Source organism: Frateuria terrea, assembly GCF_900115705.1.
GTDB classification, from domain to species: Bacteria; Pseudomonadota; Gammaproteobacteria; order Xanthomonadales; family Rhodanobacteraceae; genus Frateuria_A; species Frateuria_A terrea.
On the sequence record NZ_FOXL01000002.1, the window covers coordinates 1 to 823,653 of the forward strand.

Annotated in this window: 757 protein-coding genes, 7 tRNA genes, 5 pseudogenes and 3 riboswitches; of the genes and pseudogenes, 348 read left to right on the top strand and 421 right to left on the bottom strand. The window is 68.4% G+C overall.

What is annotated here, in order from left to right:
* Positions 1 to 141 precede the first annotated feature (141 nt).
* The 3 genes from BMZ38_RS00010 to BMZ38_RS00020 form a co-directional block, all read right to left on the bottom strand.
* Positions 142 to 507 carry a cupin domain-containing protein gene (locus BMZ38_RS00010; protein ID WP_091332669.1) on the bottom strand — a complete coding sequence of 122 codons (366 nt, stop codon included), beginning with the start codon at positions 505 to 507 and terminating at the stop codon, positions 142 to 144.
* A gap of 166 nt (positions 508 to 673) precedes the next feature.
* Positions 674 to 1,162, bottom strand: coding sequence for a carboxymuconolactone decarboxylase family protein (locus BMZ38_RS00015; protein ID WP_091332672.1), 489 nt, complete (start codon positions 1,160 to 1,162; stop codon positions 674 to 676).
* 128 nt (positions 1,163 to 1,290) lie between these two features.
* Positions 1,291 to 1,626 (bottom strand): hypothetical protein, encoded by a 336-nt coding sequence (locus BMZ38_RS00020; protein WP_091332675.1) that lies wholly within the window; start codon positions 1,624 to 1,626, stop codon positions 1,291 to 1,293.
* A 316-nt stretch (positions 1,627 to 1,942) separates the two neighbouring features.
* Here BMZ38_RS00020 and BMZ38_RS00025 point away from each other — a divergent pair, with 316 nt between their 5' ends.
* A complete protein-coding gene (locus BMZ38_RS00025) occupies positions 1,943 to 3,769 on the top strand; it encodes a hypothetical protein (protein ID WP_091332677.1) in 1,827 nt (608 codons plus the stop codon).
* A 214-nt stretch (positions 3,770 to 3,983) separates the two neighbouring features.
* On the opposite strand, the gene BMZ38_RS00030 is transcribed toward BMZ38_RS00025, so the two are convergent.
* The gene (locus BMZ38_RS00030; RefSeq protein ID WP_245747129.1) at positions 3,984 to 6,638 is read right to left on the bottom strand and encodes a bifunctional diguanylate cyclase/phosphodiesterase; all 2,655 of its coding nucleotides are present in this window, start codon (positions 6,636 to 6,638) and stop codon (positions 3,984 to 3,986) included.
* Positions 6,639 to 7,045: 407 nt separating this feature from the next.
* Between BMZ38_RS00030 and BMZ38_RS00035 the strand changes: the two genes are divergently transcribed.
* Positions 7,046 to 7,930 carry a sensor domain-containing diguanylate cyclase gene (locus BMZ38_RS00035; protein WP_091332680.1) on the top strand — a complete coding sequence of 295 codons (885 nt, stop codon included), beginning with the start codon at positions 7,046 to 7,048 and terminating at the stop codon, positions 7,928 to 7,930.
* A gap of 345 nt (positions 7,931 to 8,275) precedes the next feature.
* Here the strand turns inward: BMZ38_RS00035 and BMZ38_RS00040 are convergent, their stop codons facing one another.
* On the bottom strand, positions 8,276 to 8,932 hold the full coding sequence (locus BMZ38_RS00040) for an XAC0095 family protein (protein ID WP_091332683.1): 657 nt from the start codon (positions 8,930 to 8,932) through the stop codon (positions 8,276 to 8,278).
* Between the two features lie 381 nt (positions 8,933 to 9,313).
* Positions 9,314 to 10,210, bottom strand: a complete 897-nt coding sequence (sigJ, locus tag BMZ38_RS00045) for an RNA polymerase sigma factor SigJ (protein ID WP_091332686.1) — start codon at positions 10,208 to 10,210, stop codon at positions 9,314 to 9,316.
* A 317-nt stretch (positions 10,211 to 10,527) separates the two neighbouring features.
* Between sigJ (BMZ38_RS00045) and BMZ38_RS00050 the strand changes: the two genes are divergently transcribed.
* A complete protein-coding gene (locus BMZ38_RS00050) occupies positions 10,528 to 10,983 on the top strand; it encodes a carboxymuconolactone decarboxylase family protein (protein WP_091332688.1) in 456 nt (151 codons plus the stop codon).
* A 152-nt stretch (positions 10,984 to 11,135) separates the two neighbouring features.
* On the opposite strand, the gene BMZ38_RS00055 is transcribed toward BMZ38_RS00050, so the two are convergent.
* From BMZ38_RS00055 to hutU, 4 genes are all read right to left on the bottom strand, one after another.
* A complete protein-coding gene (locus tag BMZ38_RS00055; RefSeq protein ID WP_139202356.1) occupies positions 11,136 to 11,969 on the bottom strand; it encodes a hypothetical protein in 834 nt (277 codons plus the stop codon).
* 210 nt (positions 11,970 to 12,179) lie between these two features.
* Positions 12,180 to 14,438 (bottom strand): GGDEF domain-containing protein, encoded by a 2,259-nt coding sequence (locus BMZ38_RS00060; protein ID WP_091332694.1) that lies wholly within the window; start codon positions 14,436 to 14,438, stop codon positions 12,180 to 12,182.
* A gap of 37 nt (positions 14,439 to 14,475) precedes the next feature.
* Complete coding sequence (locus BMZ38_RS00065; RefSeq protein WP_091332697.1) at positions 14,476 to 14,901, bottom strand: Sbal_3080 family lipoprotein; 426 nt, start codon at positions 14,899 to 14,901, stop codon at positions 14,476 to 14,478.
* A 63-nt stretch (positions 14,902 to 14,964) separates the two neighbouring features.
* On the bottom strand, positions 14,965 to 16,635 hold the full coding sequence (hutU, locus tag BMZ38_RS00070; RefSeq protein WP_091332700.1) for a urocanate hydratase: 1,671 nt from the start codon (positions 16,633 to 16,635) through the stop codon (positions 14,965 to 14,967).
* Between the two features lie 147 nt (positions 16,636 to 16,782).
* Here hutU and BMZ38_RS00075 point away from each other — a divergent pair, with 147 nt between their 5' ends.
* Positions 16,783 to 18,096, top strand: a complete 1,314-nt coding sequence (locus BMZ38_RS00075) for a hypothetical protein (protein ID WP_245747130.1) — start codon at positions 16,783 to 16,785, stop codon at positions 18,094 to 18,096.
* Positions 18,097 to 18,160: 64 nt separating this feature from the next.
* On the opposite strand, the gene BMZ38_RS00080 is transcribed toward BMZ38_RS00075, so the two are convergent.
* The 3 genes from BMZ38_RS00080 to BMZ38_RS00090 all read right to left on the bottom strand — a co-directional run bounded on the left by BMZ38_RS00080 (position 18,161) and on the right by BMZ38_RS00090 (position 19,970).
* Entirely contained in the window at positions 18,161 to 18,610 is a 450-nt protein-coding gene (locus tag BMZ38_RS00080; RefSeq protein WP_091461899.1) for a response regulator, read from the bottom strand.
* A gap of 411 nt (positions 18,611 to 19,021) precedes the next feature.
* The gene (locus tag BMZ38_RS00085) at positions 19,022 to 19,264 is read right to left on the bottom strand and encodes a hypothetical protein (RefSeq protein ID WP_091332705.1); all 243 of its coding nucleotides are present in this window, start codon (positions 19,262 to 19,264) and stop codon (positions 19,022 to 19,024) included.
* A 310-nt stretch (positions 19,265 to 19,574) separates the two neighbouring features.
* On the bottom strand, positions 19,575 to 19,970 hold the full coding sequence (locus BMZ38_RS00090; protein WP_091332708.1) for an addiction module antidote protein: 396 nt from the start codon (positions 19,968 to 19,970) through the stop codon (positions 19,575 to 19,577).
* 514 nt (positions 19,971 to 20,484) lie between these two features.
* On the opposite strand from BMZ38_RS00090, the gene BMZ38_RS00100 reads away from it, so the two are divergent.
* Positions 20,485 to 21,576 (top strand): TolB-like translocation protein, encoded by a 1,092-nt coding sequence (locus BMZ38_RS00100; protein WP_091332710.1) that lies wholly within the window; start codon positions 20,485 to 20,487, stop codon positions 21,574 to 21,576.
* Positions 21,577 to 21,618: 42 nt separating this feature from the next.
* Here the strand turns inward: BMZ38_RS00100 and BMZ38_RS00105 are convergent.
* The 10 genes from BMZ38_RS00105 to serC all read right to left on the bottom strand — a co-directional run bounded on the left by BMZ38_RS00105 (position 21,619) and on the right by serC (position 29,516).
* Positions 21,619 to 21,705: transfer RNA gene (locus BMZ38_RS00105), tRNA-Leu, on the bottom strand.
* Between the two features lie 130 nt (positions 21,706 to 21,835).
* Positions 21,836 to 21,909 (bottom strand) — tRNA-Cys (locus BMZ38_RS00110).
* Positions 21,910 to 21,979: 70 nt separating this feature from the next.
* Positions 21,980 to 22,055 (bottom strand) — tRNA-Gly (locus BMZ38_RS00115).
* 124 nt (positions 22,056 to 22,179) lie between these two features.
* Positions 22,180 to 22,255 (bottom strand) — tRNA-Gly (locus BMZ38_RS00120).
* Positions 22,256 to 22,292: 37 nt separating this feature from the next.
* A complete protein-coding gene (pgsA, locus tag BMZ38_RS00125) occupies positions 22,293 to 22,907 on the bottom strand; it encodes a CDP-diacylglycerol--glycerol-3-phosphate 3-phosphatidyltransferase (RefSeq protein WP_091332712.1) in 615 nt (204 codons plus the stop codon).
* A 47-nt stretch (positions 22,908 to 22,954) separates the two neighbouring features.
* Positions 22,955 to 24,781, bottom strand: coding sequence for an excinuclease ABC subunit UvrC (gene uvrC, locus BMZ38_RS00130; RefSeq protein WP_091332714.1), 1,827 nt, complete (start codon positions 24,779 to 24,781; stop codon positions 22,955 to 22,957).
* A 118-nt stretch (positions 24,782 to 24,899) separates the two neighbouring features.
* Entirely contained in the window at positions 24,900 to 25,673 is a 774-nt protein-coding gene (kdsB, locus tag BMZ38_RS00135) for a 3-deoxy-manno-octulosonate cytidylyltransferase (RefSeq protein ID WP_091332716.1), read from the bottom strand.
* A 302-nt stretch (positions 25,674 to 25,975) separates the two neighbouring features.
* Positions 25,976 to 27,301, bottom strand: coding sequence for a 3-phosphoshikimate 1-carboxyvinyltransferase (gene aroA, locus BMZ38_RS00140; protein WP_245747131.1), 1,326 nt, complete (start codon positions 27,299 to 27,301; stop codon positions 25,976 to 25,978).
* Positions 27,298 to 28,386: a prephenate dehydratase gene (pheA, locus tag BMZ38_RS00145; protein ID WP_091332719.1), complete on the bottom strand. Its 1,089-nt coding sequence runs from the start codon at positions 28,384 to 28,386 to the stop codon at positions 27,298 to 27,300. The genes aroA and pheA overlap by 4 nt, the downstream gene beginning before the upstream one ends.
* 44 nt (positions 28,387 to 28,430) lie before the next feature.
* Positions 28,431 to 29,516, bottom strand: a complete 1,086-nt coding sequence (serC, locus tag BMZ38_RS00150; RefSeq protein ID WP_091332721.1) for a 3-phosphoserine/phosphohydroxythreonine transaminase — start codon at positions 29,514 to 29,516, stop codon at positions 28,431 to 28,433.
* 153 nt (positions 29,517 to 29,669) lie between these two features.
* On the opposite strand from serC, the gene BMZ38_RS00155 reads away from it, so the two are divergent.
* Complete coding sequence (locus BMZ38_RS00155) at positions 29,670 to 30,806, top strand: GNAT family N-acetyltransferase (protein WP_091332722.1); 1,137 nt, start codon at positions 29,670 to 29,672, stop codon at positions 30,804 to 30,806.
* On the top strand, positions 30,803 to 31,525 hold the full coding sequence (gene aat, locus BMZ38_RS00160; RefSeq protein WP_091332724.1) for a leucyl/phenylalanyl-tRNA--protein transferase: 723 nt from the start codon (positions 30,803 to 30,805) through the stop codon (positions 31,523 to 31,525). Before BMZ38_RS00155 ends, aat begins: the two co-directional genes overlap by 4 nt.
* A gap of 12 nt (positions 31,526 to 31,537) precedes the next feature.
* On the opposite strand, the gene BMZ38_RS00165 is transcribed toward aat, so the two are convergent.
* A complete protein-coding gene (locus BMZ38_RS00165; RefSeq protein ID WP_091332727.1) occupies positions 31,538 to 32,374 on the bottom strand; it encodes an HD-GYP domain-containing protein in 837 nt (278 codons plus the stop codon).
* A gap of 150 nt (positions 32,375 to 32,524) precedes the next feature.
* Complete coding sequence (gene ispG / locus BMZ38_RS00170) at positions 32,525 to 33,784, bottom strand: flavodoxin-dependent (E)-4-hydroxy-3-methylbut-2-enyl-diphosphate synthase (protein ID WP_091332729.1); 1,260 nt, start codon at positions 33,782 to 33,784, stop codon at positions 32,525 to 32,527.
* Positions 33,785 to 34,161: 377 nt separating this feature from the next.
* Here ispG and BMZ38_RS00175 point away from each other — a divergent pair, with 377 nt between their 5' ends.
* The gene (locus tag BMZ38_RS00175; protein ID WP_091332731.1) at positions 34,162 to 34,641 is read left to right on the top strand and encodes a DUF2269 family protein; all 480 of its coding nucleotides are present in this window, start codon (positions 34,162 to 34,164) and stop codon (positions 34,639 to 34,641) included.
* A gap of 37 nt (positions 34,642 to 34,678) precedes the next feature.
* On the opposite strand, the gene BMZ38_RS00180 is transcribed toward BMZ38_RS00175, so the two are convergent.
* Positions 34,679 to 36,655 carry an acetyl-CoA hydrolase/transferase C-terminal domain-containing protein gene (locus BMZ38_RS00180; RefSeq protein ID WP_245747132.1) on the bottom strand — a complete coding sequence of 659 codons (1,977 nt, stop codon included), beginning with the start codon at positions 36,653 to 36,655 and terminating at the stop codon, positions 34,679 to 34,681.
* A gap of 46 nt (positions 36,656 to 36,701) precedes the next feature.
* Between BMZ38_RS00180 and BMZ38_RS00185 the strand changes: the two genes are divergently transcribed.
* From BMZ38_RS00185 to BMZ38_RS00195, 3 genes are all read left to right on the top strand, one after another.
* Positions 36,702 to 38,126, top strand: coding sequence for a phospholipase D-like domain-containing protein (locus BMZ38_RS00185; protein ID WP_091332733.1), 1,425 nt, complete (start codon positions 36,702 to 36,704; stop codon positions 38,124 to 38,126).
* Positions 38,127 to 38,235: 109 nt separating this feature from the next.
* Positions 38,236 to 39,591, top strand: coding sequence for an exodeoxyribonuclease VII large subunit (gene xseA / locus BMZ38_RS00190; protein ID WP_091332735.1), 1,356 nt, complete (start codon positions 38,236 to 38,238; stop codon positions 39,589 to 39,591).
* A 111-nt stretch (positions 39,592 to 39,702) separates the two neighbouring features.
* Positions 39,703 to 41,136, top strand: coding sequence for an aldehyde dehydrogenase family protein (locus BMZ38_RS00195; protein WP_091332737.1), 1,434 nt, complete (start codon positions 39,703 to 39,705; stop codon positions 41,134 to 41,136).
* Between the two features lie 42 nt (positions 41,137 to 41,178).
* Here the strand turns inward: BMZ38_RS00195 and BMZ38_RS00200 are convergent, their stop codons facing one another.
* Entirely contained in the window at positions 41,179 to 41,946 is a 768-nt protein-coding gene (locus BMZ38_RS00200; protein ID WP_091332740.1) for a YdcF family protein, read from the bottom strand.
* A gap of 177 nt (positions 41,947 to 42,123) precedes the next feature.
* Here BMZ38_RS00200 and BMZ38_RS00205 point away from each other — a divergent pair, with 177 nt between their 5' ends.
* The 5 genes from BMZ38_RS00205 to BMZ38_RS00225 all read left to right on the top strand — a co-directional run bounded on the left by BMZ38_RS00205 (position 42,124) and on the right by BMZ38_RS00225 (position 49,774).
* Positions 42,124 to 42,732: an IMPACT family protein gene (locus BMZ38_RS00205; protein WP_091332742.1), complete on the top strand. Its 609-nt coding sequence runs from the start codon at positions 42,124 to 42,126 to the stop codon at positions 42,730 to 42,732.
* A 136-nt stretch (positions 42,733 to 42,868) separates the two neighbouring features.
* Positions 42,869 to 44,857, top strand: a complete 1,989-nt coding sequence (locus tag BMZ38_RS00210; protein ID WP_091332744.1) for an OPT family oligopeptide transporter — start codon at positions 42,869 to 42,871, stop codon at positions 44,855 to 44,857.
* A gap of 119 nt (positions 44,858 to 44,976) precedes the next feature.
* A complete protein-coding gene (locus BMZ38_RS00215) occupies positions 44,977 to 46,749 on the top strand; it encodes an ABC transporter transmembrane domain-containing protein (RefSeq protein ID WP_091332746.1) in 1,773 nt (590 codons plus the stop codon).
* A gap of 441 nt (positions 46,750 to 47,190) precedes the next feature.
* Entirely contained in the window at positions 47,191 to 48,177 is a 987-nt protein-coding gene (locus BMZ38_RS00220) for a ligase-associated DNA damage response exonuclease (RefSeq protein WP_091332748.1), read from the top strand.
* A 4-nt stretch (positions 48,178 to 48,181) separates the two neighbouring features.
* Positions 48,182 to 49,774, top strand: a complete 1,593-nt coding sequence (locus BMZ38_RS00225) for an ATP-dependent DNA ligase (protein ID WP_091332750.1) — start codon at positions 48,182 to 48,184, stop codon at positions 49,772 to 49,774.
* 65 nt (positions 49,775 to 49,839) lie between these two features.
* On the opposite strand, the gene BMZ38_RS00230 is transcribed toward BMZ38_RS00225, so the two are convergent.
* Positions 49,840 to 50,607, bottom strand: a complete 768-nt coding sequence (locus BMZ38_RS00230) for an FHA domain-containing protein (protein ID WP_091332751.1) — start codon at positions 50,605 to 50,607, stop codon at positions 49,840 to 49,842.
* A gap of 98 nt (positions 50,608 to 50,705) precedes the next feature.
* Between BMZ38_RS00230 and BMZ38_RS00235 the strand changes: the two genes are divergently transcribed.
* Complete coding sequence (locus BMZ38_RS00235) at positions 50,706 to 50,990, top strand: polyhydroxyalkanoic acid system family protein (protein ID WP_091332754.1); 285 nt, start codon at positions 50,706 to 50,708, stop codon at positions 50,988 to 50,990.
* Positions 50,991 to 51,073: 83 nt separating this feature from the next.
* Positions 51,074 to 51,292 (top strand): translation initiation factor IF-1, encoded by a 219-nt coding sequence (gene infA / locus BMZ38_RS00240; protein ID WP_072323067.1) that lies wholly within the window; start codon positions 51,074 to 51,076, stop codon positions 51,290 to 51,292.
* Positions 51,293 to 51,413: 121 nt separating this feature from the next.
* Here infA and clpA read toward each other — a convergent pair whose 3' ends face one another.
* Together clpA and clpS are read right to left on the bottom strand one after the other, a co-directional pair.
* Positions 51,414 to 53,684, bottom strand: coding sequence for an ATP-dependent Clp protease ATP-binding subunit ClpA (gene clpA / locus BMZ38_RS00245; protein ID WP_091332756.1), 2,271 nt, complete (start codon positions 53,682 to 53,684; stop codon positions 51,414 to 51,416).
* Between the two features lie 65 nt (positions 53,685 to 53,749).
* Positions 53,750 to 54,076, bottom strand: coding sequence for an ATP-dependent Clp protease adapter ClpS (clpS, locus tag BMZ38_RS00250; protein ID WP_091332759.1), 327 nt, complete (start codon positions 54,074 to 54,076; stop codon positions 53,750 to 53,752).
* Positions 54,077 to 54,207: 131 nt separating this feature from the next.
* Here clpS and BMZ38_RS00255 point away from each other — a divergent pair, with 131 nt between their 5' ends.
* Genes BMZ38_RS00255 through hflD form a run of 3 tightly spaced genes read left to right on the top strand, consistent with a single transcriptional unit; the run spans position 54,208 to position 56,448 of the window.
* Positions 54,208 to 54,696 carry an NUDIX hydrolase gene (locus BMZ38_RS00255; protein ID WP_091332762.1) on the top strand — a complete coding sequence of 163 codons (489 nt, stop codon included), beginning with the start codon at positions 54,208 to 54,210 and terminating at the stop codon, positions 54,694 to 54,696.
* Entirely contained in the window at positions 54,693 to 55,805 is a 1,113-nt protein-coding gene (gene mnmA, locus BMZ38_RS00260) for a tRNA 2-thiouridine(34) synthase MnmA (protein WP_091332764.1), read from the top strand. Before BMZ38_RS00255 ends, mnmA begins: the two co-directional genes overlap by 4 nt.
* Before the next feature lie 19 nt (positions 55,806 to 55,824).
* The gene (hflD, locus tag BMZ38_RS00265) at positions 55,825 to 56,448 is read left to right on the top strand and encodes a high frequency lysogenization protein HflD (protein WP_091334259.1); all 624 of its coding nucleotides are present in this window, start codon (positions 55,825 to 55,827) and stop codon (positions 56,446 to 56,448) included.
* 51 nt (positions 56,449 to 56,499) lie between these two features.
* Here hflD and BMZ38_RS00270 read toward each other — a convergent pair whose 3' ends face one another.
* On the bottom strand, positions 56,500 to 57,432 hold the full coding sequence (locus tag BMZ38_RS00270) for a LysR family transcriptional regulator (RefSeq protein WP_091332767.1): 933 nt from the start codon (positions 57,430 to 57,432) through the stop codon (positions 56,500 to 56,502).
* A gap of 267 nt (positions 57,433 to 57,699) precedes the next feature.
* Here BMZ38_RS00270 and acnA point away from each other — a divergent pair, with 267 nt between their 5' ends.
* Complete coding sequence (gene acnA, locus BMZ38_RS00275) at positions 57,700 to 60,378, top strand: aconitate hydratase AcnA (RefSeq protein WP_091332769.1); 2,679 nt, start codon at positions 57,700 to 57,702, stop codon at positions 60,376 to 60,378.
* Between the two features lie 177 nt (positions 60,379 to 60,555).
* Here acnA and BMZ38_RS00280 read toward each other — a convergent pair whose 3' ends face one another.
* Entirely contained in the window at positions 60,556 to 60,996 is a 441-nt protein-coding gene (locus tag BMZ38_RS00280; RefSeq protein WP_091332772.1) for a hypothetical protein, read from the bottom strand.
* A gap of 98 nt (positions 60,997 to 61,094) precedes the next feature.
* On the opposite strand from BMZ38_RS00280, the gene BMZ38_RS00285 reads away from it, so the two are divergent.
* The gene (locus BMZ38_RS00285) at positions 61,095 to 62,783 is read left to right on the top strand and encodes an AMP-binding protein (protein ID WP_091332774.1); all 1,689 of its coding nucleotides are present in this window, start codon (positions 61,095 to 61,097) and stop codon (positions 62,781 to 62,783) included.
* 45 nt (positions 62,784 to 62,828) lie between these two features.
* Here the strand turns inward: BMZ38_RS00285 and BMZ38_RS00290 are convergent, their stop codons facing one another.
* The gene (locus BMZ38_RS00290; protein WP_091332777.1) at positions 62,829 to 63,197 is read right to left on the bottom strand and encodes a PilZ domain-containing protein; all 369 of its coding nucleotides are present in this window, start codon (positions 63,195 to 63,197) and stop codon (positions 62,829 to 62,831) included.
* Between the two features lie 725 nt (positions 63,198 to 63,922).
* On the opposite strand from BMZ38_RS00290, the gene BMZ38_RS00295 reads away from it, so the two are divergent.
* Genes BMZ38_RS00295 through arsC form a run of 4 tightly spaced genes read left to right on the top strand, consistent with a single transcriptional unit; the run spans position 63,923 to position 67,506 of the window.
* Positions 63,923 to 64,825, top strand: a complete 903-nt coding sequence (locus tag BMZ38_RS00295) for a segregation and condensation protein A (RefSeq protein WP_091332780.1) — start codon at positions 63,923 to 63,925, stop codon at positions 64,823 to 64,825.
* A 31-nt stretch (positions 64,826 to 64,856) separates the two neighbouring features.
* The gene (gene scpB, locus BMZ38_RS00300; protein ID WP_091332783.1) at positions 64,857 to 65,732 is read left to right on the top strand and encodes an SMC-Scp complex subunit ScpB; all 876 of its coding nucleotides are present in this window, start codon (positions 64,857 to 64,859) and stop codon (positions 65,730 to 65,732) included.
* A complete protein-coding gene (locus BMZ38_RS00305) occupies positions 65,729 to 67,153 on the top strand; it encodes a pseudouridine synthase (protein ID WP_091332786.1) in 1,425 nt (474 codons plus the stop codon). The genes scpB and BMZ38_RS00305 overlap by 4 nt, the downstream gene beginning before the upstream one ends.
* Before the next feature lie 2 nt (positions 67,154 to 67,155).
* Positions 67,156 to 67,506 carry an arsenate reductase (glutaredoxin) gene (gene arsC, locus BMZ38_RS00310; protein WP_091334262.1) on the top strand — a complete coding sequence of 117 codons (351 nt, stop codon included), beginning with the start codon at positions 67,156 to 67,158 and terminating at the stop codon, positions 67,504 to 67,506.
* A 127-nt stretch (positions 67,507 to 67,633) separates the two neighbouring features.
* On the opposite strand, the gene BMZ38_RS00315 is transcribed toward arsC, so the two are convergent.
* From BMZ38_RS00315 to BMZ38_RS00325, 3 genes are read right to left on the bottom strand one after another with little or no spacing between them, the layout of a single operon-like run.
* Entirely contained in the window at positions 67,634 to 68,434 is an 801-nt protein-coding gene (locus BMZ38_RS00315) for an amidohydrolase (RefSeq protein ID WP_175483667.1), read from the bottom strand.
* Positions 68,435 to 68,436: 2 nt separating this feature from the next.
* On the bottom strand, positions 68,437 to 69,582 hold the full coding sequence (locus tag BMZ38_RS00320; RefSeq protein ID WP_091332792.1) for a pyridoxal phosphate-dependent aminotransferase: 1,146 nt from the start codon (positions 69,580 to 69,582) through the stop codon (positions 68,437 to 68,439).
* A gap of 43 nt (positions 69,583 to 69,625) precedes the next feature.
* On the bottom strand, positions 69,626 to 70,603 hold the full coding sequence (locus BMZ38_RS00325; RefSeq protein WP_091332795.1) for a LysR substrate-binding domain-containing protein: 978 nt from the start codon (positions 70,601 to 70,603) through the stop codon (positions 69,626 to 69,628).
* Between the two features lie 116 nt (positions 70,604 to 70,719).
* On the opposite strand from BMZ38_RS00325, the gene BMZ38_RS00330 reads away from it, so the two are divergent.
* The 9 genes from BMZ38_RS00330 (at position 70,720) to BMZ38_RS00370 (ending at position 78,553) form a co-directional block, all read left to right on the top strand.
* Positions 70,720 to 71,304, top strand: a complete 585-nt coding sequence (locus tag BMZ38_RS00330; RefSeq protein WP_091332798.1) for an FMN-dependent NADH-azoreductase — start codon at positions 70,720 to 70,722, stop codon at positions 71,302 to 71,304.
* A gap of 493 nt (positions 71,305 to 71,797) precedes the next feature.
* The gene (locus tag BMZ38_RS00335; RefSeq protein WP_091332801.1) at positions 71,798 to 72,121 is read left to right on the top strand and encodes a hypothetical protein; all 324 of its coding nucleotides are present in this window, start codon (positions 71,798 to 71,800) and stop codon (positions 72,119 to 72,121) included.
* 3 nt (positions 72,122 to 72,124) lie between these two features.
* Positions 72,125 to 72,499 carry a GntR family transcriptional regulator gene (locus BMZ38_RS00340; protein ID WP_091332804.1) on the top strand — a complete coding sequence of 125 codons (375 nt, stop codon included), beginning with the start codon at positions 72,125 to 72,127 and terminating at the stop codon, positions 72,497 to 72,499.
* Complete coding sequence (locus BMZ38_RS00345) at positions 72,496 to 73,353, top strand: ABC transporter ATP-binding protein (RefSeq protein ID WP_091332807.1); 858 nt, start codon at positions 72,496 to 72,498, stop codon at positions 73,351 to 73,353. The genes BMZ38_RS00340 and BMZ38_RS00345 overlap by 4 nt, the downstream gene beginning before the upstream one ends.
* Entirely contained in the window at positions 73,350 to 74,318 is a 969-nt protein-coding gene (locus BMZ38_RS00350) for an ABC-2 transporter permease (protein ID WP_091332810.1), read from the top strand. Before BMZ38_RS00345 ends, BMZ38_RS00350 begins: the two co-directional genes overlap by 4 nt.
* 123 nt (positions 74,319 to 74,441) lie before the next feature.
* Positions 74,442 to 75,143 (top strand): hypothetical protein, encoded by a 702-nt coding sequence (locus BMZ38_RS00355; protein ID WP_091332813.1) that lies wholly within the window; start codon positions 74,442 to 74,444, stop codon positions 75,141 to 75,143.
* Complete coding sequence (locus tag BMZ38_RS00360) at positions 75,140 to 76,063, top strand: PDZ domain-containing protein (protein ID WP_139202357.1); 924 nt, start codon at positions 75,140 to 75,142, stop codon at positions 76,061 to 76,063. Before BMZ38_RS00355 ends, BMZ38_RS00360 begins: the two co-directional genes overlap by 4 nt.
* Before the next feature lie 391 nt (positions 76,064 to 76,454).
* Positions 76,455 to 77,942 (top strand): DNA-3-methyladenine glycosylase 2, encoded by a 1,488-nt coding sequence (locus BMZ38_RS00365; RefSeq protein ID WP_091332818.1) that lies wholly within the window; start codon positions 76,455 to 76,457, stop codon positions 77,940 to 77,942.
* A 101-nt stretch (positions 77,943 to 78,043) separates the two neighbouring features.
* Entirely contained in the window at positions 78,044 to 78,553 is a 510-nt protein-coding gene (locus BMZ38_RS00370) for a methylated-DNA--[protein]-cysteine S-methyltransferase (protein WP_091332820.1), read from the top strand.
* A gap of 60 nt (positions 78,554 to 78,613) precedes the next feature.
* Here BMZ38_RS00370 and BMZ38_RS00375 read toward each other — a convergent pair whose 3' ends face one another.
* Complete coding sequence (locus BMZ38_RS00375; protein ID WP_091332822.1) at positions 78,614 to 79,033, bottom strand: hypothetical protein; 420 nt, start codon at positions 79,031 to 79,033, stop codon at positions 78,614 to 78,616.
* Between the two features lie 47 nt (positions 79,034 to 79,080).
* Here BMZ38_RS00375 and BMZ38_RS00380 point away from each other — a divergent pair, with 47 nt between their 5' ends.
* A complete protein-coding gene (locus BMZ38_RS00380) occupies positions 79,081 to 80,322 on the top strand; it encodes an alkaline phosphatase family protein (RefSeq protein WP_091332824.1) in 1,242 nt (413 codons plus the stop codon).
* Between the two features lie 161 nt (positions 80,323 to 80,483).
* Here the strand turns inward: BMZ38_RS00380 and BMZ38_RS00385 are convergent, their stop codons facing one another.
* Positions 80,484 to 81,746: an MFS transporter gene (locus BMZ38_RS00385; protein ID WP_091332826.1), complete on the bottom strand. Its 1,263-nt coding sequence runs from the start codon at positions 81,744 to 81,746 to the stop codon at positions 80,484 to 80,486.
* A gap of 355 nt (positions 81,747 to 82,101) precedes the next feature.
* Here BMZ38_RS00385 and BMZ38_RS00390 point away from each other — a divergent pair, with 355 nt between their 5' ends.
* On the top strand, positions 82,102 to 82,620 hold the full coding sequence (locus BMZ38_RS00390; RefSeq protein WP_139202358.1) for a hypothetical protein: 519 nt from the start codon (positions 82,102 to 82,104) through the stop codon (positions 82,618 to 82,620).
* A gap of 209 nt (positions 82,621 to 82,829) precedes the next feature.
* Here BMZ38_RS00390 and BMZ38_RS00395 read toward each other — a convergent pair whose 3' ends face one another.
* Positions 82,830 to 82,985, bottom strand: coding sequence for a YXWGXW repeat-containing protein (locus tag BMZ38_RS00395; RefSeq protein WP_091332830.1), 156 nt, complete (start codon positions 82,983 to 82,985; stop codon positions 82,830 to 82,832).
* Positions 82,986 to 83,093: 108 nt separating this feature from the next.
* Positions 83,094 to 84,464, bottom strand: a complete 1,371-nt coding sequence (locus BMZ38_RS00400; RefSeq protein ID WP_091332832.1) for a formimidoylglutamate deiminase — start codon at positions 84,462 to 84,464, stop codon at positions 83,094 to 83,096.
* Positions 84,465 to 84,576: 112 nt separating this feature from the next.
* Here BMZ38_RS00400 and BMZ38_RS00405 point away from each other — a divergent pair, with 112 nt between their 5' ends.
* The 3 genes from BMZ38_RS00405 (at position 84,577) to hutI (ending at position 88,896) form a co-directional block, all read left to right on the top strand.
* Positions 84,577 to 86,142, top strand: coding sequence for a bifunctional GNAT family N-acetyltransferase/carbon-nitrogen hydrolase family protein (locus BMZ38_RS00405; RefSeq protein ID WP_091332834.1), 1,566 nt, complete (start codon positions 84,577 to 84,579; stop codon positions 86,140 to 86,142).
* Positions 86,143 to 86,239: 97 nt separating this feature from the next.
* Positions 86,240 to 87,667 carry a chloride channel protein gene (locus BMZ38_RS00410; RefSeq protein ID WP_091332835.1) on the top strand — a complete coding sequence of 476 codons (1,428 nt, stop codon included), beginning with the start codon at positions 86,240 to 86,242 and terminating at the stop codon, positions 87,665 to 87,667.
* The gene (hutI, locus tag BMZ38_RS00415; protein ID WP_091332837.1) at positions 87,664 to 88,896 is read left to right on the top strand and encodes an imidazolonepropionase; all 1,233 of its coding nucleotides are present in this window, start codon (positions 87,664 to 87,666) and stop codon (positions 88,894 to 88,896) included. The genes BMZ38_RS00410 and hutI overlap by 4 nt, the downstream gene beginning before the upstream one ends.
* Positions 88,897 to 89,018: 122 nt before the next feature.
* Here hutI and BMZ38_RS00420 read toward each other — a convergent pair whose 3' ends face one another.
* From BMZ38_RS00420 to trpB, 13 genes are all read right to left on the bottom strand, one after another.
* Positions 89,019 to 89,819 (bottom strand): cysteine hydrolase family protein, encoded by an 801-nt coding sequence (locus BMZ38_RS00420; RefSeq protein WP_091332839.1) that lies wholly within the window; start codon positions 89,817 to 89,819, stop codon positions 89,019 to 89,021.
* 16 nt (positions 89,820 to 89,835) lie between these two features.
* The gene (locus BMZ38_RS00425) at positions 89,836 to 90,303 is read right to left on the bottom strand and encodes a PA2171 family ribosome-binding persister protein (protein WP_091332841.1); all 468 of its coding nucleotides are present in this window, start codon (positions 90,301 to 90,303) and stop codon (positions 89,836 to 89,838) included.
* A 140-nt stretch (positions 90,304 to 90,443) separates the two neighbouring features.
* Positions 90,444 to 90,605 carry a 30S ribosomal protein THX gene (locus BMZ38_RS00430; RefSeq protein WP_091332843.1) on the bottom strand — a complete coding sequence of 54 codons (162 nt, stop codon included), beginning with the start codon at positions 90,603 to 90,605 and terminating at the stop codon, positions 90,444 to 90,446.
* Positions 90,606 to 90,725: 120 nt separating this feature from the next.
* Complete coding sequence (locus BMZ38_RS00435; protein ID WP_091332845.1) at positions 90,726 to 91,667, bottom strand: cation diffusion facilitator family transporter; 942 nt, start codon at positions 91,665 to 91,667, stop codon at positions 90,726 to 90,728.
* Between the two features lie 48 nt (positions 91,668 to 91,715).
* The gene (locus tag BMZ38_RS00440; RefSeq protein WP_091332847.1) at positions 91,716 to 92,138 is read right to left on the bottom strand and encodes a MerC domain-containing protein; all 423 of its coding nucleotides are present in this window, start codon (positions 92,136 to 92,138) and stop codon (positions 91,716 to 91,718) included.
* A 242-nt stretch (positions 92,139 to 92,380) separates the two neighbouring features.
* On the bottom strand, positions 92,381 to 92,914 hold the full coding sequence (locus tag BMZ38_RS00445) for a transcriptional repressor (protein WP_425431830.1): 534 nt from the start codon (positions 92,912 to 92,914) through the stop codon (positions 92,381 to 92,383).
* A complete protein-coding gene (locus BMZ38_RS00450; protein WP_091332851.1) occupies positions 92,911 to 93,180 on the bottom strand; it encodes a hypothetical protein in 270 nt (89 codons plus the stop codon). Before BMZ38_RS00450 ends, BMZ38_RS00445 begins: the two co-directional genes overlap by 4 nt.
* A gap of 18 nt (positions 93,181 to 93,198) precedes the next feature.
* Positions 93,199 to 94,614: a glutamate--tRNA ligase gene (gltX, locus tag BMZ38_RS00455; protein ID WP_091332853.1), complete on the bottom strand. Its 1,416-nt coding sequence runs from the start codon at positions 94,612 to 94,614 to the stop codon at positions 93,199 to 93,201.
* 99 nt (positions 94,615 to 94,713) lie between these two features.
* Positions 94,714 to 95,046 (bottom strand): hypothetical protein, encoded by a 333-nt coding sequence (locus BMZ38_RS00460; protein ID WP_091332856.1) that lies wholly within the window; start codon positions 95,044 to 95,046, stop codon positions 94,714 to 94,716.
* A 22-nt stretch (positions 95,047 to 95,068) separates the two neighbouring features.
* Positions 95,069 to 95,506 carry a DUF4399 domain-containing protein gene (locus BMZ38_RS00465; protein ID WP_091332858.1) on the bottom strand — a complete coding sequence of 146 codons (438 nt, stop codon included), beginning with the start codon at positions 95,504 to 95,506 and terminating at the stop codon, positions 95,069 to 95,071.
* A gap of 415 nt (positions 95,507 to 95,921) precedes the next feature.
* On the bottom strand, positions 95,922 to 96,794 hold the full coding sequence (gene accD, locus BMZ38_RS00470) for an acetyl-CoA carboxylase, carboxyltransferase subunit beta (RefSeq protein ID WP_091332861.1): 873 nt from the start codon (positions 96,792 to 96,794) through the stop codon (positions 95,922 to 95,924).
* A gap of 96 nt (positions 96,795 to 96,890) precedes the next feature.
* The gene (gene trpA, locus BMZ38_RS00475) at positions 96,891 to 97,691 is read right to left on the bottom strand and encodes a tryptophan synthase subunit alpha (RefSeq protein ID WP_091332864.1); all 801 of its coding nucleotides are present in this window, start codon (positions 97,689 to 97,691) and stop codon (positions 96,891 to 96,893) included.
* Entirely contained in the window at positions 97,688 to 98,899 is a 1,212-nt protein-coding gene (trpB, locus tag BMZ38_RS00480) for a tryptophan synthase subunit beta (RefSeq protein ID WP_091332866.1), read from the bottom strand. Before trpB ends, trpA begins: the two co-directional genes overlap by 4 nt.
* A gap of 104 nt (positions 98,900 to 99,003) precedes the next feature.
* Between trpB and BMZ38_RS00485 the strand changes: the two genes are divergently transcribed.
* The gene (locus BMZ38_RS00485) at positions 99,004 to 99,888 is read left to right on the top strand and encodes a LysR family transcriptional regulator (protein WP_091332869.1); all 885 of its coding nucleotides are present in this window, start codon (positions 99,004 to 99,006) and stop codon (positions 99,886 to 99,888) included.
* Positions 99,889 to 99,979: 91 nt separating this feature from the next.
* Here BMZ38_RS00485 and BMZ38_RS00490 read toward each other — a convergent pair whose 3' ends face one another.
* The 9 genes from BMZ38_RS00490 to prmB all read right to left on the bottom strand — a co-directional run bounded on the left by BMZ38_RS00490 (position 99,980) and on the right by prmB (position 109,041).
* Positions 99,980 to 100,609 (bottom strand): phosphoribosylanthranilate isomerase, encoded by a 630-nt coding sequence (locus BMZ38_RS00490; protein ID WP_091332872.1) that lies wholly within the window; start codon positions 100,607 to 100,609, stop codon positions 99,980 to 99,982.
* Positions 100,606 to 101,373 carry a tRNA pseudouridine(38-40) synthase TruA gene (gene truA, locus BMZ38_RS00495; protein WP_091332875.1) on the bottom strand — a complete coding sequence of 256 codons (768 nt, stop codon included), beginning with the start codon at positions 101,371 to 101,373 and terminating at the stop codon, positions 100,606 to 100,608. Before truA ends, BMZ38_RS00490 begins: the two co-directional genes overlap by 4 nt.
* 115 nt (positions 101,374 to 101,488) lie before the next feature.
* On the bottom strand, positions 101,489 to 103,792 hold the full coding sequence (locus BMZ38_RS00500) for a motility hub landmark protein FimV (protein WP_091332877.1): 2,304 nt from the start codon (positions 103,790 to 103,792) through the stop codon (positions 101,489 to 101,491).
* A 158-nt stretch (positions 103,793 to 103,950) separates the two neighbouring features.
* Positions 103,951 to 104,253 (bottom strand): hypothetical protein, encoded by a 303-nt coding sequence (locus BMZ38_RS17420; protein WP_139202359.1) that lies wholly within the window; start codon positions 104,251 to 104,253, stop codon positions 103,951 to 103,953.
* Entirely contained in the window at positions 104,253 to 105,284 is a 1,032-nt protein-coding gene (locus BMZ38_RS00510) for an aspartate-semialdehyde dehydrogenase (protein ID WP_091332882.1), read from the bottom strand. The genes BMZ38_RS17420 and BMZ38_RS00510 overlap by 1 nt, the downstream gene beginning before the upstream one ends.
* Positions 105,285 to 105,318: 34 nt before the next feature.
* Positions 105,319 to 106,326 (bottom strand): 2-hydroxyacid dehydrogenase, encoded by a 1,008-nt coding sequence (locus tag BMZ38_RS00515; protein WP_091332885.1) that lies wholly within the window; start codon positions 106,324 to 106,326, stop codon positions 105,319 to 105,321.
* A 21-nt stretch (positions 106,327 to 106,347) separates the two neighbouring features.
* The gene (aroC, locus tag BMZ38_RS00520) at positions 106,348 to 107,436 is read right to left on the bottom strand and encodes a chorismate synthase (RefSeq protein WP_091332887.1); all 1,089 of its coding nucleotides are present in this window, start codon (positions 107,434 to 107,436) and stop codon (positions 106,348 to 106,350) included.
* 122 nt (positions 107,437 to 107,558) lie between these two features.
* Positions 107,559 to 108,101 (bottom strand): GNAT family N-acetyltransferase, encoded by a 543-nt coding sequence (locus tag BMZ38_RS00525; RefSeq protein ID WP_091334265.1) that lies wholly within the window; start codon positions 108,099 to 108,101, stop codon positions 107,559 to 107,561.
* Positions 108,102 to 108,120: 19 nt separating this feature from the next.
* Positions 108,121 to 109,041, bottom strand: a complete 921-nt coding sequence (prmB, locus tag BMZ38_RS00530; protein WP_091332889.1) for a 50S ribosomal protein L3 N(5)-glutamine methyltransferase — start codon at positions 109,039 to 109,041, stop codon at positions 108,121 to 108,123.
* A gap of 90 nt (positions 109,042 to 109,131) precedes the next feature.
* Here prmB and asd point away from each other — a divergent pair, with 90 nt between their 5' ends.
* Together asd and BMZ38_RS00540 are read left to right on the top strand one after the other, a co-directional pair.
* Positions 109,132 to 109,983 (top strand): archaetidylserine decarboxylase, encoded by an 852-nt coding sequence (gene asd, locus BMZ38_RS00535; RefSeq protein ID WP_091332892.1) that lies wholly within the window; start codon positions 109,132 to 109,134, stop codon positions 109,981 to 109,983.
* An 89-nt stretch (positions 109,984 to 110,072) separates the two neighbouring features.
* A complete protein-coding gene (locus BMZ38_RS00540; protein WP_091332894.1) occupies positions 110,073 to 110,525 on the top strand; it encodes a hypothetical protein in 453 nt (150 codons plus the stop codon).
* 72 nt (positions 110,526 to 110,597) lie between these two features.
* Here BMZ38_RS00540 and BMZ38_RS00545 read toward each other — a convergent pair whose 3' ends face one another.
* On the bottom strand, positions 110,598 to 112,097 hold the full coding sequence (locus BMZ38_RS00545) for a lytic transglycosylase (protein ID WP_091332897.1): 1,500 nt from the start codon (positions 112,095 to 112,097) through the stop codon (positions 110,598 to 110,600).
* A 140-nt stretch (positions 112,098 to 112,237) separates the two neighbouring features.
* Between BMZ38_RS00545 and BMZ38_RS00550 the strand changes: the two genes are divergently transcribed.
* From BMZ38_RS00550 to greB, 3 genes are read left to right on the top strand one after another with little or no spacing between them, the layout of a single operon-like run.
* Positions 112,238 to 113,734: a helicase HerA-like domain-containing protein gene (locus tag BMZ38_RS00550; protein ID WP_091332898.1), complete on the top strand. Its 1,497-nt coding sequence runs from the start codon at positions 112,238 to 112,240 to the stop codon at positions 113,732 to 113,734.
* 1 nt (position 113,735) lies between these two features.
* A complete protein-coding gene (locus BMZ38_RS00555; RefSeq protein ID WP_091332901.1) occupies positions 113,736 to 114,995 on the top strand; it encodes a hypothetical protein in 1,260 nt (419 codons plus the stop codon).
* Positions 114,992 to 115,498 carry a transcription elongation factor GreB gene (gene greB, locus BMZ38_RS00560; protein WP_091332903.1) on the top strand — a complete coding sequence of 169 codons (507 nt, stop codon included), beginning with the start codon at positions 114,992 to 114,994 and terminating at the stop codon, positions 115,496 to 115,498. Before BMZ38_RS00555 ends, greB begins: the two co-directional genes overlap by 4 nt.
* On the opposite strand, the gene BMZ38_RS00565 is transcribed toward greB, so the two are convergent.
* The 3 genes from BMZ38_RS00565 to rimO form a co-directional block, all read right to left on the bottom strand.
* On the bottom strand, positions 115,483 to 115,887 hold the full coding sequence (locus tag BMZ38_RS00565) for a YidH family protein (RefSeq protein WP_091332906.1): 405 nt from the start codon (positions 115,885 to 115,887) through the stop codon (positions 115,483 to 115,485). The two genes, greB and BMZ38_RS00565, sit on opposite strands and share 16 nt — an antisense overlap.
* A 93-nt stretch (positions 115,888 to 115,980) precedes the next feature.
* Entirely contained in the window at positions 115,981 to 116,778 is a 798-nt protein-coding gene (locus BMZ38_RS00570) for a DUF3025 domain-containing protein (RefSeq protein WP_091332909.1), read from the bottom strand.
* Positions 116,779 to 116,784: 6 nt separating this feature from the next.
* Positions 116,785 to 118,122: a 30S ribosomal protein S12 methylthiotransferase RimO gene (rimO, locus tag BMZ38_RS00575; RefSeq protein WP_091332912.1), complete on the bottom strand. Its 1,338-nt coding sequence runs from the start codon at positions 118,120 to 118,122 to the stop codon at positions 116,785 to 116,787.
* A 136-nt stretch (positions 118,123 to 118,258) separates the two neighbouring features.
* Between rimO and BMZ38_RS00580 the strand changes: the two genes are divergently transcribed.
* Positions 118,259 to 118,927 (top strand): dienelactone hydrolase family protein, encoded by a 669-nt coding sequence (locus BMZ38_RS00580; protein WP_091332914.1) that lies wholly within the window; start codon positions 118,259 to 118,261, stop codon positions 118,925 to 118,927.
* Positions 118,924 to 119,343: an HIT domain-containing protein gene (locus BMZ38_RS00585; protein ID WP_091332916.1), complete on the top strand. Its 420-nt coding sequence runs from the start codon at positions 118,924 to 118,926 to the stop codon at positions 119,341 to 119,343. The genes BMZ38_RS00580 and BMZ38_RS00585 overlap by 4 nt, the downstream gene beginning before the upstream one ends.
* A gap of 34 nt (positions 119,344 to 119,377) precedes the next feature.
* Here the strand turns inward: BMZ38_RS00585 and BMZ38_RS00590 are convergent, their stop codons facing one another.
* The 4 genes from BMZ38_RS00590 to apbC all read right to left on the bottom strand — a co-directional run bounded on the left by BMZ38_RS00590 (position 119,378) and on the right by apbC (position 122,316).
* Complete coding sequence (locus BMZ38_RS00590; RefSeq protein ID WP_091332918.1) at positions 119,378 to 119,869, bottom strand: hypothetical protein; 492 nt, start codon at positions 119,867 to 119,869, stop codon at positions 119,378 to 119,380.
* A 95-nt stretch (positions 119,870 to 119,964) separates the two neighbouring features.
* A complete protein-coding gene (gene dcd, locus BMZ38_RS00595; protein WP_091332919.1) occupies positions 119,965 to 120,531 on the bottom strand; it encodes a dCTP deaminase in 567 nt (188 codons plus the stop codon).
* 151 nt (positions 120,532 to 120,682) lie between these two features.
* Positions 120,683 to 121,225, bottom strand: a complete 543-nt coding sequence (locus tag BMZ38_RS00600; protein ID WP_091332921.1) for an NADPH-dependent FMN reductase — start codon at positions 121,223 to 121,225, stop codon at positions 120,683 to 120,685.
* A complete protein-coding gene (gene apbC / locus BMZ38_RS00605) occupies positions 121,222 to 122,316 on the bottom strand; it encodes an iron-sulfur cluster carrier protein ApbC (RefSeq protein ID WP_091332923.1) in 1,095 nt (364 codons plus the stop codon). Before apbC ends, BMZ38_RS00600 begins: the two co-directional genes overlap by 4 nt.
* A 156-nt stretch (positions 122,317 to 122,472) precedes the next feature.
* Between apbC and BMZ38_RS00610 the strand changes: the two genes are divergently transcribed.
* Entirely contained in the window at positions 122,473 to 122,919 is a 447-nt protein-coding gene (locus tag BMZ38_RS00610) for a DUF2147 domain-containing protein (protein WP_091332925.1), read from the top strand.
* A 16-nt stretch (positions 122,920 to 122,935) separates the two neighbouring features.
* Here the strand turns inward: BMZ38_RS00610 and panC are convergent, their stop codons facing one another.
* From panC to pcnB, 4 genes are all read right to left on the bottom strand, one after another.
* On the bottom strand, positions 122,936 to 123,781 hold the full coding sequence (gene panC, locus BMZ38_RS00615; protein ID WP_091332926.1) for a pantoate--beta-alanine ligase: 846 nt from the start codon (positions 123,779 to 123,781) through the stop codon (positions 122,936 to 122,938).
* Between the two features lie 22 nt (positions 123,782 to 123,803).
* A complete protein-coding gene (gene panB / locus BMZ38_RS00620) occupies positions 123,804 to 124,634 on the bottom strand; it encodes a 3-methyl-2-oxobutanoate hydroxymethyltransferase (protein ID WP_091332928.1) in 831 nt (276 codons plus the stop codon).
* 135 nt (positions 124,635 to 124,769) lie between these two features.
* Positions 124,770 to 125,252 (bottom strand): 2-amino-4-hydroxy-6-hydroxymethyldihydropteridine diphosphokinase, encoded by a 483-nt coding sequence (gene folK, locus BMZ38_RS00625; protein WP_091332930.1) that lies wholly within the window; start codon positions 125,250 to 125,252, stop codon positions 124,770 to 124,772.
* 14 nt (positions 125,253 to 125,266) lie between these two features.
* A complete protein-coding gene (gene pcnB / locus BMZ38_RS00630) occupies positions 125,267 to 126,607 on the bottom strand; it encodes a polynucleotide adenylyltransferase PcnB (RefSeq protein ID WP_091332931.1) in 1,341 nt (446 codons plus the stop codon).
* 178 nt (positions 126,608 to 126,785) lie between these two features.
* Between pcnB and BMZ38_RS00635 the strand changes: the two genes are divergently transcribed.
* A tRNA-Glu gene (locus BMZ38_RS00635) sits at positions 126,786 to 126,861 on the top strand.
* Between the two features lie 185 nt (positions 126,862 to 127,046).
* The gene (gene fdxA / locus BMZ38_RS00640) at positions 127,047 to 127,370 is read left to right on the top strand and encodes a ferredoxin FdxA (protein ID WP_091332933.1); all 324 of its coding nucleotides are present in this window, start codon (positions 127,047 to 127,049) and stop codon (positions 127,368 to 127,370) included.
* Positions 127,371 to 127,604: 234 nt separating this feature from the next.
* Here the strand turns inward: fdxA and BMZ38_RS00645 are convergent, their stop codons facing one another.
* Together BMZ38_RS00645 and dapA are read right to left on the bottom strand one after the other, a co-directional pair.
* On the bottom strand, positions 127,605 to 128,183 hold the full coding sequence (locus BMZ38_RS00645) for a hypothetical protein (protein ID WP_091332935.1): 579 nt from the start codon (positions 128,181 to 128,183) through the stop codon (positions 127,605 to 127,607).
* A gap of 41 nt (positions 128,184 to 128,224) precedes the next feature.
* On the bottom strand, positions 128,225 to 129,118 hold the full coding sequence (gene dapA, locus BMZ38_RS00650) for a 4-hydroxy-tetrahydrodipicolinate synthase (protein ID WP_091332937.1): 894 nt from the start codon (positions 129,116 to 129,118) through the stop codon (positions 128,225 to 128,227).
* A gap of 143 nt (positions 129,119 to 129,261) precedes the next feature.
* Between dapA and BMZ38_RS00655 the strand changes: the two genes are divergently transcribed.
* The 5 genes from BMZ38_RS00655 (at position 129,262) to mfd (ending at position 136,519) form a co-directional block, all read left to right on the top strand.
* Entirely contained in the window at positions 129,262 to 129,840 is a 579-nt protein-coding gene (locus BMZ38_RS00655; protein WP_425431845.1) for a glycine cleavage system transcriptional repressor, read from the top strand.
* Between the two features lie 137 nt (positions 129,841 to 129,977).
* Positions 129,978 to 130,436, top strand: coding sequence for a peroxiredoxin (locus BMZ38_RS00660; protein WP_091332939.1), 459 nt, complete (start codon positions 129,978 to 129,980; stop codon positions 130,434 to 130,436).
* 124 nt (positions 130,437 to 130,560) lie between these two features.
* The gene (locus tag BMZ38_RS00665) at positions 130,561 to 131,943 is read left to right on the top strand and encodes a PhoH family protein (RefSeq protein WP_091332941.1); all 1,383 of its coding nucleotides are present in this window, start codon (positions 130,561 to 130,563) and stop codon (positions 131,941 to 131,943) included.
* Positions 131,944 to 132,242: 299 nt separating this feature from the next.
* The gene (locus BMZ38_RS00670; protein WP_091334269.1) at positions 132,243 to 132,845 is read left to right on the top strand and encodes a GNAT family N-acetyltransferase; all 603 of its coding nucleotides are present in this window, start codon (positions 132,243 to 132,245) and stop codon (positions 132,843 to 132,845) included.
* Between the two features lie 218 nt (positions 132,846 to 133,063).
* Positions 133,064 to 136,519: a transcription-repair coupling factor gene (gene mfd / locus BMZ38_RS00675; protein ID WP_091334271.1), complete on the top strand. Its 3,456-nt coding sequence runs from the start codon at positions 133,064 to 133,066 to the stop codon at positions 136,517 to 136,519.
* Positions 136,520 to 136,599: 80 nt separating this feature from the next.
* Here mfd and BMZ38_RS00680 read toward each other — a convergent pair whose 3' ends face one another.
* Entirely contained in the window at positions 136,600 to 137,547 is a 948-nt protein-coding gene (locus BMZ38_RS00680) for an integron integrase (RefSeq protein WP_091332943.1), read from the bottom strand.
* Between the two features lie 250 nt (positions 137,548 to 137,797).
* Between BMZ38_RS00680 and BMZ38_RS17425 the strand changes: the two genes are divergently transcribed.
* Together BMZ38_RS17425 and BMZ38_RS00685 are read left to right on the top strand one after the other, a co-directional pair.
* Positions 137,798 to 138,184 (top strand): Rap1a/Tai family immunity protein, encoded by a 387-nt coding sequence (locus tag BMZ38_RS17425; protein WP_139202360.1) that lies wholly within the window; start codon positions 137,798 to 137,800, stop codon positions 138,182 to 138,184.
* 77 nt (positions 138,185 to 138,261) lie between these two features.
* A complete protein-coding gene (locus BMZ38_RS00685) occupies positions 138,262 to 138,471 on the top strand; it encodes a hypothetical protein (protein ID WP_091332945.1) in 210 nt (69 codons plus the stop codon).
* Positions 138,472 to 138,821: 350 nt separating this feature from the next.
* Here the strand turns inward: BMZ38_RS00685 and BMZ38_RS00690 are convergent, their stop codons facing one another.
* Positions 138,822 to 139,901, bottom strand: coding sequence for an IS110 family RNA-guided transposase (locus BMZ38_RS00690; protein WP_091332948.1), 1,080 nt, complete (start codon positions 139,899 to 139,901; stop codon positions 138,822 to 138,824).
* A 173-nt stretch (positions 139,902 to 140,074) separates the two neighbouring features.
* Between BMZ38_RS00690 and BMZ38_RS00695 the strand changes: the two genes are divergently transcribed.
* The gene (locus BMZ38_RS00695; RefSeq protein ID WP_245747135.1) at positions 140,075 to 140,407 is read left to right on the top strand and encodes an antibiotic biosynthesis monooxygenase family protein; all 333 of its coding nucleotides are present in this window, start codon (positions 140,075 to 140,077) and stop codon (positions 140,405 to 140,407) included.
* Positions 140,408 to 140,523: 116 nt separating this feature from the next.
* Here BMZ38_RS00695 and BMZ38_RS00700 read toward each other — a convergent pair whose 3' ends face one another.
* Entirely contained in the window at positions 140,524 to 141,531 is a 1,008-nt protein-coding gene (locus BMZ38_RS00700; RefSeq protein ID WP_091332953.1) for an LLM class flavin-dependent oxidoreductase, read from the bottom strand.
* 240 nt (positions 141,532 to 141,771) lie between these two features.
* On the opposite strand from BMZ38_RS00700, the gene BMZ38_RS00705 reads away from it, so the two are divergent.
* Positions 141,772 to 142,782, top strand: a complete 1,011-nt coding sequence (locus BMZ38_RS00705) for an HDOD domain-containing protein (protein WP_245747136.1) — start codon at positions 141,772 to 141,774, stop codon at positions 142,780 to 142,782.
* Positions 142,783 to 142,789: 7 nt separating this feature from the next.
* Here the strand turns inward: BMZ38_RS00705 and BMZ38_RS00710 are convergent, their stop codons facing one another.
* From BMZ38_RS00710 to BMZ38_RS00720, 3 genes are all read right to left on the bottom strand, one after another.
* Complete coding sequence (locus tag BMZ38_RS00710) at positions 142,790 to 143,308, bottom strand: hypothetical protein (protein WP_091332959.1); 519 nt, start codon at positions 143,306 to 143,308, stop codon at positions 142,790 to 142,792.
* 161 nt (positions 143,309 to 143,469) lie between these two features.
* Positions 143,470 to 144,582: an FAD-dependent oxidoreductase gene (locus BMZ38_RS00715; protein WP_175483639.1), complete on the bottom strand. Its 1,113-nt coding sequence runs from the start codon at positions 144,580 to 144,582 to the stop codon at positions 143,470 to 143,472.
* An 83-nt stretch (positions 144,583 to 144,665) separates the two neighbouring features.
* The gene (locus BMZ38_RS00720; RefSeq protein ID WP_091332961.1) at positions 144,666 to 144,848 is read right to left on the bottom strand and encodes an oxidoreductase-like domain-containing protein; all 183 of its coding nucleotides are present in this window, start codon (positions 144,846 to 144,848) and stop codon (positions 144,666 to 144,668) included.
* 118 nt (positions 144,849 to 144,966) lie between these two features.
* On the opposite strand from BMZ38_RS00720, the gene BMZ38_RS00725 reads away from it, so the two are divergent.
* The 9 genes from BMZ38_RS00725 to BMZ38_RS00765 all read left to right on the top strand — a co-directional run bounded on the left by BMZ38_RS00725 (position 144,967) and on the right by BMZ38_RS00765 (position 152,146).
* Positions 144,967 to 145,464 (top strand): hypothetical protein, encoded by a 498-nt coding sequence (locus BMZ38_RS00725; protein ID WP_091332963.1) that lies wholly within the window; start codon positions 144,967 to 144,969, stop codon positions 145,462 to 145,464.
* A 269-nt stretch (positions 145,465 to 145,733) separates the two neighbouring features.
* Complete coding sequence (locus tag BMZ38_RS00730) at positions 145,734 to 146,153, top strand: CBS domain-containing protein (protein WP_175483640.1); 420 nt, start codon at positions 145,734 to 145,736, stop codon at positions 146,151 to 146,153.
* A 24-nt stretch (positions 146,154 to 146,177) separates the two neighbouring features.
* Positions 146,178 to 146,447: a hypothetical protein gene (locus BMZ38_RS00735; RefSeq protein ID WP_091332968.1), complete on the top strand. Its 270-nt coding sequence runs from the start codon at positions 146,178 to 146,180 to the stop codon at positions 146,445 to 146,447.
* Between the two features lie 211 nt (positions 146,448 to 146,658).
* Positions 146,659 to 147,426: a class I SAM-dependent methyltransferase gene (locus BMZ38_RS00740; protein WP_091332970.1), complete on the top strand. Its 768-nt coding sequence runs from the start codon at positions 146,659 to 146,661 to the stop codon at positions 147,424 to 147,426.
* 135 nt (positions 147,427 to 147,561) lie between these two features.
* Positions 147,562 to 148,275 carry a DUF72 domain-containing protein gene (locus BMZ38_RS00745; protein ID WP_091332973.1) on the top strand — a complete coding sequence of 238 codons (714 nt, stop codon included), beginning with the start codon at positions 147,562 to 147,564 and terminating at the stop codon, positions 148,273 to 148,275.
* A 98-nt stretch (positions 148,276 to 148,373) separates the two neighbouring features.
* Positions 148,374 to 149,111: a DNA-formamidopyrimidine glycosylase family protein gene (locus BMZ38_RS00750; protein WP_091332976.1), complete on the top strand. Its 738-nt coding sequence runs from the start codon at positions 148,374 to 148,376 to the stop codon at positions 149,109 to 149,111.
* Positions 149,009 to 150,076: a cation diffusion facilitator family transporter gene (locus tag BMZ38_RS00755; RefSeq protein ID WP_425431846.1), complete on the top strand. Its 1,068-nt coding sequence runs from the start codon at positions 149,009 to 149,011 to the stop codon at positions 150,074 to 150,076. Before BMZ38_RS00750 ends, BMZ38_RS00755 begins: the two co-directional genes overlap by 103 nt.
* 10 nt (positions 150,077 to 150,086) lie before the next feature.
* Positions 150,087 to 150,710, top strand: a complete 624-nt coding sequence (locus BMZ38_RS00760) for an alpha-ketoglutarate-dependent dioxygenase AlkB (RefSeq protein ID WP_091332982.1) — start codon at positions 150,087 to 150,089, stop codon at positions 150,708 to 150,710.
* Positions 150,711 to 150,793: 83 nt separating this feature from the next.
* Positions 150,794 to 152,146, top strand: a complete 1,353-nt coding sequence (locus BMZ38_RS00765; protein ID WP_091332984.1) for a hypothetical protein — start codon at positions 150,794 to 150,796, stop codon at positions 152,144 to 152,146.
* A 36-nt stretch (positions 152,147 to 152,182) separates the two neighbouring features.
* Here the strand turns inward: BMZ38_RS00765 and BMZ38_RS00770 are convergent, their stop codons facing one another.
* The 4 genes from BMZ38_RS00770 to BMZ38_RS00785 form a co-directional block, all read right to left on the bottom strand.
* Entirely contained in the window at positions 152,183 to 153,877 is a 1,695-nt protein-coding gene (locus BMZ38_RS00770; protein ID WP_091332987.1) for a M28 family metallopeptidase, read from the bottom strand.
* A 57-nt stretch (positions 153,878 to 153,934) separates the two neighbouring features.
* Positions 153,935 to 156,721, bottom strand: a complete 2,787-nt coding sequence (locus BMZ38_RS00775; RefSeq protein ID WP_091332989.1) for a PAS domain-containing protein — start codon at positions 156,719 to 156,721, stop codon at positions 153,935 to 153,937.
* Positions 156,722 to 156,819: 98 nt separating this feature from the next.
* A complete protein-coding gene (locus BMZ38_RS00780) occupies positions 156,820 to 158,760 on the bottom strand; it encodes a hybrid sensor histidine kinase/response regulator (protein ID WP_091332991.1) in 1,941 nt (646 codons plus the stop codon).
* 86 nt (positions 158,761 to 158,846) lie between these two features.
* Positions 158,847 to 159,455 carry a class I SAM-dependent DNA methyltransferase gene (locus BMZ38_RS00785; RefSeq protein WP_091334274.1) on the bottom strand — a complete coding sequence of 203 codons (609 nt, stop codon included), beginning with the start codon at positions 159,453 to 159,455 and terminating at the stop codon, positions 158,847 to 158,849.
* Positions 159,456 to 159,556: 101 nt separating this feature from the next.
* Between BMZ38_RS00785 and BMZ38_RS00790 the strand changes: the two genes are divergently transcribed.
* Positions 159,557 to 159,850, top strand: a complete 294-nt coding sequence (locus BMZ38_RS00790; RefSeq protein ID WP_091332994.1) for a hypothetical protein — start codon at positions 159,557 to 159,559, stop codon at positions 159,848 to 159,850.
* A 93-nt stretch (positions 159,851 to 159,943) separates the two neighbouring features.
* Here BMZ38_RS00790 and BMZ38_RS00795 read toward each other — a convergent pair whose 3' ends face one another.
* The 9 genes from BMZ38_RS00795 to BMZ38_RS00835 form a co-directional block, all read right to left on the bottom strand.
* A complete protein-coding gene (locus BMZ38_RS00795) occupies positions 159,944 to 160,861 on the bottom strand; it encodes a sensor domain-containing protein (RefSeq protein WP_091332997.1) in 918 nt (305 codons plus the stop codon).
* Entirely contained in the window at positions 160,861 to 161,223 is a 363-nt protein-coding gene (locus tag BMZ38_RS00800; protein ID WP_091333000.1) for a PadR family transcriptional regulator, read from the bottom strand. Before BMZ38_RS00800 ends, BMZ38_RS00795 begins: the two co-directional genes overlap by 1 nt.
* Before the next feature lie 814 nt (positions 161,224 to 162,037).
* Positions 162,038 to 162,415, bottom strand: a complete 378-nt coding sequence (locus BMZ38_RS00805; RefSeq protein ID WP_091333002.1) for a response regulator — start codon at positions 162,413 to 162,415, stop codon at positions 162,038 to 162,040.
* A complete protein-coding gene (locus BMZ38_RS18155) occupies positions 162,415 to 163,920 on the bottom strand; it encodes a sensor histidine kinase (RefSeq protein ID WP_091333005.1) in 1,506 nt (501 codons plus the stop codon). The genes BMZ38_RS00805 and BMZ38_RS18155 overlap by 1 nt, the downstream gene beginning before the upstream one ends.
* A complete protein-coding gene (locus BMZ38_RS00815; RefSeq protein WP_091333006.1) occupies positions 163,917 to 164,522 on the bottom strand; it encodes a TOL_0243 family YfiR-like periplasmic protein in 606 nt (201 codons plus the stop codon). Before BMZ38_RS00815 ends, BMZ38_RS18155 begins: the two co-directional genes overlap by 4 nt.
* A gap of 22 nt (positions 164,523 to 164,544) precedes the next feature.
* Complete coding sequence (locus BMZ38_RS00820; protein ID WP_091333008.1) at positions 164,545 to 166,494, bottom strand: TOL_0244 family TonB-dependent receptor; 1,950 nt, start codon at positions 166,492 to 166,494, stop codon at positions 164,545 to 164,547.
* 158 nt (positions 166,495 to 166,652) lie between these two features.
* Positions 166,653 to 167,153, bottom strand: coding sequence for a DNA-3-methyladenine glycosylase I (locus tag BMZ38_RS00825; protein ID WP_091333011.1), 501 nt, complete (start codon positions 167,151 to 167,153; stop codon positions 166,653 to 166,655).
* A gap of 42 nt (positions 167,154 to 167,195) precedes the next feature.
* Positions 167,196 to 168,248: an NAD(P)-dependent alcohol dehydrogenase gene (locus BMZ38_RS00830; protein ID WP_091333014.1), complete on the bottom strand. Its 1,053-nt coding sequence runs from the start codon at positions 168,246 to 168,248 to the stop codon at positions 167,196 to 167,198.
* Positions 168,249 to 168,305: 57 nt separating this feature from the next.
* Positions 168,306 to 168,725 (bottom strand): (R)-mandelonitrile lyase, encoded by a 420-nt coding sequence (locus BMZ38_RS00835; RefSeq protein ID WP_091333017.1) that lies wholly within the window; start codon positions 168,723 to 168,725, stop codon positions 168,306 to 168,308.
* A 454-nt stretch (positions 168,726 to 169,179) separates the two neighbouring features.
* Here BMZ38_RS00835 and BMZ38_RS00845 point away from each other — a divergent pair, with 454 nt between their 5' ends.
* Genes BMZ38_RS00845 through BMZ38_RS00860 form a run of 4 tightly spaced genes read left to right on the top strand, consistent with a single transcriptional unit; the run spans position 169,180 to position 171,094 of the window.
* The gene (locus BMZ38_RS00845; RefSeq protein WP_425431833.1) at positions 169,180 to 169,518 is read left to right on the top strand and encodes an ArsR/SmtB family transcription factor; all 339 of its coding nucleotides are present in this window, start codon (positions 169,180 to 169,182) and stop codon (positions 169,516 to 169,518) included.
* 4 nt (positions 169,519 to 169,522) lie between these two features.
* A complete protein-coding gene (locus tag BMZ38_RS00850) occupies positions 169,523 to 170,011 on the top strand; it encodes an ArsI/CadI family heavy metal resistance metalloenzyme (protein ID WP_091333022.1) in 489 nt (162 codons plus the stop codon).
* A gap of 28 nt (positions 170,012 to 170,039) precedes the next feature.
* A complete protein-coding gene (locus BMZ38_RS00855; RefSeq protein WP_091333024.1) occupies positions 170,040 to 170,426 on the top strand; it encodes an arsenate reductase ArsC in 387 nt (128 codons plus the stop codon).
* Between the two features lie 2 nt (positions 170,427 to 170,428).
* Positions 170,429 to 171,094, top strand: a complete 666-nt coding sequence (locus BMZ38_RS00860) for an aquaporin (RefSeq protein WP_091333026.1) — start codon at positions 170,429 to 170,431, stop codon at positions 171,092 to 171,094.
* On the opposite strand, the gene BMZ38_RS00865 is transcribed toward BMZ38_RS00860, so the two are convergent.
* A complete protein-coding gene (locus BMZ38_RS00865) occupies positions 171,091 to 171,918 on the bottom strand; it encodes a Crp/Fnr family transcriptional regulator (RefSeq protein WP_217638703.1) in 828 nt (275 codons plus the stop codon). The genes BMZ38_RS00860 and BMZ38_RS00865 overlap by 4 nt on opposite strands.
* Before the next feature lie 263 nt (positions 171,919 to 172,181).
* On the opposite strand from BMZ38_RS00865, the gene BMZ38_RS00870 reads away from it, so the two are divergent.
* From BMZ38_RS00870 to BMZ38_RS00890, 6 genes and pseudogenes are all read left to right on the top strand, one after another.
* Positions 172,182 to 173,744 (top strand): sensor histidine kinase, encoded by a 1,563-nt coding sequence (locus BMZ38_RS00870; RefSeq protein WP_091333028.1) that lies wholly within the window; start codon positions 172,182 to 172,184, stop codon positions 173,742 to 173,744.
* A gap of 174 nt (positions 173,745 to 173,918) precedes the next feature.
* Positions 173,919 to 174,074, top strand: a complete 156-nt coding sequence (locus tag BMZ38_RS17690) for a hypothetical protein (protein WP_175483641.1) — start codon at positions 173,919 to 173,921, stop codon at positions 174,072 to 174,074.
* Between the two features lie 140 nt (positions 174,075 to 174,214).
* On the top strand, positions 174,215 to 175,213 hold the full coding sequence (locus BMZ38_RS00875) for a sulfate ABC transporter substrate-binding protein (RefSeq protein ID WP_091333030.1): 999 nt from the start codon (positions 174,215 to 174,217) through the stop codon (positions 175,211 to 175,213).
* A gap of 1 nt (position 175,214) precedes the next feature.
* Positions 175,215 to 176,042 carry a sulfate ABC transporter permease subunit CysT gene (gene cysT, locus BMZ38_RS00880; protein WP_091333032.1) on the top strand — a complete coding sequence of 276 codons (828 nt, stop codon included), beginning with the start codon at positions 175,215 to 175,217 and terminating at the stop codon, positions 176,040 to 176,042.
* Positions 176,039 to 176,899, top strand: a complete 861-nt coding sequence (cysW, locus tag BMZ38_RS00885) for a sulfate ABC transporter permease subunit CysW (protein ID WP_091333034.1) — start codon at positions 176,039 to 176,041, stop codon at positions 176,897 to 176,899. Before cysT ends, cysW begins: the two co-directional genes overlap by 4 nt.
* A gap of 87 nt (positions 176,900 to 176,986) precedes the next feature.
* Positions 176,987 to 178,033: pseudogene (locus BMZ38_RS00890) on the top strand (sulfate/molybdate ABC transporter ATP-binding protein); the annotation flags it as partial.
* A gap of 90 nt (positions 178,034 to 178,123) precedes the next feature.
* Here BMZ38_RS00890 and BMZ38_RS00895 read toward each other — a convergent pair.
* Positions 178,124 to 179,263, bottom strand: a complete 1,140-nt coding sequence (locus BMZ38_RS00895; protein ID WP_175483642.1) for an OprO/OprP family phosphate-selective porin — start codon at positions 179,261 to 179,263, stop codon at positions 178,124 to 178,126.
* Positions 179,264 to 179,522: 259 nt separating this feature from the next.
* Here BMZ38_RS00895 and BMZ38_RS00900 point away from each other — a divergent pair, with 259 nt between their 5' ends.
* From BMZ38_RS00900 to BMZ38_RS00940, 9 genes are all read left to right on the top strand, one after another.
* Positions 179,523 to 180,437 carry a peptidylprolyl isomerase gene (locus tag BMZ38_RS00900; RefSeq protein WP_091333039.1) on the top strand — a complete coding sequence of 305 codons (915 nt, stop codon included), beginning with the start codon at positions 179,523 to 179,525 and terminating at the stop codon, positions 180,435 to 180,437.
* 287 nt (positions 180,438 to 180,724) lie between these two features.
* Entirely contained in the window at positions 180,725 to 181,651 is a 927-nt protein-coding gene (locus BMZ38_RS00905; RefSeq protein WP_091333041.1) for a DMT family transporter, read from the top strand.
* 24 nt (positions 181,652 to 181,675) lie between these two features.
* Complete coding sequence (locus BMZ38_RS00910; protein ID WP_091333043.1) at positions 181,676 to 182,596, top strand: 23S rRNA (adenine(2030)-N(6))-methyltransferase RlmJ; 921 nt, start codon at positions 181,676 to 181,678, stop codon at positions 182,594 to 182,596.
* Between the two features lie 61 nt (positions 182,597 to 182,657).
* Positions 182,658 to 183,173, top strand: a complete 516-nt coding sequence (locus BMZ38_RS00915) for a Slp family lipoprotein (RefSeq protein ID WP_091333044.1) — start codon at positions 182,658 to 182,660, stop codon at positions 183,171 to 183,173.
* Between the two features lie 76 nt (positions 183,174 to 183,249).
* Entirely contained in the window at positions 183,250 to 184,158 is a 909-nt protein-coding gene (locus tag BMZ38_RS00920; RefSeq protein WP_091333046.1) for a cation diffusion facilitator family transporter, read from the top strand.
* 212 nt (positions 184,159 to 184,370) lie between these two features.
* The gene (locus BMZ38_RS00925) at positions 184,371 to 185,315 is read left to right on the top strand and encodes an aspartyl/asparaginyl beta-hydroxylase domain-containing protein (RefSeq protein ID WP_091333048.1); all 945 of its coding nucleotides are present in this window, start codon (positions 184,371 to 184,373) and stop codon (positions 185,313 to 185,315) included.
* A gap of 58 nt (positions 185,316 to 185,373) precedes the next feature.
* Positions 185,374 to 186,276, top strand: coding sequence for an RNA polymerase sigma factor SigJ (gene sigJ, locus BMZ38_RS00930; RefSeq protein WP_091333050.1), 903 nt, complete (start codon positions 185,374 to 185,376; stop codon positions 186,274 to 186,276).
* A gap of 41 nt (positions 186,277 to 186,317) precedes the next feature.
* On the top strand, positions 186,318 to 186,779 hold the full coding sequence (locus tag BMZ38_RS00935) for a carboxymuconolactone decarboxylase family protein (protein WP_091333053.1): 462 nt from the start codon (positions 186,318 to 186,320) through the stop codon (positions 186,777 to 186,779).
* A 136-nt stretch (positions 186,780 to 186,915) separates the two neighbouring features.
* A complete protein-coding gene (locus tag BMZ38_RS00940) occupies positions 186,916 to 188,316 on the top strand; it encodes a serine hydrolase domain-containing protein (protein WP_091333055.1) in 1,401 nt (466 codons plus the stop codon).
* Here the strand turns inward: BMZ38_RS00940 and BMZ38_RS00945 are convergent.
* The 4 genes from BMZ38_RS00945 to grxC form a co-directional block, all read right to left on the bottom strand.
* Positions 188,313 to 189,440, bottom strand: a complete 1,128-nt coding sequence (locus BMZ38_RS00945) for a helix-turn-helix domain-containing protein (RefSeq protein WP_091333058.1) — start codon at positions 189,438 to 189,440, stop codon at positions 188,313 to 188,315. The genes BMZ38_RS00940 and BMZ38_RS00945 overlap by 4 nt on opposite strands.
* 135 nt (positions 189,441 to 189,575) lie before the next feature.
* Entirely contained in the window at positions 189,576 to 190,589 is a 1,014-nt protein-coding gene (locus BMZ38_RS00950; protein WP_091333061.1) for an isocitrate dehydrogenase, read from the bottom strand.
* 233 nt (positions 190,590 to 190,822) lie between these two features.
* Positions 190,823 to 191,218: a carboxymuconolactone decarboxylase family protein gene (locus BMZ38_RS00955; protein WP_091333064.1), complete on the bottom strand. Its 396-nt coding sequence runs from the start codon at positions 191,216 to 191,218 to the stop codon at positions 190,823 to 190,825.
* The gene (gene grxC / locus BMZ38_RS00960; RefSeq protein ID WP_091333068.1) at positions 191,215 to 191,478 is read right to left on the bottom strand and encodes a glutaredoxin 3; all 264 of its coding nucleotides are present in this window, start codon (positions 191,476 to 191,478) and stop codon (positions 191,215 to 191,217) included. Before grxC ends, BMZ38_RS00955 begins: the two co-directional genes overlap by 4 nt.
* A gap of 126 nt (positions 191,479 to 191,604) precedes the next feature.
* Between grxC and BMZ38_RS00965 the strand changes: the two genes are divergently transcribed.
* From BMZ38_RS00965 to tssA, 11 genes are all read left to right on the top strand, one after another.
* On the top strand, positions 191,605 to 193,218 hold the full coding sequence (locus tag BMZ38_RS00965; protein ID WP_091333071.1) for a M48 family metalloprotease: 1,614 nt from the start codon (positions 191,605 to 191,607) through the stop codon (positions 193,216 to 193,218).
* Between the two features lie 117 nt (positions 193,219 to 193,335).
* Positions 193,336 to 194,025, top strand: a complete 690-nt coding sequence (gene phoB / locus BMZ38_RS00970; RefSeq protein ID WP_091333073.1) for a phosphate regulon transcriptional regulator PhoB — start codon at positions 193,336 to 193,338, stop codon at positions 194,023 to 194,025.
* Between the two features lie 82 nt (positions 194,026 to 194,107).
* Complete coding sequence (gene phoR, locus BMZ38_RS00975; RefSeq protein ID WP_091333074.1) at positions 194,108 to 195,148, top strand: phosphate regulon sensor histidine kinase PhoR; 1,041 nt, start codon at positions 194,108 to 194,110, stop codon at positions 195,146 to 195,148.
* A gap of 89 nt (positions 195,149 to 195,237) precedes the next feature.
* On the top strand, positions 195,238 to 197,334 hold the full coding sequence (gene ppk1 / locus BMZ38_RS00980) for a polyphosphate kinase 1 (protein WP_091333075.1): 2,097 nt from the start codon (positions 195,238 to 195,240) through the stop codon (positions 197,332 to 197,334).
* An 88-nt stretch (positions 197,335 to 197,422) separates the two neighbouring features.
* On the top strand, positions 197,423 to 198,937 hold the full coding sequence (locus BMZ38_RS00985; RefSeq protein ID WP_091333076.1) for a Ppx/GppA phosphatase family protein: 1,515 nt from the start codon (positions 197,423 to 197,425) through the stop codon (positions 198,935 to 198,937).
* Positions 198,938 to 199,042: 105 nt separating this feature from the next.
* Positions 199,043 to 199,744, top strand: coding sequence for a peptidylprolyl isomerase (locus tag BMZ38_RS00990; protein ID WP_091333077.1), 702 nt, complete (start codon positions 199,043 to 199,045; stop codon positions 199,742 to 199,744).
* Positions 199,744 to 200,469, top strand: a complete 726-nt coding sequence (gene lpxH / locus BMZ38_RS00995; RefSeq protein WP_091333078.1) for a UDP-2,3-diacylglucosamine diphosphatase — start codon at positions 199,744 to 199,746, stop codon at positions 200,467 to 200,469. Before BMZ38_RS00990 ends, lpxH begins: the two co-directional genes overlap by 1 nt.
* A gap of 241 nt (positions 200,470 to 200,710) precedes the next feature.
* Positions 200,711 to 201,478, top strand: a complete 768-nt coding sequence (locus BMZ38_RS01000; RefSeq protein WP_091333079.1) for an SDR family NAD(P)-dependent oxidoreductase — start codon at positions 200,711 to 200,713, stop codon at positions 201,476 to 201,478.
* A 66-nt stretch (positions 201,479 to 201,544) separates the two neighbouring features.
* Positions 201,545 to 202,108 carry an elongation factor P-like protein EfpL gene (gene efpL / locus BMZ38_RS01005; protein ID WP_091333080.1) on the top strand — a complete coding sequence of 188 codons (564 nt, stop codon included), beginning with the start codon at positions 201,545 to 201,547 and terminating at the stop codon, positions 202,106 to 202,108.
* Positions 202,109 to 202,208: 100 nt separating this feature from the next.
* Complete coding sequence (locus BMZ38_RS01010; protein WP_091333081.1) at positions 202,209 to 204,305, top strand: FUSC family protein; 2,097 nt, start codon at positions 202,209 to 202,211, stop codon at positions 204,303 to 204,305.
* Between the two features lie 147 nt (positions 204,306 to 204,452).
* Positions 204,453 to 205,487 (top strand): type VI secretion system protein TssA, encoded by a 1,035-nt coding sequence (tssA, locus tag BMZ38_RS01015; protein ID WP_091333082.1) that lies wholly within the window; start codon positions 204,453 to 204,455, stop codon positions 205,485 to 205,487.
* 296 nt (positions 205,488 to 205,783) lie between these two features.
* On the opposite strand, the gene BMZ38_RS01020 is transcribed toward tssA, so the two are convergent.
* The 27 genes from BMZ38_RS01020 to BMZ38_RS01150 all read right to left on the bottom strand — a co-directional run bounded on the left by BMZ38_RS01020 (position 205,784) and on the right by BMZ38_RS01150 (position 251,863).
* Complete coding sequence (locus BMZ38_RS01020; RefSeq protein ID WP_091333083.1) at positions 205,784 to 206,902, bottom strand: hypothetical protein; 1,119 nt, start codon at positions 206,900 to 206,902, stop codon at positions 205,784 to 205,786.
* Positions 206,895 to 216,134, bottom strand: coding sequence for a two-partner secretion domain-containing protein (locus BMZ38_RS01025; protein ID WP_091333084.1), 9,240 nt, complete (start codon positions 216,132 to 216,134; stop codon positions 206,895 to 206,897). Before BMZ38_RS01025 ends, BMZ38_RS01020 begins: the two co-directional genes overlap by 8 nt.
* Before the next feature lie 12 nt (positions 216,135 to 216,146).
* Entirely contained in the window at positions 216,147 to 217,844 is a 1,698-nt protein-coding gene (locus BMZ38_RS01030) for a ShlB/FhaC/HecB family hemolysin secretion/activation protein (RefSeq protein ID WP_425431847.1), read from the bottom strand.
* Positions 217,845 to 218,342: 498 nt separating this feature from the next.
* A complete protein-coding gene (locus BMZ38_RS01035; RefSeq protein ID WP_091333085.1) occupies positions 218,343 to 218,663 on the bottom strand; it encodes a hypothetical protein in 321 nt (106 codons plus the stop codon).
* A complete protein-coding gene (locus BMZ38_RS01040) occupies positions 218,660 to 222,406 on the bottom strand; it encodes a bifunctional serine/threonine-protein kinase/formylglycine-generating enzyme family protein (RefSeq protein ID WP_091333086.1) in 3,747 nt (1,248 codons plus the stop codon). The genes BMZ38_RS01035 and BMZ38_RS01040 overlap by 4 nt, the downstream gene beginning before the upstream one ends.
* An 87-nt stretch (positions 222,407 to 222,493) precedes the next feature.
* Entirely contained in the window at positions 222,494 to 223,192 is a 699-nt protein-coding gene (locus tag BMZ38_RS01045) for a hypothetical protein (RefSeq protein ID WP_091333087.1), read from the bottom strand.
* A gap of 13 nt (positions 223,193 to 223,205) precedes the next feature.
* On the bottom strand, positions 223,206 to 225,308 hold the full coding sequence (locus BMZ38_RS01050; RefSeq protein ID WP_091333088.1) for a protein kinase domain-containing protein: 2,103 nt from the start codon (positions 225,306 to 225,308) through the stop codon (positions 223,206 to 223,208).
* 10 nt (positions 225,309 to 225,318) lie between these two features.
* Positions 225,319 to 226,044, bottom strand: coding sequence for a PP2C family protein-serine/threonine phosphatase (locus tag BMZ38_RS01055; protein ID WP_091333089.1), 726 nt, complete (start codon positions 226,042 to 226,044; stop codon positions 225,319 to 225,321).
* A complete protein-coding gene (gene tagF, locus BMZ38_RS01060) occupies positions 226,041 to 227,609 on the bottom strand; it encodes a type VI secretion system-associated protein TagF (RefSeq protein WP_091333090.1) in 1,569 nt (522 codons plus the stop codon). Before tagF ends, BMZ38_RS01055 begins: the two co-directional genes overlap by 4 nt.
* Before the next feature lie 4 nt (positions 227,610 to 227,613).
* Entirely contained in the window at positions 227,614 to 231,129 is a 3,516-nt protein-coding gene (gene tssM / locus BMZ38_RS01065; RefSeq protein WP_091333091.1) for a type VI secretion system membrane subunit TssM, read from the bottom strand.
* Positions 231,130 to 231,133: 4 nt separating this feature from the next.
* On the bottom strand, positions 231,134 to 232,471 hold the full coding sequence (gene icmH / locus BMZ38_RS01070) for a type IVB secretion system protein IcmH/DotU (RefSeq protein ID WP_091333092.1): 1,338 nt from the start codon (positions 232,469 to 232,471) through the stop codon (positions 231,134 to 231,136).
* A gap of 4 nt (positions 232,472 to 232,475) precedes the next feature.
* Positions 232,476 to 233,813 carry a type VI secretion system baseplate subunit TssK gene (tssK, locus tag BMZ38_RS01075; RefSeq protein WP_091333093.1) on the bottom strand — a complete coding sequence of 446 codons (1,338 nt, stop codon included), beginning with the start codon at positions 233,811 to 233,813 and terminating at the stop codon, positions 232,476 to 232,478.
* A 137-nt stretch (positions 233,814 to 233,950) separates the two neighbouring features.
* On the bottom strand, positions 233,951 to 235,288 hold the full coding sequence (gene tagH / locus BMZ38_RS01080; protein ID WP_425431834.1) for a type VI secretion system-associated FHA domain protein TagH: 1,338 nt from the start codon (positions 235,286 to 235,288) through the stop codon (positions 233,951 to 233,953).
* Positions 235,289 to 235,302: 14 nt separating this feature from the next.
* Positions 235,303 to 235,839, bottom strand: a complete 537-nt coding sequence (locus BMZ38_RS01085) for a DUF6931 family protein (protein ID WP_091333097.1) — start codon at positions 235,837 to 235,839, stop codon at positions 235,303 to 235,305.
* A gap of 12 nt (positions 235,840 to 235,851) precedes the next feature.
* Positions 235,852 to 237,876 carry a type VI secretion system Vgr family protein gene (locus BMZ38_RS01090; protein WP_091333099.1) on the bottom strand — a complete coding sequence of 675 codons (2,025 nt, stop codon included), beginning with the start codon at positions 237,874 to 237,876 and terminating at the stop codon, positions 235,852 to 235,854.
* Between the two features lie 163 nt (positions 237,877 to 238,039).
* On the bottom strand, positions 238,040 to 239,428 hold the full coding sequence (locus tag BMZ38_RS01095) for a tetratricopeptide repeat protein (protein WP_091334281.1): 1,389 nt from the start codon (positions 239,426 to 239,428) through the stop codon (positions 238,040 to 238,042).
* A 5-nt stretch (positions 239,429 to 239,433) separates the two neighbouring features.
* Positions 239,434 to 239,745, bottom strand: a complete 312-nt coding sequence (locus BMZ38_RS01100; RefSeq protein ID WP_425431835.1) for a PAAR domain-containing protein — start codon at positions 239,743 to 239,745, stop codon at positions 239,434 to 239,436.
* Between the two features lie 324 nt (positions 239,746 to 240,069).
* Positions 240,070 to 241,152, bottom strand: coding sequence for a phosphatidylinositol-specific phospholipase C domain-containing protein (locus tag BMZ38_RS01105; RefSeq protein WP_091333103.1), 1,083 nt, complete (start codon positions 241,150 to 241,152; stop codon positions 240,070 to 240,072).
* Positions 241,153 to 241,298: 146 nt separating this feature from the next.
* On the bottom strand, positions 241,299 to 244,034 hold the full coding sequence (gene tssH / locus BMZ38_RS01110; protein ID WP_091333106.1) for a type VI secretion system ATPase TssH: 2,736 nt from the start codon (positions 244,032 to 244,034) through the stop codon (positions 241,299 to 241,301).
* Positions 244,035 to 244,103: 69 nt separating this feature from the next.
* Positions 244,104 to 245,126 (bottom strand): type VI secretion system baseplate subunit TssG, encoded by a 1,023-nt coding sequence (gene tssG / locus BMZ38_RS01115; RefSeq protein ID WP_091333108.1) that lies wholly within the window; start codon positions 245,124 to 245,126, stop codon positions 244,104 to 244,106.
* On the bottom strand, positions 245,090 to 246,973 hold the full coding sequence (gene tssF / locus BMZ38_RS01120) for a type VI secretion system baseplate subunit TssF (protein WP_091333110.1): 1,884 nt from the start codon (positions 246,971 to 246,973) through the stop codon (positions 245,090 to 245,092). Before tssF ends, tssG begins: the two co-directional genes overlap by 37 nt.
* 3 nt (positions 246,974 to 246,976) lie before the next feature.
* Entirely contained in the window at positions 246,977 to 247,480 is a 504-nt protein-coding gene (gene tssE / locus BMZ38_RS01125) for a type VI secretion system baseplate subunit TssE (RefSeq protein WP_091333113.1), read from the bottom strand.
* 9 nt (positions 247,481 to 247,489) lie between these two features.
* Positions 247,490 to 248,287 (bottom strand): type VI secretion system accessory protein TagJ, encoded by a 798-nt coding sequence (locus tag BMZ38_RS01130; protein WP_091333115.1) that lies wholly within the window; start codon positions 248,285 to 248,287, stop codon positions 247,490 to 247,492.
* Between the two features lie 62 nt (positions 248,288 to 248,349).
* Complete coding sequence (locus BMZ38_RS01135; protein WP_091333117.1) at positions 248,350 to 248,853, bottom strand: Hcp family type VI secretion system effector; 504 nt, start codon at positions 248,851 to 248,853, stop codon at positions 248,350 to 248,352.
* 163 nt (positions 248,854 to 249,016) lie between these two features.
* Positions 249,017 to 250,510, bottom strand: coding sequence for a type VI secretion system contractile sheath large subunit (gene tssC, locus BMZ38_RS01140; RefSeq protein WP_091333119.1), 1,494 nt, complete (start codon positions 250,508 to 250,510; stop codon positions 249,017 to 249,019).
* A 6-nt stretch (positions 250,511 to 250,516) separates the two neighbouring features.
* Entirely contained in the window at positions 250,517 to 251,023 is a 507-nt protein-coding gene (gene tssB / locus BMZ38_RS01145) for a type VI secretion system contractile sheath small subunit (RefSeq protein WP_091333121.1), read from the bottom strand.
* A gap of 279 nt (positions 251,024 to 251,302) precedes the next feature.
* Positions 251,303 to 251,863 carry an ECF-type sigma factor gene (locus tag BMZ38_RS01150; protein WP_091334283.1) on the bottom strand — a complete coding sequence of 187 codons (561 nt, stop codon included), beginning with the start codon at positions 251,861 to 251,863 and terminating at the stop codon, positions 251,303 to 251,305.
* Between the two features lie 173 nt (positions 251,864 to 252,036).
* On the opposite strand from BMZ38_RS01150, the gene BMZ38_RS01155 reads away from it, so the two are divergent.
* Genes BMZ38_RS01155 through kynU form a run of 3 tightly spaced genes read left to right on the top strand, consistent with a single transcriptional unit; the run spans position 252,037 to position 254,859 of the window.
* The gene (locus BMZ38_RS01155; RefSeq protein WP_091333123.1) at positions 252,037 to 253,065 is read left to right on the top strand and encodes an amidohydrolase family protein; all 1,029 of its coding nucleotides are present in this window, start codon (positions 252,037 to 252,039) and stop codon (positions 253,063 to 253,065) included.
* The gene (locus BMZ38_RS01160) at positions 253,062 to 253,574 is read left to right on the top strand and encodes a hypothetical protein (protein WP_091333126.1); all 513 of its coding nucleotides are present in this window, start codon (positions 253,062 to 253,064) and stop codon (positions 253,572 to 253,574) included. The genes BMZ38_RS01155 and BMZ38_RS01160 overlap by 4 nt, the downstream gene beginning before the upstream one ends.
* A 10-nt stretch (positions 253,575 to 253,584) precedes the next feature.
* Entirely contained in the window at positions 253,585 to 254,859 is a 1,275-nt protein-coding gene (gene kynU, locus BMZ38_RS01165; protein ID WP_091333128.1) for a kynureninase, read from the top strand.
* A gap of 53 nt (positions 254,860 to 254,912) precedes the next feature.
* On the opposite strand, the gene BMZ38_RS01170 is transcribed toward kynU, so the two are convergent.
* Positions 254,913 to 255,131, bottom strand: coding sequence for a hypothetical protein (locus BMZ38_RS01170; protein WP_091333130.1), 219 nt, complete (start codon positions 255,129 to 255,131; stop codon positions 254,913 to 254,915).
* A 181-nt stretch (positions 255,132 to 255,312) separates the two neighbouring features.
* On the opposite strand from BMZ38_RS01170, the gene BMZ38_RS01175 reads away from it, so the two are divergent.
* Positions 255,313 to 255,813, top strand: a complete 501-nt coding sequence (locus BMZ38_RS01175; protein WP_091333133.1) for a pyridoxamine 5'-phosphate oxidase family protein — start codon at positions 255,313 to 255,315, stop codon at positions 255,811 to 255,813.
* A gap of 6 nt (positions 255,814 to 255,819) precedes the next feature.
* On the opposite strand, the gene BMZ38_RS01180 is transcribed toward BMZ38_RS01175, so the two are convergent.
* The 8 genes from BMZ38_RS01180 to BMZ38_RS01215 form a co-directional block, all read right to left on the bottom strand.
* Entirely contained in the window at positions 255,820 to 258,369 is a 2,550-nt protein-coding gene (locus BMZ38_RS01180) for a PAS domain S-box protein (RefSeq protein ID WP_217638704.1), read from the bottom strand.
* 128 nt (positions 258,370 to 258,497) lie between these two features.
* The gene (argH, locus tag BMZ38_RS01185) at positions 258,498 to 259,793 is read right to left on the bottom strand and encodes an argininosuccinate lyase (RefSeq protein ID WP_091333138.1); all 1,296 of its coding nucleotides are present in this window, start codon (positions 259,791 to 259,793) and stop codon (positions 258,498 to 258,500) included.
* Positions 259,794 to 259,820: 27 nt separating this feature from the next.
* Complete coding sequence (gene argC, locus BMZ38_RS01190; RefSeq protein ID WP_091333141.1) at positions 259,821 to 260,789, bottom strand: N-acetyl-gamma-glutamyl-phosphate reductase; 969 nt, start codon at positions 260,787 to 260,789, stop codon at positions 259,821 to 259,823.
* 20 nt (positions 260,790 to 260,809) lie between these two features.
* Positions 260,810 to 262,153 (bottom strand): acetylglutamate kinase, encoded by a 1,344-nt coding sequence (locus BMZ38_RS01195; RefSeq protein WP_091333144.1) that lies wholly within the window; start codon positions 262,151 to 262,153, stop codon positions 260,810 to 260,812.
* Between the two features lie 166 nt (positions 262,154 to 262,319).
* Complete coding sequence (locus BMZ38_RS01200) at positions 262,320 to 263,420, bottom strand: acetylornithine deacetylase (protein WP_091333147.1); 1,101 nt, start codon at positions 263,418 to 263,420, stop codon at positions 262,320 to 262,322.
* Positions 263,421 to 263,442: 22 nt separating this feature from the next.
* Positions 263,443 to 264,648 (bottom strand): argininosuccinate synthase, encoded by a 1,206-nt coding sequence (locus BMZ38_RS01205; RefSeq protein WP_091333149.1) that lies wholly within the window; start codon positions 264,646 to 264,648, stop codon positions 263,443 to 263,445.
* 25 nt (positions 264,649 to 264,673) lie between these two features.
* Entirely contained in the window at positions 264,674 to 265,678 is a 1,005-nt protein-coding gene (locus BMZ38_RS01210; RefSeq protein WP_091333152.1) for an N-acetylornithine carbamoyltransferase, read from the bottom strand.
* A 403-nt stretch (positions 265,679 to 266,081) separates the two neighbouring features.
* A complete protein-coding gene (locus BMZ38_RS01215) occupies positions 266,082 to 266,618 on the bottom strand; it encodes a glycine zipper 2TM domain-containing protein (RefSeq protein ID WP_091333154.1) in 537 nt (178 codons plus the stop codon).
* Between the two features lie 249 nt (positions 266,619 to 266,867).
* On the opposite strand from BMZ38_RS01215, the gene cysS reads away from it, so the two are divergent.
* Both cysS and BMZ38_RS01225 read left to right on the top strand, forming a co-directional pair.
* On the top strand, positions 266,868 to 268,235 hold the full coding sequence (gene cysS, locus BMZ38_RS01220; protein ID WP_091333156.1) for a cysteine--tRNA ligase: 1,368 nt from the start codon (positions 266,868 to 266,870) through the stop codon (positions 268,233 to 268,235).
* Between the two features lie 55 nt (positions 268,236 to 268,290).
* A complete protein-coding gene (locus BMZ38_RS01225) occupies positions 268,291 to 268,719 on the top strand; it encodes a SufE family protein (RefSeq protein ID WP_091333159.1) in 429 nt (142 codons plus the stop codon).
* Positions 268,720 to 268,877: 158 nt separating this feature from the next.
* On the opposite strand, the gene dksA is transcribed toward BMZ38_RS01225, so the two are convergent.
* Positions 268,878 to 270,134: an RNA polymerase-binding protein DksA gene (dksA, locus tag BMZ38_RS18160; protein ID WP_246807279.1), complete on the bottom strand. Its 1,257-nt coding sequence runs from the start codon at positions 270,132 to 270,134 to the stop codon at positions 268,878 to 268,880.
* A 123-nt stretch (positions 270,135 to 270,257) separates the two neighbouring features.
* Between dksA and yidD the strand changes: the two genes are divergently transcribed.
* The gene (yidD, locus tag BMZ38_RS01240) at positions 270,258 to 270,521 is read left to right on the top strand and encodes a membrane protein insertion efficiency factor YidD (RefSeq protein WP_091334285.1); all 264 of its coding nucleotides are present in this window, start codon (positions 270,258 to 270,260) and stop codon (positions 270,519 to 270,521) included.
* A 160-nt stretch (positions 270,522 to 270,681) separates the two neighbouring features.
* On the opposite strand, the gene folE2 is transcribed toward yidD, so the two are convergent.
* From folE2 to efp, 7 genes are all read right to left on the bottom strand, one after another.
* Positions 270,682 to 271,629, bottom strand: a complete 948-nt coding sequence (gene folE2, locus BMZ38_RS01245) for a GTP cyclohydrolase FolE2 (RefSeq protein WP_091333164.1) — start codon at positions 271,627 to 271,629, stop codon at positions 270,682 to 270,684.
* A 124-nt stretch (positions 271,630 to 271,753) separates the two neighbouring features.
* Positions 271,754 to 272,605, bottom strand: a complete 852-nt coding sequence (locus tag BMZ38_RS01250; RefSeq protein WP_091333166.1) for a squalene/phytoene synthase family protein — start codon at positions 272,603 to 272,605, stop codon at positions 271,754 to 271,756.
* A complete protein-coding gene (gph, locus tag BMZ38_RS01255; RefSeq protein WP_091333169.1) occupies positions 272,605 to 273,285 on the bottom strand; it encodes a phosphoglycolate phosphatase in 681 nt (226 codons plus the stop codon). The genes BMZ38_RS01250 and gph overlap by 1 nt, the downstream gene beginning before the upstream one ends.
* The gene (gene ubiG / locus BMZ38_RS01260; RefSeq protein WP_091333172.1) at positions 273,282 to 273,995 is read right to left on the bottom strand and encodes a bifunctional 2-polyprenyl-6-hydroxyphenol methylase/3-demethylubiquinol 3-O-methyltransferase UbiG; all 714 of its coding nucleotides are present in this window, start codon (positions 273,993 to 273,995) and stop codon (positions 273,282 to 273,284) included. The genes gph and ubiG overlap by 4 nt, the downstream gene beginning before the upstream one ends.
* Before the next feature lie 54 nt (positions 273,996 to 274,049).
* On the bottom strand, positions 274,050 to 274,304 hold the full coding sequence (locus BMZ38_RS01265) for a YciI family protein (protein ID WP_091333174.1): 255 nt from the start codon (positions 274,302 to 274,304) through the stop codon (positions 274,050 to 274,052).
* Positions 274,305 to 274,313: 9 nt separating this feature from the next.
* A complete protein-coding gene (locus tag BMZ38_RS01270) occupies positions 274,314 to 275,645 on the bottom strand; it encodes a TRZ/ATZ family hydrolase (RefSeq protein ID WP_091333176.1) in 1,332 nt (443 codons plus the stop codon).
* Positions 275,646 to 275,722: 77 nt separating this feature from the next.
* Positions 275,723 to 276,292 carry an elongation factor P gene (gene efp, locus BMZ38_RS01275; protein ID WP_091333178.1) on the bottom strand — a complete coding sequence of 190 codons (570 nt, stop codon included), beginning with the start codon at positions 276,290 to 276,292 and terminating at the stop codon, positions 275,723 to 275,725.
* An 88-nt stretch (positions 276,293 to 276,380) separates the two neighbouring features.
* Between efp and epmB the strand changes: the two genes are divergently transcribed.
* Positions 276,381 to 277,391 (top strand): EF-P beta-lysylation protein EpmB, encoded by a 1,011-nt coding sequence (gene epmB, locus BMZ38_RS01280; RefSeq protein WP_091333180.1) that lies wholly within the window; start codon positions 276,381 to 276,383, stop codon positions 277,389 to 277,391.
* A gap of 212 nt (positions 277,392 to 277,603) precedes the next feature.
* A complete protein-coding gene (locus tag BMZ38_RS01285) occupies positions 277,604 to 279,643 on the top strand; it encodes an EAL domain-containing response regulator (RefSeq protein WP_091333182.1) in 2,040 nt (679 codons plus the stop codon).
* Between the two features lie 104 nt (positions 279,644 to 279,747).
* Here BMZ38_RS01285 and rplS read toward each other — a convergent pair whose 3' ends face one another.
* The 5 genes from rplS to ffh all read right to left on the bottom strand — a co-directional run bounded on the left by rplS (position 279,748) and on the right by ffh (position 283,281).
* Positions 279,748 to 280,140 (bottom strand): 50S ribosomal protein L19, encoded by a 393-nt coding sequence (rplS, locus tag BMZ38_RS01290; RefSeq protein WP_091333184.1) that lies wholly within the window; start codon positions 280,138 to 280,140, stop codon positions 279,748 to 279,750.
* Between the two features lie 24 nt (positions 280,141 to 280,164).
* On the bottom strand, positions 280,165 to 280,947 hold the full coding sequence (gene trmD / locus BMZ38_RS01295) for a tRNA (guanosine(37)-N1)-methyltransferase TrmD (protein WP_091333185.1): 783 nt from the start codon (positions 280,945 to 280,947) through the stop codon (positions 280,165 to 280,167).
* A gap of 14 nt (positions 280,948 to 280,961) precedes the next feature.
* Complete coding sequence (rimM, locus tag BMZ38_RS01300; protein ID WP_091333187.1) at positions 280,962 to 281,477, bottom strand: ribosome maturation factor RimM; 516 nt, start codon at positions 281,475 to 281,477, stop codon at positions 280,962 to 280,964.
* 2 nt (positions 281,478 to 281,479) lie between these two features.
* Positions 281,480 to 281,737: a 30S ribosomal protein S16 gene (gene rpsP, locus BMZ38_RS01305; protein WP_091333189.1), complete on the bottom strand. Its 258-nt coding sequence runs from the start codon at positions 281,735 to 281,737 to the stop codon at positions 281,480 to 281,482.
* A 161-nt stretch (positions 281,738 to 281,898) separates the two neighbouring features.
* Positions 281,899 to 283,281 carry a signal recognition particle protein gene (gene ffh / locus BMZ38_RS01310; RefSeq protein WP_091333191.1) on the bottom strand — a complete coding sequence of 461 codons (1,383 nt, stop codon included), beginning with the start codon at positions 283,279 to 283,281 and terminating at the stop codon, positions 281,899 to 281,901.
* Between the two features lie 230 nt (positions 283,282 to 283,511).
* Here ffh and BMZ38_RS01315 point away from each other — a divergent pair, with 230 nt between their 5' ends.
* On the top strand, positions 283,512 to 284,330 hold the full coding sequence (locus BMZ38_RS01315) for a cytochrome C assembly family protein (RefSeq protein ID WP_091333192.1): 819 nt from the start codon (positions 283,512 to 283,514) through the stop codon (positions 284,328 to 284,330).
* A 184-nt stretch (positions 284,331 to 284,514) separates the two neighbouring features.
* On the opposite strand, the gene radA is transcribed toward BMZ38_RS01315, so the two are convergent.
* The 4 genes from radA to BMZ38_RS01335 all read right to left on the bottom strand — a co-directional run bounded on the left by radA (position 284,515) and on the right by BMZ38_RS01335 (position 289,696).
* Positions 284,515 to 285,906 carry a DNA repair protein RadA gene (gene radA, locus BMZ38_RS01320; protein ID WP_091333194.1) on the bottom strand — a complete coding sequence of 464 codons (1,392 nt, stop codon included), beginning with the start codon at positions 285,904 to 285,906 and terminating at the stop codon, positions 284,515 to 284,517.
* Between the two features lie 92 nt (positions 285,907 to 285,998).
* A complete protein-coding gene (alr, locus tag BMZ38_RS01325; RefSeq protein WP_091333196.1) occupies positions 285,999 to 287,087 on the bottom strand; it encodes an alanine racemase in 1,089 nt (362 codons plus the stop codon).
* A gap of 154 nt (positions 287,088 to 287,241) precedes the next feature.
* Positions 287,242 to 288,639, bottom strand: a complete 1,398-nt coding sequence (locus BMZ38_RS01330) for a replicative DNA helicase (RefSeq protein WP_091333198.1) — start codon at positions 288,637 to 288,639, stop codon at positions 287,242 to 287,244.
* A 193-nt stretch (positions 288,640 to 288,832) separates the two neighbouring features.
* Positions 288,833 to 289,696 (bottom strand): aldo/keto reductase, encoded by an 864-nt coding sequence (locus BMZ38_RS01335; protein ID WP_091333200.1) that lies wholly within the window; start codon positions 289,694 to 289,696, stop codon positions 288,833 to 288,835.
* 103 nt (positions 289,697 to 289,799) lie between these two features.
* Here BMZ38_RS01335 and BMZ38_RS17695 point away from each other — a divergent pair, with 103 nt between their 5' ends.
* The gene (locus tag BMZ38_RS17695; RefSeq protein ID WP_091334290.1) at positions 289,800 to 290,555 is read left to right on the top strand and encodes a ZIP family metal transporter; all 756 of its coding nucleotides are present in this window, start codon (positions 289,800 to 289,802) and stop codon (positions 290,553 to 290,555) included.
* Between the two features lie 13 nt (positions 290,556 to 290,568).
* Here the strand turns inward: BMZ38_RS17695 and BMZ38_RS01345 are convergent, their stop codons facing one another.
* Positions 290,569 to 290,835, bottom strand: coding sequence for a DksA/TraR family C4-type zinc finger protein (locus BMZ38_RS01345; RefSeq protein ID WP_091333202.1), 267 nt, complete (start codon positions 290,833 to 290,835; stop codon positions 290,569 to 290,571).
* A 78-nt stretch (positions 290,836 to 290,913) separates the two neighbouring features.
* Between BMZ38_RS01345 and BMZ38_RS01350 the strand changes: the two genes are divergently transcribed.
* Both BMZ38_RS01350 and BMZ38_RS01355 read left to right on the top strand, forming a co-directional pair.
* Positions 290,914 to 291,381 carry an NUDIX hydrolase gene (locus BMZ38_RS01350; protein WP_217638705.1) on the top strand — a complete coding sequence of 156 codons (468 nt, stop codon included), beginning with the start codon at positions 290,914 to 290,916 and terminating at the stop codon, positions 291,379 to 291,381.
* A gap of 138 nt (positions 291,382 to 291,519) precedes the next feature.
* Positions 291,520 to 292,023 carry a Mut7-C RNAse domain-containing protein gene (locus BMZ38_RS01355; RefSeq protein ID WP_217638706.1) on the top strand — a complete coding sequence of 168 codons (504 nt, stop codon included), beginning with the start codon at positions 291,520 to 291,522 and terminating at the stop codon, positions 292,021 to 292,023.
* Positions 292,024 to 292,025: 2 nt separating this feature from the next.
* On the opposite strand, the gene BMZ38_RS01360 is transcribed toward BMZ38_RS01355, so the two are convergent.
* Positions 292,026 to 293,795, bottom strand: a complete 1,770-nt coding sequence (locus tag BMZ38_RS01360; RefSeq protein ID WP_175483643.1) for a GGDEF domain-containing protein — start codon at positions 293,793 to 293,795, stop codon at positions 292,026 to 292,028.
* A gap of 40 nt (positions 293,796 to 293,835) precedes the next feature.
* A complete protein-coding gene (locus BMZ38_RS01365) occupies positions 293,836 to 294,093 on the bottom strand; it encodes a hypothetical protein (protein ID WP_091333207.1) in 258 nt (85 codons plus the stop codon).
* A gap of 201 nt (positions 294,094 to 294,294) precedes the next feature.
* On the opposite strand from BMZ38_RS01365, the gene BMZ38_RS01370 reads away from it, so the two are divergent.
* Positions 294,295 to 294,819 (top strand): hemerythrin domain-containing protein, encoded by a 525-nt coding sequence (locus tag BMZ38_RS01370; protein WP_091333209.1) that lies wholly within the window; start codon positions 294,295 to 294,297, stop codon positions 294,817 to 294,819.
* A gap of 64 nt (positions 294,820 to 294,883) precedes the next feature.
* Entirely contained in the window at positions 294,884 to 295,141 is a 258-nt protein-coding gene (locus BMZ38_RS01375) for a hypothetical protein (RefSeq protein WP_175483644.1), read from the top strand.
* A 12-nt stretch (positions 295,142 to 295,153) separates the two neighbouring features.
* On the opposite strand, the gene BMZ38_RS01380 is transcribed toward BMZ38_RS01375, so the two are convergent.
* Both BMZ38_RS01380 and BMZ38_RS01385 read right to left on the bottom strand, forming a co-directional pair.
* Positions 295,154 to 295,576, bottom strand: coding sequence for a hypothetical protein (locus BMZ38_RS01380; protein ID WP_091333211.1), 423 nt, complete (start codon positions 295,574 to 295,576; stop codon positions 295,154 to 295,156).
* 11 nt (positions 295,577 to 295,587) lie between these two features.
* Positions 295,588 to 296,790: a zinc-dependent alcohol dehydrogenase gene (locus BMZ38_RS01385; RefSeq protein ID WP_091333213.1), complete on the bottom strand. Its 1,203-nt coding sequence runs from the start codon at positions 296,788 to 296,790 to the stop codon at positions 295,588 to 295,590.
* A gap of 223 nt (positions 296,791 to 297,013) precedes the next feature.
* Here BMZ38_RS01385 and BMZ38_RS01390 point away from each other — a divergent pair, with 223 nt between their 5' ends.
* Both BMZ38_RS01390 and BMZ38_RS01395 read left to right on the top strand, forming a co-directional pair.
* Positions 297,014 to 297,193, top strand: a complete 180-nt coding sequence (locus BMZ38_RS01390) for a CsbD family protein (RefSeq protein ID WP_091333215.1) — start codon at positions 297,014 to 297,016, stop codon at positions 297,191 to 297,193.
* A 144-nt stretch (positions 297,194 to 297,337) separates the two neighbouring features.
* Positions 297,338 to 297,853 carry a hypothetical protein gene (locus BMZ38_RS01395; RefSeq protein ID WP_091333218.1) on the top strand — a complete coding sequence of 172 codons (516 nt, stop codon included), beginning with the start codon at positions 297,338 to 297,340 and terminating at the stop codon, positions 297,851 to 297,853.
* 6 nt (positions 297,854 to 297,859) lie between these two features.
* Here BMZ38_RS01395 and rlmH read toward each other — a convergent pair whose 3' ends face one another.
* The 6 genes from rlmH to BMZ38_RS01425 all read right to left on the bottom strand — a co-directional run bounded on the left by rlmH (position 297,860) and on the right by BMZ38_RS01425 (position 301,981).
* Entirely contained in the window at positions 297,860 to 298,330 is a 471-nt protein-coding gene (rlmH, locus tag BMZ38_RS01400; RefSeq protein ID WP_091333220.1) for a 23S rRNA (pseudouridine(1915)-N(3))-methyltransferase RlmH, read from the bottom strand.
* Between the two features lie 207 nt (positions 298,331 to 298,537).
* Complete coding sequence (gene rsfS / locus BMZ38_RS01405; RefSeq protein WP_217638713.1) at positions 298,538 to 298,882, bottom strand: ribosome silencing factor; 345 nt, start codon at positions 298,880 to 298,882, stop codon at positions 298,538 to 298,540.
* Positions 298,883 to 299,020: 138 nt separating this feature from the next.
* Positions 299,021 to 300,085 carry an NAD(P)H-dependent flavin oxidoreductase gene (locus tag BMZ38_RS01410; protein ID WP_091333223.1) on the bottom strand — a complete coding sequence of 355 codons (1,065 nt, stop codon included), beginning with the start codon at positions 300,083 to 300,085 and terminating at the stop codon, positions 299,021 to 299,023.
* A gap of 40 nt (positions 300,086 to 300,125) precedes the next feature.
* Positions 300,126 to 300,737, bottom strand: a complete 612-nt coding sequence (locus BMZ38_RS01415; protein WP_091333226.1) for an HD domain-containing protein — start codon at positions 300,735 to 300,737, stop codon at positions 300,126 to 300,128.
* 46 nt (positions 300,738 to 300,783) lie between these two features.
* On the bottom strand, positions 300,784 to 301,452 hold the full coding sequence (locus BMZ38_RS01420) for an NrsF family protein (protein ID WP_091333229.1): 669 nt from the start codon (positions 301,450 to 301,452) through the stop codon (positions 300,784 to 300,786).
* 4 nt (positions 301,453 to 301,456) lie between these two features.
* Positions 301,457 to 301,981 carry an RNA polymerase sigma factor gene (locus tag BMZ38_RS01425; protein WP_091334300.1) on the bottom strand — a complete coding sequence of 175 codons (525 nt, stop codon included), beginning with the start codon at positions 301,979 to 301,981 and terminating at the stop codon, positions 301,457 to 301,459.
* Positions 301,982 to 302,281: 300 nt separating this feature from the next.
* Between BMZ38_RS01425 and BMZ38_RS01430 the strand changes: the two genes are divergently transcribed.
* The gene (locus BMZ38_RS01430) at positions 302,282 to 304,000 is read left to right on the top strand and encodes a cytochrome c biogenesis protein DipZ (protein WP_091333231.1); all 1,719 of its coding nucleotides are present in this window, start codon (positions 302,282 to 302,284) and stop codon (positions 303,998 to 304,000) included.
* A 19-nt stretch (positions 304,001 to 304,019) separates the two neighbouring features.
* Positions 304,020 to 304,625 carry a peptide-methionine (R)-S-oxide reductase MsrB gene (gene msrB / locus BMZ38_RS01435; protein WP_091333234.1) on the top strand — a complete coding sequence of 202 codons (606 nt, stop codon included), beginning with the start codon at positions 304,020 to 304,022 and terminating at the stop codon, positions 304,623 to 304,625.
* Between the two features lie 6 nt (positions 304,626 to 304,631).
* Here msrB and BMZ38_RS01440 read toward each other — a convergent pair whose 3' ends face one another.
* From BMZ38_RS01440 to BMZ38_RS01480, 9 genes are all read right to left on the bottom strand, one after another.
* The gene (locus tag BMZ38_RS01440) at positions 304,632 to 305,087 is read right to left on the bottom strand and encodes a GNAT family N-acetyltransferase (protein WP_217638715.1); all 456 of its coding nucleotides are present in this window, start codon (positions 305,085 to 305,087) and stop codon (positions 304,632 to 304,634) included.
* A gap of 2 nt (positions 305,088 to 305,089) precedes the next feature.
* The gene (gene nadD / locus BMZ38_RS01445) at positions 305,090 to 305,746 is read right to left on the bottom strand and encodes a nicotinate-nucleotide adenylyltransferase (protein WP_091333240.1); all 657 of its coding nucleotides are present in this window, start codon (positions 305,744 to 305,746) and stop codon (positions 305,090 to 305,092) included.
* A gap of 22 nt (positions 305,747 to 305,768) precedes the next feature.
* Positions 305,769 to 306,779 (bottom strand): DNA polymerase III subunit delta, encoded by a 1,011-nt coding sequence (gene holA / locus BMZ38_RS01450; RefSeq protein ID WP_091333243.1) that lies wholly within the window; start codon positions 306,777 to 306,779, stop codon positions 305,769 to 305,771.
* Position 306,780: 1 nt separating this feature from the next.
* Entirely contained in the window at positions 306,781 to 307,311 is a 531-nt protein-coding gene (locus BMZ38_RS01455) for an LPS-assembly lipoprotein LptE (protein WP_091333245.1), read from the bottom strand.
* A 4-nt stretch (positions 307,312 to 307,315) separates the two neighbouring features.
* Entirely contained in the window at positions 307,316 to 310,063 is a 2,748-nt protein-coding gene (gene leuS / locus BMZ38_RS01460; protein ID WP_091333248.1) for a leucine--tRNA ligase, read from the bottom strand.
* A 195-nt stretch (positions 310,064 to 310,258) separates the two neighbouring features.
* A complete protein-coding gene (locus BMZ38_RS01465) occupies positions 310,259 to 310,861 on the bottom strand; it encodes a PqiC family protein (protein ID WP_091333251.1) in 603 nt (200 codons plus the stop codon).
* On the bottom strand, positions 310,858 to 312,546 hold the full coding sequence (locus BMZ38_RS01470; RefSeq protein ID WP_091333254.1) for a PqiB family protein: 1,689 nt from the start codon (positions 312,544 to 312,546) through the stop codon (positions 310,858 to 310,860). Before BMZ38_RS01470 ends, BMZ38_RS01465 begins: the two co-directional genes overlap by 4 nt.
* A complete protein-coding gene (locus BMZ38_RS01475) occupies positions 312,539 to 313,159 on the bottom strand; it encodes a paraquat-inducible protein A (RefSeq protein WP_091333257.1) in 621 nt (206 codons plus the stop codon). The genes BMZ38_RS01470 and BMZ38_RS01475 overlap by 8 nt, the downstream gene beginning before the upstream one ends.
* Positions 313,156 to 313,830: a paraquat-inducible protein A gene (locus tag BMZ38_RS01480; RefSeq protein ID WP_091333260.1), complete on the bottom strand. Its 675-nt coding sequence runs from the start codon at positions 313,828 to 313,830 to the stop codon at positions 313,156 to 313,158. Before BMZ38_RS01480 ends, BMZ38_RS01475 begins: the two co-directional genes overlap by 4 nt.
* 186 nt (positions 313,831 to 314,016) lie before the next feature.
* Here BMZ38_RS01480 and trxA point away from each other — a divergent pair, with 186 nt between their 5' ends.
* Positions 314,017 to 314,880 (top strand): thioredoxin, encoded by an 864-nt coding sequence (gene trxA, locus BMZ38_RS01485; protein ID WP_245747140.1) that lies wholly within the window; start codon positions 314,017 to 314,019, stop codon positions 314,878 to 314,880.
* Positions 314,881 to 314,963: 83 nt separating this feature from the next.
* The gene (locus BMZ38_RS01490; protein ID WP_091333262.1) at positions 314,964 to 315,422 is read left to right on the top strand and encodes a DUF4442 domain-containing protein; all 459 of its coding nucleotides are present in this window, start codon (positions 314,964 to 314,966) and stop codon (positions 315,420 to 315,422) included.
* A gap of 45 nt (positions 315,423 to 315,467) precedes the next feature.
* On the opposite strand, the gene BMZ38_RS01495 is transcribed toward BMZ38_RS01490, so the two are convergent.
* Positions 315,468 to 316,133, bottom strand: coding sequence for a hypothetical protein (locus BMZ38_RS01495; protein ID WP_091333265.1), 666 nt, complete (start codon positions 316,131 to 316,133; stop codon positions 315,468 to 315,470).
* Positions 316,134 to 316,135: 2 nt separating this feature from the next.
* On the bottom strand, positions 316,136 to 316,648 hold the full coding sequence (locus BMZ38_RS01500) for an RNA polymerase sigma factor (RefSeq protein WP_091333267.1): 513 nt from the start codon (positions 316,646 to 316,648) through the stop codon (positions 316,136 to 316,138).
* A 138-nt stretch (positions 316,649 to 316,786) separates the two neighbouring features.
* Here BMZ38_RS01500 and BMZ38_RS01505 point away from each other — a divergent pair, with 138 nt between their 5' ends.
* The 7 genes and pseudogenes from BMZ38_RS01505 to BMZ38_RS01535 all read left to right on the top strand — a co-directional run bounded on the left by BMZ38_RS01505 (position 316,787) and on the right by BMZ38_RS01535 (position 328,925).
* Complete coding sequence (locus BMZ38_RS01505; RefSeq protein WP_091333269.1) at positions 316,787 to 317,440, top strand: DUF502 domain-containing protein; 654 nt, start codon at positions 316,787 to 316,789, stop codon at positions 317,438 to 317,440.
* Between the two features lie 74 nt (positions 317,441 to 317,514).
* Positions 317,515 to 319,300 (top strand): annotated as a pseudogene (locus BMZ38_RS01510) (M14 family metallopeptidase).
* Between the two features lie 173 nt (positions 319,301 to 319,473).
* Positions 319,474 to 321,597: a M13 family metallopeptidase gene (locus BMZ38_RS01515; protein WP_091333272.1), complete on the top strand. Its 2,124-nt coding sequence runs from the start codon at positions 319,474 to 319,476 to the stop codon at positions 321,595 to 321,597.
* A gap of 205 nt (positions 321,598 to 321,802) precedes the next feature.
* Positions 321,803 to 324,112, top strand: coding sequence for a catecholate siderophore receptor Fiu (locus tag BMZ38_RS01520; protein WP_091333275.1), 2,310 nt, complete (start codon positions 321,803 to 321,805; stop codon positions 324,110 to 324,112).
* A gap of 42 nt (positions 324,113 to 324,154) precedes the next feature.
* Positions 324,155 to 324,832, top strand: a complete 678-nt coding sequence (locus BMZ38_RS01525; RefSeq protein ID WP_091333278.1) for a Fe2+-dependent dioxygenase — start codon at positions 324,155 to 324,157, stop codon at positions 324,830 to 324,832.
* Positions 324,833 to 325,022: 190 nt separating this feature from the next.
* The gene (gene rapA / locus BMZ38_RS01530) at positions 325,023 to 327,863 is read left to right on the top strand and encodes an RNA polymerase-associated protein RapA (RefSeq protein ID WP_091333280.1); all 2,841 of its coding nucleotides are present in this window, start codon (positions 325,023 to 325,025) and stop codon (positions 327,861 to 327,863) included.
* A 369-nt stretch (positions 327,864 to 328,232) separates the two neighbouring features.
* A complete protein-coding gene (locus BMZ38_RS01535) occupies positions 328,233 to 328,925 on the top strand; it encodes an aspartate/glutamate racemase family protein (RefSeq protein WP_091333282.1) in 693 nt (230 codons plus the stop codon).
* Here BMZ38_RS01535 and BMZ38_RS01540 read toward each other — a convergent pair.
* The 5 genes from BMZ38_RS01540 to BMZ38_RS01560 all read right to left on the bottom strand — a co-directional run bounded on the left by BMZ38_RS01540 (position 328,922) and on the right by BMZ38_RS01560 (position 334,085).
* Positions 328,922 to 330,286 (bottom strand): amino acid permease, encoded by a 1,365-nt coding sequence (locus BMZ38_RS01540; RefSeq protein WP_091333284.1) that lies wholly within the window; start codon positions 330,284 to 330,286, stop codon positions 328,922 to 328,924. The two genes, BMZ38_RS01535 and BMZ38_RS01540, sit on opposite strands and share 4 nt — an antisense overlap.
* Before the next feature lie 25 nt (positions 330,287 to 330,311).
* A complete protein-coding gene (locus BMZ38_RS01545; protein WP_091333285.1) occupies positions 330,312 to 330,962 on the bottom strand; it encodes a rhomboid family intramembrane serine protease in 651 nt (216 codons plus the stop codon).
* Between the two features lie 124 nt (positions 330,963 to 331,086).
* Complete coding sequence (locus tag BMZ38_RS01550; protein ID WP_091333287.1) at positions 331,087 to 331,713, bottom strand: C40 family peptidase; 627 nt, start codon at positions 331,711 to 331,713, stop codon at positions 331,087 to 331,089.
* A gap of 226 nt (positions 331,714 to 331,939) precedes the next feature.
* Positions 331,940 to 332,647, bottom strand: a complete 708-nt coding sequence (locus BMZ38_RS01555; protein ID WP_091333289.1) for a YggS family pyridoxal phosphate-dependent enzyme — start codon at positions 332,645 to 332,647, stop codon at positions 331,940 to 331,942.
* A gap of 4 nt (positions 332,648 to 332,651) precedes the next feature.
* A complete protein-coding gene (locus BMZ38_RS01560; protein ID WP_091333291.1) occupies positions 332,652 to 334,085 on the bottom strand; it encodes a M20 family metallopeptidase in 1,434 nt (477 codons plus the stop codon).
* Positions 334,086 to 334,300: 215 nt separating this feature from the next.
* Between BMZ38_RS01560 and BMZ38_RS01565 the strand changes: the two genes are divergently transcribed.
* The 3 genes from BMZ38_RS01565 (at position 334,301) to BMZ38_RS01575 (ending at position 335,884) form a co-directional block, all read left to right on the top strand.
* Complete coding sequence (locus BMZ38_RS01565) at positions 334,301 to 334,648, top strand: ComEA family DNA-binding protein (protein ID WP_091333294.1); 348 nt, start codon at positions 334,301 to 334,303, stop codon at positions 334,646 to 334,648.
* 221 nt (positions 334,649 to 334,869) lie between these two features.
* Positions 334,870 to 335,322, top strand: coding sequence for an SET domain-containing protein-lysine N-methyltransferase (locus tag BMZ38_RS01570; RefSeq protein ID WP_091333296.1), 453 nt, complete (start codon positions 334,870 to 334,872; stop codon positions 335,320 to 335,322).
* Positions 335,323 to 335,344: 22 nt separating this feature from the next.
* Positions 335,345 to 335,884 (top strand): GNAT family N-acetyltransferase, encoded by a 540-nt coding sequence (locus tag BMZ38_RS01575; RefSeq protein WP_091334304.1) that lies wholly within the window; start codon positions 335,345 to 335,347, stop codon positions 335,882 to 335,884.
* Positions 335,885 to 336,086: 202 nt separating this feature from the next.
* Here the strand turns inward: BMZ38_RS01575 and BMZ38_RS01580 are convergent, their stop codons facing one another.
* The 4 genes from BMZ38_RS01580 to BMZ38_RS01595 form a co-directional block, all read right to left on the bottom strand.
* Complete coding sequence (locus BMZ38_RS01580) at positions 336,087 to 336,995, bottom strand: V-type ATP synthase subunit I (RefSeq protein WP_091333298.1); 909 nt, start codon at positions 336,993 to 336,995, stop codon at positions 336,087 to 336,089.
* Positions 336,995 to 339,217: a M1 family metallopeptidase gene (locus BMZ38_RS01585; protein ID WP_175483645.1), complete on the bottom strand. Its 2,223-nt coding sequence runs from the start codon at positions 339,215 to 339,217 to the stop codon at positions 336,995 to 336,997. The genes BMZ38_RS01580 and BMZ38_RS01585 overlap by 1 nt, the downstream gene beginning before the upstream one ends.
* 240 nt (positions 339,218 to 339,457) lie before the next feature.
* Positions 339,458 to 339,784, bottom strand: a complete 327-nt coding sequence (locus BMZ38_RS01590) for a non-heme iron oxygenase ferredoxin subunit (RefSeq protein ID WP_091333300.1) — start codon at positions 339,782 to 339,784, stop codon at positions 339,458 to 339,460.
* A complete protein-coding gene (locus BMZ38_RS01595) occupies positions 339,781 to 340,329 on the bottom strand; it encodes a GNAT family N-acetyltransferase (RefSeq protein ID WP_091333302.1) in 549 nt (182 codons plus the stop codon). Before BMZ38_RS01595 ends, BMZ38_RS01590 begins: the two co-directional genes overlap by 4 nt.
* 161 nt (positions 340,330 to 340,490) lie before the next feature.
* Between BMZ38_RS01595 and BMZ38_RS01600 the strand changes: the two genes are divergently transcribed.
* Positions 340,491 to 341,813 carry a PQQ-dependent sugar dehydrogenase gene (locus tag BMZ38_RS01600; protein WP_091334308.1) on the top strand — a complete coding sequence of 441 codons (1,323 nt, stop codon included), beginning with the start codon at positions 340,491 to 340,493 and terminating at the stop codon, positions 341,811 to 341,813.
* 16 nt (positions 341,814 to 341,829) lie between these two features.
* Here BMZ38_RS01600 and BMZ38_RS01605 read toward each other — a convergent pair whose 3' ends face one another.
* The 6 genes from BMZ38_RS01605 to BMZ38_RS01630 all read right to left on the bottom strand — a co-directional run bounded on the left by BMZ38_RS01605 (position 341,830) and on the right by BMZ38_RS01630 (position 347,641).
* Complete coding sequence (locus BMZ38_RS01605) at positions 341,830 to 343,083, bottom strand: cysteine desulfurase (RefSeq protein WP_091333304.1); 1,254 nt, start codon at positions 343,081 to 343,083, stop codon at positions 341,830 to 341,832.
* A 131-nt stretch (positions 343,084 to 343,214) separates the two neighbouring features.
* Positions 343,215 to 344,519: a Fe-S cluster assembly protein SufD gene (gene sufD, locus BMZ38_RS01610; RefSeq protein ID WP_091333306.1), complete on the bottom strand. Its 1,305-nt coding sequence runs from the start codon at positions 344,517 to 344,519 to the stop codon at positions 343,215 to 343,217.
* A complete protein-coding gene (sufC, locus tag BMZ38_RS01615) occupies positions 344,516 to 345,283 on the bottom strand; it encodes a Fe-S cluster assembly ATPase SufC (RefSeq protein WP_091334311.1) in 768 nt (255 codons plus the stop codon). The genes sufD and sufC overlap by 4 nt, the downstream gene beginning before the upstream one ends.
* Before the next feature lie 11 nt (positions 345,284 to 345,294).
* Positions 345,295 to 345,714 carry an ACT domain-containing protein gene (locus tag BMZ38_RS01620; RefSeq protein ID WP_091333308.1) on the bottom strand — a complete coding sequence of 140 codons (420 nt, stop codon included), beginning with the start codon at positions 345,712 to 345,714 and terminating at the stop codon, positions 345,295 to 345,297.
* Positions 345,711 to 347,189, bottom strand: coding sequence for a Fe-S cluster assembly protein SufB (gene sufB / locus BMZ38_RS01625; protein WP_091333310.1), 1,479 nt, complete (start codon positions 347,187 to 347,189; stop codon positions 345,711 to 345,713). The genes BMZ38_RS01620 and sufB overlap by 4 nt, the downstream gene beginning before the upstream one ends.
* Positions 347,186 to 347,641: an SUF system Fe-S cluster assembly regulator gene (locus tag BMZ38_RS01630; RefSeq protein ID WP_091333312.1), complete on the bottom strand. Its 456-nt coding sequence runs from the start codon at positions 347,639 to 347,641 to the stop codon at positions 347,186 to 347,188. Before BMZ38_RS01630 ends, sufB begins: the two co-directional genes overlap by 4 nt.
* A 212-nt stretch (positions 347,642 to 347,853) precedes the next feature.
* Between BMZ38_RS01630 and BMZ38_RS01635 the strand changes: the two genes are divergently transcribed.
* Positions 347,854 to 348,192: a P-II family nitrogen regulator gene (locus tag BMZ38_RS01635; RefSeq protein ID WP_091333314.1), complete on the top strand. Its 339-nt coding sequence runs from the start codon at positions 347,854 to 347,856 to the stop codon at positions 348,190 to 348,192.
* Positions 348,193 to 348,232: 40 nt separating this feature from the next.
* Positions 348,233 to 349,521 (top strand): annotated as a pseudogene (locus tag BMZ38_RS01640) (ammonium transporter).
* Between the two features lie 21 nt (positions 349,522 to 349,542).
* On the opposite strand, the gene BMZ38_RS01645 reads toward BMZ38_RS01640, so the two are convergent.
* Positions 349,543 to 350,817, bottom strand: coding sequence for a nucleotide sugar dehydrogenase (locus BMZ38_RS01645; RefSeq protein ID WP_091333316.1), 1,275 nt, complete (start codon positions 350,815 to 350,817; stop codon positions 349,543 to 349,545).
* A gap of 111 nt (positions 350,818 to 350,928) precedes the next feature.
* Here BMZ38_RS01645 and BMZ38_RS01650 point away from each other — a divergent pair, with 111 nt between their 5' ends.
* The 3 genes from BMZ38_RS01650 (at position 350,929) to BMZ38_RS01660 (ending at position 352,349) form a co-directional block, all read left to right on the top strand.
* Complete coding sequence (locus BMZ38_RS01650) at positions 350,929 to 351,432, top strand: hypothetical protein (RefSeq protein WP_139202362.1); 504 nt, start codon at positions 350,929 to 350,931, stop codon at positions 351,430 to 351,432.
* Between the two features lie 64 nt (positions 351,433 to 351,496).
* Positions 351,497 to 351,793 (top strand): hypothetical protein, encoded by a 297-nt coding sequence (locus tag BMZ38_RS01655; RefSeq protein WP_175483646.1) that lies wholly within the window; start codon positions 351,497 to 351,499, stop codon positions 351,791 to 351,793.
* A 7-nt stretch (positions 351,794 to 351,800) separates the two neighbouring features.
* Entirely contained in the window at positions 351,801 to 352,349 is a 549-nt protein-coding gene (locus BMZ38_RS01660; RefSeq protein WP_091333320.1) for a sugar O-acetyltransferase, read from the top strand.
* Positions 352,350 to 352,479: 130 nt separating this feature from the next.
* Here BMZ38_RS01660 and BMZ38_RS01665 read toward each other — a convergent pair whose 3' ends face one another.
* The 3 genes from BMZ38_RS01665 to BMZ38_RS01675 all read right to left on the bottom strand — a co-directional run bounded on the left by BMZ38_RS01665 (position 352,480) and on the right by BMZ38_RS01675 (position 354,429).
* Positions 352,480 to 353,118: a glutathione S-transferase family protein gene (locus BMZ38_RS01665; RefSeq protein ID WP_091333322.1), complete on the bottom strand. Its 639-nt coding sequence runs from the start codon at positions 353,116 to 353,118 to the stop codon at positions 352,480 to 352,482.
* Positions 353,119 to 353,182: 64 nt separating this feature from the next.
* Positions 353,183 to 353,575: a YciI family protein gene (locus tag BMZ38_RS01670; protein ID WP_091333324.1), complete on the bottom strand. Its 393-nt coding sequence runs from the start codon at positions 353,573 to 353,575 to the stop codon at positions 353,183 to 353,185.
* Between the two features lie 314 nt (positions 353,576 to 353,889).
* The gene (locus BMZ38_RS01675; protein ID WP_175483647.1) at positions 353,890 to 354,429 is read right to left on the bottom strand and encodes a hypothetical protein; all 540 of its coding nucleotides are present in this window, start codon (positions 354,427 to 354,429) and stop codon (positions 353,890 to 353,892) included.
* Positions 354,430 to 354,571: 142 nt separating this feature from the next.
* Here BMZ38_RS01675 and BMZ38_RS01680 point away from each other — a divergent pair, with 142 nt between their 5' ends.
* On the top strand, positions 354,572 to 355,234 hold the full coding sequence (locus BMZ38_RS01680) for a glutathione S-transferase family protein (protein WP_091333326.1): 663 nt from the start codon (positions 354,572 to 354,574) through the stop codon (positions 355,232 to 355,234).
* 20 nt (positions 355,235 to 355,254) lie between these two features.
* A complete protein-coding gene (locus BMZ38_RS01685) occupies positions 355,255 to 355,989 on the top strand; it encodes a DUF899 family protein (RefSeq protein ID WP_091333329.1) in 735 nt (244 codons plus the stop codon).
* 72 nt (positions 355,990 to 356,061) lie between these two features.
* On the opposite strand, the gene BMZ38_RS01690 is transcribed toward BMZ38_RS01685, so the two are convergent.
* The 3 genes from BMZ38_RS01690 to BMZ38_RS01700 form a co-directional block, all read right to left on the bottom strand.
* On the bottom strand, positions 356,062 to 356,241 hold the full coding sequence (locus tag BMZ38_RS01690; protein ID WP_091333331.1) for a hypothetical protein: 180 nt from the start codon (positions 356,239 to 356,241) through the stop codon (positions 356,062 to 356,064).
* An 83-nt stretch (positions 356,242 to 356,324) separates the two neighbouring features.
* Positions 356,325 to 356,726 (bottom strand): hypothetical protein, encoded by a 402-nt coding sequence (locus BMZ38_RS01695; protein ID WP_091333333.1) that lies wholly within the window; start codon positions 356,724 to 356,726, stop codon positions 356,325 to 356,327.
* Positions 356,727 to 356,931: 205 nt separating this feature from the next.
* Entirely contained in the window at positions 356,932 to 358,017 is a 1,086-nt protein-coding gene (locus BMZ38_RS01700; protein ID WP_091461918.1) for a sensor histidine kinase, read from the bottom strand.
* A gap of 262 nt (positions 358,018 to 358,279) precedes the next feature.
* Between BMZ38_RS01700 and BMZ38_RS01705 the strand changes: the two genes are divergently transcribed.
* From BMZ38_RS01705 to BMZ38_RS01735, 7 genes are all read left to right on the top strand, one after another.
* On the top strand, positions 358,280 to 358,465 hold the full coding sequence (locus tag BMZ38_RS01705; protein WP_139202363.1) for a hypothetical protein: 186 nt from the start codon (positions 358,280 to 358,282) through the stop codon (positions 358,463 to 358,465).
* Between the two features lie 353 nt (positions 358,466 to 358,818).
* The gene (locus tag BMZ38_RS01710) at positions 358,819 to 359,523 is read left to right on the top strand and encodes an MtnX-like HAD-IB family phosphatase (protein ID WP_091333341.1); all 705 of its coding nucleotides are present in this window, start codon (positions 358,819 to 358,821) and stop codon (positions 359,521 to 359,523) included.
* Positions 359,524 to 359,540: 17 nt separating this feature from the next.
* Positions 359,541 to 360,944, top strand: coding sequence for an aspartate aminotransferase family protein (locus BMZ38_RS01715; RefSeq protein ID WP_091333343.1), 1,404 nt, complete (start codon positions 359,541 to 359,543; stop codon positions 360,942 to 360,944).
* Between the two features lie 21 nt (positions 360,945 to 360,965).
* Positions 360,966 to 361,250, top strand: coding sequence for an acyl carrier protein (locus BMZ38_RS01720; protein ID WP_091333346.1), 285 nt, complete (start codon positions 360,966 to 360,968; stop codon positions 361,248 to 361,250).
* The gene (locus BMZ38_RS01725) at positions 361,247 to 362,473 is read left to right on the top strand and encodes a beta-ketoacyl-ACP synthase II (RefSeq protein ID WP_091333349.1); all 1,227 of its coding nucleotides are present in this window, start codon (positions 361,247 to 361,249) and stop codon (positions 362,471 to 362,473) included. Before BMZ38_RS01720 ends, BMZ38_RS01725 begins: the two co-directional genes overlap by 4 nt.
* Before the next feature lie 10 nt (positions 362,474 to 362,483).
* Complete coding sequence (locus BMZ38_RS01730; RefSeq protein WP_091333352.1) at positions 362,484 to 363,548, top strand: GNAT family N-acetyltransferase; 1,065 nt, start codon at positions 362,484 to 362,486, stop codon at positions 363,546 to 363,548.
* Complete coding sequence (locus tag BMZ38_RS01735) at positions 363,545 to 364,438, top strand: arginase family protein (RefSeq protein WP_091333355.1); 894 nt, start codon at positions 363,545 to 363,547, stop codon at positions 364,436 to 364,438. Before BMZ38_RS01730 ends, BMZ38_RS01735 begins: the two co-directional genes overlap by 4 nt.
* On the opposite strand, the gene BMZ38_RS01740 is transcribed toward BMZ38_RS01735, so the two are convergent.
* From BMZ38_RS01740 to BMZ38_RS01790, 11 genes are all read right to left on the bottom strand, one after another.
* Positions 364,435 to 364,728, bottom strand: a complete 294-nt coding sequence (locus BMZ38_RS01740; protein WP_091333357.1) for a PepSY domain-containing protein — start codon at positions 364,726 to 364,728, stop codon at positions 364,435 to 364,437. The genes BMZ38_RS01735 and BMZ38_RS01740 overlap by 4 nt on opposite strands.
* A gap of 62 nt (positions 364,729 to 364,790) precedes the next feature.
* Complete coding sequence (locus BMZ38_RS01745) at positions 364,791 to 366,044, bottom strand: DegT/DnrJ/EryC1/StrS family aminotransferase (RefSeq protein WP_091333359.1); 1,254 nt, start codon at positions 366,042 to 366,044, stop codon at positions 364,791 to 364,793.
* A gap of 5 nt (positions 366,045 to 366,049) precedes the next feature.
* Complete coding sequence (locus BMZ38_RS01750) at positions 366,050 to 366,448, bottom strand: DMT family transporter (protein WP_091333361.1); 399 nt, start codon at positions 366,446 to 366,448, stop codon at positions 366,050 to 366,052.
* A complete protein-coding gene (locus BMZ38_RS01755) occupies positions 366,445 to 366,804 on the bottom strand; it encodes an EamA family transporter (protein WP_091333363.1) in 360 nt (119 codons plus the stop codon). The genes BMZ38_RS01750 and BMZ38_RS01755 overlap by 4 nt, the downstream gene beginning before the upstream one ends.
* A gap of 5 nt (positions 366,805 to 366,809) precedes the next feature.
* Positions 366,810 to 367,646, bottom strand: coding sequence for an alpha/beta hydrolase (locus tag BMZ38_RS01760; RefSeq protein ID WP_091333364.1), 837 nt, complete (start codon positions 367,644 to 367,646; stop codon positions 366,810 to 366,812).
* A 46-nt stretch (positions 367,647 to 367,692) separates the two neighbouring features.
* The gene (locus BMZ38_RS01765; protein WP_091333367.1) at positions 367,693 to 368,616 is read right to left on the bottom strand and encodes an efflux RND transporter periplasmic adaptor subunit; all 924 of its coding nucleotides are present in this window, start codon (positions 368,614 to 368,616) and stop codon (positions 367,693 to 367,695) included.
* The gene (locus tag BMZ38_RS01770; protein WP_091333370.1) at positions 368,613 to 369,353 is read right to left on the bottom strand and encodes an ABC transporter ATP-binding protein; all 741 of its coding nucleotides are present in this window, start codon (positions 369,351 to 369,353) and stop codon (positions 368,613 to 368,615) included. The genes BMZ38_RS01765 and BMZ38_RS01770 overlap by 4 nt, the downstream gene beginning before the upstream one ends.
* Entirely contained in the window at positions 369,350 to 370,483 is a 1,134-nt protein-coding gene (locus BMZ38_RS01775; RefSeq protein WP_091333372.1) for an ABC transporter permease, read from the bottom strand. The genes BMZ38_RS01770 and BMZ38_RS01775 overlap by 4 nt, the downstream gene beginning before the upstream one ends.
* Positions 370,483 to 371,871 (bottom strand): TolC family protein, encoded by a 1,389-nt coding sequence (locus BMZ38_RS01780; protein WP_091333387.1) that lies wholly within the window; start codon positions 371,869 to 371,871, stop codon positions 370,483 to 370,485. The genes BMZ38_RS01775 and BMZ38_RS01780 overlap by 1 nt, the downstream gene beginning before the upstream one ends.
* A gap of 76 nt (positions 371,872 to 371,947) precedes the next feature.
* On the bottom strand, positions 371,948 to 373,354 hold the full coding sequence (locus BMZ38_RS01785) for a sensor histidine kinase (protein ID WP_091333389.1): 1,407 nt from the start codon (positions 373,352 to 373,354) through the stop codon (positions 371,948 to 371,950).
* The gene (locus tag BMZ38_RS01790) at positions 373,347 to 374,027 is read right to left on the bottom strand and encodes a response regulator (protein WP_091333392.1); all 681 of its coding nucleotides are present in this window, start codon (positions 374,025 to 374,027) and stop codon (positions 373,347 to 373,349) included. Before BMZ38_RS01790 ends, BMZ38_RS01785 begins: the two co-directional genes overlap by 8 nt.
* A gap of 324 nt (positions 374,028 to 374,351) precedes the next feature.
* Between BMZ38_RS01790 and BMZ38_RS01795 the strand changes: the two genes are divergently transcribed.
* The 3 genes from BMZ38_RS01795 to BMZ38_RS01805 all read left to right on the top strand — a co-directional run bounded on the left by BMZ38_RS01795 (position 374,352) and on the right by BMZ38_RS01805 (position 378,586).
* Complete coding sequence (locus tag BMZ38_RS01795; protein ID WP_091334316.1) at positions 374,352 to 374,963, top strand: phosphatase PAP2 family protein; 612 nt, start codon at positions 374,352 to 374,354, stop codon at positions 374,961 to 374,963.
* 76 nt (positions 374,964 to 375,039) lie between these two features.
* Positions 375,040 to 377,601, top strand: coding sequence for a DNA ligase D (gene ligD / locus BMZ38_RS01800; protein ID WP_091333395.1), 2,562 nt, complete (start codon positions 375,040 to 375,042; stop codon positions 377,599 to 377,601).
* A gap of 148 nt (positions 377,602 to 377,749) precedes the next feature.
* Positions 377,750 to 378,586, top strand: a complete 837-nt coding sequence (locus BMZ38_RS01805; RefSeq protein WP_091333398.1) for a class I SAM-dependent methyltransferase — start codon at positions 377,750 to 377,752, stop codon at positions 378,584 to 378,586.
* Between the two features lie 323 nt (positions 378,587 to 378,909).
* Here BMZ38_RS01805 and BMZ38_RS01810 read toward each other — a convergent pair whose 3' ends face one another.
* The 8 genes from BMZ38_RS01810 to BMZ38_RS01845 form a co-directional block, all read right to left on the bottom strand.
* Positions 378,910 to 380,688, bottom strand: coding sequence for a tetratricopeptide repeat-containing diguanylate cyclase (locus BMZ38_RS01810; protein ID WP_091333401.1), 1,779 nt, complete (start codon positions 380,686 to 380,688; stop codon positions 378,910 to 378,912).
* A 21-nt stretch (positions 380,689 to 380,709) separates the two neighbouring features.
* Positions 380,710 to 381,045 carry a hypothetical protein gene (locus tag BMZ38_RS01815; protein ID WP_245747141.1) on the bottom strand — a complete coding sequence of 112 codons (336 nt, stop codon included), beginning with the start codon at positions 381,043 to 381,045 and terminating at the stop codon, positions 380,710 to 380,712.
* A gap of 44 nt (positions 381,046 to 381,089) precedes the next feature.
* Positions 381,090 to 381,920: an SAM-dependent methyltransferase gene (locus BMZ38_RS01820; RefSeq protein ID WP_175483648.1), complete on the bottom strand. Its 831-nt coding sequence runs from the start codon at positions 381,918 to 381,920 to the stop codon at positions 381,090 to 381,092.
* 220 nt (positions 381,921 to 382,140) lie between these two features.
* Entirely contained in the window at positions 382,141 to 382,719 is a 579-nt protein-coding gene (locus BMZ38_RS01825) for a redoxin domain-containing protein (RefSeq protein ID WP_091333407.1), read from the bottom strand.
* A gap of 282 nt (positions 382,720 to 383,001) precedes the next feature.
* The gene (locus tag BMZ38_RS01830) at positions 383,002 to 384,369 is read right to left on the bottom strand and encodes a permease prefix domain 1-containing protein (protein WP_091333409.1); all 1,368 of its coding nucleotides are present in this window, start codon (positions 384,367 to 384,369) and stop codon (positions 383,002 to 383,004) included.
* Positions 384,366 to 384,743, bottom strand: a complete 378-nt coding sequence (locus BMZ38_RS01835) for a PadR family transcriptional regulator (protein WP_091333412.1) — start codon at positions 384,741 to 384,743, stop codon at positions 384,366 to 384,368. The genes BMZ38_RS01830 and BMZ38_RS01835 overlap by 4 nt, the downstream gene beginning before the upstream one ends.
* Before the next feature lie 348 nt (positions 384,744 to 385,091).
* Positions 385,092 to 385,331: a hypothetical protein gene (locus BMZ38_RS01840; protein ID WP_091333414.1), complete on the bottom strand. Its 240-nt coding sequence runs from the start codon at positions 385,329 to 385,331 to the stop codon at positions 385,092 to 385,094.
* 99 nt (positions 385,332 to 385,430) lie between these two features.
* The gene (locus tag BMZ38_RS01845; RefSeq protein WP_091333416.1) at positions 385,431 to 387,383 is read right to left on the bottom strand and encodes a M61 family metallopeptidase; all 1,953 of its coding nucleotides are present in this window, start codon (positions 387,381 to 387,383) and stop codon (positions 385,431 to 385,433) included.
* A gap of 358 nt (positions 387,384 to 387,741) precedes the next feature.
* Here BMZ38_RS01845 and BMZ38_RS01850 point away from each other — a divergent pair, with 358 nt between their 5' ends.
* Entirely contained in the window at positions 387,742 to 388,368 is a 627-nt protein-coding gene (locus BMZ38_RS01850) for a hypothetical protein (protein WP_139202364.1), read from the top strand.
* 75 nt (positions 388,369 to 388,443) lie between these two features.
* Here the strand turns inward: BMZ38_RS01850 and BMZ38_RS01855 are convergent, their stop codons facing one another.
* Positions 388,444 to 388,656, bottom strand: coding sequence for a hypervirulence associated TUDOR domain-containing protein (locus BMZ38_RS01855; protein ID WP_091333421.1), 213 nt, complete (start codon positions 388,654 to 388,656; stop codon positions 388,444 to 388,446).
* Positions 388,657 to 388,908: 252 nt separating this feature from the next.
* Here BMZ38_RS01855 and BMZ38_RS01860 point away from each other — a divergent pair, with 252 nt between their 5' ends.
* Both BMZ38_RS01860 and BMZ38_RS01865 read left to right on the top strand, forming a co-directional pair.
* Positions 388,909 to 389,490, top strand: a complete 582-nt coding sequence (locus tag BMZ38_RS01860) for a TetR/AcrR family transcriptional regulator (protein WP_091333423.1) — start codon at positions 388,909 to 388,911, stop codon at positions 389,488 to 389,490.
* On the top strand, positions 389,474 to 390,922 hold the full coding sequence (locus tag BMZ38_RS01865; RefSeq protein WP_091333425.1) for a nitrilase-related carbon-nitrogen hydrolase: 1,449 nt from the start codon (positions 389,474 to 389,476) through the stop codon (positions 390,920 to 390,922). The genes BMZ38_RS01860 and BMZ38_RS01865 overlap by 17 nt, the downstream gene beginning before the upstream one ends.
* 13 nt (positions 390,923 to 390,935) lie before the next feature.
* Here BMZ38_RS01865 and BMZ38_RS01870 read toward each other — a convergent pair whose 3' ends face one another.
* Positions 390,936 to 392,477, bottom strand: coding sequence for an XVIPCD domain-containing protein (locus tag BMZ38_RS01870; RefSeq protein WP_091333427.1), 1,542 nt, complete (start codon positions 392,475 to 392,477; stop codon positions 390,936 to 390,938).
* A 36-nt stretch (positions 392,478 to 392,513) separates the two neighbouring features.
* Positions 392,514 to 392,957 (bottom strand): lysozyme inhibitor LprI family protein, encoded by a 444-nt coding sequence (locus BMZ38_RS17700; protein ID WP_175483649.1) that lies wholly within the window; start codon positions 392,955 to 392,957, stop codon positions 392,514 to 392,516.
* A 294-nt stretch (positions 392,958 to 393,251) separates the two neighbouring features.
* Here BMZ38_RS17700 and BMZ38_RS01880 point away from each other — a divergent pair, with 294 nt between their 5' ends.
* Positions 393,252 to 394,187, top strand: coding sequence for an alpha/beta hydrolase (locus BMZ38_RS01880; protein ID WP_091333429.1), 936 nt, complete (start codon positions 393,252 to 393,254; stop codon positions 394,185 to 394,187).
* Positions 394,188 to 394,280: 93 nt separating this feature from the next.
* Here BMZ38_RS01880 and BMZ38_RS01885 read toward each other — a convergent pair whose 3' ends face one another.
* The 5 genes from BMZ38_RS01885 to BMZ38_RS01905 form a co-directional block, all read right to left on the bottom strand.
* Positions 394,281 to 395,180, bottom strand: coding sequence for a bifunctional helix-turn-helix transcriptional regulator/GNAT family N-acetyltransferase (locus tag BMZ38_RS01885; RefSeq protein ID WP_091333432.1), 900 nt, complete (start codon positions 395,178 to 395,180; stop codon positions 394,281 to 394,283).
* Positions 395,181 to 395,211: 31 nt separating this feature from the next.
* Entirely contained in the window at positions 395,212 to 395,550 is a 339-nt protein-coding gene (locus tag BMZ38_RS01890) for a hypothetical protein (protein WP_139202365.1), read from the bottom strand.
* Positions 395,551 to 395,797: 247 nt separating this feature from the next.
* A complete protein-coding gene (locus tag BMZ38_RS01895; RefSeq protein WP_091333438.1) occupies positions 395,798 to 396,199 on the bottom strand; it encodes a cupin domain-containing protein in 402 nt (133 codons plus the stop codon).
* 53 nt (positions 396,200 to 396,252) lie between these two features.
* Positions 396,253 to 396,732, bottom strand: coding sequence for a carboxymuconolactone decarboxylase family protein (locus BMZ38_RS01900; RefSeq protein WP_091333440.1), 480 nt, complete (start codon positions 396,730 to 396,732; stop codon positions 396,253 to 396,255).
* Between the two features lie 49 nt (positions 396,733 to 396,781).
* Positions 396,782 to 397,537 (bottom strand): SDR family oxidoreductase, encoded by a 756-nt coding sequence (locus BMZ38_RS01905; protein ID WP_091333442.1) that lies wholly within the window; start codon positions 397,535 to 397,537, stop codon positions 396,782 to 396,784.
* 218 nt (positions 397,538 to 397,755) lie between these two features.
* Here BMZ38_RS01905 and BMZ38_RS01910 point away from each other — a divergent pair, with 218 nt between their 5' ends.
* Entirely contained in the window at positions 397,756 to 399,330 is a 1,575-nt protein-coding gene (locus BMZ38_RS01910) for a winged helix-turn-helix domain-containing protein (RefSeq protein ID WP_091333444.1), read from the top strand.
* Between the two features lie 60 nt (positions 399,331 to 399,390).
* Here BMZ38_RS01910 and BMZ38_RS01915 read toward each other — a convergent pair whose 3' ends face one another.
* The 4 genes from BMZ38_RS01915 to BMZ38_RS01930 form a co-directional block, all read right to left on the bottom strand.
* On the bottom strand, positions 399,391 to 400,191 hold the full coding sequence (locus tag BMZ38_RS01915) for a GNAT family N-acetyltransferase (RefSeq protein WP_245747143.1): 801 nt from the start codon (positions 400,189 to 400,191) through the stop codon (positions 399,391 to 399,393).
* 108 nt (positions 400,192 to 400,299) lie between these two features.
* On the bottom strand, positions 400,300 to 401,466 hold the full coding sequence (locus BMZ38_RS01920; RefSeq protein ID WP_091333448.1) for a ScyD/ScyE family protein: 1,167 nt from the start codon (positions 401,464 to 401,466) through the stop codon (positions 400,300 to 400,302).
* A 380-nt stretch (positions 401,467 to 401,846) separates the two neighbouring features.
* On the bottom strand, positions 401,847 to 402,401 hold the full coding sequence (locus BMZ38_RS01925; protein ID WP_091333450.1) for a YdeI/OmpD-associated family protein: 555 nt from the start codon (positions 402,399 to 402,401) through the stop codon (positions 401,847 to 401,849).
* Positions 402,402 to 402,651: 250 nt separating this feature from the next.
* Positions 402,652 to 403,209 carry a DUF3228 family protein gene (locus BMZ38_RS01930; RefSeq protein WP_091333451.1) on the bottom strand — a complete coding sequence of 186 codons (558 nt, stop codon included), beginning with the start codon at positions 403,207 to 403,209 and terminating at the stop codon, positions 402,652 to 402,654.
* A 326-nt stretch (positions 403,210 to 403,535) separates the two neighbouring features.
* On the opposite strand from BMZ38_RS01930, the gene BMZ38_RS01935 reads away from it, so the two are divergent.
* Entirely contained in the window at positions 403,536 to 404,741 is a 1,206-nt protein-coding gene (locus BMZ38_RS01935) for an HD-GYP domain-containing protein (RefSeq protein WP_091333453.1), read from the top strand.
* A 2-nt stretch (positions 404,742 to 404,743) separates the two neighbouring features.
* Here BMZ38_RS01935 and BMZ38_RS01940 read toward each other — a convergent pair whose 3' ends face one another.
* Positions 404,744 to 406,171: a hypothetical protein gene (locus BMZ38_RS01940; RefSeq protein WP_091333455.1), complete on the bottom strand. Its 1,428-nt coding sequence runs from the start codon at positions 406,169 to 406,171 to the stop codon at positions 404,744 to 404,746.
* A 280-nt stretch (positions 406,172 to 406,451) separates the two neighbouring features.
* Positions 406,452 to 407,270 carry a class I SAM-dependent methyltransferase gene (locus tag BMZ38_RS01945; protein WP_091333458.1) on the bottom strand — a complete coding sequence of 273 codons (819 nt, stop codon included), beginning with the start codon at positions 407,268 to 407,270 and terminating at the stop codon, positions 406,452 to 406,454.
* Positions 407,271 to 407,486: 216 nt separating this feature from the next.
* On the opposite strand from BMZ38_RS01945, the gene BMZ38_RS01950 reads away from it, so the two are divergent.
* Positions 407,487 to 408,215, top strand: coding sequence for a M90 family metallopeptidase (locus tag BMZ38_RS01950; RefSeq protein WP_245747144.1), 729 nt, complete (start codon positions 407,487 to 407,489; stop codon positions 408,213 to 408,215).
* Between the two features lie 36 nt (positions 408,216 to 408,251).
* Here the strand turns inward: BMZ38_RS01950 and BMZ38_RS01955 are convergent, their stop codons facing one another.
* The gene (locus BMZ38_RS01955) at positions 408,252 to 409,055 is read right to left on the bottom strand and encodes a TonB family protein (protein WP_175483650.1); all 804 of its coding nucleotides are present in this window, start codon (positions 409,053 to 409,055) and stop codon (positions 408,252 to 408,254) included.
* Between the two features lie 263 nt (positions 409,056 to 409,318).
* Here BMZ38_RS01955 and BMZ38_RS01960 point away from each other — a divergent pair, with 263 nt between their 5' ends.
* Entirely contained in the window at positions 409,319 to 409,798 is a 480-nt protein-coding gene (locus BMZ38_RS01960) for a hypothetical protein (RefSeq protein WP_175483651.1), read from the top strand.
* 174 nt (positions 409,799 to 409,972) lie between these two features.
* Here the strand turns inward: BMZ38_RS01960 and BMZ38_RS01965 are convergent, their stop codons facing one another.
* Entirely contained in the window at positions 409,973 to 411,124 is a 1,152-nt protein-coding gene (locus tag BMZ38_RS01965) for a right-handed parallel beta-helix repeat-containing protein (protein WP_091333468.1), read from the bottom strand.
* A 432-nt stretch (positions 411,125 to 411,556) separates the two neighbouring features.
* Here BMZ38_RS01965 and pyrC point away from each other — a divergent pair, with 432 nt between their 5' ends.
* Entirely contained in the window at positions 411,557 to 412,597 is a 1,041-nt protein-coding gene (gene pyrC / locus BMZ38_RS01970; RefSeq protein ID WP_091333470.1) for a dihydroorotase, read from the top strand.
* Between the two features lie 84 nt (positions 412,598 to 412,681).
* On the opposite strand, the gene BMZ38_RS01975 is transcribed toward pyrC, so the two are convergent.
* Positions 412,682 to 413,245: a hypothetical protein gene (locus BMZ38_RS01975; protein ID WP_091333472.1), complete on the bottom strand. Its 564-nt coding sequence runs from the start codon at positions 413,243 to 413,245 to the stop codon at positions 412,682 to 412,684.
* The gene (locus BMZ38_RS01980; protein ID WP_139202367.1) at positions 413,242 to 414,135 is read right to left on the bottom strand and encodes a hypothetical protein; all 894 of its coding nucleotides are present in this window, start codon (positions 414,133 to 414,135) and stop codon (positions 413,242 to 413,244) included. Before BMZ38_RS01980 ends, BMZ38_RS01975 begins: the two co-directional genes overlap by 4 nt.
* 192 nt (positions 414,136 to 414,327) lie before the next feature.
* Between BMZ38_RS01980 and BMZ38_RS01985 the strand changes: the two genes are divergently transcribed.
* The gene (locus BMZ38_RS01985; protein WP_091333477.1) at positions 414,328 to 415,191 is read left to right on the top strand and encodes an endonuclease/exonuclease/phosphatase family protein; all 864 of its coding nucleotides are present in this window, start codon (positions 414,328 to 414,330) and stop codon (positions 415,189 to 415,191) included.
* Positions 415,192 to 415,211: 20 nt separating this feature from the next.
* Here BMZ38_RS01985 and BMZ38_RS01990 read toward each other — a convergent pair whose 3' ends face one another.
* Positions 415,212 to 416,504 carry an MFS transporter gene (locus BMZ38_RS01990; RefSeq protein WP_245747145.1) on the bottom strand — a complete coding sequence of 431 codons (1,293 nt, stop codon included), beginning with the start codon at positions 416,502 to 416,504 and terminating at the stop codon, positions 415,212 to 415,214.
* A gap of 552 nt (positions 416,505 to 417,056) precedes the next feature.
* On the opposite strand from BMZ38_RS01990, the gene BMZ38_RS01995 reads away from it, so the two are divergent.
* Positions 417,057 to 418,772, top strand: a complete 1,716-nt coding sequence (locus tag BMZ38_RS01995; protein WP_175483652.1) for a phosphoethanolamine transferase — start codon at positions 417,057 to 417,059, stop codon at positions 418,770 to 418,772.
* Positions 418,773 to 418,805: 33 nt separating this feature from the next.
* On the opposite strand, the gene BMZ38_RS02000 is transcribed toward BMZ38_RS01995, so the two are convergent.
* Positions 418,806 to 419,591, bottom strand: a complete 786-nt coding sequence (locus tag BMZ38_RS02000) for a hypothetical protein (RefSeq protein ID WP_091333485.1) — start codon at positions 419,589 to 419,591, stop codon at positions 418,806 to 418,808.
* A gap of 137 nt (positions 419,592 to 419,728) precedes the next feature.
* Complete coding sequence (gene bglX / locus BMZ38_RS02005; RefSeq protein ID WP_245747146.1) at positions 419,729 to 422,119, bottom strand: beta-glucosidase BglX; 2,391 nt, start codon at positions 422,117 to 422,119, stop codon at positions 419,729 to 419,731.
* A gap of 124 nt (positions 422,120 to 422,243) precedes the next feature.
* Here bglX and BMZ38_RS02010 point away from each other — a divergent pair, with 124 nt between their 5' ends.
* Positions 422,244 to 424,097, top strand: a complete 1,854-nt coding sequence (locus BMZ38_RS02010; RefSeq protein WP_175483653.1) for a family 43 glycosylhydrolase — start codon at positions 422,244 to 422,246, stop codon at positions 424,095 to 424,097.
* Between the two features lie 15 nt (positions 424,098 to 424,112).
* On the opposite strand, the gene BMZ38_RS17435 is transcribed toward BMZ38_RS02010, so the two are convergent.
* On the bottom strand, positions 424,113 to 424,331 hold the full coding sequence (locus BMZ38_RS17435) for a hypothetical protein (protein ID WP_139202368.1): 219 nt from the start codon (positions 424,329 to 424,331) through the stop codon (positions 424,113 to 424,115).
* Here BMZ38_RS17435 and BMZ38_RS02015 point away from each other — a divergent pair.
* The 3 genes from BMZ38_RS02015 (at position 424,306) to BMZ38_RS02025 (ending at position 426,539) form a co-directional block, all read left to right on the top strand.
* On the top strand, positions 424,306 to 424,842 hold the full coding sequence (locus BMZ38_RS02015) for a flavodoxin family protein (RefSeq protein ID WP_091333490.1): 537 nt from the start codon (positions 424,306 to 424,308) through the stop codon (positions 424,840 to 424,842). The two genes, BMZ38_RS17435 and BMZ38_RS02015, sit on opposite strands and share 26 nt — an antisense overlap.
* Positions 424,843 to 425,131: 289 nt before the next feature.
* Positions 425,132 to 425,527 (top strand): hypothetical protein, encoded by a 396-nt coding sequence (locus tag BMZ38_RS02020; RefSeq protein ID WP_139202369.1) that lies wholly within the window; start codon positions 425,132 to 425,134, stop codon positions 425,525 to 425,527.
* A 4-nt stretch (positions 425,528 to 425,531) separates the two neighbouring features.
* Positions 425,532 to 426,539, top strand: a complete 1,008-nt coding sequence (locus tag BMZ38_RS02025) for an AraC family transcriptional regulator (RefSeq protein ID WP_175483654.1) — start codon at positions 425,532 to 425,534, stop codon at positions 426,537 to 426,539.
* Between the two features lie 30 nt (positions 426,540 to 426,569).
* Here BMZ38_RS02025 and BMZ38_RS02030 read toward each other — a convergent pair whose 3' ends face one another.
* Positions 426,570 to 426,797, bottom strand: a complete 228-nt coding sequence (locus BMZ38_RS02030; protein WP_091333497.1) for a tautomerase family protein — start codon at positions 426,795 to 426,797, stop codon at positions 426,570 to 426,572.
* 174 nt (positions 426,798 to 426,971) lie between these two features.
* Between BMZ38_RS02030 and BMZ38_RS02035 the strand changes: the two genes are divergently transcribed.
* A complete protein-coding gene (locus BMZ38_RS02035) occupies positions 426,972 to 428,099 on the top strand; it encodes a hypothetical protein (protein ID WP_091333500.1) in 1,128 nt (375 codons plus the stop codon).
* A 65-nt stretch (positions 428,100 to 428,164) separates the two neighbouring features.
* On the opposite strand, the gene BMZ38_RS02040 is transcribed toward BMZ38_RS02035, so the two are convergent.
* Positions 428,165 to 429,238, bottom strand: a complete 1,074-nt coding sequence (locus tag BMZ38_RS02040) for a GGDEF domain-containing protein (RefSeq protein ID WP_175483655.1) — start codon at positions 429,236 to 429,238, stop codon at positions 428,165 to 428,167.
* A gap of 168 nt (positions 429,239 to 429,406) precedes the next feature.
* Complete coding sequence (locus tag BMZ38_RS02045) at positions 429,407 to 429,787, bottom strand: hypothetical protein (RefSeq protein WP_091333505.1); 381 nt, start codon at positions 429,785 to 429,787, stop codon at positions 429,407 to 429,409.
* Between the two features lie 284 nt (positions 429,788 to 430,071).
* Here BMZ38_RS02045 and BMZ38_RS02050 point away from each other — a divergent pair, with 284 nt between their 5' ends.
* The 3 genes from BMZ38_RS02050 to BMZ38_RS02060 all read left to right on the top strand — a co-directional run bounded on the left by BMZ38_RS02050 (position 430,072) and on the right by BMZ38_RS02060 (position 432,930).
* Positions 430,072 to 431,223: a glycoside hydrolase family 27 protein gene (locus BMZ38_RS02050; protein WP_245747147.1), complete on the top strand. Its 1,152-nt coding sequence runs from the start codon at positions 430,072 to 430,074 to the stop codon at positions 431,221 to 431,223.
* A gap of 206 nt (positions 431,224 to 431,429) precedes the next feature.
* Positions 431,430 to 431,978: a cysteine hydrolase family protein gene (locus BMZ38_RS02055; protein WP_091333511.1), complete on the top strand. Its 549-nt coding sequence runs from the start codon at positions 431,430 to 431,432 to the stop codon at positions 431,976 to 431,978.
* Positions 431,956 to 432,930: a GlxA family transcriptional regulator gene (locus BMZ38_RS02060; RefSeq protein WP_091333513.1), complete on the top strand. Its 975-nt coding sequence runs from the start codon at positions 431,956 to 431,958 to the stop codon at positions 432,928 to 432,930. Before BMZ38_RS02055 ends, BMZ38_RS02060 begins: the two co-directional genes overlap by 23 nt.
* On the opposite strand, the gene BMZ38_RS02065 is transcribed toward BMZ38_RS02060, so the two are convergent.
* Positions 432,931 to 433,812, bottom strand: coding sequence for a LysR substrate-binding domain-containing protein (locus BMZ38_RS02065; protein WP_091333516.1), 882 nt, complete (start codon positions 433,810 to 433,812; stop codon positions 432,931 to 432,933).
* 113 nt (positions 433,813 to 433,925) lie between these two features.
* Between BMZ38_RS02065 and BMZ38_RS02070 the strand changes: the two genes are divergently transcribed.
* The 6 genes from BMZ38_RS02070 to BMZ38_RS02095 all read left to right on the top strand — a co-directional run bounded on the left by BMZ38_RS02070 (position 433,926) and on the right by BMZ38_RS02095 (position 439,357).
* The gene (locus tag BMZ38_RS02070) at positions 433,926 to 434,447 is read left to right on the top strand and encodes a lipocalin-like domain-containing protein (RefSeq protein ID WP_091333519.1); all 522 of its coding nucleotides are present in this window, start codon (positions 433,926 to 433,928) and stop codon (positions 434,445 to 434,447) included.
* Positions 434,448 to 434,592: 145 nt separating this feature from the next.
* Positions 434,593 to 434,937, top strand: coding sequence for a 5-carboxymethyl-2-hydroxymuconate Delta-isomerase (locus BMZ38_RS02075; RefSeq protein WP_091333522.1), 345 nt, complete (start codon positions 434,593 to 434,595; stop codon positions 434,935 to 434,937).
* A gap of 101 nt (positions 434,938 to 435,038) precedes the next feature.
* Complete coding sequence (locus BMZ38_RS02080) at positions 435,039 to 435,944, top strand: hypothetical protein (RefSeq protein WP_091333524.1); 906 nt, start codon at positions 435,039 to 435,041, stop codon at positions 435,942 to 435,944.
* A gap of 141 nt (positions 435,945 to 436,085) precedes the next feature.
* Positions 436,086 to 436,889 carry a hypothetical protein gene (locus BMZ38_RS02085; RefSeq protein ID WP_091333527.1) on the top strand — a complete coding sequence of 268 codons (804 nt, stop codon included), beginning with the start codon at positions 436,086 to 436,088 and terminating at the stop codon, positions 436,887 to 436,889.
* A gap of 137 nt (positions 436,890 to 437,026) precedes the next feature.
* Positions 437,027 to 437,911: an AraC family transcriptional regulator gene (locus BMZ38_RS02090; protein ID WP_091333530.1), complete on the top strand. Its 885-nt coding sequence runs from the start codon at positions 437,027 to 437,029 to the stop codon at positions 437,909 to 437,911.
* A gap of 417 nt (positions 437,912 to 438,328) precedes the next feature.
* The gene (locus BMZ38_RS02095; RefSeq protein ID WP_217638707.1) at positions 438,329 to 439,357 is read left to right on the top strand and encodes an alpha/beta fold hydrolase; all 1,029 of its coding nucleotides are present in this window, start codon (positions 438,329 to 438,331) and stop codon (positions 439,355 to 439,357) included.
* Between the two features lie 490 nt (positions 439,358 to 439,847).
* Here the strand turns inward: BMZ38_RS02095 and BMZ38_RS02100 are convergent, their stop codons facing one another.
* Entirely contained in the window at positions 439,848 to 440,354 is a 507-nt protein-coding gene (locus BMZ38_RS02100; protein ID WP_091333532.1) for a hypothetical protein, read from the bottom strand.
* A gap of 253 nt (positions 440,355 to 440,607) precedes the next feature.
* Here BMZ38_RS02100 and BMZ38_RS02105 point away from each other — a divergent pair, with 253 nt between their 5' ends.
* Entirely contained in the window at positions 440,608 to 442,296 is a 1,689-nt protein-coding gene (locus tag BMZ38_RS02105; protein ID WP_091333534.1) for a TPR end-of-group domain-containing protein, read from the top strand.
* Positions 442,297 to 442,473: 177 nt separating this feature from the next.
* Positions 442,474 to 443,346 (top strand): alpha/beta hydrolase, encoded by an 873-nt coding sequence (locus tag BMZ38_RS02110; RefSeq protein WP_091333536.1) that lies wholly within the window; start codon positions 442,474 to 442,476, stop codon positions 443,344 to 443,346.
* Between the two features lie 297 nt (positions 443,347 to 443,643).
* Here the strand turns inward: BMZ38_RS02110 and BMZ38_RS02115 are convergent, their stop codons facing one another.
* On the bottom strand, positions 443,644 to 444,039 hold the full coding sequence (locus BMZ38_RS02115) for a UrcA family protein (RefSeq protein ID WP_091333538.1): 396 nt from the start codon (positions 444,037 to 444,039) through the stop codon (positions 443,644 to 443,646).
* Positions 444,040 to 444,212: 173 nt separating this feature from the next.
* Between BMZ38_RS02115 and BMZ38_RS02120 the strand changes: the two genes are divergently transcribed.
* The 7 genes from BMZ38_RS02120 (at position 444,213) to BMZ38_RS02150 (ending at position 455,078) form a co-directional block, all read left to right on the top strand.
* Positions 444,213 to 446,207, top strand: a complete 1,995-nt coding sequence (locus BMZ38_RS02120; RefSeq protein ID WP_091333540.1) for a winged helix-turn-helix domain-containing tetratricopeptide repeat protein — start codon at positions 444,213 to 444,215, stop codon at positions 446,205 to 446,207.
* A gap of 404 nt (positions 446,208 to 446,611) precedes the next feature.
* A complete protein-coding gene (locus BMZ38_RS02125) occupies positions 446,612 to 447,271 on the top strand; it encodes a DUF4396 domain-containing protein (RefSeq protein WP_245747148.1) in 660 nt (219 codons plus the stop codon).
* A gap of 346 nt (positions 447,272 to 447,617) precedes the next feature.
* The gene (locus BMZ38_RS02130; protein ID WP_091333544.1) at positions 447,618 to 448,421 is read left to right on the top strand and encodes a class I SAM-dependent methyltransferase; all 804 of its coding nucleotides are present in this window, start codon (positions 447,618 to 447,620) and stop codon (positions 448,419 to 448,421) included.
* A 191-nt stretch (positions 448,422 to 448,612) separates the two neighbouring features.
* On the top strand, positions 448,613 to 448,984 hold the full coding sequence (locus tag BMZ38_RS02135; RefSeq protein WP_091333546.1) for a YciI family protein: 372 nt from the start codon (positions 448,613 to 448,615) through the stop codon (positions 448,982 to 448,984).
* Between the two features lie 119 nt (positions 448,985 to 449,103).
* Positions 449,104 to 452,220: a WD40/YVTN/BNR-like repeat-containing protein gene (locus BMZ38_RS02140; RefSeq protein ID WP_091333548.1), complete on the top strand. Its 3,117-nt coding sequence runs from the start codon at positions 449,104 to 449,106 to the stop codon at positions 452,218 to 452,220.
* 484 nt (positions 452,221 to 452,704) lie between these two features.
* Positions 452,705 to 453,547: an energy transducer TonB gene (locus BMZ38_RS02145; RefSeq protein ID WP_091333550.1), complete on the top strand. Its 843-nt coding sequence runs from the start codon at positions 452,705 to 452,707 to the stop codon at positions 453,545 to 453,547.
* 490 nt (positions 453,548 to 454,037) lie between these two features.
* Positions 454,038 to 455,078 (top strand): cytochrome-c peroxidase, encoded by a 1,041-nt coding sequence (locus BMZ38_RS02150; RefSeq protein WP_281243861.1) that lies wholly within the window; start codon positions 454,038 to 454,040, stop codon positions 455,076 to 455,078.
* 360 nt (positions 455,079 to 455,438) lie between these two features.
* Here BMZ38_RS02150 and BMZ38_RS02155 read toward each other — a convergent pair whose 3' ends face one another.
* A complete protein-coding gene (locus BMZ38_RS02155; RefSeq protein ID WP_245747149.1) occupies positions 455,439 to 456,785 on the bottom strand; it encodes a cytochrome C in 1,347 nt (448 codons plus the stop codon).
* Between the two features lie 341 nt (positions 456,786 to 457,126).
* On the opposite strand from BMZ38_RS02155, the gene BMZ38_RS02160 reads away from it, so the two are divergent.
* Positions 457,127 to 458,062: an HNH endonuclease gene (locus tag BMZ38_RS02160; RefSeq protein ID WP_091333552.1), complete on the top strand. Its 936-nt coding sequence runs from the start codon at positions 457,127 to 457,129 to the stop codon at positions 458,060 to 458,062.
* Between the two features lie 54 nt (positions 458,063 to 458,116).
* Positions 458,117 to 458,938 (top strand): restriction endonuclease, encoded by an 822-nt coding sequence (locus BMZ38_RS02165; RefSeq protein WP_091333554.1) that lies wholly within the window; start codon positions 458,117 to 458,119, stop codon positions 458,936 to 458,938.
* Between the two features lie 42 nt (positions 458,939 to 458,980).
* Here the strand turns inward: BMZ38_RS02165 and BMZ38_RS02170 are convergent, their stop codons facing one another.
* Both BMZ38_RS02170 and BMZ38_RS02175 read right to left on the bottom strand, forming a co-directional pair.
* On the bottom strand, positions 458,981 to 459,421 hold the full coding sequence (locus BMZ38_RS02170) for a barstar family protein (RefSeq protein WP_091333556.1): 441 nt from the start codon (positions 459,419 to 459,421) through the stop codon (positions 458,981 to 458,983).
* A 170-nt stretch (positions 459,422 to 459,591) separates the two neighbouring features.
* The gene (locus BMZ38_RS02175) at positions 459,592 to 460,425 is read right to left on the bottom strand and encodes an XAC0095 family protein (protein WP_175483656.1); all 834 of its coding nucleotides are present in this window, start codon (positions 460,423 to 460,425) and stop codon (positions 459,592 to 459,594) included.
* 336 nt (positions 460,426 to 460,761) lie between these two features.
* Here BMZ38_RS02175 and BMZ38_RS02180 point away from each other — a divergent pair, with 336 nt between their 5' ends.
* Complete coding sequence (locus tag BMZ38_RS02180) at positions 460,762 to 461,121, top strand: helix-turn-helix domain-containing protein (protein WP_091333558.1); 360 nt, start codon at positions 460,762 to 460,764, stop codon at positions 461,119 to 461,121.
* A 234-nt stretch (positions 461,122 to 461,355) separates the two neighbouring features.
* On the opposite strand, the gene BMZ38_RS02185 is transcribed toward BMZ38_RS02180, so the two are convergent.
* Positions 461,356 to 463,431, bottom strand: coding sequence for an alkaline phosphatase D family protein (locus BMZ38_RS02185; protein ID WP_091333560.1), 2,076 nt, complete (start codon positions 463,429 to 463,431; stop codon positions 461,356 to 461,358).
* 247 nt (positions 463,432 to 463,678) lie between these two features.
* Here BMZ38_RS02185 and BMZ38_RS02190 point away from each other — a divergent pair, with 247 nt between their 5' ends.
* On the top strand, positions 463,679 to 464,443 hold the full coding sequence (locus BMZ38_RS02190; RefSeq protein WP_175483657.1) for an alpha/beta hydrolase: 765 nt from the start codon (positions 463,679 to 463,681) through the stop codon (positions 464,441 to 464,443).
* Positions 464,444 to 464,499: 56 nt separating this feature from the next.
* Here BMZ38_RS02190 and BMZ38_RS02195 read toward each other — a convergent pair whose 3' ends face one another.
* The gene (locus BMZ38_RS02195; RefSeq protein ID WP_091333564.1) at positions 464,500 to 465,015 is read right to left on the bottom strand and encodes a hemerythrin domain-containing protein; all 516 of its coding nucleotides are present in this window, start codon (positions 465,013 to 465,015) and stop codon (positions 464,500 to 464,502) included.
* 158 nt (positions 465,016 to 465,173) lie between these two features.
* The gene (locus tag BMZ38_RS02200; protein WP_175483658.1) at positions 465,174 to 465,722 is read right to left on the bottom strand and encodes a DUF4142 domain-containing protein; all 549 of its coding nucleotides are present in this window, start codon (positions 465,720 to 465,722) and stop codon (positions 465,174 to 465,176) included.
* A 189-nt stretch (positions 465,723 to 465,911) separates the two neighbouring features.
* Between BMZ38_RS02200 and BMZ38_RS17925 the strand changes: the two are divergent.
* Positions 465,912 to 466,016: pseudogene (locus BMZ38_RS17925) on the top strand (transposase); the annotation flags it as partial.
* A gap of 71 nt (positions 466,017 to 466,087) precedes the next feature.
* The gene (locus BMZ38_RS02205) at positions 466,088 to 466,810 is read left to right on the top strand and encodes an rRNA pseudouridine synthase (RefSeq protein WP_091333568.1); all 723 of its coding nucleotides are present in this window, start codon (positions 466,088 to 466,090) and stop codon (positions 466,808 to 466,810) included.
* 12 nt (positions 466,811 to 466,822) lie between these two features.
* Here BMZ38_RS02205 and BMZ38_RS02210 read toward each other — a convergent pair whose 3' ends face one another.
* A complete protein-coding gene (locus BMZ38_RS02210) occupies positions 466,823 to 467,293 on the bottom strand; it encodes a YehS family protein (protein ID WP_091333571.1) in 471 nt (156 codons plus the stop codon).
* A 179-nt stretch (positions 467,294 to 467,472) separates the two neighbouring features.
* On the opposite strand from BMZ38_RS02210, the gene BMZ38_RS02215 reads away from it, so the two are divergent.
* Positions 467,473 to 468,180, top strand: coding sequence for a transposase (locus tag BMZ38_RS02215; protein WP_091333574.1), 708 nt, complete (start codon positions 467,473 to 467,475; stop codon positions 468,178 to 468,180).
* 124 nt (positions 468,181 to 468,304) lie between these two features.
* On the opposite strand, the gene BMZ38_RS17445 is transcribed toward BMZ38_RS02215, so the two are convergent.
* The 6 genes from BMZ38_RS17445 to BMZ38_RS02230 form a co-directional block, all read right to left on the bottom strand.
* A complete protein-coding gene (locus BMZ38_RS17445; RefSeq protein ID WP_139202370.1) occupies positions 468,305 to 469,099 on the bottom strand; it encodes a hypothetical protein in 795 nt (264 codons plus the stop codon).
* A 14-nt stretch (positions 469,100 to 469,113) separates the two neighbouring features.
* Positions 469,114 to 469,821, bottom strand: coding sequence for a hypothetical protein (locus BMZ38_RS17450; protein ID WP_139202371.1), 708 nt, complete (start codon positions 469,819 to 469,821; stop codon positions 469,114 to 469,116).
* A complete protein-coding gene (locus tag BMZ38_RS17455; RefSeq protein ID WP_139202372.1) occupies positions 469,818 to 470,525 on the bottom strand; it encodes a hypothetical protein in 708 nt (235 codons plus the stop codon). The genes BMZ38_RS17450 and BMZ38_RS17455 overlap by 4 nt, the downstream gene beginning before the upstream one ends.
* Before the next feature lie 100 nt (positions 470,526 to 470,625).
* Positions 470,626 to 474,111, bottom strand: coding sequence for a methylmalonyl-CoA mutase family protein (locus BMZ38_RS02220; RefSeq protein ID WP_091333577.1), 3,486 nt, complete (start codon positions 474,109 to 474,111; stop codon positions 470,626 to 470,628).
* Between the two features lie 309 nt (positions 474,112 to 474,420).
* Complete coding sequence (locus BMZ38_RS02225) at positions 474,421 to 475,485, bottom strand: hypothetical protein (protein WP_091333580.1); 1,065 nt, start codon at positions 475,483 to 475,485, stop codon at positions 474,421 to 474,423.
* A gap of 60 nt (positions 475,486 to 475,545) precedes the next feature.
* Positions 475,546 to 476,520: a transporter gene (locus BMZ38_RS02230; protein ID WP_217638709.1), complete on the bottom strand. Its 975-nt coding sequence runs from the start codon at positions 476,518 to 476,520 to the stop codon at positions 475,546 to 475,548.
* 107 nt (positions 476,521 to 476,627) lie between these two features.
* Here BMZ38_RS02230 and pdxR point away from each other — a divergent pair, with 107 nt between their 5' ends.
* Positions 476,628 to 478,106 carry a MocR-like pyridoxine biosynthesis transcription factor PdxR gene (gene pdxR, locus BMZ38_RS02235; protein ID WP_091333585.1) on the top strand — a complete coding sequence of 493 codons (1,479 nt, stop codon included), beginning with the start codon at positions 476,628 to 476,630 and terminating at the stop codon, positions 478,104 to 478,106.
* A gap of 32 nt (positions 478,107 to 478,138) precedes the next feature.
* Here the strand turns inward: pdxR and BMZ38_RS02240 are convergent, their stop codons facing one another.
* The 3 genes from BMZ38_RS02240 to BMZ38_RS02250 all read right to left on the bottom strand — a co-directional run bounded on the left by BMZ38_RS02240 (position 478,139) and on the right by BMZ38_RS02250 (position 480,146).
* On the bottom strand, positions 478,139 to 478,486 hold the full coding sequence (locus tag BMZ38_RS02240) for an EF-hand domain-containing protein (RefSeq protein WP_091333589.1): 348 nt from the start codon (positions 478,484 to 478,486) through the stop codon (positions 478,139 to 478,141).
* 122 nt (positions 478,487 to 478,608) lie between these two features.
* On the bottom strand, positions 478,609 to 479,532 hold the full coding sequence (locus tag BMZ38_RS02245; protein ID WP_091333593.1) for an alpha/beta fold hydrolase: 924 nt from the start codon (positions 479,530 to 479,532) through the stop codon (positions 478,609 to 478,611).
* An 11-nt stretch (positions 479,533 to 479,543) separates the two neighbouring features.
* Positions 479,544 to 480,146: a TetR/AcrR family transcriptional regulator gene (locus BMZ38_RS02250; RefSeq protein WP_091333596.1), complete on the bottom strand. Its 603-nt coding sequence runs from the start codon at positions 480,144 to 480,146 to the stop codon at positions 479,544 to 479,546.
* Between the two features lie 166 nt (positions 480,147 to 480,312).
* Between BMZ38_RS02250 and BMZ38_RS02255 the strand changes: the two genes are divergently transcribed.
* The 4 genes from BMZ38_RS02255 (at position 480,313) to BMZ38_RS02270 (ending at position 484,403) form a co-directional block, all read left to right on the top strand.
* The gene (locus BMZ38_RS02255) at positions 480,313 to 481,110 is read left to right on the top strand and encodes a M48 family metallopeptidase (protein WP_091333598.1); all 798 of its coding nucleotides are present in this window, start codon (positions 480,313 to 480,315) and stop codon (positions 481,108 to 481,110) included.
* Positions 481,111 to 481,230: 120 nt separating this feature from the next.
* Positions 481,231 to 481,560 carry a YXWGXW repeat-containing protein gene (locus BMZ38_RS02260; protein WP_091333601.1) on the top strand — a complete coding sequence of 110 codons (330 nt, stop codon included), beginning with the start codon at positions 481,231 to 481,233 and terminating at the stop codon, positions 481,558 to 481,560.
* A gap of 228 nt (positions 481,561 to 481,788) precedes the next feature.
* Positions 481,789 to 482,892, top strand: coding sequence for a Glu/Leu/Phe/Val dehydrogenase dimerization domain-containing protein (locus tag BMZ38_RS02265; RefSeq protein ID WP_091333603.1), 1,104 nt, complete (start codon positions 481,789 to 481,791; stop codon positions 482,890 to 482,892).
* A gap of 353 nt (positions 482,893 to 483,245) precedes the next feature.
* Entirely contained in the window at positions 483,246 to 484,403 is a 1,158-nt protein-coding gene (locus BMZ38_RS02270; protein WP_091333606.1) for an isovaleryl-CoA dehydrogenase, read from the top strand.
* A gap of 131 nt (positions 484,404 to 484,534) precedes the next feature.
* Here the strand turns inward: BMZ38_RS02270 and BMZ38_RS02275 are convergent, their stop codons facing one another.
* Positions 484,535 to 487,360, bottom strand: a complete 2,826-nt coding sequence (locus tag BMZ38_RS02275) for an autotransporter serine protease (RefSeq protein WP_091334332.1) — start codon at positions 487,358 to 487,360, stop codon at positions 484,535 to 484,537.
* A gap of 270 nt (positions 487,361 to 487,630) precedes the next feature.
* Between BMZ38_RS02275 and BMZ38_RS02280 the strand changes: the two genes are divergently transcribed.
* The 3 genes from BMZ38_RS02280 to BMZ38_RS02290 all read left to right on the top strand — a co-directional run bounded on the left by BMZ38_RS02280 (position 487,631) and on the right by BMZ38_RS02290 (position 491,303).
* Entirely contained in the window at positions 487,631 to 488,809 is a 1,179-nt protein-coding gene (locus BMZ38_RS02280) for a thiolase family protein (RefSeq protein WP_091333608.1), read from the top strand.
* 225 nt (positions 488,810 to 489,034) lie between these two features.
* Entirely contained in the window at positions 489,035 to 489,451 is a 417-nt protein-coding gene (locus tag BMZ38_RS02285) for a hypothetical protein (protein WP_091333610.1), read from the top strand.
* 244 nt (positions 489,452 to 489,695) lie between these two features.
* The gene (locus tag BMZ38_RS02290) at positions 489,696 to 491,303 is read left to right on the top strand and encodes a carboxyl transferase domain-containing protein (RefSeq protein WP_091333612.1); all 1,608 of its coding nucleotides are present in this window, start codon (positions 489,696 to 489,698) and stop codon (positions 491,301 to 491,303) included.
* Between the two features lie 97 nt (positions 491,304 to 491,400).
* Here BMZ38_RS02290 and BMZ38_RS02295 read toward each other — a convergent pair whose 3' ends face one another.
* The 7 genes from BMZ38_RS02295 to BMZ38_RS02325 form a co-directional block, all read right to left on the bottom strand.
* The gene (locus BMZ38_RS02295; protein ID WP_091333615.1) at positions 491,401 to 493,263 is read right to left on the bottom strand and encodes a beta-galactosidase; all 1,863 of its coding nucleotides are present in this window, start codon (positions 493,261 to 493,263) and stop codon (positions 491,401 to 491,403) included.
* 64 nt (positions 493,264 to 493,327) lie between these two features.
* Positions 493,328 to 495,511 (bottom strand): alpha-N-acetylglucosaminidase, encoded by a 2,184-nt coding sequence (locus BMZ38_RS02300; protein ID WP_091333617.1) that lies wholly within the window; start codon positions 495,509 to 495,511, stop codon positions 493,328 to 493,330.
* A 44-nt stretch (positions 495,512 to 495,555) separates the two neighbouring features.
* A complete protein-coding gene (locus tag BMZ38_RS02305; protein ID WP_245747150.1) occupies positions 495,556 to 497,556 on the bottom strand; it encodes an enterotoxin in 2,001 nt (666 codons plus the stop codon).
* A gap of 68 nt (positions 497,557 to 497,624) precedes the next feature.
* The gene (locus BMZ38_RS02310) at positions 497,625 to 500,561 is read right to left on the bottom strand and encodes a TonB-dependent receptor (protein ID WP_091333620.1); all 2,937 of its coding nucleotides are present in this window, start codon (positions 500,559 to 500,561) and stop codon (positions 497,625 to 497,627) included.
* Between the two features lie 152 nt (positions 500,562 to 500,713).
* Positions 500,714 to 501,640, bottom strand: a complete 927-nt coding sequence (locus BMZ38_RS02315) for a 1-phosphofructokinase family hexose kinase (protein WP_091333622.1) — start codon at positions 501,638 to 501,640, stop codon at positions 500,714 to 500,716.
* A complete protein-coding gene (locus tag BMZ38_RS02320; RefSeq protein WP_091333625.1) occupies positions 501,637 to 502,563 on the bottom strand; it encodes a carbohydrate kinase family protein in 927 nt (308 codons plus the stop codon). Before BMZ38_RS02320 ends, BMZ38_RS02315 begins: the two co-directional genes overlap by 4 nt.
* On the bottom strand, positions 502,560 to 503,762 hold the full coding sequence (locus BMZ38_RS02325) for an SIS domain-containing protein (protein ID WP_091333628.1): 1,203 nt from the start codon (positions 503,760 to 503,762) through the stop codon (positions 502,560 to 502,562). The genes BMZ38_RS02320 and BMZ38_RS02325 overlap by 4 nt, the downstream gene beginning before the upstream one ends.
* Positions 503,763 to 503,826: 64 nt before the next feature.
* On the opposite strand from BMZ38_RS02325, the gene BMZ38_RS02330 reads away from it, so the two are divergent.
* From BMZ38_RS02330 to agaR, 3 genes are read left to right on the top strand one after another with little or no spacing between them, the layout of a single operon-like run.
* On the top strand, positions 503,827 to 504,744 hold the full coding sequence (locus tag BMZ38_RS02330; protein ID WP_091333630.1) for a class I fructose-bisphosphate aldolase: 918 nt from the start codon (positions 503,827 to 503,829) through the stop codon (positions 504,742 to 504,744).
* Positions 504,716 to 505,990 carry an amidohydrolase family protein gene (locus tag BMZ38_RS02335; protein ID WP_091333632.1) on the top strand — a complete coding sequence of 425 codons (1,275 nt, stop codon included), beginning with the start codon at positions 504,716 to 504,718 and terminating at the stop codon, positions 505,988 to 505,990. The genes BMZ38_RS02330 and BMZ38_RS02335 overlap by 29 nt, the downstream gene beginning before the upstream one ends.
* On the top strand, positions 505,987 to 506,805 hold the full coding sequence (gene agaR, locus BMZ38_RS02340) for a transcriptional repressor AgaR (protein WP_091333634.1): 819 nt from the start codon (positions 505,987 to 505,989) through the stop codon (positions 506,803 to 506,805). The genes BMZ38_RS02335 and agaR overlap by 4 nt, the downstream gene beginning before the upstream one ends.
* 50 nt (positions 506,806 to 506,855) lie before the next feature.
* Here agaR and BMZ38_RS02345 read toward each other — a convergent pair whose 3' ends face one another.
* The 3 genes from BMZ38_RS02345 to BMZ38_RS02355 are packed head-to-tail and all read right to left on the bottom strand — an operon-like array spanning position 506,856 to position 509,235.
* Complete coding sequence (locus tag BMZ38_RS02345) at positions 506,856 to 507,167, bottom strand: DUF6587 family protein (RefSeq protein WP_091333636.1); 312 nt, start codon at positions 507,165 to 507,167, stop codon at positions 506,856 to 506,858.
* Positions 507,164 to 508,996 carry a ferrous iron transporter B gene (gene feoB, locus BMZ38_RS02350; RefSeq protein WP_091333638.1) on the bottom strand — a complete coding sequence of 611 codons (1,833 nt, stop codon included), beginning with the start codon at positions 508,994 to 508,996 and terminating at the stop codon, positions 507,164 to 507,166. Before feoB ends, BMZ38_RS02345 begins: the two co-directional genes overlap by 4 nt.
* Positions 508,993 to 509,235, bottom strand: a complete 243-nt coding sequence (locus BMZ38_RS02355) for a FeoA family protein (protein ID WP_091333640.1) — start codon at positions 509,233 to 509,235, stop codon at positions 508,993 to 508,995. The genes feoB and BMZ38_RS02355 overlap by 4 nt, the downstream gene beginning before the upstream one ends.
* 129 nt (positions 509,236 to 509,364) lie before the next feature.
* On the opposite strand from BMZ38_RS02355, the gene BMZ38_RS02360 reads away from it, so the two are divergent.
* The gene (locus BMZ38_RS02360; protein ID WP_091333642.1) at positions 509,365 to 510,150 is read left to right on the top strand and encodes an enoyl-CoA hydratase/isomerase family protein; all 786 of its coding nucleotides are present in this window, start codon (positions 509,365 to 509,367) and stop codon (positions 510,148 to 510,150) included.
* Between the two features lie 86 nt (positions 510,151 to 510,236).
* Here BMZ38_RS02360 and BMZ38_RS02365 read toward each other — a convergent pair whose 3' ends face one another.
* The 5 genes from BMZ38_RS02365 to BMZ38_RS02385 are packed head-to-tail and all read right to left on the bottom strand — an operon-like array spanning position 510,237 to position 514,969.
* A complete protein-coding gene (locus BMZ38_RS02365; RefSeq protein ID WP_091333644.1) occupies positions 510,237 to 510,839 on the bottom strand; it encodes a response regulator transcription factor in 603 nt (200 codons plus the stop codon).
* Positions 510,836 to 512,026, bottom strand: coding sequence for a sensor histidine kinase (locus BMZ38_RS02370; RefSeq protein WP_091333646.1), 1,191 nt, complete (start codon positions 512,024 to 512,026; stop codon positions 510,836 to 510,838). The genes BMZ38_RS02365 and BMZ38_RS02370 overlap by 4 nt, the downstream gene beginning before the upstream one ends.
* Positions 512,023 to 513,216 (bottom strand): sensor histidine kinase, encoded by a 1,194-nt coding sequence (locus BMZ38_RS02375; protein WP_091333648.1) that lies wholly within the window; start codon positions 513,214 to 513,216, stop codon positions 512,023 to 512,025. Before BMZ38_RS02375 ends, BMZ38_RS02370 begins: the two co-directional genes overlap by 4 nt.
* Positions 513,217 to 513,255: 39 nt before the next feature.
* A complete protein-coding gene (locus BMZ38_RS02380) occupies positions 513,256 to 514,041 on the bottom strand; it encodes an ABC transporter permease (RefSeq protein WP_245747151.1) in 786 nt (261 codons plus the stop codon).
* A gap of 1 nt (position 514,042) precedes the next feature.
* Positions 514,043 to 514,969, bottom strand: coding sequence for an ABC transporter ATP-binding protein (locus tag BMZ38_RS02385; RefSeq protein WP_425431836.1), 927 nt, complete (start codon positions 514,967 to 514,969; stop codon positions 514,043 to 514,045).
* Positions 514,970 to 515,235: 266 nt separating this feature from the next.
* Here BMZ38_RS02385 and BMZ38_RS02390 point away from each other — a divergent pair, with 266 nt between their 5' ends.
* Both BMZ38_RS02390 and upp read left to right on the top strand, forming a co-directional pair.
* On the top strand, positions 515,236 to 516,732 hold the full coding sequence (locus BMZ38_RS02390) for an aminotransferase class III-fold pyridoxal phosphate-dependent enzyme (RefSeq protein WP_091333650.1): 1,497 nt from the start codon (positions 515,236 to 515,238) through the stop codon (positions 516,730 to 516,732).
* Positions 516,733 to 516,821: 89 nt separating this feature from the next.
* Positions 516,822 to 517,460, top strand: a complete 639-nt coding sequence (upp, locus tag BMZ38_RS02395; RefSeq protein WP_091333653.1) for a uracil phosphoribosyltransferase — start codon at positions 516,822 to 516,824, stop codon at positions 517,458 to 517,460.
* 158 nt (positions 517,461 to 517,618) lie between these two features.
* On the opposite strand, the gene pip is transcribed toward upp, so the two are convergent.
* Positions 517,619 to 518,575 (bottom strand): prolyl aminopeptidase, encoded by a 957-nt coding sequence (gene pip / locus BMZ38_RS02400; protein ID WP_091333655.1) that lies wholly within the window; start codon positions 518,573 to 518,575, stop codon positions 517,619 to 517,621.
* A 96-nt stretch (positions 518,576 to 518,671) separates the two neighbouring features.
* Positions 518,672 to 520,057 carry an FAD-binding oxidoreductase gene (locus BMZ38_RS02405; RefSeq protein ID WP_091333658.1) on the bottom strand — a complete coding sequence of 462 codons (1,386 nt, stop codon included), beginning with the start codon at positions 520,055 to 520,057 and terminating at the stop codon, positions 518,672 to 518,674.
* A 122-nt stretch (positions 520,058 to 520,179) separates the two neighbouring features.
* Between BMZ38_RS02405 and serA the strand changes: the two genes are divergently transcribed.
* Positions 520,180 to 521,412, top strand: a complete 1,233-nt coding sequence (serA, locus tag BMZ38_RS02410) for a phosphoglycerate dehydrogenase (protein ID WP_091333661.1) — start codon at positions 520,180 to 520,182, stop codon at positions 521,410 to 521,412.
* 164 nt (positions 521,413 to 521,576) lie between these two features.
* On the opposite strand, the gene BMZ38_RS02415 is transcribed toward serA, so the two are convergent.
* From BMZ38_RS02415 to rpmI, 7 genes are all read right to left on the bottom strand, one after another.
* Positions 521,577 to 521,653, bottom strand: a tRNA-Pro gene (locus BMZ38_RS02415).
* A gap of 52 nt (positions 521,654 to 521,705) precedes the next feature.
* Positions 521,706 to 522,062, bottom strand: a complete 357-nt coding sequence (locus tag BMZ38_RS02420; RefSeq protein WP_091333664.1) for a MerR family transcriptional regulator — start codon at positions 522,060 to 522,062, stop codon at positions 521,706 to 521,708.
* On the bottom strand, positions 522,043 to 522,342 hold the full coding sequence (ihfA, locus tag BMZ38_RS02425) for an integration host factor subunit alpha (RefSeq protein ID WP_091333672.1): 300 nt from the start codon (positions 522,340 to 522,342) through the stop codon (positions 522,043 to 522,045). Before ihfA ends, BMZ38_RS02420 begins: the two co-directional genes overlap by 20 nt.
* A 1-nt stretch (position 522,343) precedes the next feature.
* Positions 522,344 to 524,722, bottom strand: a complete 2,379-nt coding sequence (pheT, locus tag BMZ38_RS02430; RefSeq protein ID WP_091333675.1) for a phenylalanine--tRNA ligase subunit beta — start codon at positions 524,720 to 524,722, stop codon at positions 522,344 to 522,346.
* Positions 524,723 to 524,743: 21 nt separating this feature from the next.
* The gene (gene pheS, locus BMZ38_RS02435; protein ID WP_091333677.1) at positions 524,744 to 525,739 is read right to left on the bottom strand and encodes a phenylalanine--tRNA ligase subunit alpha; all 996 of its coding nucleotides are present in this window, start codon (positions 525,737 to 525,739) and stop codon (positions 524,744 to 524,746) included.
* Between the two features lie 256 nt (positions 525,740 to 525,995).
* Positions 525,996 to 526,355, bottom strand: a complete 360-nt coding sequence (gene rplT / locus BMZ38_RS02440) for a 50S ribosomal protein L20 (protein ID WP_091333679.1) — start codon at positions 526,353 to 526,355, stop codon at positions 525,996 to 525,998.
* 15 nt (positions 526,356 to 526,370) lie between these two features.
* Entirely contained in the window at positions 526,371 to 526,568 is a 198-nt protein-coding gene (gene rpmI / locus BMZ38_RS02445) for a 50S ribosomal protein L35 (RefSeq protein WP_026635107.1), read from the bottom strand.
* A gap of 223 nt (positions 526,569 to 526,791) precedes the next feature.
* Between rpmI and BMZ38_RS02450 the strand changes: the two genes are divergently transcribed.
* The 3 genes from BMZ38_RS02450 to BMZ38_RS02460 are packed head-to-tail and all read left to right on the top strand — an operon-like array spanning position 526,792 to position 528,802.
* Positions 526,792 to 527,694, top strand: a complete 903-nt coding sequence (locus BMZ38_RS02450) for a hydroxymethylglutaryl-CoA lyase (RefSeq protein ID WP_091333681.1) — start codon at positions 526,792 to 526,794, stop codon at positions 527,692 to 527,694.
* A 36-nt stretch (positions 527,695 to 527,730) separates the two neighbouring features.
* Complete coding sequence (locus BMZ38_RS02455; RefSeq protein WP_091333683.1) at positions 527,731 to 528,219, top strand: GNAT family N-acetyltransferase; 489 nt, start codon at positions 527,731 to 527,733, stop codon at positions 528,217 to 528,219.
* 7 nt (positions 528,220 to 528,226) lie between these two features.
* Positions 528,227 to 528,802, top strand: a complete 576-nt coding sequence (locus BMZ38_RS02460) for a GNAT family N-acetyltransferase (protein ID WP_091333684.1) — start codon at positions 528,227 to 528,229, stop codon at positions 528,800 to 528,802.
* Between the two features lie 69 nt (positions 528,803 to 528,871).
* Here BMZ38_RS02460 and BMZ38_RS02465 read toward each other — a convergent pair whose 3' ends face one another.
* A complete protein-coding gene (locus tag BMZ38_RS02465; protein WP_091333687.1) occupies positions 528,872 to 529,666 on the bottom strand; it encodes a thymidylate synthase in 795 nt (264 codons plus the stop codon).
* 103 nt (positions 529,667 to 529,769) lie between these two features.
* Here BMZ38_RS02465 and BMZ38_RS02470 point away from each other — a divergent pair, with 103 nt between their 5' ends.
* The gene (locus tag BMZ38_RS02470; RefSeq protein WP_091333689.1) at positions 529,770 to 530,777 is read left to right on the top strand and encodes a TIGR00266 family protein; all 1,008 of its coding nucleotides are present in this window, start codon (positions 529,770 to 529,772) and stop codon (positions 530,775 to 530,777) included.
* An 84-nt stretch (positions 530,778 to 530,861) separates the two neighbouring features.
* Here the strand turns inward: BMZ38_RS02470 and lgt are convergent, their stop codons facing one another.
* Positions 530,862 to 531,740 (bottom strand): prolipoprotein diacylglyceryl transferase, encoded by an 879-nt coding sequence (gene lgt / locus BMZ38_RS02475; RefSeq protein ID WP_091333691.1) that lies wholly within the window; start codon positions 531,738 to 531,740, stop codon positions 530,862 to 530,864.
* A gap of 181 nt (positions 531,741 to 531,921) precedes the next feature.
* Between lgt and BMZ38_RS02480 the strand changes: the two genes are divergently transcribed.
* Positions 531,922 to 533,865 carry an alpha/beta hydrolase family protein gene (locus BMZ38_RS02480; protein ID WP_091334343.1) on the top strand — a complete coding sequence of 648 codons (1,944 nt, stop codon included), beginning with the start codon at positions 531,922 to 531,924 and terminating at the stop codon, positions 533,863 to 533,865.
* Positions 533,866 to 533,910: 45 nt separating this feature from the next.
* On the opposite strand, the gene BMZ38_RS02485 is transcribed toward BMZ38_RS02480, so the two are convergent.
* The 3 genes from BMZ38_RS02485 to BMZ38_RS02495 are packed head-to-tail and all read right to left on the bottom strand — an operon-like array spanning position 533,911 to position 535,941.
* Complete coding sequence (locus BMZ38_RS02485) at positions 533,911 to 534,414, bottom strand: TPM domain-containing protein (RefSeq protein ID WP_091333693.1); 504 nt, start codon at positions 534,412 to 534,414, stop codon at positions 533,911 to 533,913.
* On the bottom strand, positions 534,414 to 535,316 hold the full coding sequence (locus tag BMZ38_RS02490) for a TPM domain-containing protein (RefSeq protein WP_091333695.1): 903 nt from the start codon (positions 535,314 to 535,316) through the stop codon (positions 534,414 to 534,416). The genes BMZ38_RS02485 and BMZ38_RS02490 overlap by 1 nt, the downstream gene beginning before the upstream one ends.
* A gap of 1 nt (position 535,317) precedes the next feature.
* Positions 535,318 to 535,941: a LemA family protein gene (locus BMZ38_RS02495; protein WP_091333697.1), complete on the bottom strand. Its 624-nt coding sequence runs from the start codon at positions 535,939 to 535,941 to the stop codon at positions 535,318 to 535,320.
* A gap of 201 nt (positions 535,942 to 536,142) precedes the next feature.
* Between BMZ38_RS02495 and BMZ38_RS02500 the strand changes: the two genes are divergently transcribed.
* Positions 536,143 to 536,934: a hypothetical protein gene (locus BMZ38_RS02500; protein WP_091461938.1), complete on the top strand. Its 792-nt coding sequence runs from the start codon at positions 536,143 to 536,145 to the stop codon at positions 536,932 to 536,934.
* Positions 536,935 to 537,011: 77 nt separating this feature from the next.
* Here BMZ38_RS02500 and BMZ38_RS02505 read toward each other — a convergent pair whose 3' ends face one another.
* Positions 537,012 to 537,392, bottom strand: coding sequence for a diacylglycerol kinase (locus tag BMZ38_RS02505; RefSeq protein WP_091333701.1), 381 nt, complete (start codon positions 537,390 to 537,392; stop codon positions 537,012 to 537,014).
* 254 nt (positions 537,393 to 537,646) lie between these two features.
* On the opposite strand from BMZ38_RS02505, the gene BMZ38_RS02510 reads away from it, so the two are divergent.
* The 6 genes from BMZ38_RS02510 (at position 537,647) to BMZ38_RS02535 (ending at position 545,218) form a co-directional block, all read left to right on the top strand.
* Positions 537,647 to 539,203 carry a peptide MFS transporter gene (locus BMZ38_RS02510; RefSeq protein ID WP_091333703.1) on the top strand — a complete coding sequence of 519 codons (1,557 nt, stop codon included), beginning with the start codon at positions 537,647 to 537,649 and terminating at the stop codon, positions 539,201 to 539,203.
* 45 nt (positions 539,204 to 539,248) lie between these two features.
* On the top strand, positions 539,249 to 540,517 hold the full coding sequence (locus BMZ38_RS02515; protein WP_091333705.1) for an ATP-binding protein: 1,269 nt from the start codon (positions 539,249 to 539,251) through the stop codon (positions 540,515 to 540,517).
* 86 nt (positions 540,518 to 540,603) lie between these two features.
* Positions 540,604 to 541,182: a response regulator transcription factor gene (locus BMZ38_RS02520; RefSeq protein WP_091333707.1), complete on the top strand. Its 579-nt coding sequence runs from the start codon at positions 540,604 to 540,606 to the stop codon at positions 541,180 to 541,182.
* A gap of 149 nt (positions 541,183 to 541,331) precedes the next feature.
* Positions 541,332 to 543,575, top strand: a complete 2,244-nt coding sequence (locus BMZ38_RS02525) for a TonB-dependent receptor (RefSeq protein WP_342707625.1) — start codon at positions 541,332 to 541,334, stop codon at positions 543,573 to 543,575.
* Between the two features lie 15 nt (positions 543,576 to 543,590).
* Entirely contained in the window at positions 543,591 to 544,757 is a 1,167-nt protein-coding gene (locus tag BMZ38_RS02530; RefSeq protein ID WP_091333711.1) for a sialidase family protein, read from the top strand.
* Positions 544,754 to 545,218, top strand: a complete 465-nt coding sequence (locus BMZ38_RS02535) for a hypothetical protein (protein ID WP_091333713.1) — start codon at positions 544,754 to 544,756, stop codon at positions 545,216 to 545,218. The genes BMZ38_RS02530 and BMZ38_RS02535 overlap by 4 nt, the downstream gene beginning before the upstream one ends.
* Before the next feature lie 96 nt (positions 545,219 to 545,314).
* Here the strand turns inward: BMZ38_RS02535 and BMZ38_RS02540 are convergent.
* From BMZ38_RS02540 to BMZ38_RS02565, 6 genes are all read right to left on the bottom strand, one after another.
* A tRNA-Ser gene (locus tag BMZ38_RS02540) sits at positions 545,315 to 545,407 on the bottom strand.
* A gap of 70 nt (positions 545,408 to 545,477) precedes the next feature.
* Positions 545,478 to 545,684, bottom strand: coding sequence for a carbon storage regulator CsrA (gene csrA, locus BMZ38_RS02545; RefSeq protein ID WP_091333715.1), 207 nt, complete (start codon positions 545,682 to 545,684; stop codon positions 545,478 to 545,480).
* Between the two features lie 273 nt (positions 545,685 to 545,957).
* On the bottom strand, positions 545,958 to 548,585 hold the full coding sequence (gene alaS / locus BMZ38_RS02550) for an alanine--tRNA ligase (protein ID WP_091333717.1): 2,628 nt from the start codon (positions 548,583 to 548,585) through the stop codon (positions 545,958 to 545,960).
* A 56-nt stretch (positions 548,586 to 548,641) separates the two neighbouring features.
* Positions 548,642 to 549,136 (bottom strand): regulatory protein RecX, encoded by a 495-nt coding sequence (locus BMZ38_RS02555; RefSeq protein ID WP_091333719.1) that lies wholly within the window; start codon positions 549,134 to 549,136, stop codon positions 548,642 to 548,644.
* Positions 549,137 to 549,270: 134 nt separating this feature from the next.
* A complete protein-coding gene (gene recA, locus BMZ38_RS02560) occupies positions 549,271 to 550,302 on the bottom strand; it encodes a recombinase RecA (RefSeq protein WP_091333722.1) in 1,032 nt (343 codons plus the stop codon).
* A 130-nt stretch (positions 550,303 to 550,432) separates the two neighbouring features.
* Entirely contained in the window at positions 550,433 to 550,939 is a 507-nt protein-coding gene (locus BMZ38_RS02565) for a CinA family protein (RefSeq protein ID WP_245747152.1), read from the bottom strand.
* Positions 550,940 to 551,189: 250 nt separating this feature from the next.
* Here BMZ38_RS02565 and mutS point away from each other — a divergent pair, with 250 nt between their 5' ends.
* The gene (gene mutS, locus BMZ38_RS02570) at positions 551,190 to 553,805 is read left to right on the top strand and encodes a DNA mismatch repair protein MutS (protein WP_091334349.1); all 2,616 of its coding nucleotides are present in this window, start codon (positions 551,190 to 551,192) and stop codon (positions 553,803 to 553,805) included.
* Between the two features lie 7 nt (positions 553,806 to 553,812).
* Here the strand turns inward: mutS and BMZ38_RS02575 are convergent, their stop codons facing one another.
* Complete coding sequence (locus tag BMZ38_RS02575; protein ID WP_091333725.1) at positions 553,813 to 554,223, bottom strand: RNA-binding S4 domain-containing protein; 411 nt, start codon at positions 554,221 to 554,223, stop codon at positions 553,813 to 553,815.
* Between the two features lie 24 nt (positions 554,224 to 554,247).
* On the bottom strand, positions 554,248 to 555,147 hold the full coding sequence (locus tag BMZ38_RS02580; protein WP_175483659.1) for an AEC family transporter: 900 nt from the start codon (positions 555,145 to 555,147) through the stop codon (positions 554,248 to 554,250).
* Between the two features lie 270 nt (positions 555,148 to 555,417).
* Between BMZ38_RS02580 and BMZ38_RS02585 the strand changes: the two genes are divergently transcribed.
* The 3 genes from BMZ38_RS02585 (at position 555,418) to pnuC (ending at position 559,584) form a co-directional block, all read left to right on the top strand.
* Positions 555,418 to 556,545, top strand: a complete 1,128-nt coding sequence (locus BMZ38_RS02585; RefSeq protein WP_091333728.1) for a phosphotransferase enzyme family protein — start codon at positions 555,418 to 555,420, stop codon at positions 556,543 to 556,545.
* A 136-nt stretch (positions 556,546 to 556,681) separates the two neighbouring features.
* A riboswitch (TPP riboswitch) is annotated at positions 556,682 to 556,780 on the top strand.
* 60 nt (positions 556,781 to 556,840) lie between these two features.
* Entirely contained in the window at positions 556,841 to 559,003 is a 2,163-nt protein-coding gene (locus tag BMZ38_RS02590) for a TonB-dependent siderophore receptor (protein ID WP_091333731.1), read from the top strand.
* Complete coding sequence (pnuC, locus tag BMZ38_RS02595) at positions 559,003 to 559,584, top strand: nicotinamide riboside transporter PnuC (protein WP_091333734.1); 582 nt, start codon at positions 559,003 to 559,005, stop codon at positions 559,582 to 559,584. Before BMZ38_RS02590 ends, pnuC begins: the two co-directional genes overlap by 1 nt.
* Positions 559,585 to 559,896: 312 nt before the next feature.
* Here pnuC and BMZ38_RS02600 read toward each other — a convergent pair whose 3' ends face one another.
* Positions 559,897 to 560,358 carry a metallophosphoesterase family protein gene (locus BMZ38_RS02600; protein WP_091333737.1) on the bottom strand — a complete coding sequence of 154 codons (462 nt, stop codon included), beginning with the start codon at positions 560,356 to 560,358 and terminating at the stop codon, positions 559,897 to 559,899.
* Between the two features lie 265 nt (positions 560,359 to 560,623).
* Here BMZ38_RS02600 and BMZ38_RS17705 point away from each other — a divergent pair, with 265 nt between their 5' ends.
* Positions 560,624 to 560,776, top strand: a complete 153-nt coding sequence (locus BMZ38_RS17705) for a hypothetical protein (RefSeq protein WP_175483660.1) — start codon at positions 560,624 to 560,626, stop codon at positions 560,774 to 560,776.
* A 64-nt stretch (positions 560,777 to 560,840) separates the two neighbouring features.
* Complete coding sequence (locus BMZ38_RS02605; RefSeq protein WP_091333739.1) at positions 560,841 to 561,776, top strand: oxygenase MpaB family protein; 936 nt, start codon at positions 560,841 to 560,843, stop codon at positions 561,774 to 561,776.
* A 67-nt stretch (positions 561,777 to 561,843) separates the two neighbouring features.
* Here the strand turns inward: BMZ38_RS02605 and htpG are convergent, their stop codons facing one another.
* The 4 genes from htpG to BMZ38_RS02625 form a co-directional block, all read right to left on the bottom strand.
* Positions 561,844 to 563,712, bottom strand: a complete 1,869-nt coding sequence (htpG, locus tag BMZ38_RS02610; protein WP_091333742.1) for a molecular chaperone HtpG — start codon at positions 563,710 to 563,712, stop codon at positions 561,844 to 561,846.
* Positions 563,713 to 563,865: 153 nt separating this feature from the next.
* Complete coding sequence (gene htpX, locus BMZ38_RS02615) at positions 563,866 to 564,753, bottom strand: protease HtpX (RefSeq protein ID WP_091333744.1); 888 nt, start codon at positions 564,751 to 564,753, stop codon at positions 563,866 to 563,868.
* 115 nt (positions 564,754 to 564,868) lie between these two features.
* A complete protein-coding gene (locus BMZ38_RS02620) occupies positions 564,869 to 565,621 on the bottom strand; it encodes a hemerythrin domain-containing protein (RefSeq protein WP_091333746.1) in 753 nt (250 codons plus the stop codon).
* 3 nt (positions 565,622 to 565,624) lie between these two features.
* A complete protein-coding gene (locus tag BMZ38_RS02625) occupies positions 565,625 to 565,840 on the bottom strand; it encodes a hypothetical protein (protein ID WP_091333749.1) in 216 nt (71 codons plus the stop codon).
* Positions 565,841 to 565,943: 103 nt separating this feature from the next.
* On the opposite strand from BMZ38_RS02625, the gene gluQRS reads away from it, so the two are divergent.
* On the top strand, positions 565,944 to 566,807 hold the full coding sequence (gene gluQRS / locus BMZ38_RS02630) for a tRNA glutamyl-Q(34) synthetase GluQRS (protein ID WP_091333751.1): 864 nt from the start codon (positions 565,944 to 565,946) through the stop codon (positions 566,805 to 566,807).
* Positions 566,808 to 566,916: 109 nt separating this feature from the next.
* Positions 566,917 to 567,657 (top strand): acetoacetyl-CoA reductase, encoded by a 741-nt coding sequence (gene phbB / locus BMZ38_RS02635; protein ID WP_091333754.1) that lies wholly within the window; start codon positions 566,917 to 566,919, stop codon positions 567,655 to 567,657.
* 18 nt (positions 567,658 to 567,675) lie between these two features.
* Here the strand turns inward: phbB and BMZ38_RS02640 are convergent, their stop codons facing one another.
* The gene (locus BMZ38_RS02640; RefSeq protein ID WP_091333755.1) at positions 567,676 to 568,461 is read right to left on the bottom strand and encodes a tRNA threonylcarbamoyladenosine dehydratase; all 786 of its coding nucleotides are present in this window, start codon (positions 568,459 to 568,461) and stop codon (positions 567,676 to 567,678) included.
* A 137-nt stretch (positions 568,462 to 568,598) separates the two neighbouring features.
* Between BMZ38_RS02640 and BMZ38_RS02645 the strand changes: the two genes are divergently transcribed.
* Genes BMZ38_RS02645 through BMZ38_RS02655 form a run of 3 tightly spaced genes read left to right on the top strand, consistent with a single transcriptional unit; the run spans position 568,599 to position 571,396 of the window.
* Complete coding sequence (locus BMZ38_RS02645) at positions 568,599 to 568,994, top strand: cytochrome c (protein ID WP_091333757.1); 396 nt, start codon at positions 568,599 to 568,601, stop codon at positions 568,992 to 568,994.
* A 30-nt stretch (positions 568,995 to 569,024) separates the two neighbouring features.
* Positions 569,025 to 570,383, top strand: coding sequence for a sensor histidine kinase (locus BMZ38_RS02650; RefSeq protein WP_091333759.1), 1,359 nt, complete (start codon positions 569,025 to 569,027; stop codon positions 570,381 to 570,383).
* The gene (locus BMZ38_RS02655; protein ID WP_091333762.1) at positions 570,380 to 571,396 is read left to right on the top strand and encodes a response regulator; all 1,017 of its coding nucleotides are present in this window, start codon (positions 570,380 to 570,382) and stop codon (positions 571,394 to 571,396) included. The genes BMZ38_RS02650 and BMZ38_RS02655 overlap by 4 nt, the downstream gene beginning before the upstream one ends.
* A gap of 3 nt (positions 571,397 to 571,399) precedes the next feature.
* On the opposite strand, the gene BMZ38_RS02660 is transcribed toward BMZ38_RS02655, so the two are convergent.
* From BMZ38_RS02660 to BMZ38_RS02685, 6 genes are all read right to left on the bottom strand, one after another.
* Positions 571,400 to 571,702 carry an Mpo1-like protein gene (locus BMZ38_RS02660; RefSeq protein ID WP_091333765.1) on the bottom strand — a complete coding sequence of 101 codons (303 nt, stop codon included), beginning with the start codon at positions 571,700 to 571,702 and terminating at the stop codon, positions 571,400 to 571,402.
* Positions 571,703 to 571,852: 150 nt separating this feature from the next.
* On the bottom strand, positions 571,853 to 572,728 hold the full coding sequence (locus BMZ38_RS02665) for a pirin family protein (protein WP_091333767.1): 876 nt from the start codon (positions 572,726 to 572,728) through the stop codon (positions 571,853 to 571,855).
* Between the two features lie 21 nt (positions 572,729 to 572,749).
* A complete protein-coding gene (locus BMZ38_RS02670) occupies positions 572,750 to 573,808 on the bottom strand; it encodes an NADH:flavin oxidoreductase/NADH oxidase (protein ID WP_091333770.1) in 1,059 nt (352 codons plus the stop codon).
* A gap of 117 nt (positions 573,809 to 573,925) precedes the next feature.
* Positions 573,926 to 574,783, bottom strand: a complete 858-nt coding sequence (locus BMZ38_RS02675; RefSeq protein WP_091333773.1) for an alpha/beta hydrolase family protein — start codon at positions 574,781 to 574,783, stop codon at positions 573,926 to 573,928.
* Between the two features lie 95 nt (positions 574,784 to 574,878).
* Positions 574,879 to 575,088 (bottom strand): cold-shock protein, encoded by a 210-nt coding sequence (locus tag BMZ38_RS02680; protein ID WP_091333775.1) that lies wholly within the window; start codon positions 575,086 to 575,088, stop codon positions 574,879 to 574,881.
* A 266-nt stretch (positions 575,089 to 575,354) separates the two neighbouring features.
* A complete protein-coding gene (locus BMZ38_RS02685; RefSeq protein ID WP_049622117.1) occupies positions 575,355 to 575,564 on the bottom strand; it encodes a cold-shock protein in 210 nt (69 codons plus the stop codon).
* A 326-nt stretch (positions 575,565 to 575,890) separates the two neighbouring features.
* Here BMZ38_RS02685 and BMZ38_RS02690 point away from each other — a divergent pair, with 326 nt between their 5' ends.
* Complete coding sequence (locus tag BMZ38_RS02690) at positions 575,891 to 576,385, top strand: hypothetical protein (RefSeq protein WP_091333777.1); 495 nt, start codon at positions 575,891 to 575,893, stop codon at positions 576,383 to 576,385.
* Here BMZ38_RS02690 and BMZ38_RS02695 read toward each other — a convergent pair.
* Positions 576,382 to 577,614, bottom strand: coding sequence for a winged helix-turn-helix domain-containing protein (locus tag BMZ38_RS02695; protein ID WP_246807280.1), 1,233 nt, complete (start codon positions 577,612 to 577,614; stop codon positions 576,382 to 576,384). The genes BMZ38_RS02690 and BMZ38_RS02695 overlap by 4 nt on opposite strands.
* A gap of 173 nt (positions 577,615 to 577,787) precedes the next feature.
* Between BMZ38_RS02695 and BMZ38_RS17460 the strand changes: the two genes are divergently transcribed.
* Together BMZ38_RS17460 and BMZ38_RS02710 are read left to right on the top strand one after the other, a co-directional pair.
* Entirely contained in the window at positions 577,788 to 578,450 is a 663-nt protein-coding gene (locus tag BMZ38_RS17460; protein ID WP_139202374.1) for a hypothetical protein, read from the top strand.
* Between the two features lie 117 nt (positions 578,451 to 578,567).
* A complete protein-coding gene (locus BMZ38_RS02710) occupies positions 578,568 to 579,656 on the top strand; it encodes a phospholipase A (protein WP_091333784.1) in 1,089 nt (362 codons plus the stop codon).
* Positions 579,657 to 579,754: 98 nt separating this feature from the next.
* Here the strand turns inward: BMZ38_RS02710 and BMZ38_RS02715 are convergent, their stop codons facing one another.
* The gene (locus BMZ38_RS02715) at positions 579,755 to 580,237 is read right to left on the bottom strand and encodes an FKBP-type peptidyl-prolyl cis-trans isomerase (protein WP_091333787.1); all 483 of its coding nucleotides are present in this window, start codon (positions 580,235 to 580,237) and stop codon (positions 579,755 to 579,757) included.
* A 95-nt stretch (positions 580,238 to 580,332) separates the two neighbouring features.
* Between BMZ38_RS02715 and dacB the strand changes: the two genes are divergently transcribed.
* Positions 580,333 to 581,850, top strand: a complete 1,518-nt coding sequence (gene dacB / locus BMZ38_RS02720) for a D-alanyl-D-alanine carboxypeptidase/D-alanyl-D-alanine endopeptidase (protein ID WP_245747154.1) — start codon at positions 580,333 to 580,335, stop codon at positions 581,848 to 581,850.
* Between the two features lie 6 nt (positions 581,851 to 581,856).
* On the opposite strand, the gene BMZ38_RS02725 is transcribed toward dacB, so the two are convergent.
* Positions 581,857 to 582,342, bottom strand: coding sequence for a glutathione peroxidase (locus BMZ38_RS02725; RefSeq protein WP_091333789.1), 486 nt, complete (start codon positions 582,340 to 582,342; stop codon positions 581,857 to 581,859).
* 100 nt (positions 582,343 to 582,442) lie between these two features.
* Here BMZ38_RS02725 and BMZ38_RS18065 point away from each other — a divergent pair, with 100 nt between their 5' ends.
* Entirely contained in the window at positions 582,443 to 582,574 is a 132-nt protein-coding gene (locus BMZ38_RS18065) for a hypothetical protein (protein WP_281243867.1), read from the top strand.
* Between the two features lie 3 nt (positions 582,575 to 582,577).
* Here BMZ38_RS18065 and pncB read toward each other — a convergent pair whose 3' ends face one another.
* The 9 genes from pncB to BMZ38_RS02770 form a co-directional block, all read right to left on the bottom strand.
* Positions 582,578 to 583,759, bottom strand: coding sequence for a nicotinate phosphoribosyltransferase (gene pncB / locus BMZ38_RS02730; protein ID WP_091334361.1), 1,182 nt, complete (start codon positions 583,757 to 583,759; stop codon positions 582,578 to 582,580).
* 43 nt (positions 583,760 to 583,802) lie between these two features.
* Positions 583,803 to 584,189 (bottom strand): YbbN family protein, encoded by a 387-nt coding sequence (locus BMZ38_RS02735; protein ID WP_091333791.1) that lies wholly within the window; start codon positions 584,187 to 584,189, stop codon positions 583,803 to 583,805.
* A gap of 31 nt (positions 584,190 to 584,220) precedes the next feature.
* The gene (locus BMZ38_RS02740; RefSeq protein ID WP_091333793.1) at positions 584,221 to 585,261 is read right to left on the bottom strand and encodes a YncE family protein; all 1,041 of its coding nucleotides are present in this window, start codon (positions 585,259 to 585,261) and stop codon (positions 584,221 to 584,223) included.
* A gap of 43 nt (positions 585,262 to 585,304) precedes the next feature.
* Positions 585,305 to 586,384, bottom strand: a complete 1,080-nt coding sequence (locus BMZ38_RS02745) for an aminopeptidase (protein WP_091334364.1) — start codon at positions 586,382 to 586,384, stop codon at positions 585,305 to 585,307.
* A 56-nt stretch (positions 586,385 to 586,440) separates the two neighbouring features.
* Positions 586,441 to 586,764 carry a hypothetical protein gene (locus tag BMZ38_RS02750; RefSeq protein ID WP_245747155.1) on the bottom strand — a complete coding sequence of 108 codons (324 nt, stop codon included), beginning with the start codon at positions 586,762 to 586,764 and terminating at the stop codon, positions 586,441 to 586,443.
* Between the two features lie 200 nt (positions 586,765 to 586,964).
* On the bottom strand, positions 586,965 to 587,714 hold the full coding sequence (locus BMZ38_RS17465) for a histone H1-like repetitive region-containing protein (RefSeq protein ID WP_139202375.1): 750 nt from the start codon (positions 587,712 to 587,714) through the stop codon (positions 586,965 to 586,967).
* A gap of 141 nt (positions 587,715 to 587,855) precedes the next feature.
* Positions 587,856 to 588,656: a metallophosphoesterase family protein gene (locus BMZ38_RS02760; protein ID WP_091333795.1), complete on the bottom strand. Its 801-nt coding sequence runs from the start codon at positions 588,654 to 588,656 to the stop codon at positions 587,856 to 587,858.
* Complete coding sequence (locus BMZ38_RS02765) at positions 588,653 to 589,594, bottom strand: diacylglycerol/lipid kinase family protein (RefSeq protein WP_091333797.1); 942 nt, start codon at positions 589,592 to 589,594, stop codon at positions 588,653 to 588,655. The genes BMZ38_RS02760 and BMZ38_RS02765 overlap by 4 nt, the downstream gene beginning before the upstream one ends.
* A 7-nt stretch (positions 589,595 to 589,601) precedes the next feature.
* Complete coding sequence (locus BMZ38_RS02770; protein WP_217638710.1) at positions 589,602 to 590,204, bottom strand: rhomboid family intramembrane serine protease; 603 nt, start codon at positions 590,202 to 590,204, stop codon at positions 589,602 to 589,604.
* A gap of 137 nt (positions 590,205 to 590,341) precedes the next feature.
* On the opposite strand from BMZ38_RS02770, the gene BMZ38_RS02775 reads away from it, so the two are divergent.
* Complete coding sequence (locus tag BMZ38_RS02775) at positions 590,342 to 591,223, top strand: PhzF family phenazine biosynthesis protein (RefSeq protein WP_091333799.1); 882 nt, start codon at positions 590,342 to 590,344, stop codon at positions 591,221 to 591,223.
* Positions 591,220 to 591,687, top strand: coding sequence for a YaiI/YqxD family protein (locus tag BMZ38_RS02780; protein WP_091333801.1), 468 nt, complete (start codon positions 591,220 to 591,222; stop codon positions 591,685 to 591,687). The genes BMZ38_RS02775 and BMZ38_RS02780 overlap by 4 nt, the downstream gene beginning before the upstream one ends.
* A gap of 63 nt (positions 591,688 to 591,750) precedes the next feature.
* On the opposite strand, the gene BMZ38_RS02785 is transcribed toward BMZ38_RS02780, so the two are convergent.
* Together BMZ38_RS02785 and BMZ38_RS02790 are read right to left on the bottom strand one after the other, a co-directional pair.
* Positions 591,751 to 592,626, bottom strand: a complete 876-nt coding sequence (locus BMZ38_RS02785) for an NAD(P)-dependent oxidoreductase (protein WP_091333803.1) — start codon at positions 592,624 to 592,626, stop codon at positions 591,751 to 591,753.
* A 140-nt stretch (positions 592,627 to 592,766) separates the two neighbouring features.
* Positions 592,767 to 593,942, bottom strand: coding sequence for a BaiN/RdsA family NAD(P)/FAD-dependent oxidoreductase (locus tag BMZ38_RS02790; RefSeq protein ID WP_091333806.1), 1,176 nt, complete (start codon positions 593,940 to 593,942; stop codon positions 592,767 to 592,769).
* An 89-nt stretch (positions 593,943 to 594,031) separates the two neighbouring features.
* On the opposite strand from BMZ38_RS02790, the gene BMZ38_RS02795 reads away from it, so the two are divergent.
* Complete coding sequence (locus BMZ38_RS02795) at positions 594,032 to 594,514, top strand: YajQ family cyclic di-GMP-binding protein (RefSeq protein ID WP_091333808.1); 483 nt, start codon at positions 594,032 to 594,034, stop codon at positions 594,512 to 594,514.
* A 4-nt stretch (positions 594,515 to 594,518) separates the two neighbouring features.
* Here BMZ38_RS02795 and BMZ38_RS02800 read toward each other — a convergent pair whose 3' ends face one another.
* Positions 594,519 to 595,202, bottom strand: coding sequence for a DUF1345 domain-containing protein (locus BMZ38_RS02800; RefSeq protein ID WP_091333810.1), 684 nt, complete (start codon positions 595,200 to 595,202; stop codon positions 594,519 to 594,521).
* 75 nt (positions 595,203 to 595,277) lie between these two features.
* Positions 595,278 to 595,553: a GNAT family N-acetyltransferase gene (locus BMZ38_RS02805; RefSeq protein ID WP_091333813.1), complete on the bottom strand. Its 276-nt coding sequence runs from the start codon at positions 595,551 to 595,553 to the stop codon at positions 595,278 to 595,280.
* 140 nt (positions 595,554 to 595,693) lie between these two features.
* Here BMZ38_RS02805 and BMZ38_RS02810 point away from each other — a divergent pair, with 140 nt between their 5' ends.
* The gene (locus tag BMZ38_RS02810) at positions 595,694 to 596,119 is read left to right on the top strand and encodes an OsmC family protein (RefSeq protein WP_091333815.1); all 426 of its coding nucleotides are present in this window, start codon (positions 595,694 to 595,696) and stop codon (positions 596,117 to 596,119) included.
* Positions 596,120 to 596,175: 56 nt separating this feature from the next.
* Here the strand turns inward: BMZ38_RS02810 and BMZ38_RS02815 are convergent, their stop codons facing one another.
* Positions 596,176 to 597,372 (bottom strand): GGDEF domain-containing protein, encoded by a 1,197-nt coding sequence (locus tag BMZ38_RS02815; RefSeq protein ID WP_091333818.1) that lies wholly within the window; start codon positions 597,370 to 597,372, stop codon positions 596,176 to 596,178.
* A gap of 177 nt (positions 597,373 to 597,549) precedes the next feature.
* Here BMZ38_RS02815 and BMZ38_RS02820 point away from each other — a divergent pair, with 177 nt between their 5' ends.
* The 4 genes from BMZ38_RS02820 (at position 597,550) to BMZ38_RS02835 (ending at position 603,498) form a co-directional block, all read left to right on the top strand.
* The gene (locus BMZ38_RS02820; RefSeq protein WP_091333821.1) at positions 597,550 to 599,424 is read left to right on the top strand and encodes a 3'-5' exonuclease; all 1,875 of its coding nucleotides are present in this window, start codon (positions 597,550 to 597,552) and stop codon (positions 599,422 to 599,424) included.
* 83 nt (positions 599,425 to 599,507) lie between these two features.
* Positions 599,508 to 600,998: a S10 family peptidase gene (locus BMZ38_RS02825; protein ID WP_091333823.1), complete on the top strand. Its 1,491-nt coding sequence runs from the start codon at positions 599,508 to 599,510 to the stop codon at positions 600,996 to 600,998.
* Between the two features lie 51 nt (positions 600,999 to 601,049).
* Positions 601,050 to 602,129 carry an aromatic ring-hydroxylating oxygenase subunit alpha gene (locus tag BMZ38_RS02830; protein ID WP_091333825.1) on the top strand — a complete coding sequence of 360 codons (1,080 nt, stop codon included), beginning with the start codon at positions 601,050 to 601,052 and terminating at the stop codon, positions 602,127 to 602,129.
* Between the two features lie 67 nt (positions 602,130 to 602,196).
* Entirely contained in the window at positions 602,197 to 603,498 is a 1,302-nt protein-coding gene (locus BMZ38_RS02835) for an amino acid permease (protein WP_091333828.1), read from the top strand.
* Here BMZ38_RS02835 and BMZ38_RS02840 read toward each other — a convergent pair.
* Positions 603,495 to 604,385, bottom strand: coding sequence for a LysR substrate-binding domain-containing protein (locus BMZ38_RS02840; RefSeq protein ID WP_091333831.1), 891 nt, complete (start codon positions 604,383 to 604,385; stop codon positions 603,495 to 603,497). The genes BMZ38_RS02835 and BMZ38_RS02840 overlap by 4 nt on opposite strands.
* 95 nt (positions 604,386 to 604,480) lie before the next feature.
* Between BMZ38_RS02840 and BMZ38_RS02845 the strand changes: the two genes are divergently transcribed.
* From BMZ38_RS02845 to BMZ38_RS02855, 3 genes are read left to right on the top strand one after another with little or no spacing between them, the layout of a single operon-like run.
* On the top strand, positions 604,481 to 605,098 hold the full coding sequence (locus BMZ38_RS02845) for a LysE family translocator (RefSeq protein ID WP_091333834.1): 618 nt from the start codon (positions 604,481 to 604,483) through the stop codon (positions 605,096 to 605,098).
* Positions 605,095 to 605,694, top strand: a complete 600-nt coding sequence (locus BMZ38_RS02850; protein ID WP_091333837.1) for an NADPH-dependent FMN reductase — start codon at positions 605,095 to 605,097, stop codon at positions 605,692 to 605,694. Before BMZ38_RS02845 ends, BMZ38_RS02850 begins: the two co-directional genes overlap by 4 nt.
* A gap of 48 nt (positions 605,695 to 605,742) precedes the next feature.
* Positions 605,743 to 606,834: an acyltransferase family protein gene (locus BMZ38_RS02855; RefSeq protein WP_139202376.1), complete on the top strand. Its 1,092-nt coding sequence runs from the start codon at positions 605,743 to 605,745 to the stop codon at positions 606,832 to 606,834.
* On the opposite strand, the gene BMZ38_RS02860 is transcribed toward BMZ38_RS02855, so the two are convergent.
* The 3 genes from BMZ38_RS02860 to chrA all read right to left on the bottom strand — a co-directional run bounded on the left by BMZ38_RS02860 (position 606,824) and on the right by chrA (position 609,318).
* The gene (locus tag BMZ38_RS02860) at positions 606,824 to 607,345 is read right to left on the bottom strand and encodes an acyl-CoA thioesterase (RefSeq protein WP_091333841.1); all 522 of its coding nucleotides are present in this window, start codon (positions 607,343 to 607,345) and stop codon (positions 606,824 to 606,826) included. The two genes, BMZ38_RS02855 and BMZ38_RS02860, sit on opposite strands and share 11 nt — an antisense overlap.
* A 19-nt stretch (positions 607,346 to 607,364) precedes the next feature.
* Entirely contained in the window at positions 607,365 to 607,862 is a 498-nt protein-coding gene (locus tag BMZ38_RS02865; RefSeq protein ID WP_091333844.1) for a GNAT family N-acetyltransferase, read from the bottom strand.
* Positions 607,863 to 607,926: 64 nt separating this feature from the next.
* Complete coding sequence (gene chrA, locus BMZ38_RS02870; RefSeq protein ID WP_091333847.1) at positions 607,927 to 609,318, bottom strand: chromate efflux transporter; 1,392 nt, start codon at positions 609,316 to 609,318, stop codon at positions 607,927 to 607,929.
* A gap of 156 nt (positions 609,319 to 609,474) precedes the next feature.
* Between chrA and BMZ38_RS02875 the strand changes: the two genes are divergently transcribed.
* A complete protein-coding gene (locus tag BMZ38_RS02875; protein WP_245747156.1) occupies positions 609,475 to 610,500 on the top strand; it encodes a YncE family protein in 1,026 nt (341 codons plus the stop codon).
* Between the two features lie 3 nt (positions 610,501 to 610,503).
* Here the strand turns inward: BMZ38_RS02875 and rlmKL are convergent, their stop codons facing one another.
* Together rlmKL and BMZ38_RS02885 are read right to left on the bottom strand one after the other, a co-directional pair.
* Entirely contained in the window at positions 610,504 to 612,693 is a 2,190-nt protein-coding gene (gene rlmKL / locus BMZ38_RS02880; RefSeq protein WP_091333850.1) for a bifunctional 23S rRNA (guanine(2069)-N(7))-methyltransferase RlmK/23S rRNA (guanine(2445)-N(2))-methyltransferase RlmL, read from the bottom strand.
* Positions 612,690 to 613,208, bottom strand: coding sequence for an alpha/beta hydrolase (locus BMZ38_RS02885; RefSeq protein ID WP_091333852.1), 519 nt, complete (start codon positions 613,206 to 613,208; stop codon positions 612,690 to 612,692). Before BMZ38_RS02885 ends, rlmKL begins: the two co-directional genes overlap by 4 nt.
* A 67-nt stretch (positions 613,209 to 613,275) precedes the next feature.
* On the opposite strand from BMZ38_RS02885, the gene BMZ38_RS02890 reads away from it, so the two are divergent.
* The 4 genes from BMZ38_RS02890 (at position 613,276) to BMZ38_RS02905 (ending at position 616,285) form a co-directional block, all read left to right on the top strand.
* Positions 613,276 to 613,830, top strand: a complete 555-nt coding sequence (locus tag BMZ38_RS02890) for an N-acetylmuramoyl-L-alanine amidase (protein ID WP_091333855.1) — start codon at positions 613,276 to 613,278, stop codon at positions 613,828 to 613,830.
* A gap of 400 nt (positions 613,831 to 614,230) precedes the next feature.
* Positions 614,231 to 615,097 (top strand): acyl-CoA thioesterase II, encoded by an 867-nt coding sequence (gene tesB / locus BMZ38_RS02895; RefSeq protein ID WP_091333858.1) that lies wholly within the window; start codon positions 614,231 to 614,233, stop codon positions 615,095 to 615,097.
* Positions 615,098 to 615,115: 18 nt separating this feature from the next.
* Positions 615,116 to 615,508 (top strand): hypothetical protein, encoded by a 393-nt coding sequence (locus BMZ38_RS02900; protein WP_091333860.1) that lies wholly within the window; start codon positions 615,116 to 615,118, stop codon positions 615,506 to 615,508.
* A 69-nt stretch (positions 615,509 to 615,577) separates the two neighbouring features.
* Positions 615,578 to 616,285 (top strand): arginyltransferase, encoded by a 708-nt coding sequence (locus BMZ38_RS02905; RefSeq protein WP_091333863.1) that lies wholly within the window; start codon positions 615,578 to 615,580, stop codon positions 616,283 to 616,285.
* 6 nt (positions 616,286 to 616,291) lie between these two features.
* On the opposite strand, the gene BMZ38_RS02910 is transcribed toward BMZ38_RS02905, so the two are convergent.
* Together BMZ38_RS02910 and purT are read right to left on the bottom strand one after the other, a co-directional pair.
* Positions 616,292 to 617,827 carry an FMN-binding glutamate synthase family protein gene (locus BMZ38_RS02910; protein WP_091333866.1) on the bottom strand — a complete coding sequence of 512 codons (1,536 nt, stop codon included), beginning with the start codon at positions 617,825 to 617,827 and terminating at the stop codon, positions 616,292 to 616,294.
* A 99-nt stretch (positions 617,828 to 617,926) separates the two neighbouring features.
* Positions 617,927 to 619,108: a formate-dependent phosphoribosylglycinamide formyltransferase gene (purT, locus tag BMZ38_RS02915; protein WP_091333868.1), complete on the bottom strand. Its 1,182-nt coding sequence runs from the start codon at positions 619,106 to 619,108 to the stop codon at positions 617,927 to 617,929.
* Between the two features lie 112 nt (positions 619,109 to 619,220).
* Between purT and BMZ38_RS02920 the strand changes: the two genes are divergently transcribed.
* The 3 genes from BMZ38_RS02920 to BMZ38_RS02930 all read left to right on the top strand — a co-directional run bounded on the left by BMZ38_RS02920 (position 619,221) and on the right by BMZ38_RS02930 (position 621,952).
* Positions 619,221 to 620,735, top strand: coding sequence for a transglutaminase-like domain-containing protein (locus BMZ38_RS02920; protein ID WP_091333870.1), 1,515 nt, complete (start codon positions 619,221 to 619,223; stop codon positions 620,733 to 620,735).
* Between the two features lie 61 nt (positions 620,736 to 620,796).
* A complete protein-coding gene (locus BMZ38_RS02925; protein WP_091333873.1) occupies positions 620,797 to 621,663 on the top strand; it encodes an SPFH domain-containing protein in 867 nt (288 codons plus the stop codon).
* Positions 621,664 to 621,757: 94 nt separating this feature from the next.
* Positions 621,758 to 621,952 (top strand): type II toxin-antitoxin system antitoxin, encoded by a 195-nt coding sequence (locus BMZ38_RS02930; protein WP_091333876.1) that lies wholly within the window; start codon positions 621,758 to 621,760, stop codon positions 621,950 to 621,952.
* Between the two features lie 40 nt (positions 621,953 to 621,992).
* Here BMZ38_RS02930 and BMZ38_RS02935 read toward each other — a convergent pair whose 3' ends face one another.
* Both BMZ38_RS02935 and BMZ38_RS02940 read right to left on the bottom strand, forming a co-directional pair.
* On the bottom strand, positions 621,993 to 622,373 hold the full coding sequence (locus tag BMZ38_RS02935) for a hypothetical protein (protein ID WP_091333878.1): 381 nt from the start codon (positions 622,371 to 622,373) through the stop codon (positions 621,993 to 621,995).
* Positions 622,374 to 622,404: 31 nt separating this feature from the next.
* Positions 622,405 to 622,779, bottom strand: a complete 375-nt coding sequence (locus BMZ38_RS02940) for a DUF423 domain-containing protein (RefSeq protein ID WP_245747157.1) — start codon at positions 622,777 to 622,779, stop codon at positions 622,405 to 622,407.
* A 92-nt stretch (positions 622,780 to 622,871) separates the two neighbouring features.
* Between BMZ38_RS02940 and BMZ38_RS02945 the strand changes: the two genes are divergently transcribed.
* Entirely contained in the window at positions 622,872 to 623,474 is a 603-nt protein-coding gene (locus tag BMZ38_RS02945; protein WP_091333883.1) for an SCO family protein, read from the top strand.
* Positions 623,471 to 623,911, top strand: coding sequence for a copper chaperone PCu(A)C (locus BMZ38_RS02950; RefSeq protein WP_091333886.1), 441 nt, complete (start codon positions 623,471 to 623,473; stop codon positions 623,909 to 623,911). Before BMZ38_RS02945 ends, BMZ38_RS02950 begins: the two co-directional genes overlap by 4 nt.
* A 21-nt stretch (positions 623,912 to 623,932) precedes the next feature.
* Here BMZ38_RS02950 and BMZ38_RS02955 read toward each other — a convergent pair whose 3' ends face one another.
* The 7 genes from BMZ38_RS02955 to BMZ38_RS02985 form a co-directional block, all read right to left on the bottom strand.
* Complete coding sequence (locus BMZ38_RS02955) at positions 623,933 to 624,793, bottom strand: cytochrome c oxidase assembly protein (RefSeq protein WP_091333888.1); 861 nt, start codon at positions 624,791 to 624,793, stop codon at positions 623,933 to 623,935.
* Between the two features lie 165 nt (positions 624,794 to 624,958).
* Positions 624,959 to 626,827, bottom strand: coding sequence for a Gldg family protein (locus tag BMZ38_RS02960; protein WP_091333890.1), 1,869 nt, complete (start codon positions 626,825 to 626,827; stop codon positions 624,959 to 624,961).
* Position 626,828: 1 nt separating this feature from the next.
* Positions 626,829 to 627,563, bottom strand: coding sequence for an ABC transporter permease subunit (locus BMZ38_RS02965; RefSeq protein WP_091333893.1), 735 nt, complete (start codon positions 627,561 to 627,563; stop codon positions 626,829 to 626,831).
* Complete coding sequence (locus BMZ38_RS02970; protein ID WP_091333896.1) at positions 627,563 to 628,489, bottom strand: ABC transporter ATP-binding protein; 927 nt, start codon at positions 628,487 to 628,489, stop codon at positions 627,563 to 627,565. The genes BMZ38_RS02965 and BMZ38_RS02970 overlap by 1 nt, the downstream gene beginning before the upstream one ends.
* 128 nt (positions 628,490 to 628,617) lie before the next feature.
* Positions 628,618 to 630,006: an SRPBCC family protein gene (locus tag BMZ38_RS02975; protein WP_091333898.1), complete on the bottom strand. Its 1,389-nt coding sequence runs from the start codon at positions 630,004 to 630,006 to the stop codon at positions 628,618 to 628,620.
* Positions 630,007 to 630,342: 336 nt separating this feature from the next.
* Complete coding sequence (locus BMZ38_RS02980) at positions 630,343 to 630,984, bottom strand: response regulator (RefSeq protein WP_091333901.1); 642 nt, start codon at positions 630,982 to 630,984, stop codon at positions 630,343 to 630,345.
* Between the two features lie 104 nt (positions 630,985 to 631,088).
* Positions 631,089 to 632,312 (bottom strand): sensor histidine kinase, encoded by a 1,224-nt coding sequence (locus BMZ38_RS02985; RefSeq protein ID WP_091333903.1) that lies wholly within the window; start codon positions 632,310 to 632,312, stop codon positions 631,089 to 631,091.
* Between the two features lie 193 nt (positions 632,313 to 632,505).
* Between BMZ38_RS02985 and BMZ38_RS02990 the strand changes: the two genes are divergently transcribed.
* The 5 genes from BMZ38_RS02990 to BMZ38_RS03010 all read left to right on the top strand — a co-directional run bounded on the left by BMZ38_RS02990 (position 632,506) and on the right by BMZ38_RS03010 (position 635,575).
* On the top strand, positions 632,506 to 633,141 hold the full coding sequence (locus tag BMZ38_RS02990) for a GNAT family N-acetyltransferase (RefSeq protein ID WP_091333905.1): 636 nt from the start codon (positions 632,506 to 632,508) through the stop codon (positions 633,139 to 633,141).
* Positions 633,142 to 633,149: 8 nt separating this feature from the next.
* The gene (gene minC / locus BMZ38_RS02995) at positions 633,150 to 633,917 is read left to right on the top strand and encodes a septum site-determining protein MinC (RefSeq protein ID WP_425431838.1); all 768 of its coding nucleotides are present in this window, start codon (positions 633,150 to 633,152) and stop codon (positions 633,915 to 633,917) included.
* Between the two features lie 16 nt (positions 633,918 to 633,933).
* The gene (minD, locus tag BMZ38_RS03000; RefSeq protein ID WP_091333909.1) at positions 633,934 to 634,773 is read left to right on the top strand and encodes a septum site-determining protein MinD; all 840 of its coding nucleotides are present in this window, start codon (positions 633,934 to 633,936) and stop codon (positions 634,771 to 634,773) included.
* A 5-nt stretch (positions 634,774 to 634,778) separates the two neighbouring features.
* Positions 634,779 to 635,042 (top strand): cell division topological specificity factor MinE, encoded by a 264-nt coding sequence (gene minE / locus BMZ38_RS03005; protein ID WP_091333911.1) that lies wholly within the window; start codon positions 634,779 to 634,781, stop codon positions 635,040 to 635,042.
* Between the two features lie 71 nt (positions 635,043 to 635,113).
* Complete coding sequence (locus tag BMZ38_RS03010) at positions 635,114 to 635,575, top strand: hypothetical protein (RefSeq protein WP_091333912.1); 462 nt, start codon at positions 635,114 to 635,116, stop codon at positions 635,573 to 635,575.
* A 166-nt stretch (positions 635,576 to 635,741) separates the two neighbouring features.
* On the opposite strand, the gene chaB is transcribed toward BMZ38_RS03010, so the two are convergent.
* The 4 genes from chaB to BMZ38_RS03030 form a co-directional block, all read right to left on the bottom strand.
* Entirely contained in the window at positions 635,742 to 635,969 is a 228-nt protein-coding gene (gene chaB / locus BMZ38_RS03015) for a putative cation transport regulator ChaB (protein WP_091333915.1), read from the bottom strand.
* A gap of 67 nt (positions 635,970 to 636,036) precedes the next feature.
* Complete coding sequence (locus BMZ38_RS03020; RefSeq protein WP_091333917.1) at positions 636,037 to 636,651, bottom strand: DNA-3-methyladenine glycosylase; 615 nt, start codon at positions 636,649 to 636,651, stop codon at positions 636,037 to 636,039.
* A 121-nt stretch (positions 636,652 to 636,772) separates the two neighbouring features.
* Positions 636,773 to 639,040, bottom strand: coding sequence for a DUF5916 domain-containing protein (locus BMZ38_RS03025; protein ID WP_245747158.1), 2,268 nt, complete (start codon positions 639,038 to 639,040; stop codon positions 636,773 to 636,775).
* A 109-nt stretch (positions 639,041 to 639,149) separates the two neighbouring features.
* Positions 639,150 to 640,406: a multidrug effflux MFS transporter gene (locus BMZ38_RS03030; protein WP_091333919.1), complete on the bottom strand. Its 1,257-nt coding sequence runs from the start codon at positions 640,404 to 640,406 to the stop codon at positions 639,150 to 639,152.
* Between the two features lie 103 nt (positions 640,407 to 640,509).
* Positions 640,510 to 640,590: riboswitch (Fluoride riboswitch) on the top strand.
* Between the two features lie 73 nt (positions 640,591 to 640,663).
* On the opposite strand from BMZ38_RS03030, the gene crcB reads away from it, so the two are divergent.
* The 11 genes from crcB to BMZ38_RS03085 all read left to right on the top strand — a co-directional run bounded on the left by crcB (position 640,664) and on the right by BMZ38_RS03085 (position 649,244).
* Positions 640,664 to 641,056 (top strand): fluoride efflux transporter CrcB, encoded by a 393-nt coding sequence (gene crcB, locus BMZ38_RS03035; protein WP_091333921.1) that lies wholly within the window; start codon positions 640,664 to 640,666, stop codon positions 641,054 to 641,056.
* 103 nt (positions 641,057 to 641,159) lie between these two features.
* Complete coding sequence (locus tag BMZ38_RS03040; protein WP_091333924.1) at positions 641,160 to 641,495, top strand: DUF190 domain-containing protein; 336 nt, start codon at positions 641,160 to 641,162, stop codon at positions 641,493 to 641,495.
* A 35-nt stretch (positions 641,496 to 641,530) separates the two neighbouring features.
* Positions 641,531 to 642,649, top strand: coding sequence for a cyclopropane fatty acyl phospholipid synthase (gene cfa / locus BMZ38_RS03045; RefSeq protein WP_091334374.1), 1,119 nt, complete (start codon positions 641,531 to 641,533; stop codon positions 642,647 to 642,649).
* Between the two features lie 67 nt (positions 642,650 to 642,716).
* Positions 642,717 to 643,592: a TraB/GumN family protein gene (locus BMZ38_RS03050; RefSeq protein WP_425431840.1), complete on the top strand. Its 876-nt coding sequence runs from the start codon at positions 642,717 to 642,719 to the stop codon at positions 643,590 to 643,592.
* Positions 643,593 to 643,695: 103 nt separating this feature from the next.
* Positions 643,696 to 645,936: a DNA topoisomerase IV subunit A gene (gene parC, locus BMZ38_RS03055; RefSeq protein ID WP_091333929.1), complete on the top strand. Its 2,241-nt coding sequence runs from the start codon at positions 643,696 to 643,698 to the stop codon at positions 645,934 to 645,936.
* Between the two features lie 261 nt (positions 645,937 to 646,197).
* Complete coding sequence (locus BMZ38_RS03060) at positions 646,198 to 646,620, top strand: hypothetical protein (protein ID WP_091333931.1); 423 nt, start codon at positions 646,198 to 646,200, stop codon at positions 646,618 to 646,620.
* A 144-nt stretch (positions 646,621 to 646,764) separates the two neighbouring features.
* Positions 646,765 to 647,220, top strand: a complete 456-nt coding sequence (locus BMZ38_RS03065; RefSeq protein ID WP_091333934.1) for a helix-turn-helix transcriptional regulator — start codon at positions 646,765 to 646,767, stop codon at positions 647,218 to 647,220.
* Between the two features lie 25 nt (positions 647,221 to 647,245).
* Positions 647,246 to 647,656 carry a VOC family protein gene (locus BMZ38_RS03070; RefSeq protein WP_091333938.1) on the top strand — a complete coding sequence of 137 codons (411 nt, stop codon included), beginning with the start codon at positions 647,246 to 647,248 and terminating at the stop codon, positions 647,654 to 647,656.
* Between the two features lie 2 nt (positions 647,657 to 647,658).
* A complete protein-coding gene (locus BMZ38_RS03075; RefSeq protein WP_091333940.1) occupies positions 647,659 to 648,075 on the top strand; it encodes a DUF1801 domain-containing protein in 417 nt (138 codons plus the stop codon).
* Between the two features lie 105 nt (positions 648,076 to 648,180).
* Complete coding sequence (gene lplB, locus BMZ38_RS03080; RefSeq protein WP_091333943.1) at positions 648,181 to 648,471, top strand: lipoate-protein ligase small subunit; 291 nt, start codon at positions 648,181 to 648,183, stop codon at positions 648,469 to 648,471.
* Positions 648,468 to 649,244: a lipoate--protein ligase family protein gene (locus BMZ38_RS03085; RefSeq protein WP_091333944.1), complete on the top strand. Its 777-nt coding sequence runs from the start codon at positions 648,468 to 648,470 to the stop codon at positions 649,242 to 649,244. The genes lplB and BMZ38_RS03085 overlap by 4 nt, the downstream gene beginning before the upstream one ends.
* A gap of 9 nt (positions 649,245 to 649,253) precedes the next feature.
* Here the strand turns inward: BMZ38_RS03085 and BMZ38_RS03090 are convergent, their stop codons facing one another.
* Both BMZ38_RS03090 and BMZ38_RS03095 read right to left on the bottom strand, forming a co-directional pair.
* On the bottom strand, positions 649,254 to 650,372 hold the full coding sequence (locus tag BMZ38_RS03090; RefSeq protein WP_091333946.1) for an alkene reductase: 1,119 nt from the start codon (positions 650,370 to 650,372) through the stop codon (positions 649,254 to 649,256).
* A gap of 102 nt (positions 650,373 to 650,474) precedes the next feature.
* A complete protein-coding gene (locus BMZ38_RS03095; protein ID WP_091333948.1) occupies positions 650,475 to 650,969 on the bottom strand; it encodes an NUDIX hydrolase in 495 nt (164 codons plus the stop codon).
* A gap of 100 nt (positions 650,970 to 651,069) precedes the next feature.
* On the opposite strand from BMZ38_RS03095, the gene BMZ38_RS03100 reads away from it, so the two are divergent.
* Together BMZ38_RS03100 and BMZ38_RS03105 are read left to right on the top strand one after the other, a co-directional pair.
* On the top strand, positions 651,070 to 651,861 hold the full coding sequence (locus BMZ38_RS03100; RefSeq protein ID WP_091333951.1) for a phosphodiester glycosidase family protein: 792 nt from the start codon (positions 651,070 to 651,072) through the stop codon (positions 651,859 to 651,861).
* The gene (locus BMZ38_RS03105) at positions 651,858 to 654,263 is read left to right on the top strand and encodes a penicillin acylase family protein (RefSeq protein ID WP_091333952.1); all 2,406 of its coding nucleotides are present in this window, start codon (positions 651,858 to 651,860) and stop codon (positions 654,261 to 654,263) included. Before BMZ38_RS03100 ends, BMZ38_RS03105 begins: the two co-directional genes overlap by 4 nt.
* A 94-nt stretch (positions 654,264 to 654,357) precedes the next feature.
* Here the strand turns inward: BMZ38_RS03105 and BMZ38_RS03110 are convergent, their stop codons facing one another.
* Complete coding sequence (locus BMZ38_RS03110; RefSeq protein ID WP_091333955.1) at positions 654,358 to 654,747, bottom strand: DUF3224 domain-containing protein; 390 nt, start codon at positions 654,745 to 654,747, stop codon at positions 654,358 to 654,360.
* 116 nt (positions 654,748 to 654,863) lie between these two features.
* Here BMZ38_RS03110 and BMZ38_RS03115 point away from each other — a divergent pair, with 116 nt between their 5' ends.
* The 3 genes from BMZ38_RS03115 to BMZ38_RS03125 all read left to right on the top strand — a co-directional run bounded on the left by BMZ38_RS03115 (position 654,864) and on the right by BMZ38_RS03125 (position 657,558).
* Positions 654,864 to 655,658 carry a helix-turn-helix domain-containing protein gene (locus BMZ38_RS03115; RefSeq protein WP_091333958.1) on the top strand — a complete coding sequence of 265 codons (795 nt, stop codon included), beginning with the start codon at positions 654,864 to 654,866 and terminating at the stop codon, positions 655,656 to 655,658.
* Between the two features lie 79 nt (positions 655,659 to 655,737).
* Positions 655,738 to 656,163 carry a YciI family protein gene (locus BMZ38_RS03120; protein WP_091333960.1) on the top strand — a complete coding sequence of 142 codons (426 nt, stop codon included), beginning with the start codon at positions 655,738 to 655,740 and terminating at the stop codon, positions 656,161 to 656,163.
* Positions 656,164 to 656,289: 126 nt separating this feature from the next.
* The gene (locus tag BMZ38_RS03125; protein WP_091333963.1) at positions 656,290 to 657,558 is read left to right on the top strand and encodes an RNA polymerase sigma factor; all 1,269 of its coding nucleotides are present in this window, start codon (positions 656,290 to 656,292) and stop codon (positions 657,556 to 657,558) included.
* Between the two features lie 84 nt (positions 657,559 to 657,642).
* Here BMZ38_RS03125 and dapE read toward each other — a convergent pair whose 3' ends face one another.
* The 3 genes from dapE to dapD all read right to left on the bottom strand — a co-directional run bounded on the left by dapE (position 657,643) and on the right by dapD (position 660,031).
* Complete coding sequence (gene dapE, locus BMZ38_RS03130; protein WP_091333966.1) at positions 657,643 to 658,776, bottom strand: succinyl-diaminopimelate desuccinylase; 1,134 nt, start codon at positions 658,774 to 658,776, stop codon at positions 657,643 to 657,645.
* 74 nt (positions 658,777 to 658,850) lie between these two features.
* Positions 658,851 to 659,207: a Spx/MgsR family RNA polymerase-binding regulatory protein gene (locus BMZ38_RS03135; protein ID WP_091333969.1), complete on the bottom strand. Its 357-nt coding sequence runs from the start codon at positions 659,205 to 659,207 to the stop codon at positions 658,851 to 658,853.
* Positions 659,204 to 660,031: a 2,3,4,5-tetrahydropyridine-2,6-dicarboxylate N-succinyltransferase gene (gene dapD / locus BMZ38_RS03140; RefSeq protein ID WP_091333971.1), complete on the bottom strand. Its 828-nt coding sequence runs from the start codon at positions 660,029 to 660,031 to the stop codon at positions 659,204 to 659,206. Before dapD ends, BMZ38_RS03135 begins: the two co-directional genes overlap by 4 nt.
* A gap of 154 nt (positions 660,032 to 660,185) precedes the next feature.
* Here dapD and BMZ38_RS03145 point away from each other — a divergent pair, with 154 nt between their 5' ends.
* Complete coding sequence (locus BMZ38_RS03145) at positions 660,186 to 661,301, top strand: HD-GYP domain-containing protein (RefSeq protein WP_091333975.1); 1,116 nt, start codon at positions 660,186 to 660,188, stop codon at positions 661,299 to 661,301.
* A gap of 68 nt (positions 661,302 to 661,369) precedes the next feature.
* On the opposite strand, the gene glnD is transcribed toward BMZ38_RS03145, so the two are convergent.
* Together glnD and map are read right to left on the bottom strand one after the other, a co-directional pair.
* On the bottom strand, positions 661,370 to 664,018 hold the full coding sequence (glnD, locus tag BMZ38_RS03150) for a [protein-PII] uridylyltransferase (RefSeq protein WP_245747159.1): 2,649 nt from the start codon (positions 664,016 to 664,018) through the stop codon (positions 661,370 to 661,372).
* A 140-nt stretch (positions 664,019 to 664,158) separates the two neighbouring features.
* Entirely contained in the window at positions 664,159 to 664,923 is a 765-nt protein-coding gene (map, locus tag BMZ38_RS03155; protein WP_091333978.1) for a type I methionyl aminopeptidase, read from the bottom strand.
* A gap of 284 nt (positions 664,924 to 665,207) precedes the next feature.
* On the opposite strand from map, the gene rpsB reads away from it, so the two are divergent.
* Both rpsB and tsf read left to right on the top strand, forming a co-directional pair.
* On the top strand, positions 665,208 to 666,083 hold the full coding sequence (gene rpsB / locus BMZ38_RS03160) for a 30S ribosomal protein S2 (protein WP_091333981.1): 876 nt from the start codon (positions 665,208 to 665,210) through the stop codon (positions 666,081 to 666,083).
* Between the two features lie 60 nt (positions 666,084 to 666,143).
* Positions 666,144 to 667,028, top strand: coding sequence for a translation elongation factor Ts (gene tsf / locus BMZ38_RS03165; RefSeq protein ID WP_091333984.1), 885 nt, complete (start codon positions 666,144 to 666,146; stop codon positions 667,026 to 667,028).
* 72 nt (positions 667,029 to 667,100) lie between these two features.
* Here the strand turns inward: tsf and BMZ38_RS03170 are convergent, their stop codons facing one another.
* Positions 667,101 to 667,487 carry a VOC family protein gene (locus tag BMZ38_RS03170; protein ID WP_091333988.1) on the bottom strand — a complete coding sequence of 129 codons (387 nt, stop codon included), beginning with the start codon at positions 667,485 to 667,487 and terminating at the stop codon, positions 667,101 to 667,103.
* Positions 667,488 to 667,610: 123 nt separating this feature from the next.
* Between BMZ38_RS03170 and pyrH the strand changes: the two genes are divergently transcribed.
* From pyrH to BMZ38_RS03275, 21 genes are all read left to right on the top strand, one after another.
* Positions 667,611 to 668,333: a UMP kinase gene (pyrH, locus tag BMZ38_RS03175; protein ID WP_091333991.1), complete on the top strand. Its 723-nt coding sequence runs from the start codon at positions 667,611 to 667,613 to the stop codon at positions 668,331 to 668,333.
* 74 nt (positions 668,334 to 668,407) lie between these two features.
* Positions 668,408 to 668,965 (top strand): ribosome recycling factor, encoded by a 558-nt coding sequence (frr, locus tag BMZ38_RS03180; RefSeq protein ID WP_091333993.1) that lies wholly within the window; start codon positions 668,408 to 668,410, stop codon positions 668,963 to 668,965.
* A 220-nt stretch (positions 668,966 to 669,185) separates the two neighbouring features.
* Positions 669,186 to 669,908: a polyprenyl diphosphate synthase gene (uppS, locus tag BMZ38_RS03185; RefSeq protein ID WP_091333995.1), complete on the top strand. Its 723-nt coding sequence runs from the start codon at positions 669,186 to 669,188 to the stop codon at positions 669,906 to 669,908.
* Positions 669,909 to 669,932: 24 nt separating this feature from the next.
* Positions 669,933 to 670,754 (top strand): phosphatidate cytidylyltransferase, encoded by an 822-nt coding sequence (locus tag BMZ38_RS03190; RefSeq protein ID WP_091333998.1) that lies wholly within the window; start codon positions 669,933 to 669,935, stop codon positions 670,752 to 670,754.
* A gap of 8 nt (positions 670,755 to 670,762) precedes the next feature.
* Positions 670,763 to 671,941 carry a 1-deoxy-D-xylulose-5-phosphate reductoisomerase gene (locus BMZ38_RS03195; RefSeq protein ID WP_091334378.1) on the top strand — a complete coding sequence of 393 codons (1,179 nt, stop codon included), beginning with the start codon at positions 670,763 to 670,765 and terminating at the stop codon, positions 671,939 to 671,941.
* Positions 671,942 to 671,977: 36 nt separating this feature from the next.
* The gene (gene rseP / locus BMZ38_RS03200) at positions 671,978 to 673,324 is read left to right on the top strand and encodes an RIP metalloprotease RseP (RefSeq protein ID WP_091334000.1); all 1,347 of its coding nucleotides are present in this window, start codon (positions 671,978 to 671,980) and stop codon (positions 673,322 to 673,324) included.
* Between the two features lie 157 nt (positions 673,325 to 673,481).
* Positions 673,482 to 675,881: an outer membrane protein assembly factor BamA gene (bamA, locus tag BMZ38_RS03205; protein WP_091334003.1), complete on the top strand. Its 2,400-nt coding sequence runs from the start codon at positions 673,482 to 673,484 to the stop codon at positions 675,879 to 675,881.
* Positions 675,882 to 676,026: 145 nt separating this feature from the next.
* Positions 676,027 to 677,055, top strand: coding sequence for a UDP-3-O-(3-hydroxymyristoyl)glucosamine N-acyltransferase (lpxD, locus tag BMZ38_RS03210; RefSeq protein WP_091334005.1), 1,029 nt, complete (start codon positions 676,027 to 676,029; stop codon positions 677,053 to 677,055).
* Positions 677,048 to 677,521, top strand: coding sequence for a 3-hydroxyacyl-ACP dehydratase FabZ (fabZ, locus tag BMZ38_RS03215; protein ID WP_091334007.1), 474 nt, complete (start codon positions 677,048 to 677,050; stop codon positions 677,519 to 677,521). Before lpxD ends, fabZ begins: the two co-directional genes overlap by 8 nt.
* Positions 677,518 to 678,291: an acyl-ACP--UDP-N-acetylglucosamine O-acyltransferase gene (lpxA, locus tag BMZ38_RS03220; protein WP_091334380.1), complete on the top strand. Its 774-nt coding sequence runs from the start codon at positions 677,518 to 677,520 to the stop codon at positions 678,289 to 678,291. Before fabZ ends, lpxA begins: the two co-directional genes overlap by 4 nt.
* A gap of 123 nt (positions 678,292 to 678,414) precedes the next feature.
* Positions 678,415 to 679,614 carry a lipid-A-disaccharide synthase gene (lpxB, locus tag BMZ38_RS03225; RefSeq protein ID WP_091334009.1) on the top strand — a complete coding sequence of 400 codons (1,200 nt, stop codon included), beginning with the start codon at positions 678,415 to 678,417 and terminating at the stop codon, positions 679,612 to 679,614.
* Positions 679,615 to 679,801: 187 nt separating this feature from the next.
* The gene (rnhB, locus tag BMZ38_RS03230) at positions 679,802 to 680,428 is read left to right on the top strand and encodes a ribonuclease HII (RefSeq protein ID WP_091334011.1); all 627 of its coding nucleotides are present in this window, start codon (positions 679,802 to 679,804) and stop codon (positions 680,426 to 680,428) included.
* An 85-nt stretch (positions 680,429 to 680,513) separates the two neighbouring features.
* A complete protein-coding gene (locus tag BMZ38_RS03235) occupies positions 680,514 to 681,059 on the top strand; it encodes a TlpA family protein disulfide reductase (RefSeq protein WP_091334013.1) in 546 nt (181 codons plus the stop codon).
* 202 nt (positions 681,060 to 681,261) lie between these two features.
* Complete coding sequence (locus BMZ38_RS03240) at positions 681,262 to 681,468, top strand: hypothetical protein (protein ID WP_091334015.1); 207 nt, start codon at positions 681,262 to 681,264, stop codon at positions 681,466 to 681,468.
* Between the two features lie 250 nt (positions 681,469 to 681,718).
* Positions 681,719 to 685,258 (top strand): DNA polymerase III subunit alpha, encoded by a 3,540-nt coding sequence (gene dnaE / locus BMZ38_RS03245; RefSeq protein ID WP_091334017.1) that lies wholly within the window; start codon positions 681,719 to 681,721, stop codon positions 685,256 to 685,258.
* A gap of 306 nt (positions 685,259 to 685,564) precedes the next feature.
* Complete coding sequence (locus BMZ38_RS03250; RefSeq protein ID WP_091334019.1) at positions 685,565 to 686,521, top strand: acetyl-CoA carboxylase carboxyltransferase subunit alpha; 957 nt, start codon at positions 685,565 to 685,567, stop codon at positions 686,519 to 686,521.
* A gap of 4 nt (positions 686,522 to 686,525) precedes the next feature.
* Positions 686,526 to 686,912, top strand: coding sequence for a VOC family protein (locus BMZ38_RS03255; protein WP_091334021.1), 387 nt, complete (start codon positions 686,526 to 686,528; stop codon positions 686,910 to 686,912).
* 119 nt (positions 686,913 to 687,031) lie between these two features.
* Positions 687,032 to 687,784, top strand: coding sequence for an NYN domain-containing protein (locus tag BMZ38_RS03260; RefSeq protein WP_091334023.1), 753 nt, complete (start codon positions 687,032 to 687,034; stop codon positions 687,782 to 687,784).
* Entirely contained in the window at positions 687,777 to 689,081 is a 1,305-nt protein-coding gene (tilS, locus tag BMZ38_RS03265; RefSeq protein ID WP_245747160.1) for a tRNA lysidine(34) synthetase TilS, read from the top strand. Before BMZ38_RS03260 ends, tilS begins: the two co-directional genes overlap by 8 nt.
* Positions 689,082 to 689,256: 175 nt before the next feature.
* Complete coding sequence (locus BMZ38_RS03270) at positions 689,257 to 689,514, top strand: exodeoxyribonuclease VII small subunit (protein ID WP_091334024.1); 258 nt, start codon at positions 689,257 to 689,259, stop codon at positions 689,512 to 689,514.
* Positions 689,474 to 690,409, top strand: a complete 936-nt coding sequence (locus BMZ38_RS03275) for a polyprenyl synthetase family protein (protein WP_091334025.1) — start codon at positions 689,474 to 689,476, stop codon at positions 690,407 to 690,409. The genes BMZ38_RS03270 and BMZ38_RS03275 overlap by 41 nt, the downstream gene beginning before the upstream one ends.
* A 70-nt stretch (positions 690,410 to 690,479) precedes the next feature.
* Here the strand turns inward: BMZ38_RS03275 and BMZ38_RS03280 are convergent, their stop codons facing one another.
* Both BMZ38_RS03280 and pmbA read right to left on the bottom strand, forming a co-directional pair.
* Positions 690,480 to 690,824, bottom strand: a complete 345-nt coding sequence (locus BMZ38_RS03280; protein WP_425431848.1) for a DUF4870 domain-containing protein — start codon at positions 690,822 to 690,824, stop codon at positions 690,480 to 690,482.
* 205 nt (positions 690,825 to 691,029) lie between these two features.
* Positions 691,030 to 692,382, bottom strand: coding sequence for a metalloprotease PmbA (gene pmbA / locus BMZ38_RS03285; RefSeq protein WP_245747161.1), 1,353 nt, complete (start codon positions 692,380 to 692,382; stop codon positions 691,030 to 691,032).
* A gap of 91 nt (positions 692,383 to 692,473) precedes the next feature.
* Between pmbA and BMZ38_RS03290 the strand changes: the two genes are divergently transcribed.
* Complete coding sequence (locus BMZ38_RS03290) at positions 692,474 to 692,710, top strand: DUF1653 domain-containing protein (protein ID WP_091334028.1); 237 nt, start codon at positions 692,474 to 692,476, stop codon at positions 692,708 to 692,710.
* Positions 692,707 to 693,270 carry a ribosome biogenesis factor YjgA gene (yjgA, locus tag BMZ38_RS03295; protein WP_091334029.1) on the top strand — a complete coding sequence of 188 codons (564 nt, stop codon included), beginning with the start codon at positions 692,707 to 692,709 and terminating at the stop codon, positions 693,268 to 693,270. Before BMZ38_RS03290 ends, yjgA begins: the two co-directional genes overlap by 4 nt.
* A 148-nt stretch (positions 693,271 to 693,418) precedes the next feature.
* On the opposite strand, the gene BMZ38_RS03300 is transcribed toward yjgA, so the two are convergent.
* The 24 genes from BMZ38_RS03300 to thiL form a co-directional block, all read right to left on the bottom strand.
* Entirely contained in the window at positions 693,419 to 694,684 is a 1,266-nt protein-coding gene (locus tag BMZ38_RS03300; protein ID WP_091334030.1) for a threonine/serine exporter family protein, read from the bottom strand.
* On the bottom strand, positions 694,681 to 695,127 hold the full coding sequence (locus BMZ38_RS03305; protein WP_091334031.1) for an NfeD family protein: 447 nt from the start codon (positions 695,125 to 695,127) through the stop codon (positions 694,681 to 694,683). Before BMZ38_RS03305 ends, BMZ38_RS03300 begins: the two co-directional genes overlap by 4 nt.
* Before the next feature lie 67 nt (positions 695,128 to 695,194).
* Complete coding sequence (locus tag BMZ38_RS03310) at positions 695,195 to 696,139, bottom strand: SPFH domain-containing protein (RefSeq protein WP_091334032.1); 945 nt, start codon at positions 696,137 to 696,139, stop codon at positions 695,195 to 695,197.
* A 79-nt stretch (positions 696,140 to 696,218) separates the two neighbouring features.
* A complete protein-coding gene (locus tag BMZ38_RS03315; protein WP_091334033.1) occupies positions 696,219 to 697,592 on the bottom strand; it encodes a sensor histidine kinase in 1,374 nt (457 codons plus the stop codon).
* Between the two features lie 28 nt (positions 697,593 to 697,620).
* Positions 697,621 to 697,956 (bottom strand): hypothetical protein, encoded by a 336-nt coding sequence (locus tag BMZ38_RS03320; protein WP_091334034.1) that lies wholly within the window; start codon positions 697,954 to 697,956, stop codon positions 697,621 to 697,623.
* A gap of 104 nt (positions 697,957 to 698,060) precedes the next feature.
* Complete coding sequence (locus BMZ38_RS03325) at positions 698,061 to 699,398, bottom strand: sigma-54-dependent transcriptional regulator (RefSeq protein WP_091334035.1); 1,338 nt, start codon at positions 699,396 to 699,398, stop codon at positions 698,061 to 698,063.
* A 157-nt stretch (positions 699,399 to 699,555) separates the two neighbouring features.
* Positions 699,556 to 700,770, bottom strand: coding sequence for an ABC transporter permease (locus BMZ38_RS03330; RefSeq protein WP_091334036.1), 1,215 nt, complete (start codon positions 700,768 to 700,770; stop codon positions 699,556 to 699,558).
* Between the two features lie 48 nt (positions 700,771 to 700,818).
* Positions 700,819 to 702,141, bottom strand: a complete 1,323-nt coding sequence (locus BMZ38_RS03335) for an ABC transporter permease (RefSeq protein ID WP_091334039.1) — start codon at positions 702,139 to 702,141, stop codon at positions 700,819 to 700,821.
* 44 nt (positions 702,142 to 702,185) lie between these two features.
* Positions 702,186 to 702,884: an ankyrin repeat domain-containing protein gene (locus tag BMZ38_RS03340; RefSeq protein ID WP_091334042.1), complete on the bottom strand. Its 699-nt coding sequence runs from the start codon at positions 702,882 to 702,884 to the stop codon at positions 702,186 to 702,188.
* 23 nt (positions 702,885 to 702,907) lie between these two features.
* Positions 702,908 to 704,131, bottom strand: a complete 1,224-nt coding sequence (locus BMZ38_RS03345; RefSeq protein ID WP_091334045.1) for an ABC transporter permease — start codon at positions 704,129 to 704,131, stop codon at positions 702,908 to 702,910.
* Between the two features lie 12 nt (positions 704,132 to 704,143).
* Entirely contained in the window at positions 704,144 to 705,445 is a 1,302-nt protein-coding gene (locus tag BMZ38_RS03350; RefSeq protein WP_091334047.1) for an ABC transporter permease, read from the bottom strand.
* Between the two features lie 106 nt (positions 705,446 to 705,551).
* A complete protein-coding gene (locus BMZ38_RS03355; RefSeq protein WP_091334050.1) occupies positions 705,552 to 706,772 on the bottom strand; it encodes an ABC transporter permease in 1,221 nt (406 codons plus the stop codon).
* Positions 706,773 to 706,783: 11 nt separating this feature from the next.
* Positions 706,784 to 708,082, bottom strand: a complete 1,299-nt coding sequence (locus tag BMZ38_RS03360; RefSeq protein ID WP_091334053.1) for an ABC transporter permease — start codon at positions 708,080 to 708,082, stop codon at positions 706,784 to 706,786.
* Positions 708,083 to 708,101: 19 nt separating this feature from the next.
* Positions 708,102 to 709,352 carry an ABC transporter permease gene (locus BMZ38_RS03365; RefSeq protein WP_091334055.1) on the bottom strand — a complete coding sequence of 417 codons (1,251 nt, stop codon included), beginning with the start codon at positions 709,350 to 709,352 and terminating at the stop codon, positions 708,102 to 708,104.
* An 11-nt stretch (positions 709,353 to 709,363) separates the two neighbouring features.
* Complete coding sequence (locus BMZ38_RS03370) at positions 709,364 to 710,680, bottom strand: ABC transporter permease (protein ID WP_091334058.1); 1,317 nt, start codon at positions 710,678 to 710,680, stop codon at positions 709,364 to 709,366.
* 55 nt (positions 710,681 to 710,735) lie between these two features.
* Positions 710,736 to 711,968 carry an ABC transporter permease gene (locus tag BMZ38_RS03375; RefSeq protein WP_091334061.1) on the bottom strand — a complete coding sequence of 411 codons (1,233 nt, stop codon included), beginning with the start codon at positions 711,966 to 711,968 and terminating at the stop codon, positions 710,736 to 710,738.
* Positions 711,969 to 711,979: 11 nt separating this feature from the next.
* On the bottom strand, positions 711,980 to 713,293 hold the full coding sequence (locus tag BMZ38_RS03380; protein WP_091334063.1) for an ABC transporter permease: 1,314 nt from the start codon (positions 713,291 to 713,293) through the stop codon (positions 711,980 to 711,982).
* 61 nt (positions 713,294 to 713,354) lie between these two features.
* On the bottom strand, positions 713,355 to 714,593 hold the full coding sequence (locus BMZ38_RS03385; RefSeq protein ID WP_091334065.1) for an ABC transporter permease: 1,239 nt from the start codon (positions 714,591 to 714,593) through the stop codon (positions 713,355 to 713,357).
* 10 nt (positions 714,594 to 714,603) lie between these two features.
* Positions 714,604 to 715,911 carry an ABC transporter permease gene (locus BMZ38_RS03390; protein WP_091334067.1) on the bottom strand — a complete coding sequence of 436 codons (1,308 nt, stop codon included), beginning with the start codon at positions 715,909 to 715,911 and terminating at the stop codon, positions 714,604 to 714,606.
* A 191-nt stretch (positions 715,912 to 716,102) separates the two neighbouring features.
* Positions 716,103 to 716,816: an ABC transporter ATP-binding protein gene (locus tag BMZ38_RS03395; RefSeq protein WP_091334069.1), complete on the bottom strand. Its 714-nt coding sequence runs from the start codon at positions 716,814 to 716,816 to the stop codon at positions 716,103 to 716,105.
* Positions 716,817 to 716,966: 150 nt separating this feature from the next.
* Positions 716,967 to 718,238 (bottom strand): efflux RND transporter periplasmic adaptor subunit, encoded by a 1,272-nt coding sequence (locus tag BMZ38_RS03400; protein WP_091334071.1) that lies wholly within the window; start codon positions 718,236 to 718,238, stop codon positions 716,967 to 716,969.
* 357 nt (positions 718,239 to 718,595) lie between these two features.
* Complete coding sequence (locus BMZ38_RS03405) at positions 718,596 to 719,564, bottom strand: potassium channel beta subunit family protein (protein WP_091334073.1); 969 nt, start codon at positions 719,562 to 719,564, stop codon at positions 718,596 to 718,598.
* A gap of 78 nt (positions 719,565 to 719,642) precedes the next feature.
* Positions 719,643 to 720,149, bottom strand: a complete 507-nt coding sequence (locus BMZ38_RS03410; protein WP_091334075.1) for a phosphatidylglycerophosphatase A family protein — start codon at positions 720,147 to 720,149, stop codon at positions 719,643 to 719,645.
* Positions 720,150 to 720,164: 15 nt separating this feature from the next.
* Complete coding sequence (gene thiL, locus BMZ38_RS03415; protein WP_091334077.1) at positions 720,165 to 721,127, bottom strand: thiamine-phosphate kinase; 963 nt, start codon at positions 721,125 to 721,127, stop codon at positions 720,165 to 720,167.
* Between the two features lie 149 nt (positions 721,128 to 721,276).
* Between thiL and BMZ38_RS03420 the strand changes: the two genes are divergently transcribed.
* Entirely contained in the window at positions 721,277 to 721,774 is a 498-nt protein-coding gene (locus BMZ38_RS03420; RefSeq protein ID WP_091334079.1) for a nuclear transport factor 2 family protein, read from the top strand.
* 68 nt (positions 721,775 to 721,842) lie between these two features.
* On the opposite strand, the gene nusB is transcribed toward BMZ38_RS03420, so the two are convergent.
* The 6 genes from nusB to BMZ38_RS03450 form a co-directional block, all read right to left on the bottom strand.
* A complete protein-coding gene (gene nusB, locus BMZ38_RS03425; RefSeq protein ID WP_175483662.1) occupies positions 721,843 to 722,289 on the bottom strand; it encodes a transcription antitermination factor NusB in 447 nt (148 codons plus the stop codon).
* Positions 722,289 to 722,750, bottom strand: coding sequence for a 6,7-dimethyl-8-ribityllumazine synthase (gene ribH / locus BMZ38_RS03430; protein ID WP_091334082.1), 462 nt, complete (start codon positions 722,748 to 722,750; stop codon positions 722,289 to 722,291). The genes nusB and ribH overlap by 1 nt, the downstream gene beginning before the upstream one ends.
* A gap of 181 nt (positions 722,751 to 722,931) precedes the next feature.
* Entirely contained in the window at positions 722,932 to 723,846 is a 915-nt protein-coding gene (locus tag BMZ38_RS03435) for an LD-carboxypeptidase (RefSeq protein WP_091334084.1), read from the bottom strand.
* 72 nt (positions 723,847 to 723,918) lie between these two features.
* Entirely contained in the window at positions 723,919 to 725,010 is a 1,092-nt protein-coding gene (gene ribBA, locus BMZ38_RS03440) for a bifunctional 3,4-dihydroxy-2-butanone-4-phosphate synthase/GTP cyclohydrolase II (RefSeq protein WP_091334086.1), read from the bottom strand.
* 96 nt (positions 725,011 to 725,106) lie between these two features.
* The gene (locus BMZ38_RS03445; protein ID WP_091334088.1) at positions 725,107 to 725,748 is read right to left on the bottom strand and encodes a riboflavin synthase; all 642 of its coding nucleotides are present in this window, start codon (positions 725,746 to 725,748) and stop codon (positions 725,107 to 725,109) included.
* A gap of 139 nt (positions 725,749 to 725,887) precedes the next feature.
* A riboswitch (FMN riboswitch) is annotated at positions 725,888 to 726,073 on the bottom strand.
* Between the two features lie 44 nt (positions 726,074 to 726,117).
* On the bottom strand, positions 726,118 to 727,029 hold the full coding sequence (locus tag BMZ38_RS03450) for a LysR family transcriptional regulator (protein ID WP_091334090.1): 912 nt from the start codon (positions 727,027 to 727,029) through the stop codon (positions 726,118 to 726,120).
* A gap of 90 nt (positions 727,030 to 727,119) precedes the next feature.
* Here BMZ38_RS03450 and BMZ38_RS03455 point away from each other — a divergent pair, with 90 nt between their 5' ends.
* Genes BMZ38_RS03455 through BMZ38_RS03465 form a run of 3 tightly spaced genes read left to right on the top strand, consistent with a single transcriptional unit; the run spans position 727,120 to position 729,466 of the window.
* The gene (locus BMZ38_RS03455; RefSeq protein WP_091334091.1) at positions 727,120 to 728,130 is read left to right on the top strand and encodes a zinc-dependent alcohol dehydrogenase family protein; all 1,011 of its coding nucleotides are present in this window, start codon (positions 727,120 to 727,122) and stop codon (positions 728,128 to 728,130) included.
* A 10-nt stretch (positions 728,131 to 728,140) separates the two neighbouring features.
* Positions 728,141 to 729,001, top strand: coding sequence for an N-acyl homoserine lactonase family protein (locus tag BMZ38_RS03460; RefSeq protein WP_217638711.1), 861 nt, complete (start codon positions 728,141 to 728,143; stop codon positions 728,999 to 729,001).
* Positions 729,002 to 729,043: 42 nt separating this feature from the next.
* A complete protein-coding gene (locus tag BMZ38_RS03465) occupies positions 729,044 to 729,466 on the top strand; it encodes a cupin domain-containing protein (protein WP_091334093.1) in 423 nt (140 codons plus the stop codon).
* An 8-nt stretch (positions 729,467 to 729,474) separates the two neighbouring features.
* Here the strand turns inward: BMZ38_RS03465 and ribD are convergent, their stop codons facing one another.
* The 3 genes from ribD to glyA form a co-directional block, all read right to left on the bottom strand.
* Positions 729,475 to 730,614, bottom strand: coding sequence for a bifunctional diaminohydroxyphosphoribosylaminopyrimidine deaminase/5-amino-6-(5-phosphoribosylamino)uracil reductase RibD (gene ribD, locus BMZ38_RS03470; RefSeq protein ID WP_091334386.1), 1,140 nt, complete (start codon positions 730,612 to 730,614; stop codon positions 729,475 to 729,477).
* Positions 730,615 to 730,776: 162 nt separating this feature from the next.
* Positions 730,777 to 731,292: a transcriptional regulator NrdR gene (gene nrdR / locus BMZ38_RS03475; protein ID WP_091334095.1), complete on the bottom strand. Its 516-nt coding sequence runs from the start codon at positions 731,290 to 731,292 to the stop codon at positions 730,777 to 730,779.
* Positions 731,293 to 731,302: 10 nt separating this feature from the next.
* The gene (gene glyA / locus BMZ38_RS03480) at positions 731,303 to 732,571 is read right to left on the bottom strand and encodes a serine hydroxymethyltransferase (RefSeq protein WP_091334097.1); all 1,269 of its coding nucleotides are present in this window, start codon (positions 732,569 to 732,571) and stop codon (positions 731,303 to 731,305) included.
* Between the two features lie 135 nt (positions 732,572 to 732,706).
* Between glyA and BMZ38_RS03485 the strand changes: the two genes are divergently transcribed.
* Positions 732,707 to 733,771 carry an alpha/beta hydrolase family protein gene (locus BMZ38_RS03485; RefSeq protein WP_091334100.1) on the top strand — a complete coding sequence of 355 codons (1,065 nt, stop codon included), beginning with the start codon at positions 732,707 to 732,709 and terminating at the stop codon, positions 733,769 to 733,771.
* A 1-nt stretch (position 733,772) separates the two neighbouring features.
* Entirely contained in the window at positions 733,773 to 734,381 is a 609-nt protein-coding gene (locus BMZ38_RS03490) for a TetR/AcrR family transcriptional regulator (RefSeq protein ID WP_175483663.1), read from the top strand.
* On the opposite strand, the pseudogene BMZ38_RS03495 reads toward BMZ38_RS03490, so the two are convergent.
* Positions 734,372 to 734,776: pseudogene (locus BMZ38_RS03495) on the bottom strand (DUF817 family protein); the annotation flags it as partial. The gene BMZ38_RS03490 and the pseudogene BMZ38_RS03495 overlap by 10 nt on opposite strands.
* 182 nt (positions 734,777 to 734,958) lie before the next feature.
* On the opposite strand from BMZ38_RS03495, the gene BMZ38_RS03500 reads away from it, so the two are divergent.
* The 5 genes from BMZ38_RS03500 to BMZ38_RS03520 all read left to right on the top strand — a co-directional run bounded on the left by BMZ38_RS03500 (position 734,959) and on the right by BMZ38_RS03520 (position 739,815).
* A complete protein-coding gene (locus tag BMZ38_RS03500; protein ID WP_425431843.1) occupies positions 734,959 to 736,059 on the top strand; it encodes an aldo/keto reductase in 1,101 nt (366 codons plus the stop codon).
* A gap of 190 nt (positions 736,060 to 736,249) precedes the next feature.
* Positions 736,250 to 737,908 carry an energy-dependent translational throttle protein EttA gene (ettA, locus tag BMZ38_RS03505; RefSeq protein WP_091334108.1) on the top strand — a complete coding sequence of 553 codons (1,659 nt, stop codon included), beginning with the start codon at positions 736,250 to 736,252 and terminating at the stop codon, positions 737,906 to 737,908.
* A gap of 136 nt (positions 737,909 to 738,044) precedes the next feature.
* Positions 738,045 to 738,872 (top strand): orotidine-5'-phosphate decarboxylase, encoded by an 828-nt coding sequence (gene pyrF, locus BMZ38_RS03510; RefSeq protein ID WP_091334111.1) that lies wholly within the window; start codon positions 738,045 to 738,047, stop codon positions 738,870 to 738,872.
* A 33-nt stretch (positions 738,873 to 738,905) separates the two neighbouring features.
* Positions 738,906 to 739,454, top strand: coding sequence for an AAA family ATPase (locus BMZ38_RS03515; RefSeq protein ID WP_091334113.1), 549 nt, complete (start codon positions 738,906 to 738,908; stop codon positions 739,452 to 739,454).
* A 28-nt stretch (positions 739,455 to 739,482) separates the two neighbouring features.
* Positions 739,483 to 739,815, top strand: coding sequence for a TfoX/Sxy family protein (locus BMZ38_RS03520; protein ID WP_091334116.1), 333 nt, complete (start codon positions 739,483 to 739,485; stop codon positions 739,813 to 739,815).
* A gap of 213 nt (positions 739,816 to 740,028) precedes the next feature.
* Here the strand turns inward: BMZ38_RS03520 and BMZ38_RS03525 are convergent, their stop codons facing one another.
* Positions 740,029 to 741,951 carry a hypothetical protein gene (locus BMZ38_RS03525; RefSeq protein WP_245747162.1) on the bottom strand — a complete coding sequence of 641 codons (1,923 nt, stop codon included), beginning with the start codon at positions 741,949 to 741,951 and terminating at the stop codon, positions 740,029 to 740,031.
* A gap of 72 nt (positions 741,952 to 742,023) precedes the next feature.
* Positions 742,024 to 742,845 (bottom strand): hypothetical protein, encoded by an 822-nt coding sequence (locus BMZ38_RS03530; protein WP_091334119.1) that lies wholly within the window; start codon positions 742,843 to 742,845, stop codon positions 742,024 to 742,026.
* 446 nt (positions 742,846 to 743,291) lie between these two features.
* Between BMZ38_RS03530 and fusA the strand changes: the two genes are divergently transcribed.
* Positions 743,292 to 745,331 carry an elongation factor G gene (fusA, locus tag BMZ38_RS03535; RefSeq protein WP_091334121.1) on the top strand — a complete coding sequence of 680 codons (2,040 nt, stop codon included), beginning with the start codon at positions 743,292 to 743,294 and terminating at the stop codon, positions 745,329 to 745,331.
* A gap of 102 nt (positions 745,332 to 745,433) precedes the next feature.
* Here fusA and BMZ38_RS03540 read toward each other — a convergent pair whose 3' ends face one another.
* A complete protein-coding gene (locus BMZ38_RS03540) occupies positions 745,434 to 745,982 on the bottom strand; it encodes a type 1 glutamine amidotransferase domain-containing protein (protein ID WP_091334124.1) in 549 nt (182 codons plus the stop codon).
* 158 nt (positions 745,983 to 746,140) lie between these two features.
* Positions 746,141 to 746,608: an SET domain-containing protein gene (locus tag BMZ38_RS03545; protein ID WP_091334126.1), complete on the bottom strand. Its 468-nt coding sequence runs from the start codon at positions 746,606 to 746,608 to the stop codon at positions 746,141 to 746,143.
* 156 nt (positions 746,609 to 746,764) lie between these two features.
* On the opposite strand from BMZ38_RS03545, the gene BMZ38_RS03550 reads away from it, so the two are divergent.
* A complete protein-coding gene (locus tag BMZ38_RS03550; protein WP_091334128.1) occupies positions 746,765 to 747,244 on the top strand; it encodes a hypothetical protein in 480 nt (159 codons plus the stop codon).
* A gap of 22 nt (positions 747,245 to 747,266) precedes the next feature.
* Positions 747,267 to 749,042: an acyl-CoA dehydrogenase C-terminal domain-containing protein gene (locus BMZ38_RS03555; RefSeq protein ID WP_091334131.1), complete on the top strand. Its 1,776-nt coding sequence runs from the start codon at positions 747,267 to 747,269 to the stop codon at positions 749,040 to 749,042.
* Positions 749,043 to 749,076: 34 nt separating this feature from the next.
* Here the strand turns inward: BMZ38_RS03555 and pgeF are convergent, their stop codons facing one another.
* Positions 749,077 to 749,820 carry a peptidoglycan editing factor PgeF gene (pgeF, locus tag BMZ38_RS03560; protein WP_091334134.1) on the bottom strand — a complete coding sequence of 248 codons (744 nt, stop codon included), beginning with the start codon at positions 749,818 to 749,820 and terminating at the stop codon, positions 749,077 to 749,079.
* Positions 749,821 to 749,919: 99 nt separating this feature from the next.
* Positions 749,920 to 750,888 carry a 23S rRNA pseudouridine(1911/1915/1917) synthase RluD gene (rluD, locus tag BMZ38_RS03565; protein WP_091334136.1) on the bottom strand — a complete coding sequence of 323 codons (969 nt, stop codon included), beginning with the start codon at positions 750,886 to 750,888 and terminating at the stop codon, positions 749,920 to 749,922.
* A gap of 68 nt (positions 750,889 to 750,956) precedes the next feature.
* Between rluD and BMZ38_RS03570 the strand changes: the two genes are divergently transcribed.
* Entirely contained in the window at positions 750,957 to 751,784 is an 828-nt protein-coding gene (locus BMZ38_RS03570; protein ID WP_091334139.1) for an outer membrane protein assembly factor BamD, read from the top strand.
* Positions 751,785 to 751,823: 39 nt separating this feature from the next.
* Here the strand turns inward: BMZ38_RS03570 and BMZ38_RS03575 are convergent, their stop codons facing one another.
* The 4 genes from BMZ38_RS03575 to sucC form a co-directional block, all read right to left on the bottom strand.
* Positions 751,824 to 752,246 carry a hypothetical protein gene (locus BMZ38_RS03575; protein ID WP_139202378.1) on the bottom strand — a complete coding sequence of 141 codons (423 nt, stop codon included), beginning with the start codon at positions 752,244 to 752,246 and terminating at the stop codon, positions 751,824 to 751,826.
* A 213-nt stretch (positions 752,247 to 752,459) separates the two neighbouring features.
* Complete coding sequence (locus tag BMZ38_RS03580; RefSeq protein WP_091334143.1) at positions 752,460 to 754,076, bottom strand: NAD+ synthase; 1,617 nt, start codon at positions 754,074 to 754,076, stop codon at positions 752,460 to 752,462.
* A 153-nt stretch (positions 754,077 to 754,229) separates the two neighbouring features.
* On the bottom strand, positions 754,230 to 755,102 hold the full coding sequence (gene sucD / locus BMZ38_RS03585) for a succinate--CoA ligase subunit alpha (protein ID WP_091334145.1): 873 nt from the start codon (positions 755,100 to 755,102) through the stop codon (positions 754,230 to 754,232).
* A 13-nt stretch (positions 755,103 to 755,115) separates the two neighbouring features.
* Positions 755,116 to 756,276, bottom strand: a complete 1,161-nt coding sequence (gene sucC / locus BMZ38_RS03590; protein WP_091334147.1) for an ADP-forming succinate--CoA ligase subunit beta — start codon at positions 756,274 to 756,276, stop codon at positions 755,116 to 755,118.
* Positions 756,277 to 756,623: 347 nt separating this feature from the next.
* Here sucC and BMZ38_RS03595 point away from each other — a divergent pair, with 347 nt between their 5' ends.
* The 6 genes from BMZ38_RS03595 to BMZ38_RS03620 all read left to right on the top strand — a co-directional run bounded on the left by BMZ38_RS03595 (position 756,624) and on the right by BMZ38_RS03620 (position 765,680).
* Positions 756,624 to 758,204: a sensor histidine kinase gene (locus BMZ38_RS03595; RefSeq protein WP_091334391.1), complete on the top strand. Its 1,581-nt coding sequence runs from the start codon at positions 756,624 to 756,626 to the stop codon at positions 758,202 to 758,204.
* Positions 758,205 to 758,506: 302 nt separating this feature from the next.
* Entirely contained in the window at positions 758,507 to 759,934 is a 1,428-nt protein-coding gene (locus BMZ38_RS03600; RefSeq protein ID WP_091334150.1) for a sigma-54-dependent transcriptional regulator, read from the top strand.
* Positions 759,935 to 759,984: 50 nt separating this feature from the next.
* Positions 759,985 to 760,578, top strand: a complete 594-nt coding sequence (locus BMZ38_RS03605; RefSeq protein WP_091334153.1) for a biliverdin-producing heme oxygenase — start codon at positions 759,985 to 759,987, stop codon at positions 760,576 to 760,578.
* Positions 760,568 to 762,805, top strand: coding sequence for an ATP-binding protein (locus BMZ38_RS03610; protein WP_091334155.1), 2,238 nt, complete (start codon positions 760,568 to 760,570; stop codon positions 762,803 to 762,805). Before BMZ38_RS03605 ends, BMZ38_RS03610 begins: the two co-directional genes overlap by 11 nt.
* A complete protein-coding gene (locus BMZ38_RS03615; protein WP_091334157.1) occupies positions 762,802 to 763,263 on the top strand; it encodes a response regulator in 462 nt (153 codons plus the stop codon). The genes BMZ38_RS03610 and BMZ38_RS03615 overlap by 4 nt, the downstream gene beginning before the upstream one ends.
* Positions 763,260 to 765,680 carry a PAS domain-containing protein gene (locus tag BMZ38_RS03620; protein ID WP_091334159.1) on the top strand — a complete coding sequence of 807 codons (2,421 nt, stop codon included), beginning with the start codon at positions 763,260 to 763,262 and terminating at the stop codon, positions 765,678 to 765,680. The genes BMZ38_RS03615 and BMZ38_RS03620 overlap by 4 nt, the downstream gene beginning before the upstream one ends.
* 51 nt (positions 765,681 to 765,731) lie before the next feature.
* Here BMZ38_RS03620 and BMZ38_RS03625 read toward each other — a convergent pair whose 3' ends face one another.
* From BMZ38_RS03625 to BMZ38_RS03640, 4 genes are all read right to left on the bottom strand, one after another.
* Positions 765,732 to 767,297 (bottom strand): response regulator, encoded by a 1,566-nt coding sequence (locus BMZ38_RS03625; RefSeq protein WP_175483664.1) that lies wholly within the window; start codon positions 767,295 to 767,297, stop codon positions 765,732 to 765,734.
* Positions 767,298 to 767,355: 58 nt separating this feature from the next.
* Entirely contained in the window at positions 767,356 to 767,802 is a 447-nt protein-coding gene (locus BMZ38_RS03630; RefSeq protein WP_091334161.1) for a response regulator, read from the bottom strand.
* On the bottom strand, positions 767,799 to 769,571 hold the full coding sequence (locus BMZ38_RS03635; protein ID WP_425431849.1) for a sensor histidine kinase: 1,773 nt from the start codon (positions 769,569 to 769,571) through the stop codon (positions 767,799 to 767,801). The genes BMZ38_RS03630 and BMZ38_RS03635 overlap by 4 nt, the downstream gene beginning before the upstream one ends.
* 307 nt (positions 769,572 to 769,878) lie before the next feature.
* Positions 769,879 to 772,143: a GH92 family glycosyl hydrolase gene (locus tag BMZ38_RS03640; RefSeq protein WP_091334165.1), complete on the bottom strand. Its 2,265-nt coding sequence runs from the start codon at positions 772,141 to 772,143 to the stop codon at positions 769,879 to 769,881.
* Between the two features lie 347 nt (positions 772,144 to 772,490).
* On the opposite strand from BMZ38_RS03640, the gene BMZ38_RS03645 reads away from it, so the two are divergent.
* From BMZ38_RS03645 to BMZ38_RS03665, 5 genes are all read left to right on the top strand, one after another.
* Positions 772,491 to 773,540 (top strand): LacI family DNA-binding transcriptional regulator, encoded by a 1,050-nt coding sequence (locus BMZ38_RS03645; RefSeq protein WP_091334167.1) that lies wholly within the window; start codon positions 772,491 to 772,493, stop codon positions 773,538 to 773,540.
* A 275-nt stretch (positions 773,541 to 773,815) separates the two neighbouring features.
* The gene (locus BMZ38_RS03650; protein WP_091334169.1) at positions 773,816 to 775,138 is read left to right on the top strand and encodes a sugar MFS transporter; all 1,323 of its coding nucleotides are present in this window, start codon (positions 773,816 to 773,818) and stop codon (positions 775,136 to 775,138) included.
* Positions 775,135 to 776,103 carry a carbohydrate kinase family protein gene (locus tag BMZ38_RS03655; RefSeq protein WP_091334171.1) on the top strand — a complete coding sequence of 323 codons (969 nt, stop codon included), beginning with the start codon at positions 775,135 to 775,137 and terminating at the stop codon, positions 776,101 to 776,103. The genes BMZ38_RS03650 and BMZ38_RS03655 overlap by 4 nt, the downstream gene beginning before the upstream one ends.
* The gene (locus tag BMZ38_RS03660) at positions 776,100 to 777,311 is read left to right on the top strand and encodes an AGE family epimerase/isomerase (RefSeq protein WP_091334174.1); all 1,212 of its coding nucleotides are present in this window, start codon (positions 776,100 to 776,102) and stop codon (positions 777,309 to 777,311) included. The genes BMZ38_RS03655 and BMZ38_RS03660 overlap by 4 nt, the downstream gene beginning before the upstream one ends.
* 14 nt (positions 777,312 to 777,325) lie before the next feature.
* The gene (locus tag BMZ38_RS03665) at positions 777,326 to 779,287 is read left to right on the top strand and encodes a M1 family metallopeptidase (RefSeq protein WP_091334177.1); all 1,962 of its coding nucleotides are present in this window, start codon (positions 777,326 to 777,328) and stop codon (positions 779,285 to 779,287) included.
* Between the two features lie 270 nt (positions 779,288 to 779,557).
* On the opposite strand, the gene ligD (BMZ38_RS03670) is transcribed toward BMZ38_RS03665, so the two are convergent.
* The gene (gene ligD / locus BMZ38_RS03670) at positions 779,558 to 780,445 is read right to left on the bottom strand and encodes a non-homologous end-joining DNA ligase (protein ID WP_091334179.1); all 888 of its coding nucleotides are present in this window, start codon (positions 780,443 to 780,445) and stop codon (positions 779,558 to 779,560) included.
* A gap of 85 nt (positions 780,446 to 780,530) precedes the next feature.
* Positions 780,531 to 781,487 (bottom strand): non-homologous end joining protein Ku, encoded by a 957-nt coding sequence (ku, locus tag BMZ38_RS03675; protein ID WP_091334181.1) that lies wholly within the window; start codon positions 781,485 to 781,487, stop codon positions 780,531 to 780,533.
* Between the two features lie 108 nt (positions 781,488 to 781,595).
* On the opposite strand from ku, the gene BMZ38_RS03680 reads away from it, so the two are divergent.
* From BMZ38_RS03680 to BMZ38_RS03690, 3 genes are read left to right on the top strand one after another with little or no spacing between them, the layout of a single operon-like run.
* Positions 781,596 to 782,219, top strand: a complete 624-nt coding sequence (locus BMZ38_RS03680; protein ID WP_091334184.1) for a YceI family protein — start codon at positions 781,596 to 781,598, stop codon at positions 782,217 to 782,219.
* Positions 782,206 to 782,778 (top strand): cytochrome b, encoded by a 573-nt coding sequence (locus BMZ38_RS03685; protein ID WP_091334186.1) that lies wholly within the window; start codon positions 782,206 to 782,208, stop codon positions 782,776 to 782,778. The genes BMZ38_RS03680 and BMZ38_RS03685 overlap by 14 nt, the downstream gene beginning before the upstream one ends.
* Positions 782,775 to 783,344, top strand: coding sequence for a YceI family protein (locus tag BMZ38_RS03690; RefSeq protein WP_245747163.1), 570 nt, complete (start codon positions 782,775 to 782,777; stop codon positions 783,342 to 783,344). The genes BMZ38_RS03685 and BMZ38_RS03690 overlap by 4 nt, the downstream gene beginning before the upstream one ends.
* 14 nt (positions 783,345 to 783,358) lie before the next feature.
* Here the strand turns inward: BMZ38_RS03690 and BMZ38_RS03695 are convergent, their stop codons facing one another.
* On the bottom strand, positions 783,359 to 783,589 hold the full coding sequence (locus BMZ38_RS03695; RefSeq protein ID WP_091334189.1) for a glutaredoxin family protein: 231 nt from the start codon (positions 783,587 to 783,589) through the stop codon (positions 783,359 to 783,361).
* Positions 783,590 to 783,664: 75 nt separating this feature from the next.
* Here BMZ38_RS03695 and BMZ38_RS03700 point away from each other — a divergent pair, with 75 nt between their 5' ends.
* Entirely contained in the window at positions 783,665 to 785,047 is a 1,383-nt protein-coding gene (locus BMZ38_RS03700) for an L-serine ammonia-lyase (protein WP_091334191.1), read from the top strand.
* Between the two features lie 522 nt (positions 785,048 to 785,569).
* Here BMZ38_RS03700 and BMZ38_RS03705 read toward each other — a convergent pair.
* Positions 785,570 to 786,451 (bottom strand): EamA family transporter, encoded by an 882-nt coding sequence (locus BMZ38_RS03705; protein WP_091334193.1) that lies wholly within the window; start codon positions 786,449 to 786,451, stop codon positions 785,570 to 785,572.
* A gap of 522 nt (positions 786,452 to 786,973) precedes the next feature.
* On the opposite strand from BMZ38_RS03705, the gene BMZ38_RS03710 reads away from it, so the two are divergent.
* The 8 genes from BMZ38_RS03710 (at position 786,974) to BMZ38_RS03745 (ending at position 800,041) form a co-directional block, all read left to right on the top strand.
* Positions 786,974 to 787,741 carry a copper homeostasis protein CutC gene (locus BMZ38_RS03710; RefSeq protein WP_091334195.1) on the top strand — a complete coding sequence of 256 codons (768 nt, stop codon included), beginning with the start codon at positions 786,974 to 786,976 and terminating at the stop codon, positions 787,739 to 787,741.
* Positions 787,742 to 787,753: 12 nt separating this feature from the next.
* Entirely contained in the window at positions 787,754 to 790,423 is a 2,670-nt protein-coding gene (locus BMZ38_RS03715) for a beta-mannosidase (RefSeq protein WP_091334199.1), read from the top strand.
* Positions 790,420 to 792,996 carry a glycoside hydrolase family 3 protein gene (locus tag BMZ38_RS03720; RefSeq protein ID WP_425431844.1) on the top strand — a complete coding sequence of 859 codons (2,577 nt, stop codon included), beginning with the start codon at positions 790,420 to 790,422 and terminating at the stop codon, positions 792,994 to 792,996. Before BMZ38_RS03715 ends, BMZ38_RS03720 begins: the two co-directional genes overlap by 4 nt.
* Positions 792,997 to 793,007: 11 nt before the next feature.
* Positions 793,008 to 794,462, top strand: coding sequence for a glycoside hydrolase family 125 protein (locus BMZ38_RS03725; RefSeq protein ID WP_091334201.1), 1,455 nt, complete (start codon positions 793,008 to 793,010; stop codon positions 794,460 to 794,462).
* A gap of 199 nt (positions 794,463 to 794,661) precedes the next feature.
* Entirely contained in the window at positions 794,662 to 797,097 is a 2,436-nt protein-coding gene (locus BMZ38_RS03730; protein WP_091334203.1) for a GH92 family glycosyl hydrolase, read from the top strand.
* Between the two features lie 16 nt (positions 797,098 to 797,113).
* Positions 797,114 to 798,541 (top strand): alpha-L-fucosidase, encoded by a 1,428-nt coding sequence (locus BMZ38_RS03735; protein WP_245747164.1) that lies wholly within the window; start codon positions 797,114 to 797,116, stop codon positions 798,539 to 798,541.
* 474 nt (positions 798,542 to 799,015) lie between these two features.
* Positions 799,016 to 799,351 carry a nucleoside triphosphate pyrophosphohydrolase family protein gene (locus tag BMZ38_RS03740; RefSeq protein ID WP_091334212.1) on the top strand — a complete coding sequence of 112 codons (336 nt, stop codon included), beginning with the start codon at positions 799,016 to 799,018 and terminating at the stop codon, positions 799,349 to 799,351.
* Between the two features lie 234 nt (positions 799,352 to 799,585).
* Positions 799,586 to 800,041 (top strand): GNAT family N-acetyltransferase, encoded by a 456-nt coding sequence (locus tag BMZ38_RS03745; protein ID WP_091334215.1) that lies wholly within the window; start codon positions 799,586 to 799,588, stop codon positions 800,039 to 800,041.
* 113 nt (positions 800,042 to 800,154) lie between these two features.
* On the opposite strand, the gene bhcC is transcribed toward BMZ38_RS03745, so the two are convergent.
* Positions 800,155 to 801,318 carry a 3-hydroxy-D-aspartate aldolase BhcC gene (bhcC, locus tag BMZ38_RS03750; protein WP_175483665.1) on the bottom strand — a complete coding sequence of 388 codons (1,164 nt, stop codon included), beginning with the start codon at positions 801,316 to 801,318 and terminating at the stop codon, positions 800,155 to 800,157.
* A 50-nt stretch (positions 801,319 to 801,368) separates the two neighbouring features.
* Complete coding sequence (locus BMZ38_RS03755; RefSeq protein WP_091334217.1) at positions 801,369 to 802,268, bottom strand: LysR family transcriptional regulator; 900 nt, start codon at positions 802,266 to 802,268, stop codon at positions 801,369 to 801,371.
* A 360-nt stretch (positions 802,269 to 802,628) separates the two neighbouring features.
* Here BMZ38_RS03755 and dgcN point away from each other — a divergent pair, with 360 nt between their 5' ends.
* The 5 genes from dgcN to BMZ38_RS03780 all read left to right on the top strand — a co-directional run bounded on the left by dgcN (position 802,629) and on the right by BMZ38_RS03780 (position 811,921).
* Positions 802,629 to 803,669 carry an N-acetyltransferase DgcN gene (dgcN, locus tag BMZ38_RS03760; RefSeq protein WP_091334220.1) on the top strand — a complete coding sequence of 347 codons (1,041 nt, stop codon included), beginning with the start codon at positions 802,629 to 802,631 and terminating at the stop codon, positions 803,667 to 803,669.
* 31 nt (positions 803,670 to 803,700) lie between these two features.
* Positions 803,701 to 804,906 (top strand): sodium/glutamate symporter, encoded by a 1,206-nt coding sequence (gene gltS / locus BMZ38_RS03765; RefSeq protein WP_091334222.1) that lies wholly within the window; start codon positions 803,701 to 803,703, stop codon positions 804,904 to 804,906.
* A 439-nt stretch (positions 804,907 to 805,345) separates the two neighbouring features.
* Positions 805,346 to 808,465, top strand: coding sequence for a TonB-dependent receptor (locus tag BMZ38_RS03770; protein WP_091334226.1), 3,120 nt, complete (start codon positions 805,346 to 805,348; stop codon positions 808,463 to 808,465).
* A 110-nt stretch (positions 808,466 to 808,575) separates the two neighbouring features.
* The gene (locus BMZ38_RS03775) at positions 808,576 to 810,168 is read left to right on the top strand and encodes a tetratricopeptide repeat-containing sulfotransferase family protein (protein WP_091334228.1); all 1,593 of its coding nucleotides are present in this window, start codon (positions 808,576 to 808,578) and stop codon (positions 810,166 to 810,168) included.
* Between the two features lie 55 nt (positions 810,169 to 810,223).
* A complete protein-coding gene (locus BMZ38_RS03780) occupies positions 810,224 to 811,921 on the top strand; it encodes an N-acyl-D-amino-acid deacylase family protein (RefSeq protein ID WP_245747165.1) in 1,698 nt (565 codons plus the stop codon).
* A 391-nt stretch (positions 811,922 to 812,312) separates the two neighbouring features.
* Here BMZ38_RS03780 and BMZ38_RS03785 read toward each other — a convergent pair whose 3' ends face one another.
* From BMZ38_RS03785 to BMZ38_RS03795, 3 genes are all read right to left on the bottom strand, one after another.
* Positions 812,313 to 812,537, bottom strand: a complete 225-nt coding sequence (locus BMZ38_RS03785) for an Lrp/AsnC ligand binding domain-containing protein (protein WP_091334230.1) — start codon at positions 812,535 to 812,537, stop codon at positions 812,313 to 812,315.
* Between the two features lie 171 nt (positions 812,538 to 812,708).
* The gene (locus BMZ38_RS03790) at positions 812,709 to 813,710 is read right to left on the bottom strand and encodes an aldo/keto reductase (protein ID WP_091334232.1); all 1,002 of its coding nucleotides are present in this window, start codon (positions 813,708 to 813,710) and stop codon (positions 812,709 to 812,711) included.
* Positions 813,677 to 814,612 (bottom strand): EamA family transporter, encoded by a 936-nt coding sequence (locus tag BMZ38_RS03795; RefSeq protein ID WP_217638712.1) that lies wholly within the window; start codon positions 814,610 to 814,612, stop codon positions 813,677 to 813,679. The genes BMZ38_RS03790 and BMZ38_RS03795 overlap by 34 nt, the downstream gene beginning before the upstream one ends.
* 93 nt (positions 814,613 to 814,705) lie before the next feature.
* On the opposite strand from BMZ38_RS03795, the gene BMZ38_RS03800 reads away from it, so the two are divergent.
* Both BMZ38_RS03800 and BMZ38_RS03805 read left to right on the top strand, forming a co-directional pair.
* Entirely contained in the window at positions 814,706 to 815,173 is a 468-nt protein-coding gene (locus BMZ38_RS03800; protein WP_091334234.1) for an Lrp/AsnC family transcriptional regulator, read from the top strand.
* 119 nt (positions 815,174 to 815,292) lie between these two features.
* On the top strand, positions 815,293 to 815,808 hold the full coding sequence (locus BMZ38_RS03805) for a dihydrofolate reductase family protein (protein ID WP_245747166.1): 516 nt from the start codon (positions 815,293 to 815,295) through the stop codon (positions 815,806 to 815,808).
* A gap of 148 nt (positions 815,809 to 815,956) precedes the next feature.
* On the opposite strand, the gene BMZ38_RS03810 is transcribed toward BMZ38_RS03805, so the two are convergent.
* Together BMZ38_RS03810 and BMZ38_RS03815 are read right to left on the bottom strand one after the other, a co-directional pair.
* Complete coding sequence (locus tag BMZ38_RS03810; protein ID WP_091334237.1) at positions 815,957 to 818,170, bottom strand: glycoside hydrolase family 20 protein; 2,214 nt, start codon at positions 818,168 to 818,170, stop codon at positions 815,957 to 815,959.
* 109 nt (positions 818,171 to 818,279) lie between these two features.
* On the bottom strand, positions 818,280 to 821,177 hold the full coding sequence (locus BMZ38_RS03815) for a TonB-dependent receptor plug domain-containing protein (RefSeq protein ID WP_091334240.1): 2,898 nt from the start codon (positions 821,175 to 821,177) through the stop codon (positions 818,280 to 818,282).
* Between the two features lie 420 nt (positions 821,178 to 821,597).
* Here BMZ38_RS03815 and BMZ38_RS03820 point away from each other — a divergent pair, with 420 nt between their 5' ends.
* Complete coding sequence (locus tag BMZ38_RS03820) at positions 821,598 to 823,259, top strand: APC family permease (protein WP_091334244.1); 1,662 nt, start codon at positions 821,598 to 821,600, stop codon at positions 823,257 to 823,259.
* Between the two features lie 55 nt (positions 823,260 to 823,314).
* Here BMZ38_RS03820 and BMZ38_RS03825 read toward each other — a convergent pair.
* Positions 823,315 to 823,653 (bottom strand): transposase (locus BMZ38_RS03825; RefSeq protein WP_139211663.1); only part of this gene is annotated, 339 nt, incomplete at its 5' end.

Here is an 823,653-nt window from a genome sequence, read left to right on the forward strand (position 1 = left end):
AGGTCATCAAGCGCCGGGCCTACGGCTACCGGGATCAGGACTATTTCTTCCTGAAGATCCGTGCCGCCTTCCCCGGCATTCCGCGATGAACCTTTAATTTTGCCTGCCACAGGCGACGCGGCCGCCTATCAGCCCGAACACCTAGATCCACACGTCGTTTACCGCCGTCCTTTCGCCGCCCTCATGGCCTGTATTGAGGACCCCTCGCGGCTCGATGAGGAGCATGCTGACCTCGGTCTCCGCATAAGGCTTGTGCTCGACCCCCCTGGGAACGACGTACATCTCGCCCTTGCCGATGTGCACGTGGCCATCGCGGAAATCGATGCGCAAACGGCCCTCGAGAACGACGAACGTTTCGTCGGTGTCCTTGTGGTCGTGCCAGATGAAATCGCCTTCGACCTTGACGACCTTGAACTGGTAGTCGTTCATCTCGGCCACGACCCTGGGCGCCCAGTGCTCATCGAGCAGACCGAGCTTCTGGGCCAGATTGATCGCCTCATACCGCATGCGGATTCCTCTGATTGGGGTGAGTGAGCCCAGGCCTCGCCAGGCGCCTTCAGCATATCGATGCTTGCGGGGCGAGCGGAGTCCTGGCACTTGCTTCGAATGACGGGCCACCCGCCGGGCGGCCCGTCCACATGCGCCGGAGTCGACGTCGGGCCCGGGGTCGATGTCAGGCGGCGATCGACTTCCGGGCTTCCTTGATGGCTGCAATGGCCGCGGCGTCGGCAAAAACGCCGAAGCCGACGGCGATGCGGTTCCACCCATTGATGATGTTGATCGTCACCGTAAGCTTGACCTGTTCCTCCTCCGAAAAATGCGCCTTCAGCGCCTGGTAGGCGCTCGCATGTCCGCGCCCTTCGGAGAGCCGCGTCAGCGCTTCGGTCCATTCGAGCGCCGCGCGCTCGCGGTCGGTATAACAGGGAGCCTCGCGCCAGGCCGGCAGCAGGTCGATCTGCTGTGGACTGATGCCACACTCGCGCGCTTCGGCGACGTGGAGATTCAGGCAGTTGGCGCATCCGTTGATCTGCGATGCGCGAAGTTTCACCAACTCGAGCAGGGATGGATCGAAGTTGGCGGCGGCCGCAAGTTCCATGGACGTGCGTTGCACGTCCTTCATCAGGTTGGGGGCTGCGGCGAAGAGATCGAGTTTGGCTGTCACGGGAGGGCTCCTTTTGTTGGTCCCGGTACCAGGACGCCCAGCCCCGGGCAAACGTGACATGCCGGCACGGCTGCCCGGGAACGCACGCAAGATAAGTGACCCTGCCCCGCTTGGGCCTGGAGGCCGCGCTACTTCGATTCCTTCTTGACGGTGACCGAGATCGAAAACCACCCTATCCCGACCGTCACGGTGATCGTCTTGGTCTTGGACTTCGCCGCCGCCTTTGCCTTTGCCGTCGGCATGGCCGGCCCGGACTCGGTTTCGTCTACCGTGCTGATCCGCACGTCGCTGCTGATGTCGAGGGCTGCGAAGACCCCCTCGACCTCGGCGCTGCTGCCGCTGTGCACGGCATCGATCAACCGCTTTGCAAACTCTTCGTCGTCGGAAAGCGCGCTTGCTATCCGCTGCACCTGACCGGCGTACTTCCGGATTTCCCGGATGTCCCTCATGTCGCTTCTGGCCATGATGAGATCCCCACCCCGCCGTTACCCCCCGCGTCACCGCTTTACACGCAGCCTGGCTAAAAACAGTTGAAAAAAAGGGAACCATTCCGGTTCCCCGCAGCGGCTATATGTTCATGCCCGCGGTGTGGGCTTAGACGATCTGGCTCACATCCGCGACCGGCTCCTGCCTGGATGATCCGCACCCGCCGAGCGGGTGCCTCGGCCTAATCCGCGATCCCTCCACACGTGCGCCGACGTTGATCGGTGTCAACCCTCCGCACGTCCGACGGCGTAGTAGTCGACGCCCCCGGCCGGATCACCTTGGAGGGTGAAGACCATGAACGCTCCCGTTCTCCTGACCCATCACCGGACACTCCTGGCGCTGTGCCTGTCCCTCGCGCTGGCCGGGATCGGCCATGCGCCGCCTGCCGCCGCCGCTACGCAGGTGGTCACCCCCGATCCGCGCGTGCCCCCTGCGAGCGGTACGCCCTGCGTCGTGCAGCTCATGAGCGACCAGCCATTCTCCGGCGAAGGCGAATACACCACCGACAACCATTTCACCTACATGCCGCCGCCGGCCTGCCGGCCACCGTGGGCCAAGGTCGTGCTGCAGGTGGACCTGAGCAGTTCACGCCACACCGTCGTCAACGACATCGGCATCTCGCTGGGCGGCATCCGCCTGTTCCACCAGGCGGGTCCTCGCTACGACGCGCCCGCCAGCTGGCACGCCGAGCGCGACCTCACCGACTACAGCCGGCTGTTGACGGTGCCGCACACGGGGTCCTACTGGACGCTCAAGGATCCGGAAAACATCGACCCGGGTGGCCAGACCTCCGCCTTCACCGGTAGCGCGCGGCTGCTGTTCTACCCGCCGACGACACAGACCCCCGCCCCCAGGGTTCCTGACACAGTCGTCCGGCTGGATGGGAGCACCCCGGTACGCCTGCCCCACAACATCGTTCGCGCCTACCTGGACGTGGAGAATGCGCAGCCCTGGTGGTACCTGTGCATGCCGGACGAGATCCTGGGCGAGCACCCGAACCTGATCGACGTTTTCGCGCCCGGCGATCAGCTCAAGAATTCGATCTTTCCTCACGAAACGGCCTGTGGCGGCGGCGGCTTCCGCGAGATCCGCGTGGACGTGGACGGCACGCCGGCCGGCGTGGCGCCGGTGTTCCCGCTACTGCCGGCAGACCCGAGCGTGAACTACCTGCGCAACGCCCTGAACGTGCCGACGCCCACGCTGCAGATGCTGAACATCCTTCCCTACCGGGTCGACCTGAGCCCCTTCTCGGGCGAGTTCAATGCCGCCGGCGTCCACCTGGTTTCCGTGCCCGGCGTGCTGCTGCTGTACCTGGATCGCAACCGCACCTTCGTCAGCGGCGGCATCACCATGAACACGCTGAATGGTGTGCCAGGGGAGCCGATCTACACCAGCACCCTCATCCGCAATGCGCAGACGAAGCAGCTGCAGGGAACCATCCGCACACGGCAATCGCGTCAATTCGAGATTCGCGGGTTCGTGAACACGTCAGGCGGACGGATCAATTCGTCGGTGCGACAGTCCAGTACCTTCGACAACGCCCAGACGATGGACCTGCGTGGCCCCCACCAGTCCCTCGGCGTGCCGGTGAACAAGCTCTACGAGGAGGTCGTCTCCCTGCAAAGCACGACGGACCGGACCAGCCGCCGCACGGTCGGCACCACCCTGCTCGGCACGGACGTCGAGCACGTGAGCTATCCCCTCGCGTACACCTACCACATGGCCACGACCTCGCAGGACATCGGAGATGGTTGGACCATCGCGCTGCGCAACGGCACCGTGACCACGACGCAGCGATGGCTGGTGGACACCGACCATTACCGGCCCAGCCAGGGCCACTACGTCACCCACCTGGGTGAGTCCTTCATCGGAAGCCGCACCCACGCCTACGCGTTCTGGGACGCGGGGCTACGCAACCCCTCCACCGACACCCACTGGCAAAGCGTCGCGGAGCACCGCTTCACCGACAACTTCGGCAGCTGTTTCCAGGCCTCGGTGACCGCCCAGAACGGCGCGGTCGCCTCGACCGCACGCGGCACCGGCTGCCCGGGCGGCCACAATCAGGTGCGCTGGTTCGCGCACCCTGACGGGTCGCCCGATAGCCTGGGCTGGTGGCACTGACCTAACTTCGGAGAAAGCGCGTCAGGGATGACGGCCAGGGAGGCAAACAAGCGGACGGGGCGCCTGCTCCGCCCGCTTGTTCCTTGTCCGGACATCCGCATCGTCAGCGGATCGCAGGCGTCGCGATGCGCGCCACGGGGGCGCTCCCGCGGCCACGCCTCTCGAGCCCCGAACCGTGCCGGTCCCGCTTCCCGCCACCTGCCCCCGTTTGGTCTCAGTCGCGCTGGAACATGACGCGCTCGGGCTGATGCAGCGAATAGCCCTGAGCCATGTCGACGCCCAGCTCGCGCAACGAGGCCATGATCGCCTCGTCCGTCACCCACTCTGCGATCACCACCAGGCCCAGCCGGTGCGCGATGTCGGTGACCGCGCGCACCATCGCATGGCTGATCGGGTCGCTCAGCATGTCGCGGATGAAGCTGCCATCGATCTTGATGATGTCGGCCGGCAGGTGCTTCAGATAGGAGAACGAGGACATGCCCACGCCGAAGTCGTCGAGCGCGATGCGGCAGCCGACCTCCCGCAGCCGCGTCACGAACCGGATGACCGTGGTGAGCTGGCGCACGGCCACGGTTTCGGTGATCTCGAAACACACGCGCCCGGGCGCGACGCGGTGCAGTCGCAGCAGCTCGATGATGCGGTCGGCGAGCGTCTCATCGTCGATGCTGGCGCCGGACAGGTTGATCGCCACCGTGCGCAGCGCCGCCCCGGCCGGATGCAGCCGGTCGAGGTTCGACAGCGCGGTCTCGATGACCCAGCGATCGATCAACGGCATCAGCCCATACCGCTCGGCCGCGGGAATGAAGGCACCGGGCGATACCAGCGTGCCGTCCTCGCCGCGAAAACGCAGCAGCAGCTCGACATCGATGCCCGCCGGTTCGCTACCGAGCCCGCGCACCTCCTGATAGGCGAGCACGAAGCGCTGTTCCTGCACGGCCCAGCGCAGCCGGTTGGCCCACTCCATCTCGCCGCGCCGCTGCGCGCTCTGTTCGTCCCGTTCGGAGTAGAAGTGGACGCGGTTGCGCCCCTGCTCCTTGGCCATGTAGCAGGCGGTATCGGCAGCGGCGAGCAGCTCGGCCAGCGGCGTGCCCGGCCGGTCGATGAGCACCCCACCGACGCTGATGCTCGCCATGTAACTCTTGGACTCCCAGACGAAGACGAATCCGTCCAGGCCCAGGCGCAGGTGCTCCGCGATGCGTGCGGCGTGCGCGGGGGTATCGAGTCCGGTCAGGATCACGCCGAACTCATCGCCGCCCAGCCGCGCGAGCACATGCTCCTCGCCCAGCCGCACGCGCATCACCGTGGCCAACTGCGACAAGAGCTGGTCACCGGCCACATGCCCGGAGGTGTCGTTGACGAGCTTGAACTGGTCCAGGTCAATGAAAAGCACCGCGGCATACGGCGGCGACTCGCGAAGCTGCTGGCTCACCTGCTGCAGCCGGCGCTCGAATTCGCGCCGGTTGATCAGGCCGGTGAGCTCGTCGTGCGTGGCCTGGTACTCGAGCAGTTCGGTGAGCGCGCGCTGCTCGGTCACGTCGCTGGCGACCATCGCCCACTGTGGACGTCCGTCCAGCGTCAACCAGGACATCGCCACGCTGGCCCAGAAACGCCCGCCGGAGGTGTCCCGAAGGACTAGCTCGATCGCGCCGCCTTCGGGATGGGCCAGCCGCCGTTCCACCTCGGCCTCGTCGACCTCCAGCAGCGAGACCAACCGGTTGCCCTCCAGGCCGTCCCCCAGGCGCCCTCGCGCCGCCTGGTTGGCGTAGACGATGCGCCCGTCCGCCGCGTCGGCGAGCACCACCAGCGCGGGCAGCAATTCGTTGAGCGTGCGGAAACGCTCCTCGCTTTCGCGGTAGCGCTCGCCCAGGCGCCGGCCCAGCTGCACGGCCCGGCGCCGCGTGTCGGTCAGCGACCAGACCAGCAGGCCCAGCAGCACACTGGCGAGCAGCCCGGCGGGCGCCACCGATTGCACCAGGGGTGGGCCGCCGGCCGCGGCCATCGGGGAAACGACCAGGTCCCAGAGGCGCCCCCCGAATGCCAGCCGATACACGATCGAAGCCTTCACGTCAGGAACGCCACCGCGGGAGTCGAACAGCGCGACGTGCGATGCGCTGGTGACGTCCGTCACCGAGGCGCGCGCCACTTGCAGTAGTTGCGGTGACAATCCGGTCCGGATGAGGTCGGCGACCCTGAAGGACACCGCCACCGAGCCGCGCAACCGCTGCTGGCGTGCAGCCACGGAGTCGAGCGCGGCGCCCGGCCCGAAATCGGGCAAGCGCAACGTGATGCCCTGCCCGCGCCCGCTGGCTTCCCGGTCCTGCACAAGCGGAAACGGTGCCGACACCGCCAGCCGGTCCGTATCGCGGGATGCGAACAGGGCCTTCATGTTGGCCGGCTGGCCGACCACATCCAAACCCAGGAGGTTGCGGTTGCCATCCAGGGGCGCGACCAGCGTGGTGGGGAAATGGTCCCCATCGGGCCGGTGCTCGCGAACCGCGTAGGCCACGGCAAGCAGGCTCGGAAATTCCCGCCGCGGGTCCAGGTTGGCGTACATGCGCGCGAACTGGGGCGCGTCCATCGTCCCGGAGACCAGGAACATGGTCTGCAGCGACCGCAACAACTGTTCGGCCGAACGCAGTTTCGCCCGCAACTGGACCAGCCCCTTTTCCGCCTCGGCCACCACCGCATCCCGCTGGGCCGCCTGCCACTGCCGCGCCTGGATCCGGTACAGCCAGAACGTCAGCAACAGTCCGCAGCCGACCGCAAGCAATCCCCAGAGCACGCCCGGCACCCGGCTGGTCAGTGACAGGGCACCCGCATCGTCCACCTGTGGCGTACGTTCACGTCGCTCGATCGGTTGCGGCGGCACGGAATCCCCTCGGCAAGCCCCGGTCGCCCAGCTGCATGGGCGCAACGATCATAGCCCGCAGGAGTGAGGGTTCCGGGAACGCGGGTCACGGGAAATCGACGCAGGAGAAGCGGCACCCGGTCTGGTGCGGCGACCCCGATGGAGGGAGCTGGTCTGCCAGTGGCATTTCATTAGCCGCGTCCCTCAACTCGGCCGGCTCAGAGCCCGCACGATACGGAAACAGCCAAGCGCCGAGCCTGGAGTACCGCGTGCCGCTGGAAAAGAGCCAAGCGCCGAGGAGGGAATAAGGGGCTCTGACTCGGTTGGTTCCGTGTTTTGCTTTCGTGCAAAGCCAACAAACGGTCAGGCTCTTGGTCAAGCATCCATAATGGACCCCAATTTCCCCCAGCGCCCGATCCGGCCTTGTCATGACCTCCACGCTCCCCACGCCTGCCCAGCTGCTCGACCTGATGCCAGACGCGGTGTGCGTGGTCAGCACCGAGGGCCAGGTTCTCTTCGTCAGCGCGGGCTTCGAACGCATGCTCGGCTACAGCCTCGAAGAGGTCGTCGGGCAGCCGATATTCCGGTTGGTGCATCCCGACGACCGGGAGGCAACAGTGCGCCAGGCACAGGCCGTGACGAACGGCGCGATTCAGCGGCACTTCCGCAATCGCTATCTGCACAAGGACGGGCACAGCGTGGACATCCAGTGGTCGGCGCGCTGGCTGCCCGATTACGGTGTGCGTATCGGTGTGGCTCACGAAGTAACCGAGCTGCGCCGGGCCGAGCGCGAGCTCGAACACCGCGCCGCCCACGATCCGCTGACCGGCCTGCCGAACCGGCATCGCCTACAACATGAACTGCAGTACGCCCTCACCCATGCGACGCGGACGGGCAACGGCCTGGCCGTGCTCTATCTGGACCTGGATGGGTTCAAGCACATCAACGACCAGTATGGACACGAGGTCGGGGATCGCCTGCTGCGCGAGGTCGCGCAGCGCCTCCACAAGGGTCTGCGCCAGGGCGACCTGATGGCCCGGGTCGGGGGCGACGAATTCGTCGCGCTACTACCCGGCTGCGCCGATATGCACGCCGCCCTTACCGTGGCCGACGGCCTGCGTGCCAGCCTCAATCTGTCCTGCAACCTGCCCGAAGGGAAATTTCATCTGGACGCCAGCATCGGCGTCGCCTGCTTCCCGGACAACGGCAGCGACCCTGACACGCTCCTGGCCTGCGCCGATCGCGCGATGTACGAGGTCAAGCGCGATCGACGCCGCAAGGCTGATGCCGTCCTGGCAAGCGATCAAGCGTAGCTGCGGCACCCCGGCCCGGGGGCTTCGGGAAACCAAAGAAGTCCAAAAAAGCGCGAAAAAGGAGACGGAGGTAATTAAGCCAACTTGATCGCCTCCGCCCCCTTTATTGATGATTTTTTATCTCTTGTCAGCCTTCTTGGCAGCCTTCTCCGCCTTCTTCTCCTTCGGCGTCTTCAGCGGCTTCTTTTTTTCGCTCTTCTTCTGCTCCATACCTTTCATGAGTGCGTTCTCGCTTGGTGTTTTTGAGTGGGTTGGATGTTTACGAAACTTTTTTTGCCAAATTTTGGAATAAGGGGCTCCGACCTCGTTAGTTTGGCACAAGACAGCAGCGCGCTTCGTCTCGGGCTAATGGCAGGTCGGAAACTGTGGCACGGCAAACAACGCGCCACCCGAAGGTAAGCGCGCGGGTAGTGCGTGGTAGGTGGCTTGCGCTTCGCGCACGCCGGCTCGGGGACCGCGTGCTGGATCCAACCGCTGCGTCTCCACGTCGAGGATGATCCCACGCAGCTTCTTCGTGGCGGCGAAGATGGCGTCGCCCACGGTCGACAGCGAGTGGCCGGCGAGCTCCGCGTCATGGTTGGCGGCCACCCGACCGCCATGGGCCCGGATCATGTCGATCAGCCGATTGATTTCAGCAATCTGGCTCAGGGTGACGCCGAATACGTAGCGGTTGCCCGCCTCCTCCATCATCGGTTCGGCGGCTTCCAGTGCCGCGGCTTCCGCCTGTGCGTCGGCCTCGCGTGCAACCGCCCTGTCGCCGCGCTCGGCCGGCCAGGAGACTTCGTGCAGCACCCGCCCGATCTGCTCTTCCAGCATTTCCAGGCAGACCGCCACCTCGCCCGGGCGAATCCCGGCGGTCCATTCCCGCGACTCGTCCGCCATGCGCGGCCGCGCCAGATTGGCCAGGAACCCGACGTACTCGCGCAGCTTCTTCAGCCGGAGCTGGCTGTCCTCGGGCAGGAAATAACCGGGCGCTTCCAGATCCGAATCGATCGTCGACATGCTCGCCTCCTCGTTCCATGAAGTGCCCGTCACGCCACGACGGTGGACGGGAAGTCGGGAGGCTAGAAACCGCACACAGCCGGCGGGCTTATTCCCCTTGCGGGTGTTGTATTCACCGCCCTCCCGACGCAGGCATCGCGTCGGTTGCACCTGCAGCGTGCAGGCACAAAAAACCCACCGGTTTGTCGGAGGTGGGTACCGCTGTGTGGGGAGTTTCTAGGCTCCTTGACCTGAAGTCTGCTATCGCATCCGGAGCGTGTCAACAAGCCGTTTCGGGTTACATCGGAGCATGCGATGCGCCGAAGCGCTCATCAAAAAAAAGGGACGTGGCGGAGTTAATTCGCCACGCTCCCTTTTGTGCAGTGCCCCGTCTGGCCGCGTTCAGTCGCGCATTGCCGTATCCAGGTCATTCCGGACAGGGACGAGCCGCGCCAGTTTGTCAGGATGGCGCAGCGTGTAGATGGCGATGATCCGCATCCCGTCCGTGTCGATCCAAATGGCACCCGTGATTGCCGCGCCGTCGAACCAGAACACCGCCGGTAGGCCATTGAGCACGCCAATTTCGTATCGAGAGCCGGGCGGAAGATGATGGGCAATCTGGACATACAGGCGCGCAAGTCGTTCCGCGCCGCAAATAGGATGCAGCGAGGCACGCACCACGCCGCCGCCGTCGCTGATGTGGACCGCATCCTCTGCAAAAAGCGCCTGCAGCGTTTCGAGCGACGGCTTCGCCATCGCTTCGATGAAACGCTCCAACAGGCGGCGCTGCGCAGTGGCGTCCACTTCGAAGCGCGGGCGAGCCTCGCGCATGCGAACTCTGGCCCGATGCGCGCGCTGGCGACAGGCATCCTCGGCAATGCCCAGAATCTTGGCGGCTTCGCCGTGGCTGTAGTCGAAGACGTCGTGCAGCAGAAAGGCAGCGCGTTCCTCGGGGCTGAGGCGTTCCAACAGCCACAGAAAAGAAAGCGTCAGGCTCTCGTCACGCTCGTGCGCTAGTTCCGGCTGGTCGGACTCGGGGGCCAATGGCTCCGGCAGCCACGGACCGACGTAACGCTCGCGCTCGGCTTTCGCTCTCCTCAATCGGTCCAGTGACAGGTTCGTCGTGACGGTGACCAGCCAGGCCCCGGCGTCATCCAGCCGATCCAGGTCCTGCGCCTGAAGGCGAAGCCATGCGTCGTGCAGGACGTCCTCAGCGTCCGCAGGCGCGCCCAGCATCCGGTAGGCGATGCCGAACAGCCGGGCACGATGTTGCCGGAAGACGAGTGTGGACGTGTCCATGGGGTTCTCCTCGATTGGAGCCTGGACGTGGCGGTTCCACAAAATGTGACCGCTACAGGCTGGGTACGCCGGCCGGGTGGATTTCCAAGCCGTGAGGATCGCGTCGAACAATGGAGGTGCCCATCCCTCCGCGCATGCCACGGAGGAGCCTGCCACGAGAAACGCAACCGGTGCATGCAGTGCCCGCCTCCATTTCCGCTGGCAGAAAAAAACCCGTCGTCCGGCCTGTCACGGCGCACGCCGCCGGTCCGTCTAGCAGCTCGAGGGGCCAGCACCGTGCCGGCTCGTCACCTCCTACCGGAAAGGACTGCAACAACATGAAACGTGCAAACTGGTTTGCCATCTCCCCTGAGGGTGCCAAGGCCGTAGGGACATTGCATCATTTCGTCACGACGGGAATGGCGCTGCCCGCCAGACTGATCCATCTGGTGTTCCTCCGGGTTTCCCAGATCAACGGCTGCGCCCACTGCATCGACGTCCACACGCGGGATCTGATCAAGGAAGGCATGTCGCTGGACACCGTCGTTCTCATACCGGTCTGGCATGAGGCGACATACCTGTTCTCGGAACAGGAGCGCGCTGCCCTGGCATGGGCCGAGGAAGTCACGCGCGTCAGCGAAACGCATGCCTCAGACGAAGCCTACGCTGCGGCTGCCGCGGCCTTCTCGGAAAAGGACCTGGTCGACCTCACCCTGACGATTGCAACGATGAATGCAATCAACCGTCTCGGTATCAGCTTTCGCCTCAAGCCCCGCGCCCGCGCGGAGGGGTAGTGCGTCGCCCGTGGCGCATGGTGCTGCACCGATGCGGGCATAAAGGCAGAAAAGGGGACGTGGCTAATTAAACTGGGCAGTAGGTCCACCCTGCCAGACAACGCCCGAATTTAATTAGCCACGTCCCCTTTAATCCGTCCCCTTATTTGCGCTTAGTCAGCTTGCGGCGCAGTTGTGGTCACGGTGGCCGGCTTGGCCGGTTGTACGTCCCCGGAAGAATACTGCCCGACCTGCAGGGCGAAGCGCTCTTTTTGTCCGGACGACATCGCCGCTGGATCGACGTACACCTGAATCGCGTAGTTCGTCGCTGCCGCAACCGATTCGGACCACGTGTTCAGCCCGGTCGCGCTCGTGTCGACAAGTTTTTTGTCATGGGTCTTGTCATTCACCCTGAAGTGCAATTCGGGATTGCTCGAAACGAGATTGACCTTGATCGTCATGCCGGCTGCGATGGCGACGGTGAAGTTGTAAACAGGCGCCCCGGCATCCAGGATCCCATCCCGTTGCGCCCACGGCTTGCCAGGCTCGAACGTCACTGCGGTCGCCGGCGACTGCAAGTCTTCGGCGCCGTACTGCCCGATCTGCAACGCGAATTTCGCCGTGTTGTCGAACTTCAACGCGGCAGAATCGATGTAGACCCGGATCGCATAGGTGGTGGCCGTCGCGTTCGGTGTCGACCAGGTGGACTCACCTGTCTTGCGCGTATCCAGCACCACCTTGCCGTCGCTCTGATCTTTCACCTTGAAAAACACGTTGGGATTGCGGCTCAGGAGGTTGAGCTGCAAGGTCTTGCCCGCCGCGACCGCAACCGTGTAATCCAGCGAGTCGTCGGAACGGGTGAGGTTGCCGACTTCCTGCGCCCAGACACTGTTTGCCGCGAAGGTGACTGCAACCGGCGTATCGGCGAGTGTAGAAAGCGACATGCAGGCTGCGGCCAAGCCGACACTCAAGGATAGGGCGCGGCGGAAAAAGTAGGAATGTGGCATGTGGAATTCCCCGTGGTTTGAATCTCGAGAAAGATGGACCTGAACCCTTTTTTGGCAGAAGCCAGGGGCCCGTCGCGGCCAAAAGGCAAAGCAGGGCGAAAATCCGAGCCCTCGTTGCGTGCCCCGAGAGCTACCTCCCATTAGATACGCGGGTGGGTACCGCGAGCCTGCACGTACCACCTGCGGCCAACTTAATTTGCCACGCCCCCTTTAATCGCCGTCCCATTTATTTGAATCCGCCAAAGCTAATTCAGAGATCATCTCCTTTTCTGCTTGAAGCATCTCGTCCTTCGAAAAGTACGAATTTTCTTCCTGCGAGCTAGCATCTCTCAACAGAGAGATGATCCTTTCTCGCGGCAAGACGTGATCCCCTGCCTTCCATAGTTTGTAGGAGGAATACGCAATGATGCTCATGGCCATAGGATCTGGTGGCCCACCACTAAGCTTCTCCGCCAACGCTGCTTGATCATACGCGTCCCTGAACTTCTCTAGCTGCATCCTGGTATATGCTAAATTTAATCGATAAACGTTTTCATCGGGACTGGCGTCCACCGCGCTTTTGAATGCCAAATCCGCCTGAACTACTTTCCCAAGCAGGAAGTTGGCTATACCAGCCAGATTGTCGTACTTCGCGCCAGAAATACCGAGTGACTTGAACCTTTCGTAATCCAAAATAAGTTGTTCATTCTGACCCGCTGCGTCTTGGTTTTCGAGAACTTGGAGCGGCAGATCAAGTGTGAATGCCTCCATCCCCATCGAGGGGGCCGCTGCAGCTGCAAGGACGGCGTACTCCCACGCGTTCTCTAATGGAAGCGCCGCCTCCTCCAACTTACCTTTTTCCACATACCCAATGGCAAAAACCGCCAAACCCTCACAAACCACCTCAAGCTCTCGCCGAAGTGCCTTTATGTGCTCAGTGCTCTCTGATGATGAGGTCAATAGTACAGCCCCGAACAAACCGCCCTCTACATACTGCGGCTTTGCCTTGCGCAGAAGAGCCTTAGTCATGATAGACGAAACCGAAGACAACAGATCATTGACTCTACCGGGTCCAGAGTGCCTCTCCAGCTGATCGAGCTCTCTAATTTGTACCGCAAGCACACAAAAATTTTCAGTTGAGTGTGTTGCCACCCGCCGGTTAATGTTTTTCGACCCTTCGCTTTCCACGCCTTCGTCGCCATGTTGGCCGACTAGACCAGAAAAAAGACCCACTGGAATTAGATCAAGATAGGAGCCTATCTCGATTGACGCATTGTCTAATTTCTCGGACACCTTACAAAAAGATATTTCAGGCTGAACATCAAAAGCCAACAAGCGCGCAACTTTATACTTCGGGTATCGACCAAGCTTGCGGCGTGAACGACCATCGTCGACGACGTAATCGACCTCACCCGTGAATTTCGGGGGAATAACAAAGAATTCCTGTCCCTTCGCAACCCCAACCTCCGAACCGATATCCACAACTACGATGCCGACTGACTTCTCATGCTCGAGAATACGACCGTAGCGCTTAAGAATATCCGGGTAAAACCTGACGCAGTCGCGACCGGAGTTTTTTGCCGCGTATAAGGCCTTATCTGCCTGGACCTTAAGCCTTTCAATGACTTTTGGATCCATGGAAGAGGATTTTCCGACCGAATATCGTGATACTCCGAAGCTAGCCGTTACCCTCCTCTCCCTTTCAGGAGGGGTCTGGGACAGCTGGGTCCCCAGCTTGGCCAACTGAGACTCCGATGGAACCGCGGACGATTTCACGTGTAATCGGACTCTTTCGATCCAATCCAAAAGTTCGCGGTCTTCAAACTCGCCCGAGATAAGCAGGTTGAACTCCTCTCCGCCAAGTCTAAAAAACTCCACAGAAGTCCGCTTCGCCTCCTTTGTTAGTTCCAATATTGCGTCTTCAATATGCCAACTGAAGGCGGATAGAACCACATCGCCATAGTCATGCCCGTAAGTGTCGTTCACCCTCTTAAAAAAATCTATGTCTAAGGTGACGAGCGCTATTGACCTTACTCCAGAGCTTCCAATTGCAGATGAACGACCAGCCGCGTTAGCGCCCAGCCTTTCAAGCGCTTTCTTCGCAGAGATCTCGAAAGACTTCCGATTTTTACAGCCAGTTAATGAGTCATGATGCGCATCGTATTTGTGCTGGGACGCCTCTTTGATGCGATCAATGGCCTCAGATAACGCCCCAAGTGTTTTCCCGCGAGCAAAGCGCTCCAAGCGGATTTCAACTGATGCATCGGCACCAGCAACTGGGAACAGGTAACTGTTGGTTCGGCCCAGCTTTATGGGCTTCTCCTCCGCAACGGACTTTTCAAGCTCTGATGCGGATGCCTTTCCGCCTTCTGACAAAGCAACCCAGGCATCCCCGCTTCGGTAGTGAAGAAGAACTTCTTGCACATTCTCAAATCGATCAAGAACCTGATCCAAGGAGCTTCCGAAATCCTTGAGCCAATTTGCTTTCATTACAAATCTCCATATCGTGCTAGCGAATTACTATCGGTTATCGGACGCTAGCAAGCAGCTGATCAACCACCGGATCCATTTTTGCCTTCACCCCTTGCCATTTAGTCAATGACCAGCCGCCCTTACCCCTTAGGTGATATTCCGCAGTTCCGATTTGGATGCCACCCTTCCACAGCCGAAGCTCAGCGTGTGAAAGATAGGGCGCAAAGTCCCAAGACCGGAGCGCCGTGTAGGTAAGCGTTACGTCACAGGTGCTCGCGGCATCCTCGTTGACAAGCTTGGTCGGCAGGCCGTGTCGGCTGAACCCGTCGCGCACCACGTCCACGAACCCCTCAACAATCACCTTCGGATTGTTGACGATGCACACTTCTGTCCCCGGCCCAATGGAACTGACGGGCTTCACCTTGACCGATGTGCAGCCGGCAACCGCGGCTATCGCCGCCAAACAGATCAGACGCTTCATTTGTTCCCCCTGTGGAACCCCTAAAGAAAAGGGCAGGTACTGTGCCCTGCCCTTCTTAATGCCTCAGATCATCGGCAGCTTCAACCCTTGCTCCCTCGCGCACTCGACTGCGACGTCGTATCCCGCATCCGCATGCCGCATCACCCCCGTCCCCGGATCATTCCACAACACCCGCGCAATCCGCTTATCCGCCGCCTCGCTCCCATCACACACGATCACCACCCCCGAGTGCTGGCTGTACCCCATCCCCACGCCACCGCCATGATGCAGCGACACCCAGGTCGCCCCACCGGCCACGTTGAGCATCGCATTGAGCAACGGCCAATCCGACACCGCATCACTCCCATCCTTCATCGCCTCGGTCTCGCGATTGGGGCTGGCGACGGATCCGGAATCCAAGTGATCCCGCCCGATCACCACCGGCGCCTTCAACTCCCCCTTCCGCACCATCTCATTGAACGCCAGCCCCAGCTTGTGCCGCTGCCCCAGCCCCACCCAGCAGATCCGCGCCGGCAACCCCTGAAAGCTGATCCGCTCCTTCGCCATATCCAGCCAGTTGTGCAGGTGCTTGTCGTCCGGAATCAGTTCCTTGACCTTCTGATCGGTCTTGTAGATGTCCTCCGGATCCCCCGATAGCGCGACCCAGCGGAACGGCCCGACACCTCGGCAGAACAACGGCCGCACGAACGCCGGCACGAACCCCGGAAAGGCAAACGCGTTCTCGCAGCCCTCATCCTTGGCCATCTGGCGGATGTTGTTGCCGTAGTCGAAGGTGGGGATGCCTTTCTCGTGGAAGGCGAGCATGGCCTCCACGTGCTGCTTCATCGAACGCTTGGCAGCATCGCGGGTGCCGTTGGGGTCGCTCTTGCGGCGCTCGAACCACTCTTCCACCGTCCAGCCGAGCGGCAGGTAGCCGTTGACCGGGTCGTGCGCGCTGGTCTGGTCGGTGACGGCGTCGGGCCGCACGCCGCGGCGCACCAGTTCGGGTAGGACTTCGGCCGCGTTGCCCAGCAGCGCGATGGACTTGGCTTCGCCGGCTTTCGTGTACTTCTCGATGCGCGCCAGCGCGTCGTCCAGGTCGGTGGCCTGCTCGTCGACGTAGCGCGTCTTCAGGCGGAAGTCGATGCGGCTCTGCTGGCATTCGATGGTGAGGCTGCAGGCGCCGGCCAGGCTCGCGGCCAGCGGCTGCGCGCCGCCCATGCCGCCCAGGCCCGCGGTGAGGATCCACTTGCCCTTGAGGCTGCCGTGGTAGTGCTGGCGGCCCATCTCCACGAAGGTCTCGTAGGTGCCCTGCACGATGCCCTGCGAGCCGATGTAGATCCAGCTGCCGGCCGTCATCTGGCCGTACATCATCAGGCCCTTCTTATCGAGCTCGTTGAAGTGCTCCCAGTTGGCCCAGGCCGGCACCAGGTTGGAGTTGGCGATGAGCACGCGCGGGGCGTCGGGGTGGGTCGGGAACACGCCGACCGGCTTGCCGGACTGCACCAGCAGGGTTTCGTCGTCGTTGAGCTCGCGCAGGGAGCGCAGGATGGCGTCGAAGCATTCCCAGTTGCGCGCGGCGCGGCCGATGCCGCCGTACACCACCAGCTCCGCCGGGTTCTCGGCCACCTCGGGATCGAGGTTGTTCTGGATCATCCGGTACGGCGCCTCGGTGAGCCAGCTCTTGCAGGTGAGCGTGCTGCCGCGCGGGGCGCGGATGGTGCGGGAGGTGTCGATGCGGGTGGGCGCGTTCATGGCCGGCTCTCCTTGAGGCAGATGGCCGAGTATAGCCAGCGGGCGCGCGGCGCTTCGCGGGTGGCATGACCCCTGGCCGTGGTGCGAGGCGGACGCGGCGCTAGACTCGCGGCACGCTGTCGACCGTCCCGTTCTGAGGAGATGCGCATGTTGCTTCGATCCGCTTTGCCATGGCTGACGCTGGCCGCGCTGGCGCCCGCCGCGATCGGTGCCGACGCGCCCCGGCTCGAACCCGCCCTCGCCGCCCGGTACCTGCAGGAAGCCGCGCAGCTTTGCCGTGCCGACGCGGGCCGGCTGTGGGGCAAGTCGCTGTGCGGGCCCACCTTGCTGGTGGAGCCGGCCACGCGCCGCGTCGTCGCCAACCAGGCGGATGCCGAGGGCCAGCTGCATGCCGAAGGCGGCGTGTTCGTGGGCACGCTGCCCACCAGCCAGACCATCGCCAACACCGCCGTGGACTGGGCCGGCGTGCACTGGAGCGAGATGCTCTGGCCGCTGCCGGACGAGGCGCCGGTGCGCCACACGATGATGGCGCACGAGGCGTTCCACCGAATCCAGGACAGCCTGGGACTACCCGCCGACGGGCGCGACGCTCCGCACATGGACACGCTGGAAGGCCGCTACACCGTGCAGCTGGAATGGCGCGCGCTGGACGCCGCGCTGGCGGCGAAGACCGATGCCGAGCGCCGCGCACACGCCGCCGATGCGCTGGCCTTCCGCGCCGCGCGCTACCAGCACTTTGCGCAGGCCGAGGCGGCCGAGACGGCGCTGGAACGCAATGAGGGGCTGGCCGAGTACACCGGCGTGATGGTCGGCAACCGCACCCTGGCCGAACAGCTGGCGATGGCGCACTACGACCTCACCTGGCACCCGAAGAACGACGCCACGTTCGCGCGCTCGTTCGCGTACCCGAGCGGACCGGCCTACGGCATCCTGCTGGATCGCTACCGGCCGGGCTGGCGCAAGGCGATCGTGCAGGGCGGCTCGCCCGCCGGCATGCTCGCGGCGGCGCTGCACGTGGACATGCATGCGAAGCCGGACATCGACGCCCGCGCGGCACGCTACGGCGGCCCCGCGCTGCTCGCCAGCGAGCGCGCCCGCGCCGATGCCCGCGCCCGGCAGGCCGCCGCGTACAAGGCGCAACTGGTCACCGGTCCGGTGCTGCACCTGCCGCTGAAGCACATGAAGGTGCAGTTCAACCCGAGCAACCTGATGCCGCTGGGCGACGCGGGCACGGTCTACCCGACCATGCAGGTGATCGACGACTGGGGCTCGATCGAGGTGAAAGGCGGCGCGCTGATGGCCGGCGACTGGACGCTGCTGACGGTGGCCGCGCCCGACGGCGACGCCAGGGGCGGCGAGCTGCACGGCAAGGGCTGGACGATGAAGCTTGCGCCGGGCTGGCAGGTGGTGGACGGCACGCGCAAGGGCGACCGGACGATCGCGGCAGGTGGCGCGCGCTAGCGGACGGCGCGGCAGGCCGCAATGGACGTCTTCCGAGACTGGCGGCAAGGCCGCGGGGCGGCCCTCAGCCCCGCGCGCGGCGCAGGCTCTCGGCAAGGCTTGCGCTGTCGTAGGGCTTGCACAGGATCACCGCGCCGTGGTGCCCTCCCCGGCTTTCCAGTTCGGCGTCGCCAGTGGCGAAGACCAGGCCGATGCCCGGCTGCATGCGGCGGGCGCGGTCGGCCAGGTCGGTACCCGACATGCCCGGCAAGCCGACGTCCGTGACCAGCACGTCGACCGGCTGTCCCTCGAGGACGGCGATGGCGTCCGGGCCGTACTCGGCCTCCACCACGTCGTGGCCGAGGTCGCGCAGCATGTCGGCGGCATCCATGCGGATGAGGGCGTCGTCTTCCACCAGCAGGATGGCCAGCGACCTTGCGCTGGACGACGCCCGCGACACCGCAGCCGATGCCCCAGGCGCCCGATCGGTGGGCTCGCGGCGATTCGATACGTGCTGGTCGTGCGGGCTGGTCATCGGCAACGGCGGATGCGGCAAAGGGATGCGTCGGCGCTACCGGTGGAGTCGCGGAGCGACCCAGGCCGGCGCGGCTGTCGGGCCCGCGCAACTAGCGGATCGGCAACTGGAACCTAAACGGTAGCACAACGGACCGTCGTACTTGGGATGGCAGGTATCCCCGACGTGGCCGGTTGGTGCGGGGTATGCAGGGCATGCGCAAGTCCGGACCGGCGTTGCGCCCGGCCGCCATGCGCGTTGGCTTGCCTGGTGAGCGCCGCTTGGCGCGCCGGGCCTGGCAAGGAGTCGATCCCAGCGGCGGCTTGCCCGCAGCATCTGGGCGTGCGGGGTGCATCGCGCGGCAGGACGCGGTCAAGTTCAGGCGCGGGGCAAGCTGGGAGGGTGTTGCTGCGATGTCTTGGCGCGGGCCTGTCAGCCGGGTCCGTCGCCCCCGGGCTCCTTCAATCCCAGCCGCTCCCACGTCACCTCGTTGTTGTTCTTGCGGCCGCGGATGCGACGCACCTTCCCCTGGGCCTGTATCACCGTGCAGTGGAGGCGCTCGGCGATCTGCTTGTAAGTGAACGCGCTCTCGCCGACGCGCACCAGCCCGGTGATGTTGGCCCGCTGCTTCGGCTGCGTCTGCTGGTAGGGGTTCTGGTAGGGATTGACTTGCATGACACCTCCGGATCGACCTGCACTCGCCGCCAGGCAAGCGTGCCGGGCGCTTCGTCAGGATCAGGTCGGTGCTCCGTGTGGACGGGCTAACACAGCCGGGAACGCAGTGGTCGCGGCAAAGAGAAAGGCGCCCGGGGGACCGGGCGCCTTAGGGGGGCGTAGCTGTTAGCTACCGTCTAGGCCGCGGGCGGGCTAGACGTGCAAAGGTTAACCAGCTCGTCGCACTCCGCCTGTGATGGTGCGCACATTCCGCGCGGGAGCTGGCCGGAACGCAGTGCACATTACCGCGCCTGGCAAAGACGCTCCCGACCTACTGCCCTGCAGCCGAAGCGCGCTTAGCGGCGGTCCCAGCCAGGGTCTTCGGCGTCTTTGGCTTGGCCAGCTTTTTGGGCGTCTTCTTGGCCGAAGCAGCCGCCTTCCTGGCAATCGGCTGCAGGGTCATCCTGAACCCGAGCGCGCGCACTACTTTGCCCACGGCGGCATATCCCGGCGACGCGCCTGGCTTCAGCGCCTTGTAAAGGCTCTCTCGCCCAACGCCCGCATCCTTGGCAAGCTGCGCCATGCCACGGGCTTTGGCTACGTGTCCGAGCGCCCTGAGAAGTTCGTCGTCGTCGCCATCGGCCATGACCCGGGAGAGGTACTCTGCAATGGCCTCCTCGCTGTCGAGGTGATCGGCCATATCGAAGGTCGTTAGCTGAAGGGTCATGTCAGGCCTCCTTTGCAAGCTGGGCAGCATGCTTGATGTCGCGCCGCTGGATCTTCTTGTCGCCACCGCAAAGCAGGAAGACGAGGGTGTTGCCACGCAGGGTGAATAGGCGCGGTAGCCCACGCCCACATCGATGCGCATCTCGGAAACGCCCTCGCCCACCGATTTCGCATCACCGAGATTGGCGGCAATGGCGATTCGCGCCCCTGAAATCGCGCAAACTTTTGTGCCAGGCGCCGAACTCTTTCGTCTGCTGGACGATGCAGGGCATGCAATCAAGTGCACCAGCCGGATACACATTGCAAGTTGCGCGGCGGTCGCTCCTGCCGTCAGGCGTGCTGACGACCCAAGCGACCTGATCCTGAACGAATGCAAAGCGCTCACGAAATCGAGCGCAAAGTTGCGCGCGACGAAAACATTTCGCGGTCGATCTGGCAGGCAAGGGACCCGCTTTACGGGGCCAGCCAGACCGCGCGGCCCGAACCAGGGGGACTATCGTCAGGGAGCGTCACCCATGAAAAACCAGAAGCTTGCCGGCGCGGCGTGCGCCATTCTGCTCGTTGCCTTGAGCGCCCCATCCGCCTTCGCGCAGAACGCCTCGAGCGCCTCGATCCTGTTTACGCGCACGAACATGCGCCCGATCGACAACACCAGCAACACGGTCTTGTATCGCGTCAGTCCGTCGGGTGGCACGGCGGTGCCGATGACACCCTCGACCATCCATGTCGACTACCGCGACGGTAGCTGGTCGCCGGGCGGCATCAGCTTGGTGTACGAGAAAGCCCCTCAGGCAACGTTCGGGCAAACCCAGTTGTTCGTCGTCGACCGGCAAGGCGGCCTGGCGCGCCAGATCACCACGGGGACCGGCCTGCACACCCAGCCGTCGTGGGGACCGGGCGCGGCGATCACGTTCGTGACCATGCGCAACGGCGACGCTTGCCTCGGCGCAGTACGGGCCGATGGCGCGAACCAGCGCATCCTGTTCTGCCCGCCACAGCGGACCGACCTGCGAACGCCCGGGAGCATGTCGACACCGCAGTGGACCGCCGACGGCAACCACGTCCTGATCGAGGCCTCCGCATGGGGCAAGGGACTGGAATCGGACTGGTACTCGCGCGTCTGGAAGGTGAACATCTCCACGGGCGCCGCCGAGAAAATCACCGAGCAGGCGTTCGGAGGAGCGCAGCACCTGACGATCGCGCCCGACGGCCGGCACGGCTTCTATCCCGAGGCGCGCACGCTGATCGACTTCCAGACCGGCACCCGCACGACGATACCCGTCGAAGGGCAAAGGGCGCTGTACTCCAAGGACGGAACCCGGATTGCATTCGTGCAATCCGTCCGGGGATCCGACCCGACCGCCGGCCTCGCGTACGGCGCCATCTTCATCATGGGCGCCAACGGCAACAACATACATCCGGCCATCACGGTGCCCGACCCTGACGCTCTCTACGCGATCGCGGATTGGTCCAAGGACAGCTCGAAGCTGCTGGTCATCAAGCTTGCCGACCTGCATAAGCTGCAGATCGTCAACCTGGCCACCGGCACCGCGACAAACGTGGTCGAGAACGGTGTCGCGGACAAGGGCGCCTGGTACCAACCGTGATGCGCCGGGCGTGTGCGCGGCATCGACCTGAACGATTGGCGTTGGTGCCCGGAGCGGGGATCGAACCCGCATAGCCTTGCGGCTGAGGGATTTTAAGTCCCTTGCGTCTACCAGTTTCGCCATCCGGGCGGACGGTGGGTGAGGCACCGGCATCCTAGCAGCAGGCGTTGGAGCGACCTACCCTTCGCCCGCCGATGTCGCTTGGTTGCGATGAACGAAGAAGGCCCGCCGGATGGCGGGCCTTCGGGTATTCGCGCAATGGAGGCCAGGGTCGGAATCGAACCGGCGTACACGGCTTTGCAGGCCGCTGCATGACCACTCTGCCACCTGGCCATCGCGCGCGGAGCGCGTGATCGCGGTCCGCTTAAAAAACAAAACCCCGGTGGTCCGAGGTTCTGGAAACTGGAGCGGGAAACGAGACTCGAACTCGCGACCCCGACCTTGGCAAGGTCGTGCTCTACCAACTGAGCTATTCCCGCGTCAGAGTCGGAAAGGATAGCAGAACGCGGCCGGATGTGAAGGCCTTGCCGACGGATCCGGCGGCTTCCGACGCGCCGTCCGAAACGACGAAGCCCCGGCAGGGCCGGGGCTTCGAAGAGAATCTGGAGCGGGAAACGAGACTCGAACTCGCGACCCCGACCTTGGCAAGGTCGTGCTCTACCAACTGAGCTATTCCCGCATCGGAGCCGCGCATTTTAGCGGCGAAAACGAACCCGTCAAGCCTCGGCACGCTTGCTGGTGCCAGGCTGCTTGGGCGGGTCGCCGCGCAGCGTCGGCCACGCCGCGCGCAGGTAGTGCATGCCCGACCAGATGGTCAGCGCGCCGGCGATCACCAGCAACCCTTCGCCGATGTGATACAGGCGCAACGCCTCGGCTTCCTTCTCGTGCTGCACGATCAGCACCACCAGCGCGATCATCTGCATGACGGTCTTGAGCTTGCCGATGAAGGCGACCTTGACCGTCGCGCGCATGCCGATCTCGGCCATCCATTCGCGCAGCGCGGAGATGCTGATCTCGCGGCCGACGATGACCGCCGCGGTGATCGCCATCAGGATGCCCGGCCAGCCGCCTCGATGCGCCTCGACCAGCAGGAAGAGCGTCACCGCGACCATCAGCTTGTCGGCCACCGGGTCGAGGAAGGCGCCGAAGGCGGAGGTCAGGTTCAGGCGCCGGGCCAGGTAGCCGTCCAGCCAGTCGGTGATGGCAGCAAGGATGAATACGATCGCGGCGGTGATGTTGTGCCCGCGGAAATTCCAGTAGAACACCACCACCATCACCGGCAGCAGCGCCACGCGGAACAGGGTCAGCCAGGTGGGCAGGTTGATGCGCATCGTCTTTCCGTCGGTTGGCAATCGTCAGTGTCGCATGAGGTTGCAGGCTACCCGTGCAAGGTGGCGTAAATGCGCTCGGCCAGGCCGCGGTCGATGCCCTTGATCGAGGCCAGCTCCTCCACGCCCGCCGCTTCCACGCCGGCCAGGCCGCCGAAGGCCTTGAGCAATGCCGCCCGGCGGCGTGCACCGATACCGGGCACGTCCTCCAGCACGCTGCGCTCGCGCGCCTTCTCGCGTCGCTTGCGGTGGCCGCTGATCGCAAAACGGTGGGCCTCGTCGCGCACGGCCGCGACCAGGTGCAGCGCCGGCGAGGCCGGGCCCGGATGGATCTCGCGGCCGGAATTGGCCAGCACCAGGGTTTCCTCGCCAGCGCGGCGGCCGGGGCCCTTGGCCACGCCCACCACGTCGATGCCGCCCACGCCCAGTTCGGCCAGCACGTCCAGCGCCTGCGCCACCTGCCCGCCGCCGCCGTCGATCAGCAGCACGTCGGGCTTGGCGCCCTCGCCCGCCGCCACCTTGCGGAAGCGCCGGGTGAGCGCCTGGTGCATGGCCGCGTAGTCGTCGCCCGGGGTGATGCCGGCGATGTTGAAGCGGCGGTAGTGGGATTTCTCCGGGCCTTCCGGCCCGAACACCACGCAGGAGGCGACCGTGGCCTCGCCCATGGTGTGGCTGATGTCGAAGCACTCGATGCGACGCGGTGGCTCGGGCAGTTCGAGCAGCTTCTGCAGGTCGTCGAAGCGCGCGCCGAGGGTCTGCCGGCTGGCCAGGCGCGAGGTCAGCGAGGCCTGCGCGTTGCGCTCGGCCATCTGCAGGAAGCGCGCACGTTCGCCGCGCACGCTGGACTTGATCTCCACCGCGTGGCCCGCCTGCTCGCACAGCACCTGCGCCAGCAACGCCTGGTCGGGAATGGGCTCGCCCAAAATCAGCTCGCGCGGTACCGGTCGCTCCAGGTAGTACTGCGCGACGAACTGGCCGAGCACGTCGGCCGGCTCGGTGTCCAGCGCCAGGCGCGGGAAGAAATCGCGCGTGCCCAGGCTGATGCCGTTGCGGAAGAACAACACGCTGACGCAGGCCATGCCGCCCTCGATGCGGCAGGCGATCACGTCCATGTCGGCGCTGGCGCCCTGCACGTGATGCTGCGCCTGCAGCTTGCGCAGCGCGGCCACCTGGTCGCGCAGCGCGGCGGCGCGTTCGAAGTGGAGTTCGCCGGCAGCCTTTTCCATGGCGGCGGCCAGCTCGTCGATCACCGCGCTGCTGCGGCCTTCCAGGAACATCTGGGCGTGGCGCACGTCGGCGCCGTAATCCTCGACCGAGACCAGCCCCACGCAGGGCGCGGTGCAGCGCCCGATCTGGTGCTGCAGGCACGGCCGCGAGCGGTTGCGGAAGTAGCTGTCCTCGCACTGGCGCACCTTGAACAGCTTCTGCATCAGGTTGAGGCTTTCGCGCACCGCGAAGGCGCTCGGGTATGGCCCGAAGAAGCGACCCTTGAGGTTCTTCGCGCCGCGGTGGAAGGCCAGGCGCGGGTAGTCCTCGCCGCCGGAGAGATAGATGTACGGATAGCTCTTGTCGTCGCGCAGCAGGATGTTGTAACGCGGCTTGAGCGACTTGATCAGCTGCGATTCGAGCAGCAGCGCCTCGCCTTCGGTGCGCGTGACGGTGATCTCGCAGCGCGCGATCTGCGAGACCATCGCGTTGATGCGCGGTTCCATGCGCGGCTTGAGGAAGTAGCTGCCGACGCGCTTCTTCAGGCTGCCGGCCTTGCCCACGTACAGGAGCTCGCCGTCGGCGTCGAAGTAGCGGTAGACGCCGGGCGAGGTGGTCAGGGTCTGGACGAAGGCCTTGCCGTCGAACGGCGGCGTCTGGGGCGAGGGCATGCGGTGATTCTAGCCGTTCCCGCAAGGGGCGCCGTGACCGTTGGCCGAACAGGTGGGCGCAAGGCGGACTTCAGCCGACCGGCGCTTCCCTGGAAAAAGCCGGCGGCTGAAACATGCGTTATCGCTGGGTGGCGAGCCAGCGCTCTGCCCGCTCCACGTCGGCCTCGGTGTCGATGCCGGGCGGGAACGGTTCGGGCGTCAGGCGCACGGCGATGGGGTAGCCGTGCTCGAGCACGCGCAGTTGTTCGAGCGACTCGGCCCGTTCCAGCGGCGTGCGCGACAGGCCGGTGTAGCGGGCGAGGAAGCCCGCGCGATAGGCATAGATGCCGATATGACGCAGGAACGGCACGCTTTCGGGCAAGGCGTCGCGGCCGATGGCGAAGGCGTCGCGGGCCCAGGGCAGCGGCGCGCGGCTGAAGTACAGCGCGCGTCCGTTCGCGCCGCGCACCAGCTTGACCACGTTCGGGTCGAACAGCTCGTGCGCATCGGTAACCGGCGTGGCGAGCGTGGCCATCGGGGCGTCGTCCTCGGCCAGCGCGCGAGCGACTTCGCGGATACCGGCGGCGGGCGCGAAAGGTTCGTCGCCTTGCAGGTTCACCACGACGGCATCGTCCGCCCAGCCGTAGTGGGCGGCCACTTCGGCCAGGCGGTCGCTGCCGGAGGCGTGGTCGGGGCGGGTCATGCAGATGTCCACGCCCTGCCCGGCCAGCGCCTCGGCGACGCGGGTGTCGTCCACCGCCACCACCACCTGGCCGGCGCCGGCCTGCAGGGCGCGCTGCGCCACGCGCACGACCATCGGCACGCCGCCGAGGTCGCGCAGCGGCTTGGCCGGCAGGCGGGTGGATCCGTAGCGGGCGGGGATGGCGACGATGAACGACGGGACGGCGGGCATGGCATGTCGGGTGGCTGGAAAGCGGCGAGCCTAGCATCGGCCTGGCCGTGAGCGTTCGTTTGATTCCCTCTCGCGCCAGGGGAGAGGGTGCCCCGGCAGGCGGGTGAAGGTTCGGGCGAAGCGAGACGTTACGCTCCGCCCGAACCCTCTCCCCCAGCCCCTCTCCCTGGTGGAGGGGAACGAAGGCGGCAAGCCAGGAGCGTTCGCTTGCTTCCCTCTCACGCCGGGAGAGGGTGCCCGGGAGCGGGCGCTGCGCTCCGCCCGACCCCCTCAACCCTCTCGCAGGAGAGGAGGAGGAAGAGCTACGCCTCCGAGAGCGCGAAGCCGCAGCCGTTGGCCAATTCCATGAAGCCGGGGAAAGACGTCGCGACGTTCAGGCAATCCTCGATGCGCACGCCACCCTTGGCCAGCAGGCCGGCCACGGCGAAGCTCATCGCCACACGATGGTCGCCGTGGCTTTCGACGGTGCCCGCACCGAACGCGCCGCCGGTGATGGCGGCGCCGTCGGGCGTCTCTTCCAGCTGCACACCCAGCGCGCGCAGGCCGGCGGCCATGCTCGCGATGCGGTCGGACTCCTTCACACGCAGCTCGGCCGCGCCGCGGACCACGGTCGTACCCCGCGCAGCCGAGGCCGCCACGAACAGCGCCGGGAATTCGTCGATCATGTCCGGCACCAGCGCTTCCGGCAGTTCGATGCCGTGCAGCGGCGCGTGGCGCACGCGCAGATCGGCCACCGGCTCGCCGCCGCTTTGGCGCTCGTCGTGCACCTCGATGTCGGCGCCCATCAGGCGCAGCGCCTGCAGCAGGCCGGTGCGGCGGGGGTTGAGGCCAACCGCGCGCAGCAGCAGGTCCGAACCGGGCACCAGGCTGCCGGCGACCAGGAAGAACGCCGCGGAGGAAAAATCCGCCGGCACGCGCACGTCGGTGGCACGCAGCGCGTGACCGCCACTCAGGCGGGCACGGCCGGGAGCGAACTCGACCGGCCAGCCGAACGCAACCAGCATGCGCTCGGTGTAGTCGCGCGTCGGATGGGGTTCGAGGATCTCGGTGTCACCCTCGGCGTAGAGGCCGGCCAGCAACAGTGCGGACTTCACCTGCGCACTGGCGACCGGCAATTCGTAGCGGATACCGCGCAGGTGCTGGCCGCCGTGGATCTGCAGCGGCGGCGTTCCCTCGTGCGTGTCGATGCGCGCGCCCATCCGGGCCAGTGGTTCGGTGACACGGCGCATCGGCCGGCGCGAGAGCGACGCGTCGCCCACCAGCGTCGAGTCGAATGCCTGTCCTGCCAGCAGGCCGGCCAACAGGCGCATGCCGGTGCCGGCGTTGCCGCAATCCAGCGGTCGGTCGGCGCGGCGCAGGCCATGCAGGCCCACGCCATGCACCATGCGCTCGCCCGGCGCTGGCGTCTCGATCGACACGCCCAGTTGCGCAAACACCGCAGCGGTGGCGCGGGTGTCCTCGCCCTCCAGGAAGCCGCTGATGCGCGAATCACCCTCGGCCAGCGCCGCCAGCATCAACGCGCGGTGCGAGACCGACTTGTCGCCGGGCACGGTCAGCGTGCCGCGCAGCGGTCGGGCCGGACGGCTGACCCAGTCCAGCCGCCCGGCGGTGTCGTTGCCGGCACTCACGGCAAGGCCACCGGGTAGGAGCCGAGCACCCGCACCTGCGTGGCAACCGGGCCCATGTCGCCGAGCGCGGCCTGCAGCGGCGCGTCGTCGATGTGGCCGGAGACGTCGATGAAGAACGCGTACTGCCACTTGCCGGTATGCGCCGGACGCGACTCGATCCGGTTCATGCTGACGCCGTGCTTGGCGAACGGGCTCAGCACGTCGTACAGCGCGCCTGGCTTGTCGTTGACGGTGATCAGCAGCGAGGTACGGTCGTTGCCCGAGGGCGGGAACAATGAGCGGCCGATCACCAGGAAGCGCGTGGTGTTGTCGGCGCGGTCCTCGATGCCCTCGGCCAGCGGCTTGAGACCGTAGACCTTGCCGGCGGTCCTGCCGGCGATGGCGGCCGCGTCGTCCGCATGCCGCGCCAGCCGTGCCGCTTCGGCATTGCTGCTCACCGCCACGCACTCGACGTCCGGCAGGTTGATGCGCAGCCAGGTCTTGCACTGCTGCAGCGACTGCGCATGCGCGAACACGCGCCGGATCTCGCCGAGCGCGGCAGCCCTGGACAGCAGGCACTGGTGCACGCGCAGCTCGACCTCGCCGCAGACACGCGCTTCGGAGGTGAGGAACATGTCCAGCGTCACCTGAATCATGCCCTGCCCCGAGTTCTCCACCGGCACCACGCCGAAGTCGGCGTGCCCGGCGGCGACCTCCTGGAAGACCTCCTCGATGCTGCCCAGCGGCAAGCCGTAGGCGGCGTGGCCGAAGTGCTTGCGCACCGCCTGCTCGCTGAAGGTGCCCTCGGGGCCGAGGAAGCCAACCTTGAGCGGGTCTTCCTGCGCCAGGCAGGAGGACATGATCTCGCGGAACAGCCGCACCATCTCGCCGTCGGACAGCGGTCCCTTGTTGCGGTCGACCACCATGCGCAGCACGTGCGCCTCGCGCTCAGGCCGGTAATAGTCGATCGCCGACAGGCCCTCACCCTTGACCCGCGCGACCTCCTGCGCCCAGTTGGCGCGCTCGGAGATCAGCTCCTGGATCTGGCGGTCGATGCTGTCGATGCGCTCGCGCACCTTGCCCAGCGATTCCTTGGGATCGGTCATTCAGGTGTCCAGCGGTATAGAAGTCCAAACGGTAGCAGGTACGCTCAGCCGTGGCGACGCGCGAAATCGTGCATGAAGGCCACCAACGCCTCGACCGCCTCCGGCGGCACGGCGTTGTACAGCGAGGCACGCATGCCGCCGAGCGCCTTGTGGCCCTTCAGCGCGAGCAGGCCGGCGGCCTCCGACTCGGCCAGGAACGCCGCATCCAGGGTGCCGTCTCGCAGGGTGAAAGGCACGTTCATGCGCGAGCGCGAGGCCGGCTCGACCGGGTTGCGGTAGAAACCGTCCGAGCCGTCGATCGCGCCGTAGAGCAGCGCCGCCTTGGCGCGGTTGCGCTTGCCGACGGCGGCCAGGCCACCCTGCCCCTTCAGCCACTGGAAGGTGAGCCCGGCCAGGTACCAGCCGAAGGTGTTGGGCGTGTTGAGCATCGAACCGGCCGCGGCGTGCTCGGCATAGCGGAAGATCCGCGCCATCGGCCGCCCCGGGCGCGCCAGCAGGTCGCGGCGCACGATCATCAGCACCAGGCCGGACGGGCCGATGTTCTTCTGCGCGCCGGCGTAGATCAGCCCGAAGCGGCGTACGTCCAGCGGCCCGGACAGGATGTTCGACGACATGTCCGCCACCAGCGGCACCTCGCCGACGTCGGGCACGTCATGGAACTCGACCCCGTGGATGGTCTCGTTGGGCGTGTAGTGCACGTAGGTGGCGCGCGGATCGAGCGCCCATCCCCGGCGCGGCGGCAGGTGCAGGTAGCCGTCGGCCTTGCTGCTGGCGGCCACGTTCACGCGCACGTATGGCATCGCCTCGCTGGCGGCCTTCTCGCTCCAGTGGCCGCTCAGGATGTAGTCGGCCGAGTCGTCCGGGCCGGCCAGGTTCATCGGGATCTGCGCGAAATGCTGGGTGGCGCCGCCCTGCAGGAACAGCACGGCATAGTCGTCGGGCACCTCGAGCAGTTCGCGCAGGTCCGCCTCGGCCTGCTCGGCCATGGCGATGAAGCGCTTGCCGCGGTGCGACTGCTCCATCACCGAGACGCCGCTGCCGTTCCAGTCCAGCAGCTCGCGCTGCGCCTGCTCGAGCACCGGCTGCGGCAACGCTGCCGGTCCCGCACTGAAGTTCCAGACCCTGCCCACGGGTGCGCGTCCAAAGTTGAGGAGCAGGCATTATGGCGCGGTGCAACATGGCGGCGTCAAATGATCTTTCCCGCCACCGCGCGCTTGGGTCGGAAGAGCCAAGTTCGCTAGTCTTGCCGCTTGCGTCTCTCGCCAAGCCCGCCTGCACCGTCGATGCCCACCGTCCGCTTCCACCCCGCCATCGCCGAGTTGCCCGCGGCGACCTGGGATGCGTTGGGGGGCGGCGCCAACCCGTTCGTTTCCCATGCCTTCCTGCATGCGCTGGAGCGAACCGGTTGCATCCGCCCCGAGTGGGGTTGGCAGGCGCACCACCTTGGCCTGTATGAGGGCGATCGCCTGGTGGCCGCCGCGCCGCTCTACCTCAAGGGCAACTCGCACGGCGAGTTCGTGTTCGACTGGAGCTGGGCCAGCGCGTGGGAGCGCGCCGGCGGAACCTACTATCCCAAGCTGCTCAACGCCGTGCCCTACTCGCCGGTACCCGGACCGCGGCTGCTCGCCGGCCACGGCGCGCACGCAGCGCAGTTGCGGCAGGCGCTGGTGGAGGCCATGCGCGCGGAGACCGAACGCCTGGGATTGTCTTCGGCGCACGCCAATTTCCTCGAGGGCGAGGAACTCGATGCCTTCGGCGGACACTGGCTGGCGCGCTCGGACGTGCAGTTCCACTGGCACAACCGCGGTTATCGCGATTTCGACGACTTCCTCGCCACGCTCAAGGCAAAGAAGCGCAAGAACATCCGCCAGGAGCGCGCGCACGTCCAGGCCTCCGGCCTGGACATCCGCATGCGCGGCGGCGCCAGCCTGGACGACGCTGACTGGCGCCAGATCCACGCATTGTATGGATCCACGTTCGATGCCAAGGGCAACCACGCGGCGCTGACGCCCGACTTCTTCAGGGCGCTGGGCGACCTGGGCGACGGGGTCCGGGTCGCCTGCGCGATGGACGGCGTGCGCATCGAGGCCATGGCGCTGTTCCTGCAGGGCAACACCACCCTGTACGGCCGCTACTGGGGCGCCCGCATCGACGTGCCCGGGCTGCACTTCGAGCTGTGCTACTACCTCGGTATCGAACACGCGATCACGCACGGCCTGCTGCGTTTGGAGCCCGGCGCGCAGGGCGAGCACAAGCTCGCGCGCGGCTTCGTTCCGGTGCGCACGCATTCGCGGCACTACCTGGCCCATCCGCAGTTCCGCCAGGCCGTGCGGGATGCGCTGGTCCACGAGGCGCACGCCATGGACGCCTACGTCGCCGAACTGGCCGAACACGCACCCTACGCCGGGGGCTGCGGGTGATCCGCCTGCCTCTGCTCGATCCGGCCTCGCCCGAGCGCTTCCCCGACCCGCGCCATGCGCTGGCCGAGCCGAACGGCCTGCTCGCCTTCGGCGGCGACCTGTCGCCGCGACGGCTGCTGGCCGCGTACGAGCGCGGCATCTTTCCCTGGTTCAACCCGGGCGAGCCGATCCTGTGGTGGTCGCCCGACCCGCGCTGCGTGTTCGACACGGCCACGCTCAAGGCCAATCGCAGCCTGCGCCGAACGCTCGCCGGCAAGGACTGGCGGGTCACCGTCGACGAGGCATTCGTGCGCGTGATGCGCGCCTGCGCCGCGCCACGCCCGGGCCAGCATGGAACCTGGATCGGGCCGGGCATCATCGAAGCCTACGCCTCGCTGCACACGCAGGGCCACGCGCACAGCGTGGAGGTGTGGGAAGGCGACGAGCTGGTCGGCGGACTCTACGGCGTGAGCGTGGGACGGTTGTTCTGCGGCGAATCGATGTTCAGCGCGCGCAGCGGCGGCTCGAAGCTGGCGCTGGTCGCGCTGGCCGGCTTGCTGCGCGATTGGGGTTTTCCGCTGCTCGATGCACAGGTGAGCAATCCGCACCTGCTTGGCCTGGGCGCGCGCGAGATTCCGCGCGAGGCGTTCCTGGCCCAGCTGCGGCGCCTGGCAGCGCAGCCGTTCGATGCCGTGCACTGGCGCAAGGCCTCGCCACGGGCGGCGGCCGATTGCCTCTAGGCGCGGCGTGCATCAGGCGTGCGCGGTCTGCATCGGCACGGTCGCGTCGACCATGCCCAGCGCCTTGATCTGTCGGTAGTTGTCGAGGAACAGCTGCACCAGTTGCGGATCGAGCTGGCTGCCGGCGGCGTTGCGCAGGTAGGCGAGCACCTCGTCCTCCGGCCAGGCCGGTTTGTACACGCGCGGGAAGCTCAGCGCATCCCACACGTCGACAATGCTGAAGATGCGCGCGGCCAGCGGTATCTCCTCGCCGCGCAAGCCGCGCGGGTAGCCCGTGCCGTCCCAGCGCTCATGGTGCGCGTAGGGGATGTCGGTCGCATTGCGCAGGAAGTCGACCTGTTCCATCAGCTCCCGGCCGATCTCCGGATGCCGGCGCATGTGCTCCATCTCGGCCTCGTCGAGCTTGCCCGGCTTGATCAGGATGGCGTCGGGAATGGCGAGCTTGCCGATGTCGTGCAACAGTGCACCGAACTTGAGCGCCAGCAGCGCGTCGTCCTGCATGCCGGTCAGGCGCGCCAGTCCCATCGCCATGCGCATGACGCGGTCGGAATGGTCGCGGGTTTCCTTGTGCCGGATGTCCATCGCCGAGACCAGCACACGCAGCGCCTGCTCGTGGCCGTGGACGAGCTGCCGGTTGGTTGCGGCCAGACGCTTGAGGTCCCGGCCGATCAGCCAGTACAGCACCACCCCGGTCAGGGCCACGAAGACCCAGCCCTTGATGCTCTGCGCCCAGGTCAGCCGCAGCGGATCATGGACCAGCACCGCGAGCGCGCGATCCGACAGCCAGATCCAAAGGGAAGCCAGCGCAACGTAGAGAGACGCAATCCTGAACTGCGGACTGATGGACACGCCAGGACTCCCAGGCACCGGAACGGCGCGGACGGCATTCTTTCGCGCGCAGGCGACACCTGTCGACAGAATGTCTGAAGGCTGTACACGCGCGTGTGAAACGCGTGACCTGGCTCACAGTTTCGGCGATCCGGACAGTTCCGCGAGAACTCAGCCCGTGCGCGTGGCGTACTTGCGCGCCACGTAGTCGTCCAGGATGCCGACGAACTCCTCGGCGATGCGCTCCCCACGCAGGGTCATGGCCTTTTCGCCGTCGATGAACACCGGCGCCGAGGGCGCCTCGCCGTTGCCCGGCAGGGAGATGCCGATGTTGGCGTGCTTGGATTCGCCCGGCCCGTTGACCACGCAGCCCATCACCGCGAGGGTGAGGTTCTCCACGCCGTCGTACATCACGCGCCATTCGGGCATCTTCGCGCGCACGTGGGTCTGCACCGTCTTGGCCAACTCCTGGAAGAACTCGCTGGTGGTGCGGCCGCAGCCCGGACAGGCGGTGACCAGCGGGGTGAACGCGCGCAGGCCCATGGTCTGCAGCAGTTCCTGCGCGACGATCACTTCCTGCGTGCGCGAGGCGCCCGGCTCGGGGGTGAGCGAGATGCGGATGGTGTCGCCGATGCCCTCCTGCAGCAGCACCGCCAGCGCGGCGGCCGAGGCAGTGATCCCCTTCGAACCCATGCCGGCCTCGGTCAGGCCCAGGTGCAGCGCGTAGTCGCAGCGGGCGGCCAGGTCGCGGTAGACCGCGATCAGCTCCTGCACGCCGGACACCTTGCAGGACAGGATGATGCGGTCACGCGGCAGGCCGAGTTGCTCAGCGCGCGCGGCCGAATCGAGCGCCGAGCGGATCAATGCCTCGCGCGCGACCACGCCCGCGTCCCATGGCTCGGCGCGCCGGCCATTCTCATCCATCAGGGTGGCGACCAGGCCCTGGTCGAGCGAGCCCCAGTTGGCGCCGATGCGCACCGGCTTGCCGTACTGGATGGCCTTCTCGATGATCGCGGCGAACTGGCTGTCCTTCTTCTTGCCGAAGCCGACGTTGCCGGGGTTGATGCGGTACTTGGCGAGCACCTCGGCGCAGGCCGGCTCGGCTTCCAGCAGCTGATGGCCGTTGTAGTGGAAGTCGCCCACGATCGGCACCTCCACGCCCATCATCGCCAGCCGTTCAGCGATGCGCGGCACCGCCGCCGCCGCGGCTGGGGTGTTCACCGTGATGCGCACGACTTCCGAGCCGGCGCGGGCCAGTTCGGCGATCTGTTTGGCGGTGCTTGCCGGGTCTTCGGTGTCGGTGTTGGTCATCGACTGGACCACGATCGGTGCGCCGCCGCCCACCATCACTTTGCCTACGCGCACGCCCACGCTTGGCCGGCGCGTCGCCGGACCGGCCGGGCGCGGTTGCTGGGAAACGGGTTCGCTCATGGTCGACATCGGGAGTACGCGGCGCTGGCTGCGGCAATGCACAAGAATACCACTCGCGGAGGACGCGCCCTGGCTTCCTCTCTCCTCCGGGGAGAGGGCCGGGTGGCGGCTCTTGCGGGGCTTTCCCGCGACTGGGCTCGCCTGCGGCGGGCTTCCGATCGCCACCGGCGCTCGGGTCACTTTTCTTTGCGGGGCCCAAAGAAAAGTAACCAAAAGAAACGGCCTGACTCAGCCCGGGGTGAGTAAAAAGCTAGGTGCCCCTGCGCCTTGTCGAGAGACTCTCTTGCTATTAGAGGAGCTGCCGCCGCTATACCGCGGGCGCTCGGGAGCTGAGGCGAGAGAGGGTTTGCTGGCTGCGTGTGGCTCGCCGCGGTGTCATGTCGTTTAAAGCGGGTGCATCAATCGGTCAATGGCTGCATGTGCTGTCCTCCGCGCTGCTGTCCGGCACCGGCATCGGCACCGCGTTCTACCTGCTGATGGTGAGCCTGCACCGCGACGTGCGCGTGGTGGCGGTGGTGGGGCGCTACGTGGTGATCGCCGACTGGCTGTTCACCGCGACCACGGTAGTGTTCCAGCCGCTGAGCGGCTTCTGGATGACGCACTGGGCGAAGATTCCCTGGCGCAGCGGCTGGGTGGGCTGGTCGGTGCTGCTGTATGCGCTGGCGGTGGCTTGCTGGCTGCCGGTGGTGGTGCTGCAGGTGCGCATGCGCGATCTGGCGACCGATGCGGCAGCGCGCGGACAGCCGCTGCCGCCGGCGTACTGGCGCGCATTCCTGTTCTGGGTCGCGCTGGGCGTGCCGGCGTTCTTCGCCTTTGTGGCGGTGTTCTATCTGATGGTGGTCAAGCCGCCTTTGTAGCCAGGTTCGGCCGCCCTCCGCTCGCGGCGTGTTGCGACTAAGCGCAGCGGCGCAGGGCGGCGAGGACGAGGCGCTGTTGCAGGCGCTCGCCGAAGCCCCGGGGACGGGCCAGCTGCATGCGTTCCAGCGCCACCGCCTCGCCCGCCACTACTTCGCCGGGCCGCGCCAACGCCTTCGCCAGCATGAGGCGCCCGCGCCACGTCGCGCCCTGCTCCTTCAGCCAGCTGAGCGCGGGCAGCAGTTGCTGCTCCACCTGGTCGAAATCGCTGCCGAACGGGAACGTTGGCAGCATGCCGGCACGACGCAGCGGTGCCAGCGCCTCGGCCAGGCATTCGGGCCGATGCCGGCGCCAGGCGTCGGGGATGCTGAACCCGGGCGCGAGCTTGCCGTTCGCCTTGGCCTCGGCCGCCAGTGCGTCGAGGAAGCGAGCGTCGCAGATCGACAGCATCGCCTCGATGCACTCGCTGTCGCTCTTGCCGCGCAGGTCGGCAGCACCGTACTCGGTCACCACGACGTCGCGCAGGTGGCGCGGGATGGTGGTGTGGCCATAGTCCCAGCGGATGTTGGTGCGCACCTCGCCGCCCTCCTTGCGGGTCGCGCGCAGCAACAGGATCGAACGGCCATCGTCCAGCTCGTGCGCCATCGCCACGAAGTTGTACTGCCCGCCCACCCCGCTGACCACCTGGCCGTCCTCCAGCGCGTCCGACACGGCGGCGCCGAGCAGCGTGGCCATCATGCAGGTGTTGAAGAAGCGCGCGCCGCGGCGCTGCAGCGCCGCCAGGCTCTGGTGGTCGCCGTAGAGCTGGTTGACGTTGGAGACCGGGCACATGTCGATCGCGTCCGGGTCGGTCGCCTCGGTGGCGCCGAGCCATGCGTACAGCTCGCGGCTGCCCAGGAAGAACGCGCCGCGCAGGTAATGCCCGCCGGGCGTGGCGGGGTTCAGGCGTCCGGCCGCGGCGGCCTTCTCCAGCGCCAGGTTGTCCCAGCTGCGGCGCTTGAGAATTCCGGCTCGGGCCAGATGCATGAAGCCGTCCATGACCATTTCGCTGGCGCCGTACACGCCCGCCTCGAAGGGCTCCAGCCCGCCGATGCGGCGGGCCAGCTCGAACGTCGGGCTCTCGCCGTCGAGCGCGCGCAGGCCGTCGCGCCAGGCGGTGTTGTCCTGCTGGCGCAGCAGCAGGCATTTCACCAGCGCATCGGACAGCGCGCCGATGCCGATCTGCAGACAGCCGCCATCCCTGACCAGCGAACTCGCGTGGAGGCCGATGGCGTACTCGGCCAGGCCCACCGGCGTGCGCGGCAAGGTGAACAGGCGCGGCGACTGCGGCGGCGCCAGCTCCATGTCGAAGAATCTCTCCGCCACCTCCGCGTGGCCGCTCATGTACGGCAGGTCCGGATGCACCACCGCCACACACATCGGCCGCGGCTTGCCGGCGCGTTCGCATTGCGCCAGGAAGTCGAGCGTCAGGTCCGGGTTGCACGAGAGGCTGTAGCGCACGCCTTCGGGCGTCTCGCGCCGGGCCACCAGTTGCACCAGCAGGTTCACGTCCTGCGCGGCCAGGTCGCGCGCCACGTGCGTGTAGTTCTGGCTGATGTAGTCGCGCTGCGCCCGCGGCGCGTGCAGCAGCGCGCCGGACAGCAGGTAGAACTCGTGCACCGCCACGTTGGCCGGCAGCGCGTGGCGCTGCTCGGCCAGCGCGTATGCCGGATCCTCGAAATCGGCGCCGAAGTGCCGCTCCAGGAACGGAGCGAGGAAGCGTTGCTCCAACCCGGGCGCGGGCCGTGGCCGCATCAGCGAAAGCGCGGTGTAGAGGGTCAGCGCGCGGGCCGGGTCGGCCACGGTCAGCCGGTAGAGCGCGTTGAGCAGGCCATGCGGCTTGCCAAGGCCCAGCGGCGCGGCGACGCACAGGTGCGGGCCCAGCCGGTCGGCGATGAGCTGTGCGCAGGCGGCGGTGTCCGTAAGGCGCGCGGGCGGCATGCGCGGATCATGGCAGAAGCCGGGCGCGGCGCGCATCAAAGTCGCGACCTTCGCACACGGACCATGTCCTACACTCAGGGCCATGGCGACGACTCCGCTGATTCCTTCCGCGCCCAGCCGCTTCCTGGCCGAACAGGCCTTGAGCCGCGCCGCCGGCGCGCCGCTGATCGGCGGCAATGCAGTCGAACTGCTGATCGACGCCCAGGCGCATTTCGACGCCTGGCTGGAGGCCATTCGCGGCGCCCGCCAGCGGGTGCTGCTGGAGAATTACCTGATCAGCGACGACGTGGTCGGCCGCGCCTTCCGCGACGCGCTGGTCGAGCGCGCGCGGGCCGGCGTCACGGTGGCGGTGGTGTGCGACTGGCTCGGCTGCCTGGGCCAGTCCGGCTACGCCTTCTGGCAACCGCTGCGCCGCGCCGGCGGCGAGGTGCGCGTGTTCAACCCGCCGCAGCTGGGCAAGCCGTTCGGCTGGATCACCCGCGACCACCGCAAGCTGCTGGTGGTCGACGGCTCGCTGGGATTCCTCTCCGGCGTATGCATCAGCGCGCGCTGGCTGGGCAACGCGGCGCGCGGCGTGCCGCCCTGGCGCGATACCGGCGTGGCGCTGCACGGTCCGGCGGTGGGCGAGCTGGAACAGGCCTTCGCGCAGAGCTGGGCCAGCCTGGGCAAGCCGCTGCCGCTGCCGCTACCGGAGGACAGGACGGCCGGCGACATCGCCTTGCGCGTGATCGCCACCCAGCCGGCCACCGCCGGCATGTACCGGCTCGACCAGCAGGTTGCCGCGATGGCGCGCCACACGCTGTGGATCACCGACGCCTACTTCGTCGGCATGGCGCCCTACGTGCAGGCTTTGGCGTCGGCCGCGCGCGACGGCGTGGACGTGCGCCTGCTGGTGCCGGGCACCAGCGACATCCCGCTGGTCGCCGGCATGTCACGCTCGGGCTACCGGCCGCTGCTCAAGGCGGGCATCCGCGTGTTCGAGTGGAACGGCTCGATGCTGCACGCCAAGACGGCGGTGGCCGATGGGCAATGGGCGCGCGTGGGCTCGTCCAACCTCAACATCGCCAGCTGGCTGGGCAACCGCGAGATCGACGTGGCGGTCGAGGACACCGGCTTCGCGGGCCAGCTTGCCGCGCAGTACGAACGCGACCTGGCCAACGCCACCGAGATCGTGCTCGCGCCGCGTCGGCGCCGCCCGCACATCGCGCACGTGAAAAGCAGCACCACACGCCCGCCGCGGCCCAAACGTCCGGGTGGCAGCACCAGCCGTGCGGCGGCCGGCGCCCTGCGCATCGCCAACACCGTCGGCGCCGCGCTGACCGACCGCCGTGTGCTCGGCGACACCGCGCGTGGTCCGCTGCTGGCCGGCATCGCCGTGCTGGCCGTGCTGGCGGCGGTGGCGCTGGTCTGGCCGAAGGCGGTGAGCTGGCCGATCGCGCTGCTGTCGGCATGGTTCGCGCTCAATCTGGCGATCCGGGTCTGGCGGTTGCGCAGGCGCCGCGACTAGGCGCCATCCGCAGGCTGGTTGCGGGGGGCGATCGCTACATGAGGCAGTCCCTGCACTTGTCCGCCCAAGCGCATGTTCGGCAAGCGCTTCGTGCTAGGCTCGACGGTCCATGCGCACCCCCGACCACCCGACGGCTCCGCCGCGCAACATCCTCACGCCGAGCACCCTCAACCGGCTGGTGCGCGGGCTGCTGGAGGACGCGCTGCCGCTGGTGTGGATCGAGGGTGAGCTGTGCAACGTGTCGCGCCCGGCCTCGGGGCATCTCTACTTCACCCTGAAGGACGCCGGCGCCCAGGTGCGCGCGGCGATGTTCAAGCCCAAGAGCAGCTGGCTGCGCTTCAAGCCGGCCGACGGCATGCACGTGCTGGTGCGCGCGCGGGTCGGGCTGTACGAGCCGCGCGGCGAGTTCCAGCTGGTTGCCGAACACATGGAACTCGCGGGTGAAGGTGCGCTGAGGCGCGAGTTCGAGCTGCTCAAGGCCAAGCTCGATGCCGAGGGCCTGTTCGAGCCGTCGCGCAAGCGTCCCCTGCCCCGCTACGTACGGCGGATCGGCGTGATCACCTCGGCGACGGGCGCGGCGATCCGCGACGTGCTGAGCGTACTGCGCCGGCGTTGGCCGCTGGTCGAGGTCGAGGTGCTGCCGGTGCCGGTGCAGGGCCGCGAGGCGCCGCCGGCGATCGCGGCGATGCTGCGCAAGGCTTCGGCCAGCGCGCGCCATGACGTCATTCTGCTCACCCGCGGCGGCGGCTCGCTGGAAGACCTGGCTGCCTTCAGCGACGAGGCCGTCGCCCGCGCCGTGCATGCCAGCGCCATCCCGGTCGTGAGCGCGGTGGGCCACGAAATCGATTTCTCCATCGCCGACTTCGTCGCCGACCTGCGCGCGGCCACGCCGTCGGCAGCGGCCGAGCTGCTCGTGCCCGACGCGCTGGCCCTGCGCCGCCATCTCGGGCAACTCGCGCAACGCCTGCAGTTGCTCGAGCAGCGGCGGCTACAGGCGCAGACCCAGCGCGTCGACCATCTGTTTGCGCGCCTACAGGCACAGCGGCCGCAAGCACGGCTGGCGCGCGACCGCGAGCGGCTCGAACAGCTGCATCGCCGCCTGTATGGCGCGCTGCGCGAACAGGCCCGCAGCCGCGCCAACCGTCTTGATCGCCTGCATGCGCGGCTGTTGGCGCAGCACCCGCGCCAGCGCCTTCAGTTGCTGCAGCGTCGCCTGGCCGAGCGCGAGCGCTCGCTGCTGCAGTGCATGAGCCATCGCCTCGAACGCGCGCGCCTGACGCTCCGCCAGTCGGCGCGCGCGCTGCAGGCAGTCAGCCCGCTGGCCACACTGGAGCGCGGTTACGCAATCGTGTTCGACAGCGACGGGCGCGTCCTGCGGACGGCGAAGCATTCGCCACCGGGCACGCCATTGCGCGCACGGCTGGCCGACGGCGAGCTTTCGCTCAAGGTCACCGACAACCCATAGGGCTTCGGCCCACCTCCGGCGCACCGTTGTTGGGCCGAAACCCGCGCTACGGCTCACGCGTCTGCAACGCGGTCGGCGGCAACCTGCCCTTGCACTCTCCGGGAGACGTCCATGCTCGACAAGACCTACCCCTATTACCTGGCCAACCGCCCGCAGCAACCCAACGCGGACCTCGAGGTGCGCGACAAGTACAGCGGCAGGGTCGCCACCCGCGTCGCGGTGCCGGATGCGCGCGCGATCGAGAAGGCAATCGCCGCGGCGGTGAGGGCAGCGGCGCCGATGCGTGCGTTCAAGCCATGGGCGCGCCAGGCGGTGCTGGAGCATTGCGTAGCACGCTTCGAAGAGCGCCGCGACGAACTGGCGATGGCCTTGTGCGTGGAAGCCGGCAAGCCGATCAAGGACGCCGCCGGGGAGGTCACGCGGTTGATCGAGACCTTCCGCATTGCCGCCGCCGAGGCCGTGCGCATCTACGGCCAGACGCTCAACCTGGAACTCGCCCCGCGGCTGGACGGCTACCACGGCTACACCCGGCGCGTGCCGATCGGCCCGGTGTCCTTCATCACGCCGTTCAACTTCCCGCTCAACCTGGTCGCGCACAAGGTCGCGCCGGCGATCGCGGCCGGCTGCCCGTTCGTGCTGAAACCGTCGGAAAAGACGCCGATCGGCGCGCTGATCATCGGCCAGGTGCTGGCCGAGACCGACCTGCCCAGGGGAGCCTTCTCGATCCTGCCGGTGGGTGGCGCAGAGGCCTCGCCACTGGTCGAGGACGAGCGCTTCAAGCTGCTTTCCTTCACCGGCGGGCAGATCGGCTGGGATTTGAAGGCCCGCGCCGGCCGCAAGAAGGTGGTGCTGGAACTGGGCGGCAATGCCGCCTGCATCGTCGACGGCGACCAGGGCGACAAGCTCGATGCGATCGTCGAACGGCTGGTGTTCGGCGCCTTCTACCAATCCGGCCAGAGCTGCATCGGCGTACAGCGCATCTACGCGCACGCCTCACTGTACGAGGCGCTGAAGAAGAAGCTGGTCGCCGCCACGAAGAAGCTCAAGGCGGGCGATCCGAAGAAGAAGGACGTCTTCATCGGCCCGATGATCGACGAGGCCGCCGCCGAACGGCTGCAGGGCTGGATCGAGGAAGCGCGCCGCGCCGGCGCCCGCTTGCTTTGCGGCGGCAAGCGCCAGGGCAACATGCTGGAAGCGACGCTGATGGAGGACGTGCCGCGCGATGCCAAGGCCAACCGCCTGGAGGCCTTCGGCCCGTTCGCCCTGCTCGCCCCGTTCGACTCGCTGGACGATGCCATCGCGCTGGTCAACGACGCCGACTACGGTTTGCAGGCGGGCATCTTCACCGACTCGCTGGAACACGCCATGCGGGCCTGGGACGAGCTCGAACAGGGCGGCGTGATCGTCAACGACATTCCCAGCTTCCGCGTCGACAACATGCCCTACGGCGGAATCAAGCTCTCGGGCTTCGGCCGCGAGGGCGTGCGCTACGCGATCGAGGACATGAGCGAGGTGCGGTTGATGGTGATGCGGCGGCGCAGCTGAGGAAGTCCGGCCGCGGCTCCCCGGGTGCAGCGCGGAACCGCTTCAATCCTCCGCCGGGTCCATGTTCTCCGGCGGCACGTCCAGTCGACCACGCCACGCATACCAGTGGTACAGCGCCATGCCGGCGTACTCGTGCAGCGCCGCGTCGGTGGCATAGAGGTTGTACGCGCTGGGCACCCATGACCACAGCCCGCGCAGGTAGTCCGCGCGCACCGGCGTCACATCCATGCCGAAATGCTCGAATGCGAATACCGCGCGCCGCAGGTGGCGCGCCGAGGTCACCAGCCAGATCCGGTCGGCGCCGATCTGCTGCAGCTTGGCACGCGAGAACCGCGCGTTGCCCCAGGTGGTGAGGCTGCGCGTTTCGAGCACCATGTCCTCGTCCGGTACGCCCAGCCGGAGCAACACGCGCCGGTAGGTGAGCGACAGCGGTTCGCCGGTGTGGTTGGCATCGCCGCCGCTGACCAGCACGGTGCACCGCGCACCGGAGGCATGGCAGTCGCGGTAGAGCACCACCGTCTGGGCGATGCGCGCGTAGGCCGTCTGTCCCGGTTCGAGCGGACCGCCCGGCGGATAGGTCGATCCGGCAGTAAGCAGCACGATGGCATTGGCCGGCGCCCAGTCCAGTGCCGGCCGCTGTACGTAGGGCGCCTGCCAGTAATGCAGCAGGACCTTGGGTACCGGACCGCAGCCGACCGCCAGCACGAACAGCAGCGCCAGCACCAGGCCTGCCTGCCGCAGCCGCGGCCAGCCCTGCCGGCCGGCCAGCCAGGTGCAGACGAGCAACAGGATCAGGAGCTTCACGGCCATCGGCCTGCCTCTTTGAACGGTCGGGCCCGGCATTATGCAAAGTCGAAGCTGAGCGCCGTGCACACGGACCATCCGCTCCCGACGCCGGCACCACGACCGCACGCATGGCGGCCGCATGCAAGGCAGGGAGACCGCGCCGTGGTACCGTTCCGGCGTTTTTCCCGCACCCCCGCCTGCATGTCCGAATCCCTGCACGTCCTCGTCGCCGCCTGCCGGCATGTCCAGGACATCCGCAAGAGCCGCTTCCTCGCACAGGCGGCACCGGTGCAGTCGGTCGAACAGGCCCTGGCCTTCCTGCACGAGGTGGCCGACCCCGCGGCGACGCACAACTGCTGGGCCTACCGCATCGGCCAGGACTATCGCTTCAACGACGACGGCGAACCCGGCGGCACCGCGGGACGCCCGATCCTGCAGGCGATCGAAGGCGCGGGCATCGATCGGGTGATGGTGGTGGTGACGCGCTGGTACGGCGGCATCAAGCTCGGCGCGGGCGGGCTGGTGCGTGCCTACGGTGGCACCGCCGCCGACTGCCTGCGCCTCGCCGGGCACGTACCGCTGGTGGCGATGGCACGGCTGCGCGTGCACTGCCCGTTCGGCGATCTCGCGCTGCTCAAGGCGCGCTGCGGCGCGTGGCAGGCACGGATCGAACACGAGAGCTTTGACCAGAGCGGTGCCTTACTGGAGCTCGAGCTACCCGCTGCGACCCTGGATGAAACCCGCTCGCGCATCATCGACCTGACCCGCGGGCAGGCCACCACGCACCCGCTGGGCACCCCCGCCACCTGACCGACGCGGCGTCCGCCCGGAAAGGGCGTCTTCGGCGCCATCCACGCTATGCTCCCGCAGCGGCGGCGGGGAGCAGCTGCAAGGGGGCGCGCCGGGGCCGGCGCGCCGGGGGCCAACAAAACGGAATCCACATCACGTGACAGTCCAGACGAACAGCGCCGACCGGCGCACCGAACTGACCTTGCGCGGCGTCATCATCGGCGTCGTGATCACCGTCGTGTTCACTGCAGCCAACGTGTTTTTCGGCCTCAAGGCAGGCCTGACCTTCGCCACGTCGATTCCGGCGGCGGTGATCTCCATGGCGCTGCTGCGCGGCTTCAAGAACTCAACCATCCAGGAAAACAACGTCGTGCAGACGATCGCCTCGGCGGCCGGCACGCTGTCTTCGATCATCTTCGTGCTTCCGGGCATGATCATGATCGGCTGGTGGACCGGCTTCCCGTTCTGGCTGTCGTTTGCCGTTTGCGCGCTGGGCGGCGTGCTCGGCGTGATGTATTCGATTCCCCTGCGTCGCGCGCTGGTCACCACCTCCGACCTTCCCTACCCGGAAGGCGTGGCCTGTGCGGAGGTGCTCAAGGTCGGCGCCGGCGAGATCGGCTCCGATCCGGCCGAGGGCCGGGCCGGGCTGTTGGCGGTGATCTGGGGCGCCGTCGTCTCGGCCGTGTTCGCCATCGTGGTCGCGACCCAGGTTTTCGCCGCCGATGTGGCGAGCTATTTCCGCCTCGGCAACCGCGGCGCGACCAGCGGCTTCGACTTCAACCTGTCGTTCGCGCTGTTCGCGATCGGACACCTGGTCGGCCTGTCGGTCGGCATCGCGATGCTCGTCGGCGCGATCATCGGCTGGGGTTGGGGCGTTCCGTACTACTCGCTGCTTACCCATGACGTGACCACCGCCGCTGCGGATCTGGCGCAGGCGACGTGGAGCCACAAGGTCCGCTTCGTCGGTGCCGGCGCCATTGGCGTGTCGGCGATCTGGACCCTGGCCAAGCTGGTCAAGCCGGTGATCAGCGGTCTCGCTTCGGCGATGGCGGCGGCGCGTGTGCGCAAGGCCGGCAAGGCCGACACGCTACCGCGCACCGAGCAGGACATCCCGATCGGCCTCGTCGGCCTGGTGACGCTGGCCTGCTTCGTGCCGATCGCCTGGCTGCTCGGCTATTTCGGCTCGATCAGCGGCCTCGGTGACCACGTGGCCGCGCTCGCCATCGGCGGTGTGGCCTACGTGGTGCTGATGGGCTTCTTCGTTTCGACCGTGTGTGGCTACATGGCCGGCCTGATCGGGTCGTCCAACAGCCCGCTGTCGGGCGTGGGCATCCTGGTCGTGATCGGCGCGGCGCTGCTGCTGGTGGCGGGCATCAAGCCGCATGTCTCGCCCGACGCGGGCAAGGCGTTGGTCGCCTTCGCGCTGTTCATCACCTCGGTGGTGTTCACCGTCGCGGCGATCGCCAACAACAACCTGCAGGACCTCAAGACCGGCCAGCTGGTGGACGCCACGCCGTGGAAGCAGCAGGTCGCGCTGGTGATCGGCGTCATCGCCGGCGCGGCGGTCATTCCGCCGGTGCTGGACCTGCTCAACGGCGCCTACGGTTTCGTCGGCGTGGCCGGTGCGGGACCCCATGCATTGCCGGCGCCGCAGGCCGGCCTGATCTCCGCCCTCGCGCAAGGCGTGATCACCGGCAACATCGACTGGAGCCTGATCCGTGTCGGCGGCATGATCGGGATCGCGATCATCGTGCTGGACGAGATCCTGGCACGTACGACCCGCCATATGCGACTGCCACCGCTGGCAGTGGGCCTGGGCATCTACCTGCCGACCACCAGCACGCTGATGGTGGTGGTCGGCTCGGTCGTCGGCTGGTATTTCGACCGTCGCGCCGATCGCACGGCCAAGCCGGAAACCACGCGCCAGCTGGGCGTGTTGCTGGCCTCGGGACTGATCGTCGGCGAGAGCGTGATCGGTGTGGCGATCGCGTTCATCGTCGGCATCTCGGGCAAGCCGACGCCCCTGGGCCTGGTCGGTCCGGGCTTTGCCGATGCGGCCATCGTCATCGGCGGCCTGGCCTTCGCCGCGGTGGTGTTCGGCATGTACCGCTGGGTGTGGCGCATGGCGCAGACCAGCGAGGCCTGAGCGCCTCCCGCGGGTACGGAACGGGGCGCCTGGCGCCCCGTTCCTTTTTCCGGTCGCGTGCGATTGAACCGATGCCGCAGCGGCCCCAACTGCTGTTTGTCCTTCCTACGGCAGACTCCATGAGCGATCCCCGCGAACCAGACGCGCGCCCTGCCCGCCGCATCGGCGCCCTGCGCCAGCTGTGGCCCTTCCTCAAGCCGCACAAGGCGCTGGCGATCGGCTGGCTGGTGTTCCTGGGCCTCTCCTCCGGCTCGACGCTGGTGCTGCCGATGGCGGTGCGCCACATGATCGACGCCGGCTTCGGCCATGCCAGCACCGAGGCCATCAACCGCACCTTCCTGGGCCTGTTCGGCGTGGCGCTGGTGCTCGCTTTCGCCACGGCGGCGCGCTACTTCTGCATCACGCTGCTGGGCGAGCGTTCGCTGGCGGCGCTGCGCAGCAAGCTGTATGCGCACGTGATCCGGCTGGACGTGGGTTTCTTCGAGCGCTCGCGCGTCGGCGAGCTGACCTCGCGCCTGGGCACCGACACCGAGGTGGTGCAGGCGCTGATCGGCTCGGGCATCTCGGTGGCGCTACGCAGCGCGGTGATGCTGCTGGGCGCCGGCGCCATGATGGTGTGGACCAGCCCGCGCCTGGCCGGCCTCACCGCGCTGGTAATCCCCGCGGTGATGTTGCCGATCCTGGTCTTCGGGAGGCGCGTGCAGAAGCTTTCGCGCGCCAGCCAGGACCGCCTCGCCGATGCCGCGGCGATCGCCAACGAGACGCTCAACGCCGCGCCGGCGGTGAAGGCCTACGCGCGCGAAGGCATCGAGAGCCAGCGCTACGGCCTGGCGATCGCCCGCGCGCTGGAGAGCGCGCGCCGGCGCATCGGCATGCGTGCGCTGCTTACCGCAGCGGTGATCACGTTGTTCTTCGGCGCCATCACGCTGGTGCTGTGGGTCGGCGCGCGCGACGTCATGGCGGGCGACCTGGATGCCGGCGTGCTGGGCCAGTTCGTGCTGTACGCGGTGTTCGCCGCGGGCTCCGTGGCCGGCCTCTCCGAGGTCTGGGGCGACGTGCTGCGCGCGGCCGGTGCGATGGAACGCATCGGCGAGCTGTTCGAGGAACGCGCGCAGATCGCCGACCCGGCGCAGCCGCTCGCCCTGCCGCGGCCCGTACGTGGCGCACTCGCCTTCGACCGCGTCGGCTTCCACTACCCCTCGCGACCGGACGCGCCGGCGCTGCACGACTTCACGCTCGACATCCGTCCCGGCGAGACGGTGGCGCTGGTCGGCCCCTCCGGTGCAGGCAAGAGCACCGTGTTTGCGCTGCTGCTGCGCTTCTACGATCCGCAGACCGGCACCATCCGGCTGGACGGCATGGACCTGCGGGCACTCGCGCTGCCCGAGCTGCGTGGCGCCATCGCGCTGGTGCCGCAGGAAACGGTGATCTTCGCCGGCAGCGCCGCTGACAACATCCGCTTCGGCCGCCAGGACGCCGGCGACGACGAGGTGCAGGAGGCCGCCCACGCCGCCGAGGCGCACGAGTTCATCAGCGGGCTGGTCGACGGCTACGCGGCCGAACTGGGCGAGCGCGGCGTGCGCCTTTCCGGTGGCCAGCGCCAGCGCATCGCCATCGCCCGCGCGATCCTGCGCGACGCCCCGTTGCTGCTGCTGGACGAGGCCACCTCGGCCCTCGACGCGCAATCGGAGGCCGCGATCCAGCAGGCACTCGAGCGCCTGGAAAAGGGCCGGACCACGTTGGTCATCGCGCACCGCCTGGCCACCGTGCAGCGCGCCGACCGCATCGTGGTGATGGACGGCGGCCGCATCGTCGCCCAGGGCACGCATGAGAGCCTGCTGGCCGAGGGTGGGCTCTACGCCGAGCTGGCGAGGCTGCAGTTCGTCGCCTGACCGCGATGTGGCTCCCTCTCCCCTACGGGGAGGGCTGGGGTTAGGGGTCGGGGCTCGCGGGGGAGCCCGTTGGGGCGTGTTTTGCTTGTCGTTCTTTGGGGGGGCGCTTCCGCGACCTGGCTCGCCTGCGGCGGGCTTCCGATCGCCTGTCGGCGCTCGGGTCACTTTCTTTGCTGGCCCAAAGAAAGTAACCAAAGAAATGGCCTGGCTCGGCCCGGGGTGAGAAAAGAGCTAGGCACCGCCGCGCCTTGCTGGGTGGGTCGCTTGCTCTTAGAGGAGCTGCAGCCGCTTTACCGCGGGCGCTCGAATGTTGAGGCAGGCAGTCTGAGGTGGTTGGCGGCCTGATCTGCGCTCACGGAGAGGCTTTGGACTGGTTGCACGGCCATCCATGCGGGTGTCTTGTTGCCGCCAACTTGACGCTCACGCGCCGAGCATCGCCTCATGCCCGACCTGCTGCTCCAGCCCCGCCCCGAGGGCCTCTACTGCCCCGCTGGCGGCTTCTACATCGATCCGGCCGAGCCGGTGGCGCAGGCCGTGGTGACGCATGCGCATGGCGACCATGCGCGCCAGGGCAATGCGTGCTACCACGTGGCTCGCGCCGGGCTCGGGCTGATGCGCGAGCGGCTGGGCGAGCCCGCGGCGATCGAGGCCTACGACTACGGCGAACCGTTCACCCTCGGCGAGGTGCGGGTGTCGCTGCATCCTTCGGGCCATATGCTCGGCGCGGCCCAGGTGCGGATGGAACATGCCGGGCGCGTGGTGGTGGTCTCGGGCGACTACAAGCGCGAGAGCGATCCGACCTGCGCCCCCTTCGAGCCGATCCCCTGCGACACCTTCGTCACCGAGTCGACCTTCGCCCTGCCCGTCTACCGCTGGCCGCCGATGGCGCAGGTGATCGACGAGCTGCTCGCCTGGTGGGACGACTGCGCCCGCCGCAAGGTCACGGCCGTGCTGTTCTGCTACGCCCTTGGCAAGGCGCAGCGGTTGCTGGCCGAACTCGCGCCGCGTATCGAGCGGGTGGTGCGCCTGCACGGCGCGCTGCTGCGTTTGACCGAGCTCTATCGCGAGGCCGGCGTGGCGATGCCGCCGACGCAGCCGCTGGAGGAGCAGGCGCGTGGCGCGGCACTCGCGGGCGAGCTCGTCCTCGCACCGCCCTCGGCCGCCGGCTCGCCGTGGATGCGGCGATTCCCCAACGCCTCGACCGCGTTCGCCTCCGGCTGGATGCAGGTGCGCGGCAACCGTCGCCGGCGCGGCTACGATCGCGGCTTCGTGGTGTCCGACCACGCCGACTGGAACGGCCTGGTGCGCAGCGTGCGCGACAGTGGCGCCGGGCGCATCTACGTCACCCACGGCGACGCCGATGCACTGGTGCGCTACCTGCGCGAGCAGGGCCACGACGCACTGCCGCTGGCCGCGCTGGGTAGCTAAGGCGATGCGCCGGTTCGTCCAGCTCTATGCCGCGCTCGACCGCACCGGCTCGACAAGCGCCAAGCGCGATGCCATCGCCGCCTACCTGCACGACGCGCCACCCGCCGATGCGGCCTGGGCGGTCTACGTGCTGGGCGGCGGCAAGCTGCGGCGGCTGGCCAGCGTCACCGAACTGCGCCAGGCCACCGGCGAGGCAAGCGGCTATCCCGACTGGCTGATCGAGGAAAGCTACGCGCACGTGGGCGACCTCGCCGAGGCGATCGCACTGTTGCTGCCGCCTGGCCAGCCCACCGACGATGCACCGCTGCACGTGTGGATGGAACACCGCCTGCCGGGCCTGGCCCGGCTGGATCCGGCCGGCCGGGTGGCGCAACTCACGGCCTGGTGGCAGGCGTTGCCGGCGGACGAGGTGTACCTGCTCAACAAGCTGATCACCGGCGCGCTGCGCGTGGGCGTGTCGCAGCGGCTGGTGGTGCAGGCGCTGGCGCTGTGGTCGCAGCTGCCCACCGACCTGATCGCCCACCGCCTGAGCGGCGAGTGGACACCCGATGCCACCTCGCTCGCCGCGCTGGCGCAGCCGGCGGAGGACGATGCGCACCGCGAACACCGGCCTTACCCGTTCTTCCTCGCCTCGCCGCTGGAAGCGCCGGTGGACAGCCTGGGCGAACGTGGCGGCTGGCTGGCCGAATGGAAATGGGACGGCATCCGCGCCCAGCTCATGCGCCGCGGCGGCGAGGCGCGGCTGTGGTCGCGCGGCGAGGAGCGGCTGGACGGGCGCTTTCCCGAAATCGAACAGGCTGCCTGCGCCCTGCCCGCCGGCTGCGTGCTCGACGGCGAGATCCTTGCCTGGGACGCCGACGCGGCGGCGCCGCGACCGTTCACCGCCCTGCAGAAGCGCATCGGCAAGCTCAAGCCCGGCGCGAAGCTGCTGGCCGAGACACCGGTGCGCTTCATGGCCTACGACCTGCTCGAGCTGGATGGCCTCGACCTGCGCGAGGTACCGCTGCGCGAGCGCCGCGACCAGCTCGCCGCACTGTTCGAAGGCATGCCCCCGACGCTGCTGCTTTCGCCGGCTGCCGATACCGGCGACTGGGAAACGCTCGCCCAACTGCGCGAGCAATCGCGCGAGCGCCGCACCGAGGGCTTGATGCTCAAGCGGCTGGACTCGCCCTATCGGGTCGGCCGCAAGCGCGGGGACTGGTGGAAGTGGAAGGTCGATCCCTACACGCTGGACGCCGTGTTGATCTACGCCCAGTCCGGGCACGGCCGGCGCGCGGGCCTGTTCACCGACTACACCTTCGGCGTGTGGGACCGCGGCCACCTGGTACCCGTGGCCAAGGCCTACTCGGGCCTGGACGATGCCGAAATCGCGCGGCTGGATGCATGGATCCGCGCGCACACGCTGGAGCGTTTCGGGCCGGTGCGCTCGGTCGAGGCGGAGCACGTGTTCGAGCTGGCCTACGAGGCGATCCAGCGCTCGAGCCGGCACAAGTCGGGGGTGGCAGTGCGCTTTCCACGCATCCTGCGCTGGCGGACCGACCTGTCGATCCGCGACGCGGACCGGTTGGAGGACCTCAAGCGCATGGCCGAAGGATAATAGACGCGTCTGCAGGAACGCCTTGCGCGGCATCCGCGCCGCGGCCGATGGACGTCCTTCCCCGGCTAGAACCGCACCAGCAGGATCAGCGCGATCAGCAGCGCCAGTACCGCGGCCGTGGCGATCAGCCACCACACCTCGCCGCGCGGACCGGCCTGGTCCTCAGGCAGATGGCCGGATGCCGGCTCGGGCGGGGTGCCGACCGGTGCCGGCAACAGCCCGGGCGCATCCACCAGGAAGCGGTGCATGGCGATGCCCAACTGGTCGCCCGGGTGCAGCGCCGCCTGTTCCACCGCCACGCCGTTGAGGCGCAGCGGATAGCGCGGCGGCGTCGGTCCGCTTGCCACGCGCAGCTCGCCATCCTTCCAGAACAGAGCCAGCGTGGCCGACGCGGCCTGCGGCATTTCCAGCGGCTGGTCGCCACGCGGCCCGAGTTCCAGCCGTTCCTGCAGCGGAAACACGCGGCCGGACAATGGCCCGCCCACCGCGCGCAACGCCGCGGTGCAACGGCCCTGTTCGGACAGCGCCACCGGCGCACGCGTCGCCGGCGCCTCGTCGGCGCACAGCAGCATGCGGCAATCGCCCAGGCTCAGGATGTCACCCGCACGCAACAGTGCGCGTTCGCGCACGGGGCGCGCGTTGACGTAGACGCGGCCGGCGCCCGAGAGCACCTCCAGCACCCAGCCGCGGCGATCCTGCAGAATGCGCAGGTGGTGCGCCGCGCCCTGCTGGGCGGACACCACCAGGTCGTTGTCCGGCGCGCTGCCGATGCGCAACGCGACCTGCGCCCAGCGGAAATCCTCGCGAGCCGAATTGGGGAACTCGATACGCATCTACAGACCGATCCAAAGATGCGCGGGACTCTAGCAGATGCATGGCGTCTCCTTCGCGCACGCCGCGTAAGATGGGGCGTTCCACACGGAGCCTGCCCATGCCCAAGATCGACATCCGCCGCCCCCATAACCTGCCGCCGGACCAGGCCCGTGCCGTGGTCGACAAGGTCGCCGCCCGCATGCGCGAGAAGTTCGACATGCAGAGCCAGTGGCAGGGCGACACCCTGCGTTTCTCCCGTTCGGGCGTAAATGGTGCGATCGCCGTGGCGCCGGAATCGGTCCACGTCACCGCCGAGCTCGGCCTGATGCTCTCGCCGCTCAAGGGCATGGTGGAGCAGGAGATCCGGCGCAAGCTGGACGAGTATTTCGGGGGCGCCGCCTGAGGTTCCTTTGATCGGACGGCCGGACGTGGCATACTTCCCCGCTTACGCGGCCGCCACGGCCGGGCCCAGACACAGCGGAACGCATGGCCAAAGACGACGTCATCGAAATGGAAGGCACGGTCCTGGAGACCTTGCCCAACACCATGTTCCGCGTGCAGCTGGAAAACGGGCATGTCATCACCGCCCACATTTCCGGCCGCATGCGCAAGCACTACATCCGCATCCTCACGGGCGACAAGGTCAAGGTGGAGATGACCCCCTATGACCTGACCAAGGGGCGGATCACCTACCGCATGAAGTAGGCGCCGTCGGACGAATGAAAAAGGCCGCGCATCGCGCGGCCTTTTTCATGCCCGGCATGTCGGCCGGTCCGCCGGCAGCAATCCGTAGGAGCGCACCTGCGCTCCTACGGGTTCGGCCCGGTTACTCCACCACCACCGGCATCTTCTCTGCCGCCTCGGTTTCCACGTGCAGTTCGCCCTCGCGCACGCCGAGGATCACCTTGCCACCGTCGGCCAGCTTGCCGAACAGCAACTCGTCGGCCAGCGCCCGCTTGACCTTCTCCTGGATCACGCGCGCCATCGGCCGCGCACCCATCTGCGGGTCGAAGCCGTGTTCGGCCAGCCAGCGGCGGGCTTCGGCGTCCACGTCCAGGCTCACGTGCTTGTCCGCCAGCTGCGCTTCCAGCTCGATCAGGAACTTGTCCACCACGCGCAGGATGTGCTCGAAGTCCAGCGCATGGAACTGGATCACGGCATCCAGGCGGTTGCGGAACTCCGGCGTGAACATCTTGCGGATCGTCTCCAGCGAATCGGTGGCGTGATCCTGCTTGACGAAGCCGATGCTCCGCCGCGACGCCTGCTGCGCGCCGGCGTTGGTGGTCATCACCAGGACCACGTTCTTGAAGTTCGCCTCGCGCCCGTTGGTGTCGGTGAGCACGCCGCGGTCCATCACCTGCAGCAGGATGTTGAACACGTCCGGGTGCGCCTTCTCGATCTCGTCCAGCAGCAGCACGGCATGCGGGTGCTTGGTCACCGCCTCGGTGAGCAGGCCGCCCTGGTCGAAGCCGACGTAGCCCGGGGGCGCGCCGACCAGCCGCGAGACCGAATGCGCTTCCATGTACTCGGACATGTCGAAGCGGATCATCTCGATGCCCAGCTGCAGCGCCAGCTGCTTGGTCACCTCGGTCTTGCCCACGCCCGTCGGACCGGCGAGCAGGAAGCTGCCGATCGGCTTGGTCGGGTCGGCCAGGCCGGAACGGGCCATCTTGATCGACGCGGCCAGCGCCTCGATCGCCTGGTCCTGCCCGAACACCACCATCTTGAGGTTGCGCTCGAGGTTGCGCAGCACGTCCCGGTCGGACGCTGAGACCTGCTTGGCCGGGATGCGCGCCATCTTGGCAACGATGTACTCGACTTCCGGCACGTCGATCTTGCTGACGCGCTGGTCTTCGGGCAGCAGGCGCTGGCGTGCACCGGCCTCGTCGATCACGTCGATGGCCTTGTCCGGCAGCAGGCGGTCGGGAATGTGCTTGACCGACAGGTCCACCGCGGCCTTCAGCGCCTCGTTGGTGTAGGCGACGTTGTGGTGCTCCTCGAAGCGGCTCTTCAGGCCCTTGAGGATCTCGATGCTGTCGGCGATGGTCGGCTCGACCACGTCGATCTTCTGGAAGCGGCGGGCCAGCGCGCGGTCCTTCTCGAAGATGCCGCGGAATTCCTGGAAGGTGGTCGAGCCGATGCAACGCAGTTCGCCGGAGGCCAGCATCGGCTTGATCAGGTTGGACGCATCCATGGTGCCGCCCGAGGCGGAACCGGCACCGATGATGGTGTGGATCTCGTCGATGAACAGGATCGCGCCCGGCTGCTTCTTGAGCTGGGTGATCACCGCCTTCAGGCGCTTCTCGAAGTCGCCGCGGTACTTGGTACCGGCGACCAGCGCGCCCAGGTCCAGCGACCAGATCACGGCGCTTTCGAGCACCTCCGGCACCTCGCCCTCGACGATGCGCTTGGCCAGGCCCTCGGCCAGGGCGGTCTTGCCCACGCCGGCGTCGCCCACGTAGAGCGGGTTGTTTTTGCGGCGGCGGCAGAGCACCTGGATGGTGCGCTCGATCTCGTCCTGGCGGCCGATCAGCGGATCGATCTTGCCTTCCAGCGCCAGGTCGTTGAGGTTGGTGGCGTATTCGCTGAGCGGGTTGCCCTTGGTGTCGGCGCCTTCCTCGCCCTCGCGCTCGCTGCTGGGCATGCCGGTGCTCGGCTCGTCGCCGATCTTGGCGATGCCGTGGGAGATGTAGTTCACCACGTCCAGCCGGGTGATCTCCTGCTGGTGCAGGAAGTAGACCGCGTGGGAATCCTTTTCGCCGAAGATCGCCACCAGCACGTTGGCGCCGGTGACCTCCTTACGGCCGGAGGACTGCACGTGGTAGACCGCGCGCTGCAGCACGCGCTGGAAGCCGAGCGTGGGCTGGGTGTCGCGTTCGTCGCCGTGCGGCAGCACGGGCACGGTTTCGGCAATGATCCGCTCGAGTTCGGCGGAAAGCCGCGGAAGGTCCGCGCCGCAGGCGCGCAGGGCGCCAAGTGCAGACTGGTTTTCGGTGAGTGCGAGCAGCAGGTGCTCCACGGTCATGAATTCGTGGCGCTGCTCACGGGCCTGCTTGTAGCAATGGCCGATGGTGACTTCGAGATCCTTGCTGAACATCCGGACCTTCTCCGCTGGGGAATGACAAAGGCGGGCTTGCCGCGATGGCTACAAGATGGGGCTGCTCATAGCTTTTCCATAGTGCACAACAAGGGATGCTGATGAGTCCGTGAGTACTCGTTCACCTGCGTCACTTTCGTCTCCGCCACCTCGCGGGTGAAGACGCCGCACACACCCTTGCCGCGGGTATGCACGTGCAGCATCACCTGCACCGCGCGCTCCTGGTCCATGGCGAAAAAACCACGCAGCACCTCGACCACGAAGTCCATGGGAGTGAAATCGTCATTCAGCAGCACAACTTGAAAAAGTGGCGGCCGTGCCAGTTCCGGGCGGCTGGTCTCGACGGCCAGGCCGTGTCCGCTGCCAGGGTCGTGTTCGGGTTCGTGGGCCATTGGTTCGTGGGGAAATTTCTACTGGTACGGAGTATACGCCGCGGCGGATGCAGCCCTGGTCGCGCCGCCGTGCAGGCTGCGCCTCAGGTAGGTGATGGCACAATGACGCATTTCCAGCCCTCTCGTCCCCGATGCCCGTCACCTCCCCCGCTTCTTCCCTGTGGCGTCCCCATGTCACCGTCGCCTGCGTGGTGGCCCGGGGCGACCGCTACCTGGTGGTCGAGGAGGAGATCGACGGGCGGCTCGCCTACAACCAGCCGGCCGGCCACCTGGACGACGGCGAGAGCCTCGCCGATGCCGCGGTGCGCGAGACGCTCGAGGAGACCGGCTGGACGGTCGAACTGGAACATTTCATCGGCGTGCACCAGTGGCGCAGCACCGAGCATGGCGATGGCGTGGTGCGTTTCAGCTTCGCCGCCCGGGCGCTGGCGCATGATTCACGGCGCCCGCTGGATACCGGAATCCTCCGCTCGCTCTGGTTGACGCGCGCGGAAATCGTCGCACTCGGCGACCGCCTGCGCAGCCCGATGGTTCTGCTCAGCATCGACGCCTGGCTGACCGGGCAGCGCCTGCCGCTAGGGTTGCTGTCCAGCCTGCTGGCGGAGCCGGCCCGGCGATGAAGGTGATGTTGGGCGTCTCCGGGGGCGTGGACTCGTCCGTCGCTGCGCTGCTGCTGCAGCAAGCCGGCCACGAGGTCGAGGGCCTGTTCATGCACAACTGGGAGGAGGACGAGCGCGGCGGCCCCTGCACTGCCGATGCCGACCGCAAGGATGCGCTGGCGGTATGCGGGCGCCTTGGCATGGCCTTCCACACGCGCAACTTCGCCGCGGAGTACTGGGACGGCGTTTTTGCCCACTTCCTCGCGGAATACCGCGCCGGCCGCACACCCAATCCGGACGTGCTGTGCAACCGCGAGATCAAGTTCAAGGCCTTTCTGGACGAGGCGCGCGCGCTGGGCGCAGAAAAGATCGCCACCGGCCACTACGCGCGGGTCGACGCCCGCGACGGAAAGTACCGCCTGCTGCGCGCGATGGACACAGGCAAGGACCAGACCTACTTCCTGCACGCGCTGGGCCAGCAGCAACTGGCCGCCACGCTCTTTCCGGTCGGCGAGATCGAGAAGGCGCAGGTGCGCGCGCTGGCCCGTGCCGCCGCCCTGCCCACCCACGCGAAGAAGGACTCGACCGGCATCTGCTTCATCGGCGAGCGCGACTTTCGCAGCTTCCTGGCGCAGTACATCCCAGCGCGACCCGGTGAGATGCGCACGCCTGAAGGGTCTTTGGTCGGCACGCACCAAGGCACCATGTACTACACCCTGGGGCAACGCAACGGGCTGGGCATCGGCGGCCGCCAGGGCATGGGCAGCGAGCCCTGGTACGTGGTTGGCAAGGACGTGGCGGCGAACGTGCTTTACGTAGCGCAGGGCGGCGACAACCACTGGCTGCAGTCGACGCGCCTGCTTACCGAAACGCCGAACTGGGTGGCCGGATCGCCGCCGGCAACGTCGTTCCGCTGTACCGCCAAGACCCGTTACCGCCAGCCGGACCAGTCTTGCGAGGTTCATGTCTCGGACAGCGGCCTGGAGGTGCGCTTCGATCAACCGCAACGGGCCGTGACGCCGGGCCAGTCGGCCGTGTTCTACGACGGCGAGGCCTGCCTGGGCGGCGCCGTGATCGCAGCCACCGATGCGCCGTTTGGCGGCCTCCCCTCTCTTCGTGCAGGTAACTGACGTGCTCGACACCCTCGCCATGAACGAACCGCGCGTGCTCGCGCTCGCCGGCCTGTTCCAGGCGGTCGGCCTGGCGCAGCAGCTGGCCAACCAGGGGCGCTGCGACGAAGGGGCGATGGAGTCGAGCGTGGCCAGCGTGTTCCGCATCGACGCGCCCTCGGTCGCGGCCGTCTACGGCGGCGTGGGCGGCGTGCGGCTGGGCTTGCGCAACCTGATCGGCCAGCTGGACGACAGCAGCCGCGACATGGCACTGACCCGGATGGCGGTCACCGTGATGCGGCTGGAGCGCAGCCTGGCGCGCCGCGCCGAGCTGACTGCCAAGCTGCAGGAAGGCATCGTCGCCGCCAGGCGCCAGGTCGACCATTTCGGCCAGGATTCGCCGCAGGTGGTACGACGCCTGGCCGACCTCTACGCCTCCACCCTGTCCGTCCTGAGCCCGCGCGTGATGGTCAGCGGCAATCCGCAGTTCCTGCAGCAACCGGCGGTGGTGGAAAAGGTGCGCGCCAACCTGCTGGCGGCCGTGCGCTCGGCGGTGCTGTGGCGGCAGGTTGGCGGCCGGCAGTGGCAGGTCATCCTCAATCGCCGCCAGTGCAGCATGCTGGCGCGCGGGTTGCTGACCGGGGTGACGCTGGACAACGGCTGAGGCATGGCGGGCTCGGGCCCGCTTCCGCCGAGCGATGACACCGGCCGGGTTTCAGCCCACCGGTTCCACCCGCAGCCCTGGCCGCCCGCCCGCCACGTCCCGCAGCAGTTCGGCGAACGCCTGGATGTCGGCGTGCCAGGGCGAGGCCTCGCGCCAGTACAGCGCGATCTGCCGGCCCGGCGCCGCATCTTCCAGTTGCGCCACGGTCAGTTCCGGCATGGACGCCAGCCGCTCGCGCGCCAATGCCGGCACCAGCGCATAGCCGCCGCGCAGGCCGACCAGTGCCGCCAGGCTTTCCAGGCTCACGTCCTGCACGTGACCGCCGTGGCCGCCCTGTCCATCAATGCCGTCCGGGTGGCTTTCGGCCATCAGCGTGGCCTCGGCCTCATCCAGTTCATCCAGGGTCACGCTGGCGCGATTGGCCAGCGGGTGATCGGCGCGGAACAGCACCTGCCACGGCTCGGCGAACAGCGGTCGGCTCGCGATGCCACTGGGCGCACTGGCCGGCGGCGCCAGCACGGCATCCAGCTCGCCCTCGTGCAGCCGGCGCAACAGGCCGCGCGGCTTGCCCTCGGACAGGCTCAGGCGCGCGGAGGGAAAATGCTGCGGGAACGGCTCGACCAGGTGTGGCAGCAGGTACGGCCCGAGCGAAGCCGGCACGCCAAGGCGCAGTTCGCCGCCGAAAGCGACCATGCCGGCGCGGGCCGCCTGCTGCAGGTGCTCGGCTGCATCAAGCACCACGGCGATGCGTTCCAGCAGCAACCGCCCGCCGGCAGTCGGCACGATGCGCCGGCCGCCGCGCTCGAACAGCGGCGCACCCAGCGCCTGCTCGACCTTCTGCACCTGGTGCGACAGCCCCGACGGGCTGATGTGCATGGCCCGGGCGGCACTGTTGAAGCTGCCATGCCGATGCACCGCCTGCACCAGCGCCAGGTCGCGCAGCGATACCGCCGAGAGCGCCGTCGAAATCATCGAATGCTGCATGTCACCAAAAGCGTTTGTGCCGCAACGGGAGGCGTCGCATCCTAGGCAGCCAACGGTGGGACGTCGGCACGCGCCAATCGCATTCTAGCCGCCCCGCCCGCCCGCGCCGCGGGAACGCCTGTCGTCAAAACCCGCCCTGCTCATGCGCCGCAAGGACGCATGGCAGCGGTATTTGCGATAATCGCGGGCCTTTGCGCGAGCTTGCCGTCCGCCGCAACGTCGTCTTGTCTCCCCAGCCGCTTCAAAGCTAAAGCCAGGAGTTTCGTCATGAAAGACTCGTTTTCCATCCGCGACAGCCTCGAGGTCAACGGCAAGCGCTACGCGTACGCCAGCCTCGCCAAGTTCGGTGAGCGCTTCGACCTCAAGCGGCTGCCGTACTCGTTGAAGATCCTGCTTGAGAACCTGCTGCGGCACGAGGACGGCATCAACGTCACGACGAAGGAAATCGAGGCGGTCGCCAAGTGGGACGCCAAGGCCGAGCCGGATACCGAGATCTCCTTCATGCCGGCGCGCGTGGTGCTGCAGGACTTCACCGGCGTGCCGTGCGTGGTCGACCTGGCGGCCATGCGCGACGCGGTGGTCAAGCTTGGCGGCGACGCTACCCAGATCAACCCGCTGGCGCCGGCCGAACTGGTCATCGACCATTCGGTGCAGGTCGACGTGTACGGTTCCGAATCTGCGCTGGAGAAGAACGTCGAGATCGAGTTCGAGCGCAACCAGGAGCGCTACGCGTTCCTGCGCTGGGGCCAGAAGGCGTTCAACAACTTCAAGGTCGTGCCGCCGCGCACCGGCATCGTGCACCAGGTGAACCTCGAGCACCTTGCCCGCGTGGTGTTCACCGCCGAGAAGGACGGTCAGCTCTGGGCCTACCCCGACACCGTGTTCGGCACCGACTCGCACACCACCATGATCAACGGCGTGGGCGTGCTGGGCTGGGGCGTGGGTGGCATCGAGGCCGAGGCGGCCATGCTGGGCCAGCCCTCCTCGATGCTGATCCCGCAGGTGGTCGGCTTCAAGCTCAAGGGCAAGCTCTCCGAGGGCGTCACCGCCACCGACCTGGTGCTGACCGTTACCCAGATGCTGCGCAAGCTCGGCGTCGTGGGCAAGTTCGTCGAGTTCTTCGGTGATGGCCTCAAGCACCTGCCGCTGGCCGACCGCGCGACCATCGGCAACATGGCGCCGGAATACGGCGCGACCTGCGGCATCTTCCCCATCGACCAGGAGGCGCTGAACTACCTGCGCCTGTCCGGCCGTAGCGAGGAGCAGATCAAGCTGGTCGAGGCCTATGCCCGCGCGCAAGGCATGTGGCACGACGAGAACAGCCTCACGCCGGAATTCACCACTACGCTCGAGCTCGACCTCGCCGACGTGCGTCCGTCCATGGCCGGCCCCAAGCGCCCGCAGGACCGCGTACTGCTCGAAGGCGTCAAGCAGAGCTTCCACGACGTGGTCGGCCCGCTGACCGCCAGCCGCAAGTCCGGCAGCGGCAGTGTCGGCGTCACCAAGGACGGCGAGAACTTCACCCTGAAGGACGGCTCGGTGGTGATCGCCGCGATCACCTCCTGCACCAACACCTCCAACCCGGCGGTGATGCTGGGCGCCGGCCTGGTCGCCAAGAAGGCCGCCGCCAGGGGCCTGAAGGCCAAGCCGTGGGTGAAGACCTCGATCGGCCCGGGCTCGCTGGTCGTCAGCGATTACCTCGAAAAGACCGGGCTGCTGAAGGAACTGGAAAAGGTCGGCTTCTACATCGTCGGCTACGGCTGCACCACCTGCATCGGCAACTCCGGCCCGCTGCCGGCCGAGATCAGCCAGGGCATTGGTGCCGGAGACCTGGCGGTGGCCTCGGTGCTCTCGGGCAACCGCAACTTCGAAGGCCGCGTGCATGCCGAGGTGAAGATGAACTACCTGGCCTCGCCGCCGCTGGTGGTCGCCTATGCGCTCGCCGGTACGCTGGATATCGACCTGACCAAGGATGCGATCGGCCTGGGTAGCGACGGTGAGCCGGTGTACCTGAAGGACATCTGGCCGACCAACAAGGAAATCTCCGACACCATCGCCGGCGCGATCAACCCGGCCATGTTCGAGAAGAACTACGCCGACGTGTTCAAGGGCGACAGCCGCTGGAACGCCATTCCCTCCGCCGAGGGCGCGCTGTACGCGTGGGATGACTCGACCTACATCAAGAACCCGCCCTACTTCGACGGCATGACGATGGAGCTGTCCAAGGTCGACGACCTGCGTGGCGCGCGCGTGCTGGGCCTGTTCGGCGACTCGATCACCACCGACCACATCTCGCCGGCGGGCTCGATCAAGAAGGACAGCCCGGCGGGCCGTTACCTGATCTCCAAGGGCGTGGAGCCGAAGGACTTCAACTCCTACGGTTCGCGCCGCGGCAACGACGACGTGATGGTGCGCGGCACCTTCGCCAACATCCGCATCAAGAACCTGATGCTGCACGGCGTCGAGGGCGGCTACACCGTGCACGTGCCCTCGGGCGAGGAAATGGCGATCTACGACGCGGCCATGAAGTACAAGGCCGAAGGCACGCCGCTGGTGGTCATCGCCGGCAAGGAATACGGCACCGGCTCCTCGCGCGACTGGGCCGCCAAGGGCACCCTGCTGCTGGGCATCAAGGCCGTGATCGCCGAGAGCTTCGAGCGCATCCACCGCTCCAACCTGGTCGGCATGGGCGTGTTGCCGCTGCAGTTCAAGCACGGCCAGAACGCGCAGTCGCTGGGCCTGACCGGCAAGGAGTCGATCGACATCCTCGGTTTCGACGGCGGCGAGTCCAAGGAAGCGACCGTGGTCGCCACCTCGGCCGACGGCACCAAGAAGGAGTTCACCGTGCACGTCATGCTGCTGACCCCGAAGGAGCGCGACTTCTTCCGTCACGGCGGCATCCTGCAGTACGTGTTGCGCCAGCTGGCTGGCCGCAAGGCCGCCTGAGGATTACGTCAGCTCCAGCGAAAAGGCCGCCTCCGGGCGGCCTTTTCGTTTGGACGTTCCGCTCCCCAAAGCGGGGAATGGCTCGATAGCAGATGCACGAACCGTGGGCTGCAGCTCGTAGGGGGCTTTGCCTCCGCAACTCGCAGCAAGGTGGGCCGAAGCCCAATGACGAACGCGCTAAAGCTGGCGCTTCCACGTCGCGCTGTAGCAGCGCCACTCATCCCCCTCCCTGCGCCAGGCCGTCTCCACCTGGTACACGCCCGCCGCGTCTGGCAACAGGCGGCTGCCCTGGGTGAGGCTCGCGGTGAAACTCGCCACCAGCCGTTCGCCGCGCCGCTCCGCCGAGATGGGCCCCAGTGTCACGCCGACATGCTCGCCACGCAGGCGCGCCAGACGGACGAGGTTGGCCAGGTCCTTGCGCCCGAACTGCCCGCCATTGCCGTCGAAGTCCTCGCTGAGCGGCTCGACTACACCGCCCGCGTCGGATTGTTCGGCCGCCTGTTCGGCCGAGGCGATTGCCTCGCGCACGCGTGTTTCGTCCGACGTGTGACGACATCCGGCAAGCGCCGCGAACAGCACCACAAGGCCAGGAAAAAGCCGCCATTTTTGCGCCTGCATGAACCCTCCGATGCTCGCCGCAACGCGCCTTGCCGCCGTGCGCGGGCGTATGCTCCAATGCCCCGGCCGCATGGCCGAACGGGGAACAGGAACAGTACATGAGCAACGAGCGTCCGTGGCTTGCCCACTATCCGCATGATGTGCCCGCGCAGATCGACGTCGACGCCTACGCGTCGGTGGCGGCAGTGGTGGAAGAGGCCTTCGGCAGGTTCCGCGAACGCCCGGCCTTCGCCAGCTTCGGCAAGTTCCTGAGCTACGGCGAGATGGAGGCGTTGAGCCGCCAGTTCGCCGGCTATCTCACCGGCGTGCTGGGCCTGAAGAAGGGCGACCGGCTCGCCATCATGATGCCCAACGTGCTGCAGTATCCCATCGCTTTGTTCGGCGCGCTGCGCGCGGGACTGGTGGTGGTCAATACAAATCCGCTCTACACCGCGCGCGAACTGAAGCACCAGTTGGAGGACTCCGGCGCGAAGGCGATCGTGGTGCTGGACAACTTCGCCTTCACGCTGCAGGAAGTCGTCGGCCAAACCCACGTCGAGCACGTGGTGACCACCGGCATCGGCGACATGCTGGGTTTCCCCAAGGGCGCCCTGGTCAACTTCGTGCTCAGGCACGTCAAGAAGATGGTCCCGGCGTACTCGCTGCCGCAGGCAGTGCGGTTCCGCGATGCACTGGCGCAAGGAGCATCGCATCCCCTGCCCCAGGTCGCGCTTGGCCACGACGACCTTGCCTTCCTGCAGTACACCGGGGGCACCACCGGCGTCGCCAAGGGCGCGATGCTCAGCCACGGCAACATGGTCGCCAACATGCTGCAGGCCAGCGCCTGGATCGGCGACCTGGCCAAGCCCGGCGAAGAGGTGATCATCACCGCGTTGCCGCTGTACCACATCTTCTCGCTGTGCGCGAACGGCCTGGTGTTCATGCGCCTTGGCGGCCTCAATTGGCTGATCACCAACCCGCGCGACATGCCCGGGTTCGTCAAGGAACTGAAGAAGTCCGGCTTCACCGCGCTCACCGGCGTCAACACGCTGTTCAATGGTCTGCTCAACACGCCCGGCTTTGCGGAACTGGATTTTTCCCGCCTGCACCTGACCCTGGGCGGCGGCATGGCTGTGCAGCGCGCGGTCGCCGAGCGCTGGAAGAAGACCACCGGTTGCACCCTGGCCGAGGCCTACGGCCTGACCGAAACCTCGCCGGCGGTCTGCATCAACCCGCTGGACCTGAAGGACTACAACGGCTCGATCGGCCTTCCGGTGCCTTCCACCGACGTCGCGATCTGGTCCGAAGACAACCAGCCGCTACCGGTCGGCGGGGTGGGCGAACTGATGGTGCGCGGGCCGCAGGTGATGCAGGGTTATTGGCAGCGTCCCGAAGAAACCGCCAACGTGCTCGGTGCCGACGGCTGGCTGCATACCGGCGACATCGCGCGGATGGACGAGCAGGGCTACGTGTACATCGTCGACCGCAAGAAGGACATGATTCTGGTGTCCGGTTTCAACGTGTATCCGAACGAGGTCGAAGACGTGGTCATGCAGCACCCCGGCGTGGCGGAAGTCGCCGCCGTGGGCGTGCCGGACGAGCATTCCGGCGAGGCGGTCAAGCTGTTCGTGGTACGCAAGGATCCCTCGCTCACCGCCGATATGCTCAAGCAGTTCTGCCACGACAACCTGACCGGCTACAAGCGCCCGCGCCAGATCGAGTTCCGCGACGCACTACCCAAGTCCAACGTAGGCAAGATCCTGCGCCGCGAGCTGCGCGACGAGCAGAAAAGCACAGCGACTGTCTGAAAGCGGCGGCCTGCGTGCGACGGACGCAGGCCGGTAGCCGTCGCGTCACTGTTCCCGCCAGTGCTCCAGGATGTCCGCGTAGCCACCCAGCAGGTTCCACAAGGGCACCTGCTTGTCCTCCGGAATGCGCGAATAGGCAAAGCCGATGTGGCGATCGGAAATGCGCGCGACCACGGCTTCCAGGTGAATGTGCAGGTCGCGGCCGAAAATCATGTCCAGCACCCAGGCCTGCCCCAGCTCGCCCTGCCAGCCCAGCGGCCGGCGCAGGAGCGCGCCCGTGGCCGAAATGTCGACCAGCTCGGTCGGGTGCGACTGCACGCCATGGCTCATCAGCACGGTGGTCTCGATGCGCATGCGCGCGGGCCTGAGGAACTTCGGGCCCGGTTCGTCCGCCACGTTGTCTTCGATCGTCATCTAGCTCCCCAGGCGAGGCACCTCGACGCCTCCCGTGACGTTCCTCGATCGTACGACGCATCCGCGTCTTCATCGACAGGTGGCCGCGCGGTGCAGCCTTCGTGTGCCGACTCGAACGTGGACGCGCCCGTCGTCTCACGGCACGCGAAGCAAACGCCATGCCACCCTTGGATGGGGCACAACATCATCCCACATCCGCTCGGTGGGCCGCCGGAAGTGCCGCGTCCGGTGTCGGTCGGACACAACGGGTCACATGCTGCCCCGGCACAACCTGTCCGGCACCAGCATGTCGTGCTCCATGAAGCGCCACTGCCCATACTGGACTTGCCGCAACGCTGCCGCTAACCTGTCGCCATGCCTGGGTCCCAGCGTGCGCCGTGCCGGCAGGTACCGGCCACCGCAGCACGTATCCGAAGTCCCGGCAGATCGATTTGAACCGTCCGTGGCGCCGTGCCGCCATCCTGTCTTGCGTCCTCGCCTGGCCTGTTGCCTGGTACGGCCGCCTTGGTGGTCGCCAGAACCCGTTTGATCGAACCGCTGACCGCGCGGCTTCGTCATGCGGTACCGTCGCAACGGGCTGCCGCCGGAAGCAGGCAAGCCAGTTTTATCGGCTGCCGGCCCAAAACCGCGGTCACGAGGGGATACCCGTCCGCAGGCGCCGCCCCGCCAGGACGATTGGATCGAAAGCATTGCCGGCCGCGTGAGCGGCCCCACGACATGCATTGATGAGCACAGAACCGCAGCAGCCGGCCGCCCCGTCGCAGGACGCCTTCGCGTCGATCCCCCAGCAGCAGGAAATGCCGCTGGCGATCGTGCGCGGCGAGCCATTGCTGCAGATGCCGCAGGACCTTTACATCCCGCCCGATGCGCTGGAAGTGTTCCTGGAGGCGTTCGAGGGCCCGCTGGACCTTCTGCTCTATCTGATCCGCCGGCAGAACCTGGACATCCTGGACATTCCGATTGCCGAGATCACCCGGCAATACATGGATTACATCGACATGATGCGGGACGTGATGCGGCTGGAACTGGCCGCCGAGTACCTGCTCATGGCCGCGATCCTGGGCGAGATCAAGTCGCGCCTGCTGCTGCCGCGGCCGCCTGCCGAGGAAGGACTCGAGGACGACCCGCGCGCCGAACTGGTACGACGCCTGCAGGAATACGAACGCTTCAAGAGGGCCGCCGAAGACATCGATACCCTGCCCCGCGTCGAGCGCGACACGGTGGCGGTCCATGCCGAGGTTGGCGAGCGCAACGTGGTCAAGCTGCCGCCGCCGCTGGACCTGAAGGAAATGCTGCTGGCGCTCAAGGAAGTGATGCACCGCGCCGAGCTGTTCGGCCACCATGCGATCAAGCGCGAGGCACTGAGCGTGCGCCAGCGCATGGGCGAACTGCTCAGCCGGCTCGAGGACGGGACCTTCCACCGCTTCGATAGCCTGTTCGACATCAGCGAAGGGCGCCTGGGCGTGGTGGTGACCTTCCTGTCGATGCTCGAGCTGGCCAAGGAAATGCTGGTAGAGATCGTGCAGGAAGAACCACTGGCGCCGATCTACATCAAGGCGAAGGCCGCGCTGGCCGAGGAAAGCGCCGAACTGCCGGACGACATGCCGGCTTCCGCCACCGCCGAGTAAGGCGCCGGCCCACCCAAGACCCCACCAGGCCATGCAGATCGAGCAACTCAAACCGATCATCGAGGCAGCCCTGCTTGCCGCCAGCCAGCCACTCACCGTGGCGCAGCTGGGCGAGCTGTTCGTCGAAGAGGACGAGGTCGACCGCGAAGCGATCGCCCGTGTACTGGAAGCGTTGGCCGAGGACTGCGCCGGCCGCGGCATCGAGCTGAAGGAAGTCGCCTCCGGGTTCCGCTACCAGGTCCGCCAGGACGTGCACCCGTGGGTGTCGCGCATGTGGACCGAGAAGCCGAGCCGCTACTCGCGTGCCCTGCTCGAAACACTGGCGCTGATCGCCTACCGCCAGCCGATCACCCGTCCGGAGATCGAGCAGATCCGCGGCGTGGTGGTCTCCTCCAACATCATCAAGACGCTGGAGGAGCGCGAGTGGATCCGCGTGGTCGGCCACCGCGACGTGCCCGGCAGGCCCGCGCTGTTCGGTACTACCCGGGCCTTCCTGGATTATTTCAACCTGAAATCGCTAGACGAACTGCCGCCACTGTCGGAAATCCGCGACATGGAGGACCCGCAGCTGCGGCTCGACCAGGAGCCACTGCCGCCCCGGGTGATCAAGGATCTGCCGGTCGACCCGGAACAGGCTGGCGACCCGTTGCGGGACGATCCCGACGGCATGCACGACGCAACCGCAGATGCGCTGCAGGGCGAAACGCCGCCCGCCGAAAACCAAGCGGCCGGCGAAGCGGGCGCCGACGTGAACATCGAATCTGCCCCACCCATCGAAACCACCGCCGTGGCGCCCGACGACGACGCGCCCGTTTCCACCCCATCCGCCACTGCCGACGAGGCAGCAGCCCAGGTCGACGTCGAATCCGACGCCGCCGAGCAGGACATCGAGGAGTACCGCGCATGACTGCGCCGCAGAAATCCGTTCTGACCCTGAAGCGCGAAACCCGCGCCGACACCACCGACATCCCCGCCCTGGAAGAGCGCCTACACAAGGTGCTGGCCAACGCTGGCCTGGGCTCGCGCCGCATGCTGGAGCAGCGTATCCAGGCCGGCGAGGTCGAACTCAACGGCGCACCGGCCGGCATCGGTGCCAGCGTGCACGCCGGCGACCGGGTGGTACTCGACGGCAAGCAGTTCGTCGTGGCCACCGACAACCGGGACGACACCGAGGTACTGCTCTACCACAAGCCCGAAGGCGTGGTGACCACCCGCGAAGATCCCGAAGGCCGTCCCACTGTATTCGAGCAGCTGCCGCGCCTGAAGGGCGCGCGCTGGGTCGCGGTGGGTCGCCTGGACATCAACACCACCGGCCTGCTGCTGCTCACCACCGACGGCGAACTGGCCAACGCGCTGATGCATCCCAGGAGCGGGCTCGGCCGCGAGTACCTCTGCCGCGTGCATGGCGAGGTGCCCGACGAGATCATCGAGAAGCTCAAGGCCGGTGTCGAACTGGAGGACGGTCCCGCCCGCTTCGACGAGATCGCCATCATCAGCCGCGGCGGCAGCCACAGCTGGTTCCGCGTGGTGATCCGCGAGGGCCGCAACCGCGAAGTGCGCCGCCTGTGGGACTCGCAGGGTTTCCTGGTCAGCCGCCTCAAGCGCATCCGTTACGGCAACATCGAGCTGCCGCGCACCCTGCGGCGGGGCGAGAGCGAAGCGCTCTCCGAGGACGCCATCAAGGACCTGCGCAAGTCGGCCGGCCTCGGACCCGCCCAGCCCGCGCTGACGCTGAGCCCGGTGCTGCACCAGCGCCGCGCCAGCCGCAGCGTCACCGAATACCGCCCCGAGCGCGGCACGCCCACGGCCTGGAGCAGTGCCTACCATGACGAGGCGCGTGAGCTGCGCGCGTTCGACCGGATCCGCGAGGAACCGGTGCGAGGCAAGCAGCAGCGCCGCCGTCCGGGCAAGGAGGTCAACGGCAATGTGGCCCGTCCGGAGCGACCGGCCAATCCCGGAGGCCGCAAGAACAAGCGAGGCGTGGCCCCGGGCCAGGAGTTGCCCTCGGTGCGCACCTGGTTCGCCGGCGAAAGCCGTGACGGCGGCGCCCGTGGCAACGCCCCCGGTCCGGGTGGCAACCGCCGCGGCGGCAAGCCGGCCGGTGGCAAACCAGCCGCCGGTCGTGGTGGCGAGGCACGCGCTGCCGGTCCCTACGCCGGCTTCGGCGGTGGTGGCGGCAATCGCGGCAACCGCCAGGGCGGCACGCCCGGCCAGGGCGGCGCGCCCGGCCAGGGCGGCCGGCCGCAGAACCGCGGCAATCGCCCGCAGGGCCACGGCGGCGGCCGTCCGCACGGCGGCCGCGGCGGCAACCGGTCCGGCAACCGCTGATGATGGGTGTGCGGATCTACCACAACAGCCGTTGCTCGAAATCGCGCGGCACACTGGAGCTGCTGCGGGAACGCGGGCTCGAGCCGGAGGTGGTCCATTACCTGGACACGCCGCCCAGCGTCGAAGAGTTGAAGACCCTGCTGCGTCTGCTCGGCATGACGCCGCGCCAGTTGCTGCGTACCGGTGAAGCGGAGTACGAGGAACTGGGGCTTGCCGATCCCGCCATCGCCGATGAGGGCATCCTTCAGGCGATGGCAGCGCACCCGAAGTTGATCGAACGCCCCATCGTGGTGGCCAACGGCAAGGCGGCGATCGGGCGCCCGCCCGAGGCTGTGCTCCCGATCCTGGCCTGATCTGCCCAGGTCGTGCCGTAGGCAGGAAGAAGCCGCCCCAGGGCGGTTTTCTTTTTCCTGCGGCCAGCGGGGGAGCCGGCAGTCCCCGTGCGCGAGGCCAGCAGTACCTGCGTGCTCCGCACGCGGGTCAGCCGGCCCCCAGTGTGAATTCGTCGGCATCCATCCAGGCCGGGAACCGCTCCCGGTGTGCCAGCAGGAGCGACGGATCCAGGCGCACCTTGGCAAGCTGCTCCTGCGCGCCCAGCTCGATGAGCGGCTCGCCCAGCGGGTCGATCACTGCGCTGTCGCCGGCGTAGGGCAGGTCATTTCCATCCACGCCCACGCGATTGACGCCAACGACATAGGCAAGATTCTCGATCGCCCGCGCGCGCAGTAGCGTCCGCCACGGCTGCCGACGCGGCGCCGGCCAGTTGGCGACGAACAGCGCCAGGTCATAGTCCATGCCGCCTGCCGCACTTTCCAGCCGGCGGTTGCGCAGCCACACCGGGAAGCGCAGGTCGTAGCAGACCTGCGGCAGGATGCGCCAACCCTTGAGCTCCACCACCGGCCGCTCGGTGCCGCTGCCGTAGCGGGTGTGCTCGCCGGACATGCGGAACAGGTGGCGCTTGTCGTACTGCGCGTGGCTGCCATCCGGGCGCATCCAGAACAGACGGTTGTAGACGGTGCCGTTCTCGCTGATCGCCAGGCTTCCGCAGATCACCGCATCAACTTCGGCCGCCAGCGCGCGCAGCCAGGCCACGCCTTCGCCGTCCATGGTGCCGGCACTGGCCCGGGTATCGTTGCTGAAGCCGGACAGGAAGGTTTCCGGCAGCACCACCAGGTCGCTTCCCCTGGCCTGGCGCACCAGCGAGCCGTAGTAGTCGCGGTTGGCCGGCGCGTCGTGCCAGCGCGTGGCGCCCTGAACCAGGCTGACGCTCAGCGGCTGCATGTTCAAAGCTGGCATAGGCGTTCCGCGGCGGCGGCCATGGTGGCGTCGCTCTTGGCAAAGCACAGGCGCAGCAGGCGCGTGCCCGGCGGCTTTTCGTAGAACGGCGTGAGCGGAATACCCGCCACGCCACCCTGCTCGACCAGCCAGCGCGAGAACGCGATGTCGTCCTCGTCGCGGATGGCCGAGTAGTCGACCAATTGGAAGTAGCCGCCCGGCACGTCCAGCAATTTGAAGCGCGACGGCGCCAGCAGCGCGCGAAAGCGGTCGCGCTTGGCCTGGTAGAAGTCCGGCAGTTCCAGGTAGTGCGCCGGGTCGCTGGCCAGGATTTCCGCGAACGCCGCCTGGGCCGGATGGAAGGTGCAGAAGGTCAGGTACTGGTGCACCTTGCGGAATTCGGCCGACAGCGCCGCCGGCGCCACCGCGTAGCCGACCTTCCAGCCGGTGCAGTGGTAGGTCTTGCCGAAGCTGGACACCACGATGCTGCGCTCGGCGAGCTCGGGATGGCGCAGTACGCTCTCGTGCCGGGCACCGTCATAGACGATGTGTTCGTAGACCTCGTCCGAGAGCACCACGATACCGGTGTCGCGGGTGATCTCGGCCAGCGTGTCCAGGTCGTCGCACGAAAGCACCGCGCCGGAGGGGTTGTGCGGGCTGTTGACCAGGATCATGCGCGTGCTCGGCGTGATCGCGTCGCGCACCCGCTGCCAGTCGATCGCAAAGCTGGGCACGGTCAGCGGAATGTGCACGGCGCGTGCGCCCTGCAGCTCGATCGCCGGCTCATAGGAATCGTAGGCCGGATCGAACACGATCACTTCCTCGCCCGCGCGCACGGTGGCGGCGATCGCCGCGAACAGCGCCTCGGTGGCGCCGGAGGTCACGGTGACCTCGGTCGCGGAGTCCACGCGCCGCCCGTACAGCTGCTGCGTCTTGATCGCGATCTGCTCGCGCAACGGCGCTGTCCCGATACCCGGGGCGTACTGGTTCTTGCCTTCGGCCATCGCGCGGGTCAGCGCGTCACGCAACGCCTGCGGCGGCTCGAAGTCGGGGAAACCCTGGCCGAGGTTCACTGCCCGGTGATCGAGCGCGAGCTGGCTCATCACGCTGAAGATGGTGGTGCCAACCTTGGGCAGCTTGGTATCGATGTTCATGCCTGCGGATGTCTGGAAGGCCAAACGGCAAGCCTAGCACGGCTCAGGTGGGCGGCTGGTCGAGCGGTGAAAGCGGACGCTGGCGGCACTGTTCGTGCTTCTGTCGCGTCGCGTCAGGCAGGCGTTCGGCCAGGAAATCGACCAGCGCTCGCACGCCCGGCAACATGCCGCGCCGGCTGGGATAGACGAAGTGCATGGTGCCTTCGGGCGCGCTCCAGTCCGGCAGGACCACCTCCAGCTCGCCGCGCGTGATCGCCGGCGCGCAGACGAACTCGGGCAACAGCGCCACGCCCAGCCCGCGGCGCGCGGCTTCCAGCAGTAGCGCGAACTCGCCGGTGACCAGGCGCGCGCTCATCTCCACCGAGACCCGCTCGCCATGCGCGTCGATCAGCTCCCACACCTGCGCGCCCTCGTGTTCGAGCATGGTCAGCGCCGGCATGGCCGCCAGCCCGGCTGGCACGGCGGGCCGGCCCACGCGGTCGAGCAACGCGGGGCTGGCCACCGCCAGCACGCGCGACAGGCCGAAGGTGCGCATCACCATGTTGGCGTCGGCGTCCAGCTTGCTGCGCACGCGGATGGCGATGTCGTAGCCCTCGCCCACCACGTCCACGCGGCGGTTGCTGGAGAGCACGCGCACCTGCACCTTGGGGTATTGCGACAGGAAGTCAGGCAGCACGTGCGCCACCACCGTCTGCGCCAGCGACACCGGGCAGCTGAGCCGTACCACGCCGCGCGGTTCGGCGCGCAGTTCGTCGACCGCCTCCTGCGCGGCGCGGGCCTCTTCCAGCACCGCCCGGCAATGCGCGTAGAAGCGCTCGCCCACTTCCGTGACCACGAAACGGCGGGTGGTCCGCTGCAGCAGGCGCACGCCCAGGCGTTCCTCCAGCTGGGCCACGCGCTTGCTCAGGCGTGACTTGGGTACGCCCAGCGCGCGGCCGGCCGCCGAAAAGCCGTTGTGCTCGACCACCATGGCGAAAAAATAGAGATCGTTGAGGTCCTGCAGCGTGCCATCGAGGGTCATACCGTTGTTTCCTGCCAGAAACGATAAGTTCAATATTAGCCGGCTTATCAAGCCATTGTTGCGAAACTATCGTTACTCCTGTCGCCGGCACGCCGGCTTTCGACTGGAGTCATGCCATGAAACTGCTGCACATCGATTCGAGCGCCCTGGGCCACCACTCGGTTTCGCGCGCGCTCACGGCGGACATCGTGGAGCAGGTCAGGCGTGCCCGCCCGGATGCATCCGTCCACTATCGCGACCTCGCCGCGCAGCCGCTGCCGCATTGGGCGCCGGTGGCCGACGCCAGCGACCCGGCTGCGTTGCTGGGCAATCAGGTGATGGATGAATTCCTCGCCGCCGACGTCATCGTGATCGGCGCGCCGATGTACAACTTTGGCATTCCCAGCGCGCTCAAGGCCTGGATCGACCGCATCGCGGTCGCCGGCAAGACCTTCCGCTACACCGCCAACGGCCCCGAGGGCCTGGCCGGTGGCAAGCGGGTAATCGTGGCCTCCAGCCGTGGCGGGTTCTACGGCGAGGGCAGCGGCGGCGCGGCAATGGATTTCCAGGAGAACTACCTGCGCGCGGTGCTGGGCTTCCTTGGCCTCACCGAGGTGGAGTTCGTGCGGGCCGAAGGCGTCGCGGTAAGCGCCGAGCACAAGGACCGGGCGTTGGCCACGGCGCGCGATGCCATCGGAACGCTGCTGCCGAAGGCGGCTTGAGCCCTCGCTCTGCGGGAACAAGGTGTCCATCGGGGTAGCGAGTTACCCGCGCTGGCCGAAACCCTCTCCCAACGGGAGAGGGTTTTCGCGTTCGTCAGGCGAAAAGGCTGGCGCGCCCGGACATACCGCGGCTTTCCCTCGCTGGAGCCGGAAAATCCGCCGACGTCATGCTCGGCGGCCGGGATTTTTCTCCGACATCTCCATGCCGGCACCCAAACCGGCTGCAATGGCCTGCGCAGCCGGCACGTATCGCCGGACAGGCGGGACAAGCCAACTTTCCGCCGGAACGATTGCGTCGATCGGTGTGGCCGAAGCCCGGCTTCCACAGGTCCCACACTGAAGACTGTTGGCGAAACAGGCCGCAAGCCACTGATGCATAAGTCAATAGCCCAGGTAGGCCATCAGTCATGGCCTCTTGCCTGTTGACGCTTTCTGGGATGGTGTTATAGTTCACTACAACACCGGTCCACGAGGTCACTAAAGGAGACCCGCCATGAAAGCGCAGAACCTGATTGCCCTGGCCGCCGCCACGCTGTTCACCGCGACGGGCCTGGTTGCCCTGAACACCCCCGTGCGCACTGCGCCGGTTTCCGAAATCAACGGCATCCGCGTGGTCACCCTGGCCCCGGTCGAAGTGAGCCCGAACGCCAGCGACCTGCGCGCCGCCGCGCTGCTGGGCGACGCCGACATCACCAGCGCCACCCTGGCGCCGGCGCTGGGCACGCACGCCGAAGCGGGCGCCACCCTGCTCGGGGCGCAGCTGGCCATGCCCTACTATTCGTTTGGCACCCAGATCGCCCGTGCCAGCAAGGAATAACGTATGACCATCACCTGGAACGACAGCGTCCCGATCTACCGCCAGCTGCGCGAACGCGTGGTGGCGATGATCCTGGATGGCGCCTTGAACGAAGGCGACCCGCTGCCGTCGGTACGCCAGGTGGCAGCGGATTTCCAGATCAATCCGCTGACGGTTTCCAAGGCGTACCAGGAGCTGGTCGACGATCAACTGGTCGAAAAAAGGAGAGGGCTGGGCATGTTCGTCACCGAGGGGGCCCGCGAGGCCTTGTTGAAATCCGAGCGCGAGCGCTTCCTGCGCGAGGAATGGCCGACCCTGTTCGCGCGCCTGCAGCGCCTGGGGCTCGATCTCAAAACGCTGATGCGCGAAGCGCCGGCCACGACGGAACAGCAGCCATGAGTGCCATCGTTACCGCGCGAAACCTGAGCAAGCGCTACAAGAACGCCACCGCGCTGGACAACGTCAACTTCGAGATCCAGTCCGGCCGCATCGTGGGCCTGATCGGTCCCAACGGCGCCGGCAAGACCACCGCGCTCAAGGCGATCCTTGGCCTGACGTCCTTCGACGGCGAACTGTCGGTGCTGGGCTACGACCCGCGCACCCAGCGCGACAAGCTGATGGAACAGGTGTGCTTCATCGCCGACGTGGCGGTGCTGCCGCGCTGGATCCGCGTGCGCGAGGCGATCGACTTCGTCGCCCACGTGCACCCGCGCTTCGACCGCGCCAAGTGCGAGGGTTTCCTCAAGCGCACCAAGCTCACGCCGGACCAGCGCGTGCGGCAGATGTCCAAGGGCATGATCGTGCAGCTGCACCTGGCCCTGGTGATGGCCATCGACGCCCGTCTGCTGGTGCTGGACGAACCCACGCTCGGCCTGGACATCCTCTACCGCAAGCAGTTCTACCAGAGCCTGCTGGAGGACTACTTCGACGAGAACAAGACGATCATCGTCACCACCCACCAGGTGGAGGAGATCGAGCACATCCTCACCGACCTGATGTTCATCCGCGACGGCAAGATCGTGCTGGACACCGACATGGAGGCCGTCGGCGACCGCTTTGCCGAAGTGATGGTCAATGCCGACAAGGCCGCCGCGGCGCGTGCGCTGCAGCCGCTGGACGAACGCCAGGTCTTCGGCAAGAGCATCTTCCTGTTCGACGGCGCCGACCGCGCGACGCTGGAAGCGCTGGGCGAGATCCGCCGGCCGTCCGTCAGCGACCTGTTCGTCGCCACCATGAAGGGGACCTACGCATGAACACCCTTGCAGGCAACAAATTCTACTGGCTCGTCAAGCGCGAGTTCTGGGAGCACCGCGGCGGCTTCCTTTGGGCGCCGCTGATCACCGGCGCCGTGTTCCTGGTGCTGAACCTGATGGGCATCATCACCGCCGAAGTGGTCGGCGCGAGGCACGGCATCCATTTCGGCGCCAGCGGCGAGATGCAGCACGTCATCTCCCAGATGGACGCCGGCGACATGAGCCAGGTGGGCATGGCGCTGGACATCGCCATGTATTCCTCGATGGCGCTGATCTTCGTGGTGATGGGCTTCGTGGTGTTCTTCTATTGCCTCGGCGCGATCTACGACGAGCGCCGCGACCGCAGCATCCTGTTCTGGAAATCCCTGCCCCTGTCCGATTCGGAGACCGTGATCTCCAAGGTCGCCAGCGCCACCCTCGTGGCACCGGTCATCGCGACGCTGGCGGGCATTGCGGCAGGCATCCTGCAGTTGCTGATGGTCGCGGTCACGCTGTCCTTCCATGGGGTGAACGTGTGGCAGTTGCTGCTGCTCGCCCACCCGCTGCGGGTCGCGTTCAACATGATCGGCCACATCCCGCTCTACCTGCTGTGGGCCCTGCCCTCGGTCGGCTGGCTGATGGCGTGCTCGGCCTGGGCCCGAACCAAGCCGTTCCTGTGGGCGATTGCCCTGCCGGTCGCCACCGGCCTGCTGGTCACCTGGTTCGGCATCATGGGCCTGTTCAACCTGTCCGCCGGCTGGTTCTGGCAGAACGTCGTCGCCCGCGCCCTGTTCAGCGCCTTCCCCGGCGCCAGCCTGATCGCCGATGACGACCTGGTCCATACCGGCAAGAACAACCTCGACTTCATGAACCTGAGCAACACCTACCATCTGCTCGGCTCGGCCAACCTGTGGATCGGCGTGCTGTTCGGGGCCGCCCTTATCGCGGTGGCGATCTGGTTCCGCCGCTGGCGCGATGACGGTTGATCGCGCAAGGACTCGCAAGCCGCCACCGCACGGCCCCACGTGGATGCACCACGATCATCCGCTCCCTCGGCCACAGCGGTGTTCCCGCCAAATCCAACCGACGGACATGGAGTGAGAATCCCGATGAAATCCAAAGCGATCACCAGCGGACTTGCATTGGCCCTGTTGCTGCCACTGGTCGCCTGCAGCCAATCCGGCACCGCCGACTCGGACAGCCACAACGGCGTGGCCCAGGCCATGAAGGAAGTCCAGAAGCAGACCTCGCCCTCGGCCATATCGGCGGAAATCAACAAGGGCATCGAGCAGGCCAAGCTGGAGCTGGCCACCAAGGATATCGACGTGGACAGCGTCCACATCGGCGAAGGGTCGCACCGCCACGACGACACTCGCCCCAAAGCCGTGATCACGCCCCGGGGCGAGCTGGTGATCGGGGGCAAGGAAGTGGAGGCCACGCCGCAGCAGCATGCTTTGTTGCTGGATTACCGCCAGCAGATCATCGGCATCGCCGAGGCTGGCATGGAGATCGGCGAACACGGCGCCAGCCTGGGGGCCAGTGCAGCGAGGGAAGCGATCTGGGGTGCGCTAAACGGCAAGAGTGACAAGGAGATCGAGGCCGCCATCAAACCTCAGACCGACAAGATCCAGGCGGCCGCCGCCCGCCTCTGCCTGCGCATGCCCGATCTGCTGGCCTCGCAGCAGAAGCTGGCCGCCGCCATGACCGAGTTCAGGCCCTACGCCACGATGACGCAGAAGGATGTCGAGGATTGCGGCAAGGACATGGCGGACAAGAGCGGCACGAAGGGTAATGCCGTGTTTTCCGATTGATCCGCTGTCCGCGCCCATGCCGTGGCGCGCGTGACCGATACCCGATCACCGCGGTCCGGCTGCGCCGAGCGCTGACCGGCCCTACCGGAGGCTCATTGATGTTCATCCGAAGCACCGCCCTTGCCTTCGCCGTCGTCACCTTGCTGGCCGGCTGCAGCCATGAATCGCTCGGCTCCACCACCATCGCCAATGGCGGCATCGTGGTCCACGGTGCGGACGTGGTCCTCCATGGCACCGGCGGCACCGAGGCCAGCCTCGATGCCACCGGCAATCTGGTGATCGGCGGCCATCCGGCCACTGTCACCGAGGCGCAGCGCCAGCAATTGCAGCTGTATTACCGGGGCGCCCTCGCCGTACGCCAGCATGGCATCGCCACCGGCAAGGCGGGCGCGGCGATCGGGGTGCAGGCATTGAAGAGCGCCGCCATGAAAGTCACCGGCGGCGACGACGCGCACGCCGACGCCTCGCTGGATGCCGCCACCCGGCAGGTCGATGAGGAAGCATCGAAGATCTGCCTGGACATGCGGCAGATCAAGGCTGCCCAGGATCGCCTGGCCATCCAGCTGCCGGCCTTCGAGCCCTTTGCCAAAATCGTCGACGACGCGGGCGATTGTTCGAACAGGTCGCTGGTGTGGCGCGATGCCGGCCGCTCAGTCACATTCAAGTCCGGTGACGGGAATGGAGTGCGGGTGGCACGCACCGAACCCGCGAGCGTCTGGGGACTGCGACAGGGCGACCTGATCCTGGCGGTCGGCGGGCGGCCCGTCGATGACGTAGATGACCTGATCGAGCGGCTTTCCACAGACAAGCCCGCCGATGCCAGGCTGCACATACGTCGTGGCAATGCGGAACAGGACGTCACCGTGGCCGGGCGCGACTACGTAAGCCTGGTCGATTCGCGCAAACCTTCTGCCAAATGATGCGGCGGGCCTTCCGCTGATACCGCTCACCAGGCGGGCCGATCAGCGATGATGATCTTCCTGTCACTGGCGCTGCCACCGGCATGGGGGCGCCGGCTCAACATGTTCATCAGCGCCCTTGACGGCGACCATTCTTGCCAACCTGCATGGGCCTTCTAAGTGTTCATGAGCGTGATCGAGATCGCGCTGCAGTTGGGCATCCTCCGGTATGCCTGACGCTGGCTGAGACAGACCGCGCCTTGACCGTCGAGCCTGCCCTGCCGCGGCCCATGTGTCACCGGCAGGGGTCACGGAAGGCGCCGGATCCGGTGGGCGCCAGGGAACCAAGGCCGACGCCATTGATGTCCGAAAGCGGCGAGTACACCGCCAGACGCAGTGCTAGCCTGCTCCCATGTCTTCACCTACCCTGCCCGATCACCACGTCTGCGAACAGGCGCGCCTGAGCCGCGATGCCCGCTTCGACGGACTTTTCTTCACCGCGGTAACCAGCACGCGCATCTATTGCCGGCCGGTCTGCCCCGCGCCATCGCCCAAGCCGTCGAACGTGCGCTACTACGCCAACGCCGCGGCCGCCGAGGCCGACGGCTTCCGGCCCTGCCTGCGCTGCCGGCCCGAGCTTGCGCCAGGCAACCCGGCCTGGCACCCGGGCGCTCAGGTGGTGGCGCGCGCGCTGAAGCTGATCGATGCCGGGGCGCTGGCCGAAGATTCGCTCGAAGACCTGGCGACCCGCGTGGGTGTGGGAACCCGCCAGTTGCGACGGTTGTTCGTCGAGCACCTGGGCGCGCCACCGCTCAGCGTGCACACCACGCGCCGGTTGCTGTTCGCCAGGCAGTTGTTGACCGAGACCGCACTGCCGGTCACCGAAGTCGCGCTGGCCGCCGGCTTCGGCAGCCTGCGTCGATTCAACGCCGCCTTTGCCCAGGCCAACCGCATCGCACCGCGCGAGCTGCGCCGTCAGCCACACGCCGCCGGGGGCGAAGCCCTGGTGCTGCGACTGGGCTACCGACCCCCGTACGACTTCGACGGCGTGCTCGACTTCCTGCGCACGCGCGCGCTGCCCGGCATGGAGCAAGTGGACGCATACGCCTACGCGCGCGTGTTCGGTCCGGCCGACGCTCCCGGCTGGCTGCGCCTGTCGGCCTGGCCGGACGGCGAGCACGCACTCAAGCTGGAACTGCACTGCCCGCAACCGGCCCGGTTGCTGCCCGTGGTGACGCGGCTGCGGCGGATGTTCGACCTGGACGCGGAGCCACGCGCGATCGCTACCACCCTGGGCGTCGGCAACGTGCTCGCGCCGCTGCTGCGCAAGCGACCGGGCCTGCGCCTGCCCGGTGCCTGGGATGGCTTCGAGATCGCGGTGCGGGCAGTGCTCGGCCAGCAGGTGAGCGTGGCCGCGGCGCGCACGCTGGCGGCGCGCGTCGTCGAACGCTGGGGCGAGCCGCCGGACATGCCCATACTGCCGGGCCTGGCGCGGTTGTTCCCCACGCCCGAGCGGCTGGCCGAGGCCGACCTGCGCGAGGTCGGCGTGATCAACGCCCGTGCGGAAACCATCCGCGGCATCGCACGGGCGCTGCTCGACGGGCGCGCGGATTTTCGCGCCGAGCAATCGCTGGAGGAATTCGTCGTGCGCTGGACGGCCTTGCCGGGCATCGGCGAGTGGACCGCGCACTATATGGCGATGCGTGCGCTGAGCCACCCGGATGCGTTTCCGGCGGCCGACCTGATTCTTCGACGCGCGGCCGCCGGCGGCGATGGCGAACTGAGCACCCGCGCCCTCGCGACCATGGCCGAGGCGTGGCGCCCCTGGCGTGCCTATGCGGTGATGCATCTGTGGCGCAGTGCCGCCGATCAGGTGCAGCCGAAAAAGGTACCCGCATGACGACATGCCACTCGCCGCCCCTTCGCCACGCCCAAGAGCGAACGCCACTGGCCCCGAGCGTAGGCAAAGTGACCAAGAGCCTTCCACGACAAGCATCGCGCATGGACACCATCTGGTACGACAACCTGCCCACTCCCATCGGCCACCTGCGCCTGGTCGCCGACGAACTGGGACTGCGCGAAGTCTGGTTCGAGACCGGCCGCCACCGACGCGGCCCGGCGCCTTCGTGGGTGCATTCGCCGCAAGCGCTCGCCTTCGCACGCGTGCAGCTGGAGGAATACTTCGCCGGTACGCGGCAGGTGTTCGATCTGCCGCTGCACCCGCTCGGCACGCCGTTCCAGCTGGCGGTATGGCAGGAACTGGCGCGCATACCCTATGGCACCACCATCAGCTACGGCGACCTGGCGCGGCGCATCGGTCAGCCGCAGGCAATGCGTGCGGTGGGCGCTGCGAACGGACGCAACCCGCTGCCGATCGTGCTGCCCTGCCACCGCGTGATCGGCGCCAACGGAAGTCTCACCGGCTTCGGCGGCGGCCTGCCGACCAAGCGGTTCCTGCTGGCGATGGAAGACGGCGTTTCCCGCGGCGACCTGTTCGGCCTGGCGAACTGACCAGCCGCCGCGGGCGGGCACGCCCGTCACGCGGATGCTTTCCCGGGCAGTAGGTGCGGCTCAGCCGCCGCTGCGCGACGAGGCCGGTGACTTGTCCGGATGCACCACAGGCGGCGCGACCGCATTCTGGTAGCGATCGAGCAAATCCTGCTGGCGCGCGCGGTAGAGCTCGCGCTGGGCCTGATCGGCCTGGTCCAATCGTGTCGCGTGGATCGGATTGGCCGCATACGGCCGACGCGTCGCATCCGTCTGGTTCTGCCGCAGCTGTTCCTCCAGCTGGCTCTTCTGCAGCTGGTCGCGCACTTCGTGTTCCCGCACGACCTGCTGGAAGCGGGCATTCGCCGGTGGCTGCACGACGATCACCGGGGGTGGCGCGGCTGGACGCGGAGGCTGCGCCTGCCAGGCAGCTGCCGCCGCCGGCAACGCCAGCACGAGGACAGCGGACCACAGGCGGAGCGATGCACGGGTTTCGAATGACATGGGGGCGATGCGATGATGCGCGGTTTGTACATCGTACGAGTCCGCCTATGAAAATCCTGTTTCGCGTGCTGTGCTCCCTGGCGCTCACATTCAGCGCGGGTTGCGCCACCACGCCGCGCCACGCCGCCAAACCGACCCCGCTGCTGCTGGTATCGATCGACGGCTACCGCGCCGATTACCTCGGGCGCGATCTCAGCCCGGTGCTGGCCGGACTCGCCCACGACGGCGTGCGCACGGCGATGCAGCCGTCCTTTCCTTCGCTGACCTTCCCCAACCACTACACGATCGTGACCGGGCTTCGGCCCGACCACCACGGCATCGTCAACAACACCATGTACGACGCGCAACTGGGCAAGTTCTCGCTCGGCAACCGCAAGGCGGTCAGCGACGGGCGCTGGTGGGCACAAGGCACGCCGCTGTGGGAAACCGCCGACCGCCACGGCCTGCGCACCGCGACGATGTTCTGGCCCGGCTCGGAGGCGGACATCCACGGCCGCCATCCGGACTACTGGAAGCCCTACGACGGCAACGTGACGCCCATCCAGCGCGTCGACCAGGTGCTCGCCTGGCTGGATCTTCCGCCCGACCGGCGGCCGAGCTTCCTTACCCTCTACTTCGATGGGGTCGACCACGCCGGCCACCATTTCGGTCCGGATTCGCCACAGGTGGACCAGGCCCTGCGCGAAACCGACCAGGCACTGGCGCGGCTGGTCAGGGGCCTGAAGGCGCGCGGACTGTTCAACCAGCTCAACCTGATCGTCCTGGCCGATCACGGCATGGCGTCCACGCCGCTGGACCACAGCGTGCTGATCGAGCGCGAACTCGACCTCGACGACGTGCAGGTGGTGAGCCTGGGCGTGCTCGCCGGCTTCAATCCCAAGCCGGGCCATGACTTCGCAGCCATCGAGGCGAAGCTGGAGCGCCCGCACCCGCACATGCGCTGCTGGGACAAGGCCCGCGTGCCGGCGCGCCTGGCCTACGGCCACAACCCGCGGGTACCGCAGCTGCTGTGTCTGGCCGATGTCGGCTGGCGCATCACGACTGCCGATTACCTCGCTTCGCACGCGGGCCACGTCAGCCTGGGCGAGCACGGCTACGACAATGCCGCGCCGCAGATGCGCGCGCTGTTCGTGGCACACGGGCCGGCGTTCCGCGATGGCGTTACGGTGTCGCCGTTTCCGAACGTGGACGTCTATCCACTGATGGTGCACCTGCTCAGCCTGCCGCCGCAGCCGAGCGACGGCGACTACGGCGAGGTCGAGGACATGCTCGTACCCTCGGTGCGCTGACGTCACGCCGTAGCGCCAGCCGCAATACGCGTAACGGCAGGTGCCGCGGGACAGGTGGTCGCCGGATGATCCGCGCCCCCTCGCCCCCGCAGCTCACCATGAAGATTCTGTTCCGCTGGTTTGCCCGACCCTGCTCGCGCTGGTTGCAGCACGACTCCCGCTTACGGCAACGGCGGCTCGGTCCCCGGCGAGGGCGGCCCGGGCAGCGGCTGCAGGAAGTACAGCCTCCAGGCGATCAGCAATCCTGCCAGCACCATGGCGCCAATGAACGCCGCCACGCCGTTCCAGCCGTGCGACGCGTAGAACAGTCCGCCGCCCGCACCGGCCAGGCTGGAGCCCATGTAGTAGGCGAAAAGGTAGAGCGACGAGGCCTGCGCCTTGGCGTTGCCTGCACGGCGGCCAACCCAGCTGCTCACGATCGAGTGCCCGCCGAAGAACCCGAAGGTGACCGCCACCACGCCGGCGATCACCAGCACCAGCGGCCGGAACGTGGTGAGTCCCACGCCTGCCAGCATCAGCGCGAAGGTCGTCCATAGCACGCGCCGTCGCCCGAGCCTGCCGGCCAGGTGGCCCATCCAGGCCGAGCTGAAGGTGCCGATCAGGTACACGCTGAAGATCAGCCCGACCACGGCCTGGCTCAGGTTGTACGGTGGCCCGAGCAGCCGGTAGCCGATGTAGTTGTAGACGGTGACGAAGGCACCCAGCAGCAGGAACCCTTCCACGAACATCCACGGCAGGCCGGCATCGCGAAACACGGCGCCGAAGCGCGCCAGCAGGGTGCGCGGGCGCAGCGGCTGGCGCTCGAAGTGCCGCGAAGGCGGCAACATCCTCCAGAACATCAGGCCCGAAGCCAGTCCGATGCCGGCCACCACCATCACGCCCACGCGCCAGTCGAAGAAGTCCGCCAGCACGCCGGTGACCAGTCGCCCACCCATGCCGCCGATGGCATTGCCGCTGATGTAAAGGCCCATTCCCAGACCGATCGAGTCCGGGTGCATCTCCTCGCTGAGCCAGGTCATTGCCACGGCGGGCAGGCCGCTCAGGGAGAGGCCGAGCAAGGTGCGCAACACCAGCAGGCTCGTCCAGCCGGGTACCAGCGCAGTCAGCAGCACCAGCGCCGCCGAGGCGATCAGCGATACGGTCATGACCGACTTGCGCCCGTACGCATCGGAGACCGCGCCGGCGAACAGCATGGCGAACGCCAGCACGCCGGTGGTCAGCGACAGCGACAGCGCGCTGGTCGCCGCGCTCACGCCGTAGTCCTTGCTGAACTCGGGCATCAGAGGCTGCACGCAGTACAGCAGGCCGAAGGTGGCGATGCCGGCGGCGAACAGTGCGAGGTTGGCCTGGCGGAACAGCGGAGTGCCATGACGGATCAGCGATCCGTCGTCGGTGCCGGTGGCCGGCACGGAATGGTCATTCATCGGCTGCCTTTGGCGGGCCGTGGCGGGTGGGGAGCGCCATTGTCCTCCCGGCGGCCAGTGCAAGCTACCGCTTCTGTTTCCAGTACCGCGGCTTTGCCCGCTCCCCCCTCCGGGGACAGGACTGAGCTGAGGGGTCGGAGCTCGCGGGAAAACATGTCGCCGCGGGCAGCCGGCTTCGCCCTTGTATGGCACCCTGCAGAAGCAAAGAGCCTGCTGCTTCCCCAACAGGGAAGATGCAGCCCGGCTTCTGCAGCACAGGGATCCCATGCACCGACACACATCACTTCTGCTGCTGTCACTGGTGCTTGTGACCTCGTGCACCGGCCGCGGTGGCGCTTCCGATGTGGCCCAAGCCGTGTCCACGGCCCCGCTGGTCGATGCCGCCCACGGCTTCACCATTACCGTGCCGCACGACATGCACGTTCGCCATGACTTCCAACGAAGCTACCTGGCCAATGCCGCCTGGAAATCCTTCGCCGGCGACGACAACCACGGTACGCCGGTACTGGCGCTGGTGCTCGACGGCTCAAACCGCATTACCGCTGCCGAGCTGCGCATCGGCGTGGGCGACGATGCCGCAGCACGGGCGCATTGCCTGGACGAACCGTCCAGCGGCGTACCTGCCCTACCCTCGCAGGTCACGCTCGCCGGCGTGCCGTTCACCCGGTTCCACGCTGCGGACGCAGCGATGAGCCATTACCTCGACGTCGAGGCCTACCGCGCAGTCCACGCCGGCCGCTGCTATGCGATCGACCTTCTGCTCACCGGCACGCGGCCGGAAGTCTACGACCCGCCGGCGACGCCACCGTTCGGGCACGACACCGCCCTTGCTCGCCTGCACGAAGCACTCGGTGGCCTGCGCTTCACCGACTGACCGGGCGCACCGTGATCTGCGTATCGCGTGCATGCGAACCACGTCGTCGTAATGGCGATTGCGCCGAACTTTCCGGGTGGAAATCGTCTTCGACGACGCAACAGCCCATCCGGACAATGCGACCAGCGCCGCGCCGGTCCATTCACCCCTGCGCGAACGGCAGGGCCAGGCCGCCCGCGTGCCGCCGCCGGCACGCGGGGGGCGCTGGCTCAACGGCGCCAGTGGCCCTCGACCCAGACGTGGTGCGGAGCCCAGTAGCCAGGTACCCAGACACGGGCACGATGGGCCGGCACGACCACGCAGCCGGTCAGTGACAAATTGCCTGCAAGCAACAGGGCGGCGGTAAACAGCGACGTACGGCGCATGGTGGATCCTCGAGTCGGGAGGTGCGCGCAAGAACGCCCCTGCCCGAGCGGCGATGACACGCCTGCGCGTCGCCCATGCCTGCCGTTCAGGCAAGCGTGGCCGGCCGGTCACGCCCGCCGCAGGCGCTGCGCCGTTTCGCGGTAGCGCTGTGCGATGCGCTCCTCGTCATGGTGGCGGAAGTCCCGCACCACCCAGCGACCGCCGCTCATGACGTCCCGTACCAACGGCGTGTTACCGGCGAAGATGAAGCTGTCCAGCAGCGCCGGCGCTTCGCGCGCGGCGAGCAGCGGCGAGCCGTCGTCCAGCACCAGCAGGTCGGCGCGATGGCCCGGCTGCAGCGCGCCGATCGGCAGCCCGGCCACCTGCGCACCACCCTGGAGCGCGGCGCGCCACAGGGTCTGTCCGACGCTTGCGCCCTCGTGCCGCGCGGCAACGTTGCGATGGCGGGAGGCCAGGCGCTGGCCGTACTCGAGCCAGCGCAGCTCCTCCACCGGCGAGACGGAGATGTGCGAGTCCGAGCCGATGCCAAGCACGCCGCCGGCATCGATGTAATCGACCAGCGGGAACAACCCGTCGCCCAGATTGGCCTCGGTGGTCGGACACAATCCGGCGACCGCGCCACTGCGCGCCAGGCGCGCGGTTTCGTCCTCGCTCAGGTGGGTCGCGTGCACCAGGCACCAGCGCGCGCCGACGTCGGCATGGTCGAGCAGCCACTCGACCGGGCGGGCACCGCGGATCGACAGGCAGTCCTGCACTTCGCCCAGCTGCTCGGCGATGTGGATGTGGATCGGGCCTTCTCGTGCCGGTCCGCTGGCAAGCACGGCCTGCATGGCATCCTCCGGCACCGCGCGCAGGGAATGCAGCGCGATGCCGACGCGCAGATCCGCGGCCTCGAGCTCCCGCAACGATTCGAGCAGTCGCAGATAGCCATCCACCTCATGGCCGAAGCGGCGCTGCCGCGCGCCCAGCGGGCGGCCGTCGAAACCGCCGCGCATGTACAGCACCGGCAGCAGCGTCAGTGCAATGCCGGCTTCGCGCGCAGCCTCGACCAGTGCCAGCGACATCGCTTCGGCCGGAGCGTAGGGTGCGCCGCCCGGCTGGTGGTGCAGGTAGTGGAACTCGCAGACCTGCGTGTAGCCGGCCTTGAGCATCTCCACGTAGAGCTGCGCGGCGATCGCCTTCAGGTCGTCCGGGCCGATGGCGGCGGCGAAGGCGTACATGGTTTCGCGCCAGCTCCAGAAGCTGTCGTCCATCCTGCCGCGGCGCTCGGCGAGCCCCGCCATGGCGCGCTGGAACGCGTGCGAGTGCAGGTTCGGCATGCCCGGCAGCACCCAGCTTCCCAGGGTCTCGGCGGGACCGTCTTCCACGGCCTGCAGCATGCCCTCCGCGTCGACGCCGAAAATGCCCTCGCGCGACCAGCCATCGCCCTGCCACAGGTGACCGGCATGGCAGCGGCGGATACGGGTCGGCTGGGTCATGGTCGGATCCTCGGCAAGGCCACCAGTGTAGCGGCAGGCCAAGCCCGGCCGGCTCCGCACGCCGCGATCGGGCGCGACGGTTCCACCACACACCCTTTCGGATACTTCGACCATGCCCAAGAAGACACCCGAGCAACCGGCCAAGCTGCTGCTGCGCCAGGCCCGTCCCGACGACGTCCCGGCACTGGTCGACCTGACCGCTCGGGTGTATTCGCCCGAGTGGGGCCATTCAGGCGAGATGTTGCGTTCCCAGCAGACGCACTTCCCCGAGGGCCAGTTCGTGGTCGAGTACGCGGGCAAGGTTGTCGGCTATTGCGCCACCTTCCGCATCGACGAAGCCACCGCGCTCAAGCCGCACACCTGGACGCAGATCACCGGCGGTGGCATGGCCTCGCGGCACAAGGCCGATGGCGACTGGCTGTACGGCATGGAAGTGGTGGTGCATCCGGATTATCGCGGCATGCGCATCGGCCAGCGGCTGTACCACGCGCGCAAGCGGCTGTGCATGGACCTGAAGCTGCGCGGCATCGTCTTCGGCGGCCGCATCCCGGGGCTGGCCAGGAACATCGCGCGCTACGGCAGCGCCGAAAACTATATGCAGGCGGTGGTATCCGGCGAGCGGCGCGACGCCACGCTGAGCTTCCAGCTGTCCAATGGCTTCGAGGTCATCGGCCTGCTGCGCGCCTACGTGCCGTCGGACCATGAGTCCCTGGGCTGGGGGGTGCACCTGGTGTGGCGCAATCCCAGCCTGCTCGATCATCCGGACATCCCCTCGATACCCTCGCCGAAGCACCTGCCCGACTCGGTGCGCGTGGCCTCGGTGCAGTACCTGCAGCGGCGGATCGGCTCATTCGAGGAGTTCGCCACGCAGGTGGAGTATTTCACCGACATCGCCGCCGACTACAACGCCGATTTCGTCACCTTCCCCGAGCTGATCACGCTGCAGCTGTTGTCGATCGAGAACGAGGAGCTCTCGGCGGTCGAGGCAATCCGCAAGCTCAGCCACTACACGCCTCAGGTGAAAGAGCTCTTCAGCCATCTGGCGGTGCGCTACAACATCAACATCATCGCCGGCTCGCACCCGACCGAGCAGCCCAACGGCGACATCCACAACGTCTGCTACGTTTGCCTGCGCGACGGCTCGCTGCACGAGCGCGAGAAGCTCCACCCCACGCCCAGCGAGCGCAACGTGTGGAACATCACCGGCGGCGAGAGCGCGGCGACGATCCAGACCGATTGCGGCCCGATCGGCGTGATGATCTGCTACGACTCCGAATTTCCCGAAGTCGCGCGGCATCTGGTCGACCAGGGCGCGTTGATCCTGTTCGTACCTTTCTGCACCGACGTGCGCGAAGGCTACCTGCGCGTGCGCTACTGCTCGCAGGCGCGGGCGATCGAGAACCAGTGCTACGTGGTGCTCTCGGGCAACGTCGGCAACCTGCCGGGGGTGAACAACTTCGACATCCAGTACGGGCAGAGCTGCATCCTCACGCCCAGCGATTTTCCGTTCGCGCGCGACGGCGTGGCAGCCGATTCCACGCCCAACATCGAGACGGTGCTGTTCGCCGACCTGCGGCTGGAGAGCCTGGCCCGCGCGCGCAACGCGGGCGCAGTGACCAACCTCAAGGACCGCCGCTACGACCTGTACGAAGTTCGCTGGCGGCCGCAGCCGCTGTAGGTGAACCTCCCGCGCGAATGACTTCAGGAACCGGCGGTCCCGCCCCGGTTTCGACTACACGTTCGCGCTTCCGCTGCACACCCGCGATAATGTGCCGATGCCCAACTCCAACCCACGCCTGCAGGCCCTGCTCGGCCACGAGTTCTTCGCCCCCCACCAATGGAAGCGGCGCATGGCGCTGTGGAGCGGCGCCGTGCTGGTCGCACTGGCGGCCATCCTGTTCGCCCAGGCCAGCACCTGGGCTTATCACCTGTTCCTGCACATCCTCTCGTATGGCGTCTGGATCCCGCTGATCCTGACTCCAGCAGTATTCGGGCTGCTGTGCTGGGTCACGGAAGGCCGCTTCAGGGCGACCCGCGGCAGCGGCATCCCCCAGGCGATCGCCACGCTGCACGTGGAAGACGAGGGCTTCCGCACGTCGATGCTGTCGTTGCCCATCGCGGCCGGCAAGATGCTGCTCACGCTGATCGCCCTTGCCGCGGGTGCATCGATCGGGCGCGAGGGGCCGACCGTGCACGTGGGCGCCGGGCTGTTCTACTCGCTTGCACGGCGGCTCGGCTTCAGCGATCCGAAGGCCGCCTCGCGCTTCATCCTGGCCGGCGGCGCCGCGGGCATCGCTGCGGCGTTCAACACGCCGCTGGCCGGCGTGGTGTTCGCCATCGAGGAACTGGCAGGGACCTTCGAGCACCGCTTCAGCGGCCTGCTGCTTACCGCGGTGATCGTCGGCGGCGTGGTCTCGCTCGGCATCATGGGCAACTACGCCTATTTCGGCGAAGTGCAGGCCAACCTGCCACTGGGCCACGCATGGCTGGCCGTATTGCTCTGCGGCGTCGTCTGCGGGCTGCTTGGCGGACTGTACGCGCGGCTGATCCTGCTCAGCAGGCGCGGCCCGCTGGCGCGCATCGGGCAACTGCGTGCGCGTTGGCCGGTCGCCTTCGCCACCGGTTGCGGATTGGTGCTGGCGATGCTGGGAGTGGTCTGCCACGGCTCGGTATACGGCACCGGTTACGACCAGGCGCGCGCCATCGTGCAACAGGCGGCAGTGACGCCAGGCGGAAGCTTCGGTCTGGCCAAGCTGGGAGCCAACGTGGTGTCGTACTGGGCGGGCATCCCCGGCGGCATCTTTTCGCCCGCACTGGCCGTAGGGGCCGGCCTGGGGCAGAACATCTCCCAGTTTCTCCCCGGCGTACCGGCCGCCGCGGTGGTCCTGCTCGGCATGAGCGCGTACCTCTCGGGCGTGACAGGGGCACCGCTCACCTCGGCGGTGATCGCAATGGAGCTGACCGACAACCAGTCGATGGTCATCCCCGTCATGGCCGCCTGCCTGCTGGCACGCGCCGCCTCGTCGCTGCTCAGCCCCACACCGGTCTACAAGGATTTCGCCGAACGCCTGGTGCAGGAGTTCGAGCGCCAGCAAGCTGTCCGCCAGTCATCCCCGGAGCCCGTCGAGCACGTCGGGAAGAGCAGCGCCTTCGATGAGCCGGCAGGCCCCGCCGACACCCGCACGCCTCCTGGGAAACCATGACCGAACCTCGCTGGGACTGCCTGTTGCTCGACGCCACGCTGGCCACCTTGGCGGGCGAGCGCCCGTTCGGGCTGGTCGAATGCGGTGCCCTGGCTTTGAAAGGTGGGCACATCGCCTGGGTGGGCGCCGCAGCGGACCTGCCCGGCGCACCGGACGGACTGGCCACTGCGGTCGAGACCCTTGACGGCGCGCTGGTCACCCCTGGCCTGATCGACTGCCACACGCACCTGGTGTTCGGCGGCGACCGCGCGCACGAGTTCGACCTGCGCCTCAATGGCGCCAGCTACGAGGAGATCGCGCGCGCCGGCGGCGGCATCGCCTCCACGGTGGCAGCCACCCGCGCCGCCGATGAGGACGCACTGCTGCGCCAGAGCCTGCCGCGCGCGCGGGCGCTGCTGCGCGACGGCGTGACTACACTGGAGATCAAATCCGGCTACGGGCTGGACCTGGAGACCGAGCGGCGCATGCTGCGCGCGGCGCGGCGCATCGGCCAGGCACTGGGCATCGGCGTGCGCACCAGCTTCCTTGGCCTGCATGCACTGCCGCCCGAATACAGCAGGCAACGGGCAGACTACGTTGCGCTGGTGTCTGACGTGATGCTGCCGGCGCTGGCGGCCGAAGGGCTGGTCGACGCGGTGGACGCCTTTTGCGAAGGCATCGGCTTCAGCCGCGAGGAAACCGCGCGTGTGTTCGAACGCGCCAGGGACCTTGGCATTCCCGTCAAGCTGCATGCCGAACAGCTGTCCGACCTCGATGGTGCGGCGCTGGTGGCCGAGTATCGCGGCCTTTCCGCCGATCACCTGGAGCACCTCAGCGAATCGGGCATCCGCGCGATGGCCGCGGCCGGCACGGTTGCCGTGCTGTTGCCGGGCGCGTTCTACGCTCTGCGCGAAACCCGCCTGCCGCCGATCGACGCGCTGCGCGAGCACGGCGTGCCGATGGCGATCGCCACCGATTGCAACCCCGGTACCTCACCGCTGCTGTCGCTGCGACTGGCCGCGAACATGGCTTGCACGCTGTTTCGCCTGACACCCGAGGAAGCGCTGCGCGGGATCACGCTGCACGCGGCGCGCGCGCTGGGCCTGGCCGATCGGGGCACGCTGGCAGTGGGGCAGCGCGCGGATCTGGTGGCCTGGAACGCGGAGAAGCCGGCGGAGCTGTGCTACTGGATCGGCGGCGAGCTGGCCCGTGAGGTGTGGATCGACGGGCGCAAGGCATCGCTTTCGTAACGCCGTACAGCGCGGCGCCGTGCCGCCGTGCTCTCCCAGCGTGGCGCGGGCCGCCCTGCAATCGGTCAGGAAGCTGCCGAACCGATTCCCTCCCCGATCTCTTTCAGGGGAAGGATCAGGCTCTAGTCCTGCGGCGTCTTGGCCGGAATGAACGGCGACACCGGATCGCTGGCCGGGAAGGTCTCTTCCACCGCCTCGTCGGTCAGTTCGCTTTCGTGGGCCTTGCGCCCCTGTCGCTCGTTCTCGGTTTCCGGACGCTGCGGCTTGGTGCAATCGGGATGCTGGATGTCTTTGCGGTCGTGGCTGCTCATCTTCTGGCTCCGCTCGGTGTGGTCCCATTCGGGCAGGCGCGCGTCGATACGGGTGATGTCGGCCTTGGCCACCTCCTGCAAGCAGGACAGCGCGCGCTGGTTGCGCAAGGTCGTCTGTGAGGCGATGCCGTCTGCCGGCACCCATAGCGCGAACTGGCGCATCTGCGCATCCAGTCCGGTGCGCAGGACGCAGTCGTCGCCGGCGATGCCGACCAGGGTCAATGCCCTGACGCCGAGTTTCCCGAGCAGCGTGCTCAGCGGCGTTTCGTAGAAGGCCGAATGGCGTGGCTTGAGGACGAAGTAGTCCTCCACTCCCGGCAGCAGGCCGTCGCTCAGCAACGCGCCGCGTGAACCGACGCGCCGGCAATGCTCGATGATCTTCGCCAGGTCGGCGTGCCAGCGGCCGAAGTTGTCATTGGCGTAGATCACCGGCAGCCCGTGCTCGTGGTACCAGCTGCGCAGTTGGACGATTGCGCTGGCGATCGGCATCGCCTGCTCCAGCAGGTCCTCACCGCCCTCGAATTCGAGGTCGTTGAGCATGTCGATGATCAGCAGCGCGCTTTGCCCCGGTTCGAAGGGCGCGTCCTGACCATGCTGGCCCGTGCCTGTCATACGGCTCGCCACGCTCTCAAGCCGCCTGTGCCTGTTGCTTCAGTTCGACCTTGCGTCTGGCCAGCTGGTCGCCCAGTTCTTCCAACGCCTTCTTGCTCATCAGCGTCTTGGCGCGCTTGAACATTTCCTTTTCTTCCTCGTCGGCATGGTGCTCGAACAGTTCCTTGAGCACCTTGGCCCGACCGGAGAATTTCTCGCTGTCGACCTCGGTCTTGAGCAGGTCCGGCAGCACCAGGTCGCCGGCAGCGCGGTGTTCCTCCAGGGCCTCGAAGTACATCTTGGCGTCGTCCTTGCCGTCGCCAGCCTTCTTGAAAGCCGGGTAGAAGATTTCTTCCTCGATGGTGTTGTGCACCGTGAGGTTGGTCCGGATCTTTTCCACCAGCTCCTTGCGCTTTTTCACGCCGCGCGTGGTGGTACCGGCCAGTTCCTCCAGCAGCGCCCTCATGTTCTCGTGATCCTGCTTCAAAAGCTCGATTGCGTTCATGCCGGCTCCGCTGCACCTCTGCCTGCCGCACGTTTCCATGCGCGCGGTGAAGCGCGTGTCTGCCCCCGGTTAATCCCCGCCGAACGCAAAAAAAAACCCCCGCTTTCGGCGGGGGCTTCTGGATCCGCGAGCGCTTGCGCTCAGGCGGACTTCTTCTTCGGCGCGGCCTTCTTGGCGGCGGCCGGCTTGGTCACGGTGGCCTTGGCGCCGGCCACGGCCGGCTGGGCATCGTGCGCGCGGGTGTTGCCGTAGCTACCGCGGTAGGTCTTGCCGCGACGGGTCTTGCGATCGCCCTTACCCATGGGAACTCCTTGATTCGTAATGCGTGAATGGCCCGACATCGTAGCAGCGAAGGGGCAAAGCGCAAGAGAGCTGCCGCCCCCGGAGGGGCTTCAGCCCGCGCCTCCGGCGGCTGGATCCCGTCAGGGGTGTCGATGTCCGAGACAGTCACGCGCATGGTCCGTGCACGGCCCCGCGTCCACCTGCACCGTCACGTGCAGGATGCCAAAGCGCTGGCGCAGCAGGCCATGGATGGCCGCTACCGCGCCGGCACCGTCACCGCTGTCGACCTGCGCGTGCAAGGTAGCCATGCGCGAGCCGGAGGCCAGCTGCCACACGTGCAGGTGGTGGATGTCGCGAATGGAGGCTTCCGCCTGGCGCAAAGCCTGCTCGACCTCGCCCACGTCCAGGTCTTCGGGCACACCTTCGAGCAGGATGTGCGCCGACTTGCGCAGCAGGCGCCAGGCACCACCCAGGATCAGCAGCGAAACCAACAGGGAGAGCATCGGGTCGGCCCAGTTCCAGCCCATGTAGCGCACCGCCAGCGCAGCCAGTACCGCGCCGAACGAGCCGAGCAGGTCGCCCAGCACGTGCAGGCTCGCGCCGGCCATGTTGACGTCGTCGTGGGCGTGGCCGTGAAGCACGCGCAGGACCAGCAGGTTGACCAGCAGGCCCACCATGGCCACTACCAGCATGACGCCGGACAGGATGGCCCCCGGATGCATCAGTCGGCTCACCGCCTCGTAGGCGATGAAGCCGACCAGCACGAACTGGGTCAATGCATTGACGAAACCGGCCAGGACTTCCAGTCGTCCGTAACCGTAGCTTCGGCGTGCGTCGGCCGGACGCAGCGCCAGCCGCGCACCGAAGAAGGCCAGCGCCAGCGCCAATGCATCGACCATCATGTGCCCGGCGTCGGCAAGCAACGCAAGCGAACCGGACCAAAGGCCGCCGACGGCCTCGGCCAGCAGCATCAACAGGGTCAGCAGGAACGCGAACAGCAGCTTGCGTCCTCGCCCGCCGTCTTGCCGATGGTCGTGGTCATGGTCGTGATGCAGATGCGGGTGGTCATGCGGGTCTTTCATCGCCGCCATCGTAGGAAGGCCCCGTCGCGTTACACAATCACCGCGCGTTCAATGCGCGCAGCCGGGGCCGTGCATATGGGGTTGCCGACGATCCAGCCGCAGGTTGACGAAGTGCGCGCTCGCCAGCAGCACGCCGCCGCAGGTGACCAGCACGCTGTGCAGCGCGATCGGATACAGCTCGGCTACGGTGACGCCCAGCAGCAACAGCAACAGGCCGGGAAACGCCAGCATCAGCGGCGCCGGGCGGTGGTGCCGGCGATAACCGTTGACCAGGGTCAGCAGTGCCAGCGCGCACGCGAACACCACGAAGGCGCGCTCGAACCGGTGGTCGGCCAGGAACTGCAGCCCCACCAGCGGCAGCATGGCGAGCACGAAGGGCAGCGCGGCGCAGTGGATAGCGCACAGGAAGGAGGCGACTGCACCAAGCCGGTCGGCGGCCTGCCATGCGCGTGATGTCGGGGATCGGGCCATCGGTGGCGTCGTTGCAAGACTGGACGCAATGTTACAATGTAACGCACAGCCTGTCATCGTGCGGCCACCAGCAGTCAACCGGATCGTCGCAAGCGCGTTGCAGAATGGTTGAACGAAGGCCCATGGCTGCTGCCAATGACTCGGTTTTCCGGTGCGGCAACGTTCCCTCCCCGCCAACACCGGGAAAACGCGGGGCGCGATACCGGATGTATCGCGCCCCGCACTCTCTTGCTTCTAGCCGTTCAGCCCTCGCGGCAGCGCTTGCACAGGCCGTGGACCTCCAGCGTCTGTGCCTGCGGCCGGAAACCGAATGCGCGCGCCTGGGCCTCGATGAGTTCCGCAACCCGGGCGTCGCAGACTTCCTGTGCACTGGCGCAGTTGTCGCAGATCAGGAATGGCACCTGGTGCGCCTCGGCCGGGTGATGACAGGAAACGTAGGCGTTGATCGATTCGAGCTTGTGGATGAAGCCCTGCTCGAGCAGGAAATCGAGCGCGCGATACACCGTTGGCGGCGCCGCATTGCCGTGGCGCTCGCGCAGGTGATCGAGCAGGTCGTAGGCCTTGACCGGCTTGCCTGCCGCCGCGACCAGTTCCAGCACTTCCTTGCGCAGCGGTGTCAGGCGCAGGCCGCGCTCTTCGCTGGCCTGCTCGACCGCGGCGACGAAACTTTCGGCGTCTTCGAGATGGTGCGTATGCAGCTTGCCTGACACGGTGCGGACCGCCCTGTGGGATGACGCCGATGATAGCGCCTGGCGGAAACATGATGCCGGAGTCATTTGCGCAACGGCGGTGGCATCGAGCGCCGCGGGCGGCGCAGGATCACGAGCCAACCGATCGGACCCAGCACGAAAGCCCAGGCCACGCCTTCGGCAGTCCGGCCACGCCACCAGCCCAGCAAGGCGCCGACGCCGAGGAAGAAGAGGTTCCACCAGATGAGCGCCGTCCATGGGACCTGCGCCATCAGGTTCAGGAAGATGCGCAGGAATGCGTCGGGGGCGTCGGGGTCGACGCCCTGCATGGCGCGGGCAAGGAGTTCATCCATGCCTGAGCGCCATGGAGCTCAACCCTGCGCGCGCTCGATCGCGTGGTCGATACGCTCGAGCGCCCCGGCGCGGCCGGCCAGGTAGATGGTGTGGTCGATCGACGGGGAAACCTGCGTTCCGGTCATCGCCACGCGCAGCGGCTGGGCGATCTTGCCCATGCCCAGCTCCAGCGTCGCGGCGATCTGCTCGATCGCCTGGTGGATGGACTCGGGCTTCCACTCGACGTCCGCGAGCAACGCCCTGGCCTGGCCGAGCACGGCCACGGCGCTGTCGTTCCTCAGGTGCTTGGCGACCGCCTTCTCGTCCCATTCGGCAATCGGCGCATACCAGACCCTGGCGCGCTCGGCCATTTCCCTGAGCGTGTGCACGCGGTCGCGCAATGCCACGATCACGTCGGCGGGCGCGGGTCCGGTGGACACGTCGATGCCCGCGCGCGCCAGGTGCCATTCGAACTCGGGCGCGATCGCCTGCGGGTCGTCGTTCTTGAGGTAATGCTGGTTGAGCCAGGCGAGCTTCTCGGTGTCGAAGCGCGAAGCGGCCTTGTTGACGTCGCTGATGTCGAAAAGCGCGATCATCTCCTCGCGCGAGAAGATCTCCTGGTCGCCATGGGACCAGCCCAGCCGCACCAGGTAGTTGAGGATCGCATGGGGCAGGAAGCCGGCGTCGCGGTACTCCATCACGCTGACCGAATTGGTCCGCTTGGACAGCTTCTTGCCCTCCTTGTCCAGGATCATCGGCAGGTGCGCGAACTCCGGCACCGGCGCGCCGAGCGCCTGGTAGATGTTGATCTGGCGTGGAGTGTTGTTGACGTGGTCGTCGCCGCGGATCACCTCGGTGATGCCCATGTCGATGTCATCGACGACTACCGCGAAGTTGTAGGTCGGCCAGCCGTCCGAGCGAAAGATCACCAGGTCGTCGAGTTCGGCGTTGGCCCACTCGACCCGGCCCTTGACCTTGTCCTCGAACACCACCGAACCCTCGGTCGGATTGCGGAAGCGGATGACACGGTTGGGATCGTCGCGACGGGCCTCGTGAAAACCGGGCTCGTTGCGGTCCCGGTAGTAGCCGTTGTAGCGGGGCTTCTCACCCTTGGCCATGGCCGCCTCGCGCATCGCTTCGATCTCTTCCTTGCTCTCGTAGGCGTAGTAGGCCTTGCCTTCGGCGAGCAGGCGATCGGCCACCTCCTTGTAGCGCGCCAGGCGATGGGTCTGGTAGATCGGCGCCTGGTCGGCGGACAGGTCCAGCCACCGCATGGCGTCCAGGATCGCCTGCACGGCCTCGTCGGTGGAGCGCTCGCGGTCGGTATCCTCGATGCGCAGCAGGAACTCGCCACCGCGGCGGCGCGCTTCCAGCCAGCAGTAGAGCGCGGTACGGGCGCCGCCGATATGCAGGAAACCGGTGGGACTGGGAGCGAAGCGGGTACGGACGGTCATGGGGATCTGCGGATGCGGGGGCAAACGCAGGATTTTAGCCGATACGCAGGCGCAGGCTGCTGCTTCGGGCCTCGATCGGGCGTGGCGGGCAGCGCGGCTTCAGCGCTGCCTGCTTTCGCATCCCCACCCGAAGCAGACGATCACGTTGGGATCGTTCTGCCCTGCTCCCAGCGTGGTGTTGGGGTAGCTGCCTGCCGCAGGGGGCACGATCTGCGGCTTGGTGTCGTCCATGACGATCCGCGGCGCCTGCTCCGGCGGCGGGCGACGCAGCTCGTATTTGACGATGAACAGCTGGCGCGGCGCGCTTCGCTCCGCCTGCCGTGCCTGCGTGGCGTCCCCGGACGACTGCGTGACCAGCTGCGACTCCATCGCAACGGTCGCCGCGGCGGCGCCTGGTATTGCCATGGCCAGGGCGAAAACCAGTGCTTTCATGCGCGGCACCTCCGGCGAGCGGTCATTTCACGTGGATGGTAATCCTTTTGGACACCACCGGCGGGTCGAACGGTACGTGGTTGGCGTCGCCCAGTTCCAACTGCAGCGTATGCGTGCCCGGCGCCAGCTTGAGCACGGTCTGGGTCTGGCCGCCGCCGAAATGCAGGTGGTGTTCGTCCTTCGGGATCGGCTGGCCGGCCAACGGCAGGTCCGGCGCGTCCACCAGCAGGTGGTGATGCCCGGTGTGTTCCTTGCTCACGCCGGCGGGCGCCACGCCCATCCCTTCGAGGCCGAAGCGCACGGTGGTTTCGCGTCCGACCGTCGCGCCATCCCTGGGCGTGACGAAGTACACCGCAGCACCCACGGGAGCCTTTGTGGTCGGGATCCCTGGGGCAGGTGTCTGTGCGAAGGCCACGGCGCCGAAGGTGGCAAGCGTGGCGGCGAAAAGCATCCGTTTCATGCCGCGTCCTCTCTTCACAAGTGGCAGGCCAGTATGCCGGCGCGATGGGTGTGCGTCATGCCTGCCGGCGCTGTTGGGGAAGTGCTCCGCGATCAGCCGTGCCGCTGACGCTCGCGCAGGTCCTGCTCAAATCCTGCGCACGACGTCAATGTGCGCTTGTCCATCAAGCAGATAGGCCACCTATCCACAGGCTTCGCCCAGCCGGCTCCACAAGCATTGTGGACAACCTGCGAAGCTGCGGTTGCGAATGCGTAAAAACTGATCACGCCGTGCCAAGTGACTGACGGCAAAGTCCCCTTTCCGGCTTGTCCACAGGCTTATCCGAAGTCCATCCACACCGGCTGTGGAAAACACCCGCACCGAAACGACGATGCCGCCTCGCGGCGGCATCGATGGCTTGCCTGGCAGCCCGGGCTCAGGCCGCGCGCGGCGCCTTCATCAACAGGCCGAACAGCTCAGCGAGCTTGTCGCGCATCTCGCGACGGTCGACGATGAGATCGATCGCGCCATGCTCGAGCAGGAACTCCGAACGCTGGAAGCCTTCGGGCAAGGTCTCCCGCACCGTCTGTTCGATCACGCGTGGACCGGCGAATCCGATCAGCGCCTTCGGCTCGCCGATGTTGATGTCGCCTAGCATTGCGAGGCTGGCGGACACGCCGCCGGTGGTCGGATTGGTCATCACGCTGACATAGGGCACGCCGGCATCGCGCATGCGCGCCAGCGCGGCGGAGGTCTTGGCCATCTGCATCAGCGAGAACAGCGCCTCCTGCATGCGTGCGCCGCCGGTGGCGGAGAAACACACCAGCGCGCTGCGGTCGGCCAGCGCGCGCTCGGCGGCGCGGGTGAACTTCTCGCCCACCACCGAGCCCATCGAGCCGCCCATGTAGGAAAACTCGAACGCGGCGGCAACCAGCGGCCGCCCCTTCAGGCGGCCATTCACGACCAGCAGCGCGTCTTTCTCGCCGGTTTTTTTCTGCGCGGCGACGATACGGTCGCGGTATTTTTTCGAATCGCGGAACTTCAGCGGGTCGGTAGGTTCCAGGCTGGCCCACAGCTCCTGCGTGGAACCCTCGTCGAGCAGCGACAGCAGCCGCTCGCGCGCACCCATCGGATGGTGATGGCCGCATTTGGGGCAGACCATCAGGTTGCGCTCCAGCTCAGGCCGGTACAGCACCGCACCGCAACCACCGCACTTCTCCCATACGCCTTCGGGCACCTTGCCCTTGCCGGCGGTGGTCGTGCTCTGCGTGCGTGCACGCGGGGTCATGATTTTCTGGAGCCAGTTCATGCGGACCTCTTCTGGAAACCTTGCCTTCCCGCGAGCCCCGGCCCCTCACCCCGACCCTCTCCCCATCCTTGATCGGATGGCGGTGCGGGAGCCGGGTTACGGCATGTCCAGGGCCTTGCGGATGGGTGCGAGAAACTCGCGTGCCCGGGTGGCGATCTCGTCGGCCTCCGTGGCGCCGGCCAGGCGCTCGACCAGCGCGCTGCCGATGACCACGGCGTCGGCGAATCCGGCGATCGCTTTCGCACTCGTTGCGTCGCGAACGCCGAAACCGACCGCCACCGGCGCCTTCGCCCTGGTTCGGACCTCGGCCACCCGCGCGGCGATGTCCGCCGTGCTCAGCCGTGCCGCCCCGGTGATGCCGGCGAACGACACATAATACAGGAAGCCCTCGGCGGACTCGCACAACTGCGCCATACGCGCGGGTGCGGTGGTGGGCGCGGCCAGCAGGATCTGCCGCAGGCCGGCGACGCGCAGCGGCTCGAGCACAGCCGACTCCTCCAGCGGGCAATCGACGATCAGCACGCCGTCGACGCCGGCCCGCGCGGCATCCTGCCCGAACCGCGCGTAGCCATGCATCTCGATCGGGTTGAGGTAGCCCATCAGCACCACCGGCGTATCCGCATCGCGCTGGCGGAACTGGCCGACCCAGCGCAGCACGTCGCCGAGCCCTACGCCCCTGGCGATGGCGCGCTCGCTGGCGTGCTGGATCACCGGGCCGTCGGCCATCGGGTCGGAGAACGGTACGCCCAGTTCGATCACGTCTGCGCCAGCGGCAACCAGTGCATGCATCAGCGCCACGGCACCTTGCGGCGCAGGATCGCCTGCGGTGACGAACGGGATCAGGCCGGTGCGGCTCGCCTCCTTGAGTGCGGCGAAGCGGCGGTCGATGCGGTTCATACCTCGACCCCTTCGCGCGCGGCGATGGTGTGCACGTCCTTGTCGCCGCGGCCGGAGAGGTTGCACAGCACCAGCGCGTCCTTCGGATACTCGCGCGCGAGCTTCATCGCCTGCGCCACCGCATGGCTGGATTCGAGCGCGGCAAGGATACCTTCGGTGCGTGCCAGCAGATGGAAGGCCTCCAGCGCTTCGTCGTCGGTGACGCCGACGTACTCGGCACGGCCGGCGTCCTTGAGGAAGGCATGCTCGGGGCCGACGCCCGGATAGTCCAGGCCGGCGGAGACCGAGTGCGTCTCGGTGATCTGGCCGTTGTCGTCGCACAGCACGTAGGTGCGGTTGCCGTGCAGCACGCCGGGCCGGCCGGCGGCGAGCGAGGCGGCATGGTGGCCGGTGGCGATGCCCTCACCTGCCGCCTCGGCGCCGACGATGCGCACGCCGGCGTCGTTGAGGAAGGCGTGGAACAGGCCGATCGCGTTGGAGCCGCCGCCCACGCACGCGGTGAGCACGTCCGGCAGGCGGCCGTAGCGCTCCAGCATCTGCGCGCGCGCCTCGCGACCGACGATGGCGTTGAAGTCGCGCACCATCTGGGGATAAGGGTGCGGGCCGGCCACCGTGCCGATGATGTAGAAGGTGTCCGCGACGTTGGTCACCCAGTCGCGCATGGCTTCGTTCAGCGCGTCCTTGAGCGTCCTGGAGCCCGAAGTGACCGGCACCACGTCGGCGCCCAGCAGCTTCATGCGATAGACGTTGATCTTCTGCCGCTCGATGTCGACCGCACCCATGTAGACCACGCACTGCATGCCGAAGCGGGCGGCCACCGTGGCGCTGGCTACGCCATGCTGGCCCGCCCCGGTCTCGGCAATGACGCGCCGTTTGCCCATGCGGCGCGCGACCAGGGCCTGGCCGATGGTGTTGTTGATCTTGTGCGCGCCGGTGTGGTTCAGGTCTTCGCGCTTGAGCAGGATCCGCGCGCCGCCGACATGCCGGGACAGGCGTTCGGCGTGGTAGATCGGGCTGGGACGGCCAACGTAGTACTTCAGGTCGCTGTCCAGTTCGGCCAGAAAATCCGGATCCTGGCGCAGGCGCTGGTAGGCCTCGGTGAGTTCGGCCAGTGGCGCCATCAGCGTTTCGGCGACATAGCTGCCGCCGTAGGCGCCGAAGCGGCCGTGTTCGTCGGGCCAGCGGTGGAAATCCTGGATCTCGGGCATGGTGGCTCCCATCGGGGGTCTCGCAGCAGACCTCACACCTTAGCGCCGGCCATCCCCGCCGAAAAGCGAAAAGTTCGCACTCATGCTTGAGCTAGACTCACACGATGACCGATCGCGAACTGCCTTCGTTGCATGCCCTGCGCGCCTTCGAGGCCGCCGCGCGGCTGGGCAGCATGAGCCTTGCCGCTCGCGAACTGCACGTGACGCACGGCGCGATCAGCCGGCAGGTGCGCGCACTCGAGGAGGCTCTCGGCCACCCCTTGTTCCGCCGCCAGGGACGTGGCGTCGAGCCCACTACTGCCGGTCGGCAACTGCAGGAAAGTTGCCATGCCGCCTTCGCGCAGTTGCGCGATAGCTGGATACGCCTGCGCCAGGCGCAAGCAGAATCGGCACTGGTCCTGGGCTGCTCCGGCAGCGTGCTGGCACGTTGGGTGATTCCACGGCTGGAGCGCCTGCGGCATGAGCTGCCGGATCTGAGGTTGCACCTGGCCGCGCAGGAAGAACCCGCGGCCCTGGCGGGCGTGGATGTTGCGTTGTTGCTGGTCACGCCTCCCTGGCCGGCATCGTGGCAGGTGCACGATTTGGCCCCCGAATGCATCGGCCCCGTGCTCAGCCCGCGCCATCCGGACGCCGAGCGATTGCTCGGCCTGCCCGCCGCAGCCCTCGGCGAGGAGCCGCTGCTGTACACCGCTTCGCGTCCGCAGGCCTGGCCCGACTGGGCGCGGGCGATGGGCCTGCCGCCCGGGTCGATGCGGCAGGCCCAGGCCCTGCCGCATCTTTATTTCCTGCTGGAGGCCGCCGCCGCGGGGCTCGGCGTGGCGATCACCCCGCAGCCGCTGGTGGCCGATGACCTGGCCAGCGGCCGCTTGCTTGCGCCTTGGGGCTTCCGCGACACGGGAGGCCGCTGGGTGCTTGCCTCGACGCGTTCGGGAGACTCCCGCGTGGAGGCGCTGGCCGCCTGGATACGCGACGAACTGGCCGGGCGGTGAGGTCGGAACGGGTGCCCGCAGCGCCTCGTGCTGAGGAAGGGCCCGGTTCCGGTCCCGCGCGGGCAGGCCGGCAACCTACCGGTCGTTGCGCTCAGACGTGCGTTGCATCCGCGGCGCGTACCGCGGCCACGAAGGCGGCCAATCGCGAGGGGTCCTTGATGCCGGGCGCCGACTCGATGCCGCTGGATACATCCACTCCCCACGGCCGCACGACACGGATCGCGTCGGCCACGTTTCCGGCATGCAGTCCGCCGGCCAGGATCACCGGCCGCGCCAGTTCGCGCGGCGTCAACGACCAGTCGAAGGCCTTGCCGCTGCCGCCGGCCTCGCCCAGGCCATGGCCATCCAGCACGAGCCCCGCGGCGCCCGGGAACGCGCGCAAACGCGGCAACGCGTGGTCGCCCTCGCCCATCGCGACAGCCTTGAGGTAGGGCCGCCCGAACTGCGCGCACCAGTCATCGCGCTCGGCACCATGGAACTGCAACAGGCCCGGCTGCACCGACGCGATCACCTCGTCGACGAAGGCGGCGTCCTCGTCCATGAACAGCGCCACGGTGGTGACCATCGGCGGCAACGCCCGGGCGATCGCACGGGCCTGGTCGACGTCCACCCGCCGGCGGCTGCGCGCGGTGAAGATCAGGCCGACCGCATCGGCGCCCAGCTCGGCAGCCAGCACGGCGTCCTCAACGCGGGTCATGCCGCAGCACTTGATGCGGGTCATGCGCTCACCTCCAGCGGCAGGCCCCAATGGGGTTCATAGCGCGGACCGAGGAAAGTCAGGCCGGAGGCAGGAGCGGTCGGCCCGGCCACCTCGCGATCGCGGCCGGCGAGCAACCCGGCCGGCCAAGCGACCGGCTGCTGCCCGCGCCCCACCGGCAACAGCGAGCCGACGATGTTGCGCACCATGTGGTGCAGGAAGGCGTTGGCCTCGATGTCCACCGTGACCTGGTCGCCCTCGCGGCGCACATCGAGGGCCAGCACGCAGCGCCGCGCATGCGCGGCCTGGCAGGACACCGCGCGGAAGGCGGAGAAGTCGTGCTCGCCCAGCAGCGCCTGCCCCGCCGCGTGCATCGCTTCGGCGTCCAGCCGCAGCCGCTCCCAGGTCACGTAGCGTGCGTCCAGCGCGGCCCGCACGGGACGGTTGAGAATGGTGTAGCGGTAACGGCGGCTGCGCGCGCAGAAACGCGCGTGGAAGGACTCCGGTACCGGCTGCGCCCACAGCACCGCCACGCTGGTGGGCAGATTGGAGCAGGCACCCAGCACCCAGCCGCGCATGTCACGCTCGACCTCGGTGTCGAAGTGCACGACCTGGCAGCGCCCATGAACGCCGGCGTCCGTGCGTCCGGCGCAGGTCACCGCCACGGGAGCTGCGGCGACGCGCGAAAGTGCCAGCTCGAGCGCGCCCTGCACGGTGGCGCCGTGGGTCAGGCGCTGCCAGCCGAGGAAATCGGTACCGTCGTATTCGACGCCCAGGGCGATGCGCATGCTGAGGAGTCCTGCGAAACAGCCGGAAAGCTTAGCAGTTGCCGAAATGCCGCACCGTCCGGAAACGCGACGGGCCGGCATGGCCGGCCCGTCGTGCAACATGGGAAGCAGTAGCTCAGGCCAGCGAGTCGAGCAAGCGCTCGGCCGCGTCCCGCTGAATCTGGCTGCCCTCGTTCATCACTTCCTCGAGCATGGCGCGCGCGCCGTCGGCATCGCCCATGTCCATGTAGGCGCGTGCGAGATCCAGCTTGGTATCGATCGGGTCGTCGCTGAACTGGCCCTGCTCCTGGGCCCCGCCGAGCGGAACGGTGGTGTCGTGCACCGGCTCGTCGAAGTTCCAGCTCGACGGCGAAGCTTCCGCTGCGGCCGGCTCGATATCGCGCATGACCGTGCGATCGTCCTCCGGCTCGGCTGCGTGCGCCTCCGCCACGCCCGGTGCCGTGGACTGTGGCAGCGGCGGCGGGGTGAGGTTGAAATCGAAGTGGTACTCGCTCACCTTCTGCCGCGACGAGTGGGATTCGGCGGGCGCCTCGGTTTCCTCCACGTGGTCGGCGTAGCTGTCCAGGTCGAATGGATGCAAGGCATCCGCGTCGTGGCGATCCACTTCGTCGTGCGAGGCGAACGCGTCCGGCGCGGCGTGGCCCGCCTCGGCAAACAGCGGGTGGCCCGGCACCAGGTCCTCGCCCATGGCGAGCACGTCCTGCCACTCGTCCTGCTGCGGATCGACGATGTGCGCGTGCATCGCCTCGGCCGCCGCCTCGAAGTGCTCGACGTCGCGGCGCGAGTAATACAGGCTCACCAGCTCCAGATGCAGGCCGACGTCGTCCGGGTGTTCGGCCAGCTGGTCGAGCAGCTCGTCCTGGTCCGGATCTGCGCCACCCGCCGGGGCATCCGGCAACGCGCCGAAGCGGTCTGCCAGCGAAGGCGCCGCGGAAACTGGCCGCGTGGAGACCGCCGGCTTGCGGCCGCGGCCCAGCAGGGCGAGCAGGATCAACAGCAGGACGGCGCCACCGGCGGCTGCCCACACCCATGGCTGCATGAACCAGGGCTGCTCGGCTGTACCCGGCCCGGACTTGCGCGCCACAGGCTTGACCGGCTTGCTTGCCGGTTTGGCGACAGGCTTGGTGACGGCCGGGGTCGCAACGCTACGCGCTGCCGGCAGGCCGACCCCACCCGCGGCCACGTTCACGCTGTTGGCGTGGGCCGGCTTCGCGGCCGCGGCCGGTGTGATGGATGCTGCGGAGATCGGCGGCGTGGTGGCGGCCGCAGCCCGCGCAGCCTGGCCTGCGGTCGATGCCACAGCCGGCAAGCCGGCCTTCTTGCGCGCGTCGGCAAGCTTTTGCTGCAGTTCGGCGATCTCGTTGTCCTTGAGCGCCAGCAGCCGCGTGTTCTTGTCGTTGATGTCCTGCAGATCCTTCAGGCGCGACTTCAGGTCGGCACCCTGCTGCTGCAGGCTGGTGAGCTGTTCCTGGCTGCGCAGCAGATCCTGGCGCAGCGCCGCATCACCCTTGCCGCTGCCGCCCTGCACACCGGCACGCTTGCCGCCTTCCTTGCCCGGCACCAGCGCGAGCCGGTCGGCGGAGGTGTTGCCCGCAGGCGCACTCGCGGCGTCGGTTCGGGTCGCCGCATCGGCCACGGTGGCAGTGGATCGGGCCGCCTCGGCGCGCCAGTCGCTGTTCTGGCGGCGGATCTCGGCCATCGCGGCGGCCACGCTCATCGCCTGCGCTTCCTGGCTGGTCGGCACGCGCAACACCGCGCCGCTCTTCAGCGCATTGATGTTGTCCTGGTAGAAAGCATCGGGGTTGGCCTGCTTGAGGGCCAGCATCACCTGCGCCGGATCCACGCCGGCGGGTGCGACCTTGCGGGCGATGCCCGACAGCGTCTGGCCGCGCTCGACCTGGAACTGGCCCCCTGCCGCAGCCGCGCCAGCCATCGGCTGGGCGGCCGTCGAACCGGTCGTCGCGCCGGGGGACGCGCTGCGCGATCCGCTGCTGCGTGGCGCCCGCATGCTGGTCGCCATCGGCGCCGTACCCGGCGGATCGAGCAGGATCGGAAACTCGCGCAGGCTGCGGCCCGAAGCGTTGTCCACCTCGACCAGCAGGTCCAGATACGGATCGTTGACCGCCACCGCGCTGGTGATGCGGATCACCTTGCGCCCGCCCACGTCGACGATATTGAACTGCAGCGGGACGTCCGGCCGGACCCCGGCAAGCCCGGCGCGGGCAAAATCATCCGGCGAGGCCAGGCGGGCAGTGAGGTTGCGCAGCTCCGCCGGGCTGTCGGGCGTAAGCGGGATTTCCGCCAGCAGCGGTTGGCCCAACGCCGACTTGACCTGGATCTGGCCCATTTCGAGCGCGGCTGCCTGGGTGCTGCCCAGGGCCAATGCCAGCAGCATCGACAGTTTCAACGAACGATTCATCGCTTCGATTCCCCCAACGCCCGAGACGCTTCATGCATCGCCACAGGTTGCGGCGACACCGGAACGCGCGTCACTTTAGTTATATGCAGGCCAATCAACAATAGCTGCGGCGACCGCTTAGCGCACATTGCTGCGGCATGTTCTCGTTCCGGAGTGGATCAATGGCCTCGATCGACCGCCGACCGGCGGTCCCTGAGCGTTTCCAGCTGCTGCTGCAGCCGGGCGATTTCGAGATCCTGCTGGGCCAGGCGTTCGCTGGCCTGGCGGCTGTGCGACTCCTGCTCGGAGACCGCTTGCTGCAGTTGCGTAACCTGGGTTCCATGGACGCGCAACTGCTGTTTGAGCCGTGCCCGCGCAGGCGCAGGCACTCCTGCCACCGCGGCCTGTTCCGGGCCGCCGTCGGCCATGGCCGGCAACGCGGCACAAAACAGCAGTGGTAACAGGAGCCAGGTTTTTTGCATCAGAGATAATCCTCGACCAGCCGCTCAGCGATCTGCACCGCATTGAGCGCGGCGCCCTTGCGGATGTTGTCCGCCACGATCCACAGATCCAGGCCGCGCTCGTGCGAGATGTCCTCGCGGATGCGGCCCACGAATACCGGGTCCTTGCCGGCCGCGTCGCCCACCGGGGTCGGATAGCCGCCGGGCTTGCGCTCGTCCATGACCACCACCCCCTCGGCCTGCTCCAGCAACGCGCGGGCCTCGTCGGCGCCGATCCTGTCGCGGGTTTCCACGTGCACCGCCTCGGCGTGGCCGTAGAACACCGGCACGCGCACCGCGGTCGGGTTCACCGCGATGGAGTCGTCCTCCAGGATCTTGCGTGTCTCCCACACCATCTTCATTTCTTCCTTGGTGTAGCCGTTGGGCTGGAACTCGTCGATGTGCGGGATCACATTGAAAGCGATCTGCTTGGGGAATTTCTTGCCCGGTTCCACATCCTGGAAGTTCAGCAGCGCCGCGGTCTGGCGGCCGAGCTCTTCCATCCCGCTGCGGCCGGCGCCGGAGACCGACTGATAGGTCGCCACGTTGATCCGCTCGATGCCCACCGCCCGATGGATCGGCGCCAACGCCACCAGCATCTGCATGGTCGAGCAGTTGGGGTTGGCAATGATGCCGCGTGCGGTGTAGTCGGCAATCGCGTGCGGATTCACCTCGGCGACCACCAGCGGGACGTCGTCCTGGTATCGAAACTCGGAGGTGTTGTCGATCACCACCGCGCCTGCCGCCGCCGCGCGCGGCGCATGCTCGCGGCTGACTGATCCGCCGGCCGAGAAGAAGGCGATGTCCACGCCTTCGAAGTCGTAGTCGGCGAGGTTGCGCACCGTCACCTGCTTGCCGCCGAAGGAAACCTTCTCACCGGCCGAACGCTCGCTCGCCAACGGCACCAGTTCGCCGACGGGAAAATCGCGCTCGGCCAGGATGCCCAGCAAGGTCTCGCCAACCGCGCCGGTGGCGCCGACCATGGCTACCTTGTAACTGCTCTTCTTGCTCATGGGATGCCTGCTTGCCTGTGTCTTTGGAGGAGAGTCAGGGCGCCGGCCGCCTGGCCAGCACCTCGGGATTGACGGGTGAAGGTGGTCGCCCGGCGTGCGGACCACGGCCGAACAGCGCCAGCACGTTGTCCACCGCCATCGCGGTCATCGCGCGGCGGGTGTCCCAGGTGGCGCTGGCGATGTGCGGGCTCAGGACGACATTGTCGAGCGCGAGCAGAGCCGGATGCACGTGGGGCTCGCCCTCGAACACGTCCAGCGCGGCGGCGGCCAGGCGGCCTTCGCCCAGCGCGGCGGCCAGCGCCGCGTCGTCCACCACGCCACCACGGGCGATGTTCACCAGCACGGCAGTGGGTTTCATCTGCGCCAGCTCGGCGGCGCCGATGGCGTGCCGGCTCTCGGCAGTCAGTGGAACGGCGAGCACCAGGAAGTCGGACTCGGCCAGCAGCGCGGGCTTGTCCAGGTAGCGCGCGGCGCATTCGGCTTCGATGGCCGCTGGCAGCGACGAGCGATTGTGGTAGGCGACGCGCATGCCGAAGCCCGCCGCCCGGCGCGCAATCGCCTGGCCGATGCGACCCATGCCCAGGATGCCCAGCGTGCGACCGCGCGTGTCCAGCCCCAGCCAGGCCTTGAACCCGGTGGCGTGCCAGTGGCCTGCCCGCAGCCAGCGCTCGGCGGCATCCATGCGGCGAGCGGCACCCAGCAGCAGCGCCCAGGTGTAATCGGCCACACTTTCGTTGAGTACGTCGGCGGTGTTGGAGGCGAGAATGCCGGCGGCCGTGAGCGCCGGGATGTCGAGGTTGTCGTAGCCGACGGCCAGGTTGGCGACGATGCGCAATGCCGGCGCCCCGGCGACCTCGGCCGCGCCGATGCGCTCCTTCAGTCCGACGATGGCCGCACCGCACGGGGCCAGCTTCGCCGCCAGCGCAGCCGGCATGAATGCGGTTTCCTCCGGCTCGGCCGTCACCTCGAAATACGGCTCCAGCCGGGCGACGATGTCGGGAAAGGTGGGGCGCGAGATCCACACCCGTGGCTTGCCGGTCATGGAAAATTCCGTAACGAGAGTTCAGGCGATGCGCGGGGCCATCGGCCCCACGTCGCCGCACTGCGCGCGATGGCGCAGCGCGTGGTCCATCAGCACCAGCGCCAGCATGGCCTCGACAATGGGCGTGGCGCGGATGCCCACGCAGGGATCGTGGCGCCCCTTGGTGACTACCTGCACGCCCTCGCCAGCGAGGTTCACGCTGTCGCCCGGCACCAGGATGCTGGACGTGGGCTTGAACGCCACCGACACCGACACCGGCTGCCCGGTGCTGATCCCACCAAGGATGCCACCGGCATGATTGGACGTAAAGCCGTCCAAATGCATCTGGTCGCGATGTTGCGTCCCGCGCTGCGAAACGGCGGCGAAACCGGCACCGATCTCCACGCCCTTGACCGCGTTGATCGACATCATGCCGGCAGCGAGGTCGCCGTCGAGCTTGCCGTAGACGGGTTCGCCCCAGCCCGGCGGCACGCCTTCGGCAACGGCGTTGACGCGCGCCCCGACCGAATCGCCGCACTTGCGCAGTGCGTCCATGGCCCTTTCCAGTTCGGCCACCTGGCCCGCATCCGGCCAGAAGAAAGGGTTGGCCTCCACCGCTTCCCAGTCGAAGCCGCGTGGCACGATGTCACCCAACTGCGCCAGGTGGCCGCGCACGCGCACGCCGTGGCGCTCGGCCAGCCATTTCTTGGCGACCACCGCGGCCGCCACGCGCATGGTCGTTTCGCGCGCCGAGGCGCGCCCGCCGCCGCGCGGATCGCGGATGCCGTATTTTTGCCAGTAGGTGTAGTCGGCGTGGCCTGGACGGAAGGTCTGTGCGATGTCGCCGTAGTCCTTGCTGCGCGGGTCGGTGTTGCGGATCAGCAACGCGATGGGCGTGCCGGTGGTACGGCCCTCGTAGACGCCGGAAAGGATTTCGACTTCGTCGGCCTCGTGCCGCTGCGACGTGTGCCGGCTGCGGCCGGTCGCACGCCGGTCGAGGTCGCGGCGGAACTCTTCCGTCGCGATCGCCAGCCCCGGCGGGCAACCGTCGATGACGCAGCCGATCGCCGGCCCGTGGCTCTCGCCAAAGGTGGTGACGGTGAAGAGCTTGCCGAAGGAATTGCTGGACATGCCGCACGCCCGCTACGAGGAAGTCGAAGCATAGCGGCTCGCCGCGACTGCCGTAGGAGTGCACCCTGCGTGCTACCGCCAGTGGCGACGACCGGGATGGTAGCCGCCCACAGGACGCACTCCTACATGGTTGCTGCGTCCTCCTGCCACTCGCGGGCGAGGAGCGCGAACACCACGTCGTCCATCCACTCACCATGCAGCCACAAGCTTTCGCGGAAGTGGGCCTCCTGGCGCATGCCCAGTGACTTCAACAGGGTGATGCAGGCCGCATTGCGCGGGTCGACCGAGGCGTGGATGCGACGCCATCCCAGCGCATCGAATCCCTGGTGGAATAACGCCTGCAGCAGTTCGCGCGCGTAGCCGTGCCCCTGATGCGCGGGCGCCAGGCTGATGCCGAACGCGACCGAATCGCCCGGCGTGGCCGGCAGGCACACGCCCAGGTCGCCGATCAGCACATGGTCGTCACGCAGGCGGATCGCGCGCTGGTACCACAGCCCGGGCGCGGGGTCGGCCTGTGCGTCGATGAAGGCTTCTGCCTCCGCGAGCGTGGCCGGCCGCCAGCCCTGGAAGCGGGCGACCGCGGGATCGGCGCGGCAGGCGAACAAGGCCGCGGCATCCGCGGGACGCAGGTGATCGAGCAGCAGGCGCGGCGTGGTCAGTTCCATGCGCCCTTCGGCGGCAACGTCAGTGGCGCGCAGCGGCCGCGGCACGGATCGCCGCGGCATGCTTGACCAGGTCGCGGCGCTCCAGCGCGAACACGCCCATCGGACCGACCTTGAACTCGATCCACACGAACGGCACTTGCGGCAGCAACGCGGCCAGCGCGTGCTCGCTCTCGCCCACCTCGACGATCAGCAGCCCGTCCTCGGTGAGGTGGTCGGCCGCCTGGTCGAGCATGCGCAGGCAGATGTCCAGACCGTCCTCGCCCGAGGTCAGGCCGAGCTTGGGCTCGTGGCTGTACTCGCCCGGCAATGCGGCGTATTCGCCCTCGGTGACATAGGGCGGGTTGGAGACGATCAGGTCGTAGCGGCGCCCCTTGAGCCCATCGAACAGGTCGGACTTGACCGCGTCCACGCGACCTTCGACGTGCTGGAACACGATGTTCTCGCGCGCCAGCGACAACGCCTCGTCGCTGATGTCGACGATGTCGACCCGCCACTCGGGGTTGTACTCGGCCATGGCGATGCCGATGCAACCGGAGCCCGTGCACAGGTCCAGGGCGCGCTCGACGTGGCGGCCATCCAGCCATGGTGCGAAGCCGGACTCGATAAGCTCGGCGATCGGCGAACGAGGCACCAGCGCGCGACGGTCGCTCTTGAACTTCAGTCCCGCGAACCACGTCTCGCCGACCAGGTAGGCCACCGGCAGCCGCTCGTTGACGCGCCGCTCGATAAGGCCCAGCACGCGTTCGCGCTCCTCGCCCGTGAGCCTGCCGGCGCCGTAGGCCGGCGGGATGTCCGGCGGCAGGTGCAGGCTCGCCAGCACCAGATGGGTCGCCTCGTCGATCGGGTTGTCGTGGCTGTGCCCGAAGGTCAGCCCGGCGGCGGAAAAGCGGCTGGCGCCGTAGCGGATGAAGTCGATGATGGTGGCAAGTTCGGCGGTCACGGACCTTTCCTGGCGGCGCGGCGTGGATGGCCGGCGATTATCCCTCAGCGCCACGCCCAGGGCGAACGGCTTGGCGCTTATACTGGCTGGATGACTTTCGCCGTCCTCGTCCAATACCTCCTTCCGCACCGCGCGCTGTCGCGGGTGGTCTACTGGGCCACCCGCTGGACCTGGCGGCCGTGGAAGAACTTCCTGATCGGCCAGATCGTGGATCGCTACAAGGTCGACATGGCCGAGGCGGCGCAGCCGGATCCGTTCGCCTACCAGCACTTCAATGCGTTCTTCACCCGCAAGTTAAAGCCCAACGCGCGCCACGAGGACGCCGATCCCACGGCACTGATCTCGCCCGCGGACGGGCGCATCAGCCAGGCCGGGCGGATCGTCGACGGGCACATCTTCCAGGCCAAGGGACAGGACTACACGGCGGCCGAGCTGCTCGGCGACGAGGCCGCGGCGGCGCCTTACCGCGACGGCGATTTCGTCACCATCTACTTGTCTCCGCGCGACTACCACCGTGTGCACATGCCGCTGGGTGGCACGTTGCGCGAAACGGTGCACGTGCCGGGGCGGATTTTCAGCGTGGCGCCGTTCGCAGTGGAAGCGATCCCGCGGCTGTTTGCCCGCAATGAACGACTGGTATGCCATTTCGACAGCCCGCATGGGCCGTTCGTGGCAGTGATGGTCGGCGCGGTGCTGGTGTCCTCCGTCGCCACGGTATGGGATGGCCTGGTGATTCCGCCGTATGCCTCGCACGTCCGGCGCAAGTCGTTCGAAGGCCAGGGCATCACCCTGGCGCGCTTCGCCGAGATGGCGCGCTTCAATATGGGCTCGACGGTGATCCTGCTGCTGCCGCCCGGGATGATCGAGCTGGACGAGCTCAAGCCCCAGCAGACGGTGAAGCTTGGCCAGCGCCTGGGCCGCCGGCCGTTGCCAACGGACTGACGCAGAACGTCATTCTGTGACGTTTTAAGCGTACCCGGGCCCGAACGCCTGGGTATGCTCCGCCCGGTCCAGGCTCCGGGGGAGAACCCATGCGATCGATCGTACCGCTCATTGCGTTCGTGCGCGGCCAGCAACTCGAGCGGCAATTCCGCCGCATCGGCAAGAGCCTGGATGCCCTGCCCGCTGCCGCCCGCGCGAGGCTGAGCCTGCTGACCCTGCGCGAGATCGGCCAGGCCGCGCGCGGCCCGTTTCCGCATCTCCATGGCACCCCGCCGCAGGACCGCTACCTGCCCTGGGGCCGCGGCACCGCCACGGGCTTCGCCCGCGCTTGCTCGGACAACCCGGAAGTGGTCCTGCGCGGCATCGCCCTGTGGCTGGCGGTGGCCTATCACGAGACCAAGGATTCGCCTTATGCATTCGTGCGCTCTCGCCACCGCCAGTTGCTGCGAGTGGTGCGCGAGTTGAAGGACCTGCACGGCAGCTCCGCCCGTGAGCGCGAGGACCCGGCAGACACCTGGATGCGGTCGAGCGCGGCGGCTTGAACTGGAAGGTGGCCCGCGGCCCTACCTTCGCTTGCCGTCATGGCGCAGGGCGGCCTTAGCCGCCTGACCAGCTCAGCGGCGACACGCCGGCAACCGCAACACCTGCCCCGCGCGGATGCTGTGGTGCTTCAGGTCGTTGATGTCAGACAGCTCGCGCACGTCCGAGCACCCCAGCTTGTGCACGATACCCAGCAACGTGTCGCCGCGGCGCACGACGTAGCGCGAATGCGGGTGCACCGTACGGCGCGGTGCCGGTGGATCGACCTTGGCCACCTCGGGCACCACCGCCGAATGCAGGTCGCTGGCCAGAATCGGCCAGGGCCCATCAACGCAGCGCGAGGCGTAGACCGACTCCAGTTCCTTCGGCACCTGCAACTGGCTGCCGGCCGGCTGAGCGGCCTGCGGATCCAGCCGCGGGTTAAGGTTGCGCAGGGTGCGGAACCAGCCGTCGTCCATGCCCTGTGCCGAACCCAGGCAGATGGTCAGCTCGGACAGCGAGGCGGCGCGCTTGAGCGTGATCGTGCCAGGCGCGCCGTCGATCTTGGGAAAATGCAGGTTGTAGCTGTCCGGATGCAGGAACAGCCAGGCCGCTGCCAGCACCGCCGGGACGTACTCGCGGGTTTCCTCGGACAGCTGGTTGTAGATCTTCGGGTCGTAGAAACTCAGGCCGGTATCGCCGCTGACCATGCGGCGCATGCGGCCCTCGCCGCCGTTGTAGGCGGCCAGCGACAGCTCGAGGTTGTCGTTGAACGCCTTCAGCTGCTCGTCCATGTATTCGGCGTTGGCGCGCGCAGCCTGGGCCGGGTCGAAGCGCGTATCGAAGCCGTTCTCGCTGTTGAGGCCGAAACGCAGGCCAGTGGCGTACATGAATTGCAGTGGGCCGGCGGCGCCCGAGCGCGACACTGCATGCACCTTGCCGCCCGACTCCTTGGCCATGATGCCGAACAGCAGCGCCTCGGGCAGGTCGGCCTTCTCGTACTGCGGCCACATCTCGTAGCGCATGTACTGGTAGTTGATCCAGGTGTCGACCAGGTTGGAGCGCCACTGGGTGAGCCACATTTCCAGCGCCGCCTTCACCGGGCCGTTCATGGCGATCAGCTCGGAGAGCTTGTGCCCGCGCAACAGGGTCACGCTGCGCTGTGCCTGCGGCAGCGCAGCCGCGCCGGCGGCCTCGCCGGCCTCGCCGGCCACCGTCTCGTCGGGTCCTTCCTCGCCGGTCGCGGCCAGGTCGTCGCTGGCGAAGAAGCCGCCGTCCTTCAGGCGCAGCAAACGGTCGAACACCGAGAAGAACCGCTGCGGATCGCAGCCGGGCGTGTTGCCGCAGCGCGCCGCAGCCTGCTTGAGGCCGTCCAGCGACGCCTTGAGGCTCTGCTCGGACGCTTGGTCGTCGCCTTCACGCGCCTGTTGCAGCGCGATCTCGTAACCCTTGCTGGCCTGGTCGAGTTGCGCGTAAAGCGCGTTGACGCCGGCCGACGGATGGCTGCCGCCACCGCTGGCGCAGGCAGTCAGCAGGACGAACCCGGCAGCCAGTGGTGCCAAGCGGAAACGGTGTGCGAGGGTAGACAACGGCATGACGAAAGCTTGACGGCGGGGATACATTCACCATAGCGCATGCAGCCCCGATGCCAAAGCCGAGAAAACTGCCCTGCGCACGAACTGCGATCCGCTTCCGCTTGGCTACAATCCGGCCTTCACCGCACGGAGCGCCCCGCATGCCAGACATCCTGATCGGCCGCAACGATACCGTCGAAGTCAGCCTGCAGCCGCGCTACGGCAACCGCCACGGCATGATCGCCGGCGCTACCGGCACCGGCAAATCGGTCTCGCTGATGCTGCTGGCCGAAGGCTTCTCCCGGCTGGGCGTGCCCTGCGTACTGGCCGACGTGAAGGGCGATCTGGCCGGGCTCGCGCTGCCGGCAAGCGAGCCCGACGACAGGATCAAGTCACGCCTGTCGAAACTCCGTCTCACCGATTGGCAGCCGCAGGCCAACCCGGTGATCTTCTGGGATCTCTACGGCAAGCGCGGCCACCCCTTGCGCACGACCGTGAGCGAATTGGGTCCGACGCTGCTGGGCCGCGTGCTTGAGCTCAACGACACCCAGCAGGGCGTGCTGGAAATCGTGTTCAAGCTGGCCGACGACAACGGCTGGCTGCTGCTGGACCTGGCCGACCTGCACGCCCTGCTCGCCTTTGCCGCGGACAACGCCAAGGACATTTCCACCCACTACGGGCTGATCGGCAAGACCAGTATCGCGGCGATCCAGCGCGCACTGCTGGCACTGCAACAGGCCGGTGGCGAGGGCTTCTTCGGCGAACCAGCGCTGGAGCTGGCCGACCTGCTGCGCCAGGACATGAGCGGCCACGGCGTGATCAACGTGCTGGCCGCCGACCAGCTGATCCTCAAGCCGCGGCTCTACGCCACCTTCCTGCTGTGGCTGCTGTCCGAGCTGTTCGAGCAATTGCCCGAGGTGGGCGACCTCGACCAGCCCAAGCTGGTGTTCTTCTTCGACGAGGCGCACCTGTTGTTCGACGACTGCCCGCCCGCACTGCGCCAGCGCGTGGAGCAGGTGGTGCGATTGATCCGCTCCAAAGGCGTGGGCGTGTACTTCTGCTCGCAGAATCCCGACGACGTGCCGGAACAGATCCTGGGCCAGCTCGGCAACCGCATCCAGCATGCGTTGCGCGCCTTCACTCCGCGCGACCAGAAGGCCGTGCGCGCGGCGGCCGAGACTTTCGCGCCCAACCCAAAACTCGACGTAGCCCAGGCGATTGGCCAGCTCGGCGTGGGCGAAGCGCTGGCTTCCACCCTGCGGGAGGGTGGCGTACCCAGCCCGGTCGAACAGGTCATGGTATCCACGCCACGCTGCCGCGTCGGCGCCATCAGCGATGCCGAGCGCGCCGCGGTACGCCAGCGTTCGCCGGTAGGTGCCAGGTACGACACGCCGGTCAACCGCGACTCGGCCGCCGAGATGCTCGCGCGTCGCGCCGAAAACAAGACGGCCGACGCGGCAGTCGTCGCCAAAGCGCCGGCATCGGCCCAGGACGGCAACGCGTGGGGTGGCGCCGTGCACGACGCGCTGTTTGGCACCCGCCGGCGCCAGGGCATGATCGAAACAATGGGCAAGCAGGTCGTGCGCACGATGGGCAGCCAGCTCGGTCGACAGATCCTCCGCGGCGTGCTGGGCGGCATGTTCGGCGGGCCTCGCTGAGGTGCCGCACGTCGCCACGATCGCCGTCGACACGCCGTTCGCCAAACGGCTGCGGCAAGGCTTCGGTTACCCGCTGCGCGGCGGCGCGCTGGCCACCTGCGTCGCGCTGGCGCTGGCGCACTACGTGGCATTGCTGCCCGCCTTCATCGGGCTGCTCGGCGGCGCGCTGGTGTGGACGGCAACCTGGCGCTACGCGGCCGATTGCATGCGGCACACGGCGCATGGCTACGCCGACCCGCCGGACGTGGGCATCGACGGCGATGACGCTGCCGGATGGGCGCTGACCGCGATCCATCTGCTCGCTATCGCCTGCGGCGTGCTGGCCGGGACGTTCGCGCGCTCGCTGTTGTGGCCCGTGGTGATGGTGTTCGCGCTGATCCTGCCGGCGATGGACATGACCCTGGCCTTTGATGCCAACCTGGCGCTGGCGCTCAATCCCAAGCACCTGGCGCGTGTCGTGTCCGGCTTCGGCCGCGCCTACCTTGCGCCCGTCGCGATCAACCTGCTGCTGGGCCTGCTGGTCGTGCTCGCTTCGGTGGCGCCGGCGTTGCTACCGAAGCTGCTCGCGTTGCCGTTGTTCGCCTTCGCCTATACCTACCTGAGCGTGCTGGCCTTCCACCTGATGGGCGGCATGCTGCACCAGCGCCGCGAGCATTTCGGCATCGAGGCGCAGGCCGAGGCCTTGGCCAACGCCGCCGGACAGGACGAGGACAGCCGGCTCGCCGCGCAGGCCCGCGAGCTGGCAACGCATGACCCGCAGGCCGCATTGCACGTGCTCGCCGGCCGGCTGCAGGACCGGGCCGCACCGCCGGTGCTGCACGAGGCCTATCGCGAGCTGTTGAAACAGCAGCACCTGCGAGAAGCCTTGCTGGTTCACGGACAGCTGTGGATCGCCGCATTGGTCGCGGGCGGCCAGGCGCGCAGGGCATTGCGCGTGATGCAGGAATGCACCGAGCTCGATCCGGCTTTCCTGCCGGACGACCCGGGCAACGCGGAAAACCTCGCCGAATCGGCGGCCCGGCACGGCATGAACCGGATGGCAGTGCGACTGTGCCGCGGCTTTCTGAAGGCCTGGCCGCACGACACGCGCGCGCCCGGTGTCGCTTTGCTGGGCGCCCGCCTGCTCGGCGGCCCGCTGAGCCAACCCGCCGAGGCGCTGGTCCTGCTCGGCCGGTTCGGCGCCATCCACCCCGATCACCCGCTGCGGGCCGAGATCGACACGCTGGCCGCGAAGCTGCGCCAGGCGGCGGGTGCGCCATGAGCCGCTGGCGGCCGCCGGCGCCCACCTCCACCGCGATCGTCACGCGGGAAGGTTTCGAGAAGCTCAAGGCCGAGCTGGACCATCTGTGGCACACGCTGCGCCCCGAAGTGGTCAGGGCGCTGGCCGCGGCGGCCGCCGAGGGCGATCGTTCGGAGAACGCCGAATACACCTACCGCAAGAAGCAGTTGGGCGAGATCGACCGGCGCGTGCGCTACCTCAGCAAGCGCATCCCCGCATTGAAGGTGGCCGAAGGCGCGCCGGCCGACCGCGAAACGGTGTTCTTCGGCGCCAGCGTGGAGCTGGAGAACCTCGACAGCGGCGAGACGGTGCGCTACCGCGTGGTCGGCCCCGACGAGACCGACGCCAGACGTGGCTGGATCAGCATCGACTCGCCGCTGGCGCGCGCACTGCTCAAGAAGAAGCTCGATGACGAGTTCGAGGCGGACCTTCCCGCCGGCCGCACACGCTTCGCCGTGATCGCTGTGGACTACACGTCCGGCTGAGCGCCGAGCGCCGCCAGCTCCTGGCCCACGTAGACGACCAGGAACAGGCCCATCAGCACCAGGATCGCCGCCAGCAGCTTTTCGCCGACCGGGCCGGCGTAGGCCTCCATGCGTTCCTGCGCGATGTCGCGGCGGTTGCGCAGGAAGCGCGCCGAGGCAAGCAGGATGATCAGCGCGCCGAACACGATCAGCAGCAAGCCGACCCATTCGGTGGTGCGCAGGTGCAGGTGCAACCGGTGCGCCGCGTGCGACGCGTTGGATGAGGCGTAGGTGATGAACAGGTCGAACCGCTCGACCAGGAAGCCGAATGCCATCACGGCGATGGCGGTACGCACCCAGGCCAGGTAAGTGCGTTCGTTGGCGGCATGGTCGTTGAAGCGCGGGATCACGCTTGGACTCCGCGATGCGAGAGCGGGCACTTTGCCGCGGGCGGCGTCAACGACTCGTGGGCCGAAGCGCCTGGGCAAGCGGACGCAAGCCCCTTATGGCGTCAACGGTCCGGGATAGGTCCGCCCCGGCCGCAAGGGCTGGTAGCAGGCCGCCGTCCGGTGGAATGCCTCGCTGCCGTTGCCCTCATGCCAGCCGGGAATGCCCGACAGCGGCAACGGTCGCAGCTCCTGCGGATCGCGCAGCAGGCGCCCTTGCGCGATCGCGCAAGCCACCCGCGCGCAGGCCAGGCCCGCGTTGCCGGCGACCGCGATCGCCTTGCCCACCAGCAGCCGGCCGGGCGCCAGGGCGTGCTCGAGCAACGCATGGCCGAACACCACCAGCTCCAGCGAGCCATCCAGCCAAGCCTCGCGGTGGCGCCAGAACAAGCCATGCCAGTCGTGCGCATCCCACAACGCCAGCAGGGCGGGTTCACGCAGCACCAGGATCACACCCGCCTCGTCGAAATGCGTCAGCGCGCATTGGGGCCGGGTGCGCAGCTTCGGACCGCCGCGGGCAATTTCGGCCACCTGCTGGGCGTTCAACGCACGCTTGAGCGGTGCATGGCGCAGCCAGGCCAGCGCGTTGAACAGGTCGTGCCAGTTGCGCTCGCGGGTGGCGATGGCGCCGGTCTCGGCGATCCGCTGCTCGTAGTGTCGGCCGTCAGCCAACAGCGCCGACGTCTGCGCGACGAAACGTTCGCGCGTTCCAGGCGGCCAGCGCGCGTTGATTGCAACGAGCTCGGGCCAGTCCGGGCCGTGCAGCAGATCCGCGTATTCGTTCCATCCGGCCAGCGGCGGCCGCCCGAACGCATCCGCGTCGATTGATCCGCGCGCCGGCGCGACGTAGCGCATGGACGGCTAGACGACCTTGAGCAACGGCTGCGCCAGGCGTGCGTGCAGGTCATGATCGTCGGCGTCCTCGACCACCACCTGCACGAACTGGCCCGGCTTGAGGCCCTGGCCATCGGTGATGTGCACCACGCCATCGATTTCCGGCGCATCGGCCGACGAACGCGCCACGGCGCCCTGGGCACCGGCCTCGTCGACCAGCACAGTGAGCGTCCGGCCGAGCTTGCGCTGCAGCTTGGCCGCGGAGATTTCCGCCTGTACCGCCATGAAGCGCTCCAGCCTGTCTTCCTTCAACTCCTCGGAAACCGGATCAGGCAGATCGTTCGCGCGGGCACCCTCCACCGGCGAATAGGCGAAAGCGCCGACGCGGTCGAGTTCGGCCTCGCGCAGGAAGTCCAGCAGTTCCTCGAACTCCGCGTCCGTTTCACCCGGGAATCCGACGATGAACGTGCTGCGCAGGGTGATGTCCGGCACGGCGGTGCGCCAGTTGCGGATGCGCTCCAGCGTGCGGTCGATGTTGCCCGGGCGCTTCATCAATTTGAGGATGCGCGGGCTGGCGTGCTGGAAGGGGATGTCCAGGTAGGGAAGGAGCTTTCCTTCGGCCATCAGCGGCATCACTTCGTCCACGTGCGGGTACGGGTAGACGTAGTGCAGGCGAGTCCAAACGCCAAGCTCGGACAGGCCCTGGCACAGCTCGGTCATGCGCGTGCGGTAGGCCTTGCCGCGCCACTCGCGTTCGGCGTACTTCAGGTCGACGCCATAGGCACTGGTGTCCTGCGAGATCACCAGCAATTCCTTCACGCCGCCCTTGGCCAGCTTCTCGGCTTCGAGCAGCACCTGGTCGACCGGGCGCGACACCAGGTCGCCGCGCATCGACGGGATGATGCAGAAGCTGCAGCGGTGGTTGCAGCCTTCGGAGATCTTCAGGTACGCGTAGTGCTTGGGCGTCAACTTGATCCCGGTGTCAGGAATGATGTCCAGCAGCGGGTTGTGCTGCGGCGGCAGCGCGGTGTGCACCGCGCTCATGACGCTGGCGTAATCCTGCGGGCCGCTGATCGAGAGCACCTCCGGATAGGCTTCGCGGATCAGCTCCGAGCGCTTGCCCAGGCAGCCGGTAACGATCACCTTGCCGTTCTCGTGCAGCGCCTCGCCGATGGCATCCAGCGACTCCTGCACCGCCGCATCGATGAACCCACAGGTGTTGACCACCACGGCATCGGCAGCCTGGTAGCTGGGTACGATCTCGTAGCCCTCCACCTTGAGCTGGGTCAGGATGCGCTCCGAATCGACCAAAGCCTTGGGGCAGCCGAGGCTGACGAAACCGATCTTGGGGGAAACCTGCGACATGGAGCGCTACCGGGAAAAGTCGTGACCACCGACCGCGGAAAGCCGGCCGTGAAAACCGTCGATTATACGTGAGCGGGCGACTCACCAACGGCCCGCTATGCTTGGCGCTTCAGCAACATGCACGGAGCCGCCAGCCATGGGCCAGTCCATCAATATTCCCACCAGCGGCACGCAATGCATCGGTGGCTACCTCGCCAGGGCCGAGGGCAAGCCCAGGGGCGGCGTGGTGGTGATCCAGGAAATCTTCGGCGTCACCGCGCACATCCGCAGCGTGGCCGACCGCTTCGCGGCCGCCGGCTACACCGCGATCGCGCCGGCTTTCTTCGACCATCTGGAAAGCGGCCTGGAGCTGCCCTACGACAACAGCGGCATGGAGCGCGGCAAGGCGCTGATCACCGAACTGGGCCTGGAGCGCGCGGTGGAAGACGTCGCCAGCGCGGCCGAGGCGATCGCCTCGGCCGGCAAGGTCGGCACGGTCGGCTATTGCTGGGGCGGTACCGTGGCGCTCCTTTCCGCGCTGCGGCTCGGGTTGCCGTCGGTAAGCTATTACGGCGCGCGCAACCTCGCGTTCCTGGGCGAAACGCCCAAGGCGCCGGTGATGTTCCACTTCGGCGAGCACGACAGCAGCATCCCACCCGAGGCGGTCGCCAAGCACCGCGAGCGGCTGCCGCAGATGGAGGTCTATACCTATCCGGCCGGGCACGCCTTCAACCGCGACCACGACCCGCACTACGACGAGGCCAGCGCCAAGCTGGCCTGGCAGCGCACGCTGGGCTTCTTCGACAGGGAGCTGGCGGGCGCATGAGCAGCGCCGGCTTCCTGCTCGACCCGCGCCTTGCCGCCGATACCGTGCCGGTGGCCCGGCTGGACCTGTGCGAGGTGCGCTTGATGGACGACGCGCGCTTCGCCTGGCTGGTGCTGGTGCCTCAGCGCGCCGGGCTGGTGGAGATCGCCGACCTCACACCTTCGGAGCGAACCCTGCTCTGGCACGAGGTCGACCGCACCGGTGCCGCGCTGCGTGCGGTGGCGCCGTGCGACAAGCTCAACCTAGGCGCGTTGGGCAATATCGTGCGCCAACTGCACGTGCACGTGGTGGCGCGGCGCGAAGGAGATGCTGCGTGGCCCGGGCCCGTGTGGGGCCACGGACCGGCCGAGCCCTATCCCGAGGCCGACCGCGGGTCGCTGGTCGAAAAACTGCAAGCCGGCCTGTCCTCCCGGTAGCACGCCGCGAGCGCGCCACCGGAAGGGGCGGAGCCTAGTGCTGCTCCTGGTCCATGCTGCTGCCGGCCGCGGACTTGCCCTGCAGCTCGTCGCTCATCTTGACCGGGGCGTGGTAGTCCTCCAGCGCGCGCGCCTTGGTCTCGACCGGGTTGATCTTCTTCAGCGTACCGCCGTCGTCGTAGTAGACGGCGAAACCGTAGTCCAGCTGCATGCGCGCCATGAATTGCAGGTGCGCCTTGCGGATCTTGGAGTCGTCGCTGGGCACCAGCAGCACGGTCTTGGGCAGCTTGCCGACATCCTTCAGGTAGGCGAAGTGGCTGCCGGTATCCAGCGCCGAGAGCACCGCTCCGTCGACCAGGAACTGGCCGCTCTTGTAAGCCTGGATGGTGGTGTCGAATTCGCTCTTTGCCTGCGCGATGGCAGCCTCGTCCTTGGCGCTGCCGCGGTGGCAGCCACCGAGCACGAGCAGGCTGCCCAGCAGGAGCGCGGCGCCGGCGCGGTGGAACATGGTCGTAAAGCGGGTCATGCGGATCTCCTGGATCGAACCTTGGGGAACCGTCGCAGTGTAGCGCCGGCGTGGTCGCACCGACCGCTCCTGGCCGACGCGGTTCATGCGGCCGCTCAGGTTCGCGGCAGGGTCACGCCCTGCTGACCCTGGTACTTGCCGCCGCGGTCCTTGTAGCTGGTCTCGCATTCCTCGTCGGATTCGAGGAACAGCATCTGCGCCACGCCTTCGTTGGCGTAGATCTTGGCCGGCAGCGGAGTGGTGTTGGAGAACTCCAGCGTCACGTGCCCTTCCCACTCCGGCTCCAGCGGCGTGACGTTGACGATGATGCCGCAGCGCGCGTACGTGCTCTTGCCCAGGCAGATGGTGAGCACCTTGCGCGGAATGCGGAAGTACTCGACCGTGCGCGCCAGAGCGAAGGAGTTGGGCGGGATGATGCACACGTCCGCTTCGATGTCGACGAAGCTGGTCGGGTCGAATGCCTTCGGATCGACGATGGTGGAGTTGATATTGGTGAAGATCTTGAACTCGCGCGCGCAACGCACGTCGTAGCCGTAGCTCGAGGTGCCGTAGGACACCAGCTTGTTGCCTTCGCGGAGCTTCACCTGGCCCGGCTCGTAAGGCTCGATCATGCCCTGCTGTTCGGCCATGCGGCGGATCCACTTGTCGGACTTGATGCTCACGCTTGCGCTCCATCGGTGGCCCGGTCGCCGGGCGCAAAGCGGGGAAAATACACGGTCCGGCGGTGACGGCGCCAGCCGTGGCCACCGGGTGTGCGCAACCGGGGTGGGCTTGAGCCAACAAAGATGGTCGCCTGCAAGGTGGCTGCAGCCACTACGCGCGGAGCGCGTGCTCCAGCGCGGTCAGCAACGCGCGCAGTTCGGCGCAGCGCTCGGCGCTGGCCAGCACCTCCCCACGGCTGCTGCCGGCGCCCGGCAGCGCCACGGTGCCCGACGCCCCGCCCAGCACGCGCGCGGACATCGTCTGCAGTATTTCCACCAGCGCGTCCTGCGCGTGATGCGAGCCGCGGCCGGAGGCGTTGAGCCATGCCACCGGCTTGCCCGGAAACTCCAGGCTTCCGACCAGCCAGTCCAGCAGGTTCTTGAAGACGCCCGGCACGCCATGGGCGTATTCCGGGCAGGCCATCAGCAGCGCGTCGGCCTGCCCCACCTGTTCACGCAGGAAGAGCACCGGCGGTGGCAGCGCCGCCGCCTCGACGTCCGGGTTGAACGGCGGCAGATCGCCGAGGCCGTCGTAGAGCACCAGTTCGAGCCCGACAGGAGCAAGCGCCTGCGCCGCCTGCAGGGCCGCGGTGTTGGCCGAACGCTGGCGCAGGCTGCCGGAAAGGCACAGCACCCGCTTGCGGAAAGCGCTCATGCCGAAGGTGCGTTCTGCACCACGATCTTGCCCAGCCCCAGCGACTTGTTGCGCGGCTGGCGCGACAGGCGTCCGGCGGCGTTGCGCGCGATTTCGCGGTATCGCGCGGCAAGGTCGGAGTCGGGCACGGCAGCGACGGTGGGCGTACCGCTGTCTGCCTGCTCGCGGATGCGGATGTCCAGCGGCAGCGAGCCCAGGTACGGCACCGCATACTTCTCTGCCATGCGTGCGCCGCCGCCGGCACCGAACACGTGCTCCTCGTGGCCGCAGTTCGAGCACACGTGGGTAGACATGTTCTCGACCAGGCCGAGCACCGGCACCTCGACCTTCTCGAACATCTTCAGCGCCTTGATTGCATCGAGCAGCGCGATGTCCTGCGGCGTGGTGACGATCACCGCGCCGGCGACCGGCACCTTCTGCGAGAGCGTGAGCTGAATGTCGCCGGTGCCTGGCGGCAGGTCGACCACCAGGTAGTCGAGCATGTCCCAGCGGGTGTCGTTGAGCAGCTGCATCATCGCCTGGGTAACCATCGGGCCCCGCCAGATCATCGGCGTCTCCGGGTCGACCAGGAAACCGATCGACATGGCCTGCAGGCCATGCGCCTGCATCGGGATGATGCTCTTGCCGTCGGGCGATTGCGGCTTGCCCTCGATGCCCAGCATGCGCGGCTGGCTGGGGCCGTAGATGTCCGCGTCCAGCACGCCGACGCGCGCACCCTCCGCCTGCAGTGCCAGCGCCAGGTTGGCCGACACCGTCGACTTGCCCACGCCGCCCTTGCCGGAGGCGACCACGATGATGTTCTTCACGTTGGGCAGCGGCGCCAGCACGCCCTGCACCTTGTGCGGCTGGATGCGGCTGGCGACGGACACGCTGGCCGCATCGACCGCCGGATCGGCCTCGAGTGCCTGGCGCACGCGCAAAGCCAGCTCGCCGGTCACCGAAGCCGCCGGATAACCCAGCTGGATGTCCACCGACACTTTCGCGCCATCGACGCCCACCGCGCGCACGGCTTCGGCGACGGGCGCGCCGGTATGTGGGTCGATCAGGCCGCCGAGCAGCCGGCGCACGTGCGCCTCGTTCACTTCGCTCATGGGAAAGCACTTCGTTCGTGGGTCGCCAATTATGCCAGCCTCGACACCTTCCCCGCCTGATGCAGGTCAGCCGCGAAGCGTTGCGCAACGCAGCTTGACGGCCCCGTGGCCGCTCGTCAGGCTCACCTCCGTACGCTTTCGTACGGGAGGACAACCATGAAGCCACTGTTCCGCCTGGCGCTGTTCACCGGCCTGCTGCTCGGCAGCGCCGCCGCCTACGCCGCCAATGACACGCCGGTCGGCACCTGGAAGACCATCGACGATACCACCGGCAAACCCAAGTCCATCGTGCAGATCACCGAGCAGAACGGCGAACTGCAGGCCAAGGTGCTCAAGGTGCTGCAGTCGGACGAAGGTCCCCATCCGCTCTGCCGCAAGTGCGACGGCGAGCGCAAGGACAAGCCGGTCGAAGGCATGACGATCATGTGGGGCGTGACCCGCGACGGCGACGTGTGGGACGGCGGCAAGATCCTCGACCCGCACAACGGCAAGACCTACAAGGTCAAGCTGAGCATGCTCGAGGGCGGACAGAAACTCGACGTGCACGGCTACATCGGCTTCGCGCTGCTCGGCCGCAGCCAGGTGTGGGAGCGGCAGGAGTAGGGCTGCTGCGGGCAGTTCAATCGAACGCCAGGTTGTCGATCAGCCGCGTGCCGCCCAGGCGCGCGGCGATCAATGCCACCAGGCCCTCGCGTTCGTCGTCTGCCGGCTCGGCCAGATCCTCGGCGCGACGGATCACCGCATAGTCCGGCTGGAAGCCCCCGCGCTCCAGCGTCGAGGTGGCCACCTGTTCGATCACCTTCCGCGCGTGGCCCTTTTCAAGCAGTTCACGCATCTTCAGCAACGTCTGGTGGATCTGTGGCGCCAGCGTACGTTCGGCCTCGGACAGGTACTGGTTGCGCGAGCTCAAGGCCAGCCCGTCGGCCGCACGCAGGGTCGGCGCGCCGACCACCATCAGCGGCAGCGCCAGGTCGCGCACCATGCGTTCGATCACCTTCAGCTGCTGGAAGTCCTTCTGGCCGAACACCGCCACGTCCGGCTGCACCAGGTTGAACAACTTGCACACCACCGTGGCCACGCCATCGAAATGGCCGGGGCGGTGCGCGCCTTCCAGCGTGTCGGTGATGCCAGGCACGCGCACACTCACGCTCTGCCCGGCGCCTAACGGATAGATGGTGGCCACGTCCGGTGCGAACAGCAGGTCGCAATCCATCTCTGCCAGCCCGGCCTGGTCCTGCGCCAGCGTGCGCGGATAGCGCTCGAAATCCTCGCCCGGGCCGAACTGGGTAGGGTTGACGAACACGCTCGCCACCACGCGGTCGGCGCGCGCGCGCGCCAGCTTGATCAGCGAATGGTGGCCCTCGTGCAGGTTGCCCATGGTCGGCACGAAGCCGACCGTCTGGCCCTGGATGCGCCAGCCGCGGATGGTCGCGCGCAAAGCGGCGGCGTCTTGCACTGTCTGCATGGCTTGGGTTCCCGCAAAGGGATCAGTCGAAACAGTGTTCCGGCGCCGGGAAGGCGCCACTGCGCACGTCCTCGGCGAAGGCGGCGATAGCCTCGCCGACAGAATGGCGGCCGGCGAGGAAATCCTTGCTGAACTTGGGCCGCTTGCCCGGCGTGATGCCGAGCATGTCGTAGACGACGAGCACCTGCCCATCGCATTGCGGGCCTGCGCCGATGCCAATCACCGGAATCTCCAGCGCATGGGTAACCCGTTCCCCCAGCGCGCTGGGAACCCCTTCGAGCACCAGCAGGTCGGCACCGGCGGACTGCACGGCAAGCGCGTCGGACAGCACGCGATCGGCCGCCTCCCGCTCGCGTCCCTGGATACGGAAGCCGCCGAATTTGTGCACCGACTGCGGCGTGAGCCCCAGGTGCGCACACACCGGCACGGCACGCGCGCCGAGGGTGGCAATGGCATCGAGGATGTGCGGCGCGGCGCCTTCGAGCTTCACTGCTGCCGCGCCCGCCTCGCCGACCAGGCGCGCGGCGGCCTCCAGCGTATGCGCCACGTCGCGGTCGGCCATGAACGGCAGGTCGGCGATCAGCAGCGTGGAGCTGAGCCCGCGCGCGACTGCGCGCGTGTGGTAGGCCATCTCGTCCAGGGTCACCGGCAGGGTACTGCGATGGCCCTGCACGACCATGCCCAGCGAGTCGCCGACCAGCGCCACGTCCACCCCAGCGGCCTCCAACTGCCAGGCGAAGCTGGCGTCGTAGGCGGTCAGCATCACGATCTTGCGCCCTTGCGCTTTCATCGCGCGCAGGCCCGGCACGGTGACCGGCTTGCGGGCGGGAACGCTGGCGTTGTCGACGTACACGGCAGTTCCTTGCGGAGGCGAGCAGGCGATTATCCGGCCGCCGGGCGCGCAGGCCAAGCGCTACACGAAGAGGCAACAGAGCGGGGCCTCACCCATGCTCTCGCGCGACGGCGGCGCGCCGGGCCAAGCCAGCCTCTACGATTCGACGCTGCAACCAGCGGCGTCGACCGCGGCCAACAGCGCATCCACCCTGCCCTGCCCAGGCAGCTCGAGTTCCGGCGCCAGTTCAGCCAGCGGCAGCAACACGAAGGCCCGCTCGCCAATGCGCGGGTGTGGCAGCGTCAGGCGTTCGTCGTGCAGCGCCACCCCATCCATGTGCAGCAGGTCCAGGTCCAGGGTGCGCGGGCCCCAGCGCTCGCCCTCGCGCACGCGGCCCGCTGCGCGCTCGATATAGAGCAACGCGTCGAGCAGCTCGTGGGGAGCCAGGGAGGTTTCCAGCTCCGCCGCCGCGTTGAGGAACGGCGGCTGCTCGCGCATGCCCCACGGCGGCGTGTGGTAGAAGCGCGAGCGCGTCACCAGGCGCGTCCGTGGCAGCGCGGCCAAGGCATCCAGCGCCCGGTCCAGGTACGCACGCGTGTCGCCCAGGTTCCCGCCCAGTGCGACGAAGGCCCGTGTCATGGACTGGACAAGTCTCAGGCCGATCCGGACTTGCCCGACGGCTTGCGCCGGCGACGCTTGCGGGGGGCCACGGCGGTGGTCAGGCCGATGGACGACCCCGTACTGGCCGGCAACGCGGCTGCCAGCACGTCCTGGGGCAGTTGCTGCGCGTGCGCCCACCACTGGCCAAGCTCACGTATCGCCGGCGACTCGGCCGCGCGCAGCAGCAGGAAATCGAACGCCGCACGGAAGCGCGGGTGCGCCATCAGGCGGAACACCCGCTTGCGCTGGATCTGCTCGAAGCGCGGCTGCAAAGACCAGATCTCTTCCATCGTCAGCGTAAAGCGGCGCGGGATCGCCACGCGCTGGCACTGTTCGCCCACCACGTGCGCGGCTGCGCGTGCCCAGGCCTCGTTGCCGTCCACGCCCTTGGCCATCCAGCCATGCGCCAGGTCGCGCACCTCGCCCCACAGCAGCACCGCGAACAGGAATGCCGGCGTCACCGACTTGCCCTCGGCGATGCGCTGATCGGTGTTGGCCAGGCCCTGCTCGATCAGCGAACGCAACGCCTCGTCACCGCGCTTCAGTGCGCGTGCCGTGGCCGGAAACAGGAATTTCAGCAGCCCGCATTGCTCGAGCATGCGGAAGCTCTTCAGGCCGTTGCCGGCCAGGAACATCTTGAGCGACTCGTCGAACAACCGCGCCGGCGCCGCGTCGCCCAGCAGCGGGCCAAGCTCCTCGAACGGACCGGACGCCTTCGGGTCGATGGTGAAACCGAGCTTGGCCGCCAGCCGTGCCGCGCGCAGCATGCGCACCGGATCTTCGCGGTAACGCGTGGCGGGGTCGCCGATCAGGTGCAGTTCGCGGCTCTGAAGATCCTGCATGCCGCCGACGTAGTCGCGCACCGAGAAGTCGCTGATGTCGTAGTACAGCGCGTTGACGCGGAAGTCGCGACGCACCGCATCCTCCTCGATCGTGCCCCACACGTTGTCGCGCACGATCAGGCCGTCGACGATGTGGCGGCCTTCGCCACCTTCCTCTTCGCCGGTACCGCGGAACGTGGCGACCTCGATGATCTCCGGCCCGAACACCACGTGCGCGAGGCGGAAGCGCCGGCCGATCAGCCGGCAGTTGCGGAACAGCCTCTTGACGTCCTCGGGTGTGGCGTTGGTGGCCACGTCGAAATCCTTCGGATGGCCGCCGAGCAGCAGATCGCGCACGGCGCCGCCGACCAGGAACGCGTCGTAGCCGGCGTCGTGCAGGCGGTAGAGCACGCGCAATGCGGCCTTGCTGATGTTCTTGCGGGAGATCACATGCTGCTCGCGCGGGATGGTCGCGGGCACGGGCGTGATGGAAGTCTTTGGTACTGGGTTCAAGCGGTCTGGATCCTTGGCGGCGCGTCGGGCGCCGATGCAACAATCGCCGCGCAACGCGCTGCGTCCGTCCGCTCGGCAGAGGAGCCGGCGGCCTGTTCCGGACGGCAGCGTGAAGGGTCTTCACGAGGCATTGCCGGGCGAAACAATTCCGCTATACTAGCGCGCCTCGCAGCTCTGCGCTCCCTTCGTCTAGTGGCCTAGGACACCGCCCTCTCAAGGCGGGAACACGAGTTCGAACCTCGTAGGGAGCGCCATTTATTCGTGCGGTTCGTCCGGAATCGCCGCTGTCTGGATGGCCGGCCACGAGCCTGCCGGCGATCGCAATCGGCCAGATCAGAAGCGGCCATCCATGGCCGCACTCTTCACAAGAGCCGCGCCCTGGCTGGTATTCTCCGAACCGCCTGGCCCACTCCTTTACAAGCCGACTAAAGCCGCGTCCATGACCTTTGTCGTTACCGACAACTGCATCAAGTGCAAGTACACCGATTGCGTCGAGGTTTGCCCGGTCGACGCGTTCCACGAAGGCCCGAACTTCCTGGTGATCAACCCGGACGAGTGCATCGACTGCACCCTGTGCGAGCCGGAGTGCCCGATCAATGCGATCTATCCGGAAGACGACGTGCCTGCCGGGCAGGAGCAGTACGTGGGGATCAATGCCGAGCTGTCGCGGGAGTGGCCGGTGATCACCGAACGCAAGGACGGCTTGCCGGACGCCAAGGAGTGGGAAGGCAAGCCGGACAAGCTCAAGCTGCTGGAACGCTGAGCGATCCGCCAGGTTCTGCGACGCCGCCATCGGGCGGCGTTTTGTTTTCCGGGATTCAGGCTTGGCGGCGGCGTCTCGACTTCGCCCTTCGGACTACGCTCACGCAAACGGTTCAGGGTATCCGTTCGCCCTGAGCGTAGGCGCGCAGCGCCGAAGTCGAAGGGCCTCGCCGCAAGCCCAAAAACACAAACGCCGCCCGAAGGCGGCGTCTGGCTGCGAGCTGGCAGGCCGGCATCAGCCGCCGAGCTTCGCCTTCAAGGTATCGACGACCTTGGCTACCGCCGCGGCCTGGCCCTGCGCACGCACCTCGCTGGCGTTGTCGCCGCTGGCGGTGACAGTCACCTGCACCTGGCGCGCGGCCTTGCCGGAGGTGGCTGCGTCACCCTTGCCGTTGCGATGGAAAAGGCGGCCGAAGAAGCCGCGCTTCTTGGTCGGCGCGGCAATCACGTTCACCGTGTAGCTGTGCGCGGCATCGTCGTGTCCGGTCACCTGACCCACGTCGCCCAGCACCTCGCCGACACGGCGATAGGTGTTGTCGACGCTGTCCGTCAGCACGAAGCCATCGGCCATCGTGCCGCCGGCGCCGCCAACGTCGGCGGTGACCCCCGCGGCAGTCGGGTTGTTCGCGCCCGGCGGCGGGATCACCAGCGCATCGCTTGCCGTCGGCGTATCCAGGCCCGGCGGAATTTCAAGCGGGGATTCCTGGCGCGCGGTGTCCCAGGCCTTGTGCGAGCGGAGCATGCCGCAACCGGAAAGCAGCAGGCCGCTCAGGACCAGGGCTGGAAGGGCGACGACGAGCGAGGTTTTCTTCATGAATGTTTTTCCGAAAAAGGAGGCGAACAGCAGCCGGAAGATCAGGCGACGGCCACCAAGGATGCCAGAGCAGCCAGCGCTTCGTGCAGACGGATGCGGTCCGGTCCGTCGGCCAGTTCGACCAGCGGCAGCCGTGGCTTGGCCGAACCGAGCCCCAGCGCCGGCAGCATCGCCTTCACCGCGATCGGGTTGGGCGCGCAATTGAGCGCCTGCACCAGCGGATCGAGCCGGTCGTGCGCGGCGACGGCGGCCGCCCTGTCGCCCGCCGCCGCCGCGTCGCACAACGCGCGGAACGCCTGCGGCACCAGGTTGGCCACCACCGAAACGGTCCCGGCCGCGCCGGCCAGCATGGCCTTGCCTGCCGTACCGTCGTCGCCGGACAGGTAGACGAAATCCGGGCGCGCAAGTTCCGCAAGCGCGTGGATGCGCTCGTCAGTGGCCACCGCTTCCTTGATACCGACGATCGCCGGGTGGCCGCGAAGCTGCGCGACCGTCTCCGGCAACAGGTCGCACGCAGTGCGCGTGGGTACGTTGTAAAGCAGCACCGGCAAGCCGCCGTGCTCGGCGACATCCAGGAAATGCCGGCGCAGGCCTTCCTGGGTGGGACGCACGTAGTAAGGCGCGACGACCAGCGCCGCGTCGGCCCCCAGCGTGGCAGCGCGGCGGGTCTGCGCCACGGTGCGGGCAGTGCCGGCTTCGCCGGTACCGGCGACCACCGGTACACGGCCGGCCACGCGTTCCACAGCAAAGGCGAGCAGCCGCTCGAACTCGTCATGCTCGAGCATGTGCGCCTCGCCGGTGGACCCGGCGACGACCACCGCCTGCGTGCCGCCGTCGAGCTGGTAGTCGAGCAGCCGCCCGAACGCCGGCAGATCGAGCGAGCCATCGGCGGCAAACGGCGTCGCCAGCGCGCAGATGCTTCCACGAATGTCCAAGACGCGATTCCGGCCTGAAGGCAAGCCGAAGATGTTACCGGCGGCCCGTGCACAGTGGAAGGGACGCCCGCGCGGCAGGCTTCGTCGGGCCCACGATTTCCGCTGCGTCCTAAGCTAAGCTGATCAGGTTCCCGCCTGGCGGGATCCCAACAGGTAGCCTCACCTTGAATCGTCCCTCTGCGCGCGCCGGTACCGACAACCAGCTGTTGATCCACACGCTCACCCCGGCGCCGCGCACGCCGCTGCTCACGCTGACCAAGCGCATCGCCGACGCAGGCTGCAGCCTGTCCGACGCACGCGTCTCGACGATCGGCAACGACACTTCGCTGCTGATGCTCGCCACCGGTGCCTGGGATGCCATCGCCAAGCTCGAAACCGCGCTGGCCAAGCTCGGCCGCGACGAGGAACTGCGCCTGTCGCACTACCGCACCGGCCCGCGCGAACAGACCGGGACGCTGCTCCCCTACCTGGTCGAAGTGGTGGCAGCCGACCGCCCAGGGATCCTGGTCAAGGTGGTGGAGTTCTTCAGCCGCCACGACATCCGTGTGGAACAGCTGAGCTCGATGCGCTACCAGGCCATGCAGACCGGCGCTCAGATGTTCCAGGCGCAGATCACCATCGGCATTCCCTCGCAGATCCACCTGGCCACGCTGCGCGACGATTTCCTGGAGCTGTGCGACGGGCTCAACCTCGACGCGATCATGGATCCGGTGAAGTTCTGAGGATCGCGCGTCGCACGCCGTTCGACAAGCCTGTTGCACGCCGCGCGCAGCGCGCTAGTCTTTCCCCCCGAGGGCCGAAGAAGCGCCAGGCCGGCGCGCTTCCCCAATCGATTCATCGATGACCTCGCGGAGACCCCATGCCCCCAATCGGCAAACCGATTCCCCCCCTGATCGGCACCACCGGCGACGACACCGAACTGGAACTTTCCGGACTCCAGGGCCGCTGGGTGGTGGTTTACTTCTATCCGAAAGACTCCACCCCCGGATGCACCACCGAGGCGCAGGATTTCCGCGACCTCTATGACGACTTCAAGAAGCGCAACGCCGAAATCGTTGGCGTCTCGCGCGATTCGGTCACCTCGCACGCCAACTTCGCCGACAAGCAGGCCCTGCCCTTCCCGCTGATCGCCGACACCGACGAGAGCTGGTGCAAGGCGTTCGACGTGATCCACGAGAAGGTGCTCTATGGCAAGACCCACCTGGGAATCGTGCGCAGCACCTTCCTGATCGACCCGAAGGGTCATCTCGCACAGGAATGGCGCGGCGTAAAAGTCGCCGGCCATGCCCAGGCCGTACTGGACGCCATTCCCGCCTAGTGAAGCCCTCCGGCATCTTCGATGCATCCCTTTGCACGGCGCGCAGCCGTGCTCTCCGGCGGCCTGCGACCCTCATGGTCCGGGCCGCTTTTCTTTGGTCCGACAAAAGCGAGGCCTCTTCCGCATGACCGGAAGCAAGCGTATCTACGCGCTCGACACCAACGTGCTGCTGCACGACCCCACCTCGCTGTTCCGCTTCGAGGAACACGACGTCTTCATCCCGATGACCGTGCTGGAGGAACTGGACGAAAAGAAGAAGGGTGGATCGGAAGTCTCGCGCAACGGCCGCCAGGTCAGCCGCTTCCTCAACGAACTGATCGAGCGCGGCAACGGCCACGGCATCAGCAATGGACTGGAACTGTCCAATCCCAAGGGCGTCAACCTCAAGCGCGGCGGTGCGGTGGGTCGCCTGTATTTCCAGCAACGCACCTCCGCCAATGGCCACAGCAAGGCGGACAACCTGATCCTCGCGGCGGTGATCGAGCTGCGCGACCAGAACCCCGACCGGTCGGTGATCCTGGTCACCAAGGACATCAACCTCAGGATCAAGGCCAAGATCTACGGCATCGACGCGGAGGACTACGAGAACGACCGCGCGCTGGACGATTTCGCGCTGCTCTATACCGGCTCGGCGGAACTGCCGGAGGACTTCTGGGAGCGCCACCCGGAAGTGCAATCCTGGACCGAGCGTGGCCGCACCTTCTACAAGCTCGACCGGCGCGAAGAGGAGGACTGGTACCCCAACCAGTGCCTGTTCCTGCCTGGCGACAACAGCGTCGAGCTGCGCGTGATGCATGTCGACGAGCAGCTCGCCACGCTGGTGCTGCTGGACGACCACAGCCATCCCAATCACAGCGTCTGGGGCATCGCCGCGCGTAACCGCGAACAGAATTTCGCGCTCAACGTGCTGATGGATCCGGACGTCGATTTCGTCACCCTGCTCGGCACCGCCGGCACCGGCAAGACCTTGCTGGCGCTCGCCGCGGGCCTGGCCCAGGTGATGGACCAGCAGCGTTACCGCGAGATCATCATGACCCGCGCCACGGTGTCCGTCGGCGAGGACATCGGTTTCCTGCCAGGTACCGAGGAAGAAAAGATGACGCCGTGGATGGGCGCGCTCACCGACAACCTGGAGGTGCTCGCCAATCCGGAGGAAGGCGGCTCGTGGGGACGCCAGGCCACCAACGACCTGCTCGCCTCGCGCATCAAGATCCGCTCGCTCAACTTCATGCGCGGGCGCACCTTCCTCAGCCGCTACCTGATTATCGACGAGGCGCAGAACCTCACGCCCAAGCAGATGAAGACGCTGATCACCCGCGCCGGCCCCGGCACCAAGATCGTCTGCCTGGGCAACGTCGAGCAGATCGACACGCCCTACCTCACCGAGACCACCTCGGGCCTCACCTACGCTGTCGACCGCTTCAAGGGCTGGGAGCATTCCGCACACATCACGCTCCGGCGCGGCGAGCGCTCGCGGCTGGCCGACTTCGCCTCCGAAGCACTCTGAGCAAGACGCGTGCGGGCCCGCCCGGGCCCGCAGCGCGACAGTACGGGCGTGCCAGACAGTACGGGCGTGCCAGTGCGCGGCCCGCGTTTGGAACGCCGGACGCAAGCTCCCGGATCGCACGCGGGTGCGCCCTGCACGATCCAGATCGCCTCCTCTTCTGCCGCACCGCCGCAAGGTGCGCGCAGCCACCCGCCTGCCTGTTCACGCCGGCTGCGCGCCGCTTGGCCCATAACGGCGCTCTCTTCGCGCCGCGCATTCATGCTGCAGCGCAAACAATACGCTAGAGTATGGACATGACCATCCAGCCCGCCATCGACTTCGCCAGCCCCATCCGCAACGCGCCGCTGCCCCCACGCAGCAACCAGCGGTTCGCCCGCACCGAACCGGCGCCGGCTGCCGCCGATCCCGTCACCACCCGCGACGGCCGCGTGCTGCACCTGCGCTCGATCGAACCAGGCGACGTCGCCGCACTGCGCCGCTGTTTCACGCGCCTGCCGGCCGAGGACATCCGCCGCCGCTTCATGCATACGCTGACCGAACTGCCCGAGCCGATGGCACGACGCCTGTGCCACATCGACCCGTCCACCGAAGCGGCCTTCGTGCTGGTCGACGACAACGTGGCGCCTGCGGAACTGCGCGGGGTGGGCCGCATCTTCATCGACGAGGCGACCGACAGCGCCGAGTTTTCGGTGCTGGTCGAGCGCGAGTGGACACGCCTGGGCCTGGGTGCGGAGCTGATGCGCCGCCTGGTCGCCACCTACCGCGAGCGCGGCCTGGCCGAGCTGTGGGGCTACGTGCTGGTGGAAAACCGCCCGATGCTGGCCCTTTGCAGTGAGTTGGGCTTCAGCTCGCGCATGGTGCCGGACGAGCCGGGCGTGGCGCAGATTACGCTGCGGCTCTGACGGCGTCATCCGGGCCTGACGCAGGGCCGATCCGCCTCCGCAATGTCTGCGTGCTGACTGCGAGCAGCCTGCTCGCGTAGCCATGGCCATGGGTGACAAAGCCGCCCGGTGAGCGATAACCCGGGATGACAGCAGGATGGCCTGCGTCCGGAGCGCGCACCTCTGCCGCGTTAAACTCCTGCGCTTTCCCCCGTCGCGGTTCCCCCGCGCGACAAGCGATCCCGATGCCCCAGATTCCCCATCCGCCCCTGCCCACCACGCCCAAGCAGCGCCGCTTCTGGACGCCACCCCACGGTTCGTCGCGTGCGCTGCTGATCGCCGAAGCCGCACGCGACCAGGCAGGCCTGCTGGTGGCCGTCACGCGCGACACGCAGCGAGCCTCGGCGCTCGAAGACGAGCTGCGCATTTTTGCCGGCGAGCTGCCGGTGCTGCATTTCCCGGACTGGGAAACGCTGCCCTACGACATCTTCAGCCCGCATCCGGAGATCGTCTCCCAGCGCATCGCCACGCTCTATCGCCTGCCAACGGTGCAACGCGGCGTGCTGGTGGTGCCGGTGGCCACGTTGATGCAGCGCATCGCCCCGCGCTCGCACGTCACCGGCTCGGGCCTGATGCTCGCCAGGGGCCAGAAGCTGGATCTGGCCGCCGAGCAGCGCCGGCTGGAAGCGGCCGGCTACCGCCACGTGCCGCAGGTGTCCGAGCCGGGCGACTACGCCGTGCGCGGCGCACTGATCGACATCTTCCCGATGGGCACCGCCGAGCCTTACCGCATCGAGCTGTTCGACGACGAGGTCGATTCGATCCGCAGCTTCGACCCGGAGACCCAGCGCTCGCAACAGCCGGTGGAAAAGGTCGAGCTGCTGCCGGCGCGTGAGTTTCCGCTGACCGAGGAGGCGGCGAAGGACTTCCGCGCCAACCTGCGCGAACGCTTCCCCATCGACATCCGCCGCTGCCCTCTGTACCAGGACATGAAGGAGGGCGTGACGCCCGGCGGCATCGAGTACTACCTGCCGCTGTTCTTCCAGCAGACCGCCACGCTGTTCGATTATCTGGGCGAAGGCGCGCTGTTCGTGCTGGGCGAAGGCGCCAGCGAAGCGGCCGAACAGTTCTGGAGCAACACGGCCGAACGCTACGACCAGCGCGCGCACGACGTCGAGCGCCCGGTATTGCCGCCGGCCGAGCTCTACCTCTCGCCCGAGCAACTGCGCGAGCAGCTGAACAGGCGGCTGCGCGTGGAAGTGGTGCCTTCCGGCCATGAGCACGCCATCGATTCGGGCACCCTGCCCGCGCCCGAGGTACCGCTCAACCGCAAGGGCGAGGAACCCGGCACCTCCCTGCGCCATTTCCTGCAGAACTATCCTGGGCGCGTACTCATCGCGGCGGACTCGGCGGGCCGGCGCGAGGCGCTCGCCGAAACGCTGGCCGGCGCCGGTCTGAGGCCCGATGCGGTGGATGGATGGCCCGGCTTCCTCGCGGCCGCGGCCACACGGCTGGCGATCAGCGTCGCCCCACTCGAACAGGGCTTTGCCCTCAAGCAGCCGGTGCTCACCGTCCTCACCGAACGCGAACTGTACGGCGAACGCGTGCGCAGCGACCGCAAGCGCCGCCGTGGCGCCGCGCGCGACCCGGACGCCATCATCCGCGACCTCACCGAACTTTCGGTCGGCGCACCCATCGTGCACGTCGACCATGGCGTCGGCCGCTACCAGGGCCTGGTATCGATGGAACTGGGCGGCATGGAAGGCGAGTTCCTGGTGATCGAATACGCCAAGGGCGACAAGCTCTACGTGCCCGTGGCGCAGCTGGGCCTGGTCAGCCGCTACTCCGGCACCGCACCGGAACTGGCGCCGCTGCACTCGCTCGGCGGCGACGCGTGGGAACGTGCGCGCAGGAAAGCCGCCGAGAAAGTCCGCGACGTGGCCGCCGAACTGCTGGCGATCTACGCCCAGCGCGAAGCGCGCGGCGGTGAGTCGATCCCCATCGACCGCGGCCTGGTCGAGGAATTCGGCGCCAGCTTCCCGTTCGAGGAAACGGCCGACCAGGAACAGGCCATCGACGCCGTGCTCGCCGATCTTGCCGCGCCGCGCGCGATGGACCGGGTGATCTGCGGCGACGTCGGCTTCGGCAAGACCGAGGTGGCCCTGCGCGCTGCCTTCGCCGCGGCCACCGCCGGCAAGCAGGTCGCCGTGCTGGTGCCAACCACCCTGCTCGCCCAGCAGCACTACCGCAACTTCGCCGACCGCTTCGCCGACTGGCCGGTAAAAGTCGACGTGCTCTCGCGCTTCAAGTCGACCAAGGAAGTCAACGACGCGCTCAAGCGCCTGGCGGACGGCCAGGTCGACGTGATCGTCGGCACCCACAAGCTGCTGCAGTCGGACATCAAGTTCAAGGACCTCGGCCTGGTCGTGGTCGACGAGGAACAGCGCTTCGGCGTGCGCCAGAAAGAGCAGCTCAAGAAGCTGCGCGCCGAAGTGGACCTGCTCACCATGACCGCCACGCCGATCCCGCGCACGCTCAACATGGCGATGGCCGGCCTGCGCGACCTTTCGCTCATCACCACCCCACCGGCGCACCGCATGGCCGTGCGCACCTTCATCAGCGCGTGGGATCCGGCCACCATCCGCGAGGCCTTCCAGCGCGAGCTGTCGCGCGGCGGCCAGGTGTATTTCCTGCACAACGAGGTGCAGACGATCGAGCGCACCGCGCGCGAGCTGGAAGAACTGATTCCCGAAGCGCGCATCGGCGTCGCCCACGGCCAGATGCCCGAACGCGAACTCGAGCGCGTGATGGCCGACTTCCATCGCCAGCGCTTCAACGTGCTGGTGTGCACCACGATCATCGAGACCGGCATCGACATCCCGACCGCCAACACCATCATCATCGACCGCGCCGACCGCTTCGGCCTGGCCCAGCTGCACCAGCTGCGCGGCCGCGTCGGCCGCTCGCACCATCGCGCGTATGCCTACCTGATCGTGCCCGACCGCAAGGCGATGACGCCCGACGCCGAGAAGCGCCTGGAAGCGCTCGCCTCGCTGGAGGAGCTGGGCGCCGGCTTTACCCTGGCCACCCACGACCTCGAGATCCGCGGCGCCGGCGAGCTGCTGGGCGAGGAACAGTCCGGCCAGATCCAGGAAATCGGCTTCGGCCTGTACACCGAGCTGCTCGACCGCGCCGTGCGCGCGCTCAAGTCAGGCAAGGTGCCCGACTTCGATCTGTCCTCCGAGCACGAAACGGAAGTCGAGCTGCACCTGCCGGCACTGATCCCGGACGACTACCTGCCTGACGTGCACACGCGCCTGACCCTCTACAAGCGCATCGCCAGCGCCAGGAACGAAGACCAGCTGCGCGACCTGCAGGTGGAGATGATCGACCGCTTCGGCCTGTTGCCCGAGCCGGCCAAGACATTGTTTGCCCTGTCCGGACTCAAACTCATGGCGACGCCGCTGGGCATCCGCAAGCTGGACATGGGCGCCAGCAACGGCCGCATCACCTTCCGCGACAAGCCCGACATCGACCCGATGGCGATCATCCGCCTGATCCAGAGCCAGCCGCGCATATACAAGCTCGACGGCCAGGATAAGCTCAGGATCACCCTCGACCTCCCCGGCGCCACCGAACGCATTCGCGCCGCGCAGGAAGTGCTGGTCCAGCTCGGCGCCCGCCGCCCCGCCTGATCCGCGCCCAGACGAGGCCGAGCTACCTCTCCCTCCGGGGAGAGGGCCGGGGTGAGGGGTCGGGGCTCCGGAAGACCTCCCTACCTCCGGTCCAACGGACTCATGACTCCCCGTCCGCCCCGATTGAGCACATGCGTGTAGATCTGCGTGGTCGACACGTCGGCATGGCCCAGCAGCTCCTGGATCGTACGCAGGTCATACCCGTCTTCGAGCAAGTGCGTGGCAAACGAGTGCCGCAACGTGTGGCAGGTAGCCGGCTTTGCCAGCCCTGCCCGCACGCGCGCCTGCTTGACCGCCCGCTGCAGCCGCGACTCGTCCAGGTGGTGGCGCCGTTCCTGCCCTTCGCGCGGATCGCAACTGCGCGCCGATGCCGGGAACACGTATTGCCATCCCCATTCGGCATCGGCGTGCGGAAACTTGCGCGCCAGCGCATCCGGCAGCCACACCCGCCCGAACCCCGCGTCCAGGTCGCGCCGATGAATCCGCCGGGCCTCCTCCACCTGCGCCTGCAACGGCGCCGCCAGCGCGCCCGGCAGCATCGTGCGGCGATCCTTGCCGCCCTTGCCCTGCCTCACAACCAACTCGCCCTTGCCGAAGTCGACGTCCTTCACGCGCAGGCGCACGCACTCCATCAGCCGCAGACCCGCGCCATAGAGCAGGCTCGCCATCAGCCATGGCGTTCCCGTCAGCTCACCCAGCAGCGCGGCGACTTCCGGCCGGGTCAGCACCACCGGCAACCGTTGCGGCTTCTTCGCCCGCTCGATCCCATCCAGCCAGGGCAACTCGATCCCGAGCACCTGCTTGTAGAGAAACAGCAAAGCCGACAAAGCCTGGTTCTGTGTGGACGCCGACACGCTGCCATCTACCGCCAAGCCCGTAAGAAACCGCTCGATTTCCGGCGCCCCCATTTCCGTCGGATGCCGTTTGTCGTTGGCCAGAATGAACCGCCGGACCCAACCGACATACGCCTCTTCCGTCCTGCGAGCCAAGCCCAGCCGCCGGACCCGCTGCCGAACCTGGTCCAGCAAACGTGGAGGCTGTACGGGCACCAAGCTTGCAGCGCCATCTACCCCGTGAAAGGATGCCAAGCATGCACTCCCGCCAAATCCAAGCTGGTGAGATTAGTCCGCCGGATTAGGCTGCAAACAGCCGCGGAAGTCGTTGATTGTTGTAGGCTCGGGCAGAATCTGGATGTAGGTCACCAGCCGTTAGGCTGCGCGATTACATCCCAATTTGAAACCTACTTTAAGTTATACCGCGCAAGCACAGGGAAGAATCATGCAAAAGCTAGCCTATTCACTGCTATCCCTGTTTGCCGTAGTTGCGGCTGCACAGAGCTCTCCGGCGGGCGCCAAGGAGATGAGAGCCGGCGATCTTCAACAGATCTGTAGCAGTTCAAACCGGGACGTCGATGCGCCATGTAGGTACTACATCATGGGCATTGTTCAGGGCATCAATATCGGGCTGAGCATGGCCGACGGCAAAGTCGCATCGGGGAGGCCGTGCATTCCCGACGATGTGCAAGATTCAAAGTTTGAAATGCTCGTAAAGGCAAAGCTGGGCGCAGACTTAATGGTCAATCCCGGAGATAAAGAGCTGCCTGCCTCTAGTCTCGTAGGCGCCGTCATTGCCACGACTTTCCCGTGCAACAAAGCTCGGCAATAGGGTGGGCGCGGTATAACATTTCGTTCAAGGCGGACGGCTTCGCCGCCGCTTAACTCCAGCGTTAGATCGCACCAAACATGACTGAGAAATTGTTTGAGGACTACGGCATTACTCTGTTCAGGCGGAGCGACAAGTTCTTTGTCCGTTACGATGCCGGGCATCTCGTCGTGCAAATGCGCGAAGATGAGGTCACGGAAGAACAGGCGGTGCAGCTACAGCAAGACGAGCAGTCGGCCTATCACGTTCTTTTGGAAGTCGAGCGCTCACGTGGCAGCCATGCGACCTAACCATTCCGTAAGAGACTTCCGATCAACCCCGGGCGCATGACGCTTTTGCCCCAGGCATTCGAGCCACTGCCCATCATCGTGTTGTCCTCCGGTGATACGTGTTGCAAGTCGATGCTGCGCGGTTGCAACGGATGCCAGACTGCATTTCCGTAAACGGTCTTGTGGAGTCGATGCCGCCGACTCGGACCAGGGTATAAACCGCACCCGGCGACCTCATTCATTCATCGGACTGACCGGCGTGCGGGGATCGGCCGCAGCGCGGAATGGACGTCCAAATGGTTAGTCAGGCTCTCGCCGGGGTGGTCTGACCCGTTGTCTACCGCATCGCACTGACGCGAATCGAATCCTTCTCAAGCGGCTTGCACCGTGTTCGTCTGGTGATGCCTCGGGTGCTGCAGGCACGCGTGCGGGTCGTAGTCGACGTCGCGCGCCAGCATCGCCCACGCCTGCCGCGCATGCTTGTTGGCGATCGCCACCAGCACCTTGCCGAACGGCATCCGCCGATCCAGCATGCGTATCCACAACTGCTCCGGTGTGGCCTGCTCGGTTGCTGCCGCCTTGGCCCGCTGCAGGCTGCTGCGCGCGCCCTGGATCAGCAGCGTGCGCAGGTAGGCGTCGCCACGGCAGCTGATCGTGCCCAGGCGTGCTCGCCCACCCGTGGAGTGCTGCATCGGCACCAGACCGAGCCAGGCGGCCCAGCTGCCGGCCATTGCAAAGTCGGTTGCGGAGCCCAGCGTCGCCACCACCGCGTCGGCGGCGATTGGCCCGATACCCACCATCGAGCGCAGCCGGATGCAGCGCGCATCCTGTCGCGCGTGGGCGTCGATGTGGGCATCGCACGCGTCGAGGCGCGCGCGCACTTGCGCCCAGTGGGCGGCCAGGTCGCGCAGCAGCTCGCGCAACTCGCCGGGCAAGCCAGCCTGCGCCTCCAGGTCGGCCAGCACCCGGCGCAGTGCCACGTCACTGTTGGCCACCACGAGGCCGAACTCGGCCAGCAGGCCACGCAGCCGGTTGCCGATGGCCAGGCTCTCGGCCTTGTAGCCCTCGCGCACCCGGTGCCAGGCCAGCCGCGCCTGCTGCTCCACCGACTTCACCGGCACGAAGCGCATGTTGCCCTGCCGGGTGGCGGTGGCGATCGCCTCGGCGTCGTTGCGGTCGTTCTTGGTCGTGCGGCTCTTGCGGAACGGGCCGACGAACTGCGCGGCGATCAACCTCGGCTGCAGCCCGAGTGCAACACAGCGACGCGCCCAGTGGTGCGCTCCGCTGCACGCCTCCATCGCCACCACGGTGCCGGCCGGCTGCTGGCCAAGCCACGCGGCAAAGGCTTCGCGCTTCAACTCCTGCCGCCGCAGCACGTGTCCGGCGGCATCCATCTCGCACACCGAAAACACGCGCTTCGCCAGGTCCATACCCAGGGTTATAGTGCTCACGGAGACTTCCTCCTTTGCTGACGGTTGTGTCGAAACACCATCATGGCCCTCGAGGCCGAAAGGGGTGGAAGTCTCCTTTTTACTCGTCCAAGCCGACGCCGCTCCGCGGCGCGACTCAACTCAGGTGTTGAGCGGAATCGTGGCGAACAGACACAATGGGAGAGTCAAGCGTGATGTCGAAAGGTCCCGGCTTCGCGGTCCTCTATCGTTGGAAGCTCCACGAGGGCGCAGAAGAGAAGTTCGTTGCTGCCTGGTCGCGAATTTCAGCGCTTTTGCTGGAGCAGAAGGGGTCACTGGGCTCGCGGCTTCACAAGGGGCCGGATGGCTGGTGGTACAGCTATGCTCAGTGGCCGAGTGCTGAGACCAGAGAACAGGCGTTTGCGGGCCCGTCGGCAGATGGCGAAGCCAGCCGCCAGATGAGAGAGGCCATCGCCGAAAGTTTGCCGGAGCTGGAGCTTGAATCAGTCGCTGATTTCATGGTTCTCCCGCCAGTCCGCCGCACCTGACCAGGCCATCGGGCCGACGTCTTCCTGTCGCGGGTGCCGTCGGCATGCCGGACGTAGCCGGGAAAACGATGCTCGCTATCCTCGATTGAACTCCGAGTCACTACCCAAGGCCTGGGTCATGGCGATCCTGCACTTCCCGCCAGCCGCTCCCCAGCCTGCATCGCCAGCTCGAAGGAGCGTCGCCGCAGGGCGTGGTCGAAGATGTTGGCGGTAAGCAGCAGTTCGTCGGGCCGGTGGCGGGCGACGAAGTCGCTCAGGCCCTGTTGTACGGTGGCCGGGCCACCGACCACCGCGCAGGCCAGGGCGCGTTCGACGCCGAGCCTTTCGGTCGGCGTCCACCAGGCTTCGATGTCGTCGATGGGTGGCGGGACCAGTCCCGGCTGCCCGCGCCGCAGGTTGACGAAACTCTGCTGCTGGGTGGTGAACAGGCGGCGGGCCTGCGCGTCGCTGTCCGCCGCGACCACGTTGATGCCGAGCATGGCGTAAGGCTGCGCGAGCCGCGCCGAGGGCCGGAATTCGCGGCGGTAGATCGCCAGCGCCGTGTCCATCGCATCGGGTGCGAAGTGCGAGGCGAAGGCGAAGGGCAACCCCAGTGCCGCGGCCAGGCGCGCGCTGAACAGGCTGGAGCCGAGCAGCCAGACGGGCACCTCCAGCCCGGCCCCCGGCACCGCGCGCACGGCCTGGCCCGGCTTGGCCGGCTCGAAGTAGTGCAGCAGTTCGAGCACGTCGTCGGGAAAGGTATCGGCGGCGTCCGCATAGCGGCGCAACGCGCGCATGGTCGCCTGGTCGGTGCCCGGTGCGCGGCCCAGGCCGAGATCGATGCGGCCCGGATGAAGCGCGGCCAGCGTGCCGAATTGCTCGGCCACCTGCAGCGGCGCGTGGTTGGGCAGCATTACGCCGCCGGCACCCACGCGGATCCGGGAGGTGCCGCCGGCGACGTGACCGATCAGCACCGCCGTGGCCGCGCTGGCGATGCCGGGCATGTTGTGGTGTTCGGCCAGCCAGTAGCGGCGGTAGCCCAGTTGCTCGCCAAGCCGGGCCAGGTCGAGCGTGTTGCGGAAGGCCTCGCTGGCGTCGCTGCCTTCGGTAATGGGTGCCAGGTCGAGTATCGAGAAAGGGATCATGCGGCGCTCCTGCGGCGGATGGCCGGTATCTGGGGGCGACGTGCCGCCAATGCCAGCAGATACAGGAAATCGCCCGGGTCTGCGCGGCGCCGCCAGGGCGCGACGAAGGAGCGCGGGCCCGTGGCGCGGACCGCCAAGGTCGGCCGGTCCATCGAAAGATTGCGCGCGCAGCTACACTTTCCTATCCGCCGGCCGATACAGCGCGAAGCACGCAATGGGACTCGCATCGGGATGATTGCCATGTGGCGGCACCTGTTCGCCGCGAGGAAAGCCTCGCCCCGCCCTGCCCCCGCCCCACGGGTGGTGGTGGTCGCCGACGTGCCTGCGCCGGCGGATGCCGGGCCGCCGCTGGCGGTGGTGCAGGACCGCTTCCATCGTTTCGTCCTCGGCCTGCCGGAAGCCATCGGCGACGCCATCAGCGCACCCGAACAGGCCACGCTGCGCAGGCTGGAAGCCATCGCCGAACGCTTCGACGTGAGCGGTCTGCCACGCCTGCCCAGCGTCCTGCCGCAACTGCTGCGCGCACTGAAGAACGACAACCTCGCCGGTTCGCAGCTGGCGGCCATGATCGGGCGCGATCCGGTGCTGGTCGGCGAGGTGATGCGCGTGGCCGGCAGCGCGCATTTCCGCACGGCGCAGCCAATCCACAGCCTGCAACACGCCGTGGTGCTGCTGGGCCGCGACGCCCTGCGCCAGGTCGCCACGCTGCACGTGATGAAGCCGATCCTGCAGGCCAGTGCGGGGATGCGCGGGCACATGGCCGGACCTTGGCTGTGGGAGCATGCCGAACGCTGCGCGCATGCCGCCGCCTTCCTCGGCCGCCATGGTGGCTGCGATACCTTCGAGGCATTCCTCGCCGGCATGGTCTGCCATACCGGCACCGGTGCGGTCGTGCGCCTCCTCGACCAGGAGGCGCCACCTTCGCTGGGGACCTTCTCTTCGGCGTTCCTGGCCGGCTGCATGCGCATCGGCGCGCGGCTGTCGCTGCGCGCGGTGCGGCACTGGGACATGCCCGCCAACGTGATCGAGGCGCTGGTCGATCGGGTGAATGCGCCGGAACCGCCGGCTTCGGCCCTCGGCAAGGCACTGGCCTGCGCGGACCCGCTGGCGATGGTGCAACTGCTGGTGGAGCGCGGATTGCTCGGCGCGGACCTCGATTACAGCAGCACATGGCCCACCTGCTTTCCGACACCGGTATTGCTGCGCGGGCAGCACGACCTGCGCCGGCAGTTCATGCCGGCACAGGCCTGATCGACGGTCAGTGCGGCGTGGCTTCCACGTTCGCGCGCAGCTGGCGGGCGATGTCGTCCGCGCCGGTGGCGAGCAGTGAGGTGAGCGCCCTGGCGTAATCGGCCCGCGCCGGCGCCGGCATCGACGGGGAGACGTGGTAGGTCGCGTTGGAACCACGCCCGCGCGCGTTGATCGTGCAGTGCGTGCCCAGTTCCAGCGTGATGCTGGCTGGTGTCGCCTCGGTGTCCACCCGCATCTCGGCGAAAACCTGCTCGCACTGCACCACCAGATCGGTGAAATAGGCCGGCTCCAACCCATGGCGCAGGCGCGCCTGCAACACCTCGGACACCGACGGCGTGGGCGTCAGCGTGACCGGCTCGTCCAGGCCGCGCACCTGCACGTCCTGTTCCTGCCTGTCCACCTGCAGCCACGGCGCCGAGTCCGGCGTCACCAGGCTGCCCAGTGCCACCGGGACGCGTGTTTCCTGCGAACCCCCACATGCGGCCAGCAGCATGGCGCCACCGACTACCCACACGAATTTCTTCATCACCCGTTCCCCCGTGAAGCGATAAGCCTCACGAATCTACAGGCGCGAGCCTGCGCGATCAACGCAACGGGCAGGCAAGTGCGAGCCAGTGCACGTTCGGACGTCCATCCGCGCCGGGCAAGGTTGGCCGGTCGAGCTTCCCGCCGACGCAGCGCTCCGCCTCAGCCGCGGGTGCGCACGGGATGGTCAAGCCCGCCGGCAACGCGCAGGAACTGGCGCCGCGCCGGACCGAAGTGCATCAAGCGGGGCACCAGCACGTCCCGCAGTTCGCGCAGCGCGGCTGGGCGCCCATGCATCAGGCGGGTCAATGCGGCGATGCGCCTGACTACCTGCCGGTGCACCGAGTGGCGCAGCTGCGCGTAGCTGGCCAGGCGCGAGAGGCGGCCGGCGAGGGCGTCGGCGGCACAGTCGGCAAAGACGTAGGCATCCTCGATGCCCAGGTTCATGCCGCGCGCGCCGAGCGGCGAATGAATGTGCGCCGCGTCGCCGCCGAGCAGCACGCGGCCCACGCCGGCGCGCTCGGCAACGCGGTGCGCGATGTGAAAGTGCGATTGCCAGCGCACCTCGCCGCAGACAGTGCCCGCCGGCAGCCCCGCCAGCGGCTGGGTGCCATTGCCCATCACGCGCCAGAGATCGCCGCGCACGCGCAGAGCGAACAGGAACCCGTCCGGCAGCAGCATCAGGTGCACGCGGTCCGGGTCCAGCGGCGTGGCCAGGTGCAGGTCCCACAACAGCCAGGGTTCGGGCAACGCTTCGCCCGGGAAGGCCAGGCCGAGCGCCTGGCGCACCGCGCTGTGTGCGCCATCGGCGCCGTACAGCAGCGGGGCACGCGTACGCTCGACGCTGCCATCGACGTGCACCAGGCTGGCCGTGACGCCATCGTCGCCCTGCTCCAGCGCGTCGAGCTTGACACCACGCTCGACGGTGACGCCCTGCGCCTCGAGCGCCTCGGCAAGCAGCGCTTCGGTACTCGCCTGCGGCAGCGAGATGAGCGAGCGTCCGGTATCCAGCAGCGGGGAGAGCGGCACCGCGACGTCGTCATGCCCGGGACGATGCAGGGTGACCCCGCGCACGGCCCAGCCCTCGACCAGCATGCGCGCGGTCACGCCGGTGTCTTCCAGCAGTTCCTGCGTGCGCGGGTTGACCGCCAGCGCCTTGGAATCGCGGCTGGGCGTAGCGGCCTTGTCGATGATGCGCACCGCCACCCCACGCCGCGCGAGCAGCAGCGCGGCCGCCAGCCCGGTCGGGCCGGCGCCGGCAACCAGCACGGGCATGGCGTTCGACGGCATGCCGGGAGACTAGCAGGGGCGCGTGCACGGGCTGTGTCCGCTGAGCAAACAGGCGACCACGCGCAGCGTCAGGGCAGCGTCAGGTCGGGATGGCGCACGCGCCATGCCTCCAGTGCGGCCTGGTAGCGTGCCATCGCCTCGTCGTAGCGATCGAGCACGCAATGCACGCAGCCCTCGCCGCAGCAGTCACCCGGGTCGGGCTCGGCCGGGCGGGCCGGCGGCGGGTCGTCGATCGGAAACGCAGGGGCCATGCGGCGATAGTACGGCGGGCGCTCACGCCATGGACACCCGCAACCGACACGCCGCCAACCCGTCCTGCCCAAGGATGGCTCGCGGGTCGCCGCGCCCGCCGCAAACGCCAGGAGCGCCATGAAGAACCGCCACGTATTCAGTACGCCCAACGTCGAGTCCGCCAAGACCGTCATGCAGGCCGCCCGCGCCGCCGGCATTCCCGAGGACGACATTTCACTGATCGCGCGCGCCGACATCGAGCTGGAGGCTACACCCGAGCAGCACAAGGAAGCCGGTAGCGATTTCTATCCGGCCGCCCTGCGCGGCGTGGTCGGCGGCGGCGCGATCGGGCTGCTGGCCGGACTGGTGGCGGTGGCGATCCCGCCCATAGGCATCACCGTGGCCGGCGTGGCGGGGCTGACCATCGCCGGCGCACTCACCGGTGGCTGGTCGGGCGCGCTGACCGGCGCCTCGGTGCCCGATCCGGTGCGGCGCAAGTTCGAGGACGAGATCGAGGCCGGCCGCATCCTGGTGGTGCTCGACGGTGACAACGAGGTGCTGGCGCGCGCCGAGCCGGCGCTCACCCGTGCCGGAGGCACGATGCTGCCGTTCGACCGGCCGACGGCGTTGACGTAGGCACCGCAGAGATTTGAGCCCTCTCCCCGCCGGGGAGAGGCTGGTGAGGAGCCAAGGCTCGCAGGAAAGGGCATCGTGCTGGTTGGCCCGTTTTAATTAAAGACGAGCCTTCTCTCCATCCTTCCTTGATGGGTGCAGGAGGAGAGGGAGCACCAGCCAACAGGCGCACACCGGCTTTGCACGCGTCTTTCATGGTCCGCGCACACCGCATTCAACCGGGCGCGAGGAACATCCACGCCGTCCCCGATTCCCGCCGTCCCGGAGTGCCCATGCATCTCGACCGCCTGATGACCCGCAACCCGAAGTTCTGCCTGGCGACGTCGCCTCTGGACGAGGTCGCCCGCGCCATGCGCGACGAGGACGTGGGCGAGATCCCCGTGGTGGATCTGGACCGCCATCCGGTTGGCGTGATCACCGACCGCGACATCGTGGTGCGCACGTTGGCCGCCGGCCGCAATCCGCTGGAAGTGCGGGTGCAGGAATGCATGACCGCGCCACCGGTGGTGATCCAGGAGGACGCCAGCGTGGAAGACTGCGCCAACCTCATGGAGCGCCAGAAAATCCGGCGCGTGCCGGTCGTCGATGCCAAGGGCGCGCTGTGCGGCATCGTCTCGCTGGCCGACCTGGAACGCTCGGACGCACGCTCGCTGCAGAACGAAGTGACCCGCGCCGTATCCCAGCCGCACTGACCCGTCCCACTGAAGGAGACTGCCATGAAGATCCGCCTGCTCTGCTGGAGCCTGCTGCTGGCTTCCTCGTTCGCGCTTTCCGCCTGCAACCATGCCGGCAACGGAAACGCCGAGTCCGGCGCGGCCACCTCGTCGACCGCACCGGCTACCACGCCACCGGCCACCCAGCCGACCACGCCTATGACGCCACCGCCGGCCTCCACCGCGATGACCCCGCCCGCCACCATGCCGCCCTCTTCCTCGACGGCGGGCATGCCGGCGCCGGCATCGACGAAACCAAGCGGCACGCCGTAACCGCGACGCGGGCACGTGCATGGATGCGCACAGGGCCAGGGATGGCCTGAGGCCAACGGATCGAGCGGGCCTGGGATGCCGGGCCCGCGGCGTGTGTGCCTGCCCAAGGGAGCGGCACCCGCCGGCCCTTCCTGCCCCCCCCAAAAGTCACGGCTTTCCTGCGTCCGGGGCGGGCGCACAATCGCCATCCCAACACCCGAAGGAGCCTGACATGCGCACGCTCGTCCTTGCCGCCGTGATCGCCCTCGCCCTGCCCGCCGCACACGCCGCACACGCTTCGCCGCAGCACGCGCAACCGCCCTATCTCACCGCTGCCATCAACGACCCGGGTCGCCAGGCCGACCGCAAGGACGATGCCCGCCGCAAGATCGCGCAGGTGATGGCCTTCGCCCAGGTCAAGCCCGGCGACAAGGTGCTCGAATTGATCCCCGGCAGCGGCTATTTCACCCGCGTGTTCAGTGGCGTGGTCGGACCGAAGGGACACGTCTACGCGCTGTGGCCCAACGAGTACGCCAGCGAGGCGCAGTCCGACGTGGACAACCTGCGCAAGCTCGCCAGGCAGCCGCACTACGCCAATGTCAGCGTGCTGACCCAGCCGGCCGCGAAACTCGATGCGCCCGAGTCGGTGGACGTGGTGTTCACCTCGCAGAACTACCACGACTACCCGGACAAGTTCATGGGCAACGCCGATCCGGTGGTGCTCGACAAGCAGGTCTACAAGGTGCTCAAGCCCGGCGGCGTGTTCGTGGTGATCGACCACGTGGCACCGGCCGGCTCGGGCATGCGTGACACCGACACGCTGCACCGCATCGATCCGGCGATCGTCAGGAAGCAGGTCGAATCGGCCGGCTTCGTGTTCGACGGCGAGAGCAATGCGCTGCGCAACCCGGCCGACCCGCACGACATCAAGGTCTTCGACAAGTCGATCCGCGGACATACGGACCAGTTCATGTACCGGTTCCGCAAGCCGGCCAAGTGAGCCTGGTGCCGTCTTCGGACCGTTCGCCCCGGGCGTGGCGCGGCGGCGCCGGAAGGCCCCTCGACCCCGGCACTCCGCGCCTGCGCCTGCACCTGGGACGAAGGCGAGCGTCGCCCAGGGTGAACGGGTGACGGCATGACCATCCGCATCGGCTGCGCCGGCTGGTCGATACCGAAGGCGCACGCCGGCGCCTTCCCCACCGCTGGGAGCACGCTGGAGCGCTACGCGCAGGTGTTCGACTGCGTCGAGATCAACTCCAGCTTCTATCGCCCGCATCGCCCGTCCACCTGGCGGCGCTGGGGCGACAGCGTGCCGGCGGACTTCCGTTTCGCGGTCAAGATGCCCAAGGCGATCAGCCACGAATGCCGCTTGCGCGCCTGCGACGGGCTGGTCGATGCGTTCCTGGACCAGGCCGGCGAGCTTGCGGAGAAGCTGGGCTGGCTGCTGCTGCAGCTGCCGCCAGGCCTGGTGTTCGATCCTGCGGTGGCGCTGCCCTTCCTGGAGCAGTTGCGCGGACGGCACGCAGGTCCGATCGCCTGCGAGCCCCGGCATCGGTCGTGGTTCCGTGCCGACGTCGACCAAGCACTGCGCGACCTTCACGTCGCGCGCGTCGCCGCCGATCCTGCCCGCGTGCCGCGCGCGGCCCTGCCCGGCGGCGACCGCAGCCACATCTACCTGCGGCTGCACGGCTCGCCGCGCATGTACTACGACGCCTACCCGCGCCAGGTGCTCCGACGCCTGGCTAAGCGAATGCGGCGGCGGCACGCGTGGTGCATCTTCGATAACACGACGCTGGGGCACGCCACGGGCAACGCGCTGGAACTGCAGGCGATGCTGAGCGTGTCGTAGGGGTGGCGCCCATTGCCGAGCCGGGCCCCCCGGTGCATTCACCTGGGCATGGCCCCAGGCCGGCCACAATGGGCACCGATAGCCATGACAGGTGATCCGTGCCCGAAGGCCCCTCGATCGTCATCTTGCGCGAGGAACTGGCGCCCTTCACCGGGAGCACGATCCGCCGCGCCGAAGGCAACGCGAAGATCGACATGCAGCGGCTCGCCGGCCAGCGCATCGTGGCCTTCCGCAGCTTCGGCAAGCAGACACTGATCGAACTGCCGGACGCCACCATCCGCATCCACCTGCTGATGTTCGGCAGCTACCGCATCGACGAGCGCAAGGAGACCGCGCCGCGGCTGAGCCTCCAGCTCGACGAGGGCGAGCTCAATTTCTACAGCTGCTCGGTGCGGCTGCTGGAGGGCGACCTTGACGAACTCTACGACTGGCGCGCGGACGTGATGTCCGACGCCTGGGACCCGGCGCTCGCGCGCAAGCGCCTGCGCGCGATGCCGGACACCCTGGCCTGCGATGCCCTGCTCGACCAGGATGTATTTGCCGGCGTGGGCAACATCATCAAGAACGAAGTGCTGTTCCGGATCCGCACGCATCCGCTATCGACCATCGGCGCACTGCCGGCGCGCAAGCTGCGCGAGCTGGTCGAGCAGGCGCGCCAGTACAGCTTCGAGTTCCTCGCATGGAAGCGCGCGTTCGTGCTGCGCAAGCACTGGCTCGCGCACAACAAGAGCATCTGCCCGCGCGACCACGTGAAGTTCCACCGCGCCTACCTCGGCCGGACCAACCGGCGCAGTTTCTTCTGCGAGCTGTGCCAGCGGCGCTACGTGGAGGACTGACGGCAATGTCCTCGTCCAACTCGCGCCTGGTCGTCTACGCCGCGCTGGCCGGCAACCTGGCGATCGCCATCGCCAAGTTCGTGGCCGCCGGGTTTTCCGGCAGCTCGGCCATGCTCAGCGAAGGCGTGCACTCGCTGGTGGACACCGCCAACGAGCTGCTGCTTCTCTACGGCATGCACCGCGCCGCGCGACCGCCGGACGCGGTCCATCCCTTCGGCCACGGGCGCGAGCTGTACTTCTGGAGCTTCATCGTGGCGCTGCTGGTGTTCGCGCTCGGCGCGGGCGTGTCGCTGTTCGAGGGCGTGGGCCACGTGCGCCACCCCGAGCCGATGAGCGATCCGCTGATCAACTACGTCGTGCTTGGCGTGTCGATGTTGTTCGAGGGCGGCTCATGGACGATCGCGCTGCGCGAGTTCCGGGCGGCCAAGGGCTCAATGGGCTACTTCGAAGCGTTCCGCAAGAGCAAGGACCCAAGCACCTTTACCGTGTTGCTGGAGGATTCGGCCGCGTTGCTCGGCCTGCTGATCGCGCTGGCCGGCGTGGCCTGCGCGCGCGTGTTCGACATACCCGAGCTCGACGGCGCCGCCTCCATCGGCATCGCGGTGGTGCTGGCGATCGCCGCTTCGCTGCTGGCGCGCGAGAGCAAGGGCCTGCTGATCGGCGAGCCGGCACATCCCAGGCTGCGCGAGTCGCTGCTGGAGATCGCCGCCAACGATCCCGGCGTCGGTCACGTCAACGGCGCGCTGACGGTACAGATGGGCCCGCATACGGTGGTCGCCGCGCTCAGCGCCGAGTTCGAGGACCAGCTGACCACGCCGCAGATCGAGCAGTGCATCGACCGCATCGAGAAGGCGGTCAAGAGCCGGCACTCGGATGTCACCTCACTGTTCATCAAGCCGCAGACCACCGAGACCTGGCGCAAGCGCCAGCGGGCGATCGAGCAAGCCAACGAGCCGAAGGACTGAGGCCGCCACCATGGGTTCATTCTCGCTGTTCGGCGCCACACCGCAGGTGCTGTTCGACGATGCCAGTGGCCGCGTCACCTATCTCCCCGACGTGGTGCCCGCGGCCACCGCGCAGGCGTGGTTCGAGCAGTTGTTCGAGGGCATCGCCTGGCGCGGCGGACGACGCATGATGTACGAGCGCGAAGTGGATGTGCCGCGGCTGCGCGCGCACTTCGACCTGGACGATCCGGCGCTGCCCGCGCCGTTGCCCGAGGCGCTGGGCGCGGTGCGTGCCATGGTCGATGCACCCTTTACCAGCGTAGGCTTGAACCTCTACCGCGACGAGCACGACAGCGTGGCGCCGCACAACGACAAGCTGGAAGACCTGGTGCGCGGGCACCCGATCGCGCTGCTGTCGCTCGGCGCCACGCGCGAGATGGTGATACGTGCCAAGCGCCCGCCGCGGCGCGTCCTGCACCTGGACCTGGCCGCCGGCAGCCTGCTGCTGATGGACTACGCCAGCCAGTTCCACTACGACCACGGCATTCCCAAGCAACGCGCGCCGATGGGGCCAAGGATCAGCCTGGCGTTTCGCGTGCGGCCGACCCTGCGAATGGACGAAACACCGCCGCCGGCGGACCCTGGCACGGCTTAGGCCGCCGAGGGCGCGGAACAGCCCTTGCACCCGCGCCGGATCGGCGCAGACTTCTCCCCGGTGCCTTGCACTGGAGCTTCGCGATGCCTTTCCCCCGGCCGCTCCCTGCCTGCCTCGCCGCCATGCTGCTGAGCTGTGGCATCGCTGTGGCCATGCCCACGCAGACGCCGCCACCCTCGCCCGAGCAGTGGCACGCGATGCAGATGCGCGCTGCCGACAAGGCCGACGGCATCATGCGCCAGGCCAACAGGCGCAAGAGCCTGCTCGGGCGATACGAAGCCATGCTCGCCGCCGCTAGCGCCGGCGACGCCAATCCGGCCTTCCAGGCGATCATCGTGCAGTACCTGAGCTGGTACGAGACCTTCATCGGCGATTACCCGAACGCGGCGGCGAACTTCTCGATCCAGGAACTGCTGCAGGCCGGCGACCGGCCCTCGCCGCTGGATGGCCATGCGCAGGCGAAGCCGGCGGTCGAGGCAGTCGCCGCACTCGCGCGCGACCGCCAGGCGGTATTCTTCAACGAGGCGCACCATCTGCCGCTGACCCGCACGCTGACTATCCCATTGCTGGCCAAGCTGCGCGCGGAGGGCTTCGACACCTTCGCCGCCGAAACGCTCTACGCCAGCGACGACCAGCTGGCCAGGCGCGGTTATCCGGTCGAAGGCACCGGCTTCTACACGCAGGAGCCGATCTGCGCGGAAATGGTGCGCACCGCGCTCAAGCTCGGCTACCGCGTGGTGGCTTACGAGGCCGAGGCCGAAAGCGCCGGCGACGCGCGGGAAAGCCGGCAGGCACGCAACCTCTACACCCGGGTCTTCAAGCAGCATCCGCAGGCCCGGCTGGTGCTCGACGCCGGCTACGGGCACATCCAGGAGAGCGGTGTGTACCTGGGCGGGCGGTCGATGGCCGAATACTTCCGCCAGATCAGCGGCATCGATCCGCTGACGGTGGAGCAGACCGTGCTGATCCCGCACCCGGACCCCGCGCACGACCATCCCTACTACCTGCCGGTCATGCAGAAGCTGGCGCCGGACCAGCCGCTGGTGTTCCTGCACAAGGATGGCACGCCGTGGGCGTTGCGCGCAGGCTACGACGTAAGCGTGTTCTTCCCGCCGCCGGTGCTGCGGCGCGGCCGCCCGACCTGGCTTGCGCTGGGCGGCCTGCGCAAGCCCTATGCGGTGCGCGGCGAGGATCTGTGCAGGGACGAGTATCCGTGCCTGGTCGAGGCGCGCTATACCGACGAGGGCGACGACGCGATCGCGGCCGACCGGCTGGCGTTCGATCCGCCCCCCCGCTACGCCAAGGCCGACGACGCGCTGCGCCCAGCCGATGGCGCCTCCGTCGGCGAGCTTTACCTGCGGCCGGGCAAGTACCGGCTGCTGGCGACCGATGCGCAGGGGCATCCGCTCGGCCGCAGGATCATTACGGTACCGTAAGCGCTCCCCCGGCCCGGGGCCGGGGGAGACGCGCACTCACTTGCGCTGGTCGGCGGTCTGCTCGCGCGCGGCGCGGAATTCGGAATCCTTCGACCATTGGGGCCAGCTGTCCGAATCGGCCAGCTGGTAGCCGAGCTGGTAGAGCAGGCGCAGGTCGTGGGCCATGCCGGCGAAGCTCCAGCCGGCCTGCCATTCGTCCGAGGGCTGGTGGTAGTGCTCGCGGTTGTAGAGCTTGCCGGCGGCCTCGCCGGCCGCCTTGCCGCCCTTGATCAGGTCGTCGCCCGACTCGAACGAAATCGCCGGCACGCCCTGCTTGGCGAAGGAGAAATGATCGGAGCGGAAGAAGCTGCCCGCTTCCGGATGCGGGTCGGACGCGTAGATCATGCCGTAGGTCCTGGCCAGGGCGATCAACTCGTCGAGCAGGCCAAGCTTCGCGTTGCCGGAGATGGTGAAGTTGCGCGCCACGCCCTGCGGGTCGAGCGCGTCGAGGTTGATGTCGGCTACCGTCTTGGCCGTCGGGTACAGCGGGTGCGTGGCGTAGTACTCCGAGCCCAGCAGGCCTTTCTCCTCGGCGGTGACGTTGAGGAAGATCACCGAGCGTTCGGGCTTCGGCGCATGCGCAAAGGCGCGGCCCAGCTCGATCAGCGCGGCGGTGCCGGTGGCATTGTCGACCGCGCCGTTGTAGATCCGGTCGCCCCGTGCATCGGGCGCGCCCACGCCCAGGTGGTCCCAATGCGCGCTGTAGATCACCGTCTCGTCGGGGCGCTTGCTGCCCTCGACGCGGCCGACCACGTTTTGCGAGGTGATCACCTTGGCGTCGACGTCGTACTTCGCCGAGAAAGTCACGCCCTTGAGCGTCACCGGCTTGAAGGCGCGCGTCTGCGCCTGCTTCTTGAGCGCCGCGAAGTCCAGCCCCGCGGCCTTGAACATCTGCACCGCCAGGTCGTGCTGGATCCAGCCTTCCAGCGTGGGATGTTCCGCGGCCGGCTTGTCGCGCACGATGTCGAACTGCACGTTGATGTTTGAATTCTTCACCGTGGCCCAGCCGTAGGAGGCCGGCGCGGTCTCGTGCACCACCAGCATGCCCAGCGCGCCCTGGAGCGCGGCTTCCTCGTACTTGTAGGTCCAGCGGCCGTAGTAGGTCATCGCCTTGCCGCCGAAGTCGCCGTGGCCGCTCTCGAAATCCGGGTCGTTGACCAGTACCACGCCGATCTTGCCCTTGAGGTCGACGCCCTTGAAGTCGTCCCAGTGCCGCTCGGGCGCCTGGACGCCGTAGCCGACGAAGACCAGCGGCGCGTGTTCGATGTCGACCTTGCGGGTGCCATCCATCGACGCGCGCACGGCGATCTGCTCGCCCTGGGTGAGCGGCACGGCCTTGCCGTCCTCGCTCAGCGAGAACGCCGGCGTGCCGACGATCTCGAAGCGGCCCAGCGGCACCGGCTGGGTCCAGGTGCGCTTGCCGTCGACCACGGCGCCGCCCGGCTGCAGCCCGGCTGCCTTGTACTGCGCGATGAGGTAGTCGACTGTCTTGCTCTCGCCCGGCGTGGCCGGGCCGCGGCCCTCGAAGGCGTCGGAGGAGAGCGTCCTGACTTCCTGCGAGAGGCGGTGCGGGTCGAACGTGGGCAGGTCGGTGGCCAGCGCGGCGACCGCGGGCGTGAGCAGGGCCGCGGTGATGGCGGAAGCGAGCAATCGGTTCACAGGAGCACCTTTGCGTGGGAATAACCCCTGCATGGTAGGCAGGCGGCAGCCGTTTGCCCACCGCCAGGCGTCCCCGGGCGGGACCTGCCGCTAGCCGCCGACCACCGCCCGCACCTTGCGCTCCAGTTCGTCGTCGCGGAACGGCTTCTGCACCACGCGCTCCTCGCCCACCCCGGCCAGCGCGGTCTGGTCCGCATAGCCGGTGACGAACAGCACCGGCAGCTCGGGCCGCCGCATGCGCGCCTGCTGGGCGACCTCGACGCCGTTCATGCCCGGCATGGCGAAGTCGGCCACCAGCAGGTCGACCTGCGGAGTGCGTTCGAGCAGGTCCAGCGCCGCCCCGCCGGAGCCGGCCTCCACCACGTCAAAACCAAGCTTGCGCAGCCGTGCGGCAGTGACGTCGCGCACCGCGCCGTCGTCGTCGACCAGCAGCGCGAAGCGGCGCTGCGTCAGCGGCTCGGCGGGATGAGGGCTGGCCGGGGCCGATGCGTGCGCAGCCGCGCCGGCATGCGCGCGCGGCAGATAGACCCGCACGGTGGTGCCCACGCCCTGCCGGCTCTCGATCCGCACGCCGCCTCCGGATTGCTGGGCGAAACCGAGCACCTGCGCCAGCCCGAGCCCCGAGCCCTTGCCCACGCCCTTGGTGGTGAAGAACGGCTCGAAGGCCCGCGCGCTCACTTCCTCGGACATGCCCGTGCCGGTGTCGACCACGCTGATGGCGACGTAGTCGCCCGGCTCCGGCTCGCCCGGTTGCCGCTGCACATCGTCAAGCGTCGCGTTGGCCGTCTCGATGGCGAGGCTGCCGCCTACCGGCATCGCATCACGCGCGTTGATCGCCAGGTTCAGGATCACCAGCTCGATCTGCGTGGGATCGACCAGCGCGCTCCACAGCCCCGGCTGCAGGTGCGCACTGACCGCGACGCTGCCCCCCATCGTGCTGCGGAGCAGGTCGCTCATGCCCTGCACGGTTTCGTTGAGATCGAGCACTTTCGGCTCCAGCCGCTGACGGCGCGAAAACGCCAGCAGCTGCGAAGTCAGCGTGGCCCCGCGCAGGGCCGCCTGGCGCATCAGGTCCAGCCGCCTTCGCACCTTCGGTTCGTCGACCGCCATCTCGATCAGGTCCAGGTTCCCCAGCACGATGGTCAGCAGGTTGTTGAAGTCATGGGCTACGCCGGAGGTGAGCTGGCCGACCGCTTCGAGCCGCTGCATCTGGCGCAGCGTGGCCTCGACCCGTTCGCGGCTTTCGATCTGGTTGCGCAGCTGGCGGTTGGCCGCCTCCAGTTCACGCGCAGCGAGCTTCTCGTGGGTGACGTCGCGGCCGACCGTGTAGACCAGCTCGTCCTCGGACACGGCGGTCCAGGCGATCCAGCGCCAACCGCCGTGGTGGCAGGGCATGCGGACCTCGAACGGCGGCGCCACGTTGCCGCGCTTGAGACAGGCCATCACCGCGCTAGCGCCGGCACGGTCCTGCGGCTCGATCAGCTCCAGAAAGGGGCGTGCGACCAGGTCGAGGGCGTCGTAGCCCAGGATGCGCGTCCAGGCCGGGTTGGTCGCCCTGAGGTCGCCGTCGAAACCGACCACGCCGAACATGTCGCGGCTGAGCTCGAACAGGCGCTCGCGCTCGCGCCCGATCTGCGCCGCTTCCTCCTGCAGGGCGCGGTTGCGGTCTTCCAGGGCGAGCTTCTGGTGGTGCGAGCTGGTGACGTCCTGGTTGACGCCGATCATGCGGGCGCGGCCGTCCGGTGTGGTGACGGGCGTGCCCTTGGAGCGCAGCCAGCGCGTCTCGCCGTTGGCGCGGATGCGAAACTCGACGTCCAGCGATCGGCCGTTTTCCGTGCTGTGACGGACCGCTTCGTCGACGGCGATGCGGTCTTCCGGGAACACCCCGGCAAACCAGGCCTGCTCGGGCGTGATCCCGGCGTCCGGGTCGAGCCCGAACAGGAGGTACATCTCGCGCGACCAGCGGGCGTCGCCCGAAGGCAGCTCCCACTCCCACACGCCGATGTCGCCGACCCGCTGGGCCAGCTGCAGGCGTGCCTCGCTGGCACGCAACGCTTCCTCGGCGCGGCGGCGATCGGTGACATCCATCATCACGCCCATGGCTCGCGCCGGCTGGCCTCCGTCCAGTTCGATCTCCGCGCGCAGCAACAACCAGCGTTGCCGGCCGCCCGGGTGGCCGTAGCGGAACTCGCTTTCGAAGAAGCGATCGCCGCGCGCCAACGCTTCACGCATGCAGGCCTGCAGGCGCTCGCGCTCGCCCGGGGCATAGCCGGCGCGGATCTCCTCCATGGTCGGATGGGCGTCTTCGGGAAAGCCCAGCACGCGGTTGAGATCGGCCGAGCCGGACACGGTGTCGTTGCGCAGGTCGGCCTCCCACACCGCCATGTGCCCGGCCTCGATGGCCAGGTGCAGGCGCGCCTGGCTGGCATCCAGTGCCTCGCGAAGCTGGCGCTGCTCGGTGGCGTCCTGCAGCGTGCCGATGTAGCGCACGGCGCGGGTCACGCCGTCGACCGTGGAGAACGTTGCCTCGCCGGTGGCGACCACCCAGCGCACCTGGCCATCCGGATGCACCACGCGGTACTCGTACGGCTGGCGCTCGCGCACGGCCGGGTCGAGCGCACGCAGCAACATGGCATGGGTGCGCGGCATGTCGTCGGGATGGGTCAACGCTTGCAGCTGTTCCAGCTGCAGCGGCTGGTCGTCCTGTGGCAGGCCGCAGATCTCGCGGGCGCGCGGGGAATAGACGAAGGTATTGTCGAGCAGGTTCCACTCCCAGAAGCCGAGCTCCGCCGCACGCATCGCCAGGTGCAGGCGTGCATCGCCGGCTGACGTGTCGGCGGACGCCTGCGTGGTGAGCGGGGCGGTCCGGTACTGCATGGCAACCTCAAACCTCGTACCTGCGGGTCAGCCTCGGGCACTGTACCGTAGGCTGTGTGCGGGAGATGTCGCGCCCGCCCTCCATTGCCGCCGCAGGGTCAGCCGGTCTCGTCCGCCACGCCGACCTGACCCAGCGCATCGCTGATCGCCCGGTACAGGTCGCGCTTGGTGAATGGCTTGCCCAGGCGGACCATGTCGGGCACGGGCAGCTCGGGCAGTTCCGCGTAGCCGGAGGCCAGCACGATGGGCAGCCCGGGATGGCGCTGGCGCAGCAGCCGCGCCAGCCGCGCGCCGGTGATGCCTGGCATCGCCTGGTCGGTGACGAGCACGTCGGCCGCGCCGCCGCCGTCGACGTATGCCAGGGCTTCCTCGGCGCACTTCACGCCATGCACGACGTAGCCCATGTCTTCGGCCATCGCCATCGTGCTCAGCAGCACCAGGTCGTCATCATCGACGACCAGCAAGGTCAGCGCCGCGCTGGCCTGCAGTTCGCCGTCGGGCTCGCCGGCGACTACCATTGCCGGTACCGTCGCCCCTGCCGTGGCGACCGGCAGCCAGATCTCCACCGTAGTGCCCTTGCCCGGCTGGCTCTGCAGCAGCAGGCGCCCGCCCGACTGCTCGGCCAGGCCATAGGCCATCGACAGGCCCAGGCCGGTGCCCTTGCCCACGCCCTTGGTGGTGAAGAACGGCTCGGTGGCACGCCTGAGGGTATCCGGATCCATGCCGTGGCCCTCGTCGGCCACCCACAGGCACACGTACTCGCCCGGCGGCAGCACGGTCGAATGCCCCTCGGCCACGTGCTCGCCGCGCGCGCCGATTTCCAGCCGGCCGCCCTGGCGCATGGCGTCGCGGCCATTGACCGCCAGGTTGAGCAGGGCCAGCTCCAGCTGGTTGGGGTCCATCAATACCCGCGGCAGCTGCAGCGAAAAACTGGTGCTGATGCGGATCTCCGGTCCCAGCGAGCGCCTGAGCAGGTCGGCCATGCCGTGCACCAGCAGGGCCACGTCGACCGGGCGCGGATGCAGCTCCTGGCGCCGCGCGAACGAGAGCATGCGCTGGGTCAGCGAGGCGCCGCGCTGCGCGCCTGCCATGGCGTTGTCCAGCAGCTGGTGCGGGCGGGGCGCGGCGGGCAGCCACTTGCGCAGCAGCTCCAGATTGCCCATCACCGCCATCAGCAGGTTGTTGAAGTCGTGCGCCACGCCGCCGGTGAGCTGCCCGATCGTCTCGGTCTTCTGCGCCTGGAACAGGGTCTCGCGGGCGTTTGCCAGTTCTTCCTCGGCGAGCTTCTTCTCCGTTATGTCGCGGGTGATCTTGGCAAAGCCGACGATCTCGCCGTCCGCATCGGTCAGCCGGTCGATCACAACGTGGGCCCAGAAAAGCGAACCGTCCTTGCGCCGGCGCCGACCCTCGCCCTCGTACACGCCCTGCTTGCGCGCGATCTCCAGATTGCGCGCCGGCCGCCCGGCGCTGGCGTCCTCGTCAGCGTAGAAATGGCTGAAGTGCTTGCCCAGCACCTCGGCCTCCGTGTAGCCCTTGATGCGCTCGGCGCCAGCGTTCCAGCTGGCCACGTGGCCCTGCGGGTCGAGCATGTAGATGGCGTAGTCGCGCACGCCCTGCACGAGCAGCCGGAACTGCTGCTCGTTGCTGCCCATCGCCTCGTTCACCCGGTGCATCGCCGAGATGTCGCGAGCCACGCAGGTGTAGCCGAGCAGCTCGCCGGCATCGCCGTAGAGCGCCTCCAGGAGACTGCGGACCCATACCCGCCGGCCCTGCTTGTCCAGGCGCCAGCCCACTCCTTCGTCGTGGCCGAACTGCCTGGCCGCCTCCAGCGCCCGCGCAGGCTGGGCGCTCGACCTTTCCTCGGGGGTGTAGAGCGCGTCCCACGGCTGGCCGACGATCTCGTCGACAACGTAGCCGAAGATGCGTTCGGCGCCTGCGTTCCAGCTCGCTATACGTCCGTCGGGGTCGAGGGAGACCATGGCAAGCATGCCCAGCGACTGCACCATCCGGCCGTAGGTGCTTTCCCCGGCTATCGACATTGCTTCCTCACCCGTAGGTATCGCCCGCAAACGGAGCGGGCGGACAGCCGATTATGCGTCCAGTCTACATTTGCGCCGTGAACGGCCTAACCTGCGACCTGCGCGCGTTCCAGCGCGGCGATATGGCGCTCCAGCCGCGGCCCCAGGTAGCAGTGCGAGCCGCAGGGCAAAAGCCCGGCCTGCGTGAACTGGCGAAGGTACCAAGACGGCGGGCGCGAGAGAAAGCCCTCGCGGTCGCCGATCACGTCGTCGCGGCTGGTGAACGCTTCCAGGAAGGCCACGCCTTCGAGCATCTCGCCGATGCCCGCCAGCCCCGCACGGATCTCGCCGGGCCTGAGGTAGTGCAGCACGTCGGTGCAGACGATCAGGTCGAAACGCGCGTCGAAACGCAGGTGCTCGAGCTGGCCGAAGCGTGCCAGTCCGATGTTGCGGCTGCGCCCGTAGCGCGCCACCACATAGGCGCTGGCGTCCAGGCCGCGGTATGCGACGCCCGGCCGCAACGCGCGCAGCGGCGCGCGCCAGGGCGCTTCGCCGCAGCCGACGTCCAGCACGTTGCGCAGCGGCCGGCCCAGGTAGTACTCGGCCTGCGCCACCGCCAGCGCCACCTTGCGCTTGAGTTCAGCCGCCGAAGCCACGGCATGGCGCGGGTCGCGGTACCACTTGTCGAAGTAGGCGCGGTCGTAGGTCTTGGGCATGGCCGGGAAGTCCGCAAAGAAACCGATGGTACGGCCTGGCAATCACCCGGCGCACACGCTGCGCACTCCAGCATTTTGCCGACGCCCCGCTGGAGCCCACCATGTCCATGATCCGCCTCCGCCTGATCGGCAACCGCGACGCCGCCGACTCGATCATCAGCGTGCTACACGGCATCGACGGCATCGAGCACGTCGAGGAGATCGAGGACCTGATGCTGGGCGTGCGCGACGATTCCAGCTCGGCCAACCTCGTCGACGACAGCGAAGGCAGGGTCTTCATGCTGGAGGTCGACGCTCCCAACGACATGTGCGCGGATGCGGTGCGCGTGGTCGCTGAATCCGAGGCACGCCGGCTGGACGCGGGCCTGGAGATCGTCGACGACGAGGATTTCTAGCCTGCCGGCCCAGCCACACCTCCGCGGGACGGGCTTCGGCCTGGCACCCGCGTAACAGAACCCTTGTGGGCTGGGGCCCACCCATGCAGGGAATCAGCCGCCGCGGACCAGCAGGTGCCGCGCCACGCGGCCGTGCATGCGCCCCAGTCCACGCGCCAGGTGCAGCGTGGCGAACAGCAGCAGCACGCCCAGGATGCACAGCACGATGGCGTCGCCCCAGCCCGGCACGTGCTGGCCCCAGCCCCAGTTGATGACCGGCCGGTCGTTGACGTACGCGTCCGATATCCATCTTGGGGCGAACGCCCAGGCGATCGGGGCGCCGATGAAACCGACGGCGACCGACACCAGCGTCACCGCGATGGTGAAGTACACGATGCCCAGCGGCAGCATCAGCAGCATGTAGAGCAGCGTGGTCCAGGTGCGGGCATCGGTGAACATGCGGCCGATGCGCTTCATCAAGGTCAGGTTCTGCGCCGGATACGGCGGGCGCCGCGGCATGCGCGCGCCGAGCATCGCCTCGACGATGCGGCCCTCGACCAGCGACAGCGCCCGCACCGAGCCGAAGAACAGCACGATGAAGGGCAATCCGACGATCAGCACCGACAATCCCGCCGACAGCGACACCCCGGTGACCACCCAGGTGAAGTAGAAGATGCCGGTCGCCAGCGCCAGCACCATGTAGAACAAGGCGCCGTAGGTGCGCGGATCGGCCGCCACGCCGAAGAAGCGTCCGGCGAGCGAGCGGCGCTTCGGCGGCGGCGGTGGACGCAGCGCCCGCTGGATCCTGATCTCCTGGTCGCGGTACAGCTCCGCCACTTCGTCCGGGGCCCCGTAGCTGCCCACCACGTGCGCCAGCATGTCCGCCTCGCTGCGCTGCGGCTGTTCGGCCAGCTCCGCGCGCAGGTGTTCCTCCGCGTCGTAGAGCGCGTCCTGCACCAGCGCCGGATCGGCGCCGCGCAGGGCGGCCTTCAGCTGATGGAGGTATTCGTTGATCGTGCGCGGTGCGTTCATCACACCTCTCCTTGAAGGACCTTGTCGACGGAATCACGCGTGGCGTTCCAGGCCGCGACCCATTCGCGCAGCACCTCCCGCCCCGGCTTGGTAACGCGGTAGTAGCGGCGCGGCGGCCCGCTCACCGAAGGCTCCACTTCGCTGGCCAGCAACCCGGCCGCCTCCAGGTTGCGCAGCACCGGGTAGAGCGCGCTCTGCTTGCCGGCAAGCACGCCCTCGCCCAGCTCCTCCAGCCGCTTGGCAATCTGGTAGCCGTACAGCGGCTGCCGCGATTGCCCCAGCACCGCCAGCAGCACCAGCGAGACGGTGCCTGCCGACAGCTCCTTCTGGAACTTCTTCAGATGGCCGACCCTATCGTCCACACGCTCGCCTGCACTGCCACTTGGGTTGCTGTGCAGGTTAGTGTGAAGTTAGCACTAGTTCATGGGCCTGAAGTCATGCCGGCGCGGCCCGGTCGCGCAGTGTGCGCTGGGGCACCGCGACCGTAGAGCTAGGTTGTGGCTTGCCCGCGAGCCAGTCCATCGGCACCGAAACGTGCACTTGGAGTCCCAGCGGATTCCATGCGAGGCGGGCTCGCCAGCGAGCTGTTCGCGGAGAGTCGGATCAACCAGCCGGGACCGGCTCCGGTCCGCTGCGGCGCCTGCATGACGGCCTACCGTGCTCGGACCCATGCAGGATGAAAAGCGCCCCCCCCGCGCGCCGCACACGTTCACGCGCCCGCCGAACACCGCGAAGGCGCCCTACTGATCGACCACCTGGACCATGGCCCGGGTGGCGTCGATGACCCGTTGGAGGATATCCAGCTGTGGAGCTTCAGCGGCCAGCTTGTTGGTTGCGCCGGAAGGTTTCGGCGGTGGGCTCGGCCGGACCTGTTGTCGGGCCATGGTGCGGTCGCGCCCCAGCTGCCGTTGGTGCCTCCGGAAACGGTGGCACGCGTGGTGCCTGCGCGTGCCACTGAAGCTGTCGCCCGCACTGCGCGGCGCGTTGCGACGAGCCGGTCCATGGAGATGGACGCGGCGCTCGATGAAGGTGGCTGGTCGAGGGGTCAACGTTGCGCCGGCAGGCCCGGAAATCATGGCCCTGGAACGGGCCCGCAGCTTTCGCTGCCAAGAGCCGGCGGAGTGAAGCCCCGGCCGCGGCAGCCGCGCCGAGCCACCGGTTCGACCGCAGATGCGCTCAGGCTTCCAGCGCTGCGTTCACCATCTCCGGCAGCGTTTCCAGCGAGAACGGCTTCTGCAGCACGCGGTAGACCACCGAATGCAGCGACGGCGGCAGCGGTGAGGGTGCATAGCCGGTCATCAGGATGACCTTCATGCCAGGCCGCAGTGTGCGCGCCGCTTCGGCGACCTGGTAGCCGTCGATGTCGGGCAGCTTGATGTCGCTCAGCAGCACATCGATGCGCAGGTCCGACTTGAGGGCCTGCACGCCGGAGGTGCCGTCGCTGGCTTCGACCACGCTGAAGCCGGCCTCCTGCAGGCCTTCCATGACCAGTTCGCGCAGGAACGCTTCGTCTTCGACCAGCAGGATGTGGGGGGCGGTGTCGACAGCAGGCATTACGCTTCCTCCGGAATGGCGTCGCGGGGAGCCCGCGGAAGGATGATGTGAATGGTGGTGCCGCGGCCGGGCCGGCTCTCGATGCTAGCCACGCCGCGCGACTGCTCGACGTAGCCCAGGATGGTGCTCAACCCCAGCCCGGTGCCCTTGCCCACCGGCTTGGTGGTGAAGAACGGATCGAATGCCTTGCGGCGCACGTCCTCGCTCATGCCCACGCCGGTGTCGACCACCCGCAAGTGCACGTAGTCGCCGTCGGCCAGCTCGCTCAGCGGGTGGCTGGCGTCCACGCGCACGTCGTCGGTGCAAATGGAAATCTGCCCGCCCTCGGGCATCGCGTCGCGCGCGTTGATGACCAGGTTGAGGATCGCGTTTTCCATCTGGTTGGAGTCGCACAGCACCGCCCAGCTCGAACCCAGCCGGTAGTCGATCTTCCAGCTGGAGCCCACCGAGTGGTCCAGCAGCGGCTCGATGTTGCGGATCAGTTCGTCCAGCCGCAGCGACTTGGGCGACAGCGGCTGCCGGCGCGCAAAGCTCAGCAGGCGTTGGGTGAGGCTGGCGGCGCGGTCGATGCCGTCCTGGGCCATGCCCAGGTAGCGCTGGATCTGCGCGTGGCGCGCCTGGCGCTGGCGGAAGAACGCGCTGTCCTGGTCGGGCGCCAGCCGGGCGGCGGCAGACCGCTCGGCACGGTCCCCGGCCGCGACCCGCTCGCGCTCGATCTGTTCCTCGCGCTCGGCCATCGGTTCGCTTTCCAGCAGCAGCCGCTGCAGGCGCGCCAGGCTGCCGCGGATGATCATCAGCAGGTTGTTGAAATCGTGCGCGACGCCACCGGACAGCTGACCGATCGCCTCCATCTTCTGGCTCTGCCGCAACGCCTCCTCGGTGCGCGCACGCTGCTCCATCTCGGCGCGCAGCCGCCCGTTGGCGTTGGCCAGTTCGCGCGCGCGCCGCTGCAACACGGCGTTCGCGCGCGTGAGCACGCGTTGCGCCACCGCCAGTGCGGCAAGCATCAGCAAGGCCATGATCGTCAGCAGGACGACGCCGCTGTAGCGAACCATCTGGACCATCAGCGGCGCGGTGGTGGCGCGCAGGTAGACGCTACCGATGGCGGTGGTGCCCTGCTGGGCCAGCGCGGCCACCAGCAGGTGGCCAGGAGGCAGGTGTCCGCCGTTGGCCAGGCTGTCGGCGATCGGTTCGCTGCCCGGGCGTTGGAAGCCGGCGATCTGGTGGTGCGCCTCGTCGTACACCGCCGCGGCATCCAGGCGCGGGTCGAGCATCAACGCGTTGACGTATTCCTGCGCCGTGGCGCGGTCGTTGAATGCCACTGCGGCGGTCACGCTCGCGGCCAGGATTTTCGCCTGCACGGACAACTGCCGCTGCCGCTCGGAGGTGGCCGAGTGGTACTGGTAGCCCGTGGCAAGCGCCCCGGCGAGCAGCAGCAGTGCGGCGGCGACCAGCGCCACGCCCGGCCGGAAGGCGAACGACTGGCCGAGCCCGCGCGCCTTCACGTCGGTTGCCTCACCGTCAGGGCGAGATTGAGCAGCTTGGAACTGATGCTGATGTGGTTGCGCGCGGCCTGTGCGGTATCGATCACGAAACGCACGCGCCCGCGCTCGATCACGAACTGCACGATGCCACCCGGGTTGTCCGTGGTGGAGTCGAGCACCGTCAGCACCGGCCTGCCGCTCACGGCATCGAGCGCCTGGCGGACGCTCTGCGACGGCAGGTGGCTGATGAAGACGATCTGGCACGCCGCGTCGGGCGTGAGCGAGTCCATCCGGCGCACCTCGAAGGGGTGCGTGCCCAGGCTGCGCCCGGCCACGGCCTTCTCCAGGTAACGGCCGAACGGATCGTCGCCGGCCACGCAGATGTGGAAGGGCTCGTTGGCCGCGGTGAAGGTGGTGGGCGGCCAGTTCACGAACGGCGCCAGCTTGTAGAGGTAGGTCGCCTTGACCGCGTATTCGAGCGAAACATCCGCTTGCCCGGCCCGCGCCCTGGCCTGGCCCGTGGCGCACGCCAGCAGCAGCGCGAGCAGGCAGGCGCGCGGGGCGACCGCCCGGGTACGCAAGCTGGCGGATCGGAACGTGGCGCGACGGCTGGGCTTGGGCATCGGGTGCAATCTTCGCGCGCGTCTAGAAGTTCACGCGGGCGTCGAGCGACACGCTGCGCCCGATCCGGTCGCTGCCCGGGAACACGTATTCCTGGTGCCAGCTGCGCAGCAGGTTGAAACCGGACAGCGACAGTTCCAGCTTGTCGTTCACCAGCCATCCCAGGCGCGCGTCCAGTTCCACGTAGCCGGGCACCTTCGGGTCGGGCAGTGGGCCGACGCCACGCAGTTCGGTATACAGCGTCCAGCGGTCGGAAAGGTTGACCGTCGAGCGCACGAAGCCCTGCCGGTCGGGATCGTCGCCGGCCTGCGCCAGGCCCAGCAACCCGCTCCCGTCCGGCTTGAAGCGCAGGTGCTGGCGCCGGGTAGTGAAGCCGGCACCCAGCTGCCAGCGCTCGCTGACTGCATAGCTGCCCCAGGCCTCCAGGCCCAGGGTGTGGCCCTGCATGTTGTTGCCCCAGGTCAGCGGCAGCACCGTGACCGGCGCGAACTCGACCGTGCGCAGGTCGTCGTAGACGTTGTAGTAAACCGAGACCGACACCGTCGCGCGCGTGGCAACCTGGGCGCGCCAGCCCGTCTCGTAGGCGGTCAGCTTCTCGCGGCGGAAGTCCGGGTTGCCGGCGAGGAAGGTGACCGCGCCCTGCTTCTCGATCACGTCCTCGTCGAACGGCGTGGGCGTGCGCACGGCACGCGAGGCGGCGGCCCACAGCAATACGTTGCGGGTGGGTTGCCAGGACAGGCGGGCGTTGGGCATCAGCGACACGCCCGAGTAAGGATCGTCCTCGGCTTTCAGGCCCAGCGTCAGCTGCGTGCGCGCGTCCAGCGCGATCTGGTCCTGGACGAACGCGTTGGCGAGGTTCTGGGTGTTGCGCGTCGGATCCCACAGCAGCGAGCTGTCCACGCCGATGCGCGGCTTGATGTCGTAGCGGTAGATGCGGTCGCCGACGCCCCAGACCAGCTGGTTGCGCTCGCCCAGCGCCAGGTTGTGCTGCGCTTCGATGTCCCAGGTATCGAGCTTGAAACCGCTGCCGTCGCCCTGGTTGCGGCGATACACGTGGTCGTAATAGGTCTGCAATTGCAAACTGGATGTCTCGCTGAGCGCATGCTGCCAGCGCGCGAGCAGGTCACCCTCGCTGCTGCGCGCCTCCGGACCCGCAGGTTGGTCCTGCCGGCCGTCGTGCAGGTCGCCCTGCAGCATGAGCGCATCGCCGTCGCCGGCATCCCAGTCCAGCCGGAAGCCTGCCTGCGGCTTGCGCCAGCCATCGTGCGCGTCCTGGCCGGCGCTGTCGTCGAAGGCGCGCCGCCGTATCTCGCTGGCATACACCCGGTAATGCGCGTGCGGCCCCAGCGTACCGCCATACTGCACGGCCGCGCTGCTCTCCAGGTTGCCCGCGCTCAGGCTCAACAGGCCCCCCTGGGTGTCGGCCGAGGCGCGGGTGATGATGTTGATCACGCCGTTGACCGCGTTGGCGCCCCACAGCGCGCCACCGGGCCCGCTGATGACCTCCACGCGCTCGATGTTCTGCGGCAGCACAAACTGGTCGTCCCAGTACATGCCCGAGAAGATCGGCGAATACACGCTGCGCCCGTCGATCAGCACCAGCAGCTTGTTGGGGAAGTTCTGCGCGAAGTTGTTGCCGCTGAACCCGCGCGCGGTAATGGTGTAGCCGCTGGGGCTGGTCTGGAAAATCTCCAGATTGGGCGCCAGCCGCAGGATGTCGGGCAGGTTGCGTGCGCCCGAACGCATGACGTCGTCGTGGCTGATCACGTACACCGCGGCGGGCGCCTCGCTGAGCGCTTCGGGTTTCTTGGCCACCGAGGACACCACCACCTTGCCCAGGTCCTCCAGCGAAAGGCTGCCAAGGTCGGTGGCCGGCACGGCCATGTCACCGGCCTGGGCGGCCTGGGCGACCTGGATCGACAACGCAAGCAGGATCGATGCGGCGAGGCCGCTCCTGTGGGTTACCGCATTCATGCGGTCGCCTCGGCGCGGGCGATCGGGCTGCGCATTGAGGTCATCCTTATCTTGACGTTTCTTGGGGGCATGCGTTTGCGCGGCGCGCGGACGATGGAAGGGTAGCCGATCCGGTCCGGGTCACCGTGTAGCGGATGTCTGTGACCGAGAGTGTAACGTCAATGCCGTGAGCCAGTTCTCGCCCGCAGCACTATCGCGGCTCGGCGGCTTTCGTATTTGCCTGCGGTTGCGCGTCGAGCGCGCGCACGAACCAGCGGATCGACGGCGATGTAGTGCGCCCAGGTGTCGATCCCGCGGACCAGGTCTTCCTCGTCGCGGCCCAGGGAATGCAGGTAGGCCAGCGCACTGCCCCAACGCCGGCTACGTACGGCAAGGTCGTTCGCGTTGTGCAACCTGGCGCGGATCTTCTTCTCGTTGCGGATCATGCCCCCGGCGGCCATCAGGCCGGCAATCTGCTCGTCCGGCCAGGCGGCCACCGCCGCCAGGTCGAAGCCGGCGAAGGTGCGACGGATCGCCGCCCGGCGCGCCTGCACCACGGCCGGGCGGAAGCGCGCCTGGAACAGCGCGGCGGCGAGCAGTTCGAACACCTGGTCGTCGCTTCGCGCAGGCTGGTCGTCGAGCGGGTTCCAGCCTTCCACGATCCACGGGAGCATGGGCATGCAGGGTGGCCGGCGGCGGCCCGCCGCCGCCGGCGCATTGCGTTACGCGGCGAGCGAGGCGTTGTCGATCACGAAGCGATACCTCACGTCGCTGCGCTGCATGCGGTCGTAGGCCTGGTCGATCTTCTGTGCCGGGATCATCTCGATGTCCGCGACGATCCCGTGCTCCGCGCAGAAATCGAGCATCTCCTGCGTTTCGGCGATGCCGCCGATCAGCGAGCCGGCGATCGAGCGGCGGCCGAAGATCAGCGTCCCGACGTTCGGGCTCGGGTGTGCATGCTCGGGCACGCCGACCAGGCACAGCGTGCCGTCGCGCTTGAGCAGACGGGTATAGGCATCGAGGTCGTGGCTGGCCGCGACCGTGTTGAGGATGAAGTCGAAGCTGCCCGCGTGCCTGGCCATGTCGTCCGGATCCTTCGAGATCACCACCTCGTCCGCGCCGAGGTCGAGCGCGTCCTGCCGCTTGGATTCGGACGTGGTGAAGGCCACCGTGTGCGCGCCCATCGCATGGGCCAGCTTGATGCCCATGTGGCCCAGCCCGCCGATGCCGACGATACCGACCTTCTTGCCGGGGCCGGCGCCCCAGTGGCGCAGCGGAGAGTACGTGGTGATGCCCGCGCACAGCAGGGGCGCGACCGCGGCCAGCTGCTCTTCGGGATGGCGGATCTTCAGCACGAAGCGATCGCTCACCACGATCTGCTGCGAATAACCGCCCAGCGTATGCCCGGGAGCATCCGGCGTCTTGCCGTTGTAGGTGCCGGTGAAGCCGTTCTCGCAGAACTGCTCCAGCCCCTCGCCGCAGGAGGCGCAGTGCTGGCAGCTGTCGACCAGGCAGCCGACGCCGACGGTGTCGCCGACCTTGAAGCCGGTGACCTCGCTGCCGACCGCGCTGACGTGGCCGACGATCTCGTGGCCGGGCACGCAGGGATACAGCGTGCCGGCCCATTCCGAACGCACCGTATGCAGGTCCGAATGGCAAACGCCGCAATAGGCGATGTCGATCTGCACGTCGTGCGACCCGGGCTGGCGGCGCTCGATGTCCATCGCTTCGAGCGGCTTGTTGCTGGCGTGGGCACCGTAGGCTTTGGTCTTCATGGATGGTTCCTGTGCAGGTGGGGATGAGTGCAACCGGACGACGGTAGCAAAGCAGGCTTAGCTCTTTCCAACCTTCGCCGGGCCGGCGAGGTACTGCGCGTCGCTGACGTGCTCCATCCAGTCCACCAGCTTGCCGTCGAGCGCTTCCTGGATGGCGATGTGGGTCATCGACGTGGTCGGCGTGGCGCCATGCCAGTGACGGTGGCCGGGCGGGCAGAAGATCACGTCGCCGGCGCGGATCTCCTCGACCGGGCCGTCCTCGCACTGCGTCCAGCCGCAGCCGGCGGTGACGACGAGGATCTGGCCCAGCGGATGCGAGTGCCAGGCGGTGCGCGCGCCCGGCTCGAAGGTGACACTGGCGCAAGCGGTGCGCCCGGGCGCGGGCGCGGTGAACAGCGGGTCGATACGCACCGCGCCGGTGAACCATTCGGCCGGTCCCTGTATCGACGGCTGGGAGCCATTGCGCTTGATCTGCATGGGGTGCTCCTGGAAACGGACCAACCGCTAGTGTGGAGACGCCAGTGGCGCGTGATTAGCCGCTCGATCGCGCATGCACCTGTGATCGGCGCTCATCCATCGGACCGAGGCGCGCGGCGTGGCCCGGCGGAACTACAACGATCTACTCGCCTTCGTATCGTTGGCGCGTGAGCTGGCTTTCAACAGCATTACGCCCATCCTCGCCGCAGCGATCGATGGGTTCTGCGTGTCCTACCGCCGAGGACCAGGTGTTGCCGCACGTGCACGCCGGACGCCTGCTGCGTGTGCTGGAGGACTGGTGCCCGCCCTTCCCCGGCTACCACTTCTGCTACCCCGAGCCGCCGGCAGCCTTCGGCCGCCTTCGCGCTGGTCGTGGAGGCGCTGCGGTACCGCGGAATCCGCTGAGCGTTCGGCCCCTGCTTGACAGCCGCACAGATATTTCCATAATTCCCGAATGATGGAAATCAAAGCCGCGCTGGCTGCCCTAAGTTCACTCGGCCATGAGACCCGCCTTGCCGCCTTCCGGCAGCTGGTGCAAGCCGGGCCGGACGGCCTTTGCGTGGGCGATCTGCGCGCACGCCTGGACCTGCCGCCGGCCACGCTCACCGCGCACCTCAACGTGCTGCGCGCCGCCGGGCTGGTGCTCGACGAGCGCGAGGGCCGGGTGATCCGCCTGCGCGCCGACTACGCGCAAATGGACGCGTTGATCGGCTACCTCACCGAAAACTGCTGCGCCGGGTCCGCCAGCTGCGGCCCGGTGCAGGCCTGCAAACCACGCCGCAAGGGAGCCTAGAGCCATGAACCGATTCCACGTGCACCTGAACGTCGCCGACCTGGAAACAAGCATCCGCTTCTACACGGCACTGTTCGGCGCCGAACCGACCGTGCGCAAGGACGACTATGCCAAGTGGATGGTGGACGACCCGCGCGTCAATTTCGCAATCTCCAGCACCGGCCGCGTGCCGGGCGTCGACCACCTGGGCATCCAGGCCGACAGCGGCGAGGCGCTGGCTTCGCTCGGCCGGCGGCTGGACGCGGCCGGTGGCGCGCTCGTGCCAGAGGAGGCGACCGTCTGCTGCTATGCACGCTCGGACAAGTTGTGGACCGAGGACCCGCAGGGCACGCGCTGGGAAACCTTCCACACCTTCGGCGAGGCGACCACCTATTACGAAGGTGAGGCGCCCTGCGCGACGGACGGTGCAAACTGCAGCCCCGACCTGCGCGCGGCCAAGCCGAAAGTGGACAAGGGCGCGGTCTGCTGTGCGCCGGGCTCCGGTTGTTGCTGAGGCGCGGCCGGGGGACGGAGATCAACGCATGAAAAAGCGCGTCCTGTTCGTGTGCGTCGAGAACTCGAACCGCAGCCAGATGGCCGAGGCCTTCGCGCGGATGCACGGGGGCGAAGGGGTCGAGGCATGCAGCGCCGGTTCCGCGCCCTCGGGCCGCATCAACCCGCGTGCGGTGGAGTGCATGGCGGAACTGGGCTACGACCTTTCCGCCCATGTTTCCAAGTCGCTGGACGAGGTCTCGGGCACCTTCGACGCCGTGGTCACCATGGGCTGCGGGGACCGTTGTCCGTGGGTACCGGCGCGCCGGCGCGAGGACTGGAACCTGCCCGACCCGAAGCACCTGGACGACGACGGCTACCGGCGCGTGCGCGACGGGATTTCCGCACGCGTCCAGGCACTGCTGGCGTCGCTCTGACCATGCTGCCGCGCAAGCTGCTTGCCGAGTTCATCGGCACCGCCATGCTGCTCGCCGCCGTGGTCGGCTCGGGCATCATGGGCGTGATGCTCTCGCCCGGAAACGCCGGCATCGCGCTGCTCGCCAACGCGGCCGCGACGGCAGGCGCGCTGTATGTCCTGATCGTGCTGTTCGGGCCGATCTCAGGCGCGCATTTCAACCCCGCGGTCACGCTCGCCCTGGCGCTGCGTGGCGACCTGCGCGCGGGCGACGCGCTCGCCTACGTGCTCGTGCAGGTCGCTGCCGCGGTCGCCGGCGTGCTGCTGGCCCATGCCATGTTCGGCCTGCCGCTGCTGCAGCCGGGCACGCACGCGCGCAGCGGCGCCGCGCAGTGGCTGAGCGAGGGCGTGGCGGCGTTCGGCCTGCTGCTGGCGATCCTGCTCGGCAGCCGCCAACGTCCGCAGGCTGTCGCCGGGCTGGTAGCGAGCTACATCTTCGCCGCGTACTGGTTCACCGCGAGCACCTCCTTCGCCAACCCGGCGGTGACCCTTGCGCGCTCGCTGACGCAGAGCTTCGCAGGCATCCGGCCGTCCGACGTGCCGGGGTTCGTGCTGGCGCAGCTGGTCGGCGCGCTCTGCGCGGTCCCCGTCGCGCGCTGGCTCTCGCCGACGCCACAGGCGCCCGGCTAGCCGGGCATGCGCGAGCCGGGAGAAGCGGCGCCCGCGTTCAACTTGAGGACGGTGCTTTCCTCCTCCGTCGGGTACACGCCCTTGAGCACGTCGTCGAAATGGGCGCGCACCGCATCGTTGCATCCGCACGAAAGCTGGTGCAGCTGGTCCCTGTCGCGCACGCGCACGCCACCGCGGCGTGTTTCGAGCACGCCGCGCGACTTCATGTTTTGCACCACCCGGCTGATGTAGCTGCGGCCCACGCCGAGCATCGAGGCCAGCTGTTCCTGGGTCAGCGGCACGTCGTGGTCGCCGGTGCGATCCAGCGCGGCCGTCAGCCATTTGGCGACGCGTTGCTCGATGGTGTGGGTCGCATTGCAGGCGACGGACTGGAAGACCTGGGCCAGCAGGCAGTCGGCGTAGCGGGCGAACAGGTAGCGCAAGGTCGCCGATTGCGCCTTCGCTTCCTCCAGCGCCCGCGACTCGATGCGATAGAAGGGCCCGGGAAACTGCACGAGGCCGCGTGCATAGGCGGGCAAACGGCCCTGGCTGACGATGCCGCCAAGGGCACCCTCGCGCCCGACCAGGGCGGTTTCCACGCCGCGCCCGTCTTCGAGCATGACCACGTAAGAGACCAAGCTCGGGCCGCACGGAAAATAGACGGTCTGCACCGTATCACCCGGCTCGTAGAGAACCGTTTCCGTGTCGGCGAACCAGGGGCTCAGGTGCGGCGTCAGCAATGACAGGTCTTCCGCGCGCAACGCACGAAGCAGATTGTTGGCAGGCCGTTCGACGCGGAGCTCCCGGACGTCACCCGCTTCGCCGCCGTTCATGTGCCGGTCCATGCCTACCTCCAGGGCAGGCGTGGCCTGCCGCTCAACCGCTGAGCACGCTCTCAGCGCCGTCGTCATCTAACACCCACAAAGGTATTGGCGATGTGATCCCGCGTGCGTGCGTGTCCACAAGTGAACATACACAGCGGGAGTTGCGCACCTACAGTGCTGGCCCATCGCCGTGAACGCAGCGTCGCTGCCGCGTGCGGCGACCGCCCGTCCGGCCCCACACCTCCTGCCTGGACGCGACGCGCTCCGGCGGCATTCGGGATCCCATGCGACAAGACATCCAATCCGGCGGAGCCCCCCATACCGTCCCGTCCCTGGAACGTGCCGCGATCCAGGCGCATGGTGCGCTGCTGGCGATCGACGACACCGGCCGCATCGCGTCGCTCGCGGGCGCCACCGACCGGTTGTTCGGCCGCACGCCGCACGATCTGATCGGCAGCCCGCTGGTGGACACGCCGGGCGCGCCGTACGGTCCGTTACCAGCCGTACCGCCGGACCTCACGACACGCCCCCGACATGTGGGGCGCTGGCTCGATCGTGACCGCGGCCGCTGGGACGTCTCGGCCCATCGCAGCGGGCCGTATACGCTGCTGGAGTTCGAGCCGGCACCCGTGCACGAGCCCCTTGCGGCGGCAGCCGTCGCTGCCATCCTCCGCGCCTGCGCGGCCTTCGAGTCCTGCGCCGACGTACAGGCCGCCTGCGCGGCCTGCGCAAAGGCCTTGCGCCAGCTGACCGGATACGATCGCGTGGCGATCGGGCGCTTTGCCGCCGGTACCGTTGCCGTGGCAGCGGCCGTGGAGGAAGCCGCCCCTCCATCGCTGCCATCGCTCGCTGGCTCCCTCCCCTTGCCATTCGCGCCCGACGGGGCAGGTCTGCCCCACGCAGTGCCCGACCTCGCCTGCCTGCCGACGCCGGTGTTTCCTGCCCGGGCGGACGGCGGGGAACCTGACCTCGGCCACTGTGTCCTGCGCCCCATCGGAGCGGCGCAACGCGGGCACCTGGAAAGCCAGGGCGTGGAGGCGTCGCTGTGGTTGCCGATCGTCGTGGGCGGCCGGCAGTGGGGAGCGGCCGCCTGCCATCACGCCACGCCGCGAGCCATGCCTTGCGCCCTTCGCCTTGCCTGCGAAACCGTGGTGCGCGAGTGCGCGTTGCGGATCGAGGCGTGCGAGGCACACGAGCGGCAGCGGCAGGCCGGCCTGCTGGTGCAGGAAGCCCATCACCGCATGCAGAACAGCCTCCATATCGTCGCCGCGATGCTGCGGTTGCAGGCGCGACAGGCGACCGGGGACGAGGTCCGTTCCGAACTCGAGGCCGCCGCGGAGCGCCTGGCCGCCGTCAGCGCGGTGCACCGGCAGCTGAGCCAGCCCGACGGCGCGCGCGAGGTGCGGCTGGACGCGTACCTGGGGCAGCTGTGCACGGAGCTTGCGCGATCCTGGGGCGACGCCTGGCTGGAACAACTTTCGATCGATGTCTGCCGCGCGTCGCTTGCCGCCGAGAGCACCATCAGCCTGGGACTGGTGGTGACCGAACTGCTCACCAACGCAGCCAAGTACGCCTACCGCGGCGCACCCGGGCCGATCGAAGTGCGCGCCCGTACGCACGGCACCTGGCTGCACGTCACCATCAGCGATCGCGGCTGCGGCATGCACAGCGAGGTGGCGGGAACCGGGTTCGGCTCGAGGCTGAACCGGCTGTTCGCCGCGCAACTGGGCGGTGACATCCAGCTGGCCTCCGGCGAGGCCGGCACCACCGCGACGCTGCGCGTTCCGCTGCTGCCGACCCGTCGGGGCCGCGTGGCCGGGGCGACCGCCGGAGCCGACACACACTGACCCGCCGCGAGCCGCAAGCGCAGAGGCTTGGCAATGCCGTGCTCGCGATACGCGTGCGCTCGTTAGGGAAACGTCGACGCAATTGCTCGGCGATCCGCGACGAATGTCTAGCGGATGCTTAACCGCAGCTGTGTTGGAGTGCCTCCCGAGTACGCCGATTACCGAGGTGTAGCCATGCACGACGCACTCGACATCCGCACCGCGCCACGGTACCGGGCTGCCGCCATCACGGCCGCTCCCGTCCTTCGCCGGGGCGCGCGCCGCCTGTTCCCGCGGGAGGCGTTCGACGACTGGGAGAACGTCCGCGACCGCGGCCTTGCGCCGGCCTGATCCGGCGTCAACCTTCCGGCATCGGCTACGCCGGACCCAAGCCGAACATGCCATGCCTGTGGCCCCTGCCGCGGGAACGGCATCGCGCCTCCCGGCGAGGCGACGGCGTGCGCAGCAGAACCTTTGACCAGGGAGGCTCCATGAAGAAGCTGATTGCGCTTTGCGCCATCCTCGGCACGCTGGCCGCGGGCGCGGCGGCGGCCAAGAACGTGACCCTGCTGAACGCCTCATACGACCCGACGCGCGAGCTCTATCGCGACGCCAACAGCGCCTTTGTCACGCAATGGAAGGCACAGCACGGCGACCGCGTGACCATCCGCATGTCGCACGGCGGTTCCGGCAAGCAGGCGCGCGCGGTGGTCGATGGCATGCCGGCCGACGTGGTGACGCTGGCCCTGGCGCACGACATCGATGTGCTGGCCGAGCGCGGCCTGCTCGCGCGCAACTGGGAACAGCGCCTGCCCGACAACAGCGCGCCCTACACCTCGACCATCGTGTTCCTGGTGCGCAAGGGCAACCCCAAGAAGATCCGCGACTGGTCCGACCTGATACGCCCCGGCGTGCAGGTGATCACGCCCAACCCCAAGACCTCCGGCGGTGCGCGCTGGAACTTCCTCGCCGCCTGGGGCTACGCGCTCAAGCAGCCGGGCGGCAACGAAGCCAAGGCGAAGGCCTTCGTGCACGAGCTGTACAGGCACGTGCCGGTGCTCGACACCGGCGCGCGTGGCGCCACCAATACCTTCGTCCAGCGCGACATCGGCGACGTGCTGCTGGCGTGGGAGAACGAGGCCATGCTCGCCCGGCAGGAGATGGGCGGCGCCGACGTGGAGATCGTGGTGCCGTCGATGAGCATCCTGGCCGAGCCGTCGGTGGCCGTGGTCGACCGCAACGTCGACAAGCACGGCACCCGCGCGGTGGCCGAGGCCTACCTGAAGTTCCTCTACTCGCCGCAGGGCCAGGAAATTGCGGCCAGGCACCACTACCGCCCGCGCTCGGAACAGGTGATGGCCAGGTACGCGAACCAGTTTCCGAAGGTCCACCTGTTCACGCTCAAGGACACCTTCGGCAACTGGACCGAAGTCAACACCAGGTTCTTCGCCGACGGCGCGATCTTCGACCAGATCGGCCCGGGGACATGACATGCGGCGGCGACGGATCCTGCCTGGTTTCAACCTGAGCCTGGGCTACTCGCTCACCTACCTGGGCCTGATCGTGCTGCTGCCACTGGCGGCGCTGGCCTGGAAAGCCTCCGGGCTGGGCCTGGAAGGGCTGATCGGGTTGTTGCGCGTGCCGCGCACGCTCGCGGCGCTCAAACTCAGCTTCGGCGGCGCGACGCTGGCGGCCGCGATCAACGTGGTGGTCGGCCTGCTGGTGGCATGGGTGCTGGTGCGCTACCGCTTCCCCGGGCGACGCCTGTTCGACGCGATCGTCGACCTGCCGTTCGCCTTGCCTACCGCCGTCGCAGGCATCGCGCTGACCGCGCTGTACGCGCCCAACGGCTGGATCGGGCAGTGGCTGGCCGCGCTCGGCATCAAGGTTGCCTACACACCGTGGGGCGTGCTGGTGGCAATGGTGTTCGTCGGCTTTCCGTTCGTGGTGCGCACGCTGCAGCCGGTGCTGGAGACGCTGGAGCACGACGTGGAGGAAGCGGCCGAGACGCTCGGTGCACGGCGCTGGCAGATTTTCCTGAAGGTGATCCTGCCGATGCTGGTGCCGACCCTGCTGACCGGCTTTGCGCTGGCTCTGGCACGCGCGGTGGGCGAGTACGGCTCGGTGATCTTCATCGCAGGCAACATCCCGATGAAGTCGGAGATCGCGCCGCTCCTGATCGTGCAGAGTCTCGAACAGTTCGACTATGCCGGCGCGGCCGCGCTGGGTGCGGCGATGCTGGCGTTCTCGTTCGTGCTGCTGCTGGCGATCACGCTGTTGCAGCGCTGGAGCCACCGCTGGTCGGAGTCCACGCCATGAGCCGGAAGCGTACGCAGGCCTTGGGTTGGCCAAGGTTGCTCGGGCGCGGCCTGCTCACGCTGGGCGCGGTGGCCTTCCTGATCGTGTTCCTGCTGTTGCCGCTGTCGGTGGTGTTCGTCGAGGCATTTCGCCAGGGCGCCTGCGCATTTTTCGACGCGATCGGCCAGGACGAGGCACGCTCGGCGATCTGGCTGACGGTGCTGGTGGCGGCCATCGCGGTTCCGGTGAATCTCGTTTTCGGCGTTGCCGCGGCGTGGGTGATGGCGCGCTTCGAGTTCACGGGCAAATCGCTGCTGGGCGCCTTCATCGACCTGCCGTTCTCGGTCTCGCCGGTGGTTTCGGGCCTGGTCTACGTGCTGCTGTTCGGCGCGCAGGGCTGGTTCGGGCCGTGGCTGGAAGCGCATGGCGTAAGCGTCATCTTCGCCGTTCCGGGGCTGGTGCTGGCGACGATGTTCATCACCCTGCCGTTCGTGGCGCGCGAGCTGATCCCGCTGATGCAGGCGCAAGGCGACGAAGAGGAGGAAGCGGCCCGCGTGCTGGGCGCCAACGGCTGGCAGATGTTCTTCCGCGTGACGCTGCCGAACATCCGCTGGGCGCTGCTCTACGGCGTGCTCTTGTGCAACGCGCGGGCGATGGGCGAATTCGGCGCGGTGTCGGTGGTTTCGGGCCACATCCGCGGGCTGACCACCACGATCCCGCTCGAAGTGGAGATGCGCTACAACGAGTACGACTACGTCGGCGCGTTCGCCGTCGCGTCGCTGCTGGCCTTGCTGGCATTGCTGACGCTGGCGATCAGGATCGCATTGGAATGGCGCTACGGCGACGAGCTCGCCGCACATGCACCGGGCGGGCGCTGACGCCATGCCCGCTTACCTGCCCGCCCTTGCTTTCCTTCCGCCTGCAGGCGATGAAGCCCGGGGGCTTGTCTCGCGAGGAACCGACGCATGACTCTCGAACTGACCCGCATCAACCGCCGCTTCTCCGACTACCCGGCGCTCAACGACGTCAGCCTGAGCATCGCGCCGGGCGAGTTCCTGGCACTGCTGGGGCCGTCCGGCTCGGGCAAGACCACACTGCTGCGCATCCTCGCGGGGCTGGACTATCCGGAAAGCGGCCGGGTGGAATTCAACGGCAAGGATTTCCTGGCCGCGGCGCCGCGCGAGCGCAACGTCGGGCTGGTGTTCCAGCACTACGCCCTGTTCCGGCACCTGACGGTAGCGGAGAACGTGGCCTTCGGCCTGCGCGTGCGGTCGCGGCGCATGCGCCCGAAGCGCGCCGAGATCGATGCGCGCGTGGAGCAATTGCTCAAGCGCGTACAGCTAGATGGCTTCGGCAAGCGCTATCCCTCGCAGCTCTCCGGTGGCCAGCGCCAGCGCGTGGCGCTGGCCCGCGCACTGGCGGTCGAGCCGGACCTGCTGCTGCTCGACGAGCCGTTCGGCGCGCTGGACGCGCAGGTCCGCGTGGCCCTGCGCCGCTGGCTGCGCCGGCTGCACGAGGAGCTGGGCCTGACCACGGTATTCGTCACCCACGACCAGGAAGAGGCGCTGGAATTGGCCGACCGCATCGCGGTGATGAACCGCGGGCGCATCGAGCAGGTCGGCACGCCGCGGGAGATCTACCAGCGGCCGGCGACGCCTTTCGTGTGCGAGTTCATCGGCAAAGCCAACCGGCTCGCATTGCGCCGCGAGGACGAGCGCTTCGTCGCCGGCGGCTGGACCTTTGCCGCCGATCCGTGGATGGGCGAGCACGCGCAGGCGATCGCCTACGTGCGTCCGGAGCACCTGACCCTGTCCACCGAGCCCGTACCCGGCGCTTGGCGCGCGCGCCTGCGCCACGTGTACCTGGCCGGCAGCGTGGCGCACCTGGAGCTGGACGTGGCGGCGCTGGACCACGCGCTGGAGGCCGACATCGCCGGCGAGGACCTGGCGCGGATGGGCCTGCACGCCGGCGACGGGCTGTATGTCTCGCCCAGCCACGCGGTGATCTTTCCACTCGATCGCGACGGCAGGCCGATCGCCGGCGATCGCTGGCTGTGGCGGGCCGGCATGGCGACGACGCCGACCCGCCTGCCGCTTCGCCGGTCAGAAGTTGAGCTGGACGCGCATCGCGTAGATGGTGGGATCCAGCGGTAGGTTGCCGCGGTCGCTGAAGGCACGGATCACGTTGGCCTGCAGCTTGAAGTGGTCGTTGATGTACCAGTTCAGGCCCAGCGTCCAGTCGTGTTCGCGCCCGCCCATCACGGCGCCATCGTCCAGGTCGAGCGTGGCGTAGCGCAGCGCCAGTTCCAGCGCGCCCCAGGGATGCTGCGGCGTGAGGCCGGCGACCGAGCCGGTCTTGTAGCCGCGCGATTCGCCGGTCAGCGCCCAGGTACCGAACACGTAGTAGCCGCGGGCATGGAAGTCGCGCAGGCCGGGGCGCACCGCCTGCATCGCCAGGTATTCGCCCTGCAGCAGCATCGGGCCATGGATCCAGGCCGCTTCCAGGCCCTGGCGGTCAAGCCGGTCGACGCCATCGAGCGTGCCGGTATCGACCAGGCGCACCGGCGTCAGGTTCACCTCCGGGCGCGCGCGGATGCGGCCGGTGCGGTCGTCGCGCAATTCGCGCGAAGCGGTCAGGCCCAGATGCACCACCTCGCCCGGCTCCTGCACCGGGTTGTAGACGACCCGTCCGGCGAAGGTTTCGCCGGCGGCATCGTCATTGAGGTCGTGGCGCGTAAAGAAGGCCACCTGCAGCAGCCAGTGCGGGATACCCTGGTAGAACCAGTCCACGCCGACGCGGCGGCCCTCGTGCACCGCCTGCTCGGGCAGGCTGCGCTCCATGAAGGTGACGTTGCTGGTGGACGTGTTGCCGTCTTCCCAACCCACCGGCGTCTTGAACTGGCCAAGGCGGAAGCGGCCTGCCCTGGTCTCCAGGCCGATGTAGTTGTCGACCCAGCTGTTGGCCTGGAAGTCGTAGCCGGCGTTGATCGTGAAGACGCCCTTTTCGACATAGAGATTGAATTCCTGCCGCCGCCAGGTTTGTGCGTCGTCGAACCGGTCGCTGCCATCGGCCAGGCGATCATGGGTGAAGCGATTGAGGTCGTATTGCAGCAGGCCTTTGAGGCCCGCATCGACACCGTTGCCCAGCTCCACGCTGGTGGGCCATGAGCCGGCATCGCCTGCAAGCGCCGGCGGGGCCAGGCTCCAGGCGATGGCGGCGGCCGCCAGGATACGTAGACGCATAGTCGCTCCCAATGAAAGAGACCCCTGATTGTCCTGCTGGCGGTAGCGCGCCGGCACACGGTTCGAGCGCAGCAATAGCATCGCGCTGGTTAGACGATGATCGCCGTGGCGTCGGCGGCCAGTCATGACGCAGGTCAACGGAAACCAAACGGGTGCGTGCCCGTATAGCCCTTCGGGCGGATCGCGATCGCCGTTGTTCCGCACGGTCGCGTGAACGCTATAAGCTTCGGCCCTCATCCATGCCAGCAGGGGACCTCGCATGCGCCGCACGCTTCTTGCCATCACACTCGCCAGCCTGTTCGCCCTGCCCGTGCTGGCCGACCAGACCAGGCCCACGCCGACAACGAAGGAACTGCTGGCGCAGTCGAAGCCGCAGGAATGGCGCACGCCTGCCCCGGCCAACCTGCTCGACATGAAGCTGCCCGGCGGCCACGTACTGATCGAGCTGGCGCCGGACTTCACCCCGCTGCACGCGGCCAACATCCGCACGCTGGTGCATGAGCACTACTTTGACGGGCTGGCGATCGTGCGCGTGCAGGACAACTTCGTCACCCAGTGGGACGACCCCGCGGCAGACGACGAGGACAAGGCGCACGTCAAGCCGCTCGGCGAGGCAAAGGCGACCCTGCCACCGGAATTCACCCGTGCGATCGATCCGAAGCTGGAGTGGACGCCGCTGCCTGATGGCGACGTGTACGCGAAGGAGGTCGGCTTTTCCGAAGGCTTTCCCGTCGCGCGCGATCCGGGCCACGGGCGCGAGTGGATCGCGCATTGCTACGGCACGGTAGGCGTGGCGCGCGACGTCGGTCCGCAGACCGGCAACGGCAGCGCGCTCTACGCGATCATCGGCCAAGCCCCTCGTGGACTGGACCGCAACCTGGCCGTCGCCGGCCGCGTGATCGAGGGGATGGAACTGCTCTCCGCCTTGCCGCGCGGGCCGGTGCCGATGGGCTTCTATACCGACAAGTCGATGCGGGTGCCCATCGAGTCGGTGCGCCTGGCGGCCGACCTGCCGGCGGCCGAGCGGCCAAAGGTCGAAGTGCTGCGCACCGACAGCCCCACCTTCGCCAGGTTGGTCGAGGCCAAGCGCAATCGGCGCGATGCGTTCTATACGCAGCCGGCCGGCGCCATCGATCTGTGCAGCATCGGCATTCCCTCGCGCATGATCAAGTGACGAACCGGCAACGGCGGAGTCCTCCCGCTCGGCCCGGACCCTCACCCGCCTGTCGGCACCTTCTCCCGGAGGGAGAGGGGTTCGGGTGGAGGGCTTGAGCCAGGCGGCGCTTCGACTTCGGCGCTGCGCACCTTCGCTCAGCGCGAACGGGTTGGGGCACGGGGCGGGTTGAGCCGCTCTCTTTCCGGGAGAGCGGCTGGGTTGAGAGCCGTTCTTGCCGCACGCTGCCCTGTCTGCGCCAGCTGCCGCCTACAATGCGTGTCTCCCACCAACGCGCGACACACCCAATGCAAGCCATCAGCAAGGCCCGCCTGCAGATCCATTTCTGCGTGGTGTTGTGGGGCTTCACCGCGATCCTGGGCAAGCTGATCACGTTGCCGGCCTCGGCGCTGGTGTGGTGGCGCATGCTGCTGGTGACGCTGGCGCTGTTGGCGACGCCGCGTGTGTGGCGCGGGCTGCGGGCAATGCCGGCACGCCTGCGCTGGGCGTATGCAGGCATCGGCGTGCTGGTATCGCTGCACTGGCTCACCTTCTACGCGGCGATCAAGCTTTCCAACGCCTCGGTGGGTGCCACGTGCATTGCGCTGGGACCGGTGTTCCTGGCCTTCGTCGAACCGTGGATCGCGCGCCGCCGCTTCGACCCGCGCGAGCTGCTGATCGGCGTGGCCGTGGTGCCGGGCGTGGCGCTGGTGGTCGGTGGCGTGCCCACGGCGATGCGGCTCGGCCTGGTGGTAGGTACCGCTTCGGCGCTGCTGGTGGCGTTGTTCAGCGCGTGCAACAAGCGGCTGGTCGAGCACGGCGACCCGCTGACGGTAACCTGCCTGGAACTGGGCACCGGCACGCTGTTCCTCGGCCTGCTGGTGCCGTGGCTGCCGCATGCCGGGGCAGCGTTCGTGCTGCCGGACGTGCATGACGCCATCCTGCTGGCGCTGCTGTCCTTCGGCTGCACGCTGCTGCCGTTCGCACTGGCGCTGGTCGCGCTGCGCCACCTGAGCGCGTTCGGCACGCAGATGGTGACCAACCTCGAACCGGTCTACGCGATCGTGCTGGCCGTGGTGCTGCTGGGCGAGCAGCGCGAGCTGGCCTGGCCATTCTACCTCGGCGTGGCGGTGATCCTCGCGGCCGTGTTCGTGCATCCATGGCTGAGCCGGCGCAGCGAGGCGGCACAACCGGAACTGATGGGCGTGAGCGAGGCGCACAACGCCACGGACTGAAGGCGCGCCGCCTATACTGGCGCGATGAATTACCGCCACGCCTACCACGCCGGCAATTTCGCCGACGTCCTCAAGCACGTCGTGCTGTCCGCGCTGATCGACGCGCTCAAGGCCAAGCCCACGCCCTTTGCCGTGATCGACACCCACGCCGGCAGCGGCTGCTACGCGCTGGAGGGCAAGGAAGCGGAGAAGACCGGCGAGTGGCGCGACGGCGTGGGCCGGCTGCTGTTTCCCGACGTCGGCCCGCACGCCAGTGCAGGCGGGACGCTGCCGCCGCTGCTGCGGCACTGGCTGGACGGTCTGCTCGCGTTGCCCGGCAACGAGCACGGGCTGAAGCTCTATCCCGGTTCGCCGCTGCAGGCCGCCCGCGCCCTGCGCGAGACCGACAGCGCGCAGCTGTGCGAGCTGCACCCTGAGGAAGCCGCGCGTCTGCGCGAGCTGTTGCACCATGACGGGCGCATGCACGTGCACGAGCGCAACGGCTACGAGGCGCTCAAGGCGCTGCTGCCGCCGAAGGAGAAGCGCGGCCTGGTATTGATCGACCCGCCCTACGAGGCGCAGGAGGCCGAGTACCGGCTGATCGAACAGGCGCTCAAGGCTGCGCTGGTGCGCTGGCCGACCGGCATCTACGCCGTGTGGTACCCGATCAAGCAGCGCAGCCAGGTGCAGCCGTTCCTGCGCTGGCTCGGCCACTGTGGCGCCCGCCGCGTGCTGCGCGCCGAGCTGCTGGTGCATCCGGACGATTCTCCGCTGCGGCTCAACGGTTCAGGCATGGCGATCCTCAACGCGCCGTGGAAGCTCGACGACACCTTGCGCGAACCGCTGCGCGCGCTCGCCCGGCTGCTCCGGCAGGAGCGCCAGGCCGAATGGCGGCTGGACTGGCTGGCCGAGGAAGGTGCCGCGCCCCCGCCGTCGCCGCTACCGCGTTCACGCGGTCGCCGCTAAGCTCGCTCCGCGCCGCGACGGCATCCGCCGCGGTCCTTCCCGTCCAGGTCAGGAGCCTGCCATGCGCATCCGCCTCGCTTCGCTCATGTTCCGTTCGCTCGTGCCCGCCGCACTGCTCATGCTCGCGGCCTGTGCGCCGGCGCCGATCTACAAGGCCGCGCCCGATGCAGTGAGCGCGCAGCCGTTCCAGGTCGCGCAATCGCCCGAGCAGTTTGCCAGCCGCCAGGTGATCTGGGGCGGGCGCATCGTCGGCGTGGACAACCTCGCCGACCACAGCGAGGTGGAGATCCTCGCCTATCCGTTGGACAAGTCGCAGCGGCCGCAGGCCAACGACAGCGGCAGCGGGCGCTTCATCGCGGTGATGCCGGGCTACGTCGAATCGCTGGACTATCCGGCCGGCGGGCTGATCACGGTGAGTGGCCAGCTCAACGGCAGCCGCGCGGGCAAGGTCGGCCAGGCCGACTACGTGTTCCCGCTGGTCCAGGTGAACCAGTCGCACGTGTGGACCGCCGACGAGTTGAACAAGGGCAAGAACAACGTGCACTTCGGCGTGGGCGTGGGCGTGGGCATCCGCTGACGCCCGACATCGTGCCGAACGGCTCTCCCAGCCTGCGCCTGCCCTAAACTGACCGGTCACCCGCAGGAACCTACGCATGTCCGGCCACGCCAATTCGCTCAAGGCGATCTTCCTCGCGCTCGGCGCAAACTTCGCCATCTTCGTGGCCAAGCTCGTCGCCGCACTGCTCACCGGCTCGGGCGCCATGCTCGCCGAGGCGGTGCATTCGCTGGCCGACTGCGGCAACCAGGGCCTGTTGTTGCTGGGCATGCGCCAGGCGAAGAAGCCGCCGTCGGACGAATACCCGCTGGGTTGGGGCCGCGCGCTGTACTTCTGGTCGTTCCTGGTGGCGATCCTGCTGTTCAGCGTGGGCGGCATGTTTTCGGTCTACGAAGGCGTGCACAAGATCAGCCATCCGGAGCCGCTGAAATGGCCATGGCTGGCATTGGGCGTGCTGGTGTTCGGCATCGTCGCCGAAGGCATCTCGATGCGCGGCTGCCTGCAGGAGGTCAACAAAGCGCGCGGCGAGCAGAACCTGTGGACGTGGTTCCGCGAGACCCGTTCCAGCGAGCTGCTGGTGATCTTCGGCGAGGACCTGGCGGCGCTGATCGGCCTGTGCCTGGCGGCGTTGGCGGTGGGCGCGACCATGCTCACCGGCAACCTGATGTTCGACGCCATGGGCACGATCGCGATCGGCGTGCTGCTGGTGGTGGTCGCGGTGGCTCTGGCGGTGGAGGTCAAGGCGCTGCTGATCGGACAGGGCGTGGAGCCGCGGCGCCGTACCGAGCTGCAGGCGTTCCTGCAGCACCGGCCGGAGGTGGCGCAGGTGCTCAACCTGATCACGCTGCAGATGGGCGCGGACGTGATGGTGTCGGTCAAGGCGAGGATGGAGCCGTGCGCCAGCGACCGGGCGCTGATCGAGGCGATCAATACCGTCGAGCGGGCGATGAAGGCGCAGTTCCCGGACATCCGCTGGAGTTTCTTCGAGCCGGATGTGACCGACTAGCACGCTTTGCCCCTCTCCCCTCCGGGAGAGGATCGAGGTGAGCGGCGCGGCTCGTGGGGGGAGCGCCACCAGAGCCACGCATCGATCTGTTTCTCTCGCGAGAGCGAGCCCTTACCCCCAGCCCCTCCCCGGAGGGAAGAGTGAGCCGGACCTGGCTCTGCCCGACCGTTCGTGCCGGCGTAGAATGAGCCGCCCCACCCGCGACCGAGCCCATGATCCTTACACCGCGCCTGATCGTCCTGCTGCTGTTCCTGCTGTTCGCGTTCTGCGTGCTGCTGGTGCACCTGCGCGGGCGGGCGCGGCTGCGCTTCGATCGCCAGCTGGTCGACCACTCGGCGATCTTTGCGCCCTATAACCTGCTGATGTACGCCTTCTCGGCGGTGCCGGCGCGACCGATCCTGGACCGCCGCGGCTTCCCCCAGCTGGATCTGCTGCAGGCCAACTGGCAAACCATCCGTGAAGAAGCGCTCCACCTGTTCGACGAGGGCCATATCCGCGCAGCGGAGAAACACAACGACGCCAGCTTCAACAGCTTCTTCAAGCAGGGCTGGAAGCGCTTCTACCTCAAGTGGTACGGCGAACCGCTGGCTTCGGCCGAGGCGTTGTGCCCCAGGACCGTCGAGCTGCTCAAGGCGATCCCCAGCATCAAGGCGGCGATGTTCGCCACGCTGGCACCGCACAGCAAGCTCAACCCGCACCGCGATCCGTTTGCCGGCTCCCTGCGCTACCACCTGGGCCTGATCACGCCCAACTCGCGCGACTGCCGCATCTTCGTCGACGGCGAGGAACACGCCTGGGGCGACGGCAAGGACGTGGTGTTCGACGAGACCTACGTGCACTGGGTGGAAAACAACACCGACCAGACCCGCGTGATCCTGTTCGCGGACGTCGAGCGCCCGCTGCGCACGCGCTGGATGGGGGCAATCAACCATCGCGTGGGCGCGTTCATGGGCAAGATCACGGCATCGCCCAATTCGGATTCCGGCGCCGAGAAGGTCGGCTTCGTCAACCGCATGTTCGCGCTCAACCAACGCAGCCGCGAGCGCAGCAAGGCATTCAAGCGGCGGCATCCGAAGCTGTTCCGCGGGCTGAAATATGCCGGCATCGTGTTGCTGATCTGGCTGGTGTTCCTGGCGCCCTGGCCGCTGGTGCGCTGAAGGCCGGTCACGTCCTGCACCCTTCGCGCGTCCTGGCCGTATCCCATCGGAGTAGCCCATGGATAGCCAGACCGCCCTGTTCCAGCAACACCGCCCGCGACTGTTCGGGCTGGCCTACCGCATGCTCGGCTCGCCAGCCGACGCCGAGGACGTGCTGCACGACGCCTGGCTGCGCTGGCACGCGCAGGACACCGCCGTGCTCGATGACCCGGAGGCCTGGCTGGTCACCGTGACCACGCGCCTGGCGCTGGACCGCCTGCGCCGCGCCAAGGCCGAGCGCGAGCACTACACCGGTCCCTGGCTGCCCGAGCCGCTGGTGCCGGAGGCGGACCGCCCCGAGGCCGAACTCGAGCGCGGCGAGACGATCACCCTGTCCTTCCTGCTGCTGCTTGAACGGCTGAGCCCGGACGAGCGCGCCGCTTTTCTGCTCAATGAAGTGTTCGACTACAGCCATGCCGAGGCCGCTGCGATCCTGGGCATTGGCGAGGATGCCTGCCGCCAGCGCGTGCACCGCGCCAGGACCCGCCTGCGCGATGGGCGCCCGCGCTTCAGCGTCGATGTACAGGCCAGGCAGCGCATGATCCAGCGCTTCATCGCGGCGATAAAGAAGCCCGACCTCGAATCGCTGCGCGCGCTGTTTGCCGAAGACGCGATAGCCATTTCCGATGGCGGAGGCGTCGTTCGGGCCGTCCTGCGTCCCTTGCAAGGTGCCGATCGGCTGGCCCGCCTCTACACGCAGGTCGCCACCCGCTTCTATGCACGCCCCGACGTGCGCTTCACCACCACGATCCTCAACGGCGAGCCCGTGCTGCTGGCCTGGTTCGACGACACGCTGGTCAGCGCAATCTGGATCGAGTGCGAGGACGACCACATCACCGCCACGCTCGCCTTGCGCCACCCCGGCAAGCTGGCGCGTCTGGCCGCCGTCACGAAAGGCGGGGTTGCCGCGTCCTTGCAATGAACGGCCCAATCCGGGCCGCCCTCCAAGCCAAGGAATCGTCCATGTCCCGTTTCGCCCTCCAACGCCACTACAAGTCGATGATGCCGCTGGTCGAGCTCGGCAAGCAGGTCCACAGCGCCGGCCGCCTGGAGCCGGCGCTGATCGAGCTGGTGCTGATGCGTTGCTCGCAGATCAATGGCTGCGCCTATTGCCTGGACATGCACAGCAAGGACGCGCGCGCCGCCGGCGAGACCGAGCAGCGCCTGTACGTGCTGCCGGCCTGGCGCGAGACCACCCTGTTCAGCGAGCGCGAGCGCATCGCTCTGGCCTGGGCCGAGGAGCTGACCGAACTCGCCTCGCACGAGGCGGTGTCCGACGCATTCTATGAACGGGCCCGGCAGCACTTCGACGAGGAGGCGCTGGTCGACCTGACCCTGCTGGTCGTGACGATCAACAGCTGGAACCGCATCAACATCGCGGCGCGCACGATCGGCGGGAGCTACAAGCCGGGCCAGCACGGCTGATCGCCCGCCAGCGCGCAGCGCAAGGCCGATCCGGCCGTATCGCACTTTCCACGCGTCCGATCCGGCCGGATCGGACGCCCTGGCCCAGGCCCCGCGGCCATCCTGCCCTCCTCGTCCACATGCCCGGGAGGGCGCCATGCATCATTCCAAGTCCATGCGCTGGCACAGGCCGGCTGCCTTGCTGCTCGTATCCCTGCTGGTCGCCGCGGCGGCGGTCGTGCTGCTCAACCGGGAGGCCCTGCACGTCGCCACCGGCTCGGTCAGCCGCTCGCTGTGCGCGGCCGCTTTCGTCTCCAGGGTCGATCCCGAGCGCATCTACGTCGAAGAACAGCGGCCGCTGATGAGCAGCATCGGCTGGGCCGTGCGCCACACGGTGGATCGTCCACGCCGGGAAGTGCGCAGCAGCGTGCTCGGCCTGTTTCCTGCCCGGGCGGTGTACCGCCCGGGGCTGGGTTGCCTGGTCATGCACGGCGACGGCCCGGTTCCGCAGGCGGCCGGCCTGGCCGAAGACACCGGACCGGATGGCTTCGGCAAACAGGTGGTGGCGCCGGCTGATCCGGCCTTGCGCCACGCGCTGGACCTGGCCTTCGCCGAACCCGACCCGGCGCATCCGCGCCTGACCAAGGCCGTCGTGGTGCTGCACGACGGCCGGCTGATCGCCGAGCGCTACGCGCCCGGCTACGGACCGGAAACCCCGATCTGGGCCCATTCGGTCACCAAGTCCGTGACCCAGGCGCTGATCGGCATCCTGGTCCGCCAAGGCCGTTTGCGGCTGGGCCAGCCGGCGCCCATCGCCGCCTGGCAAGGCCCGGGCGACCGGCGCCGCGCGATCACCCTGGACCAGCTGCTGCGCATGGATTCGGGCCTGCCCTTCGACGAGACCGCGGGCCCGGTCAATCCCGCAACGCACATGTGGTTCCGCGAGCCCGACACGGCCGCCTATGCGGCGAGCATGCCGCTGCAGTACGCGCCGGGCACCGCCTGGGGCTACAGCAACCTCGGCTACGCGTTGCTCTCCAAGGTGGTGGGCGACGCGACGGGCGGCACCGCGGTGGGCGCCGAACGCTTCGCCCACGAGGAGCTGTTCGCGCCGCTGGGCATGCACCACACCACCATCGAGACCGACGCCGCCGGCACCCTTCTCGGCTCCGGTTTCATCTACGCCTCCGCGCGCGATCTCGCCCGTTTCGGCCAGCTCTTCCTGGACGACGGCGTGGCCGGCGGGCGCCGCATCCTGCCCGCCGGCTGGGCGGACTACAGCCGCTCGCGCACGCTCGATACCGGCTACGGTGCGGGCTTCTGGACCAACCTGCGCAACCAGGGCAGCGTGCCGGTATGGGACGCCCCGTGGGGCATGCCGCAGCTGCCGAAGGACATGTTCTACGCGCGCGGGGCGTTCGGGCAGTACGTCATCATCGTGCCGTCCGAGCGCCTGGTGGTGGTGCGGCTGGGGCTCAGCGTACAGGGCGGCGGCACTGGCACCGGCGATGCGGCGGCCGCGGTCATCGCCGCCCTGCACGACCAATCGAGCCGCTAGGCTGCGGACCGCGCGCCTGCGGCAAAACGTCGGCGGTAGCCGCTGGGGGTTTCGCCGACCTGCCGCTTGAACGCCGCGTTGAAGGTGGACTTAGAGGTGAAGCCGCAGGCGTAGGCGATGTCCAGGATCGTGCGCGCTTCGGCCGGATCGGCCAGTCGCGCGCGCACCGCCTCCACGCGCAGGCGATTGACGTAGTCCCAGAAGCTGCCGCCCAGCCGGCGGTTGATCACGGCGGACACGAGGTATTCGGGATAGCCGCTGCGCCTGGCGACCTGGCCGATGGTCAGCGCCGGCTCCAGGTACAGCGGCGCCTCGCCGTCCATCAACTGTGCCAGGCGCGCCTCGACGGCGGCGTAGCGCGCATCGTCGGTCAGCGGGACGTCAGCCTCGCCCGGTGGCGCCGGGGTCGGAAGCGGAAGCTCGGCGGAGACCGGCGGCTGGGCCAGGCTGAACCAGCCCATTGCGCACACCCAGGCGGCCACCAGCCCGAACAGCAGGCCGTAGTTGAGCACCGGCAGGTAAACCAGCGCCTGCACGATGGCCACGCACCAGATCACGACCTGGAACCCGGCCATGACGTCGATCCAGCGCAGCGAGGTCCGGTCGGCGTCGGAGCGGCGCTCGCGCAGCCGTTGCCGGTAACCGCGCACCCGCGCCAGCGCCGCGAGCACATAGGACAGGCTGTAGAGGAACAGTGGCACGTCGAACCACGCACCGACCGAGCGCTCGCCAGCGATCCAGCGTGCCGACAGCGCCTGCAGGTGCGCGCGATCCATTACGAAGACGTAGCCGTTGAGCACCAGCATCACGCCGAAGCCGGCCAGGTGCATGACATCGCCTGGCCGGAACCTGCGCCCCCGGGTCAGCGCGCGCACGTACAGGTAGAACAGGCTGCCGTAAAGGAACGGGAACAGCGCCACGAAGCGGTAGGCGCGAAACCATTCGGGCGTCAGCAGGTGCCAGTACAGGGCCTTCACCGCCAGGTCGATGCCGGTCAATGCCACCCATACCGAAAGCAGGCGGTTGGCCTGGCGGTTCGCCGGTCGCCGCCACAACGCCAGCGCGAGCAGCGCGGCCTGCACCGCACCGGCGAAGTAAACGAAGGTCCAAGGAGTCAGCGGCATGGCGGAGCGAATGGATATCCGGATGGCCGCGAGGCGCAGCCGCACCATGCTAGCGGCAGGCCCGCCGCCCCGAAAAGCCGAAGGCCGCGGTGACGCCGCGGCCTTCGGTGGGCAATACGCCGGTTACGCCGGGCCTCAGCCCTTTACGCGCCGGGCGATCGCCTCGCCGAAGCTCTGCGTGCTGCCCTTGCCGCCGAGGTCCGGGGTGACGTTCGCGTGGTCGTTCGCCATGGTGTCGCGGATCGCGTCGCGCAGGCGGGTTCCCTTATCCACCATGCCAAGGTGGTCGAGCATGTCGGCCGCCGCCAGCAGCAGCGCACATGGATTGGCGATGCCCTTGCCGGCGATGTCCGGCGCGGAACCGTGGACCGCTTCGAAAATGGCCGCGTGCTCGCCGATGTTGTCGCCCGGCGCCAGGCCCAGGCCACCGACCAGTCCGGCGCACAGGTCCGACAGGATGTCGCCGAACAGGTTGGTGGTCACGATCACGTCGAACTGCTCGGGTTTCATCACCAGCTGCATGCAGGTGTTGTCCACGATCATTTCGTTGAACTCGATCTGCGGGTAGTCCTTGGCGATCTCGCGCGCCACGTTGAGGAACATGCCCGAGGCGGTCTTGATGATGTTGGCCTTGTGCACCGCGGTGACCTTCTTGCGGCCCTTCCTGACCGCCATCTCGAAGGCGTAGCGCACGATGCGCGCGCAGCCCTTGCGCGTCACGCGGATCATCGATGTGGCGATCTCGCCGTCCTCGGAGAGCGTCTGGCCCTCGGCCAGATAGGCGCCCTCGGTGTTCTCGCGCACCGTGATGATGTCGATGTTCTGGTAGCGGGCCTTGGTGCCCGGGAAGCTGATGGCCGGGCGCACGTTGGCGTACAGGTCGAAGTGCCGGCGCAGGGTCACGTTGACCGAGGTGAAGCCGCCGCCGATCGGCGTGGTGAGCGGGCCCTTGAGCGCGACCTTGTGTTCGGCGATCTTGTCCAGCGTGGGCTTGGGCAGGAGGTCGCCGTGCTTCTCCAGCGCCACCATGCCGGCGTCGACGAAGTCATAGGTCAGACCGCAGTCCAGGGCGTCGAGCACGTGCAAGGTGGCGGTCATGATTTCCGGACCGATGCCGTCGCCCGGGATCACGGCGATGGTTTTGCTCATGGTGAACTCCTTGGACATGGGGGCCGCGCGGCGGGGAAATGCGCACGCCAAAGGGCGGCATTATCGCCGATACAACCCCGTGCCGGCAGCAGGCGGGACGCGCCAGGGCGTTGCAAATCCTCGCACGGAGCGTTGCGGTTCATCGCACCCGTGAGCGGACGGTGCGCTTGCGGGTGGGGTCGGGGCCACCTTCCCGGCATGCTGCGCGGGCCCAAGCCCAAGGTTGCGCAAGGTTATGCGTGATCGGCGCAGGCGGCACCGTCGGCCTCGCCGCCTTCCAGGCGATCGAGGAAATCCACCGCCCGGCGCAGGTGCGGGATCACGATCGAACCGCCCACCACCAGGCCCACGCTGAAGGTCTCGAAGAACTCCTCGCGGGTCACGCCAGCCTCCTTGCACTGCGCCACGTGGTAGCTGATGCAGTCGTCGCAGCGCAGCACCATCGAGGCGACCAGGCCGAGCAGTTCCTTGGTCTTTACGTCGAGCGCGCCCGGCTTGTAGGTCTGCGTGTCCAGCGCGAAGAAGCGCCGTACGACCTGGTTGTCCTCGGCCAGGATGCGTTCGTTCATGCGCTGGCGGAACGCGGTGAATTCCGCCACGCGGTCCTTGCCCTTGCCGGCGTCGCTCATGCGGCTTCGTCCAGCAGTTGCTTGAGCTTGCCATTGCGATCGGCGGCGACCAGGTCGTCGTAGCCACCCACGTGCTGGTCGTTGATGAAGATCTGCGGCACGGTGCGGCGCCCGCCGCTGCGCTGGAGCATCAGGTCGCGCTGTGCCGGGTCGGCATCCACGCGCACTTCGTTCCACTGCAGCCCCTTGGACTTGAGCAGGTTCTTGGCTGCCACGCAGTACGGGCACACCGCCGTGGAATAGACCTCGATCTTTGGCATTGCAGATACTCCGGATGGCCTTGGCGTCGGCCCTTCAGATGGGGCGCCGGGCGCCCGTTTGCAAGCCAACGGACGATGAACCGACGCGCCCGCGGGCGGTCTTACGTGATGTATTGTCGCCCACCTATGGCCATGGCACCACGACTCGCCCCCCGCCTGCTGACCGCGCTGCTCGCGGCCGGTCTCGCCTTCGGCGCCGGCGCGCAGGAGGACATCCGCCTGCCGGACCTGGGCAGCTCGGCCGACGCACTGATCTCGCCGCAGGACGCGCAGGACTATGGCGCGGCGATGCTGCGCCAGATGCGCTCGCTGGACATGGTGGTGGACGACCCGCTGCTGGACGACTACCTCAATGACCTGGGCTACCGCCTGGTCGCCAGCAGCGACAAGCCGAAGGACCATTTCGCGTTCGTCATCGTGAAGGACCCGGAAATCAACGCCTTCGCCGCGCCCGGCGGCTACATCGCGGTCAACTCCGGACTGATCGCGATCACCCACGACGAAAGCGAGCTGGCCGGCGTGATCGCGCACGAGATCGGCCACATCACGCAGAACCACCTGCAGCGCGCGTTCGAGGATTCGAAGAAGGACGCGCCGCTGATGGCGCTGGTGCTGCTGGGCGCGGTCGCCGCCGGCGCCGGCTCGCACAGCGGTGATTCACCCATGGCGGTGCTGGCGGCCGGACAGGGCCTGATCGCCCAGCGCTCGATCAACTTCACTCGCAAGGACGAGGTGGAGGCCGATCGCGTGGGCATCCAGACGCTGGCCAACGCCGGTTTCGACCCGCGCGCCATGGCCGAGTTCTTCCAGCGCATGCAGGACACCCTGCGCGCCGGCGCCGGCGGCACCGACGTGCCCGAGTTGCTGCAGACCCATCCGGTCACGCTCTCGCGCATCAGCGATGCCAAGTCGCGCGCCGGGGCATTGCTCGCCGCGCAGAAGCTGCGCCCCAGCGGCACCACGCTGGTGCGCAGCGAGTGGGAGAAGACCACCGCACCGATCGCCTACGTGAAAGACCCGACCGCGCTGCTCGCCGCGCCGGCCAAGGGCGGCCTGGGCACCTATGCGCTGATGCGCGAGCGCACCCGCGTGCTGGCCGGCGATGCATCCAAGCTGGCCCAGTACTACAGCGCCAGCTTCGGCACGCCCGGCTTCGACAGTCCGGCCAACCGCTACGGCTACGCGTTGGCGCTCACCCGCAGCGGCTCCGGCGCGAAGGCCATCGCGCAGCTCCAGCCGCTGCTCGCGGCACATCCGGACAACCTGATCCTCGGACTGGCAATGGCCGACGCGCAGTTGCAGGCGGGCCAGCGCGCCGAGGCGCTGGCCCGCTATGCCCGGCTCAACGTCCGCTCGCCACGCAACCGCGCGGTGGCGCTGGCCTACGCCAAGGCGCTGACCGCCGGCGGCGACAGCGCGCAGGCCACACTAGCCGCATCCCTGCTGCGCCCGCTGCTGGACAATGCCGACGAGCCGGACGTCTACCGCAGCTACGCCCGCGCCAGCGACAAGGCCGGCGACAGCGTTCGCGCCGGCGAGGCCTATTCGGACGCCAGCTATCTCTCCGGTCGCCCGTTCGATGCCATGGAGCAGTTGAAGCGCCTGCTCAAGCGCGACGACCTGGACTACTACGCCCGCGCCCGCATCCAGGCGCGCATCGCCGACCTCACGCCGCTGGTGCTGGAGCTGCGCAAGCGCAAGGTGCAGACGGTCGACAATCCGGATGGGCAGAGCCAGTAGCGCGTCCCGGATGCTTCCCCCCCGCGACGCGGGACAAGGATGGGTTTCATGCAGCCTGTCATCCCTGCGTAATATTGCCCCGCTGCAATAAGCCCGTCACAGCCAGGCGCAAACCGCGTGCACAAACGCATCCTCATCGTCGAAGACGAAGCCTCGATCCGCGACATGGTCGCCTTTGCCTTGCGCAAGGCGGACATGGAGGCTGTGCAGGCGGCCGATGCCCGCGCCGCGCAGATCGCCATTGCCGAGCAGGTGCCGGATCTGATCCTGCTGGACTGGATGCTGCCGGGCATGAGCGGGCTCGAGCTGGCCCGCCGGCTGCGCAAGGAGGAGCTCAGCCGCGAAATCCCGATCATCATGCTCACCGCGCGCGGCGAGGAGATGGACCGCGTCAACGGCCTGGAGGCCGGCGTGGACGACTACGTGGTCAAGCCGTTCTCCACGCGCGAACTGATCGCACGTATCAAGGCGGTGCTCCGGCGCAGCCAGGGCGACGATGGCACCGGCGTGGTCGAACTGGGCGGCCTGCGCATCGACGGCCCCGCGCACCGGGTCTTCGCAGGCGAGGAACCGGTACCGATCGGCCCTACCGAATACCGCCTGCTGTATTTCTTCATGACCCACCCCGAGCGCGTCTACACCCGCACGCAGCTGCTCGACCATGTCTGGGGCGGCAGCGTCTACGTGGAGGAACGCACCGTCGACGTGCACATCCGCCGCCTGCGCAAGACGCTCGAGCCCTGGCAGCTCGATGCCATGGTGCAAACCGTGCGCGGGGCGGGCTACCGCTTCTCCGCGAGTGCCTGATGGACCTTCACGGCCACGGATTTCCAGGCGCCTGCCCGAGGAAACGGCCGGGTAGGCGAAAAGGTCCTTGGATGCGCCTCTCATGAAGCACCGCGCACGCCGCCTCGCCATCACGCTGCACGACCTGCGCGACGCCGCCGACAGCCTGCCGGACGCGATCGTGCTGCTGGACGAAACCTGGCGGGTGCGCTGGTTCAACCGCGCGGCGGAGACGTTGCTTGGCCTGCGCCGCGGCAAGGATCGCGGCGTGCTGCTGTCCGAGCGGCTGCAAGGCACGGAACTGGCCGCCTGGCTGCGATCCGGCGCTCGCCTGCCCCTCCACGACGTACCCGCGCCCGGCCGCGCGGAGGGCCACCTGGACGTCTCGGTGCAGCCGTTCGGTCGCCGCCAGCGGATGTTGCAGGCACGCGACATCAGCCCATTGACGCGGCTCGAGCAGATCCGCCGCGACTTCGTGGCCAACGTCTCGCACGAACTTCGTACGCCGCTGACGGTGATCCACGGCTACCTGGAACTGCTCGATCCCGAGGACGTGCCCATGCTGGCGCCCGTGCTGGGAGAAATGCGCGCGCAATCCAAGCGGATGGGCCAGATCGTGGAGGACCTGCTTACCCTCTCGCGCCTGGAGACCCAGGAACACGTCGTCGACGAACGCGTGCCGATGGCCGCGCTGCTTGCCACGCTGCGCAAGGAGGCCGAGGCGCTGAGCCAGGGCCGCCACCAGGTCACGCTCGAGGTGGACACGAACTGCGACCTGCTCGGCTCGCCCAGGGACCTGCACAGCGCGCTGTCCAACCTGGTCAGCAACGCCGTGCGCTACACGCCCAACGGCGGCAGCATCACCATTCGCTGGCGGCGTACCGGCGATGGCGCGACCTATTCGGTCAGCGACACCGGCTACGGCATCCCCGCCAGCCACCTCGCGCGGCTGACCGAGCGCTTCTACCGCGTCTCCTCCAGCCGCTCGCGCGAGACCGGCGGCACCGGGCTGGGACTGTCGATCGTCAAGCACGTGCTCAACCTGCACCAGGCGCGGCTGGGCGTGGAAAGTACGCCGGGCCGGGGCTCCACCTTCTCCTGCCATTTCGGGCCGGAACGGCTGCTGGACCCGGAAACCCCATAGGCCCTGCCCCCATGGCGGGCTGAAGCCCACCCTACCGCGTGATCGAGACCGGGTGTACTTGGGCGCGGCATCGTCCAAAATGGTCGCCCATGGCCCGCAAACTGCCGCAAACCGCCACTGCGATCGCCGACCTGGCCGCGCCGGAGCTGTACTTCAGTCGCGAACTGGCCGCGCTGGAATTCAACTTTCGCGTGCTCGCGATGGCGCGCGATGCGCGGGTGCCGCTGCTGGAGCGGCTGCGCTACCTGAGCATCGTGGCCAATAACCTCGACGAATTCTTCGAGGTGCGCGTGGCGATGCTCAAGCACCACCATGCCTACGGCTCGGCCGCGCCGGGACCGGACGGATTGTCTTCCGGCGAATTGCTCACCCGCATCCGCACCCGGGTCCTGGACCTGGTCACCGAGCAGTACGCCACGTGGCAGGAACAGCTGAAGCCGCAGCTGGACGCCGAAGGCATCCGCTTCCTCACCCGCCACCAATGGACGCCGCTGCAGCGGCGCTGGCTGCAAGGCTACTTCGAACACGAGGTGCTGCCGGTGCTCTCGCCGCTGGGCCTGGACCCGGCGCATCCGTTCCCGCGCATCCTCAACAAGACGCTCAACATCGCCGTCGTGCTGCAGGGACGCGACGCGTTCGGTCACGAGGGCCACATGGCGCTGGTGCGCGCCCCCCGCTCGCTGCCGCGCATCGTCAAGCTGCCGGTCGAGGTGGGCGGCGGCGGCGACAACTTCGTGTTCCTGGCCGAGCTGCTGCAGGCCTTCGTCGACCTGATGTTTCCCGGCTTCAAGGTGGTCGGCTCCTACCAATTCCGCGTCACCCGCAACAGCGAACTGATCGTGGAAGAGGCCGAGGTGGAGAACCTCGCCCGCGCGCTCAGCGAAGAACTGCTCGGGCGCGGCTATGCGCGACCGGTGCGGCTGGAGATCGCCAACGACTGCCCGAAGGCGATCACCGCGATGCTGGTGGCCAATTTCGAGCTGGAGGAATCGGACGTCTACCGCTGCGACGGGCCGGTCAACATCATCCGCGCCGGGGGCATCTACGACCAGGTCGACCGACCCGAGCTCAAGTTCCCGCGCTTCGTGCCCTGCCTGCCTTCGGCGATCGAGCCCGGCGCGAACCTGTTCGAGCTGATCGGCCAGCGCGACGTGCTGCTGCACCATCCCTACGAGAGCTTCGCCGCGGTCGTCGACCTGCTGCGCCAGGCCGCCGCCGATCCGGCCGTGCTGGCGATCAAGCAGACGCTCTACCGCGCCGGCGAGGACACTCCGCTGGTCGACCTGCTGGTGGAGGCCGCGCGCAACGGCAAGGACGTCACGGTGGTGATCGAGCTGCGCGCGCGCTTCGACGAGGAGGCCAACATCCGCCTGGCGACCCGGCTGCAGGAGGCCGGCGTGCAGGTGGTCTATGGCGTGGTCGGATACAAGACCCACGCCAAGATGATGCTGATCGTGCGGCGCGAGGCGGGCACGCTGCGCCGCTACGTGCACCTGTCCACCGGCAACTACCACCAGGCCAACAGCCGCCTGTACACCGACATCGGCCTGATGACCGCCGACCCGGAGATCGGCGAGGACCTGCACAAGGTGTTCCAGCAGCTCTCGGGCCTGGGCTCGGTGATCAGCCTCAAGCGCCTGCTGCATTCGCCGTTCACGCTGTACAAGAGCGTGGTCGCCAAGATCGAGCGCGAGACTGCGCATGCGCGGGCCGGCAAGAGCGCGCGCATCGTCGCCAAGCTCAATGCGCTCAACGAATCGCACGTGATCGAGGCGCTCTATCGCGCCTCGCAGGCGGGCGTGGAGATCGACCTGATCGTGCGCGGCGCCTGCACGCTCAGGCCCGGGCTGCCAGGCATCTCCGAGCGCATCCGCGTGCGCTCGATCGTCGGGCGTTTCCTCGAGCACAGCCGCGTGTACTGGTTCGCCAACGACGGCAAGCCGGAGATCTACTGCGCCAGCGCCGACTGGATGGAACGCAACCTGATGCGCCGCATCGAAGTGGCGTTCCCGATCCTCGACCCGAGGCTGGCCCGGCGCGTGTTCGACGAGACGCTGGCCAACGGCCTGGCCGACAACACCCAGGCCTGGCTGCTCGCCGACGACGGCCACTACACCCGCGCCACGCCGGGCGACCAGCCGCCGCACTGCGCACAGCAGACGCTGCTCAAGAAGATCTGCGGCTGATGCGCGTCGGGCCAGCCTCCCGCACCTGCCAGCCGACCGCCATCGCTGGCGTGGCAGAATCCGCGCCTTTCCCGCCTGGAAGCCGCGCGTGACCACCGAGCCCGTACCCATCAAGGATGGTGAACTGATCGCGGCGGTCGACCTGGGGTCGAACAGCTTCCACATCGTGGTCGCGCGCATGGAGCACGGCGAACCGCGCGTGATCGACCGACTGCGCGACAGCGTGCGGCTGGCCGCCGGCCTGCGTTCGGACGGCACGCTGGACGCCGCCCACCGCGCCCGCGCGCTGGCCAGCCTGGCGCGTTTCGGCCAGCGCATCGAAGGCCTGCCTTCGGCCAACGTCCGCGCGGTGGCCACCAATACCGTGCGGCGGCTGGCCTCGCCGCAGAGCTTTCTGGGCGCCGCCGAGGCCGCGCTGGGCCATCCCGTCGAGATCGTCTCCGGCCGCGAGGAAGGCCGGCTCATCTTCCTCGGCGTGGCGCACGACCTGCCGGCGTCGCGCGAGCCGCGGCTGGTCATCGACGTCGGCGGTGGCAGCACCGAGTTCATCATCGGCCGCGGCCTGGCGCCGCTGCATACCGAGAGCGTGCAGGCCGGTTGCATCGCCTCCACGCTGCGCTTCTTTCCCGGCGGCCGGCTGACGCCCAAGCGCTGGCAGCGCGCACGCAGCGAGGTCGGCGTGCTGCTGCAGCAGTTCGCCGAGGATTTCCGCGAGTCCGGCTGGCAGGAGGCCTATGGATCTTCCGGCAGCGCCAAGGCGGTCGATGCGGTCGTGCAGGCGATGGGCCTGAGCGATGACGGCGTGACCCTGGATGCGCTGGCCGAACTGCGCGAGGCCGTGCTCGAACAGGGCCAGATGGACCTGCTGCGCCTGCCCGGCCTGACCGAGGAGCGCTCGCCGGTCTTCGCCGGGGCGGTGGTGATCTTCGAAGCCGCGTTCGAGGCGCTTGGCATCGACCACATGCGCGTGTGCGAAAGCTCGATGCGCGAAGGCCTGCTGTGGGACCTGCTCGGCCGCGCCGGCGGCAGCGATCCGCGTACCGCCAGCATCGACGCCCTGGCGGCCCGTTACGGCGTCGATCGCGCACAGGCGCGGCGCGTCGGGCAGACCGCGCTTTTGCTGTTCGACCAGGTCGCGCGTCCGTGGAAGCTGGACGCCGAAGCGCGGGAATGGCTCTCCTGGGCCGCGCGCGTGCACGAGATCGGCCTGGCGATCGCGCACAGCCAGCATCACCATCATGGCGCCTACATCCTTCGCCATGCCGACCTCGCCGGTTTCTCGCGGCAGGAGCAGCAATTGCTCGCGGCGGTCATCGAGGCGCACCGGCGCAAGCCGGCCAAGGCGTTGATCTCGGTGCTGCCGCAGCGCTACCGCTCCCTGGCCCGGCACATTACCGCGCTGCTGCGGCTGGCGGTGCTGTTCCGCCGCGGCCGCCGGCCCGAATCGCTGCCGCCACTGAAGCTCAGCGCCACCAGCCAACGCCTGCGGCTGGCCATTCCCGCGCTCTGGCTGGATCAACACCCGCTCACCGAGGCCGACCTGGAACAGGAGCAGGGGCCGATGGCGGAACTCGGGCTGACGCTGGAGATCCAGCGTACGTGACGTTTCGCCTCCTCTCCCCGGAGGGAGAGGGAGCAGAAGCGCACGCTTCAGCCCATGCAATGCCACCGCGTATCATGCAGGACATCCCACACAGGCTCCGCACGCATGTCCCGACTCCTGCTGGCCCTCCTGTTGTTGCTGCCACTCGGCGTTTGTGCGCAGACCGCGCCGTCGCCGGCCAGCACCAGCGCAACGCCGCCGGCGCCCGGCCCGAAGGTGCTGCTGCACACCAGCGTGGGCGACATCACGCTGGAGCTCTACCCGGACAGGGCACCCAAGAGCGTGGCCAACTTCCTGCAGTACGTGCACGAAGGCTTCTACGACGGCACCGTGTTCCACCGCGCTATCAGCGGCTATCTGGTTCAGGGCGGCCTGTACACGCGCGATCTGCAGCCGCGGCGTACCCATCCGGCCATCGCCAGCGAGGCCGACAACGGCCTGTCCAACCTGCGCGGCACGGTGGCGGTGGCGCGCGGCGCCGATCCGAATTCCGGCACGGCGCAGTTCTTCATCAACCTGGTCGACAACCGCCGGCTCGACTACGCCGGCAACCAGAGTGGCCTGACCTGGGGATACGCCGTGTTCGGCAAGGTGGTGCAAGGCATGGACGTGGTCGACAAGATCGCTGCCCTGCCCACCCGCGGCCAGGGCCCGTTCGCCGCCGACGTTCCCAGCCCGCTGCCGGTGATCGAGAGCGCGCAGGTGATCGGCGAGGAGGCCCCCGCCCCCGCCGCCAGTGCCAAGGCGCCCGCCAAGGCTGCCGGCACAGCCAAGCCCGCCAAGGCGGCCGGCAGGAAGAGCGGCTGATGCCCAGCCTGTTCATTGCCGACCTGCACCTGGACGACAGCCGCCCGCAGATCACCGATCTGTTCGAGCGCTACCTCGCCGGCGACGAAGTGCGCCAGGCGGATGCGCTCTACGTCCTGGGCGACCTGGTCGAAGCCTGGGTCGGCGACGACGACGATGCCGAGCTGCCCGCGCGCATCGCCCGGGCCACGCGTGCCGTGCGCGAGTCCGGGGTGCCGGTGTATTTCATGCCCGGCAATCGCGACTTCCTGCTCGGCCAGGACTACGCCGACCGCGCCGGCCTCACCTTGCTGGAAGACGGCGTGGTGCACGACCTGTACGGCCGCCCCGCCCTGCTGATGCACGGCGATGCGCTGTGCACCGACGACGTCGCCTACCAGGCCGTACGCCGGCAGGTGCGCATGCCCGATTGGAAAGCCAATATCCTGGCGATGCCGCTGGAAGCGCGCCGTGCCTTTGCCGCCAAGGCACGCGCAGACAGCCGCGCGCACACCGGCATCACCATGGAGTCGATCATGGACGTCAACGCCGATGCAGTCGCCCGCGCAATGCGCGGCGCGGGGGTGACGCGGTTGATCCACGGCCACACGCATCGGCCGGCCATTCACGATTTCCCGCTGGACGGGCAGGACGCACAACGCATCGTGCTGGGCGACTGGTATGAACAGGGCTCGGTGTTGCGCGTGGCACCGGACCGTGCCGAACTGAGTGGGCTTCCGCTCTAAGTACCTGCTGCGCGAGCGCAGAAGTTCGCGGCATGCCAGCGGCGCGTCCGGGTGGACGCCGATCGTGCAAACGCTGCTCCCCTGATCGCGCAGACCTGCCCGCCCATCCCGGGTTTCTGCGCAGCGCGCATTGCGCGCGATCGTCAACGGCCACGGTGGTCGCACCCGCACCCCACCGCCTGCGCCCTGACGGCCGCCTCGGCTACCATTGCGGTTTCGTTTCACATTCGAGGAAACACCCATGCAGCTCGACCAGGTCAAGGCCGTCATCACCGGCGGCGCCTCCGGACTCGGCCACGCCGTGGCGCAGCATCTCGTCGCGCAGGGCGCAAAAGTGGCGCTGTTCGACGTCAACGAGGAGAAGGGCCGGCAGGCCGCGCAGGCGCTGGGCGGCACGGCGCGCTTCTACCGCACCGACGTCACCTCCGAGGAAGGCGTGACCGCCAACGTGGCCGCGGCCCGCGATGCCATGGGCGGGCTCAACGTGGTGATGAACTGCGCCGGCATCCTGGGCTCCGGCCGCGTGCTGGGCAAGGAAGGCCCGATGGCGCTGTCCAACTTCGCCAGCACGGTCATGGTCAACCTGGTTGGCAGCTTCAACGTGGCCAAGGCCGGCGCGGCGCTGATGCAGACCAACGAGGCGGGCGAGGACGGCGAACGCGGGGTGATCGTCAACACCGCCTCGGTGGCCGCCTACGAGGGGCAGATCGGCCAGGCGGCCTACTCGGCGTCCAAGGGCGGCGTGGTGGGCATGACCCTGCCGATGGCGCGCGAGCTGGCCCGATTCGGCATCCGCGTGGCCACGATCGCGCCGGGCATCTTCTGGACGCCAATGGTCGACGGCATGCCCGAAGCCGTGCAGCAATCGCTGTCGGCCTCGATTCCGTTCCCCTCGCGGCTGGGCAAGCCCGAGGAATTCGCGCAGACGGTCGCGTTCATCCTGGGCAACCGCTACATCAATGGCGAGACCATCCGCCTGGATGGCGCGGTGCGCCTGCAGCCGAAGTAAACCTGCCACTCCAGCGGGATGTCCTGTGCGTCATCCCGGCCAATCCAACCCACTGACCGACACTCCATGAAAGCTTCCGACGTCAAGAAAGGCAACGTGGTCGAGCACGACGGTACCGTCTACCAGGTGCGCGACATCGAGCGCAGCGCGCCCACCGCGCGCGGCGGCAACGTGACCTTCCGCTTCACCATGTATTCGATCCCCGGCGGGCGCAAGTTCGATCTCAGCCTGCGCGCCGACGACGACCTGAAGGAAATGGACCTGGTCCGCCGCGCGGCGAATTTTTCCTACATGGACGGCGAGGCGTTCGTGTTCATGGATGCCGAGGACTACACGCAGTACATGCTCGGCCCAGAACTGGTCGGCGACAACGCCGGCTACATCGTCGAGGGCACCGAGGGCTACTACGTGCAGGTCATCGACGACGCTCCGGTCGGCTTGCAGGTGCCCACCAGCGTGGTGCTGACCGTGGTCGACACCGCACCCGAGCTCAAGGGCGCCAGTGCCACCAAGCGGACCAAACCGGCCAGGCTCGATACCGGCGTCGAGATACAGGTGCCCGAATACATCACCAATGACGAGAAGGTGTGGGTCAACACGCTGACGGGCGAGTTCGCCGGCCGCGCCTGACGGCGGAAAGCTGCGCGGGGTGCGCTGGCCGCGGGCTTCCTACACGGCGGTTCAACTAGCGTCAGGCAGAATCGTGGTTCCCCACCCCGGCGATTCGGCCATGCCCGCCAGCGTCTACTCGCTACGCGCCAACCTGCTGGAGAGCCTGACCCGGACCAAGCGCCCGGACGTCCCGCTGCGAGTGGTCGTGCGCAACACGCTGGCCGTGGTACTGCCACTGGCGATCGGCATGGCCTGCGGACATACCGCGGTGGGCCTGGGTGTGGCCGCCGGCGCGCTGGACACGATGTTTTCCGATCAGCCCGGCCCCTATCGCCAACGTGTGCAGCAACTCCTGCTGGCCTCGCTGGCGGCGGGCCTGGCCGCGCTTGCGGGGTTCCTGATCGGCGGGCAGTTGCCGGCCATGTTGCTGGCCAGCGCGCTGGTCGGCTTCGGCGGCGGCATGCTGGTGCTGTTCGGCACCGACCTGGCGCGGGTGGGCATGACCAGCATGATCCTGCTGGTGGTCACTGCCGCCTCGCCCACTTCGCTCGGGCCTGCGGCCGCGGGCGCCGCGCTGATCTTCGCCGGTGGCCTGCTGATGATGCTGTTCTCGGTCGCCGCCTGGCCGCTGCACCGCTACCGGCCGGAACGGCAGGCGCTGGCCGTGGTTTACCGCGGACTGGCCACGCTGGCCCGCCAGCGCGCGCAGGACGACGAGGATGAACCCGCCCTCAGCGGCGCGATGACCACCCTGCAGCAGACGCTGCTGGGGCGTTACCACGCCCGCGGTCGCGCGATGGAAGCCTTCGGCGTAATGCTGGAGCTGGCCGAGCGGATCCGGCTGGAGCTCACCGCGCTCGCCGACGGCTCGTCGGGCCACGCCGTGCCGCTGCGCTTCCGCGTCGGCGTCGCGCGCGTGCTCGACCATATCGCCGAGGCATTGCAGGAAGGCGTCGCGCCGCACGCGGCCGAACGCGCGCTGCGTGCCCTGCGCGCCATCGAGCGCCACGCCGCGGAGAGCGACGTGCAACGCGCGCTGCACGTGCATGCGCTGGCCGGACAGCTGGCCGCCGCCGTGCGCAATGCCAACTGGGCCGGCAGCCGCGGCGAACAGCGCGCCGAGACCGCCGACCTGCGCCTGCCCGCCTCGCTACGGCAGAGCTCGACGCGCGCCATGCTGCTGGCCAACCTCACGCCCCATTCGGTGGCGTTCCGCCACGCAGTGCGCTCGGCCGTGGCGTTGAGCCTGGCGCTGGCGCTCTCGCGCGTGCTCGAACTGCCGCACGGCTACTGGCTGCCGATGACGGTCGCCATCGTGCTGCGCCCGGACTTCGCCGCGACGTTCAATTTCGGCCTGCTGCGCGTGGTCGGCACCGTGCTCGGGCTGGTGCTGACCACGGCGCTGCTGCACGTGATTCCCGACCAGCCCTGGGCCCACCTGGCGCTGATGGGCGTGCTGTGCATGGCCTTCCGCTACCTGGCCACGGCGCACTATGGCATCGCGGTGGCGGCGCTCACCGGCACCGTGGTGGTGCTGCTTTCGTTCGAAGGCGTGGACCCGGGCGTGGCGGTGATGGACCGCGTGGTCAACACCGCGCTCGGCAGCGGCCTGGCGCTGCTGGCCTACGTGCTGTGGCCGACCTGGGAGCGCGGTCGCGCGCGCGCCGCGCTGGCCGACATGCTCGACGCCTACGCCGATTACCTGCGCGCGCTGGGACGTCCGCAACGGCGCGCCTCCCATCGTGAGACACGCACCGCCGCACGCACCGCCCGCACCAACGCCCTTGCCTCGCTCGAGCGCATGCGTGCCGAGCCAGCCACGCCGGCCGCCCTGCTCGACCTGGCACAGGCGCTTTTCTCCAACGGCAACCGGTTGGCGCGCACGGCGATGACCATGGAGGCGCTACTGCAGCATCGCGCGAACCTGCCGGAACAGACCGAGGTGAGCGCCTTCGTCGACCATGCTGCCGCCGCGTTGCACGGCGTCGCCGGCGCCTTGCGCGAGCAGCGCGCAGCCGCGGACCTGCCTGACCTGCGTCTGCTCCAGCGCAGCCTCGGTGCCTTGCTTGCGATGTCCGAAGACCAGGCGGCGGCCGACCAGGTCGCCCGCCTCGCCGACCGCCTCGTCGACAACGTCAATACGCTCGCCCACGTGATCGGACGCTGTCCGCAGGAACCGGCCGCACAGGCAGCCGGCCGGCACGTGCTCCCGTAGTTTTTCTGTCCGACGCGATTTTCGCAAAGCCGTATTGCGCAATCGGCCGGCGGATTTATCCACGTTGTTTTTGGCCCGCGATCAAGCCTGATTCGCGCAAACCCTGTTGTATTATCGCGGGCAGTTCCACAGGGGGATTTCGGACTCATGACCCGCTTCGATCCGGCAGCTTTTCTCGAACCGCTGGAGGGCGATTCGCCCACCGGCAGTGACCTGGAATACGACCCCGATTTTCTCGCCCTGGAACGCGCGGCGGCGCCGCGCGCGGAACGGGCCATCGGCGATGCCGTCAAGGCGGCCGAGGAGCCGGACTGGGACGAGGTCCGCTCGCTCGCCACCGGCCTGCTCGAGCGTTCCCGCGACCTGCGCGTGGCCACGCACCTGGCCACCGCCTGGATGCGCACGGGCGGGATGTCCGGCTGGGCGTCCGGCCTGGGCCTGATCCGCGGGTTGCTGGAAAACCATTGGGACGGCGTGCATCCGCAACTGGACGCGGAAGACGACAACGATCCCACCGCGCGCGTAAACGCGGTCGCGGCGATCGCCAATCCGCTGGGATTGCTCGGTTATTTCCGCAATACGCCATTCGTGCAGTCGCCGCGGCTAGGGCGGTTTTCGCTGCGCGACCTGCGCATCGCCAACGGCACGACGAAAACCGACGGTGGCGACGAGGCTTTGCCGAGCATGGCGGAAATCGAGGCCTGTTGCCTGGACTGTCCGCAAGAGCAGCTCACCGAGACGCTGGAGGCGGTCACCCGCATCCTCGACGACGCCAAGGCCATCGACCAGGTGTTCAACGAACACGTCGGCACCGCCGGCCCGGACCTGAAGCCGCTGCTCAGCGATAGTTATGAGCTGAAGAAATTCATCGAGTCGCAGGTACAGCGGCGCAACCCGGCCGCGGCCGATGGCGACGCGGGCGATGCCGAAGGCGCCGAAGGGTCCGTCGCACCGGGGGCTCGAGCGAGTGTGCCCGGCCGCATCGAGACGCCGCAGGACGTCATGCGCCGCATCGACGAGATCTGCGATTACTACGCCCGCAGCGAACCCTCCAGCCCGGTGCCGCTGCTGCTGCGCCGCGCGCAACGTCTGGTCGGCAAGAACTTCCTCGACCTCCTCAAGGACCTCGCGCCCGGCGGTGTCAGCGAGATGGAAGTGATCTCGGGTCCCAGCGAGGAGTAACGCGCTCTGCTCCTCTTCCCTTCGGGGAGAGGGTTTGGGGTGAGGGGCCGGGGCTCGCGGGACAGCTCGTTGGTTTGCGGGACTTGTTTGTCGCTCTTGCGGGATTTTCCCGTGGCTTGACCGGGAGCGAAGAGCTTCCGATCACCTTCGGCGCTCGATCGGAAGCCCGCCGCAGGCGAGCCCAGTCGCGGAAGCGCCCCGCAAGAACGATAAAAAAGCCCCCCCAACGGGCCTCCCCGCGAGGCCCGGCCCCTCACCCCATCCCCCTCCCCGCAGGAGAGAGGAAGCAGAGCGCGTCAGCGCACGCCCTTGCACATGGGTGCGCCGGAGCGCACGAACAGCTGGCGCACGGCCGGATCCCAGCTCAGCGACAGGCCGCCCGGGAGGCCTACGGTGGCGTTGGCGTCCGCACTCTGCTCGAACGGACCGGCCGAGGCGCTGGCGCCGTCGGCATAGCCAACGGTCGCGGAGATGCGGTAAGCGACCGGGTCGATGCAGGCCGACGTGTCGATCGCTTGCGCGACGGTGGCGCCGTAGCCCTCCAGCGGCGGCAGTGTGCCCTTGCCCAACGCTACGGTGCGCGGATCGCTGTGGCCGCACACTGCGTCGAGCGAGTAGCCCACGGTGAATTTCGGCGCAGGCACCACCTGCACGGCAACGGCCGCTTCCGGTTGCGCGCCGCAGCCGACCAGGAAAGCCTTGTGCTGGGGCCGCACGTGGAATACGTAGCTGCCCGGCTTGAGCGCCGCGGTGTCCGGCCACTCGAACTCGATGCGCGTCGGCAGCACGTTGGTGAGGCGCGGCTGCGAGGGCAGCGGCGCACCGCTGGCGTCGGTGGCGGTTACCTGCGGGTCCGGACACTGCGGGTCGGCCAGCTCGCTGCCCAGCAGCGCCAGCGCCATCGGCTTGCCCGTGCCGCGCAACGCGAACAGCGGCGCGTGGTCGGAGGTTTCCACGCGATCGATCGTCGCCTGCATCGGCTTGCCTTCGGCCGGCGCCTGCGCCAGCTGGCGTACCGACAGCGCCAGCGCCTGGGCCATGGCCGCCGACTCGCCCGCGCGGCAGGCCTCGGCGGCGTCCGCGAAGTCGCTGGCCAGCCCGGCGGCCGCATGGGCGCGCAGGACGCGGCCTCGATCGCGGTCGTCCAATGCCGTCAGCGGCTGGGTGCTGCGGTCGGCGAGCGTCGCGCGCAGGTCCTGCGCCAACGCCTGCAACTGCCGTGCGACGGCCGCGGTGTCGGCGCGCCCGGCCAGCCGCTGCCGCGCGGCATCGAGCTGGCCGGCCACGCTGCCCGGCGTCAACCGCGGTGACAGCTGCGCGCCGGCGGGCGTGGCCGCCGCCAGCAGCAGCCCGATTGCAGCCAACACCCGCAACGAACGGCAGGCCGCGCGTCGGCGCGGCAGGGCCTCATTCATCGCATTCCTCCATCTCCGGATCGCAAGCCTGCTGGTCCGGCGGCAGCAGGATGCCGGACGGCACGATGCCGAACGAGCGATAGTTGGCCGAGATCACGCTGGGATCGATATAGACGTCCGTGTGGTTGTTGGCGTTCTGCGCGCGGCTGGTGAACAGCGAGGTCGGCACGTTGACGCTGGAGCCGCCGGTCAGCGGCAGCACGCCGCCGCTGCCGTTGACCGCATAGAAGTACGCCGGCGGCATGCCGACCAGGTCGACCGCCTGCGGTCCGGTGCCGGTGACGTAGATCGGTGCGTCCGAACTGCCGATGCGACCGGTGGAAGAGAAGCTCCCTTCGCCGTCGTACAGCCAGGTGTTGCCGACCTGCAGCAGGTCGCCGCCGGTCACACCGAGGTAGAGCCGGGAGGTACCGGCGTCGACGGTGAAGCTGCTGCCACCCACCGAAGCGAGCGTGAGCGTCTGTGCGTTGGTCAGGCTGAAGCCAGCGCGCGAAGAGAAGTCGCCAAGGGTGCCGATGTAGTTGGCCAGCGGGCTGATCGCGGTGCCGAGGCTGGTCACGCCACCGGCATGGCCGGAGAGCGTGTTGGCGACGATGCTGCCGCCCTGCCCTTCGGTGATCGCGCCAGAGGAGGTGAGCGTGGTGGCCTTGCCGCTGATCTTGCCGTTGACCAGCAGGTCGCCCCGGGTGGTCGTGAGGCTGACGCTGCTGCCGCCGTCGAGCGGGCCGGTCACGGTCAGCGATGGGCCGTTGCTCAAGGTGAAGCCAGCCGCCGTGAACGCACCCAGCGTGTCGACGCGGTTGGCGCCCGCGAGCGAAGCCGCGCCGGAGGCGTGGCCGGTCAGGATGTGCGCGTTGAGGCTGCCGGCGCCGCTCTCGCTGATCGCGCCGTTCACCGCCAGCGTCGTGGTGTCGCCGGTGAGCGAGCCGGCGATGGTGAGGTTGCCGCCGGTGGTCAGCGTGGTGCTGCCACCGCCGTCGACGGTGCCGTTCACGGTCAGCGCGCGGGTGCTGGTGAGCGCCAGGCCGTTCGCGCTGAAGTTGCCCAGCGCGCCGATGGCGTTGGCCTGGTCCAGCGTGGTGCTGCCGGACGAATGGCCGCTCAGGCTGTCGGCGCTGATCAGGCCGCCGGCGGTCTGGCTGATCCGCCCACCCGACTGCAGGGTCACGGCGCCGCCGTGGACCGTCCGGCTGAGCGCCAGGTCGCCGGCGGATTCCAGCGCGATGGTGTTGCCGGCGAGCGCGGTATTGACCGACAGCGTGCCGGCCGTGGTGGCCAGGGAGAGATTGCCGCCGCTGGCGGTCAGCGGTCCGTTCACCGCCAGCGCCTTGCCGTTGCGCAGGGCGAAGTCGCGGGCGCTGAAAGTGCCCAACGTGTCGATCCGGTTGTCGCCCTCCAGCGCAACGTCACCGCCGGCCTGGCCGGACAGCGTGCCTGCGGTGATGCGCCCGTGGCTGCCCTGGTCGATGGCGCCCGCAATGTTCAGCGTCGCCGCGGTGCCGGCCAGCGAGCCATTGACGGTCAGGCCGCCCGCAGTGGTGGTGAGCGTGGTGCTGGCGCCGCCGTCGACCGCGCCGCTGACGGTGAGTGCCTTGCCATTGGTGAAGTTCAACCCGGCCGCATCGAGATTGCCCAGGTTGCTGACCGAATTGTTGCCGGTGAGGCTCGCGCTGCCACCGGCATGCCCTTCGAGCGTATCGGCAATGACGCGCCCGCCGCCGGTCTCGCTCAGCGTGCCGGTCGCGCTGAGCCGCGTGCCGGCGCCCTTGACCGTGCCGCTTACCGCCAGGTTGCCGGCGGCATCCAGCGAGGTGCTGGCGCCGCCGTCGACCGTGCCCGCCACGCGCAGGTTCTGTGCGTCGTGCAGGCTCAGGCCCGCCGCCTGGAAGTTGCCCAGCGTGCCGATCAGGTTGGCACCGTTGAGGGTGGCCGCGCCGCTGGCCTGTCCGGCAAGGGTGTCGGCGACGATCTTGCCGCTGGCGCCCTCGCTGATCGTGCCGTTGGCCGAAAGCGAAGTGGCATCGCCCTGCACCGTGCCGTTGATGCGCAGGTCGCCGCCCGTGTTGATGGCCGTGCTGGCGCCGCCGGCGACCGTACCAGTGACCGTCAGCGCCCGGTCGCTAGTGAGGCTGAAACCGTTGGCGGTGAAGTTGCCGAGCGCCGAGATGGCGTTGGCCTGATCGAGCACGGTGCTGCCGCCGGACTGGCCGCTCAGCGTGCCGGCGGTGATCAGGCCCGTGGCGGTCTGGCTGATCGAGCCGCTCGACTTGAGGCTGACGGTATTGCCCTGGATCGTTTTGCCAAGCACCAGGTTGGCGGCCGAATCCAGAGCGACGGTGCCACCGCTTAGCGCCGAGTTCACGGCCAGCGCGCCAACGGTGGTGGTGAGCGCGATGTTGCCCGTATCGACACCCAGGCTGCCGTTCAAGACAAGTGCCTGGCCGTTGGTCAACGCGAAGTTGGCCGCGTTGAAATTGCCTAGCGTGCCGACGTGGTTGGAGCGCGTCAGGGTGACACCGCCGCTCGCCTGGCCGCTCAACGTGCCGGTGGCGAGGTTGCCGCTGGCGCCCTCGGTGATCGCGCCACCCACGTCGAGCGTGGTGGCGGCGGCACTGAGCGTGTCGTCGATGGCCAGGTTGCCGGCGACGGTCAGCGCCGCCGTGCCGGCCACCGTGACCGGCCCGGCGAGGGTCAGTCCGCGGGTGTTGGTGAGTGCCAGGTTGGCCGCACTGAAACTGGCCAGGTTGCCCAGTTGGTTGGCCCCGGCCAGGCTGACGTCACCAACGGCGCTGCCAGTGAGCGTGCCCGCCGTGATCGAGCCGCCGCTCTGCGCGATCCCCGCGCCGGACTGCAGGCTGACCTGGCCGCTGCCGGCGTCGATGCTGCCGCCGGACTGGCTGATGCCCATGCCTTGCAGGTCGATGGCCCCACCGCTGATGTCGCCGGTGATCGTCAGCAGGCCGCCGCTGCTGGTGATGGCGACGCCGGTGCTGCCGCCGTCGACCGGTCCGGCGATGGCCAGGCTGCCACTGTTGAGCAAGGTGAAGCCGTCGGCGCTGAAGCTGTCGAGCTGGCCGATCGCGTTGCTCTGTCCCAGGAGGACGGTGCCGCCGGCGCTACCGGTCAGGTGGGCGGCGGTAAGCGTGCCGGCGGTCTGCGTGATGTCGCCCGCGGTGCTGGAGAGCGTCAGGGTGTTCGCCGCGGTCACGGCGTCGCCCAGGGTCAGGCCATCGCGCCCGCTCAACGAGACGTTGGCGCCGCTGAGCGCGCCGCCGGTACCGAGCACGCCCCCGTTGGAGGCGAGCACCAGGTCGGCGGTGCCGGTGTCGATGGCACCGACAGGGAGCGTCAGCACGCCGTCGGCGATCAGGCTGACGCCGGTGTCGGGCGCATTGGCGAGCAGCGCGACCGTCAGGTCGCCGGCATCGTGCACGGCGATGCCCGCGCCGGTGAGGCTGACGGCGCCAGCGAAGTGGTTGCCGGTGTTGGAAAGCGTGATCGCCCCTGTGCCGGCATCGAGGACGCCCAGGCCCTGGACGTCCAGCGCCCCGGACTGGGTGATGGCGCCGCCGTGGCTGGTGGCGGAGAGGTCGCCGCCGATGGTGCCGCTGCCCAGGCCCAGGTTGCCGGTGCTGGTCGCAGTCAGGGCACCGGTGTTGAGCGTGCCCAGCACCAACGCGTTGGCGTCGGTGACGAGGATGTCGCCACCGGCCAGGTTCACGCTGCCCTGGAAATCGTTGAGCGCGCCCAGCGTGATCAGGCCGGTGCCCGCGTTGATCGTGGCGGTGCCGGTGACGGTGAGCGCGCCGGTCTGGGTGATATCGCCGCCGCTGCTGTCGAGGTCGAGCGTGCCGATGATAGTGCTCGCGCCCAGTGCCAGGTTGCCATGGCTGGTGACCGACAGCGCGCCGGTGGTGAGCGTCCCCAGGCTCAGGGCGTTCTTGTCGGCGATGCCGACGGTGCCGCCGGTCAGGGCGACGGTATCCGTGAAGTCGTTGTTGCCGTCGGTCAGCGTGATCGCACCAGTGCCGGCGTCGATCGAACTGGTGCCGGTGACGGTCAGCCCGCCGCTGGCCTGGCTGATGGTGCCGCCGTTGCTGGAGGCGGTCAGCACGCCGTTGACCGTGCCCTGCCCGAGTACCAGGTTGCCGTGGCTGGTAACGGTGAGGTAGCCGGTGTTCTGCGTGGCCAGGGTCAGCAGGTTGGCGTCGGCGATGGTGGTGTCGCCGCCGGTCAGCGCGACGTCGCCCTGGAAATCGTTGCCGGCCGCGGCCAGCGAAACGCTGCCTGTGCCGGCGCCGACCGTGGTGGTACCGGCGACGTCGAGCGTGCCGCCAACCTGGCTGATGGCTGCGTTGGTGCTGGCCAGGGTCAGCTTGTTCCTGGCAACGATGTTGTCGTTGAGGATCAGGCCGCCGTCGCCGCGCAGCGAGACGTTCTTGCCGCCCAGGTCGGCGCTGGTGCTGAAGCTGCCCCCCGCGCCCAGCGTCAGGTCGCCGTTGCCGGTGTCGATCGCACCCAGCGCGACCAGGTCCAGCGCGCCGCCCGCGATCAGGCTCACCGAGCCGTCGGTGCCGGCGTCCAGCGCGGCCATGTGCAGATCGCCCATGGTCTGCACCGAGACCCCGGCGCCCTGCGCGCTGACCAGTCCGGTGAAGGCATTGCCACTGTCGTCCAGCAGCAGCGCGCCGCTCCCCGCCTGCAGGGTCACCGCCCCCGCGCCCGCCGCCTGGACGATGCTGCCCGATTGCGTGATCCCGGTACCGGCGAGCGACAAGGTGCCTGTGCCCAGCGTTGACGCGCCCAGCAGCAGCGCGTTGCTGCCGTTGTCCAGCGCCACGTCGAAGGCGCCGCTGTTGAGCAGGCTCACCGCGCCGTGGAAATCGTTCCCCGCCGCGTTCAGGGTGATGGCGTTGGCGCCGGCGTCGATGGTGCTGGTGCCGGTGACCGCGAGTCCGCCGCCCTGGGTGATCGCGCCATCGTTGCTCGTGGCGGCCAGATCGCCCCCTACGCTGCCGCTGCCCAGGTCGAGCGCGCCATGGCTGACCACGGTGAGGCCGCCCGTGGCGAGCGTGCCCAGGGTCAGGCCGTTGCCGTCGGTTACCGCGGTGGTGCCGCCGGCAAGGCCGACGGTGCCGGCGAAGTCGTTGCCCGCGTTGGTCAGGGTGATGGCGTTGCTGCCGGCATGGAAGTCCGCGTTGCCGCCGACCAGGAATGCGTTGCCCTGGGTGATGTCACCGCCGGTGGTGGTCACCGACAGATCGCCGTTCACCGCGAGCGCGCCGGCGCCGAAGCTCTGGCTGCTGGTGCTCAGGCTGGCCAGGCGGCCGTTCGCGCCGCCGCCTACCGCACCACCGAAGCTGACGCCGCCGTTGCCGGCGTCGATGGTCAGCGCGCGGGCCGTCGCGTCGGCGTTGTCGACGGTACCGGCAAAGCCCGCCGAGCCACTGCTGCTGGCAAGCGTGACATCGGCGCCCAGCAACACGGTGCCGTAACTCTGGCTGCCACCGGTGCTGACGTCGCCGTCCAGGGTCAGCGTGCCGGTGCCGGTCTGCGTCAGGCCGCCCGTGCCGCTGACCGTGCCGGCCAGCGTGAGGTTGGTGCCGGCATCGGTCTGCAGGGTGCCGCCGCCGGCGCCCAGCGCCAGCGTGCGATCCAGCACCAGCGATGCGGTGTTCTCCAGCGTGCCGCCATCGAGGGTCAGCGTGCCGGTGGTCGCGCCCAGGTTGGCATTGCTGGAGACCGAGAGCGTGCCCCCGCTCAGCGTCGTGCCGCCGCCGTAGGTGTTGGCGCCGCTCAGCGTTTCGCTGCCGCCGGCCAGGGCGAGCCCGCCGCTGCCGCCGATGATGCCGCTGAAGCTGCCCGACGCATTGGCCAGCGTCAGCGTGTTGCCGCCCAGGGCCACCGTGCCGGCGCCGCCCAGGCTGGCAATGGTTGCGCCGGTGCTGCTGCCGGAGATGTCGAGCGTGCCGTCGGCGGTCACGCCATGGGAGCCGGCCACGCTGCCTGCACCGGCCAGCGCCAGCGTGCCGGCGGCAATGTCGGTGGCGCCGGTGTAGGTGTTGATGCCGGAAAGAGTGAGCTTGCCGCTGCCCGTCTTCGCGAGGTCGCCGCTGCCGCTGATCACGCCGGACAGGCCGAGGTCGGCGCCGGTCTGCAGCGTGCCGTTGCCGAGCAGGGTCACGCTGCGCGCGCTGGTGAACGCGCCGGAGGTGGCGAGCGTGCCGCCGTTGAAGACGAGATTGCCCGACGCCGCGCCGAGGTTGGCGTCGCTGGAGATCGTCAGCACGCCGCCGTCGAGCGTGGTGCCGCCGGTATAGAGGTTGCTGCCGCCGAGCGTCTGGTTGCCGTTGGCCAGCACGAGACCGCCGCTGCCGCCGATCGCGCCGCCGAAGCTGCCGGAGGCGTTGCTCAGCGTCAGTGTCTTCCCGCCCAGAAGCACCACGCCGCTGCCATCGAGACTGGCGATGGTCGCGCCCGAGGTCGTGCCCGAGACATCGAAGGTGCCGTTCGCCACGACGCCGCTGGATGCCGCGACGCTGCCGGTGCCGCTGAGCTTCAGCGTGCCGGCGCTGATGGTGGTGGCGCCGCCGTAGGTGTTGACGCCGGCGAGTGTTTCGCTGCCGCCGGCGACGCTGAGCCCGCCGGTCCCTCCGATCACGCCAGCGAAGCTGCCGGTGGCGTTGCTCAGCGTGAGCGTCTGGCCGCCCAGCGCCACCGTGCCGCTACCGTCCAGGCTGGTGATCGACGCGCCCGACGTGGTGCCGGAGATGTCGAGCGTGCCGTCGGCAGTGACGCCGCTGGAGGCGGCCACGCTGCCCGCGCCCGACAGCGCCAGCGTGCCCGCGGCGACGTCGGTCGCGCCGGTGTAGGTCTCGATGCCCGAGAGCGTCAGCTTGCCGGTGCCGGTCTTGGTGAGGTTGCCGGCGCCGCTGATCAGACCCGAAAGCGTGAGGTCGGCCCCGGTCTGCAGCGTGCCGCTGCCCTGCAGCACGATCGCGCGCGCGCTGCTGAAAGCGCCCGTGTTGTTGAGCGTGCCGCCATTGAACGTCAGGTCGCCGGTGCCCGCGCCCAGGTTGGCGTCGGCGGCGACCTTGAGGGTGCCGGCGTTGATGGTGGTGCCGCCGCCGTAGGTATTGGTGCCGCTGAGCGTGAGCGTGCCGGCGCCGGACTTGGTCAGCCGCCCGCTTCCGCTGATGGTGCCGGACAGGGTGAGGGCGGCGCCCGCCTGCACGGTGCCGTTGCCCAGCAAAGCGATGTCGCGGGCACTGCTGAAGGCGGCGCTGGTCGCGAGCGTGCCGCCATTGAAGGTCAAGCCGCCGGTGGACTTGCCGAGGCTGCCGTCGCCCGACACCGTCAGCACGCCGCCGCTGAGCGTGGTGCCGCCGCTGTAGGTGTTGGTGCCGCTGAGCGTCTGCGTCCCGCCGGCCAGCACCAGGCTGCCGCCGGAACCTTTGATGACGCCGCTGAACACGCCGCCGTTGGCGTTGCTCAAGGTCAGCGCGTTCCCGCCCAGGTTGGCCAGGCCGTTGCCGTCCAGGCCACCGATGCTGGCGCCGCTGCCCAGGCCGGAGATGTCGAGCGTGCCGCTCACGCTGTGCACCATGCCGGCCACGGAAAGACCGCCGCTGCCGCCGACCGTCAGCGCATCGGTGAGGTTGACGCGACCGCCCGCACCGGGGGTGAGCACCAGGCCAGCGGTGCCGCTGGTGGTCACTGCCGCGTCGATGTTGACGTCGTTGACCGCGCTGAGCGTGAGCGTGTGGGCCGCCCAGCTGAGCGTCTGTTCCACGTTGATGTTGCCGGCTGTGCCCGAGGCACCCATCGACGACGTGATGGTGACATCGCTGGACGAGAGGTTGCCCTGCAACGTGGCCGCGGTCATGTCGCCGCCGCTGCTGCTGATGGTGAAGTCGACCGGGTCGATCAGCCACATGCCGCTGCGGCCAAGGGCCGCATGCGTATCTACGCGGGTGGTGTCGGCGATCTGCACGTGCCCGGCCGAGGTCTCCACGAAGCCGCCGTCGCCGCCCTGGGCGCCGCCGCGGGCGCTGAACTGACCGGCGACACGCGTGTCGTGGTCGCTCCACACCACGATCGAACCGCCCTTCCCCGACTGCGTGGCATCGGCGCTCAGCCTGGCCCCGGCGTCGATGGTGCTGGTGGAGGAGCGCAGCAGGCCTTCCCCGCCTTGCGCGCCGCCGCCGACGCGGATGCGGCCGCCACCCTGCGCGCCGGAGGCATCGACGCTGCCGCTCACCGCCACGTTGCGGTCGGACAACAGCTGCACGCTGCCGCCGTGCACGCCGGTCGCGTCGATGCTGCCGCTGTCCGTCGTGTCGCCGCCGCGGGCGACCAGCCGCACGACGCCACCGTCGTGGCTGATCGCGCCGGCGTCGATCACGCCCGAGTTGTTGACCAGGTTGGTGAACAGATCGCGCGCTGCAGCGGCCTCAAGTACCACAGTACCGCCGTCGGCCTGCAGCGTACCCGTATTGTTCAACGCCGCCTTGGCGTCCAGGCGATGCTTGAGCTCGCCGGTGATCTGGACGTTTATCAGTCCATCTCCGTCGAAGTCGAGCACCGCATGGTCGGCGCCATCGAGGTTGATCCGGCCGTAGTTGGCCAGGATCACGCCATCGTTCTGTACGCTGCCGCCGATCAGGCTGACCGAGCCACCGCTGGCTGCGGCGATGGTGCCGTGGTTGACGATGCCGGCCCCGCCGCCGACCGCGTTGAGGTTGAAGTGGCTGGAGAGGAAATCGGCAGGCGTCAGATCCAGCGTGCTGGCTACCAGGCCACCCACGTTCACCTGCGCGGTCGTGCCGAAAATGATGCCGTGGGTGTTGATCAGGAACACCTGCCCGTTGGAGCTGATCTGGCCGAAGATCTGGCTGGGGTTCTGGTCGAGGATGCGGTTGAGCGCCACCGCCGAGGTGCCCGGCTGGTTGAAGCGCACCGTGGCGTCCTGGCCCAGGTTGAAGCTCTGCCAGTCCAGCGCGAGTTTCTGGCTGAGCTGGTTGATCACCACGCTGGCGCCATCCTGCGAGATGCTGCCGCTGCCGCCGACGATGCTGCCGCCGGTCGGCGTGGTGGTGCGTCCCACGCTGCCGGCCTGCGCCGGTGCGCTGGCCAGCGCGCCGCACAGCAACAGCGACAGGCTCAGCGGCAACGCCTTGCGACGCAGGCTGGCGAGGGATTCCTTGCGGGAGGTCGCGCGGGTGGTGTGCATGGTGGTGGCCCGTCAGAAGGTGAAGCCGAAGCGCGAATAGATGTGGTAGCCGCCCTTGTCCGAGGCGTCGCGGCTGCCGGTCGGCACCGAGGCGTCCAGGCGGAATTCGAAGTGGTGGAAGCGCGGAATGCGGAAGATCAGACCGGCGCCGACGCCCTCGAGGGTCTCGACCGGGTTGTTGCCGTCGCGATGGTGCGAGGCATAGCCGCGGCCGAAGTCGTAGAACACTTCCACTTCCAGCAGCTCGCGCCAGGGCCGGTCGTAGAAGGGCGAGACGTGATCGCCCAGGAACGGCGCGTCGACGTGGTATTCCAGCGAGCCGTACCAACCGCGGTCGGTCAGCGCATCGGCGATCGGATAGGCGCGCACGCTGTCCGGGCCGCCGATCACGAACTGCTCCAGCGGCGGCAGCGCGTACTTGGTGTACTGCCCGCCAACTTTGAAGTACATCCGCTGCGAGCGGGTCAGGAACTGCAGGCGCGTGTAGGAAAGGCGCAGCAGCGAGAAGTTGCTGTCGTGGTCGGGACTGACCAGGTCCGGCTTGGTGGAGTCGTCGCGCACCGACTTGCGCAGGCTGCCCTGCACCACGTCCAGGCCGCGCAGGCGCTGGTCGGTGCGCTGAAGGCCGAAGCCGAGTTCGGCCACGTCGAAGCGCTCGTCGGAAAGCTTCACGCCCAGTGCGCCCAGTTGCGACTTCTCGCGGATGTAGCGCAGCGAGGACTGCACCTGCAGGTCGTCGGTGTTGACGAACTTCCAGTCCGCGCCGGCGAAGGTCGAGGACGTCGGGCCCTTGATCTGCAGGTCGGCGAACGCGCCGCTGTTGATCTGCAGTTCGCTGCGGGTGGCGCCGATCACGCCGCTCAGTCCCGCCACCACCACGGCGGGGATGCGGTAGCCGAGCGCGCCGTAGACGTTGCTGCGCGGGTCGAAGGCGTAATCGACATTGGCGGTCAGCTGGTCGCCGATGCCCAGCGGGCTGGTCCAGGCGGCACCCGCCTGGGCGCGGTAGCGGCCGGTCAGCTCGGTGCCGTAGTTGTTGCCGCCCAGGGTGAACACGAACGGGCGCCTGGCCTCATGCGCCACCATCACCAGGTCGGTCTGGCCGGTCTTGGCGCCGGGCTGGAAGGTGGAGGAGACGGTCACACCGGGCAGGTCGCGCGCGTAGAGCAAGGCCGAGTCGATGTCCTGCTTGCGCAGCGGCTCGCCCCTGAGCCGCTCGGCCGGCGCGGCGATGGCGCCGGCCCGGTAGCGCGAGGTGCCCTTGACCACCACCTTGCCGATCGTGCCTTCCAGCACGTCCACGTGCACGATGCCGTCCGCACCTACGGTCTGCGCCGGAACGTAAGCCGTAGCCACGATGAAGCCGGCCTTGCGGTAGCGGTCGGTGATGCGGTCGGCGACCTGCTGCAGCTGGCTGAAATTGGCCTGCACCGGCTTGCCGGTGCCGCCGGACAGCGTGGCGAACTGCTCGTCGGCCAGCGCCTGCACGGCGGCCGGGGTGATACCGTCGCCCGGATGGTCGCCCACGCCCTGCACGCGGAAGCCACGTACCGAGAGGGTCTGGTCCTGTGCGGCCGCGGCTTCACGATCGCGCAACGGCGGCACCTTGGGGGCGGTCGCGCCTGCGGCAGGTGTGGCCAGTGCCTGCGCCACCGTGGCCGCTGGCGTGGCACCGGCGCCGAGATGGACCGCGAGCACCTGTCCCGGCAGGTAGGCGTGCGCATCCGCCCAGCCTGCCTGATGCAGTTTGGCGGTGATCTGCCGCGCCGCCGCCTGCAGCTGGGCGGCATCCAACGCGATGGCGCCGGCTGCGGCCAGCGCCTGCCGGTACTCGTCCTGGATCAGTGCCTGTACCTGGGCCGCCTGGGGCCCGTCGGTGGGTACGCCGCTGACCAGGATGTCCTGCGCCGGCACGCCGGCGGCAGGAGCCGGTGGCGACGCCTGGGCCCAGGCATCCCCGCCCGCCAGGGCAAGGGCCACCGCTGCTGCAAGGCAAGCAATCCGCACGACGTTCCCCTCTTGATCGACTTCGCTCCGTGCGCGGCGCCGATTGCCGGCGACCGCATCAGCGCCGACGGCCGGGCTCAGCCCGGCCGCCGCGGGGCCACGGCAAACCGCGCGCCCTCACCCTGTAGTGCGCACTACGTCAAGAAAAACGCCCATTTCGGGCGGGCCTTGTTCACGCCATGCTCATCAGGCGTTCACATTTCAGGGAGCGAACAACAGCAGGCCCAGCAGCAGCGCGCAGACCAGTGCTCCGGCGGCGAACACCACCAGCAACATGCGGCTGGGCAGCCCACCCCGGCCGAGCAAGGCCGGCAACACGTCATCGCGCGGGGCAGGCTCCGCGGAGCCACGGTCCGGCGACCGTAGCGGGACCTGGCGCGCGGTGATGCCGTGGCTGTCGCGCAGGGCTGCCAGCACGTTGCGCCGGCGCGCCCGGTACTCGGCGCGGGCGATGCGTCCACCGTAGTGCGCCTCGTCGAGCACCTGGAGGTCGCGGTTGACGATGCGCTCGCGCTCGTTCATGGCACCTCCCTCACCAGGCGCAGTCCCACGTCCTTCTGTGCACTGCCACCGTCAGGGCGATGGCTGTCGATGGTGCAGTCGGACCAGTAGCTGGTGTAGCTGCCGCCGCGTACCGCGGTGGTGCTGCCGTCGGTCACCCATTCCCATACGTTGCCGGTGAGGTTGATCAGGCCCCAAGGGTTCGGGCTGCGGCCGCGCGCGGCGATCGGCGCGCCGCTGCCGTCGTCGGCGCCAGCGGTGGGCGGGATGCAGTTGCTGTCCGGCGCCTGCTTCCAGCCGCCGCCTGCGCGCGCAGCGGCCAGCCACTCGGCGTCGGTCGGCAGGCGGTAGACGTGGCCACTCGCGCTACCCAGCCAGGCTGCGTAGGCGCGCGCCTGGGCCAGGCTGATGTTGCTCACCGGCAGGCTGCCGGCGGAGCGGTCTTCCAGCGTGATCGCGCTGCATTTGCCGGTGGCGCCGCAGTAGCGGTTGTACTCGTTGACGGTGATTTCCGAGCGGGTCATCGCCAGCACCTTGCCGCCGGCACGCACCACCACCAGCGCCGGGCCGCGCTTGCCATCGATGGTGTCGAAGCAGGCGCGGCCGGCGCCAACCAGGTCGGGTGCGGCGCAGGGATCAGACGAGGGACCGGCGGTAGCGGTGGCCGGCGCGGGGCGGATCACCGCCGGGCTGCCCTTGCCCGCTGCGGTCGGCGCCGGCTGGCTGGCCGGCGCATTGCGCGTCGGCGTGGCAAGGTTGCCCGTGGGCGCGGTATTGCCCGGCACAGCTGCCGGTGCCGTGGTGACGGGCGTCGCGGTGGTGGGCTTGAGCGAGTCCAGCAGTGCGGACAGCGAACCCTCACCCAGCTGTCCGCGCAATTTCATGTCCGCTTCGAGTGCCGCCAGTCCGTCGGCGTCTGCGCGTCGCACCTGCGCCAGTTGTCGGTGCAACCGGTCGAGATCGCTCGACGCGATGGCCTGGCCGCGCGCCTTCACCAGTTCGGCCGCCAGGCCGTAGCGGGCGCTGGCCTTGGCCAGATCGTCGCGCTTGCCAAGTTGGCCGGTGGCACGCGCGAGCACGTCGGCGGCCGATTGGTAGCGGCCCTTGCGGAACGCCTCGCGCGCCTGGCCGAGGTAGGCATCGGCCAGCAGTTGCGGGCCTTCGCTGGCCAGGAACGGATGCTGCGGCGCCAACGCGCGGATGCGCGCCAGCGACTCCTGCGCCTTGGCGGTATCGCCCGCCGCCGCCGCGCGCTTGACCGATTCGATGCGCGCAGTGACCTCGGCCGCGGCACTCTCCTGTGCCAGGCGGTCCTGCTGTTGCTTGTCCAGCGCGGCCAGCTGGTCGTGTTCGCTCTGCAGCGCTGCGGATTGCGGTGCCATGGTCAGGCCGAAATCGACCAGGGCAAGGTCCTGCGGCAGGTGCAACGGATCGGTCTGCTGGCCCGCCACCGTGGCGATGGCGGTGGCGAGCTGGTCGAGCAGCGCGCGCGTCTGCGCCGACGCATCGCCCTTGAGCGGGGCGACCGCCGCGGCGACCTGGCGTCGCCACTCGGCGGTGGCCTGCGGATGGGTGAGCAGCGCGGACAGCGCGGCACGGGCCTCGGGCAGGCTGGTGGCTGCGGCGGCCGCGGGCGCGGCGGCCGCCACTTCGCCTGCGCCCATCGCCGTCAGCTGCGCCTGGCGCCGCTGCAGGCGCGCCGAATCCGGGAACAGCTCGAGCGCCTGCTTCAGGTGCGCCGCAGCCTGGGCATCCTGGTGCTGCGCCATCTGCTGGCCGATGGCGATGTCGTACTTGAGCTCCAGCTCGGCGTTCTTCAGCAGGCTGCTCGACGGATCGATGGCGCGGATCTTCTGCAGCGTCTGGACGGCGTTGTCCGGCTGGTCGGCGAAGATGGCGCCGGCCTCCACGCGCTGCGAGAGCTGCGTGTCGAGGCTGTTGAGCAGCTCGTTCTTCTGCTGCTCCATCGCGCTGCGGCGAATGTCCAGCTGGGGCGAGTAGAGCTTGAGCTGGTCGCGCAGGGCGAACAGCTGCTGCGCGTGGGCGTAATCGTAGCGGCCCTGCGCCGGGTTCCAGTAGCCGTCCAGCCGGGTAAGCAGGAAGCGCTGGATCAGCTCGCTCTGGTCGAGAACGAGGCGCTTGCGCTCCTCGTCGCCGAGCGTATCCAGCGCCGCCATCGCCTGCGCCTTGTCGGTGTAGACGTGCGTGTTGTCCGGCGAGAAGCGCGCAATCACCTGCGCCACCCTGCGCTGGTGCAGGTAGTGCGCGCCGCCCCAGCCGCCGGCGACCAGAAGCACCAGCGCGCCGCCGCCCCAGATCAGGTACGGGCCGATGCGCTCGCGCAGGCCGACCTCGCGCAGGCCATCGACAAACTCGCCGGCCGTGCGCAGGCGGTCTTCCTTGTGGAAGGCCACCGCGTCGCACAGTGTCTTGTACTGGCGACGGGTGAGGCCGGGCACCGGCGGCGGCTTGCGGCCCTCGCGCATCGCCAGCTCGGCGCTCACCTTGTCGAACGGGTGCTTGCCGGTGAGCAGTTCGAAGGCCACGCAGCCGAGCGCATAGAGATCGTCGCTGGGGGTCGGCTCGCCGCCCTGGATCATTTCCAGGCTGGCGTAGGCCGGCGTCAGCGCGCCCAGCGTGCCGGCGTCGAACACGGTCTGCTCGCCGACCGCCTCGCCCATGTGCTTGCCGGCGCGCGCGATGCCGAAGTCGAACACCTTCGGGATGCCATCGCGGGTGACCATGACGTTGCCCGGCTTGAAGTCCGAATGCACCACGCCGGCGGCATGCGCGCGCTTGAGCGCCCAGGCCATGCCCTCGATCAGCGGTCGTGCCTTGGCCAGCGGCATGCCGTTGTAGGCGCGTTCGCGGATCAGCGTCTTGAGATCGGAACCGTCGACGTATTCCATCGTCATGAAGACGATCGTGCGGTCCTTGTCGAAATCGTAGACGCGCACGATGTTGTCGTGCGCCAGCGACTGCGAGCGGCGCGATTCGCGCTGCAGCGCGATCAGCGAATCAGGGTGGCGGCGGAACTCGTCGTTCAGCACCTTGACCGCGACGTACGGATCACGGTCGCGAGCCTCGACCTTGCGCTCGTCGCGCGCCAGGAACACCACGCCCATGCCGCCGCGGCCGATCTCGCGCTCCAGCTGGAAGCGGCCCTTGAGCAGCATGCCGACGTGCGCATGGTCGCCGCCCTCGACGCCGGCCAGGCGCTCGAGGCTGACGCTGTTGAAGCTGCTGGCCGAGTTCGAACCGGTGCCGGTGGCGCCCTGCGTGCTGGTGGACTGGGACAGGTCCGCCTCGCGGCCGTACGAGGCCGGCGAAACCACGGTGGATTCGTCGATGGCCGCGGTGGGCGGTGCCGGCGGGCGCGAGGCGGGCATGACCACGGTGGCGTCGGCGCCATCACCGTGCGCCGGGGGTGCGGCCGGGGTGGCGGGTACGACCCGCGTGGCGCCGGCTTCGGCGACCGGTTCCCCGGCTGCCGGACGCGTGGCCGATACCACCACGGTCGCATCGTCGAGCGCCGGAGCGTCATCCCCCGCGGCCACGGCCTGTGCGGCGACCAGCCGTTCGAGCAGTACGCGGCCGATCTGCCCGTCCAGTTCGCCGTCGTCGTTCAGGCGGCGCAGCAGCGCGACTTCGTCGTGGTGGTGTTCCTCAGGCACCGAACCACGCCTGGCCAGTGCATCGAGCAGCACGGGAAGCGGCAGGTGGCCGTTACGGAAGGCGGCAATCAGTTCGGCAAGCGTGTTCATGCGGAGCTCTTGGTCAGTGATGCAGCCGCATGGAACTCGGCCAGGGCTGTGTCGCGCCGTGGGTGGCCGGCGCGGGCAAGGCGCACGTCAGCTCACCACCAGCATGGGAACTTCGTTGGTGCGTACCTTCTGGCCATCCATGTACAGCGCCGAGCGCATCGTGTAGCGGCCGTCCTGGATGCCTTTGGGCAGGTTGAAGTCGAAATTGGTCTCGTACTCGCCAGTGCCGTCGACGGCGGTGGCGTCCTTCGTCACCGTGGTCAACTGCTTGCCGTCGGGCGAGAACAGGGTCAGCTGCTCCCTCAGTTGCGGGGCGGCGGCCTGGGTGCCGCGGATCAGCGTCACGCGCGACTGCATCGCCGCCTTGCTGCCGGACTTGATCGTCTCGCCGGGGAGTAGCTCGCTCTGGTACGCGCCGATGGTGTTCGCCGCCGGCAGCGCGCCCTGCTCGCGCCTGTACTGCGCCTCCACCGACTGCGCGTCGCGCACCTTGCGGGCGTGGTAGTTGTAGGCCATGCAGGCGAACACGCCGATGCCGGCGCCGATCGCCGCGCCGGCCAGGTGACCCTTGCCCTTGCCGAACATCGAGCCGGCCAGCGCGCCGATGGCCCCTCCCAGGGCCGGATTGCACTCGTGCGACGCATCTTCGGCGGCGGCCGCATCGGGGTTGGCATACGCCTGGTCGGTCGGCATGCCCATGCCGCCCATCTGCGCACAGCCGCCGAGCAGGGCCAGCAGGCAGGACGCGCCCAGCAGGGTGGCACCACGGAATGCAAAGCTTTGCATGACCTCTCCCTCCCTAGTTGATCGAGATGCTGCTCATCGCTTGCTGCTGCGCCTGTTGCGCCCGCCGCAGCAGGCGCTTCGCCGCCGGGTCGCCAGGGCTCACCTGCAATGCGGCCTGGGCGTTGGCGATCGCCGCCGAGTAGTTCTGCTGGCGGTAGTTGCGCTCGCCTTCGCGCAGCAGACCGGCAGCCACTTCCTCCATCCGGTTCGCCGGGCTGGCGGGCGACGGTGGCGGCGCGGCCGGCTTTTCTGAAGCCGAGGTGGCCGGCGCCCGCCCGGGCGCCCGCGGCGGATCCACGCGCGCGAATGCCGGCTGCGCGGCCACCGTGCCGGCGCGTGCCGGCGTGGGCGCTGAAGCAGCGCGGACCTTCGCCTGGCCAAGCTGGAGCTTTTCCTCGTCCACGGCGGCGTGTCTGAGGTCCAGCCGCGGCAGGAACAGGTGCAGTTGGGCAGGCAAGGCAAACACGCGCTGGGCGCCGGCGTAGTCGATCCGGCCCTTGGCGGGGTCCCAGTACGCATCGACGCGGTCGAGCAGGAACCGCTGTACCCGTTCGCCCTGGCCGAGCATCAGCTGCTTGCGCTCGTCCTCGCCCAGTTGCGCCAGCGCGGCGACCGCCTCGCCCTCGTTGCCGTAGCGTTGCGGGTTGTCCGGCTGGAAGCGGGCGGCCACCTCGGCCACGTGCCGTGCGCGCAGCTGGCCGAACACGCCCCAGCCCGCGACCGCCAGCAGCAGGAGACCGCCCAGCGCCCACGCCAGCGGCCGGCCGATGCGTTCGCCCAGGCCCACGTCGCGCAAGCCCTCGACCAGCAGGTCCGCGCACTTCAGGCGCTTGTCGGCGGTGAACGCCACCGCGTCGCACAGTGTTCGCTGCTGCCGCCCGGTCAACCCCGGCACGACCGGCGGCCGCCGGCGTTCGCGCAACGCCACCTCGGCGCTGGCCTTGTCGAACGGGTGCTTGCCGGTGAGCAGCTCGAAGGCAACACAGCCCAGCGCGTAGATGTCGTCGGTGGGCTGCGGCGGCTTGCCCTCGATCATCTCCAGGCTGGCGTACGCGGGCGTGAGCGCGCCGAGCTTGCCGGCGTCGAACACGGTCTGGTCCTCGGCCGGCTCGTCCGCCTGCTTGCCGGCGCGCGCGATGCCGAAGTCGAACACCTTCGGGATGCCATCGCGGGTGACCATGACGTTGCCCGGCTTGAAGTCCGAATGCACCACGCCGGCGTCGTGGGCGCGCTTGAGCGCACGGGCCATGCCCTCGATCAGCGGGCGCGCCTTGGCCAATGGCAGACCGTTGTAGGCGCTTTCGCGGATCAGTGTCTTGAGGTCGGAGCCGTCGACGTATTCCATCGTCATGAAGACGATCGTGCGGTCCTTGTCGAAGTCGAACACGCGCACGATGTTGTCGTGCGCCAGCGACTGCGAGCGGCGCGATTCGCGCTGCAGCGCGATCAGAGAATCGGGATGGCGGCGGAACTCGTCGTTGAGCACCTTCACCGCGACGTGGGGATTGCGGTCGCGTGCCTCGACCTTGCGCTCGTCGCGCGCCAGGAACACCACGCCCATGCCGCCGCGGCCGATCTCGCGCTCGAGCAGGAAGCGGCCCTTGAGCAGCATCCCGACCGTCGCCTGGTCGCCGCCCGCAGCGTCGGCGACGCGCCGCCAGTCGGACGTGTCGACACCGCCGGTTGAGCCGGCCGTCTGCGAAACGGTCGCACCGGTCTGCGCCGTGACGGGCGCCGGGACGAAGGCCGGCTTGACCACGGTGGCCTGGTCCGGCGGGGGTACGGCCGGCTCGGCGCGCGCGGCCGGCATCACGCAGGTGGCTTCGTCGCTACCTGCGATCGCGAGTGCCGGGCGCTCCACCTTGACCACCGTGGCAACGTCCTCGGCCTCGCCGGCGCTCGCTTGCAGCGCATCGAGGCGCTCGACGAGGAGTTGCGCCACGCCGGCCTCGAGGTTCCCTTCCTCGCGCATCCGCGCCAGCCAGGCGAGTTCGGCCGCGTGCTGGTCCGCCGTCACCGTGCCGCGCCGGCCCAAAGCGTCGACCAACAGCGCCGGCAGCGTGAGCCCGCCTGCCTTGTAGGCATCGACCAGTGCGCTGAGGGAGCGGGCTTCCATCGGCTCGCCTTCAGTCCTGCAGGCGCACGATCACGGCCGACACGTTGTCGCGGCCGGCACGTCCCAGCGCCATCGCGAACAGGCCCTGCAACAGCTCGTTCGGCGCCTGCAGGCGCGCGCACTGGGCGTCGAGTTCCTCGTCGGTCATTTCCTTGTTGATGCCGTCGGAGCACAGCACGAACTGCATGCCCGCACGGTTGCCGGCGACCACCCAGTCGACGTAAAGCCGCTCTTCCGCGCCGATCGCGCGGGTCAGCACGCCCGCGCCCGGCTGCGGTCGCGCGGTCGCGGGACCGCCGGCGAACTGGGTCACCTCGTCCTTCACTCCGTGCACGTGGTCGCGGGTGATCTGGCGCAGGCGGCCGTTCTCGAAGCAGTAGGCGCGGCTGTCGCCGACCCAGCCGCACAGCATGAAATCCGGGTCGTAGACCAGCAGCACCACGGTCGAGCCGATCAGGTCCACGCCGCGCATCGCGGCGACCTGGCGCAACTCGGTGTTGACCTGCGCCAGCGCGTCCTCGATCGACTCGATGAAATCGAACACGTCGCCGTTGCGCTGCAGGGAACCGAGCCTTTCGACGATGAGCCCGCTGGCATAGTCGCCGGCCGAATGCCCGCCCAGGCCATCGGCCACCACCCACAGTCCTACGTCCTCGCGCACGAGGATGGCGTCCTCGTTGTGCTTGCGGACCTTGCCGGTGTGGGTGTGCCCGGCGGACAGGTAACGCACGGTCATGGCTGCACCTCGATCACGGCGAGCGGCCAGGGCCGCGAGTGGATGGGGCCGAGCGCCTGCGCCAGGCGCGTCTGGGCGTCCTCCGGCGAGGCCGCGGCCAGCCCCTGAGCCAGCGCTGCCAGCGAAAGTTGGGTATGCGCGGCGCCGGCCAGCAGCAGCAGGCGGTCGCCCGGCAACAGTTCGCAGGTGACCTGCTCGCAACTGGGCACGCCCTCGGCGCCCAGGCCCGGGGCGGTGGCGACTTCGCCGCCACCGAACAGCAAGTCGTCCAGCTCGCCACCGCCGGATGGCGCCGGTGGCGCAAGCGCGGCGCTGAACAGCGGACGCAGGCGGCCGCCGCGCCAATGCCACGCACCAGCGGCGCCGATGCGCAGCAACCCGGCCTGGGAACCGGACACGCGGGCGGCAACCACTGCGCCGTCCTCGCTCACCCGGCCGTTGCGCAGGTGCGGATGCAGGGCGATCAGGCGGGCACGCAGCGCATGCGTGCCGGGCGGCGCCTCGTCCCCTGCGCTCCATTCGGCGCCTACGCCGGCGGCGGCCGACGCGGCACGGCGGCGCGGGTCGGCCAGGCCCACGTCGGCGGCCACCAACGTCAATGCGCCGACCGGATGGCGCACCACGGCCGTACCGGGCGCCGTCTGCACCGAAAGCTCGGTGTCGAACACGGGGGCGGGCATCGGCGGCACGACGTCCTGGACCCGGCGCACCAGGCCCGGCACGGTCACGTCGTCATCCACGTCGCGACGGGCGACCACCGGCGCGGGCTCCGGTGGCGGCAGCACGGGTTCGCTCCTGGCAGGAGCGAACGGCTCGGCCATCGGCACGGACGCCCCGACGGGCGTCAGCCACGCGCCGGCGCGGGTGGCATCGAGGAAGCCCGCATAGGCTTCCGGCGCCGGCAGGCCGCGAGTGGCCAGGATACCGGGCGGCACACGGCCGGCACCCTCGCTCCACCACAGGCACCACGGCCCCTGCCCGGCCAGCCGCAGCCACAACGTGGCCAGGGCGGCGCTATCGATGGCACGCGCCGGCAGCGGCAGGCGCCAGTGGTTGGCCCGGCTGAAATCGATACCGTCAGAGAGGTCCACCGCGGCGGCCGGCACGATCGACGGTCCCGGCAACGCCACTACCAGCGCGTCGAAAGCTTCGGCATCCAGTGGCGCACCGCGCTGGCCCTGCGCATGCACGCGCGCCAGCGCGTCGAACCAGCCGGCACCCTCGCGCAGCAGCAGGTCGACCTGCGCGGGCGCGACCGGCGCGGCCAGCACCATCGGGAAACTGCGGCCTACGCGGTCGTCGGCCGGTCCGAACACGCCGGCCCAGGCCCCCTCGCCGCACGCCTGCGGCGCCAGCACGAAGCGCCAGGTCGGGCTGGCGTGATAGGCCTGCGCCCAGTCGCCGCCGAGCGCCTCGCGGCTGGCGAACACGGCCTGCTCGAAATGGCGGTCCCAGCGCTCGACGAAACCGGCGGGCAGCCGCCGCTGCACGAAGTCGCCCGCCCCCGGCAGCTTGCCGAAGAAGCCCACGCTTGCGATGGCGGATCCCCCTGTCGGATCGGCCATGGCCCTATCCCCCGCACCGGAAGCGCTGCACCTGCGTGTTGAGGAACGGGTTCTTCAGGTTGCTCGCCTGCACGACCAGTTGCACCGCCTGGCCGCCGAAGTCGAAGTGCGCCTGGTAGCGCAGATCCGACTGGCGCGAAAGCTTGGCTGCCTGCAGCGCGTGGAAGAACGCCCAGTCGCCCTGGTAGTCGTAGCTGCTGAGCAGGTTGCCGGAGGCATCCCAGGCCGAGACCTTGACCTGCCCCGGCGTCGGCCCCGGCCACTTCATTGCCATGCTGGTGTTGCCGCCGGGCTTGTAGTCGAAGGTCTGCCCGTCGATGGCGATGGCGAAGCGGCCGATACCCGGTGCCAGTTGCGGTGCCAGCAGGGTGAAACCGACCTCGGGCGTCGGGCTGCCGGTCCTGAAATACATCTGCTTGATGCTGTCGGCCAGCTGCATCTGCGCCAGCATCGAGGCCGAGCCGCTGACCGCGCCCGGGCCGGTCTTCCACTGCCAGTTGCGTCCGCTGGTATCGACCAGCTTGGCCAGCGTCTGCTTGAAGAAGCCGTCGTAGCGGCCGCCATAGCCGAACATCTCGGCGAAGTTCTGCACCGGGATGTCGTTGCGACTGGCCGGCGAGAACGGGAAGCGGCCCTGGGTGAAGGCCGCGCAATCCTGCGCGGCGGCCTGCTGGAACTGCTCGTCCAGCGCGCCCTTGGTGCCACTGGCCACCAAGGCCTGGCTCTTGCCCGTCAACGAGGCGACCCAGCCGGACACCGGCAGCGGCAACTGCGCGGCCGCCTGTTGCGCCATCAGCAACTGCGGGTTGGGCTGGCCTGCCGCGTCGCTGAAGTCGGTCATGGTGAGCAGTGTCTTGCTCAACTGGTCGAGCGCGGCCAGCGTCTGGTCGATCGGCGCCGCGCCGGGCGCGCCTTCGCTCAGCTTGTTGAGCGTGTCGAAGTGCGCGCTGATGGCGCTGCCGGGCGGGGCTTCGTCCGCGGCGGCGCCAGCGCCGCCGCCGACCTTGGCCAGCGCGCGGCCCAGCGCATTCTGCGTTGCCTTCTTGGCGGCCGCGTCCTTGGCCGCGCCCAGCGCCTTGTCGCCGGCGGCGAGCTTGGGCGCGCGCAGCATGTCGCTGGTGTTGGCGCGCACCACGTTGAGCAGCGACTTCAGCGGCGAGCTTGGGCCGGACAGCTTCGCGGCGATGGCGCTGGCATCCTGGATGCTGGCGATCGGCTGCAGCTGCAGGTCCGCCAGCAGGTCGTCCCAGGCCTTGATGTAGTCGGTCTCGTACAGCGCCAGCACCTGCCGCGAGAGGCGTGCCTGCGCAATGGCGTCGATCGGTTCGGCGCCGAACACCCAGTCGTCCGACGCGAACTGCTTGACCGCCTCGGCCACGCCCTTGTCCGCCTCGATCGCGAACACCGGCTGCGTGTAGACCGCCGGCAACGGCTCGGACAGCGCCTTGCCGCTCCGGCGGCGGAACACGTTGCCGAGCAGGCCCAGCTCCTTGTCCAGTTGCAGCGGCTTGCCGGCGTTCTCGGCCGACAGCTTCATGCTGCCGTAGACCAGCGTGGACAGGTCCGCCGTGCGCAGCGTGGTGCGGGCCTGCTCGACCAGCGCGGGGTCGAGCGTCAGCGCGCGCAATTGCCCCGGCTCGTCCACCAGTGCCTGGAAGTGCTTCGCCAGCGCCTGCTGCAGCACCGGCTCGTCCGGGAACACCTTGCGCCATTCGAGGTTGGTCAGCGCGACCAGTTCGCCGGCGTCCAGGTGCTTGGGCTCGCCCAGCATCAGGTAGCCCTTGAGGTAGTAGTACAGCGCCTGCGGATCGGCCGCGCTGGCGGCCAGGCCGCTGCGGAACTGCGCGCCGACGCCCGGCAGCAGCAAGGCGTTGAGCTCGCGCAGGTAGGCCGCGTGCAGGTCGGCGTTGACCGCGTTGCCCTGGTAGAGGCCCAGCCGCATCGAGAGCGGCGCGCCGCCGGTGGGCGTGGCCGTCTGCTGCACCGCCGACAGCGCCTCGAGCCGGTCGAGCACCTTGGCGAAGTATTCCTTGGGTGTATTGCTGGCTTCGAGGTCCACGCCGGCGGGGTAGCCCTTCAGCGCGTCCTGCACCTGGCCCAGGTAGGCGCGGTTGCGCGCATAGCTGGTGGCGAAACCGAAGCACAGCAGCACGGTCAGCAGCGCCATGCCCGCGTAGGCGGCCAGTTGCACGACGACCTTGCGCCGCTCGATCGCCGGGTTGGTACCGGCCAGGCCGGACTCGCGGAAAAGCACTTCCTTGAGCAGGCGCTCGACGAAGAAGGTACGTCGCTGCGCGCCCTGCGGATTCACCCGCGCGGCGTCGAGGCCGAAGGTGCGCGCCACCGCGCCCATCATGCGGTCGATCGGCGTGCCTTCCTGCGTGCCGGAGGTGAGGTAGACGCCGCGCAGCAGCGGCGGCGTGCCATACGCGTGGGCGGCGAACACGCCCTCGACGAACTGCCGTGCGGTCTCGCCCAGCGAGGCCAGCTGCTGCGGGAAGGACAGCACCGCGGCGCGGCGGCCACGATCGCGCTCGGCGTGCAGGCGGTCGAGCGTGCGCGTGTTGAGCCGGTCCAGCAGCAGCCGGTACTCGTCGGCAAAGGCCTTGGCCGCGCTGCCGTCCATGGTCTTGTTGAGCGGAAAGGACACGCCCCAGACCTGGCTTCGCAACTCCGGATTCATGTCGTCGAAGAACTCGCCGAAGCCTGCGACCAGGTCGCACTTGGTCAGCACCAGGTAGACCGGCACGCCGATCTTCAGGTGTTCGGACAGTTCGTCCAGCCGGCGGCGGATGGCGCGCGCGTGGTCCTGCCGCGCCGCATCGTCCAGGATCATCAGGTCGGACAGGCTCATCGCCACGATCACGCCGTTGATCGGCCGGCGCTTGCGGTAGCGGCGCAGCAGCTTGAGGAACTCGCCCCAGGCGGTGGAGTCGGCCGCTCGGTCGGAATCCTGCGTGGTGTAGCGGCCGGCAGTGTCGAGGAACACCGCCTCGTCGGTGAACCACCAGTCGCAGTTGCGGGTGCCGCCGACGCCGCGCAGCGCTTCCTTGCCGAAGCGTTCGGACAGCGGGAAGTTGAGCCCAGAGTTCTGCAGCAGCGTGCTCTTGCCCGAGCCCGGCGGGCCGATCACCACGTACCAGGGCAGCGCGTAGAGGTTGCTGCGGCGGCGCTTGCGCAGCATCTCGACGGCTTCGGCGAAGCGGCCCTGCAGTTGCGCGCGCTCGCCCGCGCTGCGGTTGTCGCCGCTCTCGGCAGGCGCGGCGACGCCCTGCCCGGCCAGTTCGCCGGACATCTTGCTGGCCTTGCCGCGCGCGCGCAGCGCCTGCACCTGCAGCCAGGCGCCCCAGGCCAGCACGATCACCATGATCAGCAGCAGCCGCGCGACCGGGCTGGCCAGCGGCTGCGAGTCCCCGATCCCGAGGTAGGGACCGCCCAGCCATACCAGCACCGACAGCAGTGCGATGCCGACCAGCGTGACGAACCAGGCGGATTTGAACAGGCTCAGCAACTTCGCCACGGCGTCAGGCCTCCGGAATGAACTTGATTTCCACGCGGCGGTTGCGCGTGCGGTTTTCCGGCAGGTCCGGCGGCAGCGCGATCGGCTGCGAGGCGCCGGCGCCGGTGGACTCGATGCGACCGGGGTCGTCCAGGCCCTGGGTGAGGATCTGCCGGACCGACTCGGCGCGCGTCGCGGACAGTGCGAAGTTGTCCTTGAACTTCAGCGAGTGGATCGGCTGGTCGTCGGTGTGGCCGATCACGATCACCCGGCCGGCCACCTGGTTCAGCGCCGCGGTGATCTTGTGCAGCAACGGCAGCTGGCGATCGTTCACCTCGACGCCGCCCGAGGCGAACATCGCATTGCCTGAAAGGCGCAGCAGCGCCTGCCCGTCCGGTTGTTCGTCGATGCTGAGCAGCCCGGCCGACTCCTCCGGCCCCAGCAGTTGCTTGAGGCTCTTGCGCGCCGGTGGCGGGCGGTGCGAGGTGTCCGGCGGCGCGGCGCCCTCCAGGCCGATCTTTGCCAGTTGCGCGTTGACCGGCGCGGAGGCGTCGTTGAGCCGGGTGTAGAAGAACAGGAACGCGGCCAGCAGCACGCAGGCGGCGGCGGTGGCGATCACCCACAGCGGCACGTAGCGCACCAGCGGGTTGCGCCGGTCCTCCACGCCGCGCCAGTGCGGCGCCAGTTCCTGCGCGGCCGGCGCGCGCTGTTCCTTGATCCGCCGGTACAGGTCCTCCTGGATGTCGGCCAGCCTGGCGCGCCCGCCCGCCTCGATCTGGTAGCGGCCGCCGAAGCCCAGCGCCAGGCAGATGTACATCAGCTCGATCAGGTCGATGTGCCTGGAGAAATCCGCGCACAGCCGCTCGAGGATCTGGAAGAACTTGGCGCCGCCGTACGACTCGCTGTGGAAGGCGACCAGCAGCGTCTTCTGCGCCCAGCCGCTGTGCTCGCCCCACGGTGCGTTGAGCACCGACTCGTCGAGCATGGCGCACAGCACGTAGCGCGCCGCCAGCACGGTCTGCTGCGGCAGGTTGGCCGCTTGCGCGCGGCTTTCGAAGCGGCGCACCTGGGTGGTGGCCTGGTCGCGCAGGCGCGTGGGGTCCTGCGCGGTGGCGCTGTGGCGTACCTGCACCGCCAGCAGCAACAGGGGACTGGCCGCCTGCACCAGCGGATTCATGCCGCCGCCGAGGAATCCGCTGATGTCCTCGTCGGTGGCGGGTGTCGCGTGCGCGGCGGCCGCGGGAGGCGCGTACGCCGCCGGTGCGGGCGCGGCGGCGGCGGGCGGCGGCGTGGGTGCACCGCGCGGGCGCACCACGGTGGCGTCGCGCATGTCGTCGTCGAACGGGCCGTTGGTAGGGCTCATCGCATCAGCTCCGGATCGCCCACAGTTGCAGGTCGAGGCCGGCGAACTCGCTGCCGAAATGGAAGGCGATGCCACCGGAGGTCTTCAGCTCGCGCCACATCGGCGAGTGCTTGTCGAACTCGAAGTACAGGTAGCCCGCGTTGTAGGGAATCTGCCGCGGGGCGACCGGCATCGGCTGCACCGCGATGCCCGGCAGCTGCAGGTTGACCAGGTCGCGGATCTTCTCGGTCGGGCCGATCTTGGCGTGTGCGGGCAGCTGCCGGCGCAGTTCCTCGGACTTCATGTCGGCCTTGGCCGAGAGCACGAAGGCGGCGGTGTCGAGCAGGTTCATGTCCGGCACCACCGCCACCCACACGCCGTACTTGCGCTGCTGCAGCGGAATCGGCGTGGCGGTCTGCTCCATCACCGCGCTCAGGGCGTTGCGCAGCGAGACGATCACTGGCTCGAAGCTCTCGCGAAGCGCCTCGTGGCGGTACGGCGGGAACATCGGCGGGCGCTTGCCCGGCGCGGTGAAAGTGGCCAGCTCACCGGCCATCGCCACCAGCGTGCGGTAGAAGGCTTCGGGGTGTTCGAGCGGCGCCTCGGCCAGGTGCGCCACGAGCGGCTGGCAGCGGTTGATCACCTGCAGCAGCAGGAAATCGGCGATTTCGGCCGCGCCACCGCGGTCGGTCAGCGCCACGCGGCTGGCCAACGCCTCACCGCGCTGGTGCAGCAGACCCAGCAGTTCGGTGAGGAAGGTCACCAGCCGCGGCACCGCCTGGCAGGAAAGCGCGGTGGGCATGAACGACTCGTCCAGCACCACGCGCCGGTCGGCGCGGCATTCGACGATGCGCGCCACCGGGATCTGCGCCAGCCCTTCCATCGGCTGCGACTGCGGCAAGAGGCGGGTGCTCATGCCGCCGACTTCCAGCGGGGTCATGCCCTCGACGCTGCCGGAGCTGTCGCGCACCTCGGTCTCGCGCACGCGGTAGCGGAACAACCGCTCGGCCGGCGCCTCCGGGCGGCCGCTCTCCGGCTGCGTCGGCGAGCGCAGCGGCAGGGTCAGGTAGACGGTCTGGTCGCGCCAGTTGGCGTCGACTTCCAGCGCCGGCGGCAGTGGGTCGTCGCCGGGCATGGCGAACGGCGTGCCGTCCGGGAAAATGCCGCGCGCGCGGCGGATGCCGAGCTTGCCTATCGCCAGCAGGTCAGGCTCCAGCTCCAGCTCCTGGAAACCCCACGCGTACGGGCGCAGGGCACCGGCACGCAACTCGACGAAGCGCTCGAAGTAGCGCTCCTGCTGCTGCAGGTGCTGCGGCCGCAGGAACAGGCCTTCACTCCAGACCACCTTGTTGTTTTGCGTCATGACCGACCTGTCTGCTGTGGCCCGCGGGCGGGCTTTAACGAGCCTGTGTGGATGCGCCGCCACCGGCCGGGTCCGGGCCGGGATTCGCGCGCCTCCCCTCTATTGCGTTTTTGCGGCGTGAAAAGCGCCATGCGTCTTCACCGCTGCCGCACCCGCGCCGATTTCAGCCGCGCCAGTTGTTCCTCGTAGGCACGCGCGAATTCGTCGCCGAACAGGCGGCGGAAGCATTCGTCCGGGTCCTTGGCCAGCCCCTCGAAGTTTTCGCGGAAGCGCTCCCAGTAGCGGCCCTTGCCGCCGAAGGAGGAACGCTTGCTGCCGTCGACCTCCTGCTCCAGGCGGTCGGGATTGAAGTGCGCGAGCACGGCCTCGAAGCCAGCGCGCACGCCGGCCAGCATCGCCATCTGGTGGCAGCGGATGTCGTCGAAGGCGTCCTGGAAGGCGTCGGTGCCGGAGAGGAAGGCGCCGTTGGGTGGCGAGAGCAGCTTCTGCAGCGCTTCGTCGGCGGTCGGCGCGAACTTCAGCGGATTGTTTTCCGAGCGCTGGATCAGCGTGACCGGCAGGCGGAAGGTGTTCTTGATCTCGGCCCGCGCGCGCAGCACGTCCATCACGCCGTCGACCACGATGTGGAAGATCGTGTCCAGCTCGGGCGGCAGGCCCGCGGCGGGAACGGGGGACGCCGGCGCGGCAAACGGCGTGGCGGCGGCCATCACCGGCGGCGCGGCGACGGGTGCCGCTGGTGCCGCCACCGGCGCCATGGCCGGCGCATGCGCCGGCGGCGGTGCCGGCATGCCCTTGGGCGCGAAGTCGCCCATGGTCAGATCCCAGTTGTCGGGCAGCGCCTCGCGCTGGCCGGCAATGCCCGGCGGGTGGAAGTGGTCGGCCATGCCGCTGGAGTGGTTCCAGCTGGGCGCCGCCACCGGAGGTACCGCGGCCGCACCGAAGGGCTCGTCAAGGAACGCGAGCGGATCGAGCGTCCCGACCGGCGCGCCGCCGCCAGGGATCAGCGGTTCGTCGGGCATGCCGCGCGCGGGCAGCGGCGCGGCCGCGAACGGAGCGCTGCCCAGCATTTCGTCGAGGAAATCGCCGCCGGGCAGCGGGGCCGCGGCCATCGCCGGAGCGGGCGGCATCGCCGGCTGCACCAGGGTGGCAGCGTCGGCCTGCAGCCGCACGGCCACTTCGAAGGTATCGATCTGCAGACGGTCGCCGTCCTTCAGCGAAGCCGGGTCGCCTTTCACCAGCGGGCGGCCGTTGAGCAGCATGCCGTTGGTGCTGCGGTCCTCGATGAAATACATGCCGTTGAGGCAGCGCACCATCGCGTGCACGCGCGACACGCCGGCGGCGGAGAGCACCCAGTCGCAGTCGTCGGCGCGGCCGATGCTGCCGTCGCGCCCTTCGAAGGCCTTCTGGCTGCGCGCGCCGAACTGTGCGGCATGCGGGCCGAGCACGGCGAGGACCAGGGTCTGTGGATTGGGCACGCTCATCGTCTCCGTCAGTGGGCCGACCCGCCGGAGCCCAGCAGGCTCATGGCGCGGGCCATGAATTCACCGCGACGCTGCTCGAAGCGCGCAGGCTCCAGGCCGGCCATCAGGTTGATCGCCGCCACCACGGCGCAAGCCGTGAGGTGTTCGGCAGGCGGCACGACGGTCTCCTGGGTGGCCGGCGCGAGGCTGCCGCCGGACCACCCGGCCGCCGCGGCGAGCCACGCGCCGATCGTGCGGTAGCCCCCGGCATTGGCGAATTCGAAGGCGGCGCGCCGCTGCGGCTCGTCCGGCTCGCGCACCCACTGCTCGGCGAGCGCGGCGCCGGCCTTGTCCTCCAGCGGCAGCGGCATGTCGCGCGCGCACTGGCAGGCCCACGCCACGGCGTAGCGCTTGGGCAGCAGGCGCGCGATCAGCTTCAGCGCGTCCTGCGTCTGGCCCTCGGCGAGCAGGGATTGCACCGCCTGCAGCGGGTTCATGCGCGGCTCCAACCGGGCCCGTGCGGGCTCGGCCAGTTCCATCTGCTCGGCTGCCTGTACGACTGACATATGGGCGGTTCCTTATCCGATCATCACGATGCCGCCGGACACCTGGTTCATGCCGTCGCCCTTGAGCGACAGCATGGGTGCCTTGACGGTGGCCATGGCACTGCCGGCGATTTCGACCATCGCGTCCGAGTGCACCTTCAGGCTGGCGCCCGCGCCGACATCCATGGTCGCGCCGGCCTTGATGCCGACCTCGACCTGGCCCTCGACCTTGACGCCCATGCTGCCGGTGATCTTGATGTTGACGCCCTTGATCTCGATGTCGCCCGAGCTCTTGAGCACGATGCTCGAGGCGCCGGTGACCAGCTCGATCTCGGTGCCGGCCGAGAGCTTGAACTTCTGCCCGATGCTGGTGGTGCCGTTGCTGGTGACGTCCAGCTTGTCGTCGTTCTGCACGGTGACCTTGCGGTCGTGCTTGACGGTCTGGGTCTGGTCGTTCTCCACGGTGATCGTCTGGTCGTGCTTCACCGTCACCGTCTCGTCGTGGTCGATGGTGACCACGTGGTCGTTCTCGACCTCCTCGTGCATGTCCTTCTGGGCATGGATAAAGAAGTCTTCCTCGCCCTTCTTGTCCTCGAATCGCAACTCGTTGAAGTCGGCGCTCTCGCCCAGCAGGCTGCGGCTCTTGATGCCGCTCTGCGTCTTGGTCGCCTGCAGGCCGTAGGGCGGCGTGTTGTCGGCGTTGTAGACGCTGCCGATGATCAACGGGCGATCCGGGTCGCCCTCGAGGAAGCTCACCACCACCTCCTGCCCCACGCGCGGCAGGCTCACCGCACCCCAGCCCTTGCCGGCCCAGGTGGAGGCCACGCGCACCGGGCACGAGTTCTTGGCGTTGGGCTTGTCCGGCTTGTTCCAGTGGAAGGTGACCTGCACGCGGCCGTGGTCGTCGATCGCGATGTCCTCGTCGGTCTCGCTGCCGGCGACCACCGCGGTCTGCAGGCCCACGACCGACGGCTTGGCCGCACTCGGCAGGCTGCGGAACGGCCGGCTGCTCTCGATCGCCTGGAACTGGCAGGCGAAGCCGGGCCCCTGCCCGCCCGCGCCGGAGGCATAGCCGCCGCCGTGCAACTCCATCGTGGCACCGATCACCAGGTATTCCTGGTTCAGCTCGTCGCGCGGGAAGCCAGTCAGGTTGAACAGTCCGCCGATCTGGATGCCGCACGAACTGGTGGTGCCACTGTAGTGCGAGCGCGACGCGCTGAGCGCCTCGGCGCGGACCTGCGCATAGTGCTGGCCGAGCTGGGCGTCGAAGTGCTCGCCGGGGAAGTCGAACATGTCCGGCCCCTGCCCGCCGTGCCCGTCGCCCACGCCCTTGGCCAGCAGCGAGGTTTTCGGCTTGAGCGGGTCGTAGTCGATCAACTGCACCTTGGTGGCGTCGCGACCACGCGCGGGAACCCATGCGGAGATGGCCGCGTCCGGCCGCAGCGCGCTGTCGCGGGTCGTCGAGTACGGCACCTTGTCGAAGTGGCTGGCCTTGGCGTGCGCGCCCACGCCGTCGGCGAGCACCATCGTGTGCGTGTTGGCATCGTGGGTGAAGTAGTAGTAGATGCCCTCCTGCTCCATCAGCCGGCTGATGAAATTGAGGCAGCTCTCGCGGTACTGCACGCAGTAGTCACGCGCGGCGTAGCTGCTGCTAAGGCTCAGCTTGACGTCGGTGTAGCCGGCGTCGGCCAGCACCGCCTTGACGATGTCAGGCACGCTCTGGTTGGTGTAGATGCGGCAGTCGACCTTGTCGATCAGCAGCCACGGCTTGGGCACCAGGCGCACGCTGTAGTGCGCGTAATGCAGGCCGTCGATGGGCTCCGCGCCAGTCTGCGCCGCCTCGCAGACGATGCCGCTGAAATATCGCTCGAAGCCGTCCGCAGTGGCCAGCTTGACCGTCATCGAGGTGCCGAGCAGGCCGCCAAGGTCGACCTTCTCGTCGCGGCTGGCGAACCCCACGTGGTAGGAGAACATGCGCCCGAGCTGCTCGTCGGTCGCCATGCTGGTGAAAAGCAGCCCGTCGCATTGCGCCGAGGTCAGGGTGATCAGCTGGCTCATCGGGCTCGGCTCCGTGCTTGGGTCGTGCCAGCCATGGGCCGCACGCGTGATGTCGTAGCTTGCCGGCGAACGCGGGGTCGCCGGGCGGCAATGCGCAGATGGCTGCGGCGGGCGCCTGGCGTGACGCCCCGGTCCGCCGCCAGTTGCTGTGGTGCGCGGTCGCTCATGCCGCGTCCCCGTCGCCCACCGGCGTGACGGGGCCCGGTCGCTGCGCCATTACCACCCACCCGGCCACCGCCTGGCCGGCCTCGCGGCGCAGCGTGTCGGTAGTGATGCGCACGTCGTCAAAGCCTGCCGCAGCCACCACGCGCTCGACGTAGCGGCGGGTATGCCGGTAGCGGCCGCTGGGCGTAAGTTCAACGCGGTCGGCCTCCTCGTCCAGCGCTTCCAGCGTGAAGCCGAGCCAGCCGCCCGGCCGCAGCGCACCGTAGGTGGCGACCAGCGCCTCCTGCAGTTGGCCGAAATAGACCAGCGTGTCGGCCGAGACCACCAGGTGCCAGGCCGCGCGGCGGGCCTGCAGGTAGCCGGTCAGTTCGGCCACCTCGAGCACGTCATACCCGCCACGGGCACGCGCCTTCTCCACCATGCCGCCGGAGAGGTCCACGCCCGCCAGATGACGCGCGTAGGGGCGTAGCAGCGGCGCGCACAAGCCTGTGCCGCAACCGGCATCGAGCACGTCAAGCGCTGCCGCAGGGGCGTCGAGCCTCTCGGCTAGCGCTTCGACGAGCACCTGCGGCGCGCGGTAGTCCAGGTTCTTCAGGAGTTGCTCGTCGAAGCTGTCGGCGAAGCCGTCGAACAGTTCGCGTACGTAGTCGTCGGCGGCCCGCGGCGGCGCCTCGGCGCCGCCACAGGCGGCCAGCATGTGGCGCGGCACCGGGTTGTCGGGCTCGCGCGCGAGCCAGTCGCGGTAGACGCCGCGCGCCTCGTCGCGCCGCTGGAGCGCGTACAGCGTCACACCCAGCGCTTCCAGCGCGCGCAGGTTGCGCGGGTCCAGCTCGAACGCGCGTCCGAAGCATTCGGCCGCTTGCTCCAGATGCTCCATGTGCTGCGCATGGCTGCGCAGGAACAGGCCCATCAGGTAATGGCCGCGCGCGTCGTCCGGCGCCTGTTGCAGCAGGCTGCCGTACGCCTCGAAGGCCTCGTCCAGGCGCGACTGCACCTCCAGCACCACGGCCAGGTTGCCCAGGGCGTTGTGATGCCCGGCGCTGCATTCGAGCGCGCGCCGGTAGCAGGCTTCCGCCTCCGCCGGCCGGTCGCACTCCTTGTGGATGTTGCCCAGGTTGTTGTGCGCGTCCGGGTGGCGCGGGGTGATCTTCAGCGCGGTGCGGATCAGCTCCACGGCTTCGTCGCTGCGGCCGCGCTGGTGGCACAGCACGCCCAGGTAGTGCAGCGCGTCGGGCTGGGCGGCGTGCAGCTCCAGCACCTCGCGGTACAGCCGCTCGGCGGTGTCCAGGTCGTCCGCCTGGTGCGCGCGCAGCGCCTGCTGCAGCACGGCGCGGTGGTCCCGCACGGCCCGGCGCAGCGTCAGGTTGTCCGGTCTGGGTCTGCTCATCGCCATTAGCCGATCAGCACCGTGAAGCAGCCCAGTACGATGGTGCCGCCGTGCGCGCAGGTATCGCCCAGGCGCGCCGCCGGCTGGCCGCCGATCAGCACCTTGGGCGAGCCCATCACGATGCTGTCGGGCGGGCCCACGCAGGTCGCCATGTCGCCCAGGCGCGCCGCCGGCAAGCCGCCGATCAGTACCTTGGGGGCTCCCGGCGAGGCGATCGGGCCGCCGACATGGGGCACCACGCCGGTGACCATCGGGCAGACATGCATGTCGGTGAGGCGGGCGGCTGGCTGCATGCGATTCCTCGGCTGGAGCGTCATTACCGGCCCGGCGATGCGACGACGACGCGCCGCGACGGCCTGCCATTTGGCAGGCCGGTCCACCGGGAACGGCATCCAGCCTCGACTTGCGGCCGCCCGCATGACGGGCAGCTTCCCCTGGTGGCGGCACGCCGGCCGGGCCGGCCAGCGTTGCCTATAGGTGAATCCGTAAAAGCCCGGCAAATCCTGTCACATGCCCTTCACGGCCGCCCGTCGCGCCGCTCCTGGCACGCCGACTTCCGCGGACCGGCCGGGCGTGACCCCACGCGCCGCGTGCCGCCCCGGGGCCGCAGCTTCAGGTGGCCGGCCCGCGCAGTGCCTGCGCTATGCGGTGACCAGCAGGTCCTCGCGCAAACGGCCGATCATGTCGGTAGTCGCCAGGTTGAGGTTCCAGATCGTCGCGCAGCGGTTGGGATCGGCGAAATCGATCATGACGATGTTCGGCATGAAGGACTTCGAGACCCGGTTGATGGCCTGGGGAGGAAAGCCGTTGGCACGCCACTGCTGGTGGAGCACGCCGGCGCGGGCGACGATATGGTCCTTCACCCCGGCCTTCCAGGCGTCGGTCAGCGCCTGCTGCGACGAGGACCACATGCCCTTGTCGCGCTTCTCGATGCTGTAGAAGAGCTTGTGCAGGCCTTCCTTCCAGTTCGAGGTCAGCGTCCAGTACATCATGCCCAGGAGCTCGGGACTGCTTATCGGTCCTTGCGACAGGATCTTCTGCTGCTTCTTGAGGTTCTTCTTCTTGTCGCCGGTGTTCGAGTAGCTGCCGAAATACTGCAGGCCCCACATGTGCTCGCTGTATTGGGCGTGCCCGGTGCCTTCCTTGTTGAACAGCGCCTTGACCGGCAGGATTCCGGGCGTGCTCTTGAGCTGCGCGGGAAATTTGTCGAAATCGCCGCGGTCGAAGACGGTGATCACCTTGCCCTGCAGCGAGGCAATCGTCGCCACGTTGAGGTTCACGTTCGACGCGAACCGCTGCGGCCCGAGCTTCAGGATGCACTGGTTGGCCACGTCCAGCATGTCGCCGCACTTGGAGAACCTGAGGATGAGGAACTCCTCCGGGTTCTTCATGACGAACTCGCGCGCCTGGTCGAGCATCTGCGAGAGCCGGTCGCCGCCCACGTCGCCGCCCGTCTTGGGGGTCTGGTAGGCACCCAGCTTCTTGTCTTCCTTCTTGTTGAAGCCGGGCGCGTGGTAGGCCTTCTGCTCCAGGCCGCCGGTGGTCTTGACCTTGATGATGCGCAGGTCGAAATAGCGCACGCCCGCCTTCGCCTGCTCACCGATGCTCAGATTCTGCGTCTTGACCACGCTGCCCAGATCGTTGCCGTAGATGCCCGCGTCGTGCGTGCCGGGAAATACGACGTCACACAACCGCTTGTTCGCAAAAGCGCCAAAACCAGCCATACCCTAGCCTCCTGAAGAAAGAACCGGGCAGCGTTCAGCACAGCCTGCCCCCACTATCGACGCCTGCCCCTGCGCCGCCGACACCCGCCGGCAGGCGTGCCCGTGGGAAGCCGCCGCTCCCGCATCCCGATCCGTCCGGACCCCGATCACGCGAAGTCGTAGGCGAAACTGCCATCCGCCACGCTCACCCGCGCACCGGTCACCGGTGTGCCCTCGATCATCCGGTTGAGGAATTCCCGGCTGATGTCGGGGAGCATCGTGTTGGTCAGGATCGCGTCGATCATGCGGCCGCCCGATTCGCTCTCGCTGCAGCGGCTGACCACCAGCCTGACGACCTCGTCGTCGTACTCGAACGGGATCCTGTAGCGCGCCTCGATGCGCTTCTTGATGCGGTTGAGCTGCAGCTTGACGATCTCGCCGAGCATCTTCTCGCTCAGCGGGTAATACGGAATGGTCACCAGGCGGCCGAGCAACGCCGGCGGGAACACTTTGAGCAGCGGCTCGCGCAGGGCCTTGGCGATGCCTTCGGGTTCGGGCATCAGCTCCGGGTCCTGGCACAGGCCGGCGATCAGGTCGGTACCGGCGTTGGTAGTGAGCAGGATCAGGGTGTTCTTGAAGTCGATCGAGCGGCCTTCGCCGTCCTCCATCACGCCCTTGTCGAACACCTGGAAGAAAATCTCGTGCACATCCGGATGGGCCTTCTCCACCTCGTCCAGCAGCACCACCGAATAGGGCTTGCGCCGCACCGCCTCGGTCAGCACGCCGCCCTCGCCGTAGCCGACGTAGCCGGGGGGCGCACCCTTGAGCGTGGAGACGGTGTGTGCCTCCTGGAACTCGCTCATGTTGATGGTGATCAGGTTCTGCTCGCCGCCGTAGAGCGCCTCGGCCAGCGCCAGCGCGGTCTCGGTCTTGCCCACACCGGAGGTGCCGGCCAGCATGAACACGCCGATCGGCTTGTTCGGGTTGTCCAGGCCCGCGCGGGATGTCTGGATGCGCTTGGCGATCATCTCCATGGCGTGGTCCTGGCCGATCACGCGCTTGCCCATCAGGCTGGCCAGGTTCATCACCGTCTCGAGCTCGCTCTTGACCATGCGGCCGACCGGGATGCCGGTCCAGTCGGAGACCACCGAGCCGACCGCCACGTAGTCGACCGTCGGCAGGATCAGCGGGCTTTCGCCCTGCAATTCGGACAGCTGAGCCTGCAGCCCTTTCAATTCCTCCAGCGCAGCGGCGCGCTCGGCCTCGGTCAGCGTGGCACTGGCCACGGCGACCTCACCGGCCTCGGCATGGGCCGCCTGCTCCAGCGCGCTGCCTGTACCCTCCACCGGTGCGGCGTCACCGCGCAGGCGGGCGCGGATGGCCAAAATCTTCTCGACCAGGCCCTTCTCTACCTGCCAGTTGACCTCCAGCGTCTCCAGCCGGGCCTTGGCGATGGCGAGCTTCTCGCCGGCCGACGCCTCGCGCTCGGCCACTTCCACGCCCACCGTCTTCTCGCGGGCGATGATGGCCAGTTCGGTCTCCAGCGCCTGGATGCGCTTGCGGGTGTCGTCCACTTCCGGCGGGACGGCGTGCTGGCTGATCGCCACGCGGGCGCAGGCGGTATCGAGCAGGCTGACGGCCTTGTCCGGCAGCTGGCGCGCGGGGATGTAGCGGTGCGAGAGCTTGACCGCCGCTTCCAGCGCCTCGTCCAGGATCTGCACGCGATGGTGCTTCTCCATCACGCTGGCGACGCCGCGCATCATCAGGATGCCCTTCTCCTCGCTCGGCTCGTCGACCTGCACGGTCTGGAAGCGGCGGGTCAGCGCGGGGTCCTTCTCGATGTGCTTCTTGTACTCGGCCCAGGTGGTGGCGCCGACCGTGCGCAGGTTGCCGCGCGCCAGCGCCGGCTTGAGCAGGTTGGCCGCGTCGCCGGTGCCGGCCGCGCCGCCGGCGCCGACCAGGGTGTGCGCCTCGTCGATGAACAGGATGATCGGCTTTGGCGAAGACTGAACCTCCTCGATCACCTGGCGCAGGCGGTTCTCGAACTCGCCTTTCATGCTGGCGCCGGCCTGCAGCAGGCCTACGTCCAGCGTGCGCAGTTCGACGTCCTTGAGCTGCGGCGGCACGTCGCCCTGGGCGATGCGCAGGGCGAATCCTTCGACTACCGCGGTCTTGCCGACACCAGCCTCACCGACCAGCATCGGGTTGTTCTGGCGGCGGCGCATGAGGATGTCCACGACCTGCCGGATTTCCTCGTCGCGGCCGACGATCGGATCGATCTTGCCGCTGCGGGCCTGCGCGGTGAGGTCGACGGTGAACTGCTTGAGTGCCTCCTGTTTGCCCATCTGCGCCGGGCCCATCGCGCCGCTGGCCTCGCCGGGCACCGCACCGCCCATCTGGAACCCGTCGCTGGCGCTCTGGCCGTCCTCGGGAGAGCCTGCGACCACCTCGGCGAACTTCTCCACCAGCGTCTCGGGCTTGATCTTGTCGAACTCGGGCGAAATGCCGACCAGTGCATTGCGCAGATGGCGGGTGCGAACCACACCCACCATCAGGTAGCCGGTGCGCACCTGTGCTTCGCCGAACATCAGCGTGGCGAACACCCAGCCGCGCTCGACCGCTTCTTCGACGTTGGAAGAAAGGTCGGTAATCGTGGTCGAGCCGCGCGGCAGCTTGTCCAGCGCGTCGGTGACGTCGCGCGCCAGGTTGGACGGGTTGATGCTGAACTGCTTGACGATGCGGTGCAGGTCCGAGTCCTGCAGCTGCAGGATCTGGTGGATCCAGTGCACCAGCTCGACGTAGGGATTGCCGCGCAGCTTGCAGAACACCGTGGCGCTTTCGATGCCCCGGTAGGCGAGCTTGTTGAGTTTCCCGAACAGGGCGCTGCGACTGATCTCGGCCATGGCTTGTCTTCCCTTCGCTTGGTGCGGCGGCCGCACGGCGGCCGGTATGGTGTGCGTGATGGCGGGCCTTCAGCCCACCGGTTTCAGTACGACCTCGTCGGCATCGGTGCGTTGGGGCCGCTGGCCCAGCCAGGTGGTCAGGCCCAGGCAGCCGCCGCGGCCCAGCCGGGCGGCGGGCACCTGGTCGTGCGCGAGCACCAGTTGCACATCCCAGGCCTTCTCGTCGCCGATGTAGCTGCGCACGGTCGCGACCAGCTGCGCGAGCGCGGTGCCGCCGGGCAGGAAATGCTCGAACTGGTCGCGCCTGAGTGGTCCCAGGCGCAGGCGAAAGCGCTGCTGGGCGCCCCAGACGTACTCGCCCATGACCGCGGTGCGTCCCAGTACCGCGACGTCGGCCGACCGGCCCAGGCGCAGGTGCGCCTCGCCCGGCAGGCGCATCCACTCGGCGACGAACTCGATTACACGTACGGGAACCACGAAGAAGTGCTGCAGCAGGCTTCGCAATCCCTCGGCGTTGCGTGTCTGCGCCACCATGCGGCCGGCGAAATGGCGCTTGTAGTCGTCCGGCAGCGCGTCCCTGCCTTCGAGCCCGGGCGTGGCCATGCCGACCAGCGCACCGGTGTACAGGCGGAAGCGGTCCTGCGCGCCGCGGTCGGCCTGCACCGTCGGCTGGGTGTTGGCCCAGGCGCGGTAGAACAGGCTGGCCATGCGATGGTGGAAAATGTTGGCGAACGCGATCAGCGTCGGATCACGCGCGTTGCGTTCGCGGTCGATCGCGTATTCGGTCAGGTGCAGCGGCAAGGGCGCATTGGGCCCGAACAGCCCGAAGAACCACGCGTGCATGCGCGCAGGGCGTTCGGAACCGGCCGGCTCGAAGCGATCGATCGCGCTCGCGGCAAAAGCCAGCGACGGCGTCTGGCACAGTCGCACGAAGTCCTCCGACGGCTTGGTCGATTCGCCCAGCCTTGGCCGCGTCGGGTGCGCGCACTCGAGCTGCCGGATCGCCTCGAAGAAATCGAAGTCCCCCGGCCGCTCCTGCAGCGCGCGCTCCAGCGCTACAGCGTCTGGCGCGTACCCAGCCGTGCCGGCCATCGGGCCACCTCGTTGCGTTCCAGGGTGCGCAGCACGGTCTCGGTGAACGAGTTCACCGACACGTAGCGCGCGAAGAAGTGCTGCATCACCGAGCCGAGCAGGAAGGCACCGGTGCCTTCGAACGCGCCGTCGTCGCAGGTAAGGGTGATTTCGAGGCCCCGGCCGAAGCTGATCGGGCCGGGTACCGGGATGCGCCGCACGATCGGCTGCGAGGACACGTTCTTGATGCCCTCGATCTGCCGGCGTGCGCCGGAGTCGAATTCGTCGCAGTAGAGCGTGAGCATCTCGCGCAGCGCCGCGGCGCCGTCCGCGTTGCCCTCGCCCAGCAGCGAGACGTAGTTCAGCTGCAGGTGGCTGACCAGCCGCCAGGCGGTCTCGCCGCCGGCGACCGGCGCGCGCGGCTTGGTCGGCCCGGCCACGCAGCGCACCGATTCCACCGGCGCGCCTACGTCCAGGGTGAAGTCGGTATTCGCCTTGCCCACCGGCATCTGCAGCGGCAGGTCGCGGTTGGTGCACATCAGTTGCATGCCGACCTGGCGCAGGCGACTCGAGTAGGGCGCCTCGTTGGCGTCCACCAGAGCGATGAACAACTCGCTGCCGACGTAGCTCGAACGCGCGCCCTGCAGCTTCTGCCGCGCGGAAAGCTGGCGTGGCTCGCGCCGCACCGTATAGAAGGCGCCGTGGCCGCCCTGCCAGGTGCGCTCGTCGCAGCCGTAGAACGGCTGGAACTGCTGTTCGGGCTCCTGGCTGTCGCCGAACCCCTCGACCTGGCCAATCGAATGGATCTCGAAATCCATCGGGCGCGTGCGATCGGCCAGCACGTGGTACTCGGTCTTGCCCTGCTGCAGGTGGATGCGGTCCGCGCGGCGCGGAAACAGGTTGACCGCCGGCGTGCAGAACAGGCGGAAGTTGCCGGCGTCCACCGCGTTGTGCAGGCGGCTGATGCTGCGGTCGAACAGCACCACGATCTCGAACTCGTTGCCCTGCGCCCGGGCCAGCGCCTGGCGAAGGCCAGTGAACACGGTGAACAGGTAGCGCTCGGGACAGGCGAAGTATTCCTGCAGCAGGCGGTAGCCGCTGAAGGAGCGGCCGCTGTAGGGAATCATCGACTCGTTGTCGGCGAAGCCCTTGGGCTGGATGCTGGAAGCTTCCAGCCAGGTGCCGGCAACGCCGCTGGCGCCCTTGGTCCGTACCGTCACGCCGACGGCGTTGCCCAGCAGTTGCTCGTAGAGCCGCTTGGGCAGCTCATCGGGGCCGGCGAGGAACACCGGCAGCTCGTCCATCGCCAGCTCGCTCGCCTGCGCGCCGGCGGTAACGGCGAACTTCAGGCGCAGTCCCGCCCTCACCGTGCGGTCGTTGGGGATCGCCACGCCCGCCGCGGCAATCGCCGCCGGCGTGTCGAAGTACTTGGCCTCGACCAGCTTGAGTGGCCACAAGGTGACATCGTGCGCCGTGCGGTACTCGCAGGCGGTGCGCTCGTCGCGGCCAGTCAGGCTGCGCAGCGCCGTGTGGCGCGGCACCGTATGCCCGGCGACCAGCGCGGCCTCCTTCAGGTCCGCCGCCATCTCCACCACGGCCATCGAAGGCACCGGGGCGAGGTAGTGCGGGTAGACCATCTCCATCAGGTGCTGGGTGAACACCGGCTGCTGCGCGTCCAGCTTCAGCTGCACGCGGGCGGCGAGGAAGGCGAAGCCCTCGAGCAGCCGCTCGACATAGGGATCGGCGCACTCGAAGCCTTCCAGGCCCAGCCGTCCGGCGATCTTGGGATATTCGCGCGCGAACTCGCCGCCCATCTCGCGGACGTGCTGCAGCTCGCGGTTGTAGTAGCGGAGCAGGCGCGGGTCCATGCGTCAGCCCAGGCTTTCGGAGACGTTGAAGCGACCGGTCTCCAGGTCGACTTCGGTCTTGAGGTAGAGGTTCAGCGGTATCGGCTGCGCCCACATCTCCGACTCGATGTTGAACACCAGCGACTGCTGGTCCATGCGCTTGCCGTCGGCATTGACGGCCACCCGCAGCGTGCTGCCGGTCAGGCGCGGCTCGAAGGCGAGCAGCGCTTCGCGCAACTGGCGCTGCAGCACGGCTGCGTCGACGCCGGCGAGCGCCATGCCGGTGAGATCGGGGATACCGAAATTGAGCACCGAGCGCGCCACCTCGGGATAGTCCTCCAGCTCGACGCCACTGCCGAGATTGACGCAATTGAGCAGCCAGGAAATGTCGCGCGCGACGCAGTCGCGCAGGCGCGTGGCCGAGATCACCCGCTTCTCGCGGCTCTCTTCCTGCCTGCCTGGCTCTTCATCGGTCAGGCGGTCCAGCAGCGAGGGCTGCAGCCGTTCCTGGGTGGTCAGTTCGGCCATGGCGCTTCGTCACGCCGGGTCATGCTGGAAAACGATCATGCGGACATCCAGCAGCGGATATTCGCCAGCGTCGGTGACCAGCATGCGCTGGCCCGAACCCACGCACGGTCCACCATCGATGTCGTGCCAATCGGTGCGCCGGCCGAGCACCACCTCGGCATCGGAGGAGTGCTCCGAGCCAGGGTAGCGGCACGGCACGAAGCCTACCGACTGGCCGCCGTTGACCCAGGTGACCTGCACCGGAGCCCAGATCTTGTCGCGCAGGTCGGTCGGCGCCTCGAAGACGAGCTGCTTCAGGCGCGCGAACGGCACCCAGGCATAACCGCCATTGACCACCATTTCCAGGCAGGGACCGAAGCGTGGATCGGCGTCGGCGATCCATTCGAACGGCTCGCCGTTGATCTCGCCGGCGATCGCCGGCGCCTGCTCGAAGGCCTGCTCGCGCAGCGGCGTGGCTTGTGCATGCTGCCCCTGGGCATCGAGCCTGAGCGCCTGCAGCAGCAGCGCCACCCACTGTTCGGGTTCGCCGATGACCGAGGGCATCCGTTCGCCGGCGAGCACATGGATGCGCGCCAGCTCGCCGCGGACGGCCTGCGCGTAGGCGCCGGCCATCAGGGCATTGTTCACGTCCAGTTCGCCGCTGACCTTCAGCTGCGTCTGCGCCCGTTCCCACTGGCCGAGCAGCGCCAGCAACTGGAACAGGAACACCCGGCAGCGCGCGTCCGCCGGGTTGCTGCGTACCTGCGAGGTAAGACCCTGCAGCGCCTCGTCCAACCGTCCTTCCTTGAGCATGTTCTCGGGTGTCATGGCTTGGGCTCTGACGGTCTTCAGTTGGGTTGGAACGAGGGCTGCGGGCAGACGGGCCGGCCTTAGGCCTTGGCCACGCCCTGGATGTCGTAGGTGAACTCCTTGGCACCGCCCTGCTTGGCACCCTTGTCGTCCTGCGGCTGGAACGAGTACTTGAACTTGCCGAAGTGCAAGGTCACGTTCTCGGTCAGGCGGTCTTCGCCGCCGCTGCCGCCGGTGGAGACGGAGGTGATCAGCACGCCCTCGGACAGCTCGATGGTGAGGAAGTCGGTCTGCTCGCCGGTGGCGTTGGTCACGTAGATCCACGCCTGGTCGATGCGCCCGCCGGTGCAGCAGGCGTCCAGCAACGCGTTGGAGCAACCGTCCACATACTTGGTGATGGAGATGTCCTGCACGTGGGCCTTGCCGCCGCTGGCCGCGCCCGCGCCGGTGTGCAGGTCGCCGGAGTTGCTGACGCCCCACGACCACGCCAGGATCGGCACCTCGCCCTTGTGCTTCTTGTGGTTGGACGCGCCTTCGATCTTGACCTTGCCGGCGCCGAACTTGATGTGCATGTCGAATGCCATGAAACCTTCTCCCTACGTCTCGTGTTGGTTGTTCGATATCGCCGGCCGGGCTCTCATGGGCCGCCACCGGTCGCCCTCGTGCTGAGGTGTTGATGCAGTTCCCGCCTCGGCGCATGGACCCGTCCGGCGACCCGAAGCGGGCGCCGCCGGCCGGTCGTATTCGTCAGGCCTTGGCCGCGGACGGCAGGCGCGAGACCAGCCGCAGCGACACGGTCAGGCCCTCGAGCTGGTAGTGCGGCTTGAGGAAGAACTTGGACGTGTAGTACCCCGGTGCCCCCTCGACCTCTTCCACCACCACCTCGGCGGCCGACAGCGGCTTGCGCGCCTTGGTCTCCTCGCTGGAGTTGGCCGGGTCGCCGTCGACGTACTGCATGACCCAGTTGGTCAGCCAGTTCTGCATCTGCTCGCGGTCGCTGAAGGAACCGATCTTGTCGCGCACGATGCACTTGAGGTAATGCGCGAAGCGGCAGCAGGCGAACATGTACGGCAGGCGGCAGCCGAGCGCGGCGTTGGCGGTCGCGTCCGGGTCGTCGTACTCCTCCGGCTTGGCCAGCGACTGCGCACTGATGAAGGCGGCCATGTCCGAGTTCTTCCGATGCACCAGCGGCATCAGCCCCATCTTGTCCAACTCCGCCGAGCGGCGGTCGGTGATGGCGATCTCGGTCGGGCACTTCATGTCCACGCCGCCGTCGTCGGTCGGGAAGGCGTGCACCGGCAGGCCCTCGACCGCGCCGCCGGACTCGATGCCGCGGATGCGCGAGCACCAGCCGTAGGCCTTGAACGAGCGGTTGATGTTCACCGCCATCGCGTAGGCGGCGTTCTGCCAGGTGTACTTGTTCGAGTCGGCACCGGAAGTGTCTTCCTCGAAGTCGAATTCCTCGACCGGATTGGTGCCGGCGCCGTAGGGGAGGCGGGCCAGCGTGCGCGGCATCGCCAGCGCCAGGTACTTGGCGTCGTCGGACTCGCGCAACGAGCGCCAGGAGGCGTAGTCGGGCGTGGAGAAGATCTTGGCCAGGTCGCGCGGGTTGGAAAGCTCGTTCCAGCTCTCCATGCCCATCAGCGTGGAGTTGGCGGCAGCGATGAACGGCGCATGCGCGGCGGCGGCGACCTGGGCGATGCCGCCGAGCAGCTCCACGTCCGGCGGGCTGTGGTCGAAGTAGTAGTCACCGACCAGGCAGCCGTACGGCTCGCCGCCCAGCTGGCCGTATTCCTCTTCGTACATCTTCTTGAAGATCGGGCTCTGGTCCCAGGCGGTGCCCTTGTAGCGCTTGAGCGTCTTGCCCAGCTCCTTCTTGGAGATGTTCATGACGCGGATCTTCAGGAGCTGGTCGGTCTCGGTGTTGTTGACCAGGTGATGCAGGCCGCGCCAGGCGCTTTCCAGTTTCTGGAAGTCGGCGTGGTGCATGATCTGGTTGATCTGCTCGCTGAGCTTGCGGTCGATCTCGGCGATGTAGGCGTTGATCGTCTGGGCGACGTCGTCGGAGACGATGTCGGACTTGCCCAGCACCTGCTCGGCCAGCGTGCGGACGGCCGATTCGACCTCTTCCTTGGCGCGCTCGCTCTTAGGCTTGAATTCGCGGCTCAGCAGCGCGGCGAAATCGCCAGCCTCGAGGGTTTCGGCGGCCTGCCCGCGTTCGGCAACGGTTTCGGTAGACATGTGTGCTTACTCCGCGTCGGAAGGCTTGGCGGCCGAAACCAGCGACTGCAGCAAGGCCGGATCGTTGATCGCCTGGGCGATCAGCTTCTCGGCGCCGGCCTTGCCGTCCATGTAGGTGTTGAGGTTGGCCAGCTGCGTGCGCGCCTCCAGCAGCTTGGCGACCGGGGCGACCTTGCGCGCCACCGCGGCGGGCGAGAAGTCGTCCATGCTTTCGAAGGTGATGTCCACGCTGAGGTTGCCCTCGCCGGTGAGCGTGTTGGGCACCGCGAAGGAAACGCGCGGCTTCATCGACTGCAGGCGGCTGTCGAAATTGTCGACGTCGATTTCCAGCGCCTTGCGATCCTCGATCGAGGGCAGCTCGGCGTTGTTGGCGCCGGACAGGTCCGACATCACGCCCATCACGAACGGCACCTGCACCTTCTTCTGTGCGCCGTAGACCTCGACGTCGTACTCGATCTGCACCCGCGGCGCGCGGTTGCGCGCGATGAACTTCTGACTGCTTTGCTTGGCCATTGCGGCTGTCTCCTGGGACTTGAGGTCTTCCGGTTGAACGCGACGCCCTGGGTGCGCGCACGTCCCTGCAGCGCATCCGGACGGCACGATCGCCGCGGAACCGGCGGTTCCGCGCAATGCAGGTGGCTGCCGGACTGGCGTAGCAAAGGGCGGACTGAACGCCTTCCCACTGTTCTAGTGCGTGGAGCCCTTCACGGATCGGCCACGTGCGTGAACGCCGCGTTCAGGCAGCGTTCACAAAGACAAGACAGGGTTTCGTCCGGGTGCAATCCGCCCGGCTCAGGCCTGCAGTTCGCGCTGCAGCCAGGCCCGCGCCAATCGCCACTCGCGTTGCACGGTGGTGGCGGAAATCCCCAGGGCGGCGGCGATCTGTTCGGCGCTCAGGCCGACGAAGAAACGCATCGAGACGATGCTGGCCTGGCGAGGGTCGAGTTGTTCCAGCGCATCCAGCGAATCGAGCAGGGCGACGTAATCGATCTCGGGCATCAGCGAGCCGGAGATCTCGGAGAGCTCGATGCGGTCGCAGTCCTGCGGCCGCTTGGCAGCCTGTCGGCGACGGGCCGAGTCGACCAGCACCTCGCGCATGGCCCGTGCCGCCACGCCGAGCAAATGGCCGCGGCTTTCCCACTGCGGCGGGCAATGGCCACCGAAGACCTTCAGGTAGGCCTCGTTGACCAGCGCCGTGGCGCTCAGCGTTCGTTCGCTGGTGTTGCGGCGCAATTGCGCGCCAGCCAGTCGATGCAGCGCCGCGTACATCTGCCGCAACGCTTCCTCCAGCGCGGCGGCATCGCCCGCCTGCGCCGAATGCAGCAGTCGCGTCACGTCGACACTGTTGTTCACGGCTATGGTGGTCCCTTCCCGCCCGATGGCTCCGGGGCGGCAGGCGCCGGCCGGATCGACGGCCAGGCTCGGCCGCTGGAAAAAAGTATAGGCCAAACCCTTGCCGGCGACAGGAAGCAGGCTTCGTTTCCGCACTACTGGGGCGCCGCAGATGCCCTGCTAGACTCGGCCGCATGCTCAAGATCGACACCCACGCGCACATCCTGCCCCGCGACTGGCCGAACCTGACGGCAAAGTACGGCAACGATCGTTTCCCGGTAATGACGCACAGCGATGGTCGGCACCGGATCTACAAGGACGGCAAGTTCTTCCGCGAAGTGTGGGATTCGGCGTTCGATCCGCAGACACGCATCGACGACTACGCCCGCTTCGGCGTGGACGTACAGGTGATCTCCACCGTACCGGTGCTGTTTTCCTATTGGGCGCCCGGCTACCAGGCGCTGGAGCTGCACAGGCACCTCAACGATCACATGGCGCAGATCTGCCAGGATTTCCCGCGCCATTATGCGGGCATCGGCACCGTGCCGCTGCAGGCGCCGGAGCTGGCCGTCCGCGAGCTGGAGCGCTGCATCGACGAACTGGGCCTGTCGGGCGTGCAGATCGGATCGCACTGCAACGCATGGAACCTGGACGCGCCCGAACTGTTTCCGTTCTTCGAGGCCGCGGCGGACCTGGGTGCGGCGATCCTGGTGCACCCGTGGGACATGATGGGCACCGACAGCATGCCCAAATACTGGATGCCCTGGCTGGTCGGCATGCCGGCCGAGCAGTCGCGCGCCGGCTGCTGCCTGGCCTTCGGCGGGGTGCTGGAGCGGCTGCCGAAGCTGCGCGTGATGCTCGCCCACGGCGGCGGCAGCTTTCCCTGGTCGATCGGGCGCATCGAGCACGGTTTCCGGATGCGTCCGGACCTGGTCGCCACCGACAACCCGCGCAACCCGCGCGAATACCTCAAGCGCCTGTACTTCGACTCCTGCGTGCACGACGAGCGGGCGCTGCGTTATCTCCTGGATGTGACCGGCGTCGATCGCGTCATGCTGGGCACCGACTATCCTTTCCCGCTGGGCGAGCAGGAGCCCGGCAGCGGCATCGAGGCGCTCGGGCTGGATGATGCGGACCGCGCGCGACTGTTCCACGGTACCGCGCTGGAATGGCTGGGCCTGCCCCTGCAGCGTTTCAACCAAGGCACTCCGGAGCGTCCATGAGCCCTATCCGCATTTCCTTCCTGGCCGGCACCCTGCTGCTGGCCGGCACCGCCTGCGCCACCGACGTCAGCATGGCCGGCGGCAGCGTTGGCTTCAGCACGCCGGACAACTGGGTTTCCATCATGGAAACCCAGGGCGAACCGGAAATGCGCGTGTTCCAGGTCCCCGACCCGTCGCCCACCGCACGCGACAACCTTTCCTACGTGTCGGTGGAAGTGGAACAGGTGGGCGATCTGGCCGCGTTCGATCAGTACGTCGGCGCTGCCAACCGCAAGGTCCAGGCATTGTCCGGCTACCGGGCGATCGGCAATCCGGACGGTCCCAACAGCTACGTCTACACCGCGCAGGAACACGGCGCGGCCTACCGCTACAACGACCGCTACTGGTTCAAGAACAACCACGCGATCCACCTGCGCTGCGCGCGCCCCGAACGCAGCCAGGCCGGCGCCGCCTGGGCCGGATCGTTCGATAAGGGTTGCGACGCGGTGGCCACCAGCCTGGCACGATGAGGTTCAAGGCATGACCGATTACCAGGCGACGCCGGGATGGGCCGCCGCCGCTGACGACGCCGATCCGCTGCGCGCCTTCCGCGACGAGTTCCTGATTCCCCCGCACGAAGGCCGCCACTCCAACTATTTCTGCGGCAACTCGCTGGGCCTGCAGCCGCGCGCGGTACGCGAGGCGATCGCAGCGGAACTCGACTACTGGGGCGAACTGGGCGTCGAGGGCCATTTCAAGGGCCGGCTGCCGTGGATGGACTACCACGAGTTCGTGCGCGACGACCTCGCCGAGGTGGTCGGTGCATCGCCCTCCGAAGTGGTGGCGATGAACACGCTGGGCGTAAACCTGCACCTGATGATGGTGAGCTTCTATCGCCCTACACCCGGCCGGCACGCCATCCTGATCGAGGCCGGCGCCTTTCCGACCGATCGCTATGCGGTCGAGTCGCAGATCCGCTTCCACGGCTACGATCCCGCCACGGCGCTGATCGAGCTGGAAGCAGACGAGCCCAACGGCACCATCTCAGAGGCCGCATTCGAACGGGCGCTGGCCGAACACGGCGCGCGCACCGCGTTGGTGATGCTGCCGGGCGTGCAGTACCGCACCGGCCAGGCTTTCGATCTGAAGGCCATCGCGCGCCTCGCGCACGCACAGGGTTGCCAGGTCGGCTTCGACCTTGCCCACGCCGTCGGCAACCTGCCGCTGCAGTTGCACGACAGCGACGCCGACTTTGCCATCTGGTGCAGCTACAAGTATTTGAACGCGGGTCCTGGCGCGGTCGGCGGCGCCTTCGTGCACGAGCGCCACGCGCGCGAGGCGCTGCCGCGCTTCGCCGGCTGGTGGGGCCACGACAAGACCACCCGCTTCCAGATGGGACCGCAGTTCGTGCCCACGCCCGGTGCCGATGGCTGGCAGCTGTCCAACCCGCCGATCCTGGCGCTGGTGCCGCTACGCGTGTCGCTGGATATCTTCCGCCGCGCCGGCATGAAACGCCTGCGCGAAAAGTCGCTTGCGCTGACCGGTTACCTCGAGTGGTTGGTGCGCACGCAATTGTCCGATGTGCTGGAGATCGTCACCCCGGCCGACCCGGCGCGGCGCGGCGCGCAGCTCTCGATCCGCGTGCTCGGCGGGCGCGCCCGGGGGCGCGCGCTGTTCGAGCACCTGATGGCCAACGGGATCATCGGCGATTGGCGCGAACCGGACGTCATCCGCATCTCCCCCGCCCCGCTCTACAACCGACACGCCGACTGCCTGGCCTTCGCCGAGGCGGTGCGGCGCTGGGTTGACGCATAGCGGCGCGGCATCTCCACCACGCTCAGGCCGCGGGGAGTGGATACTCGCGGCCCTCACGCTGGATGCGCCGGTACCTTGAACGCCGCGCCGCCTTCATCGCGAGGGCCTTTGCGCACCGCGGCCAGCCCGGCAGCCGCGGTCCAGTACGACACGAGGCGCCGCCACTCATCGCGGTTGCGCCCATCGCCTGTCGACGCGGGCAACCGGGCATCGGCGTCGCTCGCGGGAACCGGACACAGCAGGTGGTGCTCGGCCGCCCGGCGCAGCTTCACAGGCGTGCATCGCCACCCGCTGATGCGTAAATCGCCGCGGCATTCGCTGTCTCCACGTGTGAATCAGGTCGCGCGGGGTCTGCATGGACCCGGCAGGCTGGCAGCGGATCCTCGGCAATTCATGCGACCTTGAAGGCCTCCGCGCCATCTTCGCAAGCCCTGGCGATGGAGGATGCAACCCATGAAGAACGACGCTCCGCACGACGATGCCGACCTGCGCAAGCTCGGCGAACTCATCGACGACATCGAGGTGGCCATGCTCACCACCGTGGCCGCCGACGGCTCGCTCGTCAGCCGCCCGCTGCAGACGCTGAAGCTCACGGCCGACGGCGACCTGGTGTTCTTCACCGCCGCCGACAGCCCCAAGGTCGGCCAGCTCACCGACGACCTCGACGTAAACCTCGCCTACGCCAACCAGGACGACAAATGCTACGTGTCCGTGCGTGGACGGGCGCGGATCAACCGCGACCAGGCACTGATCGAGGAGCTTTGGTCACCCGCGCAGAACGTGTTCTTCTCAGGCAAGGACGATCCCAACCTCACCGTGCTGCGTGTACGTGTGCGCGATGCGATGTACTGGGAGTCGGCGGGCAACTTCGTGGAGCGTGTGCTCGACTTTGCGCGCGGCATGTGGAGCGAGCAGCCGCGCGACCTGGGGCACCAGGGACACCTGCACGGCTGACCGGCGTCAGGCGCCTTCCAGTACCTGCCGCAGCTTTCGGCCCAGCTCGTCGAGCGTGTACGGCTTGCCCAGCAGCGGTGCGTCCTCTTCCAGCGTGCCATTGTGGCGGGTGGCCGCGGGCGAGTAGCCGGTGGTGAACAACACTTTCAGACCCGGCCGGCGCCGGCGCGCTTCCGTGGCAAGCCGGCGTCCATCGGTTCCGGGCATGACCACGTCGGTGAACAGCAGCGCGATCTCCGGGTGCGTGTCGAGCATGTCCAGCGCAGCCTCGGCGCCGTCGGCCTGCAGTACTCGATAGCCCAGCTCGCGCAAGGCCTCGGCGTTGACCTGGCGTACTGCCGGCTCGTCGTCCACCAGCAGGATCAGCTCCTGCCGCCCGACCGGCAACGGCGGCGCGGAAATGCCCGCCTCCGGCGCATTCATCTTGCCGCTCATCCGCGGCAGGTACACCTTGACGCTGGTACCGCGACCGGGCTCCGAGTAGATCGTCACGTGGCCGCCGGACTGTCTCACGAAGCCATATACCTGGCTCAGGCCAAGCCCCGTGCCCTGCCCCGCCTGCTTGGTCGTGAAGAACGGATCGAACGCGCGCGCGGCCACCTCCGGCGCCATGCCGACGCCAGTGTCGCTTACCGTGATCGACACATACTCGCCCGCTTCCATGTCCGGGTGGCTGGCGGCATAGCGCCGGTCGAGCGTGGCGTTCGCCGTCTCGATGGCCAGCCGCCCGCCGCCCCGCATGGCATCGCGGGCGTTGACCGCAAGGTTGAGAACCACGTTCTCGAGCTGGTTCGCGTCGACCAGCGTCGGCCACAGCCCCTGCGCAAGCACGACTTCAAGGCGGATGTCCGCGCCGATCGCATGACGCAGCAGCTCGTACATGCCTGCCACCAGTGCGTTGGCGTCCAGCGGCTGCGGGTTGAGCGGTTGCTGGCGGGCGAAGGCGAGCAGGCGCTGGGTCAGCGTGGCTGCGCGATCGGCCGCCTCCATGGCGTTGTCCGCGTGCCGTCGTTCGGCGGATCCTTCCGGGAGGCGGCGCTTGAGCAGGTCGAGCGAGCCGATCACCACCGCCAGCATGTTGTTGAAATCGTGCGCGATGCCGCCGGTCAGGTGACCGACCGCTTCCATCTTCTGGCTCTGCCGCAATGCCGCCTCGGCCTTGGCCAGCGCCTGTGCCTGCTCCTTCTGCTCGGAGACGTCGCGACCACTGGCGTAGATCGTGTCCTCGTCCTGGCTGGCCACCCAGGAAATGCAGCGATAGCTGCCATCCCTGTGCCGCATGCGGTTCTCGAACGCGGGCCCCTTGGCCAGGTTGGCGAAGAATGGCCGCTCGCCCGCAGGACGGTCGTCCGGATGGACGAACTCGTAGGCCCGATGCCCGACCACGTCCGCCGCCTGCCAGCCCAGCACCGTGCTCCAGGCATCGCTGACCTGCAGGAAATAGCCATGCTCATCGACCACCGCCTGCAGGTCGCGCGAATGCTTCCAGGCACGATCGCGTTCGCGCGTGCGCGCCTCGACACGCTGTTCCAGCGTTTCATTGAGTTCGCGCAGGCGGTCCTCGGCAGCACGGCGCTCGTCGATCTCGCGCTGCGCCACGGCGTAGAGGTTGGCATTGTCGATGGCGATGGCCGCGTGCGCGGCGATGCCGACCATCAACCGCTCGTGCCGCAGCGAAAACCGTCCAGGCTCGGGATGGCCGAAGAAAAGCCCGCCCAATACCCGGCCCGAGCGTGAAACCACCGGCACGGCAAGGTAACTGCGCACCGGCGGATGGCCCGGTGGCAGGCCGTGGTAAGGCGGGCTCTTGCCATACCGGGGATCGAGTAGCACGTCATCGCAGCGGACCAGGCTCTCGCCGGCGAGCGTGGGCCGGAACAATACGCTGGTGCGCGGCATCGGATAACGGTCGAACGCATGCCGGTCGACGCCGGAGAGGGTATAGAGCAGCATGCTCTCGCCCGCCTCGTTGGTGGTGTTGTAGAAGAACGCGCCCATGCTGGCGCCGATGAGCGCGACGCCGGCATCGGTGACCGTCTGGACGATGCGTTCCAGCTCCAGTTCGCTGGCCACCGTCGAGCCGACGCGGTTGAGCGTTTCCAACGCCTGGCTCTCCTCGCGCAAGGCCTGCTCGGCCTGCACGCGCGCCGTGTCGTCGTGCATGGTGAGCACCGCGCCGAGCGGCCTGCCATCGCCGTCGAGAATCGGGCGCGCCGAGCCCTGCGCGATGACTTCGGTGCCGTCCGCGCGGCGGATCCGCCAGCGCGCATCAGCGACGACCTCGCCGTCCAGCACCGCGCGCGCCAGCGGCAGCCGTCCGGGCGCATACGGCTGGCCATCCTCGGTCAACAACTGGTAGGCGCTGGCATAGTCGCCCGGCCCGACGTCGAGCTGGCGAACTCCGTGCAGGCGCGCCGCGGCCTCGTTCACGTAGGTGATCCGCCCGGCCGTGTCGGTCAGGATCACGCCTTCGGCCAGCTGGCCCAGGATCGCCGCCTGCTCGGCCGCAAGCAGGGCACGCGAGAGGCCGCCGTGCGCGCCTTCAGCTTCGGTCACGGCAATTACCACCGCTGGTCAGCGCGGCATGCCGGGCCTGGCGGTGCTCCGCGGGCATGGTCGGAGGCATGGGCGCGAGTATCGGCCGGGCGCCGTGAAACGACCCTCAAACGGGCTGAATGGCCGGTTCAGTCTGGCAGAGCGCGCAGGCGCGCGGCCAGTTCGGCCAGCCGCAAATCTGCGCCGCCGCCTGGCGAGACACGCTCGGCCAGGCTGCGCTCCGGCGTGCGTCCCTCGCCTGCCGCGGCAGCGGCGGCAGCCGCAGCGCGATAGGCATCGCGGAAGGGCACACCCTGCGCCGCCTGCTCGATCGCCACGTCGGTGGCGTACATGGCCGGCTCGATCGCCGCGCGCATGGCCGGCTCGTTCCAGCGCAGGCGGCCGATCAGGTCGGGGACCAGTTCCAGCGCGGCCAGGCCGTGCGTCATGCCGTGGAACATCGAGCCCTTGGAAAATTGCAGGTCGCGCTGGTACCCCGAGGGCAGCGACAACAGCTGCTCGATCTCGCAACGCGCCGCCGCCACGGTCGCATAGCTGGCGCGCAACAGTTCCACCACATCCGGGTTGCGCTTGTTGGGCATGATCGAACTGCCGGTGGTGTACTCCGGCGGCAGGCTGACGAAGCCGAATTCGGCGGTAGTGAACAGGGACAGGTCCCAGGCCATCCGGCGCAAGTCCAGCAATGCGCTGGCCAGTGCTTCCAGCGCGGCCAGCTCGAACTTGCCGCGCGAGAGCTGGGCGTAGATCGGCGACGCCTGCATGCGCGAGAAGCCGAGCGCCTGGGTGGTATGCGCGCGATCGAGCGGCAGGTTCACGCCGTAGCCGGCCGCGGTGCCCAGCGGGTTGGCATCGATCCAGGCGAGGGTCTGCTGCGCGCGCAGCGCGTCGTCGATGAAGCCCTCGGCGAAACCGGCGAACCACATGGCGGTGGAGGACACCACCGCGCGCTGCAGGTGCGTATAGCCGGGCAGCGGAAGGGCCGGTTGCGCCGCGCGATCGAGGCACGCGGCCGCAATGGCGCGGCAGTGCGTCGCCAGCGCAGAGAGCTTTTCCTTCAGCCACAGCCGTGTGGCGACCAGGATCTGGTCGTTGCGGCTGCGCCCGGTGTGCACGCGCCGGCCCGCGTCGCCGAGGCGCTCGGTGAGCCGGGCCTCGATGGCCGAGTGGCCATCTTCGTAGCGCTCGTCCAGCACGAAGGTGCCGGAGCGGAAGTCCTCCGCCAACGCATCGAGCTCGCGCGCCAGCGAGGCGGCTTCGCCTGCCGCCACGATGCCGATGCGCGCGAGGCCCTCCACGTGCGCCTTGCTGGCGGTGATGTCGTGCAGGAAGAACTCGCGGTCGAGCAGCACGTCGTTGCCGGCGAGGAAACGCATGATGCGCGCGTCCACCTGCACGTCGGGCTTCTGCCACAGGAGATCGGTCATGGGTGGTGTCCTTGAACGCGGCTGGCGTTACGCGTGAACGGGCGGGCTTTGCTGCGGGATCGCCGTCGCTTCCGGCAGACCCAGCGCGCGGTTGATGTTTTGCATGGCCTGCGTCGCGGCGCCCTTGAGCAGGTTGTCCAGCGTCGCGACCACCACTACACGGCGCCCGTCCAGAGACATGGCAAAGCCGCCGACCTCCGCGTGATGCCGCCCGGCGATGCGGCTCACCCACGGCGCTTCCTCGACCACGCGCACCAGCGGCTCGGTGCCATAGGCATGGTGGAAGCGTGCCATGACCTCATCGCGCTTCATCGCGCGCGCAAGGTAGAGGTTGCAGGTGACGGTCAGGCCACGGAAGTGCGGCGCGACGTGCGGCATGAACTCGACCGGCACGCCCAGGTGCGCCGAGGTTTCGCGCTCGTGCATGTGGCCGGTGAGCGCATAGGGCATGAGGTTGTCGCGCAGCTTTTCCGGGTCGTTCTTGTCCGAAGGCGTGGTGCCAGCGCCCGAGTAGCCCGACACGCCGAAGCACACCGGCGGTGCGGCGAGCAGGTCCTTCAACGGGGCAACCGCCAGCTGGATCGCCGTGGCGTAGCAGCCCGGATTGCTGATTCGCCGCTGGCCTCGCCAGCGTTCGCGGGTCAGTTCCGGCAGGCCGTAGTACCAGCGTTCGTCGAAGCGGTAGTCGGCCGACAGGTCGACGATCAGCGGGTTCGCGCCGGCCTTGCCGAAGGCCTCCACGCAGGCACCGGCCTTGCCGTTGGGCAGGGCCAGGATCACCACGTCGGCGCCCAGCGCCGGCAGATCCTCGTGCGCAGGAGCGCTGTAGCGAAGCTCGCCGGCGTATTCGGCCACATGGGCGTCCACGCGCTGGCCGTCCAGTTCGCGCGAGGAAACATAGGCCAGCTCCAGCGCAGGATGATCTGCGATCAGGCGGATCAACTCGGCGCCGGTATGCCCGCGCGCGCCGACGATGCCAACGGTTTTCCTGTCCATCTCAGCCATGTGCCCGGCCCTCAAGCTGCATTGTCTTTCAAGGGGGATGCGTCGACCAGCGTGGGCACCCGCCGCGCGCAATGCGCCACGCAGCGTTCGATCAGGCCGAAGTCGTCGATGCCGTACCAGTACACCTTCCAGCGCGGCTGCTTGAGCGAGCCATCGCATTCGGCGTCGTAGAACGGATTGATGTTGTTGCCGTGGCGCGAGCGCCAGAACAGCCGAGGATGCTCCTCGCGCATCACCAGCCACACGGCGCGCCCCAGGCCTTCGCCCTGCGCCTCGTCGAGCACGGCGAACTTGTCCAGGTAGGCCACGCCCTCCTCCTGCGTCAGGATCATCGCGGCGCGGTAGTTCTCGCTCACGTAGATGCGGTGGGGCCGCGTGCGTTCGAAGTAGTCCGGTACCAGCTTGCGGCCGAAGCTCGACTCGATCAGATCACGCATGCGGCGCGGGTCTACCCCGTCCCAGGAATCGAACGTCAGCACTTTCTCGCCACGCCGCACCAGCGTGCCGGAGCCCTTGTGGGTGAACAGCTCCTTGGCCAGCTCGGCCGGCCGCGTGATCGAGATCGACGAGGTCAGCGGCAGGTCGGCCAGCAGGTCGGCGATCTGCTCGAGCTTGAGCCGCATGCCGCCATCGATCCAAGGCTGCGCCATCAGGTGCGCGTATTCCGTGGAAAGGTTGATCGAGTCGATCACCTGCCCTTGCGCGTCGAGCAGCCCGCCGGTACCGGTGAGGAAAACGATCTTGTACGGCTGCAGCACGCGTACCAGCTCGTTGGCTGCCACGTCCGCATTGATGTTGAGCAGCTGGCCTTCGGCAGTCTCGCCCAGGCTGGCGATCACCGGAATCGCATTGGCGCGCAGCGCCGCCTCGATCGGCGCGAGCTCGATGCCGGTGACCTTGCCGACCATGCCAAGGGCGTCACGGTCGAGGTATTCGGACGTAAAGACGCCCGCTGCCACCGACACGGCGCGCGTGTCCATCGCATGCAACGCGTCGACCAGGCGCAGGTTCTGCTGCTGGAAAACGCGGCGCACGATGCCAAGCGCCTGCGGGGTGGTCACGCGCAGGCCGCCGATGGTCTGCTTGGCAATGCCGGCAGCCGCCAGTTCCTGGTCCAGCTGCGGCCCGGCGCCGTGCAGCACGATCGGGGTGAGTCCCACCTGCTGCAGGAAGGTCAGCGACGAGGCCAGCGCCGGCAGGTCGTCGCGCAGCACCGCTCCGCCGACCTTGACCACGGCGAAGCGCTTGGCGTCGACCTGCGAGAAGCGCTTGAGATACTGCTGGATTTCCTTCGCGCTGCCCATCGCCGAGAGCAGGCGCACGATGGTCTGGCGGGTCTTGGAGTCTATGGTCATGGCTCAGATGGTTCGCGCAGCGACTGTTTGCCGGCAGGGCAAGGAAGGGAGAGGAAATGTATATCGATACATGACCGAGCGATGACGCAGGCCCTGTGGGCAAACAGCCCCTGCCCGAAGGGTTGCCTCGCAACGCGAATCATTCGAGCCGCGACCACAGACTTCCTCATGCGTTTCCACGGCTGGCGATCCGGTAGAGGTTGTTCGCGTAGTGCTGCAGTTGCTCGAGCGCGACCCATTCGTCTGCACTGTGCGCCTGGGCGATGTCGCCCGGACCGTAGACGAAGGCCGTGTAGCCGGCAGCGGAAAAAAGCGCGGCTTCGGTCCAGAAGTCCACGGCGTTGCCGACCGGCAGTTCGAGTTCGTCGGCCAGGTCGCGCGAGGCGAGGCGCCGCGCCTCCGCCGTGGCGGTGTCGCCCGCCGGCAACGAGGCACCTCGGAAGGTTTCCTCGAAGTGCGCCGGCCGAACCTCGCCCAGGCGGCGGAAACACGCCAGCAGGCCATCGGGGTCCATCGTCGGCAGCGGCCGGAAGCCGAAGCGCACTTCGGCTGCCGGCGCGATCACGTTGGCCTTGATGCCACCTTCCACCCGGCCGATGTTGAAGCGCAGGCCGGTCAGCCCGCCGAAACGCTCGTGCGACTGCGCGGCGACGAAATCCAGCGCCGTCGTACCCCAGCGCATAGCCTGGTGCAGTGCGCTGTCCGCGGGGCGCTGCTCGCCGGATGCATGGCCGGCGTGGCCGGCGAAGCGCATCAGCACCGACTGGATGCCGCGGTGCGCCAGCACCGCCTCGCCACGGGTGGGTTCGGCCACGATCACGGCGTCGTAGGAAGGTGCACCGACGACAAAGCCGGCGATGCAGCGCGCGTCGTTGGCCTCCTCGTCTGAGGAGAACAGCAGCGCCAGCGGACCCTCGGTCGCCTGCGCCACCGCCAGCAATGCCGCGGCGGCGCCCTTGATGTCGCAGGCACCCAGGCCGATCGCCCTGTCGCCGCTCACGCGCAGGACGTGCGGATCGGCGCTCCAGGCCGGCGAGTCGGGCACGGTGTCCACGTGCACGTTGAACAGCAGCCGTGGCTGGCCGCGCACGGCATGCAGGCTCACTGCGCCGTCGCCGTAGTCGGTCACCGTTAACTGGAAACCCGGCAATTGGGCGCGCAGGTAGTCGAAGATGCCGTCGGTGCCGATCACCCGCGGCGGGTTGCGCGTGTCGAAGGCGACCAGCGCGCGCAGGTGTTCCAGCGTGGCATCCAGCAAGGCGTTCATCGCGGGCTCCGGCCAGCTGCGTTCATTCCTTGGCGCCCCGGTTCACTTCTGCCCACAGCGTCGAACTCATGCCGAACAGCTTGATGAAGCCTTCGGCTTCCTCGACGCCCCAGTCGGCGGACTGCGCGTAGGTGGCGCCCTTGGCGTTGAGGATGCGGGGCGATTCGATTGCCACCGCATCGACGGTGCCACCATGCGTCTGCAACGTCACGACGCCACTGACGGTGGCCTGGCTGGAGGCCAGGAAGGCTTCCAGGTCGGTCTTCAGCGGATCGTGGAAGAAGCCCTCGTAGACCACCTCCACCCACTTGCGCGCCACCTCCGGCTTGAAGCGGTTCTGCTGCTTGGACAGCACTGACTCCTCCAGCGCGCGGTGCGCGGCAAGCAATGCGACGAGGCCGGGCGCCTCGAACACGATGCGGCCCTTCAGCCCGATCGTGGTATCGCCGGTGTACATGCCGCGGCCCACGCCGTAACGGGCGAACAGCGCGTTGAGCTTCGCCAGCAGCCGATGCCCCGGCAGGCGTTCGCCATCCAGGCTCACCGCCTCGCCGCGCTCGAAGCCGATCTTCACCGCCAGCGGTTCGGACGGCCATTCGTTGCGCGGCCTGCACCAGCCGCGGGCGCCCTCTCCCGGCGCCTGCCACCTGTCGATTTCGCCGCCGGACATGGTCACGCCCAGCAGGTTCTCGTTGATGGTGTAGGCCTGCTGCTTGGCGCGCACGCCGAAACCGCGCTCCTCCAGGTACTTCTGCTCGTAGGCGCGTGTCTGCGTGTGCTGCTTCTGGATTTCCCGGATCGGCGCGACGATGCGGTAGTCGCCCAGTGCCTTCACCGCCAGGTCGAAGCGCACTTGATCGTTGCCCATGCCGGTGCAGCCGTGCGCGATGGCGTTCGTGCCGAGCTCGGCGCAACGCTTGAGCGCCGCCTCGACGATCAGGTAGCGGTCGGACACCAGTAGCGGATACTGCCCCTGGTAAGCCTCACCCGCCCACACGAACGGCTTGACGAAGCCATTCCAGATCGCCGGACCACCGTCGACGGTGAGATGGCTGGCAACACCCAGTTCCCTGGCGCGGTGCTCGATGAAGGCACGTTCCTCGTCGTCCACGCCCCCGGTGTCGGCGAACACGGTGTGCACGTCCCAGCCCTGCTCTTTGAGGTAGGGCACGCAGAAGCTGGTGTCGAGGCCACCGGAAAAGGCGAGGACGATGTCTTGCTGGCTCATGGGTTGTCTCGTTCGGGGGGCGGCGTCAGGAGGCGAGCAGCGAGGCCATCACGGCCTTCTGCACATGCAGGCGGTTCTCGGCTTCATCGATGGCGATGCAGTACGGCGCATCCATCACGGCGTCGGTCGCCTTGACGTTGCGGCGCAACGGCAGGCAATGGCTGAACAGGCCGTGGTCAGTGAGCGCCATCTTGGCCTCGTCAACCATGAAATGCCGATGTGCTTCGCGAATGGGCTTTTCCTGTTCCCAGCGGCCGAAGTACGGCAGCGCGCCCCAGCTCTTGGCGTACACGACGTGGGCGCCGGCGTAGGCCTCCTCGATGTCGTGGCTGACCCTCAGCGAGCCGCCGTTGGCCTTGGCGTTCTGCCGCCCGGCTTCCATGTAGCGCTCGTCGAGCACGTACTCGGGCGTCGGGCACAGCAGGGTCACGTCCATGCCCAGCTTGGTGGCGATCAGCAGCGCCGAATTGGCCACCGCCGTGTTGAGCGGCTTGGGGTGGTAGGTCCAGGTCAATACGTACTTCCGGTTCTGCAGGTCGCCCAGGTGCTCCTTGAGTGCCAGCGCATGCGCCAGCTCCTGGCAGGGATGGGTGATCGTCTCCATGTTGATCACCGGCACGGTCGCGTAGCGGGCAAACGCCTTGATGACGCGATCCTCGCGATCGACCGACCAGTCCTGGAACTTCGGAAAGGCGCGCACGGCGATCAGGTCGACGTAGCGGCTGAGCACCCGCGCCACCTCGGCGATGTGTTCTTCCGCCTCCCCGTCCATCACGGTGCCGACCTCGAACTCGATCGGCCATGCGTCCTTGCCCGGCGCCAGCACGATCGCGTGGCCGCCGAGGTGGAAGGCGCCCAGCTCAAAGCTGGTGCGTGTGCGCATCGAAGGGTTGAAGAACAGCAGCGCGATGGACTTGCCGGCCAGTTGCTGGCCTCGCGGCGAACGCTTGAAAGCGGCGGCCTGTTCCAGCAAGGCGTCGATCTCGGCGCGGCTGTAGTCCTGGGTGGTGAGGAAGTGTCGTGGGGCCATGCGTTGGAAGCTCCTTTGGGGAGTGCGGCTATGGATGCCGCTTGTGCTTTGCGCAGATGATCTTGCGCACATGTGAACCGCTCCGGCGTTCGTGACGGGTTCCAAAAGCAAAAAACCCGGCGCGGTGGCCGGGTTTTTTCGTCGTTGCGCCTGAGGCGCGTGCAGCGACAGCCTACCCGGCCGGATGTCGGACCAGCGGTCGGCGCGCACGCGAGGTCATGCCAGCGGCCATACGGGCGCTGGTGAGCACGGTAGCGGTGTAGACGGCTGCGGACATGGGGTTTCCGGATAGGGAGCCGGCATCATGCCGGCAATCGTTTGGCGACGCAACAACTATTTTTGGACGTCCATACGAACGGACGTCCAAAACGAAACCGCCGCCCGGAGGCGGCCGTCGTTGCGGTCATTCGGCGGGGGCGACGCTCACCCGCACCCGCAGGCGCTCACCCGGATCGTAGTTCAGGCGCGAGACGTAGACGTCCCCGTGATAGCGGTACTCCACGTCGTAGCCCATCAGGCGGCGCTGCTCGCTCACCGAGCTGACCTGGCGGCAGCGGGTCACCGTGTCGTCGTACTCGCGCTCGCCGCGGCGCGCCACGCCATGGCCGACCGCGCCGCCGGCCACTGCGCCGGCAACGGTAGCTGCCTTGCGGCCATCGCCCTTGCCGACGGTGTTGCCGAGCACGCCGCCGATCACCGCACCCAGCACCGTGCCGGCCGTGGTGTTGCCGCCACCTTCGCGACGCACCACCGGTTCGTCGTAGCACTCCTGCTGGGGCACCTCGGTGCGGGCCACGCCGTACACCGGATCGACGCGCAACACGTCGGCCCAGCCGTAGTGGGTGTTGGCATCGTCGCCATCGGCGTAACGCCCGTCCTGCGCATGCACGCCACCGGCCGCGAGGAGCAACGCCAGGGCGGGGAGCAACATCTTGTTCATGGGACCTCCAGCATGGTCCGAAAAGCGCTTCTGCGCGGTTGTCATTGCAACAAATTCACGCTGAATCAACGCTTAGAGCGTCCGGAGGACGACCGGCGGCGCTGGGTCTGTTCAGGGGATTGTCGGGTTCCCCCTGGAGGAAGGCCGCTCATTTGCGAGTACCGCGAGCCTCGCCCCAACCCCCGGAAGGGAGAGGGAGCGCATGGTGCCTGTTAAGATGCGCGGCTTGGCCGCGCCACAGGCGATCCGATGTCGATTTCGCTCTACAACAGCCTGACCCGCCGCACCGACACCTTCGTGCCGCTCGATCCGGAGCGGGTGACCATGTACCTGTGCGGTCCGACCGTCTACAACTACGTGCATATCGGCAACGCGCGCGGCCCGGTGGTGTTCGATGTGCTGGTACGGCTGTTGCGGCGGCACTACCCGCGCGTGGTCTATGCACGCAACATCACCGACGTGGACGACAAGATCAACGCCGCGGCGCGCGGACAGGGCGTGGAGATCGGCGTGATCACGGGGCGCTTCACGCACGCCTATCGCGATGACATGGCCGCCCTGGGCATCGCCCCGCCGGACGTTGAACCGCATGCCACCGCGCACATCGGCGAGATCATCGCCATGATCGGGGCACTGATCGCCGGCGGCCATGCCTACGCGGCCGAGGGCCACGTGCTGTTCGACGTGGGCACGTACCCTGCATACGGGCAACTTTCCGGGCGCGATACCGACGAGCTGATCGCCGGCGCACGCATCGAGGTAGCGCCGTACAAGAAGAACCCGACCGACTTCGTGCTGTGGAAGCCCTCCACACCCGAGCTGCCCGGCTGGGACAGTCCGTGGGGCCGCGGCCGGCCCGGCTGGCACATCGAGTGCTCGGCAATGAGCGCGGCGCACCTGGGCAACACGATCGATATCCACGCTGGCGGGGTCGACCTCACCTTCCCGCACCACGAGAACGAAATCGCCCAATCCACCTGCGCGCATGGTGGCCAGGTGTTCGCCCGTTGGTGGTTGCACAACGGCATGCTCACCTTCGACGGACGCAAGATGTCCAAGTCGCTGGGCAACGTGCTGCTGGTGCACGAGTTGCTCAAGCGCCATCCGCCCGAAGCGCTGCGCCTGCTGCTACTGCGCGGCCACTACCGGCAGCCGCTGGATTGGTCGGATGCCGCATTGGCGCAGGCGGTGAGCACGCTGGACGGATGGTATCGCGTGTTGCGCGACCTGGCGCACGTGCCAGTGGAGGGCGAGCTGCCGGTGCCGCCGCGGGTCGAGGCGGCGCTGTGCGACGATCTCAACACGCCCCAGGCGCTGGCCGAACTTGCGCTGCTGGCCGACGCGGCGCGCCAGTCCGGCCAGGCCGGGGCCAAGGCCGCGCTGCTCGGCGGCGGCGCCCTGCTCGGCCTGCTGCAGCAGGATCCGGAGGCCTGGTTCAGGCGCGGCGACGACGCGGTCGATGCGGCGCGCATCGAGGCCCTGCTGGAAGAGCGCCGCACCGCCCGCGCCGCCCGCGACTTCGCCCGGGCTGACGCGATTCGCAACGAGCTGTCGGCGATGGGCGTGGTGATCGAGGACGGCGCGCAGGGCACGCGCTGGAGCATCCAGAAGAGTTGAGCCTGGCTGGGGCGCGCTTCAGCCCGCGATTTGCCGTACGCGCGATAATGCCCGCATGAATACCGCATCCCCCAGCGCCGAGCAGGCGCAACAGGACATCGCCGAGGAGTTCGCCTTCTTCGGCGACTGGTCCGAACGCTATCAATACCTAATCGACCTGGGCAGGCAACTGCCGCCCTTCCCGGAAGAATGCAAGACCGAGGAGCACCGCGTGCACGGCTGCCAGTCGATGGTATGGCTGGTGCCCAGCGGCGACGCGGCGAAGATGCATTTTGCCGCCACCAGCGACTCGGCCATCGTTTCTGGCCTGATCGCGCTGGTGCTGCGGGTCTACTCGGGTCGGCCCGCCGCCGAGATCGTCGCCACCGAACCGGAGTTTGTGCAGTCGATCGGCCTGGCTAAGCATCTTTCGCCGACGCGCTCCAACGGGTTGGCTGCGATGCTGGCCAAGCTCAAGGGATATGCGGCGCAGGCGCTGGCCTGACCCGCCCCTTCGCTGCCTGCATGGCAAGCTGGACGGAGTTCGCTGGGCCGACGCCACTGATGCACCATTCTCCTGCGCGCAGACGGTAGCCGCCTTTCCAACCAAAAACAAAGCCCCGCGCGAAGGCGGGGCTTCGTCTCTTTTCCGTCGGCGCGCGATCAGTCGCCCATCTGCTTCTGCAGATGCTCGCGGCGCTCCTGCGCATCGAGCGACAGCGTGGCGATCGGGCGGGCGTCCAGGCGCTCCAGGCCGATCTCCTCGTCGGTCTCCTCGCAATACCCGTAGCGGCCTTCCTCGATCCGGCGCATGGCCTTGTCGATCTTGGAGATCAGCTTGCGATAGCGGTCGCGCGTGCGCAATTCCAGCGAGTTCTCGGTCTCGCGGGTGGCGCGCTCGGCCTCGTCGCCGACGTCGCGCACTTCGTCGCGCAGGTTTTCCATCGTCTGGCGCGACTCTTCCACCAACTGGTCGCGCCAGTCGCGCAACTTGTTGCGGAAGTAGGCCAGGTGCCTGGGGTTCATGTACTCCTCGTCGTTCGAGGGACGGTAGCCCGGCGGCAGGTCGATGTTGATGGTGGAAGGCAGGGCGTAACGGCCATCCTCGCGGGTCACGCCATTGTCGAGAGTTGTAGCGGAATTATTCATTGAGGACTGCGGGGTCTTCTGCTTCTTGAGTGGGGTATGGCGTGCGGTGGCCGTGGCCACGCGCGGGGACACCATCGCGACGGCACTCGCCACTTTGCCCTTCATGGGCGCAACGGCGGGTGATGGAGATGTTTGCTTGGCGACGACCGGCGCGGCCTGCTTGAGCGGCGCCGGTGCGCTGGCGGCGGCTTTGACAGGCTTGGCCGGCGCGGATCTTCCTGCAGCGGCCTTCTCGACGATCTTGTACGGCACCTTCGTGACGGCCTTGGTCGCAGCCTTGCCGGCCTTCGCGGGCGCAGCCGGCTTCGGCGCTGCCTTGTTGGCCTGCTTGGCCGGCGCCGCCTTTTTCGGAGCCGGTTTGCCCGCGGGCCTGGTCGGATTTTTCGCCGCAGGCCTGGACGGGGACTTGGCCGGCTTGCCGGCCGGCGCAGTCTTCTTCACTGCCGGAGCCGGCTTGCGGGCGACGGTCTTGCTGGCAGGCTTCTTCGCGGCAGGCGCCTTTTTGGCGGGGGCCTTCTTTGCCACGGACTTGGCCGCGGGCTTCGCGGCCGTCTTGCCGGCAACCGGCTTGCGCGCAACCGATTTCTTCACCGCCACTTGCTTGGCTGCCGGCTTGCGTGCGGGCGCGGCCTTCTTGGAGGCGGCGCTCTTGGCGGCCCGGGCGCTGCTGGCGGCGACCTTGGGCTTGGCGGCCTTGGCTTCTTTCGCCTTGCCCGCAGGCTTCCCTTTCTGCGCCTTGGCGGCGGTCGAACTACGCGTCGTTTTCGCCATTTCCCTTCACCGTTTTGGCCGTGGCGGCCGGGTGTTATAGCCCATGCGCCTTACACCAGCAACAGGCATCTGGAATACTTGGAGGCACTACATGCCGCGAGCCGTTTGGGCTGCGTGAACAAAGTGACCCGATTCCTGCTCCTCCTGCTCGGCTTGTACAAACGCTTGCTGAGCCCCCTGCTGGGTCAGCGTTGCCGCTTCCACCCCAGCTGTTCCGATTATGCACGGATTGCCATTGTGCGCTTCGGTCCCGTACGCGGAGGCACGCTCACGCTGTGGCGCATCATGCGCTGCCAGCCGCTGTGTACCGGCGGCACGGACCCCGTGCCGGAGCATTTCCATTTCACCCACTGTCGCCCCCGAGGCGAATCCCGACCCCAGCGATGAACCGGCGAAACGGTCAGTGATCCCCGCCAGGCCTGGACAGATTAAACCTGCGGCGCCGAAGCACCGCTGACATTCGATCCCGCACCAGGAGGAAGCGAGCGGGAGCCGCGTACATTGGCAAAGGGAAGGCAATAAGCTGTTCGCGAGGACGGCAAAGCCCCTAGCCCGCGGAGCCATAGCCGCCCGGCACGCCCTTGCTGGCGTAGGCGACCGCGTCGTGCGGATGCAGGCTTTCCTGATGTTCCAGCCGCACGTGGAAATCGGCGATGCGCGGATCGGCGTCGAGCGCCTTCTGGATGCGCCGCGCTGCATCTTCGCAAAACATCAGATTGCCGCCATTGGCCAGCGCGAAGGCTTGCTCGTCTTCGCGCTTGACCGCGGTCTGCACCGGCGTACCGAGCGCCCCTTCGACGCGATCCAGGGTGGAGATCAGGTTGAAACCCACGCCATCGGCCAGGCGCACCAGCAGCCGCGCCACGCTGCGCTGCGCATGCGGCGTGGCGACAATGCCCTGCTCGCTGCCCAGCCATGCCATTACGGCGGCATGGTCGACCGGCTTGCCAGCGTCGAAATCGCGCGCGAACTGTTCCTGGATGAGCTGGCGCGACAACGCGGCGGAGGCCGGACAGGTCGAGGAATAGACCACTTCGGTGCCCAGCTCCAGTTGGAAGCCGTCCGCGCCGAGACTGGCCTCGATCGACACCGGATAGGCGCGCCAGCCGCTGTTGGCGCTGCGCAGCGCAGACCTGCGGACCAGATGGTCGAAGCGGATACTGAGGCGGGCGCGATCGGACAGGTCGTGGTGCGACTCCAGAAACGCCCGCAGCAGCGCTTCGATGGTCGCCGCATCCAGCGGATTGGCGCTGAGATGCCTGTCGACCAGCAGGTAGAGCCGCGACATGTGGATGCCGCGCTTGTCCGGCCGGGTCAGGTTGACGAAGGCTCCCACCTGCGCGCTGGCGCGCTCGATGCTGCCGTCGCCGGCGTCGAAACGCACCGGCACCTCGATGCCGTCCATGCCCACCCAGTCCAACGCGCCGGCAAGGTGCGGCTGCGCCTGGACGGCGACATCGGGCAGCAGGCGGGCGGTGTTTTCGTGGCTGTGCATGGGAAGTCCTAGCGGCAGGCGGCGGCGCCGCGCGGCTCTCTATTTTGGGGCAGCGGACGCGGGGGCAACAGCCACGATGCGGAAACACTGTGTTGAGTGCCCGCCACCCCTGCCCCCGGTTTGATCAGGCAGCGCCCGCACGTCGCCAGCGGCGCGCGGCCTGCCAGGCCGCCAGCGTCGTCGCCAGCCCGCCGGCCGGACGCGCACGCTGCTGCAGCGCTTGCAACGGCTCGGCGGCGCCCGCGGCGCGTTGGGTCAGCCGTTCCCCCTCGCGGGACTCGATGGCACGGAACACGCTCAGCGGGCCGGGCAACCGGGCCGCTGAGCGCCAGGCCGCGGCGATTTCGCCCAGTTGCTCGCGCACGGCGGCATTGCGCGCGGCGCCGGGGCGACGCAACTGGTCGCGGCTCAGGCCGTGACGCGCCAGCGAGGCCATCGGCAGCGGCAGCCGGTCGCGCTCGGCATCGTCATCCAGGCGGCGTAGCGCGTGCAGCAGGTGCCCCAGCGTGGCGAGCCGGGCGGCGCGCTCGGATGAGGCGGCATTGCCGAACCACCAGGCGGTCTCCAGCGCAGCCAGCGCACCATGCAACTGCGAGACCGCCGCCAGTTGGGCGGCAAAGTCGGCGGCGGTGCCCTCTTCCAGTTGCGCCATCGCCGCCAGCACCGGTGCGAGCCAGCGCTCACCGCCGATGCGGCTGGCCCGCTCGTCGTCGAACAGCACCCGGGTCAACGGATGGCGACCGCCGCTCTCGGCGGCGCCAGCCAGTTCTTCCGCCCACCAGTTGAGCTTGGTGGCGGCCACGTGCGGTTCGCGGATGCCGTAGGCTGCAGCGAGGAGTTCCTGTTCCAGCGCCGCCAGCGCGATATGCCCGGCGTGGCGCGACGGTTCGACGAACGCGAGCGCGACGCGCTGTGCCGGCTGTGCGGCCAGCCATTTGTCGACATAGCTCTGCAGCGCGTCGTGGCCGGCGTCCATCACGCCACCGCCTGGCCGCGGCGCAGCCACCGGGCGAACTGATCGGGCGTGTCGAGCACGGCGTCGGCGTTCCATTCGTGCGGGTCGCCACCGTCCAGATAGCCCCATGCCACCGCCACGGTGTACAGCCCGGCCGCCGCGCCGGCCATCACGTCGCGCCGATCGTCGCCGACGAACAGGCTGCGGATCGGGTCGATGCCGGCGCGCTCACAGGCCAGGCGCACCGGCGCCGGATCGGGCTTTTTCACGGGCAGGGTGTCGCCGCTGACGACCGCCGACGCGCGGCCAGCCCATCCGATCCGCCGCAACAGCTCGTCCGTCAGGAAGCCTGCCTTGTTGGTGACGATACCCCAGCGCACGCCGGCGGCCTCGAGCTGGTCCAGCATGGGCTCGATTCCCTCGAAGGGACGCGTGGCCTGGCCCATCACCGCTCCGTACAGTTCGAGATAGCGATCCACCCGCGCCTCGACCGCGGGTTCGCCCAGCTGGCCGAAGGCGCAGCGCAATACCGCGCGCGCGCCGCGCGAGACCACTTCGCGCACTGGCGCATAGGGCGGCACCGGCGCGCCCTCCTCTTCGCACTGGCGTTTGAGCGCGGCATAGAGATCCGGCGCGCTGTCGAGCAAGGTGCCGTCGAGGTCGAACAGCACGCCTTCGAGGGTGAGCGGCAACGGCTTCATGCCGGCTTGCGCGCGGACAACAGGTAGTTGACCGCCGTGATGCGGCTCAACGAGGCCTTGCGGGTGAGCGGGTTGTAGGCCAGGCCCGAGACATCCTCCAGTTCCAGCCCCGCGTGGCGCAACAGTCGGCCGAGCTCTGAGGGCTTGAGGAACTGCGCGTAGTGGTGGGTGCCGCGCGGCAGCAGGCGCATCACGTACTCGGCGCCGAGGATCGCCGCGCCGAAGGCGGCAGGCGTGCGATTGAGCGTGGACATGAACAGGCGGGCGCCCGGTTTGAGCAGCCCGGCCAGGTCACGGACCAGCGCGACCGGGTCGGGAACGTGCTCGATCAGTTCCATGCAGCACACCGCGTCGAAGCTGGATGGTTCGCTGGCTGCCAGCGCGGCCGAGGACTGCACTCGGTAGTCGACCTTCAGCTCCGACTCGAACAGGTGCAGCTTGGCCACCTCGATCACCTTCTCGCCCAGGTCGATGCCGGTGACCTGCGCGCCCTCGCGCGCCAGCGCTTCGCTGAGCAGACCGCCGCCGCAGCCGACGTCGGCGACCTTGGCGCGCGGCAGGTCCACGCGTGCGGCGACGTAGGCTGCGCGCACCGGATTGAGGTCGTGCAGTGGGCGCGATTCGCCGTCTGGATCCCACCAGCGGGCAGCCAGCTTGTCGAAGCGGGCGATTTCGTCGGGACTGACGTTGGCGGTGGTTGTTTCGGTCATCGGGGTGTCCTTCGACTTCACTTCGCTACGCCCGGGTAGGGCTCGCGCGCGAGGCTAGCGCGCCTGCCATTCGTACACTGTCACGTCCCAGCCGCCGCTTACATGGGCTGGATCGCGGTGGGCGACGGCATGCGCCTCGACCAGGTCCGTCGCGCGCAGCAGGTAGGCGCCGCCCGACTTGTCGCCGAACGGGCCGGAGCGCTCCACGCGGCCCTCTGCACGCAGTTCGTCGAGGAAGCGCTGGTGTGCCGGCACCACGGCAGGATCGAACTGCGGACGACGCATCACCATGACCAGATACAGATTCATGCGTACCTCTCAGGAGAACGCGGCGATGCGCTCGCGCCAGGCGTGCGCCTTGGCCAGGATCGCCGCCGGATCGATGTCTACCAGCTCGCGCGCGGCCAGCTTGCGGCGACCGGCAATCCACACGTCGGTGACCTGGTGCCGGCCGGCCGCGTAGGCGAGCTGCGAGGCGACATGGAACAGCGGCTGTGTCTCGATGTCGCTCAGCCGCACGGCGGCGAGGTCGGCCTGCTTGCCCGGCTCGATCGAACCGATGCGGCTTTCCAGGCCCATCGCCCTGGCGCCGTTGAGCGTGGCCGCGCGAAGGGCATAGGCTGCTTCGAACGCGGCCGCATCGGCGGCCACCGCCTTGGCCAGCAGCGCGGCAGTACGCAGTTCGCCGATCATGTCCAGGTCGTTGTTCGACGCGCAGCCGTCGGTGCCGATGGCCAGGTTGACGCCGGCGCGGCGCAGCTTCTCGGCCGGGCAGAATCCGGAGGCCAGCTTGAGGTTGGACTCGGGGCAATGCACCACCGACACGCCCGCTTCGGCGCAGGCGGCGATCTCGCCTTCGGTCAGCTGCGTCATGTGCACGGCGATCAGCCGGTCGTTGACCAGGCCCAGCTTCTGCAGGCGCTGGAACGGACGCAGGCCGGACTTCTTCCTTTCTTCCTCGACCTCGGTCGCGGTCTCGTGCAGGTGCAGGTGGACCGGGATGTCGAGCTGGTCGGCCAGCACGCGGATGCGCTCGAAGCTCTGGTCGGACACGGTGTACGGCGCGTGCGGCGCGAACGCCGTGCCGACCAGGCCGTCGCCGCGGAAGCTGTCATGCACTTCGCCGGCGCGCTCGAAGTACTCGTCCTGGCTCTTGGCCCAGGCGGTCGGAAATTCGATCACGGGCAGGCCAACCACGGCGCGGAAGCCCAGGCGCCGGTAGGTCGCCCCGATCACGTCGGGAAAGAAGTAGTTCTCGTTGGCGCAGGTGGTGCCGCCGCGCAACATCTCGGCCACCGCCAGTTCGACGCCGTCGCGCACGAACTCCGGCCCGATCACCTTGGCTTCTGCCGGCCAGATGTGTTGCTGCAACCAGGCCATCAGCGGCAGGTCGTCGGCCAGCCCGCGCAGCAGCGTCATCGGGTTGTGCGTGTGGCTGTTGACCAGGCCGGGGATCAACGCGTGTTCGAGCAGTTCCACCCGCTCGCGCGGCGCGTAAGTGCCGCGTGCCTGGGCGATCGGCAGGATCGCCCTGATCTGGCCGCCGTCGACCGCGACCGCATGGTTGTCCAGCACGACGGCGTGCGGCTCGACCGGAACCACCCAGCGGGCTTCGATGAGCAGGTCGATCTCGGTGGCGGCTGGAGTCATTGCGGCCTCGTCTGGCGGGGAACGAAAACGGCACGGCGCCTGCGCTGCCGTGCCGTCGGGTTTGCTGCTGCGGGCGCTTACTTGCCGACGCGGCTGACGTATTCGCCGGTACGGGTGTCGACCTTGATTATCTCGTCGGTGCCCACGAACAGCGGCACGCGCACCACGGCTCCGGTTTCCAGCGTGGCCGGCTTGCCACCGCCGCCGGAGGTGTCGCCGCGGACGCCCGGATCCGTCTCGGTGATCTTCAGCTCGACGAAGTTCGGCGGCTGCACGGTGATGATCTCGCCGTTGAACAGCGTCACCACGCATTCTTCCTCGCCCTTGAGCCACTTCGCCGCATCGCCCACGCCGGCCTTGCTGGCCTGGTGCTGCTCGAAGGTTTCCTGCTGCATGAAGTGCCAGAACTCGCCGTCGGAGTAGAGGAACTGCATGTCGGTGTCGGTGACGTCGGCGACCTCGAAGGAGTCGGACGACTTCATGGTCTGCTCGGTGGTGCGGCCCGTCTTCAGGTTGCGGATGAAGATGCGGGTGAACGCCTGGCCCTTGCCGGGCTTGATGAAGTCGGCGTCGGTGATGACCCACGGATCGTTGTTGTGAAGGATCTTCATACCCTTCTTGACGTCGTTGAGACCGGCGGTCGCCATGCGCTTTCTGCTCCAGAGGTAAACACCGCCGGTTCCGGCGGCTAAAATAGGGGTTTGCACGGGCCCAAAGCCCGCCTCAAGGCCGACCATGATAACCGCAAGCCCCGCCGCCCGCCTATCGCCGGCCGCGCCCGACTGGCGCGAGCTGTGGCGCGATGCCATCACCGACGCCGGCGAGCTGCTGCAGGTCCTGGGGCTCGCGCACCTCTCCGACCGGCTGCCTCCGGGCGATGCCGGTTTCGCGTTGCGGGTGCCGCGCGGTTTCGTCGCGCGGATGCGCCCGGGCGATCCGCGCGACCCGTTGCTGCTGCAGGTGCTGCCGCAACTGGCCGAGCTGGATCGGGTGCCGGGTTTCGGCGCCGACGCGGTAGGTGACCTGGCCTCGCTCGAGGCCCGGGGCGTGCTGCACAAGTACCAGGGCCGCGCGCTGCTGATCGCCAGCGGCAGTTGCGCGGTCAACTGCCGTTATTGCTTCCGCCGGCACTTCCCTTACGGCGATGGGATCGCCGCCGCCGGACAGTGGCGGCAGGCGCTGGCCCACCTGCAGTCCGATCCGACCATCAGCGAGTTGATCCTGTCCGGCGGCGATCCGCTGGCGCTCTCCAACTCCAAGCTCGAAGAGCTTGGCCGGGGGCTGGCCGAACTGCCGCACGTGACCCGCTTGCGGATCCACACCCGCCTGCCGGTGGTGCTGCCCGAGCGGGTCGACGCAGCCTTCCTGGCCTGGTTCGACGCGTTGCCGCTGCAGAAGGTTGTCGTGCTGCATGCCAACCACGCCAACGAGTTCAACCCGGCCGTGGACGCCGCCTGCGCGGCACTGCGCCAGGCCGGCGCCACCCTGCTCAACCAGTCGGTGCTGCTGCGCGGGATCAATGACGACACGGCCACGCTGGCCGCGCTGTCCGAACGCTTGTTCGCCACAGGCGTACTGCCCTACTACCTGCACCAGCTCGACCGCGTGCAGGGCGCGGCGCATTTCGAGGTGGACGATGCGCGGGCGCTTGCGCTGGTCGAAGGGATGCGCGGCCGCCTGCCCGGCTACCTGGTGCCACGGCTGGTGCGCGAGGTCGCCGGGGACGCGTCCAAGCGTCCGCTGTAGTCCCATGGCCCGGTCGTGCCGGAACAGATCTCCCATCTCCGGCCCGGCGAAGACGAGGCGGACGTTGCCGTTGTTCGTCCTGCCGCTGGCGCTCTTCCGGCGAATCCGCTACAAACCGTGAACGGGGATGAACGGCCGAACGCCGGCTCGCCTCCGGTCGCGGCGAGGGGCGCCAGCGATCCAGCCGATCCAAGGGCAGCCGCCAGGGCTCAATGAAAAAAGATTCCGTCATCAAGATCCTCTTCGTCGAGAAATCCGTCGAGGACGCCGAGCAGATCATCAGCCTGTTGCGCAATGCAGGCATCGCCGTCCGCCCGGCGCGGGCGACCCAGGCCGACCAGATGCAGGCGGCACTGGACGAGCTGGAACCGGACGTCGTCCTGTTCGACCCGGCTGCTGGCCTGGAACTGCGCGAAGTGGTCCACCTGCTGGATGCGCACGGGCGCGACGTGGCGCTGGTGGCGCTGGTGAACCAGCTCGATACCCAGAGCGTGGCGGAAATGTTCGTCGGCGGCGTGCGTGGCACGGCGCTGCGCACCCAGCCGAAGCAGTTGATTGCGGTGCTGCAGCGCGAGTTCGACGCACTGCATACGCGCCGCCAGGTGCGCCTGCTGGAGGCTGCACTGCGTGAATCCGAGCGCCGTTGCGATGCCCTGCTCGACTCCTCCACCGACGCCATCGCCTACGTGCACGAAGGCATGCACGTGCGCGCCAACCGCGCCTACCTGGAAACCTTCGGCTACGACGATTTCGAAGACCTGCTTGGCCTGCCGGTCCTGGACATGATCGGCACCGCCGATGCCGAAACCTTCAAGAACCTGTTGCGCGCCCATTCGCGCAAGGAGAAGGCACCCAGCCAGCAGGAACTGCAGGCGCGCCGCGCCGACGGTGGCACCTTCAAGGCCACCGTGGAGTTCGCCAGCGCGACCTTCGAGGGCGAACCCTGCCTGCAGATCGTGTTCCGCCGCCAGCAGGTCGACCAGGCACTGATCGAACAGCTGCAACGCGATCCGGTCACCGGCCTGCTCAACCGCGCCCGCACGCTGGAATACATCGACGAGGCGGTCGCCGCCGCGGCCAAGGGCAAGAAGGGCCAGACCCTGCTGCTGATCGAGCCGGACAACTGGCAGACGATCGTCGCCGGCATCGGCCTGGGACAGGCGGACGAACTGCTGGCCGCCTTCGCCGGACGGGTCAGCGCCCTCCTTGGCGAGACCGACATGGCCGGCCTGCTGGCCGAACATACCATCGGCGTCATGCTCGACACGCGCAGCGACGAGGGGATCAAGCAGTGGATCAACGGCCTGCTGCAGGCGGTGGCGAGCGAGATCTTCGACGCCGGCACCCGTTCGATCACCGTCGCCGCGAGCATTGGCGGCAGCCTGCTGGGCGAGAAGAACGCCAACGCCGAGCTGCTGCTCAACCAGGCCAGCCAGGCCCTGCGCAACGCGCAGAGCCAGGGCGGCGGGCGCATGGAACTGCACGACCCCGCAGCGCGTGAAAAAGCCGAGGAAGAGCGCGAGCGCTACTGGCTGCAACTGCTCAAGCAGGCGCTGGAGCAGAACAACTTCGTGCTCTACCACCAGCACACGGTCAGCCTGCAGGACGCCGAAGGCGAATACTCCGAAGTGCTGCTGCGCATGAATGGCCCGCAGGGCGAGGTGCTGCCCGGCTTCTTCATGCCCATAGCCGAGAAGCACCAGCTCACCCCGGCCATCGACCGCTGGGTGATCAACCGCGCCATCGAAGTGCTCAAGGCGCGCGATGGCCAGGGCATCCAGACCACCTTCTTCGTCAAGCTCACCGCCGACTCGATGCAGGACGCCGCCTTCCTGCCCTGGCTGGAAGACCGCCTCAAGCGCGCCGCCCTGCGCCAGGGCCAGCTGGTGCTGGAGATGACCGAGAGCAAGGTGGTGACGCTGCTGCGCCCGGCGCAGGAATTCATCCAGCGCTGGAAGAAGATGGGCGGGCGCTTCGCGCTGGAACAGTTCGGCTCAGGCCTCAACTCATTCCAGTTGCTGGCGCACATCGACGCGGACTACCTGAAGATCGACCGCACCTACATGAACCAGTTGCCGCAGCACCCCGAGAACCAGAAGAAGATCGGCGAGATCTGCGCCCAGGCCCACGAGATGAAGCGCCTCACCGTGGCCGAGTGGGTCGAGGATGCCACCAGCACTTCGCTGCTGTTCGCCTGCGGCGTGGACTTCGTGCAAGGCAACTTCCTGCAGGAGCCGCAGCGATTGCTGTAGCCGGCCGCCCGCAGAGCCGGCTGCAGCCAGCTTCCTGGCCAGAACGAAAAAAGCCCCGCGGATCGCTCCGCGGGGCTTTTTCGTACGTGCGCAGCTGCCTTCGCTTACTCGGCGGCAGCGGCCTTGGCGGCCGCCTTGGCAGCCGACACGGCGGCGATGTCTTCCTTGATGCGGGCAGCCTTGCCTTCCAGGCCACGCAGGAAGTACAGCTTGGCGCCGCGCACCTTGCCCTTGCGCTTGACCTGCACCGAATCGATCGCCGGGCTGTGCGCCTGGAACACGCGCTCCACGCCGGTGCCGTGCGAGATCTTGCGCACGGTGAAGGCCGAATGCAGGCCGCGGCTGCGCTTGGCGATGACGATGCCCTCAAAGGCCTGCACGCGTTCGCGGTTGCCTTCCTTCACCTTGACGTTGACCACCACGGTGTCGCCAGGGCCGAATTCCGGCAGCTGGCGGGTGATCTGCTCGGCTTCGAACTGTTCGATGATCTTGTTCATGGCAACACCTGATTGAATTTGCAATTACTGCGGCTTGACGGCCGCTTCGTCGTGCCGCTGCTGCTCTTGTCGAGCATGCTCGCGGCGGAATTCTTCAAGCAATGCGCGGGACTCCTTGTCCAGCGCGCATTGCGCCAAAAGGTCGGGCCGTCGCAGCCAGGTCCGTCCCAGCGACTGCTTCAGGCGCCAACGGCGGATCGCCGCGTGGTCGCCGGAGAGCAGCACCTCCGGCACGTCACCCAGTGCGTCATGCACCGGCTTCGCATAGTGCGGACAGTCGAGCAGCCCGTTCGAGAACGAATCCTGCTCGGCGGACTGCGCGTCATTCAACGCGCCCTCCTGCAACCGTCCCACCGCGTCGATGACCACCGCCGCGCCGAGCTCGCCCCCGGACAGCACATAATCGCCGATGGAGAGCTCCTCGTCGACCTCGTGCGCCAGCAGGCGTTCGTCCACACCCTCGTAACGCCCGCAGAGCAAGGCGAGGCGCGGCATCTTGGCCAGCGCTTCCACCCTGCCCTGCGTCAGCCGCGCTCCCTGCGGACTGAGATAAATCACGTGCGCCGGTTCCGGCGCCGCCTCGCGCATGGCCTTCATGGCCGCCCGCAAGGGCTCGATCAGCATCACCATCCCGGGTCCGCCGCCGCACGTGCGGCCGTCCACGGTGCGGTAATTGTCGGTGGCGTAGTCGCGCGGGTTCCAGGTTTCCACCTGCAGCAACTGCCGCTGTTGCGCGCGTCCCACCACACCGACGGCGGCGCACTGGCGCATGAAGTCGGGAAACAGCGTGACGACATCGATGCGCATCGGATCCTCGATTCCTAGAACTCCGGATCCCAGTCCACCACCATGCGTCCGCCGGAAAGATCCACCGAACGCACGTAAGTCCCCTGGACGAAGGGCACCAGCCGCTCGCGCGTGCCGTCCCTCACTACCACCACGTCGTTGGCGCCGGTGGCGAACAGGTGGCTTACCCGTCCCAGCGGCACCCCTTCGGTGGTGACGACCTCCAGACCTTCGAGGTCGACCCAGTAATACTCGTCCTTGCCGGGCGACGGCAGCAGCTCGCGGGCGACGTGAATGTCCTTGCCCACCAGCGCTGCGGCAGCATCGCGGTCATCCACGCCGGGCAGTTGGCAGATGAGCCCCTTGCCCTGCGGACGCCCGGTGATCCCGGCGACCTCCATCACTTCGCCCGGCGCCTTTTCGAGCAGCCAGGGCTGGTACTTGAAGATCTGCGTGCGGGGCTCGGTCCAGGATTCAATCTTGAGCGCGCCCTGCACACCGTACAGCCCGACGATGCGCCCGACCAGGACGCGTCGACCGGCTGTGGCCATGCTTAGGCGGCAGCCTGCTGCTTGCCCGCTTCCTTGAGCAGGGCGGCGACCTTGTCGGTCAGCTGGGCACCCTTGCCCACCCACTCGTTGACGCGCTCGACGTTGAGTTCGAGGCGCTTGTCCTTGCCGGACGCGACCGGGTTGTAGAAGCCCACGTTCTCGATGCTGCGACCATCACGCTTGTTGCGCTGGTCGGTCACGACGACGTGGTAGAACGGACGGCCCTTGGCGCCACCGCGCGAAAGACGAATCTTGACCATAAGTAAAAGCTCCAGAGGTGCCGGCGACACCGGCAACACGCACGGGATCCGCGCGCGGTAAACGCGGCATTTTAGTGGAATTTCGGTAAAAGGGAAGCCCTTGGCGGGCTACCGGGGGAACGCCAGCTCTTGCCGGGGCCCCAGCGCGTGCCCTTTACGCCTCAACGCATCGGTGGAAACCCCCCACCCATCCCGCCCATGCCCTTCATGGCCCCGCGCATCTGTCGCAGCAGGCCCTTGGTGCCGCCCTTGGAGAGCTTGGACATCATTTTCTCCATCTGCATGTACTGCTTGAGCAGACGGTTGACGTCGGCCGGCTGGGTGCCCGAGCCACGCGCCACGCGCGCGCGGCGCGAGCCGTTGAGCAGGTCGGGATGGCGGCGCTCCTTCTTGGTCATCGAGCCGATGATCGCGACCATGCGCCTGATCTCGTTGTCGTTGACCTTGGACTTGACGTTGTCCGGCAGGTTGGCCACGCCAGGCAGCTTGTCCATCAGGCCGGCCAGGCCGCCCATGTTGTTCATCTGCTCGAGCTGGTCGCGCATGTCGTTCAGGTCGAAGCGCTTGCCCTTCATCACCTTCTGGGCAAGCTGTTGAGCCTTCTCCTGGTCGACCTTGCGCTCGACTTCCTCGACCAGCGACAGCACGTCGCCCATGCCGAGGATGCGCTGCGCCACGCGGTCAGGATGGAAGGGCTCCAGCGCGTCGGTCTTCTCGCCGGCACCGAGGAACTTGATCGGCCGCCCGGTGACGTAGCGCACCGAAAGCGCCGCGCCGCCGCGGGCATCGCCGTCGGTCTTGGTCAGCACCACACCGGTCAGCGGCAGCGCCTCGCTGAAGGCCTTGGCGGTGGTGGCGGCGTCCTGGCCAGTCATCGAATCGACCACGAACAGCGTCTCGACCGGCGTGATAGCCGCATGCAGCGCCTTGATCTCGCCCATCATGGCTTCGTCGATGTGCAGGCGGCCGGCGGTATCCACCAGCAGCACGTCGACCACTTCGCGGCGGGCCGCGGCGATCGCCGCCTTCGCAATGTCGACCGGGTCCTGGCCCGCTTCGGACGGGAAGAACTTCACGCCGACCTGCTCGGCCAGCGTGCGCAACTGCTCGATGGCGGCCGGACGGTAGACGTCGCAGCTGACCACCATGACTTTCTTTTTCTTGCGCTCGGTGAGGAAGCGGGCCAGCTTCGCCACCGTGGTGGTCTTGCCCGCGCCTTGCAAGCCGGCCATCAGCACCACCGCCGGCGGCTGCTGGGCGAGGCTGAGTTCGGCGTTGGCCGTGCCCATCACCTTGGTCAGCTCGTCGCTGACCACCTTCACCAGTGCCTGACCGGGCGAAAGGCTCTTCAACACCTCCTGGCCGACCGCCCGCACCTTCACCCGCTCGATCAGAGCCTGCACCACCGGCAGCGCGACGTCGGCCTCCAGCAGCGCGATGCGCACCTCGCGCAGGGACTCGCGGATATTTTCCTCGGTCAGCCGCCCGCGCCCGCGCAGGCGGTTGACGGTGGTGGAGAGGCGCTGGCTCAAGGACTCGAACATGGGCTGGCTACGGTTGGCAGGAACAAGCGGGCCAATATATCAGAGGGGCCTTCCGGCAGCCCTTAACGCGCCGCGTCCGCAAAAGCGAATGCGACGCCAACGTGTCCCGCAACGCACCTTTCCGCCGGACTGCCTGCGCCGGCGACTTGCGGTTGCGGCGCGTTTGCAGGCTGCGGCACCCGCCGGCGCTTCGTTCACCCGGCGAAAGCCGTGTGCGACACTTCCCGCTCATGCTGCCTGCCTTCTCGATCATCGCCATTGCCTGCTACCTGCTCGCCACCGGCCTGCTCGCCTGGCCGCTGTTCGGGCGAGGGACGGCAACGCCGTCGCCGGCATGGCAGCGCCCGGCCCTGGCGATAGCGATGCTGGCGGTACTGGCGCACGCCACGGTGCTGCTGGGCATGCACCGCGGCGCACTGGACCTGCACTTCTTTGCTGCGCTTTCGCTGGTTGCCTGCGTGGTCTCGGCACTGACCCTCTTCGTCAACCTGAGCCGGCCGGTGGCGGCGCTGGGCGTGGTGGTGTTCCCACTGGCGGCCGTGCTGCTGGCGGTCGACAGCTTCCTGGCACCGCCGACGGTCCCGGTGGCGATGGGATGGCAGATCAAGCTGCACGTCACGGTGGCGCTGGTGGCCTTCAGCCTGCTGTCGATCGCCGCGGTGCTGGCGCTCGGCCTGGCGGTACAGGAGCGCGGCCTGCGCCACCGGCAATTCGGCCCCTGGCTGCGTGCGCTGCCGCCGCTGACGCTCACCGAGACCTTGTTGTTCCGCATGATCGGCGCGGGCTTCGCTCTGCTCACGTTGACCCTGGTCACCGGCACCCTGTTCGTCGGCAACCTGTTTGGCCAGCATCTTGTGCACAAAACGGTGTTGTCGATCGTCGCCTGGCTGGTGTTCGGCGTGTTGCTCTATGGACGCTGGCGCTTCGGCTGGCGCGGGAGGCGCGCGGTCAACCTCACGCTGACCGGCATGGCCGTGCTCGTGCTCGCGTTCTTCGGTTCGAAGTTCGTCCTGGAGCTGATCCTGCACCGGCCGCTGCCGCCGCTGTAGCGCAAGCGGCGGGTCGGCCAGTCCTGCCCGCCCTCGCCGCTAAGTCGTAGGCGAGGTCGGATTTACCACATGGACCTCCCGTGTCCCACCGCCCTCGCGCCCGGATGCACGCGCTCGGCTGCCTGTAGTCTTTCCGAGCCAAGACGCAGCGCTCTCAGGGAAAAGAGAACCGATCGATTGGGCCTCAGGCGTCGCGGCAGGCGTCGATGGCCTGGGAAAGGCGCTCCACGCCGATCACTTCCATCTCGCCGACCTTGCCTTTCTTCGGCGCGTTCGCCTTGGGCACGATGCCACGGCGGAAGCCGTGGGTGGCGGCCTCCTTCAGGCGCTCCTCGCCATTGGGGACCGGGCGAATCTCGCCGGACAGACCGACTTCGCCGAAGGCAATGGTCTTGTCCGGCAGCGGACGGTCGCGCAGCGAGGACAGCACCGCCAGCAGCACCGGCAGGTCGGCGGCGGTCTCCTGCACGCGGATGCCGCCGACCACGTTGACGAACACGTCCTGGTCGTAGGCCGCCACGCCGCCGTGCCGGTGCAGCACCGCCAGCAACATCGCCAGGCGATTCTGCTCCAGGCCCAGCGCGACACGGCGCGGGTTGCCGAGCGAACTCTGGTCGACCAGCGCCTGCACCTCGACCAGCAGCGGGCGGGTGCCTTCGCGGGTGACCATCACCGCGCTGCCGGAGGTCGGCCCCGAATGCGCGGAGAGGAAGATCGCCGACGGATTGGGCACCTCGCGCAGGCCCTTGTCGGACATCGCGAACACGCCCAGCTCGTTGACCGCGCCGAAGCGGTTCTTGAACGCGCGCAGTACCCGGAAACGGCTGCCCGACTCGCCCTCGAAGTACAGCACCGCATCGACCATGTGCTCGAGCACGCGCGGGCCGGCGATGCCGCCTTCCTTGGTGACGTGACCGACCAGGAACACGGAGGTGCCGGTTTCCTTGGCGAACCGCGTCAACTTGGCCGCCGACTCGCGCACCTGGCTGACCGAACCGGGGGCTGCGGTGAGCAGCTCGGTCCAGATGGTCTGGATCGAGTCGATCACCAGCACGTGCGGGCGCGTGGCGATGGCCTGCTCGAGGATGCGCTCGATGCAGGTCTCGGCGAGCGCCTGCAGCGGCTCCAGCGGCAGCCCCAGGCGCTGCGCGCGGGCGGCCACCTGCGAGAGCGATTCCTCGCCGGTGACGTAGACGCTCGCCAGGTGCGCGCCCAGCGTGCCAAGCATCTGCAGCAGCAGCGTGGACTTGCCGATGCCCGGATCGCCGCCGATCAGCACCACCGAACCCTGCACCAATCCGCCACCGAGCACGCGATCGAGTTCGCCGATGCCGGTGTGCGTGCGCGCCTCGGTGGTCAGCGCGACGGCCGTCAATGGCGTGACCCTGGCCGCACCGGCCGCGTTGCCGGCGTAGCTGGAGCGCTGCGCGCCGACCGAGGCCTTGGTCGAGGACGCCGGTGCCAGCACCACTTCGCTCAGCGTGTTCCACACGCCGCACTCGACACACTGTCCCTGCCATTTGGAGTGCTCGGCGCCGCAATCGGTGCAGACGTAGGCGGTCTTGGCTTTGGCCATTGAGGTTGTCCCTAAGCAAGGGCGAGAAGTAATGGGGCGAGCTTAGCCCGCTGCTTTCGCATCGGGCGAGACAGCACGGACCGAAACGCTCGTCAGCTTTCGTCTTCGACGAACAGCACGCGCCGCGTCATGCCGCAAGTGAGGTCGTAGCTGATGGTGCCGGCGTGGCGGGCGACGGTTTCCGCCGGCAGGCGCTCACCCCACAGGGTGACGCGGTCGCCGACCTTGGCCTGTGGCGCCTTGCGCAGATCCAGCGTGATGAGGTCCATCGAGACGCGGCCGATCAACGGCACGCTCATGTCGCCGACCAGCACCGGCGTGCCGCCGGCGGCGCTGCGCGGGTAGCCGTCGCCGTAGCCGACGGCGGCGACGCCTATGGCCATGTCTTCCGGGCAGGTCCAGATGCCGTTGTAGCCGATGCGCTCGCCCTTGGCCGTGCGGTTGATGGCAATCAGCCGCGTGGCGAGAGTCATCGCCGGGCGGAAGCCGAAGTCCGCGCCGCTCTTGCCGTCGACCACCGAGAGGCCGTACAGCAGGCCGCCGGTGCGCACCCAATCCACGCGCGCCTCCGGCCAGCCGAGCACCGCGGCCGAATTGGACAGCGAACGCGGGCCCGGCAGGCCGCGTGTAGCCTCGTCGAAGCGGGCGATCTGCGTGCGCGTCTGCTCGCCCGCGAACACTTCGGAATCGGAAAAATGGCTGAGCAGGCCGATCTCCGGATCGAGGCCGGGCATCGCCGCCAGGCGCGCGTGCACGTCGGCGACGCGTTCGGGAGCGAAGCCGAGGCGGTGCATGCCGCTGTCGATCTTCAGCCACACGCGCAGGCGACCGCGTCCCGGTGCGGCCTCAGCCAGCCAGTGCAATTGCGCCTCGTGGTGGATGGCTGCATCGAGCTGCAACCGCTGCATTTCGGCGATGTCGCCCGGCTGATCGGGCCCGGACAGCACCACGATACGCTGGCGATGACCGGCGGCGCGCAGGCGCAGGCCGTCGCCGAGCGCAGCCACGGCGAAGCACTCCGCATCCGCGTCCAGCGCGCGCGCGACGCGCTCGAGGCCATGGCCGTAGGCGTCCGCCTTGACCACTGCCATCACGCGCGCGGGCGCAGCCATCGCCTTGATGCGGGCAAGGTTGTGGCGCAATGCGCCGAGGTGGATCGTCGCGGTGGTCGTGCGGCTCATGGCTCGGTGCGGTAACGAGGGAAACGGGGGCGCCGGAGCACGCCGCTGGCGGACACGCTAGGGCACGAGGGCACACGCTCGCCCGCCTTGGGTCGTGGCCGGCGGACTGGCCCAGGTTGCATCCTTCCGGATCGCCGCTCCGGGGCGACCTTCCTCAATCGAACGATCCCACGAACGAGTCCGGCGCGTAGTTCTCGAACTTGGTGTAGTGGCCGAGGAAGGCCAGCTTGACCGTGTCGGTGGGGCCGTTTCGCTGCTTGCCGATGATGATCTCGGCCAGGCCTTTGTCCGGCGATTCCTTGTTGTAGTACTCGTCGCGGTAGATGAACATGATCACGTCGGCGTCCTGCTCGATGGCGCCCGACTCGCGCAGGTCGGACATCATCGGGCGCTTGTCGGCGCGCTGTTCCAGCGAGCGGTTCAACTGCGACAGGGCGATCACCGGCACGTTCAGCTCCTTGGCCAGGCCCTTGAGTGAACGCGAGATTTCTGAAATCTCGGTGGCGCGGTTCTCCTTGTTCCCGGGCACCTGCATCAGCTGCAGGTAGTCGATCACGATCAGCCCCAGTCCGCCGTGCTCGCGGTGCAGTCGGCGCGAGCGCGAGCGCAATTCGACCGGCGAGAGTCCGGGCGTATCGTCGATGAAGATCTTGGCCTCGGAGAGGATCGCGATGGCGTTGGTCACGCGCGGCCAGTCCTCCTCTGAAAGGTCGCCATTGCGCAGGTGCTGGGCGTGGATGCGGCCGATCGAGGAGATCAGGCGCAACGCCAGCTGCGAGGAGGACATTTCCATCGAGAAGATCACCACCGGCTTTTTCGCGCGCAGCGCGGCGGCCTCGGCGATATTCACCGAGAACGCGGTCTTGCCCATCGAGGGGCGCGCCGCGACGATGATGAGGTCCGACGGCTGCAGGCCGGAGGTCAGTTCGTCCAGGTCGTTGAAGCCGGTGGAGATGCCGGTGAGCTGGCCGCGGTTCTCGTAGCGCTCGGTGAGCAGGCGGAAGGCGTCCTTGACCGCCTCGCGCATCGACACCGAGTCCTTCTTGCCGCGCGCGCCCGACTCGGCGATCTTGAAGACCGCCTGCTCGGCGTTCTCCAGCACCTCCTGCACGCTCTTGCCTTCGGGCCGGTAGCCGTCCTCGGTGATGCCGGTGCCCGCGTCGATCAGCTGCCGCAGGACCGATTTCTCGCGCACGATGTCGGCGTAGGCGCCGATGTTGGCCGCACTCGGCGTGGCATTGGCCAGTTCGATCAGGTAGCTGGCGCCGCCGACCATCTCGGCCAGGCCGTTGGCTTCGAACCAGTCGCCCAGGGTCACCGCGTCGCAGGGCATGCCCTTGTTGGCAAGCTCCGTGATCGCGCGCCAGATCAGGCGATGGTCCTTGCGGTAGAAGTCGCCCTCGCCCAGCTTGTCGGCGACCTTGTCCAGCGCGTCGGGGGCGAGCATCAGCCCGCCCAGCACGGCCTGTTCGGCATCGATCGAATGCGGCGGCACGCGCAGCGCCTCGACGGCGGAGCCTTGGCCGCTCTTGCGCTCGGGAACAAAGGACATGGGCTGGTTTTCCTCGCAGGCTGCCGTGCCGCCGATGGCGGCTGGCATGAAGGCAGAGGATACGCGGCGCCCTCTCAGCCGACGAGACAATAAGTCTGTGGATAAGCTGTGGGCGCCGGTGGATAAGAGCCGCCCTTCGCGACCCGAAAGGCATCGAGCGGCCGCAAACGACTGGCTGCTCCTTTCCGGAAAATCAGCGCGCCGCGGCTTCCAGCGCGCGGTAATCCTCATCGGACAACTCCAGTTGCGCGGCGCCCACGTTCTCGCGCAGGTGCTCCACCCGCGAGGTGCCGGGAATCGGCAGCATCACCGGCGAACGCTTGAGCAGCCAGGCCAGCGCGACCTGGCCGTTGCTGGCGCCGAGTCGCTGGGCGATGCGGCTAAGCACCGAGCCGGGCGCGGCCAGGTCGCCCGCCGCCAACGGATACCACGGGATGAAGCCGATGCCCTGCGCCTGGCAATACTCCAGCACCGCCTCGCTCTTGCGGTCGGCGAGGTTGTAGAGGTTCTGCACGGTGGCGACCGGGAAGTGCTTGCGCGCGGCCTCGATCTCCTCCACGCCCACTTCGCTCAGGCCCACGTGGCGGATCAAGCCTTCCTTGCGCATGGCCGCGATGACCTCGAGCTGCTCCTCGCGCGGCACCTTCGCGTCGATGCGGTGCAGTTGCCACAGATCGATGCGCTCCACGCCCAGCCGGCGCAGGCTCATCAGCACGCACTGGCGCAAGTACTCCGGCCGGCCGAGCGGCGCCCAGACGTCCGGTCCGTGACGGGTCAGGCCACCCTTGGTGGCGATCAGCATGCCCCGGTAGGGATGCAGGACCTCGCGGATGAGGTCTTCGCTCACCTCCGGACCGTAGCTGTCGGCGGTGTCGATGAGGTTCACGCCCAGCTCCGGCAGGGCCCGCAGCGTCGCGCGGGCGCCCTGTGGATCGGCCGGCTCGCCCCAGATGCCCTTGCCGGTGATGCGCATGGCGCCGAAGCCCAGGCGGTGCACGGGAATGTCGCCGCCGACCATGAACTGGCCGGAGGAAGCTGCATGGGGGGAACTGTCCATCGCCGATGTCCTTGCAAGGGAAAATCCCGTTATGGGGCCGCCGGACGACGAGGCAAGCACATCGCGTTTGCGACCCTGCCGCGGCTCCGACGAGGAGCGGCAGATGGTTCTACTGTGGCTGCAAGCGGCGTGGGGCTTCGTGCCGGGCGCGGCGCTGCTGATCGGTGCTGCCGTGGGCTATTTCGCCCGCGTACCCCAGCGGGTGATCGCCAACATCATCGCCCTCGGCAGCGGCGTGCTGATTTCCGCGCTGTCGTTCGAACTCATGGACCAGGCCTACCGCCGCGGCGGCTTCGACTCCACCGCGATCGGCTTCCTGGGCGTAGCGGCGATCTATTCGGCGGTCAACGGGTACCTGTCGCGCAACGGCGCCAAGCACCGCAAGCGCTCGGGCCACCAGCAGCCGTCCGAGAGCCAGCAGGGCGGCAGTGGCCTGGCGATCGCCGCCGGCTCGTTGCTGGATGGCATTCCCGAATCGATCGTGATCGGCCTGAGCATGCTCAAGGGCGGTGCGGTGAGCCTGGTGGCGGTGGCAGCGATCTTCCTGTCCAACATTCCCGAGGGATTGTCCAGCACTGCCGGCATGCGCCACGCGGGGCGCTCGATCGCCTATGTGGCCGGCGTGTGGGTGGGCATCGCGGTGATCTCGGGCATCGCCTCGCTGGTCGGCTACGCCGTGTTCCAGCATTTCTCGGCGGAGGTGGTGGCGGCGGCCACGGCGGTGGCGGCGGGTGCGATCCTGGCGATGCTGGCGGACACGATGATGCCGGAGGCCTTCGAGCACGCGCACGACCTGGCCGGGTTGATCACGGTGGTCGGTTTCCTGGCGGCGTTCGTGCTCAGCAAGCTGGGGGGCTGAGCGGTGGCCACTCCTAGCGCAGCTGGCTGTCCTTGCTGCCGCGGCGGTTGTAGCCGCTGATTGCGCGCTGCTCCTTGTCCTGCGCCTCCTGGCAGGCCACGCACAGGCGTACGCCAGGCACGGCCTTGCGGCGCGCCTCGGGAATCGGTGCATCGCACTCTTCGCAGTGGCTCAGGCTCGGCCCCTGCGGCAGCTTGCTGCGCGCGCGCTTGATGGCGTCCTTCACGGTCGCGTCGATCTGGTCCTGTACGGCGCCGTCGCCGGCCCAACCGATGGCCATGGCAGTCTCCGGAAATCGTCGGGAGACCGATGCTACCGTGAGCGGAGTGAACGCAGGCTCGGTGCCAGCGGAGGAGACGTGCCGATCACCAGCGCCGGCATCCTGATGTATCGCCTGCATGCCACCGGCCTGCAGGTACTGCTCGCCCATCCGGGCGGGCCGTTCTGGCGCCGTCGCGACGAGGGCGCATGGATGCTGCCCAAGGGCGAACTGCTGCCCGGCGAGGAGGCCGAGACGGCAGCGCGGCGCGAGTTCGAGGAAGAACTCGGCGCACCAGCGCCAGGCCCGGTGCACCCGCTCGGGCGCCTGCGCCAGCGTGGAGGCAAATGGGTCGAGGCGTTTGCGATGGAAGGCGATTTCGATCCGGTCGCACTGCGCAGCAACACCTTCGAACTGGAGTGGCCGCCGCACAGCGGGCGCCGCGCATCCTTCCCCGAGATCGACCGGGTAGCATGGTTCGCGCCGGCGCAGGCACGGGCAAAGATCCTGGCAAGCCAGGCGCAGTGGCTTGATCGGCTGGAGGAAGGCCTGGCGCGAGGATGGTGAGCGGGCACGGCGCTTTGGAGCGTCGGCCCGGTCGCGAGGCGGCCTCTTTCGCCCGCACTTCGCCGGTCACGCAAGCCCGGGCAAGGTGGCCCTGCCGGATCACGTGGCCTGGGCCGGAACGCGGTTTGAATGGCACCCATGCCTGCCACGACGCAAATGCCGCTGCTGTTCTGCGATGCCATGCTGGCCAGTCTCGCCCGATGGCTGCGCGCGGCGGGCTACGACACGTCACTGGCACCGGCCAGCGCGACGGACCGGGCAGTGCTGGATACCTGTCGTGCGCAATCGCGAATCGTGCTCACGCGCGACCGTCACCTGGCTGCGCACGCCGGTGTGTGCGTCCACGCGAGGCTGCTGGCCGCAGACAGGCTCGATGCTCAGGCGGTGGAGCTGACCGCGGCGCTCGGCATCGACTGGACGCGCGCTCCGTTCAGCCGCTGCCTGCTCGACAACACGCCCCTGCACGAGGCCACCGAGCAGGAACGCCAACGCGTGCCACCTCGCGCCCGTGGCCTGCCGGGACCGTTCCGTGCCTGTCCCCTGTGCGGCCGCCTCTACTGGCCCGGCAGCCACGTGCGTCGCATGCAGTCACGGCTGCAGCAATGGCACGCACTTGCCCGCTCCACCTCCCCGCCCGGCTGAGGTCAGGCGACCACGACCCCTTCACCCTGCTTGCCGGCCACCACGCAGTTGCGGCCGGCCCGCTTGGCGCGATAGAGCGCGTGGTCGGCATCCATCAGCAGCTGGCGCAGGTCATAGCCGGACTCGTCCGTCCACGCCACGCCGAAGCTGGCCGACACCGGGATGCCGGGATCTTCCCGTTCGCTCAGCGCGGCGATCGCACGCCGGATCGACTCGGCGCGCTCGATGCCGCTGTCCAGCCCGCAATCGGGCAACAACACACCGAACTCCTCGCCGCCGAGGCGGCCGAACACGTCGCTGGGGCGGACGAATTCCTGGCATGCCATCACCGCGCGCCGCAGCACCTGGTCGCCCATGGCATGGCCGTAGGTGTCGTTGGTCAGCTTGAAATGGTCCAGGTCGATCAACAGCAGGCAACCACTGCGCGCGGATCGCGCTGCGTGGTACAGCGCGTGCTCGGCCTCGCTCATGAAGTGCTTGCGGTTGTAGATGCCGGTCAGGCTGTCGCATTGGGCCATGCGCATGAACTGCAGTTGCGAGCGCTTCAGACGCAGCAGCCACAGCCCGATCACCAGCAGCCCGAGCGCGAGCACGGCGATGTACAGCCGGCTGGCCTCCACGGCCTTGCGATCCAGCGCCTGTTGCAACTGGAGGATCTGGTTCTTGCGTGCCAGCGCGTCGAAGTCGGCCTTCTTCGCCCGCACCTCTTGCTTGACCATCTGGTAGGCGAGCGCCTTGGCGCTGACGTCGTCCAGATAGGCCTTGTCGGCCGCCATGTATTTCTCCAGGAATGCCAGTGCAGCCTGGTAGTGGCCGGCCTTCTGCTCGATCCGGTACAACAGCCGGTAGGCGTCCACCAGCGGCCTGGTGTACTCGCCGCTGATGCTCGACTCCAGCGCCGCCAGAGCGTACTGCCTGGCCCGGCCGGTGTTCCCGGCGAGGTCGTAGGCCTGCGCCAGCTGGGCGTCGAACTGGGAGATCAGATCACGGTAGCGGTCGAGCTTGACGCCCTGGTAGTTGGCTTCCAGCAGCCGGATCGTGTCCCCGGCGCGCCCCTGGCTCAGGTAGTACTCGGCCAGGTCGCCACGGATCACGTTGGCGAACAGCCTTTCGCCCGTCTTCGTGCACCGTTCGATGCCGGCACGGAAATCCTGCTCCGGCGCCGCCAGCTTGCCCAGGTGGTAAGCCGCGTGGAGCACGAAATAGTTCGCTTTGCACTGCGCAGCCGCGGAGGACAATTCCTTGGTCATGCGGTTGGCGTAGTCGGCGGCGAGGTCGTACTGGCCCGTGCCGCCATACAGCTGTGCCGCCTCCGATTCGACCTGGTATCGCGCCTGCCGGTCGGTCACCCCGGGCAGCAGCCTGAGCAACTGGTCGAGGCGGACGAACGCTTCGGTGTAGCGGTGTCCCAGTCCCAACATGTTGACCGAGGTGGCACCCGCCCGGGCACGCAGCGTGATGTCGCCGGCCTGGTCGGCAACGGCCATCGCCAGGGTGGTTGCCTTGGGATAGTCGCCGATCCAGGCGGCTTCCCAGGCCTGCAGGTAACGCAGGTACCACAGCTGCTCGGTCGGCAAACGGGAGGCACCCTGGTCGAGCTGGTCGAGCAGGCGGACGAAGCGCGCGTTGTCGGTGGTCTTGATGCCGTCGGCCAGCTCGAGCAGCGCCTCCGGATCGTGTGCCGCGGCTGGCGGCTGGGCACGCACGGGACCTGCCAGAGCGGCCGAAAGCAGCAGGCCACCCATCGCCAGGAGGAAGGGCCTCGTGTGCATGGACGTGGTAGCGAGCGGTGCCGACCGACGGTGCCGGTCGTCAGCGTTGCAGTTCGGGCTGGCGCTCGTCGGCGTCGCCCTCGTCCTCATCGGGTGCCTCTTCTTCCTCGCCCGGGATCTGCACGCAGATCAGCAGGGCCCGTCCAAGCAGGCGCTGCACCGCCTCGACATCGCGGGCGGCCAAAGCGGACGCCAGGCCGGGAACCAGGTTCGCGCCAGCTGCTTGCAGCGCGTCTTCGGCGCCGTGGAAAACGCTGGCGTCCGAGCCCACGCGCTCAAGAAATTCGATCGCATCCATACTTCCCCCGATGGGCCGCCGATGGCCCGAGATACCCTGTCCAGCTACCCCTTACGGCGCCCCCCTGGCAACCGCCTGCCCATAATGGCCAATGCCGCGGCGGAAAGCCACCGCCCCGGCAGCCACCACCTTCGAGATCGATTCACGGCCGCCAGACGCGCCAGGCTATGCAATCGGCCCTCGTAATCCGGAGCTCCGACCATGCCCAACATCCTCGACACGCTCGAGAGCGAACACGACCGCCTGCGCGAACTGTTCGCGCAGATCAACAAGACCGCTGATCCCGAAACCGACGCGCGCCACGACCTGCTCAAGCGGATCGAGGCCGTGCTGATTCCGCACGCGAAATGGGAAGAGACGGTCTTCTACCCGGCCTTCGAGGATCGCGCGAACCACGACCAGAAGCTGATCTATGCCGAGGCGATCCAGGAACATCGCGCAGTCGAGCTGGCAGTGCTTCCGGACATTCACGCCGCCGACGTGGATTCGCGGCAGTTCGCCGGCTCCGTGCAGGTCTGCGGCGAGCTGGTCAAGCACCACGCGCACGAGGAAGAAACCAAGATGTTCGATGCCGCGCGGCAGCTGTTCAGCGCCGAGGAGCTGGCCGACTTCGACCGCAAGTACGCCAGTTGGAAGGATTCCTCGGGAGCCGACGCCATTACCAGCTACGCCAAGGTCAAGACCGCGGCGATGGCCTTCATGCGCAATCCGGGTTCGCCGGCCTGAGCGGCGACACCTGCTCCTACCTGCGCAGCGCCTGCTCGTCTGGCCACGGCGGGAATGAGACCCGGTGAGCGGGCTGATCGACGCCCTGCAGTGGCCGGCCATGGCGATCACCCTGGTCGCCGCCTGGCTGGTGGGTTCGCTCTCCCGGCGCAGGCGCACCTGGGGCTTCTGGTGCTTCGTGCTCAGCAACGTGTTGTGGGTGGCCTGGGGTTGGCATGACCACGCCTGGGCGCTGATCGGTCTGCAGGCCGGGCTGTTCATCTCCAACCTCCGCGGGGTGTTGAAGAACGACGACGGGCCCGCGACGGACCGCGCCGCTTGAGGGCGTGCCGCATCAGGCCCGGCGACGGCGCCGCAGCATCCACACCGCCAGTGCCGCGCCCGCCACTCCGAACGCGGCCGCGCGAGCACGGGGCGAGCGCTGCACGTCTTCCACCAGCCCCTCGGCCACGTTCACGCGGTCGGCCAGCAGCAGGAGCATCCAGTGGCGCAGGTCGCTCTCGCTGCGCCGGAACGCGCGCCGGCGGATCCAGCCGCTCAGGCCGCTGGGTGGCACGCTGGTGCCGAAGACCGGCGTGATGCCGGGCCGCTCGATGGAGTGCAGCACTTCCACCGTATGCGGCTGCTGCGCGGGGCGGTCCCAGTGCACACCCTCCAGCCGCGGTGGCGTGCGTTCCATCGGCACGGCCGGACGCCTGGCGGGGTCGAGGTCTACGCCCCAGTCGGGAATGTGCGAGTGGTCGGTCGCCTGGTTCATGGGTCTGGCCTTCAATGCAGGTTGCTGGATGCCGGGCGGCCGACCGGCGTGGGCGTGTCGATGCGGCCGGCGCGCGGCGGGATCAGCACGGTCTTGATGCAGCCGTCCTGCTTGGCCGAGAAGCGGTGGTAGGCCTCGTCGACCTCCTCCAGCGGGACGCGGTGGGTGATCAGCTCGCGCGGCTTGAGCCGGCCGGCGCGGATGTGTTCGATCAGGTGCGGCAGGTGGCGCTTCACGCTGGCCTGGTTCATGCGCAGCGTCAGGCCCTTGTTCATCGCGCTGCCGATCGGCACGGCGTTAAAGGTGGGTCCGTAGACGCCCACGATCGAAACGTTGCCGCCGCGGCGCACCGAGTTGATCGCCCAATGCAGCGCCGTGGCAGCGCCGGCCTGCAGCTTGAGCTTCACGCCGGTGAGCGTCTGCATGAAGTTGCCGTCGGCCTCGCAGCCGACTGCATCGATGCAGACATCGGCACCCTGCCAATCGGTCATCTTCTTGATGTGCAGGGCCATGTCTTCCACTTCGCGGAAGTCGACCGTCTCGGCCTGGGCAAAGCGCCGCGCGAAGTCCAGGCGATAGTCGACCTGGTCGACCACGATCACCCTGCCCGCACCCATCAGCCAGGCGCAGCGCGCGGCCATCAGTCCGATCGGACCGGCGCCGAACACCACCACGGTATCGTTCTCGTGGATGTCGCCCATCTCGGCGGCCTGGTAGCCGGTGGGCACCACGTCGGTGAGCAGCACCGCGTCCTCGACATGGATGTCCGGCGGGATCACGGTGGGACCGATGTCGGCGAAGGGCACGCGCACGTACTCGGCCTGGCCTCCGTTGTAGCCGCCGGCGCTGTGCGAGTAGCCGTAGGCGCCGCCGATCGAGGTGGCTTCAGGGTTGACGTTCTCGCAGTTGCCGTAGAGCTCGTGCGAGCACGAGGCGCAGGTGCCGCAGAACACGTTGAACGGCACCAGCACGTGGTCGCCGACCTTCAGGTTGCGCACGTTCGGGCCGACCTCCTCGACCACGCCGGTGAACTCGTGGCCGAAGATCGAGCCGACCCGCGTGTCCGGCACCAGACCGTGGTAGAGGTGCAGGTCCGAGCCGCAGATGCAGGCGCGCGTCACCCGCACGATGGCGTCGTCCGGATGTTCGATCGCCGGCTCGGGTACGTGGGCGGCGCGCACCCGGTAGGGCCGGCGATAAGTGGTGGCAAGCATGGTCGTCCTCCGGTGCGCGCACACGATGTGCGGGAAGCTAACCGCGTCCATGTCGTCAGTGCGGGAAAAGGCCACGCAAGATTTTCAGCTGCACCGCGCGTGTGCCTGCCTGGCCGGCAGGCAGGCAACGGCTGCGAAATGCTTGCACCGCCCTCACCCGTGCTGAACACGTCCCAGCCTATACAGGACCTGCCTGCACCCGGCAGGCGAGGAGGAGACACCCATGAACGACAACCGCATCGAAGGCACCGAGCACCAGGTCAAGGGCGCCGTGAAGGAAGGCGTAGGCAAGCTGACCGGCAACACCTCCAAGGAAGTGGCCGGCAACGTCGAAAAGAACGCCGGCAAGGTGCAGAAGAACGTGGGCCAGGCCCAGGACGAGATCGAGGACCTGGACGACTGAAGGCCCCAACCCGTCGCCCGCGCCCGGCCAGGGCCGCGGGCGGCCCTGCATGACACGCGACCCACGCAACCATCACCGGCGCGCGCGAAACATACGGCATGGCCGCCGGCCATACCGACCGGGGCCTTCTACCGGGGAAGCGCCATGAAGACCCGCTGCGTATTCAGCACTCCCGACCTCACCACCGCGCGTGCCCTGATGAGCGCCGCGCGCCAGGCCGGCATTCCCGACGACGATATCTCGCTGATCGCCCGCGAGGACATCGAACTGCAACAGATTCGCGACCACCTGATGACTGGTCGCACCGACTTCTATCCAGCGGCTGCCCGCGGTGCCGTCTGCGGCGGCGGCACGGGCGTGCTGCTGGGCCTGGTCGCGATCGCGGTGCCCCCGCTGGGCGTGACCCTGGCCGGGGCCGCCGCGATCGCACTGGCGGGCGCGGCGGTCGGCTGTTGGACGGGCGCGCTGGTGGGCACCGACGTGCCCGACGTGGTCCACCGCAAATTCAAGCGCGAGATCGACGAAGGCCGCATCCTGGTCGTCATCGACGCCTCTCGCGATTCCCTCAGCGCCGCTTGCCCGGCGCTGCTTGCCACGGGTGCCAGGCACCTGCCGCTGCACGCGCATCCCGAGGTGCCGCAACTGGCCGGTGCCACATAGCGGCGTTCAGGCCCGATGGTAGGGATGACCGGCCAGCAGCGTGCTGGCGCGGTAGAGCTGTTCGGCCAGCACCAGCCGCACCAGCATGTGCGGCAGCGTGAGGGGGCCGAGCGACCAGCGCTGGTCGGCGCGCGCCAGCACTTCGGGCGCGTGGCCGTCCGGGCCGCCGATCAGGAACGCCAGGTCGCGCCCGGCCATGCGCCAGTTCGCCAGCTGGGCCGCCAGCTCCTCGCTGGACCAGGTCTTGCCGCGGCCATCGAGGGCGATCACGTGCGTGTCGCGAGGCAGCGCCGCGAGAATCGCCTGGCCTTCGTCGTGCATGGCGCGGGCGTCGTCGCGGCCTTTGCCGCGGACGCCGGGCTTGAGCTCGACCAGTTCCAGCGGGAGATCGTGCGAGAGGCGTTTGCGGTATTCGGCGAATCCCTCGGCTACCCAGCCGGGCATGCGTTCGCCGATGGCAAGCAAGCGGGCCCGCATGCCCGCTTCAATTGAACGAAGCGGCGCGCGGCGCCACGTTCGCCTCCTCTGCCCCATTCTTGGCCAGAAATGGGAGAGAGGATCGAGGTGAGGGGCCGGGGCTCGCTGGAATGGTCATCGGAAGGACACCCTGAAGAACGGCACGCGTTTCGCAGCAAGTGAATCGCAAGAGCAGCCCCTCTCCACAGGGCAGAGCGAGCCAACGCGTCAGCCGACGCTGGCCGCATCCATCCCCGGCTCGCGGTCGCCGACCGTCCACAACCGCTCCAGGCCGTAGAACTCGCGGATGCGCGGCAGCATGACGTGCACGATCACGTCGCCCAGGTCGACCAGCACCCATTCGGCCTCCTGCTCGCCCTCGACGCCCAGCGGCATCACCCCCGCCTTCTTGGCGAACTTGACCACTTCGTCGGCAATCGATTTGACGTGACGCGCCGAGGTGCCCGAGGCGATTACCAGCAGGTCGGCGATGGAGGTTTTGCCGCGGACGTCGATCTCGCGGATGTCCTTGGCCTTGAGCTCTTCCAGCGCATCGATCACGTGCGTGCGCAGGTTGGTGGCATCGGCCGCTTTCGTGGCGGCGACGGACGGCTGGCTGCGGGAAGACTTGCTCAAGTTCGGGTGCCTCGGGGCGTGCGTGGGGCGCGGAATGGCGCAAGGCAAGTATACCCGGCGGCGCTCAATGGCACGTCAAGCGGCCGTGCAGCGGGCGGCGGCGTACTCTTCCATCAGCACGCGGACCAGCTCGGCGGCGGGCATCGGGCGCACGAGCGCGGCCGCCTGGCCGCACCATTCGGAAAGCAGGTCGCCGCGCCCGGCCGCGGCGGCAGCCCGCCGCAGGGGCGCGGTCAGCGCGTTGAGGACGGGATACGGCGGCAGCTCGCCGGCGAACGGCTGCATGGCCTCCACGAAGCGGTTGCGCAGGCCTCGCGCGGCACGGCCGGAGAAGCTGTAGATCGTGCCGACGCGATGGTCCTGCGCCTGCAGCAGGTCGCGCTTCCAGGCCTCGGCGGCGGCCGACTCCGGGCAGGCGAGGAAGGCGGTGCCGAGTTGGCTGGCGTCGGCGCCCAGCACTTCGGCGGCGACCATGCCGCGTCCATCCATGATGCCGCCGGCGGCGATCACCGGGACGTCCACCGCCGCCACGGCGAGCGGCACCAATGCGAACAGGCCGACCATCGCCTCCTCCGGCGCATGCAGGAAGGTGCCCCGATGGCCGCCGGCCTCGGCACCCTGCACGCTTACCGCATCGGCGCCGCGCGCGGCCCAGGCGCGTGCCTCGGCCACGCTGGTGGCGGTGCCGACCACGCGGATGCCGCGCGCCTGCAGTTCGCGCACCTGCGTGTGGTCAAGCAGGTCGAAGGCGAAACTCGCCACCGCCGGGCGAGCCTCGCGCAGCGCGGCGAGCTGGTCGGAGAAGCGCGGCGCCCAGCGTGCCGGACGCTCCGTGCGCACGGCCAGGCCCTCGCTTTCCATCAACGCATCGAGCCGCCGGCGGATGGCGTCCACTTGTGCCTCGTCCACGACGAAATCGTCAGGCAGCACGAAAAGGTTGAGGGCAAACGGCTGGTTGGTGGCTGCGCGGATCTGCGCGGCCTGGTCGAGCAACGACTGCGGTTCGAGGTAGCCCGCGCCGAGCGATCCCAGCGCGCCGGCGGCACTCACCGCGGACACCAGCGCAGGCGTGTTGGAGCCGGACATCGGCGCCTGGATCAGCGGATGCCGGACACCCAGCGAGCGAAGGAAGGCGGACACGGCGGACTCCTCGGCGGCGACACGCCATTGTCGCGCCGGATCAGGCCGCGCGCGACGGCTCGCCAGCCAGCACGGCCATGCGCTCGACCTCCCGTTCCAGTGCGCCTGCCATGGCCGCGCCGCGCTGGATGAAGAGGTCGGCAAGCAGGCGGTAGTAGGTCAGCGTGCCGTCACGCCCGCCGGTGAAACGGTCGAACACGCCGCGGCCGACGCCGGGGCGCCCGAGGTCAGCGACGATCGCCCGCGCGTTGTGCAGCTTGTCGCAGCCGGAAACCAGCAGCATGTCGTCCGACGCGTGGGCGAGGTGTGCGAGGTAGGCCTGCTTGCGCCGGAGCCAGTCGCGGCGGCGGGCGTCGGCATCGGCTACTGCGGCCTTGCCTTCGGCACTACCGTCGGTGCAGCCGCGCACGATGGCCAGTACCCGTGCGCCGAAACGGTCGCCGATCACCGCGGCGTGCGCCTCGCCGCAGTCCTCCAGCACGTCGTGCAGCAGGCCGGCGATCGCCTGGTCCTCGTCGCCGCCGTGCCCGAGCACCAGGCTGGCCACGCCCAGCAGGTGCTCGATGTAGGGAATGGCGGTGCCCTTGCGGCACTGGTGCGCATGGGCGACGCGCGCGTAGTCGACGGCGGCGGTGAAGCGTTCGGTGAGCATGGCGGTGCCTCCCTGTGGGACGCGGCCAGCCTGCCGGCCGCGCGTCTCAGGTGGCGCGACCCGATTCCCTGGACAGCAGCCGCCCGCCCAGCGCGGCATTGGCCGCGACCACCATGCCCACCGCGAGCGCATGCATCGCCAGGTCGGTGGCCGCCGCATCGAAGGCGTGGCAGATCTCCAGCAGGCTGGCCGAGGCCGCTGCGCTGGCCAATCCGACCATGACTGCGGTGAGCACCGGCCGCAGCGGGCAGGCGCGGCGCAGCAGCGCGATCAGCAGCACCGAGAGCGGCACGGAGAACGCGATGATGAAGAACAGGCAGTCGCCAGCCTCCGGTGCGCTGGCCACGTGGGTGGCCGGTGCGACCCAGCCGCGCAGGCAGCCCAGCCCGCTGGCACCGATCCACAGCAACGCCGGCGCCAGCGGCAGCCAGGCCCAGGCGGTCCGGCGCCCGGGAACGGCCAGCGCGAAGGCGGCCCAGGCGGCGGCAACCGCGGTCAGCACCGCGCCCAGGCCAGCCCAGCCCAGGTCCGGCGCACCGGCCCAGCGCGCAAGCATCGGCGCGGTACCGTAACGCGCGAACAGTGCCACCGCGAAGACGGCGACCACCACCAGCCAGCCCAGCGTGCGCAGCCACGGTGGGCGCAGCCGGCGCACCGGCGCCAGTTCGGCGCCTAGCGAGGCTATCAGGCGGTCGTGGGCGTGCGGATCGGCCATCGTTCTAGTCCTCTCCGTGGATGCGCCCGCGCAGGGCCTTCAAAGCGCGGTGCAGGTTCACCTTGAGCGCGCCGGTGCTGCGGCCGGTCCGTGACGCGGCTTCCTCCAGCGTCAGCTCCTTCAGCCCGAGCTGTTCGACCGCCTCGCGCTGGCCTGGCGGCAGTTCGTCGATCGCCGCGCGAAGGCGGCGCGCCTGCTGTGCGCGTTCGCTCTCGGCGCTGGCGTCCTGCTCGTCCGGATGCAGCGCCACCGCCACCTCGTCGCTGACCTCGCGGTGCGCCTGCCGACCGCTGCGACGCAGGCCGTCGATCGCGCGGCGGCCAGCCAGCGCCGCCAGCCAGGCGTCATAGGAACGGGCCGGATCGTAGGTGTGGCGCACGCGATGGATCGTCAGCAGGGTCTCCTGCACCACGTCGTCCAGCTGGTCGTGGCCGACGCCCTGGCGACGCGCGACGGCGCGTATCAACCCCACCGAATCGGCCAGCACGCGCTCGTAGGCGCGCCGGTCGCCCGCCTGGGCGGCCGCCATCCACGCCGCGCGGCGGCGTTCGGGAGTCTCGTTGGCGCGGTCGGCTGGCACGGCCGGATCGATGCTCGCCCGGAGGGGGAAGCATGCATCTGGAACCATGAAGGCGGTGGCGGTCAAGTCCTGCATCGGGCCGAGCTTGGAGGCATGCGGTGGATTCGCCGCATCCGGCGCCGGGGTTACGCCGTATGCGAGAACGTATCGCCGGTGGGCCGTCCGCCGCACGGTGGCCGTTCGCGCCACGATGTAACCGCCCACCCCACCCCGCCGAATACCCACCACACTCCCGTGGAATCCAACCCCATGCTCCTGCTGATCCTTGCCTACCTGGGCGGCGTCCTGACCATCCTCAGCCCGTGCATCCTGCCGGTGCTGCCGTTCGTCTTCGCCCGTGCCGACCGGCCGTTCGCGCGCAACGGCCTGCCGATGCTGCTGGGCATGGCGCTCACCTTCGCGCTGGTCGCCACGCTGGCGGCGGTCGGCGGCGGCTGGGCGATCCGCGCCAACCAGTACGGCCGCGCGATCGCGCTGGTGGTGCTGGCGCTGCTCGGACTCACCCTGCTTTCGACCCGCGTCGCCGAATGGCTGACGCGGCCGTTCGTCGCGCTGGGCAACCGGCTCTCGCAGCGGTCGGACAGCGAAGGCTCGGCATGGTCCGCCGCCGGCCTGGGCGTAGCCACCGGCCTGTTGTGGGCGCCCTGCGCGGGCCCGATCCTGGGGCTGCTGCTTACCGGCGCCGCGCTCAACGGCGCCAGCGTGCAGACCACGCTGCTGCTGCTCACCTACGCCGCGGGCGCGGCCACCTCGCTGGCGCTGGCGCTGTTGATCGGTGGGAAAGTGTTCGCCCTGATGAAGCGCTCGCTCGGCGCCGGTGAATGGGTGCGCCGCGCCCTCGGCATGCTGGTGCTGGTCGGTGTGGCGGCGATCGCGCTGGGTCTGGACACCGGCCTGCTGACCCGCGTGGCCCTGGCCAACACCGGCGGCCTTGAGCAGAAGCTGCTTGATGCCACTCGCCCGTCGCCAGCGCCGGAGCCGGTGCACGCAACCGGTGCACCGCTGCCGGTCGAAGGCGAGATGCCCTCGCTGGCCGGCGCCACCGGCTGGTTCAATTCCCCGCCGCTCACCCGCCAGGCGCTGCGCGGAAAGGTAGTGCTGGTCGACTTCTGGACCTATTCCTGCATCAACTGCCTGCGCTCGCTGCCCTACGTGCACGGCTGGTACGACAAGTACAAGGACCACGGCCTGGTGGTGATCGGCGTGCACGCGCCGGAGTTCGCCTTCGAGAAGGAGCCGTCGAACGTGGCTCAGGCGGTGAAGGAGCTCGGCGTGGGCTACCCCGTCGCGCTCGACAACGACTACGCCATCTGGCAGGGCTTCGACAACCAGTATTGGCCGGCGCACTACTTCATCGACGCGAAGGGAAAGATCCGCGCGCACCATTTCGGCGAGGGCGACTACGCGCAGAGCGAGGACACCATCCGCCAGCTGCTCACCGAGGCGGGCTATGGCGACCTGCCCGGCGGCTACGTGCAGCCCGGCGCGAAGGGTGCGCAGGCGGCCGGCTCGGGCGACGACATGCGCTCGCCGGAAACCTACGTCGGCTATGCCCGCAGCGCGCACTTCGCCGGAGGTCAGGTCGCCCATGACGACGCCTGGGACTACCGCGCGCCGGCCACGCTGCTGCCCGGCCAGTGGTCGCTCGACGGCCGCTGGACCGTGCATGCCGAAAACGCCGTGCTGGACCGTGCGAACGGTGGCATCGCCTATCGCTTCCGCGGCCGCGACCTGCATCTGGTGCTCGGCCCGGGCGCGGACGGCAAGCCGGTGCGCTTCCGCGTCACCCTCGACGGCAAGCCGCCGGGCGCGGATCACGGCATGGACGTCGACGCGGACGGCTACGGCACCGTCACCGAGCAGCGCCTGTACCAGCTCGTGCGGCAGAAGCGCGGCCAGGGCGAGCGGCTGTTCAGGATCACCTTCCTCGACCCGGGCGTGCGCGCGTACGCCTTCACCTTCGGCTGAACGATCCGGGAGGTTCCCCATGTCACGTACCAACGACATCTTCGCGATGGAACGGCGGCGCTTCCTCGGCACCGCGCTGACCGGCGGCGTGCTCGCCGCGGTGGGTGGCGGGGTGCTCATTCCGCGCCTGTCCGCACGCTCGGCGCCGGCCCCGTCGGCCGCGAACGGCAAGGACATGCTGCTCGAATGCTTCGCCGACGATGGCCACCGGCTGGGGCCCTGCCACGTGCGCAAGCTGGTGCTCACCGATGCCCAGTGGCGCGAGCGCCTGCCCGCGGCGTCCTACCAGGTCATGCGCCACGACGGCACCGAGCTTGCCTTCAGCGGAGCGCACGAAAAGCCGCCGGTCCCCGGCCTGTTCCGCTGCCTGGCGTGCGACACCGCGCTCTACGACGCCGCCACCGAATTCGACTCCGGCACCGGCTGGCCCAGCTTCTGGCAACCGATCGCCAAACAGAACGTCATCGAGAGCACCGACCGCATGTTCGGCTGGACCCGCACCGCGGTCAGTTGCGCCGGCTGCGACAGCCACCTGGGCCACGTGTTCACCGACGGGCCGGAGCCGACCGGGCTACGCTATTGCATGAATTCGGTGGCGCTGCGCTTCGTGCCCCGGGTCGGCTGAGCGAAGCTACAGGTCCTTGCGGTAGACGACGAAGCCGGAGCGCTCGGCCAGCTTGTCGTACAGCGCCATGGCCGTGGCGTTGCCCTCGTGCGTCTGCCAGTACACCCGCTGGCTGCCCGCCGCGCGGGCACGTTGGTAAACGGTCTCGATCAGCGCGCGCCCCACCCCGCGCCCGCGTGCGGCAGGCACCGTAAAGAGGTCCTGCAGATAGCAGCTGGGCTCGACGCGGATGGTGCTGCGATGGAACAGGTAGTGCGCAAGGCCAAGCAACTGGCCGTCCGCTTCCGCCACCAGCGCATGGACCGGTTCGTGGGGGTCGAAGAAGCGCGACCAGGTCGTCGCGGTGATTCGGCCAGGCAGCGCAGTCGTGCCCGCTCGACCGTAGAAGGCGTTGTAGCCGAGCCACAGAGGCAACCATGCGTCGTAATCGGTCAGCGCCACGTCCCGCACGCTGACCGCCATGTTCACGGCGCCCGTACCGCCTGCGCGTCCTGCCGGTAGGGCGCCAGCAGCGCAGCGTCCTGGAACAGCGCCTCGGGAAGTAGGAAGCGCGGCTCCCGCCCGGCGGCGAGCAGGTCGCGGATGCGGGTGGAGGAGATCTCCAGCGGCGTCACCATGAGCTCGACCACCTTTCCTGCTGGCTGCTCGTGCAGCCGCCGCGGGTCGCCCACCTGCCGCGTGGCCATCTCTCGAGCAAGTTCCGCCGGCCAGTCGTGCGTCATGCCCGGACGGGAGAGCACGCCCAGGTGCGCGACCTCGAACAGCTCGCGCCAGCGGTGCCAGCCCGGCAGGCCGGTGAAGGCGTCGGCGCCGAGCAGCAGGATGAGCGGCCGGTTGCGCTCCTCCGCACGCAGCTCGGCGAGGGTGTCGACGGTGTAGGAAGGACCGCCCCGCGCGAGCTCGCGGGTTTCCAGGCCGAGCCGGTCCTGGCCGCGCAACGCGGCGCGCAGCATGGCCACGCGGCTGGTCGCATCGGCGACGGGCGGTGGCCGGTGCGGCGGGATGCTGGCTGGCATCAGGCGCACCTCGGCGTCGAGCAGTTCCGACGCCTCCCACGCCACCGCCAGATGGGCGATGTGGACCGGGTCGAAGGTGCCCCCAAGGACGGCTAGCGGGCGCATGCGGTTCCTGCCCCCGAAGCGCTCATGCCAGCGCCGCGGCCGCGCGCGGTTCGGCGATGGCGGCGATGAGCCGCTCCGCTTCCAGCCATGGCTCGCCCCACTCGCGCCCCTTGGCCATGCGGTCGATGCGCGAGGCGCGCGCCAGGCAGGCCAGCCAATGGTCGCGCGGGGCGCGGCGCAGGGCCTTGCGGAAGAGTTGTTCGCGCGCCGGCCACAGGCGCTCGGCGCGCGCCTGCGCGGCGAAATCGCGGGCGTTGGCCAGGCGCAGGGCAAGCTGCAACTGGTTCACCAGCCAGCCCATCAGCGGGATCAGGTCCTCGCCTTCGCCACGCAGGCCGGCCAGGATGTGCAGCGCGCGGCCGCCGTCGCCGGCGAAGGCGGCGTCGGTGAGCTTGAACGCGTCGTAGCGGGCGCTATCGGCGACCAGGTTTTCCATCTCGGCCGCGTCGATGCGGCCGCTGCCGTGCAGCACGACGAGCTTGTCGATCTCCTGCGCCGCGGCGAGCAGATTGCCTTCGACGCGCTCGGCCAGCAGCGCGGCGGCGTCAGGCGTGGCGGCGAGGCCGCGCGAGGCAAGCCGCGCACCGATCCAGCTGGCCCACTCCTGCGGCTTGGGCGCATTGAACACCGCCAGCACGCCGGCGGCATCGACCTGCCTGGTCCACGCGCCCTCGTGCTTGTTGCTCCACTCCACCGCGGTGATCAGCAGGGTCACGTCCGGTGGCGGGTCGGCGCAGAACGCGGCGATTGCCTTGGCGCCCTCCACGCCCGGCCGGCCGGTAGGCAGGCGCAGGTCCAGCAGGCGGCGGCTGGCGAACAGCGACATGCCGGCGGCGGAGCGCGCCAGGTCGTCCCAGTCGAAGTGCTGGCCGGCCTCGAGCACCTCGCGCTCGGCATAGCCGAGTTCACGCGCCCGCGCGCGCAGCGCATCGGCGGCCTCCAGCACCAGCAGTTCCTCGCCCGCGAGCAGGTACACCGGCGCCAGGCGGTCGGAGGCCAGCGCCTTGTGCCACTGGGCGGGTGACATGGACATGTCAGCCCGCGCTGGACGTCGCGGCTGGCTCCGCCGTCTGGCGGCGGCCCGCGGCCTGCAGGCGGAACAGGATCGCCTGCACCATGTCGTCATTGAGGCTGCGGCGGATCTCATCCACCTGCGCCTCGGTACCGATGGTGTTGGTGGCGTCGTAGCTGAAGTCGCGCGACATGTCGATGCGCTGTTCGGGCACCAGCGCCTGCCCGTTGCTGTCGTCGACCTCGAAGCGCACCTGATAGCGCACGGCGTACTCGGTGACGCGCGCACCGCCGCTGACGCTCAGCGTCTCGGTATCGAACGCGGCCACCGGGACCTTCAGCTCCGCGACGCCGGGACCGCCTTCGTCCTGCAGCGTGACGCCGGAGTCCTCCAGCGCACGGGCCAGGTCGCGCTGCAGCTCGCCGCCGCCGTTGACGGAAAGGTGCACGTGCTGCATCGACGCGGGCAGCGCCGCGCTCTGGCGCAGGTGGAAGCCGCATGCCGACAGCGCGAGGACGGCGACCAGCAACGAAACTCGGGACAGATGGTTCATGGACTCATCCTGCGACGATGTTGACGATCTTGCCGGGCACCACGATCACCTTGCGCACGGTCTGTCCTTCCAGGAACACGGCCACGTTGGGGTGCGCGCGTGCCGCCGCCTCGGCCTCTTCCTTCGAAGCGTTGGCCGGCAACTCGATGGTAGCGCGCAGCTTGCCATTTACCTGCACCGCCAGGGTGACCGAGTCGCGCACCAGCGCGGCCGGATCCGGCTGCGGCCAGGCCACGTTCTCGAGCACCGTTTCCGGATGCCCCAACACCTGCCACAGCGCGTGGCTGACGTGCGGCACCACCGGGTTGAGCAGCAGCACCATCGCCTCCAGTGCCTCGTGACGCACGGCACGACCCTGCTCGCTCATGTCGGTGAATTTGCCCAGCGCATTGAGCAGTTCCATCAGCGCGGCGATGGCGGTGTTGAAGGCATGCCGGCGGCCGAGGTCGTCGCCGACCTTCTGGATGGTCTCGTGCAGCTGCCGGCGCAGCGCCTTCTGGCCGGCGTCCAGATGGGCCGGATCGACCGCCGGATGGTCCGGCTGCGCGGCATGCGTGACCACCTCACGCCAGAAGCGGCGCAGGAAGCGGGCCATGCCCTCGACACCGGCCTCGCTCCACTCCAGCGACTGTTCCGGCGGCGCGGCGAACATGGAAAACAGGCGCACCGTGTCGGCACCAAACTTCTCCACCATCGCCTGCGGATCGACGCCGTTGTTCTTGGACTTGGACATCTTCTCGATGCCGCCGATCTGCACCGACTGGCCATCCGACTTCAGGCGCGCGCCGACGACGCGGGCGCGCTCGTCACGTTCGATCTCGACGTCCGCCGGGTTGATCCAGTCCTTCGAGCCGTCCGCGTTCTCGCGGTAGAAGGTCTCGGCGATCACCATGCCCTGGCATAGCAGGTTGGTGGCCGGCTCGTCCGAGTGCACCAGGCCCGCGTCGCGCAGCAGCTTGTGATAGAAGCGGAAGTACAGCAGGTGCAGGATCGCGTGCTCGATGCCTCCGATGTACTGGTCCACCGGAAGCCAGTAATTGGCGCGCCCATCCACCATCGCATCGGCGCCCGGGCTGGTGTAGCGGGCGTAGTACCAGCTGGACTCCATGAAGGTGTCGAAGGTGTCGGTTTCGCGCTCGGCCGGGCCGCCGCACTGCGGACAGGCGCACTTGCGCCATTCGGGGTCGGCCTTGATCGGCGACTGCACGCCGGAGAATTCGACGTCCTCGGGCAGCACCACCGGCAGCTGGTCCTCCGGGACCGGGAGGGCACCGCACCTGGCGCAATAGATCACCGGGATCGGGCAGCCCCAGTAGCGCTGGCGGCTTACGCCCCAGTCGCGCAGGCGCCAGTTTACGCGGCGCTGGCCCTTGCCCTCGCGCTCCAGCCGTTCGGCGAGTGCCTCGAACGCCTGGGCGAAGTCCATGCCGTCATAGTCGCCCGAGTTCACCAGCGTCCCGCGCTCGGTGAAGGCTGCGTCCTGCTGGATGCGCCGCTCGAATTCCTGCACCGTGCCCAGCGCGGCCGAGGTCGCGACCGGGTCGGTCTGCGCACCCTCCAGCGCGTTGCGCATGGCATCGGCGCGCACGCCGGTCTTCAGGTCGTGGCCGATCTCGACCAGTGCATCGACCACGCCGCGGTCGACGATCACCATGCGGATCGGCAGCGAATACTTCTGCGCGAATTCCCAGTCGCGCTGATCGTGGCCGGGCACCGCCATCACGGCACCGGTGCCGTAGCCCATCAGCACGAAGTTGGCCACCCACACGGGAATCGGCTCGCCGGTGACCGGATGGATCGCGCGCAGGCCGGTGTCCATGCCGCGCTTTTCCTGGGTCTCCAGCTCGGCCTCGGACACGCCGCCGTGCTTGAGTTCCTCCAGGAACGTGGCCAGCCGCTGGTCGCCTTGTGCGGCCTTGAGCGCCAGCGGATGCTCACCGGCGATCGAGACGAACGACACGCCCATCAGCGTGTCGGGGCGGGTGGTGAACACCGTCAGCGGTTCGGCCTCGCCCTCGACCGGGAAATGGATTTCCATGCCCTCGGAACGACCGATCCAGTTGCGCTGCATGGTCTTGACCGCATCGGGCCAGCCCGGCAGCGTGTCCAGGCCCTCGAGCAGCTCCTGCGCGTAGTCGGTGATCTTCAGGAACCACTGCGGGATCTCGCGCTTCTCCACCAGCGCGCCGGAGCGCCAGCCGCGGCCGTCGATCACCTGCTCGTTGGCCAGCACCGTCTGGTCGACCGGATCCCAGTTCACCACGGCATTCTTGCGGTAGGCCAGGCCCTTCTTCATCAACCGCGTGAACATCAGCTGTTCCCAGCGGTAGTACTGCGGCGTGCAGGTGGCGAACTCGCGCGTCCAGTCGTAGGCGAAGCCCATGCGCTTCAACTGCTCGCGCATGTGCTCGATGTTCCTGTAGGTCCACTTCGCCGGCGCGGTACGGTTCTTGATCGCGGCATTTTCGGCGGGCAGGCCGAAGGCGTCCCAGCCCATCGGCTGCAGCACGTTCCTGCCGTTCATGCGCTGGAAGCGGCTGATCACGTCGCCGATGGTGTAGTTGCGCACGTGGCCCATGTGCAGCGCGCCGGAGGGGTACGGCAGCATCGCCAGGCAGTAGAACTTGGGCCGCGAGGGATCCTCGACCACCTCGTAGGCGCGCTGCGCGCTCCAGTACTGCTGCGCAGCGGCTTCCACCGCCTGCGGCTGGTAGCCCTGTTCGTTCGAAACCTGTTCGTGGGAGTCCTGCATGTTCCAGTGCCTGCTGTGGGGTTCGCGCGGCCAGCGCGGCTGCGGCGGCGATGAACCCGTCAGCCTAGCCCAGCGCCTGGCCGGAGCCAAGACGGAGGCCGTCGATGACTCAGCTGGGCGATGCTGCACTCCAGTCCCGCGTCCTTCGGCAAGTCAGCTGATGGGGCGGAGCCCATCCCTTGCCCGCCGGATGGGCTATGGCGCTACCGGACAAGGGGGCGCCTGGCCGGCGGCGATGGCATGGGCGACCTGCGCGATCTGCCCGGCGAGCGCGGCCAGAGCGTGCTGGTGGCCTTCGACCAACGCGTCGTAACCGGGCCCGACCGGTTCGCGGACCTGGCTGGTGCAGGCAAGCATGGCGTCGCCCTGCAGTTGGCGCACGCTCCAGGCCGCGTCGACCAGTGCGTAGTCGCCCGGCGCCGAATCGAAACGGCGCAGGTCAACCTTGATGCGCAGGCGCGACTTGCCGTCGCCCGGCAAACCGGTGGCGTCCTGGGCGTGCAGCGCCTGGGCGAGGTCCGCCGACAGCGCGCCGCGCACTTCGTCGGCCAGCGGCGCGATCCAGCGCTCGCCGCCCAGCGGTACGGCACCCTGCCCGCCCTGGCGGATCACCAGCTGCGGCTGGTCGACCTGGGCCGGGATGCCCACCGGCAACAGCTCGAACTGGAACGGCGCTGCCGGTGCCGGCTGCCCGGCCTGCGCCGGCGGAACCAGGGTGTAGTAGTGCGCCGGTTGCGACGCACAGGAGGCCAGCGCCAGCACCAGCGAGGCAGCCGGCAGGTATCGCGTGCGGATCATGGCTTGCTCCCTTGCCGAGAGGGCGGCGGGTTGGTGCGCCCGGATTGAGCCGGCGGCGGATCGTCCGGCCGGCCGCGGATCAACGCCTCCGGATGCACGCCCAGGTAATCGGTCAGCGCGCGCAGCGAGCGCGCCATGCGCTGCAGTTCCTGCAATGTGCTGCCCAGGTTCTGCTGCAGTGGGGAATCCGCCGACAGCGCGTTGTCGGCGCTGCCCAGCGTGCGCTGCGCGCCCTTGAGCGTGCCCTTGAGCTCCGGCAGCACGCCACCGTTGACCTGCTTGAGCGTGTGGTCCAGGTCCGCCAGCGTGTGGTCCAGATTGCGGCCGATGCTGTCGAACGGAACCTTCTGCACCCTGGTCACGATATCGGCCAGTTGCTCCTGCAGCTTGTCGAAGCTGCCGGGCGCGGTGGGCAGCTCGATCGGCGTGGCGGCCGCATCGAAAGTGGCCCTGGGTGCCTTGGGCACGAAGTCCAGCGCGATGTAGAGCTGCCCGGTCAGCAGGTTGCCGGTGCGCGCCTGCGCGCGCAGGCCGTGCGCGACCAGCGGCCCGAACATGCGCGCGAGGTCGACCCGGCCGTCCTTCATGCCCGCCTGCGCGGCAAGCTTGTCGTACGCATGGCCCAGCCGCTGCGGGTAGATCACGGCGCCCACGTTCAACGGGAAGCGCGTGTCCTTCGCGTCGTAGTCCATGTTGATGGACACCACCTTGCCGATGTTGATGCCGAGGAATTCGACCGGCGCGTCCATCGCCAGCCCGCGCAGCGACTGGTTGAAGCGCATGCGGACGTAGCGCGGCGGGCCATCCGGCGGAGCCATCGCGGTGGCCTGATCGTTGAACAGGGTGAAGTCGGCATCCTCGGCCGCGGGTGTGGCGTCGTGCGGGCCACGCGGTTCCTCGAAGGCCACGCCGCCGGCGATCACCGTCGCCAGCGACTGCGTGTTGAGCTTCAACCCGTTGGCCCCCAGCGAGACGTCCACGCCGCTGGCGTTCCAGAAGCGGGTCGAGCGGGTGACGAAGCGGTCGTTCGGACCGTCGACGAAGATGCGCAGGGACACGCCCTTGCCGTCCTTGTCCAGCGTGTAGGACGACACCCGGCCGACCTGGATACGCCGGTAGTAGACGGGCGATCCGGTATCGAGCGAACCCAGGTCGTCGGTATGCAGCACGAAACTCTTGCCCGGCGCCCCGTGCAGCACCGCCGGAGGCGTTTCCAGGCCGGTGAAGTCATACTGCTCTTCCCTCGAATCGCCCACGTCGGCGCCGATGAAGGCGCCCGAGAGCAGCGTATCCACGCCCGACACGCCACCCAGGCCGATGCGCGGGCGCACCACCCAGTACCGCGTGCCCTTGGTGGCAAAGCTCTCGGCGCTCTTGTTGAGCGCCACCTTCACGCGCACACGCTCGCGGTCGTCGGACAGCTCCAGGCTGGTGACCTTGCCGATCACGACGTTCTTGTATTTGACCGGTGTCTTGCCCGCCTCCAGGCCCTCGGCCGTCTGGAAAGTGAGGGTGATCTCCGGGCCGGCCTGCAGCCAGGCATGCACCACCAGCGACAGGCCCACCAGCGCAGCCAGCACCGGCACCAGCCAGATCAACGAGAGGCTGAAGCGGTGCGTGCGAACCACCGGCTCGGGCAGTTCCTCGGGAGGTGGCTGTCCCGTCGGCGGTGTCTGATCAGTCATGGTCGGGTCCATCCCACATCAGGCGGGGGTCGAAGCTCATCGAGGCAAACATCGTAAGTATCACGGTCAGGCCAAAGAACACCACGCCCGTCAGGGGCTCCACCTGGCTGAAGAAGCCGAAGCGCACCAGCGCGGTGAGCAGCGCCACCACGAACACGTCCAGCATCGACCAGTAGCCGATGAACTCCACTGCGCGGTACAGCCTGGCGCGTTGGCGCAGCGCCCAGTTGCTGCCGCGCTGGGTGGTCACCAGCAAGGTGCCCAGTACCAGGAACTTGGTCATCGGCACCACGATCGAGGCGGTGAACACGATCACCGCGAGACTGGGCGAGCCTTTCACCCATAACTCGACCACGCCGCTGATGATCGTGTTGTCGTCGATATCGCCCAGGCTCACGGTCCGCATGATCGGCAGCACGTTGGCCGGCACGTAGAGAATGAACGCGGCAATGAGCAGCGCCCAGGTGCGTCGGATGCTGTCGCGCTTGCGCCGGTGCAGCGCCGCGCCGCAGCGCGGACAGGCCGCGTCGTCCACCGACGGTTCGCGGCAGACCAGCCCGCACACGTGGCAGCCGATGATGCCCAGTTCGTGCGCGCGTGGCGCGCCGCTCATGCGCGCCGCTCCGTGGTGTCCCACAGCCGGCGCAGGTCGATGCCCGAAAAGATGGTGATCAGGAAAGTCAGTACGCCATAGGCCCAGATGCCCGGGTCCGCCTGCACGTCGAAATACGCGCGCGCCTTGACGATGGACACCAGCGCGCCCAGCACGAACACCTCGGTCATCGTCCACGGCTGCAGGTGGTAGAGCGTGCGCATGATGGCGACGAAACCCGGCGCGCGCCGGCCGTCGCGGGCGAACAGCAGCACCCAGCCGAGCATCAGCATCTTGTTCAGCGGGAAGAAGAACAGTGTCGCGGCCGCGACCACCGCGATCACTTCCGAGCCCTGTGACCACATTCGCAGGATCATGCCCCACAAAGTCGCGCTGCTCTGCTGCGTGCCGAGACCCAATGTGACCACCGGCCAAACGTTGGCGATCAGGAACACCAGCAGCGCGGTAAGCACCAGCGCCAGCATGCCACCCGCATCGAGCGCGTGGTATCGCTGCAGCAGCGCGCCGCAACGCACGCAGCACATCTCCTCGCCGCGCGCCAGCGCGCGGCCGCGGTGCACCGTGTCGCAGTGCTCGCAGATCAACAAGGGGCCGGGGGACGCACGCAGCCAAGCGGCCGCGACTTGGCCGGTGGTGTGCTTGCTGGCGAGGCCATGTTCCGGCGTGCTCATCGGGTCATTCTCGCAAATCGGACGTGGCAAAGTGGATGTGGGATGGATGATCCATCGCGAGGGAGGCCTGGAGTGCAGGAGAGCGTGTGCAGTACGCGCATGCTCGTATCTGACAGGATGCGGGCCGCCCTCTTGATATGCTGGGCGACGCCCTGATGTCGGACCATCCCATCCTGGAGTGCTCACGTGACCGCCGCCGCCCAAGCCCACGTCTTCGACATCGACACAGCCAACTTCGAGACCGAGGTGCTGCGCGCCTCGATGACCACGCCGGTGCTGGTGGACTTCTGGGCAACCTGGTGCGGCCCGTGCAAGACGCTGGGGCCGATGCTGGAGAAGCTCGCCGCCGAGTACAACGGCGCATTCCGCCTGGGCAAGGTGGACGTGGACAAGAACCAGGAGCTGGCCGGAATGTTCGGCATCCGCTCGATCCCCACGGTGATGCTGGTGAAGGACGGGCAACTGCTCGACGGCTTTGCCGGCGCACTCCCGGAGGGTGAGTTGCGCGAGTTCCTGTCGCGCCACGTCCAGCCGCTGGAGGGCGAGGACCAGGTCGAGCCCGAGCCGGCCGAGGCGGAAGATCCCGCGCAGACGATCAACCGCCTGCAGCAGGACATCGCCGCCAACCCGGAGCGTTCCGACCTCAAGCTCGACCTTGCGCTGGCCCTGATGCGCAATGGCCAGGCTGACACCGCCGAGGCCGAGCTCAATGCGCTGCCGGCCAACCTGGCCACCGACGCGCGCGCCGTGCGGCTGCGCAGCCAGCTGGACCTGGCGCGCGCGCTGGAAGGCGCGCCTGCGATGCCCGAACTGCGCCAGCGCGTGCAGGCCGACCCGGCCGACTGGTCCGCGCGCGACCTGCTCGGCGTGCGCCTGCTGCTGGAGGACGATCCGGCGGCCGGCCTCGACCAGTTCCTGGCGATCCTGGAAAAAGCCCGCGACTGGAACGACGGTGCGGCGAAGAAGCGCCTGCTGGCCGCCTTCGCCACGCTGGACGATGCCGAACTGGTCGGCCACTACCGCCGCCGCATGGCTTCGTTGCTGTTCTAGGCCCGCACTCGGGGGAGTACCGGCCGGGGCGATCCATACGGCTGCGTACGCTAGAGTACGCCTTTGCCGCCAGCCCCTTCCCCATGCGCGCCTCCACTTTCCGACGCCTGCTCAACCTGTGGCCGCCGTTCCTGTGCAACAGCATCCGCGTGCTGCATCTGGCCGAGGACTGGACCGAAGCGCGCGTGGTGTTGCGCCTGCGCCCGTGGAACCGCAACTACGTGCGTAGCCAGTTCGGCGGCAACCTGTTTTCCATGACCGATCCGTTCTGGATGCTGCTGGCGATGCACCGCCTGGGCAGCAACTACTACGTGTGGGACAAGGCCGGCGCGATCGAATTCGTCGCGCCCGGCCGTGAAGACGTTCATGCGTCCTTCCACCTGACCGATGCGATGGTCGATGAGCTGCGCACGGCGGCCGCCGGCGGCGACAAGGTGCTGCGCTGGTTCGAGACCGACGTGGTTACCGCCTCCGGCGAAGTGGTCGCGCGTGTGCGCAAACAGCTCTACGTGCGGTTGAAGCCGAGGGCCCGGAACGCCTAGTCCGCCGCGCTGCCGCGGGGAAGACCGGTGGGCTGAAGCCGCTTGCTACGCCTCGCGTTCGAAGCGGGCGATTTCCTCCAGCATCGCTTCGGCCTTGCGCACCGCGCTCCCGGCGAAGTTGTCCTCCAGCCAACGGCGGCGCCCGAACCAGCGCAGCAGCACATAGGCCAGCGCCACCACGGCCAGGGATCCCGCGGCGCACAGCAGCAGCCAGGACACCGCACCCTTCATCCCGCCCCACAGGTTCACCCCGGCGCGATCCATGGCGTACTGGGCCAGCATGAGCATCGCGGGAATCCAGATCACGCTACCCAGCACCGCGAACACCGGTGCCTCCACCTTCACCCGCCATGCGCGCAGCCGCGCGATGCGCTGCTGGATCTGCAGCACTGGCGCGGCGTAGTCGACCGCCCGCACGAGCCAGAGCACGCGCGCCGGAAAGATGAAGGCCAACGTGCCGAAGGCCTGCATGGCGATGCCGCAGGCCATGGCCTGCCAGATCCCGAGGTGCGAGGACCAGAAGCTGACGCCCCACGAGGCGATCGCAATGCCGAGAACGATCAGCATCGATTGCCCCCACACCAGCGGCCGCAGCCCGCGGCGCAGCCGCTCGGCCTGCCCATCGCGCCAGATCCGCCAGTTCAATGCGTGCTGCCGCTCCAGCTGGCGGTCGAGCGCCTGCCAGGCCTGCTTCATCTCGTCCAGTTCCATGGTCATGCTCCTGTGGGTGCCGCGACGACCATCTGTCCGCGCAGCTTCTGCTTGATGCGGCCGATCTTGGTGGCCACGTTGGTTTCGCTGATCCCCAGCACCTGGGCGATCTCCGCATGGCTGCGGTCTTCCAGGTACAGCAGGATCAGCGCCCGGTTGAGCGGATCGAGCCCGCCGATGAAGGCATACAGCGCAACCAGGCGTTCGTCCGGTTGCGACACGTCCGCGTCGCCGGAAAGCTCCAGGTGCGCGGCATCGAGTGGCTCCAGGCGGTCGTCCCGCGCGACCTGGCGGGCGTGCGAAATGGCGACGTTCAGCGCCACGCGGTACATCCAGGTGGAGAACTTCGCGCGGGCGGCATCGAAACTGCCGAAGGAGCGCCACAGCTGCACCGCGATCTCCTGTGCCAGGTCGCTGCGGTCCTCGCTGCCGCGGGCGTAGACGCTGGCCACCTTGAACACGATCCGGCGATGTTCCCGCAGCAGCGATTCGAACTGGCGTTGGCGATCCGTCATGGCGCATGCACTCCCCTGTCTCCTTCATGATTCGCCTGCGCACGAAAAAAATCACAGGTGCGGTAACCGGCCTGGCGGGCTCCTACGGGCGAGCGCGCTGCGGCTTACAATGCGCCTTCCCATTCCCCGCGAACCGCCATGCCGCGCCTGCGCTTCAAACGCTACCTGCTTACCGGCCTGCTCACCTTCATCCCGCTGTGGGTGACCTGGACGGTGTTCCGGTTCGTACTGGGCTTCCTGGCGGGTATCGGCGCGCCGATGGTCGCTGCAGGCCTGGGCGCGCTGGCACTGGTCGCCCCGGACACTGCCGCGGCGCTGGGCGGGACCTGGTTCATCCCGATCGTGGCGCTGCTGATCACGCTGCTGGCGCTGTACCTGCTGGGCTTTCTCGCCAGCCGCGTGATCGGGCAACGGCTGCTGCACGCGTTCGACGGGCTGCTGCATCGCATCCCGCTGGTGCAGACCATCTACGGCGGCACCAAGAAGCTGATGGCGGTGCTGCAGCAGAAACCCTCGGGCGTGCAGCGGGTGGTGCTCGTGGACTTTCCTCACCCGGGCAGCAAGGCGATCGGCTTCGTCACCCGGCTGATGATCGAGGAAGGCAGCGGCCGCGAGATGGCAGCGGTGTTCGTGCCGACCACGCCCAACCCCACCGGCGGCTTCCTGCTGACCCTGCCGGTGGAGGCGCTGACGCCGACGGACTGGACCATGGACCAGGGCATGGCCTTCATCATTTCCGGCGGCGCGGTAGCACCCGATACGCTGCCTGCCGTCCCGCGGAAAACGTCGTAGAGCGCACCCGATAGGTCGCCCTGGCATCGCCGCTTTCTTGTCGCGCACAAGCTGCGCTCCCACAGGGGTTCCCCATGTGTCGCTGGCTGTTTCCCGTCTTCCTGGCGTTCGCCGCGGCCGCCCATGCCGCCGACTGGACCACACCGGCCGAGGCCTCGCACTTCCGCACCACGCCGAGCTACGCCGACACCCTGTCCTATCTCCAGCGCCTGCAGAAGGCCGCGCCGGGCAAGCTGAAGCTGGAAACCTTCGGCACCACCCCTGAGGGCCGGCCGATGACGGTAGTGATTGCCAGCGGCGACGGCGTCTTCTCGCCCGAGGCCGCACGCGCCGCGCACCGGCCCGTGGTGCTGCTGCAGGCCGGTATCCATCCCGGCGAGATCGAGGGCAAGGACGCCGGCCTGATGCTTCTGCGCGACTTCGCGGTCACCGGCAGGCTGCCGCACCTGCTCGATCACGCGGTGCTGGTCTACATCCCCGTGTTCAGCGTCGACGGCCACGAGAACTCGAGCCCCTACCACCGGATCAACCAGAACGGCCCGCAAAGCATGGGCTTTCGCGGCCAGTCGCAATACCTCAACCTCAACCGCGACTACGTCAAGGCCGACGCGCCGGAAATGCGCGCGTGGTTGAAGCTCTGGCGACGCTGGCTGCCCGATTTTCTGATCGACGTGCACACCACCGACGGCGCCGATTACCAGTACGACCTGACCTGGTACACCGAGGATCCGCACAAGCTCGATCCGGGCGTGGCCGCCTGGCAACGCAGCCTGATGGACGAGGCGATTCCCGCCTACGAAGCGCGCCCACCTCGCTTCGATCTACCTGGAATTCAAGGACGGCCGCGATCCCCGCAAGGGCATCACGAACTTCGGCTCCGGCCCGCGCTTCTCCACCGGCTACGCCGCGTTGCAGGACCGTCCGGCGCTGCTGATCGAGACGCACATGCTCAAGACCTACGCGGTGCGCGTGCGTGCGGTCTACGACCTGGTCGACGTGCTGCTCGAGCGCATTGGCCAACAGCCGGGCGCGTTGCTGAAAACCACTGCCGCGGCCGATGCGCGCACCATCGCCCGCGCGCACGATCCAGCGGCACGGGTGGCGCTCACCTTCAAGTTGGATCCCGCTTCAACACCGTACGAACTCAAGGGCTACGCCTTTACCATCGCCCGCAGCGACGTTTCGGGCAGCGACTGGATCCGCTACGACCCGACGCATCCGCAGCGCTACACGATCCCCAACTGGGACGGCCTGCTGTCCGATGTCTCGATCGCGCCCCCGGCGGCCTATGCCATCCCGGCCCAGTGGGCCGTGCTGATCGACCGGCTGGACGCTCACGGCATCACCTACCACCGGCTGGCCGAACCGATGAAAGTCAGCGCCCAGGGCTACCAGCTCGACCAGCCGCACTGGGCGGCCCATCCGTTCGAAGGCCATCTGATGCTGCGCGACGTGCAGGTCCATGCCGTGCCGCGCGAAACCATTCTGCCGACCGGCTCGGTGATCGTGCCGCTGGGGCAGCGCGCGGCCAACGTGGCGATCGAGCTGCTCGAACCCCAGGCGCCCGACTCCATGCTGCGCTGGGGCTACCTGGACGCGATCTTCGAGCCGAAGGAATACGGCGAACCGCGCGTCCTTGAAAAGCTCGCCCGCGGCATGCTGGCCAGCGACCCGGCGCTGGAGGCAGCCTTCGAACGCAAAGTGCATGACGACCCCGCCTTCGCCGCCGACCCGGCCGCCCGGCTGATGTTCTTCTTCGAGCGGTCGCCCTGGTACGCCGCGCAGGAGGTGGGGGCATATCCCGTGCTGCGGCTGGGCGCGGCCGAGTTGAAGACCCTGGACAGCGGCCCTGCCCACTGATCCTTGGCTTCCGGACCTCCCACGGCGCACCAGCGCGGGGGAGCCCACCCCTGACCTTTGACACTGTCTGCCCCATGACCAATGGCCTAGCGTGACCGGCCGTGGCCGCGTCGTGGGGGACGTGGCCGGCAACAACGCAACCGCCGTACGGCGAACCACACAGAGGGAAATCCATGTCCAAGCAGTATCTGAAGCCGCTGGCGCTCGCGGTGAGCCTGGCGCTTTCGCTGACCGCGTGCGGCAAGCACGAGGCCGCCGAGCAGAAGCCGGCCGCCAGCAGCACCGCGCCGGCCGCCGCTGGCACCACCGCGATGGCCGCCGCGCCCAAGAGCGTGTTCGACGTCGGCGAGCTGGGCCCGTCGAACGAGGCCTGCGCGGACTTCAACCAGTTCGTCAACGCCAAGTGGGTCGCCGCCAATCCGATTCCTTCCGACCGCACCCGTTGGGGCGCGTTCGACAAGCTGGCCGAGGACAGCCTCAACACTCAGCACGACATCGTCGACGCCGCGGCGAAGAACGCCGCCGGCGCGCAGGCGGGTTCGATCCAGCAGAAGATCGGCTACCTGTACGCCTCGGGCATGGACGAGGCGGCCATCGAGAAGGCCGGCTTCGACCCGATCAAGCCCAAGCTCGACGCCATCGCCGCGCTGAAGAGCAACAAGGACGTAGCCGACTACCTCGACAAGAGCTTCAGCGACGGCGACGAGCAGGTGTTCTCGTTCGGCTCCGAGGCTGACTTCAAGAACGCCAAGATGCAGATCGGCTACGCCTTCCAGAGTGGCCTGGGCCTGCCGACCAAGGACTACTACACCGATCCGAAGCATGCGGACGAGCGCAAGGCCTACCTGGCTTATGTCGCCAAGACGCTGCAGCTGACCGGCGTGAGCGAGGCCGATGCCAAGAAGCAGGCCGACCAGGTGATGGCCTTCGAGACCAAGCTCGCCGGCGCCTCGTTCGCCCCGGTCGAGCTGCGCACGCCCGAGCACCAGTACCACTTCGTCAGCGTGAAGGAGGCAGACAAGATCACCCCGCACTTTAGCTGGGAGAAGTTCTTCGACGCCCAGGGCGTGAAGGTCGACAAGGGCTTCTCGCTGTCGCAGCCGAAGTTCTTCGCGGAGTTCGACAAGCTGCTCGCGTCGGCGCCGGTCGACCAGTGGCAGGCTTACCTGCGCTTCCACGTGATCGACGACGCCTCGCCGCTGCTGTCCAAGGCGTTCCAGGACAATTCGTTCGACTTCTACGGCAAGACCCTTTCCGGCCAGCCCGAGCAGAAGCCGCGCTGGAAGCGCGTGCTCGGCACGGTCAACCATTCGATGGGCATGGCGCTGGGCCAGCTCTACGTGGACAAGGTGTTCAAGCCGGAGGCCAAGGAGCGCGCGCAGGTACTGGTCGACAACGTGCGCAACGCCCTGAAGGCGCGCATCGAGAACCTCGACTGGATGAGCCCGGAGACCAAGGCCAAGGCGATCGCCAAGTGGAATACCTTCCTGCCCAAGATCGGCTACCCGGAAAAGTGGCGCGACTGGTCCGGCCTGCAGGTCCAGCCTGACAACTACTACGCCAACGTCATGGCCGCCGCCAAGTTCAACTACGAGTACGACATCAACAAGATTGGCAAGCCGACCGACCGCATGGAATGGGGCATGACCCCGCAGACGGTCAACGCGTACTACAACCCGACCGACAACACCATCAACTTCCCGGCCGCGATCCTGCAGCCGCCGTTCTTCTATGCCAACGGCGACGACGCGATCAACTACGGCGGCATCGGTGCGGTGATCGGCCACGAGGCCAGCCACGGCTTCGATGACGAGGGCAGCCAGTTCGACGGCACAGGCAACAACGTCAACTGGTGGAGCAAGGCCGACCGTGACAAGTTCGATGCGCGCACGGCCAAGCTGGTCGACCAGTTCAACGGCTATACCCCGATCAAGGACAAGCCGGACGTGCACGTCAACGGCCAGCTGACCCTGGGTGAGAACATCGGTGACCTGGGCGGCCTGAACGCGGCCTACGACGCACTGCAGGCGGCACTGAGGAAGAACCCGCAGGAAGCCGGCGAAAAGATCGACGGCTATACCCAGGACCAGCGCTTCTTCCTCAACTGGGCCCGCGTGTGGCGCGGCAACATCCGCGAGAAGCAGGCGGTGCTGCAGCTCAACACCGACCCGCACGCTCCCGCCTCGCTGCGCGCGATCGGCGCGCCGTCGAACATGGACGCCTTCGCCACCGCGTTCCAGTGCAAGCCGGGCGACGCGATGGTGCGTTCCGGCGACAAGCAGGTGAAGATCTGGTAAGCCGCATCCCCTCCTTTCGGGAGGGGATCGCCAGCATGCTTCAGGTCAAGGCCCCGCTTCGGCGGGGCCTTTTTTTGTTACCCCTTGTCACTTCCGCATCCGGATCAGGAGTCCCATCGGAGTGCAGTTGCCACCCCGGGCTTGTGATTGCAAATCATTCTCATTAAAGTTCGCGGCCTGCAGTACCTGCCAGACAAGGACTCCCATGGCCGGCATCACCAGCCGCAAGCATCCCACTCCCCCTTCGTTGACCTATAGCGTCGCCGCCGCCAGCCTGCTGGCGCTCGCCCTGCCCGCATACGCCGGCACCACCGTCACCGCCGACCCGCAGGTGCGTGACGCCAAGCGTCTGCCCGGCATCGAGGTCAATGCGAACCTGGATGCCGGCTACCGCGCGGACATGGTCGACTCGCCCAAGTTCACCCAACCGCTGATCGACACCCCGCAGACCATCGGCGTCATCACGCGCGACCTGTTCGAGCAGCAGGGCGCCACCACGCTGACCGAGGCCCTGCGCAACAGCCCGGGCGTGGGCACGTTCTACGCTGGCGAGAACGGCAGCACGACTACCGGCGACGGCATCTACATGCGCGGCTTCGACACGTCCGGCAGCATCTTCGTCGACGGCGTGCGCGACCTGGGTTCGATCTCCCGTGATCTATTCAATGTCGAGCAGGTCGAGGTAACCAAAGGCCCGGACGGCACCGAATACGGCCGCACCGCGCCGACCGGCGCGGTCAACATGGTGACCCGCCAGCCGCTGCGCACCGACGCTGCCGTTGCGTCGGTCGCCTACGGCAACGGACAGCAGCAGCGCGCCACCGCCGATCTCAACCGTCAGTTCGGCGCGGATGACGCGTTCCGCCTTGACGTGGTCGGCCAGGACAGCGGCGTACCAGGCCGCGACCGCGTGCGTCATCGCCGCTGGGGCGTAGCGCCATCGCTGGCGTTCGGGCTGGGCACCCCCACCCGCGTCTACCTGGATGCACTGCACGTCAAGCAGGACAACATCCCTGACGGCGGCGTGCCAACCATGGGCCTGCCCGGCTACGCCACACCCGATCCCGCCCGCCCGCAGCTGGGCCAGGCGCCGCGCGTCGACAGCGACAACTTCTACGGCACCGCCCAAGACCACGACCACGTGACCGAGGACATGCTCACGCTGATCGTGCAGCACGAATTCAATCCCGACATGGCGCTGCGCAACACCACGCGCTGGGGACGCACCTATCAGGACTACCTGCTCACCTCCTTCGTGGCCAGCGCTGCCAACCTGTCGACGCCGGACCCTGCCGACCCGTCGACCTGGGCCCTGGCTCGCAGCAATCCCAACTTCAAGCGGCAGTCCAACCGCATCCTCACCAACCAGACCAACATCACTGCGAATTTCGTCACGGGAAGAGTCATCCACGACCTGAGCACGGGGGTGGAACTGACCGAGGAGAAGGCGACCGCCGTGGACGTCGCGCCGCTGGGCGGCAGCATCTGGCCGGCCGCGAACCTCTATCGCCCGGACCCGCGCGCGGGCGGCCTGCGCTACGGCGAAACCGGTGCCTGGAGCACCGGCACCACCGATACCGCCGCGGCCTATGTGTTCGACACGCTGAAATTCGGCGAGCGCTGGCAGGTCACCGCCGGCGTGCGTCTGGACCGCTACACCACGCGCTACGACAGCATGGCGCTGTGCGGCGCGCGCAACGCGCCCGGATGCGGCACGCTAGCCCAGGGCACGCCCGTGCAGGGCCTGAAGGCGCGCGTCGTCGATACCCTGCCCAACGGCAAGCTCGGCGTGCTGTACAAGCCCGCGGCCAATGGCAGCATCTACGCCAACTTCGCCGTGGCACAGCAACCGCCTGGCGGCAACACGCTGCTGTTCAGCAGTTCCGCGCGCAGCGCCGACAAGCCGCAACTCGATCCGCAGCACGCCAGCACGACCGAAGTGGGCACCAAATGGGACCTGCTCGACCAGCGCGTGCTGTTCACCGCGGCGCTCTACCGCACGGTGGTCCGCAACGAGCTGACCCAGGACCCGGTCGACGAGCAGTACTACCAGACCGGCAGAAAGTGCGTGCAGGGCATCGAGCTGGGCGTGGTCGGACGGATCACCGACGACTGGGGCATCAGCGCCGGCTTCACCCGCATGGACGCCAAGGTCACCGCCGGCCAGGCAGTCAGCAACGACGGCTCGCGCGACCTCGCCTACACCCCACGCCGCGCGTTCACCGCCTGGACCACCTACCACCTGCCGTTCGGGCTCACCCTCGGCGGTGGTGCGCGCTATGCCGGCTCGATGAAGCGCGGCACCGACGGCGCGATCGGTACGCCGGCCCAAACCGGTTCGTACTGGGTGTTCGACGCCATGGCGAGCTTCCCGGCCAATCGCCATCTCGACCTGCAGCTCAACCTCTACAACCTGCTCGGCCGCGACTACATCGCCGCCATCAACAAGAGCGGCTACCGTTACGTGCCGGGCACGCCGCGCGCCGCAATGCTCACGGCCAGCATCCGCTTCTGAGCCCGGCCGCCCTCCCTTTCTGAAGGAACGCAGGAAACCGCCATGCTGCTGCACGTCCCCAATGTCCTCGATCGCGCGCAGGTCATGCGCATGCGCGCGGCGTTGGAAACCGCGGACTGGGCGGATGGCCGTGAAACGGTCGGTCCGCAGGGGGCCGGGGTCAAACGCAACGAGCAGCTGCCGGAAGCCTCGCCGCTGCGCACGACGCTTGGCCGCGAGATACTGGACGCTCTGGGGCGCCATCCGCTGTTCCATGCGGCGGTGCTGCCGCAGCGCGTGCTGCCGCCGCGCTTCAACCGCTACGAGGGCGGTGGCCACTATGGCTTGCACGTCGACGGCGCAGTGATGGCGCTGCCCGACGGCGGCCAGCTGCGCACCGACGTGTCGTGCACGCTGTTCCTCAGCGACCCGGAGGCGTACGAGGGCGGCGAATTGATCATCAATGACCTTTATGGCCAACACGAGGTCAAGCTTGCTGCCGGCGATGCCATCGTCTATCCGGCGAGCAGCCTGCATCGGGTGCAGCCGGTCACGCGCGGAGCACGCCTGGGTGCCTTCCTGTGGGCACAAAGCCTGGTGCGCGACGATGGCCAGCGCCAGCTGCTGCTGGAGCTGGATACCTCCATCCGCCAGTTGAGCGACAGCGGCGCCGATACCGGCGCACTGCTGCAGTTGAGCAGCGTCTATCACAACCTGCTGCGGCGCTGGTCCGATACCTGATCCACCGAAGCACGGCCACTCGAGCACCGCCGGCCTGCCGGACTTTCGTCACGCCTTAACCACTGGCCCATCCGGGCTCCTTCCCGCGCGAAGAAGGTGACGGCGCACAGCATTTCTTTGGCGACAGCGGTTCCCTCTACACGATCGGGAGCGGATAATCGGCGCCCCTTCATGCAACCTCGGCAGCACGATGTTCGTACCCGGTCAACGCTGGATCTCCACCGCCGAACCCGAACTGGGACTGGGTACCGTCCTGCGTGTGGAGGGCCGCGGCGTGCAGGTGCTGTTCGCCAAGGCCGGCGTGCTGCGGCCCTACGCGGCCGACTCGGCGCCGCTGGTGCGCGCCGAGTTCCGTCCCGGCCAGCGCGTGGCCGGCAAGGGCGTGGCGTTCCTTGTCGAGCGGGTGGAGATCAAGGACGAGCTCCTGATCTACCGCGGCGAAGGACGCGAGCTGCACGAGGGCCAGCTCGATGACGAGCAGAGCGTGAGCCAGGCCGACGATCGCCTGGTCGGAGGCCGCACCGATCCGGTGGCACAGTTCGAGCTGCGCCTGGAAGGCCTGCGCCGCCGCGCACAGGCACGCCGCTCGCCGACCTGGGGACTGGAAGCGGCGCGCATCGGCCTGGTGCCCCACCAGCTGCGCGTAGCCAGTATCGCCGCCTCGCGCCGCCCGCCGCGCGTGCTGCTTGCCGATGAGGTGGGCCTGGGCAAGACCATCGAGGCAGGCATGATCCTCGCCCGCCAGTTGGCCACCGGCCGCGCCTCGCGCGTACTGGTGCTGCTGCCCGACACGCTGGTCTACCAGTGGTTCGTCGAACTGCTGCGCCGTTTCAACCTGAGCTTCGCCATCTACGACGAGGAACGCTGCGAGGCACTGGAGCAGTCCGGTGACGGCAGCAATCCGTTCGACGATGAGCAACTGGTCATCGCCGACTTCCGTTTCCTGGAAGAAAACCCCAAGCGCGCGCGGCAGCTGCAGGAAACCCACTGGGACCTGCTGATCGTCGACGAGGCGCACCACCTGGCCTGGACGCCCGAGGCAGCCAGCCCGCGCTACACGCTGGTCGAGCAACTGGCCGCAAGGACCCCTGGCGTCATCCTGCTCACCGCCACGCCGGAGCAACTCGGCCGCAGCGGCCATTTCGCCCGCCTGCGCCTGCTCGATCCGCAGCGTTACCACGACCTGGACGTCTATCTGTCCGAAGCCGAGCGCTTCCAGGCGCTCTCGCCGATCGCCGACCGGCTGCAGTCGGGCGAGACCCTGGATGACGCGCATCGGACCACCCTGCGCGAGGTCTTCGCCAGTGACGCCGGCCTGCTCGCGTTGCTGGAAGACACCACCCGCCCGGCCGCAGCGCGCGAGTTGCTCGATGCGCTGATCGACCGCCACGGCACCGGCCGCGCCATGTTCCGCAACCGCCGCGCGGGCATCGGCGGCTTTCCGCGCCGCTTGCCCGAATGGCAGCTGATCGATGCCGGTGCACTGGATGAAAACGCCCGCCAGGTGCTGCTCGCCGAATTCCATGCAGACATCCAGCAACCGGCACCGGTGTTGGAACTGGACTACGCGACCGACCCGCGCCTGGACGCGCTGGTCGCCCTGCTCGATGCGCACCCCCAGGACAAGTTCCTGCTGATCTGCCGCAGCCAGGCCAAGGTACTGGCGCTGGAGGAAGCGCTGCGCACCCGCACCGGCGCCGGGATTGCCCGATTCCATGAAGGGCTGGGCATCGTGCAGCGAGACCGCAACGCCGCCTACTTCGCGCAGCCCGACGGAGCGCGGCTGCTGCTGTGCTCGGAAATCGGCTCGGAAGGCCGCAACTTCCAGTTCGCGCACCGGCTGATCCTATGGGACCTGCCGCTCGATCCCGACCTGCTCGAGCAGCGCATCGGCCGCCTGGACCGCATCGGCCAGACCCACGGCATCGCCATCCACATCCTGGCCGTGCAGGACAGCGCGCAGCACGTGCTCGCGCGCTGGTACGACGAGGGCATCGACGCGTTCCGTTCCAGCCCGGCCGACGGCCGCGAGTTGCTGCGTCGTTACGGCGAGCCGCTGGTGCGCCTTGCCGAGGAGCATGCGCGCAACGCCGACAGCCGCGACCAGGAGCTCGATGCCCTGATCGCCGACACCCGCGCCAGCCACGAGGAACTGGCCGCACTCATCCGTGCCGGCCGTGACCACCTGCTCGAACTGGCTGCCAGCCGCGACCCGCAAGCCGACGAGCTGGGCCAGGCTTTCCGACGCGAGGACGTCGACCCGTCGCGCGACTCCTATGTCCAGCGCCTGCTGGAGGCCTTCGGCATCCACGCCGAGGAACTCGGCGGCCAGGTACTGCTGCTCGACCCGCAATACCTCTCCACCGACGCGCTGCCCGGCTTCGCCGAAGGCCCGATCTCGGCCACCTTCGCGCGCGAAGTAGCGCTGGCGCGCGAGGAACTGCCGCTGCTGCGCTTCGACCACCCGCTGGTGCAGGGCGCGCTGGACCTGGCGCTTTCGGGTGAACAGGGCAATGCCGCCTTCATGGTCGACGACGCCCTGCCGCCGCGCAGCGCGCTGTTGCAGGCGGTGTTGCTGCTCGAATGCGTGGCCGACCGCACGCTCGACGCCGAGCGTTTCCTGCCCGCGCTGCCGCTGGTGGTGACCATCGATACGCGGCTGGCCGAACGCGCCGGATTCGAACCCAGCGAAGCGGCCGTGCGCAAGGCCGCCGACCGCAATATCGAGGTGCCCCGCTATCGCAAGTTCCTCGCCAAACTGGTGCCGCCCATGCTGGAGAGGGCCGAGGCCATCGCCGGGGAGCGCGCACGGGAACACGTAGCCGAGGCCGTTGCGCAGGCCACTGCGACGTTGGACGCGGAATTGTCCCGCCTGCGCGCGCTGCGCGCGGTCAATCCGTCGATCAACCCCGCGGAGATCGCGCTGCTGGAAGCCGAACGCACGGCCCTTCTCGCCGCGCTGCCGCAATCGCGCCTGCGCCTGGACGCTGTCCGCTTCATCGCCAGCCCGGACTTCCTCGCCCTGCGCTGAGCGCCCTGCTGCCTTTCCTTCGGGAACGGGTCCGGAATATCGGCGCGTTCTTCCCAGTCGCCTGCCTGCAGCCTTTCAGCGACTGGGCACGTTTTGGGACGGACTGGTCCCTTGCTCTTAATCGAGCTGCAGCGGCTCTACCGCGCGCGCTCGGGGGTTGAGGCAAGAGAGGCGTGCAAACGGCAGACGCTCGGATGCGCCGAGGCCGATGCCTGCAGGCGTGCGACGTTCTACTCCCCTCTCCTTCGGAGAGAAGGTTGGGGTGAGGGGCCGCGGCTTGCGACGTTGCTGCCCCGTGCAGCGAACCCACCGTTGAGATCAAGACTTCCGCAGGTCCACACTGCACGCCCCTACCCAAAGGAAGCAGGCATGCGCACCATCGGCCTCATCGGCGGCATGAGCTGGGAATCGACCGTCGAGTACTACCGCCTGATCAACCGAGGCGTACGCGATCGCCTTGGCCCGCTGCATTCCGCGCGCCTGCTGCTGGACAGCCTGGACTTCTCGGTCATCGCCACCTGCCAGCGCGAGGGCGACTGGGACCGCGCCGGAACACTGCTGGCCGAGTCCGCGCGCCGCCTGCAGGCCGGCGGCGCCGGTTGCATCCTGATCGGGGCGAATACCATGCACCGCGTGGCCGCTGCCGTGGAAGCCGCGACGCCGCTGCCGCTGCTGCACATCGTCGATGCCACCGGCAGCGCAGTCCGCGCGCAGGGGCTGAACACGGTGCTGTTGCTCGGCACCGCATTCACGATGGAGCAGCCCTTCTTCCGCGACCGCATGCAGCGCGACCACGGCGTGCGCTGCCTGGTGCCCGGACCGGCGGAACGGGCCGAGCTGCATCGGGTGATCTACGAGGAACTCTGTGCCGGCCGGTTCAGCCCACAGGCGCGCGAGTATCTACTGCGCCTCGTCGCCGCCGGCGTGCACGCCGGCGCGCAGGGCGCGATCCTGGGTTGCACGGAACTGGGACTGCTATTGGGCGACGCCGAAGCGGGCGTGCCGGTGTTCGACACCGCCGCGCTGCACGCCGCCGCGGCGGTGGAATTCGCGCTCGCTTAGGGCACGGTCGCCAGGTTCGCGCGCATGCGGCGGTCAATGCCGAAAAGCCAGTAGGCCACGGTCAGCAGCACCACCCATGCCACGCCGACGTAAAGCGCCACGCGCGTATCCGGGCTGTAGCCGAGCATCACCAGCACGAAGGCGAGGAAGGCCAGCGCCAGCAGGCTGCTCGCCGGCCACAGGCGCAACCGGAACGCCAACGGCTCCGGCTGCCGGCGGTGGAAGCGCCAGTGCGCCACCAGCACGGTGCCCCAGGTCCACACGGTGTTGAACGCCAGGATCGACATGATCATGCCGAAGATGCGCTCGGGCACCAGGTAGTTCATCAGCACACCCAGCAGCAGGAAGAAGATCGTCACCAGCACACCGCGCACCGGCACGCCGCTTGCGCTCAGGCGCCCCATCGCCGCCGGCGCCTGGCCTTTGCTGGCCAGGCTGTGCAGCATGCGGCTGCCGCTGAAGGTGGTCGAGTTGAAACTGGACAGCGCCGCGGTGATGACGACGAAATTGATCAGCCCCGCCGCCTGTGGAATGCCGAGCTTGGCAAAGGTGGTGACGAACGGGCTGCCTTGCGTACCCAGCTCGTTCCATGGGTAGATCGCCATGATCACGAACAGCGCGCCGACGTAGAAGATCAGGATGCGCCAGATCACCGAGTTGACCGCCTTCGGAATGGTGCGTTCCGGATGCGCCGCTTCGGCCGCCGCCATACCGATCGTCTCGATACCGCCGAAGGAGAACACCAGCACCGGCAGTGCCAGCACCATGCCGGTGAAGCCATTGGGGAACCAGCCGCCGTGCGTCCACAGGTTGGAGATGCCGACCGGCTGCCCAGCGTTGCCCCAGCCCAGCCAGATCATCCCGAAGCCACCCAGGATCATCAGCACCACGGTGAGCACCTTGATCAGCGCGAACCAGAACTCGAGCTCGCCATAGACCTTGACCGCCATCAGGTTCAGTCCACCGATCATCACCACGCTGGCGAACGCCCAGATCCACTGCGGCAGCTCGGGGAACCAGTCCTTCATATAGATGCCCACCGCCGTGCTTTCGGCGATGCCCACGCCCATCATCAGCACCCAGTAGTTCCACCCGGTGAGATAGCCGGCGTACGGCCCCAGGTACTTGTGCGCATAGGTGCTGAAGGAACCGGCGATCGGCTCGTGCGCGGCCATCTCGCCCAGCGCACGCATGATCACGAAGATCATCGCACCGCCGAACAGGTAGGCGATCAGCACCGACGGCCCGGCCAACTTGATGGTGCTGGCCGAGCCCAGGAACAGCCCGGCGCCGATGCACATGCCCAGCGCCATGAAGGTGATGTGGCGCGGCGTGAGCTGCCGCTGCAATTGCTCGCTCATGTAAGGCCCGTAAAGGAAGGAAGGGTCAGCGATTTAACCGGCGCTTCGGCTTGATCGGCAGCCGTCCACGCCAGTATTCGATCAGCACGTAGCCGCCGAGCATGCCGCCCAGGTGAGCAAAATGCGCCACGCCCGCCTGCGTCCCGGTCACGCCGAGCACCAGCTCTATCACGGCGTAGCCGGTCACGAACAGCCAGGCCGGCATCGGGATCGGCAGGAAGATCAGCATCATCTTCTCGTGCGGATACATCATGCCGAACGCCAGCAGCAGGCCGAAGATCGCGCCGGAGGCGCCCAGCGTCGGATAGAAGCCATGGGTGAACCAGTGCACCACCAGCAGTTGCGACAGCGCCGCCACGACCAGGCATACGAAGTAGTACAGCAGGAACTCGCGCCCACCGAACAGCCGCTCGATCGGTCCGCCGAACATCCACAGCGCCAACATGTTGAACGCGATGTGTTCCAGGCCTCCGTGCATGAACGCGTAGCTCACCAGTTGCCAGGGCCGGAAACCGACAGCGACCAGCCCATTGGCGGTCTGCGCCCACTGGTCCGGCCCCCACGGCCATAAGGCGAAGTGCAATACCAGTACGTCGCCCAGCAGCATCTGCAGCAGGTAGACGGCGATATTGGCGATCAGCAGGTTACGGGTGACAGGGGGAAGCTGGTAGGGCATGGTGGATCCGATGGCGACCTCGTCAGGGTAACGCAAACGGCACCCGCACACGGACGCTGTCCGGGCATGAAAAAAGGCCGCCTGCTGGCGGCCCGACTGCGGAAACCCCCGTGGTGTTTCCCATTCAACCGTTCTGCGCGATGCCCTCGGGCCGGCGTGCGCCAGCGAAATGCTTGGCCCAGTAGGCCTCGTCCAGGCTGGACACTTCCACCGACTTGCCTGCCGAGGGCGAGTGAATGAAGCGACCGTTGTCCAGGTAGATGCCCACGTGCGAGATGCGCTTCTTGCCGCGGGTGTGGAAGAAGACCAGGTCGCCCGGCTGCATGTCGTCGCGCTTGACCTTGATGCCCGCCAGGAACTGGCGCGCCGAATTGGCCGGCAGGTGCAGGCCGATCGCATGGGCGAATACGTAGCGGACGAAGCCGCTGCAATCGAAACCGGTGGAAGGCGAATGGCCGCCGCGGACGTAGCGCACGTCGCGCAGCTTCATCGCCAGTGCGACCAGCTCCTGGCGCAGGTCGGCCACTTCGCTGGCCGGTTCGGACTCTTTCGCCTGTGCCGGCACCAGCGCCGACGGATCGGCCGGCAGGGTCGCGTGAGCCAGCGCCGGTGCCAGGTTGGCCAGCGGCAGCGCCAGCAGCGGCGCGGCGGCGACAGCAGCCGGGGCGGCAGGCTCGGCAGCATGCGCAGGCACGATCGCGAACAGCGCGGCAAACAGGGCGGCGGTCACGATCGGGCGCTGGAAGGGCATGCGGGAAAATCCCTTTGCTGACGAAGGCTTTGGCCGTGGCTGCGGTCGCGGCCTGGCAAGGGATCGAAGTTAGCAAAGCGATCCGGCCCGGATGTTGGATTGACGTTAACTAAACCCCGGCGTTTCGAAACGTTCACACAAGCGTGTGATCGGGAGCACGGCAGCCAGCTCCCACCAGCTCCCGCACCTTGGCGGGCACGCCCGGGATACGTCGCGCGCGGCGCGCCTACTTGGCCGGCACGGGGCGTCGGCCGAAGATGGCCGTGCCGATGCGCACCTCGGTCGCGCCTTCGGCGATCGCCTGCGGAAAATCGCCGCTCATGCCCATCGACAGCCGTGGCAGCTGGTGGCCCCGAGCTGTAGCGGCATCGCGCAGCTCGCGCAACCGACGGAAGCAGGCACGTACGGCCGCGTCATCCTCCGATTGCACGGCCAGCGTCATCAGGCCGCGCACGCGGAGCGTGGGGTAGCCCCCCAGGCGGTCGAGGAAGGCCGGCAGCTCGTCCGGCGGCAGGCCGTGCTTGCTTTCCTCGGGCGAGGTCTTGACCTGCACCAGCACGTCGATCGCGCGGCCTTCGGCGCCCAGCCGCCGGTGCAGCGCTTCGGCCAGCTCCAAACGGTCCAGCGACTGCACTTCGCTGGCCAGCCGTGCGGCGTCCTTGGCCTTGTTGGTCTGCAGGTGGCCGATCAATACCCAATCGAGCGGCAGCTCGGCCAGCGCAGCGGACTTGTCGCGCAACTCCTGCACCTTGTTTTCGCCGAAGCGGGTCAGTCCCAACGCCACTGCCTCGCGAACGGCTTCCACGCCGAAGGTCTTGCTGACTGGCAGTACGGTCACCTCGGCCGGATCGCGGCCGGCGGCGCGGCATGCCGCGTCCACGCGCTGGCGCACGGCGGCCCAGCGCGCGGCGAGCGTGTCGGCCGTCTCGCCCATCTGGTCAGCCGCGCCGGGCCTGCTCGCCGTGGCGCGCCACCACCTCGGCCACCACCATGCTCACCTTCTTGCCGGTGGGGATGTGCAGGAACTCGTTGGGGCCATGCGCATTGGAATGCGGTCCCAGCACGCCGGTGATCAGGAACTGCGCCTGCGGGAACTTCTCGCCCAGCATGCCCATGAACGGGATCGAGCCGCCCTCGCCCATGTAGGCCGCCGGCGCACCGAAGTAGTGCTCGGAGGCCTCGGCCACCGCCTGCTCCAGCCACGGCGAAAGCTGCGGCGCGTTCCAGCCGCTGCCGTCCTTCTCCAGCTTGAAGCTGACTTTGGCGCCGTAGGGCGGATCCTTCTCCAGCAGCTCCTTGAGGAACCTGCCGGCCTTGGCGCCATTGAGGGTCGGCGGCACGCGCAGGCTGAGCTTGACCGCAGTGAACGGGCGCAGCACGTTGCCGGCGCTCTCCAGCGTCGGCATACCGCCGACGCCGGTCACCGCCAGCTGCGGACGCCAGGTGCGGTTGAGCACCAGTTCGACCAGGTCATGGGTGACAGGCTGCATGCCCTCGACGAACGGGAACTTGTCGTACACCGCCTCGCCCAGCACCTGCGTGGAGCGCCGCGCCTGCTCGGCGCGCTGCGGCGGAATCTCCACGTAGAGCTCTTCCGGCTTGATCCGGCCGGTGGCCGGATCCTCCAGCCGCGAGAGGATCTCGCGCAGGATGCGGAAGCTCGATGGCACCACGCCGGAGGCGTCGCCCGAATGCACGCCCTCCTCCAGCACCTGCACGGTCAGCTCGCCGCCGGTCATGCCGCGCAGCGAGGTGGTGAGCCAGAGCTGGTCGTAGTTGCCGCAACCCGAATCCAGGCATACCACCAGCGTGGGGCTGCCGATGCGTTCGGACAGGTGGTCCACGTAGTGCGGCAAGTCGTAGCTGCCGGACTCCTCACACGCCTCGATCAGAATCACGCAGCGCGCATGCGGCACGCCCTGCTCGGACAGCGCCAGCAGCGCCGAGAGCGAGCCGAACATCGCGTAGCCGTCGTCGGCGCCGCCGCGGCCGTAGAGCTTGTCGCCCTTGATCACCGGCGTCCACGGGCCGAGCCCCTCGGCCCAGCCGGTCATCTCCGGCTGCTTGTCGAGGTGGCCGTAAAGCACCACGGTCTCCTCGCAACCGGTCAGGGTCGCCGGCACGTCGATGTAGATCAGCGGCGTGCGCCCGGGCAGGCGCACCACCTCGAGGCTCGCGCCCTTGAGGGACGCCAGCTTGCCGCGCGCCCAGCGCTCCAGCAGGGAAACCGCCTGATCCATGTAGCCGTGCTCGGCCCACTGTGCGTCGAACATCGGCGACTTGTTGGGGATGCGGATGTACTCGACGAGCTGGGGCACGATCTCGTCGTCCCACAAGCCACCGATGAAGCCGGACAGGCGCGCGGTATCCATGGGGGCCAGACTCCTTGCATATACGGGAAGCCCTCTAGTGTACCAGCGGCACTGGAACGGCCTGTCATGCCCACACGGCGTCGGCCACCACCCACATCCGCAAGCGTCCTACCCGTCGGGAAGCCAAGTCTCGCGCCGACGGCGCCCGGCCGCGCGCATGGCCACACTTTCCGGGCGGCAACGGTGCCGTCCAATCATCCCAGGGAGGGAAACCCATGCAGTCGAAGTTCCGCAACCTGCTCGTCGCGCTGGCCCTCGCGGCCTCGCTCGCGTTGCCGGCGTTCGCCGCCACGCCGGTGAACGTCAACAAGGCCGATGCGGCCACCATCGCCAAGTCGCTGGACGGCATCGGCCAGTCCAAGGCGCAGGCGATCGTGGCCTGGCGCCAGGCGCACGGCCCGTTCAAGAAGGTCGAGGACCTGGCCCAGGTCAAGGGAATCGGCAAGGGCACGCTCGAGCGCAACCGTGACGCCATCCGCTTCAGCGGCGACCTGCCGCCGCCAAAGGCCGCGCCGGCCAAGAAGGCTGCGCACCGCAAGACCAAGGCCGTTGCCAAGAGCTGATCGGCGCGGCTTCCATTCCTTCCCTCGACAGCTCCGGGGGAGGGCCTGGAAGGGTTGACTTCCGGCCTCCCCTCGCCGGTTCCCCGACCCTTCGTCGGGAGCGCGGAGCGCTCCTGTCGCCATGGCAGTGGCTACGCCCATGGATGGGCACCCTGGCGCCGCCAACAGCGCTGCGCCGGGCTTGCGCTACACTCGCGCGCTTTCCACGCTACCGGCCCGCCATGATCCTCCCGCGCTACCGCATTGCCGCCTCTGCCATCGGCGGCGCCGGCAAGGGTTTGTTCCTCGACGAGGACGTAGCCGCCGGACGCATCATCACCGCGCCGGACGCGATCGACCGTACCTTCAGCCCGGCCGACCTGGCCGCGCGCCCGGAGCTGGCCTATGCCAGCGCCCGCTGGTTCGAGGACCGCTACACGCTCTCGCCCGACTGGCCGGACGAGTGCTACATCAACCACAGCTTCGAACCCACGGGCCTGTGGCACCTCGGCTTCGTGTTCGCATTGGCCGACCTGCCGGCCGGTACCGAGCTGACGGTGGACTACCGCCACCTGCTCCCGCCCGGTCAGGCCGAGGACTTTATCGATACCGCCACCGGTGAGAAGATCGTCGGGTATGCATGGGCCGAGAGCCTGGCCTCAAGTACGCATGCGCTGAGCCGATTGCTCAAGTGACGGCCTGCCATTCGGACCGATGATGTCCCACATTCCCACTCTCCAGACTCCGCGCCTGCGCCTGGTTGCACTGGCCGCCAGCCATTTCGACGATTACGCCGCCATGCTGGCCGATCCCGACAGCACTCGCTGGATCGGCGACGGCCAGCCGCTGGACCGCACTGGCGCATGGCGCTCGCTGGCCATGCTGCTGGGTCACTGGGAACTGCGTGGCTGCGGCATGTGGGCGCTGGAACTGAAGGACACGGGCGAATTCGTCGGCCGCGCCGGCCTGATGTATCCCGAAGGCTGGCCCGACCTGGAACTGGGCTGGATGCTCAAGCCCGAATTCCGCCACCACGGCTACGCCACCGAGGCCGGCCACGCCGTGCTCGACTTCGCCTGGAACCAGTTGCACGCGCAACGGGTGATCAGCCTGGTGCGCATCGGCAACGAGGCCTCCGACCGGGTCGCCGAGCGGCTGGGCGGCGAGCACATCGAAGACATGGACTTCTACGGCAGCCACAACCACGTGTTTGCCTACTACCCGCCGTACCGCGAGACGCGCAGGGCCTGGGCCTAGCCGGCCCCTGGAGCACCTGCCCGGGACTGCACCCTCGGGCAAGCTTCGATTCCGGCTCGCCGCCGATCCTCGAAGCGAAAGACTGGCAGTCCGTAAGCTCCGGGCACGGACACGCACGCCGAAACATCCCGGTTGGTCCCAGCGCAGGTGCAAGGCGCGCGAAACCGAAGCGCGTCCCTCTTGCAAGGGACTACACAAGGGACTACAGCGCCGGCGTAAACCCGCCCCGCCGCGACACCAGCGAACGACCCACCGCCGCCAGCGCGAACAGCCGCGCTACGCGCATCCAGCCGACCGCGAGCACGGCCAGCTCGGTGAACAGCAGCGCCAGCAGGAAGCCGCCCAACCCCACCGCCGTGGTCTGCAGGCGCGCCACACCGAAGGCCAACGCGACCGCCGAACCGATGGCGCCGACGATCACGTAGCTCAGCAACGTACCCAGCGGCCGGCGCAGCAACTGCATGAAGCCGCGACCCAGCGCGCGGGTCGCCGAGCGCAGGCCCGGGTCGACGATGAAGGCGGCGCGGGCCGAGTCGACCATCGCATGGGCCAGCACGAACAGCACCGCCAGCACCCATAGCGCCGTGTGCTGGTAGCGATCGGCAGCGCTCTGCAGCACCGCATGGTCGGCCGACTTGTGCGCCGCGCCGATGGCCATGGCGCCCAAGCCGATGGCGACCGCGTACGGCAGCAACGACCACAACATCAGGCGGAACATGCGGCCGTATTCGATCACCCCGGACTGCATCAGCTGGCCGAAGCCCAGCGCGCGGCCGGCGCGGCCGGTAGCCACGGTCATCCCGGTCAGGAACGGCCCCAGCAACAGCGCGAACGCCACCGCGAGCACCAGCGAGCCATGGAACCACGCGCTCGCTTGGTCCAGCGCCGTGATCATGTCGCCGAACATCAGGCCGTCGAACCGGCGCGCCCATGGCGCGGCATGCACCGAATGGTCGAGCAGGTCCGCCAGCGCCCGCCAGAACGGCAGCGCCGCCGCCGCGGTGGGCAGCAACAGGAACAGCAACCACAGCAGCAGAAGCCGCCACTGAAGGGCCACCACGGGAGCACGCAGCACGGCACCCACATCGGTACGTCGGGTCGAGGTCATCATCACAGCGACACCAGCAAGGAGAAGAAGGCCTGCACCAGGGCGGCGAAGTCGGCGCTCCAGCGGCGCGAAGCGCTGCCGTCGGGTTCCGTCGTGCGACTGTCGTTCAATTTGTCCGCATCGAGATAGATCTTCTGCCGCGGATCGAGCTCGGCAGATACCACCTTGGCGGGACCGGTGAAGTCGAAGCGCGCCCAACGGCGGTCGTCGTTCCAGCGCAGTTCCTGGTGGCTGCCGTCGGCGAAGGTCACACGCAGCGTCTGCGGCACCGGTGCTCCGTCGCGTACCACGCTCACCGTGCTGTGCCAGGGGAACGGCCCGGTGCCGGGCTTGGCGTTCGGATGGGCTTTCGCCCAGTCCTTGCGCTGCTTGTCGACCTGCTCGTCGAGCGCCTTGCTGTCGCCATCGGTGTGCTTGCCGTTGACGATCATGCTGCCCGCGGGCGGCAGCACCTCTTCGCTGTCGATGCTGGCGATGCGATCGTCGATGCGCGCGGTGCCGTACACATACTGGTCGAACACTTCGTTGACTGTCCGGGCGTCACCGGAAACGTCGATCAGCGTCGCGCGCAGGTCGGCCGCCGAAGGATGGCGGAAGTGCCAGCGCCGGTAGTACTCGCGGAAGGCGCGCTCGGTGACGTCCTTGCCAAGCCGCTCTTCCAGATCGTGCATGGCCGTGGCGGTACGCGCATAGACGGTTCCGTAGCTACTGCTGGAATAGCGGTCCCAGGCGTTCTCGCCGAGCGGATCGTAAGGATGCTTGAGGCCTGCGGTGAGCCGCTCCATCGCAAAGCCGCTGATCGATGGCGCAAGGCCCAGGCGCCTCAGGCCCGGCGTGGTCAGGTCGATACCCTGGTCGCGCGCGCGCAGCATGCGCTGGTCCCAGTATTCATTGAGGCCCTCGTCGAGCATCGGCTCCTCGAACTCGTTCGAGGCAAGCAGGCCGTAGAAGTAGCCGTGGCCGAACTCGTGGATGGTCACGAAATCGATCGCGTACTGGCTGAGCGTTCCGGGCGTGACTTCCTTGTAGCCCTCAGCGGTGAAGAAGGTCGGGTACTCCATGCCGCCGGCCTCTGACGCGTTGTACGGCGGCACCACCGCAGTAAGCGTGCGGTAGGGGTAGGGCCCGAGCGTGTCGGAGAAATAACTCAGCGAGTCGGTGCTGGCCTTGAGCACCGGCTGCGCGCTGGCGGCGTATTCGGGGGGATAGAGCACGCGCACGGCGACCTTCGGGCTGCCCGGCCCCTGCCAGCTGCCGTCGAGCACCTTGTAGCCCTTGGCCGCCACCCAGGCGAAGTCATGCACGTCGCCCTGCACGTAGTGGTAGGTGGTCTTGCCGTTGGCGGTGACCGGCGCGCCCTGCTGCTCGCCGACCGCGCCGACGGTGTAATCGCTGGGCACGGTCATGGTGACGTCGAAGCGGCCGAAGTCGGCGTAGAACTCGCTGTTGAAGTGGAACTCGTGCACGTTCCAGCGCACCTGCGTGGCGCCCCGTTCGCCGGGCAGCTCCAGCACGCCGATCTTCGGAAACCACTGTGCGACCAGGTTGAAATCGCCCCACCAGCCGGTGCGCTCGACCACGCGCGGCAGCTGGCTGAGGAAATCGATGTCCAGCGTCAGCGTGCCGCCGGCGGGCACCGGCTGAGCCAGATCGATGCGCGCCACTGTCTGGTCGGTCTTGGGGCCGCCGTCGGGATGCACGAACGACCACTTCAGCGCGCTGCCGTTCTGGCTGACCTGCTTGAGGTCGATCCAACCCCACTGGCCTTTCTCGAGCTTGGCCTCGCCGCGCGAGCCGCTGTGCGCAGTGAGGACCTCGCGCTCGGTGAAGAAGGTGCTGCCTTCGTTCTGGAACGCATTGAGGTAGAGGTGCACGTAAATGCTGCGCACTTCGCGGTCGCTGCGGTTGCGCCAGGTCAGCTGTTCCTTGCCGCTGACCGCATGCTTTGCCGCGTCGAGGGCGGCGTCGATGCGGTAGTCGACCACGCGATCGGACAGCGTCGGCTCGGTGCCGGTACGCGGACCGCCCCAGGCGTTCGGCGCACTGGCCGTGCGGGGTGCGGCGGCGTTCGCGGGAGCGAAGGGAATCGGCGTGTATGCCGGCGCGGCGCTCGCCGCGGGCGCAGGAGCCGCGGCTTGCGCGACTTGGGCGTGCAGCAGGCCCGGCATGGCGACCGCGCCGCACAGCGCGAGCACGCCCAGCCATCCGGTGACGATCGGTTTCATCTGCAACTCCCCCCTGTCCTGGCGACCCATGGCCGCCGCTATCCAAGATGCTGGCAGCCGCCCCCAAAGCGACCACCGCAGGCGCGCAGCGTGCGGCATCCATGGCTGGGCCACATAGGCCAAAGGTCATGCCCTGGCAACAGTGGAAGGCGCAAACACTGAGCCTCCAGCTGCCCTCCGGATAGAGGTTTGGGGTGAGGGATCCCCTAGCGATGGGCCAGGTTCAAATGCGCGGCATGCTCAGCGGTCGTCGCGCGTCCAGATCGCGCCAGCCTCTTCTCGCACCGGGAAGCTGGCGATCGGCTCGTAGGCCGGGGGGCGAGTCACCGCGCCCGTGCGCAGGTCGAAGCGCGCGCCGTGGCGCGGGCATTCGACCTCGAATCCGAATACCTCGCCACCGGCCAGATCGCCACCGTCGTGGGTACAGACATCCTCGACGGCATACAACCCGCCGTCGACGTTGTAGACCGCGATCGGCGTGTCGCCGTCGAACACCACCCGGAACTCGCCCGGCAGCAGTTCGCCCGGCGCGCACACGCGCACCCAGCCCTGCGCCGCCAGGCTCATGCGGTCACTCCGGCCAGTTGCTTGACCAGGAGTTCGAAACGCAGGTCGTCGCGGCGGGGTATACCGAAGCGCTCCTGGCCGTAGGGGAACGGCTTGTAGGTGCCGGTACGGCGGTAGCCGCGGCGCTCGTACCAGGCGATCAGCTCCTCGCGCTGCACGATCACCGTCATCTCCATCAGCCGGCAGCCCCACTCCGACCGCGCGACGCGCTCGGCCTCGCCCAGCAGCAGCCTGCCCAAGCCGCCGGCCTGCAACGTGGGATCAACCGCAAACATGCCGAAGTAGGCCGCCTCGCCCATCCGCTCGACATGGCAACTGGCGAGCAGCCGACCGTCGCGTTCCAGCAGCATGATGCGGCTGTCCGGACGGGCGATCGCCTCGGCAACGTCGGCCGCGTCGGTGCGCTGGCCGTCGAGCAGGTCCGACTCGGTGGTCCATCCGCGCCGACCCGAATCCCCGCGGTAGGCCGATTCGACCAGCGCGACGATGGAGGGGATATCGGCCGCGCTGGCCGTGCGGAAACTGGGCGTGGGAAGCATCGACATGCGCACATGATAGCGAGGGCCGCGCGAGCGGCGATGACCTGGGACAGGATCGCGGCCGTGCCGCGCTTCACGCCGCTTTCTGGCCGCAACCGTTCCACTGGCTCACCCTTGGAGGCATCTCTGTGCCGCTCATCCAACGCCCGCTGTGGCTCGTCCCGTGCATGCTGGTGCTGGCCGCCTGCGGCGTGCGCGCACGGTTGCCCGTGGCGGCGGGCTTCGGTCCGGACCCCGCGTTGCCGCCGCCCGATTCGGCCTTGATCCCCACGGTGAACATCGCCCCAGCCAAAGGCTGGCCACCGGGCGCCAAGCCCACGGCCGCACCCGGCCTGGTCGTGCAGGCCTTCGCCCGCGGGCTGGACCACCCGCGTTGGCTCTATGTGCTGCCCGATGGCGACGTGCTGGTGGCCGAGACCAATGCCCCGCCCCGCCCACAGGACGCCACGGGCCTCAAGGGCTGGGCCATGCGGCGGATCCAGAAGCGCGCGGGCGCCGGCGTGCCCAGTGCCGACCGCATCACCCTGCTGCGCGACGCCAATGGGGACGGCATCGCCGAAACGCGCGACGTGCTGCTCGACCACCTGCACTCGCCCTTCGGCATGGCGCTGGTCGGCGACGCGCTGTACGTGGCGGATACCGATGCGCTGCTGCGCTTCCCCTACCGCAACGGTGCGACCCGCATCGATGCGGCCGGCAGCAAGGTGGCCGACCTGCCGGCCGGGCCGATCAATCACCACTGGACCAAGAACGTGGTCGCCAGTCCGGACGGCCGGCGGCTGTACGTCACGGTCGGCTCGAACAGCAACGCGGGCGAAAATGGCCTCTCGGTGGAACGCGATCGTGCGCGCATCCTCGAGATCGACCGGGCCAGCGGCGCCACCCGCGTCTATGCCACTGGCCTGCGCAATCCGGTCGGCATGGCTTGGCAACCGCAAAGCGGCGCGCTGTGGGTGGCAGTGAACGAGCGCGACGAGCTGGGCAGCGACCTGGTGCCCGACTACATGACCGCGGTGCGCGAAGGCGCCTTCTACGGCTGGCCTTACAGCTACTATGGCGCGCACGTGGACGAACGGGTGAAGCCGCAGGATCCCGCACGGGTCGCCCGCGCGGTCGTGCCCGACTACGCTTTGGGCCCGCACACCGCTTCGCTGGGCCTGGCGTTCTACGACGCGGCCCTGATGCCGCAGTTCCGCGACGGCGCCTTCGTCGGCCAGCATGGCTCGTGGAACCGCAAGCCGTTGAGCGGCTACCGCGTGATCTTCGTCCCGTTCGCCGATGGCACACCCGCCGGCCCGCCACAGGACGTGCTGACCGGCTTCGTCGACAAGGACGGCAACGCGCAGGGCCGCCCCGTCGGCGTGGCGGTGGCCCGGGATGGCGCGCTGCTGGTCGCCGACGACGTGGGCAACACGATCTGGCGCGTCGCTCCGGCCCATCCGCGGGGCGGGGGCCAGCCCACCGGTCGCAACCACAAACCGGTGGACTGACGCCCGCCCGGACGCATCACATCAGCAGCCTGCGCACCTTCTGCAGCGCTGCGACGAATACGTCGACCTCGTCCATCGTGTTGTAGAACGCCAGCGAGGCGCGCAGCGTGGCGGGCACGCCGTAGTGCTGCATGAGTGGATGCGCGCAGTGGTGACCCGAGCGCACGGCCACGCCTTCGAGATCCAGCAGCGTTGCCAGGTCGGTCGATTGCGTGCCCTGGATCAGGAACGAGATGACCGGTTCCTTGTCCGCCACCTCGCCGAACAGCCGCAACCCGGGTACCTCTCGCAACCGGTCGGTGGCGTAGGCCAGCAGCTCCTGCTCCCAGGCATGGATCGCGGCCAGGTCGAGCGAGTGGTAGTAGTCCACCGCCGCGCCCAGGCCGACGAAACCGGCGATGTTGGGCGTGCCCGCCTCGAACTTGTGCGGCGGGTCGGCAAAGGTGGTGCCGTCCACGCGCACCTGCCGGATCATGTCGCCGCCGCCGAAGAACGGCGGCATCGCGTCCAGGTGCGCGCGGCGCGCCCACAGCGCGCCAGTGCCGGTCGGGCCGAGCATCTTGTGCCCGGTGAAGGCGTAGAAATCGCAGCCTAGCGCCTGCACGTCGACCGGCCGGTGCGGCACCGCCTGCGAGCCGTCGACCAGCAGGGGAATGCCGCGGCGCGTGCACTCGCGCGCGATCTCGCGCACCGGGTTGACCGTGCCCAGCACGTTGGAGACGTGCGCCACGCAGGCAAGCTTCACGTCGGGAGTGAGCATGTCCAGGTAACGCTCCACGATCAGCTCGCCGCGCTCGTCGATGGGCGCGAACTTCACCGAGGCGCCACTGCGCTGGGCCACCAGCTGCCACGGCACGATATTGGCGTGGTGCTCCATCAGCGTGGTGAGGATCGCATCGCCAGGCTTCAGCTGCGGCAGCGCGAAGCTGTAGGCCACCAGGTTGATCGCCTGCGTGGTACCGGAGGTGAGCACCAGTTCGTTGCGCGAGGATGCGTTGATGAATCGCGCCAGCTTGTCGCGTGCACCCTCGTAGGCCAGCGTGGACTCCTCGCCCAGTTGGTGCACGGCACGCGAGACGTTGGCGTTGTGCAACCGGTAGTGCGCGTCCACCGCCTCGATCACCATCGCCGGCTTCTGGCTGGTATTGGCGTTGTCCAGGTAGACCAGCGGCTTGCCGTGCACGCTGCGCGCAAGCAGCGGGAAATCGGCGCGGATGCGCGCGACGTCGAAAGCGGGCGCCGGGTGCGCGTGGGCGGCAGTGGCGGACATCGGTGTCTCGTTTTGTGAAGGGATCACGACGTTTTAGCCTGCCGAATGTGAAGGAAAGTTGCGCTTGCCCCAGCGGGAGGGTGGCGAACTGCTCATCCTCCCGTGAAGACCGAAGGCCGGAAGGAGATGCGTCAGTCCGGAAGCCGGGCCAGCAGCAACTGCTGGATGTGTTCGCGCAGCGCCGCGTCGGCCAGCGATTCGAATGGCGCGCGCGCGAAGGCCGTGGTCAGCAGCGTGCGCGCCTGCGCTTGGGGAATGCCGCGCGAGCGCAGGTAGAACAGCGCGCGCTCGTCGAGCTGGCCGACGGTCGCGCCGTGCGCGGCTTTCACCTCGTCGGCGTAGATCTCCAGCTCCGGCTTCGTATCGATCTCTGCCTGTGCCGACAGCAGCAGGTTCTTGTTGCCCAGCGAAGCATCGGCACCGTCGGCACCGGCGTTCACCACGATGGCTCCGCGGAACACGCCGCGCCCCCGTCCACTGGCCACCCCGCGCCAGGTCGAGGTGGAGACGGTCTGGCGCGCCTGATGGTGGATCGCCAGCTGGGTATCCATGTGCTGGCGACCGTCCGGCAGGAATGCACCGTGGGTGTGGAAAGCGGCCGCGTCGCCGACGAGCTCGGCCCGCAGGTCATGGCGGACCAGCAGGCCACCCAGCTCCAGCACGTGCAGGTGCGCCCGGGCACGCGCATCGAGCCGGTAATGGCTGCGGCGGACCAGGCTGCTGCCGGCGCCAGCCTGCTGCAGCACGACATGGTGGAGGGTCGCGTCCGCATGCACGGTGAAATCGGTGAGCTGGGTAGCCAGGTGCGCCTGCTCGCCGGAGCCCAGGTGCTGTTCGACCCATGTCAGTTCGGCACCCTCGCCTACCTCCACGAGATGGCGCCCGTGCCAGGCCAGATCATGTCCGGCCGCCGCTCCGATGGAGAGCACGCGCAACGGCGCGGCGATCCTGGCCCCGGCAGCCACGCGCAGCACGGTGCCGTCGGTGGCGAAGGCGCCATTGAGGCGGGCGAATGCGTCGCCGGGCTCGCGGTAATGCCGCGACATGGCGAATCGCAACGCTTCGGGTTCATCGACCAGGGCGCGCGACAGCGGCTGCAGGCTCACGCCAGCCGGCAACGCGTCGAGCACGGAAAGATCGCCGCGGAATACGCCGTTGACGAACACGAGCGCGGGACCGTCGATGCCTGCCATTGCCCATGCCGATGGGTCGACCACCCGCTCGCACGCCTGCGCATCGCCGACGGCGAAGCTGCGCTGCGCCAGCGCCCGCAGCGCGGTGTACTTCCATGCCTCCACGCGCGTGTCCGGCAGGCCGGCGTCGGCGAAGGCCTCGAGATTTCCGCGGCGCGCCTGGTCCAGCCAGGCGATGCCGCTGGCCGGCAGCGGCGCGTCGGCCAGTGCGGCCACGAACGGCGTGCGGGCGGGCTGGTTCATGCGGAGGCCCCGGCCGGTTCGCCGTGTTCGGCCACCCAGGCGTAGCCGTGCTCTTCGAGCTTGAGCGCCAGGCTGCTATCGCCGCTTTCGACGATGCGCCCGCCGGCCAGCACGTGCACGAAGTCCGGCACGATGTAGTCGAGCAGGCGCTGGTAGTGGGTTACCACGATGAACGAGCGCTCCGGCGAGCGCAGCGCGTTGACGCCCTCGGCCACCTGCTTGAGCGCGTCGATGTCGAGCCCCGAGTCGGTCTCGTCCAGGATCGCCAGCTTCGGTTCGAGCAGCGCCATCTGGAAGATCTCGTTGCGCTTCTTCTCGCCGCCGGAGAAGCCCTCGTTCACGGCGCGATTGAGCAGGTCCGGCGAGAGCTGCATGATCTTGAGCTTCTCGCGCACCAGCTTGAGGAACTGCATCGAGTCGAGCTCGGCCTCGCCGCGGGCCTTGCGCTGCGCGTTGAAGGCCGCGCGCAGGAAGTAGGTGTTGTTCACGCCCGGGATCTCGACCGGGTACTGGAACGCCAGGAACACGCCAGCGGCGGCGCGCTCCTCCGGCTCCAGCTCCAGCAGGTTGCGGCCCTCGAACAGCACCGAGCCTTCGGTCACCTCGTAGCCTTCGCGCCCGGACAATACGTTGCCCAGCGTGGACTTGCCAGCGCCGTTGGGCCCCATGATGGCGTGCACCTCGCCCGGCTTCACCTCGAGCGAGAGGCCCTTCAGGATGTCCTTGCCCTCGACGCGGGCGTGCAGGTTGTCGATCTTGAGCATGGTGGTGTCCATCAGGCGGAAAGGTGCGCGAGCGCGTCGAGCGCGTCCTCGCGGCGGTCCCAGGGCACGAACACGTGGTCGTGCAGGAACGCCGAAACCGGGTTGCAGGAAATGCCGCGCGCGGCCAGCGCGGCGGACACGGCGGCCATCATGCCGACCGCGTCGAGGCTCGATTCCACGCCGAGCGTGATCTGCGCCCACAGCAGCCGGTCGGCGACCAGCTCGGGGCCTTCCAGGTCGTGGTCGACGATCAGCGTGACGCCCTCGTCCTCGCGGAACATCATCAGCGCCTCATGCAGGCGTGCGGCGGCCTTGTCGTGCGCGACGAACAGGAACCGGCGCGGCATCGGGTGCAGGCGCGGGTTCAGGCCGGCGAGCAAGGCATGCAGGTCGGTGCCGCCGGGATGGGCGCTGGTGGCGGCAGTGGTCATCCGACCGCGCCCTCGAGCGAAACCTCGAGCAGCTTCTTGGCCTCGACCGCGAACTCCATCGGCAGCTCGCGGAAGACCTGCTTGCAGAAGCCGTCGACGATCATCGACACGGCGTCTTCCTCGCCGATGCCGCGCGAGCGGCAATAGAACAGCTGGTCGTCGGAGATCTTCGAGGTGGTCGCCTCGTGCTCGACGATCGCGGTGGGATTCTTCACTTCCATGTACGGGAACGTGTGCGCGCCGCACTTCTTGCCGATCAGCAGCGAATCGCACTGTGTGTAGTTGCGCGCGCGCTCGGCACCCTTCTCCACCTTGACCAGCCCGCGGTAGCTGTTGGAGCTGCGCCCGGCCGAGATGCCCTTGGAGACGATCTTGGACTTGGTGTCCTTCCCCAGGTGGATCATCTTGGTGCCGGTATCGGCCTGCTGGAAGTGGTGCGTCAGCGCCACCGAGTAGAACTCGCCGACCGAGCGATCGCCGCGCAGCACCACCGAAGGATACTTCCAGGTCACCGCCGAACCGGTCTCGACCTGCGTCCAGCTGATCTTGCTGTCCGCGCCGCGGCAGTCGCCACGCTTGGTCACGAAGTTGTAGATGCCGCCGACGCCGTTCTCGTCGCCCGGATACCAGTTCTGCACGGTCGAGTACTTGATGTTTGCGCCCTCGAGCGCGACCAGCTCGACCACCGCCGCGTGAAGCTGGTTCTCGTCGCGCCGCGGCGCGGTGCAGCCTTCCAGGTAGGAGACCTGCGCGCGGTCCTCGCAGACGATCAGCGTGCGCTCGAACTGGCCAGTGTTCTGCGCGTTGATGCGGAAGTAGGTCGACAGCTCCATCGGGCAGCGCACGCCTGCCGGCACGAACACGAAGCTGCCGTCGGAGAACACCGCCGAATTCAGCGCGGCGAAGTAGTTGTCGCCCTGCGGCACCACGCTGCCCAGGTACTTCCGGACCAGCTCCGGATGCTCGCGGATCGCCTCGCTCATCGAGCAGAAGATCACGCCGGCCTCGGCCAGCTTCTTGCGGAAGGTGGTACCGACCGAGACCGAGTCGAACACCGCATCCACCGCCACGCCGGCCAGCGCGGCGCGCTCATGGAGTGGCACACCCAGCTTCTCGTAGGTTTCCAGGAGCGCGGGATCGACCTCATCCAGCGACTTCGGTCCCTGCTTCGGAGCCGAGTAGTAGCTGATCGCCTGGTAGTCGATCGGATCGATCTTGAGCTTGGCCCAGTCGGGCGTGGGCATGGACTGCCAATGGCGGAAGGCCTCCAGGCGCCACTCGGTCATCCACTCCGGCTCGCGCTTGATCGCGGAGAGCTGGCGGATGGTGCCCTCGTCCAGGCCCGGCGGCAGGCTGACGCTTTCGATGTCGGTGACGAAGCCGGCTGCGTAGTTGCGGCCGAGCGCTTCGGCAACCTCGGCGTTGTCACGCAACACGGCGCTGCCGGCCAGGTTCTCAACGGATTCGGATGTCATGCGTGGGTCCTGCCTTTCAGTTCGCTCAGCGCCACGGTGGCGACCGCCGGGCGCGGCGGCTGCAGCATGTCGGCCAGGCTCACCGCACGCAGCGCGCTGTCCAGCACGCTGCTGATGCGCCGCCAGCTGCCACGCACGCCGCACTGCGACTCGCGGTCGCACTGTCCTTCGACGCTGCATTCGGTCATGCCGATCGGTCCTTCCATCGCCTCGACGATCTGTGCCAGGCTGATCTCGCGCGCCGGGCGCGCCAGGCGGTAGCCGCCGTTGACGCCGCGGAACGATTCGACCAGGCCGGCGTGGCCCAGCGATTTCAGGAGCTTGCTCACGGTCGGCAGTTCCAGCCGCGTCTCGTCGGCGATCTGCGCCGTGCTCAACACGTCGTGCGGATGGGCGGCGATGCAGGTCATCACCACCGCGGCGTAATCGGTGAGGCGGCTGACGCGGAGCATGGGATGCGGGCCGATTGAATCCAGACCAAAATGGTACGGATTACATGGCCGCGCGTCAACGACACAAGCCGCTGCACCGCAACGGTGCAGGCGCCGCACCGAGGCGAGGCAGTCCGTGAACCACGCTTGCCACGACGGCGACCGCACGGGCCCGCGAACGCTGGCATGCCACGTGCTGTCCTGCAGCGGACGCCGGCCAATGGAGGTGCGCGATGAAGTGGCTCGTAGCGGTCATCAAGCCGTTCACGCTCGAGGACGTGCGGCAGGCGCTGGCCGATGCCGGCGTCCGCGGCATGACCGTCGGCGAAGTCCGGGGCTGCGGTCGCGAGCGCGGCGACACCGAGCTCTATCGTGGTGCGGGGTATGCGGTCGACTTCCTGCCCAAGCTCCGGATCGAGGTCGCGGTAGCGGACGACCGGGTCGAGCGGGCGATCGAGGCCATTTGCGAGGCCGCGCATACCGGCAAGGCAGGCGACGGCAAGCTCTTCGTACTGCCGCTGGAACACGTCGTGCGCGCCCGCACGCGGGAGGTCGACGCCGATGCTCTCTGAAACCAGAGCGCGAAAGACAGGCCGCCTGCAACGGCTCGCCATGGCGCTGGCCTGTGCTGCGCCGGCACTGGCGCTGGCTGCCCCCGCCCGGTCCGACAGCGGCGATACCGCCTGGATGCTTACCGCGGTGATGCTGGTGCTGCTGATGACCCTGCCGGGCCTGGCGCTGTTCTACGGCGGCATGGTGCGCGCGAAGAATCTGCTGTCAGTATTGATGCAGTGCTTCGCCATCACCGCGCTGGTCTCGGTGCTGTGGCTGCTCTACGGCTATTCGCTGGCTTTCAGCACGGTCGGGATGCAGGCAGGCGCGGTCGAGCTGCATTCGTTCGTGGGCGGTTTCGATCGAGCGTGGCTGGCGGGACTGCGACCAGATTCCCTGCATGGCGACATCCCCGAAAGCCTGTTCGTGATGTTCCAGCTCAGCTTCGCCATCATCACGCCGGCGCTGATCGTGGGCGCCTTCGCCGAACGGATGAAGTTCAGCGCCCTGCTCTGGTTCACCGGCCTGTGGCTGACGATGGTCTACCTGCCGATGGCACACATGGTGTGGGGCGGGCCCGGTGCGCTGCTCGGCGACCTGGGCGTGCTGGATTTCGCCGGTGGCACGGTGGTGCACATCAAGCCGGCGTCGCCGGGCTGGCCGCCTGCATGGTGATCGGCAAGCGCCGCGGCTGGCCGGCCACGCCGATGCCGCCACACAACGTCGGCTACACCGTGATCGGGGCGAGCCTGCTCTGGCTGGGCTGGTTCGGCTTCAACGCCGGCTCGGCGCTGGCCGCCGACGGCAGCGCGGGGATGGCCATGCTGGTGACGCAGATCGCCACGGCCGGCGCTGCGCTGGGCTGGTTGGCCGCCGAGTGGGCACTGCATGGCCGCCCGAGCGTGCTCGGCATCGTGTCCGGTGCGGTGGCCGGACTGGTGGCGGTGACGCCCGCCGCCGGCACGGCCGGACCGGCCGGCGCGCTGCTGCTGGGCAGCGTCGCCGGCGTCGTGTGCTTCTTCACCGCCACACGGCTGAAATACCGGCTCGGCTACGACGATGCCCTGGACGTGTTCGGCGTGCACGCGGTGGCGGGCATTCTCGGCGGCTTGCTGACCGGGCCGCTGGCCTCGCCCGCGCTCGGCGGCTTCGGGACGGTGGCATCGCCGCTGGTGCAGCTGCGGATCCAGGCCGAGGGCGTCGGCTTCACCATCGCCTGGAGCACGGCCTGGAGTTTCGGGCTGCTCAAGCTGATCGACCGCACCATCGGGCTGCGCGTCACCGACGAGCAGGAGCTGATCGGACTGGATCTGGCGCTGCACGAGGAGCGCGGATACAACCTTTCCTGAAGCCGCCTTGCCTGGGGCGGCTCAGAGTCGGCCGTCGACCGCCTGCTGTGGCAGCACCGACTTGACGTCGTAGATCACCGCGCCTGGCTTGCCGAGCGCGCGGATGCGCGCAGCACCCATGTCGTGGAACTGGCGGTGCGCCACCGCCACGATGATCGCGTCGTAGCCCTGTGCGGGCTCGTCCACCAGCCGTACCCGGTAGGTGCGTTCGGCTTCGGCCGCATCGACCCAGGGGTCGTACACGTCCACCTGCGCGGCGGAGGATTCGAGTTCGCGCACGATGTCGATCACACGCGTGTTGCGCAGGTCCGGGCAGTTCTCCTTGAAGGCGAAGCCCAGCACCAGCACGCGCGCATCGACGATGTGCAGGCGCCGCTCGCTCATCAGCCGGATCACGCGATCGGCCACGACGCTGCCCATGCGGCTGTTGATGCGCCGTGCCGCCAGGATCAGTTCCGGGTGATACCCAGTGACCTCGGCCTTGTGGGTGAGGTAGTAGGGATCCACGCCGATGCAGTGCCCGCCGACCAGGCCCGGGCGAAACGGCAGGAAGTTCCACTTGGTGCCGGCGGCGGCGAGCACTTCCTCGGTATCGATGCCCAGCCGGTGGAAGATCAGCGCCAGCTCGTTGACCAGCGCGATATTGACGTCGCGCTGCACGTTCTCGATCACCTTGGCCGACTCGGCGACGCGGATCGAGGAGGTCTTGTGCGTGCCGGCGTGGATGATGGTGCGGTAGAGCGCATCGACCCGCTCGGCCGCTTCGGGCGTCGACCCGGAAGTGAGCTTCACGATGTCGGTCACGCGCCGCGCGTGGTCGCCTGGATTGATCCGCTCCGGGCTGTAGCCACAGAAGAAATCGGTATTGAAGGTCAGCCTCGAGCCCTCGGCCAGCAGCGGCACGCAGACTTCCTCGGTCGTGCCTGGATACACGGTCGACTCGAACACCACCAGGTCGCCCCGCTTGAGCAGCGGGCCGAGCATGCGGCAGGCCGACTCCAGGGGCCTGAGGTCCGGCCGCTGGGCTTCGTCGATCGGGGTCGGCACGGTGACGACGAAGACATTGCAACGGGCCAGGTCGACAGCCCGGTCGGTGAAGGACAGCCGCGTGGCGATGCGCAGCTGTTCGGCCGTGGTTTCCAGCGTATGGTCATGGCCCTCGCGCAGTTCGGCCACGCGCGCCGCATCGATGTCGTAGCCGAGCGTGTCGAAGTGACGGCCGAATTCGACCGCCAGCGGCAAGCCCACGTAGCCCAGTCCGATGATGCCGATGTGTGGAGGAGTGCTGGCTTCCATGGGTTCTGGCAGGCGATGAAATTCGCTGAGCCTACAGGATGCCGGCGGCCGGGAGCCTGCCCCGCTTTGCATTTCGCCCATCATGCACAGCCACCGCTCGAGCGTTCCTGCGTGGACGAACAGGCCCATCCCGAGCTTCCCTGGCCCGGCTTCTCGCCAGAGCGCCCGTTCGTGCTGCCGCTGCAGGCAGGACGCATGGCCACGCCCTTCGGCGAGGCATGCGAGATCGAGGGCGTGCGGCTTGTGCGCAAACCGGAATTCCACGTCACCGTGCTGAGCCAGGAGCTGTCCCGCACCGCCGCGGTCCTGGGCACGGCTCGGCTGCGTGCGTTGTACGAGTCCCGGCCGTGGACGCCGCGCCGGACCGGCCGCTACGCCCTGCTCCACGACGCCAAGCCGGCGCTCGGCGGCACGCTCGAACGCTGGTCGCTGATCGAGCATCTGGAGCTGCCTGCGATGGATCATTTCCGCGGCGAACTGGCGCGCATGCTGGGCCCGACCCTGGCCGACCCGGTGCCGCACGTGACCCATTTCGTGCGCGGCGCCCCCAACGGTATCGGCGTGCCGAACACCCGTGCGCTGCAGGCGCTTCAGCTGCGCGAGGTGTTGCTCTGACCATCACCCGGCCCGCACGCCGGCCGCACCACACTGGGGCCCTCCAGCCAGCGAGGGCAGCCTCATGCGAGAACCGATCGAACCGGGCTTCATGGTCTTCGTCGCCGACGGCGAACTCGGCGTGGGCGCCGTGCGCGAAGTGCATGCGGAGAGCCGGGAACTGGTGGTCAACGTCGAGAACGGCGGCGATTTCACGCTGCCGGCCGAGGCCATCCGCGACGTGCACGAGGGCAAGGTGATCCTCGACATCGACCACCTGCCGCAGGCGATGCGCAACGCGCTGAGGCACCCGCACGACGCCGAGTACCCGGACTCGGTCTACGCCGCGACCGACCCGCGCGACGGTGCGCTCAAGGACTGAAGCGCAGGTGCGCGGCGAGAAGGAAAAGATGCTCGCCGGCGATCTCTACGACGCCAGCGATGCTCAGCTTCAGTCCGACCTCGCCGCGAACCACCGCTGGCTGGCCCGCTACAACGCCGCGTTGGCCGAAGGGCCGGCGCAGTGGCATGCCCTGCTGAAGGAACGCCTGGCCATGGTCGGTGACGGCGCGGTCATCCGACCGCCGTTCCATTGCGACTACGGCTTCAACATCCACCTGGGCGCGGGCGTGTTCATCAATTTCAACTGCGTCATCCTGGACGTGGTCGAGGTGCACATCGGCGAACGCACGCAGATCGGACCTGGCGTGCAGGTCCTCGCCGCCGACCATCCGCGCGATCCGGCGAAGCGCGCCACCGGCGAGGAATTCGGGCGGCCGGTGCGGATCGGCCGCAACGTGTGGATCGGCGCCGGCGCGCTGATCCTGCCGGGCGTCAGCGTGGGCGACGACGCCCTCGTCGGTGCCGGCAGCGTGGTCACCCGCGACGTGCCCGCCGGTGCCACCGTGGTCGGCAACCCGGCGCGCGTTCGCGGCTGACCGCAGCGATCAGGGAACCGCCGTACTGATCCGTTCAGTGCCCGCGGCCACCACGCTCGCGGTGCTCAGGCGTGCCCCGTAGGCGGCATGCCAAGGCGCTGCTGACCATATCCTCTCAGCAGGGGAGCGCTCAGCCGGGCGTGGCCACGTCGAACGCATACGCCGTGCGCTGCGCGGCGGGCCGCTCGCGCCAGGCCGCGGCGAAGGCGGCGAGATGGCGATAGGGCGCGAGCGGCAGCGTGTCACGGAACGCCAGGTGTTCGAGCAGGCAGAACAGCGACGCTTCGAGCAGGCTGAGGTCGTGCGCAGGCAGCCCGCGCAAGACCGACTCCAGGTTCGCATCCAGCCACGCCAGGGCGTTGCGGAAGCCGTCCGCCGCCTTGGCGAAATACACGTTCTCCGCCGGCAGCCGCGCCACCTGCATGCCGAACACCAGCTGCACCTGCGCGTTCATGCCGTGCCAGACGAGTTCCTGCGCGTTGCGCGCGCGCAGGTCGGGCAGTTGCCCGGTCCAGACGATGCGAGCCGGCTGGCTGGCACGTTCCGCCAGGGCGTGGCAGATGTTCTCCGCGCCGAACACGGGCCCTTCAGGCAGCACCAGCACCGGCAGCTTGAGTGCCGGGTTGCCGGCGTAGTCCGCTGGATCGCGCGACGCCAGGTCGTGCAACGGCACGAACGCATAGGCGACGCCCAATTCCTCGGCGAACAGGCGCACAAGCCGGGTGAAGTGGGAACTGCTGCGTCCGACGAGGCGCGGCTGATCGGGCATGCGGCGTGTCCGGTGGGGGCGGGCCTCGCCAATGTAGGACATCGGCCCGCTTCGCGCAGTCGCTTCAAGCCGCGCCGGCCGCCATCGCTTCGGCGGCGCGGCAATGCCCGCTGTCAGGGCCTTCCATCTGGCGCACCTCGCATTCGAGATCCCATTCGTTCCCGTGCAGCGCCAGGAACCGCTTGGTGAGCTCGATTGCCTGGACCATCGATTCGGCGTTGAGGATGGCGTAGCCGCCAATCACCTCTTTGCTTTCGGTGAACGGCCCGTCGGTGGTCGACAGCCGGCCCTGGCACAGCCTGAGCCGCACGCCCTCGGCGCTGGGGCGCAGGCCCGCGGTATCGACCAGGGTGCCTTCGCGGGTCATCTGTTCGATCAGCCTGCCCATGTCGGCGGTCAGCTGCTCGCTGGGCATCCGGCCGGTTTCCTGGATACGGATCATGGATAGGAAGCGCATGGTGGTTCTCCTTCGATGGGGTGATCGGCTGCGGCGCGCTCGCTGCGCCTGCGGGTACGACGCGCGGGGGCGCGCCGAATCGACACGCCCGGCTGGCCCTTGCGGGACGCAGCGGCTCCTCGGTACCGCTACCGCGGCAAGGCCAGGGTGGGACGGAGGATCGGATGCGCCGTCGGTGGCGCATGACCGGCCTGTGGACAGGGCCCGCGCGCAACGCTCCCCGGGCCCCATCAGGCGATCAGCGCCGGGACGCCATGGCAACCGGGATGGTCCCAGCTTCCATGGGCCAGGACTTTCCTCTAACGCGGACGTTGTTACCGGTGGCGCGGCGCCGGGGCCGGTGCGACACCGCGCGAGGCGTTCTGAGTCGGCGGGTTGAAGATGCGTGGCTGGCTGGGCCAGTAGTAGCCGGGCGGGCGCTGGTAGAACCGTTGCCGCGGCGACATGTCGGTGCGGCTCTTCAACGCCAGCCGATGGCCGTCGATGTGCACCCAGTACCAGGAGCCCGGCGGCACCGGCGAGGTCGATACGTAGACGAAGCGGGCGTCGTACTGGCCGTCCGGCCGCGAAGAGGTTTCCAGGCCCAGGTTGATGACGAACTGGCTCGATACCGCCCGCCCGTGGTCGTTCGCCGGCTTGGTGATCATCTCGTCCAGGGTCTGGCGCAACAGCCGGTCGTAGCGCGGCGCCAGCTCGACCGCGGGCGAGACGTCGGTGACCTTGCCGTGGCTGTCCACCTGCACCAGCACAGGCAGGACCCTGGGCGTGAAGTGGTTGATCGACATCGAGGTGGCCGCCGCGCCCTGGCCAGCGACCAGCGCGCCCGACGCCAGGAACGCACAGAACCTTTTCATGAAGACCTCCGCGTTTCGTGGCCAACCCCCTTGTTGATAGTAGTACCGCCATGGGGGTGCCACCAGCAGCCCCGTCCATGTGCCGACTGTCGATTCCCGGCCTGCCCGAGCGTCGTGATGCACGACCCCGAGGAAACCCGCCATGCCCGGAACCCTGCCCCGGCTCTATGCCCACCCGTTTTCCTCCTACAGCCAGAAGGCGCTCGTCGCCCTGTACGAGAACGACACGCCGTTCGAATACCGCTCGCTGGAGGATCCCCAGGCCAACCAGGAGCTGGCGGCGTTGTGGCCGATGCGCCGCTTCCCCGTACTGGTCGACCAGGGCCATACGGTGATCGAGGCGAGCTGCGTCATCGAGTACCTGGAGCTGCACCATCCGGGCCCGGTGCGCCTGATCCCAGCGGACCCGAAAGCGGCGCTCCAGGTGCGCATGCTGGACCGGTTCTTCGACAACTACCTGTCGACGCCCCAGCAGAAGGTCGTGATCGACCGCCTGCGTCCGGAAGCGAGCCGCGATGCCCACGGCGTGGACGAAGCCCGCAGGATGCTGGAGACGGCCTACGCCTGGCTGGACAGGCACATGGCCGGACGCGAGTGGGCTGCCGCCGATGGCTTCAGCCTGGCCGACTGCGCGGCCGCGCCCTTCCTGTTCTATGCCCACTGGACCCACGCCATCGATCCGGCGTTTGCCAATGTGCACGCCTATCGCGCGCGCCTGCTGGCGCGGCCCTCGTTCGCCCGTGCGGTCGACGAGGGACGGCCTTATCGCCATTACTTCCCGCTCGGCACGCCCGATCGCGACTGAACCTGCCCGGAGACCCGACCATGATCCCATCCACCCTCGTACCCGCCACCGAGCTGGCACGACGCAACCCCATGCGCTTCCCCAACGAGAGCGAGGCTTATCGCCTGGCCCGCCAGGCCCTGCTCGCGGAGGAAATCGAGCTGCGCCGCCACATCGAGCGCGTGGCTGAACAGCGTCGCGCGCTGCCGCCGGGCGGCGAGGTGACCGGCAACTACCGTTTCGCGGGCGAGCAGGGACCAGCCGACTTCGCCGGCCTGTTCGGCGACAAGCAGACGCTGGTGGTCTACAGCTGGATGTTCGGACCGCAGCGCGCACGCCCTTGCCCGATGTGCACTTCGCTGCTCAGCGCATGGGACGGCGAGGCGCGCGACATGGAACAGCGCATCGCGTTGGCGGTGGTGGCGCGTTCGCCGATCGAACGGCTGAGCGCGTTCAAGCGCGAGCGCGGCTGGCGCCAGCTCAGACTCTATTCGGACCTCGATGGAGCCTACAGCCGCGACTACTTCGGCATGGCAAGCGACGGCAGCGACGGTGACCAGGCCGGCTTCAACGTGTTCACCCGCCGCGGCGGCGTGATCCGCCATTTCTGGAGCGGCGAGATGGGCTTCGAGAGCGCCGATCCGGGCCAGGACCCGCGCGGGGCACCGGACCTGATGCCGTTGTGGACGGTACTCGATTGCACGCCCGAAGGGCGCGGCACCGACTGGTATCCGCGACTGGACTACCAAGAGCCGACGCACGCCACCACCGGCTGAGCACCCGGCCGCGCCATCGTTGGATGACGAAGGGCCGCATGGCGGCCCTTCCGGTCATGGCATCGCCCAGAGTCATCCCCGCCTGCCGTCGTGGTCGCCGTCCTTGCGGCGCACCAGGCCCCGCCCGCTGCCCTCCTCGCGGTAACCCTGCTTCGACGCCGCCTGTGGCTGGCGGCGGCTCTGGATATCCCTGGCCTCGCTCTTCAGTCCCTCCTTGTGTTGCGCATTGAGCTTCTGCTGCTCGGGACGCATGCATCCTCCTGTCGCGAACCGGGCCACGAGTGGGTCACGGGAGGCGGGCCCGACCATCCGCCTCGCCGCGCACTCGGCCGGCGTCAGCCGCCGCCGTTCCTGGGATTCTGTCCAGCGCCGGAGTGCTTGCCGTAGCCGCCCTGCCGGTTGGCGCAGTTGGCCTGGTCGCCCCAATCGGTCGATCCCCTGCTGGCAGCGCCCTGCACTGGGGAGCCCGGTGGGCGGTTGGCTTCGGCGACGTTGCCCGCGGCGGTCGAGACCCGGTTGGCGCAACCTTCGGTGGTGCCATTCATGCCGTTGGCACCGTTGGCTCCGTTCATGCCGGCGGTGGCTCCGCCCATCGTGCCCTGGGCGCCGTTCTGCCGTTGGCCGGCCTGTCCCGGGGCGGACCCGCTGTTGCCGGCATTGCCGCCGCCGGTGCTCTGCGCGTAGGTGCCGCCACAGGCCATCGTGATGGCGATCGCACCGGCCACCAGGGTTTCCATGCAAATGTCCTTGGGCCATCGCCTCGTCTGGATGGGGAGCACGGCCAGGAAAAGCGGTCCGGCCGATAGGCAAGAGTGCGCAGCATCGGGTTCGATGGGCGCGACCCCGCCGCGCCGCAGGTGAAACCAGGCGCGGCCATGTTGCTGGCGTTCGGGGTCCGCAAGAGGGCAGACACAAGTCTGCGCGCCGCGCGCAACCCGTGGTTCAGGCGGACAGATCGGCGTGCGACACGTACAAGTCAGCCTCCACGCCCGATACAGCATAGCGACGTTCGACCCGACCGGTGCCCGACCACGCGATGTCGATCAGACGCGAGCCGAAACCCACGCGCTCCGGCGCGGCCACCGGCGGCCCGCCCGCTTCGCGCCAGCAAATCAGCAACCCGTCGGGACTCAACCGCCACTGCAGCGCGACGCGCCCGCCGGGTACCGACAACGCGCCGTATTTGATCGCGTTGGTGGCCAGTTCGTGCAGCACCAGCGACAGCGCGACCATCGTGCGCGGGCCCAACGGCACGTCCGGTCCAGCCATGTCGATACGCTCGGCGTACGGCGCCAGCAACGTATCGATCATGCGACGCATCGGCGCGGCGCCCCAGCGTTGCTGCAGCAGTACGTCGTAGGCCTCGCCCAGGGCACGCAGCCTCGCCTGGAAGGCGTTCATACCCGTGGGGTCGTTGAAGGTACGTGCGGCAATCCCCTGGACCATTGCCAGGGTGTTCTTCAACCGGTGCGCCAATTCATCGCGCAGAATCTCGGCCTCGCGACGGGCGGTGACCATCGCGGTCGTCTCGACCACCGTGTCCATCACGCCGCCGACACGGCCGTCGCCCATCCGCACCGGATGATAGGAGAAGGTAAACCAGCCGCTCTCGAGCTCTCCGAAACGGTCGAGCTCCACCTCGAAATTCTCGATGTAGGTGGGCTCGCCCTCGAGCGCGCGGTCTGCAATCGGACCAAGCACCTCCCAGGCCTCGGCCCAGATGTCGCGGAAGCTGCGCCCCAGCGCCTCAGGCTTATTGCCCAGGATCGGCCGGAACGCATCGTTGTAGATCGTGGTCAGCGACGGCCCCCACATCAGCGCTTTGGGAAACCCCGACTCGAGCACCAGGCCGGCGGCCGTACGCAGCTCGATCGGCCACTGTTCCATCGGCCCCAACGGCGTCGACGCCCAATTGAATTCCCGTACCCGCCGCGCCATGCCGTCCCTGTCGGGCAGCCAGGCAAGGTCGTGCTGGCTGTGTTCCGGTCGATTCAAGGGTGGCTCCGACTGGCGGGTGAACTCGTGCACTGCCCGGGTACGCGAGACGGCAACATGCCATGGAAAACCCCTGCTGCGAATGCGCCCGGGGCGCGCCAGCCGCCTCGCCTGGACAGTCCATGGACCGCTCTCCTTGAATCCATCCAGCTGGCACGACTCGCCGACTTACCGGTTTCTAACAGCCGCGGGCGCATTGTCGGGAAACCGGGCGCCTGCCGATGCCGGACGCCCAATGTTGTCCGCGCGCGCGGCCTTCCACCGTTTCCGCAACCGACTCGCCAGGAGCCACACCATGCCACACAAGCAACGCCCTGTATCGGTCGCCGACATCCACACCATCTACGGCGGCAAGCGGCCGGCCGAAAAGCCTCACGAATCGGCGAGCTATCGCAAGGCCTCCTTCTCCGTCCGCGAGCCGGGCCACCCCGGAGCGCCGCCACCGCGCCTGCCGCCAGAGAGCAAGACGCGCAGCCGTTGATCCTACGCGGGCCCCGCGCGACACGCGTGGCCCGCTGACTTGCGACAAAGCCCTTGCCGCTCCCCGCGCAGATCCCGCCCGGCCTGCGCCCGCGCCATCCTCGCTGAACAAGCGCGTCCGCGGTCGCGGCCTGGGTCAGCGCGTGCGCACCCGACGCGACGCACGCGCTGCCCTGCCGGCCTTGGCGCGCACGATCCGCTTCCGCACTGTCTGGCCGGCTCGTCCCCGGCAGCTTTGCCATATTCGGACGCAACCCCCGACCCGCTCACCGCACACTTGCAGGGCGCGGAAAGGAGCGAGAAAGATCGCGCGGCTAGTGTCCGCATCGTCTTCGACGAACCCGTGCGAATCCGATGTCCCTCACCGGCTGGACCATCCTCTGCGATTTCGACGGCACCATCTCCGTCGAAGACGTGATCGACTCGTTGCTGGACCGGTACGGCCGCCCGGGCTGGGAACAACTGGAGCACGACTGGCGCGCAGGCCGGATCGGTTCGCGCGCCTGCATGAGCGGCCAGGTGTCGCTGCTGGACCTGAGCCGGGACGAACTCGACGCCCACCTGGCCGAAGTATGGATAGACCACGCCTTTCCCGCGTTCGTGGCCAAGGCGCGCGGACTGGGCGTTCCCATCCACGTGGTGAGCGATGGGCTGGACTATGCGATCCAGCGCATCCTGGGCCGCCATGGGCTCGGTGACCTGCCCGTCTCGGCCAACCACCTGGCCCCCGCCGTCCCGCCGCAGCGCTGGCTGCTGACCTCGCCGTTCCAGGCGCCCGGCTGCGGCAGCGGCACCTGCAAATGCGCCTGCGCCGAACAGGCACGCGCCGGCGGAACCAGGACGCTGCTGATCGGCGACGGCGCCTCCGACTTCTGCGCGGCTGACCGTGTCGACTTCGTCTTCGCCAAGCACCGCCTGATCGAGCACTGCCGTGCCGCGGGCATTCCCTACGTGCCGATCACCGGCTTCGAGGATGCGCTGGAGCTGCTGCCCGCATTGCTCGACGGCAGCCTGGTCGGCCACCCGACGCTGCCCGCCCCGCTGGGCTCCCCTGCCTGATCCCGGAAAAAACACTCATGACCTTGTTCGACAAGCACGCCTCGGTAGTGATCGACGACGCCCAACTGCTCGCCGACGAAGCGCAGTACAGCTCCTTCGGCGACACCGTCCACTACGTCGACCCGCCGAAGATCTTCCGCCGCTGCGAAGGCAGCTGGATGTACGACAGCGCCGACGTACCGTTCCTGGACCTGCAGATGTGGTACTCGGCGGTCAACTTCGGCTACGGCAACCCGCGCCTGAACGACACGCTCAAGCGCCAGATCGACCTGTTGCCGCAGGTGGCCAGCCAGTACCTGCACCAGAGCCGCATCGAGCTGGCCAAGACCATTGCGCTGGACGTGCAGGGCAAGTTCGGCACCAAGGGCCGCGTGCACTTCAACGTGGGCGGCGCGCAGGCGATCGAGGATTCGCTCAAGCTCGTGCGCAACGCCAGCAACGGCAAGAGCCTGATGTTCGCGTTCGAGGGCGGCTACCACGGCCGTACGCTCGGAGCCTCGTCGATCACCTCCAGCTACCGCTACCGCCGCCGCTTCGGCCACTTCGGCGAGCGCGCGATGTTCATCCCGTTCCCCTATCCGTTCCGCCGCCCGAAGGGCATGACGCCGGAGGAATATTCGGACGCCTGCGTGCGCCAGTTCGCGCGCTTGTTCGAGACCGAATACAACGGCGTGTGGGACCCGAAGGTGAACCAGGCCGAGTACGCAGCCTTCTACGTCGAGCCGATCCAGGGCACCGGCGGCTACGTGATCCCGCCGGCGAATTTCTTCCGCGACCTGAAGAAGGTGCTCGACCAGTACGGCATCCTGCTGGTGGTCGACGAAATCCAGATGGGTTTCTGGCGCACCGGCAAGCTGTGGTCGATCGAGCATTTCGGGGTGACGCCGGACGTGCTGGTGTTCGGCAAGGCGCTGACCAATGGGCTCAATCCGCTCTCCGGCCTGTGGGCGCGCGAGGAACTGATCAACCCCACCGTGTTCCCTCCCGGCTCCACGCACTCGACGTTCAACTCCAACCCGCTCGGCACCTCGCTCGGACTGGAAGTGATCCGGATGGGCTACGAGCTCGACTACGAAACCAGCGTGCCGGCCAAGGGCGCGCACTTCCTCGAGGGCCTGCGCGATCTGCAGAAGCGCCACAAGGAAATCGGCGACGTCGACGGCCTCGGCCTGGCGCTGCGCGCGGAGATCTGCACCGAGGACGGCTTCACGCCGAACAAGGCGCTGCTCGACCGGATGGTCGACATCGGCCTGGCCGGCGATCTCGAACACAACGGCAGGAAGACCGGCCTCGTGCTCGATGTCGGGGGCTGGTACAAGAACGTGATCACGCTCGCGCCCTCGCTGGACATCACGCATGAGGAGATCGACCTGGCGATCGCGCTGCTGGACCAGCTGCTGACCCGTGCCAAACGCGGCTGATCCATTTTAGGAGGACGCACCATGAACGCCTCGCTTTCCGACGAATCCATCCGCGACGAGATCTACGCCATCGTCGCCAAGCAGGCCAAGCTCGACGTCGCGTCGCTTCGGCCCGACGCGACCCTCAAGGACCTGGGTGTCGCCTCGCTCGAAGCCATCGAGCTGATCTTCGACATCGAGGAGCACTTCGACATCACCTTCCCCGACGAGGGCGCGAACTTCGACACCGATACCGTGCAGCACCTGATCGACGCGGTGCGCGGCGCGCTGCAGGCGAAGTCCGGTGGTTCGGAGGCGACCGCGTGAATCCTTCGCGGCGGCGTGTCGCGATCACTGGAATGGGCGCGATCAGCCCGTATGGCGAGGGCGCCGCGCTGTTGTGGAGCGGCCTGCGCGCCGGCCTCAGCGCGATCCGGCCCTTGCGGCACGCTCGTGCCGAGGAAGTCCGCGTGAAGGTGGCGGCGCAGGTACCGGACAGCTTCGACCCCGCCGCGCGGTTCGACGAACGCATCCTGCCGCAGCTCGACCGGACCTCGCAGTTCGCACTGCTGGCGGCGCGGGAAGCCGTGGCGCAGTCCGGCCTGGACTTCGCCTCGGCGGGACTGGGCCGGCGCACCGCTGTGGTCATCGGCACCGGTGTCGGTGGCGAGAACACGCAGAGCGAACAGGCCCGGCGGCTGTACGGCGAAAACGCGACCCGGCTGCATCCGCTGACCATCGTGCGGGTGATGCCCAATGCGCCGGCAAGCCAGATCAGCATCGCCCTGGGCGCGCATGGCCCGACCTTCGGCATCGTCAGCGCCTGCGCCTCCTCGAACCACGCGATTGCACAGGCGGCCATGCTGATCCGTGCAGGCATGGCCGACGTGGCGATCGCCGGCGGTACCGAAGCATGCATCACCTACGGCGCGCTGCGCGCCTGGGAAGCGATGCGGGTCCTGGCCGACGACACCTGCCGCCCGTTCAGCGTCAACCGGCGGGGACTGGTGCTGGGCGAAGGAGCCGGCGTATTCGTGCTCGAAGCCATGGACCATGCCTACGCCCGTGGCGCGACGCCGCTGGCCGAACTGGCCGGCTTAGGCATGACCGCCGACGCCGGCGACATCGTCGCGCCCGATCCGGCCGGCGGTGCCGCGGCGATGGCACAGGCGCTGGCCGACGCCGGCCTGGTCCCCGAGGAGATCGACTACATCAACGCCCATGGCACCGGCACGCCGGCCAACGATCCGACCGAGACGATGGCCATCCACCGGGTTTTCGGACCGCACGCACGGCGCCTGGCAGTCTCCTCGACCAAGTCGATGCACGGCCATGCGCTGGGCGCCTCGGGCGCGCTGGAGCTGGTCGCGGTGCTGGGCGCGCTCGCCGAAGGCGTGGTGCCGCCGACCGCCAACCTGGACCAGCCCGACCCGGCCTGCGACCTCGACTACGTGCCCAACACCGCGCGCGACATGCCGGTGCGCGCCGCGCTCAGCAACTCGTTCGCCTTCGGCGGGCTCAACGCGGTGCTGGCGCTCAAGCGCGCATGAGGCAGCCATCATGGCGTACTCCACCGCGCTTGAACCGGCCGCACTGGTCGAGCAGTTCCTGGCGCATCCGCCGATAGGATTCACGGCCGAGTCCTCGCCCTCGGGCATACCGACCTTTTTGGCGCGCTTCGACCTGCTGACCACGGCCGACGACGCGCTGCGCAAGCGCATCACCGGACTGCCGCTGTATCCCCTGTGGGGAAGGCTGTTGCGCTGGCGCACGCGTTTCGCCGGCTGCACCGTGACCGAGTACACGCCGCTGCCGACCGGCACGGCCGAGGGGCTGGCGGACGAACTGCTCGCCGCCTATGGCCGCGAGTGCGCTTTGCTCATCGTCAAGGACCTGCCGCAGGATTCGCCGCTGCTCGACGCGTCGGCCAACAGGCAGGCCGACGCGTTAGCGGCCGCGCTCGCGGCACGCGGGTTCCTACTGCTCGAGGGCATGCCACTGGCCTGGGTGCCGGTGGACTTCCATTCGACCGACGACTATCTCGCACGGCTGTCGGCGGCCCGCCGCAAGGACATCCGGCGCAAGCTGCGCGCGCGCGAACGGCTGCAGATCGACGCCGTGCCGACCGGCGCGCCCTGCTTCGCCCAGGCCGACGTCATCGGCGAGTACTACGCCCTGTACCGCAACGTGCATGCGCAGAGCGAGATCCAGTTCGACCTGCTCGACGAGGCGTTCGTCGCTGCATTGCTCAACGACGGGCACAGCGCAGGCATCGTCTTCACCTACCGCAGCGGCGGGCGGCTGATCGGCTGGAACCTCTGCTACGAATACGCCGGCAAGCTGGTCGACAAGTACGTCGGCTTCGTCTATCCCCAGGCGCGCGAGCACAACCTGTATGCGGTCAGCTGGATGCACAACCTGGACTACGCCTGCGCGCGCGGCCTGAGCCACTACGTCGCCGGCTGGACCGACGCACGGGCCAAGGCCCATCTGGGCGCGCAACTGAGCCGCACGCGGCATGCGGTCTACCTGCGCAACCCGCTGCTGCGCGCGCTGCTGCGCCGCCTGGCGCATCGTTTCGAGGGCGAGCCGGTGGCCACCGCCCAGGCCGGAGCAGGCCCGTGACCCGGCCGATCGTGCTCGACATCGACCAATCGGTGGGGCCGCTGACGGGACGGCTGGTGGTGCCACTGGCGCACTGGCAGGAGGCGCTGCGCTTCGGGTGCTCGCTGCGGACGCTGGGACGGTTCGACCGCGTGCTGGACGACCTGCTGCCCGACCCCCACGCCACCGCGATGCTGGGCAGCGGCGATTTCCACCATCTGAGCCTGCCCCTGATCGCACGCGCGGGCGACGCCAAGCCGTTCCAGGTGGTCGTACTGGACAACCATCCGGACAACATGCGCTATCCGTTCGGCGTGCATTGCGGCTCGTGGGTGCGACGGGTCGCGCAGTTGCCGCAGGTCAGCCACGTACACGTGGTGGGCATCGGCTCGGACGACATCGGCCGTGCCCATGCATGGGAGAACTACCGCGCGCCGCTGCGCAGCGGCCGGCTGAGCTACTGGAGCGTCGGCGTCGATGTCCGCTGGGCCCGCGACGCCGGCCTGGCCCATGCATTCCATGGGTTCGATACCCCGGCCGATCTCGTGGATGCCTTCCGCGAGCAGCAGCTGGCCCGGCCGCTGCCCACCTATCTGTCCATCGACAAGGACGTCTTCGCGCCGGACGTGGCGCGCACCAACTGGGACCAGGGCCAGCTGCGGCTCGAACACGCCCTCGCCCTCATCGACAGCCTGCGCGGCGGACTGGTGGGCAGCGACATCACCGGCGAGGTCTCGCTCTACCGCTACCGCAGCTGGTGGAAGCGCCAGTTGTCCGCGATGGACGCCCAGCCGGTCGTGGACGAGCGCGAGCTGGGGCAGTGGCAGGCGCAGCAGCATGCGCTCAACGAGCGCTTGCTGGCGGCGATCGGGAAACGCGTCGAAGCAGGCAGCCTGGGCGCGATCAGTTAGTCCTTGTCGTTGTCGATCGAGTTCTCCAGCACCTGTCCGTCCATCGCGTCCACGCCCACCTCGTGGGTGACGCCCCTGGCCATGATGTCGAAGGAATAGCGCAGGCCGCTGCCGCCCTTTTCCTTTTCCAGCTCTTCCTTGGTGATCTTGCCCGGGAAAGTCTTCAGGGCGATGGTGCGCGCCTCGGTCATGCTGACATGCGGCTTCATGCCGGACCTGGTGGGTGCGGCGGCGGCGAAGGCGGCGGTGCCGAAGGCTAGCGAGGAAGCGAAAAGAATCCACTGGCGCATGACAGTCTCCTGTTGGGTTGCCGATAGGACGTTCGCGGCGCCTACAAGGTGACCTCTATCGATTAGATGGCGCTTACCTGCGTCTCGCCGCGGCGTGAAGGCAGCGCCCCAAGCACGCGCCCGATGACCGTGGCGACCTCTTCGAACGTGGCGTCGTCCAGCCAAGGGCTGTTGCTGAGCGTGAGCGTGCGCTGCGCGAAGTCGCGCGCGTTGGGCATCGGCTCCCGCGGCACCCGGTCAGCGAGGTAGGCGTAGTCGGGCAAGGCATGGACGAACAACCGGCTCACGCCCACGCCCGCCGTCCACAACCGGGCCAGCACGGCATTGCGGAGTGCCTCGTCGGGCAAGCGCAGCAGCAGAAACGGCCAACTGCCCTCGGCATCGGCACCCGGCCGGATCACCTCGAGGCCGTCGATCTGCTGCAGGCGGGCCACACGCGGGCTGGCTTGCGCGCGGCGCTCGGCGAGGAAGGCCGGCCAGCGCGCGGCCGCATGCGTGCCCACGCCCTGGCGCCAACGGCCTACGCGGTGCAGCGGGATGCCGGCAGCAAAGCGGTCGCCCACGGCCGCGACCGGATCGCCCTGCCGCAGCTTCCGCCGCAGCGGCCGGCCATAGGCGAGGGCCAGTCCTTCGGGCCGATATAGCGCAGCCAGTCCCAGCAGTTCCACGCAGCGGCGCAGTTCCCACCCGCCGCCGCGCGAGGCCAGCATGTCGTGCACGCGCTGCAGCGCCGCGCGCAACGACGGGTCGCGCGCGGTCAGCAGGCCGCCCTCGTAGATGGAAAGCCCCTTGCCCGCGGCGAGGCTGAAGAAGCCGATGTCGCCGCGCAGCCCCACGCTCCAACCGCGATCTCGCGCGCCCAATGCCTGGGCCGCATCCTCGACGACCCACGCCCCGGCCTGTCGCGCGATGGCACGAGCCATGTCGACGTCCGCGACCAGGCCGGCCAGGTGCGTCGGGACGACCGCCAGCGTGTCCGCGCCACAGACCCGTGCCAGCGCCGCCGGATCCATGTCGAAGTGACCGGGACGGGTGTCGCACAGCCGCAGGTGCAGGCCCAGGCTGTGCACCGCGATGGCGACCAGCGGGCAGGTGTAGGCCGGCACCACAACGACGCGGCGGTGCGGCGCGCGTTCGCTCAGCGTGCGCAGCGCCACCAGCAGCGCGGCGGTGCCGGAACAGGTCAGCAGCAGCGGCGGCGTACCGAGTTGCTCCGCCAGGGTCTCGGGCAGTGCGCCGCGGCGCGGCAACAGGTCAGCGGCCCGCAGCGGCAGGCCGGCCGTGGGCGGAATCTCGCGGAAGGCGCGGCGGCGCATGGGGCTCAGCCTGCGATGTCGGGCACCGCCTCGGGCGCGTCCCGCTCGGCCGCGCCCAGGCAGACGATGCCGGCCACGATCGCCACCGCCCCGAGCACGCGCGGCGTGGTCAGCGGCTCGTGCAGCAACCAGACCGACAGCAGCATCACGCTGACCACTTCCAGGTGCGAGGCGGCGAAGGCGGGCCCGATCGGCGCGTGCTTGAGCAGGCTCATCCAGGTGAAGAACGCGCCCAGGTAACCCACCAGCGCGCCATAGATCCAGGGCTGTCCGAATACACGCAGCAGCCAGCCAAGGTTCGCTGCGACCGGCAGCGCGTGGCTGCCTGCCAGCTTGAAGGAGAGCTGCGCGAGCGTGTCGAAGCTCATCAGCAGCAGGAAGCCGAACAGGTAGAACCGCCTCATCCGCCCGCTCCCACGATGGCCACGCCCAGGCTCACCAGGCCGATGCCGAGCACGCGCAGGCGGGTGAGCTTTTCGCCGAACAGCAGCCGCCCCGCCAGCATGATCGCCACGATGTTGATGGAGCCCAGCAGCACGCCCTCGGACAAGGGCACCAGGGAGAGGAAGGCGATCCACACCAGGAACTCGACCACGTAGCAACCGATGCCGAGCCACAGCCATGGCCGCGCGGCCATGTGGCGCCAGCGCGCCAGGCCGTCACCGGCATGCGGGTCGCCGGCGGCGGCCTTGAAGGCGAGCTGGCCGACGCTGTCGAACGTCACGTTGGCAATCCACAGGGTGAGCGTCAGCGGCGCCATCGCCGTCAGTCCACCGACACCGGGGCCGTGCGCCCGGCGGCGATCCCGTCGAAGAAACGCGCCGAATGCTCGATCAGCGTGCGCCGCTGCTTGTCGATCGTGATCATGTGGTAGCTGTCTTCCAGCAGCAGCAGCTCGGCCGGCGCGCTTACCCGACGCATCACCAGCTCGGCGTTGCGCACGCTGGCCACGTCGTCGTCGCTGGCGTGCGCCACCAGGCAGGGCGAGACGACCTCCGGCAGCTGGCGGCGCACCTGCATCGACAGCAAATGCAGGTCGGCCAGCGAGTGCCAGGGATTGCCGAGCAGCCCGGCAATGGTGCTGTCGCCGCTGCGCATCGCCGCGCTGACCTGTTCGCGCAGGCGTTCGTCGCGCAATCCATACGGCGGCTGTTCGAGGAAGGCGCGCGCGCGCCCGAGGCCGAGCCGCTTGGCCAGCGGCAACAGGAAGGACAGGCGCGCCGACCAGGGAATGCTCCAGCCGTCATAGCGGAAGGTGGCGCCGTAGACACCCACGCCGGCGACCTGGTGCGGTCGGTCGGCGGCAAGCTTCAAGGCCAGCAGCGCGCCCATCGACAGGCCGCCGACGAACAGCTGGTCGACCTTCGCGAGCAGCGCATCGGCGGCCTGCTCCACGCTCGCGTACCAGTCACGCCAGCCGGTAGCCAGCAGGTCGTCGGTGTCGCCGCAGTGGCCGGCCAGTTGCATGCCGTGCACGGTGAAGCCGGCGTTGTTGAGGCCCTTGCCGAGCAGCCGCATTTCCATCGGCGTGCCGGTCAGGCCATGGATCAGCAGGACGCCGCGGCGGTCGCCTTCGAGAAAGAAATCGGCCTGGCGGATCACGCGGCTACCTCGGGATGGACGACACACAGCCTCGCATGAGCCCGTTTCATCGGCCTTTCGCGGCCGGACCGGAGCCCGCTCCGAATCGCACCATGACGCGCTGGCCCACGCGCGGCGTCTGCGCGGTATCGAAGGCGAGCACGCACTCGACCGTGCGGCTGTTGGCGCGCAGCTGCGGATCGTCCTCCAGCGTGGACGGCCCGACCACCGTGCCCACCCGCAGCACGTGCGCATGCCAGGGCCTGGCGTCGGGCGAGGCATCGGCGCTGACCAGCGCCGGCATGCCCGGCCGCACCGCATCGACGTAGGCTTCGCTCAGGTCCGCACGCACGATCCGCGGCGTGCGCGGCAGCAGCACGAACAACGCGCCGGCCTGTGGCGAGACGCTGGCGCCGGGCTGGGCGGACACGCGCACCACGTCGGCGTCGATCGGCGCGCGCAGCGTGCGCTGCGCCAGCTCGAAGCGGGCGCCTGCGAGCTTCTGCTCGGCCGCCGCCACGCCCGCGCGCATGGCGGTCTGCTGCGCGGTCAGTTCGGTCGCCGCGTTGTGCGCTTCGTCGGCGCCTGGACCGTCGCCGGCACCGGCCCGCTCGGCCTCGGCCAGCCGTTGGGCGCGGGTTTTCGCGGCCGCCAGCCTGTCGCCGAGCAGCGTCAGCTGCGCCCGCGCCTGGTCCAGTTCGGCCTGCGCCGCGGCGACGGCGAGCCGGCCCGGCTCGAGGTCCAGCGACGCCAGCGGTTGGCCGCGGCGCACCCGCTCGCCTTCGTGCACGTCGACCTCGGCCAGGGTGCCCTCGCGCGGCATGCCCAAGCTGAGCAGGCCGCCTTCGACGTCGATGCGCCCGCGCGCGACCGCCGCATAGGCCGGCGCCGGCGCGGTGGTCGGCGGGTCGTCCTGCTGGGCGCAGGCGCACAGCAGCAACGGCGCCAGCAGCGCGAGCGCCGTTGCACGCCGGAGGATGGGCGAAATCATGAAGCGGTCCCTTCGATGGCGGCGATCGGCGCGGGCATGCGCCGGTCGCTCAGGATACGGCCGTCCTCCATCGCCAGCACGCGGTCGGCGTGGCCGATCAGGCGCGGGTCGTGGCTGACGCAAAGCACGGTCGTGCCGTGCACCCGCGCGATACGGTGCAGGATGTCGATGATGACCTGTCCACTGGCGGCGTCGAGCGCGCTGGTGGGTTCGTCGGCGAACAGCAGTTGCGGTTGCTTGGACAGCGCGCGGGCGATTGCGACGCGCTGCTTCTCGCCGCCGGACAGTTCCGCCGGTTTGAGCGTCATGCGGTGGGCCAGGCCCACTTCCTCCAGCGAACGCGCGGCGCGCTCGCGAGCCTCGCGCTTGGTCACGCCCAGGTAATGCAGCGGCAGTTCCACCTGCTCGCGCGCGCTCAGTGCGGGAAAGAGATTGAAGCCCTGGAACACGAAGCCGGTGTGCAGCAGCCGGAAACGCTCCAGCGCGTTGGCATCGAGCTGGTCCAGGGCGGTGTCGAGCGCGAATACGCGTCCGGTGTCGACCTTCTGCAACCCGCTGAGGATCGCCAGCAGCGTGCTCTTGCCGCAACCGGACGGCCCGGAGATCAGGGTCAGCTCGCCGGCATGGATGGACAGCGACAGGTTGTCCAGGACCTGCGTGCGCACGCGGCCGGAGACGAACGCCTTGGCGACGCCTTCGGCGCGCAGGGTGACCGCACCGCCCGCCACGGCACTCATCGCAGCAGGCTCGCCGGATCGGCGTGGCGCAGGCTGCGGATCGCCGCCAGGCCGGACACCGCGGCCAGGCCCATCGCGAGCACCACGCAGGCCAGCGTGGCCGGGGCGTTCAGCACCACCGGCACGTCCTGGCCATGGGCCACCCCGAGCAGCGCACCGCCGAGCAGGGTGGCGCCGAGCAAGCCCAGCGCGCCGACCCAGAAGGCCTGCTCCAGCACCACCCACCGCAACGCGCCGACACCCACGCCGAGCGCGTTGAGCATGGCGTACTCGCGCACCGAGCCGGCCACCGCGGCGACCAGGGTCTGGCTGGTGATCACCGCGCCGACCAGGAACACGACGCCGGCCAGGAACAGCACGCCGGCACCCGCGCCGGTGTCGAGCATCCAGTAGAGCGCGGAACGGCGCGCGAACGCGTGGGCGGTCCACACTTCGTAGGGGCCGAACGAGCGATCGCCGTCGAGGCGCCGGGCCACCGCGTCGGCCTGCGCCGGGTCGCGCAAGCGGGCGACCAGGTAGGTGGGCTGCCCACTGTCGCCCGGATCGGTATCGAGTTGCCTGGCGGTGGCGAGCGAGCTGACCACGTTGACCCCGCCGAGTGCGCGCAGGCCGCTGCTGACGCCGACCACCCGCACGGTATGCCCGTTGATGGCGGCGGTACCGCCGACGGCGACGCCGAGCTTGTCGATGTCGGCGCGGTCCACGATCACCGCATCCGGCTCTTCGAGGCGTGCGCGCAGGGCCGGCGGCAGTGCGTGGGCGAACATCAGCCCATCGGCGTGCGGGTCGATGCCGGAAACGAATACCGATACACCGCCGGTATCGGCATGGCCGCGCCAATCGGCGTCCAGCCAGATGAAAGGTTCGACCTGGGAGACCGCCGGATCCATCAGCAGGCGGTCCTCGATGTTCGGATCGATCGGCCGGCCGAGATTCACGCTCTGGGTGCCCGGGAATCCGATCCACAGGTCCGCGGCCGAGCCGGTGATGTAGACGCTGGCGCTGCCGAAGATGCCCAGCACCAGGGCCGCCTGCAGCAGCTGCAGCAACCCGGCGAAGCCGACCGCGAGGATGGCAGGCAGGAAGCGCCGCCATTCGTGCACCAGCGTCTTGCGGGCCAGGGCGACCATCAGTCGTGACCCTCGGCCAGCGTGGCCTGCTCACCTGCGGGCAGCGGCGCGCCGCCCACGGCCTTGAACAGCGCCACGAACGCCAGGCCGTGGCTGGCGCGTGCCTGGACCAGCGACAGTGCCGCCTGGTCGCGTGCAATGGCGCTCTCCGCCCGGTCCATCGGGCCGGCCAGCTTCAAAGCGGCGCGCCGCGCGACGATCCCGTCGGCATGCTCCAGGGCTGCTGCGGCCTCGCTGCAATGGCGCTCGTACTCGGCCTGCCGCTGCAATCTCCCGATCGCCGTCTCGACCTCGCCAACGCCCTGCAGCACCGCCTGCCGGTACGCCAGCACGCTTGCCTTGAGCTCATGTTGCTTCGCATGCGCCTGTGCCGCCCGCATGCCCCAGTCGAACAGCGGGATATCGATCACGGGACCGAGCGACAGCACCGCGTTGTCGTTCGTGGGCCGGTGCGCCTGCAGGCTGGTCGACCGGATCAGCGAGCCGCCGAGGGCCACGCGCGGATAACGGTCCGCGCGCGCCACGCCGGCCTCGCCCGCGGCGCGCAGCACATCGGCTTGCGCGTGCAGGATTTCCGGACGCGAGCGCAACATGTCCGCCGGTGCGGCCTGCAGCCGCCAGGCGCCGAGCGAGGGCATCGGGGCAGCCTTGAACCAGGCGGGGTCGGGCTCGGCCCGGCCGAGCAGGACTGCCAGTCTCTGCGCGTTGGCGTCCACCGCATCGCGCGGTTCGGCCAGGGCCGCGTCCGCCTGGGCGAGCGCGGCCTTCGCCCGGTCGAGCTCCTGCGCACCCGCCAGGCGCAGCTGCTGGCGGATCTGGAGCGAGGCGTATTGCTGCCGACGCGTGTCGCGGATCCGCTGCAGCCAGCGCTCCTGTTGTTGGGCGGCGCGCAGTTCGAGCCAGTCGCGGGTGACTTCGGCCACCAGCGACACCTGCGCGCCCCGCAGGCCGGATGCCGCGGCGTCGAGATCGCCCTGAGCCATGCGCCGCTCGGCGGTACCGCGGCCGAAGAGATTCAATTCCCACTGCGCGTCGAGACCCACCACGAAGAACGAAGCGCTCGCATCAGGGTCGGGCAGGTCTTCCGTCTTCGCGCTCAGCTGGGGCAGGAATGGCGCACCGACGACGCGGTGCAGGGCGCGCGCGGCGCGCAGGTGCTCCACGGCCTGCGCGACGTCCAGGTTGCGCGCCAGCGCCTGGTCGATCAGCGCATCCAGCTGCGCATCGCCGAAGGCATGCCACCAGCCGTGCAGGTCGGTGGGTGCGGAAGCTGCATCGCCACTGGCATGGCGCCAATGACCGGGCGCGGCTGGACGTAGTTCGGGCAGGGGCGTGGCGGCACAGCCGGCCAATGCGATGCACAGGACGGGGGGCGCGAGCCCTTGCATGCGTCGACGCCAGGCGGGCGCGACCATCGGGCGCCGGAGGGCAAGCATGCAGTGACGTCGAAAAAACATGGCGATCTCAGGCGGCGGCTGGCGGAGGAAATTGCACTTCCACGCTTAGGCCGTGCTGTGCGGTCCGCAGGTAGCGGATGGTAGCCCGATGCCGCTCGGCGATGTGCTGCACGATCGCCAGGCCCAGCCCGGTGCCCTCCTCGTTGGTGCCCGGTACGCGAAAGAACCGCTCGCCCAGCCTGGACAACAGCGCGTCGGGCACGCCCGGGCCGTCGTCCTCGACGCGCAGGCGTACGCCGCCGCCGGGCGATGCCACGAGGCTCACGGTGACGCTGCTGCCGGGCCCGGCATAGCGCAGTGCATTGTCGAGGAGGTTGTCCAGCATCTCGTGCAGGCTGGCGGCATCGCCGTTGACCGGCAGCGGGCCGGGCGGCCCGTGGTAACCAAGGTCGATCCGGGCCGCCAGGGCCTCGGGTACCCGCAGGCTCACTGCCTCCGGCACCAGGCGGGCAAGATCCACCGGCACGTGGGTTGCAGGCTCGGCCAGCGGCGACTGCGCCCGCGTCAGTGCCAGCAGCTGCGCCGAGGTGCGCGCCGCGCGCAGGGTCAGGCGGCGCATGTGACCCAGCGCGTCCCGCAAGGTCTGCGGGCTGTCGTCCGCGAGGGCGCGTTCCACGTGCAGGCTCAGGCCGGCCAGTGGCGTGCGCAGCTGATGGGCAGCGTCGGCAATGAAGCGTTCCTGCAGTGCCAGGGTATCCCTCAGCCGCATGAACAACGCATCGATGGTGCGCGTCAGCGGCAGGATTTCCTGCGGTACGTCCTCTTCGCCGATCGGCGTGATCTCCCGTCCGCGTGCGGCCAGGCGGGCGGTAAGCGGCTGCAGCACGCGAAGCCCGTAGTCCACGCCGAACCAGACCAGCGAGAGCACGCCCAGGATCAGCAGCGTCTGCAGCGGCACGGCCATCAGCAGGATTTCGCGGGCGCGCCGATGCCGGTCGGCCAGGGTTTCCGCCTTGGTTACCGTCAGCGTGTCGCGAGGGTCGAAGTCGGGACGGATGCTCACGGCCGCCACGCGCAGCTTGTGCGAACCCAGCGTGGCGTCGTAGAGCACGGGCGGCTGGTCGACCGGCGGCGGGGCGATCTGGCGGAACTGCGCGTTGTCGGCCAGCACCCCGTGCAGCCGGCTGCGCACGCTGAAATAGCTGCCCTCGTCCGGGTCGTACGCGAGCAGGAAGCGCGCCTGCGGCGAGACGGTGTCTTCGAGCCGGTCGCCGCGCAGCATCTGCGCCAGCGTGAGCGCGTCGTCGCCCAGGTCGCGGTCGTGCACGTGGTTGGAATAGGCCAGCGCCACGCCGTAGGTGAGCAGGGCATCCAGCAGCAGCAGCACTCCGACCGGGATCAGCAGGAACGCCAGCAGGCGCCGCCGCAGGCTCGGTTGCGCCGACCGGCGCGCGGCCGCCGCGACTTCAACCACCGGCCTCGCCCTCTTCGAGCATGTAGCCCAGCCCGCGGATCGTGCGTACGCCGGTACCGCAACCGTGCAGCTTGCGGCGCAGGCGGTGGACCGCGATGTCCAGGCCGTTGTCGGTGAGCTCCTGGTCCCAGTTGCACAGCGACTCGACCAGTTGCGCGCGGCTGGTCAGCCGTCCCACCCGCGATGCCAGTGCCGCGAGCACGCCGAACTCGCGCGCGGTCAGGTCGAGCGCGGTTTCGTCGATCCAGGCGCGCTGCCCGGGCAGGTCCACCCGCAGACGCCCCAGCTTCAGCTCCGGCGTCCCCTTGCTGGCGACCCGCCGCAGCAACGCGCGCACCCGGGCGTTGAATTCGTCCAGCGCGAACGGCTTGACCAGGTAGTCGTCCGCTCCCAGGTCGAGGATCCGCACGCGTTCACGCAGGCCCTCGCGTGCGGTGATCACCAGCACGGGAATTTCGGCGCCGCGTCGGCGCAACCGATGCAGCACGTCACTGCCGTCTAGCTTGGGCAGCCCCAGGTCGAGCACCAGCAGATCGTAGGGCGAATGCTCGTCCAGCATGGCATCGGCCCGCGCACCGTCATCCACCAGGTCGACCGCGTGCCCGCCATGGCGCAGCGCCGCCGCCACGCCGGCGGCGATCGCCCTATCGTCTTCCGCAATCAGGACGCGCATGGCCGAACCTCGGAACGGGCTGGATCCAGATATCGATCGAATCGGATGGTGGGACACCTACCTTTCAAGACGGTTCCGGAGCATCCCGTCGAACGCGTCAGCAAGCTGGAGGGCCGTGGGCCATGCTCCGCCGTGACGCTTAGCATGGGCTTACGGCTCCGCTTGTGCGTGCGGTCGGCGAGGCGCTCGCAGGGTGGCGTCGCGCTCAGGCGGCTTGCAAGGGACGGGCGCCGCGCCGTTCCGGTCCGGAGGGTACCGCAGGAAAGGTCGTCGAAAGAGCACCTGCGTATGGTGGCGACGCCGCCGGCTGCCTTGGAGAGCATCATGCGTGCCTTTCTCTTCCTGTTCGCATTCCTGTTCGCGGGTACCGCCGCCGCCAGTGGCGGCCCGTTTGGCATCGACCATCGCCTGCACTACGACAACAGCGGCATCTGGAAGCGCAGCAACCAGAAGGCGCTGATCTACGGCAGCGTTCTCACCGTGGGCGTCGGTGCACTGGCGCTGGGCGACCACGACGAGCTCGGCGATACGTTCTGGCGCTCGATCGACGCCCTGGTGATCACCGGCGTGAGCACGACGGCGCTGAAGTACACCTTCGGGCGCGAGCGCCCGTCGCAGACCGACGATCCCAACCGCTTCTTCCACCATGGGCAGAGCTTTCCCAGCGGCGAAGTGGCGGCCATGTCGGCGGCGGTAACGCCCTTCATCGTGACCTACGGCGATGAACATCCGGCGGTGTATGCGCTGGCCTTGCTGCCGGCGTACGACGCCGTCGCCCGCATGAAGGTGCACGGGCACTGGCAGAGCGACGTGCTGGTCGGTGCGGCGATCGGGACGGGCGTCGGTATCTGGGCATCGCACCGCAACTCGCCGCTCATCGTCGGCTGGCTGCCCGGCGGCTTCAGCGTGGGCTACGTGCATCACTTCAAACCCTAGCCGGGAACGCGCTGCTCCACCCGGGGTTCACGACGCCGGTGCAACAACCACCGGGTCGCCTCCGCGGAGCCACCGGTTGAGTCTCAGGGAATACGATCGCAAGCGGCGTTTCGACAGTACGCCGGAGCCCCGCTCGGAAGATTCGGCAGTGGACGGTGGACGGCCGATCTTCGTGGTGCAGCTGCATCACGCGAGCCGGCGCCACTACGACTTCCGGCTGCAGGTGGGCGACACGCTCAAGTCCTGGGCCTGCCCCAAGGGACCGAGCTACGACCCCAACGTCAAGCGGCTGGCCGTGGAGGTCGAAGACCACCCGATCTCGTACGCCAAGTTCCAGGGCGACATCCCCGCGGACGCCTATGGCGGCGGCCACGTGGACACCTTCGACAGCGGCGTGTGGTCGACCCCGTACGACCCGGAGGCGCAGCTGGAAAAAGGCCACCTGCGCTTCGAGCTGTTCGGCACCCGCCTCAAGGGCAGCTGGCACCTGGTGCGCAGCGGCAAGGCGGCCAGGCAGCCGCAATGGTTCCTGATGCACGACAAGGACGCCTACGCCAGCGACGTGGAGGCGGACGACCTGCTCGACGCGCGCATGATCGCCAGCACGAAGGCCGCCGCCGGCCGCAGCGGCGGCGCGAAGGAAGTGGCTGCCACGCTGGACAAGCGCAAGCGCAAGAAGGTCCCGGTCGCGGGGCATCGCGCCACCCGCGCCGCCGAGCTGGCGGCCGCCGCCGAAGGCGCGAGGAAGGGGCGGCCGAGCGCCGAGTTCTTCAAGCCGGAGCTGGCCAGGCTGCGCGAGAACCCGCCCGCGGGCGAGCAGTGGCTGCACGAGGTGAAGTGGGATGGCTACCGCATCCTCGCCACCGTATTCAAAGGCAACGTCGAACTGTGGTCGCGCAACGCCCTTTCCTGGACGGACAAGATCCCGGACATCCGCCAGGCGGTGGAGTCCCTCGGGCTCGACTCGGCGCGGCTCGATGGCGAGCTGATCGCGCTGGATGCCCAGGGCCAGTCCGACTTCAACGCGCTGCAGAAGACGCTCTCCGGCGAGGCCAATGCGCCGCTGGCCTACATGCTGTTCGACGTGCCGTACCTGGAAGGCCGCGATCTCTCCGCCACGCCGCTGCATGCGCGCAAGGCAATCCTCCAAGCGTTGCTGGAGGACGCCCCCGCCCATCTGTCCTACAGCAGCCACGTGGTCGGCAATGGCGCCCAGGTGTTCGCCATGGCCAGCGCGCAGAAGCTCGAGGGCATCCTCAGCAAGCGCGTGGATTCGGGTTACCGGGCCGGCCGCGGTGACGATTGGCTCAAGATCAAGCGGGTCGAATCCGACGAATTCGCGGTGGTCGGCTACACCGCGCCCAAGGGTGGGCGGCATGGCTTCGGCGCGTTGCTGCTGGCGCGGCCGGCGTCGGACGGTGGCTGGCATTTCATCGGGCAGGTCGGCAGCGGCTTCAGCCATGCGCAGTTGCGCGACCTCAGCCGCACGCTGGCCACCGGCGGCAGCAGCAAGCCGAGCGTGCGCAATCCGCAGGATGCGCCGCGCGCGGTCAAGTGGATCGAGCCCACCGCGGTGGCCGAGGTCAACTACCGCGGCATCGGCAACCAGGGCCTGCTGCGCCAGCCGAGCCTGAAGGCCATGCGGCCGGACAAGACGCCGGCCGACCTGCGCGACAGCGACCGCGCCGCCCCCACGCCGGCTCCGGCTCCAGCCAAGGGCAGGGCCGCCAGGCGCAAGGCGTCCGCGCCCGAACCAGGCGGTGTCACCCTCACCCATCCCGAGCGCGTGGTCTATCCGGCCGAGGGCTACACCAAGCAGGACGTGGCCGACTACTACCGCGCGGTGATGGACTGGTTCCTTCCCGGCGTGCTGAACCGGCCCACCTCGGTCATCCGCTTCCCCGACGGCATCGACAAGCCCTCGTTCTTCCAGAAGCACATCCCCTCCGGCGGCCTGAAGCACGTCGGCAGCGTGAAGCTGAAGGAGGAGACCGGCGCCGCGGCGGTCTACCTCTATCCAGAGTCGGCCGAATCGGTCATGGAACTGGTGCAATACGGCACGCTGGAGTTCCATCCCTGGGGCGCCAAGGTGGACACGCCGGACCTTGCCGATCGCGTGGTGTTCGACCTGGACCCGGGCCCCGACGTGGGCTGGGAGCGCGTGGTCGCCGCGGCGCGACTGGTACGCAAGCTGCTGGCCGACCTCGGGCTGCAGTCGTTCCTGCGCACCACCGGCGGCAAGGGCCTGCACGTGGTGGTGCCGCTCAATCCGCCGTCGGACTGGGCCACGGTCAAGCAGTTCGCGCAGGGTTTCGCCAGTGCGCTGGCCGGCACCCATCCGCTGGAGTTCGTCGCGGTCAGCACCAAGTCGGTGCGCAACCGGAAGATCTTCGTCGACTACCTGCGCAACGGCCGCGGTGCCACCGCCGTGGCGTCGTACTCGCTGCGCGGTCGCCCCGGCGCGCCGGTGGCGGTCCCGCTGCGCTGGGACGAACTGGGCAGGATCAGCAGCGGCGCGCAGTTCGACATCCGCAGCGCGCCGGCGCGGCTCAAGCGCCTGCGCAACGATCCGTGGGCGGGCATCGACGAGGTCGGGCAAAGCCTGGAAAACGTCATCGGCAAGCTGGGCGGCGACTGAGCAGCTTTGCCCGTTCGGATCCGTGTGACGAAATCCGGACACGCGCGCCGCGGCGAAAGATCACCGCCGAGCCATCGCGCGGATGGCCGGACCCGCGCCGATTCGCTATGGTCGCGCTCCACTTCGCAACCACGCCGGAGATCCTCCCGTGCCGCACTATTCCGGTCCGCTGCTCAGCCGTCCCGCCGCTGACGCCCTGCATGCCGCGCGCGATGCCGGGGAGAGTGCATGGAGCGGGTCGCTGGACCTGGGCCGCTCGCGCACCGAGGTGCCGTTGCAAGCCGACGCCTGGCAGTGGCGCGGCCGGCTCTATCCCTATCCGGCGCGGCTGAAGGACCGCACGATCTACTACTGGGACGTCGAATCCTTCGAACCGGTATCGCGCTTCGCCGGCTCGCTGATCAAGCTGGTGCCCACCGAATGGGGCGCGCCCACCTTCGAGATCGACGGCATCAAGATGCTGCCGACGGCGAAACAGTCGCCGGTGGAGGACGCGCGGGCCAAGGTCGCGCTGGTCGAACCGCGCGGCAAGGTGGTGCTCGATACCTGCGGCGGCCTGGGCTATTTCGCCGCAGGCTGCCTGGAGGCAGGCGTGGCGCGCATCCGCTCGTTCGAAAAGAATCCCGACGTGCTGTGGCTGCGCACGCTCAATCCATGGTCGCCCGATCCGGATGCGAGCGAGGGCCGCCTGTTGCTGGCCCATGCCGACGTATCGGAGGCGATCACGCAGTTGGCCGATGGTTCGATCGACGCGCTGCTGCACGACCCGCCCCGCTTCGGCATCGCCGGCGAACTCTATTCGCAGGCGTTCTACGACCAGCTTGCGCGCGTGCTGCGTCGTGGCGGCCGCCTGTTCCACTACACCGGCAGCCCGAACAAGCTCACCAGCGGCCGCGACGTGCCGCGCGAGGTGGCGCGACGACTTGAACTCGCCGGATTCAGGGCGCAGCTGGCCCTCGATGGCGTGCTGGCGACGCGACGCTAGCCTGCCGGCGCGCGGCCCCTCTGCCGCGCGCGATCCCGTCGCGGCGCCGGGGCGGCATTCGAATACCGGCCGCAAGCCGTGCCCATGCAGTGCTCGGCCTTCAGCCACGCCTCCTGCTCGGCGTGCTTGCGCTCACCGCAGCTGGTCAACACGTCCAGCTGATGGTTGATCGGCTTTGCGTGCGCTGCTCGATCGACGGGAAATAGGACGCGAGCCTTGCACTTGGTCTTCTTGATGAAAGGCTCCGTTAGGGAGACGGCACCAACCGCGGGTCCAGGGGCGACGACCGACGCGTGGATGACCCGACACCGCGCGGGCGGAACTCAGGCCCTAGCGAGAACGACGTCGACCTCGATGTCCCCCATCACGCAGTTGCGGCCGGCACGCTTGGCTCGGTAGAGCGCCGCATCGGCCTCTTTGCAGAGCCGTTGCAGCTCGTAGCCGGAGGTATCGGTGGCGGCCAGGCCCACGCTCGCCGATACGGTGATGACGCAGTCCTCCCGCTGGACCGCCGCGTCGGCGATCGCCGCGCGGATGCGGTTGGCGATCTCCATGCCCTGGTGCCGCGAGCACTCGTGCAGCAGGACGCCGAACTCCTCTCCGCCCAGCCGGCCGAACAGATCCGATGGGCGCAGCTGTTGCTGGCAGGCGGCCACTGCGCGCTTGAGCACCGCATCGCCCATGGCGTGCCCGTGGGTGTCGTTCACGCGCTTGAAGTGGTCCAGGTCGAAGACGATCAGGCAGGCATGGCCGACCCTTCTTTCCAGCGCGTGCAGGGCGCGGCCCGACTGGCCGACGAAGTGCTGGTGGTTGAGGATGCCGGTGAGGCTGTCCTGCCGCGAGAGCTTCTTGAAGCGCAGCTGCGAGCGCTTTAGCCGCAACAGCCACAGCACGATCGAGGCGATCACCACCAGCAGCAGCAAGTTGTACAGCCGGCTGGTTTCGACCGCCTTGGTGTCCAGTGCCTGCTGCAGGCGCAGGAGCTTGTTCTGCTTGCCCAGCCTTTCCGTCTCAAGCTTCTGCGCAAGGATGTGTTGCTGGGCCACTTCGTAGGCCAGCGCACGGGCGCTGACATCGTCGAGGTAACCCTTGTCCTGTACGACATAGCGTTCGTAGTACAAAAGCGCGGCCGCCGCGTTGCCTTGCCGTTTCTCGACCCGGTAGAGCACCTCGTAGGCCTCGGCCAGCCACTCGTCGATGCTGTCGGGTTTGGCTAGGGCGATTGCGGCAAGCGCCGCTTTTCTGGCCTCGTTGTCGCGGCCCAGTGCGGCCAGTGCCTGCGCACGCTCCACCTGCGACGAGAGGATGTGCGGGTAATACTTGCTGTTGCGGATGCCAGGAGCGAGCCGATCGAGCAGGGCCAGCGCCACAGCCGGTTCGCCCTCCTCCATGTAGAGGCTGCCCAGGACCAGGCGCATCGCGTTGGTGAAGACCGGTTGCCCGGCCGCCTCGCATGTATCGATGGCCCGCTGCAGTTCCGGGCTGGTCGAGGTCAACCGCTTGCCGTTGAACAGTGCAGCGACTTCCCTGGACAAAGGCCGGCACAGGTTCTCGCCCGGCGGCACGGCTTGCTCGGCCATGCGTGCGTACTGGATCGCCAGGTCAATCTGGCCAGCCAGATTGAGCATCTGCGACAGATCCGATACGAGAAGGAACCGGGCCCGCGGATCCTTCACCTGTCCAAGGCCGGCGGCCAGGCGGTTGGCCAGGGTGAACGCATCTTCGTAGCGGCGGGTGAGCGCCAGATCATTCAGGAGCAGCCCCGAAGCTTTCGCGGTCAGCACCTCGTTGCCGGAGTGGTCGACGATCTGGCGCAACTCGGGCTCGGACTTGGTGTAGTCGCCCTGGAACATCGCTTCCCAGGCGTCGAGGTAACGCAGTTGCCATTGCTCGGCCGGGGTCAGGTGCGGCGCCTCGCGGTGGATCCGCGCCAGCATGGCCAGGAATTGCGGGTGATCCTTGGTCCGCAAACCCTCGGCCTGTTGCATGAACGAGCCCGGATCCGTGATCGGCGAGCCGGCATGACAGGCCGGTGCGAGTACGCACCAGGCCAGGCCCACCCATGCGGACAAGACGCGTATGCGGCTTGGCGACCAGGACATGGGCAGGCGTCGTGGATGGATTTACGACTGGCTGCCGGGAGCCGGGATCTCGAGCGGTTCCTCCTCGGCCGGTTCCTCTTCTTCGCGCGCAGGCATCTGGGTAACCTGGGGCGCCTGGTTGGACAACTGCCCGAACTCCGCCGTCAGTTGCGAGCTGTCGCCCGATGCGGCCGCCGCAACCAGGGCCGCAGAGGCCTGCGCCTGTCCAAGCAGGTGCGCCATCTCATCCGCCGGCGTGTGGCGCAGCGACGCGTCGCGGCCGATGGCTTCCAGCAGCTCGATGGTATCTTTCATCTTTTTCCCCTGAAGCGTGGCAATAAAGAAGGCCCGCCGGCCGTGACTTCGTAACTTGCCCATCGGGGGCCCCTTCCCCGAAGCAGCCATTCCGAGCCTTCCCATTATTATGCGACTGTGGCGGCCTGTTCCAACTCGTCCAGTTCCGCCAGGCGCGCCTGCATGGCCAGGTTCGGCCTGAGCGGGAAGGCGGGCGGCAGCACTACCGTCTCCTCCGCGCTCATCGGCGCCCGGGCCAGGTCGCGCAAAGCGACACGCCTGATGCGAGGCTTCTCGATCGGAAGCGTCGGCGCGCGGTAGATGATGGCTTCGTGTTGCGGCGGATAGTCCCGGACCAGTCGGTCCACCAGCAGTTGGCGGTAGGCCGGCCCAGTCGCAAGACGCCCGAGCGAACGATCACCGACCAGGGCCGCCTGCCACAACACCAGATAGCCGGAAGCATCGATCCGCCGCTCGTAGAAGAGCAACTGGCTCGCTTCGAAGTGCTGGCAGCCGAAGCGCCCGGGATCGATGCCGAGGTCGGCGTACAGGCAGTCCTCGGCGGAAATGCCCGGTTCCATGTGCGCATGAAAACCTTCCGCCCGGGCCGCCGCGATGGCCTTGTGCGGCGACCAGGCGAAGATGCCCGGGTGTCCGTAGAACACCCCGCAGACGCGTTTGCCGGCACGCACTTCGGCCATCATCAGCTCGACCCATTCTCGATAGGTCTGCAGGCGTGACTTGCCCTCGCGGTAATACGGCTGGAGGCTGCGCACGTCCGGGTGCATGCGCTGCAGCCACAGCTCCACGATGCCGTCGGAGAGGCCGGCGAACACCACGTCCGCCTGTTCGATGTGGCTGCGTGCCAGCGGGGTGAGGTGCGAACCCAGGGTCATGCCCATGCCCACGCAAGCAAGGCTGCCGCGTGTTTCGTTGGTCGGGGGAGCCGGAGTATTCATGGCGCGATAGTAGGCAACTCCCTTGCAAAGCGCGATTGCCGCGATGCAGGCGCCATCGGCCCGGCGCGCCGATGCCGGCGATCCCCGGCGCCGCCCACAAGCCCCCGGATCGACAACCTGCTCGGCAGATGCAGGGCGCGGATGCGGTCGACGTGGAAAAGGTGTTGCAGCCCTGGCCAGGTCATCCCGCCACACGCCCGGTCGGCCGGCCGCCTTGCGCTCAGGATTGGGCGGCCGGTTCGGCCAGGTCTCTGGAGGCCCGCCTGACCAACCCACGCTCCAGGAACAGCTCGACGCGCTCGAGCGGAATGCGGTCGCCGGCGTCACCGCCGTAGTAGGCCTCGGCGATGTTGCCGTGCTCGTCGATCAGGAAGTCGGCGGGCATCAGGTTGGTGGTGTTCAGACCGGCGAGGCCGACGATGCGCAACCCACGGACCAGCGTCGGCGCGCGGGTGACGATGCCCTTGAGCTTGCGCCAGAGCGAGCGTTCGATGCCGTAGGTTTCGTGCGCACGCGAGGTCGGGTCGGCAATGACGCTGAACGGCCGGGGCTTGCGCGCGACGAAGCGCTGCACCGCTTCGGGCGTCGAGGTGAACACGGCAACGATGTCCAGGCCCAATGCCTGAAGCGCCGCGTGCCGGTTGGTCAGCTCATAGATGCGGAAATTGCAGAACGGGCAGGCGGCGTCGCGGAAGAAGCACAGCAGCGTGCGCCGCCCTGACTTGCCCACGTCGACGGGCTGTCCATAGATGTCGACGAAGTGCAGCAGCGGTGCCTTGGTAGGTGCGCTCAGTCTCATCGGAATTCCCCTGTTCCTGACTGGATTGGATGACCGGTGCGGCTGCCGTGGCGAGCCAGCACCGTGGGTGCTGCAAACGCGGCGATCGGTTGGGTGGCGGTAACAGCGAGGTGGTGGGGCCGTCGCCTGCGCACGGATACGATGGTCGGCCACGGCTCGTCGCAGTGGCCCGCAGCGACGGTGCGCGCCGGAGGCGCCCGAACTGGCATGCTTTGGCACCCGGTCCCACCGGCAGTCAATGCCAGCCGATCGCGACCGCTGGACACGATGCGGCGCGCAGCCTCAGATGTAGCCGAACAAAGGCGGGAACACGACCACGACCAGCGCCGCCCAGCCTGCGTACACCGGCAGGTAGCCGGTCTGCCAGCGCTCCAGTGCACCGAACGAGCCGCGTCCGCGCAGGAAGCGCAGGTACAGCACCGCCGACCATGCCAGGTTGACCAGCAGGATCACGTTCTCACCCAACGCCGCCACCCGGTTGGGCGTGAAGCCGAACTCGGAAATGCGCGCGGCGATGGCCGACAGCGCCAACGCGTCGGCCAGCAGCGCGCTGATCACCAGCACCACGCGCACCACGTCGAAGACGCCGGGCGGCGAACGCGGATCGCGCGCGGAGATCGAATACAGCAACAGACACAGCACCAGCGCCAGCAGCACGTCGAAGGCGATCAGTACGTTGCGGTCGATCGGCAGCCCCTGCCCGGCCACGAGCCAGGTGCCCAGGAAGGCGATCAGCACGGCCGCGAACATCGGCGTGAACAGCTGCGTCAGCACCGGCGCCATGTTCTCGATGACGCTCTGCTTGGCCTCCACCAGCCATGCCGCGACCAGCACCGCGCCGGTCGCCCCGCACGGCAGCAGCCAGTACTGGAAGAACGACTCGACCTTGATCCCGATCGCCTCGAAGATCATCGCCATGAACGCCATCAGCACGGCGCCCCCCAGCGCGATCAGCGCGTAGTAGATGAACAGCTCGCCGGAGAAGCGGATGAAGTCCATGCGGCCGGCCACCTCGTTCCAGCGGCCGCCGGCATAGGCGACGCCGACGGCCAGCCAGAGCGCGATCGGCAGGTGCAGGACGGTGAGGACGAGCGTGTCGGCCGCGGGTCCGAAGGGGTAGACGTTGGCGAACACGGCCGCCACCGCGAACGCCACCGGCAGCCAGCGCAACGAGGCGGGTGCGAGCCTGCGCTTCCACGCGAAATACGCGGTCAGCGGAAGCAGCACGAACAGGCTCACGTTGCGCGCGTAGAAGCCGGCATCGGCCTGCAGGTCCAGCCCGAACAGCGCCGGCAGTTTCATCAATATGGCCGCGGCGCCAGCGAAACAGAACGCAGCCACCGCATCGCTGCGCAAGGCCGGCGCCGCCGCCGTGTCGGTGCCGGGCACCACCAGCTGCTTCCACAACCCGTCGGAATGCTCGCGCGCGAATTCGCGCGAGATCGCGTCCAGATCGCCCATGCGCTTGACCGCGATCAGGAACGCCTCGTCGCTCGCAAGTCCGGCCTCGGTCAGCCCGGCGATCTGCTCGCGCAGGTGGTCTTCCAGCTCCGCCACGTCGATGGGCTGGATGGCGCGCCGCCGGGCGAGGTAGCTGCGCCAGCGATCGATCTGTTCTTCCAGCGAGAGTGCGCCGGCCGGCGTGGTCATCGGAAAGCTCCCCCCAGCGATGACGCAGCGCGGGCGACCGGTTCGGACAGCGCATGCCAGATGCCGCGCAGCGTGGCGTCCACCGCCTCCCATTGGCGGCGTTCCTCGGCGAGCTGCCTGCGGCCGCCGGAAGTGACCCGGTAGTACTTGCGGCGACGGCCGCTCTCGGCGACCTCCCAGCGGGCCTCGATATGGCCCAACCGCTCCAGCCGGTGAAGTACCGGGTAGAGCATGCCGTCGGTCCACTGCATGTGCCCGCCGGAGAGTTCCTGGACGCGCTTGAGGATCGCGTAGCCGTAGCTGTCCCCCTCGGCAAGGATCGCCAGCACGATCGGTGTCGAGGACGCGGCCATCAGGTCCTTGCTGAAATCCATGGCGTCGCCTTGCGGATAGCGGGGACGGGCCCGGCTGCTTACATGGCAGCACTATACATTGCTGTGCAATGTATACAAGCGGCACCGCGCCCGTCCGCCCGGCGACTTGCGGCAGGCATCGATTGCGCCAGGCAAACCAGCTTCTCCCGGTAACAGCACGCTGGTCCGGGTGTGACGGGCGGAGGAAAGGGCGTTGCGCGATCCGGGCACCTGATTCTGCTGCGCGAGCGCTCACGCAAGCCGCGGAGCCAGCCACGCCGAATGCCACCCCAAAGTCGATCGATGGGTCCGCGCGGTGGACCCACCGTTGCACCAGAGCGGGCCAAAGCCCCCCGTCGCCGGACGCGTCTAGCCGCAGTGGCCGCAGCAGGTGCTGCCGCCGCTGACGTGGACCTCTTTCTCCAGCGGTCTGGCCGCACAGCCGGCCTTCCCCAACGCATCGAGGATCTGCGCACTGCTTGCGCTCGCCAGCACTTCCAGGCGACCGCGCGCGGCATCCAGGACGACCCGCGCCTGGGGGTCGAGCACGCGCAGTGCAGCGGTGAGCACGGCCACATCATGGCCGCCGGCGGACAGTTCGAATTGCATCATGGACTCCGGGTGGGGGCGCCGGCACCTGCCGGTCCGGCGATCATGCGGATCGCCGCCCACCCTGCCCTTGATCCGGGTCAACCGGCGGCTATCCCGCTATCGCCGCGGAGCGATGATCTGGCTCAGGTAATCCGGCCTTCCCTCGACGCGCACCAGGTGCGGATACTGCAGGCCGCCGTGGTAGTCGACCGGCACGGTGCGGTAGCCGCCCTGAAACTTGAGCAGCAGCTTGATCGGCTCCTTGCCGCCCTTCGCCGCGGCGATCGCGTCCTTGAGCACGTCCTTGGAGTAGTCCTTGCCGTTCACCGCCACGATGGTGGCGCCGGTGCTCACGCCCGCCTTGAAGGCCGGACCATCCCAGCGCACGTCGTTGATCTGCCCGTCCTCGAACATGGTCATGCCGATCGACCAGCTGAAGTTGAACAGGTGGCGCGGCGACTCCGGCCGGCTGTCGTACTGCTTCTCGTAGGCGCTCGGCTGGTCGGTATAGACCAGCTTCCAGCCGGTGCCCTCGAGGCCGCCCAGCAGCGGCGGGTCGAGCGTGTCGACGTGTGCGCGCAGGAAGCCGGCCCAGTCATACGGTGCCACGCCGTTCAGCGCCGCCACCACGTCGTCGAAAGTGTAGGTCCTGGTGACGAAGCTGCCGTTGTCCACGCCGAAGAAGGCGCGCGCGAAATCGTCCAGCGACTTCCTGTCGTGCGTGAGCGCCCGAAGCTTGGCGTCCACCTCCAGCCAGACCATCTGCCCGGCGCTGTAGTACTCCTCGCTCATCTGCCAGCTGCGGTACGGCAGGCCGCTGCGGTGCGCGGCGGTCGGGTCATTGGTGGTGTCTTCCAGCGTGCGCCACTGGAAGCCTTCGCGGTTGCGGTCATAGTTGGCCGCCACCATCGCCAGCGCATCGCGGAACTCCTCCGGCGACCACATGCCCGAGCGCGCGGTCAGCACGAAGCCCCAGTACTGGGTCTGCCCCTCGTACACCCACAGCAGCGAATCGCCCATCGGCACGTTGAAGTTCGGCGTCCACAGGTCGGCCGGGCGGCGGAACTTGCCGTTCCACGAATGCACGTACTCGTGCGCCAGCAGGTCGCGGCCGGGCGCGGCGTCCGCCCAGGCGGTGAAGTAGTCGGCGCCCAGGCCGTCCTCGCTGGACTGGTGGTGCTCCAGGCCGTTGCCGCCCAGCTGGTCCGACAGCGAGAACAGGAAATCGTAGTGGTCGTAGTGGTGCGAGCCGAACAGCTTCACCGCCTGTGACGCCAGCGCGCGATGCACCTTGACCTGCTCCGGCGTCATCTCGAGATACTTGGGCGCATCGGCAACGATGTCCAGATGCACCGATGCGTCACCCGCGGGCGTGAGGTCGACGCGCTTGAAGTACCGGCCCGCGTAGATCGGCGAGTCGACCAGCGTGTTGAAGGACACTGGCTTGAACGTGGTGGCGTCGCCCGAGCGGGAGACGGTCTCGAGCGCGCTGCCGAACTGCCATCCATGGGGCAGCGTCACGCTGGGTGCGAAAGTGATGTCGCGCGAGAAATGGCCCGCCGGATAGAGCGCCACCTTGTTCCACTCCAGGTCCAGCATGCGGTCGGTCATCTCGTAGCCGCCGTCGCGGCTGGAGAGGTACTGGAAGTCGACGTCGACCGTGGAGACACCTGCCGGCACGTCGAGGTGGAAGGCGTACACGTCGTACTTGTCGCGCGTCCACTTCAACGGCTTGCCGTGGACGCTGACCTTGAGCCCCGCCAGCATGGCCACCGGGCCGCTCGGCGAGTGGTCGCCGGGGATCCACTTCGGATACAGCAGCGTCAGCGCGCCTGCCGTCACCGGAAGCGTTTCATGGACGCGGAAAATCCCCTGCGTGGTGTCGCTGGCGTCCACATGGATCGCCACCGTCCCCGGATAGGCCGTGTCCTGCGGCGGTGGCACATCGGCACGGTGCGACTGCTGCGCGACCGCAGCCGTGGCGGCGAAGGCCATCGACACGGCGCAGGCCAGGCGCGACATGCGACCGGGCATGGCAACCGGCGAACCGGCGGAAAGGACACGAGACATGGGAACTCCGGCAGCAGGTGGACAAGCGTCGGAACTTAGCACCCCGCGCACCTGCAGGCATCCGCCAGAAGCCCTCCCTTCAAGGGGGGGCGCGCACTCCCTCACCGCACGTCACTGACCCGCGTCGGCAACTGCCAGGCAGTCTGGAGCCAACTGCCCTTGGCAGAAAGGGCCGGACGAGGCGGGAGCTGACCAGTCTGGGCGCCTACTCTTGCATGGCCGGCGTGGTCCATCGCCACCGAAAGACACGCGCCTCGGCAATCGGTATGGTCTACGCGGACCGTTCGGGCGCTGCAGGACCGGAAGTGCTCTAATCGCGCCCATTGCACCCGGGCCGGCGAACGCCGAAGGAGGAGCCATGGCAAGCAAAGGTCCTACCGATCCATGCTGGGAGTACGTCACGGCTGCGCTGGACAGGGCAGCGGCTGTTTCCAGGAAGCACGGCTACGCGTGGCGCGGCTCATCTTGCGGCGTGGTCAGCTACATCGCGCTGATGTGCATCATGTGGAACCGCAACTGGGACGACACGAAGGATCCTGCCTGGGCCGTCGACGGCCTGCCGCCGATCACTTCCAAGGCCGGCGACATCAACCTGGCGTACGCCGACCACTATCTCGACCGGCGCACCAACTGCGGCCTGGGGATGGGCCGGCTGCAGGCCACCGTCCAGATGAATACGTACGACGCGGTGAAAAAGGTGGCCGTCGGTTTCGTGGGCATGAAGAACCATGCTGGCAACAAGCCCCTCGATGGCTTCTACAGGGAGGCCTGTCCGCCGCTCGGCAACGTCCTGCAGAACCTCATGCGCGAGAACAAATGCAAGCCCTTGTCGGCACCGGGGCCGGACGAGATCGGCTGGAGCAAGCTGGGCATCGCGGACGGGCAGCGCGACTACGAGCTCAACCCGGGCATCGACAACGCACCGGCGTGGCTGGCACTGGTGAAGCAGCGCGCCACGATCTACGTCCCGCCGGAGTGCCGTTGACCGGCCTGGCCTCAGGCCCCATCCGCGGGAATACCTTTGGCCCGGGGCGCGCCAGCCGCACACCGGAACTGAAGCTCATTCGAGCTTCTGCAAAGCCGAACCCTTGTGCATGGCAACATGGTCGGTCTTGTCGCTCTTGATCTCGTACTGCGGGTCATCTTCGCTGCAACGACGGATGTGGCCCTTGTACCGGGTGTCACGCGTGTGCACCTCGAGGATGGTGCCTTCGACGTAACCGGCCTCCGAATTCCAGCGCACGTGATCGCCGACCTCGAACTTGTGCCTCATGGATCGCTCCTTTGCCATGTTCCGGAGGCCGCCACGGTACGGTGACCTCAAGCCCGGTCGCACCCGTATAACCCACCACGATATGCGAGCACGGCTACCGTGCCGTTATCTCACGCACGTTCTGAAAGTCTTGTTGGCGTCGTTCGGATCCATACCGCCTTGCGGCATCAGGGGCACGCCCGCATGCCCCGAGCGAACGTGCGCCGGCCGGCGATATTGCGGTTTGCGAGCCAACATGTTTACACTGTAAACATGAAGTCCGCCAGCACTGCCGAGAAGATCCTCCAGGCCGCCCACGCCCTGTTCGACGCGGAGGGCGCGCAGGCCGTCTCCATGCGCCGCGTAGCCGACGCGGTCGGCATCTCGGCCATGGCCATCTACCGCCACTTTCCCAATCGCGACGCCCTGCTCAAGCGCCTGTCGGACGATAGCTTTCAGCACGCGGCGCAGGACTGGTCCGCCAAGGTACGCGCCACCGATCCCCGCAAGCGCCTGCTGCAGGTGATGGAGCCGTATCTGGATTACGCGCTGGGCCATCCGCACCTGTTCGATCACGCCTTTTCCGTGCGCCGCGACGACGCACGCCGCTTTCCCGAGGACTTCCGCGCCCGTCAATCCCCGACCCTCAACCTCGTCGCCGACACCATCGACGCAGGCATCCGCGCCGGCGTGCTGCGCAAGGCCGATCCGTGGGACGCGGCGATGAGCGTGTGGGCGCATGCACACGGGCTGGTCGCGCTCTATCGTGCCGGGCGCTTCAGTTACGACCAGACGCAGTTCCGCGCCTTCTACCTGCAATCGATGCGGAGGCTGATCGATGGACTTGCGTGCTGACCGAAGGCGCCTGGGCGCAGGACTGGCCGCGGCCGGCCTGACCGCCCTGCTGTGGTGGTTCGGCAACGGCCTGCACCCGGTGTGGTGGCTGACATGGCTGGTACCGCTGCCGGTGTTGTGGCTGGCGACGCGCGTGCGCTGGACCTGGTCGGCGCTGGCCGCGTTTGCAGGCGCCCTGATCGGCAACCTCAACCAGTGGACTTATCTGCACGGCTACATCGGCCTGCCGCTGGGAGTGATCGCCTGGATCGTGATCGCACCCGGGCTGACACTGGCCAGCTGCACCCTGCTGTTCCGCAGGCTGCTGCTGCGCGGCCGACCGCTGGCCGCCTCGCTGGCGGTGCCGGCGCTGTGGATCGCGCTGCAATACGCCAACACGTTGGTCTCGCCACACGGCACGTTCGGTGCCATCGCCTATACGCAGATGGACGCGTTGCCGATCCTGCAGCTGGCCGCGCTGACCGGCCTGTGGGGCATCGGTTTCCTCCTGCTTTGGCTGCCGGCGGCCCTTGCCGCAGCGACATCGCCCCCGCGCGGCGTCGACCGCTGGGTGGGCCTGGTGCTGTGCGCAGGGGCGGTGCTGGGCGCGCTCGGTTACGGCTGGTGGCGGCTGCAGCAACCGGCCACCGCCTCGGTGCGCGTCGGACTGGTTTCGCTGGAGCATCCGATCCGGCCGCCGCTGGCTTCGGGCGAGGGCCAGGCGCTGCTGCAGCGCTACGTCACCGCGGTGCAACAGCTTGCCGACCGCGGCGCCGCGGTGGTGGTGATTCCCGAAACCAGTTTCGCCACAGCCGACCCCACCGTACCCGCGTTCGCCGCGCTCGCGCGCGACCGCAGGCTCTTGCTCGACGTGGGCCTCGAATACCAGGCCACGCAGCCGCGCGAGCGCAACATCGCGATGGTTTTCCCGCCCGACGGCGACGCGCCGGCGACCTACAGCAAACGTCACCTGATTCCCGTCTTCGAGGACCGCTACGCGCCAGGCAGCGCCTACCGCCTGCTCGACGCCCCGTCGCAGATCGGGCTTGCCGTATGCAAGGACATGGACTTCCACGACATCAGCCGCACCTATGGCGCGCTCGGCGCGCAACTGCTGCTGGTGCCGGCCTGGGACTTCCGCGTGGACGGCTGGCTGCACTCGCGCATGGCGATCATGCGCGGCGTGGAAAGCGGCTTCGCGATCGCGCGCGTCGCGCGCAGCGGGCGGTTGACGTTGAGCGACGACCGCGGCCGCGTGGTCGCCGAGTCCTCCAGCGAGACGCAGGACGCTGAACTAGTCGGCGACCTGCCCCTGCACCGCGACCGCACCCTCTACAACCGATGGGGCGACTGGTTCGCATACGCCGACCTGGGGTTGCTCGGTTTGCTGCTGGTGCTGGTATTTTCGGCCTCATCTCTGCCAAGTCGAACCTCGTTACGAGATGGAGCGTAGAGATGACAGCGCGCTATCGATGCGCTTCGACTGGCGATTGGACAAGCGACGGCTGCAACTGATCCTCTTGCGGATGGTGCGGATTTTCCTGTCGGGAGAGAGCAAGGAACTCGGCACTGCTTTGTTCCAGCGGCCGGGCGATCGCCTGAGTAACGTCTACACAGGCGATCTGTTTGAGCGGTGATCTAGGATCGCCCTCGATCGCAAAAGCCCTCTCCCCGCCCCCGCCCCCGCCCCCGCCCCCGCCCAGGATCACGTGATCGATGCGGGCGAGGCCCTGGACGTAAGCAGCCGTTGCAAGCGATCCGGCAAGGTTGCGTGAAAAAGCGTCAGGCGCGCGCCCATGTTGAGCGTCGATAACGTGGACACGTTCGAGCGCCTGGCGAAACATTGGGTTCCCCGGATGGCCAACATCAGCCAGGGTTGTGACCCGCTGCCGCGTGGCTTCGTGCAGAACCCCCAGCGTTTCCGGACCAACGAGGCCATCGGGCTTCAACCCATGCGCGCGCTGGAAGGTTTCGACGGCAGCCTGCGTGCTTGGACCGAACGCGCCATCCGGATGCAATGCAAGGCCGCGTGCGTCCGTGATGCCTAGCTTTGCCAGGCTAGCCTGGAGCTGGGTGACCTGGTCGCCACGGGAACCTTGGCGCAAGACGCGACCCTGGCCATCCCGTCCTATGGCTCTCAACGCTTTGCGAAAATCGCTGTCGGTCGAGGCTGCGGACGGATTGAAACCTGCAGTCGCCACTTTGACCTGAGCTCGATCCAGCGCAGCCGCTATTGCAGGGTTGTCGTAGGCATGGCCATAACGACCAGCCAATACGGCGGCTTCAGGGGCGGCGTAATGGCGGTGGTGGCGTTTGATGTCATCGGCCTTTGCGAGCACGTCGTCGTAGTCGCCTCCGCTTCGTAGAACTTGGCGGAACTCGGCTAACTTCCCTGGCATTTGATTGGCCGTCTTCGCGAGTATGGCGATGGCTTCCAAACGGCGATCCTCGTGGATGTTCTGGCCATCGGCAGCGAGCATCTCCATGGCAACCTTGGTCACATTGCGAATCTGCGGGTAGTCGATATTCTGGTGAATCCATCTCTCGCCGCCTTCAGAGGCAGCCCAGGCATTGAAGCTGTCGCGCGTGTCCGGTTCGAGGAAGGCCAGCGTGCCTCGGCCCCTTTCACCATTTCCGTGCGTCAGGAGCTCCGCCCGGAGCCGCACCTTGTCCGAAGGGAACTTGAGATCATGGTCCTGGGCATATTTCGATGCTTCTGCGATGAGGCCGTCCACATAGGTGGTTTGACCGCGTTTCGCGGGCGCGCTTTGGGTTGCACCTAGCGGCCACTCCCCGCGCTGACCAAGGTCGACCTGAATAGTGCCAATCGAGTAGCCGCTGTTGGCTACTACTTCGTGTGAATCGCCCCAGTTCGAGTGCGGTCCGTGAGCGGTTATTCCAGCGACGCTTAATTGGTAGGAAGATGCTCCTCCTTCCGTACCTCGGCCCACGATGAAGTAGATGGCGCCCGCGACCGCGTCGATATCGTGCGTATCCAAACTAGACATACCGCTACTCCGTTAACGGTTGGAAAACTGACACGCCTACTTCCCGCCTGCTATGGCCAGATATTCGTCCAGTTCGTCGGCCCGCTTGCCGATTACGAAAAGCTCATTTTCTTCCACCTGCAGGTTATCGACGATATCGTTTTCGAAGAGTGTGTCTTCGAAATCCACGGTGTTGTCACGGAATTTGAGCCAGGCACGCTCCACCTCAACTAGTCTCTTTTTCTGGTCCGGATTCAGTTTTCGCAACAACGCCGCGTAGGTAGTGTTGAGGCGATGGTCCTGCCGCGCCCGCTCTTGCGAAAGGCATGCGGCTTCTTCAATGTTGTCCGAGTCCGCCTTGTCGATGCATTCGTAGAACGTTTTGGTAATACCCTTCGGCGCATCACGCCGGATCAGCTCGCTGGTGCTCTCGGTCGCGCCTGCCGCGACTCCGTACGAGAGCAGGGCGAAGGCGATGGCGGTCGTGCTGATGCGTCTCATGGCAGCTCCTGGTGGTGGACTTTTCGTGGAAGCCGAAGCTTGCCGGGCCCCGAGGCCCATGTCTGTCGGTCGACGACTACGGTGCCCTGCGGGAATGCCGAGGCGGTCAGGGAATGTTCCCGCGGACCCTGGCCTCCAATACGTAGCAAGCATGGAGCGGCGCGATGGCCGTCCTGGCGAATGCACCGACCCCACCACCGATGCCCGATTGCCCGCACACGCCCGATTTGCGCCCGCCTGCCGCCTCGCGGGCGAGCGAAGATCACACCTTTCGTTGCCTGGGAAGAACGTGGAATGAAGACGTTGCTGACGATGCTGTGCGCGCTGCTCGCCACCACCGGCGTGCATGCGGAAACCGGAACCTGGAAGCCTACGCCGGGCCATACCCAGGTACCCATCTGGCCGGGTGCGGCACCGGATCAACAACCGGTACCCGGACCGGAAAAGATGACAGTGAGCACGGGCTTGATCGCGGGCCTTCCTGCCACCGCGATCACTAACGTGACGCGGCCGACGATGACGGTCTATCCGCCCAGGGGCAGGAACAGCGGCGCAGCGGTCGTGGTACTGCCTGGCGGAGGCTTCCAGATCCTGGCAATCGACCTGGAAGGCACCGAGGCATGCGACTGGCTCACCGCCAACGGCATCACCTGCGTGCTGCTCAAATATCGCGTGCCAGGGCCGCCCTACGACTGGCGTTGCGATTGCCGTCCGCATGACTACATGGTGCCGACGCTGGCGCTCGAAGACACCCAGCGCACCATCGCCCTGGTGCGCCATCACGCCGCGGAATGGCACATCGACCCGCACAGGATCGGCGTGATGGGCTTTTCCGCGGGCGGCTTTCTCGTGGCCGAAGCGAGCACTCGCTACAGGCAGCGCGCGTACAAGCCGGTCGACGCGGCGGACAGGGAGAGCATCCGTCCGGATTTCGCCATGGCGATCTATCCGGGCCACCTGGCGGTGAACGGCAAATTGAATCCGAACGTGCCGGTCACTCCCGACACGCCGCCGACCTTCGTGCTGCAGGCCGAAGACGACCACGTGGATGGCGTGGAACAGGCACTGGTCTACTACACGGCGCTCGCCCAGGCTGGCGTGCCCGCGGAGATGCACCTGTATGCACACGGAGGCCATGCCTTCGGCCTGCGCCATACGCAGCTGCCCATCACCGGCTGGCCCGAACTGATGAAGGCATGGTTGAAAACCATCGGCGTGCTGTCGAAGTAGCCATCGGCAAGGTGCGGCCTTCGTCGTTCTGTCCAGAGCCGGGCAAGCGATGCCGGAAACTGCGGCGGTCGTCGTCGACAGGTTCGGCCCCCGCTAGTTCTTCCCCGCTGCTTCGAGCGTCTTTTCGAACCAGTGGTCAGCGTATGGGTTCTGGTTGTAGGGAGGAATCTCGCGATACCCGTTGCGGGCATACAAGGCGCGGGCCTCGGTGAGCGTGCGGTTGGTGTCCAGCCGCAGCGTCGACATGCCGATCCCGCCGGCATGCCGCTCCAGTGCATCGAGCAGACGCTGCGCGATACCCAGGCCACGCGCCGAAGGCGAGACCCACATGCGCTTGATTTCACCGATGCCGGCACCGATGCGCTTGAGGGCGGCACAGCCCAGCGGCCGCCCGTCCAGCCTGGCCAGCAGGAACAGGCCCGACGGTGGCACCAGCTCCTGTGGATCAGCCGAAGGCCCGCGCCCGGGATCGAAGCCGGACTCGAAACGCCCGGCCAGCTCGGCAAGATAGGCGTCGATGCAGGCGACGGCCTCGGCGCCGAGCGGATCGGCCACCTCCACGGTGACCGCCGCGGCGCGCATCAGCCGCTCCACTTCCGCCATGGCCGCAACGAGGCGCTGGCGCTGGGTCTCCGGCAACGGCGCCAGCAGCGTGTCGGCCAGTTCCTGCGAGCGGCGGTCCAGCACGTCGAACTCGCGACGCCCCTTCGCGGTCAGCGTCACCCGACGCACGCGTGCATCGCCGGGCGCGGGCTGCGACCTGGCAATCCCCTGCGCCTCGAGCGAACGCAGCATCCTGCTCAGGTAGCCGGAGTCCAGCGACAGGCGCGCCCGCAGTTCACGGACTTCGGCACCTGCCCGGCCGATCTCGAACAACAGCCGCGATTCGGCCAGCGGGCGACCGCGCCCCAGGTAGTCGTCCGTCAGCACGCCGATCCGGCGCGTTACCGCCCGATTGAAACTGCGGACCTGTTCGACCTGGCGTGCATCCATTGCCTGACTTTAGTCAGCAATAAGGAAACCGTCAAGCGAATGCCGATCGGGTCGCGGATCCTACGCGCACGTCCGTGGGTGCGGGTATCCGGCGCTCAGCGGCATCGACTGCGATGGCTGCACGCAGGAACGCCAGTACGGCCGTCGCCCTGCCCTGGGCCACCAGTTCGGCTGCCGTAAGCCCGTCGAGTACAGCGATGGGTACGCTGCGATACCAGATCATGGCTTCCACGATGTCCGGCTCCAGCGCAGCAGCCAGCCGCAGGACCGCCAACGCCGCCGGCACGTGGATGCTGGCCGGCGACGGCGCCGCATGGTCGGCATGCGGAGGTGTCGGTAGAACTGATGTGGCCGGTGCCGCGGATCGCATGGAATACCTATTTCATGGCCAATCAAAGGAACAGCGGTCTGCGCACGCTGTCGAAACGCCGCGGCTCATTTCGGCCTGTCGGCGCGGTGAATGTTCAAGCGCGACCATCGCCTGGCGCAGGCGCCCAGCGAGGGCTGCCTGCGAGGCCGGCAGCATGCGCGGGTGCATCAGGTCGCGGAGAGTGGCGAAGGCAGGGTTTCGCATGTCGGCTGGCAGACACCCTCGCCAGGCAAGCCGTTTCGCGCCGCTACTTCGCTGGCACTAGGACGGGAGCGCCCTTGTTCTTGAGGAGCAGCACCACGAACCTGGCGGGCTTGGTCGAGCTGGCGTTGCGGCCGATGGTATGCACGTCGTGCGGCCCCTCGTAGAACGTCTGGCCCGGCCCCAGCGTGACCGGCTTGCTGCCGCGCACGCCCATCACGATCGAACCATCGAGCACGTAGACGAAGGCATCGGCGTTGTGGCGATGCACGGGGTCCACCGAGCCCGGCGGATACTCGACCATCAGCATCACTGCTTCCTTGCCGGGATAGTCGGGCAAGGGTTTGGTCATGATCGTGGTCACGTGGGCCTGGGGCGGCGCCTGCTGCGCGCTGGCGGCGCCCGTGACCATCAACAGGGCCAGGGCGAGAGTCTTCAATGCGGTCATGGTTGGTTCCTCTGGTGGCAGGGAGGCGCGCTGGCCTCGGCGCCTACTTGTGCTCAGGACAGGCCGGACTTGTCCACGCCATAGGCCTTGTCGTAGCTGCCGGGTACCAGCCGGAAGCCGACGTTGATGCGGTTCCAGGCATTGATCGACATGACCAGGAAGGTCAGGTCGGACAGCTCCTTCTCGGACAACTGCTCGCGGACGCGCTCGTAGATGTCGTCCGACACGCCCTCGGCGGGCATGCGGGTAAGGACTTCGGTCCACTCCAGCGCGGCGCGCTCGCGCGGGCTGAACAGCTGGGATTCGCGCCACACGGCGACGTGATGCACGCGCAGCGGCCGCTCGCCGTGGATGGTGGCCTCCTTGACGTGCATGTCCACGCAGAAGGCGCAGCCGTTGATCTGCGACGCCCGAATGTCGACCAGGTGGCGTGTCGTTTCCTCGATGGCACTGTGCCTGAGCGCCAGGCTGAACTCGACGAACTTCTTGAGCAGCTCGGGCGATTGCTTCTGGTAGTTGATGCGCTCGGTCATGGGTGGCTCCGTTGTGGTGGAATGGTTGGGTGGCGGACGCGACTGCGCCTCAGGTAGGCGTGGATGCGCGTTCGAGCCACTCATGGAAGTGAGTCGGCCCCAGGCGCGGGTGGGCGCCGGGTGTCAGCGACGCGTCATCGAGCTCGGCGCCGAAGTAGCGTGCGTGCACGTCCGCGATGACCTGGCGACCGTCGCCGTTGACGGCCATCGCCCGGCGCGCCAGCTCGTCCAGCGGCAGCGCCTCGGGGCCAGCCACCTCGACCGTGCCGTTCAGCGGTGGACCGACCGCAAGGTCGGCCAGGGCGGCGGCGACGTCGTCCGCCGCGATCGGCTGCAGCAGCGCAGGCGACAGCCGCACCACGTCGCCTTCGGTGCCTGCCTGGATGATCCCGCCGATGAACTCGAAGAACTGCGTCGACCGCAGGATGGTGTAGGGAACGCCCGAGGCCTTGATCAACCGCTCCTGCGCCATCTTTGCGCGCAGGTAGCCGCTCTGCGGCAAGCGGTCGCTGCCGACTACCGACAGTGCCACGTGATGCTCCACGCCGGCCGCATCCTCGGCGGCCAGCAGCCGGCGACTGGAGGTCTCGAAAAATTCCAGCACTGCCCCGTCCTCGAATAAGGGCGAATTGGCGACGTCGACCACGACCTGCGCGCCGATCAGCGCCTCGGCCAGGCCTTCGCCGGTCAGCGTGTCGACGCCCCACCTCGGCGAGGCCGCCAGCACGTCGTGGCCACGCCGGCGAAGCCGGTCGACCAGGTTCGCGCCGATGAGTCCGCTGCCGCCGATGACCACGATCTTCATCTGCCTTGCCTCCGCCGAGCCGTCACGGACGGCCGATGGACAGAGGATGCGCGCGGCGCCGGCGGGACACTTTGCGCGGGCTTTGGATTAATGTTGTGTTTTCCTTGCAAGGCGCTCCACCGACTCGTGTCGCGATCGTCTCCATTCCTGGGCCGTGGCCCGCACCATGGCTGCGCACCGGCCGTCCGGGCGGCCCGCAGCGAGCGGGAGGACGCGCCATGACGACCTTCGAGGGCTACCGGCTCGACCTCGCGCGGCGCGAGCTCTCCCTGGCCGGCACGGTGATCGCGACCACGCCCAAGGTGTTCGACCTGCTGGCCTACCTGGTGCAGAACCGCGGGCGCGTCGTCAGCCGGGACGATCTGCTGGAAGCCGTGTGGCAGGGCCGGATCGTTTCGGAGTCCACGCTGGCCAGCCACATCAACGCCGTGCGCCGGGCGATCGGCGATACCGGCAGCCAGCAGCGGCTGGTCAGGACCGTGGCGCGCAAGGGCTTCCGCTTCGTCGGCGACGCAAGCGAGACGGATGCTGCGGAGACCGGGACCGCGCCAGCGAGTGCGACCGATCGGAACGATCCGGCGCTTGCCGCCGTTCCCGCCACCCGCCCTTCCATCGCCGTACTGCCCTTCGTCAACCTGAGTGGCGATCCGCAGCAGGACTACTTCGCCGACGGCGTGGTCGAGGACATCATCTCCGCGCTGTCGCGCCTGCGCTGGCTGTTCGTGATCGCGCGCAACTCCAGCTTCACCTACAAGGGGCAGGCGCTGGACGTGCGGCAGGTCGGCCGCGAACTGGGCGTGCGCTACGTGCTCGAAGGCAGCGTGCGCAAGGCGGCCGACCGTGTGCGGCTGACCGGCCAGATCGTCGACGCGACCACCGGCCGGCACCTGTGGGCGGACCGCTTCGAAGGCGTACTCGGCGATATCTTCGAGCTGCAGGACCGGCTGTCCGAGAGCGTGGTCGGCGCCATCGCCACGCAGCTGGAACGGGCCGAGATCAGCCGCGCCAAGCAGAAGCCGACCGAAAGCCTGGATGCCTACGATTGCTACCTGCGCGGCATGGCCAGCTTCCACCAGCGCACCCGCCCGGCGATCGACGAGGCGCTGGCGTTCTTCCACCGGGCCATCGCGCTCGACCCGGAGTACGCCGCGGCCTACGGCATGGCGGCGTGGTGCCATTGCTGGCGCAAGGTCAACCGCTGGATGGTGGATGTCGAGCGTGAATCGGCCGAGGCCGCGCACCTGGCCGACCGCGCGGTGGAACTCGGCCGCAACGATGCCATCGCCCTCACTCGCGGCGCGCATGCCATGGGCCACTTCGGCGGCACCATCGGCCGCTGCAGCGATCTGCTCGACCGCGCCCTGGCGCTGGACCCCAACCTCGCCGCGGCCTGGCTGCTCAGCGGCTACCTGCTGCTATGGCGCGGCGAGCCGGACGGGGCGATCGAGCGCTTCGAACACGCGATGCGCCTGAATCCGCTCGACCCGGAAATGTTCCGCATGCAGGCCGGCATGGCGCTGGCGCACCTGCTCGCGGGACGCTTCTGCGCCGCGTGGGCGTGGGCGGAGAAGGCGCGTGCCGACATGCCGACTTTCGTTCTGCCCATCGGCATCATCGCCGCCAGCCACGCGCTGGCCGGTGAGGTCGAGAAGGCGCACCAGGCGATGCAGCTGCTGCGCCAGCTCGATCCGGAACTGCGCATCGCGACGCTGCCGGGCTGGCTGCCATTCCACGATTCGGCCGACGGCGGGCGGTTTGCCGAAGGCCTGCGCTTGGCGGGACTTCCCGAATAGATCACGCCGGCCACCCGCGCGACGGCGCGTGCGTGCGCGTAGCGGCGGCGGGCGGCTCGCTCACGCCTGCCGTTGCCGGCTGTCTTCCGATGGGCGCGCGAGAACGGCAACGTTCACGTCGCATCTCCACTCGAAACCAAGCGCCCGGTAGAGCGCAATGGCCGCATCGTTGGTCTTCCACGCATGCAGGAAGGCCGTTTCGCCGCGTGCCGCGATGGCTGCGGCGACGTGCCTGGACAGTCGGCTGGCCAATCCATGCCCCCGGAAATCGGGATGCGTGCAGACGCCGCTGACTTCGGTGAAGCCAGGAAAATGGAACCGCTCCCCCGCCATGGCGGCAAGCCGGCCATCGACGCGGATGCCGACGAAGCGGCCCATGCGATGGGTGTGGCGCAGGAACGGCCCCGGTTCGGTGAGCGTGGCAAGCGCCAGCATCTCGGCCGCGTCCTGGTCCGACAGCGCGACGATGTCGCCGGCTTCACCGGGTGCGGCCACCGGGGAACGGGCCACCATCTGCACGCCTTGTGCGGCCTTGATGGTGGTCAGACCTTCGGGCACGCGGATCTGCGGCACCTGCAGGATGAATACCGGTTCGGATGGCGGCACCAGCCGGGTCAGCGCCCGCAGGGCGGCCTCGCTGTCGTCGCGGGCGGAGGCGAAGCGATTGACGTCAGGCTCGTACCGGCGTGCCAGTTCATCGCCCAGGGACAAATCCCGGTGGGCCGTACTCAGGGCGGACCATACCGGCCGGTCAAGCAGGTTCATTGCCACGTTCTTTCCGTGCGGTGAAACGTAAAACCTGCGCCAAAGTGCGTCGTCCTGCAAGCCAGGCAAACAATCACCAAACTGCGGGCTCGCCACCGCGGGGCGGCGGCGAGGATGTCCGAACCCTCGCCGACCGGGTGCCGCTTCCCGTTGTCCGAAGCGGCCCGCGCCAGGCGCGGGCCGCTTCCACCTGCGGCAGGCGGCCTAGTGGCCGTGATGCCCGACATCCAGACCGAACCGCAGCACCTGGCCCATGCCCGGCGACAGTCCGAAGCCCCCGTTGGACACGAACAACGCGCCATCCGGCCCGAACGTCATCGCGGTGGGCAGGGTCAGCCCGGTGATGATGGCCGTGCGTGCCCCCGACGGCTCGATCCGCACCACCTTGCCCGTGCCCGGCGTGGGTCCCAGGTTGCCCTTGCCGGTGGTGTTTTCGAGCACGTACATGCGCGAGTAGCAATCGAAGGCGAGTCCGACGACTGTGGTCAGGCCGTCCGCGGCCGGCCAGAGCTGGCGGTTGCGGGTGAGCTTGAGCACCTTCGATGAGCCGGCCGCGATCGGGAACGTGTTGAGGTTGCCGATGAAGAAATGGTCGCGGAAGGCCAGCGCGGTCGGCACGATGTGCCCTTGCGATGCGGAAATGTCGACGATGCGCTTGATCGCCCCGTCCGGACGAATGCGCACCAGTTCGCCGTGGTTCGGTTCCAGCGCGAACAGGTTGCCATGCAGGGAGACCATGCTGTACCAGGTTCCGTCGGGCTCGAAGTCGTCCGCCTCCGGGTTCTGTACGGGATGATGCTTCTGGTAGCGGCTCAGGTTGGCGATCCAGTGGATCGAGCCGTCCGCTCCCACGCGCGCCACCCCGTTGAAGGTACCCGCCACGCCATGCGAACACCCGGCGCCCGCGGTGATCGCATAAAGCGTGTGGCCGATGAAGGCCACGTCCGCCACGCCGCTGACCAATGATCCGGTTGCCGCGCTGGTCTGGCTGGAGGGGAACCGGTTGGTAACCGTGACACGGTGCCCGTGGCGATCGATCCGCGAAATGCGCCCGCCGATCGGGCTACCGCTGTAGGGACCCACGCCAGGTACCTGCATGCACTGCATCGGCGTGGTCGTGCGCGTGCCGCCCTTGCCGCCCTCGGCCACGTAGAGGTAGCCGTCGGGGCCGAACGCCAGGCCACGCGGTGCGTTCAGGCCCCAGGCATAAACCGATACCTTCACCGGATAGCCCGTGTGGGTGCGGACCAGGCTGGCGATGTCCTGCGGGCTGGGCGAGCTGGCTGTGCTGGCCGCTGTGGCCTCCGGCAGCACGGCAAGGGAAATGGCGAGTGCGAGCGCACTGGCCAGCAGTTGCTTACGAGGAGTCATGGGAAATCCTCCGGAGGAGTGCGGCAGAACCGGCGGTGCCGCTTTCGCCTCGCAACACCCAAGCAGCCGGCGGTCGCCGGCCACCGGGCCACGCCAGCCCCCCCCTGCGCGGCCGGCCGATGCGCGATGCCGACGGGTACGCAGTACCGGGCCTCGCGCAAAGCGCGCGAGGATCGCCCGGCCGGCCTGACCGATCGCGCCACGGGGGATATGCAGTCCCCGTGATCCAAAGCCGCCGATCCTCGGGGCGGCGAGCTTACTCGGCCGCGGTTACCTGCTGGTGATGCGGCCCGCATGGCGCCGTCAAGGCGGACGCTGCCTTCGCAGGCGTTTGCTCCAGAGGCGTCATGCCAGGAGCGCTGCTGCTGGCGCCACCAGCGCTAGGGCTCGTCCGCCGCTTCCGGCGCTCCGAGCGCCTTGCTGTAGTAGCCGGACGGATCGAAGCAGCAGACCCGTCGCTGGCCCGAAGCGAGCTTGTCGCAGGCATCGGCGACCCGTTTGGCGCGGGTGGCCGCTTGTCTGGCCGAGGTGATCCAGTGGATCCAGTCCACGCGCGCCAGGACGGTGGTGCTTTCCCAGGTGGCCTGGGCATCCGCCGTGCCGAGAAGCGCACGGCTCAGATCGGGCGGAAGCTCGGGCTCCGGCTCGCGGGCCACCGGTGCGATCTCGAGCGCGACCATGTCGCCGATGGCGGCACCCGCGGCTTCGCGCAGCGGCTGATCCACTTTGAGCCAATGGCTCAGCCGGCCGTCCGGCTCGAGCGTGGCACTGAATGCCACGCCGTTGAGCGTGCCGGCCACGCTCGTCCTGCCCCGCCGCGGCAGCGGGGCGCTGGCTTCCGCGGGTAGCACCACGAAGCCCCACGACGCATCGCGGGGCTGCGCCGGGCGCAGCAGCTTCGCTTGAAATCGGGACGTGGTCCGTTTCTTTGCCATCGGGCGCGATCTTCGGCCAGGTTGCATCGGCTTCTCAAGCCGCCGGAGGACGAACATCGTGGTGCGTCGCGCGCGACGGCGACAGGATTGCGCACGGGCGCCGGGCTCGATCGGATTTCCCCGCCCACCGTATTCCCGGTGTAGGCGCGCCGGGGACCAGACCCGCTTCCGCACACCGCTGGCAAGGGCCAGCGCGCATTGGACTGCCGGCCGGAGCGGAACCCATCGCGCGGATGGAATCCCGCTCCCGCTATCCGCGCCAGTTGGCGTGCATGCGCCAGAACTCCACACTGCGGCGATAGGCTTCCCGATCCAGCGGCACGCCGGAGCCGCCCTCGTCCACGCCCAGCGCGTTGCGCATCATGGTGATCGGCGCCATCGGCGTCTCCTCCGGCGCGGCGGTGTACATGCATCCCACCACACCCCAGTCGGCCGCGATGGACGAGCCCTCCTTGGCCAGTTGCTCGCGACTGTAGAGGATCGCAATCAGGTAGCCCGCCACCGGAGGATCCAGCCCCTCGAACCAGCGCACCAGCACCGGCAGCTCGTCGCGCGTGCGCGCCTCGTAGTCCGAGCGCAGCCGGTGCCGGTTCACGTCGGTGATGGGCACGGCCAGGCATCGGGTGGACGTCCAGTTGCGATGCACGTGCAGCTTGCAGAACGGCGCGTAGCCGTCGAGCACCTTCAGCGGCGGCACCTCGTTGAGGTGGCGCTCGAACTCGGCGGGCGTGCAGTCCTGGATCGTGTTGCGCCGCGGCTCGCGGGGAAACAGGCGAGGAAGGGCGAAGTCAGTGAGTACGATGGACATGCGACGCCAGCGTCAGTTGCGCAGTCGCGCATTATCGGAGTTCCGCGTGCTCGCCGCGAACGTGGGCCGGTTCGCTGGCACGCTTTCGGAGAAACGCACGGCGTCGTTCCCCGTCGCGATGGAAATCGCACGCGGTGCGCGAGACACGCGAAGGAGCACGAAAGCTCCGTGCAGGACACACCCCGGCCGGGCCTCAAGTTGGCGCGCACCCGGTCGATACCCGCTCGGTAACTCGTGCCGCCCTAGCCTGTGCCACGAGCAGGGAGAGCCCGGATGACAGCGATGCCTACATTCCGTCCGACCAGCGGTAGAGAGCACGACAAGACATGAGGTCGCCACTGAAGAAGATTCCCGCCTCCCGGGCCAGGCTGGGCATGTACGTGCGCCGGATCGAGGGCAAGTGGCGCGACCATCCGTTCTGGCGCAACTCCTTCCGGGTGGCCGATACGCCGACGCTGGAGTTGTTGCACGCGCTCGGCCAGCACGAGATCTGGATCGACACGCGCAAGGGCATGGACGAAGAAGCGCCGGTGCCGCCGCCGCCGCACGGTGATGTACTCCCCGCCTTGCCCGATCCCCTTCCCGAGCCGGACGTTACCCGCACGGATTTCGGCGACGACATCGTGCGTGCCGAAGCCATCCGGGAACGTGCCAAGGCCGCCACCAGGGCGCTGTTCGAGGATGCCCGGATGGGCCGCGCGCTGCGCATGGAGAGCCTCGCCGAGGTGATCGACGAAGTGGACAACGCGATCGCGCTCAACCCGGCGGCGATGCTCAGCGTAGTCCGGCTGAAGAACAAGGACGACTACACCTACCTGCACTCGGTCGCGGTGGCCACGCTGATGATGGCGCTCGGCCGACGGCTCGGCTTCGAGGGCACGGCGCTCACGGAACTGGGGCTCGCCGGCCTGCTGCACGACATCGGCAAGGTCGGCGTTCCGGATGCAACGCTCAACAAGCCGGGGCGACTCGGGCCGCTGGAGTGGGCTTCGGTGCGGCAACATCCGGAGATCGGCTGGGACATCCTGCGCCGCGACTCGGTCGCCGGCCCGGTGGCGCTCGACGTGTGCCTGCACCACCACGAGAAGATCGACGGCAGCGGCTACCCGCACAAGCTCGATGGCGAGTCCATCAGCCGGGTCGCACGCATGGGCGCGATCTGCGACGTGTACGACGCGATTACGTCCGATCGGCCCTACAAGCGCGGCTGGGAACCGGCCGAGGCCATCCGCCGTATGGCCGAGTGGCAGGAGGGCCACTTCGACCGGGCCATCTTCCACGCCTTCGTCAAGCTGATCGGCATCTATCCCACCGGCACCCTGGTTCGGCTGGCCTCCGATCGCCTCGCCGTGGTGCTCAGCCAGAGCGCAGGCAGTTCGCTGACGCCGACCGTGCGGCTCATCTGCGCCGTGGCGGATGGCGAACCGCTTGAGCCCGAGATCGTGGAACTGGAGGACGGCGTGGACCGGATCGTCGGCATCGAGGATCCCGCGCAGTGGGGCGTGCAGGTGCCGCAGTTGTTGCGGGTGTGACTTCAGCCCACCGCCCTGTCGCCGCGCCCGACAGCCCGGTTCGCCATGGCGCGCTGGATGCTGCGGACCAGCAGGACGGCCAGGCCCACGATGACGGCGGCGTACGCGTACTGCGTCCGCGACACGCCGACGCCGAAGGGAAACCAGATGCCCGGCACGCCGAGCGCCGACACTTCCACGGAAAACTGGCTCACCGCCACCAGCAGCACGACGACCAGTGCGAGCAGGCCATCCGGCTGCCGCCTGACAAGCCCAACGACAGCGGGCACCAGCAGCAGAAGCGCCAGCGGGACACGCCATAACGGACTGACCTTGGCGAAGGTTTCGTCATGCAGCGCCAGCACCAGCACCACGCTCAACGCGGTCATCGAGCCGATGACGTAGCCCGGCCACCGCCGGCGTTCGAGCCGGTACCAATGGCGCCACGCCATGAGCCAGGCTGCCAGCCCAAGCGGCGGCAGGATCCGGTAGAGGGTGAAGTACACGGAGAAATTCTCGTACGAGGTCCAGTAGTAGACCGCCTGGTTGAGCCTGAAGGCCGCGTTCAACAGCAGCGCCGCGCACAGCCAGTGGGCGAAGCGCCCGCGCGAAAGCGCGGTGCGGAAACACCAGGCCAGCATCGCCAGCAAGACGAACGCCACGGGCTCGGCGACCTCCACCACGTAGCCGTTGATCGTCTGCAGCCATTGCAGCCGGTATTGCGCGTCGATCGCCTCGCTCGTGCCGAGCGTCGGCGGGATGTGGATACCGCCCGCATCGGCTTCGCGTGCCAGGCCGGGGCGCATCCAGACGCGTATCGCGAGGACGGCCTCGCGGGCATCGGCGACCATGGGCGGCAGAGGAAAGACCTGCGGCCTGGTGCTGTAGACGATGGGCGCCCTGCCTGAGAAATCGCCCGATCCGCCGATCAACCTGCCGTTCCAGAACAACTGGAAGGCGTCCTCCACGTACGCGGGCGCGAGCAGCGCGAGCGAGGCGCCCGCCGGGGCATCGACAGCGACGTGCAGGCGGTACCACGCGTATCCCGCATAGCCCTGGTGGCCGCGCGCCCACCAACCGGGCACGTAGTCGGTGAGGCCGACGTCCGAATCGTGCGCTCCAGGGTTCGGCGTGAGGTCGGTGGTTTCCCAGCGCAGGTCGTCGAAGTGCGGCGCAACCCAGCGCATGTCGTCGCCGGCGTGGAACCGCCACGGACCAGTCAGCAGGCGGGATGCGTGACCTATCTGGATCCACGCCACCGGGCACGGCTGGGCGGGTTTGTCCGCGGCAGCGGTTGCGGATGTGGGGTCGTTATCGGCGGCGCCGCAGGCGACGACTCCGGCCGAGCGCACCGTCGATGCGCCCGCTGGCGTTGCCTGTGCACGCGCGGACGAAACCGCCAATCCCGCAACGGCGGCCAGGACGATGGCGCTGGAGAAGCCGGCATTCATGAGATCTCCGCAGGTGATTCGGCTCGGATGGCGCAACAGAGGCGGACCATCGCGCAGGGCATCGGTGCCTGCCAGTGCGACCACGCGAGCGTGCCTGCCACCTCTACCCAGGGCAACCAAACATGTGGCTGGATGCACGCATGCCGTGACAGCCGGCAGAAGACCTGGGACGAGCGGCAGATGCAACCGGCGCTTCGGCTCCAGGAACCAGCGGCGGCTCGAAAACAACCCGTCTTTTTTCCAACCTGGATGGGCGGTCAACCGGCAACGGCGGTCCGGCTCAGCCGGCGACGCCCACCACCACCGCCTGGATCCTGCCCTCGACCGGGCCAGGACCGAACCGCGCCGCGATGGCCTCGGCCGCGGCCGCGGTCGCCGCCTCCAGGGCTGCCGGGTCGCGTGCCTCTATCTCGCCACGCAGCGGCGTGCCCTGGCAGTAGGCCAGGGCTGCGTTGCCTGGCGTATCGGCGCGGCTGACCGCCGTGACGGTCTCGAACACCGGCGGCCCGACGAATCCTCCGAGCGCCAGATCGCGGGCAATCATCTGAGTCGAGCCATAGCCGTGCGGCAGGCGCTCCAGGAAGCGCGGCGGATCGTCCGGGAACAGCGCAGCCACGGCGGTGCTCACCACCTGCGCGAACTCGTTCGCCTCGATGCGATCCCACACGCTGAACCACAACGCGCCACCAGGCCGCAGCACGCTACGCATTTCGGCGAAGGCACGTCCCTTGTCCGGGAAGAACATCACGCCGAACTGGCACACCACCGCGTCGAACGAAGCATCGGCGAACGGCAGCGCCATCGCATCCGCCTGGCGCCAGTCCACCGTCCGGCCGGTTTCCCGCGCCTGCGCGACACCCAGCATCGACTCGTTCAGATCGGTGGCCACCAGACGCGTGCCCGGTGCCAGATGCGCGGCCAGTTCACGCGTCAGCACGCCGGTACCCGCCGCCAGTTCCAGCACGCTCGCCGCCGGTACACGCGCAAGCCGCGCAGCGAGGTCCACGGCGTAGGGCGCAAAGATCAGCGGTACCAGATGCTTCTGGTAGCACGCGGCGACCGCGTCGCCGAAGCGGATGTCGTTTTTGGACGTCTGCATGGCGCAACTCCGAGGCACGAAATGAGCCTCCTTCCGGATGCAAGGCCGCCGGCTGGCGGGTTCCATGCCGGAGCCGGGCGATCCATGCAGGCCCATGCCAGCGGGCTTTTCCATTTTGCGCTTTCCAGCCGCTTGAGAAAGCGCCCATCGCCCTGATTGCTTGCAAGGCCGACACTTCCTCCACAGGCCATGCTCGACAAAATCAGGAACTGGCGCGTGCGCCGCATCGTCGCCCGCCACCCGATCGCCGAACCACTGTGGCAGGAAGCGCTCAGCCGATGCGCCCCGGCACGCCGGCTGGGCGCTTCCGACCAGGCCGCGCTACGCGTGCTGGCCACGTTGTTCCTGGACCGCAAGTCGATCGAGCCGGTCCAGGGACTGGAACTCGACGATGCCGACTGCGTCCTGCTCGCGGCCCACGCATGCATCCCCATCCTGAAACTGGGCCTGGCCTGGTACGACGGCTGGCACAGCGTCATCGTCTACCCGGACGCCTTCATCCCAAGACGCACGCACACCGACGCGGCAGGCGTGGTTCACCAGACCAGCACCGTGATGGCTGGCGAGGCGTGGGGTCGCGGTCCGGTGATCCTGTCGTGGGCGAACGTGCTGGATGCGGGGCGGAAACCCGGCCACAACGTGGTCATTCATGAAATGGCGCACAAGCTCGACATGCTCAACGGCGACGCCAACGGCTTCCCGCCCCTGCACCGCCGCATGGACCGCCGCGTCTGGACGCAAGTGTTCTCCGGCGCGTGGGACCACCTGCGCGATGACCACCGCAACGGGCTATCCCTGCCGATCGACCCCTACGGCCTGGAAAGCCCGGCCGAATTCTTCGCGGTAGTCAGTGAGCAGTTCTTCGAGGAGCCGGCCGCTCTGCGCGAGCACCTGCCCGAGGTCTATCGCCAGCTCGAGCAGTTTTACCGGCAGCACCCGTACTGATCAGTCACCACCGGCTTTATGCGACGCCCGCTCGCCTCAACCGGGCGGCAGTACGAACGGGCTGTCTACCGCCACCGCCTCGGCGGGCGCCGATGCGGACACGCTGCGACTGTCCGGTGGATCCCGATGGATGGCATGCCAGGCCCTCTTGAGGAGGCGGGTGTTGTCGAAGTCCGACGCTCCGTCTTCCATCGAGAAAACGTACGGGACACGCATGCGCGTGGCGACGGCGTTGCCATCGACCAACAAGGGCAGGCTCCTGCTCGCGCGCAGCGCTTGCCTGATGGCCTGTTCGAAAGCCTCCTTGTGTTCGGCCGCCTTCCCGAACGCTTTCAGCACCCGAATCTGGTCGATCGACCCGTCCGGCTCGACCACGTACTCCACGGCGAGCACCCCCGTCACGTCCTGACGCATCATGGGTACGGGGTACGTTACCGCGACGGGTTGCCGCATAAACGGGCCGTTCGACCCGTAGCGCAAGGCGACATCCACGTGACCGTCGCCGTGTTCGACGAACTGCAGCGTTCCCCTGGCCCAGGTGCGGCCCGTCACCGCTATGCCTGCGATCCTGAGCGGCCGGAACCTCCACTTCAAGGTCGCCTGTTCCACCGTCCGGGCCAACGCTTCGGGCAAAGGCAGGTAGCTGGGGCCTTCGGGGACCAGGCGACCATCGCTGGTGGCCTCCACGACAGGCACGGGATCCATGACCTTGGCCGCCGTGACCTGTCCGGCCGTATTGACGTCCAACTGCAGCGTGACGGGCCGCTCCTGCACCCGGTCAGCTGCAAAGGCAACGGGCATGACCATCCACGCCCAAACAAGCAGGACCGATCGACGCATGGTTTCCCCCAGGAAATGACGAGGCCGGATAGCAGAGCCGGCGACAGCATACCCAAGGAGGACTGGCCGATTCCGTCCGCCCCGCCGATCATCACCTTTTGCTTCACTCTTCCCACACGATCCGACGCGCACGTTGCCGCCGCGTCGTCGCCGCGCACCCGGCGCCAGCATCCCAGCCCGGGCGACCGCAAGCACCAGCCCTCGCCCTCGCAAGAAAGGACCCCCGACCTCGCTGGTTCCACCCGCCGCAGGAGGCTTTCGGTATGAACACCCGTCACCCTGGAACGTTCTGCCTCGCGTCGTTGTTGTCCTGCGCAGCAGCCTTGTCCTCGACGGCGCGGGCCGATACCGACGCATGCACGGTATTGACCCAGGCCCAGGTCGGTGCCGCCACAGGCGTCCCCGTATCCGCGGGTAAGCACGTCACGCCCACCTTCGTCAAAACCTGCACATGGACTGCATCGGGCAGCTCGGACGTGAAATTCGTGACGCTCTACCTGCAGACGGCCGCGGCGTACGACGGTGGCAAGCAGATGGCGCGCGAGATGGCCGCCGCGGGCGCCACGATGACGCCTGCCGCCGTAGGCGACGATGGCTACTACTTCGTCGCCGGAAGCCAGGTCGGCCTGCTGGTCAAGAAGGGCGACATCTCGTTCAAGGTGACGGTGTATGCAACGCTTCCCGTGGCCCGGAAGGAGGCCATGGAGCTGACCCTGGCGCAGGCAGCCCTGGCCAAGCTTTGACGCGGGGAAAGTCGAGCCCTCGGGCCCGGCCCCGGCTTTTGGCGACAGCACAGGCACTGGGCCCGCCCTCGGCTTCTTGCGCCCTGACAGACGAAAAAGCGCCGGGGCAGGCTGCTGCCCCGGCGCCAGGTGCGATCACGCGAGCCAGGCGGCTGCGTTTGGTGCGGTCCGTTGCTATCGCCGCGGCGAGAGCGTGTTGCTGGACTTGGTGATGGCGTACGCGGTCCTGGCCACCTGGATGTCGCGGTTGGCGCTGCCTCCGGCCCGCGTGGGCGAGACATAGCGGGTGCTGTTGTATTGCAGCCTGTTGTTGTGGATGTACACATGGTGCGTCCTTGCGCTCATGCGAAGACCCGCCAGGCCGTTGCGCGTGGCGTGGTTGCCGGACATGTTCATGTGGTTGGCATTGATGGACATGAGCCCGAAGCCATGGTTGCCGGTAAACAGGTTGTTGGCGAAGGTAACGTTGGAAACCCGGTCGTGCATTTCCACGCCGTTGCCGTGGTTGCCGGAAAAGGTGCTCTTTTCCACCCGCACCGTATCGGCCGGGCCCTGGCTCTGGGGCTCGAAGTCGATGCCCGCTTCCGGCTTGGTGCCGCGGGTGTTCTTGAACGTGCTGTTGAAGATGTAGACGTGGTGCGCCGGACCGATCGACAGGCCCTGGCGGCGGTTGTGCGAGGAGGTGACGTGGTTGAGGGTCACGTAGCTCGAGCGGTCCAGGCGGCGGCCCCTGCCGAGGGCGCCGATCCACATGCCGTCGCCCCAGAACTCGGAAAGCGTGACATCGCGCACCAGCACGTGGTCCGAGCCGGAGATGTCGATCCCGTAGCCCCACTCGCCGCGGTTGCCCCGGTGGCGTGAGCGGTCGCCGGTGATCTTGCCGCCGACGATCGCGACGTTGGTGGCGTTGGTGACCTTGACCGCGTAGTAGCGGGTGGCGCCGTTGGGGATCACCCGGAGTTCGGCGTTCGCGGCAAGCTTCAGGCGGGTGTGCGAATGCAGCCTGAGCGATCTGCGGGCGTTGATCATGTAGCGGCCGGCCGGGACGTAGACCGTGCCGCCGCTGCGCGGAAGCGCGTCGATGGCGTGCTGGATGGCGGCAGTGTCGTCGTGCTGGCCGTTACCGCGGGCGCCCATGTTCTTGACGTTGATGGTGCGCGAACCGACCGAGATGTGCGGCGTCGCGTCCCACCAGTTGGAAGCAGCAGCAGGAAGTGCCACGGCAGACAGTGTCAGCGAGACAGCGATGACCAGGGGCTTTGCAAGGAACTTGCGCTTGGTGGTGGCCGGCTTCGCCGCGAACTGGTTGTCGTGCTTTTTCGTCATCAGGTTTTGACCCTCTCGTCACGTGAAAGTGAGGCCGACCATGCAGGACCTTCACGCGGGCTAACAAGCTCGACCATTGGTTCCCGTTCAGGAAGCGGCGTGATCGAGCCGGCGATTTGAGAGGTCGCCGTAACCGTTGCGTTTCATGTGCGCAAACAAGGCGTTAAGAAGCACCGGTTCGAGCGGACTCGGCTGCGCGTGCAGGCGTGTATATGCGGGCTCTCCCTCGGTCGCAGGAACGTGCGTGCACACCGCCTTGACGCAGCTTTCACGGAATCGGCCCGGCCCGGCTTCACTACTCCAATGGGAGGCGCGCGAGCGCCGGACTGCCGAACGTCCTCGCATACACCTCGAACACGGGCATGCGCCGGGCAGCGCTGCGCCCCAGGGCGCTCGGGCCGGCCGTGGTTTTCGTCAAGCTAGACTATGCGGATGAGCACCGACGACCTCACCCTGATCCGCCCCGACGACTGGCACCTGCACCTGCGCGATGGCGCCCTGCTCGCGGCCGTGCTGCCGCACACCGCCCGCTGCTTCGCACGCGCCATCGTGATGCCGAACCTGAAGCCGCCGGTGACCACCGTGGCGCTGGCCCGTGCCTACCGCGAGCGCATCCTCGCCGCGCTGCCGGCGGGCATGACGTTCGAGCCGCTGATGACGCTGTACCTCACCGAGGCGACGACGCCAGACGACATCGCCGAGGCAAGCGCCAGCGGCTTCGTCCACGCGGTGAAGTACTACCCGGCCGGCGCGACCACCAATGCGGCCAGCGGCGTTACCGAGCTGCGTCGCTGCTATCCCGTGTTCGAGGCGATGCAGAAGCACAAGCTGCCCCTGCTGATGCATGGCGAGGTCACCGATCCGGAGGTGGACGTGTTCGACCGCGAACCGGTGTTCGTGGAGCGCCACCTGACCACGCTGCTGCGCGACTTCCCGGCGCTGCGCATGGTGCTCGAGCACATCACCACGCGCGAGGCGGCGCAGTTCGTGCGCGATGCGCCGGCGCACGTCGGCGCCACCATCACGCCGCAGCACCTGCTGCTGAACCGCAACGCCATCTTCGCCGGCGGCCTGCGCCCGCACAGCTACTGCCTGCCGGTGCTCAAGCGCGAAACCCATCGCCAGGCGCTGGTCGAGGTGGCCACCAGCGGCGATCCGGGCTTCTTCCTGGGTACCGACAGTGCGCCGCATCCGCGCCACGCCAAGGAAAGCAGTTGCGGCTGCGCCGGCATCTATTCTGCGCACGCCGCCATCGAGCTTTACGCCGAGGCCTTCGAAGCCGCCGGTGCACTGGACAAGCTGGAAGCCTTCGCCAGCTTCCACGGTGCCGACTTCTATGGCCTGCCTCGGAACACCGGGACGATCACCCTGCTCAGGCAGCCGTGGACCGTGCCCGAGGAGGTCGATTTCGGCGGCGTGCCCGGCGTGCCGATGCGTGCAGGCGAAAGCATCGCCTGGCGGTTGGACACGTAACGGCTTTCCGGATAACCAGGGCCCTGCTCGGCCGCGACCTGCCCACGCCAGCGCGCGGGGCATGGCTCGATAGCGGCGTCCGCCCTAATCCCAGATGCCCGGGTGATGCGCCGGCGCCTGCGGCGTCTGGATGCGCACCAGCCCGTAGTAGCCCCCGAACTCGGCGCTGTCGAAATACACCGTTTCGCCGCCCGGCCGGTTCCAGTCCGCGCGCATGCTGGCGTAGGTCTGCACCGGCTCGGTGGTGGATACATAACGCGGCTCGGCCCTGCCGAAAGCGTCCTGCAGCGCCGCGAAGTCGCGGCTGTCGCGAGCCGGCCCATGCGTCCGCACCGACACGCTCGCCACTCGCCCGTCCCGGAGCTGCACCACGGCATCGCTACCGCTCATGTAATCGGGTCGATCCGGCAAGGCCACGTTGACGACGACCTGCCCGTTGGCCGGGAGCGAGCCATCGTCCGTGGGACCGGCGGGAAGCTTGAAACAGGTTGTGCGGTCGTCCGGCAGGTATTCGCCCTGGCGCTCGTCGCACTGGGGCAGCTGCAGTGCCTGACCGATGGAAATACCCGGCAACGCTTCCGCGTGGCAAGCATGGGTCACCCCCCAGCCGAGGGCGATCGTCACGGCAAGCGCAACAATGCGGTTCATGGCCGACGTGCCGAGGCGCCCGAGGCTGCCCGATACCGCCCGTCGTCCCATATCGCCGGCAACCATGAGTACCGCAGATCACTTCCCGTCGCGGCGGGCAGAGTCATCTCGCTCACGTAGTGACGCAGGGTTTCTCCCAGCGCAGGATCGGGTACCGCATCGAGCAACCAGGCATGCGCCACCGAACCGTCCGGCCGGAAGACCAGCAGGTAGTCGGCAAAGCCCGAATGCACGGCGAAGCGTCCGTGCGGCGTGACCACCGGTCGCTCTTTCGGCCTGGGCTTGGGGGCCTTACCGCCGAAGTGGCTGTCGGTGCCCGCACGGATGCCAGCGTCGTGCTGCGCGATGAAGCTGGCCACGTCCGGCATCACTTCTGGAATGCTCGAACGTCCCAGCTTGTCGAGGATCCGCTGCACCAGTTCGGCCGTGTAACCCTCGGACGGACGCTCGCCATCCGGCAACTGCATGGCGTAGTGGGCGAAGACCTGCGCCCAGACCATGGCTTCGCGATACTTGCGGGTGGCCAGCTTGATCTCGGCCATCTTGGCCATCGCGAGCAGGCTGCCGCGCAGCGCCGCGTTGCCCAGGTACAGCGTCGCCTTGTCCAGGTCCTGGGCCACCAGGGCACCGGAGGCATGCGAGCCCATCTCATATAACGATCCGAGCAGGTACAGCTCGCCCTGATCGTCGTTCTGCGCATTCCCTTCGAGCTCCGCAAGCGTCTGCTGCCGTACGGCCAACGGCTGCTGTGGATCGAGAATGACCGACCATGCCTTGGTGGAGTCGTCGTGGGCGGGAGTGGCGCCCATCGCCGGTGCGGCAAGCCCCATTGCCATCATCACGCACGCCAACGCGCCCACGTGGCCAAGCCGAAACCCTGCACGAGACATGAGGTCTGCTCCTTCAGTCATCAGCCTCGCCGAGCATGCGCCCGACGCGTCTGCTCATCAACTCCAGAGGTCGACTGGCTTCCTAACGAGTCGGCCGTGTTTCGCATCACGTGAACCAGTGGTGGGTGAACCTGAGCCAGTTGGGTGTGTACTACGCCCGATGCCATCCGCTTCCCCCACAGGAGTTGCCCCATGCGTCTGTTGCCACGCGTTTTCCTGATCTGCGCGCTTGCGCTCGCCTCGGGCATGGCCGGCGCCAGTTCGCCTGGCGCGCACGACCTTCGCGTGATGACCTTCAACGTGCGCTACGGTGAGGCCGACGACGGCATCAACGCCTGGCCCAAGCGTCGTGACCTGATGGTGCAGGTCATCAGGCAGGAACATCCCGACATCCTGGGTACGCAGGAACTGCTCTCGCCACAGGGCGACTACCTGCAACGGCACCTCCCCGGCTATACCTGGTTCGGCATGGGCCGCAACGGCAACGAGATCGACAGGAACGACAACGAGCACATGGGCGTCTTCTACGACAAGGCGCGCCTGGAGGTGCTCCAGTCCGGCAACTTCTGGCTGTCGGACACGCCGGACAAGCCGGGCAGCATCGGGCCAGGCCTGTTGATGCCGCGCATGGTCACCTGGGCGAAATTCCGGGACCGGCGCAGCGGCAAGCAGTTCTACTACTACGACACGCATTTCCCCTATCGCGACGGCAAGGAAGCCGAGGCGACCCGCGAGCGATGCGCCGAGCAAATCCGGCAGCGCCTGGCCGGGCTGCCTGCCTCGGTACCGTTCATCCTGACCGGCGACTTCAACACCACGCCGGACAGCAAGACGCACGCCTCCTTGACCGAAGTCCTGCACGATGCACGCATCTCGGCGCCGCGGCGCGAAGGCCCGGAAGGCACCTTCCACAACTTTACCGGCCATGCGACCCATCGCATCGACTGGATCCTCTACCGTGGCGTGAAAGCCGACGACGTGCGCACGATCACCACGCACGACGGCAAGGTCTACCCGTCGGACCATTTCCCGGTCGTCGCCGACTTCAGCTGGTAGCAAGCACGGACCAGGCGCTTTCAGGTCACGCGTTCCCCGGCCGCCACGCGGGCGGCCAAGATGTCCTGCGGTTCGGGATGGATGGCAAACCGCCATCGTCCCGCCTCCGAGCGCAATCGCAGCCGCCGGTGCCTGACGAGGTAGTCGATCGCCACGGCGGCCGCCCCGGCGCCCGCCAGCGCACCGACACCCAGAGCCCAGCGTGCGCCGAAACGATCGACCACCCAACCCACGAACGGCGCGCCGATCGGCGTGCCGCCCATGACCACGGCGATACGCAACGCCAGCACCCGGCCGCGCATGGCGCGTTCGGTGGTGAGCTGCATCATGGAGTTGCTGGCGGTCATGAAGATGAGCGCCGACAGCCCGACGACGAACAATACCGCGGCAAACAGAAACGGGTTCGGCATCACCGCAGCGACCGCCACGGACACGCCGAAGGCCGCCGCGGCCACGGCCATCAGCACCATGCCCGGAAACTGGCGACGTGCCGAAAACAAGGCACCACACATGGTGCCGGCGGCCATGGCGGAGGTCAGCAGGCCGTACTGGCCGGCGTCGCCATGGAACACGGTCACCGACATGGTCGAGATGAAGATGGCGAAGTTGAAGCCGAAGGTACCGAGCAGGAACAGCATCACCAGCACGGCGATCAGGTCGGGTCGCTGTCCCACGTAGCGAAACCCAGCCAACAGGCTGCCGCGCTTGCGTTCGGGTCGCGGTTCGGTATGCAGTTCGTGCAGGCGCAGGAACCACAGCGACACCATCACGGCACCGTAGGATCCGGCGTTGATCAGGAACAGCCAGCCCTCGCCCACCGCCGCGATCAAGGCGCCCGCCACCGCGGGACCGACCATCCGCGCGGCGTTGAAGGATGCCGAGTTGAGCGCCACGGCATTGGCCAACACCTCATCGGTGACCAGGTCCGACACGAATGCCTGCCGGGCAGGCGCGTCGAACGCGGTGACACAGCCCAGCAGCAGGGCAAAACCGTACACCTGCCACAGCTGCACCGCGCCGAAGATAGTGAGCAGGCCCAGCCCGAGCGCCAGCACGCCGGAGACGCCCTGGGTCCATAGCAGCAGCTTGCGGCGGTCCAGGTGGTCGGCAGCCAGGCCGGAGAGTGGCAACAGCAGCAGCGGCGGCCCGAACTGCAGCGCCATCACCGTACCCACCGCCGTGGCGTTATGCCGGGTGAGCACGGTAAGCACCAGCCAGTCCTGTCCGACGCGCTGCATCCAGGTGCCCACGTTGGAAACCAGCGCACCGGCGGCCCACAGACGGTAGTTGTAGCTCCTGAGCGAATGGAACATGCCGTTCATTGCGTGCCTGACGACTCCATCGAAAACCACAGCGGCAAACACGAGCGGACGCTGAGGCGGGCGCGCCGGGCACCGGCTGCACCTGCCCGCGACGCTTCAGCTTCGTCGTCCGCATGCGCGCACGAACCATCTGCGCGCCACCGCCAACCGGCCGGATTCGCGCCATTCGCTTGCGAGTGGGATTTGCGCCGTCTCAACCGGCGCACCTTATCGTGATCGGCCCGAACGAGGCGTGATCGGCCGCAAGCGCGGGGCCTGAACGGCGACGACGTGCCACGATCACCGCGTACGACGGCAAGGCGTACCCGACCATTCGGCGGTCGCCGATGTCACCTGGAAGAATCGGCACGAAGCGGCGATCCTGGCCAACCAGGCGAGCGCTCCCCTGCAGGGCAACATGCTGCCCCGTGTCGATGCCTTCATCCAGGCCGGGCACCTTGCCGGCGCGTTGCTCTGAAGTTGACGGGCGAGATGACAATAATGTTGCGGATCAGTTGACCGCAGGCTGTTGCGATGAAGCGACTAGCGATCGGTTCGGTGGTCGTGCTCGCTTTGCTGTTGATGGTTCCCGATGTCGTGCTGGTAGTGGCGGGCACGCATGCCAGAAGTCTCACGTGGATCACGGCCAGCCTCGGCGTGCCGGCGGCCCTGCTGCTGGGTTACTTTGCCGTGCTGGGGCGCCGCCCCTGGCTTGCCTGCATGCTGATGGTGCCCTTTGCCGCCCTGGTTCCGGTGGTGGCGTTCTACATCGTTCGCTATCGGACTCCCATCACCGAATCGGTATTGGGCACGGTGGCGGCGACCAATCCCACCGAAGCGGCCGACTTCCTGGGCCAATGGTTGTGGGCCATCCTCGCCCTGTCCCTGGGCGCAGGCGCATCCGCCGGGATTGCCGGCTGGCTTAGTGCGCGTTCCCATCTGCATTGGGTGACCTCGCGCCGCGTCGATACCGTCCTGATCGCACTGGCACTGGTGACGATGACCACGGTCTTCGGCCTGCAGGTGGTCGCCGAAGAAAGCCCGCCCGGAACCGACTCTGCGCGTTCAGGAGACATGGACCAGCGCACGTTCCGCATCGTGCAGGACAGCTATCCGTTCGGTATCCCGATCACCCTGGGCAACTGGTGGCACGACGACATCCGCCTGCATGCGGCCACGGCCAGGAGGCGGAACTTCCGGTTTCACGCCCGTCGCACCGCACGGCCAGGCAGGCGCCAGATATACGTGCTGGTGATCGGCGAAAGCAGCCGGACCGACCATTGGCAACTGTTCGGTTACGGCCGACCCACCAATCCGGAGCTCACGTCCCTGACGCACCTGATTCCGGTCAGGAACATGGTGTCGCCGTGGCCGATGTCGATCGGCGGCGTCCCTGCCATGCTCACACGCAAGCCCCCGCAGCAGGCGCTTACCAGTGCGTTCGCAGAGCGTTCGATCGTCGGTCTCCTGCGGGAGGCCGGCTTCGATACCTGGTGGTTGTCCAACCAGAGCCCGAGCGGCGAGTGGAATTCGCCCATCACGGTCTACGCCAACGAGGCGCGACACGTCCAATGGCTCCACCTGCAAAAGTACGACAGCAGCCTGCCCGAAGGCCTTGCCCAGGTCGTGCGCGAATCGCATGGCGACCTTTTCGTGGTCCTGCACATGATCGGAAGCCACGGCAACTACGACACGCGCTACCCGCGGGCTTTCAAGTATTTCGTACCGACTGTCCAGGATGGCGGCGTGTTCGACACCAACTACCGGCACGTCACCAACAGCTACGACAACACCATCCGCTATACCGACCACGTGCTGGGGAGCGTCATAAAAATCCTGCAGCACACCGATGCGATCACGGCCCTTTGGTACCAGTCCGACCACGGCGAAACGCTGCCGACGGCAAGCTGTTCCGCGACCGACCACGGCCACGGGTTCCGCTACGAATTCCCGGTGCCGGCCGTATTCTGGTACTCCGACGCCTATTCGCAGGCTTTCCCGCAAAAGGTGGCCACGCTGCGCGCCCATGCGGGCCAGCCCGCGACCAGTGCCGACACCTTCGCGACGCTGGCGGACATGGCAGGCGTCGACTTCCCCGGGCACGTGGAGTCACGCAGCCTGTTCAGTCCCGCGTGGCGATACCAGCCCCGCCTCATCCATCCGCAATGGCAGGACGGGAATGCGGTGATCAACTATGACGATGCCGACCTGGGCAACGGTTGCGAACTGGTGCGGGAGCGAATCCATCCGGCGGGGGTGCGGCGCCGGTCACAGGCGTAAGGCGCGGGGCAGCGGCGCAGCTCTTCTCGTCCGTCAGGAAATGGCGTCCATGCGCGATGTCAGCACGTGCCAGCCGTTTGCGTCGTGGCGGAGCACTGCGGTGTGCCAGGAGGCACACAAGGCACCGCACCAGAACGTGTACTGGATGTCGAAGTCGCCGTCCTGTCGGCGCATGGGCAGACCTACGCTCATCTGCATCATCGTTGCGTCCGGCGGGGCTTTCCCGGACGGCCATGCGCTTCCCGGAAACAGCCGCAGGCCGGAGTCAGCCAGACGCTGGATCGCGGCGGGGGAAAGGTCGAGCTTGCGGCTGCCGTCCGGCCAGCTCATGGACACGTAGACAGGCATCCGGTTGGCGTGGAGATAGCCGTCCTCTGCGGTGACCTGGTAGCGCACCAGCGCGATCATCACGCCCTGAAGGTCCGGCGCTAGATGAAGCACTGCATCCTCCTGCGCTGCGTGCCGCTCGCGCGCCTCCCTGAGCTGGGCCGCCGCACTACCTTGCGCGACGCACTGCCCCGAAGCGGGATCGTGCGCGCACACGGCGCCGGTGGTTTCGTCGAGCGTGACCTCGAGCGAGGCCGGGTTCTTGCCGGGGTCCCGGTCCAGCCGGAAATGCCACACGCCGCTGGCGGAATCGAAGGTGATGGCGCTGATCGCGCCGTCGCCGACCTCCGGGTGGAGCGCGGCGAGCGAGGTCTGCATGGCCGCCATCCCGTCGAGCAGCGGTTTGGCCGGGGCGCGCTGGGCGTGCGCTGCCATCCCCGCCGGCAGGATAGCGAAACAGATCCATGCAAGGCATCGGCACAGGTTGCGCATCGCCATCCCTCCTGGCTGGTGCGGCAACGGTAGGTCCGTCCCCGCTCGCCCGTCAATCGAACGACGGCCTGCCGCGCCCCCGATAGCGGGCGATCTGGACAGATCTTCTTGCTCGGTTCGTGTGGCCTCCTACACCGTCAGCGGACGTCGAACTCCGCCGACTGCGTCGCCTGCGAGCTGCCGCCGACCCACACCGTGTAGTGCGTGGGCTCGACCACCTGGTGGCTGTGCACGTCGTAGAAGGACAGCTCCGGAAAGCCCAGCTCGAAGCGCACCTGCCGCGACTCGCCCGGCTTCAGCGTCACACGCTGGAAGCCCTTCAGGCTGCGCACCGGTTGCTCGACGCTGGCGCCGAGGTTGCGCACATACAGCTGGGCGACCTCGGTGGCTTCGCGCTTGCCGGTGTTGGTCAGCGTGGCGGTGACCGTCACCAGCGACCGCGCGTCCGGCCGGTTGGCCTGGGCGAGCGGCAGCGTGCTGCGCGAGACGTGCACGCCGGCGTAGGCGAAGCTCGTGTAGCTCAGGCCATAACCGAACGGGAACAAGGCATCGTTCGGCACGTCGAGGTAGCGCGAGACGAAGCGCGTGTCGCCGCCGCTGGGCGGCCTGGACAGGTCGGCGTCGCCGGCCGGCCGGCCGGTCGGGAACTGGTTGTAGTAGAGCGGCTCCTGGCCGACCGCGCGGGGGAAGCTCATGGTCAGCTTGCCGCTGGGCGCCACGTCGCCGAACAACACGTTCGCCAGGGCGTTGCCCGCCTCGGTGCCCGGAAACCACACCGCCATGATGGCCGGCACGTGCCCTGCGGCCCAGTCGAGCACCAGCGGGCGACCGGAGAACACCAGCAGCACCACCGGCTTGCCGGTCGCCACGACCTTCTCCAGCAGTTGCTGCTGGTTGCCTGGCAGGTCCAGGTAGGCGCGCGAGCCCGCTTCGCCGCTCATCTGCGACGACTCGCCCAGCGCCATGACCACCACGTCGGCCTGGCGGGCCGCCTGCACTGCGGCGTCGAAGCCTTGGGTCGAATCGCTGTCGATATCGGTGCCATGCGCGAACAGCACGTGGCCGCCACGCTGCTGCATGCGCCGCTCCAGCGCCTGGCGGAGCGTCACCACGTCCGGCGCCTGCGCGGCACCGCCCCATGCGCCCTGCATCTCGTTGGCCGCATCGGCGAGCGGGCCGATGAGCGCCACCGATGTCACTTCGTTGCCCAGCGGCAGCACCGCCTTGCCGCCAACCGGCGCATTGCGCAGCAGCACGAACGACTCCTCCGCGGCGCGGCGCACCAGCGGGCGATGTGCCTGTACCGCGTGGGTCACCTCGGTGCCCTGCGCATAGGGGTGCTCGAACAGTCCCAGCGCAAACTTCACGCGCAGCACGCGGCGCACCGCTTCGTCCACCGTGGCCATCGACAGCTTGTGCTCGGCCAGCAGCTTCGGAATTTGCGTGTCGTAGAAGTGGGACATCATGTCCACTTCCACGCCCGCCTCCAACGCCTTCTTCGTGGCCGTGGCAGCGTCCAGGGCGATGCCGTGGTGGGTCAGTTCCATCACCGCCGTGTAATCGCTGACCACGAAGCCGTCGAAGCCCCATTCCTTGCGCAGGATCTCATCCATCAGATACGGGTTGGCCGTGGCCGGCACGCCGTTGAGCGCATTGAACGAGCTCATCATCGTGGCCGCGCCCGCCTCGACTGCCGCCTTGTACGGCGGCAGGTAGACCTGGCGCAGGCGGATGTCGGACATGTCGGTGGTGTTGTACTCGCGCCCGGCCTCGGCCGCGCCGTATGCCGCGAAATGCTTGACCGAGGCGGCGACGCTGTCCGGCCTGGACAGGTCGCTGCCCTGGTAGCCGCGCACGTAGGCGCGCGCCATCGCTGCCCCGAGGTAGGCATCCTCGCCCGCGCCTTCGGTCGAGCGGCCCCAGCGCGCATCGCGCGAGATGTCCACCATCGGCGAATAGAACCACTTCACCCCGGCGGTGGTGGCTTCGGTCGCGGCCATGTGGGAGAGCTGCCGGACCAGCGCGGTATCCCACGAAGCGGCCAGGCCCAGCGGCACCGGATAGATGGTGCGATAGCCGTGGATCACGTCCGCGCCGAACAGGATCGGGATGTGCAGGCGGCTGTGCATGGCCGCCTCCTGGAAGGCACGCGTCTTTTGTGCGCCGATCACGTTGAGCATGGAGCCGAGCCGGCCCTGCTTCGCCAGCGCCATGGCATCGACCTGGGTCTTGGTCTCCGGGTTGGCGGCGAGCGCCTTGTCGCCGTTGGACGGCGTCGGCGCACTGAAGCCCTGGTCGTTGTACTGCACCAGCTGGCCGATCTTCTCCGCCAGCGTCATCTGCTTGAGCAGGGCCTCGACCCGCCGTTCGATTTCGGGCGAGGCCAGTTGTGCGTTCGACGGGGCCACCGTGCCCGTCATCGCACTGCCTTTCTGCCCACTCGCCTCGGCATGGATGCCGGCACAGGCAAACGTGCCGGCGAGCAGCAGTACGGCGGGACGCAGGCAGGAGGTGGGCGATCGTTTCATGGGGGGGCTCGAATGCGGGCGGCAGCGCTGCTGCCGTGGACATGAAAACGTGTACACGAGCAGGGTAGAAAAGCAAAGATCCAGGCCAACCGGTGAATTTGCCGTCCAGCCGAGGCCGCATGCCATGCCACACCCCTGCCCAGTCCGTTTCCGTCTTGCCCTCGCCTTGCTGATGGCCGGCGGCCTTGCCGCCCCCGTTGCCCGCGCCGCTGTGGATCCGCATGCGCGCACCTGGGCCAATCCGGTCGACGTCGACTACCGCTACAACTACGAACAGATGAACCAGGGCATCTCCTACCGCACCGGCGCCGACCCGGCGGTGGTGCGCTACGGCGACGCCTATTACCTGTTCATGACCCTGGCCGACGGCTACTGGCGCTCCACCGATCTGGTGCACTGGGACTTCATCAAGCCGGACCGCTGGCCGTTCGATGGCCCGGTGGCGCCGGCCACGCTCGTCGCCGACGGCAAACTCTTCCTGATGCAGTCGGCGATGCAGCCGGTGCCGCTGCTCTATTCCACCGACCCCGCGCATGGCCACTGGGACTTCTGGACCCGCCTGCTGCCGCCGGTCCCTGGTGCCGTCTGGGCCGGCCACGAGAGCGAAATGAAGCCGGGCGACCTGCCGCCCGGACCGTGGGATCCGGGCCTGTTCCGCGACGAGGACGGCAAGACCTACCTGTACTGGGATTCGTCCAACGTGTTCCCGATCTACGGCGCGCAGATCGACCTGGCGCTGGATCACGCGGACGAAGGTGAAGGCAAGCGCGTCACCTTCGCCAGCAAACCGCGGACCCTGATGCGCCTGCACCCGGACCAGCACGGCTGGGAGCGCTTCGGCCAGGACCATACCGACGAGAGCATCCAACCGTACGTCGAAGGCGCCTGGATGAACCGCCATGGCGACACCTACTACCTGCAATACGGCGCGCCAGGCACCGAGTTCAACGTCTACGCCACCGGTGTCTACACCAGCGACAAGCCGCTTGGGCCCTTCCACTACGCGCCCTACAACCCGGTCGGCTACAAGCCCGGAGGCTTCGTCGTCGGTGCCGGCCACGGTTCGACCTTCGACGACGCCTACGGCAATACCTGGAACACCGGAACGATGTGGGTGGCCGTGAACTGGCGCTTCGAGCGCCGCGTCGACCTCTTTCCCGCCGGCTACCACGGCGACGGCCAGATGTGGGTCGACACCCGCTTCGGCGACTTCCCGCAACGCATGCCCGAGCACAAGCTCAGGCCCGGCGAGAGCACCTTCACCGGCTGGATGCTGCTGTCCTGGCACAAGCACGCCACCGCCTCGTCGCAGTTGCCCGGCCACGGACCGGCCGAGGTCACCGACGAAAACCCGCGTACCTACTGGGTCGCCGCGCAGAGCACGCCGGGCCAGACGCTCACCGTCGACCTCGGCGCCACCCGCACCGTGCGCGCGGTGCAGGTCAACTTCACCGACTACAAGGCCGGCCGCTACGGCGACGCGCCGGACATCGTCACCCGGTTCAAGCTCGAGGGTTCCACCGACGGCGCGCACTGGACCCTGCTTGCCGACCTGTCGCATGAGCAGCGCGACCGGCCCAACGCCTACCTCGAGCTCGATGCGCCCGCGCACATCCGCTACGTGCGCTACGTGCACGGGCACGTCGGCGCGAAACACCTGGCGATCTCCGACCTGCGCGTGTTCGGCCATGCCGACGGCACGCCCCCGCCGGCGCCGGAACTGGTCTCCGCCACCCGCGACGCGGACACACGCAACGCCGACATCGCCTGGAAGCCGGTGCCCGGCGCCGTGGGCTACAACGTGCGCTGGGGCCTCGCTCCCGACCGCCTGCACGAAACCTACCAGCGCTTCGCCGACCAGCCCACGCACCTGCAGCTTCGCGCGCTCAACAAGGGTGTGCGCTACGTGGTGGCGGTGGAGGCCTTCGACGAACACGGCGTGTCGAAACTGTCGCGCGTGGTGACGCTCGCGCCCTGATGGCCACTGCGCGAGTCACGCCGCGCGTTTTTTTTGATCACGCGTCGATGGGGCGTCGAGGGTTGCGATGTCGGTTTGCGACGCCATGAACGAGGGTGACGCGGCCATCCCCGGTAGCGGCGAAAAATCGGCCGCTGCTTGATCTCCATCAATACCGCCAGGCGTTGCGGTCGCAGCATCGGGCCAGGTCACCGCACCGGAGCGCGCCATGGCACCTGCCAGCCCCTTGCTCATCGTCTACTACAGCCGCAGCGGCACCACCGCGCGCGTGGGCCACGCCCTGGCCCAGCGACTGGCCGCGGACGAGCTTGCGATCGAGGACCTGCGGGCAGAGAGGGGCGTGCCGGTCTGGCGGGCGATGCTCGATCGCCTGCTCAATACCTTGCCGCCGATCGCCCCTGTCAGCGTGCCACTGGGGAGCTACGATCTGGTCGTGCTCGGCACGCCGGTCTGGGGCGCACGCCCCGCAGCCCCCATGCGGCGGTTCCTGCACGACTACGCCTCGATCCTGCCCGAGGTGGCCTTCTTCTGCACGATGGGCGGCAGCGGTGCCCAGAGCACGTTCGCCGACATGCAGGCGCGGCTGGGCAAGCCACCACGCGCCAGCTGCGCGTTCGACGCCAAGGCCCTGGGCGACGAAAGCTACCTGGACACGCTCGACGGTTTCGCCACGCAACTGGCCGACGGCGTTCACCCGCCGCTGCATCACACGCCGGCGACGAACGGGATCCGGGTGCATTCCTAGGGCGAGCCGCCTGAACAGGCGGGCTCGCGCGCCGCAGACCCAGCGATGCGAAGCGCGCCATGCCGTCATGGGCAGCGAGGCTCGATAGCCCCTTCGCCGTCAGCATGGCCGCATAACCTCCAACTCACGGGAGCGAGCGCATGGTGACGATCCTCCGCCCCGTCTCCAGTTCGCCCTTCCCCACGGTGAGCGCCCGATGATCATGGGTCCCGTTTTTCCAGCACGTCCCGAGCGGGCCCTGGCGCGCCGATGCACCGCCACGGCAGTGCTGCTCTTGCTGGGAAGCCCGGTGGCTGCCGCCCCGCCGACGAAAAGCAACGGCTCCACCGACCAGCTGGTGGGTACCTGGCAGGGCCGGTCGCTCTGCGTGACGACGACACGGCCGGCGTGCAGCGACGAAACCGTGCTGTACCGCATCCGCCGGCCCACGCCGCACGTCGAGGCGTTTGCGATCCAGGCAGACAAGATCGTCGCCGGCCGGCCCGAAAGCATGGGCGACCTTTCCTGCCGTTTCGAACCCATCCGCCAGCAACTCATCTGCCCCATGCAGGGCGGGCAATGGCGGTTCCGCTGGGACGGCGATGTCCTGGTCGGCGTACTGGCCGACAGCGACGGGAGCCTGGTGCGTGTCATCCAGGTTCGCCGCGTCTTCGCCCGACCGGGCGTTTCGCGGGGGCGGTCGTGAGGCCATGGATCCGCTGTCCTTCGTGCTCCAGTCGATCCGCCTCGACGGCGCGGTGTTCCTCAACGCCGAGTTCACCGCGCCATGGTGCGTCGAGGCCAGCTTTGGCATGCCCGAGCCGCGATTGCGACTGACCGGCGCCGACCACGTGGTGTTCTTCCATTGCCTGATCGAAGGCACGTGCCTGGCCGGCCTGATCGGTTCGCCGCACGCGCTGGCGCTGCAGCCGGGCGACCTGATCTTCTTCCCGCACGACCACCGGCACCGCATGGGCAGTTACATGGGCGCTCCCATGATGAGCACGGACGACCTTCCCCGGTCGGTGCCGGCCGGCGAACTCATCCAGCTCTGCCACGGCGGCGGCGGCGACGCCACCCGCTTCGTGTGCGGCTACCTGGCCTGCAACCGCCAGGTCAGCCGCGGCCTGCTGTCGGCGCTACCGGAGATGTTCCGCGTTTCGCTGCGGGAGGATTCCGGCAGCGCCTGGCTGTTCGACATGCTGTTGCTCGGCGTGCGGGAATCGACCGCGCACCGGCCCGGCGCGGCGTCGATCCTCACCAAGCTTTCCGAACTGCTGTTCGCCGAGGCGCTGCGCCGCTATGCGGACGACCAGCCGGCCGGCCAGGGCGGTTGGCTCGCCGGGCTGCGTGACCCGCTGGTAGGCCGCGCCATGGCGCTGCTGCACCAGCAACCGGCGCATCCGTGGACCGTCGATTCCCTCGCCCGCGCCGTCGCCTCCTCACGCTCGGCGCTCGCCGGGCGCTTCGTGCGGCTCACCGGCGCCCCTCCCATGCAGTACCTGGCCAGCCATCGGCTGGCGCTGGCCGCGCAAGCCCTGCGCTGCGGGCAGGAACCGGTGGCGCGCATCGCCGAGAACAACGGCTATGCGTCCGAGGCGGCCTTCACCCGCGCTTTCAAGCGGCGCTATGGCGTGCCGCCTTCGGGCTGGCGCCGGCAAGGCGAAGAGGGCGCGACCAGCGCCGCGCCCTCCCCTGTCCCGGCCGGTTGCGCCTGAGAGCGGCGAGACCGGCTATCCCTGGACGGATCAGGCGACCTTGCGCCCGGCAGCCAGCGCCTGCACGTCACTGGCGAACAGGGGCTTGCCGCCGATGGCCCACTGGCCCTGCGGCACTTCCTCGACGATCACCCAGGTGACCGCGCGCATGTTCTCGCCTTCGACCGCCACCATGGCGTCGGTCAGGCGGGACACGATCTGCCGCTTCTGGTGGTCGTCGAAAACGCCCTCGATGAGTTTGACGTTGATCATCGGCATGACTGCTACCTCGTTGGTTGGACTGGTTGATGCAACGGAGCTGTTGCGGCGGTGAGTGTGGCCGCGCCGGCCATCGGCCTGAATGACCGGGACGCCTGGGGAATTGGCTGGGGCGCCGGGAGGTGCCTGGCCCCTTTCACGCCTCCTTTGGACGCTGGCGACTAAGCCGCTCACATGTCCGCCGCCGACCTCAACGTGGCTGCCGCATTGATGGATGCCTTCGCCCGGCGCACCGGCCTGGAGGGTCACGCCCCTGCGGTGCGCTACCTGTGGACCGACGCCTTCGCCACCTGCAACTTCCTGGGGCTGGCCGACGCCGGCGGCGGCAGCGCGCGCTACGACGCCCTTGCCGAGCGCACGATCGCGCAGGTGCACGAGGTGCTCGCGCATTTCCGCACCGACGACTTCCGCACCGGCTGGCTGCGCGGACCGCACGGCCACGCGGAGCAGGATCACCCGACCCGCGCCGGGCTGCGCATCGGCAAGCCGCTGGCTGAACGCGGTACCGGCGAGCCGTTCGACGAGCGGCTGGAGTGGGAACGCGACGGCCAGTACTTCCACTACTTGACCCGCTGGATGCATGCCCTCGACCGTTGCGCGCGCCACCGCCGGGCGGCGCACTTCAACCGCTGGGCCCGCGAGCTGGCCGATACCGCGCATCGCGCCTTCACCGTGCACGGCGGCAGGGGCATGTACTGGAAGATGAGCACCGACCTCGCCCGCCCTCTGGTCGCCTCGATGGGCCAGCACGATCCACTCGATGGCCTGCTCACCGCGCGTGCGCTGCGTGCCACGGCGCAGGTCCTGGGCGATACCTCCGGTCCTGGCCTGCTCGATGCGATCGCCGACTACACCGCCATGGTGCAGGGCAGCCGCATGGCCACCTCCGACCCGCTGGGCCTGGGCGGACTGCTGCTCGACGCGCTGCGCCTGGATCGCCTGTCACGGCCCGGCGACGAGGCCGACCGCGCACTGCTCGACCAGTTGCTGGCCAGTGCACTGGCCAGCCTGCCGCATAACCAGCTCGCTCTCGATGCACCGGCCGAGGCGCGCCTGGGTTTTCGCGAGCTGGGGCTGGCGATCGGATTGGCGGCGCTCGAACGACTGATCGTCGCGCCTGCGGGCCGCCCGGACCCGCATCGGCTTCACGCCTTGCGCCCTTATCTGCCGCTGCGCCAGGCGATCCAGGATTACTGGCGGCAGCCGGCCCATCGCGTCGCCGCTACCTGGACCGAACACCGCGACATCAACGAGGTGATGCTTGCCACCAGCCTGGCGCCGGAGGGCTGGCTGGGGGATTAGCCAAGAGCCATGGGCGGGCTGCCGCGCCGCGTCGCATGGCCCGCCGGTCGCGGCGGACCGCGTCCCTAACTGGCCGCGGCCTCCACCCGGTTGCCGCCCTGCTCCTTGGCGCGATAGAGGGCAAGGTCCGCACGCTGCAGCACGGTATCGAGCGTGTCGCCCCTCTGGATCATGGTGGCCCCGAACGACGCGGTCACCGCCTGTACCGGTGCCACCGGCGACCCGGCGATGGCCGCGCGCAGGCGCTCGGCGACCTGCAGCAGGCCGGAGGCGTCGACCTCCGGCACGAGCGCCAGGAACTCCTCGCCGCCCCAGCGCGAGATGCATTCCTCTCCGCGCAACAGGCCCTCGCAGCCGCTGGCCACCGCCTGCAGCACCCGGTCGCCCACCGGATGGCCATAGGTGTCGTTGATCGCCTTGAACCGGTCCAGGTCCAGCATGATCACGCCGGCAGGTGCGTCCGCGTCCAACGCTTCACGCAGCCGCCGCTCGCCGAGCAACCGGCTCTGGACGCCGGTCAACGGGTCGCGGTGAAGCAGTGCTTCCATCCGCTGCCGCTCCGTCGCCAGGCGCCGGATCTTGCCGGCCAGCCCGCGTTGCACGGGCAGCAACACCACGGCCATGATGCTCGCCGGTCCATACGCCATCAGCAGATCCATGCCTCGCGCCGACCACATCTCCTCGCGGTGGAGCAGCAGGTGGGCCAATACCGGCAACGCGATCATCACCCAGGCCAGGGCGGCCAGGAGAAAGGCCAGCCGGCCGGGCACGAAAATCATCAGCATCACCAGGAGCACCACGAACAGCGACGACACCGGCGGCAGGATGTCGATCAGCTGCGTGCCTGGCGTCGAGGTAGCCTGCAGCGTGTAGAGCCAGGACGGCGCCGCGAGCGCCAGCACCCCCGCCACCAGGGCGATCCGCGCGATGCCGACCACCCACTGGGGCCGCCGTGTCAGGGCGACGATCAGGCCGATATACAACGCGCTGATCGCGGGGGGCACGATCAAGTCCATCGGCCGATGGACCGGTGCCGCCCAATGGATCGCGGTGGCGCAGGTCGCGCCCAGCAGCGCCAACGAAAGCATGAACAGTACGGCCATGCGCACGTAGCGGTCGTCGATGTCAGGCGCTTGCATCCGGAAGATCCGAGAAGTCCGCTGGCGAGTGGAGTGGGGGGCGCTTTGGAGAACGGGCACATCGCCTGCAAGGCGGGCGCACGTGGTTATCGGCACAGTGCGCATCCACTCAAGCAAAACCGTCCGCTACCGGTCGGCCAAGACTTCGCTATACGCCTTGTCCGGTACTCACCGGGCCCGGCAGACCAGACTGCGCAGGCGCACAAAATGGTTCGTCCGCATCGTCGGACGACCATCGCCGCCGACATGGGCGACCGTCTCGGTCAGCGTCCGGCCGTCCGCCGCGACGGTATAGACACGTGTCGATGCCGGGATGCCGCTTTTCACCAGATCCATGACCAGGACATCGGGAGCAGGCAGCTCCAGGGCTACGGTGTCGGCCTCGGTGCTGTCCTGGATGGGTGCGGAAGTGCCATCGAGACCGGCGGTACTCACGGCATGGCTCGCCGCTCCGCCCGCGTCGAGAATGTCGACGCACGTCGTCCACTTTCCTTTGCCCGCGTCGCTGAACGTGATGGTGACGCTCCTCGGCCGCGCTGCCGGCGGCATCGGCAGGCGCGAGACATCGACGGCCGTGCAAAAAACGCAGGGCCGGGCACCGCCAGGGCAACCAGCGAGACGAAAAGCGCTTTCATCAGGAGGCCCCGATGGGACGGCTGGGCGGCAAAGTAGCATGGCGCGCCGACGCGCCATCACGGCGCACCGTGCAACATGGCCTCGCAGTTCCGGCGTGGCGCTGGAACCTCCATCCCTCCCTGACGACTGAGGACACGATGAACGCCTGGCAAAGGATCTTTGCACTAGCCCTTGCGACGATGCTGGCGTGGATTGTCATGCCGGCCCACGCACTCGACAACGGTCTGGCGCGCACGCCGCCGATGGGCTGGAACAGCTGGAACAGCTTCCATTGCGACGTCAGCGCGGCCCTGGTGGAAGCCACCGCGGACGCGATGGTCGCCTTCGGCATGAAGGACGCCGGCTACACCTACGTCAACATCGACGACTGCTGGATGCTCAAGCAGCGCGGCGCGCGGGGCGAACTGGTGGCCGATCCGGCCAAGTTCCCGCAAGGCATCGAGGCCGTGGCCGCCTACGTGCACCGCAAGGGACTGAAGCTGGGCATCTACGAGTCGGCCGGCGCCACCACCTGCGCCGGCTATCCCGGCAGCATCGGCCACGAGCAGGCAGACGCCGCGCAGTTCGCACGCTGGGGCGTGGACTACCTCAAGTACGACAACTGCGGCGACTACCAGGGCAAGACCTACCCGCAGCGCTACACCGCCATGCGCGACGCCCTGGCCCACTCCGGCCGCGCGATCCTCTACAGCATCTGCGAATGGGGCAACCAGTCGCCGTGGGACTGGGCGCCAGCGATCGGCAACCTGTGGCGCACCACGCAGGACATCACGCCGCGCTGGTCCACCGACCAGCCGGCCAACCGCTACCCGCAGGGCATCTTGGACATCCTCGACCAGCAGGCCGGGCTCTCGCAGGCCTCGCACCCGGGCGCCTGGAACGACCCGGACATGCTCGAAGTAGGCAACGGCTACCTCGACGACGACGAGAACCGCGCGCACTTCAGCCTGTGGGCCCTGCTCAACGCCCCACTGATCGCCGGCAACGACCTGCGCCACATGTCGAAGGAGGTGCGCGAGGTGCTCACCAACCGCGAGGTGATCACCGTGGACCAGGACTGGGGCGGCCACCAGGGCACCAAGGTGCGCGACGACGGCGACACCGAGGTGTGGGCCAAGCCGATGTCGGACGGCTCGGTGGCGGTGATCCTTCTCAATCGCCGCCGCGGGCCGGTGGAGATCGCCACCACCACGCGCGAGATCGGCCTGAAGGCGGCCAGCAGCTACACGGTGCGCGATCTGTGGAAGCACACCGAGGCGGCCAGCCAGGGGAGCATCAGCGCCTCGGTGCCGACGCATGCGGTGGCGATGTTCCGCGTGTGGCCAGGGAACGGGGAGCGAGCCAGGTGACGTGCGGCTCCGCTGCGGCCTGAAGCCCTCGGCGCCGCACTGCCCTGCGGCACCAAGGTCGACCACGGTATCCGGGACCCGGCGGCTATGGCCGCTTGCCGTTGCCAGGCACGTTGGCCCGATCCGTCCGCATGTGGTCCGCCGGCGTGCTCGTCGGGCCGCCAGCGGATGCCTAGAGTGACGGCTCCCACCACCGGAGCCGCACCATGTCAGACACCCCCGCCATCCTCGTCATCGACGTCCAGCAATCCTTCCTGCATGCGCCCTACTGGCGCGAAGACGACGTGCCAGCCTTCCGCCAGCGCCTGACGCACCTGCTCCATGGCGCCGCCGAAAGGGGCTGGCCGATCGTGCGGATCCTGCACGAGGACAACGACGCGAACTTCCGTGCCGACTCCGGCCTGGTCCGTCCGCTGGACTGGGTGCCCGAACGGCATGACGTGGTCTTCCACAAGCACGTGCACAACGCCTTTACCGACACGGGGCTGGAAGCCTGGTTGCGCGAGCGCGGCATCCGCCGCGTGATCGTCACCGGCATCCGCTCCGAACAGTGCTGCGAGACGACCACGCGGGTGGCCTCCGACCTGGGTTTCGAGGTCGACTACGTGACCGAGGCCACGCTCACCTTCCCGATGGTCCACGCCCGCAGCGGCCGGCATTACGATGCGCAGGACATCAAGCAGCGCACCGAACTCGTCCTGGAAGGACGCTTTGCCCGCATCCGTACCGTCGATGACGTCCTCGCCGACCACTGAAATCTGCTTCGTGCTGCCGCCGGCGTTGCTCCTGCTGGACTTCGCCGGCGCTGCCGACGCGTTCCGCATCGCCAGCCAGATGGGCTTGCCGGTGCGGCTGCGCATGGTGGCGCCCGTGCGCGAGGGCGAGGCCGCACCAACCGGGCTCGGCGTGAGCCTGTCCGGGGTCGAGCCGCTGCCCGCACACCTGGGTGACGACGTCCTGGTCGTCGTGTGCGGCGCGGTCGGCGACGGCGAGGCGGTGCTGTCCCGCCGCGGTAGCCGCACCCTGGTCGACTGGTTGCGGCTTCGCGTGGCCGATCGGTCCGTCGCCTGTGTCTGCTCCGGGGCGCTGCTGGCCGCCGCCGCCGGCCTGCTCAGGGGCCGGCGCTGCACCACCCATCACACCCTGCTCGATGCGCTCCGGCGGCTGGAGCCCACGGCGGACGTGCTGGACAGCCGGGTCTTCGTCGAAGACCGCGGCGTGTACACCAGCGCGGGGGTCACCGCCGGCATCGACCTGGCGCTGCACCTGATCGCCGGGCTGGGATCGCCACGCCTGGCCGCGGCGGTGGCGCGGGAAATGGCCGTCTATCTGCGCCGCGCGCCCGGCGACCCGGCGTTGTCGCCGTGGCTGGAGGGGCGCAACCACATGGACGCGCGCATCCACCGGATCCAGGAGGCGCTGGCGCACGCGCCGGCGGAAAACTGGCCGCTGTCCCGCCTGGCCGAGATCGGGCACATGAGCGTGCGCAGCCTGACCCGGCGGTTCCGCGAGGCCAGCGGCATGTCGATCAACAGCTACCACGCACGGCTGCGGCTCGCCCTGGCGCGGCAGGCGCTGGCCACGGGCGACACGGTGGAACGCGCCGCGGAGCGGGCCGGGTTGGGATCGGCGCGGCAATTGCGCAGGCTCTGGGCCGCGGGCGCCGACGGCACGCCCGCGACGGCGCGGGGCAAGGGGCCCGATTGATCACGGCGCGGGGCCCAGATGCACCCGCGCCTGCTCCACCACCGCCTGGCGCAGGTGTGTCAGCGCCGCCGACGGTTGGCCGGGCGCGGCATGCAGGCACAGGTCCACGCGTGGCAGCGCCGGCAGGCCGTGGCGCTCGTCCAGGCGCATCAACGTCGGTGGAAGATCGGCGCCCAGGCGCACGGTGATCCCCAGGCCCGCGGCAACGCCGGCCCACAGGCTGTGCAGGCTGGCGGTGACGAACGCCGCTCGCCAGGCGATGCCGGCCCGATCCAGCGCGGACGTACCAGCCTGGCGGAAGAAACACGGCGGCTGGTACAGCGCCAGATCCAGCACCCCGTCGGGCCGCACCACCTCGCCCGTGCCGGCAGGCCCGATCCAGGCCATCGGCGGCGTGGCCAGGCGTTCGGCATCCGCGCGCCCGCCCTGGTTCATGGCAAGTACCAGATCCAGTTCGCCCCGATCGAGCCGTTCGAGCAGCAGGCGGTTGGGCTCGACCAGCACATCGACCCGCACCGCCGGATACGCCTTGCGGAACTGCCCCAGCGCCGTCGGCAACCAGGACTCGGCGAAATCGCCCGGCAGGCCGAAACGCACCACGCCGTCGACCGCCGCGCCGCGCACCGCGTGCACCGCCTCATCGTTGAGCTCCAGGATGCGGCGCGCATACGCGTGGACCCGGTCACCCGCCTCGGTCAACACCACGCGGCGGCCCTGCTTGCGGAACAGCGCCTGGCCCAGCTGCAGCTCCAGCTTGCGCATCTGCTGGCTGACGGCCGAGGGCGAGCGGCCGACCCGTTCCGCGGCACGCGCAAGGCCGCCCAGGCGCAGGATCGCCTCCAGGCTGCGCAATGCGTCCATGTCCAGATTCGGGACAGACATAGGTAAGAAATCCGAAACGATGGCCGCTGAATTATTGGGTTTTTCCGCACATCGGCAAGCCCTACGATGGCCTGCCCCACCCGTGCGCCAACCGATCCGACGGAGGAACCCCCATGCGCCTGCATCGCACACTCTCCCGCCTCGCCATCATCGCCTGCCTGCTGCCCGGCCTGGCCTGGTCCTCCGGCGCCCGCATGGCCGACACCCGCGGTGACGTTTCGCTGGCCGGCACCTGGACGCTGGTGGCGGCCGACGTGCTGCACCCGGACGGCTCGCGCTCGCACGACTACGGCGATGCGCCCAAGGGCCTGCTGCTGATCGACCGCATGGGCCACTACTCGCTGCAGATCTTCCGCGCCGACCGCCCGCGCTTCGCCGACAAGGACAAGGCCAAGGCCAGTGCGGCCGAATACCGGGCGGCGGTGATGGGCTCGAGCACCCACTACGGCACCGTCGCGGTCGAGCCGGACCGGCACCAACTGGTGTTCCACATCGAAGGCGCCTCCTTCCCCAACTGGGAAGGCCAGGAGCAAAAGCGCGCCTTCGAACTGCACGGCGACACGCTCAGCTACCGGGTGCCGCCGCGTCCGGACGGCAATGTGCCCCTCTCGGTCTGGCGGCGCATCGGCGGCTGAGCCACGCGTACCGGCGCCAAGCCGTCAAGGCACCGGTCTGCCGGTATCGCCCCGAGCGGACGGCAGCCTCCCTCGCCGTGCGGCGACCCGGTCCGGTCGCCGCACGACGCAGACCATTCTTCCAGGACCAGGATACGAGGGACATATGCCCCACTTCGTGGTTGATTGCTCGCAGGGCATCCTGCGACTGCGCAGTGAGGATGAGGTCCTCGCGCGACTGCACCTGGCCGCCAACGCCACCGGATTGTTCGAGGCGTCCGACATCAAGGTGCGGCTCCATCCTTTCTCGACCTACACGGTCGGCGGGGGAAAGGACGACTTCATCCACGTGTTCTCGTACATCATGCAGGGTCGCACCGTCGAGCAGCGCGCCAGCCTCTCCAGGAGCATCGTCAGCGTGCTGGCCGAGCTGTTCCCGACGGTCCGGCGCATCGCCATGAACGTCGCGGAGTTCGAGCAAGCAACCTACGTCCATCGGGACATGCTGTAGAAATCGGGTGTAAAACAGGTCCGCGCCGCTTCCCCGAGCGCGGCACGCAGGCCTCGCGGCGGGGCTCGGAACGCGCACTCTGACCCGGGTCTTCTTTGGCCATGATCATCCATCCCGGTTTCATCAAGACGGGGACGACATCGCTGCAGGATTTCCTGTTCTTCGTCCACCCGCAGATCCACGCGTTCGGCCATCCCCACCGCTCGGCCTCGGATGCCCGAATCTCGCAGGCCCTGCGAAGGATCGAAGGCTTCGATGACGACCCGCAGGCGCTCCACCGTTTGCTGGCCACGGCCCTCGCGGCTTGCCCCGGCGATCGGCTACCCGTCCTTTCCGACGAAACGCTCACCGCCGACCCGCACCTGACCGCCAGCATCGCCCGGCGCCTGCACCAGCATTTCCCCCAGGCCCGGATCCTCTTCACCCTCCGGCGCCAGGACGACATGATCCGCTCGTTCTATGGCCGCCACGGCAGGGTGCTCTTCAACGTTCCGGCGCCCTACCGCGACAGGCACGTGCGTTTCGAGGCCTGGCTGGAGCACGCCTACCGCAACCGTCCCGCCGGCGTGCTCGGCGTGGCCGACTACCGGCGCACCATCGACATCTATCGCACGCTGTTCGGTGAGGAGCGCATCGCGATCGTGCTGCTGGAGCAACGGTCGGCCGATCAGCAGGCTTTCGCCGACCGCCTGTCGGCCATCCTGGGGATCGACGCGGCGACCACGCGACAGTTGCTGGGCGACCAGCGCACGCACGGGCAGGAGACCGGGCGTTACGTGCTCTACGACCGCTTGCGCAAACGCTTCCCCGCCGCCGGCCGCGTGGCCGCGCACCTGCCGGCCGGGGTGCGCGCCCTCGGCGGCGGGTTCCTGAAGCGGGGCGACACGCAACGGGTCGAGTTCCCCCCGGGCTGGCCGGAACGGCTGGGCGATCTCTACCGGGAGGGCAACCGGAAGCTTGCAGAACAATACGGGCTGCCTCTGCGCGAGCACGGGTACGCGGTTTGAGGCCGCGGCGTAGCGCATCTGCCGCGGCCTCCACCCTGAAGAAAGTTCCGGGTTGATGTCGATCCACGGGCGTCCTGGTCGTCGTACCCGTGAGGCCGCAAGGGCCGAACGTCGACAGGAGAGACCACCATGAGAAGGGCCGTGCTGGAGAGGTTCGTTTCGATCGCGGAGGGCGGCTTTCCCGGAGCCGTGCGGGGCAACCTGCGGACGAAGGGGGTTGGCCGGCTCGCCGCCCGGCTGACGGCATGCACTGCGGCCTTGCTTGCCGTCACCGGCGCCGTCGCCGCTCCTGCCGTTCCCTATCCGCGCATGGCCACGGTCGATGCCTATCTCATGGACCGCGCCCAGGAAATCGCCCTGGCCCGAAGCGCCGCTCCCGAATCCATCTCCAAGGATGCGACCGTGCTTGTCCTGACCCGCACCGGCTATGAAACGGCCGCCACGGGCACCAACGGGTTCGTCTGCTGGGTCGCGCGCAGTTTCAGCGGCGCTCCGGACTGGGTCGAGCGATGGAACCCGAAGGTCCGCGCCGCCGCATGCGAAAACCCGCAGGCCGCCCGCACCGTCACTGCGATCGCCACGCTTCGCACCGCGATGACCCTGGCCGGCCGCACCGACGCCGAGGTTGCCGACCGCGTCCGGGCCGCCCTGCGCAGCAAGGAGATCCCGCCGCTGGCGGCAGGCGCCATGTGCTACATGATGTCGAAGTCCTCCTATCTGTCGGACGACGGCGGCCATGACATGGCGCACCTCATGTTCTATATCCCGTCCAGGGATGGCGCCAGTTGGGGCGCCAACGCACCCGGCTCGCCGGTGCTCGGCGGCAACTACTGGTTCTACACGGCCGAGCACCAAGCCGAGGCGGCCGCCCTGCCGCCGCTTTCGGTCCTGCTGGTCGGCGTCCCCACCTGGTCCGATGGCACGCCTGCCATCCATCCGATGTAGGCGGCTCGGCCAAGGCGGGTCGCTGGCTGCCCGGTGCCGGGTGTGCTGGCGCTGTCGGCAGCAGCGGAAAGCGCAAGATCGGTCGAGCGCGCGGCGGCACCAGGAGGTCAAATGGCGTCGCCACGACGGAAGGAACGATGAAGGCGGCGCTTGAGAACTACAACGTCCGGATGCAGCGGGTGCTGGACTACATCGACCGCAACCTGGACGGCGACCTGCACCTGGACAGCTTGAGCCGCGTCGCCGCCTTTTCGAAGTTCCATTTCCACCGGCAATTCGCGGCGACCTTCGGGTTGTCCGTGCATCGCTACGTCCAGCTGGCCCGCATGAGGCAGGCTTCGGGCCGGCTGGCCTGCGGTGATGCCCGGAGCGTCACCGAGATCGCGATGGATGCCGGCTACGGGACACCGGATGCCTTTGCCCGCGCCTACCGGCGACGGCTGGGGCAGTCGCCTTCGTCGTTCCGGAGCGCGCCCGACTGGGCGCCGTGGCTTGCGGCCTTCGGGCCCCTGGACAACGCGAGGAGCAAGCTCATGCAGATCATCTTTGACCCACACGATGTCACGATCCGCGACGTGGCCCCGACGCCCGTCGCGGTCGTCGAGCACCGCGGCGACCGGGCCACCTTCGGCGCCAGCCGCGAGCGGTTCCTCGCCTGGCGCAAGACCGCCGGCCTGTCGCCGGAGACCAGCCCGACCTTCATGGTCTTTCGTTCCGAGCGGTGCCCCGACAACCCGGACGACTACCGGGTGGACCTGTGTGTCGGGACCGACCAGCCCGTCGGGGAAAACCCGATGCAGGTGAAGCCCGGCCTGATCCCGGGCGGGCGCTGCGCGGTGCTGCGCTACCCCGGCAATACCCACAACCTCGAACCGGCCGCGCTCTTCCTTTACCGCGACTGGCTACCGGCCAGCGGCGAAGAGGCCGGCGACTTCCCGATCTATGGCAGACGCCGCCTCTCGCGCATTGCGGAAGTGCCGGCACACGAGGTCGTCGTGGAACTTTTCCTTCCGCTGAAATAGCGCCTTCGGAAATCCTGGCGGCGGATACGGCCGTCCGCCAGGCCGTCGATGAAATCGCCTGTCAGACCGACCCGGCCGATCGGGTAGCATTCCGGCTTCTCCCCGGGCAGCCATTCCATGCGACGTCCTCACCAATCGCGCCGGAAGGCGCGGCTCGTCCTGGCCATCCTTGTCGCTGCTTGCGTGGTCGCGGGCCTCTGGGGATACGGACGATGGCGCCAGGCCAGCATCCCGCCCCTTGACCGCCTTGCGCTGGACGCGGCCTACCCGCAGATGCCCGCGGATGCCCATCACCGCTACGTCAACCTGCCGGTCGACTACGCCGACGAAAGCCGCGGACGCTATCGCGCGTTCTATGTGCTCAGTCCGCACTTCGATCCCAACGGCCCGGTCGTTTTCTTTCTTACGGATGGCCAGATGGAACTGGTCGGGCCGAACCCGGACTTCTCCTTCTTCGATGAGCAGCTTCCGGGGCTTTCCTATGTGCTGATCGGTCACCGCGGCCACGACCCCACGCTCTTTCCCGAGGTCTATCCCGGCGGCAAGCTGGACCTGCGACGGGCCATGAACCTATACGGTTCCTGGCAGCGCGTGGAGGACATCGAGCGCGTACGGCAGGACATGGTGGCGGCGAAACTGCTGCCGCCGGATGGCCGCATCATGATCTTCGGCGCCTCGGGCGCGGGCGTACTTGCCCAGCAGTACCTCCAGCGCTACGGCCAGCATGTGATACGCACCCTGCTGGTGTCGACGGGCGCGCCGGACCTGGCACGCGGGCACGGATGGACATACGCGCGCCATCTCGCGGAACTGGATCCGCAAGCGGCGGCCTCCCTGGCGCAAATCGCCCGGCGAGGGCACGGCGAGCCGCCCGGGCTGGCCTACATGACTTTCCAGCTTGGGCGAGAAGGGCGGTCAGGCCTGGCGAAGATCGACGAGGTACTGCATGCCGAACTGCGTCACAACCCCTTGCCGTACGCCTGGAACGCGTTGAATCCGCGCCTGAACTGGAGGCTCATCCGCACGTTGCTGGGCCTGCCCGCTGCCGACGCGGTCAGGGTCCGGATGTACGAGCTGCTGGGCGCAGACCTGCAGAACCCGGCGATCGCGCACAGCGAGGACCTGCCCCTCTACGTGTGGTCGTCGCGCATCCTCAGCGATTACCTGGACGCGCACGTTCCCCTGCCTGATCTGCGGCTGGATCGCAGCCGCTACGACGGCGAGGTGCTGGTGATCTCGGGAAAGGACGATGTCGTGTTCTCTCCCGCGATCGGCCAGGCCATCGCAGCGGCTTATCCCAAAGGCCGGTGGCTGGTGATCCCCGGGGGGCACAGGCTGGAGCGGGATCCCGGGTACCAGCACGCCGTACGGCGCGCGTTCTTCCTGCACGGGCTGCAGGCACGCGACACCGCCGCGCTCCTGGACTCGCCACCGTCTGCGAATTGACCCGGCCAGCAGGGCCGGCCAAAACGACGGGAGCCCACAGAAGGCGCGCCGCACCGCTTCCAGCGGCACACCCGCCAGCTGGGCGAGCTGGATCACGCAAGCCGGCGCAGCGCGCCACCGCGCAACGCCGCCGGTTCCAGGCCGTGCGCAAGCTGCGGACCAGGCCCTTCCGTTTCGCAGAAGTGCATGGCGGCACCCCCGCTGCAATCGGCTGAGGTGGAGGCCGTCGCTCCGGCATCGTGCGGGTCGAATCGTGCCGGTCGATCGCGAGACCTTGCTGGTCACGGGCGGGGCGGTGAGGCGGTTGGGGATGACCGCCTCATGCGTGCACGGGCGTGTGTGCCGCGTTGGCCGCCCCCCGGAAAATGCACCCGCCCTCCTTTTTAGATCCCTCTCCGGCCAGCGCCCGCGTTGTCGGGGGGAGCCGCCAACGAAACGGAAAGCGCACGGAGGCCAACGCGTTCAAGCGGACCTGACGTTGCCGTCCCACCTACTTCCGCATGCGCACCATCGCGACCCGCAGATCACCCGTCTGGATCGACGCCACGCGCTGCGCGGACGCGCCGGCCGTTGCCCGGGCCGCCATCTGGCAACGCTGGCCTTCCGAAGGCATGGCCCGCTTGCAGTACACGTTGACGATGGCCACCGTCTCGTTGTCGGCATTGACCAGCTGGAACTGTCGCGCCACGCCCGGGGCGGATGAGTTGTCGATGGCCACGGAAACCACCGGCTGCTGGGCGAGGCCCTGCATGCGCAGGGATTCCAGTTGGTCGGCCGCGCGCTGTGCCTTCATGTACTGCCTGTGGGTATGGCCGACAAGCGCCTGGAACTGATAGCCCGCGTCCAGCTGGGTGACATAGGTTTCATAGGCCGCACGTTCGCCGGTGACGACGACGTTTTGAAGCTGGGTGGTCTGCGTCTGGTCCTGGGCGAGGGCGACGCCGCCGATGCTGGCGAGACCGAGTGCGGTGGTCGTGGCAAGGATGAGCTTTTTCACAGGGGCCTCCAGACGGACGCCAATGTCCGTGGGGCGATCGTGGACTTGAGCCCCGGCAAGTGCTTGAGGGAAACCTGCGGGATGTGCGTGGATTCGATGAGGTTTTCATGGATGCGCCGGCTGGATGGAAAGGCCCGCAGCGCCCGGAACCGGACACAACGTCACATGCTCGTTCCAGGCCGGCTTTCTCCTCGCTCCGGGGTCACGCTTTCACAACACCCGCCAACACCCACCGCTGGGATAATCCCCGCCCGTGGCCCCACCAACGACCAGCCCGCGAGTGGACTACGCGTTCGGCGACATCCGCGTCGAGCCGACGGCCCACCGCGTGCTGCGCAACGGACACGAGCTCGACCTGGAACCGAAGGCCTACGCCGTGCTGCTGCAGTTCCTCACCCGTCCGGGCGAGCTGATCCAGCACGACGACCTGCTGGAACGGGTGTGGGGGCACAAGTACGTCACCGCGGCCACGCTGAGCCGGGTCATCTCGCAGTTGCGGCAGAAGCTCGGCGACGAGGCGGCCGAGCCGCACTACATCCAGACCGTGCACGGCCTGGGCTATCGGCTGATCGCCAGCGTCGCGGCCGGGCCCACGCCCGACGCCGCCGTCGCCAAGGTCGACACGACCGCCGCGCCGCCCCGCCTTCCGGACCGCGACAGGCACAGCATTGCCGTGCTGCCGTTCGTCAACATGAGCGGCGAGCTGGAGAACGAGTACTTCAGCGATGGCATCGCCGAGGAGATCCTGAGCCTGCTGACCAAGCTGCCGCAGCTGAAAGTCTCCTCGCGCACCTCCTCGTTCTTCTTCAAGGGCAAGGGGGCCGACCTGCAGATGATCGCGGCCAAGCTGGACGTCGGCACCGTGCTGGAAGGCAGCGTGCGCCGCGCGGGCAACCGCGTGCGCATCGCCGTGCAGCTGATCGACGTGGCGTCCGACGCCAACCTGTGGGCGGAAACCTACGACCGCGAACTGCGTGACGTGTTCGCCATCCAGGACGACATCGCCCAGAGCATCGTCGATGCGCTTAAGGTGACCCTGTCGCCGAAGGAACGCCGCGCGATCCAGTACGTCGCCACGGCCGACGTTCAGGCCTATGACGACTATCTGCGCGGGCGCAGGTATTTCTATGCGTGGAACCGGCGCGATTCGCTGCGCGCCATCGCCATGTACGAGCGCGCCATCGCCCGCGACCCGAAATACGCCGCCGCCTGGGCTGGCCTGTCCGATGCGTATGTCATGCGCCATCGCTTCCTGGATGCCAATCCCGAGCATGTCGCCCGCGCCATGGAGGCCAGCGAGCGGGCCCTGCAGATGGACCCGGATTCGGCCGAGGCGCACGCCTCGCGCGGTCTGGCGCTGTATGTCAGCAAGCGGTTCAAGCAGGCCGAGCGGGAGTTCGAGACGGCCATGATGCTCAACCCGAACCTGCTCGAAGCGTATTTCCTGTACGGCATGATCTGCAGCTCGCTGGGCCATTTCCAGAAAGCAGCCTGGCTGTATCTGCGCGCCGCCGAAGTCAGTCCGGCCGACTACCTGCCGCTGGTCTACCTGAGCCAGGCCTACAGCGAGATGGGCCGCAAGGAGGACGAGCGCAAGTCTCGCCATCGCGCGATCGAGCTGATCGAGCGCGCCCTCAGCGTGAATCCCGACGACGCCCGCGCCCGCTACATGGGTGCCGCGAACTTCGCGGCTATGGGGGACAGGAACAAGGCGGTCGAATGGGCGAACCTTGCCCTGCGGTCGAGCGAGGACGAGCCAATGGTGTACTACAACGCCGCCTGCACGTTTGCGGTACTGGGCGAACACGACCGGGCCGTCGACCTGCTCGAGCGCGCGGTGCAGCTCGGCTGGGGCGACCGCGCCTGGATGGCGAACGACAGCGACCTCGCCTCGCTGCGGGACAAGCCGCGGTTCCAGGAATTGTTGAGCAGCCTGAACTGAGGCGCGTGAGCGCCGACAAGCTCACCAGGGGCTGCCAATGGAGCTGCCCACCCTGCCCGGGCTATCGCGGAAATGCGCAGTCGAAGCAGGTGACTTTGCCCGGCTTCTCGCTGCCTGATTGACGTTGCCCCGTGCGGACCTTAGCGTCGCCCTATCTTGGGCTGATCGGGAACATGCATGGGGCGGTCGATCTGCTGCATCACAGGCACCCTCGCGCTGCTCGCATGCGTGGCGGCTCACGCACAACAGGTCACGCTGCCGGTCTGGCCGGGTGCGGTACCCGCCCTGCCCCATGAGGCCTACCCGGAACGCACCGTCACCGGCACACCGCTCGGCACCGTGGTCCTCGACGTGACCCGGCCTACCCTTACCGCGTACCTGCCAGACCCCGCACGCGCCACGGGGACAGGCGTCATTGTTGCGCCGGGCGGCGCATGCCTTGCGCTGGCGATGGACCTGGAAGGCACTAGCGTCGCGCGCTGGCTGCAAGGCCAGGGCATCGCCGCGTTCGTGCTCAAGTACCGCACCCAGCGCAAGCAGCAGGAAGGCATCCCGCCTGACCTGGACATGGACCGCGCCTGCCGCGACGGCATGGCCGATGGCATCCAGGCGGTCAAGCGCGTGCGCGAGAAGGCGCGGGCATGGGGCCTGTCCCCGCGCCGGATCGGTTTCCTGGGCTTTTCCGCCGGCGCCATGGTCGCGAGCGGCGCGCTGCTGCAGGCGGACGCTGCCGCACGCCCGGATTTCGTCGCCCTGATCTACGGCGCACCGTTCGGCGCGATGCCCGCCATACCGAAGAACCTGCCGCCGGTTTTCATGGCATGGGCCCAGGACGACGACCAGGCACGGGCGGCCGCCGCCCGCTTCTACAACGCGCTGCTGAGCGCCGGCCAGCGCCCCGAGGCGCACATCTATGCCAACGGCGGCCACGGCTTCGGCCTGCGCCGCCAGGGCACGAGCAGCGACCAGTGGAGCGACTCGCTGCGGGCATGGATGAAGGCGCAGGGGTTTCTGGGCCGGGGCGCACCGACCCGGACGCCGGGCCGGTAAGGCGGGGCCCGCGAAGTGCGGGCCTCGAATAGCTTCGAAAAGTGCGAGCGGGGCCGCCCCTCATCTGCATGAACTCCCCGCCAAGCTTCCCCGCCTGCGTGTACTCGAGCTCGCGCATGCCCGAACCCCTCCGCCATCGGCGTTCAGCCTACCCGCTTGGACAGGCCAGCCGGAGCTCACCGCAGGCTCCCCCTGCGGCCGGTTAGCCATAACGGGCCGCGGGGGCGGCGCTACTGGCGCGATCTGCGCGCCGCTCGAACACGGCGCCCCGCGGCGAGAAGGCGACATCGATTGCTTTCAGCGACCCGACACGATACGAAACGAAGGCAGCGACTCCAGACTCCTGCGGCCTCGCAGCTTCGCATTCTTCAGGTTGTACACGGCGAACAAGGCCGGCTCGTTCACGTCGGCCACGGCGTTCGCGATGGCGTCGTTGATGCAACGCGCTTCAGCCGCGCCCGACCTGAACCAAAAATATGAGCAGACAGTAGCCGCCGCAGCATCGATGCGGTGGTACAGCTCGGCCGCACCGGCCGGGCTCGATATCTCCAGATCTGCATATTTCACGATCCTGCTGACGGACTGGGTATCGGCTCCGGCGGCAGAAACGCACAGGCTCGCGGCGAAGGCGCCGGCCATGATCGCACTCGTCATCACGCCACACAGAGTTCTGGAACGAAAGATCGCGTTCATGTTCCTCTCCTGGGTTTTGCGGATATTTCACGCCTGGTGAAATCGCGTGGCAGACACTGCTCACGCGCGGAGGATGTAAGCCGCTCGGGATCGGAAAAGCTTGTGGTGACCGCTGGATTTTTCCGACGAAAAGTTGACCGCATCGAACATGTTTTCGGTCAGGACGACCTGCGATGTCCGAAGCTCGCCGAGTCGTTTACGAATTCGGTCGATTCGTCTTGGCGCCGGCCGAGAAGAGGCTCTTGCGCGACGGAAAAGTGGTGTCGCTAACCCCGAAGGCCTTCGACACGCTGGTGCTGCTGGTCGGCAACCAGGGACGGCTCATCGAAAAGGATGAGCTTCTCAAAACCCTCTGGCCGCATCGCGTCGTCGAGGAGGTCGCGCTCGCGCACAACGTTTCCCAGCTGCGCAAGGCCCTCGGTGACACCGCCGAAGCCCCCCGGTTCATCGAGACCGTGCCCAAGCGCGGGTATCGTTTCGTCGCCGCGGTGCAGGAACGGTACGAGCAGCAAGAAGCACCCCTGGCCGTGGGTGTGGAGAGTGGCAAGCCGGTTTCGACCGTGTGGCACTACCTGCCGTCCCGCGCGGCCGTCGTGGCGGCGTTCGCGGCGGTGCTGCTGCTGGCCTCCGGCACTGCGGCGTACTTCTATCTATCGCCAACCGCCGAGCCTGTGGAAGGAGTCCCTCCCGCCATCCACTCGCTGGCAGTGCTGCCGTTCGAGAACCTCTCCGGGGACAAGGAGCAGCAGTATTTCGCCGACGGGATGACCGATGAACTGATCACCGAGCTCGGCACCATCGGATCGTTGCGTGTGGTTTCGCGGACTTCGGCGATGCGCTACAAGGGCACGCACAAGCCGCTGCGCGATATCGCCGACGAGCTGCAGGTCGACGCGGTGGTCGAGGGGACCATCCTTCGCTCCGGTCATCGCGTGCGCATCAACGCGCAATTGATTGCAGCCACCAGCGACCGCCACCTATGGGCGCAGAGCTACGAACGCGACCTGCGCGACGTCCTCGCCCTGCAGGATCACGTCTCGCGCGATATCGCGGCAATCATCGGGGTCAAGCTGACCCTCCAGCAGCGCGCCGTGCTTTCTGGCGGCCGTGCCATCGATCCGGAAGCGCATGACGATTACCTGAGGGGCCGCGCCGTCAACCCGGAAGCGCACGACGACTACCTGAGGGGCCGCTACTGGTCGAGCGGGATCCCGACTGAACGTTTCGCCAGCGGCGATGACTTGCGGCGGGGGCTCGACTATTTCCGTAAGGCCATTGCCATCGACCCGGACTACGCACCGGCTTATGCCGGCGTCGCCGATGCCTACCGGTCCCTGGCAGGCGGCTCGCTGACTTTCAAGGAGGCTCTTCCCAAGGCCAGGGCGGCCGCCGTCAAGGCGTTGCAACTCGATCCTTCCCTCGCAGAAGCTCACCAGGCGCTGGCCGGTGTAAACCTCTACCTTGGAGACTGGCCGGGTGCAGAACGGGAGTTCAGGCAGGCCTTGGCGCTCAATCCGAACTACGCCTTGGCGCACGAGGGATATGCGGCATACCTGGCCTCGATGGGCAAGCTCGACGAGGCGGTGAAGCAAGACGAACGCGCCGTCGATCTGGACCCCTTCTCCATTGATGCCAATGCAAACCTGGGGATCACGCTCTACCTTGCGCGCCGGTACGACGACGCCATGCGGCAGTTCCAACGGGGTCTGGAAATGCACCCAAACCTGGGTCTGTGGAATTTCTTCATGGCGTATGTGTTCGAGCAGAAGAAGAGGTTCGCCGAGGCTTATGCCCAATACCACCGCTCGCTCGTCCTGAACAGACAAACGCTACGCGCCGAAGCGGCCGAGCGGGCGTACAAGCGATCGGGGTACACGGGCGCGTTGCAGCAAATGATTCAGTTCCTTCTGCCACCGAACTCATCGGACGAAGAACTCAACATTCCATTGATCGTGCACAGGTACGCCATGCTCGGTGACGACGCTCACGCGATGCTCTGGCTCGAACGTGCCGCCCAGGAACGCCAACCCAAAATGTCGTGGTGGCTGAACGACCCCGCGCTGGATCGCCTGCGCGCATCGCCACGCTTCGGCGACCTGGTTCGCCGCATGGGCCTGCCCACTGCCGGAAGAAGCGGCAAGAGGCCCATGCCTGAAAGCGGACGGTAAAGGCGGATCGGGCTGTCCAGGGCGTGGGGCTGGGCGGGAAGGCCAACGCCGATCAAGCGGGCCCACCCGGCACTGCAATCGAGCGAGCACGAACCCATGTTTACTACAGCACCGCCGCGCGTTCGCAGTGCGGAGGAACACGATCGGCCCATTGACCTGTCCGGAGCGCGCGGTGATCCGCGGCTGGGGCGATCGTGCCTGGATGGCGAACGACTGCGACCCCACCTCGTCGCGCGGCAAGCCGCGCTTCCGGGCGTTGCAGACCGCTTGAACCGGACCCTCTGGGCCTTGGGCCGATTGCCCGCGCCACATGCGTAGCTCGAATGCCTTTCACGCTTTCCAGGACGCTCGATCCCTAGGCTGGCGGAATGTTTCCTGGTTGGCTTCACCAATGTGCGATCGCGATGCTCGTACTTGGCGGGGCCTGCGCGATCGGCATCGGCATCAGCGTGGTACGTCGTCCCGAGCGGATGGCGATCATGAACGTCGTATGGCCGATCTGCGCCCTGTTCGGCAGCGTGCTCGTGGTGGCCGCTTACGCGAAGCTCGCCACGCCCAGGCAGAAGGTGGGGCGCCCTGAGCCGCCGTTTGCGGCCGTGGTCGCCAAGGGCGCCCTGCACTGCGGCAGTGGCTGCACGCTCGGCGACCTCATGGCCGAATGGCTCGCGTTCGCCGCACCCGTGGTCGCCACCTGGTTTGGCTGGCACTGGTTGTTTGCGGAGAAGACCTTTGCCGTGTGGGTGCTGGACTTCGTCTTCGCGTTCCTGCTCGGCATCGTGTTCCAGTACTTCGCCATCGCGCCGATGCGCGGCCTTTCCTTCCGCAAGGGGATGGCTGCCGCCGTGAAGGCCGACGCGCTGTCGCTGGTTGCGTGGCAGGTCGGCATGTACGGCGGCATGGCGCTCGTGCAGTTCGGGCTGTACCGGCATGCCTACGGCCACATCGCCGCCGTCGACACGCCCGAGTTCTGGTTCGCCATGCAGCTGGCCATGCTCGGCGGCTTCGCCACGGCCTATCCGGTCAACTGGTGGCTGATTCGCTCGCACCTCAAGGAGGCGATGTAGGCCATCCAAAGCGGGGCACGAAAGGCGGGCCGGCGTGCAATGTGGCAACCTTCCAAGCCCGACTGCGCCACGGCGCGGGATCGCCATGAACATCCCGGGGCCTCCGCGATCGGATCTTTCCGCGCACTGCATCGCCCGCTGCCATAGGCTGGCGGTTTACCCAAAACCGTCCGGTCGCCCGGGCAGCTCCGGCGCTGCGGTGGCCCGTGCGGAGCGAGGTTTCCTGTGGCGCACGCTTGCGGTGCGAGGCCTTTCCTGCGCGGGCAACGCCGGGACCGCTCCCACGTCCACGCCGCCTTGCCGGTAGCGGCGTAGCCTTGGCCTTTCCCGCAAGGAGGATCAAGGCATGTTCCGTCGAACCTGCACGCTGCTCATCCTGCTGGCAGGCGCGGCGTGGCTGCCGGGTGTCGCCCCGGCCCAAGCCACCCGCTCACCCGACAGCGCCCTGACGCTGCAACAAGCGGTCGACGGCCCATGGCGCCCGGCCGCCAACAGAGCGCGCGACCGCTATCGCCACCCGGTCCAGACGCTGCAGTTCTTCGGCATCCGGCCGGACATGACCGTGGTCGAACTGGCGCCCGGCGGCGGCTGGTACACCGAGATCCTGGCGCCCTACCTGGGCGCGAAGGGCCACCTGATCGAAGCCGGGGCATCGGCCAAATTCGCCGCCCGGCTCAAGGCCGAGCCGGCGATCTTCGGGCGCGTCGCCGGCACCGTGCCGTTCGCGCCGCCCGGACGGGTCCAGTTGGGTGCCGCCAACTCGGCCGACATGGTGCTCACCTTCCGCAATACGCACGACTGGCTCAACGACAGTCCCGCGGCGCTGGCGGCGGCCTTCAGGGCCGCCTTCGCCGTGCTCAAGCCCGGCGGCGTATTCGGCGTCGTCGAGCACCGCGCCAGGCCGTTCGCCGACGCCGTGCAGAGTTCCAGGGCACTGCACCGCCTACCCGAGGACTATCTGATCGCGCTGGCGCTCAAGACCGGCTTCCGCCTCGACGGCGTGGCGCAGATCAACGCCAACCCCAGGGATCCGGAAGACGTCAACGTCCACCGTCTGCCGCCAGACCTGGCCGGCCCCGATGGCGAGCACGCCAAGATGAGGGCGATCGGCGAATCGGACCGGATGACGCTGCGGTTCGTGAAGCCTTGAGGCTGCTGTGGCGTCGATGGACACCCGATCGCGCCTGCGACGCCCCGCTCGCATGTCACCATCCATGAGCGATCCCGGGCAGCCGCAGGCTCCGAAGCGGACCGGCTGCCCGTTGCAAGCTCTTCCGGAGCGCGTCGATTTCCGATCGCCAGCTTCGTCGTCAATGTATTTCCACGCCCGAAGGACCCCCAATGAAATATCTCGGCCTGGCCTACTTCACCCCCGAAAAGTTCGCCGCGATGGCGCCAGGTGAGGTCAAGGCACTGGTGAGCCAATGCCCGGCATTGGACGAGAAGATGCGCGCCACCGGCAAGGTGCTGGTTTCCGCATCGCTCGGTGATCTGGATACCTGGGCGACCCTTCGTCCGCGCAGCGGCAAAACGCACGTCAGCGATGGGCCCTACACCGAGTCGAAAGAAGTGGTGGGCGGCCTGTTCATCATCGAGGCGGCGAGCCGCGACGAGGCGCTGCGCATCGCCTCCATGCACCCGGCCGCCACCTTGGGCGAAGAAGGCGGGTGGGCCGTCGAGCTGATCCCGATGGACTTCTACCTGGCTCCATGAGGGCTTCCCCACCGGCCAGCGCCCGCCGGCCGGCCGCCGTGACTTCCAGCCCTTGAACCTTCCGCGGCAACGTGCGCAGAGTGCCCGCTTTAGTCTGCCCGCCGCCCCCGGAGCCACCCATGCGTCTGCGCCACCGCCGCGCCCTGCTCGCCCTCGGCATCACGACGGCGCTGGCCGCGCAGGCTTCCGTCGATCCATCGCTGTACCAGGGATTGCACTGGCGCCTGATCGGACCGTTCCGCGGCGGGCGCGTGCTGACGGTGGCGGGCGTACCTGGCGACAGCCGGCATTTCTACTTCGGCGCGGTGGATGGCGGCGTCTGGGCCACCCAGGACGCCGGGCGCACCTGGCAGCCGATCTTCGACGACGAGAAGGTCGGCTCGATCGGCGCACTGGCGGTGGCGCCGTCCGACCCGAAGACGCTCTACGTGGGCAGCGGCGAAGCCGACATGCGCTCGGACATCGCGCACGGCAACGGCATGTACAAGAGCACCGACGGCGGCAGGCACTGGTCGCACGTCGGGCTGGAGGACAGCCGGCAGATCGCCAGCGTGCTGGTCGACCCGCGCGATCCGAACGTGGTGTTCGCCGCCTCGCTCGGCCACGCCTACGGTCCGAACGCCGAACGCGGCGTGTTCCGCTCGCGCGACGGCGGCAAGAACTGGCGCAAGGTGCTGTTCAAGAACGACGACACAGGCGCGATCGACCTGGCCTTCAGGCCCGGCGATCCGGACACCATCTACGCCGCGCTGTGGCAGACCCGCCGCCCGCCGTGGAGCGTCTACCCACCCTCGAACGGCCCGGGCAGCGGGCTGTACGTATCGCACGACGGTGGCGAGCACTGGAGCCAGCTTCAGGGCAACGGCTTCGCAGCCCATCCTGGCCGCATCGGCATCGCGGTGGCGCCGAGCGAGCCTGACCGGGTATACGCACTGGTCGACGCAGCGGCGGGCGAAGGCGGCCTGTATCGCTCCGACGACGGCGGCGCGCACTGGAAGCACCTGACGTCCGACCAGCGCATCTGGCAGCGCGGCTGGTACTTCTGCCGGCTCACGGTGGACCCGAAGAACGCCGACCGCGTCTACGTGATGAATACCATCGTGTTGCGCTCCGACGACGGTGGCAAAAAGTTCATCGCACTGAAGGGCGATCCGACCGGCGACGACTTCCACCAGATGTGGATCGACCCGACCGACGCCGACCGGCAGATCCTGGGCGTCGACCAGGGCGCGCTGATCACCCTCAACGGCGGCAAGACCTGGAGCAGCTGGTACAACCAGCCCACTGCGCAGATCTACCACGTCAGCACCGACAACCGCTTCCCCTACTGGGTCTACGGCGCGCAGCAGGACTCCGGCGCGGTGGCGCTGCCCAGCCGCACCGGCAACGGCGACGGCATCACCATGGAGCAGTTCCACGAGGTCACCGCCGGCGGCGAGAGCGACATGATCGCGCCGGACCCGGACGATCCGGACATCGTCTACGGCGGCCGCGTGGACAAGCTGGACACCCGCACCGAGCAGACCCGCAGCGTCGATCCCACCCTGGCCTACCCCGCCGCGCATTACCGCGCCGCGTGGACGCTGCCGCTGACCTTCTCCAAGCGCGACCACAAGGTGCTGTACTTCGCCAACCAGCGACTGTTCCGCACCGCCGACGGCGGCGACCACTGGGCGCCGATCAGCCCCGACCTGACTCGCGAGGACGCCGGCGTGCCGGCCAATCTCGACGCCGCCACCGCAGCCGACGACGGCCACGTCGACAAGCGCCGCGGCGTGATCTACACCATCGCGCCCTCGCCGCTCGACGCCAAGGCCTTGTGGGTGGGCACCGACGACGGCCTGGTCTGGCGCACCGAGGACGAAGGCGCGCACTGGCAACCGGCCACGCCGCAGGCGCTGACGCCGTGGTCGAAGGTCGCCGGCATCGAGCCCTCGCACTTCGACCCGAACACCGCCTACCTGGCGATCGACCGGCATCGGCTGGACGACGACACGCCCTATCTCTATCGCACCAACGACGGCGGCAAGACCTGGGCACGCATCGACACCGGCATTGCGCGCGACAGCTTCGTCAACGTGGTGCGCGAGGATCCCGAGCACCGCGGCCTGCTCTACGCCGGCACCGAACGGGGCGTCTACGTCTCGTTCGACGACGGCGCGCACTGGCAGGCGCTGCAGCAGAACCTGCCGATGACCTCGGTGCGCGACATCGACGTGCACGGCGACGATCTGGTGATCGCCACCCACGGCCGCGGCTTCTGGATCATGGACGACGCCAGCGCGCTGCGGCAGATGGCCGGGCTGCACACGGACACGGCGACCCTGTTCAAGCCGGCCGATGCCATCCGCGTGCGCGTAGCCGGCTTCACCGGCACGCCGTTGCCGAAGGACGAGCCGATGGCGGCCAATCCGCCGGACGGCGCGATGATCGACTACGTGCTGCCCAAGGCGGTCAAGGGCGCGGTGACGCTGACCGTGTTCGATGCCCAGGGCAAGCCGGTGCGCAGCTTCAGCAGTGCCGAGCCGGTGCGCAAGCCCGATCCGGCCAAGCTCGCCGCCGCACCGGAATGGCTTCCGGCACCGATGCGCCTGTCGACCGCGCCGGGCATGCACCGGTTCGTGTGGGATTTGCGCTATCCGTCGCAGCTGCCGGCCAAGCCCGACAGTTCAAAGGAGGAAAGCGGCGTCTGGGCGCCGCCCGGCCAATACACCGTCGAGCTGCAGGTGAACGGTCACCGCTACCGGCAGCCGCTGCAGCTGAAGGCCGACCCGCGCGTGCAGGTGTCCACGGCCGCACTGCAACGCGAGTTCGAACTGGCGCGCAAGGTGGAAGTGGCCTCGGCACGCGCCGCCAGCGCCAGCGCCGAAGCGGGCAAGCTGCTCGAGGCACTGGACGCACTGCCCAAGACCACGCTGCATGCCCAGGTCACGGCGTTGATCGACAAGGCGCAGGACCTGTCCGGCGTGCAAGCCCATCCCGATCCACGCAACTCGATGGGTGCCCCGCCGCAGCGCACCGACAGCCTGCTTGCCCTGTCGATGGACCTGGCTAAGCTCGAACAGGCGGTCGACGGCGCCGATGCCGATCCCAGCCAGGACGCGCTGGCGTCGTATGCGACCTTGTCCAAAACGCTGGATGCCACCTTCGGCGCCTGGCAGCAGTTGAAACGTGGCGACCTGGCCGACCTCAACGCCCAGCTGAAGACGGCCGGTGTCAAGCCGGTCACGCTGTAAGCGAAGGGAAGTCAGGGACGATGCGAACGGTGCGGCGGTCGCCGCTGCACCGCATGGTGCGAAATACAGGGAAGACCAAAGCGCGCGAGCCGCGCCATGCGCGCGTCAGCCGGTGGCCAGGAGTTGTCCCTGACACCTCTTCCTCGACCTGCTCGGGCGCGCAGTACTGCCCGGCTGGGGCGATCGGGCGTGGATGGCCGGCGACAGCAACTTGCCTCGCACGCGGCAAGCCGCGGTTGCGGGCGTTGCTGAGCCGTTCGAACTGACGCGTGCGGCCCAGGTAGAGGCACACGGCCTCACCTGTACAGAGCCGCCCCGCACCATGGGCGGGGCCTGGCCATCCCTGGCGGATCCGCTTCCCGCACGCCGCTGGCAGGGCTCCCTGCTTTCATGCATAAACTACCCAGGGCGACTTTTTGAAAAACGCCGGCCGTCCACCCGCGTCCACGCCAGTGGACTTCATGGCGAACCAAGGAAAGCACGCATGAAAAGGGCCGTCATCGGAACGCTCCTCGCCACGCTAGCCATGGTGGCCCACGCCAGCACCCCCAGGGACCTGGAATCTTCCGCCGTCGTCGACGGGACCCTCGTGCTGGCGAAAAACGGCACGGTGCAGACGGTGCAGATCAAGGACGAAGCCAGGTACGGCAAGCCGATTGCCGACATGGTGCGCAAGGCCGCGCTGCAGTGGCTTTTCTATCCGGTGCTGAGGGAAGGCCAGCCGGTACTCGCCAAAATCGACATGCATGTACGCGTCGTGCTCCAGAAAGCCCCGGACGGCAACTACACCGCCCGCATCAAGGGGGCCACGTTCGGCGACATGGATGCAAAGTCCACCGATGCGCTGAGCAACGCCGAGAGCAACAAGCGCATCGCACCGAGGTATCCCATCGACGCGGCCCGCGCCGGCGTGCAGGGAACGGTGTACCTCGCCCTGCGGATCGACCGCAGCGGCCACGTGACCGACGCGGTGGCCGAGCAGGTCAACCTTGCCAACATCGGTCCGGACAGCGCCCTCAGGCAGTTCCGCGACGAGATGGCCAAGACGACGCTCGCAGCAGCAAGGCGCTGGACCTACCAGGTTCCCACGACAGGCCGGCTGGCCTCGCAGGACCACTGGACGGCCCGTGTTCCGGTGACCTACACGCTGAACGACAGGGGGGAAGCAAATCCCGACAGCGTGTGGAGAACGTATGTACCGGGCCCCTACACGAAGGCCCCCTGGAGCGACAAGTCCGACATGGACTCGGTCGATGCCGTAGTGAACGACGACGTTCGGACCGAAGGCGCCGGCCCCGCGCTGCTTGTGTCGTTCCACCAGGGATAAGTTGTCCGAAGCGGGTCGGGCTGCGTGGCTTTGAATCGGCTGGCTCCGCGAGCCGCCGTGAGCTGGCGCGTCCCGAAGCGGACGCGGAGCGCTACCGCCCTCTACCGTGTCTCCGATTGCCGCAACGCGCGCCAGATCCCCTCCGTCCCTTTCCCACCTATTTCCCCTGGCAGTCTTGCTGCCCATCCGGCCGTGCGCGCGATCCGCTCGACGGCCTTGCCCAGCGCGACGGACCCGCGCGGCTCGCTCCGCTGCGGCGACCTGGTTCGCCGCATGGGTCTGCCCACATTCGGAAAAAGCGCAGAAAAAACCGCGTCATCCCGCCGCACCGTTGACCTGGATCAACAGGCCCAGCCCGCAGCGCGCGACCCTTTCGGTACAGAACCGTCCTCTCCCTTGACCGCCACGCGGCGGCGCAGTGGGCAACTGCGCATGCCGCCGGGACGCCCGACCACCGGCGCCACATGGCGCTCGGCCTGACAGGAGACGCATGATGCAACGGCCGACGCTGATTCCACTCCTCGCCCTGGCCGGCGCGCTGTCCGCACCGGCCTGGGCGCAATCCGACCCGATGAAACAGGCGCAGGGCCTGTTCAAACCCCTACCCACCCAGCCACCCGCGGTGCCCGGCAACCCGGCCTCGCCGGCGAAGGTGGCGCTGGGCAAGATGCTCTACTTCGACCCGCGGCTGTCCGAAAGCCACGCCATCAGCTGCAACTCCTGCCACATGGTGGGCATGGGTGGCGTCGACCTGCAGGAAACCTCGCTCGGGCATCGCTGGCAGCGCGGCGGGCGCAACGCTCCGACCGTATACAACGCGGTCTTCGACGTAGCGCAGTTCTGGGACGGTCGCGCCAAGGATCTGGAGCAGCAGGCCGGCGGGCCGCTGGTCAACCCGATCGAAATGGACGCCACCGAGAAGCACGTGGTCGAGCAACTAAAGGGCATCCCCGGCTACGCCCCGCTTTTCGCCAAGGCGTTTCCAGGCGGCGAAGCGATCACGTTCGAGAACGTCCGCCGCGCGATCGCGCTCTTCGAGGCCACGCTCATCACGCCGAACGCGCCGTTCGACCGCTACCTGCGCGGCGATGCCAGGGCGCTCGATGCCAGGCAGGCGCAGGGCCTGGCGCTGTTCATCGGCAAGGGCTGTGCGGGCTGCCATAACGGCATCAACGTCGGTGGCGGCCAGTACGCCCCGTTCGGCGTGGTCGAGCGCCCCGGGGCGGAGATCCTGCCGCCCGGCGACAAGGGCCGGTTCGCCGTCACCCGCACGGTCAGCGACGAATACGTATTCCGCGTGCCTTCGCTGCGCAACGTCGCGCTCACGCCTCCCTATTTCCACTCCGGCAAGGTGTGGGACCTGCGCCAGGCGGTGGCGGTCATGGGCAACAGCCAGCTCGGCGCGAAGCTCACCGATGCGGAAGTGGACCAGATCACCGCTTTCCTCGGCTCGCTCACCGGCAACCAACCGCAGGTGACGTTGCCGATCCTGCCGCCGAGCGTGGCTACGACACCCCAGCCCAAGCCATGAGCATCCCCATGCATCCCGCCTCGAACGCTCGATCCTCGTGGCCGAGGCACTGCAGCTCCGACGCACCCGGCTAGCGCGCCGAAGCGCTCCGCTGCCGGGCCGTGCCATCGCCGCGGGTGCCGGCGCATGGCAATAGGTTGTCATTCGCACGCGCCTTTGCATCACAGGCTTCACGCGCCGGCGCAAGACGAGGCTTGCCGCTTGCCCTGCCGATCACCCTTGTTTGCGACGGACGACAAAGCGCGCGGCCGCGCAGGTGTCCATGGTCGAAGCCACGGCCCGGCGCATGCTGGACATCCCGCCTCACCCATTTGGCCATCCGAACCCGATCCCGCATGTTTCCCTCGGGTCGGCATGGACTCACAACGCCACCCAGGCAAACAGGAACACCGTGTCGTTGTCGCTCGCCCGGCGGCCGGCATCATCGATGTTGCGTACCCGGCCGGCGAAACGGCTGTAGTGGATGTACTGCGCACCCAGGCGAAGGTTGGCCCACGGCGCCAGCCATGAATCGGCCTGCCCAAACGGGTTCCAGTCGAGTTCCAGGCTCTGGCCGCGCGTATCGGGGCGGCCGGAAGGTGCGTACAGGAGCGCGTCACGGCTGCCATCGTCGGCGAACGCGGCCAGTGTCGCGCCCCAACGATTGCGATACCAGTAACTCGCGTTGACGTGCAAAGCATCCAGGCTGCCGTGCAGGTGTTGGGCGTCGCCGGCGGCGAAGGTCGCATCCAGCCGCTGGCGCTCGTGCACGTACAGCGCGTTGGCCGTGAGCTGATGGTCACCGCCTGCCCACTGCCAGGACGCGTCGAGGCCGATGTCGCGGTAGCGGTCGTTCGGGCCGCGCACGGCCACGGCGTGCCCGGCCGCATCCTCGCCGGCCAGCCCGCGCCGGACGTCCAGCCCGAACGCGCCGAGCGTGACGCTGCCGGCGGGCAGGTTCCAGCTGTAGGCCACCCGCGCGTAGGGCGTGATCCCGGCCAGCCGGCCGTCGAAATCGGCATTGACCCTGCGCAGGAACGCAGGCGACAGCGAGCGATAGCCACCCACTTCGGCATACAGCGCGCCACCGAGCTGCACGTAGCCGGTGAGGCCCACCACCTGGCCACCGAGCGCGCCGAACAGCGCCGGCTGGACAGGCGACGAAGGCGCCAGGTCGGCGGCGATGTAGGGGTACTGCCAGGCAGGCGCGGTGTTGAACACGTCGCTGACGGTGGGGTTGTTGTTGAGCGAGAGGCCCCAGATGCCGGCGTGGCGCCCGGCGGAGAACATGCGCGCGTAGCGCAGGTCGATGTTGTCCCAGCCCAGGTCGTGGCCGTTCTGCGAATAGGTGGCCTGGGCGAAGATCCCGATGTGCTCGGACAGGCGCCCGGCGAGAAACGCCGACGCCTGCTGCATCTCCACGTTGTCATTGCGCGAGAAGTTGTCCGCCGGCCGCTCGCTCTGCGCCTTGCGCGTGTGGGTAAAGGACTCGACCAGCATGGCCGACAGCGGCAGATCCGGCGCATCGCTCGTCTTCACCGTGTAGCCGAGCAGCTTGAACTGGCGACCGAAGGCGGTCAGCTGCGGACCGAATGCGCCAACGTGGCAGGCCACGCAGGGCTGCCCGGTCTGCCGGGCATACGACGGCACCGCATGCGCCTGCCATGGCAGCAGCAGGCAGGCCAACCACAGCCGCCCCAAGGCGCGCCGTCCGCACGAAAAGGCCATCCCGATCATCCATCGCATGGCGCAACTCCCTCGCTTCAGGCACATGCCAGGGGCGAGATTGCGCTGCCGGAAGCGGGGAAGGCTTGACCTCGATCAACCGCATGGGGCTCGAAACAGCGGCGCGGCGTGGAAGCCACCCGGCTGGCAACGACGACTATCGCCAGCGTCGCGGCCGGAGGCACACCCGATGCCGCCGTCGCCAGGATCGACGAGGGCCTCCCACCCGCCGACCGCGACCGCGAGCCTGCTGTCAGCCCAGCCAAAGTCAGCCCATCGGGAAGGTGCACTCGCACGCGGGTTTTGCCCTAACCTGTTGAGGCACGACAGGCAGGGGTGCCGGCATGGGTAGCGAACAGGAGCTTCTAGATAAGCGGATGCGGGAAGCTGCGTTCCAGCACGTCCGCCTGTTGAGCGCTACCCGCGATCATTTGACTTCAAGCGAACTGGCCGAGGGCTTCATGTTCGATGGGGAGCGAATCCCTCTCGTGAACCCTCAGCGAGGCATCTTCAAGCCGCGGCAGATGCGCTACTTGTTGTCGATCCGGACCGTATTCCCACGGCCTGGAGCAAAAGTTTGGTACGACGACCAGCGACACGTGCACAGCCAGCTCTATGAGAGCACGGACTTCGTTGACTACGCCTTCATGGGCAAGGATCCCGATGCGGCTGATAACCGATGGCTTCGGGAAGCCTTCGAGAACCGCATTCCCATCATCTACTTCATCGGCATCGCGCCTGGTCGTTTCACCGCGATCGTGCCTAGCTATGTTGGGGGATGGAATCGAGACACCTTTAAGGCGTCGATCGGCTTTGGTGATCCAAGCGCCTATGACGAATCACGCTTCCCCGACACGGAACCCGCCCGTCGTTACGCGCTGCGCACCGTGCAGCAGCGGTTGCATCAGGCATCGTTCCGCCAGGCCGTGATCACGGCGTACGACGGCCGATGCGCGCTTTCCGGCTTGCCCGAACCCTTGCTGCTCGATGCCGCGCACATCGTCTCCGACAAGCACGAAGTGCTTGGCCAGCCTGTCGTTCCCAACGGGATCCCGCTGTCGAAACTCCACCACGCGGCCTTCGATGCGCACCTACTTGGCATTGATCCCGACTTTCGAATGCACGTTTCTGCACGACTGCTGGAACAGAAGGATGGACCGATGCTTGAGGCGATAAAGCAGCTCGATAAGCAGGTCATCCGCTTGCCACTCAGACTGCAGGACCGTCCGGACCGCGACCGTCTCGCCATGCGATTCGAGGTTTTCAGAGCCAGGGCCTAGCACCTACGACCTGACCCTCCGGCCATTAGCGCAACACGTACAAAGGAAAGTGACATGCCCAAACGCAAGGAAAGCGGCTTCGAGCAGCTCGCATCGATGCGGTGGCCCGTCCCCGTAGTGCTCGGAATCATCGCCTATGTAAGCATCCACTACGGGATCGGTTGGCTCTTCGGCTCCAGCCACAATGTCTACCTCGCCGGCCTGGCTAGAGGATTTTCCAGCGACGCCTTCGCGCCGCTGGCGTGGCTCGTACTCGGCCTTTGCTGGCTCGCAGCCTTGGTCTCCTACATTGGAGCGAAAGGTCGCCGGCGCCTGCTCGAAACGCAGACGGGCCTGGACAGCGTACGCGGGCTGAGTTGGCGCCAGTTCGAGCTGCTGGTGGGCGAGGCATTCCGGCGACAGGGCTACACCGTGCAGGAAACCGGACTGGGAGGCGCGGACGGCGGCATCGACCTGTTGCTCCACAAGGACGGCAAGCTGACACTCGTGCAGTGCAAGCGCTGGAAAACCCAGCGCGTGGACGTCAAGGTGGTACGCGAGATGTTCGGGCTCCTCGCCCACCACCAGGCTTCCGACGTGAAGATCATTGCCGTGGGGGATTACACCGCCGACGCACGGCGCTTCGCTGCAGGGAAGCCGATCGAACTGATCACAGGCGCAACGCTGCTCGATATGGTTCGGAGCGTGCGGACCGCTCCCGCCAGCCTGACGCCGCAAGCGCGCGCGTCCGCCGCACTCGAGACGCCACCACCTTGCCCGAAGTGCGGCAAGGAGATGCAGCTACGCACCAACCGCCGCACCAACGAACGCTTCTGGGGCTGCACGTCCTACCCGAGCTGCCGCGGTACGCGTCAGCTCGTCGAAAATGCACTCTGAGCCGAATTTCTGTAGTCAGCGGTGGGCTGGCCCACGCCTCCATCAGGCGTCGATGGCCGCGTCGCGGGTTTCGTTGTCCGGAAACACCATGAAAACGAAGAACGGCACGCCCCGCGCGTGCCAGTCGCGGGCGACGCTGGCCAAGTGGTCGCGATAGGTGGCGTAGACCTCGGGCGCCTGGGCGCGCAGGACATCGGCATGGTCGAGCACCAGCACGTGGCCGGGTGCGGACAGCCAGCCCAGGTCGCGCAGGCCGGCCGTGACTGCCGGCCAGTCGTCGGCTGGCATGGGGAACTCGAACGCCTGGGCCAGGCATTGCACGGCCCGCTGATGGTTCGCGCAATCGCGCAGATCGATCCGGCTCAGGCGCAGGCCGGCGCGGGCCGCGTCATCCACCAACGTCATGGGATCGTCGGGCACGACGCGGTAGATGCCATCGCGTCCGGCATCGCGCAGGTCGATCTGCAGGATTTTGCTGGTCATCGGCGGAACGCTTGAGAAGTGTCGAACCACCGCTCATACACGCAGGAGTGTGTGAACCGCGTTGAAGCGGTCGGTGCCAGAGGGTCAGGTGTCAGACCTATCCGAAGGCGGTGACCGGCCATCGACGACTTGCGGCGCGGCCAAGGTGTCCAGGCGGGGTGCCCGGTCTGCTACCCGCGCCGGGTGGTATTCGAACCGGACTTGGTTGGCCGCAACCCTGAGCGCCTGCGCGCGAATCCAGGGCCTGGCCGGATCGCCGGACCGACGGCGCCTCTGCCAGGAAATTTCGTGATGGCGCCAGATCGCCACGAGCGGCCAACGCGCACGCATTGCGTAGATCCGATCCCCGGGCCGGCCTCGTTTCTGGTTGCCAGCAGCGCCCGTGCGACATGCGACGCACTGCCCGCGCGCGAATGCGCTCGCCCAGCACGGTATGCGCCCCGCTCTTCGCCCACGCCGGTGTGCGGACCGCGAGCCCGCCCGAGTTTCTGCGACTCCACCTGGCGGATGATCTCGCGCGCAGCTCTCGCGTCGTTGGAGATGGCCTCCCTCAGCAACGACAGCGTGTGGTCAGCGAATGCGAGGTCGCCGCTGGCGGTCACCACGTCGCCATGGGCCAAGATCATGTCGATCAGCCTGCCGAGCGTATCGACCTGCTCCAGAGTAACGCCGAAGATGCAGCGACCCTCCACGTCGTCAGGTGTCTCCCCTGCGGCTTCAGGAACCGTCCCGGCCCCAGACGCAGCCTTTTCGTCGCACCGATCCGCTGGCCACGAGACGTCATCCAGTACGCGTTCCAACTGCTCCGCCAGCAATTCCAGGCAGATCGCCACTTCGCCCGCGCGAAGCTGGGGCATGCACTCCTGCTGCTCGTCCGCCATCCGCGGTTGAGCCAGGTGCGACAGGAATTGGACGTACTGGCGTAGCTTCTTCAGCCGCAGCTGGCTGTCCTCCGGCAGGAAATAGCCCGGCATTTCCGAATCATCCGGATCGAATTTCGACATGGTCGTCTCCTGGTTCCATGAAGTGCCCGTCCACGCAATGGCGGCGGACGGCAGTCGGGAGCTACCTGCGTGAATCGACGATGCGGCACCCCTGCCAGCAACGCCCACTACCCGTTCAGAAGGTGGTCTGCGCCACGGCGAAACCGGCCGCAGCGTGGTCGAGCGGCTGGCAACGATGGCGCCGATCCACTTCATGGCTAGAACGTTGCAATCAATACGTGGATTTGTCAACAACCCAAAAGTGGCTATCGCCGAATGCGGGTGCGCAACAATCGTGGCGTCCACGCAACGTCTCCGTGCGCAAGCGCAGGTGACGGCCCAACCACAGGAATCTGGATGGCTGCCCCCTACGAGGAATTCGCCGATCGCCTGCGACAGATGCTGGATCGCGCCCGCTTTGAGGAGGGCCGTGGGAGGACAGGCGCCCTGGCCGACCGCTACGCCGTGTCGCGTGAGACCGCCCGCAAATGGCTTGCCGGCCTCACCCTCCCCGAGCTTGCCCGCATCATCGAACTGGCGAAGGATTTCGATGCCAGCTTCGAGTGGCTGGCCACCGGCCGCGGGCAGGTCCACTTGGCCGTGGCAGAGAAATCCCCCACCTATCGACGCCTCACCGACAACGAGAGCCGCCTGCTCGATGCCTTTCGCAAATTGCCCGAGCACAAGCGGCGTCTGTTGGTGGAATTCCTCTCCTAGGCGAAAGGTGTCAGCGGCCCTTTGAGGTCACGGCGCCCGTCCAACCGCGCGCACGCTTGCGAACCGGAAGCAAGCAGTCCGCGCGGCCCTCGGCATGGGCAGCGCAGCTCGACCAAGGGCATGCGTTCGGCTGGCCCACCATCCCTGCGCTAACCAGATTGAGCTCGATGCAGCGACTGCAGACAGGGAAAAAAACCGCTTCCCTCCTCCGGTTCCGAGGATTCGGTCCAGGCTTCACACCGCCAGACCCGCATCCCCTTCCACCACTATCTGACGCATCCGCGGCCGCTCGCCGGCTTGCCACAGCGGCACTTCGTGGCGCACGCGGTAGCGCAGCGGGCCGCCGTCGGGGCTCGGGCTGCGCTCGATCGGGCGCGGGATACAGACGAAATCGGTGGCCATCGTGCTGGCGTCGACGCGGACGGTGGCGTAGCCGTGACCGCCCATGTCGACGAAGCTCAGGTGCGGGGCCAGCTCGGGGTTGCTGGCGGCATGCGCCTTCTTGAGGTCGCCGCTCTTGGCGAACTCCAGCGCCGAGCGCACGCCGTGGTGCAACAGCAGGTTGACGGTGGGCTGCGTCGGCCCGTCGCCCGGGTTGGCGACGTACAACGGGCGCAGCGGATCGCTCTTTTTCAGGTTGTGCTCGGACGCTTCGAGCATCCCCGGGGAAATGAGCGAGCCGCCCACGAAGGTGACGCCCACGGGCTCGAACGCGGCGGGCGGCAGGGCCTTGGCCGCGTAGCCGGCCCAGAAGCTGTGGCGGTCGCCCGAAACGATCGCGAAACCGGTGATGCCGGCATCACGCACGGCGTCGAAGATCTCGGCGCGTTCGTGGTAGGCGGCGCCCCAGTCGCCGGTGGCCATGACGGCAAAACCATCCCCCGACCATTTGCCCAGCGCGGCTGGAAGGTGCTGCGGGTCCACGCGCCAGTCGGGCGTGCCCAGCGAATTGCCCCAGATCTTCCAGGTCGCTTGCGCGCCGCGCAGGCGATCGAGGAACCAGGCCTTCTGCTGTGCCCCCAGGAAGGTTTGTGCGGCTTCGCCGGCGCGGACGTTGGCCACGCGCTTGCCGCGGAAGGACAGCGTCGCCGGCGGATGGCCGTCGGCGTAGTCGCGGCCTGCGTCGAGCTGCATCGCCAGTTCCTCGGGCACCCAGCCCAGAGCGTCGCCTTCGAACAGCGGGTTGAGCTCTTCGCGCGAACCGGGATCGCGCGAACGGAAGCTGTGCTGGTCGGTGAGGATCAGGTCGATGTGCCGGCCCCAGCGCAAGGCGCGATACACGATCAGGCTGTTGATGGCCGCCAGGTTGTTGGCCTCGCGCCCCAGGCCATCGTCATCGAACGCGGTGACCGGGGTATCGGCGACGTGCGGCGCGACGAAGGTGTCCAGGCGGGCGCCCGGCGCCGCCACTCGCGCCGGCTGGTATTCGAACCAGGCCTGGTTGGCCGCGACCTTGAGCGTCTGCGCGGGCACCGGTCCTTCCCCGAATTCCTGGATCGACTGCCAGCCCTGCCAGGAGAATTCGTGGTTGTCCCACACCGCCACGAACGGCCAGCGCGCTCGCGCATCCTGCAGGTCCGGGTCCTGCAGGTAGGCGTGGTAGAGGGCGCGGTAATCCTCCAGCGAGGCCGGTACCCAGAAGCGGTTGTGGGCGACCGTCTTGCCGGTCGGGAAGTGCACCGGGAACTTGATGCGGCGGTCGTAGCGATGGCCGTTCCTGACCTGGTCGGGGTATTGCACGACCTCGTAGATGAAGTCGCCCAGGTGCAGCACGAAGCCGAGCCTGTCCTCGGGCGCGGCGCGCTCGTCTTCGAAGATCATGCGCCGATAGGCGTTCAGGGCGCCCTCGCAGACGTCCTGGCAACTGACGAAGGCGAAGCGCGCCGGTCGCGTATCGTCGGGGCCGGGGGCAGTCATCGTGCGGCCGATCCGGCTGCCGTTGCCCTCCTCGTCCACGAAGCGGTACCAGTATTCGCGGGCCGAGGGCAGATGGCCGACCAGCACCCGGCAGGTCCAGTCGGAGTCGGCCGACACCCGCGCCGCCGTGGTCGCGATCACCCGCGTGAAGTCCGGATCCTGTGCCACCTCGACCCGCAGCGTGGCGCTGGTGCGCCGGTCCCCATACGGGCGCCGCGTCCAGAGCAGCACGCTGTTGTCGTCCGGATCGCCCGAGGCGACGCCCTGCGGGTACAGCTCCCGCCGCTCGCGCCAGCCGCTCGATGACGGACGCACGGGCGTGCAACCCAAGGCCAGCGCCGCGCCGAGCGAGGCGGAGAGCTTCAGGAACTGACGGCGGTTCATGGTCGGCATGAGGTCCCCTTTCTCGCGGCGGATCGCGAGGATCGATGCGCGCGAATGCTGGACCTGATGGCCGATTCGGGAGTGTGCCGGAAGTACCGAGGGAGGCGTTGGAGCGCGCCCGCGTGGGCAGGTGCACGTGTGGCATGTTGGGCGGCGACGCGGCCCAGGCAGCCTGCCGGGAAGGTTGACTCCCCCGGTTCCCTTTATGTCGTCGCCAGAGCATTACCATCGCCCCACCCCACACGGAGCGACCGCCATGCCTACCCGGACCCCGCGCCTGATCGGACGTTGCCTGACCTTGCTGGCGTTCCTGCTGCTGCCGCTGGCCGCCCGCGCCGGCGAGCCGATGACACTCAAGGCCAGTGACGGCGCCACGGTATACGGCACGCTGAGCCAGGCCGGCAGCCATGCCGACGCGATCCTGCTGCTCTTCCACCAGGCCGGCGCCAGCCGGCACGAATACGATCCACTGGTCGGCGTGTTCACCAAGATGGGCTACGACACGCTGGCGATCGACCAGCGCTCGGGCGATGGCCTGTTCGGCGGCCGCAATGAAACCGTGGACAAGCGCGGCGGCTCGGCCGACTACCTGGATGCGCTGCCGGACCTGGAAGGCGCGCTCGCCTGGGCCAAGGCGCACCACTACGCCCGCATTGCGCTGGTGGGAAGCTCCTACTCCTCGTCCCTGGCGATCATCCTGGCAGCCAGGCGCCCCAAGGACGTCGCCGCCGTGGCCAGCTTCTCCCCCGGCGAGTATTTCGACACCGACAAGGACATGGTCAAACGCGCCGCCGCGAAAATCACGGTGCCGTTCTACATCACCACCCGGCCGGAAGAAGAGGACAAGGTCGCCGAGGTGCTGCGCGACGCCCGCGGCACCAACATCACGCACTACCGCCAGGCGGTCGGCGTGCACGGCGCCTCGACCCTGGTGCAGTCGCGCGACCCGAAGGGCTACGCCGCCAACCTGCGCAGCTTCAGCGACTTCCTGCGCCGGGCACTGCCGGTGAAGACGCGATAGAGGGAGCGCCCGCGGGGAATGCCCACGTTTCCCGGTGACATGGCCGGCGGCTGCGGCTAGCCGCCGGCCCGGCGCACGTAGGCCTGGGGGTCCTTGTCGCGCGCATCGATGCCGCCACGGTGCGCGGCCTCGAACGCGGCGAAACGCACGGCCAGCTCGTGGCGCGCCTGCAGGGGCGCGTGGCGGCGGAAGTCCGCCAGCGACTCGCGCTCCTCCTCGCCCATGTGGGTGCTGTTCGCCTTGCGCGCGGCCGCTACCGCGTCGAACCAGCCATCGCTGCCGACCTCATGCTGCCCGGCACGCGCGATGGCGTCGCGAATGTCGTTGTGGTCGCTGATGGCATCGATCGTCTCGCCCTTGGCGTCGGCCTTGCTGCCCGCGCCCTGCCCATGCCGCAGCAGGCTTGGGTAGAAATGCCGCTCTTCGGCCTCGGCGTGGACCTCCAGGAAGTCGGCCAGCTGGTTCCAGACCAGGCCCAGCGTCTCCCGGTCGGCACGGTCGATTTCGTCGAGCAAGGCAAACAGCCGGCGCTGCTGGTGGTGGTCATCGAGGATGAGTTGCGTGATATCCATGAATGCTCCTGTCGCTCCTGGTCCGGGCATCGGGGCGCCAGGCCTGGCGCGCACGGGTTCACCCCTCCGACCTGGCTCCCGGGTGACGGCTAAACGGTGCATCGAGTGGCGCCCCGCATGCGCAAGGCGCACAAGGGGGCCCATCCGCACCGTGCGGTTCACCGCCCGGCAGTGCCGCGGTTCTTCTGGGTGAGCTGCTCGACCAGCTGCAGGTGCGTCTTCAGCTTCGGCAGCGTGCTCTGTGCGAACTGGCGGACGGGCTGGTCGTCCAGCTTCTTGCCGGCCATCGAGAACAGCTTGATGTCCTTGCGGTGGTCGACCAGGTTGCCGTGGATCCACTCCTTGTCGAACGCCTTTCCGTTCTTGCCCTGCAGCTTCTGCACCTTCTGCTGGTCTTCCGGCATGAGCTGGTCCGGCAAAGTGACGTTCTCGCGCTGGGCGATCTGCTGCAGTTGCTGGTTGGCCTGCGTGTGATCGTCCATCAGCTGCCAGGCCACCTGCTTGAGCTGCGGATCGTCCGACTGATCGAGGGCCATCTGGCAGATCTTCACTTCGGCCTTGCCGTCGGACGCGGCCTTCTTCATGAAAGCGGTCTTGTTGCTTGCCGTCTGCATGACGGATGCGTCGTCGTGGCCGGCCATAGCCGCAGTGCCGATGCCGAACAGCAGCAGGCTGCCGGCCAGCATGGTGGCGCGTCGAAGGTTCATTGGCGTAACTCCCGTAGGTAGCGCTGTGGATTCCATCCCGGAGCGTGCCCCGCCGCGGCACAAGCTGGCGTGACCGAATGGTCAGCATGGCGCGAGCCAGCGGGCTCAAGCATCGCGTTGCATACATCGGGGGCTCGATTACCGGCTCGCCGGCTGCGGGGGCGATCGCCTGCCAGCACGCTTGCGCGTATGCCACATCGCCCGCGCCTCCAGCTTGCAGGCACTCCCCTTCACGTCACCCAGCGGGGCATCAATCGCTGCGCAATCTTCGTCGACGACCTCGATGGCAGGCACCTCGTGAACGCGCGACCGCTTGGCGTGCCTGATCGCTACACTGAGCGCCCTGACTTCCCCGGCGCTGATCCATGTCCGATCCGGTTCGACTGGCGAAATACGTCGCCGACCTGGCCCGGTGCTCGCGCATCGAGGCCGAGCAGTACATCAAGAACGGCTGGGTGACCGTCGACGGGCGCGTCGTCGAAGATCCGGCGCTTCCGGTGTCGACCGAAGTCGTCGCACTCAATCCGGCCGCGCAACTGGAAGCGGTCGAACCGGCCACGATCCTGCTGCACAAGCCGGTCGGCTATGACGCGATCAAGGGCCGCAAGGCCGCGGCGGGACTGGTGCAGCCGGGAACACGCTGGCCCGACGATCCTTCGGGCGTGCGCCTGCTCGAGCGCCACTTTCAGCGCCTGACGCCGCTGGTGCCGCTGGATACCGATGCCAGCGGATTGATGGTGCTGACCCAGGACCGCCGCGTGTGGCGTCGCCTGACCGAGGACGGGCACCAAATCGAACAGGAGTACGTGGTCGAGGTCCGCGGCCAGATTGCGCCCTATGGCCTGTACAAGCTCAACCACGGCCTGCAGTTCCGCGGCCATCCGCTGCGTCCTTGCAAAGTCAGCTGGCAGAACGAGTTCCGCCTGCGCTTTGCGATCAAGGGAGTGCAAGGCGGGCAATTGCGCGACATGTGCGCGCAGGTTGGGCTGGACGTGGTGGCGATCCGGCGCATCCGCATCGGCAAGGTGGCGCTGGCCAAGATGCCCGCCGGCGCGTGGCGCTACCTGCCGGTCGGTGGAAGCTTCTGAGACACGCGCGAGTCAGGCACCGCGCACGCGCAGCGTCAGCCCCTTGAGGAAATTGCGCAGCAGCTGGTCGCCGCACGGGCGGTAGTTCTTGTGCCCGGGTTGGCGGAACAACGCCGACAGCTCCGGCTTGGACACGGGCAATCCCGCATCCACGAAAACCTGGTGCATGTCCGCGTCCCTGAGCTCGAACGCCACCCGCAGCTTCTTCAAGACCACGTTGTTGCTGACGCGCTTTTCCACCGGCCGCGCCGGCGCGCCCTCGTCCCTGCCGCGACGGTGGATGATCAGCCCGTCGAGAAAGTGCGCCAGCACCGTGTCGCTGCAGGCCAGGTAACCGGGCTCGTCTTCTTTCAGCAGGAAGGCGCGCACCTCGTCCTTGTCGACGACGAACGCCGGGTCCGGCAGGCGGACGATCTCGGCCACCTTGTTGTCGCTGAGGTCGAGCATGTAACGGATGCTGCGCAGGACGTCGTTGTTGATCATTGATCTACTTTGCGGTCAGGTCGGGCGCCCAAGTTTACCGGGGGCGAGAAAAGGGGACGGGCAAGAAAAGGGGACGTGGCGAATTAAGCCCGCGCCGACCCGGACTTGGGCCGCCCGCCGACATATCCGCCAAGTGCGTCGACGCAAGCTGGCCGAAGACAAGCAACCGGCTACGTCCCATGCCCCGACTCCCGCGCCTCGAGCTGCCTGGCGTACCGCTGCACATCACCCAGCGGGGCATCAACAAGGGCGCCATCTTCCTTGACGAAGAGGATCGCTACCACTTCAGGCACCTGCTACGCAGGGCCTTTCGCGACCAGGCCGTCGCACTTCATGCATTCGTCCTGATGGACAACCACTTCCATCTGCTGGTCACACCGGCGGCCGTCGGGACGCTTTCGAACGCCATGGGGCGGGTCGGCCAAGCCTACGTCCAGGCCTTCAACCTCAGGCATCACCGATGCGGGGCGCTTTGGCAGGGACGGTTCAAATCCTGCCTCGTGCAGAGCGAGCGCTACCTGCTGACGGTCATGCGTTACATCGAGCTCAACCCGGTACGCGCCGCCATGGTCGATGCGCCGGAGGACTATCGCTGGTCGAGCGTGCACACCCACCTGGGTCGCGCTCGCGATCCGCTCGTTACGCCGCACCCGCTCTACCTCGCGCTCGGAAGCGACCCAACCGCACGCGCCGATGCCTATCGACGGTGGCTCGACGCCGGCATCGCACCGGATGACCTGCACCACCTACGAGCGTACGCCCGCCAGGAGCGAGCACTTGGCGACGAACGATTCCAGCGCATGGTCGAAACCACGCTGGGACGACCTGCCAGCTGCCGCCCGCGCGGCCGACCCGCCAAGCGGGCGAGCCAGAGGGGACTTAATTAGCCACGTCCCCTTTTTTCCCAGCTGCCGCCCGCGCGGCCGACCCCGCCAAGCGGGCGAGCCAGAGGGGACTTAATTGGCCACGTCCCCTTTTTTTGCTCAAATATTCTAATTCACAGACCTCTGGTTACGGAAGCCTTGTGGCCTTTTTTCCTACCGCTTCACACAGAAATCCGTGATCCGTGATGTTCGTCGTAATAACATCCATTCCTGGAGGGCACATCGCAGCAAAGTAGGCATCCCCAACAGCACGACACAGAGACTTGTTGAATCTCAGGGGGCCATCTACCTTAATCGCTTTAAGCGCTTTTCGGCGTTGCTGATTTTCGCGCTTGCTTGCGGCTTCGTCACCGAGATTGTCCGGATGAAGCGCATCTATCAATTTCGTCAACAACGTTTGATTTTGCGAAAGATACATTGCCGCCGCGCACCGCTCCCCTCCAAGGCAGTTGAAGGAATCGTTTGGTCCACGTAGCTCACCCGCCTCTCCTCGCGCAAGATCACCTGCATTAAAGCATGCCAACGACTGTACTGCGGCACACTGGCTAGGTCTGCGCGCCTGCTTCCATAGGCTCGCAATTTTCAAGGAAAATGCTTGGAGCATTTCTCGCTTCAGATCGGAACGCGGCCCGTCAGGGTTGGCTTTAAATGCTTCACTCAACTCGACCGCAAGCGCACGTATAGCCGAATCCTTTTTTCTGCCCGCCACCGAGTGCAACGCGGTAAGCACAAGGAATGCTTCCGCAGGGTTTTCGGCCGCAACCAGCTTATTATGCGCATCGCAGAGTGTACGCAACAACCCAGCCAACAGCTCTCTTAGAGCATAATAAGGAACTTCCGCTGGCTGATTTGCGGAAATAAACGACCTGGCGGAAGAACCCGCTTGCAAATCAGCAATTTCGACTAAAACAGTCGTGTCCAAGAAGCTCCCTGCCATTAGTCACTCCGACCGAATAGTTCGGACTGCAATTCCTCCTTGACCTCGGGCTCGGCCATGAGATCATCGGATTCCATCAAAAGTTTCACTAATGCATTGACAGCCTCGTGATCGCCCCTCCAGCCTTGTTCTCTCAATGTATCAGTCATATCAACCGCCTCGCTCAATTTGACGGCCGGATTAGATGCAAGAGATGCCAATACGCTGACTAAAGAATTAAGCGCAGGCAGGGTTAGCTCGTCTGGAGTTGCAGCAAGAGCCGCGCGGCGAATGAAAGAGACTACGGCACCGTAATCTTCATTGAACGTTGTTTTTTTGTACGCTTCCTTCATTAGAGCCGCGATCGTCGCAAGGGAACTACCCACGGTATCGAGGTCAGCGGTGGCATAGGACTCTAGTGCCCGCCTAGCATCCGTTCGCGCTCTATCAATATAGGTTTGGAGTTGACCCGCCTCTGTGTGTTCGTCAAAAAACTGGGGATAGAGGCGATCAGCTGATGCGATTTCATCGAGGGATGCTGCATTCGAGATAAACTTCGTCCCGAGCTCATCGGAAAATGTAGCGAACGCCTCCCAAACTTGAAGTTTTTTGTCGATTTCGCTGGGCGTGTCTGCAGCGCCGCTAAGGGAAGGCGGTGTGTTTTCACGGCTGGATCGGAAAACTTCTTTCCACAGGCCCTGAGGAAGAACGGTGAAGTCTATGCTCATGCGGGCCTCCCAAGCACCTTGTCTATGTCACGCCTTAGGACGTGGACGTAACCTTTAAACCACTCGGGTATTTGAAGCTTAGAGAGAGGGATCGACCCTATATTACCCCTATCGAAATCGACCAATACGCGACAGATCCTCTTCTCAATGGGCGCTTCCATTATATCGGGATCCACATTAAGCTTAATTGTCTTTCGCTCAGACCGTATCCGCACAAAGGCGAAAGATTTCTCATCCTCAAACCGAAAAGTCAATTCCGGAACATTCCTAGAAGAATCGATGGGCTGGTCGAAAACTTTCTGTTCAGGCCACCTAATAAGATCCAGGCCAAGAAGAAATTCCCTAGCGTCACTGATTTCAGGAAAATCTTTCGCGAAAACCACACGAGCGCTGATCCGCGTAAGCTCGATAAGCTCTAAGCCGGACCGCCAAACCTCAAAGGCTTCTGAAACAGATTTTAATGCCTGAGATTGAAGCACCTGTTCGCTACGGAGAGTAATTGTCGACTGAGTCAGACCCGTATTTATCTGATACCCATTGCCCGACAATATTTGCTGATTGGGGGTGCCATCTTGCACACCGAGATCGGGCCAAATCCGCTTCATTGCAGCGGCAATTTCACCAGCCCGATCCCATAAGCTAAACGCCTCCTTGTACTGAATTTGGAAGACGAGACTGTGCGTCTTGAAGGCGTCTAGAAACATACTTCCCCCAAAAAGTTATTGTCGATAGAAGTCGCGATCGAAGAGCATCTAACACGTGGCGTTTGGAAGGCCCTCGCCAGGAGAGGCATCAGGCGTAAGTCTACATATTCCGCCGATATTCCCCACCCACCTCATACAACGCGTGGCTAATCTGCCCCAACGAGTTGTACTTCACGGCTTCGACCAACTGCTCGAACACGTTCTTCCGCTCCCGCGCCGTCTGCTGCAACCGCTTCAAACTCTCCGGCTCCAACCCATTCCGCGCCTCCCCGAACGCCCGCACATTCGCAATCTGCTGCCCCTTCTCCTCCTCCGTCGACCGAATCAGCTCGATCTCGGTCGCCACCTCCCCACCATGCTCCTTGGCGAGGAACGTATTCACCCCGATCAGCGGCAGCGAGCCGTCGTGCTTCTTGTGCTCGTAGTACAGCGACTCTTCCTGAATCTTGCCGCGCTGGTACATGGTGTCCATGGCGCCGAGCACGCCACCGCGCTCGCTGATCGCCTCGAACTCCTTGTAGACGGCCTCTTCCACCAGGTCGGTCAGCTCCTCGACGATGTAGCTGCCCTGCCAGGGGTTCTCGTTGAAGTTGAGGCCCAGTTCCTTGTTGATGATCATCTGGATCGCCACGGCGCGGCGCACGGACTCTTCGGTCGGCGTGGTGATGGCTTCGTCGTAGGCGTTGGTGTGCAGGCTGTTGCAGTTGTCGAACAGCGCGTAGAGCGCCTGCAGCGTGGTGCGGATGTCGTTGAACTGGATCTCCTGCGCGTGCAGTGACCGGCCGGAGGTCTGGATGTGGTACTTCATCATCTGGCTGCGCGGGCTGGCGCCGTAGCGCTCGCGCATGGCGCGGGCCCAGATGCGGCGGGCGACGCGGCCGATGACGGTGTACTCCGGGTCCATGCCGTTACTGAAGAAGAAGCTCAGGTTCGGCGCGAAATCGTCGATGTGCATGCCCCGGGCGAGGTAGTACTCGACGATGGTGAAGCCGTTGGAGAGGGTGAAGGCGAGCTGGCTGATCGGGTTCGCGCCGGCTTCGGCGATGTGGTAGCCGGAGATGGACACCGAGTAGAAGTTGCGGACCTTGTGCTCGACGAAGTACTGCTGGATGTCGCCCATCATGCGCAGGGCGAATTCGGTGGAGAAGATGCAGGTGTTCTGCGCCTGGTCTTCCTTGAGGATGTCGGCCTGCACGGTGCCGCGCACGGCCTGCAGGGTGTCCTGCTTGATGCGGGCGTAGGTCTCGGCGTCGACGAGCTGGTCGCCGGTGACGCCAAGCAGGCCGAGGCCGAGCCCGTCGTTGCCCTTGGGTAGCTCGCCGGAGTAGCGCGGGCGCTCGCGGCCTTCGTAGAGCTTGGCGATGGTCTTCTCGGCCTCGGCCCAGCGGGCGGCGTCGGCCTTGAGGTGCTTCTCCACGTTCTGGTCGATCGCGGTGTTCATGAACATCGCCAGGATCATCGGCGCCGGGCCGTTGATGGTCATGGAGACCGAGGTGGTCGGCGCGGAGAGGTCGAAGCCCGAGTAGAGCTTCTTCATGTCGTCCAGGGTGGCGATGTTGACGCCGGAGTTGCCGATCTTGCCGTAGATGTCCGGGCGCGGGGCCGGGTCTTCGCCGTACAGGGTGACCGAGTCGAACGCGGTGGACAGTCGCGTCGCGGCGCCGCCCTGGCTCAGGTAGTGGAAGCGGCGGTTGGTGCGCTCCGGGGTGCCCTCGCCGGCGAACATGCGGGTGGGGTCTTCGCCGGTGCGGCGGTACGGGTAGACGCCGCCGGTGTAGGGGTAGTGGCCGGGGAGGTTTTCCTTGCCGAGGAAGAGCAGCTGGTCGCCCCAGTTGTTCGTCTTGGGCGGGGCGACCTTCGGGATCTTCTGGTGGCTCAGGGATTCGCGGTAGTTCTCGACGCGGATGGTCTTGCCGCGGACCTGGTATTCGTTGACGTCTTTGGTGACGGACTCGCGCAGGGCGGGCCAGTCGCGCAGCAGGTGCACAGACTCGGCGGAGAGTTCTTTCACCGCTTCGTTGTAGCGCTCGCGCAGCAGGGTCAGGGTGCGGTCGCCCTCGGCCTTGAGCTGGTCGACCGGGTAGCGGTCCAGCGGCTTGGGCAGCGAGTCGTCGCCCAACTCTTTGAGCGATTCGTAGTAGTGCTGCGCCTTGCTGGCCGCTTCGGCCTGGCGGGCGATGGAGCCGTTGATGCCCCTGCCCTGCTCGGCGATCTCGGCCAGGTAGCGCACGCGGCTGCCGGGGATGAGCACGGTGGCGCGCGGTTCCTTGAGCGCGGTGTCGACGTTCGGTGCGAAGTCGCAGTGCGGGCTGCCGATGGCCTGGCCGTGCCTGGCGCTGACTTTTTCGCGCAGCAGGCGACACAGGTTGGAGAACATCCAGGTCACGCCCGGGTCGTTGAACTGGCTGGCGATGGTCGGGTAGACCGGCACCTCCTCGTCCTTCAGGGCGAAGGCGGTGCGGTTGCGCTTCCACTGCTTGCGCACGTCGCGCAGGGCGTCTTCGGCGCCGCGCTTGTCGAACTTGTTGAGCACGATCAGCTCGGCGAAGTCGATCATGTCGATCTTCTCGAGCTGGCTGGCGGCGCCGTAGTCGGACGTCATCACGTACATGGGGAAGTCGACCAGGTCGACGATCTCCGAATCGCTCTGGCCGATGCCGGCGGTTTCCACGATCACCAGGTCGTAGGGCTGGCTCTTGAGGAACGCGATGCAGTCCTTGAGCACCTCGTTGGTGGCCATGTGCTGGCGGCGGGTGGCCATGGAGCGCATGTACACGCGGTGGGAGCGCAAGCTGTTCATGCGGATGCGGTCGCCCAGCAGCGCGCCGCCGGAGCGGCGGCGGGTCGGGTCCACCGCGAGCACGGCGACGCGCATGCCGGGGAAGGCGTGCAGGAAGCGCAGCAGCAGTTCGTCCACCACGGACGACTTGCCGGCGCCGCCGGTGCCGGTGAGGCCCAGCACCGGGGTCTTGCGGCCGGCCAGCTCCCATTCCTTGCGCAGGCGGGCAAGCTCGCCCTCGCCGAGGCGGGATTCCTCGATGTCGGTGAGCATGTGGCCGACGGAGATCTCGTCGTCGATGTCGACCTTGGACACGCCGGGCTGCTCGGCCTTCAGGCGCTGGGCCTGGGCGGCGCGGGTGCGCTGGATGACGTCCTCGATCATCTCGGTCAGGCCCATCTTCATCCCGTCGTTGGGGTGGTAGATGCGCTCGACGCCGTAGGCCTGCAGCTCGCGGATTTCTTCCGGGGTGATGGTGCCGCCGCCACCGCCGAATACGCGGATGTGGCTGGCGCCGCGCTCGCGCAGCATGTCCACCATGTACTTGAAATACTCGACGTGGCCGCCCTGGTAGGAGGACAGCGCGATGGCGTCGGCGTCTTCCTGCAGCGCGGCGCGCACGACGTCTTCCACCGAGCGGTTGTGGCCCAGGTGGATCACCTCGGCGCCCTGGCCCTGGATGATGCGGCGCATGATGTTGATCGCCGCGTCGTGCCCGTCGAACAGGCTGGCGGCGGTGACGAAACGCAGCGGGGTGGTTTCGGCCTGCGCGGCGGCGGCGGGGACGAGGTTGGCGGGGGAACTCATGGGGACTCCGACATCGGTGCTCTGAACCTCCCGATTCTAGTGGATCGGGGTTAAGGGCGCGGGGAGTCGGGGTGGTCGGGGCGAGGTGCGCTGGCCCGGGTCAGGGACGCGCGGTGCTCTAGCAGCGGATGGCCCAGGCCGCAGGCAGGCGTAGTTCGGGTGGGGCTTCGCGTGACTCGATCCCTTGTTACACGCTTCGAGCGGGTTTGCCCGCAAGCCTTGGCCCCACACCCCGGCCCTCACCCCGGAGGGAGAGGGACCGAAGCTGCGCGCCGGGACGCGGATCGCGCCTGGGTGGCCGCGGTCGGGTCAGCCGCCCCGGCTGTCGGTGGAGGTCCAGGTGGACACCCAGGTCTTGCCTCCGTCGGTCGAGATGGCCCAGTGCTGTCGGCAGGTCTTGGCGGTGATGTCCGACCAGACGTTGCGGGTCAGCACGGTCTTGCCGTCGACCTCGTCCATGCCGACGAAGGTGCCCACACCGTCCTTGAATCCGCCTGCCAGCGGCGCGGCGAGCGTGCCGGAGGTGCTGTTGGCGAGGTAGACCCGCCACTGCCGCGTCTTGCGATCGTAGAGGCGCAGCGCCAGGTCCTCGACATGATGGCCGTCGGGCCCCTCGACTTCGAGCTGGCCGATATTGGCCCAGTCGTCCCACACGCGATAAACCTCGTGGGTTCCGGCCAGGCGGCTCGTCGCGCCGGGGGCGGACAGCGGATGCAGCACCGCCTGGATGCGGGTCGACCAGCGGCCCATGTTGAAGTCGAAGTCGTGCTCCGGTCCGGTGCCCGGCGTGTGGTGCGTGTCGTAGTCGGGGGCTTTCTTCAGCCGGGTGAGCTGCGCGACGAAGTTGGTGACCCAGGTCTTGCCGCCGTCGAACGACGAGGCGATCTCGTAGTGGTAGGCGTTGGGCGTGATGTTCGACCAGATGTCGCGCTCGAGGACTTTCTTGCCGCCGGATTCGGTCCAGCCGTGGAACACGCCGCGGCCGTTCCTGAACTCGCCGTAGGTTGGCGCCTGCATGGTGCCTTCGTCGCTGCCGGCGAACTGCTCGCTCCACTGCCCGGACGTGGGGTTGTAGAGAAACAGCGTCAGGCCCTGGAAGTGGCCGCCGGGGCCGGCCGCTTCGATCTTTTCCAGGTTAGCCTTGCCGTTCCACAGGGGCTGGTCGATCACCGTGCCGGTGAATCGGGTCCACGCGCCGACGCCCGAGGGCGTGACGTCGCGGCTCTTGATCTGGGTCTTCCACGTGCCGAAGTGGAAATCGAAGGCGTGCTGCTGATCCTCGCCCCTGGCCGTGCCCGCGATCGATGCGGACTGCCATCCGATCGTCGCCGCGAGCACGAGCAGGCACGCCCGGAAGTTCGTCTTTGCATGCATGGTGGTCACCTTGTTGGTTGGAGTACCTGCCGGCGCGAGGCCGGTCCTGCCCGGCCCGCGTCAGTGCACGTAGTTGATGGCGATCGCCGGCGTGACCGAGCGGGTGACGTTGTGCCCGCCGGGAATCACGCGCACGCCCAGCAGCACGCCCACGTTGGCGTTGAAGTTGTATTCCACCGCCGGTGCGAAGCCGAACGCCTCGCTGCGGCCGGAGCTCGCGCGCACGGGTGTCGCCGGCAGGCCGAGCGGGTCGTCGTAGCCGGCCACGTGGGTGGCATCGCTGCGGCTGTAGGTGAGGTCCAGCGCCAGCACCCAGCGGCGGGTGAGGCTGTATTCGACCGAGGTGCCCAGGTAGAACGCGTCGCCCGGCATGGCCCGGCCGTGGAACTGCGGGCCGGTGCCGTAGCTGCTCACGCCGTCGACGTCGGCGTGTCGGGCGAAGGTCCAGGTGGCGTTGAGGCGTGCGCGCAGGATGCGGCCGTTGGGCATCCAGAAGTAGGTCTGCGCATTGAGCGCCAGCGTGGTCGCCCAGGCGCCGCCGCCCATGCCGTCGGCCGAGCGCGCCAGGCGCTTGTAGCGGCCGGTCGGCACGGTTTCCTGCAGCATGAGGGCGATCGTGGGGAACCAGCTGCCTTCGTGGAACCGCGTGAGGCGATATTGCGCCTGCAGGATCTGGTCGCCCGCGCCGATGCCGGAGCTGTTCGGGCCGTGGTGCAGGCCGTTGTAGCCGATGATCGGGATGGCGCCGACGGTGAGGTCGTCGGTCAGGCCGTAGAGCACGTAGGCACGCGAGCCGAAGCCGTCGTTGCCGCGGGTCTGCACGTCGTAGACGTAGGGCTCGATCAGCACGTGGCCGCGCGGCAGGGTCTCGGCGGAGTTGGCGAGCATCGGGCCGGTCCACCAGGCGTCGTCGCGGGACTGGCGGGAGGTGTCTGCGTCCTGTGCGAACGCGGTGGCAGCCAGCAGCCAGGCGAGGATGCCGCCGAGCAGCCGCAAGCCGCCCCGCCATGCCGTCGATTGCCGTTCGATACCCACGCCCCTGCCTCCACCCTGTGTCGTGACGATGCGCACGATAGGCGGTGCAGTGGCTCGCGCGAATAGCCACTTCGGTATGATCCGGCATGACCACTTGGGAGTCGCGCATGAAACGGGTATCCGCCAGCCTGCTGCCGCCGATCGCGCTCGATCCGCAGGGCGTCGCGCCGATCTATCGGCAATTGTCGGACTGGTTCCGGCGGGCGATCGTCGACGGGCAGCTGCAACCGGGCCAGCGCGTGCCCTCGACGCGGGCGCTGGCCGGCGAGCTGAAGGTCTCGCGCCTGCCGGTGCTCAGCGCCTACGAGCAGTTGCATGCGGAGGGTTACCTCGAAACGTTCACTGGCGCCGGTACCTGCGTGGCGGGAGCGATCCCGCTGGGTGCACCGGATAAGCCGCGGCGGCGGCGCGGCAGCGCTTCGTCGGCACTAACGGCCTCGCCCATGCGTCGTGTCGCCACGCGCGCCATGGCGATGGCGGGCCCCGAGCAGACCTGGCTCGACAGCCAGGGCGCGTTCCGCGTCGGGCTGCCGGCGCTGGATGCGTTTCCGCACGAGGCATGGGCGCGCCTGCTCAGCCGGCACGCGCGGCACGTCGATACCGAGTCGCTGGTCTACGGCGATCCGCTGGGCTACCTGCCGCTGCGCGAGGCGATCGCCGACTACCTGCGCACGGTGCGCGCGGTGCGCGCCGATGCCTCGCAGGTGATGATCACCACCGGTGCGCAGCACGGCGTGCAGGTGTGCACGCACGTGCTGCTCGACGCCGGCGACACCGCGTGGGTGGAAGAGCCGGGCTATCCTGGCGCGCACCAGGCGCTGGCGGCGGTCGACGCGAAGGTCGTGCTGGTCCCGGTCGACGAGGACGGGCTGGACGTGGCCGAGGGCATCCGCCGGGGGCCGGACGCGCGCATGGTCTACCTCACCCCGTCGCACCAGTTCCCGCTCGGCGTGACCATGAGCGCGTCGCGGCGCATGCAGTTATTGCAATGGGCTGCGCGCGAGGGGCGCTGGATCGTCGAGGACGACTACGACAGCGAGTACCGCTTCGGCGGCAAGCCGGTGCCCTCGTTGCAGGGGCTGGATGCGGACGGGCGGGTGATCTACGTGGGCACCTTCAGCAAGGTGATGTTCCCGGCCCTGCGGCTGGGCTGGCTGGTGGTGCCCAAAGACCTGGTGCCGGCGTTCCGTATGGCGCGCGATGCGCTGGATACCTGTTCGCCGATGCTGCCGCAGCGGGCGATGACCGACTTCATCCGTGAGGGGCATTTCGCGCGGCACATCCGGCGCATGCGGGCGCTGTACGCGGCGCGGCGCGCGGCGTTGCTGGGGGCGATCGAGCGGCACCTGCCCGGACGACTGCAGGTCGTCGGCGCGGAGGCGGGCATGCAATTGGCCGCGCTGCTGCCCCGCGGCATGGACGACATTGCGCTGTCGCGCGCGGCGGCGCGGGCGGGGGTGTCGATACGTCCCCTGTCGCAGTGCTGGCGTGGCCCGGGCGCTCGCCACGGACTGATCCTGGGCTATGGCGGGGTCGATGCGCACGCGATCGAGGAAGGCATTCGCCGGCTGGCGCAATGCATGTAGCAGCCGCCGGCGAATGCCCGAGGGCGGTGAGCTCAGCCGCCCGGATGGTGCGGCGGCGGCGCATTTCCGCTACCACCGGCATGGCCGCTGCCGTGCAGCGCGGCCTGGGCGGCGGCGAACTCGTTGGCGTCGAGCATGCCGTCGTGGTTGGTGTCGTAGGTGGTCAGGCGGGTGCGCAGCAGCGTCATGTCCGACGGAATCTCCGAACGAGTGAGGTGTCCGTCGTGGTTCTTGTCCAGGCTCTGGAACGACGCGCTGGTGTCGCTGCTGGCGCTGCCCGCAGCGGCCTCCTGGGCCGAGGCGGTACCCGCCGTGGCCATGGCCAACAGGGCGAACGCTAGCGCGCTGCCTCCCATGGCCAGGAAACGCCGTGTCTTCATGAGTCTTCTCCTTAGCGGCAGTCGATCGGATGCGCGCCCCCGGACACGCTTCATCGACACTGCGCCGGGAGGGGTGAAGTACGGCTAAAGACCGCGTGGCGGACGCCACGACGCGAACTGTCTCAAGCCAGGCCGTAGGGAAGGTTGGCCGAGGCGACGACGCGCTCGCCGACCGTCTGGCCGCGGGCAAAAGCGAGCACGGCCTCGATGACTTCCGGCGCATCCAGCACGCGATGGTGGCCCAGGCCCTGCGTGGTGAGCAGGCGCGCACCGGGCCAGTGGCGGGCGTAGCGCTCACCCTCGTCCCACGGCACGTCGGCGTCGTCCAGGTCGTGCACGATCAGGCCAGGTTGGCCGAGCGCGGTGACGTGGCGGTGCATCTGCAGTTCGTCCACGGTGATGCCGGTGCGCTTGACCAGCCAGGCGTAGAACGGGCGGCGCAGGTGCTCGCCCAGGCGCACGAAGCGGAAGTAGCGGGTGGCGGCGGCATGCATGTCGGCAGCCGGCGCGATCAGCACCAGCTTGCGCGCGCGCCAGGCTTCGCCCTGGGCCAGCGCGACGGCGGCGCCGCCGAGCGAGTGGGCGATCGCCAGCTCGGCCTCGCCGTAGTGGCGGCCCACGGCGCGCACGGTGTCGGCGAACTCCGGCAGCGTGCAGTAGTGCCCGCTGCTCAGGCCGTGGCCGGGCTGGTCGAAGCTGACCACCGCATAGCCCAGCGCGCGCAGGCGCCCGACCCACGGCAGGAAGCGCAGGCCGAAGCTGGACCAGCCGTGCACCAGCAGCACGTAGGGCTGCGTGGCCGGATCGCCCCAGACATAGGTGGCGATGGACTGGCTGTGGATCGACAGCGTCTGGCGACGCATGGCCGCATCGGGCGCGGCGGCGCGCGCGCGGGCCCGGCTGCTGGCGAACGGCGTGGCGAACAACCTGGCCGCGCGGTCGGCGGTACGGCGCGGCGCCAGCCGGCTCCCGAGGACGAAGCTGGTGCGTACGGTGGCGAGCTTGAAGCGGGCTGCCAGGCCGGGGCGGCGCATCACGGTGGACATGGTCGGTTCCTCTACGGTTGCCAGCTGCGCCACAGGCGCTCCAGGGCGGCGTGCGTGCGGCGGTTGGCCTGCTCGATGCCGAACAGTCCGGCGTCGTGGTGCAGGCCGAGCATCAGTGCGTAGATCTCGAAGGCGAGCTGCGCGGCGTCGGTGTCGGCGCGCAGGTGTCCCGCGGCGACGGCCTGGCCGATCGCCTTTTCCAGCTCGCCGCGCCAGCCGCCCTGCTGCGCCACCACGGCATCGTGCAGCGGACCCTCGCGGCCGTCGTACTCGCTGGCGGCGGTCAGCAGCACGCAGCCGCGCTGGTGCATGCGGCCCCACTCGCACCACTGCGCCACGATGGCGCGCAGGCGCGGCAAGCCGCGCGGGGCGGACAGCGCCGGCACCAGCACGCTGGCCATGAAGCGGCGCGCGGCGGCGTCCAGCACGGCCAGTTGCAGGTCTTCGCGCGAGCCGAAGTGGGCGAACACGCCGCTCTTGGACATGCCCACGTCAGTGGCCAGCGAGCCGATCGACAGGCCTTCCAGCCCGCCGGTGCGGGCCAGTTCGTAGGCGTGGTCGAGGATCAGCTCGCGGGTGGCGGGGCCCTTGGCGGAAGCGGTGGCGGTGGTCATGCGCCACAAAATAGCACGACCGTTCGTTCTTTTACATCCTTGCGGGCCAGACTCGTCCGCGACCGCCATGCACCCGCTCGCGCACAGGTGCGCCCTACAGGACGTTCATCCGCTCTCGCCGGGAGCCGCGGCTATGCTTGGACGCTGCCTACGCAAAGGAGCCGCCATGAACCCCCGCATGCTGATCGCCCCCGCCCTGGCCGCGCTGCTCGCCGGCTGCGCCACCTCCCCCACCGGACGCTCGCAACTGATGATGGTGTCCGATGCGCAGATGAGCCAGATGGGCCTGGCTTCCTTCAACGACATGCGCAAGCAGGGCAAGTTTGCGAACGCGCCGAAGGAGCGCGCCTATGCCACCTGTGTCGCCCAGGCGCTGGTCGCGGTGCTGCCGCCGCCGTGGAACACGCAGCAGTGGGAGGTGCAGATCATCGACGACAAGACCGCCAACGCCTTCGCCCTGCCTGGCGGGCGCATCGGCGTGAACCAGGGCATGTTCAAGGTGGCGACCAACCAGGACCAGCTCGCCGTGGTGCTGGGCCACGAGCTTTCGCACGTGGTCGCACGGCATGGCGCCGAGCGCGTGTCGGACAACATGGCCGCGCAGGCGGCGGTGGCCGCCGGATCGATCTACGCCGGCACGCGCGGCAGCGACGCGGGCAACGTGGCGGCGCTGCTCGGTGCCGGCGCGACGGTGGGCATCCTGCTGCCGTTCTCGCGCACGCAGGAATCGGAGGCCGACACGCTGGGCCAGCGCTACATGGCCAAGGCCGGTTTCGACCCACGCGCGGCGGTGACGCTGTGGGACAAGATGGAGAAGCAGGGCAGCGGCGGCACGCCGCCGTTCCTGTCCACCCATCCGGCGCCGAACAAGCGCGCGCAGGTGCTGGGCCAGCAGGCGCAGCAGCTGTTGCCGGTGTACCAGCAGGCGCGGGCCAGCGGGCATTCGCCCAACTGCAGGCTGTAACGCTGGCTGATGCGCTCGCCTGCTCGCGGCTGAATGCGGGCGGGGGGCGCGTCAACACCCGGCGGGCCTCGTCGTTTTCCGGTCTGCACGCCGCCGCCCGCGGCGCCACCGGAGAGATCGATGACTGCCATCACCCGTCCTCTTGCCCTGCTGGCCGGCTTCGGCCTGGCGCTGGGCGCCGTCGCCTATGCCCCGGCCTCGCAGGCCGGCCACGTCTCGGTCGGCGTGGTCGTCGGCGTGCCGCCCCCGCCGGTGCGCGTGGTCCACGTACGGCCGCGGCCCGGCTACGTGTGGGCGCCGGGCTACTGGCGCTGGAGCGCGCGCGGCCATCGCCACGTGTGGGTCGACGGCTACTGGGTGCGCGCCCGTCCGGGCTACCACTACCGCCCGGCGCGCTGGGTGCACGAGGGCCGCGACTGGCGTTTCCACCGCGGTTACTGGGCACGCTGAAACCGCCCGCCGGCGCCCCGCGCGTCCGGCTTGCTGCGCCGCAGAAACGGCCGTCACGCCGACGTATTAAACTAGCGGACTAAATTCACCGCCCCGGCCCCAAGCCGGGGCTTTGACTTTCAAGCGTTTTCTGTCGCTTTCGACGGTCCGCACCGATCGGCCCGCCGCCTTTTTTCTGCGGGATGCCATCCCCGTGGCATCCGCCAAACTCGTGGAGTCATCGTTCCAATGATCTTTGAAACCATCGCCAAGACGGGTCACGAAGAAGTCGTCTTCTGCCACAACCAGGACGCCGGCCTGAAGGCCATCATCGCGATCCACAACACGGTGCTGGGCCCGGCGCTCGGCGGCCTGCGCATGTGGCCGTACAAGACCGAGCAGGACGCGGTCAACGACGTGCTGCGCCTGTCGCGCGGCATGACCTACAAGAACGCCGTGGCCGGCCTGAACCTGGGCGGCGGCAAGGCGGTGATCATCGGCGATCCGTCCAAGGACAAGTCCGAGGCGCTGTTCCGCGCGTTCGGGCGCTTCGTCAATTCGCTCGGCGGCCGCTACATCACCGCCGAGGACGTCGGCATCGACGTCAACGACATGGAATACGTGTTCCGCGAGACCGAGTACGTGACCGGCGTGCACCAGGTGCATGGCGGCTCGGGCGACCCCTCGCCGTTCACCGCCTTCGGCACGCTGCAGGGCCTGATGGCCGCGCTGAACTTCAAGCACGGCAACGAGGACGTGGGCAAGTACAGCTATGCCGTGCAGGGCGCCGGCCACGTGGGCAGCGAGTTCATCAAGCTGCTGCGCGAACAGGGCGCCAAGGTGTTCGTCACCGACATCAACAAGGACGCGGTGCAGCGCTGCGTCGACGAGCTGGGTTGCGAGGCGGTGGGCCTGGACGAGATCTACGACGTCGACGCCGACGTCTACTCGCCGTGCGCGCTGGGCGGCACGGTCAACGAGCAGACCATCGACCGCATCAAGGCCAAGATCATCTGCGGCGCGGCCAACAACCAGCTGGCCACCGACGCGATCGGCGACGAGCTGAACAAGCGTGGCGTGCTGTACGCGCCGGACTACGCGGTCAACGCCGGTGGCGTGATGAACGTCTCGCTCGAGATCGACGGCTACAACCGCGAGCGCGCGATGCGCATGATGCGCACGATCTACTACAACCTGGGCCGCATCTTCGAGATCTCCAAGACCGAGAACGTGCCGACCTACAAGGCGGCCGACCGGCTGGCCGAGGAGCGCATCGAGTCCATCGGCAAGATCAAGCTGCCGCACATGGGCAATGGCGGTACGCGCTTCCAGGGGCGCATGCGCGGGCAGTAAGCGACCCGTTGCCGGTTTGGAAAAAGCCGCCCTCGGGCGGCTTTTTTGCTTGAGTCCCTCTGCCCTCGGGGGCGGGGTTGGGGAGAGGGTCCGGTATCGCCGTGCATTCCGCTTCGCCCGAACCCTCACCCGCCTTGCGGCCCGCCTCTTCCGGAGCGAGAGGGATCCAGGTGCGGGTTGAGGAGGACGCTTCGACTTCGCCCCGGCGGACTGCGCTCAGCATGAACGGTTTACCAAAGGCAGCTCGAGGCCGTTCGTCCTGGGCGTAGCCCGCGGGGCGGCGTCGAAGGGCCGCACAGCCCCGACACATCCCTGCGCTAAAATCGCCTCCTCGACCCCAAGGAATTCCACGGATGCGCCCGTTCCCGCTCGGAGAAGACATCGACCTGCTGCGCGAAAGCGTCCACGCGTTCGCGGAGAAGGAGATCGCCCCGCGCGCCGACCGCATCGACCGTGAGAACCATTTCCCGGAAGACCTGTGGCTGAAGTTCGGCGAGATGGGCCTGCTCGGCATGACCATTCCCACCGAGTACGGCGGCACCGGCATGGGCTTTCTGGCGCACATGGTGGCGATGGAGGAGATCTCCCGCGCCTCCGGTTCGGTCGGCCTCTCCTACGGCGCGCATTCGAACCTGTGCGTGCAGAACATCTTCCACAACGGCAACGAGGAACAACGCCGCAAGTACATCCCCAAGCTGTGCTCGGGCGAGTATGTGGGCGCGCTGGCGATGAGCGAGCCGGGTGCCGGTTCCGACGTGGTCGGCTCGATGAGCTGCAAGGCCGAGCAGCAGGGCGACGTGTGGGTCGCCAACGGCTCGAAGATGTGGATCACCAACGGCCCGGACGCCGACGTGCTGCTGGTCTACATGCGCACGGCCCCGCGTGCGGCCGGCAGCCGCTGCATGACCGCCTTCATCGTCGAGAAGGGCATGGCCGGCTTCTCCACCGCGCAGAAGCTCGACAAGCTCGGCATGCGCGGCTCCAACACCTGCGAGCTGGTGTTCGACAATTGCGAGATCCCGGCGCAGAACATCGTCGGCGAGGTCAACGAAGGCGTGCGCGTGCTGATGAGCGGCCTGGACACCGAGCGCCTGGTACTCTCCGGCGGCCCGCTCGGCCTGATGCAGGCGGCGCTGGACCTGACCCTGCCCTACGTGCGCGAGCGCAAGCAGTTCAACGCGCCGATCGGCACGTTCGGGATGATGCAGGCGAAGGTCGCGGACATGTACACCGCGCTGCAGTCCTCGCGCGGCTTCGCCTACATGGTGGCGCAGCAGTTCGATGGCGGCATCAAGTCGCGCATCGATCCGGCCGCCTGCCTGCTCAATGCCTCCACCAACGCGGTGAAGGTGACGCTGGAGGCGATCCAGGCGCTGGGTGGCAACGGCTACATCAACGAGTTCCCGGCCGGGCGGCTTTTGCGCGATGCCAAGCTTTACGAGATCGGTGCCGGCACCAACGAGATCCGGCGCATGCTGATCGGGCGCGAGCTGTTCCACGGCAAGGCTTGAAAAAGGCCCGCATGGCGGGCCTTTTGGCTGCGAGTGCTTCGGCTTCGCCCACGCTCAGCACGAACGGGTATGGAACCCGTGCACCCTGAGCGCGGACGCGCAGCGCCGAAGTCGAAGGGCAGCCACACTCCTCAGAACGCCAGCCGGTACGCCAACGTGGCCATGCTGCCCTGCTCGCGCTGGGCGAACCGGTGGTCGAGGCCGAACGACAGCCCCGCCCGCGGCGTCATCGCCCAATCCAGCGTCACGCCCGCCACGCCGCCATAGCGCGACAGGCCGATGCCGCCCAGCGGCGCCCACTGGTCGATGCCGGTGAAGCTGGCCTCGAAGACGTCGCCACTCATGGCGAAGGCGCGTTGCCAGGCCAGATGCGCCTGCAGGTCCAGGCTGCCGCCGTTGGCGAAGTTCCACTCGCGCGTCGCGCGCAGGCCCAGGCCGGCCTGCCAGCGCTGGATCGTGCGCGCGTTGGCCTTCAAGCCGAAGCCCCAGGCGCCCGGCTCGTTGAAGCCGCTGCTGTCGATGCGCGCGTACTGCAGGCTGGCGTAGGGGGTGAGGGTCAACCGCCCCAGCGTGGCGCGGTAGCCGCTCTCGCCATAGGCGACGTCGTAGCGGCCGTGGCTGTCGCTCGCCACCCCGGCCAGGGCCGGGCCCAGTTCCAGGTTGCGGCGCATCGTCTCGCGGTAGTTGCCGGTGCCCACGCGGCCCATCAGATACGCATTGCCGCGCACCAGGCCGCCGTAGAGCATGGCCTCGAGCGCGTGGCTGTGGCCCTGGTCGGCGCTTTCGGCCAGGCGGCCCAGGCCCTGCGACTGGCTGAGCGCGAAGCCGGCCACGCCGTTGTTGCCCAGGCGCATGTCCTGCCCGACCAGCGTGCCGTAGAGGTCGACGCCGACGTTGGAGTAGCCGTTGCGGGCCATGCCGCCGTGATAACCCAGGTCCTGCACCCAGCCACCGGTGCCGCTGCTGTCGAGCAGGCGGTCGAAGCGTGCGGACAACGCACGCGTGCCCGCGTCGATCGCCTCGAAGGTCATCGCCGCGCTGGCCGCGTGCAGCTGGCCGGAGAGGCTTTCCAGCGACTGGCTGGCGCTCGACAGCGTCGCCGCCTGCTGTAACTGCGCCGCGCCCGCGACGAAGCCGCCGACCGCCGTGGCCGAAGTTGCACCTCGCTGTCCGAGCTGCTGGTCGAGCTGGGTGAACGCGCCTTCCACGCGCTGTGCGGCGTTGTAGCTCGAGGCGCTGTAGCTCATGCCCTGGATCGCGGTTACGTCGGCGCGGGTGACGTCCAGCCACGCGCTGGTGGCGTCGTAACCGGGAGTGGCGGTGAGCATCACGTTGGAGGCGGCGTCGATCGCGCTGAACGTGCCGGTCAGTCCGCCGGCCGCGGTGAGCACTCCGGTATGCAGGCTCACCACGTAGTCCGAGCGCTTGCCGGTGACGTAGAGATCCCCGCCGGCCAGCGTGGCCGTCCCATCGACGCGCAACTCCGATCCGAGCACCAGCGCCAGGCGGCCTGCGCCCTGCTGGCTGTAGTTGCCGGCCACGTGCACGTCGTCGTTGCCCACGGTGAGCACGCCGGCATTGGTCACGTCGCCGCCGATGGCGGCCACCGGGCCGAGCGTGCCGGCCGCACCGATCTGCACCGCGCCAGCGAGCGACTGCGCATTGAGAATGCCGCCCTCGATCTGCGTCAGCCCGGTGTAACTGGAAACCTGGGTCAGGTTGAGCGTGCCGGTGCCCTGCTTGATCAGGCCGCCCGCGCCGGAGATCGGATTGTTCCAGTCCGATTCGCCGGTGAAGTCGACGGTGACATCGCCCCAGTCGAATTTCGCCGGACCGTTGACCGCCTTGCCGACGTTCAGCATGCCGTAGCCGAAGACCGCATCCGGCCCGGGCGCGCCGAGATCGTCGGCCGTGCCCAGCAACGTCTGGCGCACCAGGTCGTTGGTGAAATAGGGATAGGCCTGCCACACGAGCGCCGCGGCGCCCGATACCTGGGGCGCGGCGAAAGAAGTGCCAGTGACGATCCAGTAGTCCTTGCTCGGATCGCTTGTCGGATAGTCCTTGTCGGTAACGATCACGTCACCGGGTGCCGTCAGGCAATAGTCCATCGCCTTGCCGCAGGCATTGGAATAGGTGGCCAGCTTGGTCTTGCCGGCGGCCGCGCTGATGCTGTCGGCCGCCACCGCGACCAGCCAGCCGCGTTCCAGCTCCGGCGCCACGCTGGGTAGCGCGGCGATGTCGCTGGGGTCGGCCTTGCTGTCGTTGCCGGCGGCGAACACCACCAGGCCGTCGTGGTTGATGACGAAGTCGTCGTAGGCCTGCCCGAAGGCATGGTTGATGGTCGCGTTGCTGGTGTCCCAGTAGATGCCGCCCCAGGAATTGTTCTGGATGCGCACGCCGTCCTTGATCAGCCCCGGATTGAGGTACTGGCCGAAGAAATCCGCGTCCGATGCGCCCACCACATTGCCCTGGCCGCTGCCGTCGTCGGTCGGCTCCTTGTCGGAAATGATGCGTGCCGAGACCAGGTCGGCACCCGGCGCGATGCCGCCCGGGAACTGGCCCACCGGCGTGCCGGCGGCGATCTGCGAGACCCAGGTACCGTGGCCGACCACGTCGTCGATGCTGGTGTTGTTCACCGTCGAATCGACATAGATCTGCTCGTCGAGCACCCGCCCGGCCAGGCTCGGATGATTGCGCATCACGCCACTGTCGACGATGCCGATGGTGACGCCCTTGCCGGTGTAGCCCTGGCTGTGCGCGGCGTAGGTGTTGGTCAGCCTCAACTGCGCATCGATCGGCGGCTGGGGGGTGGGTGTACTCGGCGAGCTCGGTGTGATCGGCGGCGGCGCGGGCGGCGCAGGCCGGACATTCCCGCCACCCCCGCCGCAGGCGCTCAGCCCCAGCGCCACGACGATTCCCAGCGCCAACTCGCGACGGCGCATCAAGTCTTTCTTCATGTCCACTCCCCCGAACAGCATCGCACCCGTTCCTTGCGGACCCACGCGACGCCGCGCAGCCATGCCCGCAACCGCGGCCAGTTTCCCACAACCAAGCGCGCGCAAAGCGTGCACGGCTGGGCGGCGCAGCGGGCATCCAGCCCTCCTCCGCCCCTTCTGCTCTAACCGGCGACCCGCACGACGCGGTTTGCCGCACTGCGGCATGGGCTGCGATAATGGGCAATCGTCCACGGCGCGCAGGGCGCGCCCCAAGCCTCGCGGAGAATCCCCATGTCCGACGTCGTCATCGCCGGCGCCAAGCGCACTGCCATCGGCTCCTTCCTCGGCCAGTTCACCGGCGTGCCCACCCCCACGCTCGGTGCGACCGCGATCCGCGCGGCGCTGGAGCAGTCCGGCGTGGCGCCTGCCGACGTCAGCGAGGTGATCATGGGCTGCGTGCTGACCGCCAACCTCGGCCAGGCGCCGGCACGCCAGGCCTCGCTCGGTGCCGGCCTGCCGAGCGCCGTCGGCTGCACCACCATCAACAAGGTGTGCGGTTCGGGCATGAAGGCGATCATGCTGGGGCACGACCTGATCAAGGCCGGCTCGGCTGCGGTGGTGGTGGCCGGCGGCATGGAGTCGATGACCAACGCCCCGCACATGGTCAACGCGCGCACCGGCATCCGCTACGGCGACGGCCAGCTGGTCGACCACATGGCCTACGACGGCCTGACCAACCCGTACGACGGCAAGGCGATGGGCGTGTTCGGCGAACAGTGCGCCGACAAGTACCAGTTCAGCCGCGAGGAGCAGGACGCGTTCGCGGTCGAGTCGGTCAAGCGCGCGCAGGCAGCGCAGACTTCCGGCGCATTCGCGGACGAGATCGTCCCGGTGACTGTTAAGGGCCGCAAGGGCGACGTCGTGGTCGACACCGACGAGCAGCCCGGCCGCTCGGACATCGCCAAGATCCCGACCCTGAAGCCTGCTTTCCGCAAGGAGAACGGCACCATCACGGCCGCCAGCTCGTCGAGCATCTCCGATGGCGCAGCCGCGGTGGTGCTGCTTTCGGCCGACGATGCCCAGGCGCGCGGCATCAAGCCGCTGGCGCGCGTCGTGGCGCACGCTACCAACTCGCAGGAGCCGGAGTGGTTCACCACCGCGCCGGTCGGTGCGATCCAGAAGGTGCTGGACAAGGCCGGCTGGAAGGTGGAGGACGTGGACCTGTTCGAAATCAACGAGGCGTTCGCCGTGGTCGCCATGGCACCGATGCGCGAGCTCGGCGTGCCGCATGAGAAGCTCAACGTCAACGGTGGCGCCTGCGCACTCGGCCACCCGATCGGCGCCAGCGGCGCACGCCTGGTGGTCACCCTGCTCAACGCCCTGAAGACCCGTGGCGGCAAGCGCGGCGTGGCTGCGCTGTGCATCGGCGGCGGCGAAGCGACGGCGATTGCCGTGGAGCGGCTGGATTGAGTCCATGGGTGGCCGCGGCCGGCCGGACATCGGCAGGCTGACGCCACCCGCGAATCTGGCAACGGAGGCCAGCCCGTCACTTTCTGTCCACGAAGCGAATGAAAGCCTGTTAACCGGCTTTTTAATACGTACTGAAGGGCACTCGTTTAAACATATGGCGCGTGTACCCCGAAAGCGCTATTAATACGCGGCCAAAACGGCATTCCACGGCAAAGGAGATCCACCATGAAGTTGACGCGTACCCTACTCGCCTCCGCGCTCGTCGCGCTGCTGGCGGCTTGCAGCAACGGCGCGCAGGATTCCGCGCAGGACGCCCAGAAGTCCGCTGACCAGGCCCAGCAGTCCGCTGACCAGGCCCAGCAGGCTGCTGCCCAGACCCAGAGCCCCGCCGCCGACCAGGCTGCCAAGCAGGCCACCACCGAAGCCAACGCCGCCGGCCAGGCCGCTGACCAGGCCCAGCAGGCCGCCACCGCTGCCTCGGCTGCCGCCCCGGCCAACAACGACATGTCCAAGAACGCCATGTCGCAGGCCAAGGACGCCGCCAACAACGCCGCCGACCAGGCCGACAAGGCTGCCGACGCTGCGAAGGACGCTGCTGGCAATGCCAAGGATGCTGCCGACGACAAGAACAAGGGTCACTGATCCTCGTTTCGTCCGTTCGAAAAAAAACCGGCCGCTTGCGGCCGGTTTTTTTATGTCCGGCGAAAACGCCCTGCACACCGGAAACCATACATGCCCGATGCCGCGCTATTGGCAGCCACATCGTCGCCGGGACGGTTGCTGCCGAAATACAACCTTGCACGCGATCGCCGGTTATCATCCTTCGTTTCGCTGGCGCGACCGCATCCGCGCTTGCCGGACGAAGCAGACTTGTGAGCCCCGCCGCATGAGCATGATCACCTCGCAGATCGACCCCCGTTCGCCCGATTTCCAGACCTCCAGCACCGCGCTGCGCGCGCTGGTCGACGACCTGAGGACGCAGCTGGCGCGCAACGCCGAAGGTGGCGGCGCCAGGGCCCGCGACAAGCACACCGCGCGCGGCAAGCTGTTGCCGCGAGAGCGCGTCCGCGCGCTGCTCGATCCCGGCTCGCCCTTCCTGGAGCTCTCGCCGCTGGCCGCACACGGCATGTACGAGGATGCCGCGCCCGCGGCCGGCATCATCACCGGCATCGGCCGCGTCCATGGCATCGAGGTGGTGGTGGTCGCCAACGATGCGACGGTCAAGGGCGGTACCTATTTCCCGATGACCGTGAAGAAGCACCTGCGCGCGCAGGAAGTGGCGCTGGAGAACCGGCTGCCCTGCATCTACCTGGTCGACTCCGGTGGCGCCTTCCTGCCGTTGCAGGACGAGGTATTCCCGGACAAGGAGCATTTCGGCCGGATTTTCTACAACCAGGCGCGCATGAGCGCGCTGAACATCCCGCAGATCGCGGTGGTGATGGGCAGCTGTACCGCCGGCGGCGCCTACGTGCCGGCGATGAGCGACGAGACCATCATCGTGCGCGAACAGGGCACGATCTTCCTGGGCGGCCCACCGCTGGTAAAGGCGGCCACGGGCGAGGTCGTGGATGCCGAGACGCTGGGCGGCGCGGACGTCCATACCTCCATCTCGGGCGTGGCCGACCATTTCGCGGAGAACGACACGCACGCGCTCGCCATTGCCCGCGACGTGGTGGCGAGCCTGAACCGCAAAAAGACGATGCCACTGGCGCTGCAGGCCCCGGTCGAACCGAAGTATCCGGCCGAGGAGCTCTACGGCGTGATCCCGCAGGACACCCGCCGGCCGTTCGACATCCGCGAGGTGATCGCGCGCATCGTCGACGGGTCGGAATTCCACGAGTTCAAGGCGCGCTACGGCAAGACGCTGGTCACCGGCTTCGCCCACATCCACGGCTATCCGGTGGGCATCGTCGCCAACAACGGCATCCTGTTCGCCGAGAGCGCGCTCAAGGGCGCGCACTTCATCGAGCTGTGCAACCAGCGCAACGTGCCGCTGGTGTTCCTGCAGAACATCACCGGCTTCATGGTCGGCAAGAAGTACGAGCAGGCGGGCATCGCCAAGGACGGGGCCAAGATGGTCACCGCCGTGGCCTGCTCGCACGTGCCCAAGTTCACCGTGGTGATCGGCGGCAGCTTCGGCGCCGGCAACTACGCCATGTGCGGGCGTGCCTATGGCGCGCGCTTCCTGTGGATGTGGCCGAACGCGCGCATCAGCGTGATGGGCGGCGAGCAGGCCGCCAGCGTGCTGGCCACGGTCAAGCGCGATGGCCTGGAAGCGACCGGCAAGACCTGGAGCGCGGAGGACGAGGACGCCTTCAAGACACCGATCCGTGAGCAGTACGAGCGCCAGGGCCATCCCTATTACGCCAGCGCGCGGCTGTGGGACGACGGCATCATCGATCCGGCCGACACGCGGCGCGTGCTGGGGCTGGCGATCTCCGCGTCGATGAACGCACCGATCGAGCCGCAGCGCTACGGCGTGTTCCGCATGTAGCTCCACTCGACTGCGCAGCGGTTCGACTTCGCCCTGCCGACTACGCTCAGCGCGAACGGTGACGAGGTTTCCGACAAGGGTTGTCCCGGCCGGAAGCTCAGCCCTGCAGCCGCTCGGCGCCGTGGATGGCTGCAGCCTGCGTGCGATGCAGGTCGAGCACCAGCAGCTCGTTGTCGCCCTCGCGCAACCAGCAGCCCGGGCAGAACAGGCGCTGCTGCGGACCGACGTGCCAGTAGCGGCCGAGCAGCCGGCCGTTGACCCACAGGTAACCCTTGCCCCACTCGCGCATGTCCAGGTAGGTGTCGCCCACGCGGCCCAGCCTCGCCCGGGCACGGAAGAAGCGGCCTGGCCGCGCGGTCGACGCCGTGGCCGTGCGCACGCGCGCCAGGTGGGCCTCGTCCAGCGGCAGGCCGTGGACCTGCCAGCCGCGCAGCGGGCGGTCGTCGAGCCAGGCTTCGCCGAGCAGACCCTTGCGGTCCTGCATGAAAGCGCCATAGCCGACGTGGCCGAAGGTGTCGACGAGCACGTCGAGCGTCGCCCTGGCCGTCGTGGGGGGCAACGCGATGTGACCATCGCTGTGCAGGCCGGCGTGGCGCAACCGCGACACGTGTTCCAGGTAACGTCCATCGAGGAACACGGTCGCGTAGTCGTTCACCCCTTCCAGCCGCAGGCGCCCGCCGTGCGGGACCCCGATGTGCGTGCGGTACAGGGCCAGTCCGTGCACCTGGCCAAGCAAGCTCTCCATCGACTGCGGCCTTTCGGTGGCGACCGGCGCAGGCAAGGCATCCCATAGCGATGCGATCGGTTCGGGCGTCAGGTCCGCAAAGCGCATGCCCGCCGGTGCGGCCGGCAGTGCCGGCGGTCGACGGCCGAGCGCCGCACCGATCGCGCTGCGGAAATGATGGTAATCGGCGGTCGGCGCGCCCCGTTCGTCGATCGGCGCGCCGTAGTCGTAGCTGGTGATCACCGGCTGGAAGTCGCTGCCGTCGCCCTTCGCGTTGGCGCCGGCGCCGAAGCCGAAATTGGTGCCGCCATGCACCACGTACAGGTTGAACGAGCGTCCGTCGGCGAGCAGGCGCTGCAGCGTCGACAGGTAGTCGCCGCGCTGGAAGTCCGGCTCGCCCCAGTGCGTGAGCCAGCCCGGATAGCCTTCGCCGACCCAGACCGGCGCCTCGCCCGCGATGGCCTGCCCCCCGGCGAAATCGGTATCGCCGTCGAGACCCAAGGCGGCGCCTTCCAGGTAGGTGTGCGCCTCGCGGATCTGGCCCAGCCCATCGGAGACCGAAAACGGCCCTTCGATGCCTCGCTCGATCCACATGCGACGAAAGGTTTCGAGGTACTCGCGGTCCTTGCCGAACGAGGCGTACTCGTTCTCCACCTGCACCATCAGGATGGGACCGCCGTTGGCTGCCATCAGCGGCGCCATCCGCGGTGCGACGGCGTCCAGGTAGCGCGCGACCGCATCCATGTAGCGGCGATCGTGGCGATCGCGCACGCGGATGTCCGGTTCGCGCAACAGCCAGGGCGGCAGGCCGCCGAAGTCCCATTCGGCGCAGACGTAGGGCCCCGGGCGCAGGTACACCCACATGCCCTCTTCCGCACACAGCCCGATGAAGCGGGCGATGTCGTTGCGCCCGTGGAAATCGAACCGGCCGGGCGCGCGCTCCAGCGCGTTCCACATCAGGTAGAGGGCGATCGTGTTCAGGCCCATCGCCTTGGCCATGCGGATGCGGTGGCGCCAGTACGCGGCCGGAATGCGCACTGGATGCAGCTCGCCGCTGCGGACCTGGAAGGGTCGACCGTCCAGCAGGAATTGGCCCCGGCCCAGCGTGAAGCGGTGCGGCCGGCCATCCGGAACGGGCGTCGCCGATGCCACGGCGGGCATGCATTCCAGGCGCCGTGTGGAAGCGGCGACCAGGGGCGCCAGGACGCTCAGGCGCAGGAAGGTTCGTCGTTGCATAGGATTACCATGCACAGCGGAGGCGGTTGCAATTCGCGGTTTGCCGGTACGGCCGACGCATGGTTCATGGCCGGCAGATCGCCAGTCGCTGCGCCACCTCGGAAGCCAGCTGCCATGGGTCACCTTGCGGCACGACGGGTTCGGCTTCACGCGAACGCGCCCAGGCGTGTTCCATCGCGAACCAGTCGATTTTCGCCGGCGGCTTGCCGCTGGCCAGAGACTGTTCCAGCGTGGCGAAGTAGCGGCGCCAGCGCGCCTCGTACAGGCCGCTGACCAGGCCGGCGAGCTGGCGATTGGCGTAGTCGTGCAGGCCGCCCCGGTCGGCACCACTGCGGTTGCCCCAGGCGGCGAGGATCGAGCGTTGGTCGTATTCGAACTGCGCCGCTTCCGCCGCATTGCCCGCCGCGGCGCGTGCGGGTGCCAGCCAACCGCCAAGCAGGAAATGCGGGTCGCTGGCGAGCAGGCGATCGAGCAGTTCCATCTCGCCAAGCCACTGCGTCGAGAGCGCATGGAAGCGCGCGGCATCCTTCGACACGTAAGCGGTCTTGAGCCCGGGCAGCAACACACGGGCATGGTTGCCCAAGGCCTGCCGCGCGACGTCCACCAGGTCGTAGCGGTACGCACTGGTGTGGCGCAGCGGCGGTGCCACCTGCAGCAGTTCGCAGGTGGCCTGGGCGAGACGGCCGGCGTCGTAGCGCATCGACGGCGGTGACCAGGTCGCCGCGGTGGCGACGTCGAGCGAGGGCCTGGCATTGAACAGGCTGTCCTGCGGTTCGGACCATTCGCCCGAAGGCATCGCATAGGCGGTCTGTCCGAGGATGCGCCAAGCTACGGCGGCATGCGCATCGGCGCCGCCGTAGCGATAGGTGGCGTAAGAGGCGAACCACGCCGACGCATCGCGTGGCACCGGCTCCCAGGCCAGCGCGGTGAACAGGGCGAAGGCCGCCGGATCGTAGCCGCTGCCCTCGGGCATCCAGGCGATGCCGCGCAGGCGGCTGCCGGGCTTGTTCCGCCACTGCGCGTAGCGCTCGAGCCACACGCCGGCATTGGCGCCCAGCGTGCTGTGGCCGCCGAAGTTGGGGATGCTGCCGAAGGCATAGGGCGTGCCGTGCCAGTCCCGTTCCCGGTCCAGGCCGTCGTAGCGGTCGGACAGGCCGTCGACGATCAGCACGCGGCGATGGTCCAGCGCATCGATCACGGCCGGCAGCGGGTTGTGCTGCCAGCCCAGCATCACCCAGCGGGCGCCCGGATGCGCGGCCTGCAGCGCCGCCATCACCTGGTGCGCCGCGGCCTCCACCGGCACGTCCCCGGCACGGCCGCCTTCATGCAGCAGGTCCATCTTGTACATCGTGGCGTTGCCGAGCAGCGCGCGCTGCTCGCGGTAGAACGTGGCGGCCACACGGGCGTACAGCGGGTCGCGGGGGTCGAGCCAATCCGGCCGTTCGAAGCCCACCCATGAACCCTGCGGCACCACCTTCGCGCCGGGATGCTTCGCTGCGAAGCTCGGGGGCACGGTGCCGAAGTAGCCGGGAAACACCGGCGCCATACCCAGCTCGCGCAGGCGCGCGACGATCTTCTGCGCCAGGGCGGTACGGCGCGCGAACTGGCGCGGCGACAGCGGCGCATCGAAGCCGGACATGTTCTGCAGCAGCCACCACGGCTGGTGCGCCGCAGCCGGGATCCAGGCGCGGATGTCGGCATCGCCATAGCCGAAGGCGCGGAAGGTGCGCCGGTAGGCCTCCTCCGTGCCGACCGGCATGAACACCTCGTCGATGCCGTGCAGCGCCAGCCGGTCGATCTTGCGTTCCCAGGCGGCCCAGTCGAGGTAGGCGTTGGAGTAGCCGTCGTCGGTGTCATTGAGCGAGTAGCGATCCGGCACTACCGCGCGCCGTTCGATCGGCGAGGCCGGTGCCGGCAGGACTGCCGGCAGCCGCGCGAGGCTGTCGCCCGGCCAGCCGATGCTTACGTGCGCCACTTGCTCCAGGTAGGTCTCCACGCCGGCCAGCTGTACGGCCGGCGAGGTGCCCTCCACCACGATGTGGCCTGGCGTGCCGCTGATGCGGAAGCGGTCCGCGTCCGTTCGTTGCAGCGCGACCAGGGCGAGTTGCGATTGATGGTGCGGCAGCAGGCGCTGCAGCGCAGCGCGCGCCGGCGCGGTGTCGAACGCCGGCGCGGCCGGCACCGGCGCGCCGGCGCCGAGCCACGCCAGCACGGCGAACAGCCAGCGGATCCGCGAGCGATGCGCCATCACGTGCACTCCGGGATGAAGGTGGTGCTTCATCCCGATAGTGGTCAACGCTGGGGCGTCAGTTCAAGCGTCAGCACCTGGAACGGGGCCAGCTCGATCGTCTGCGGCCGGTCCGCGTCCAGCTCCCGCGCCGGTTGCGCCGCGTCCGCCCGCCAGGGGCTGTGCGCCCGGAAGCGGCGCACCGCGCCTGTCGGCAGCTCCAGCTGCCGGCCCAGGTCGATCACCGCCTGCTGCGGCTTGTCGCTGGGGTTGCGCAGGGTGAGGATCGCCTTGGCCGGCGTCCACGATGCCCATCCGTACACGTCCAGCCGCCCGGGATCGCCGCCGATCCAGTGCGTGTCCTTGAGCACCTGCGCGTTGGCGCGCGACCACTTCGCCGCCTCGGCCAGCACGTCCCAGTCGGCTGGCGAGAGCAGCGACGGGGTGATGTAGAGCTCCTGCAATTGGGTGCCACTGCCGAAGTAGGAGTGCACCTCGTTGCCGAAGTCGTGTCCGGGGTCGGTGTTGAGGCGCTTGTTCTCCTTGGCGTAGATGATGCCGTGGAGCATCAACGAGTTGAGCGGGAACAGCGGCCCCTTCTCCACGATGTTGCGGTAGGTCTCGCGGTCGCGGTAGGTGATCCAGCGCTCGCGCTCGGTGCCGACGCCGGCGTGCCAGTCGTCCTCGCCGTCGCGCCAGATCGAATCGGCATAGCGCAGCCAGAACGGTGAGGCCTGGGTGCCGGTGGTGAGGTTGATGAACAGGTCCGGCTTGGCCTTGCGCAGGTCCTCGATCAGCTGGATCGCCGCGTCGAAGTCGCTGGCGAAGCGGCTGCCCGGAAACACCTTGTCGGCGTTGCCGGTGCCGTCGAACTTGAACTGGTTGATGCCCTGGTGCAGCACCAGGTCCATGGTCACGTCGTGGAAGCGCTGGTAGTACTTCGGGCCGGACAGCGCCAGGCCGCCGTCGATGATCTCGTAGCCGTGCGCGCGCCCGTTCTTCACCCGCTCCTCCTTGGGCGGGCCGTAGCCGCCCCAGGGCGAGAGCCACATGCCCGGCGCGGCGCCGTACTTCGCCGCCGCGTCGCGCAGCGGAAGGAAGCCGTGCGGAAAGTCCTTGCTGAAGTTCCAGCTGCCGCTGCGGTCGTCCCAGCCGTCGTCGAACAGGAACGAGTCGAGCTTGACCCCGCGCTTGACGGTGAGCTCCTCGCCGAAGGCGTGGATGCGGTCGAGCGCCTGCGCCTGGGTGTAGGGCGTGAAGTAGCCGATGTCGTACCAGGAGTTGTAGTGCAGGAAGGTACGGTATGGATGCGCACGCTCGCGTTCGACGTAGGCAAGGAAATCGCGCCGCAGCTGGTTGCCATGGGTGGCGCCGACCACCGCCGAGTAGGTCATCGACTGCCCCTTGGGCAGCGGCAGGCCGCGCTCGATCCACAGCTGCACGCGGTCGCCCCAGGCATTGCTGGACGAGAGCGGGTGCTCGAAGCCGAAGTAGTCCGGCCCGGCTACCACCGGCGACCCAGGCACCGAGCCCGCCACCTCGACGTCGTTCGCCTTCGCCTGGAGGAGGTCGACGCGGGCGATGTCCTCGTCCTGCTTGAGCGCGGTGATGGTGACGATTTCGCGCAGGTAGTCCGAGCCCTGCCGCTGCACCCAGCGCCAGTCGATGCGCAGGCGGCCGCCGGCGTCGACAAACGTCCCTTCCGCGGCCTTGCCGGGCAGCCGCTCCGCCGCGCGTGATGCCTTTGGATCGGCGGTGAGCGGCATCTCGCGTACCTTCGAGGACAGCTCAAGCTGGGCCGGACCGAGCTTGCTGCCGTCGCGGAAGGTGATCAGGAACGGCGCCGTGACCGCGATGTCGCGGTGGTTGATGTGATCGGTCACCTGCATCCCATCCAGGTGGCCGTCCGCCTGTTGCCACTGCACCGAGATCGCCTGGTTGCCGAACGTCGTCCGCGCATTCGCATGTGCCGGAACGGCAACGGCGACCGCGCAGGCGATCGCGCCGGCCAGCAGGCATCGCAACGGGCGATGCCCGGAGCTCGTTGGAGCAGGATGTACAGCCATCGATATCTCCTGTGTCGCCGCCTGCGCGGCGCGAGCCGGGCGGCGCTCGAGCGCCGCCCGGGTAGTGGTTACTGGAAGGTGTAGCGCACGACCAGCGAGGTCGTCCGCGGCGCCTGCCACACGCTGGCGTTGTAGCTGGGATTGGGGATCGGCTGCCCGTCGGACTGGAAGCCGCCGGTGTCGTAGCGCTGGTTGGCGTCGATCCGGCCCTCGCGGTTGGTCAGGTTCTGCACCTGCAGGTCGAGGCTCAGGAAATTGTCCTGGTTGATCTGCCAGTCGTAGCCCACGCCCACGTTCCATTGCGCGAAGAACGGCATGCGTCCGGCGCTGCCCAGTGGCGAGGGTACGTTGTCGCAGAAATGGCTGGCCGCGCCGTACTGTTCGGCCGGGTTGTTGATGTCCGGATAGGTGCCCATGCAACTCTGCGGGGTGCCGGTGGACAGGTCCAGCGTGCTGCCCACGCGCAGGCCGTTGGTGAAGTAGTACACGCCGTTGAGCTTGACACTGTGGCGCACGTCGCCGGCCAGGTTGCCGTTGCCGTGTTCCATCAGGCCGGGGAAGTCCCAGTAGATCTGTTCGGACGGGCCACCGTTGGTGCGCGTGCCGAGATTGAGCAGGCCGTCGTAGTTGCCGTACAGGTGCGCCCAGGTGTAACTCAGGTCGAGGAAGTACGGCTCCTGGTCGTTGCGCGCGTGCGAAAGCTCCACGGTCAGGTGCACGTACTTGCGGCTGGGTGGCGGACCGAACACGCTGCCCGGCAGGGTCAGCGCCTCCTCCTTGCCGTCGCCGTTGTAGTCGCGCACGAAGGTCTGCGCCACGCCCGGGTTGATCATCGGGCAGCCGCTGGAATCCTCGTATCCCGGATAGCCGTTGGCCTGCGCGTAGTCGGTGATGCCCTGGGTGTAGCAGGTGTCCTCGATGGCACGCTTGAGCGAGGAGTAGCCCACTTCCACCAGCGACGACCAGCTCTGGCCGAGGGTCTTCTGCAGGTAGACCTGGAACTCGTACTGGTAGGGCGCCTTGATGTCGGAGGTCGCCACGTTGTACGCGCTCGGTGCCTGGCCGTTGATCAGCGTTTCCTGCGGGCCGATCTGGTTCAGTCCCTGCGGTGCCTGCGTGGAAGGATCGCGGCCGGTGTAGGTGTAGTAGCGATGCCACATGGTCACCGCGCCGGCCGCACCGTTGTTGACGCTGGAGGGAATCGGGATGGTGTACTTGCCGGCGTTGGCGCCGATCTTCATGGTGCTGTCGCCGTAGACGTCCCAGGCCACGCCCAAGCGCGGCGAGAACAGCGGCAGGTGGAAGAAGTTCTGGCCGTTGACGTTCTTGTTGATGAAGGTGTCGTAGCGCGCGCCCGCATAGACCACCCAGCGATCGCTCGCCTGCCAGTAGTCCTCCAGGTAGGCGGCCTTGTTGACCGTGAAGAACGGGCCGCCGGTGCTGACGAAATACTGGTCGACGTAGCGGCCGTCCGCCGGCGCGGTCGCGCCGTTGGGCAGGATCGTCCCCGGCTCGTCGTGGTAGGTCCAGTCGCCGCCCTCGGTGGTGGTGCTGACGTTGTTGATGTAGTGCTTGTAGTGCTCGCCGCCGACGGTGATGCGGTGGTCGCCCAGCTGCCAGGTGAAGTCGCCCTTGAAGCCGCGGCGCCAGTAGTCGAACGGGAACAGCTGCGTACTGTTGGTGGTCAGGCCGATGTTGCGCCGCACCTGGGTGACCGGATCGACCTCGCCCACGTACGGCAGGCCGCTGCCGCTGGTCGAGGTGGGCTTGAGCGAGGACTGGCTCAGGTAGCCGCCCATCAGCCGCAGGCTCATGTCCTCGTTGATCTGCCAGTGGTAGTTGCCGATCAGGAACTGGTTCTTCACCTGCTCGGAGGTCCAGCCGTAGTACGGGCCGACCGAGGACGGATCGTAGTCGCGCTCGAGCGAATACTGGTTGTTGAAGGTGTTCTTCCAGTCGCGGTAGCCGACCACGTTGAGCGACTGGTCGGCGTTGATGTTCCAGGTGAGGTTGAGCAGGCCGTTCTTGTCGCGTCGGGCTGTGCGGGTCTGCAGCGTCTGCGAGTTGCTGAGGCTGGTGTTGTCCGGTGCATTGCCGAGCATCGCGAAGAAGAACAACCGGTTCTTCACCAGCGCGCCGGACGCCCACAGGTACTGGCCAGTCACGTTGGCGCTGTGCGTGTTGGCGGAGTTGAACCGGTAGTAGTCGCCCTGCGCGGTGAGCGAGTCGCGCGCACGCGGGTTGAACCACGACGTCGCCGGCGTGAAGTACAGCGAATAGCCGGCCTTGAAGCGGTTGCTGCCTTGGCGCACGGTGGAGGCCATCAGGCCACCGGTGGTGCTGGTCCAGGTCACCCCGGCGTTGCTGCTGAGCACCTGGGTCGACTGCACCGCCTCGGCCGGCAGGTAGGTCGCGCCCAGGCCCTGGTAGTCGTAGGTGCTGTCGAACTCGTTGTAGTAGTAGCGGTTCTCCGCCGGACTGGCGCCGCCCATCTGGATCAGGTCGGTGGTCTGGTTGTCGTAGCGCACCTTGGAGCTGAGCAGCGCGATGCTCTCCGGCCCGCGCCCGGTCGGCAGCTGGTTGACCACGCTCATGTCGTAGCTGTTGGAGAACTCCGGCGTGCTGACGTCGATCGGGATGACGTCCTGCCGCAGCGCGGCGGCATCGACCTGCACGGCGCCCAGTTCGGTGGCATGCACGCCCGCCGTCGCGGCGGCCGCCGTGGTCAGCGCCGGCACGGGCGTCTGCACGTTGGCGGTCACGGTCACCGTGCGCGTGCCGATGACGCTGCCGCCCTCCTCGACCGTCACCGTGTAGCGCCCCGGATTGAGGCCGGCCAGGCTGTAGCGCCCGTCGGCGCCGGCCTGGAGCGTCTTGTGGTAGCCGGTCGCCGGGTTGGCCACGCTGATCGTGGCCGCCTTGCCGGCCGGCTCGCTGCCGTACAGGCCGCCGGTGATCGACTGGGCCAGCAGTGGGCTGCTGCCCAGTGCCGCCATCAGGCCCATCGCCAACAAATTACGCCGCACCCTGCTGCGGCGGTTCCCCACCGTTGCTCCGCTCATGTCACCCTCGCTTGTGTGTGGTGGCCGCGGCCGGCGTTCCCCCCTGGCGCGCGGGATACTGGAATGGCCGCGGAGCCTTCCGCGGCGTCGTGTCGTTAGCTGTCCATCCGCCTGACCTGCACCTGCGGTTGCAGCGCGAGTACGCGCTCTCGCCGCACGTATCCGGTTTCCTCGTCCATCGCGTTGGCGGCGCCACAGGCCACGCCCAGCCGCAGCGCCTCCGCCATCGGCTCGCCGCGCTTGAGCGCGACGGCCAGACCGGCGAGCAGGCAGTCGCCGGAGCCGACCACGTTGGCGCTGCGCTCCAGCGTCACCGAGGCATGCCACACGGAGCGGCCGTCGAAGCCAACCGCGCCTTCGGCGCCGAGTGTCACCACCGGCAGCACGATGCCCTGCGCGTGCAGCGCACGTGCCAGGGCGGCGGCGTCCTCCGGCGTGCGCACCGGCCGGCCGGCCAGCTCGGTGGCTTCGTCGCGGTTGGGCTTGAGCAGGAACGCGCCCGAACCGGCGGCGTGGCGCAACACTTCGCCGCTGGCGTCGACCAGGCAGGGCCGGCCGGCAGCCTGGCGCACCATCGACGCGTAGGCATCCGCATCGAAGCCGCGCGGCAGGCTGCCGGAGAGCACCAGCAACACGCTTTCCTCGGCGCAGTGCCACCACGCGCGCAGCAGTTCTTCGCGCTCGGCCGGCCCGAGTTCCGGGCCAGGGCCGAGGATCTCGGTGACGCGTCCGGCACGCTCGCGCACCGCGATGCAGCTGCGCATCGGCTGCTCGATCTCGATGCCGTGGAACAGCACGCCGCGCTCGGCCATGCGCCGCGCGACGAGGTTGCGGTGCGCGGCATCGACCAGACCGACCAGCTGCACCCGCTCGCCCAGCGCGGCCACGGTCTGCGCCACGTGCAGACCCTTGCCGCCCGGATACGGCTCGGCCTGTGCCGCGCGCTGCACGGTGCCGGGCACCAGCGCGTCCACCGTGAACAGGTGGTCGATCGCGGTGTTGAAGCCGGCGACGGTGATCATGGCTGGTCGGCCAGCAGGCGTTCGACATCGGCCACGCCCGCCTGCGTGGCGGTACCGCCGATGCCGCGCGTGGACAGCGCGCCGCAGGCCGCGCCCCAGCGCAGGCAATCGCGCAGCGGCAGGCGGCGGCGCCAGGCGTAAAGGAATCCCGCGTCGAAGGAATCCCCGGCGCCGGTGCTGTCGAGCGCGCCGACGGCAAAGGCCGGCACCGCGAGCATCCGGCCGTCGTCGTCGAGCGTGATGCAGCCCTCGCCGCCGCGCTTGACGACGGTGCGCGTGCGGCCGTTGGCGAAGACCTCGAGCGCCGCTTCCGGCGAGGGCGCGCCGCTGATTGCGCAGGCCTCCAGCGCGTTCGGCAGGAACACGTCCACCAGCGGCAGCATTTCGACCAGCGTCTCGCCCCACGCCTCCTGCGGATCGAAGCCGGGGTCGAGCGAGATGCCGAGGCCCAGCGCGCGTGCACGCTCGAGCAGGCTGCGAAGGCCGGGACGCAACGCGTCCTGCAGATAATAGGAGGACACGTGCAGGTGGCCGGCACGGGCCAGCAGCGCGTCGGGGATGTCGTCCGCACGCAGCGCCGCGATCGCGCCGGGGTAGGTGACCAGCGCGCGGTCGTGCGCGGCCGAAAGCGCCACGGTCAGGCCCGTGCGCAGGTCTGGCCGCAACTGCACGGCAGCGACGTCGATCCCGGCTTCGCGCAACGCGGCCACGCAATAGCCGCCCCAGCCGTCCTGCCCCGCGACGCCGGCGAACAGCACCGCCTCGCCCAGCCGCGCCAGGCCCATCGCGCAGATCATCGAGGAACTGCCCGGGCCCTGCTGGAAGCCTTCCGCCAGCACTTCGCGGCCGAAGGCAGGCAGCGAGCTGCAGCCGGAGAACACCAGGTCGGCGTTGATCTCGCCGGCGACCAGGACGGGTTTCATCGGCCCGCTTCCGTGCCGTGGATGGCGAACGCCTCGACCACGCGGGTGAGTACGCCCTGCGAGGGCGCATCCGGCTTCTGCTCCAGCGCCAGGCAGCGGAAGAAGGCCAGCAGCTGCCCCACCATCACGTGGACCATCAGTTGCTGCGCCTCCTCGAGCGCGTACAGCCCGGGCAGCTCGACGCCCAGGCCGTGCACGCCGAGGACGTCGGCGGGAATCGATTCGCCCACGACAATGCGCCGTCCGCCCAGGCCCTTGCGGGTCAGCTCGCGCAGCAGGTCGTACTCGTAGCCGCGCACGCTCGGTTCGGCGGCGAGGAAGGCGACCACCAGGCTGTCCTCGTCCAGCCAGGACATCGGCCCATGGCGCAGGCCCAGGAAGGTTTCCGGCAGCGTGCGAACGGCGCCGCCGGACATCTCCAGCATCTTCAGCGCCGATTCGCGCGCGGCGCCGGAAGCCGCGCCGCTGCCCAGGTACGCCACGCCGTCGACGGGATGCTGCGCGATGGCGGCGAGCGCATCGCCGTGGCGTTCGAGGAGCGCGCCGGCAATCGACGCCGCCGCCTCGGCCAGGCGCGGATCGGGATCGCCCGAGCCGACGTGGCGCAGGCCGCTGCCGGCCAGCAGCAGGTTGGTGAAGCTGCTGGTCATCACCAGGCTGCGATCGTTGGTGGCCTCGTCCAGCAGCAGCACGTGCATGCGCGGCTCGTCGCGATACCGCGTGGCGAGCTGGCCCTGCGCGTTGCAGGTGATGGCCAGGTGCGCGTAGCCCGGCTCGGCCGCCAGCACCTGGTCGACCACGCCGGTGCTCTCGGGACTGTCGCCCGAGCGCGCGATCGACACCAGCAAGCCGCGCCCCGGCGGCAGCACGCCGCGGCGCGAGGTCAGCAGTGTGCCCGCGGCGATCGCCAGGCACGGCACGCCGAGCGCCGCCTGCAGCACCGGCGCCAGGCACTCGCCGACGTAGAGCGAGCTGCCCGAGCCGGTGAACACGACATGCGCCGGGCGCGCGGCGAGCAGCTCGCGCAGCATCGCCGCGACCGCCTCGCCGGCCAGCCTGGCGGCGGTGCCACCCCAGCTCTGCGGTTGCTGCAGGATCTCGCGCAGCGTGTGCGCATAGCCGCGCCGGGCCTGCTCGGCATCGGTGGCGGACTTCAGTTGCGCCAGCGCAGGAGGAAGAACGGAAGGTTTGACAGGCATGGGCGTCTGAGGAAAGATGGTGGCGAACGAAAGATATCGAAACTTTCATCCAAAGGTATTCGAAATGAAAGACAACTTGCAAGCCGATCCTGCCAGCCCCTCGATCCTGGACTCGCTGAGCCTGTCGCACGGCAAGCGCACGCGCCTGTGGCGGATGCTGTACGGCCACGGCCCGCGCAACGGCACGCTGCTGGTGCTGCCGCTGGACCAGGGCCTGGAACACGGGCCCACCGACTTCTTTCCCCACCCGCCGGCGCTCGACCCCAGCTACCAGTTCGAGCTGGCCGAGGCCGGCGGCTTTTCCGCCATCGCGCTGGGCATCGGCCTGGCCGAGAAGTACATGGGCCGCCACGCCGGGCGCGTGCCGCTGATCCTCAAGCTCAACGGCAAGACCAACATCCCCAGCGACGCCGAGGCCACCTCGCCGCTGTTCGCCTCCGTCGAGGACGCTGTGCGGCTGGGCGCCGATGCGGTCGGTTACACGATGTACGTGGGCTCACCCCGCCAGCACGACGAAATCCGCCAGTTCGAGCAGGTGCGCCGCGACTGCGAGCGCTATGGCATGCCGCTGGTGATGTGGTCGTATCCGCGCGGCGCGGCGATCGAGGCCAAGGGCGGCAAGAACAGCCTCTACGCGCAGGACTACGCCGCGCGCGTGGCGCTGGAGCTGGGCGCCGACATCGTCAAGCTGCACGAGCCGGTCGCCGAACGCGGCAAGTCGCCGGCGCCCTACGACACGTTGGACGAGGACGCCGCGGCACGCTCGGCCCGCGTGGTGCGCTCGGCCGGCCGCACGATGGTGTTGTTCTCCGGCGGCGAGAAGAATGACGACGACGATGCCGTGCTGCGCAAGGTCGAGTTCTACATGCAGTCCGGCGCCAATGGCGTGATGTTCGGCCGCAACATGTGGCTGCGCCCGTTCGACCAGGCGGTGGCGCTGGTGCGGCAGGTGCATGAGATCATGCGGCGCTACCCGCGCTGAGCCTTCGGATGACGGACGAACGCGATCTCCCTACCCCGCCGCGCCACCGCTTCTGCGGCTGCTGTTCCGCGCCGCCCCGCGCGGCGGCGCCGGCAGGCGCGGTGGCAAGCACCTGCTCGCCACCGCGCCGGACGCGGACAAGCTCGAGCTGCCATTGGTGGACTACGCGCCGCGCAGCGTGCTGCGGGTGCCGGTCACGCGCATCGAGCGCCCGCGCTTCCCGGTGATCGACGTGCATACGCACCTGTCGTGGATGCGCGAGGTGCGCGGTGCGGTGCCGGTGGGCGAGGCGATGACGTTTTTCACCGACCCGGCCGCGCTGCTGCCGCTGATGGAGCGCAAGGGTATCCGCGCGATGGTCAACCTGACCGGTGGCGTGGGCCTGGGACTGGAGGCAACCATCGCCCGCTTCGACCGTGTGGCGCCCGGGCGATTCCTGACCATGACCGAGCCCTCGTTCGGCCTGTTCGACCAGCCGGACTACCCGCGCCTGCAGGCCGAGGCGCTCATGCACGCGCACCGCGCCGGTGCGCGCGGACTGAAGTTGCTCAAGACGCTGGGCCTGTACCTGCGCGAGCGCATTGACGAAGGCGCCCTCGTCGGCGTGGACGATGCCCGCTTCGACCCGATGTGGGAAACCTGCGCCTCGCTCGGCCTGCCGGTGTTCATGCACACGGCCGATCCGCTGGCGTTCTTCCTGCCGACCGACCGCCACAACGAGCGCTACGAGGAACTGGCGAAACACCCGGACTGGTCGTTCTACGGCCCGGAGTTCCCCAGCCACGAACAGCTCATCGCCGCACGCGACCGCGTGATCGCGCGCCACCCGCGCGCCACCTTCGTGCTGATGCACGTGGGCAGCCAGGCCGAGGACCTCGACGCCATCGAGGCGTGCCTGAAGCGCTTCCCCAACGTGATGGTCGACATCAGCGCGCGCATCGGCGAGCTCGGCCGCCAGCCGCGCCGAAGCCGCGATTTCTTCGAGCGCTACCAGGACCGCATCCTGTTCGGCACCGACGCGGTGCCCTCCCCCTGGGGCGACGACGTGCCGCAACAGTTGCTGGGCGACGCGCTCTACGAGATCTACTACCGCTTCCTTGAAACCGAGGACGAATACTTCGACTATGCGCCGGCGGCCGTGCCGCCGCAGGGGCGTTGGTCGATCTACGGGCTCGGCCTGCCGGAAGCGATCCTGCGCAAGGTCTACCACGACAACGCCGCACGACTGCTCGGACTGGATCGATGAGTGCAGGACGAAAGGGAGCCGCCCGCAAGGCCGCCGCTCCACCCAAGTTGCTGGTCGAGGAACGCCGCCGGCTGATCGTCGAGCAGGTCGAGGCCAAGGGCCGTGCCACGGTCGAGGAACTGGCCCGGCGCTTCGACATCTCGGCGGTCACCATCCGCCAGGACCTGGAGGCGCTGGCCCGCGCGGGCACCATCACGCGCTCGCACGGCGGCGCCATCCCGGCCGGCCCGGCCGCGCAGGACACACCGCTGACCATCAAGGAAACCCGCCACCACGCGCAGAAGCGGCGCATCGGCGAGGCCGCCGCGAAGCTGGTGCAGGACGGCGAGACGATCATCATCGATTCGGGCTCGACCACCGTGGAGATCGCACGGCAATTGCGGCAGCGGCGCTGGAACGCGCTCACCGTGATCACCAACGCGCTCAACATCGCGCTGGAACTGTCGGGCATCGCCGGCGTGCGCGTGATGATGCTCGGCGGGCTGCTGCGCCAGACCTCTTACTCGCTGGCCGGCCCCGATGCCGAGCAGGCGCTGTCGCGGCTTTCGGCCGACCGGCTGTTCCTTGGCGTGGACGGGCTCGACCCGGACGTCGGCGTGACCACGCCCGACCCGCTGGAAGCCTCGCTCAACGCGCTGATGATCCGCGTCTCGCGCCAGACCGTCGCCGTGCTCGACGCCAGCAAATTCGGCCAGCGCAGCCTGTCGGTGATCGCGCCGCTGGACAGCCTCGATCTCATCATCAGCGATGCCAGCCTCGGCACCGATTACGTGCAGGCGCTCGAGACGCTTGGCGTGCGGTTACAGCTCGTCTGAGCCCAACGGCTGCTGATCCATCCCTCCTGTCGCAAGGAGGTAGCCATGCATCATTCGCCGCGGGGGCGGAACTTCAGTGGCATCGCCTCGCCGCTGCCCGCCTTCGCGCCAGCCGGTTTCTTCGGTCCGCAGGCGCCGCAGGTGTCGCAGCCATCGGCACAGTTTCCGCTGGCCTGCCTCGGCTGCAGCCGGCCGGCGAGTGCATGGGCAAGGCGCGAGCGGCCCGGGCGCGCCAGGCGGATGGAGGCGGCGGCGAGCCAGCGGCTGGTCAGCTGCGGCGCGAGCTTGCGCAGCACCACGCCCACGCTGGCCAGCACGATCAGGCCGACCACCGTGTACTGGACCAGCAGGCCGGCGCTCATGCCAGCGCGCTCGCGATCTGGTAGGTGAGGAACGAGGCGGCGTAGGCCAGCACGAACATGTAGCTGAAGGAGATCGCGACGTTGCGCCAGGAGTCGGTCTCGCGCTTGATCACCGCAAGCGTGGACATGCACTGCGGCGCATAGGCGAACCACACCAGCAGCGACAGCGCACTGGCCAGCGGAATGTGCGAGGACAGCGCCGGGCCCAGCGCGCCCTCGCCGCCGACTGCGTAAACCGTGGCCAGCGCGGCCACCGCGGTCTCGCGCGCGGCGAAGGCGGGGATCAGCGCCAGGCTCATCTGCCAGTTGAAGCCGATCGGCTTGAACAGGTGGGCGAAGCCGTGGCCGAGATAGCCGGCGATGCTGTAGTTGATCGCCGGCCCGCTCGCGCCGGCCGGCGGCGCGGGGAAGCTGGACAGCGCCCACATCAGCACGGTAAGCGCCAGGATCACGCCGGTCAGCCGCTTGAGGAAGATCATGCCGCGCTCGTACAGGCCGATCGCCACGTCGCGGGCCTTGGGCAGGCGGTAGGAAGGCAATTCCATCAGCAGCGCGTGCTCGCCCTGGTCGCGCCGCAGGCGCTTCATCACCCAGCCCACCAGCATGGCGCCGGCGATGCCCGCCGCGTAGAGCGCGAACAGCACCAGGCCCTGCAGGTTGAACACGCCGGCCACGCGGTGGGCCGGAATGAACGCGCCGATCAGCAGTGCATACACCGGCAGCCGCGCCGAGCAGGTCATCAGCGGCGCGACCAGGATGGTCGCCAGGCGGTCGCGCGGATCGGTGATGCTGCGCGTGCCCATGATGCCGGGAATGGCGCAGGCGAAGCTGGACAGCAGCGGGATGAACGAGCGTCCGGTCAGCCCCACCGAGACCATCAGCCGGTCGAGCAGGAACGCCGCGCGCGGCAGGTAACCGGACTCCTCCAGCGTGAGGATGAACAGGAACAGCACCAGGATCTCGGGCAGGAAGCCGAGCACGGTACCCAGGCCACCGCACAGGCCGTCGGTGACCAGGCCCTGCAGCGGCCCCGCCGGGAGCCAGGCGGCCAGGTGCGATCCGAGCCAGCCGAAGCCGTCGCCGATGGCATCGGTCATCGGCTTGCCGATCGAGTAGACCGCCTGGAACACCAGGAACATCACCACGGCCAGGATCGCCAGGCCGAACACCGGGTGCAACGTCCAACGGTCCAGCGCGTCGTCCAGCCGGTCGGTGGCGCGCGGCATCACCACGGTCGCGGCCAGCAACGCGCGGACCTGCGCGTGCAGGTCCGCGCGGCTGGCCGGATCGTCCGGCTGCGCGGCCGCGGCCGGCGGCACGTCGCCATCCACCTGCCCGATCAGGGCCTGCGCTCCGCCGCGCCTGACAGCGATGGTTTCAACCACAGGCAGGCCCAGCCGGCGCGAGAGTTCCGGCACGTCGACGGTGATGCCACGGCGGCGCGCGGCGTCCATCATGTTCAGCGCCAGCACCACCGGGCGACCCAGGCGCTTGACCTCGAGCACGAAGCGCAGGTGCAGACGCAGGTTGGTCGCATCGGCCACGCAGACGATCAGATCCGGCGGCGCCTCGCCGGGGTAGTTGCCCTCCAGCACGTCGCGGGTGATCCGCTCGTCCGGACTGACGGCATCGAAACTGTACGCACCCGGCAGGTCGAGGATCTGCAGCACGCGTCCGGACGGTGCGACGAAGCGGCCTTCCTTGCGCTCGATGGTCACGCCGGCATAGTTGGCGACCTTCTGCCGTCCGCCGGTGAGCAGATTGAACAGCGCGGTCTTGCCGCAGTTGGGATTGCCGACCAGGGCGATGCGCAGGCTGTCGGCGCTCATGCCGCCTCCGCCTTGAGATGGACGCGGGCCGCCTCGCCGCGCCGCAGCGCGAAGCGGGTGGAGCCGATCTGGATCAGCAGCGGATCGGCGCCCAGCGGGCCGCAGGCCACCACGCGCACCGGCTCGCCGTCGACGAAGCCCAGGTCGCGCAGGCGCTGCGCGATGGGATCGCCGGCGTGGGCGTCGTCCACGCGATCGACCACGGCGGGCGAACCTTTGGGCAAGTCGGAAAGGCGCACGGGGAATACGCTGGAATAAGAATGGTTCGCATTATAGCGGCAAAGGCGGTGTTTGCACCGCGCGGACCCGACTCCCGGACGTTCTGCCGCACCTGGCTACAATCCTGCGTTTCCGCAGGGAGCCCGCGCATGTCCGCCATTCTCGTCACCGACCGCGGCGCTGTCCGCCAGATCGCGCTCAACCGCCCCGACGTGCACAACGCTTTCGACGATGCGCTCATCGCCGAGTTGACCGGCGCGCTGGTGCAAGCCGGCCGCGACGATGCCGTGCGCGCCGTGGTCCTCACCGGCGCCGGCGCCAGTTTCTCCGCCGGCGCCGACCTCCACTGGATGCGGGGCATGGCGGCGGCAAGCGAAGAGGAGAATCGCGAGGACTCGCTGCGCCTGGCCGCCCTGGTACGCACGCTGCAGTTCTTGCCCAAGCCGACCATTGCGCGCGTCAACGGCGCAGCGTACGGCGGCGGCGTGGGCTTGGTCGCCGCCTGCGATATCGCCATCGGCGTGGAAGGCACCAAGTTCGGCCTGACCGAGGTCAAGCTCGGGCTGGTCCCGGCGGTGATCTCGCCCTACGTGGTCGCGGCAATCGGCGTGCGCCAGGCACGGCGGCTGTTCCTCACCGGCGAGGTATTCGATGCCGCCGAGGCGTGCCGCATCGGCTTGCTGCACCGCGTGGTGCCCGCGGACGGTTTGGACGACGCGGTGGAGTTCACCCTCAGGCTGCTCGCCAAGGCCGGACCGCAGGCCCAGCGCGAAGCCAAGCAGCTGGCGCTGCGCATGGCCGGCATCGACGCGCAGGATGCCGGCCTGGCGGATGCGGAAAACGCCGGCCTGATCGCCCGGCTGCGGGTCTCGGCCGAGGGCCAGGAAGGCCTCGGCGCCTTCCTCGACAAACGCGCCCCCGCCTGGGCCCGGTAGGCGCACAGGGAGGGCTTGAGCCCATCACCCTCCCGGGCAAACCCTGGCGGGCTGAAGCCCATCCCCACGCCGACCACACCACAGGGTTACAGCCAGCCCTTCTGCCGCGCCAGGCGAAATGCCTCGATGCGGTTGCCCGCGCCGAGCTTGCCGATCGCCTCGGACAGGTAGTTGCGCACGGTGCCGTGCGAAAGGTTGAGCCGGGTGGCGATGTCCCCGGCCGAGAGACCCTCGCCGGCCAGGCGCAGCACCTGCCGCTCGCGGTCGTTGAGGGGGTCGGCCTCGGTCCAGGCCACCAGCGCCAGCTGCGGGTCGATCGCACGGCCGCCACGGTGGACGGTGCGCAGCGCCTCGGCCAGGTTCTCGGCGGGTGCGTCCTTGAGCAGGTAGCCGGACACGCCCGCGTCCAGCGCGCGGCGCAGGAAGCCCGGGCGCGCGAAGGTGGTGACGATGATCACCTTCATCGGCAGTTCGTGGCGCTGGATGCGCTGGGCCAGTTCCAGCCCGGTCAGCCCCGGCATCTCGATATCGGTGACCAGCACGTCGGGCTTGAGCCGCTGCAGCTCGCGCCAGGCGGTTTCGCCGTCGGCGGCAGATCCGAGCACCTCGATGTCGCTTTCCAGGTTGAGCAGCGCCGACAACGCGCCGCGCACCATCGCCTGGTCTTCGGCCAGCAGCACGCGGATCATGCGGCGCTGCCGGCGGCGGGCAGGTGCGCTGGCCCGGCGGCGACCGCAGGCAACGGCGCGACGGCAGATGCGCGGGCCGGCGGCGGCACGTGGATGGAGAGCACGGTGCCGCGGCGCGGCGGTGAATCGATCGACAGCGTGCCGCCCAGCGCGCGTACGCGTTCACGCATGCCGCTCACTCCATTGCCATGCGCGGCCAGCCCGCCACGCCCGTTGTCGCCGATCTGCATGTCGATCCCTTTGCCGCCAATGGAAAGGGCCACGCTGGCGCGGGTGGCGCGCGCGTGGCGGTGGATGTTGGTGATCGCCTCGCGCATGACCAGCGCCAGCGGTGCCTCGATGTGCTCGGGCAAGGCCATGCCTTCGGGCACCGCGCCCTCGAGCGCGACGCCGGAGGCTTCCAGCATCAGCCGAGCGGAGACCAGCTCGGCGGCCAGGTCGCTGCGGCGCATGCCGGTCACGGCGGCGCGCACCTCGGTCAGCGCGTGGCGCGCGACGCGTTCGACTTCTTCCATTTCGCGCTGCGCACGCGCCGGCTCATCCAGCGCCAGGCGCTTGGCCAGCTCGGACTTGAGCGCCACCAGCGAAAGCGTGTGGCCGAGCAGATCGTGCAGGTCGCGGCCGATGCGCTCGCGCTCGGCGAGCGTGGCCAACCGGCGCACCTCGCCCTGCGACAGGCGCAGCTCCGCATCGCGGCGTGCGCTGTGCATGTAGAGCACGTTGCTGAAGCCGCCGAACAGGCCGGCCAGGCCCACGCCTGCAGCGAGCGACAGCTCACCGCCGAGCAGCCAGACCTTGGCCAGGGCGAGCAGCGTGATGGCGGCTACGCCAGAGAGCCAGTGCCGCCACGAGGGCGAATACGCCAAGAGGATTCCCGCCATCATCGGCAGGATGAAACCGGCCGTGTTGACGCACCACAACGCCGTGCCCAACACGGCGATGCCCGCGGCATGCCACTCGAGCTGCCGCAAGGGGCCGAGGTAGACGCGCGCATAGAGGTAGAGGTAGACGGGCACGGCCAGCAGGGTCGGCCCCATCCATTGCCAGTTGAAATGGCCGGTTGCCAGCGGCCCCTGGAACAGCCCCACGATCGCATAGAGCGACAGGCCGGCCTGCCAGCGCACGTACAGCGGCGAGCGCAGCTGCCCCAGCAGCGAGTCCGGGCGCGGCGTGAACCAGCGCATCATCGGCGCGCTTCCACGGCCTGCGGCAGCGTGTCCAGCGTGCCGGCCGGCACGGATGCCGCTGCCGCCAGCGCTGCCGGCAGCGGCACCACCACGCGCAGGCGCGTGCCTTGTCCTCGCATGGAGTGGATCTGCAGCCGGCCGCCGAGCCCGCGCACGCGTTCACGCATGCCGCTCAGGCCGTTGCCCTCCTCCGCGATGCCGCCGCGGCCGTTGTCCGCGACTGCCAGGCACAGCCCGCCATCGACCGTTTCGAACGACACGCTGGCCTGGGTCGCCCCGGCGTGGCGCGCGATGTTGGTGGCGGCCTCGCGCAGCACCAAGGCGAGGGCGCGCTCGATCTCGACCGGCATGCAGGGCGGCTGGCCGTAGTCCAGCTGCACGGCGGAGGATTCAAGCAACAGCCTGGCCGAGGCCAGCTCGGCGGCCAGGTCGGTGGCGCGGAAGCCGGTGACCGCGCAGCGGACCTCGGCCAGTGCATGGCGGGCCACTTTTTCCGCCTCCAGTACCTCGCGGCGCGCCGCCTCGGTGTCGCGGTCGAACAGCTTGCGGGAAAGTTCCAGCTTGAGCGTGATCAACGAGAGCGTGTGGCCGAGCAGGTCGTGCAGGTCACGGCCGATGCGCTCGCGCTCGGCAGTCGCGGCCAGCCGGCGCACTTCGTCGTGCGAGAGCTTCAGCGCGGCGTCCTTCTCGTGCCCGATGCGCTCGACGTGCGTCACCATGCCGATGATGAAGGTCATCAGCGGAAAGGCCACCAGCGCCTGCCACGCATAGCCCACCTGCGAGGCGATCAGCAGGAACAGCGTGTTCAGCATGACCAGGCGCAGCAGGAACGGCGTGAGGCGGCGGCTGCTCAGGCTGCAGGAGACGCAGCCGTAGATGAAGTAGCTCACGCTGCCCGAATAGAACGGCACCAGCAGGATGCCGAACATCGCCAGCCCCATGCCGTAGCGCGAAGCGGTAGCACGGGACACCAGCATGGACTTGGCGAACAGCGCCACGAACACCGGATAGCTGAGCGCGGTGATCAGCGCCCAGCGCCAGGTGTATCCCCGGTCGAACAGCGGCGTGACGAACACCCAGGCCGACCACAGCAGGTGCACCGATTCCATCCGAGGCGACCTGCCCTGCTGGATGATCTCGTGGACGCGCGAGCCGGGCTCGGGCGTAAACCAGGCAATCAGGCGATTCATCGAGCCGGATCCATGCTGCGCAACCGCGGCCATGCTACTTCAACCGAACCGGCGCAGACGTCGTGCGGCCAGCAGCAGGAAGGCGGCAGTGAAGCCCAGCAGCACCAGCACGTGCGGCAGCAGGGCATCCTGGCGCATGCCGACCGCCGCCAGCGCCAGCCGGTCCAGGTGGTAGCTCGGCCATACCGGGGCGATCTGCTGTAGCGCCCTGGGCAGCATCGGCAGCGGAAACCACAGGCCGGAGAGGAAGGACATCGGCAGGTAGATCAGGTTGAGCACGCCCGGCCCGCCCTGCCCCTTCACCAGCGAGCCGACGTACATGCCCAGCGCGCAGAACGGCAGCACGCCGAGCACGCCGCTGGCCAGCAGCGCGCCGGCCTGGACAAGCGACAACGTCACGTGCGCCAGCTGCGAAAGCCCCAGCAGGAGCAGCACCACGAACGCGGCCGCGCCCATCGCCATCACCATCTTGCCGAGCAGGTAGGCGGCCGGCGGCATCGGCAGCGCACGTTTCAGAGTGAGCAGGCCGCCATCGCGCTCCATCGCCAGCGACACGCCGAAGCCGAACAGGCCCGGGCTCATCACGCCGAAGGTGGCGTAGCTGGCCAGCAGGTAGCGCGCGGTATCGGCACCGCCCCTGGCCATCAGTACGCCGAAGACCAGGTAGAACATGCCGGGGAACAGCGTGATGGGCAACATGAAGCTGGGTGCGCGCAGGTAGCGCAGGCATTCGCTGCGCGCTTCGGCGAGATAGGCGCCAAGCACGCGGCCGGGTGGCATCGCCTCGCCATCGAGGGTCGGGTCAAGGGGAAGCAGGGTGTTCATGTCAGGCCGCCTCGCGCTGGTCGCTGGACGATGCTTCGGGCTCGCGGGTCAGTTCGGTCAAGGCTTCGGCGAGGCCGGCGCGCTGCACTTCCAGCTCGCGCAGCCGGGCGTCGTTCTGCAGCAGGCGCAGCACCACCACCTCGGCTTCGGCAGTGGTCAGCTGCAGGCGTCCGCTGTCGAAGCGGACCTCCGCCACCTCTGGCCATTCGGCGATGGCCTCGGGCGGCAGCGTGCTGATGCAGCGGATGCGCTTGACGCCCACGCGGGCGCGCAGCTCGTCGACCGTGCCCTCATGGATGGCGCGGCCGCGGGCCATCACGCAGACACGGTCAGCCAGCGCCTCGGCCTCTTCCAGGTAGTGCGTGGTCAGCAGCACCGAGCAGCCCTCGCCGACCAGCCGGCGGATCGCCGCCCACAGCGCCTGGCGCGCCTCGATGTCCATGCCTACGGTGGGCTCGTCCAGGAACAGCAGGCGCGGCCGGCCGCACAGCGCCAGCGCGAACTGGACGCGCCGCTGCTGGCCGCCGGAAAGCTTGCCGTACGGCCGCTCGAGAAGGTCCTCGACCGCGGCCAGCTCGGCCGTTTCCTGCAGCACCCGCGGGTTGGCGTAATAGCTGGCGGTCAGGCGCAGCAGCTCGCGCACGCGCAGGGTGGGTGGCAGCGTGGCGTTCTGCAGCATTACGCCGATCTGGCGGCGCGGCTGGATACGCTGCGGATCCTGGCCAAACAGCGTGACCTCGCCGGCGTCGGGCCGCTGCAGGCCCAACAGCAGGCCGATCGCGGAAGATTTGCCGGCCCCGTTGGGGCCCAGCAGGGCGAGCAGTTCGCCCGGATACAGCGCAAGATCCAAGCCGTCGACAGCGGTGAGCGCGCCATAGCGCTTGAGCGCACCGCGCAGGCGGGCAACCGGGGTGTTGGGCATGTCCATGGAGCCTCCTTGGTATGGACGCAAACGTTAGGCGCGCCAGTGTCTTGCGGACATTGGTCGGCGTCAGCCGGCGCAAGTGACAGCCGTCATGCGGGGTTACGGCGGAGCCGGGCGCACGGTATCCTTGGGGCTATCCCCGGCCTGCCATACGCGCTTTTCACGCCGCAAGGCGGGTCCGCACAACCGCATGCGCCCGACGCCGCGCATGCCCGCAATCACCGCCAGCGGCGCCACCGAGGCGCCGGCCGGCTTCGAGGAGGACTGCCATGGGTGTGATCGATCAGCTGCGCGAGATGCGCGATTTCGGCGGCAAGCCGCGGACCGTTGGCCTGGACGACGCCAGCATCGAGCGCATGGCCGCCAGCCAGCCCGAATTGGTGCAGGCGGTCGACGAGGCACTGGCGCGGCACCGCGAACTGCGTGGGGAGTTCGGCGATTTCCTCAAGCTCGACGAATCCGAGCAGTTGGCCAAGGCCCAGGCCGGCTATGTCAACTTCTATCCGGACGATGCGATCAACCCGTACCTGCCTGCCGCCGCGCGCGGCCCGTGGATCGTGACTCTCAAGGGCGCGGTGCTGCACGACAACGGCGGCTACGGCATGCTCGGCTTCGGCCACAACCAGCCGGCGATCCTGGAAGCGCTGTCCCGGCCGCAGGTGATGGCCAACGTGATGTCGCCGAGCGTCTCGCAGCTGCGCTTCACCCGCGCGATGGACCAGGAACTGGGCCGCAGCCGGGGCGCCAACCCGTACAAGCACTACCTGTGCCTGAACTCCGGCTCCGAAGCCGTGGGCCTGGCCTGCCGCATCGCCGACGTCAACGCCAAGCTGATGACCGATGCGGGCGGCCGCTATGCCAATCGCACGATCAAGCGCCTGTCCGTGCGCGGCGCCTTCCATGGCCGCACCGACAAGCCGGCGCTGTATTCGGATTCCTCGCGCAAGACCTACCAGCAGCACCTGGCCAGCTACCGCCACGAGGACACGCTGATCACCGTGGCGCCCTACGACGTGGCGCAGCTGGAAGCAGCCTTCGCCGACGCCGACAGGCACGGCTGGTTCATCGAGGCGATGTTCCTGGAGCCGGTGATGGGCGAAGGCGACCCGGGCCGCGCGGTGACGCCGGAGTTCTACAAGGCCGCGCGCGAGCTGACCGAGGCGCACGGCACCCTGCTGCTGGTCGACTCGATCCAGGCCGGCCTGCGCGCGCACGGCGTGCTCTCGATCGTCGATTATCCGGGCTTCCAGAACCTGCCGCCGCCGGACATGGAGACCTTCTCCAAGGCGCTCAACGCCGGCCAGTACCCGCTGTCGGTGCTGGCGGTCAGCGACCGCACCGCCGGCCTGTACCGCAAGGGCATCTACGGCAACACCATGACCACCAACCCGCGCGCGCTGGACGTGGCACTGGCCACGATGGCGCTGCTCACCGACGAGGTGCGTGCCAACATCAAGGCCCGCGGCGAGGAGTTCGTGGCCAAGCTCAACAAGCTCAAGGACGAACTGGGCGGGCTGATCACCAAGGTGCAGGGCACCGGCCTGCTGTTCTCGTGCGAGCTGGCGCCGCAGTTCAAGTGCTTTGGGCATAACTCGACCGAGGAGTACATGCGCGAGCACGGCGTCGGCGTGATCCATGGCGGCGCCAATTCGCTGCGCTTTACGCCGCACTTCAACGTGACCAGCGCCGAGGTCGACCTGGTGATCGACCACGTGCGCCAGGCGCTGCTCAAGGGCCCGCGCAAGCAGACCGCCGAGGCCGCCTGAGCGAGCCGAAGCGAAGGGCGCGCCGGCGACGGCGCGCCCTTTTTCATGCACGGCGGTCGCGAGCCGCCCATTCCCGCGCAGGCCTCTTCATGCCCGTCACCGAAGTCCGCCATCCACTGATCCGCCACAAGCTCGGCCTGATGCGCCGCGCCGGGATCAGCACCAAGGAATTCCGCGAGCTCGCCTCCGAGGTCGCCGCCCTGCTCACCTACGAGGCGACCAAGGATCTGGAGACGCTGGAGGAAACCATCGACGGCTGGGCCGGCCCGGTGAAGGTCGAGCGCATCAAGGGCAAGAAGATCACCATCGTGCCGATCCTGCGTGCCGGCCTGGGCATGCTGCCAGGTGTGCTGGATCTGATCCCTTCGGCCAAGGTCAGCGTGGTCGGCGTGCAACGCGATGAAGCGACGCTCGCCCCGATGGCCTACTACGAGAAGCTCAGCGGCAGCATGCATGCCCGCACGGCGTTGATCGTCGATCCGATGCTGGCCACCGCCGGCACGCTGGTGGCCACCGTGGACATGCTCAAGGCGGCCGGCTGCCGGCGCATCAAGGGTCTGTTCCTGGTCGCGGCGCCGGAAGGCCTGAAGCGCATCGAAGCGGCGCATCCGGACGTGGAGATCTACACCGCATCGATCGACCAGCGGCTCAACGACAGGGGTTACATCCTGCCGGGCCTGGGCGACGCAGGGGACAAGATCTTCGGCACGAAGCAGCTTTCTGGCTGAGTCCGCCTCTCTTAGGGTGGCGTCAGCGCACCACTGGCCTGCCGGCCAGGTCGCCGGGCCAAAGACACACTGGTTTTCTCTTCTTCCCGCGCTATGGCGAGCCCGCCCCTCACCCGCCCCACTCCCGGGACAAGACAGGGAGCAAGGCGTTCCGGGTGCTAACCCTTGAAGCGGTCGGTCGCCTCGACCAGCTCGTGCGTGATGCCCGGCTCGAAGGCCGAGTGCCCGGCATCCTGCACGATGCGCAGGTCCGCTTCCGGCCACGCTCGGTGCAGGTCCCACGCGCTGCGCAGCGGGCACACCACGTCGTAGCGACCCTGCACGATGACGGTCGGGATCCTGCGGATGCGATCGACGTTGCGCAACAGTTGGTCGTCGTGTTCGAAGAAGCCGCCGTTGACGAAGTAGTGGCACTCGATTCGAGCAAACGCCAGCGCGAACTCGTCCTCGCCGCTGCTGGCGATGTACCCGGGGTCCTGCATCAGGAAGCTGGTGCCAGCCTCCCAGGTCGACCACGCGCGCGCGGCGCTGAGCCGGACCTTCGGATCGGCGCTGGTAAGACGCCGGTGGTAGGCGCTCATCAGGTCGCCGCGCTCGGCTTGGGGAATCGCCGCCAGATACGACTCCCACGCGTCAGGATAAAGCGCGTCGCAACCCTTCTGGTAGAACCACTCCAGCTCCCAGCGACGCAGCATGAAGATGCCGCGCAGCACCAGTTCGGTGACCTTGTCCGGGTGCGTCTGCGCATAGGCCAGCGCCAGCGTGGAACCCCAGGAGCCGCCGAAAACCTGCCACCGCGCGATGGCGAGGTGTTCGCGCAACCGCTCGATGTCGGCGACCAGGTCCCAGGTGGTGTTGTCGGTCAGCTCGGCATGCGGCGTGGACCGCCCGCAGCCGCGCTGGTCGAACAGGATGATGCGGTAGGCCGCCGGATCGAAGAAGCGCCGGCAGCGCGGACTGGCGCCCGCACCCGGGCCGCCATGCAGGAACACCACCGGCTTGCCCTGGGGATTGCCGCTCTGCTCGTAGTAGATCGTGTGCAGCCCGGACACCGGCAGCATGCCGCTGTCGTAGGGCTCGATCTCCGGATACAGCGCGCGGCGTTCCTGGGTCATGCGGGGCGTCTCCGTGGGGATGGAAGCCGCCAAGGCTAGCACGCTGTTTTGTCCCGGCGGGCACGACCTGCCCTCTGCAAGCGAGGGAGCCGCAGCTCACTCGAACAGCTTGCCCGGATTGAGAATGCCATGGGGATCGAACACGGTGCGCACCCCGCGCATCAACGCAATCTCCGCCGCGCTGCGCGTGCTGTCCAGGTAGGCGCGCTTGACCAGCCCGATACCATGCTCGGCCGAAATGCTGCCGCCGTGGCGCTGCAGCGCGTCGGCGAGCAATCGCGTCACCCGCTCGCAATGGGCAAGGAATTCCGCCTGCGCCATGTCTTCCGGCGGCAGCACGTTGATGTGCAGGTTGCCGTCGCCGATGTGGCCGAACCAGACCACTTCCATCTGCGGATACGCGCGCGCCAGCAGCGCCTGCATCTCGTGCAGGAACGCCGGCATGGCACTGATGCGCAGGGCGATGTCGTTCTTGTACGGCTTGCGCGGCGCCAGGCTTTCGGTGATGCCCTCGCGCAGCCGCCACAGCGCGGCGGCCTGTGCCTCGTTCTGCGCGATCACGCCATCGCTGATCCAGCCCTCGCGCACGCCCTCTTCGAAGGCCAGCAACGCGGCCTGCTCGTCGCGGTCCTCCAGTGCGTCGTATTCGGCCACCACGTAATAGGGTTCGCTGGCGTCAATCGCGCGCTGCGCGCCGTGAGCCAGCACGTGCTTCAGCGCCACATCGGTGAAAAACTCGAATGCCTGCAGTTTGAGCCGCGAACGGAACAGCCCGAACACTTCCATCAGCGCATCCATGTGTGGCAGCGCCAGCAACATGGTCTGCGCCGGTGGCGACGGATCGGTGAGCTTCAGCTGTGCGCCCACCACCACGCCAAGCGTGCCCTCCGAGCCGATCATCAGCTGGCGCAGGTCGTAGCCACTGGAATTCTTGACCAGGCCGCGGTTGAGCTCCAGCAGCTCGCCGTTGCCGGCAACGACGGTAAGCCCGGCGATCCACTCGCGCGTGGTGCCGTGGCGGACCACCCGGATGCCGCCGGCATTGGTGGCGACGTTGCCGCCGATCGTGCAGGAGCCACGCGCGCCGAAATCCACCGGATACAGCAGTCCATGCTCGCGCGCCGCCTCGTGCACGGCATGCAGGGTGATGCCAGCCTCGACCTCGAGCAGGCGGTCGGTTGCGTCGAACCCGAGCACGCGGTTCATCCGCTGCAGGCTCAGCACCAGCTCGCCGCGCGCCGCTACGGCACCGCCGGAAAGACCGGTGCGCCCGCCCGAGGGCACCAGCGCGACCTGGCGCTCATTGGCCCAGCGTACGATCGCCTGCACCTCGGCGGCATCCGACGGCAACGCCACCGCCAGCGGCGCCGGCCCCCAGCGGCGGGTCCAGTCGCGCCCATAGTGGATCAGGTCGGTCAACTCGGTGAGCAGGCGCAGGCCCGGGACGCGGGCAGTGAGGTCGGCAAGGCGGGATTCGGTCATGGCGGCTCCGGGGGATGCCTTCAGCCTGCCAGAGGGCCCACGGCATGGTCCAGTGCTGCACTGCCGCAAAGCGCCGAAAGCTCTGGCATAGTAGGTCTTCGCCCCGGCACGGACCCGCACGCATGAAGACCTCCTTCCCCAAGCAGGACATCCGCGTACTCCTGCTCGAAGGCCTCAGCCGCAGCGCCGAGGAGACTTTCCGCCAGGCCGGCTACAGCCAGGTCGAGGCGCATCCGAAGGCGCTGCCGGAAGCCGAGCTCAAGGCGCGCCTGGCCGAGGCGCACATCGTGGGCATCCGCTCGCGCACCCAGCTCACGCCGGAGGTGCTCGAACATGCGCGGCGCCTGATCGCGGTCGGCTGCTTCTGCATCGGCACCAACCAGGTCGACCTGGGCGCGGCGCGCCGGCTCGGTGTGCCGGTCTTCAACGCGCCCTATTCCAATACCCGCAGCGTGGCCGAGCTGGTGGTCGCCGAGGCGATCATGCTGCTGCGCGGCATCCCGCAGAAGAACATGCAGTGCCACCGCGGCGGCTGGTCCAAGTCGGCGCTGGGCAGCTACGAGGCGCGCGGCAAGGTGCTGGGCATCGTCGGCTACGGCCACATCGGGACGCAGGTCGGCGTGCTGGCCGAGAGCATGGGCATGCGCGTGATTTTCCACGACATCGAGGCCAAGCTCGCGCTCGGCAACGCGCACGCCGCCGCCAGCCTGGAGGACCTGCTGGAGAGCGCCGACGTGGTCACGCTGCACGTGCCCGACACGCCGGCCACGCGCATGATGATCGGCGCGGAACAGCTCGCCTGCATGCGGTCCGGATCGTTGCTCATCAATGCCTCGCGCGGCAGCGTAGTAGACATCGACGCGCTGGCCGCTGCGCTGTTCAAGGGCCATCTGGGCGGGGCGGCGGTGGACGTGTTCCCGGCCGAGCCCAAGGCCAACGGCGATGCCTTCGTCTCGCCGCTGGTGGGCATGGACAACGTCATTCTCACCCCGCACATCGGAGGCAGCACGCTCGAGGCGCAGGACAACATCGGCGTGGAAGTGGCCAGCAAGCTGGTGCGCTACAGCGACAACGGCTCGACGCTCTCGGCGGTGAACTTTCCCGAGGTTTCGCTGCCGGAGCATCCACACAGCCGCCGCCTGCTGCACATCCACCGCAACGTACCCGGCACGCTCTCGCGCATCAACGAGCTGTTCTCGGCGGGCAACCTCAACATCGACGCGCAGTTCCTGCAGACCGACGCGGAGGTGGGTTATGTGGTGATCGACGTGTCGGCCGACGTGGCGCAGGCGCAAGCGCTGAAGGAGCGGATGGCAGCGATTCCGGGCACGTTGCGAGCGCGCGTACTGTATTGATTGCGCGCTGCCGCGGCTGTGGCCGATCGGGGGGCCCTGCTCCGCCGGCACCCTCTCCGGCCTGTCGCCCTCTCCCTGAAGGAGGGGATGCGGACGCGAACTAGACGCGGCGTATCGACCGCCAATGAAAAAGGCGCCGAGGCGCCCTTTTTCGTACTCCGAATTGGTCGGGGCGGCCGGATTCGAACCGACGACCCTCTGCCCCCCAGGCAGATGCGCTACCAGGCTGCGCTACGCCCCGATGCTTCGGCAAGACGACAAGTCTAGCAGCTGAACGGTCCCGTCCGGAAGCGTCAGCGACGCAGCAAGCTCAGGATTTCCTCCAGCTCCATGCGCACCTGGCGCACGATCTGGTGGGAGATGCTCGACTCCATGCGCGCCTGCGGGCCTTCCAGCCGCGCGCGGGCGCCGGTGATGGTGAAGCCCTCGTCGTACAGCAGGCCGCGAATCTGGCGGATCATCAACACGTCGTGGCGCTGGTAGTAGCGGCGGTTGCCACGGCGCTTGACCGGGTTGAGCGCGGGAAATTCCTGCTCCCAGTAGCGCAGCACGTGCGGTTTGACCCCGCACAGCTCGCTGACCTCACCGATGGTGAAGTAGCGCTTGGCCGGGATGGCGGGCAGTTCGGTGTTATTCCCTTGGTCCAGCATAGCTCTCGACTCGCACCTTGAGTTTCTGCCCCGGACGGAACGTCACCACGCGGCGGGCGGAAATCGGAATCTCCTCGCCCGTCTTGGGGTTGCGGCCCGGTCGCTGGTTCTTCTGACGCAGGTCGAAGTTGCCGAAACCCGACAGCTTCACCTGCTCGCCCCTTTCCAACGCTTCGCGGACGACCTCGAAATAGGCGTCCACGAACTCCTTCGCCTCACGCTTGTTGAGGCCCACCTCGAGGAAAAGGCGCTCGGCCATCTCCGCCTTGGTCAGCGCCATCTCAGCCTCGCAACTTTGCCTTGCATGTGGACTCCAACGCAGCTACCGCATCACGCACGCAGCGGTCCGCGTCGTCGTCGGTAAGCGTGCGTGAAGCGTCCTGCAAAATCAAGCCCATAGCGAGACTCTTTCGGCCCATATCGACGCCTTTGCCACTGTAGCGATCGAACAGCCGGAGCTCTTTGAGCACGCTGCCGAGGGTGCCGCGAACGGCCTGTTCGATCTGTGACCAGCACACATCTTCGGGGAACTCGACGGCAATGTCGCGACGAACCGAGGGGTACCGCGCCACCGGTCGCGCCTTCGGCAGCCAACGGTCCAGCAGCGGCGCCAGGGCCACTTCCAGGACGTGCACGTCCGGGCCCAGGTCCAGCGCCCTGGCCAGCTGCGGGTGCAGCGCGCCAAGGTAACCCACCGTCTCGCCGTCGCGAGCGACGCGCGCACCGCGGCCCGGGTGCAGCCATGCCGGCAGGCCATCGGCATGCCACGACCAACGTCCGGGCTCGCCGCCCCATGCGAGCAGCGCGTCCAGCTCACCTTTGAGATCGAAGAAGTCGAGCGGGCGGATGGGTTCGGCCCATTGCTCGGCATGTGCACTGCCGCAGGCGGCGATGGCCAGGCTGGGGGTTTCCACCGGCGGGTCACCGGCCGCGAACACGCGGGCCACCTCGAACAGCCGCACGCGGTCCTGCTGGCGCGCGCGGTTGTGGCGCAACGCCTCGACCAGGCCGGGCAGCAGCGAGGGGCGCATCACCGCCAGGTCTGCCGACAGTGGATTGGCCAGCGGCACCAGGTTTTGCGTGTAGCCCCAGCGCGCAAGCAACTCGGCGCTGACGAAAGACAGGTTGACCGCCTCGTAGTAGCCGCGTGCGGCGAGCTGTTCGCGCAGCGGGAGCTCGCCGATGCGCGCCTCGGGCTCGGGCGCGAGGGTGAGCGCGCCGGCGGGCGTGTGCGTCGGGATACGGTCGTAGCCGTAAACGCGCGCGACCTCCTCGATGAGGTCCTCCTCGCGCTCGATGTCGAAGCGGCTGGTCGGCGCGGTCACCTGCCAGCCGTCTGCGGTCGGGTGCACCGTCATGCCTAGCGCAGTAAAGATCCGCGTGACCTCCTCGTTCGGCACGGGAAGGCCCAGCACGCGCGCCAGGCGCGCACGACGCAGGACGACCGTGGCGGGCTGCGGCAGGTCGGCCGGGTTCTCGGCCGCCAGCACCGGACCGGCGTTGCCGCCAGCGATGGAAAGCAACAGTTCGGTCGCGCGCTCCAGCGCGCGACGCGGCAGTTCCGGGTCGACGCCGCGCTCGAAGCGGTGAGAGGCGTCGGTGTGCAGGCCGAGTTTGCGCGCGCGGCCCATGATCGCGGCCGGCGCGAAGTGCGCCGCTTCCAGGAAGATGTTGCGCGTGGCGTCGGTGACGCGCGAGTGGTGGCCGCCCATCACGCCGGCGACGGCCAGCCCCTTGCTGTCGTCGGCGATGAGCAGGAAGCCATCGTCCAGCTTCGCCTCGTTGCCGTCGAGCAGTTTCAGCGTCTCGCCGGCGCGTGCATGGCGCACGACGATGTCGCCTTCGAGCGTGTCGTTGTCGAACGCGTGCAAGGGCTGGCCCAGCTCCAGCATCACGTAGTTGGTCACGTCGACCACCGCGCTGATCGGGCGCAAGCCGGCCCGGCGCAGGCGTTCGGCCAACCACAGCGGCGAGCGCGCCGAAGCATCGATGCCTTCGATCACGCGGCCGAGGTAGCGCGGCGCATCCTTGCCGGCTTCCAGGCGGATGCCGCGGCGCGCGTCGGAGGTCACCGGTGCCGGCGCCTGCACCGGCACCAGCACGCGGCTGCCGAACAGTGCGGCCACGTCGTGCGCCAGGCCGACGAGTCCCAGGCAATCGGGACGGTTCGGGGTGAGCTTGAGTTCGATGCTGGCGTCGGGCAGGCCCAGGAGCGTCGCCAGTGGCTGGCCGACCGGCGCATCGGCCGGCAGCTCCAGCAAGCCGGAGGCGTCGGCGTCGATGCCCAGCTCCTTGGCCGAGCACAGCATGCCGGCCGATTCCACGCCGCGCAGCCTCGCGGCCTTGATCCTGATGTCGCCGGGCAGCACGGCGCCGACCATCGCCAGCGGAGCCTTCAGGCCCACGCGTGCGTTGGGCGCGCCGCAGACGATCTGCAGCGGCTCGCCCTGCCCGGTGGCGACCTTGCAGATCCTCAGTCGATCGGCTTCCGGATGCTTCTCGGCGGAGACGATCTCGCCTACCACCACACCGGCCAGGCCTTCGCCCAGCGCGGTCAGTTCTTCCACTTCCAGCCCGGCCATGGTCAGCGCATGGGCCAGTTGGGCGCGGTCGGCCTGGATCTCGACCAGCTCGCGCAGCCAGTTCTCGGAGAATTTCATCGGTACGTTTTCCTTGCCGGCTTACGCGAACTGCTTGAGGAAGCGCAGGTCGTTCTCGAAGAACGCGCGCAGGTCCGAGACGCCATAGCGCAGCATGGCGAAGCGCTCCACGCCCAGGCCGAAGGCGAAGCCGGTGTAGCGCTCCGGGTCGATGCCGCAGTTGGCCAGCACGTTCGGATGGACCATGCCGCAGCCGAGCACCTCCAGCCAGCGGCTCTGGCCGTCTTCCGTTTCCCAGCGGATGTCCACCTCGGCCGAGGGTTCGGTGAAGGGGAAGTAGCTGGGCCGGAAACGCATCTCGAAGTCGCGTTCGAAGAACGCGCGCACGAACTCGGCCAGCGTGCCTTTCAGATCAGCGAAGCTGGAAGTCTCGTCGACCAGCAGACCCTCGATCTGGTGGAACATCGGCGAATGGGTCTGGTCCGAGTCGCTGCGGTAGACCTTGCCCGGCGCGATGATGCGGATCGGCGGCTGGCGGCCCTGCATCGAGCGGATCTGCACCGGGGAGGTGTGCGTGCGCAACAGGCGCCCGTCACCGAAGTAGAAGGTGTCGTGCATGGCGCGCGCCGGATGGTGCGGCGGGAAGTTGAGCGCCTCGAAGTTGTGCCAGTCGTCCTCGATCTCCGGCCCCTCGGCGCGCTGGTAGCCCAGCCTGGCGAAGATCGCCGCGATGCGCTCGAGCGCGCGGGTGATCGGATGGATGCCGCCACGCTCACCGTCGCGGCCCGGCAGGGTGATGTCGAGCTTTTCGGAGTCCAGGCGGCGGTCGAGCTCGGCCTGCTCCAGCGACTGCTTGCGGGAGGCAAGAGCGTCGGCGAGGCGGTCCTTGACGCGATTTACCTCGGCACCGCGGACCTTGCGCTCGTCCGGAGCGAGGGTGCCGAGCGATTTCAGCGCAGCGGTGACGATGCCGCCCTTGCCGAGCAGGCCGACACGCAAGGCTTCCAGTGCGTCGAGCGTGGCGGCGGCGTCTATGTCGGCCAAGGCCTGAGTTGCGCGGCTTTCCAGATCGTCCATCGGTGCGAGTTCCGCTTTGGCTTCTAGCCCCTCTCCCCTCCGGGGAGAGGGTTGGGGTGAGGGGCTGCTCTAGCGTTGTTGCCGCGATCGAAAGCGGCTTTGATGGAGCCCAAGGCAAGCCTTGTCCCCCTCACCTCAATCCTCTCCCCGGAGGGGAGAGGAGGCCAACGCGAGAAGCAACGTTATTAAATAAAAACGGGGAGAAGGCGTTGGCCTTCTCCCCGCTTGATTTACAGCATACCGTCGGTGACGACGATCAAGCGGCCAGGCTGGCCTTCGCCTTTTCCGCGATGGCGCCAAACGCCTTGATGTCGTGCACGGCGATGTCCGCCAGCACCTTGCGGTCGATCGTGATGCCGGCCTTGGACAGGCCATTGATCAGGCGGCTGTAGGACAGGCCGAACTGACGCGCCGCGGCGTTGATGCGCACGATCCACAGCGCGCGGAACTGGCGCTTGCGCTGCTTGCGACCGATGTACGCGTACTGGCCGGCCTTGATGACGGCCTGGTTGGCAACGCGGAAGACCTTGCGACGGGCGTTGTAGTAGCCCTTCGCGCGGCCGATGATCTTCTTGTGACGACGACGGGCGGTAACGCCACGCTTTACACGAGCCATGGTGTTCTCCTTCCCTTAGACGTACGGCAACATGCGAGCCACACCCTTGGTGTCGCACGCCTTGACGTGGTTGGTGGCGCGCAGGTTGCGCTTACGCTTGGTCGACTTCTTGGTCAGGATGTGCGACTTGAAGGCGTGACCGGCCTTGAACTTGCCCGAGGCGGTCTTGCGAAAACGCTTCGCGGCCGCCCGGTTGGTCTTGATCTTGGGCATGGGAATGCTCCTGGGTGGGCTTGATTGCCCGGTTTCTGACTGATTCGGCGGTGACCCGCGAGCCACGCTTTCCGTCCTGCCGACATCGGTTCACGACCCGTCCGTGTGGGTCGAACCGGCGATTATACGGAGGAGTCCGGGGCAAAGCCAGCCTGCGGGGTGGTCTGTCCTCGCCGGGCGGTCGACCGGCTAAAGTGGGGGCTTCCCCGCACCCGGAGCCGCCATGACCGCCCCCGTCGATACCGTCCGGATCGTCGAAGTCGGCGCCCGCGACGGCTTGCAGAACGAAAAGACCCTGCTGCCGGCCGAGGTGAAGATCGCGCTGATCGACCGCCTGTCTTCCACCGGCCTTGGCACCATCGAGGCGACCAGCTTCGTCAGCCCCAGGTGGGTTCCGCAGTTGGCCGACGCGGCCGAGGTGTTCACCGGGATCCGCAAGGTGCCCGGCGTGCGCTACCCGGTGCTGGTGCCCAACCTGCAGGGCTACGAGCGCGCACGGGCGGTCGGGGCGCAGGAGATCGCGGTGTTCACCGCGGCCAGCGAGGCGTTCAACCGCAAGAACATCAACGCTTCGATCGACGAATCGATCGAGCGTTTCATGCCGGTGCTCGAGCGTGCTCGCGCCGACGGCGTGGCAGTACGCGGCTATGTCTCCACCGTGCTTGGTTGCCCCTACCAGGGTGCGGTCCCGGTCACGGACGTGGTGCGCGTGGCCGAGCGGCTGCGCGCGCTGGGCTGCTACGAGATATCGCTGGGCGACACCATCGGCGTAGGCACGCCGGCCAAGGCGCGCGCGATGCTGCGCGCGGTCGCGCAGGCGGTGCCGATGCATGCGCTGGCGGTGCACTTCCACGACACCTACGGCCAGGCGCTGGCGAACATCCTTGCCTGCCTGGAGGAGGGTGTGCGCGTAGTCGACAGCGCGGTCTCCGGCACGGGTGGTTGCCCTTATGCGAAGGGCGCCACCGGCAACGTGGCGACCGAGGACGTGGCCTACATGCTCGAGGGCATGGGGCTGCACACCGGCGTCGACCTGGACCTGCTCGTCGCTACCGGCGCCTGGCTCTCGGCCCAGCTGCACAAGGAAACGGCCAGCCGCGTCACCCGTGCGCGCACGGCCGCCTGATACCCGACATTCCACGACAGCAAGCCCCCCCGACCAATGACCGACAGCTTCCTGATCCGCCCCATCGAGCCCCGCGACGACGCAGCCGTGGCGTCGATCATCCGCACCGTGATGCCCGAGTTCGGCGCCGACGGCCCCGGCTTCGCCATCCACGATCCGGAGGTGGGGCACATGGCCGGAGCCTACGCGCGGGCCGGCTGCGCCTATTTCGTGGTCGAGCGCGAGGGCGTGGTCATCGGCGGCGCCGGCGTGGCTCCGCTGGAGGGCGGCGAGCCGGACGTGTGCGAGCTGCGCAAGATGTATTTCCTGCCGCAGGCGCGCGGCGTCGGCGCCGGCACGGCGATGATGCAGCGCTGCCTGGACGCGGCGCGCGCGCTGGGCTACCGCCGCTGCTACCTGGAAACCCTCACCGGCATGGACGCCGCACAGGTGCTTTACCGGCGCAGCGGATTTGCGCCGATCTGCCAGGCGATGGGCGGGACCGGCCACCACGGCTGCGACCGCTACTACCTGCGCGAGCTCTGAGCGGACCATGGCCATCCGCATCGCCTGTGCCGAGGACGCCGCAGCCGTCCACGCGATCTACGCGCCTTGCGTCACCCACGGCGTGGCCACGTTCGAAACATCCCCGCCGGGCGTGCCGGCGATGCGCGAAAGGATCGCCACCCGCCTGGCGCACTATCCCTGGCTGGTGTGGGAACACGCTGGCGAAGTGCTGGCCTATGCCTACGCCAGCCGGTTCCGCGAGCGCGCGGCGTACGACTGGATCGCCGAAACCTCGATCTACGTGCGCGAGGACGCCCGGCGCCACGGCATCGCCCGGCACCTGTACGGCGTCCTGCTGGAGACCATGCGGCTGCAAGGCATCAACCAGGCGGTCGGGGTGATCACCCTGCCGGGCGAAGCGAGCGTGCGGATACACGAGGCGATGGGATTCGAGTCGGCCGGCGTGTGGCGGCAGAGCGGCTACAAGCTTGGCCGCTGGTGGGATGTGGGCGTGTGGCAGAAGACCTTGCAGGCACCGGCGCAACCGCCGGCTCCGGTGACGCCGTTCGCGACGCTGCGCGATGGATCGGCAATGCGAGCGCTGTTGAGCGGCGAAACCTAGGGCAGGCATCAGGCCAATAAGGTTTGCTTGGTGGGCCGGACCCACCCGACGCTCGCGCCCTGCGGCTGCCTACACCGCGACTGGTGCCTTGATCGCCGGATGCGGCGCATACCCCTCCAGAGCGATGTCCTCGAAGCGAAAATCCTCCAGCGTCTGCACCTGGGGATTGAGCACCACGCGCGGCAACGGACGTGGCTCGCGGCCAAGCTGCAGGCGCGCCTGTTCCAGATGGTTGCTGTACAGGTGCGCATCGCCGAGCGTGTGCACGAAGTCGCCCACGCCCAGCCCGCACACCTGCGCCACCATGTGGGTGAGCAGTGCGTAGCTGGCGATGTTGAACGGCACGCCCAGGAAGATGTCGCCCGAGCGCTGGTAGAGCTGGCAGGAGAGTTTGCCGTCGGCGACGTAGAACTGGAACAGCGTGTGGCAGGGCATCAGCGCCATCTTCGGCAGTTCGCCCACGTTCCACGCGCTGACGATCAGGCGGCGCGAATCGGGATTGCGGCGGATCTCGTCCACCACCCAGCGGATCTGGTCGACCGCACCGCCATCGGCCGTCGGCCAGGCGCGCCACTGCTTGCCGTAGACCGGACCGAGGTTGCCCTGTGCATCGGCCCACTCGTCCCAGATGCTGACGCCGTGCTCCTTCAGATAGGCGACGTTGGTGTCGCCGCGCAGGAACCAGATCAGCTCGTGTACCACCGATTTCCAGTGCACCTTCTTGGTGGTGACCAGCGGAAAGCCCTCGCCGAGGTCGAAGCGCATCTGCCAGCCGAACACGCTTTTCGTGCCGGTGCCGGTACGGTCGGTCTTGTCGGTGCCGTGGTGGAGGACGTGGTCGAGCAGGTCGAGGTAGGCGCGCATGCGGCAAGGATAGCGTGCCCAACCCATCCCCATGACAACGGTCACTCCCCCGGCGCCCGCCCGCCGGCCTAGACTCGGGCCCTTCCACCAAGGGACGGCCAACATGACGCAGTGGTATTTCAGCTACGGCAACAATGAACGCATCGGTCCGCTCGACGACGAGGCCGCCCGTGCCCAGGCGCGCAGCCGGCCGGACGGCTACTGCTGGAAGGAAGGCTTCGGCGAGTGGCGGCCGATCCACAGCGTGTTCCAGCCTTCCACCGCAGTGGCCGTGGCGCCGCCGCCGGTGCCGGCCGGCCGCTACGGCGCCTCGGACGAAGTCGACTACCGCATCGTCGGCAACGACATGCAGTTCGTCGAGGTCGAGCTCGACCCGGGCGAGAGCGCCATCGCCGAGGCCGGCGCGCTGATGTACAAGGAATCGGCAGTGCAGATGGATACGGTGTTCGGCGACGGCTCCAGCGCCAGCCAGGGCGGCGGCCTGATGGGCAAGCTGATGTCCGCCGGCAGGCGCGTCATCACCGGCGAGAGTTTGTTCACCACTGTGTTCACCCACACCGGCAGCGGCAAGGCCAAGGTCGCCTTTGCCGCGCCCTACCCCGGGACCGTGATGGCAATGAAGCTGTCCGAGCACGGCGGGCGGCTGATCTGCCAGAAGGATTCGTTCCTGGCCGGCGCGCGCGGCGTGCAGCTGGGCATCTATTTCCAGCGCAAGATCCTCACCGGCCTGTTCGGCGGCGAGGGCTTCATCATGCAGAAGCTCGAGGGCGACGGCTGGGTGTTCGTGCACGCCGGCGGCACCGTGGTCGAGCGCGACCTGAAGGCCGGCGAACGGCTGGATGTCGACACCGGCTGCGTGGTCGCCTTCCACGACACGGTGAGCATGGACGTGCACCCGGTCGGCGGCATCAAGAGCATGCTGTTCGGCGGCGAAGGCGTGTTCCTCGCCTCGCTGACCGGCCCGGGCAAGGTGTGGCTGCAGTCGCTGCCGTTCTCGCGCATGGCCGGGCGCATGCTCGCGGCAGCGCCGCAGGGCGGCGGCCAGCGCCGCGGCGAGGGCTCGATCCTCGGCGGCCTGGGTGACCTGATCGGCGGCGACAGCAACTTCTAGCCCAGCCATGCGGAGGCGGGCTTCAGGTCCTTCGTCCGCCAGCCCGGGAGCCAGGGTGGGCTGAAGCCCCCCTTCCGGAAGGACTCAATGCGCGGCGGGCACCAGCGTCGGCGCCCGCCGCGACAGCGCCACCAGCACCAGCCCGACCACGATCAGCGGCAACGACTGCACCTGCCCCATGGTCAGCCAGCCCCACGCCAGGTAGCCCAGTTGCGGATCGGGCACGCGCACGAACTCCACGGCGAAGCGGAAGCAACCGTACATCAGCGCGAACAGTCCGGAGACCAGGTAGCGCGGACGCGGCTTCATCGATACCAGCCACAGCACCGCGAACATCACCACGCCCTCCAGCGCCATTTCGTACAACTGCGAGGGGTGCCGCGGCAGCCCGCCGTACTGCGCCAGCTGTTGCGCCAGCGCCGGCTGGTCACGCACCAGTTGCACGTCCTCCATGTGCGCGTTCGGGAAGATCATCGCCCACGCCACGCTGCCGGGCTTGCCCCACAGCTCGCCGTTGATGAAGTTGCCCAGCCGCCCCAGACCCAGGCCCAGCGGGACCAGCGGCGCGACGAAGTCCATGGTGTCGAAGAAATGCAGCCGGTGCCGCCGCGACCACCACCAGGCGGCCGCCAGCACGCCGATCAGGCCGCCGTGGAAGCTCATGCCGCCGTCCCACACCTTGAACAACGCCAGTGGCTCGGTCCAGATCCAGTGCAGGCCGCCGGCGTAGTAGAACAGCATGTACCAGACGCGCCCGCCGACGATGATGCCCAGCATCGCGTAGAAGGCCAGGTCGCTCAGCGCGTCGCGGCTTACCGGCAGCCTGCCCTGCTGGCGTCGCCGTTCGCCCAGCAGGCCCGCGCCCAGGAATCCCAGGAGATACATCAGGCCGTACCAGTGCACCTGCACGGGCCCGACGTGGAAGGCGACCGGATCGAACTGGACGGTGAAAGGCTGGGTCATAAGCGGCAGGCTGTGGGCAAAGACCAAGTGTAGCCGGGCCCGCCCGGCCAGCGCAGACCCTTCCGGCTCGTCGTTCGCCGTCACTAGAATGCGCTGGACGCGAGCGGCGTGGGGACGCCGCCGGCCGGCGGTCGTGCTCCCGGCCGTCGTGCGTGCGAACGAGCTTACGGGGAAAGGGATGATGAACCGATTCACGCAGGCCGTGCTGTGCGCTGCCGTGCTGCTGGCGCCGGCTGCCATGGCTGCCGACCTGTTGCCCGTGGAGGACTTCGCGCGCCACCCGCCGCTGTCGATGCCGCGGCTTTCTCCGGATGGCCAGTATCTGGCCGTGCGCTGGGATGACGGCGACTCGCATGCGTTGGTGGTCTATCGCATCAGCGACATGTCCAAGCCTGCCAGCATGCTGCACCTGCCCAAATACGAGCTTCCGCTCGGCATCTATTGGGTCGCCTCCGACCGGCTGGTGGTTGAAAAGGGCAAGGAGTTCGGCTCGCTCGACCGGCCCGTCTATACCGGCGAGATCATCGCCAGCGATGTCGACGGCAAGCACCAGGACTACCTCTACGGCTACGAAGTCCGGTTCAGTTCGCGCTCCGGCACACGCGGCACCGATCGTGGCTTCGGATTCGTCGATGGCCTTCCCGACAAGGCCAACGGCCATTTCTATATGGCCGCGACCAGTTGGAGCTCGCACGACACCAGTGCGCTGTACGACGTCGACGCCAGCGCCAACACCCGTCATCTGGTCGCCGACATCGGTATCGGCAACATGGGCTTCCTGATCGGTGACGACGGTCGTGCGCGCTATGCCTATGGCCGCAACGACGCTTTCAACTACGTTGTCTACCACCGCGAGAACGACCGCTGGAAGCAGCTGCCGCCCTCGCAGATCGGCGGCACTTTCTCGCCGGTCGAGGTCGCTCCGGACGAACGTCACATCTACGCCTACTACGATGCCGGGGGCGGCCCGGCCTCGCTGGTCGAACAGGATGAGTCGGGCTCGGCCCGCACGGTGCTGGCCTCCGCCGGCTTCGGCAACGTGGGCGACATCGAATGGACTGCCCTGCCCCGCCAACCGTTCGCCACGACCCACCAGACCGGCGTGCCACAGGCCAGCTACATCGACCCCAACCTGCCCGCGGCCAAGTTGCATCGCGCACTCAGCCTGAAGTTCCCGGGCCAGTACGTGCACTTCGTCGACTACAGCGAGGATGGCGGGCAACTGCTGTTCAGTGTGACCAGCGACCGCAACCCCGGCTCGTACTTCCTCATCGACACGCACACCTACAAGGTGCGCAAGCTGTTCGACCGGGCGCCGTGGATCGATCCGGCGAAGATGGCCGAGCGCCGGCCGCTGCATTTCAAGGCCAGCGACGGCAGGGAACTGGAGGCCATCCTCACCCTGCCGCCCGGCCGCACCGAGACCAACCTGCCGATGGTGCTGCTGCCCCACGGCGGTCCCATCGGCATCAGCGGCGACTGGTTCTATGACGACGATGCACAATTCCTTGCCAACCGCGGCTACCTGGTGCTGCAGGTCAACTACCGCGGCTCCGGTGGCCGCGGCGAGGATTTCCAGGAGGCCGGCTACCTCAAGTGGGGCACCGGCATCCAGCAGGACCTGATCGACGGCGTCAGGTGGGCGATCGCGCAGCACTACGCGGACCGGTCCCGCATCTGCGCCTACGGCGGCAGCTTCGGCGGTTATTCGGCCATGATGACGGTGATCCGCGCACCGGGCATGTTCAAGTGTGCGATCGGCTACGCCGGCGTGTACGACCTGAAGATGATGTACAAGAAGGGCGACGTGCGCGAAAGCAGGTCCGGGCGCAGCTACCTGACCACCGTGATCGGCCGCGACGACGCCGACCTGGACGCCAATTCGCCTGACAAGCTGGCCGATCGGATCGACGTGCCAGTGCTGCTGGTCCACGGCGAAGACGACCAACGCGCTCCCTTCGCCCAGGCCAAGGCCATGCGCGCCGCGCTCGACGCCGCGCACAAGCCCTACGAATGGATGAGCAGGCCGGGCGAGGGCCATGGCTTCTACAACGAGAAGAACCGTGTGGACTTCTACAATGCGCTACAGGCGTTCCTGGAGAAGCACATCGGCAAGGGCGCCTGACAGGCGGCGTCGGCACGAAGCGGCCGCCGATCGCGGCCGCTTTCTTCAAAGCAGTACCGGCCGGTCCGGCAACTCGTCGTGCTTGTCGCGGCCGTCCATCGGAAAATGCTCGCGCAGCAGGGCGTGGATCGCAGCCAATCCGGCCAGGCTGCCGTCGCGCCAGCGGGCGGCGGCGAAGTGCTCGCGCATGAGCGCGCAGACCGCATCCCATTGCGGCTGGGCCACGCGGCGCGCGATGCCGCGGTCGGCGACGATCTCGATGCGCTGTTCGGACAGCAGCAGGTAGATCAGTACACCGCTGTTGTCCTCGGTGTCCCACACGCGCAGCTGGGCGAACACCTCCTGCGCACGGATCCGCGCATCCACGCCGGACAGGACGGCGCGCACGGTGAGGCGCGACTCGACCGCGAAGCGAACTTCGCCCATGTGGTCGCGTTCGCCTACGGCGACGGCATCAGCCAGCTCGTCCAGCAGCATCGCCGGGAACCGCTGGCGCAGCTGGAACCAGCCGCCGAAAAGGTTGGCCATCAAGCGCTGCGTGCGCGTCATCACCAGCTCCCCGAGGAACCGCCGCCGCCGAAGCTGCCGCCGCCTCCGCTGAAACCGCCGCCGCCGCCGCCGAAGCCGCTCCCGCCGCCCAATCCGCCGCCCCCGAAACCGCCTCCGCCGAAGCCTCCCCAACCGCCCCAGCCACCGCGCCCGATCGAGCGCCCGCCGCCGCCCGGCAGCAACATCAGCACGCCGCCGATCACCGCGCCCAGCGCCGCCATGCCGAGGCTGGCGGCGATCAGCCACAGCACGCCACCGGTGATCCCCGCGCCCAATGGCGTGCGCACGAACAGGTTGGCGCGGCCGAACAGGTTGCGCAGGAAAAAGGCGATGAACACGCCGATCAGCAACGCCTGCTGGAAGTCGATGCCGCGGTGTTCGCGCGGCGCACCCTGCACCGGCGGCGGCAGCGGTTCGCCGTCGATCAACTGGGTCAGCGCACCGACCGCATCGGCGATGCCGCCGTAGTAGTCGCCTACCCGGAACTTCGGCGCGATGTACTCGCGGATGATCCGTGCCGTAGCGGCGTCGGGAATCGCGCCCTCCAGGCCATAGCCGACTTCGATGCGCACGCGCCGGTCATCCTTGGCGACCAGCAGCAGCACGCCGTCGTCGGTGCCCTTGCGGCCGACCTTGTTCCGTTCGGCCACGGCCAACGAGAAGCTTTCGATGTCCTGCTTACCGATGCTGCCGATCATCAGCACGACCAGCTGCGCACCCTTGCGTTTCTCCAGGTCGACCAGCTTCGCATCGAGCTGGTCCACCTGCTGCGCACTGAGCGTGCCGGTCAGGTCGGTGACGTGGCGCTTGAGCGCAGGCACCTCGGCCGCCTGCGCGCCGCAGCCTGCCGCAAGCAGCAGAGCGAACAGCAGCCATGCCAGCCGCGGCGCGCGAGGGACCATGTCAGTGCCCGGCCGAGGTGGCCGGCGCCGGCGAGGACGTGCCGAAATCCACCTTCGGTGCGGTGGAGATGGCCTTCTCGTTCTCCACGGTGAAGTTCGGCTTCACGCTGTAGCCGAACATCTTGGCGGTGAGGTTGTTGGGGAAGGTGCGGATCATCGAGTTGTATTGCTGCACCGCCTGCACGTAGCGGTTGCGCGCCACGGTGATGCGGTTCTCGGTGCCCTCCAGCTGCGCCTGCAGGTTCTGGAACAGGCCGTCCGCCTTCAGGTTCGGATAGTTCTCGCTGACCACCATCAGCCGCGACAGCGCGCTGGACAGCTCCCCCTGCGCCTGCTGGAACTGCTTGAGCTTCTGCGCGTCGTTGACCATGTCCGGGGTGACCTGCACGCTGCCGACGCGCGCGCGCGCATTGGTGACCTCGGTGAGCACACGCTCCTCATGCTGCGCGTAGCCCTTGACCGTGTTGACCAGGTTCGGTACCAGGTCGGCGCGCCGCTGGTACTGGTTGAGCACCTCGGACCAGGACGCCTTGACCGCCTCGTCCTGGCGCTGGATGGCGTTGTAGCCGCAGCCCGACAGGCCGATGGCGAGCAGCAGCAGGAACAGCGAGCGCAAGTGCTTCATGGGTGACTCCGCTACGTGGACAGCGCCCATTGCATCATCCGGCGCACGCAGGCGCAACGCATGACGCGCACGTCCTCCAGGCGCAGGTTGCCCCCGCGCAGGTATACCATCGGCCCTGTTCACCGGCGGGCATAGCGGTACGCCTTTCACCTGGATGTGCATCGGAGAACCCTCATGCATCGGGCTCATCGCCTGTCCCTCTTGCTGGCCACGCTGGCCGCTCTCGCCTGCACCGCTGCGGCTTCGGACGATCCTCCCGGCAAGAGCGCCGACGAAGTACTGGCCGCCATGGATCGCACTTCGACCTATGGCCATCCGGACGAGTTCCACGAATTTGCCGGAATGCACTGCTACATGGCAGGCAACTACCCGTGCGCAATGGCCCATTTCCTGCAGGCTGCGCGCTATGCCGACAAGCTGTCGCAACTGGGCATCGGCCTGATGTACCTCAACGGCGAGGGCGCCTCGCGCGATCCGGTCGCCGCCTTTGCATGGGTGGCTATCGCGGCCGAGCGCAAGTATCCGCAGTTTGTCGCCACGCGCGACCGCATCTGGGCGGGCCTCGACGCCACCCAGCGGGCCGCGGCAGCGGCCATGGTTGACCAGCTCTATCCAGAGTACGGCGATGCCTCGGCCAAGCCGAGGATGGCCAAGGTACTGCGGCGCGTCGCTTCCGGTATGACCGGCTCGCTCCTGGGCTTTGGGGCAAGCTCGATCGAAACGATGACGCCTGCCCAGTACCTGGGCCTGGCGACCATGCCGGGGCTGGCGAGCGGCTCTGGAGGGGCCATGCCGCCCTGCGGCGCGTCATCCATCGACGGCGCGCCGATTACCGGGTGCGGCAACGTGTATGCGCAGTGGCGTTGGGACCCGAAGCAGTATTTCGAGTCACGCGATGCCGCACGGACCGGAGTGGTCACGGTTGGGCCGCTTGAACAGGTGCGCCGCGATGCCACATCCAACCATCCCGCAAGCGATGGCAACCAGAGATAGGGCCGCGTGAAGCGATCGGCACGCCTGGCCGCAGAGGCCGCTACCCGCTTACCCCCAGGGGTACCAAGCTCTCCAACCTAGAACGCAGCTGGCAACCGGGGGCCCACGATGAGCACCCAGCTCAGCCCCATCAGCACCAGCAAGACGAACACCGCCGCCGAGCCCATGTCCTTGGCGCGTCCGGCGAGTTCGTGGAACTCGGGGCTGACCTTGTCCACCACCGCCTCGATCGCCGAGTTGAGCAACTCGGCAGAAAGCACCAGGAACATCGGCAGCACCAGCGCCAGCTTCTCCAGCGCACCCTGGCCGAGGTAGAGGCCCAGCGGGATCACCAGGACGCCCAGGCAGACCTCGAAGCGGAACGATGCCTCGTGACGCCAGCCGGCGCGCAGGCCTTTCATGGACCAACGGAACGCATTCCAGAGCTGGCGCGGTCCGCGGAAACCTTCGGCAGCCATGCCGTCAGCCCGCCGCGGGCAGGAAACCGGCGCAGTACGAATGCGGCGGAAGCTGGATGGTGGGCATGGCGGCGGCTCTCGCTTTTCCTCGGCGGCAAGCGCGCGATGATGCCATAGCGTACGCAGCGGCACGGATGTCGCAGTGCAGCGTCATCTCCGCGTCGGATGGGTTACCCTCGAGCGATTGCACCCCGGTCCAGGGTTGCAGAGCAGGCCGCGCCGCGGCAGTCAGTATTCGTCCGCTCGGAAATTCCATGGCAATCCAGAATCCTCCCGTGTCGCAGACACGATCCTTCAGCACCGTTTTCCTGATCGAAATGTGGGAGCGCTTCGGCTTCTACGGCATGCAGGTGCTGATGGTCACCTACATGATGAAGAAGCTCGGCTTCGTCGACACCCACGCCAACCTGGTGTGGGGCGCGGCCGCCGCGCTGATCTATGCGACGCCCGCCATCGGCGGCTGGGTCGGCGATAAGCTGATCGGCACGCGGCGCACGATGCTCACCGGTGCGGTAGTGCTGGGCCTCGGCTACGCGATGCTGTGGATTCCCACCGACAATCCATACCTGCTGTATTGCGCGCTGGGCGTGATCATCGTCGGCAACGGCTTCTTCAAGCCCAACGCCGGCAACCTCGTGCGCAAGATCTACGAGGGCGACGACACCAGGATCGACAGCGCGTTCACGATCTACTACATGGCGGTCAACGTCGGCTCGATGATTTCGATGACCCTGACGCCGTGGGTGCGCGACTACGTGGGCGAGCGCTACGGCGACGCCTGGGGCTGGCACACCGCCTTCGGCATCTGCGCCATCGGCCTGCTGCTCGGCCTGGTCAACTACACGCTGATGAGCCGCACGCTGCGCCACATCGGCTCGGCGCCGGACCGCAAACCATTCGACCTCACCCGTTTCGGGCTCGTGATGCTGGCGGCGGTCGGCATGGTGTTCGTCTCGGCCTTCATCCTGCAAAGCCAGACGGTGGCGCGCATCTGCGTGTATGCCGCCGGCGTGGTGATCCTGGGCATCTTCATCCACCTGATCCGCTCCAGCGAGCGCAGCGAGCGCGCCGGCCTGGTCGCCGCACTGGTGCTGACGGTCCAGACGATCTTCTTCTTCATCTTCTACCAGCAGATGTCCACCTCGCTGAACCTGTTCGCGCAGAAGAACGTAAACCTCGACTTCAGCGTGTTCGGCATGCACCTGTTCACCTGGATCCCGGAGCAGTACCAGAACTTGAACGCGATCTGGATCGTGCTGTTGAGCCCCGTGCTGGTGTTCCTCTACAACTCGCTCGGCCGTATCGGCAAGGATCCTTCGGTCGCCGCCAAGTTCGCCTGGGGTTTCGCCGCCGTGGCCGCCGGCTTCTTCATGTATGGCGTCGGCGCGCATTGGGCCGTCGCCGGCCAGGTGTCCTCCTGGACCATGGTCTGGGGCTACGGCTTCTATTCGCTCGGCGAGTTGCTGGTCTCGGGTCTCGGCCTGGCGATGATCGCCCGGTACGTCCCGGCGCGCATGGGCGGCTTCATGATGGGCGCCTACTACGTCGCCTCCGGCATCTCGCAGTACCTGGGCAGCGTCGTGGCCAACTTCGCGCACATTCCCGAAGGCCTCAGCGACCCGGTGCAGTCGCTGCAGATCTACACCAGCCTGTTCACCAAGCTCGGCTGGGTGGGCGTGGGCTGCACGGCCATCGCCGTGGCAGTGCTGCCGCTGATGAAGAAGCTCTCCAACAGCCACGCCGAGCACGCCGCTGCGGCCGACCCGCTGCCGCCGGTGCGCAGCGAGGAAGGCTGGGAACTGCCGGGTTGATCCTGGAGGCGCCGCGGGCAGCCGCGGCACCCAGCGTTTAGCGCCATGCCACACCGGCACGCCAGCCGCCGCATCGGCCCCTTCGCGCTCACACGCACGCTGGCCTGGCTGCGTCTGTGCGCGATCGCCGGGCAGAGCGTCGCCGTGCTGGTCTGCGCGCTGTGGATGCACTTGGCCATCCCGCTGCTGCCACTGCTGACAGGCGTGGGCGCGCTGGCGGTGTTCGCGGTTTTCGCCGCCTGGCGGCTCGGCCAGCCATGGCCGGTGCGCGAATGGGAAACCATCGGGCACGTCGCCGTCGACACGCTGGTGCTGGGCTACCTGCTGTATTTCACCGGCGGTGCCAGCAATCCCTTCGTCACCTTGCTGCTGGTGCCGATCGCACTCTCCGCGGCGGCGCTCTCCGTGCCGGCGGTACTCGCCGTCGCCGCGTTGGCCGGCATCGCCTACCTGCTGCTGCTCTACCGCTACGTGCCGCTGCCGCTGCCCATGCATGGCGGTGGCTTTCCGCTGCACGTCCTGGGCATGGGGGTGAACTTCGTGATCACCGCGCTGCTGATGGCCTTCTTCATCAACCGGCTGGCGCGCGCGTTGCGCATGCAGCAGCTGGAAGTGCAGCGGGTACGCGAGCGAGCGCTGCGCGACGAGGGCATCCTCGCCATCGCCACCCAGGCCGCCGGTGCCGCACACGAGCTCAACACACCGTTGGCCACCATGCGTACGCTGCTGCCGGAATTGCGCCGCGAGCACGCGCAGGATGCCGTACTGGAGGAAGACCTCGCGCTGCTGCAGGAACAGGTCGACCGCTGCCGCACCATCCTGCGCGAGATGGTTGCCTTCGGTCAGGCACAGCTCTCGCAGGAGGCCGAGCGAATGCCGCTGCAGGCATTCGTGCATGGCTGCCTGGAACGCTTCCAGCTGTTGCGCCCGGAGGCCGAACTGGCGCTGGACCTGCCCGAATCCGCCGCGCGCCTTGAACTGCGCGTGCCGCCCGGGTTGCGCCACGCATTGATCAACCTGCTCAACAACGCCGCCGATGCCTCCGCGTCGTGCGATTCCAACGCGGTCGAACTGCAGATTCACTGTGGCCAAGGCTGGCTGGAGCTGACCGTGCGCGACCACGGTCCGGGCTTCGCCTCCGCGGACGAACCGGGCAGGCTCGGTCGCAGCGGCAAGCAGGGCGGCCTGGGGCTGGGCCTGGCGTTGGCCGAAGCCACTGCCGAGCGCCTCGACGGCGAGCTGACCGCCGGCAACACCGGGCACGGCGCGCAGGTGCGCCTGCGCCTGCCGCTGGCGGTGATCGGCGCCGGCTGATCGGGACCGACGGAAGCAGACGTCACGTGCAACCGCCGCGCGCTCGGGCAAGAATGTCCGTTCCATCCCCTGCCCCTTCCACCCACATGACCGACGCCAATGCCTCCCGCCCGCTGCTGATCGTCGACGACGACGCTACCTTCGTCCGCGTGCTTTCCCGGGCGCTGGGCTCGCGTGGCTTCGAGGCGATCGGCGCCACCCGCGCCGACGAGGCGCGCGTGCTGGCCCGTCGCCACCAGCCGCGTTATTGCGTGCTCGACCTCAAGCTCGGCGAGGAGAACGGCCTGAAGCTGATCTCCGAGCTGCACGCGCTGGTGCCGGAGATGCGCATCCTGCTACTGACCGGCTATGCCTCGATCGCCACCGCCGTCGAGGCGATCAAACGCGGCGCGCACGACTACCTGGCCAAACCGGTCGACGCCGATGCAGTGGTGCGCGCGCTGCTCGAGGGCGAGGGCCCCGCGTCGATCGACGACGAGCCGCCGGAGGCGCCCGAAGCACCGCTCGCGCTGCGCCGGCTGGAGTGGGAACACATCCAGCGCGTGCTGACCGAGTGCGACGGCAACATTTCCGAGACCGCGCGGCGGCTGGGCATGCATCGCCGCACGCTTCAGCGCAAGCTGGGCAAGCATCCGGTCCGCGAGCGGCCCGACACCGAAGGCTGACGGACGCAAGGGCCGCCAGGCCGAAGCCGGCCTCTGGTGCAAACCGCACAGCGGCGGGCTTGATACACCACTCTGCGACAACGCGTCATCTGACCGTGCACATTGGCGCCGCTATGCTGCGAAGCCTTGACCAACGTCCAGAGTTGACCGTGAAGCCCCGATCACCTGGCATCTGCGCACTCGTCCTGTTGGCCGCACCCGGCCTGCTGCATGCCGTCGACGCATCGCCGCAGACGACGACGCTTGCCCCGGTGATGGTCCATGCCAGCGACACCCACGTGACCGAGACGCCGGCCGTCAGCGTTCGCATCGACCGCGTGCAGCTGGACCGGCAGAACATCACCACCAGCGCCGACGCGCTGCGCTTCGCTCCCAACCTGCAGGTGCGCGAGCGCTACATCGGCGACCCCAACGCGATCATCAGCGGGCGCAATGCCGGCACGTTGCAGAGTGCGCGCAGCCTGGTCTATGCCGATGGCCTGCTGCTTTCCAACCTGATGACCAACGGCTGGGATGGCGCCCCGCGCTGGGGCATGGTCGCGCCCGGCGAGATCGGCGCGGTGGACGTGCTGTACGGCCCCTACTCCGCGCTCTATCCGGGCAACTCGATCGGCACCACGGTGCTGATCCACACGCGCCTGCCACGGCAGCTCACCGCCAGCGCGAGCGTCCAGTTCATGAGCCAGGATTTCCGCGATGCCTACGGTGCCAGCGGTCACTACGACGGTCGGCACGCTGCCGCCTCGCTCGGCAACAGGCAGGGGCGCTGGAGCTGGCTGCTCAGCCTGGACCGGCTGGACAACCATGGGCAGCCAATGCAGTACGCCACGGCCAAGCCCGGTGGCGACCCGGCGGCCGCGGTCGCCGTCGGTGGCGCCACGCTAGACCGCAATCCCAACGGCAGTCCCCGCCTGGTCTATGGGGCGAACAGCATCGAGCACACCGTACAGAGCCAGGCCAAGCTCAAGCTGGGGGTCGAGCTGACCGATCGCGTGGCTGCGCTGTTTACGCTGGGCTGGTGGCACAACCACGCCGAGGACCGCACGCGCACCTTCCTTCGTGACGCCGATGGACAGGCGGTCACCGCCGCCACGATCAGCGCCTATGGCGGCACCTGGACGTTGCCGCCCAGCGGCCTGGCGCCCACCGCCAACGAAGACACCCACCTGCTCTACGGCGCCGAGTTCAATGGCCACTGGTCCAACGACTGGCGCTGGACCGCCGTGGCCAGCCATTACGATTTCGCCCGCGCGCTCGCGCACAGCGCCGCGCTGCCGCAGCAGACCGGCCCCGGCACGGTAGCCGACAACGCCGGTTCGGGCTGGGACACGTTGGACCTGCGCAGCTCCGGCCCACTCGGCGACACGCACATGCTCTACGCCGGCCTGCACGGCGACCGCTACGTGCTCGACTCACGCGTGCATGCTGCCGACAACTGGCGCGGCACCGCGGACGGCCCGCTGACGGGCGCCTTCGCCGGCCGCACGCAGACCCGCGCCGCCTACCTGCAGGATGTGTGGAGCTTCGCGCCGGCGTGGGCGCTGACGCTGGGCAGCCGCTGGGAACAGTGGCGCGCCTACGGCGGCCGCCGTAGCGATGCCGCCGGCAACGTGCGCTACGCCGACCGCCGGCGCAGCGATCTTTCGCCGAAGGCTGCGCTCGAATGGGACTTCGCCCCGGCCTGGCAACTGCGGCTGGCCTGGGGCAAGGCGGTACGCTACCCGACCGTCGCCGAACTGTTCCAGGGCGCGATCTCCGCCAACGCCATCGTCGGCAACGATCCCAACCTCAAGCCCGAGCGCGACAACTCGGTCGACCTCACGCTCAAGCAGCTGCTCGCCCGGGGGCACTGGCGCGTATCGTTGTTCCAGGACCGCATCGCCGACGCGCTCTATACGCAGACCGACATCACCGTCATCCCTATCGTCACCAACGTGCAGAACATCGACCTCACCCGTATTCGCGGCATCGAGGGCGAGCTGGCACTGACGGACGTCTGGACGTCCGGGCTCGATCTCACGGCGAGCCTTGCCATCAACGACGCAAAGACCCTGCGTGACCGCCGCTACCCGCTGGCCGAAGGCAAGTGGTTCCCCCGCATCCCGCGGCTGCGCGCCAGCCTGTTCGCCGACTACCGTTTCGCGGACGGCTGGGACGCCTCGCTCGGCGTCCGCCGCTCTGGCCGCCAGTACGGTTCGCTGGACAACAGCGACTTCGTCGACACCTACGGCGCCGTCAGCGCCTTCACGGTCGCTGATGCCAAACTGCGCTGGCAGTTCGCCCCGCGCTGGACCGCTTCGCTGGGCGTGGACAACCTCACCAACGCGCGCTACTGGGTCTACCACCCGTATGCCGGCCGCACCTGGGTCGGCAGCGTGCGCTGGGATCTGTAGACGGAAGAAGCGACCATGCGCCGAACATTGCTCCTGTGGCTGTGCCTGACCGTTGCGCCGGTGCTGGCACACGAGCACATGACGATGGCGCAGGAGCCACCGCTCGGCGCCACCGCGGCGTTCGACGCGCACGGCCGCCTGTGGCTGGTCGATGCCGGCGACGGCCACGTGCGCCTGCGGCACTCGGACGACCTGGGCAAGACCTTCAGCGCGCCCGTGCCGGTCAACGCCGCGCCCGAGCCGATCTATGCCGAAGGCGAGAACCGACCCAAGCTCGCCTTCGGCCCGCAAGGCGAGATCTACGTGAGCTGGTCGCAGCCGCGCGCCAGGCCGTGGACCGGTTTCGTGCGTTTCGCCCGTTCGCTCGACGGCGGCGCGCATTTCACCGCGCCGGTCACCGTGCACCACGACCGCGCCGAGATCACCCACCGCTTCGACGCGCTGGCCGTGGACAGCAGCGGGCGCGTCGTGCTGGCCTGGGTCGACAAGCGCGACCAGGTCGCCGCCGAGGCGGCGGGCAAGCCCTATCTCGGTGCGGCGGTCTACTACACCTGGTCGAGCGATCGCGGCGCGCACTTCGAACCGGAACGCGCGCTCGCCCAGCACAGCTGCGAATGCTGCCGCATTGCGCTCGCACGCACGCCGCAGGGAGGTGTCGCCGCGTTCTTCCGCGCAGTCTACGGCGACAACATCCGCGACCACGCCTATGCGGTGCTGCGCACCGACGGGGGCACCAGCCATGCCGAACGCGCCACCTACAGCGGCTGGCACATCGCCGGTTGCCCGCACCACGGTCCGGGCCTCGCGATCGGCAACGACGGCACCCGCCACGCGGTCTGGTACGAGGCCAGCGGCAAGCCGACGATCTGGTACGGCCAACTGCAGCCGGGCCAGCGTGCCGCGCACGCACAGGCGATCGCCAGTGCAGGCGCCAGCCACGCGGACATCGCCGTACACGGCACTACGGTCTGGATCGCGTGGAACCAGGTCGATGCGCAGGGGGATGCACTGATGCTGCGCCACTCGGACGACGGCGGCCTGCACTTCGGCCCGCCTCGGGCGTTGGCGAACAGCACCGCGGCGGTCGGCTCGCCGCAGTTGCTGCTGCACGACGGCCACGCCTATGCCGCCTGGAATACCGCGTCCGGCTTCCGCCTGCTGCCTGTGGGGGACGCGCCGTGAAGCGCTGGCTCGCCCTCCTGCTGCTGATGCCGGCCATCGCGGCCGCCGGCTCGCTGAAGCCGCTAGCGGCGGCCGATGTCTCCGCCCTGCTCGCACCCCCCGCGCACGGCGAACGCCTGATCGCACTGTGGGCGCTGGACTGCGCCTATTGCGAACCCAACCTGCAGGCTCTCGCGCAGCTGCAGCAGGCGCATCCGGCGGCGATCGAATTGGTCACCGTCGCCACCGACGACATCGCCAATCTCGATGCCATCGAAAAGCGCCTGCAAGCCGCCGGCATGGCCGCCTTTCCCGCGCGCGCCTATGCCGATGCGACACCGGAGCGGCTCAACTACCTGATCGATCCCGACTGGGGCGGGGAAACGCCGCGCGTGCTGGTCATCCGCAGCGACGGTTCACGCGACGGCTTCAGCGGCGAGCTGACGGCGAAGCAACTGCAAACCCTCGGACCGAAACCGTAGGGTGCCTCCGTCACGGTGACGCGGGGATTCAAACCCACGCCATGAAGAGGGTCGCTCCAGAAACGCGAAACGCCCCAGTCGGGGCGTTTGCAAATCTGGCGGAGAGAGAGGGATTCGAACCCTCGATAAGGCTTTTGACCCTATACTCCCTTAGCAGGGGAGCCCCTTCGGCCTCTCGGGCATCTCTCCGGGTATGTTCCGCGCTCTCGCGGAGCCGGCAAGGATACTGACCGGCGCCGCCGAGGTAAAGCGTTCGTGATCAGTGCTCGCCGGTTTCGCCAGACGAGGCGCCGCCGGACTCGTGCTCGCCCTTGATCCGCTGGTAGATCTCTTCGCGATGCACCGCCACGTTCTTGGGCGCATTGATGCCGATACGCACCTGGTTGCCCTTCACGCCGAGAACGGTAACGGTCACCTCATCACCGATCATCAGGGTTTCACCGACCCTGCGGGTCAGAATCAACATGTTGTATTACTCCATAAATGCTGTTGGTCTCAGGCCTGCCGCACGATGGAGCCTCACCCCTGAGCCCATCGCCAGTCAGTTCGACGAAAGTCCGTCGAAGGCCCTACCGCCTTCCCCGGCTCACAGCCAAGGCACTCACCATGAATGCCCTTGCCTTGCGGCGACACCATGGGGTAATGCCGCCTGCAGTCAACGGATACTAGCCGAGCGCAAGCGCCGTGCGCAACGCATTTCGCGGGCGATAAATCCCCGATTCACAAAGGTCTGCAAGGCCTAGAGCTGCTCGCCGATCCAGCCCGGCAGAGCCTCCAGCAGGACCGGCAACTGCGCGGTGTCGAGCCCGCCGCCCTGGGCCATGTCGGCACGGCCACCACCCTTGCCTTCGATCTGTCTGGCGACGTGGGACACCACGTCGCCGGCCTTGATCCGGCCCAGCGCTGCGCCGTGCACGCCAGCCACCAGTGAAGCGCGGCCATCCGCGACACCGGCAAGCAGCACCACGCAATCGCCCAGTTGCTGCTTGAGTTGGTCGACGCTGTCGCGCAAGGACTTGGCGTCGAAGCCTTCCAGACGCGCGGCCACGACCTTGATGCCGCCCACTTCGCGGGCATGTCCGGCCAGGTCGGCGGTGGCACTGCCGGCAGCCTTGCTGCGCAGTGATTCGAGTTCGCGCTCGAGTTTCTTCTGGCGATCGAACAACTGGCGCAGCTTTTCGACCACCTCGCCGCCGCTGCCCGACAACAGGTGCGACAGCTCGGCCAGGCGGCGCTCCTCAGCGGCGACGTGGGCCAACGCACCGGCGCCGGTGACCGCTTCGATACGACGCACGCCGGAGGCCACGCCCGCTTCGCTGACGATCTTGAACAGGCCGATGTCGCCCGTGCGCTCGACGTGCGTACCACCACAAAGCTCGGTGGAGAACTCGCCCATCTTCAATACGCGCACTTCGTCGCCGTACTTCTCGCCGAACAACGCCATCGCGCCGAAGGCGATGGCCTCGTCGTAAGCCATGTTGTGCACCTCGGCCGGAGCATTGCGACGCACCTCCGCGTTGACCAGCGCCTCGACCGCGGCAAGCTCGTCGCGGCTGACCGGTTTGAAGTGCGAGAAGTCGAAGCGCAGGCGCTCGGGCGCCACCAGCGATCCCTTCTGCGCGACGTGTTCGCCCAGCACCTGGCGCAACGCGGCGTGCAGCAGGTGAGTAGCCGAGTGATTGAGCACGGTGGCCTGGCGGCGCGCGACGTCGACCTGCGCATCCAGCGCGTCGCCGGTACGCAGCGCCACGCCTTGCCAGCGGCCGGCATGGCCAAAGAACACGCCGCCCATCTTGAGCGTGTCGCCGACATCGAAGCGGCCATCCGCGTGGCTGAGCACGCCGGTATCGCCTACCTGGCCACCCGATTCGGCGTAGAAGGGCGTGCGATCGAGGATCACCAGACCCTCCTCGCCATCGTCCAGCGCCTCGACCTGCCGGCCGTCGCGCACGATGCCCACGACCTTGCAGGCGACCGCGGACAGCGCCTCGTAACCGAGGAACACGGTCGGGGCCAACCTGCTGGCGAGTTCGGCGGGCATCTGGCCCTTGGCCTCGAAGCGCCCGGCGGCGCGGGCGCGCTCGCGCTGCTCGTTCATGGCCTGCTCGAAGCCGGCCATGTCCACCGAAAGCCCTCGCTCGCGCGCGATGTCGGCGGTCAGGTCGACCGGGAAACCGTAGGTGTCGTAGAGACGGAACGCATCGGTGCCAGGGATGATGGTTCCGGCCTTCTTCGCGATCTCGTCGAATACGCGCATGCCATGCTCGAGCGTCTCGCCGAAACGCTGCTCTTCGGTGCGCAGCGCGTCCTCGACGAACGCCTGCCGTGCAGCCAGTTCCGGATAGGCCGCGCCCATCTCTTCGACCAGCGGCGCGACCATCTTCCAGAAGAAGTCGCCGCGCACGCCGAGCATCCAGCCGTGGCGCAGGGCACGACGGATGATCCGGCGCAGCACGTAGCCGCGGCCTTCGTTGGAGGGCAGCACGCCGTCGACGATCAGGAAGGAACAGGCGCGGATGTGGTCGGCGATCACGCGCAGCGACTTGTTGGCAAGATCCCTGGTACCGGTCAGCTCGCCCGCGACGCGGATCAGGTGTTCGAACAGGTCGATCTCGTAGTTCGAGTGCACGTGCTGCAGCACGGCAGCAAGGCGTTCCAGGCCCATGCCGGTATCCACGCAAGGTGCGGGCAGCGGCGAAAGGGCGCCGTCGGGCGCGCGGTCGAACTGCATGAACACCAGGTTCCAGATCTCGATGTAGCGGTCACCGTCCTCGTCGGGCGACCCCGGCGGGCCACCGGCCACGCCCGGGCCATGGTCGTAGAAGATCTCGGTGCACGGTCCGCAAGGGCCGGTGTCGGCCATCTGCCAGAAGTTATCCGAAGCGTAGGGCGCGCCCTTGTTGTCGCCGATGCGCACGATGCGCTCGGCCGGCACGCCGACCTGCCTGTGCCAGATGTCGTAGGCCTCGTCGTCGGTCTGGTACACGGTGACCCACAGCCGCTCGGCCGGCAGCTTGAACACGCCGGTCAAGAGCTCCCACGCGTAGGCGATGGCCTCGCGCTTGAAGTAGTCGCCGAACGACCAGTTGCCCAGCATCTCGAAGAAGGTGTGGTGACGCGCGGTATAGCCGACCTGGTCCAGGTCGTTGTGCTTGCCGCCGGCGCGCAGGCAGCGCTGCACGTCGGCGGCGCGCGCGTACGGCAGCTTCTCGCTGCCCAGGAACACGTTCTTGAACTGCACCATGCCTGAGTTGGTGAACAGCAGCGTCGGGTCGCTGGCCGGCACCAATGAGCTGGACGGCACGATGGCGTGGTCCTTGGCGCGGAAGAACTCGAGGAAGGTCGAACGGATGTCGGCGGTTTTCATGGGCTAGGCGCGGCGAAAGGCAAAAAAGGCACGCCGGCGGCCACCGCCGCTTGAAATCACTCGATTTCGTCGGCAGCGTCGTCCACTTCGGCGTGGGTAGCACGTCGTACTGTGGCGGTGGCAAAGCCGCGACGCAAGAGGAACTGCGCGCGGCGGGCACGTTCCGCGTGGTCGGCCGCGCCCTTGCCGGCGTAGCGGCGGCGCAGTTGTTCGAGCGCCGAAGCTTCCCAGTCGACCTCCGCCTCGTCCAGCAACTGCCGGATGCGCTCATCGGGGACGGCATGGGTTTTCAGTTCGGCGCGGATGCGCTGGGGACCGTATCCCTGCGAGGCACGGCTGCGCACGAGGATCTCGGCGAAGCGATCGTCGTCCTGGTAGTGCTGTTTGCCCAGGCGATCGATGGCAGCCGTCGCCTCCTCGCCCTCGTAGCCGCCCTGGCGCAATTTGGTCCTGAGCTCGCGGCGCGAGTGCTCGCGGCGGGCGAGCAGGCCCAGCGCCTTGTCATAAGCGCTGCGCCTGGGCTTGTCGGAGTTGGTCGGGCGGCGCGTCATGCGCTGCGGGCAGGCGCCGCAGGGATGAAAGGCGGCCTGTTCGTGCTCTTCCCGCTGGACAGGCTTACCGCAGCACCGTTCGCCGACCGAAGGTCGGGGAACGGCGCACTGGCGGGTTCAGGCCATGGCACGGCTCAGGCTTCTTCGAGCGCCTCTTCGGAGGCGGGAGCGGCCTTGCCGCCGACCAACAGGCGCGCGCGCAGTTGCTGGTCGATATCGTCCGCAATGGCCGGATTGTCCCTGAGGAACTGGCGCACGTTCTCCTTGCCCTGGCCGATGCGGTCGCCGTTGTAGCTGTACCAGGCGCCGGACTTGTCGATCAGGTTCTCCTTCACGCCCAGCTCGATGATCTCGCCCTCGCGCGAGGTACCCTCGCCGTAGAGGATCTCGAACTCGGCCTGGCGGAACGGCGGGGCCACCTTGTTCTTGACCACCTTGACGCGGGTCTCCGAGCCGATCACCTCGTCGCCCTTCTTGACCGCGCCGATGCGGCGGATGTCCAGGCGCACCGAAGCATAGAACTTCAGCGCGTTGCCGCCGGTGGTGGTTTCCGGGCTGCCGAACATCACGCCGATCTTCATGCGGATCTGGTTGATGAAGATCACCAGGCAGTTGGACTTCTTGATGTTGGCGGTGAGCTTGCGCAGCGCCTGGCTCATCAGGCGGGCGTGCAGGCCGACGTGGGAGTCGCCCATCTCGCCCTCGATTTCGGCCTTGGGCGTGAGCGCGGCGACCGAGTCGACCACCACCACGTCCACCGCGCCGGAGCGCACCAGCATGTCGGCGATTTCCAGCGCCTGCTCGCCGGTATCCGGCTGCGACACCAGCAGGTCGGCGACGTTGACGCCCAGCTTCTCGGCATAGGTCGGATCGAGCGCGTGCTCGGCATCGACGAACGCCGCCGTGCCGCCGTTCTTCTGGCAATTGGCGATGACCTGCAGGGTCAGGGTGGTCTTGCCGGAGGATTCCGGACCGTAGATCTCGATCACGCGGCCACGCGGCAGGCCGCCGATGCCCAGTGCGATGTCCAGGCCGAGCGAGCCGGTGGAAACCGTGTCGATGGCTTCGTCGGTGCGGTCGCCCAGGCGCATCACGGCACCCTTGCCGAATTGCTTCTCGATCTGGCCAAGGGCGGAGGCCAGCGCCTTGCGCTTGTTGTCGTCCATCGTGGGAATCCCGGGTGTGTGGCGAGGAATGGAGCGCAGCATGCCCGGTCGAAATCTCACGGGCTGCGATAGTCTGCGAAGGGCTCGATTATCCCACACCCGTCAAGCCCTGCCGCCGGCGCAAGGCGCGTCACGGCGTCAGCGCTTTCCGCACGCCGTTGAGCGCGGCGGCCACGCTCTGGCGGCGGATCGCCTCGCGGTCGCCAGCGAACTGGAACAGCCGTGCATGGGCGTAGCCGCCGCGGCGTTTCCAGCCGATCCATACGGTGCCGACCGGTTTGTCCGGCGTACCGCCGCTGGGTCCGGCGATGCCAGTGACCGCCACGGCAACACCCGCGCCATAGCGTGCCATCGCTCCGGAGACCATCTCCAGCACGGTCTCCTCGCTCACCGCGCCAGCGTGCTCGAGCGTGCGCGGGTTCACGCCCAGCAAGGCCTCCTTGGCCTCGTAGCTGTAGACCACGACGCCAGCATCGAACCATGCCGAACTGCCGGGCTGGTCGGTGAGCGTCTTGGCGATCCAGCCGCCAGTGCACGATTCGGCGGTGACCAGCATGAGCTTTTGCTGCAGCAGGTCGCGTGCGACCTCGGCAGCCAGCGCGGACAGCTCGGCATCGGTTGGAGGGGAATGGGGCACGAGGGGATCCGGTTTGCAAAGGCTCGTTCTAACCGCTGGGGCATGTGCGCGGCAAGAAGCCTTTCGGACACCGGGCGCTGCCGCAGGGGTAGAACAGCAGCCGCCAGGTTGCGCGCCAGGTCCGCGCCGGCAAGATGCCTCGCCCCACGCCCCTTTCCCGGGGCATGGAGCACCGGCTCACGCCATGTACACTCCGAGCCCTCCCGGCGCGATCGCAGCCGCCGGCGACCGCCTGAACCTTCCTCGCCGCATGAACCTCAACGATTCCGCCTCGCACACTCCTTTCATGCGCCAGTATCTGGCGCACAAGGCCGAGCACCCGGACGTGCTGCTGTTCTTCCGCATGGGCGACTTCTACGAGCTGTTCTACGACGACGCCCGCAAGGCGGCGCGACTGCTCGACATCACGCTCACCCAGCGCGGCCAGTCGGCCGGCGCGCCGATCCCGATGGCCGGGGTGCCCTATCACGCGGCCGAAAACTACCTGGCACGGCTGGTCAGGCTCGGCGAGTCGGTGGCGATCTGCGAGCAGATCGGCGATCCGGCGGCGTCCAAGGGACCGGTCGAGCGCAAGGTGGTACGTATCGTCACGCCTGGCACGGTAACCGACGCCGCGCTGCTGGAAGAACGCCGGGACAACCTGCTGCTGTCGATCCACGCCGGCGCGCAGGGCACCTTCGGCCTGGCTTGGGTCGATTTGAGCGCGGGCCGCTTTCTGCTGAGCGAGGTGGCCAGCGCCGAGGGACTGGCCGCGGAACTGGCGCGGCTGCAGCCGGCCGAGACGCTGGTCGGCGAGGATGGCGCCTGGCCCAAGCTGGTCACCGCCCTGCCCGGCCTGCGCAAGCGTCCGCCGTGGCACTACGACCTGGATGCCGCGCGCCGCGAGCTCCATCGCTTCTTCGGCACGCGCGACCTCTCGGGTTTCGGCGTGGACGGCCTGCCGCTGGCCATCGCCGCGGCCGGTTGCCTGCTTGGCTACGTCGAGGAAACCCAGAAGAGCGCGCTGCCGCACCTGACCGGCATGGCGGTGGAGAACGCCGGCGAAACCATCGCGCTGGATGCCGCCACGCGACGCAACCTGGAACTGGACACGCATCCCAGCGGTCGCGTCGAGCACACCCTGCTCGGCGTGCTCGATGAAACCGTGACGCCGATGGGCGCTCGCCTGCTGCGCCGCTGGCTCAATCGCCCGTTGCGCGCACGCGACACACTGCGCCTGCGCCACCAGGCCATCGCCACGCTGATCGAGGCCCGCGCCTACGAACCGCTGCGCGAGACGCTGCGCGGCATCGGCGACCTGGAACGCATCCTCGGCCGCATCGCGCTGTGCTCGGCCCGTCCGCGCGATCTCTCGACGCTGCGCGATGGCCTCGCCGCCGCCCCCGGTGTTTGTGCGATCGTCCTTGATCGCGAAGGTCAAAGAGCGGCCAGCCATGGCCGCACTCTCCAGCAAGACCCCAATCCACTTCTGGCCAGCCTGGTGGCGCGCATCGGCGACCACGCCGACACGGCGGCGCTGCTGCAGCGTGCCATCGTCGCGCAGCCGCCGGTGCTGCAGCGCGACGGCGGCGTCATCGCCGAAGGCTACGATGCCGAGCTGGACGAGCTGCGCCGCCTGTCTACCCACGCCGACCAGTTCCTGGTCGAGCTGGAGGAACGCGAGAAGGCCGCCTCGGGCATCCCGACGCTCAAGGTCGGCTACAACCGCGTGCACGGCTACTACATCGAGATCACCCGCGCGCACGCCGACAAGACCCCCACGCACTACACGCGCCGCCAGACCACCAAGAACGCCGAGCGCTACATCACCGAAGAACTCAAGGCCTTCGAGGACAAGGTGCTGTCCGCGCGCGAACGTTCGCTGATGCGCGAGCGCGCGCTCTACGATTCACTGCTGGCCACGCTGATCGAGCGCCTGGCGCCGCTGAAGGATGCCGCCGCGGCGATCGCCGAACTGGACGTTCTGGCCGACCTGGCCGAACGCGCCGAGACGCTGGACTGGCGCGCGCCCGACCTCACCGACGCACCCGGCATCTGCATCGAACGCGGCCGCCATCCGGTGGTCGAGAAGGTGCGCGAGGAGCCGTTCGAGCCCAACGATCTGGACCTCACCGACCGCCGCCGCATGCTGGTGATCACCGGCCCGAACATGGGCGGCAAGAGCACCTACATGCGCCAGAACGCGCTGATCGTGCTGCTCGCCCACATCGGCAGCTACGTACCCGCGTCGCGCGCTTGCATCGGGCCGGTCGACCGCATTTTCACCCGCATCGGCGCCGGCGACGACCTCTCGCGCGGCCAGTCCACCTTCATGGTGGAGATGAGCGAGACGGCCAACATCCTGCACAACGCCACCGAGCACAGCCTGGTGCTGATGGACGAGGTCGGCCGCGGCACCAGCACCTACGACGGCCTGGCGCTCGCCCGCGCTGCCGCCGTGCACCTGGCCGCCGCCAGTCGCGCGTTCACCCTGTTCGCCACGCATTACTTCGAACTGACCGAACTGGCGAGCGAATACCCCGCCATCGCCAACGTGCACCTGGATGCGGTCGAGTACGGCGAGCAACTGGTGTTCATGCACGCGGTGAAGGAAGGCCCGGCCAACCGCAGCTTCGGCCTGCAGGTCGCGGCGCTGGCGGGCCTGCCCAGGTCGGTGATCGCCGATGCGCGGCGCACGCTGGCCGAGCTCGAACGCGGCATGCATGGACATGCCACGGCACCGGCGGCGCCCGAAGCCTCGCCGCAGCTGGGCCTCTTCGCAGCGAGGCCTTCTGCCCTGGAAGAAGCCCTGAAGGGGCTTGATCCTGATGCGATGTCGCCACGCGAGGCGCTGGAGGCGCTGTACCGGCTGAAAGCGCTGGAATGAGAGGCTCTCACTCCTGTGACTGTTCGTCCTTGAACTTCATGATCTGCCGGCGCGCCTGCTTGTCCGGCCGGGTCGGCGGACGCAACAGGCCGGCGGCACCCAGCCTGCGCTGAGCCCGCGCCGCCTCGCGGGCGGCAAGGCTCTCCTCGGTCTCCCGATAGAGCGCCTGCGCCACCGGTGCCGGCCCGCGCTGCCCGGACAACGCCGCCACCACTACCTCGATGCGTTCCTCGCCGCGGCCGATCTGCAGCCGGTCGCCGACATGCACGGCCTTGGAGGGCTTGCAGCCGGCACCGTTGAGATCCACCTTGCCACCGTCGATCGCCTGCTTGGCCAGGCTGCGCGTCTTGAAGAAGCGCGCCGCCCATAGCCAGACATCGGCACGCACCGCCTGCGGATGGTCCTGCACTTCGCTCATCGGCCGCTCGTCTCCGTTCGGGCGCTAGCCAAGCAGTGCACTGCCCAGCGGGATGGTCAGCAAGGACAGGACGATACCCGCTCCAAGAATGGTATTGGCCAAGGGCGGGTCCAGCCCGTATTCATCGGCCAGGATCGTGGCCGAGACCATGGGCGCCATCGCCGCCTGGAGCACGCCGACCGAGAGCACCAGACCGCCGACACCGGCGACCGCGCCCAGCAGCCAGCATGCCAGCGGCGCCAGCACCAGCTTCCAGCCGAGCCCCAGCGTGGCGGCGGCAGCCTGGCGCTCGCCCGGATGGAAGCGGAACTGAAGTCCGACCGAGAACAGCGCAAGCGGCGTCAGCGTCGCGCCCAAGGGGGCGAATACCGCGTCCAGCGCACGGGGCCACCCACCGAACAGGCCGGCGCCGATACCGGCCACCAGCGCCAGGAAGGCCGGGAAGGTGGCAATGCGCCGCACGATCGTCGCCGGCTCGGGCGTCCGTCCGGCATACAGGCTGGCGACCACGATGCCGGCCGAGGCGAGCACCGGGAAACAGCCCAACTGGTCGGCCACCACCGCCAGCGAAAGCCCCGCCTGGCCATACAGCGCCTGCATCAGCGGGTAGCCCATGAACGAGGTATTGCCCAGCCCGCAGACCAGGACCAGCGCGCCAGTGCGTCCACGTGACCAACCCAGCCGCGACCCGATCAACCCGAACAGCAGCCACGCACCGCCGAAGGTGATCCACATGGCCACGATCGGGAACCACAGCTGCCGGTCGAAATGCAGCTTCGGAATCAGCTCCAGCACGAGTGCCGGCAGCGCTACGTTGATCACCCACCAGTTGAGGCCGGCCGCCAACCCGGCCGGCGGCCGCGCCAGGCGCGCCACCAGTGCGCCCAGCACCAGGCAGGTGAACAGCAGCAACAGGGCGCCCATGCACGAACCTTTCGCGAAAAGGCGGCAGTCTAGCGGCCGGCGTGTGTGGCCAACCAAAGGAATGGGGGCACGGATCGCTCCGGGGTCCTGTTCTTGCGGTGCCTCGAGCAACCCCGGGAAGCCGCTACGCGCCGCGCGAGCCCACCGGGGCCGCCTACGACGAAGCCACGGTCACCACTCGCCCATCTCACGGACCAACGGACCGCAGAAAGCCGGACCGAAGCGGCGGCCCGGCATAATGGGCACCTTTGCTGATCTCTCCGGACGACCATGACCAGCCACAGGGTCCACGGCCTGGCCGCCGACGACGTGCCACCCGACTGGCCGCCGCTGGCCAGGGCCGACGTCGATAGCCTGCTCGCCGGTTTTCCGGCGCTGGGGCGGATCGGCACCATCCGCTGGCACAGCCCGCGGCCGCTGTCGGCCGCCGGACTGGTCCAGACCCGACGTGGGACGGTGTTCGTCAAACGCCATCACCGCAGCGTGCGCAGCGTCGCGACGCTGACAGAGGAGCATGCATTCGCCGGAAGGTTGCGCGAGGCCGGCGTGCCCGTTCCCCGGGTGCTCGCCGATACCGCCGGGCGCACCGCGATCAGCCACGGCGAATGGGTCTACGAAGTGCACACACCGGCGGCGGGGTCTGACCTGTATCGAGACACTGCCTCGTGGACGCCGCTGCACGACCTGGCCCATGCGCGCACTGCCGGCGCGATGCTGGCCCGGCTGCACGAGGCTGCGGACGGCTACGCCGCCGGGCAACGCCAGACCCACCTGCTGGTCGCCCGCAGCGAGCTGATCGAGGCGGTCGACCCGCTGGCGGCGATCGCGGCGCAACTGCCGCAACGGCCGGGCCTGGCGCGTTACCTGGAACGACGCGACTGGCACGGCGAAATTGGCGAAACGCTGGCCCCCTTCCACTCTCACTTGCCGTCGCGGCTTGCGGCGCAGCCGCGGCTGTGGACGCACGGCGACTGGCACGTTTCCAACCTGTGCTGGAGCGATAGCGGCCCGCAGGCGGCCATCACGGACGTGCTCGATTTCGGCCTGTCGTCGCGCACGTTCGCACTGTTCGACCTGGCCACCGCGATCGAGCGCAACGCCGTCGCCTGGCTCGCGCTCGACCGGGGCAATGCGGCCCACCCGGATACCGCCCGGGCCCTGGTTGCCGGCTACCGCGAGCGGCGCCCGCTGACCGCCGCGGACGTTCATCTGCTGGCCGACCTGCTGCCGCTGGTGCACCTGGACTTCGCGCTGTCGGAAGTGGAGTACTTCACCGCTGTCACGCACTCGCCGGCCAATGCGGATGTGGCGTACCACACGTTCCTGCGCGGCCATGCGGCATGGTTCGGCTCGGCGGCCGGACGGGCGCTGCTGGAGGCAATCCACGCGCTCGCGTGACAGGCGGATCGCGCCTGGCGCAATGCGCGACGGCCTGTGCAGCCGAGCGCGCGCGAGCACGCGCGCAGCGACCCCGCCTCCGCCGGCGGAGTGCCGGCCGGTTTGGATCGGACGTCCATTCCGTGCTTCAATACCGTTCTTGAAGCGGGGGTGCCCGGCACAACGGCCGGGCTGAGAGAGTCCCTTGGAACCTGATCCGGTTTGTACCGGCGTAGGGAGCTTGATAAGCAGTCGCGCGTCCATCCGGGCGTGTGCCTGGCCGTCGCTTCGTTCCGCCCCTGCCGACGAGCCGACGATGACCACTCCCCGCACGCCCCTGCTGCTTGCCCTTCTCGCCGCGCTGGCTCCGGCCACGCACGCTGCCGCCCTGCCGGACACCACCCAGGCCAAGGAACTCGCGCCAGTGCACGTGGAGGGCCGGACGCACGACGACCGCCACGGCACTGCCATCGATGCCTACGGCAATGCCTCGCTGCACGACACTCCCGCGTCCGTCACGGTGGTCGCGCGCCAGCAGATCGACGACCGCCAGATCCGCAGCCTGAGCGAGCTGGCACGCGAGGACGCTTCGCTGGGCGACAACTACGCCCCGGTCGGCTACTACCAGGACATCGCGATCCGCGGCTATCCGCTCGACCTCGCCACCGGTCTTCGCTTCAACAACCTCACCCTCGCCGGCGAGCAGCGCATCGCGCTGGAAGACAAGCAGCAGGTGGAAATTCTCAAGGGCCTGGCCGGTCTGCAGACGGGCGTGATGGAGCCCGGTGGCGTGGTGAACTTCGTCAGCAAGCGCCCCGCCGACGTGCGCGAGGTGACCCTCGGTACCGACTCGCACGGCTCGCGCTACGCCGCGCTGGACGTCGGCGGCTGGCTCACGCCCGATTTCGGCGTGCGCGCCAACCTGGCCTGGGAAGATACCCACGCCTACGTCCAGCACGCCGATGGTCGACGCAACTTCTACGCGCTGGCGGCCGGCTGGCACATCACGCCCAACGCCACGCTGGAGCTGGACAGCGACTACCAGGCCAGCGCGCAGCGTTCGGTCTCCGGCTACCAGCTGCTCGGCGGCGATACGCTCCCGGAACACGCCGATCCGGCACGCATGCTCGGCTTCGAGCCGTGGCAGCAACCGGTCTCGATCCATTCGGCCAACACCAGTGCGCGCCTCAGCTACGCCCTCAGCGACGACTGGCGCCTGCGCCTCGCCGCCGGCCACAGCCGCAGCGTGATCGACGACAACGTGGCTTTCGCCTACGGCTGCTTTTACTCGCCCGCCTGCGCCAGCGGCGAGCCGGGCAACTATTTCGCACCCAATGGCGACTACGACGTCTACGACTACCGCAGCCCGGACGACACGCGCATCGACGACGAAGCCCGCGCCACGCTGGAAGGCCGTTTCGATACCGGCGCGGTGAGCCAGCAACTCACCCTGGGCGCGAGCGCCTTCCGCCGCCTCAACGACCAGCACGCGGACGTCTACGACTACGTCGGCACCGCCAATATCGCCGAGCGTGACCCGCCGTATTTCGCGCCTTCGCCGAACCAGCCCGGTCCCGCGGTGCGCCGCCTCACCAGCTGGCAGCGCTCGTTGTTCGCGCTGGATCGCCTGCATCTGGGCGAGCAGTGGCAACTGGTCGGCGGCGGCCGCTTCGTGCGCCTGCACGAACGTGCGTACGACGACGCTGGCACGCCGGAACGCGACACCCGCCTGAGCAAGGCGCTGCCGCAGGCTGCCGTGCTGTGGCAGCCGAACGAAGCGCTCACCGCCTACCTCAGCTACAGCGAAGGCCTTTCGCTCGGCATGGAAGCGCCGTACTGGACCAGCAACGACGGCCAGATGCTGGCACCGCGCCTGTCGCGCCAGCTCGAAGCGGGGACGAAGTACGCCGCGGGCGACGCGCTCGAACTTTCCGCAGCGTTGTTCCGCATTCGCCAGCCCTACCAGTTCGCGCAGCCGGACGACTCCGCTGCCGGCTTCACCTTCGTGCAGCACGGCGAGGAAGTGCACACCGGGCTGGAGCTGGATGCCCACGGCCGCCTCGCCGACAACCTCGCGCTCACCGCCAGCGCCAGCTTCCTGCGTGCCCGCGCGCGCGACACCGGCACCGCAGCCTACGAAGGCCACCAGGTCGTCAACGTGCCGCGCGTGCGCGCCGCGCTCCATGCCGACTATCGGCTGCCGTTCGCGCCTCGGCTGAGTCTGCTCGCCGGCTGGCGCTACGCCTCGCCCAACGTCGCCACGCCCGACGGCCGCGTACGCGTGCCCGCCTACAGCGTGTTCGATGCCGGCCTGCGCTACAAAGCCGAAATCCGCGGCCACGCGTTCACCGCGCGCCTGTCGGTCGACAACCTGTTCAACCACTTCTACTGGCGCGACACCGGCAGTTCGCTCGGCGACAGCTACCTGTTCCCCGGCGCACCTCGGCTGGCCCGGCTGTCCGTGAGCTACGCGTTCTGATGGATGCGATCGAACTCGTCGGAGCGGCGCTGAGCGCGTGGGCCGTGTGGCTCACCGCGCGGCGGCGCCCGTGGTGCTGGCCGGTGGGCTTCGCCTCGGTGCTGGTGTACGGCTGGATCTTCATCCACGCCCGGTTGTATTCCGACGCGCTGCTGCAGGCGGCCTTCGCCGGGTTGATCGTGTACGGGTGGCTGCGCTGGATCAGGCACCTGGACAGCGATGGCCGCGTGCAGGTCGCAACGCTCCCGGTGCGCCGGCTCGCCATCCAGCTGATGATCGGCGTAGTCGGCGCACTCGCGCTCGGCTACGCCATGCACCGTTGGACCAACGCCGCCCTGCCCTGGCTCGATGCGGCGCTCACTGCCTTCAGCCTGGTCGCCCAATGGTGGCAGGGGCGCCGCCACATCGCTGCATGGTGGCTGTGGATCGTGGTCGACGTGATCTACGTGGGCGAGTACGTGTACAAGGACCTGTTGATCACGGCCGTGCTCTATGCCGGGTTCGTGGCGCTGGCCGCCATGGGACTGCGACAGTGGCGGCGCGCGGAGCATCCGCTGGAAGCACCTGCCGCCGCGGGTTGATGCGGACGCGGGCGCCGCCCTTTCATGCCTGGGAATCGCCGCGTGCCGAGTTTGCCGCCTGTTACGCGAACGATGCCCGCCCGGTCGGGCTCTCGGGCAAGCGTCCACCGATCGAGGGCAGGGCGGCGATCAGGCGCGCTTACGCGTCGCTGGCCGCCAAGGAGCCCAGGGCGTTCGGCGTCGAAATCCTCAGGCGCACCGTCAGCGGCCCGATCGTGGTCGACCTGGAGCGCACGCTCGTGACGTGCGGCGTCGCCCCGGGTCGCCTGCGCCGCGCAAGTCGCCACGCACCCAGAAACCCTGCTGGGGGAGCTATCCGTCCAGCTCGACCACGCGCGGCATCACCTCGCGCCCGTCGATGAGCAGCTCGCCCACGCAGATCGGCAACTTGAAGCGCCGCCGGCCGGCGCTGCCGGGATTGACGTAGAGCACGTCCTCGCGCCGTTCCACCAGCGGCTTGTGCGAATGCCCAGACACCACGACGTGCACCCCGGCCGTGCGCGGATCGATCGCCAGCTCCCTGCGGTTGTGCAGCACGTACAACTGCATCTCGCCCAGCGGCAGCCGCACCGCCTCCGGCAGGTCGCCGAGGCCCGGCCCCTGATCGTTGTTGCCGCGCACGGCCGTGACCGGCGCCAGCGTCGCCAGCGCTTCGAGGATCGCCATGCTGCCGATGTCGCCGGCGTGGACGATGCGTGCACAGCCGCGCAGGAAGTCCATGGCGGCGGGGCGCAGCAAACCGTGGGTATCGGAAATCAGGCCGACGCGAAACATCGTTTGCGAAAAACCCGTCTATGCGACCGTGCAGGCCAGCCAGGACAACCTAACGCAACCGGTGCGACCGTCCCGTCATCGCCAGGCCAAAACGGGCCGTTCCGTTGTCCGCGGCTGTCCGGATACGGTGCGCCACCGTCCGCGGACACCGCGGCGCAGCAGGCCCGGCGGCTCGCAAACCGCATCGCAGCGCGCCTTTAAACGTTGGCACGCGTTGTGCCATCCAATCCGCGAAAGCTTCCTTCCACCCGAGCGGAGAGTCACCATGAAATTCGAAACCGTCCTGCTGAACAGTTTTTTTGCCGTCTGCATGCTGCTGTGCGTGGCCGTGATGGGCGCCATGCTCGTCCTGCCGACCCCGACGTCGCTGGCCGCCAACCACGCGCGCGCGGCAACCCTGGCGAACGCGGAAGGCTGAACCGGTCCATCGGGCTTCGAAGGGCGAGGATCATGGGCACGACGCATCCCTATACTTGCGCCCCATGGCTTCGCCCCTGCACCTGCTTCGCCGCGCCACGCACGAACCGATCCGCCGCTGGGTGCTGGGCGCCTTTCCGCGCGATCCTGATGGCGGGCTGGACTACGACCATCCGGCGGGCGATCCGGGCCTGTTCGGGCCGGACAGCGTGACCTGGCGCATCCACGCCGACTTCCCCGGCATGCTCTCCGGAGGCCTGGCCGCGCTGATGATGCAGACCCTGCACCCACTGGCGCTGGCCGGGGTCTGGGACCACTCGAACTTCCGTGGCGACCTGGTCGGGCGGCTGCGCCGAACCACCACCTTCGTCGGGGCGACCACCTATGCGCCGTGCGCGGCGGCCGAGAGGCTGATCGAGCACGTGCGCCACGTGCACGGGTTCGTCCGTGGGACCGCCGAAGACGGCACACCATACTCCGCCGACGATCCGGCGCTGCTCACCTGGGTCCATGTCACCGAGGCGCACAGCTTCCTGGCCGGCTATCGGCGCTTCGGCCAACGCGACGTACCGCGCGCCATCGCCGATCGCTACTTCGACGAGGTGCGGCGCATCGCCGAAGCGCTCGGCGCGCGTGGCGTACCCGCCTCGGAGGCGGAGGTGGCCGATTACTTCGCCACCGTGCGCCCACAGCTGGCTTGCAGCGACCGCTCGCGCGAGGTACTGCACATCCTCGCCGGCGTGCGCCTGCCGGTGCCGCTCGCCGGTCTTTCCCGCGACGTGTTCCTCCATGCCGGCATCGCCCTGCTGCCGGGCTGGGCCAGCGACCTGCTGCGCCACACGCCGCGGCAGCACCGGCAGGCACGGCTGGCCGCGCGCGCACTGTGGTCGATGGGGCCGGCGTTCCGCGCAGCGCTGAAGGACGGCATAGTCAGCCGCGCCTGCCGGCGCGTTGGCGTGGAGCCGGAAGCGATGCGGCGTTGGCCTGCAACCGACGGCTGAGCAAGGGCCAGGGTCGAGAAAAAAACCCGCCAAATGGCGGGCTTTTCTTGCGACCAGACAGGCGGATCTACCCCAGCAGCACTCGGTTCATCCGCTGCACGAACGCGGCCGGGTCGGGCAACTGCGCACCAGCGGCGATCTCGGCCTGGTCCAGCAGCAGCGCGGCAAGGTCATGGGCCTTGTCTTCGTCGGTTTCCGTTTCCACGCGCTTGACCAACGGGTGCTGCGGGTTGATTTCCAACGTGGGCTTGGACTCGGGCATGTCGTGGCCGGCTTCGCGCAGCAGGCGGGCCAGATGCGGGGCCATTTCGTAGTCGCTCAGCGCGAGGCACGAGGGACTGTCGGTAAGGCGGGCGGAAACCTTGACGTCGCCGACGCGGTCGCCGAGCAGCTCCTTCAGTTTCCTGAGCAGCGGTTCGGCCGCCTTGGTGGCTTCTTCCTGCTTCTGCCTGTCCGCTTCGTCGAGCGGCACCTCACCCTTGGCGACGCTCTTCAGCGGCTTGCCGCCGTATTCGTTGAGGCTGCCGAGCATCCATTCGTCGATGCGGTCGGACATCAGCAGGACTTCGATGTCCCTGGCCTTGAACGCTTCGAGCTGCGGGCTGCCGGCGGCGGCGGTGTAGCTGTCGGCAGTGATGTACCAGATCGCGTCCTGGCCGACCTTCATGCGGCCGATGTAGTCGTCGAAGCCGACCGTCTGGCCGGCGCCCTCGCTCTTGGTCGAGGCGTAGCGCAGCAGCCTGGCGATGCGCTCGCGGTTGTTGGCGTCCTCGCTGATGCCTTCCTTGAGCGTGTTGCCGAAGGCCTTGTAGAAGGTCGCGAACTTCTCCGGCTCGTCTTTGGCGAGCTTTTCGATCAGGTCGAGCACGCGCTTGACGCAGGCTGCCTTGATGCGATCGAGCTGACGGTTGTGTTGCAGCAATTCACGGCTGACGTTGAGGGGCAGGTCGTCGGCATCGACCACGCCGCGCACGAAGCGCAGGTAGTTGGGCAGCAATTCCTCGGCCGCATCCATGATGAAGACGCGCTTGATGTAGAGCTTCAGGCCCTTGCGCTCGTCGCGGCCGCCCATCATCAGGTCGAACGGCGGCTGCGCCGGCAGGTACAGCAGCGTGGTGAAGCTCTGGCTGCCCTCGACACGGTTGTGGGTCCAGGCGAGCGGATCGTTGAAGTCGTGGCCGAGCGACTTGTAGAAGCTGATGTAGTCCTCGTCGCTGATCTCGCTCTTGGGCTTGGTCCAGAGAGCGCCGGCATCGTTGACGGTTTCCCACTCGTCGGTGGGCTGGCCATCCTTGTCCTTCGGCATGCGGATCGGGAAGGCAACGTGGTCGGAATACTTGCGGATCAGCGAGGTCAGCTGCCAGCGCTTGAGGAACTCGTCCTCGTCGGCCTTCAGGTGCAGGACCACGGTGGTGCCGCGCTCGCCGAGTTCGACCTGCTCCAGCGAGTACTCGCCCTTGCCGTCGCTTTCCCACTTCACACCCTCGTTGTCCGGCGCCCCGGCGCGGCGGGAGAGCACGGTGACCTTGTCCGCCACTACGAAGGCCGAGTAGAAACCCACGCCGAACTGGCCGATCAGCCGCGCGTCGCTCTTCTGCTCGCCGCTCATGGCTTCGAGGAAGCGCCGGGTGCCGGAACTGGCGATGGTGCCGATGTTCGCCACCACTTCGTCACGGCTCATGCCGATGCCGTTGTCGCGCACGGTGACGGTGCGCGCCTTCTCGTCCCAGCTCACGTCGATGTGCAGCTCACCTTCACCGGCCAGCAGTTCCGGATGGGCGATCGACTCGAAGCGCAGCTTGTCGCAGGCGTCGGAGGCGTTGGAGATGAGCTCGCGCAGGAAGATTTCCTTGTGCGAGTAGAGCGAATGGGTGACCAGGTGAAGGACCTGGGCGACTTCGGCTTCGAATTTGCGGGTTTCGGTGGATGCGGTCATTGCAGTGAGACTTCCAGAGGGTTGGTTGGTTGAATCCCTCCCCGCCCGGGAGAGGGGGCCCGCCAGGGTGGGTGAGGTTCGGGCGGAGCGGGCTGCCCGGCGCCACCGCACGCTCACCCCCCAGCCCCTCTCCCGGCGGGAGAGGGCTGAAGGTCAAGCCGTCTGCAGCGCGGCGATGCGCTCGTCCAGCGGCGGGTGGCTCATGAACAGGCGCTGCAGGCCGGCGGCCATGTGGCCGGAGATGCCGAAGGCGGCCATCGCCCTGGGCAGCGTGCTCTCACCGTGGTCGCCCTTGAGCCGCTGCAGCGCCGAGATCATCGAGCCGCTGCCGGCCAGCTGAGCTCCCGCGCGATCGGCGCGGAACTCGCGCCAGCGCGAGAAGGCGGCGACGATCATCGAGGCGAACAGGCCGAACACCACCTGCAGCACCATCACCGTGACGAAGTAGCCGATGCCGATGCCGCCGCGGTTGTCGCGGCCGCCGGAAAGCCAGCTGTCGACCGCGCTGCCGACCACGCGCGCGGCGAGGATCACCAGCGTGTTGAGCACGCCCTGGATCAGCGTGAGCGTCACCATGTCGCCATTTGCGACGTGGCCGATTTCGTGGCCGAGCACCGCCGTCACCTGCTCGCGGTCCATCTGCTGCAACAGGCCGGAACTGACCGCCACCAGCGAACTGTTCTTGGTCATGCCGGTGGCGAAGGCGTTCATCTCCGGGGCATCGTAGATCGCCACCTCCGGCATGCCGATGCCGACGTTCTGCGCGTGGCGGCGCACGGTGTCCACGAGCCAGCGCTCGGTTTCGGTCTGCGGCTGCGCGATCACGCGGGCGCCGGTGGAATACTTGGCGATGGTCTTGGACATCGCCAGCGAAATGAATGCACCGCCCATGCCGAACACGGCGGCGTAGATCAGCAGGCCGGTCAGGCCGCCGTAGCCGCGCGCAGCGGCCCACTGGTCGATGCCGAACAGGCGGCAGACGATGCTCAGCAGCAGCAGGACGGCGATATTGGTGGCAAGGAAAAGGACGATTCGACGCACGGCTGTCCCGTTTGGCAGTCATGGAAAGAAAAGCGGCTCGCGCCGCAGGCTGAGACTCGGGGCGGCGTGCAATAGTTTCAAGAGGCGACCGTCGCTGGCGGCCAGCCGCCGACGCTCAGCGACCGGGCGACACCGGCGGCGGCGCGGCGGTCAGCGTGGCCAGGTCGGCCAGGCCGAACGCCTGCTCGACGGTACCGATGCGCCGGACCGCATCCTCGAAGCCGTCGTGGCCGAACATGTGCTTCTCCAGCGCTTCGAACTGCTCCGACAACGCGCTGTAGCGCGCGGGTGTCAGGGTGCGCTTCCAGGCGGGAAAGACCACCGTGTCCTCGATCGCCGTGTGGTGCTGGTACATGCGCACCATGCCATCGAGCACACCGGCCAGCGGATCCATGCGCGAACGGCCGATGCCCGTCCCGGCGCTGGCGGCCAGGACGTAGTCGGTGATCTGGCGTCCGCGCCGGTGCTGCGTGGCCAGGGTGCGGCAGATCGCCGCTGGCTCGCCGCCGGCGGCCAGCACGGCGGGAAATACGTGTTGCTCTTCCAGGCTGCGCTCGTGGTAGTCCTCGCCGAAACGGCGGAACAGCTCGGCCGCGCGATGCAACGCGTCAGCGGGGATCGCCAGCCCGCGCTTCAGCTGGCCGGCCGCCTGCGCATAGACCAGCAGCGCACGCCGCAACACGCCGTGCTCGCGCATGAGGTCCTCCACGGCGAGCACGTCGGTGGATTTTGCGTCATCCGCCAGCGCGGCCAGCGGCATGGCCGTCGCCAGGCCGACGAACGCGGCCCGGCCGACCCAGCGGCGACGACCCGGATCAGCGGCGTCACCGGCCGGGGCCGGCTGCGCGGGATGGGACGCCGGCCGCATGGCTCAGCGCCACGCCGCTTCGCTGCGTTGCTCGAAGTGCTCGTAGGCGGTGATCAGGCCACCCAGCACTTCGGCCGAAGTCTCGAACAGCGCCTGCGCCTTGGGATCGGAAACCTTCGCCACGTCCTGCCGGACGTGCTCCATGGCCTCGCGCAGCATGCCCTTGATCCTGCGGGTGTGTTCGCGCGGGTCTTCGCGGCCCTGGGACGTATCGGTCATGGCGGGACTCCTGGCAATCGCCGGCCCGGGCGGGAGGCTCGATGGTCGCGCCACACCCGTTGCCGGCGGGTGAACCGGCGCCGTCGCACTTAGAATCCGCCGAATGACCTATCGCGGCCGCTTTGCCCCCTCCCCCACCGGCCTGCTGCACTTCGGCTCGCTGGCGGCCGCAGTAGGCAGCTGGTTGTGCGCGCGTCACGCGGACGGGCAATGGCTGGTGCGAGTGGAGGACATCGACCCGCCGCGCCAGGTCCCCGGCTCGGCGCAGGCGATCCTGTCCGCATTGCCGGCGTTCGGGTTGGTGGCGGACCTGCCGGCGCTGTTCCAGTCGAAACGGCAGGCCGCCTATGACGCCGCCTTCGAGCGCCTGCGTGCGGCCGACCTGGTGTTTCCCTGCTGGTGCAGCCGGGCGCAGCTGGCCGGCGAGGAGGGCATCCATCGGGACGGCCATTGCATTGCGCCGCCCGAGCCCGATCGGCCGCCGGCGTGGCGGCTACGCGTGCCGGACGTGACCATCGCCTTCGATGACGCGCTGCAGGGTCCGCAGCGTCAGAACCTGCGCGAAGCCGCGGGCGATTTCGTGATCCGCCGCGTGGAGGGCTACTACGCCTACCAGCTCGCCTGCGTGGTGGACGACGCTTTCCAGCAGATCACCGAAGTGGTGCGCGGCAACGACCTGCTCGATTCCACCCCGCGGCAGATCTGGCTGCAGCGCTGCCTGGGCCTGCCCACGCCCGTGTACCGCCATCTGCCGCTGGCGCTGGATGAACAGGGACGCAAGCTGTCCAAGTCCGCCCAGGCGCACCCGGTGGACCCGGCCGATCCGCTGCCGGCGCTGCGGCAGGTCCTGGCTTTCCTGGACGTCCAGACGTCCGCGGCGGCAAGCGATGTGCCGGCCCTGCTGGCTTCGGCGCTGGAGCGCTTCGACCCTGTCCGCCTGCCGCCACTGGCGGCGCGCCCGGTTTAGAAGCGCTACGGAAACCGGCCGCAAACCCAGGCACAGCAGTTGTCACCAAGTTGGGGTATACATGCAGGACACGCCGACACCGGCGGCGCTCTCACGGGAAGCTCAGGCAATGAACCCACGCACCGCACTGGTCACCGGCGGCACGGGCGGCATCGGCACGGCGATCGTCCGCTACCTGGCGCGCCAGGGACACCGGGTGGCCACCAACTACCGCGATGAGGCCAGGGCGCAGGCCTGGCGCGCACGCATGGCGGCCGAGGGCATCGACGTGTGCATGGTGCCCGGCGACGTCGCCGATCCGGGCTCGGCCGAGGCGATGATCCGCGCGATGGAGCGCGACTGCGGTCCGGTCGACATCCTGGTCAACAACGCCGGCATCACCCGCGACTCGACCTTCCACAAGATGGACTACCAGCAGTGGAGCGAGGTGGTGAACACCAACCTCAACGCCTGCTTCAACGTCACCCGCCCGGTGATCGAGGGCATGCGCGCGCGCCGCTGGGGCCGGATCGTGCAGATCAGCTCGATCAACGGCCAGAAAGGCCAGTACGGCCAGGCCAACTACGCCGCGGCGAAGGCCGGCATGCATGGCTTCACCATCTCGCTGGCGCAGGAGAACGCGAAGTTCGGCATCACGGTCAACACGGTATCGCCCGGCTACGTCGCCACCGACATGGTGATGGCGGTACCCGAGGAAGTGCGCGAGAAGATCGTGGCGCAGATCCCGATCGGCCGGCTGGGCAAGCCGGAGGAAATTGCGCACGCGGTGGCGTTCTTCACCACTGACGAGGCGAGCTGGATCACCGGGACGAACCTGGCGATCAACGGCGGGCACTACATGGGTTGGTAGCGCTGGCTCCGGTCCAGGCTACTTCTCCAGCACCTTCTCCAGCACCTTCCCCACCGCCGCGAACGCGAACGCCCCGGTGACGTGCGTCGCCGCTCCCAACCCGCCGCCGCAGGCGAGGTTGAGCGAATCCCCGCCCGGCGGACGCAGTCCGCAGACCGAGCCATCCGGCTGCGGATACTGCACGTTCTGCAGCGAGTAGACCGCCGACACGCCGAAGTAGCGATCCGGGTTGCGCGGGAAGTTGAAGTCCTGCCGAAGCTTCTTGCGGATCAGGCTGAACATCGCGTCGTGCTCGGTGCGCGAGAGGTCGCGCACGCGAATCTGCGTAGGATCGGTGCGTCCACCGGCCGAGCCCACCGTGACCATCGGCAGTTTGCGCCGGCGGCACCAGGCAATCGCCTCCAGCTTCACGCGGAAGGCATCACAGGCATCGAGCACCACGTCGTAGCCGCGGTCGAGCAGCTCGTCCAGCGTGGCGGTGGTGAGGAAGCGCTCGACCGCTTCGAGCCGGATGCGCGGGTTGATCGCGTGCGCACGCTCGGCCATCACGCCGACCTTGGGTTTGCCCCACTGGCCATCCAGCGCGTGCAGCTGGCGGTTGGTGTTGGACAGGCATACCTCATCGGCGTCGATCAGGGTCAGCCGCCCCAGGCCGCTGCGCGCCAGCGCCTCGACCGCCCAGGAGCCGACCCCACCGATGCCGATCACGCAAACGTGCGCATTCATCAGCCGCTCGATCGTGCCGCGCCCGTACAAGCGCTCGACGCCCTCGAAGCGTTCGACCGGATAATGCGGCCCGCTCATGCGGCCTGCCCGTGGACGGGGTGGATGCTGCCTGCCATCGCCTGCGGTTTCCTACGATCCAAAAGCCCATTTTACGGCTACGAAAGCCGCCGGCGCTTCGGTATTCTGGCCCTTCACAACTGCAAGGGCGGTCCCCCATGAACGCACGCTCCGCACTCCTGATCCTGCTCGGCCTGGTCATCGGCATCCTCGGCACCGTGTTCGCGATGAAGGCGCTGGGCGACCGCAACCCCATGCCGCACGCGGTGATGACGGTCATGGGGCACCACATGGGCGCGCTGAGCGAGGCGGTCAAGACCAGGCAGTGCGACGCCGCACAGGCCAACGACCACCTGCTGCGCCTGCAGTCGACCGCCGGCGACATCGCCGCGGCATTCCCCGGCGCCGAACAGGATTTCCTCGACCACGCCGGCCGCTTGCGCACCGCGCTGCAGAATGCCGTGCAGGCGCACCCGACCGACTGCGCCGCGCTGGCCACGGCGATCAAGCCGGTGGGCGACGCCTGCCAGTCGTGCCACCAGAAGTACCGCTGACGCACGACTCCACGGCCGGATGCCGCGCTGATGACAGGGACGAGCCACGCAACGCGCCGCCGCGGGTCACGGCTGCGCCAGCTGCGGCGGCGGGTGGACAACGCGATGTTCACCCGAGCGCGTTATTCGCAGCCGATGATGCCGGTGATGTGCCTTCTCGGCGGGCTGTTCATGCCGTTGTACTGGTTCGTCTGGACCTACGCGGTGCCGCAGCCCTACAGCAACCTGTGGCTGCACCTGGCCGGCTGCGTGGTGCTGCTGCCGCTGGCGGCGCAACGCTGGTGGCCACGCGCCTGCAAGCCGTGGCTGCCGCTGTACTGGTACGTGGCGATCACCTTCGCGCTACCGTTCTTCTTCGGCTACCTGATGCTGCGCAATGGCGGCGCGATCGGCTGGATGGCTGCGCATCTGTTCTCGATCTTCATCACCATGATGCTGTTCGATCTGGCCAGCTTCGCGCTGATCTTCAGCCTGGGCACCACGCTGGCGGCGCTCGCGTTCCAGCTTGGCCCCCATGGTGCCTGGCCGCTGCACGCGATGCTGCAGTACACGCCGGTCCTGGCGCTGACGCTGGTCCTGGGCCCGCTGGCCAGCCTTTCGCAGAAATTCGGCGACCAGGCCAAGGTGAAGGCACTGATCGGCGCTTCCAACAACATCGCGCACGAACTGCGTACCCCGCTCGGTTCGGTGCAGCTGGCCGGCCGCGCCATCGGCCGCTACCTGCCCCACCTGCTGGAAAGCCATCGCCTGGCCGAGCAGTCGGGGCTGCCGGTGGCCGCGCTGCGCAGCCCGCACCTGCAGGCGCTGCAGCGCGGCGTCGGCGTGATCGAACACGAGGTCAGTCACGCCCATACGGTGATCGACATGCTGCTCATGGCCGCCCGGCCGATGGGCTCGCTGCAGCTGGAAACGCTGCACGCGCGCGCCTGCGTGGAACAGGCGCTGGCACGTTATCCGTACGCATCGCGGGCCGAGCGCGAGCGGGTCCAGCTCGTTTCCGGGCCGGTCGATTTCGTGGTGAGGGGCTCCGAGCCGCTGCTTACCCACGTCATCTTCAACCTGCTGCGCAACGCGCTGTTCCATACGGGGCGGGCCGGGAAGGGCGAGATCCGCGTCGGCCTGGACAGCGACGCCAGCGGGCACTGCATCCGGGTGCGCGATACCGGTCCAGGCATCCCGCCGGACGTGCTCCCGCGCATCTTCAACCGCTTCTACTCTTACAGCGAAGGCGACTCGGGCACCGGGCTCGGCATTGGCCTGGCCTTCTCGCAGAATGCAGTCGAGCGCATGGGCGGGCGCATCAGCTGCCGCTCGCGCTGGGGCGAGTACACCGAGTTCTTCGTGACCTTTCCGTACCAAGTGCCATCTGGACAGGGACTTTCGGCATGAGCATCGACTTCCACGGCGACATCCTGCCGTTCCACTTTCCGACCACCACGCTCCTGGTCGACGACCACGAGAAGTACCTCGACAGCATGCCGCTGCTGCTCGACCCGACGCTGCGCCTGCGCAGCTACAGCTCCCCGCGCAGGGCGCTGGCGGAACTGGGCAGCCACGGTATCCGCGCCGTACCCGGCGGCGGTTGGATGTACCACTGGAAGGACCGCTCCTCGCAAACGCGCGAGCTCGTCGCGCTGGACATCGACTCGATCCACCGCGTGATGTTCGATCCAGAGCGCTTCGCCGAGGTGTCGGTGGTGGTGGTGGACCTGAGCATGCCGGAGATGGACGGCATCGCGTTCTGCCGCGAGCTGGCCAACCCGCACATCGGCAAGATCTTGCTGACCGGCACCGCCGACGACTGCACTGCGATCGAGGCCTTCAACGCCGGCGTGATCGACCGCTTCATCCGCAAGAGCGACCCGCAGGCGATCGACAAGCTGCAGTCAGGCATCCGCGCGCTGCAACGGCGCTACTTCGAACGCGTCGGCGGCTTCGTCGCCGAGGCGCTGGCGCTGGGCAACGTGCGCTTCCTGCGCGACAAGGCCTTCCAGCAGGTCTTCCGCGATCTGGTCGGCGACTTCCCGGCGGTGGAGTGCTACCTGCACGTCAATCCGACCGGCATGCTGCTGGTGGACGAGCGTGGCCGCGGCCGCTTCGTGCTGGTGCAGACCGACGAGGACCTGCGCGCGCATTTCGAGATCGCCAGCGACCTGGGCGCACCGGCCGCACTGCTGGACGCGCTGCGCGAGGGCGATCGGCTGCCCTGGTTCGGCGCCGGCGACGGCTACTACCGCGAGGACATCCGCGAGCCGGAGGCAACGCTGCATCCTGCAGTCACCGTGCGCGGAGAACATTGGTATCACCTGGCGCTGATCGATGACGTCTCGCGCTTCCAGCTCGGCAAGCTGCGCAGCTACCACGACTGGCTCGGCGAGCAGGACCAGGCGCTCGGCGCCTGACCGTCACAGCCGAAGCCGGCCGCACAGGATCTGCCAGTACATCACCCAGTCGCCGGCCAGGCTGTAGAGCGGGTGGCGGAAGGTGGCCGGGCGATTCTTCTCGAACGCGACATGGCCGATCCAGGCGAAACCGTACCCGGCGAGCGGCGCCAGCCAGAGCCAGCGCGCGTCGCGGCTGGCAATCGCCACGACAACCACCAGCAACACCAGCGTGCTGCCGGCGAAATGCAGGCGACGACAGGTCCGGTCCCGGTGCTCGCCCAGGTAGTAGGGGTAGAACTCGCGAAAGCTGGCGAAGCGGGGCATGGCGACTGGCCGCGGGACGGTCGTTCCAGCGTGCGCCTGCCGCCGCGACGGGTAAAGTCCTTTTGCCCGGGGGAGGAATCGACCATCGTCGAACGCCCGGTCCGCCGTCTGCAGGCACCGCACGGGGTGGCTACGACGCGACGCATCCAGCTAGTGCGATGGCAGCGGAATGAACTCTTGCTCGTCGCCCGGCACCAGGCCGAACCGGCCTGCCGTCCAGTCGGCCTTGGCCTGCTCGATGCGTTCGCGCGAACTGGCCACGAAGTTCCACCACAGGTGCCGCTCGCCATCCAGCGGCGCGCCACCGAACAGGATCAGCCGGCTGGTCCCGCGCGAACGCAATGCTGGCGCCGCGCCGGCGCCCAACACGGCCATGCGGTCGGCGGCGACGGCCACGCCGTCCCAGTCGACCTCGCCCTCGATCACGTAGACGCCGCGCTCGGCATGCTCCGGCGGCCACTCGAGCGTAGCGCCGTCGGCCAGGTTGGCCTCGATCAGGAACATCGGCGCAAACACCTTCACCGGCGAGCGCTCGCCATAGGCGTGGCCGGCGACCAGCAGCAGCTCGGCGCCCTCGCGACGGAGGCGCGGCAATTCCCCGGCGCCGTGATGGTGGAACTCCGGCGCCACCTCCGCGTCCTCGCGCGGCAGCGCCACCCACAGCTGGATACCATGCAGGCGCTGGCCGTCGCGGCGTGGCTCCGGCGGCGTACGTTCCGAATGCACGATGCCACGGCCGGAGGTCATCCAGTTCACCTCGCCCGGGCGGATGTCGGCCAGGCTGCCCAGGCTGTCGCGGTGGCGGATGGAGCCTTCGAACAGCCAGGTGATGGTGGCCAGGCCGATGTGCGGGTGCGGCCGCACGTCCATGCCCTTGCCCGGCGCAAAGTCGGCCGGCCCCATGTGGTCGAAGAACACGAACGGGCCGACGTGCCGTGCCAGCAGCGCGGGCAACAGGCGGCGCACGGTGAAGCCGTCACCGAGGTCGTGCTTGCGGCCTTCGATCAATCGTGGGGTGTGGTCCATGTCGTGCTCCGTGCCCGGGCGCTACCAGGCGCGCTGGTACTGTACCGGCGGGAGGATCGATGCGCCCAGTTCCTGCGCGGCGCGACGCGGGAAGTAGGGATCGCGCAGGCTTTCGCGTGCGATCAGGACCAGGTCCGCCTCGTGGTTGCCGATGATCTGCGCCGCCTGCTGCGACCCGGTGATCAACCCCACGGCGCCGGTGGCAATCTCCGCCTCGCGGCGGATGCGCGCGGCGAACGGGACCTGGTAGCCCGGGCCGACGGGAATCTTCACGTGCGGCACCAGCCCGCCGCTGGAAACATCGATCAGGTCGACGCCCAGCGGCTTGACCTCGCGCGCCAGGCGCACGCTTTGCTCCACGCTCCAGCCACCGTCGGCCCAGTCGGTGGCCGAGACGCGCAGCCACAGCGGCAGCGTTTCGGGCCACACCTCACGCACCGCGGCCAGCACCTCTCGCACCAGCCGCGTGCGGTTCTCGAAACTGCCGCCGTAGCCATCGGTGCGGTGATTGCTCAGCGGTGACAGGAACTGGTGCAACAGGTATCCGTGCGCTGCATGTACCTCGATCAGTTGGAAGCCGGCGGCCAGCGCGCGCTTGGCTGCCGCACGGAAATCGTCGACCACCTTGCGCAAGCCCGCCTCGTCCAGCGCCTGTGGCGTGTGCCAGCCCTGGTCGAAAGGAATGGCCGAAGGCGCCAGCGTGGTCCAGTCGCCCTGCCCGACCGGCAACGGACCGCCACCTTCCCAAGGCCGCTGCGCGCTGGCCTTGCGCCCGGCATGCGCCAGCTGTACGCCAGCGATCGCATGCTGGCTGCGAAGGAAGGCGGTGATCGGCTGCCAGGCCGACACCTGCGCGTCGTTCCATATACCGGTGTCGCCAGGGGAGATGCGGCCTTCCGGCGACACCGCGGTAGCCTCGGCCACCACCGCCGCGGCCCCGCCCACCGCGCGGCTGCCCAGGTGCACCAGGTGCCAGTCGTGCGGCACGCCGTCGGAGGCTGAGTACTGGCACATGGGCGCGACGACGATGCGGTTGCGCAGCGTGAGGCTGCGCTGGTCAAACGGGGTGAACAGTTCCATGCGGAAGCCTTGGCGACGGACAAGCACTCCAGATGACGCCGGGCCTGTCGCGCTTCAAGAGCGAGGCCTCGCATGGAAACCGTGGCCGCACGGCATGGCGGTCGCCCTAGAACCTTCCTACGAGGCTCGGTCGAGCCAGCGTGCGATGTGCGCGGCCACCGGCTGCGGCGCCTTCATCCAGCTGAAGTGGTCCGCAGGGCCGCACAGCTCGTCCGGCCCCAGCACGCCGCGCGTGATATCGGCCCGGGGAAGTTTGCCCAGCAACCAGTCCAGGGAAGCGGGGGGGCCCAGCCAGTCATCGCGCAGGCGCAATGCCAGTGCAGACCCGGTAAAGGCTGCCATGCCTGGTTCCAGATCGCCGATGCCGTCGGCCGCGTAGCGGCCGGTGCAGCCGCTACGGGCCCAGTCGCGGATTACGCCGCGCGCTTCGTTGCCGCCAAAGCCGATCCGCCGCCCGGGGAAACGCCCGAGCAGTGTCGCCAGCATCGGCGCCATCACATAGGCCGCGCCGATCAGCCAGGGACGGTGGAAGTTCTTCCAGTACGGCGCGCCGCTGGCGACCATTACCAGGCCCGTGACCTGGGTGGGATGCAGCCCGGCGTACGCGCACGCCAGTTGGCCGCCCAGGCTATGGCCGCCCAGCAGGGCCGGAGCGTCCGGCCAGGCGGCGCCGGCGCCGGCGAGCCCGGCGGGCAGGTCCTCCTGCAACAGGGCGCGGTAGCCCCAATCCTGCTGTCGCTCGGCGCGGCGGTCGCTCGAACCGATGCCGCGCCACTCGTGCAGCGCCACGGCAATGCCATACGCGGCCAGTGCCGTGGCAAAGGGCAGGTAATGCCTTGCCGGCACGCCCATGGCCGGCAACCAGTACAACCACTGCCGCGGCGTCGCTTCGCCGACCAGCAGCAACTCGCTGGCCGCACCGTCGGCGGCGGTTATGCGCAACACGCGTACAGCGTCATTCGAAATGGCTTGCATGGCCGCGCACCCAAAAGGCGCAGGCTAGCGAAGCGGCGCCGCGCGCACAAAAAAGGCCGGCTTGCGCCGGCCTTTGACAAACGATCGATCGCCCTTCAGGCCGGGGCGACTTCGTCGGCCTGAAGGCCCTTTTGGCCTTGCACCACCTTGAAGCTCACCTTCTGGCCTTCCTTCAGGCTCTTGAAGCCCGTTCCGCTGATGGCGCGGAAATGCACGAAGACGTCGGGGCCACTCTCCCGGCTGATGAAGCCGAAGCCCTTGGCGTCGTTGAACCATTTGACAGTGCCAATCTCACGATCCGACATGACTCACTCCGTTCTGCACGATGCTGAGACAAATCGACCTCCCCTTTGGCCGACGGCTTACTGGGCATGCAGGGAGCAGGGGGTGGAGCGATGCGCGATTCCGGGGAATCCCCGCATCGGGGCACGCACGTGGACCGAGCAGACACAGTGACTCCAAGCATAACGGAAATTCGGTAAAAGCAAGTCATGCGGAATACTTCGATCCCGGGCAAGAAAAAAGCCGGGCATCGCTGCCCGGCTTTCTCGTGGCTCGTGCGGGAATCCGCTCAGGCCGGGAGGACCTCGTCGGCCTGCAGGCCCTTCTGGCCCTGCACGACCTTGAAGCTCACCTTCTGGCCTTCCTGCAGGCTCTTGAAGCCGGTGCCGCTGATGGCACGGAAATGCACGAACACGTCCGGGCCGTTGTCACGGCTGATGAAGCCGAAGCCCTTGGCGTCGTTGAACCACTTGACGGTACCGATCTGACGATCAGACATGAAACACTCCACTAGGTATTAATCAAAAGAGACTCGACCGACGCCGGATGCGTGGCCGACTTACTGGTGTGCAAGGAAAACCCTAGGGGTGAATCGATGAAGCGCAGATCGTGATCGGCGGCATCGGGCCACAAAGCTCTGGTGACCCCGGCAAACACAGTGCACGCATCATAGCCGGTACGGGGCGCCTGCGCGACCGCCAAGCTGAACGGGTGACACGCCCGGCGGAACGCGGATTTCAGGTTTTCTTCACGCTGCCGTTTGTCTAGTGTCGAGGCCGCCAGACGCGCTGCCGGCCACTGCCCGCTGCCTCAGGAACGCCAGCCATGAAGCCTACCTTCCCGCGCCTGACCCTCGCCGTGCTCGGCGCCAGCCTGCTGCTTGCCGGCTGCGCCAACCACCCGACCCGCGCCGGTTCGAAGGAAGCCGCCAGTCACGCACCGGCCGCCGCCGTCCAGAACCCGACGGCACCTGCGACGCGATCTGCCGAGAGCCACGCGGCCCATGGCACTCGCGCCGCAGGGACCACCGCATCCGGACAACCCGCCCAACTGCCCGACAGCACCGGCATTCCCGCCTGCGACGATTACCTGGCCAGCTACGTGGCTTGCCACCGCGCCGCGCAAATCTATCGGCCCGACCAGGTCCAGGGCCGCTACGAGGCGATCCGCACGAGCCTGTTGCGCGATTCGCAGGATCCAAAAATCCGGCCGAACCTCGCCACGCGCTGCAACTCGCTGGCCAGCCAGCTTCGCCAGGCCTTGCACGGCAAGTCCTGCGACTCGACGCCGGCCGCGCCGAGCAGCCAGGCCGGGCACTAATCCCCCGCGCCGGTGGCCTTCCAGCGGGCGCGCAGGGCGCGTCCGAATGCCGCTGGCTCGCTGCGTTCCAGCCTCACCCTCGGCGTGCCGTGCCAACTGGCGGTGCGAGCGATCGCGTCGCCCACCTCGGCAGCCAGGCGCGGCGTGGCGTCCTGGCCCGGCTCCAGGAACAGCGCCTTGATCTCGAACACGCCCTCGCCACGATGCGCCTTGGCGTCCAGCCGTCCGACCAGGCTGCCGCGATGCAGGATGGGAAGCACGTAGTAGCCGTAGCGCCGCTTGGGCGCGGGCGTGTAGCACTCGATCGCGTACTCGAAATCGAACATGGCCTGCGCGCGGGCACGGTCCCACACCAGCGGATCGAACGGCGAGAGCAGCGCCGTATGGGTGGCCGGCAAGCGGCCGGCGCGAACCTTGTCCAGCAGCGGTGCATGTCCGTGATGCACGTAGCCGGGCGCGTCCCAGCCCTGCACCGGCATGGCGATCAACTCGCCCGCGGCAACCAGCGGCGCCAGTTCGGCGTCGTCCACCGAGGGCTTGAGCCGGTAGTAGTCGGCGATCCAGCGCGCCTGGGTGATGCCGAGGGCGCGCACGCTGTCGAGGATGAAGCGCTGGCGCAGCGCCGCCGAGTCGAGCGTGCTCGGCACGAACGGCGGATCGAGCCTGGCCAGAACGCGCTCGGCCAGGTCGTACACGCGCTGGAAGCGCTCGCGCCGCGGCACCATCAGTTCGCCCAGCGCAAACCAGGCCTCCAGCCATCGCTTCTCCGGCTTCCACTCCCACCAGCCGCTCACGCCGCGGTCGGCGCGCGGAAAATCGGCGGCGCGCACGGGGCCTTGCGAGCGGATGCGCTCGAGCATCCCGTCCATCTGCGGGCGATGGTCGCGGTGCATGCGCGCGGCGTGGCGATGCGCCCAGTGCGCACCACGCTCGCGCCAGGCGCGGTGCAGCGGCAGGTCGGCGGCCGGCACGAAGCAGGCCTCGTGCGCCCAGCATTCGGCGATGCGGCCCTGCACCAGCGCCTTATCCAGCCAGTCGCTTTCGTAGGCGCCCAGGCGCGCGTGCAGCACCAGGTAGGGGCTGCGGGCAACTACGTGGATGGAATCGATTTGCAACAAGCGCATGCGCTCGATCGCGTCCACCACGTCGGCCGGACGCGGTCGTCGGCCGAATGGCCGCAGCAGGCCCTGCGCGGCCAGGTGCAGGCGGCGCGCCTGGGCCAGCCCCAATAGTGTCGATCGGCTTGATAAAGGGGGCGGCAACGGCGGCGTCGGCTTCACGGAACCCTGCTGTTCAGGATGAGGCGGCGTTTACAAATCGTTTGCTAGCTTGCCTGGAGCGCGGCAGCCCCATCGATTGCCTTCAGTCCGCGTCCTTCGCATTCTGGCATGGAGTCCCGCTGATGAAATCCCGCAAGCCAATGCTGACCGCTCTCGCCGCCGGTTCGCTGCTGCTGTCCGGCGCCCTGCTGGCGCAGGACGTGCCGAACCCGCCGAGCCCGCCCTCGAACCCGACCAATACCGCGCCACCGCCACCGCCGACCACGCCGATGCCACCGTCACCGCCGGGCTCGCCGCAGTCGAACATGCCGCCGACGCCTCCGCCGCCGCCGAACCCCGCATCCACGCCACCGGCGCCGCCAGGCAGTTCGGGCATGCAGACGATGCCGCCGCCGGCCTCCAGCGCCCCGCCGCCGATGGGCAACGACCAGGGCAGCATGAACCAGGGCCAGAACATGAACGGCGGCCAGAACATGCAGGGCAACGGCATGCAGGGCAACGGCATGCAGGGCAACGGCATGCAGAGCAACGGCATGCAGGGCAACGGCATGCAGAGCAACAACATGCAGGGCAACGGCAGCAACGTCGAGTTCAAATCCTCGATCGCGCCGGCGCCCGACACCGGTCCTGCTCCGGACTTCAGCCAGCTCGCCAACGGCAAGAAGTCGATCAGCATGGATCAGGCGGCCAGCTACCCGCCTCTGGCCAATGATTTCGACCACGTCGACAAGAACCGCGACGGCCGCATCACCCAGCGGGAATACGACAGCTGGAAGTCGCACTGAGGTTTTGCTCGACACTCCCCTCGCCGGCCCCCCGCGGCCGGCTTTTTTTTGCCGTCACTGCCGGTTCGGGCATCGTTGGCTAGACTCGCGCCTTTGCCATCGAGGACCGACGCTTCCATGAAGCCCCTGCCGACCACCACGCTCGCCTTGCTCGGCGGCCTGTGGGCGTGCGCCGCGCACGCGCAGAACCCCAACCCGATGGACATCCGCGCCTGCACCGCGATCGAGAGCGACGCGCAACGGCTGGCCTGCTACGACCACGCCACCGGTCGGGTCAACCTGCCGGTGGCGAAGAAGCGTGAGAGCGAGAGCGTGGCGCAGCCCAGCCTGTTCGCCCACGACCGCAACCCTGGCCAGCCGGTCACGCAGGAAAACCCGGACGTAGACGCACCGCTCTCGTTGCTGGACAGCCGCTGGGAACTGTCGCCGGAGGCCAAGCTCGGCACGTTCAACGTGCGTGGCTACAAGCCGGTGTTCCTGATGCCGGTGTTTGCCACCAGCAACCAGAACGAACGCCCGCAAAGCCCCAACCCGCTCAACACGGTGACCAACCCGGAGCGGCTGGACAACGTCGAGTCGAAGTTCCAGCTCAGCTTCAAGACCAAGCTGTGGCAGGGTGTGTTCGGTGACGCGGGCGACCTGTGGCTGGGCTACACCCAGTCCTCCCGCTGGCAGGTCTATAACAACCGCCTCTCGCGTCCGTTCCGCGAGACCAACTACGAGCCCGAGGCGATGCTGGTGTTCGATACCCACTACCAGCTGCTTGGTTGGGATGGGCGTCTGCTCGGCATCGGCATCAACCATCAGTCCAACGGCCGCTCCAACCCGCTGTCACGCAGTTGGAACCGGGTGGTCGCCAACATCGGCTTCGAGCGCGGCGACTGGACCGTGATGCTGCGGCCGTGGTGGCGCATCCCCGAGGGCGGTACCGACGACAACAATCCGGACATCAGCGACTACATGGGCCGCGGCGACATCCAGATCGTGCACGAGTGGAACGGGCAGGAGTTCGGCATGATGCTGCGCCACTCGTTCCGCGGCGGCGGTCGCAGCCATGGCGCCGCGCGATTCACCTGGAGCTTCCCGCTGGCAGGCAACCTGCGGGGCTACATGGAGGTGTTCAAGGGTTACGGCGAGAGCCTGATCGACTACAACCACAACGCCACCTACCTGGGCTTCGGCGTGTCGTTGCTCGATTGGTACTGAAGCGGGCGGGGACCCTCCCGCCCCGGTTCTTGCCGAGGTCGTCGAGGCCTTCTATCGAGGGGGCGGAACGGCCAGGCGCCGACCGCCCTCAACGCCTGTCAGTGATGGTGACCGCCCGGGCCGTGCACGTGCCCGTGCGCCAGTTCCTCCGCATTGGCCTCGCGCACGCCGGTGACTTCGACGTTGAAATGCAGCGTCTGCCCAGCCAACGGATGGTTGCCGTCGATGTGCACCTTGTCCTCATCGACGCGCACCACCGTCACGTTCATCACGCCCTGCGGACCGCGGCCCTGGAACTGCATGCCCGGCTGGATGTCCTCAACGCCCTGGAAGGCATCGCGCGGCACTTCCTGCACCAGTTCGGCGTGGCGCGGGCCGTAGCCTTCCTCCGGCACGACGTCGACCTTGAACTGGTCGCCCGTCTTGCGGCCGGCCATCATCTTTTCCAGGCCCGGCACGATCTGCCCGGTGCCGTGCAGGTAGGTCAGCGGCTCGCGTCCCTCGGAACTGTCGATGACGCGGCCCTCGTCGTCCGTCAGCGTGTAATGGAAGGAGGCGACGGTGTTGTCTGCGATCTGCATGGCGGTCTCGCTAATAGTGAATGGGCCAGCTTAACAGGTCGCCGTGGACAGGCCGTCGACCGGCGCAGTGGCAGCGCGGTTGCGATACTGCGCGCATGAAGATGCAACGCCTGCCGCGCTGGCTGCCCGCCCTGCTCACCCTCGTCCTGATGCCGCTGCGCGCCGGCGCGATGGACCTGGCCGCTACGCGGGCGGCAATCGACGCGCATATCCACCAGCCGCGCTTCGCCGCCGCGCGCTGGGGCATCGCGGTGGTCTCGCTGGACAGCGGCCGCACGCTCTACGCGCATGACGCCGACAAGCTGTTCCAGCCGGCCTCCACCGCCAAGCTGTTCACCGCGGCGCTGGTGCTGAGCGGACTGGACACCGCCTATCGCATTCCCACTCGGGTACTCGGGCCGGCGCCGGACAGGCGTGGACGCGTGGATGGACCGCTGGTGCTCTACGGCATGGGCGACCCCTCGCTCGGCACCGCCCCATCGACCGCCAATTGGGCCGACGCGCTAGCGGCCCAACTCGAGGCGCATGGCGTGCGCCGCGTGCGCGGCGACCTGGTCGCCGATGCCACCTATTTTGCCGGCGCGCCCATCGGCAGCGGCTGGGAAGCCGCCGACCTGCTGAGCGGCTTCGCTGCGCCCGCCTCGGCGCTGAGCGTGGACGACAACCAGCTGCGGCTGACCGTGGCGCCGGCCGCGCACGACGGTCGCCTGGCGCAGCTCGCCTTCGATCGACCGTCGGCGGCGATGCTGCTGGAGAACCGCCTCATCACCTCGCCGGCCGGAACCGCCGCGGACATCAACCTCTACCGCACGCCGGGCAGCGACCTGCTGCACGCCTTCGGCTCGATCGCCTCGCGGTCTTCCCCGCGCAGCTTCCGCCTGGCCATTCCCGATCCCGCGCGGGCAGCCGGCAATGCCTTGCTGCAGGCCTTGCAGCAACGCGGCATCGAGGTCGACGGCCAATTGCGGGTATTGCGGTGGCCGCAGCTGGATACGGCGCTACGCACCGGCGCCGGCGTGCTGGCCGAAGTGCGTTCGCCGCCCGTGGCGATGATTCTGCGCGAGGGCCTCAAGCGCTCACAGAACCTCTACCTGCAGAACCTGCTGCAGCTGGCGGGTACGCGTGCCGCTATCACGGCGGCGGCCGATCCGGCCGCCACGGCTGGCTTCCTCGGCGCCGCCGACTGGGGCATCCGAGCTCTCCACCAGCTGCTCGACCGCATCGGCATCCCGCCTTCGGCCAGCCTGATCGGCGAAGGCACCGGCCTGTCGCGGCGCGACCTGACCACGCCCGCCGCGCTGGTGCGCCTGCTCAGCTTCCTGGCCGCCGGTTCCGATGCCGCCGAGGTGCGCGACATGCTGCCGGTGGCCGCCGTCGACGGCACGCTCGCCCCGCGCATGCGCGGCACGCCCGCCGCGGGCAACGTGCACGCCAAGACCGGCAGCATGACCTATGTAACCTGCCTGGCCGGCTACGTCACCAGCGCCGCGGGCGAACACCTGGCGTTCGCGGTTCTGCTCAACGACTACGCACCGCCCGCGGGAATGCCGGCCAGCGCCGACGTCGACGCGATTGCCGTGTGGCTGGCCGAGCTGAGCGAGCGTTCGCTCTAGGACGGATCAACCCTGCAGTCGCTTGGCCAGGTCGGCGCCGATCTTTGCCGGCGTGTCGGTCGGCGCATAGCGTTTGACTACCTGGCCGTCGGGCCCGACCAGGAACTTGGTGAAGTTCCACTTGATCGCCTCGCTGCCGAGCACGCCCTTGCCCTCGCGCTTGAGCCAGCGGTAAAGCGGGTGCGCGTCGCCGCCATTGACCTCGAGCTTGGCGAACAGCGGAAAGTCCACCTCGTAGTTGAGGCTGCAGAACTGGCGGATTTCCGCCTCGCTGCCCGGCTCCTGGTGGCCGAACTGGTCGCAGGGGAAGCCGAGCACGGTCAGGCCGCGGTCGCGCCATTCCCGCCACAGCGTCTCCAGCCCTTCGTACTGCGGGGTGAAGCCGCACTTGGAGGCGACGTTGACGATCAGCAGCCACCGGCCCTGCCACTCGGACAACGAGCGCTCCCGGCCGTCGATGTCGCGGGCGGAAAAGTCGTAGACGCTGCTCATGCATGGGCTCCCGTAGCTTGTCGGGCAGTCTACGCCGGCGGGGGCATATGCACATGAGCGATCGCCATTACCGCACGCATCCCGTCCAGGAGATGCTGCCGTGATGCACCTCATCGTTTCAGCCCTGGTCGCGCTCGCCACCCTCGTGCTGCTGGCTTACGCCGCCTGCCGCGAGGCACCGCGCCGCCGGGTGCGCGTCCGCAGCCGCCGCAGTGGCCCGATCGGGCCCTAGCGGCTAGGCCTCCGGCGGAATGTCGAACACCTGCCGCAGATAGGTCACATAGGCCGGGTCGTCGCACATGTTCTTGCCAGGCGAATCGCTGAGCTTGGCGACCGGCTGGCCATTGCAGCGGACCATCTTGATGACGATCTGCAGCGGCGTCGGCCCGACGTCGTTGGTGAGGTTGGTGCCCACGCCGAAGGCCAGCTGGCAGCGCCCGCGGAAATGCCGGTAGAGCTGCATCACCCGCGGCATGTCCAGCGCGTCGCTGAACACCAGGATCTTGCTGCGCGGGTCGACGCGATTGGCCTGGTAGTGCGCCAGCACCTTCTCGCCCCAGGCGAACGGATCGCCCGAGTCGTGCCGGGTGCCGTCGAACAGCTTGCAGAAATACATGTCGAAGTCGCGCAGGAAGGCGTCCAGGCCATAGACGTCCGACAGCGCGATGCCGAGGTCGCCGCGGTACTCCTTCGCCCAGGTCTCCAGCGCCACGCGCTGCGAGTCGCGCAGGCGCGGACCCAGCGCCTGATGTGCCTGCAGGTATTCGTGCGCCAGCGTGCCCAGGGGCGTGAGGCCGAGCTTCCAGGCCAGCCACACGTTGCTGGTGCCGGCCAGCTGCTCACCCAGGCCGTCGCGCAAGGTACGCACCACTTCCTCGTGCCATTCGCGCGAGAAGCGCCGGCGCGTGCCGTAGTCGGCGATGCGGCAGTCGGCGTACTCCGGATCGGCCCGCAGCAATGCAATCTTCGCTCGCAGCCGCGCGCGCCCCTGCGCGAGGTCCAGGCCAGGCTGGGTGTTGCGAAAGTACACCTCGTTGACGATCGCCAGCAGCGGCACCTCGAACAGGATCGTGTGCAGCCACGGCCCGACGATGCGGATCTCGATCTCGCCTTCGGCGGTCTGCGAGGGCGCGATGTCGACGTACTTGGCGTTCAGCTGGAACAGGCCCAGGAAGTCGACGAAATCGCTCTTGATGTAACGCCAGCTGCGCAGGTAATCGAGCTCCTCCGGCGTGAAGCGCAGGCTGCACAAGGCCTCCAGCTCCGCACGGATCTCCCCGATGTACGGCACCAGATCGATGCCCGGGTTGCGGCACTTGAAGCGGTACTCGACCTGGGCCGCCGGATAGTGGTGCAACACCACCTGCATCATCGAGAACTTGTACAGGTCGGTGTCGAGCAGCGAGCGGACGATCATGCGCATGCCTTGCGGGATCCGGCAGGCCGGATCGGAACCTGCATTATCCCTGCGCCGGCGCCAGCGCGGCGAGCTGGCCCTCGATGGCCTGCGCGAACGCCTCGGCACTGGGCCAGCTGGTGATGCGGCCGAGCTTGCGCGTGCCGCAGAACACGAAGAACGCCGGGATGCCATGCAGGCCGAAGCGCGTGGCCATCGCCGGATCCTCATAGACGTTGTCGTGCAGCCAGCGCACGCGCGACCACTGGAAGCGTTCGCGCGCCAGCAGCAGGGCGCCCTTGGCGATGTCGCAGTTGGGGCAGTCGCGCCCCCACAGGAACAGGATGGAAAGGCCGTCGTCCGGCTCCGCGAGCACGGCATCGAGCACGGTTTCGCGCACGCGACGCATCGGGAACTGCTCGAAGAACCGGGGAACGGTGGTGTCGCTCATCCTCCCACGATGGAGGCGGCGCCCTGGCGGCTCAAGGCGAGCGCCCAACCTCCAGCACGGTGAAGCTGCCCGGCAGCACGGACGGGTGACGGTGCGGGCCGCCCTGCTCCGTGTGCACCGCGAACTGCGCGGCCGACAGGAACAGATGGCCAGTGTGCGGATCCAGGGCAAGCGTGCGGGCGGTGGCCTGGGTGGGAACGGTGGCGAGCACGCGATAGTGGTCAGGGTCGTCTTCGTGCACCACCGTCAACGTGCCGTCCTGGCCATTGGCGCTGTAGACCAGGCCGCGTCGGCTGTCGAACGCGGCGGCATCGGGGCCATTGCCGATCGCCACGCTCGCCACGCGATGACCATCGTCGGCATCCAGCACTGTCATGGTGCGGTTGTCGCAGACCGAGAACAGGCGGCGGTGCGCGGTGTCCAGCGCCAGCCCGCTGGGCGACTCGCACGGCGCCAGCGACCAGATCGCCAGCACCTTGCCCGCCTTCGGATCGAGCTTGGCCAGCTGGTTCTTGTCTTCGATGTTCACCCAGACGTGGCCGGCGCCGTCGCTGACCGCGAATTCGGGCTTGCCCGGCAAAGCGATGGTGGCCAGCGCCTTGCCGCTGGCTGCGTCGAACGCGGTGGCATTGGCACTACGCCCGTTGAAGGTGAAGACGCGGTTGCTGGCCGGGTCGTACAGGATCGCATCGGGATTGGCGCCAGTGGCCTTGAGCGTGGCGGTGGGCTTGAGCGTGCGGGTGTCGAACACGGTCACCTCGCCGCTACGGCCATTGCTGATCCAGCCGCGGTGCATGGCCGGGGCAAGGGCGATACCGTGCACGCCATGGAGTTGCCCGATGCGGCCTACGGTCTTGCCGTCGTCGGCATCCAGCACCACGACTTGGTCGCCGTGGCTGACGTACACGCGGCGCGCGGCGGCGTCGACCGCCAGGTAATCCCAGCCCTGGTCGCCGCCAGGGGTGTAACGGTGCAGCACGCGGTAGCCCGAATGCGGTGTCGATGCGGCCAGCGCCGCGGCGGTGCACAGTCCAAGCGATGCAGCGAAGACCCAGCGGGACGTGGCGTTCATGGCGGTTCTCCGTGGCGGACCGGCCGATGCTCCTACCTGCGCCTTATCGTGCGCTTATGTCCACGCCGCCGACCAGGCCGTCCAGCCTGCGGTCACGTTGCGCCTTCGGCTCATCGGCCAAGGTGCGAACCTTCTCGTAGAACGGCTCCCACCGGTGCCCCGCACGGTCGAACAGGAGGGCAAATGCGCCGGTCCAGCGGTCGTACAGCCCGAACGGCAGCAGCCGGGCATTGTTGATGGGCGCGGCGACCCAGGCGTCGTAGCGGTGATCGCCGGGCCATCGTCGGTCCCGCCATTGGGCGTAGTGGCGGCGGAATGCCTCGATCCGGGCTTGCTTGCCGCGTGCCAGCGCTGTCGCGTCATGGGTGGAGCTGTACAACTGCTTCAGGCGGTCGCGCAGCTCCAGCACCAGTGCGGTGAAGCCCTGTTCGATCGCCTGCGCGCGCGCATCGGGCGGCGGCAGCTCGCGTACCTTGCGCCACTCGCGCAAGCCTTGCTGCTCGACGAAGCTGGCGAAGGATTCGTTGAAGGCGGTGTCACCCTTGACGTACAACTTCTGGTGCGCGAGTTCGTGGAAGATCGTGCCTGCCACGTCGTCGTCGTCCCAGCGCAGCATGCTGGAGACGATCGGATCGGCAAACCAGCCCAGGGTCGAATAGGCCGGCACCGGCCCGATCCACACGTCGTCGCCCCCGGCCTTCAGCTGCGCGGCACGGGCCTGCGCACGGGCCTGATCGAAATAGCCGCGGTAGGCCACGCAGCCGGCGATCGGAAAACATTGCGGCACCGCCTCCACCGAGTAGGGCGGCGTGGCGAACACGTTCCAGGCCACATAGGGACGATGCAGGTCGACGTAGCTGGTGTAGCTGCGGTTACGCGGCAAATCCAGCTGCGCGGAAGCGAACCGCCGCGCCTGCGCAGCCAGCCGCAGGCGCCTGGCCAGAACCGGATCGGTGGCCGGATCGTTCACCACCCTGGCAATCGCCCGGCGATGCAGCAGCAACGAGGTCTGCCCATGCGCCACATGCGCGTAGTAGCGCAGGCTGGCGCAGCCGCCGAGCAGCAGGCATAGCGCGGTGGTGGCCAGGCGCAGGGCGCGCCCGCAGAGACGTGGTGAAGGCATGCCGCGATTGTGCCAAGCATGCGCGCCGCGCACGAGCCGCGCGGCTGGTTGCAAGGTCAGTGGCGATCGTGGTCGCGGTCGCGGCGGCCGCGCCAATCACCGCGATCATGCCCGCGCTGGTCGCCGTCCCGGTCGCGGCGGTCGCGGCGGTCGTCGCGATCGTGGCGGTCGTCGCGATCGTGATAACGACCGCGGCCCCAGTCGCGCCCGCGGTAATGGTGCGAGTCGCGATACCAGGTCCCGCTGATGCCGACGCTCACGCCCGGTGCATAACCCCAGCCAGGCCCGTAATAGCCACCGTATCCGTAGTAGTCCGGCTGGTAGATCACCGACGGACCCTCGCCGTAGTAGGCGTCGCCCTGGTAGCCGTTGCTGCGCACGTAGCTATAGCCAGGATCGTATTAGCAGCCCGACAGCGCGGCCGTGCCCAGCACCAGCGCCAGTCCTGCAAACATGCGTTTCATGGGCTTACCTCCGTGACTGTTGTCACGGATGCCACGCTAGTCGGGATGATTTGAATGCGCCCTGAGCGTCGCGCCCGCCCCTTCCGGCACGGACGCGACGCACGGGCCTGGCGGCCTCAGATCTTGGCGCCGCGCTGTCCGGTATGGACCGGGATGGTGGTCTTGGGCGCGTCGCTGGGCAGCTGCGGACTGTCAGGCGTATGCACGGCCGACTCGCCTCTGGGTTGTGGTTGCCCATCTGCAGGGCGGTTGGCCGCGCGGGAGCGGTCATGCTTGGCATCGAGCAGCGCCTGGATGTGCGCGACCGCTTCTTCCGGGCTGATGTGCTGGGTCGCCGGAGCCTTCCCGGGTGCCGCACCCTTGCGGGCGGAAGGCTTGGCAGCGCCCGGCCTGCTGGGCTTGCCGGCGGGAGCGCCCTTCACTGCAGGTTTGCTCGCCATCTTCGTCGGCGCGCTCACCGGTGCGGCCTTGCGGGTAGCGGCCTTTTGGGGCTCGGCCTTCCTCGCAGCGACTTTCGTGGAAGCGGCCTTCTTTACGGCTGCTTTCTTCGCGGGTGCCTTCTTCGCTGCCGCCTTCTTCACCGCGGCTTTCTTTGGTGCCGTTTTCTTCACAGCGGCCTTCTTTGGCGCTGCCTTCCTCGCCACGGCCTTCTTGGTTGCGACCTTCTTCGCAGCGGTCTTGTTCGGTGCCGCCTTTTTGGTCGCGGTGCCCTTGCCGGCGGCCTTCTTTGCGGCCGAACCGGCGGTGCGGTTGACCGGGGTCTTGATGCCGGCCCTCTTCGCGGCGCTCTTCTTCGCCACGCTGTTGCCAGAGGAAGCCTTCTTTGCCGCGGATTTCTTCGCGGCCGACGTGCGGGTCGTTGCCATGCGTCATCACTCCTGCGGGTGGTCGATGCAGCCTTGCCGCGTTGGCATGCTCAACCTACGCGGCGGAAAGACCTGCACGTCCAGTATTGCGCGGGCATCTTCCGCTGTCATGCGCGATTGCCGCATGAAACGGCTGCTCATTCAGCCCTCGGGCTGGCCACGCAGCTCCAGCGCATGCCACTGGTGGCAGACGAATGCCTCGCGTGCGGCGTCGTAGTCCCAACGTTCCACGGCGCAGGCGTCCGATCCACGGCGACGCAACAGGTTCACCGAGTTGGCAATGCCGCCGCGCACGCGACGCGACACCGCGGTGCCGGCCTGCACCACCCACAGCGGCCGGCCGGCCGGCGCGGGCAAGGGGCACAGGTAAGGCAGGTGGATGTGCCCCCCCAGCACCAGCTGGGCGCCCGCGGCGGCCCATGCATCGGCTGCGCCGGCATGCCCGCGCAGCAGGTTGCGCCGGTCCGAATGGCAGATCACCCCCATCGGCTGGTGCACCACCACCACGCGCAGCTGTTCCGGCGCCGCCGCGCGCAGGCGCCTCGCCACCCGGTCGACCTGCCGGGCCGATACCTCGCCCTGCTTGTGACGCCACCAGCGCGTCGTATTGACCCCCAGCACCAGCCACTCCGCGGACGACCACGCCGGCTCAAGCTCGTCGCCGAAGGCGGCCTGGTAGCGGGCATAAGGTGTCAACAGCCGGGAACCCAGGTCGAACAGGGGGATATCATGGTTGCCGGGAATCGCCAGGTGCGGCCCCGGCAGGCTTTGGACGAATTCGCGCGCGGCAGCGAACTGCGCCGCGCGCGCGCGCTGGGTCAGGTCGCCGGAGAGCACCACCAGTGCCGGCCGGACCTCATGCACCAGGGCACGCAGCGCCGCCAGCACGGGCGCCCGCTCCGTGCCGAAGTGGGAATCGGACATGTGCAGCAGCACGCTCATGCAGAGTCCGGCCGGTTGGGTACCAGCAGCCGCAGCGGCTGCGGGGCGACCCGGAAGCGCAACGGCAGCGGCAGCCGGGTGATCTCGCCATCGATCGCCAGCTTGATGTGCCGTCGATGCGGCAGCGTGGCTTCCAGCTCCGTGAACGCGAAGCTGTCGACCTTGTCGACGTCGCCCAGGTGGCCGAACAGCCCGCGCACCGCGGTGAGGATCATCCGCCAGCGCGCCAGCGGCGGCAGCACGATGCCGACCAGCCGGCCGCGTTCGACCGCCTCCGCTTCGGCGATGCCGATATCGGCCAGTTGCAGCCGGTTGTCGCCCACCACCAGCGTCGTGCTGCGGCGCAGCTGGGTTCGCCCGTCTCCGCACAGCGACAGGCGCAGGTCCGGATAGTCGCCCAGCAGCGCGCGCAACCCCGAGAGCAGCGCGACCAGCCGGTGCCGGCCGAAGCGGCGCTTGTCCAGCTCGCGCCGCTCCAGCAGTTCGGGGTAGAGACCCAGGCTGGCGTTCACCAGGAACACCCGGTGGTTGACCATGCCGACCTGCACGCGGGCCTCGCGCGCGTCCAGCAGCCCGCGCACGCCCGCGCCCACATCGCCCTCGGGCAACCCGTGGCAGCGGCCGAAGAAGTTGAAGGTGCCCTGCGGCAGCACGCCCAGCGGCAGGCCGCTCGGCAGCACCGCCTGTACCACTGCGTTGATGGTGCCGTCGCCGCCGGCCACCACGACCGTGCCGCCCTGCTCCTCCGCCGCCGCAACGGCCTGGGCCGCCAGCGTGCCCAGCTCGCGCGGATGCCGTACGCAGTAAAGCCGGTACGGGTATGACGCGGCATCGAGTTCCGCGCGGATGGCCTGTTCCGTCGCATCGGCATCGCCGCTGCCGGAGCGGCGGTTGAGTACGACGAAAAACGGCCGCCGGTGGTCTTGCGGCGTGGGCATGGCCCTCCTATAGGCGTGGATTCATGAGCAGCGCGAGGAAGTGAGTGAACACCCGCGGCTCTATCAGCAAGGTGAAGACCACGCCATAGGCGGCGCCCCACAGGTGGGCGCTGTGGTTGATGTTGTCGCGGCCGACCCGGTCCATGTAGATCGAATAGCCGACGTAGAGCACGGCGTAGAGGATCGCCGGCATCGGCAGCACGAACACGATGATGCGCGACCACGGCGAGAGCAGGATGAAGGCGAACAGCACGGCCGACACCGCTCCGGAGGCACCCAGGCTGTGATAGTTCGGGTTGCGCCGGTTCTTCAGATACGTCGGCAGGATCGAAGCCACCAGGCCGCCGATGTAGAACAGCAGGAAACCCAGCCTTCCGAGCTCGGCCGTGTAGAACTGCTCGATCAGCCGCCCGAAGAAAAACAACGTCAGCATGTTGAACAGCAGGTGGCCGAAGTCGGCATGCACCAGCCCGTAGGTGACCAGCCGGTGGTACTCGCGGTGGCGCTGGATCGCCGGCGGCCAGAGGATCAGGTCGTCCATCAGCTTGGGCTTGTTGAAGGCAAGGAACGAGACGACGCAGGTGACGGCGATGATGGCCAGGGTGAGCATGATCGCTGGGCTTCCTCGGGGAACGGCAGACCGCCCATCTTGGCGCCGGCATTCTGGCTTGTCGACCGCGCTTACGACGCCTGCGGCATCACGGCGTATCATGCGCGCCTTTATCCGCCCGCTCCCCTCGGACCCGCATGGCACCGATCCGCTACCTGCATCTGGACGTCTTTGCCGCTGTTTGCGGCGGCGGCAACCACCTCGGCGTGGTGACCGACGCGCGCGGCTGGAGCGATGAGCAGATGCAGCGCTTCGCGCGCTGGACCGCGCTGGTGGAAACCACCTTCCTGCTGCCACCGTCCACGCCGCGGGCGAGCTATCGCGTGCGCATCTTCACCCCTCAGCGCGAGATCCCCTTCGCCGGCCATCCCAGCGTGGGCAGCGCGCACGCGGCGCTGGCCTGCGGGCTGGCGCAGCCGGTCGACGGAACGCTGTGGCAGGAATGCGGCGCCGGCGTGCTGCCGATCCGCGTGGAGGGCGACGGCGAGGCACGCGACCTCCTGCTGAAGTCGCCCGGCGAGCGCGTGGTTGCCACCGGCCGCGAGGCGCATCCGCTGCTCGCCGCCACGCTCGGCGGCATCGAACTGGGCAAGCTGCCGCCGGCATTGGTCGATGGCGGCCGACGCTGGTGGCTGGCCGAAGTGGCCGACGAGGCCAGCCTGCGCGGCTGGCTGCCCGACCACAGCGCGATCGGAGCGCTGGCACGGGCGACCGACAGCATGGGCCTGTGCGCCTTCGCGCGCAGCGATTCGGGCGACTACCAGCTGGTGGTGCGCGCGTTCCCCGCCGGCGTGGGTATCGTCGAGGATCCGGCCTCCGGTGCCGCCAACGGCCTGATCGCCGCCTACATCGCCCACGCCGAGCCGCACGGCCCGCTGGCGCGCGGCTACGCGATCAGCCAGGGCCGGGAGATGGGCCACGACGCGCGGCTGCTGGCGCGCATCGAGCCGGATGCGATCTGGGTCGGCGGGCGGGCGCGCACCGTGGTCGACGGCCTGCTGCACTGGAACGGCACGTGAGCGGGGCGCCGCAGATCTGGGTCGACGCCGACGCCTGTCCCGGCCCGGTCAAGGAGATCCTGTTCCGTGCGGCCGAGCGCGCGCAGGTGATGGTGACGCTGGTGGCCAACCAGATGCTGCGCAAGCCGGCCACGCGCTGGGTGCGCGCGCTCCAGGTGGCCGGCGGCTTCGACGTGGCGGACAACGAGATCGTGCAACGGCTGGCGGCGGGCGATCTGGTGGTGACCCAGGACATTCCGCTGGCCGCGCAGGCGATCGACAAGGGCGCGCTGGCATTGCATCCGCGCGGCGAGCTGTACACCCGCGAGACCATCGCGCAGCGATTGTCGATGCGCAATTTCATGGACGAGCTGCGCGGCGCAGGCGTCGACACGGGCGGCCCGTCGGCCTTCCACGCCCGTGACCGGCAGGCCTTTGCCAATCAGTTGGACCGCTGGCTGCAGCAGCGCCCGAAGAATCCGTAGGACGGACTTCGACACACCCGTTTTCGATGCGACGGGCGCTGGCGGGCTCAAGCCCTCCCGCGGTCACTCCAGATGCGCACGGCGCGCGGCGACCTGAGCCAGTGCCGCCCAATCCAATCCCTCGCCACCGCCCGCCAGCGCCTCGATCAGCGCATCGCGCAGTACGCCCGCGAACGGCAGCGGTACCCGCGCCGCCTCTCCCGCGGCGAGCGCGAGGTTGACGTCCTTCAGTCCCAGCGGCAGTGCGAAGCCCGGCGGCGCGTAGCGTTCCTCCGCAATCAGACGGCCGTAGCCCTGGTAGGCCGGGGCGGCGAACAGCGTGCTGGTCATGATCTCCAGGAAGTCGGCGGCGGATACGCCATGCGCGCGTACCAGCGCGCTGGCCTCGGCCATGCTCTCGATCGCAGAGGCCAGCATGAAGTTGCCGGCAAGCTTGACCGCGTTGGCGCGCTCGGGAGCCTCGCCCACCGGCCACAGCTGGCTTCCAAGCACTTCGAGCAAGGGCCGCACGGACTCGACCACGTGGGGGTGGCCGGCCACGACGATGTTGAGCTTGGCCGCCGCAGCCACGTCCGGCCGTCCGAACACCGGCGCGGCCACATAGCCGAGTCCCCGCTGCGCGTGCGCCTGTGCCAGTTCGCGCGCCAGCGCCACCGAGATGGTCGCGTGGTTGACGTGCACGGTGCCGCGGTCCATCTCGTCCAGCAGGCCGCGGTCGAGGAACACCTCGCGCACGGCCTGGTCGTTGGCCAGCATGCTGTGCACGACCTGTCCCTGCACCGCCCGCCCGGGAGTGCTTGCGACCTTGGCGCCGAGCGAGGCCAACGGTTCGGCGGGACCTTCGGAGCGGTTCCATACGGTCAGCGCGTGGCCCGCGGCGAGCAGGTTGCTGGCCATGGCGCTGCCCATGGCGCCCAGGCCGAGGAATCCGATGTTCATGCGTCTCTCCTGCCAAGCCCCTCCGACTTCGGCCTGCGGCCTACGCTGAGGGCGAACGGGTACGGAAGCGTAGACCGGGCCGACCGTCGGAGTCGAAGCGCCCGAGTCCACCATGCGCCGCGTTGATGCCGCGCGAACCGCTACACCACCTCGCCTGCGGCATGCCCTGACGCCCACGCCCACTGGAAGTTGTAGCCGCCCAGCCAGCCGGTCACGTCGACCACCTCGCCGATGAAATACAGCCCCGGCACGAGCTTCGACTGCATCGTGCTGGAAGAGAGCCCATCGGTGTCCACGCCGCCCAGTGTCACTTCGGCGGTGCGGTAGCCCTCGGTGCCGCTGGCGACCAGCGGCCAGTCGTGCAGGCGCGCGCCGATCGTGGACAGCTCCGGCTCGCGGTACTGGCGCATCGGGCGGTTGCCGAAGTCGAGCTCGCACAGGCGCTGAGCGAGCCGCTTGGGCAGCAGGTCGGCCAGCACGGTCTTCAGTTCGGCGGCGGGCCTCGCCGTGCGCTGGGCGGGCAGCCAGGCGGCGGCGTCGCGGTCGGGCAGCAGGTCCAGCCGCAGTTCCTCGCCCGGCTGCCAGTAGGAGGAAATCTGCAGGATTGCCGGCCCGCTGACCCCGCGATGGGTGAACAGCAGGCCCGAGCGGAACGACTGCCGCCCGCTGCGGGCCTCGGCCGGCAATGCCACGCCGGCCAGGTCCGCGTAACGCTCCTGATGCTTGCCGCTCAGTGTCAGCGGCACCAGACCCGCGCGCGTGGGCCGCACCTCGTGGCCGAACTGCCGTGCCAGCTCGTAGCCGAAGCCGGTGGCGCCCATGCTCGGGATCGACAGGCCACCGCTGGCGACCACCAGCGCGCCGGCGTGCAGCTCGCCACGCCCAGTAGCCACGCTGAATCCGCCCTCGCGGTGGCGCACACGCTCCACTGCGCAACCGGTCTCGATCCGCACGCCCGCGGCCGCGCACTCGTCCAGCAGCATGCGCACGATCTGCTTGGAGGAGTCGTCGCAGAACAGCTGGCCGAGCTCCTTCTCGTGGTAGGCAATGCGGTGCTTCTCCACCAGCGCGACGAAGTCGGCCGGCGCATAGCGTGCCAGCGCCGACTTGGCGAAATGCGGGTTAGCCGAGAGGTAGTTGGCCGGGGTCACGCCCAGGTTCGTGAAATTGCAGCGCCCGCCGCCGGACATCAGGATCTTCTTGCCCGGCTTGTTGGCGTGATCGAGCACCAGCACCCGCCGGCCACGCTGGCCGGCGGTGATCGCGCACATGAGGCCGGCGGCACCCGCGCCGATGATGAGGACGTCGGTTTTCATGGATCGGAGGGAGCGTGCACCTGGCGCCGGTCGCGCATTATCGCCGAGCGCTTACACTTTGCGCTTCCCAACCCAGCAGGCGCCTCCCCATGCCCTCCTTCGACGTTGTTTCCGAAGTGGACAAGCACGAACTTACCAACGCGGTCGACCAGGCCAACCGAGAGCTTTCCACCCGCTTCGATTTCAAGGGTACCGACGCGGCCTTCGAGCTGGACGGCTACGTGATCACGCAGCGCGCGCCCAGCGACTTCCAGCTGCAGCAGATGCTGGACATCCTGCGCGGGCGCCTGACCAGCCGCAAGATCGACATCCGCGCGCTGGACGTGGCCGAGCCGGAGGTGAACCTTGCCGGCGCGCGGCAGAAGATCACCGTCAAGCAGGGCATCGAGCAGCCGATCGCCAAGAAGCTGGTTGCCGAACTGAAGGCGGCCAAGCTCAAGGTCGAGGCGCAGATCAACGGCGACAAGCTGCGCGTGACGGGCAAGAAGCGCGACGACCTGCAGCTGGCGATGGGCGTGCTGCGCAAGTCGCCGACGGAGCTGCCGCTGCAGTTCGACAACTTCAGGGATTAGCCGGCTACTTGCCCTGCCCGGCCACGATGTTGACGCTTACGGCGATGATGAACACGTTGAAGAAGAACGCGATCACACCGTGCACCAGCACCATCCGGCGCAGATGGCGGCTGGTCACCTGCACGTCGGAGACCTGGAAGGTCATGCCGACCACCACCGCGAAATAGGCGAAGTCCCAGTAGTCCGGCTCCTGGTCGCCGGGGAAGTCCAGGCCTTCGTGCTGCATGCCGTAGTCGCCGTAGTAGCCGTGCGCGTAGTGCAGCGCGAACAAGGTGTTGAGAAACGCCCAGCTCAGCATCAGGCTGGCCGCGGCGATCACGATCGCCAGCAGGCCTCCGGTCCTGCCGGCCTGCAGCTCGGTGCCCAGCGCCACCAGAACCACCGTGGAAACCGCCACGCCGCTCCACAGGATGCCCCAGCGCCCGGCGTCCTGGCGGCGTGCCTGCTCGCGCATGCTGATCGGCGTGGCCAGACTGAACTCGCGCAGCTGCAGGCCGACGAAGGCCAATGCGCCGACGTCGAAGCCCAGCAGGAACGACGGCCCCGGATGCATGCCCAGCGCCCATGCCACGATCGCCACCAGCACCATCAGCCCTCCGCCGAGCGCCAGCGACGGACGGGCGCGCAGCGCATGCCAGGGGCTGTGGTGGTGGCGGTGTGGCTTGCCGTGGGCATGGGCGTCGCTCATCGGGCCTCCTGCAGTCGCCGGACTGATCGCAGTTTGCCCACGGCACACAGCGGGCACAACGCCGGGAACGACGGATCAGGCGCGCAGGTCGGCGAACTCGGGATGGCGACGCAGCCAGGAGGCGGCATAGGCGCAGGCAGGCACCACCGTCCAGCCTTCGGCGCGCGCGGCCTGCATGGCCGCCAGGGTCAGCGCGGAAGCGATGCCGCGGCCCTCCACCGGCGCCGGTACGCCCGTATGGGTGATCGTCATGACGTTGCCGTCGAGGCGGTAATCCAGCTCGCATGGCTGGCCGTCCACGACGGTCTCGAAGCACCTGGCTGTGCGGTCGTGGCGGATGTCGAAGCTCATGCCGGAATCGCCGGGAAAGCCGCGAGGATACGGCCCGCGCGGGCAAAACGCGCGTGAAGCGGCGGCCGGCCGGCGTTCGCACCGCCTGCATGGCGCGCTTGCCACACTGTCCCGTCCACTCGACGAACGGGAGACCCGCCATGAAGAAATCCGCCTCCGCCACCTGGTCCGGCGGCCTGAAGGACGGCCAGGGCACGATCTCCACCGAAACCGGCGTGCTGCGCGAGGCGCCGTTCGGTTTCAAGTCGCGCTTCGAGGACGGCCCCGGCACCAACCCGGAGGAACTGATCGGTGCCGCGCTGGCGGGCTGCTTCTCGATGGCGCTCTCGCTGGGCCTGGGCAATGCCGGGTTGACGGCAGAGAAGATCGACACGCACACGCAGGTGACCCTGGACAAGCAGGGCGAAGGCTTCGCCATCACCACCATCGCGCTGACCTGCCGCGCCCGCGTACCGGGCGCCGATGCCGATACCTTCAGCCGCATCGCGCAGGAGACCAAGCAGGGATGCCCCGTGTCCAAGGTGCTGCGGGCCGATATCTCGCTGGATGCGCGGCTGGAGGGTTGATCCCGCCCTGTTCCAGCAGGAGCGCCCCGGGGCGGGCCCGCGTGGTGATCGCGCCCCTACGATACCGAAAGTGCGCGCCGGACGAGCTCAGGGTCGGCCGCCATGACGCGGTTGCGTCCCGCGCGCTTGGCGGCGTACAGCGCTGCGTCCGCGCGCTGCAGCAAACCCTTGACGTCGTGCTCGCCCGGCGCACCCGCCACCGCGCCGATCGACACGGTCAACTGCAGCAGGTGCCCGTCCACCAGCAACGGCGTGCACTCGACCGTCTCGCGGATGCGTTCGGCCAGCACCAGCGCATCGTCCAGGCTGGTGTCGGGTGCCAGCACCACGAACTCCTCCCCGCCGATCCGGCCGATCACGTTGCTCGCGCGCAGCGTGGCGCGGATGCTGCCGACCAGCGCCAGCAGCACCTTGTCGCCCCCGCCGTGGCCGAAACGGTCGTTGACGCTTTTGAAGTGGTCGGCGTCGATCATCAGCACGCCCAGCGGCCGCCCCACGCGGGCGGCCTGGGACAGCAGCTGGGCGGCCGTCTCGGTCAGCGCCAGGCGGTTCTTCACGCCGGTCAGCGCATCGACCCGCGCCAGCAGGTGCAGCTCGCGTTGCAGTGTCTCGCTGTAGAGCAGCAGGAAGCCGATGCTGAGGAACAGTGGCTGCATGCCCGACAGCAGCACGTAGAGGTAGTTGGCCGTATCCGGCTGCATGATATTGGCCGGCGGATTGAGGTCGAACCACAGCTGCCCGTTGCGCCACAGCAGCAGCAGCACGGAAAGCGAGCACATCGCCAGCAGCGCCACCCGCGCCCGTGAACTTCGCCGCAGCCCGCCATGGAGCAGCGCCTGCATGCGCAGGCCGATGTCGACCAGGATCGCTGCCGAGCCCCACAACACGCGCAGGCGATAGTCCGGCTCGACCACGCCGAGCCAGCCCACGCCCAGCCAGCCGACCACGCCGATCGCCAGCACCACACGCCAGCGCAACGGCTCGCCCAGCAGCATGCGCAGCGCAACCACCGACATGCCTTGCGCCAGCAGGTTGAGCGCGTTGCCGCCCAGCAACAACTGAGCCGGATGCAGCCACGCCTGTGCCGCCAGCATGCCCCATCCGGCCGACTCCACCGCCAGCGCGCCGGCGCGCAGCTTCAGGCTGGTACGCGCCGCGCCGGGGCCGCCGTGGGTGCCCGCCCACAGCAGCACGGCCAGGGCCAGCGACTGGATCGCGCTGATCAGCGAAAGCGTTTCGATGTGCATGGGCATGCTGGGCTCTCCCCGCGCCCGAACGTGACGACCGGCTCCGCCGTGAATCGAAGCGTGCCCGCGATCCCGGTTCCTGCCCTGTCGTCGCCCGTCATATCGGCGCTGGCTGGACCGACTTTAGCGTTGACAGCCGGCTTCAGTCCGCTACTTTCCACGCAAAACCAGGACGGACGCCGCATGGCCACGCTCATCCCCAGTCGCAACAGCTGCCTGCCGCGCATGACCGCGGGGGAGAAGCGCTTTTCCGAACGGCTGGAGCAGAAGCTGGAGGACGACTACCTGCTCTGGTACGACGTGCCCGTCGGCCTGAAGCAGCGCCACCCGGACTTCGTGGTGTTCCACCCGCGCCGCGGCTTGCTGGTGCTGGAGGTGAAGGACTGGAAGGCCGAGACCATCCAGCACGCGGACAGCACCCAGTTCACGCTGGTCACCGAGCGCGGCCTGGTGAAGGAGAACCACCCGCTGCTGCAGGCGCGCGCCTATGCGCTGGAGATCGGCGTGGTGCTCGAGCGCGACCCGGCGCTGCGCTTTCCCCCCGGACACCGCCATGCCGGCAAGATCATCATGCCGTGGGCCTGGGGCGTAGTGCTGTCCAACATCGGCCGCAAGCAGTTCGAGGAGGGCGGGCTGGATGCGGTGATCCCGCCGCACCTGGCGATCTGCCGCGACGAGTTCTACGAGTCGGTGGAGTCCGAGGACTTCCAGGAACGGCTGTGGGCGATGTTCCCGCACGCCTTCCCGGTGGCCCTCACGCTGCCGCAGATCGACCGCGTGCGGTGGCATCTGTTCCCCGAACTTCGCGTGGAGCCGGGCAGCGGCCAGTTCGGCCTGTTCGGCCCGACCGACGCCGCGGTGCGTCCGCTGCAGATCCCCGAGTTGGTCAAGGTGATGGACGCCCAGCAGGAACAGCTGGCACGCTCGCTCGGCGCCGAGCACCGCATCATCCACGGCGTGGCCGGTTCGGGAAAGACCATGATCCTCGGCTTCCGCGCCATGCAACTGGCGCGCGCAATGAACCGGCCGATCCTGGTGCTGTGCTACAACAAGACGCTCGCCGCGCGGCTGGAGCAGCTGATCGGCGAGCGCGGGCTGGCCGAGAAGGTGCAGGTCTACAACTTCCACAAGTGGTGCCACAGGATGCTCACGGCCTACCACGTCGAGTTGCCGCCCAAGGGTTCGGACGGCTTTTTCGAACAAATGGTCGAGCGGGTGATCGACGGCGTCGACCGCGGCCAGATCCCGCGCTTCCAGTACGGCGCGGTGCTGGTCGACGAGGGCCACGACTTCGAGCCGGACTGGTACAAGCTGATCGTGCAGATGATCGATCCGGCGACCAACTCGCTGCTGGTGCTCTACGACGACGCGCAGAACATCTACGGCAAGGCCGACCGGCGCAAGCTCAGCTGGAAGAGTCTCGGCATCCAGGCGCAGGGCCGCACCACCATCCTCAAGCTCAACTACCGCAACACGCTGGAGATCCTGGCCGTGGCCCGCGGATTCGCCAACGAACTGCTGGCCGGGCGCGCCGAGGATGAGGACGGCGTGCCGCTGATCGCCCCGGAGAGTGCCGGGCGCCGCGGCGCGGTGCCGGAGCTGATCCGCGTGGAGACCGCGCCGGCGCAGCTCACCGTGCTGATCGCCCAGCTGCGCGACGAGCACGCGCACGGCCGGCCGTGGTCCGACATGGCGGTGATCTTCCGCAACCAGTGGGAAGGCGAGAAGCTGGCCGAGGCGCTGGAGCGCCAGGGCATTCCCGCGCGGCTGGCCGAGGGCCGCGGCAAGGGCGCGCTGTTCGCGGTGGGCGACACGGTCAAGCTGGTGACCATGCATTCGAGCAAGGGGCTGGAGTTCCCGCTCGTGATCATCCCGGGCCTCGGTTCGCTGCCCAAGGACGGCAAGGACGAGGCCGAGGAGGCACGCCTGCTCTATGTAGCGATGACCCGCGCCACCGAGCGGCTGGTGCTGATCCACCACGACGAGTCGGTGTTCAGCAAGCGCATCCGCGATTCGATCAACCAGGTGCAGGGACAATTGGTCGCGCTGCCGGCCTGAGGCAGCACCCCATGCCTTTGGGCACAGTCCCGCCCCGCTGGCAGCCGCTAGGCTGGGACTTTTCGCTCCAGGGAAAATCCACCGTGCGCAAGACCCTCCAGGCCACCCTGCTGGCCGCCTCGCTGCTGGCCGGCCTCGCCGCTCCCGCGTTCGCTGCCGACAAGCCGGCCGCCGACACCGGCCACGGCCAGTACCACCTGCCCCCCTTCCCCGCCGACGCGCACGTGCAGCAGAGCGCGCAGATCGGCGGCCGCACGCTCAGGTACACGGTCACCGTCGGCTCGCTGCCCGTGCGCGACGAGAAGGGCGATACGGTCGCCGAGGTGGTCTACACCGCCTACACCATGGGCGGCGGCGACCGCCCGGTGACCTTCGCGGTCAACGGCGGGCCGGGCGCCTCGTCGGTCTATCTGAACCTTGGCGCGATCGGTCCGAAGCGCGTGGACTTCGGCGTCGAAGGCGACAACCCCTCCGATCCGACCACCCTGCACGACAACCCCGGCAGCTGGCTGCCCTTCACCGACCTGGTGTTCATCGACCCGGTCGGCACCGGGTTCAGCCGCGCGCTGGTGGACGACAAGAAGGCGACCGGGCTGTTCTACAGCACCGACAGCGACATCAAGTACCTCTCGCGCATCGTCTACGACTGGCTGGTCAAGAACGGCCGCCTGCAGTCGCCCAAGTACCTGGTCGGCGAGAGCTACGGCGGCTTCCGCGGCCCGCGCATCACCGACTACCTGCAGACCCAGCTCGGCGTCGCGATGAAGGGCGTGGTGCTGGTCTCGCCCTACCTGGACCCGGCCGCCTCCAACGACGAGAACGTCTCGCCGCTGCCGTGGATGCTGACCCTGCCCTCGATCGCCGCGGCGCACCTGGAGCGCGAGCACAAGCTCACGCCCGGGGCGATGGCGCAGGTCATCGACTACACCCGTGGCGAATACGCCACCGACCTGATGCGCGGCCGCTCCGATCCGCAGGCCACCGAGCGGGTGATCCGGAAGGTGACCGAACTGACTGGCCTCGATCCGCTGTTCGTGCGCCGCTCCGGCGGCCGCCTGGAGACCCAGGCCTACCTGCGCGAGGTCTACCGCGCCGAGGGCAAGCTGGGCAGCCGCTACGACTCCAACGTCACCGCCTGGGACCCGTTCCCCTACGCGCCGCGCCAGCGCACCGGCGACCCGATCCTCAACGGCATCATCGCGCCGACCACCACCGCGATGGTCGACTTCATCACGCGCACGGTGGGCTGGAAGTACGACGGCCGCTACAACGCACTCAGCTACGAGGTGAACAAGCTCTGGCACGAGGACGACGACGCGATCGAGGGCTCGGTTTCGCAACTGCGCGAGTCGGTCGCCAACGACCCGGGCCTGCGCGTGCTGATCGCGCATGGCTGGGACGACCTGTCCTGCCCGTTCATGGCCTCGGTGCTGATCGTCGACCAGATGCCGCCGATGGGCGATGCGACCCGCGTGCAGGTGAAGGAGTACCCCGGCGGCCACATGTTCTACGCCCGCCCGGACAGTCAGGCGGCCCTGCTCAAGGACGTCAAGGCGCTCTACGGCGTCCGTTGATGGTGTAGGTTGGGATGCGCTTGCCGCATCCCCGCCTGCCTGGTGCCCGCCATGTCCGACCTGCTCACGCCCGACGTCCTTGCTGCGCAGCCGCTCGATCATGCGCGGGCGCTGTCGGCACGCTGCTATACCGACCCGCGCATGCCGGCGCTGGATGCCGCGGCGGTGTTCGACCGGAGCTGGCAGCTGGTCTGCCACCAGTCGCAGCTGGCCGGCGTGGGCGACCACCTGGTCACCACCATCGCCGGTCTGCCGCTCGTGGTCGTGCGCAGCGACGCCACGGCCATCCGCGCCTTCCACAACGTCTGCCGCCATCGCGCCGGCCCGGTCGCCAGTTGCGACGGCAAGGGCGCAACCGCGCTGCGCTGCCGCTACCACGGCTGGACCTATGGCCTGGACGGCGTGCTGCGAGGCGCGCCGGAGATGGGCCGCACGCCCGATTTCGATCCGTCGACGATTCGCCTGCCCGAAGCACGCGTGCAGATATGGCAAGGCCTGGTGTTCGTCGCCACCGGGGCGGCGCCGGCGTTCGCCGAATTCGTCGAGGGCATCGACGCGCGGCTGGGCGAAGGCCGTTCGCTGGCCGGCCTCCAGTTCCACCATCGCGCGAGCTGGGAGGTCGCCTGCAACTGGAAGGTATACGTGGACAACTACCTGGAGGGCTACCACGTACCGCACATCCACCCGGGCCTGAACAGCGTGCTGGACTACCGCAGCTACGTCACCGAAACAGCGCGCTGGTACTCCTACCAGTTCAGCCCGCTGGAGAGCGCGGACGAGCTCTATGGCAGCGGCGAGGCGCTGTACTACTTCCTCTACCCGAACACGATGCTCAACATCCTGCCGGGGCGGCTGCAGACTAACCGCGTGCTGCCGCTGGGCGTGGGCCGCTGCCGGGTCGAGTTCGACTTCTACTACGCCCCGGACGCAAGCCCGCAAGCGCGGGCACGCCGCGAACGCGACATCGCATTCAGCGACGAGGTGCAGGACGAGGACGTGACCATCTGCGAGGACGTGCAGCGCGGGCTCGCCTCCGGCTCCTACGACAGCGGCCGGCTGAACCCGTTGCGCGAGAACGCCGTCCACCATTTCCACGAACTGCTGCGCCACGCCTACCGCGAGCACGCGTGAACGCCACGCCCGGGGCTGGCCCTCCTGCCTGCAGGAGAACGAGCGGATCGCTGCAGTGGGAGCAGGCATGAGCACCCATTCCAGGCCACTGGGCCAGTTGTCCCTGATCGCCCTGGTCGTCGGCAACATGATCGGCTCCGGCGTGTTCCTGCTGCCCGCGGCGCTGGCGCCCTATGGCGCGGCGAGCCTGCTCGGCTGGGCGCTGACCCTGGCCGGCGCGTTGCTGCTGGCATGGGTCTATGCCTGGCTGGCGCGCGCGATCCGCAACCACGGCGGCGCCTACGGCTACGCGCGCCGGGCGTTCGGCGACGGCATCGGCTTCGTGGTCGGGTGGAGCTACTGGGTCTGCACCTGGAGCGCCAACGCGGCGATCGCGGTGGCCTTTGCCGGCAGCCTGGGCGCGCTGTGGCCGGCCGCCACCGCCACACCGCTGCGCTCGGCTGCCTGCGCGCTGGCGGCGCTGTGGCTCTGCACCGCGGTGAACCTGGCCGGCGTGCGCGAGGCCGCACGCATGCAGATGCTGACCACCCTGCTCAAGCTGGTGCCGCTGGTGCTGTTCGGCCTGGTCGGACTGGGCTGGGTGCAGGCCGCCGCCTACCACCCGTTCAACCCGAGCGGCCTGCCGCTGCTGGGGGTCACCACCTCGGTGGCCGCGCTCACGCTGTGGGCCATGCTCGGCTTCGAGGCGGCCACGGTACCGACCGGCGTGGTGCGCGAGCCGGAGCGCACGGTGCCGCGCGCCACCGTCATCGGCATGCTGGTCGCCGGGCTGGCCACCATGCTTGCCTGCACGGTGGTGATCGGCCTGCTTCCGCTGGACGAACTGCGCCGCTCCCCCGCGCCGATGGTGGCGGCGGCGACGCACGCATGGGGGCCGACGGCCGGCATCGCGCTGGCTGCGGTGGCGACGATCTCCTGCTTCGGTGCACTCAACGGCTGGGTGCTGCTGCAGGCGCAGACGCCGCTGGCCGCGGCGCAGGATGGCCTGTTCCCCGCGCGCTTTGCCAGGCTGGACGTACGCGGCACGCCCGCCTTCGGCCTGGTGCTGGGCAGCGGCCTGGCCAGCGCGCTGATCGTGGCCAACTACAGCCGCACGCTGGTGGCGCTGTTCACCTTCTCGATTCTGCTCTCCACGGCCACCACGCTGCTGCCCTACGTGGTGAGCGTGCTGGCCTGGTGGCGCATCGAGCCCGCCCCGCGCCCTTGGCGGCGCCTGGTCGCCGCCGGCGCGCTGGCCTATGCGCTGTGGGCTTTGGTCGGCACTGGCATCGAGTCGCTGCTGTGGGCCGGCGTGCTGGTGGCGATGGGGTTGCCGGTGCTGCTCTGGCAGCGATGGCGGTCGGCCGCCCAGCGACCGCCGGCCGGCTAGCGGGCCACGGCCTGCCAGCGCAGCCAGTCGATCACCGCGGCAAGCGCCGGGCGCGGCTGCGCGTCGTTGGCGCGCACGATCCAGTAGGCGGTTTGCACTGGTACCTCCAGTGCACCAAACGGGCGAAGCAAGGTGCCCGCCTCGAGCTCGTCGGCGACCAGCCGGTGGCGCGCCAGCGCCACGCCCTGACCCAGTTGCGCGGCACGCAGCACCAGGTCCGAGGCCGCATAGCGCGCGCCGCCCTGCAACGAAAGGCCGGCCGGCCCATGCGCGCGACGCCACGACTCCCATGCCGCCTGCGGGTCGCGATCGTGCAGCAGGCGCAGCCCCGCCAGCTGGGCGGGTCGCGAGGGGCGGCCATGGTCCTGCCAGTAGGCCGGGCTCATCACCGGGTACAGCGCATCGTCCATCAGTGGATCGCAGTGCAGGCCCGGCCATGGGCCCCGGCCCATGCGCACGGCCAGGTCCACGCGGCCGTCGCCGAAACCTTCCAGCTTCTGGTCGACCAGCACCGACAGTTCGATCTTCGGGTGCGCCTTCTCGAAGGCAGGCAGGCGCGGCAGCAGCCAGCGGATGGCGAAGGATGGCGTGGTCGAGAGCGCCACGGCGTGTGCCGGCCGCGCCTCGCGCAGCACGGCCACCGCCCGCTCGATCTCGCCCAGCCCGTCGCAGACGGCGCGCCCCAGCGCCTCGCCCTGCGGCGTGAAGACCAGCCCCGCCCGGCCCGCGCCGGCATGCAGCAGGGGCACGCCCAGCCAGCGCACCAGTTCGCCCAGGTGCCGGCTCACCGAGGAATGGGCCATGCCCAGCTCGCGCGCGGCCGCCCGTACGCCGCGGTGCTGGTAGACCAGGGCAAAGGCGCGCAGGGCGTTGAGAGGCAGGTCCATGGTCGGAATTCTAGACCACAGACCACACACCTCCGTCCACCGGCTGGCCCCATGCTGGTTGCGCTGTCGAGGTGGCAGCGATGCAACGGAACGCCATGCACGACCTGCTTGCTCCTGCCGGCCTGCTGTTCGCCGCGGCGATCACGCCCGGGCCGAACAACCTCGTAGTGCTGCGTGAATCCGGTCGCGGCGGCGTGCGCGGTGCCGCCGGCGCCATCGGCGGCATCGTGCTTGGCGGATTGGCCCTGTTCGCGATCGCCGCGGCCGGTGCCGGCACGGTGCTGGCCACGCATGCCACGCTGCGCACCATGCTGGGTGCCGCCGGCGCGCTCTACATGGCCTGGCTGGGGCTGTGCCTGCTCGGCGCCGGCACACGCGGCGCATCCCCGCAGCGTGCCGGGCTCGCCCTGCCGGCCGGTGCGCTGGGGCTGTTCGGCTTCCAGTTCCTCAATCCCAAGGGGTGGGTGATGGTGCTCGCGCTGGTGGCCGCCTGGCCGGCCACCAGCCTGGCCGGCTACCTGCCGCTCGCCCTGCTGTTCATCGCTATCCCGTCGGGCTGCCTGCTGCTGTGGAGCCTGGCCGGACGGTTGCTGGCGGCTCACATGGCGCAGCCGCGTTCGCGCCGGCGCATCGATGCCGCCATGGGCGCGCTGCTGCTGGCCAGCGCCGTGCTGTTGTTCGTCGACCTTGGACCTACCGGAGAACTCCCATGACCCATCGCCCCTTGCGCGTCCTCTGCCTCGCCGGCAGCCTGCGCCGCGCCTCCTGGAACCGCAGGCTGCTGCAGGCCGCTGCATCGCTTGCGCCGGCAGGCGTCGAGGCAGAGGTCTACGATGCACTGGCAACGGTGCCGTTGTTCGACGAGGACCTCGAACGGGCCGAGCCCGAGGGTCCGCCTGGCGTGCGCGCGCTGCGCATCGCCATCGCGGCGTCCGACGGCCTGGTGATCGCCACGCCGGAGTACAACCACGCGCTGCCGGGCGTACTGAAGAACGCGCTGGACTGGCTCTCGCGCGAAAGCCCGCACGGCGAGGTGCTGGCCGAGCGCCCGGTGGCCGTACTCGGCGCAAGCAGCGGCCCGTGGGGCACGCGGCTGGCGCAGGCCTCGCTGCGCCAGGTGCTGCATACCTGCGGCGCGCTGGTGATGCCTTCGCCCACGCTGTTCATGGCTCGCGCGGCGGATCACTTCGATGCACAGGGCACGCTTGCCGACGACGCGGCGCGCGCATCGCTGCAGCGGTTCATGGGTGCGTTCGCCGGATGGGTCGGGCGCGTCGCACCGTCCCGCCCGGCGGCGGGCGCCGCGTGAACCGGCAATACAACGCACAGTGAACAGATGGGCCTGCGGGGACATCCCGTGCACCCAGCCGTTGCTAGCCTGCAGCGGATGTATGGATTTCCCCGCCCCACGACCATCGATGTTATCCCCGCGCGCGCTCCGCCCGCCCCATCCGCGCGCGACCCATGGAAGGACAACGCACGCCTGGCGCTGATCACGCTGGTGGTGTTCGGCCACTGCCTGGAGCCGTTGCGCGGCGTCGCGTGGATCGGTGAGCTGTATCGTTTCCTGTACCTGTTCCACATGCCGGCCTTCGCCGTCCTGTCCGGTGCCGTGGCGCGGGTCGAGGTGGACCTCAAGCTGCTCAGGCGGATCGCGTTCCAGTTGCTGCTGCCCTACCTGCTGTTCCAGGCGCTGTATGCGCTGGCGGCGCGCATGCCCGGCTGGCCCGATCCCGGACCGGTCGGCGTCACCACGCCCTACTGGCTGCTCTGGTACCTGCCGAGCCTGGCGGCCTGGCGCCTGCTGTTGCCGTTGTTCATGCGACTGCGCCATCCGCTGGTGCTGGCCTGCCTGTTCGCGCTGGTCGCCGGCTCGGCGGACGACGTGGGCTACCGCATGTCGCTATCGCGCATCGCCTCGTTCTTCCCGTTCTTTCTGATCGGGCACCTGTATTCGGCCGGGTGGCGCGAGCGCCTGCGCGGGCCGCTGGCATGCGCGCTGGCCGTGGCAGTGCTGCTCGCGATGGGCTGGGCGGCGAGCGCCGTACCCGATCCGCGCTGGCTCTACGGCAGCAACGGCTATGCCGCGCTGGGCGTGGACGATGCCGCCGGCATGCTGTGGCGGCTGCTGCGGCTCGGCGCCGGCATCGTCGGCAGCGCGGCCTTCCTTGCGCTGGTCCCACGCCGGGCCTTCGCCGCCACGGCGGCCGGCGGGCGCAGCCTGCAGGCCTACCTCGCGCACGGGTTCATCGTGAAGTCCGCGGTGGCGGCGGGCCTGTTCGCCTGGCTGGAGTCGGGCGAGCCGCCGCTGGTGAATGCGTTGCTACTGCTGCTGGCCGCGTGGCTGCTGGTGCGCCTGCTGACCAGCGTCCCGGCGGAGCGGCTGCTGAGTCCGCTGACTTCTCCGCAATGGCTGGAGCGGCGTCTGTGGCGGGCGCCTACGGCGTAGCGGTCGGCACGCGTCGGGCAAGGGGCGCGGCCGCCGGCCTGAGCACGGCGACCTGCTGCTCCATCGTCTTGGACAGTTCCATCAGCCGCCGCGCGAAATCCTGCAGCCGGCGGTCCTCGTCGTCGCGCGGCTCCCAGCGCGGTACCGGGGTGGGCTTGCCGTCGGGGCTGTCCAGCGCGACGAAGACCATCACGCAGCTGGTGGCCAGTCGCTGTTCGCCCGTGCGCAGGTCCTGCGCCAGCACGTCCACCGCCAGGTGCATGCTGCTGGTGCCGGTGTGGATCAGCCGCGCGCGCACGCTCACCAGGTCGCCGATCAGGATCGGCGCGATGAACTGGATGCCACTGACCGACACGGTCACGCAGTACGCGCCGCTCCAGCCCACCGCGCAGGCGTAGCCGGCCTGGTCGATCCATTTCATCGCCATGCCGCCGTGCACCTTGCCGCCGAAGTTGACGTCGGTGGGCTGGGCGAGGAAGCGGAAGGTGACTTCGTTCTGCTGGCCGGGCATGGTGGTCCTGTGGTGGTCGCTACGGTCGGCCGATTATGCCCGCGGGCGTGTCCAGCACCATCGGCGTGCTCAGGACGCCGTTGGGCGAGGGCCGCTCCGCCGCGGTCGCGACGAAACCGAAATGCCGGTACACCGGCAGCGCGCAACGCGTGGCGTTGAGGGTGAAGCGGCGCGTGCCGGCGCGGCGTACTGCGTCGCGCATCGCCCGCTGCCACAACCGGCTGGCGATGCCGCGGCCCTGGTAGCGCGTGGCGACGAAGAAATGCACCAGATGGCAGTCGTCGCGCATCGCCGCAATGCCGACGAGCAGCTCGCCCATCCACGCCAGGTGGAAGCGCTGGCCAGCCAGCATGCGCTCGCGCAGGAGCCGCGCTCCCAGCCGCTCCAGCAGTGCCTGGCCGGCCTCGCGCGACTGGTCGGGCAGGACCCACCGGCGCACCACGCGCCGCGCGAGCGCACTGATGGCGCGCGCGTCTTCCGGGCGCCCCAGGCGTAGGTGCAGGCTCGGATCAGGCATGCGTATCCCGGTCACACATTGGGCCGACAGTTTGCGTGGCCCCCGGGCGGAATGCCACGCCCGGCTAGAGCGCTCCGGCGAGCCAGCGCCAGACCAGCGCGACCAGCCCGCTTCCCAGCAGGACCCACCCCATCCCCGCCTTGAAGCGCAGCATGGCCAACATCGCGCCGGCCGCGATCAGGGCCGGGGGCCACTGCAGCGTGCCCCAGGCGGGGCTTTCCAGCCGCAGCCAGCCGTAGTGGCGCTCGTCGATGCGGGCAAACACCGTATGCAGGGTGAACCACACCGACAGGTTCAGCACCACGCCCACCACGGCGGCGGTGACCGCCGACAGCGCCGCATGCAGCGCGCGGTTGCTGCGCAGGGCCTCGATGTACGGTGCCCCCAGGAAGATCCACAGGAAACAGGGCGCGAAGGTCACCCAGGTCGTCAGCACCGACCCGGCCACGCCGGCCGCCAGCGGCGACAGGCCGGCCTGGTGGTAGTAGGCGCCGAGGAAGGCGACGAACTGGACCACCATGATCAGTGGCCCGGGCGTGGTCTCGGCCAGCGCCAGGCCATCGAGCATCTGCCCCGGCGTGATCCAGTGGAAGCCGACCACGGCCCGCTGGGCGATGTAGGCCAGCACCGCGTAGGCGCCGCCGAAGGTGACCACCGCGGTCTGGCTGAAGAACAGCCCCTCGCGCGCCAGCACGCTGTGCCGGCCGAACGCGGCGATCGCCCCCAGCACGGGCACCCACCAGAGCGCCAGCCAGACCAGCACCACCCGCCATGCCCGCGCGCCCGAGGGCCGCGTATGCGTCAGCTTCCCCTGGCCCAGCAGACGGTCGATGAGGAAGTCGGACGAGGCATCGGCCGCGGACGACGCCGGGCCGGGGAAGCTATGCGGCGACCACCAGCGCCCGAGCAGCCCCCACAGCCCCGCACCGAGCACGATCAACGGGAACGGCACGCGGAAGAAATAGATCGCGACGAAGGCCAGCGCGGCGATCGCCACCATCATGCGGTTCTTCAGCGCCTTGCGCCCGATCCGGATCACCGCCTCGACCACCACCGCCAGCACGGCAGCCTTCAACCCGATGAAGATCGCCAGGACCAGCGGGACCTGCCCGTACAGCGCGTAGACGATGCTCAGCGCCAGGATCGTGACGAAGCCCGGCAACACGAACAGCACGCCGGCGAGCAGGCCACCGACGGTCCGGTGCAGCATCCAGGCGATGTAGATCGCCAGCTGCGTCGCCTCAGGCCCCGGCAGCAACATGCAGTAGTTGAGCGCGTGCAGGAAGCGCGCATCGCTGATCCACCGCCGCGTGTCCACCAGCTCGCGGTGCATCAGCGCAATCTGGCCAGCCGGCCCACCGAAGCTGAGCAGGCCGATTTTCGCCCACACGCGTGTCGCTTGGCGCAGCGAGATCGGCGGCAGGGAAGCTGCTTCGGAGGCGGTCTGCTCGTTCATCGGCACAGGTCCGGCACGGGTAGAAACATGATCGGGGTGCCAGTAGTCCATCTTGCCGCCGACCTGCCCACCGGACACTGCCACTGCCGGTGGCTGCACGACGACAGTGTTATAAGCGCCCCATCCTACGCCGTGTGAAGCCTGGAGACATTGGCCATGCTGCCTCGAAGCGTTGCCTGCCGGTGCGCGGTGGCAGGCCTGGCCATCGCCCTGCTGACCGCCACCTCGATCGCCTGCGGCCAGGCGAGGCCACCCTTGCCGCTCGCCACTGTCGCCGATGTGCCTTTGACCGGACACACCACGCGCTGGGACTACGCCAGCCTGGACCCCGTGCGCCACCGCCTGTTCCTGGCGCACCTGGGCGATGGCGTGATCACCGTTTTCGACACGCGCCGCCAGCGGGTGATTGCCGACATTCCCGGAGTCAGCAGCGTGCATGGCGTGCTGGCGGTACCGGAGCTGGATCGCGTGTATGCCTCGGCCACCGGCACAGACCAAGTGGTGGCGATCGACGCCTCGAAGATGGAAATTCTCGCGCGTATGCCGACGGGCGATTATCCCGATGGCATGGCTTACGCACCCGGGGCACACAAGCTCTACGTGTCCAACGAGCACGGCGGCAGCGACACGGTGATCGACGTGCGCAGGAACCGGCGCGTGGGCACCATTGCGCTGGGCGGCGAAGTAGGCAACACGCAGTACGACCCGGTGTCCGGACATATCTTCGCCAACGTGCAGACCCGCGGCGTGCTGGCCGAAATCGACCCGGCAACCGACAAGGTGGTTGCGCGCATCGCCCTGCCGGGTGCCAGGGGCAACCACGGCCTCCACATCGATGCGCCCGCGCGACTGGCCTTCATCGCGTGCGAAGACAACGCGACGTTGCTGGTGCTGGACCTGCGCAGCCGTCGCGTGACCGCTTCCTTCGAGGTGGGCGAAGGGCCCGACGTGCTCGCCTTCGACCCGATGCCCGGCTGGTTGTACGTGGCCAGCGAATCGGGCGTGGTGGCCGTGTTCGAAGTGCAGGGGCGCCGCCTGCGGGCGCTGGGCCGCGGGATGCTCGGCCCGAACGCACACGTGGTGGTGGTCGATCCGGCCACGCACCGTGCCTACTTCCCGTTGAAGGCCTGGAAGGGAAAGCCAATGCTCCGGATCACCGCGCCCCTCGTTCCGCGGACCTGAAGCCTAGCGGCGACCGCGCAGGTGCCGGACGCTGTCCTCCCACGGAGAGGCCTGCGCATGCAACCGCAGCAGCCAGCAACCGTGGATGTCGGCGCGGCGGGCGAAGTCGAACGGGATGCTGGGTGCGCTCCAGTCTTCGATCGTGAAACGCTCCTCCAGCGCCGCCGTGTCGAGCTTGAAGCGGCGGAAGTTGTTGGAGAACACGATCACGCCGTCGCCGGCCAGGCGGTCAGCGCAGGACAACAGCAGCGCCGCGTGGTCGCGCTGCACGTCGAAATCCTCGGCGCGCTTGGAGTTGGAAAAGGTCGGCGGATCGACGTAGATCAATCCGTAGTGGCTGCGGTCCTGGCGCAGGAAGTCGGTGGCGTCGGCCTGCACCAGCCGGTGCGCCTCGCCGGTGAAACCATTGCGCGCCAGGTTGCGCGAGGCCCATTCCAGGTAGGTGCCGGACAGGTCCACGCTGGTGGTATCGCGCGCGCCGCCCGCCGCCGCGTACACGCTGGCGGTGGCGGTGTAGGCGAACAGGTTGAGGAAGCGCTTGCCGCGCGCCAGCTCGCGCAGCTTGGCGCGCACCAGCCGGTGGTCGAGGAACAGGCCGGTATCGAGGTAGTCGGTGAGGTTGACCAGGAAGGTCAGGCCGCCTTCCTCCACCTCGTGGAACTCGCCACGCTGGTCGAAGCGGCCGTACTTGGCGCCGCCCTTGCCGCGCTCGCGCGTCTTCAACGCAATGCGCTCGCGCGGCACGCCGAGCACCTCGCCGGCCACGCGCACGATCTCGCGCAGGCGCGTGCGGGCCACGTCGACCGGAACGTCGGCAGGCGCGCGGTACTCCTGCACGTGCAGCCGCGGCTCCTCGCCCTCGCGGCCGTAGACGTCGATCGCTGCGGCGTACTCGGGCAGGTCCTGGTCGTACGCACGCCAGCAGAAGATGCCCTCGCGCGCAAGCCGCTTGCGCTGGTGGCGCACGGTCTTTTCCAGCCGGTTCTTCAGCATCTGCGCGCCGGGCGAGAGCGGCTTGCGCTCGCGCGGCGCGGTATCCCTAGCGGAGAGCTCGAAGGTCAGCAGCACCGTTTCCAGCGCGCCATTGTAGAGCGCATAGCGCTTGTCCGCATGCAGGCCCAGCGCGTGGCCGAGTTCCGCATCGCCGGCCAGCACCGCCGCACGCCAGCCGGTGAAGCGCGACTTCAGTACATCGCCCAGCGTGCGGTAGAGCTGCGGCATCTGTGCGCGGTCGCCCAGCCGCTCGCCGTAGGGCGGATTGGTGATGACCAGTCCGGTCGACTGGCCCGGCGGTGGGGCGGCGTGCGCCACGTCGTGCTTCTCCAGCGTGAGGAAACCGGCCACGCCGGCGGCCTGCGCGTTGCGCTTGGCCGTCTGCACCATGCGTGGGTCGGCATCGGAGCCGAAGAACACCGGGCGCAGGTTGCGCAGGCCGGCCTCGGCGCGCTCGCGGGCCTCGTCGAGCAGGCCACGCCACAGCGCGATGTCGTGCTGCCTCCAGCCGAGGAAGCCGAAGTACTCGCGGCGCAGGCCCGGTGCCACGTCCGCGGCCATCAGCGCGCCCTCGATCAGCAGCGTGCCGGAGCCGCACATCGGATCCATCAGCGCGCCGCCTTCGGCGCAGATCGCCGGCCAGCGCGCGCGCAGCAGCATGGCCGCCGCGAGGTTTTCCTTCAGCGGCGCCTCGCCCTGTTGTTCGCGCCAGCCGCGGCGATGCAGCGGCGTGCCGGCCAGGTCGAGCGAAAGCGTGGCGCGATCGCGCTTCAGGCGCAGGTTGAGGCGGACGTCCGGCTCCTCGGTATCCACGCCCGGGCGTTCGCCCTCGCGCTGACGGAACTGGTCGACCACGGCGTCCTTCGCGCGCTGCGCAATGAACTGGCTGTGCGTGAGCTTGCTCAGCGCGGTGTGCGCATCGACCGCCAGCGTGCCGTGTGGGGCCAGGTGAGCGGACCAGTCGATCGACTGCACGCCGGCGTAGAGCGCGTCATCGTCGGCCGCGTCGAACTCCGCCAGCGGCAGCAGGATGCGGCTGGCCAGGCGCGACCACAGGCAGGCGCGGTAGGCGGTTGCCAGCGTGCCCTCGAAGCGCACGCCGGCCAGCGCCTCGTGCGCCTCGCTGGCGCCGAGCGCGAGCAGTTCGTCGCGCAGCAGGTATTCCAGGCCCTTCGGGCAGGTGGCGAAGAAGGCGCTCATGCGAGTGTGTCGAGGAACGAAGCGAACTGGTGTTCGATCGTCGGCAGGCTGCCACTGAGCCGATGGTCGTCGTCGAGCACGAGCAACGGCAGATGGCGGCGGCCGGCAAAGGCGACGATGTCTTGCAGCGGGCAGACTTCATCGCGCCAGCCGTGGATCAGCAACGTCGGCACGCCATGGCGCAGGTCCAGCACGGCGCCGGAACCGGGGATGGCCCCTGGCGTGGCGAGCAGCAACAGCCCGGCGACCGGATGCTCCAGCGAGGCCAGGGCCGAGACGAACGCGCCCATGCTGGAACCGACCAGCAACGGTGGCGTCCCGCAGGCTTCGATCGCTGCGTTGAGGCGCGCCAGCCGCAGCGCCACCGAGGCGGCGTAGCCGCGCGCATCGTCCTCGCGGTAGTCGGGCCGCTGCGTGCGCCAGCCGCGCGCTTCGGCCAGAGCCGCCAGCGCGCTGACCTTGGTCGCCTCCGGGCCGGAGTCGGAGCCGTGCGAAAGAAGGATGGTGCCGCGCATCGCTCGGGTCTCCGGGGACCATCGTGGGACCGCGCATGATAGCCGGTGCCGTGCGAGACTTCCTTTCATGCCCGCGATCACCGACCTGCCGTTGCCCTACGCCGACTGCCTGCCCGAACGGCCTGCCGGGTCGGTGACGCTGGTGGTGATCCACTGCACCGAGCTGCCGGACCTGGCCACCGCGCGCGAGTACGGCGAGAAAGTGCTGTACGAGAGTGGCGCAGGCAACAGCGGCCACTACTACATCGATCGCGATGGAACGACGCAGCGCTACGTTCCGGGCACGCGTATCGCCCACCACGTGCGGGGGCACAACGCGGATTCGATCGGCATTGAGCTGGTCAATCGCGGACGTTATCCGGACTGGTTCGTGTCGACCAGCCAGACGATGAGCGAGCGCTATCCGGACGTTCAAATCGCGGCATTGCGTGAACTACTTGCGCAGCTTCGAGAGGAATATCCCAACCTGCGTGCCATCGCCGGCCACGAGGACCTGGACACCGCGCGCGTGCCGGCCAGTGACGATCCGGCCGTGATGGTGCCGCGCAAGCTCGATCCCGGCCCGCTGTTTCCTTGGGACGCGATCGTTCCGGCGTGTGGGTTGGAGCGCGTCAGGGCCTGACCCGGCTGTCCCGCGAGCCCGCCCCTCACCCCAACTCTCTCCCCGCAGGGGAGAGGGAGCCGATGTGCGGCACATCCACATCTCTCGCCAGCACCCGCCTTGGGCTCTTGGGCCTTTCGCTCTGGCCGTGGCTCCTCTTGAGAGCGCGCGCAGGAAGCGCACTGCTCTTCCCGGGGCCGCCATGGCGCGGCGGGCGACCCATCGGGGTGCCCTTCTGTTTGGTTACTTTCTCTTGGGGAAACAAGGGAAAGTGACTCGGGCGCCGACAGGCGTCCGAAAGCTGTCGCTCTCCTCACACAACCGCTGAGGTGAGCCCCGGCCCCTCGCCCAGCCCTCTCTCCCGGAGGGGAGAGGGAGCAAAGCTATAATCCTCCTTCCCCCCACGCACCACGGACACCCCATGCGGGAAGAACACGTCAAGGAACTGGTCGACCTGCTCCAGCTCGAGCGGCTGGAAGACAACCTGTTTCGCGGCCAGAGCCGCGATATCGGCACCCGCTTCGTGTTCGGCGGCCAGGTCCTCGGGCAGGCGCTCTCGGCCGCGCAGCAGACGGTCGATCCCAGGCGCGAGGCGCACTCGCTACATGCCTACTTCCTGCGCGCCGGCGACATCGACGCCCCGATCGTCTACTCGGTCGAGCGCGCGCGCGACGGCGGCAGCTTCTCCGCGCGTCGCGTGGTCGCGATCCAGCATGGCCAGCCGATCCTCAACGGCGCGATCTCCTTCCAGGAACCGGAGAAGGGCTTCGAGCACCAGAGCGCCATGCCCGAAGTACCCTCGCCCGAAGATCTCGAACCCATGCGCCACCTGCCGGCGGACGAGCTGGCCAAGCTGCCGGTGAAACTGCAGCGATGGCTCGGCATCGACGGCCCGTTCGAATTCCGCCAGGTGTGGCCGCGCGACGAGTTGCACCCCGCCAAGCGCCCGCCGATCCAGCACATCTGGTTCCGCCTGACCGCGCCGATCGGCGATTCGTCGGTATTGCATCGCGCCCTGCTCGCCTATGCCTCCGACTTCCACCTGATCGGTACGGCCACGCTGCCGCACGGCATTTCCTACATGACCCACAACGTGCAGATGGCCAGCCTGGACCATGCGCTGTGGTTCCATCGCCCGTTCCGCGTGGACGAATGGCTGCTGTATTCGTTCGACAGCCCCACCGCGCAGGGCGGCCGTGGCCTGGCGCGCGGGCAGATCTTCAGCCGCGAGGGCCGGCTGGTTGCCTCCAGCGCGCAGGAAGGCCTGATCCGCCTGCGCGGCGAGTGAGGCAGTAGACTCGCCGGCATGCGTCCGCTCTACACCTCGCCCCGCCAGGAAAACATCGACCGCGTCGTCGCGCTGCTGTCCGAACACGGCATCGAGACCACGGTCACCGGCCGCTCGAACTGGAATCGTCCCAGCTACCAGCGCTTCAGCTACTCGCAGCGCAACGAGAACCGCCAGAGCTGGCCGCAGGTGTGGGTCAACCGCGCCGACGACTACACCCAGGCACGCACGTTGCTGCGCGGCATCGGCATCGAGCCGATGGTCCGCTTCGGCGAGGAGCTGGCGCTCGCGCGCAATCCCTCGCCGGAAATGCGCCGCGCCAGCGTCGCCACGCGCGTGCGGCGCATCGTGCTGCTGGCGCTCGCCGCGGCATTCCTGGTGCTGATGCTGCGCTACATGGGCAAGCTCTGAGACGACGGTCAAGGCCGCTTTCTCGGAAAATTTGCAACCGGTCGCGCGCTCGGTCATAGAATCGGTTTCATGCGCTCCGAACGCGTCCGCCTGTTCCAGACCCTGCCGCACCCATGCGGCTACTACGCCGAGCGTACGGCGCAGAACCTGGTGATCGATCCGGCAGCACCGCGGCTGGACCAGCTCTACGGGCCGGCGCTGGAACGCGGCTTCCGTCGCGCCGGCGGCCACCTGTACTACCCCAACTGTCCGCAGTGCCGCGCCTGCACGCCCTGCCGCATCGACGTGGAACACTTCGCCCCCGACCGCACGCAACGGCGCTGCCTCAAACGCAACGCCGACCTGGACGTGGTCGAGTGCATGGCCGGCTACAACGCCGAACGCCACGGCCTGTACGAGCGCTACCTGCGCACCCGTCATTCGGGCGGCGGCATGGACGAGGCCGATGCCAGCGATTTCCGCCGTTTCCTGACCGCGCCGTGGAGCCCGACGCTGTTCCTGGAATTCCGCAAGGGTGCGCGGCTGCTGGCGGTAGCGGTGACCGATGTGTGCATCAACGGGTTGTCGGCGGTCTACACGTTCTTCGATCCGGAAGAGAGCGCACGCAGCCTGGGCACCTACGCGATCCTGCAGCAGGTGCAGCTGGCGCGCCGCCGCGGACTGCCGTGGCTCTACCTGGGCTTCTGGATCGAAGGCCATGGCAAGATGGACTACAAGCGCCGCTTCCGCCCGCTGCAGGTGCGCACGCGCGAGGGCTGGGTGCCCCTGAGCCCGTAAGCGGGGTCAGATCGTGGATCGCGGCCCGACCACGCGCGCCGCGCCGACCTCCGGATAGGGGAACAGCTTGATCAACGGCACCGACAGGCCGTCGTCGCCCACCACGCGGCAATGCGTGCGGTCGAGCTGGCGCGGGTCGTCCACGCCGCAGCTGTGCGCGATGATGCCGACCTCGTACATCAGGTTGCGCGCGTAGCTGGCGACCTTCTCGGTCTTGTCGGTGACCACCAGGCCCCTCTGCAGCTTGGGGTTCTGCGTGGTGATGCCGGTCGGGCAGGTGTTGCGGTTGCACTGCAGCGACTGGATGCAGCCCAGCGCCAGCATGAAGCCACGCGCGGAGTTGACGAAGTCGGCGCCCATCGACAGCGCCCAGGCCACGTCGTAGGCGGTGATGCGCTTGCCCGAGCAGATCACCTTGATGCGCTGGCGCAGGCCCTTGGCGATCAGCGTGTCGACCAGCGCCGGCAGCGCCTCGTGCAGCGGCAGGCCCATGCCTTCCATCAACGTCTGCGGCGCGGCGCCGGTGCCTCCTTCGGAGCCGTCGACGATGATGAAGTCGGGCGCGCTCTCGATGCCCCGCTGCCACACTTCGTCGCACAGTTCGGCGAGCCACCGGCAATCGCCCAGCACCGCCTTGAAGCCGGTCGGCTTGCCGCCGACCTCACGCACGTGCGCGATGGCGTCGAGCAGTTGCGGCACGTTGGCGATGTCCAGGTGGCGATTGGGGCTTTGCGAATCCACGCCGACGGGAATGCCGCGGATGGCGGCGATTTCCGGCGTCACCTTCACGCCCGGCAGCAGGCCACCCATGCCGGGCTTGGCGCCCTGGGCGAGTTTGATGCTGACCATTTTCACCTGCTTGAGCGCGCAGATCGCGCGCAGCCTGTCGTCGTCGAGCTGCCCGTCGGCGGTGCGCACGCCGTACTTGGCGGTACCGATCTCGAACACGATGTCGCAGCCACCCTCGAGGTGGTAGGGCGCCAGGCCGCCTTCGCCGGTGTCCAGCCAGATGCCGGCCTTGGCCGCGCCGTGCGAGAGCGCGCGCACGGCCGGAGCCGACAATGCGCCGAAGCTCATCGCCGAGATGTTGAAGAAGGCGGCGTGGTCGTAGGGCTCGCGTGCGTAGGGACCGATCCGTACCGGCCTGGGAGGGACGTGGTGGCCTTCCAGCCGCGGAAATGGTGCGTTGACGAAGAACGGCACGCCCTCGGCGGAAAGATCGCGCGTGGTGCCAAAGCCGATCGTAGTGTCGGCGTTCTTCGCCGCGCGATAGACCCACACGCGCTGGGCGCGATTGAACGGCAACTCCTCCCGGTCGCTGGCGAACAGGTACTGGCGGAAGAACTCGCCCAGGCGCAGGAAGCCGTAGCGGAAGTGGCCGATGACCGGAAAGTTGCGCAGCACCGCGTTGCCGGTCTGGTTGCGGTCGGCGACCCATACGGCCAGCACGACCACCACTGCCAGCGCGAGCAGCAGCACGAAGAAGGCCGCCAGTGCTTCGATCAGCACGATCAGCCAGTGCGCAAAGCCTTCCGATGCCATGGTTGTCTCCTGTGTGATTCCAGAGAAAGCCTAGCCCATTGGGTAAACCGGCTCCCTCTCGCCGGAGGGAGAGGGAGCCCCATCAGGCCAGCATGGCGCTCAAAGCTCGACCCGCAAGCAACCTGCCGACCGCACCGCCTTGGCGCGCGCCGTCTCGATATCGACGTCCCGCGCCAGTGTCACCGCCATGCGCCGGCGCCCCTTCACTTCGGGCTTGCCGAAGATGCGCAATTGCGTGTCCGGCTCGGCCAGCGCCTCGGCTACCCCGTGGTAGCGCGGATGACGGCCTTCGCCCTCGACCAGAACGGCGCACGAGGCCGAAGGGCCCCACTGGCGGATCACGGGAATCGGCAACCCCAGGATGGCCCGCGCGTGCAGCGCGAACTCCGAAAGCTCCTGCGAGGCCAGCGTCACCAGTCCGGTGTCGTGTGGGCGCGGGCTCACCTCGGAGAAGATCACCGCATCGCCCCTGACGAAAAACTCCACGCCGAACACGCCCCAGCCACCCAGTGCCCCGGTGATCGACGCGGCCTGGCGCTGCGCCTCGGCCAGCGCCGCCGCGCTCATCGGCTGCGGCTGCCACGATTCGCGGTAGTCGCCATGCTCCTGGCGGTGGCCGATCGGCAGGCAGAAGCTGGTGCCGTCGCGGTGGCGCACGGTGAGCAGGGTGATCTCGTAGTCGAAGTCGACGAAGCCCTCGACGATCACCCGCCCCTGCCCTGCGCGTCCGCCGGACTGCGCGTAATCCCAGGCCTCGTCCAGTTCGGCAGCCTCGCGCACCGTGCTCTGCCCCTTGCCCGAGGAACTCATCACCGGCTTGATCACGAACGGGAAGCCGATCTCCTGCGCCGCCGCGCGGTACTCCGCCACGGTGTCGCAGAAACGGTAGGGCGAGGTGGGCAGGCCCAGTTTCTCGGCGGCCAGACGGCGGATGCCTTCGCGGTCCATGGTGAGCCAGGCGGCGCGTGCGGTCGGGATCACGCGCAGACCTTCCTGCTCCAGCTCGACCAGGGTAGGCGTGTGGATGGCTTCGATCTCCGGCACCACCAGGGTCGGCTTCTCGCGTGCGATCAGCGCACGCAGCGCTGCGCCGTCGAGCATGTCGACGACGTGGCTGCGGTGTGCCACCTGCATGGCTGGCGCATCGGCGTAGCGGTCCACCGCGATGACCTCGACACCGTAACGCTGCAGTTCGATCGCCACCTCCTTGCCCAACTCGCCCGAACCGAGCAGCAGGACGCGCACGGCGTGGTCGGAAAGCGGCGTGCCGAAAGGCTTCATGGAGGAATTCCCTGGAAAAATCCCACGCATTGTAGGGCTACGCTGCACTGCGCATTGACGCGGGCTTCGCCAAGGGGTCCACTGGCGTCGTCATCCATCCCCGGGGTTGACCATGCGCCGTATCCTGCTTGCCTTGGTCCCAGCGTTCTGGCTGGGCACCCTCGGTGCCGCGTACGCAACCGTGCCCGACCAGACCGACTGGATGACCGTGCTGCTGGGCGGGCGCAAGGTCGGCCACATCCAGATCGAGCGCGAGCGCCAGGACGGCATCCTTACCACCACGCAGATGCTGGCGCTGGATCTCAGCCGCTCCGGCAAACCCATGCACCTGGGCAACATGAGCCGCAGCGTGGAAGGGCCGGCCGGCGAGCCGCTAGGCTTCGCCGCTCGCACGCACATGTCCTCCATGGACAGCACGGTGGAAGCCCGCCCCGACGACAGCGGGCGCTACCAGGTCACCACCACGGTGGGCGGGCAGACGCGGACCGTGCTGATGGGCTGGCCCGGCAACGCCCTGCTCGCCGAGGGACAGCGCCTCGCCACCGTGGCCGCGGGGCGCCAGGCCGGCAGCAGCTACCGGATGCATGAATTCGACCCGTCCAGCCAGCAGGTCATCGACGTGCGGGTCGATATCCTGGGCGACGAAACCGTGGCGCTGCCCGGCGGCGCCATGCGCCTCAGCCATCAGCGCCAGACGCTGTCGCTGGCACATGGCCGGCAAACGCTGGACCTGTGGGTCGACGACCAGGGCATTGCCCGCAAAGGCCTGATGAGCCTGCTGGGCCAGCCGCTGGAAATGCTTGCCTGCGATCGCGCCTGCGCGATGGCCCCCAATCAGCCGGTGGACATGCTGCGCGCAGCAACTGTCGATTCGCCGCGCTGGCTGCCGGCTTACGTCCGCAGCGTGCCGATGCGCTACCGCGTCCACGTCAGCGGCAACATCGGCCAACCGTTCATCGTCACCGACGAACAGAATGTCACGCCGCTCGGTGGCGACGACTGGATGATCGACGTGGGTGTCGCACACCCCGGCCGGCAGGCGCCGCCGCAGCCGGCCGACAGCAAACCGAACGCCTGGCTGCAATCGGATGCACCGGCGATCCGCCGGCTCGCCACCACCGCCGTGCGCGGCGCCCGCGACGACCTGCAGCGCATGCGCCGCATGCGCCAGTTCGTCAGCGCTTACATCACCGGCCACGGGTTGGACGTGGGTTACGCCTCTGCGCTCGAAGTACTCCGCAGTCGCGAGGGAGACTGCACCGAATACGCCGTGCTGCTGGCGGCGATGGCTCGCGCGCAGGGCATCCCGGCGCGCGTGGTCAGCGGCATGGTGTACGTCGACCGTTTTGGCGGCGCGTCGCGCCTGTTCATCCCGCACGAATGGGTGCAGGCATGGGTCGATGGCCGCTGGCAGAGCTTCGACTCCGCACTGAAGCACTTCGACAGCACGCACCTGGCACTGGCCAGTGGTGACGGCGATCCCTGGCACTTCGCCGCCACCACGCAACTGTTCGGCAACCTGCAGATCCGCCAGGCGGTGGCGGACATGGACCTGAGCACGCCGGTCGGCGGAGCGCCGGCGGCGCCAGCGGGCAACAGCGGCAGCAACGGTGGCCGCGGCGGCTGAGGCGCGCTTGATTGTGATATGTTTTTGATATCTACTTTCCGCAGTCCAAGGAGGTAGGGTCATGAACGAACGCAAGGGTTTCTCGATCGCCGGCATCCCCTTCACCGGGGTGTGCCTGGCGCTGGCCGCCATTGGCGCATGGCTGCTGGTCAGTGCCGACGCGGCGCAACCGGCGCCGCACGTGATCCCGGGCATCCTGCTGCTGGTGCTCGCCGGCTTCCTGCTCAAGGGCTTCTTCCAGGTCGCGCCAAACGAAGCGCAGGTGATGCAGCTGTTCGGCCGCTATGCCGGCAGCGTGCGCGAGGAAGGGCTGCGCTGGACCAATCCGTTCTACAGCAAGCGCCGCGTCTCGCTGCGTGTGCGCAACTTCGAGAGCGGGCGGCTGAAGGTCAACGACAACGACGGCAATCCGATCGAGATCGCCGCCGTGGTCGTCTGGCAGGTGGTCGACACCGCCGAAGCGGTGTTCCGCGTCGAGGACTACGAGAACTTCGTGCACATCCAGAGCGAATCGGCGCTGCGCCAGATGGCGCAGAGCTATCCGTACGACGCGCACGACGACGGCCAGCCCTCGCTGCGCAGCCATGGCGAGGTGATCAACAACCACCTGCGCGACGAGATCCAGGCGCGGCTGGAGCAGGCTGGCGTACAGGTGATCGAGGCGCGTATCAGCCACCTCGCCTACGCGCAGGAAATAGCCCAGGCAATGCTGCAGCGCCAGCAGGCCGGCGCCATCATCGCCGCGCGCACCCGCATCGTCGAAGGCGCGGTGAGCATGGTCGAGATGGCGCTGGACCAGTTGAGCCGCCGCGGGGTGGTCGAACTGGACGAGGAGCGCAAGGCCGCGATGGTCAGCAACCTGCTGGTGGTGCTGTGCGGCGAGCGCGGCACGCAGCCGGTGGTCAATACCGGCACGCTGTACGGCTAAGGGAGACGCGCGATGAGCTACGTCATTCCCGTCGTCGTGGTGATCATCATCATCGCCGTAGCCGTCGCCGCGCGCCGCAAGCGCGACTGAGACGATGCCCGCGGAGAAAAAAGCCTATCCCCTGCGGATCAGCGCGACCGTGCTCGAGGCCATGCAACGCTGGTCCGACGACGAGCTGCGCAGCGTCAACGCGCAAATCGAGTACGTGCTGCGCGAGGCCTTGCGCAAGTCCGGGCGATTGAAGGCCGGCATGGCAAAACCCATGGTGGACGACAAGCCGGACACCTGATCGGCGTACTCCCGCCGGGAACATCTCATCCGGGAACGTCTCATCGTGTCCTGGAAGCCAGCGGCTGCGCTCGCAGTCCGGGCAGCCGCACCGCCTTCGGCGCGTCATTTCCCAGCACCACCAGCCAACGTCCCTCGAGCACCAGGCGGTCGACATCGCCCAGGCCGGAGGCCCGATCCAGGGTGCCCAGCGGACGCCCGTCGCGCGCGTCGTAGGCCTGGATGCGATCGTGTTCCCGATCACCCACCAGCAGCCAGTCGTGCCCTTCGCCGGTCCAGCGCACCAGCTGCTTCTGCGGCCGCTCGGGAGGCGACGGTCCGATGAAACCGACGAGCATCGCCGCGGCCAGGAAGGTCGCGGCAAAACCGGCTCGCCGGTCGAGCCGGCGCAGCGATCGTGGCAGGAGCGGGTAGCGGCGCATGCACGCAGCATCGCGCCGGGGGATGACGCGGCTATGACGCGGCCTTGTCCGTGCGATGAAAGGCCAGGCCCAGCGCGATCCATCCCACGATGAAGGCGACGCCACCCAGCGGCGTGATCGCGCCGCACCAGCGCGGCGCCCCCAGCGCCAGCGCATAGAGACTGCCGCAGAACAGCACGAGGCCAATGGCGAACGCGCCCAGCGCGCAACGACGCGCCTTGCCCGGCGGTACCAGGCAGGCAGCCGCGAGTGCCAGCGCATGCCAGAAGTGGTACTGCGAGGCGGTGCGCCAGAGTTCGCGCCCGCCAGCATCGAGCACACCGCGCAACGCGTGCGCGCCGAACGCGCCCAGCAGCACCGCACTGGCGCCGGCCGCACCCACCAGCCAGGGCATCGCACGCGTCATGACAGGGACAGGTTGTCGCATAAGCTCCTCGGCGGCCGCGCCCGCACCACCGCGTGGCGTATGCTGGTGCGATGCATCGCCCGGATTCTTGCATGAAGCCCTTGCGCCTGGCCCGCCTCATCCTGCTGCTCGGCCTGGCCTTGCTGCTGACCGCCTGCCACCGCGACGGCAAGCTGCCCTGGCGCCTGACCGACATCAGCGGTCATATGCCCGATCTCGCCTTCCAGCTTACCGACGACCACGGCAAGCCGGTCACCGGCGAGGACTACCGCGGCAAGGTGGTGCTGCTGTATTTCGGCTATACGCATTGCCCCGACGTCTGCCCGCTGACGCTGGCCCACCTGCACGCGGTGCTGCAGCGCGTCGGCGCGAAGGCGGACGATGCGCGCATCCTGTTCGTCAGCGTCGACCCTGCGCGCGACACGCCGGCCATCATGCACGCCTACGTCAACGCCTTCGACAAGCGTGCAGTGGGGCTGACCGGCACGCCGCGCGAGCTCGAGGCGCTGAGCAAGCGCTACCGCTCAGCCTTCACCCGTGAGCCGTCCCAGGCCAACGGGCAGTACGAGGTCAGCCACAGTTCGGCGATCTATCTGTTCGACCGCCAGGGCCACGCGCGCCTGCTCGCCACGCCGGCGGCCTCGCAGGACGACCTCGTACACGACCTCTACCTGCTGCTGGAAACCGGAACATGATCCTGCGTTCGCTCCCCTTGCTGCTCGCCGGCCTGCTCTGCGCAGGCGCTGCACATGCGACCCAGGCTGGCCACGTGCATGCAAGTGATGCGTGGATCCGCGTCATGCCGGCCAACCTGCCGGCCGGCGGCTACGTCTCGCTGCGCAACGACGGCGACCAGCCGGCCGTGCTTGACGGCGCCAGCAGCGCAGCCTACGGCAGCGTGATGCTTCACCAGAGTTCCACCGATACCGGCATGGGCCGCATGCGCATGGTGGACAGCCTCACCGTGCCGGCGCACGGACAGGTCGCACTGGCTCCCGGCGGCTACCACTTCATGCTGATGGATGCTGGCAAGCCGGTGCAGCCTGGACAGACCGTCCAGGTCGTCCTGCACTTCGCCGACGGCAGCACGCTGGGCACCGACTTCCTGGCCAAGCCCGCCAACGCGCTCTGATCGCGCGGCGCCACGACGGCCCTACGTGTTGCGCGCAACCGGACGCTGCTGCATCCGGTGCTCGCGCCGGATCCGTCCTCGCCGCGACAGCGCCAGCCACTGCCGCAACGCCAGCAGCGCACCGACCGATTCGATCATGGCCGCCGGTACCCAGGTGATCACGCCGCCGACCATCTGCCCTGTCAACACGTTGAAGGTAAACGCACGACCGCAGATCTCGAAGATGGGATAGAGGTCGGTTTTGGAGAACGTGACGATCGCACCGGCCAGGATCTGCGGCGACATGGTGATCGCCGGCGAGAGCACGCGCAGCCCCGGGATCATCCGCCCCGGCGGCCGCGGGCGGTGGTCGAGTACCAGCGCCCAGTAGATGAAACCGCTGCCGAGCATCGTCCAGTTCATGAAGCGGTAGATGCGCCAGTCGAGCATCGCCAGCGTCTGCATGGATGGAATCAGCCAGACCAGGATGAAACCGATGAACAGGAACGTCGCCAGCGCCGGGTTGAACAGCACCGCGCTCACCGCTTGCCAGACCGCCGACTTCTGCACGGGGCGCAGCCAGCGCACGCGCCATTCGAACGGCAGGCCAGCGCGCAGCACTCCTGCCGGATAGGAAGCCACGACCAGCAGCGGCGCCAAGTGGTGCAGCAGCACCTGCTGCAGGCGGTGCATGAAGAACTCGTGCTCCGCGTAGTAATCCAGGTAGGTGTGCAGCGACAGGTAGATGATCGCCATGCCGCTCCAGAACGACACGCGCCGGGCGAGGCTCACGCCAAGCGCGCGCGACCCTCTCCAGTACAGCACCGCGACCAGCAGGAAGCTCGCGAGGAACACCCACGAGAATTCCCACGGCACGATCCATTTGAGCAATAGCGCCATCAGCGGCCCGCATCGTCACCAGCCTGCAAGGATAGACCCCGCCATGCGGCGCCGGGGCGCTTGCGGCAGATTGCCGCCTTGGTGTCCGCCACGGGCGCCCTCTGGAAGTTAGAGGCGAGCCCCGGCCCCTCACCCTGCCCTCTCCCCGCGGGGGAGAGGGCGCAACGGTCAGCGGCGCGAACGGCTCTGACGAACCCGTCGCCAGCCGTAAAGCAGTCCGATCAGGGTAACCAGCGCCGGCACCAGCACGATGTTGATCACCTTCAGTCGCAACCCGAGTGCATCGATCTCGGCATTGAGCTGATGCTGCACGTCGCGCAGCTCCTTGTTGATCGCCAGCCGCCGCTGCTGGAACTGCTCAATTTCGCTCTTCTGTTGAGCGCCGGCGGTGCTGGATCGCCCACCCTTGCCCGGCTGCAGCTCGTCCAGCCGTTGCCGCGTCTCGGCAAGCTCGCGCTCCAGCTCCTGCTTCTTGAGCAGGAACTTCTGGTCCGCCGCCGCCTGCAACGCCCGTACGCGGGTGAACGGCCGCTGCGACGCCGAGCGTCCGCGGATCGACAGCAGCGCCGAGGAGCCGCTGAGGTTGTCGGCCAGGTTGGTGACGAAGTCGCCGTTGTTGGCGAACACCGAAAGCATCGGCTGGCCGAGGAAACTTTGCGTCTCCACCCACAGGCGGTCGCTGAGCAGGTCGGTATCGGCCACCAGCACCACCTCCGAATCGGGCTTCGATTGCGCCAGATGGCCCGGCGTGCCGGCACGTTGCGGGAAAGCGCTTGCGAAGGTACCGCGCAGGCGCGCGGCGATCACGTAGTGCTGGTTGTCCGGCTGGTAGCCCTGCAGCAGCGTGGTCGGATCGCTGGCCGCCTCCAGCACGCGCTGCGCCGGCACCTTCTCGGCCTCGGCACTGCTCTGGATCAGTGGCAGCAGGCGTGTCTGCGCATTCGGTGCAAGGTCGAAGCTGCCCGCGGTGGAGACATTGATGCGTTGCAGGCTGGCCGTCACCACGTCGTTGTGGTTGAGCTCCTGCGGCCCCAGCCCCAGCATCGCCGGATGGTTGAGGTTGCTGCCGGCCAGTTCGATCTGCAGCGCGCGCGAACGGTCGAGCACCACCGACCGGGTGTCGAACGTCACGCCCCATGCGGCGAACAGCCTCGGCAGATCGGAATTGTGGTCGTCGGTGACCCCGTTGCTGTCCACGTAGGGCGTGGTGTCCAGTTCCGCGTCCGGATCGACGAACACCACCAGGTGGCCACCGCGCAGCACGTACTGGTCCAGCGCGTAGACCGCCGAGTCGGACAGCCGCTTGGGATGAACCAGCAGCAGCACCTTGATGTCGTCGCCCACGCGGGTGAGCGTGTCGGCATCGAGGGTCCGCACCTCGAACAACTGCTCGAGCTGCTGCACCACCGCCCACGGCGCCTGGCCGATCGCCGGGTTGCCCGCCAGCGGCAGCGAGCTGATCAGGCCGATGTGCGACTTGCTGGGCTGGTCGAGCTCGTAGAGCAGCTTGGCGACGTCGTATTCGAGGAACGTCTCGCGCGCAGGATCGAAGAACGGTATCGACAGGCTGCGCTCCTCGCCTTCGCCCTCGCTGCCCGGGAGCGTGCTGCCGACCAGTCCGAAGAACACCCGCTCGCCGTTGCTGCCGCCATTGATCGGCGTCAGCCCGCCGCCTTCGGCGCTGGCCTCGTCGTCCGAGTAAGGCACCGGATCGATTACCGCCAGGCGGATGCGCCCGCGCGAGCGCGCCACCATTTCCTGCAGCATCTCGCGAACGCGCTGCTCGTAGCTGCGCAGTTGCGGCAGGTCGCGGGTGGCGTGCTCGGAGAAGTACAGGGTGAGCTTCAGCGGGCGATGCAGGTCGTCGATGATGTGCTGCGTGCCGGACGTGAGCGTGTACAGGTGGTCGGCGGTCAGGTCGATGCGCGCAGCGCGCAGCCAGCGGCTGCTGGCCAGGGTGATGCCGATGAAGACCAGGCTCAGCGCGACCAGCGCGGCGACCAGCACGGTGCGGCGGCCGATGTGCAGGCGGCGCATGTCAGCGAGCCCGCTTCAGGTCGAGCACCAGCACGCCGGCGGTGAGCCAGGCGAAGATGGTGAAGAGGAAATACATCAGGTCGCGCACGTCGAGCACGCCGCGGGCGATCGCCTCGAAGTGGCGCAGGATGGAAAGATGCGCAACGCCGTTGACCAGCTTGCGCGGCAGCGCGCCCTGGACGAAATCGAGCACCTGCGGCTGGCCGACCAGGATCAGCAGCACGCACACCAGCGCAGTGAGGATGAATGCCACCACCTGGCTGCGGGTCAACGTGGAAAGACAGGCGCCGATGGCCAGGAACGCGCCGGCCATCAGCCAGCTGCCAAGGTAGCCGGCGAAGATCACGCCATTGTCCGGATCGCCGAGATAGTTGACGGTGATCCAGATCGGAAAGGTCAGCGCCAGCGCCAGCCCCAGGAACAGCCAGGCGGCGAGGAACTTGCCGAGCATCGCCTGCACCAGTGTCACCGGCAGCGTGAGCAGCAATTCCAGCGTGCCGGCCTTGGACTCTTCGGCCCACATGCGCATCGACAGTGCGGGCGCCAGGATCAGGTACAGCCACGGATGCATCACGAAGAAGGGCTGCAGGTCGGCCAGGCCGCGTTCGTAGAAGTCGCCCGCGTAGAAGGTGAGCAATCCGGCCAGCACCAGGAAGATCACCAGGAACACGTAGGCGACCGGGGTGACGAAATAGCTGCGCAGCTCGCGGCGCATGATGGCGGCGATGGGATGCATCAGGCGCTCTCTCCCATCGTGATCTGGCGGAACACCTCGTCCAGCCGACCGCGCTCGAGCTGGATCTCCGACACTTCCAGGCCCTGCTGGCGCAGCAGGTCCTCGACTGGTTCAAGCACGCGCGCGCCGGGCTTGGGGAACACGGTGATGCGCCCGTCCAGCGGATCGACCTCGATCGCGGCCACTTGCGGCAGACGGCCGAGCATTTCCTGCGAAACGCCGCTGCCCGGCGCGCTGAAAGACACCGCTCCGTGATAACGCGAGCGGGCCTCCAGTTCGGCCGGCGTGGCGTCGGCCAGCAGCCTGCCGCGGGCGATGATCACCACGCGGTTGCACAGCGCGTGGACTTCCTCCAGCAGGTGGGTAGAGATCAGGATCGTGCGCTCGCGCGCCATCGAATCGATCAGCCGGCGCACGGCATGCTTCTGGTTCGGATCCAGGCCGTCGGTCGGCTCGTCCAGCATCAGTACCGGCGGGTCGTGCAGGATTGCCTGGGCCAGGCCCACGCGGCGGCGCAGCCCTTTGGACAGCGTGTCGATGCACTGGTCCAGCACGTCCTCCAGCTGCAGGTGCGTCACCACCTCGTCGAAACGGCGAAAGCCCGTCTCCGCCGGCAGTGCGCGCACGCGCAGGATGAAGGTGAGGAACTCGCGCACGGTCATCTCGCCGTAGCTGGGCGCGCCCTCGGGCAGGTAGCCAAGCGCGCGCTTGGCCTTGAGCGGCTCGCGCTGCACGTCGTGCCCGCACACGCGCGCAGTGCCCGAGGTTGGCGCGAGGAAGCCGGCGATCATGCGCATCGCGGTGGACTTGCCGGCGCCGTTGGGACCGAGCAGGCCCAGCACCTGGCCCGGCTCGGCGCGGATGGAAAGCGCATCCACCGCGATCAGGCGGCCATAGCAGCGGGTGAGTCGGTCGGCTTCGATCATGCGGCGTGGCGGATTGGCTGGCCCGTCACTCTAGCGCACCGGTGTGCGGCTGCGGCAGGCCCGGCGTGCGCCCAAAAAAAATCCTGCCCGCGCGAGGCGGGCAGGATTCATGTGCGACCGGGACGAACTTACTGCCCGGCGCTGGCGGCTTCGGCCGGGGCCGCGCTGGAGCCGGCGGCGGCGGGCGCGGAGGCACTGCTGGCGGGGGCCGGTTCGAGGCTCGGCTGCGGAATGCCGGCAGCCTGTTCCGGCGTCTGCTGCGGGACGTTGTCGCCCAGCAGCGGCAGGTAGACATCGTACTTGGCGTAGGTGGTCACGGCGCCGGTCTTGTCCTTGACCTCCGGCTGCACCTCGATGTCGTACAGACGATTGGTGACCTCGTCGAACTTGTAGCCGTGGGTCTGCGCGTAGGCCTTGAGCATCTCGCGGGTCTGCGGCACGCCGGCGGCGGTACCGTTCCACACGCCGACCAGCGAGGGCTCGCCGAAGGCCAGCGTGGCGCGCACGTTGGCGTCCACGACCAGGCGGCCCCAGCGGTCATGGTCGCCCGGCTGCGGGCCGGCCGGCTTGGCGGCGGCCGAGCTGCTGGCGCTGGCCGGCGCGCTGGAGGCCTCGGCCGGCTCCTCTTCACCGAGCTTGGGAGGCTGCGCCGGGGTCAGTTCCTGGCTCTGGCCGGCGACGGTCAGGCTGGTGGCGTCGATCGGCATGCCCACGTCGAAGGTGTAGGCCTGGTCGCCGTAGTTGGTGGTGAAGATGACGCGCGGGCCGACCACGTTCACGCCCAGCTTCTTGGCCGCGTCCTGGATCTGCTTGACCGCCGTGGCGGTGGCATCGTCCAGTGCAGCCAGGCCGCCGCTGCGCTGGATCGAGGTGGAGACCAGCAGCATCGGCGTCGGCTTGGTCTGCTGGATGTACGGCACCAGCTTGCCGTAATCGATGTTCGGCACCGCGGCCAGCACGTTCTGCAGGTTGCCCAGGCTGGACTGGATGAACGAGTCCGGATCGCCGTGGATGTACAGGTTGGAGTAGCGGTTGACCAGGTTGAAGCCGTAGGCCACGTCATACGACCAGGTGACCTTGGTCAACTGGTGGCGGCTGCCCTGGCGCTCCAGGTCCAGCGTAAAGTGCTTGTCCTGGCCGCGCCAATCGTTGTCCAGGTTCCAGACGATCTTGGCGTCGTTGACTGTGTTGTCGACCTTGTAGAACTCCGGCTCGGCGCTGGCGATCGTCAACTTGCCTTCGCTGATGCGGTCGTTGTCGCTGGTCCAGCTGATTTCCGCACCCGGACCGTAGTCCTTGCCCGAAAGCTTGAACTGGATCTTCGGGTCTTCCTGGCGCAGCGAGGAGAAGTCCTCGAAGCGGCGGAAGTTGTCGAGAGTGTCGTAGACCTGGCGCATGTCCTTGCCAAAGACCAGCGACCGCTCCACATGGCCGCTCCCGGGCATGATCACGCCTACCACGACACCGAGCACGGCGACGATGATCAGGGCCACAATGAATTCAAGAACACGCATCATTACCTGGGTTCTCCGAGCGTTTCCGCGCAGCGCTTAAAGGTTCCCGTCGGTTCCGCGCCACAGGGCTCAGAGCCCCGGAGGAAGGCACGGGCGAGGATCGGCGAATACCGAAGCTCCGGATGGTACTTGCTCGCGGGCTGGAACGCCATCGGGCAAGCAGGCGCCTGGCTGGCTGGCTGAAGCGGCCCGGCGCCGAGGGCGCAACCGAGCCCTTGGCCGGCTTCGGGAGAGGGTGCCGTTCGGCGCTGAAGGGTCGGCAAGGCCGACGGCGCGGCCCCTTCGAACCCTCCACCCAGCCCGCTTCCGACAAAAAAGAGCGCCCGGATCAACGTGCGCTCAGACGATGCCCAGCTCCAGCGCCTTGAGCACCGCGCGCGTGCGGTCGCGCACGCCCAGCTTGGAAAGGATGTTGGACACGTGGTTCTTCACCGTGCCCTCGGCCACCTTCAAGGAATTGGCGATCTCCTTGTTGGAGTAGCCGCCCGAGAGCAGGCGCAGGATTTCGGTTTCGCGCTCGGTAAGCGGGTCGGGCTGTTCCAGGCTGGTGAACTGGTTCTGCATGCGCCCTACCCCGGCCAGCAGGCGCTGCGTCACCATCGGGGCCACCAGCGAGCCGCCGGCGGCAACGGTGCGGACCGCCTCGACCAGTTGCTCCAGCGACACGTCCTTCAGCAGATAACCGCGTGCGCCGGCCTTCAGGCCCTGCAGCACCAGCTGGTCGTCGTCGAAAGTGGTCAGGATGATCGTGGGCGGCAGCTCGCCGCGCGCGGACAGTGCCTGCAGCACCTCCAGTCCGCTCATGTTGGGCATGCGCAGGTCCAGCAGCACCACGTCGGGTTTGATGCGCGGAATATCCGCAACGGCCTGGGCGCCGTCGGCGCACTCGGCCACCACGCGGATATCTTCGGCCAGGTCCAGCAGCGAACGGACGCCCTGGCGCACCAGGTTCTGGTCATCGACGAGACAGACGGAAATCATCGCGGATCCTCAACAGTGCGGTGATCGCGTGCGGTTCACGCGGGCTACGTGCGTGGCGACCGGGCGCTGCCGACCATTTTGGCATGGCACGCGCCGGCCTGCCGTCATGACATGCTCAATGCCGGCGGCTCCGTGCGCGACGGGGCGTGGGCCAGCTCCAGGGCCTCGCCCAGCGGCAGCCGCACGGTCAGCGCAAAGCCCTCGCTTACGGCGGTGTCCACCGCCACGCTGCCACCGAACTCGGCCAGCCGCTCGCGCATCCCGGAAAGCCCGTTGCCCGGCTTGAAATGGGCCGCCCCGCGACCATCGTCGCGCGCGTGCAGTCCGAGCTGGTTGGCGTCGGCATAAGCGAAGGTCAGCCACAGCTGTCGCGCCCCGGCGTGCTTGGCGCAATTGGTGATGATCTCCTGCGCGCAGCGCAACAACACCTGCGCGCGACGCGGGTCCTCCAGGCTGAAGCGCGGTGGCAGGTCCACATGCACGGTCAGTCCGGGTACGCCCTCGATCAGGCTGCGCAGCGCCTGGGTCAGATCGATCGCGTCGTCCTGGCGCAGCTCGCTGACCGCCTCGCGCACATCGGACAGCAGGTGGCGCGCGGTGGCCTGCGCCTTGCGCACGTGTTCGGCCGAGGCATCGTTGGCCAGGTGGCTGGCCACTTCGAGATTGAGGCTCAGCGCCGTCAGGTGATGGCCGATCAGGTCATGCAGTTCACGCGCGATGCGCATGCGCTCGGCGATGCGGGTGGATTCGGCCAGCAGGGCGCGGGTGGCGCGCAGTTCCGAGTTGAGGCGCCGCTGCGCCTCGCGCGCCTCGGTCTGCTGACTGGCGACCATCGAGGCAACGAAGCCGAGCGCGCAAATGCCCAGGTAGATGCTGATCTGCAGGAAGGCCAACCAGACGTTGCGGTCGTACTCGGGAAAATTCATGAACACGAACACCAGCGCCACGTTCTGCACCACGATGCATACCACTCCCAGCCAGAACGGCAGCAGCCAGGGCAGCACGACCGCAGTGACCGCCATGAGCATGGCCGACAATCCGCTGTGGCTGTACCAGCCCACCGCCACCGCCGCGGTGCTCATCACCGCCATGCCGGCCAGGCGCAGGCCGACGTAGCGGCGCGCGCCCAGGTTGGTGGTCACGGCCCAGTACAACATTCCGAATATCAGGTAGCAAAGCGTCCACAGCAGCAGCGACGTGCCGGGGCGGTTGAGCTGGGTCAGCCGCTCGGTCGCCCATTGCGTCAGCAGGGGCGTACCTACGCACAGGTAGGTGAACAGCCCGGTCAGCCGCAGCAGCCGGATGTGGTTGAAGTTGGTCCAGGACATGGCCGCATCATAGGCCGGCGCGAGCCCCGTGCAATGCGCGGGAAGTCACCCTCCCACAAGCCGTGCAGGCTCGCGTTTTACAAAGGTTTTACAGCCGCGCGCAGGATGTGCGCCCCGGCCCCGCATGCCATAATGCGCCCTTGCGGACGCCTGCGGCGCCCACCGGTTCACTGCCTTATCTGCGGAGCAACGAATGGCCCTAGCCATCCGCGACGTGCGCGAGCACGATCTGGATGCCGTACTGGCACTCAACAACGCCGCCGGTCGCTCCATCCTCGCCCTGGACGCTGCGCAGCTGCGCTATTTCTACGAGCGCGCCGAGTACTTCCGCGTTGCCGAGATCGACGGTCATCTGGCCGGCTTCCTGATCGCCCTGCGCGATGGCGGCAACTACGACAGCCCCAACTACCGCTGGTTTGCCGAGCACTACGAGTCGTTCGTCTACATCGACCGTATCGTGATCGCCAACGCCTACCGCCGCCATGGCCTGGGCAAGGTGTTCTACTGCGACGTGACCAGCTACGCCGAAGTGCGCGTGCCGCTGCTCACCTGCGAGGTGTTCCTGGAGCCGCGCGATGACGTGGTGGTGCTGTTCCATGGCACCTACGGCTTCCAGGAAGTGGGCCAGCAACGCATGACCGAGTCCGGTCCGCAGGTCAGCCTGCTGGCCAAGGATCTGCCCAGCTACGGCTTTGTCCGGGAAACCTGGCTCGAACGCGATGGCTTGCCCGACGTGCCGTGGCTGGCCGAACGCGAACTGCCGGTTCCAGCTTCCTCCCTTTCCCCTGCATCCCAGCCGCGCCGCATCGCCGGAGAGCGGCACCAGTGACCGTAAAAATGGATACGACTGACGCTTGCGACCTGCGCTTCGGCCAGGTCGGCATCGCCTGCGTGCGCGTGCGCCGCGTGGACGCCGCCGCACTGTGCGAGGAGCTGGAGCGCCGCGTGCGCTCGGCCCCGCAGCTTTTTTCCCGTGCCGCGGTGGTGCTGGATCTTTCGCACCTGGTGGAGCTGCCCGACGACGGCACGGTCGACGCCCTGCTCGAGGCCGTGCGCAGCGCCGGCATGCTGCCGGTCGGCCTGGCCTACGGTACCAGCGCCACCGAGGCGCTGGCCCAGCGCATGGGCTTGCCGCTGATCGCCAAGTTCCGCGCCGCCTACGAGCCGGCCGACGGCGGCAGCATCGCACCGTCGGCGCCGTCACCGGCCGCAGCGCCCGCGCCTCCGCCCGCTCCGGTGCGCGAACCGATTCACGCCGCGCCGCCGGCCGGCCCTGCGCTCGGCGCGCAACACCACGATGGCAACGTCCGTTCGGGCCAGCAGGTCTACGCGCGCGACCGCGACCTGGTGCTCACCGGCGCCATCGCCAACGGCGCCGAGGTGATCGCCGACGGCTCCATCCACGTCTACGGCGGCCTGCGCGGCCGCGCCATGGCCGGTGCGCAGGGCGACGAGAAGGCACGCATCTTCGTCTCCGATTTCCGCGCCGAGCTGGTGGCCATTGCCGGCCACTACCGCGTGTTTGAACAGATCCCCAAAGACCTCGAAGGCCAGGCTGTGCAATGCTGGCTCGATGGTGAAAAATTGATGATCGCCCGGTTGTGACCGGCGATTCCACCTGATGAGCATTACCGGAGAAGAGCCCTTGAGCGCTGAGATTATCGTCGTCACGTCTGGCAAAGGCGGCGTCGGCAAAACCACCACGAGCGCCTCGCTGGCCACCGGCCTGGCGATGGCCGGCAAGAAAGTCGCGGTGATCGACTTCGACGTCGGCCTGCGCAACCTCGACCTGATCATGGGCTGCGAGCGGCGCGTGGTGTACGACTTCGTCAACGTCGTGCACGGCGAGGCCACGATCAAGCAGGCGCTGATCAAGGACAAGCGCCACGACAATCTGTTCGTGCTCGCCGCCAGCCAGACCCGCGACAAGGACGCGCTGACCCAGGAAGGCGTCGAGAAGGTGCTCGACGGTCTTTCCAAGGAAGGCTTCGACTACATCGTGTGCGACTCGCCGGCCGGCATCGAGAAGGGTGCGCACCTGGCGATGTACTTCGCCGACCACGCGGTGGTGGTGGTGAACCCGGAGGTGTCCTCGGTGCGCGATTCCGACCGCATCCTGGGCCTGCTCTCCAGCAAGACCCGCCGTGCCGAGCGCGGCGAAGGCCCGATCACCCAGCACCTGTTGCTGACCCGCTACAACCCCGCGCGCGTGGCGCTGGGCGAGATGCTCAGCGTCAAGGACGTGGAGGAAATCCTCGGCATCCTGGTGGTCGGCGTGATCCCGGAATCGGAGAACGTGCTGGCCGCCTCCAACGCCGGCGTGCCGGTGATACTGGATGAGAATTCCAACGCCGGCCAGGCCTACCGCGACACGGTCGCGCGCATCCTCGGCGAGGATCGCCCCCTGCGCTTCACCGAAGTGGCCAAGAAGGGCTTTCTCCAGCGCGTATTCGGAGGTTGATCGTGATGGGCATCCTGGATTTCCTGAAGCGCAAGCCGGAACCCACCGCCTCGGTCGCCAAGGAACGCCTGCGCATCATCGTGGCGCAGGAGCGCTCCACCCGCGGCGCGCCGGACTACCTGCCGCTGCTGCGCAACGAGCTGCTCGAGGTAATCAAGAAGTACGTCCACGTCGACATCGACGCGATCAACATCAATGTCGAGCGCGACAGCGGACACGAGGTGCTGGAATTGTCCGTCGCCCTGCCGGACGGCAAGACCGCGCCATGATCCGCGGGTGGGCTTCGGCCCACCTTGCGACAATCCAGCCAGCGGTGGGCCGAAGCCCGCCCGACGCGACCATGAATTCTCCCGCCGTCCTGCGCCTGGCCGACATCGGCTACGCGGCACCCAACGCCCTGCTTGCGCGCCATGGCCTGGCGCTGCACCGCGTGCCCTCCGGCGAACCGATCCCCGGCAGCTACTGGGGTGACGAGGAGGCGGGCATCATCGGCACCGCCGTCTACGCGCGCGACGACACGCCGGTGCACTCGCTGCTGCACGAGACCTGCCACCTGCTGGTGTTGCCGCCCGAGCGCCGAGCGAAGGTACACACCGACGCCACCGATTCGGTGGAAGAAGAAGACGCCGCCTGCTACCTGCAGATCCTGCTCGCCGACGCTCTGCCGGGCGTGGGCCGCGCGCGGCTGATGGCCGACATGGACGCCTGGGGCTACAGCTTCCGGCTGGGCTCGACGCGGGCGTGGTTCGAGCAGGATGCGGGCGAGGCGCTGGCGTTCCTGCAAGCGCGCGGACTCGCCTGACGATCCAGTCCCCTCTCTCCTCCGGGGAGAGGGTCGGGGTGAAGGCGGGGCTTGCCTGAAACTTCCCGCTGTGCTGCTTGGGAACGCCCACCCACAACGACCTTCCCCCGGCCCCTCACCCTGCCTCTCCCCTGACTGATAGAGAGGGGGGAGAGGGTTCACGCCGCTACTTCCTGTGCCACTTGTCGTCGTCGCCCTTCTCGTACTCGTTCTTCACCGCCGACCAGGCCACCTTGAACGAGACCTCCTCCCGCGATTCGTGGCCGCGGCGCTTGTCCGCGTCGGCATATTCGTCCCAGGCGCTGTTGAACGCCTCCTTGAAGATCTCCTGCGCGTGCTCGGGCAGGTTGTCGCGCACGGCGTCGGGCAGGTCGCTGGTGGATTTGTAGGGCATGGCTCGATCTCCTCGATGGAACGCCGCCACCGTCCACCCGCCGCGATCAAGCCAACGTCAACCTCGACTAACGCGACACGTGCCGATCGCCCGGTACGTACCACCGCCAGGGTTCGGCCGCCGCACGGGTGATGCCGATCCGCGGCGAAGCCACGGGCTCCGCGGGCGGTGCCGTGCCGTCATCGACGATGGCAAAACCGCCGGCGCCCTCGACCAGGTCGATGCCATCCTGCGCCCCGGCAATGCCAAGCGCCTGGCACAGTCGCGCCGGGCCGCGGCAGAGGTCGCGGTCGTGCCGGCAGCGCGGCCTCGCCGCGCGCATCGCGGCCAGCCCGGTCAGCGGCGCCAGCGCGCGCAGCAGCACGGCGACACCTTCGCCTTCCTCGCCGCACACCGGGTTGCAGCACCAGTGCATGCCGTAGGTGAAGTACACATAGAGCAGCCCGGCCGGGCCGAACATCGTCGCATTGCGGGCGGTGCGGCCGCGCCAGGAATGCGCGGCCGGATCGATCGCTCCGCAATAGGCCTCGGTCTCGACGATGCGTCCGCTGCGTCCGTCGGCGTTGAGCAGCACCTTGTTGAGCAGCGCGGGCGCCACCGTGCGCGGGTCGCGCGCGTAGAACGCGCGGGGCAACACGGCGGCCGGGCGGCCAAGCAGCGAGGCAACGAAGTCGGGAGTCATGCGCACAGCATGCCCTGCGGGGCGTCAACCCGATATTCGAAGATCCACAGGACGGGGCTTCAGCCCGCCGGCATGATTCGTCGCCGGAGCCGCGGTGGACTGAAGACCATCGTGCGGGCACTCACAGCTCGAAACGGTACGCCAGCTTGACCAGCAGCTGCTCGCTGTCGCGCAGGTCGAAGCTGCGGCCGAACTGGCTGCCCGCCTCGCTGTAGCGTGGATCCAGCGCATAGCCGCCGCGGCCATACACCACGTAGAGGTCGGACAATGGTGCCAGCTCGTAGCGGTAGCGGATCTGGAAGCCCAGGTTGCGCACGCTGAAATCGTCCACCGGATCGTCCACCGCCACCGCGCGCCTATCGCCGTTGACGCGATAGGCCTGCAGCAGCCGCGCGTCCAGGCCCAGTGCCTGCAGCTTGATGCGCAGCTCCTGGCGGTTGCCGATGTTCCAGTTGATGCCGGCATCGAGCAGTACCTGGTGGCTGTCGAAACTGCCGATCAGGTTGTCGTGCTGCCAGACCAGCCAGTCGGGGTCGAACTCGTAGGTGACGCCGCTGAACAGGCTGAAAGCGTCGTTGATGAAGTAGGTCGGCTTGAACTGCGCCATGTAACCGACGCGGCGCAGGCCCACTCGGTCGCTGCCCTTGAAGGTCACTTCCGATTCCCATCCCCAGTTGCCCTTGCGCGGGCTCTGGCGCTCCCAGTCCAGCAGGGCATTGTGCGGAAGACGCAGCGCACCATGGCCGCGGGTGAGGAGGTCGTCGTAAGCGGGGGCATCGAGGTTGAGCTGCCAGTCCGACTCGCCGCCATCGCGCAGCTGGCTCTCGCGGATCACGCGGAACTGCCGCTGCAGGTTCAGGCCGTGGTCGTTGTCCATGCCGATGATGCGCCAATGCCACACGTGCGAGGCGAAGCGGGAGTCGGCGGGCAGGTCGGCGAAGCGGCGACGCACCTCGTAGTGCACGTAGTTGAGGCTGTTGCGCGGCAGGTAGCCGAAGTCGTTGAGGTCGAGCTTGTCGTCGAAGTGCATGCCCAGCCACTCCTGGGTCCAGCGCTCGTTCATTTCGTACTCGACGACCGTGGTGGCGCCGGTACCGCGCACGGTGGTGTTGTGCTGGCCGATCGCACTGCCGACCACGTTGCTGGTGACGGTCAGCTTGGCGTTGGGCTGCCAGCGATGGTCGAAGCCCAGCACGTCGGCGTCGCGGTCGAGCCAGGGGCGGTCCACATGCGTGGCGAGCATGCCCAGCGTCTGCGTGCCGAAGTCATGGATGAGGCGCAGCGCGGAGAAGGTGCGCCCGGCATCACCACTTTCCTGCGCCGCCATCACGCCGTAGCGCGTGGCGCCAACGCTGCCGTTGAGCTTGAGCGCGCCGGTGACGTCGCCGGCACCGTTGCCGTCGTCGGCCGGCCCGCCCACTCGGCGGGTGTAGATCAGCTGGCTGTTGTCGATCAGCATGCCGAAATCGAAGATGCCCTGGTTCTCGGTGAAGAACGGCCGCTTGTCGGTGAAGAAGGTTTCCTCGGCCCCGAAGTTCACCACCAGGTCGTCGCTCTCGACCTGGCCGAAGTCCGGATTGATGGTGGCGGTCAGCTGGGTCTGGCCGTTGGGCTTCCAGAAGATGTCGGCGCCGCCCTTGACGCTGTTGGCGCCGTGCACCTGGTCGCGGATGCCGACCACGTACGGCGTGACCGCGAACAGCGGCTGCGTGTAGGCCGGCAGCGTCACCGGCGTGAAGTCGGAGAGGAAGCGCGGCTTGTTGAAGCTTGCCACCGGCCAGGCGTCGCGCTCGCCGGTCGAGCCGATCACGCGGTCCAGGTACAGCCCGATCGTGCGCTCGCCGCCGACTGCGCTGCGCATCGGCGCGATGTACCAGGGGATCAGCATTTCCACCGACCAGCCTTGCGCGTCCTCGCTGACGGCGTGCTTCCAGTTGCCGTCCCAGTCGGTGTTGAAGCGGCTTTCGTTGGTCAGCACCGCGTCGTTGAGGTCGTCGGTCAGGGTGACCATGAAGTTGTAGCCGGTGCGCCCGTCGTCGTCGAAGTCGACCATCAGGTTCACGCGGTCGACCTGCGCCTGCTCGTCCCGGCGGATGCGCTGGTGCGTGCGCGGCACGCCCGGCGGCTGGATGCAGCGGAAGGCCACCGCCAGACCCTCGGGCGTGGACAGCACCCAGGCCTCGGTCGGCAGGCTGCCCGGCTCGCCGTTGAGCGGCTGGGTCTTGCGGAAATCGGTGATGTGCCGTGCACCCTGCCATTCGACCGGATCGATGTGGCCGTCGACGCTCACCGCCATGGCCGGCAAGGCCAGCAGGGCGAGCGAGGCAACCAGGGCGCGCGCGGCGCGGTGGCCACGAGGTCGGGAAGGGTGGCGGGCGAAAGGGCGCATCGGTTTCATGGCAGCGGGGACGGCCGGCAGCATAGGCGGACGCTGCCTTGTGGCCGACTGGCGAAAGTCACGCCGGAGCGGCTGTCCGCGGACAACCGGACGCTATCGCTCAGCGGGGCTCGACGATCTGCGCTTGCAACGCGGTGTCCCGCGGTGGCGGTTGTCGCGGGTGGCGCGTCGACCGACGGTAGTCCAGCCACGCGACCAGTCCGATCAGGGTCAGGACACTGGAACCCAACGCAAGGTGCAGCATGCTCACCGACAGCAGCGGCGACAGCACGCCGGCCACCACGCTGCTCAGCATCAGGCTGGTGAATGCCTGCACCGAAGCGACGCCGCCCCGATGACGCGGGAACCGGTCCAGCAACAACAGCGTCAGCGTCGGGAAGGCCAGCTGCACGCCGACACCGTGCAGCACCAGCGGCAGGATCGACCAGGGCAACCGTGGATGGGGCAGCACCAGCGCCAGCACCAGGTGCAGCGCGCAGGCCAGCAGCAGCGCGGCATAACCCAGGTTCACCGTGAACGCCACGCCGCGGCGCCCCGCCAGCCGGCCCGACAACCACGAACCGGCCACCAGCCCGGCCACCACCGGTATGAACAGCCAGGGGAAGCCTTGTGCCGACAGTTGCAGCAGCCCGCGCACCACCCTTGGCGCCGAAGCGATGTAGAGGAACAGCCCGGCGAAATTGACCGAGAGCGACACCAGCAACGGCCACAGCGGCCGGTCGCGGGCGAAAGTCAGGTAGCTGCCCAACAATGGCTTGAGCGCGAAGCGGCTGCGCCGCTCGGCCGGGTGGGTCTCCTGGAGCAGCAGCACCAGCAGCAGCGCGAGCAACGCAGTGAACCCCGTCAGTACCCAGAAGATACCGTGCCAGCCGTCCAGGCCCAGCAACTGTGCGCCCACCATCGGCGCGATCACCGGCGCCACCGAGAAGATCATCATCACGCGCGACATCAGCCGCTGCGCCGCCTCGCCTTCCAGCGTGTCGCGGATGATCGCGCGCCCGACCACCAGCCCGGCGCCGGCGCAGGCGCCCTGCACGCCGCGGCACACCAGCAGCATGCCGAAGGACACCGACAACGCCGCGCCCACCGATGCCAGCGCATAGCCCAGCATGCCCGCCACGATCACCGGCTTGCGCCCCAGCGCATCGGAGATCGCGCCATGGAACAGGCTCATCGCCGCGTAGGCGACCAGATACACGCTGAGCAGTTGTTGCAACGCCACCACATCCACGCCGAAGGCGGTGCCGATCAGCGGAAAGGCGGGAAATACCGCGTCGATCGAGAACGGACCGATCATCGACAGGCCGGCCAGCAGCCACGGCAGGCTGCGCCGGATGGGGGGATGCGTGCTGGTCATGGGGGCGGCGCCGGGAGACGGCGGCGAGTATGCCATGCACGCTGCGGGCCCCTGCCCCGGGCCTTTCGCGATTGGCCCTCGCCCCCCGCCATCCGCTAGCATCCGCCGGATGGGAGATGGCATGCCTCCTGTTCCTGCCGGAACGAACCACCCCGACCGAGGGGTTGATGATGCCTGCACACCGGATCGTTCCGGGTGCGGGTGCGTGCCCGTAGCGCGGACGTCCGACGACCTGGATCCTTTGAGGAGGCGTTCTCGTGAGCTACACCGGATTCCTTGCCATCGGCTTCGGCGGTGCGCTGGGCTGCTGGCTGCGCTGGCTGCTTGGCAACCTGCTCAACCAGGCCTTTCCCACGCTGCCGCCAGGCACACTCGTCGCCAACCTCCTCGGCGGACTCCTGATGGGCTGCGCGATGGGCGTATGGGACCACTTCCAGACGCTGCCGCCGGAACTGCGCCTGTTCGTGTTCACCGGCTTCCTCGGCGGGCTGACCACCTTCTCCACGTTTTCCGCGGAGTCCTCCACGCTGCTGCTGCGCCAGCAGTACCTGTGGTTCGGCGGCCACCTGCTGCTGCACCTGGCAGGCTCGATCGGAATGACCTTGCTGGGCATCGCGCTCACCCGCGGAGCGCTGAGGCCATGGACGTGATTACCCGCCTCGGCGCGGCCAAGGCTCCTGCGACCATCCTGCCGTACAAGCAGCGTCCCCTCGCACGGCCGGTCCCGTGCATTCCGCAAGCGGAGCGATGCGCATGAATGACACATCCATCGAAGGCGTCCGGCTGTACTTCTACGCCCACCTGCGCGCACGCCACGACGGCATGCTGTTGTCCGAGTGGCTGCTGCAGCAGGCCCGGCACCAGGGCATCGGCGGAGGCTCCGTATTCCGTGCCACCGCCGGCTTCGGGCGCCACGGCGTGCTGCACGAGGAGTCGTTCTTCGAACTGGCGGACGACCTGCCGGTGAAGATCGAATTCCTGCTCAAGCCGGAAGAGGCGGAGGCGTTCCTGGCGCGGGTGCGCGAGGCAGGTGTCCACGTGGTCTATGCAACCTCGGCCATACGCTTCGGAGTTCTGGGCGCGCAATGAGGCGCGCCGCCAGTGTAAGGAGTGCTGCAATGCCGATGCGCCAGCAATCCCTCAAGCGACGCGCTACCGAGTTGCTGGCCCTGGCCGGCATCCACGCGAGCGACAAGCCACCCTGCGACCTCTGCGTGCATGATGAGCGCCTCTACGCCCGCGTCTTCGCGCACGGCTCGCTGGGCCTGGGCGAGGCCTACATGGACGGCTGGTGGGACAGCGAGGACCTGCCGGGCCTGTTCACCCGCCTGCTGTGCGCGCAGCTCGACGAGGAATTGAAGACCCTCGATACGTTGATCGCGCATCTGAAAGCACGCTTCATCAACCTGCAGCGCGGCGAGCATGCATTCGAGATCGGCAAGGCGCATTACGACCTGGGCAACGACCTGTTCCAGGCCATGCTCGGCGAACGGCTGGTGTACTCGTGCGGCTACTGGGCCCAGGCCGGCAACCTGGACGACGCCCAGGTCGCCAAGCTCGACCTGATCTGCCGCAAGCTGCGCCTGCAACCGGGCCAGCGCGTGCTCGACATCGGTTGCGGCTGGGGCGAGGCACTCAAGTACGCCGCCGAGAAGTACGGCGTCCAGGGCGTCGGCATCACGGTCTCGCAGGAGCAGGCGGCCTATGCGCAGTCGCTGTGCGCCGGGCTGCCGGTGGAGATCCGCCTGCAGGACTACCACGAGCTCGACGAGCCGTTCGACGCGATCATGTCGATCGGCATGTTCGAGCACGTCGGCGCGCTCAACTACCGCAGCTACTTCGAGGTGGCGCGGCGCTGCCTGCGCGAGGATGGCTTGTTCCTGTTGCATTGCATCGGCAGCAACGGCGCGCCCTCGCGGCCGGACCCGTGGATCGAGAAGTACATCTTCCCCAACTCGATGATCCCGGTGATGAGCCAGACCGCCACGGCGCTGGAAGGCCTGTTCGTGGTCGAGGACTGGCACAACTTCGGCGCCGACTACGACAGGACGCTGACCGCCTGGCGGGCCAACTTCGATGCGGCCTGGCCGGCACTGGCGCACCACTACGACGAACGCTTTCGTCGCATGTGGCACTACTACCTGGCGGTCTCCGCCGCCGTGTTCCGCAGTCGCCGCGACCAGCTATGGCAGCTCACGCTGAGCCCGCGCGGTGTGCCGGGCGGCTACCGCGTGCCGCGCTGAAGCGGGAGCAGTTGAAGCCGGCGCCGCCGGCAACGATAGTGGTGGCTCTCTCATGGGGAACGCCATCGTGAACCCGCTTGCCAGGCTCCGCGCTCTGCTCCTGGTCCTGCTGACGGGCCTGTTCGCAACTCCCGCGCTGGCGCATCCGGCATTGTGGGTCGTCAAGGACGCCGACACCACGATCTACCTGTTCGGTACGGTCCACCTCCTCCCCAGCGACACCGACTGGCACTTTCCTGCGCTGGACAAGGCGCTGTCGGACAGCCGGGCGCTGTACGTGGAAATCACCGACGACGACCAGTCCAACATGACCGCCCTGGTCATGCGCTACGGCCTGGACATGGCGCATCCGCTTTCCACCTTGCTGACGCCGTTCGATCGCGACCGGCTGGACCGCGCCGCCCGGCTGGCCAACGTGCCCGGCGGCGTCGCCGCGCTCAACGTGATGCGCCCATGGCTGGCGGCGCTCACCCTTACCGTCGCGCCGCTGACCCAGGCCGGGCTGGATCCGGCCGCCGGCGTGGACAAGCAGTTGCGCAGCGCCATGGAGAAGACCGGCAAGCCGGTTCGCGCGCTGGAAACCGCCGAGCAGCAGATCCGCTTCCTCGCCGACATGCCGCAGGCCATGCAGCTGGCGCTGCTGCGCTCGACACTGCGCGACACCGACCGCGCCAGCGTGGAGCTCAAGGCGCTCATCGATGCATGGAAAGACGGTGACGACCAGGCCATCGCCCGGCTGGAGAACGACCTGATGCGCCGCGAGGAGCCGCAGCTCTACCAGCGCCTGCTGGTCGAACGCAACGAAACCTGGGCGCGGCAGATCGCGGGGATGCTGCAGCAGCCGGGCGTCGTGTTCATCGCCGTCGGCGCCGCTCACCTGGCCGGTACCGACAGCGTGCAGGCGCAGCTGGCCAAGGACGGCATCACCGCCGAGCGGCGCTGAGCCCCGCCAGGAACGGCCGCCAGCGCCCCGGCGGGGCGGCCGGCTGTCCCCCCCGCGGCCGATCTGGCACCATCGGCCGGTTACCTGTGCCAGAACCCCCTGCATGAACCTGCAAGCCAACTTCGAACAGATCCCGCTCAAGGAATACGCCGAGCGGGCCTACCTCGACTACTCGATGTACGTGGTGCTGGACCGCGCGCTGCCCTTCGTCGGCGACGGCCTCAAGCCAGTGCAGCGGCGCATCATCTACGCGATGAGCGAGCTGGGCCTGGCCGCCACGGCCAAGCCGAAGAAGTCCGCCCGCACGATCGGCGACGTGATCGGCAAGTTCCATCCACATGGCGATTCGTCGTGCTACGAAGCCATGGTGCTGATGGCACAGCCGTTCTCCTACCGCTACCCGCTGGTCGACGGCCAGGGCAACTTCGGCTCGCCGGACGATCCGAAGAGCTTCGCGGCGATGCGCTACACCGAGTCGAAGCTGAGCCCCATTGCCGAGGCGCTGCTGGGCGAACTGGCGCACGGCACGGTCGACTGGGTGCCGAACTTCGACGGCACGCTGGAGGAACCGAGCTGGCTGCCCGCGCGCGTACCGCACGTGCTGCTCAACGGTTCCATGGGCATCGCCGTCGGCATGGCTACCGACATCCCGCCGCACAACCTGCGCGAGGTGGTGGCCGCCTGCATCCACCTGCTGGACAACCCCGACGCCACCGTCGCCGACCTGGCCCAGCACGTGCCCGGCCCGGACTATCCGACCGCGGCGGAGATCATCACTCCGCGCAAGGAACTGCTGTCGATCTACCAGACCGGCACCGGTTCGCTGCGTGCCCGTGCGGTCTACCAGGTGGAGGACGGCAACATCGTCGTCACCGCGCTGCCGCACCAGGTGAGCCCTTCGAAGATCCTCGAGCAGATCGCCGCGCAGATGCGCGCCAAGAAGCTGCCGATGGTCGAGGACCTGCGCGACGAGTCCGACCACGAGAACCCGATCCGCCTGGTGGTCGTGCCGCGCAGCAATCGGGTCGACCCGGCCGAGGTCATGCAGCACCTGTTCGCCACCACGGACCTGGAGAAGAGCTACCGGGTCAACCTCAACATGATCGGCCTGGACGGCCGGCCGCAGGTAAAGGACCTGAAGAAGATCCTCACCGAGTGGCTGAGCTTCCGCACCGACACGGTCACCCGCCGCCTCACCCATCGCCTGGGCAAGGTCGAACGGCGCCTGCACCTGCTCGAAGGCCTGCACATCGCCTACCTCAACCTGGACGAGGTGATCCGCATCGTGCGCTCCGAAGACGAGCCCAAGCCGGTGCTGATGAAGCGCTTCAGGCTCTCCGACGAGCAGGCCGACTACATCCTCGAGACCAGGCTGCGCCAGCTGGCCCGGCTCGAAGAAATGAAGATCGAGTCCGAGCGCAACCAGCTGGAGGAAGAACGCGCGCGGATCAACGTGCTGCTGAAATCGCCGGCCAAGCTGAAGACCCTGATCAAGGGCGAACTGCAGGCGGACGCGGCCAAGTACGGCGACGAGCGCCGCTCGCCGCTGGTCGAGCGCGAAGTGGCTCAGGCGCTGGACGAGAGCGCGCTGGTCGCCAGCGAGCCGGTCACCGTGGTGCTCAGCCAGAAGGGCTGGATCCGCGCTGCCAAGGGCCACGACGTCGACGCCGAAGGCCTGAACTACCGCGAAGGCGACGGCCTACTCGCGGCGATGAAGGCGCGCACCACCCAGCAGATTGCGGTGATCGACTCCACCGGCCGCAGCTACTCCACGCCGGCGCACACGCTGCCGTCGGCGCGCGGCAACGGCGAGCCTCTGACCGGTCGTTTCAGCCCACCCGCCGGCGCCAGCTTCGACGCGCTCACCGCCGGCGACAACGACACGCGGCTGATCCTGGCCACCGACTTCGGCTATGGCTTCGTCACCCGCTTCGACGCGCTCACCGGGCGCAACAAGGCGGGCAAGCAGATCATCTCGCTGAGCGATGGCGCCCGGGTGCTCGCACCACAGACGAGCGCCGACCCGGCGCGCGACCGCATCGTGGTGGTCACCACCGAGGGCCACCTGCTGATGTTCTCCGTCGCAGAACTGCCCGAGCTCGACAAGGGCAAGGGCAACAAGCTGATCGAAGTGCCCAAGGCCAAGCTCGCCAGCGGCGAGGAGCGCGTGGCCGGCATTGCCGTGGTCAGCGAGGGCAAGGGCGAAGTGACCCTCTACGCGGGCCAGCGCAAGCTCACCCTGCGCTGGAACGACCTGGTCGAATACGGCGGCAACCGCGCCACCCGCGGCGGCCTGCTGCCGCGCGGCCTGCGCCGCGTGGAACGCATCGAAACCACCGGCTGAGACGACCCGCAAGCCGCCGTACACTGCTCCCTTTCCCCTCCGGGAGAGGGGCTGGAGTGAGGGGCCACTCGTGCGACGAGCCTCCACTCAGGCTGGGGGACTCATCCACCTTTCCCGCGCGCCCGCCCCTCACCTCGATCCTCTCCCCGGAGGAGAGAGGCAACAGGAAAGCCGAACTTTCCCTCCCGCCACCACTCCAACCCCGGTACACGCGACCACGTCCCGCCCGTTGATACAGGCACCGCTCCACCGGATCCCGCCATGCGTCCCCAGCTTCCCACCGCCGTCCTCCTCGCCACCCTGCTGGCCATGCCGGCCTGGGCGCAGGACGCAGGCAGGCCGCTCAACCTCAAGCTTCCGCCGGGCGGCCTGCCCGCTGCGGCCAGCACGGCACCGAAGCCGCCCAGTACCCCCGGCGTTTACTACGGCGACCACAGCGGCCGCACCGCCGCCGACGATGAAGCCGCCGCGGTCGTACCCGATTGCGACGATGCCACCTACAACCGGCCGCAGATGCACGGCAGCGTCGGCATGGGCGTCATGAGCGGCAATCACGTCGACGGCAGCTACCAGCAAGGCACGGTCAACCTAAGCAAGGCCTTCGGTAGCTGCGACCATCCCACCGGCGGGGTCAGCGTCTCGATCGGCGCCGGCAACGGGCACTTCCACGGCCGCGGGCACTGACGGTTCTGAGCTGCGTCCTTGCGGGCCCGCCGGCGCCTCGTGGCACCAGCCGAACCCGATGCGCCATCCGAGCTGACGCGTCGTCCCCGATTGCTGGCACCGTCCCTCCGCCTGTGCTCCACTCGCGGGCGAGGCAACACGACCATGCAGCCATCCGTGCCATTCACCGCGACGACCCACCTGCGCGACCTCGCGCGCCTGCGCCGCGTGCGCGACCGCATCGACCGCGAATACGCGCAGCCGCTGGACGTCGAAGCGCTCGCCCGCGGCATCGGCATGTCGGCCGGTCACCTTAGCCGCCAGTTCAAGCTGGCCTACGGCGAATCGCCCTACGCCTACCTGATGACCCGCCGCATCGAGCGCGCCATGGCACTGTTGCGCCGGGGCGACCTCAGCATCACCGAAGTCTGCTTCACGGTCGGCTGTGCGTCGCTGGGCACCTTCAGCACCCGCTTCACCGAGCTGGTCGGCATGTCGCCCAGCGCCTACCGCCGCAGGGAGACGCGGGCCACTGCGGGCATCCCCTCGTGCGTGGCCAAGCAGGTCACCCGACCGATCAGGAATCGAGAAGCGCCCGTCGGCGATCCGCACCTAGACTGAGCGCCCCCACACCGGAGCGACCGCCATGGACCTGACCATCCATTCCGCCTTCCTGCCGCACACCGACCCGAAGGCCTCGCTGGCCTTCTATCGCGACACCCTCGGCTTCGAGGTGCGCAACGACGTCGAATACAACGGCCTGCACTGGATCACCGTCGGTCCGGCCGGCCAGCCGAATACCTCGATCGTGCTGCACCCGCCGGCCGCCACGCCCGGCCTCACCGACGACGAGCGGCGCACCATCGGCGAGATGATGGCCAAAGGCACGTTCGCCATGATCATCCTGGCCAGCCGTGATCTGGACGGCACCTTTGCGCGGCTGGAAGCCAGCGGCGCCGAGGTCATCCAGGAGCCGACCGAGCAACCCTACGGCGTGCGCGACTGCGCCTTCCGCGATCCGGCAGGCAACCACGTACGCATCAACGAAGTGCGCTGACCATGCCACCCCGCAGGCAAGCGCCGCCCGCGTCCGCGACCACGAGCGCCCAAGCGCCGTCCCGGCTGATCGACGCACGAATCGAGGAGCTGGCCGACTGGCGTGGCCAGATGCTCGCCCGCCTCCGCGCCCTCATCAAGGAGGCCGACCCCGACGTCATCGAGGAGTGGAAATGGCGCGGCGTCCCGGTGTGGTCGCACGCCGGCATCCTGTGCACCGGCGAGACCTACAAGAACGTCGTGAAGATGACCTTCGCCAAGGGCGCCAGACTGGACGATCCGGCGAGGCTGTTCAACTCCAGCCTCGACGGCAACACGCGTCGCGCGATCGATCTCCACGAAGGCGACGAGATCGACGAGAAGGCGTTGAAGGCGCTCATCCGCGCCGCGATGGCGTTGAACACCTCCGCGACACGATAGCCCGACAAGCGGGGCGGGGATCGCCGCCGGGCGACGGTTCCGACGCCATCCGCGCGGCGAAAAGCATTACCCTTCCCGCCTGCAAGCGATGGCGCGGAGCGGCCGATGCACGGCGAATACAAGATGCCAGGCGGCAAGCTGGTCGTGGTCGACCTGGCCATCAGCGACGGCTGCCTGGCCCAGGTCCAGGTCAGCGGCGACTTCTTCCTGGAGCCCGACGACGCCCTGCACGCCATCGATGCTGCACTGGAAGGCCAGGATGCCGGGGCCGACGAACATATGCTCGCCACGGCCATCCGCGTGCAACTCGCGCCCGGGGTGATGATGTATGGCGTCTCTCCCGAAGCCATCGCCGTGGCGGTCCGCCGCGCGATCGACCAGGGAGCGGCTGCATGACCCGCACGCTGTGGCGCGACCACGACTGGCACCTCATCCACGTCGATCCGCAACCGCCCGCGCTGCACATGGCGCTGGACGAAGTGCTCACCCATGAAGTGGGTACCGGGCGCCGCCCGCCGACCCTGCGGATCTGGGAATGGGGCGGATCTGCCGTGGTGATCGGGCGTTTCCAGTCGCTGCGCAACGAGGTCGATGCCGAGGCGGCGCGGCGCCATGGCATCGAAGTCGTGCGACGGGTCTCCGGCGGCGGCGCGATGTTCATCGAGCCGGGCAACACCATCACCTACTCGATCTACGCACCGCTCTCGCTGATCAAGGGCATGAGCTTCCAGGAGGCCTATGCCTGGATGGACGCCTGGACGCTGGAGGCGCTGGGCGAACTGGGCATCAAGGCCTGGTACCAGCCGCTCAACGACATCACCTCCGAAGGCGGCAAGATCGCCGGCGCCGCGCAGGCCCACCGCGGCGGCGCGGTGCTGCACCACGTCACCATGGCCTACGACATCGACGCGGCCAAGATGCTGGACGTGCTTCGCATCGGCCGCGAGAAGCTGTCGGACAAGGGCACGCAAAGCGCCGCCAAGCGCGTCGATCCGCTGCGCAGCCAGACCGGCCTGCCGCGCGATGCGATCATCGACCATATGATTGCCACCTTCCGCCGCCTGCATGGACTGGCCGAAGACACCTTGCGGCCGGCGGAACTGGAGCAGGCGCAAGCGCTCGCGCTGGGCAAGTTCAGCGACGGTGCCTGGACCGGCGAGGTCGCCTGAGCCATCGGCTCAGCCCGTCCTTCGCACCGACTCGCCAGCCTGTCCCAGCGCGGGATAATCGATGTAGCCATGCGCACCGCCGCCGTAGAGCGTCCCTCGCTCGGCCGGCGCCAGCGGGGCGTCCTCGCGCAGCCTGCGCACCAGATCGGGGTTGGAGACGTAGTCCATGCCGAAGGCAATCGCGTCGGCGTAGCCCGACTGGATCGCCTCGATCGCCATGATCTTGTCGTAGCCGTTGTTGGCAATCCACGGTCCGGCGAACTTCGCACGCATGGCGCGGTAGTCGAACGGGAGGTTGTCGCGGGGTCCGCCGGTGGCACCCTCGATCACGTGCACGTAGGCGAGCCCGAAAGGGCTGATCCGCTCGACCGCCCGCTCGAACAGCGGTTGCGGGTTGGAATCGTGGGCGTCGTTGGCCGGGGTCACCGGTGACAAGCGCACGCCGCAGCGCTCCGCACCGATCTCCTCCACTACCGCACGCATCACCTCGAACAACAGCCGCGTGCGGTTCTCGATGCTGCCGCCGTAGGCGTCGGTGCGGTGGTTGCTGCCGTCGCGCAGGAACTGGTCGATGAGGTAGCCGTTGGCCCCATGGACCTCGATGCCATCGAAGCCCGCCTGCATCGCAAGCCGTGCGGCGCGGCGGTAGTCCTGGATCAGCCCGGGAATCTCCTCGATGTGCAGAGCGCGGGGGGCGGACACCGGCACGAAGCCCTCGCGGGTGAAGGTCATCGCGTCGGCGCGGATCGCGCTCGGGGCGACCGGCACCTCGCCGGGCGGCAACAGGCTGGTATGAGAGATGCGGCCCACGTGCCACAACTGCACGACGATGCGGCCGCCGCGCCGGTGCACCTCGTCGGTGACGCGCCGCCAGGCACGGGCCTGCGGCTGGTTGTAGATGCCAGGGGTATCCAGGTAACCCTGCCCCACCGGGCTGATCTGCGTCGCCTCGCTGACGATCAGCCCCGCGCTGGCGCGCTGGCCGTAATACTCCGCGGCCAGCGGCGAGGGCAGCCGTTCGGGCGTGGCTCGGTTGCGCGTGAGCGGCGCCATCACCACGCGGTTGGGAATGGCGATGGCACCCAGGCGACCGGGTTGGAACAGGGGGTTCGCGTCGCGAGCAGTCATGCAGGCCTCCGGCAAAGTGAATCCGCCGATGCTGCCAAAAGGCCCGTCAATGCCGCGGCAGGCAAACCTGACGACAATGTTCCCGAATGTCCCGCGCCGCGCTCATAGGCGGCTGTACGACCACGACTGCATGCGGCCTTCCCGGTACGGCATCACGCCGTGGAACGGCCGCGGGTCGTCGTCGAACACCAGCGGCAGGAAGTGCCGGTCGCCTTCCCACATCGGCAGTTCCATCAGCCGGGTGCGCGGCACCCATTCGAGCGTGCCTTCATGGTTGCCCGCGTGGCAACTGCCCTCGAAGGCGTCGATCAAAAAGATGAAGCCGAGCCAGTCCTCGCCCTGCTTGCCGAAACCAGGCCAGTTGAGCGTGCCGCGCAGGCGCATCGAGGTGCACTCGATGCCGGCTTCCTCGCGGATCTCGCGGCGCATGCAGGCGGCGATGTCCTCGCCCGGCTCCATCTTGCCGCCCAGGCCGTTGTACTTGCCCAGGTGCTGGTCGTCCGGCCGTGCGTTGCGGTGGATCATTAACACCCGTTCGCGGTCCGGCGAAAGCACGTAGCCGAGCGTGGCGACGATGGGGCAATAGGGGGTCGGCATCGGCGGGAAACGGCGGCAAAGCGGGCAGTGTAGCGCCGCCGATGAACGCGTGCCGCGCACACACTTGCGCCTGTCGCGCCAAGGCGGCGACCATCGGCGAATGATCCGCCTCGTCCCTCGCCTTCCGCTCGCCTCGATTGCCGCTTTGCTGCTGGCCACCCTGGCCGGCTGTGCACCGCAGGCGCGCGCGCTGGACAGCGAGGTGCGGGCGTTCGAAGGGCAGAACTATCGCGTGGTCAGCATCGACCTCGAGCGCGAGCCGCTGACCCTGCATTGGCGCGAACCGGGCAGCGACGAGCCGTTCGGCACCATCGACAGCCTGCGCCAGTGGGGCGAGTCAAACGGACGGCGGCTGCTTTTCGCCGCCAACGCGGGCATCTACGACGCATCGTTCAAGCCGCTGGGGCTGTACGTGGAGAATGGCAAGACGCTGGTGCCGCTCAACATGGCGCATGGCAACCCGGCCTCGGGCAATTTCTCGCTGCTGCCCAATGGCGTGTTCGCGATCTATCCGGACGGCCGGGCGGCAGTGCAGACCAGCGCGCAGTTCAAGGCGGACGGACGCAAGGCGCGCTGGGCGACGCAGTCGGGACCGATGCTGGTGATCGACGGCAGGATCAATCCCGCCTTCGTGCACGACTCGGACAGCCTCAAGTGGCGCAGCGGCGTATGCGCACGCACGCCGCACAACGTGGTGTTCGCGGTGAGCGAGGCGCCGGTGAACTTCCACACCTTCGCACGGCTGTTCCGCGACGAGCTCGGCTGCCGCGATGCGCTGTTCCTCGATGGCACCATCTCGCAGTTCTATCTGGACGGCGAGGGCTACGCAGGTGCGCCGGCCTTCATGGTCAGGCCCTACGCCGGGATGTTCGCCGTGTTCGCGCCCGAATGAGCCGTCGCTTCCGCCCGTGGCGCTGGCTGCTGCTGGCCGTGCTGGTGCTGCTGGGGGTGACGTTCGCGGCGGGATGGTACCTGCTCGCCGGCAGCCGTGCGCGGCTCGAGGGCAAGCTGCGGGTGGCGGGCCTGACCGCGCCGGTCGAGATCACACGCGACGCCAGCGGCAGCGTCACCATCGAGGCGCGCAGCCGCGCCGATGCCACCTATGCGATCGGCTTCGTGCACGCGCAGGAGCGGTGGTTCGAGATGGACCTGATGCGCCGCGTGGCAGCCGGCGAACTGGCCGAGCTGGTCGGCAAGGCGGCGCTGGACAGCGACCTGGACATCCGCCGCCATCGCCTGCGTTCCGTGGCGCAGGCGGCATACGCGGCGTTGACACCACGGCAGCAGCAGGTGGTGGACCGCTACCGCGACGGCGTCAACGCCGGCCTGGCCGATCTGCGCGAGAAGCCGTGGGAATATTTTCTGCTGGGTAGCGATCCGAAACCCTGGCGTTCGGAAGACACATCGCTGGTGATCGCCGCGATGTATCTGGACCTGCACGGCCACGGCCACGACACCCGCGAGCTCGATATCGCGCGCATGCGCGCGGCGTTGCCCGGTCCGTTGGTGGATTTCCTGCTGGCGCCGGACCCCGACTGGGAGGCGCCGATCACCGGCACGCTGTCGCACCCGCCGGTGATCCCCGATGCTTCGGTGTTCGATTTGCGCCGGGTGCCCGCCACCGCGGCGATCCCGGCGGCCGACACGTCCAGCCGGAGCGACCGTTATCCCGGCAGCAACAACTTTGCCGTCGCCGGCGCGCTGACCGACAGCGGCGCGGCGATGCTGGCCAACGACATGCACCTGGGCCTGCGCGTGCCGGACATCTGGTTCCGCGCGCGCCTGCGCTATCCCGACACCAGTGCGCCCGGCGGCATCCGCGACGCGGTGGGCGTGACCCTGCCCGGCACGCCGGCGCTGATCGTCGGCTCCAACGGGCAGATCGCCTGGGGTTTCACCAACAGCTACGGCGACTGGATGGACTGGGTGCGGGTCACCGGCGATCCGGCCGACCCCTCGCGCTACAGGGTGCCCGGTGGCTGGGCCGCGATCGAGCACCACGCCGAGCGCATCCACATCAAGGACGCGCCCGACCGCGTGCTGGACGTGCAGGACACGCGCTGGGGCCCGATCCTGGCCAACGACACGGACGGCACGCCGCTGGCGCTCGCCTGGATCGCCCACTACCCGCGCGCCTACAACCTTGGCCTGATGCAGCTCGAGCGCGCGACCAGCGTCGCCGCAGCCCTGGAGCTGGCGCCGACCCTGGGCATGCCGCCGCAGAACCTGCTGGTGGCCGACCGCGAGGGCCACATCGGCTGGACCATTGCCGGCAACGCCATCCCGCTGCGCGCGCCGGAAAGCGAGCCACAGCTGCCGATGGACGGATCGCAGGCCAGCGGTACCTGGCAGGGCTGGGTTGCGCCCGCGCAATACCCGCGCGTGGTCGATCCGGCCGGCGGCCGCCTGTGGACCGCCAACAACCGGACGGCCGACGGTGCTGCGCTGGACCTGCTCGGCAACGGCGGCCACGACCTGGGTGCACGCGCCCAGCAGATCCGCGACGACCTGGCAGCGCACGGCGCGTTCACCACGGGCAACCTGCTCGACATCCAGCTGGACGACCGCGCGGTGTTCCTCACGCCCTGGCAGCGCCTGCTGCAGGATACGTTGGCCGGCGCGCGTGATCCGGCGCTGCGGCAGATGCGCGAGCTCACCGCCAGCTGGCGCAACCGGGCCGCACCGGACAGCGTGGACTATCGGCTGGTGCGGGCCTTTCGTGACGAGGTGCATCGGCTGGTGCTGGCGCCCTTCGTTGCGCGCGTGAGGGCACGCTTTGCGGATTTCGCCTGGCCTTACGGCGGGGGCAACGCCGAGGCAGCCGTGTGGTCGCTGCTGCGCGACCAGCCGGCGTGGCTGCTCGATCCACGCTACAAGAGCTGGAACGCGCTGCTGCAGGATGCCGCACGCCGCGTGGCGTCCACGCTCGGCACACGTCCGGGCGGCCTGGCTGCCCGCACCTGGGGCGAGGTCAATCCGGCCCGCATCCGCCATCCGCTCTCGCCCGCGCTGCCGCGTTTCCTCACGCACTTTCTGGACATGCCCGACGAGCCGTTGCCGGGCGACGCCAACATGCCGCGCGTGGCCGCGCCGGGCTTCGGCGCCTCCGAGCGGCTGGCCGTGTCGCCCGGGCACGAGGCGCAGGGCATCCTGGAAATGCCCGGCGGACAGAGCGACAACCCGCTGGCGCCCTACTACGGCGCCGGGCACGCCGACTGGGTCGATGGCCGGCCGACGCCGCTAATGCCCGGGCCCGTGAAATGGACGCTGACCCTGCTCCCCAAATCTCCCTGACCAGACCCCGCGAAGAGGTCGGATGAGGGGCGGGGCTGGCCCTCGGACTTCCACGAGAACCGTCCTGGCACCACGACGTCGCGGGCGATGCCGCTCAAGGCAACTCGTACTCGAACCCATATTCGTGCCGCCCCTGCTCGATGAGAATCGTCAGCTCGCCCCGAATCCCTTCCAGCGCGCCGGTACCCGAATCCGGCACTACCGACACGCGCAGGCCCGGCGTCCCGCGCTCCATCAGTCCGTAGTGCATCAGCACGAAGCTGCCTTCGCGCCCGTGCAGCGTGCCGGTCACCCGCTCGATCGCCACGTAGCCGGCCGAGCCCGGCACTTCGGTACCGGCCGAGAGCATCTCGCCCAGGCTGGTCGCCTCCAGATCGCCGTGGAAACGCTTGTCGATGCTCAGGCGCCCGAGGCCCGCCGGCTCCGTGCCGGGCGCGGGCGGTTGCGGGGCGAGCTTGACGTCGAAAGTGCCGCTGGCGTGCATGGAGAGCTCCTGTCGGATCGTGGATACGAGCCTCGTCGTGTGATCATGGCCGAGGACCGCGGGCCCAGCCATTGCACCACGCGCGCGGCCTCTGCGATTGGAAAAATGCGACCGCCATGAACCCGGACCTCGGCCAACCCCGCGGCGTGCTCCGCCAGCACCTGGACGGCGAGCTCGAACATCGCCGGCATGCGCCCGATCCGGCGCTCGCCCCCTTCATCGAGCACTACTGGCGCGTGCGCTGGAAGCTCGATGCCCCGCAGACGCAGGAGACCCTGCCGCACCCCAACGTGCAACTGATCATCGAGCGCGGGCTCTCGCGCATCTACGGCGTGCATGGCGGGCGCTTCGTGCGGGTGCTGGAGGGATGCGGCTGCGTGTTCGGCGTGAAGTTCCGCGCGGGCGGCTTCCATCCTTTCCTGCGGCGTCCGGTGGCCACGCTTGCCAATCGCTCGCTGCCGATCACGCGGGTGCTTTCCGGCGCCGCCTCGCTGGAGGCCGAGGTGCTGGCCTGCGATTCGATGGAGGCGATGGCTGCGGTCGTCGACCGCCACCTGGTGGCGCACCTGCCCGCGCCCGATCCACAGGCGACCCGCGCAGGTGCGCTGGTGGCACGGATCGCGGCCGACCCGGCGCTCACCACGGTGCAGTCGCTGGCCGAGTCCGCCGGAATGGGCGTGCGCACGCTGCAGCGCCTGTTCGGCCAGTACGTGGGCGTGTCGCCGAAGTGGGTCATCAGCCGCTACCGCCTGCACGAAGCGCTCGCGCAGATGCAGGCCGGGCGGGCGATCGCCTGGGCCGAGCTCGCGCTGTCGCTGGGCTACTTCGACCAGGCCCATTTCGTGCGCGACTTCACCCGGCTGGTCGGCCACCCGCCCGGGGAGTACGAACGCCGCGAAGGCCGGCACTGACCTGCGCATTGTCGAAATCCGGCCCGCCGGCCCGTCGTGCCATCAGGAACCGGCACTCCGCCGATCCGAGGAGACGACGATGCGATGCATGGTGATGGTCCGCGCCACGGCGGAATCGGAAGCCGGCGTGATGCCGAGCGAAAAGCTGCTGCGCGAGATGACGGCATTCAACGAGGAACTGGTGAAGGCCGGCGTGATGCTCGCCGGCGAGGGCCTGCAGCCGAGCGCGCGCGGCAAGCGCGTGTACTTCGCCGGCGGCGGTCGCAGCGTGGTGGACGGCCCCTTCGCCGAAGCCAAGGAGCTGATCGCCGGTTTCTGGCTGTGGCAGGTGCGCTCAATGGACGAGGCGCTGGAATGGGTGCGCCGCTGCCCCGCGCCGTTCGAAGGCGAATGCTCGATCGAGATCCGCCCGCTGCTCGAAGCGGAGGATTTCGGCGAGGCGATGACACCCGAGCTGCGCGCCGCAGAGGAACGCATGCGCGGGGAGATCGCCGGCAAGACATGACGCGTCGGATTGGCTTGGCTTGAGCCCGCCCGCTGCTCATTCGCGCGGTGCACGGTGAGCTGTAGCCCGCCCTGCAGGTCCTCCGCGGGCTTGCCCGCCTTCCCGTGCGATGGTCTGATCGGCCGCATGAGCCAAGCCGATACCCACCGCGCGATTGAAACCGTCTGGCGCCTGGAGGCGCCCAAGCTGGTCGCCGCGTTGATCCGCGTCGTGCGCGACATCGACCTTGCCGAAGAACTGGCGCAGGACGCGCTGGTCGCGGCGCTGGAACGCTGGCCGACCTCGGGCGTGCCGGACAACCCCGGCGCCTGGCTGATGACGGCGGCCAAGCGGCGCGGCATCGACCTGCTGCGGCACCGCCAGCTGGTCGAGCGCAAGCACGCGGCGCTGGATGGCGATCCGGAGCACGAGGCGTTCACGATGCCCAACCTGGAAGCGCTCGACGACGACATCGGTGACGACCTGTTGCGGCTGATCTTCACCGCCTGCCATCCGGCGCTCTCGACCGAGGCGCAGGTGGCGCTCACCCTGCGCCTGCTCGGTGGCCTCACCACAGCCGAGATCGCCCGCGCCTTCCTCGCTTCCGAGCCGACCATCGCCCAGCGCATCGTGCGCGCCAAGCGCACCCTGGCCGACAAGCGCGTGCCGTTCGAGGTGCCGCGCGCAGAGGAGCTGTCCTCGCGCCTTGCCGCGGTGCTCGGCGTGATCTACCTCATTTTCAACGAGGGCTACACCGCGACCGCCGGCGACGACTGGATGCGTCCGGCGCTGTGCGAGGAGGCCCTGCGCCTGGGCCGCACCCTGGTCGGATTGATGCCACGCGAGCCAGAGGTGCTGGGGCTGCTGGCGCTGATGGAGATCCAGGCCTCGCGCAGCCGTGCGCGCGTGGGCGCGAATGGCCGGCCGGTCCTGTTGCTGGAACAGAACCGCGCGCTGTGGGACCAGTTGCTGATCCATCGTGGCCTGGAGCTACTGGAGCGGGCCGGCAGGCTCGGCGGCGCCGAGGGGCCGTACGCCTTGCAGGCGGCGATCGCCGCGTGCCACGCCCGCGCGCCCACGGCGGAGGCGACCGACTGGACGCGCATCGCGGCGCTCTACGCCCGGCTCGCCCACGCGGCGCCCTCGCCGGTGGTGGAACTCAACCGCGCGGTGGCGGTGGCGATGGCCGACGGGCCTGCCGCCGGGCTGGCGCTGGTCGATGCCTTGCGCGCTGACCCGGCGCTGTCCGGCTATCACCTGCTGCCGGCGGTACGCGGGGATCTGCTGGCGAAACTGGGGCGCGGCGGCGAGGCACGCCTGGAGTTCGAGCGGGCCGCGGGGATGACGCTCAACGCGCAGGAGCGGGCGGTGATGCTGGAGCGGGCGGCGAAGTGTGGATCGACGGCTGCGCCGTAGGAGCACCTTTCGCCAGCGCGGCCCCTCACCCCAGCCCGCTCTCCCCGGAGGGAGGGCGCCAGGAGCGCACCCTGCTCACCGCTCTCAGGCCAGCAGCCTTTCGCAGATAGCCTGGTAGAGCGCCGGCAACCGTTCGAGGTCGCCCACGGCGACGCACTCGTCCACCTTGTGGATCGTCGCGTTGACCGGTCCCAGCTCCACCACCTCGGCGCCCAGCGGTGCGATGAAACGCCCGTCGGACGTGCCGCCGCCGGTGCTCTGCTCCGGGTCCACCCCGCAGAGCTCGAGGCACACGGCCCGCACCGTCTCCCGCAAACGCCCACCGGGAGGGCTCAGGAACGGCTCGCCGGACAGGTTCCAGTCCGGCTGCCAGTCAAGGCCGTAGCGATCGAGGATCGCTTCGGTCCGCGCGCGCAGCTCGGCGGCCGTGCTTGCCGTGGAATAACGGAAATTGACCTGCGCCACCAGCGTGCCGGGGATCACGTTGGTCGCTCCCGTGCCGGCGTTGAGGTTGGAGACCTGGAACGAGGTCGGCGGGAAATCCGCGTTGCCCTCGTCCCAGCGCGTGGCCGCAAGCTCCACCAGTGCCGGGGCGAAGGCATGGATGGGGTTTATGGCTTTCTCCGGATAGGCCACGTGGCCCTGGACACCGCGCACGGTGAGCGTGGCCGACAGCGAGCCGCGCCGGCCGACGCGCACCAGATCGCCGAGCCGCCGCTTCGACGACGGCTCGCCCACCACGCACCAGTCCAGCCGTTCCCCGCGGGTGCGAAAGGCGTCGGTCACCTGTCGCACGCCGTCGAGGTTGGTCGGCCCTTCCTCGTCGCTGGTCAGCAGCAGGGCGACCCGACCCGCGTGGTGCGGATGCGCGGCCACGAAACGCTCCAGCGCCACCACCATCGCCGCGACCGAGCCCTTCATGTCGGCGGCGCCGCGACCGTACAGGCAGCCGCCGCGCACCTCCGGTTCGAACGGCGCGCTTTGCCAGGACGACTCGGGGCCGCTGGGCACCACGTCGGTGTGGCCGAGGAAGACCAGCGTGGGGCCGCCGCTGCCATGCGTGGCCCAGAGGTTGTCCACCTCGCCATGGCGCAGGTGTTCGATGGCGAAGCCGGCGCCGGTCAGGCGCCCGGCGATCAACGCCTGGCAGCCGGCGTCCTCGGGGGTCGTCGAACGGCGGGCGATCAGGTCACAGGCCAGTTCCAGCACATCGCTCATGGTGCCCTCGCAATCGCTCCAAACATCCACTTCCGCCCGGGGGTCTGCCGGCGAGCGCGGGCTCGCCCTGCCACTCACTTGCCGAACAGCTTCTTGAAGCCGTTGTCGGTGAAGCCCACCCTCACCGACCCATCGTCCTGCACCACCACCGGCCGGCGCACCAGCGCGGGGTACTCCTTCAGCAACAGCGTCCACTCCGGATCGCTGCCCGGGTTCTTGCGCTGCGGCAGCAGGTTGCGCCAGGTGGTGGAGGACTTGTTGACCAGCTTCTCCCAGCCGCCCAGCTGCTGCGCCCAGGCCTTGAGCGTGGCCGCCGGCACCGGATCGGCGCGGTAGTCGACGAATGTGTGCGGCACCTCGAAGCGTGCCAGCCAGTTGCGCGCCTTCCTGCAGGTATCGCAGTTGGGCAAGCCGTACAGCCGCGCGCTCATTCGGCGCTCCTCAGCAGTTCGTTGATGCCGGTCTTGGCGCGCGTTCTCTCGTCCACCTGCTTGACGATCACCGCGGCGTACAGGCTGTGGCTGCCGTCCTTCGCCGGCAGGCTGCCGGCCACCACCACGCTGCCGGCCGGGATGCGGCCGTAGCTGACCTCGCCGGTGGCACGGTTGTAGATGCGGGTGGACTGGCCCAGGAACACGCCCATGCCGATCACGCTGCCCTTCTCCACTACCACGCCCTCGACCACCTCCGAGCGCGCCCCGATGAAGCATTCGTCCTCGATGATGGTCGGGTTGGCCTGCAGCGGCTCCAGCACCCCACCGATGCCGACGCCGCCGGACAGGTGTACGCGCGCACCGATCTGCGCGCAGGAACCGACCGTGGCCCAGGTATCGACCATCGTGGCGGGCCCGACGTAGGCGCCGATGTTGACGTAGCTCGGCATCAGCACCGCGTCCTTGGCGATGTGCGCGCCGCGGCGCACCAGCGCGCCGGGCACCACGCGCGCACCGAGCATTTCCAGTTCGGCGTCGTTGCCGTGGCCGAAGCGCAGCGGCACCTTGTCGAAGGCCAGCGCCGCGCCGCCGTCGACCACCCGGTTGCCATTGATGCGGAAGTACAGCAGCACCGCCTTCTTCAGCCACGGGTTGACCTTCCAGCCGCCCTTGCCGTCCGGCTCGGCCACGCGCTGCTCGCCGGACTCGAGCAGGTCCATCACCTGGGCCAGCGCCGGACGCAGGTGGGTTTCGATCTCGCTCTGGGTGAGTTCGTTGCGGCGCTCGAAGGCGTCGTCGATCAGGCTGTCGATGGAGGGCATGGAAGCGCGCCTTGATGGATGCATGCGGAAACGCCCAAGTATACGGAGAGGGCGGGCGCGCACGCCGGAAAACTCAAGTTCGCGCACGCGCTGCCGATGTCCCTTCGCTCCGCAAGCGGCTCGCGCGCTTCGGCGGAGCCGGAGAAGCGAAGCCATGCCACGGCGCCCGATCGACCCGGCCGAAATCACGGTCGGACAACCTTTACGCTTCAATGCCTACGACGCCAGGGGCAAGCTGCTCATGCGGCTGGGCCAGGTGATCGGCAACGAGGCGCAGCTGGAAAAGCTGCTGCAGCACGGGATCTTCTACGGCACCGAGGAAGAGTGCCGCGGCCCGTTCCTGCCACCGGCACCCTCGCCGCTGGCGCAGGTGATCGACGCGCGCGAGCGGCTGCAGGTGCTCCTGGCCGATCCGACGCCGGCGGATTTCCCCGGCTCCGTGGCGGAAATCGCCGAACGGGTCCGTGCGGCCTGCCGGCGCCAGCCCGACGTGGCGCTGGCCAGCATCCTGCTGCGCACCGATGGGCCCTACGGCACCCGCCACGCGGTCAACGCCGCGATCGCCTGCCAGCTCACCGGCGCGGCGGTGGGGCTGGATCCGTCCGAACTGGCGGCCACCGTGTCCGCCGCGCTGACCATGAACATCGGCATGTTCGAGCTGCACGACCAGCTGGTCGCGCTGGAGGGGCCGCTGTCGGACGAGCAGCACGCAGTGGTGCGTGCGCACTGCCAAGTCGGTGTGGCGCGACTGCGCGACCACGGCATCGCCAGCGCCGCCTGGCTCAATGCCGTGCGCGACCACCACGAGCGTGCCGACGGCAGCGGCTATCCCGGCGGCAAGCGGGGCGAGGAGATCGGCCGGCCGGCGCGCCTGCTGGCCCTGGCGGACGTCTATTGCGCACGCGTGTCCGGCCGCGACTACCGGCCGCCACTGCAGCCCAACCTCGCGCTGCGCTGGCTGTTCCTCAACGAAGGCGCGGCGCTGGACGAACGGCTGGCGCGCATGTTCATCAAGACACTGGGCATCTATCCACCCGGCACCGGCGTGCGCCTGCGCAACGGCTCGGTCGCGGTGGTCACCCAGCGCGGGGCCTCAGGCCACCAGCCGGTGGTCGCCTCGCTCACCACCCACGATGGCCTGCGCACGTCGACCCCGATCCGCCGCCGCGGCGACGTCGAAGCACACGCGGTCGCCGAAGTGGTCGACCTCGGCGCCCTGGATATCCGGGTGGACATGGAGGCATTGTGGGGCGCCGACGCGGCGGCGTGATCCTCCGACGCATGCTGGAACACGGCTGGCGCGCGGCCGCAGGGCACCCCGGCCGCATCCAGGCGCTTCTACATCGGCGGCATGCACAGCCGTGCCAGCAGAGCCTGTTTCAACCGCTCCTGCTGCGCCTCGTTCAGCGGCGCATCGCTGCGGTCGGTGAGCTGGAAGAAATCCTCCACCCGCTCGCCGAACGTGGCGATGCGCGCGTCATGCACGCGCACCTGTGCTTCGACCATGGCCTGCGCCACTGCGGCGAGCAGACCCGGCCGATCGGTGCACACCAGCGCCAGCTGGGTGCGTTCGCCGGCGGCATGGAAGCTGATGCGTGGCGTCATCTGGAAATGCTTCAGTTGTCGCGACGCGCTGCGCCGCGCCGGATGCACCGGCACTGCCTGCGCCAGTGCGCGGGCCAGGCGCTGCTGTAGTTCCTCCGCGCGGGCGGGCGTGGCCGGCTGCTGCGTTTCGGTATCCAGCAACAGGAACGTGTCCTGCGCCATGCCGTGCGGCGAGACCAGCACGCGCGCCTCGAGCACCGACAGGCGCAGGCGGTCCAGCATGGCGGTGACGGTAGCGAACAACCCGTCGCGGTCGGGCGTGTAGACGAACAGCTCGGTGGTGCCACGCACCGACAACGGGTGCACCGCGATCAGCGGCAGCACGCCGCCGGCACGCAGGATCGCCGCCGTCTGCCAGGCGATCTGCTCGGGCCGGTGTCGCAGGAAGCTGGCCTGCGGGAAATCGGCCCACACGCGCATCACCGTAGCCGCGTCGAAGCCGTCGGCCTCCAGCAGTGGCAGCGCGTAGCCCTGGCATTCGCGCACGCGGGTGGCGGCATCGCGGGGCAGTTCCACGTCGCTGCGCAACGCGTAGCGGGTGGCGCCGTAGAGATCGGCCAGCAGGCGGTCCTTCCAGCCATTCCACAGCTTGGGGCTGGTGCCGATGATGTCGGCAATGGTGAGCAGATAGAGCTGGCCGAGCTGCTCGCGGTTCTCCACCACGTCGGCGAAGCGCGCCACCACCTCCGGGTCGGTGATGTCCTGGCGCTGCGCGGTCACGCTCATCAGCAGGTGATGGCGCACCAGCCAGGCGACGCGCTCGACATCGTTGGGCGGCAGGCCCAGCTTGCGGCAGAACGCGCGCGCCTCTTCCTCGCCGAGCACCGAGTGATCGCCGCCGCGGCCCTTGGCGATGTCATGGAACAGCGCCGCCAGCAGCAGCACTTCGGGTGCCGGCAGGGTCGGCCAGATCTCGCGCGCCAGCGGGAATTCCGCCTGCGCCGCCGGATCGGCGAAGCGCGCCACGTTGTGCAGCACGCGCAGGGTGTGCTCGTCGACCGTGTAGACGTGGAACAGGTCGTACTGCATGCGCCCGAACACGCGGCCGAACGCGGGCAGGATCGCGGCGAGCAGGCCGTGGCGGTTCATCCGCCACAGCGCGTCGACCGCGCGCGCACCCTGGCGCAGCAGGCGCAGGAACGCGGCCAGCACGTCGCGGTCGGCGGCCAGGGCCCCGTCATGCAGCGCGGTAGCCTGGTGGATGCGCCGCATGGTGTCGGCGGTGAAGCCGACGATGCCCGGCTCGCCCAGGCGCGCGGTGAACGCCTCCACCAGTGCGGCCGGACGGCGCACGAACACGTCCGGTTCGCGCGCGGCCAGGCGCGAACCGTAGCGCAGGAAATCCTCGCCCACCGGCACCGCGGTCTGCGCCGGCTCGAGCATCTCCTCGAAGCGCTCGACGATCTGCACCCCCAGCCGCTCGATCTGGCTGGCGGCGCGGTAGTAGCCCTGCATGAACTGTTCGACGCCGAGGTTGGTGGCGTGCTCGTCGACGAATCCCAGGCGCGCCGCCAGCGCGCGCTGGTAGTCGAACAGCAGCCGCTCCTCGGCGCGGCTGGCCTCCAGGTGCAACGCGTAGCGGTAGCGGCGCAGGGTCGCCTCGGACTCCTCCAGCGTGGCGCGCTCGGCCGGATCCAGCAGGCCCTCGCCGACCATCGCCGCGAAGCCGTCGGCATGCGCCAGGCGCAGCCCGAGCCAGCGCAGCGCGTCGAGCGTGCGCAGGCCGCCAGGGCCTTCCTTGATGTTCGGTTCGAGGTTGTAGGCGGTGTCGTCGTAGCGCGCGTGGCGCGCGTCGCGCTCGGCCAGGCGCACGGCCAGGTAGGCGGCAGGCGGCCACAGCGCCGGGTCGTCGACGATGGCGCGCAGGTCCGCGTCCAGCGCCGGATCGCCGGCGAGCCGGCGCGCGTCGAGCAGGCTGGTGAACACGCCGGCTTCCTGCGCGGCGAGGGCACGGCATTGCAGCGGGTCGCGCACGGCATGGCCGACCTTCAGGCCCACGTCCCACAGCGTGGCGAAGCATTGCTCCAGCGCCCGCAGGCGAGCCGGCTGGGCTTCGCGCACCAGCGCCAGCAGGTCCACGTCCGAATGGGGGAACAGCAGGCCCCGGCCGAAGCCGCCTACGGCGAACAACGCGGCGCCTTCGACCTCCCCCAGGCAGGCCGTCCAGACGTGGGCGACCACGCGCGCCACCACTTCGCCGCGGCGTTTCGACAGGTCGCCGGCGTCGGCACCGTCGCGGAAGGCGGCGGCGAGTGCACGGTCAGTGTCATCGAGCAGCTGGCGCAGCGCACGGCGGGCTTCCACCGAGACGCCCGAGCGCGGGACGGCCGGCGGCAGGCGAGGCAGCGGGGGCAGCGCGGGGCGGGTGGGTTCGGCGATCACGACTGGCTTGGTCAGTGGAGCCGCCAGCTTACACGCGCGTTCTGCACGGCGGCCCTTCGGCTTCGCTGCGCTACGCTCAGGGCGAAGGCGTGATGATGAAAACCGTCCGCCCTGAGCGTAGGCGGTCAGAAAGGCCCACCTTACGCATCCGGCCAGGGCGTGAGGATCTCGAAGCCGTCGTCGGTCACCGCCACGGTGTGCTCCCATTGGGCGGAGAGCGAGTGGTCCTTGGTCACCACCGTCCAGCCATCCGGCAGCTGCCGGGTCTGCGGCCTGCCGGCGTTGATCATCGGCTCGACGGTGAAGGTCATGCCCTTCTTCAGCTCCACCCCCGTATCGGGCTTGCCGTAGTGCAGCACCTGCGGTTCGTCGTGGTAGACCTTGCCGATGCCGTGGCCGCAGTACTCGCGCACGACCGAGAAGCCGGCCGCCTCGGCATGCTTCTGGATCGCGTGGCCGATGTCGCCCAGGTGGGCGCCCGGACGCACCTGCTCGATACCGCGCATCATTGCCTCGTGAGTGGTCTCCACCAGGCGCCGGGCCAGCACCGACGGCGTGCCGACGAAGTACATGCGGCTGGTGTCGCCGTGCCAGCCATCCTTGATGACGGTGACGTCCAGGTTGATGATGTCGCCGTCCTTGAGCACCTTGCCCGGCGTGGGAATGCCGTGGCAGATCACGTGGTTGACCGAGGTGCACAGGGTCTTGGGAAAGCCGTTGTAGCCCACGTTCGCGGGCACCGCCTTCTGCACCTTGACGATGTGCTCGTAGGCGATGCGGTCCAGATCCTCGGTGGTGACGCCCGGCCTGACGTGCTCCTTGAGCAACGCCAGCACTTCGGCCGCCAGCTTGCCGGCGACGCGCATGCCTTCGAGGTCCTGGGGAGATTTGAGGGTTATGGCCATGGGTTCCGCTTCGGAGGGGGCGGCAACTTGCCGCCAAGCCGGCGTGCCGGCTACAATTGCACGGTTTTGCAAGCCGCTGAAACCCTCAACCAGGGCCACGGCGCAAGACGAAACGGGATTGTAGCGCCCACGCGCCGCCAAGCCCAACCAACGCCACACACGCATCGGCACCGTCTTCGGGGTGCCGCGGCCCGCCTTCCGGCGGCTGCGGTCGAAGCCGGGGATGCGTGGAGGTCCCAACCCCCGGGCTGTTCCTTTACGGCCCAACAATCAGGAATACCACCATGGCTCAAGTCACCATGCGCCAGATGCTCGAAGCTGGCGTGCATTTCGGTCACCAGACCCGCTACTGGAACCCGAAGATGGCGCCGTACATCTTCGGTGCGCGCGGCAAGATCCACATCATCAACCTCGAGAAGACCCTGCCGCTGTTCACCGACGCGATGAACTTCCTGTCGGGCCTGGCACAGAAGCGCGGCACCATCCTGTTCGTCGGCACCAAGCGCTCGGCCCGCGAGCCGCTGGCCGAAGAGGCCGCCCGCGCCGGCATGCCGTTCGTCACCGCCCGCTGGCTGGGTGGCATGCTGACCAACTTCCGCACCGTCAAGCAGTCGGTCGCGCGTCTGAAGGAGCTGGAAGCGGCCGAGACCGACGGCACCTTCGAGAAGCTGGTCAAGCACGAAGTGCTCTCGCTGCGCCGCGAGCGCGACAAGCTGGAGAATTCGCTCGGCGGCATCAAGAACATGAACCGCCTGCCCGACGCGCTGTTCGTGGTCGACATCGGCCACGAAGACATTGCGGTGCAGGAAGCCAAGAAGCTCGGCATCCCGGTGATCGCAGTCGTTGACACCAACTACAACCCCGAGCTGGTGGACTACGCCATTCCGGGCAACGACGACGCGATCCGTGCGATCCAGCTGTACGCCCGTGCCGCCGCCGACGCGATCCTGGAAGGCAAGGCTGCCGCCCCGGACGCCGCCCACGGCGACGCCAACGAGTTCGTCGAGCTGGACGAGGAAGGCAATCCGGTGGCCAAGGACGAGCGCAAGGCCGCTCCGCGCCGCGACAACCGTGGTCCGGCCAAGAAGGGCGCCGGCGCGCCGCGTCGTGACGGCGGCCGCGGCCGTGGCGGTCGCGAGACGACCGAAACCGCCGAGTAAGCCTTTCACGCTGCCGTGGCGGCCCGGCCGCCACGGCGCACCCAGATTCGAGGATTTCAGATGAGCAATATCTCCGCACAACTGGTCAAGGAGCTGCGCGAGCGCTCCGGCGCCGGCATGATGGAATGCAAGAAGGCGTTGGTGGAAAACAACGGAGACATCGACGTCGCCATGGAGTGGCTGCGCAAGTCGGGTCTGGCCAAGGCCGACAAGAAGGCCAGCCGCGTGGCCGCCGAAGGCCGCATCGTCTCGGCCCAGAAGGACGGCGCCGCGGTGCTGGTCGAGGTCAACTGCGAGACTGACTTCGTCACCAAGAACCCGGACTTCGTCAAGTTCAGCGACGCCGTCGCCGACGTCGCGCTTAAGTCCGGCGCGGCCGACGTGGCCGCACTGAACGCAGCCGCTTATCCGGGTGGCGGCACCGTGGAAGAGGCCGCCAAGGGACTGGTCGCCACCATCGGCGAGAAGATCGAAGTGCGCCGCATGGCGCGCGTGGAGACCACCGACGGCAAGATCGGCAGCTACATCCACGGCGGCCGCATCGGCGTGCTGGTGGCGATCAAGGGCGGGTCGGAGGAACTGGCCAAGGGCGTGGCGATGCACGTGGCGGCAATGAATCCGCCGTACGTGCGCGCCGAGGACGTGCCGGCCGACTTCATCGCCAAGGAAAAGGAAATCGCGCTGAGCCAGATGTCCGACAAGGACAAGGCCAAGCCGGCCGAGATCCTGGAGAAGATCATCTCCGGCAAGATCAACAAGATCGTCTCGGAGGTCACCCTGCTCGGCCAGGCCTATGTGCTGGACACCAACATGACCGTGGGCGACGCGCTGAAGAAGGAAGGCGCGGACGTGCAGCAGGTCGTGCGCCTGGCCGTCGGCGAGGGCATCGAGAAGGTGGAAGAGGACTTCCACGCCGAAGTCATGAAGCAGGCTGGCCTGGCGTAAGCGCCGCTCCATGCCTGATCAAGAAGGCCGCGGGGAACCGCGGCCTTTTTTTGTGCCCCGGGCGGGCCGCCCTCAGCGGCGCGGCTGCAGCAGGTCCCAGCGATTGCCGTACAGGTCTTCGAAGACCGCCACGGTCGCGTACGCCTCTTCCCTTGGCGCCTCGCAGAATCGCACGCCCTTGGCGCGCATCGCCTCGAAGCTGGCCTGGAAATCCTCCGTCTCCAGGAACAGGAACACACGTCCGCCCGACTGGTTGCCGACCGCCTGCAGCTGCCGCGGATCGGCAGCCTTCGCCAACAGCAGGCGGGTCTCGCCCGACCCTGGCGGCGCCACGACGACCCAGCGTTTGCCCGCTCCCTGTGGCGCGTCCTCGACCAGTGCAAAGCCGAGGCAGTCGGTGAAATACGCGATGGCCTCGTCGTAGTCGCGCACCAGCAGGGCGATGGCTCCCAGATGCATGGAAAGCTCCGTGATCGATGGTCCGCCAGCATGAACGATTCGCGCCCTCTCCGCCGCAACGCGCCTGACGATGCGCCGCCGCGCGGCTACAATACGTCGGTTTACCCACAATCCGGAGACCCCATGAGCGACCAGCCCACGTACCGCCGCATCCTGCTCAAGCTCTCCGGTGAAGCGCTGATGGGCGAGGCGGACTACGGCATCGACCCGAAGGTGATCGGCCGGCTGGCCAACGAGATCATCGAGGTGCGCAAGGCCGGGGTGGAAGTGGGCGTGGTGATCGGCGGCGGCAACATCTTCCGTGGCGCGGGCCTCGCGGCCGCCGGGATGGACCGCGTCACCGGCGACCACATGGGCATGCTCGCCACGGTGATGAACGCGCTGGCAATGGCCGACGCGATCGAGAAGCGCGGCGGCTACGCCCGCGTGATGAGCGCGATCCAGATCCACGACGTGGCGGAGGACTTCATCCGCCGCCGCGCCATCCGCCACATCGAGAAGGGCCGCATCGCGCTGTTCGCCGCCGGCACCGGCAATCCGTTCTTCACCACCGACTCGGCCGCCGCACTGCGCGCAGTGGAGATCGGCGCGGACCTCCTGCTCAAGGCCACCAAGGTCGACGGCGTCTACACTGCCGATCCGGCCCGAGACGCCAGCGCCACCCGCTACGACCAGCTCACCTACGACGACGTCATCCAGCGCAACCTGCAGGTGATGGACACCGCCGCCATCGCATTGTGCCGCGACCATGGCATGCCGCTGCGCATCTACGACATGACGGTGCCGGGCAACCTGATGAGGATCATGCAGGGCGGACAGGTCGGCACGCTGGTCACCTCCAGCTGACCGTTCCAGCCGCCGGCCGCCCTCATGGCTGCGCTGCTATACTTTCCAGCTTCACGCAACGCCGGGTGACTCCCATGCTCAACGACATCAAGACCGATGCCCAGACCCGCATGGGCAAGAGCATCGACGCACTCAAGCACGACCTGACCCGCCTGCGCACCGGCCGTGCCAGCATCGCGCTGGTCGACCACATCAAGGTGCCCTACTACGGTTCGGACATGCCGCTGAACCAGGTCGCCTCGGTGTCGCTGGCCGACGCCCGCTCGATCCAGATCTCACCGTTCGAGAAGAGCATGGTCGGCCCGATCGAAAAGGCCATCATGGCCTCGGACATCGGCGTCACGCCGACCACCGCCGGTACCGTGATCCGCCTGAACATGCCGCCGCTGACCGAAGAGCGCCGCAGGGAACTGGCCAAGCACGTGTCGCACGAGGGCGAGAACGCCAAGATCGCGATCCGCAACATCCGCCGCGATGCCATGCAGAAGGTCAAGGACCTGCTCAAGGACAAGCAGATCAGCGAAGACGACGAGCGCCGCGCCGACGACGAAATCCAGAAGCTGACCGACCGCTTCGTCAAGGAAGTCGACGCCGTGGCCAAGGCCAAGGAAGACGAATTGATGGCGATCTGAGCGGGGCTGCGCTCATTGCCATGAACACCCCGGTGCGCCCCTGCCCTGCCCCCTCTCCCCTCCGGGGACAGGGTTGCGGTGAGGGGGCGCGCTTGCGAGAGGCCTCCATCAGAGCTCGTCCTGTCGGCGTTTCCCGCGAGCTCCGCCTCCTCATCCGACCCTTCGGGCCACCTTCTTCCCTTTCTTTGAGTCGGGCCGCGGGAGAAGGACGTATCAGCGCATGACCATCCCCCGCCACATCGCCATCGTGATGGACGGCAACGGCCGCTGGGCGAAGGCGCGCCTGCGCCCGCGCAGCTTCGGCCACAACGCCGGCCGCAAGGCCGTGCGCGAGGTGGTCGAGGGCTGCCTGCGCCAGGGCGTGGAAGCGCTCACCCTGTTCGCCTTTTCCAGCGAGAACTGGCGCCGCCCCGACGAGGAAGTCGGCGCGCTGATGGAGCTGTTCCTGCGCGCGCTCGACAAGGAGGTCGACGAGCTGCACGGACAAGGCGTGCGGCTGCGCTTCATCGGCGACCTGACCGCGTTCAACGCCGAACTGCGCAAGCGCATGGAACTGGCGATGGCGCGCACCGCGGACAACCTCAAGCTCGCGCTCAACGTGGCGGTGAACTACGGCGGCCGCTGGGACATCGTGCATGCCGCACGCCAGGCCGCGATCGCGGTGGCCCAGGGCGAGCTGCGCGTGGAAGACATCGACGAGACGCACCTCGGCCGCTGGACCAGCCTGGCCGAACTCCCGCCGCTGGACCTGTTCATCCGCACCGGCGGCGAAGTGCGCGTCAGCAACTTCCTGCTCTGGCAGATCGCCTATGCCGAGCTCTACTTCACCGATACCTTGTGGCCGGATTTCGACCAGGCCTGCCTGGCCCGCGCCATCGAGGACTTTGCCCGCCGCGAACGCCGATACGGCAAGACCGGCGAGCAGGTCGCCCCGTCCGTATGATCGGGCGATAACCAAGGACCCTCGATGTTGCTCCAACGCACCCTCACCGCCCTGTTGCTCGCGCCGCTCGTGATCCTGGTGCTCCTGCTGCCACCGGGTTGGACGTGGCTGTTCGCGCTGGTGGCTGTGGCGGCGTTCCTGGCCGGGCTGTGGGAGTGGACGCGCCTTTCCGGCCTGCGCAACCGGCCGGTGCGTGCCGGGCTGCTGGGGGTGGCGCTGGCGGTGTTCGCGCTGCTCTGGTGGCTGCGCGACACGATCCAGTGGCCGGTGCTGGCCACGGGGGTGGCCTGGTGGGTGCTGGCCTGCGTGTGGCTCAAGAACTTCGCGTTCGCCGCCGCGCCCACGACGGAAAACCGCAATCTCAAGCTTGCCGCCGGCGCGCTGGTGGTCTTTCCCGCATTCGTGGGCCTGCTGGCCATCCATGCGAGCGAGCCTTACGGACATTGGTGGACGCTGCTGACGCTGTTGATCGTATGGGCCGCCGACATCGGCGCGTATTTCAGCGGGCGCTTCCTGGGCAAGCGCAAGCTTGCGCCCAATATCAGCCCCGGCAAGACGTGGGCCGGCGTGTATGGCGCCTTCGTCGCCGGTGCGCTGGTGGCCGTCGTTGGCGGCGTGCTGCTTGGCGTGGCAGGTTGGCGCCTGCTGGCGCTGGCGCTGCTGGCGGTACTGACGGTGGCCGCCTCGGTGGTCGGCGACCTGATCGAGAGCCTGATGAAGCGCCACGCGCAGGTGAAGGATTCCGGACGCATGTTCCCCGGCCACGGCGGCCTGCTCGATCGAATGGACAGCGTGTTCGCCGCCGTGCCGGTGTTCGCGCTGGGCAAGCTGCTGCTGGGTCTATGACTACCGCCATGCCCCGCCGCGTCGCTGTGCTCGGCGCCACCGGTTCGATCGGCGGCAGCACGCTGGACGTGATCGCCCGCCACCCCGAACGCTTCCGTGCAAGCGTGCTGGTCGCCAATCGCAACGTCGAGGCCTTGGTGGCCGCCTGCGTGGCGCATCGGCCGAAGCTTGCGATCGTCGCCGACCCGGCGATGGAAGGTGCGCTCGCCCGCCAGCTCGCCAACGCCGGCGTGCGTTGCGAGGTAGCCAGCGGCGACGACGCGATCACCGCCGCCGCGGCGGGTCCGCTGTGCGACACCGTGGTCGCCGCGATCGTCGGCGCGGCCGGGCTCGAATCGACCCTGGCCGCCGCCCGCGCCGGCAAGCGGCTGCTGCTGGCCAACAAGGAATCGATCGTGATGGCCGGCCCCTTGCTGCTGGCCGCACTGCGCGAGGGCGGCGGCGAACTGGTGCCGGTCGACTCGGAGCACAACGCGATCTTCCAGTGCCTGCCCGGCGGCCGGCCTGATCTCGACGCCCACGGCGTGCGCCGCCTGATCCTGACCGCCTCCGGCGGCCCGTTCCGCGGCAAGGGACGCGCCGAGCTCGCCAGCGTCACGCCCGATCAGGCCTGCAAGCATCCGAACTGGGTCATGGGCCGCAAGATCTCGGTCGACTCGGCCACCCTGATGAACAAGGGCCTGGAGGTGATCGAGGCCCACCACCTGTTCGGCGCGGCTCCCGACCGCATCGAGGTAGTGGTGCATCCGCAGAGCATGATCCACTCGATGGTCGAGTACGCCGACGGCTCCGTGCTCGCCCAGCTGGGCAACCCGGACATGCGCACGGCGATCGCCCACGCGCTGGCCTGGCCGGAGCGCATCGAGGCGGGCGTGGCCCCGCTGGACCTGGCCGCCTGCGCCCCGCTGGCGTTCGAGAAACCCGACCTCGAGACCTTCCGCTGCCTGGCGCTGGCCTTCGCCGCCTTGCGCGAGGGTGGCGATGCCCCGGCCATCCTCAATGCGGCCAACGAGGTCGCCGTGGAGGCCTTCCTGGCCGGAGCGCTGCCGTTCCTGTCGATCGCCGACCTGGTCGAGGGCGTGCTTGCGGAACTGCCGGCGCAGCCCGTGGTCGATGTCCAGGCGCTGCGCGAACGTGATGCGCAGGCCCGTTCAGTGGCGCGGCGGAAGTTGCGCACGGCTTGCTGATAAGCTCGGACAGAGAAGTAAATCCCCAGGTTTTCGATGAATCCCTTCTTCGGCTCGGTGTTCTGGTTGCTGGTCACGCTGGGCGTGCTGGTGACCTTCCATGAGTTCGGCCACTACTGGGTCGCGCGCCGCTGCGGCGTCAAGGTGCTGCGCTTCTCCGTGGGTTTCGGCCGTGCGGTGTGGAAGCGTGTCGGCCGCGATGGCACCGAGTACCAGGTCGCGATGATTCCGCTCGGCGGCTACGTGAAGATGCTCGACGCGCGCGAGGGAGAGGTGGACCCCGCGCTGCGCCCCGTCGAGTTCACGGGCAAGAGTGTGTGGAAGCGCATCGCGATCGTCGTCGCCGGACCGGGCTTCAACCTGATCTTTGCGGTGGCGGCCTTGTGGCTGATGTTCATGCTCGGCCGCCCCGACGCGGCGCCGGTGGTGACCGCCACGCCCGGCAGCCTGGCCGCCACCGCCGGCATCCAGTCCGGCGACCGTCTGCTGCGCGTCGATGGCGAGCCGGTGGACACCATGAGCGATGCGATGGACGACATCGCCACCGCCCTGCTCGGCCGCGAGCCGTTGCCGCTGGTGGTCAGGGGCCGCGACGGCAGCCAGCGCGACGTACTGCTCCCGCTGCAGCAGCTGCCGGCCGGCCGCAGCATCGACAAGTATTTCGACGCGCTGGGCCTGAAACTCGCACCGCCGCCGGCGATAGCCGCCACGGTGATGCCCGGCCAGCCGGCCGCGCAGGCCGGCATGCGCAGCGGGGACACGCTGCTGGCGGTCAACGGCAAGCCGGTGGCTGATTTCAATGCGTTCGCCGAAGCGGTCGCGGGCGCAGCGGTGAAATCGCCGCGCCTCGACGTCACCGTGCGCCGGGGCGAGCAGACCCTGCACTTGCCGGTGGTCGCGCGCTACGAATCGCTCGAGGGCCAGCCGGCGCGCTGGTCGGTCGGCATCGGCTCGGTCCCGGCACAAAGCGCAATGCGCCGCTACGGCCCGGTCCGGGCACTCGGCGCGGCACTGGGCTCGACCTGGGACACGACCCGCCAGACCTTCACCATGATCGGCAAGATGGTCACCGGGCAGGCCTCCACCAGCAATCTGTCCGGCGTGATCGGCATCGCCCAGGTCGCCAACCAGTCGGCGCAGATGGGCCTGCCCTGGTTCCTCAACTTCCTGGCGCTGGTGTCGCTGAGCCTGGCGATCCTCAACCTGCTGCCGATCCCGATCTTGGACGGCGGTCACCTGCTGTATTACCTTATCGAGTTGGTCAAAGGCAGCCCGGTAAGCGAGCGGACCCAGATGATCGGCCAGTACATCGGCCTGGTCCTGCTGTTCACGCTGATGGGGCTGGCTTTCTACAACGACATACACCGCACCCTGCTTTCGTGACGCGCACGCCCGTTCCAGTGGCTATTGGCCCAGCGGCGGCGGCGACGCCCGTGACGGGTGCGGATGCGTTCCGGGACGGGGTTCTGCTCCTTCCCTCATGGCTCATGCTCGGAACGGCCTCGCGGCCGGCCGTCGGAATAACCCACCGGAATCGACGATGAAGCGTATCGCCGCCCTGCTCCTGCTTGCCTCCCTCTCCGCGAACGCCCTGGCGGGGTTCGAGCCGTTCGTCGTCTCCGACATCCGCATCGATGGCCTCAACCGCATCTCGGCCGGCACCGTCTACAACTACCTGCCGGTCAACAAGGGCGACCACCTGACCGACGACGAGGCCGCGCGCGCCATCCGCGCCCTCTACGACACCAAGTTCTTCAGCGACGTCGAGCTCGCGCGCGAGGGCAACATCCTGGTGATCAAGGTGGTCGAGCGTCCGTCCATCGCCAAGCTCACCCTGCGCGGCAACAAGGACATCAAGGAAGAGGACCTGCGCAAGGGCCTGAAGGAAATCGGGCTGTCCGAGGGCGAGACCTTCGACCGGCTGGCGCTGGACCGCGTGCAGCAGGAACTGATCCGGCAGTACTACAACCGCGGCAAGTACAATGTCTCGGTCGATCCGCACGTGACACGGCTGGACCGCAACCGTGTGGCGATCGACGTCGAGATCCGCGAGGGCAAGGCGGCCAAGATCAAGCAGATCAACATCGTCGGCAATACCGCGTTCACCGACAAGCAGATCCGCGACGACTTCGAGTCGGGCACCACCAACTGGATGTCCTGGTACTCCAAGAACGACCAGTACTCGCGTGAGAAGCTCTCCGGCGACCTGGAGAAGCTGCAGTCCTACTACATGGACCGCGGCTACGCCGATTTCGGGGTCGACTCGACGCAGGTCACCATCGCGCCGGACAAGCGCACGATGTACATCGCCGCCAGCATCAAGGAAGGCGAGATCTACACCGTCTCGGACGTGCACCTGCTGGGCGAGCTGATCCTGTCGGAGGATCTGCTGCGCAAGCTGGTGTTCGTCAAGAAGGGCGACACCTTCAACCGCAAAGCGGTGGAGGCGACCTCCGACACCATCAAGGGCGTGCTCGCCAACATCGGCTATGCCTACGCCAAGGTCACGCCGATCCCGAAGCTTGACAAGGAAAAGCGCACGGTCGACATGACCTTCTACATCGAGCCGGGCCAGCGCGTGTACGTGCGCCGGGTGGTGTTCCAGGGCAATACGCGCACCGAGGACGACGTGCTGCGCCGCGAGATGCGCCAGCTCGAGGGCAGCTTCTACTCGCAGGCGGCAATCGATCGCTCCAAGATCCGCCTGCAGCGCCTGGGCTACTTCAAGAAGGTCGACATCGACAAGCAGCGCGTACCCGGCACGCAAGACCAGGTCGACGTGACGGTGAAGGTGGAGGAGCAGTCCGCCGGCAGCCTGATGTTCGGCGTGGGCTACTCGCAGTACTCGGGCATCATCCTCAACGCCTCGGTGTCGCAGAACAACTTCCTGGGCACCGGCGACAGCTTCAGCGTGGGCGCCGAGCACAGCTCCTACTACTCGCGCGTCACCGCCAGCTACTACAACCCGTACCTGACCGACAACGGCATCGGCATCGGCTACAACGCCAGCTATTCGAAGACCGATTACGGCAATACGGACTTCGCCAATTACGAGAACAGCACCAAGTCCTTCTCCAGCTACCTGGGCATCCCGATCAGCGAGACCGACGGGCTGCGCGTGGGCCTTGGCCTGTCGAGCAACAAGATCAACACCTTCCCGGGCATCACCCCGCAGGTACTGGTCGATTACCAGAACGCGATCGGCAACAAGACCATCCACACCTGGACCGCAACGCTGGGCTGGAACCACGACACCCGCAACGGCTACTGGGCGCCCACGCGTGGCGGCCTGCTTTCGGCCAGCACCGAGATCGCCCTGCCCGGCTCGACCGTGCAGTACTGGAAGTTCATGGGCGAGGCCAACCACTACTGGCCGGTCGGCGGCGGTTTCGTGCTGTACCTGGACGGCCAGGTGGGCTACGGCGACAGCTACGGCAGCCAGACCTACAGCCGCAGCTTCGGCGACTACAAGGCCGGCCAGCCCTACGACTTCCCGTTCTGGGAGAACTTCTATTCCGGCGGCGTGCGCGACGTGCGCGGCTTCCAGGACAACACGCTGGGCCCGAAGGTGTGTATCGGTGCCAACGGCGCCTCCAGCGTGCCCAACGCCAACGGCACCTGCTCCAACGGCTACTACCAGTACGCCCAGCCGATCGGCGGCGCCTTCAAGGTACTGGGCACGGCGCAGGTGTTCATCCCGCTGCCGTTCCTCAAGGACATCAACACCGCGCGCGTGTCGGCGTTCGTCGACGTCGGCAATGCTTTCCGCAACTACCAGTCCTTCAATGCCAGCGACTTGCGCGCCTCGGCGGGCATCGCGCTGCAGTGGCAGGCACCGATCGGCCCGCTGATCATCAACTTCGCCACGCCGATCCGCTCCAAGCCGGAGGACCGGCATTACGAGGAGCGCATCCAGTTCACCTTTGGCAGCCAGTTCTGACCGGCCAGCCATGCAGATCGAAAACGCGGCCCACCGGCCGCGTTTTTGTTTGTGGCCGCCCCGCAGGACCCAGGGCGTCCGCCGTCACCCGGCAGTCGTTCCGCCCATCGGCCTCGCCTACAATGCCCTGCCCAGAGGAGCGCGCATGAGCGAGCACAACTACACGGTGGCCGAACTGGCCGACCGCTTCGGCCTCGCCTTCCACGGCGACGGCGCGCGGCGGATCGGCGGCGTGGGTACGCTGGCGGCGGCGCAGCCCGACCAGCTCAGCTTCCTGTCCAACAGCAAGTACGCGGCGCAGCTGAAGGCGACCCGGGCCGGCGTCGTGGTGCTGCGCCAGGAGAGCATCGGAGACTGCCCTACCGCGGCGCTGGTTGCCGCCGACCCCTACGTCGCCTACGCCAAGATCGCCGCAGTGTTCGAACGCCTGCCCACCGCGCCGCGCGGCATTCATCCCAGCGCGGTGGTCGCCAACAGCGCCAGGGTCAGCGCAAGCGCCAGCATCGGGCCGCATTGCGTGATCGAGGACGGCGCGGTGGTCGAGGATGGCGCCGTGCTCGGCCCGCACTGCATCGTCGGTCCCGATTGCACGGTGGGCGCGCAATCGCGATTGGTTGCGCGGGTCACGCTGGTCATCCGGGTCACGCTGGGCAAGCGCGTGCTGGTGCACCCAGGCGCGGTGATCGGTTCGGACGGCTTCGGCCTGGCCTTCGAGCAGGACCACTGGGTCAAGATTCCACAGCTCGGCGGCGTTCGCATCGGCGATGACTGCGAGATCGGCGCCAATACCACGATCGACCGTGGCGCACTGGAGGACACCGTGCTGGAAGAGGACGTGCGCCTGGACAACCAGATCCAGATCGCCCACAACGTCCACATCGGCGCGCACACTGCCATGGCCGGTTGCGCCGCGGTGGCCGGCACCGCGAAGATCGGCCGCTATTGCCAGATCGGCGGCAATGCCGGCGTGCTGGGCCATCTGGAACTGGCCGACGGGGTTACCATTACCGCCAAGAGCCTGGTCACGCATTCGATCCGCGAACCGGGCGAGTATTCCTCGGGCGTGCCGCTGCAGGACAACCGCCAGTGGCGCAAGAACGCCGCCCGTTTCAAGCACCTGGATGAGTACGCGCGCCGCCTGGCGGCGCTGGAGAAGGACAGTAACGATGAGTGATACCCCCGCGACGTGGGCCCTGCCGGTCAACGTGGAGCAGATCCAGCAACTGCTGCCGCACCGCTATCCGTTCCTGCTGGTCGACCGCGTGATCGAACTGGTCCCGGACAAGAGCGTGGTGGCGCTGAAGAACGTGACCATCAACGAGCATTTCTTCCTCGGCCACTTTCCCGGCCACCCGGTGATGCCGGGCGTGCTGATCGTCGAGGCGATGGCGCAGGCCGCCGGCCTGCTGACGCAGATCTCCAGCCGCATGAAGGGTGACCAGGGCAGTCCGCTGTTCTACCTGGCCAAGGTCGACAATGCGCGCTTCAACGCACCGGTGGTGCCGGGCGACCAGCTGCGCCTGGAAGTCTCGCTCAAGCGCCTGATGCGCGGCATGGGCCTGTTCGTCGCCCGCTCGCTGGTCGAGGGCAAGGAAGTGGCCAGCTGCGAGCTGATGTGCGCGGCGAGGGCGGACAAATGATCCATCCCACCGCGCAGATCGATCCCGGCGCCGTCATCGGCAGAAACGTCGCCATCGGCGCCTACAGCGTGATCGGTGCGGACGTGGAGATCGGCGAAGGCACGGTGATCGGTCCGCACGTGGTGATCGAGGGGCCCACGAAGATCGGCCGCGAGAACAGGATCAGCCAGTTTGCCTCGATCGGCGGCGCGGCACAGGACAAGAAATTTTCCGGCGAGCGTACCGAACTGGTGATCGGCGACCGCAACCTGATCCGCGAATTCGTCACCATCAACCGCGGCACCGGCGAGGGCGGCGGCATCACCCGCATCGGCGACGACAACTGGTTGCTGGCCTACGTGCACATCGCACATGACTGCCAGGTCGGCAACCGCGTGGTGTTCTCCAACTATTCGGCGCTGGCCGGCCACGTGGAGATCGGCGACTGGGTGATCATTTCCGGCTACGCCGGCGTGCACCAGTTCTGCAAGGTCGGCGCCCACGCCTTCATCGGCATGGGCTGCCTGGTCGGCTCCGACGTTCCGCCCTTCGTGATGATGGCCAACGAGCAGCACGGCCGGCCGCGCGGCATCAACAGTGAAGGCCTCAAGCGCCGAGGCTTCGATGCGCCGCGCATCTCGGCGATCAAGCGCGCCTATCGCACGCTGTACATGGCAGGGTTGTCGCTGCCCGAGGCACGCGCGCAACTGGAAGGCCAGGCGCGGGACAGCGAGGACGTGCGCCAGATGCTGGCGTTCCTGGACCGCAGCGAGCGATCGCTGGCCCGTTGAGCGAAGCCACCTGCAAGGCTCGCCTTTGCCCGGTCCCTTGGGGAGAGGCTGCCGGAGAGAGGCGCGGGTGAGAGACCGCTCTTGCGGTGACCCACGCAGCTCGCGCCGCTACACTTCCGCCCCATGAGCTTCTCCCCCCTCATCGCCCTCATCGCCGGCGAAGATTCCGGCGACCAGCTAGGTGCCGAGCTGCTCGCTGCCTTGCGCAGGCGCTATCCAGATGCGCGTTTCGTCGGCATCGGCGGCGCGCGCATGCAACGGGAGGGCTTCCCGTCCTGGTACGACATCCACGAGCTTTCGGTGATGGGCTTCGCCGAAGTGGTCCGGCACCTGCCGCGCCTGCTGCGCCTGCGCAAGGCGCTGGTGCAGCGGCTGCTCGAGGCGCGCCCTGACGTGGTCGTCGGCATCGACGCGCCGGACTTCAACCTGGGCGTGGAACGTCGCCTCAAGGAAGCCGGCGTGCGCACCGTGCACTACGTGAGCCCCTCGGTCTGGGCCTGGCGCGAAAAGCGCGCGGAGAAGATCGGCCTGAGCGCCGACCGCGTGCTGTGCCTGTTCCCGATGGAGCCGCCGATCTACGCCCGCCACGGCGTCGACGCCCGCTTCGTCGGTCATCCGCTGGCCGACCGCTTCGCGCTGGTCTCCGACCGGGTCGGCGCGCGCGACGTCCTGCAGTTGCCGCAGGACGCACCGGTGCTGGCCGTGCTGCCGGGCAGCCGCCCCTCGGAAATCGAACGGCTGGGCGCCATCTTCATCGACGCGGCGCGTCGGATCGGCGCCGCGCTGCCCGGCCTGCGGATCGTGATTCCGGCGGCAAACCCCCAAGTGCATACGCGGCTGAAGGCGATGCTGTCGAAGGGACCGCGCGACGCGGGCGCGCCGCTGCTGCTCGACGGCCACGCGCACGAGGCCATGCTCGCCGCCGACGTGGTGCTGCTCGCTTCCGGCACGGCGACGCTGGAAGCCATGCTGGCCAAGCGGCCGATGGTGGTGGGCTATCGCGTCTCGCCGTGGAGCTACCGCATCGCGCGCGCGTTCAACATGCTCAAGACCGACGTGTACGCGCTGCCCAATATCCTCGCGCGCGCCTGCGGGCTGGCGGGCGAGGAAAAGCTGGTCCCGGAACTGATGCAGGACGACTGCACGGCACCGAACCTGGCCGAGGCGACCCTCGCGCTGTTCGCCGACAGCGAGCGACGCGGCAAGGTGGTCGCGGCGTTCGAGCAGTTGCACCGGGCGCTGCGCGGAGCTGAAGCAGGTGGCGCCGGTGAACGCGCGGCGGCGGGCGTGGCCGAATTGCTGGAGGCTCCTCGTGCGTCCTGACGAGCTCGACGAATCCACCGCCGTGCTACCTCTCCCTTCCGCGGAGCGGGCTGGGGTGAGGGGCCGCTCCAGCGACAAAGCGGCCACGAAGGGCGTTTCGATGGACCTCCCTGCAAGCCTTGGTCCCTCACCTCAATGCTCTCCCCGGAGGGGAGAGCAAGCGAACGTGCTATGCGGTAGCCCGGTAATGGACGCTCCGGCACCAGCACACATCCAGCCTTCGCCGAAAATCGCGCGTTTGATCGCCGGCGTCGACGAAGCCGGTCGCGGTCCGCTTGCCGGCCCACTGGCGGTGGCTGCGGTGATCCTCAACCCGCGTCGACGCATACGCGGCCTGGACGATTCCAAAAAACTCACCGAGGCCCGCCGCGAAGCGCTCTATGCGCAGATCGTCGAGCGTGCGCTGGCCTGGCACGTGGTACTGGTCGAGGTGGAGGAGATCGACCGCATCAACATCTACCAGGCGACCATGGCCGGCATGTGCCGCGCCGTGGCGGGCCTGAAGCTGGCTGCGCACGAGGCCTTGGTCGACGGCAACCAGTTGCCCAGGGCGCTGCCCTGCCCAGGCCGCGCGATCGTCGGTGGCGATGCGCTGGAGCCGGCCATCAGCGCGGCCTCGATCATCGCCAAGGTCACCCGCGACCGCCTCATGTGCATCATGGATGGCCATCACCCGGGTTACGGCTTCGCCAGCCACAAGGGCTACTCGACCCCCGAACACCTGGCCGCGCTCAAGCAGCTCGGCCCCTGCCCCGCGCACCGGCGCAGCTTCGCCCCGGTCAGGCTGCTGTTCGACCAAGGCACGCTGTTCTGACATACGATGGCCGGCGGCACGGCCCGGGGGGCCGGGTCGTTCCGACCACGCACCGCGTGGTGGCCTGTGAGGGGGAGACACGCACATGCTTCGCCATTTCTTGCTGGCCCTGCTCGGGCCGGCCCTGTTGGCGCTGGCGCCTTCCGGTGCCCACGCAGCGTTGCAGCCGGGCACGGCCGCACCGGCGGCGCTCGGCTCGGACCTGCGCGGCCACGTGCTGAGCGTGCCGGACCTGCGCGGGAAGGTCGTGGTGCTCAGCTTCTGGGCCACCTGGTGCGGCTACTGCATGAAGGAGATGCCGGTACTGGCCACCCTGCAGAACGTCGCCGACCAGAAGCACCTGCCGCTGCAGGTGGTGCTGATCAACTACGAGGAAGACCGCGACGTGTTCCGCCACACCAGCCGCGTGTTGCGACAGCAGGCACCGGGCGTGCTGGCCACCTGGGATCGCCACGGCGACATCGGCAAGCCCTACGGTGCTGAAGGCGGCATCCCGGTGATGGTCATGCTGCGCAGGGACGGCACGGTGGCGCACGTGCACGTCGGTTACGGCGAAGACATGCTCGACAGCCTGCTGGCCGAAATCAACGCGCTGCTGCTGGAACCCCAGGCCGCGGCGCCAGGCTCCTGAGCAGCGCCTGGCGCGGGCTGGCGCATGCAGACATGCGCACGCAACAGCACGAGTCCAAAAAAATAGGCCATCGGTCTATGCAACTTTCGGCGGAAGTGGCGCATCCTATCCGCATGGACAAGAGCGCCATGCGGCCTCTTCCAGCGTTCGCACGGACGCCGTCGTCCTCCACCGCGGAAAACCCCTCCGCAGGAGTCGTGCCATGTTGTCGCGCTTCTTCCACGTGCGCTCTGCCCTCAAGCCGTTCTCCGCGCCTACTGCCGCGCCCATCGTCGAGCCGGGCGGGACCCATCCGCCGGCCGCTGGCCTCCACCCCCATGCCGACTATGACCGGCACCCGCTGGAAACCAACGGTTTCGACCACTACGTCGAGTGGAACGAGGACAACGAGCGGTTCTTCGTCCACTGATGCAACCGCAGCGGCGCCGCTTCCAGGCTTGTGGGAAACGGGCGCCGCAGCGTAGCCTTCACGGTTAACCGTGGGTGCCCCGGTCCGTTTGCGCCTGTTCACAGGCGGATGAGCGTCGCCGAAAGCAGCTGGCGGTCGCTGGCAAGCCGGTGCACCGTGTGCCTGCGCACGGCAAGAGGCGACCCCCGCCCTGATTCGGTGACCGGGTGGCGCCGGCTGCGTAGAATGGATGAGAGCACCCAGGGTCTGCATGTCCGCGCGCTTCGTCCATTTCCACCTGCACAGCGAATATTCGCTGGTCGATTCGACCATCCGCATCAAGGCGCTGGTCGATGCCTGCGTGCGCGAAGGCATGCCGGCAGTGGCACTGACCGACGACAGCAACATGTTCGCCCTGGTGAAGTTCTACAAGGCGTGCAACGCGGCGGGCGTCAAGCCGATCGGCGGCTGCGACCTGTGGATCGGCTCGCCCGACGACCCGCGTCCCTGGCGATTGACCGTGGTGTGCCAGGACCGCGAGGGCTACCTCAACCTGTCGCGGCTGGTCTCGCGCGCCTGGCGTGAAGGCCAGCACGGCGGCAAGGCCCTGGTCGAGGCGGGCTGGCTGACACACGACTCCACCGGCGGGCTGATCGCCCTGCTCGGCCGCGAGAGCGAGGTCGGGCGCGTCGCGATAAGCCAGGGCGTGGATGCCGGCATCGCACGCCTGCAGCCGCTCGCACGGCTGTTTCCCGATCGCCTGTACCTGGAACTGACCCGCTGCGGCCGCGAAGGCGAGGAATCCTGGAATACGGCTGCGCTGGCGCTGGGCGATGGGCTCGGCCTGCCGCTGCTGGCCAGCAACGACGTGCGCTTCCTCAAGCAGGACGACTTCGAGGCACACGAGGCGCGCGTGTGCATACACCAGGGCCGCGTACTGGCCGACCCGAAGCGCCCGCGCGACTACTCCGACCAGCAGTACCTCAAATCCCCGGCGCAGATGGCCGAACTTTTCGCCGACCTGCCGGAAGCATTGGAAAACACGGTCGAGCTGGCCAAGCGCTGCAACCTGGAACTCAAGTTCGGCACCTACTATCTGCCCGACTTCCCGGTGCCCGAAGGCTACGACCTCGACAGCTACATCCGCGAGACCGCGCGCGCGGGCCTGAAGGAACGCCTTGAGGCCAACCCACTGGCGCCCGGCTACACGCTGGCCGACTACGAGGCCCGACTGGAGCGCGAGCTCGACGTCATCATCCGGATGGGCTTCCCCGGCTACTTCCTGATCGTGGCCGACTTTATCAACTGGGGTAAGCACAACGGCATCCCGGTCGGTCCCGGCCGTGGTTCGGGTGCCGGCTCCCTGGTGGCCTGGGTGCTGAAGATCACCGACCTCGACCCTTTGCAGTTCGACCTGCTTTTCGAGCGCTTCCTGAATCCCGAGCGCGTGTCGATGCCCGACTTCGACATCGACTTCTGCATGGACCGCCGCGACGAGGTGATCGACTACGTGGCGCGCAAGTACGGCCGCGACCATGTCAGCCAGATCATCACCTATGGCTCGATGGCGGCGAAGGCCGTGCTGCGCGACTCCGGCCGCGTGCTCGGCATGGGCTACAACCAGGTCGACCGCATCGCCAAGCTGATCCCGCCGCGACCGCTGGACCTCACGCTGTCCGACGCGCTCGGCCGCTCGGACAAGTCGAAGAAGGAACCCGACCGCGTAGTGCGCGAGTTCTGCGAGCTCTACGAGCAGGACGAGGAAGCGCGCACGCTCATCGACCTGGCGCTGAAGCTGGAGAACCTCACCCGCAACGCCGGCAAGCACGCCGGCGGCGTGGTGATCGGCCCCAGGCCACTGACCGAATTCGCGCCGCTGTACTGCGAGCCGGGCGGCGGTGGCGTGGTGACGCAGTACGACAAGGACGACGTCGAAGCGGTCGGCCTGGTGAAGTTCGACTTCCTCGGCCTGCGCACGCTCACCATCATCGACTGGGCGGTGAAGGCGATCAACGAACGCCGCGCCAAGAGCGGCGAGGAACCGCTGGACATCGCCGCCCTGCCGCTGGACGACGCCCCGACCTACGAGCTGCTCAAGCGCGCGCAGACGGTCGCAGTCTTCCAGCTCGAATCATCCGGCATGCAGCGCATGCTCAAGGACGCCAGGCCCGACCGCTTCGGCGACATCGTCGCGCTGGTGGCGCTGTACCGCCCTGGCCCAATGGACCTGATCCCCAGCTTCGTGGCGCGCAAGCACGGCCGCGAGGACGTGGAGTACCCCGACCCGCGCGTCGAGCCGATCCTGAAAGAGACCTACGGCATCATGGTCTACCAGGAGCAGGTGATGCAGATGGCGCAGATCGTCGGCGGCTACACGCTCGGCGGCGCCGACCTGCTGCGCCGCGCGATGGGCAAGAAGAAAGTCGAGGAGATGGTCAAGCACCGCGCGACCTTCCGCGAGGGTGCCGCAAAAGACGGGCTCCCAGGCGACAAGGCCGACGCCATCTTCGACCTGATGGAGAAATTCGCCGGCTACGGCTTCAACAAGTCGCACGCGGCCGCCTACGCGCTGGTCTCCTACCAGACCGCATGGCTGAAGGCGCACTACCCGGCCGAGTTCATGGCCGCGACGATCTCCTCGGACATGGACAACACCGATAAGGCGGTGACGTTCCTGGACGAGTCGCGCGCGATCGGCCTGACCATCCTGCCGCCGGACGTGAACGCCTCGAACTTCATGTTCGTGGCGGTGGAGCCCAAGGTCATCCGCTACGGCCTTGGCGCGATCAAGGGCGTCGGGCAAGGCGCCTGCGAGTCGATCGTCGAGGAGCGGCGGCGCGGCGGCCCCTACACCGACCTCGCGGACTTCTGCCGCCGGGTCGATTCGGCCAAGCTCAACCGCCGCGTGCTCGAAGCCCTGGTCCTCTCCGGCAGCCTGGACGCGCTGGCCCCCAACCGCGCCAGCCTGATGCTGCAGCTGCCCGACGCGATCAAGGCCGCCGAGCAGCACCTGCGCGACAAGCAGTCTGGCCAGAACGACATGTTCGGCGCGCTGATGGGTACCAGCACGCCGGCGGTGCAGATCGATCTGCCGACCGCGCCCGAATGGCCGCTGGAGCAGAAGCTGCAAGGCGAGCGCGAGACGCTTGGCCACTACCTTTCCGGCCACCCTACCGACCCATGGCGCGAGGAGCTGGCCCAGCTTTCCACCTGCCCGCTGGGCGAGATCGGCGACCGCTACCAGCCGCCGAAAACGCGCAAGAACGACGGCGAGGAGAACCGCTTCCGACGCGGCCCGGACACACCCTGGACCGTCGCCGGCATGGTCACCGCCGTGCGCAAGCGGGGGGACAGCGACGCCTTCGTGCGGCTGGAAGACGGCACCGGCACGATCGAGGTGAGTTTCTTCGGTGAGCTTTACCAGCAGGTGGCACCCCTGCTCACCCGCGACGAGATGCTGATCGTCGAGGGCGGATTGCGCATCGACGATTTCTCCGGTGGCGGTTTTCAGCTGCGCGCCCGCGGCGCCATGACCCTGGCCGACGCCTGCCGGCGCCACGCGCGCGCGCTCAGGGTCAAGCTCAACGGCATCGGTCCGGGTTTCGAGCAGGAGCTCAAGCAGACCTTGGCCGGCTACCGCGGCGGCCGCGCCACCGTGATCCTGCACGGCTACCACAACCGCGACGCCCAGGCCGATCTGGAACTGGGCGAGGACTGGCGCGTGAACGCCATTCCCGACCTGTTGCGCGCCCTGCGCGGACTGTCCTGGGTGGAGGCGGCCAAGCTCAGGATCATCAAAACCGAGGCCTGATCCGAAGCCCCTTTGGCTCCGGGAGAGGGTCGGGGTGAGGATTCGAGCGTGCCGGGCATTCCGCTGCGCCCGAACCCTCACCCGCCCTGGCGGGCACCCTCTCCGGGGGGGAGAGGGAACCAGGAAATACGTTCATCCCGAGCGTAGGCCGCATGGCCGAGGCCGAGGGCCGCCCCACCGCAGACGGCCTTCTTCTCCGCTGCGCTACGCTCAGCGCGAGCGGCCCTTGGGCCCATACGCCCCCGTTCCCGCCTTTCCACCCACCCCGGCTATACTGCCCCGCTTCAGCGTCACGAACCGCCGCGAATGAACCCAAACTTCCTCGATTTCGAACAACCGATCGCCGAACTGGAAGCGAAGGTCGAAGAGCTGCGCCACGCCAGCTATGGCCAGGCGTTCAATATCGACGAGGAAGTCGCGCGCCTGCGCGAGAAGCTGAAGATCAAGACCGCGGAGATCTTCCGCAACCTCAACTCCTGGCAGATCACCCAGCTCTCGCGCCATCCGGCGCGGCCCTACACGCTCGACTACGTCGGCGTGATCTGCGAGGAGTTCCAGGAGCTCGCTGGCGACCGCGCCTACGCGGACGATGCAGCCATCGTCGGGGGCCTGGGCCGCATCAGCGGCCGGCCGGTGATGATCATCGGCCACCAGAAGGGCCGCGACACCAAGACCAAGGTCCGTCGCAACTTCGGCATGCCGCGTCCGGAGGGCTACCGCAAGGCGCTGCGCCTGATGAAGATGGCCGAGCGCTTCGGCCTGCCGCTGCTGACCTTCATCGATACCCCAGGCGCCTATCCGGGCGTGGGCGCGGAGGAACGCGGCCAGAGCGAGGCGATCGCCCGCAACCTGCTGGAGATGGCCGACCTGAAGACGCCGATCGTCTGCACGGTGATCGGCGAAGGCGGCTCCGGCGGCGCGCTGGCGATCGGCGTGGGCGACCGCGTCAACATGTTGCAGTACTCGACCTATTCGGTGATCTCGCCCGAAGGCTGCGCCTCGATCCTGTGGAAGAGCCAGGACAAGGCCCGGGACGCCGCCGAGGCCTTGGGCATGACCGCCCCGCGCCTGCACGAGCTCGGCCTGGTCGACAAGGTGATCCGCGAGCCGCTCGGTGGCGCCCACCGCAATCCGCGCTCGATGGCGATCCGCCTGAAGGCCGTGTTGATGAACCAGCTCGACGAGCTCGGAGCCATCGCCGAGCCCGAACTGCTGAAGCAGCGCTACCAGCGGCTGCGCAGCTACGGCGCCTACCAGGAATAAGCCGATGACCGGCGTGCGCGGTCTCGCCCACGCGAACATCCGCGCGCCGGAGGCGATGATCGAACGCCTGCGCTGCTTCTACATCGACCTGATCGGCCTGCGCCCGGGCCCTCGCCCGGCGTTCCGCTCTGGCTCGCGCGGCTACTGGCTGTATGCCGGCGAGATCGACGTGCTGCACCTGAGCATCGCCGGTCCCGGCGATGCTCAGCCCGCCGTGACCGGCCATTTCAACCATCTGGCCTTCGCCTGCACCGACCTCGCCGCCGTCCGCGCCCGCCTGGATGCTGCCGCCCTGGCCTATGAGGTCGACGAAGTGGACGAGCCGCACCAGGTGCAGCTGTTCCTTACCGACCCCAGCGGCCTGGGCATCGAGCTTAGCTTCGCCCGCTGAACTGTAGGTGCCTGCGTTGCCCTCGGCCAGGGACTGCACGGTCGCGCACGCGCCCTTCTGCAAGGAGACCCGCGCCCGCGGTTTACTATCCAGGCCTGTACCTGGAGGAGTCCCGCACCATGGCCGACCACGCCAAGCTCGCCGTGCTGATCGACGCGGACAACGCCCAGCCCACGCTGGCCGAGGGCCTGCTGGCAGAGGTTGCCCGCTACGGCACCGCGCACGTCAAGCGCGCCTACGGCGACTGGACCGACAACCACCTGCGCGGCTGGAAGGACCAGCTGCTCGCGCTGTCGATCCAGCCGATCCAGCAGTTCGGCTATACCAAGGGCAAGAACGCCACCGACTCGGCAATGATCATCGACGCGATGGACCTGCTCTACACCGGGCGCTTCGACGGCTTCTGCATCGTCTCCAGCGACAGCGACTTCACCACGCTGGCGCGGCGCATCCGCGAGTCGGGCCTGACTGTCTACGGCTTCGGGGAGCGCAAGACGCCCGGCCCGTTCGTGGCCGCCTGCGACCGTTTCATCTATACCGACGTGCTCGGCGAAACGGACAGCGGCCAGGAAAAGCCGGCCGAGCCGGTGCCACGCCAGAGCACGCAGGATCTGCGCCAGGACGCACGGCTGGTCAACCTGCTGCGCAATGCCATCGAGGACGCTGCCGACGATTCGGGCTGGGCCGGGCTCGGGGCGATCGGCAGCATCGTCAGCAAGCGCGCGCCGGAGTTCGATTCGCGCAACTGGGGCTACGGCAAGCTGAGCGGCCTGGTCAACGCCATCGGCCTGTTCCAGACCGAAGAACGCCAGGTCGGCAACGGCAAGCACTTCTACGTGCGCAACAAGAAGAAACCGGCCAACCGTGAGTAACCCTCGTACGCTGCCGGACGCGCTGAGCCAGGCCATCGACGAGCACCCGGACGCTCCGCTGTGCGTGGCCTTCAGCGGCGGGCCCGATTCCACCGCCCTGCTGCACGCGCTCGCCGCGCTGCCGCACGCCCGCGCGCGGGGCCTGCGCGCGCTGCACGTCGACCACGGCCTGCACGCAGACAGCGGCATCTGGTCAGCGCAGGCGCAGGCGCTCTGCGCCACGCTGGAGGTCGATTGCCAGGTGCTGCGGGTGGACGTGCCGCGCGGTTCGGGCGACGGCCTGGAAGCCGCCGCGCGCCGCGCCCGCTACGCCGCCTTCGCGCAAGCGATCCGGCCGGGCGAATGGCTGTTGCTCGGCCATCACCGCGACGACCAGGCCGAGACGGTGCTGCTCAAGCTGCTGCGCGGTGCCGGCCCACAGGGGCTGGGCGGCATGCGGGCGATCCGCCCGCTCGGTGCCGGCCAGCTCTGGCGGCCGCTGCTCGCCCTGCCGCGCGAGGTGCTGGGCGCGTATCTGCAGGCGCACCGCCTGCCCTGCATCGAGGACCCCTCCAACCGCAACACCATGCTGGCGCGCAACCACCTGCGCCACGAGATCCTGCCGCGCCTGCGGCGGCACTTCCCGCAGGCCATCGATTCGATCCTGCACAGCGCCGCGCTCTGCCGGGCCGCCGACGAAAGCCTGCGCACACGTTGGCTCGAGGCCTTCGGTGCACTGCACGACGTGACGACCGGCAGCCTCGATGCCACCGCATGGCTCGCACTCGATCCCGCCCTGCGCGAGCCCATGCTCGACCATTGGCTGCACGCACGCGGGCTCTCCGCACCCACGGCCGCCCAGCGCCGGCAGATCCAGCGCCAGTGCCATGCCCGCGCGGGCCAGCAGCCGTGCGTGCGCTGGCCGGGCGCGGAACTGCACATCTGGAAGGAACGGCTGTGGGCTCGCGCACCACGGCCACCGGTCGAGCCGAGCTGGACCAGCTGCTGGCATGGCGAGGCGCTGGCCTTGCCGGACGGCGGCCAACTCGTGCTCGAACCGGTCGCCCGCCTGCCCGCACCGCTCACCGTGCGCCTGCGCCAGGGCGGCGAACGCATCAGGCCCGCCGACGACCGGCACTCCCGCGAACTGCGCGACCTGTTCCAGCAGATCGCATTGCCGCCCTGGCAGCGTGAGGCCTGCCCGTTGCTCTATGCCGGAAACGAACTGGTCGCGGTCGCCGATCTCTGGCGGACGGCACGAGGCGCGGCGCTGTTCGATGCACTGGGCGCACACCCGCACTGGCAGCGGGCAAGCTGAGCCCCTCTCACCTCCGGGAGAGGTTCGGCCAGTGCGCTCACCCTGCTTCGCCCGAACCCCTCCCCACCTGTCGGCGACCTCTCCCAAGGGAGAAGGGTGTGCCAGTGGAGGTAGAGACAAGTGCTTCGGCTCCAAACATTGATTCCCCTCCCCCGCTGCGCTAGCGTTGCGGCCCATGGCCAAACCCGCTCCCGCCCCCGCGGAAACCCCGTCCGTCGCCGACTTCGAACACTCGCTGGACGAGCTCGAACAACTGGTGGCGCGCATGGAAGGCGGGGAGCTGAGCCTGGACGAATCGCTGGCCTCCTTCGAGCGCGGCATCGGCCTTTACCGTCACTGCCAGCAGGCCCTGGACCAGGCCGAGCTGCGCGTGCGCCTGCTGCTCGATCCCGATGCGCCCGACGACGCCGAACCTTTCGAATCCGAGTCCTGACGCGCTGTCCCAACTCGGCCCCCGGCTGCTCGCGCTGACCGCGCGCGCCGACGCTGCGCTCGGGCGCGTGCTGCCCAGCGAGCAGCAGCCGCCCTTGGAACTGCACAGCGCCATGCGCTACGCCGTGCTCGGCGGCGGCAAGCGGCTGCGCCCGCTGCTGGTCTATGCGGCTGGCCATGCGCTGGGCAGCGATGGCGCCGAGCTGGACGCTCCGGCCTGCGCCGTGGAGCTGATCCACGCCTACTCGCTCGTCCACGACGACCTGCCGGCGATGGACGACGACGCGCTGCGCCGCGGCCGCCCGACCTGCCATGTGGTTTATGGCGAGGCCATGGCGATCCTCGCGGGCGACGCGCTGCAGGCGCTCGCATTCGAGATACTCGCGCACGACCCGCACGCCGGTACCGAGGCCGCCCGCACGCTGCAGATGCTGCGTGTACTCGGCCGCGCCTGCGGTGCCGAAGGCATGGCCGGTGGCCAGGCGCTGGATCTGGCCGCGGTGGGCCGCAAGCTCACGCTGGCCGAACTGGAACACATGCATGCCTGCAAGACCGGCGCGCTGATCCGCACCTCCGTGCAACTGGGCGCGCTCGCCACCGGTGCCGGCACCGCGGCCGTGGAGGCACTGGACCGCTACGCCGCCGCCGTGGGCCTGGCTTTCCAGGTGCGCGACGACATCCTCGACGTAGAAGGCGAATCGGCAGTGATCGGCAAGACCGCCGGCAAGGACGCGGCGGCCGACAAGCCGACCTTCCCTTCGATCATCGGATTGGAGGCTTCACGCGCGCGCCTGGCGGAGCTCACTGCTACGGCGCTTCAGGCCATCGCCGCGTTCGGACCAGGCGCCGGCCTGCTCGAAGAGCTGGCGCTTTACGCAGCCCATCGCACGCATTGACGGCTGGTGGCGGGCTTCAGCCGGCCACCTGTTCCCTGAAAGCAGAAGCGGGCCGAAGCCCGCCTCGTGTTTACTTGATCAATCGCAGCGTGAAGGGGTAGCGGTAACGTTCCCCCTCATTCGCCTTGACCGCTGCGATGATGGTGAACACCAGCCAGGCGATGCCGACCAGGATACCGATCGGGACCGTCAGCAGCGCACCGACGCCGAACGTGACCAGCGTCAGCAGCAACAGCACCACGCCGACGATGGCCAGCGTGATATTGAAGTTCAGCGCTTCCTTCGCCTGGTCGTCGACGAAGGGCATGGTGTCCTTCTTGATCAGCCAGATGACCAGCGGGCCGATGAAGCAGCCCAGGCCGGCAAAGGCGCCCGTGAGCAAGCCACCGAGCAGCGCGGACAGGTGCGCGAACAACGCCCACTGGCGCTCCTCGTGGCTGGGCATGCCGGCCGAGTCGAACGGCTCGGGCGGCGGCACCGGCTCGCCGGTGGGCGGCGGGGGCGGGACGACGGAATCGGGTGGAACACTCATGCGTGTCTCCTCTTGCCTTCGGGACGCCGGCCCGGTGCCGGTGCGGCGATGCTAGCAAAGCCGCGCGGCGTTGCCATAGGCAAAGGGCCTACTGGCCGGCGATGGTCATCCGGTCCAGCAGGATCGAGCCGGACAGGATCTGCGCGCGCCGGTCCACGTCGTTGCCGACCGCGACGATGCCCGCAAACATGTCGCGCAGGTTGGCGGCAATGGTGATCTCCTCCACCGGATAGGCAATCTGCCCTTTCTCCACCCAGAAGCCCGCCGCGCCGCGCGAATAGTCGCCGGTCAGCGTACTCACGCCTTGACCCATCACCTCGGTGACCACCAGGCCGGTGCCCATGCGCTCGAGCAGTGCTGCGAAATCGCCCTGGCCGGGCTCGACCAGCAGGTTGTGGATGCCGCCGGCGTTGCCGGTCGACTCCAGCCCCAGCTTGCGCGCCGAGTAGCTGCCCAGGATGTAGCGTGCCAGCACGCCGTTCTCGATCAGGGCGCTGTCGGCCGTGGCCACGCCCTCGGCGTCGAATGCGCCCGAGCCCATGCCGCGCGGCAGGAACGGGCGCTCGACGATGTTCAGCCATTCGGGCATCACACGCTTGCCTGCATGGTCCAGCAGGAAGCTGGCACGCCGGTACAGCGCACCACCGCTCACCGCGCTGACCAGGTGCCCGATCAGCCCACGTGCGAGCTCCGGCACGAACAGCACCGGGCATTGGCGCGTGCCCAGGCCGCGCGAGTTCAGCCGAGCGAGCGTGCGCTCGGCGGCCTTGTCGCCCAGCGCCTGCGGACTCATGAAGTCGCCCGCGTCGCGCACCGAGTCGTACCAGTAGTCGCGCTGCATGCCGTCGCCTTCGCCGGCGATCAGCGAAAGCGAGAGCGCGTGCCGCGTGTTGCGTTCGCGCCCGACGAAGCCGTGCGAATTGGCGTACACCGACAGGGTCTGGCCCGCCTGCACGGCGGCGCCGTCGGAATTGGTGATTCCCGCGTGCGCGCGGCCGGCCGCCTCGATGCGCTGGCCCAGTTCGATCGCCCCGGCGGTGTCGACATGCCACGGATGCCACAGGTCCAGATCGGGAAACCGGGTCGCCATGCGCGCCGGGTCGGCCAGGCCCGCGGCGGGATCGGCTTCGGTGTAGCGCGCGATCGCGCAGGCCTGGTCGATCGTCGCCTGCACCGAGGACGCGTTGAGATCGGCGGTGCTCGCAGTGCCCTTGCGCTGGCCGAAGTACACGGTCAGGCCGAAGCCGCGGTCGCGCGTGTGCTCGACGGTCTCCGCCTCGCCCAGCCGCACGTTGACGTTGAGCCCGCTGTCCACACTCGCCGCCACTTCCGCCGCGCTGGCGCCGGCGGCACGCGCGCGGCGGATCACGTCCTCGGCGAGCTCGGCCAGGCGGTCGAGTTCCTGTTGGCTGGTATCGGCGGACAAGGCGGCTGCACTCACGGGGCGTTCCTTCAGGCAGGTAGAATGGGCGGCGGATTCCGCGCGACTCTTCGCACATGGGGTCGCCCCGATGCAATCAAAAGGAGCGCGCATGCCACCGGCCGCCGGCGTCTACCGACACTACAAGGGCCAGCGCTACCAGGTACTCGGTGTCGCCCGCCACAGCGAAACGCTGGAAGAACTGGTCGTGTACCGCGCGCTCTACGGTGAGCGCGGCCTGTGGGTTCGGCCTGCCGCCATGTTCAGCGAAACCGTCAACGTCGACGGACAGTCGCTGCCCCGCTTTGCGCTGGATACCGCCAGCCCCGACCCTTTGGAACAGCCGTGAGCCCGAGCCGCAGCCGCAATCAGACCGAACTCGACGAGCAGGACTACGGCCCCAGCCGCACCCAGCAGCGCCGCGAGGCGCTGGCCGTGCTGGCGCTCGCCACCCAATTGGTCGAGCTGCCCCCCAGCCGCCTGGCGAAACTCGACCTGCCGGAGGACGTTCGCGAAGAGATCGCCAACGTGCGGCGCATCAGCTCGCACATCGCGCGCAAGCGCCAGCTGGCATTCCTCGCCAAGAAGATGCGCCGCCACGAAGACGCGGTATTCGACAGCGTGCGCGCCGAACTCGGCGAGAACCGCGAGCGCCAGCGCCAGGAAACCGCGGCCATGCACCGGCTGGAGGCGCTGCGCGAACGCCTGCTCGAGGACGACGAAGCCGCCGCCGCACTGATCGCCGAACACCCGGCCATCGACCGCCAGCACCTGCGCTCGCTGGTGCGCCAGGCACGCAGCGAGCGCGCGGCGAACAAGCCGCCGCGGGCGTTCCGGGAGATCTTCCAGTTGCTGAAGGACCTGCAGCAGGACGACGCTGGCGGAGAAGACGAGGGCGTCGACGACTGAGCGCCGGTCCATCGCCCGGACGATGGTCGAGACAAGCCCCGACACGCTCGCCCAAACCTTTCCCCGGCGCGGGAGCCCATTGGCCGTCAGCGCACGCACGCCGCCTGTTTGCCTGCCTGCCCGGAAGAGCGGCGCCGGCAAAGCTTGCTCAGAGCGAGCGCCGCGGCGACACCAGCAAATCGCCGAACAGCAGACCGGCCACCAGCGAGATCAGCAGCGTGACCAGCAGGATCAGGCTGTCCATGCCCAGCGTCGTATCGCGCTCGAACAGGTAGGACACGCTGCGGAATCCGACGCTGCCGGGCACCAGCAGGATGATGCCCGGCTCGCGCACCACCGCGCCGGGACGGTGCATGTAGCGTGCGTAGAGGTTGGCCATCGCGCCCAGCAGGAACCCGCCGATGAACACGCCCACCGGCGCACCGGCGATCGCCGTCGACAGCAGGCCGCCCCAGCGCGTGGCCAGGTAGCCGACGACCACCGCGCACACCACCACCGCCCAGTCGCGCCGCGCCGTGCGGAACAGGATCGCGAAACCCAGCGCGCCGACCAGCAGCGAGGGCCAGTCCATCCAGCGCGGCAGCGGCGGCAGCACGTAGGTGCCGGCGCTGATGCCGAACGCCGCGCACAGCTGGCTGGCCGCCACGGTGCCGAAGGTGAGCTTGAGCAGGGTCGCGATCGCGCCGCCCATGCGCGCCATGCCCGAGGTCAGGTGCTGGCTGGAGATCTCGCGCACCGCGGTGGTCAGCGACATGCCCGGCACCAGCACGATCAGCGCCGCCAGCACCACCGACTTGATCGCCAGCGGCACCACGAAGGCACTGACCAGGATCGCGCCGGCGGTTGCCACCAGCGCACTGATCGCCTCGCTCGCCGCCGCCAGCCGTGGCCGTGTCGCCGAGAGCACGGTGATCAGGCCGATCACCAGGCCAATCGCGCCGGCCACCACCAGGTCGGCCCAGGAACTGTGCAGGAACAGCGCCGCCACGCTCGCCGCCGACAGGCCGTAGCTGCCGACCACGCCCGCCTGCGCACGGCGCGTTTCCGGGCGGCCCAGCTCGCGCAGCAGGCGGAAACCCTCGCGCAGGCCGAGCTCGCCGGCGATGGCGCGGTCGGCGATCGCATCGGCCTCGCACAGCCGCGCCAGGTTGACGTCACCGGGCGCCAACCGCACCACCTGGGTGACCTGGGCCAGGCCTTCCTCGCCGCGGCTGGCCTCGGCGAAGGAGATGATGATCGCGGTGGGACTGGACCACACATCGGCGACCACGCCCAGTTGCAGCGCCGCCCCCGCGACGGCCATTTCCAGGCGCGGCGCGGACGTGCCGTATTGATGCAGCCTGCGCGCAAGCTCAACCAGGAACGCGAGGCGGGTGTCGAACGGCGCCTGCGCCGCGCTGCCGACGGCGCTCATGCGGCGGCCCGGACCTGCAGCGTGTTGCCCTCGACCTTCACCACCTCGACCGTCGCGCCCAGCGGCAGGTCCGGCCCCGTGACCAGCCATTCGCCGTCGCCGACGCGGGCCTTGCCGCGGCCGTTGACGATGGGCGCGACCAGCACGTAGCGCTGGCCGACCATCTGCGCGCCGCGGCGGTTGAGCCGCTCGCCGGTCGATTCGGTCCGCCGCAGCTTCGGCCGCAGCATCCAGGCGTAGATCGCACAGGCAAGGAAGGCCAGCACCGCAAAGGCGATCGCCTGCATTAGCAGCGACATTCCGGGCATCAGCCAGGCCAGCGCTCCGGTCGCCCCCGCGCCAATGCCGATCCACAGCAGGAAGTAGCCCGGCAGCGCGACTTCCAGTGCGATCAGCAGCAGGGCCAGCAGCCACCACAAATGATGTGCGGACAACAGGGACATCAAGGAACTCCTGCCTTCTCGGAGAATCCCGGGCGCACGACGTCACGGTGCCCGGGCGAACGGTGGATCAGCGCGGCGGCGGCACCGCTTTCACCGTTCCCTGCTGCGACAGCGACTCCTTCGCCAGTTCGGCGATGCCCGCCAGCGAGCCGATGATGCCGGTGGCCTCCATCGGCAGCAGCAGCATCTTCTGGTTGGGCGAGTGTGCGATTTCCTTCAGCGCCTCGACGTACTTATTGGCGACGAAGTAGTTGAGCGCATTGAGGTTGCCGTTGGCGATCGCGTCGGAAACCATCTTGGTCGCCTCCGCTTCGGCCTCGGCCAGCCGGATGCGTGCCTCGGCCTCGCGGAAGGCAGCCTCCTTCTTGCCCTCGGCGGCCAGGATCGCGCTCTGCTTCTCGCCGTCGGCCTTGAGGATCGCCGCCTGCTTGAAGCCCTCGGCCTCCAGGATGTTCGCCCGCTTCTCGCGCTCGGCCTTCATCTGCCGCGCCATCGAGTCGATCAGGTCACGCGGCGGCGCGATGTCCTTGATCTCGATGCGGTTGACCTTGACGCCCCAGGGGTGCGTGGCCTCGTCGACCACGCGCAGCAGTTGCGCATTGATCGCGTCGCGCTTGCTCAGGGACTCGTCCAGGTCCATCGAGCCGAGCACGGTGCGGATGTTGGTCATCACCAGCGCCAGCGAGGCCTGCTCCAGGTTGGCCACCTCGTAGGCCGCCTTGGCCGCATCCAGCACCTGGTAGAACACCACGCCGTCCACGCGCACCACGGCGTTGTCCTTGGTGATGACGTCCTGCGAGGGGACGTCCAGCACCTGTTCCATCATGTTCATCCGGGCGCCGACCGCCTGGTAGAACGGGATCAGGAAATGCAGGCCAGGGCTCAGCGTGCGCGTGTAGCGGCCGAAGGTCTCCACCGTCCATTCGTAGCCCTGCGGCACGATCCGCACCAGCTTGGCGATGACGATGACCGCCAGCACGATGATGACGACGCCGATCACGATGCTGCCCATGGCTCCCCCTCCTGTGGTTGAGCGGCGAGTATAGGCGAGCGCGGACAGCCGGATGCCTCCCGCAGCCGGGAGGCCCGGGTCAGGACTTGGCGGGCAGCAGCAGGCTCACGCGCAGGCCGCCGTCCTCGCGGTTGGCCAGCGTGATACGCCCGCCGTGCGCCTCGGTGATCTCGCGTGCCAGCGCCAGGCCCAGGCCGGTGCCGGCGCGCTTGGTCGAATAGAACGGCAGCAACGCCTGCGCCAGCACCGTCTCGCTCATGCCGGGACCGCGGTCGGCCACCTCGATGCGCCAGTCGTGGCCGACCTGCGCCAGCGAAAGCGTGACGCCGTCCTCCGCGCCACCGGCTTCGTGCGCGTTCTTGATCAGGTTGATCAGCACCTGTTCGATCTGCGCCTTGTCGAACCAACCCGGGTCGTCCGGCACCGTGCCGACCAGCCGGAAACGGCAATGCAGCGCCAGGCTGTCCAGGAACGCCTGCCAGTCGATCGCCTGCGGCTGCGGCGTGGGCAGCTTGGCGAAGCTGGCGTAGCCGGCGATGAAGCCGTGCAGGTGCCGCGCGCGTTCGCCGATGGTGGCGAACACGCCGGGCAGCCGCGCCATGTCGCCGCGCCGGGCCAGTTCCGCGCCGGAGTGCGCAAGCGAGGAAATGGGCGCCAGCGAGTTGTTGAGCTCGTGGCTGATCACGCGGATCACCCGCTTCCAGGTCGCCACTTCCTGCCGCGACAGCTCGCGCGTCATGCGCCGGAACGAATACAGCTTGTGCGGCCGTCCCTGCAGGCGGAACAGGCGCTGGGACAGGTGGAAGGTTTCCTCGGCGCCGTCCATCGGCACGCTGAGCAGCACGTCCTCGCCGCTTTCCACCGCGCGCCGCAGCGCCTCGGGCACGTTGAGCAGCAGCTCGCCGAAGTCCAGCCCGTTGAGGCTGCGTCCCTCGTTGAACAGGTGCCGCGCGGCGATATTGGCGTAGGCCACGCGGCCCTGCGTGTTGGCCAGCACCAGCGACACCGGCGTGTGCTGCACGACGGTGTCCAGCAGCAGCTCGCGCTGCACCAGGTGCTGGCGTTGTTCGCGCAGGGTCTGGCCCAGCGCGTTGTGCATGCGGATCAGCTCGCCGAGCTCGTCGCGGCGATCGGCGGAGATCGAGAAGCTGAAGTCGCCGTCGCGGTAGCTCGCCACCGCGCCTTCCAGCGCGCGCAACAGGCGGCGGATCGGCGCCATCACCAGCGCCCCCAGCCACAGTGCCAGCGGCAACAGCACCAGCAGGCTGGCCAGCAGGCCGCCGGAGATGCCCGGCAGGGTCGGCAGGTGCGCGCCCAGGCGCGGATCGTGGCGCAGCCAGGAGAGCAGCTCCGGCAGCGGCCACTGGGTGATGCCGGCGTAGACGGCCGCGCCGCTCAGGCTAGCCAGCATCAGCAGCCCGCTCAGCCGGGCCTGCAGCGATCTCAGTTGCATGCGGGGCTCCGGCCGCGGGCCTGGCGTCTCAGTGGCACGCAGGGTCCATCGGCGTCTGCGGACAGTTGACCGCCGGGCGGCCATTGCGGTCCATGGCTCCCACGGTGCCGACCCCGGCGCTGCCCGAGTGCTCCTGCGCCGCGTTGCCCGGCAGCGGCATGGGGCCGCGACGGTCCTTGAACTTGAAGTGGGACGCCTGCCCGTGCTCCGTCGCCGGGCTGGCGGCATCGGAGCGATAGCTGGCCGTAGATGCCGGCGCCGGCTTGCTCCAGCTGTCGCTAGCGGGCGGAGCGGACGGGACCGATTGGGCCTGCGCCGCACCGGCGGCAAGCAGGGAGGCAAGCACGGCAACTCGGATACGCATGGATCCTGCTCCTGGGGCACGGACACCGATCATCCCGCGCCCGCCGCGCAGCGGCAACCGACGGAAGACACGGATGCCGCCCGCTCGCGAACGCACTGCACGCGTCAGCCGGTGGCCAGCCCGTAGCGCTCCATCCGCCGGTACAGCGCCTGGCGCGACAGGCCCAGCGACTGCGCCGCTCGGCTGACCACGCCGTCGGCCCGCTGCAGCGCGGTTTCCACCGCCTCGCGGCTGGGCTCGTCCAGGTTGCGCGCCACCGCCGGCGTGTGCTGCGGCAGGTTGAGCAGGTGCGGGGTCACCACGCCATCGGTGGCCAGCAGGGCGGCACGCTCGATCGCGTTCTTCAGTTCGCGCACGTTGCCAGGCCACGGGTAGCTCACCAGCGCCTCGCGCGCCGCATCGCCCAGCTCGGCGCGGCCGTCGAGGAAGTATTCGGCCAGCGGCACGATGTCGTCGCTGCGCTCGGCCAGCGGCGGCAGGTTTACCTCGATCACGTTGAGACGGTAGTAGAGGTCCTCGCGGAACGTGCCGGCGCGCACCATCGCCTTGAGGTCGGCATTGGTCGCGGAAAGCACGCGCACCTTGACCTGCCGCGTGCGGCCCGAGCCCAGCCGTTCGAACTGCCCGGTCTCCAGCACGCGCAGCAGCTTGACCTGTCCCGGCAGCGGCAGGTTGCCGATCTCGTCCAGGAACAGCGTGCCGCCATCGGCGAGCTCGAAGCGCCCCTCGCGCGCCTTGTTGGCACCGGTGTAGGCACCGGCGTCGGCACCGAACAGCTCCGCCTCGATCAGCTCGCCCGGCAGCGCGCCGCAGTTGACCGCCACGAAGGGCCCGTGCTTCACCGGCGAATTGGCGTGCACGATGCAGGCGATGCGCTCCTTGCCCGCGCCGTTGGGTCCGGTGATCAGCACCGGCACGTGCGAGCGCGCGACCTGACAGGCGAGCTCGAGCGTCTGCGCCATCGCGTCGGAGGCAAATACCAGCGAGTCCAGCTCGTAGGTCTGGCGCAGCACCTCGCGGCGCCGGCGGCGCTCGCGGCGGGTGCGGTTGACCTCGCGGGTCGACTCGGACAGCTCCAGCAGGTTCTCCACCGTGGCCAGGAGCTTGGTGTCGTCCCACGGCTTGGCCACGTAGTCGGCGGCGCCGGCCTTGACCAGCTCCACCGCGGTTTCCAGGTGCGTCCAGGCGGTCAGCAGAATCAGCGGCAGGTCGGTGTGGCGCTGGCGGATCGCGCGGAACAGCGCCACGCCTTCCTCGCCGGAGGTGGTGTCGGCGGTGAAGTTCATGTCCTGGATCACCACGTCCACCAGCTCGCGGTCGAGCGTGGCCAAGCCGTCCTGCGGCGTCATCGCGATCAGCGGGCGGATGTCGTGCAGCGAAAGCAGCAAGGACAGCGCTTCGCCCACCGCGGGGTTGTCGTCAATGATCAGGACGGTTCGCATCTTTTTCCTACACATGCCGGCATGGATGCAGCTCCACGCCAAAAGGTTGCCATTCGGCGACGACGCGCCTGCGACGCCGCCCATAGCCTACCTGGCCCGCAGCTGCCGTGCGTGCCCGCGACCCGCGGCTACGTTGGAGCAGGCATTGGCGCGCTGCTCACACCGAGCGCGTCGCCACCACCGGAGGCACCGCCGCCGCACGCAGCGCCGGGGCCAGCACGGACAGCTGGCCGAGCCCCCACAGCACCAGCGCACCGATCGGCAGGTACAGCAGCGGCAGGCGCGGCAGCTCGTATTGGGTCATCAGCAGGAGGTTGATGCCGAACGCGAGCAGCATGCCGAGCCCGATGCCGAAGCTGACGATGAGGAAGTTTTCGGTCTGGAAGTAGCCCAGGATGTCGCCGCGGGTGGCACCCAGTGCGCGGCGCACGCCGATCTGCTTGCGCCGCTGGGCGACCCAGAAGCTGGTCAGGCCGACGATGCCCAGCGCGGTCACCAGCAGCAGCGCGACGATGACGCCCAGCAGCATGCCGGCCATGGCGCGGTCGTCGCGGAAGTAGCGGTCGCGCAGCTGCGGCAGGGTCTGGCTGCCCAGGCTGTCGACCACCACTTCCGGGGCGATCTTGGCGATCCGCGCGCGGGCATCGCGCAGCACGCGGTTCAGTTGGTCCGGGGCGGCGCGCAACAGGTAGACGCCGGCAAGGTTCTCGCCCGGCAAGGCCGGCACGAACACCGACCACTCGCGCGTTTCCGGACCGCCCTGGCCGCCCGCCGGTCGCGCCAGGTGGTCCACCACGCCCGTCACGCGATACGGACGATCGGCGCACCAGATCACCTTGCCCAGCGGGTCGGCATCCGGCCACAGGTGCGCGGCGAGTGCGCGGCTCACCAGCACCGGGGCGCTCTTGGGCAGGAAGTCTGCCACTGCGCTCATGTCGGTCGCCTGCGGCGCGCGGCCCGACACCACGTGCAGGCCCAGCGCCTCGAAGCTGCCCGGCCCGCCCACGTAGAAGTCGACCACGCCGGCCGAATCGGGCGTATCGCGGCTCAGCTTGATGCCCGCGGTGCCGGCGTGCTGGCCGAACGGCACCGCGTTGATCACGCTGACCGATTGGATGCCGGGAATCGTGCGCAGCCCGTCGAGTACCCGCGCGTTGAGGTCGGTCGCCTGCGATGGGTCGAAGCCGGTGAGCGTCAACTCGGCCAGCGAGGTCTCGTCGACCCCGCTTTGCAGGCGCGTCTGCTGCAGGCGATTGGCGATCAGGAAGCACGCATTGCAGAGCACGGCGCAGGCAAGCGCGATCTCCATGACGATCAGCAGCGTGGCCAGGCGGTGGCGGCGCAATGCGGCGAGGACGGGTTGTATCTGCATGGTTCGTTTGGCTCCTTCAGGAGTGCGGCTGCAATGGTGCGCAGCGCATCAAAGCGTTTTCAGTTGCAGGCCGGGCGTAACGCGGCTCGCGCGCAGGGCCGGCACCAGGCCGGCCAGCAGGGCGGCCAGCACCGCGAGCGCGAAGGTGGCCAGGAACATGCCCGCATCCAGGTGCGCCAGGTCCGCGTACTCGACCGGCTGGCGCCGCACCAGCCACAGGCCCAGCAGGGTCAGCAGCCAGCCGCCGAGTCCGCCGAGCAGGCCGATCGTCCCCGCCTCTACCAGGCACTGGGCGAACACCGCGCCACGGCTCGCGCCAAGCGCGCGCCGCACGCCGATCTCGCCACTGCGGCGCAGGAACTTGGCCAGCAGCAGCCCGACCGTGTTGCACAGGCAGATCAGCAGGAACGCGAACGCCAGAACGACCTGCAGCCGCACGTCGCTGGGCACGACGTGATTGAAATCCAGCCACTGCATCAGGTCCATCATCCGCGTGTTGTCACCGTGCACGAAGCGGCCGAGCGCCTTCTGCTGGGCCGCATAGTCGGCCACGAAGCGGCGGTAGCCGGCGACCTTCGCCGCATCGTCCAGTTGCACCCACAGCGCGACCCACGCGCAAGGTGCCGTCTGCAAATGCTTCATTGCCTCCACGCTGCCCCAGCAGGTGAATACGTTGAACTCGCTGCCGGCGACATCCTGTGCCGTGCTGAAGGGCATGAAGACCTCCTCGGGCTTGGCGTAGAACGAGGCCGTCTTGCCTTCGGAGAACCTTCCCCCGGCCACGTCGTAGAACTGCGGCGACGGACGCCAGGGCGCGAGTACGCCGATGATGCGCACGTCCGAATCCTTCAGCCGCACGGTGCGGCCCACGGAGTTGGCGCCGCCGAACAAGCGGTTGTTGAGGTCGGAGGAGATCACCGCCACGCGTGAGCGCTGCTCGTCGTCGGCCGGCGTCCAGGCAGTGCCGTAACGCAGCGGCACGGAGAACATGGGAAAGAAGTCGCTGGTGGTGGTCAGCACCCGCGCCATCTGCGGCGGCAGGTTCACGCCTGGCGCGCGCAGCTTCAGCTCAGTGCTGGCGATCAGCGCCTGGCGGTCGGCACGGTGGGCGCTCCACAGGTCGACCGCGGAACGGTAGTCCATCACGTCGCGGGGCTGGCTGTCGGGCTTCGGGCTGTCGGTCGGATCGACCTGCGGGTAGAACAACGTGGCGCTCCGCCCGGGCATCGGATCACCCGAGAGCAGGTGCATGACGGTCAGCGTGGTCATGCTGGCGCCGATGCCCACGGCGATGGCCAGCACCATCAGCGCGGTGAGCGCCTTGTTGCGCTTGAGGCTGCGCAAGGCTAGGTCGAGGTAGTAGGTAAACATCGATTACTCCATGGATTCGGAAGCGTGGCTGCGCGCCCCGGTGGTCATCGGCCGGCTCCGCCAGGGGTGGCGCCCCTTGCGCGCAGGAACCGTGCGACAGCGTCGCTGCGGGCCTGGTTGAGCGGTGAACGCCACTGGCCGTCGTCGGCCGCGGCACCGAGGTTGACATCGGCGCCGCGGGAGGCCGGGTAGCGGACAGCCTCCAATTGGTCGCTGCGCACCGCCGTGATCAGCGCCGTTTCGTCGCCCGGCACCACGTCGTTCACCCGTGCACCGGCGGCAAGCAGGCGACCCAACGATTCGAGACGGCCACCGGCTGCGGCGGCGATCAGCGGGTTGCCGTCGCCCGCACAGGCGCGGTTGACATCGGCCCCAAGGCCGAGCAGCGCATCGACCATGGCCGGGGCGCCACGCCGTGCGGCAACGATCAGCGCCGTGCCGTCCCCCGGCACGCAGGTGTCGATCGCAAGGCCCGCGTCGACCTGCTGCCTGACGGTGTCCACGCGTCCCTGGCGGACCGCGTCGATCAGGCGCAGGGCATCGGCGGGATGGCTAGCCGTGGCGCCGGCGGGGAATGGGGTGGCCGGTCCGGGCATGGCCCAGGCACCCGCGCCAGCCATGGCCACGACGCATGCCACGCCGAACCGCAAGCGTGCGCCCCTGCCGAACGCCGCCACGGGCCGCCGCACGCCTGGGCGCGCCGAGTTACGGCTGTCTTCGTGCATGTGGATCCGGACGGTCATGCGTCTGCCTCCTTGTCCATGGCTCAAACCGAGCGGGTCGCGACGACCGGCGGCACGGCGGCCGCACGCATGGCCGGCCCGAGCACCGCCGCCTGCCCGATCAGCCACAGCACGACGGCGCCGACCGGGAAGTAGTACGCCGGCAGCCGCGGCAGCTCGTAGTGCAGCATCAGGAACAGGTTGATGCCGTAGGCCAGCACCATGCCCAGCGCGATACCGATCGTGGCGAGCAGGAAGTTCTCGGTCTGGAAGTAATGGAGGATGTTGCGACGCGTCGCGCCCAGCGCGCGGCGCACGCCGATGGTGCGGCGGCGCTGTGCGACCCAGAAGCTGCCCAGGCCGACGATGCCCAGCGCGGTCACCACCAGCAGTGCGATGCACACGCCGGCGAGCAGTCCGGCCATGGCGCGGTCGTCCTGGAAGAACTCGCCGCGGATGTCGTCCAGCGTCTTCTTGTCCTGGATGATGCGGTGCGGGTTCGCCTTGCGCAGCGTGGCTGCGGCGGCGGCGAGCACCCGTTCGCGGTCCTTGGGCGCGGTGCGCAGGACATAGCGGCTGGCGTTGCCGGTGTCCATGCGCAGCGGGAACACCATCGACCATTGCGCGGTGTCGTCGCCGTTGAACAGCGAGGGTCGGATCAGGCCTTCCACCACGCCGATCACGCGTACCGAATCGTCGCCCAGGTAGATCGGCTTGCCGAGGGCGCTCTGGCCGGGCCACAGCTTTTCGCCGAGGGCGCGAGTGATGATGACGCCGGTGACCTTCTTCTGCAGGGTCTCGTCGCGCTGCACCTGGCGGAACTCCAGGTACTCGTCCGGATTGAAGTTCCGCCCGGCGACGAGCTTGGCACCGAAGGTGGAAAGCAGGTCCTCGCCGAAGTACTGCGTGGCGTTGAGCGTGGGCAGCTTCTGTTTCGGATCGAGCTTGATGCTGGAGTTCCACGAGCTGTTTGTGAACGGCACCTCGTTGACCAGCGCCACCGACTTCACGCCCGGGATCTGGCGAAGCGCAGCCAGGTCTTCCTGCGTGTGGGCCCTGGCGTCGTCGGGCTTGCCGATGCCGAACGCCTGGATCTGCACCAGCTCGTGCTCGGCGATGCCGCTGGTCATCTGCATGCGTTCCAGCCGCTGGCTGATCAGGAACACCGCGTTGCAGACGATGGCGCAGGTCAGCGCGATCTCCAGCACCACCAGCAGGGCGGTTATCTTGTGCCGGCGAAGGGTGGAGAGAATGGGCAGGACGTCCATGGCGGCTCTCCTTTAGTTGCTCTTCAGTTGCAGGGCGGGAGTGACCTGGCAGGCGCGCCAGGCGGGCAGCAGGCCGGCCAGCAAGGTGGCGCCCACTGCCAGCAGGAAGGTGGCCGCCAGCATCGACAGGTCCAGGTGGGCAAGCGCGGCGTAGTCGGACGGCTGCTTGCGCACCAGCCACAGCCCGAGCAACGCCAGCAGCAGGCCGCCGACGCCGCCGGTCAGGCCGATCACGCCCGACTCGACCAGCAGTTGCATGAACACCTCGCGCCGCGAGGCGCCGAGCGCACGGCGCACGCCCAGCTCCGCACTGCGGCGCAGGAACTTGGCCAGCATCAGGCCCACCGTATTGACCAGGCATACCAGCAGGAAACCGAGCGCCAGCCATGCCTGCAGCCGCACGTCGCCGGGCACCACCTTGTTGAAGTCCAGCCAGCCCATCACGTCGTCCAGGCGCACGTTGGGCGGGCGCTGGAAGCGGCCCAGGGTCTTCTGTTCCTGCGAGTAGTGCACGAGGAAGGTCTTGTACGCGGCGACCTTGGCCGGCGTGTCCAGCTGCACCCACAACTGCAGCCACACGCAGGGCGCGGTATCCATGTGGTCCGGATCGGAGCCTTTGCCCCAGCAATCGGTCGAGCCGTTGCGTGCGAGCTTGAGGTCCTTGGCCGTGGTCAGCGGGAGGTACACGCCCTCGTCTTCGGAATAGCTGCCGTTGTTGAGGTCGTAGAAATGCGGCGTCACGCGCCAGCTGTCGAGCACGCCCACGATGCGGAAGGCCACGTCGTTCATGAGCAGCGTCTGGCCGGTGCTGTCCTTGCCCTGGAACAGCTTGTCGTTGAGCTTGCGCGAGATCACCGCCACGCGCGCGCTGCCCTCGTCATCGGCCTGGTTCCAGGCGTGCCCGTAGAGCATCGGCACGTCGAACATCGGGAAGAAGTCGGCGGTGGTGTAGCGCGCGTCCTCGAAGAACGGCTCGATCGCCGACTGCGCCGGCTGGATCGGCACCGCGCCGCCGGTCATCAGCGCCTGGCGGTCCGCCCGCCTGGCGTGCAGCAGGTTCATGCCGTCGATCCAGGTGACCTGCGCCGGCGGATCGTCCTCGGGACGGTAGCCGTCCATGTCCCGCGGATCGAGCTGCGGGTAGTAGAGCTGCGTACTCCTGCCGGGAATCGGATCGCCGGAAAGCACGTGCAGCACCGTCAGCGTGGTCATGCAGGCACCGATGCCCAGCGCGATGGCCAGCACCATCAGCGCGGTGAGCGCCTTGTTGCGCCTGAGGCTGCGCAGGGCCAGGTCGAGGTAGTAGCCGAACATGATCTTTGCTCCTTGAGAAACCCGGACGCGGGCGGAACGCCCCCATCCGCCCTTCGGGCATCGCGGCCCCGTAAAAGGGACGGACGTCCTTCGTGCCGCTGCGGACCTACCCCGAACGCGTCGCCTCCACCGGTGGCACCATGGCCGCGCGATGCGCCGGACCGTAAACCGCGGCCTGCCCCAGCAGCCACAGCGCGATCGCGCCACCCGGCAGGTAGTACCAGGGCATGCGGTCCACCTCGTAGTGCTGCATCAGGTACAGGTTGATGCCGAAGGCCAGCACCATGCCCAGCGCCACGCCGGCGGCACTGAGCAGGAAGTTCTCGGTGCGGAAATAGCTCAGGATGTGCCCGCGCCGCGCGCCCACCGCGCGGCGGATGCCGATCTGCCGGCGCCGCTGCGCCACCCAGAAGCTGGTCAGGCCGACGATGCCGAAGGCGGTCACCGCGAGCATCACCACGCACACCAGCACCAGCATCCAGACCATGCTCGACGCGCCGGAGAAAAAGTCGCCGCGCATGTCGACGAAGGTCTTGCCCTCGGCCACGGCGCCGGGATCGAGCCGGGCGAGCGTGTCCTCGGCCTGGCGTGCGACGCGGTCGCGGTCGGCCGGCGCGCTGCGCAGCACGTAGTAGTTGAGCACGTCGGTCGGCTGCATCGGGAAGAACACCGTGTCGTAGATCCCGGGCAGGCCCGCGCCGGCCCGGGTCGGCCGGAGCACGTCAGCCACCACGCCCACCACCTGGTACCAGTACTTGTCCATGTACATCTTGCGGCCGAGCGCCGACTGGCCTGGCCAGAGCCGGCCGGCCAGCCGCTCGCTGACGATCGCCACGTGCGTCTCCGGCGCGAAGGTTGCGCCCATCGTGCTGCTGGCGTAGTCCTCGCTGCCGAACATGCGTCCCTGCTTCAGACGCAGGCCGAGCGCGCGGTCCGCACCCTCGCTCATCAGGTAGATGTTCGAGTTGATGCTGCCCTTGTCGGTCGGCTTCATGTCCGGCCGGGTGGTGAAGTTGACGTTCCAGCCGTTGCCCGACAGCGGCATGGTGTTGAGCACCGCCACCGCCTGCACACCCGGGATGCGGCGCAGCGCGTCCAGGTTGCGGGGTATCTCGCTCGATGCGCGCTCCGGATCGGCACCGGTGAGCGTGACCACGCTCAGGCCCTGCTCGTCGATCGCATCGGACAGGCGGATTTCGCCCGCGCGCGCACCGATCATGAACACCGCGTTGCAGAGCACCGCGCAGGCCAGTGCGATTTCCAGCACGATCAGCAGCGCCGGGATGCGGTGCTTGCGCAGGCTCGCGAGGATGGGTCCGATTTCCATGGCGTGGCCCCTCAGGAGCTCTTCAGTTGCGGCGCGGGCGCCACCACGCAGGCGCGCCACGCCGGCAGCAGCCCGGCGACCAGCGCCGAAGCCAGCGCCACGACGAAGGTGAAAGCGAACATCGAGAGGTCCAACCTGGCCAGGCTGGCGTATTCGGCCGGCTGGTGGCGGATGCCCCACAGGCCGGCCTCGGCGAACACCAGCCCGAGCAGGCCGCCGGCCAGGCCGACGATCGCCGCCTCCACCATGAACTGCCCGAAGATTGCGCCACGGGTCGCGCCCAGGGCGCGCCGCACGCCGATCTCGCGCGAGCGGCGCAGGCACTTGGCCAGCAGCAGGCCGATCGTGTTGGTCACGCAGATCAGCAGGAAGCCGAAGGCGAGGCCGGCCTGCAGCCGCGCGTCGTCCGGCACCACCTGCTCGTTGCGCAGCCATTGCATCAGGTCCGGCAGCGCCGTGTCGGTGCGGTGGAAGCGGCCCTGCGCGACCTGCTCGCGCACGTAGCCGTCGAGGAAGCGCTGGTAGTTCGCCACGGCAGCGGCGTCGGGAAGCTCCACCCAAAGGCCCAGCCACATGCAGGGCGCGGTTTCCAGGTGTTCGATGTCGCCCGCGGCCCAGCAACTGATGTTGGTGGGCGCCATCTCGGTGGCACGCGCGGCCCGCAGGGGCAGGAAGACCCCGTCGCCGTCGCCATAGCTGCGCCCGATGTTGATCGCGTAGAAGCGCGGTTGCGGAGAGAAATGGCCAAGCACGCCGACCACGCGGAAATCGTTGCCGTTCAGACGCACCGTGCGCCCCACGCTGTTGGCGCCACCGAACAGCTTCTGGTTGAGGAAGTCGGCGATCACCACCACCCGCGCGCCGGCGGTGTCGTCATCGGCGCTCCAGGCGCTGCCGTAGCGGAACGGCGCGCCGACCATCGGCAGGAACTCCGCCGTGGCCATCACCGCGTCGCCGAAGAACGGCCGCCCACCCGCGTCATGCGGCTGGATCTTGGCCGAGCCCAGCGCCACCAGCGCCTGGCGCGGCGCACGATGCGCCTCGAACAGGTTGTTCGCATCGACCCAGGTGAGATTCTCCTGCGGCTTGCTCTGGCCGGGCACGTAGCCGTCCTTCGGGTACGGGTCGACCTGCGGGTAGTACAGCTGCGCGCTGCGGCCCGGCAGCGGGTCCCCCGAGAGCAGCCGCAGCACGGTCAGCGTGGTGATGCACGCGCCGATGCCCAGCGCCAGCGCCAGCACCATCAGCGTGGTGAGCACCCGGTTGCGGCCGAGGCTGCGCCATGCCAGTTGGAGGTAGTACCCGAACATGCCGTCGGCAGCTCCCTGATCAAACGCTTCGCGTCGCCACCACCGGCGGCACGTTCGACGCCCGCCGCGCCGGCGCGAACACCGCGGCCTGGCCCAGCACCAGCACCGCCGCCACGCCGGCGATCACGTACAGCACCGGCAGCCGGTCCATCTCGTAGTGATGCATCAGCCAGAGGTTCAGGCCGATCGCCAGCAGCACGCCGATGACCGCGCCGATGCCCGCGATCAGCAGGTTCTCGGTCTGGAAGTAATGCAGGATGTCGACCTTGCGCGCGCCCAGCGCACGGCGCACGCCGATCTGGCGATGGCGCTGGCCGACCCAGAAGCTGGTCAGGCCGACGATGCCCGCAGCGGTGACGCCGATCAGGATCAGGCACACCACGCCCATCAGCACGGCCATGCCCACGTCCGCGCGGTAGGCCTCCGCACGGATGTCGGCGAACGACTTGACGCTGTCGTCGTCGAGCACGCGCATCGGGTTGACGCCGTACAGCACGGGCGTGACCGCCTTCATCACTGCCTGCAGCCGGCCGGGCTTGGTGCGGATGGCGTAGCGCGAGAAGTTTGCGTTCAGCCGCACCGGTTCCAGTGTGGCGTTCCAGACGAAGCCGTTGGTCCAGCTACCCGTGCCGGGCACCTGCAGGCGCTGGACCACGCCGATGATGGTGGTCGGTGTGCCGGAGCCGTCCAGGTACATCACCTTGCCCACCGCACCCTGGGGGAACAGCTTGTCGGCCAGCGCCTGGGTGACGATCGCGATGGGCGGCTCGCCCTGGTCGCGGAAGCCGCGGTGCTGGACGTCGGCGGCGGTGAACGCGCGGCCGGCCACCAGCTTTACGCCGAGCGTCTTCAACATGTGCTCGTCGCCGAAGTAGTAGGTGGTGCGCGCATTGCCTCCACGCAGGTCGGTGCCGGGCTTGAGCGCGGCCGAGCCGTTCCAGGAGGAGTTGAGCAGCGGCAGCGAGTTGATCGGCACCACCGAGGCGACGTCGGGCATGTTGCGCAGCGCGGCCAGGTCGGCCTGCTGCAGGCTGTCGAGCTTGTCCACGTCGCCCGGCTGGTCGCCGCTGGGCGCGCCGACCCACTGCTGGGTGACCAGCATCAGGTTGCTCTCGTCCAGCCCGGTGGGGCGGTTCACCCGCTGCACGCGCTGGCCGATGATGAACACCGCGTTGCAGACGATCGCCAGGGTCAATGCGATCTGCAGGGCGATCAGCACCACGCCGGCCTTGTGCTTGCGCAATGCCGCGATCATGGGATGCAGGGTCATCGCTTGGCTCCTCAATTGCTTTTCAGCTGCCAGGCGGGCTGCACCCGCGAGGCACGGAAGGTGGGATAAAGGCCCGCCAGCAGGGTCGCGGCGGTGGCCACCAGCAGGGTCAGCACCAGCAGGGGCGCGTCCAGCCTCGCCAGCGAGGCGATGTCCTTGGGCAGCACCCAGCTCACGCTGGCCACGCCCACGCCGGTCAGCAGCAGCCCGAGCACGCCGCCGGCCAGGCCGATGATCCCGGCCTCGGTCAGGAACTGCGCGTAGATCGCCGTACGCTGTGCGCCCAGCGCCCTGCGCACGCCGATCTCGCTGCTGCGGCGCAGGAACTTGGCCAGCAGCAGCCCGGCGGTGTTGACCAGGCACACGATCAGCAGGCCCAGCGCGACCAGCAGCGAGACCTTGGTATCGCTCGGCACCACCTTCTCCGAATCGAGCCAGTCGGGCAGGCTGCGCAGGCGGTTGTTCGGCGCCCAGCCGAAGCGTCCGGCCTGCTGCTGGTCGCGCGCGTAGCCGTCCAGGTACTGGCGGTAGGCGCTGACCGCGGCAGCGTCGTCCAGCTCCACCATGTAGGCGAGCCACACGCAACTGGAATGCTGCAGGCCGACGAAACCCGATTCGGCCGGTATCTCGCTGCAATTGGTGTTGCCGTCGTTGGGCATGCCCACGTCGATGGCACGCTCGAAGGGAAGGAAGACGTCCTCGTTGCCGCTGCTGAAGCCGCCGGTGTTGACCACGTCGTAGAAGCGCGGTTGCGGGTTCCAGTCGTCCAGCACGCCGACCACGCGATAGTCCTTGCCCTCGATGCTGACCGACCGGCCGACGCTGTTGGCGCCGCCGAACAGCTTTTCGTTGAGCTTGCTGCTGATCACCACCACCGCCGCGCGCTGGCGATCGGCGTCGTCGCCCCAGCCGCTGCCGTAGCGGAACGGCGCGTCGACCATCGGGAAGAACTCGCTGTAGACCGCGTGCCCGCTGACGTTGATCGGGTGCTTGCCGGCACCGGTCGGCACCACCGAGGGCGAGACCTGGTACATCGCCGACTGCAGCTTGGCCCGATGCGCGCGCTGCAGCGCCATGGCATCGGCGTAGTCCATGGCGTCCGGCGGCTCGCCGTTGTCGCTGCGACCCTTCGGTCCCCACATGTCGATCTGTGGCACGAACAGCTTGGAGGACTTCCACGGGATCGGATCGCCCGACACCGCACGGAACACCGAGTAGGTGGTCATCGAGGCGGCCACGCCGAAGCCGATCGCCAGCACCATCAGCACGGTCAGCCCAGGACTCCGCTTGAGGCTGCGCAAGGCAAGTTGTAGGTAGTAACTGAACATACCAGGCTCCGTGATCCGCTCACCTCGCTCCGGCTGGAGAGAGGGCAAATAAACCTCAAACGCTGCGCGTCGCCTCCACCGGCGGAACGCGCGATGCCTTCATCGCCGGCGCAAGTACCGCCCCCTGCCCCAGCAGCAGGAGCAACAGCACGCCGGCCGCCAGGTAGAGCGGCGACATCGGCTGCGCTCCCATCCGCACCACCAGCCACACGTTCATGGACACTGCCAGCACCACGCCCAGCAGCACGCCGCCGAGGCTGATCAGCAGGTTCTCGGTGAGGAAGTAGGAAAGGATGTCGCGCTGGCGCGCACCCAGCGCCCGGCGCACGCCGATCTGCTTGCGCCGCTGGCCTACCCAGAAGCTGGTCAGCCCGACGATGCCGGCGGCGGTGATCACCAGCAGCACGGCGCTGATGATGCCCATCAGGATCGCCGTGCCGCGGTCGCTGTCGTAGGCACGCTGGCGGATCTGGGCGAAGCTGCCGCCATCGGAGGGGTCGATGATGCGCTGGCTGTCCAGCGCCAACAACGCCTTGGGCGCTTCGCGCATCGCGGCGGCGAGCTGGCCCGGGCGCGCGCGGACGATGTAGTACAGCCCCGATGGCCAGTCCAGCCGCAAGGGCCAGATCATCGACTGGTAGGCGTAGGCTCGCTGCCAGTCGTCCACGGACTGCGTCTGCAGGCGGTCGACGATGCCGATGATCGTGCTGGGCGTGGCACTCATCGAGTACAGCGGCTTGCCCAGCGCCGAGCCATGCGGGTACAGCCGCTCGGCCAGCGCCCGGGTGACGATCACCTGCGCCGGATGCACTTCTTCGCGCAGGCCCAGGGTGCCGATCTCGTCCGCGCGGAAGTTGCGGCCGGCCACCAGCTTCACGCCGAGCGCGCGCAGCAGGTGCTCGTCGCCCAGGTAGACCGCCGCGTCGGAGGTGGGCTGCAGCTGGTCCGGCTTGAGCCCGACGAAGTTGTCCCAGCCGCTGCCGCGCAGCGGATAGGAGTTGCTCGGCGCGGCATCCAGCACGCCCGGCAGCTGCTGCAGCGCGATCAGGTCGGCGCGCACCTGGGCATCGATTTCCTGTTTGGACTTCTGCTCGCCAGCCCACTGGTTGGCGATCACGAACAGGTTGGCTTCGTCGACGCCGGTCGGCTCGGACAGGTGCGACAGGCGTGCGTGCAGGATGAACATCGCGTTGCACACGATCGCCAGGGTCAGCGCGATCTGCAGCACGACCAGCACGGTGCCGGCCTTGTGGCGGCGCAGCGCGGTGAGGACGGGTTTGATCTGCATCTGGCGTGTCCTCAGTGTGACTTCAGCTGCCAGGCCGGCTGCACCTGGGCGGCGCGCCAGGCCGGATAGAACGCCGCCACCAGGGTGGCCAGCACGGCCAGCACCAGGCACAGCCCCACCAGCGACAGGTCCAGGTGCGCCAGGCGCGCGATCTGCGGGCGGAACAGGATGCCCACGCCGGAGATGCCCAGTGCGGTGAGCATCAGCCCGAGCAGGCCACCGGCCGCGCCCACCGAGGCCGCCTCGACCAGGTACTGCGCGTAGATCTGCTTACGCGGCGCACCGAGCGCCCGGCGCACGCCGATCTCGCCGGCGCGGCGCATGAACTTCGCCAGCAGCAGGCCGATGGTGTTGACCATGCAGATGACGAAGAAGCCCAACGCCACGACCAGCGCGATCTTCGACTCCGGCGGCACCATCTGGCGGTAGTCCAGCCACTGCATCACGTCGCGCAGGCGCACGTTGGGCGCCCAGGCGAAGCGCCCGGCCCGCTGCTGGTCGGCCGCGTAGCCCTCCAGGAAGCGGCGGTACCGGGCGACATCGGCCGCGTTGTCCAGCTCCACCCACGGGGTGACCCAGACGCAGTTGCTCTGCAGCCAGCCGTCGTAACCATTGAACGAGGGATTGCCGCGGCAGCTGTTGTTGCCGGCGGTGTCGAGCTTGAGGTCCACTGCACGGGAGAACGGGATGTAGAAGTCCGTCGGATCCTTGAAGCCGCTGGTGCTGCCGGAGGCGGCGAAGAAGCGCGGCCGCGGGTTCCAGTGCCGGGTGACCCCGACCACGCGGTAGGCGCGTCCGCCCAGGACCACCTCACGGCCCACGCTGTCCGCGCCACCGAACTGGCGCTGGTTGAATTCCTCGCTGAGCACCACGTCGGCCGCACGCCCGTCGTCCTCGGCAGCGCTCCAGCCACTGCCGTAGAGGAACGGCACGTCGAACATGGGGAAGAAGTCCGCTGTCACGGCGTAGCCGTCGGCGCCCCTGGGCAGGCTCTGCTCCCCGGTGGGCTGCGCGGACAGCCACACCGCATACAACAGCGTCTGGCGCTTGGCCTGGTGGGCCCGCAACAGCGCCAGGGCGTCGACGTAGTTCAGGGCATAGGGCGGTTCACCGTGGATGTTCTGCTGCGGTCCCCAGCTGTCGACCTGGGGGGTGAACAGCACGGCGGACTTCTCCGGGATCGGGTCGCCTGACACCGCCCGGAACACCGAGTAGGTGATCATCGAGGCGGCCACGCCGAAGCCGATCGCGATGACCATGAGGGCGGTCAGCACCGGGTTGCGGCGCAGGCTGCGCATGCCGAGTTGGAAGTAGTAGCCGAACATCAGTACTCCGGGTTTGCTCCCTAGCCGCATGCTCGACAAGAGCCGGGGCAGAGGGTCTGGATCACACCGAGCGCGTCGCTTCCACCGGCGGCACGCGTGAGGCCTTCATCGCGGGCGCCAGCACCGCGCCCTGCCCGAGCAGCAGCAGCGCGACCACGCCCACCACCACGTACAGCAGCGACAGCCGCTCCATCTCGAAATGGCTGACCAGCCACAGGTTCATGCCGATCGCCAGCGCCGCGCCCACGATCACGCCGCCGGCGCCGATCAGCAGGTTCTCGGTGAGGAAATAGCTGAGGATGTCGTGCTTGGTCGCGCCCAGCGCACGCCGCACGCCGATCTGCTTGCGCCGCTGGCCGACCCAGAAGCTGGTCAGGCCGACGATGCCCGCGGCGGTAATCGCCAGCAGCACCGCACAGACCACACCCATCAGGATCGCCATGCCGCGGTCGCTCTTGTAGGCCTCGTCGCGTACCTGAGCGAAGGTGCGCACGCCGCGTTCCGCGGGGATCACGCGCATGCGGTTGGTCTTGAACAGCAGCGCCGGCACCGCCTTGGTCAATGCGTCTAGCTGGCCGGGCTTGGCGCGGATGATGTAGCTGCCGAACGCGCCGGTCGACTGGTAGGGCACCAGCACCGAATACTCCACGAAGTTGCTGGCCCAGTTGCCCGACCAGGGCACCTGCAGGCGCTCGACGATACCCACCACCGTGCTGGGCTTGCCGCCGGTCTCCCCGAGGGCGAGATAAATGGGCTTGCCCAGCGCGGAGCCATCCGGGTAGACCTTGTGCGCAAGCGCCTTGGAGATGATGACTTGCGCAGGCGCATCGAACTCGTTGCTGCCCACCCACCTGATTTCCTGCGGCAGGAAGTTGCGACCGGCGATCAGCTTGGCGCCGAGCGCGTCGATCGAATGGTCGTCGCTGTAATAGATGGTGGCACCCGTAATCGGCTTCTTGACGTCCGGATCGGTCTTGACGCCCAGCGACATGCCGCCGCCACGCAGCGGGTAGGAATTGGAGAAACTGGCGTCGCGCACGCCGGGCATGCCGCGCAACGCGAGCAGGTCGGTTTTGGTACGCGACGCGGCGGTCGCGTCGTCGGCGCCGACCCAGCTGTTCTGCACCGTGAGCACCTCGCTCTCGGCCACGCCGGTGGGTCGCACCAGCTTGGACACGCGCTGCTGGATGATGAACAGTGCGTTGCAGACGATCGCCAGGGTCAGTGCAATCTGCAGTGCGATCAGCACAGTGCCGGCTTTGTGCCGCTTGAGCGCGGCGAGAATCGGTTTGATCTGCATCGTCGTCGCCTCAGTTGGATTTAAGCTGCCAGGCCGGCTGCACCTGGGCGGCGCGCCAGGTCGGATAGAACGCCGCCAGCACGGTGGCGAGGGTCGCCACCAGCAAGGTCAGCCCCATCAGAGAGAAATCCAGCGTGGCCAGCCGGGCGATCTGTGGATCGAACACCAGCCCCACCCCCAGCACGCCCAGCCCGGTGAGCAGCAGGCCCAGCACGCCGCCGGCAAGCCCGACCGCGCCGGCCTCGACCAGGAACTGCGCGTAGATCGTCTTGCGCGAGGCGCCCAGGGCGCGACGCACGCCGATCTCCGGCGCGCGGCGCATGAACTTGGCCAGCAGCAGGCCGATGGTGTTGACCAGGCAGATCAGCAGGAAGCCGAGCGAAACCAGCAGCGAGATCTTGCTCTCCGGCGGCACCACCTTCTCGAAGTCCAGCCACTGGGTGACGTTGCGCAGGCGCACGTTGGGCGCCCAGTTGAACCGTCCGGCGTGTTGCTGCTCGGCGGCATAGCCGCGCAGGAACCGTTTGTAGCCGGCGGCCTCGGCGGCCGAGGGCAACTCGGCCCAGAACGCGATCCAGATGCATTCGGAGCGCAGCCTGGCCTCCCATCCGCTGCCCGGCGTGGCGCTGCAGTTGAAGTTGCCCGCGCCGCCCATCTGCTGGTCGATCGCCCGGGTGAAGGGGATGAACAGCTCGGCCGGGTCGCCGAAGCCCTGGGTATTGCTGGCGTCGAAGAACATCGGCTGCGGGTTCCAGGTGTCGATCACCCCCGTGACGCGGTAGTCGTGCCCGTCGAGGTTGATCGTCTTGCCGACGCTGTTGGCGCCGTTGAAGAGTTTGTCGTTGAGCGCCTTGCCCAGCACCGCGACGGGAGCATGGGCGCCGTCCTCGGCCGCGCTCCAGGCGCCGCCGTAGAGGAAGGGGATGTCGAACATGGCAAAGGCGTCGCCGTACCAGGCGTAGGTGGTCTCGCGAAACGGCAGCTGGCTGGCGTCGGCGGGAACTACCGACGGGCCAACCGGGTACAGCGCGGTCTGCCGCCTGGCCCGGTGCGCCTGCATCAGGGCGACCGCATCGGTGTAGGTCAGCGCGTCAGGCGGCTCGCTCTTGTCCAGGTCCTCCGGCTTCCAGTTGGCGATCTGCACCGCGTAGAGCTGGTCCGACTTCTGCGGGATCGGATTGTTGGCGGTGGCGCGGAACACCGAATAGGTGATCATCGACGCGGCCACGCCAAAGCCGATCGCCATCACCATCAGCGCCGTGAGCAGCGGGTTGCGGCGGAGACTGCGCAGGCCGAGCTGGAAGTAGTAGGCGAACATGTCGGGGTTCCCGAAGGGTGGAATGGCCGCACCTGCTCCCGCTCCTCGCGCACCGGCGCAGGAGTGGTCGTATCGCTGCCGTTGAATGGGAGAGAGGAGGAGGCCTTGGCCCGGCTTCCACGGCGAGGGAGCGACCTCCCCTCTCCCGGCCCTGCGCCGGCGCGCCGGCGCAGGGCTTCAAACACGATCCATCAGGCGTCGGCGACGCGCGCGTTGTGCGCGTGGAAGCGCGGTTCCTCGGACAGGTCGACCACCTGGCCGTCGATGATGTGCACGTTGCGCTGGGCGCGTGAGGCCAGTTCCGGATCGTGCGTCACCATCACGATGGTGGCGCCCTCGCGGTGGATCTCTTCGAGCAGCTCCATCACGCCACGGGCCATCTGCGTGTCCAGGTTGCCGGTCGGTTCGTCCGCCAGCAGCAGGCGCGGCGAGCCGGCGAGCGCACGGGCGATGGCGACGCGCTGCTGCTGGCCGCCGGAGAGCTCGGCCGGGTAGTGCTTGGCGCGCGAGGCCAGGCCCACGCGCTCGAGCGCGTCCATGATGCGCTGCTTGCGCTCGGCGCCCTTCATGCCGCGGTAGCGCAGCGGCACCTCGACGTTGTCGTAGACGTTGAGGTCGGGAATCAGGTTGAACGCCTGGAAGATGAAGCCGATCTTCTCGTTGCGGATCTTCGAGCGGGCGTTGTCGTTGAGCTGGCTCACCTCGATGCCGTCGAGGTGGTAGTGGCCACCGGTGAAGGTCTCCAGCAGGCCGGCGATGGTCAGGAAGGTGGTCTTGCCCGAGCCGGACGGACCGGTGACGGCGACGAACTCGCCCTCTTTGACGTCGATGTTGAAGTCGCGCAGGGCGTAGGTCTCCACCACTTCGGTGCGGTAGACCTTGGACAGGTGGGTCATCTTGAGCATGGTTGCGTCCTTCGGTGGTGGTGGTAACTCGGGCAGGGAACGGAGGATGGGGAACGGGAAGGTGGAGCCTGCGGCGTCTGGGGGCACCGCCCCGGAGGATGGCTCCGGATCACTCGTTCCAGTTCCCCATGCTCCGTTCCCCGCTTCGGATCAATCGCTGATCGCGACCTTGGCGGCATCCTTGAAGTTGTCGGTGCCGGAAATCACGATCTTGTCGCCTTCCTTCAAGCCATCGAGGATCTCGACCTTGTCGATGCTCGAGGCGCCGATGCGGATGGGCTTCTTCTCGGCGATGCCGTCGTGCACGACGTAGGCGTAGTTGCCGCCGGACTCGTCGACGAAGGAGCCGCGCTGCACGGTAAGCACGTTGTCGCGCTTGTCGAGCAGGATGCGCACGGACAGGCGCTGGTTCTGGCGCAGTTGCTTGGGCGTGGAACCTTCGAAGCGCAGCCGCGCGGCCACCTCGCCATTGACCACTTCGGGCGAGATCGCGCTGACCAGGCCCTTCCAGGTGTGACCGTTGCCGGTGATCTCGCCGGACATGCCGATGCCCAGGTCACGCGCAAAGCTTTCCGGCACCTGCATTTCCACCTCCAGCGCGGACAGGTCGATCACGCTGACCAGCTTGGCGTCCTTGGCCACGGTGGCGCGCTCGGCGATGAACAGCTGGCCGACCTGGCCGTCGACCGGCGACTTCACGTTGAGGTCGTCGACCTGGCGCTGCAGGTCCTTGACCAGCAGTTCCTGGCGCTCGTGTGCGAGCTTCTTGGACTTGATGTCGAAGTTCAGGCTGTCGTTGTCCATCCCGAGGTCGGCCCTGGCGTGCAGCGTGGTCAGCTTGGCCTTCTGCAGCGTGTCCTTGGCGCGGTCGACGTCCATGCCGGAGACGGCGCCGAGCTTGAACGCCTTCTCGTTGCGGGCCAGGTCGCGCTCGGCCGCCTGCTGGTCGATCTGCGCGTTGTCGAAGGCCTTCTGCAGGGCGGAGCGCTGCTTGCGCGCCTCGATCTGCGCGCGCTGGTAGTCCACTTCCATCGCGTCGGCGTTGGACTCTTCCTGCAGCAGCTTGTTGGTCAGCTCGGGGCTGTCGATGACCGCCAGCACCTGGCCTTTCTTCACCGTGTCGCCGGCATGCACCTTCAGTGTCACCGCACCGCCGGAGGTGGCGTAGAGCGTCGGGCTGACCGCCGCCACCACCTTGCCCTCGGCGGCGATGTCGCGCACGAACAGGCCGCGCTCGACGGTGCCGAAGGACAGCCGCGAGGCGCTCACCGAGGCGTCGGCGGAGAACAGCCGCATCGCCGTGGGCAGCGCCAGCGCCAGCGCGACCAGCACGGCCAGGCCGATGCCGCCGAACAGCATCTGGCGCTTGCGGTTGGGTTTGACCTCGACCATGCGGTCTTGAGCGGAGGTGTCGCGGATCATCGGGCGGTCCTGACCTAAGTGACTGTGGCTGGTTGAGCAATCGCCGTGCCAACTCGGTCGGGGGCCGCGCAGGCCTTGTGGTTGCTGGCTTCCCGCGCGGGTTCAGCGGAGCCGTCCGCTGTCCGCGGACACCGGGACGGACAGGCGGACAAGCGGCCGGACAGGTCGCTTTACAGAAGAACGAGTGCCTTTCGCCTGTACTCCCCACCCCTTTGGGAAAGGGCTGGGGTGAGGGCAGGGTTAGCGGACCAGACCGGGCGAACCGGGCCTCTTCAGACAGCTGCGGGGGCTTCGGGCGAGCCCCGCCCCCTCACCCCAACCCTCTTGCCGGAGGGGAGGGAGAGCAGAGGCTAAGGATCAACCGACTGCCTGCTCGATCCGCTGCTTCAGCGCCGCGTCGATCCGCGGCAACAGCTCCAGCGCCGCCAGGTTCTGCTCCAGCTGCTCGCGTCGGCTCGCGCCCAGCAGCACGGTGGACACGTGCGGATTGGCCAGGCACCAGGCAAGCGCCAGCTGCGCCTGGCTCACGCCCAGTTCCCGTGCGATCGGCGCCAGGTGCCGCACCCGCTCCACCCGCTCGCGCCCCGCACCCAGCACCGTCTCGCGCAGCCACTCGTAGCCGGGCTGGGCCAGCCGCGAACCGTCCGGGATGCCTTCGTTGTAGCGTCCGGCAAGCAGGCCCGACGCCAACGGCGACCAGACCGAGGTGCCCATGCCGAAGCGCTCGTACAACGGTGCGTACTCGCGTTCGACGCGCTCACGGTGCAGCAGGTTGTATTGCGGCTGCTCGGCCACCGGCGCGTAGCAGTGGTTCTCGCGCGCGATGCGGTGCGCCTCGGCGATCGCCTCGGCCGGCCACTCGCTGGTGCCCCAGTAGAGCACCTTGCCCTGGCGCACCAGCGTGTCCATCGCGGCGACCGTCTCCTCGATCGGCGTGTCCGGATCGGGCCGGTGGCAGAAGTACAGGTCCAAGTGGTCGACCCGCAGGCGCTCCAGCGCCTGGTGGCAGGCCTCGATGACGTGCTTGCGCGAGAGCCCGCGCTGGGTCGGCTTGGGCTGCTCCACCGCGCCGAAGAACACCTTGCTCGACACGCAGTAGCTGTCGCGCGGGAAGCGCAGGTCGGCGAGCACGTCGCCCATCAGCCGTTCGGCTTCGCCGTGGTTGTAGGTCTCGGCGTTGTCGAAGAAGTTCACCCCCTGGTCGTAGGCCAGCGCCAGCAGCCCGCGCGCCTGCGAGCGCCCCACCTGCCGACCGAAGGTGACCCACGCGCCGAAGGACAGCGCGGACAGTTGCAGGCCGGTGCGGCCGAGGCGGCGGTAGAGCATGGCGATTCTCCGGGCGCGAACGCGGCTGCCGAGTATGCGGGCCTGCGCCTGAAGATGCAGCGAAGTCCAGGCGGATGCTCAGTGCAGGAGTGCTGCGATCCCCGCCAGCACGACCGCCGCATAAACCCCGGCCACCACGTCGTCCACCATCACGCCCAGGCCGCCCTTCAGATGGCCGTCGAGCCAGCCGATCGGCCAGGGCTTCCAGACGTCGAACAGGCGGAACAGCGCGAAGCCGACGACGACCATCCACCACGGCGCCGGAAGCACGAGCAGCGGCAGCAGCGCCAGCCACTGGCCGACGAACTCGTCCCAGACCAGGCTGCGGTGGTCGTCCACGCCCAGCGCGCGGCCGGCCACGCCGCAGGCCCAGGTACCGAGCGCGAACGCGAGCGCGAGCACCAGCACGTACAACGGGACACCGAGATGGCGCAACGCCAGCCAGGGCAGGATCGCCGCCAGCGAGCCGAAGGTGCCCTGCGCCAGCGGCGCCAGGCCCGAGCCCAGGCCGCAGGCGATCCAGCCGGCGGGCGATGCCAGCAGGCGGCGGCGTTGCCTGGGGGTGAGTTTCCTGCGGTCGGTCATGACGTGTCCGTGCGGCTAGAGGCCGAAATGATCCCAGCCGCCGCGCGCGGCGGCGAGCGGTTCGTTGCCCAGCGCGCGCACGCCCTGCCCTTCGACGATCGTGCCGATGCGTGTGGCCTTGCCGTCCACCGCCGCCAGTGCCGCCTGCATGGCGCCGACGTCGGCGGGCGGGACGGTGAAGCACAGCTCGTAGTCGTCGCCGCCGGAGAGAGCCAGCTCGCGCGCGGCCGCGCTGCCGAACACGCCGCGCAACGCGGATGGCACCGGCAGTGCGTTGGGGTCGATCTGCGCACCGACGCCGCTGGCGGCGCAAAGGTGGCCGAGGTCGGCGAGCAGGCCATCGGAGACGTCGATGCAGGCGCTGGCATGTCCGCGCAGCGCCAGGCCGGCGCGTACGCGCGGCGTCGGCCGGTCCAGCCGCGCACGCAGCGCCCGGTGCGCCTCATCGGCCGGATCGAACGGCAGCCGGCCCTGCACCAGCCGCAGGCCGCCGGCGGCGCCGCCGAGGGTGCCGGTGACGAACACCGCGTCGCCCGCGCGGGCGCCGGCACGGGTCAACGCCTGGCCCGGCGGCACGAAACCATGCACAACGATGCTCAGGCAGAACGGGCCGCGCGTGGTGTCGCCGCCGACCAGCGCCACGGCGTGCTCCTGCGCCAGCTGCGCGAAGCCGTCGGCCAGCCCGTCCACGCAGGCAGCATTGGCCCGCGGCAGGGTCAGCGCGAGCAGCGCCCAGGCGGGCGTGGCGCCCATCGCCGCCAGGTCGGACAGGTTGACCGCCAGCCCCTTCCAGCCAATATCACGCGGCGGCGTACCGTGCGGGAAATGCACGCCCTCGACCAGCGTGTCGATCGCGACCGCCAGTTCCTGCCCCGCCGGTGGCACCAGCAACGCTGCGTCGTCGCCGATGCCCAGCCGCACATCGCCGCGGGCCAGCACGGTGCGTTCGCGGATGCGGTCGATCAGGCGGAATTCCATGCAGGTCCATCGAGGCCGGGCAACGCGCAAGCAGAGCATTCCGGCGCGTCCGAATGCAAGCCTTGCGCCGGCCGGAGCCCCTGCCGAAGGGCATGCCGCAGGCGACGCAGGCGCTCGCTAGAATCCGGCGATCCACTGGAGAGGACACCATGCGCCCCACCCTGCCCCGCGCCAGTCGCGCCTTTGCCGCCCGCATGCTCCGCAGCAACCGCCGGCGGTTGACGCCGCTGCTGGCCTGCCTCGCCCTCGTCTGCGGCGCGGCGATCGCGGACACGCCCGCCTCGCCCGGCGTGCTCGAGCCGGTGCACGCCTTCTTCGATGCGATGTCGCGCCACGACCAGGCGGCCATGCGCGCGCAGGTGCTGCCCGCGGGCACGGCGACGCTGATGCGCAAGGGCAAAGCGGTACAGCTGACCCTCGGCGATTTCGTCGACCACGTGAAGCCGGGCAAGGAGCGCATCGAGGAACGCATCGGCAAGCCGCAGGTGATGGTCGATCAGGACCTGGCCGTGGTGTGGGCGCCCTACACTTTCCTGCTCGAGGGCAAACCGCACCACTGCGGCATCGACGTGTTCAACCTGGTGCGCGTGGACGGCCGCTGGCGCATCGCGGCGATCGCCGACAACAGCCGCAACTGCGAACCGTAGGCGGGCGCAGGGCGGGCTTCGGCCCACCACCGTCCTGCCGGGATGGTGGGCTGACGCCCACCGTGCACTCAGCGGGCACCCTTCTCGGCGACGCGCAGTTCGCCGGCGAGCTTGTCCAGCACGCCGTTGACGTAGCTGTGGCCGTGATCGGCGCCGAAGCGCTTGGTCACCTCGATCGCCTCGTTGATGACCACACGGTAGGGCACGTCGAGGCGGTACTTCAGCTCGTAGGCAGCCAGGCGCAGCGCGGCGCGTTCGATCGGATCGATCTGCGCCACCTCGCGGTCGACGTAGGGCTTGAGCGCGGTGTCGAGCTCATCGACATGCGTCTCCACGCCCTGCAGCAGGTCCTCGAAATACTCCAGGTCGGCCACTTCCATGTCCTGCTCGTGGCGGAACTGGTCGATCACCGCCTTCATGTGGCTGCCGGAAAGCTGCCAGGCATACAGCGCCTGCAGCGCGCGGCGGCGGGCGCGCGAGCGGGCGGCCAGGTCGATACCGTGCGGAGCGCCCATCACAGCTTTCCGTACAGGTTGGCCATTTCCAGCGCGGCCAGCGCCGCGTCGGCGCCCTTGTTGCCGGCCTTGGTACCGGCGCGCTCGATCGCCTGCTCGATGTTGTCGGTGGTCAGCACGCCGAACGCCACCGGCACGCCGGAGCCGTAGGCGGCCTGGGCCAGGCCCTTGGCGCACTCGCCGGCGACGTAGTCGAAGTGCGGGGTGGAACCGCGGATCACCGCACCCAGCGCGATCACCGCCGCATAGCTGCCCGAATTGGCGAGCTTGTGCGCGGCCAGCGCGATTTCCCAGGCACCCGGCACGCGGACCAGGTCGATCGCGTCGTCCTTTACGCCATGGCGCACCAGGGCATCGCGCGCGCCGGCCACCAGTGGCTCGACGACGAAGCCGTTGAAGCGCCCGGCGACGATGGCGAAGCGGCCCGTGGGCGTGGCGAAATCGCCTTCGATGGTCTTCATAGCGGATCCTTGGGACGAAGGGATGCCCTTGCGGGGCCGGGTATTTTACGCATTTTGCGTACATCCCACAGTTGGCGCGATGCGATCGTGCGTTTTATGGGACTGGCGGACGGCCGCTGTGGGTAGGCATCAGCCCACATGCTTGCCGCTGTCAGTGGTGGCCCGAGGCCGCCCCAGGAAGTCACCGGTGCGGGTAATCCGTGCATTCCAGCCGCGCCGTGCCGCCGTTGACGCGCAGCCGCGCCTGGCCGCCGAACGGCAAGGTGAGCTGGCGCGCCGCATGGCCGTGCGGCAGGCCATGGATCACCGGGATGCCGGCCATCCGTGCCAGCTGCGCGAATGTCTCGTCCAGATCGTAGCCGTTGTCCCGCGGGCCCGGCCGGCAGCCGTGGAAATCGCCGACGACCAATGCACGCTGCCTTGCAAGCACGCCGGCCAGCTGCAATTGGTAGAACAGCCGCTCGATGCGGAACGGCGGCTCGCCCAGGTCCTCGACGAACAGGATGCCGTCCTCGATCACCGGGAAGTAGGACGTCCCAAGCAAACTGCACAGCACCGCCAGGTTGCCGCCCCACAGCATGCCCTGCACGTCCACCTCGCCGTCGCCGGGGTGCGGCCAGGTGGCTTCGGAGCTGTCCGCGGCCAGCGTGTTCCAGAAGTGTTCCCAGGTGAACGCCGGGAACGGCTCGGCGCCCAGGTCCGCCAGCAACGGGCCGGCGAAGCTGCGCACGCCGCTCTTCGCGTACAGCGCCAGCTGCAGCGCGGTGAAGTCGCTGTGGCCGACCAGCGCGAGACCGGAGCCGGCCAGGCGCTCGCGCAGGGCAGCGTAATCGAGCTGGCCGAGCAGGCGCGCGGCGCCGTAGCCGCCGCGGGTAACCAGGGCGATATCCGGCAGCTCATCGAGGGTGGCGAGTGCGTTGATGTCCGCCGCTCGTTCGGCATCGGTGCCGGCGAAGCGCAGGTGCGCGCGCCCCAGCACGTCCAGGCCCTCGACCGTGCAGCCGACCTCGCGCAAGCGCGCCACGCCGCGCGCCATGGCGGCGGGGTCGTGGGCGTAGCCGGAGGGGGCGATCAGGCGGATGCGGGCGTGGGGCATGGGCTTGATGGCGATGGAGTGCGGGTCATCCTAAGGCATCGGGGGTCCGGCGGCCTTTCGAAGGGCGCAAGGTCACACGTACTCGACCACTTCGAGATCGAACCCCGCCAGCCCGACCAGCTTGCGCGGCGTTCCCATCACGCACAGCTTGTGCACGCCCAGGTCGGTGAGGATCTGCGCGCCCAGGCCGAGCTGGCGCCACTCCTGCTGCTGCGCATCCTCCGGCGCCAGCGCCACCGGCTGGCGCTTGAGCCGCGCCAGCAAGGCATCGGCGGTGTCCTCGCCGGAGAGCACCAGCAGCACGCCGCGACCCTCGTCGGCGATCCGGCGCAAGGCGCCGGTGACGGTCAGGCCCAGGTCCTCGCGCGTCAGGTGCAACACGTCCGACAGCGTGTTGCGCACGTGCACGCGCGTCAGCACCGGCGTGCCGTCGTCGACCGTGCCGCGCACCAGCGCGTAATGCAGCCCGTGGCGGATGGCATCGCGGTACGCCACCAGGCGGAACGGCCCGAACTCGGTCTCGACCTCCTCCTCGTGCACGCGCTGGATGGTCTTCTCGGTTTCCAGGCGGTAGCGGATCAGGTCGGCGATGGTGCCGATCTTCAGGCCGTGCTTGTGCGCGAACAGCTCCAGCTCCGGGCGGCGCGCCATCGAACCGTCTTCGTGCAGGATCTCGATCAGCACGGCGGACGGCTCCAGCCCCGCCAGCGCAGCGAGGTCGCAGCCGGCCTCGGTATGGCCGGCACGGGTGAGCACGCCACCGGGCTGGGCGGTGAGCGGGAAGATGTGGCCCGGCTGGGAGAGGTCCTGCGGCCGCGCATCGGACTTGACCGCCACCTGGATGGTGCGTGCGCGATCGTGCGCGGAGATGCCGGTGGTCACGCCCTCGGCCGCCTCGATCGAGACGGTGAAGTTGGTGTGGTAGGGCGAGGTGTTGTCGCTGACCATGGGCTTGAGGCCCAGCTGCCGGGTGCGCTGCTCGGTCAGCGTCAGGCAAAGCAGGCCGCGCGCCTCGCGCACCATGAAATTGACGTCCTCCGGCCGCACCATCTGCGCGGCCATGACGATGTCGCCTTCGTTTTCGCGGTCCTCGTCGTCGAGCATGACGACCATGCGGCCGGCGCGAAGGTCTTCGAGGATCTCGGGGATGCTGTTGAAGGGCATGGTGGAATCCGGTGGGTGTTGCGGATGAAGGTTCGGGTGGGGCACGCGCTCGGGCGCATCCTCACCCCCTCTCCCGGCGGGAGAGGGGGCGCCGGATCAGGCGAAGCCGTGCTGCTTGAGGAACGCCTCGTCCAGCCGCGGCGCTTCGCCGCTGCCGATCAGACGCTCGACGTAGCGGGCGATCACGTCGACCTCGATGTTCACCGCATCCCCCGTGCGCCTGGCTTGGAAAGCCGTGTGTTCCACCGTGTGCGCGATGAGGTTCACGCCGAAGCGGCTGCCGGCCACCTCGTTGACGGTCAGGCTGGTGCCGTCGATGCAGATCGAACCCTTGGCCGCGATGTAGCGCGCCAGGTTCGCGGGCACCTCGAAGATCCAGCGCTGCGAGCGCGCGTCGGGCGTGACCGAGACCACCTTGCCGACGCCGTCGACGTGGCCGGAGACCAGGTGGCCGCCCAGCCGGTCGGCAAGTCGCAGCGCCTTTTCCAGGTTGACCGGATCGCCGGCCTCGAGCTGGCCCAGCGTGGTCAGCGACAGCGTCTCGTTGGAGACGTCCGCGGCAAAACCGCGTTCGCCGAGGGCGATGGCCGTCAGGCACACGCCGGACACGGCGATCGAATCGCCCAGCTGCACGTCGGAAAGATCGAGGCTCGCGGTGTCCACGTGCAGGCGCACGTCGCCGCCTCGGGGCTCGAGCCGCGCGACGCGGCCCACGCACTGGATGATGCCGGTGAACATCAGCGCACCTCCTGGCCGGAGGCAGCAATGGAACGAACGGGATGGGACATGAAACGTTCTCCGCAATGGGTCAGCGAAAAACGCCCCAAGGCATGAGGCCGACGCAGCCACGCAGCCTTTCGGCCCCGCGGATGCGACCTGCCGTCTTCTCTCATCCGGACTGTGGGCCATCCCGGCGAACCGGACTGGCCTGACCGTCGGCTCCGGCATCGGACCGGATCTGCTGACCCTTCGCCGGAGGCGAAGGCGCTCGCGGGCTCGTGTTCCGGGATCCTTCGGAACACCTACCGCCGGTGGGGAATTTCGCCCCGCCCTGAAGACGTCGTTTTGCCGGGAAAACCCGGTCGCGCCAGTCTAGCACCGCGGTGCTCAGGCCTGCGCCAGCGCAGCGGCGAGATGGTCGATCAGCCGCCGCAGCGCCGGCGTGCGGTCCGCACCTGGCAGCCACAACAGGTGCACCGGGTGGGCGGGCAACTGCCACTCCGCCAGCAGCTCGACCAGCGAACCTTCAGCCACCAGCCCCGAGGCCATGTAGTCGCCCTGCAGGCCGATGCCCACGCCAGCCAGCACCGCGTCACGGATCGCCTGCGCATCGTTGCAGGTCAACACCGGATCGACGCGTACCGGCCGTCGCTGGCGCTGCCTGGTGAAGGTCCACAGGGTGCCGCTGCGGTAGCCGCTGAAGGCGATGCAGCGGTGGGCCTTCAGCTCGGCCGGGTCGCGCAGCGGCGGTGCCGAGGCCAGGTAGCCGGGCGAGGCGCAGGGAAAGTAGCGCATCGTGCCCACCCGGCGCGCCACCAGCTGCGCGTCGGCCAGCCGCCCCACGCGCACCGCCAGATCGACCTTGCCCGCCACCATGTCCACATAGGCGTCGTCGTAGACCGCCTCGATGCGAACCTTCGGGTGCTCGCGCAGGAAGCCCGCCAGCAGCGGCGCCACGCGATAGCGACCGTAGTTGGAGGGCAGGTGCACGCACAGGTGGCCGGCCAGTTCGCCGTCGGGCGGACGCAGGCCGGCGGCCAGTTCCGTCATCACCGCTTCCATGCGTTGCCATTGCGCCAGCAACTGCTCGCCGCGGGAAGTCAGGGCCATGCGCCGCGTGGTGCGCAGGAACAGCCGCTCCCCCACTGCCTCCTCCAGCGTGGCAATGCGCCGGCTCAGCACCGAGGGCGTGCAGCCGACCTCCAGCGCTGCCCGCGAGAAGTTGAGCCGCCGCGCGGCGGCTGCGAAGGCACGCAGCTCGCGCAGGCGGGTGGGCGTGAGCTCGAAGGATTGATTCATGAGGCGAACAAAAGTTTGGCCATTCGTGCGGATTATCGCAGGCCTGGCGTGGATGGACGATGTGCGCATTTCCACCACGGAGCAATGCCCATGCGCGCCTTCCAGCTTTCAGCCTTCGATCTCGATCACCTGCAACAGGTCGAGCTGCCCGCTCCACGCCCCGGCCCGAACGAGGTGCTGGTGCGGATGGAAGCCGCCTCGCTCAACTTCCGCGACTGGATGCTGGTCGACGGCAAGCTCTATCGTGGCGTGCAGCTGCCGATCGTGCCGGTGTCCGATGGCGCCGGCACGGTGATGGAGGTCGGCGCGGCGGTGCAGCGCTTCAAGCCGGGCGACCGCGTGACCACCTTCTACAAGTCGCGCTGGATCGCCGGCGCGATGCGGCCGGAATGGGAGGGCGCCGAGATCGGCGCGCCGCATCCGGGCGTGATGCGCGAACTGGCCTGCTTCGACCAGTACTCGCTGGCGCGCGCGCCCTCGCACCTTTCCAGTCTCCAGGCCGCCACCCTGCCAATCGCCGCGCTGACCGCCTGGCAGGCGCTGGAGCTGGCCCACGTCACCACCGGCCAGACGGTGTTGCTGCTGGGCACCGGCGGGGTTTCCCTGTTCGCGCTGCAGTTCGCGAAACTGCGCGGCGCGCGCACGATCCTGCTGTCGTCCAGCGACGAGAAACTGGAACGCGCCAAGGCGCTGGGTGCCGACATCGGCATCAACTACGCGAGTCACCCGCAATGGGGCGCGCTGGTGCGCGAAGCGAGCGGCGGTGCGGGTGTGGACGCGGTCATCGAGACCATCGGCGCGGCCACCCTCGCGCAGTCGCTGGAGGCCGTCCGCATGCATGGGTTCATCGGCGTACTCGGCTGGATCGGCGGGATGGACGCCACGCTGCCCTTGTCCAAGGTGGTGCTGAAGCGGGTGCGCGTGCAGGGCATTTCGGTCGCGCCGCTGGAAGCACACGAACGGATGGTGGCGGCCATCGAGGCTACGGGACTGGAACCGGTGATCGACCAGGTCTACGGCTTCGGCCAACTGCGCGAGGCCTTCGAGCAACTCGCCGCCGGGCGCCACTTCGGCAAGCTCGCCATCGACTTCAACCGGTAAAGGACATCCCATGCGCTTCCCTTCCCTGAGCCGTGCCGTGCGCGGCCTGCTGCCCGTCCTTTGGCTCGCGTTTGCCACGCTGGCCCATGGTGCCGGTGCCTCTCCCGACATCCGCCTATACGTGCTCGACTGCGGCCGCCTGGATTTCCAGGACCTGGGCATGTTCGACGACAGCGGCGCGCTGGACGGCAAGCCCGGCAGCATGTCCGCACCGTGCTTCCTGATCCGCCATCCCAAGGGCCTGCTGCTGTGGGATACGGGCCTGGGCGACGCCATTGCCGACCGGCCGGGCGGCGTCGCAGTGGCCCCCGGTATCCGCGCGACCGTCCCGGTCAGGCTGGTCGACCAGCTCAGGACACTGGGCCTGGCGCCATCGGACATCGATTACCTGGCGTTCTCGCACTGGCACGAGGATCACACCGGCAATGCCAACCTGTTCGGCAAGGCCACCTGGATCATGCAGCGCAAGGAGCTGGCGGCGGCCACCGGGCACACGCCGCCGCCGTTCGAGTCCTTGGCACCGGTCAGCGCCTGGCGTGTCGCACCCAAGCGGATCATCGATGGCGACACGGACGTCTTCGGCGACGGTAGCGTGCGCATCCTGTCGATGCCCGGCCACACTCCCGGCCATCAGGTGCTTGAGCTGCGCCTGTCCCGCGCCGGCGTGGTGCTGCTGGCCGGCGATCTCTACCACAGCCGCGAGAACCGCCGGTTCCGGCGCGTGCCACGGGTCAACACCGACCGCGCGCAGACGCTGGCCTCCATGGATCGCTTCGAGGCGATCGCGGCGCGCACTCACGCATGGGTGGTGATTCCGCACGACTCGCGCGATATTGCTGCGTTACCCCGCTTCCCCTCGTACCTGCACTGAATCGTAGGGCGGCGGCGCCACCTTCCCTCCAGAGGATTGGATATGAGTTCGGATTACCCCAGCGCGGAGGAGTATTCGGCCGAGATGGCCCGCTATCCGGCCATGACCGTGGTCGACATCCGCTCGGAGCATTCGCTCGTTACCGACTCATACAAGAACCAGGTGCTGTTCAACATCAACGGCGAATGCATGCGCCTGTCGGTGTTCGAGGGCCAGTATCGCTGGCACCAGCACCCGGACACGGACGAGTTGTTCGTCGTGGTGGCGGGCGAACTCCGGATCGAATTCGAGGATGGCGCCCGGGTCGCCCTCACCGAGTGGCAGAGCATCGTCATCCCGGCGGGCACCGTGCATCGAACGCGCGCCGTCGGACGCACGGTGAACATTACATGCGAAGCGCAAAACGCGACTACGGTGTTCCTGGAGCCGCCGCCCGACCCTGTGCCGCCCCGCGGCACAGGTTGATCAAAGCGTCATACCGGCCGCAGCCGAAGCCGCCAGTCCTCGCCCAGCGCACGCCTGTCGAGCATGCGCAGCGGCCAGCGGCCGGCCATATCCGCCAGCGTGGGCAATTGCAGCAGCGGGCGCGCCTGGTCGCCCAGCAGGAGCGGGGCGACGTAGAGCAGCAACTCGTCGGCCAGACCGGCGGCGAACAACGCACCGCAGAGCGTAGGGCCGGCTTCGACGTGGACCTCGTTGATCCCGCGCCGGGCCAATTCGGCCATTGCTGCGCCGAGATCCAGCCTGCCTTGGTGCTCCGCAACCACGGCGCACTCGACCGTTCCAAAGCGGTTCCGCGTGTCGTCGGCGCCGGCGGCGTGCAGCAGCAGCGTCGGTGCCGAACCGTCGAGCACGTGGCTGCCTTCGGGCGTGCGCAGGTGGCGATCGAGCACCACGCGCAACGGCGGGCGGAAGCCCTCGTCGGCTGGGCAGGCATGGGAAACAGGGGCAACGGCCTCCTCCACCTCCCGACCCTCTTCCCCGGCACAGCCCGCGAAGAGGACGTCGGAGCGCACGGTGAGGCGGGGGTTGTCGGCCAATACTGTGCCGCTGCCGGTGAGGATCGCCGAACTGCGCGCGCGCCAGCGCTGCACGTCGGCGCGCGCGGCTTCGCCGGTGATCCACCTGGACTCGCCGTTGGCCAGCGCGGTGCGGCCGTCCAGGCTCATCGCCAACTTCACCCGCACCCACGGACGACCGCGCTCCAAGCGGCTGAAGAAACCGATATTGAGCTCGCGCGCTGGCTCGCGCAGCAGGCCGCTGTCCACGGCGATGCCGGCCGCGCGCAACTTCCCGATCCCACGTCCGGCGACCTGCGGGAATGGATCCTCCGCCGCGATGACCACCCGCGCCACGCCGGCGACGACCAGCGCATCGGCACAGGGCGGCGTGCGGCCGAAATGCGCGCAAGGTTCCAATGTCACGTAGGCCGTGGCGCCGCGTGCCGCCTCACCGGCCTCGCGCAGTGCGAACACTTCCGCATGCGGCTCGCCCGCCCGCGCATGGAAACCCATGCCGATCACTTGCTCGCCGTGCGCGATCACGCAACCGACGCGCGGGTTCGGCTGTGCCGTATACAAGCCACGCTCCGCCAGGCGCAGCGCGTGCGCCATGTGCATGTGGTCGAGCGAGGAAAAGGAGGGATGGGTCTCAGGGGACAACGCGCTTCCTCCAGCATCTCCAGGCGGGCTTGCCTCGCGATGCTCTTGGTTCCGGCGGCGAAAAGCAAAGCCATCGCAGCCTGGCTCGCTGCGAAGGTCCTGGCCGAAGCACCGTTACTTCGTGGGCGTGCGCTTGCCGGTGCCCAGCAACGGCAGCTGCAATCCATCGAGCCCCGGCAGGTCGCGCTCGAGCTTCTCGATCTCCTCGCGGAACGCCTGCACGTCCTCGAACTTGCGATAGACCGAGGCGAACCGCACGTAGGCGACCTGGTCGAGCTTCTTCAGCTCGCGCATCACCAATTCGCCGACCTGGCGCGAGGGCACCTCGCGCTCGCCGCTGCGACGCAGATCGTTGACGATCTCGCGAACGGCGGTGTCGACGTCCTGGCTCGCCACCGGACGCTTCTGCAGCGCGCGCTCGAAACTGGTGCGCAGCTTGCGCTCGTCGAACACCTCGCGCCGCTCACCGCTCTTGACGATCGCCGGCAGCTTCAGCTCCGCCGTTTCGAACGTGTTGAAGCGCTCGCTGCATTGCGGACATTCGCGCCGACGGCGCACGGTGGCGCCGTCCTCGGTCAGCCGCGAATCGATCACGCGGGTGTCTTCGTGCTGGCAGAAGGGGCAATGCATCCGGCGCCGATCAGCCGTACACCGGGAACTTCTTGCACTGCGCCTCGACCTTGGCGCGCACGGCGCTAATGACCGCCTCGTCGCCCGGCGCGTCGAGCACATCGCACAGCCAGTTGGCCAGTTCGACGCAGTCGGCTTCCTTGTAGCCGCGGGTGGTCACCGCCGGGGTGCCCACGCGCAGGCCGGAGGTGACGAAGGGCTTCTGCGGGTCGTTCGGCACGGCGTTCTTGTTGACCGTGATGTGCGCCTTGCCCAGCGCCGCTTCGGCGTCCTTGCCGGTAACGCCCTTGCCGATCATGTCGACCAGCATCAGGTGGTTCTGGGTGCCGCCGGAGACGATCTTGTAGCCGCGCTCGATGATGGTCTTCGCCATCGCCTGCGCGTTCTTGACCACCTGCTGCTGATAGGCCTTGAAGTCCGGCTCCAGCGCCTCCTTGAACGCCACCGCCTTGGCGGCGATCACGTGCATCAGCGGGCCGCCCTGGATGCCCGGGAAGACGATCGACTGCAGCTTCTTCTCGATCTCCTCGCCCGCCTCGCCCATCGCGTCGCGGCTGGCCACGATGATGCCGCCGCGCGGGCCGCGCAGGGTCTTGTGGGTGGTGGAGGTGACCACGTGTGCGTGCGGCAGCGGGCTCGGGTAGACGCCGGCGGCGACCAGGCCGGCCACGTGCGCCATGTCGACGAAGAGGTAGGCGCCGACCGAATCGGCGATCGCGCGCATGCGCTTCCAGTCCACCACCTGCGAATAGGCGGAGAAGCCGCCCACCAGCATCTTCGGCTTGTGCTCGTCGGCCAGGCGCTGCACTTCGTCGTAGTCGATCAGGCCGGCGTCGTTCACCCCGTACTGCACGGCGTTGAACAGCTTGCCGGAAATGTTCACCTTGGCGCCGTGGGTGAGGTGACCGCCATGGGCGAGCGACATGCCCAGGATGGTGTCGCCCGGCGAGAGCAGCGCCAGGTATACCGCCTGGTTGGCCTGCGAGCCCGAGTGCGGCTGCACGTTGGCGTAGCTGGCGCCGAACAGCTGCTTGACGCGGTCGATCGCCAGGCGCTCGGCCACGTCGACGTATTCGCAGCCGCCGTAGTAGCGCTTGCCCGGGTAGCCCTCGGCGTACTTGTTGGTCAGTACCGAGCCCTGCGCTTCCATCACGCGCGGGCTGGCGTAGTTTTCCGAAGCGATCAGCTCGACGTGGTCCTCCTGGCGACGGGCTTCGTCGGCGATGGCCTTGGCCAGCTCAGGGTCGAAACCTTCGATCGTGCAATCCTTCGGGAACATGCGTCGCCTCGGTGGTGGGGAGCGGGGGATCAGCCGAAAAGTGTAGTCCTCGCGGGGAATGGCGGCCACTGCGGAGCTTGCGGCGAGTTTGCGTACATCGTACCGTACACCGCACGCCACCCATGGAGCTCCCCGATGGCCTTGACCCGCCGCACGCCTGCCCTCGCACGCCGCCTGTACCGCCTGCTCGCGACCGCCTTGTTGTCGATCCCGCTGGCGCTGTGCGCCGCCACGGTCGAGGGCGTGGGGATCCGGCCGATCACCTATCCGGACCCGGTCAACCAGGGCCACACGCCGGGTTTCGTGTTCTACCCCTCGTCCGGGCCGACGCACGGCACGACGGCGTTCGGCCCTTACGACGTCGCCGCCACGCCCGGCGCACCCGCCGCGACCGGTACCTGGCCGCTGGTGGTCATCTCGCACGGGCATGGCGGCTCGGACCTGGGCCACCACGACCTGGCCGCCTACCTCGCCCGGCACGGTTTTGTCGTCGCCACGTTCGAGCAGCCCGGCGACAACTTCCACGACCAGAGCGGTTCGGCCACCTCCAGGGTGCTGGTGGGACGCGCCGTCGAGGTGCGCACCGTCATCGACACGCTGCTTGCGGATGCACGCTGGAAAACCCTGATCGATCCGACCCGCATCGGCGTGGCCGGCTTCTCGGCCGGCGGCTACGCCAGCCTGCTGGTCGTGGGCGCCAAGCCGCGATTCGACCTTTTCATCGGTTACTGCCACCGTCACCCGGATGACGAGGAGACGTGCGGGCCGGCCAAGAAGCTCACGCCCAAGGCTGCCGCCGCCTACCTGGCCAATATCCAGCGCGATCTGCCCCGCTGGGGCGACACCGCGGACCCGCGCGTCAAGGCCGCCTTCGTGATGGCGCCTCTGTCGCTTGTCTTCGACAAGGCTGGCGCCCATGCGATCGACCGGCCGGTCGAGCTCTGGTACGGCCAGCACGACCACGTGCTGCTGCCGTCGGAAAACGCACTGCACCTCGAGCCGCTCGTTCGCACGTTGGCGCACGTGCACGAGGTGCCGAAGGCCGACCACTGGGTCTTCCTGGCGCCCTGCTCTGCTGCGCTGGCGAAGGAGGCTGGAGATATCTGCAAGGACCCGCCGGGCGTCGACCGCACGAAAGCGCACCAGCGCATCAACGCCGATGCCGTGGCCTTCTTCGGCAAGACGCTCCGGGTGCACTGAGATGCCCAAGGCGCTCAGCGAACAGGATGCGGAGGCTTTCCGCGAACGCATCTGCCAGGCGGCGGCGCGGCTGTTCGTCGAGGAAGGCCCGGCCGCCGTCAGCATGCGCCGCATCGCCGCGGAACTGGGCTGCGGCACGATGACGCCCTACCGCTACTTCGCCAGCAAGGAGCAGATCGTCACGGCGGTGCGCACGCGCGGCATGCACCGGTTCTCCGAGGCACTGGAACGCGCGCTGGACACGCCCGGCGACGGCCGCACGCGCAGCCGCGCCGTGCGCGATGCCTACATCGCCTTCGCCCGCCGCGAGACGGCCACGTACCGGCTGATGTTCGAATACCCCGAACCGCGCCGCGACGACCCGGCCTACCGCCAAGCCCACGCGCGCATGTGGCGCACGGTCGCCGCCCACGTCGAGGTCCTGGTGGCCGAGGGCGTCGTGGAAGCCGACGCGCCGCTGCTCGGCCACCAGATCTGGGCGGCGCTGCACGGTGCGGTGATGCTGGAGATAGCCGGCCTGCTGCCAGAAGGTTTCGATGCCGCCTCGCTGCACACCCGCACCGCCGGCACCCTGTTCGAGGCCGCGCGTCCCAGGGGTGGTCAGGCCTGACTGCCGGCGCCTCCCTTGCGCCGGTGCAACGCCCATACCATCACGTAGCTGATCACCATCAACAGCAGCCACGAGCCGAGCTTGTCCAGCGGCACCATCGACCAGCCGTGGCGCTGCGCCGGGTAGAGCCAGGCGCGGCTGAAGGTGCCCACGTTCTCCGCCAGCCAGATGAACAATGCGACCAGCACGAAACCGAGCAGCAGCGGCATGCGCCGGTGCACGCGGCGGATACGGTAGTGCGCCCAGGTGCGCCGGAACAGCCACACCAGCACCGCGAACAACAGCACCCGCACATCCAGGTAGTGGTGCGCAAAGAAGTCGAGGTAGATCCCCAGCGCCAGCATGGCCGCCGGGCCGAGGCGCGGATGCCCGCTGAAGTGGAAATCGAAGAGCCGCCATGCTCCCGAAGCAGGCGAACTCCACCGCGAATACGGCCCAGCGCCGCTCCGGCTGCCACCACCACAGGCGACGCCCGGTAGCGGCGCGGCTCATGGAACGATCGGCCAGGGCCGTCGGTGCTCTCCGAAAGACGACTCGCCAGTCTTGCGCGAACCGATGGCAGACCGCCGGCGTGGGCATGACGCCGACCGGGCAGTCCGGGGTGCAGATCGATGGCTGGCTTCGGCTACGACGCGTGAGCTGCTATACCAGCCGCTTCTCACCGCTCTGGAGCGATCCGATGGAAGCACGCACGCTGGGCCGTCACGGCCCGCAGGTTTCCGCCCTGGGCCTGGGCTGCATGGGCATGTCCGACCTCTACGGTGAGGCCGACCGGCGCGAGAGCATCGCTACCGTCCACGCCGCCCTGGAGGCGGGAATCACCCTGCTCGACACCGGCGACTTCTACGGCATGGGCCACAACGAAATGTTGCTGGCCGAGGCGCTCGCCGGCCGGCCGCGCGACAGCTATCTGCTGAGCGTGAAGTTCGGCGCCCAGCGCGGCCCCGACGGCGCCTGGCTGGGCTACGACGCCCGCCCGCAAGCGGTCAAGAGCGCGCTGGCCTACACGCTGCGCCGCCTGCGCACCGACTACGTGGACATCTACCGTCCCGCCCGGCTCGACCCAGCCGTGCCGATCGAGGACACCGCCGGCGCCATCAGCCAGTTGATCGATGCCGGTTACGTGCGCCATTTCGGGCTGTCGGAAGTCGGCGTGGAAACCATCCGCCGCGCGCATGCGGTTACGCCGGTGGTCGACCTGCAGATCGAATACTCGCTGATCTCGCGCGGCATCGAGGATGCGATCCTGCCGGCCTGCCGCGAGCTCGGCATCGGCCTCACCGCCTACGGGGTGCTTTCCCGCGGACTGATCAGCGGGCACTGGTCGAAGGACCGCCAGCCGGCAGCGCGCGATTTCCGTCAGCACAGCCCGCGCTTCCAGGGCGCCAACCTCGAGCACAACCTGGCCCTGGTCGACCGCCTGCGCGCGCTCGCCCAGGCGAGCGGCGCGAGCGTGGCGCAACTGGCGATCGCCTGGGTACTGGCGCGCGGCCAGGACATCGTGCCGCTGGTCGGCGCGCGCACCCGTCCACGGCTGGAGGAGGCGCTCGGCGCGCTTGGGGTGCGATTGCAAAACGGCGACCTCGCCGCGATCGAATCCGCGATCCCACCCGGCGCCGCTGCCGGCGACCGCTATGCCGCCGCGCAGATGGCGATGCTCGACAGCGAGAAGCGCTAGCGGGCCAGCACGCCTTGAACGCCTGGTCGATGACGCCATGTCTGCGGCCTGGCCGCGCCGCGCGGCGCCGGCGCCCCGCCATGACCGCAGCTTCGGCCGGACCGGCCGAGCCGCTATACTGAACGTTTATCGACGCCCTCTTCCCGCCCGCCGCCGCAGGCGGCCACGGCGTACGTCTTCCGGAGGCTCCATGCAGTACATCTACACCATGAACGGGGTGAGCAAGATCGTCCCCCCGAAGCGCCAGATCATCAAGGACATCTCGCTCAGCTTCTTCCCCGGCGCCAAGATCGGACTGCTGGGCCTGAACGGCGCGGGCAAGTCCACGGTGCTCAGGATCATGGCCGGCGTGGACACCGACTTCCAGGGTGAGGCCCGTCCGCAGCCGGGCATCAAGGTCGGCTACCTGGCGCAGGAGCCGCAGCTGGATCCGGAGAAGACCGTCCGCGAAGTGGTCGAGGAAGGCGTGCACGAGATCCTCGATGCGCAGAAGCGCCTGGAGGAGGTCTACGCCGCCTACGCCGAGGACGGCGCCGATTTCGACGCGCTCGCCAAGGAGCAGGAGCAGTTGGAGAACCTGCTCGCCGCCAACGACGCCCACGCCCTGGAGCGCCAGCTCGAAGTGGCCGCCGACGCGCTGCGCCTGCCGCCGTGGGACGCCAAGGTCGGCCCGCTGTCCGGTGGCGAAAAGCGCCGCGTGGCGCTGTGCCGCCTGCTCCTGTCCAAGCCCGACATGCTGCTGCTGGACGAGCCGACCAACCATCTGGACGCCGAGTCGGTCGAGTGGCTGGAGCATTTCCTCCAGGACTACCCTGGCACCGTCGTGGCGGTCACCCATGACCGCTACTTCCTGGACAACGCCGCCGAGTGGATCCTCGAGCTCGACCGCGGCCGCGGCATCCCGTGGAAGGGCAACTACACCGACTGGCTGGAGCAGAAGGACGCCCGCCTCAAGCAGGAAGCCCAGCAGGAGAAGTCGCGCCAGCGGGCGATCGAGAAGGAGCTGGAGTGGATCCGCTCCGCCGCCAAGGGCCGCCAGTCCAAGGGCAAGGCGCGCCTGAACCGCTTCGAGGAGCTCAACTCGGTCGAGTACCAGCGCCGCAACGAGACCAACGAGATCTTCATCCCGCCCGGCGAGCGCCTGGGCAACGAAGTCATCGAGTTCAAGAACGTCAGCAAGTCCTTCGGCGACCGCCTGCTGATCGACGATCTCTCGTTCAAGATCCCGGCCGGCGCCATCGTCGGCGTGATGGGTCCCAACGGCGCGGGCAAGTCCACGCTGATGAAGATGATCATGGGCAAGGAGCAGCCCGATTCGGGCGAGGTCAAGCTCGGCCACACGGTCAAGCTGGCCTACGTCGACCAGTCGCGCGACGCGCTCGATGCCAAGAACAACGTCTGGCAGGAAGTGTCCGGCGGCTCGGACATCCTCACCATCGGCAACTTCGAGATCCAGTCGCGCGCCTACATCGGCCGCTTCAACTTCAAGGGCACCGACCAGCAGAAGATCGTCGGCAACCTGTCCGGCGGCGAACGCGGCCGTCTGCACATGGCCAAGACCCTGCTGCAGGGCGGCAACGTGCTGCTGCTCGACGAGCCGTCCAACGACCTGGACGTCGAAACCCTGCGCGCGCTGGAAGACGCGTTGCTGGAGTTCCCCGGCTGCGCGGTGGTCATCTCGCATGACCGCTGGTTTCTCGACCGCATCGCCACCCACATTATCGCCTTCGAGGGCGACTCGCACGTGGAGTTCTTCCCCGGCAACTACAACGAGTACGAAGCGGACAAGAAGCGTCGCCTCGGCGACGACGCCGGCCCCAAGCGCGTGAAGTACAAGAAGCTGGCGTAAGCCCTTCAGCGGGAAGCCACCTGCTCCCTCTCCCCTGTCGTTGATCAGTGCCGGGGGAGAGGGTTGGGGTGAGGGCCGCCCTGGCCCGGCCGCACCATCGAGCGAAAGACAACTACACGACCACGAGGAGCCCTCCATGCACTTCATGCAGTCCCTGCACCAGGCATGGCAGCGCAACAACTCCCTCGTCTGCGTCGGCCTCGACCCCGAGCCGGCCAAATTCCCCGCCCACCTGCGCGACACCCCCGACGCGGTCTACACCTTCTGCCGCGCCATCGTCGACGCCACCGCCGACCTCATCTGCGCCTACAAGCCCCAGATCGCCCACTTCGCCGCGCTGCGCGCCGAAGGCGCGCTCGAGCGCCTGATCGCCCACATCCATGACGCGCACCCGGGCATCCCGGTCATCCTCGACGCCAAGCGCGGCGACATCGGCTCGACCGCGCAGCACTACGCGACGGAAGCCTTCGAGCGCTACCAGGCCGACGCCGTCACCCTGAACCCCTACCTCGGCCGTGACTCCATCCAGCCGTTCCTGGACCGCGCCGACAAAGGCGTGATCCTGCTCTGCCACACCTCCAACCCCGGCGCCGCCGACCTGCAGGACCTGATCGTCGAAGGCACCGGCAGCGAGCGCCTTCCGCTCTACCAGCACCTTGCCCGCACCATCGCCCGCGACTGGAACGCCAACGGCAACTGCGCCCTGGTCACCGGCGCCACCTGGCCCGAACAACTGGCCCAGGTCCGCGCCCTGGTCGGCGACATGCCCCTGCTCGTCCCCGGCATCGGCGCCCAGGGCGGCGACGTCGAGGCCGTGGTCCGCAACGGCCGCACGGCCGACGGCACTGGCCTGATGATCAGCTCGTCCCGCGCGATCCTCTACGCCGGCCACGGCGAGGGCTTTGCCGCAGACGCCCGCCAGGCCACGGAAACGTTGCGCAGCCAGGTCAATCGCTGCCGTTGAGGCTGCCAGCGCTCCCATGGGCGAGGATCGCGCATGAGTAGCCGGCACTTCCACGTGATTACCGGCGCTTCGGGAGCCGGGAAATCGACCCTCCTGATGGCCCTGGGCGACCTTGGGCATTCGACCGTGCCGGAAGCAGCCCTCGCCATCCTGCGGGAGCAGCAAGCATGCGATGGCAAACTCCTTCCTTGGATTGACCGCGTGGCTTTCACGGAGGAGGTGCTGGCGCGGAACGTCCGGAATCATCGGGATGCCCACGCGGTGGAGGCGCCGGTGTTCTTCGATCGCGGCATCCCGGAATGCCTGGCCTGGTTGCGTTTGTCAGGCGTGACGCCGAAGCCGCGCCACGTGGCAGCTGCGTCTCAGTATCGCTACGCCGCCACCGTGTTCGTTGCCGAGCCCTGGCCGCAGGTGTATGTCTGCACCGCGGAGCGTCGTGCAAGTTTCGAACGGGCAGCGAGGTCGTTCGAGGCTACCGTGGCGGCGTATGTGCAGGCCGGATACAGGACTTGCGTTCTTCCGAAGATGCCAGTGCACGAGCGGGCGGCATTCGTTCTGGACAGGGTTGCCGCTGGCGCCTGACCGTTGATCGTACGCAGAGGCCAAACCCATGGCGACAGATCGTTCCTTCGTCGAGTACGTCACCGAGCAATCGGGCCTGGATGACCGACTCACCTTCAAGCGCATGTTCGGCGAGTACGGGATCTACATCGACGGCAAGATCGTCGCCTTTGCCTGCGACAACAGCCTGTTCGTCAAGGCGGCGGACGCTACCGCGGTGCTGACGGCTGACCTTCCCCGGCGCCCGCCGTATCCCGGCGCGAAGCCCTACCCCGTGGCCGACGAGCTGCTCGACGATTCGGAACGACTGCAGGCTCTGCTGGTCGCGACGGCGAAGGCGATGCCGGAGCCCAAGGCGAAGAAGACGAAAGCGCGAAAATGAATCGCGTGCCGGGGCAACCAGGGGATCATTCGGCCCCGCCCCGGACGACCTGCTCCAGACGAGCATCCTGCCTCGCCCGATCGCGCCTATCGCCTGCACATCGCCGCGAGGCCATCCCGCACCGGAGGCGTCGGACGAAGGAACCGATGGGCGCACACCCTGAGGCATACCCGTTCCCCGAGCTGGATCTGCCGCGGCGCGCCCGCCGGCGCCTCAGTGGAACTGGTCGCTCGCCGGCACCCAGGAACTGGCGGCCGCGGCCGGTGCCTGCATCGGTCGCGGCGACGCCGGACCTTCGTTCGGACAACCAGGCGGCAGCGGGCCGCCGCTGACGCGCGCGGCGGCGCATTGCGCGGCATTGTCCAGGTGGATCGGTGCGGCGGGTGCGGGCGCCGACCGGGCCTTCGCCGCGCTGGCGGATGCGGAGGGATCGAGCGGCTTTACCGGCGCCAGGTCCAGGCGCTTGTAGAGCCCCGGATCCTTGGCGGCCCTGGCGGGCGGATCGCCGCCGCAGCCGAACAGCCCGATGGGGAACAGCGGGCTGATCTTGCAGTTGATCCGTACACCGCGCGGCAGGTGGAAGGTGTGCCTGACGGTGGTCTTCTCGACCGCGTGGCGCAGGGCGGTATCGATGGAGCTCTCGCCTTCGGGCGCCCAGGCGTCCTCGAAGCGCGTGGGACGGTAGCCGATGTCGGGCGCGCGGTGCTCCATGATGGCGGTGTCGCCATGCGGCTTGAGCTGGATATAGCTGCCCAGCTGGCCGTGCTCGGCACCCTCGGCGGCACCCGGTTGCGCCTTGCCCTGTTTGCCTTGGCCCTGCCCCTTGCCCTGCCCGGCGCGCGGCGCTGGCGCGCCGGTGCGGCTGGCGCTTTCGGTGGCACCCTCGCGGGCGCCCGGATTGCCGCTCTCGCTGCCTTGCGGCGTGGCGTCGGGCGCGCTGCTGGGCGTGCTCTGCGGTGTGCTGGCGTTGCCGGGTGGGGCGCTGTTCCCGGTAGCGGAAGCGGCCTCCTGCGCGGCCGGCGCCTTGGCGGGTTCGGTCGACGGCACAACCGCCGTCACCTGCGGCTGCGTGAGGATAATCGACGCCGCGGGCGAGGCGGCCTTGGACACGTCGATGGCCGGTGCCGCCGGTTGCTCCGTGACGGGTGCCTTGGTCGTGTCCAGCGGCACGGCGGCGAGCTGCGGCTCGGCGAGCTGGATGCTGGGGGCCTGCACCTGCGGCCGTTCGCGTGGCACGACCGGCGCGGTCGCGCTGACCTGCGGCGCGAGGTTGATCGCCGGCGCGGCCTGCGCCGGCAGCGGGATGGGCTCGACCTGTGGCGCGGCGGGCGTCATCGCCGGCTGCGGGCGCACCAGCGACACCGTGCTGGGCGGCTGGTTTGCCGGCGGCGCGACGCGGTCGAGCGCAATGCTCGGCGCGGCGATCGGCGGCGGCGCCTGTGCCGGCACGGCAGGCATCGCCAGCGAAGGCGGCGGGGGCATCGGCCGGTTGCCCTCCATTTGCGCCTTGCGCACCGGTTCGGGCTGGAACTTTGGCGGCACCGGCCGGACGGCGGGCGGCGTGTCCAGGTTGATCTGCGGCGGCGTGCCGGCCAGCGGCACCGGCGCAATGTCCGGAGCCGGCTTCGGATTCGGCAGCGCAAGCGGTGGCGACGGTGCGGCAACCTGCGCGATGCGAATGGTTGCCTTCGGCGCAGTGACGGTGATGACCGGAATGTCGGGTGCCGCCGCCGGTTGTGGCTGCTTCGCCGGCGCGCGCTCGGCGGGCCGGGCGGCGACGGTGGGCGCACTGCCGCGATGGTGCGGTCCGAGCTGCCTCGGCGGCGTGCCGCGCACGGGTGGCGGAGGTGGCGGCTCGGGCTTGTCGATCAGGCGCACCTGCAGGGGCGCGGACTTCGGTTGCGGCTCCTGCAGGTCGTAGGCCGGGCCGAGGATGGCGCCGAACAACACCAGCAGGTGCACCAGCAGCGCACCGACCATGCCGGCGATGCGCAGGCCGCGGTCGCGCGGCCGTTCGGCCCGGCGGCGGCGGTAGACGATCGCCTGCGCGGCGGCGTCGCGCGGCGACCGCAGCATGACCACCGGGTGCGCGTTGGCGGGCGAGTCGCTCGGCTTGTGCGCGGGTGGCAGGGGCATGGCGAAAGTGTAGCTTGCGGGTTGGCTCTGCCGAGCGGGCGTGCAGGGTGCGGACGACCGACGTGGCGAGCCCTAGGGCTTGCGACAATGCGGCGGCAGCGGCTTGCCGGCCTGCTTTGCCTCGCCGCACTCGGCGTCGACCGCCCGGTCGGGCGTATCGACCGGGCAGCCGTGGGGCAGCGGCTTGCCGGCGCGGTAGAGGGCGATGCACTCGGACAGCTTCCGCTTCGGCGGCGCCAATGACGTGTCCAGCGGCGCCGGCGCCATGTTCAGGCGTTCGTCGCCGTCCTTCTTCGAGGGCCGCGCGGGCGGCATGCCGCACATCGGCGTGGGAATGCCGAACAGCGTCTTGCACTTCAGGTGGATGCCGTGGCCGAGGTCGACCGATTTGTTCTCGTTCGTATGGGTGGCGCTGAGCGCGCGGCGAATGCCCTGGCCGAGGATGGTTTCGTCCGGCGGCGGGAAATCGTGTTCGAAGCGGGTGGCGTCGTACTTGATCGGACTGTCGTGGCGCATCACCCGGCTGTCGCCTTGCGGCATGCGCTGGACGTAGCCGGGCGTGGGCGCGGCGGCACTGGCGACGTGCGCGGGCAACAGCGGCTGGCCGGTGCGGTCGTACAGGTGCGGCGGTGCCGGCGGCATCGAGCTGGCTGGCGCGGGAATACTGGCGGTCATCGCGTCCGGGCGCGGCCGTTCACGTGCGGGAGGCCGTGGTGCCGCGGGCGCGGGGGGAGGTGGCACCGCCGGCGGTGGCGCAGGCGTGGCTTGCCGTGGCTGCTGTATGAGGCGCACCTGCAATGCATCGCCCAGCCGCACCCGGACGACCTCGTGCGCGGGCTGCGGGCGCATCTCCCACCACACGACGGCGCCGAACAGGCCGTGCAATGCCAGCATCACGCCGAACGCGAGCCGGATGCGCCAGGGTTCGCGCGGCGCAGGCCGCCCGCGCCATGCGCGCAGCAGCGCGCGGGTGTCCTCGTCCAGCGGCGCCAGCCCGGGGCGTGGCGGCGCCGCGCTTTGCCAGCGATGGGGTTCGACCTGCGGCGGGGAAACGATGGGGAAAGCTCCGTGCGCGGGGAAAGCGGGATCATCGTGCCCGCCTTCGCAAGACCGTCACGTGTTCGAGGGGTTCCCGGCCGCATTGCCGCTTGACCGCGCGGGCGGATCGCACAAGGCTACACGAGCGGCAACCGCCGCACCCCGCCATGACCGCCCCGCCCGCGCCCGCGCGCTCGAAGGACGACCATGACGGCCCGCCATCGTCAGCCGCCATGCGCGGCCTCGTGCGGCGCCGTTCATGCCGATGCGAGTCCCGCGCCCAGCCATGGGAGGGACGTCTCGTGTCGTACAGCACGGAAAACATCCGCAACATCGCGCTCGCCGGCCACGCCGGCAGTGGCAAGACCACCTTGTTCGAAGCCTTGCTGCATGCCGGCGGCGTCATCCAGGCGCAAGGCTCGGTCGAGCGCGGCACCACCCAGTCGGACACCGACGCGCAGGAGAAGGCGCGCGGGCATTCGATCGACAGCGCCATCGCCAGCATCGACCGCGACGGTTGCCACATCAACCTAATCGATACCGCCGGCTATGCCGATTTCCGCGGCGGCACGCTGTCGGCCTTCGCCGCAGTGGAGACGGTGGCGATCGTGGTGAACGCCACCAACGGCGTCGAGCACGGCACGCGACGCATGATGGAACGGGCGCGACAGCGCGCCCTGGCGCGCGTGCTGGTGGTCAACAAGATCGACTTCGAGGGCGCGCGGCTATCGATGCTGGTCGACACGCTGCGCGATGAATTCGGACCTGAATGCCTACCGGTGAACCTGCCTGCACAGGGCGGCAAACGGGTGCTCGACTGCTTCTTCCACAACGAGGGCACGACCGACTTCTCCTCGCTGGCGGCCGCGCACCAGCAGATCGTCGACCAGGTGGTGGAGATCAATGAGGCCACCATGGGTGCCTACCTCGACAGCGGCGAGGGCGCGCTCAGCCGCGAGCAGTTGCACGACGCCTTCGAGCAGTGCCTGCGCGAGGGCCACCTGGTGCCGATCTGCTTCGTCAGTGCGCGCACCGGCGTGGGTGTGGCCGAGTTCCTGGAGCTGGCCAGCCGCCTGCTGCCGAACCCGGCCGAGGGCAATCCGCCGGCGTTCGCCAACGGCCAGGGCGAGGCGGTCACGGTGGACGGCGATCCGTCCAAACACGTGGTCGCGGACGTGTTCAAGATCGTCAATGACCCGTTCGTGGGCAAGCTGGGCGTGTTCCGCGTCTGGCAGGGCACGATCCGGCGCGACACGCAGTTGTTCGTCGACGGCTCGCGCAAGCCGTTCAAGGTCGGCCACCTGTTCCGACTGAACGGCAAGGCGCACGTGGAGATCGAGCAGGCGATACCCGGTGACATCGCTGCGGTAGCCAAGGTGGAGGAAATCCACTTCGATGCCGTGCTGCATGATTCGCACGAGGAGGACGGCATCCACCTGGCGCCGATGGAATTCCCGCAGCCGATGTTCGGCCTGGCGCTCACGCCCCGGCACAAGGGACAGGAGCAGAAGCTCTCGCAGGCGCTGGCACGGCTGGCCGAGGAAGACCCGTGCCTGCGCACCGAGCATCACAAGGAGCTCAACGAGACGGTGGTGCGCGGGCTGTCCGAGCTGCACCTGAAGGTGGTGCTCGAGCGCATGCGCGAGCGCTACGGCGTGGAGGTGGACACGCATCCGCCGCGGATCGCCTATCGCGAGACCATCGCCGCCCATGCCGACGGCCACCACCGGCACAAGAAGCAGACCGGCGGCGCCGGGCAGTTCGGCGAGGTGTTCCTGCGCGTCGAACCGCTTGATCGCGGCGCGGGTTTCGAGTTCGTCGACGGGGTCAAGGGCGGCGTCATCCCCAACCAGTTCCTGCCGGCGATCGAGAAAGGCGTGCGCCAGGCGATGGCGTCCGGAGCGATCGCCGGCTACCCGATGCAGGACCTGCGCGTGACCGTATACGACGGCAAGTACCACCCGGTCGATTCGAAGGAGGTGGCGTTCGTCAGCGCCGGGAAGAAGGCATTCATGGATGCGGTGGGCAAGGCGCGGCCGATCGTGCTGGAGCCGATCGTGGACGTGGAGGTCGCCATTCCCGAGGCCAGCGTGGGCGACGTCACCGGCAGCCTGGCCGGCAAGCGGGCGCGCATCATGGGCACCGACACGCAACGTGGCGGCGAGCTGATGATCCGCGCGCAGGCGCCGCTGGCGGAACTGACCGATTACCCGACCGAATTGAAGGCGATGACGGGCGGCCAGGGGCGCTACAGCCTGGATCTCTCCCATTACGAACCGGTGCCGCCGCCCGTGCAGAAGCAGCTTTGCGAAGCATGGAAGCCGCACCTGGAGGACGACTAGCGGCAGGCCGCCCTGCCCCTTTCCTTCGGGTGGGGGCAGGTGGGCCGGGGCCCGCGCGGAATCAGGTCAAGACGCCGCAAGGCCTACGCGGCGAGATGGACGCTACGCCGCCAGCGCCTCGATCACCGCATCGGCGAACGCCGGAATGTCATCCGGCTTGCGGCTGGTGATCAGGTTGCCGTCGCGCACCACCTCGCGGTCTTCCCACTTCGCGCCGGCGTTCTCCAGGTCCTGCCGCAAGGACGGCCACGAGGTCACCTTGCGCCCGTCCACCTGCCCCGCGTTGATCAGCGTCCACGGCCCGTGGCAGATCGCCGCCACTGTCTTGCCGGCACTGGCAAACGCCTTCACCAGCTCGACCGCCGCCGGCTGCGTGCGCAGCTTGTCGGGATTGATCACGCCGCCAGGCAGCACCAGCGCGTCGAAGTCGGCGGCGTCGGCGTCCTCCAGCTTCATGTCCACCGGCACGCTGCCGGCCCAGTCGCCGCCCTTCCAGCCCTTGATCTCCCTGGCATCGCCCGGCGCGATCACCTGCACTTCGGCACCGGCCTCTTCCAGCAGACGCTTGGGTTCGGTCAGTTCGGAATATTCAAACCCGTCGGTGGCCAGCACCGCGATGGCGCGGCCGGTGAGCTTCTTCGATGGCGACATGGCAATCCTCCTGCAATGAAGCGCAGAGGATGGCGCGCAGGGCGTCTTGCGCATGTCTTCCAGGTGTTAGCGGCGTATCGCTTCGCGGGAGAGGCTCATGGGCACAAGCGCGGCAGGCTGTGCGGCGCCGCCTGTGCGCCGGCACGCGAGGGACGGAATCAGGACTTGGGCTTGAGCAGCGTCCCGGTGCAGTCAGGCGAGCCGCAGCGGCATTCCCACAGCTTCTTCAGCCGCGCGGTGTAGGGCACGTCCAGCACGATGCCATAGTCGTAGGTCAGCTCTTCGCCCGGCTTGATGTTGCGGATCGCCTCGATCAGCACGCGGTCCTTGCGCGGGTCGCCGCCCTCGCTCTCTTCCACCACCGCGCGGCAGTTGGGCGCGCAGCTGTGGTTGATCCAGCGCGCGGTGTTGCCCTTGCGGTTGGCGTCGATGATGTATTCGTCATTGAGCGTGAACAGGAAGGTATGGCCGGTCTCGCCGCCGTCGCCGTACATCGCGTCGGCGTCGGCGTGGGTCATCAGCGTGCCCTTGTACTGGATGATCTCCTCGCCCTTCCTGATCGGCGCGGTGGCAAACACCCCGTTGCCATGGATGGGAGAGCGGCGGGCGACGTAGCGACGGAGCATGCGCGGGGAACCTTGGACGAAAGACGCTGATGATGCCCGGTCGGCGCGTGCGGCGAAACCGCGGCCAACGTGGAGGCCGCTTGCCGCGCCGGCTGACCCGAGCGGCCGGCTGTGGTTAGAATCAGGAATTCGAACGATCGTTTGGAGAAGCCCACGATGCGTTTCCTGCGCTGGATCCTCCCGCTGTCGCTTGCCCTGGGCCTGGTCGCCTGTGGCCCGCCGCGCAAGAGCGTGTTCCCGCCCACGGTGAGCATCCAGCAGCTGGTGCTGCAGCCCTCGGGCGCATGGCGGCTGACCGTGCGCATCCAGAACAACAGCTATGGCGGCATGGACTTCAGCGCGCTCGACGCGCAACTGGCCATGGCCGACAGCGTGCCGGTGCGCGTGCACGGCAACTTCGATCGCGACATTCCCGCGTTCGCCGGCGACATCGTGCAGATCGACGTGCTGCCGACCACGGCCATGGCCAAGGCGCTCGCGGCCAGCGCCGCCAAGGGCAGTGCGGGCGCCCTGCCCTACACCCTATCCGGCTCGGTGCGTGCCAAGCCGGAGCAGGAGAAGGAACCGCGCGATTTCGACTTCTCCGGCAAGGACTGGCTCTCCCCCGTACCCGGCATCGCACACACCTGGCGTTGACCCGCATCCGAAGGATTCACCCATGACGATCTACAAAGCCCCGCTCGACGACATACGCTTCGTGCTGCACGACCTGTTCGGCGCAGAGGCCGTCCTGGCCGCGCTCGCTGGCGGTGAGGGCCACACGCGCGACCTGCTCGATGCGGTGCTGGAGGAGGCGGCGCGCTTCAACGAGCAGGTGCTCGCACCGCTCAACGCGCCGGCCGATGCCGAGGGCTGCCATTTCGACAAGGCCACCGCCACGGTGACCACGCCGAAGGGTTTCAGGGAGGCCTATCGCACCTACGTCGAAGGCGGCTGGGCAGGCCTGACCATGCCCGAGGCGATGGGCGGCCAGGCGTTGCCGGAAGTCATCGGCGTGGCGATGAAGGAAATGCTCGACTCGGCCAACCTGGCCTGGGGCAACTACCCGCTGCTCAGCCAGGGCGCCGCGCACGCGCTGCAGCTGCACGGCGACGCATGGCAGAAGGAGGTCTTCCTCAAGCCCATGGTCGAGGGCCGCTGGTGCGGCAGCATGTGCCTGACCGAGCCGCAGGCCGGCTCCGACCTGGGATTGCTCAAGACCCGCGCCGAGCCCGCCGGCGACGGGAGCTACCGCATCACCGGCACGAAGATCTTCATCACCGCCGGCGAGCACGACCTTACCGAGAACATCGTGCACCTGGTGCTGGCACGTCTGCCCGATGCGCCAGCCGGCAGCCGTGGCATCTCGTTGTTCGTGGTGCCGAAGTTCATGGTGGCGCGCGACGGCGCGATGGGCGAGCGCAACGCGGTGGCCGCGGGCGCCATCGAGCACAAGATGGGCATCCACGCCTCGCCCACCTGCGTGATGAACTTCGACGGCGCCGAGGGTTGGCTCATCGGCCAGCCGCACAAGGGGCTGTTCGGCATGTTCACCATGATGAACGCCGCGCGCCTGGCCGTCGGCGTGCAGGGCGTGGGCCTGGCCGAACGGGCGCTGCAGAACAGCCTGAACTATGCCCGTGAGCGCTTGCAGGGCCGCGCGCTGAGTGGCGCGGCCTACCCCGACAAGCCGGCCGATCCGCTGGTGGTGCATCCGGACGTGCGCCGCATGCTGCTCACCCAGCGCGCCATCGTCGAGGGCGGCCGTGCGCTGATGCTCTACGCCGCGCTGCAGCTGGACATCGAAGAGCGCGCCATCGACGAGGCCGCGCGTGCGAAGGCCGGCGAGCTGGTCGCCTTCCTGATTCCGATCGTCAAGGGCGTGCTCACCGAGCTTGCGCAGGAAAGCGTCAAGGAGGCCGTGCAAATCTACGGCGGCCACGGCTACATCACCGAGAACGGCGTGGAACAGTTCGTGCGCGACGCACGCATCATCACGCTGTACGAGGGCACCACCGGCATCCAGGCGATGGACCTGCTGGGTCGCAAGATCGTGCAGCTCAAGGGTGCAGGCTTCCGCCACTTCCTGGAAGAGATCGGCGGCTTCTGCCAGCAACAGGTGGGGAACGCGGCGCTGGGCGAGTTCATCGCGCCACTGGGCAAGGCTGCGAATGAATGGCAGGCGCTGACGATGACGCTGGCCGAACGGGCGCAGGCCAATCCGGAAGAACTGGGCGCGGCCGCAGTGGACTACCTCTACTACTCCGGTTACGTCGCGCTGGCCTACCTGTGGGCACGCAGCGTGGCGGCCGCCGAGGGCAGCGCGCAGTCGGCAGCGCTCAAGCAGGCCAAGCGGGATACCGCACGGTTCTACTTCGCGCGGCTGCTGCCGCGCTGCGCGATGCATCGCGCGGCGATCGAGTCCGGCGTGGCGAGCATTCCCGCCATCGGCTGAAGACGCCCTCCCCTTTGTGGGAGGGCACGAAGCTTCAGTCGCGCCAGATCAGGCTGGCGAAGCGCCCGCTGCTGGCGCCGTCGCGGCGGTAGGAATAAAAGCGCGCGTCGGCGAGCGTGTCGAAGCCGCCGCCGTGGATGCCGGCCACACCCGCCGTCGCAAGACGCTGGCGGGCCAGCCCCGCGAGGTCGCAATGCCAATGGCCCGGGCGGGTGGCGGCGAAACAGGTCGCCGCGCCACCGTTGCTGTCGACGAAGGCCGCGCGCACCTCCTCGCCCACTTCGTAGGAGGCCGCGCCGATGCACGGCCCCAGCCATGCCACCAGCCGCGCGGGTGGTGTGCCCATCGCCGCGATGGTCGCTTCCAGCACGCCCGCGGCCAGGCCCCGCCAGCCGGCATGCGCCGCGCCGACGCGTGCGCCGTCCTCGCTGCAGAACAACACGGGCAGGCAGTCGGCAGTGAGGATCGCAAGCACCGTACCGTTCAGATGCGCGACGGCCGCATCCGCCTGCGGCTCGTCGTCGCTCGCGAGCGGACCGAGCTGCGCCACCGTCGCACCGTGCACCTGGCGCAGCCAGCGCGGTGCGGCGGGCAGGTCGAGCGAGTGGTGCAGGGCGTCGCGGTTGCTGGCGACTGCCTCGGCGGCATCACCGCTGCGCAGGCCCAGGTTGAAGCGCGCGTAGGGGCCGGCCGAGATGCCCGGTCCGTGGCGGGTGGTGACCACCGCATGCACGCCGCGCGGCGCGGGCCAGTCGGGGAGGATCCAGGGCTCGGTCATGGGGATGGCCGTGACGGGGAGCGGCAAGCATAGCGCGCCACGGCTCGGACTCTCGCGGCCGAGGGCAAGGCTTCCACTCACCGAGTATGGCGCATGTCGCTAAGGCCCGCGGTGCTCGAGCGCATCGGCGCGCAAGGTGGCGATCAACGCCTCCATGTCCGCTGGACGCCTTGCCTCGAACGCCATCGCCTCACCCGTCACTGGATGCTCGAACGCCAGCCGCTCGGCATGCAGCGCCTGCCGGCGGAAGCCACGCAGCGCCGCGACCAGTTCGGGCGTGGCGCCCTTGGGCAGGCGCAGGCTGCCGCCGTACAGCGGATCGCCGACCAGCGGATGATGGATGTGCGCCATGTGCACGCGGATCTGGTGGGTGCGCCCGGTCTCCAGGTTGCACTGGATCAGGCTGTGCGCGCGGAACCGTTCGCGCAGGCGGTAGTGGGTGATGGCGTGCTTGCCGTCCTCCTCGTCGCGCACCGCCTGGCGCAGGCGATCGCCCATGTGCCGGCCGATGGGTGCATCGACGGTGCCGCCCGCTACCAGGGTGCCGAGGACGGCAGCTTCGTACTGCCGCTCCACCGCATGGCGCGAGAGCATCTCCACCAGCGCCGTGTGCGCGGGCAGCGACCTGGCCACCACCATCAGTCCGGAAGTGTCCTTGTCCAGCCGGTGCACGATGCCGGCGCGCGGCAACTCGGCCAGCTTCGGGTCGTGGTGCAGCAGGGCGTTGAGCAGCGTGCCGGCCGGGTTGCCGGCGCCCGGATGCACGACCAGACCGGCCGGCTTGTCCAGCACCAGCAGGTGGGCATCCTCGTGCACGATGGCCAGGTCGATGGCCTCCGGCGCGCTTTCGACCTCGTTGGCCAGCTCGGCCTCCAGCCGTACCTGCTCGCCACCCCGCAGCAGCTGGCGCGGCGGCGCCACGGCGCCGTCCAGCGTCACCGCACCGGCCTTGATCCAGCCGGCCAGGCGCGAACGCGAATAGTCCGGGAACATCTCGGCCAGCGCCTGGTCGAAGCGCCTGCCTGCCGCCGACAGGGGCACCTGCGCCTGGTGCCGGATGACGGTCATGCCGCCCTCCGCGGGGCGCGGGCGGTTTGGGCTATCATCCCCACGATCACATCCATACAAAATTCCCAATGCGCCTAATCTTGAAATTGCTCGCCGTGCTGGTCCTCGGCCTGTCCCTGGGCGCCTGCTCGATGTTCGGGCACAAGCGCGATTCCATCGACACCATGCCGGTGGAAAAGCTCTACAGCACGGCGCACGACAGCCTGATGAACGGCGACTACGCGGCGGCCACCAAGGCCTACCAGCGCCTGATCGCACGCTTCCCGTCGGGCGACTACAACGAGCAGGCGCAACTGGAACTGGCCTACTCGCAGTACAAGGACAACCAGCCGGACGACGCCTACTCGACGATCAACCGCTTCATCAAGACGTATCCGACCCAGAAGCACGTCGATTATGCCTATTACCTGCGCGGTCTGATCAATTTCGACCGCACCAGCGGCGTGATCGAGCGCTTCTTCCCGCGCAACAGCTCGCAGGCGCGCCGCGACCAGGCCTATAACCTGCAGGCGTTCGACGACTTTTCCGAGCTGGCACGACGCTATCCGGACAGCGCCTACACCGCCGACGCGCGCCAGCGCATGATCTACCTGCGCAACGTGCTGGCGCAGTACGAGATCAACGTGGCCAAGTTCTACCTGCGCAACAAGGCATACGTGGCCTCGGCCGACCGTGCCCAGTACGTGGTGGAGCATTACCAGCAGGCGCCGCAGACCGGCGATGCGCTGGCCATCCTCGCCCGCAGCTACCTGGCGCTGAACCAGAAGGCACAGGCCGAGAACGTGCGCAAGGTGCTGGCGCTCAACTATCCGGATCACCCGTATCTCACCGATCCGAAATGGCCGCATGCGCCTTCGACGTTACGCAAGATGGTGCCCTTCTCGGGACACCACTAAAAAAAATGCCCCTTTCCGGGGCATTTTTTTTGGTGCAGCTCAGCTCTTGCCTGCGCCCGAGGCGATGATCTGGCACATCAGCGTCATCTCGTGCTTCTTGCTCACCGAGTAGCTGGGCGGCGTCGAGTTGTTCACGCTGATCTTCGAGCCGTTGCCGTTCTCCTCGACCAGAATGTCCCAGTGCAGACTGACTTGATCGTCGTTGCCGCCGAAGGTGGTGCCGGCATTGGGCTGCTCCAGGGTCAACGCACCGACGTCCTTGTCGGAGCTGATCACCTTCATGCCCGACTTGATCGCATCGCGGTAGATCTGCTTGAACGCCTGTGGTTGCGGCGTGGCGACCTCCCCCCAGGTGCTGAACCGGCGCCCCAGTATGAAGTTTCCTTCCTGCTTGTAGTGGGTCACGCATGCCTGCGTGTCTTCCGCATGGGCATGCCCGGCCAGCCATACGCTGGCTGCCACGAAAATCCATCCATATCCGACCATCGGAAAATCTCCTGTCGCGCAGGGCCCGGCATGGGCATCCTTTGCGCGCGGACATCTTAGGAATCGCCTCCGACCACTTGCATCAGCGATTACCGTCACGTGCGTAGGACAAGTACCTTGCGGACGCCTGCACGGACGGCGTTCGCCCAGTGGCCCCGTGGCGGTGGCCACCGGACTTACGGGCAGCCATCATTTCCAGCCAGAGGTGATCGGATAGCGCCGTTCGCGGCCGAAAGCGCGGGTGGTCACACGCGGTCCCGGCGCGGCCTGGCGGCGCTTGAACTCGTTGCGCAGCACCAGCCGGGCGACCCGGCGCACGGTCTCGAGGTCGAAGCCGGCAGCGGCGATCTCGGCCTGCGACTGCTCGCCCTCGATGAAACGCTGCAGGATCGCGTCCAGCACGTCGTACGGCGGTAGCGAGTCCTGGTCCGTCTGGTTCTCGCGCAGCTCGGCCGAGGGCGGGCGGTCGATCACCGCGGGCGGAATGGCCGGGCCGGCCTCGTTGCGCCAGCGCGATAGCCGGTACACCACCGTCTTGTAGACGTCCTTGAGCGGTGCGTAGGCGCCGCACATGTCGCCGTAGAGCGTGGCGTAGCCGACCGCCATCTCGCTCTTGTTGCCGGTGGCCAGCAACAGGTGGTTGTGCTTGTTGGAGAGGCCCATCAGCATGACGCCACGCGTGCGCGACTGCAGGTTTTCCTCGGTGGTGTCGGCACCCTTGCCCGCGAACGCAGGCGCAAGCGCGGCGAGGAAACTCTGGCAGGTCGGCTCGATGTCGATCACGTGGTAGGCCACGCCCAGGCGTTCGGCCTGCTCGCGTGCGCCATCCAGCGAGAGCTTTGAGGTGTAGCGGGTGGGCAGCATCACGGCAGTGACGCGTTCGGCCCCGAGCGCATCGACCGCCAGCGCCAGCGTCAGCGCCGAGTCGATGCCACCGGAGAGGCCCAGCAGCACGCCGGGGAAGCCGTTCTTGTCGATGTAGTCGCGGATGCCGCGGACAAGCGCGGCGTACAGGGTGGCTTCCGGACGCGTATCGGCCGCCACCGGCCAGTCGTCCGCCGCAAGCGTCCGGCTGGCCGGGTCGAAAGTGGCCCACAGCAGCGCGTCGACGAAGGCCGGCGCGCGTGCGGCGACCGACCCGTCGCCATTGACCAGCAGCGAGGCGCCGTCGTAGACGACCTCGTCCTGCCCGCCGACCAGGTTGAGATAGACGATGGCGCAACCGGTTTCCTTCGCCCGCGCGGTGAGCAACGCCTCGCGCGTGGCCTGTTTGGCATCGTCCCAGGGCGAGGCGTTGACGACCACGATCAGCTCGGCGCCAGCACGCGCGGCTTGCGCCGCCGGCTCGGGTTCCCAGATGTCCTCGCAGACCAGAAAGCCCACGCGCACGCCGTTGACCATGCCGGTGGCGGTCGCGTGGCCAGGACGGAAGTAGCGCTTGTCGTCGAACACGCCGTAGTTGGGCAGCGCCTGCTTGTGCGCGACGCATTCGATGCGGCCCTCGCGCAGCAACGCGGCGGCGTTGTAGACCTCGCCCTCGCTGTGCGGGAAGCCCACCAGCGCGGAGAGGCCGTCGGTGCCTTGTGCCAGCGCGGCGATCGCCTCGTTGCAGGCTTCAAGGAAACTCGGGCGGACCAGCAGGTCCTCGGGCGGATAGCCGCTGATCGCCAGTTCCGGGAACACCGCCAAGTCGGCGCCACCGGCGTGCGCCCGGGTCATCAGTTCGCGGATCTTCGTGGTGTTGGCGGCGACGGCGCCTACGGGAAAGTCGAACTGGGCCAGGGCGAGGCGGAGTTGGGCGCTCATGGGCGAAAGGGGCGTTGGGGGACCGCCATGATAGTGGGGGCGGGTATTCGGAGAGCCAAACGCGCTTAAGCTCCCTCCCCTCCGGGGAGAGGGGCAAAGAAAAAGGCCACGCTTGTGCGTGGCCTTTTGTCGTGCGCAGATACCGCCCGCGCCTTACTTCATCAGCTTTGCCAGCGTCTTGCCCAGGTCGGCCGGCGACTTGACCGTCGTTACGCCCGCCTTTTCCAGCGCCGCGAACTTCGCCGCCGCCGTGCCCTTGCCGCCGGAGATGATCGCGCCGGCATGGCCCATGCGCTTGCCGGCCGGGGCCGAGGCGCCGGCGATGAAGGACACCACCGGTTTGGTCACGTACTCGCCGATGAACTCGGCCGCGTCTTCCTCGGCACTGCCGCCGATCTCGCCGACCATGATGATGCCCTCGGTCTGCGGGTCGTCCTGAAACAGCTTCAGGCAGTCGATGAAGTTCAGGCCGTTGATCGGGTCGCCGCCGATGCCGATGCAGGTGGACTGGCCCAAACCCTCGTTGGTGGTCTGGAACACCGCTTCATAGGTCAGCGTGCCGGAGCGCGACACGATGCCGACCTTGCCCGGCTTGTGGATGTGGCCCGGCATGATGCCGATCTTGCACTCGCCCGGGGTGATGATGCCGGGGCAGTTCGGACCGATCAGCACGGTCTCCGGATGCTGGGCGAGCACGTTCTTCACGCGCAGCATGTCCAGAACCGGAATGCCTTCGGTAATGGCCACGATCACGCGGATGCCCGCGTCGATCGCTTCGAGGATCGAGTCGGCCGCGAACGGCGGCGGCACGAAGATCACCGAGGCGTCGGCGCCGGTCTCGGCCACGGCCTCGTCCATCGAGTTGAAGACCGGCAGTCCGATGTGCTCGGAACCGCCCTTGCCGGGGGTCACGCCACCGACGACCTTGGTGCCGTAATCGATCGCCTGCTCGGCGTGGAAGGTGCCCTGCTGGCCGGTGAAGCCCTGCACCAGCACCTTGGTATTCTTGTTGACCAGAACGCTCATGCTTTCTCGCTCCTCACTTCGCGGCGGCCACGGCTTTCTGCGCCGCGTCGTTGAGATCGTCGGCCGGCGTGATCGCCAGGCCGGAGTTGGCCAGCAGTTCGCGGCCCTTCTCCACGTTGGTGCCCTGCAGGCGCACGACCACCGGAATGGTCAGGCCCACTTCCTTCACCGCGGCGATGATGCCCTCGGCGATCAGGTCGCAGCGCACGATCCCGCCGAAGATGTTGACCAGGATGGCCTTCACCTTGTCGGAGGAGAGGATCAGCTTGAACGCCTCGGTCACGCGCTCCTTGGTGGCGCCACCGCCGACGTCGAGGAAGTTGGCCGGCTCGCCGCCCGCCAGCTTGATCACGTCCATGGTGGCCATGGCCAGGCCCGCGCCGTTGACCATGCAGCCGATCGAGCCGTCCATGGTCACGTAGTTGAGGTTGTGCTGCACGGCGGCCGCTTCGGCGGCGTCTTCCTGGCTCAGGTCGCGCATGGCGACGAGCTCGGGATGACGGAAATCCGCGTTGTCGTCGGAATTGACCTTGCCGTCGAGCGCGGCCAGGTTGCCGTCCTCGAGGATCGCCAACGGGTTGAGCTCAACCAGCGACAGGTCCTTCTCGTTGAACAGCTTGTACAGGCCCAGCATGATCTTGGTCAGCTGGTTGACCTGCTTGGCGTTCAAGTCCATCGCGAAGCCGAGGTTGCGGCACTGGTAGGGCTGCAACCCCTCCACGAAATCAACGACGATCGTGTGGATGTCCTCGGGCGTGTCGCGGGCGACCTGCTCGATGTCCACGCCGCCGTGCTTGGAGGCGATGAAGGAGATCGCCTTGGAGTCGCGGTCCACCAGCACCGAGAGATAAAGCTCCTTGGCGATATTGGTGGCGTCGGTCACCAGCACCAGGTTGACCGGCAGCGCGCGGCCGGCGGACTGGTAGGTCGCCATGTTGGTGCCCAGCATGCCTTTGGCGGCAGCGCGCACGTCGTCGAGGCTCTTGCAGAACTTCACGCCACCGGCCTTGCCGCGGCCGCCTGCGTGGATCTGCGCCTTGACCATCCACTGCGAGCCGCCCAGCGCCTTGGCGGCATCGACGGCGGCGTCGGGGGAATTGGCAACCTTGCCCGGCGGTACGGCAATGCCGTACTGCGCGAACAGCTCTTTGGCCTGGTACTCGTGGAAATTCATTCCTATACCTCGAGCGAACGAAAGGAAAACGTATCGGGCCGCACGCGCGCTTGACGCAGCGTGGGCGCGGGAGAGGGGCGGACGGCGGCTTTCGGCACGCTGCCGGCGTGCAATGCGCGCTGCCCTGGAGTCAACCGGGCACGAATCGCGCAATACGGCCGGGCATTTTCGCGCAAAGGCGGCCGTGATGGAAAGTGCCGGCCGGCGGCCCGCTCCGTGCGCCCCGCCGCTGGCGGCGCGCGCCGGCCTGTCTATACTCCGACGAACGCCGCGCCGAAGCCGTCAACGTGCCCTCCACGATACCCACCGCCGAACCGCCCGTTTTCCAGCCCGCGCGCCCCGCCGCGCTGGCAATCCGTCACGAACTGTTCTTCCTCAACTACTTCCGGCTGGCGCAGGCGCTGGTCTACGCCGGCCTGGCGCTCAGCTCGCCGAGGCTGACCTGGCCGACCGTCGAGCAGCCGGTACTGGCCTACGTGGTGATCGGGGTCTACCTGCTGTTCGCCATCGGCATGCTGATGCAGACGCGCAATGCCATGGCGAACGCGCGGCTGGTGGTTTCCGGCGCACTGGTAGTGGACATCCTGGTGGCGGTGCTGGCGGCCTGGCTGATCCACGAGGCGCGCATCGGCATCGCCATGATGCTGGCGGTCAACCTGTGCGCCGGCGCGCTGGTGCTGCCGCTGCGGCTGTCGTGCTTCTTCGCCGCACTGGCCACGCTGGGCATGCTTGGCCACACAATGATTGCGCGGACGCCCGGCGACGGCGACCTGCTCGAGTCCGGGCTGCTCGGCCTGGCCTACTTCGCCAGCACCACCCTGTGCCACGTGCTCGGCCGCCAGTTGCGCGCCAGCGAAGCGCTGGCCGAACAGCGCAGCCTTGACCTGGCCAACCTCAGCCAGGTCAACGAGCTGATCATCCGGCGCATGAAGACCGGCGTGCTGCTGGTGGACGACGCCAACCGCATCCACCAGTTGAACGAGTCCGCCTGGATGCTGCTGGGCAACCCGCCGGCCGACCAGCGCGACCTGGGCAAGCTGGCACCGGAGCTCTCGCGGCGCCTGTACCACTGGATGACCTCGGGCAAGCTGGACGAGACCGCCACCCAGCTGGCCGATGGCGTGCCGGAAGTGGTGCCGCGTTTCACCCGCCTGGCGCCGAACGACGATTCGCACGTGCTGATCTTCCTGGACGACACCTCGTTGCTTTCACGGCGGGCGGAGGAACTCACGCTCAGTTCGCTGGGTCGGCTCTCGGCGTCGATCGCGCACGAGATCCGCAATCCGCTGGCGGCGATCCGCTACTCGGCGCAGCTGCTGGCCGAGTCGCGCGAGCTCAATCCGGGCGACGCGCGCATGGTGGAAATCATCAACAACCACTGCGTCCGGCTCAACGAGATCATCGAGAACATCCTGCAGCTGTCGCGGCGCGAGCGCTCGCGCCCGGAAACACTCGACCTGGGCCGCTGGGCCAACGGCTTCGTCGACGAGTACAAGCAGGGCAACGACATCGGCGAGGATTCGCTGCGGGTGATCACCGGCAACGCCGCCGTGGCGGCGGTAGCCGACCCGCAGCAGCTGCAACAGGTGGTTTGGAACCTTGTGCAGAACGCGCTTCGCTACGGCCGCATGCCGGGCGAGCCGGCGCGGGTGATGGTGGTGGTGCGCGGCGGAGAGCACGGCGTGCCGATCCTGGAAGTGATCGACCGCGGCCCCGGCATCGCGCCCAAGGTGGCCGCGCAGATCTTCGAGCCGTTCTACACCACGCACGAATACGGCACCGGCCTGGGCCTCTACCTGGCGCGGCAGATGAGCGAGGCGAACCAGGCCTCGCTGGAATACGTGCGCGTGGCCGGCGGCGGCAGCTGCTTCCGGCTGACCCTCACGCCGCCGGCGCGGCACGCCGCGGACGGCGGCGAAGCGGGCTGACGCCTAGCTCCTCTCTCGTGTCGGGGAGAGGGACTGGGGTGAGAGGCAGGGCTTGCCGGGAATCTTTTCTGCCACGTTGTTGCGCGCCGAAAGAACAAACCTCCCTCACCCAACCCTCTCACCGGCGGACCAGCCAGAGCGGTAGGTCAAGGCCAGCCACGCTCCTCCCCGCGGCACTTTCGCCGAAGAGAAGAGGGCGCAGAGCGTGAAGCCCTCCCTCACGCGCCTTGTTGCCCCGGACCAGAGCACAGAACAGCCAAACTGCTATACCCTTCGACCGTTAACCGCTGACGAAGAGAACCATGTCCGCACAGAGCGTCCTGGTCATTGACGACGAACGCGACATCCGCGAGCTGCTCACTATCACGCTCGGTCGCATGGACCTGCAGGTGGAAGCGGTAGGCACCGTGGCAGAGGCCCGCCGGGCGCTGGGCGAACGCAGCTACGACCTGTGTTTCACCGACATGCGCCTGCCCGACGGCACCGGCCACGAGGTGATCGAACTGATCGCCGCGACCCATCCGGACATGCCGGTGGCGATGATCACCGCCTACGGCAACGTCGACGCCGCAGTGAACGCGCTCAAGGCCGGCGCCTTCGACTTCGTCTCCAAGCCGGTCGACATCCAGATGCTGCGCCGGCTGGTGCGTACCGCACTGCAGCTGGCCGAGGAGCGCAAGACCGGCGGTGGCACCGCTGCCGCCACCGGGGCGGCGGGCCGGCTGGTCGGCGACTCGCCCGCGATGCAGCAGGTGCGGGGCACGATCACCAAGCTCGCGCGCAACCAGGCGCCGGTGTACATCGCCGGCGAATCGGGCGTGGGCAAGGAGCTGGTGGCGCGGTTGATCCACGAGCAGGGGCCGCGCGCGAGCGGGCCGTTCGTGCCGGTCAACTGCGGAGCGATTCCCTCCGAGCTGATGGAGAGCGAGTTCTTCGGCCACAAGAAGGGCAGCTTCACCGGTGCCGGCGCCGACAAGGAAGGCCTGTTCCAGGCCGCGCACGGCGGCACGCTGTTCCTGGACGAGGTGGCGGAGCTGCCACTGCACATGCAGGTGAAGCTGCTGCGCGCGATCCAGGAAAAGGCCGTGCGCCCGATCGGCGCGCGCGAGGAGGTGCCGGTGGACGTGCGCATCCTCTCCGCTACGCACAAGGATCTTGGCCGGCTGGTCGAGCAGGGCCAGTTCCGCCAGGACCTGTTCTACCGCATCAACGTGATCGAGCTGCGCGTGCCGCCGCTACGCGAGCGCCGCGGGGACGTACCGCAGCTTGCCGGCTTCATCCTGCGCTCGTTGGCCGCCAAGAGCGGCGGCGTTCCCGGCCGGCTTCGTCCCGATGCCCAGCAGGCGCTGGAGGAATACGACTTCCCCGGCAACGTGCGCGAACTGGAGAACATCCTCGAACGTGCGATGGCGATGTGCGACGGCGACACCATCGGCGCACCCGACCTGATGCTGCCGCAGCGCCCGCTGCGGCAGGCCGAGCCGGTCAACGCCGCCCATGCCGCCATGCACGCGCCCCAGCCGGGTGCGCCGGTGGCCGCACAGCCAACGGTGCCGCACGCCGGCCCGGGCAGCGGCGTTCCGCTGGACGACTACATCAGCAACCTCGAGCGCACCGCGATCATCAAGGCGCTCGAGGAATCGAGGTACAACAAGACCGCGGCCGCGAAGAAGCTCGGCATCACCTTCCGCGCGCTGCGCTACAAGCTCAAGAAGCTCGGCATCGACTGAGCCGGGCGCTGTTGAACGGCTCCGGCCGCTATTTTTGTCAGGGCCGAGCCATGCACGATCCCCGGGACGCCGCCCGCAGCCACCTGCGGGCGCATACGTCGGACATCCACGCACGCCTGGAGACCCTTCCGGTCTTCGAGCCGATCCTTGCCCGGCGCGCCGGCTGGGGTGATTACCGCCGGCTGCTGGGCGCGTATCACGACTTCTACACATCGGCTTGGCAGAATCTTGAGGTTGGCTATCGGGAGCTGGCGCGTGTCGGGCCGGGCGTCCCGCCACGGCAGCCGCTCGCCCTGCTGGATGAGGATCTGCGGTCGGTCGGTGCGCGGGCGCGAAGCGTACGTCCGGGCGCGGGGGCGAGCGCCACGCCGGCGCAAGCCGTCGGATGGGTGTGGGTCGCCGAGGGTTCCGCGCTTGGCGGTGTCGTCATCGACCGGGCGCTGGACAGCCTGTTCGGTGCACGCCGGGAAGGGCGCCGGTTTTTCGAGCCTGTGTCCACTAGTGGGCTGAGGTGGCGTGCGGTATGCGCCAGCATTGAAATTTTGGGAAACACTAAAGAAGCACTCGGCAGCATGACCGAAGGGGCGCGGGACGCCTTCGGATGCATCGAGCGCAGCCTTTTGAACGCCAAAGATGACGCCTGAGACATTGACGACCAGCAACGATCTGCTCGACCGGGATGCCTGCGCACGCGAGGCGATCCGCACGCCCGGAACCATCCAGCCCTACGGCCTGTTACTGGTGATCGAGCCCGCCACCGGCACGGTCGTCCAGTGCGCGGTCGCCCGTGCCGGACTGCTGGCGCGCCACGGCTCGCCGCTCGGGCAGCCGCTGGACCAGGCGCTGGGCGGAGCGCTTGCGGATACGGCACGGAGCCTGGTCCGCACGCCCGAGGCGGGCCATGCCTACCTGGGCACGGTGACGCTCGAGGGTGTCGTGCATCATGCGGTGGCCCATCGCGCCCAGGGCATGATCCAGCTGGAACTGGAGGAAGCCACCCCGGGCGAGCCCGGGTCGCTGGAGGATCTCTACCCGCTGATCCGGGCATTCATGGGCGACCTGGAACGCGCGCGGGATACCGCGGCGCTGTGCGACCTGGCGGCCAGCCAGCTCCGCTGCATCACCGGGCTGGATCGCGTGCTCATCTATCGTTTCGACGAAGCGTGGAACGGCACCGTCGTCGCCGAGGCCCGCAACGAGGCGCTGCCTTCCTACCTGGACCTGCGCTTCCCGGCCTCGGACATTCCGCCCCAGGCGCGCGAGCTCTACCGGTTGAGCCGCCTGCGCCTGATTTCCGATTGCGACTACGTCCCGGTGCCGATCGAACCGGCGCTCAACCCCGCGACCGGCGAGCCGGCCGACCTGAGCCTGACCGTCCTGCGCAGCGTCTCGCCGGTGCACCTGCAGTACATGCGGAACATGGGCACGGGCGCCTCGATGTCCATCTCGCTGCTGCGCGAGGGCCGGCTGTGGGGCCTGATCTCGTGCCACAACCGCGCGCCGCACCGCGTGCCGTACCACGTCCGCACCGCGTGCGACTTCCTTGGCCAGATCCTGTCGCTGCAGATCGCCGCGAAGGAGCACGCCACGGAAGTCGAACATCGCGTCGGCCGCCGTGCGATCCAGGCGCGCCTGCTGGCCCTGATGGCGGCCGAGGACGACTTCCTCAAGGGCCTTGCCGCGGAGCCCGGCCAGTTGCTGTCGTTGACCCAGTCCGACGGCGCCGCCCTGGTCCACCAGGGCCGCTGCATCCTGCTTGGCCGGACGCCCACCGAGGCGCAGGTCCGGGAGCTGGTCCGCTGGCTGGATGCGCGTCGCCGCGGCGACGAGTTCCATACCGCCAGCCTGCCCGCCGAAGTGCCGGCGTCGATGGCCTTCAAGGACGCCGCCAGCGGCCTGCTGGCGGTATCCATTTCGCAGATGCATGCCAGCTACGTCATGTGGTTCCGTCCCGAGCTGATCCACACGGTCCGCTGGGGCGGCGACCCGCGCAAGCCGCCGGGCGCCGCGACGCTCGATCCCCGGACGTCCTTCGAGGCGTGGAAGGAAACCGTGCGCCTGCAGTCGCTGCCATGGTCAGCCGCGGACGTCGAAGCGGCAACGGAATTGCGCACCGCCATCGTCGACATCGTGTTGCGCAAGGCCGAGGAAATGGCCGACCTGAACGAGCAGCTGGTGCGCAGCAACAAGGAGCTGGAAGCGTTCTCCTACTCCGTCAGCCATGATCTGCGTGCGCCGTTCCGACACATCGTGGGTTACTCCGAGCTGCTGTTGCAGGCGGCGGGCGACCAGCTCGGCGATCGCGAGAAGCGCTTCATCGCCACCATCATCGAATCGGCCAATTCGGCCGGCTCCCTGGTCGACAATCTGCTGAGCTTTTCCCAGATGGGGCGCTCCACGCTGGGCAAGGTGCGCATCGACATGCGGCAGCTGGCGCACGAGGCCAGGCACCTGCTCGAGGTGGACGTGGGCGACCGGGCGATCGAATGGCACTTCGGCGACCTGCCGGTGGTCGAGGCCGACCCGATGATGATCCGCCTAGTGCTGCAGAACCTGTTCTCCAACGCACTGAAATTCACCCGCGGAAGGGACCCTGCCGTGATCGGTCTGAATTGCGAGACGGTCGACGGCGAGCACCGCTTCTGCGTGTGCGACAACGGGTGCGGTTTCGACATGCGCTACGTCGGCAAGCTGTTCGGCGTGTTCCAGCGCCTGCACCACACCGAGGAGTTCGAGGGCACCGGGATCGGGCTGGCCAACGTGCGGCGCATCATCGAACGCCATGACGGCCGTACCTGGGCCACGAGCGAGCTGGGCAAGGGCGCGAGCATCTACTTCACGTTGCCGGCGACGGGTGAGACGCAGCCATGAAGGAGCTGAGGCCGATCCTGCTGGTCGAAGACAGCCCCAAGGACGTCGAGCTGACCCTGGCGGCGCTGCAGCGGTGCCAGTTGTGCAACGAGGTCATCGTCGTCCGCGATGGCGCCGAGGCGCTGGATTTCCTGCGCAGCGAAGGCCGGTACGCCGGGCGCCAGGATCCCGGGCCGGTGGTGATGCTGATGGACATCAAGATGCCCAAGCTCAACGGCCTGGAGGTGCTGGAGGAGATCCGCAAGGATCCGGGCCTGCGCAGCACGCCCATCGTCATGCTCACCTCCTCGCGCGAGGAGCAGGACCTGATCCGCAGCTACGAACTGGGCGTCAACGCCTTCGTGGTCAAGCCCGTGGACTTCAGGGAATTCTTCGAGGCAATCCAGGGCCTGGGCATGTTCTGGGGCATCACCAACGAGCCACCACCGCACAGGTACCCGGGAACCAAGCGCGAATGACTAAACGCGAAGCCGAAAGCATCGACGCTGCACAGACGGTCCGCGTCCTGCTGCTCGAAGACAGCGCGCTCGACGCCGAACTGGTGGTCAACCAGTTGATCACCTCGGGGCTGCAACTGGACCTGCGTCGGGTGTGGACGCGCGAATCGTTCCTCGATGCACTCGGCCATGATCCCGACGTGATCCTGGCCGACCACGTGCTGCCGCAGTTCGACGGCGATGCGGCGCTGGAACTGGCCCAGGCCCGCGCACCCCATATCCCCTTCATGTTCGTGTCGGGCACGCTGACCGAGGAACTCGCCGTCCAGGCCCTTCGCCGCGGCGCGATCGATTACGTGGTCAAGCAGCGGCTGCACCGGCTGCCCGATGCGGTCCGCCGCGCCGTTGCCGAGGCGCGCGAGCACCAGGCGCTGCGCCAGACCGAAGCGGCGCTGCGCAAGACCGAGGAACGGCTGCGCCTGATCGCCGACTCGCTGCCGGTGCTCATCGCCTACGTCGATGCCGAGCAGCGTTACCGCTTCGCCAACCAAGCCTACGAAGACTGGTTCGGCCGCAACCCGAGCGACATCGTCGGCCGCCACGTGCGCGAGATCGCCGGCGAGGCCGCCTACCAGCGGGTGCGCCCGGCGATCGAGCGCGTCCTTGCCGGCCAGCGGCAGAGCTTCGAGGCGACGGTGGCCCACCGCAACGACTCGGTGCGCCAGTTGCAGATCGACTATGTGCCAGAAATCCGGCCGGACGGGTCGATCAGCGGTTACTACGCGCTGGGCACCGACATCAGCGAGCGCAAGGCCGCCGAAGCGACGCTGCGCCGGCTCAACGAAACGCTCGAGACCCAGGTGCACGAGCGGACCCAGGCCCTGCTGCAGAGCGAGGCACGGCTGCGCGCGATCCTCGAGACCAGCTTCCAGTACCAGGGATTGCTGTCGCTCGAGGGCACCGTGCTGGACGCCAATGCGACGTCGCTTCAAGGCATCCTGTCCACCCGCCACGAGCTTATCGGCCGGCCGTTCTGGGACACGCCATGGTTCGGCGGCACGGCGGGCATGCCCGAGCTGGCCCGGCGGATCGTCGCCAGGGTGGCGCAGGGCGACACCGTCCGCGAGGAGATGACGTTGCAGTTGCCAACCGGCGAGCGCTCGTTCGATTTCTCCATGCGTCCCCTGCACGACCACGATGGCAAGCGCGTGGCGCTGGTCTTCGAGGCGGTCGACATCACGGCGCGCCGCCAGACCGAGGACGCCCTGCGGCAGTCGCAGAAGATGGAGGCTGTCGGCCAGCTCACCGGCGGCATCGCGCACGACTTCAACAACCTGCTTACGGTCATCTCGGGCAACATCGACATCACCCTGAGCCGGCTCGAACGCGCCGACCAGGCCGACCCGCGCATCACGCGCACGCTGGAGAACGCCTTGCGCGGCGCGGAGCGCGCGGCCGCCCTGACCCAGCGCCTGCTCGCCTTCTCCAGGCGCCAGCCGCTGCAGCCGCGCCCGCTCGACCTCGGTCAGCTGGTGCTGGGTATGACCGACCTGCTGCGCCGGTCGCTGGGCGAGACGATCGAGCTGGAGGTTTCCGACGGGCCGGGCCTGTGGCCAGTGGAAGCCGATCCCAACCAGCTGGAGGCGGCCATCCTCAACCTGGCGGTGAATGCCCGCGACGCGATGCCTGAGGGCGGCCGGCTGCTGATCGAAACCTCCAACGTGCACCTGGACGATGCCTACACCGCCCACGACGTGGAAGTGCTTCCCGGCCCCTATGCCATCGTCTGCGTCACCGACAACGGCTGCGGGATGTCGCCGGACACGCGGGCCCGCGTGTTCGAGCCGTTCTTCACCACCAAGGACGTCGGCCGTGGCACCGGCCTCGGGCTGTCGATGGTCTACGGATTCATCAAGCAGTCCGGTGGCCACATCGAGCTCGACTCGGAACCCGGCCGCGGAACCTCCGTCAGGCTCTTCCTGCCGCGGCTGGACCGGGACGCCCACCTGCCCGACGACCAGCCCGGTCGCGCGCGGCCCGAAAGCAGCATGCGCGAGGAGACGGTGCTGGTCGTGGAGGACGACGACGACGTGCGCGCGTATACCGTCGAATGCCTGCGCGGCCTGGGCTATCGCGTGCTGGAGGCGCATGACGGCGACTCGGCGCTTCGCCTGCTGGAGCGTCCGGAAACGCGGGTCGAGTTGCTGTTCACCGACGTGGTGATGCCGGGCATTTCGGGGCGGGAGCTCGCCGATCGCGCGCAGGCACTGCAGCCCGGCCTGCGGATCCTGTTCACCTCCGGATACACGCGCGACGCCATCCCGCAGGGCGGCTTCCTCGACCTGGGTATCGCCATGATCCCCAAGCCTTTCACCTACGCAAGCCTGGCCAGCCGGGTGCGCGACATCCTCGGCCATCCCGGCCACGCCTCGCACTGAGGCCAGCCGAAACCGCCGCGCGCCCCGGCCGGCAGGGGCGCGCGTCCGGCCCTAGCCCGCCTCGCGGATGGCGAGGGCCTGGCGCATGGTACGGAGCAGTTGCTGCGTATCGATCGGCTTGTCGATAAGGTAGAGCTGCTCGAGCGCGGGCAGTTCCTCCAGATCCGGCGGTGCCTCCGGCCTCGCCAGCAGCAGCACCGCGCGGCGGTAGCCGTGCTCGATCAGCGCGGCGAGCGTGCGCACGCCGGTGAACAGGTTCATGTCCGCGTCCATGACCACCAGGTCGGGCACGCCGTGTGCCTCGATCCACTGCAGCGCGGCGGTCCCGCTCTGGCTGGCGTGCGGCTGGTAGCCGTAGCCATCGAGGATGTCGACCAGCAGCGACAGCGGACCGGCCTCCTCCACCACCACCAGCACGCGTTCGGCTTCGCCCATCAGGCTTTCACCCTGCTCTTCCTGCGCCACCACTTCGGCGGCCGGTTCCTCGATCGGGATGTAGAGGTTAAAGACGGTGCCCTTGCCCGGCTCGCTGTCCAGCCGCATCACGCCGTTGTGGCTGGCGACGATGCGCTTGCACGAAAGCAGGCCCAGCCCGGTGCCGCTTTCCTTGGTGGTGAAAAACGGCTCGAACAGGTGCTCGCGCACCTCCGGTGACATGCCGGGGCCGGTGTCGGCGACGGTCAGGCACAGAAAACGGCCCGGATGCGGCTGTTCGCCGGGCAGGAAGAAATCCGCCGCCAGCTCGCACTCGCGCGCCACCACGCGCAGCTGGCCGCCGTCCTCGCCCATCGCCTGGATCGCATTCAGGCACAGGTTGAGCAACGCCTGCTGGAGTTCAGTGTGGTTGCCCTCGAAGGCCAGTTCACGATCGTCGACTTCCACGTCCATCTTCACCGCACGCGGCACGCTGCCGCGCAGCAGCAGGCCGAGCGCGTCCATCAGCGCACCCACCCGTACCTGCTCGGCGCGCCGCGCGCCGCGCGCGAAGGAGAGCATCGACTGCACCATCTGCAGGCCGCGCCGGCCGCAGTCGCGTACCAGCGAACCGAGCCGCGCGAGGCGTGGGTCGTCCTGGTAGTCCTGCAGGCTGTCCCCGGCCAGCAACAGGGGTTGCAGCAGGTTGCGCAGGTCATGGCTCAGGCCTCCGGCCAGCATGGCCAGGCTCTCGAAGCGCTGTGCGCGGATCAGCTCGGCCTCGGCCCGGCGCTTGGCGCGCAGCGCTTCCGCCTCGGCCAGCGCACGGCGCACGGCGCTGGCCAGCCGGGTGGGGTTCTGCTTGAGGATGTAGTCGGTGGCGCCATTGCGCAGCGCCTCCACCGCGGCCTCCTCGCCCAGCGTGGCCGAGACGTAGATGAAGGGCAGGTCCTCGTCGTGCTGGCGCAACAGCTCCAGTGCGCGCTGTCCGGAGAAGCCCGGCATGCTCAGGTCCGACAGCACGATGTCCGGCTCGAACTCCCGCAGGCAGGCAACATAGCTGGCCTCGTCGTCGACAAGGCGGGCCTGGTAGTCGATGCCGTCGGCATCCAGTTCGGCCTGGATCAACTCGGCGTCGAGCGGGTCGTCCTCGACCTGCAGGATGCGGATGGTGGGCAACGCGCGCATGTTGGGATTGGGCATGCAGTCTATTGCGCTCCTGTTTCGTTTCGTCGTCCAGCCTTCGTCATTCGTGCCTTCCTCATTCGTGTTCGGGCAACTGGTTGAGCACGGCCCAGAACCGCCCCAGCGTGCGTACCGCCTCGAAGAACTGGTCCACGTCCACCGGCTTGATCACGTAGGCATTCACGCCCAGATCCCAGCTGCGCGCCAGATCACTCTCCTCGCGCGAGGAGGACAGGATCACCACCGGGATCAGGTTGAGCCGCTCGTCCTCGCGCAGGCGGGTGAGCACCTCCAGCCCGTTCATCCGCGGCATCTTGAGGTCGAGCAGGATGACCGAGGGGTCGACTGCCTCGCGGCCCTGCCACGGGCCGCGGCAGTACAGGTAGTCCAGGCAGTCCACGCCGTCCTCCACGTGCACCACCGGATTGGCCAGGTTGGCCTCGCGCAGCGCGTCCATGGCCATCTCCGCATCGGCCATGCTGTCCTCGACCAGCAGCACGGGACCCAGGTGACGGTTGTTCATGGCGAACGCCTCGTCGTGCGCGCCTCGGCCAGTTCAGTGGCAGGCAGCGAAAAATGGAAACTGGCGCCGCGGTCCGGTTCGGCCTCGGCCCAGACCCGGCCGCCATGACGCGCGACGATGCGACGCACGTTGGCCAGTCCGATGCCGTTGCCGGGAAATTCAGAGGCGCGGTGCAAGCGCTGAAACACGCCGAACAGCTTGCCGGCATATTCCATATTGAACCCCGCGCCGTTGTCGGCCACCGTGAAGACATATTCACCGTCGCGATCACGTTCCACGCCGACCGCGATCTGTGCCACCTCGCGCCGGCCGGTGTACTTGACCGCGTTGCCGATCAGGTTCTGCCAGACGGTACGCAGCATGTTCTCGTCGCCGATCACGATCGGCAGCGGGCTGACGATCCATTCGATGTTCCGTTCCCCGGCCTCCGACTCGGCCAGCGCGCGCGCCTCCTCGACCAGCGATTGCATGTCCACCGCCTGCAGCCGGAGCGCGCCGCGGCCCAGCCGGGAGAACACCAGCAGGTCATCGATCAGCTGCGCCATGCGCGTGGCCGAGGTGCCGATCACCTCCAGATAGTGCGCGGCGGTGTCGTCCAGGTGCTGTTCCAGGTGGCGCTTGAGCTTGCCGGTGAAGCCGGCAATGTGGCGCAGCGGCGCGCGCAGGTCGTGCGAAACCGAATAGCTGAAGGCTTCCAGCTCGCGGTTGACGTCGGAGATCTGCGCCACCTTGCCTTCCAGCTGGCGGTTGAGCTCCTTCACCTGCTGCTCGACCAGGGCGCGCGCGGTGACATCGCTGACGGTGAGCAACACCACCGGGGGCTCGCCCTCGTGCTGCTGCAGGCGCCGGGCGTTGACCATGACGTGGCGGTCGATGCCGCCCACCGTACGCTGCACGAGTTCGTAGTCCCACAGCTCGCGGTCGTGCAGCAGCACGTCGCGCAGACGCTGCAGCAGCGCGCCGTCGGTCCAGGCACCATCGCCCACTTCCTGCAGCGCCCTCAGTTCGCGCTGGTCTTCCTGGGGCAGGCCGTAAAGCTCGCTGAAGGCGGTGTTCACCAGCAGCGTGCACAGCTGTGCATTGAGCAGCGCGATCGGCTCGCGCACCGCCTGCACGATCATCTGCGCGCGGCGCACGGCCTGGCTTTCGCGCGTCTCGGCGCGCATGCGGCGTGCAATCTGGCGCTCGGAAACCAGCACGATCACCGCCAGCAGCACGACCTGCGCGATCGAGGTGATCGCCAGCACCAGCCCGCTTTCGAAGGCGCTCTGGCGGGCGTGGGCGCGCCGCTCCATCAGCACCGTGCCCTCGTTGCGCACCACCGTCTCGATCTGCTGGTCCATCTGGAACAGCGTGCCGGCGTCGTGCAGCGCAGCGACCGCGCCCGCATGGTCGCCATGTTGAATGCGTGCAAGCGCCTGCTCCAGCAGCGCCAGCCGGCCGTTGACCACGTTGCCCAGCGCGCCGATCGCCGCCTGCTGGGTGGCGTTGTCGCGGGTCATGTCGCTCAGCTGGCCGAGCAGCGCGGGAACTTCGTTGCCGGCAAGGCGTCCCTTGGCGACCAGGGACGGGTCCTTGTCGCCCTCGAGCAGGCGGTAGATCGCCGCCTCGCTGCTGCGGGTGACGTAAGCGATGCGATAGGTAAGCGACTTGACCTCGGATGAATGGGTGACCAGCTGGGCCGCCTCCATCGCATCGTCGTGGCTGGTGCGCGTGGCGAGGTAGGGCAGCAGCACGATCACCACCACCGCGAACAGCAGCCCAGCCATTCGCCAGCGCGGCACGCGCCAGCGGTGCAGGCCGCGGCGGAGCTCGGGCAGCAGGGCGCGGTGGCGGATGGGCATGCAGGGGGGTCCTCACGGCGCGTCGACCAGGCGGAGCTTACGACCTCACGCCCGCGGCCGGTAAACGTGCAATGAAAGCCCGGGCCGCGTTAGGGCCAGGTGATGGCAGCACGTGATCGGTTCTCTCCCTGAAGGGGAGGACTCACGCATGCGGGCCTGGGCCCTCTCCCCAGGCGGGAGAGGGTTCAAGAGCAGGGTCGGCGGGCCTGTGTCGCGGGGGACGTCCAAGCCGTTACCGCGCCGGATTCGCCTGCATGCGGAAGTGCAGTTCACCACCGGCGAGGATCTGCGCGTGGTGCAGGAACGGCTTGGCCAGCGGCTTGCCGTTGAGCGTGACCTCGCCGACATAGGGATGGGCGTCGTCCAGCGGCGCGGCGCTGACGGTGAAGTTCTTGCCGTTGGTCAGGTGCAGCGTGGCGCGCCCGACGAACGGCCGGCCGATCGCATAGACGTCGCTGGCCGGCGTGACCGGATAGAAACCCAGCGCGGTGAACACGTACCAGGCCGACATCTGGCCCAGGTCGTCGTTGCCCGAGAGCCCGTCCGGACGTGCGGCGTACTGGCTGTCCATGATCTGCTTCAGGCGCCGCTGGGTCTTCCACGGCGCGCCGGCGTAGTCGTAGAGATAGGCGATATGGTGGCTGGGCTCGTTGCCGTGGGCATACCAGCCGATCAGGCCGGTGATGTCCTCGACGTGCTTGAAATGCGCCGGGTCGATCTTCGCGTCGAAGACGTCATCCAGCCGCTGCACGAATTTGGCGTCGCCGCCCATCGCCCGGATCAGCCCCGGCACGTCCTGCGGCACGTACCAGGAGTACTGGTAGGCGTTGCCCTCGGTGTAGTCCGTGCCGTAGCCGGCGGCAGCGGGGTCGAAGGGCGTGCGGAACGGCCCGTCGGAAAGCCGCGCGCGCATGAAGCCGGTCTTCGGATCCCAGGCGTTCTTCCAGTTGCCGGCGCGCTTTTCGAAGGTGGCGGCGACGTCCTTGCGGCCCATCGCCTTGGCCATCTGTGCCAGCGACCAGTCGTCGTAGGCGTATTCGAGCGTCTTGGAGGCACCCTCGGGCTCCTTGTCGATCGGCACGTAGCCGAGCTTCATGTAGTCGGCCAGGTCGCCGTAGGGTGCGTAGGTGGCACTCGCGACCATGGCGTCGAGTGCCTTGCCGGCGTCGAAGCCGCGCACGCCCTTGACGTAGGCGTCGGCGATCACCGGCACGGCGTGGTAGCCGATCATGCACCACGTCTCCAGGCCCTGGTACGCCCACACCGGCAGGATGCCGAACGGGCTGGCCTCGCGCGCGGCGACCAGCGAGCGGATGAAGTCGGTGCTGCGCTCGGGGTTGAGCAGCACCATCAACGGCTGCTGCGCGCGGTAGACGTCCCACAGCGACCAGGTCGAGTAGAACTCGAAGCCATTGGCCTGGTGCACGGCGTGATCGGGACCGCGGTATTGACGGTTCACGTCCATGCTCAGCGTCGGCGAGAGCATGGCGTGGTACAGGGCGGTGTAGAACTGCCTGCGCACGGTGGCGGAGGCGTCGACGTCGATCACCGCCAGAGCCTTGTCCCACGCGGCCCTGGCCTGCGCGCGGCGGGCGTCGAAGTCCCAGCCCTTGCCGTCGGCATCGAGGTTGGCCACCGCGTTGGCGGCACTCACCGGCGAGATCGCCACCTTCACTTCGAGCGGCTTGGCCAGCGTGCCGAAGTCGAACACGCCGACCAGCGCGCGGCCGTTCTGCGCGTCGTGGTCGACCGGCTGGTTGCCCGGCCCCTTGAAACCCTTGTAGACCACGTCGTTCTCGCGGTCATACAGCGTGCGCGAGGCGATCGGCTGGTTGAAGCGCATGGCAAAGCACAACTTGCGCCCGGGCGCCCAGCCGCGGGTGGTGCGGCAGCCGGTGACCGTACCGTCGCCGGCCACCTGCAGCTTCGACCACAGCACCTTGCCGGGGTAGTCGTAGATGCTCGGGCGCAGGTCCAGCAGCAGGTGCGCGCTCTTGCCCGTGGGGAAGGTGTAGCGGTGCCAGCCCACGCGACGCCCGGCGGTGAGCTCGGCGCGGATGCCGTAGTCGGCCAGGGTCACCGCGTAGTAGCCGGCCTGCTCGACCTCGCTGGCGTGGTCGAAGCGCGAGCGGTAGCCGCTGCCGGGATGGGCCGGATCGCCGGGCTCGAGCTTCACCTCGCCGGCGATCGGCATCACCAGCACGTCGCCCAGGTCCGAGTGGCCGGAGCCGGAGAAGTGCGTGTGCGAGAAGCCCATGATGCTGTCGTCGCCGTACTGGTAGCCGGCGGCCCACTTGTAGGCGTGCTTGAAGTCCGGCATCGCGGTGTCGGGCGAGAGCTGGATCATGCCGAAGGGCACCGTGGCGCCCGGGAAGGTGTGGCCGTCGCCACCGGTGCCGATGCGGGGATCGACGTCGCCGGCGTGGCCGGTGGCGGCGAGGACGAAGCTGGGCAGCAGGGCCACGGCGAGGACCAGGCGGGACAGGCACGAGCGCATCGGGGGTCTCCGGTTTGGATCGTTCTAAATCCCTAAGCTAACAGCGCCGGCGAGCGGGTGCATGCTGCGGTGCGCGAAGCGCAGGGCCTGGGCCTGGGCCTGGGCCGAACGTACCTTGTTCACGCCGGATGCCGGCATTGCGGGTCGCGTTGCGCGGTCGCCGTGGATCGACGGCCTTCCCGGCCGGCGTGCCGAACGGCATCTGCCGTATTTCCCGGAGTCTTCACGACGAAAAACACCGGGAGGCGGATGGTGCCCTCGCATCCCACTGACGCCCAACGAGCATCCGAGACTTGCACCCACGCACCGATCCGCTAGATTTGGATCGTTCCAAACCGGGGTCTCCCATGGAAAGCAACCCTCCTCTGCGCCGCAAGGTCACCGTGCGCGACATCGCCGCCGGTTGCGGCGTCTCGCGCGCGACCGTATCGCTGGTGCTGCGCGGCAGCCCGCTGGTCAACAAGGACACCCGCGCGCGCGTGGAGGAGGAGCTGCGCAAGCAAGGCTACGTCTACAACCGTGCGGCCGCCAACCTGCGCCGCCGCACGACCTCGTCGATCGCACTGGTGATCAACGAACTGGCCAATCCGTTCTTCGCCGAGTTCGCCGCCGGCGTGGACGACGTGGTGGGCGAGGCAGGCATGGTCACCCTGCTCGGTTCCTCCAGCGAATCGACCAAGCGCGAGCAGGCCGTGCTCGGATCGCTGCTCGAACACGGACCCGGCGGCATCATCCTCTCGCCTGCCGAAGGCAGCGACGCCAGCCAGGTGCTGGCGGCGGTCGGCGCACGTACGCCGCTGCTGCTGTTCAACCGCGAGCTGGTCGGCGAGCAGCCCGAATACGCGCACTGGGACACGCTGGCGCTGGACAACCAGCAGGGCGCGCGCGAGGCCACGGCGCACCTGGTCGCCCAGGGCCATCGGCGTATCGCCTTCTTCGGCGGCCACCGCGACTCGAGTTCCTGCCGCCAGCGCCGCGCGGGCTACCGCGAAGCGATGCAGGCGGCCGGCCTGGCGGTGGCGCCGCACTGGGAAGTCGAATGCATGCCGACCCGCCTGGATGCCGCCCGCTGCGCCGAGGCCCTGTTCGCCGCCGATCCCGCGCCGACCGCGGCGGTCTGCTACAACGACGCGGTGGCGCTGGGCCTGATGCACGGACTGGTCGAACGCGGACTGTCGCCCGGCCGCGAGTTCGCCCTCACCGGCTTCGACGACATCGCCGAAGCTGCGCTGGCCACGCCCTCGCTCACCACGCTGGCGGCCGCACCGCGGGCGCGCGGCCGCCAGGCGGCTCAGATGCTGCTGGACCGGCTGCGCGATCCGGATGCCGAGGCACGGCGCATCGTCGCCCCGGTACGGCTGGTGATCCGCGCCAGCAGTTGCCCACCCACCGCCTGACCGAATTCCGAGCTGTTCGATGCCTTTCCGTCGCCCGCGCTGCCCGTCGATGACCGTCCACCGGCCGCGTGCGGTCGCGCGCCCGATCGGCGCCCAGCTCCCTGCCGGCGCCTGGCGCCCAGCGGCGGCCGACGTTGCATGCCCGGCCTGCGGGTCCGCCTTCCTGCACTACCCCGTCGCGTACGCACGTACGCTCCCTCGCCCTCCCCTGCCCTGCGCGCGAACGATTCGCGCGCCGGCCACGGGAAGACATTGACAGGCTCCAAGGAGTCCCCATGGCCATCACGCAAGCTCCCCACCGGTCGCCCGCCGCTCCCGCGGACGGACCGCGCGAGCGCTACACCGACTATCCGGCGGCACTGGCGGTGGTCACCACGATCTTTTTCATGTGGGGCTTCCTGACCTGCCTCAACGACATCCTGATCCCGCACCTGAAGGCGCTGTTCGAGCTGAACTACAAGCAGGCAATGCTCGTGCAGTTCACCTTCTTCGGCGCGTATTTCCTGATGTCGCTGCCGGCCGGGCGGCTGGTGGCGCACCTGGGCTACAAGCTGGGCATCGTCGCGGGCCTGGGGATCGCCGGTGTCGGCGCGGCCGGGTTCTGGCCGGCGGCGGGTCTGCACTCCTACCCGGCCTTCCTCGGTGCGTTGTTCGTGCTGGCCACCGGCATCACCGTGCTGCAGGTGGCGGCCAACCCGTACGTGGCGTTGCTGGGACCGGCGCGTACCAGCTCCAGCCGACTCACGCTGGCGCAGGCGCTCAATTCCTTCGGCACCTTCCTGGCGCCGCACTTCGGCGGCCTGCTGATCCTGTCGGTAGTGGTGAAGAGCTCGCTGGAGGTCACGCAGCTCTCGCCCGCCGAGCAACTGGTCTACCGGGCGCAGGAGGCGCAGGCCGTGCAGGGACCCTACCTGGGGCTGGCCGTCGCGCTGTTCGTGCTGGCGATACTGGTGTACCTGTTTCGCCTGCCCGCACTGACGGAAGCGACCGAGCAGGCCGACCGCAGCCACCACACGCTGCTCGATGCGCTGCGCATCCCGCACGTGCTGTTCGGCGTGATCGCAATCTTCTGCTACGTGGGGGCCGAGGTGGCGATCGGCAGCTTCCTGGTCAGCTACCTGTCGATGCCGCAGATCGGCAACATGCCCGAGACCACCGCGGCGACCTACGTGTCGTACTACTGGCTGGGCGCGATGATCGGCCGCTTCGCCGGCTCCTGGCTGCTGAAAAACTATTCCCCCCGCGCGCTGCTGGCGCTGTTCGCCCTCATCAACATCGCCCTGCTGGCCGTCACCATGAGCACCGGCGGCATGACCGCCACCTGGAGCATCGTGGCGATCGGCCTGTTCAACTCGATCATGTTCCCGACCATCTTCACGCTGGGCATCGAGCGGCTCGGACCGCTGACCGAGAAGGCCTCGAGCCTGCTGATCATGGCCATCGTCGGCGGCGCCGTGGTGCCGTTTGCGCAGGGCGCGCTGGCCGACCGCATCGGCGTGCAGGGTGCGTTCGTCCTGCCGGTCATCTGCTACGCCTACATCGTGTTCTACGGCTTGCGCGGTTCGCGGGTCGTCGGCGCACCGCTGGAGGTCCGATGAGCCGTCCGATCCTTTGCTTCGGCGAGGCGCTGATCGACTTCCACGCCGAGGGCGCCGGCGCGGCCGGCTTCCCGCGCGCATTCGTGCCTTTCGCCGGTGGCGCGCCAGCCAATGTGGCCGTGGCGGCGGCCCGGCTGGGTGGCACGGCGCGCTTTGCCGGCATGCTCGCGCGCGATCCGTTCGGCGATTTCCTGCTCGACAGCCTCGAGCGAGCCGGCGTGGGCCTGGCCGACGTGGCGCGCACCGACGAGGCCAATACCGCGCTGGCCTTCGTCAGCCTGGATGCGCGCGGCGAGCGCAGCTTCAATTTCTATCGACCTCCCTCGGCCGACCTGCTGTTCCGCCCGCAGCACTTCCGCGCACAGGCGTTCGACGGCATCGCCGTCTTCCATGTCTGCTCCAACAGCATGACCGACCCGGACCTGGCCGAAACCACGCGCGAAGGCATGCGCCGCGCACAGGCCGCCGGCGCGCTGGTGAGTTTCGACCTCAACCTGCGCCCGGCGCTGTGGCCGCGGGCGTCGAACCCGCGCCCTTCGGTGTGGCCGGCGCTGCACCTGGCCGACGTGGTGAAGCTGTGCGCCGAGGAATTCGCCTGGCTGGCGGAGGACGGTGCGCTGCTCAACCGGCTGTGGCGCGGGCGCACGCGCCTGCTGGTCGTCACCGACGGCCCGCGGCCGCTGCGCTGGTTCCGCCGTGACGCGAGCGGCGAGTTGCCTTGCCCGCAGGTCGAGGCGGTCGATACCACCGCCGCGGGCGATGCCTTCGTCGGCGGCCTGCTTTGCCGGCTGGCCGCACTGGAAAACACGGGCGCCTTCGACGCCTTGCTGCATGACGAGGCGGCCCTGCACGGCATGCTCGCCTTCGCTGCCGCCTGCGGCGCGCTCACCGTCACCCGCCAAGGCTCGTTCACCGCGATGCCGAGCGCGGCGGAAGTCCACGCCTTCCTGGAATCCAACCCATGAACACCCTGCCCGACTTCCGCAGCGAGAACTTCCTGCGCGAGCACATCGCCAAGACCATGGCGTTCTACCACCCGCGCGCCATCGACCCGGCCGGCGGCTTCTTCCAGTACTTCAAGGACGACGGCACGATCTACGACCGCAGCCACCGTCACCTGGTCAGCAGCACGCGATTCGTCTTCAACTACGCATTTGCGGCGATGGAATTCGAGGATCCGGATTACCTCGAGGCCGTACGGCACGGCCTGCGCTACCTGCGCGAGGTGCATCGCGACCCGGCCACCGGGGGCTACGCCTGGACCATCCGCGACGGCAAGCCCGAGGACCGCACCAACCATGCCTACGGCGTCGCCTTCGTGCTGCTGGCATACGCCAGCGCGCGCCGTGCCGGCCTGGTCGAGGCGGAGCTGTGGATGGACGAGACCTGGGCACTGCTGGAGCACCGCTACTGGGACGCCGACGCCGGCCTCTACCGTGACGAGGCCGATGCCGACTGGCACTTCTCGCCCTACCGCGGGCAGAACGCCAACATGCACATGTGCGAGGCGATGCTCGCTGCCTACCAGGCCAGCGACGACGTGCGCTACCTCGACCGCGCGCTGCTGCTGGCCGACCACATGACACGCCGCCAGGCGGCCAAGACCGGCGGCCTGGTGTGGGAACACTACGACGCGAACTGGAATGTCGACTGGGACTACCACCGCGACAACCCGCGCCACCTGTTCCGCCCGTGGGGCTTCCAGCCTGGCCACCAGACCGAGTGGGCCAAGCTGCTGGTGATCCTCGAATCGCACCTGGCCGAACGCGGCCGCGAGGAGCGCTGGCTGCTGCCGACCGCGCGCCACCTGTTCGACACCGCGCTGATGCGCGCCTGGGACCCGAGGCACGGCGGCATCCACTACGGCTTCGCGCCCGACGGCAGCATCTGCGACGCCGACAAGTACTTCTGGGTGCAGGCCGAATCGCTGGCCGCCGCGGCGCTGCTGCACGCGCGCACGGGGCTGGCCCAGTATGACGAGTGGTACGAGCGGCTGTGGACCTACGCGTGGCAGCATTTCGTCGACCACGAGCATGGCGCGTGGTATCGCATCCTTACCCACGACAACCGCAAGTACGACGATGAGAAGAGCCCGGCCGGCAAGGTCGATTACCACACCATGGGCGCCTGCCACGAAGTGCTTGCGCTGATCCGCGCCGGCGGCCAACCGTAAGACAGGGGACTTTGATGAAGGCGATCGCACTTTCCTTGGCCGGCGCGCTGGCGCTGGCCACCACCCTCGCCGCGGCTGCCGACGCGCCGCGCTACGACCCGCTCCAGACCTTCGCCCCGTACTCCTATCCCGATCCGGTCAACGCCTATCGCGTGGGCGACGGCAAGCCCGGTCCGTTGTTCTGGCAGAACCGTGCCGACTACGCGATCGAAGCCACGCTCGACCCCGCCCACCGCCTGCTCACCGGGCACGAGACGATCACCTACACCAACCACAGCCCCAACGCGCTCGACGTCCTGTGGCTGCAACTGGACCAGAACCGCTACAAGCCCGACGCGCGCGGCGCGTTCACCAGCGAGTTCCCGACCGAGTTCACCAGCGGCTACCACATCGCTTCGGTCGAGGTGGAAGACGGCAGCGGGCACCGCCAGCCGGTGAAGTGGGTCGTCTCCGACACACGCATGCAGCTGCGCCTGCCCGAAGCGGTGAAGGCCAAGGGCGGCGGCGTGCGCGTGCAGATCGCCTGGAGCTTCACCGTGCCGGGCGAGTTCGGCGGCCGCATGGACGTCAACCACAGCAAGAACGGCGACATCTTCGAGATCGCGCAGTGGTACCCGCGCCTGTGCGTCTACGACGACCTGCGCGGCTGGGACACGGCGCCCTACCTGAACAGCGAGTTCTACCTGGAGTACGGCGACTTCGACTACAAGGTCACCGTGCCCTCGGACATGATCGTGGCCGGCTCCGGCGAGCTGGTGAACCCGCAGGACGTGCTCACCGGAACGCAGATCAAGCGCCTGGACGAGGCGCGCCACAGCGACAGGACGGTGATGATCCGCACCCCGGCCGAGGTCACCGAGCCATCCAGCCGTCCCAGGCAGGGCGGCACGCTGACCTGGCACTTCCGCATGCAGAACACGCGCGACGTGGCCTTCGGCGCGTCCAGGGCGTTCGTGTGGGATGCCGCACGCATCAACCTGCCGCATGGCAAGACCGCGCTGGCGATGTCGGTCTATCCGGTGGAGAGCGCGGGCGACGCGGCCTGGGGCCGCGCCACCGAATACCTCAAGGCGTCCACCGAGTACTTCTCGAAGGAGTGGTTCCCCTACCCGTGGCCGGTGGCCATCAACGAAGCGGGTACGGCCGGCGGCATGGAATACCCGGGCATCACCTTCGATGCCAAACGCGCCAAGGGCAAGAGCCTGCACATGGTGATCGCGCACGAGATCGGGCACAGCTGGTTCCCGATGATCGTCGGCTCCAACGAGCGCCGCCACGCATGGATGGACGAAGGCTTCAACACCTTCGTCGACGTCGGCGAGGACGATGCCTTCAACCACGGCGAATACGCACCCAAGCGCGACAGCGAGTACGCGCCCAAGGGCGGCAATCCGGCCGACGAGATCGCCGCCGTGCTCGCCGATCCGGACGCGCCCGCCCCGCTCAACGGTGCCGACATGACGCCGGAGAAGTACCGCCACCCGATCAGCTATTTCAAGGGTGCCTTTGGCCTGGTGTTGCTGCGCGAGCAGATCCTGGGGCCGGAGCGCTTCGACGACGCCTTCCGCAAGTACATCGCCACCTGGGCCTACCACCATCCGTCGCCGTCGGACTTCTTCCGCTTCATGGAGAGCGAGTCGGGCGAGGACCTGGGCTGGTTCTGGCGCGGCTGGTACCAGCACAACTGGCAGTTCGACATGGCGGTACGCAAGGTCGAAGCGATTGACGGCGACTGGTCGCAAGGCGCGGCCGTGACGGTGGCGAACCTGGACCGGCTCGTGCTGCCCGACACGCTGCGGGTGACCTACGACGACGGGACCACCAAGGACATCCGCGTGCCGGTCGAAACCTGGCAGCAGCACCGCGACTACGTGGTGCGGGTGGCCGGATCGCGCAGGGTGGTGTCGGCCTCGCTCGATCCGACGCATGCGCTGCCTGAGGCCGATCGCACCAACGATACATTGCGGGTGAAGTAGGCTATTGCGCCGGATCTGGCGTGAGGGCTCGCGCCGAAGGCGAAGCGCCTGCCTCAGACCACGCATTCGAATCCCTCTCCCTCCGGGAGAGGCTGCCCGCAGGGCGGGCGAGGGTTCGGGCGAAGCGATATCCGGCGATCCCGAATCCTCACCCCAACCCGAACGGAGCGGGGGGCGGCCCCAAACCTGGCTCCGCCCGAACAACCGTTCGTGCCGGGCGTTGGCCATCGCAACCGAAGTCGAAGCGCCTGCATCGGCCCCAGGCGATCCCTACACCCTGGGCAACCGCTGCTGCAGCTTGGCCATCCCCTCCCACGGATCTTCCCGCAGGCTCTGCGCCCGCTCGAGCGCCGCCTGCATGCCGAACGCGGAGCCGCTGCCGATCTTCCCCAACTCCTCCCACCGCAGCGGCACCGCCACTGGCGCCCCGTCGCGCGCCCGCAACGACCAGTTGCAAACGCTGGTCGCACCGCGCGCGTTGCGCAGCCAGTCGATGAAGATCTTCCCCTCACGCTGCGCCTTGCTGGCCGTGGCGATGTAGCGCTCGGGCGAGTGCGCGACCATCGCGTCGGCGACCGACTCGCAGAAATCCTTTACTGCCTGCCAGCCCGGCCCGCGCCGGAACGGCACCACCACGTGCAGGCCCTTGCCGCCGCTGGTGCGCACGAAGCTGTCCAGGTCCATGCCTTCCAGCAGCTCACGGATCCCGCGCGCGCCCTCCACCACCGCCGCCCACGCCACGCCGGGTGCGGGATCGAGGTCCAGCACGATACGGTCGGGCGAGTCGGGCCTGTCCACCCGCGAGCCCCATGGATGGAACTCGATGGTGTTCATCTGCACCAGCTGCAGCAGGCCCTTGCGATCGCGGATATAGACGTAGTCGTCCTCGCCGCCTTCCTTTTCCTCGATCGGTATGGGACGCACGCTCGAGCCGAGCTTGGCCGCGTGGTGCTTCTGGAAGAAGCACGCGCTGTCGGTGCCGCCGGGACAGCGCACCATCGACAGCGGCCGGTTGACGAGCCCGGGCAGTATCCGGTCGGCGACGGCAGCGTAGTAGGCAGCCACCTCGCCCTTGGTGATGTTGTCGTCCGGATAGACCACGCGGGACGGGTGCGTGACCTTTACGCCGGCAACGTCGATGGGCTTGTCGGCGCTCATGCCTTCCCCAGCAGTTCTATCGGACACGGCCGCCGTGCAACCCCGCCGCGGGCGTGGGCGTCGAGCGGACCACCGCTGGCGGGCCTCATCCGGCCTTTCGGCCCTTGCGCGTGGTGGTGGCCTTCTTCGCCGGGCTCTTGCGCGAAGCCTTCTTGGTCGTCGGCTCGGCCTTCTTGCCGGCCTTCTTCGCCGCCGGCTTCTTTCCGGTTTTTTCCGGTTCGTCCTTGCCCTTGGCGGGCGTGCGCTGCTTGCCCTCGATGCTCTTCTTGAGCAACGCCATGAAGTCGACCACGTTGGTGGTGGCGTTGGCGTGCGCCGGCTCTTCTTCCTCCAGCGTGGTGGTGACACCCTTGCTCTTGAGCCGCTGCTCGATCACCGCGGTGAGGCGGTCGCGGAACTCGTCGCGGTAGTTGTCCGGCTGGAACTTGCCGGACATGGACTCGATCAACTCCCCGGCCATGTCCAGCTCGCGGTCGCTGATGCGGTAGTCCGACAAGGCCTTGTCCGGCAGCGCGTACTCCTCCTCGCTGACCAGCTCCTGCGGGAAGCGCAGCAGGATCAGCATCAGCGCATCGTCCTGCGGCATCACCGCGCACAGGTATTCGCGGGTTCGGATCACCACCCGCGCGATGCCGATCTTGCCGGTGCGCTTGAGCGTCTCGCGCAACAGTACGTAGCCCTTCTCGGCCTTCTTGCCGGGGACCAGGAAGTACGGCTTCTCGAAGTAGGCAGGCGTGAGCTGGCCGGCGTCGATGAAGGTGTCGATCTCCACCGTCTCGTGCGCCTCGGCGGCGGCGTTCCGGATGTCCGACTCCTCCAGCACCACGTAGTTGCCCTTGGAGTACTCGTAGGCCTTGACGATGTCCTTCCAGGGCACTTCCTCGCCGGACTCGGCGTTGACGCGCTCGTAGCGCACCGGCTGGTTGTTGCGCTGGTCGAGCATGCGGAAGTGCAGGTCGACCCTGCGCTCGGCGGTCATCAGGCGGATCGGGACGTTGAGCAGCCCGAACGACAGCGTGCCGGTCCAGATGGGGCGAGCCATGGCCTACCTCCATAAGTGGCGGGTTTCGATGGTAGCCACGCGGGCCGTGCACGAAACGCCAAGGTCACCGGCTGGCACCCACGCGAGGGATCGTCCAGACTTGGCCTGATGAGCGCCCTGCCCTCCGCCGCCCGCCTGCTTGCCTGCGCCGCTCTGCTGTGGCCACTGGTGAGCCACGCGGACGGGCACCGCTACAGCTACGACACGGTGCACAGCCAGATCGTCTTCAGCGTCGACCACGACGGCTACTCGCGCCCGTTCGGCCGGCTGCACATCGCCCGTGGCTGGTTGCGCTTCGATCCGGACGACTGGAGCCACGCGACCACGGAACTGGACATCGACCTGGCCAGCCTGGACATGGGCGACGCGGACTGGAACCGGGCGGTGCTCAAGCCGGCCTTCCTCGATGCCGCAAAGTCCCGCTACGCCCATTTCGCCAGCACCTCGGTCGATCGCAGGGACGACAGGCACGGTGTGCTGCACGGCAAGCTCACCCTGCGCGGCATCACCCGCACCGTGGACATTCCGTTTACGTTCAACCGCAATGCGCGCACCATTTTCGGCCTGCACACCATTGCCGGGTTTTCCGCCACCGCCATGCTCGACCGTACCGATTTCGGCATGACTTCCAACCTCGGCTCGATCGGCCGGCACATATCCATCTGGCTCGAGATCGAAGCCATCCGCGACGATCATGCGGACGCACCGGAGAGCGCCCATGCTGCGCAATGACGAATGGCGCTGGGGCGCCATCGCCAAGTTCTTCCATTGGACCATCGCCCTGCTGATCCTGGGCAACGGCGTTTTCGGCCTGCTGATGGACCTGGCCCGATCGCCGATGCAGAAGGTCGACTGGATGGCCCTGCACAAGTCGATCGGCCTGACGGTGCTGGCGCTGTTCTTGCTGCGCCTGCTGTGGCGCGCGTTCAACCGTCCGCCGCGCGAGCTTCCCGCGCCGCGCTGGCAGTTGTGGGCCGCGCGCATCGTGCACGGCGTGCTGTACCTGCTGGTGGCGGCGCTGCCGCTGTCGGGCTGGTGGTTCAACTCGGTACGCGGCTATCCGCTGCAGTACTTCAAGCTGTTCAACCTCCCGGCGATCGCGGCAAAGAACCCCGACCTGCGCCGCCTGTCGCACGAAGTACACGAATACCTGTTCTGGTTCCTGCTGCTGGTGCTGGTCGCCCACGTGGGCGCGGCGCTGAAACATCACGTCTTCGACAACGACGACGTGCTGCGTCGCATGTGGCCGTTCGCCCGCCTTCGCCACGGACCCAAAGGAGATTCCGAATGACCCGATCGGCCCTGGGGCGCCTCGCGCCGTTGCTGCTGTGCCTCGCCCTGCCGGTCGCCGCCCCGGCCACCGATTACCGCGTGCTGCAGGACCAGAGCACGCTCGGCTTCGCCGCCACCTTCCAGGGCGCATCGTTCCAGGGCAGCTTCGCGCAATGGCACGCGGCGATCCGCTTCGACCCGGCGCATCCGGCGGCTTCCGGCTTCGATGTCACCGTGGACACCACCAGCGCCAGCACCGGCGACAGCGACCGCGATGGCGCGCTGCCGGGCGCGGATTTCTTCAACGCCACCAAATACCCGCAGGCCCACTACGTCACCACCGGCTTTCGCCGGCTCGACGGCACCCGCGTGATAGCCAACGGCAACCTGACCCTGCGTGGCGAAACCCGCCCGGTCAACCTCACCGTCACCTTTGCCCCGCAACCCGGCGGCACCGCGACGATGGACGTAACCGGCACGCTCAGGCGTCTGGACTACGGCGTGGGCGGCGGCGAGTACGCCGACACCTCGGTGATCGGCAACAACGTGACGGTCAACGCGCACCTCGTACTCGCGCCGAAATAGCCGCGAGGGCGCCGCTAAGCGCCCACGAACGCCCGCACGGCCGCCGCGTCGAACGGCCAGTCCAGCTCGCGCCCGTCGCGCCCATCGCGCAGTACCGGCACCCGCGTGCCGTAGCGCGACTCCAGCGCCGCATCGTCGTCTACCCATACACTGTCGAACTCCGGCGCGCGCGCTTGGGCGAGCACCGCGAGCGCCTGGTCGCACAGATGGCAGTAGTCGCGCTGGTAGAGGACAAGGTCGGCCATGCGGCGGCGAATGGACTGCCAAACGTGAAGGGGGCGCGTAGAATAACGGGTTCACCCCCTGCCCGCAGCGCATCCATGGCCGTCAGCGTTTTCGACATCTTCAAGATCGGCATCGGGCCGTCGTCCTCGCACACGGTCGGACCGATGCGCGCAGCGGCACGTTTCGGCGAGCGCTGGCTTGAGGAGAAGGGCGTGCTCGACCGCGTCGCCCGCGTGCGCGCCGAGCTGTACGGTTCGCTGGCGATGACCGGCCGTGGCCACGGCACGGACAAGGCCGTGTTGCTGGGCTTCGAGGGCCACCATCCGGACACCATCGACGCCGACCTCATTCCCGACATCCTCGCCCGCATCCGCGCCAGCGGCCGGCTGCGCGTGCTGGGCAAGCACGAGATCGCGTTCGACGAGAAGGCCGACCTGGTCTTCAACAAGCGCCAGAAGCTGCCGTTCCACACCAACGGCATGCGCTTCACCGCCTACGACGCCGACGGCAGCGAGCTGGCCACGCGCGACTACTACTCGGTCGGCGGCGGCTTCGTGGTCAACCAGGACGAGGCGGCCGAAGACCGCATCGTCGCCGACACCACCGAGCAGCCCTACCCGTTCTCCTCCGGCGACGAACTGCTCGCGACCTGCGAACGCCATGGGCTGACCATCGCCCAGCTGATGATGGCCAACGAAAGCGTCTGGCGCCCGGAAGCCGACATCCGCGCCAGCCTGCTGACCATCTGGAAGGCGATGGCCGACTGCGTGTCGCGCGGCCTGCGCTCGCCCGGCACCCTGCCCGGTGGCCTGCACGTGGCGCGCCGCGCCCCGGCGATGGCCGAGGAGCTGCGCAACCAGCCCGAAGCCGCGCTCAAGGATCCGCTCACCATCCTGGACTGGGTCAACCTCTACGCGCTGGCGGTCAACGAGGAAAACGCCGCCGGTGGCCGCGTGGTGACCGCGCCGACCAACGGCGCCGCCGGCATCGTGCCCGCGGTCGGCCACTACTACCTGCGCTTCTGTCCCAAGGCGGACGAGAACGGGATCGTCGACTACCTGTTGACCGCCGCCGCCATCGGCATCCTCTACAAGGAAAACGCCTCGATCTCCGGCGCCGAGGTCGGCTGCCAGGGCGAGGTCGGCGTCGCCTGCTCGATGGCCGCCGGCGGCCTCACCGCCGCGCTCGGCGGCAGCGTCTGGCAGGTCGAGAACGCCGCCGAGATCGGCATGGAACACAACCTGGGCCTGACCTGCGACCCCATCGGCGGCCTGGTGCAGATCCCCTGCATCGAGCGCAATGCCATGGGCTCGGTCAAGGCCATCAACGCCAGCCGCATGGCGCTCAAGAGCGACGGCAAGCACCGGGTCAGCCTGGACAAGGTCATCAAGACCATGCGCGACACCGGCCGCGACATGAAGGACAAGTACAAGGAAACCTCGCGCGGCGGGCTTGCGGTCAACGTCATCGAGTGCTGATGTTCCCGGTTGCTCGGGCTGGCACGTCGGGGGTGTCGCCCGGTTCGATGCGCATGTTTCTTTCGTCTTTAGGCCAACCGGCTTCGGGCGTGGGTATGAGGCCGATTCTGGTCGGTGGCTGGAAGAGCTTCCGATCGCCTGCGGCGCTCGGGTCACTTTCTTTGCTGGCCCAAAGAAAGTAACCAAAGAAACGGCCTGGCTCGGCACGGTGAGGGATAAGAGCTAGGTGCCGGCTCGCCTTGTCGGGAGCATCTCTTGCTCTTAGAGGAGCTGCCGCCGCTTTACCGCGGGCGCTCGGGGGCTGAGGCAAGAGAGGGGTCGCGAGTGCTCGGGGGTTGAGGCTAAAGCTGGGTCACGAGTGGTCGGGGGCTGAGGCAGAGATAAATTCTGCTGCGCGCGCATGGTTCATGGGTTGGGGTGTGCGGGGCGGGCGGCCGTGTGCGCTTGTTCCCTCTATGGGGTCGGGGTGAGGGGCCGGGGCTCGCGGGAAGCTCCATCGGCGTCCAGGCGCCAAATTCTTCGCTACGCCAGCCCTTCCACCCCCACCGGCCTGCGCACACTCAACGCCGTGCCAGCCGCCGCCACGATGATCGCCCCGATGGCCAGCCACTGCAGCGCACTCAGGCGCTCACTGAGCAGCACCACGCCCGCCAGCGCGGCGATCGCGGGCTCCAGGCTGAGCAGCGTGCTGAAGGTCCGCGACGGCAGGCGCGTCAGCGCCACCATCTCCAGCGAATACGGCAGGGCCGAACTCAGCAACGCCACGCCCACTGCATAAGGCAGCAGCGACGGCGACAGCAAGGCAGTACCCGCGTGCACAACGCCGAAAGGCATGACCAGCAGTGCCCCAGCCGAAGTGCCCCACGTCACCGCATCCCCGCCATGGGCGGCGCCGGCCTTCTGCCCGGTGATGATGTACAAGGCCCAGCCCAGTCCCGCGGCAAGCGCGTACATCACGCCTACCGGATCGAGCGCGTGCGCCTGGCCGCGCAATGGCAACAGCAGCGCCAGCCCCAAAATCACCAAGCCGATCCACACGAAATCGAGCAGCCGGCGCGAACTGAACATCGCCAGCGCCAGCGGCCCGGTGAACTCCAGCGCCACCGCCAATCCCAGCGGGATCGTGCGCAGCGACATGTAGAACACCAGGTTCATCGCTCCCATCGACAACCCGTAGGCCAGCAACCCGCGCCAGTCCTGCCCGGCCCGCAGACGCCGCCACGGCCGGCGCCACACCAGCAGGATCAGCGCACTGATTCCGAGGCGATACGCGGTGGCCCCCTGCGCCCCCACCTGCGGAAACAGGTGCTTGGCCAGCGACGCGCCGCATTGGTACGAAACCATGGCAACGAGCAAGGCGCCGATCGCCACGGCGACCTGGGAGAGATCCGAACGCGAGGACATGGGGAAACCACGACGGGGAAGGCGTCCCATGATGCCAGCAGAACGCAGGCCTTGAAGGCCCCTATCCCCTCCGGGAAGAGCGATGGGTCGAGGGGCCGGGGCTCGGCTCACCCCGCGCTCCTCCGGCAGTGTCAGGAAGGCCTCGAACGCAATGCGCTCATGCCCCGCGCACCTGATCCGGCCGACGCGTCGCGCACTCCCTTGTGCGACCGATACTCGAGTTCGTGCGCCTCGATACCGAGGATCGCGGCCAGCGCCTCGACGGGCTCGGGCCTGTGTTTGCAATCGGACAGCCTGCCGATGTGCAGGCCGGCTCGGCTCGGCCGGCCCCATTTTCCAAGGGAGCCCCTCCGCTTCTGACGATTACTGCATTGCCGCATGCAAGCCTCGGAGAGCGATGCTACCTTGCGATATAGATCGATCTAAACGACAGGCAACCATGAGCCATCCGCAGCCGATCCGAGGCGCATCCGCTCGCTCCGCCCGCCGTGTAGCCACGGCCGCTCGCCGAAGGGTGCGTTGATGGCTGCGTCCGCCGCCCCGCTGCTGGAGGTCGCCGCCAACTCCATCGCCTCCGCGCTGGCTGCGCAGGAGGGCGGTGCCGGGCGCATCGAGCTTTGCACGGCGCTGGAGCTGGGTGGAGTCACGCCCTCGTATGCCGAGATCGCCACCGCGCGGGATCGGCTGGCGATTCCGCTGTATGTGCTGATCCGGCCGCGCGCGGGTGATTTCCTCTACAACGACTTCGAATGCGAGGTGATGCTGCGCGACGTCGAGGCGTGCGTGGCACTGGGCTGCGACGGCGTGGTGCTTGGCGTGCTCGATGCCGAGGGGCGCGTGGACCAGCGGCGGTGCCGGGCATTGATGGCCGTGGCGGGCGGGCTTGGCGTCACCTTCCATCGCGCGTTCGACATGGTGCGTGAGCCGGCGCCGGCGCTGGAGGCGGTGATCGGGCTGGGCTGCGAGCGCGTGCTCAGTTCCGGTGGCCGGGCGAGCGCGGCCGAGGGCGCGGCGCAGTTGCGCGCGCTGGTGGCGCAGGCCGCCGGGCGCGTGGCGGTGATGCCGGGCGCCGGCATCCATGCACGAAACATCGCGTCGCTGGCACAGGCGACCGGCGCCAGCGAATTCCACGCCTCGGCGAAGCGCGCGTTGCCCTCGGGCATGCGCCATCGGCAGCCGGGGCTGGGAGACATGGCTACCGGGGAGTGGCGCACCGATGCGGCGGAAGTGCGCGCGATGGTGTCCGCGCTGCACGCCCTGGACGCGCACGAAACCACGCCATCGCCCTAGCACGGAGCTTCCATGACCTCACCGGCGCCGCCCACGAGACCACGCCCGATGCCGCGCACCGCCGGCCTCGCGCTGGCGCTGCTGGCGCTACCGGGGCTGGCCGCGGCCGCAGCACCGCTCACGCAAGTCCTCGACCAGGGCTGGCAGCTGCGGCTTGCACCCGGCGACACGCATGCAACCGCCCATCCGCAGGCCACCCGCTGGCTGCCCGCCACCGTACCGGGCACCGTGCAGACCGACCTGATGGCGGCCGGTTTCGCCGCCGGTCCATTCGTGCGCGACAACGAGGCGGCGATCCAGTGGGTGGGGCTGTCGGACTGGGTCTACCGCACCACCTTCACCGTCGACCAGGCCACTCTGGCGCGCCGGCATGCCGAACTGGTGTTCGACGGGCTGGACACCTTCGCCGAGGTCTACCTCAACGGCCACAAGCTGCTCAGCGCGGACAACATGTTCCGCCGCTGGGCGGCGCCCGCGAAGCCATGGCTCCACGCCGGCGCCAACACGCTGGAGGTACGGCTGTACTCGCCCATCCGGCGCCTGCAGCCGTGGCTTTCGCGCCAGCCGTACGCGTTGCCGGGCGAGTTCGACTCGGCCTTCGGCGACGAGCCCAAGGGCCGCCAGAGCGCCGGCTACGTGCGCAAGGCGGCCTACCAGTACGGCTGGGACTGGGGCCCGCGCATCGTCACCGAAGGCATCTGGCAGCGCGTGCATCTGGACAGCTGGAACGCGCTGCGCGTCACCGGCTACCACGTCGCGCAGCAGCATCTGGATGACGTGACAGCGCAGACCCGCGTGCAGCTGGACGTCCAGGCCGATGCCGCCACGACGCTGCCGCTGGACGTGCGCGTGCTCGGGCCCGATGGCGCACCGGTCGCGCACCTGGCGCAACCGCTGCGTATCGAGGCCGGCCGGCACACCGTCGAGGTGCCGCTCACGATCGACCATCCGCGCCGCTGGTATCCGGCCGGCTACGGCGCGCAGGACATGTACGTGTTCGAGGTGCGCCTCGGCGACGGCGACGACGTTCGCTACCGGGGCACGCGCGAGATCGGCCTGCGCACGGTCGAGCTGCGCCGCGACAAGGACGCCTGGGGCACCGGCTTCGCCTTCGTCGTCAACGGCATTCCCGTGTTCGCCAAGGGTGCCAACCTGATCCCGTTCGACAGCTTCCCCACCCGCGTGGGCGAGGCGCAGATGCGCCAGGTGCTCACGTCTGCACGCGACGCCAACATGAACATGCTGCGCGTGTGGGGCGGCGGCACCTACCTGCCGGACGACTTCTACGCCATGGCCGACCGGCTGGGCCTGATGGTGTGGCAGGACTTCATGTTCGGCGGCGCGATCACGCCGTACGACCCGGCCTACGCCGGCAACGTGCGGCAGGAGGCGATCGAGCAGGTCGAGCGGCTGCGCGACCATCCCTCGATCGTGCTCTGGTGCGGCAACAACGAGGTGCAGAGCGGCTGGCTGTCGTGGGACGACCGCAAGGCATTCCGCCAGTCGATCGGGCCGGCCGAGGCGGCGCGCATCGAGCAGGGCATGCGCGACCTGTTCGGCACCGAGCTGCGCGAGGTGGTGGCCAGGCACGCACCCGGCGTGCCGTACTGGCCAAGCTCGCCGAGCGAAGGCGGCGATGGTTTCGCCAATGGGCTGGATGCGGGCGACTACCACTACTGGGAGGTATGGTCGGGCCAAGCCAGGCCGGCGAGCGCGTACCTCGACGTGACGCCGCGCTTCCAGTCCGAGTACGGCCTGCAGTCGATTCCCTCGATACGCACCATCCGCGCGTTCGCCGGCGCCGGCGACCTGAAGCTCGACTCGCCCGTGCTGCGCGCGCACCAGAAGTACGACAGCGGCAACGGCAATGCCCGCCTGGCGATGTACGTGCACCGCGAGTACGGGCAGCCGAAGGACTTCCCCGCGCTGGTCTACCTCAGCCAGGTGATGCAGGCCGAAGGCATCGGGCTGGCGGCCGAGCACCTGCGCGCCTCGCGGCCGCGCAGCATGGGCTCGCTGTACTGGCAGTTGAACGACGTATGGCCGGCCATTTCCTGGTCGAGCATCGACTACTACGGCCGCTGGAAGGCACTTCAGTTCCACGCCCGGCGCTTCTATGCGCCGCTGCTGGCGACGGCGCTGCGCGAGCACGGCACGACACAGGTGACGCTGGTGTCCGACCGCACGACACCGGTGCAGGCGCGCTGGCGCCTGCGCGTCATGGACTTCGCCGGCAGGGTGATCTCGGAGCAGCAACATGGCGTCACGCTCGCGCCGCTGGCGGCCACGCCAGTGGGCAGCTTCGGCGATGCGCAGCTGGCCGACGCCGATCCGCGCTCGCGCTTTGCGGCGGTCGACCTGCTGGTGGACGGCCGCAGCGTTTCGCGCTCGCTGGTGTTCTTCGGTGCGCCCAGGCAACTTGCCCTGCCCCAGCCGCACATCCATGCCGGTTGGGCGCCATCCGGCGACGGCTACACGCTGACGCTCGACACGGATGCGCTGGCGCGCGAGGTGTGGCTCTCGTTCGGCCAGGTGGATGCGCAGATCTCCGACAACGCCTTCGACCTGTTGCCTGGCGAGCCGGTCAGCCTGCACGTGCGCAGCGCGGCCGGGCTGGACGTGCTGCGCCGCGCGCTGCGCATGCAGGACCTGGCCAGCGCCATGCAGAAGGGCACGCCGTGACAGCGCGCTGGCCCGCACTCGCGTGCCTCGCACTGGCCGCGTTCGCCGCGAGCGCCACCCCGCAGGACGACGCACGCGCGCGCGCCCAGGCGCTGGTCGCGCGCATGACCCTGCCGGAAAAGGTCGCCCAGTTGCAGAACCACGCGCCGGCGATCCCGCGCCTGGGCGTGCCCGCGTACGACTGGTGGAACGAGGGCCTGCACGGCATCGCGCGCAACGGCTACGCCACGGTGTTCCCGCAAGCGATCGGCCTGGCGGCGAGCTGGGATCCGGCGCTGCTGGAGCAGGTGGGCGAAGCCGTGGCCACCGAGGCGCGCGCCAAGTTCGACGCCACCGGCGTGCACGGCCTGTTCCAGGGGCTGACCCTCTGGTCGCCCAACATCAACATCTTCCGCGATCCACGCTGGGGCCGCGGGCAGGAGACCTACGGCGAGGACCCGTTCCTCACCGCGCGTCTGGCGGTCGCCTACATCCGCGGCGTGCAGGGCGACGACCCCGCCCACCCGCGCGCGATCGCCACGCCCAAGCACTTCGCCGTGCACAGCGGCCCGGAGCGCGGGCGCCATGGCTTCGACGCGGTCGCCTCGCCGCACGACCTGGAAGACACCTACCTGCCCGCCTTCCGCGCCGCGGTGACCGAAGGCCGCGCCGGCTCGGTGATGTGCGCCTACAACGCGATCGACGGCACGCCCGCATGCGCCAACCGCTGGCTGCTGACCGACCTGCTGCGCAACGCCTGGGGCTTCGATGGCTACGTCGTGTCCGACTGCGACGCCGTGGACGACATGACGCAGTTCCACCGCTACCGGCCTGACGACGCGCGTTCTTCCGCTGCCGCGCTCGCCGCCGGTACCGACCTCGATTGCGGCCAGGCGTATGCGGCGCTGGGCGAGGCCGTGGCGAAAGGCTATGCACGGCAGGCCGACCTCGACGCCGCGCTGGTGCGCCTGTTCACCGCCCGCTACCGGCTGGAGCTGGCCGATCGTCCGGCGCCGCCCGCCGATGCCGTGCTCGACAGCCCCGCCCACCGCGCGCTGGCGCTGGAAGCCGCGCGCCAGTCGATGGTGCTGCTGAAGAACGCCCACGCCACGCTGCCACTGCGCACAGGCGCGCGTATCGCGGTCATCGGCCCGGACGCGGACGCGCTCGAAACACTGGAAGCCAACTACCACGGCACGGCGCGCGCGCCGATCACGCCGCTGCAAGGTCTGCGCGAGCGCTTCGGTGCCGAACGCGTGAGCTACGCTCAAGGCTCGCCCGTCGCTGCAGGCGTACCGGTACCGGTGCCGGAAACCGCGCTGCGCACGCCAGGCGGCCAGCGCGGCCTGCAAGGCGACTACTTCGGCGTGGCCGACCTGCGCGGCACCGCACGCCTCAGCCGCACCGACCGCGTGATCGACTTCGACTGGGACCGCGTGGCACCCGACCCAACCCTCCATGCCGGCCACTACGCCGTGCGCTGGAGCGGCACGCTGGTGCCGCCCGGCCCCGGCGACTACACGCTGGCCGTGCACGTCGACCGCTGCTTCGATTGCCGCGGGCACGACCCGGTGCGCCTGTACGTCGATGGACGCAGGCTCATCGACGACGCCGGCAGCGACGCGCCGACCCTGCACACCCAGCTGCACTTCGCCGACCGCTCGCCGCACGCGCTGCGGCTGGAGCTGGTGCACAGCGGCGAAGACCAGGGCGTCCGCCTGCAGTGGATCGCACCGGTGCGTGCGCAACTCGACGAAGCGCGCGCCGCCACGCGCAAGGCGGACGTGGTGGTGGCCTTCGTCGGCCTCTCGCCGGACGTCGAAGGCGAGGAGCTGCATATCGACGTGCCCGGCTTCGACGGCGGCGACCGCACCGATATCGCGCTGCCTGCCGCACAGCGCGCCCTGCTCGAACGCCTGGCCGCAAGCGGCAAGCCGCTGGTGGTCGTACTGATGTCCGGCAGCGCGGTGGCGCTGGACTGGTCCCAGCAGCACGCCGACGCGATCCTCGCCGCGTGGTATCCCGGCCAGGCCGGCGGCACCGCGATCGCCCGCGTGCTGGCCGGCGACGACGATCCGGGCGGACGCCTGCCGGTCACCTTCTACCGCGCCACGGCCGACCTGCCGCCGTTCACCCATTACGCCATGCAGGGGCGCACCTACCGCTACTTCGCCGGCACGCCGCTGTACCCGTTCGGCCATGGCCTGAGCTACACGCAGTTTGCCTATGCGGATCTCGCGCTCTCGACCAGCACGCTTGCCGCCGGCACGCCGCTGACCGTCGACGTGACCGTGCGCAACACCGGTCCACGCGCCGGCGACGAGGTCGTGCAGGCCTACCTGCAGGCCATCGACGTGCCGTTGGCGCCGCGCCGCGCGCTGGTCGCCTTCCGCCGAGTGCGCCTGAATCCCGGCGAGAGCCGGCACGTGAGCCTCGACCTCTCGCCGCGGCAGCTGAGCACGGTCGATGCGACCGGACAGCGCGCCGTGGTGGCTGGTCGCTACCGCCTGTCCATCGGCGGCGGGCAGCCGGGCGATGCGCCGGGCGAGCAGGCCACCTTCACCATCACCGGCCAGCAAGCGCTGCCGAAATGACCGGAGACGCCATGACCGATCGACGCCAGTTCCTGAAACTGCTCGGCACCGCGGCCGCAAGTGGCGCGCTCGGCGGGCTCACGCCAGCGGCGGCGGCGGCATCGGCGTCCGCCCCCGCCACGCGCTTCGCCAGCCGCCGGCCCGCGCCGGGGCAGCGCAGATTCCGCAGCGACGTGGTCGAACGCGAGATCGCACGCGTCAAGGCGCGCATCGGCGACCCCAAACTCGCCTGGATGTTCGAGAACTGCTACCCGAACACGCTCGACACCACGGTGGAACTGGGCACGCTCGAGGGCAAGCCCGATACCTTCGTGATCACCGGCGACATCGAAGCGATGTGGCTGCGTGATTCCTCCGCGCAGGTGAATCCCTACGTGGCACTGGCCAGGCACGATCCGGCACTGCGGCAACTCTTTCGCGGCCTGATCCGGCGCCAGGCGCACTGCATCCGCCTGGATCCGTACGCCAATGCCTTCCTGCCCGATCCCCACGCCAGGCCGCTCAGCTGGGCGCGCGAAGACGACACCGCGATGGCGCCGGGCGTGGGCGAGCGCAAGTGGGAGATCGATTCGCTGTGCTGGCCGATCCGCATCGCGCACGCCTACTGGAAGGCCACCGGCGATGTTGAGCCTTTCGACAAGGGGTGGCGCGCGGCCATGCAACGCGTGCTCACCACCTTCCGCGAGCAGCAGCGCCTGCATGGCCGCGGTCCGTACCACTTCCAGCGCCCCTCGCCCCGGCCGACCGAAACCCTGGCGCTGGACGGCTACGGCAACCCGACGCGGCCCAATGGCATGATCCATTCGATGTTCCGCCCGTCGGACGACGCGTGCATCTACCCGCTGTTCGTGCCGGCCAATCTGTTCGCGGTGCTGTCGCTGCGGCAGCTCGCGGCAATGAGCCAGGCGATCCACCACGACGCGGCCTTTGCCGCCGGCTGCACGAAGCTCGCGGACGAAGTGGAACGGGCCACCCATCGCGACGGCCGCCTGCGCGACGATAAAGGCGGCGACTGCTGGGCCTACGAGATCGACGGCTACGGCAACCAGCTGTTCATGGACGACGCCAACATCCCGAGCCTGCTCAGCCTGCCCTACCTCGGCTGCTGTGCGGCGGACGATCCGCTCTATCGGCGCACCCGTGCGCGTGCATGGAGCGAACACAATCCTTACTTCTTCAAGGGCACGGCGGCCGAAGGCATTGGCGGTCCGCACGAAGGCCTGCGCACGATCTGGCCGATGTCGATCACCGTACGCGCGCTGACCAGCCGCGATGCGGCGGAGATCCGCCAGTGCCTGCGCTGGCTGCGCGATACCGATGCGGACAGCGGTTTCATGCACGAGGCGTTCGACCAGGACGACCCGACGCACTTCACGCGTGCGTGGTTCGCCTGGGCCAACAGTCTGTTTGGCGAGTTGATGGTGAAGCTCGCCGATCGGCAACCCGACGTGCTGCGAAGCCTGTGAAGGCCACGCTCGCAGCGCCGAACTTGCCGACCTTGCCGAAGGCCGGGCCCAGGATCGAGCGCCTTTGTTCGTCGTCCCGAAACGCACGCTTGATAGCCTTGCCCGCGAGCCCCGGCCCCTCGCCCAAACCCCGAAGGGGAGAGGGCTTCAGGGCCCCACCTCCCCACACTTGCATGACCGACACACAGGAGAACTCACCATGGTGACGCGCAGACGCTTCCTGCAGGGCATGGGTGCCCTGACCATGCTGGGCAGCGGCACCGGCATGCTGCCGGCGTTCGCGCTCAGCCGCCCCGGCCGCGACCGGCTCGCCTCGCTGCCGCGCGATCGCGTGTCGCGCTACGTCGACGTGTTCGTCGGCACCGGAGGCCACGGCCACACCTTCCCCGGCGCCGCGCTGCCCTACGGCATGGTGCAGCTCAGTCCCGACACCAACGACGCCGGCTGGGACGCCTGTTCGGGCTACCACCAGCGCGACGGGTCGATCATGGGCTTCTCGCACACGCACCTGTCCGGCACCGGTGCCAGCGACATGCTCGACGTGCTGGTGATGCCGGCACAGGGCGCGGTGCTGCTGCAACCGGGCGAGCGCGGCCTGCCCGACAAGAACTACCAGTCGCACTTCGACGAGGCGGCCTTCGCCAGCACCCGGCTGCCGCCGGATGCCGTCGGCAAGCCCGGGCGCGGCTACCGCTCCCGCTACGACGGCGAGCAGGCGCAGCCGGGCTACTACCGGGTCCATCTGACCGATCACGACATTCTCGCCGAGCTGACCGCCACCCTGCGCACCGGCCTGCACCGCTACACGTTCAACAAGACCGGTTCCGGCCACCTGCTGGTCGACCTCGCGCACGGTTTCCACGACGATCCCAAGGTGCCGGCCAAGGTGAGCGATGCGCAGCTCACGCTGATCGGCAGTGACCTGCTGGTCGGCAGCAGGCGCGTGCACCAGTGGGCCAACGGCCGCTACCTCTATTTCGCGATGAAACTGTCGCGTCCGGTCAGCCGCGCGACGCTGTACTCGGAAGACAAGGCACTTCCCGAGGGCACGCGCGAGGCCAAGGGCACGCACCTGAAGGCCGCGCTGCACTTCGACGACGCGGCCAGCGCGCCGCTGCTGGTGAAGGTGGGCATCTCGGCGGTCGACGTCGACGGCGCGCGGCGCAACCTCGACACCGAACTGGCCGACTGGAATTTCGAGCGCGTGCGCGAGGACGCGGCCGACGCCTGGGAGCAGCAGCTCTCGCGTATCCGCATCGAGTCCTCTTCCGAGCCGGTCAAGCGCACCTTCTACAGCGCGCTCTACCACACCATGCTCGCGCCCACGCTGTTCAGCGACGTGGACGGCCGCTACCGCGGCATGGACCTGAAGGTGCACACGCTGCCCAACGGCCAGCACAACTACAGCACCTACTCGCTGTGGGACACCTACCGCGCGCTGCATCCGCTGCTCACGCTGTTCCAGAGCGAGCGCGTGCCCGACCTGGTCAACGGCCTGATCCGCATGGCCGCCGAGAGCCCGGACGGCCCGCCGGTGTGGCCGCTGCAGGGCGTGGAGACCGGCTGCATGATCGGCTACCACTCCGCCGTGGTGATCGCCGAGGCGCAGGCCAAGGGCTTCACCGGCATCGATTACGCCAAGGCCTGGCCGCTCTACCGCAAGCGCGCGATGGACGACGATTACCGCGGCCTGACCTGGTACCGCAAGCTCGGCTACATCCCCAGCGACAAGGACTGGGAGGCGGCCAGCAAGACGCTCGAATACGCCTACGACGACTGGGCGATGGCCAGCCTGGCGCAGGCCATGGGCGCGCACGAGGATGCCAGGCATCTGCGCGAGCGCTCGCGCAACTACCGCAATCTGTTCGACAAGCAGAAGACGTTCATACGCCCGCGCGGCAGCGATGGAAAGTGGCTCGAGCCGTTCGACCCGCGCTCGATGGGCCACTCGGACAAGTGGCGCGACTTCACCGAATCCAATGCGTGGGAAGCGACGTTCCTCAATCAGCACGACCTGTACGGCTACATGCAGCTGTTCGGCGGCGAGCAGGCGTTCGAGCGCAAGCTCGACGCCCTCTTCAGCACCAGCTCCGCGCTGCCGGCCGACGCACCGCCGGACATCGCCGGCATGGTCGGACAGTACGCGCACGGCAACGAGCCCAGCCACCACGTGGCCTACCTCTATGCCTACACCGGCGCGCACCACAAGACACAGGCACGCGTGCGCATGCTGCTGGAGAAGATGTACCGCCCCGAGCCGGATGGCCTGGCCGGCAACGAGGACTGCGGCCAGACCAGCGCGTGGTACGTGCTCGGTGCGCTGGGCCTGTACGCGGTCGACCCGGTCAGCACCCACTACGTGTTCGGCAGTCCGCTGCTCGACCAGGCCGAGGTCGCGCTGGCCGGTGGCAAGACGCTGACGCTGCGCACCCGGGGCAATGGCCCGGACACGCCCTACATCCAGTCGGTGACGTGGAACGGCAAGCCTTGGACCAGGAGCTGGATCAGCCATGCGGAGCTGGCCGCCGGCGGCACGCTGGAGTTCACCATGGGCGCCACGCCGAACACCCGCTTCGGCGCCGCACCGGCCGACCGTCCGCCGTCCTTCGGCGTACCGGCCGGCGCGATGGGGTGACAGTCCGGTCATGCGCATGAAGGCCGCCCCGCTGGTGCTCGCGCTCGTCCTGCTCGGTCGGCCCCTGGCCGTCCGAGCGGACGAGGGCGCCTACGTCCCGGAGACCGATCCGCTGGTATTGAAGAAACTCGCCGCCTGGCAGGACTGGAAGTTCGGCTTCATGGCGCACTGGGGTCCATACAGCCAGTGGGGCGTGGTGGAGTCGTGGTCGATCTGCTCGGAGGACGTGCCCTGGTGCGCGCGCCCGCCGGGTATCAGCTACGTCGACTACAAGAAGAAGTACGAGCAACTGCCCCTTACCTTCAATCCGACGAAATTCGATCCGGATGCCTGGGCGCGCGCCGCCCGGGACGCGGGCATGCGCTACGTGGTGTTCACCACCAAGCACCACGACGGCTTCTCGATGTTCGACACGCGGCAGACCGGCTACCGCATCACCGCGCCCGACGTGCCCTTCCACACCAACCCCCGCGCAAACATCACGAAGGAGGTGTTCGACGCCTTCCGCGCGCAGGGTTTCGGCATCGGCGCCTACTTCTCCAAGGCCGACTGGCACAACAGCGACTACTGGGCGCCCGAATGGGCCACGCCCACGCGCAACAACAACTACGACACGCGCAAGTACCCCAAGCGCTGGCAGCGCTTCGTCGACTTCACCCACAGGCAGATCGGCGAACTGACCTCGCAGTACGGGCGCATCGACATCCTGTGGCTCGACGCCGGCTGGGTGAACCCGCACAGCCACCCGCACGCGCTCGCCTACAGCGACGAGGTGCCCTGGCCGCAGGACATCGACATGCCCGGCCTGGCCGCGCTCGCGCGCAGGAACCAGCCCGGCCTGATCGTCGTCGACCGCGCCGTCGGTGGAAAGTACGAGGACTACCGCACCCCCGAGCAGCAGGTCCCCGACCGCCCGCTGCCCTACCCGTGGGAAACCTGCATGACCATGGGCGACTCCTGGTCGTACAAGCCCAACGACCGCTACAAGTCCGCCCGCGAGCTGGTGCACATCCTGGTCGACGTGGTCGCCAAGGGCGGCAACTTCCTGCTCAACGTCGGCCCCGACGCCACCGGCCAGTTGCCCAAGCCGGCGCTCGAACGCATGCGCGACATCGGCAAGTGGATGAAGGTCAACGGCGGTGCCATCCACGCCAGCCACCCGATTGCCCCTTACGCCGAAGGCAAGCTGCGCTTCACGCAGCTCAAGGACGGCAGCGTCAACGTGATCTATCTCGCTGACGAGGGTGAAGCGCTGCCGGCGACCATCACGCTGAAGGGGCTGCAAATGACGCCGGGATCTGCAGCCCGGCTACTGGGCTCCGACGCCCGGCTCACGACCACGCAGAAGGATGGAACAACCACCATCGCGATCCCACAACGTGCAACGCAGCCGCTCGCCGGCGCCTATGCCTGGACGATCCGCCTGACGTCGGTGCGACGCTGACCTTTCTTGCCCCGGGCCTATGGCCAACCTCACGCACGCTTCGCTTTCCCTGGGACCGAGGGCCTCGAGCCGTGCAATATGCACCGGGAGGCACGCAGTGGCCGTCGGCTGCCCCGGGTGTTGCACTTGGTTTGTTAAACTGCGGGGCCTGACCACTCTTCAATCGGACGCGTGTACCGCGCGCCATTTAGCCGTCCAGCCTCGAGGATAGCCACAGTGTCAGGTTCGCGGAATGCAAAACGCAGCGGCTATCTCTTCGTTGGGGCTGGTTGTATGTTTTTCGTCGCCGCCTGCTTTTCCAAGCAAGCCGCGTTTTGCGGTGTCGGCGCAGCCTTCATTGCGATGGGTGCTTGCTACGTGGCTTGGGCCAAGCGCGCTTAGCGTCATCATGGGCCGTGCACCTCGGCACCGGGTAAGCCCCATGGAAGTGGGCGGCTTTTCGGCCGTCCAACTAGAGCGTCACGGATAACCAACATGGACTTTGCTGATCTCAGAAAATCGGCACTAAGGCTCAATGAGCTTTACGAGCAGCTTGAAACAAAAATGTATGGCCGTGTCTGGACCACGGAAGAGCTGGCGCTCGGCTTCGTGGGCGACGTTGGCGATCTGGCAAAGCTGATTCAGGCGAATGCCGGTGTCCGTAACATAGATGACTGCAAAGCGAAGCTTGGGCATGAGCTGTCGGATTGCCTGTGGTCGATCCTGGTGCTCGCGGACAAGTGCGGCATTGATCTGGAAGCAGAGTACGCCAGGAACACCGGAGAATTGATCGAGTACGTATCCGGCGAGCTCCGCAAGGCAGAAATTTGATATGACGCGGTAAGGTGTAACCCACAAGCCGAAGGGAAGGCCCGCTGGGCTTCCGGGTTTTCCAGTCGCTCGTGCATCTGGTTTCGGTCTCCCCGACTGCGGTCAGCATCCGCTTCACTGCCTTTGCCGTGCAGCTGGCGATCGGCCTGTACTGGGGCGTCAGGCTGCTGGCACTGGCATGAGGCTCCGGGGAGGGCCTCCCTGGCTACCCGATCCTGGCCGCGGGCTCCCGACATGAACATCCAACCGCTCGCTGCGCCGGCACCGGCTTTCCTGGCCCCGCTCGTGGTCGCGAGCGAGGCCGAGGGATTTCGCTTCCTGCGCCGGCTCGTTCGGGAATGGGAGATCGGTGCGGGGCGATTCGCAGGGCCGGGCGAAATCCTGCTGGGTGTTGTCGACGGGCCGGCATGGGTGGCCATCGGCGGTCTCACGGCCGATCCCTACAGCACGGAGGATGGGCTCGGACGGCTCAGGCACGTCTACGTGCGGCCGGACGCGCGGCGATCCGGCGTGGGGCGCATGCTCGTGGAAGCGCTGGAGGCCCGGGCCCGTCCGCAATTTGCGACTCTGGCCTTGCGAACCGACTCGGAGCCGGCGGCACGCTTCTATGAGGCGCTGGGCTATCGACGGCTGCCGCCGGGCGGAACAGCCACCCACCGCCGCGACCTGTCATTCGGCGCGAATCGGTAGTCACCGCGACACGGCAAGGGCATATGTCCATGCCTCGCCGGTCGCTCGTTCGCGAAAGACGGGTCAAGCGCCGGTACTACACGGCGCTCATCCTGCAAACGGGCTCGGGAGCATCAATAGCTCTTGCCACGGGCCGACACCGGCCAGACCACTTCGACCTTGCCGTTGCGCACGCCCACGTACCAGTCGTGGAGGTTGCAGGTCGGGTCGCAATGCCCCGGGACGAGCCTGAGCTTCTCGTTGATCCGCAGCACGCCACGCTTGTCCTCGATCACGCCGTGTTCGTCCGAGGCGCTGACGTACGCCACGTCGTCGCGGGCATGGACATGGGGAAGGCCGCTGTCGAGCGAAAGCACCTTGAGCCCGGCGTCGCAGACCGCCTGTCCGGGTCTCGCGCGGCTCATCACCGAGGTGAGCACGAACAGCGCGTTCTCCCATTCGCCCTGGTCCAGCCGGCGGCCGTGACTGTCCTTGATACGGCCGTAGTCGGCGTCCATGAAGGCGTAGCTGCCGCACTGCAGCTCGTTGTAGACGCCCGAGCCGGATTCGAACGGGTACGAGCCCGTGCCGCCGCCGGAGACGATCCCCGGCGGCAGCCCGACCGCACGCAGGGCCGCGACCACGGCGTTCACCCGGACGATGGCATCGTCGAGCCTGGCCTTGCGGTCCTGGTAGCTGTCCAGGTGTTGCATGGCGCCCTGGTAGGCCTGGATGCCGCTGAATGTCAGGGCGGGTGCCGCGGTGATGGCCTGGGCGATCGCGACCGCTTCGGCGGGCGTGGCGACACCGCAGCGGCCGGCGCCGCAGTCGATCTCGACCAGGCATGCCAGCGTGGTGCCGTTCTTTTGCGCGGCGGCCGAGAGTTCGGCGACGTTCGCCACGTCGTCGATGCAGACGGTGATTCGCGCGCCGTAGCCCGGCAGGCGGGCAAGCCGGTCGATCTTGAGCCGATCGCGTACCTGGTTCGACACGAGGATGTCGCCGATGCCGCCACGGGCGAAGGCTTCGGCCTCGGATACTTTCTGGCAGCAGACCCCGACTGCGCCACCCAGGGCTTCCTGCAGCCTCTGCACGTCGATCGACTTGTGCATCTTGCCGTGGCTGCGATGGCGCATGCCGTGCGCCCTGGCGTACTGGCCCATCTTCCGGATGTTTCGCTCCAGCGCGTCGAGGTCGAGCACCAGGCAGGGTGTCTGGATGTCCGCCTCGTCCATGCCGGGCCGGGCCGGGACGTCGTAACCGACCTCGCGGTCGGCCGAATCGGTGGGTGTATTCAAGGGAACAGCTCCGGATGGGAGGGCGCGGGCCGAGGCTACAAGGGCGGCGCTCAGGGAGCGGAGAGTATCTCCTGCGCCAGCTCGCGCACGTGGTCGAGGAAGCGCATCTGCACGCAGTTCAGCGGGCTGTCCGGCCGGTAGACGGCGTAGAGCACCACGTCCAGCTGCAACTTCAGCGAGCGCTTCTGCACCGGCTCCCGGCTGCATTGCGCCGTGAACGGATCGACCAGCGCCAGCCCGCCGCCGCGCGCGACCAGCGAGCACGCCAGCTGGTAGGTCTGCACCCAGACGTTGGTCCGCGGTGCCGGCTCGACCTTGGACAGGTGGCTCTGCAGCATTGCGCCCAGCGCGTCCTGGACGGTGATGCCGATCATCGGCTGGCCGGCCAGCGCCTTGATCGGCAGTGGCCGTTCGAGGTCGCGTTCGGACCACCAGCCCGGCGGCGCTATCACCTTGATGTTGCCCCGGCACAGCGGCTCCTGCCACAGGCCGTGGTGGCTGATGTCCTGCAGGGTCAGGCCGATGTCGGCCTCGCGCAGCATCAGCGACTCGCACATCACCGCGGAGTGCTGAGTGAACAGCTCGACGGTGGCAGCGGGATACACCTTGCCCAGTTGGGCGATGGCATCGGGTACCAGCGTCTGCGCCAGGGCGGGCGTGCTGGTCACCCGCAGCGGATGGCTTTCCGGGCGGGTGATGTTAACGGCCAGGCGTCGCAGGTCGTACAGGTCGCGCATCAGCCGGTCGATCTGGTGGCGCATCAGCAGCGCCTGCTGGGTCGGCTGCAGCCGTCCCCGGACGCGGCTGAAAAGCGGGAAGCCCAGGTGGCTCTCGGCCTGCTGCAGCGCCTTGCTCGCCGCCGGCTGCGAGATGTTCAACAGGTTCGCCGCCCCGGTCAGGCTGCCCGTGCTCAGCACGGCGTGGAACAGCTCGATGTAACGCAGACGCATATGCCGTTTCCCCAACCGGTCCGGCGCGGCGATGGCGCACATCGAGTGCAGCACAGATCGTTTTCGCAGACAAACCTGCCAGAGGCCATGGATGGCTGGACGCGCGCACGTGAAAACCACAACCGCCGGTTATGCCTCGTGTCCATCTTTTCATTGGCGAGGCGCGCAGGCGGATGACTATGCTCGTCTCCGCGCGAGTGCCTCATCCAGGCGTATCTGGCCGCTCAGGCAAGCTGCAGGCTCGAGGCCGGGCTCCGCTTCCGCGGCTGGCCGGCACGGGCTGCTTCGCACCGAGTGAGAGCTGCATGGAACGGACGCCCGCGACGCACCCGGCGGGCTGCACACAGGGAGAAACGGCCGATGTCCGATCGAGGCGAAACCGCGCACGTGCCGTGGGGGCCGCCGTATCTGCTGTACCTGGGCAGCGCGACTGACGAACTGTCGATCAAGACGGCCCGGGGGTTGGCCTACTGGCGGCCGCAGTGGTGCCTCGGCCAGCATCGCCGACGTGATTGCACGGTCACGCTGGGATTGCCCGACCTGGCGTTGGACCAGGCAAAAGCCCGGGGCGCGAACACCATGGTCATCGGCGCCGCCAACGCAGGCGGGGTCATGGGCGAGGAGATCGTCGCCGATGCGATTGCCGCGCTGGACGCCGGGCTGCACGTGGCGTCCGGCCTGCATCACAAGCTGCGCGATCATCCGGCCATCGTGGCGGCCGCACAACGCAACCAGAGGGCGCTGTTCGATGCGCGCGCTGCCGGGCCGGGCATTCCGGTCGGCAACGGCAGGCCCCGCTCGGGGCGGCGGCTGCTGACGGTGGGCACGGACTGTTCGGTGGGCAAGATGTACACCGCACTGGCACTGGAGCGGTCATTGCGCCGACGCGGCCATCCGGCGGATTTCCGCGCGACGGGTCAGACCGGCATCCTGATCGCCGGCGCCGGCATTCCGGTGGACGCGGTGGTGGCGGACTTCGTCTCTGGCGCCGCCGAGTCGATTTCCCCGGCGCGCCCCGACGGCGGATGGGACCTGATCGAGGGCCAGGGCTCGCTGTTCCACCCATCCTACGCCGGCGTGTCGCTGGGCCTGCTGCACGGTTCCCAGCCCGATGCGCTGGTGCTGTGCCACGAACCGACCCGCCGCCACATGCGCGGGCTGCCGGAGTACCCGGTCCCGGACCTGCGTGCGTGCATGGAGGCCAATCTCGCTGCCGCACGCCTGACCAATCCCGCAGTCAGGCCGATCGGGATCGCACTCAACACGTCCGGGCTGCCAGCCCATGAGGCCGCGGACATCTGCCAGCGGATCGGTGCGCTGTTCGGGCTGCCCTGCGAGGATCCTGTCACCATGGGCGTGGAATCGCTCGTGGACCACCTGATCGCCAGCTTCCCGAACTGACCACCAGGCGCAGCCGACCGGATACTTGCGCGTGCTGACACTCGACCCGATCCAGACCCTGGCCTGCGGCGGCCTGTTCCTGCTCGTCGGCTACGGCATTCGAAGCCGCGTGCCGCTGCTTGCGCGTTTCAGCATTCCCGCGCCGGTCATCGGCGGCCTGCTGGTCGCGCTCTTCATGCTCGCCTGCCGGCAGTGGGCGGTCATCCCGCTACGTTTTGACGTCGCCTTCGAGCAGCCGCTGATGATCGCGTTCTTCACCGGCATCGGGTTCAACGCCAGCACCGCGCTGCTGCGGGTAGGCGGGCGGCAGATCCTGCTGTTCCTCGGGCTGGCCAGCGTGCTGGCGATCACGCAGAACCTGCTGGGCATCGGCATGGCCGAGGCCTTCGGGCTGCCGCCGCTGTTCGGCGTGGTCACCGGATCGGCGACCCTGGCCGGCGGCCCGGCCACCGGGCTGGCGTTCGCGCCGCTGTTCGCCGGTGCCGGCGTGCCGGGCGCGCGCAGCGTGGCGCTGGCCAACGCCATGGCGGGGATCGTGTGCGGTTCCGTCCTCGGCTCGCCATTGGCGGCGCTGCTCATCGAGCGCCTGGGGCTCAAGCCTGCAGCCTCCATCCAATCCGAAGAGGACGAGCAGGCGCCCGCGATGCCAGAGGCGACCGCACACCGCTTCGCCGATCCGGCCTGCGCGGGGCTCAAGAGCCTGGTGTTCATGCTGCTGGCGATGGGTATCGGCGCGTGGATCAGCGAAGGACTTGGCCTGCTCGGGCTGACCTTGCCCGGCTACATCGGCGCGATGCTGGTCGGCGCGCTGATCCGCAACATCGACGACCAGCTGGGCTGGTTCGGACTGTCGGTGCGCAGCATGGAGCTGATCGGCAACACCAGCCTTTCGCTGTTCCTGGTGGTGGCGCTGATGGACCTGCACCTGTGGGACCTGGCCGGGCTGGCGATGCCGCTGCTCGCCAACCTGCTGCTGCAGTCCGTGCTGGTGGTGGCGTTCTGCTGCTGGCCGCTGCTGCAGCTGATGGGGCGTGACTACGACGCCGCGGTGATGGCCAGCGGCTTTACCGGCTTCATGCTCGGGACGACCGCCAACGCCATGGCCTGCATGAGTTCGTTGACCGAGCGCTACGGGCCTGCGCCACGGGCGTTCCTGGTGGCTCCCGTGGTTGGCGCGTTCCTCATCGACTTCACCAATGCCATCGTCATTACGGTGTTCGTGAATGCGTGGAAGTAGGTTTGCCACGCCTCCGTTGAGCGGCGTTGTCGGAATGGTCACCGCTTGACGCTTTTCCCGGAAGGGAGATCGAGCGCATTTCGCGAGTGCCATTGGATATAGACGCCCATAACCCGCAGTTATGGCGCGCCGATGTTTTTTCATTGGCGGCGTTCGCTGGTCGGGGAATACGCTCGAACGCGCACTTGCGGGTCGGGTGGGAATCCGTTCGAAGCGCATCGCCGTCAGGCGCAGGATCCGGCACGGACACTTGCGTCGCGCGACGTGCCGCGCTGCTGCGTATCGTCCATCCATGCCTGCGAATCAGTCGGCGGACCCGCCATGGGTCTGGCACGACCTGACGTCCAGAAGCCGAACGGGTCCGCCCGCGACGTGGTGAAAGGCTTCCGGACTGGAAGGCGCTGTACCGGGCGTTTCAACAAAGCGGAGTGCACATCCCATGAAGAACCCATCCCTGCGCGCGCTGCATCCCCATCGTTTCCTCAGGCGCAAGGCGCTGCCCCTGGCCATCGGCTCGATCGCGCTGGGCCTGAGCGGCGCAGCCTGGGCGCAGGCGATCAACGGCACCATCTACGGCACCGTGCCGGTGGCGCCCAACGAAACGATCCAGATCAACAATGGCGCGGGCTTCAACCGCACCATCCCGGTGACGCCCTCGGGCAAATACTCGATCACCGTCCCGGTGGGCACCTATACGGTCTCGCTGCTGCAGGACGGCAAGGTCGTGCAAAGCCGCAGCGAAGTGAGCCCCGCCGCGGCGGGTGCGGTGGCGGTCGACTTCGCCTCCACCGCGGGCGCCGCCAACGCGGTCACGCTCTCTTCGGTCGACGTCACTGCCAATTCGCTCCCGCCGATCGACGTAACCACCACCAACCAGGTCACCACGATTACTTCCAAGCAGTTGCAGCAACTGCCGCTGGCGCGCACCGCCGAGGACATCGCCATGCTGGCGCCGGGCGTCAACATGGGCTCGCCCGAACTGACCGGCGGCCCGCTCGGCACGCCGATCAACGTGTTCGGCGGCGCCTCGACGGCCGAGAACGCGTACTACGTCGACGGCATGAACGTCACCGAGGCGCTCAACAACCAGGGCGGCATCACCCTGCCCTACGGCGCCATCGAGCAGCAGCAGACCTTCATCAGTGGCTACGGCGCCAAGTACGGCCGCTCCATCGGCGGCGTGATCAACCAGATCGGCAAGAGCGGCACCAACGAGTGGCACTTCGGCGCGCGCGCCCTGTGGCAGCCGGCGAGGCTGCGGGCCGAGCCGATCAACTACTACTTCGCCAACCCGCTGGTGACCGACCAGGGTAACCGGCCCGGCGACATCTCCGTCTACCGCCGCGGCAACAGCTACAGCGAAACCATCTACGACGCCTACGCCAGCGGCCCGATCATCAAGGACAAGCTGTTCTTCTTCCTTGGCGCCGAGCAGGATGACACGCACTACAAGACGACCGACGAGTTCGCCGGCGAAGGCACTACCAGCAGCTCGTACACCGTCCACGACCCGAAGATCTACGCCAAGCTCAACTGGAACATCAACGACAGCAACGTGCTGACGCTGACCGGCCTGAAGAACTCGCACCGCACCTCGGGCTCCTTCTACGACTTCAACTACGACACCCTCGCGCGCGGCGCCTTCGAAGGCCTGCAGCAGACCAACAAGAACTCGTTCAAGGTCTGGGTGGCCAACTACACCTCCTACATCACCGACGACCTGACCCTGAACGCGACGGTCGGCAAGATGCATGGCAACTACTACTCCGAGCAGCCCGCCTACCCCGGTTTCGACCCCGAGCTGCCGCACATTGCCAGTGCCTCCCTGCAGGACCCGGCGTTCGTGCCGCCGGGCGGCATCCGCAATTCGCAAGGCAATTCGACGTTCTCCGATCCGGAACACAGCGAGTCGGTGACCAACTACCGCCTGAGCCTGGACTACCGCCTGGGCGACCATGACCTGCAGGCGGGCATCGACAACATCAACTCGCGCGACATCAAGGACGGCTCGCAGAACACCGGCCCGGGCTACCAGTGGATCTACGGCGAGAGCGAACCGGGCGTACCGGTGTTCGGCGCCGACCCGAACGTGCCGCCGTACGTCGCGCCGTCAACGCGATGCCACGACGGGCACTGCTACTACGTGCAGCAGCACGTGGACCTGAGCGTCGCCTCGGTGCGCGTGACCCAGCGCGCCCAGTACGTCGAGGACAACTGGCAGGTCATGCCGAACCTGCTGCTGAACATCGGCCTGCGCAACGACCAGTTCGTCAACTACGACGCCTCGGGCGAGCCCTACATACGGCTGACCACGCCGCAGTGGGCGCCGCGCCTGGGTTTCAGCTGGGACGTGCACGGCGATTCCAGCCTGAAGGTGTTCGGCAACGCCGGCCGCTACTACCTGGCGCTGCCGGACCAGGTGGCGCTGTCGATCGCCGCACCGGTGGTGAACGCCGGCGTGTACGGCACCTACACCGGCATCGATCCGGCAACGGGCGAGCCGATCGGCTTCACCCCGCTCCCGCAAAGCCCGTCGACCGGGGTATCCATCGACAGCGAATATGGCCAGGCGAAGGACCCGCGGGTGTCGGCCTCGCAGAACATCAAGGCCGAGTTCTCCGACAACTACGTGCTCGGCATGCAGCAGCAGTTCGAGATGCTCGGCACGCAATGGGTGTTCGGCGCCACCGGCACCTACCAGCGGATGAACCGCATCATCGACGACTACGACGCCATCCAGAACGAGTGCACGGCCGGGCGCGCGCAGGGCTACGACTGGATGACGCCGGACACCTGCGACCAGTGGGCGCAGAGCCTGGTGCTGGTCAACCCGGGCATCACCAACCACCTGCTGATGAAGGCGCCCGACGGCTCGCTCGTGCCGGTGACCTTCAGCATGCAGGACCAGGGTTTCACCAAGGGACCGATCCGCCGCTACTACTCGGTCGACCTGTCGCTGGAGCACGCCTGGGACGAGAAGTGGTTCGCCAAGTTCGACTACGTGTTCTCGCGCACCTGGGGCAATACCGAAGGGCCGGTGAGCACGTACTCCCAGCAGGGCGGCTCGTACGAGTCGCTCACCACCGCGTGGGATTTCCCCGAGCGCATGGAATGGTCCAGCGGCGTGCTGCCCAACAGCCGCAAGCACCAGTTCAAGATCTTCGGCGCCTACGCGATCACCCCGGAATGGACGGTCGGCGCCAACCTGTACCTGACTTCGGGCACGCCGCGCCTGTGCCGGGGCGGTTACGGGCCGGACCAGTTGGCCCTGCACGGCTCGCACACCTATTACTGGTGCGCCGGCAAACCGGTGCCGCCCGGTTCGCTGGGGACGACGCCGTGGGTCCACGACCTGGGCCTCAACGTGGATTACCGTCCCACGTGGGCGCAGCACAAGCTCGACTTCAACTTCGCTGTGTTCAACGTGTTCAATCAGCAGACGCCGGTGTTCTACAACGACTTCTTCGGTACCACCGGCAGCCCAAATCCCGACTACGGCCGAGTCCAGGACACCCGTACGCCGCGCAGCGCCCGGCTCTCGGTGGCCTACGATTTCTGAGCAAGACGCCGCAGGTACTCCCCTCGCCGGACACCACGTCCGGCGCTTTTTTTGCGGCCTGCGCACGGCTTGTGTAGCCTGCCTCGTTGACGCCGCATGCCAGTGACGACATGACATTCCAGACAGCCCGACGGCCTCTTTCGCCGATGGCGGCCCGCCTGCTGGCGAGGGCGCGCGAGGAGTGGAAGCGGCGCCAGTTCGACGCCGCCGAACAGACGATCACCAGCGTGCTGGCGCTGGCGCCGGACGATCCGGACGCCTTGCGCATGCTCGGGGTCGCCGCTCAGCGCCGCGGCGACCAGGCCACGGCCGCCGATTGCTTCGAGCGGGTGCTCGCGACGTGGCCGCAGGATGCCGACCTGCGCGTGGGGCTCGGCATTGCCCTGTACGAGCGCGGGCGGATCGACGATGCCCTCGCGCACATGCGGCGCGCCTGCGAACTGGCGCCGGCGTCCGCGTCAGGCTGGTTCAACCTCGGCGAAGCGCTGTGGCGGCAGACCCACGCGCAGGAGGCCGTGGTGGCGTTGCAGCGGGCGATCGCGATCGAGCCCGCGCACATTCCCGCGCGGCTGTCGCTGGCGCGGGCACAGGCGACGCTGGGCCAGGTCGATGCCGCGGTGGCGGGCTATCGCGAGGTACTGCGCCTCGACGTGGGCAACGCGGAAGGCTGGTTCGGACTGGCCAACCTCAATACGGTCCGCTTCGACGCCGATGACGTCACGCGCCTGCGAGCCGCCTTGGCGCGCCCCGGGTTGCCGCCCCGCGACCAGGAACTGCTCGGCTTCGCCCTGGCCAAGGCGCTGGAAGACCAGGGCGACTATGCGCAGGCATTCGATACCTTCGCGCTCGCCAATGCTTCCCGCCGCAAGCGGGTGCGCTGGGACGCCGCCGGCGAGCGCCGGCGCGTGGATGCGATCCTGCGCGTCTTCGCGGACGCCACGCCGCTGCCGCTGGATCCGTCACTCGGCAGCGAGGCGATCTTCATCGTCAGCATTCCGCGTTCCGGATCGACGCTGGTCGAGCAGATCCTCGCCTCGCACCCGCAGGTCGAGGGCGCCAACGAGATCAAGGACCTGCCGCAGGTGATCGACGCGGAAACCCGCCGCCGCGCCTCGGCGTTCCCGCTGTGGGTGCCCGGTGCGACCGCGCAGGACTGGCAGCGCCTGGGCCAGGAATACCTCGCGCGCACCGCGCGCTGGCGCGCCACCAGGCCGCGCTTCACCGACAAGAGCCTGGTGACCTGGTACCTGGTCGGCGCCGCGCTGGCGATGCTGCCGGCCGCGCGCGTGGTCGTCGTGCGGCGCGACCCGGTGGAGACCTGCCTGGCGTGCTACCGGCAGCTGTTCACCGAGCAGACCGGGTTCACCTGCGACCTCGACGAGATGGCCGACTACTGCATCGACTTCATGCGCCTGACGCGCTTCTGGCTGCAGCGCCATCCCGGGCGCGTGCTGGATCTGTCCTACGAATCGCTGGTAGCCGAGCCCGAACCGGTGATCCGCGGACTGCTGGATTTCTGCGACCTGCCGTTCGACCCGGCCTGCCTGGCATTCCACAAGACCTCGCGCACCGTGCTGAGCACGCCCAGCGCGGCGCAGGTGCGCCAGCCGCTGCGCCGCGACACCGCGCGCAGCGCGCGTTATGGCGACAAGCTGGACCGGCTGCGCCAGCGCCTGCGCGATGGCGGCCTGGCGGTCGAGTGAGCGCGGCTATCCGCCTTCGCCACCGGCGAACCGGCGCTTCCGATTGACGACATCCATGCAAGGGCTCTTCATGCATCCGGCCACCCGCCTGTCTTTCGTTGCCGCACTCGGCCTGCTTGGACCCGGTGCCCACGCCGCATCCTCCACGCCGTACGACATCGTCATCCGCCACGGGCAGGTGATCGACGGTACGGGCGCGCCGGGCTACACCGCCGACGTGGCGATCCGCGATGGGCGCATCGCCGCGATCGGCGCGCTGGACGACGCGCACGCGGCGCGAGTCATCGACGCTCACGGCATGGTGGTCACGCCCGGCTTCATCGACATGCTGGACCAGTCCGGCCACGCGCTGCTGCAGGACGGCCACGCCCCGTCGAAGATCTTCCAGGGCGTCACCACGCTGGTCACCGGCGAAGGCGAGTCGGTCGCGCCGCTCAACGACAGGATCCTCGACGAGGAAGGCGCCGGCGCCAGGCCTGCCTGGCGCACGCTCAAGGGGTATTTCCGGCAACTGCAGGGCAAGGGCATCGCGGTGAATTTCGGCACCTACGTCGGCGCCGCAACGGCGCGGGCCATGGTGGTCGGCTACGGCGACCGTCAGCCGACGGCGGACGAACTGAAGCAGATGCAGGCAATCGTCGCCGGCGCGATGCGCGATGGCGCCTTCGGCGTCTCCACCGCCCTGCAGTACCCGCCGGCGACCTACAGCACCACGGCGGAGTTGATCGCACTGGCAAAGACCGCGGCCAGCTACGGCGGCATCTATGCCACCCACATGCGCAGCGAAGGCGACGGCGAGATGGCCGCGCTGGACGAAACGTTCGAGATCGCGCGCGCCTCGCACATCCCCGTGGAGATCTTCCACCTGAAGGTGGCCGGCCACCAGAACTGGGGCAACATGCCCGCGGTGATCGCCAGGATCGAAGCGGCGCGCGCGCAGGGGCTCGACGTCGGCGCAGACACCTATGCCTACACGGCCTGGGGCAACGACCTGGCCTCGTTCATTCCGCCGTGGGCGCACGCGGGCGGCAACGCCAGGCTGCTCGAACGGCTGCAGGATCCGCAGTCGCGTGCGCGGATCGAAAAGGACATGCGCACGCCGTCGGACGCGTGGAGCAACGACTGGCTGGAGGTCCCCGGCCCGCACGCGGTCGAGATCACCTCCGTCGACGATCCCTCGCTCAAGGACCTCGAAGGCCAGCGCCTGGACGACATCGCCAGGCGCTGGCACGAGAAACCGATCGACACGCTGCTCGACATCCTGATCAAGGACCACGCCGCCACCGACGTCGCCGTGTTCGGCATGGCGCAGCCGGACGTCACCCTCGCGCTGAAGCAGCCGTGGATGTCGATCTGCGACGACGCCTCGGCACAGGCACCGACCGGGCCGCTGGGCCAGGGCCATCCGCACCCGCGTGCCTACGCCGCGTTCGCGCGGATCATCACCCGGTACGTGCGCGCGGATCACGCCCTGACCCTGCCCGAGGCGATCCACAAGATGACCGGCCTGCCCGCGCAACGCATGCACCTGGCCCATCGCGGCACCCTCAGGAAGGGCATGTGGGCCGATATCGCCATCTTCGATCCGGCCAGGCTGCGCGCACCGGCGACGTTCGAGGATCCCAAGCAACTGGCGCAAGGCATGTCCTACGTGCTGGTCAACGGCGTGCCGGTGATCGCGCAGGGCAGGATGACGCCGGCGTTGCCCGGCAAGGTGCTGCGCGGACCCGGCTTCAAGGGCGGCGATCGATAGCTGCAACTTGCACCGGCTGACATCAGGCCAGACTGCCGGGTGTCAGCCGTCAGGCAGCGCGCCTGCCGTGTCCCAATTGCCTCGACCCGGGCAGGTGCCGCCAGAGCAGCAGCGATGGTGGAATGCGCGCCTGCGGCCACCGTGCGCGGAGGGCCAGCAGGGCCGCCTCCGCGCTGTCGTGGCGCCCAACCTCGCGCTCGCCAAGGAGCGCCCGCCACCCGCGACCATGCTTGACGATGCGCACGAAACCGCTATTGCTGGGGTGTACGTACTGAGTCACGGCACGGGTCTTCGCGTGGAGTGGGCGAAGTATCGGTTCGCCAGATGACGGTTTCTTTGTCCGCGAAAGACGGATAGATGAATTCCTGCCGGCAGCGGGAACCTTCAAGCTTCAAGGCAGGACGATGGTAGTTCCCGCCTCGACCCGGTCGGGCGCTATCAACGTGCGGAAGTCCACGACCAGCTCGTTTTCCGAAAACAGGCGGCGCACCGGAGCCTCGTAGGCCGGCATGTCCTGCACGACGATGACCAGCACGAAGCTGATGCCGCCAGTGACGTAGAAGCATGGCTGCACTTCCGGTGCCTTGCTGAAAGCGCCTGCGCAGGCTGTGCCCATCGCTGCTGTTCTGCGCGGCGGGGCCACCTTCGCCGGCCTTGGCCAGGCCGGCCGGCGTTTCCGTCGGGTGAGTTGCCTGCGCGCCCACCGCGTCGGCGACGCCGGGCCCAGCCGCGTAGCTGCCGTGGGTTCGAAACGCGCGGCGCCCTTGCCAGCCTCGCGTCGCCCGACTCAGTCGTCCACTCCGGGCACGGCGACGCCTGCCACGGCCTTGGGCTGGTAGGGCGCCTCCAGCGCCAGGCTTTCCGTTGCCGGCAAGCGCAGGTCGAGTGCACCGACGGCTTCTTCCAGGTGGTGCATGCGGGTGGCGCCCACGATCGGCGCGGTCACCGCCGGTTGCTGCAGCAGCCAGGCGAGTGCGACCTGCGCGCGACTGGCACCGAGCCGCGCGGCCACTTCGCCGACGCGGTCGACGACACGCCGGTCGGTCTCGCGGGTGGCGGCATAGAGGCCGTCGCCCCAGGGATCGGAGCCGCCGCGCACGGTGCTGGGCGCCTCCTCCCATGCGCGCGCGAGGCGGCCGCGGGCGAGCGGGCTCCACGGCACGACCCCGATGCCCTGGTCGCGGCACAGCGCGAGCATCTCGCGCTCTTCCTCGCGATAGAGCAGGTTGTAGTGCGGCTGCATCGATACGAAGCGCGTCCAGCCATGCAGCGAGGCGGTGAACAGCGCCTTGGCGAACTGCCAGGCCATCATCGTGGAAGCACCCAGGTAGCGAGCCTTGCCGGACTTGACCACGTCGTGCAGCGCCTCGAGCGTCTCCTCGACCGGCGTGTGCGGGTCCCAGCGATGGATCTGGTACAGATCGACGTAGTCGGTGCCGAGCCGGCGCAGGCTGGCGTCGATCTCGGCCATCACCGCCTTGCGCGAAAGGCCGCGGGCGTTCGCGCCGTCGTGCATGGGATAGAACAGCTTGGTCGCGATCACTACTTCCTCGCGCCGGGCGAAGTCGCGCAGGGCGCGGCCGAGCACCTCCTCGCTCGCGCCCTGCGAATACATGTTGGCGGTATCGAAATAGTTGATGCCCAGTTCGAGCGCACGGCGGATGAACGACCGGCTGTGCGCCTCGTCCAGGTGCCACGGGCGCGCGCCGGGGGTGACCTCGTAGCTCATGCAGCCGAGGCAGATGCGGGAGACCTTCAGGCCGGAGGCTCCGATTCGGTCGTATTCCATGGCGATACCTCGGGTGGGCGATGCGGCGGGGAAACGGGTCGCGGACGGTGCAGCGCGACGGCGGCGGCAACCAGCGCGATGCCTAGCGTCTCGCGTGGTCCGGGGAACTGGCGCAGCACCAGCGCGCCGACCAGGCAGGCGATCGCCGGCAGCAATGACAGCAGCAGGGCGAAGCTGGCCCGTGGCAGGCGTGCCATCGCGAACTGGTCGCAGACATACGGAATCACCGAGGAGCAGATGCCCACGCCGGCACCGGCCGCGAGCAGCCACGGGCTTGCCATCGCCGGCAACGCGGGCACCAAGCCCAGCAAGGCGGCCGGCAGCAACGCCACCAGCATCGCGGCGGCCAGCCGGTCGACCGGTTCGCTGCCCTCGTCCCCCGCGGTGGCCAGCCGGTGGCCCAGCACAATGTAGAGCGTGAACAGCGCCGCATTGGCGAAGGCGAAGGCCAGGCCCAGTGGTGAGCTGCCCAGGTGTGCGCGCGTCAGCAGCGTGACGCCGGCCGCCGCCAGCCCCAAGGCGAGGCGGTTGCGCGCCGAACGCAACCCGGCTGCCGCCAGGGCGATCGGCCCGACGAATTCGATCGCACCGACCGTAGCCAGCGGCAGCCGGTCGATGGCGAGGTAGAAGCAGGCGTTCATGCCGGCGATCACCAGGCCGAACCCGGCGATCGTGCGGCGAGTGCGCGCATCCTGTTGCGGCAGGTGGCGCCACGGACGCCGCCACGCGGCAAGCAGCAGCGCCGAGGTCGCGATGCGCAGCCAGGCCACGCCCAGCGGTGCGACGCGGGCGAACAGCAGCACCGCGAATGCGGGACCGAGGTAGTGGAAGAGTGCGCTGACCACAAACCAGGCCGGCGCGGGAAATGCGTTGGCAAAGTACCTGAGCGGAGTCTTTTTCATGCCTCCACTTTTGCAAACCAAAGGCGCATCATCCATGGCACCTTGAAGGCATTCATTGGCAGGATTTGCCATTTTCCATGCAAGGTGGACGCAATGCCTAAGATTTCAAAACTGCTCGCAGACGCACGCAACGTCGAGCTGCTGGCCGCCCTGCTGGAGGACCCTCGCCAGCCGGTGACGCGCCTGGCCACCACCGTAGGCATGTCGGCGCCGGCGGTGAAGGAACGCCTCAACCGGCTGGAGGACGCCGGCGTGATCCGCGGCTGCCGGCTCGAACTGGACCCCGCGGCACTCGGCTGGCCGATCACCGCCTACGTGCGCGTGCGCCCCGCCCCGGGCCAGCTGTCGAAGATCGCCGACCTCGCCCGCGCCACGCCGCAGGTGGCCGAATGCCACCGCGTCACGGGCGAGGACTGCTTCGTCGTCAAGGTGCACCTGGATGCGCTCGAGCATCTGGACCTGATCCTCGACCAGTTCCTGCAGTACGGCCAGACGACCACCTCGATCGTGCAGTCCACCCCGGTACCGCTGCGCGCGCCACCCCTTCCGGCGGCGAAGTGAGTCAAGCAGCCAGTGGCCGCCCTGTCGAAACGTACGGCTGCCGTTCGTCCTTGCAGTGAAAGACCGAAGAGCCGTTGGCACGCCAGGCTCTACTACCGTTGCGGCGCGAAGGAGCAGTCATGGCTACAGCACAAAGGAAACTGGTTCTGAAGATGTCCGTCTCGCTGGACGGCTTCGTTGCGGGACCGGAGGGCGAGGCTGACTGGATCTTCCGCTCATCGGGCGGCGCCGATTCCACGGGGTGGCTTCTCGATACGTTGCGCGGCGCCGACGTGCACATCATGGGCAGCCGTAGCTATCGCGACATGGCGGCGTTCTGGCCCTTTTCGGAGATGCCGATCGCGGCGCCGATGAACGACATTCCCAAGGTCATTTTCTCAAGGACGGGGCTGGGCTGGGCGCAGGAGAACCCGGTGTCACGCTCGCTCGCCGAGGCCAGGGTCCGCAATGCCGAGCGCCTGGGCGTCGTGCCTACCGCGGCGGTCCTCGAGTCTTGGGCCGAGCCGACGGTGGCACGTGGCGATCTCGCCGAGGAAATCCGGCGGTTGAAGGCACAACCGGGCGGCTACATCCTTGCCCATGGAGGCGCCCGGTTTGCCCGCAGCCTGGTTGCCTCCGGCCTCATCGACGAATAGATTGGCCATCCATCCGGTGGTCCTGGGCCGGGGCGAGCCGTTGTTCTCGGAACTGCACCGCCCCGTGGATCTTCGTCTGGTCAGCATGAGAACCTTCGCTTCTGGCGTCGTGGCGGCGGTCTACCAGCCCGCGTGAACGCGCGCGCGGTTACTGCACGAGGATCTCGTCGGCGAACACGTATGCCGGTTGGCCGGCGCCCTCATGGCCTGCGGGAAGCGGGCCATAGTTCTTCGCGGTGACGCGCAGGTAGCGCGCGGTGACCGGTGAAATGGCCTCGAAGTGCGCCTCGCGGATGGTCGGGCGCAGGTCCATCGGGTCCATGCCGAAAGGCAGGTCCTCGAGCGTCCGCCAATGTTTGCCGTCGTCCGAGACCGCGAAACGCACGTTGCGCGGCAGCAGCACCCAGGAGCCGCTGTGCTGGGTGAAACGCACCCGTATCGAGTGCAGCGGCGTGGGCTTCTGCAGATCGACCGTGGCGTCCATGTCGCCGCCGCGCCAGCCGACCCACAGGCCGTCCAGGAAGTCGTCGCCGCCGGTGACGCCGTCGACCAGTGCGGTCGCCGCGCCGGTGTAGCGCGGATCCGGCGCCACCAGGTAGCTCACCGGCTTGCCCAGCGCCTTGTTGGGCGTGATCTGGAACGCCTGGCTAGCCAGGTACGGTACGCCGCGACGGAACGGCGCGACCCTGATGGCGGAAGGTTCGTATCGGTCCAGCACGTCACCGAAGGTGGGCGACTGCGCCGTGGGCTCGCTACCGTCGACGGTGTAGTGCAGCTCCAGGTCGTCGAAGCCGCGCTGGGCGCGCAGGCGCCAGCGATGGTGTTGCGGGTTGAAGCTGAGCCGGTAGTCGACCAGGTCGCGGTCTTCCGGGCCGTAGGCCACGTGGTGCTCGTCCAGCCAGGGGTATTGCGCGCGCATGCGGCGCTCGAAGTCGGCGTAATCTCGGGCGTCCGGATTCCATAGCCGCTCGGACAGCGCCAGCACGCGCGGATACAGCATCGCCTCCAGGTTGCGCGGCGTGACGCGCTCGGCCCACAACGGTGCTTCGGCGCCGAGCACCTGGCCGCGGTGCGCGGCATAGGCGGGGCCAGCGAAAGCGTCGGTGCGATAGATGTCCTGCACCGTGAGGTCTTCGATCGGCGTGTCGATGTAGAACGGGCCGGCGACGATGACGCGATTGCCGTTGGCCAGGGCCTTGGCCGCCTCCGCGTCGCCGCGCCACATTTCCACGATGGCGTTGCGGTCGGCGCCGCCCGCGAGGATCTCGTCCCAGCCGATCAGCGTCTTGCCGCGGGCCTCCAGGTCGCGCTGGATGCGTTGCACGAACCAGCTCTGCAGCCCCTCGGCGTCGGCCAGGTGCTGCTCGCGCATGCGCTGCTGCGAGGACGCGCTTTGGACCCACTGCTGCTTGGGCACCTCGTCGCCGCCGATGTGGATGTACGGCGCGGGGAACAGCGCAGCCACCTCGTCCAGCACGTCGTGCAGGAAAGCGAAGGTCGTGTCGTCGCCCACGCAGTAGATGTCGGTGAACACGCCCCATCCTGCCGGCACCTGGATCGGCTGCTTGGGACAGGACAGCCAAGGATAGGCCGCGATGGCCGCCGACGCGTGGCCGGGCATCTCGATCTCCGGCACCACCATGATGTTGCGCTCTCGCGCGTACTCGACCACGTCGCGGATCTGCTGCTGCGTGTAGAAGCCGCCCGTGCGCTCGCCGTCGGGCTCGGTGCGCCAGGCGCCGACGCTGGTGAGCTTCGGATACTTGTCGATCTGGATGCGCCAACCCTGGTCGTCGGTCAGGTGCCAGTGCAGGACGTTGATCTTGTAGCGGGAGAACAGGTCGATCTGCCGCTTGACCAGCGCCACCGGCATGAAGTGGCGCGCCACGTCGAGCATGACGCCCCGCCAGGCGTAGCGCGGGGCATCGTCGATGCGTACGGCGCGAATCGCAAGGGTGCCGCCGTGCCTGGCCGGCAACAGCTGCCGTAAGGTCTGCACACCCCAGAACAGGCCGCGGTCATCGGCCGCGGTAATGTCGATGCGCTGTGGTGTGACGCTGAGCCGGTACGCTTCCTTGCCCTGCACCGCCGGATCGATGCGCAGTTCGATGCGCGGGCCTTTGGCCGCTGCGCCCTGCCGCAGCGAAAATCCGGCCTGCGCGCGGATCGCCTCGCGCAGGAAGGCGCCGATCTCCCGGCCGCGCGCGTCGGCGGGCGCGACGATGCGCGTGCGCGGTCCGAGCACGAAGTTGCCCTTGCCCACCTCGATCGTCTGTGGCTGCGGGACGATCGCCCACTGCGCCTGCGCGGTGCCGGCGAAGGCAGCCATCATCAGGGCCAGCAGCAAGGTCGTCACGCGCATCGGCTTCTCCTTTTCCAAAAAAAAAGCTCCCCGGCCGGAGCCGGGGCGCGCGAACTCGCGCCGGAGAGGAATCCGGATCGATCGGGCCGGCAAGGCCGGCCCGGCTACCTCAATCGAGCTTGTAGTTGATCGTCGCCAGCACTTCGCGACCGTTGTAGTTGGCGCCCTGCAGCGTCGGGATGAACTCGAAGCCGCCCGCGTAGTAGGGGATCTCGCCCTTGTTGTCGAAGATGTTGGTTACGCCAAAACGCAGGTTCGCCTTGTCGCTGAAGCGATAACCGACCGAGCCGCTCCACACGATCCACGGCTTGATGCGGCCTTTGTAGACGACGCAGTCCGGATCGCCGAGGTCGGGCTTGATGCCGTTGTCCAGGACCTCGCACCCGTTGAAGTTGTTGGCGCGGATGCTGCCGGCGCGCTCGCCATAGACGGTCACGCTCCAGCGATCACCCTGCCAGCTGGCCGTGCCGCGCACCCTGCTCGCCACGCGGTCGTAGCGGGTGTTTTCCAGCGGATCGCTCTGCAGGCGGCGCTCCTTGTAGGAGAGGTTGTCGGTGTAGTCGATGCTGAGGCTGAAGTTGCCCCAGTGCTCGGTGGGTTTGGTGTAGACCAGCGAGGCGTCGATGCCGCTGACGTACAACTGGCTCTCGTTGATCGGTCCTGAGTAGACGGCCGTGATGTTGCCGTTGGCGTCGCGCTTGACGTTGGCGATCACACTGCGGCAGTAGGACGAGCCCTGGGCGTGCGCGATATAGGGCGAGCCGTCGACGTTCAGGCCGGTGCGGCAGCCTGCCTCGTCCTTCAGCACATCGTCCTGACTTATGTTGACGATGCCGTTGTCGATCCCGATGTGCCAGTAGTCGGCCGACACGGACAAGCCCTGTACGCCAGGGATCTGCCACACGAAACCGTACGTCCAGGAATGACCGGTCTCGTTGTTGAGCGTCGGCCCGCCGGCAAGATAGGACTGGAAGTACGTGCTGTGCTGGGTCGCATTGCAGGTGCGGTCGCCTGCCTGGATGCACTGGTAGTAGTCGGAGTAGATGCCGACCTGCGACACCGACGGGTTCTTGTAGATGTACTGCATGTCCGGCGCGTGGAAGTTCGTGCCGTAGCCGCCGCGCAGCAACAGGCCCTCGTACGGCCGCCACTCCAGCGAACTGCCCCAGGTACGCGCGACGTCGGCCGCGCTGGCGTCGCGATACTTGTCCAGCCGCCCTGACATGGTCCAGGTGACCTGCGAGGTCAGCGGCATGCGCAGTTCCGAGCCCAGCGAGATGCGGTTACGCGTGCCGCCGCCGGTGATGTAGTCCTGGAAGGGATCGCCGAAGTGCGTGTCGTTGCCGCGCGGGTCCGGCGAGAGCTGGAAGCTCTGGTGCACCGCTTCCAGCACCGCGCCGAAGCCGACTGGACCTGCCCACAGGTTGAACAACTCGTCGGTGTTGACGTTCAGCGTGGCCTGATCCAGCTCGCTGACCGCAGTGTTCTCGCCGGACACGCCGAAGCTCTGGTACTGCGCGGGCGTGATCGGGTTCCAGAAGCGCTGGCTGTTGAGCGCGTAGACCGGAAGCGTCTCGCCGTTGACGGTCGTCGTGCCCTGCTGCGGCCCGAAGAAGAAGTCGAACATGCCCTGCTCGTTCAGGCCGGCGTAGTACTCGTGCACGATGTACTTGTTCTGGCCGAGCATGAAGTCCCAGTTGAAGCGGTCGTCCATGAAAGAGCCGCGCAGGCCGGCGCGCAGGTCCCAGTTCTGTTCGCGGTCGTGGGTATTGCCGTAGCTGCCCAGTTCCTGCGGTGTCAGCTGGCGGAAGTAGTTGCTGATCACCTGACCGCTGGTCCTGTCGTAGAAGCCGTTGGGCAGGCCGCCCATCGGATACAGGAACGGCAACTCGGTGTTGGAGGTGCCGACCGTCTTCCACAGGCCGGCCGAGCCATAGAGCTGCAGGCCGCCGCCCAGGTCGTAGTCGCCGGCGACGTAGGCGTCGGTGTTGTCGCTACCCGGGGTCAGCACCCAGTTGGCGAACAGGTCCGGCTGCGTGCAGTAGTAGCCGTGGTCGGTGACGTCGTTGGTATTGACCGTGTGGCCCGTGGTGGACACGGTCTGCGAATGGCGCAGCGCGAAGTTGTTGCCAAACTGGCCGCAGGAGTTGGCGGGCGGCGCGATGTAGTTGCCGTCGGCGTTGGTCAGCGCCAGGCCCGGGTAGGTGTTCCAGCCGAACAGGCGCGCGTTGTAGTCGTAGGCGCCGTAGCCGGCGTCGGCTTCCGAATCGGTGTAGGGGCGGTCGCGGCCCCACAGCGCGTCACGGTGCGATTTCTCGAGGTTGTAGACCACGTGCCAGCGATCGCCCGAGCGGCCGCCGACGAGGTTCAGGTCGCCGTACTCGCGGCCGCCGTGGGTGGCGCCGCCGAGCGAGAACTGCACGTCATCGCCCTCGTAGTGTTTCTTGAGGATGATGTTCACCACGCCCGCGACCGCGTCGGAGCCGTACAGCGACGAGGCGCCGGTGGCGAGGATTTCGATGTGGTCGATCATCCCGGTCGGGATGTTGTTGTAGTTCTGGAAGTTCGTGCTGGCACCGGAGGACTGCGGATAGTCGCTGACGCGATGGCCGTCGATCAGCAGCAGGCTGCGCCCGGAGCCCAGGTTGCGCAGGTTGAGCTGGCGCGCGTTGACCGAACTTGAGCCCCAGCTCGGCGGCGTCTGCGCGACGCCGGTCTGGGTGATCGAGTTCATCACCTCGTAGACGGTGGTGAATCCTTCGCGTTTGAGCTGCTCGCCGGTGATGGTCACTACCGGCGCGGGGCCCTCGACCTCCACGCGCGGGATCAGCGAACCCGTGACGACGACCTTCTGCAGGGTTACCGGCTTCTTCTGTGCCTTGCCGGAGTCGGCCGGGGCCGGTGCGGTCGAAGCCGCGTCCTGCGCCAGCGCTCCCAGCGGAAGGAACAGCGCAAGCGCGAGTGCGCCGGTGAGTGCTTTGCGGCGAAACCTGATCACGTGATGCATGAGAACTCCCCTCCCCAGACAACAGCGCTATGTATGGTTCAACCATGCGCCGGCGATGCTTGTGTCCGCCTTGCCTGAACGGGCGGCGGATCTGTCTCGCGGGCCACGCCTTGAACAGTCGTTGGTGCTTTAAATCGATCTAATTGAATCGGTCCATACGTTAATCACAAGTTGGCGCGCGCGCATCTTGCACAGCAGCAAGGTGACCGGTCGTGTGGCCGGGCGAGCGGGGCTGGCAGGCGTTCCCCGTGCACTCCGCAGCGGCCCCGACATGGCAACCGCTTCCGTATGGACGGCTGGATGGCCAGCGCACCGTGGCTCGTGGCGGCAACAAAACAGCCGGCGCAGGTGACATGCCCAGCCCACTTTGCGACCATCGGGGTTTTGGCGCTCTGCGCCTGGCAGACACAGGGGCCCTTGATGGCAAACCAGACTTCGATCCGGCGTGACGTCGGTCCTTTCGCACTGATGTTCACCGGGCTGGGCTCGATCATCGGTTCAGGCTGGCTGTTCGGCGCGTGGAACGCCGCCAAGCTGGCCGGCCCCGGCGCGATCTGGGCCTGGGTGCTCGGCGCGGCGATCATCCTCTCCATCGCGCTGACCTATGCCGAGCTGGGCGCGATGTTCCCCGAGTCCGGCGGCATGGTGCGCTATGGCCATTACTCGCATGGTTCGCTGGTCGGCTTCATCGCGGCCTGGGCGAACTGGATCGCGATCGTCTCGGTGATCCCGGTCGAAGCCGAGGCCTCGGTGCAGTACATGGCCGGCTGGAAATGGCAGTGGGCGCAGGATCTCTATCACGCGATACCCGGCAAGCACGGCGAGTTGAGCCCGACGGGCGTGGCGATCGCCGGTGTGCTGGTGATCGTGTATTTCCTGCTCAACTACTGGAGCGTCAAGCTGTTCGCCCGCTCCAACAGCCTGATCACGCTGGTCAAGCTGGTCATCCCGGCGGCCACCGGCATCGCGCTGATCGCCAGCGGCTTCCACGGCGAGAACCTCGCGGTGGGCGCGGCCGGCGGCAGCCATGCGAACGACTTCGCGGCGATCCTCACCGCCGTGGCCACCGCAGGCATCGTATTCAGCTTCAACGGCTTCCAGAGCCCGGTGAACCTGGCGGGCGAGGCTCACAACCCCGGCCGCAGCATCCCGTTCGCGATCATCGGCGCGATCCTGCTGGCGACCGTGGTCTACGTGCTGCTGCAGATCGCCTACCTCGGCGCGGTGCCGCCGGACCTGCTGGCCAAGGCCGGCTGGAAGGGCATCGACTTCAGCTCGCCGTTCGCCGAACTGGCGGTGCTGGTCAACCTCAACTGGCTGGCGATCCTGCTCTACGCCGATGCCTTCGTCAGCCCCAGCGGCACCGGCATGACCTACACCGCCACGACCGCCCGCATGATCTACGGCATGGAGCGCAACGGCACGCTGCCGCGCATCTTCGGCCGGATCGATCCGAAGTCCGGCGTGCCGCGCCCGGCGATGTGGCTGAACCTGGTAGTGTCGTTTTTGTTCCTGTTCTTCTTCCGCGGCTGGGATTCGCTGGCCGCGGTGATCTCGGTGGCGACGATCATTTCCTACCTGACCGGCCCGGTGAGCGTGATGACGCTGCGCCGCACCGCGCCGGAGCTGCATCGCCCGTTCCGGCTGGCCGGGCTGCCGGTGATCGCCGGCATTGCCTTCATCATGTCGGCCGAGCTCCTGTACTGGGCCAAGTGGCCGCTGACCGGCGAGATCATCCTGCTGATGGTGGTCGCGCTGCCGGTGTACTTCTATTACCAGGCGAAGCATGGCTGGAACGAGTTCGGCCGGCACCTGAAGGGCGCGTGGTGGCTGATTGCCTACCTGGTCACGCTGGCGGTGGTGTCGAGGATCGGCAGCGCGAAGTTCGGCGGCTTGGATTACATCCCCTACGGCGTCGATCTCGCCGTGGTCGCGGTGATCGGCCTGGTGTTCTATCTGTGGGGTGTCAGGTCGGGCTGGCGTACGCCGGCGATCGAGGCCGAGCGCGAGCAGGCGGCGCTGCATCCGGACGCGCTGCAGATTCCGCCGGATGAGGAAACGGCTGAGCGGGTCGCCAGCTGATTCTTGGTCGAACGGCAGACAAGACGCGCGGCCTCGAGCCGCGCGTTTTTTTGGTTCATCGCGGAATGCCGGGGAAGGCGGCACGGATCTTCAGGAAGAAATAGTCCTGATCCCGGTAGCCGTAGGCCCGGCGCTTGATGACCTTGATCGTGTTGTTGATGCCTTCGACGACACTGGTGTTGAGCGGGTACCGGCATCGGGAAAGGATGCCGTGCAGATAGGCCTTGAGCCGTTGCGCGAACAGCGCCAGCGCGGCGATGCCGCTGCTCATGGCCTGTTCGAGCCAGTGTTCCCATGCTTGCTTGGCCCAGCCCGGCCGACGGTAAAACCACAGCCGTTTCAGCTCGTCCCGCATGAGATAGGCGGTGAGCAGGGGTTGGTTGGCCTGCAGCAA

Bases quoted from the DNA above. Each gene is read 5' to 3' on its own strand.
- BMZ38_RS00010 (WP_091332669.1), bottom strand. From the start codon at position 507: ATGCGGTATGAGGCGATCAATCTGGCCCAGAAGCTCGGTCTGCTCGAT.
- BMZ38_RS00020 (WP_091332675.1), bottom strand. From the start codon at position 1,626: ATGGCCAGAAGCGACATGAGGGACATCCGGGAAATCCGGAAGTACGCC.
- BMZ38_RS00025 (WP_091332677.1), top strand. From the start codon at position 1,943: ATGAACGCTCCCGTTCTCCTGACCCATCACCGGACACTCCTGGCGCTG.
- BMZ38_RS00035 (WP_091332680.1), top strand. From the start codon at position 7,046: ATGACCTCCACGCTCCCCACGCCTGCCCAGCTGCTCGACCTGATGCCA.
- BMZ38_RS00040 (WP_091332683.1), bottom strand. From the start codon at position 8,932: ATGTCGACGATCGATTCGGATCTGGAAGCGCCCGGTTATTTCCTGCCC.
- sigJ (WP_091332686.1), bottom strand. From the start codon at position 10,210: ATGGACACGTCCACACTCGTCTTCCGGCAACATCGTGCCCGGCTGTTC.
- BMZ38_RS00050 (WP_091332688.1), top strand. From the start codon at position 10,528: ATGAAACGTGCAAACTGGTTTGCCATCTCCCCTGAGGGTGCCAAGGCC.
- BMZ38_RS00055 (WP_139202356.1), bottom strand. From the start codon at position 11,969: ATGCCACATTCCTACTTTTTCCGCCGCGCCCTATCCTTGAGTGTCGGC.
- BMZ38_RS00060 (WP_091332694.1), bottom strand. From the start codon at position 14,438: ATGAAAGCAAATTGGCTCAAGGATTTCGGAAGCTCCTTGGATCAGGTT.
- BMZ38_RS00065 (WP_091332697.1), bottom strand. From the start codon at position 14,901: ATGAAGCGTCTGATCTGTTTGGCGGCGATAGCCGCGGTTGCCGGCTGC.
- hutU (WP_091332700.1), bottom strand. From the start codon at position 16,635: ATGAACGCGCCCACCCGCATCGACACCTCCCGCACCATCCGCGCCCCG.
- BMZ38_RS00075 (WP_245747130.1), top strand. From the start codon at position 16,783: ATGTTGCTTCGATCCGCTTTGCCATGGCTGACGCTGGCCGCGCTGGCG.
- BMZ38_RS00080 (WP_091461899.1), bottom strand. From the start codon at position 18,610: ATGACCAGCCCGCACGACCAGCACGTATCGAATCGCCGCGAGCCCACC.
- BMZ38_RS00085 (WP_091332705.1), bottom strand. From the start codon at position 19,264: ATGCAAGTCAATCCCTACCAGAACCCCTACCAGCAGACGCAGCCGAAG.
- BMZ38_RS00090 (WP_091332708.1), bottom strand. From the start codon at position 19,970: ATGACCCTTCAGCTAACGACCTTCGATATGGCCGATCACCTCGACAGC.
- BMZ38_RS00100 (WP_091332710.1), top strand. From the start codon at position 20,485: ATGAAAAACCAGAAGCTTGCCGGCGCGGCGTGCGCCATTCTGCTCGTT.
- pgsA (WP_091332712.1), bottom strand. From the start codon at position 22,907: ATGCGCATCAACCTGCCCACCTGGCTGACCCTGTTCCGCGTGGCGCTG.
- uvrC (WP_091332714.1), bottom strand. From the start codon at position 24,781: ATGCCCTCGCCCCAGACGCCGCCGTTCGACGGCAAGGCCTTCGTCCAG.
- kdsB (WP_091332716.1), bottom strand. From the start codon at position 25,673: ATGCCCGCCGTCCCGTCGTTCATCGTCGCCATCCCCGCCCGCTACGGA.
- pheA (WP_091332719.1), bottom strand. From the start codon at position 28,386: ATGACCGATCCCAAGGAATCGCTGGGCAAGGTGCGCGAGCGCATCGAC.
- BMZ38_RS00155 (WP_091332722.1), top strand. From the start codon at position 29,670: ATGCCCACCGTCCGCTTCCACCCCGCCATCGCCGAGTTGCCCGCGGCG.
- ispG (WP_091332729.1), bottom strand. From the start codon at position 33,784: ATGAGCGAACCCGTTTCCCAGCAACCGCGCCCGGCCGGTCCGGCGACG.
- BMZ38_RS00175 (WP_091332731.1), top strand. From the start codon at position 34,162: ATGTCGTTTAAAGCGGGTGCATCAATCGGTCAATGGCTGCATGTGCTG.
- BMZ38_RS00180 (WP_245747132.1), bottom strand. From the start codon at position 36,655: ATGCGCGCCGCGCCCGGCTTCTGCCATGATCCGCGCATGCCGCCCGCG.
- BMZ38_RS00185 (WP_091332733.1), top strand. From the start codon at position 36,702: ATGGCGACGACTCCGCTGATTCCTTCCGCGCCCAGCCGCTTCCTGGCC.
- xseA (WP_091332735.1), top strand. From the start codon at position 38,236: ATGCGCACCCCCGACCACCCGACGGCTCCGCCGCGCAACATCCTCACG.
- BMZ38_RS00195 (WP_091332737.1), top strand. From the start codon at position 39,703: ATGCTCGACAAGACCTACCCCTATTACCTGGCCAACCGCCCGCAGCAA.
- BMZ38_RS00200 (WP_091332740.1), bottom strand. From the start codon at position 41,946: ATGGCCGTGAAGCTCCTGATCCTGTTGCTCGTCTGCACCTGGCTGGCC.
- BMZ38_RS00205 (WP_091332742.1), top strand. From the start codon at position 42,124: ATGTCCGAATCCCTGCACGTCCTCGTCGCCGCCTGCCGGCATGTCCAG.
- BMZ38_RS00215 (WP_091332746.1), top strand. From the start codon at position 44,977: ATGAGCGATCCCCGCGAACCAGACGCGCGCCCTGCCCGCCGCATCGGC.
- BMZ38_RS00220 (WP_091332748.1), top strand. From the start codon at position 47,191: ATGCCCGACCTGCTGCTCCAGCCCCGCCCCGAGGGCCTCTACTGCCCC.
- BMZ38_RS00225 (WP_091332750.1), top strand. From the start codon at position 48,182: ATGCGCCGGTTCGTCCAGCTCTATGCCGCGCTCGACCGCACCGGCTCG.
- BMZ38_RS00230 (WP_091332751.1), bottom strand. From the start codon at position 50,607: ATGCGTATCGAGTTCCCCAATTCGGCTCGCGAGGATTTCCGCTGGGCG.
- BMZ38_RS00235 (WP_091332754.1), top strand. From the start codon at position 50,706: ATGCCCAAGATCGACATCCGCCGCCCCCATAACCTGCCGCCGGACCAG.
- infA (WP_072323067.1), top strand. From the start codon at position 51,074: ATGGCCAAAGACGACGTCATCGAAATGGAAGGCACGGTCCTGGAGACC.
- clpA (WP_091332756.1), bottom strand. From the start codon at position 53,684: ATGTTCAGCAAGGATCTCGAAGTCACCATCGGCCATTGCTACAAGCAG.
- clpS (WP_091332759.1), bottom strand. From the start codon at position 54,076: ATGGCCCACGAACCCGAACACGACCCTGGCAGCGGACACGGCCTGGCC.
- BMZ38_RS00255 (WP_091332762.1), top strand. From the start codon at position 54,208: ATGCCCGTCACCTCCCCCGCTTCTTCCCTGTGGCGTCCCCATGTCACC.
- mnmA (WP_091332764.1), top strand. From the start codon at position 54,693: ATGAAGGTGATGTTGGGCGTCTCCGGGGGCGTGGACTCGTCCGTCGCT.
- hflD (WP_091334259.1), top strand. From the start codon at position 55,825: ATGAACGAACCGCGCGTGCTCGCGCTCGCCGGCCTGTTCCAGGCGGTC.
- BMZ38_RS00270 (WP_091332767.1), bottom strand. From the start codon at position 57,432: ATGCAGCATTCGATGATTTCGACGGCGCTCTCGGCGGTATCGCTGCGC.
- acnA (WP_091332769.1), top strand. From the start codon at position 57,700: ATGAAAGACTCGTTTTCCATCCGCGACAGCCTCGAGGTCAACGGCAAG.
- BMZ38_RS00280 (WP_091332772.1), bottom strand. From the start codon at position 60,996: ATGCAGGCGCAAAAATGGCGGCTTTTTCCTGGCCTTGTGGTGCTGTTC.
- BMZ38_RS00285 (WP_091332774.1), top strand. From the start codon at position 61,095: ATGAGCAACGAGCGTCCGTGGCTTGCCCACTATCCGCATGATGTGCCC.
- BMZ38_RS00290 (WP_091332777.1), bottom strand. From the start codon at position 63,197: ATGACGATCGAAGACAACGTGGCGGACGAACCGGGCCCGAAGTTCCTC.
- BMZ38_RS00295 (WP_091332780.1), top strand. From the start codon at position 63,923: ATGAGCACAGAACCGCAGCAGCCGGCCGCCCCGTCGCAGGACGCCTTC.
- scpB (WP_091332783.1), top strand. From the start codon at position 64,857: ATGCAGATCGAGCAACTCAAACCGATCATCGAGGCAGCCCTGCTTGCC.
- BMZ38_RS00305 (WP_091332786.1), top strand. From the start codon at position 65,729: ATGACTGCGCCGCAGAAATCCGTTCTGACCCTGAAGCGCGAAACCCGC.
- arsC (WP_091334262.1), top strand. From the start codon at position 67,156: ATGGGTGTGCGGATCTACCACAACAGCCGTTGCTCGAAATCGCGCGGC.
- BMZ38_RS00315 (WP_175483667.1), bottom strand. From the start codon at position 68,434: ATGCAGCCGCTGAGCGTCAGCCTGGTTCAGGGCGCCACGCGCTGGCAC.
- BMZ38_RS00320 (WP_091332792.1), bottom strand. From the start codon at position 69,582: ATGAACATCGATACCAAGCTGCCCAAGGTTGGCACCACCATCTTCAGC.
- BMZ38_RS00325 (WP_091332795.1), bottom strand. From the start codon at position 70,603: ATGACCCTCGATGGCACGCTGCAGGACCTCAACGATCTCTATTTTTTC.
- BMZ38_RS00330 (WP_091332798.1), top strand. From the start codon at position 70,720: ATGAAACTGCTGCACATCGATTCGAGCGCCCTGGGCCACCACTCGGTT.
- BMZ38_RS00335 (WP_091332801.1), top strand. From the start codon at position 71,798: ATGAAAGCGCAGAACCTGATTGCCCTGGCCGCCGCCACGCTGTTCACC.
- BMZ38_RS00340 (WP_091332804.1), top strand. From the start codon at position 72,125: ATGACCATCACCTGGAACGACAGCGTCCCGATCTACCGCCAGCTGCGC.
- BMZ38_RS00345 (WP_091332807.1), top strand. From the start codon at position 72,496: ATGAGTGCCATCGTTACCGCGCGAAACCTGAGCAAGCGCTACAAGAAC.
- BMZ38_RS00350 (WP_091332810.1), top strand. From the start codon at position 73,350: ATGAACACCCTTGCAGGCAACAAATTCTACTGGCTCGTCAAGCGCGAG.
- BMZ38_RS00355 (WP_091332813.1), top strand. From the start codon at position 74,442: ATGAAATCCAAAGCGATCACCAGCGGACTTGCATTGGCCCTGTTGCTG.
- BMZ38_RS00365 (WP_091332818.1), top strand. From the start codon at position 76,455: ATGTCTTCACCTACCCTGCCCGATCACCACGTCTGCGAACAGGCGCGC.
- BMZ38_RS00370 (WP_091332820.1), top strand. From the start codon at position 78,044: ATGGACACCATCTGGTACGACAACCTGCCCACTCCCATCGGCCACCTG.
- BMZ38_RS00375 (WP_091332822.1), bottom strand. From the start codon at position 79,033: ATGTCATTCGAAACCCGTGCATCGCTCCGCCTGTGGTCCGCTGTCCTC.
- BMZ38_RS00380 (WP_091332824.1), top strand. From the start codon at position 79,081: ATGAAAATCCTGTTTCGCGTGCTGTGCTCCCTGGCGCTCACATTCAGC.
- BMZ38_RS00385 (WP_091332826.1), bottom strand. From the start codon at position 81,746: ATGAATGACCATTCCGTGCCGGCCACCGGCACCGACGACGGATCGCTG.
- BMZ38_RS00395 (WP_091332830.1), bottom strand. From the start codon at position 82,985: ATGCGCCGTACGTCGCTGTTTACCGCCGCCCTGTTGCTTGCAGGCAAT.
- BMZ38_RS00400 (WP_091332832.1), bottom strand. From the start codon at position 84,464: ATGACCCAGCCGACCCGTATCCGCCGCTGCCATGCCGGTCACCTGTGG.
- BMZ38_RS00405 (WP_091332834.1), top strand. From the start codon at position 84,577: ATGCCCAAGAAGACACCCGAGCAACCGGCCAAGCTGCTGCTGCGCCAG.
- BMZ38_RS00410 (WP_091332835.1), top strand. From the start codon at position 86,240: ATGCCCAACTCCAACCCACGCCTGCAGGCCCTGCTCGGCCACGAGTTC.
- hutI (WP_091332837.1), top strand. From the start codon at position 87,664: ATGACCGAACCTCGCTGGGACTGCCTGTTGCTCGACGCCACGCTGGCC.
- BMZ38_RS00420 (WP_091332839.1), bottom strand. From the start codon at position 89,819: ATGACAGGCACGGGCCAGCATGGTCAGGACGCGCCCTTCGAACCGGGG.
- BMZ38_RS00425 (WP_091332841.1), bottom strand. From the start codon at position 90,303: ATGAACGCAATCGAGCTTTTGAAGCAGGATCACGAGAACATGAGGGCG.
- BMZ38_RS00430 (WP_091332843.1), bottom strand. From the start codon at position 90,605: ATGGGTAAGGGCGATCGCAAGACCCGTCGCGGCAAGACCTACCGCGGT.
- BMZ38_RS00435 (WP_091332845.1), bottom strand. From the start codon at position 91,667: ATGAAAGACCCGCATGACCACCCGCATCTGCATCACGACCATGACCAC.
- BMZ38_RS00440 (WP_091332847.1), bottom strand. From the start codon at position 92,138: ATGGCCCGATCCCCGACATCACGCGCATGGCAGGCCGCCGACCGGCTT.
- BMZ38_RS00445 (WP_425431830.1), bottom strand. From the start codon at position 92,914: ATGACTCCGGCATCATGTTTCCGCCAGGCGCTATCATCGGCGTCATCC.
- BMZ38_RS00450 (WP_091332851.1), bottom strand. From the start codon at position 93,180: ATGGATGAACTCCTTGCCCGCGCCATGCAGGGCGTCGACCCCGACGCC.
- gltX (WP_091332853.1), bottom strand. From the start codon at position 94,614: ATGACCGTCCGTACCCGCTTCGCTCCCAGTCCCACCGGTTTCCTGCAT.
- BMZ38_RS00460 (WP_091332856.1), bottom strand. From the start codon at position 95,046: ATGAAAGCACTGGTTTTCGCCCTGGCCATGGCAATACCAGGCGCCGCC.
- BMZ38_RS00465 (WP_091332858.1), bottom strand. From the start codon at position 95,506: ATGAAACGGATGCTTTTCGCCGCCACGCTTGCCACCTTCGGCGCCGTG.
- accD (WP_091332861.1), bottom strand. From the start codon at position 96,794: ATGAACTGGCTCCAGAAAATCATGACCCCGCGTGCACGCACGCAGAGC.
- trpA (WP_091332864.1), bottom strand. From the start codon at position 97,691: ATGAACCGCATCGACCGCCGCTTCGCCGCACTCAAGGAGGCGAGCCGC.
- trpB (WP_091332866.1), bottom strand. From the start codon at position 98,899: ATGCCCGAGATCCAGGATTTCCACCGCTGGCCCGACGAACACGGCCGC.
- BMZ38_RS00485 (WP_091332869.1), top strand. From the start codon at position 99,004: ATGACCGATCGCGAACTGCCTTCGTTGCATGCCCTGCGCGCCTTCGAG.
- BMZ38_RS00490 (WP_091332872.1), bottom strand. From the start codon at position 100,609: ATGACCCGCATCAAGTGCTGCGGCATGACCCGCGTTGAGGACGCCGTG.
- truA (WP_091332875.1), bottom strand. From the start codon at position 101,373: ATGCGCATCGCCCTGGGCGTCGAATACGACGGTACCGATTTCCTCGGC.
- BMZ38_RS00500 (WP_091332877.1), bottom strand. From the start codon at position 103,792: ATGAATCGTTCGTTGAAACTGTCGATGCTGCTGGCATTGGCCCTGGGC.
- BMZ38_RS17420 (WP_139202359.1), bottom strand. From the start codon at position 104,253: ATGCAAAAAACCTGGCTCCTGTTACCACTGCTGTTTTGTGCCGCGTTG.
- BMZ38_RS00510 (WP_091332882.1), bottom strand. From the start codon at position 105,284: ATGAGCAAGAAGAGCAGTTACAAGGTAGCCATGGTCGGCGCCACCGGC.
- BMZ38_RS00515 (WP_091332885.1), bottom strand. From the start codon at position 106,326: ATGACCGGCAAGCCACGGGTGTGGATCTCGCGCCCCACCTTTCCCGAC.
- aroC (WP_091332887.1), bottom strand. From the start codon at position 107,436: ATGTCCAGCAATTCCTTCGGCAAGCTCTTCACCGTCACCACCTTTGGC.
- BMZ38_RS00525 (WP_091334265.1), bottom strand. From the start codon at position 108,101: ATGGAACTGACCACGCCGCGCCTGCTGCTCGATCACCTGCGTCCCGCG.
- asd (WP_091332892.1), top strand. From the start codon at position 109,132: ATGACTTTCGCCGTCCTCGTCCAATACCTCCTTCCGCACCGCGCGCTG.
- BMZ38_RS00540 (WP_091332894.1), top strand. From the start codon at position 110,073: ATGCGATCGATCGTACCGCTCATTGCGTTCGTGCGCGGCCAGCAACTC.
- BMZ38_RS00545 (WP_091332897.1), bottom strand. From the start codon at position 112,097: ATGCCGTTGTCTACCCTCGCACACCGTTTCCGCTTGGCACCACTGGCT.
- BMZ38_RS00550 (WP_091332898.1), top strand. From the start codon at position 112,238: ATGCCAGACATCCTGATCGGCCGCAACGATACCGTCGAAGTCAGCCTG.
- greB (WP_091332903.1), top strand. From the start codon at position 114,992: ATGAGCCGCTGGCGGCCGCCGGCGCCCACCTCCACCGCGATCGTCACG.
- BMZ38_RS00570 (WP_091332909.1), bottom strand. From the start codon at position 116,778: ATGCGCTACGTCGCGCCGGCGCGCGGATCAATCGACGCGGATGCGTTC.
- rimO (WP_091332912.1), bottom strand. From the start codon at position 118,122: ATGTCGCAGGTTTCCCCCAAGATCGGTTTCGTCAGCCTCGGCTGCCCC.
- BMZ38_RS00580 (WP_091332914.1), top strand. From the start codon at position 118,259: ATGGGCCAGTCCATCAATATTCCCACCAGCGGCACGCAATGCATCGGT.
- BMZ38_RS00585 (WP_091332916.1), top strand. From the start codon at position 118,924: ATGAGCAGCGCCGGCTTCCTGCTCGACCCGCGCCTTGCCGCCGATACC.
- BMZ38_RS00590 (WP_091332918.1), bottom strand. From the start codon at position 119,869: ATGACCCGCTTTACGACCATGTTCCACCGCGCCGGCGCCGCGCTCCTG.
- BMZ38_RS00600 (WP_091332921.1), bottom strand. From the start codon at position 121,225: ATGAGCGCTTTCCGCAAGCGGGTGCTGTGCCTTTCCGGCAGCCTGCGC.
- apbC (WP_091332923.1), bottom strand. From the start codon at position 122,316: ATGAGCGAAGTGAACGAGGCGCACGTGCGCCGGCTGCTCGGCGGCCTG.
- BMZ38_RS00610 (WP_091332925.1), top strand. From the start codon at position 122,473: ATGAAGCCACTGTTCCGCCTGGCGCTGTTCACCGGCCTGCTGCTCGGC.
- panC (WP_091332926.1), bottom strand. From the start codon at position 123,781: ATGCAGACAGTGCAAGACGCCGCCGCTTTGCGCGCGACCATCCGCGGC.
- folK (WP_091332930.1), bottom strand. From the start codon at position 125,252: ATGACACGGGCCTTCGTCGCACTGGGCGGGAACCTGGGCGACACGCGT.
- fdxA (WP_091332933.1), top strand. From the start codon at position 127,047: ATGACCTTTGTCGTTACCGACAACTGCATCAAGTGCAAGTACACCGAT.
- BMZ38_RS00645 (WP_091332935.1), bottom strand. From the start codon at position 128,183: ATGAAGAAAACCTCGCTCGTCGTCGCCCTTCCAGCCCTGGTCCTGAGC.
- BMZ38_RS00660 (WP_091332939.1), top strand. From the start codon at position 129,978: ATGCCCCCAATCGGCAAACCGATTCCCCCCCTGATCGGCACCACCGGC.
- BMZ38_RS00665 (WP_091332941.1), top strand. From the start codon at position 130,561: ATGACCGGAAGCAAGCGTATCTACGCGCTCGACACCAACGTGCTGCTG.
- BMZ38_RS17425 (WP_139202360.1), top strand. From the start codon at position 137,798: ATGCAAAAGCTAGCCTATTCACTGCTATCCCTGTTTGCCGTAGTTGCG.
- BMZ38_RS00685 (WP_091332945.1), top strand. From the start codon at position 138,262: ATGACTGAGAAATTGTTTGAGGACTACGGCATTACTCTGTTCAGGCGG.
- BMZ38_RS00695 (WP_245747135.1), top strand. From the start codon at position 140,075: ATGTCGAAAGGTCCCGGCTTCGCGGTCCTCTATCGTTGGAAGCTCCAC.
- BMZ38_RS00700 (WP_091332953.1), bottom strand. From the start codon at position 141,531: ATGATCCCTTTCTCGATACTCGACCTGGCACCCATTACCGAAGGCAGC.
- BMZ38_RS00705 (WP_245747136.1), top strand. From the start codon at position 141,772: ATGTGGCGGCACCTGTTCGCCGCGAGGAAAGCCTCGCCCCGCCCTGCC.
- BMZ38_RS00710 (WP_091332959.1), bottom strand. From the start codon at position 143,308: ATGAAGAAATTCGTGTGGGTAGTCGGTGGCGCCATGCTGCTGGCCGCA.
- BMZ38_RS00715 (WP_175483639.1), bottom strand. From the start codon at position 144,582: ATGCCCGTGCTGGTTGCCGGCGCCGGCCCGACCGGGCTGGCGGCCGCG.
- BMZ38_RS00720 (WP_091332961.1), bottom strand. From the start codon at position 144,848: ATGGCCCCTGCGTTTCCGATCGACGACCCGCCGCCGGCCCGCCCGGCC.
- BMZ38_RS00725 (WP_091332963.1), top strand. From the start codon at position 144,967: ATGAAGAACCGCCACGTATTCAGTACGCCCAACGTCGAGTCCGCCAAG.
- BMZ38_RS00730 (WP_175483640.1), top strand. From the start codon at position 145,734: ATGCATCTCGACCGCCTGATGACCCGCAACCCGAAGTTCTGCCTGGCG.
- BMZ38_RS00735 (WP_091332968.1), top strand. From the start codon at position 146,178: ATGAAGATCCGCCTGCTCTGCTGGAGCCTGCTGCTGGCTTCCTCGTTC.
- BMZ38_RS00740 (WP_091332970.1), top strand. From the start codon at position 146,659: ATGCGCACGCTCGTCCTTGCCGCCGTGATCGCCCTCGCCCTGCCCGCC.
- BMZ38_RS00745 (WP_091332973.1), top strand. From the start codon at position 147,562: ATGACCATCCGCATCGGCTGCGCCGGCTGGTCGATACCGAAGGCGCAC.
- BMZ38_RS00760 (WP_091332982.1), top strand. From the start codon at position 150,087: ATGGGTTCATTCTCGCTGTTCGGCGCCACACCGCAGGTGCTGTTCGAC.
- BMZ38_RS00765 (WP_091332984.1), top strand. From the start codon at position 150,794: ATGCCTTTCCCCCGGCCGCTCCCTGCCTGCCTCGCCGCCATGCTGCTG.
- BMZ38_RS00770 (WP_091332987.1), bottom strand. From the start codon at position 153,877: ATGCAGGGGTTATTCCCACGCAAAGGTGCTCCTGTGAACCGATTGCTC.
- BMZ38_RS00775 (WP_091332989.1), bottom strand. From the start codon at position 156,721: ATGCAGTACCGGACCGCCCCGCTCACCACGCAGGCGTCCGCCGACACG.
- BMZ38_RS00780 (WP_091332991.1), bottom strand. From the start codon at position 158,760: ATGTCGATAGCCGGGGAAAGCACCTACGGCCGGATGGTGCAGTCGCTG.
- BMZ38_RS00785 (WP_091334274.1), bottom strand. From the start codon at position 159,455: ATGCCCAAGACCTACGACCGCGCCTACTTCGACAAGTGGTACCGCGAC.
- BMZ38_RS00790 (WP_091332994.1), top strand. From the start codon at position 159,557: ATGTCCATGATCCGCCTCCGCCTGATCGGCAACCGCGACGCCGCCGAC.
- BMZ38_RS00795 (WP_091332997.1), bottom strand. From the start codon at position 160,861: ATGAACGCACCGCGCACGATCAACGAATACCTCCATCAGCTGAAGGCC.
- BMZ38_RS00805 (WP_091333002.1), bottom strand. From the start codon at position 162,415: ATGCCTGCTGTCGACACCGCCCCCCACATCCTGCTGGTCGAAGACGAA.
- BMZ38_RS00815 (WP_091333006.1), bottom strand. From the start codon at position 164,522: ATGCCCAAGCCCAGCCGTCGCGCCACGTTCCGATCCGCCAGCTTGCGT.
- BMZ38_RS00820 (WP_091333008.1), bottom strand. From the start codon at position 166,494: ATGAATGCGGTAACCCACAGGAGCGGCCTCGCCGCATCGATCCTGCTT.
- BMZ38_RS00825 (WP_091333011.1), bottom strand. From the start codon at position 167,153: ATGCCCATGCTCCCGTGGATCGTGGAAGGCTGGAACCCGCTCGACGAC.
- BMZ38_RS00830 (WP_091333014.1), bottom strand. From the start codon at position 168,248: ATGAAGACCAAAGCCTACGGTGCCCACGCCAGCAACAAGCCGCTCGAA.
- BMZ38_RS00835 (WP_091333017.1), bottom strand. From the start codon at position 168,725: ATGCAGATCAAGCGCAATGGCTCCCAGCCGTCGATACAGGGACCGGCC.
- BMZ38_RS00845 (WP_425431833.1), top strand. From the start codon at position 169,180: ATGATGGAAATCAAAGCCGCGCTGGCTGCCCTAAGTTCACTCGGCCAT.
- BMZ38_RS00850 (WP_091333022.1), top strand. From the start codon at position 169,523: ATGAACCGATTCCACGTGCACCTGAACGTCGCCGACCTGGAAACAAGC.
- BMZ38_RS00855 (WP_091333024.1), top strand. From the start codon at position 170,040: ATGAAAAAGCGCGTCCTGTTCGTGTGCGTCGAGAACTCGAACCGCAGC.
- BMZ38_RS00860 (WP_091333026.1), top strand. From the start codon at position 170,429: ATGCTGCCGCGCAAGCTGCTTGCCGAGTTCATCGGCACCGCCATGCTG.
- BMZ38_RS00865 (WP_217638703.1), bottom strand. From the start codon at position 171,918: ATGGACCGGCACATGAACGGCGGCGAAGCGGGTGACGTCCGGGAGCTC.
- BMZ38_RS00870 (WP_091333028.1), top strand. From the start codon at position 172,182: ATGCGACAAGACATCCAATCCGGCGGAGCCCCCCATACCGTCCCGTCC.
- BMZ38_RS17690 (WP_175483641.1), top strand. From the start codon at position 173,919: ATGCACGACGCACTCGACATCCGCACCGCGCCACGGTACCGGGCTGCC.
- BMZ38_RS00875 (WP_091333030.1), top strand. From the start codon at position 174,215: ATGAAGAAGCTGATTGCGCTTTGCGCCATCCTCGGCACGCTGGCCGCG.
- cysT (WP_091333032.1), top strand. From the start codon at position 175,215: ATGCGGCGGCGACGGATCCTGCCTGGTTTCAACCTGAGCCTGGGCTAC.
- cysW (WP_091333034.1), top strand. From the start codon at position 176,039: ATGAGCCGGAAGCGTACGCAGGCCTTGGGTTGGCCAAGGTTGCTCGGG.
- BMZ38_RS00895 (WP_175483642.1), bottom strand. From the start codon at position 179,263: ATGCGTCTACGTATCCTGGCGGCCGCCGCCATCGCCTGGAGCCTGGCC.
- BMZ38_RS00900 (WP_091333039.1), top strand. From the start codon at position 179,523: ATGCGCCGCACGCTTCTTGCCATCACACTCGCCAGCCTGTTCGCCCTG.
- BMZ38_RS00905 (WP_091333041.1), top strand. From the start codon at position 180,725: ATGCAAGCCATCAGCAAGGCCCGCCTGCAGATCCATTTCTGCGTGGTG.
- BMZ38_RS00910 (WP_091333043.1), top strand. From the start codon at position 181,676: ATGAATTACCGCCACGCCTACCACGCCGGCAATTTCGCCGACGTCCTC.
- BMZ38_RS00915 (WP_091333044.1), top strand. From the start codon at position 182,658: ATGCGCATCCGCCTCGCTTCGCTCATGTTCCGTTCGCTCGTGCCCGCC.
- BMZ38_RS00920 (WP_091333046.1), top strand. From the start codon at position 183,250: ATGTCCGGCCACGCCAATTCGCTCAAGGCGATCTTCCTCGCGCTCGGC.
- BMZ38_RS00925 (WP_091333048.1), top strand. From the start codon at position 184,371: ATGATCCTTACACCGCGCCTGATCGTCCTGCTGCTGTTCCTGCTGTTC.
- sigJ (WP_091333050.1), top strand. From the start codon at position 185,374: ATGGATAGCCAGACCGCCCTGTTCCAGCAACACCGCCCGCGACTGTTC.
- BMZ38_RS00935 (WP_091333053.1), top strand. From the start codon at position 186,318: ATGTCCCGTTTCGCCCTCCAACGCCACTACAAGTCGATGATGCCGCTG.
- BMZ38_RS00940 (WP_091333055.1), top strand. From the start codon at position 186,916: ATGCATCATTCCAAGTCCATGCGCTGGCACAGGCCGGCTGCCTTGCTG.
- BMZ38_RS00945 (WP_091333058.1), bottom strand. From the start codon at position 189,440: ATGCCGCTGACTCCTTGGACCTTCGTTTACTTCGCCGGTGCGGTGCAG.
- BMZ38_RS00950 (WP_091333061.1), bottom strand. From the start codon at position 190,589: ATGAGCAAAACCATCGCCGTGATCCCGGGCGACGGCATCGGTCCGGAA.
- BMZ38_RS00955 (WP_091333064.1), bottom strand. From the start codon at position 191,218: ATGAGCGACGCCGGCAAGGGCAAGGACCGCGTGGCGGAATTCACCGCG.
- grxC (WP_091333068.1), bottom strand. From the start codon at position 191,478: ATGCCAAAGATCGAGGTCTATTCCACGGCGGTGTGCCCGTACTGCGTG.
- BMZ38_RS00965 (WP_091333071.1), top strand. From the start codon at position 191,605: ATGGCCATGGCACCACGACTCGCCCCCCGCCTGCTGACCGCGCTGCTC.
- phoR (WP_091333074.1), top strand. From the start codon at position 194,108: ATGAAGCACCGCGCACGCCGCCTCGCCATCACGCTGCACGACCTGCGC.
- ppk1 (WP_091333075.1), top strand. From the start codon at position 195,238: ATGGCCCGCAAACTGCCGCAAACCGCCACTGCGATCGCCGACCTGGCC.
- BMZ38_RS00990 (WP_091333077.1), top strand. From the start codon at position 199,043: ATGTCCCGACTCCTGCTGGCCCTCCTGTTGTTGCTGCCACTCGGCGTT.
- lpxH (WP_091333078.1), top strand. From the start codon at position 199,744: ATGCCCAGCCTGTTCATTGCCGACCTGCACCTGGACGACAGCCGCCCG.
- BMZ38_RS01000 (WP_091333079.1), top strand. From the start codon at position 200,711: ATGCAGCTCGACCAGGTCAAGGCCGTCATCACCGGCGGCGCCTCCGGA.
- efpL (WP_091333080.1), top strand. From the start codon at position 201,545: ATGAAAGCTTCCGACGTCAAGAAAGGCAACGTGGTCGAGCACGACGGT.
- BMZ38_RS01010 (WP_091333081.1), top strand. From the start codon at position 202,209: ATGCCCGCCAGCGTCTACTCGCTACGCGCCAACCTGCTGGAGAGCCTG.
- tssA (WP_091333082.1), top strand. From the start codon at position 204,453: ATGACCCGCTTCGATCCGGCAGCTTTTCTCGAACCGCTGGAGGGCGAT.
- BMZ38_RS01020 (WP_091333083.1), bottom strand. From the start codon at position 206,902: ATGAATGAGGCCCTGCCGCGCCGACGCGCGGCCTGCCGTTCGTTGCGG.
- BMZ38_RS01025 (WP_091333084.1), bottom strand. From the start codon at position 216,134: ATGCACACCACCCGCGCGACCTCCCGCAAGGAATCCCTCGCCAGCCTG.
- BMZ38_RS01035 (WP_091333085.1), bottom strand. From the start codon at position 218,663: ATGAACGAGCGCGAGCGCATCGTCAACCGCGACCTCCAGGTGCTCGAC.
- BMZ38_RS01040 (WP_091333086.1), bottom strand. From the start codon at position 222,406: ATGAACACGCTTGCCGAACTGATTGCCGCCTTCCGTAACGGCCACCTG.
- BMZ38_RS01045 (WP_091333087.1), bottom strand. From the start codon at position 223,192: ATGCAAAGCTTTGCATTCCGTGGTGCCACCCTGCTGGGCGCGTCCTGC.
- BMZ38_RS01050 (WP_091333088.1), bottom strand. From the start codon at position 225,308: ATGGAAGCCCGCTCCCTCAGCGCACTGGTCGATGCCTACAAGGCAGGC.
- BMZ38_RS01055 (WP_091333089.1), bottom strand. From the start codon at position 226,044: ATGACCGTGCGTTACCTGTCCGCCGGGCACACCCACACCGGCAAGGTC.
- tagF (WP_091333090.1), bottom strand. From the start codon at position 227,609: ATGGCCGATCCGACAGGGGGATCCGCCATCGCAAGCGTGGGCTTCTTC.
- icmH (WP_091333092.1), bottom strand. From the start codon at position 232,471: ATGAGCCCTACCAACGGCCCGTTCGACGACGACATGCGCGACGCCACC.
- tssK (WP_091333093.1), bottom strand. From the start codon at position 233,813: ATGACGCAAAACAACAAGGTGGTCTGGAGTGAAGGCCTGTTCCTGCGG.
- BMZ38_RS01085 (WP_091333097.1), bottom strand. From the start codon at position 235,839: ATGTCAGTCGTACAGGCAGCCGAGCAGATGGAACTGGCCGAGCCCGCA.
- BMZ38_RS01090 (WP_091333099.1), bottom strand. From the start codon at position 237,876: ATGAGCCAGCTGATCACCCTGACCTCGGCGCAATGCGACGGGCTGCTT.
- BMZ38_RS01095 (WP_091334281.1), bottom strand. From the start codon at position 239,428: ATGAGCAGACCCAGACCGGACAACCTGACGCTGCGCCGGGCCGTGCGG.
- BMZ38_RS01100 (WP_425431835.1), bottom strand. From the start codon at position 239,745: ATGACGCTCCAGCCGAGGAATCGCATGCAGCCAGCCGCCCGCCTCACC.
- BMZ38_RS01105 (WP_091333103.1), bottom strand. From the start codon at position 241,152: ATGGCTGGTTTTGGCGCTTTTGCGAACAAGCGGTTGTGTGACGTCGTA.
- tssH (WP_091333106.1), bottom strand. From the start codon at position 244,034: ATGGCCGAGATCAGTCGCAGCGCCCTGTTCGGGAAACTCAACAAGCTC.
- tssG (WP_091333108.1), bottom strand. From the start codon at position 245,126: ATGGCCGGCACGGCTGGGTACGCGCCAGACGCTGTAGCGCTGGAGCGC.
- tssF (WP_091333110.1), bottom strand. From the start codon at position 246,973: ATGGACCCGCGCCTGCTCCGCTACTACAACCGCGAGCTGCAGCACGTC.
- tssE (WP_091333113.1), bottom strand. From the start codon at position 247,480: ATGGCCGAACTGACCACCCAGGAACGGCTGCAGCCCTCGCTGCTGGAC.
- BMZ38_RS01130 (WP_091333115.1), bottom strand. From the start codon at position 248,287: ATGACACCCGAGAACATGCTCAAGGAAGGACGGTTGGACGAGGCGCTG.
- BMZ38_RS01135 (WP_091333117.1), bottom strand. From the start codon at position 248,853: ATGGCATTCGACATGCACATCAAGTTCGGCGCCGGCAAGGTCAAGATC.
- tssC (WP_091333119.1), bottom strand. From the start codon at position 250,510: ATGTCTACCGAAACCGTTGCCGAACGCGGGCAGGCCGCCGAAACCCTC.
- tssB (WP_091333121.1), bottom strand. From the start codon at position 251,023: ATGGCCAAGCAAAGCAGTCAGAAGTTCATCGCGCGCAACCGCGCGCCG.
- BMZ38_RS01155 (WP_091333123.1), top strand. From the start codon at position 252,037: ATGCTCAAGATCGACACCCACGCGCACATCCTGCCCCGCGACTGGCCG.
- BMZ38_RS01160 (WP_091333126.1), top strand. From the start codon at position 253,062: ATGAGCCCTATCCGCATTTCCTTCCTGGCCGGCACCCTGCTGCTGGCC.
- kynU (WP_091333128.1), top strand. From the start codon at position 253,585: ATGACCGATTACCAGGCGACGCCGGGATGGGCCGCCGCCGCTGACGAC.
- BMZ38_RS01175 (WP_091333133.1), top strand. From the start codon at position 255,313: ATGAAGAACGACGCTCCGCACGACGATGCCGACCTGCGCAAGCTCGGC.
- argH (WP_091333138.1), bottom strand. From the start codon at position 259,793: ATGACCGATCTCCTGTGGCAGAAGCCCGACGTGCAGGTGGACGCGCGC.
- argC (WP_091333141.1), bottom strand. From the start codon at position 260,789: ATGGACAGGAAAACCGTTGGCATCGTCGGCGCGCGCGGGCATACCGGC.
- BMZ38_RS01195 (WP_091333144.1), bottom strand. From the start codon at position 262,153: ATGACCATAGACTCCAAGACCCGCCAGACCATCGTGCGCCTGCTCTCG.
- BMZ38_RS01200 (WP_091333147.1), bottom strand. From the start codon at position 263,420: ATGAACGCCTTGCTGGATGCCACGCTGGAACACCTGCGCGCGCTGGTC.
- BMZ38_RS01205 (WP_091333149.1), bottom strand. From the start codon at position 264,648: ATGAGCCAGCAAGACATCGTCCTCGCCTTTTCCGGTGGCCTCGACACC.
- BMZ38_RS01210 (WP_091333152.1), bottom strand. From the start codon at position 265,678: ATGGCCCCACGACACTTCCTCACCACCCAGGACTACAGCCGCGCCGAG.
- BMZ38_RS01215 (WP_091333154.1), bottom strand. From the start codon at position 266,618: ATGAACAAGATGTTGCTCCCCGCCCTGGCGTTGCTCCTCGCGGCCGGT.
- cysS (WP_091333156.1), top strand. From the start codon at position 266,868: ATGTCGATTTCGCTCTACAACAGCCTGACCCGCCGCACCGACACCTTC.
- BMZ38_RS01225 (WP_091333159.1), top strand. From the start codon at position 268,291: ATGAATACCGCATCCCCCAGCGCCGAGCAGGCGCAACAGGACATCGCC.
- dksA (WP_246807279.1), bottom strand. From the start codon at position 270,134: ATGGCGAAAACGACGCGTAGTTCGACCGCCGCCAAGGCGCAGAAAGGG.
- folE2 (WP_091333164.1), bottom strand. From the start codon at position 271,629: ATGCACAGCCACGAAAACACCGCCCGCCTGCTGCCCGATGTCGCCGTC.
- BMZ38_RS01250 (WP_091333166.1), bottom strand. From the start codon at position 272,605: ATGGACGCCGGCCACGACGCGCTGCAGAGCTATGTCGACAAATGGCTG.
- gph (WP_091333169.1), bottom strand. From the start codon at position 273,285: ATGAAGCCGTTGCCGCTCACCCTCGAAGGCGTGCTGTTCGACCTCGAC.
- ubiG (WP_091333172.1), bottom strand. From the start codon at position 273,995: ATGACCGAAACAACCACCGCCAACGTCAGTCCCGACGAAATCGCCCGC.
- BMZ38_RS01265 (WP_091333174.1), bottom strand. From the start codon at position 274,304: ATGAATCTGTATCTGGTCATGGTGATGCGTCGTCCGCAGTTCGATCCT.
- BMZ38_RS01270 (WP_091333176.1), bottom strand. From the start codon at position 275,645: ATGACTCCAGCCGCCACCGAGATCGACCTGCTCATCGAAGCCCGCTGG.
- efp (WP_091333178.1), bottom strand. From the start codon at position 276,292: ATGGCGACCGCCGGTCTCAACGACGTCAAGAAGGGTATGAAGATCCTT.
- epmB (WP_091333180.1), top strand. From the start codon at position 276,381: ATGATAACCGCAAGCCCCGCCGCCCGCCTATCGCCGGCCGCGCCCGAC.
- BMZ38_RS01285 (WP_091333182.1), top strand. From the start codon at position 277,604: ATGAAAAAAGATTCCGTCATCAAGATCCTCTTCGTCGAGAAATCCGTC.
- rplS (WP_091333184.1), bottom strand. From the start codon at position 280,140: ATGAACAAGATCATCGAACAGTTCGAAGCCGAGCAGATCACCCGCCAG.
- trmD (WP_091333185.1), bottom strand. From the start codon at position 280,947: ATGCGCATCGATGTCGTCACGCTGTTTCCCGACTTCATGCGCCAGTGC.
- rimM (WP_091333187.1), bottom strand. From the start codon at position 281,477: ATGGCCACAGCCGGTCGACGCGTCCTGGTCGGGCGCATCGTCGGGCTG.
- rpsP (WP_091333189.1), bottom strand. From the start codon at position 281,737: ATGGTCAAGATTCGTCTTTCGCGCGGTGGCGCCAAGGGCCGTCCGTTC.
- ffh (WP_091333191.1), bottom strand. From the start codon at position 283,281: ATGTTCGAGTCCTTGAGCCAGCGCCTCTCCACCACCGTCAACCGCCTG.
- BMZ38_RS01315 (WP_091333192.1), top strand. From the start codon at position 283,512: ATGCTGCCTGCCTTCTCGATCATCGCCATTGCCTGCTACCTGCTCGCC.
- radA (WP_091333194.1), bottom strand. From the start codon at position 285,906: ATGGCCAAAGCCAAGACCGCCTACGTCTGCACCGATTGCGGCGCCGAG.
- alr (WP_091333196.1), bottom strand. From the start codon at position 287,087: ATGAGCCGCACGACCACCGCGACGATCCACCTCGGCGCATTGCGCCAC.
- BMZ38_RS01330 (WP_091333198.1), bottom strand. From the start codon at position 288,639: ATGTCCTTTGTTCCCGAGCGCAAGAGCGGCCAAGGCTCCGCCGTCGAG.
- BMZ38_RS01335 (WP_091333200.1), bottom strand. From the start codon at position 289,696: ATGGACAGTTCCCCCCATGCAGCTTCCTCCGGCCAGTTCATGGTCGGC.
- BMZ38_RS17695 (WP_091334290.1), top strand. From the start codon at position 289,800: ATGGTTCTACTGTGGCTGCAAGCGGCGTGGGGCTTCGTGCCGGGCGCG.
- BMZ38_RS01345 (WP_091333202.1), bottom strand. From the start codon at position 290,835: ATGGCCATCGGTTGGGCCGGCGACGGCGCCGTACAGGACCAGATCGAC.
- BMZ38_RS01355 (WP_217638706.1), top strand. From the start codon at position 291,520: ATGCCTGCCACGACGCAAATGCCGCTGCTGTTCTGCGATGCCATGCTG.
- BMZ38_RS01360 (WP_175483643.1), bottom strand. From the start codon at position 293,795: ATGCACACGAGGCCCTTCCTCCTGGCGATGGGTGGCCTGCTGCTTTCG.
- BMZ38_RS01365 (WP_091333207.1), bottom strand. From the start codon at position 294,093: ATGGATGCGATCGAATTTCTTGAGCGCGTGGGCTCGGACGCCAGCGTT.
- BMZ38_RS01370 (WP_091333209.1), top strand. From the start codon at position 294,295: ATGCCCAACATCCTCGACACGCTCGAGAGCGAACACGACCGCCTGCGC.
- BMZ38_RS01380 (WP_091333211.1), bottom strand. From the start codon at position 295,576: ATGAACCAGGCGACCGACCACTCGCACATTCCCGACTGGGGCGTAGAC.
- BMZ38_RS01385 (WP_091333213.1), bottom strand. From the start codon at position 296,790: ATGCTTGCCACCACTTATCGCCGGCCCTACCGGGTGCGCGCCGCCCAC.
- BMZ38_RS01390 (WP_091333215.1), top strand. From the start codon at position 297,014: ATGAACGACAACCGCATCGAAGGCACCGAGCACCAGGTCAAGGGCGCC.
- BMZ38_RS01395 (WP_091333218.1), top strand. From the start codon at position 297,338: ATGAAGACCCGCTGCGTATTCAGCACTCCCGACCTCACCACCGCGCGT.
- rlmH (WP_091333220.1), bottom strand. From the start codon at position 298,330: ATGCGGGCCCGCTTGCTTGCCATCGGCGAACGCATGCCCGGCTGGGTA.
- BMZ38_RS01415 (WP_091333226.1), bottom strand. From the start codon at position 300,737: ATGCTCACCGAACGCTTCACCGCCGCCGTCGACTACGCGCGCGTCGCC.
- BMZ38_RS01420 (WP_091333229.1), bottom strand. From the start codon at position 301,452: ATGGCCGATCCGCACGCCCACGACCGCCTGATAGCCTCGCTAGGCGCC.
- BMZ38_RS01425 (WP_091334300.1), bottom strand. From the start codon at position 301,981: ATGGCGGCCGCCCAGGCGGGCGACCGGCGCGCCTACGAGCGCGTGCTG.
- BMZ38_RS01430 (WP_091333231.1), top strand. From the start codon at position 302,282: ATGCTCCTGCTGATCCTTGCCTACCTGGGCGGCGTCCTGACCATCCTC.
- msrB (WP_091333234.1), top strand. From the start codon at position 304,020: ATGTCACGTACCAACGACATCTTCGCGATGGAACGGCGGCGCTTCCTC.
- BMZ38_RS01440 (WP_217638715.1), bottom strand. From the start codon at position 305,087: ATGGCGGTCAGCGTGCGGGACGTGGCGCTGACCGATTACGACGCATGG.
- nadD (WP_091333240.1), bottom strand. From the start codon at position 305,746: ATGCGCCCGCTAGCCGTCCTTGGGGGCACCTTCGACCCGGTCCACATC.
- holA (WP_091333243.1), bottom strand. From the start codon at position 306,779: ATGTCCATGTCACCCGCCCAGTGGCACAAGGCGCTGGCCTCCGACCGC.
- BMZ38_RS01455 (WP_091333245.1), bottom strand. From the start codon at position 307,311: ATGAACCATCTGTCCCGAGTTTCGTTGCTGGTCGCCGTCCTCGCGCTG.
- leuS (WP_091333248.1), bottom strand. From the start codon at position 310,063: ATGCAGGACTCCCACGAACAGGTTTCGAACGAACAGGGCTACCAGCCG.
- BMZ38_RS01465 (WP_091333251.1), bottom strand. From the start codon at position 310,861: ATGATCCGCACGCGATACCTGCCGGCTGCCTCGCTGGTGCTGGCGCTG.
- BMZ38_RS01470 (WP_091333254.1), bottom strand. From the start codon at position 312,546: ATGACTGATCAGACACCGCCGACGGGACAGCCACCTCCCGAGGAACTG.
- BMZ38_RS01475 (WP_091333257.1), bottom strand. From the start codon at position 313,159: ATGAGCGGCGCGCCACGCGCGCACGAACTGGGCATCATCGGCTGCCAC.
- BMZ38_RS01480 (WP_091333260.1), bottom strand. From the start codon at position 313,830: ATGAGCACGCCGGAACATGGCCTCGCCAGCAAGCACACCACCGGCCAA.
- BMZ38_RS01490 (WP_091333262.1), top strand. From the start codon at position 314,964: ATGCGCGCCTCCACTTTCCGACGCCTGCTCAACCTGTGGCCGCCGTTC.
- BMZ38_RS01495 (WP_091333265.1), bottom strand. From the start codon at position 316,133: ATGGAACTGGACGAGATGAAGCAGGCCTGGCAGGCGCTCGACCGCCAG.
- BMZ38_RS01500 (WP_091333267.1), bottom strand. From the start codon at position 316,648: ATGACGGATCGCCAACGCCAGTTCGAATCGCTGCTGCGGGAACATCGC.
- BMZ38_RS01505 (WP_091333269.1), top strand. From the start codon at position 316,787: ATGCCGCGCCTGCGCTTCAAACGCTACCTGCTTACCGGCCTGCTCACC.
- BMZ38_RS01515 (WP_091333272.1), top strand. From the start codon at position 319,474: ATGTCCAAGCAGTATCTGAAGCCGCTGGCGCTCGCGGTGAGCCTGGCG.
- BMZ38_RS01520 (WP_091333275.1), top strand. From the start codon at position 321,803: ATGGCCGGCATCACCAGCCGCAAGCATCCCACTCCCCCTTCGTTGACC.
- BMZ38_RS01525 (WP_091333278.1), top strand. From the start codon at position 324,155: ATGCTGCTGCACGTCCCCAATGTCCTCGATCGCGCGCAGGTCATGCGC.
- rapA (WP_091333280.1), top strand. From the start codon at position 325,023: ATGTTCGTACCCGGTCAACGCTGGATCTCCACCGCCGAACCCGAACTG.
- BMZ38_RS01535 (WP_091333282.1), top strand. From the start codon at position 328,233: ATGCGCACCATCGGCCTCATCGGCGGCATGAGCTGGGAATCGACCGTC.
- BMZ38_RS01540 (WP_091333284.1), bottom strand. From the start codon at position 330,286: ATGAGCGAGCAATTGCAGCGGCAGCTCACGCCGCGCCACATCACCTTC.
- BMZ38_RS01545 (WP_091333285.1), bottom strand. From the start codon at position 330,962: ATGCCCTACCAGCTTCCCCCTGTCACCCGTAACCTGCTGATCGCCAAT.
- BMZ38_RS01550 (WP_091333287.1), bottom strand. From the start codon at position 331,713: ATGCCCTTCCAGCGCCCGATCGTGACCGCCGCCCTGTTTGCCGCGCTG.
- BMZ38_RS01555 (WP_091333289.1), bottom strand. From the start codon at position 332,647: ATGGGCGAGACGGCCGACACGCTCGCCGCGCGCTGGGCCGCCGTGCGC.
- BMZ38_RS01560 (WP_091333291.1), bottom strand. From the start codon at position 334,085: ATGGATACCGCGCGCCTGTCCGGCTTCATCGGTGGCTTGTGGGACGAC.
- BMZ38_RS01565 (WP_091333294.1), top strand. From the start codon at position 334,301: ATGCAGTCGAAGTTCCGCAACCTGCTCGTCGCGCTGGCCCTCGCGGCC.
- BMZ38_RS01570 (WP_091333296.1), top strand. From the start codon at position 334,870: ATGATCCTCCCGCGCTACCGCATTGCCGCCTCTGCCATCGGCGGCGCC.
- BMZ38_RS01575 (WP_091334304.1), top strand. From the start codon at position 335,345: ATGTCCCACATTCCCACTCTCCAGACTCCGCGCCTGCGCCTGGTTGCA.
- BMZ38_RS01580 (WP_091333298.1), bottom strand. From the start codon at position 336,995: ATGATGACCTCGACCCGACGTACCGATGTGGGTGCCGTGCTGCGTGCT.
- BMZ38_RS01585 (WP_175483645.1), bottom strand. From the start codon at position 339,217: ATGAAACCGATCGTCACCGGATGGCTGGGCGTGCTCGCGCTGTGCGGC.
- BMZ38_RS01590 (WP_091333300.1), bottom strand. From the start codon at position 339,784: ATGAGCCTGGCGGCGCAGGGCTGGGTGCGCGTGTGCGCGCCGGGCGAA.
- BMZ38_RS01595 (WP_091333302.1), bottom strand. From the start codon at position 340,329: ATGTCGATGCTTCCCACGCCCAGTTTCCGCACGGCCAGCGCGGCCGAT.
- BMZ38_RS01600 (WP_091334308.1), top strand. From the start codon at position 340,491: ATGCTGGTGCTGGCCGCCTGCGGCGTGCGCGCACGGTTGCCCGTGGCG.
- BMZ38_RS01605 (WP_091333304.1), bottom strand. From the start codon at position 343,083: ATGTCCGCCACTGCCGCCCACGCGCACCCGGCGCCCGCTTTCGACGTC.
- sufD (WP_091333306.1), bottom strand. From the start codon at position 344,519: ATGAACCAGCCCGCCCGCACGCCGTTCGTGGCCGCACTGGCCGACGCG.
- sufC (WP_091334311.1), bottom strand. From the start codon at position 345,283: ATGCTCAAGATCGACAACCTGCACGCCCGCGTCGAGGGCAAGGACATC.
- BMZ38_RS01620 (WP_091333308.1), bottom strand. From the start codon at position 345,714: ATGACCACTGCCGCCACCAGCGCCCATCCCGGCGGCACCGACCTGCAT.
- sufB (WP_091333310.1), bottom strand. From the start codon at position 347,189: ATGACATCCGAATCCGTTGAGAACCTGGCCGGCAGCGCCGTGTTGCGT.
- BMZ38_RS01630 (WP_091333312.1), bottom strand. From the start codon at position 347,641: ATGCTCCGCGTCAGCCGCCTCACCGATTACGCCGCGGTGGTGATGACC.
- BMZ38_RS01635 (WP_091333314.1), top strand. From the start codon at position 347,854: ATGAAGTGGCTCGTAGCGGTCATCAAGCCGTTCACGCTCGAGGACGTG.
- BMZ38_RS01645 (WP_091333316.1), bottom strand. From the start codon at position 350,817: ATGGAAGCCAGCACTCCTCCACACATCGGCATCATCGGACTGGGCTAC.
- BMZ38_RS01655 (WP_175483646.1), top strand. From the start codon at position 351,497: ATGCGAGAACCGATCGAACCGGGCTTCATGGTCTTCGTCGCCGACGGC.
- BMZ38_RS01665 (WP_091333322.1), bottom strand. From the start codon at position 353,118: ATGCCCGATCAGCCGCGCCTCGTCGGACGCAGCAGTTCCCACTTCACC.
- BMZ38_RS01670 (WP_091333324.1), bottom strand. From the start codon at position 353,575: ATGCGCTTCCTATCCATGATCCGTATCCAGGAAACCGGCCGGATGCCC.
- BMZ38_RS01675 (WP_175483647.1), bottom strand. From the start codon at position 354,429: ATGAAAAGGTTCTGTGCGTTCCTGGCGTCGGGCGCGCTGGTCGCTGGC.
- BMZ38_RS01680 (WP_091333326.1), top strand. From the start codon at position 354,572: ATGCCCGGAACCCTGCCCCGGCTCTATGCCCACCCGTTTTCCTCCTAC.
- BMZ38_RS01685 (WP_091333329.1), top strand. From the start codon at position 355,255: ATGATCCCATCCACCCTCGTACCCGCCACCGAGCTGGCACGACGCAAC.
- BMZ38_RS01690 (WP_091333331.1), bottom strand. From the start codon at position 356,241: ATGCGTCCCGAGCAGCAGAAGCTCAATGCGCAACACAAGGAGGGACTG.
- BMZ38_RS01695 (WP_091333333.1), bottom strand. From the start codon at position 356,726: ATGGAAACCCTGGTGGCCGGTGCGATCGCCATCACGATGGCCTGTGGC.
- BMZ38_RS01705 (WP_139202363.1), top strand. From the start codon at position 358,280: ATGCCACACAAGCAACGCCCTGTATCGGTCGCCGACATCCACACCATC.
- BMZ38_RS01710 (WP_091333341.1), top strand. From the start codon at position 358,819: ATGTCCCTCACCGGCTGGACCATCCTCTGCGATTTCGACGGCACCATC.
- BMZ38_RS01715 (WP_091333343.1), top strand. From the start codon at position 359,541: ATGACCTTGTTCGACAAGCACGCCTCGGTAGTGATCGACGACGCCCAA.
- BMZ38_RS01720 (WP_091333346.1), top strand. From the start codon at position 360,966: ATGAACGCCTCGCTTTCCGACGAATCCATCCGCGACGAGATCTACGCC.
- BMZ38_RS01730 (WP_091333352.1), top strand. From the start codon at position 362,484: ATGGCGTACTCCACCGCGCTTGAACCGGCCGCACTGGTCGAGCAGTTC.
- BMZ38_RS01740 (WP_091333357.1), bottom strand. From the start codon at position 364,728: ATGCGCCAGTGGATTCTTTTCGCTTCCTCGCTAGCCTTCGGCACCGCC.
- BMZ38_RS01745 (WP_091333359.1), bottom strand. From the start codon at position 366,044: ATGCGCCGCCGCGCCTTCCGCGAGATTCCGCCCACGGCCGGCCTGCCG.
- BMZ38_RS01750 (WP_091333361.1), bottom strand. From the start codon at position 366,448: ATGAGGCGGTTCTACCTGTTCGGCTTCCTGCTGCTGATGAGCTTCGAC.
- BMZ38_RS01755 (WP_091333363.1), bottom strand. From the start codon at position 366,804: ATGGCGCCGCTGACGCTCACCCTGTGGATTGCCAACGTGACGTTCGAC.
- BMZ38_RS01765 (WP_091333367.1), bottom strand. From the start codon at position 368,616: ATGATTTCGCCCATCCTCCGGCGTGCAACGGCGCTCGCGCTGCTGGCG.
- BMZ38_RS01770 (WP_091333370.1), bottom strand. From the start codon at position 369,353: ATGAGTGCCGTGGCGGGCGGTGCGGTCACCCTGCGCGCCGAAGGCGTC.
- BMZ38_RS01775 (WP_091333372.1), bottom strand. From the start codon at position 370,483: ATGGTCGCCCTGGCCCGCAAGACGCTGGTGCACGAATGGCGGCGCTTC.
- BMZ38_RS01780 (WP_091333387.1), bottom strand. From the start codon at position 371,871: ATGCAAGGGCTCGCGCCCCCCGTCCTGTGCATCGCATTGGCCGGCTGT.
- BMZ38_RS01790 (WP_091333392.1), bottom strand. From the start codon at position 374,027: ATGCGCGTCCTGATTGCGGAAGACGATAGGGCGATCGCCGCCGGCGTG.
- BMZ38_RS01795 (WP_091334316.1), top strand. From the start codon at position 374,352: ATGCGTGCCTTTCTCTTCCTGTTCGCATTCCTGTTCGCGGGTACCGCC.
- BMZ38_RS01810 (WP_091333401.1), bottom strand. From the start codon at position 380,688: ATGTCCTGGTCGCCAAGCCGCATACGCGTCTTGTCCGCATGGGTGGGC.
- BMZ38_RS01815 (WP_245747141.1), bottom strand. From the start codon at position 381,045: ATGGGCAAGTTACGAAGTCACGGCCGGCGGGCCTTCTTTATTGCCACG.
- BMZ38_RS01820 (WP_175483648.1), bottom strand. From the start codon at position 381,920: ATGAATACTCCGGCTCCCCCGACCAACGAAACACGCGGCAGCCTTGCT.
- BMZ38_RS01825 (WP_091333407.1), bottom strand. From the start codon at position 382,719: ATGAGACTGAGCGCACCTACCAAGGCACCGCTGCTGCACTTCGTCGAC.
- BMZ38_RS01830 (WP_091333409.1), bottom strand. From the start codon at position 384,369: ATGACCACGCCGGCCGGCGCACTCTCGCTGGAAGAACAGATCGATCGC.
- BMZ38_RS01835 (WP_091333412.1), bottom strand. From the start codon at position 384,743: ATGGATTTCAGCAAGGACCTGATGGCCGCGTCCTCGACACCGATCGTG.
- BMZ38_RS01840 (WP_091333414.1), bottom strand. From the start codon at position 385,331: ATGCAATTCGAACTGTCCGCCGGCGGCCATGATGTGGCCGTGCTCACC.
- BMZ38_RS01845 (WP_091333416.1), bottom strand. From the start codon at position 387,383: ATGTCTCGTGTCCTTTCCGCCGGTTCGCCGGTTGCCATGCCCGGTCGC.
- BMZ38_RS01850 (WP_139202364.1), top strand. From the start codon at position 387,742: ATGGCAAGCAAAGGTCCTACCGATCCATGCTGGGAGTACGTCACGGCT.
- BMZ38_RS01855 (WP_091333421.1), bottom strand. From the start codon at position 388,656: ATGAGGCACAAGTTCGAGGTCGGCGATCACGTGCGCTGGAATTCGGAG.
- BMZ38_RS01860 (WP_091333423.1), top strand. From the start codon at position 388,909: ATGAAGTCCGCCAGCACTGCCGAGAAGATCCTCCAGGCCGCCCACGCC.
- BMZ38_RS01865 (WP_091333425.1), top strand. From the start codon at position 389,474: ATGGACTTGCGTGCTGACCGAAGGCGCCTGGGCGCAGGACTGGCCGCG.
- BMZ38_RS01870 (WP_091333427.1), bottom strand. From the start codon at position 392,477: ATGTCTAGTTTGGATACGCACGATATCGACGCGGTCGCGGGCGCCATC.
- BMZ38_RS17700 (WP_175483649.1), bottom strand. From the start codon at position 392,957: ATGAGACGCATCAGCACGACCGCCATCGCCTTCGCCCTGCTCTCGTAC.
- BMZ38_RS01880 (WP_091333429.1), top strand. From the start codon at position 393,252: ATGAAGACGTTGCTGACGATGCTGTGCGCGCTGCTCGCCACCACCGGC.
- BMZ38_RS01885 (WP_091333432.1), bottom strand. From the start codon at position 395,180: ATGGATGCACGCCAGGTCGAACAGGTCCGCAGTTTCAATCGGGCGGTA.
- BMZ38_RS01890 (WP_139202365.1), bottom strand. From the start codon at position 395,550: ATGCGATCCGCGGCACCGGCCACATCAGTTCTACCGACACCTCCGCAT.
- BMZ38_RS01895 (WP_091333438.1), bottom strand. From the start codon at position 396,199: ATGACCGCATTGAAGACTCTCGCCCTGGCCCTGTTGATGGTCACGGGC.
- BMZ38_RS01900 (WP_091333440.1), bottom strand. From the start codon at position 396,732: ATGACCGAGCGCATCAACTACCAGAAGCAATCGCCCGAGCTGCTCAAG.
- BMZ38_RS01905 (WP_091333442.1), bottom strand. From the start codon at position 397,537: ATGAAGATCGTGGTCATCGGCGGCAGCGGACTCATCGGCGCGAACCTG.
- BMZ38_RS01910 (WP_091333444.1), top strand. From the start codon at position 397,756: ATGACGACCTTCGAGGGCTACCGGCTCGACCTCGCGCGGCGCGAGCTC.
- BMZ38_RS01920 (WP_091333448.1), bottom strand. From the start codon at position 401,466: ATGACTCCTCGTAAGCAACTGCTGGCCAGTGCGCTCGCACTCGCCATT.
- BMZ38_RS01925 (WP_091333450.1), bottom strand. From the start codon at position 402,401: ATGGCAAAGAAACGGACCACGTCCCGATTTCAAGCGAAGCTGCTGCGC.
- BMZ38_RS01930 (WP_091333451.1), bottom strand. From the start codon at position 403,209: ATGTCCATCGTACTCACTGACTTCGCCCTTCCTCGCCTGTTTCCCCGC.
- BMZ38_RS01935 (WP_091333453.1), top strand. From the start codon at position 403,536: ATGAGGTCGCCACTGAAGAAGATTCCCGCCTCCCGGGCCAGGCTGGGC.
- BMZ38_RS01940 (WP_091333455.1), bottom strand. From the start codon at position 406,171: ATGAATGCCGGCTTCTCCAGCGCCATCGTCCTGGCCGCCGTTGCGGGA.
- BMZ38_RS01945 (WP_091333458.1), bottom strand. From the start codon at position 407,270: ATGCAGACGTCCAAAAACGACATCCGCTTCGGCGACGCGGTCGCCGCG.
- BMZ38_RS01955 (WP_175483650.1), bottom strand. From the start codon at position 409,055: ATGCGTCGATCGGTCCTGCTTGTTTGGGCGTGGATGGTCATGCCCGTT.
- BMZ38_RS01960 (WP_175483651.1), top strand. From the start codon at position 409,319: ATGAACACCCGTCACCCTGGAACGTTCTGCCTCGCGTCGTTGTTGTCC.
- BMZ38_RS01965 (WP_091333468.1), bottom strand. From the start codon at position 411,124: ATGACGAAAAAGCACGACAACCAGTTCGCGGCGAAGCCGGCCACCACC.
- pyrC (WP_091333470.1), top strand. From the start codon at position 411,557: ATGAGCACCGACGACCTCACCCTGATCCGCCCCGACGACTGGCACCTG.
- BMZ38_RS01975 (WP_091333472.1), bottom strand. From the start codon at position 413,245: ATGAACCGCATTGTTGCGCTTGCCGTGACGATCGCCCTCGGCTGGGGG.
- BMZ38_RS01980 (WP_139202367.1), bottom strand. From the start codon at position 414,135: ATGTCTCGTGCAGGGTTTCGGCTTGGCCACGTGGGCGCGTTGGCGTGC.
- BMZ38_RS01985 (WP_091333477.1), top strand. From the start codon at position 414,328: ATGCGTCTGTTGCCACGCGTTTTCCTGATCTGCGCGCTTGCGCTCGCC.
- BMZ38_RS01990 (WP_245747145.1), bottom strand. From the start codon at position 416,504: ATGTTCCATTCGCTCAGGAGCTACAACTACCGTCTGTGGGCCGCCGGT.
- BMZ38_RS02000 (WP_091333485.1), bottom strand. From the start codon at position 419,591: ATGCGCAACCTGTGCCGATGCCTTGCATGGATCTGTTTCGCTATCCTG.
- bglX (WP_245747146.1), bottom strand. From the start codon at position 422,119: ATGAAACGATCGCCCACCTCCTGCCTGCGTCCCGCCGTACTGCTGCTC.
- BMZ38_RS02010 (WP_175483653.1), top strand. From the start codon at position 422,244: ATGCCACACCCCTGCCCAGTCCGTTTCCGTCTTGCCCTCGCCTTGCTG.
- BMZ38_RS02015 (WP_091333490.1), top strand. From the start codon at position 424,306: ATGGCACCTGCCAGCCCCTTGCTCATCGTCTACTACAGCCGCAGCGGC.
- BMZ38_RS17435 (WP_139202368.1), bottom strand. From the start codon at position 424,331: ATGAGCAAGGGGCTGGCAGGTGCCATGGCGCGCTCCGGTGCGGTGACC.
- BMZ38_RS02025 (WP_175483654.1), top strand. From the start codon at position 425,532: ATGGATCCGCTGTCCTTCGTGCTCCAGTCGATCCGCCTCGACGGCGCG.
- BMZ38_RS02030 (WP_091333497.1), bottom strand. From the start codon at position 426,797: ATGCCGATGATCAACGTCAAACTCATCGAGGGCGTTTTCGACGACCAC.
- BMZ38_RS02035 (WP_091333500.1), top strand. From the start codon at position 426,972: ATGTCCGCCGCCGACCTCAACGTGGCTGCCGCATTGATGGATGCCTTC.
- BMZ38_RS02040 (WP_175483655.1), bottom strand. From the start codon at position 429,238: ATGCAAGCGCCTGACATCGACGACCGCTACGTGCGCATGGCCGTACTG.
- BMZ38_RS02045 (WP_091333505.1), bottom strand. From the start codon at position 429,787: ATGCCGCCGGCAGCGCGGCCGAGGAGCGTCACCATCACGTTCAGCGAC.
- BMZ38_RS02050 (WP_245747147.1), top strand. From the start codon at position 430,072: ATGCCGGCCCACGCACTCGACAACGGTCTGGCGCGCACGCCGCCGATG.
- BMZ38_RS02055 (WP_091333511.1), top strand. From the start codon at position 431,430: ATGTCAGACACCCCCGCCATCCTCGTCATCGACGTCCAGCAATCCTTC.
- BMZ38_RS02060 (WP_091333513.1), top strand. From the start codon at position 431,956: ATGACGTCCTCGCCGACCACTGAAATCTGCTTCGTGCTGCCGCCGGCG.
- BMZ38_RS02065 (WP_091333516.1), bottom strand. From the start codon at position 433,812: ATGTCTGTCCCGAATCTGGACATGGACGCATTGCGCAGCCTGGAGGCG.
- BMZ38_RS02070 (WP_091333519.1), top strand. From the start codon at position 433,926: ATGCGCCTGCATCGCACACTCTCCCGCCTCGCCATCATCGCCTGCCTG.
- BMZ38_RS02075 (WP_091333522.1), top strand. From the start codon at position 434,593: ATGCCCCACTTCGTGGTTGATTGCTCGCAGGGCATCCTGCGACTGCGC.
- BMZ38_RS02080 (WP_091333524.1), top strand. From the start codon at position 435,039: ATGATCATCCATCCCGGTTTCATCAAGACGGGGACGACATCGCTGCAG.
- BMZ38_RS02090 (WP_091333530.1), top strand. From the start codon at position 437,027: ATGAAGGCGGCGCTTGAGAACTACAACGTCCGGATGCAGCGGGTGCTG.
- BMZ38_RS02095 (WP_217638707.1), top strand. From the start codon at position 438,329: ATGGAACTGGTCGGGCCGAACCCGGACTTCTCCTTCTTCGATGAGCAG.
- BMZ38_RS02110 (WP_091333536.1), top strand. From the start codon at position 442,474: ATGGGGCGGTCGATCTGCTGCATCACAGGCACCCTCGCGCTGCTCGCA.
- BMZ38_RS02115 (WP_091333538.1), bottom strand. From the start codon at position 444,039: ATGAACGCGATCTTTCGTTCCAGAACTCTGTGTGGCGTGATGACGAGT.
- BMZ38_RS02120 (WP_091333540.1), top strand. From the start codon at position 444,213: ATGTCCGAAGCTCGCCGAGTCGTTTACGAATTCGGTCGATTCGTCTTG.
- BMZ38_RS02125 (WP_245747148.1), top strand. From the start codon at position 446,612: ATGCTCGTACTTGGCGGGGCCTGCGCGATCGGCATCGGCATCAGCGTG.
- BMZ38_RS02130 (WP_091333544.1), top strand. From the start codon at position 447,618: ATGTTCCGTCGAACCTGCACGCTGCTCATCCTGCTGGCAGGCGCGGCG.
- BMZ38_RS02135 (WP_091333546.1), top strand. From the start codon at position 448,613: ATGAAATATCTCGGCCTGGCCTACTTCACCCCCGAAAAGTTCGCCGCG.
- BMZ38_RS02140 (WP_091333548.1), top strand. From the start codon at position 449,104: ATGCGTCTGCGCCACCGCCGCGCCCTGCTCGCCCTCGGCATCACGACG.
- BMZ38_RS02145 (WP_091333550.1), top strand. From the start codon at position 452,705: ATGAAAAGGGCCGTCATCGGAACGCTCCTCGCCACGCTAGCCATGGTG.
- BMZ38_RS02150 (WP_281243861.1), top strand. From the start codon at position 454,038: ATGATGCAACGGCCGACGCTGATTCCACTCCTCGCCCTGGCCGGCGCG.
- BMZ38_RS02155 (WP_245747149.1), bottom strand. From the start codon at position 456,785: ATGGCCTTTTCGTGCGGACGGCGCGCCTTGGGGCGGCTGTGGTTGGCC.
- BMZ38_RS02160 (WP_091333552.1), top strand. From the start codon at position 457,127: ATGGGTAGCGAACAGGAGCTTCTAGATAAGCGGATGCGGGAAGCTGCG.
- BMZ38_RS02165 (WP_091333554.1), top strand. From the start codon at position 458,117: ATGCCCAAACGCAAGGAAAGCGGCTTCGAGCAGCTCGCATCGATGCGG.
- BMZ38_RS02170 (WP_091333556.1), bottom strand. From the start codon at position 459,421: ATGACCAGCAAAATCCTGCAGATCGACCTGCGCGATGCCGGACGCGAT.
- BMZ38_RS02175 (WP_175483656.1), bottom strand. From the start codon at position 460,425: ATGTCGAAATTCGATCCGGATGATTCGGAAATGCCGGGCTATTTCCTG.
- BMZ38_RS02180 (WP_091333558.1), top strand. From the start codon at position 460,762: ATGGCTGCCCCCTACGAGGAATTCGCCGATCGCCTGCGACAGATGCTG.
- BMZ38_RS02185 (WP_091333560.1), bottom strand. From the start codon at position 463,431: ATGCCGACCATGAACCGCCGTCAGTTCCTGAAGCTCTCCGCCTCGCTC.
- BMZ38_RS02190 (WP_175483657.1), top strand. From the start codon at position 463,679: ATGCCTACCCGGACCCCGCGCCTGATCGGACGTTGCCTGACCTTGCTG.
- BMZ38_RS02195 (WP_091333564.1), bottom strand. From the start codon at position 465,015: ATGGATATCACGCAACTCATCCTCGATGACCACCACCAGCAGCGCCGG.
- BMZ38_RS02200 (WP_175483658.1), bottom strand. From the start codon at position 465,722: ATGAACCTTCGACGCGCCACCATGCTGGCCGGCAGCCTGCTGCTGTTC.
- BMZ38_RS02205 (WP_091333568.1), top strand. From the start codon at position 466,088: ATGTCCGATCCGGTTCGACTGGCGAAATACGTCGCCGACCTGGCCCGG.
- BMZ38_RS02210 (WP_091333571.1), bottom strand. From the start codon at position 467,293: ATGATCAACAACGACGTCCTGCGCAGCATCCGTTACATGCTCGACCTC.
- BMZ38_RS02215 (WP_091333574.1), top strand. From the start codon at position 467,473: ATGCCCCGACTCCCGCGCCTCGAGCTGCCTGGCGTACCGCTGCACATC.
- BMZ38_RS17450 (WP_139202371.1), bottom strand. From the start codon at position 469,821: ATGAGCATAGACTTCACCGTTCTTCCTCAGGGCCTGTGGAAAGAAGTT.
- BMZ38_RS17455 (WP_139202372.1), bottom strand. From the start codon at position 470,525: ATGTTTCTAGACGCCTTCAAGACGCACAGTCTCGTCTTCCAAATTCAG.
- BMZ38_RS02220 (WP_091333577.1), bottom strand. From the start codon at position 474,111: ATGAGTTCCCCCGCCAACCTCGTCCCCGCCGCCGCCGCGCAGGCCGAA.
- BMZ38_RS02225 (WP_091333580.1), bottom strand. From the start codon at position 475,485: ATGCATGCAAAGACGAACTTCCGGGCGTGCCTGCTCGTGCTCGCGGCG.
- pdxR (WP_091333585.1), top strand. From the start codon at position 476,628: ATGAAACGGGTATCCGCCAGCCTGCTGCCGCCGATCGCGCTCGATCCG.
- BMZ38_RS02240 (WP_091333589.1), bottom strand. From the start codon at position 478,486: ATGAAGACACGGCGTTTCCTGGCCATGGGAGGCAGCGCGCTAGCGTTC.
- BMZ38_RS02245 (WP_091333593.1), bottom strand. From the start codon at position 479,532: ATGTCCACCGTGATGCGCCGCCCCGGCCTGGCAGCCCGCTTCAAGCTC.
- BMZ38_RS02250 (WP_091333596.1), bottom strand. From the start codon at position 480,146: ATGACCACCGCCACCGCTTCCGCCAAGGGCCCCGCCACCCGCGAGCTG.
- BMZ38_RS02255 (WP_091333598.1), top strand. From the start codon at position 480,313: ATGAACCCCCGCATGCTGATCGCCCCCGCCCTGGCCGCGCTGCTCGCC.
- BMZ38_RS02260 (WP_091333601.1), top strand. From the start codon at position 481,231: ATGACTGCCATCACCCGTCCTCTTGCCCTGCTGGCCGGCTTCGGCCTG.
- BMZ38_RS02265 (WP_091333603.1), top strand. From the start codon at position 481,789: ATGATCTTTGAAACCATCGCCAAGACGGGTCACGAAGAAGTCGTCTTC.
- BMZ38_RS02270 (WP_091333606.1), top strand. From the start codon at position 483,246: ATGCGCCCGTTCCCGCTCGGAGAAGACATCGACCTGCTGCGCGAAAGC.
- BMZ38_RS02275 (WP_091334332.1), bottom strand. From the start codon at position 487,360: ATGAAGAAAGACTTGATGCGCCGTCGCGAGTTGGCGCTGGGAATCGTC.
- BMZ38_RS02280 (WP_091333608.1), top strand. From the start codon at position 487,631: ATGTCCGACGTCGTCATCGCCGGCGCCAAGCGCACTGCCATCGGCTCC.
- BMZ38_RS02285 (WP_091333610.1), top strand. From the start codon at position 489,035: ATGAAGTTGACGCGTACCCTACTCGCCTCCGCGCTCGTCGCGCTGCTG.
- BMZ38_RS02290 (WP_091333612.1), top strand. From the start codon at position 489,696: ATGAGCATGATCACCTCGCAGATCGACCCCCGTTCGCCCGATTTCCAG.
- BMZ38_RS02295 (WP_091333615.1), bottom strand. From the start codon at position 493,263: ATGCAACGACGAACCTTCCTGCGCCTGAGCGTCCTGGCGCCCCTGGTC.
- BMZ38_RS02300 (WP_091333617.1), bottom strand. From the start codon at position 495,511: ATGGCGCATCGCTCGCGGATCCGCTGGCTGTTCGCCGTGCTGGCGTGG.
- BMZ38_RS02305 (WP_245747150.1), bottom strand. From the start codon at position 497,556: ATGGCTGTACATCCTGCTCCAACGAGCTCCGGGCATCGCCCGTTGCGA.
- BMZ38_RS02310 (WP_091333620.1), bottom strand. From the start codon at position 500,561: ATGGGCCTGATGGCGGCACTGGGCAGCAGCCCACTGCTGGCCCAGTCG.
- BMZ38_RS02315 (WP_091333622.1), bottom strand. From the start codon at position 501,640: ATGATCACCGTCGCCGGCTTCAACACCGCGATCGACCACCTGTTCACG.
- BMZ38_RS02320 (WP_091333625.1), bottom strand. From the start codon at position 502,563: ATGAAACCCGTCCTGGTCGCCGGCGAGATCAACGCCGACCTGGTGTTC.
- BMZ38_RS02325 (WP_091333628.1), bottom strand. From the start codon at position 503,762: ATGCCTGTCAAACCTTCCGTTCTTCCTCCTGCGCTGGCGCAACTGAAG.
- BMZ38_RS02330 (WP_091333630.1), top strand. From the start codon at position 503,827: ATGAAAGACAACTTGCAAGCCGATCCTGCCAGCCCCTCGATCCTGGAC.
- BMZ38_RS02335 (WP_091333632.1), top strand. From the start codon at position 504,716: ATGAGATCATGCGGCGCTACCCGCGCTGAGCCTTCGGATGACGGACGA.
- agaR (WP_091333634.1), top strand. From the start codon at position 505,987: ATGAGTGCAGGACGAAAGGGAGCCGCCCGCAAGGCCGCCGCTCCACCC.
- BMZ38_RS02345 (WP_091333636.1), bottom strand. From the start codon at position 507,167: ATGAGCGCCGGCCTGCTGGTCCAGTACACGGTGGTCGGCCTGATCGTG.
- feoB (WP_091333638.1), bottom strand. From the start codon at position 508,996: ATGAGCGCCGACAGCCTGCGCATCGCCCTGGTCGGCAATCCCAACTGC.
- BMZ38_RS02360 (WP_091333642.1), top strand. From the start codon at position 509,365: ATGTCCGCCATTCTCGTCACCGACCGCGGCGCTGTCCGCCAGATCGCG.
- BMZ38_RS02365 (WP_091333644.1), bottom strand. From the start codon at position 510,839: ATGATCCGCGTGCTGCTGGCCGAAGACCAGGCGATGGTGCGCGGCGCG.
- BMZ38_RS02370 (WP_091333646.1), bottom strand. From the start codon at position 512,026: ATGATGCGCTGGTTCACGCCGCGCCCGGACTCGCTGCTGGGGCAGCTG.
- BMZ38_RS02375 (WP_091333648.1), bottom strand. From the start codon at position 513,216: ATGAATCGCCTGATTGCCTGGTTTACGCCCGAGCCCGGCTCGCGCGTC.
- BMZ38_RS02380 (WP_245747151.1), bottom strand. From the start codon at position 514,041: ATGAACACCCTGCTTCCCCTTGACCCGACCCTCGATGGCGAGGCGATG.
- BMZ38_RS02385 (WP_425431836.1), bottom strand. From the start codon at position 514,969: ATGGACATGCCCAACACCCCGGTTGCCCGCCTGCGCGGTGCGCTCAAG.
- BMZ38_RS02390 (WP_091333650.1), top strand. From the start codon at position 515,236: ATGGGTGTGATCGATCAGCTGCGCGAGATGCGCGATTTCGGCGGCAAG.
- upp (WP_091333653.1), top strand. From the start codon at position 516,822: ATGCCCGTCACCGAAGTCCGCCATCCACTGATCCGCCACAAGCTCGGC.
- pip (WP_091333655.1), bottom strand. From the start codon at position 518,575: ATGACCCAGGAACGCCGCGCGCTGTATCCGGAGATCGAGCCCTACGAC.
- BMZ38_RS02405 (WP_091333658.1), bottom strand. From the start codon at position 520,057: ATGACCGAATCCCGCCTTGCCGACCTCACTGCCCGCGTCCCGGGCCTG.
- serA (WP_091333661.1), top strand. From the start codon at position 520,180: ATGAAGACCTCCTTCCCCAAGCAGGACATCCGCGTACTCCTGCTCGAA.
- BMZ38_RS02420 (WP_091333664.1), bottom strand. From the start codon at position 522,062: ATGCTGGACCAAGGGAATAACACCGAACTGCCCGCCATCCCGGCCAAG.
- ihfA (WP_091333672.1), bottom strand. From the start codon at position 522,342: ATGGCGCTGACCAAGGCGGAGATGGCCGAGCGCCTTTTCCTCGAGGTG.
- pheT (WP_091333675.1), bottom strand. From the start codon at position 524,722: ATGAAATTCTCCGAGAACTGGCTGCGCGAGCTGGTCGAGATCCAGGCC.
- pheS (WP_091333677.1), bottom strand. From the start codon at position 525,739: ATGGACGATCTGGAAAGCCGCGCAACTCAGGCCTTGGCCGACATAGAC.
- rplT (WP_091333679.1), bottom strand. From the start codon at position 526,355: ATGGCTCGTGTAAAGCGTGGCGTTACCGCCCGTCGTCGTCACAAGAAG.
- rpmI (WP_026635107.1), bottom strand. From the start codon at position 526,568: ATGCCCAAGATCAAGACCAACCGGGCGGCCGCGAAGCGTTTTCGCAAG.
- BMZ38_RS02450 (WP_091333681.1), top strand. From the start codon at position 526,792: ATGACCGCCCCCGTCGATACCGTCCGGATCGTCGAAGTCGGCGCCCGC.
- BMZ38_RS02455 (WP_091333683.1), top strand. From the start codon at position 527,731: ATGACCGACAGCTTCCTGATCCGCCCCATCGAGCCCCGCGACGACGCA.
- BMZ38_RS02460 (WP_091333684.1), top strand. From the start codon at position 528,227: ATGGCCATCCGCATCGCCTGTGCCGAGGACGCCGCAGCCGTCCACGCG.
- BMZ38_RS02465 (WP_091333687.1), bottom strand. From the start codon at position 529,666: ATGCGCGCCTACCTCGACCTGCTCGACCACGTCCTCCACCACGGCACC.
- BMZ38_RS02470 (WP_091333689.1), top strand. From the start codon at position 529,770: ATGACGCAGTGGTATTTCAGCTACGGCAACAATGAACGCATCGGTCCG.
- lgt (WP_091333691.1), bottom strand. From the start codon at position 531,740: ATGACCCAGCCTTTCACCGTCCAGTTCGATCCGGTCGCCTTCCACGTC.
- BMZ38_RS02480 (WP_091334343.1), top strand. From the start codon at position 531,922: ATGAACCGATTCACGCAGGCCGTGCTGTGCGCTGCCGTGCTGCTGGCG.
- BMZ38_RS02485 (WP_091333693.1), bottom strand. From the start codon at position 534,414: ATGACGCGCACGCAGCGCTTGATGGCCAACCTTTTCGGCGGCTGGTTC.
- BMZ38_RS02490 (WP_091333695.1), bottom strand. From the start codon at position 535,316: ATGGTCCCTCGCGCGCCGCGGCTGGCATGGCTGCTGTTCGCTCTGCTG.
- BMZ38_RS02495 (WP_091333697.1), bottom strand. From the start codon at position 535,941: ATGAAGCACTTGCGCTCGCTGTTCCTGCTGCTGCTCGCCATCGGCCTG.
- BMZ38_RS02505 (WP_091333701.1), bottom strand. From the start codon at position 537,392: ATGGCTGCCGAAGGTTTCCGCGGACCGCGCCAGCTCTGGAATGCGTTC.
- BMZ38_RS02510 (WP_091333703.1), top strand. From the start codon at position 537,647: ATGGCAATCCAGAATCCTCCCGTGTCGCAGACACGATCCTTCAGCACC.
- BMZ38_RS02515 (WP_091333705.1), top strand. From the start codon at position 539,249: ATGCCACACCGGCACGCCAGCCGCCGCATCGGCCCCTTCGCGCTCACA.
- BMZ38_RS02520 (WP_091333707.1), top strand. From the start codon at position 540,604: ATGACCGACGCCAATGCCTCCCGCCCGCTGCTGATCGTCGACGACGAC.
- BMZ38_RS02530 (WP_091333711.1), top strand. From the start codon at position 543,591: ATGCGCCGAACATTGCTCCTGTGGCTGTGCCTGACCGTTGCGCCGGTG.
- csrA (WP_091333715.1), bottom strand. From the start codon at position 545,684: ATGTTGATTCTGACCCGCAGGGTCGGTGAAACCCTGATGATCGGTGAT.
- alaS (WP_091333717.1), bottom strand. From the start codon at position 548,585: ATGAAAACCGCCGACATCCGTTCGACCTTCCTCGAGTTCTTCCGCGCC.
- BMZ38_RS02555 (WP_091333719.1), bottom strand. From the start codon at position 549,136: ATGACGCGCCGCCCGACCAACTCCGACAAGCCCAGGCGCAGCGCTTAT.
- recA (WP_091333722.1), bottom strand. From the start codon at position 550,302: ATGGACGACAACAAGCGCAAGGCGCTGGCCTCCGCCCTTGGCCAGATC.
- mutS (WP_091334349.1), top strand. From the start codon at position 551,190: ATGAACCTCAACGATTCCGCCTCGCACACTCCTTTCATGCGCCAGTAT.
- BMZ38_RS02575 (WP_091333725.1), bottom strand. From the start codon at position 554,223: ATGAGCGAAGTGCAGGACCATCCGCAGGCGGTGCGTGCCGATGTCTGG.
- BMZ38_RS02580 (WP_175483659.1), bottom strand. From the start codon at position 555,147: ATGGGCGCCCTGTTGCTGCTGTTCACCTGCCTGGTGCTGGGCGCACTG.
- BMZ38_RS02585 (WP_091333728.1), top strand. From the start codon at position 555,418: ATGACCAGCCACAGGGTCCACGGCCTGGCCGCCGACGACGTGCCACCC.
- BMZ38_RS02590 (WP_091333731.1), top strand. From the start codon at position 556,841: ATGACCACTCCCCGCACGCCCCTGCTGCTTGCCCTTCTCGCCGCGCTG.
- pnuC (WP_091333734.1), top strand. From the start codon at position 559,003: ATGGATGCGATCGAACTCGTCGGAGCGGCGCTGAGCGCGTGGGCCGTG.
- BMZ38_RS02600 (WP_091333737.1), bottom strand. From the start codon at position 560,358: ATGTTTCGCGTCGGCCTGATTTCCGATACCCACGGTTTGCTGCGCCCC.
- BMZ38_RS17705 (WP_175483660.1), top strand. From the start codon at position 560,624: ATGAAATTCGAAACCGTCCTGCTGAACAGTTTTTTTGCCGTCTGCATG.
- BMZ38_RS02605 (WP_091333739.1), top strand. From the start codon at position 560,841: ATGGCTTCGCCCCTGCACCTGCTTCGCCGCGCCACGCACGAACCGATC.
- htpG (WP_091333742.1), bottom strand. From the start codon at position 563,712: ATGACCGCATCCACCGAAACCCGCAAATTCGAAGCCGAAGTCGCCCAG.
- BMZ38_RS02620 (WP_091333746.1), bottom strand. From the start codon at position 565,621: ATGCGGCCGGCGTCCCATCCCGCGCAGCCGGCCCCGGCCGGTGACGCC.
- BMZ38_RS02625 (WP_091333749.1), bottom strand. From the start codon at position 565,840: ATGACCGATACGTCCCAGGGCCGCGAAGACCCGCGCGAACACACCCGC.
- gluQRS (WP_091333751.1), top strand. From the start codon at position 565,944: ATGACCTATCGCGGCCGCTTTGCCCCCTCCCCCACCGGCCTGCTGCAC.
- phbB (WP_091333754.1), top strand. From the start codon at position 566,917: ATGAACCCACGCACCGCACTGGTCACCGGCGGCACGGGCGGCATCGGC.
- BMZ38_RS02640 (WP_091333755.1), bottom strand. From the start codon at position 568,461: ATGAGCGGGCCGCATTATCCGGTCGAACGCTTCGAGGGCGTCGAGCGC.
- BMZ38_RS02645 (WP_091333757.1), top strand. From the start codon at position 568,599: ATGAACGCACGCTCCGCACTCCTGATCCTGCTCGGCCTGGTCATCGGC.
- BMZ38_RS02650 (WP_091333759.1), top strand. From the start codon at position 569,025: ATGACAGGGACGAGCCACGCAACGCGCCGCCGCGGGTCACGGCTGCGC.
- BMZ38_RS02655 (WP_091333762.1), top strand. From the start codon at position 570,380: ATGAGCATCGACTTCCACGGCGACATCCTGCCGTTCCACTTTCCGACC.
- BMZ38_RS02660 (WP_091333765.1), bottom strand. From the start codon at position 571,702: ATGCCCCGCTTCGCCAGCTTTCGCGAGTTCTACCCCTACTACCTGGGC.
- BMZ38_RS02665 (WP_091333767.1), bottom strand. From the start codon at position 572,728: ATGGACCACACCCCACGATTGATCGAAGGCCGCAAGCACGACCTCGGT.
- BMZ38_RS02670 (WP_091333770.1), bottom strand. From the start codon at position 573,808: ATGGAACTGTTCACCCCGTTTGACCAGCGCAGCCTCACGCTGCGCAAC.
- BMZ38_RS02675 (WP_091333773.1), bottom strand. From the start codon at position 574,783: ATGCAAGCCATTTCGAATGACGCTGTACGCGTGTTGCGCATAACCGCC.
- BMZ38_RS02680 (WP_091333775.1), bottom strand. From the start codon at position 575,088: ATGTCGGATCGTGAGATTGGCACTGTCAAATGGTTCAACGACGCCAAG.
- BMZ38_RS02685 (WP_049622117.1), bottom strand. From the start codon at position 575,564: ATGTCTGATCGTCAGATCGGTACCGTCAAGTGGTTCAACGACGCCAAG.
- BMZ38_RS02690 (WP_091333777.1), top strand. From the start codon at position 575,891: ATGAAGCCTACCTTCCCGCGCCTGACCCTCGCCGTGCTCGGCGCCAGC.
- BMZ38_RS17460 (WP_139202374.1), top strand. From the start codon at position 577,788: ATGAAATCCCGCAAGCCAATGCTGACCGCTCTCGCCGCCGGTTCGCTG.
- BMZ38_RS02710 (WP_091333784.1), top strand. From the start codon at position 578,568: ATGAAGCCCCTGCCGACCACCACGCTCGCCTTGCTCGGCGGCCTGTGG.
- BMZ38_RS02715 (WP_091333787.1), bottom strand. From the start codon at position 580,237: ATGCAGATCGCAGACAACACCGTCGCCTCCTTCCATTACACGCTGACG.
- dacB (WP_245747154.1), top strand. From the start codon at position 580,333: ATGAAGATGCAACGCCTGCCGCGCTGGCTGCCCGCCCTGCTCACCCTC.
- BMZ38_RS02725 (WP_091333789.1), bottom strand. From the start codon at position 582,342: ATGAGCAGCGTCTACGACTTTTCCGCCCGCGACATCGACGGCCGGGAG.
- pncB (WP_091334361.1), bottom strand. From the start codon at position 583,759: ATGATCGTCCGCTCGCTGCTCGACACCGACCTGTACAAGTTCTCGATG.
- BMZ38_RS02735 (WP_091333791.1), bottom strand. From the start codon at position 584,189: ATGAGCGACACCACCGTTCCCCGGTTCTTCGAGCAGTTCCCGATGCGT.
- BMZ38_RS02740 (WP_091333793.1), bottom strand. From the start codon at position 585,261: ATGAACGCCACGTCCCGCTGGGTCTTCGCTGCATCGCTTGGACTGTGC.
- BMZ38_RS02745 (WP_091334364.1), bottom strand. From the start codon at position 586,384: ATGCCTTCACCACGTCTCTGCGGGCGCGCCCTGCGCCTGGCCACCACC.
- BMZ38_RS17465 (WP_139202375.1), bottom strand. From the start codon at position 587,714: ATGGCAACGACCCGCACGTCGGCCGCGAAGAAATCCGCGGCAAAGAAG.
- BMZ38_RS02760 (WP_091333795.1), bottom strand. From the start codon at position 588,656: ATGAGCGTGCTGCTGCACATGTCCGATTCCCACTTCGGCACGGAGCGG.
- BMZ38_RS02765 (WP_091333797.1), bottom strand. From the start codon at position 589,594: ATGCCCACGCCGCAAGACCACCGGCGGCCGTTTTTCGTCGTACTCAAC.
- BMZ38_RS02770 (WP_217638710.1), bottom strand. From the start codon at position 590,204: ATGCTCACCCTGGCCATCATCGCCGTCACCTGCGTCGTCTCGTTCCTT.
- BMZ38_RS02775 (WP_091333799.1), top strand. From the start codon at position 590,342: ATGGCACCGATCCGCTACCTGCATCTGGACGTCTTTGCCGCTGTTTGC.
- BMZ38_RS02785 (WP_091333803.1), bottom strand. From the start codon at position 592,626: ATGAACATCGGATTCCTCGGCCTGGGCGCCATGGGCAGCGCCATGGCC.
- BMZ38_RS02790 (WP_091333806.1), bottom strand. From the start codon at position 593,942: ATGAAAACCGACGTCCTCATCATCGGCGCGGGTGCCGCCGGCCTCATG.
- BMZ38_RS02795 (WP_091333808.1), top strand. From the start codon at position 594,032: ATGCCCTCCTTCGACGTTGTTTCCGAAGTGGACAAGCACGAACTTACC.
- BMZ38_RS02800 (WP_091333810.1), bottom strand. From the start codon at position 595,202: ATGAGCGACGCCCATGCCCACGGCAAGCCACACCGCCACCACCACAGC.
- BMZ38_RS02805 (WP_091333813.1), bottom strand. From the start codon at position 595,553: ATGAGCTTCGACATCCGCCACGACCGCACAGCCAGGTGCTTCGAGACC.
- BMZ38_RS02810 (WP_091333815.1), top strand. From the start codon at position 595,694: ATGAAGAAATCCGCCTCCGCCACCTGGTCCGGCGGCCTGAAGGACGGC.
- BMZ38_RS02815 (WP_091333818.1), bottom strand. From the start codon at position 597,372: ATGCCCATGCACATCGAAACGCTTTCGCTGATCAGCGCGATCCAGTCG.
- BMZ38_RS02820 (WP_091333821.1), top strand. From the start codon at position 597,550: ATGGCCACGCTCATCCCCAGTCGCAACAGCTGCCTGCCGCGCATGACC.
- BMZ38_RS02830 (WP_091333825.1), top strand. From the start codon at position 601,050: ATGTCCGACCTGCTCACGCCCGACGTCCTTGCTGCGCAGCCGCTCGAT.
- BMZ38_RS02835 (WP_091333828.1), top strand. From the start codon at position 602,197: ATGAGCACCCATTCCAGGCCACTGGGCCAGTTGTCCCTGATCGCCCTG.
- BMZ38_RS02840 (WP_091333831.1), bottom strand. From the start codon at position 604,385: ATGGACCTGCCTCTCAACGCCCTGCGCGCCTTTGCCCTGGTCTACCAG.
- BMZ38_RS02845 (WP_091333834.1), top strand. From the start codon at position 604,481: ATGCACGACCTGCTTGCTCCTGCCGGCCTGCTGTTCGCCGCGGCGATC.
- BMZ38_RS02850 (WP_091333837.1), top strand. From the start codon at position 605,095: ATGACCCATCGCCCCTTGCGCGTCCTCTGCCTCGCCGGCAGCCTGCGC.
- BMZ38_RS02860 (WP_091333841.1), bottom strand. From the start codon at position 607,345: ATGCCCGGCCAGCAGAACGAAGTCACCTTCCGCTTCCTCGCCCAGCCC.
- BMZ38_RS02865 (WP_091333844.1), bottom strand. From the start codon at position 607,862: ATGCCTGATCCGAGCCTGCACCTACGCCTGGGGCGCCCGGAAGACGCG.
- chrA (WP_091333847.1), bottom strand. From the start codon at position 609,318: ATGAACGAGCAGACCGCCTCCGAAGCAGCTTCCCTGCCGCCGATCTCG.
- BMZ38_RS02875 (WP_245747156.1), top strand. From the start codon at position 609,475: ATGCTGCCTCGAAGCGTTGCCTGCCGGTGCGCGGTGGCAGGCCTGGCC.
- rlmKL (WP_091333850.1), bottom strand. From the start codon at position 612,693: ATGAGCGCCTTCTTCGCCACCTGCCCGAAGGGCCTGGAATACCTGCTG.
- BMZ38_RS02885 (WP_091333852.1), bottom strand. From the start codon at position 613,208: ATGCGCGGCACCATCCTTCTTTCGCACGGCTCCGACTCCGGCCCGGAG.
- BMZ38_RS02890 (WP_091333855.1), top strand. From the start codon at position 613,276: ATGCCCGCGATCACCGACCTGCCGTTGCCCTACGCCGACTGCCTGCCC.
- tesB (WP_091333858.1), top strand. From the start codon at position 614,231: ATGCGGGAAGAACACGTCAAGGAACTGGTCGACCTGCTCCAGCTCGAG.
- BMZ38_RS02900 (WP_091333860.1), top strand. From the start codon at position 615,116: ATGCGTCCGCTCTACACCTCGCCCCGCCAGGAAAACATCGACCGCGTC.
- BMZ38_RS02905 (WP_091333863.1), top strand. From the start codon at position 615,578: ATGCGCTCCGAACGCGTCCGCCTGTTCCAGACCCTGCCGCACCCATGC.
- BMZ38_RS02910 (WP_091333866.1), bottom strand. From the start codon at position 617,827: ATGGCATCGGAAGGCTTTGCGCACTGGCTGATCGTGCTGATCGAAGCA.
- purT (WP_091333868.1), bottom strand. From the start codon at position 619,108: ATGAAGCCTTTCGGCACGCCGCTTTCCGACCACGCCGTGCGCGTCCTG.
- BMZ38_RS02920 (WP_091333870.1), top strand. From the start codon at position 619,221: ATGCGCCGTATCCTGCTTGCCTTGGTCCCAGCGTTCTGGCTGGGCACC.
- BMZ38_RS02925 (WP_091333873.1), top strand. From the start codon at position 620,797: ATGAACGAACGCAAGGGTTTCTCGATCGCCGGCATCCCCTTCACCGGG.
- BMZ38_RS02930 (WP_091333876.1), top strand. From the start codon at position 621,758: ATGCCCGCGGAGAAAAAAGCCTATCCCCTGCGGATCAGCGCGACCGTG.
- BMZ38_RS02935 (WP_091333878.1), bottom strand. From the start codon at position 622,373: ATGCGCCGCTACCCGCTCCTGCCACGATCGCTGCGCCGGCTCGACCGG.
- BMZ38_RS02940 (WP_245747157.1), bottom strand. From the start codon at position 622,779: ATGACGCGTGCGATGCCCTGGCTGGTGGGTGCGGCCGGCGCCAGTGCG.
- BMZ38_RS02945 (WP_091333883.1), top strand. From the start codon at position 622,872: ATGAAGCCCTTGCGCCTGGCCCGCCTCATCCTGCTGCTCGGCCTGGCC.
- BMZ38_RS02950 (WP_091333886.1), top strand. From the start codon at position 623,471: ATGATCCTGCGTTCGCTCCCCTTGCTGCTCGCCGGCCTGCTCTGCGCA.
- BMZ38_RS02960 (WP_091333890.1), bottom strand. From the start codon at position 626,827: ATGCGCCGCCTGCACATCGGCCGCCGCACCGTGCTGGTCGCCGCGCTG.
- BMZ38_RS02965 (WP_091333893.1), bottom strand. From the start codon at position 627,563: ATGCATCCCATCGCCGCCATCATGCGCCGCGAGCTGCGCAGCTATTTC.
- BMZ38_RS02970 (WP_091333896.1), bottom strand. From the start codon at position 628,489: ATGATCGAAGCCGACCGACTCACCCGCTGCTATGGCCGCCTGATCGCG.
- BMZ38_RS02975 (WP_091333898.1), bottom strand. From the start codon at position 630,006: ATGATGCGTGTTCTTGAATTCATTGTGGCCCTGATCATCGTCGCCGTG.
- BMZ38_RS02980 (WP_091333901.1), bottom strand. From the start codon at position 630,984: ATGATTTCCGTCTGTCTCGTCGATGACCAGAACCTGGTGCGCCAGGGC.
- BMZ38_RS02985 (WP_091333903.1), bottom strand. From the start codon at position 632,312: ATGTCCTGGACCAACTTCAACCACATCCGGCTGCTGCGGCTGACCGGG.
- BMZ38_RS02990 (WP_091333905.1), top strand. From the start codon at position 632,506: ATGGCCCTAGCCATCCGCGACGTGCGCGAGCACGATCTGGATGCCGTA.
- minC (WP_425431838.1), top strand. From the start codon at position 633,150: ATGGATACGACTGACGCTTGCGACCTGCGCTTCGGCCAGGTCGGCATC.
- minD (WP_091333909.1), top strand. From the start codon at position 633,934: ATGAGCATTACCGGAGAAGAGCCCTTGAGCGCTGAGATTATCGTCGTC.
- minE (WP_091333911.1), top strand. From the start codon at position 634,779: ATGGGCATCCTGGATTTCCTGAAGCGCAAGCCGGAACCCACCGCCTCG.
- BMZ38_RS03010 (WP_091333912.1), top strand. From the start codon at position 635,114: ATGAATTCTCCCGCCGTCCTGCGCCTGGCCGACATCGGCTACGCGGCA.
- chaB (WP_091333915.1), bottom strand. From the start codon at position 635,969: ATGCCCTACAAATCCACCAGCGACCTGCCCGACGCCGTGCGCGACAAC.
- BMZ38_RS03020 (WP_091333917.1), bottom strand. From the start codon at position 636,651: ATGACTCCCGACTTCGTTGCCTCGCTGCTTGGCCGCCCGGCCGCCGTG.
- BMZ38_RS03025 (WP_245747158.1), bottom strand. From the start codon at position 639,040: ATGCGCCCTTTCGCCCGCCACCCTTCCCGACCTCGTGGCCACCGCGCC.
- BMZ38_RS03030 (WP_091333919.1), bottom strand. From the start codon at position 640,406: ATGACCAGCACGCATCCCCCCATCCGGCGCAGCCTGCCGTGGCTGCTG.
- BMZ38_RS03040 (WP_091333924.1), top strand. From the start codon at position 641,160: ATGAATGACACATCCATCGAAGGCGTCCGGCTGTACTTCTACGCCCAC.
- cfa (WP_091334374.1), top strand. From the start codon at position 641,531: ATGCGCCAGCAATCCCTCAAGCGACGCGCTACCGAGTTGCTGGCCCTG.
- parC (WP_091333929.1), top strand. From the start codon at position 643,696: ATGAACCTGCAAGCCAACTTCGAACAGATCCCGCTCAAGGAATACGCC.
- BMZ38_RS03060 (WP_091333931.1), top strand. From the start codon at position 646,198: ATGCGTCCCCAGCTTCCCACCGCCGTCCTCCTCGCCACCCTGCTGGCC.
- BMZ38_RS03065 (WP_091333934.1), top strand. From the start codon at position 646,765: ATGCAGCCATCCGTGCCATTCACCGCGACGACCCACCTGCGCGACCTC.
- BMZ38_RS03070 (WP_091333938.1), top strand. From the start codon at position 647,246: ATGGACCTGACCATCCATTCCGCCTTCCTGCCGCACACCGACCCGAAG.
- BMZ38_RS03075 (WP_091333940.1), top strand. From the start codon at position 647,659: ATGCCACCCCGCAGGCAAGCGCCGCCCGCGTCCGCGACCACGAGCGCC.
- lplB (WP_091333943.1), top strand. From the start codon at position 648,181: ATGCACGGCGAATACAAGATGCCAGGCGGCAAGCTGGTCGTGGTCGAC.
- BMZ38_RS03085 (WP_091333944.1), top strand. From the start codon at position 648,468: ATGACCCGCACGCTGTGGCGCGACCACGACTGGCACCTCATCCACGTC.
- BMZ38_RS03090 (WP_091333946.1), bottom strand. From the start codon at position 650,372: ATGACTGCTCGCGACGCGAACCCCCTGTTCCAACCCGGTCGCCTGGGT.
- BMZ38_RS03095 (WP_091333948.1), bottom strand. From the start codon at position 650,969: ATGCCGACCCCCTATTGCCCCATCGTCGCCACGCTCGGCTACGTGCTT.
- BMZ38_RS03100 (WP_091333951.1), top strand. From the start codon at position 651,070: ATGATCCGCCTCGTCCCTCGCCTTCCGCTCGCCTCGATTGCCGCTTTG.
- BMZ38_RS03105 (WP_091333952.1), top strand. From the start codon at position 651,858: ATGAGCCGTCGCTTCCGCCCGTGGCGCTGGCTGCTGCTGGCCGTGCTG.
- BMZ38_RS03110 (WP_091333955.1), bottom strand. From the start codon at position 654,747: ATGCACGCCAGCGGCACTTTCGACGTCAAGCTCGCCCCGCAACCGCCC.
- BMZ38_RS03115 (WP_091333958.1), top strand. From the start codon at position 654,864: ATGAACCCGGACCTCGGCCAACCCCGCGGCGTGCTCCGCCAGCACCTG.
- BMZ38_RS03120 (WP_091333960.1), top strand. From the start codon at position 655,738: ATGCGATGCATGGTGATGGTCCGCGCCACGGCGGAATCGGAAGCCGGC.
- BMZ38_RS03125 (WP_091333963.1), top strand. From the start codon at position 656,290: ATGAGCCAAGCCGATACCCACCGCGCGATTGAAACCGTCTGGCGCCTG.
- dapE (WP_091333966.1), bottom strand. From the start codon at position 658,776: ATGAGCGATGTGCTGGAACTGGCCTGTGACCTGATCGCCCGCCGTTCG.
- BMZ38_RS03135 (WP_091333969.1), bottom strand. From the start codon at position 659,207: ATGAGCGCGCGGCTGTACGGCTTGCCCAACTGCGATACCTGCAGGAAG.
- dapD (WP_091333971.1), bottom strand. From the start codon at position 660,031: ATGCCCTCCATCGACAGCCTGATCGACGACGCCTTCGAGCGCCGCAAC.
- BMZ38_RS03145 (WP_091333975.1), top strand. From the start codon at position 660,186: ATGCCACGGCGCCCGATCGACCCGGCCGAAATCACGGTCGGACAACCT.
- map (WP_091333978.1), bottom strand. From the start codon at position 664,923: ATGGCCATAACCCTCAAATCTCCCCAGGACCTCGAAGGCATGCGCGTC.
- rpsB (WP_091333981.1), top strand. From the start codon at position 665,208: ATGGCTCAAGTCACCATGCGCCAGATGCTCGAAGCTGGCGTGCATTTC.
- tsf (WP_091333984.1), top strand. From the start codon at position 666,144: ATGAGCAATATCTCCGCACAACTGGTCAAGGAGCTGCGCGAGCGCTCC.
- BMZ38_RS03170 (WP_091333988.1), bottom strand. From the start codon at position 667,487: ATGCATCTGGGAGCCATCGCCCTGCTGGTGCGCGACTACGACGAGGCC.
- pyrH (WP_091333991.1), top strand. From the start codon at position 667,611: ATGAGCGACCAGCCCACGTACCGCCGCATCCTGCTCAAGCTCTCCGGT.
- frr (WP_091333993.1), top strand. From the start codon at position 668,408: ATGCTCAACGACATCAAGACCGATGCCCAGACCCGCATGGGCAAGAGC.
- uppS (WP_091333995.1), top strand. From the start codon at position 669,186: ATGACCATCCCCCGCCACATCGCCATCGTGATGGACGGCAACGGCCGC.
- BMZ38_RS03190 (WP_091333998.1), top strand. From the start codon at position 669,933: ATGTTGCTCCAACGCACCCTCACCGCCCTGTTGCTCGCGCCGCTCGTG.
- BMZ38_RS03195 (WP_091334378.1), top strand. From the start codon at position 670,763: ATGCCCCGCCGCGTCGCTGTGCTCGGCGCCACCGGTTCGATCGGCGGC.
- rseP (WP_091334000.1), top strand. From the start codon at position 671,978: ATGAATCCCTTCTTCGGCTCGGTGTTCTGGTTGCTGGTCACGCTGGGC.
- bamA (WP_091334003.1), top strand. From the start codon at position 673,482: ATGAAGCGTATCGCCGCCCTGCTCCTGCTTGCCTCCCTCTCCGCGAAC.
- lpxD (WP_091334005.1), top strand. From the start codon at position 676,027: ATGAGCGAGCACAACTACACGGTGGCCGAACTGGCCGACCGCTTCGGC.
- fabZ (WP_091334007.1), top strand. From the start codon at position 677,048: ATGAGTGATACCCCCGCGACGTGGGCCCTGCCGGTCAACGTGGAGCAG.
- lpxA (WP_091334380.1), top strand. From the start codon at position 677,518: ATGATCCATCCCACCGCGCAGATCGATCCCGGCGCCGTCATCGGCAGA.
- lpxB (WP_091334009.1), top strand. From the start codon at position 678,415: ATGAGCTTCTCCCCCCTCATCGCCCTCATCGCCGGCGAAGATTCCGGC.
- rnhB (WP_091334011.1), top strand. From the start codon at position 679,802: ATGGACGCTCCGGCACCAGCACACATCCAGCCTTCGCCGAAAATCGCG.
- BMZ38_RS03235 (WP_091334013.1), top strand. From the start codon at position 680,514: ATGCTTCGCCATTTCTTGCTGGCCCTGCTCGGGCCGGCCCTGTTGGCG.
- BMZ38_RS03240 (WP_091334015.1), top strand. From the start codon at position 681,262: ATGTTGTCGCGCTTCTTCCACGTGCGCTCTGCCCTCAAGCCGTTCTCC.
- dnaE (WP_091334017.1), top strand. From the start codon at position 681,719: ATGTCCGCGCGCTTCGTCCATTTCCACCTGCACAGCGAATATTCGCTG.
- BMZ38_RS03250 (WP_091334019.1), top strand. From the start codon at position 685,565: ATGAACCCAAACTTCCTCGATTTCGAACAACCGATCGCCGAACTGGAA.
- BMZ38_RS03255 (WP_091334021.1), top strand. From the start codon at position 686,526: ATGACCGGCGTGCGCGGTCTCGCCCACGCGAACATCCGCGCGCCGGAG.
- BMZ38_RS03260 (WP_091334023.1), top strand. From the start codon at position 687,032: ATGGCCGACCACGCCAAGCTCGCCGTGCTGATCGACGCGGACAACGCC.
- BMZ38_RS03270 (WP_091334024.1), top strand. From the start codon at position 689,257: ATGGCCAAACCCGCTCCCGCCCCCGCGGAAACCCCGTCCGTCGCCGAC.
- BMZ38_RS03275 (WP_091334025.1), top strand. From the start codon at position 689,474: ATGCGCCCGACGACGCCGAACCTTTCGAATCCGAGTCCTGACGCGCTG.
- BMZ38_RS03290 (WP_091334028.1), top strand. From the start codon at position 692,474: ATGCCACCGGCCGCCGGCGTCTACCGACACTACAAGGGCCAGCGCTAC.
- BMZ38_RS03300 (WP_091334030.1), bottom strand. From the start codon at position 694,684: ATGAGCGCCGTCGGCAGCGCGGCGCAGGCGCCGTTCGACACCCGCCTC.
- BMZ38_RS03305 (WP_091334031.1), bottom strand. From the start codon at position 695,127: ATGTCCCTGTTGTCCGCACATCATTTGTGGTGGCTGCTGGCCCTGCTG.
- BMZ38_RS03310 (WP_091334032.1), bottom strand. From the start codon at position 696,139: ATGGGCAGCATCGTGATCGGCGTCGTCATCATCGTGCTGGCGGTCATC.
- BMZ38_RS03315 (WP_091334033.1), bottom strand. From the start codon at position 697,592: ATGCAACTGAGATCGCTGCAGGCCCGGCTGAGCGGGCTGCTGATGCTG.
- BMZ38_RS03320 (WP_091334034.1), bottom strand. From the start codon at position 697,956: ATGCGTATCCGAGTTGCCGTGCTTGCCTCCCTGCTTGCCGCCGGTGCG.
- BMZ38_RS03325 (WP_091334035.1), bottom strand. From the start codon at position 699,398: ATGCGAACCGTCCTGATCATTGACGACAACCCCGCGGTGGGCGAAGCG.
- BMZ38_RS03330 (WP_091334036.1), bottom strand. From the start codon at position 700,770: ATGCAGATACAACCCGTCCTCGCCGCATTGCGCCGCCACCGCCTGGCC.
- BMZ38_RS03335 (WP_091334039.1), bottom strand. From the start codon at position 702,141: ATGTTTACCTACTACCTCGACCTAGCCTTGCGCAGCCTCAAGCGCAAC.
- BMZ38_RS03340 (WP_091334042.1), bottom strand. From the start codon at position 702,884: ATGACCGTCCGGATCCACATGCACGAAGACAGCCGTAACTCGGCGCGC.
- BMZ38_RS03345 (WP_091334045.1), bottom strand. From the start codon at position 704,131: ATGGACGTCCTGCCCATTCTCTCCACCCTTCGCCGGCACAAGATAACC.
- BMZ38_RS03350 (WP_091334047.1), bottom strand. From the start codon at position 705,445: ATGTTCGGCTACTACCTCGACCTGGCCCTGCGCAGCCTCAGGCGCAAC.
- BMZ38_RS03355 (WP_091334050.1), bottom strand. From the start codon at position 706,772: ATGGAAATCGGACCCATCCTCGCGAGCCTGCGCAAGCACCGCATCCCG.
- BMZ38_RS03360 (WP_091334053.1), bottom strand. From the start codon at position 708,082: ATGTTCGGGTACTACCTCCAACTGGCATGGCGCAGCCTCGGCCGCAAC.
- BMZ38_RS03365 (WP_091334055.1), bottom strand. From the start codon at position 709,352: ATGACCCTGCATCCCATGATCGCGGCATTGCGCAAGCACAAGGCCGGC.
- BMZ38_RS03370 (WP_091334058.1), bottom strand. From the start codon at position 710,680: ATGTTCAGTTACTACCTACAACTTGCCTTGCGCAGCCTCAAGCGGAGT.
- BMZ38_RS03375 (WP_091334061.1), bottom strand. From the start codon at position 711,968: ATGCAGATCAAACCCGTCCTCACCGCGCTGCGCCGCCACAAGGCCGGC.
- BMZ38_RS03380 (WP_091334063.1), bottom strand. From the start codon at position 713,293: ATGTTCGGCTACTACTTCCAACTCGGCATGCGCAGCCTGCGCCGCAAC.
- BMZ38_RS03385 (WP_091334065.1), bottom strand. From the start codon at position 714,593: ATGCAGATCAAACCGATTCTCGCCGCGCTCAAGCGGCACAAAGCCGGC.
- BMZ38_RS03390 (WP_091334067.1), bottom strand. From the start codon at position 715,911: ATGTTCGCCTACTACTTCCAGCTCGGCCTGCGCAGTCTCCGCCGCAAC.
- BMZ38_RS03395 (WP_091334069.1), bottom strand. From the start codon at position 716,816: ATGCTCAAGATGACCCACCTGTCCAAGGTCTACCGCACCGAAGTGGTG.
- BMZ38_RS03400 (WP_091334071.1), bottom strand. From the start codon at position 718,238: ATGATCCGCGACACCTCCGCTCAAGACCGCATGGTCGAGGTCAAACCC.
- BMZ38_RS03405 (WP_091334073.1), bottom strand. From the start codon at position 719,564: ATGCTCTACCGCCGCCTCGGCCGCACCGGCCTGCAACTGTCCGCGCTG.
- BMZ38_RS03410 (WP_091334075.1), bottom strand. From the start codon at position 720,149: ATGACCGACCGCAGGAAACTCACCCCCAGGCAACGCCGCCGCCTGCTG.
- thiL (WP_091334077.1), bottom strand. From the start codon at position 721,127: ATGGAATTCCGCCTGATCGACCGCATCCGCGAACGCACCGTGCTGGCC.
- BMZ38_RS03420 (WP_091334079.1), top strand. From the start codon at position 721,277: ATGCGCCCCACCCTGCCCCGCGCCAGTCGCGCCTTTGCCGCCCGCATG.
- nusB (WP_175483662.1), bottom strand. From the start codon at position 722,289: ATGGGCGCTCCGCACGGTATCGACCTGGCCGCCCGCTCGCGCGCCCGC.
- ribH (WP_091334082.1), bottom strand. From the start codon at position 722,750: ATGAAGACCATCGAAGGCGATTTCGCCACGCCCACGGGCCGCTTCGCC.
- BMZ38_RS03435 (WP_091334084.1), bottom strand. From the start codon at position 723,846: ATGCCCCACGCCCGCATCCGCCTGATCGCCCCCTCCGGCTACGCCCAC.
- ribBA (WP_091334086.1), bottom strand. From the start codon at position 725,010: ATGCCCTTCAACAGCATCCCCGAGATCCTCGAAGACCTTCGCGCCGGC.
- BMZ38_RS03445 (WP_091334088.1), bottom strand. From the start codon at position 725,748: ATGTTCACCGGCATCATCCAGTGCGTGGGCCGCGTCGCGCGGCTCGAG.
- BMZ38_RS03450 (WP_091334090.1), bottom strand. From the start codon at position 727,029: ATGAATCAATCCTTCGAGCTCACGCCCACCCGCCTGCGCGAGCTGCGT.
- BMZ38_RS03455 (WP_091334091.1), top strand. From the start codon at position 727,120: ATGCGCGCCTTCCAGCTTTCAGCCTTCGATCTCGATCACCTGCAACAG.
- BMZ38_RS03460 (WP_217638711.1), top strand. From the start codon at position 728,141: ATGCGCTTCCCTTCCCTGAGCCGTGCCGTGCGCGGCCTGCTGCCCGTC.
- BMZ38_RS03465 (WP_091334093.1), top strand. From the start codon at position 729,044: ATGAGTTCGGATTACCCCAGCGCGGAGGAGTATTCGGCCGAGATGGCC.
- ribD (WP_091334386.1), bottom strand. From the start codon at position 730,614: ATGGCGCACGCGCTGCGCCTGGCGGAGCGTGGCTTGTATACGGCACAG.
- nrdR (WP_091334095.1), bottom strand. From the start codon at position 731,292: ATGCATTGCCCCTTCTGCCAGCACGAAGACACCCGCGTGATCGATTCG.
- glyA (WP_091334097.1), bottom strand. From the start codon at position 732,571: ATGTTCCCGAAGGATTGCACGATCGAAGGTTTCGACCCTGAGCTGGCC.
- BMZ38_RS03485 (WP_091334100.1), top strand. From the start codon at position 732,707: ATGGCCTTGACCCGCCGCACGCCTGCCCTCGCACGCCGCCTGTACCGC.
- BMZ38_RS03490 (WP_175483663.1), top strand. From the start codon at position 733,773: ATGCCCAAGGCGCTCAGCGAACAGGATGCGGAGGCTTTCCGCGAACGC.
- BMZ38_RS03500 (WP_425431843.1), top strand. From the start codon at position 734,959: ATGACGCCGACCGGGCAGTCCGGGGTGCAGATCGATGGCTGGCTTCGG.
- ettA (WP_091334108.1), top strand. From the start codon at position 736,250: ATGCAGTACATCTACACCATGAACGGGGTGAGCAAGATCGTCCCCCCG.
- pyrF (WP_091334111.1), top strand. From the start codon at position 738,045: ATGCACTTCATGCAGTCCCTGCACCAGGCATGGCAGCGCAACAACTCC.
- BMZ38_RS03515 (WP_091334113.1), top strand. From the start codon at position 738,906: ATGAGTAGCCGGCACTTCCACGTGATTACCGGCGCTTCGGGAGCCGGG.
- BMZ38_RS03520 (WP_091334116.1), top strand. From the start codon at position 739,483: ATGGCGACAGATCGTTCCTTCGTCGAGTACGTCACCGAGCAATCGGGC.
- BMZ38_RS03525 (WP_245747162.1), bottom strand. From the start codon at position 741,951: ATGCCCCTGCCACCCGCGCACAAGCCGAGCGACTCGCCCGCCAACGCG.
- BMZ38_RS03530 (WP_091334119.1), bottom strand. From the start codon at position 742,845: ATGCTGGCATTGCACGGCCTGTTCGGCGCCGTCGTGTGGTGGGAGATG.
- BMZ38_RS03540 (WP_091334124.1), bottom strand. From the start codon at position 745,982: ATGTCGCCATCGAAGAAGCTCACCGGCCGCGCCATCGCGGTGCTGGCC.
- BMZ38_RS03545 (WP_091334126.1), bottom strand. From the start codon at position 746,608: ATGCTCCGTCGCTACGTCGCCCGCCGCTCTCCCATCCATGGCAACGGG.
- BMZ38_RS03550 (WP_091334128.1), top strand. From the start codon at position 746,765: ATGCGTTTCCTGCGCTGGATCCTCCCGCTGTCGCTTGCCCTGGGCCTG.
- BMZ38_RS03555 (WP_091334131.1), top strand. From the start codon at position 747,267: ATGACGATCTACAAAGCCCCGCTCGACGACATACGCTTCGTGCTGCAC.
- pgeF (WP_091334134.1), bottom strand. From the start codon at position 749,820: ATGACCGAGCCCTGGATCCTCCCCGACTGGCCCGCGCCGCGCGGCGTG.
- rluD (WP_091334136.1), bottom strand. From the start codon at position 750,888: ATGACCGTCATCCGGCACCAGGCGCAGGTGCCCCTGTCGGCGGCAGGC.
- BMZ38_RS03570 (WP_091334139.1), top strand. From the start codon at position 750,957: ATGCGCCTAATCTTGAAATTGCTCGCCGTGCTGGTCCTCGGCCTGTCC.
- BMZ38_RS03580 (WP_091334143.1), bottom strand. From the start codon at position 754,076: ATGAGCGCCCAACTCCGCCTCGCCCTGGCCCAGTTCGACTTTCCCGTA.
- sucD (WP_091334145.1), bottom strand. From the start codon at position 755,102: ATGAGCGTTCTGGTCAACAAGAATACCAAGGTGCTGGTGCAGGGCTTC.
- sucC (WP_091334147.1), bottom strand. From the start codon at position 756,276: ATGAATTTCCACGAGTACCAGGCCAAAGAGCTGTTCGCGCAGTACGGC.
- BMZ38_RS03600 (WP_091334150.1), top strand. From the start codon at position 758,507: ATGTCCGCACAGAGCGTCCTGGTCATTGACGACGAACGCGACATCCGC.
- BMZ38_RS03605 (WP_091334153.1), top strand. From the start codon at position 759,985: ATGCACGATCCCCGGGACGCCGCCCGCAGCCACCTGCGGGCGCATACG.
- BMZ38_RS03610 (WP_091334155.1), top strand. From the start codon at position 760,568: ATGACGCCTGAGACATTGACGACCAGCAACGATCTGCTCGACCGGGAT.
- BMZ38_RS03615 (WP_091334157.1), top strand. From the start codon at position 762,802: ATGAAGGAGCTGAGGCCGATCCTGCTGGTCGAAGACAGCCCCAAGGAC.
- BMZ38_RS03620 (WP_091334159.1), top strand. From the start codon at position 763,260: ATGACTAAACGCGAAGCCGAAAGCATCGACGCTGCACAGACGGTCCGC.
- BMZ38_RS03625 (WP_175483664.1), bottom strand. From the start codon at position 767,297: ATGCCCAATCCCAACATGCGCGCGTTGCCCACCATCCGCATCCTGCAG.
- BMZ38_RS03630 (WP_091334161.1), bottom strand. From the start codon at position 767,802: ATGAACAACCGTCACCTGGGTCCCGTGCTGCTGGTCGAGGACAGCATG.
- BMZ38_RS03635 (WP_425431849.1), bottom strand. From the start codon at position 769,571: ATGGCTGGGCTGCTGTTCGCGGTGGTGGTGATCGTGCTGCTGCCCTAC.
- BMZ38_RS03640 (WP_091334165.1), bottom strand. From the start codon at position 772,143: ATGCGCTCGTGCCTGTCCCGCCTGGTCCTCGCCGTGGCCCTGCTGCCC.
- BMZ38_RS03645 (WP_091334167.1), top strand. From the start codon at position 772,491: ATGGAAAGCAACCCTCCTCTGCGCCGCAAGGTCACCGTGCGCGACATC.
- BMZ38_RS03650 (WP_091334169.1), top strand. From the start codon at position 773,816: ATGGCCATCACGCAAGCTCCCCACCGGTCGCCCGCCGCTCCCGCGGAC.
- BMZ38_RS03655 (WP_091334171.1), top strand. From the start codon at position 775,135: ATGAGCCGTCCGATCCTTTGCTTCGGCGAGGCGCTGATCGACTTCCAC.
- BMZ38_RS03660 (WP_091334174.1), top strand. From the start codon at position 776,100: ATGAACACCCTGCCCGACTTCCGCAGCGAGAACTTCCTGCGCGAGCAC.
- BMZ38_RS03665 (WP_091334177.1), top strand. From the start codon at position 777,326: ATGAAGGCGATCGCACTTTCCTTGGCCGGCGCGCTGGCGCTGGCCACC.
- ligD (WP_091334179.1), bottom strand. From the start codon at position 780,445: ATGAGCGCCGACAAGCCCATCGACGTTGCCGGCGTAAAGGTCACGCAC.
- ku (WP_091334181.1), bottom strand. From the start codon at position 781,487: ATGGCTCGCCCCATCTGGACCGGCACGCTGTCGTTCGGGCTGCTCAAC.
- BMZ38_RS03680 (WP_091334184.1), top strand. From the start codon at position 781,596: ATGAGCGCCCTGCCCTCCGCCGCCCGCCTGCTTGCCTGCGCCGCTCTG.
- BMZ38_RS03685 (WP_091334186.1), top strand. From the start codon at position 782,206: ATGCTGCGCAATGACGAATGGCGCTGGGGCGCCATCGCCAAGTTCTTC.
- BMZ38_RS03690 (WP_245747163.1), top strand. From the start codon at position 782,775: ATGACCCGATCGGCCCTGGGGCGCCTCGCGCCGTTGCTGCTGTGCCTC.
- BMZ38_RS03695 (WP_091334189.1), bottom strand. From the start codon at position 783,589: ATGGCCGACCTTGTCCTCTACCAGCGCGACTACTGCCATCTGTGCGAC.
- BMZ38_RS03700 (WP_091334191.1), top strand. From the start codon at position 783,665: ATGGCCGTCAGCGTTTTCGACATCTTCAAGATCGGCATCGGGCCGTCG.
- BMZ38_RS03705 (WP_091334193.1), bottom strand. From the start codon at position 786,451: ATGTCCTCGCGTTCGGATCTCTCCCAGGTCGCCGTGGCGATCGGCGCC.
- BMZ38_RS03710 (WP_091334195.1), top strand. From the start codon at position 786,974: ATGGCTGCGTCCGCCGCCCCGCTGCTGGAGGTCGCCGCCAACTCCATC.
- BMZ38_RS03715 (WP_091334199.1), top strand. From the start codon at position 787,754: ATGACCTCACCGGCGCCGCCCACGAGACCACGCCCGATGCCGCGCACC.
- BMZ38_RS03725 (WP_091334201.1), top strand. From the start codon at position 793,008: ATGACCGATCGACGCCAGTTCCTGAAACTGCTCGGCACCGCGGCCGCA.
- BMZ38_RS03730 (WP_091334203.1), top strand. From the start codon at position 794,662: ATGGTGACGCGCAGACGCTTCCTGCAGGGCATGGGTGCCCTGACCATG.
- BMZ38_RS03735 (WP_245747164.1), top strand. From the start codon at position 797,114: ATGAAGGCCGCCCCGCTGGTGCTCGCGCTCGTCCTGCTCGGTCGGCCC.
- BMZ38_RS03740 (WP_091334212.1), top strand. From the start codon at position 799,016: ATGGACTTTGCTGATCTCAGAAAATCGGCACTAAGGCTCAATGAGCTT.
- BMZ38_RS03745 (WP_091334215.1), top strand. From the start codon at position 799,586: ATGAACATCCAACCGCTCGCTGCGCCGGCACCGGCTTTCCTGGCCCCG.
- BMZ38_RS03755 (WP_091334217.1), bottom strand. From the start codon at position 802,268: ATGCGTCTGCGTTACATCGAGCTGTTCCACGCCGTGCTGAGCACGGGC.
- dgcN (WP_091334220.1), top strand. From the start codon at position 802,629: ATGTCCGATCGAGGCGAAACCGCGCACGTGCCGTGGGGGCCGCCGTAT.
- BMZ38_RS03770 (WP_091334226.1), top strand. From the start codon at position 805,346: ATGAAGAACCCATCCCTGCGCGCGCTGCATCCCCATCGTTTCCTCAGG.
- BMZ38_RS03775 (WP_091334228.1), top strand. From the start codon at position 808,576: ATGACATTCCAGACAGCCCGACGGCCTCTTTCGCCGATGGCGGCCCGC.
- BMZ38_RS03780 (WP_245747165.1), top strand. From the start codon at position 810,224: ATGCAAGGGCTCTTCATGCATCCGGCCACCCGCCTGTCTTTCGTTGCC.
- BMZ38_RS03785 (WP_091334230.1), bottom strand. From the start codon at position 812,537: ATGGGCACAGCCTGCGCAGGCGCTTTCAGCAAGGCACCGGAAGTGCAG.
- BMZ38_RS03790 (WP_091334232.1), bottom strand. From the start codon at position 813,710: ATGGAATACGACCGAATCGGAGCCTCCGGCCTGAAGGTCTCCCGCATC.
- BMZ38_RS03795 (WP_217638712.1), bottom strand. From the start codon at position 814,612: ATGAAAAAGACTCCGCTCAGGTACTTTGCCAACGCATTTCCCGCGCCG.
- BMZ38_RS03800 (WP_091334234.1), top strand. From the start codon at position 814,706: ATGCCTAAGATTTCAAAACTGCTCGCAGACGCACGCAACGTCGAGCTG.
- BMZ38_RS03805 (WP_245747166.1), top strand. From the start codon at position 815,293: ATGGCTACAGCACAAAGGAAACTGGTTCTGAAGATGTCCGTCTCGCTG.
- BMZ38_RS03810 (WP_091334237.1), bottom strand. From the start codon at position 818,170: ATGCGCGTGACGACCTTGCTGCTGGCCCTGATGATGGCTGCCTTCGCC.
- BMZ38_RS03815 (WP_091334240.1), bottom strand. From the start codon at position 821,177: ATGCATCACGTGATCAGGTTTCGCCGCAAAGCACTCACCGGCGCACTC.
- BMZ38_RS03820 (WP_091334244.1), top strand. From the start codon at position 821,598: ATGGCAAACCAGACTTCGATCCGGCGTGACGTCGGTCCTTTCGCACTG.